797 protein-coding genes, 13 tRNA genes, 9 rRNA genes, 1 other RNA gene, 18 pseudogenes and 4 riboswitches (2 of these 842 only partly in view) are annotated in these 922746 nt (G+C 60.7%); of the genes and pseudogenes, 392 read left to right on the top strand and 446 right to left on the bottom strand.

The genetic code is table 11. The features are described 5' to 3' along the window. On the bottom strand, nucleotides 1–438 hold the 5' end (the start) of the coding sequence (locus AS189_RS05080; protein ID WP_062286609.1) for a SpaH/EbpB family LPXTG-anchored major pilin. 1017 nt of this gene lie to the left of the window's left edge; only the first 438 of its 1455 coding nucleotides appear in the window; it begins with the start codon at nucleotides 436–438; the stop codon falls past the left edge of the window. An 83-nt stretch (nucleotides 439–521) separates the two neighbouring features. Then, on the bottom strand, nucleotides 522–2993 hold the full coding sequence (locus AS189_RS05075; protein ID WP_062286608.1) for an LPXTG cell wall anchor domain-containing protein: 2472 nt from the start codon (nucleotides 2991–2993) through the stop codon (nucleotides 522–524). Nucleotides 2994–3420: 427 nt separating this feature from the next. Between AS189_RS05075 and AS189_RS05070 the strand changes: the two genes are divergently transcribed. Next, nucleotides 3421–4152 carry a GNAT family N-acetyltransferase gene (locus AS189_RS05070; RefSeq protein WP_062286607.1) on the top strand — a complete coding sequence of 244 codons (732 nt, stop codon included), beginning with the start codon at nucleotides 3421–3423 and terminating at the stop codon, nucleotides 4150–4152. Here the strand turns inward: AS189_RS05070 and AS189_RS05065 are convergent. The 5 genes and pseudogenes from AS189_RS05065 to AS189_RS05045 form a co-directional block, all read right to left on the bottom strand. Further along, entirely contained in the window at nucleotides 4091–5596 is a 1506-nt protein-coding gene (locus AS189_RS05065) for a DHA2 family efflux MFS transporter permease subunit (protein WP_082634088.1), read from the bottom strand. The genes AS189_RS05070 and AS189_RS05065 overlap by 62 nt on opposite strands. A 41-nt stretch (nucleotides 5597–5637) precedes the next feature. Further along, nucleotides 5638–6201, bottom strand: coding sequence for a PadR family transcriptional regulator (locus AS189_RS05060; protein WP_062286606.1), 564 nt, complete (start codon nucleotides 6199–6201; stop codon nucleotides 5638–5640). Between the two features lie 114 nt (nucleotides 6202–6315). After that, nucleotides 6316–7412, bottom strand: a pseudogene (locus AS189_RS05055) (YgfZ/GcvT domain-containing protein). A gap of 111 nt (nucleotides 7413–7523) precedes the next feature. Further along, nucleotides 7524–8131 (bottom strand): annotated as a pseudogene (locus AS189_RS05050) (FABP family protein). Between the two features lie 209 nt (nucleotides 8132–8340). After that, on the bottom strand, nucleotides 8341–9246 hold the full coding sequence (locus AS189_RS05045; RefSeq protein ID WP_193393511.1) for a permease: 906 nt from the start codon (nucleotides 9244–9246) through the stop codon (nucleotides 8341–8343). A 142-nt stretch (nucleotides 9247–9388) separates the two neighbouring features. Between AS189_RS05045 and AS189_RS05040 the strand changes: the two genes are divergently transcribed. The 17 genes from AS189_RS05040 to asd all read left to right on the top strand — a co-directional run bounded on the left by AS189_RS05040 (nucleotide 9389) and on the right by asd (nucleotide 24118). Continuing rightward, a complete protein-coding gene (locus AS189_RS05040) occupies nucleotides 9389–10087 on the top strand; it encodes a winged helix-turn-helix transcriptional regulator (RefSeq protein ID WP_062286605.1) in 699 nt (232 codons plus the stop codon). A gap of 274 nt (nucleotides 10088–10361) precedes the next feature. Then, complete coding sequence (gene mshD / locus AS189_RS05035; RefSeq protein ID WP_062286604.1) at nucleotides 10362–11342, top strand: mycothiol synthase; 981 nt, start codon at nucleotides 10362–10364, stop codon at nucleotides 11340–11342. A 66-nt stretch (nucleotides 11343–11408) separates the two neighbouring features. Then, nucleotides 11409–13658: an RNA degradosome polyphosphate kinase gene (locus tag AS189_RS05030; protein WP_062286603.1), complete on the top strand. Its 2250-nt coding sequence runs from the start codon at nucleotides 11409–11411 to the stop codon at nucleotides 13656–13658. Further along, nucleotides 13658–14623, top strand: a complete 966-nt coding sequence (locus AS189_RS05025; protein ID WP_062286602.1) for an NUDIX hydrolase — start codon at nucleotides 13658–13660, stop codon at nucleotides 14621–14623. The genes AS189_RS05030 and AS189_RS05025 overlap by 1 nt, the downstream gene beginning before the upstream one ends. Before the next feature lie 181 nt (nucleotides 14624–14804). Continuing rightward, complete coding sequence (locus tag AS189_RS05020; protein ID WP_129587161.1) at nucleotides 14805–16454, top strand: hypothetical protein; 1650 nt, start codon at nucleotides 14805–14807, stop codon at nucleotides 16452–16454. Between the two features lie 4 nt (nucleotides 16455–16458). Next, the gene (locus AS189_RS05015; RefSeq protein ID WP_062286600.1) at nucleotides 16459–16878 is read left to right on the top strand and encodes a GntR family transcriptional regulator; all 420 of its coding nucleotides are present in this window, start codon (nucleotides 16459–16461) and stop codon (nucleotides 16876–16878) included. A gap of 65 nt (nucleotides 16879–16943) precedes the next feature. Further along, entirely contained in the window at nucleotides 16944–17762 is an 819-nt protein-coding gene (locus tag AS189_RS05010) for a thymidylate synthase (RefSeq protein ID WP_062286599.1), read from the top strand. Then, on the top strand, nucleotides 17759–18337 hold the full coding sequence (locus AS189_RS05005) for a dihydrofolate reductase (RefSeq protein ID WP_062286598.1): 579 nt from the start codon (nucleotides 17759–17761) through the stop codon (nucleotides 18335–18337). Before AS189_RS05010 ends, AS189_RS05005 begins: the two co-directional genes overlap by 4 nt. Nucleotides 18338–18449: 112 nt before the next feature. Further along, nucleotides 18450–19379, top strand: a complete 930-nt coding sequence (locus AS189_RS05000) for a WXG100 family type VII secretion target (RefSeq protein WP_062286597.1) — start codon at nucleotides 18450–18452, stop codon at nucleotides 19377–19379. An 18-nt stretch (nucleotides 19380–19397) separates the two neighbouring features. After that, entirely contained in the window at nucleotides 19398–20054 is a 657-nt protein-coding gene (locus AS189_RS04995; RefSeq protein ID WP_062286596.1) for a hypothetical protein, read from the top strand. Between the two features lie 89 nt (nucleotides 20055–20143). Next, complete coding sequence (locus tag AS189_RS04990; protein WP_129587160.1) at nucleotides 20144–20512, top strand: hypothetical protein; 369 nt, start codon at nucleotides 20144–20146, stop codon at nucleotides 20510–20512. A gap of 78 nt (nucleotides 20513–20590) precedes the next feature. Then, nucleotides 20591–20992, top strand: coding sequence for a hypothetical protein (locus AS189_RS04985; RefSeq protein WP_062286594.1), 402 nt, complete (start codon nucleotides 20591–20593; stop codon nucleotides 20990–20992). A 52-nt stretch (nucleotides 20993–21044) separates the two neighbouring features. Beyond that, a complete protein-coding gene (locus AS189_RS04980) occupies nucleotides 21045–21458 on the top strand; it encodes a hypothetical protein (RefSeq protein ID WP_062286593.1) in 414 nt (137 codons plus the stop codon). Nucleotides 21459–21530: 72 nt separating this feature from the next. Next, on the top strand, nucleotides 21531–21881 hold the full coding sequence (locus AS189_RS04975; protein WP_062286592.1) for a hypothetical protein: 351 nt from the start codon (nucleotides 21531–21533) through the stop codon (nucleotides 21879–21881). Between the two features lie 68 nt (nucleotides 21882–21949). Further along, nucleotides 21950–22327: a hypothetical protein gene (locus AS189_RS04970; protein ID WP_062286591.1), complete on the top strand. Its 378-nt coding sequence runs from the start codon at nucleotides 21950–21952 to the stop codon at nucleotides 22325–22327. 27 nt (nucleotides 22328–22354) lie between these two features. Beyond that, nucleotides 22355–22858: a hypothetical protein gene (locus AS189_RS04965; protein WP_062286590.1), complete on the top strand. Its 504-nt coding sequence runs from the start codon at nucleotides 22355–22357 to the stop codon at nucleotides 22856–22858. Nucleotides 22859–22984: 126 nt separating this feature from the next. Continuing rightward, a complete protein-coding gene (gene asd / locus AS189_RS04960; RefSeq protein ID WP_062286589.1) occupies nucleotides 22985–24118 on the top strand; it encodes an aspartate-semialdehyde dehydrogenase in 1134 nt (377 codons plus the stop codon). 56 nt (nucleotides 24119–24174) lie between these two features. Here asd and AS189_RS04955 read toward each other — a convergent pair whose 3' ends face one another. From AS189_RS04955 to AS189_RS04920, 8 genes are all read right to left on the bottom strand, one after another. Next, a complete protein-coding gene (locus AS189_RS04955; protein WP_062286588.1) occupies nucleotides 24175–25377 on the bottom strand; it encodes a winged helix DNA-binding domain-containing protein in 1203 nt (400 codons plus the stop codon). A gap of 117 nt (nucleotides 25378–25494) precedes the next feature. Continuing rightward, a complete protein-coding gene (locus AS189_RS04950) occupies nucleotides 25495–26622 on the bottom strand; it encodes a fatty acid desaturase family protein (RefSeq protein ID WP_082634087.1) in 1128 nt (375 codons plus the stop codon). 251 nt (nucleotides 26623–26873) lie between these two features. Beyond that, complete coding sequence (locus AS189_RS04945) at nucleotides 26874–27881, bottom strand: type IV toxin-antitoxin system AbiEi family antitoxin domain-containing protein (RefSeq protein WP_129587159.1); 1008 nt, start codon at nucleotides 27879–27881, stop codon at nucleotides 26874–26876. A 313-nt stretch (nucleotides 27882–28194) separates the two neighbouring features. After that, nucleotides 28195–29301, bottom strand: a complete 1107-nt coding sequence (locus tag AS189_RS04940; protein WP_062286586.1) for a UDP-N-acetylmuramate dehydrogenase — start codon at nucleotides 29299–29301, stop codon at nucleotides 28195–28197. 9 nt (nucleotides 29302–29310) lie between these two features. Then, complete coding sequence (locus AS189_RS04935) at nucleotides 29311–30612, bottom strand: MFS transporter (RefSeq protein ID WP_062286585.1); 1302 nt, start codon at nucleotides 30610–30612, stop codon at nucleotides 29311–29313. Next, entirely contained in the window at nucleotides 30609–31049 is a 441-nt protein-coding gene (locus AS189_RS04930) for a MaoC family dehydratase (RefSeq protein WP_062286584.1), read from the bottom strand. The genes AS189_RS04935 and AS189_RS04930 overlap by 4 nt, the downstream gene beginning before the upstream one ends. Further along, the gene (locus tag AS189_RS04925; RefSeq protein WP_062286583.1) at nucleotides 31049–31498 is read right to left on the bottom strand and encodes an FAS1-like dehydratase domain-containing protein; all 450 of its coding nucleotides are present in this window, start codon (nucleotides 31496–31498) and stop codon (nucleotides 31049–31051) included. Before AS189_RS04925 ends, AS189_RS04930 begins: the two co-directional genes overlap by 1 nt. Before the next feature lie 38 nt (nucleotides 31499–31536). Beyond that, complete coding sequence (locus AS189_RS04920; RefSeq protein WP_062286582.1) at nucleotides 31537–32103, bottom strand: TetR/AcrR family transcriptional regulator; 567 nt, start codon at nucleotides 32101–32103, stop codon at nucleotides 31537–31539. Between the two features lie 76 nt (nucleotides 32104–32179). Between AS189_RS04920 and AS189_RS04915 the strand changes: the two are divergent. After that, a pseudogene (locus AS189_RS04915) lies at nucleotides 32180–33729 on the top strand (MFS transporter). A 122-nt stretch (nucleotides 33730–33851) separates the two neighbouring features. Here the strand turns inward: AS189_RS04915 and AS189_RS04910 are convergent. The 4 genes from AS189_RS04910 to AS189_RS04890 form a co-directional block, all read right to left on the bottom strand. Beyond that, nucleotides 33852–34115, bottom strand: a complete 264-nt coding sequence (locus AS189_RS04910) for a hypothetical protein (RefSeq protein ID WP_062286581.1) — start codon at nucleotides 34113–34115, stop codon at nucleotides 33852–33854. Between the two features lie 310 nt (nucleotides 34116–34425). Continuing rightward, the gene (locus AS189_RS04905) at nucleotides 34426–35346 is read right to left on the bottom strand and encodes a DUF2797 domain-containing protein (RefSeq protein ID WP_129587158.1); all 921 of its coding nucleotides are present in this window, start codon (nucleotides 35344–35346) and stop codon (nucleotides 34426–34428) included. A gap of 5 nt (nucleotides 35347–35351) precedes the next feature. Beyond that, on the bottom strand, nucleotides 35352–36224 hold the full coding sequence (locus tag AS189_RS04895) for an HpcH/HpaI aldolase/citrate lyase family protein (RefSeq protein WP_062286578.1): 873 nt from the start codon (nucleotides 36222–36224) through the stop codon (nucleotides 35352–35354). A gap of 88 nt (nucleotides 36225–36312) precedes the next feature. Next, entirely contained in the window at nucleotides 36313–39405 is a 3093-nt protein-coding gene (locus AS189_RS04890) for a hypothetical protein (RefSeq protein WP_062286577.1), read from the bottom strand. Nucleotides 39406–39751: 346 nt separating this feature from the next. Here AS189_RS04890 and AS189_RS04885 point away from each other — a divergent pair, with 346 nt between their 5' ends. The 5 genes and pseudogenes from AS189_RS04885 to AS189_RS04865 all read left to right on the top strand — a co-directional run bounded on the left by AS189_RS04885 (nucleotide 39752) and on the right by AS189_RS04865 (nucleotide 44907). Then, nucleotides 39752–40798, top strand: coding sequence for an ABC transporter substrate-binding protein (locus tag AS189_RS04885; RefSeq protein ID WP_062286576.1), 1047 nt, complete (start codon nucleotides 39752–39754; stop codon nucleotides 40796–40798). Between the two features lie 2 nt (nucleotides 40799–40800). After that, nucleotides 40801–41694, top strand: coding sequence for an ABC transporter ATP-binding protein (locus AS189_RS04880; protein ID WP_062286575.1), 894 nt, complete (start codon nucleotides 40801–40803; stop codon nucleotides 41692–41694). Further along, nucleotides 41694–42584 (top strand): ABC transporter permease, encoded by an 891-nt coding sequence (locus AS189_RS04875; RefSeq protein WP_062286574.1) that lies wholly within the window; start codon nucleotides 41694–41696, stop codon nucleotides 42582–42584. Before AS189_RS04880 ends, AS189_RS04875 begins: the two co-directional genes overlap by 1 nt. 48 nt (nucleotides 42585–42632) lie before the next feature. Further along, nucleotides 42633–43570: pseudogene (locus tag AS189_RS04870) on the top strand (TauD/TfdA dioxygenase family protein). A gap of 2 nt (nucleotides 43571–43572) precedes the next feature. Next, nucleotides 43573–44907: an LLM class flavin-dependent oxidoreductase gene (locus AS189_RS04865; RefSeq protein ID WP_062286573.1), complete on the top strand. Its 1335-nt coding sequence runs from the start codon at nucleotides 43573–43575 to the stop codon at nucleotides 44905–44907. Between the two features lie 200 nt (nucleotides 44908–45107). On the opposite strand, the gene AS189_RS04860 is transcribed toward AS189_RS04865, so the two are convergent. From AS189_RS04860 to AS189_RS04800, 15 genes are all read right to left on the bottom strand, one after another. Continuing rightward, complete coding sequence (locus tag AS189_RS04860) at nucleotides 45108–46679, bottom strand: Na+/H+ antiporter (protein ID WP_062286572.1); 1572 nt, start codon at nucleotides 46677–46679, stop codon at nucleotides 45108–45110. 10 nt (nucleotides 46680–46689) lie between these two features. Beyond that, nucleotides 46690–47355 (bottom strand): NAD(P)H-binding protein, encoded by a 666-nt coding sequence (locus AS189_RS04855; protein ID WP_062286571.1) that lies wholly within the window; start codon nucleotides 47353–47355, stop codon nucleotides 46690–46692. 159 nt (nucleotides 47356–47514) lie between these two features. Then, a tRNA-Met gene (locus AS189_RS04850) sits at nucleotides 47515–47588 on the bottom strand. A 64-nt stretch (nucleotides 47589–47652) separates the two neighbouring features. Next, nucleotides 47653–47724, bottom strand: a tRNA-Thr gene (locus AS189_RS04845). A gap of 287 nt (nucleotides 47725–48011) precedes the next feature. Next, entirely contained in the window at nucleotides 48012–50003 is a 1992-nt protein-coding gene (locus AS189_RS04840; protein WP_193393509.1) for a DEAD/DEAH box helicase, read from the bottom strand. Then, nucleotides 49996–50124: a hypothetical protein gene (locus AS189_RS20970; protein WP_272946736.1), complete on the bottom strand. Its 129-nt coding sequence runs from the start codon at nucleotides 50122–50124 to the stop codon at nucleotides 49996–49998. The genes AS189_RS04840 and AS189_RS20970 overlap by 8 nt, the downstream gene beginning before the upstream one ends. A gap of 245 nt (nucleotides 50125–50369) precedes the next feature. Further along, on the bottom strand, nucleotides 50370–51038 hold the full coding sequence (locus tag AS189_RS04835; protein WP_062286570.1) for an MOSC domain-containing protein: 669 nt from the start codon (nucleotides 51036–51038) through the stop codon (nucleotides 50370–50372). Nucleotides 51039–51364: 326 nt separating this feature from the next. After that, a complete protein-coding gene (locus AS189_RS04830) occupies nucleotides 51365–52828 on the bottom strand; it encodes a DHA2 family efflux MFS transporter permease subunit (protein ID WP_062286569.1) in 1464 nt (487 codons plus the stop codon). Nucleotides 52829–52981: 153 nt separating this feature from the next. Further along, the gene (locus AS189_RS04825; RefSeq protein ID WP_062286568.1) at nucleotides 52982–53656 is read right to left on the bottom strand and encodes a response regulator; all 675 of its coding nucleotides are present in this window, start codon (nucleotides 53654–53656) and stop codon (nucleotides 52982–52984) included. A gap of 10 nt (nucleotides 53657–53666) precedes the next feature. Further along, nucleotides 53667–56225, bottom strand: coding sequence for a DUF4118 domain-containing protein (locus tag AS189_RS04820; protein WP_062286567.1), 2559 nt, complete (start codon nucleotides 56223–56225; stop codon nucleotides 53667–53669). 3 nt (nucleotides 56226–56228) lie between these two features. Next, nucleotides 56229–56825 (bottom strand): potassium-transporting ATPase subunit KdpC, encoded by a 597-nt coding sequence (kdpC, locus tag AS189_RS04815; RefSeq protein WP_062286566.1) that lies wholly within the window; start codon nucleotides 56823–56825, stop codon nucleotides 56229–56231. A gap of 15 nt (nucleotides 56826–56840) precedes the next feature. After that, a complete protein-coding gene (gene kdpB / locus AS189_RS04810) occupies nucleotides 56841–58970 on the bottom strand; it encodes a potassium-transporting ATPase subunit KdpB (RefSeq protein WP_082634083.1) in 2130 nt (709 codons plus the stop codon). Beyond that, on the bottom strand, nucleotides 58967–60622 hold the full coding sequence (gene kdpA / locus AS189_RS04805; RefSeq protein WP_062286565.1) for a potassium-transporting ATPase subunit KdpA: 1656 nt from the start codon (nucleotides 60620–60622) through the stop codon (nucleotides 58967–58969). Before kdpA ends, kdpB begins: the two co-directional genes overlap by 4 nt. A 9-nt stretch (nucleotides 60623–60631) precedes the next feature. After that, nucleotides 60632–60724, bottom strand: coding sequence for a K(+)-transporting ATPase subunit F (kdpF, locus tag AS189_RS19270; protein WP_104110109.1), 93 nt, complete (start codon nucleotides 60722–60724; stop codon nucleotides 60632–60634). Nucleotides 60725–60946: 222 nt separating this feature from the next. Beyond that, a complete protein-coding gene (locus tag AS189_RS04800) occupies nucleotides 60947–61696 on the bottom strand; it encodes an SDR family oxidoreductase (protein WP_062286564.1) in 750 nt (249 codons plus the stop codon). Between the two features lie 124 nt (nucleotides 61697–61820). On the opposite strand from AS189_RS04800, the gene AS189_RS04795 reads away from it, so the two are divergent. Continuing rightward, the gene (locus AS189_RS04795) at nucleotides 61821–63227 is read left to right on the top strand and encodes an amidohydrolase (RefSeq protein ID WP_082634081.1); all 1407 of its coding nucleotides are present in this window, start codon (nucleotides 61821–61823) and stop codon (nucleotides 63225–63227) included. A gap of 122 nt (nucleotides 63228–63349) precedes the next feature. On the opposite strand, the gene AS189_RS04790 is transcribed toward AS189_RS04795, so the two are convergent. From AS189_RS04790 to AS189_RS04780, 3 genes are all read right to left on the bottom strand, one after another. After that, entirely contained in the window at nucleotides 63350–64069 is a 720-nt protein-coding gene (locus tag AS189_RS04790; protein WP_062286563.1) for a transglycosylase family protein, read from the bottom strand. A 551-nt stretch (nucleotides 64070–64620) separates the two neighbouring features. Further along, complete coding sequence (locus AS189_RS04785) at nucleotides 64621–65784, bottom strand: cystathionine gamma-synthase (RefSeq protein ID WP_062286562.1); 1164 nt, start codon at nucleotides 65782–65784, stop codon at nucleotides 64621–64623. A 17-nt stretch (nucleotides 65785–65801) separates the two neighbouring features. After that, entirely contained in the window at nucleotides 65802–67187 is a 1386-nt protein-coding gene (locus tag AS189_RS04780) for a cystathionine beta-synthase (RefSeq protein WP_062286561.1), read from the bottom strand. Between the two features lie 80 nt (nucleotides 67188–67267). Here AS189_RS04780 and AS189_RS04775 point away from each other — a divergent pair, with 80 nt between their 5' ends. From AS189_RS04775 to AS189_RS04765, 3 genes are read left to right on the top strand one after another with little or no spacing between them, the layout of a single operon-like run. Beyond that, a complete protein-coding gene (locus AS189_RS04775; RefSeq protein WP_062286560.1) occupies nucleotides 67268–67861 on the top strand; it encodes a hypothetical protein in 594 nt (197 codons plus the stop codon). 26 nt (nucleotides 67862–67887) lie between these two features. Continuing rightward, nucleotides 67888–68337, top strand: a complete 450-nt coding sequence (locus AS189_RS04770; protein WP_062292973.1) for a helix-turn-helix transcriptional regulator — start codon at nucleotides 67888–67890, stop codon at nucleotides 68335–68337. A gap of 10 nt (nucleotides 68338–68347) precedes the next feature. Continuing rightward, on the top strand, nucleotides 68348–68749 hold the full coding sequence (locus AS189_RS04765) for a VOC family protein (RefSeq protein ID WP_062286559.1): 402 nt from the start codon (nucleotides 68348–68350) through the stop codon (nucleotides 68747–68749). 141 nt (nucleotides 68750–68890) lie between these two features. On the opposite strand, the gene AS189_RS04760 is transcribed toward AS189_RS04765, so the two are convergent. Beyond that, nucleotides 68891–72340: a bifunctional proline dehydrogenase/L-glutamate gamma-semialdehyde dehydrogenase gene (locus AS189_RS04760; protein ID WP_062286558.1), complete on the bottom strand. Its 3450-nt coding sequence runs from the start codon at nucleotides 72338–72340 to the stop codon at nucleotides 68891–68893. 178 nt (nucleotides 72341–72518) lie between these two features. On the opposite strand from AS189_RS04760, the gene AS189_RS04755 reads away from it, so the two are divergent. Both AS189_RS04755 and AS189_RS04750 read left to right on the top strand, forming a co-directional pair. Continuing rightward, entirely contained in the window at nucleotides 72519–73454 is a 936-nt protein-coding gene (locus AS189_RS04755; RefSeq protein WP_062286557.1) for a LysR family transcriptional regulator, read from the top strand. 2 nt (nucleotides 73455–73456) lie between these two features. Beyond that, complete coding sequence (locus AS189_RS04750) at nucleotides 73457–74656, top strand: SLC13 family permease (RefSeq protein WP_062286556.1); 1200 nt, start codon at nucleotides 73457–73459, stop codon at nucleotides 74654–74656. A 15-nt stretch (nucleotides 74657–74671) separates the two neighbouring features. On the opposite strand, the gene AS189_RS04745 is transcribed toward AS189_RS04750, so the two are convergent. Together AS189_RS04745 and AS189_RS04740 are read right to left on the bottom strand one after the other, a co-directional pair. Then, on the bottom strand, nucleotides 74672–74890 hold the full coding sequence (locus AS189_RS04745) for a helix-turn-helix domain-containing protein (RefSeq protein WP_062286555.1): 219 nt from the start codon (nucleotides 74888–74890) through the stop codon (nucleotides 74672–74674). After that, nucleotides 74890–75657 carry a DUF2975 domain-containing protein gene (locus AS189_RS04740; RefSeq protein ID WP_129587157.1) on the bottom strand — a complete coding sequence of 256 codons (768 nt, stop codon included), beginning with the start codon at nucleotides 75655–75657 and terminating at the stop codon, nucleotides 74890–74892. The genes AS189_RS04745 and AS189_RS04740 overlap by 1 nt, the downstream gene beginning before the upstream one ends. Before the next feature lie 107 nt (nucleotides 75658–75764). Between AS189_RS04740 and AS189_RS04735 the strand changes: the two genes are divergently transcribed. The 5 genes from AS189_RS04735 (at nucleotide 75765) to AS189_RS04715 (ending at nucleotide 78948) form a co-directional block, all read left to right on the top strand. After that, entirely contained in the window at nucleotides 75765–76718 is a 954-nt protein-coding gene (locus tag AS189_RS04735; protein ID WP_082634080.1) for a DNA-3-methyladenine glycosylase family protein, read from the top strand. Between the two features lie 94 nt (nucleotides 76719–76812). Continuing rightward, nucleotides 76813–77679: a hypothetical protein gene (locus AS189_RS04730; RefSeq protein WP_129587156.1), complete on the top strand. Its 867-nt coding sequence runs from the start codon at nucleotides 76813–76815 to the stop codon at nucleotides 77677–77679. Next, nucleotides 77667–78206, top strand: coding sequence for a hypothetical protein (locus AS189_RS04725; RefSeq protein WP_062286552.1), 540 nt, complete (start codon nucleotides 77667–77669; stop codon nucleotides 78204–78206). Before AS189_RS04730 ends, AS189_RS04725 begins: the two co-directional genes overlap by 13 nt. Continuing rightward, nucleotides 78203–78628: a hypothetical protein gene (locus AS189_RS04720; RefSeq protein WP_062286551.1), complete on the top strand. Its 426-nt coding sequence runs from the start codon at nucleotides 78203–78205 to the stop codon at nucleotides 78626–78628. The genes AS189_RS04725 and AS189_RS04720 overlap by 4 nt, the downstream gene beginning before the upstream one ends. Before the next feature lie 41 nt (nucleotides 78629–78669). Next, nucleotides 78670–78948 (top strand): putative quinol monooxygenase, encoded by a 279-nt coding sequence (locus AS189_RS04715; RefSeq protein ID WP_062286550.1) that lies wholly within the window; start codon nucleotides 78670–78672, stop codon nucleotides 78946–78948. 119 nt (nucleotides 78949–79067) lie between these two features. Here AS189_RS04715 and AS189_RS04710 read toward each other — a convergent pair whose 3' ends face one another. Further along, nucleotides 79068–79448: a thioredoxin family protein gene (locus AS189_RS04710; RefSeq protein WP_062286549.1), complete on the bottom strand. Its 381-nt coding sequence runs from the start codon at nucleotides 79446–79448 to the stop codon at nucleotides 79068–79070. 203 nt (nucleotides 79449–79651) lie between these two features. On the opposite strand from AS189_RS04710, the gene AS189_RS04705 reads away from it, so the two are divergent. Next, on the top strand, nucleotides 79652–79918 hold the full coding sequence (locus AS189_RS04705) for a hypothetical protein (protein ID WP_062286548.1): 267 nt from the start codon (nucleotides 79652–79654) through the stop codon (nucleotides 79916–79918). An 80-nt stretch (nucleotides 79919–79998) separates the two neighbouring features. On the opposite strand, the gene AS189_RS04700 is transcribed toward AS189_RS04705, so the two are convergent. The 5 genes from AS189_RS04700 to AS189_RS04680 all read right to left on the bottom strand — a co-directional run bounded on the left by AS189_RS04700 (nucleotide 79999) and on the right by AS189_RS04680 (nucleotide 82364). Continuing rightward, complete coding sequence (locus AS189_RS04700) at nucleotides 79999–80199, bottom strand: hypothetical protein (RefSeq protein ID WP_062286547.1); 201 nt, start codon at nucleotides 80197–80199, stop codon at nucleotides 79999–80001. Nucleotides 80200–80244: 45 nt separating this feature from the next. Beyond that, entirely contained in the window at nucleotides 80245–80673 is a 429-nt protein-coding gene (locus AS189_RS04695; RefSeq protein WP_062286546.1) for a hypothetical protein, read from the bottom strand. 142 nt (nucleotides 80674–80815) lie between these two features. Next, a complete protein-coding gene (locus AS189_RS04690; RefSeq protein WP_129587153.1) occupies nucleotides 80816–81571 on the bottom strand; it encodes a hypothetical protein in 756 nt (251 codons plus the stop codon). 150 nt (nucleotides 81572–81721) lie between these two features. Beyond that, a tRNA-Tyr gene (locus AS189_RS04685) sits at nucleotides 81722–81806 on the bottom strand. A 201-nt stretch (nucleotides 81807–82007) separates the two neighbouring features. Further along, nucleotides 82008–82364, bottom strand: coding sequence for a hypothetical protein (locus tag AS189_RS04680; protein ID WP_062286544.1), 357 nt, complete (start codon nucleotides 82362–82364; stop codon nucleotides 82008–82010). Between the two features lie 187 nt (nucleotides 82365–82551). On the opposite strand from AS189_RS04680, the gene AS189_RS04675 reads away from it, so the two are divergent. Next, entirely contained in the window at nucleotides 82552–83040 is a 489-nt protein-coding gene (locus tag AS189_RS04675; RefSeq protein ID WP_062286543.1) for a YajQ family cyclic di-GMP-binding protein, read from the top strand. A 178-nt stretch (nucleotides 83041–83218) separates the two neighbouring features. Further along, nucleotides 83219–83995: a VOC family protein gene (locus tag AS189_RS04670; RefSeq protein ID WP_062286542.1), complete on the top strand. Its 777-nt coding sequence runs from the start codon at nucleotides 83219–83221 to the stop codon at nucleotides 83993–83995. A gap of 110 nt (nucleotides 83996–84105) precedes the next feature. Here AS189_RS04670 and AS189_RS04665 read toward each other — a convergent pair whose 3' ends face one another. The 4 genes from AS189_RS04665 to AS189_RS04650 all read right to left on the bottom strand — a co-directional run bounded on the left by AS189_RS04665 (nucleotide 84106) and on the right by AS189_RS04650 (nucleotide 90669). After that, nucleotides 84106–87540, bottom strand: coding sequence for a M66 family metalloprotease (locus tag AS189_RS04665; protein ID WP_062286541.1), 3435 nt, complete (start codon nucleotides 87538–87540; stop codon nucleotides 84106–84108). Between the two features lie 435 nt (nucleotides 87541–87975). Continuing rightward, nucleotides 87976–88644, bottom strand: a complete 669-nt coding sequence (locus AS189_RS04660) for a response regulator (protein ID WP_062286540.1) — start codon at nucleotides 88642–88644, stop codon at nucleotides 87976–87978. Further along, entirely contained in the window at nucleotides 88641–89987 is a 1347-nt protein-coding gene (locus AS189_RS04655; RefSeq protein ID WP_062286539.1) for a histidine kinase, read from the bottom strand. The genes AS189_RS04660 and AS189_RS04655 overlap by 4 nt, the downstream gene beginning before the upstream one ends. Further along, complete coding sequence (locus AS189_RS04650) at nucleotides 89974–90669, bottom strand: histidine phosphatase family protein (RefSeq protein ID WP_062286538.1); 696 nt, start codon at nucleotides 90667–90669, stop codon at nucleotides 89974–89976. The genes AS189_RS04655 and AS189_RS04650 overlap by 14 nt, the downstream gene beginning before the upstream one ends. A 176-nt stretch (nucleotides 90670–90845) precedes the next feature. Between AS189_RS04650 and AS189_RS04645 the strand changes: the two genes are divergently transcribed. Further along, entirely contained in the window at nucleotides 90846–91652 is an 807-nt protein-coding gene (locus AS189_RS04645; RefSeq protein WP_062286537.1) for a hypothetical protein, read from the top strand. Then, nucleotides 91649–92035, top strand: coding sequence for an ankyrin repeat domain-containing protein (locus AS189_RS04640; protein WP_062286536.1), 387 nt, complete (start codon nucleotides 91649–91651; stop codon nucleotides 92033–92035). Before AS189_RS04645 ends, AS189_RS04640 begins: the two co-directional genes overlap by 4 nt. A gap of 199 nt (nucleotides 92036–92234) precedes the next feature. Here AS189_RS04640 and AS189_RS04635 read toward each other — a convergent pair whose 3' ends face one another. Then, a complete protein-coding gene (locus tag AS189_RS04635; RefSeq protein ID WP_062286535.1) occupies nucleotides 92235–93701 on the bottom strand; it encodes a catalase in 1467 nt (488 codons plus the stop codon). 2 nt (nucleotides 93702–93703) lie between these two features. Beyond that, nucleotides 93704–94171, bottom strand: a complete 468-nt coding sequence (locus tag AS189_RS04630; RefSeq protein WP_062286534.1) for a Fur family transcriptional regulator — start codon at nucleotides 94169–94171, stop codon at nucleotides 93704–93706. 153 nt (nucleotides 94172–94324) lie between these two features. Here AS189_RS04630 and AS189_RS04625 point away from each other — a divergent pair, with 153 nt between their 5' ends. Next, on the top strand, nucleotides 94325–94960 hold the full coding sequence (locus AS189_RS04625) for a DUF2461 domain-containing protein (RefSeq protein WP_062286533.1): 636 nt from the start codon (nucleotides 94325–94327) through the stop codon (nucleotides 94958–94960). A 42-nt stretch (nucleotides 94961–95002) separates the two neighbouring features. Here the strand turns inward: AS189_RS04625 and AS189_RS04620 are convergent, their stop codons facing one another. The 5 genes from AS189_RS04620 to AS189_RS04600 form a co-directional block, all read right to left on the bottom strand. After that, a complete protein-coding gene (locus AS189_RS04620) occupies nucleotides 95003–95785 on the bottom strand; it encodes an oxygenase MpaB family protein (protein WP_082634079.1) in 783 nt (260 codons plus the stop codon). A gap of 40 nt (nucleotides 95786–95825) precedes the next feature. Next, nucleotides 95826–97331, bottom strand: a complete 1506-nt coding sequence (locus tag AS189_RS04615; RefSeq protein WP_062286531.1) for an amino acid permease — start codon at nucleotides 97329–97331, stop codon at nucleotides 95826–95828. A 132-nt stretch (nucleotides 97332–97463) separates the two neighbouring features. Continuing rightward, complete coding sequence (locus tag AS189_RS04610; protein ID WP_062286530.1) at nucleotides 97464–99383, bottom strand: sigma-70 family RNA polymerase sigma factor; 1920 nt, start codon at nucleotides 99381–99383, stop codon at nucleotides 97464–97466. 216 nt (nucleotides 99384–99599) lie between these two features. After that, nucleotides 99600–101516, bottom strand: coding sequence for a vWA domain-containing protein (locus AS189_RS04605; protein ID WP_062286529.1), 1917 nt, complete (start codon nucleotides 101514–101516; stop codon nucleotides 99600–99602). Nucleotides 101517–101736: 220 nt separating this feature from the next. Further along, nucleotides 101737–103152, bottom strand: a complete 1416-nt coding sequence (locus AS189_RS04600; RefSeq protein WP_062286528.1) for an FAD-dependent oxidoreductase — start codon at nucleotides 103150–103152, stop codon at nucleotides 101737–101739. Between the two features lie 358 nt (nucleotides 103153–103510). Between AS189_RS04600 and rarD the strand changes: the two genes are divergently transcribed. Together rarD and AS189_RS04590 are read left to right on the top strand one after the other, a co-directional pair. Next, nucleotides 103511–104503: an EamA family transporter RarD gene (rarD, locus tag AS189_RS04595; RefSeq protein WP_082634077.1), complete on the top strand. Its 993-nt coding sequence runs from the start codon at nucleotides 103511–103513 to the stop codon at nucleotides 104501–104503. A 22-nt stretch (nucleotides 104504–104525) separates the two neighbouring features. After that, nucleotides 104526–105920 (top strand): dihydrolipoyl dehydrogenase family protein, encoded by a 1395-nt coding sequence (locus tag AS189_RS04590; protein WP_062286526.1) that lies wholly within the window; start codon nucleotides 104526–104528, stop codon nucleotides 105918–105920. Between the two features lie 26 nt (nucleotides 105921–105946). Here AS189_RS04590 and AS189_RS04585 read toward each other — a convergent pair whose 3' ends face one another. The 5 genes from AS189_RS04585 to AS189_RS04565 all read right to left on the bottom strand — a co-directional run bounded on the left by AS189_RS04585 (nucleotide 105947) and on the right by AS189_RS04565 (nucleotide 112421). Further along, complete coding sequence (locus AS189_RS04585; protein WP_062286525.1) at nucleotides 105947–106768, bottom strand: universal stress protein; 822 nt, start codon at nucleotides 106766–106768, stop codon at nucleotides 105947–105949. A 112-nt stretch (nucleotides 106769–106880) separates the two neighbouring features. Then, complete coding sequence (locus AS189_RS04580; RefSeq protein ID WP_062286524.1) at nucleotides 106881–108065, bottom strand: hypothetical protein; 1185 nt, start codon at nucleotides 108063–108065, stop codon at nucleotides 106881–106883. After that, nucleotides 108052–109269, bottom strand: coding sequence for a hypothetical protein (locus AS189_RS04575; RefSeq protein ID WP_062286523.1), 1218 nt, complete (start codon nucleotides 109267–109269; stop codon nucleotides 108052–108054). Before AS189_RS04575 ends, AS189_RS04580 begins: the two co-directional genes overlap by 14 nt. Before the next feature lie 237 nt (nucleotides 109270–109506). Beyond that, entirely contained in the window at nucleotides 109507–110874 is a 1368-nt protein-coding gene (gene gabT / locus AS189_RS04570; RefSeq protein ID WP_062286522.1) for a 4-aminobutyrate--2-oxoglutarate transaminase, read from the bottom strand. 86 nt (nucleotides 110875–110960) lie between these two features. After that, nucleotides 110961–112421, bottom strand: a complete 1461-nt coding sequence (locus AS189_RS04565; RefSeq protein ID WP_193393531.1) for a gamma-aminobutyraldehyde dehydrogenase — start codon at nucleotides 112419–112421, stop codon at nucleotides 110961–110963. Nucleotides 112422–112548: 127 nt separating this feature from the next. On the opposite strand from AS189_RS04565, the gene AS189_RS04560 reads away from it, so the two are divergent. From AS189_RS04560 to AS189_RS04550, 3 genes are all read left to right on the top strand, one after another. Further along, nucleotides 112549–113997 (top strand): PucR family transcriptional regulator, encoded by a 1449-nt coding sequence (locus tag AS189_RS04560; RefSeq protein ID WP_062286521.1) that lies wholly within the window; start codon nucleotides 112549–112551, stop codon nucleotides 113995–113997. 472 nt (nucleotides 113998–114469) lie between these two features. Beyond that, nucleotides 114470–115669 carry an MFS transporter gene (locus AS189_RS04555; protein WP_082634076.1) on the top strand — a complete coding sequence of 400 codons (1200 nt, stop codon included), beginning with the start codon at nucleotides 114470–114472 and terminating at the stop codon, nucleotides 115667–115669. Further along, nucleotides 115666–116322, top strand: coding sequence for a FadR/GntR family transcriptional regulator (locus AS189_RS04550; RefSeq protein ID WP_062286520.1), 657 nt, complete (start codon nucleotides 115666–115668; stop codon nucleotides 116320–116322). The genes AS189_RS04555 and AS189_RS04550 overlap by 4 nt, the downstream gene beginning before the upstream one ends. A gap of 157 nt (nucleotides 116323–116479) precedes the next feature. Here AS189_RS04550 and AS189_RS04545 read toward each other — a convergent pair whose 3' ends face one another. The 8 genes from AS189_RS04545 to AS189_RS21055 form a co-directional block, all read right to left on the bottom strand. After that, entirely contained in the window at nucleotides 116480–117940 is a 1461-nt protein-coding gene (locus tag AS189_RS04545; protein WP_193393508.1) for an FAD-dependent oxidoreductase, read from the bottom strand. 33 nt (nucleotides 117941–117973) lie between these two features. Then, complete coding sequence (cobA, locus tag AS189_RS04540) at nucleotides 117974–119242, bottom strand: uroporphyrinogen-III C-methyltransferase (RefSeq protein WP_062286519.1); 1269 nt, start codon at nucleotides 119240–119242, stop codon at nucleotides 117974–117976. 315 nt (nucleotides 119243–119557) lie between these two features. Next, entirely contained in the window at nucleotides 119558–120454 is an 897-nt protein-coding gene (locus AS189_RS04535; protein ID WP_062286518.1) for an ABC transporter permease, read from the bottom strand. After that, nucleotides 120447–121268: an ABC transporter ATP-binding protein gene (locus AS189_RS04530; protein WP_082634074.1), complete on the bottom strand. Its 822-nt coding sequence runs from the start codon at nucleotides 121266–121268 to the stop codon at nucleotides 120447–120449. Before AS189_RS04530 ends, AS189_RS04535 begins: the two co-directional genes overlap by 8 nt. Beyond that, entirely contained in the window at nucleotides 121265–121435 is a 171-nt protein-coding gene (locus AS189_RS20190; RefSeq protein WP_160320793.1) for a hypothetical protein, read from the bottom strand. Before AS189_RS20190 ends, AS189_RS04530 begins: the two co-directional genes overlap by 4 nt. 88 nt (nucleotides 121436–121523) lie before the next feature. Beyond that, on the bottom strand, nucleotides 121524–122666 hold the full coding sequence (locus AS189_RS04525) for an ABC transporter substrate-binding protein (protein ID WP_062286517.1): 1143 nt from the start codon (nucleotides 122664–122666) through the stop codon (nucleotides 121524–121526). A 53-nt stretch (nucleotides 122667–122719) separates the two neighbouring features. Then, complete coding sequence (locus tag AS189_RS04520) at nucleotides 122720–123310, bottom strand: helix-turn-helix domain-containing protein (RefSeq protein WP_337589204.1); 591 nt, start codon at nucleotides 123308–123310, stop codon at nucleotides 122720–122722. Next, nucleotides 123235–123558, bottom strand: a complete 324-nt coding sequence (locus AS189_RS21055) for a DUF6597 domain-containing transcriptional factor (protein WP_337589203.1) — start codon at nucleotides 123556–123558, stop codon at nucleotides 123235–123237. Before AS189_RS21055 ends, AS189_RS04520 begins: the two co-directional genes overlap by 76 nt. A 72-nt stretch (nucleotides 123559–123630) precedes the next feature. Between AS189_RS21055 and AS189_RS20185 the strand changes: the two genes are divergently transcribed. Further along, nucleotides 123631–124137: a VOC family protein gene (locus AS189_RS20185; RefSeq protein WP_160320883.1), complete on the top strand. Its 507-nt coding sequence runs from the start codon at nucleotides 123631–123633 to the stop codon at nucleotides 124135–124137. A 585-nt stretch (nucleotides 124138–124722) separates the two neighbouring features. On the opposite strand, the pseudogene AS189_RS20595 reads toward AS189_RS20185, so the two are convergent. Then, nucleotides 124723–125085, bottom strand: a pseudogene (locus AS189_RS20595) (GTP pyrophosphokinase); the annotation flags it as partial. 461 nt (nucleotides 125086–125546) lie between these two features. Between AS189_RS20595 and AS189_RS04510 the strand changes: the two are divergent. Continuing rightward, nucleotides 125547–126365 (top strand): alpha/beta hydrolase, encoded by an 819-nt coding sequence (locus AS189_RS04510; protein WP_082634073.1) that lies wholly within the window; start codon nucleotides 125547–125549, stop codon nucleotides 126363–126365. Nucleotides 126366–126369: 4 nt separating this feature from the next. On the opposite strand, the gene AS189_RS04505 is transcribed toward AS189_RS04510, so the two are convergent. The 4 genes from AS189_RS04505 to AS189_RS04490 all read right to left on the bottom strand — a co-directional run bounded on the left by AS189_RS04505 (nucleotide 126370) and on the right by AS189_RS04490 (nucleotide 129872). After that, on the bottom strand, nucleotides 126370–127047 hold the full coding sequence (locus AS189_RS04505) for an NUDIX hydrolase (RefSeq protein ID WP_237759970.1): 678 nt from the start codon (nucleotides 127045–127047) through the stop codon (nucleotides 126370–126372). A 191-nt stretch (nucleotides 127048–127238) separates the two neighbouring features. Next, nucleotides 127239–128342, bottom strand: a complete 1104-nt coding sequence (locus AS189_RS04500) for an AAA family ATPase (RefSeq protein ID WP_062286515.1) — start codon at nucleotides 128340–128342, stop codon at nucleotides 127239–127241. A gap of 2 nt (nucleotides 128343–128344) precedes the next feature. Then, nucleotides 128345–129001 carry a nicotinamide riboside transporter PnuC gene (pnuC, locus tag AS189_RS04495; RefSeq protein ID WP_062286514.1) on the bottom strand — a complete coding sequence of 219 codons (657 nt, stop codon included), beginning with the start codon at nucleotides 128999–129001 and terminating at the stop codon, nucleotides 128345–128347. Between the two features lie 244 nt (nucleotides 129002–129245). After that, the gene (locus AS189_RS04490; protein ID WP_062286513.1) at nucleotides 129246–129872 is read right to left on the bottom strand and encodes a TetR/AcrR family transcriptional regulator; all 627 of its coding nucleotides are present in this window, start codon (nucleotides 129870–129872) and stop codon (nucleotides 129246–129248) included. A 146-nt stretch (nucleotides 129873–130018) separates the two neighbouring features. On the opposite strand from AS189_RS04490, the gene AS189_RS04485 reads away from it, so the two are divergent. Continuing rightward, nucleotides 130019–130759, top strand: coding sequence for an SDR family NAD(P)-dependent oxidoreductase (locus AS189_RS04485; protein ID WP_062286512.1), 741 nt, complete (start codon nucleotides 130019–130021; stop codon nucleotides 130757–130759). Between the two features lie 72 nt (nucleotides 130760–130831). On the opposite strand, the gene AS189_RS04480 is transcribed toward AS189_RS04485, so the two are convergent. The 11 genes and pseudogenes from AS189_RS04480 to AS189_RS04430 form a co-directional block, all read right to left on the bottom strand. Further along, nucleotides 130832–131272: a VOC family protein gene (locus tag AS189_RS04480; protein ID WP_062286511.1), complete on the bottom strand. Its 441-nt coding sequence runs from the start codon at nucleotides 131270–131272 to the stop codon at nucleotides 130832–130834. Between the two features lie 183 nt (nucleotides 131273–131455). Continuing rightward, the gene (locus AS189_RS20965) at nucleotides 131456–132823 is read right to left on the bottom strand and encodes a DUF320 domain-containing protein (protein ID WP_062286510.1); all 1368 of its coding nucleotides are present in this window, start codon (nucleotides 132821–132823) and stop codon (nucleotides 131456–131458) included. 100 nt (nucleotides 132824–132923) lie between these two features. Next, nucleotides 132924–134174: a hypothetical protein gene (locus AS189_RS04470; protein WP_129587151.1), complete on the bottom strand. Its 1251-nt coding sequence runs from the start codon at nucleotides 134172–134174 to the stop codon at nucleotides 132924–132926. Between the two features lie 323 nt (nucleotides 134175–134497). Next, nucleotides 134498–135867, bottom strand: a pseudogene (locus tag AS189_RS04465) (sulfate adenylyltransferase subunit 1). Continuing rightward, nucleotides 135867–136886, bottom strand: coding sequence for a sulfate adenylyltransferase subunit CysD (cysD, locus tag AS189_RS04460; protein WP_129587150.1), 1020 nt, complete (start codon nucleotides 136884–136886; stop codon nucleotides 135867–135869). Before cysD ends, AS189_RS04465 begins: the two are co-directional and overlap by 1 nt. Beyond that, on the bottom strand, nucleotides 136883–137596 hold the full coding sequence (locus AS189_RS04455) for a phosphoadenylyl-sulfate reductase (protein ID WP_062286508.1): 714 nt from the start codon (nucleotides 137594–137596) through the stop codon (nucleotides 136883–136885). The genes cysD and AS189_RS04455 overlap by 4 nt, the downstream gene beginning before the upstream one ends. Further along, nucleotides 137593–139362, bottom strand: coding sequence for a nitrite/sulfite reductase (locus AS189_RS04450; protein WP_062292945.1), 1770 nt, complete (start codon nucleotides 139360–139362; stop codon nucleotides 137593–137595). Before AS189_RS04450 ends, AS189_RS04455 begins: the two co-directional genes overlap by 4 nt. Before the next feature lie 301 nt (nucleotides 139363–139663). Next, complete coding sequence (locus AS189_RS04445) at nucleotides 139664–140356, bottom strand: sirohydrochlorin chelatase (protein ID WP_062286507.1); 693 nt, start codon at nucleotides 140354–140356, stop codon at nucleotides 139664–139666. Nucleotides 140357–140431: 75 nt separating this feature from the next. Continuing rightward, a complete protein-coding gene (locus AS189_RS04440) occupies nucleotides 140432–141994 on the bottom strand; it encodes an MFS transporter (protein ID WP_062292943.1) in 1563 nt (520 codons plus the stop codon). Nucleotides 141995–142020: 26 nt separating this feature from the next. Next, nucleotides 142021–143250, bottom strand: coding sequence for an ABC transporter permease (locus AS189_RS04435; RefSeq protein WP_337589202.1), 1230 nt, complete (start codon nucleotides 143248–143250; stop codon nucleotides 142021–142023). A gap of 169 nt (nucleotides 143251–143419) precedes the next feature. Then, nucleotides 143420–144274: pseudogene (locus AS189_RS04430) on the bottom strand (ABC transporter ATP-binding protein); the annotation flags it as partial. Between the two features lie 160 nt (nucleotides 144275–144434). Here AS189_RS04430 and AS189_RS04425 point away from each other — a divergent pair. The 4 genes from AS189_RS04425 (at nucleotide 144435) to AS189_RS20585 (ending at nucleotide 147712) form a co-directional block, all read left to right on the top strand. Next, nucleotides 144435–145088, top strand: coding sequence for a trimeric intracellular cation channel family protein (locus AS189_RS04425; RefSeq protein ID WP_062286506.1), 654 nt, complete (start codon nucleotides 144435–144437; stop codon nucleotides 145086–145088). A gap of 48 nt (nucleotides 145089–145136) precedes the next feature. Beyond that, nucleotides 145137–145556: a hypothetical protein gene (locus tag AS189_RS04420; protein WP_062286505.1), complete on the top strand. Its 420-nt coding sequence runs from the start codon at nucleotides 145137–145139 to the stop codon at nucleotides 145554–145556. 63 nt (nucleotides 145557–145619) lie between these two features. Then, nucleotides 145620–146219, top strand: a complete 600-nt coding sequence (locus AS189_RS04415) for a hypothetical protein (protein WP_129587148.1) — start codon at nucleotides 145620–145622, stop codon at nucleotides 146217–146219. 425 nt (nucleotides 146220–146644) lie between these two features. Further along, nucleotides 146645–147712, top strand: a complete 1068-nt coding sequence (locus AS189_RS20585) for an endonuclease domain-containing protein (protein WP_237759969.1) — start codon at nucleotides 146645–146647, stop codon at nucleotides 147710–147712. A 181-nt stretch (nucleotides 147713–147893) separates the two neighbouring features. Here the strand turns inward: AS189_RS20585 and AS189_RS04405 are convergent, their stop codons facing one another. From AS189_RS04405 to AS189_RS04395, 3 genes are all read right to left on the bottom strand, one after another. After that, nucleotides 147894–148997 (bottom strand): polyprenyl synthetase family protein, encoded by a 1104-nt coding sequence (locus AS189_RS04405; RefSeq protein WP_062286503.1) that lies wholly within the window; start codon nucleotides 148995–148997, stop codon nucleotides 147894–147896. Beyond that, on the bottom strand, nucleotides 148994–150316 hold the full coding sequence (locus AS189_RS04400) for a geranylgeranyl reductase family protein (RefSeq protein ID WP_062286502.1): 1323 nt from the start codon (nucleotides 150314–150316) through the stop codon (nucleotides 148994–148996). The genes AS189_RS04405 and AS189_RS04400 overlap by 4 nt, the downstream gene beginning before the upstream one ends. Before the next feature lie 67 nt (nucleotides 150317–150383). Continuing rightward, nucleotides 150384–151109: a demethylmenaquinone methyltransferase gene (locus tag AS189_RS04395; protein ID WP_062286501.1), complete on the bottom strand. Its 726-nt coding sequence runs from the start codon at nucleotides 151107–151109 to the stop codon at nucleotides 150384–150386. A 123-nt stretch (nucleotides 151110–151232) separates the two neighbouring features. On the opposite strand from AS189_RS04395, the gene AS189_RS04390 reads away from it, so the two are divergent. The 4 genes from AS189_RS04390 (at nucleotide 151233) to AS189_RS04375 (ending at nucleotide 155467) form a co-directional block, all read left to right on the top strand. Then, nucleotides 151233–152585 carry an isochorismate synthase gene (locus AS189_RS04390; RefSeq protein WP_082634069.1) on the top strand — a complete coding sequence of 451 codons (1353 nt, stop codon included), beginning with the start codon at nucleotides 151233–151235 and terminating at the stop codon, nucleotides 152583–152585. Between the two features lie 167 nt (nucleotides 152586–152752). Further along, nucleotides 152753–153688 carry an ABC transporter substrate-binding protein gene (locus AS189_RS04385; protein ID WP_062286500.1) on the top strand — a complete coding sequence of 312 codons (936 nt, stop codon included), beginning with the start codon at nucleotides 152753–152755 and terminating at the stop codon, nucleotides 153686–153688. 4 nt (nucleotides 153689–153692) lie between these two features. Further along, nucleotides 153693–154667, top strand: coding sequence for an amino acid ABC transporter permease (locus AS189_RS04380; protein WP_082634068.1), 975 nt, complete (start codon nucleotides 153693–153695; stop codon nucleotides 154665–154667). After that, a complete protein-coding gene (locus AS189_RS04375; RefSeq protein WP_062286499.1) occupies nucleotides 154664–155467 on the top strand; it encodes an amino acid ABC transporter ATP-binding protein in 804 nt (267 codons plus the stop codon). The genes AS189_RS04380 and AS189_RS04375 overlap by 4 nt, the downstream gene beginning before the upstream one ends. A gap of 238 nt (nucleotides 155468–155705) precedes the next feature. On the opposite strand, the gene menD is transcribed toward AS189_RS04375, so the two are convergent. Together menD and AS189_RS04365 are read right to left on the bottom strand one after the other, a co-directional pair. Next, nucleotides 155706–157592 carry a 2-succinyl-5-enolpyruvyl-6-hydroxy-3-cyclohexene-1-carboxylic-acid synthase gene (menD, locus tag AS189_RS04370; RefSeq protein WP_062286498.1) on the bottom strand — a complete coding sequence of 629 codons (1887 nt, stop codon included), beginning with the start codon at nucleotides 157590–157592 and terminating at the stop codon, nucleotides 155706–155708. Nucleotides 157593–157670: 78 nt separating this feature from the next. Then, nucleotides 157671–158147 (bottom strand): Lrp/AsnC family transcriptional regulator, encoded by a 477-nt coding sequence (locus tag AS189_RS04365; protein ID WP_062286497.1) that lies wholly within the window; start codon nucleotides 158145–158147, stop codon nucleotides 157671–157673. A 136-nt stretch (nucleotides 158148–158283) separates the two neighbouring features. Between AS189_RS04365 and ald the strand changes: the two genes are divergently transcribed. Next, nucleotides 158284–159417: an alanine dehydrogenase gene (gene ald, locus AS189_RS04360; RefSeq protein ID WP_062286496.1), complete on the top strand. Its 1134-nt coding sequence runs from the start codon at nucleotides 158284–158286 to the stop codon at nucleotides 159415–159417. Here ald and AS189_RS04355 read toward each other — a convergent pair. Beyond that, nucleotides 159391–160365, bottom strand: a complete 975-nt coding sequence (locus AS189_RS04355) for an o-succinylbenzoate synthase (RefSeq protein ID WP_062286495.1) — start codon at nucleotides 160363–160365, stop codon at nucleotides 159391–159393. The two genes, ald and AS189_RS04355, sit on opposite strands and share 27 nt — an antisense overlap. Nucleotides 160366–160424: 59 nt before the next feature. Here AS189_RS04355 and AS189_RS04350 point away from each other — a divergent pair, with 59 nt between their 5' ends. Next, nucleotides 160425–161330, top strand: a complete 906-nt coding sequence (locus AS189_RS04350) for a phosphatase PAP2 family protein (RefSeq protein WP_062286494.1) — start codon at nucleotides 160425–160427, stop codon at nucleotides 161328–161330. 24 nt (nucleotides 161331–161354) lie between these two features. Here the strand turns inward: AS189_RS04350 and AS189_RS04345 are convergent, their stop codons facing one another. The 5 genes from AS189_RS04345 to AS189_RS04325 all read right to left on the bottom strand — a co-directional run bounded on the left by AS189_RS04345 (nucleotide 161355) and on the right by AS189_RS04325 (nucleotide 167115). Beyond that, entirely contained in the window at nucleotides 161355–162551 is a 1197-nt protein-coding gene (locus AS189_RS04345; protein ID WP_062292930.1) for an MFS transporter, read from the bottom strand. 90 nt (nucleotides 162552–162641) lie between these two features. Further along, nucleotides 162642–163373, bottom strand: coding sequence for an MBL fold metallo-hydrolase (locus tag AS189_RS04340; protein ID WP_062286493.1), 732 nt, complete (start codon nucleotides 163371–163373; stop codon nucleotides 162642–162644). 63 nt (nucleotides 163374–163436) lie between these two features. After that, nucleotides 163437–164840: a dihydrolipoamide acetyltransferase family protein gene (locus tag AS189_RS04335; RefSeq protein WP_237759968.1), complete on the bottom strand. Its 1404-nt coding sequence runs from the start codon at nucleotides 164838–164840 to the stop codon at nucleotides 163437–163439. Beyond that, nucleotides 164837–165907 (bottom strand): alpha-ketoacid dehydrogenase subunit beta, encoded by a 1071-nt coding sequence (locus AS189_RS04330; protein ID WP_062286491.1) that lies wholly within the window; start codon nucleotides 165905–165907, stop codon nucleotides 164837–164839. The genes AS189_RS04335 and AS189_RS04330 overlap by 4 nt, the downstream gene beginning before the upstream one ends. Further along, a complete protein-coding gene (locus tag AS189_RS04325; RefSeq protein ID WP_237760040.1) occupies nucleotides 165904–167115 on the bottom strand; it encodes a thiamine pyrophosphate-dependent dehydrogenase E1 component subunit alpha in 1212 nt (403 codons plus the stop codon). The genes AS189_RS04330 and AS189_RS04325 overlap by 4 nt, the downstream gene beginning before the upstream one ends. Nucleotides 167116–167291: 176 nt before the next feature. Between AS189_RS04325 and AS189_RS04320 the strand changes: the two genes are divergently transcribed. The 3 genes from AS189_RS04320 to AS189_RS04310 are packed head-to-tail and all read left to right on the top strand — an operon-like array spanning nucleotide 167292 to nucleotide 169228. Then, entirely contained in the window at nucleotides 167292–167759 is a 468-nt protein-coding gene (locus tag AS189_RS04320; RefSeq protein WP_062286490.1) for an Lrp/AsnC family transcriptional regulator, read from the top strand. Nucleotides 167760–167817: 58 nt separating this feature from the next. Then, nucleotides 167818–168606: an isocitrate lyase/PEP mutase family protein gene (locus AS189_RS04315; protein ID WP_062286489.1), complete on the top strand. Its 789-nt coding sequence runs from the start codon at nucleotides 167818–167820 to the stop codon at nucleotides 168604–168606. Between the two features lie 46 nt (nucleotides 168607–168652). Beyond that, on the top strand, nucleotides 168653–169228 hold the full coding sequence (locus AS189_RS04310; protein ID WP_062286488.1) for a hypothetical protein: 576 nt from the start codon (nucleotides 168653–168655) through the stop codon (nucleotides 169226–169228). On the opposite strand, the gene AS189_RS04305 is transcribed toward AS189_RS04310, so the two are convergent. From AS189_RS04305 to paaA, 6 genes are all read right to left on the bottom strand, one after another. Beyond that, nucleotides 169215–169997 carry an enoyl-CoA hydratase/isomerase family protein gene (locus AS189_RS04305; RefSeq protein ID WP_062286487.1) on the bottom strand — a complete coding sequence of 261 codons (783 nt, stop codon included), beginning with the start codon at nucleotides 169995–169997 and terminating at the stop codon, nucleotides 169215–169217. The genes AS189_RS04310 and AS189_RS04305 overlap by 14 nt on opposite strands. A 154-nt stretch (nucleotides 169998–170151) precedes the next feature. Continuing rightward, complete coding sequence (paaE, locus tag AS189_RS04300) at nucleotides 170152–171360, bottom strand: 1,2-phenylacetyl-CoA epoxidase subunit PaaE (protein ID WP_062286486.1); 1209 nt, start codon at nucleotides 171358–171360, stop codon at nucleotides 170152–170154. Beyond that, nucleotides 171360–171920, bottom strand: a complete 561-nt coding sequence (gene paaD / locus AS189_RS04295) for a 1,2-phenylacetyl-CoA epoxidase subunit PaaD (RefSeq protein WP_062286485.1) — start codon at nucleotides 171918–171920, stop codon at nucleotides 171360–171362. The genes paaE and paaD overlap by 1 nt, the downstream gene beginning before the upstream one ends. Beyond that, nucleotides 171917–172750 carry a 1,2-phenylacetyl-CoA epoxidase subunit PaaC gene (gene paaC, locus AS189_RS04290; RefSeq protein ID WP_082634486.1) on the bottom strand — a complete coding sequence of 278 codons (834 nt, stop codon included), beginning with the start codon at nucleotides 172748–172750 and terminating at the stop codon, nucleotides 171917–171919. Before paaC ends, paaD begins: the two co-directional genes overlap by 4 nt. A gap of 344 nt (nucleotides 172751–173094) precedes the next feature. Continuing rightward, nucleotides 173095–173427 (bottom strand): 1,2-phenylacetyl-CoA epoxidase subunit PaaB, encoded by a 333-nt coding sequence (gene paaB / locus AS189_RS04285; RefSeq protein ID WP_062286483.1) that lies wholly within the window; start codon nucleotides 173425–173427, stop codon nucleotides 173095–173097. A 2-nt stretch (nucleotides 173428–173429) separates the two neighbouring features. After that, nucleotides 173430–174401 (bottom strand): 1,2-phenylacetyl-CoA epoxidase subunit PaaA, encoded by a 972-nt coding sequence (paaA, locus tag AS189_RS04280; protein ID WP_062286482.1) that lies wholly within the window; start codon nucleotides 174399–174401, stop codon nucleotides 173430–173432. A gap of 169 nt (nucleotides 174402–174570) precedes the next feature. Between paaA and paaI the strand changes: the two genes are divergently transcribed. The 4 genes from paaI to AS189_RS04260 all read left to right on the top strand — a co-directional run bounded on the left by paaI (nucleotide 174571) and on the right by AS189_RS04260 (nucleotide 177916). Continuing rightward, nucleotides 174571–175020: a hydroxyphenylacetyl-CoA thioesterase PaaI gene (gene paaI, locus AS189_RS04275; RefSeq protein WP_062286481.1), complete on the top strand. Its 450-nt coding sequence runs from the start codon at nucleotides 174571–174573 to the stop codon at nucleotides 175018–175020. A 15-nt stretch (nucleotides 175021–175035) separates the two neighbouring features. Further along, nucleotides 175036–176364, top strand: coding sequence for a phenylacetate--CoA ligase PaaK (gene paaK, locus AS189_RS04270; RefSeq protein ID WP_062286480.1), 1329 nt, complete (start codon nucleotides 175036–175038; stop codon nucleotides 176362–176364). A 21-nt stretch (nucleotides 176365–176385) separates the two neighbouring features. Then, nucleotides 176386–177006, top strand: a complete 621-nt coding sequence (locus tag AS189_RS04265) for a TetR/AcrR family transcriptional regulator (protein ID WP_062286479.1) — start codon at nucleotides 176386–176388, stop codon at nucleotides 177004–177006. Between the two features lie 145 nt (nucleotides 177007–177151). Beyond that, nucleotides 177152–177916: a DUF427 domain-containing protein gene (locus tag AS189_RS04260; RefSeq protein ID WP_062286478.1), complete on the top strand. Its 765-nt coding sequence runs from the start codon at nucleotides 177152–177154 to the stop codon at nucleotides 177914–177916. Between the two features lie 3 nt (nucleotides 177917–177919). Here the strand turns inward: AS189_RS04260 and paaZ are convergent, their stop codons facing one another. The 4 genes from paaZ to AS189_RS04240 are packed head-to-tail and all read right to left on the bottom strand — an operon-like array spanning nucleotide 177920 to nucleotide 182994. Further along, entirely contained in the window at nucleotides 177920–180067 is a 2148-nt protein-coding gene (gene paaZ, locus AS189_RS04255) for a phenylacetic acid degradation bifunctional protein PaaZ (RefSeq protein ID WP_062286477.1), read from the bottom strand. 58 nt (nucleotides 180068–180125) lie between these two features. Then, nucleotides 180126–180983: a 3-hydroxyacyl-CoA dehydrogenase family protein gene (locus AS189_RS04250; RefSeq protein WP_062286476.1), complete on the bottom strand. Its 858-nt coding sequence runs from the start codon at nucleotides 180981–180983 to the stop codon at nucleotides 180126–180128. Continuing rightward, nucleotides 180980–181771, bottom strand: a complete 792-nt coding sequence (locus AS189_RS04245; protein WP_062286475.1) for an enoyl-CoA hydratase/isomerase family protein — start codon at nucleotides 181769–181771, stop codon at nucleotides 180980–180982. The genes AS189_RS04250 and AS189_RS04245 overlap by 4 nt, the downstream gene beginning before the upstream one ends. Then, the gene (locus AS189_RS04240) at nucleotides 181768–182994 is read right to left on the bottom strand and encodes a thiolase family protein (RefSeq protein WP_062286474.1); all 1227 of its coding nucleotides are present in this window, start codon (nucleotides 182992–182994) and stop codon (nucleotides 181768–181770) included. Before AS189_RS04240 ends, AS189_RS04245 begins: the two co-directional genes overlap by 4 nt. Before the next feature lie 355 nt (nucleotides 182995–183349). Between AS189_RS04240 and AS189_RS04235 the strand changes: the two genes are divergently transcribed. Beyond that, complete coding sequence (locus AS189_RS04235; protein WP_082634065.1) at nucleotides 183350–185608, top strand: S9 family peptidase; 2259 nt, start codon at nucleotides 183350–183352, stop codon at nucleotides 185606–185608. Between the two features lie 107 nt (nucleotides 185609–185715). On the opposite strand, the pseudogene AS189_RS19255 reads toward AS189_RS04235, so the two are convergent. The 3 genes and pseudogenes from AS189_RS19255 to pta form a co-directional block, all read right to left on the bottom strand. Next, a pseudogene (locus AS189_RS19255) lies at nucleotides 185716–186275 on the bottom strand (GNAT family N-acetyltransferase). A gap of 73 nt (nucleotides 186276–186348) precedes the next feature. Continuing rightward, nucleotides 186349–187482 carry an acetate/propionate family kinase gene (locus AS189_RS04225; RefSeq protein WP_062286472.1) on the bottom strand — a complete coding sequence of 378 codons (1134 nt, stop codon included), beginning with the start codon at nucleotides 187480–187482 and terminating at the stop codon, nucleotides 186349–186351. A 41-nt stretch (nucleotides 187483–187523) separates the two neighbouring features. Beyond that, nucleotides 187524–189596, bottom strand: a complete 2073-nt coding sequence (pta, locus tag AS189_RS04220) for a phosphate acetyltransferase (RefSeq protein WP_062292924.1) — start codon at nucleotides 189594–189596, stop codon at nucleotides 187524–187526. A gap of 127 nt (nucleotides 189597–189723) precedes the next feature. On the opposite strand from pta, the gene AS189_RS04215 reads away from it, so the two are divergent. Next, nucleotides 189724–190461: a hypothetical protein gene (locus tag AS189_RS04215; protein WP_062286471.1), complete on the top strand. Its 738-nt coding sequence runs from the start codon at nucleotides 189724–189726 to the stop codon at nucleotides 190459–190461. Between the two features lie 63 nt (nucleotides 190462–190524). Here the strand turns inward: AS189_RS04215 and AS189_RS20580 are convergent, their stop codons facing one another. Beyond that, nucleotides 190525–192504: a glycoside hydrolase family 3 N-terminal domain-containing protein gene (locus tag AS189_RS20580; protein ID WP_237759967.1), complete on the bottom strand. Its 1980-nt coding sequence runs from the start codon at nucleotides 192502–192504 to the stop codon at nucleotides 190525–190527. A gap of 230 nt (nucleotides 192505–192734) precedes the next feature. Between AS189_RS20580 and AS189_RS04205 the strand changes: the two genes are divergently transcribed. Continuing rightward, complete coding sequence (locus AS189_RS04205; RefSeq protein ID WP_082634064.1) at nucleotides 192735–193637, top strand: serine protein kinase RIO; 903 nt, start codon at nucleotides 192735–192737, stop codon at nucleotides 193635–193637. Here the strand turns inward: AS189_RS04205 and AS189_RS04200 are convergent. The 3 genes from AS189_RS04200 to AS189_RS04190 are packed head-to-tail and all read right to left on the bottom strand — an operon-like array spanning nucleotide 193608 to nucleotide 196336. Next, on the bottom strand, nucleotides 193608–194231 hold the full coding sequence (locus AS189_RS04200; protein WP_062286470.1) for a GDSL-type esterase/lipase family protein: 624 nt from the start codon (nucleotides 194229–194231) through the stop codon (nucleotides 193608–193610). The genes AS189_RS04205 and AS189_RS04200 overlap by 30 nt on opposite strands. Nucleotides 194232–194255: 24 nt before the next feature. After that, nucleotides 194256–194546: a hypothetical protein gene (locus AS189_RS04195; RefSeq protein WP_062286469.1), complete on the bottom strand. Its 291-nt coding sequence runs from the start codon at nucleotides 194544–194546 to the stop codon at nucleotides 194256–194258. 41 nt (nucleotides 194547–194587) lie between these two features. Next, entirely contained in the window at nucleotides 194588–196336 is a 1749-nt protein-coding gene (locus AS189_RS04190; RefSeq protein WP_062286468.1) for an ATP-binding cassette domain-containing protein, read from the bottom strand. A gap of 204 nt (nucleotides 196337–196540) precedes the next feature. On the opposite strand from AS189_RS04190, the gene AS189_RS04185 reads away from it, so the two are divergent. Next, nucleotides 196541–197299, top strand: coding sequence for a M50 family metallopeptidase (locus AS189_RS04185; RefSeq protein ID WP_062286467.1), 759 nt, complete (start codon nucleotides 196541–196543; stop codon nucleotides 197297–197299). 1 nt (nucleotide 197300) lies between these two features. On the opposite strand, the gene AS189_RS04180 is transcribed toward AS189_RS04185, so the two are convergent. The 3 genes from AS189_RS04180 to AS189_RS04170 all read right to left on the bottom strand — a co-directional run bounded on the left by AS189_RS04180 (nucleotide 197301) and on the right by AS189_RS04170 (nucleotide 201544). Continuing rightward, on the bottom strand, nucleotides 197301–198899 hold the full coding sequence (locus tag AS189_RS04180) for a glycoside hydrolase family 3 C-terminal domain-containing protein (RefSeq protein ID WP_062286466.1): 1599 nt from the start codon (nucleotides 198897–198899) through the stop codon (nucleotides 197301–197303). A gap of 30 nt (nucleotides 198900–198929) precedes the next feature. Beyond that, nucleotides 198930–200147, bottom strand: coding sequence for an integrase catalytic domain-containing protein (locus AS189_RS04175; protein ID WP_129587145.1), 1218 nt, complete (start codon nucleotides 200145–200147; stop codon nucleotides 198930–198932). Nucleotides 200148–200263: 116 nt separating this feature from the next. Beyond that, nucleotides 200264–201544 (bottom strand): glycoside hydrolase family 3 protein, encoded by a 1281-nt coding sequence (locus AS189_RS04170; RefSeq protein ID WP_062286464.1) that lies wholly within the window; start codon nucleotides 201542–201544, stop codon nucleotides 200264–200266. A gap of 275 nt (nucleotides 201545–201819) precedes the next feature. Between AS189_RS04170 and AS189_RS04165 the strand changes: the two genes are divergently transcribed. The 3 genes from AS189_RS04165 to AS189_RS04155 are packed head-to-tail and all read left to right on the top strand — an operon-like array spanning nucleotide 201820 to nucleotide 205495. Further along, on the top strand, nucleotides 201820–203493 hold the full coding sequence (locus tag AS189_RS04165) for an extracellular solute-binding protein (protein ID WP_062286463.1): 1674 nt from the start codon (nucleotides 201820–201822) through the stop codon (nucleotides 203491–203493). 14 nt (nucleotides 203494–203507) lie between these two features. Next, entirely contained in the window at nucleotides 203508–204554 is a 1047-nt protein-coding gene (locus AS189_RS04160; protein WP_082634485.1) for an ABC transporter permease subunit, read from the top strand. Then, a complete protein-coding gene (locus tag AS189_RS04155) occupies nucleotides 204551–205495 on the top strand; it encodes a carbohydrate ABC transporter permease (protein WP_062286462.1) in 945 nt (314 codons plus the stop codon). Before AS189_RS04160 ends, AS189_RS04155 begins: the two co-directional genes overlap by 4 nt. Before the next feature lie 74 nt (nucleotides 205496–205569). Here the strand turns inward: AS189_RS04155 and AS189_RS04150 are convergent, their stop codons facing one another. Continuing rightward, nucleotides 205570–206583 carry a LacI family DNA-binding transcriptional regulator gene (locus AS189_RS04150; RefSeq protein ID WP_062286461.1) on the bottom strand — a complete coding sequence of 338 codons (1014 nt, stop codon included), beginning with the start codon at nucleotides 206581–206583 and terminating at the stop codon, nucleotides 205570–205572. Nucleotides 206584–206767: 184 nt separating this feature from the next. Here AS189_RS04150 and AS189_RS04145 point away from each other — a divergent pair, with 184 nt between their 5' ends. Then, on the top strand, nucleotides 206768–208792 hold the full coding sequence (locus tag AS189_RS04145; RefSeq protein WP_062286460.1) for a beta-galactosidase: 2025 nt from the start codon (nucleotides 206768–206770) through the stop codon (nucleotides 208790–208792). Next, the gene (gene yicI / locus AS189_RS04140) at nucleotides 208789–210981 is read left to right on the top strand and encodes an alpha-xylosidase (protein WP_062286459.1); all 2193 of its coding nucleotides are present in this window, start codon (nucleotides 208789–208791) and stop codon (nucleotides 210979–210981) included. Before AS189_RS04145 ends, yicI begins: the two co-directional genes overlap by 4 nt. A 72-nt stretch (nucleotides 210982–211053) precedes the next feature. Here the strand turns inward: yicI and AS189_RS04135 are convergent, their stop codons facing one another. The 4 genes from AS189_RS04135 to AS189_RS04120 form a co-directional block, all read right to left on the bottom strand. After that, nucleotides 211054–213549, bottom strand: coding sequence for a glycosyl hydrolase family 95 catalytic domain-containing protein (locus tag AS189_RS04135; protein WP_062286458.1), 2496 nt, complete (start codon nucleotides 213547–213549; stop codon nucleotides 211054–211056). A gap of 101 nt (nucleotides 213550–213650) precedes the next feature. Next, on the bottom strand, nucleotides 213651–214214 hold the full coding sequence (locus tag AS189_RS04130; RefSeq protein WP_062286457.1) for a dihydrofolate reductase family protein: 564 nt from the start codon (nucleotides 214212–214214) through the stop codon (nucleotides 213651–213653). Nucleotides 214215–214284: 70 nt separating this feature from the next. Next, on the bottom strand, nucleotides 214285–216645 hold the full coding sequence (secA2, locus tag AS189_RS04125) for an accessory Sec system translocase SecA2 (protein ID WP_062286456.1): 2361 nt from the start codon (nucleotides 216643–216645) through the stop codon (nucleotides 214285–214287). Nucleotides 216646–216776: 131 nt separating this feature from the next. After that, a complete protein-coding gene (locus AS189_RS04120) occupies nucleotides 216777–217208 on the bottom strand; it encodes a hypothetical protein (RefSeq protein WP_062286455.1) in 432 nt (143 codons plus the stop codon). Nucleotides 217209–217444: 236 nt separating this feature from the next. Here AS189_RS04120 and AS189_RS04115 point away from each other — a divergent pair, with 236 nt between their 5' ends. Continuing rightward, entirely contained in the window at nucleotides 217445–217960 is a 516-nt protein-coding gene (locus AS189_RS04115) for a GtrA family protein (protein WP_062286454.1), read from the top strand. Nucleotides 217961–218004: 44 nt separating this feature from the next. On the opposite strand, the gene AS189_RS04110 is transcribed toward AS189_RS04115, so the two are convergent. From AS189_RS04110 to AS189_RS04100, 3 genes are read right to left on the bottom strand one after another with little or no spacing between them, the layout of a single operon-like run. After that, nucleotides 218005–218688: a peptidylprolyl isomerase gene (locus tag AS189_RS04110; RefSeq protein WP_062286453.1), complete on the bottom strand. Its 684-nt coding sequence runs from the start codon at nucleotides 218686–218688 to the stop codon at nucleotides 218005–218007. A 39-nt stretch (nucleotides 218689–218727) separates the two neighbouring features. Further along, the gene (locus tag AS189_RS04105; RefSeq protein ID WP_062286452.1) at nucleotides 218728–219432 is read right to left on the bottom strand and encodes a tyrosine-protein phosphatase; all 705 of its coding nucleotides are present in this window, start codon (nucleotides 219430–219432) and stop codon (nucleotides 218728–218730) included. 1 nt (nucleotide 219433) lies between these two features. Next, nucleotides 219434–220042: a GNAT family N-acetyltransferase gene (locus AS189_RS04100; RefSeq protein ID WP_062286451.1), complete on the bottom strand. Its 609-nt coding sequence runs from the start codon at nucleotides 220040–220042 to the stop codon at nucleotides 219434–219436. Nucleotides 220043–220226: 184 nt separating this feature from the next. On the opposite strand from AS189_RS04100, the gene AS189_RS04095 reads away from it, so the two are divergent. The 5 genes from AS189_RS04095 to AS189_RS04075 all read left to right on the top strand — a co-directional run bounded on the left by AS189_RS04095 (nucleotide 220227) and on the right by AS189_RS04075 (nucleotide 224499). Further along, entirely contained in the window at nucleotides 220227–220661 is a 435-nt protein-coding gene (locus AS189_RS04095) for a DoxX family protein (protein ID WP_062286450.1), read from the top strand. 230 nt (nucleotides 220662–220891) lie between these two features. After that, nucleotides 220892–221326, top strand: a complete 435-nt coding sequence (locus AS189_RS04090) for a VOC family protein (protein ID WP_062292914.1) — start codon at nucleotides 220892–220894, stop codon at nucleotides 221324–221326. A gap of 58 nt (nucleotides 221327–221384) precedes the next feature. Then, complete coding sequence (locus AS189_RS04085; protein WP_062286449.1) at nucleotides 221385–222338, top strand: 1,4-dihydroxy-2-naphthoyl-CoA synthase; 954 nt, start codon at nucleotides 221385–221387, stop codon at nucleotides 222336–222338. A 28-nt stretch (nucleotides 222339–222366) separates the two neighbouring features. After that, nucleotides 222367–223509, top strand: coding sequence for an AMP-binding protein (locus AS189_RS04080; protein ID WP_062286448.1), 1143 nt, complete (start codon nucleotides 222367–222369; stop codon nucleotides 223507–223509). A gap of 111 nt (nucleotides 223510–223620) precedes the next feature. Continuing rightward, nucleotides 223621–224499 (top strand): 1,4-dihydroxy-2-naphthoate polyprenyltransferase, encoded by an 879-nt coding sequence (locus AS189_RS04075; RefSeq protein WP_062286447.1) that lies wholly within the window; start codon nucleotides 223621–223623, stop codon nucleotides 224497–224499. Nucleotides 224500–224502: 3 nt separating this feature from the next. Here AS189_RS04075 and AS189_RS04070 read toward each other — a convergent pair whose 3' ends face one another. Next, nucleotides 224503–224823, bottom strand: coding sequence for a DUF4229 domain-containing protein (locus AS189_RS04070; RefSeq protein WP_062286446.1), 321 nt, complete (start codon nucleotides 224821–224823; stop codon nucleotides 224503–224505). 83 nt (nucleotides 224824–224906) lie between these two features. On the opposite strand from AS189_RS04070, the gene AS189_RS04065 reads away from it, so the two are divergent. Then, a complete protein-coding gene (locus tag AS189_RS04065; protein ID WP_062286445.1) occupies nucleotides 224907–225329 on the top strand; it encodes a PLD nuclease N-terminal domain-containing protein in 423 nt (140 codons plus the stop codon). A 13-nt stretch (nucleotides 225330–225342) separates the two neighbouring features. Here AS189_RS04065 and AS189_RS04060 read toward each other — a convergent pair whose 3' ends face one another. After that, nucleotides 225343–225960 carry a TetR/AcrR family transcriptional regulator gene (locus tag AS189_RS04060; protein WP_082634060.1) on the bottom strand — a complete coding sequence of 206 codons (618 nt, stop codon included), beginning with the start codon at nucleotides 225958–225960 and terminating at the stop codon, nucleotides 225343–225345. 67 nt (nucleotides 225961–226027) lie between these two features. Here AS189_RS04060 and AS189_RS04055 point away from each other — a divergent pair, with 67 nt between their 5' ends. Then, nucleotides 226028–226513 (top strand): cupin domain-containing protein, encoded by a 486-nt coding sequence (locus AS189_RS04055; RefSeq protein ID WP_062286443.1) that lies wholly within the window; start codon nucleotides 226028–226030, stop codon nucleotides 226511–226513. A gap of 93 nt (nucleotides 226514–226606) precedes the next feature. On the opposite strand, the gene AS189_RS19250 is transcribed toward AS189_RS04055, so the two are convergent. From AS189_RS19250 to AS189_RS04035, 4 genes are all read right to left on the bottom strand, one after another. Then, nucleotides 226607–227386 (bottom strand): TM2 domain-containing protein, encoded by a 780-nt coding sequence (locus AS189_RS19250; RefSeq protein WP_237759965.1) that lies wholly within the window; start codon nucleotides 227384–227386, stop codon nucleotides 226607–226609. A gap of 94 nt (nucleotides 227387–227480) precedes the next feature. Continuing rightward, complete coding sequence (locus AS189_RS04045) at nucleotides 227481–228071, bottom strand: hypothetical protein (protein WP_062286442.1); 591 nt, start codon at nucleotides 228069–228071, stop codon at nucleotides 227481–227483. A gap of 26 nt (nucleotides 228072–228097) precedes the next feature. After that, nucleotides 228098–228583 (bottom strand): hypothetical protein, encoded by a 486-nt coding sequence (locus AS189_RS04040; protein WP_062286441.1) that lies wholly within the window; start codon nucleotides 228581–228583, stop codon nucleotides 228098–228100. Continuing rightward, nucleotides 228580–228807, bottom strand: a complete 228-nt coding sequence (locus AS189_RS04035) for a hypothetical protein (protein ID WP_062286440.1) — start codon at nucleotides 228805–228807, stop codon at nucleotides 228580–228582. The genes AS189_RS04040 and AS189_RS04035 overlap by 4 nt, the downstream gene beginning before the upstream one ends. Nucleotides 228808–229045: 238 nt before the next feature. Here AS189_RS04035 and AS189_RS04030 point away from each other — a divergent pair, with 238 nt between their 5' ends. From AS189_RS04030 to AS189_RS04010, 4 genes are all read left to right on the top strand, one after another. After that, on the top strand, nucleotides 229046–231106 hold the full coding sequence (locus AS189_RS04030; protein ID WP_129587144.1) for a hypothetical protein: 2061 nt from the start codon (nucleotides 229046–229048) through the stop codon (nucleotides 231104–231106). 41 nt (nucleotides 231107–231147) lie between these two features. Continuing rightward, nucleotides 231148–232725 (top strand): type I restriction-modification system subunit M, encoded by a 1578-nt coding sequence (locus AS189_RS04025; protein WP_062292911.1) that lies wholly within the window; start codon nucleotides 231148–231150, stop codon nucleotides 232723–232725. Continuing rightward, a complete protein-coding gene (locus AS189_RS19245; RefSeq protein WP_082634057.1) occupies nucleotides 232722–233915 on the top strand; it encodes a restriction endonuclease subunit S in 1194 nt (397 codons plus the stop codon). The genes AS189_RS04025 and AS189_RS19245 overlap by 4 nt, the downstream gene beginning before the upstream one ends. 146 nt (nucleotides 233916–234061) lie before the next feature. Beyond that, nucleotides 234062–234883: a 5'-nucleotidase gene (locus AS189_RS04010; protein ID WP_062286436.1), complete on the top strand. Its 822-nt coding sequence runs from the start codon at nucleotides 234062–234064 to the stop codon at nucleotides 234881–234883. A 30-nt stretch (nucleotides 234884–234913) separates the two neighbouring features. Here the strand turns inward: AS189_RS04010 and istB are convergent, their stop codons facing one another. Together istB and istA are read right to left on the bottom strand one after the other, a co-directional pair. After that, nucleotides 234914–235693, bottom strand: a complete 780-nt coding sequence (istB, locus tag AS189_RS04005) for an IS21-like element helper ATPase IstB (RefSeq protein WP_272946725.1) — start codon at nucleotides 235691–235693, stop codon at nucleotides 234914–234916. After that, nucleotides 235690–237216 carry an IS21 family transposase gene (istA, locus tag AS189_RS04000; RefSeq protein ID WP_062286435.1) on the bottom strand — a complete coding sequence of 509 codons (1527 nt, stop codon included), beginning with the start codon at nucleotides 237214–237216 and terminating at the stop codon, nucleotides 235690–235692. Before istA ends, istB begins: the two co-directional genes overlap by 4 nt. 114 nt (nucleotides 237217–237330) lie before the next feature. Between istA and AS189_RS03995 the strand changes: the two genes are divergently transcribed. Next, on the top strand, nucleotides 237331–237738 hold the full coding sequence (locus tag AS189_RS03995; protein WP_062286434.1) for a 5'-nucleotidase: 408 nt from the start codon (nucleotides 237331–237333) through the stop codon (nucleotides 237736–237738). A 241-nt stretch (nucleotides 237739–237979) separates the two neighbouring features. Further along, nucleotides 237980–238591: a DUF4230 domain-containing protein gene (locus tag AS189_RS03990; protein WP_062286433.1), complete on the top strand. Its 612-nt coding sequence runs from the start codon at nucleotides 237980–237982 to the stop codon at nucleotides 238589–238591. A 475-nt stretch (nucleotides 238592–239066) separates the two neighbouring features. Here AS189_RS03990 and AS189_RS03985 read toward each other — a convergent pair. Both AS189_RS03985 and AS189_RS03980 read right to left on the bottom strand, forming a co-directional pair. Beyond that, nucleotides 239067–239936, bottom strand: a pseudogene (locus AS189_RS03985) (IS3 family transposase); the annotation flags it as partial. 23 nt (nucleotides 239937–239959) lie between these two features. Next, complete coding sequence (locus tag AS189_RS03980; RefSeq protein ID WP_062286431.1) at nucleotides 239960–240250, bottom strand: transposase; 291 nt, start codon at nucleotides 240248–240250, stop codon at nucleotides 239960–239962. Between the two features lie 308 nt (nucleotides 240251–240558). On the opposite strand from AS189_RS03980, the gene AS189_RS03975 reads away from it, so the two are divergent. Beyond that, entirely contained in the window at nucleotides 240559–242394 is a 1836-nt protein-coding gene (locus tag AS189_RS03975; RefSeq protein WP_062286430.1) for a hypothetical protein, read from the top strand. Nucleotides 242395–242545: 151 nt separating this feature from the next. Here AS189_RS03975 and AS189_RS03970 read toward each other — a convergent pair whose 3' ends face one another. Both AS189_RS03970 and AS189_RS03965 read right to left on the bottom strand, forming a co-directional pair. After that, nucleotides 242546–243265 carry a plasmid pRiA4b ORF-3 family protein gene (locus AS189_RS03970; RefSeq protein ID WP_237760038.1) on the bottom strand — a complete coding sequence of 240 codons (720 nt, stop codon included), beginning with the start codon at nucleotides 243263–243265 and terminating at the stop codon, nucleotides 242546–242548. Nucleotides 243266–243274: 9 nt separating this feature from the next. Further along, nucleotides 243275–244351 (bottom strand): hypothetical protein, encoded by a 1077-nt coding sequence (locus AS189_RS03965; protein WP_062286428.1) that lies wholly within the window; start codon nucleotides 244349–244351, stop codon nucleotides 243275–243277. 74 nt (nucleotides 244352–244425) lie between these two features. On the opposite strand from AS189_RS03965, the gene AS189_RS03960 reads away from it, so the two are divergent. Both AS189_RS03960 and AS189_RS03955 read left to right on the top strand, forming a co-directional pair. Then, the gene (locus AS189_RS03960) at nucleotides 244426–245502 is read left to right on the top strand and encodes a PDDEXK nuclease domain-containing protein (RefSeq protein WP_062286427.1); all 1077 of its coding nucleotides are present in this window, start codon (nucleotides 244426–244428) and stop codon (nucleotides 245500–245502) included. Nucleotides 245503–245592: 90 nt separating this feature from the next. Beyond that, nucleotides 245593–248832 carry a type I restriction endonuclease subunit R gene (locus AS189_RS03955; RefSeq protein ID WP_062286426.1) on the top strand — a complete coding sequence of 1080 codons (3240 nt, stop codon included), beginning with the start codon at nucleotides 245593–245595 and terminating at the stop codon, nucleotides 248830–248832. Nucleotides 248833–248967: 135 nt separating this feature from the next. Here AS189_RS03955 and AS189_RS03950 read toward each other — a convergent pair whose 3' ends face one another. After that, nucleotides 248968–251073 carry a PhoX family protein gene (locus AS189_RS03950; RefSeq protein WP_062286425.1) on the bottom strand — a complete coding sequence of 702 codons (2106 nt, stop codon included), beginning with the start codon at nucleotides 251071–251073 and terminating at the stop codon, nucleotides 248968–248970. Between the two features lie 216 nt (nucleotides 251074–251289). On the opposite strand from AS189_RS03950, the gene AS189_RS03945 reads away from it, so the two are divergent. Beyond that, nucleotides 251290–253170, top strand: a complete 1881-nt coding sequence (locus tag AS189_RS03945; protein WP_062286424.1) for an FUSC family protein — start codon at nucleotides 251290–251292, stop codon at nucleotides 253168–253170. A gap of 35 nt (nucleotides 253171–253205) precedes the next feature. On the opposite strand, the gene AS189_RS03940 is transcribed toward AS189_RS03945, so the two are convergent. Together AS189_RS03940 and AS189_RS03935 are read right to left on the bottom strand one after the other, a co-directional pair. Continuing rightward, nucleotides 253206–254867 (bottom strand): MFS transporter, encoded by a 1662-nt coding sequence (locus AS189_RS03940; protein ID WP_082634049.1) that lies wholly within the window; start codon nucleotides 254865–254867, stop codon nucleotides 253206–253208. A 5-nt stretch (nucleotides 254868–254872) separates the two neighbouring features. After that, nucleotides 254873–256132, bottom strand: coding sequence for an amidohydrolase (locus AS189_RS03935; RefSeq protein ID WP_062286423.1), 1260 nt, complete (start codon nucleotides 256130–256132; stop codon nucleotides 254873–254875). A 199-nt stretch (nucleotides 256133–256331) separates the two neighbouring features. On the opposite strand from AS189_RS03935, the gene AS189_RS03930 reads away from it, so the two are divergent. Beyond that, on the top strand, nucleotides 256332–257768 hold the full coding sequence (locus AS189_RS03930) for a DUF5129 domain-containing protein (RefSeq protein ID WP_062286422.1): 1437 nt from the start codon (nucleotides 256332–256334) through the stop codon (nucleotides 257766–257768). 245 nt (nucleotides 257769–258013) lie between these two features. On the opposite strand, the gene AS189_RS03925 is transcribed toward AS189_RS03930, so the two are convergent. Beyond that, on the bottom strand, nucleotides 258014–259006 hold the full coding sequence (locus tag AS189_RS03925; RefSeq protein ID WP_062286421.1) for a 2-hydroxyacid dehydrogenase: 993 nt from the start codon (nucleotides 259004–259006) through the stop codon (nucleotides 258014–258016). A gap of 121 nt (nucleotides 259007–259127) precedes the next feature. Next, the gene (locus AS189_RS03920; protein WP_237759964.1) at nucleotides 259128–260408 is read right to left on the bottom strand and encodes a CynX/NimT family MFS transporter; all 1281 of its coding nucleotides are present in this window, start codon (nucleotides 260406–260408) and stop codon (nucleotides 259128–259130) included. Between the two features lie 312 nt (nucleotides 260409–260720). Between AS189_RS03920 and AS189_RS03915 the strand changes: the two genes are divergently transcribed. Genes AS189_RS03915 through AS189_RS03905 form a run of 3 tightly spaced genes read left to right on the top strand, consistent with a single transcriptional unit; the run spans nucleotide 260721 to nucleotide 262870 of the window. Next, nucleotides 260721–260924 (top strand): helix-turn-helix domain-containing protein, encoded by a 204-nt coding sequence (locus AS189_RS03915; protein WP_062286420.1) that lies wholly within the window; start codon nucleotides 260721–260723, stop codon nucleotides 260922–260924. Then, nucleotides 260921–262183, top strand: coding sequence for a type II toxin-antitoxin system HipA family toxin (locus AS189_RS03910; protein WP_062286419.1), 1263 nt, complete (start codon nucleotides 260921–260923; stop codon nucleotides 262181–262183). Before AS189_RS03915 ends, AS189_RS03910 begins: the two co-directional genes overlap by 4 nt. A gap of 60 nt (nucleotides 262184–262243) precedes the next feature. Continuing rightward, nucleotides 262244–262870 carry a TetR/AcrR family transcriptional regulator gene (locus AS189_RS03905; RefSeq protein ID WP_062286418.1) on the top strand — a complete coding sequence of 209 codons (627 nt, stop codon included), beginning with the start codon at nucleotides 262244–262246 and terminating at the stop codon, nucleotides 262868–262870. Nucleotides 262871–262935: 65 nt separating this feature from the next. Here the strand turns inward: AS189_RS03905 and AS189_RS03900 are convergent, their stop codons facing one another. Next, the gene (locus AS189_RS03900) at nucleotides 262936–263859 is read right to left on the bottom strand and encodes a LytR C-terminal domain-containing protein (RefSeq protein WP_062286417.1); all 924 of its coding nucleotides are present in this window, start codon (nucleotides 263857–263859) and stop codon (nucleotides 262936–262938) included. A gap of 82 nt (nucleotides 263860–263941) precedes the next feature. Continuing rightward, the gene (locus tag AS189_RS03895; protein ID WP_062286416.1) at nucleotides 263942–264241 is read right to left on the bottom strand and encodes a type II toxin-antitoxin system VapB family antitoxin; all 300 of its coding nucleotides are present in this window, start codon (nucleotides 264239–264241) and stop codon (nucleotides 263942–263944) included. Between the two features lie 120 nt (nucleotides 264242–264361). Between AS189_RS03895 and AS189_RS03890 the strand changes: the two genes are divergently transcribed. After that, nucleotides 264362–265249: a hypothetical protein gene (locus AS189_RS03890; protein WP_062286415.1), complete on the top strand. Its 888-nt coding sequence runs from the start codon at nucleotides 264362–264364 to the stop codon at nucleotides 265247–265249. A 20-nt stretch (nucleotides 265250–265269) separates the two neighbouring features. Here AS189_RS03890 and AS189_RS03885 read toward each other — a convergent pair whose 3' ends face one another. The 3 genes from AS189_RS03885 to AS189_RS03875 all read right to left on the bottom strand — a co-directional run bounded on the left by AS189_RS03885 (nucleotide 265270) and on the right by AS189_RS03875 (nucleotide 266852). After that, the gene (locus AS189_RS03885) at nucleotides 265270–265749 is read right to left on the bottom strand and encodes a glutathione peroxidase (RefSeq protein WP_062286414.1); all 480 of its coding nucleotides are present in this window, start codon (nucleotides 265747–265749) and stop codon (nucleotides 265270–265272) included. Between the two features lie 385 nt (nucleotides 265750–266134). After that, nucleotides 266135–266222: transfer RNA gene (locus AS189_RS03880), tRNA-Ser, on the bottom strand. A 372-nt stretch (nucleotides 266223–266594) separates the two neighbouring features. After that, nucleotides 266595–266852: a hypothetical protein gene (locus tag AS189_RS03875; protein WP_129587143.1), complete on the bottom strand. Its 258-nt coding sequence runs from the start codon at nucleotides 266850–266852 to the stop codon at nucleotides 266595–266597. 129 nt (nucleotides 266853–266981) lie between these two features. On the opposite strand from AS189_RS03875, the gene ffs reads away from it, so the two are divergent. The 3 genes from ffs (at nucleotide 266982) to recR (ending at nucleotide 271415) form a co-directional block, all read left to right on the top strand. Then, nucleotides 266982–267077, top strand: an RNA gene (gene ffs, locus AS189_RS03870) — signal recognition particle sRNA small type. Nucleotides 267078–267148: 71 nt separating this feature from the next. Beyond that, entirely contained in the window at nucleotides 267149–270766 is a 3618-nt protein-coding gene (locus AS189_RS03865) for a DNA polymerase III subunit gamma and tau (RefSeq protein WP_062286412.1), read from the top strand. Nucleotides 270767–270815: 49 nt separating this feature from the next. Then, a complete protein-coding gene (recR, locus tag AS189_RS03860) occupies nucleotides 270816–271415 on the top strand; it encodes a recombination mediator RecR (RefSeq protein ID WP_062286411.1) in 600 nt (199 codons plus the stop codon). Between the two features lie 149 nt (nucleotides 271416–271564). On the opposite strand, the gene AS189_RS03855 is transcribed toward recR, so the two are convergent. From AS189_RS03855 to AS189_RS03845, 3 genes are all read right to left on the bottom strand, one after another. Continuing rightward, nucleotides 271565–273286 carry a thiamine pyrophosphate-dependent enzyme gene (locus AS189_RS03855; protein ID WP_062286410.1) on the bottom strand — a complete coding sequence of 574 codons (1722 nt, stop codon included), beginning with the start codon at nucleotides 273284–273286 and terminating at the stop codon, nucleotides 271565–271567. A 53-nt stretch (nucleotides 273287–273339) separates the two neighbouring features. Then, nucleotides 273340–274926, bottom strand: coding sequence for an FMN-binding glutamate synthase family protein (locus AS189_RS03850; protein ID WP_062286409.1), 1587 nt, complete (start codon nucleotides 274924–274926; stop codon nucleotides 273340–273342). Between the two features lie 248 nt (nucleotides 274927–275174). Next, nucleotides 275175–276008 carry a helix-turn-helix transcriptional regulator gene (locus tag AS189_RS03845; RefSeq protein ID WP_062286408.1) on the bottom strand — a complete coding sequence of 278 codons (834 nt, stop codon included), beginning with the start codon at nucleotides 276006–276008 and terminating at the stop codon, nucleotides 275175–275177. A 79-nt stretch (nucleotides 276009–276087) separates the two neighbouring features. On the opposite strand from AS189_RS03845, the gene ilvD reads away from it, so the two are divergent. Further along, the gene (gene ilvD, locus AS189_RS03840; protein ID WP_062286407.1) at nucleotides 276088–277983 is read left to right on the top strand and encodes a dihydroxy-acid dehydratase; all 1896 of its coding nucleotides are present in this window, start codon (nucleotides 276088–276090) and stop codon (nucleotides 277981–277983) included. Nucleotides 277984–278079: 96 nt separating this feature from the next. On the opposite strand, the gene AS189_RS03835 is transcribed toward ilvD, so the two are convergent. Then, on the bottom strand, nucleotides 278080–279294 hold the full coding sequence (locus AS189_RS03835; protein WP_082634044.1) for an ABC transporter permease: 1215 nt from the start codon (nucleotides 279292–279294) through the stop codon (nucleotides 278080–278082). Next, a complete protein-coding gene (locus tag AS189_RS03830; RefSeq protein WP_082634043.1) occupies nucleotides 279291–280310 on the bottom strand; it encodes an ABC transporter ATP-binding protein in 1020 nt (339 codons plus the stop codon). The genes AS189_RS03835 and AS189_RS03830 overlap by 4 nt, the downstream gene beginning before the upstream one ends. Before the next feature lie 320 nt (nucleotides 280311–280630). Between AS189_RS03830 and AS189_RS03825 the strand changes: the two genes are divergently transcribed. Then, the gene (locus tag AS189_RS03825; RefSeq protein ID WP_062286406.1) at nucleotides 280631–281917 is read left to right on the top strand and encodes an aspartate kinase; all 1287 of its coding nucleotides are present in this window, start codon (nucleotides 280631–280633) and stop codon (nucleotides 281915–281917) included. Nucleotides 281918–282049: 132 nt separating this feature from the next. Here the strand turns inward: AS189_RS03825 and AS189_RS03820 are convergent, their stop codons facing one another. Together AS189_RS03820 and AS189_RS03815 are read right to left on the bottom strand one after the other, a co-directional pair. Next, the gene (locus AS189_RS03820) at nucleotides 282050–282280 is read right to left on the bottom strand and encodes a hypothetical protein (RefSeq protein ID WP_237759963.1); all 231 of its coding nucleotides are present in this window, start codon (nucleotides 282278–282280) and stop codon (nucleotides 282050–282052) included. Between the two features lie 107 nt (nucleotides 282281–282387). Next, nucleotides 282388–282684, bottom strand: coding sequence for a hypothetical protein (locus AS189_RS03815; RefSeq protein ID WP_337589201.1), 297 nt, complete (start codon nucleotides 282682–282684; stop codon nucleotides 282388–282390). A gap of 29 nt (nucleotides 282685–282713) precedes the next feature. Here AS189_RS03815 and AS189_RS03810 point away from each other — a divergent pair, with 29 nt between their 5' ends. Both AS189_RS03810 and AS189_RS03805 read left to right on the top strand, forming a co-directional pair. After that, on the top strand, nucleotides 282714–283241 hold the full coding sequence (locus AS189_RS03810; protein WP_082634041.1) for a MarR family winged helix-turn-helix transcriptional regulator: 528 nt from the start codon (nucleotides 282714–282716) through the stop codon (nucleotides 283239–283241). 4 nt (nucleotides 283242–283245) lie between these two features. Continuing rightward, on the top strand, nucleotides 283246–284157 hold the full coding sequence (locus AS189_RS03805; protein WP_062286404.1) for a hypothetical protein: 912 nt from the start codon (nucleotides 283246–283248) through the stop codon (nucleotides 284155–284157). A gap of 198 nt (nucleotides 284158–284355) precedes the next feature. Here the strand turns inward: AS189_RS03805 and AS189_RS03800 are convergent, their stop codons facing one another. Both AS189_RS03800 and AS189_RS03795 read right to left on the bottom strand, forming a co-directional pair. Beyond that, nucleotides 284356–285336: a GDSL-type esterase/lipase family protein gene (locus tag AS189_RS03800; RefSeq protein WP_062286403.1), complete on the bottom strand. Its 981-nt coding sequence runs from the start codon at nucleotides 285334–285336 to the stop codon at nucleotides 284356–284358. A gap of 117 nt (nucleotides 285337–285453) precedes the next feature. Then, on the bottom strand, nucleotides 285454–289995 hold the full coding sequence (locus tag AS189_RS03795) for a DUF7507 domain-containing protein (RefSeq protein ID WP_062286402.1): 4542 nt from the start codon (nucleotides 289993–289995) through the stop codon (nucleotides 285454–285456). A 356-nt stretch (nucleotides 289996–290351) separates the two neighbouring features. Between AS189_RS03795 and purS the strand changes: the two genes are divergently transcribed. The 3 genes from purS to purL are packed head-to-tail and all read left to right on the top strand — an operon-like array spanning nucleotide 290352 to nucleotide 293677. Next, on the top strand, nucleotides 290352–290603 hold the full coding sequence (gene purS, locus AS189_RS03790; protein WP_038465086.1) for a phosphoribosylformylglycinamidine synthase subunit PurS: 252 nt from the start codon (nucleotides 290352–290354) through the stop codon (nucleotides 290601–290603). Between the two features lie 2 nt (nucleotides 290604–290605). Next, nucleotides 290606–291358 carry a phosphoribosylformylglycinamidine synthase subunit PurQ gene (gene purQ, locus AS189_RS03785; RefSeq protein WP_062286401.1) on the top strand — a complete coding sequence of 251 codons (753 nt, stop codon included), beginning with the start codon at nucleotides 290606–290608 and terminating at the stop codon, nucleotides 291356–291358. Between the two features lie 9 nt (nucleotides 291359–291367). Next, on the top strand, nucleotides 291368–293677 hold the full coding sequence (gene purL / locus AS189_RS03780) for a phosphoribosylformylglycinamidine synthase subunit PurL (RefSeq protein ID WP_062292892.1): 2310 nt from the start codon (nucleotides 291368–291370) through the stop codon (nucleotides 293675–293677). Nucleotides 293678–293851: 174 nt separating this feature from the next. Here purL and AS189_RS03775 read toward each other — a convergent pair whose 3' ends face one another. From AS189_RS03775 to AS189_RS03750, 5 genes are all read right to left on the bottom strand, one after another. Next, nucleotides 293852–294430, bottom strand: a complete 579-nt coding sequence (locus AS189_RS03775; RefSeq protein ID WP_082634039.1) for a DUF1990 family protein — start codon at nucleotides 294428–294430, stop codon at nucleotides 293852–293854. After that, nucleotides 294414–294824 carry an MmcQ/YjbR family DNA-binding protein gene (locus AS189_RS03770; RefSeq protein WP_062286400.1) on the bottom strand — a complete coding sequence of 137 codons (411 nt, stop codon included), beginning with the start codon at nucleotides 294822–294824 and terminating at the stop codon, nucleotides 294414–294416. The genes AS189_RS03775 and AS189_RS03770 overlap by 17 nt, the downstream gene beginning before the upstream one ends. Beyond that, complete coding sequence (locus AS189_RS03765) at nucleotides 294821–295414, bottom strand: dihydrofolate reductase family protein (protein WP_062292885.1); 594 nt, start codon at nucleotides 295412–295414, stop codon at nucleotides 294821–294823. The genes AS189_RS03770 and AS189_RS03765 overlap by 4 nt, the downstream gene beginning before the upstream one ends. A 61-nt stretch (nucleotides 295415–295475) precedes the next feature. After that, entirely contained in the window at nucleotides 295476–296111 is a 636-nt protein-coding gene (locus tag AS189_RS03760; RefSeq protein ID WP_237759962.1) for a polysaccharide deacetylase family protein, read from the bottom strand. Nucleotides 296112–296491: 380 nt separating this feature from the next. Further along, the gene (locus tag AS189_RS03750) at nucleotides 296492–296908 is read right to left on the bottom strand and encodes a CoA-binding protein (RefSeq protein ID WP_062286398.1); all 417 of its coding nucleotides are present in this window, start codon (nucleotides 296906–296908) and stop codon (nucleotides 296492–296494) included. Between the two features lie 134 nt (nucleotides 296909–297042). After that, nucleotides 297043–297155, top strand: a riboswitch (SAM riboswitch). A gap of 6 nt (nucleotides 297156–297161) precedes the next feature. Here AS189_RS03750 and AS189_RS03745 point away from each other — a divergent pair. Genes AS189_RS03745 through AS189_RS03735 form a run of 3 tightly spaced genes read left to right on the top strand, consistent with a single transcriptional unit; the run spans nucleotide 297162 to nucleotide 300008 of the window. Then, nucleotides 297162–298007, top strand: coding sequence for an ABC transporter ATP-binding protein (locus AS189_RS03745; protein WP_082634038.1), 846 nt, complete (start codon nucleotides 297162–297164; stop codon nucleotides 298005–298007). 55 nt (nucleotides 298008–298062) lie between these two features. Continuing rightward, nucleotides 298063–299100: an aliphatic sulfonate ABC transporter substrate-binding protein gene (locus AS189_RS03740; RefSeq protein ID WP_062286397.1), complete on the top strand. Its 1038-nt coding sequence runs from the start codon at nucleotides 298063–298065 to the stop codon at nucleotides 299098–299100. Next, a complete protein-coding gene (locus AS189_RS03735) occupies nucleotides 299100–300008 on the top strand; it encodes an ABC transporter permease (protein WP_062286396.1) in 909 nt (302 codons plus the stop codon). Before AS189_RS03740 ends, AS189_RS03735 begins: the two co-directional genes overlap by 1 nt. A gap of 27 nt (nucleotides 300009–300035) precedes the next feature. Here the strand turns inward: AS189_RS03735 and AS189_RS03730 are convergent, their stop codons facing one another. The 3 genes from AS189_RS03730 to AS189_RS03720 form a co-directional block, all read right to left on the bottom strand. Beyond that, nucleotides 300036–300584 (bottom strand): SUKH-4 family immunity protein, encoded by a 549-nt coding sequence (locus AS189_RS03730; RefSeq protein WP_129587142.1) that lies wholly within the window; start codon nucleotides 300582–300584, stop codon nucleotides 300036–300038. Between the two features lie 40 nt (nucleotides 300585–300624). Next, nucleotides 300625–301431 (bottom strand): carbon-nitrogen hydrolase family protein, encoded by an 807-nt coding sequence (locus AS189_RS03725; RefSeq protein ID WP_062286394.1) that lies wholly within the window; start codon nucleotides 301429–301431, stop codon nucleotides 300625–300627. Between the two features lie 156 nt (nucleotides 301432–301587). After that, a complete protein-coding gene (locus AS189_RS03720) occupies nucleotides 301588–302880 on the bottom strand; it encodes an adenylosuccinate synthase (protein ID WP_062286393.1) in 1293 nt (430 codons plus the stop codon). 407 nt (nucleotides 302881–303287) lie between these two features. Between AS189_RS03720 and AS189_RS03715 the strand changes: the two genes are divergently transcribed. Both AS189_RS03715 and AS189_RS03710 read left to right on the top strand, forming a co-directional pair. Further along, the gene (locus AS189_RS03715) at nucleotides 303288–303779 is read left to right on the top strand and encodes a MarR family winged helix-turn-helix transcriptional regulator (protein ID WP_062286392.1); all 492 of its coding nucleotides are present in this window, start codon (nucleotides 303288–303290) and stop codon (nucleotides 303777–303779) included. Nucleotides 303780–303814: 35 nt separating this feature from the next. Next, entirely contained in the window at nucleotides 303815–304618 is an 804-nt protein-coding gene (locus tag AS189_RS03710; protein ID WP_062286391.1) for an SDR family oxidoreductase, read from the top strand. 182 nt (nucleotides 304619–304800) lie between these two features. On the opposite strand, the gene AS189_RS03705 is transcribed toward AS189_RS03710, so the two are convergent. From AS189_RS03705 to AS189_RS03685, 4 genes are all read right to left on the bottom strand, one after another. After that, nucleotides 304801–305526 (bottom strand): helix-turn-helix transcriptional regulator, encoded by a 726-nt coding sequence (locus tag AS189_RS03705; protein ID WP_129587141.1) that lies wholly within the window; start codon nucleotides 305524–305526, stop codon nucleotides 304801–304803. A gap of 275 nt (nucleotides 305527–305801) precedes the next feature. Then, nucleotides 305802–306227 carry a DUF3151 domain-containing protein gene (locus AS189_RS03700; RefSeq protein ID WP_062286389.1) on the bottom strand — a complete coding sequence of 142 codons (426 nt, stop codon included), beginning with the start codon at nucleotides 306225–306227 and terminating at the stop codon, nucleotides 305802–305804. A gap of 1 nt (nucleotide 306228) precedes the next feature. Then, nucleotides 306229–307251: a class II fructose-bisphosphate aldolase gene (gene fbaA, locus AS189_RS03695; protein WP_062286388.1), complete on the bottom strand. Its 1023-nt coding sequence runs from the start codon at nucleotides 307249–307251 to the stop codon at nucleotides 306229–306231. Nucleotides 307252–307552: 301 nt separating this feature from the next. Next, a complete protein-coding gene (locus AS189_RS03685) occupies nucleotides 307553–308257 on the bottom strand; it encodes a TrmH family RNA methyltransferase (RefSeq protein WP_062286386.1) in 705 nt (234 codons plus the stop codon). A gap of 97 nt (nucleotides 308258–308354) precedes the next feature. Between AS189_RS03685 and AS189_RS03680 the strand changes: the two genes are divergently transcribed. After that, nucleotides 308355–309149, top strand: a complete 795-nt coding sequence (locus AS189_RS03680) for an HAD-IIA family hydrolase (protein WP_062286385.1) — start codon at nucleotides 308355–308357, stop codon at nucleotides 309147–309149. Nucleotides 309150–309237: 88 nt separating this feature from the next. Here the strand turns inward: AS189_RS03680 and AS189_RS03675 are convergent, their stop codons facing one another. Then, nucleotides 309238–309900: a hypothetical protein gene (locus AS189_RS03675; RefSeq protein WP_062286384.1), complete on the bottom strand. Its 663-nt coding sequence runs from the start codon at nucleotides 309898–309900 to the stop codon at nucleotides 309238–309240. Between the two features lie 77 nt (nucleotides 309901–309977). Between AS189_RS03675 and AS189_RS03670 the strand changes: the two genes are divergently transcribed. Further along, nucleotides 309978–310241 carry a hypothetical protein gene (locus tag AS189_RS03670; RefSeq protein WP_062286383.1) on the top strand — a complete coding sequence of 88 codons (264 nt, stop codon included), beginning with the start codon at nucleotides 309978–309980 and terminating at the stop codon, nucleotides 310239–310241. Nucleotides 310242–310443: 202 nt separating this feature from the next. Here AS189_RS03670 and AS189_RS03665 read toward each other — a convergent pair whose 3' ends face one another. Beyond that, nucleotides 310444–310914: a MarR family winged helix-turn-helix transcriptional regulator gene (locus tag AS189_RS03665; RefSeq protein WP_062286382.1), complete on the bottom strand. Its 471-nt coding sequence runs from the start codon at nucleotides 310912–310914 to the stop codon at nucleotides 310444–310446. A 470-nt stretch (nucleotides 310915–311384) separates the two neighbouring features. Here AS189_RS03665 and AS189_RS03660 point away from each other — a divergent pair, with 470 nt between their 5' ends. Then, nucleotides 311385–311597 (top strand): hypothetical protein, encoded by a 213-nt coding sequence (locus tag AS189_RS03660; protein ID WP_062286381.1) that lies wholly within the window; start codon nucleotides 311385–311387, stop codon nucleotides 311595–311597. 42 nt (nucleotides 311598–311639) lie between these two features. On the opposite strand, the gene AS189_RS03655 is transcribed toward AS189_RS03660, so the two are convergent. Together AS189_RS03655 and AS189_RS03650 are read right to left on the bottom strand one after the other, a co-directional pair. Continuing rightward, nucleotides 311640–312530, bottom strand: a complete 891-nt coding sequence (locus AS189_RS03655) for an IS3 family transposase (RefSeq protein WP_082634036.1) — start codon at nucleotides 312528–312530, stop codon at nucleotides 311640–311642. 2 nt (nucleotides 312531–312532) lie between these two features. Next, nucleotides 312533–312823 (bottom strand): transposase, encoded by a 291-nt coding sequence (locus tag AS189_RS03650; RefSeq protein WP_062286380.1) that lies wholly within the window; start codon nucleotides 312821–312823, stop codon nucleotides 312533–312535. Between AS189_RS03650 and AS189_RS03645 the strand changes: the two genes are divergently transcribed. Further along, entirely contained in the window at nucleotides 312808–313491 is a 684-nt protein-coding gene (locus tag AS189_RS03645; RefSeq protein WP_082634034.1) for an ABC transporter substrate-binding protein, read from the top strand. The genes AS189_RS03650 and AS189_RS03645 overlap by 16 nt on opposite strands. 185 nt (nucleotides 313492–313676) lie before the next feature. Here AS189_RS03645 and AS189_RS03640 read toward each other — a convergent pair whose 3' ends face one another. Continuing rightward, nucleotides 313677–314303: a thymidine kinase gene (locus AS189_RS03640; RefSeq protein WP_062286378.1), complete on the bottom strand. Its 627-nt coding sequence runs from the start codon at nucleotides 314301–314303 to the stop codon at nucleotides 313677–313679. A gap of 63 nt (nucleotides 314304–314366) precedes the next feature. Then, nucleotides 314367–314933 (bottom strand): orotate phosphoribosyltransferase, encoded by a 567-nt coding sequence (pyrE, locus tag AS189_RS03635; protein ID WP_062286377.1) that lies wholly within the window; start codon nucleotides 314931–314933, stop codon nucleotides 314367–314369. A gap of 62 nt (nucleotides 314934–314995) precedes the next feature. On the opposite strand from pyrE, the gene nadE reads away from it, so the two are divergent. Continuing rightward, a complete protein-coding gene (gene nadE / locus AS189_RS03630; RefSeq protein WP_062286376.1) occupies nucleotides 314996–315817 on the top strand; it encodes an ammonia-dependent NAD(+) synthetase in 822 nt (273 codons plus the stop codon). A gap of 116 nt (nucleotides 315818–315933) precedes the next feature. Here the strand turns inward: nadE and AS189_RS03625 are convergent, their stop codons facing one another. The 3 genes and pseudogenes from AS189_RS03625 to AS189_RS03615 all read right to left on the bottom strand — a co-directional run bounded on the left by AS189_RS03625 (nucleotide 315934) and on the right by AS189_RS03615 (nucleotide 318970). After that, entirely contained in the window at nucleotides 315934–316824 is an 891-nt protein-coding gene (locus AS189_RS03625; protein WP_062286375.1) for a glycine betaine ABC transporter substrate-binding protein, read from the bottom strand. A gap of 84 nt (nucleotides 316825–316908) precedes the next feature. Next, a complete protein-coding gene (locus AS189_RS03620; RefSeq protein ID WP_062286374.1) occupies nucleotides 316909–317760 on the bottom strand; it encodes an ABC transporter permease in 852 nt (283 codons plus the stop codon). Beyond that, a pseudogene (locus AS189_RS03615) lies at nucleotides 317760–318970 on the bottom strand (quaternary amine ABC transporter ATP-binding protein). The gene AS189_RS03620 and the pseudogene AS189_RS03615 overlap by 1 nt, the downstream one beginning before the upstream one ends. Before the next feature lie 685 nt (nucleotides 318971–319655). On the opposite strand from AS189_RS03615, the gene AS189_RS03610 reads away from it, so the two are divergent. Beyond that, nucleotides 319656–320459, top strand: a complete 804-nt coding sequence (locus AS189_RS03610) for an exodeoxyribonuclease III (RefSeq protein WP_062286373.1) — start codon at nucleotides 319656–319658, stop codon at nucleotides 320457–320459. Between the two features lie 3 nt (nucleotides 320460–320462). Further along, on the top strand, nucleotides 320463–321305 hold the full coding sequence (locus tag AS189_RS03605) for a hypothetical protein (RefSeq protein ID WP_062286372.1): 843 nt from the start codon (nucleotides 320463–320465) through the stop codon (nucleotides 321303–321305). Nucleotides 321306–321411: 106 nt separating this feature from the next. Here AS189_RS03605 and AS189_RS03600 read toward each other — a convergent pair whose 3' ends face one another. From AS189_RS03600 to AS189_RS03580, 5 genes are all read right to left on the bottom strand, one after another. Further along, complete coding sequence (locus tag AS189_RS03600; RefSeq protein WP_237759961.1) at nucleotides 321412–322431, bottom strand: LacI family DNA-binding transcriptional regulator; 1020 nt, start codon at nucleotides 322429–322431, stop codon at nucleotides 321412–321414. Between the two features lie 54 nt (nucleotides 322432–322485). Then, nucleotides 322486–322755, bottom strand: a complete 270-nt coding sequence (locus AS189_RS03595) for a hypothetical protein (protein WP_062286370.1) — start codon at nucleotides 322753–322755, stop codon at nucleotides 322486–322488. A 3-nt stretch (nucleotides 322756–322758) separates the two neighbouring features. Further along, nucleotides 322759–323649: a carbohydrate ABC transporter permease gene (locus tag AS189_RS03590; protein WP_062286369.1), complete on the bottom strand. Its 891-nt coding sequence runs from the start codon at nucleotides 323647–323649 to the stop codon at nucleotides 322759–322761. Next, the gene (locus tag AS189_RS03585) at nucleotides 323646–324677 is read right to left on the bottom strand and encodes a carbohydrate ABC transporter permease (RefSeq protein WP_062286368.1); all 1032 of its coding nucleotides are present in this window, start codon (nucleotides 324675–324677) and stop codon (nucleotides 323646–323648) included. Before AS189_RS03585 ends, AS189_RS03590 begins: the two co-directional genes overlap by 4 nt. Before the next feature lie 123 nt (nucleotides 324678–324800). Beyond that, entirely contained in the window at nucleotides 324801–326090 is a 1290-nt protein-coding gene (locus AS189_RS03580) for an ABC transporter substrate-binding protein (protein ID WP_062286367.1), read from the bottom strand. A gap of 246 nt (nucleotides 326091–326336) precedes the next feature. On the opposite strand from AS189_RS03580, the gene AS189_RS03575 reads away from it, so the two are divergent. Then, nucleotides 326337–327968, top strand: a complete 1632-nt coding sequence (locus AS189_RS03575; protein WP_062292871.1) for a glycoside hydrolase family 13 protein — start codon at nucleotides 326337–326339, stop codon at nucleotides 327966–327968. A gap of 67 nt (nucleotides 327969–328035) precedes the next feature. Here the strand turns inward: AS189_RS03575 and AS189_RS03570 are convergent, their stop codons facing one another. From AS189_RS03570 to AS189_RS03525, 10 genes and pseudogenes are all read right to left on the bottom strand, one after another. Next, on the bottom strand, nucleotides 328036–328329 hold the full coding sequence (locus tag AS189_RS03570; protein ID WP_062286366.1) for a hypothetical protein: 294 nt from the start codon (nucleotides 328327–328329) through the stop codon (nucleotides 328036–328038). Between the two features lie 69 nt (nucleotides 328330–328398). Further along, the gene (locus AS189_RS03565; protein ID WP_062286365.1) at nucleotides 328399–329019 is read right to left on the bottom strand and encodes a hypothetical protein; all 621 of its coding nucleotides are present in this window, start codon (nucleotides 329017–329019) and stop codon (nucleotides 328399–328401) included. Beyond that, entirely contained in the window at nucleotides 329016–329615 is a 600-nt protein-coding gene (locus AS189_RS03560) for a DUF6286 domain-containing protein (protein WP_062286364.1), read from the bottom strand. Before AS189_RS03560 ends, AS189_RS03565 begins: the two co-directional genes overlap by 4 nt. Further along, nucleotides 329612–329986 (bottom strand): hypothetical protein, encoded by a 375-nt coding sequence (locus AS189_RS03555; protein WP_062286363.1) that lies wholly within the window; start codon nucleotides 329984–329986, stop codon nucleotides 329612–329614. Before AS189_RS03555 ends, AS189_RS03560 begins: the two co-directional genes overlap by 4 nt. Continuing rightward, complete coding sequence (locus AS189_RS03550) at nucleotides 329983–330174, bottom strand: hypothetical protein (RefSeq protein ID WP_062286362.1); 192 nt, start codon at nucleotides 330172–330174, stop codon at nucleotides 329983–329985. The genes AS189_RS03555 and AS189_RS03550 overlap by 4 nt, the downstream gene beginning before the upstream one ends. A 122-nt stretch (nucleotides 330175–330296) precedes the next feature. Then, nucleotides 330297–330710: pseudogene (locus tag AS189_RS03545) on the bottom strand (Asp23/Gls24 family envelope stress response protein); the annotation flags it as partial. Nucleotides 330711–330818: 108 nt separating this feature from the next. Continuing rightward, a complete protein-coding gene (locus AS189_RS03540) occupies nucleotides 330819–331322 on the bottom strand; it encodes a hypothetical protein (RefSeq protein ID WP_129587140.1) in 504 nt (167 codons plus the stop codon). 219 nt (nucleotides 331323–331541) lie between these two features. Beyond that, nucleotides 331542–331617: transfer RNA gene (locus tag AS189_RS03535), tRNA-Phe, on the bottom strand. 57 nt (nucleotides 331618–331674) lie between these two features. Then, nucleotides 331675–331748: transfer RNA gene (locus AS189_RS03530), tRNA-Asp, on the bottom strand. Between the two features lie 98 nt (nucleotides 331749–331846). Then, a tRNA-Glu gene (locus tag AS189_RS03525) sits at nucleotides 331847–331919 on the bottom strand. A 208-nt stretch (nucleotides 331920–332127) separates the two neighbouring features. On the opposite strand from AS189_RS03525, the gene AS189_RS03520 reads away from it, so the two are divergent. Both AS189_RS03520 and AS189_RS03515 read left to right on the top strand, forming a co-directional pair. Continuing rightward, nucleotides 332128–332535: a metallopeptidase family protein gene (locus AS189_RS03520; RefSeq protein WP_062286360.1), complete on the top strand. Its 408-nt coding sequence runs from the start codon at nucleotides 332128–332130 to the stop codon at nucleotides 332533–332535. A 167-nt stretch (nucleotides 332536–332702) separates the two neighbouring features. Beyond that, nucleotides 332703–334220: an NlpC/P60 family protein gene (locus tag AS189_RS03515; RefSeq protein WP_129587139.1), complete on the top strand. Its 1518-nt coding sequence runs from the start codon at nucleotides 332703–332705 to the stop codon at nucleotides 334218–334220. Between the two features lie 92 nt (nucleotides 334221–334312). On the opposite strand, the gene AS189_RS03510 is transcribed toward AS189_RS03515, so the two are convergent. Then, a complete protein-coding gene (locus AS189_RS03510; RefSeq protein WP_062286358.1) occupies nucleotides 334313–335311 on the bottom strand; it encodes a universal stress protein in 999 nt (332 codons plus the stop codon). 211 nt (nucleotides 335312–335522) lie between these two features. Here AS189_RS03510 and AS189_RS03505 point away from each other — a divergent pair, with 211 nt between their 5' ends. From AS189_RS03505 to AS189_RS03495, 3 genes are all read left to right on the top strand, one after another. Next, nucleotides 335523–336836 carry an amino acid deaminase/aldolase gene (locus AS189_RS03505; protein ID WP_237759960.1) on the top strand — a complete coding sequence of 438 codons (1314 nt, stop codon included), beginning with the start codon at nucleotides 335523–335525 and terminating at the stop codon, nucleotides 336834–336836. Continuing rightward, a complete protein-coding gene (locus AS189_RS03500; protein ID WP_062286357.1) occupies nucleotides 336833–338140 on the top strand; it encodes a D-arabinono-1,4-lactone oxidase in 1308 nt (435 codons plus the stop codon). The genes AS189_RS03505 and AS189_RS03500 overlap by 4 nt, the downstream gene beginning before the upstream one ends. Nucleotides 338141–338240: 100 nt before the next feature. Further along, on the top strand, nucleotides 338241–338897 hold the full coding sequence (locus AS189_RS03495; RefSeq protein ID WP_062286356.1) for an NAD(P)/FAD-dependent oxidoreductase: 657 nt from the start codon (nucleotides 338241–338243) through the stop codon (nucleotides 338895–338897). 112 nt (nucleotides 338898–339009) lie between these two features. On the opposite strand, the gene AS189_RS03490 is transcribed toward AS189_RS03495, so the two are convergent. Continuing rightward, the gene (locus AS189_RS03490) at nucleotides 339010–339594 is read right to left on the bottom strand and encodes a copper resistance CopC family protein (RefSeq protein WP_062292865.1); all 585 of its coding nucleotides are present in this window, start codon (nucleotides 339592–339594) and stop codon (nucleotides 339010–339012) included. Between the two features lie 275 nt (nucleotides 339595–339869). Here AS189_RS03490 and AS189_RS03485 point away from each other — a divergent pair, with 275 nt between their 5' ends. Continuing rightward, complete coding sequence (locus tag AS189_RS03485) at nucleotides 339870–341324, top strand: NCS2 family permease (RefSeq protein ID WP_062286355.1); 1455 nt, start codon at nucleotides 339870–339872, stop codon at nucleotides 341322–341324. A 116-nt stretch (nucleotides 341325–341440) separates the two neighbouring features. On the opposite strand, the gene AS189_RS03480 is transcribed toward AS189_RS03485, so the two are convergent. The 3 genes from AS189_RS03480 to AS189_RS03470 are packed head-to-tail and all read right to left on the bottom strand — an operon-like array spanning nucleotide 341441 to nucleotide 344109. Continuing rightward, a complete protein-coding gene (locus AS189_RS03480) occupies nucleotides 341441–342208 on the bottom strand; it encodes an amino acid ABC transporter ATP-binding protein (RefSeq protein WP_062286354.1) in 768 nt (255 codons plus the stop codon). Continuing rightward, nucleotides 342205–343173: an amino acid ABC transporter permease gene (locus AS189_RS03475; protein WP_082634480.1), complete on the bottom strand. Its 969-nt coding sequence runs from the start codon at nucleotides 343171–343173 to the stop codon at nucleotides 342205–342207. The genes AS189_RS03480 and AS189_RS03475 overlap by 4 nt, the downstream gene beginning before the upstream one ends. A gap of 30 nt (nucleotides 343174–343203) precedes the next feature. Further along, nucleotides 343204–344109, bottom strand: coding sequence for an ABC transporter substrate-binding protein (locus AS189_RS03470; RefSeq protein ID WP_062286353.1), 906 nt, complete (start codon nucleotides 344107–344109; stop codon nucleotides 343204–343206). Between the two features lie 322 nt (nucleotides 344110–344431). Between AS189_RS03470 and hutG the strand changes: the two genes are divergently transcribed. Beyond that, nucleotides 344432–345397 carry a formimidoylglutamase gene (gene hutG, locus AS189_RS03465; protein ID WP_062292862.1) on the top strand — a complete coding sequence of 322 codons (966 nt, stop codon included), beginning with the start codon at nucleotides 344432–344434 and terminating at the stop codon, nucleotides 345395–345397. A 157-nt stretch (nucleotides 345398–345554) separates the two neighbouring features. On the opposite strand, the gene AS189_RS03460 is transcribed toward hutG, so the two are convergent. From AS189_RS03460 to hutH, 3 genes are all read right to left on the bottom strand, one after another. Further along, a complete protein-coding gene (locus tag AS189_RS03460) occupies nucleotides 345555–347585 on the bottom strand; it encodes an ABC transporter ATP-binding protein (RefSeq protein WP_062286352.1) in 2031 nt (676 codons plus the stop codon). Then, nucleotides 347585–349315 (bottom strand): ABC transporter ATP-binding protein, encoded by a 1731-nt coding sequence (locus tag AS189_RS03455; RefSeq protein ID WP_062286351.1) that lies wholly within the window; start codon nucleotides 349313–349315, stop codon nucleotides 347585–347587. Before AS189_RS03455 ends, AS189_RS03460 begins: the two co-directional genes overlap by 1 nt. Before the next feature lie 192 nt (nucleotides 349316–349507). After that, nucleotides 349508–351076 carry a histidine ammonia-lyase gene (gene hutH / locus AS189_RS03450; RefSeq protein WP_062286350.1) on the bottom strand — a complete coding sequence of 523 codons (1569 nt, stop codon included), beginning with the start codon at nucleotides 351074–351076 and terminating at the stop codon, nucleotides 349508–349510. Between the two features lie 463 nt (nucleotides 351077–351539). Between hutH and AS189_RS03445 the strand changes: the two genes are divergently transcribed. Continuing rightward, nucleotides 351540–352502, top strand: coding sequence for an RAP domain-containing protein (locus AS189_RS03445; protein WP_062286349.1), 963 nt, complete (start codon nucleotides 351540–351542; stop codon nucleotides 352500–352502). Between the two features lie 133 nt (nucleotides 352503–352635). Here AS189_RS03445 and AS189_RS03440 read toward each other — a convergent pair whose 3' ends face one another. After that, nucleotides 352636–353430, bottom strand: coding sequence for an IclR family transcriptional regulator (locus AS189_RS03440; RefSeq protein WP_062292859.1), 795 nt, complete (start codon nucleotides 353428–353430; stop codon nucleotides 352636–352638). 191 nt (nucleotides 353431–353621) lie between these two features. On the opposite strand from AS189_RS03440, the gene AS189_RS03435 reads away from it, so the two are divergent. Beyond that, nucleotides 353622–355070 carry an amino acid permease gene (locus AS189_RS03435; protein WP_062286348.1) on the top strand — a complete coding sequence of 483 codons (1449 nt, stop codon included), beginning with the start codon at nucleotides 353622–353624 and terminating at the stop codon, nucleotides 355068–355070. 112 nt (nucleotides 355071–355182) lie between these two features. On the opposite strand, the gene AS189_RS03430 is transcribed toward AS189_RS03435, so the two are convergent. From AS189_RS03430 to AS189_RS03425, 3 genes are all read right to left on the bottom strand, one after another. Then, complete coding sequence (locus AS189_RS03430; RefSeq protein ID WP_062286347.1) at nucleotides 355183–356049, bottom strand: spermidine synthase; 867 nt, start codon at nucleotides 356047–356049, stop codon at nucleotides 355183–355185. Between the two features lie 92 nt (nucleotides 356050–356141). Then, on the bottom strand, nucleotides 356142–356507 hold the full coding sequence (locus AS189_RS19790; protein ID WP_129587138.1) for a hypothetical protein: 366 nt from the start codon (nucleotides 356505–356507) through the stop codon (nucleotides 356142–356144). A 93-nt stretch (nucleotides 356508–356600) separates the two neighbouring features. Continuing rightward, nucleotides 356601–356933 (bottom strand): thiamine-binding protein, encoded by a 333-nt coding sequence (locus AS189_RS03425; RefSeq protein ID WP_062286346.1) that lies wholly within the window; start codon nucleotides 356931–356933, stop codon nucleotides 356601–356603. Between the two features lie 109 nt (nucleotides 356934–357042). Here AS189_RS03425 and AS189_RS20960 point away from each other — a divergent pair, with 109 nt between their 5' ends. Beyond that, entirely contained in the window at nucleotides 357043–357807 is a 765-nt protein-coding gene (locus AS189_RS20960; RefSeq protein WP_129587137.1) for a DUF5684 domain-containing protein, read from the top strand. On the opposite strand, the gene AS189_RS03415 is transcribed toward AS189_RS20960, so the two are convergent. From AS189_RS03415 to AS189_RS03400, 4 genes are all read right to left on the bottom strand, one after another. After that, on the bottom strand, nucleotides 357790–358101 hold the full coding sequence (locus AS189_RS03415; RefSeq protein ID WP_062286344.1) for an AzlD domain-containing protein: 312 nt from the start codon (nucleotides 358099–358101) through the stop codon (nucleotides 357790–357792). The two genes, AS189_RS20960 and AS189_RS03415, sit on opposite strands and share 18 nt — an antisense overlap. After that, complete coding sequence (locus AS189_RS03410; RefSeq protein WP_062286343.1) at nucleotides 358098–358877, bottom strand: AzlC family ABC transporter permease; 780 nt, start codon at nucleotides 358875–358877, stop codon at nucleotides 358098–358100. Before AS189_RS03410 ends, AS189_RS03415 begins: the two co-directional genes overlap by 4 nt. 98 nt (nucleotides 358878–358975) lie before the next feature. After that, nucleotides 358976–360820, bottom strand: coding sequence for a glycoside hydrolase family 15 protein (locus AS189_RS03405; RefSeq protein WP_062286342.1), 1845 nt, complete (start codon nucleotides 360818–360820; stop codon nucleotides 358976–358978). 12 nt (nucleotides 360821–360832) lie between these two features. Beyond that, nucleotides 360833–361699 carry a glycerophosphodiester phosphodiesterase gene (locus tag AS189_RS03400; protein WP_062286341.1) on the bottom strand — a complete coding sequence of 289 codons (867 nt, stop codon included), beginning with the start codon at nucleotides 361697–361699 and terminating at the stop codon, nucleotides 360833–360835. A 22-nt stretch (nucleotides 361700–361721) separates the two neighbouring features. Here AS189_RS03400 and AS189_RS03395 point away from each other — a divergent pair, with 22 nt between their 5' ends. Continuing rightward, a complete protein-coding gene (locus AS189_RS03395) occupies nucleotides 361722–363005 on the top strand; it encodes a DUF445 domain-containing protein (RefSeq protein ID WP_062292857.1) in 1284 nt (427 codons plus the stop codon). A 173-nt stretch (nucleotides 363006–363178) separates the two neighbouring features. Here AS189_RS03395 and AS189_RS03390 read toward each other — a convergent pair whose 3' ends face one another. From AS189_RS03390 to AS189_RS03380, 3 genes are all read right to left on the bottom strand, one after another. Beyond that, entirely contained in the window at nucleotides 363179–364108 is a 930-nt protein-coding gene (locus AS189_RS03390; protein WP_193393507.1) for a hypothetical protein, read from the bottom strand. A gap of 164 nt (nucleotides 364109–364272) precedes the next feature. Further along, nucleotides 364273–364737, bottom strand: a complete 465-nt coding sequence (locus tag AS189_RS03385; RefSeq protein ID WP_062286340.1) for a DUF2871 domain-containing protein — start codon at nucleotides 364735–364737, stop codon at nucleotides 364273–364275. 241 nt (nucleotides 364738–364978) lie between these two features. Beyond that, the gene (locus AS189_RS03380; RefSeq protein WP_062286339.1) at nucleotides 364979–365620 is read right to left on the bottom strand and encodes an alpha/beta hydrolase; all 642 of its coding nucleotides are present in this window, start codon (nucleotides 365618–365620) and stop codon (nucleotides 364979–364981) included. A 274-nt stretch (nucleotides 365621–365894) separates the two neighbouring features. Here AS189_RS03380 and AS189_RS03375 point away from each other — a divergent pair, with 274 nt between their 5' ends. The 6 genes and pseudogenes from AS189_RS03375 to AS189_RS03350 all read left to right on the top strand — a co-directional run bounded on the left by AS189_RS03375 (nucleotide 365895) and on the right by AS189_RS03350 (nucleotide 373761). Further along, nucleotides 365895–366683 (top strand): DeoR/GlpR family DNA-binding transcription regulator, encoded by a 789-nt coding sequence (locus AS189_RS03375; protein ID WP_062286338.1) that lies wholly within the window; start codon nucleotides 365895–365897, stop codon nucleotides 366681–366683. Then, nucleotides 366680–367642, top strand: a complete 963-nt coding sequence (locus AS189_RS03370) for a 1-phosphofructokinase family hexose kinase (protein WP_062286337.1) — start codon at nucleotides 366680–366682, stop codon at nucleotides 367640–367642. The genes AS189_RS03375 and AS189_RS03370 overlap by 4 nt, the downstream gene beginning before the upstream one ends. A 1-nt stretch (nucleotide 367643) precedes the next feature. Further along, nucleotides 367644–369694, top strand: a pseudogene (locus AS189_RS03365) (PTS fructose transporter subunit IIABC). 26 nt (nucleotides 369695–369720) lie between these two features. Beyond that, nucleotides 369721–371433: a phosphoenolpyruvate--protein phosphotransferase gene (locus tag AS189_RS03360; protein ID WP_062286336.1), complete on the top strand. Its 1713-nt coding sequence runs from the start codon at nucleotides 369721–369723 to the stop codon at nucleotides 371431–371433. Between the two features lie 34 nt (nucleotides 371434–371467). After that, a complete protein-coding gene (locus AS189_RS03355) occupies nucleotides 371468–371743 on the top strand; it encodes an HPr family phosphocarrier protein (RefSeq protein WP_062286335.1) in 276 nt (91 codons plus the stop codon). A 410-nt stretch (nucleotides 371744–372153) separates the two neighbouring features. Continuing rightward, the gene (locus AS189_RS03350) at nucleotides 372154–373761 is read left to right on the top strand and encodes an MFS transporter (protein WP_062286334.1); all 1608 of its coding nucleotides are present in this window, start codon (nucleotides 372154–372156) and stop codon (nucleotides 373759–373761) included. Nucleotides 373762–373875: 114 nt separating this feature from the next. On the opposite strand, the gene AS189_RS03345 is transcribed toward AS189_RS03350, so the two are convergent. From AS189_RS03345 to AS189_RS03335, 3 genes are all read right to left on the bottom strand, one after another. Next, the gene (locus AS189_RS03345; RefSeq protein WP_062286333.1) at nucleotides 373876–374637 is read right to left on the bottom strand and encodes an SDR family NAD(P)-dependent oxidoreductase; all 762 of its coding nucleotides are present in this window, start codon (nucleotides 374635–374637) and stop codon (nucleotides 373876–373878) included. Beyond that, the gene (locus AS189_RS03340; protein ID WP_062286332.1) at nucleotides 374638–374982 is read right to left on the bottom strand and encodes a GNAT family N-acetyltransferase; all 345 of its coding nucleotides are present in this window, start codon (nucleotides 374980–374982) and stop codon (nucleotides 374638–374640) included. It abuts the gene before it with no gap. 63 nt (nucleotides 374983–375045) lie between these two features. Next, nucleotides 375046–375879 carry a hydroxymethylpyrimidine/phosphomethylpyrimidine kinase gene (locus AS189_RS03335; RefSeq protein WP_062286331.1) on the bottom strand — a complete coding sequence of 278 codons (834 nt, stop codon included), beginning with the start codon at nucleotides 375877–375879 and terminating at the stop codon, nucleotides 375046–375048. Nucleotides 375880–375981: 102 nt separating this feature from the next. Between AS189_RS03335 and AS189_RS03330 the strand changes: the two genes are divergently transcribed. Beyond that, nucleotides 375982–376617 (top strand): cysteine hydrolase, encoded by a 636-nt coding sequence (locus tag AS189_RS03330; protein ID WP_062286330.1) that lies wholly within the window; start codon nucleotides 375982–375984, stop codon nucleotides 376615–376617. A gap of 90 nt (nucleotides 376618–376707) precedes the next feature. Here AS189_RS03330 and AS189_RS03325 read toward each other — a convergent pair. Then, nucleotides 376708–376780, bottom strand: a tRNA-Lys gene (locus AS189_RS03325). A gap of 204 nt (nucleotides 376781–376984) precedes the next feature. Between AS189_RS03325 and AS189_RS03320 the strand changes: the two genes are divergently transcribed. From AS189_RS03320 to AS189_RS03310, 3 genes are all read left to right on the top strand, one after another. Next, the gene (locus AS189_RS03320) at nucleotides 376985–377632 is read left to right on the top strand and encodes a hypothetical protein (RefSeq protein ID WP_062286329.1); all 648 of its coding nucleotides are present in this window, start codon (nucleotides 376985–376987) and stop codon (nucleotides 377630–377632) included. A gap of 203 nt (nucleotides 377633–377835) precedes the next feature. Next, nucleotides 377836–378453, top strand: a complete 618-nt coding sequence (locus AS189_RS03315) for a DUF47 domain-containing protein (protein WP_062286328.1) — start codon at nucleotides 377836–377838, stop codon at nucleotides 378451–378453. Between the two features lies 1 nt (nucleotide 378454). Next, a complete protein-coding gene (locus tag AS189_RS03310) occupies nucleotides 378455–379468 on the top strand; it encodes an inorganic phosphate transporter (RefSeq protein WP_062286327.1) in 1014 nt (337 codons plus the stop codon). A gap of 495 nt (nucleotides 379469–379963) precedes the next feature. Here AS189_RS03310 and pstB read toward each other — a convergent pair whose 3' ends face one another. From pstB to pstS, 4 genes are read right to left on the bottom strand one after another with little or no spacing between them, the layout of a single operon-like run. Then, a complete protein-coding gene (pstB, locus tag AS189_RS03305) occupies nucleotides 379964–380743 on the bottom strand; it encodes a phosphate ABC transporter ATP-binding protein PstB (protein ID WP_062286326.1) in 780 nt (259 codons plus the stop codon). A gap of 24 nt (nucleotides 380744–380767) precedes the next feature. Further along, nucleotides 380768–381862 carry a phosphate ABC transporter permease PstA gene (pstA, locus tag AS189_RS03300; RefSeq protein WP_424581125.1) on the bottom strand — a complete coding sequence of 365 codons (1095 nt, stop codon included), beginning with the start codon at nucleotides 381860–381862 and terminating at the stop codon, nucleotides 380768–380770. Between the two features lie 11 nt (nucleotides 381863–381873). After that, complete coding sequence (gene pstC / locus AS189_RS03295; protein ID WP_062286324.1) at nucleotides 381874–382821, bottom strand: phosphate ABC transporter permease subunit PstC; 948 nt, start codon at nucleotides 382819–382821, stop codon at nucleotides 381874–381876. 31 nt (nucleotides 382822–382852) lie between these two features. Then, a complete protein-coding gene (pstS, locus tag AS189_RS03290; RefSeq protein ID WP_062286323.1) occupies nucleotides 382853–383971 on the bottom strand; it encodes a phosphate ABC transporter substrate-binding protein PstS in 1119 nt (372 codons plus the stop codon). Between the two features lie 339 nt (nucleotides 383972–384310). On the opposite strand from pstS, the gene AS189_RS03285 reads away from it, so the two are divergent. From AS189_RS03285 to disA, 5 genes are all read left to right on the top strand, one after another. After that, nucleotides 384311–385966, top strand: coding sequence for an MDR family MFS transporter (locus tag AS189_RS03285; protein ID WP_062292854.1), 1656 nt, complete (start codon nucleotides 384311–384313; stop codon nucleotides 385964–385966). Continuing rightward, nucleotides 385963–386496, top strand: coding sequence for a MarR family winged helix-turn-helix transcriptional regulator (locus tag AS189_RS19235; protein WP_082634020.1), 534 nt, complete (start codon nucleotides 385963–385965; stop codon nucleotides 386494–386496). Before AS189_RS03285 ends, AS189_RS19235 begins: the two co-directional genes overlap by 4 nt. A gap of 112 nt (nucleotides 386497–386608) precedes the next feature. Next, on the top strand, nucleotides 386609–387742 hold the full coding sequence (locus tag AS189_RS03275; RefSeq protein ID WP_062286321.1) for an FUSC family protein: 1134 nt from the start codon (nucleotides 386609–386611) through the stop codon (nucleotides 387740–387742). A gap of 127 nt (nucleotides 387743–387869) precedes the next feature. Beyond that, nucleotides 387870–389261 (top strand): DNA repair protein RadA, encoded by a 1392-nt coding sequence (gene radA, locus AS189_RS03270; RefSeq protein WP_062286320.1) that lies wholly within the window; start codon nucleotides 387870–387872, stop codon nucleotides 389259–389261. A gap of 142 nt (nucleotides 389262–389403) precedes the next feature. After that, nucleotides 389404–390474, top strand: a complete 1071-nt coding sequence (gene disA, locus AS189_RS03265; protein WP_062286319.1) for a DNA integrity scanning diadenylate cyclase DisA — start codon at nucleotides 389404–389406, stop codon at nucleotides 390472–390474. 37 nt (nucleotides 390475–390511) lie between these two features. On the opposite strand, the gene AS189_RS03260 is transcribed toward disA, so the two are convergent. Then, nucleotides 390512–391183: a hypothetical protein gene (locus AS189_RS03260; RefSeq protein ID WP_082634018.1), complete on the bottom strand. Its 672-nt coding sequence runs from the start codon at nucleotides 391181–391183 to the stop codon at nucleotides 390512–390514. Between the two features lie 282 nt (nucleotides 391184–391465). On the opposite strand from AS189_RS03260, the gene AS189_RS03255 reads away from it, so the two are divergent. Together AS189_RS03255 and AS189_RS03250 are read left to right on the top strand one after the other, a co-directional pair. After that, entirely contained in the window at nucleotides 391466–391726 is a 261-nt protein-coding gene (locus AS189_RS03255; RefSeq protein WP_129587135.1) for a helix-turn-helix domain-containing protein, read from the top strand. An 83-nt stretch (nucleotides 391727–391809) separates the two neighbouring features. Further along, nucleotides 391810–392757, top strand: a complete 948-nt coding sequence (locus tag AS189_RS03250; RefSeq protein WP_062286317.1) for an A/G-specific adenine glycosylase — start codon at nucleotides 391810–391812, stop codon at nucleotides 392755–392757. A 191-nt stretch (nucleotides 392758–392948) separates the two neighbouring features. On the opposite strand, the gene dhaM is transcribed toward AS189_RS03250, so the two are convergent. From dhaM to AS189_RS03210, 9 genes are all read right to left on the bottom strand, one after another. Further along, nucleotides 392949–393641, bottom strand: coding sequence for a dihydroxyacetone kinase phosphoryl donor subunit DhaM (gene dhaM / locus AS189_RS03245; RefSeq protein WP_062286316.1), 693 nt, complete (start codon nucleotides 393639–393641; stop codon nucleotides 392949–392951). Then, on the bottom strand, nucleotides 393638–394282 hold the full coding sequence (gene dhaL / locus AS189_RS03240; protein ID WP_062286315.1) for a dihydroxyacetone kinase subunit DhaL: 645 nt from the start codon (nucleotides 394280–394282) through the stop codon (nucleotides 393638–393640). Before dhaL ends, dhaM begins: the two co-directional genes overlap by 4 nt. Beyond that, nucleotides 394283–395284, bottom strand: a complete 1002-nt coding sequence (gene dhaK, locus AS189_RS03235; RefSeq protein ID WP_062286314.1) for a dihydroxyacetone kinase subunit DhaK — start codon at nucleotides 395282–395284, stop codon at nucleotides 394283–394285. Nucleotides 395285–395441: 157 nt separating this feature from the next. Continuing rightward, a complete protein-coding gene (locus AS189_RS03230; RefSeq protein ID WP_237759959.1) occupies nucleotides 395442–395963 on the bottom strand; it encodes an amino-acid N-acetyltransferase in 522 nt (173 codons plus the stop codon). A 247-nt stretch (nucleotides 395964–396210) separates the two neighbouring features. Then, entirely contained in the window at nucleotides 396211–398703 is a 2493-nt protein-coding gene (locus tag AS189_RS03225) for an ATP-dependent Clp protease ATP-binding subunit (RefSeq protein WP_062286313.1), read from the bottom strand. A gap of 194 nt (nucleotides 398704–398897) precedes the next feature. Further along, nucleotides 398898–399233: a histone-like nucleoid-structuring protein Lsr2 gene (locus AS189_RS03220; RefSeq protein ID WP_062286312.1), complete on the bottom strand. Its 336-nt coding sequence runs from the start codon at nucleotides 399231–399233 to the stop codon at nucleotides 398898–398900. A 96-nt stretch (nucleotides 399234–399329) separates the two neighbouring features. Then, complete coding sequence (locus AS189_RS20375) at nucleotides 399330–399482, bottom strand: hypothetical protein (protein ID WP_193393506.1); 153 nt, start codon at nucleotides 399480–399482, stop codon at nucleotides 399330–399332. Between the two features lie 14 nt (nucleotides 399483–399496). Then, the gene (gene lysS / locus AS189_RS03215) at nucleotides 399497–400945 is read right to left on the bottom strand and encodes a lysine--tRNA ligase (protein WP_062286311.1); all 1449 of its coding nucleotides are present in this window, start codon (nucleotides 400943–400945) and stop codon (nucleotides 399497–399499) included. Between the two features lie 201 nt (nucleotides 400946–401146). After that, nucleotides 401147–402187, bottom strand: coding sequence for a LacI family DNA-binding transcriptional regulator (locus AS189_RS03210; protein WP_062286310.1), 1041 nt, complete (start codon nucleotides 402185–402187; stop codon nucleotides 401147–401149). Nucleotides 402188–402358: 171 nt separating this feature from the next. Here AS189_RS03210 and AS189_RS03205 point away from each other — a divergent pair, with 171 nt between their 5' ends. From AS189_RS03205 to AS189_RS03195, 3 genes are read left to right on the top strand one after another with little or no spacing between them, the layout of a single operon-like run. Further along, complete coding sequence (locus AS189_RS03205; RefSeq protein ID WP_062286309.1) at nucleotides 402359–403333, top strand: nucleoside hydrolase; 975 nt, start codon at nucleotides 402359–402361, stop codon at nucleotides 403331–403333. Between the two features lie 23 nt (nucleotides 403334–403356). Beyond that, nucleotides 403357–404757: an MFS transporter gene (locus AS189_RS03200; RefSeq protein ID WP_424581526.1), complete on the top strand. Its 1401-nt coding sequence runs from the start codon at nucleotides 403357–403359 to the stop codon at nucleotides 404755–404757. Continuing rightward, nucleotides 404754–405701, top strand: coding sequence for a ribokinase (locus tag AS189_RS03195; RefSeq protein WP_062286307.1), 948 nt, complete (start codon nucleotides 404754–404756; stop codon nucleotides 405699–405701). The genes AS189_RS03200 and AS189_RS03195 overlap by 4 nt, the downstream gene beginning before the upstream one ends. 133 nt (nucleotides 405702–405834) lie before the next feature. On the opposite strand, the gene AS189_RS03190 is transcribed toward AS189_RS03195, so the two are convergent. The 13 genes from AS189_RS03190 to AS189_RS03130 all read right to left on the bottom strand — a co-directional run bounded on the left by AS189_RS03190 (nucleotide 405835) and on the right by AS189_RS03130 (nucleotide 418251). Beyond that, on the bottom strand, nucleotides 405835–406836 hold the full coding sequence (locus AS189_RS03190) for a 4-phosphopantoate--beta-alanine ligase (RefSeq protein WP_062292844.1): 1002 nt from the start codon (nucleotides 406834–406836) through the stop codon (nucleotides 405835–405837). Nucleotides 406837–406903: 67 nt separating this feature from the next. Then, nucleotides 406904–407830: a Rossmann-like and DUF2520 domain-containing protein gene (locus AS189_RS03185; protein ID WP_062286306.1), complete on the bottom strand. Its 927-nt coding sequence runs from the start codon at nucleotides 407828–407830 to the stop codon at nucleotides 406904–406906. Next, a complete protein-coding gene (locus tag AS189_RS03180; protein WP_082634017.1) occupies nucleotides 407820–409388 on the bottom strand; it encodes a PH domain-containing protein in 1569 nt (522 codons plus the stop codon). Before AS189_RS03180 ends, AS189_RS03185 begins: the two co-directional genes overlap by 11 nt. Continuing rightward, nucleotides 409385–409846 carry a PH domain-containing protein gene (locus AS189_RS03175; RefSeq protein WP_237760035.1) on the bottom strand — a complete coding sequence of 154 codons (462 nt, stop codon included), beginning with the start codon at nucleotides 409844–409846 and terminating at the stop codon, nucleotides 409385–409387. Before AS189_RS03175 ends, AS189_RS03180 begins: the two co-directional genes overlap by 4 nt. A gap of 52 nt (nucleotides 409847–409898) precedes the next feature. After that, entirely contained in the window at nucleotides 409899–410417 is a 519-nt protein-coding gene (locus AS189_RS03170) for a DUF3180 domain-containing protein (RefSeq protein WP_237759958.1), read from the bottom strand. Between the two features lie 94 nt (nucleotides 410418–410511). Next, nucleotides 410512–411036: a 2-amino-4-hydroxy-6-hydroxymethyldihydropteridine diphosphokinase gene (gene folK, locus AS189_RS03165; protein WP_062286303.1), complete on the bottom strand. Its 525-nt coding sequence runs from the start codon at nucleotides 411034–411036 to the stop codon at nucleotides 410512–410514. After that, nucleotides 411033–411485: a dihydroneopterin aldolase gene (folB, locus tag AS189_RS03160; protein WP_062286302.1), complete on the bottom strand. Its 453-nt coding sequence runs from the start codon at nucleotides 411483–411485 to the stop codon at nucleotides 411033–411035. The genes folK and folB overlap by 4 nt, the downstream gene beginning before the upstream one ends. Next, nucleotides 411482–412435, bottom strand: coding sequence for a dihydropteroate synthase (gene folP / locus AS189_RS03155; protein ID WP_062286301.1), 954 nt, complete (start codon nucleotides 412433–412435; stop codon nucleotides 411482–411484). The genes folB and folP overlap by 4 nt, the downstream gene beginning before the upstream one ends. Nucleotides 412436–412444: 9 nt before the next feature. Continuing rightward, complete coding sequence (folE, locus tag AS189_RS03150) at nucleotides 412445–413032, bottom strand: GTP cyclohydrolase I FolE (protein ID WP_237759957.1); 588 nt, start codon at nucleotides 413030–413032, stop codon at nucleotides 412445–412447. A 19-nt stretch (nucleotides 413033–413051) separates the two neighbouring features. Next, nucleotides 413052–415127, bottom strand: a complete 2076-nt coding sequence (gene ftsH, locus AS189_RS03145; RefSeq protein ID WP_062286299.1) for an ATP-dependent zinc metalloprotease FtsH — start codon at nucleotides 415125–415127, stop codon at nucleotides 413052–413054. 240 nt (nucleotides 415128–415367) lie between these two features. Then, on the bottom strand, nucleotides 415368–415919 hold the full coding sequence (hpt, locus tag AS189_RS03140; protein ID WP_062286298.1) for a hypoxanthine phosphoribosyltransferase: 552 nt from the start codon (nucleotides 415917–415919) through the stop codon (nucleotides 415368–415370). A gap of 64 nt (nucleotides 415920–415983) precedes the next feature. After that, nucleotides 415984–417063: a tRNA lysidine(34) synthetase TilS gene (tilS, locus tag AS189_RS03135; RefSeq protein WP_062286297.1), complete on the bottom strand. Its 1080-nt coding sequence runs from the start codon at nucleotides 417061–417063 to the stop codon at nucleotides 415984–415986. Continuing rightward, the gene (locus AS189_RS03130) at nucleotides 417064–418251 is read right to left on the bottom strand and encodes a zinc-dependent metalloprotease (protein ID WP_062292841.1); all 1188 of its coding nucleotides are present in this window, start codon (nucleotides 418249–418251) and stop codon (nucleotides 417064–417066) included. A 314-nt stretch (nucleotides 418252–418565) separates the two neighbouring features. On the opposite strand from AS189_RS03130, the gene AS189_RS03125 reads away from it, so the two are divergent. From AS189_RS03125 to AS189_RS03090, 8 genes are all read left to right on the top strand, one after another. Continuing rightward, nucleotides 418566–419312 carry a response regulator transcription factor gene (locus AS189_RS03125; RefSeq protein ID WP_062286296.1) on the top strand — a complete coding sequence of 249 codons (747 nt, stop codon included), beginning with the start codon at nucleotides 418566–418568 and terminating at the stop codon, nucleotides 419310–419312. A 32-nt stretch (nucleotides 419313–419344) separates the two neighbouring features. Continuing rightward, entirely contained in the window at nucleotides 419345–420805 is a 1461-nt protein-coding gene (locus AS189_RS03120; protein WP_062286295.1) for a sensor histidine kinase, read from the top strand. Between the two features lie 65 nt (nucleotides 420806–420870). Continuing rightward, nucleotides 420871–421905 carry a phosphodiester glycosidase family protein gene (locus tag AS189_RS03115; protein ID WP_082634013.1) on the top strand — a complete coding sequence of 345 codons (1035 nt, stop codon included), beginning with the start codon at nucleotides 420871–420873 and terminating at the stop codon, nucleotides 421903–421905. 7 nt (nucleotides 421906–421912) lie between these two features. Further along, nucleotides 421913–423049: a GtrA family protein gene (locus AS189_RS03110; protein ID WP_082634011.1), complete on the top strand. Its 1137-nt coding sequence runs from the start codon at nucleotides 421913–421915 to the stop codon at nucleotides 423047–423049. Nucleotides 423050–423086: 37 nt separating this feature from the next. After that, a complete protein-coding gene (locus tag AS189_RS03105; RefSeq protein WP_082634010.1) occupies nucleotides 423087–423731 on the top strand; it encodes a DUF4956 domain-containing protein in 645 nt (214 codons plus the stop codon). Next, nucleotides 423728–424513 (top strand): polyphosphate polymerase domain-containing protein, encoded by a 786-nt coding sequence (locus tag AS189_RS03100; RefSeq protein WP_062286293.1) that lies wholly within the window; start codon nucleotides 423728–423730, stop codon nucleotides 424511–424513. Before AS189_RS03105 ends, AS189_RS03100 begins: the two co-directional genes overlap by 4 nt. Before the next feature lie 11 nt (nucleotides 424514–424524). After that, nucleotides 424525–426156: a carbohydrate-binding domain-containing protein gene (locus AS189_RS03095; RefSeq protein WP_062286292.1), complete on the top strand. Its 1632-nt coding sequence runs from the start codon at nucleotides 424525–424527 to the stop codon at nucleotides 426154–426156. Between the two features lie 59 nt (nucleotides 426157–426215). Then, nucleotides 426216–427700, top strand: coding sequence for a CotH kinase family protein (locus AS189_RS03090; RefSeq protein WP_062286291.1), 1485 nt, complete (start codon nucleotides 426216–426218; stop codon nucleotides 427698–427700). On the opposite strand, the gene dacB is transcribed toward AS189_RS03090, so the two are convergent. Continuing rightward, nucleotides 427697–429094, bottom strand: a complete 1398-nt coding sequence (gene dacB / locus AS189_RS03085; protein ID WP_062286290.1) for a D-alanyl-D-alanine carboxypeptidase/D-alanyl-D-alanine endopeptidase — start codon at nucleotides 429092–429094, stop codon at nucleotides 427697–427699. The genes AS189_RS03090 and dacB overlap by 4 nt on opposite strands. Nucleotides 429095–429280: 186 nt before the next feature. On the opposite strand from dacB, the gene AS189_RS03080 reads away from it, so the two are divergent. The 4 genes from AS189_RS03080 to AS189_RS03065 all read left to right on the top strand — a co-directional run bounded on the left by AS189_RS03080 (nucleotide 429281) and on the right by AS189_RS03065 (nucleotide 432398). After that, complete coding sequence (locus AS189_RS03080; RefSeq protein WP_062286289.1) at nucleotides 429281–429769, top strand: inorganic diphosphatase; 489 nt, start codon at nucleotides 429281–429283, stop codon at nucleotides 429767–429769. A gap of 330 nt (nucleotides 429770–430099) precedes the next feature. Then, entirely contained in the window at nucleotides 430100–431086 is a 987-nt protein-coding gene (locus AS189_RS03075) for a WXG100 family type VII secretion target (RefSeq protein ID WP_062286288.1), read from the top strand. Then, nucleotides 431083–431865 (top strand): hypothetical protein, encoded by a 783-nt coding sequence (locus AS189_RS03070; protein WP_062286287.1) that lies wholly within the window; start codon nucleotides 431083–431085, stop codon nucleotides 431863–431865. The genes AS189_RS03075 and AS189_RS03070 overlap by 4 nt, the downstream gene beginning before the upstream one ends. Beyond that, nucleotides 431865–432398, top strand: coding sequence for an RDD family protein (locus AS189_RS03065; protein ID WP_062286286.1), 534 nt, complete (start codon nucleotides 431865–431867; stop codon nucleotides 432396–432398). The genes AS189_RS03070 and AS189_RS03065 overlap by 1 nt, the downstream gene beginning before the upstream one ends. Here AS189_RS03065 and AS189_RS03060 read toward each other — a convergent pair. Next, a complete protein-coding gene (locus AS189_RS03060; protein WP_062286285.1) occupies nucleotides 432395–433240 on the bottom strand; it encodes an HAD family hydrolase in 846 nt (281 codons plus the stop codon). The two genes, AS189_RS03065 and AS189_RS03060, sit on opposite strands and share 4 nt — an antisense overlap. A 239-nt stretch (nucleotides 433241–433479) precedes the next feature. Next, a pseudogene (gene serS / locus AS189_RS03055) lies at nucleotides 433480–434756 on the bottom strand (serine--tRNA ligase). Between the two features lie 51 nt (nucleotides 434757–434807). Between serS and AS189_RS03050 the strand changes: the two are divergent. Next, on the top strand, nucleotides 434808–435875 hold the full coding sequence (locus AS189_RS03050) for a diacylglycerol/lipid kinase family protein (RefSeq protein ID WP_062286284.1): 1068 nt from the start codon (nucleotides 434808–434810) through the stop codon (nucleotides 435873–435875). Between the two features lie 58 nt (nucleotides 435876–435933). On the opposite strand, the gene AS189_RS20175 is transcribed toward AS189_RS03050, so the two are convergent. The 3 genes from AS189_RS20175 to AS189_RS03040 all read right to left on the bottom strand — a co-directional run bounded on the left by AS189_RS20175 (nucleotide 435934) and on the right by AS189_RS03040 (nucleotide 437536). After that, entirely contained in the window at nucleotides 435934–436107 is a 174-nt protein-coding gene (locus AS189_RS20175) for a hypothetical protein (RefSeq protein ID WP_160320792.1), read from the bottom strand. A 116-nt stretch (nucleotides 436108–436223) separates the two neighbouring features. Next, the gene (gene pheA, locus AS189_RS03045) at nucleotides 436224–437162 is read right to left on the bottom strand and encodes a prephenate dehydratase (protein ID WP_062286283.1); all 939 of its coding nucleotides are present in this window, start codon (nucleotides 437160–437162) and stop codon (nucleotides 436224–436226) included. Between the two features lie 47 nt (nucleotides 437163–437209). Then, a complete protein-coding gene (locus tag AS189_RS03040; protein WP_062286282.1) occupies nucleotides 437210–437536 on the bottom strand; it encodes a rhodanese-like domain-containing protein in 327 nt (108 codons plus the stop codon). Nucleotides 437537–437772: 236 nt separating this feature from the next. On the opposite strand from AS189_RS03040, the gene AS189_RS03035 reads away from it, so the two are divergent. After that, complete coding sequence (locus AS189_RS03035) at nucleotides 437773–439251, top strand: peptide MFS transporter (protein WP_062292837.1); 1479 nt, start codon at nucleotides 437773–437775, stop codon at nucleotides 439249–439251. A gap of 113 nt (nucleotides 439252–439364) precedes the next feature. Here AS189_RS03035 and AS189_RS03030 read toward each other — a convergent pair whose 3' ends face one another. Beyond that, nucleotides 439365–439892 carry a DUF4190 domain-containing protein gene (locus tag AS189_RS03030; protein WP_062286281.1) on the bottom strand — a complete coding sequence of 176 codons (528 nt, stop codon included), beginning with the start codon at nucleotides 439890–439892 and terminating at the stop codon, nucleotides 439365–439367. A gap of 168 nt (nucleotides 439893–440060) precedes the next feature. On the opposite strand from AS189_RS03030, the gene pgm reads away from it, so the two are divergent. Beyond that, the gene (gene pgm, locus AS189_RS03025) at nucleotides 440061–441704 is read left to right on the top strand and encodes a phosphoglucomutase (alpha-D-glucose-1,6-bisphosphate-dependent) (protein ID WP_062286280.1); all 1644 of its coding nucleotides are present in this window, start codon (nucleotides 440061–440063) and stop codon (nucleotides 441702–441704) included. 161 nt (nucleotides 441705–441865) lie between these two features. Here the strand turns inward: pgm and AS189_RS03020 are convergent, their stop codons facing one another. Further along, nucleotides 441866–442795: a cation diffusion facilitator family transporter gene (locus AS189_RS03020; RefSeq protein WP_062286279.1), complete on the bottom strand. Its 930-nt coding sequence runs from the start codon at nucleotides 442793–442795 to the stop codon at nucleotides 441866–441868. A 53-nt stretch (nucleotides 442796–442848) separates the two neighbouring features. Between AS189_RS03020 and AS189_RS03015 the strand changes: the two genes are divergently transcribed. Together AS189_RS03015 and AS189_RS03010 are read left to right on the top strand one after the other, a co-directional pair. Further along, nucleotides 442849–443160: an ArsR/SmtB family transcription factor gene (locus AS189_RS03015; RefSeq protein ID WP_062286278.1), complete on the top strand. Its 312-nt coding sequence runs from the start codon at nucleotides 442849–442851 to the stop codon at nucleotides 443158–443160. Nucleotides 443161–443229: 69 nt separating this feature from the next. Next, the gene (locus AS189_RS03010) at nucleotides 443230–444549 is read left to right on the top strand and encodes a uracil-xanthine permease family protein (protein ID WP_062286277.1); all 1320 of its coding nucleotides are present in this window, start codon (nucleotides 443230–443232) and stop codon (nucleotides 444547–444549) included. Nucleotides 444550–444680: 131 nt separating this feature from the next. Here the strand turns inward: AS189_RS03010 and AS189_RS03005 are convergent, their stop codons facing one another. From AS189_RS03005 to AS189_RS02990, 4 genes are all read right to left on the bottom strand, one after another. Continuing rightward, entirely contained in the window at nucleotides 444681–445796 is a 1116-nt protein-coding gene (locus AS189_RS03005; protein WP_062286276.1) for a glycerate kinase, read from the bottom strand. Nucleotides 445797–445836: 40 nt separating this feature from the next. Beyond that, complete coding sequence (locus AS189_RS03000; RefSeq protein ID WP_062286275.1) at nucleotides 445837–446619, bottom strand: glycerophosphodiester phosphodiesterase; 783 nt, start codon at nucleotides 446617–446619, stop codon at nucleotides 445837–445839. An 89-nt stretch (nucleotides 446620–446708) separates the two neighbouring features. After that, on the bottom strand, nucleotides 446709–447515 hold the full coding sequence (locus AS189_RS02995) for an HAD family hydrolase (RefSeq protein ID WP_062286274.1): 807 nt from the start codon (nucleotides 447513–447515) through the stop codon (nucleotides 446709–446711). Nucleotides 447516–447614: 99 nt separating this feature from the next. Continuing rightward, a complete protein-coding gene (locus AS189_RS02990) occupies nucleotides 447615–448595 on the bottom strand; it encodes a carbohydrate kinase family protein (protein WP_062286273.1) in 981 nt (326 codons plus the stop codon). Between the two features lie 154 nt (nucleotides 448596–448749). Between AS189_RS02990 and AS189_RS02985 the strand changes: the two genes are divergently transcribed. Further along, nucleotides 448750–449781, top strand: coding sequence for a LacI family DNA-binding transcriptional regulator (locus AS189_RS02985; RefSeq protein WP_062286272.1), 1032 nt, complete (start codon nucleotides 448750–448752; stop codon nucleotides 449779–449781). A 112-nt stretch (nucleotides 449782–449893) separates the two neighbouring features. Beyond that, nucleotides 449894–450997, top strand: a complete 1104-nt coding sequence (locus AS189_RS02980) for a GTP pyrophosphokinase (protein WP_062286269.1) — start codon at nucleotides 449894–449896, stop codon at nucleotides 450995–450997. Between the two features lie 89 nt (nucleotides 450998–451086). On the opposite strand, the gene AS189_RS02975 is transcribed toward AS189_RS02980, so the two are convergent. From AS189_RS02975 to AS189_RS02955, 5 genes are all read right to left on the bottom strand, one after another. Then, the gene (locus AS189_RS02975; RefSeq protein WP_062286267.1) at nucleotides 451087–451320 is read right to left on the bottom strand and encodes a hypothetical protein; all 234 of its coding nucleotides are present in this window, start codon (nucleotides 451318–451320) and stop codon (nucleotides 451087–451089) included. 189 nt (nucleotides 451321–451509) lie between these two features. After that, on the bottom strand, nucleotides 451510–452178 hold the full coding sequence (locus AS189_RS02970; protein ID WP_082634008.1) for a response regulator: 669 nt from the start codon (nucleotides 452176–452178) through the stop codon (nucleotides 451510–451512). 428 nt (nucleotides 452179–452606) lie between these two features. Continuing rightward, entirely contained in the window at nucleotides 452607–453863 is a 1257-nt protein-coding gene (locus tag AS189_RS02965; protein WP_062286263.1) for a sensor histidine kinase, read from the bottom strand. Nucleotides 453864–453896: 33 nt separating this feature from the next. Continuing rightward, a complete protein-coding gene (locus tag AS189_RS02960) occupies nucleotides 453897–454916 on the bottom strand; it encodes a proline racemase family protein (protein WP_202814115.1) in 1020 nt (339 codons plus the stop codon). A gap of 267 nt (nucleotides 454917–455183) precedes the next feature. Continuing rightward, complete coding sequence (locus AS189_RS02955; RefSeq protein ID WP_062286262.1) at nucleotides 455184–455786, bottom strand: NADPH-dependent FMN reductase; 603 nt, start codon at nucleotides 455784–455786, stop codon at nucleotides 455184–455186. Nucleotides 455787–456107: 321 nt separating this feature from the next. Between AS189_RS02955 and AS189_RS02950 the strand changes: the two genes are divergently transcribed. After that, on the top strand, nucleotides 456108–456371 hold the full coding sequence (locus tag AS189_RS02950) for a hypothetical protein (protein ID WP_129587134.1): 264 nt from the start codon (nucleotides 456108–456110) through the stop codon (nucleotides 456369–456371). 176 nt (nucleotides 456372–456547) lie between these two features. On the opposite strand, the gene AS189_RS02945 is transcribed toward AS189_RS02950, so the two are convergent. The 4 genes from AS189_RS02945 to AS189_RS02930 form a co-directional block, all read right to left on the bottom strand. Continuing rightward, nucleotides 456548–456892: a GNAT family N-acetyltransferase gene (locus tag AS189_RS02945; protein WP_062286258.1), complete on the bottom strand. Its 345-nt coding sequence runs from the start codon at nucleotides 456890–456892 to the stop codon at nucleotides 456548–456550. A gap of 35 nt (nucleotides 456893–456927) precedes the next feature. Beyond that, nucleotides 456928–457944, bottom strand: coding sequence for a pirin family protein (locus AS189_RS02940; protein WP_062286256.1), 1017 nt, complete (start codon nucleotides 457942–457944; stop codon nucleotides 456928–456930). A 118-nt stretch (nucleotides 457945–458062) separates the two neighbouring features. Further along, nucleotides 458063–458521, bottom strand: coding sequence for a carboxymuconolactone decarboxylase family protein (locus tag AS189_RS02935; RefSeq protein WP_237759956.1), 459 nt, complete (start codon nucleotides 458519–458521; stop codon nucleotides 458063–458065). A gap of 113 nt (nucleotides 458522–458634) precedes the next feature. Further along, entirely contained in the window at nucleotides 458635–459438 is an 804-nt protein-coding gene (locus AS189_RS02930) for a substrate-binding domain-containing protein (RefSeq protein ID WP_062286252.1), read from the bottom strand. Nucleotides 459439–459526: 88 nt separating this feature from the next. Between AS189_RS02930 and AS189_RS02925 the strand changes: the two genes are divergently transcribed. Next, complete coding sequence (locus tag AS189_RS02925) at nucleotides 459527–459889, top strand: DUF5997 family protein (protein ID WP_181036111.1); 363 nt, start codon at nucleotides 459527–459529, stop codon at nucleotides 459887–459889. Nucleotides 459890–460044: 155 nt separating this feature from the next. Here the strand turns inward: AS189_RS02925 and AS189_RS02920 are convergent, their stop codons facing one another. From AS189_RS02920 to AS189_RS02910, 4 genes are all read right to left on the bottom strand, one after another. Then, nucleotides 460045–461571, bottom strand: coding sequence for an APC family permease (locus tag AS189_RS02920; RefSeq protein WP_062286248.1), 1527 nt, complete (start codon nucleotides 461569–461571; stop codon nucleotides 460045–460047). Next, on the bottom strand, nucleotides 461568–462245 hold the full coding sequence (locus AS189_RS02915) for a universal stress protein (protein ID WP_337589200.1): 678 nt from the start codon (nucleotides 462243–462245) through the stop codon (nucleotides 461568–461570). Before AS189_RS02915 ends, AS189_RS02920 begins: the two co-directional genes overlap by 4 nt. Beyond that, nucleotides 462236–462448: a hypothetical protein gene (locus tag AS189_RS21050; protein WP_337589199.1), complete on the bottom strand. Its 213-nt coding sequence runs from the start codon at nucleotides 462446–462448 to the stop codon at nucleotides 462236–462238. Before AS189_RS21050 ends, AS189_RS02915 begins: the two co-directional genes overlap by 10 nt. A gap of 222 nt (nucleotides 462449–462670) precedes the next feature. Next, nucleotides 462671–464056: a flavin monoamine oxidase family protein gene (locus tag AS189_RS02910; RefSeq protein ID WP_062286246.1), complete on the bottom strand. Its 1386-nt coding sequence runs from the start codon at nucleotides 464054–464056 to the stop codon at nucleotides 462671–462673. Nucleotides 464057–464229: 173 nt separating this feature from the next. Between AS189_RS02910 and AS189_RS02905 the strand changes: the two genes are divergently transcribed. The 4 genes from AS189_RS02905 to AS189_RS02890 all read left to right on the top strand — a co-directional run bounded on the left by AS189_RS02905 (nucleotide 464230) and on the right by AS189_RS02890 (nucleotide 468729). Then, a complete protein-coding gene (locus AS189_RS02905) occupies nucleotides 464230–464964 on the top strand; it encodes a TetR/AcrR family transcriptional regulator (RefSeq protein WP_062286244.1) in 735 nt (244 codons plus the stop codon). A gap of 243 nt (nucleotides 464965–465207) precedes the next feature. Next, entirely contained in the window at nucleotides 465208–465630 is a 423-nt protein-coding gene (locus AS189_RS02900) for a hypothetical protein (RefSeq protein ID WP_062286242.1), read from the top strand. A gap of 123 nt (nucleotides 465631–465753) precedes the next feature. Beyond that, nucleotides 465754–467151 (top strand): FAD-binding oxidoreductase, encoded by a 1398-nt coding sequence (locus AS189_RS02895; RefSeq protein WP_062286240.1) that lies wholly within the window; start codon nucleotides 465754–465756, stop codon nucleotides 467149–467151. A 39-nt stretch (nucleotides 467152–467190) separates the two neighbouring features. After that, a complete protein-coding gene (locus tag AS189_RS02890; RefSeq protein WP_237759955.1) occupies nucleotides 467191–468729 on the top strand; it encodes a stealth conserved region 3 domain-containing protein in 1539 nt (512 codons plus the stop codon). Nucleotides 468730–468811: 82 nt separating this feature from the next. Here the strand turns inward: AS189_RS02890 and fdhA are convergent, their stop codons facing one another. From fdhA to AS189_RS02860, 6 genes are all read right to left on the bottom strand, one after another. Further along, a complete protein-coding gene (fdhA, locus tag AS189_RS02885; RefSeq protein ID WP_062286238.1) occupies nucleotides 468812–470023 on the bottom strand; it encodes a formaldehyde dehydrogenase, glutathione-independent in 1212 nt (403 codons plus the stop codon). Between the two features lie 282 nt (nucleotides 470024–470305). Next, nucleotides 470306–470836, bottom strand: coding sequence for a mycothiol transferase (locus tag AS189_RS02880; RefSeq protein WP_062292829.1), 531 nt, complete (start codon nucleotides 470834–470836; stop codon nucleotides 470306–470308). A 158-nt stretch (nucleotides 470837–470994) separates the two neighbouring features. Next, nucleotides 470995–471630, bottom strand: a complete 636-nt coding sequence (locus tag AS189_RS02875) for a LutC/YkgG family protein (RefSeq protein ID WP_062286237.1) — start codon at nucleotides 471628–471630, stop codon at nucleotides 470995–470997. Then, a complete protein-coding gene (locus AS189_RS02870; RefSeq protein ID WP_062286235.1) occupies nucleotides 471627–473165 on the bottom strand; it encodes a LutB/LldF family L-lactate oxidation iron-sulfur protein in 1539 nt (512 codons plus the stop codon). Before AS189_RS02870 ends, AS189_RS02875 begins: the two co-directional genes overlap by 4 nt. Further along, the gene (locus AS189_RS02865; protein ID WP_062292827.1) at nucleotides 473162–473959 is read right to left on the bottom strand and encodes a (Fe-S)-binding protein; all 798 of its coding nucleotides are present in this window, start codon (nucleotides 473957–473959) and stop codon (nucleotides 473162–473164) included. The genes AS189_RS02870 and AS189_RS02865 overlap by 4 nt, the downstream gene beginning before the upstream one ends. Before the next feature lie 68 nt (nucleotides 473960–474027). Beyond that, complete coding sequence (locus AS189_RS02860; RefSeq protein WP_193393526.1) at nucleotides 474028–474483, bottom strand: Lrp/AsnC family transcriptional regulator; 456 nt, start codon at nucleotides 474481–474483, stop codon at nucleotides 474028–474030. 125 nt (nucleotides 474484–474608) lie between these two features. On the opposite strand from AS189_RS02860, the gene AS189_RS02855 reads away from it, so the two are divergent. Further along, nucleotides 474609–475346, top strand: coding sequence for a LysE family translocator (locus tag AS189_RS02855; protein WP_062292821.1), 738 nt, complete (start codon nucleotides 474609–474611; stop codon nucleotides 475344–475346). A gap of 69 nt (nucleotides 475347–475415) precedes the next feature. Here AS189_RS02855 and AS189_RS02850 read toward each other — a convergent pair whose 3' ends face one another. The 3 genes from AS189_RS02850 to AS189_RS02840 all read right to left on the bottom strand — a co-directional run bounded on the left by AS189_RS02850 (nucleotide 475416) and on the right by AS189_RS02840 (nucleotide 478059). Continuing rightward, nucleotides 475416–476450: an adenosine deaminase gene (locus AS189_RS02850; RefSeq protein WP_062286233.1), complete on the bottom strand. Its 1035-nt coding sequence runs from the start codon at nucleotides 476448–476450 to the stop codon at nucleotides 475416–475418. 45 nt (nucleotides 476451–476495) lie between these two features. Continuing rightward, nucleotides 476496–477611 (bottom strand): type I restriction enzyme HsdR N-terminal domain-containing protein, encoded by a 1116-nt coding sequence (locus AS189_RS02845; RefSeq protein ID WP_062286231.1) that lies wholly within the window; start codon nucleotides 477609–477611, stop codon nucleotides 476496–476498. A 91-nt stretch (nucleotides 477612–477702) separates the two neighbouring features. Then, nucleotides 477703–478059 (bottom strand): hypothetical protein, encoded by a 357-nt coding sequence (locus tag AS189_RS02840; protein ID WP_062286229.1) that lies wholly within the window; start codon nucleotides 478057–478059, stop codon nucleotides 477703–477705. 239 nt (nucleotides 478060–478298) lie between these two features. Here AS189_RS02840 and AS189_RS02835 point away from each other — a divergent pair, with 239 nt between their 5' ends. The 7 genes from AS189_RS02835 (at nucleotide 478299) to AS189_RS02805 (ending at nucleotide 483859) form a co-directional block, all read left to right on the top strand. Next, the gene (locus tag AS189_RS02835; protein WP_337589198.1) at nucleotides 478299–479408 is read left to right on the top strand and encodes a DUF475 domain-containing protein; all 1110 of its coding nucleotides are present in this window, start codon (nucleotides 478299–478301) and stop codon (nucleotides 479406–479408) included. A 48-nt stretch (nucleotides 479409–479456) separates the two neighbouring features. After that, nucleotides 479457–480050: a TerD family protein gene (locus AS189_RS02830; protein ID WP_062286225.1), complete on the top strand. Its 594-nt coding sequence runs from the start codon at nucleotides 479457–479459 to the stop codon at nucleotides 480048–480050. 69 nt (nucleotides 480051–480119) lie between these two features. After that, complete coding sequence (locus AS189_RS02825; protein WP_062286223.1) at nucleotides 480120–480701, top strand: TerD family protein; 582 nt, start codon at nucleotides 480120–480122, stop codon at nucleotides 480699–480701. 99 nt (nucleotides 480702–480800) lie between these two features. After that, nucleotides 480801–481382 carry a TerD family protein gene (locus AS189_RS02820; RefSeq protein WP_062286221.1) on the top strand — a complete coding sequence of 194 codons (582 nt, stop codon included), beginning with the start codon at nucleotides 480801–480803 and terminating at the stop codon, nucleotides 481380–481382. Between the two features lie 151 nt (nucleotides 481383–481533). After that, the gene (locus tag AS189_RS02815; RefSeq protein WP_062292817.1) at nucleotides 481534–482727 is read left to right on the top strand and encodes a toxic anion resistance protein; all 1194 of its coding nucleotides are present in this window, start codon (nucleotides 481534–481536) and stop codon (nucleotides 482725–482727) included. Nucleotides 482728–482762: 35 nt separating this feature from the next. Continuing rightward, a complete protein-coding gene (locus tag AS189_RS02810) occupies nucleotides 482763–483320 on the top strand; it encodes a hypothetical protein (protein WP_062286219.1) in 558 nt (185 codons plus the stop codon). Further along, nucleotides 483308–483859, top strand: coding sequence for a TerD family protein (locus tag AS189_RS02805; protein WP_202814114.1), 552 nt, complete (start codon nucleotides 483308–483310; stop codon nucleotides 483857–483859). The genes AS189_RS02810 and AS189_RS02805 overlap by 13 nt, the downstream gene beginning before the upstream one ends. Nucleotides 483860–483987: 128 nt before the next feature. Here the strand turns inward: AS189_RS02805 and AS189_RS19780 are convergent, their stop codons facing one another. Next, on the bottom strand, nucleotides 483988–484323 hold the full coding sequence (locus AS189_RS19780; RefSeq protein WP_129587133.1) for a hypothetical protein: 336 nt from the start codon (nucleotides 484321–484323) through the stop codon (nucleotides 483988–483990). Between the two features lie 225 nt (nucleotides 484324–484548). Between AS189_RS19780 and AS189_RS02800 the strand changes: the two genes are divergently transcribed. From AS189_RS02800 to AS189_RS02775, 6 genes are all read left to right on the top strand, one after another. Next, a complete protein-coding gene (locus AS189_RS02800) occupies nucleotides 484549–484803 on the top strand; it encodes a hypothetical protein (RefSeq protein WP_129587132.1) in 255 nt (84 codons plus the stop codon). A 113-nt stretch (nucleotides 484804–484916) separates the two neighbouring features. Continuing rightward, nucleotides 484917–486041 (top strand): HpcH/HpaI aldolase/citrate lyase family protein, encoded by a 1125-nt coding sequence (locus tag AS189_RS02795; protein WP_237759954.1) that lies wholly within the window; start codon nucleotides 484917–484919, stop codon nucleotides 486039–486041. Further along, the gene (locus AS189_RS20370; RefSeq protein ID WP_062286210.1) at nucleotides 486038–488803 is read left to right on the top strand and encodes a phosphoribosyltransferase domain-containing protein; all 2766 of its coding nucleotides are present in this window, start codon (nucleotides 486038–486040) and stop codon (nucleotides 488801–488803) included. Before AS189_RS02795 ends, AS189_RS20370 begins: the two co-directional genes overlap by 4 nt. Next, nucleotides 488800–489615: an HAD family hydrolase gene (locus AS189_RS02785; protein WP_062286208.1), complete on the top strand. Its 816-nt coding sequence runs from the start codon at nucleotides 488800–488802 to the stop codon at nucleotides 489613–489615. Before AS189_RS20370 ends, AS189_RS02785 begins: the two co-directional genes overlap by 4 nt. Nucleotides 489616–489844: 229 nt before the next feature. Next, complete coding sequence (locus tag AS189_RS02780; RefSeq protein ID WP_237759953.1) at nucleotides 489845–490969, top strand: GmrSD restriction endonuclease domain-containing protein; 1125 nt, start codon at nucleotides 489845–489847, stop codon at nucleotides 490967–490969. Between the two features lie 79 nt (nucleotides 490970–491048). Next, nucleotides 491049–491456, top strand: a complete 408-nt coding sequence (locus AS189_RS02775) for a hypothetical protein (protein ID WP_062286206.1) — start codon at nucleotides 491049–491051, stop codon at nucleotides 491454–491456. Here the strand turns inward: AS189_RS02775 and AS189_RS02770 are convergent. Continuing rightward, nucleotides 491453–492088: a LysE/ArgO family amino acid transporter gene (locus tag AS189_RS02770; RefSeq protein ID WP_082634003.1), complete on the bottom strand. Its 636-nt coding sequence runs from the start codon at nucleotides 492086–492088 to the stop codon at nucleotides 491453–491455. The genes AS189_RS02775 and AS189_RS02770 overlap by 4 nt on opposite strands. A 64-nt stretch (nucleotides 492089–492152) precedes the next feature. On the opposite strand from AS189_RS02770, the gene AS189_RS02765 reads away from it, so the two are divergent. Genes AS189_RS02765 through AS189_RS02755 form a run of 3 tightly spaced genes read left to right on the top strand, consistent with a single transcriptional unit; the run spans nucleotide 492153 to nucleotide 495096 of the window. Beyond that, entirely contained in the window at nucleotides 492153–493040 is an 888-nt protein-coding gene (locus AS189_RS02765; protein WP_062286205.1) for a LysR family transcriptional regulator ArgP, read from the top strand. Nucleotides 493041–493049: 9 nt separating this feature from the next. Then, nucleotides 493050–494360: an MFS transporter gene (locus AS189_RS02760; RefSeq protein WP_062286203.1), complete on the top strand. Its 1311-nt coding sequence runs from the start codon at nucleotides 493050–493052 to the stop codon at nucleotides 494358–494360. Nucleotides 494361–494382: 22 nt separating this feature from the next. Then, nucleotides 494383–495096, top strand: coding sequence for a hypothetical protein (locus AS189_RS02755; protein ID WP_062286201.1), 714 nt, complete (start codon nucleotides 494383–494385; stop codon nucleotides 495094–495096). Nucleotides 495097–495253: 157 nt separating this feature from the next. Here AS189_RS02755 and AS189_RS02750 read toward each other — a convergent pair whose 3' ends face one another. Beyond that, nucleotides 495254–496726 (bottom strand): TIGR01777 family oxidoreductase, encoded by a 1473-nt coding sequence (locus AS189_RS02750; RefSeq protein WP_062286199.1) that lies wholly within the window; start codon nucleotides 496724–496726, stop codon nucleotides 495254–495256. A gap of 176 nt (nucleotides 496727–496902) precedes the next feature. Between AS189_RS02750 and AS189_RS02745 the strand changes: the two genes are divergently transcribed. Together AS189_RS02745 and AS189_RS02740 are read left to right on the top strand one after the other, a co-directional pair. Next, a complete protein-coding gene (locus tag AS189_RS02745; protein WP_062286197.1) occupies nucleotides 496903–500607 on the top strand; it encodes a TM0106 family RecB-like putative nuclease in 3705 nt (1234 codons plus the stop codon). A 7-nt stretch (nucleotides 500608–500614) separates the two neighbouring features. Beyond that, nucleotides 500615–501265, top strand: coding sequence for a DUF1345 domain-containing protein (locus tag AS189_RS02740; RefSeq protein WP_237759952.1), 651 nt, complete (start codon nucleotides 500615–500617; stop codon nucleotides 501263–501265). A 121-nt stretch (nucleotides 501266–501386) separates the two neighbouring features. Here AS189_RS02740 and AS189_RS02735 read toward each other — a convergent pair whose 3' ends face one another. The 5 genes from AS189_RS02735 to AS189_RS02715 all read right to left on the bottom strand — a co-directional run bounded on the left by AS189_RS02735 (nucleotide 501387) and on the right by AS189_RS02715 (nucleotide 506684). Next, complete coding sequence (locus tag AS189_RS02735) at nucleotides 501387–502661, bottom strand: M18 family aminopeptidase (protein WP_062286195.1); 1275 nt, start codon at nucleotides 502659–502661, stop codon at nucleotides 501387–501389. Nucleotides 502662–502722: 61 nt separating this feature from the next. Beyond that, a complete protein-coding gene (locus AS189_RS02730) occupies nucleotides 502723–503442 on the bottom strand; it encodes a response regulator (protein WP_062286193.1) in 720 nt (239 codons plus the stop codon). 25 nt (nucleotides 503443–503467) lie between these two features. Further along, the gene (locus AS189_RS02725) at nucleotides 503468–504763 is read right to left on the bottom strand and encodes a histidine kinase (protein WP_237759951.1); all 1296 of its coding nucleotides are present in this window, start codon (nucleotides 504761–504763) and stop codon (nucleotides 503468–503470) included. A 50-nt stretch (nucleotides 504764–504813) separates the two neighbouring features. Then, complete coding sequence (locus AS189_RS02720; protein WP_062286191.1) at nucleotides 504814–505728, bottom strand: ABC transporter permease; 915 nt, start codon at nucleotides 505726–505728, stop codon at nucleotides 504814–504816. A 2-nt stretch (nucleotides 505729–505730) separates the two neighbouring features. Beyond that, on the bottom strand, nucleotides 505731–506684 hold the full coding sequence (locus AS189_RS02715; RefSeq protein ID WP_062286190.1) for an ABC transporter ATP-binding protein: 954 nt from the start codon (nucleotides 506682–506684) through the stop codon (nucleotides 505731–505733). Nucleotides 506685–506863: 179 nt separating this feature from the next. Here AS189_RS02715 and AS189_RS02710 point away from each other — a divergent pair, with 179 nt between their 5' ends. After that, complete coding sequence (locus tag AS189_RS02710) at nucleotides 506864–507550, top strand: phosphatase PAP2 family protein (RefSeq protein WP_062286188.1); 687 nt, start codon at nucleotides 506864–506866, stop codon at nucleotides 507548–507550. Here AS189_RS02710 and AS189_RS02705 read toward each other — a convergent pair. Then, a complete protein-coding gene (locus AS189_RS02705; protein ID WP_062286187.1) occupies nucleotides 507547–508743 on the bottom strand; it encodes an MFS transporter in 1197 nt (398 codons plus the stop codon). The genes AS189_RS02710 and AS189_RS02705 overlap by 4 nt on opposite strands. A gap of 63 nt (nucleotides 508744–508806) precedes the next feature. Then, a complete protein-coding gene (locus AS189_RS02700) occupies nucleotides 508807–510489 on the bottom strand; it encodes an ABC-F family ATP-binding cassette domain-containing protein (protein ID WP_062286185.1) in 1683 nt (560 codons plus the stop codon). 144 nt (nucleotides 510490–510633) lie between these two features. Here AS189_RS02700 and AS189_RS02695 point away from each other — a divergent pair, with 144 nt between their 5' ends. Continuing rightward, nucleotides 510634–511944 (top strand): sensor histidine kinase, encoded by a 1311-nt coding sequence (locus tag AS189_RS02695; RefSeq protein ID WP_062286183.1) that lies wholly within the window; start codon nucleotides 510634–510636, stop codon nucleotides 511942–511944. A gap of 55 nt (nucleotides 511945–511999) precedes the next feature. Then, nucleotides 512000–512656 carry a response regulator transcription factor gene (locus tag AS189_RS02690; RefSeq protein WP_062286175.1) on the top strand — a complete coding sequence of 219 codons (657 nt, stop codon included), beginning with the start codon at nucleotides 512000–512002 and terminating at the stop codon, nucleotides 512654–512656. A 31-nt stretch (nucleotides 512657–512687) separates the two neighbouring features. Here the strand turns inward: AS189_RS02690 and AS189_RS02685 are convergent, their stop codons facing one another. The 5 genes from AS189_RS02685 to AS189_RS02665 form a co-directional block, all read right to left on the bottom strand. Beyond that, nucleotides 512688–513383 carry a hypothetical protein gene (locus tag AS189_RS02685; protein ID WP_129587131.1) on the bottom strand — a complete coding sequence of 232 codons (696 nt, stop codon included), beginning with the start codon at nucleotides 513381–513383 and terminating at the stop codon, nucleotides 512688–512690. A 168-nt stretch (nucleotides 513384–513551) separates the two neighbouring features. Further along, on the bottom strand, nucleotides 513552–518504 hold the full coding sequence (locus tag AS189_RS19230; RefSeq protein ID WP_082634001.1) for an NPCBM/NEW2 domain-containing protein: 4953 nt from the start codon (nucleotides 518502–518504) through the stop codon (nucleotides 513552–513554). Between the two features lie 258 nt (nucleotides 518505–518762). Continuing rightward, nucleotides 518763–520001, bottom strand: a complete 1239-nt coding sequence (locus AS189_RS20455) for a C40 family peptidase (RefSeq protein ID WP_237759950.1) — start codon at nucleotides 519999–520001, stop codon at nucleotides 518763–518765. 302 nt (nucleotides 520002–520303) lie between these two features. Beyond that, nucleotides 520304–520954 (bottom strand): response regulator, encoded by a 651-nt coding sequence (locus AS189_RS02670; protein ID WP_062286169.1) that lies wholly within the window; start codon nucleotides 520952–520954, stop codon nucleotides 520304–520306. Then, nucleotides 520947–522236, bottom strand: coding sequence for a sensor histidine kinase (locus AS189_RS02665; RefSeq protein WP_062292802.1), 1290 nt, complete (start codon nucleotides 522234–522236; stop codon nucleotides 520947–520949). Before AS189_RS02665 ends, AS189_RS02670 begins: the two co-directional genes overlap by 8 nt. A gap of 185 nt (nucleotides 522237–522421) precedes the next feature. On the opposite strand from AS189_RS02665, the gene AS189_RS02660 reads away from it, so the two are divergent. The 3 genes from AS189_RS02660 to AS189_RS02650 all read left to right on the top strand — a co-directional run bounded on the left by AS189_RS02660 (nucleotide 522422) and on the right by AS189_RS02650 (nucleotide 524868). After that, the gene (locus tag AS189_RS02660; protein ID WP_062286167.1) at nucleotides 522422–523558 is read left to right on the top strand and encodes an FtsX-like permease family protein; all 1137 of its coding nucleotides are present in this window, start codon (nucleotides 522422–522424) and stop codon (nucleotides 523556–523558) included. An 83-nt stretch (nucleotides 523559–523641) separates the two neighbouring features. Continuing rightward, nucleotides 523642–524346, top strand: coding sequence for an ABC transporter ATP-binding protein (locus AS189_RS02655; protein ID WP_062286165.1), 705 nt, complete (start codon nucleotides 523642–523644; stop codon nucleotides 524344–524346). A 132-nt stretch (nucleotides 524347–524478) separates the two neighbouring features. Further along, entirely contained in the window at nucleotides 524479–524868 is a 390-nt protein-coding gene (locus tag AS189_RS02650; protein ID WP_062286164.1) for an META domain-containing protein, read from the top strand. An 88-nt stretch (nucleotides 524869–524956) separates the two neighbouring features. Here AS189_RS02650 and AS189_RS02645 read toward each other — a convergent pair whose 3' ends face one another. From AS189_RS02645 to AS189_RS02630, 4 genes are all read right to left on the bottom strand, one after another. Then, nucleotides 524957–526411, bottom strand: a complete 1455-nt coding sequence (locus AS189_RS02645) for a phytoene desaturase family protein (RefSeq protein ID WP_062286162.1) — start codon at nucleotides 526409–526411, stop codon at nucleotides 524957–524959. Nucleotides 526412–526413: 2 nt separating this feature from the next. Beyond that, nucleotides 526414–527892 carry a glycosyltransferase family 87 protein gene (locus AS189_RS02640; RefSeq protein ID WP_062286160.1) on the bottom strand — a complete coding sequence of 493 codons (1479 nt, stop codon included), beginning with the start codon at nucleotides 527890–527892 and terminating at the stop codon, nucleotides 526414–526416. 126 nt (nucleotides 527893–528018) lie between these two features. Further along, entirely contained in the window at nucleotides 528019–528648 is a 630-nt protein-coding gene (locus AS189_RS02635; RefSeq protein ID WP_062286158.1) for a histidine phosphatase family protein, read from the bottom strand. Nucleotides 528649–528694: 46 nt separating this feature from the next. After that, complete coding sequence (locus tag AS189_RS02630; protein WP_062286156.1) at nucleotides 528695–530206, bottom strand: CCA tRNA nucleotidyltransferase; 1512 nt, start codon at nucleotides 530204–530206, stop codon at nucleotides 528695–528697. A 137-nt stretch (nucleotides 530207–530343) separates the two neighbouring features. Here AS189_RS02630 and AS189_RS02625 point away from each other — a divergent pair, with 137 nt between their 5' ends. The 10 genes and pseudogenes from AS189_RS02625 (at nucleotide 530344) to AS189_RS19750 (ending at nucleotide 539897) form a co-directional block, all read left to right on the top strand. Continuing rightward, complete coding sequence (locus AS189_RS02625) at nucleotides 530344–530874, top strand: NUDIX hydrolase (RefSeq protein WP_082634000.1); 531 nt, start codon at nucleotides 530344–530346, stop codon at nucleotides 530872–530874. Nucleotides 530875–531111: 237 nt separating this feature from the next. Next, the gene (gene murJ, locus AS189_RS02620) at nucleotides 531112–532770 is read left to right on the top strand and encodes a murein biosynthesis integral membrane protein MurJ (protein ID WP_062286152.1); all 1659 of its coding nucleotides are present in this window, start codon (nucleotides 531112–531114) and stop codon (nucleotides 532768–532770) included. A gap of 133 nt (nucleotides 532771–532903) precedes the next feature. Then, nucleotides 532904–534340 carry a hypothetical protein gene (locus AS189_RS02615; protein WP_062286150.1) on the top strand — a complete coding sequence of 479 codons (1437 nt, stop codon included), beginning with the start codon at nucleotides 532904–532906 and terminating at the stop codon, nucleotides 534338–534340. Between the two features lie 128 nt (nucleotides 534341–534468). Beyond that, nucleotides 534469–535425, top strand: a complete 957-nt coding sequence (gene trxB / locus AS189_RS02610; RefSeq protein ID WP_062292798.1) for a thioredoxin-disulfide reductase — start codon at nucleotides 534469–534471, stop codon at nucleotides 535423–535425. 16 nt (nucleotides 535426–535441) lie between these two features. After that, on the top strand, nucleotides 535442–535768 hold the full coding sequence (trxA, locus tag AS189_RS02605; RefSeq protein ID WP_062286148.1) for a thioredoxin: 327 nt from the start codon (nucleotides 535442–535444) through the stop codon (nucleotides 535766–535768). Between the two features lie 258 nt (nucleotides 535769–536026). Beyond that, a complete protein-coding gene (locus AS189_RS19755; protein ID WP_129587130.1) occupies nucleotides 536027–536596 on the top strand; it encodes a hypothetical protein in 570 nt (189 codons plus the stop codon). Nucleotides 536597–536694: 98 nt separating this feature from the next. Continuing rightward, entirely contained in the window at nucleotides 536695–536970 is a 276-nt protein-coding gene (locus AS189_RS02595) for a DUF222 domain-containing protein (protein ID WP_062286144.1), read from the top strand. 10 nt (nucleotides 536971–536980) lie between these two features. Next, nucleotides 536981–537766, top strand: coding sequence for a hypothetical protein (locus AS189_RS02590; RefSeq protein ID WP_129587129.1), 786 nt, complete (start codon nucleotides 536981–536983; stop codon nucleotides 537764–537766). A 295-nt stretch (nucleotides 537767–538061) separates the two neighbouring features. Then, a pseudogene (locus tag AS189_RS02585) lies at nucleotides 538062–539473 on the top strand (integrase core domain-containing protein). 202 nt (nucleotides 539474–539675) lie between these two features. Continuing rightward, a complete protein-coding gene (locus tag AS189_RS19750; protein WP_160320791.1) occupies nucleotides 539676–539897 on the top strand; it encodes an HNH endonuclease in 222 nt (73 codons plus the stop codon). Nucleotides 539898–540375: 478 nt separating this feature from the next. Here AS189_RS19750 and AS189_RS02575 read toward each other — a convergent pair whose 3' ends face one another. The 10 genes from AS189_RS02575 to rpmH all read right to left on the bottom strand — a co-directional run bounded on the left by AS189_RS02575 (nucleotide 540376) and on the right by rpmH (nucleotide 551970). Further along, on the bottom strand, nucleotides 540376–542976 hold the full coding sequence (locus AS189_RS02575; RefSeq protein ID WP_062292791.1) for a polynucleotide kinase-phosphatase: 2601 nt from the start codon (nucleotides 542974–542976) through the stop codon (nucleotides 540376–540378). A 2-nt stretch (nucleotides 542977–542978) separates the two neighbouring features. Continuing rightward, entirely contained in the window at nucleotides 542979–544361 is a 1383-nt protein-coding gene (locus tag AS189_RS02570) for a 3' terminal RNA ribose 2'-O-methyltransferase Hen1 (RefSeq protein ID WP_062292795.1), read from the bottom strand. A gap of 2130 nt (nucleotides 544362–546491) precedes the next feature. Beyond that, nucleotides 546492–547505, bottom strand: a complete 1014-nt coding sequence (locus AS189_RS02565) for a ParB/RepB/Spo0J family partition protein (RefSeq protein WP_062286135.1) — start codon at nucleotides 547503–547505, stop codon at nucleotides 546492–546494. A gap of 89 nt (nucleotides 547506–547594) precedes the next feature. Further along, nucleotides 547595–548650: a ParA family protein gene (locus AS189_RS02560; protein WP_272946733.1), complete on the bottom strand. Its 1056-nt coding sequence runs from the start codon at nucleotides 548648–548650 to the stop codon at nucleotides 547595–547597. 74 nt (nucleotides 548651–548724) lie between these two features. Further along, entirely contained in the window at nucleotides 548725–549363 is a 639-nt protein-coding gene (gene rsmG / locus AS189_RS02555) for a 16S rRNA (guanine(527)-N(7))-methyltransferase RsmG (protein ID WP_062286133.1), read from the bottom strand. A gap of 85 nt (nucleotides 549364–549448) precedes the next feature. After that, the gene (locus AS189_RS02550) at nucleotides 549449–549976 is read right to left on the bottom strand and encodes a protein jag (RefSeq protein WP_062286124.1); all 528 of its coding nucleotides are present in this window, start codon (nucleotides 549974–549976) and stop codon (nucleotides 549449–549451) included. Continuing rightward, nucleotides 549976–550941 (bottom strand): membrane protein insertase YidC, encoded by a 966-nt coding sequence (gene yidC / locus AS189_RS02545; protein ID WP_062286122.1) that lies wholly within the window; start codon nucleotides 550939–550941, stop codon nucleotides 549976–549978. Before yidC ends, AS189_RS02550 begins: the two co-directional genes overlap by 1 nt. An 18-nt stretch (nucleotides 550942–550959) precedes the next feature. Continuing rightward, entirely contained in the window at nucleotides 550960–551295 is a 336-nt protein-coding gene (yidD, locus tag AS189_RS02540; RefSeq protein WP_337589224.1) for a membrane protein insertion efficiency factor YidD, read from the bottom strand. Between the two features lie 81 nt (nucleotides 551296–551376). Then, nucleotides 551377–551778 carry a ribonuclease P protein component gene (gene rnpA, locus AS189_RS19220; protein ID WP_082633995.1) on the bottom strand — a complete coding sequence of 134 codons (402 nt, stop codon included), beginning with the start codon at nucleotides 551776–551778 and terminating at the stop codon, nucleotides 551377–551379. A gap of 54 nt (nucleotides 551779–551832) precedes the next feature. Next, on the bottom strand, nucleotides 551833–551970 hold the full coding sequence (gene rpmH / locus AS189_RS02535) for a 50S ribosomal protein L34 (RefSeq protein WP_011776797.1): 138 nt from the start codon (nucleotides 551968–551970) through the stop codon (nucleotides 551833–551835). Between the two features lie 567 nt (nucleotides 551971–552537). Here rpmH and dnaA point away from each other — a divergent pair. The 11 genes from dnaA (at nucleotide 552538) to AS189_RS02485 (ending at nucleotide 565521) form a co-directional block, all read left to right on the top strand. Next, nucleotides 552538–553974 carry a chromosomal replication initiator protein DnaA gene (gene dnaA, locus AS189_RS02530; protein ID WP_062286120.1) on the top strand — a complete coding sequence of 479 codons (1437 nt, stop codon included), beginning with the start codon at nucleotides 552538–552540 and terminating at the stop codon, nucleotides 553972–553974. A gap of 460 nt (nucleotides 553975–554434) precedes the next feature. Next, on the top strand, nucleotides 554435–555559 hold the full coding sequence (gene dnaN, locus AS189_RS02525) for a DNA polymerase III subunit beta (RefSeq protein WP_062286119.1): 1125 nt from the start codon (nucleotides 554435–554437) through the stop codon (nucleotides 555557–555559). Between the two features lie 50 nt (nucleotides 555560–555609). Then, nucleotides 555610–556506 (top strand): phosphogluconate dehydrogenase (NAD(+)-dependent, decarboxylating), encoded by an 897-nt coding sequence (gene gnd / locus AS189_RS02520; protein WP_062286117.1) that lies wholly within the window; start codon nucleotides 555610–555612, stop codon nucleotides 556504–556506. An 11-nt stretch (nucleotides 556507–556517) separates the two neighbouring features. After that, nucleotides 556518–557774, top strand: a complete 1257-nt coding sequence (gene recF / locus AS189_RS02515) for a DNA replication/repair protein RecF (protein WP_062286114.1) — start codon at nucleotides 556518–556520, stop codon at nucleotides 557772–557774. Nucleotides 557775–557893: 119 nt separating this feature from the next. Then, nucleotides 557894–558364 (top strand): DUF721 domain-containing protein, encoded by a 471-nt coding sequence (locus tag AS189_RS19215; RefSeq protein WP_373418232.1) that lies wholly within the window; start codon nucleotides 557894–557896, stop codon nucleotides 558362–558364. A gap of 388 nt (nucleotides 558365–558752) precedes the next feature. Beyond that, nucleotides 558753–560783, top strand: a complete 2031-nt coding sequence (gyrB, locus tag AS189_RS02510; protein ID WP_193393505.1) for a DNA topoisomerase (ATP-hydrolyzing) subunit B — start codon at nucleotides 558753–558755, stop codon at nucleotides 560781–560783. 70 nt (nucleotides 560784–560853) lie between these two features. Further along, nucleotides 560854–563508: a DNA gyrase subunit A gene (gyrA, locus tag AS189_RS02505; RefSeq protein ID WP_062286110.1), complete on the top strand. Its 2655-nt coding sequence runs from the start codon at nucleotides 560854–560856 to the stop codon at nucleotides 563506–563508. Next, nucleotides 563505–564050, top strand: a complete 546-nt coding sequence (locus AS189_RS02500) for a DUF3566 domain-containing protein (RefSeq protein ID WP_062286108.1) — start codon at nucleotides 563505–563507, stop codon at nucleotides 564048–564050. The genes gyrA and AS189_RS02500 overlap by 4 nt, the downstream gene beginning before the upstream one ends. 141 nt (nucleotides 564051–564191) lie before the next feature. Continuing rightward, nucleotides 564192–564265, top strand: a tRNA-Ile gene (locus tag AS189_RS02495). 196 nt (nucleotides 564266–564461) lie between these two features. Further along, nucleotides 564462–564537, top strand: a tRNA-Ala gene (locus AS189_RS02490). Nucleotides 564538–564642: 105 nt separating this feature from the next. After that, entirely contained in the window at nucleotides 564643–565521 is an 879-nt protein-coding gene (locus AS189_RS02485) for a DMT family transporter (RefSeq protein WP_062286107.1), read from the top strand. Nucleotides 565522–565617: 96 nt separating this feature from the next. Here AS189_RS02485 and AS189_RS02480 read toward each other — a convergent pair whose 3' ends face one another. Beyond that, nucleotides 565618–566649 (bottom strand): hypothetical protein, encoded by a 1032-nt coding sequence (locus tag AS189_RS02480; RefSeq protein WP_237759948.1) that lies wholly within the window; start codon nucleotides 566647–566649, stop codon nucleotides 565618–565620. 110 nt (nucleotides 566650–566759) lie between these two features. Here AS189_RS02480 and AS189_RS02475 point away from each other — a divergent pair, with 110 nt between their 5' ends. Together AS189_RS02475 and AS189_RS02470 are read left to right on the top strand one after the other, a co-directional pair. Beyond that, nucleotides 566760–567302, top strand: coding sequence for a peptidylprolyl isomerase (locus tag AS189_RS02475; protein ID WP_062286103.1), 543 nt, complete (start codon nucleotides 566760–566762; stop codon nucleotides 567300–567302). A gap of 230 nt (nucleotides 567303–567532) precedes the next feature. Beyond that, the gene (locus tag AS189_RS02470; protein WP_424581070.1) at nucleotides 567533–568261 is read left to right on the top strand and encodes a rhomboid family intramembrane serine protease; all 729 of its coding nucleotides are present in this window, start codon (nucleotides 567533–567535) and stop codon (nucleotides 568259–568261) included. A 145-nt stretch (nucleotides 568262–568406) separates the two neighbouring features. Here the strand turns inward: AS189_RS02470 and AS189_RS02465 are convergent, their stop codons facing one another. Further along, nucleotides 568407–568958 carry a flavin reductase family protein gene (locus AS189_RS02465; RefSeq protein ID WP_062286099.1) on the bottom strand — a complete coding sequence of 184 codons (552 nt, stop codon included), beginning with the start codon at nucleotides 568956–568958 and terminating at the stop codon, nucleotides 568407–568409. Nucleotides 568959–569778: 820 nt separating this feature from the next. Here AS189_RS02465 and AS189_RS02460 point away from each other — a divergent pair. Continuing rightward, nucleotides 569779–572436, top strand: a complete 2658-nt coding sequence (locus AS189_RS02460) for a helix-turn-helix domain-containing protein (RefSeq protein WP_337589197.1) — start codon at nucleotides 569779–569781, stop codon at nucleotides 572434–572436. A 228-nt stretch (nucleotides 572437–572664) separates the two neighbouring features. After that, entirely contained in the window at nucleotides 572665–572967 is a 303-nt protein-coding gene (locus AS189_RS02455; protein WP_062286095.1) for a hypothetical protein, read from the top strand. A gap of 3 nt (nucleotides 572968–572970) precedes the next feature. Here the strand turns inward: AS189_RS02455 and AS189_RS02450 are convergent, their stop codons facing one another. Continuing rightward, entirely contained in the window at nucleotides 572971–573225 is a 255-nt protein-coding gene (locus AS189_RS02450; RefSeq protein ID WP_062286093.1) for a cell division protein CrgA, read from the bottom strand. Nucleotides 573226–573467: 242 nt separating this feature from the next. Between AS189_RS02450 and AS189_RS02445 the strand changes: the two genes are divergently transcribed. Together AS189_RS02445 and AS189_RS02440 are read left to right on the top strand one after the other, a co-directional pair. Beyond that, nucleotides 573468–574274 carry a class E sortase gene (locus AS189_RS02445; RefSeq protein WP_424581521.1) on the top strand — a complete coding sequence of 269 codons (807 nt, stop codon included), beginning with the start codon at nucleotides 573468–573470 and terminating at the stop codon, nucleotides 574272–574274. Nucleotides 574275–574442: 168 nt separating this feature from the next. Then, nucleotides 574443–575081 carry an anthranilate synthase component II gene (locus AS189_RS02440; RefSeq protein WP_062286089.1) on the top strand — a complete coding sequence of 213 codons (639 nt, stop codon included), beginning with the start codon at nucleotides 574443–574445 and terminating at the stop codon, nucleotides 575079–575081. Nucleotides 575082–575129: 48 nt separating this feature from the next. On the opposite strand, the gene pknB is transcribed toward AS189_RS02440, so the two are convergent. The 7 genes from pknB to AS189_RS02405 all read right to left on the bottom strand — a co-directional run bounded on the left by pknB (nucleotide 575130) and on the right by AS189_RS02405 (nucleotide 584835). Further along, nucleotides 575130–577061, bottom strand: coding sequence for a Stk1 family PASTA domain-containing Ser/Thr kinase (gene pknB / locus AS189_RS02435; RefSeq protein WP_062286087.1), 1932 nt, complete (start codon nucleotides 577059–577061; stop codon nucleotides 575130–575132). Between the two features lie 76 nt (nucleotides 577062–577137). Beyond that, nucleotides 577138–578946, bottom strand: coding sequence for a protein kinase domain-containing protein (locus tag AS189_RS02430; RefSeq protein ID WP_062286086.1), 1809 nt, complete (start codon nucleotides 578944–578946; stop codon nucleotides 577138–577140). Beyond that, complete coding sequence (locus tag AS189_RS02425; protein ID WP_062286084.1) at nucleotides 578943–580397, bottom strand: penicillin-binding transpeptidase domain-containing protein; 1455 nt, start codon at nucleotides 580395–580397, stop codon at nucleotides 578943–578945. Before AS189_RS02425 ends, AS189_RS02430 begins: the two co-directional genes overlap by 4 nt. Beyond that, entirely contained in the window at nucleotides 580394–581797 is a 1404-nt protein-coding gene (locus tag AS189_RS02420; RefSeq protein WP_062286082.1) for an FtsW/RodA/SpoVE family cell cycle protein, read from the bottom strand. The genes AS189_RS02425 and AS189_RS02420 overlap by 4 nt, the downstream gene beginning before the upstream one ends. Continuing rightward, nucleotides 581794–583542 (bottom strand): PP2C family protein-serine/threonine phosphatase, encoded by a 1749-nt coding sequence (locus tag AS189_RS02415; RefSeq protein WP_062286080.1) that lies wholly within the window; start codon nucleotides 583540–583542, stop codon nucleotides 581794–581796. The genes AS189_RS02420 and AS189_RS02415 overlap by 4 nt, the downstream gene beginning before the upstream one ends. A gap of 1 nt (nucleotide 583543) precedes the next feature. Further along, nucleotides 583544–584029, bottom strand: coding sequence for an FHA domain-containing protein FhaB/FipA (locus AS189_RS02410; RefSeq protein WP_062286078.1), 486 nt, complete (start codon nucleotides 584027–584029; stop codon nucleotides 583544–583546). Then, complete coding sequence (locus AS189_RS02405; RefSeq protein ID WP_062286076.1) at nucleotides 584026–584835, bottom strand: FhaA domain-containing protein; 810 nt, start codon at nucleotides 584833–584835, stop codon at nucleotides 584026–584028. Before AS189_RS02405 ends, AS189_RS02410 begins: the two co-directional genes overlap by 4 nt. Before the next feature lie 395 nt (nucleotides 584836–585230). Here AS189_RS02405 and AS189_RS02400 point away from each other — a divergent pair. The 11 genes from AS189_RS02400 (at nucleotide 585231) to rrf (AS189_RS02335) (ending at nucleotide 606436) form a co-directional block, all read left to right on the top strand. Continuing rightward, a tRNA-Leu gene (locus AS189_RS02400) sits at nucleotides 585231–585313 on the top strand. 1167 nt (nucleotides 585314–586480) lie between these two features. Continuing rightward, a complete protein-coding gene (locus tag AS189_RS02390) occupies nucleotides 586481–586855 on the top strand; it encodes a phage holin family protein (RefSeq protein ID WP_062286072.1) in 375 nt (124 codons plus the stop codon). 481 nt (nucleotides 586856–587336) lie between these two features. Further along, nucleotides 587337–588870, top strand: a 16S ribosomal RNA gene (locus tag AS189_RS02385). Nucleotides 588871–589437: 567 nt separating this feature from the next. After that, nucleotides 589438–592611 (top strand): 23S ribosomal RNA (locus AS189_RS02380). A gap of 235 nt (nucleotides 592612–592846) precedes the next feature. Further along, nucleotides 592847–592963: ribosomal RNA gene (rrf, locus tag AS189_RS02375) — 5S ribosomal RNA — on the top strand. Between the two features lie 1112 nt (nucleotides 592964–594075). After that, nucleotides 594076–595609, top strand: a 16S ribosomal RNA gene (locus AS189_RS02365). A 566-nt stretch (nucleotides 595610–596175) separates the two neighbouring features. Then, nucleotides 596176–599349: ribosomal RNA gene (locus tag AS189_RS02360) — 23S ribosomal RNA — on the top strand. A 230-nt stretch (nucleotides 599350–599579) separates the two neighbouring features. After that, nucleotides 599580–599696: ribosomal RNA gene (gene rrf, locus AS189_RS02355) — 5S ribosomal RNA — on the top strand. Nucleotides 599697–600808: 1112 nt separating this feature from the next. Then, nucleotides 600809–602342, top strand: a 16S ribosomal RNA gene (locus AS189_RS02345). A 568-nt stretch (nucleotides 602343–602910) separates the two neighbouring features. Continuing rightward, nucleotides 602911–606084 (top strand): 23S ribosomal RNA (locus AS189_RS02340). A gap of 235 nt (nucleotides 606085–606319) precedes the next feature. Next, a 5S ribosomal RNA gene (gene rrf, locus AS189_RS02335) occupies nucleotides 606320–606436 on the top strand. The 16S, 23S and 5S rRNA genes sit together here, the layout of an rRNA operon. 307 nt (nucleotides 606437–606743) lie before the next feature. Here rrf (AS189_RS02335) and AS189_RS02330 read toward each other — a convergent pair. The 3 genes from AS189_RS02330 to AS189_RS02320 are packed head-to-tail and all read right to left on the bottom strand — an operon-like array spanning nucleotide 606744 to nucleotide 612155. After that, nucleotides 606744–610037 carry an ATP-binding protein gene (locus AS189_RS02330; protein WP_062286068.1) on the bottom strand — a complete coding sequence of 1098 codons (3294 nt, stop codon included), beginning with the start codon at nucleotides 610035–610037 and terminating at the stop codon, nucleotides 606744–606746. Further along, nucleotides 610038–610700: a DUF4194 domain-containing protein gene (locus tag AS189_RS02325; protein ID WP_062286066.1), complete on the bottom strand. Its 663-nt coding sequence runs from the start codon at nucleotides 610698–610700 to the stop codon at nucleotides 610038–610040. Between the two features lie 6 nt (nucleotides 610701–610706). Next, nucleotides 610707–612155, bottom strand: coding sequence for a DUF3375 domain-containing protein (locus AS189_RS02320; RefSeq protein ID WP_062286064.1), 1449 nt, complete (start codon nucleotides 612153–612155; stop codon nucleotides 610707–610709). 440 nt (nucleotides 612156–612595) lie between these two features. On the opposite strand from AS189_RS02320, the gene rpsF reads away from it, so the two are divergent. The 4 genes from rpsF (at nucleotide 612596) to rplI (ending at nucleotide 614386) form a co-directional block, all read left to right on the top strand. Further along, nucleotides 612596–612901 carry a 30S ribosomal protein S6 gene (rpsF, locus tag AS189_RS02315; RefSeq protein WP_062286061.1) on the top strand — a complete coding sequence of 102 codons (306 nt, stop codon included), beginning with the start codon at nucleotides 612596–612598 and terminating at the stop codon, nucleotides 612899–612901. 62 nt (nucleotides 612902–612963) lie between these two features. After that, nucleotides 612964–613587 (top strand): single-stranded DNA-binding protein, encoded by a 624-nt coding sequence (locus tag AS189_RS02310; protein WP_062286059.1) that lies wholly within the window; start codon nucleotides 612964–612966, stop codon nucleotides 613585–613587. A gap of 94 nt (nucleotides 613588–613681) precedes the next feature. Next, a complete protein-coding gene (rpsR, locus tag AS189_RS02305) occupies nucleotides 613682–613921 on the top strand; it encodes a 30S ribosomal protein S18 (RefSeq protein ID WP_005273147.1) in 240 nt (79 codons plus the stop codon). A 15-nt stretch (nucleotides 613922–613936) separates the two neighbouring features. Further along, nucleotides 613937–614386 (top strand): 50S ribosomal protein L9, encoded by a 450-nt coding sequence (gene rplI / locus AS189_RS02300; RefSeq protein ID WP_062286057.1) that lies wholly within the window; start codon nucleotides 613937–613939, stop codon nucleotides 614384–614386. Between the two features lie 107 nt (nucleotides 614387–614493). On the opposite strand, the gene AS189_RS02295 is transcribed toward rplI, so the two are convergent. Next, nucleotides 614494–614961 (bottom strand): DUF1801 domain-containing protein, encoded by a 468-nt coding sequence (locus AS189_RS02295; RefSeq protein ID WP_062286055.1) that lies wholly within the window; start codon nucleotides 614959–614961, stop codon nucleotides 614494–614496. Nucleotides 614962–615104: 143 nt separating this feature from the next. Between AS189_RS02295 and AS189_RS21195 the strand changes: the two genes are divergently transcribed. Together AS189_RS21195 and dnaB are read left to right on the top strand one after the other, a co-directional pair. Further along, nucleotides 615105–615419 (top strand): LPXTG cell wall anchor domain-containing protein, encoded by a 315-nt coding sequence (locus AS189_RS21195; RefSeq protein WP_082633992.1) that lies wholly within the window; start codon nucleotides 615105–615107, stop codon nucleotides 615417–615419. A 446-nt stretch (nucleotides 615420–615865) separates the two neighbouring features. After that, nucleotides 615866–617245 carry a replicative DNA helicase gene (gene dnaB / locus AS189_RS02290; RefSeq protein WP_062292782.1) on the top strand — a complete coding sequence of 460 codons (1380 nt, stop codon included), beginning with the start codon at nucleotides 615866–615868 and terminating at the stop codon, nucleotides 617243–617245. Here dnaB and AS189_RS02285 read toward each other — a convergent pair. Continuing rightward, on the bottom strand, nucleotides 617242–618198 hold the full coding sequence (locus AS189_RS02285) for a DMT family transporter (RefSeq protein WP_129587126.1): 957 nt from the start codon (nucleotides 618196–618198) through the stop codon (nucleotides 617242–617244). The genes dnaB and AS189_RS02285 overlap by 4 nt on opposite strands. 71 nt (nucleotides 618199–618269) lie before the next feature. Between AS189_RS02285 and AS189_RS02280 the strand changes: the two genes are divergently transcribed. From AS189_RS02280 to AS189_RS02265, 4 genes are all read left to right on the top strand, one after another. Beyond that, nucleotides 618270–619217, top strand: a complete 948-nt coding sequence (locus AS189_RS02280) for a LysR family transcriptional regulator (protein ID WP_082633991.1) — start codon at nucleotides 618270–618272, stop codon at nucleotides 619215–619217. Next, complete coding sequence (locus AS189_RS02275) at nucleotides 619204–620577, top strand: MATE family efflux transporter (RefSeq protein ID WP_062286053.1); 1374 nt, start codon at nucleotides 619204–619206, stop codon at nucleotides 620575–620577. Before AS189_RS02280 ends, AS189_RS02275 begins: the two co-directional genes overlap by 14 nt. A gap of 9 nt (nucleotides 620578–620586) precedes the next feature. Continuing rightward, a complete protein-coding gene (locus AS189_RS02270) occupies nucleotides 620587–621195 on the top strand; it encodes a hypothetical protein (protein ID WP_129587125.1) in 609 nt (202 codons plus the stop codon). A 74-nt stretch (nucleotides 621196–621269) separates the two neighbouring features. Next, complete coding sequence (locus AS189_RS02265; protein ID WP_062286049.1) at nucleotides 621270–621629, top strand: hypothetical protein; 360 nt, start codon at nucleotides 621270–621272, stop codon at nucleotides 621627–621629. Between the two features lie 72 nt (nucleotides 621630–621701). On the opposite strand, the gene AS189_RS02260 is transcribed toward AS189_RS02265, so the two are convergent. Further along, nucleotides 621702–622820, bottom strand: a complete 1119-nt coding sequence (locus AS189_RS02260) for an N-acetylglucosamine kinase (protein WP_062286047.1) — start codon at nucleotides 622818–622820, stop codon at nucleotides 621702–621704. A gap of 92 nt (nucleotides 622821–622912) precedes the next feature. On the opposite strand from AS189_RS02260, the gene AS189_RS02255 reads away from it, so the two are divergent. From AS189_RS02255 to AS189_RS02235, 5 genes are all read left to right on the top strand, one after another. Next, nucleotides 622913–623884, top strand: a complete 972-nt coding sequence (locus AS189_RS02255) for a MurR/RpiR family transcriptional regulator (RefSeq protein WP_062286045.1) — start codon at nucleotides 622913–622915, stop codon at nucleotides 623882–623884. Beyond that, entirely contained in the window at nucleotides 623877–624641 is a 765-nt protein-coding gene (locus AS189_RS02250; protein ID WP_062292776.1) for a sugar isomerase domain-containing protein, read from the top strand. The genes AS189_RS02255 and AS189_RS02250 overlap by 8 nt, the downstream gene beginning before the upstream one ends. Before the next feature lie 140 nt (nucleotides 624642–624781). Beyond that, entirely contained in the window at nucleotides 624782–626197 is a 1416-nt protein-coding gene (gene ngcE / locus AS189_RS02245; RefSeq protein ID WP_062286043.1) for an N-acetylglucosamine/diacetylchitobiose ABC transporter substrate-binding protein, read from the top strand. Between the two features lie 92 nt (nucleotides 626198–626289). After that, nucleotides 626290–627189, top strand: a complete 900-nt coding sequence (locus AS189_RS02240) for a carbohydrate ABC transporter permease (protein ID WP_082634473.1) — start codon at nucleotides 626290–626292, stop codon at nucleotides 627187–627189. A 98-nt stretch (nucleotides 627190–627287) separates the two neighbouring features. Then, nucleotides 627288–628079, top strand: coding sequence for a carbohydrate ABC transporter permease (locus tag AS189_RS02235; protein ID WP_424581519.1), 792 nt, complete (start codon nucleotides 627288–627290; stop codon nucleotides 628077–628079). Nucleotides 628080–628152: 73 nt separating this feature from the next. On the opposite strand, the gene AS189_RS02230 is transcribed toward AS189_RS02235, so the two are convergent. Continuing rightward, entirely contained in the window at nucleotides 628153–628725 is a 573-nt protein-coding gene (locus AS189_RS02230; protein ID WP_062286038.1) for a CGNR zinc finger domain-containing protein, read from the bottom strand. 72 nt (nucleotides 628726–628797) lie between these two features. Here AS189_RS02230 and AS189_RS02225 point away from each other — a divergent pair, with 72 nt between their 5' ends. Continuing rightward, on the top strand, nucleotides 628798–629859 hold the full coding sequence (locus AS189_RS02225; protein WP_062286036.1) for an EamA family transporter: 1062 nt from the start codon (nucleotides 628798–628800) through the stop codon (nucleotides 629857–629859). Here AS189_RS02225 and AS189_RS02220 read toward each other — a convergent pair. From AS189_RS02220 to AS189_RS02210, 3 genes are read right to left on the bottom strand one after another with little or no spacing between them, the layout of a single operon-like run. Further along, entirely contained in the window at nucleotides 629833–632193 is a 2361-nt protein-coding gene (locus AS189_RS02220) for a heavy metal translocating P-type ATPase (RefSeq protein WP_062286035.1), read from the bottom strand. The genes AS189_RS02225 and AS189_RS02220 overlap by 27 nt on opposite strands. A 24-nt stretch (nucleotides 632194–632217) precedes the next feature. Then, nucleotides 632218–632445 (bottom strand): heavy-metal-associated domain-containing protein, encoded by a 228-nt coding sequence (locus tag AS189_RS02215; RefSeq protein ID WP_062286033.1) that lies wholly within the window; start codon nucleotides 632443–632445, stop codon nucleotides 632218–632220. Nucleotides 632446–632450: 5 nt separating this feature from the next. Further along, a complete protein-coding gene (locus AS189_RS02210; RefSeq protein WP_062286031.1) occupies nucleotides 632451–632765 on the bottom strand; it encodes a metal-sensitive transcriptional regulator in 315 nt (104 codons plus the stop codon). Nucleotides 632766–632915: 150 nt separating this feature from the next. Here AS189_RS02210 and AS189_RS02205 point away from each other — a divergent pair, with 150 nt between their 5' ends. Both AS189_RS02205 and AS189_RS02200 read left to right on the top strand, forming a co-directional pair. Continuing rightward, complete coding sequence (locus tag AS189_RS02205) at nucleotides 632916–634043, top strand: WD40/YVTN/BNR-like repeat-containing protein (protein WP_062286029.1); 1128 nt, start codon at nucleotides 632916–632918, stop codon at nucleotides 634041–634043. A 10-nt stretch (nucleotides 634044–634053) separates the two neighbouring features. After that, nucleotides 634054–634344: a MoaD/ThiS family protein gene (locus AS189_RS02200; RefSeq protein WP_062286027.1), complete on the top strand. Its 291-nt coding sequence runs from the start codon at nucleotides 634054–634056 to the stop codon at nucleotides 634342–634344. Nucleotides 634345–634376: 32 nt separating this feature from the next. Here the strand turns inward: AS189_RS02200 and AS189_RS02195 are convergent, their stop codons facing one another. Both AS189_RS02195 and ptsP read right to left on the bottom strand, forming a co-directional pair. Then, nucleotides 634377–634655, bottom strand: coding sequence for an HPr family phosphocarrier protein (locus AS189_RS02195; protein ID WP_062286025.1), 279 nt, complete (start codon nucleotides 634653–634655; stop codon nucleotides 634377–634379). Between the two features lie 59 nt (nucleotides 634656–634714). After that, the gene (gene ptsP, locus AS189_RS02190; protein WP_062286023.1) at nucleotides 634715–636400 is read right to left on the bottom strand and encodes a phosphoenolpyruvate--protein phosphotransferase; all 1686 of its coding nucleotides are present in this window, start codon (nucleotides 636398–636400) and stop codon (nucleotides 634715–634717) included. A 150-nt stretch (nucleotides 636401–636550) separates the two neighbouring features. Between ptsP and AS189_RS02185 the strand changes: the two genes are divergently transcribed. From AS189_RS02185 to AS189_RS02160, 6 genes are all read left to right on the top strand, one after another. Continuing rightward, on the top strand, nucleotides 636551–637270 hold the full coding sequence (locus tag AS189_RS02185; RefSeq protein WP_062286021.1) for a TetR/AcrR family transcriptional regulator: 720 nt from the start codon (nucleotides 636551–636553) through the stop codon (nucleotides 637268–637270). 66 nt (nucleotides 637271–637336) lie between these two features. Next, entirely contained in the window at nucleotides 637337–639262 is a 1926-nt protein-coding gene (locus AS189_RS02180) for a PTS mannitol transporter subunit IICBA (protein WP_062286019.1), read from the top strand. Further along, nucleotides 639262–640419, top strand: a complete 1158-nt coding sequence (locus AS189_RS02175) for a mannitol-1-phosphate 5-dehydrogenase (RefSeq protein WP_062286018.1) — start codon at nucleotides 639262–639264, stop codon at nucleotides 640417–640419. The genes AS189_RS02180 and AS189_RS02175 overlap by 1 nt, the downstream gene beginning before the upstream one ends. Nucleotides 640420–640519: 100 nt before the next feature. Beyond that, complete coding sequence (locus tag AS189_RS02170) at nucleotides 640520–642268, top strand: pyruvate dehydrogenase (protein WP_062286016.1); 1749 nt, start codon at nucleotides 640520–640522, stop codon at nucleotides 642266–642268. Between the two features lie 39 nt (nucleotides 642269–642307). After that, a complete protein-coding gene (locus AS189_RS02165) occupies nucleotides 642308–642691 on the top strand; it encodes a DUF1304 domain-containing protein (protein WP_062286013.1) in 384 nt (127 codons plus the stop codon). Nucleotides 642692–642920: 229 nt separating this feature from the next. Further along, a complete protein-coding gene (locus AS189_RS02160; RefSeq protein ID WP_062286012.1) occupies nucleotides 642921–643112 on the top strand; it encodes a hypothetical protein in 192 nt (63 codons plus the stop codon). A gap of 80 nt (nucleotides 643113–643192) precedes the next feature. Here AS189_RS02160 and AS189_RS02155 read toward each other — a convergent pair whose 3' ends face one another. After that, complete coding sequence (locus AS189_RS02155; RefSeq protein ID WP_062286010.1) at nucleotides 643193–644209, bottom strand: YdcF family protein; 1017 nt, start codon at nucleotides 644207–644209, stop codon at nucleotides 643193–643195. Nucleotides 644210–644423: 214 nt separating this feature from the next. Between AS189_RS02155 and rlmN the strand changes: the two genes are divergently transcribed. Further along, nucleotides 644424–645677, top strand: coding sequence for a 23S rRNA (adenine(2503)-C(2))-methyltransferase RlmN (gene rlmN / locus AS189_RS02150; RefSeq protein WP_062286008.1), 1254 nt, complete (start codon nucleotides 644424–644426; stop codon nucleotides 645675–645677). A 178-nt stretch (nucleotides 645678–645855) separates the two neighbouring features. On the opposite strand, the gene AS189_RS02145 is transcribed toward rlmN, so the two are convergent. Beyond that, on the bottom strand, nucleotides 645856–646515 hold the full coding sequence (locus tag AS189_RS02145) for a peptidyl-tRNA hydrolase (RefSeq protein WP_129587124.1): 660 nt from the start codon (nucleotides 646513–646515) through the stop codon (nucleotides 645856–645858). A gap of 126 nt (nucleotides 646516–646641) precedes the next feature. Between AS189_RS02145 and AS189_RS02140 the strand changes: the two genes are divergently transcribed. Beyond that, the gene (locus AS189_RS02140) at nucleotides 646642–647868 is read left to right on the top strand and encodes an aminotransferase class I/II-fold pyridoxal phosphate-dependent enzyme (RefSeq protein WP_062286005.1); all 1227 of its coding nucleotides are present in this window, start codon (nucleotides 646642–646644) and stop codon (nucleotides 647866–647868) included. Here AS189_RS02140 and AS189_RS02135 read toward each other — a convergent pair. After that, the gene (locus tag AS189_RS02135; RefSeq protein ID WP_082633986.1) at nucleotides 647865–648290 is read right to left on the bottom strand and encodes an acyl-CoA thioesterase; all 426 of its coding nucleotides are present in this window, start codon (nucleotides 648288–648290) and stop codon (nucleotides 647865–647867) included. The genes AS189_RS02140 and AS189_RS02135 overlap by 4 nt on opposite strands. A 230-nt stretch (nucleotides 648291–648520) precedes the next feature. Continuing rightward, entirely contained in the window at nucleotides 648521–649963 is a 1443-nt protein-coding gene (gene purB / locus AS189_RS02130; RefSeq protein WP_062286003.1) for an adenylosuccinate lyase, read from the bottom strand. 206 nt (nucleotides 649964–650169) lie between these two features. Between purB and AS189_RS19745 the strand changes: the two genes are divergently transcribed. Both AS189_RS19745 and AS189_RS02120 read left to right on the top strand, forming a co-directional pair. Next, on the top strand, nucleotides 650170–650694 hold the full coding sequence (locus AS189_RS19745) for a hypothetical protein (protein ID WP_062286001.1): 525 nt from the start codon (nucleotides 650170–650172) through the stop codon (nucleotides 650692–650694). A 101-nt stretch (nucleotides 650695–650795) separates the two neighbouring features. Further along, complete coding sequence (locus AS189_RS02120; RefSeq protein ID WP_129587123.1) at nucleotides 650796–652355, top strand: hypothetical protein; 1560 nt, start codon at nucleotides 650796–650798, stop codon at nucleotides 652353–652355. A 42-nt stretch (nucleotides 652356–652397) separates the two neighbouring features. Here AS189_RS02120 and AS189_RS02115 read toward each other — a convergent pair whose 3' ends face one another. Next, nucleotides 652398–652826: a phage holin family protein gene (locus AS189_RS02115; RefSeq protein ID WP_062285997.1), complete on the bottom strand. Its 429-nt coding sequence runs from the start codon at nucleotides 652824–652826 to the stop codon at nucleotides 652398–652400. A 245-nt stretch (nucleotides 652827–653071) separates the two neighbouring features. On the opposite strand from AS189_RS02115, the gene AS189_RS02110 reads away from it, so the two are divergent. The 4 genes from AS189_RS02110 to AS189_RS02095 all read left to right on the top strand — a co-directional run bounded on the left by AS189_RS02110 (nucleotide 653072) and on the right by AS189_RS02095 (nucleotide 658057). Further along, nucleotides 653072–654199, top strand: coding sequence for a histidinol-phosphate transaminase (locus tag AS189_RS02110; RefSeq protein ID WP_062285995.1), 1128 nt, complete (start codon nucleotides 653072–653074; stop codon nucleotides 654197–654199). A gap of 164 nt (nucleotides 654200–654363) precedes the next feature. After that, a complete protein-coding gene (pdhA, locus tag AS189_RS02105; protein ID WP_082633984.1) occupies nucleotides 654364–655644 on the top strand; it encodes a pyruvate dehydrogenase (acetyl-transferring) E1 component subunit alpha in 1281 nt (426 codons plus the stop codon). Further along, entirely contained in the window at nucleotides 655641–656615 is a 975-nt protein-coding gene (locus AS189_RS02100; protein ID WP_062285993.1) for an alpha-ketoacid dehydrogenase subunit beta, read from the top strand. The genes pdhA and AS189_RS02100 overlap by 4 nt, the downstream gene beginning before the upstream one ends. A gap of 11 nt (nucleotides 656616–656626) precedes the next feature. After that, nucleotides 656627–658057 carry a dihydrolipoamide acetyltransferase family protein gene (locus AS189_RS02095; RefSeq protein WP_062285991.1) on the top strand — a complete coding sequence of 477 codons (1431 nt, stop codon included), beginning with the start codon at nucleotides 656627–656629 and terminating at the stop codon, nucleotides 658055–658057. A 95-nt stretch (nucleotides 658058–658152) separates the two neighbouring features. Here the strand turns inward: AS189_RS02095 and AS189_RS02090 are convergent, their stop codons facing one another. The 3 genes from AS189_RS02090 to AS189_RS02075 form a co-directional block, all read right to left on the bottom strand. Further along, a complete protein-coding gene (locus AS189_RS02090; RefSeq protein ID WP_062292768.1) occupies nucleotides 658153–659457 on the bottom strand; it encodes a PLP-dependent aminotransferase family protein in 1305 nt (434 codons plus the stop codon). Nucleotides 659458–659602: 145 nt separating this feature from the next. After that, nucleotides 659603–660013: a GerMN domain-containing protein gene (locus tag AS189_RS02085; protein WP_062285989.1), complete on the bottom strand. Its 411-nt coding sequence runs from the start codon at nucleotides 660011–660013 to the stop codon at nucleotides 659603–659605. 603 nt (nucleotides 660014–660616) lie between these two features. Further along, nucleotides 660617–661006, bottom strand: coding sequence for a helix-turn-helix domain-containing protein (locus AS189_RS02075; RefSeq protein WP_062285985.1), 390 nt, complete (start codon nucleotides 661004–661006; stop codon nucleotides 660617–660619). A 36-nt stretch (nucleotides 661007–661042) separates the two neighbouring features. Between AS189_RS02075 and AS189_RS02070 the strand changes: the two genes are divergently transcribed. The 3 genes from AS189_RS02070 (at nucleotide 661043) to AS189_RS02060 (ending at nucleotide 664319) form a co-directional block, all read left to right on the top strand. Next, nucleotides 661043–662155, top strand: coding sequence for a Gfo/Idh/MocA family protein (locus tag AS189_RS02070; protein ID WP_082633983.1), 1113 nt, complete (start codon nucleotides 661043–661045; stop codon nucleotides 662153–662155). Nucleotides 662156–662242: 87 nt separating this feature from the next. Continuing rightward, complete coding sequence (locus tag AS189_RS02065; protein ID WP_237759946.1) at nucleotides 662243–663517, top strand: MFS transporter; 1275 nt, start codon at nucleotides 662243–662245, stop codon at nucleotides 663515–663517. Between the two features lie 109 nt (nucleotides 663518–663626). After that, entirely contained in the window at nucleotides 663627–664319 is a 693-nt protein-coding gene (locus tag AS189_RS02060) for a heme oxygenase (biliverdin-producing) (RefSeq protein WP_062285982.1), read from the top strand. 252 nt (nucleotides 664320–664571) lie between these two features. Here AS189_RS02060 and AS189_RS02055 read toward each other — a convergent pair whose 3' ends face one another. Continuing rightward, nucleotides 664572–665996 carry a DUF2079 domain-containing protein gene (locus AS189_RS02055; protein WP_062285980.1) on the bottom strand — a complete coding sequence of 475 codons (1425 nt, stop codon included), beginning with the start codon at nucleotides 665994–665996 and terminating at the stop codon, nucleotides 664572–664574. Between the two features lie 332 nt (nucleotides 665997–666328). Further along, complete coding sequence (locus AS189_RS02050) at nucleotides 666329–668206, bottom strand: HNH endonuclease signature motif containing protein (protein ID WP_062285978.1); 1878 nt, start codon at nucleotides 668204–668206, stop codon at nucleotides 666329–666331. Between the two features lie 100 nt (nucleotides 668207–668306). On the opposite strand from AS189_RS02050, the gene AS189_RS02045 reads away from it, so the two are divergent. Beyond that, nucleotides 668307–668807, top strand: a complete 501-nt coding sequence (locus tag AS189_RS02045; protein ID WP_062285977.1) for a DUF456 domain-containing protein — start codon at nucleotides 668307–668309, stop codon at nucleotides 668805–668807. Nucleotides 668808–668877: 70 nt separating this feature from the next. On the opposite strand, the gene AS189_RS02040 is transcribed toward AS189_RS02045, so the two are convergent. Then, nucleotides 668878–669336, bottom strand: a complete 459-nt coding sequence (locus AS189_RS02040) for a hypothetical protein (RefSeq protein ID WP_129587122.1) — start codon at nucleotides 669334–669336, stop codon at nucleotides 668878–668880. A 133-nt stretch (nucleotides 669337–669469) separates the two neighbouring features. Between AS189_RS02040 and AS189_RS02035 the strand changes: the two genes are divergently transcribed. From AS189_RS02035 to AS189_RS02020, 4 genes are all read left to right on the top strand, one after another. After that, a complete protein-coding gene (locus AS189_RS02035) occupies nucleotides 669470–669964 on the top strand; it encodes an acyl-CoA thioesterase (RefSeq protein WP_237760033.1) in 495 nt (164 codons plus the stop codon). A gap of 359 nt (nucleotides 669965–670323) precedes the next feature. Continuing rightward, the gene (locus AS189_RS02030; protein WP_062285975.1) at nucleotides 670324–670758 is read left to right on the top strand and encodes a hypothetical protein; all 435 of its coding nucleotides are present in this window, start codon (nucleotides 670324–670326) and stop codon (nucleotides 670756–670758) included. A 561-nt stretch (nucleotides 670759–671319) separates the two neighbouring features. Further along, nucleotides 671320–674127 (top strand): FAD-binding and (Fe-S)-binding domain-containing protein, encoded by a 2808-nt coding sequence (locus AS189_RS02025; RefSeq protein WP_062292762.1) that lies wholly within the window; start codon nucleotides 671320–671322, stop codon nucleotides 674125–674127. A gap of 113 nt (nucleotides 674128–674240) precedes the next feature. Continuing rightward, nucleotides 674241–674666 (top strand): universal stress protein, encoded by a 426-nt coding sequence (locus tag AS189_RS02020; RefSeq protein WP_062285974.1) that lies wholly within the window; start codon nucleotides 674241–674243, stop codon nucleotides 674664–674666. 55 nt (nucleotides 674667–674721) lie between these two features. Here the strand turns inward: AS189_RS02020 and AS189_RS02015 are convergent, their stop codons facing one another. From AS189_RS02015 to AS189_RS02005, 4 genes are read right to left on the bottom strand one after another with little or no spacing between them, the layout of a single operon-like run. Next, complete coding sequence (locus AS189_RS02015) at nucleotides 674722–674982, bottom strand: hypothetical protein (RefSeq protein WP_062285973.1); 261 nt, start codon at nucleotides 674980–674982, stop codon at nucleotides 674722–674724. Between the two features lie 32 nt (nucleotides 674983–675014). Then, on the bottom strand, nucleotides 675015–675302 hold the full coding sequence (locus AS189_RS20450; RefSeq protein WP_202814112.1) for a hypothetical protein: 288 nt from the start codon (nucleotides 675300–675302) through the stop codon (nucleotides 675015–675017). Beyond that, entirely contained in the window at nucleotides 675251–676300 is a 1050-nt protein-coding gene (locus AS189_RS02010; protein ID WP_202814111.1) for a glycoside hydrolase 5 family protein, read from the bottom strand. Before AS189_RS02010 ends, AS189_RS20450 begins: the two co-directional genes overlap by 52 nt. Then, complete coding sequence (locus AS189_RS02005; RefSeq protein ID WP_062285972.1) at nucleotides 676297–679614, bottom strand: alpha-mannosidase; 3318 nt, start codon at nucleotides 679612–679614, stop codon at nucleotides 676297–676299. The genes AS189_RS02010 and AS189_RS02005 overlap by 4 nt, the downstream gene beginning before the upstream one ends. A 268-nt stretch (nucleotides 679615–679882) precedes the next feature. On the opposite strand from AS189_RS02005, the gene AS189_RS02000 reads away from it, so the two are divergent. Next, nucleotides 679883–681001: a serine hydrolase domain-containing protein gene (locus AS189_RS02000; protein WP_062285971.1), complete on the top strand. Its 1119-nt coding sequence runs from the start codon at nucleotides 679883–679885 to the stop codon at nucleotides 680999–681001. A 125-nt stretch (nucleotides 681002–681126) separates the two neighbouring features. On the opposite strand, the gene AS189_RS01995 is transcribed toward AS189_RS02000, so the two are convergent. Genes AS189_RS01995 through AS189_RS01975 form a run of 5 tightly spaced genes read right to left on the bottom strand, consistent with a single transcriptional unit; the run spans nucleotide 681127 to nucleotide 686282 of the window. Further along, nucleotides 681127–682617, bottom strand: coding sequence for a dihydrolipoyl dehydrogenase family protein (locus AS189_RS01995; RefSeq protein ID WP_082633980.1), 1491 nt, complete (start codon nucleotides 682615–682617; stop codon nucleotides 681127–681129). 10 nt (nucleotides 682618–682627) lie between these two features. Next, nucleotides 682628–683578, bottom strand: a complete 951-nt coding sequence (locus AS189_RS01990) for an ABC transporter substrate-binding protein (protein ID WP_062285970.1) — start codon at nucleotides 683576–683578, stop codon at nucleotides 682628–682630. A 39-nt stretch (nucleotides 683579–683617) separates the two neighbouring features. After that, nucleotides 683618–684379, bottom strand: a complete 762-nt coding sequence (locus tag AS189_RS01985) for an ABC transporter permease (protein ID WP_062285968.1) — start codon at nucleotides 684377–684379, stop codon at nucleotides 683618–683620. Then, entirely contained in the window at nucleotides 684376–685092 is a 717-nt protein-coding gene (locus tag AS189_RS01980; protein ID WP_062285966.1) for an ABC transporter permease, read from the bottom strand. The genes AS189_RS01985 and AS189_RS01980 overlap by 4 nt, the downstream gene beginning before the upstream one ends. Then, the gene (locus AS189_RS01975; RefSeq protein WP_062292756.1) at nucleotides 685092–686282 is read right to left on the bottom strand and encodes an ABC transporter ATP-binding protein; all 1191 of its coding nucleotides are present in this window, start codon (nucleotides 686280–686282) and stop codon (nucleotides 685092–685094) included. The genes AS189_RS01980 and AS189_RS01975 overlap by 1 nt, the downstream gene beginning before the upstream one ends. Nucleotides 686283–686485: 203 nt before the next feature. On the opposite strand from AS189_RS01975, the gene AS189_RS01970 reads away from it, so the two are divergent. Next, nucleotides 686486–687490 (top strand): glutathione S-transferase family protein, encoded by a 1005-nt coding sequence (locus AS189_RS01970; RefSeq protein ID WP_062285964.1) that lies wholly within the window; start codon nucleotides 686486–686488, stop codon nucleotides 687488–687490. 133 nt (nucleotides 687491–687623) lie between these two features. Here the strand turns inward: AS189_RS01970 and AS189_RS01965 are convergent, their stop codons facing one another. Continuing rightward, nucleotides 687624–688271, bottom strand: a complete 648-nt coding sequence (locus tag AS189_RS01965) for an NADPH-dependent F420 reductase (RefSeq protein ID WP_062285962.1) — start codon at nucleotides 688269–688271, stop codon at nucleotides 687624–687626. 138 nt (nucleotides 688272–688409) lie between these two features. On the opposite strand from AS189_RS01965, the gene AS189_RS01960 reads away from it, so the two are divergent. The 7 genes from AS189_RS01960 (at nucleotide 688410) to AS189_RS01930 (ending at nucleotide 695004) form a co-directional block, all read left to right on the top strand. Beyond that, nucleotides 688410–688904, top strand: coding sequence for a MarR family winged helix-turn-helix transcriptional regulator (locus AS189_RS01960; protein ID WP_062285960.1), 495 nt, complete (start codon nucleotides 688410–688412; stop codon nucleotides 688902–688904). Nucleotides 688905–689114: 210 nt separating this feature from the next. Further along, on the top strand, nucleotides 689115–690173 hold the full coding sequence (locus AS189_RS01955; protein ID WP_193393504.1) for an iron-siderophore ABC transporter substrate-binding protein: 1059 nt from the start codon (nucleotides 689115–689117) through the stop codon (nucleotides 690171–690173). A 179-nt stretch (nucleotides 690174–690352) separates the two neighbouring features. Further along, nucleotides 690353–691366 carry a FecCD family ABC transporter permease gene (locus tag AS189_RS01950; RefSeq protein WP_062292750.1) on the top strand — a complete coding sequence of 338 codons (1014 nt, stop codon included), beginning with the start codon at nucleotides 690353–690355 and terminating at the stop codon, nucleotides 691364–691366. 125 nt (nucleotides 691367–691491) lie between these two features. Beyond that, nucleotides 691492–692451 (top strand): FecCD family ABC transporter permease, encoded by a 960-nt coding sequence (locus AS189_RS01945; protein WP_062292747.1) that lies wholly within the window; start codon nucleotides 691492–691494, stop codon nucleotides 692449–692451. A 52-nt stretch (nucleotides 692452–692503) separates the two neighbouring features. Further along, nucleotides 692504–693475 carry an ABC transporter ATP-binding protein gene (locus tag AS189_RS01940; protein ID WP_237760032.1) on the top strand — a complete coding sequence of 324 codons (972 nt, stop codon included), beginning with the start codon at nucleotides 692504–692506 and terminating at the stop codon, nucleotides 693473–693475. After that, nucleotides 693472–694464, top strand: a complete 993-nt coding sequence (locus AS189_RS01935; RefSeq protein ID WP_337589196.1) for a siderophore-interacting protein — start codon at nucleotides 693472–693474, stop codon at nucleotides 694462–694464. Before AS189_RS01940 ends, AS189_RS01935 begins: the two co-directional genes overlap by 4 nt. 126 nt (nucleotides 694465–694590) lie before the next feature. Beyond that, nucleotides 694591–695004 (top strand): VOC family protein, encoded by a 414-nt coding sequence (locus AS189_RS01930; protein ID WP_062285958.1) that lies wholly within the window; start codon nucleotides 694591–694593, stop codon nucleotides 695002–695004. A 101-nt stretch (nucleotides 695005–695105) separates the two neighbouring features. Here AS189_RS01930 and AS189_RS01925 read toward each other — a convergent pair whose 3' ends face one another. After that, a complete protein-coding gene (locus AS189_RS01925) occupies nucleotides 695106–695675 on the bottom strand; it encodes a helix-turn-helix domain-containing protein (protein ID WP_337589195.1) in 570 nt (189 codons plus the stop codon). 134 nt (nucleotides 695676–695809) lie between these two features. Between AS189_RS01925 and AS189_RS01920 the strand changes: the two genes are divergently transcribed. Continuing rightward, a complete protein-coding gene (locus tag AS189_RS01920; RefSeq protein ID WP_062285954.1) occupies nucleotides 695810–696844 on the top strand; it encodes an NADP-dependent oxidoreductase in 1035 nt (344 codons plus the stop codon). Between the two features lie 87 nt (nucleotides 696845–696931). On the opposite strand, the gene AS189_RS01915 is transcribed toward AS189_RS01920, so the two are convergent. Further along, nucleotides 696932–697417 (bottom strand): MarR family winged helix-turn-helix transcriptional regulator, encoded by a 486-nt coding sequence (locus AS189_RS01915; RefSeq protein ID WP_062285952.1) that lies wholly within the window; start codon nucleotides 697415–697417, stop codon nucleotides 696932–696934. Between the two features lie 104 nt (nucleotides 697418–697521). On the opposite strand from AS189_RS01915, the gene AS189_RS01910 reads away from it, so the two are divergent. The 8 genes from AS189_RS01910 (at nucleotide 697522) to AS189_RS01875 (ending at nucleotide 707033) form a co-directional block, all read left to right on the top strand. Next, complete coding sequence (locus AS189_RS01910) at nucleotides 697522–699426, top strand: ABC transporter ATP-binding protein (RefSeq protein ID WP_062285950.1); 1905 nt, start codon at nucleotides 697522–697524, stop codon at nucleotides 699424–699426. Between the two features lie 241 nt (nucleotides 699427–699667). After that, nucleotides 699668–700459, top strand: a complete 792-nt coding sequence (locus tag AS189_RS01905; protein ID WP_424581039.1) for an SGNH/GDSL hydrolase family protein — start codon at nucleotides 699668–699670, stop codon at nucleotides 700457–700459. 773 nt (nucleotides 700460–701232) lie between these two features. Further along, nucleotides 701233–701469, top strand: coding sequence for a 50S ribosomal protein L28 (gene rpmB / locus AS189_RS01900; RefSeq protein WP_044574618.1), 237 nt, complete (start codon nucleotides 701233–701235; stop codon nucleotides 701467–701469). Then, on the top strand, nucleotides 701469–701636 hold the full coding sequence (rpmG, locus tag AS189_RS01895) for a 50S ribosomal protein L33 (RefSeq protein ID WP_044574616.1): 168 nt from the start codon (nucleotides 701469–701471) through the stop codon (nucleotides 701634–701636). The genes rpmB and rpmG overlap by 1 nt, the downstream gene beginning before the upstream one ends. A gap of 4 nt (nucleotides 701637–701640) precedes the next feature. Then, entirely contained in the window at nucleotides 701641–701946 is a 306-nt protein-coding gene (gene rpsN / locus AS189_RS01890; RefSeq protein ID WP_062285947.1) for a 30S ribosomal protein S14, read from the top strand. 346 nt (nucleotides 701947–702292) lie between these two features. After that, nucleotides 702293–702574, top strand: coding sequence for an HU family DNA-binding protein (locus AS189_RS01885; RefSeq protein ID WP_062285944.1), 282 nt, complete (start codon nucleotides 702293–702295; stop codon nucleotides 702572–702574). Nucleotides 702575–702885: 311 nt separating this feature from the next. After that, nucleotides 702886–705075 carry a cytochrome c oxidase assembly protein gene (locus AS189_RS01880; protein ID WP_082634467.1) on the top strand — a complete coding sequence of 730 codons (2190 nt, stop codon included), beginning with the start codon at nucleotides 702886–702888 and terminating at the stop codon, nucleotides 705073–705075. Continuing rightward, nucleotides 705075–707033, top strand: coding sequence for an NHL domain-containing thioredoxin family protein (locus tag AS189_RS01875; RefSeq protein ID WP_062285943.1), 1959 nt, complete (start codon nucleotides 705075–705077; stop codon nucleotides 707031–707033). The genes AS189_RS01880 and AS189_RS01875 overlap by 1 nt, the downstream gene beginning before the upstream one ends. Before the next feature lie 162 nt (nucleotides 707034–707195). Here the strand turns inward: AS189_RS01875 and AS189_RS01870 are convergent, their stop codons facing one another. The 5 genes from AS189_RS01870 to AS189_RS01850 form a co-directional block, all read right to left on the bottom strand. Then, complete coding sequence (locus tag AS189_RS01870) at nucleotides 707196–708056, bottom strand: hypothetical protein (RefSeq protein WP_062285941.1); 861 nt, start codon at nucleotides 708054–708056, stop codon at nucleotides 707196–707198. A 228-nt stretch (nucleotides 708057–708284) separates the two neighbouring features. Next, nucleotides 708285–709874, bottom strand: coding sequence for a helicase HerA-like domain-containing protein (locus AS189_RS01865; protein WP_129587121.1), 1590 nt, complete (start codon nucleotides 709872–709874; stop codon nucleotides 708285–708287). Between the two features lie 119 nt (nucleotides 709875–709993). Beyond that, nucleotides 709994–710920 carry an AEC family transporter gene (locus tag AS189_RS01860; RefSeq protein WP_062285937.1) on the bottom strand — a complete coding sequence of 309 codons (927 nt, stop codon included), beginning with the start codon at nucleotides 710918–710920 and terminating at the stop codon, nucleotides 709994–709996. 214 nt (nucleotides 710921–711134) lie between these two features. Then, the gene (gene panD, locus AS189_RS01855) at nucleotides 711135–711545 is read right to left on the bottom strand and encodes an aspartate 1-decarboxylase (RefSeq protein ID WP_062285935.1); all 411 of its coding nucleotides are present in this window, start codon (nucleotides 711543–711545) and stop codon (nucleotides 711135–711137) included. Nucleotides 711546–711593: 48 nt separating this feature from the next. Further along, the gene (locus AS189_RS01850; protein WP_062292741.1) at nucleotides 711594–712454 is read right to left on the bottom strand and encodes a LysR family transcriptional regulator; all 861 of its coding nucleotides are present in this window, start codon (nucleotides 712452–712454) and stop codon (nucleotides 711594–711596) included. 144 nt (nucleotides 712455–712598) lie between these two features. Between AS189_RS01850 and AS189_RS01845 the strand changes: the two genes are divergently transcribed. Beyond that, nucleotides 712599–713930 (top strand): MFS transporter, encoded by a 1332-nt coding sequence (locus tag AS189_RS01845; protein ID WP_062285933.1) that lies wholly within the window; start codon nucleotides 712599–712601, stop codon nucleotides 713928–713930. A gap of 56 nt (nucleotides 713931–713986) precedes the next feature. Here the strand turns inward: AS189_RS01845 and AS189_RS01840 are convergent, their stop codons facing one another. The 7 genes and pseudogenes from AS189_RS01840 to AS189_RS01815 form a co-directional block, all read right to left on the bottom strand. After that, nucleotides 713987–715150: a N(5)-(carboxyethyl)ornithine synthase gene (locus AS189_RS01840; protein WP_062285929.1), complete on the bottom strand. Its 1164-nt coding sequence runs from the start codon at nucleotides 715148–715150 to the stop codon at nucleotides 713987–713989. Next, entirely contained in the window at nucleotides 715147–715281 is a 135-nt protein-coding gene (locus AS189_RS20955) for a hypothetical protein (protein WP_272946732.1), read from the bottom strand. The genes AS189_RS01840 and AS189_RS20955 overlap by 4 nt, the downstream gene beginning before the upstream one ends. 117 nt (nucleotides 715282–715398) lie before the next feature. Then, a tRNA-Gly gene (locus AS189_RS01835) sits at nucleotides 715399–715469 on the bottom strand. Between the two features lie 178 nt (nucleotides 715470–715647). Beyond that, nucleotides 715648–715971, bottom strand: a complete 324-nt coding sequence (locus AS189_RS01830; protein ID WP_062285927.1) for an SHOCT domain-containing protein — start codon at nucleotides 715969–715971, stop codon at nucleotides 715648–715650. A gap of 208 nt (nucleotides 715972–716179) precedes the next feature. Then, nucleotides 716180–716626: pseudogene (locus AS189_RS01825) on the bottom strand (hypothetical protein); the annotation flags it as partial. A gap of 230 nt (nucleotides 716627–716856) precedes the next feature. Next, the gene (locus AS189_RS01820; protein ID WP_062285922.1) at nucleotides 716857–718035 is read right to left on the bottom strand and encodes a cation:proton antiporter; all 1179 of its coding nucleotides are present in this window, start codon (nucleotides 718033–718035) and stop codon (nucleotides 716857–716859) included. A 9-nt stretch (nucleotides 718036–718044) separates the two neighbouring features. Next, nucleotides 718045–718530: a cation:proton antiporter regulatory subunit gene (locus AS189_RS01815; RefSeq protein ID WP_062285920.1), complete on the bottom strand. Its 486-nt coding sequence runs from the start codon at nucleotides 718528–718530 to the stop codon at nucleotides 718045–718047. A 154-nt stretch (nucleotides 718531–718684) separates the two neighbouring features. Here AS189_RS01815 and dcd point away from each other — a divergent pair, with 154 nt between their 5' ends. Next, entirely contained in the window at nucleotides 718685–719269 is a 585-nt protein-coding gene (dcd, locus tag AS189_RS01810) for a dCTP deaminase (RefSeq protein WP_062285918.1), read from the top strand. 328 nt (nucleotides 719270–719597) lie between these two features. Here the strand turns inward: dcd and AS189_RS01805 are convergent, their stop codons facing one another. Next, complete coding sequence (locus AS189_RS01805; RefSeq protein WP_062285917.1) at nucleotides 719598–720917, bottom strand: MFS transporter; 1320 nt, start codon at nucleotides 720915–720917, stop codon at nucleotides 719598–719600. 221 nt (nucleotides 720918–721138) lie between these two features. Between AS189_RS01805 and AS189_RS01800 the strand changes: the two genes are divergently transcribed. Genes AS189_RS01800 through mnhG form a run of 6 tightly spaced genes read left to right on the top strand, consistent with a single transcriptional unit; the run spans nucleotide 721139 to nucleotide 727653 of the window. Then, nucleotides 721139–724120: a Na+/H+ antiporter subunit A gene (locus tag AS189_RS01800; protein WP_062285914.1), complete on the top strand. Its 2982-nt coding sequence runs from the start codon at nucleotides 721139–721141 to the stop codon at nucleotides 724118–724120. Further along, nucleotides 724117–724704 (top strand): Na(+)/H(+) antiporter subunit C, encoded by a 588-nt coding sequence (locus AS189_RS01795; RefSeq protein WP_082633975.1) that lies wholly within the window; start codon nucleotides 724117–724119, stop codon nucleotides 724702–724704. Before AS189_RS01800 ends, AS189_RS01795 begins: the two co-directional genes overlap by 4 nt. 3 nt (nucleotides 724705–724707) lie before the next feature. Then, nucleotides 724708–726336 carry a Na+/H+ antiporter subunit D gene (locus AS189_RS01790; RefSeq protein WP_062285912.1) on the top strand — a complete coding sequence of 543 codons (1629 nt, stop codon included), beginning with the start codon at nucleotides 724708–724710 and terminating at the stop codon, nucleotides 726334–726336. After that, entirely contained in the window at nucleotides 726333–727022 is a 690-nt protein-coding gene (locus tag AS189_RS01785; protein ID WP_337589194.1) for a Na+/H+ antiporter subunit E, read from the top strand. The genes AS189_RS01790 and AS189_RS01785 overlap by 4 nt, the downstream gene beginning before the upstream one ends. Nucleotides 727023–727027: 5 nt before the next feature. After that, nucleotides 727028–727294 carry a monovalent cation/H+ antiporter complex subunit F gene (locus AS189_RS01780; protein WP_062285910.1) on the top strand — a complete coding sequence of 89 codons (267 nt, stop codon included), beginning with the start codon at nucleotides 727028–727030 and terminating at the stop codon, nucleotides 727292–727294. Continuing rightward, on the top strand, nucleotides 727291–727653 hold the full coding sequence (gene mnhG / locus AS189_RS01775) for a monovalent cation/H(+) antiporter subunit G (RefSeq protein ID WP_062285908.1): 363 nt from the start codon (nucleotides 727291–727293) through the stop codon (nucleotides 727651–727653). Before AS189_RS01780 ends, mnhG begins: the two co-directional genes overlap by 4 nt. A 167-nt stretch (nucleotides 727654–727820) precedes the next feature. On the opposite strand, the gene AS189_RS01770 is transcribed toward mnhG, so the two are convergent. Then, nucleotides 727821–728081 (bottom strand): DUF4235 domain-containing protein, encoded by a 261-nt coding sequence (locus AS189_RS01770; protein WP_062285906.1) that lies wholly within the window; start codon nucleotides 728079–728081, stop codon nucleotides 727821–727823. Between the two features lie 249 nt (nucleotides 728082–728330). Further along, nucleotides 728331–728448: riboswitch (TPP riboswitch) on the top strand. A 46-nt stretch (nucleotides 728449–728494) separates the two neighbouring features. Here AS189_RS01770 and AS189_RS01765 point away from each other — a divergent pair. From AS189_RS01765 to AS189_RS01730, 8 genes are all read left to right on the top strand, one after another. After that, nucleotides 728495–729145 (top strand): ECF transporter S component, encoded by a 651-nt coding sequence (locus AS189_RS01765; RefSeq protein ID WP_062285904.1) that lies wholly within the window; start codon nucleotides 728495–728497, stop codon nucleotides 729143–729145. A 4-nt stretch (nucleotides 729146–729149) separates the two neighbouring features. After that, nucleotides 729150–730742, top strand: coding sequence for an ABC transporter ATP-binding protein (locus AS189_RS01760; RefSeq protein WP_082633974.1), 1593 nt, complete (start codon nucleotides 729150–729152; stop codon nucleotides 730740–730742). After that, the gene (locus AS189_RS01755) at nucleotides 730739–731536 is read left to right on the top strand and encodes an energy-coupling factor transporter transmembrane component T family protein (protein ID WP_062285902.1); all 798 of its coding nucleotides are present in this window, start codon (nucleotides 730739–730741) and stop codon (nucleotides 731534–731536) included. Before AS189_RS01760 ends, AS189_RS01755 begins: the two co-directional genes overlap by 4 nt. Before the next feature lie 235 nt (nucleotides 731537–731771). Continuing rightward, the gene (locus AS189_RS01750) at nucleotides 731772–733166 is read left to right on the top strand and encodes an extracellular solute-binding protein (protein WP_082633972.1); all 1395 of its coding nucleotides are present in this window, start codon (nucleotides 731772–731774) and stop codon (nucleotides 733164–733166) included. Continuing rightward, nucleotides 733166–734134, top strand: a complete 969-nt coding sequence (locus AS189_RS01745) for a carbohydrate ABC transporter permease (protein WP_129587119.1) — start codon at nucleotides 733166–733168, stop codon at nucleotides 734132–734134. The genes AS189_RS01750 and AS189_RS01745 overlap by 1 nt, the downstream gene beginning before the upstream one ends. Nucleotides 734135–734144: 10 nt before the next feature. After that, the gene (locus AS189_RS01740) at nucleotides 734145–735032 is read left to right on the top strand and encodes a carbohydrate ABC transporter permease (protein ID WP_062285899.1); all 888 of its coding nucleotides are present in this window, start codon (nucleotides 734145–734147) and stop codon (nucleotides 735030–735032) included. A 62-nt stretch (nucleotides 735033–735094) separates the two neighbouring features. Then, nucleotides 735095–736360: a glycoside hydrolase family 32 protein gene (locus tag AS189_RS01735; RefSeq protein WP_062285898.1), complete on the top strand. Its 1266-nt coding sequence runs from the start codon at nucleotides 735095–735097 to the stop codon at nucleotides 736358–736360. Between the two features lie 138 nt (nucleotides 736361–736498). Beyond that, complete coding sequence (locus AS189_RS01730; RefSeq protein WP_062285896.1) at nucleotides 736499–737452, top strand: L-lactate dehydrogenase; 954 nt, start codon at nucleotides 736499–736501, stop codon at nucleotides 737450–737452. A gap of 210 nt (nucleotides 737453–737662) precedes the next feature. Here the strand turns inward: AS189_RS01730 and AS189_RS01725 are convergent, their stop codons facing one another. Next, nucleotides 737663–738721, bottom strand: a complete 1059-nt coding sequence (locus AS189_RS01725; RefSeq protein ID WP_062285895.1) for a LacI family DNA-binding transcriptional regulator — start codon at nucleotides 738719–738721, stop codon at nucleotides 737663–737665. Nucleotides 738722–738957: 236 nt separating this feature from the next. Between AS189_RS01725 and AS189_RS01720 the strand changes: the two genes are divergently transcribed. Continuing rightward, the gene (locus tag AS189_RS01720) at nucleotides 738958–740490 is read left to right on the top strand and encodes a UDP-N-acetylglucosamine 1-carboxyvinyltransferase (RefSeq protein ID WP_062285893.1); all 1533 of its coding nucleotides are present in this window, start codon (nucleotides 738958–738960) and stop codon (nucleotides 740488–740490) included. Between the two features lie 140 nt (nucleotides 740491–740630). Continuing rightward, complete coding sequence (locus AS189_RS01715; RefSeq protein WP_062285891.1) at nucleotides 740631–741086, top strand: hypothetical protein; 456 nt, start codon at nucleotides 740631–740633, stop codon at nucleotides 741084–741086. Here AS189_RS01715 and AS189_RS01710 read toward each other — a convergent pair. The 3 genes from AS189_RS01710 to AS189_RS01700 all read right to left on the bottom strand — a co-directional run bounded on the left by AS189_RS01710 (nucleotide 741079) and on the right by AS189_RS01700 (nucleotide 743062). Then, nucleotides 741079–742290: an O-succinylhomoserine sulfhydrylase gene (locus AS189_RS01710; RefSeq protein ID WP_062285883.1), complete on the bottom strand. Its 1212-nt coding sequence runs from the start codon at nucleotides 742288–742290 to the stop codon at nucleotides 741079–741081. The two genes, AS189_RS01715 and AS189_RS01710, sit on opposite strands and share 8 nt — an antisense overlap. Before the next feature lie 123 nt (nucleotides 742291–742413). Then, a complete protein-coding gene (locus tag AS189_RS01705; RefSeq protein ID WP_062285881.1) occupies nucleotides 742414–742839 on the bottom strand; it encodes a rhodanese-like domain-containing protein in 426 nt (141 codons plus the stop codon). Next, a complete protein-coding gene (locus AS189_RS01700; protein ID WP_062285879.1) occupies nucleotides 742802–743062 on the bottom strand; it encodes a DUF1737 domain-containing protein in 261 nt (86 codons plus the stop codon). Before AS189_RS01700 ends, AS189_RS01705 begins: the two co-directional genes overlap by 38 nt. A gap of 89 nt (nucleotides 743063–743151) precedes the next feature. Beyond that, nucleotides 743152–743272: riboswitch (SAM riboswitch) on the bottom strand. A 112-nt stretch (nucleotides 743273–743384) separates the two neighbouring features. Here AS189_RS01700 and AS189_RS01695 point away from each other — a divergent pair. Further along, on the top strand, nucleotides 743385–744041 hold the full coding sequence (locus AS189_RS01695) for a Pr6Pr family membrane protein (protein ID WP_062285877.1): 657 nt from the start codon (nucleotides 743385–743387) through the stop codon (nucleotides 744039–744041). A 71-nt stretch (nucleotides 744042–744112) separates the two neighbouring features. Here the strand turns inward: AS189_RS01695 and AS189_RS01690 are convergent. From AS189_RS01690 to AS189_RS01675, 4 genes and pseudogenes are all read right to left on the bottom strand, one after another. After that, nucleotides 744113–745023: pseudogene (locus AS189_RS01690) on the bottom strand (aminodeoxychorismate lyase). A 220-nt stretch (nucleotides 745024–745243) separates the two neighbouring features. Continuing rightward, a complete protein-coding gene (locus tag AS189_RS01685; RefSeq protein ID WP_062285876.1) occupies nucleotides 745244–745786 on the bottom strand; it encodes a GNAT family N-acetyltransferase in 543 nt (180 codons plus the stop codon). Nucleotides 745787–745833: 47 nt separating this feature from the next. Then, a complete protein-coding gene (locus tag AS189_RS01680; protein WP_062285874.1) occupies nucleotides 745834–746364 on the bottom strand; it encodes a class IV adenylate cyclase in 531 nt (176 codons plus the stop codon). 126 nt (nucleotides 746365–746490) lie between these two features. After that, entirely contained in the window at nucleotides 746491–747105 is a 615-nt protein-coding gene (locus AS189_RS01675; RefSeq protein WP_062285871.1) for an HdeD family acid-resistance protein, read from the bottom strand. 183 nt (nucleotides 747106–747288) lie between these two features. On the opposite strand from AS189_RS01675, the gene cls reads away from it, so the two are divergent. Next, on the top strand, nucleotides 747289–748767 hold the full coding sequence (cls, locus tag AS189_RS01670; RefSeq protein ID WP_062285869.1) for a cardiolipin synthase: 1479 nt from the start codon (nucleotides 747289–747291) through the stop codon (nucleotides 748765–748767). 73 nt (nucleotides 748768–748840) lie between these two features. On the opposite strand, the gene AS189_RS01665 is transcribed toward cls, so the two are convergent. From AS189_RS01665 to AS189_RS01645, 5 genes are all read right to left on the bottom strand, one after another. Further along, nucleotides 748841–751087 (bottom strand): chorismate-binding protein, encoded by a 2247-nt coding sequence (locus AS189_RS01665; protein WP_062285868.1) that lies wholly within the window; start codon nucleotides 751085–751087, stop codon nucleotides 748841–748843. 177 nt (nucleotides 751088–751264) lie between these two features. After that, nucleotides 751265–751576: a hypothetical protein gene (locus AS189_RS01660; protein ID WP_062285866.1), complete on the bottom strand. Its 312-nt coding sequence runs from the start codon at nucleotides 751574–751576 to the stop codon at nucleotides 751265–751267. Between the two features lie 2 nt (nucleotides 751577–751578). Next, nucleotides 751579–752244, bottom strand: a complete 666-nt coding sequence (locus AS189_RS01655) for a hypothetical protein (RefSeq protein WP_062285865.1) — start codon at nucleotides 752242–752244, stop codon at nucleotides 751579–751581. Nucleotides 752245–752289: 45 nt separating this feature from the next. After that, nucleotides 752290–753342 carry a WXG100 family type VII secretion target gene (locus tag AS189_RS01650; RefSeq protein ID WP_129587118.1) on the bottom strand — a complete coding sequence of 351 codons (1053 nt, stop codon included), beginning with the start codon at nucleotides 753340–753342 and terminating at the stop codon, nucleotides 752290–752292. A 118-nt stretch (nucleotides 753343–753460) separates the two neighbouring features. Further along, the gene (locus tag AS189_RS01645) at nucleotides 753461–754081 is read right to left on the bottom strand and encodes a LysE family transporter (RefSeq protein ID WP_062285862.1); all 621 of its coding nucleotides are present in this window, start codon (nucleotides 754079–754081) and stop codon (nucleotides 753461–753463) included. A 125-nt stretch (nucleotides 754082–754206) separates the two neighbouring features. Here AS189_RS01645 and AS189_RS01640 point away from each other — a divergent pair, with 125 nt between their 5' ends. Further along, complete coding sequence (locus AS189_RS01640) at nucleotides 754207–755691, top strand: multicopper oxidase family protein (RefSeq protein ID WP_062285860.1); 1485 nt, start codon at nucleotides 754207–754209, stop codon at nucleotides 755689–755691. Between the two features lie 5 nt (nucleotides 755692–755696). On the opposite strand, the gene AS189_RS01635 is transcribed toward AS189_RS01640, so the two are convergent. Together AS189_RS01635 and AS189_RS01630 are read right to left on the bottom strand one after the other, a co-directional pair. Beyond that, a complete protein-coding gene (locus AS189_RS01635; RefSeq protein WP_237759945.1) occupies nucleotides 755697–756377 on the bottom strand; it encodes a TMEM175 family protein in 681 nt (226 codons plus the stop codon). Nucleotides 756378–756406: 29 nt separating this feature from the next. Continuing rightward, a complete protein-coding gene (locus AS189_RS01630; RefSeq protein ID WP_062292733.1) occupies nucleotides 756407–757225 on the bottom strand; it encodes a methyltransferase domain-containing protein in 819 nt (272 codons plus the stop codon). A 372-nt stretch (nucleotides 757226–757597) separates the two neighbouring features. Here AS189_RS01630 and dnaK point away from each other — a divergent pair, with 372 nt between their 5' ends. The 4 genes from dnaK (at nucleotide 757598) to AS189_RS01610 (ending at nucleotide 762011) form a co-directional block, all read left to right on the top strand. After that, complete coding sequence (gene dnaK, locus AS189_RS01625) at nucleotides 757598–759469, top strand: molecular chaperone DnaK (protein WP_062285858.1); 1872 nt, start codon at nucleotides 757598–757600, stop codon at nucleotides 759467–759469. Nucleotides 759470–759471: 2 nt separating this feature from the next. Then, nucleotides 759472–760059: a nucleotide exchange factor GrpE gene (locus tag AS189_RS01620; protein WP_082633967.1), complete on the top strand. Its 588-nt coding sequence runs from the start codon at nucleotides 759472–759474 to the stop codon at nucleotides 760057–760059. 145 nt (nucleotides 760060–760204) lie between these two features. Continuing rightward, complete coding sequence (locus AS189_RS01615) at nucleotides 760205–761197, top strand: DnaJ C-terminal domain-containing protein (RefSeq protein WP_062285856.1); 993 nt, start codon at nucleotides 760205–760207, stop codon at nucleotides 761195–761197. 337 nt (nucleotides 761198–761534) lie between these two features. Beyond that, nucleotides 761535–762011, top strand: a complete 477-nt coding sequence (locus AS189_RS01610; RefSeq protein ID WP_062285854.1) for a heat shock protein transcriptional repressor HspR — start codon at nucleotides 761535–761537, stop codon at nucleotides 762009–762011. A gap of 122 nt (nucleotides 762012–762133) precedes the next feature. On the opposite strand, the gene AS189_RS01605 is transcribed toward AS189_RS01610, so the two are convergent. The 7 genes from AS189_RS01605 to trmB all read right to left on the bottom strand — a co-directional run bounded on the left by AS189_RS01605 (nucleotide 762134) and on the right by trmB (nucleotide 775030). Beyond that, nucleotides 762134–765541 (bottom strand): DEAD/DEAH box helicase, encoded by a 3408-nt coding sequence (locus tag AS189_RS01605; protein WP_062292730.1) that lies wholly within the window; start codon nucleotides 765539–765541, stop codon nucleotides 762134–762136. Nucleotides 765542–765792: 251 nt separating this feature from the next. Then, complete coding sequence (locus AS189_RS01600; RefSeq protein WP_062285852.1) at nucleotides 765793–767028, bottom strand: MFS transporter; 1236 nt, start codon at nucleotides 767026–767028, stop codon at nucleotides 765793–765795. A 72-nt stretch (nucleotides 767029–767100) separates the two neighbouring features. Beyond that, nucleotides 767101–767847 carry a respiratory nitrate reductase subunit gamma gene (gene narI / locus AS189_RS01595; protein WP_062292728.1) on the bottom strand — a complete coding sequence of 249 codons (747 nt, stop codon included), beginning with the start codon at nucleotides 767845–767847 and terminating at the stop codon, nucleotides 767101–767103. A gap of 3 nt (nucleotides 767848–767850) precedes the next feature. Then, the gene (gene narJ / locus AS189_RS01590) at nucleotides 767851–768495 is read right to left on the bottom strand and encodes a nitrate reductase molybdenum cofactor assembly chaperone (protein ID WP_062285850.1); all 645 of its coding nucleotides are present in this window, start codon (nucleotides 768493–768495) and stop codon (nucleotides 767851–767853) included. Then, nucleotides 768492–770210, bottom strand: a complete 1719-nt coding sequence (gene narH, locus AS189_RS01585; protein WP_062285848.1) for a nitrate reductase subunit beta — start codon at nucleotides 770208–770210, stop codon at nucleotides 768492–768494. Before narH ends, narJ begins: the two co-directional genes overlap by 4 nt. Then, a complete protein-coding gene (locus AS189_RS01580) occupies nucleotides 770210–773923 on the bottom strand; it encodes a nitrate reductase subunit alpha (protein ID WP_062285846.1) in 3714 nt (1237 codons plus the stop codon). The genes narH and AS189_RS01580 overlap by 1 nt, the downstream gene beginning before the upstream one ends. A 327-nt stretch (nucleotides 773924–774250) precedes the next feature. Further along, entirely contained in the window at nucleotides 774251–775030 is a 780-nt protein-coding gene (gene trmB / locus AS189_RS01575) for a tRNA (guanosine(46)-N7)-methyltransferase TrmB (protein WP_424581513.1), read from the bottom strand. A gap of 686 nt (nucleotides 775031–775716) precedes the next feature. Here trmB and AS189_RS01570 point away from each other — a divergent pair. Continuing rightward, nucleotides 775717–777471 (top strand): DEAD/DEAH box helicase, encoded by a 1755-nt coding sequence (locus tag AS189_RS01570; RefSeq protein WP_062285844.1) that lies wholly within the window; start codon nucleotides 775717–775719, stop codon nucleotides 777469–777471. 360 nt (nucleotides 777472–777831) lie between these two features. Here the strand turns inward: AS189_RS01570 and AS189_RS01565 are convergent, their stop codons facing one another. The 5 genes from AS189_RS01565 to AS189_RS01545 all read right to left on the bottom strand — a co-directional run bounded on the left by AS189_RS01565 (nucleotide 777832) and on the right by AS189_RS01545 (nucleotide 781189). Further along, entirely contained in the window at nucleotides 777832–778962 is a 1131-nt protein-coding gene (locus AS189_RS01565) for a cation:proton antiporter (protein WP_062285843.1), read from the bottom strand. A 92-nt stretch (nucleotides 778963–779054) separates the two neighbouring features. Continuing rightward, complete coding sequence (locus tag AS189_RS01560; protein ID WP_062285842.1) at nucleotides 779055–779891, bottom strand: PhzF family phenazine biosynthesis protein; 837 nt, start codon at nucleotides 779889–779891, stop codon at nucleotides 779055–779057. Between the two features lie 5 nt (nucleotides 779892–779896). Next, nucleotides 779897–780490 (bottom strand): HutD/Ves family protein, encoded by a 594-nt coding sequence (locus tag AS189_RS01555; protein WP_062285841.1) that lies wholly within the window; start codon nucleotides 780488–780490, stop codon nucleotides 779897–779899. Further along, complete coding sequence (locus tag AS189_RS01550) at nucleotides 780490–780723, bottom strand: hypothetical protein (RefSeq protein ID WP_062285840.1); 234 nt, start codon at nucleotides 780721–780723, stop codon at nucleotides 780490–780492. Before AS189_RS01550 ends, AS189_RS01555 begins: the two co-directional genes overlap by 1 nt. A 64-nt stretch (nucleotides 780724–780787) precedes the next feature. Then, the gene (locus AS189_RS01545) at nucleotides 780788–781189 is read right to left on the bottom strand and encodes a YccF domain-containing protein (RefSeq protein ID WP_062285839.1); all 402 of its coding nucleotides are present in this window, start codon (nucleotides 781187–781189) and stop codon (nucleotides 780788–780790) included. A gap of 161 nt (nucleotides 781190–781350) precedes the next feature. On the opposite strand from AS189_RS01545, the gene AS189_RS01540 reads away from it, so the two are divergent. Further along, nucleotides 781351–781926 carry a hypothetical protein gene (locus AS189_RS01540; RefSeq protein WP_062285838.1) on the top strand — a complete coding sequence of 192 codons (576 nt, stop codon included), beginning with the start codon at nucleotides 781351–781353 and terminating at the stop codon, nucleotides 781924–781926. A 9-nt stretch (nucleotides 781927–781935) separates the two neighbouring features. Further along, entirely contained in the window at nucleotides 781936–782436 is a 501-nt protein-coding gene (locus AS189_RS01535) for a PspA/IM30 family protein (RefSeq protein ID WP_062285836.1), read from the top strand. A 119-nt stretch (nucleotides 782437–782555) separates the two neighbouring features. On the opposite strand, the gene AS189_RS01530 is transcribed toward AS189_RS01535, so the two are convergent. Genes AS189_RS01530 through AS189_RS01520 form a run of 3 tightly spaced genes read right to left on the bottom strand, consistent with a single transcriptional unit; the run spans nucleotide 782556 to nucleotide 786082 of the window. Then, the gene (locus tag AS189_RS01530) at nucleotides 782556–784181 is read right to left on the bottom strand and encodes a sialidase family protein (RefSeq protein ID WP_062285835.1); all 1626 of its coding nucleotides are present in this window, start codon (nucleotides 784179–784181) and stop codon (nucleotides 782556–782558) included. 57 nt (nucleotides 784182–784238) lie between these two features. Further along, nucleotides 784239–784865, bottom strand: coding sequence for a response regulator transcription factor (locus AS189_RS01525; RefSeq protein WP_062285833.1), 627 nt, complete (start codon nucleotides 784863–784865; stop codon nucleotides 784239–784241). After that, nucleotides 784862–786082 (bottom strand): sensor histidine kinase, encoded by a 1221-nt coding sequence (locus AS189_RS01520; protein WP_129587117.1) that lies wholly within the window; start codon nucleotides 786080–786082, stop codon nucleotides 784862–784864. The genes AS189_RS01525 and AS189_RS01520 overlap by 4 nt, the downstream gene beginning before the upstream one ends. Nucleotides 786083–786227: 145 nt before the next feature. Here AS189_RS01520 and AS189_RS01515 point away from each other — a divergent pair, with 145 nt between their 5' ends. Continuing rightward, nucleotides 786228–786701 (top strand): hypothetical protein, encoded by a 474-nt coding sequence (locus AS189_RS01515; protein ID WP_062285831.1) that lies wholly within the window; start codon nucleotides 786228–786230, stop codon nucleotides 786699–786701. Nucleotides 786702–786758: 57 nt separating this feature from the next. Here the strand turns inward: AS189_RS01515 and AS189_RS01510 are convergent, their stop codons facing one another. The 4 genes from AS189_RS01510 to AS189_RS01495 are packed head-to-tail and all read right to left on the bottom strand — an operon-like array spanning nucleotide 786759 to nucleotide 789052. After that, on the bottom strand, nucleotides 786759–787418 hold the full coding sequence (locus AS189_RS01510; protein ID WP_062285829.1) for a pentapeptide repeat-containing protein: 660 nt from the start codon (nucleotides 787416–787418) through the stop codon (nucleotides 786759–786761). A 9-nt stretch (nucleotides 787419–787427) separates the two neighbouring features. After that, on the bottom strand, nucleotides 787428–787607 hold the full coding sequence (locus AS189_RS01505; RefSeq protein WP_062285827.1) for a hypothetical protein: 180 nt from the start codon (nucleotides 787605–787607) through the stop codon (nucleotides 787428–787430). Nucleotides 787608–787666: 59 nt separating this feature from the next. Next, the gene (locus tag AS189_RS01500) at nucleotides 787667–788128 is read right to left on the bottom strand and encodes an ASCH domain-containing protein (protein WP_082633964.1); all 462 of its coding nucleotides are present in this window, start codon (nucleotides 788126–788128) and stop codon (nucleotides 787667–787669) included. A gap of 30 nt (nucleotides 788129–788158) precedes the next feature. Continuing rightward, nucleotides 788159–789052, bottom strand: a complete 894-nt coding sequence (locus AS189_RS01495; RefSeq protein WP_062285825.1) for a DUF4031 domain-containing protein — start codon at nucleotides 789050–789052, stop codon at nucleotides 788159–788161. A gap of 112 nt (nucleotides 789053–789164) precedes the next feature. Between AS189_RS01495 and AS189_RS01490 the strand changes: the two genes are divergently transcribed. Further along, nucleotides 789165–789854 carry a ubiquinone/menaquinone biosynthesis methyltransferase gene (locus tag AS189_RS01490; RefSeq protein ID WP_062285823.1) on the top strand — a complete coding sequence of 230 codons (690 nt, stop codon included), beginning with the start codon at nucleotides 789165–789167 and terminating at the stop codon, nucleotides 789852–789854. Between the two features lie 242 nt (nucleotides 789855–790096). On the opposite strand, the gene AS189_RS01485 is transcribed toward AS189_RS01490, so the two are convergent. Continuing rightward, complete coding sequence (locus AS189_RS01485) at nucleotides 790097–790924, bottom strand: MerR family transcriptional regulator (protein WP_062285820.1); 828 nt, start codon at nucleotides 790922–790924, stop codon at nucleotides 790097–790099. A 245-nt stretch (nucleotides 790925–791169) separates the two neighbouring features. Between AS189_RS01485 and AS189_RS01480 the strand changes: the two genes are divergently transcribed. Continuing rightward, nucleotides 791170–792231, top strand: coding sequence for a 2,3-butanediol dehydrogenase (locus AS189_RS01480; RefSeq protein WP_062285818.1), 1062 nt, complete (start codon nucleotides 791170–791172; stop codon nucleotides 792229–792231). 208 nt (nucleotides 792232–792439) lie between these two features. Beyond that, complete coding sequence (clpB, locus tag AS189_RS01475) at nucleotides 792440–795049, top strand: ATP-dependent chaperone ClpB (RefSeq protein ID WP_062285816.1); 2610 nt, start codon at nucleotides 792440–792442, stop codon at nucleotides 795047–795049. Between the two features lie 92 nt (nucleotides 795050–795141). Here clpB and AS189_RS01470 read toward each other — a convergent pair whose 3' ends face one another. Next, nucleotides 795142–797166: a septum formation family protein gene (locus AS189_RS01470; RefSeq protein ID WP_062285814.1), complete on the bottom strand. Its 2025-nt coding sequence runs from the start codon at nucleotides 797164–797166 to the stop codon at nucleotides 795142–795144. Between the two features lie 325 nt (nucleotides 797167–797491). On the opposite strand from AS189_RS01470, the gene AS189_RS01465 reads away from it, so the two are divergent. Continuing rightward, nucleotides 797492–797719 (top strand): DUF3073 domain-containing protein, encoded by a 228-nt coding sequence (locus AS189_RS01465; RefSeq protein ID WP_062285813.1) that lies wholly within the window; start codon nucleotides 797492–797494, stop codon nucleotides 797717–797719. 353 nt (nucleotides 797720–798072) lie between these two features. On the opposite strand, the gene purM is transcribed toward AS189_RS01465, so the two are convergent. From purM to AS189_RS01430, 7 genes are all read right to left on the bottom strand, one after another. Then, on the bottom strand, nucleotides 798073–799221 hold the full coding sequence (purM, locus tag AS189_RS01460; protein WP_062285810.1) for a phosphoribosylformylglycinamidine cyclo-ligase: 1149 nt from the start codon (nucleotides 799219–799221) through the stop codon (nucleotides 798073–798075). A gap of 22 nt (nucleotides 799222–799243) precedes the next feature. Continuing rightward, on the bottom strand, nucleotides 799244–800809 hold the full coding sequence (gene purF / locus AS189_RS01455; protein WP_062285808.1) for an amidophosphoribosyltransferase: 1566 nt from the start codon (nucleotides 800807–800809) through the stop codon (nucleotides 799244–799246). A gap of 103 nt (nucleotides 800810–800912) precedes the next feature. Continuing rightward, nucleotides 800913–801236, bottom strand: coding sequence for a hypothetical protein (locus AS189_RS01450; RefSeq protein WP_062285807.1), 324 nt, complete (start codon nucleotides 801234–801236; stop codon nucleotides 800913–800915). Between the two features lie 55 nt (nucleotides 801237–801291). Beyond that, nucleotides 801292–801645: a sterol carrier family protein gene (locus AS189_RS01445; protein ID WP_062285805.1), complete on the bottom strand. Its 354-nt coding sequence runs from the start codon at nucleotides 801643–801645 to the stop codon at nucleotides 801292–801294. Between the two features lie 198 nt (nucleotides 801646–801843). Next, nucleotides 801844–802848, bottom strand: a complete 1005-nt coding sequence (locus AS189_RS01440) for an asparaginase (RefSeq protein WP_062285803.1) — start codon at nucleotides 802846–802848, stop codon at nucleotides 801844–801846. Between the two features lie 34 nt (nucleotides 802849–802882). Continuing rightward, nucleotides 802883–803422, bottom strand: a complete 540-nt coding sequence (locus AS189_RS01435; RefSeq protein WP_062285802.1) for a hypothetical protein — start codon at nucleotides 803420–803422, stop codon at nucleotides 802883–802885. A gap of 122 nt (nucleotides 803423–803544) precedes the next feature. Next, nucleotides 803545–806088, bottom strand: coding sequence for a S1 family peptidase (locus AS189_RS01430; RefSeq protein WP_062285800.1), 2544 nt, complete (start codon nucleotides 806086–806088; stop codon nucleotides 803545–803547). A 431-nt stretch (nucleotides 806089–806519) separates the two neighbouring features. Between AS189_RS01430 and purD the strand changes: the two genes are divergently transcribed. Both purD and AS189_RS01420 read left to right on the top strand, forming a co-directional pair. Next, the gene (gene purD / locus AS189_RS01425; protein WP_062285798.1) at nucleotides 806520–807812 is read left to right on the top strand and encodes a phosphoribosylamine--glycine ligase; all 1293 of its coding nucleotides are present in this window, start codon (nucleotides 806520–806522) and stop codon (nucleotides 807810–807812) included. Nucleotides 807813–807822: 10 nt separating this feature from the next. Continuing rightward, nucleotides 807823–808743 carry a phosphoribosylaminoimidazolesuccinocarboxamide synthase gene (locus AS189_RS01420; protein ID WP_062285796.1) on the top strand — a complete coding sequence of 307 codons (921 nt, stop codon included), beginning with the start codon at nucleotides 807823–807825 and terminating at the stop codon, nucleotides 808741–808743. Between the two features lie 153 nt (nucleotides 808744–808896). Here AS189_RS01420 and AS189_RS01415 read toward each other — a convergent pair whose 3' ends face one another. From AS189_RS01415 to AS189_RS01390, 6 genes are all read right to left on the bottom strand, one after another. Next, nucleotides 808897–810138, bottom strand: coding sequence for a helix-turn-helix domain-containing protein (locus tag AS189_RS01415; RefSeq protein ID WP_062285793.1), 1242 nt, complete (start codon nucleotides 810136–810138; stop codon nucleotides 808897–808899). A gap of 124 nt (nucleotides 810139–810262) precedes the next feature. Next, the gene (locus AS189_RS01410) at nucleotides 810263–812257 is read right to left on the bottom strand and encodes a DUF6541 family protein (RefSeq protein WP_062285790.1); all 1995 of its coding nucleotides are present in this window, start codon (nucleotides 812255–812257) and stop codon (nucleotides 810263–810265) included. Between the two features lie 46 nt (nucleotides 812258–812303). Then, the gene (locus AS189_RS01405) at nucleotides 812304–812657 is read right to left on the bottom strand and encodes a zinc ribbon domain-containing protein YjdM (RefSeq protein WP_062285789.1); all 354 of its coding nucleotides are present in this window, start codon (nucleotides 812655–812657) and stop codon (nucleotides 812304–812306) included. A 76-nt stretch (nucleotides 812658–812733) separates the two neighbouring features. Beyond that, nucleotides 812734–812810, bottom strand: a tRNA-Pro gene (locus tag AS189_RS01400). Nucleotides 812811–812934: 124 nt separating this feature from the next. After that, nucleotides 812935–813897 (bottom strand): metallophosphoesterase, encoded by a 963-nt coding sequence (locus tag AS189_RS01395; RefSeq protein ID WP_062285787.1) that lies wholly within the window; start codon nucleotides 813895–813897, stop codon nucleotides 812935–812937. A 13-nt stretch (nucleotides 813898–813910) separates the two neighbouring features. Then, nucleotides 813911–816178, bottom strand: a complete 2268-nt coding sequence (locus AS189_RS01390) for a transglycosylase domain-containing protein (RefSeq protein ID WP_082633959.1) — start codon at nucleotides 816176–816178, stop codon at nucleotides 813911–813913. Nucleotides 816179–816213: 35 nt separating this feature from the next. On the opposite strand from AS189_RS01390, the gene AS189_RS20365 reads away from it, so the two are divergent. From AS189_RS20365 to AS189_RS01380, 3 genes are all read left to right on the top strand, one after another. Further along, nucleotides 816214–816369: a hypothetical protein gene (locus AS189_RS20365; RefSeq protein ID WP_181036160.1), complete on the top strand. Its 156-nt coding sequence runs from the start codon at nucleotides 816214–816216 to the stop codon at nucleotides 816367–816369. Between the two features lie 62 nt (nucleotides 816370–816431). Then, a complete protein-coding gene (locus tag AS189_RS01385; protein WP_129587363.1) occupies nucleotides 816432–816857 on the top strand; it encodes a RidA family protein in 426 nt (141 codons plus the stop codon). Beyond that, nucleotides 816841–817785 carry an NUDIX hydrolase gene (locus tag AS189_RS01380; protein WP_062285783.1) on the top strand — a complete coding sequence of 315 codons (945 nt, stop codon included), beginning with the start codon at nucleotides 816841–816843 and terminating at the stop codon, nucleotides 817783–817785. Before AS189_RS01385 ends, AS189_RS01380 begins: the two co-directional genes overlap by 17 nt. 194 nt (nucleotides 817786–817979) lie before the next feature. Here AS189_RS01380 and AS189_RS01375 read toward each other — a convergent pair whose 3' ends face one another. Beyond that, nucleotides 817980–818657, bottom strand: a complete 678-nt coding sequence (locus tag AS189_RS01375; protein ID WP_038465875.1) for a Crp/Fnr family transcriptional regulator — start codon at nucleotides 818655–818657, stop codon at nucleotides 817980–817982. A gap of 257 nt (nucleotides 818658–818914) precedes the next feature. Between AS189_RS01375 and AS189_RS01370 the strand changes: the two genes are divergently transcribed. Next, nucleotides 818915–820120: a MarP family serine protease gene (locus tag AS189_RS01370; RefSeq protein ID WP_337589192.1), complete on the top strand. Its 1206-nt coding sequence runs from the start codon at nucleotides 818915–818917 to the stop codon at nucleotides 820118–820120. Nucleotides 820121–820155: 35 nt separating this feature from the next. Here AS189_RS01370 and aroQ read toward each other — a convergent pair whose 3' ends face one another. Both aroQ and acs read right to left on the bottom strand, forming a co-directional pair. Next, nucleotides 820156–820614, bottom strand: a complete 459-nt coding sequence (aroQ, locus tag AS189_RS01365) for a type II 3-dehydroquinate dehydratase (RefSeq protein ID WP_062285782.1) — start codon at nucleotides 820612–820614, stop codon at nucleotides 820156–820158. Nucleotides 820615–820696: 82 nt separating this feature from the next. Next, nucleotides 820697–822673 (bottom strand): acetate--CoA ligase, encoded by a 1977-nt coding sequence (gene acs / locus AS189_RS01360; protein WP_062285780.1) that lies wholly within the window; start codon nucleotides 822671–822673, stop codon nucleotides 820697–820699. Between the two features lie 351 nt (nucleotides 822674–823024). Here acs and AS189_RS19735 point away from each other — a divergent pair, with 351 nt between their 5' ends. From AS189_RS19735 to AS189_RS01345, 3 genes are read left to right on the top strand one after another with little or no spacing between them, the layout of a single operon-like run. Beyond that, on the top strand, nucleotides 823025–824524 hold the full coding sequence (locus tag AS189_RS19735; protein WP_062285778.1) for a hypothetical protein: 1500 nt from the start codon (nucleotides 823025–823027) through the stop codon (nucleotides 824522–824524). A 6-nt stretch (nucleotides 824525–824530) separates the two neighbouring features. Beyond that, nucleotides 824531–825355 (top strand): endonuclease III, encoded by an 825-nt coding sequence (nth, locus tag AS189_RS01350; protein WP_062285775.1) that lies wholly within the window; start codon nucleotides 824531–824533, stop codon nucleotides 825353–825355. After that, nucleotides 825352–826038 (top strand): NUDIX hydrolase, encoded by a 687-nt coding sequence (locus AS189_RS01345; protein ID WP_062285773.1) that lies wholly within the window; start codon nucleotides 825352–825354, stop codon nucleotides 826036–826038. The genes nth and AS189_RS01345 overlap by 4 nt, the downstream gene beginning before the upstream one ends. Nucleotides 826039–826108: 70 nt before the next feature. On the opposite strand, the gene AS189_RS01340 is transcribed toward AS189_RS01345, so the two are convergent. Continuing rightward, a complete protein-coding gene (locus tag AS189_RS01340) occupies nucleotides 826109–827881 on the bottom strand; it encodes a bifunctional 3'-5' exonuclease/DNA polymerase (RefSeq protein WP_062285771.1) in 1773 nt (590 codons plus the stop codon). 120 nt (nucleotides 827882–828001) lie between these two features. On the opposite strand from AS189_RS01340, the gene ssd reads away from it, so the two are divergent. The 7 genes from ssd (at nucleotide 828002) to AS189_RS01305 (ending at nucleotide 833670) form a co-directional block, all read left to right on the top strand. After that, nucleotides 828002–829126 (top strand): septum site-determining protein Ssd, encoded by a 1125-nt coding sequence (gene ssd, locus AS189_RS01335; protein ID WP_082633950.1) that lies wholly within the window; start codon nucleotides 828002–828004, stop codon nucleotides 829124–829126. 253 nt (nucleotides 829127–829379) lie between these two features. Beyond that, nucleotides 829380–830630 carry a TadA family conjugal transfer-associated ATPase gene (locus AS189_RS01330; RefSeq protein ID WP_424581004.1) on the top strand — a complete coding sequence of 417 codons (1251 nt, stop codon included), beginning with the start codon at nucleotides 829380–829382 and terminating at the stop codon, nucleotides 830628–830630. Further along, on the top strand, nucleotides 830615–831487 hold the full coding sequence (locus tag AS189_RS01325; protein ID WP_062285766.1) for a type II secretion system F family protein: 873 nt from the start codon (nucleotides 830615–830617) through the stop codon (nucleotides 831485–831487). Before AS189_RS01330 ends, AS189_RS01325 begins: the two co-directional genes overlap by 16 nt. A 197-nt stretch (nucleotides 831488–831684) precedes the next feature. Continuing rightward, complete coding sequence (locus tag AS189_RS01320; RefSeq protein ID WP_062285764.1) at nucleotides 831685–832101, top strand: type II secretion system F family protein; 417 nt, start codon at nucleotides 831685–831687, stop codon at nucleotides 832099–832101. 245 nt (nucleotides 832102–832346) lie between these two features. Next, on the top strand, nucleotides 832347–832655 hold the full coding sequence (locus AS189_RS01315) for a DUF4244 domain-containing protein (protein WP_082633946.1): 309 nt from the start codon (nucleotides 832347–832349) through the stop codon (nucleotides 832653–832655). Between the two features lie 60 nt (nucleotides 832656–832715). Then, nucleotides 832716–833303, top strand: coding sequence for a TadE family type IV pilus minor pilin (locus tag AS189_RS20360; RefSeq protein ID WP_193393503.1), 588 nt, complete (start codon nucleotides 832716–832718; stop codon nucleotides 833301–833303). Continuing rightward, nucleotides 833284–833670, top strand: coding sequence for an Rv3654c family TadE-like protein (locus AS189_RS01305; protein WP_062285760.1), 387 nt, complete (start codon nucleotides 833284–833286; stop codon nucleotides 833668–833670). The genes AS189_RS20360 and AS189_RS01305 overlap by 20 nt, the downstream gene beginning before the upstream one ends. A 55-nt stretch (nucleotides 833671–833725) precedes the next feature. Here the strand turns inward: AS189_RS01305 and AS189_RS01300 are convergent, their stop codons facing one another. Both AS189_RS01300 and AS189_RS01295 read right to left on the bottom strand, forming a co-directional pair. After that, the gene (locus tag AS189_RS01300) at nucleotides 833726–836056 is read right to left on the bottom strand and encodes a DEAD/DEAH box helicase (protein WP_062292715.1); all 2331 of its coding nucleotides are present in this window, start codon (nucleotides 836054–836056) and stop codon (nucleotides 833726–833728) included. 94 nt (nucleotides 836057–836150) lie between these two features. Then, entirely contained in the window at nucleotides 836151–836867 is a 717-nt protein-coding gene (locus tag AS189_RS01295) for a GNAT family N-acetyltransferase (RefSeq protein ID WP_062285759.1), read from the bottom strand. 77 nt (nucleotides 836868–836944) lie between these two features. Here AS189_RS01295 and AS189_RS01290 point away from each other — a divergent pair, with 77 nt between their 5' ends. The 7 genes from AS189_RS01290 (at nucleotide 836945) to proC (ending at nucleotide 849650) form a co-directional block, all read left to right on the top strand. Further along, the gene (locus AS189_RS01290) at nucleotides 836945–837838 is read left to right on the top strand and encodes a rhodanese-related sulfurtransferase (protein WP_062285756.1); all 894 of its coding nucleotides are present in this window, start codon (nucleotides 836945–836947) and stop codon (nucleotides 837836–837838) included. A gap of 177 nt (nucleotides 837839–838015) precedes the next feature. Further along, nucleotides 838016–839644: a DUF7059 domain-containing protein gene (locus AS189_RS01285; RefSeq protein WP_062285754.1), complete on the top strand. Its 1629-nt coding sequence runs from the start codon at nucleotides 838016–838018 to the stop codon at nucleotides 839642–839644. Between the two features lie 201 nt (nucleotides 839645–839845). After that, nucleotides 839846–842629 carry a type I DNA topoisomerase gene (gene topA / locus AS189_RS01280; protein ID WP_062285752.1) on the top strand — a complete coding sequence of 928 codons (2784 nt, stop codon included), beginning with the start codon at nucleotides 839846–839848 and terminating at the stop codon, nucleotides 842627–842629. Between the two features lie 353 nt (nucleotides 842630–842982). After that, nucleotides 842983–846546, top strand: coding sequence for a family 20 glycosylhydrolase (locus tag AS189_RS01275; RefSeq protein WP_062285750.1), 3564 nt, complete (start codon nucleotides 842983–842985; stop codon nucleotides 846544–846546). 111 nt (nucleotides 846547–846657) lie between these two features. Further along, nucleotides 846658–847644: a Ppx/GppA phosphatase family protein gene (locus tag AS189_RS01270; RefSeq protein ID WP_062285748.1), complete on the top strand. Its 987-nt coding sequence runs from the start codon at nucleotides 846658–846660 to the stop codon at nucleotides 847642–847644. Nucleotides 847645–847650: 6 nt separating this feature from the next. After that, nucleotides 847651–848535: a sugar phosphate isomerase/epimerase family protein gene (locus tag AS189_RS01265; RefSeq protein WP_082633943.1), complete on the top strand. Its 885-nt coding sequence runs from the start codon at nucleotides 847651–847653 to the stop codon at nucleotides 848533–848535. Nucleotides 848536–848813: 278 nt separating this feature from the next. Next, nucleotides 848814–849650: a pyrroline-5-carboxylate reductase gene (gene proC / locus AS189_RS01260; protein ID WP_062285747.1), complete on the top strand. Its 837-nt coding sequence runs from the start codon at nucleotides 848814–848816 to the stop codon at nucleotides 849648–849650. Between the two features lie 445 nt (nucleotides 849651–850095). On the opposite strand, the gene AS189_RS01255 is transcribed toward proC, so the two are convergent. From AS189_RS01255 to AS189_RS01235, 5 genes are read right to left on the bottom strand one after another with little or no spacing between them, the layout of a single operon-like run. Then, the gene (locus tag AS189_RS01255; protein WP_062285746.1) at nucleotides 850096–850710 is read right to left on the bottom strand and encodes a methylated-DNA--[protein]-cysteine S-methyltransferase; all 615 of its coding nucleotides are present in this window, start codon (nucleotides 850708–850710) and stop codon (nucleotides 850096–850098) included. Further along, on the bottom strand, nucleotides 850707–851330 hold the full coding sequence (locus AS189_RS01250) for an RNA polymerase sigma factor (protein WP_082633941.1): 624 nt from the start codon (nucleotides 851328–851330) through the stop codon (nucleotides 850707–850709). The genes AS189_RS01255 and AS189_RS01250 overlap by 4 nt, the downstream gene beginning before the upstream one ends. After that, a complete protein-coding gene (locus tag AS189_RS01245) occupies nucleotides 851330–851839 on the bottom strand; it encodes a methylated-DNA--[protein]-cysteine S-methyltransferase (RefSeq protein WP_062285745.1) in 510 nt (169 codons plus the stop codon). Before AS189_RS01245 ends, AS189_RS01250 begins: the two co-directional genes overlap by 1 nt. A gap of 50 nt (nucleotides 851840–851889) precedes the next feature. Further along, nucleotides 851890–852528 (bottom strand): potassium channel family protein, encoded by a 639-nt coding sequence (locus tag AS189_RS01240; protein WP_062292706.1) that lies wholly within the window; start codon nucleotides 852526–852528, stop codon nucleotides 851890–851892. Between the two features lie 40 nt (nucleotides 852529–852568). After that, nucleotides 852569–853918: a TrkH family potassium uptake protein gene (locus AS189_RS01235; protein ID WP_237759944.1), complete on the bottom strand. Its 1350-nt coding sequence runs from the start codon at nucleotides 853916–853918 to the stop codon at nucleotides 852569–852571. 216 nt (nucleotides 853919–854134) lie between these two features. Here AS189_RS01235 and AS189_RS01230 point away from each other — a divergent pair, with 216 nt between their 5' ends. The 14 genes from AS189_RS01230 (at nucleotide 854135) to AS189_RS19185 (ending at nucleotide 873196) form a co-directional block, all read left to right on the top strand. Next, entirely contained in the window at nucleotides 854135–855283 is a 1149-nt protein-coding gene (locus AS189_RS01230) for an acetoin utilization protein AcuC (RefSeq protein ID WP_129587114.1), read from the top strand. Between the two features lie 167 nt (nucleotides 855284–855450). Beyond that, nucleotides 855451–857427, top strand: a complete 1977-nt coding sequence (locus AS189_RS01225) for a protein kinase domain-containing protein (RefSeq protein WP_160320789.1) — start codon at nucleotides 855451–855453, stop codon at nucleotides 857425–857427. Then, nucleotides 857424–859757: an ATP-binding cassette domain-containing protein gene (locus AS189_RS01220; protein WP_062285740.1), complete on the top strand. Its 2334-nt coding sequence runs from the start codon at nucleotides 857424–857426 to the stop codon at nucleotides 859755–859757. Before AS189_RS01225 ends, AS189_RS01220 begins: the two co-directional genes overlap by 4 nt. Before the next feature lie 88 nt (nucleotides 859758–859845). After that, nucleotides 859846–861900, top strand: coding sequence for a hypothetical protein (locus AS189_RS01215; RefSeq protein ID WP_129587113.1), 2055 nt, complete (start codon nucleotides 859846–859848; stop codon nucleotides 861898–861900). 33 nt (nucleotides 861901–861933) lie between these two features. Continuing rightward, complete coding sequence (locus AS189_RS01210) at nucleotides 861934–864306, top strand: hypothetical protein (protein ID WP_062285736.1); 2373 nt, start codon at nucleotides 861934–861936, stop codon at nucleotides 864304–864306. Further along, entirely contained in the window at nucleotides 864303–865325 is a 1023-nt protein-coding gene (locus AS189_RS01205) for a GDSL-type esterase/lipase family protein (protein ID WP_062285733.1), read from the top strand. Before AS189_RS01210 ends, AS189_RS01205 begins: the two co-directional genes overlap by 4 nt. A gap of 102 nt (nucleotides 865326–865427) precedes the next feature. After that, nucleotides 865428–866177: an ArsR/SmtB family transcription factor gene (locus AS189_RS01200; RefSeq protein ID WP_062285730.1), complete on the top strand. Its 750-nt coding sequence runs from the start codon at nucleotides 865428–865430 to the stop codon at nucleotides 866175–866177. A 179-nt stretch (nucleotides 866178–866356) separates the two neighbouring features. Continuing rightward, a complete protein-coding gene (gene gdhA, locus AS189_RS01195; protein WP_062285727.1) occupies nucleotides 866357–867697 on the top strand; it encodes an NADP-specific glutamate dehydrogenase in 1341 nt (446 codons plus the stop codon). A 208-nt stretch (nucleotides 867698–867905) separates the two neighbouring features. Further along, nucleotides 867906–868670: an FGGY-family carbohydrate kinase gene (locus AS189_RS01190; protein WP_062285726.1), complete on the top strand. Its 765-nt coding sequence runs from the start codon at nucleotides 867906–867908 to the stop codon at nucleotides 868668–868670. A 234-nt stretch (nucleotides 868671–868904) separates the two neighbouring features. Next, entirely contained in the window at nucleotides 868905–870164 is a 1260-nt protein-coding gene (locus AS189_RS01185) for an NAD(P)/FAD-dependent oxidoreductase (RefSeq protein ID WP_062285724.1), read from the top strand. A gap of 106 nt (nucleotides 870165–870270) precedes the next feature. Continuing rightward, entirely contained in the window at nucleotides 870271–871281 is a 1011-nt protein-coding gene (locus tag AS189_RS01180; protein ID WP_062285722.1) for an acetylxylan esterase, read from the top strand. Between the two features lie 204 nt (nucleotides 871282–871485). After that, entirely contained in the window at nucleotides 871486–872613 is a 1128-nt protein-coding gene (locus AS189_RS01175) for a 3-deoxy-7-phosphoheptulonate synthase (RefSeq protein ID WP_062285721.1), read from the top strand. Nucleotides 872614–872746: 133 nt separating this feature from the next. Then, nucleotides 872747–872983 (top strand): helix-turn-helix domain-containing protein, encoded by a 237-nt coding sequence (locus AS189_RS01170; protein ID WP_062285719.1) that lies wholly within the window; start codon nucleotides 872747–872749, stop codon nucleotides 872981–872983. Between the two features lie 114 nt (nucleotides 872984–873097). After that, nucleotides 873098–873196, top strand: coding sequence for a 30S ribosomal protein bS22 (locus AS189_RS19185; RefSeq protein ID WP_074712200.1), 99 nt, complete (start codon nucleotides 873098–873100; stop codon nucleotides 873194–873196). Nucleotides 873197–873293: 97 nt separating this feature from the next. Here AS189_RS19185 and AS189_RS01165 read toward each other — a convergent pair whose 3' ends face one another. Beyond that, on the bottom strand, nucleotides 873294–874106 hold the full coding sequence (locus AS189_RS01165) for an HAD family hydrolase (RefSeq protein WP_062285717.1): 813 nt from the start codon (nucleotides 874104–874106) through the stop codon (nucleotides 873294–873296). Between the two features lie 224 nt (nucleotides 874107–874330). Between AS189_RS01165 and AS189_RS01160 the strand changes: the two genes are divergently transcribed. Beyond that, the gene (locus AS189_RS01160) at nucleotides 874331–874630 is read left to right on the top strand and encodes a glutaredoxin family protein (protein WP_062285715.1); all 300 of its coding nucleotides are present in this window, start codon (nucleotides 874331–874333) and stop codon (nucleotides 874628–874630) included. Nucleotides 874631–874878: 248 nt separating this feature from the next. Next, the gene (locus tag AS189_RS01155; RefSeq protein WP_237759943.1) at nucleotides 874879–875577 is read left to right on the top strand and encodes a redox-sensing transcriptional repressor Rex; all 699 of its coding nucleotides are present in this window, start codon (nucleotides 874879–874881) and stop codon (nucleotides 875575–875577) included. A gap of 21 nt (nucleotides 875578–875598) precedes the next feature. Here the strand turns inward: AS189_RS01155 and AS189_RS01150 are convergent, their stop codons facing one another. From AS189_RS01150 to AS189_RS01140, 3 genes are all read right to left on the bottom strand, one after another. Then, nucleotides 875599–876312 carry a hypothetical protein gene (locus tag AS189_RS01150; protein WP_062285711.1) on the bottom strand — a complete coding sequence of 238 codons (714 nt, stop codon included), beginning with the start codon at nucleotides 876310–876312 and terminating at the stop codon, nucleotides 875599–875601. Between the two features lie 264 nt (nucleotides 876313–876576). Beyond that, the gene (locus AS189_RS01145; protein ID WP_062285709.1) at nucleotides 876577–877392 is read right to left on the bottom strand and encodes a hypothetical protein; all 816 of its coding nucleotides are present in this window, start codon (nucleotides 877390–877392) and stop codon (nucleotides 876577–876579) included. 130 nt (nucleotides 877393–877522) lie between these two features. Continuing rightward, nucleotides 877523–878080 carry a YceI family protein gene (locus AS189_RS01140; protein ID WP_062285707.1) on the bottom strand — a complete coding sequence of 186 codons (558 nt, stop codon included), beginning with the start codon at nucleotides 878078–878080 and terminating at the stop codon, nucleotides 877523–877525. Between the two features lie 164 nt (nucleotides 878081–878244). Here AS189_RS01140 and AS189_RS01135 point away from each other — a divergent pair, with 164 nt between their 5' ends. From AS189_RS01135 to ccsB, 5 genes are all read left to right on the top strand, one after another. Continuing rightward, the gene (locus AS189_RS01135; protein WP_062285706.1) at nucleotides 878245–878907 is read left to right on the top strand and encodes a histidine phosphatase family protein; all 663 of its coding nucleotides are present in this window, start codon (nucleotides 878245–878247) and stop codon (nucleotides 878905–878907) included. A gap of 110 nt (nucleotides 878908–879017) precedes the next feature. After that, on the top strand, nucleotides 879018–879605 hold the full coding sequence (locus AS189_RS01130; protein ID WP_062285704.1) for a TlpA family protein disulfide reductase: 588 nt from the start codon (nucleotides 879018–879020) through the stop codon (nucleotides 879603–879605). 14 nt (nucleotides 879606–879619) lie between these two features. Next, entirely contained in the window at nucleotides 879620–880375 is a 756-nt protein-coding gene (locus tag AS189_RS01125; RefSeq protein ID WP_062285702.1) for a cytochrome c biogenesis CcdA family protein, read from the top strand. Continuing rightward, a complete protein-coding gene (resB, locus tag AS189_RS01120) occupies nucleotides 880375–882084 on the top strand; it encodes a cytochrome c biogenesis protein ResB (RefSeq protein WP_062285699.1) in 1710 nt (569 codons plus the stop codon). Before AS189_RS01125 ends, resB begins: the two co-directional genes overlap by 1 nt. Then, a complete protein-coding gene (ccsB, locus tag AS189_RS01115) occupies nucleotides 882084–883160 on the top strand; it encodes a c-type cytochrome biogenesis protein CcsB (RefSeq protein ID WP_062285697.1) in 1077 nt (358 codons plus the stop codon). The genes resB and ccsB overlap by 1 nt, the downstream gene beginning before the upstream one ends. A 377-nt stretch (nucleotides 883161–883537) precedes the next feature. Here ccsB and AS189_RS20445 read toward each other — a convergent pair whose 3' ends face one another. The 3 genes from AS189_RS20445 to AS189_RS01100 all read right to left on the bottom strand — a co-directional run bounded on the left by AS189_RS20445 (nucleotide 883538) and on the right by AS189_RS01100 (nucleotide 887337). Further along, nucleotides 883538–883732, bottom strand: a complete 195-nt coding sequence (locus AS189_RS20445; RefSeq protein WP_202814110.1) for a hypothetical protein — start codon at nucleotides 883730–883732, stop codon at nucleotides 883538–883540. A gap of 73 nt (nucleotides 883733–883805) precedes the next feature. After that, on the bottom strand, nucleotides 883806–885212 hold the full coding sequence (locus AS189_RS01105; protein WP_062285695.1) for a SidA/IucD/PvdA family monooxygenase: 1407 nt from the start codon (nucleotides 885210–885212) through the stop codon (nucleotides 883806–883808). A gap of 487 nt (nucleotides 885213–885699) precedes the next feature. Beyond that, a complete protein-coding gene (locus tag AS189_RS01100) occupies nucleotides 885700–887337 on the bottom strand; it encodes an ABC-F family ATP-binding cassette domain-containing protein (protein ID WP_062285693.1) in 1638 nt (545 codons plus the stop codon). A 199-nt stretch (nucleotides 887338–887536) separates the two neighbouring features. Further along, nucleotides 887537–887656, top strand: a riboswitch (SAM riboswitch). A gap of 37 nt (nucleotides 887657–887693) precedes the next feature. On the opposite strand from AS189_RS01100, the gene AS189_RS01095 reads away from it, so the two are divergent. Then, the gene (locus AS189_RS01095) at nucleotides 887694–888257 is read left to right on the top strand and encodes an OsmC family protein (protein WP_082633936.1); all 564 of its coding nucleotides are present in this window, start codon (nucleotides 887694–887696) and stop codon (nucleotides 888255–888257) included. 171 nt (nucleotides 888258–888428) lie between these two features. Here AS189_RS01095 and AS189_RS20440 read toward each other — a convergent pair. Both AS189_RS20440 and AS189_RS20435 read right to left on the bottom strand, forming a co-directional pair. After that, nucleotides 888429–889121, bottom strand: a pseudogene (locus AS189_RS20440) (NADPH-dependent F420 reductase); the annotation flags it as partial. Next, nucleotides 889103–890161 carry an LLM class flavin-dependent oxidoreductase gene (locus tag AS189_RS20435; protein WP_062285689.1) on the bottom strand — a complete coding sequence of 353 codons (1059 nt, stop codon included), beginning with the start codon at nucleotides 890159–890161 and terminating at the stop codon, nucleotides 889103–889105. The gene AS189_RS20435 and the pseudogene AS189_RS20440, both read right to left, overlap by 19 nt. Nucleotides 890162–890303: 142 nt before the next feature. Here AS189_RS20435 and AS189_RS01080 point away from each other — a divergent pair, with 142 nt between their 5' ends. Beyond that, nucleotides 890304–890831: a MarR family winged helix-turn-helix transcriptional regulator gene (locus tag AS189_RS01080; RefSeq protein ID WP_062285686.1), complete on the top strand. Its 528-nt coding sequence runs from the start codon at nucleotides 890304–890306 to the stop codon at nucleotides 890829–890831. Between the two features lie 11 nt (nucleotides 890832–890842). On the opposite strand, the gene AS189_RS01075 is transcribed toward AS189_RS01080, so the two are convergent. Continuing rightward, complete coding sequence (locus tag AS189_RS01075; RefSeq protein WP_237760030.1) at nucleotides 890843–891865, bottom strand: LacI family DNA-binding transcriptional regulator; 1023 nt, start codon at nucleotides 891863–891865, stop codon at nucleotides 890843–890845. Between the two features lie 332 nt (nucleotides 891866–892197). Between AS189_RS01075 and AS189_RS01070 the strand changes: the two genes are divergently transcribed. The 5 genes from AS189_RS01070 to AS189_RS01050 all read left to right on the top strand — a co-directional run bounded on the left by AS189_RS01070 (nucleotide 892198) and on the right by AS189_RS01050 (nucleotide 897312). Continuing rightward, a complete protein-coding gene (locus AS189_RS01070; protein ID WP_062285683.1) occupies nucleotides 892198–893424 on the top strand; it encodes a sugar ABC transporter substrate-binding protein in 1227 nt (408 codons plus the stop codon). 65 nt (nucleotides 893425–893489) lie between these two features. Continuing rightward, nucleotides 893490–894458, top strand: a complete 969-nt coding sequence (locus AS189_RS01065; protein ID WP_062285681.1) for a carbohydrate ABC transporter permease — start codon at nucleotides 893490–893492, stop codon at nucleotides 894456–894458. Nucleotides 894459–894467: 9 nt separating this feature from the next. Next, nucleotides 894468–895328, top strand: a complete 861-nt coding sequence (locus AS189_RS01060) for a carbohydrate ABC transporter permease (RefSeq protein WP_062285678.1) — start codon at nucleotides 894468–894470, stop codon at nucleotides 895326–895328. A gap of 47 nt (nucleotides 895329–895375) precedes the next feature. Beyond that, nucleotides 895376–896170, top strand: a complete 795-nt coding sequence (locus tag AS189_RS01055; RefSeq protein ID WP_237759942.1) for a ThuA domain-containing protein — start codon at nucleotides 895376–895378, stop codon at nucleotides 896168–896170. Further along, entirely contained in the window at nucleotides 896167–897312 is a 1146-nt protein-coding gene (locus AS189_RS01050) for a Gfo/Idh/MocA family protein (RefSeq protein WP_237759941.1), read from the top strand. Before AS189_RS01055 ends, AS189_RS01050 begins: the two co-directional genes overlap by 4 nt. 199 nt (nucleotides 897313–897511) lie before the next feature. Here the strand turns inward: AS189_RS01050 and AS189_RS01045 are convergent, their stop codons facing one another. The 3 genes from AS189_RS01045 to AS189_RS01035 form a co-directional block, all read right to left on the bottom strand. Then, nucleotides 897512–897817: a transcriptional regulator gene (locus tag AS189_RS01045; protein ID WP_062285676.1), complete on the bottom strand. Its 306-nt coding sequence runs from the start codon at nucleotides 897815–897817 to the stop codon at nucleotides 897512–897514. Further along, nucleotides 897801–898265: a hypothetical protein gene (locus AS189_RS01040; RefSeq protein ID WP_062285674.1), complete on the bottom strand. Its 465-nt coding sequence runs from the start codon at nucleotides 898263–898265 to the stop codon at nucleotides 897801–897803. Before AS189_RS01040 ends, AS189_RS01045 begins: the two co-directional genes overlap by 17 nt. Nucleotides 898266–898475: 210 nt before the next feature. Next, nucleotides 898476–899729, bottom strand: a complete 1254-nt coding sequence (locus AS189_RS01035; protein ID WP_062285672.1) for a hypothetical protein — start codon at nucleotides 899727–899729, stop codon at nucleotides 898476–898478. A 216-nt stretch (nucleotides 899730–899945) separates the two neighbouring features. Here AS189_RS01035 and AS189_RS01030 point away from each other — a divergent pair, with 216 nt between their 5' ends. The 4 genes and pseudogenes from AS189_RS01030 to AS189_RS01020 all read left to right on the top strand — a co-directional run bounded on the left by AS189_RS01030 (nucleotide 899946) and on the right by AS189_RS01020 (nucleotide 905004). Beyond that, nucleotides 899946–901733 carry an ABC transporter ATP-binding protein gene (locus AS189_RS01030; protein ID WP_082633932.1) on the top strand — a complete coding sequence of 596 codons (1788 nt, stop codon included), beginning with the start codon at nucleotides 899946–899948 and terminating at the stop codon, nucleotides 901731–901733. Beyond that, entirely contained in the window at nucleotides 901733–903478 is a 1746-nt protein-coding gene (locus tag AS189_RS01025) for an ABC transporter ATP-binding protein (protein WP_062285670.1), read from the top strand. Before AS189_RS01030 ends, AS189_RS01025 begins: the two co-directional genes overlap by 1 nt. A 234-nt stretch (nucleotides 903479–903712) precedes the next feature. Beyond that, entirely contained in the window at nucleotides 903713–903856 is a 144-nt protein-coding gene (locus tag AS189_RS20355; protein WP_193393502.1) for a hypothetical protein, read from the top strand. Nucleotides 903857–903931: 75 nt separating this feature from the next. Next, nucleotides 903932–905004: pseudogene (locus tag AS189_RS01020) on the top strand (LLM class flavin-dependent oxidoreductase). 152 nt (nucleotides 905005–905156) lie between these two features. Here the strand turns inward: AS189_RS01020 and AS189_RS01015 are convergent. Beyond that, nucleotides 905157–905384: a hypothetical protein gene (locus AS189_RS01015; RefSeq protein WP_062285668.1), complete on the bottom strand. Its 228-nt coding sequence runs from the start codon at nucleotides 905382–905384 to the stop codon at nucleotides 905157–905159. A 488-nt stretch (nucleotides 905385–905872) separates the two neighbouring features. Here AS189_RS01015 and AS189_RS01010 point away from each other — a divergent pair, with 488 nt between their 5' ends. Continuing rightward, nucleotides 905873–907546: a ribonuclease J gene (locus tag AS189_RS01010; RefSeq protein WP_062285666.1), complete on the top strand. Its 1674-nt coding sequence runs from the start codon at nucleotides 905873–905875 to the stop codon at nucleotides 907544–907546. Nucleotides 907547–907732: 186 nt separating this feature from the next. Here the strand turns inward: AS189_RS01010 and AS189_RS01005 are convergent, their stop codons facing one another. From AS189_RS01005 to AS189_RS00985, 5 genes are all read right to left on the bottom strand, one after another. Continuing rightward, nucleotides 907733–908113, bottom strand: coding sequence for an RNA-binding S4 domain-containing protein (locus tag AS189_RS01005; protein ID WP_062285664.1), 381 nt, complete (start codon nucleotides 908111–908113; stop codon nucleotides 907733–907735). Between the two features lie 108 nt (nucleotides 908114–908221). Then, nucleotides 908222–909223, bottom strand: coding sequence for a sugar phosphate isomerase/epimerase family protein (locus AS189_RS01000; protein WP_062285662.1), 1002 nt, complete (start codon nucleotides 909221–909223; stop codon nucleotides 908222–908224). A 3-nt stretch (nucleotides 909224–909226) separates the two neighbouring features. Further along, a complete protein-coding gene (locus AS189_RS00995; protein WP_062285660.1) occupies nucleotides 909227–910417 on the bottom strand; it encodes a Gfo/Idh/MocA family protein in 1191 nt (396 codons plus the stop codon). A gap of 11 nt (nucleotides 910418–910428) precedes the next feature. After that, nucleotides 910429–911535 (bottom strand): Gfo/Idh/MocA family protein, encoded by a 1107-nt coding sequence (locus AS189_RS00990; protein ID WP_062285658.1) that lies wholly within the window; start codon nucleotides 911533–911535, stop codon nucleotides 910429–910431. 5 nt (nucleotides 911536–911540) lie between these two features. After that, entirely contained in the window at nucleotides 911541–912275 is a 735-nt protein-coding gene (locus AS189_RS00985; protein WP_062285656.1) for a sugar phosphate isomerase/epimerase family protein, read from the bottom strand. Between the two features lie 138 nt (nucleotides 912276–912413). Between AS189_RS00985 and AS189_RS00980 the strand changes: the two genes are divergently transcribed. The 5 genes from AS189_RS00980 (at nucleotide 912414) to AS189_RS00960 (ending at nucleotide 918699) form a co-directional block, all read left to right on the top strand. Next, nucleotides 912414–913679, top strand: coding sequence for an ROK family transcriptional regulator (locus tag AS189_RS00980; RefSeq protein ID WP_082633930.1), 1266 nt, complete (start codon nucleotides 912414–912416; stop codon nucleotides 913677–913679). Further along, nucleotides 913676–914755 carry a LacI family DNA-binding transcriptional regulator gene (locus AS189_RS00975; protein ID WP_062285654.1) on the top strand — a complete coding sequence of 360 codons (1080 nt, stop codon included), beginning with the start codon at nucleotides 913676–913678 and terminating at the stop codon, nucleotides 914753–914755. Before AS189_RS00980 ends, AS189_RS00975 begins: the two co-directional genes overlap by 4 nt. 442 nt (nucleotides 914756–915197) lie before the next feature. Further along, nucleotides 915198–916502 (top strand): ABC transporter substrate-binding protein, encoded by a 1305-nt coding sequence (locus AS189_RS00970; RefSeq protein WP_062285653.1) that lies wholly within the window; start codon nucleotides 915198–915200, stop codon nucleotides 916500–916502. 390 nt (nucleotides 916503–916892) lie between these two features. Beyond that, nucleotides 916893–917867: a carbohydrate ABC transporter permease gene (locus AS189_RS00965; protein WP_062285651.1), complete on the top strand. Its 975-nt coding sequence runs from the start codon at nucleotides 916893–916895 to the stop codon at nucleotides 917865–917867. After that, nucleotides 917860–918699, top strand: a complete 840-nt coding sequence (locus AS189_RS00960; protein WP_062285649.1) for a carbohydrate ABC transporter permease — start codon at nucleotides 917860–917862, stop codon at nucleotides 918697–918699. The genes AS189_RS00965 and AS189_RS00960 overlap by 8 nt, the downstream gene beginning before the upstream one ends. Nucleotides 918700–918828: 129 nt before the next feature. On the opposite strand, the gene AS189_RS00955 is transcribed toward AS189_RS00960, so the two are convergent. From AS189_RS00955 to aceB, 3 genes are all read right to left on the bottom strand, one after another. Further along, nucleotides 918829–919980 (bottom strand): S1C family serine protease, encoded by a 1152-nt coding sequence (locus AS189_RS00955; RefSeq protein WP_082633929.1) that lies wholly within the window; start codon nucleotides 919978–919980, stop codon nucleotides 918829–918831. Between the two features lie 212 nt (nucleotides 919981–920192). Further along, entirely contained in the window at nucleotides 920193–920897 is a 705-nt protein-coding gene (locus AS189_RS00950; protein ID WP_062285647.1) for a DsbA family oxidoreductase, read from the bottom strand. Between the two features lie 225 nt (nucleotides 920898–921122). After that, nucleotides 921123–922746, bottom strand: partial view of a malate synthase A gene (gene aceB, locus AS189_RS00945; RefSeq protein ID WP_062285645.1) — the 3' portion only. 32 nt of this gene lie beyond the right edge of the window; the window shows 1624 of its 1656 coding nt (coding positions 33–1656); the start codon falls outside the window, past its right edge; the stop codon is at nucleotides 921123–921125.

The raw sequence follows: 922746 nt of genomic DNA, 5'->3' as shown, positions 1-922746 counted from the left end.
GGTCTCAGTCACCAGGTAAACGGCCTGCTTCAGGCCGGGGAAGTTAATGACGCCAGCTTCATTGGTTACGCCAGGTACCCCAGCTCCGAGGTTTGCCGGGAGAATCGCTCCGGGGGTCAGGTCCGCAGTTGCTTCCCAACCTTCATTGGTCTTCAAGTTAATGTTGGTCACCTCTTGGATGGTGAATTCAACACCCTTCAGTGGCGTCAGGCCGCTGGTGTCCGCATCGGGAAGCTTGTTGCCGTCCGGGGCAGTTCCCTGCGTTGCCGGCTGCGCGAACTTGTGGATCGTCAGGGACTTCGGGGTGCTCTCATTAATGTTGCCAGCATCTGCGGCGTTAGCCGGGAGCATGCTTCCGAAGAGTGCTGCGGTGGCGAGGGCGGCGATGCCGAGACCGGCGGTGATTCGCCGCTTGAGCGGGTTTCGTCCAATGGACATGGGATGGTTCCTATCGGTGGTGGTGGTGATGATGATGGCAATAATTGTGTGGTTTGGTGGCAGGGCGTGGCGCCCCGCGGTTGCTAGCGGTTGGTCTTGAACTTTCGGACCAGAACCCAAGCAGTGAACAGGATTGCCACGAGGAGGATTCCTCCGCCGACAACCATGTAGGTCCAGTTGCCGGTGCCGCCTGTGAGCGGGAGGGCGAAGGTCGGAACACTGGCGTTGACGAAGCGGTAGACCTCGTGTTTGCCGGTCTGCACCGAGACGGTCGCCGATTCGGCGTCCACCCAGGCATCCGGATTCGCTAGGCTCTTGTCCGCGTTTAGTTTGCCGGTGTAGCGCTGCAGGCTCAGCTGCAGGTACGCGGGCTTGCCAGCGCTCGCTTCGCTCAGTGCATAGTTCAAGCCAGCGGTCACGGACTTGGTGTTGGCATCCGCCACAGTGTTGGCGCCAGCAACCGTCAGGGCCTCCCCCGTGCCGGGCTTGGCCGTCAGGGTGAAGTCACCGGGAACCAGGGTCCCGCCGTTGCTGTTGTCAATGAACTTCAGCAACGTCAGCACCGTGGTGCACTTCACCGTGTTAGTTACGGTGTAGCTGTTGTCACCGGCGGCCAGCACTGCAGCATAGGGAACATTGTTCGAGATCTTCGTTCCATTGGCGAGTGTCACCTTTGAGTCCGTGACCTTGCAGGCCATGGTCGGGTCAATGGTTGTGGTCTCATCGATGGTGACCGTGTTTCCGGCGAAGTATCCGGAGTATACCGTTCCCCACTTCGGCGCGGTGGCCCCGGTGAGGGTCAGTGCAGCAGAGATGCCGGCAGGCTGCTGGCCATTGGTGTATGCCTTACCGTCAACGATCCACTGCTTCTGAACCATAGTTGTCGCTGCTTTGTTCGTATTGGTGAACGCACAGATGACGTCGCTGGCACCGAGAGTGAAGCTTCCCGTCAAGGTTCCTTGAGCCACGGTTCCCGTGGCCGTTGTGCACTTGAGCGTCGAGGTATAGCTGCCCTTGTTGGTGGCCGTTGCCAGTACCTCGGACACGTTCACCGTGCTCCCCTGGGGAAAACTAGCCACAATCACGTTGCCGCTGGCCGGCACTGTGGACGAACCCGTCTCGGGTCCGGCGGTGAAGCTTGCCGTATCGCCGTCGACCGCGTTGACCCAGTTCTTGGTGACCGTCACCTTGGCCACTGGCAGCGGGATCTTTGCGTTGATGACTTCACAGCTGATGGCATCGGCCGGGTTTATCGTCACGGTAAAACCGAGAGTACCTGAATTGGTGACTGGCACATTTGCGCCCGTAACGTTGTTGGTGCACTTGGCATTCTTGGAGTTTTGGAGTTCCAGGACATGCTGCGACTGCTGAACTTCTGCAAATTGAACCGTGCGCCCACTTGAAACAAGGTTATTGACCTTGAAGTTCACGGCTCCGTCAGTCCCGGTGACTGCGTTGAACGGGGAGATGTCGTCCGTTGCCCTGCCGTTGATAGTCCAACCGGCTGCGGGTGCAAGCGTCCCATCCAATTCTCGCACCTGCTTGACGATGCTGACCGTGCCTTGGCAGTTCTTCAGCGCTATCTCGGTGAGCTTGGCCGTCAACTTGTCATAGTCATCGATCTTGAAGTAGTCGGCGCCCGAAACGGGGCCAGAAATGGCTTGAATATTGGCCATGTTGATGTCGGCCCCCACGCCCAGTCCCATGACGAATGTGCCGGAATTCTTCAAAGCGTCCGCAGCGGTCACTGCCGTTGACAGGTCTACGGCATCGGATCTTAGCCCAAAATCAGTGTTGTTCCGGGGGACAGACTGGTTGCCGTTTGAGTTCGGTGTCCCGTAAGCAGTCGGATTACCATCGGTGACAAACAAGACGATGTCATATTGACTCGTGGGGATCTGGCGCAATGCGGCGTCCCAGTTTGTGCCACCTACGCTGGTGGGTACCCGACTGAACTGCCCAATCTTGGTATTAACAGTATTGGCACCGTTCGTTGTCGACACCGATGACTTGGCGATGGACACGTTGGTGCGGTCCGGTGCAAATGTTCCGAAGGTGTAGGCCCCCACGGAAGACGGAGTGCCGCGCAAGCTGTCTACGACGCTCTTTGCTGCAGTCTTCGAAGAAGCAACGTGCGTGTCAAGCAGGGAGTTGGAAAGATCGAGAACAATAGCTATGTTCAGCCCGCATTTGCCCGGAAGTACCGGGTTATTCAGCGCAGTGACCAATGCCTGTGGGGCCACCTTGAGCTGCTGGGCAGCGGGGGCCTTGGGCGCAGCGTCGATGACCGGGGCCTCGGGGGCGGCCTTAGTCGGCGCAACCGGCTCGGAGGTAGCTTCGCCGGCTGTCGCAGGCTCTTCGCTCGGAGCCGCAGCAGCGTGAGTAGTCTCCGCGACTGCCAGGTCCGCTGCAGCGGGAGTGCTTTCCGCGACTGCCGGCGTTGCCTCGGCAGCGGCGGCTGGCAAATCGACGGCGTCAGGAGAGGACGCCACTGCGCCCACTCCGACACTTCCGACCAGTGCCAGGCCCAACATGCCGGCGGCTACGCGCAGCAATGCTGTCCTGCCAGCCGGACCGGATCTACGCCGGCTTCCATGCCGGTGTCGGGCAGACGTGGAAAAACGCATGACAACTCCCCCAAAAACGAACTAATGATTGGCGCAAATGTGCGCATCATTAGATTAGGGAGGTTGGGCTAACAAATACCCGAGTGGTCAACACTCTACTTTTGGACTGTCACACTCTATTTTTATACTATTTCACTCTACTTTTAGACAGTCAGGCTGTACTTTTGGGCAGTCACACTCTAAAAGAGCTACCGAAACACTCGCATTGTGATGTGGATCATGGAGTGTTGCGACGGGGCCAAGAAAGGCGCAGCTCTTTTGCAACGATGCGCACGGTAGCTAAGAGGAGCCCAGGTCCGCCCGCACATGAATAATGCCCGCAGCAATTGTTTGCTGCGGGCATTAGCGTTAAAGCATGACCTTCGATCTGAACTCCGCACCCATTGTTCTGCTGGCCTGGGAACGGGCACTGGCTCTCCCCACGGATTCGCTGCTCTCGGACACCCGGGACGGCCGGATCACCCACGCCGCGGAAACTACTGAGCTGACCTTCCTGCGCCTGTGGAACCAGTCCATCCTCAGCGGTCCGGCACACCTACTGGCTGCCGCGCAGGAGTACAGTGACGACGAACTCAGCGACCACTCCACTATGCTGCGTCTAACAAAGCTCGAAGGCGGCCGCGGGCTGGGCACCCAGGCCCTGTACTACGCCGACGATCTGGAGTTGCATCAGCCCGAGCACACCGTCCATGTTTCCACCGGCACACCGGAGGCCTTGAGGCTTGAATCATTGTGCCCGCCGGACGACGTCAACGATGTGGGCCTCTCCGGCCGGGAGCACAAATTCACTGTCATGGATTCGGGCGAGTCCGACGCCGGCCCCCTCGCCTGCAGCGCCTACGCCGAGCATCAGGGACTACTCGCCCAATTGGGCACCCTAGTGGCGCCGAATGCCCGGCGCCAGGGCCTGGGCCGCCTGGCCACAAGCATTGCTGCCCACGAGGCGCTGGCCGCCGGGCTAATTGTGCAGTGGCAGTCTGATGTGAATAATTCCGCTGCCCATGCCCTGGCCGTTGGTACCGGTTTTAGTGTGGCTGGCTTGCTGACCCGGATTTCTCTTCAGACTGGTCAAACTCGGCATAAATAGCAGTGACATCGCGTGGCTTGGCAAAGAAGATAGCCATGGCAGCGCCCAGCAGCACGGCGGCCGCTGGCAGCAGCGTTGACTGCGCCATAGCGGCGGAGAAGCCTGCATGCAGGAATTCAGGCAACTGGCCCGTTCCACCGGCGGCGCTGCCGGTGGAACCGGCAGGCAATTCGGCCGCCAGGCGGGCGGAGATCAACGCGGCGATTGCAGCACTTCCCAGAACCGCACCAATCTGGCGCGTCGTGTTGTAGATGCCAGCCCCGGCGCCAGCCTCGCGCGGGCCAAGGTTGCGGGTGGCCGTCGTCGACAGTGGAGCCCAAATGCCCGAGCTGGCAATACCAAGAAGGCCACTGGGTAGCAAGAACAGCCAGATCGGGGTGTCTGGAGTCATTAACAGTGCCGTCCAGCCCAGCGAGATGGACATCAGAATAAACCCGACGAAGGCAACATAACGGGGGTTGACGGCGTCAACGAGCTTGCCCACAAAGGGTGCCAAGACGCCCGAGAGCAGCGCCATAGGAATCATCATGAGAGCCGATTGGGTTGGCGTCATGCCGCGGACCAGCTGGTAGTAGAAGAACAGTGGCAGGCTCATGGCCGTCACGCTGAAACCCATCGAAGTGATGGCGATGTTGGCGAGGGAGAAGTTGCGCACCTTGAAGAGGTGCAGCGGGACAAGGGGCTCACCCTTGTTCACTGCTTGCCACCAGACGAACGCAACCAGGAACAGGATTCCGGCAACGATCAGGCTCCAAACGGTGATGGGACCGGCAATGACACCCCAGTCGAAGCTTTCGCCTTCTTGAATACCAAAAACAACCAGGAACAATCCAGCAGAGCTGAGCAAGACACCCAGCCAGTCAAATTTGTGTTCATGGGTGGCCAGGGTGGGCACCAAACGCCATGCCAGCACAAATGCCACGATTCCCACGGGGACGTTGACGAAGAAGATCCATTCCCAGCCGAGACCGTCCACCAGGATACCTCCCGCGATGGGGCCTACCAACATAGCCACACCCGCAGTGGCACCCCACAAGCCCATGGCCGGGCCGCGCTTGTCCGGGGCGAAGATTCGGGTAATGATCGCCATGGTTTGCGGCGTCATCATGGCCGCACCGAGTCCCTGGACCACGCGGGCAATGATGAGGGTCCTAATGTCCCCGGAGAATCCGCACCAGAGGGACGCCAGCGTGAAAACTGTCAGTCCGCTCAAGTAGAGGTTCTTGGGTCCGTATTTATCGCCCAACCGTCCAGTCACCAGAAGCGGGACGGCGTACGCCAGCAGGTAGGCACTGGTAGCCCAAATCACTGAGTTGATGTCAGTGTTGAGGCCTTCCATGATTTTGGGATTCGCCACCGAAACAATGGTTGAATCCACCAGGATCATGAAGAATCCCAGAACGAGTGCCCATAATGCGGGCCACGGTTTTGCCACGACTTCCATGAATGTTCCTTATAACTAGAAAAATAGCGGTTGCGGTTAGTTCACCAGTGCAGTGTTCCGGAGGAAATATCTGCGCAGAGCTCTCGGATCCACTGCATTTCGGCATTTAGCAAGGCCTGTTGGTAATGCAGATCGATCAGGAAACGTGGCTCAACACCCTTCGCCGAAGCGTTGGCAACTCCTGTCTCCAACGCAGCCCAATCCACTTCTAAGGCATCAAGGCGCTGCCCCAAGAGCTCGGTCACGACCGCTGCGGGTAGGTTGTGCGCCTCATCCAAGGCCTGCGGGAAACACGGATATTCGTTGATCGGAGTAGCCAAGATTTCCTTGACACGCTTTTCCAACGCCACTCTGCCCTCGGGCAAAATAGCGTAGGTGGTTCGCTCTGGCCGATTGCCGTCCCGTTCGGTTCCAATAGGCTCCACCAACGCAGCAGCCGCCAAACGGCCCACCGCGTGATAGAGCGTACCTGGACGGACTTTAACAATTCGATCCTCGCGACGCTGCATCAGCACTTGATACATCTCGTAAGGATGCATGGGACGTTCAACAAGAAGCCCCAAAGCGGATATGCCCAATGGCGTCAGGTGCGTAGCCTTTGCCATGATCCTCCTCATTACTATTCCGCATGAATTATTCCATGTGGAATAGTCTCGCACAAGAGCAGCTGCCACGGTGGCGGCTGACCTTTGTTGCGGGTTTTTGTGGTGCCGGATGTATCAGCGCGGTGAGCGCAGGAATCCCGTTTGCCTGCCTACCACTTGGCCAGCATCTGTGGCAACGATGATTTCCTGATTGGCTGGATACTGCTCCCCATCGTCGTTGACGATCAGGACGGCGTCGGGATCCACTGATCGTTTGACCAATGCCAGGGCAATGGGCCCCATCTCATAGTGTTGAGCCGAGGAGGTGACAGTCCCAACTACCCGCTCATCAACGAGTACTTCGCTACCCACAGCGGGCAGGGTGTGCAAGGAGCCATCCAACTGCAAGAACACCAAACGACGCGGGGGCGGCCGAGGTTATGAACGCGCGCAACGGTTTCTTGGCCCTTGTAGCAGCCCTTGTTTAAATGCACTGCAGTGCGAATCAGATCCAACTCATGAGGAATGGTCTTCTCATCCGTTTCCGCACCACGACGAGGCCGCCAAGCCGCCACGCGCAGCGCTTCTGCCGCCCAAGCCCCTGCCAACGGACGCTGCCCTACGGTCTCAACGAGGTCTGCGGCCGGGATGAGGTACTCAAACCACGGGCGCTCCAGTCCGGGGTGTTCTGCATCCGTCACCGCGGCATAGCTGTAACCGCCAGCAGAAATATTGGGCCAGGGATCTTCCCACACGGTCAAATCTGACCATTCCGCAATCCGCGCCACCGAGCCCACCACGGCCCAGTCCGCGGAGACATCCGCAATCTCCACGCGGAGCATGAATTTCATCGAGCTGAGCCACTGGGCGAGCGGAGCTGCTTCCTCGGTCTCCACGATCAGCCATGTTGTTTCGCCGTCATCTACCACCCGTGCGTCGTAGTCGATGCGCCCTTGAATGGTGAGCAACAGCAGTTCGGTGCCAGTATTGGGGGCAAGATTTGTCAGCGCCTGGGAGGAGAGTGTGTTGAGCCAGCTGAGCCTGTCCGGGCCGCTGACGCTCACCACTCCACGGTGGGACAGATCTACGACGGCGCTGGGCGCCTTACCGAGGTATCCGATCAGGAGCCGCTGTTCACGGTTGGGATCCCCATAGTGGGCGGCAACGCCGGCATCGAGGCCGCCTGCTGCCACGGCGCCGGAACGGTTCAATAAAGGACTCAAATAGCTCATAACGGGTGCAACGCCTTCTCTTGGGAGCCTATTCCACCCAGCCCACAGATCCGCAGAATGGAGGCTGCCTAAAGCGGCCGGTGACCGGATCCGCCGTCGTGCTTAAACCAGTTAGGGCTGCGTGGGAACTTTGTGCAAGGCAGCGGAGGCATGTGCGGCCAATGATTTGCCCTGCGCAGCCACATCCCAGCGCCAGTAAAGGTCGCCGTTGACGAGGCCAAAATACGGGTAGCCGCTGTGTAACTCTTGGCACCTGCACCGCGCATGACGGCGTCGGTGGACAGCTGAATCTGCGGGCCCTTGATGCTGCCGTAGTACAGCTCGGAGATGCCTCCGGGGTGCACAATGTTGGCCATGATGTCGAAGCCGCCATCAGCATTGCGGAGGGCTTCGACGTCGTCGGCCGTGCGCAGTGCTGGAACAATATCCGCCGGAATCAGGCCGGGGCCACCATCTGAATCGTTCATGGGACGGTCCAGCTGCCAGAAGCCGGTTTCAACGGATAGGGGTCGCAAAATAGCGCCGTGCTCATCCGTCAGCCAAGACTGGGCCGAGTACTGCAAATACGGCAGGCCATTGCTGCTGAAGGTCACGGTCTGGGTGAAGTATTCCGAGTCATCTTCACCGGTACCAAGACGTCCGGCACCCTTCCAGGTGCCCAGCAGCCACGAAAGAGGAACGAGTTCAGGGGTGAGGTCCGTCGGGATTTCAATAGGCATGACGGATTACTGCTGGCCCTTGAACAGGCGCCACACCACCAGTCCGGCAAACCAGGCCATGGTTATGCCGGCCAAAGCCAGCAGGCAGATGAAGAAGATTTCCAAGGCAAGTACGCTCATGTTGCCATCCTACAATGTTCTGCGCGTGGTTGATTCACTGGCGTGCCCGGGGATCGGCAATTGGCCCTTCGCTGGCACGGGTCAATCGTTTAAGACAAGAGAATTTTCTCCACGAAGTACACAATGGCGCCGATGGACAAGATGGGGGCCAGCGCAGCAGCTGCCGTGCTGATTGCCCGGGCCGGCGCGCTTGCGGGCCGGCTGCTTGGAGCCGAGCTGACTTCGGGGGCTAGAGCTGCTCCTGTTACTGCGGTGTCGGAGGCGCTTGCTACTGCATCAGAGGCGCCCTCTAGCGCACCCTCACCGCTCCCTTCGCTCACAACATCTGCCACATTCAGTGCCGGACTGGCAATCAGCGGCAGCGTGAGTGTTCGCAGGCGTCGGAACGCCGCAATGATCGATGCCACCACGATCGCCAATACGGCAGCTGGAACAATACGGACATCGGAGACCAGCAGAGCGGTCAGCGGGCCCGCCAATGCGGCCAGCACAATGGCCAAAGGCGCAGACAACCGGTCCGGCCACGGGAGCATTCCAGCCAGGAGCGCCACTGCGGCGCTGATGGCAACGATGAATGTCATTCCCGGCTCCCCCAGGAATCTAAAGGAAGCCACCCATCCACAGGCAAACCCTGCAATGGCAACTCCTGCACCGGCGCCCAAGGTGGACTCCAGCCGCCTCTTTTGACCGGTGCCGCGGATGAGTTGAACCACCATGACAGCCCCGAACCCCACCGCAATGTAGATAGGAGTCCACGCCAGATAATCCTTGCCCTCAGCCATGGCGGCAGTCAGGGCGGCTACTGCGCCTGTTGCGGCGATGACAGTACCCAAAGTCTTCTTCGCCGGTATGGCCAGATAGTGGGGCCAGCCGTACCCAAAAATGACGGCAAGGAGAATACTCACTCCCGCCGTGTATTCAAGTCCAAGGTAGTGCCCAGCTACTAACAAAGCTAGAGCGACGATTCCAATAAGTCCGGCTATAGATGACTTCACACATCAATCCTGCCTTATTCTGCCGGTACACTGTGGAACAACCCTGTCGCGGAGCGTCTTAGTTTGTTGTGATGACGCCAGACGGGCTCCGCCGACGGTCCTACGCTCAAAGATGCGCTTTCAGCCACTTTGTTAGGGAGACATGTCGCAGATTTTATTGCTGACCAACAACCACGGTTCATCCGTGGATATTTTGCCTGCGCTGGAACTGTTGAGCCATGAAATCCACATCTTGCCGGCCGTAGCCACTGCCTTACTCGACGCGCGCCCCTCTGAAATCATCATGGTTGATGCACGGACTGACTTGGCAGGTTCGCGCTCCTTGTGCCAGATACTGCGTGCCACGGGCATCAGCATTCCCCTTCTTCTGATTCTGACCGAGGGCGGCATGGCAGTGGTCACTGCTGCTTGGGCTGCCGATGACATGATCCTTGAATCCGCAGGCCCGGCGGAAGTTGAAGCCCGTATCCGGCTGGCCGTGACGCGGGTTCCTGCCTCCGAAGAGGAGGGCAACCAGGAGATTCACGCCTCCGGCATTGTCATTGACGAGGACAGCTACACGGCCCGCGTCCACGGGAGCGCATTGAATCTGACGTACAAAGAATTTGAACTCCTGAAGTATCTAGCCCAGCACCCGGGCCGCGTCTTCACCCGCGCACAACTTCTCAATGAGGTGTGGGGCTACGACTACTACGGAGGCACCCGCACGGTCGATGTTCACGTGCGTAGGCTTCGCGCCAAACTAGGTAGCGAGAACGAAAATCTCATCAGTACGGTGCGAAATGTCGGGTACCGATTAACAGTGTCCCGCCAATCCGAAGAGTCCCTGGCGGAAGCCTGAACAATCCCTAGAACATAAAGTAAGGCCCGTTTCCATGAAGGAAACGGGCCTTACTTTATGAAAGTGGAGGACATACGGGTCGAACGTATCGAGGACACCCCACTGGTGCATCCCCCCAGTTAAGCAGGCGGAACATGTTCATCCATCCTGCTGCCCTCAAACTGTATGCCAGCTCCCCTCTGCCATGCAAACTCACGCACGTGAGCGTGACGAGGCAGTGATGAGAGCGCGCCGAGTCTCGCAATACCCCAGCAGTGCACACTAGGCTGTGAACATGAGCCCCGCAAAGACTGATAGTTGGCCGGTAACAGTACTCTCAGGTGCCCTCGGGCCCCAGCTGCTGCAAGAGATCCAGACCGTGATTGCTGCTGCCGAAGATGCCGACGGCAACCCGCCCTTCTCTGAACAGACCTTGGTGGAGCTGAAGTCCACCGACGCCGGTCCCCACACCGTGCTGACCTTGCTCACCTATGCTCCCGAGGACGCTTCACCCACTGTCGGGGAGGACCTGGCAGGGGTTGCGGTGGTGGTGCTCAATGGCAGTGAAGGCGTTCTGGAGATTGTGGTCCACCCCGCATATCGCAACGACGGCGTTGGCGCCATCCTCGCGGACAAACTGGTTGAAGTGCGCGGGCTGCAGGGAATCAAGGCTTGGTCCCACGGCGACCATGAGGCGGCCGCCGATCTGGCCGCGAGTTACGGCTACCACGCCATCCGGGAACTGTGGCGTATGCGCCTGGTCCGGCAGGCGCCGTCGTCCGCTGACCCACAGGCTGCCGCACACTATGAAGCGCCCGACGGCGTGACGCTGCGGACCTTTGTCCCGCACCACGATGAAGAGCCCTGGCTGGCCGCCAATGCAGCAGCCTTTGCCCATCATCCCGAGCAGGGCTCACTGACCCTGGCGGACCTGCAGGCGCGCATGGCCGAAGAGTGGTTTGATCCGCAGGGGTTCTTCCTAGCAGTGAATGAATCCGGTGAAATCTTAGGGTTCCACTGGACCAAAGTTCATCCTGCCCGTGCAGGCCAGGCCGCCATGGGAGAGGTTTACGTGGTGGGTGTCACGCCTGCTGCTCAGGGGCTGGGCCTAGGTAAAACCCTGACCCGCCAGGGAATGGATTACCTGCAAAACTCCGGGCTGCGAGCAATTATGCTTTACGTTGATGCGGACAATGAAGCGGCAGTGTCGCTTTACCGCAAACTTGGTTTCACCAAGTGGGACTCCGACGTCATGTACGGCCCTCTCTCCGCCTAACCCGCCTGCGGGTAGCGACCAGGCTTGTAAAGTTGATCTACTAGCTCCAACCATGAGGACTTATCGATGAAGCGCGAATACAAAGGCTCCCCGAACACGGCAGTCGCTACCGGCAGGGAACGCTTTATTGCTGGCGAAGTCCCTTCGGCCCGGGCCACCCAGGATCGAATTGAGATTCCGGAGTTCGAGCCCTCGCTCACCCCCGAAGGCGATGTGAGCCCCGACCGTTTCCTTGACCGGGAACTGAGCTGGCTGGCCTTCAACGCCCGCGTTCTGGAACTGGCAGAAGATCCAGATCTGCAGCTGCTGGAACGCGTCACATTCCTGTCCATTTTTGCGTCCAACTTGGATGAATTCTTCATGGTCCGGGTGGCTGGTTTGAAGCGCCGCATCGCCGCCGGTTTGGCTGTCCCCTCCCCCGCCGGGCTGAGCCCCTTGGAGGTTTTGGAACAAATCAGCGACGCCGCCCATGAGCTCCATGCCCGGCACGCCCATGTCTTTGCCAACCAGATCCGACCCGCGTTGGCCTACGAGCACATCCACCTTGTCCACTGGGATGAGCTCGATGACCCTTCCAAGGTTCAGCTTTCAAAGATGTTTGCCGAGAAGATGTTCCCCATCCTCACCCCGCTCGCGGTGGATCCGGCTCACCCGTTCCCGTACATCTCCGGCTTGTCCCTGAACCTGGCTGTGGTGGTTCGTAACCCCGTCAGCGACAAGGAACTCTTCGCACGTCTGAAAGTGCCGGATTTGCTCCCCCGATTGGTGGGGCTCGACGGTCCCCGCGCCGGCACCGTCCCCGGCCGGGTGGCTCGCTTCATTCCCTTGGAAGAAGTTATCGCCCAGCACCTCGACCAGCTGTTCCCGGGCATGGAAATTGTGGAGCACCACACCTTCCGGGTGACCCGCAACGAGGACCTCGAGGTAGAAGAGGACGACGCCGAGAACCTTCTGCAAGCGCTGGAGAGGGAACTGCTGCGCCGCAAGTTCGGCCCGCCGGTGCGCCTTGAAGTGGCCACAGATATCAACCCAAGCATCCTTGAGCTTTTGGTGCGCGAGCTTGATGTTGACGAGTCAGAGGTTTACTCCCTGCCGGCTCCGCTTGATCTGCGTGGCTTGTCCATCATTGGTGGGATCGATAGGCCGGATCTGCGTTACCCCAAGCATGTGGCTCACACGTCCCGTGATCTGAACGCTTCGGAAACCTCAAAGGCGGCGAACGTCTTTGCTGCCATGCGCCGTCGTGACATCCTGCTGCACCACCCCTATGACGCGTTCTCCACCTCGGTGCAGGCGTTTTTGGAGCAGGCCGCAGCGGATCCCAAGGTGCGCGCCATCAAGCAGACCCTGTACCGGACCTCCGGCGATTCGCCCATTGTTGATGCGCTCGTTGACGCGGCCGAGGCTGGCAAGCAGGTCTTGGCTCTCGTGGAAATCAAGGCTCGCTTTGACGAGCAGGCCAATATCTCTTGGGCCCGGAAACTTGAGCAGGCTGGCGTACACGTGGTGTACGGAATTGTGGGCCTGAAGACCCACTGCAAGCTTTCCTTGGTGGTGCGTCAGGAACAGGACGGCCTGCGCCGCTACTGCCACATTGGCACGGGAAACTACCACCCCCGCACGGCCAGGTACTACGAAGACTTGGGGCTGCTCACGGCAGACAACCAGGTTGGCGAGGACCTGTCCAAGCTGTTCAACCAGCTTTCGGGCTACGCTCCGAAGACCTCCTTTGACAGGCTGTTGGTGGCTCCGCGCTCCGTGCGCAGCGGCCTCATCGATCTGATCGATGCGGAAATCGCGAACAAGAAAGCTGGTTTGCCGGCCCAGGTTCGGATCAAGGTCAACTCCATGGTGGATGAAGCCATCATCGATTCGCTCTACCGCGCCTCACAGGCGGGTGTGGAAGTTGGCGTCATTGTGCGTGGCATTTGTTCACTGCGCCCGGGCGTTCCGGGTCTGAGTGAGAACATCACCGTCAGATCCGTTCTGGGCCGATTCCTTGAGCACTCACGCGTGTTCACCTTTGCCAATGGCGGCGGGGACAACAGCATTGTCTACATTGGCTCTGCCGACATGATGCACCGGAACCTGGACCGCCGTGTCGAGGCGCTGGTGAGACTGTCCAACCGTGACGACGTCGCCGAAGTGAACTCACTTTTGAGTCGCTACCTCGATCCGCAAACGGCCAGCTGGCATCTGGATCAGGAAGGCGAATGGAAGCGCCACCACATTGATGCTGACGGAAACCCCTTGCTCGATGTTCAATCATGGCTGCTTGCCAGCCGGTCACGTCCGCGATCTGCACAGCACCGTTAATGCGCAACACTGAACACATTGAAACCCCGGTTGACGAGGGCACGGCTGTCTCCATTTATGCCGCTGGCGCCCTCTGCTGGCGGGTTAAGAAGAAAAAGGTTGAAGTTCTGCTGATCCACCGCCAGCGCTACGACGACTGGTCTTGGCCTAAAGGCAAACTGGACAAGGGCGAAACTCTTCCCGAGTGTGCTGTGCGGGAAGTGTCTGAGGAAGTAGGTCTGGCCATCACCTTGGGCATTCCGCTGCCGTCCATTCGCTATGCCGTAAAACCGGGCTGCAAAGAAGTCCACTACTGGGCTGCGGCCGTGGATGACCTACCAGCACTCCCGGACGGGAAGGAAGTGGATGTTGCTCTTTGGTGCAGCCCCAGCAAGGCCCGTGATCTTCTCTCCAACCCATCAGATCTAGAACCCTTGGAGGCGCTAGTAGCAGCCTATGAAGGTTCCAGACTGAGCACGTGGCCCTTGCTGATCATCCGGCATGCTAAAGCCAAACCGCGTTCATCGTGGACACGGGCGGAGGGCGAACGTCCACTTGCCGCCACCGGCAAACGGCAGGCCCTGTACCTGCAGCGCCTGCTCATGGCATGGCACCCAGGCCGCATCTATACCAGTGATTGGCTGCGCTGTATCTCCACCATTTCCCCTTATGCCCAAGCAACCAAGCCCAAGGTCAAGGTGGTGCAATGGTTAACGGAAGCCGATCACAAACGCCATCCCGGCAAGGTAACCGCGGTCGTGGAAAAGATGCTGACACGTTCATCGGCCACTGCAGCGTGCACCCACCGCCCGGTATTACCTACGGTCTTGAAGGCTCTGGCCGGGCATATGCCCCCAGCGATGCGTGAGTCACTGCCATTGCTGGATCCGCATCTCTCCCCCGGCGAAGTCCTCATTGCGCACGTCTCCTTGGACAAGCCCGGCACAATTGTGGCCCTGGAGCAGCACAAGCCCTACGACGACTGACAGATCCAACCGCGACAAACCCGGCATGACGCGAAAGCGGCGGCAATTTCCAGAAAGGGGAACTAGGACGCACAGTTCCCCACCGGTGACGTGGTTGCAACCGCCATACGGCGACAAGCTCTAGTGCCGATGAATCTTTGTACCGTATGCTCGGTACAAAGATTCATTAGTCATGGGGGAAATGATGTTTGATATCAACTGGATGGAACTGCTGGTCCTTGTAGGCACGGTGGGTGTCAGCGCCGCAGTTGTGGCGTACCTGGCCCTGCGCATGTTCGTGTGGAGCAAAGCTGCATCAAAATCCATTGAACACATCCGCAAGCACGCCCTGTGGACCGGCGTCATTGCTTGGGCGTTCAGCGGCCTGACCGGCGCCAACCGGGCCGGAATTTACAATCCCGACCAACTGCAGGCAGAACCCTGGGCGACAATCCCCTGGCTTGCCATTCTCGGCCCGGTGGTGGCGGTAGTCGCGGTCCACGCCATCGGTCAATCCACCTGGCCCGCACCAAAGTCGCCCCGCCGCGTGGCCGTTCTGGAGTTTCGGAGTACCCGCGACTACGTCAGCCCGGCCCTGGGCTGGACCGTGGCCGGGATCTTCACCCTGACAGCAGCTACTCTTGCATTGCTCTTTTTCGCCCCCGGGTTCATCTCCGCTACCAGTGTCATCCTCGGCGAAAGCGGCCAATCGATTCAGACCCAGCACGGCCGGACGCCCGGATATGTCCTCGCCACGGCACTGAGTGCTGGATTTCTTCTTCTCACCGTCGGTACCGTTTTGGTCATGCGACTCATTGCCTCGCGCAGGTCACTTGAAAATCTGACTCCGGAGCAAAACAACACCCTGCGAACCATCGGGATGAACCGGCTGCTGCGCGTCTCTGCCACCGTGGCATCGGGGCTGGCAGCCGTTGCCGGAAACTATCTGAGCCAACCAGCCCCGGATTCCACTGCAACATCATGGGTTAACTGGCTGGCTATCGTCAACGCTGCGGTCCTGATCGCCATGCTGCTCTGGAAGCCGCCGTTCCTCGATTCGCCCACGGACGACGCCGGATACAACGCTTTGTTCAATACCGGTAGGTCTGCGGCCACGTCCGCAGGAGACGGCCCCGCCGCGGCCAAACTAAGCAATGCGGCAGGTATCACGGCACCCCTCGCTGGCACCCTTGGCCTCGTGGCTGGGTGGTTGGCTACGCCGTGGTTTGGCTGGCTAGGCCCGCTCACACTGGCCTTGGTATTCGTGCTGCTCTCGCACTTGTGCTTGGAGCTCGTGTTGCGAAAAAACTACGCCACGCCCGGCACCACCCGTACCCGGCTCAAAGCTGCCGTTCCCACAACACTCATTCTCGCCATTGCCGTCGGCGGGCTAGGTCTCATTCCCCTGCTCATCATGGTTAGCGGCATCAACAGGGGAGGCATGTATGACTGGCCCGGTTTTGGCAATTCCGCGCCGCACTTCCTGGTTCCCCTTGTCTGCGCTGTGGCGCTCCTGTGCGCAGGCGCAGCGTCCGCATGTGTCGTCCTGCTGCGCCCAGGATTGAGTAATGCTTCGGAGTTGCTGGATAGAACGCTGCGCAGACGGTCATTGTTTAGGATCTACCGAACGGTGGGCGGCGGCCTGTTTGCTCTTCTAGGAGCGGCGTTCCTGGCCGTGGGAACGGAACCAACCTTCGGCACGGAGTCAGCGAATTCTGCGTTCGGGATCGTCGGCGCGCTCTGCTTTGTGGTGGCAGCTACCCTCTGCTTCTACCCGGTACGGGGATTCACGCCGGCCGATTTCATGCCCGCAGCAGCGAAAGCCACTGGCACCACGAGTCTGAAAAAGTAGCGCCATGGACGCTCAGATTGTCATTGACCTGCAAACGGGAACTCCTCCCTACGAACAGATTCAGACTCAGATTTCCTCGCTCGTTGCCGTCGGCGAACTGCCGCTCGGTACGCGCCTACCTACTGTTAGAGCCTTGGCCGCCGACCTTGGCGTCGCCGCCGGCACGGTGGCCCGGGCCTATAAGGAGCTCGAGGCTGCCGGGACGGTCATCACCAACCGGCGGCAGGGCACCGTGGTGGCCGATGGCGTGTCCCCTCCGGACCGGCCAACGGAAGGAAACCAACCGGCTCCGGTGACGAACGCACTGAACGTAATGACCGCCGTCGAACATCTCATTGAAGAAGGCGAACGGGCCGGGCTGGACGGCAAGATGCTCATCACACTGTTGCAGGGACGTCTGAACCAGCGCGCTTCTAAGCCGTAGGTAGACTTGTGCTCGTACCTTTTTGCCCTGCCGCAAAAGCCCTACAAACCATAATGCGAGTTCGCGTGACTATTTTGACCCCTTACGAAGACATGATGCGAGATGTGCTGGCCAACGGCATCGCGAAGTCAGACCGCACAGGCACCGGCACACGCAGTGTCTTTGGCCGCCAGCTGCGCTTTGATCTGAGCGAGAGTTTCCCGCTGATCACCACCAAGCGCGTGCACTTCAAATCGGTCGCCATGGAGCTGCTGTGGTTCCTGCGCGGCGATTCCAATGTGCGCTGGCTCCAGGAAAATGGCGTCAAGATCTGGAATGAGTGGGCGGACGACGACGGCGAGCTGGGTCCCGTCTATGGCGTCCAGTGGCGCTCGTGGCCCACCCCGGACGGCGAGCACATCGACCAGATTTCCGCCGTCATGGAGTCTTTGAAGGAGAACCCGGATTCCCGGCGCCACATTGTCTCGGCTTGGAATGTTGGCGAGTTGAAGAACATGGCGTTGCCGCCGTGCCACGCCTTCTTCCAGTTTTATGTGGCCCCCACCGAGGACGGGCGCGGCAAGCTCAGCTGCCAGCTGTACCAGCGTTCGGCCGACACCTTCCTGGGGGTGCCGTTCAACATTGCCTCCTATGCTTTGCTGACCATGATGATGGCGCAGCAACTGGACATGGAACCGGGTGAATTCATCTGGACCGGCGGAGATGTGCATATTTATGACGATCACATCCAGCAGGTCACCGAGCAGCTTTCCCGGGAACCGTACCCGTACCCAAAACTGCGCATCAACCGTATGCCCGACTCAATTTTTGATTACGATTTTGCAGACTTTGAGCTGGTCGATTACCAGCACCACCCCTCGATTAAGGCGCCGATAGCAGTATGAGCGAGTCCCTTTCCACCTACCGTTTTAGCCAGCCGATCGTGGGCATGATCTGGGCGCAGACCAACACCGGCGTGATTGGGGCCGACGGCGGAATGCCCTGGCACCTGCCAGAGGATCTGGCTCACTTCAAGCGCGTCACCTTGGGCCACCCTGTGGTCATGGGGCGCAAGACATGGGAATCGTTTCCGGATAAGTTCCGGCCGCTTCCGGAGCGCACCAACATTGTGGTGACCCGGCAACCAGGGTGGGCTTCCACGCCTGAGGCTGCTGGCGCCGTCGTGCTTGACTCGGTGGAGGAAGCCCTCGTTGAGGCACAATTCTCCCCCGGCGGCAATGAAGTCTGGGTCATTGGCGGCGGGCAGGTGTTTGAGCAGCTTGCGGAGCATTGCAACGTGGCGGTGGTGACAGTTATCAACTCAGATGTTGCTGGCGATACGCAAGCTCCGGGGCTGGGCCAGGAATGGTCGTTCCGAGGGGCATCGCCCTTGGAGGGCTGGCACACCGGCAAGAACGGGACTGAATACCGAATCACCATGTGGGCGAAGGGCGAGACCGAGTTCGCAGCACCCGAGTAATGACACCCAAAGATGGCGATGGGGAGTCCACCCCATCGCGGTACGGCTGTGCTGTAACTAGGCTCTAAGCAGACTTGTAATACTTCCTCTTCCCTCACACTTCGGAGCGACTATGTCTGAAATGCTGGGTGCAGACCTTGAGGAACTCCGGGCCCTGGCCCGGGACTTCTCAGGTAACTCGCAAAAGCTTGTCCAGGCGCAGAAGATCATCGACGGTGCCGTGAACCAGCTCCCGCGCTATTGGCAGGGTCCGGATGCACAGCGCTTTGCCTCGCAATGGCGCGGTCAACACCGCGGTGTCATTTCCCGCACGGCCGCCATGCTCGATGAGACGGCCGAGCATCTCAAAAAGAACGCGCAGGAACAGGAACAGGCCAGCTCGGCTTCAAGCTTGAGCGGGCCCGGTGGTTCTAGCGGCGGCGGCGAGAAACCCTTCGTCAAGTTTGGCCCGGATTGGCTGGCGGATGAGGACTCGCCGTTCAGGAATGGATGGACGGCATACGGCGCGGCCAAATGGATTCCCAATATGCGCGCCAGTGTCTTCGACATGACTGCAATGCTCACCAAAGCCAACCGCGCAGGATTCTTCAGCGAAGAAGCTTGGAAAGCTCTCCGAGCCCGAAATGGATTCAGCCAGTTCGCTAATATGTCCTCCGACATGTTTGATGGCAATTGGCACAAGGCATTCAGCATGCCTGAGGGTTCCAAGGCCTTCAAGTTTTTTAACGTTGCAGGCAAGGGCGTAGGTGTTTTTGGTGCCGGGCTGGATGCACTGGACAGTTTCAACTACTTTTCAGAAGGGAAAACTGGAGATGGAATCTACTCGGGCGTCAAGGCTGGCCTTGGACTCGCTAGTTTAGCCCCACCACCAATAGGCCCGGCAGCTGCGATTGCTAGCGGCGCCCTGTTCCTCTATGACAACGTGCCCGTTATCCACGACGCGGCCAATGCGGTTGGCAAATCGGTTGCGGACGCCGCCGTGGCAACAGGCAATGCAGTGGCCGATGGCGCAAAAAACGTCGCCAAGTTCTTTGGCTTCTAACAACAAGGAGATAAGACTTTGACACAGACACGCACTGGCCCAGGCGACGCTGCACAGCAAGCCTTTCCTGACGCCATCGGATTTGGATTCGCAGAACTTGTGGCTTTGTTGAACCTTGCTCCCAGCGAGGCAACTACCCGCAGCGCCGCCGCTTTGCGCATTGAAAATGAACTCCACGACGACAAAATCCTCTTCGCCGGCGCTTCTTCACTCGTAGCTCGAGGATTTGCCACCGTTGGCGCTGGCGGTGAGCTGAGCATCAGCGGTCCCGTTGCAGCTGTCACTCACGCACTTTCTACCGCCACGCGCCGGATGCAGATCGACCTGCTGACAGCCGATTCCGTAGACAACGTGATCACGGTGGACGCACCAGAATATGCGATCGTCCTACAACCCCGCGCCTACTTAACCTGGTTCGCCATGGCCCAAAAACCCGGAATCTCCGCAGCGGAAGGGAACTTCTGGATCATGCGCAAGCATCTTCAGGACAATCCTGACGGCGGAGCTAGCATCAAGCGGCTAGAGGACCCGTCAGCGGCTCAACTGTTGCTAAAGCTCGCTGGAAACTCGTGGACCATCGGATATAACACCTCGGGACCAGAAGACATCACTGAGATCTCGGGACTTTCCGATGCCGAAGTCCTGGAAAAGATCCGTCAGATCAGGCAAGACTGACTGTGCCAAACGACCCATACAAAGGTGCAAGGGATGCAGCTGCGACGCTCTGGCATCAGCAAGCAGTCGCAGCCGGTCAAACCGAACGTATGCTGGTTCGCGCAGTCAACGGCGAACTGGTCAGCTATCTGCCCGAGGAGTACGGGGTTGCTCGCATGACCCACGGCAATTCCCTCACATCCGTTGGCGGCAATTGGACTCTTGCCGCTTGTATGTCGATCATTGGGCTGGTATTACCTGCTGGGGTGGCGATCGCCGCCATTGCTAGAAGCGAAAGCCCTCCCGTTGCCTTGTGGATCCTGCCGCTGCTTTTTGTTCCAACGGCGTGGTATTTCATCCGCAGCGCCCGCCGAGAAGCAACAGCGGTGCGCTTGCGCCGCGAGCGTGGCCTACCAGCTCCAACCTCTCAAACAATTGAGAGCAAGTGGAACCGGGACCGATCACCAAACGGCGTCTAGCGGGTTCCTCGCAACTGGCATCCAAGTGAAACCTGCAACAGCGCCAGAGGGCTGCATTTCAACCTAAAGAGATAGCCAATGAACATCAACGAGCAAGGCGCGCAGCGCCAGTTGCAGGACCAACAGACGAAGGCCTGGCACGAGCAGGCGGTCGCCAGTGGCCAGAAACGCTACCTGAAGCGGGCCTCCAACGGCGAACTCGTCAGCTACCTTCCGGAGGAATATGGAGTGGGGCGCACCGGTCTTGGTCCCAAGATCTATACCGTCTGGGGACATGGAATCCTGGTCGCCGGTGAATTGGTCTTCTTGGTCCTCGTCTTCCAAGCCATCAATGTGGGATATGACAATGTCCCTATGGTTGTGTGGTTCACCGTGGCTTTCTTTACATTGGTGATTGCCTACTCCACCTGGAACCTCGTCAAGGAAGCTAAAGCCACACGCCTGCGGCGCCAGCGGGGCCTTCCCACACCGGCAGAATAGTGCTTCATACCCAGAAAGCCCACCCAAAGATCTGATTGGAGAAGATGCTGCCGTGAGCAGGAAGCCACCAAAGCCTGAGGGCGCCCACGCCGCCCAGCCCGGCGACGCCATCTACTGCTCCGACCGGGAACGGCGAAAAGGCTTCTACAAGTCCGAGGTGGAACGCGAGGCCTTCCGCCAAGGCCTGACGGTTGAAGAATACGGTGTTTACAAGGGTTCAGTGGGAAGTTCAGTAAAGCCCGTGAACAGCGCAGGCGGCCTGCTGGCAATCTCGCTGCTACTGACAGCCATCAATGGTGCCGTTTGGGTCATGTTCATCATCCATTGGGTTCAGGCAGGGCCGCAGGAAGCTTTGAAGAACACCGTCCCCTGCTCCTGGCTGGAATGTTTGTTCCATGGAGCTGGGTGTACTTTGCCCGCGAGCACAAGGCGGAGAAACTCCGTAAAGCCCGCGGCATTACGCTGATCCGGCCGGAATAGCGGTGTCGCGGTTGCCACTAATGATCCGATCAACACCTCGAGGGAAGCAAAGCAAGTCATGACCCACCGAACACCGGGGCCGAATGGCCCGAACTACGATCCAAGTCCGTTCAACGTAAACCAGTACCGGGACGAATACGGGCCGGGTGGAGTCCCGTCGGACTACACGTTCCATGCAAAAACACCGCTGCAGAATCCCAACGCCATCCGTATTCTGGGCGTTGTCCTGTTCGTCATTGCCTGCGTGCCGATCTACCCGGCCACGCTGTCTGGCTTCGCCATGCCCGGGTCCCTCTACGCAGGGCTGCTCTTTTTGGGAGCCGCCACGGCAGGCGTCTGGGCCTTCATCATTGCCAACCGCCGGCAAAAATGGCTCATCGCCAAGGGTGTGCCCCGCAAAGACTGGTGATCCCGATTTCATCAGCAGGCAACGCCGTATGCCACCCCTGAGAATTCGTTACTACCTATGAGGAATCCATGTCTCACATGGCCCCGGAGCAACCCTCCGAACCGTATGAACCGCACCCCAACAACCTGATTCGCGACCGCAAAAGGATGCGGAGCCAATACGGCCCGCACGCCTACACGCGCGGCATGTACGTCAACGGAACCCAAACCCCGCTCAAGCCAAGGAACATCCGGATCCAAAGCTCCATACCCATCGTCTTTGCACTAGGGTTCCTTGCCTGCGGTGTCTGGTTCTTGGTTGCCAGCGAATATCCTGTGGGCGGGCCAGTCATGTTCGGGGCCGCCGCCTTCATGCTCTTCCTGAGCTGGATCGGGTTCCGCACCGCCCGTCTCCGCGAGAAATGGGAACGCGAGAACCCAGAGCTGGCCAAGAACATCGACTACTGACGAACACTCGCAGGAATGAGGATATCAATGAGATCCAAAGCTGAGCGGGACCAGCGCTGGCACCAGAAGCAGCGCGAAAAACGCGAGAAGCACGAACAGCGGGAGCTGCGGGACGCCCAAGCCATGGCGTGGCACGATGCAGCAGTTGCCAGCGGCCAAAAACGTTTCCTCGTCCGAGCCAACAACGGCGAGCTGGTCAGCTACCTGCCCGAGGAATACGGTGTGTGGCGCGGTGGACAGGGGCCGGTGATTCAAACGGTTTGGGGCTGGGCTGCACTGACAGTAACCCTGTTGTTTATCAACGCCGTTATGGTCCTGGCAATGCTGGGCAGCGCCAGGGAGAATCCCGGAAGCGTCCACGGGGGCCTGTGGTTCGGGTTCGGGCTCTCCCTGCTCATACTTGTGGTCATTGGCCGTTATCTGGTCATCGAGGCCAAGGCCACGCTCCTGCGCCGTCAAAGGGGTTTGCCCACCCCGTCTGGGACGCCCATGCTTGCCGAGAACCCCCGGCCGGGAAACTACACCCGCTGATCCCGCCGCAAAACGTGCCCCACACACGGCGAAGCTTTCCCGCAAAAGGTGCGAAACGCCGTCGTACGTGTTCATCAGATGACACGGATTTGCTGCCAGTTTGCCCCTCCACCGTAAACTTGAGGCATGACCAATAACAGTGTTCCTTCCGTCGGCCTGGTTGGCTGGCGCGGCATGGTCGGTTCCGTCCTGGTGCAGCGCATGCAGGACGAAGGCGACTTCGGCGATATCAACCCCGTCTTCTTCTCCACCTCGAACGCCGGCGGCAATGCCCCGGCGATTACCGGCGGCGACACCGGCAAGCTTGAAGATGCCTTTGATATTGATACGTTGGCCAAACTTCCCATTATTGTCACCGCCCAAGGCGGGGACTACACCTCCCGTGTACACACCGAGCTGCGCAACCGCGGCTGGGACGGCCTCTGGATGGACGCGGCCTCCACGCTGCGCATGAACAACGATTCCATCATTGTGCTGGACCCCATCAACCGTGCCGTCATCGATGCCGGTCTGGCATCCGGCGTTCGCGATTACGTGGGCGGCAACTGCACCGTTTCCTGCATGCTCATGGGTCTGGGCGGACTGTTCAAGAACGGCCTCGTCGAGTGGGGCACGTCCATGACCTACCAGGCCGCCTCCGGTGGCGGCGCCCGCCACATGCGCGAGCTCCTCAACCAGTTCGGCACGCTCAACTCCGAGGTATCCAGCGAACTGGACAACCCGGCGTCGGCCATCCTGGAAATTGACCGCAAGGTCCTGGCCCACCAGCGCGAAGGCATCGATTCATCCCAGTTTGGCGTGCCGCTGGCAGGGTCACTGATTCCCTGGATTGACGCCGACATGGGCAACGGCCAGTCCAAGGAAGAATGGAAAGCCGGGGTTGAAACCAACAAGATCCTAGGCACCACCGCCGAGAACAAGATCATTATGGACGGGCTGTGCGTGCGCATTGGCGCCATGCGCTCCCACTCTCAGGCACTCACGCTCAAACTGCGCGAGGACCTGTCAGTGGCCGAGATCGAGTCCCTGCTGGCCAACGACAACGAGTGGGCCAAGGTGGTTCCCAACACCAAGGAAGCCTCCATGGCTGACCTGACCCCCGTGGCCGCCTCCGGCACGCTGGAGGTTCCCGTGGGCCGTATCCGCAAGATGGAGATGGGCCCTGAGTACATCAGCGCCTTCACGGTGGGCGATCAGCTCCTCTGGGGCGCCGCCGAGCCGCTGCGCCGCATGCTCAAGATTGCCGTCGGCACGCTCTAACCCGCCGACACACTGACCCGCAGGGAACGCTTTGGCGCACTCTGCGGGTCAGTTATTTAAGTACGCGTATTTAGGTACGCGGCATAGCGTGCGGCTTGTTTTTCCAGAGCCTTCGCTTGTGCTGGCCTGATCTCCCCAAAAAATTCCGGAAGCACGACGCCGGCCAGTTGCCTTTGCTTCTCGGCCGCCCCTTGGGCTTTGCGCCACGTGCCAGCCACTTGTCCGCCGAGCACAACGGTGGCCTTGAACATCCCGTTGTTGCCGGGCACCGTCAGCGGCGCGTGGTGCGGGGCCAGTGCGGCCCCACGGTCCGTGTATCCCAGCAGATATTCGTCGAAGCCAGGTAGCAGAATCACTGATCTGGCCCCGGGCAGTGTCCGTGGCTCTGCACTGCCTGCCTTTTCTGCACCGTCCCGGGTTTCTATACCTGCCCCGAGCAACGCCGCCGTCTCCGGAGCCAGGTAATAGCTGACACCGTTGCAGTCGATCGTTACCAGCTGGTCCCCCAGCTGTGCCATCCCTCTATTGATGTCCTTGAGCGTCAGCTTGGTCCACCATTGGAAGTCCTTGATGGTTGCCGGTCCGTGGCTGCGGAAGTAGCGCAGGGCCAGCTCTGCCAAGGCTTGGTCTCGATCCAACACGCGCGGGTTCTTGATCCATGTCTCGCTGCGGACAAAGAACTGGGTGTTGCCCTTGCCAGCGTGGCTGTTCATGGGGCCTTGCACTAGGGTCCCCTGTAGGCACATCATGAAGATCAAATGGATCCCCCGTTGTGCTTTAGTCATCTGCCCGGCCTGCTCAAAGGTGGCCAGCAGCGCCTCCCGGGACACTCTCCCGACGGGCTGGTCCCCGCCCGACTTGTCCAAGAGCGCAACGGCGAGCTCGCGTGCCTTCTCTACGTCCGGGGTCGTAATTCCCAGCTCACGGTGACGGGCGGCCAAACTGGCGATCATCCGCTCACGGGTGAGTGCCTGAATCCAGCCAAGATCCTCGGCCGTGGTGACATGTAGGGTGCCGCGCATGGGCCACGAACGCACCAGTTCACCGCGATTAAAGGCTGCTTCGATGTCGGCACGGGTACTTCCGGGGCTCCGCAGACCGATGGACCACAGAGCGCCCGGGAAGTCTTGGCCCTGCAGTGCCGTCAATGAACGCACAACGTCCACCGGCCCCTGTGCGGGACTTGTGGACGTTGGCAGGATTCCTTGTGCAGCAAGACGCAGTCTGGCAAGTGTGGGCGGGGTGAGTTTGACGCTCATGCACTCACTCTATGCGGACACCGTACGGTATGCGTCAAACTGCTTCCGAACCCGGCGCAGCTGCTTCACTGGCGCCAAACTGGATACCAGTCCGGTGCATAAGCGAAGCGGGTGCCGTTAGCGGGCGGTGCGCATGCTTGCTGTGATGGGGCACTCGAACGGATCGCGCTGGCCCAGACCTACCTTATTCAGGTAACGCATGACGATCATGTACGACTGTCCCAGCGTGGTTTCCGTGTACGTGATGTTGCGCTCGGCGCAGTATTCGCGGACCATCGGCTGAACGGCCTTGAGGTTCTTGGAGGACATGGTGGGGAACAAGTGGTGTTCGATCTGGTAGTTCAAGCCACCCATGCCAACGTCAACCCACCAGCCGCCGGAGATGTTGCGGCTCATGAGGGTCTGGCGACGCATGAAGTCAATCTTGACGTCCTTGGGAACCAGCGGCATGCCCTTGTGGTTCGGGGCGAAGGCGCAACCCATGTACAGGCCGAGGCCCATGATCTGCACGGCCACGAAGGCCAGGCCAATGCCCCAACCCAGGAACCAGACAGTGAAGGCGGGGAGCAAGACCAAACGGACAACCAGCAAGGCAATCTCAGCCCCACGTTCCGGCACAATCTGCTTGCGGTCCAGCACGCGCTTCACGGCGGCAATGTGCAGGTCCAATGCAGCCAGAGTCAGCAGCGGGAAGAAGAAGGCACCCTGGCGGCGGGCAAACCATTTGGCAAAGCCTGTTCGCTTGGCAGCATTCTCGGGGTCAAACACGAGCGCGCCGGGATCGATGTCACCATCCACGCCGATCTTGTTTGGGTTCAGGTGGTGCTTGCCGTGCTTGTTCATCCACCAGCCGTAGCTCAGGCCCACAAACAAGTTTCCGGAAATACGGGCCAGCCACGCGTTCTTCTTCGCCGAGGCGAACACCTGGCGGTGTGCGGCGTCGTGCGAGATAAACGCAGTCTGAGTGCACATGAAGGCAAACAGCACCGCCGTGACCATCTGCCACCAGCTCTGGCCCAGCGTCAGGAAGAGTGCAAAGACGGCCAGGTAGCCGATGCTCTGACGAATGATGCGCAACACATACCACTTGATGTCGCGTTCCATGTAGCCAGCGGCGCGGACCTGCTCGGTCAACGCAATGAAATCAGTGACGTGCCGATCTCGGGCAGGACGCTTCCGGGCAGGCTTGGTCAGCACTGCTTCTTCGTCCAGTACATCCGGGGTATCAAGTGTTGCCGACGACATGAGGCTCCTCGTCTTGGCCCGCCTGCGAAGGAAGCACCAGGTAATAGAAAAATCTGAATCTTTCCATTAACACTACGAATATCCGTGGCGGCGCACATCACACCCGGGAGCCGTCTTAACCCCCTACCCGGGTAGGGGTGCAGTGCCTCCGAGACAAAAATGCCGCCGATACTGGTGATTGCCGCCCTTGGAACGGCGGCAATCACCAGTAGCGGCGGCATGGGCCCGAACCGGCCGGGATCAACCCCTGATTAGCTGCCATCCTGTGGCAGGCCCGCCCTGCGAAGCAGCGCTGCAAACTGCTCCCGGTTTCGCAGTTCGTGCCACGTCCAGCGCACAAACCCAACGCCCTGGCCACGGATGTCGTCCTCGCGGCGTTTCTCCTTCCACAACCGCTCTTCCATGGAGCCACCGCCCCAATCGGCGCGCAGGTACTTGGTCTTGCCATCAAACTCTCCGGCCAGGTTCTGTTCCTTGAACCAGAAATCAACCGAAGCATCGCTGCCGTCCCGCAAGGTGTACTGCTTCTGCAACACTGGTGCCGGAAATCCCAGTTGGTGCATTTTCGCACGGCTGATGGATTCCCCGGCAGAGCCTGACAATGCAGAAGCGAAGTTGATGACGGCGAGTGTTCTCTCCCGTGCCGCCCTGCTGGCAAGATGCTCTGCGGCGTTCAGGAGATCCCCCACCGGCACAGCCGGACCCTGCGGGCCATCCGTCACCCACAATGGCTGATGAGCTGTGCGTACAGTATCTGCCACCGCAAATTGATTGACGGCCTGCCTGTCGTCGGGGTTGCGGAGCGCCGAATCGCAGACAGCAACGGCATATGGAAACGAGAGCTCCTTGATCAGCGCCATGGTTGTCACGGCCTTGTTGGTCAGCAGAAACGGCCCGCAGCGCACCGTGTTCTGCTCCAACGATCCAACATGCCGGATCACGCCATTCTTACTGCGCCCGCTTGTCACCACGTCAGTGACAACGTGAAGCCTTCTCGGCACTCCCACAATCCACAACCCCCACAGCAGCGCTGCGGATGCATGGGTGAATACCGGCTGGCGCGGTGTCAACGCTTGAAAGGCCGCAGCTTGTAGTCCGTATCGGGACAGGAGACCCAGTTCGTTCCAATCTGTGGATTTTGTGTAGGCCCCGCGCCTGACACGCACCAGCTCACCCTTGTTGCAGCGTCTGACCAGCACCGTTGGATCTTGTCCAATAAGCCGCAAGTCAGCGGGCAAAATCAGTCGCGGATTATTCATGTGCCAAGCCTTGCACCCCAAACGCCAACTCAAAAGGGGCAATTTCGCACCTGTGGATAAGCCGACTTCGAACTTCAGAGCCGCACCCCTCAGCGCCCCACCAAAAATGCCGCCGCTACTGGTGATTGCCGCCGTTCCAAGGGCGGCAATCACCAGTAGCGGCGGCATGGGCTCGAAATCGGGAGCCTCGGATGGGCCCACGCCTGCGAGGGGCCCCGGCCGAGGGACGAGGCTGCGGAGCGGTGGATGGGCCCACGCCTGCGAGGGGCCCCGGACGAGGGACGAGGCTGCGGAGCAGGTGGGGAGCAGGTGGCTACAGCGTGCAGCCCACAAGAACAGGTTCGGGGACTAGCGTGATGCCGAATTCACGCAGGACGCCGTCCCGCACCGAGCGCGCAACCGCCAGGATGTCCTGGGCGCTGGCCCCGCCACGGTTCGTGATGGCGAGGGTGTGCTTTGTGGAGAGAGAAGCGCGTGGCGGGGTCCCGGCGTCGTACTTCCCAACTGCGCCACCAGCGGCCGCTGCGGAAAGCTCACCGGCCAGTCCGAAGCCCTTGGAGAACCCTGCATGCTCAATGAGCCAGGCGGCGCTGAGTTTGACCAGTTCGTCTACGGGCCAGCGCGGTGCGTCGGCGGGTAGGGTGGCGGCAGTCTCAGCGGAAACGATGGGGTTGGTGAAGAAGGAACCGGTGGAGAAGGTGTCGCGGTCGGCCGGGTCAAGGACCATGCCCTTGGATGCGCGCAGGGCCAGCACGGTGCGGCGCAGTTCCAGCGAATTGGCGCGCTTGCCGACCTCTACCTCGAGGCGGCGTGCCAGCTCTGCGTACTTCACGGGTGCACTCATACGGCCAAGAAGTAGCTGAAATTCCACAGTCAGGACCACGTAGCGCGGGGACCCGTTGACGGTGGCGGCCTTCAACAGTGAGTCGCGGTAGCCGAAGTTGAGCTCATGATTGGTGAATGTGTGGACGGCGTTTTTCTCCCTGTCCCACGTGCGTACGGCGGCAATGGTCTGCGCCACCTCGCAGCCGTAGGCGCCCACATTTTGCACCGGCGTTGCCCCTGCACTGCCGGGAATTCCGGATAGCGCTTCCAAACCGCTCCAGGCGTGCAGCACCGTTTGGTGAACAAAATCGTCCCAGTTGTGACCGGCCTGGACAACCACAGAGGCGCCACCGCAGGAATCTTCTGAGTTCGCCGCGTATCCCTGGCTGGCAATCTTCAGAACCGTGCCAGCGAACCCGTCATCCGAGACCAGCAGGTTGGACCCGCCGCCAATGATCAACAAGGGGGCCCCTGACTCATCCGCGGCCCGCACGGCGGCAATGATCTCCGCCTCCGTGGTGGCCTCAACATAATTGCGAGCTGGGCCTCCCACATTAAGGGTGGTCAGGGAACTTAGAAGCTTTTGCTCATTCACCAGTCCAGACTATCGCTTGAGAGCTGGCTCGTTCATGTCCAGATATGCCGGCTTGCGCACCACAGGTGTCAGGAAGAAGGCAATGACCAACATGGCCAGCACCGCCAACAACGAATGCAGCACCCCAACATGCTCTGCCAGCAGCCCCAACAACGGCGGTCCGCCTAGGAAAGCGCCGTAGCCGAGAGTGGAGACCACCGAGACGCGGGCGGCGGCGTGCTCGGGATCGTCGGAGGCAGCAGACATCGCCACCGGGAAACCGAGCGCGGAACCAAGTCCCCAGAACACCAGTGCCGCCAAGGCGATCTCTACGGTTGGCGCAAAGACAAACAGACCCAACCCAATGACGGCCAGTGCGGCACCAACCCGCAAGACGCTGACGCGGCCAAACTTGTCCAGCACCACGGTTCCAGCAAAGCGGCCAATGGTCATGGCTGAGACGAAGATGCCATAGCCCACGGCGCCGATCGCGGCGGTTGAGCCATAGCCGTCAACCATGGCAAGTGCCACCCAGTCGCCCGCAGCACCCTCAGCTAGACCAAGGCCCAGCACCAGGGCGCCGAGCAGGAGCGTGCGAGGATCACGCCAGGCTGCGGCGATTTTAGCCTTCCCGGCCTTCTTATCAGCAGCAGCCTTGTCCGTGCTAAGACTTCCGGCGGTGCCGGCGCTGATGATCGGAATGGGACCAGTGCCCGGAACTGCGCTGGAATCACCGAGGTCAACCAGGACGCCGGAGGAGTCCAGCTTGTCGGCCTGGTAGTGGCCGGCGCCGATCAGCACGGCAATGCAGACGGCAACCGCCACGAGGGACAGATGGATCGCCACCGGAACATGTACGGAGGCGGCGAGGGCCCCCATCCCGGCGCCCACCACGGTGCCGATACTGAAGGCGCCGTGCAGGCGCGGCATGATGTGCCGGCCCAGGGCGCGTTCCACCGCGGCACCCTCAATATTTGAGGAAGTGTTCCAGCTACCCGTGCCGAGTCCCACCAGCACCAGCCCGGCACCCACCACCAGTGGATCCGCGAATACGGTGGCACCAAGGCCTACGATCAGGACACCGATGGTTTGGATGACAATGCTCACCCGAGTGGTCATTTTGGAGCCAAGGCGCAGCACCACCAGACCCGACGCCGCCACTGAGACAAAGGAGCCCAGGGACATGCATAAGAGCATGAGTCCTATTTCCCCAGGTGTCAGCCCCAGGTCATCGCGAATGGCGGGAATGCGTGAGACCCAGGTGGCAAAGACCAAGCCGGAACCAGCGTAGGCGGTGACAACACCGTTTCGCCAGGCGGAAACCTGACTCACGCCACGCGAACGGTGGCTTGCGCCTTCATCAGCACCTTTTGGCCGTCCAGCGTTACCGTCAAGTCAACACGTGCGGTGCCGGCTTCGGCATCCAGCGCACCAACCACTCCCACAACTTCCACAACGGCACCCGGTGCGCCATCGAGATCAGCCACAGGAACGGGCTTAGTGAAGCGAGTTCCATAAGATACGACGGCGCCCGGGTCACCGATCCAGTCAGTCACCAGCTGCACTGCCGCACCCATGGTGAACATGCCGTGGGCAATGACGCCGGGGAGATCAACCTCGCGGGCGAAGCGTTCGTTCCAGTGGATCGGGTTGAAGTCGCCCGAGGCACCGGCGTACTTGACCAGATCGGCACGGGAAATCTCCAGGGTGCGTGAGCCGATCTCGGCGCCGACGGCCAAATCTGCCATATCAACTTTTTGCTCAGTCATTACTGTCCCTCTCCGCGCACCAGGATGGCGGACACTGTGGTGGCGATAGCAACGCCGTCGACCGTTGAAATTTCTGCGCGAGTGGTGATCATAGCCCCGCCACCCATGGCGCGGACGGTGTCCACGTGCAGCGCGGCAAGCAGCTCGTCGCCGGCCACGATGGGACGGTGGTGGGTAAAGCGCTGTTCCGCGTGCACCACACGGGAGAAATCAATTCCGGAATCGGAGTCATTGATCAGCAGGGCATCGGCACGCTGCGCCACGATGATGGCGTAGGTTGGCGGTGCAACAAGATCGGCATGGCCCAAAGCCTGAGCTGCGGAAACGTCAAAATGGGCTGCATGAGTGGCTTTGACGGCCCTGGCGAAGTCACGAATGGACTCCCTGCCAACACTGTACGGTTCACCTAATGCGTAGCTGCGCCCCTGCAGCTCTGGGTTGATGGTCATAGGCTTAAGCCTATAGGGCACATGCCGGGTGACGCACCCTAGGACCGCGCGTTGGACTTCATTTTGGCGACGACCTCCAGGAGCGAAGCGACGTCAACCTGCTCTTGCGGATTCGCGGAGCTTGCGCCCCCCGTTTGGAAGCCAAAAATTGTTGCGTTGAAGTACAACCCGTCACCCAGGAGCATGACGGCCCGTGCCACTGCGGGATCGGCAATATCGCTCAGAATCAGGTCAAACCATCGGGAATGAATTTCTGAGAAGACGAGCCGAACCACGTCTTCATCGCTTTGAATCAGGCGGTGGGCGGCCACAATGGCACGGTCAAAGGGCGAGTCGCCAAAAACACTTGTCCGCACGTAGTAGCTGGCGCATCCGGCAGGGTCCTGGGCCATGGCCGCGAAGTCCAGTTCGGCATACGCACGCAACTTCACCAGCAAAGCTTCGGTCAGAGCTTCCTTGCTCTTGAAGTGATACAGCAAGCCGCCTTTGGAGACGCCGGCGGCGGCGGCAACGGCATCTAGGGTGGCCATGCGGGGGCCGTCAACAATAAGTAGATCCTCATAGGCGCCAAGGATCCGCTCACGCGTGGAGGTCTGTGTAGTCATAGCTCCACACTACGAGGTGATGTAGTGCACCGTCCAGACGGTTTACTGTACCGGCTGGACGGTATAGAATTTTGATATGGCGTCAATTTCAACCTTCAGCACATCGACTCACACCCCTCAACGCGCAGGACTCCGCACCTGGATTGCCTTGGTTGTGTTGATGCTGCCCGTTTTGCTGGTCTCGGTGGACAACACGGTCTTGAGCTTTGCGATCCCCTCCATCTCCCTGGCACTGACACCGTCGGCGTCCGAGCTGCTCTGGATCATTGACGTCTACCCGCTGGTCCTGGCGGGCCTGTTGGTGCCCATGGGTAGCATGGCTGACAGATTTGGCCGCCGCAAGATGCTCCTGATCGGTAGCATCGGCTTCGCCGCGGTCTCCATTTTTGCGGCCTTTGCCCCCAACGCCACAGCCCTCATTGGCTACCGCGCCCTGCTCGGCCTGTTCGGCGCCATGCTCATGCCCTCCACGCTGTCGCTGATCCGCAATTTGTTTTTGCACCCGGCCCAGCGGAGAACAGCCATTGCCGTTTGGGCAGCGGGATTCTCCGGCGGCGCCGCCTTGGGCCCCATTGTGGGTGGCTTTATCTTGGAACATTTCTGGTGGGGCGCCGTCTTCCTGATGGCAGTTCCGGTCCTGATCCCGTTCCTGATTCTGGCCCCAATCTTTGTCCCCGAATCCAAGGATCCCAACCCGGGCAAGATCGATGTGTGGAGCATCCTGTTGTCCTTCGGCGCCATGGTCCCGGCCATTTTCGGCATCAAGGCGATCGCCGAGTCCGGCGTGACCTACTTGAACCTTGGCTTCATTGTTGTTGGTTTGACCCTCGGTGTGGTGTTTGTGCGCCGGCAGATGCGCCGAGAGAATCCCATGATGGATGTTTCCCTGTTCAAGAACCCGGTGTTCAGCGGCAGCGTGAGCGCAAACTTGCTGAGCATCTTTGCTCTGGTGGGATTCCTGTACTTCATCACCCAGCACCTGCAACTGGTGGTGGGCCTCTCCCCACGCATGCTGCTTATGTGCTGGTTCCGGGCCTGGCCATCACCGTTGTCTTTGGTCTGCTGGCGGCAAATCTCGCGAACCACTTCCGGCCGTCCTGGCTGGTGGTGGGCGGTCTGCTGCTCAACGCCACGGCCTTCTTAATCGTGTGGCTGAACACCGACGGATCAGTTCTAGGCATCATCATTGCCTTCGCCGTGCTCGGCGCAGGTGTGGGCACCGCCGAGACCATCTCCAACGACCTCATCCTCTCGGCAGCCCCTCCCGCTAAAGCCGGAGCGGCCTCTGCCATCTCAGAGACGGCCTACGAGGTGGGATCGGTTCTAGGAACCGCCGTCCTGGGCAGTATCCTGGCCGCTTCCTACAGGATGAATGTGGTGATTCCGCAGGGCGTCTCGGCTACTGATCACGAGACGGCGTCGCAAACACTGGGCGGGGCCATTGATGTGGCAGGCGCGCTGCCCGCCAGCCAAGGCAACGCGCTTCTGGAATCGGCCAAGCACGCCTTCGATTCCGGCTCAGGAACCGTCGCCATGGTGAGCGTAGTCGTCATGCTTGCAGCGGCGCTGATGTGCATGTGGACACTCCGCAGCGCTGTCACCGCACCGGAACCTGTGGACCACTAGGCAGGCCTGCCGGCCATCGATCGAAAAAGACGGAGCTTGCGGGTTCGGATGGGCTTAGACGGCCATCTTTTCCCGCAAGCTCCGTCTTTTAACGTGACTGCGTCCGTGTCAGCGTCAGTAGGTTATTGGTTTCCGGCTTTGCGAGCGGCTTCGCGCTTTTCCGCAGCCTTGAGTTCTTTGCGGATGTTGCGTCCGCGCAAGCCCATGGAGACCATGTGGGCCAGAAGTCCGACGCCGATGATCGGCAGGGCGATGAAGGTCATGGACGGCGTGGTTGTCACAGCACCGATCACAATAATGATGATGCCGATGAAGGTCAGCCCCATGCCCGCAAAAACAGTGTATTTGTAGGCCGGCGGAGCGGTTTCCCAGAAGTCGTTTAGCACAGGGCTAAGTCTACCGGCCGAGGGGCCCAAGTCGAACGGAGTGAGATTTTGGAGGCAGGGAGACGCTACCGACCGAGGGGCCCAAGTCGAACGGAGTGAGATTTGGGAGGCAGGGAGACGCTACCGACCGAGGGGCCCAAGTCGAACGGAGTGAGATTTGGGAGGCAGGGAGACGCTACCGACCGAGGGGCCCAAGTCGAACGGAGTGAGATTTGGGAGGCAGGGAGACGCTACCGGCCGAGGGGCCCGAATGGGCCCACGGCCGCGAGGGCCCCGCTGCGAGCTTGCGAGCAGTGGGAGCGACTGGGGATCAGAAGAGGGATTCCTGCAGCGCCGGAACCTCGGTTTGGTACTCACCCAGACGAATTTTGTGCCCTTTGAGTGCGCCTAAATCCACGAGGAACGCCCCGTCCGTTCCATCCAATTCAGCCAAGGCTGTGGGGCCGAGAAGAGAGTTCAGCCTGAGGCCGTGCGTCCCCGAATCCAGCGGCTGCGGGTAGGCTGTCCGCCGCCCTGGCGTCGCCACGGCATCGGAGAAGCTGCTTCTGAGCCACTGTTCGTCGGCGGTCTCGAACCCTTCTAGCGGCAGGTTCGCCACGAAACCACGTACGACGTCGGCCATCGCCTTGTTCGTCTGCTCCACGTGAAGCGGTGGCCGAGGATGCAGGAGTGCTGCGAACTTTGCGGCACCACGCACAAACTGGGTGGGCGGTAGATTGGTGGAAACGGCGTCTTCCAAGTGCCGCACCACCGAGCCGTCCTGGGCCCTGGCCACGTAACGGGCAACGAGCGCGCCTTGCTCGGCAAGGCGGCTCCACTTACTCCGTTCAGACGCTGTGCCCACCTTTGTGGTGCCGTCCGCAAACGTGGCAATGTACAGCCAGTGCTGCGTCGACAAGTACGCCTTCAGGCCCGGTGAGCCCTGACCGCTGCGATGGAAGTCATGCATGAGCCGCATCTGGTCCTTGGCAAAGCAGGCGCCGCACTGGAAGCCGCGCTCGGCACCCTGACCCGAAGGGCACGGGAAGTGTTGCGGCTGACCCGACTCCTCGACCCGGGAGAAGCCCAGACAGTATCTGGCCGGTACTCCATCACCCGAAAGCACCTCAAACCTCAGCCACTGCCCGGGCACAAGAGGCAGCCGCGCATCGCCGTCGTCCGTGGTGAGGGACAGCGCCGGCCCCTCAGGGGTCCACGTCACGCCGCGGACCAGCCCACCCAACTGCGCCACGACGGCTAGAGTGCGGGCTGAACGCCGTAGGCCACGGCCAGTTTCATGATCTTCTCGGCGCGGCCCAGGCGCGGCAGGTCGGAGCCGTCGCGGATGACGCCGCCACGGGCGTTGAAGTCGTTCATGAAGTCCGTGGCCCAGGCGACGTCGCTGGGGGTGGGGCTGATGACTTCGTTGATGATGGTGGTCTGATCGACGGCCAGGCATAGCTTGCCGGTCATGCCCATGGAGACGGTGATGGCCGATTGTTCACGCAGGATCGGGTGGTTGGTACCCACTGTGGGGCCATCGATGGGGCCGGGCAGGTTGCCGACGCGGCTCGCGACGACGAGCTTGGCGCGGGGGTAGGCCATGGCTTCGCGGTCCGCGGCCATTCCGGTGTCGCGGCGGAAGTCGCCGGAGCCGAAAGCGAGGCGGAAGGCCCCTTCGGCGCGGGCGATGTTGTTGGCTTCTTCGATGCCGAGGGCGGACTCAACCAGTGCCAGCACGCGAGTCTTGCCGTCGAGGCGGTGGTACGTTTCCTTGACCTGCTCGGCCTGTTCGGTCTTGGCGAGCATGACGCCGAGCAATCCGGGGACGTTGCGCAGATTGGCAACGTCGTCGGCCCAGAACTTGGAGTGGACATCGTTGATGCGAACCCATGCTTGGCCGCCGTTACGCAGCCAGTCGATGACGTCGGCACGGGCCGCATCCTTCATCTTGGGATCAACGGCATCTTCGATGTCCAGCACAATGGCGTCGGCGCGGGAGCCGGCTGCCTCGTCGAAGATCTCGGGACGAGTTGCCGGTACTAGAAGCCAGGAGCGGGCAATCTCTGCGGGGATGTTACGAGTGCGGACAGGTGTGGAAGCGGCTTCATTGCCAACGGTGCTAGACATACCTCTACCGTATACGGCGGGGCCACCGGATTCCTTGTGGTCTGCCACAAAGTGACGAAACTTTTACTGGCGAATTACGCCACATTCGCTAACCCCGCAGATACACCAACAGCTTGGCGAAAGATTGCATTCCAGTGTCATCGCCGGTCACGAGCGCTTCCTGATCCATGGCTTCTGCAAGCTGGCGCTGGCTCATATTCGACAACGACCATCCGAGAGGCGCCGCCAAGGCTGGCACGCTGTTGGTGGCAACCACCACGACGGACCGGTCCCCCAGCGCTGCCCGGACGCCGGCCGTGGCGTTCACACACTCATTGCTTGCCGAGGTCGAGGGGCAGGCAACAGCACCCGCTTCGAGCCGCTGGATCCAGGCCGCAGAGCCGCTCTGTAGTTTGGCCGCCTTGAGGCCAGCTAGGGGGACTGCCAATTCACCCGCCGCCTGCGGCGGCTGGCCAACAATATCTGCACCCGGGGAGTTTTGCAGGAACAAGAAGATGGGAACTACTAAATCCGCGGCCGCATCCACCCCCGCACAGGGATCCTTAGCAGTTCCGCCCTGGCCTGCCGGTCTTACGGCTACTGCCAGAACGCAGGCGTTGTGGTCAATGATCTCCGCTTGAAGGCTGGGCCAGAGATCACTGATGGTCCCCAACGCCGACCCTTCCGAATACCCACCATCGATGAGCTGGAATCCTTGCTGCATGCGGCATTGGGGCCCCTCACCCGGGCTTGCCGTCACCGCTGGCGCCCTGCCAGCTGGGGAGATAATGGGGAACCGGCCCGAGAGCAGTGTGGCCGTGGACCAACGGAGCTCGAGAGGACATTGCACCTGTTGGTCGTAAAGATCCACGGACAAAGGGAAACCCTGCCCGGAAACACAGGACAACCCATTTGCCGAGCCCGTGGTTTGAGTATCCCTCGCACTGGGCAGGTCAATCTGGCTGATGACGACCCTGCAGCCGGTTCCCGTGTCTGTTGAATTGAGCACAAGAGCCCCGGTGGGTCCAGAAACCGTGGGATCGAATGGCTGCGCCAATTTGCCCGCAGACTCCTCCCATACAGATTCCACCAGCCCGGCCCTATCATTCCAGGCAACGTTTTCAACGCCAGTGACCGGGTCTTTGAACCGTGTGGGGATCATGAGCCCGGTGCCGGAGGCAACAATGTCGCCCACCATAGCACCGGCAACGGCAGCACCCAAGGGATCTGGCTGGGCCAGTTTTTCCATCATTGGCACGGCGTGCTCTCCGTAGAGCCGACTCAGTGTCAGGCCAAGCGAGCCACCGCTAACACCCGAGGACACGAACACCGAATCACTCCCGCAGGAACCTGCGCTGGATAACTTCTCAAACGCCCGCGCCGTCCAACTGGCCGCGCGAATTCCGCCACCCTCCGCGGCAACGAGGATCATTGGCCGGACCTGATGCGCACCCTTGACACCCTCCACTGAGGTGACATCTATGCCGCAATTGGCATCTCGCGTCAGCCATGAGTCAAAGGCCTCCGCCAGGCTCGGTCGATCCGCTAATCCTGCCTCGATCGCGGCGGAAGCAGCCTTTTCTCTCACATGGTGCAGTACCGGATTTCCACCGTTCAGGGACCCCACAGCAAGCACCACTGCAAGCAAGCTGATGACAGGATTTGCCCGCAGCCCTATGCGCTTAAACAACTGCAGCGGCACCTGACGCTGCAGAGCCACGACGCTCAGCCCGATCACCATGACCCACGCACCCATGGTCAGAAGCGCCGTTCCTGGAACTCCCGCAAATTTGCTCATGGCCACGGGGTTCATGGCAAAGGCAAACCCCGCCCCCATAAAAACAAGGGCCACGATCACGGTGACCTTTTTCGTCGTGGTTCCGGCGATCACGCGGGGGTCAAGAATTCCGCCCCAGAGGCACCTCACCAGAAACGCGCCCACAGGGAAAGCCAAGGCCACGATCAGCATGCCCACCACGAAGTAGCGGAAGCTGGCCCACAAGGACGCATCGAAGCCCACGGCACCGACCAGACCCAAGGCCAGCGGAGCTGCGAATGCTCTGACAAGCGCCATGCCGGAAACTGCCAAGAGCACGATCGCCAGCACATCACCACACCGCCAGGCATCCATGGCCCGCTGTGGGTTGGGTGGCCGTGGCGTGATTGGCACCCCGGGCCCGGAAAAAAGGACAAGAAGAATACTCACCGTTGATACAGCCAACGGGATACCCCCGGCCACCGCCGTTTGCCGCCCCAGAGGGACCACAAGCCCCGTTGTCATGGCAACAATAATGCTGGCTATCCCCAGCAGCGCAGGTGGCAACGCCCACATCCAGTACTTAGGTGGCTCGTTGGGCGGATCCGGCACCCCAAAATACAGCGACCACGCCAACTCGCTGCGGCGCCGCCCCAGATAAAACAACCCTCCTGAAACTAAGAGCGCTGCACAACTGGTGACGACAAATTTGTTCGATCCCGCATCAACCCATGCCCTTTGAGTATCAGGCATCTGATCGTTCACCCCCGGGATGGGCACCAGGGCCAGGGCCCCAATCACCACAATCATGGCAACGGAGAATCGGTGAAAGAACAAGGCTCGCCAGGCCCGCCGCAAACAGCTCCCCGCCGAAGTTCGGAAACTTGGATAAATAAACACGAACAACAGCAGCGCAGCCAGGCCCACCCATTTCACGCCGGAAGCAATGAGTGCGGAGCCCAGAAAATCTGGCAGTGTGCCTAGCCGCAGTTGGCGGATGCCTTGCCCTTGCAAGATCAGCTCCGCTAACTCACCGGCGGCCACGGCTCCAACTGCCAGCCTTGCCATGAACTTGGAGGAAAAGAAGCTGTACAGCAGCGTGATGTACAAGATGGCAAAAACGGCATCCAGCGCGGAATAGATAACCAAGAGTCCGCAGACTTGTTGCCGGATGTCCTCCGGCAGGCTCAGCCAAAGACCCCAGTTTTCCTGACCCAGCCGGGGATCCAGGGCCTGCAACGAGCTGGCCGAGGCGCTCCTCCCGGTGGCCGTGGCGGAGTCGGCGATCAGCCTGTCCACCTCGGCCATGGCAATCCACAGCGTCACCGCCAAGACCGCCAATGTCCCTGTGCGCCAGTATGTCAGCCGAGTTCGCTGGGCAAGCTCCGCTGGATCCGTCGGCGCTGCCGGAAGGATGCCTGTAAACCATGCGAGAACTGAACTCATGACCGGCTCCTGACACCGACGCGTTACCCAGTAGAACACGATGCCTTCATTGGACGCCGCTGCCAGCACCAAGTCAAGGAGTCTTCGATTAGAGGGCGTATTAGTGCCCCGGACGGCGTCTCCGTCAAGACTTTTTGTCACGGCAGGAAATCAGGCGTCACAAGCGAAATATGACACCGTGCAGCCCTTCATTGCCCCACATTTCCCGCAGTGTCCCTCGGCGTCGAAGATGATTGCACCCGTCCAAGAAGTCCGTTTACATCGTTCACACCACCGAAAATCCCCTGCAACCAGCGAAAGCTGAAACCTTGAACGAGGTGCAGGACCAACTACAGGACTGGACACCATGAAACGCTTCCTCCCACTGGCCACCGCAGCGACCGCCATCATCCTTTCGATGACTGTCTCTGCCTGCGGCGGCCCCGCAACGGCCAGTGGTGGCAGCACCGAGGTCACCACCTTGAAGTACCAAGGATCCGCAAATTCGGTCACCCTTCCCGAACTCGCCGCGGATCTGGGCTACCTTGACGGCCTCACTCTGGAATGGGTGGGCAACACCATCAGCGGCCCGCAGGACATCCAGTCGGCAGCCACCAATCAGACTGACTTTGGTGGCGCCTTCACCGGAGCCGTGGTCAAGCTCGCCGATGCCGGCGCCCAGATCACCGGTGTTGTGAACTACTACGGCTCAGATGACAAAACATTCACTGGATTTTACGTCCTCAAGGACAGCCCCATCCGAACGGCCAAGGACCTGATCGGCAAAAAGATCGGCGTCAACACCCTCGGCGGGCAATCAGAAGCTGTCATCCGCACCTACCTCGCCAACAACGGACTCAGCGAGGCCCAGATCAAACAGGTGCAGTTGGTGGTGTTGCCTCCCAATGACACCGAGCAGGCTATCCGCAGGGGCCAGATCGACGCCGGATCGCTTGGCTCCGTGCTCCAAGACAAGGCCCTGGCCACCGGCGGCCTCCGTGCTCTCTTTACCGATGTGGAATTCTTCGGTTCATTTCCAGGCGGGCAATACGTCTTCCGCGATGACTTCATCAAGGAGAACCCCCCCACGGTACGAACCTTCACAACCGGTGTGGCCAAGGCCATCGAGTGGGAAACCACCACCCCACGTGCGGACGTCATAGCCCGATTCACCAAGATCATTCAGGCCCGAGGCCGCAGCGAAAGCACCGATGCCCTGCAGTACTGGAAGAGCGTGGGCGTTCCCAACGCCGGAGTTATCGAAGACAAGCACTTCACGCTTTGGGCCGGCTATCTCAAGGACGCCGGTCTCATCAGCGGGGAACTCCAGCCGAGCAAGTACTACACCAACGATTTCAATGACCTAGCGGGCGCCGCCACTGCTACTGCTTCAACACCGGTTTCGAAGGGATAACCATGACCGCGAAGATCAGCCTCCGTCACGTTCAACAGTCTTTTACCGTCCGTGCCACGAAAAGCGGCCCCACCACGGGCCGGCTGCCACCCGGCACCAGCTCTCTGGTGGTCCTCGACGACTTCAACCTCGATGTCCGGGCCGGAGAATTCTTGACGATTGTTGGCCCCAGCGGCTCCGGCAAAACCACTCTGCTTGACCTGCTGGCGGGTTTGACCCGCCCGGTCTCCGGCCAGGTCCTTGTGGACGGCAAGGAGGTCACTGGGCCCGGTCAGGACCGAGCCGTGGTCTTCCAGCAATACGCCTTGTTCCCCTGGCGAACGGCGGCAACGAATGTCTCCATTGGTTTGGAAGGCACCGGACTAAACCGCCGCCAGCGTGCTGCCAAGGCCAACGAGTACCTTGAACTGGTGGGCCTGACAGGCTTCGCGGAGCGATACCCGCATGAGCTTTCCGGCGGCATGAAACAGCGCGTCGCGATCGCCCGAAGTCTCGCCTACGAGCCGGACATTCTCTTGATGGACGAACCCTTCGCGGCACTGGATGCCCAGACTCGCGAACAGCTTCAGGATGAGCTGCTGCGGATCTGGCGGGAGACCGGTAAGACCATCATCTTCATCACCCACGGGATCGATGAGGCCGTCTATCTGGGCCAACGCGTCGCCGTCCTAAGCGCCAGGCCCGGCCGGCTCAAGGCGGTCGTTGACATTGATTTGGGCGACCGGTCAGAACAGGAAGACATCCATTCCACCACAACCTTCATCGAGCACCGGCACAAGGTCTGGTCTCTTCTTCACGACGAGGTTCAGGCCGCCCAGAACGCCGGCCACCGCAAAGTCCTCCCCGATGGCACTGCCCCGGATGAAGTACCTACCCAGCAAAGGAGCGTCGCCTGATGAGTGCCCTACTGACGCAAGCAACGCCGACACCGCCGACAACTCAGCGCACCGAGGTCGCACCCGCTCGCCTCCCCGAAAAGCCGCGGACGACGGCGGCACGACCTTGGCGCCAAGCCGTCACCGCTGCCCGTTCCTGGCTATGGAAATCGGCGGCAATCCTGCTCTTTCTGGCTTTCTGGGAGTTGGGCCCGCGTTACCTAGCCAGCGATTCCACTCGCGTCTTCCTGCCGCCGTTGCACGAAGTACTGATAGCCGGCGCTGACCTCATCGCCACAGGAGCCCTGCAAAGCCACGTGGCGGCCAGCCTCACGCGATCAGGAGCTGGCTTCAGCATCGCCGTCGTCCTTGGCATTTCCTTGGGGCTGGTCATTGCCTGGTACCGTCCGCTGCATTCCTTCCTCAACCCGCTGCTGGAGCTGTTCCGCAACACCGCGGCCTTGGCGCTGCTACCAGTCTTCACACTCCTGTTGGGGATCGGTGAGGAATCCAAGATCACCATTGTGGCCTTTGCAGCTTTCTTCCCCGTGCTCCTGAACACCATTGCGGGGGTGCGCACCGTAGATCCGCTGCTGGTGCGCGCCGCCAGATCGCTGGGGCTGCGCAGTCCAGCCCTCTTCCGCAAGGTCATTCTGCCGTCCGCCGTCCCCACCATTTTCACTGGGATCCGCATGGCCGGCACCTCAGCCATTCTGGTGCTGATCGCCGCCGAGATGGTGGGTGCCAAGGCCGGTTTGGGATATCTCATCACGAATGCCCAAAACAGCTTCCTCATTCCGCAAATGTACGCAGGCATCCTCACCGTCTCCTTGCTGGGCCTGCTGGTGAACGGACTGCTGGTCGGCGCCGAACGACACTTTTCCCGATGGCGCACCACCTTCAACTCTTGAACACCCGTAACAACCCATACCTGCACACCAAACCCGAAGGAAATTTCCATGTCAGTCATTACAGATACACCCGTTTCAACAGGAATCCTGTCCTTTACTAAACTCGGCAGCCGGATTGGCGCCGAAATTCGGGGTCTGGACCTTAGCGCTCCGCTCAGCCCTGCCCAGGTCGCCGCGATTCGCTCGGCGCTCAATGAGCACAAGGCCCTGGTTTTCCGTGAAGCCAACATCACTACGGATGAGGCCCAGGTCCGCTTTGCCAGCTACTTTGGCCCGCTAACCACCGCCCACCCCACCGTGGCCCCGGTAGATGGTGCCGCAAACGTCCTTCCCGTGGACAGCGAAAACGGCTCAGCCAACACCTGGCACACCGATGTCACGTTCGTCCACAACCCCCCGCAGGCATCCACCCTGCGCAGCATCACGCTGCCCCGTATGGCGGTGAGACTCTGATTGCTTCCTCGGCGGCGGCCTATCAAGACCTACCGGAGGAGCTCAGGGCGTTTGCCGATACCTTGTGGGCCGTTCACACGAACGATTACGACTACTCGGTACCCAAGAATCTTGAGCACGCCAATGCCTCCGAGCGCCGGGCCGAATTCACGCGTGAGATCTATGAATCCGTCCATCCGGTGGTCCGGGTTCATCCGTTGACCGGTGAACGGGGCCTGTTCATTGGCGGCTTTGCCCAGAGGCTGCGGATCGTGGGTTTGTCCAACACGGAATCAAAGGACATCATCCGGTTGCTGCAGGCCTATGTGATCCGTCCGGAGAATATTGTGCGCGTGAATTGGGAGCCAAACCAGCTGGTGCTCTTTGATAACCGCATCACGCAGCATTACGCCCCTGATAACTACGACGGCGCCCCGCGGACCCTGAACCGAGTCACGATTGCCGGTGAGATCCCCGTGAGCATAGCCGGACTGCTCAGCCAGTCGGTGCAGGGCGATTCCCGTTCCTACTCCGTGATTGCACCGGTGAACTAGCCATGGCTACGCAAAAACGCGAACTGCACCTGAATGCTTTTGTCCACGGCACAGGCCATCATGAAGCCTCGTGGCGTCACCCGGACGTGGACCCCGCCGCAGAACAGGATATTGCGCACTACATCAACATCGCCAAGACGGCCGAGCGCGGCAAGCTCGATTCCTTGTTCCTTGCGGACGGCCTCGCTATCTCGAGCAACATCCGGTACAACGCCTATAGCTCCTTCGAGCCTCTGACACTGCTCTCGGCGTTAGCAACAGCCACTGCACGGATCGGGCTGATCGCTACTGCCTCGACCACCTACAACCAACCGTATTCTCTGGCCCGGGCACTAGCCTCTGTGGATCGGATCAGTGCCGGCCGAGCCGGCTGGAATATTGTCACCTCAGCCGGGCAGGGCGAAGCGAAGAACTTCAATCTCACGGACCGCCCCGCCCATGCGTTGCGCTATGAGAGGGCCCATGAATTCCTTGAAACGACCAAGGCCCTCTGGGACAGCTGGGCCGACGATGCCGTAGTAGCCAACAAGGAGACCGGCATCTACAGCGACGCGGAAAAGATCAACACGATCGACCATCATGGCAAGCACTTCCAAGTCAAGGGTCCACTCAACCTCCCCCGCCCTGTTCAGGGCCATCCCTTGCTGGTCCAGGCCGGTTCCAGCGAGGCTGGCAAAGAGTTCGCCGCCCGGCATGCCGAAGCAGTGTTCACAGCCCATTTGAGCGTGGAATCTGCCCGGGAATTCTATGCCAATTTGAAAGGCCGTTTAGGTGCCTTTGGCCGCTTCCCCGAGGAACTGTTGATCCTGCCCGGCATCAGCGCCTACATCGGCGACACGAAGGAGGAAGCCCAGGAGAAATATGACTTCCTCAACTCCCTCGCCAACACCGAGTATGGCGTACAGCAACTCTCGCAGCAACTGGACTTTGATTTATCTGGATACCCGCTCGACGGCGAGCTGCCGGAGCTTCCCGCAGGAACGGACGGAGCGCAGAGCCGGAAGAAATTGATTGTTGACGTGGCCAGGAAGGACTCGCTGACCATCCGCGCCTTGACCGCAAAGTTGGCCGGCGCCCGAGGTCACTTCACCTTCATCGGAACTCCTGCCCAGGTGGCCGACGAGATTGAGTTGTGGTTCACCACTGGTGCCGCGGATGGTTTCAACATCATGCCACCAACGTTCCCGGCTGGGCTGGACGACTTTGTGGACAAGGTGGTCCCGCTCTTACAGGAGCGAGGCTTGTTCCGCACCGAGTACAGCGGGCAGACGTTGCGGGAGCACTACGGCCTGACCCGGCCGGAGGTGCAGCTGGCTGAACAGGCGCAGTCAGCCTGACACCTGCCGTTGGGGAGGGACCAGTTCAAGATGGGCCCCAGCGGCAGACGCACCAGCGGCTGTCACTGGGGAGGGTCCAGTTCATTGGGCCCACGCGCCCGAGGGGCCAAGACACGTTGGGCCCCCGCACTTGGGCCCACGCGCCCGAGGGGCCCCGGCGGCAGACGCGCCAGCGGCTGTCGTTGGGGAGGGCGTGGGGACTAGTCCGGCATGATCATGGTGCGCAGATCCAGTTGGCGCAGCACCCGATCCGCGACTTCAGGATCAGTGTCAGGTTCGTTGCGGGCCATCAAGATTTCGGCACGGGCAGCATCCAGGGCAATTGTCTGTACGGCGATGGCCAATTCACGGCCGCGACGGCGGCGCTCGGCCTGGCCTTCGTTCTTGAGGCTGCCGTCCAAAAGCTCGGCCTGCAGACGCTGCATTCGCGCCTTGACGAGCGCCGTCTTTTCCGGCGGCAGGTTCTTGATGATGTCGTTGTCCCGCAGCGCCGCCACAGCAGCGTCCTGAGCACGCAGCGCCATGAGCTTGGCCGCCTCACGTTCCTCCACGCCGTCGTCCGTTGCCTTCAGCACCCGCATGAGCCATGGCAGTGTCAGGCCCGGCAGCACCAGAGTGGTCAGTAGGACCGCGCAGGCTGCCACGATGATCTCGTGGCGACCGGGAAACGCCTCTCCTGTGGGCAGCACGGTGGGAAGCGCCAGGGCCAGAGCCAAGGTGGCCAGCCCGCGCATGCCGCACCAGCTCAAGATGATGACATCCTTGATGCCAGTGGGTGGTAAATCGCCGTCGCGCTTCTTGGACAGCATCGCCATCATGCCAAACCACAGCACGCGCACCACAATCACCAGAATGCTGATGCCGATGGCCATGGGCAGCATGCCCCAAATGGCCGAGCCCTCCACACGGATGACTTCGCGAACTTCCAGCCCCACCAAGCCGAAGGCCAAACCTGTCACCAAGAGTTCCACAACGTCCCAGAAGGCGGCACGGGTGATCCGTTCGGTAGCATCCTCGGCACGGGCGTGACGTTTCATTTCCAAGGCGGTCACCACCACGGCAATGACACCGGAAGCGTGGAGTTCCTCGGCCAGGATGTAGGCGGCAAAAGGAACCACTAGGGTGACAGCGCTTCGGGCCACGGGGGACGTGATCAGTTTGGTGATCAGCCCTGTCACCCAGCCCATGAACATACCCACGATGATGGCGAGGGCGGCGCCCAAGAGGAACTTGCCCACCACGCCGAATCCGAACGGTTCACCGTCGACGGCGGCAGCCACTGCCGCCTGGAAGATCACAATGGCGGCAGCGTCGTTGAACAGCCCTTCGCTTTGCAGCACGGTGATCAAGCGTCGGGGCATGTGGACCCGGCTGGCCACCGATTCCACGGCTACCGGGTCCGGAGGAGCGGCCATGGCCCCCAGAGCGATGGCCGCCGGAATGCCGATCCCGGGGATCAATAACCACGCGGCTCCGGCCACCATAGCGGTGGAGACCACCACGAGTGCCACGGCCAGCATGATGATGGTGCGCCATCGGACTCTAAAGACTGACCATGAGCTCTTCTGCGCCGTGGCAAACAGCAGCGGCGGCAAGAAGATGGGCAGAATCAGCTCAGGATCGATCCGCAAATCAGGGAAGCCTGGAATGAACGTCAGCGCCCCAGCCATGATCAGCATCAACACCGGATAGGGCAGCCGGAGTTTATCCCCCAAACCGACGGCAAGTACGGTGGCGAATAAGAGTCCGATAATTAATACGAGCTGTTCCACTCGCTCAATTTTACGTTGTCAGCGCATCCTCAATGGACATGGTTCCGTCGCTGAACTCAATGGTATGCATGATGGTTTCCGGGTGCGCCAGTGTGGCGGCAGCGACGAGAGCAACATTGGCTCGGGATGTCTTTGTGGGTTCGGCCGCATCGCGCTCCGCTGCCGGCCTGGGGTCAATTAACCCCGTGGCAGGCTCCAGCGTCAGGGCTCCCGGGGCAAGAATGGTCCACGCAAGCGCCCCGGTCTGGCGCAAGTGTGCGTCCGCGGCTGCCTTAGCTTCGGCATAAGCGAAGAAGCTGTTCTCAGGCGGCACACCATGGTCTGTGCTGGCACCAAGATAGGAGACCATGACATAGCGCTCCACACCTGCGGCCACGGCGGCTTCCATGGACGCAATGGCACCATCACGATCCACGGCATAGGTGCGCTCGGGGGCCCCTCCCCCGGCCCCAGCAGACCAGACGATGGCGTCCTGGCCAGCGAAGAGATCGGCGAGCTCGGCAACCGAGGAGGAAACGACGTCGTGCACCACGGGGGTAGCCCCTGTAGCCGCCACATCGTCAATGTGGGCTGCGTTGCGGATCACCGAGGTGACTTGGGTGCCCGCCGCCGTCAGCAGCGGTGCCAGCAAGAGCGCGATCTTTCCGTGCCCACCAATAATCAAGACCTTGTTCACTTGCGACTCCTTCTCGTTGGGTAGCTTGTTGGGCCAGCCTACGCCACGGATCCGGACGGCAGCTGAAGGCGCTTAAGGGCAATTAGCGGCGAGTCCAGGCAAGAAAAAACCCGCAGCTCCTCTGCCCTTGCGGGCTGGGAACTGCGGGTTTCTCTTGGGTAGCGGCACCGAGACTCGATCTCGGGACCTCACGATTATGAGTCGTGCGCTCTAACCAACTGAGCTATGCCGCCATAAATGAGAATGGCCCGTGCCGCACCGGTCAAAACCGTCTTGACACGAGCCTACTCATTTCCGGGCCCCCCACCGGAATCGATCCGGTGACCTCGTTCTTACCAAGAACGCGCTCTACCACTGAGCTAGGGGGGCAACGAAGAAATACTCTACCAGCGCTTTCGGCGGATGCGAAATCGGCCTAGTCCCAGCATGCCTATCTTGGTCCAAATAGGGACTTTTCACTCGTAATGAAACGCTCTATTGGTGCAGAAAAACCCTAGAACTCAAGGTATTTTGGCCTCTACATTGAATCTCCATGAGTTGCGTCACATGGAAACTTTATTGGTAAAAAGAAATCAGAAAGAGCACAAAATGAGCATAAAAATGAGGCCGGTCACCGCAATGGTGACCGGCCTCATTAGTGCCTTAGGGCGTGGTATTTACCACTTGCCCTTGCTGTTGAAGCTCTGGCCACCTTCGTGGCGGGGACGGCGGTCGCCGGCTCCGTGACCGGTGTGACCCTGGCCGCGATCGCTGCTGAAGCCGCGGTCAGCGCCACGGTCGGCGTTGCGGTCAGCACCGCGGTCGTTACCGCCACGGTAGCCGCCACGGTCGCCGTCGAACTTCTTCTTGAAGCCGCCCTGGCCGCGGTCATTACGCTCTTCACGGGCCTTGTACGGGGCGCCTGCACCTGCACCGGCACCTGCACCTGCGGGGCGGCGGCCGTTGTCCAGCTCGAGGTTGATGAGCTCGCCGCTGATCCGCGTACGGCTCAAGGCCTTCCACTGATCCTTGCTCAGCTCTGCAGGCAACTCGACCAGGGTGTGGTCTGAGCGGATGTCGATGCCGCCGATCTGCGAGGAGGACAGGCCACCTTCGTTGGCAATGGCACCAACAATGGAGCCGGGCATGACGCGCTGGCGACGGCCTACCGAGATGCGGTAGGTGGCGTTGCCTTCGGTCAAGGTGCGGGTCGGGCCACGTGAGCCGAAGCCGTCCTTGGCACGGTCCTTCTTCTGGTATTCCGGAGCTGCCGGCAGGTCGTTGACGAGCAACGGCTGGCCGCCCTGTGCCATAACAGCCAAGGCTGCAGCGATTTCCGAAGCGGGAACGTCGTGCTCCTGCTCGTAGGAAGCAATCAAGTCGCGGAACTTGGCAACATCCTTGGTCGCAAGGGTTTCGGTGATCTTCTCAGCGAACTTGCCCAAGCGCAGCGAGTTGATGGTCTCTGCGGAAGGCAGGTGCATCTGCTCCACCGGCTGGCGCGTGGCCTTCTCGATGGCGCGGAGCAAGTACTTCTCACGAGGAGTCATGAACAAGATCGCGTCACCCGAGCGGCCGGCGCGGCCTGTACGGCCAATGCGGTGCACGTAGGACTCGGTGTCATGCGGGATGTCGTAGTTGATGACGTGGGTGATGCGCTCAACGTCAAGGCCACGGGCCGCAACGTCGGTAGCAACCAGGATGTCGATCTTGCCGTCGCGCAGGGCCTCAACGGTGCGCTCGCGCTGCTGCTGCGGGATGTCACCGTTGATGGCTGCAGCCTGGAAGCCACGTGCCTTGAGCTTGTCAGCCAAGTCTTCGGTTGCCATCTTGGTGCGAACGAACGCGATAACGCCTTCGAACTTCTCAACCTCAAGTACGCGGGTCAGCGCATCGAGCTTGTGCGGGCCCATGACCTGCAGGTAGCGCTGGCGGGTGTTGGCACCGGTGGTGGTCTTGGACTTGACCGTCACCTCGGCCGGGTTGTTCAGGTACTGCTTGGAGATGCGGCGGATCTGGCTAGGCATGGTGGCGGAGAACAGTGCAACCTGCTTCTCGGCCGGCGTCTGGGCCAGGATCTGCTCAACGTCTTCGGCGAAGCCCATGCGGAGCATCTCATCGGCTTCATCCAAAACCAGGTACTGCAGGTTGGAGAGGTCCAACGAGCCCTTGGAGAGGTGGTCGATTACACGGCCGGGGGTACCGACAACAACCTGTGCACCGCGGCGCAAACCGGCCAGCTGGGGGCCGTAAGCGGATCCACCGTAGACGGGGAGAACGGAGAAGTTGTCCATGTGCTTGGCGTAGGACGTGAATGCTTCAGCAACCTGGAGCGCGAGCTCGCGGGTCGGAGCGAGGACCAAGATCTGGGTGTTCTTGGTGGGACCGTTGAGGTCCATCAGTTCAGCCATACGAGACAGGGCGGGAACGGCGAATGCTGCCGTCTTACCGGTACCGGTCTGAGCCAAACCAACAACGTCACGGCCTTCAAGGAGCAACGGAATCGTTGCAGCCTGGATGGGTGAGGGCTTCTCGTAGCCAACGTCGTTCAGGGCAGCCAGCACGCGGCCGTCAATACCCATATCGGCGAAAGTAACTTCGTTTTCTTCCTCCACAGCGGGGGAATTTTCAGTCAAGTTTTCGGGCACAGTCAAAATGTCCTCATTCATAGGGCCAGGCGGCGGGTGTCGCCGCGGTGAGGAAATCCAGCCGCTTCTCGGCATCCCGGGCAGGATCTCGCGCCATGTGCGCACCATTGGTGCGGCTGTCAGTGTTGAAGTTTCTCAACACTGCATGGCGTTTCTTTGCCGGCAATCCCCTATGAACGCTACTTGCCCGCTAAAACGATGCGGGCCCCAAACACTTCAGGCTCCTGCCTCAAAAATTGGGCAGAAAATAAAAGGAGATACCGGAGTGGGGGATATTTAAATTGTAGGGCATACAGTACCGCTGCACTATAGGGAAAGTCGATACTGCCCCGTGAGGTTCGGCACACAGGCTGCGCCGGGCACGTTTGAACCCACCCTTGCTAACTCTCAGCACTCGTTGCCCGCCGCGAGGATTCGGCGGAAATAGGGCCAGTAATGCGCCCCCAAGGTGAGCTCTCCGGCGTCGTGCAGGTCTTGCAAGGTATGCACATCCTGGGCCGTGGCGTCGCTGAAGAATTTGCCCACAGTGATGCCGTGATGGGGCACATGCTCAACTACGACGGCGTCTCCCGCACTAGCCTTGCCGTGTTCCAACACGCGCAGATAAGCACCCACGCGCCCGGCTGCAGTGAAACGCTTGACCCACTGCGGCTCGCCCATCCGCTCCCCGAAGGTGGCGCACGGAACCCGTGGCGAGGTGACCTCAAGCAGCGCTTTGCCGATGCGCCACCGCGTACCGATCACGGCGTGGGTGGTTTCGATGCCCTGGGTGCGCAGGTTTTCGCCAAACAAGCCAGGGGTGATGGGCCGGCCAAGTTCGGCAGACCAATAGTCGGCGTCCTCTTGCGAATAGGCGTAAATGGCCTGATCCGGACCGCCATGGTTTTCGGTGTCCGCCTGCACATCACCGAACACGCCGTACTTGCGCAGGCTGACGGGTCCGTCAACGGCACGCTTGTCAATGGCCGTCACCCCGAAGCCGGTCTTGGTGGTGATCAATTGGTGGACCCGGCAAATGGCAAGAATGGTGCCAGCCTGTGGCGCTGCGTCAGTCATGGTTAAACACTATGACAAGCGGGGTCTGCCTAACCCCAGCCGTTCCACTCGCCGGCATCTGTGCCACTGCTCTATGCGCCGAACCCAGGCTGAGTCTGTCGCATAAACGCTGAGCCACAGCTTTATGCGCCAAACCCAGGCTGGATCGGACGCATAAACGCTGTGCCACTGCTTTATGCGCCAAACCCAGGCTGGATCGGACGCATAAACGCTTATGCGCCAAACCCGGGACGGGTTCGGCGCATAAGCGACGCAGCGGGGTGCACCAACACTGCAGGTCAAGCGGGGTCCTGCTCAAGCGGGGTGCTACTCAGGCGGAGTGTTGCTCAGGCGTCAACCAAGTCCACGGGCCCGGAAACATCTGAATCGTTGGCCCAGCGTGGCAGGAACGACGCCGCCAAGGACGCGAGCACCATGCCTGCGGCCATGATCCACATGGTAAACGTGAAGCCGTCGATGAACACTGCCGACTGGCTGGTGCCGGTGCTGGCTTCGAGCGAGTTGAAGTAAATGGTGCCGATGATGGCAACACCCAGGGCACCGGCGAGTTGGCTGGTGGTGTTAAACAGGCCTGAGGCGCTGCCGGCGAACTTGGTTGGAACTTCCGAGAGCACGAAGATACCCACGGGTGCCACGACCATACCGAAGCCGGCGCCACTGAGCGCCAGACCAGCCAGCAGGTGCCAGGGAGTGACGGTGCCGCCCACGGACTGAACAGTGAAGATCAGCACGATGAATCCGACGGCGATGACCAGCGGCCCCAGCTGCAGCACCACACGACCAATTTTCTTGGCCAGAATTGCAGCGGAGATGCCAGCCAGGATCGGCACCATGATGGAGAACGGGATCATGGTCAGCCCGGCCTTCAGGATGGGATATTCCAGACCCACCTGCAGGAACAGGGTCTGGATCAAGAAGAAGCCGTTCATGGGGATGAAGAACAAGAACATCATCACAATACCGGCGGCAAACGGGCGGCTCTTGAACAGCGAAACAGCTACCAGCGGCTCGCCGCCACGCTTTTCCTCGCGGCGCTGCAGCAGCACAAATCCCGCCAGCACCAGCACACCAAACACCATGGAGAGGTAGGTCCACAGCGGCCACCCTTCCTCGCGTCCCATGGTCAGCGGATAGAGAATCGCCATCATGCCCACCGCCAGAATAACGACGCCGGACAGGTCAAGTTTGTGCCGCACCGGCGCCTTGGACTCTGGAACGAATTTGATGGCGCAGATGACGGCGAAGATTCCAACGGGGATGTTGACGAAGAAGATGGTGCGCCAGCCCCAGCCGAAGATATCGGCATCTGTTAGCACGGCACCCAGGATGGGTCCGGAGACGGCGGCAACGCCGGCAAGTGCGGAGAACCCTGCCATGGCCCCGGCCCGCTCGGACGGCTTGTACATAACCTGCAGGCTGGAGAGCACCTGCGGAATCATGGCCGCCGAGGCGAAGCCCTGGAGGGCACGGGAGGCAATGAGCATTTCCGGGTTCATGGCCGCTCCACACAGCACTGAGGCCACAGTGAAGGCAACAAGACCGATGATGAAGATCTTTTTGCGCCCGTAAATGTCGCCCAAACGGGAACCGGTGATCAAGCCAATGGCCAAAGCCAAGGTGTAGGAAGCCACCATCCACTGCAGTTCGGCATTCGCAGCGCCCAGAGCACGCTCGATGTCCGGCAGTGCGACGTTGACGATGGTGGCATCAAGGAGTTCCATGAACGAGGCCATGAACAAGGAGATGAGGGCGATGGTGCGTGCCTTGCCGACGGGCGGGGCAGATTTCATGCAGTTTTCCTTGGAAAGTTAGCTAAAAGTAAGTGGGCCATTGGGGTCGCTCAGTGCTGGCGAACCGGGCCAATGGCGCCCTGCAATTCTGCCACTAATTCTCCGGGCCCACTCGCTACGCTGCGGCCCACAGTGCAGACCTAAAATGCCGTCCTATGGAGCAAAGCGGTATCCCATGCCCGCCTCGGTCAAAAGGTGAACCGGTGCTGCGGGATCGCGCTCAAGTTTCCGTCGGAGCTGGGCCATATAGACGCGCAAATAGTGCGTTTCCTTCGCATAGGCTGGCCCCCACACCTCGGTGAGGATCTGCTGCTGGCTGATGAGACGGCCAGGATTGCGGACCAAAAGTTCCAAAACGCTCCACTCGGTGGGCGTCATCCGCACCGGTTCACCGTGCCGAAACACCTGTTTATTGGCCAGATCCACGGTAAATTCAGCCGTCTCCACCCGCGGCTCTTCGGTCTGTGCACCGGAACGCCGCGTCGCCGCCCGCAACCTGGCCAGCAGCTCATCCAAGCCGAACGGCTTTGTCACGTAGTCGTCGGCTCCTGCGTCCAGCGCCTCCACCTTGTCGTGGGATCCGTGCCGGGCGGAGAGCACGATGATGGGCACCTCGGTCCAGCCGCGCAGCCCCGCGATGACCTCCAGACCGTCCATGTCCGGCAGCCCCAGATCAAGCACGACGACGTCAATCGCCTGGGTTTGGGCGGCAGCCAATGCCGTGGTCCCGTTCGGGGCCGGCACCACCGTGTAGCCGTGGGCGTGCAAGTTGATTTGCAGGGCCCGCAAAATCTGGGGCTCGTCATCAACCACTAAAACTGTTGTCATGGCAAAGTCCTCAAAGTTCTCTCATGATCCCGGTGGAAAGCGGCATGCGAATGATCATGGTCAAGCCTCCACCAGGAGTTTGTGCCGCTTCCAGCACGCCGCCCATAATTTCGGTAAATCCCTTGGCAACAGCTAACCCCAAACCCACACCTGTGCCGCCCTGCGGACCGTAAGAGACGTCGTCGAGCCTCTGAAAAGGCCTGAACATGGCCATGACCTCGGCCGCCGGAACACCCTTGCCATGATCCACAACGCGCAACTCGCTGGCGGGGTGGCCGTTGATGGTGGCACTGCCGCTGCCGCCGATGGAGCCCACCACCAAGATTTCCGAATCCGGTGCGTACTTCACGGCGTTCTCCACAATGTTGGCAATGACCCGCTCCAGCAGGCCAGGGTCGGCGTCGATCGCAGGCATGTTGGGTGGCAGTTCCCGGCGCACCCGATCCGAAGGGACCCCGTGCAAGGCGGCAGGAAGCACCTCTTGCCAGGCCACTGGCCCCACTATGGGCCTGACCATTTGGGCGCTCAGGCGGGACATGTCCAAAAGGTTGCCCACCAGCGCATCCATCCTGTCCGAATAGTGCTCAATGGTGCCCAATAGCTCGGCTTCATCCTCGGGGCTAAAGGTCACCTCGCTCTGGCGCAGGCTGCTCACGGCCAACTTAATGCCGGCAAGAGGCGTGCGCAGATCATGGGACACGGCCCGCAAAACAGAGGTCCGGATGTTGTTGTCTTGGCTCAACTGCAGGTTCTCACGTTGAGTGACACTGAGCGCCTCGCGTTGTTCCAGGGCCAGCAAATGTGCACCAAAAGCACTCAGTAGCCGCCTGTCACTGGCAGGCAGGATCCGCCCGGAGAGGCCCAACATCCAGTACTCGGACACTTCTTCAAGGGTGTCGGCCTGCTCTGGGACAAGCGGTGGCTCATCACCCACGGAGGCCTCCAGGTTCCAGCCGTTGCCCTCGTGGACCCCGGCCGGGGCGCCGGGGTGGGTACTGCGAAAAAGGGTCACCGAGCGCATGGAGAAGTGCTCCCTTACTTGTTCCAGCAAGACCTGCACGGTGTCCTTGGAGGCAAGGATTCCACGGGCCAGTTCACTTAAGATGGCGGCCTCGGCCCCGGCCCTGATGGCTTCCCGGGAGCGCCGCGCAGACTGATCGACGGCGAGCGCAACAGCCACGGCCACGAGCAGAAACACCAGGAGTGTCAGCAGGCTCTCGGGGTCTTTGATGCGCAGCGTTCCCACCGGTGGTGCGGAATAAAAGTTCAGTATCAGGATCCCCCACACGGCGGCCAGCACGGCCGGCCAGAGTCCCCCGACTAGGGCAACGGCAATGGTTGCCGCCAGTTGGACCACCATGATGGTTTGCAGGCTTAGCTGCCCCGTGCACAGCTGCACTAAGATCGGCAGCGCCACGGCCAGCACGAACCCCACAAGGACGCGGGTCTTGTTCAGCTCGCCACGGGTGCGCACAGCCCGCCCCGAACCATTCAAAGGGTGCGGGACCATATGCACATCAATGTCCCCAGCGTCCCGGACAACCCGGGCACCCACGCCGGGGCCAAAGAGAAAACCCAGGCGTGGTTTGCGGCGTGAGGAACCGATGACTATTTGGGTGGCGCCCACGTTCTTGGCAAAATCCAGCAGCGCCGCAGCAGGGTCCGCCCCGCCCACAAAGTGGTATGTTCCGCCCAGGTCCGTGACCAGCTGGCGCTGCCCTTCAAGGGCCGACGGCGCGTCCCCGGCCACGCCGTCGGCCCGGGGCACGTGCACGGCGAGGAGTTCCCCGCCACTGACCCTGCTCAGGATTCGGGCGGCACGGCGCAACAGTACTTCGCCAACTGGTCCGCCCGGAAGCCCAACGACAACACGTTCGCGGGTGGGCCAGCTGGTCGCAATGCCGTGGCTTTCCCTATAGGCAGCGACCCCCTCTTCAACCCTGTCGGCGAGCCACAGCAACGCCAGTTCGCGCAAGGCCGTGAGGTTCCCCAGCCTGAAGTAGTTGGCCAGCGCGGCATCCACTTTGTCGGCGGCATACACATGGCCGGTGCTGAGCCGCTGGCGCAACAGTTCCGGTGGGATGTCCACCAGTTCTATCTGATCGGCCCTGCGGACCACGTCATCCGGCACAGTTTCTTGTTGGCGGACGCCGGTGATGGTTTCCACCACGTCCCCGAGCGAGGCCAGGTGCTGGACGTTGACAGTGGAGTACACGTCGATGCCGGCGGCCAGGAGCTCTTCCACATCCTGCCAACGCTTGCCGTTGCCTGCCCCGGGAATGTTGGAGTGGGCATATTCATCCACCAGGGCCAGGGCCGGACGCCGCGCCAACACGGCAGCGACGTCCAGCTCCGCAAAATCGGTGCCTCGGTAGTTGATGGTCCGGGCTGGCAGGACCTCGAGTCCGGCCAGTTGCGCGCGTGTTTGTTCCCGGCCATGGTCCAGGACAATGCCCGCCACCACGTCAACACCTGCCGCGGCCTGGGCATGACCTTCATCCAGCATGGAGTAGGTTTTGCCCACCCCGGGAGCCGCACCGAGGAAGATTCGCAATATGCCGCGCGTCATAGTTTATTCTCGCAGGCCTTTGGCTGTTTTCTGCACAGCCGTCAGGGCTGCGTTCAAGGTGGTGGTGTTCACCGACGACTGGCCCAGAAAAGCGCTGATCCGCGTGCTGCTGTTCGCCGCAATCAGCTCCCGCACGGCTGCTTCGCTGAGCCCATTGGCGGCGGCCACACGCGGCACCTGCAGGGCTGCGTACGCCGGAGAAATATCCGGGTCCAGCCCCGAGCCACTGGCCGTGACCGCGTCAATGGGCACGGCACCCATGGCTGTCTTCTCCCGTACCGCTACCTCTGCACGGTTGGTGGCCATCGCCTCCACCAGCGCGGTCTGGTTGGGTCCCAGATTGCTGGCCGAGGACGTCGCCGGGTCCCAGCCCACAGCAGAGGGCCGCGGGAAGAAGTAGGCAGTGCCGGTCACCGGCTGGGCCAACAGCGAGGACCCTGCAGCCTGCCCGCCGGAGGTGATGATGGAGCCGTTGGCCTGAGCCGGGGCTACGAGCTGGCCCAGCCCAAAGACCAGCGCGGGGTAAGCCAGCCCCAACAACAAGGTGGTGCACAGCAAAAATCGCAAAGCCGTGAAAAGTTGACGTCCATAAGCGTTCATTGTGCTGTCCTTAATTTAGCGCTGGGCAATCGTGGGAATGAGAGAGACCAACAGGTCGATGAGCTTGATACCGATAAACGGGGCAATGACGCCGCCCAGGCCAAAGATGAGCAGGTTCCGTGACAGTGCACGGGCCGCCGAGACAGCCCGGTACTTCACACCGCGCAGCGCTAGGGGTACGAGTGCCACGATGACCAAGGCGTTGAAGATCACCGCTGAAAGGATGGCGCTCTCGGGTGAGGCCAACCCCATGATGTTCAGCAAGCCCAGCCCGGGGAACGTTGCGGCAAACAAGGCCGGCACAATGGCAAAGTACTTGGCCACGTCGTTCGCCACCGAAAATGTGGTCAGCGATCCGCGCGTGATCAGCAACTGCTTGCCGATTCCCACAATGTCAATGAGCTTGGTAGGGTCCGAATCCAAATCCACCATGTTGGCCGCTTCCTTGGCTGCACTGGTGCCCGAATTCATGGCCACACCCACATCCGCCGCGGCGAGTGCCGGGGCGTCATTCGTGCCATCGCCTGTCATGGCAACCAGCCGCCCGGCGTCCTGCTCCGCCTTGATGACCGCCAGCTTGTCCTCCGGGGTGGCCTCGGCAACAAAGTCATCCACGCCGGCCTCGGCGGCAATCGCGGCGGCCGTGATCTTGTTGTCGCCGGTGATCATGATGGTTTTGATGCCCATGGCCCGAAGTTCGGCGAACCGTTCCTTCATGCCGGGCTTGACCACATCCGCTAAATGAATGACGCCCAAAGCCTGTGCGCGCTCGCCGTTGTACGTGGCCACCAAGAGTGGCGTTCCGCCGGTCCCGGAAATCTCCATAACCGCGTCTTCAAGTTCCTGGGGCAGGAATCCACCGCGTTCGGTCACATAGTGTTCGACGGCGGATGCGGCACCCTTGCGTACCTCCAGTACTGTCTGCCCCGAGTTTCCAAGGTGTCCCACGGGCAGGTTGAGCCCGCTCATGCGGGTAACGGCACTGAACTCAATCACATCAACATCAACGCTCAGTTGAGCCGTGACATCCTGAACTGCCGACGATCCGGCATCTCCAAGCGCCAGCTCAACGATGGAGCGACCTTCGGGTGTCTCGTCCGCCAAGGAGGACAATCGTGCCGTCTCGACAAGCACCTGCGGGTTCACGCCGTCGGCCGCTATGAAGGCAACGGCGCGGCGATTGCCATAGGTGATGGTCCCCGTCTTATCCAGCAGGAGGGTGGTGATGTCACCGGCTGTTTCCACGGCGCGGCCGGAGGTGGCCAGGACGTTGCGCTGAATGAGCCGGTCCATGCCGGCGATGCCGATGGCTGGCACCAGTGCGCCGATGGTGGTGGGGATCAGGCAGACCAGCAACGCCACTAGCACCACGGGTGTGGGGAGCGCGCTGGCGAAGTTGGCCATGGGGGCCAGCGTCATGACGGCGACCACGAACACAATGGTCAGCGAGGCCAGCAGTACGTTCAACGCGATTTCGTTCGGTGTCTTTTGCCGGGTGGCACCTTCCACCAGGGAGATCATCCTGTCCAGAAACGTCTTGCCGCTGGCGGCCGTAATCCGGATGACAATCCTGTCCGAGAGCACCATGGTGCCGCCGGTGACGGAGCTCCTGTCCCCGCCTGATTCACGGATGACAGGGGCGGATTCGCCGGTGATGGCCGATTCATCCACGCTGGCCAGACCCTCGATGACGTCGCCGTCGCTGGGGATGAGGTCCCCCGCCTCGCAGATGACAATGTCACCCACCTCGAGGTCGGTGCCGGGCACCAGTTCCTCTTCATACACCGTGTTTCCGTCACTGTCCCGGCCCGCGCCCGACTGGCCGGAGGGCATCAAGGCCCGGGTCCGGCGTCGTGCCATGACTGAGGTGCGGGCGGCACGGAGACTGTCAGCCTGCGCCTTGCCACGGCCCTCGGCAATGGCCTCGGAGAGATTGCCAAACAGCACCGTCAACCAGAGCCAGACAGTGACAATGATGGAAAATACTGCCGAGTCGGAGCCAATGGCCAGCTGCTGGATGCTCACGGCGGTGCAGACGATGGAGCCGATCAGCACTGTAAACATGACCGGGGAGTGAATCATTTGGCGGGGATTGAGCTTGCGGAAGGCTAGGGGAAGCGCCGCAAGTAGTGTGTCTAGCTTCATTTCAGCAGTCCTTCAGCAGCCGGGCCCAAGGCGAGCGCGGGGAAGTAGGTAAGTGCGGTCAGGATCAAGGAGATGCCGCCCAACAGAACGGCAAAGAGCGGTCCGTGCGTGGCGAGCGTTCCGGTGGTGGCGGGGATTTTGCGTTGCTTCGCCAGGGAGCCTGCGAGCGCCAGTACCAGCGCTATGGGCAGGAAGCGGCCAATGAACATGGCCAGCGCCAGCAGGGTGGAAAGCCCCGGACCGGAGCTGGTGAGGCCGCCAAAGGCCGAGCCGTTGTTGTTGGCCGCCGAGGTGAAGGCGTACAAGATTTCGCTAAAGCCGTGCGGGCCGGCGGCGGGTGCCGCCGCTGCTAGTGCTGGTATTGCCACGGTGATGGCCGTGCCCAGCAGTACCAATGTGGGGGTAACCAAGATGTACAGGGCCACGAGCTTCATCTGGGGTGCGCCAATCTTCTTGCCCAGGAACTCCGGGGTGCGCCCCACCATGAGACCACCAATGAAGACAGCCACCACGGCCAGGATCAGCATCCCGTACAGGCCTGAGCCCACTCCCCCGGGAGCAATCTCACCCAGCATCATGTTCAGCATGGCCAGTCCGCCAGCCAGCGGTGGCAGGGAATCGTGGGCCACGTTCACAGCCCCGGTTGAGGTCAGGGTGGTGGCGGTGGCGAACAAGGCGCTGGGGGCAACTCCCAAACGCTGCTCAAATCCTTCGCCCACGCTGGTGCCGCTGCCGTTGAAGGCGCCGATGGCCCATGCCATGAGGGAGGTGGACGCCAGCCAGAATGCCGCCATGACGGTGAGCACTGTGTAACCCTGGCGTTTGTCGCCCACCATGCGCCCGTACATGGCCGGCAGAGAGAACGGGATGACCAAGATCAGGAACACCTCAAACAGGTTGCTGAATGCGGTGGGGTTTTCAAAAGGGTGCGCAGAGTTGGCGTTGAAGTAGCCGCCGCCGTTGGTGCCCAAAAGCTTGATGGCTTCCTGCGAGGCAACCGGCCCGCCGGGAACGGTTTGCTGTGCACCGGTGACGAGGGTGTGAATGGTGGTGCCGCCCCAGTTTTGGATGACGCCGGTGATGATCAGGACAACCGCGCCAACAATGGCCATCGGGAGCAGGACTCGCAGGGTGCCGCGCGTCAGGTCGACCCAGAAATTGCCAAGATTGCTGGTTTGGGCCCTCGTGAGGCCGCGAATCAGAGCCACCACAACTGCCAGCCCCACAGCTGCACTGAGGAAGTTCTGCACAGCAAGGAGCATCATCTGGATCCCGAAGCCAAGAGTGGTTTCCGGGACATAGGTTTGCCAGTTGGTGTTGCTGACGAAGGAGACCGCCGTGTTCATGGCAACCCACGGGTCCACGGCCCCCATCCCCTGGTTGAAGGGCAGGATTCCCTGCAGCAGCTGGGCCAGGAACAGGACCACGATGGACACCACGCTGAACGCCAGCAGCGATCGCAGGTATACCTTCCAATGCTGGTCAGCGTGGGCGTCAACGCCGGAGAGCTTGTAGAGACCACGTTCCACAGCCAAATGTTTGTGGCTGGTGAATGTGTTGGCAAGATATTTGCCCAGTGGCTGGTGCAGGGCAGCCAACACAACGACCAAGACGGTCAGCTGGGTGGCCAGCGAGAAAACGTTCAGATCCATGGTGGCCGGTCACCACTTCTCGGGGCGAATGAGGGCGGCCAGCAGATAAACCAGCAAGGCCAGTCCCACCAGCCCCAAAATTAGCCACGTCACTAAATCCACAGCAAACCTACTTTCACAATGTGCGTTGATGTCTTGACTCAATCGCACACCCGTGGCGTGGGCTTGGAGCTGGTTTTTACGTGTTCTTTACGCTGCCTGCGGCAATCTTGACGCCTTCCTGACAGGAAGTCACTTTGCGTCTGCGCGTGGTTAACAGTGAAGGGTACGCAGCTGAGCAAGTGGCGCAGGATTCACACTTAACCGTGCGCAGACGCAAAGAGCTTAGGCGGAGAAACCGCCGTCGGCCTTGATCAACTGCCCGCTGACCCACCGCCCACCCGGCGACAGCAAAAAAGCGACAGTGGGAGCCACATCTTCGGGTGTGCCGAGCCGGCCACCCGGTTGCAGGGCGGTCATCGCCGTGCGGGTTCCCTCATCCATCCAGCCGGTATCCACGGGGCCGGGGTTGAGCACGTTGGCGCTGATGCCCTGCCCGCCCAATTCACGCGCGGCCGCAATCACCACCCTGTCGAGGGCACCCTTGGAGGCCCCGTACGGCAGGTTGAACGCTGTGTGGTCACTGGTCAGCGCAACGATCGCGCCGCCGTCGTGCTTCACTTGGCGGGCGAACGCGGCAATCAACTGCCAATTAGCGCGGGTATTGACGGCGAAATGGCGCTCAAAACTCTCCAACGAGGTGTCCAGAATGCCCGAATCCACCGATTCGCAATGCGACATAACCATGCCCGTGAGCGGTCCGGCCTCCTGCGAGATTGCCTCCATGAGACGGTCGACGGCGGACGGGTCACCCAGATCTGCCGGGAACGCCCACACCCGGGCACCTGCCAACTCGAGTTCGGCGGTGAGCACTGTGACGTCGTCGGGCTGGACACCCCAGGGCATGCGCGCGTCGTAAGCCTGCCAATAGTTCAGGACCAGGTCCCAGCCGTCGGCGGCGAGTGCACGGGCAACTGCGGCGCCAATGCCCACGGTGCGGCCCACGCCGGTGATGAGAACTGTTTTCTTATGCATCGCACCAGCCTACGGTCACGGGCCTACTGGGTGCTGTGCGCAGTGCACGTGTGTCGCGCGCCGTCGGTGGCGAAAAATACGCTGTAGCTTGGAGGAGTCCTTACTTGGCACGCGAAAGGTAGTCATGAGCAGCTCTCAGCCCACCCCCACTCCCGGTTTCATCCCAGGTCGCGTTACCCGCAGGGCGGCCTCTCCGGCGGGCAAGCCAGGCTCTGTTCCAGTCAAGGCTCCAGTCAAGCCGGGCGCTGTTACAAGTAAACCGGGCAAGGGCGGGAAGAAGCCGGTGGCGGCTGTCCCCAAGCCCGATACGGCAAGCATCAGCGCCGCCATTCGGGAGGCCGCTGCGGCGGCGAAGAAGCGTGTCTTGGCCATCACGAACGCCCATGTGGTGCCGGTGGAGGGTGAACCGTTTGACGGTACCGTACTGGTTGAGGGCGGCAAGATTCTTGGCCTGGGCGCTTCCGTTGCAGTTCCTGAGGGTGCCGATGTGCTGGATGCGAAGGGTCAGTGGCTGCTCCCCGGCTTCATTGACGCGCACGTGCACCTCGGCATGGATCCGGAGGGTGAGCTTGGCTCCACAAGCGACGTCAACGAGATGACCCATCCGGTGATGGCAGGCGTGCGGGCCATCGACGCCGTGGATCCCTTCGATCCTGGTTTTGACGATGCGTTGGCTGGCGGCATCACCACTGTCAATGTGAACCCGGGCTCCGGGAACCCCATCGGCGGGCAGGCCATTGCCATGCACACGCACGGGCGCTACATAGAGGAAATGGTGCTGCGCTCCCCCAGCGGCGTGAAGTCGGCACTGGGAGAGAATCCAAAAACCGTTTATGGGGACAAGAAGCAGACCCCATCCACCCGTTTGGGCACCGCCTTGGTGATCCGCCAAGCGTTCATGGACGCCCAGAATTGGATGGCCAAGCCGGAGCCGCGCCCCCGCGATGCCCACATGGAAGCACTGGCCATGGTGCTGCGACGAGAGATACCGTGGCGCCAGCACTGCCACCGCGCTGACGATGTTGCCACCGCTATCCGGCTGGCCGATGAGTTCGGCTACGATCTGGTCATTGACCATGGAACGGAAGCCCACGTTTTGGGCGATGTGCTGGCCGCGCGTGGCACTCCGGTGTTGATTGGCCCGTTGTTCACGACGAAGTCCAAGCCTGAGCTGCGCGCCCGGTCCATTGCCAACCCGGGCAAGTTGGCGGCGGCCGGCGTCGAAATTTCCATCATTACCGATCATCCGGTGGTGCCCATTAACTTCCTTGCCCATCAGGCCAGCTTTGCGGTCAAGGAAGGCTTGGACAAGGACACTGCCCTGCGCGCCATCACGATCAACCCCGCCAAGGTTTTGGGGCTTGCGGAGCAGATGGGCTCACTGAAGGTTGGCAAGAACGCTGACCTGGTGCTGTGGAGCGGTGACCCGTTGGATGTTATGCAGCGGGCCATGAAGGTCTTCATCGGCGGTAAACCTGTTTACAGCTACGACGCCACCACCCGGGTAGGCGCCGCAGCCTCACGCGTGTAACCCCCACTACCAACGCGGCATCACTTTACGGCTATTAACGCCAAACGCGGCATCACTTCTTGTGAAGTGATGCCGCGTTTGCGTATTTAGGCCGTAAAGTGATGCCGCGTTGGGCGGTGGTGCTAGGCCGGGAGCTGGAGTACTGCGCCTGTGAAGATCAGGTCCGGGTGGATCACGGTGTCCACGTTGGCCTGGTAGAGGGTTTCCCAGCCACCTTTGATGCCGAGCTTGTCGGCAATGATGCTCAAGGTGTCGCCTGATTGGATCGTGTAGGTCTCGCCACTGAGCGCTACCTGAACTGCAGCCGGAGCCTGCTCAACAGGGGCCTGCTGAACTGGACCTTGCTCTACGGGCGCCTGCACTGGAGCTTGCTGAACCGGGGCTTGCTCTACGGGCGCCTGCAACGGAGCCTGCTCAACCGGGGCAATCTCAACCGACTGAGCCGCTACAGGAGCAGGAGCTGCGGGAACTGCCGCCGGAGTGTAAGCCTGTCCGCCGCCACCACTCAAACCGAGCTGAGCTGCGCATGAAGGCCATGCGCCCCAGCCCTGACCGGCCTGGACGCGCTCGGCGACGGCAATCTGCTGCTCGCGTGAAGCACTTTCCGGAGATCCGGTGCCACCAAAGGCAGCCCACGTGCTAGGGGTGAACTGGAGTCCACCGGAGAATCCGTTCCCCGTGTTAATGGCCCAGTTGCCGCCACTTTCACACTGAGCTAGGGCGTCCCACGTGCCGCCGTCGGCCGCGTTGGCCCCGGTTCCGGCCATAGCCATGCCGCCACCGGCGATAGCGCCAATGACCAATACGCGGCCGATATTGCGAGTAAGTTTAGTATTTTTCATCGATGCGTTCTCCTGAAGGTCACCTGCGCTCCATCCGTCCCCGGACATCTGCGCGCCACCGTCCAACCTATAGATATGGAGGTTGTTTCCGGAGCCTTCCAAATGACGGTGTTTGGTGATGGAAGGCCCGGGCAATCGTGGGGGCAAAAAGTGCCGCCCGCCCAGTAGGGCATAACTAAGAGTAAAGCGATACCAAATCGATATGCAAATCAGCTAACTGTTACCTTACTGACATATATTTTAACAGCTTGATAGTGTATTTAAGTGAAGAGCCTCTTTTGGGCGTTCTGTCCGGCGTCGTGGCGCCGCCTCACGGCTCCATCTCTGGGGCCAGCTCCGTCCAGGTTTACGGATCGGGGCAGTAACTCGAGCTCGAGTGTGCAGTAATTGTCGTTATCCAGCACAGAAACGGCCGAATGCGTACATTATGTGGACACTCAGGGTGCGTTGGTGGCAGTGCTGACAGTAGCCAGGCGGACGGCGAGCCACTGCTAGCCCCGCAACCAAAAAGCGCTCGCTCACCGGAGTGAGCGAGCGCCTGAGAGGGGAGGCTAGGACAGGGCGTTCAGGGCCTGTTCCAGATCGGCCAGCAGATCAGCCACGTCCTCGATGCCCACGGACAAACGGATCAGGTTTTCCGGCACAGCCAGCTCGGTACCCTTCACGGATGCGTGTGTCATGTCCGAAGGGTAGTTCATGAGCGATTCAACGCCACCCAGCGATTCCGCCAGAGTGAACAGGTGCGTGGACTCCGCCACCTTGCGTGCAGCAGCCTCGCCGCCCTTGAACTGCACCGAGATCATGCCGCCGAAGCCGCGCATCTGCTTGGCAGCCAGCTCGTGACCGGGATGATCGGGCAGGCCCGGGTAGAGCACCTTTTCAACCTCGGGCCGGGTCAGCAGCCATTCGGCGATGCTCTGGGCGTTGGCGCAGTGGCGGTCCATGCGGACGCCGAGCGTCTTGAGTCCGCGCGTCGTCAGCCAGGCTTCCATGGGTGCGGAAACGGCACCCACGGCGAACTGGACGAAGCCGATCTTCTCAGCAGCTGCGGCGTCGGAGAGGATGATGGCGCCACCGGAAGCATCCGAGTGCCCACCGATGTACTTGGTGGTGGAGTGCACCACAATGTCGGCTCCCAGTGCGAGCGGGTTCTGCAGGTACGGCGAGGCGAAGGTGTTATCTACAACCAGCAGCGCGCCCGCGGAATGAGCCACTTCGGCGAGCGCAGCGATGTCGGTAATCTTCATCATGGGGTTCGACGGCGTCTCTACCCAGAGCATCTTTGTCTTGCCCTCCGGTCCGCCGGCGGCGACAGCGGCAGCCAGCGCCCCGCCGTCGTTCATGTCCACGGCAGCACTGCTGATGCCCCAGATCGACAGGACCCGGGTGATGAGCCGGTAGGTGCCACCGTAGACATCGTTGCCCATGATGATGTGATCTCCGGGGACCAGCAGGGCGCGGATCAGGGCGTCCTCAGCGGCCAGGCCGGAGGCGAAACTGAACGCGAATTCGCCGCCTTCCAGAGCTGCGAGCTGCGTCTGCAGACCGTCGCGGGTGGGGTTGGTGCCGCGGCCATATTCGTAGCCGTTGCGCAGCTGGCCAATCCCGTCCTGAGCAAACGTGGTGGTTTGGTACAGGGGCGGAATAACCGATCCGGTGGTGGCGTCGGGGGTCTGCCCGGCATGGACGGCGCGGGTGTTAAAGCCTTCAGTCATAGTGTTCTCCTAGCGAATCAGTCGTTGAGGTAAGTCAGTAGATCGTGACGTGTCAGCACACCAACGGGCGCCCCCACAAACGTCACCATCAGCGCGTCCACATCCTGCAATTTGGTGCGGGCGGCAGAGATCGGTTCCAGCGAGCCGATGATGGGCAGCAGCGGCTGCATGTGTTCGGTAATGACGTCCGTCAGTTTGGCCTCGTGCCTGAACAGCTTGCCGGTCAGGGTGCGTTCATCGACCGAGCCAATCACCTCACCCATCACCACGGGCGGCTCGGCGGAAAGCACGGGAATCTGGGAAACGCCGTATTCGCTCATCAAGTTGATGACATCGCGCACGGTCTCGTTCGGATGAATGTGCACCAGCGCGGGCAGCTGACCGGTCTTGGCCTTGAGCACATCGCCAATGGCGGGTTCGTCAGTGACCTTCAAGAAGCCGTACGACTGCATCCACTTGTCATCAAAGATCTTGGCCAGGTAGCCGCGTCCACTATCAGGCAGAAGCACGACGACGACGGCCTCAGGTCCCAGATCCTTCGCAGCTTCCAGCGCGGCGACCACGGCCATACCGGAGGAACCTCCCACGAGCAGGCCCTCCTCGCGTGCCAGGCGGCGCGTCATGGCGAAGCTGTCGTTGTCCGTGACGGCGATGATCTGGTGAGGCACGCGCTTATCGTAGGAGTCGGGCCACATGTCCTCACCCACGCCTTCCACAAGGTACGGCCGGCCTGTGCCACCTGAGTAGACGGAGCCTTCCGGATCGGCACCGATGATCTTGACCTCGCCGCCGTCGGACTCGGGACGGTTCGCAGAAACCTCACGCAGGAAGCGGCCCGTGCCGGAGATGGTGCCGCCGGTGCCAACCCCTGCCACAAAGTGGGTGACCTTACCGTCGGTATCGCGCCAAATCTCGGGGCCGGTGCTTTCATAGTGGCTCAACGGGCCGTTCTGGTTGGAGAACTGGTCCGGCTTGTAGGCGCCGGGAATCTCCCGGACCAGACGATCCGAAACGCCGTAATACGACTGCGGGCTATCGGCAGCAACCGCCGTGGGCGTGACCACTACCTCGGCCCCGTACGCCTGCAGCACGGCGCGCTTGTCCTCGCCCACCTTGTCCGGAACCACAAATACACACTTGTAACCGCGGGCCTGAGCCACCATGGCCATGGCCACGCCGGTGTTGCCGCTGGTAGGTTCCACCACGGTGCCGCCGGGCTTGATTTTGCCTTCTTTGGCAGCCTCATCGAGCATCTTGACGGCGATGCGGTCCTTTGCGGAGCCGCCCGGGTTCATGTACTCAAGCTTGACTAAAACGGTGGCGGCGATGCCCTCGGTCACCTTGTTCAATTTCACCAAGGGGGTGTTGCCAATAAGGTCCAGGACAGAGTTCGCATACTTCATACACCAAACGTAGTACCCCGCCGCGGAACTGGCCAAGACAGGTTACTCTTTAGGGCTGTGGGCGCAATAAACTGTGGAGCATGTTCACAGTCTCCGATCCGCTCCCGGAGCGTCCACGACGCATCCTCGTTGCGGGGGTTTCCGGAGCAGGAAAGTCCACCCTGGCCCGGCGTCTGGCCGCGCTGCTCGGGATTGAGTACACCGAGCTGGACAGTCTGTTCCACGGGCCCGACTGGGTGCCGCGCACGGAGTTCATGTCCGACGTCGACCGTCTCACCCAGGAGCCCATCTGGGTTTCGGAGTGGCAGTACGCCACCGTGCGCCCCATGCTGGCGCAGCGTGCTGACACCCTCATTTGGCTGGACTACCCCATTCCGTTATCCATGGTGCGGCTCATTCGGCGCACGGGTCGGCGCCGGCGCCAGCGTGAGGAACTCTGGAACGGCAATTACGAGGGCCCGCTCTGGAGGATTTTCACCGACTCCGATCACATTATTCGGTGGGGTTGGCGAACCCGGAACAAGCTCAAGGCTCTGGTGCCGACGCTGGAGCAGAAATATCCAGGGCTTCACGTGCTGCACTTGAGGTCCCCGCGCGAGGCTGATGTGTGGCTGAACCGCTTGACCCAACAGGTCGATGTGAGCCGGGTTCAGCCCTGGCAGGACCAGCCATGACGGAGCCCGCCACAACACCGCCAGTCATGACACCGGAGGAGCTGGTCACGCTCACGCTGCTGCGCAAGGCCCGGGACATGATTGACCGGGACTATGCCCAACCACTGGATGTGCCCACCATAGCGGCGAAAGCGTTCATGTCCCCCGCCCACTTTTCTCGGAAATTTCGGGAGGCCTATGGGGAATCCCCGTACAGCTACCTTATGACGCGGCGGATCGAACGGGCCTCGGCCTTGCTGCGTGCTGGCGCCTCTGTGACTGACGCGTGCATGACAGTAGGCGCCACCTCCTTAGGCTCCTTCAGCTCCCGGTTCACCGAGATCATGGGCGAGACTCCCAGCAGCTACAAGGCCAGGGATCACAGCGCCATTGAAGCCATGCCGCCGTGCTTTGTCAGGGTGACCACCCGGCCGGCGCGCGATGGCTCTGGAAAGTCGAGCAGGAATCAAGAAGCGCTGGGGCACACCGGGCCATAATCTTGGTGCCATGACTATTTCACTGCAGTACACGCACCTGACCGTCCACAACCCCGACGAGGCCATCGCGTTCTACCGCGACGCCCTGGGCTTGGAAGTCCAGAACGACGTGCGCAACGGCGACTTCCGCTGGGTCACTCTGGGCACCGCGGCACAGCCGGGACTGGGGATCGTGCTCTCCGAGCCGCACGCCGGCCGGTCCAAGGAGGACGGTGACGCCTTGGCGAAACTGCTGGCCAAGGGCGTGCTGCCCATGCTCAACTTCACGGCCAGCGATCTTGACGCCACCTTTGAGCAGGCAGTGAGCGCCGGCGCCGAGGTGTTGCAGGAGCCCATTGACCAGCCGTGGGGACCCAAGGACTGCGCCTTCCGTGACCCGTCCGGCAACATGGTCCGCGTCGCCCAGGCCTGACTTCCCCTCCCCTGTCACCTCCCTTAGCCCGCCAAAGGTGAGTAGTGAGCAATGTTTGCTGAAAACATTGCTCACTACTCACCTTTCGCGGAGCGGGGGCGGAGTGGGGGCGGGTCAGCGGGGCGCCGGGTCGGGTCAGAACTAGATCAACCCGTCCGAGAGGTTGTTGGGCGTTCCGAAGCGGTGCGCCGTGATACTGACGGCCTGTTCGTGCAGGAACGGCAGCATCTCCACGCGACCGGCCTCGGTGACCTCACCGTGGTAAATGGCCAAGTCAGGACGGCCGCCAGTTGCCTCATATACAGCTGAGGCGTCGCCACCAATGAGGCGGATGCGCCCGGCACCGAAGCGCCGCGCATGAGCCAGCCAATCGGCGTCGTTCTCGGCGGTAACGGTAATGCGCAAGCTCAGTAGTAGTGCCTTCAAAGCGTTGGGAAGTTCGACGCCGGAGGAGACTTCCGGGGTGGCCCCGGCGAGGATTCCTGCCGCGAGTACGCGCATGAGCTCGGCCATGGAAGCACCCTCAGCCAACCGAACCAGGGGGTTCAGCGGCAGGTAGCGGAACACGTTGCGCTCGGCCGACAACGCCGAAACATCGCGGGCTATACCGAACTCCTGCCCCCATGCCGCGGCGTCGCTGTGGAGCGCGCGCGTCAGAAATGCCAGCTCGTCGGCGGACAAATCCGAAGCCGCATTCAGCATTTTGCGGGCGGAATCGCCCAACGGCGCAGTGGCCTGGGATTCGGCCGAGGTCCAGGACCCCAGACCCACCAAGTAGTTGGGCCCGCCAGCCTTGGTGCCCGCGCCGACGGCCGACTTCTTCCATCCGCCGAACGGCTGGCGCTGCACAATGGCACCGGTGATGCCGCGGTTGACGTAAAGGTTTCCGGCCTGGACGGTATCCAGCCAGAGGCCAATCTCGGCGGAGTCTAGGGAATGCAGGCCGGTGGTGAGGCCGTAGTCAATGGCATTGACCATGGCGATGGCCTCTTCCAACGTCTCAGCCGCCATGACACCCAGGACGGGGCCGAAGAATTCGGTCAGGTGGAAGTTGGAGCCGGCTTTGACACCAGTGCGAACGCCAGGGGACCAAAGCTGGCCGGTTGCGTCCAGCTGACGCGGTTCAAGGGCCCAGCTCTCGCCGGCGTCCAGGGTGGTCAGCGCTCCCAACAACTTGCCGGAGACCGGTTCAATGATGGGCCCCATCTGAGTGGTTGCTGTTTCCGGGTAGCCGACGCTTAGGCTGGAGGCCGCGTCCATGAGCTGGTTTCGGAAGCGGTTGGACTTGGACACGGAGCCCACCATGATGACCAGTGAAGCGGCGGAGCACTTCTGCCCGGCGTGGCCAAACGCGGACTGCACTACGTCCTTGGCGGCCAGGTCGAGGTCGGCGCTGGGGGTGACGATGATGGCGTTCTTGCCGGACGTCTCGGCCAGCAGTGGTAGATCAGTGCGGAAGCTGCGGAACAGTTCAGCTGTCTCGTAGCCGCCGGTAAGAATCACGCGGTCAACGCTGGGGTGGGACACCAGGGCCTTGCCGAGATCGTTCTCACCGAGCTGGACCAGCGCCAGCACCTCGCGGGGCACACCGGCATCCCACAATGCTGCCACCATGAGAGATCCGCTGCGCTGGGCCTGCGGGGCGGGCTTGATAACCACGGCGGAACCGGCGGCCAAAGCGGACAAAGTGGAGCCAGCGGGGATAGCCAACGGGAAGTTCCACGGCGGGGTCACCACGGTGAGCTTCGCTGGGACGAAGGTTGCGCCGTCGACCGTTTCTAGATCTTTGGCACGCTCGGCGTAGTAGTGGGCAAAGTCCACGGCTTCGCTGACTTCCGGGTCGCCCTGGTCCAACGTCTTGCCGGTCTCGGCGGCCATGACCTCCATCAGTTCGGCACGGCGGGACTCCATGACGTCGCCGGCGCGGTGCAGGATTGCGGCGCGCTGGGCACCACTCATGGCACCCCACGCTGCACCGTGTTCAAGCGCGGTGGTCACGATGGTATTCAGCTCGTCCAGCTCGGTGACAGTGGTCTCGGCGACCAGGTCATTGCCCAGTACTGAGCCGGGGATGCGGGCCAGGATCTCCTTACCCCAAATCTGGTTGGGCACCAGCGACGGGTCGGTGTCCGGGGTATTAGCGAACCCGGATGCAGCCGCGGCAGCAGGTAAGTTACGGTCTTGGATGCGGTTGGTGGGCGGAACCGTGGTGTCCAGGTCCTCCAAAGAGGCCAGGAAACGCTGCTGCTCGCGCTGGAAGAGTGCCTCGTTCTCGGAAAGCTCAAAGACCGCGGACATGAAGTTGTCTTGGCTGGCGCCTTCTTCCAAGCGCCGGATCAGGTAAGCGATGGCGACGTCGAATTCGCCCGGGTGAACCACGGGTGTGTACAACAGCAGCGAGCCGACATCCTTGCGGACGGCTTCAGCCTGGCCGGTGGCCATGCCCAGCAGCATCTCGAATTCCAACTGCCCGGTGGTGGTGTCAATTCCGCGTTGTTTGGCCAGGAGCCAAGCGTGGGCCACATCGAAGAGGTTGTGCCCGGCAACACCAACGTGGACGTTGTTGATGTGCTCGGGAGTCAGCGCGTAATTCACGATCCGCTTGTAGTTTGTGTCGGAATCCTGCTTGCTGCCCCAGGTGGCCAGTGGCCAGCCAAAGACTGAAGCTTGAACCTGTTCCATGGGCAGGTTAGCGCCTTTGACGATGCGGACCTTGACGGCGGCACCGCCCTCGACGCGGCGGGTGGCGGCCCACTCTTGCAGATCGATCATGGCTGCAAGGGTGTCCGGCAGGTAGGCCTGAAGCACAATCCCGGCTTCGAGGTTCTTGAACGCCGGCTTGTCCAGGATGCGCTTGAACACCGCGATGGTCATGGTGAGATCCTTGTACTCCTCCATGTCCAGGTTGATGAACTTGGGCTTGGCGAAGGAGTTGGCCAGCGTGTAGAGCGGGGTGAGTTTCTTCACGATGTGATCGACGGCGTCGTCGAAGGCCCACGGAGAGTGGGGCGCCACAGTGGAGGATTCCTTGATGGAGACGTAGTCGACGTCGTCCCTAGCCAATAGCTTCAGGGTCCCCTCGAGGCGGCGGGCGGCTTCATTCTCGCCCAGCACGGCTTCTCCGAGCAGGTTCACGTTCAAATCAACGCCGTCCTTGCGGATCTTGGCGATGGCCGGGCCCAGCTTGGCGTCGGTGGCATCCACAATCAAGTGGCCCACCATCTCGCGGAGCACCTTGCGGGCAATCGGGATGACGATGCCCGGGAGGATCGGGGCCATCACGCCACCGAGCCGAACGGCACTGCGCATGTACCACGGCAGGAAGGCCGGAACCTTGGGCGCCAGTATGGCCAGGTTGCGGGCAGCGACGGATAGGTCCTCGGGACGGACCACGCCGTCAACGAAACCAACCGTGAAGTCCAGCCCGTTGGGGTCCTTCAAGACACCGGCCAGACGCTGGGCCGAAACATCGGCCGGGAACGTGGCGGCCTCGCTCAGCCAGTGCCGGACAAGTGCAATGGTTTCCTGGGCAAGATCATTGCTGGGAACCGGAATGTTTGCGGAGGTGGCCGCAGAGACGGTGCAAGTCATAGTTGTTACGGGCTTCTTTTCTGCTGGTGTCCAATAAGCTCAGGTGGCCGCTCGCACCGCCTCTTGCAGCTGTGTTTCGCGTTCCCTTTAGCTCCAGTATGAGACCAATGTTCAATTAGCAAAAGTGGTGTTTTATGATGATTACTCAACACTTTTTCTTAACAAATCTGGAGGGGCAATGCTCGAGCTGAAACGGCTTCGGCTGCTGCGCGAATTGCATATTCGCGGAACCTTGGCCGACGTGGCCGCAGTGATGCAATACAGCCCCTCTGCCGTGTCCCAACAGCTGGCCCTGCTCGAGAAAGAAGTCGGTGTCCCACTTTTCCGCAAGGTGGGCCGCCGCGTACAACTCACCGCACAAGCAGAAATTCTGGTGGAGCACACCGCCGAGCTTTTGGAAACGTTGGAACGCGCCGAGGCTGACATGTCCGCTTCTTTAACTACCGTAACGGGAACCGTAAAGCTGGCTGTTTTTCAGTCGGCAGCCCTGGCCCTGATCCCAGCCATGCTCACCTCAATGGCGCAGGCCTACCCGGATGTCCGCATTGAGATGGTCCAGCGGGAACCCGAAACCGCATTGCATGAGACCTGGGCCCGGGACTTCGATCTAGTGGTTGCCGAGCAATATCCCGGTCATGCGGCACCCCTACATCCGGAACTGGACCGGGTGGTGCTGACCACCGATGCCATCCGTCTGGCAGTCCCCGCCGACGGCGTGAGCGGCGGCATGAGCCGGTTGCACACCGAGCCCATCACCAGCATCGCGGACACTGCGCAGCTGCCATGGGTCATGGAACCACGCGGCGCCGCATCGCGCCATTGGGCCGAACAAACGTGCCGGCAGGCAGGTTTCGAACCGGATGTGCGGTTTGAGACGGCAGATCTGCAGGCCCAAATCAGGCTCATTGAATCAGGCAATGCCGTGGGACTCATGCCGGATTTGATGTGGACGGGGCGCCCAACGCCGGTGTCCCTGATCGATTTGCCCGAAGCACCCCGGCGCACCATTTTCACATCAGCCAGACGGTCCAGCCGCCGTCGTCCGGCCTTGCTAGCCTGCCGAGATTTACTCCAGCAGACAGCCGAAGAGCTCGCCGCCGAGGATCGAAGCTAACCATGAAAAAACTGGCAGCCGCCTCGGGTGCCCCCGCACTGTTTCTTGTGGGGCTGCTTCTGCTCGTCACTGGCGTGTTGAGCCCGGCGTCAGCGCTAGACCTTGCCACCCGCACGGTGCCGATCTTGCTCTTTGTTGTTGCCATGACGCTCGTGACGGAATTGGCGGAATTGGCAGGGCTATTTCGATTCGTCACCGCACGCATGGTCCGCTGGGGTGCCCGGTCGACATCAGAGCGGCCCGCCGGTGGGCGAGTCTTTGTCCTCTGGCTGCTGGTGGTTGCGCTGGCCACTCTCAGCACCGTCTTCTTATCCTTAGATACGACGGCGGTGCTGGTCACCCCGGTGGTGGTGACGCTGGCCCGGCATGCCCGCATCCACCCTCTGCCATTTGCGCTGACCACCGTGTGGTTGGCCAATACGGCGTCGTTGTTCCTACCGGTATCAAACCTGACGAACCTGTTGGCTCAGCATCAATTGGACCTTCGCCCGCTCGGATTCGTGGAGCTACTGTGGGCACCGGCTGTGACGGGAATTGTGGTGCCCATGCTGTTCCTGTGGCTGCTGTTCCGCAAAGATCTGCACGGCAAGTATCAGGCTCCGGCAGTTCCTCCAGTGACAGACAAGCGGCTTTTGGTACTCAGTGCCATCACCGTGGCGCTCTTGTTGCCAGCCTTGGTGTCCGGTGTTGCGGTCGCCATTCCAGCCAGCATTGCGGCGATTTTCCTGCTGATTGTTTTCATGACCCGGCGTCCCTCGGTCCTACGGTGGTCCATGGTGCCGATCCAGCCGTTATTGCTGACCGTTGGCCTATTCATGGTGGTTGCCGCCTTCCACGATCATGGATTTTCACAGGCTCTGGGCCCGGTTGCTGGCACAGGGAACGGATTCCTGAGCCTGCTCCAGCTCGCCGGGGCGGGTGCGTTGAGCGCTAACGGTGTGAATAACCTACCGGCATATCTGGCCCTGGAGCCTTTGGCCGACACCCCTGTCCGTCTCGCGGCGCTGCTGATCGGCGTCAATCTGGGTCCATTGATCTCTCCATGGGCATCGCTGGCAACCTTGTTGTGGCATAGCCGCCTCAAGGCCATGGGCGTCAACATCTCTTGGCGCTCCTACGCACTTGCCGGCCTGTGCCTGGTGCTGGTGCTGCTCCCCACAGCTGTTCTGGCGCTGTGGCTGAGCAATGGATTACCAAGCTAAACCGGGCCACGATGGCTAGGCCACCTCCAGCAGATCCCCCACCTCACACTCGAGCGCGCGGCAAATAGCCACGAGGGTGGAGAAGCGAATGGCCTTAGCTCTGTCATTTTTCAGGACGGAGAGGTTCACAATGCTAATGTCCACCAGCTCGGCGAGCCGGGTCAGAGTCATGCCACGCTCGGCCAGCAGCTCATCAAGACGGCAATGGATCCCGGAATCTTCCTCATCTGCCATCAGATGAGCCCTGCCGTATCCTTTTGGACCTTGCTGCCCTGGCGGAACAGCTCAGCTAAGACCATGAGGACCAAGGCAATTCCAATGGGCCAGAAATTGAATTCCCAGGAATATGCGATCTGTGGCAGGCCAATGATGTCGTGCAGATCGGTCCACTCAATGGTCGCCCCGGACATGCCCCACGCTGTGGCGCCGAGGACCTCATTGGCAGCCATGGTGCCTCCGAAAATCTGAGCAATCTGCCACACCATTCCACCGAGCATGACGACGCCGGCAACCTGCTGAACGCCTCTGACGAGTTTTGATCCAAAGAGTGTCTTGTTCATAACGGAGGAACACATCCTGATAATGACCAGACCAGCTACGGCAAACAACACGGTTTGAGCCAGCGCTGCGACCATCAGCATGATGCGCGTCTGCATGGCGAGCCCACTCACGCTGACGTCGGCCCAGGTGAATCCGCCGCCCCGAACCATGGCCAATGGAGTTTGGACCTCCACGGATTCCGGCAGCGACGGCCAGAACTCTTCCACAGGCAACCGCACGGTGACGGCGTCTCCCCACACGGTGGTCACGGCAGCGCTCAACCCACCCACCACACACGCCGCTACATAGAGCCAGGCGATACGCCGCGTGGCTCGGACCATCATGCCACCTGCCACGGCTTCAGGGTCCTTGACCGTGCGCCTGCCCATGAACAGGATCATGGCCACGACTGCCAGAACCGCCACCACTATCAACCATGACCACCATGTTGAAAACACCATCAAAACACCCCAAACTTAACGCTGATCGATAATAACGATAAACGTTAACATAGCAGGATTCTCCCGCTTGCACACCCCCTAACAGGAGCGCATGCGACCATGGATCTATGACCACCACCGCACGCCAGGGACCTATCGCCGTTTGGGATGCCGGCGCCCCGTATTCGCTGGCGCAGACGTTGGGCATCATTGGGCGCGGCGCGGGCGATCGAACCATGCGGCTCACTCCAGACAACGCCTGGCTGGCTTTCAACACACCCACCGGCCCTGCCACCTTGGGCATTACGCAGCGAGGCACCGAGCTGCATGCCCGGGCTTGGGGGCCGGGCGCCGGCCATGCTCTGGAATCTGCCCCGGCACTGCTGGGCGCCCAGGACGACTGGTCCACTTTTGACTCCCCCGCTGTCACCGAGACGCTCCCTCCCCGCGTTCGGGACGCACGACGGCGGCACCCGGCACTGCGCCTGCCCGCCACGGGGCGCCTGGTTGACGCCCTGGTGCCGGCCATATTGGAGCAGAAAGTCACATCACTTGAGGCACGCCGCGGCTACGCGATCCTGTTGCGGAGGTTCGGCTCGGCAGCCCCGGGTGTTGGAACAGACGCAGCGGTCCCGGCCGATTTGCTCGTCGCGCCGACACCCGCCCAATGGGCAGCCATTCCATCGTGGGAATGGCACAAGGCTGGCGTTGGACCACAGCGTTCGGCCACGGTCCAGCGGATGCTGCGGTCGGCGTCGGGCTTGGAGCGTTTGAGTGTCCTCACGGCAGCGGAGGCGGGCATGAAGTTGCAGAGCATTCCTGGCATTGGGGCCTGGACCGCAGCAGAAGTCACCCAGCGCACGCACGGGGATGCCGACCAGGTGGCGGTGGGCGACTACCATCTGGCCGCATATGTAGGCTGGGCCCTGGCCGGGAAGCCCGTGGATGACGCGGGCATGCTGGAACTTCTTGAACCGTGGCGGGGGCACCGCCAGCGCGTGGTGCGGCTGCTTCAGCTCAGCGGTTTCCGGAAACCCACGTTCGGTCCGCGCATGAGCATTCAGGACCATCGCGGACACTGATCCCAACCCGCGCGATGGCCTTGGGGAGTTGTGCCCATTGAACCGGGCATTGGGCGGTCACTACCCTTGAGGAAAAGGATCAGGGGAACTCACCGTGGCAGATGGATTTCTGGGCAGCGACCGACAAGATCTTCGCGACGCGGCAAAAGTATTTGACATCTGCTCAGTCCAATTGAGAGGGGTGCGCCGTACTTTGGGCGGCAGCATCGGTCCCCAGATGGGGTGGCTCGGCCAAGACTCTCAGCGTTTCCAAAAGCATTGGCACACAGCCCTCGCCCCTCGGCTGGAGGCGACGGCCAAAATCTTGCAGCAGACCTCGGATCTGCTCCGCAAAAATGCGGATGAGCAAGATCGCGCCAGCTCGGCACAGATGTCGGCGCCGAACAGTCCTCAAATCAATCTGGCCGATCTGCAGTCCCAACTTCGGGACGCCTCCACCAATTCCGGCCTAGAAAACTTCTTTCTGGGCAATGAACACGATGTTTCGCAGCTGAAGGACTCCCTTGCGAAACTCACACCAAGTGAGCTGGCCCAATTCCTGGCATCCCTGTCGGACGATGAACTTGCGGCGTTGGCTAAAACCGCAGGACAAGACGGCAAGGGCCTGTTCAATTGGTCCGGGATCAATCCTTTGGAACGCCAAGACCTGCTTAGCACGCTGCTACGCAACGCCTCCACCGAGGAAGCGGCACGCATCCTCGCCAACGTCCCCTGGGCCACCCCCGACGACGCCATGGTGACCGGCGACGCCGCCAACCCAGACGTCGAGAAACAACCGAAGCCGCCGGGCACCGCGCGCCCGCAGGTGGTGTCTTGGGTGAAAGTCCCAGTTGGCGTGATGTCCATCAAGGCAGCTACGGGGACTGCGGCTCCCTGGCCACGTTGGCGGCCATGTCGTACCACGACCCAACGTTCATCAGTGATCACATCAAGGACAACAACAACGGAATGGTGTCCGTGAAACTCTATGGCAGCTCAGGGTCCGAGCATTGGGTCACCGTTTCCAAGGACCTGCCCGTCAACGATCAGGGCGGGTATCTTGGGACGCGCGGTTCCAGTGACGGAGCCGCTATCAACAATCCCCAAGCGGCCAATTGGCCCTCCTACTATGAGAAAGCCCTGGCGCAGGGCTATCCCAATGATGGCAAACCGGCGGGAAGTTATCACGGCATCGAAAGCCAGTGGCCTTCGAACCTTTCGCCAACAGTGGGCGGCGGCAAAGCCAGCGTCTTGGGCAACCCGGACGCCATCTGGCAGGCCATCGCGGACGGCAAACCCGTAGTAATCTCCACCGATGCCCCCGCCCGCGGTGATGATGGAAGACCCGAAAACCTGCCCGGCCCGCATGCTTTCTTCGCCAAGGGACTTGATGATGCCGGCAACATAGTCTTGGGCAATCCTTGGGGACCACCCCAACCAGATGCCATCATGAGCAAGGAACAATATGAGAAATATGTAACCGAGTCAGCAGTGATTGGAATGAAGTGAGAACAACGGACCGCATCCTCTGGGCCGCCATGATCGTGGCGATGCTTGCCGGGTGCACGTTGCCCGTAGCCCCCTCCCCCAACCCATCCGAGACCACCGCCCCGACAAAGGACCAAGCAATGAACACATCCTGTACCCAAACCGGCGTCTACAAGCTGCGGCAGGGAATAGGTTTCTCAGAACCGGAACTCCCGGCAGCCACGTCGGATCCTTCACTTCGCCCGCGAGTGGGCATCATCGGAATCTTCACCTCCCCGGAACCGGCTGCGGTCACCCTGACTGTCACACAACACGGGCCCTCCCCGTTGCCCAATTTCAAGGAATTGGAGCTCGGCGATACCGCTGAATTCTATGGCTATTCGATCAAGATCACCTCGATCTGCAGCACCGAGATTCGCTTTGACTTGGTTACCATGCCGTAACCAAATACTCGTGGCACATTTCCATCGCTTAGGCTGGTTGCATGAGCGAGATCATCAACCTACAGGCCACTTTCATCCCCAACGAGGGCGAATTCTTCCGTGTAAAGCTTGCACTGGACATCGCTATTGAGCAGGTCGTCGAAGAGACTGGCTGCATCCAGTATGAAATCACCGAGGAATCGGAAGAGAAGATTGTTTTGACCGAGCAGTGGGCATCCGAAGAGGACCTTACCAAGCACAGCAAGGGCATTGCCGTTCAGGACCTCAACGAATCCCTCAGCGCCCTACTGGCAAAGCCGGTAGAGCTGGTTCGCACCTAGAGACACAGCCTCCGGAAACAGCATCGACCCGTGAGTTAAGGCTGCTTAGAGGAATCTAAGCAGCCTTAACTCACGGGTCGATGCTGTTGATAGAGGTTTCAGGTCCTGACAGCGGACTGTTATTCGGCGGCGGTGCCTTCGGCGGCCTTGGCGGCGACGGCTGCATGAACTTCGCTCATGTCCAGAGCCTTGACGGCGTCAATGACGGATTCCAGTTCGGTGCCGTTCAAGGCGCCGGGCTGGGCGAACACCAACACTTTTTCGCGGAACGCCATCAGGGTGGGGATGGAGGTGATGTTGGCTTCGGCGGCAAGTTGCTGCTGCGCTTCCGTATCCACCTTGCCGAACACAACGTCGTCGTGCTTTTCGGAGGCAGCCTCAAAGGTGGGCGCAAAACGCACACAGGGCTGGCACCAAGAAGCCCAAAAATCAACGATCACAATGTCGTTGCCCTCAATGGTGGGGCCAAAAGATTCCGTGGTGATTTCTACTGTAGCCATGCCTTAACCGTACGGGATGAGCCTCCCATTTGGCTGTGGTTTCGCTCACCGCGTGAGCACTAAGCGGCCCTGGCCACTCATCTGGGACCGTGCCGTCGGGGCAGATTCATAGAGCCGTGAACCGAAAGTCACACTCAGTTCACAGCAAATTCATCTGGCCCGTGCAAGCTTGCGGTATTGAGTAAATAGATAAGGAAGCAGCGATGACTTTCACACCAGGAGAACCCATGACCCGCCGCATGCACCACCGAGCCTTTATCAATCCCGAGAACCACGACGTGTGGCCCGCGCTGCCCAAGGATGCACCGGTGGCCCTGATTAACGATCGTGGCTGGCGATTGTCGGGCCGCGTGGAGACCATTTCCCACGACCGCCAATGCCTGTGGATCCAGCTTGACGCCGGCATGGGCCGCCAATTGATTCACCATCAGGATGGTTTTGTGTTGGAAAGCGACAACGAGGCCCTCTAATCCTCACCCGCGTCAAACAAAGTGCCCGGCCCCACAGGGACCGGGCACTTTGTTTGATGCGCAGCGTTAGAGCGTGGCTGTCAAACCTTTGACTTGCGGTAGCCGGCCTGCTTGGCGGCAGCCTCGGTGGTGAAGCAAATCTCAGGAGTGGTCTTCGTGTAGAACCGCTGGTTCTTGAGGTGGTAGATCTTGCTCGGCGCGTTGCCCTTGATGGGGGCCCACGCCGGGCAGTTCCACTTGCTCGCGGGCTTAGCCGACGTCGGCTTGGGAGCCGGCACCACAGGGACCGGGCACTTTGTTTGATGCGCAGCGTTAGAGCGTGGCTGTCAAACCTTTGACTTGCGGTAGCCGGCCTGCTTGGCGGCAGCCTCGGTGGTGAAGCAAATCTCAGGAGTGGTCTTCGTGTAGAACCGCTGGTTCTTGAGGTGGTAGATCTTGCTCGGCGCGTTGCCCTTGATGGGGGCCCACGCCGGGCAGTTCCACTTGCTCGCGGGCTTAGCCGACGTCGGCTTGGGAGCCGGCACCACCTTGACCACACGTACACTCGTGGACGATGTCTTGTAACTGCCCTGAGCCGGGAGAGTTACGGACCATTTGCCGGTAACCGTGGCCACTGCGGCCGCTTTGAATGAACCAGATGAATTGGTCTTCAGCGTGCGGACCAGCTTCTTGGGGGCGGAGCCATCCGCATCAAAGTAAACCTGCACCGTGACCGCTCCGGTATTGACCCACGTCTTGCCTGAGGGGCGCTGCACCAGGCCGGAAGGATGCCCTTGCCGGCAGATAATTTATAAGATGCTTGCCAAACATTATCGAAAGACTGTCCGTTTAGTCATTCTTGTCCGAACATGTGACGCCCTGCCTCTGCTTTGAGAGGAGACCCGCGCCAACCAGGGCTTAGTCTTCGGGGCCAATCATCGATATGAACTCCTGCGCATCCGCCATCCCAATGTCGGCGTGATCGCGCAGAAGGCGAGCAGCGTCGTCGTAATTTCCGGACAGCGCGAGTTGGCGAATCTGCGCGTAAATCTCCGCATTCAGACGCGTGCTGACTACTTCACGGACCTCATCACCTTGCGAGACTATGGCGCGGTACCGGTAACTGCCAGCGGCGGCAACGGGCTTGACGCGTGATTCCGGCTTGAGCTCCGGGGATGAACTTGCCAGCGTCGCTTGCGTGGCGGGGCCTGCGTTGATGATGTCCTCCACTGTCAGCGGCCCTTCCACAATGCTGGGCTCAGGCTGCGCGGCGGGCTCGGAGTTGGGATGTTCGACGGCGGTCGCGGCCGCCGGACGCTCGGGCGTGGGCTGCGGGAATTGCGCCAAAGCAGCCACAGCCTGCGCTGCGTCGCTGAGTCCCAGGCGGGTCGCCTTGCGGTATTCCTTGACGGCGTTAAGCACTTGATGCCGCGCGATCAGGGCGTAAACACTCCTGTGCTCCTCCGGGCTCAGTCTGGCGCTGGCTTCCTGTGCGTCTTCCCGAGTGATTTCATGGCGCGATCGCTTGTTGGCGGCCGCCTTGGGAGCAGTGCTGGCCTCAGTTTCCCCTCCCGTGACGTGGGGCGGCTGATTGCGCCGTCCCACAAGCCGGGATCCAACAACCACAGCAATGACAATGGCAAGCACAATGAGCAGCGGCACGACGTATTCCATGCCTTAACTGTAGTTCGCGTTTGGCAGCCAAGCCGTACCCGGATTGGCAGAGTTTAGTCCGCAATAGGCGCCATCGGAGCCCACTCCTGCTCCGGGAAACGAAAAAACCCGGAACTTGGCGATTTCTCGCGAGGTTCCGGGTTTCCCGTTTGGTGGCAGATACTGGATTCGAACCAGTGAAGGCGTTGCCAGCTGATTTACAGTCAGCCCCCTTTGGCCGCTCGGGTAATCTGCCATGGCCAAACCGCACCCAAACTTCGGGTCCGACTTTCGCTCCCAACAAGTGGAAGCAGTAAAACTGTACAAGGAATTTGCTCAAGAATCTAATCGAGAGCACCAAGGTGCCAAAATTGGCGTCAATCACACTACATTCGGTAGACAATTCGCCTCAACAGGTCCCGCCTTGTCTCCCCGTGAAAGCCCGCCGGTGAACGCCTCAGGCGTCGCGTTGAATCCGTTTGACTAGCTGGCTTTCCAGGAACGCCGCCTGCTCAGCCGTAATCTGCTGCAACTCCACGGCTCGGGCCATGTCTTCCTGAACGCCGGCGATCCGAGTCGACACGGAATTTGGTGGGGACCCGATGATGCTTCCGGGCTCAAAACTTGAGGATGATCCGCCAACCAGGGCGGGTCCGCTCAAGACAGTCACTGCTGCCAGAGTTACGGCTGCAACGGCGCTTCCCACTGTTTTCCGGTGTGGCTTGTGCCTCGCGTCGGAATGACGGGAGACCGCTGAACTGCCGGCCGGGGACTCAGCGGTAGGCGGCGGCACAGGGTGTTCATCTTTTTTCACGGGTCCTCCTAAAACTGACATTCTTTCTACCTTCCACAGTGCACAGCCCACATGTGCGCTTGCCGCGTGATCGCTCGGAGGACACTGTGAGCGGCACGCGGCAGCGCAAAACGGGCGCTCTGGCCACTGGCCAGCTAGGCTAGGAGGCAAATCAACCGCTCAAGTTTTGCAAGCCTATGGAGGAATCATGGCCAGTGAGTCAACGTTCGACGTCGTCAGTAAAGTCGATAAGCAAGAGGTCGCCAACGCCCTGCACCAGGCCCAGAAGGAAGTAGTCCAGCGCTACGACTTCAAGGGTGTGGGTGCCGAGATCGATTTCAGCGGCGAAAAGATCCTGCTGAAGGCCAATTCCGAGGAACGTGTCATGGCCATCATGGATGTCTTCGAATCCAAGCTGATCAAGCGTGGCATCTCCCTGAAGTCCCTCGACGCTGGTGAGCCCTTCGCATCAGGCAAGGAATACCGTCTGGAGGCCGAGATCGTCGAAGGTATTGCTCAGGACATCGCGAAGAAGATCAACAAGCTCATCCGCGACGAGGGCCCTAAGGGCGTCAAGTCCACCATTCAGGGTGATGAACTGCGCGTTAGCTCCAAGAGCCGCGATGATCTTCAGGAAGTCATGGCCATGCTGCGCAAGTTCGAGGACGCCGATCTGCAGTTCGTCAACATGCGCTGATCCCCAGTTCCTCCCGCGCACTCGCACTAGGCGCTTATCTGCACAATGTTCCCAAGACATTATTGGGAACATTGTGCAGATAAGCGCCTTTTTGCTCTTGTCCGCAGCCCTCTGACCGGCATAGTCTTCCCTTGACCCTAGATCTCTCCCCTAGCAAGACAAGACGTATGGAGCTGCCATGAACTCTCAAGAAATTCCCGCCGGAGCACCGTGCTGGATTGATCTGATGACCTCCGACATCGCCAAGTCGCGAGATTTTTATGCTGCTTTGTTTGGCTGGTCCTACGAGGTTGGGGACCAGGAAATGTACGGCGGCTACACCATGGCCTTCAAGGACGGAAAGAGTGTCGCCGGGCTGATGCAGAGCCAGGAAAATGGCGAGGGCTACCCGGATATGTGGACAACGTATCTGCGCGTTGATGACATCGAGGCCACCATGGCCGCAGCCAAGAACGCCGGTGCCATCGCCTACATGGAGCCCATGAATGTCCCTGAACAAGGCAAAATGGCCATGCTCGGCGACCCTAGCGGCGCCTCAATCGGGCTGTGGGAGTTCGGCGGCCACACCGGATTCCAATCGCACGAGGAGAACGGCGCCGCCGCATGGCATGAGCTCCACAGCAAGGATTACCCGGCTGCTGTGAGTTTCTATCACGATGTGTTCGGCGTGGACACCTCAGTCATGAGCGACACCCCCGAGTTCCGCTACACCAATCTGGTGGACGGCGAAAAGGAACTGGCCGGCATCATGGACGCTGCCGGGTTCCTGCCGGACCAGATGCCATCCAACTGGCAGATCTACTTCCAGACGGACGACGTCGATGCCACCATCGCCAAGGCCCTCACCTTGGGTGCCACCATCATCAACGCAGCCGAGGATTCCCCTTACGGCAGGATCGCAGGTCTGAGCGACTGCACCGGCGCCATGTTCAAGCTGGTCCAGCCCCCGGCCTAGCTTCAGAACTAGTTTCAGGCACACAAGCAAAGCAGCCCGCAACAGCGGCCACACCCCTGGACAAAAAAGGGATACGGCCGCTGCTGCGGGCGCTCGTGCATGAGGGGCGGTTACAAGCCCAACTCCGCCATCGTCTTGATGGACGCCGCATCCATCAGGCCCATCGCCATGACGGGGCTAGTACTCAAGCCCAGCCACTTCTGGTTGCTGCCCGTCGAGGTGTTGTACAGAATCGGCAGCCGGGTTGATCGGTTAAGGTCAAGGGACCGGCTCGGCGTAGCCACCGACGTCAAATGTCCGTCGGCCAGGTACGTCCACTGCTGCGTACCGTTTGAGGCCTCACACGCAGACGGACGGCTGGGATTGCTGCTCGTCAAGCACAGCTCTGGATGGGCGCCGTTGTGGACTGCACCGCGTACATCCATGAACCACTTCTCATCCGTGGCTCCCGTGCATTCGGTGGCCACAGTGTCCGCTGCGGGTACTCGGGCCTCGAGGGTGCCATCCGCATTCGTGTACAACTTCAAGCAGTAGCCGTCGGTGATGCCACTGTTCCCACGGTCAACCTTCAGCTCCGTTCCGGACGGCACTGCCGGGGTACCGGCAGCGGGGGTCAGACCCGTTTCAAGCAGCAGCTTCTGGAAACGAGTCTGCGTGGCAGGGGTGCTCAACGTGTCACCGTAGTACCGCAGATACTTGCCTGCATTGGTGGCGGCGGATTCCAAGGTCGTAATCCTGGTGGCCACTTCCTGAGCACCAGCGCTGAGGCCGTTGACAGAGTCCCTCCACGATGTGAGGGCAGTCCTCGAATCCTGGCTCAACGCAGGCAGGGACTGACCAATCTGGCTTTCCAGTGCGGTCTGCAACGCCGGAAGTTCAGCGTCGCGCACTGCCGTGTAGCCGGCGTCCTGACCAATGGTCACGGCCGCAGGCAGATCCGGGAGGTTGGTGGCAATATCGATGTGGTTGCCGTACTGCGAAGTCACCCCATTTTGCTTGCAGAACAGATCAGAACCGGTGGGCTTATCGGCCTGAGCGATGTTGATGTTGAACTGCAGCGCGGTGGTGGCCGAGGCGCCAGCCACGCCGCCGCTGACGGCGAACTGCTTTGAGGTGCCATCAAGGAAGTCGACATCCATCCAGCAGACCCGGGTGGCAGCAGGTGCGTCCTGCGCCGGGGCGGGGTAGTCAAAGGTGTTGCCCCAATTTGACCGGAAGGCCGGGTATAGAACAGCCTTGGTCGAATCGGCCGGCACGTAGCCGCCCAGCAAGGTCACCACCGGAACACCCACAGTCGCGGGGCGAAGGTAGTTGAAAGAAGCGTTGGCCACCTTGGCATCTATGTAGCTTTGCGAGGTAGCATCCCAGGCCCGGTAGCCGCTGGGGTAGCCCACATCGGGCACCACAGTTGTGAGGGATTCCTGGATCCTGTCGGCGCTGTATCCGGTGTGCAGCGTGTAATCGGAGTAGTTACTCTCATCCCAACCACCAGCCATTGCATCGGTCAAGAAGTTGTAGGAGCCCCCAAAGGTTTGCGTGAATGGCAGTCCGTTGATGGACACCCCGTCAGCCATATAGCTCCTGTTGGTCAGGTTGGGGCGCATGGCATCCCGGTACGCGTTGTAGCCCCACCCGGAATCAGCATGGTGAGTGGCATTGATGGTTGCCGCGTCACCGCTCAAGCTGCTGTTCTGGCCCGGGTAGTGGCCTAGTCCAAAGGAGTGTCCCAGTTCGTGGCTGAGTTCATTGCCGCTGCTGGCGTAGAGCGTCGCCATGCCGTTACCACCGGAGAGCCCGTGTTCGGCCCGGCCATTCGCGTAGAGCCCGGCCGAGTGGTGAATGATGCGCTGGTTGTACAAGCCTGGCTGCTTCTGATTCATGAGCCCGGAGGTCTGGCCAAAGTTCGCCAGGTTGATACCTGTGGAGACCTGAGCCTTGCCAACGTTTTCGCGCATGTCACCGGAGTAGACGTCTCCGTTGGTCACGGAGGGGTTCTCCGGCGTGTAAATGTTGCCATTGGCCACAATGACCTTTTGAAGCTGCACACGCTCGTATTTCGCCATGATCAGCTTGGAGACGGGGATGGTCTGGAAGTAGTCGGCCGCCGACTGCGCCGGTGTATTGATGAAGGCGTGGTCGCCGGCCATATTCGGTGTGGTCAGCATGCCCAGTTCAATGTTGTTGATGACCAGTTCGGTAGGCGCTCCCATGGTGATGTTCGACGCCGGAAGGGTTCCGTTCGCGCCGCTAGCGTCAGTGAGCACCAGCTCAAGTCCGGGGACAACCACGTCCCACGGCAGGTCTACGCTCCAGGCTCGCTTGGAGTAGACCACCTTGGGGCGTCCCGTGGGGAAGTTGGCGTCGCTCCTGGGTAAGGCATCGGGCGTGTGCATGGTGACCGTTCCCTTGGCCACACCCTTGACGCTGGCGGTCACCGTCACAGCTGAGGTGGCCGTTGTGGGCGTGAAGAGCAAGAGCGCCTGGCGTTCGGCCACAAGATCAGGCATGTCAGCAGCATCGTTGTTGGCCGGGTTGATGGTGGTACTTTGGGCGAATTCCACCATGCCGGACAACGCGCCAGTCAGATCGTTGCGGATAGCTCGCGGTTCCCCGGTCTTGTTCACGTCGTGGAAGCCCAGACCTCTGTCGGGTCCGCCAGCGTTGAGGTATCCAGAGAAGGGATCGGCCAGCGGCGTGCCCAGTTTGGCGGCGTCCGTGGTGATGGTGCCACTGATAGCCCCAGCTTTCCACGTGGAGATCGGCTGGAAGAAGCCCGAATCCAACTCTTCACGTGTCACGGTGTGCTTGGAGGTGGTGCAGCTGTAGCTGGCACCGGCCTTGAGATTGATGAAGCGGCAGTTTCCCGCACCGTCAGCCGGCACGAAGGGGGCAAATGACCCTGATTCGGGGGTCATCGTGACAGATGTGGTGCCATTGTTTTTGACGGTGAAGGTATAGGCAAGGGCCTCACCCGGCGCGTACGGATTCGTCACCGTGTTGCGCTGCGGGTTACTGGGCGTGCCGGAGATGCTCACTTGACCCACGGATGTGTCGACCTTTGCGCGCAAGGCAACGGGCGCCGTCGAAAGCGTTTTGCTTTCATTGCCTACCTGCCACGTTGTGGCTGTTGCAAAGCTGCCGGCAGCCAGGTCTGCTGCCGTTACAGTGTGCTTGGGTGTCGCGCAGGTGTAGTTGGCTCCTGCGCCCAGCCCGGTCCAACGGCAGTTGCCGGCGCCGTCGGCAGGAACAAAGGGTGCAAAGCTGCCCGAAACCGGCACCACTGTCACCGTTTGTGAGCGGTTGTTGGCAACCTTGAAACTGTAGGATATTTCCTCCCCCACGGTGTAGGGATTGGTCAGGACGTCACGGCTCACATCACCGAGCTGGCCGGTGATGGTCAGTCCGCTGAAGTCGAGCTCAGCGGTTCCTGCGGCCAGCACGGACGCTGCCGCATCGAGGGGAATGTTTGGGGCGGCCAGGGCTGGTGTCGTCATGACGCCCACTCCTGCGACCACAACGGCCAAAACCGCTCCTGCCACTGCCATACTTCTTCTTTTTGCGCCGTTCAATGGCGAGGTTCTCTTCACGGAGTTCCTAGGTGTCGGGGGTACACAATGCTCGTTGGCACGGCACCCGGCGAAGAAAATCGTGGCCCGAAGGACACTGTCCAGATAGGACCTGGGATCTATCGCGGGCGCAAGGACACCGCCCACAGTTGCTGCCCCCGTCAGCCACTGTGAAGAAATTAGCACTTTTGTAGCAAGGTCACCGCGAAAATTCAGATAAAGTTACCGGTAACACAACAAATTGCACTTTTGGTGCAGTCCAGCCAAGCAGCACTGTCCAAAGAGACAGCCAAGCAAGCCAGTCCACCCGCGAGGCAGTGTCAGTGACAGTGACAGTGGCAGGAATCCTGCCACCGGTGGAGGACCCACGCATTGCGGCAGCTTTACTCCGGCGCCAGCATCAAAAACCGTGGCTCAGCTGCCCGGTTCCACCAACCCGGTGTCATAGGCAAGCACCACGGCTTGAACCCTGTCGCGGAGATCAAGTTTAGCCAGGATCTTACTGACGTGCGTTTTTACTGTCTGCTGGGCAATGAACAGTTCAGCGGCGATTTCCTGGTTTGATTGACCCCGGCCAATCAACGTCATGACCTCAAGCTCCCGTTCGGTGAGCCCCTCGAGCCGCTCTTGGGAAAGCTCCGGCCGTGCCCGTGAAATGGCAAACTGCTCGATCAGCCGCTTCGTCACGGAAGGAGCGAGCAGAGCATCCCCGGAGGCCACAATGCGGACAGCTGCCACCAACTCCTCTGCGAGCGCGTCTTTGAGGAGAAAGCCACTGGCGCCCAGTTGCAGCGCATCGTAGACGTAGTCGTCCACATCGAAGGTAGTCAGCATCAGCACATGAGTGGCCTCTGATTCAGGGGCATTGGCGAGGATTCGGCGCGCGGCCTCCAGTCCATCCATGACGGGCATGCGAACATCCATCAGCACCACATCCGGGCGGTGCGTGGCCGCCATCTCCACGGCCACAGCACCGTTCTCGGCCTGCCCCACAATCTCAATGTCCTCTTGGGCGCCAAGCAGCGCGGCAAACCCTTCACGGACCATGGCCTGGTCATCCACTACCAACACTCTGATGCTCATGCTCGGTTGCCTTCTTTGCCGTTAGTGGCGATGAGTGGCAGTTTCGCCGTGACGGAGAAGCCGCCGTCGAGAGTTGGCACACACACCACCGCGCCGCCCACAATGGCAGCACGCTCCCGCATTCCGATGAGGCCCTGCCCCACGTGGGCGCCCTTATCCAACTGCGCCATGACGGCCCCTATGTCCGAGCTGGAGTTGATCACGGAGACGCTGAGGCTGCCACTCTTCACGGAAAACCTCACCTGCACCTGAGCCCCGGGCGCGTGCCTGATGACGTTGCTCAACGCTTCCTGCACAATCCTGTAGGCGGTCAAGGCGATGACCTCGCCAATGTCGTGACCTTCAACGTCGGACAGCTCGGGTTCTGCGATGCGTATCCCCGCCGAACGGGCCGAGGCAAAGAGTTGGGGGAGATCGGCAAGCGTGGGCTGTGGCCCCAGCTCGCGCCCCGCTTCCATATTGCGAAGCGAGCCGAGCATGCTGCGCATCTCAGTCATGGCCCGGCGAGAGTTTGCTGCGATGTCATCGAATTCTTGTCTGAGTTCGTCGCTGAGTCCGGCGTGCCGGTAGCTGGCTGTGGTTGCTTGGACCACCACTACCGACATTCCGTGGGCCACCACATCGTGGAGCTCGCGGGCAATGCGGGTGCGCTCCTCAGCCAATCTGCGCCGCGACTGTTCCTCGGCGCTGAGCGTGCGTTCAGCAGCGAGCTCCGTGCGCAGATGTTGCCATTGCTGGGCAACGACAGCAGCCACCATGAGCCCACCGGATACCGCAGCAAAGATGACAACATTGTTTTGGGCGCCGCCCGACTGCCCATGGGGCATGGTCAGGTAATTGGAAATAACACCCACGCCCACACTGGCCAGCCACGCAGCCGAGGGAACCATCCAATGCATGCGCAGCCCGGCCACGCCGATCACCAAAACTTGGGTGATCATGGCAACCACGCTGAAGGGCATGGGCGCTGCCCCCACGGGATCGGACACCAACGGCATAACAATCATGGGCACCAGCGACACAATGACACCAGCCACGGGGCGGGCCGCAGTCAATCCCAGTGACGCCGAGTGCAAGATGGCCATCCCCAGCGCGAACGGCAGGGCCATGTGGTACAAACTCATGTTCAGCGGCGCACCCACGGCAAGCAGCGCTATGCAGACAGCGGCCGTTCCCAGCCAGACCCAGCTAATTCCCTTCATGCGCCAAAGGTTCACTGTGTTGAAGGGTGTGAACGCTTCCGCTCCAGAAGCGGGCTGCTGAGCGGGCGCTGCGGCTACCGGTGCAGTCCCGTGATGGTGCGCAGAAGTCTTGTCCGGATCGGATTTCTTAGTGGTTTTCATGCCCTGCGTCTATATTCTCCGTGGTCATTTCAGCGGTGGGTCCGTCGGCGTCCAAACCCCTCAATCCTCCGGCTGGTTCACCATGCCAGGCCTGAATGCGCCAGCCACCCGGTGCGGAACTGCCCGTCGGTTCGCCGTCCAGGATGACAACGCCGGTGTTGGACAGGTCATGATATTTCGGGTCGGCCCAATCGATATTGACACCCCTGTGGCCTGCCCAGAATCGGATCATGGCGCCGTGGCTGACCATGGCGACGGTCTGGTGGGCAGCGGCGGCTTCTTCAACGACAGCGTCGAAGCGTGCCAAGACCTCAAAACCGGTGTCAGCTCCTGGCATGCGAACCGAGAGATCCCCCGTTAGCCAGGACTTGACGGCATGCAGATATGCCTCAATCGAGGCTTTGTCGCCTTTCATTTCCAGATCGCCTGCGCTGATCTCCCGCAATCCGTCCCGAACCACCGGTTCGAGGTTGTGTGCGGCAGCCAGTGGAGCCGCCGTCAATGCCGTGCGGCTCAGATTTGAAATGTAGAGGGCCGCAATGTTCTGCCCCGCCACAGCGTCAGGGATGGCGGCTGCCTGCAGTTCACCAAGGGGCGTCAGACCCGGTCCCGGGACGGCGGTGTCCAGAACACCACGTACGTTGTTGGGGGTTTGGCCGTGCCTAATCAAGATCAATCGCATGATTCTATTCTGTCTTACTCCAGGACGTTACGTGCGGGGCTCAACTGCGTTGCGTTAGGCTGACAAGAAATTACACTGTCCGGGAGGTAAACGTGCCAGTTACACAAGAGCAATTGTTCACTTCGACATTTTGGAGTATTCGGCGGCCCAAAGCTCCTCTGACAGATGGTCATTTCGTGATCCGGCTCAATGATCCATCCATTGCGTTCGGCCCGGACTCCGCCGCCGACCTCTTGCGCTGCTACGGTGCACTGCGACGGGCCCTGACCGAGCTGGTGGGCGCAACTGGAGCGCAGTTGTATATCTCCCGGAACTGGCAGCCTGTGGGTGACGCCATTGGCGAGCCCGTTGCCGAAACGTCCACCCCCTCGCTACACACCTTTTTTGTGTGGCCGGGAAGCACGACGGCGGCTTCCGCACTTGTCCGTCCGGCTCACCAGCGTTCAGCGGTGCAGTGCACTGAAGACGTAGACCACGGCCTGCGCGAATGGCTAGCGAGCAACCCGGAGACTCAGTCAGGGGCGGGCTCCGACGGCCCGCTACCGGAGTATTCACGAGCGCCGGAAGGACCGTTCGGGCCAGCAGGATGGGCGCCTGAGGGCTGGGAGAACCGTGCCTTTCACGTCGAGCCAGCCCGTCCCAATACCGGCCAAGAATTCAGGGTTGGACATTGGACGGCTGCCCCCCGTTCTCCCGTTGACTCACTGGATCAGGTGGACACGGCGGCCCTGTTGGAACTGGTCCAAGGCATTGAAGACATTGCCTGGCACACCAGCCCGAGGCATGCTGGCATTTCTGTCTGGGCCACAGATCTGTGGGGTGCCTCGCCGAGCATTGAAATTTTCGCCCGCGAGCATGGCAACGATGACCGCCTCGCTACCTTCGTTGACGCTGGAGGCCTGGATCTGCCTCATCCGGATGGGACAGTTCCGGCGGGGACTGCTGGGACAAGCGCCAAGCCATCGCCTACTGTAGAGAAATGAGCAACAACTCCTCCCTCAATGAAGACCAGACCACGCAGGTTATAGCCCTCGCCATGGACCTGGCTCGCGACGACAAGAGCGCTGAACTGGCCGATTTCCTCGATCACGGGCTGGATTTGGACGTCCAAGACGCCGGCGGCAACACCCTCTTAATGCTGGCCGCTTACAAGGGCAACGCCAGCACTGTCTCCATGCTGCTGGCGCGCGGCGCCAACGTGGATCTACGCAACGACCGGGACCAGTCACCGCTCGCCGGCGCCCTGTTCAAGGGCGAAGACGCAGTGGTCACACTGCTCGTGGCAGCCGGCGCGGATCTCGATGCCGGAACGCCCTCCGCTCGGGCCACGGCCGCCATGTTTGGCCGCGAACACCTGCTCGGCTAGCCTTCCCTGCTCTTCCTCCCCCTCTCCCCCTCTCCCCCTCCGCGAGGATGCACTAGTTGCTAATGTTCGCGCGGAACATTAGCAACTAGTGCATCCTCGCGGGACAAGGGGAACCCGGATGCCGGCGTTAACCAACGACGGCGGCACTCACCTTCCGCAAGAAGCGAAGGTAAGTGCCGCCGTCGTACGTCTTTAAGGACTAAGCCTTGGACGCCTGGTGAGCCTCAATGGCCGCACGAACACCTGCGCCGTAAGCCGGATCGGCCTGGGTGCAGTTGTAGATGTGACGCTCGATGGTGGCCTGTGAGGCTCCATCGATGGCGCGGGCGGTGTTCTCGAAGAGCACCTGGCGCTGCTCGTCGCTCATCTTTTCGCGGAACAAGATGCCGGGCTGCTCAAAGTAGTTGGCATCATCTTCGCGGTAGTTGAACCGGTCAGCAATGGCGCCAATAGCCTGTGCCGGATCCGCGTAGGCGGGCTGCTCGGGCCAGCGGCCGTAGGAGTTCGGCTCGATGCCGGGGGTGCGGCCCTGGTTGCCATCCACGCGGCCCTGACCATCGCGGTGGTAGGTGTTGACAGCGTTCTTCGGGGCGTTGACCGGGATCTGGTGGTGGTTGACACCGAGGCGGTAGCGGGCAGCATCGCCGTAGGAGAACAGGCGGGCCTGCAGCATGCGGTCCGGGGAGAAGCTGATGCCCGGCACCACGTTTGCCGGCGCGAAAGCAGCCTGCTCAACATCGGCGAAGTAGTTCTCGGCGTTGCGGTTCAGTTCCCACTCGCCAACCTCAATCAGCGGGTAGTCCTTCTTGGACCAGACCTTGGTGAGGTCGAACGGGTGGTACTTGTACGTGTCAGCGTCAGCCTCAGGCATGATCTGAACCATGAGCTTCCACTTCGGGAAGTCGCCGTTCTCGATCGAGTCAAAGAGATCGCGCTGGCTGGACTCTCGGTCGCCAGCAACTACTGCGGCGGCCTCGGCATCGCTCAGGTTCTTGATGCCCTGCTGCGTGACGTGGTGGAACTTGACCCAGGAACGCTCGCCTTCGGCGTTGATCAGGGAGAAGGTGTGTGAGCCAAAGCCGTGCATGTGACGGTAGCCGTCGGGGATGCCGCGATCAGACATGACGATCGTGACCTGGTGCAGGGACTCGGGGAGGTTGGTCCAGAAGTCCCAGTTGTTCTCGGCGCTGCGCAGGTTGGTGCGCGGATCACGCTTCACTGCGCGGTTCAGGTCAGGGAACTTCAAGCCGTCGCGGAAGAAGAATACGGGGGTGTTGTTGCCAACCAGGTCCCAGTTGCCTTCCTCGGTGTAGAACTTCACAGAGAATCCGCGGATGTCACGCTCGGCGTCGGCAGCGCCGCGTTCACCGGCAACCGTGGAGAATCGAGTAAAGAGCTCGGTCTTCTTGCCCACCTCGGAGAAGATGTCTGCCTTGGTGTACTTGGTGATGTCGTTGGTGACCGTGAAGGTACCGAAGGCGCCAGAGCCCTTGGCATGCATGCGACGCTCGGGGATAACTTCGCGGCTAAAGTGAGCCAGCTTCTCCAGGAACCAAACGTCCTGCAGCAGCATGGGTCCGCGAGGACCGGCGGTGAGGCTGTCCTGGTTGTTGGCAACCGGCGCGCCTGCTGCGGTGGTCAGCGGTGAGGTGTTTTCGATAGTCATCTTTACTTATCGCTCCTAGTGGTATTCAGATCTTGCTCGTTCAGAAGTCTCTTGGCGGTGCAGTCGGGACAGGTGCCCCAGTAGATAACCTCGGCCTCATCAATGCTGAAGCCATGGCTATTGGAGGCATGCAAACAGGGTGCCTCGCCGAGGGCGCAGTCCACATCTGCAATGTCTCCGCAACTGCGGCAGACCACATGGTGGTGATTGTCCCCTACCCGTGTCTCGAACCGCGCAGGCGAGCCCGACGGTTCAATTCGGCGTACCAGATCTGCCTCTACCAGCGCCGCCAGCACATCGTAGACGGCTTGCTTGGAGACGCTGCCCAGGTCGGTGCGAACAGCACCGATGATGGTGTCGGCATCGGCATGAGGGTAGGTGCTGACCGCACTGAGAACGGCAACGCGGGGACGAGTCACGCGCAGCGATGCTGCCCGCAATAAGTCCTCGATTGTTCGTTCCTTTTCCATGCCTCCCACACTATCCGCCTTTCTGGACTGAGTCCAGTAAAACGACCGTGGTGGGTCCTTTTCGTTCCTCCACAGCCAGTGTTTTGGCCAGCCGTGTGCCCGTTCCCGCCCTCGGTACTGGTGGGAGCCTCCCGTGCTGTTTAGGCTCAGCCCATGGACACTTTCACCGGGTTTCCCGCGGCAGCCCTGGAGTTTTATGCCGCCCTTGAAGGTAATAACAACCGCAGTTGGTGGCTGGCGCACAAAGAAACTTACGACGCCGATGTGCTGGCTCCGCTTTCCGCCCTCCGAAGGGGGCTGGAACCCAAATTTGGTCGGGGCAAGATCTTCCGCCCTTACAAGGACATGAGATTTTCCAACACCCAAGAGCCGTACAAGAGCGCCCAGGGCATGTTCCTTTCACCCTACGAAGACGTTGGATACTATCTCCACCTGGATGCTGGCGGGCTGAGCGTGGGTGGCGGCTACCGGTCCGCGGCACCAGCTCAACTGGCCCGTTTCCGGGCTGCGGTGGATGCCACATCCAGCGGAACGGCTCTGGTTGACATCCTCGAAACGCTGGCCGCAGACGGCTTCACTGTTGCCCGGCCAGAGCTGAAGACCCCACCCCGGGGATTCCCCCGGGATCACCCACGGGCACACCTGCTCCGGCACAAGACACTGAGTGCCTCATTACTGCTGGGGATACCGGACTGGCTCGAAGATGAAAGCGCCCAGCAGCAAATCGCCGATCGCTGGGAACAACTACGCCCCTTGGTGGACTGGATCATCCACTATGCCGCGCCATGAACAAGGGCCGCTGCCGGCAGGGTTGGCCGTCTCGAGCAAGTCCTAGTCCGGAATACGCCGGAGATAGAAACGCATGGGCGCGTGGCGGATGAGCTTGGGCGTGATGCTCACCAGCAGCGACATCATCCGGAAACAGGCATTCAGGAGCCAGTCCTTGCGAGGCGACCAGGCAAGTCCGTACATGTCCCGCACCGTAGGTGGCAGCAGGCCCGCCGTCAGAAAGCGGGCCAGCGGCATGAGGATTCGAATCCCCCACGGCGCCTGCCTCGCTGCAAGCAGCTCCGCCGCCACGCCCCGGACCGTCTGGTCAACACTGAGTTGCTCCACTTGCTTCGCCCAGTACACGGCGAAGTCGGCACGAGTGCGCGGCCAAAGACTTGCTGGCATGCCCAATGCTGTGCCCAAGATGGCGTAACTTTGGTACACCGATTCCGATTCTGCGGCGGAAAGGGCCGGGAACACGGCGTCGTACGTTTGAGACGCTGACTCATACAGCGTGGCCGCCACCCACAACTGCAGATGGGGATCGGAGGCGTCGTAGGCGGGTGTTCGCGGGGTTCCGGCTGCCTGGACGGGCAGATGGGCTCGCTGCACCTGCCGCTGCATGCTCCTGCGCTGGGCCGGGGTGCCGTTGCTCAGGGCATAGATATAGCTCAGAGTACCGTGCAGTCGCTTGAGCGGGTCGGTGGCAAAGCTGGAATGGTCCGCCACACCATGCCCCACGGCCGGGTTGGCCAGCTGCAGCAGAACGGCCCGGCCCGCCCCGGCCAGCAGCACCGCCTCAGGCGCCACATCCTTCAGTGTCCTTGGATGCATTTTTCTCATGCCTTCCAGCGTCGCACAGCTGGCCCACCCGGTATCGGCTCTACTTCAGTTTTGCTGAAACAGTTTTTGCGAGTGCCTCTTCTTCACGGCGCAATCTGGAATTCCAGTGTCCGTAACTGAAGTAGAACACCAAGCCCACGGCCACCCAGACGGCGAAGAAGACCCAGGTCAAAGTGGCCAGGTTTAGCATCAGGTAAATGCACAGTAGGGCTGACAGCACAGGAATGACGGGGCCAAACGGAACCCGGAATGCCGGCTTGAGATCAGGACGCTTTCGGCGAAGTACCAAAATGCCGATGCTGACCATGACGAAAGCGCTCAGCGTGCCAATATTGATCATTTCGCTGAGCACCTCTACCGGGGTGAAGCCTGCCAGGACGGCAACAAGGACACCACTCAAGATCTGCGTTCTGGCAGGTGTGGCGTGCTTGTCGGAGGTCTTGCTCAGAGCCCGCGGCAGCAGCCCGTCACGGCTCATGGCCATCATGACGCGGGCCAGGCCCATGAGCAGCACCATGATGACAGTGGTCAGGCCAATGAGCGATCCGAGGGAAATGATCACCACGGCCCAGTCGGCACCGACCATGGAGAACGCCGTCGCAAGCGAGGGATCGGCAGCCTTGGCAAGGTCCTCATAGGAAACCATGCCGGTAACGGCCAGGGTGACCAGAATGTACAGCACGGTGGTGACCGCCAGGCCGGCGAAAATGCCGCGGGGCAAGGTCTTGGCAGGGTTCTTGACTTCCTCCGCGCTGGTGGCGACCACATCGAAGCCAATGAACGCAAAGAACACTAGTGCCGCACCTGAAATGATGCCGGCAAATCCGTACATCGACGGCTCGGCGCCTGTCAGCAAGGAGAGGAACGGCTGGAGCTGCCACGATGCCTCGGTGACCGGAGCCGGCTTAGAAGGAGGAACGAAGGGCTGGTAGTTCTCCATCTTGACGTAGAAGAAGCCAACCACGATCACGAAGAGGACAATGCCGATCTTGATCAGCGTGAAGACGTTGTTGATCCGCGCTGCCAGCTTGGTTCCCATAACCAGGATGAACGTGAAGACGGAAACTACAACCAGTGGGCCCCAGTACACGGTGAGCGGACCGATGGCCACATTGGAGGGGACATCGAGATTGACGGCCTCGAAGAAGTTGCTGAGGTAGATACCCCAGTACTTGGCGATCACCGACGCTGCCATGAGCAATTCCAGGACCAGGTTCCAGCCGATAATCCAGGCTAGGAGTTCGCCAACCGTGGCATAGGTGAAAACGTAGGCGCTGCCTGCCACGGGGATTGCTGTGGCAAATTCGGCGTAACACATAATGGCCAGCGCGCAGGTGATTGCCGCCAGAATGAAGGAGATGGAGACCGCCGGGCCGGCGTGGTTTGCGGCGGCATTGGCTCCCACCGAGAAGATGCCTGCACCAACGGCGACCGCGATGCCCATGATCATCAGATCCCAGGTGCTGAGCGTGCGTTTGAGGCCGTGGCCGGGCTCTTCAGCATCAGCCAGGGAGTGTTCAATTGATTTGGTTCGGAATAACTTCATGATGACCGCTTAATCGTCGGGTATTTTGCAACGTCACCACATTAGCGAAGCACTATCAGAAATCTGCAATTTCCAATACTTTATCTCGGATTATGAGACTTAATGTCCGTCTTGGCGCGTCACTCAAGCGTCTTATTTGAACCAGATCCAGCCGTTGAAGCTCTCCGCGCCGCTGGCCGAAACACTGATTTTCATTGGATAGCCTGGCAGGATGCCGGGAGTGGGCACACTGACCATGAACGTACCCACCGTCCCAGCCCAGTGGGCCGCCGTACAGTTGGCGCCGGCACTGAGAGTCGTTGATGTGTCAGCGCAGCTCCATCCTGCGGGCGGGGTCACCTCGATGGGGATTCCCCTCCAGAGATACGGAACACTGAACGATACCTGTGGGCCGGCCAGACCCGCTCCCGAGCTGGAGATCTCCAACTGAAGCAACGTTTCCATGGCCGTCTGGGACAGCAGGCTCCCCCTGATCGAGAAATTCGCACCGGCGTCAGGCGTAGCAGTGGCGGTCGGTTCGGTCGTTGTTGTTGGGGCCGGGGCTGACGTTGGTGGCGTTGGCGTCGGTTCCTGAGTTGGTGCCGGCGTCGGGACCGGCGTCGGTTCCTGAGTTGGTGCCGGCGTCGGTTCCTGAGTTGGGACCGGCGTCGGCGTTGGAACATTCGACGGCTGGTTGGAAGGCAATGCTGTGGCGCTGGGTGTTGGAGCCGGCATCGGGGTTGGCGTTGGCAGTGTCACGGTTGCCGTGGGCTCCGGGGCAGGGTGTTCGGTCACAGACGGGGCAGCCGTTGCCCACTGTGTTGACTGCACAGGAGTTGGCTCCATTGGCAGCAGGACCCACCTCAGCCCATCGGGCGCAACCAAGGGGCGGTCCGGGTCCGGCGGAACCGTGGATATAAACAACTCCGCATGATCATTCGGAGCTACGGGCGTTGCGGCGGCTACAGGCTGGCCGGCATGCGGTGAAGCAGTCCCGGCCGGCGGACGCTGCGTTTGAGCCGCAGGAGCGGTAAAGGCGCTGGCTATCTGGTGCGACTCGACGGCAGCGCCGCGCATCTGAAAATTGGGCAGCCCAACGGCAGACGCCACGACCGCTCCCACCAGCGCAATGCCCACAACAGACGCCGCCACCACTGTGGACAGGCCAGCGGACCCAAGAGTCGTGGCCCCGGCACCTCCAAGTCCACCTCCACCCAATCCCCCTGCAGGGGCACTTTCGGCAAGCAGCGGGACAGCCCCCAGCGCAGCACCCACTGAAGTCTTCGATCCAACAAATACCATACCTACCACCGCCGGGAAGATGATGGTGCGCATGCCGACGCCCACGTCTTCAACGTGCAGCAACATTTCGCTACAGCGAAGGCAGCCTTGCAGATGCAGTTCAAGCTTCGCCTTGCGACGCGGGGTCAACCCTCCGCGGGCATATGCGCCCAAGTTGTTCGCGTAATCGGCGCAACTGCCAGGGGCCGCTGAAACATGGTTCTGCAGATATGCCTGTTTAAGTCCTTCCCGCGCCCGCACCGCCAAGGCAGCTACAGCATTGGGTGTGATGCCAAGCATTGGGGAAATCTCCGCTGGGGCCAGTCCGTCCACCTCGGTGTACCAGAGCACGGCCTGCCAGCGTTCAGGCAAGTCCTTAAAGGAACGGCTCACGACGTCCTTTTCAAAGGCTGCCACGGCCGGGTCACTGCCGGGTTCAGCCGCAATGGCCGTTTCAAGATCGTCAACGGCTACCTGCTTTCCGTCGGCAGCGCGCTTGACGCTTGCCAGCCGGCGCAGGGTGGTCAGGAGGTACGCGCGGAAGAACACAGTGGGGCCATTGCCGGACTGGATCGCGTCAAGGACGTTTGCAAATGCCTCGGCCACCAGATCGGCCACGTCGCTGGAATTGCTTGCGTGCCTGTTTGCGGTAGCCCGGGCGGCTGCAACATGGCGCTCGTAGAGGCCAGCGTATGCCTGCGTATTGCCGTCGCGAAGCTGCCGGATCAACTGCTCATCGCTGTCCGGTGTGTCCGCGGCGTCTTCAACAACGCCGATGTTCTTCTCTGCCACGCTGCCCCATCCTCTTCATTGAGCGTCCCTCAATCAGCATGTGCAGTCTACCCAGCCGCGGCCGCCGGGCTGTGAGTGCGATTAGCCAGATTCATGACGCGAAAATTGATAACGTTTTGAAAAAACTTTTCTACCCCTTTAAATGCCACTGTCGGAGGCTGTCCACCGGTCTCCCGTGGACAGCCTCCGACAGCGCAATCTTGCGTGCGCTAGCTCTTAGTGTGCGCGGCGGATGCGTCGGAGCAGAAGCATCGTTGTCCCGCCAGCCAATAGCAGCCCGCCCAGAAGCAGCGGCAGAGCGGAGCCCGCTCCGGTGACTGCCAGGTCCTTGCCGGGAGCCGTTACAGCTGTTTCCATGTTCGACGCCGGACCTGTCCCCGGCGCAGTTGTGGCCACTGCCTCGGTGGTCGCGGGAGCGCCGGTGGTGGGCACTCCAGTTTCGCTCGGCGCCTCGGTCGGTGTTTCCGTCTCAGTCGGCGTCGGCGTTTCCGTCTCAGTCGGCGTCGGCGTTTCCGTCTCAGTCGGCGTCGGTGTTGCCGTCGGGGACGGCTTGGGCGGCACGATGTCCGTGGTGGTGCACGGATCGGCGGCAACACACTGTGCCGGCGGAACCGATCCGGTGCCTGTCACCGCATTGGTCAGGGTTGCTCCATAGGCGTCGTCCTTGACCTGAACCTGGTAGCTCAGGGCCGCTGAGCCGCCCTTGGCAAGGCTGAACGGGCCGGCTGTCAGAATGTTGCCCGCCGGGTCCGCCACCGCTGCAGCTGCCCCGCCGTCCACGACGAGTTTTGCCGATCCGCTGACAAACGTTGCATCGTCCAGGACGTCGGACAGGTCATCAAGGAAAGTGATGCCGTCCACGGTTTCCTCCCCGGTATTGCTGGCAACAACTGTGTAAGTGATTGTGTCGCCCGGGTTGACGGTGCCTGCGGTATCAGAGGTCTTTTCCATGGTCCAGGCCTTAATGGGGGCCTTGTTTGTCACGGTGCAGGAGGTGATGGTGCCAGCTTCCGCAGTTACCTCGAAGCCGATGTTTCCGGCGTCGTCCGTGTTGGCCACCGGCAGCGGCCGACCGTCACGGGTGCAGACGGCATTGAAGCCATTCTTCGCTACCACGGAGTAGCCGGGCTGCTGACGTTCCTTGATGGTGACCTTGACGGGTGCCTTCGCGGGGAAGTTCAAGCTCATGCCGGCTTGCCCGTTGGCGCCGGTGGTCAGGACTGCCGGTTCGGCCCCTTCAGCGGCGGCATCGAAGACCCACCCCTCTCCGGGTGTGGTTTCAGTGGAATCAAAGGCCTCAACAGCCTTGTTCACGTTGAGCGTGCCGGAGCAACCTGCCGTGGCAATACCCTTGAGGATGTTCGCCAACTCGTCATAGTTGGTGGTGAAGTAGTCGGACCCGGCAACCGGTCCGGAAATTTTGGCCAGTCGGTCCGCATTCGCACCCGTGACACCCACACTGACGATGCGTGTTCCGGCATCCTTGAGCCTGTTGGCCTCGGGGATAGCCGCGTTCAGGGAAGCCGCGATATTGGCGTCGCCTCCCTGGCCGGTGCCCCCGTTTCCGCTGGCCCCGTCACCGCGCTCATTCAGCGGTGCGGGTCCATAGAATGTTGGGTCGCCGTCGGTGAAGAAGATAACGCCGTCGTAGGTGCTTGCGGGGACGATGTTCAGGCCCTGCTGCCAGTTGGTGCCCCCATCCCAGGTTCGCGTGTCACTGGGGCGAACCAGGGCGTTGATGCTGTTGGTGACGCTGCCGGCTCCCTGCGCGGAGGCCAGCGAGGTGGCGGCCAGCTCCTGCTGTGCAAATGTCGCGAAACTGTAAACGCCCATCGTGGTCGCTGTGCCTTGCAGCGCCGCAACGGCTGCCGTGCTGGCTTCCTTCACGGTGGAGACATCCGAGTTACTCATGGACGCGGACATATCGAAGACCATGGCCAGGTTGAGGCCGCATTTTTGCGGCAGTTCCGGGTTGGGCGAGACGATGGCGCCCGCCAAAGCTGGCACCGGCGGCGTGAGCAATTCCGGACTTGCAAACGCCGGCAAGGCACTTGCGGCCAATGATCCAGCCACGGCAACGGCTGCAGCAGCCCCAGCCCATTTCCGGCCCCGCCAAAGATTTTTTCTCAACATGAGCAATAAGCAACTTTCCCCATTCGACAACCGCATTTCCGGTTGAGTCAATTAGTGAGAGTGCCGCCGCAGTGGTTCATGACGCGAAAAGGAGTCACTGGTTTTTTCAGGCCGTCGTCGCTGAAAAGGTGTCCGCCAAATGATTGTGGCCCCAAACCGACGGTTTGGGGCCACAACGTGCCTTAGCTGCTGCAAGAGTTCGTCCTGCGGTTGGTGGCTGCTATTTCTTGGAAATGTTGACCATCTGTTCCCGGTCAACGACCTTGATCCGTTCGCGCACCACGGCAACGCCGTGGGCAGCGTTGTAGCTTGCACCCAGGTGTTTTTCGTGAGCGTCCAGCTTGTTCCAGCCTTCCCAGGTCGTGAATTCCACGCCGCGAGATTCCAGTAAGTCGCTCACGTCCTGCTCCCCGGGGAACTGCGCCGCGGGCAGGCTGAGCCGATCCTCCAACAGGCAGCCAATGGTCTCCAAGGCGTCACCCTTAGTGCTGCCAATCAGGCCCACCGGTCCCCGCTTGATCCAGCCCGTGGCATAGATGCCCGGCACATGGGTCCCGTCGGCACTCAGGACACGTCCGCCGTCGTTCGGGATGACGCCTCGGCGGGCATCAAAATCAATCTCGGCCAACTCTGAACCCAAATAACCCACGGCCCGGTACACGGCCTGAACCGGGTAATCGATGAACTCGCCCGTGCCACGCACATTGCCCGTGCCATCCAATTCATTGCGCTCAAACTTAATGCCGCTGACGTGCCCATCGGTGCCGGTGATTTCCACGGGCGTGTGGAGGAAGTGCAGGTGGAGGCGGCGCGACGCCGGAACCCGGGTCTCGTCGTGTTCTTCCGCAAGCCAATTGGTCAGGGTGTTGACCATGATCTTGACCTGGTTGTTGCTCTTAATGGCGGCATCGGAGGCCTCGTCGAAGTCGAAGTCCTCCTCGTAGAGCACAATGTCAACGTCGCGGGAGTGTGAAAGTTCGCGCAGTTCCAGCGGTGTGAACTTCACTTGGGCGGGGCCGCGGCGGCCAAAGATATGCACATCGGTGACCGGTGAAGTCTTCAGCCCCGCGTAGACGTTGTCCGGAATTTCAGTGACGAGCATGTCATCGGCGTGCTTGGAGAGCACGCGGGCCACATCGAGGGCCACATTGCCGTTACCAATGACGGCGATTTCCTTGGCCGTCAGGGGCCATTCGCGGGAGACATCGGGGTGACCGTCGTACCAGGAGACAAAGTCGGCACCGCCATAGGAGCCATCCAGCTCGATACCGGGGATGTCCATCACGGCATCCTTCGTGGCACCCGTGGCGAAGATGATTGCGTCGTAGTGGGCGCGCAGGTCCGTGAGCGTCAGGTCCCGGCCGTACATGACGTTGCCAAAGAATCGGATATCCCCGCGGTCCAGCACCTTATGAAGGGCGTTCATGATGCCCTTGATCCGGGGGTGGTCCGGGGCAACGCCATACCGGATCAGGCCGTACGGCGCGGGCTGCGATTCAAAGAGGTCAATACTCACCTGGACGTCCCCGCCAGCCACTTCCTGGGACTTCGTCAGAATGTCCGCCGCATACACGCCCGCCGGGCCAGAGCCGATGATGGCCACGCGGATGGGGCGGGTGGTGCTCAAGTTAGCCAAGACAGAAGTCCTTCCGAACCGAAGAATCGCAACATCAGCGGGGTCGCTGGTTAAACTGTTGCACAAGGAAGCGCGAATTAAGCGCTACTTTCTTAGTCTAATTGGCAACAACCGGAGCCCGAAAGAGTCCGCATGCGAAAGTGATCAACTACTCACCGGCAACAACCGCAAATAACTGGCTGCTTCGCCCCGAAATTGTGGCGGTTTCCCTGGTGACGCTAGCTGACCAGGAAGTGGGATCCGCAGGCTTTCGGCCACGTGGCGCCCGTATTCTAAAACCCGCGCAAACAGCTAATACGGACGTTGCCGTCCAGTCACATCCAAGTGGACATGGCATTTAATCTGCATCGGTGTTGTTATGGGCTGTGTGACACCTAGCGAACCTCAATTAAGCGACACTTCCGGTAAACAACAAAAAGCACTCAAGCCTGCGCGATCCGAGGGCGCGAAAGGCGCGCTCTACGGCGTAGGTGCCTACGGCTTGTGGGGCTTGATGCCGCTCTACTTCATCTTGCTCATTCCAGCCAACAGCATTGAAATTGTCGCCAACCGCGTGGTCTGGTCAGTGATCTTTTGCGCCATCATCATCACCGTGTCCCGCGGCTGGGGCAAGATTGGCGCCGCTCTCAGGAGTCGGCGCATCATGGGGACCCTCACCGTTGCTGGTTTCCTCATTGTGATCAACTGGCTTACATATGTCTTTGCGGTAACCACGGGCAACACCATTGAGGCGTCCCTGGGGTACTTCATCAATCCCCTCTTCTCTGTGCTGTTGGGCGTCATCCTGCTCAAAGAACGGCTACGCCCCTTGCAGTGGACGGCCGTAGGCATTGGCTTCGTGGCCGTGGTGGTCCTGACGTTCAGTTACGGCAAACTGCCCTGGATCGCCCTTATTCTGGCCGCTAGCTTTGGCCTCTACGGCTTCGTCAAGAACCGCGTGGGCGGCAGGGTAGACGCCATCACCAGCCTCAGTATTGAAACCGCAGTTCTGACGCCCTTCGCCATCACAGCCATCGTGATCGTGACACTCATGGGCCAGGCCACGCTGACGGGGATGGGGGCTGGCCACTTCTGGCTGATGGTGGCCGCGGGCATTGTGACCGCGGTGCCCCTTCTGTTCTTTGGCGCCTCGGCCCGGCGCCTGTCCATGACGGGCATCGGCTTGTTGCAGTTCATGACCCCGGTGGTCCAGTTCATCATTGCCATCACCCTCCTCGATGAACACATGAGCGTTGAACGGTGGATCGGCTTCGCGATCGTCTGGGTGGCCCTGATCATCCTCGTGACCGACATGCTCCTGCACTATCGCAAGTCATCCCGACTGCGAAGCTTAGCCCCCGTAAAATCCTGACCGAAGCTACGTAAGGAACACTATGACAACGGAAAACTTTGACCTTCTGGTAGTCGGAGGCGGCAAGGCCGGAAAGTCCTTAGCGATGGATCTGGCGGCAGCCGGCCAACGCGTAGCCCTGGTGGAACGTGGCATGATTGGCGGCACCTGTATCAATGTCGCCTGCATCCCCACCAAAACACTCGTCAACAGCGCCCGACTTCTGGCGCTCACCCGGCGGGCTGCGGAATTCGGCATTGATGCCACTGCCTCCCCCGCCATCAGCATCAACCTGCTGCGCGCCCGCAAGGAGGATGTGGTGGGCACTATGGTTGCCGGCCAGCGCAAATCCTTCCTGGCGTCCGGCATGGATTTGGTGATTGGCGAAGCCCACTTCACCGGCCCGCGCACCATTGACGTGACGGACGACGCCGGCACGCGCCGCACGCTGTCCGGCACCAACGTGGTGGTCAACACCGGGATGGTTCCGTCCGTTCCGGACCTTCCCGGCCTGCGCGCGGCGGCCCCCTTGACCAGCACCAGCATCTTGGCCCTGGCCGAACTTCCCGAGAGCATCCTCATCCTGGGCGGCGGATACATCGGCTGCGAATTCGCTTCCATGCTGGCCATCATGGGCGTCGCCGTCACGATCATCCAGCGCGGCCAAGCCCTGCTCCCCCTTGAAGACGCTGATGTCTCGTCAGCTGTTGCCAGCGCTCTAGAGTCCGACGGCGTGAGCGTGCGGTTGGGTGCCGCGGCCGAATCGGTCTCCCGTTCCAACGGCACCGTCACCGTTACGCTTTCCGATGGAAGCACCGCAGAAGCAGCAGAGATTCTGGTAGCTCTGGGCCGCGAACCCGTCACGGCAGGGCTGGGACTTCAGGGGGCCGGCGTCGAACTTACAGACAAGGGGCTAATCCAGGTGGATGAATTCCTGCGGACCACTGCCCCGGGTGTGTGGGCTGCCGGAGATGTGGCCGGAACACCACAATTCACCCATGCCTCCTGGAATGACTACCGCATACTGAAGGCGAATCTTGCGGCAACCTCAGAAGAATCGCTTCACAGCACCCGCAATCGGCTCATTCCGTATTGTGTTTTCACCACGCCAGAGCTGGGCCGTGTGGGTCTCTCCGAGGCGCAAGCCCGTGCCGCCGGCCACGATATCCGGGTGGCGACAATGCCCGTCACAGCCATCCCCCGCGCCCGCACGGTGGGTCATCTGGACGGCATCTGGAAAGCCGTGGTGGACCGCACCACGGACCAGATCCTCGGCGTCAGCCTGCTGGGCCATGAATCCAGTGAGGTGATCGCCGTGGTGCAGATGGCCATGCTGGGCCAGCTGCCCTACCAGCGCCTGCGCGATGCCGTGATCGCCCACCCCACCATGGCAGAGGGCCTGCAGCTCCTGTTCAGCGACGCCTTCCTGGAAAAGTAAGCCCCTTTGGCGTCTCAGATTCCGGGCTAGATTCCAGGCGATACGAAGTCGCGCGGGACCACCACCATGGGCACTGGCAGCGAGCGCAGGATCTTGTTGGCTGTGGAGCCGAGGAAGATCTTGCGGTTTTCGGCCAGGCGGCTGGAGCCGACGATGACCAGTTCGCCGGATTTCCAGCCGATTCCGTCAATGGCTTCTTCAATGTTGCGGCCGTGCGCGAGTGTGACCGTGACCTTGTTGTCAGGGAGTTTGGCGGCGGCCGCGCTCAGCACCGTGTTTACATGCTGCTTCGCCGGACTCAATGCGTTGTCGAGATCAAAATCGGTTTGATTCAACTGGTCGATTTCCACAACGGAGACCAGGCGCAGCGGCACGTGGCGCCGGGAGGCTGCGGTGGTGCCGACGTCCAGCACGGCCTGCCATCCCGCACGCATGCCGGTCATGACTGTCAGTCGCGTCAGCGGAGCCTTGCGGTTGTAGCCGCGAGGGGCGAGTGCCACGGGAACAGGCGATGCGTGGAGGAGCCCGTTGGCCACCGAGCCCAAGGTGAAACGCTTGAACAGGCCGTTGCTGGCGGCACCCACCACAATGAGGACGGCGTCATCCTCTTTGGCCGCATCGATCAGTCCGTGGACAAAGGAATCGGCAACGCGCGTAGAAAAGGTGGCCTCAACATCGCTGGACACCATGGCCAACGCTTGTTTTTCCACAGTGGCGTCCACGTTCTTGTCGTCGTGAACCACGTGAACCAGATGCAGTTGCGCACCTTGAGTTCTGGCGATGACCGTGGCAAGAGCAACGGCATCAGCGCCACGCTCATCTGGCCGGTATCCCACTACATATTTCATGAAGCAACCTTTCGCGGTGCCCGGCACGTCACTGTGCCGGAGTCGTAGCACTGACTGTACAACGGCGGGTGGCCTGGACAACAGCTTCCCCAGGCGCAATCAGTGTCAGGACTCATGGCGTGCCCTGGATATAGCTGCCTTCTGCGGTCTCGAGGGCACCGTCGTCGTCATCGCTATCACTCTCCACCGGCGTAGTCTCCACCAGCACACGGTGGCTGGTGGCCAGGATCAAGACGCACCAGAACAGCACAGCCGTCCCCACCAAAATGAGAGGGCCGCCGCCTTGGGACAGGTTGTAGGTCCAGGGCGACGTCGTAATGTTTTGATCCTCCAGCTCTAACATTTTGCCCTCGGCGAGGGGGAAGAGCTGCTGCGCAAACCATGCCCAGACACCGGACGCTGTGACGATCATTCCCGTCCAGAAGGTCGTTTTTGCGGACACTATTGTCGGGGTTCCCATTCTTCCGGGATGCAGGATCACGACGACGGACAAGAGTGCCGGGCCGAGAACCAGCAGTTGCGCGTTGGCCATCGCGAACACGGAATACCACGGAATAGCCGGGCTATCTTGCTGATAGTTATTCGGGCTGTAAATCAATTCGGTGAAGAGCTGCTCGCTGAACAGCGTCACAGCCCCGACTGCGAGGGCAGCGATTCCTACTAGCGCCGCGGCTGCCTGAAACCACCATGCACGCCGCACGTAGTGGCGAGCCGCCACCAACAAAAGAGCAGCGAGCATGCCCAAACCAGCAGTGAACAGGGCCGGAGCACCCGGAAAAATGACAAATCCCCATGGAACTAGCATGACACCGTGATTTTCGGTTGGGTCGGGGCTTGCAGAACTGGGAATGAGAAAGGTTGCCAAGAGGCAAAACGCTGATCCGGCAAAGACCACCAGAATGGCCACGCTGGCGGCAACCCAAGATCTGGCGGACCAACGGCTCACACGCCGGGTGAGGGGTGTGGTGAAATGATGGGGCTCCTCGCGCTCACCGTGTTCATGTTCCTGTTCATGGGAGCTGAATTGGTGCGTGTGAACGTCGTGGGCTTCGGGCTGGGTGCGGTGAGGCGATTCCGTGGCGGGTTCAGGTAGTTGTCCCCCGCTGCCGGACCGGGCTTCCACTGCCGTGGCACGAACCGCAGTGACACGATCTTCTCTGGGTGCTTGAGGCGCACGGAAGCTGGCATGGTCCGGGTTCTGCGGAGCAGGTTCCGGGATGTACACCTGGAAGTCGTGTTCCTCACCGCCTGGCTGGAACATCTCCGGGTAGCGCGCATCGAATTCATCCCGGTTCATGGCCGGCCACCTGTTCCCATTCGTCCTCGATTAGCGGCTCCACGGCGGTCCGCCGTGTGGTCGCCAGCATAAACACCCACAAGAACAGGGCAGCGGAACCGACCATGACGAGCGGTCCGCCGGCCTGACTGATGATGTTGGTCCATGGCTGCACCATGTAGTTCTGCTGCTCGTCCACCGTGACCATCCGCCCCTCGACCAGCGGATACAGCTGCGTGGCAAACCAGGTCCACACCCCAGCACAGCTCATGAGGAGGCCTGTCCACAAGGCCACCGCAGTGGATGGCCTGCCGGGAATACCGCCCCTTCCTGGCCGGATGATTGCAACCAGCGCGAGGATGCCTAGTCCCAACAGCAGCAGTTGCCAGGCTGCTTGCTGAAACACAATGAACCAGGGGACGTAATAGCTTTCTTGGTATGCGCCGGGATTGTAGAGGGTCTCGGCGAACAACATTTCGCTGAAAATCCCCACAAAACCACCGGCCAAAGCTGCAAGTCCCACGGCTGCCGCGGCACCGTGATGCCACCAAGCCTTGTCGGTGTAATGCCGTGCTGCGGCAAGGAACAGGCCAGCCAGCATTCCCAAGGCCGCGGCAAGAAGCGCCGAAGCCCCCGGCAGGATCAGCACACCCCAGGGGGCCACCATGATCCCGTGATGCTCCGTGGGGTCCACACTGGCCGCATCGGGGATGAATTGTGTTGCAAGGAGGCAGAAAGCCGAACCGGCAAAGGCCAGCAGAATGGCTGATAGGCAGATGACCCAGGTCCTGGCGTTCCACTGGATCTCACGCGCCGGGCGGCCCGCCGCCAGGCTTTCGTCCGGATCGCTATTGGCTGTCTCACGCCCGTCCGGATCGTTGCTGGCTGTCTCACGCCCGTCCGGATCGATGCTGGCTGTCTCACGCCCGTCCGGATCGTTGCTGCCCTGCCCGCGGCCGCCAGGCCCAAGACCGTCCGGATCGCGGCCGGCCTCCTCGCGGGCGTCCGCCGTAAGAGGCCCCGCTCCCGCTTTCAGGCCTCCCGTGAACGGGCCGGGAATTTCCACCACGGGCGGCGCGGACGGCCAGACGGCTACGGCGGTCCGCACCGCCGGATCACCGGCGGGCCGCTCATCCTGGTGCGCCGTGTCCGGACTTTTCCGAGGCGGGAGCGGCGACGGCACATACAGCTCACCGGGTTCACCCTCGCCTCCCGGCTGGAACATTGCCGGATACCTCCGGTCAAACCCTTGACTGCCCATGCCACCCCAATGTGCCGTGCCTCGTGGAAAATATTCTTCCCAGCCTACCCATCACAGTTCAGGAACCACGCTCCATGACGCACAAAAACGGCACCCGGGGCGAGCCAAGAGCTCATCCCAGGTGCCGCCGTCGGACTTCCTTCTCCCAACTATTGAGGGAGCGTTGCCAGATTCACCCCAAACGCTGAGGGAGGGTCCGGTCTAGACGGCCGCGCGGATGGCGTCGGAGAGGACGTCCAGGCCGTCGCCCAGCAGTTCGTCGCTGATGACCAGCGGCGGGAGCAGGCGGATGACGTTAGCGTAGGTGCCGCACGTCAGGATGATGACACCGGCCTGCAGACAGGCGCCAGCGATGGCCTTGGCGGCCTCGGCGTTGACTTCCTTGGTGGTGTTGGCGGTGCCGGGCTTGACCAGTTCGATCGCCATCATGGCGCCGCGGCCGCGGATTTCACCGATGATGCCGGCTTCGCCCAGCTCCTCAACAAGGGCCGTGAAACGCTCGGTCACGATCCGTTCAATGTTCACAGCGCGAGCGTTGAGATCGTGGTCTTTCATGGTCTTGATGGCGGCGAGCGCGGCGGCGCAGGCAACGGGGTTTCCGCCGTAGGTGCCGCCGAGGCCGCCGGGGTGCACAGCGTCCATGAGGTCGGCGCGGCCGGTGATGGCGGAGAGCGGCAGACCGCCACCGATGCCCTTGGCCATGGTGATGATGTCCGGGACCACGCCTTCGTGCTGGGAGGCGAACCATTCGCCGGTGCGGCAGAAGCCTGACTGGACCTCATCAGCGATGAAGACCACGCCATTGTCCTTGGCCCAGGCGGCCAGGGTGGGCAGGAAGCCGTCGGCCGGGACGATGAAGCCGCCCTCGCCCTGGATGGGCTCGATCAGGATGGCGGCCACGGAGTCCGCACCGATTTGCTTCTCGATCATGGTGATGGCGCGGCGTGCGGCCTCTTCACCCTTGATGTCCGCTTCTTCGCGGTAGGGGTAGCTCATGGGCACGCGGTAGATCTCCGGTGCGAACGGGCCGAAGTTCGTCTTGTAGGGCATGGCCTTGGCTGTCAGTGCCATGGTCAGGTTGGTGCGGCCGTGGTAGGCGTGGTCGAAGGCGACGATGGCGTCGCGGCCGGTGGCCAGGCGGGCAACCTTGACTGCGTTTTCCACTGCCTCGGCTCCGGAGTTGAACAGCACGGTGCGCTTCTCGTGGGTGCCGGGGGTCAGGGCGTTGAGCTCCTCCGCGACCTGGATATAGCTCTCGTACGGGGTGACCATGAAGCAGGTGTGCGTGAAGTGCCCAACCTGCTCGCGGACTGCCTCCACCACGTTGGCGTCCGATGCGCCGACCGAGGTGACGGCGATGCCTGACCCCAGGTCGATGAAGGAGTTGCCATCAACGTCGGTGATGATGCCGCCGTCGGCGTCGGCAACGTAAACGGGTACGGTGGAGGCCACGCCGCCGGCCACGACCGCCTTGCGGCGCTCGTCAAGTGCTTGCGACTTGGGGCCGGGGAATGCTCCCAGGATCTGACGCTTTTGGTCAAGGCGGTACTGAATATCGCTCATGGACATTCCTTTCAAGGGGGGTAAGACTGAGGGTTTTCGGGAAGGGGATGGGAGGCGCGAGCTAAGAGTGCCCGGCTGCGAAAAAGAAGCTGTTAAGCGTCCAGGTTGCTCATGACGTGCTTGATGCGGGTGTAGTCTTCCACGCCATACATGGACAAATCCTTGCCGTAGCCGGACTGTTTGAACCCTCCGTGGGGCATCTCGGCCGTGAGCATGATGTGGGTGTTGATCCAGACGGCACCAAAGTCCAAGTCACGGGAGACGCGCATGGCCACTCCGTGGTTGGAGGTCCACACGCTGGAAGCCAGGGCGAAGTCGACGTCGTTTGCCATCTCCACCGCTTCTTCCTCGGTCTTGAATGTCTGCACTGTAATAACGGGGCCAAACGTTTCCTGCTGGACAATGTCGTCGGTCTGCTTCACACCATCCACCACTGTGGCCTCGTAGAAGAAGCCCTTCTCCCCCACGCGCTTGCCTCCGGCAACAACAGTTGCGTAGTCCGGAATGCTCTCCACCACCTTGACCACCGCATTGAAGTGGTTGATGTTATTGAGCGGACCGAAATAGTTCTTGGACTCATCCGCGTTGCCTGTTTGAAGGCCTTGCGCGGCCGTGGCCAGAGCAGCGGTGAACTCATCATGTGCAGACTCCTCGACCAGCACGCGCGTGATGGCCGTGCAGTCCTGGCCTGCGTTGAAGAAGGAATATTCTGCGATCTCCTGGGCTGTCTTGCCCAGATTTGCATCTGCAAAGACGATGGCCGGGGCCTTGCCACCCAATTCCAGGTGAGCACGTTTGAGTCCCTTGGCAGCCCCCGTGGCTACGGCGATGCCGGCCCGGACCGATCCGGTAATGGAGACCATGGCCGGAATCTTGTGTTCCACCATGGCTGCACCGGTTGCCCCATTGCCAAGCACAAAGTTCAACACGCCGGCCGGAACAATGTCCTTGGCGATGTCGGCAAACACCAGCGTGCTTTCCGGCGTGGTGTCGCTGGGCTTGAGGACCACCGTGTTGCCGGCTGCGAGGGCCGGGCCGATCTTCCAGATGAGCATCAGGAAGGGGTAGTTCCAGGGAGTTACTTGGGCAATGACGCCCACAGGCTCGCGGCGTACATAGGAGGTGAAGTTTTCCATGTATTCACCCGCTGAGCGACCCTCGAGCAGGCGGGCTGCACCGGCGAAGAAACGCAGTTGGTCTGCTCCCGCCGCGACTTCCTCGTCAGCGATCATCTGCTTAACCTGACCGGTGTTCCTGTGCTGCGCTTCTACGATCTCATTGCTGCGGGCCTCAATGGCGTCGGCCAGCTGGAGCAACACGCTTTGGCGCTGGCCGGGCGTGGCCCGCTTCCAGGTTTTGAAGGCAGTGGCTGCGGCCTCCATGGCGGCATCCACATCGGCTTGGCTGGAGACCGGTGCCGTGGCCACCACTTCGCCGTTACTTGGATTGACAATATCTAAGGATTCCGTGCCGGTGGCGGCGACGAACTCTCCATTGATGAAGTTCTGCAAGGTGTGGACCACGGTGTTCAACCTCTTTAACTCGAAGCGCATGAGCTCGATGTAGACGAGGCGGCAGATCTGCCGCATATGCGAAAGCCTAAGCCCCGAGCCAGCTCCAAGCGAATAGCCAAGTGCACCACATCAAACATTCGCCGTAGTGCGTTTGTATAGTTATGTCATGGCACTTTCCTTGGCTGACCTTTTGGGCATTTCCGGCCTGCACCTGAAAAACTTGGGCTCCACCCGCACCCCGCTGACCGCCGCGATCGATTGGGTCGCCGTGACGGAGCTGGAAAACCCTCAGTCGTTCCTCAGCGGCGGCGAACTGGTTCTCACCACGGGAGCACGGCAGGGCACAGCCGACGCCCAGCGTTCCTTTGTTCGACAAATCAAGCGAGCGGGCGCCGTCGGAATTGGCTTCGGCATTGGATTCGAACATGATTCGGTGCCGCCTGCCCTGTTGGCAGAGGCAAATCGCTGGGCTGTTCCGGTGGTGGAGGTGCCCTACAGCACGCCCTTCATTGCCATCGGAAAGTTGGTGGCGGATGCCCGCTCAGCCGACCACTATGCCAAGCTTGAACGCCTCTTGCGAGAGCACCAGGTACTAGCACGCGCGCTGCTGACCGGTGGCGGGCTACCAGCTCTCCTCAAGAAGCTTGCGTCCATGGTGGCCACGGATCTTTCTGTCACCCAGTACGGCGGCGAAGTTGCGGCCACGTCGCCCGGCACTACCCCGGACGACGCCGGCTGGCAAGCGGTGGCGCTTTCCACGGGCAAGCGCGACGCCAGTACACTCTGGCTCCGGCAGCCATATCACGATGACGGAATTGTTGACTATGCGCGCGGGCTCATCAGTATCGAGCTAAACAACGTGGTGCAGCGGCGTCACAGTGCACGCCAGATCGCCGGTCAAGTCATTTCTGACATTGTCCGGGGCACTCTTGAACCCGCCGATTCGGCCGCCCGTCTCGAGAGCCTGGGCATCTCACCAACAGCTAAGAACTTTGTCCTCCTGGTCAGCACCGAGGAGAGCAAGTTCGCTTCCCTTGCCACCATCACGCTGCCGGCTGAGTTGGAAACATCCATTGCCGGCACCATCGATTCCGAGGGCAGGCAGGAACTCCTCTTGGTGGTACCCACTGCGGCCGGTGATCCAGCCACGCTGGGCCGGGCATTGAGCCATCAAATGCACAACCTGGGCATCACGGTCCCGGTGGGAATTGGCGGCGCGTATTCGCAGGCCAATGGACTGCGCTGGAGCTACTTTGAAGCACGTGAAGCTGCCACCCGTGGTCTGGAAGTCAACGTCCCGGAACGGCTGAGCCTGACCTCTCTCCTGCTCGCCAGCGAAGATGTGCCGATGGCTGACATGGCAGCTGAAGCCTTGGGTCCCCTCACGGCGTTCGACGACGCACACGGCGCCGAACTCGTAGAAACCCTCGAAACATATTTGCAGCTCAACGGCTCCGTGGCCGCCGTTGCCGAGACCCTCGCCCTGCACCGCAACACCGTGCGCTACCGGCTGACCCAGATCGCCGAGCTGACAGGTTACGACCCAGCCCTGACACCAGACCGGGTGCAACTGTGGCTGGCATTGGCGGTGCGCAGGCTTGCCCCGCAGAACTGAGGCTTGCGGGCGGCCGTCATCGGGAACTCCCTGACCAGTCCACCGCATCGTTGCGTTTGTTGCTGCCATTCTTCGCGGCCGTCTCATTCGCCCCGGCGGGGCCCACCGCGCATGAAAGATATCCAACCATTGCCGATTTTTTCTGTTGAACTGGGGACAATGGCGCCGGGCTGAATGCTTCCAGGCCACCTGTGAAATGCCGAGAGCAATTCGAAGGGCGTGGGACGGCAAACGGAACGGGAAACTCTCACGACCCCACGACGCAGCGAAAATATTTTCCAGAGTCAAACCAGATTTCTATTTCTACCAAACGCCCCACTTAGACCTCAAACGTCTAACGTCTTATGATTGACCCGATGACTCAATTCCTGCAGCACCCTGACACACCGCCGCCCACCAGCCAACCCCCGCGCCGGGCCCCGCCCCGCGAACCAGAAAGCGGCTCACGGCCGCCTTCGGCATCCTTGCCATCGTGCTCATTGGTCTCAACCTCCGGGCAGGGATCTCCAGCGCCTCCGCCCTGTACCACGACCTCCAGCAAGTTCTCGGCTACGGCGCATTGACCGCCGCGCTGCTCCCCTCCATCCCCACGCTCTGCTTCGCCATCGCCGGTGCGGGAACATCATGGCTGGTCCGCCGTGTCGGGGTCGAAAAGGCCATTGCGATCGCGCTCGCCACCCTGACGGCAGGGCTCGCGCTGCGGGCGGTGCCCAGCGTGGGGATGCTGCTCCTGGGAACCGTGGTGAGCATGTCCGGACTGGCCGTGTGCAACGTGTCGATGCCCGCCTTCATTCGCGAGCACTACGCCAGCAAAACCGCCGCCATGACGGGTGTTTACACCATCACCATGTCGTTTGGTGCCACCATCTCCGCCGCCGTGAGCGTGCCGCTGGCCATGCAATTGGACTCGCCGTCGCTGGGCCTTGCCGCCTGGGCCGTCCTTTCGGTCGTGACGCTGCTGGCCTTCATCCCGATCGCCCTCGCCGCGCACCGCCGCCCAACACCGGCCCCAGGCACGGCCACATCGCCGTGGAAGCTGCTGAAAACCCGCCAGGGCCTGCTCATCACGGCGTTCTTCACCATCCAGGCCATCGCCGCCTACTCCATCATCAGCTGGCTGCCCCTGATCCTGATCGACGGCGGCCTAGACCCCGCCACCGCCGGCCTAATGCTTGGGCTGGCCCAAGTGGTCACTGTCGTCACCAACATCGGCCTGCTCGCAGTAGCCGCCCGACCCGGCGGATTGCGCGTCGCCTTCATGCTGGCCAGCGGCTCCTACCTGCTCGGGGCAATCGCCCTTCTGGCCCTCCCCACCCAGGCTGCCGTGGCCCCTGCACTGCTCCTCGGCTTTGGTTTTGGCGTGTTCGCGCTGGTCCTAGTGGTCATCAGCAAAAGCGGAAGTACGACGGCGGAGGCCACCGCCATGTCCACCGCCGCCCAGTCTGTTGGTTACCTTGTGGGGACGCTGGGCCCGTTCGGCATGGGCCTGGCGCGCAGCCTCAGCGGAGGCTGGACCGTACCGTTGATATTGCTGGTGGCTGTGGCCGCGGCGCAGGCGGTGCTGGCCTGGCTGCTCACTGCACCCGGGAGGGACGGCGCTTCCCGGGACAGGGGCGGGCGGAACACCGGCGCCATCACTATTGTGCCGCTCCAGGAAGGAAAGCCTGCATGAGTCTGACAACCTCGCACCGCGAGCCTCTCGCCCAGGAAGTCACGGGCAAGCTGCGGCACGCCATCAGCTCCGGGCTGTGGGCGGTCAACGCGCGCATCCCGTCCGAGCAGGAGCTCATGAAGGAACTCGGTGTTTCCCGCGGCACGCTCCGGGAAGCCATTAAGTCGCTGGCCCACGCGGGCATGCTTGAAGTCCTGCGCGGCGACGGCACCTATGTGCGCGCCACGAGCGAGATCGCCGGGGCAACCCAGAAACTTATTGGCCGGTACGGCAACAAGCACGTGGTAGAGGTCCGGCTGGCACTGGACACCCAGGCCGCCCGGCTGGCCGCGCACAACGCCACCGCCGCGCAGAAAGGTGAGATGCGCACCTTGCTGGCAGACCGGCGCCGAGCATGGGACACCAATGACACCGCCGGTTGGGTCGCGAACGACTGGGCATTCCACCTGGCCGTGGCCCGGGCATCAGCCAATCCGCTGCTGGCCGAGCTGTACGAGTCGTTCGGAAATGTTTTCCGCACTGATCTGGAAGCCCACAGCGGCGGCCAGGGCATTGGCTGCCCGCAAGAAGGCCACGAGGACCTGCTCGCGGCGATTGAGGCCCGCGACCCGGACGCAGCGTTTGAGACGGTGGCGGAGAACCTGAACGAGTAGCCCCGTTGAGGTCGGTGCTGCCAGCTCCCTCGCGGGCAATAAGATTTCCTCGGCCGCGAGCGGCCTTGCTAAGAGATTTCCGAGGGTTCCCCGCTGAGCTTGCGAAGCGAGGGAAGGAAATCACGCCATCCCCGCTCCGGGAGCCGGCAGCGCCGGCTTAGCCGACGATGGAGGCGCCGCGGGAAACAGAGACCATCTCGTCGCGCGGCACCACCTTGACGCGCTCGCGCTGCACAGTGCCGTCCGCGGATGCGGCAGCACCCAGTGCCTTCTCGTGGGCATCCAGCTCCAGCCAACCTTCCCACGTGGTGAATTCCACGCCGCGGGACTCGAGCAGCTCAACCACGGATTCCGGGGCGGCCTCGGTAGCCAACGGCAACCCTTCGCGGTCAGCGAGCAGGTGCGTGATGGTTTCGAGGGCGTCGCCCTTGGTGTGTCCAATCAAACCGACTGGTCCGCGCTTGATCCAGCCCGTCGCATAGATGCCCGGCACATGGGTGCCGTCCGCACCAAGGACGCGTCCGCCGTCGTTCGTGACAACGCCTCGCTGGTGGTCAAACTCAACATCCGGAACAGCAGATCCGAAGTAGCCCACGGAGCGGTACACGGCCTGGACCGGGTAGTCGATGAACTCGCCGGTGCCGCGCACATTGCCCGTGCCATCAAGCTCGGTGCGTTCAAACTTGATGCCCGTGACCTTGCCGTCCTCACCCGTGATCTCCACCGGGTTGTGCAGGAAGTGCAGGTGCAGGCGGCGCGAGGCACCCGTGGTGGGGTCTGCGGCGTCGTCCTCTTGCTCCACGAGCCAGTTGGTGAGCGTGTTGACCATGGTCTTGATCTGGTTGTTGCTCTTGACTGCGGCGTCGGAGGCCTCGTCGAAGTCGAAGTCCTCCTCGTAGAGCACAATGTCAACGTCCTTGGAATGGCTGAGCTCGCGCAGCTCCATGGGCGTGAACTTCACCTGGGCGGGACCGCGGCGGCCAAAGATGTGCACATCGGTGACAGGCGATGCCTTCAAGCCGGCGTAGACGTTGTCCGGGATCTCGGTGACGAGCATGTCATCGGCGTGCTTGGAGAGTACCCGGGCTACATCGAGGGCCACGTTTCCGTTACCGATGACAGCAATTTCCTTCGCGGTCAGCGGCCATTCGCGGGAAACATCGGGGTGACCGTCGTACCAGGAGACAAAGTCAGCGCCGCCGTAGGAGCCGTCCAGCTCGATGCCGGGGATGTTCAGGTCGGCATCCTTGATGGCCCCGGTGGCGAAGATGACGGCGTCGTAGTGCTTCTGCAGATCCTCCAGCGAGAGGTCCGTTCCGTAGTCAACGTTGCCGAAGAAGCGGATATCCCCGCGGTCCAACACCTTGTAGAGGGCGTTGATGATGCCCTTGATGCGGGGATGATCCGGGGCCACGCCGTAGCGAATCAGACCATACGGTGCCGGGTAACGATCAAAAAGGTCAATGCTGACAACCAATCCGTCACGCACCTGCTCGCTCTTGGTCAGCATGTCGGCGGCATAAACGCCGGCCGGACCTGAGCCGATCACGGCGATGCGTAGCGGGCGATCCTGCGTACCGGGCGCTACTGAAGTGTGTGAAGACACGGCTGTGCTCATTTCTTTGTGATTCAAAGGGGCTTATGGATAAGTCTAAGAGAGAGAACTGAGCGTTTCCCGCGTGCCGTAGTAGGCAGTGGCGATTTCCGCAGGTGCCAGCGGGCTAACCCTCACCACATCACCGACGACGACGACCGCCGGGTTGCGCACCTGGCCCGCCTGAGCGAGGCTCACGATGGTGCCAAGCGTGCCGATGGTGACGCGCTGATTCATGGCGAAACCATTTTCGATGATGGCGACGGGGCAGTCGCTGCCACGGCCAGCCGCCTCAAGGATGGGCATGGAGCGGTTCAGCGTGCCCACGCCCATGAGTAGCACCACGGTGTGATCGCTGCCGTGCGGGACGTTTTCAAGTTCTTCATGGCCGCTGATCATGGTGAATGCCTTGGCCAAGCCACGGTGGGTCACGGGTATTCCGGCTGCGGCAGGAACGCTGACGGCGCTGGTAACGCCGGGGACAACTTCCACATCCACCCCGTTTTCGCGGCAGGCAATGGCTTCTTCGCCGCCTCTTCCGAGGACGTACGGGTCACCGCCCTTGAGCCGGACCACGCGGTTCCCAGCCTTGGCTTCACGGACCAGGATGGCGTTGATTTCAGCTTGCGGCACAGGATGGTGGCCAGGGGTCTTGCCGACCTCAATGATTCTGACGTTTTCACCGAGTGTTTCCAGCAGTCCGCGCGGGCCCAGCCGGTCGGCAACTACTACATCGGCCTCAGCCAGAAGCCTGCGCCCGCGCACTGTAATAAGGTCTTCGGCGCCGGGCCCGCCACCAACCAGGGCTACCTGGCCGCGATGTTTGGCCAGCGAGTTGGCGTTATTGCGGTAGCGCTGCAGTGGCAGGTCACCGGTTTCAAGGGCTGCAGCAATGGCGTTGCGGATGGCCACTGCTCGCAGCGGGTCTCCCCCGGCATTGACAGCCACCTTGACGTCTTCCACGGTGGCCACGGCAGGTGTCCAGGCAGCAGATTCCTGAGCGCTGGAGTGGTTGACGCACCAGACGCGGTTGGCTTCGGCATCAGCAGCCACTTGGCGGTCCACGTCCTTGCTGTCCGAGGCTGCCACGGCGTACCAAGCATCGGACATGTCCATGGATTCATAGCCGCGTGCATGCCAACGCACCAAGCCGGCATCGGCCAATTCCCGTGCCGGGGCGCACAAGACCGGAGCCACCAGCGTGACTTGAGCTCCGGCGTCGAGCAATGCCTTGGCACGGCGTGCCGCAACAGTGCCGCCGCCCACCACCAGAACGGGGCGGCCCAGGAGCCGGAGCGAGGTTGGGTAAAGATCCACAATTGCCATGAAACAAAACCTTAGAGAAGTGAAATATCGGTGAACAAAGATTGCGTTACACCCGTTCACGCGGCGTCACGGAAGGACACATACCGTGGCACCACCAACAGCCCCGTGACGTGGCAGAAATCGGATTCGAAGTTGCAGATGAAGGGGGTGCTGATCCGGCGAAGGATTCCAAACTGCAGGTAACCGGGGTGCAGACCTGGCCAAGGATTCCAAACTGCAGCTAAACGGGGTGCAAGCCTTCGGTACCCCTGTTACCTGCTGTTTGGAATCGCTACCGGAGCGGGCAACAACACCAGGATTCGCGTGGACCAGCTGTTACCGAGTGCTCCCGGCCAGCAATCCGCGCCCTCGCAGGAGCCGCTTCTCCACGGGTGCAAAGGCCAATAGCTCCACGGCGATACCCACGAACAAGATGACCAGAATCGCCGACATCACAATCCCCATATCGGAGAGTTGGCGGCCCTGTTCCAGCAGCGAGCCCAAACCGAAGCCCAGGCTACCTCCCATGGCGATGATTTCGGCGGCCATGAGCGAGCGCCAAGAGAATGCCCAGCCCTGTTTGAGCCCGCCAACATAGCCAGGGAGCGCGGCGGGGAGCACCACATTCACGGCCATCTCCCAACGCGAGGCGCCCAGAATCTGGCCAACACGGCGGTACTGCGGCGGGATTTGATCCACGCCGGCAATCAGGCCGTTGATGATGGACGGGATAGCGCCCATGAACATGACGAAGTACACAGTGGCGTCGGTCAGGCCGAACCAGATGATGGCCGCCGGCACCCACGCCACGGACGGTAGCACCTGCAGTCCCGAAATGAGCGGGCCAAAGGCACGGCGCAAGAGCCGGACTTGGGACAGCAGCAGTCCGATCGGTGTGCCAACCACAATGCTGACAGTGAAGCCGATGATGCCGCGTTGCAGCGAGGTCCAGACTGCTTCCTGCGCCGTACCTGCCTGCCACAGGGCCCCCAGCGATCCCAGGACGTCCAGTGGCCCGGGCACCAGATCACGGCGACGCAGCCCCAACGAAACATAGAACTGCCAGGCCAGCAGCAGAACAATGAACGCGGCAAGTGGCAGGAGCACGCGGGAGAAATCGATCCGCCGACGTTCCACAGCGTCCGATTGCAGCGAATCAAGCCCGGCTTCGAGGGACCGCATTTCGTCGTCCGTGCCGCTCTTGAGCATCGGCGACGTTACTGTTTCAGGCATGTTTGCGGATCTCCTGGCGCAATCGGGTGGTGATGTCGGCGGTGAGCGCACCGGCCGCGGCGGCATCCGTGCGGTGTTCCTCGGAGACGTTCCATTCGGCCACAACGCGTCCCGGCCGGGACGACAACAACAGCACTCGCTGGCCCAATCGAACGGCTTCGCGGACGTTGTGGGTGACGAAAATAATGGTTCGGCCGGTCTCTTTCCACACACGTTCCAGCTCGTTGTGGAGCAGGTCCCGGGTAATGGCATCGAGCGCAGCGAACGGCTCATCCATGAGCAGCAACGGCCTGTCCTGGGCCAGCGATCTAGCGAGCGCCACGCGTTGGCGCATTCCGCCGGAAAGCTCATGCGGGCGCTTGTCCATGGAGTGGCCCAGGTTCACCAGCTCCAGCAGCTCGACGGCGCGCGCCTTGCGTTCAGCCCGGCCCACGCCCCGGAGTTTGAGTGCCAGTTCAACATTCCCGCGTGCCGTGAGCCAGGGGAAGAGCGATGCATCCTGGAACATGAACGCGGCGCCATCGGCCGGCACTTCCAAGGCACCGGAGGAGGGCCCATCCAGGCCGGAAATAATGTTCAGCAGCGTCGATTTCCCACAACCAGAGGCACCTAGCAGGGCCACGAACTCGCCCTGGCGAATGGTGGCATTGATGTCCTCCAGCACGGGGGCACCGGAGCCAAAGCTCTTGCCAAGGTTTTCAAGGACGACGACGGGTGCCCGGCCAGCGCTCTCGGCGCCGGGGTCTGCGCTTGAGACAGTTCCTGTGCCTGTACCTGTGCCGGCGTTGCCGTGCGCACTCAGCAGCTGCGTCATGATGCTCTCACTCCTGTCGCCGTGGTGGTGTGCTCAGCAGTGGTGGCTTGTGCAGCCGTGTTGTGTGATCCGGCGGCAACGGCCCCGGCCCCGATCAGGGCCAGGAGAATCGCCAAGATCAGGCTCTCCACACCGCGCCAGCGTCGCTGAGTTCCACTTTTTTCCATATCTAAACCGTAAGGAATTCGACTGCGCCGCTTCAATGAAACTGACACTCGGGGTCACGCTGGTTCACGGAACGTCACATTCTTAGATTCAGTCCAGCCCTGCCGCGGAGACCTCAGGCTGCTTATTCTTGGCCAGGACCTTATTTAGCGGTGCCAGGTCAAAGATTCCGGACAGATTGGCCTGTGTACCCACTCCCGCCGTGACGCCGTGGTCCAAGAGTTTGGGAAACGTTGCGGCTAGCGGATCGGCGGAGAATGTCAGTTCGCGAAGGGACCTGTCAATGACATCGTCGGCAAGGGCTTTTCCGGTCTGGGCCTTGAGCGCGGCGTTGACAGCCTGGGCAGCCTCGGAGGGGTGCTCATTGAGCCAGCTGATGGACTCCGCGTTGCCGGTCAGCAGGGACTCGATGGTTTCGGGATGCTTGTCCAGGTAGCTCTTGTTGACGATCAAAATGGTGGTGGGGAACTCGCCCTTGTCCCAGAGGTCTGCCTCATTGACCAGGACCTTGGCCCCTGCTTCAAGTACCAGACGTGAGGCCCAGGGCTCGGGCAGCCAAGCGCCGTCGATCTTTCCCTCTTGGAAGAGTTTTAAGGTGCTGGCATTGTCGGTGGGGTTGATCGTGACGTCGCCACCGCCGCTGGGAGTCGTGGCAAATCCTTCTCCGGCGAGCCATGACCTCAGGGCCACATCCTGAGTGCCGCCCAGTTGTGGGGTGGCCAGGACCTTGCCCTTGAGCGCTGCGGCCGTGGTAATTCCCTGTTTGACCACCAATTGAGCGCCGCCGCTGGTGGCGCCGGCGATGATGCGGATGGATTCGCCGCCGCTCTTGACGAATGAATTGATGGCGGGGTTGGGGCCTAAATAGGCGGCGTCGATGGCCCCGGCGTTGAGGGCTTCAACGGCCGCGGGGCCGGCATTGAATACTTGGGTTTCCAACGCTGTGGATCCCAGATTCTTTGCCAGAATGCCGTTGTTGACGCCGATAAGTGCCGGGGCGTGGGTGACGTTGGCAAAGTAGCCCAATTTCAAAGTCTCGGCTTGAGTAGGCGCAGCTACAGCTGTTTCGACGTTGCGGGACGCCGACGAGGCAACGGCTGCACCCGCGCCGATCAAGCCAATCAAGGTGGCGATGGCCGCAATCTCGATGCCGCGAATTTTGCGTCGGGTTTTTTGCCCGGCCACAATGCGGATGGTTTTTACTTCATTCGTCCCGGGCAAGTTTTCAGACATGGCTCAACGGTAGGGAAATTCCCGGAGCCGCTCAACGACTCTGACGCGCAGGGTCACGGGAATTCACGCCGCGTCACAAAAGCTTCCTCGTTGCTTCCCTGACCCACCGCACGCCGGTAGTTACCCGGTGTCAGCCCCAGAACTTTCTGGAAATCATGGGTGAGATGTGCCTGATCCACGTAGCCGAATTCAACGGCAATGCTTGCTAGGTCTGTCTCCGGTTGGGTGCGGGTACGTTCGGCGGCTTCCTGCAGCCGACGCCGTCGGATAAGGACTGAGGGACTGAGGCCCACATACTTTTGCGACAACCGCTGCAGAGTTCTCGTGGACATGGACAGCCGGGCTGCCGCGTCCTCGATCCGCACCACACTGGGGTTGCCGGCGATCAACTCAGCCATGGCGTTGGCGAGCCGAGCCTCCGGCGAAATCTCCGTAACGGTGTTGGCAAGCCACGCAGAAAATGCGGCGACAGCGTTTTCACGCCGGGTTTCAGGAAGCGTCCCCGCAGCTGGAGGCTCCATGGCCTGAACTACGGCGTTTTGAAGCTCGGGCAGCTCAAGGTCAACTTTTACATCCCGCAGCGTGGCCGGATTCCCGTGAAGAACGGAACGGCCGCGGGGCGCAACAGCGCGCCTACCGCCCATCCTCGTCCCGTCAGGTCCTGGTGGGAGAGTCGGGTTGTTGGTCCGGCGATTTCCACGTGATCCGCTTGGACCACCACATTGCAGGCCGCAAAAGCGATCACCTGCTGGCGTAAGCTCCGGCCAGGTTCAAGGTCCCATTCCGGTATCCAGAACCACTGAACCAGGTGTTCGAGGTGTTGGGGCGCGGGGAGACGATGGAAGGTTGGCAGGCTGGCGGGATACAGGATCCCTTTGAAGGAACTGGGCACCTCGCCAGTCTATGGAGCATGAAGTCGCGAATCTACAAGCACCTTTGAGTGCGGCTGCGTAGCCTCAAGTGCATGACTACTTCACAAGAAACAAACACCGCCGCCCATGGACAGAACACGACTCATGGGGTCCCCCATGGGCTCACCAGCCTGACCCCGTTCCTGAGCATCCCTCGAGCGGCCGAGGCCATCGAGTTTTACAAAGAAGTTTTTGGGGCCAGAGCCGTCTCTGTCACTGAATTCAACGGCGTGGTGGCCCATGCCGAGCTCGAGTTCACCAACGGCCATCTGCAACTTGGTGAACCGAGTCCCGCGTACCACTTGGTTCCCGCGCCCGTTGGTGAGGACGACTGCTATTCGCTGGGCTTGTACTGCGCCGACGTCGATGCCGTGTTGGAGCGGGCGGTCACGGCCGGCGCCACGGTGCGAGAACCCGCCACCAACTTTGTCTCGGGTGACCGCTTTGCCAGTATCCGAGACCCGTTTGGGGTCCGGTGGTCCATCCTGACCCGTGTCGAGGATCTTTCCGAAGAGGAAAGTGCCGCGCGCGTTGCCGAATGGGCGGCCACCCAAGGCTAACCACGGCAGCGGCACTCGGGCCGCGCCGTTTGGCCAGGCCGCCCTGAAGCGCCGGAAGGGACGTCGCCGTTCAGTCTTCTTGCTGGCTGTCCCACTCGGTGCGGAGCCGGCGGAGTCTCGATCGCAGCTTGGATTCGCGGTTCCTATCGCTGCCCACAAACTGGTGGCGTCCACGTACGATTCTCCGAAGGACTGCAGTAGCAGATCGTCGGCGATCCGCACCTGACCCGGGTTGAATCGGTATTCCATCAGCTTGGCCACCCGGTGCGGGTCGATGGAGCGGAACCAGTCTTCGGCCGCACTAACGGTATCGATCCCGTTGGCAGCCAGAACGTTTACCATCCAGTCGTACTGGTTTTCCTTGCTGCTGCGGTACTGCGGGAAGGCCCGTGTCAACACTCCCTGAAGGGATCCGGCGTCGAGAGTTTGAGTCTGCGGAACAGCATCAATGGCACCCTCGGACTGCAACCTCTTGAGAGTGTCGGAAATATTGACGAACTGCTGATCCGCCAGTTCAATCAGCGTAGAGGCCATGGTGAAGGCCCGGCTAATCTCGGCATTGTCGCCGCTGGAGCCCTTGAACCGGATGTCATGTTCAAATTCGGCCCAAGCGTGCTGAAGAACGGTGCGGATCTGAACCTCGAAGCGGTATCCGGCATAGTCCTTGCAGTTGGTGGGAGGATGATCCGCAGGCACTTCCAGCGTCAGATGCCGTCCTGCATAGCCAATACCACCGTTTTTACGCATCATGGCCGTTTTGTCTTCATCGTCGTGGCAGATGAATTGGCTGCTCAGGGCGATTGCCACGGCTTCAATGTCCGATTCCACATACAGAATGACGCGTACGCCAATCAAGTCATCAAGATTGGCTAGGCCACCGGGGTATTTCAGTTCGCCATCAGGGCCACGACGCATCATTTTCTCGGCCGCAGACTCAGGCTTCTTCACACGGAACTGCACGTCATGGTGGTTCAGTCCATCATCATGAAGCCTGCCCACAATGGTGTTGCGGATGGCCTGTGCGGCGTCCTTGAGCGTCTGTTCCCGAAATCGTGATTCATCCACTGCAATTCCCGCGACTTCCACGGCCTGACTTTCGATGGTGTCCCCCTTGCCAATCCAGGCCGCATGCTACATCCGGCCCTCCTTCAAATTCTCCCAGCTTTACCGGGCTTGTCCAGCTCAACCTTTACTGGGCTTGTCCAGCTCAACGGGCCCTGGTGAGCTTCGGTTCCCATGGCTGGCTGCTCCCCCACTGAACTGCCAAAGGCGTGCGAAGACGAACCGTGGCATACGCACGCTAAATCATCGAAGCGCTGCTCACAAATTGTGCCAAAAGTTACTAAGCGTGACGCCCGTCACTCTTAGCGTATTGCGTTTCGCACAGCGGTAATGGCTACCGTAGTGGCATGAACAGCCCCTCCCCCGTTCCGGTAGCTAATGCTGCTACGTACCCACCAGCCACTGCCGAACCGTCATTTCAGGATGATGATCTAACCTTCCGCGCATGCTCTGCATTGCACGGTTCAGAGTCATCAGAACAGGGTGCGCCGCTGCTGCTAGTTCTGCCCGGCGGCGGTTACCAGATGCATGCCGACCACGAAGGTACTCTTGTTGCCGATTGGCTCTCGAGTATTGGGCTCAACGCCCTCGTAGTCCGTTATCCCTTAGCGCCGCATCGGCACCCGAGCGGACTACGTCGCGTTCAGGATGTGCTCATCGCCGCTCGCACCGGCGCACTGGAGCTGGACATTGACCGCACGCGTATTGGCGTCATCGGATTTTCCGCAGGGGGCCATCTGGCGGCACTGGCTTCCACAGCTGCTGGCTCCGCCGAAACCTCAGCCGAGGCACGAGTTGACTTGTCAATCCTGGCCTATCCTGTCATCTCCATGACCAACCAACCTCACACTGGTTCACTCACCAATCTCCTGGGCAGTGACTCCACCATCAACGAGCAGCAAGCACTCAGCGCGGAGACCCTTGTCACCGCACAGACCCCGCCAACCTTCCTCTGGCACACGGCAGACGACGGCGGTGTCCCTGTCAGCCATTCTTTGCTGTATGCCAGCGCCTTGGCCGCTCACGACGTGCCGTTTGACTTGCATGTTTTTGAACGCGGCGAGCACGGCAAAGGGCTCGCCACCGGCCTGGGGGCCCTAGAAGCATGGACTTCACTGTGCCAATCTTGGCTGGCCGGGCACGGCTGGCTGCCCACACCACGTTAGCCTCTCAAACTCCTGCGCGCGGCCGGGACCACGGCGGAGATATCCACTCGCTGGCTACTGTGAAGAGCGACGCCGGAGCCCCCACTGCCTGCACCTTTCGTCCCGTCGGGGTCAAGGATGCGCGCATTTTCCGGGTGAAGTTCCCGGCCGGCAGTTCCGACTGCCACACCGCCGTATAGATGTCACGGAGTGCCGAAAGGGTGAATTCCTCCGGGACCAACTCCGCGGCGATGGTGGTGTATTCCATTTTTCCGGCGAGCCGTTCCAACCCGGCAGCCAAGATCTCTGCGTGATCGAAGGCCAGGCTTGTCCGATCCAGTTCATGGACGGGCAGCCACTGGGCGTCAGAGGCATCCGTGCCTGCCCGTAGTTCCACCAACCTGGCGCCGTCTCCAGCCAGCAGGACCAGATGCGCCACGGAGACCACCCGCATCCGTGGATCCCGTTGCGGTTCGCTGAAGGTGGCGAGCTGTTCCACAAACACGCGGTGTGTGCCCAGATCCAGCCCGGTTTCTTCAACGAGTTCCCGGTGTGCGGCGGACAAAGCGTCCTCTGCGGTCCCCACAAACCCGCCGGGCAGAGCCCAGCTACCCAAGAACGGCTGAGCACCGCGTTCAACCAGCGCCACGTGAAGCACCTTGTTGACTACCGCGAAGACCACCAGGTCTACGGTCAAGGCCACGGACGGGTAATCCTGGGGGTCATAGCCTGCCAGGAACGTGGCTTCTGTTACGGGTGGGCCCCCAACTCCGAGGGCCCCAGGGCGAGCTTCCGATGGGCCCCCAACTCCTAGGGCCCCGGGGCGAGCTTCCGATGGGCCCCCAACTCCGAGGGCCCCGGGGCGAGCTTGCGAGCCCTGGGAGGAGTTGGGGATCATGCTGCCACCGTCAGAACGGTGCGGTTCTGCCAGGCGGCCGAGGTGAACGTGTTTTGCTGGTTCAGCATGGCGTCGATGACAGCCGTGGCGGTGGCGAGGCGGCGTTCGGGGCTGCCGGTGACTAGGATCCATGAATGGCCTTCGTCGGTGAGTGTCTCCTTGAACCAGTCGGTCATTTCAGGGCGGCGGTGTTCGCCTTCGCGCCAACCGTCGTCCTCGAAATCGACGCCGTTGTGATCCGTCAGCAGGTACACGTCCCGGCGGGGTAAGTGAGTCTGGGCGCCGTACGATCCGTAGCTTCCATCGCCTAGGTAGTAGCGTTCCCAGAGCGTGGTGGCCAGAGCGTCGGTGTCCGCAATGACCAGCGGCGCGGCTTCAGCGGCGGCCTGTTCCAACTCGGTCTGGCGGTTGGCAATGATGCCGAAATCGGTAGCCGTCCAGACCAGATCCTCTACGGTAGCGTCGGCGTGCGTGCCCTGCAGCGCCTCAAGCAACTCGTAAGTGTAGTAGCGGCCGTATTCGGGAACGTCGGCGATCGCAGGGAATTGCTGGCGGTAGTGCGCCCGCAGGTCCTCGCTAAGCGTGGTGGTTCCTGTCGATTCCGCACCCACCACAATCACCCGGACAGCCAGTCCGCGCCGGGCTGCAGGAACCAGCTGGCACCAGTTCCCGCTCAGGTCCTCGCGGCACATAGTTCCACTGATGTGGTGGGTTTCGCGGGCCGGATCCACGGGGACGTGGACGGCGTCGAACGCTTGCGCTAAACGGTCTCCGTAGCTTTCCGAGGTGTAGACGGCGTCGATCTTCTTCACGCCGTGGGCCTTCAATGCCCAGCGCATGTTCTCCACCTGCGCGGCCCAAATCTCATCGCTGGCATAGTCTTCGGGGCAGTCGTTAAGGACGGGCACGATGGTGACGTTGGCGCCGTCGAACTCTTCTCTCAGCCAGTCCGCCCGCTGTGCCGCGGTGAGCGTTTCAAAGCGGCTCCCCTGGACGAGAACGTAAACATGGCCGGCACCGGCAGCTGCCGTTTCGATCAGGTGCCGGTGGCCGGCGTGGGGCGGGTAGAACTTACCAATGACGAGGGCGTTTGTGTTCATTTTCAGACTCCTGCCATTTCTCTATTGACGGGGTTTGCTGTGGTGCGGAGGCGGTTCCAGCCAACTAGGCCGTAGATGCACAAGGCCAAGAAACCAATGTATAGGATGCCTGTCAGGGCCAGTCCTCGGCTGAAGTAGAGCGGAATCGAGACCAGATCAATCATGATCCACACATACCAGTGTTGAAAAATCTTCTTGGCTTGGGCGTAGGTGGCCACGAGCGATGCAGCCAACACGAACGCGTCGGGGATGGGAACTTGCGAGTCAGTTCCCGCGTGCAGCAAGTAGGCTATGGCAGCCGTGGCGAGGACTGTTGCGCTCGCTCCCGCCGCGACTTCGGCTCGTGTTGCGTCTCGGATGGGCAGATCGTTGCTGCCAGCTTTTCCATGGGCTCCGCGCGACCACTTGATCCAGCCGAAGACGGCAATCGCAGCGAAGATGATCTGGAGGACTGTTTCACCGTAGAGGCCGGCGCCGAGGAAGAGGATTACGAAGGCAATGTTGTTCAGGATGCCGACGCCCCAGTTCCAGATCTTCTGCCGGGCCACTCCCCAGACACACGCGGCACCCGTAACGAAGCCTATGACCTCAACCCAGCTCACGGGATTGTTGATCAGCGTGAATGCGGTGGCGTTGAGCCAGTCGATGAGCGGTGTCATGAAGCCCTCCAAGGATTGTTATTATCAACTTGATAATAACAATAGCACTGGGCGTGGCTGGGCCGTCAACAACCATCGAGAAGCACTGCGTGAAGTGGCGATCACCGACCGGTGATTCGCATTCTCATCTCGGTCGGCATGGCGACGTGGGCCCGTAAAACCAAACGACGCGCGCTCCAGCTCCAGTAAACCGACAGGGTCACGCTAGCCTAGATAGGCACCCACGGCCCCAGACGTGCCGAACCTAAGCGATGGGCCACCAAGGCGGCATCAGCGCACGTAAATCTTCCATGAAGTCCCGTTCCGGGCGCGGCCCATCTTCCGAGATTCTGGTTTCGAAAGCGCCGACTACTGCATAAGCAAGAAACCGGGCTACCATGGCTACTGGAACTGGTCGGCCCGTCACTCCGCGAACCGTGATGCCACGGTGTTCGATGAGCAGCAACGCTGAGCGCTCAAAGTGGGATCCGAGCATTGAATGCAGAGCTGCGGAACCACTGCCCGATCCTAAGCCTTGGCGATAGATCCTTCGGCGGGCGTCGATATGCCCCACTACGCCGTGAGTGAGTTCACCCAAAGCGACCGCAATATCTCCGCAGGCGTCCAGATGTTCAGCCCGCACCACGTCCAACTCCGCGGAAAGGACTGACCGCAGCAGCGCCGCTGGCGAAGCGGCATGCTGATAAAAGGTGGAGCGGTTGATCCCCGCTTCTGCGGCCACCTGCGCGACCGTCACGGTGTCAATGTCACGCTCAGACGCGAGAGACAAAATAGCTACCGCTAGTTGCTCCCTACTACGTAGCGCCCGAGGATCCAACGCGGAGACATCTTCTTCCAAGGTCTTTTGAACCCCCTCCGGGTGTGTGTTCACTTAACCCTTCCGCTTAGTAATGCAGCACATCGCCCCTGGTCATTTGGGTTGTTCCAGCGTAGCCTAACAACTATCCGACAAGTGTTGGATAGTTGAATTTCTAATTGCCATGCTCAGGCGTGGCCCACGTGAATGAGGGTAAGACAATGAACCGATTTGCTGGACGTGTTGGCATCATCACCGGAGGCGCCAGTGGCATCGGACGTGCCACGGCTGTTCGCTTCGCAGCCGAGGGTGGCAGCGCCGTCGTCGCCGACGTGCAAGACCAATTGGCCAATGAAGTGGTTACTGAGATCGAGGCAGCCGGCGGTGTTGCTCGCGCACTTCACCTCGATGTGACGAGCGAAGAAGGCTGGGCCGATGCCGTGGCCTTCACGCTCGGCGAGTTTGGCCGGCTCGATGTACTGGTCAACAATGCTGGCATTGGCGACAACGAGCCCATTGAAGTCACTAGCCTCGAGACCTACAACAAGGTAATCGCGGTTACTCAAACCAGCGTTTTCCTTGGCGAAAAGGCAGCTGCAGAAGCCCTAAAGGCATCCGGCAACGGCGCCGTGGTCAATGTATCCTCCATGTTCGGGATCGTCGGCGGCTTTGGCACCTCACCTGCGTACGCGGCTGCAAAAGGCGCCGTGCGCACACTGACCAAAAACACCGCACTCGGCTGGGCCACCGAGGGTGTGCGTGTTAATTCAGTGCACCCAGGTTTCATTGAGACCCCCATCTTGGGCGAGACGGACCGTGAACTATTGACCGCAACCACTCCCATGGCTCGCCTAGGCCGCCCGGAAGACGTCGCCGCCGTCATCTTGTTCGCGGCCAGCGACGACGCCGCTTTTATGACTGGTTCCGAGTTGGTTGTTGACGGCGGCTATACCGCTCGATAGAAGGGACTAAAGGATCCTGCTGGTCGAGACTAGGGTCTCGACCAGCGGCAATCCCCGAGGCCTCAGCTACGGTTATTTCTCCTGCTGCTCAGAGAGGAACGCTTCGGGGCCCTGTTCGGCAGCCTTCGGGTCCATCCACAGGATGCTGAACCAGTTGCCGTCCGGGTCTTCGAAGTCGCGGGAGTACATGAAACCCATGTCTTGGGCAGGCCGAGGCTCTTTACCGCCAGCTGCCAACGCCTTCTCCAGCATCGCGTCAACGTCTTGACGGCTGTCACAGCTAAGAGCAGTCTGCACCTGCAATGACGTAGCCGGATCTGCAATGGGCTTGTCTGTGAACGTCGCGAAGAAGTCGTGCGTCAGCATCATGAGGTAAATATTCTCGTCAATCACCACGCAGGCGGCATTTTCATCCGTGAAGTTGGGTTCAATCTTCCATCCCAGCCCGGAGAAAAACTCCTTGGAGCGGTCAAGGTCCACGGTGGGAAGGTTGATGAATACTTGTGTGGTCATGATTATGACTCCCTCAACGGATTGTAGCCGGGACCGTAATTATTCGGATCACTTTATGCTTTCGGACGGCACCCCCGGTGTCAATGGATCTGCGCATCAAATGCTGTCGTTTCCGCTTGCTGCCGTGGGGGTAACGCACGGCAGCAGGCGGAAACGGTGGCATCGATGCACTTCAGAAAATGATTACTGCTGGAAGCTAAACCGACGCAGCATCGTCAAGACCATACCGGCCATAAGGCTCGCAATTGACCAGAAGATGGGCCACAGCCCGGTGCCTGTGTAGGCCAACTGGGCAGTTGCCCCGTTACTCATTGCCTGAATGCCTGAGCCCATAGCTTTCAGCACAGGTGAGTGCACTGCCGGTGAGCTCTGAACAACTGACGTGAGCGGCGTTGGCGGGACCAGCGGGGTTGCTGGTGCTGCGGGCGTCAGTGGTGCGGCCGGCAAGGACGGTGTACCCGGGGTCACCGGAGTGGTGGGCGTCACCGGAATAACCGGAGTCGTAGGCGTCACCGGGATAACCGGAGTCGTAGGCGTCACCGGAACCACCGGAGTGGTGGGCAACGACGGGGTACCAGGTGTCGTTGTGTTGACCACCGTCGAACCGTTGGAAACAGCGTTTCCAACGACACCAACAGCGTTACCCGAAACGTTCACCGGAACCGTGACCGGAACCGCCACCTGAACATTGTCCAGAACGTCACCAATCAAACCGCCGAGCAAACCGCCTCCGTTAGCGGGAGCCGGAGCCTGGCTAGAACTCTGATCCACCACCGGAGCAACCGTCGTATTCACAGCCGACGAATCATTGGAAACAGCATTCCCAAGAACACCCACGGCATTGCCCGAAACGTTCACCGGAACAGTCACCGGAACCGCAACCTGAACATTGTCCAGAACGTCACCAACCACACCGCCGAGCAAACCGCCGTCGTTAGCGGGAGAGGAAGCGGGAGCCGGAGCCGGAGCCTGGCTAGAACTCTGATCCACGCCCGGTACAACCGTCGTATTCACAGCCGAGGAATCATTGGAAACAGCGTTTCCAACGACACCAACAGCGTTACCCGAAACGTTCACCGGAACAGTCACCGGAACCGCAACCTGAACATTGTCCAGAACGTCACCAACCACACCGCCGAGCAAACCGCCGTCATTAGCGGGAGAGGAAGCGGGAGCCGAAGCCTGGCTAGAACTCTGATCCACGCCCGGTACAACCGTCGTATTCACAGCCGAGGAATCATTGGAAACAGCATTCCCAAGGACACCCACGGCATTGCCCGAAACGTTCACCGGAACAGTCACCGGAACCGCAACCTGAACATTGTCCAGAACGTCACCAACCACACCGTCGAGCAAACCGCCAAGGAGGCCTCCCGCCTGGTTGTTGTCGGCGTGAGTGGAGGTGTGGGAATGCTGGCTCGCCAGCACGGAAGGTGCATTGAGGGCATCTGAATTTGACTGCTCTGCAGCACTTGCTGCACCTGCGCCGAGGGCAAGAAGTCCTCCGGCAAAGACCGCTGCGCACAGCGATCGACGAATAATTGCATGCATGTTGTCCAACTCCTGACAAAGATTTTTTGGCCTTGTTTGCGGTCGCAAATCAAGGAAAGACCTTGGCCTTCCCAGCAAAAGGGGAATGGCAGAAGGTCATCTAGCCAGGTGTTGATCCGGGGTTTTCGGGCATGGAGGCAGGGAGGGGCCAGTCGGCGCCTGCTAAGGCAGCGGCCCCTCCTGCGAGGGCAAACTGTGCGTACGTGTTCTCACTAGCGGCCACAGGTCCAGCGGCACCACCTGAGCCCCCTGCACTGCTGCCGGAAGCGGGTCCCGGAACGGAACCCGAAGCCACGGCAGGGGCACAAGGACCCACAGCGCCAGCCAGGGAATCAGAGCCACAGCTGGCACTCGGTTCAGCTCCAGGGGCAGTTGCTTGCGCTGTGGTCTCATTAGCGGTTGCAGCTCCGAGAGCATGCCCACCGGACAAATAAGGTGCAAGCGCCCCGAAGTCCCCTGCACCAGCTGGCGCATCACCGGCCTGCGCGTCGACAACGGCCAGCTGGCGGTCAGACCTAGCAACTGCGGCCTTCACAGCCGCCTCTGCACTGGCTGAATGAGTCAGTTCACCGCGAGAACCTTCGACGGCGTCGCCGTCTCCGGGGTTCCCTGACGGAACGCTCCCGGGTGTTTGAACGCCGCCGGGAACCTCTGGTGTGACCGCTGTGCCGGGGTTGCTGGGTACCACTGGAACGTTCGGAACAACCGGGATGCTCGGCGTTCCGGGAAGGCTCGGAAGGTTCGGAAGGCTCGGAAGGTTCGGAACCACGGGTACCACCACGTTGTCAACAACATCGGCAACGCCGCCAGTGACACCGTCTACAACTGGCCGGACAGATCCGGTAATCGGGCTGAGAACGGGGGCAACGACCTGCACAACAGGCGCCGTCACGTGATCAACTGCGCTGACGACGGGGGATGTGACGGCCTCCACAACGTTGATAACTGGCGGCACCACCGCGTTGGTTACTTGGCGGACAGGGGCCACAACCGAACCCACCACCGGCACTGCCGTCACTGCGCTTTCAGCCTTGTCAGTCACTGTTGAAACGGGTGCAACCACTTTGCCAACGGTGCCGCTTCCGAGCACGTCTTTGACGACAGGTACTTGAGACACTGTTTTGTCTACCACGTCAACGACAGGACTCAGGATCCCAGAAATGAGACCCTTGCCCTTATCCGGTGCGGGCTTAGAGGCGGCAACAGATGCCGGGCTGGATCCGGAGGATGCAAAAGCACCGGCCGATCCCAAAACGATCAGCACTGCGGCAAATAGTGCAGCTCCAATGGCAATTCGCAGGGTGCGCGGCAAAATAGCGTTCAACGTCCATGATTCTGGGCTGCTATCCACTGCGTCCACCCCCCCTCGGATTACGCTTGTACTGCTCAAGTGAGACCTTGCGAGACCGTGCAAACAAACATTGCAAACAAAAATTTCAAACAAACATTGAAGCAATTTCCCAGCCGTGAGACTTCGGCTTCGAACACGATCCTGGGCCAACCTTATGACACGCTCCAGCGAAACTCCAGACTTTTCAGCAAGATTTCGCAATGTTCAAACACAAAATGCCGCCGTTGCTGCTTATTGCCACCCGTAGAGTGGCGGCAATAAGCAGCAGCGGCGGCATTTTCAGTGTGGGTCCCCAGATTGGTAGACCGCTAGATCACGTGGGCCTAGATACTGTAGCGCTCGTCCTCGTGGTCGCCGGGATGATCCCGGACAAGACCAGCGGCCAACGTGTTGCCGTCCTGCGGATCGATCACCAGGAACGCACCCGTGCGGCGGTGGCGCGCATACGACTCGATGGGCAGAGCAGAGGCCAACCGGATCTGGGCCGTTCCAATGTCATTGAGCTCCAGTCCGGATGCAGCCTGGTACTCAAACGACTCCAGCTCCAGCTTGCCCGTGACGGCCCTGATCAGACCCTGGACCGTCTTACTGCCGTGCTTGATCAGGACCTTGGAACCCTCGCGCAGGGGTTTCGTGGACAACCAGCACAGCTCCGCGTAGAGGTCTTGGCTGACCTCGCCAAAGGTACCCGTTGCCGCAATTACGTCACCGCGGGCAATGTCGATCTCTTCGCTCAGGCGCAGCGACACCGACTGCGGCGCAACGGCCTGCTCCAAGGACCGGCCGGCAAAGTCGATGCCCACCACCGTCGCAGTCCGCCCTGAAGGAAGAACCGTGATGGCATCCCCCACCGAGACGCCGCCCGAGGCGAGCTGCCCGGCATAGGCGCGGTAATCGCGGAAGGAGGCTCCGGCGTCGTCCGCGGAAACCAGCTCGGGGGCCAGCGCACCCTGCGGCCGGACCACCAGCTGAACCGGGAAGCGGAAGGGCTCGAGTCCACGCTCCAACTCATCGGTGGTGGGCAGCGTTTCCAGCAGGTCCAGCAGGCTGGCACCCGGGTACCAGGGGTGTGGGTGGAACGCTCCACCACGTTGTCACCCTCCAACGCGGAGACCGGAATGACCACCACGTCACCAAGGCCGATGCTCGCGGCCACCGTCTGGACATCGCTCTCGATGGTGCGGAAAATCTCCTCGCTGAAGTCCACGAGGTCGATCTTATTGACAGCGATGATCACGTTGGGAACGCGCAGCAGGCGCAGCACGGACAGGTGTCGGCGCGTCTGCTCCAGCACCCCCTTGCGTGCGTCAATGAGTACGACGACGGCATCCGCAGTGGACGCGCCCGTCACCGTGTTCTTGGTGTACTGGATGTGCCCGGGGCAATCAGCCAGGATGAAACTGCGGCGATCCGTGGCGAAGTAGCGGTAGGCCACATCGATGGTGATGCCCTGCTCTCGCTCGGCACGCAGTCCATCGGTCAGCAGCGCCAGGTCAATCTTCTGGGTGCTGCCATTCTCGCCGCCGAAGCCGCGGTCCGCGGAGGTGCGGGTAACGGCGTCGAGCGTGTCAGCCAGGATGGCCTTGGAATCGTGGAGCAGCCGGCCTACAAGAGTGGACTTGCCGTCATCGACGGAGCCGGCCGTGGCGAAGCGGAAAAGTGTTGACTGCTCGAGGGAAGTAACTGTGCTCATTAGAAGTAGCCATCTTTCTTGCGGTCTTCCATGGCGGCCTCGGAGATGCGGTCATCGGCCCGGGTGGCGCCACGTTCGGTCAGGGTTGAAGCGGCAACTTCACGCACCACGTCATGGACGGTGGTGGCATCGGAAGCAACGGCGCCGGTGCAGGACATGTCCCCCACGGTGCGGTAGCGGACCTGCTTGATGATGACTTTCTCATCGGGTCGCGGTTCAGAAACCGGGCCCACGGCGCGCCACATGCCGTCGCGCTCGTAGACCTCGCGGTCGTGCGCGTAGTACAGGCCGGGCAGCTCAATGTTTTCGCGGGCGATGTAACGCCAGATGTCCAACTCGGTCCAGTTGCTGATGGGAAACGCACGCACATGCTGACCCACCGTATGGCGGCCGTTGTACAGGTTCCACAACTCGGGGCGCTGGTTGCGCGGATCCCACTGACCAAATTCGTCACGCAGGGACAAGATGCGCTCCTTAGCGCGGGCCTTGTCCTCGTCACGGCGGCCGCCGCCAAAAACGGCGTCGAACTTGTTCTTGGCAATGGCATCCAGCAATGGGACGGTCTGCAGCGGGTTGCGAGTTCCATCGGCACGTTCGGACAGCTCACCGGAGTCGATAAACGCCTGAACGGAGCCCACTTCAAGGCGCAGGCCCAACCGCTCAACTGTGCGGTCGCGGAACTCGATGACCTCGGGGAAGTTGTGGCCCGTATCCACGTGCAAAACGGGGAAAGGAACCTTGCCGGGCCAAAACGCCTTGGTGGCCAAATGCAGCATGACCACCGAATCCTTGCCGCCGGAGAACAGCAGCGCGGGACGCTCAAACTCGGCCACCACCTCACGGATGATGTGGATGGCCTCGGATTCGAGCAGGTCCAGGGAGTTCAGCTCCTCGGCAGGGGCCGACGGCCGCGTGGGGCCCCCGGCGGAGCTTGCGAGGCCGTTGAGCGAGTGAGGATCGGTTGCGGTGGCGCTCGCGTCGGCCAGCTCGATCGCTGTGTCTGTAATTTGGGTGCTCATTCGTGTAGCCCGCATTCTGTCTTGGAGGTTCCGGCCCAGCGTCCGGACCTGGGGTCGGCGCCGGGGGCCACTTTGTTGGTGCAGGGTGCGCAGCCGATGGACGGGTAGCCCTGGCTAAGGAGCGGATTCACGGGAAGTAGGTTCTCATCGGAGTAGCTGATCAATTCCTCGTACGTCCAGGTGGCGACGGGGTTGACCTTGACCAGACCGTTCTTCTCATCCCAGACCACCAGCGGGGTGTTGGTGCGTGTGGGTGCCTCGTCGCGGCGAACCCCGGTGAACCACAGCTCGTATCCGGAGAGGGAGCGACTCAGCGGTTCCACCTTGCGCAGCGCACAGCATTGGGCGGGATCGCTGGCAAAAAGGTTCTTGCCCAGAAGCGAATCCTGCTCCGCCACGGTGTTCCGCGGCAGCACGTCAACAATGTTTACGCGCAGGTTCTCGGCCACCGCGTCACGCGTGGCGTAAGTTTCGGGGAAGTGGTATCCGGTGTCGAGAAAGAGGACATCCACACCGGGCAGCTGATCGGCAACCAGCGCCGGCAGCACGGCGTCGGCCATGGAACAGGCGACGGCGGCCGCGCCAGTTTCGAAGTTGCGCGACACCCAGGCGATGACCTCCTTGGCTGACGCATCCCAGGAGAGTTCCGCTGCCCCTGCGGCTGCCAGGGCCTTGAGCTCGTCATGTGAACGAAGCGTTGTGACGGTCATTTCAGCAACTCCTCATCGGCACGGTGGGCGAACTCGGCGAACGTTTCACCGTCGGTGCGGGCACCAACGTACTGGCGGACAACACGCTCCACATAGTCGGGCAGCTCTGCGGCTGTGACCTTCAAGCCGCGAATGGTGCGGCCTAGGCCAGCCTCAACGCGGTTGTCGGTGGCCAGCCCGCCACCTAGGTGGACCTGGAATCCGGGGGCGGTGCCGCCGTCGTCCGTGGGAAGCATCATGCCCTTGAGGCCAATATCCGCGGTCTGGATGCGGGCGCAGGAATTGGGGCAGCCGTTGATGTTCAACGCAATGGGCTGGGTCAAAACGCCCGTGTCCACCAGATCGGCCAGGCGCGTCTCCAAGGCGGTGATGGCCGTGGCGGCGGTGTCCTTCGTATTCACGAGTGCCAGTTTGCAGTATTCGATGCCGGTGCAGGCGATCGTGGAGCGCCGGAAAAGTGACGGGCGGGCGGATAAGCCCAGGCCATCCAGCACCGTGATGAGCGGTTCCACCTGCTCCTTGGGCACGTCAAGGATGACGAGCTTCTGGTGTGGGGTGGTGCGCAGGCGGAAGGAGCCGTGAGCCTCGAGGGCGTCGGCTAGCGCCGTCAACGTTGAACCAGAAACACGGCCAACCGTGGGCGTGACGCCGATGAAGAACTTGCCGTCCTTCTGCTCGTGGACGCCAATATGATCGCCAGGCGAGGTGGGCTTGGGCGCGGGTTCGCCATCAGGCAGCTTGTGGCCCAGGTACTCGTCCTCCAAGATCTGGCGGAACTTGACCGGGCCCCAATCGGCCAGCAGGAACTTCAGGCGGGCCTTGGTGCGCATGCGGCGGTAACCGTAGTCGCGGAAGATGCTCGTGACGCCGAGCCACACCTCAGCCGCAACCTCGGGGCTGACGAACACGCCGAGGCGTTCGGCCAGGCGTGGGTTCGTGGACAAACCACCACCCACCCAGAGGTCGTAGCCAACACCCAGCTCGGGGTGTATGACACCCACCAGAGCGAAGTCGTTGATCTCATGCACCACATCCTGCGAGGGGTGGCCCGTGATGGCTGTCTTGAACTTGCGCGGCAGGTTGGCCAGCTCCGGATCGCCAATGAAACGGGCGCTGACCTCCTTGATCAAGGGGGTGGGATCGATGATCTCGTCCTTGGCAATGCCGGCCACCGGGGAGCCGAGAATGACGCGGGGCACGTCGCCGCACGCCTCGGTGGTGGACAGACCGGCAGCCTCGAGCCGGTTCCAAATCTCCGGCACATCTTCCACCCGCACCCAGTGCAGTTGCACATTTTGGCGGTCGGTGAGGTCGGCGGTGTCCCGGCCAAACTCCGTGGAGATCTGGCCAATGACGCGCAGCTGCTCGGTGGTCAACGAGCCGCCGTCAATGCGGACGCGGAGCATGAAGTACTTGTCCTCGAGCTCGTGCGGCTCAAGCGTTGCGGTCTTGCCGCCATCGATCCCCTGCTTGCGCTGGGTGTACAGCCCCCACCAGCGGAAACGGCCGTGCAGATCCGTCTTCTCGATGCTGTCGAAGCCACCGGACGCGTAGATGGTCTCGATCCGTTCGCGGACACTCAGCCCGCCGTCTTCTTGCTTCCACACCTCGTTGGGGTTCAGCGGCGCGGTGCCGTCAACCTTCCACTGGCCGTGGGGTTTGGCGGCGGGGCGGGCCCGAACGGTTCGCTTGGCGGGTGCCTCGGCGGAACTTGTCGCGGCGGCAGTGCCAGAGGCGCTCGCTCCGGCTAGAGCTGTCTGTGTCATGAGAACGAGCGTAGATCGACCCTGTTCGCCCACCAATCACTCATGCAACGCTGCTTCACCTTGGGCAACATTTCGTCACACCCACCCATTTCGCGCTGGGGTGTGCTTGGTCACCTCCGCGCGAAGTGCCACTGCCAGGTACGACGCCGGCCCCGCCCACCTAGGTGCGCGGGTCCGGCGTCGCACCTGCGAACAGTCGAAGCGCTTGGAAACTCACCACGGCGGCAGGTCCGGCGTCTTGCTGTTTAATCCTGCGCACGGTTACGGCACAACGGTGCGCCACTTCTGGAGTGGCGCACCGTTACGGCGCAACGTTGCGCAGGAGTGCAGTGTCGAAGTGTTCCAGCGCCAGTTCTGCCAGAAGCCTGGAAGGCAGCAACGGCGGGGCAACCTGGTCAGCGCCCGCCAATGACAACTGGTCGTGGAAGTAGCCTGGGGACAACAGATAGGAGGCCACGGCCACCCCGGCAGCGCCGTCATCCCGCAATTGTGCCACGGCGTCCGGAACCGATGGCCGGGCGCTGGCGCCATAGGCGGCCACAATCCGCTCCGGGCGGCGCACGGCAAGATCGGCGGCCAGGACCTCAATCGGTTCGGCGGCTTCGGGGCGTGAGGAACCTGCCGCGGCCAACACAATGCCCCACCCCGCAGGGAGCGTGCCGAGCCGCTTATCGAGCAGTTTGGCCAGCCGCGGATCGGGTCCCAGCGGTGCGGCGGCCAGGGTGTTGGCCCGGCTGGCCACGGCGTCAGCAATGTCCACCTGGACGTGGAAGCCCACCGTCAACAGCAGCGGAACCACCACGGCGTGCACGTGTGCGGCCAGCCCGGCCACCACGTCTGGCAGGGCCGGTTCCTGAACGTCAACATACGCCTCCAGCACCGTCAACCCCGGACGTAACAGGGCAATATCGGCCCTGAGTGCGTTGATGCGTCGCTGGCCTTCGGCGTTATTGGTGCCGTGGGCGCACGCAATCATCACGGTTTCATGCTCCATGGTTGAGTCCTTTCCCAAGAATTCTTCACAGCCAATGTACGTCAGCGGCTTAGCTGTCCGCGCACTGATAGTGCCTCAAGAGGCTGTGGGCCCGGCAGCCCTCAGCCCGTTCTCGGGGCCGTCCTCCGAGCCGTCCCCGGGCCCGTCAACAGCCACCGCGGGCCCGGTCTCCGCATCACTCCGCTGCTGCCGCGCCTCGGCATTGCTGATCCCCAGCGCCGAAACCACGCTCCCCGCCAAGAACAGCAGCGCCGTAATGACCATGACCCGCCGGAACGATTCGTAGTCCAGCACGCCGCCAAGCATCACGCCCGCGAGCGCCACGGCGATGAGCCCAGCCACACGCGAGACGGCATTATTAATGGCCGATCCAATTCCGCTCTGCCCCGCCGGCACGGCCCCGAGGATGGCCGCCGTCAAGGGCGCAACAGTTATGGACAGCCCCACGGCGAACACCAGCTGTCCGGGCAGAATCTGCAACCAAAAATTGAAAGGTTCCGCTGCCGATGCCATCATCGCATACCCCACGCCAGCCACTAGTGGTCCCATTGCCATGAATAGTCGGGGTCCGTATTTACCGGCGAGCGTTCCAAACGGCCCGGCCAGAAGCAGCGAGATCACCGCTACTGGAAGTGATGCCAGCCCCGCCTGAGCCGCCGTAAACCCGGCAATTTCCTGGAGGAACAGCACTACCAGTAGCTGCCCCAGCGACAACCCTGCGTAAATAAAGGTGGTGGCAATATTGCCCACGCCGAAGTTTCGGATCCGGAACAGACCCAGCGGCATCATGGGCGCCGGGGTTCTGTGTTCCCACCACAAAAACGCCACCAGCGCAGCAATCCCAAGCACAAACGGCCCGTACACCAGCGCACTCCCCCACCCCAGCCGGTCCTGTTCAATCAGAGCAAACACAGTTCCGGCCAGTCCGACGGCGGCCAGAACGGCCCCGATGACGTCGACCCGGGACGCGGGCCGCGCCACTGACACGGGCGTGCCTGCGCTGCCGCCGAGCTCGGCGGCGACGGGAGGAGCAACAGGTGCCGCTGGCACGGAGGAGGTTCCGGCGTCGTGCTTCACGGGAGGGAGTGTGGGAAGAAGCAGCACCGGAGGGATGGCAAGCCCCTTCAGCAGGATCAGGGTGGCGGCGATGGGGATGACGTTGATGGCGAAGATCAGCCGCCAGTTGCCATAATCCACCAGGAGTCCGCCAATCAACGGCCCAGCCAGAAATGCGGTGCCGGTCCACGCCGTCCACGAGCCGATGGCTTTGCCTTGCGCGGGTCCCCGGAAGATGGAGGTGATCAGCGCTAGCGAGCTGGGCACCAGCAGCGCGGCCCCGGCACCTTGGATACCGCGGGCCACAATGAGTAAAAGGGCGCTCGGGGCGACGGCGCAGGCCAGCGAGGCGGTCCCGAAGATCAGTAGGCCGGCGCGGAGGATCCGGATGCGGCCGAAGGTGTCGGACAGGGAACCGGCGATCAGAATCAGCGATCCCAGGGCCAGTAAGTACGCGTCCACCACCCACTGCTGCGTGGTGATGCCGCCACCCAGCTCGCGCGTCATGGCGGGCAGGGCGACGTTGACAATGGCGCCGTCCAAAAATGCCACGAAGGAGGCAAGGATGGCCACCCACAGCACGCGCCTCTGCAGGCCCGGCACCCGGCTCAGGGCTTCCGGGCGAAGGCTGTGCGCAGGGAGAGCTTGCGCGAATATTCAATGGATCCGTAGCGGAACAAGTGCACCGCAACGCGCAGGGCCACGAACCCAAACACGAACAGTTCAACAATCACAATGGCCGCAGAGGCACCGCTGAGTGAGCCGAACGCGTTGCGCAACATGGCTGTAATCGGCGCTGTGAAGGGGAAGAAGGTAAATATTTGCACGATCAGCGAGCCGGGGTCGCTCACCACCATGGTCACAATATAGAACGGGATGAACATCATGATCATGACCGGGGCGAACACCGTACTGGCATCTTTGGCCGTGGGCATGACAGCCCCGATTCCTACCAGCACGCCCGTGAACAAGATGAAGCCACCCACAAACAGGAGGCCCCCGATGAGCATGGGCAGGAACTGGAATTGCAGGTTGGAGAGGTCAAAGTCCGGGATGGCGAGCTGCTTGCGGAAGAACACGTACCCAAGCACCATGGGCGAAGCAAACACCAGCGCCTGCACCGCGCCCACGAGGAACAGCGAAATGACCTTGCCCACCACCAGCGTTGTGGGGTTCAAGGTTGTCAGGATCATCTCCGTGACCCTGTTTTCCTTCTCCTCCAACGTGGAGGCGAGCATTTGGTTCGCCAGCAGGATGATCACCACGTAAAACAACACCAGGAACAGCAACGGCGGCACCACGGTTTCCAATCCGCCGGATATTTGCCCGTCCTTGAAGGTCTGCAGTTCTGTGGTGAAATTGCCCTGCGCGGCCGCGGTCAGCTCCGCCGAGCCCACCTTTTGCGCAGCGGAAAGCACCACCAGCTGTTTGGCCACGGCGTCGTACGTGCCGTTCTTGAAAATGCCCTGATCCGCCCCATAAACGCTCACCGGGTTCTTGTCGATGTTGGTCGGAAAGCTGAAGAACGCGTTGAGTGTGCCTGCCCTGACACGTTCGACGGCGGTCCCTGGGTCCTTCTCGACGGTGCCACCCATGGCTTTGGCTAGGGCCGGATCAATGAGTCCGGACGCATCCGAATAGCTAAAGGCCAGCGTTTGGTTCTTCTGCTCATCGGAACGCTGCTGCGTGCTGGAATTGCTGGCGAAGACCAGGGCAAAAACAATCCCCAACAGTACCGGGATGGCCAAGGTAGCTATCCAGAACCGCTGCTTCTTCACAGTCCGAATGAATTCAAACTGCACCACTGTGCCTAAATTATGCCGTGCCATCTGGTCCATTTCCCTTCCTGTGCAGGCCGCGGGCGGCGAGCCGTCCAGCCCCGCGCGGGGGTGCAGCGCCGGGGCCGCGGGCGGGTCCAGGTCCGGGTGCAGCGCCGGGGCCTAGCCCGGGGCCTGCTCCAGCTCCGGGTCCGGGGCCTAGTCCGGGGCCTGACGCGTCGCCGGGTGGCGAGCCGTAGACCTGAATGAAGATGTCCTCCAGACTGCGTTTGGCCGCTACGAAGCCTCGCACCACCACCCCGGCAAGTACCAGGTCCTTCAGCACGGCAGACTCATCCACGGCATCATCTAGTGACAGCTCGGCGTAATTGGTTTCCTGCAGGGTGATGTCATAGTGCGGCGAGGGCGGCAGGGCCCCGGAGTACTTGAGCCTGATGGTCCGGCCACCAAACTGGTTCTGAACCTGGTCAATGGTGCCGTATGCCTCCGCTTTGCCGTCCTTGAGCAGGACGATCCGGTCACAGAGCCGTTCCACTTCTTCCATCTGGTGGGTAATCATCATGACCGTGGCCCCCGCGTCCTTGCGTTCCTCGATGATATCCATGAGCAGGCGCCTGTTCACCGGGTCAAAGCCTTTGGTGGGTTCATCGAGGATCAGCAGCTCCGGCTCATTCATGATGGTCACGCCCAACTGAACTTTTTGTTGCTCGCCGCCGGAGAGCTTGTCCACGCGCACATCGGCTTTGTCGGCGAGGTCAACCCTGTCCAGATAGTCCCGTGAAAAAGCTTGCGCATCCTTTTTGGACAAGCCCTTGAGCCGTCCAAAGTAGCTCATCACATCCAACACCGACTCCTTTTTGTACAAGCCGCGCTCTTCCGGCAGGTAGCCCAGCCGGGCGCCAAAGTCGTCGCTGAACACCTTGCCGTTAATCTCTAGGGTTCCCGAGGTGGGACGGTAGATGCCAAGCAAAGCTCTGATCGTCGTCGTTTTTCCACTGCCATTACTGCCCAAAAACCCAAATGTCTCCCCGCGCGCTACATCGAAGGAGAGCCCTTCGATGACTTTTTTCGCACCGAAGTGCATGTGGAAGTCCTGAACATGAATCAATGGCTGGGCGCGGCTCATTCCCTCAGCGTAGTCACAAACCAACCCTGTGACGCCAGGAAATCTGCCAATTTCTTGTCCCGACACGGTACGCTGGCGCTGACTTGGTGTTCCCTACATCCCCGTAAAGATTGCTCCCATGACCATTGATCTGCCGCTCGCCCTTGATCTCTTGGGCGTCTTTTTCTTCGCCGTCTCGGGCAGCCTGCTCGCCGCCAGAAAGGGGTTCGATCTGGTCGGTTCGGTGCTGCTGGCATGCATGGTTGGCCTAGGCGGCGGCGTGGTCCGGGACATCGTCCTGAACGACGGTCCGCCTGCCGCGTTCCTGAATCCGGAATATCTGCTGCCGCCACTCTTTGCTGCGGCCTTGGTGTATTTCATGGTCCGCAACGTCCAGCGCAGTGGGCGGTTGCTGCTGATGTTCGACGCCGGCGGGCTGGCCCTGTTTTGCATCACCGGCACCCTCAAAGCCCTCGCCTCCGGGATGAACCCCGTGGCCGCGGTACTACTGGGCGTCACTACCGCTGTGGGTGGCGGAATTTTGCGTGACATCACAGCCAATGAAGTGCCCAAGGTGTTCGATCCCACGGACCTGTACGCGATCCCAGCCTTGGTGGGAGCCGTCCTCGCCGCGGTGCTGTGGCACGCGGGTTGGTTGAACCTCATCACTGGCACCTTTGCCGCCGTCGCAGTTTTCCTCCTACGCTTGTTGAGCCTGCATTACGGCTGGCATGCTCCGCTGGCATCGCGCAGTTGGGCTGCTCGGCGCATCCTGCGCGTCCGTCGCGACTAAGATTGCAGGTAGCTTGTAATCGCCTGTTGCTCAGTTGTGGAGATTTGAATGTCTGACATGTTCGTAGAGAAGTTCCGTGGCCTGGTTCCCTTGTATTTGGAGGAGCCGTGGCAGGAAGCCGACGGGATTGACTGGGCGGATCTGGACGCTGTCTTTGCAGAATTGCAGCTCACGGTGCCGTTGGCGCTGCGCGAATTCCTGCACGCCGTGGGTAACTGCGAGGAACTCATGGAGGCGTACTACTACTTCTGGGATCCCGAAGAGCTGGAAGTTCAGGACGGCTACCTTCTGTTCCTTGAAGACGAGGACGAGGCCTACACCTGGGGCATTCTGGTCGATCAGGCCGATGTTCCCGATCCCATCGTGTGGCGCCGCAACAACGCCACAGGTGTTTGGATCAACGAGGAAGGTACTTTCAGCGAATTCGTCTTCGACATGCTCGACTGGGTTTTCGGCGACGAGGACTAATCCACAGCAACTACGCAGACGCGAGCTATGGGAATATTCATCCGGGAGCGGTAGCGTGGCGTTATGAATGCACAGGAGCCCACAAGCGTATTGAATCCGGACCCGGCTGCAGTGGTTAGCCTGGTCGAAAAATTGGTTGAGGGCATGTGGCCCCGTTCCGACTTTGACCGCAAGGTGTGGTTTGAACGCCTGGGGTTCATCACAGGAGCAGCGTGGGATGAGGCCAGCGCAGTTCCAGCAGTGGCGCACTACTCGCTGCGCACTCCTTTGGCCGGCGGGGAGATTTCCTCATCGTGGACGTCCTACAGTGGGAGGTTCCTAGGCATCAGCATGCAGCTGTATTCGTCCATGAGTACGGATAATCCCTCCACCCGCCAAGGCTACGAAGGCATTCACAGCCAACTCACCGCGCGGTACGGCGAGGGAAACAACCCTTGGCATGATCCCGTGGTCCAAGCATGTGTGTGGAACGTCAACGGCCGCCGCATTGTGATCCGATTCTTCAATCTCCAGCACAGTGGTGTCATGGTCAGCGTCGATGATGCCGGCTTGGCTACGGCCTCAGAAGCAGAAGCTCGACGCCGCAACGCACCCACGCATTGGAATGCCAGCGCCGAAGGTGCCAGCCCCTTTTCACTTCCCGGTATAGGCACCAAGATCTGACCATCCAGGGCTGCCTCTCGCTATTGTCTGTCAGCACCCCGTCTCCTATCCGCGCCGACTCCCCTTGCAACGTCCTGAGTAACACCCCGCGCCGAGTGTCCACTTAACGTACGTTTCGGCCCGTTTTGGGCTCCAAACCGTACCTTAAGTGAACACTCGAGCCGCTCCAGCACCCCAACGAGGTCCCCACGCCCCTCACGAGTACCCTCGCCACGACCTGAGCAGCACCCCGCGCCGAGTGTCCACATAACGTACGTTTCGGACCGTTTTGGGCTCCAAACCGTACCTTAAGTGAACACTCGAGCCGCTCCAGCACCCCTTCAGCACCTCTTCAGTACCCCTGATGCTGCGTCAGGCGTCCGCCACTTCGTCCAAGAGCTATCTTCCGCGGCCAAATTATTTGTCCGTTCTATAAGGACCAGAGCGTGCGTTATCCACAGATTTGCCAGATTGGCCCTTTTTCGCCACTACGAGGGTTCAATTTCAGCCTTACTGGAAGCATGAGAAAACCATCGGAGCTTCCACTGCACCTGGCCCTGCGGCCTTTCACTCTGGCCCAGGCGCACCATGCCCGGTTATCTGCCCGTCGTATCCGTTCAGCAGATTTATTGAAACCCAGCCGGGGTATTCGCGTTCCCCAAACAGTTGACTGTGAGTTGCTAGACCATTGCCGTCCCTACACTGCGTTGACTGGCGATGGCGTCATCAGCCACATCACGGCAGCGAAGATTCATGGCCTGTATTTGCCGTCGAGATTCCAAGAACGCCAATTACTCGACCTCTCCAGGCCGAACGGCAGTCCACCACCCAGGCGACGGCACGTGAGCGGCCACCGACTAAAACTGGAGCGGACCGACATTGATGAATTTGGTGGAGTTCCAGTCACTTCGGCGGCGCGAACATTCCTGGACATCGCGCCATTACTCACCGTTGATGAGTTAGTGGTTGTAGGGGATCAGATTGTCTGTTGCCACCAACGCAATAATGGCCGTGTCAGAATCGCCACGGTGGAACTCAACGTCTTGCAGGCTTACCTTGCCCAGCACACGGGTGCCCGTGGCTATACCAAGCTGAGGGCGGCTATGGAACTTGTCAGAGTCGGAGTGGACTCAGCGCCAGAAACTCGGTTGCGGCTGACCATCAACCGATCAGGCCTGCCAGAATTCCAACCCAACCACAAGATCATGGACGACGCCGGACACTCGCTGGTGGAACCCGATCTTGCCTGTCCCAAATACAGGACCTGCACGGAGTATGACGGCGAGCATCACGATTCTCCAGAACAGCGGGCCAAAGATCGTGACCGGGACTTTATTACCCAATCATTGGGATGGCATCAGGTGGTGCTCCGCAGAGAGGACATGCGCAATGGCGGGCTCATTGCGGTGACCAAGCTGGCCCGGATGCTGGTGCGCGGAGGTTGGCCCGATCCGCAGAATCTGGCCACGCGGTCCATGCTCGGCGCTCTCAACGTCCGCAAAGACTTCAGCTAGGCGGCCCAGCCATCATTTGGCGGCCAAAAATCAACGCCACGGCCCTGACCCACCGGTCAGTGTCCACATAACGTACGTTTAGCGCCCAAAATGGCCCCAAAACGTACATTAAGTGGACACTCGGGCTCGAAACCGGAGTATTCGGGTCCCAACCCGGACCTTCGAGCCAGAAACCGCAGTGCTAGACGTCGCGGGAGACCACGGCTTCGGCAAAGCTGGCCAGAGCCGTCTTGACGATACCCTCGGGCAGCGGTGCCAGTGCTGCAATGGCAGCATCGGACCATTCGCGGGCCACAGCCCAGGATTCCATCGTGACGGGGTGTTCCCGCAGCGCGGTTACAGCCTCAGCCAGTGCTTCATCGCTGCTCAGATCGCCATCAACCAATGCGAGTACAGCGGCAGCCTGCGCATCGCCCGCGGCAGCAGCGTTACGCAGCAACAGAACAGGCAACGTTGGGATACCTTCGCGCAGATCGGTTCCGGGTGACTTTCCCGAAACCTGCTTCAGCCCAGTCACGTCGATGACGTCATCGGCGAGCTGGAAAGCAACGCCCACCTTTTCGCCGTATTCCAGCAGAACCTCTTGGCCCTCCTCTGAAACACCGGAGAAGATGGCGCCAAGCTGACCCGAAGCAGCAACGAGCGAGCCGGTCTTGTCAGCAATGACGGACAAGTAATGCTCAATGGGGTCTTCATCCTCGCGCGGACCCACGGTTTCGTGCAGCTGGCCAAGGCACAGGCGCTCGAACGTGCGGGCCTGAATTTCCAAAGCACGGCCACCCAGAGCCGAGACCAGGATCGACGCGCGAGCAAAGATGAGGTCACCGGTCAGAATCGCAACGGTGTTGCCCCACACCTCATGGGCGGTGGGAGCGCCGCGGCGGAACGGCGCCGAGTCCATCACATCGTCGTGGTAGAGCGTGGCCAAATGCGTCAGTTCAACCACGACGGCGGCCTGCACCACTTCGGCCCGGTTCGGGTCTCCGAGGTGGGCAGCAAGCAGCACCAACAGTGGGCGGATGCGTTTGCCGCCGGCTTCCACCAAGTGGCGGCTGGTGGCATCTGCCAAAGGATCGGAGTGGGCGATTGCTTCACGCAACACCTTTTCCACCTTCGCCATGCTCATGGCGATGGAGGGTCCCAGTTCCGGGTCCTCTGCCACGGCGTTGAAACCGGACGGCAGTTGCAGCCCAGTGGCAATGGCCATGGTGCTGGGATTGGAATCGTGTGATTCGGGGCGTCCTTGCCCGGCATGGGTCCAGCTGTGGTTCGCGGAAGTAGTCACTGCTCAACACTAACTATTGGTAGGGATTGTTGCTTGGATGTGCGGGTAATGTCCTGATTGCTGGTGGCAGGGACGAGCTTCTCCAGTAGATGAATCACTCTATCCTCAAAACCTCGTTTATCCGTGTCGGTCAGATTCGTCATGAGTCGGACTACAAAACGCATCAGCACCGGAACGCTCATACCTGAGCGCAGGGCCAGTTTCATGATGGTGGGATTGCCAATCATGGAAGCAAAAACCCGGCCCAGCGTGAAGTGGCTGCCCCACTGTTCACGCACCAGCGTGCCGTAGTTGGAGAGCGCGTGATCGGCGGCCAACCGGGAGTTGGTGCCAGCTGCCCGAACAATGTGCTCAGCAGCGAAGCGGCCTGATTCCATGGCGTAGGAAATACCCTCGCCGTTGAAAGGACTCACCATGCCACCGGAATCTCCCAGCAGCAGCAGTCCGTCCGAGTAGTGCGGGGTGCGGTTGAAAGCCATGGGCAGAGCTGCTCCCCTGATGGCACCCACCTGGTTTTCCGGAGTAAAGCCCCACTCGCCGGGCATGGAAGCCGTCCAATCGCGCAGCACTGCACGGTAATCCAGCTTGCCGAACTCCTTGGAGGTGTTCAGGATACCCAGGCCAACGTTGGAGGTCCCGTCACCAACACCAAACACCCAGCCGTACCCTGGCAACGTCCGGCCATCCGGTGCGGGCAGCTCCAGCCACCCCTCCATCCAGTCATCCTCGTGACGAGGGGACGTGAAGTAGGTACGGTAGGCCACACCCATGGGCCTGTCATCACGTTTTTCAAGCCCCAGGGAGAGCGCCGTCCGGGTGGAGTTCCCATCAGCAGCCAGCACCACATCGGCGTGGAAGTCAGCGGTTTCGCCCGTCTTCCGGCCAGCCCCATCCAAGAGTGACGCCCTGGCACCTACGACAGTTCCGGCGTCGTTAGTCAGGGCCTGCGTCACCGAGTGGCCCTCAAGGATCACGGCACCGGCGGCACGCGCATGGCTGGCGAGCGATTCATCAAAGCCCAAACGAGTCCGGATGAGCCCGTAGTTGGGGAAGTCGGTGAGTTCGGGCCAGGGCACCTCGATCTGGCGGCCGCCGGCAACCAGGCGCAGGCCCTTGTTGCGGCGCCAGCCTTCGGAGGGGTCGTGCGGCAGGCCCATGAGCTGCATTTCGCGCACGGCACGCGGGGTGAGGCCGTCGCCGCAGACCTTTTCACGCGGGAAACGGGTCTTCTCCAGCACGGTGACCTCGATCCCAGCGGAGGCCAAGTGCCAGGCCGCGGTGGATCCGGCGGGACCGGCACCTACTATCAGTACCTTCACGGTGAGTCGGGTTTCCTTACGGTTAGCGAGTGACTAGCGAACGGGTTAGAGCACGGTTAGCGAATGGTTAGCGCGCACCGGCAGTGTCGGCAGGGCCTGTCAGCGGCTTCACGGCACGGTGAACAGCCACAATGCCGCCGCTCAAATTCCTGTAGGCCACCTTGTCCCAGCCGGATTCGGTGAGCCACGCGGACAAGTTGTCCTGGTTGGGCCAGACCCGGATGGACTCCGCCAGGTACACGTAGGCGGCGGGGTTGGAAGCCACTTTTTTGGCGATGGGCGGCAGGGCTCGCATCAAGTATTCGGTGTAAACGGTACGGAACGGGCCGAAGGTAGGGTGTGAGAATTCGGCCACCACCAGTTTTCCGCCGGGCTTGGTAACGCGCAGCATCTCACGCAGTGCCTTCTTCGGATCTGCCACGTTGCGCAGCCCAAAGGAGATGGTGGAAGCGTCAAAGGAGTTGTCCGCGAAGGGCAGGTTTGTGGCGTCTCCAGCCACGAAGTCAATGTCCGGGCGTCGGCGCTTGCCAACTTTAAGCATGCCCACTGAGAAGTCGCAGGCCACCACGTCCACGCCGGCGTCGGCAAACGGCTCGCTCGAGGTGCCGGTACCGGCGGCCAGGTCCAAAACCCGCTGGCCGGGCACGGTGCCCCCGGCTTCCACCACGATGCGCCGCCAGCGACGGGTCTGTCCTAAGGACAAAATATCGTTGACGACGTCGTATTTGGGGGCCACCTCGTCAAACATGGCAGCCATTTCTTCCGGACGCTTCTCCAAAGATGCACGGTTCACTCTCTTAGTCTCTCAAACTTTGCGCGGCTTCGCGCATTGTGGACGCGTGCCGGGGCCGCTTGTGGGCCATCACACCGCCAGTACGCCGAATTGTGGCCCCTCAGCGAGTAATCTGGACTCATCATGACTGATTCCCTTTCGCTGCGCGCCCTCACCCTGGCCCTGACACCGGCAACGCTGGCGGAGCTTGGCATCGTTGCACCCGGCGCACTTTTAGACTCGGGCTCCGCTGAATCTCCTGATGGGCCGCTGTGTTGGTTGCGCCGCGGCGAAGGCCTGGTGGGCTTTGGCGAAATCGCATCCTTCACTGGCACCGGCGCCTCCCGATTTTCCGACGCCGAACAGTGGTGGAAATCCCTCCTGGCCACCGCGGAGGTGGACGATTCCATCCGCATGCCCGGCACCGGCGCCATGGCTTTTGGCTCCTTCGCCTTCTCCACCACGAGCGCCTACGAATCCGCGCTGATCGTCCCGGCCCTAGTGGTGGGCTTCTCCGCGGGCACCGCCTGGCTGACCCAGCTCTCCTTGGACGGCATCACGCCCACCGAGAAATCCGCACTGGCCCTCCTGCGGCAACTGGGCTCCTCTTCCACTCCCTCGTCCTTTGAAAGTTCGACGCCGGGCACCCCCTCCGCGGGCACCGTGCGTTCCGGTGCGCTCAGCGAAGAGCAATGGAAGGAGTCCGTCCGCTCCGGTGTTGCGGCCATTGCCCACGGAGGCTTGGAAAAAGTGGTCCTCGCTCGCGATGTGCTCGCAACACTCGAGGAACCGGTGCGCAGAGTTTCAATTCTGCAACGATTGGTGGGCCTGTACGACGAATGCTGGACCTATGGCGTCCGCGGTTTGGTGGGGGCCACGCCCGAGATCCTCATCAAGGTGGACGGCTCCACAGCCCAGGCTCGCGTACTTGCCGGAACCCTTGACCGTGAAGACGAACCGGCCGGTTCCACCGGCTTTGCCGACTCGGTTTTGGGTGGCTCCATCAAACAGCGTCAGGAGCACGATTTCGCCGTTCGCTCCCTCATCCGGCAGCTCGCCCCCTTTGCCACAGACATGTCTTTCCCGGCGGAGCCATTCATTTTGGAACTACCCAACGTGTGGCATTTGGCATCCGATGTGAGCGCCCAGCTGGCCAGCTCCAACGGGCACGTGCCTTCGTCTTTAGCCCTAGTTGAGGCCTTACACCCCACTGCTGCCGTGTGCGGAACGCCTCGGGAAGAAGCTGCAACTCTCATCCTCCAACTGGAACAGATGGACCGCGGACCTTATGCCGGTCCTGTCGGCTGGCTCGATGGGGCTGGCAATGGCGAATGGGGTATTGCCCTGCGTGGAGCGGTGTTGGAGGACTCTCACAGCGTGCGGCTCTATGCCGGCGCAGGCATCGTGGAAGCCTCCGATCCTGAGGCCGAACTGGCTGAGACGTGGGCAAAACTTCGGCCAATGCTGCAGGCCCTGAACCTGCCAAACCACCCTTAGATCACCCTTGACAGTCCGGGATTTCAGACAGAAATCCTCCTAAATCTCTTGCCCGGGATCACAGAAAGTTGTTCAATAGTGAAATCTTGTTGACTGTGAGGCAAGTCACCGAGGGTTACACTAGATGTCAAATGCTGGCTCCTTAGGGACTACACAAAGGGTAAAAAATGCACAACTCTTCCAAGCTGGGTCTGCGATTCGCCGCCGTCCTCGCCGTTGCGGCTCTCGGACTGACAGGCTGCACCACAGCGTCACAGGATGGCGGCACGGAAAGTAGCTCAGGAGCTTCGCAAGCTGCCGCTTTCGATCCCACCACGGTGGCCAAGGATGATGCCCTCATCGCGTTGCTGCCAGCATCACTGAAGGACAAGGCCACTCTTGAAGTAGGCTCCGATACTTCCTATGAGCCGGCCGAGTTCCTGGACAAGGATGGCCAGACTCCCATCGGCTACGACGTGGATATTGCCAAGGCCATCGCGGCCACGCTCGGCAAGAAGGCCGTTGTCCACACGGCGGACTTTTCCTCGATCATTCCAAAGATCGGTAGCGTCTACGATCTCGGTATCTCATCCTTCACCATCAACCCCGAGCGCTCCAAGGCTGTGAACTTTGTCAGCTACTTCAACGCTGGCGTTCTGTGGGCCGTGCAGAAGGGCAACCCCAAGGGCATCAGCATGGATGACCTGTGCGGGAAGAAGATCGGCGTCCAGACAGGCACCGTTGAGGAGGATCCGGATGTCAAGGATCGTTCCGCCAAGTGCGTGGCTGACGGCAAGCCGGCCATTGACATTGTTTCCCTGAAGAACCAGACCGATGTCACCACGCGTTTGGTTGGCGGCACCATTGACGCCATGAGCGCCGATACCCCCATCATCAACAATGCCTTGGCCAAGACCAACGGCCAGCTGGAAACTCTCGGTAAGGCGTACGATTCCGCAGAGCAGGGCATCGCCATCGCCAAGGATGACGCAGCCTTCGCCGCGGTCATTGAGAAGGTCATGAACAAGCTCATCGAGGATGGCAGCTACACCAAGATTCTTTCCACGTGGAACAACCAGGACGGCGCATTGACCAAGTCCGTCTTGAACCCGACGGCGGGCTAAAGCCTTGAGCCGACAATCATCATTCCGGGCTTCCCGCGGCCCGGGCTCGGACGTGGAATTGATTGACGCAATTCCCGTCCGGCACCCGTGGCGGTGGGTGGGCGCGGCTGTCATTCTGCTGGTGGTTATTCTGGCCATTCAGTCAATGACGACCAATCCCAAGTTCTACTGGGGTACGTTCCGGACCTATGTTTTTGATGTTCTTGTCATTCAAGGTGTGGGCTGGACGCTGGTCCTGACCGTTTCTTCCATGGTCATCGCCATTGTGTTGGCGATCTTGTTGGCATTCATGCGCCAATCAGACAACCCCTTGTTTAGGTACGTCTCCTGGGTGTGGGTCTGGTTCTTCCGTGGAACGCCCGTCTACACCCAGCTGTTGTTTTGGGGATCTGTTGGCGTGCTTTACCCTAAGATCATTCTCGGAGTCCCATTTGGGCCTGAGCTTCTTTCTTGGGACACGGCCACTGTCATCAACGCCACTGTCGCCGCCATTGTTGGTTTGGGTTTGAATGAATCCGCGTACCTGGCAGAGATCTTCCGCGCTGGTCTGAAGTCCGTGGACAACGGCCAGATGGAAGCCGCCGAGGCCCTCGGTATGCGCCGTTCCAAGGTCATGTGGCGCATCATTTTGCCCCAAGCCATGCGCGTCATCATCCCACCCACAGGCAATGAGACCATCGGCATGCTCAAGACCACCTCGCTGGTCTTGGCTGTTCCTTTCACCTTGGACCTGACGTTTGTGACCAACGCATTGGCTAGCCGTACGTTCCTGCCCATCCCACTCCTCATGGTTGCTGCGTTCTGGTACCTGGTCATTACCTCGGTATTGATGGTTGGCCAGTATTACATTGAACGGCACTTCGGCAAGGGAGTAGACAACGTCATGAAGGCGCCAGTCAAGGCCACTGCCGCCGTGGCAGCTGCCAAGGCCACCGCGCCAACCACCACCGATGACACCACGGAAGGCGGCAAGTCATGACCGATACCGCTTCAGTGACCAACTCTCACGCAGCCGCAGTAAAACCCCTGGTAGAGATTCAGGGGGTCCACAAGTTCTTCGGCGATCACCATGTGCTCAAGGGCATCGACATGACGGTCAACCCCGGGGAAGTTTCCGTGATCATTGGCCCGTCAGGTTCGGGAAAGTCCACCCTGCTGCGTTGTATCAACCTTCTGGATACCCTCAGCGCAGGCCGCATCTACGTGCACAATGACCTGATCGGCTACCGGGAGGTCAACGGCAAACTGCACGATCTGAACACCAAGCAGATCGCGGCCCAGCGCCGTGAGATCGGCATGGTGTTCCAGCGTTTCAACTTGTTCCCGCACAAGACTGCCCTGCAAAACGTGATTGAAGCACCTACCCAGGTCAAGCGTCAGTCCAAGGCAGCTGCGAAGTTGAAGGCACTGGAACTGTTGGAGATGGTGGGCTTGTCCGACCGCGCCAACTTCTACCCATCCCAGCTTTCCGGCGGGCAGCAGCAGCGTGTTGCTATTGCCCGCGCACTGGCCATGGAACCGGAATTGATGCTCTTCGATGAGCCCACCTCCGCCCTTGACCCTGAACTAGTGGGCGACGTTCTGGAAGTCATGAAGAACCTCGCCAAGTCCGGCATGACCATGATCGTGGTAACTCACGAGATCGGCTTTGCCCGCGAGGTAGGCGACACCCTCACCTTCATGGACGGAGGCGTCGTCGTAGAGAGCGGTAACCCGCGCGAGATCATCGCCAACCCGCAGCACCACCGCACCAAGGAGTTCCTCAGTCGGGTACTCTAACAGCTGGAGCCACTGGCGCCGCAGGCCCCTCGCGGGCAGTAAGATTTTTTTCGGTCGCTGGGCGACCTTGAAAATCCATCCCCGCTCCGAGGCCTGTGGCGCCATCGCTGTTCCCACGTCAGATGATCACGCCATCCCCGCTCCGGAAACCCCCTCCAGCTGTCTTCGACTTCCGTTTCCCTGCGCCGGAACCTCGCGTTAGGCCCTACCGGGGCACATCCTCGGCCCTACGTGCAGGTCAGCTGGAGGCTATGGCCTCCGCGATAGTGGCGTGCAGTTCACGCAAGTCGGCACGCTCAGAGGCAACAACCTCAATGACGCACGGCCACAGCACGGGGGCGGCCAGCGCCTTGGCGAGTTGCTCCGCGGTGCCGACCGAAACGTGGCTCCAGCCAAAGGCAGCGGCCAGCGCCCCCAGACTTGCCGTATGGGGGGTCCCAAAGAAACGTTCGACGGCGGCTGTGTAGTTGGGTGCCTCGGCCAGCTTTCCATGCTCCAAGACGGAGAAGATCCCACCACCGCCATCGTTCAGGACGATGACCTGAATCTGGGGCAGCGCCTCCATGGGGCCAATGTTCAGGGCGCCGGAATCGTGCAGGAACGTCACATCACCCAGGAGCACTCGGGTTGTTTTACCGGTGGCGAGCGCCAGTCCCGTTGCCGTCGAAATGGTGCCATCAATCCCGGCCAAGCCTCGGTTGGCGTGCACGGCAGCCCCGTTTTTCACTGTGGGCTGGCCAGCGAGGTCAGCGTCACGGACCGGGTTGGAGGAACCAAGCATGAGGATGCTGCCGGTGTCCTTCTGGGCTGTGTCCCAGACTGCTCGGGCAAGCTGCAGGCCATTGAGGGTGCTTGCGGCGGCGAGTTTTCCGCCCCCTGGCCTCCCGCCTGTGTCCTTGCTGGTGCCCGCCAATTCGGAATCGAGTGCCAATTCTGCCTGTTCCCCTGCCCACTGCCACGCCTGCAACCATCCGTCGGGGCCGCGGCCGGCAAAGCCAAGCAACTGATCCCATTGGGTCAGGATCAGTTCGGTGCGGCGCCCGGGCTCAAACCACGGCACAGGTGCAGGCACGAAGAGAGCCCGTTCCAGATCCGTGCGCGCCAGTAAGGTGCTGATTTGGCGCGACAGTGTGGGGCGTCCGAAAACCACCACACGTTCGATGGGAAGAGCACTCTCGGGCCCAAATTTATCCAGCAGCATCCGGTACGGGCCAATAGCGTTGGGGCCAAACCGAGCGTTGGATGAGGGCTCGGCTAGCAGCGGCAGGCCAAGCATCCGGGCAAAGTGTTCGGCCTCGGGACCGGCTCCATGTCCGGCAACAACTACCGTTCGGTGACTAGACGAGGGACCAGACGCGGGACCATCGGAGGAGCTGGAGAATGGCTGGAGCGGGCCCTCTGCGAGATAACCGGCGTTGGTGCCGTCACCAGGCTCGGGAGCCGCCTCGGTGCCGCTGACCGCAGCGGCGGTGACGGCGTCGTCCGTGTCCGCATCTGTATCTGAGACTGCTTGGGCTGCCAGAAGGAGCTCATCCGTGATCCCAGCCGCGGCGTCAGGGGTCTCGATGACCGGGAGCAGCCGCTCCCATTCGGAGCCGTCCAAGGCGGGGGTCAACGGGTCCCGGAAGGCCAAATTGACCTGCACCGGGCCAGCCGGAATGCCTTCGAGCCGTCCAAGAGCAGCCGTCAGGGCGGTGGATATTGCGCTGGAGGGATCGCTCCCCGCGGCAACGTCGGTAGCGAAACGCACGTGATCGCCGAAGAGATCCAGCTGGAACGTGGTCTGGTTCGCCCCGGTGCCGCGAAGCTCTTCGGGACGGTCGGCGGAGAGCACCAGCAGCGGCACGCCAGCGTGGTTGGCCTCCATGACGGCCGGGAGCAAGTTGCCCACGGCGGTGCCTGACGTGGTCACAATTGCCGCAGGGCCCTTGGTGCCCAGGGCCAGCCCGAGCGCGGTGAATCCGGCCACGCGCTCGTCGATCCGCACATGAGCGGTGATCCGCTGATCGGCTTGCGCCTCGGCCAGGGCGTACACGAGCGGGGCGCTGCGAGAGCCGGGGGCCACCACCACGTGGCGCACTCCGGCACGTTCGAGCGCATCAACAACAAAGCGGGCAGCATCCATCGAGCTCAGTAAAGTCACACTCTAACTGTAGCCACCCAAAGCAGGGTGCCGGGCGCTGTGCGAACGCCCGCACGGGCCTCAATTCAGGGAATCACCCCACACGTGTTCAAAGATCAGGTTGGTTTGGGTCGCGGCCACGGCTGGATTGGAGGAGAGGTGTTCAAGGACGAACTCGCGGACGTGAGCGGTGTCTCGAACCTTGACGTGAATCAGGAAATCATCGGTGCCCGCCAGCACAAAGAATTGCGAAATATCTGCCACAGATCGAAGGTCTTCGGCAAATGATTGCATCAGGTGTCTGGCCCCCGGTCGCAGCCGCACACTGATGAGAGCCTGCAGCGAGCGCCCCAGCGCCTCCGGGTCAACGTCAATAGTGAAGCGCTCAATGACACCTGTTTCCTTGAGCGCCTTGAGTCGGGCTAGACAGGTGGAGGGGGCGATCCCCAGTGCATCGGCCAGCGACTGGTTGGTGGCACGTGCGTCCGCAACCAAAAGACTGAGCAATTTGTGATCCAGGGCGTCCAAAGGTGGCCGTATTTTCTTCGGTTCCGGCATGGTTATGGCTCCTTGGTGCGGGGGAAATCTTCCAATTATGGGCTTCTGTCCGTAGATTCTACGTGGACTCTGGCGTTAATTGACAGAAACTGCAAACCTTGTGACACCCACCACAGCAGCTTTCAAAGGAAAACCCATGATCGTCTCAGTCCCCAAAGAAATCAAGAACAACGAGTTCCGCGTTGCCATCACCACGGCCGGAGTTCATGAGCTCCGGGAATCGGGGCACCAGGTTCTGATTGAGGCTGGCGCCGGCATCGGATCGGGCATCAGTGATGAGGACTACGCACTGGCCGGGGCTGAGATTCTCGTTGACGCCGATGAGTTGTGGGCACGCGCGGATATGGTCATGAAGGTCAAGGAGCCAATCAAATCCGAGTACAGCCGGTTCCGAGAAGGTCTCATCCTCTTCACCTACCTCCATTTGGCGGCGGAACCGGAACTCACGCAGGCACTGATTGACGCTGGGGTTACGGCGATCGCCTACGAAACCGTTCAGACCGCAAACCGGTCGCTTCCGCTACTGGCCCCCATGTCAGAAGTGGCGGGACGGCTTTCCGTGCAGGTGGGCGCTGCATCCCTGATGGCCCCCGCCGGCGGCCAGGGCATTCTCTTGGGCGGGGTTCCGGGCGTCCGTCCGGCAAAAGTTGTTGTGCTCGGCGCCGGGGTAGCCGGGTCCAACGCGGCAGCGATGGCCATGGGATTGGGCGCCGATGTCACCATTTTGGACATCAACACCAACCGGCTGCGTGAACTTGATGCGCAATACCAGGGCCGTCTCAAGACCGTCGCGTCCAACAAATATGAGGTGGAGAAGTCAGTCATTGACGCCGATCTTGTCATTGGCTCGGTTCTCATCCCCGGAGCGAAAGCCCCCAAGCTCGTGAGTAATGATCTGGTCTCCCGGATGAAGCCCGGCTCCGTGTTGGTTGATATTGCGGTGGATCAAGGCGGCTGCTTTGAGGACAGCAGGCCCACCACGCACCAGAACCCGACCTTTACGGTGCACAATGCCTTGTTCTACTGCGTGGCCAACATGCCTGGCGCTGTCCCCAACACGTCCACCTACGCGCTGACCAATGTCACCCTGAGGTACGCCCTTGCCTTGGCCAATGATGGTGTGAAAGCGGCACTCCACAATGATCCGGCCTTGGCTCTAGGACTGAATGTAATTGGCGGAAAAGTGACGCACCCTTCCGTGAGCAGCGCGCACGGGCTTGAGCTATGGGCGTGGCAGGACCTCCTACAGCAGAGCGTGGCAGCGGCGTAGGCGCTCCATCCACCAGTCGCGGCGTTCGGCGGGTGCGGCAAATAGCTCCAGCAGCTCGGGGTTGGCCACCACCTCGCGTGGGTGCATGCCGCCGTCCTCCGCCACCAGGCTTGGCTCGGCAATATCGCCGGCCATGAGGGATACCGTGCCAAGCCCGCAAGCGTAGGGAAGTTCAGGCAGCGCGGCGGCAAGCGCCAGGCCGGTGCTAATACCCACTGAGGAGTCCAGGGCCGAACTCACCACAGCAGGCAGCCCCGCTTCAGCCACAATTTCCAAAGCGCGACGCACGCCACCCAGCGGCGCGGCCTTGATCACCAAGAGGTCCGCCGCTCCGGCGCGGGCCACGGCGAGGGGGTCGGTGGCCTTGCGGACGCTTTCATCGGCGGCAATGAGTACCGAGCCGTTCAACGCGCGGCGCACAGCGGCCATCTCGGCAATACTGGCCACCGGCTGTTCAGCGTATTCGAGCCCGAACACGGAGAGCAGTCGCAGCGCTCGCACAGCCTGATCCACGTCCCAGCCGCCATTGGCGTCAATGCGAATCTTGGCGTCCGGCAGCAAATGCCTGACGGCGCCAACCCGCGCGGCGTCATCTCCCAGCGACTGGCCTGCCTCGGCCACCTTGACCTTCACCGTTTGAGCCCCGTCAAAATTCTCCAGCACGGACGGCACTTGTTCGGAGGAGACGGCCGGAACCGTGGCATTAACCGGCACCCAGTCACGCACGGGGGCGGGGTGCCCAAGCCAGCCGGCTTCCAAAGCCGAGGCCAGCCACCTGGCAGACTCGGCGTCGTCGTACTCTACAAACGGCGAGAATTCGGCCCATCCGGCAGGACCGGAGAAGACCATGACCTCACGCACTAACACGCCCCGAAATTTCACCTTCATGGGCAAGGCGACAACATGGGCGTTGGCAAGAATTTCATCCAGCGGGGGGAAGGTGAGCATGATTTCACTGTACCGCGATGGTCAGCGTGCTCCCATGAACATGTGGGAACCTTAAGTCAATGAATACCCACGCTGCCCTGCACCGCACCGGATCCGGCGGTCCAACCCCCGCGCGCATCGCCACATGGCCTTTTGTGTTTGCGGCGATCATCAGCTTGGCCGGGATCATCCTGAGCTACCGCTTCTTCGTCAACACCACCACGGGCCAGTTCTTTGACGAGTCCGCACTGGTTGAGGCCGCCGTGGCGCAGTCCAAAATTGGGGTCCAAACGGCCAAGGTACTAGACCTTTTGCCGGTTACCTCCTTGGTGATCGCCCTTGTGATGGTGCTCTTTGTCACGCTGGCCAGGCGGCGCTGGAAGGCTGCCGGGATCGCACTGGCTGCGATGGTCGCCGCCAATTTGTCCACTCAGCTGATCAAGGCGGGCCTGCCCGATCGGCCGGATCTGGGTGTGCCCACGCTGGCGTTGAATTCGCTGCCGTCCGGGCACAGCACGCTGGCTGCCAGTGCCGCAGCCGCCGTGTTCCTGGTGGTCTCCCCCCGATGGCGTCCCGCGGCGGCATTTGTGGGTGGCAGCTACGCCGTTCTCGCTGGCATCTCCACCCTCATCAACCAATGGCACCGTCCGGCCGACGTCCTTGCCGCATTCTTCGTCGTGGCGTTCTGGACGTCATTGGGGGCGCTGGCCGTCATGCGAACGGGGCCAAGCTGGAACGTGTGGTTGGGTTCGCACATGCACTGGGCCTCGGCCCGCGGGTGGGTTCTGACCACGGCCATTTTGACACTGCTTTCCGGGCTGGCAGTGGCCCTGCTCGTGTGGCAGTTATCGGCCCCCGCGGCCACCAGCACCACCAAATACTTCCTTGCCGGTGTGGGGCAAATTGTGGTGGGCGGCTATGGTTTGACAGTTGCTGGCACGCTGCTGCTGACCTTGCCAGTACGACGCCGGTCCAAACGTTCTTAGCGCCCTGACCTTGCGCTGGGGTTCTTAGCGCTGAATGACCTTGTTGCGAGGAATGGAATACGCCAAGACTGCCGCCGCTGCCAGTCCCAGCACTCCCGTTGCGGCAATGCCGAAGGACAGCGTGATCAGGGCCGTCAGCCCCGCAAGAATGGCTGGTCCGCTGGAGCCACCAGCATCAGCCATGAACCGCCAGATGCCGAGGAATTGAGCCCGTCCGTGCCGCGGTGCGTAGTCGGCCCCCAGCGTCATGATCAGCCCCGATCCGATGCCGTTACCAAAGCCAATCAACAAGGCCACCATCAGTAGCGAAGCCGCCCCAGATGTCAGCGGCATCAAGATCAAAGCAGTACCCATGAGCACCATGGACGGGATGGCCACCGCGTTGCGTCCCTTCTTATCCATGACCTTTCCGGCCGGATAAAACACCAGCATGTCGATGGCGCCGGACAAGCCGTAGATCAGGGAGGTGGCGGCCGGACTCAGGCCTAAGTTATCCGCCCACAAAGGCACCACCACTTGCCGGGCTGAACGCACGGCACTCACCAGCAGAATTCCGATCCCCACGCTGAGCAAGAGCGAACGATTGGCCGCAACCAAGGAGCCCACTGTTGGGGCCGGTCCTTTGATCTTTTCCTCCCGGTCACTGACCAGATCCGGCAGCCATAAGGCCAGAGCTCCAGCCGCCGCTATGGAAACTGCGGCCACCCAATACGCTCCGGAGAGTCCCACCAGGTGGATCACCAACGCGCCAATGAACGGTCCAACAAAGAGGCCAATCCGCCCCACGCCGCCCAACGTTGACATGGCGCGGGCGCGCATGAGCGGCGGTACGGCCTCCGTGAGATAGCTCTGGCGGGCTAAGTTAAAAACGGCCGCGGCTGCGCCAATCAGCAGCACGCCGATGGCAAAGAGCCACAGATCGGTGGCGAAAACACACAGCAGCAGGGCTATCAAGCTGAGCACCGCTGCCCCGACCATGCCCAGCCGCTCACCGAACTTGGCGGTGAGCAAGGAGGCCGGAATATTGCTGATGAGTGAGCCAATCCCGATCAGTGCCACCACCAAGGCTGCACCAGCCAAGGACGATCCCATGTCACGGGCGCTCAGCGGAATGATGGGCAAAATGGCACCTTCACCTATGCCAAACAGCAGCGACGGTCCATAGGCAGGAACGGCAATGGACCAGAGGCTGAATTCGGTAGGCTGCGCTGATTTTTTCACTTCCCCCACTGTAGCCTTGTGCCGCTCAGGGTGAGGCCGCGCTCTGCGGGAGGCGCTGCTCAGGGTGACTCGCCGCCCAGCGGAGACGGCCTAGGCGCCGGGACCCGCTTTCACGGTATTGGCGAGTTCTGCGGCAAACGCAGCATTCACGGGCTGGCCATGGCCTGGCACCATGAGCGGATACATGGCATCCATGGCGCCGAGTTTGCGCAAGACGGCCGCCCATTCCTTCGGGAACGATCCCTCAAATTGCGGTTCTGCGCCCTCTTCCAGCACGTCGCCGGCAAATAGCACACCGGGGGCGCCCACCATCAGATCACCATTGGTGTGACCGCGACCCAGACAGAATAACTCCACGCTGACTTCGCCAAGGTCCAGCACCACCGGTGCCCGCCGGATCAAATGCGTGGGCAGCACAATCTCCGTCTGTGGCCCCAGGCCGGCAGCCATCTCCGGTTCCAGGCCTGCAACCTCTGCCCGCTGGGACTCCCCCGTTTCGGCCATGCCGCGAGCGGTGGCGGCGTGCGCCCAAAACTGAGTCCCGGCCTCGTTCAGGGCACCTTCAGCACGGAAGACGGCGTTGCCGAAGAAATGGTCCCAATGAGCGTGGGTGTTGGCGATGACGAGGGGTAGCGCAGTCAGTGTGCGCACCGCGGCGAGGATCTCGGTGGCATGGCGCGGCCCGGCGCCAGTGTCAACCACCAAAGCCCGCTCGGAGCCCACCACCAGACCGATGTTCACCAGCGCCCGGGCGGCATTGCTGGCAAGCACGAAACTTCCGCCGCCTAGGTTCCGCCATGGATTAGCCAGCTCGTTTGTCATGTTCCGACCCTAGCCCTACCCGGTGACAGGTGACAGGTGGCCGGCTACAGCCAGCCAGCCAGGTTACAGATCGGCCAGCACACCGGCAGGGTTTTCCATGGCGTCGGCCACGAATCGCAGGAAACCGGCGGCGACGGCGCCGTCACAGACGCGGTGGTCAAAGGCCAGCGTCAACTCTGTCATCTTGCGCACTCGCAGTTCTCCGTCAACCACCCACGGCTTGTCAATGATGCGCCCCAGTCCCAGCATCGCGGCCTCGGGATAGTTGATGATGACTGCCGAGCCATCCACGCCCAGCACCCCGTAATTGTTGATTGTGAACGTGCCACCGGACAGCTCCGCGGGGCTCGCCCGGCCGGCCCGGGCCGCAGCCGCCAGCTCAGCGATGGCACCGTGAAGCTCCCGCGCCGTGCGACCCTGCGCATTCCGCAACACCGGCACCATCAGGCCCCGCTGCGTCTGCACCGCAAAACCTAAGTTGATGCCGTCAAAAGCGACGAGCTCGTCTGTGCCGTCGTGATTCTCCAGCGACATGTTCAATTCCGGAAAATTGGCCAGCCCCGCCGCAACAAAACGGGACACAAAGGCCAATACACCGGGCGCGCGTTCGCCCAGTCCGGCGCGCATTTCCAGCAGGGCCGTCGCGTCCACATCCACCCAGACCGTGGCCTCCGGAATCTCCCGCCGGCTGCGCAGCAGCGACGCGGCGGCTGCCTTTTTCATGCCGCTCAGCGGAACCCGTGCTGTCACGCTCAGCCCCGTACGTTGATGAACGACGCCGGACACCTCCGCCGCGCCTTCCCGCACTTCCCGCACTTCCCGCACTTCCGGTGCCTCCCGTGGCTCAGGTGCCTCACGTGCCTCCGGCACGTCCCGCGGTGGTGGCGAGCCAATGGCAGCAACCACATCCGTGCGAAGGATGAGACCGTCCTCGCCCGAACCGTGGATGTCCGCGAGCGCGATTCCGTGATCGTTGGCAAGTTTCCGTACCACCGGGGAAATGACCAACGGCGCAGTATGGGCGGCGGTGGCCAACGATGGCCGACGGCGTCCGGTTCCCAACGTCTCGGAGGTGCCGTAGCCAATCAGCACGTTGCCCGAGCCTTCCGGCTTTGCCTGCTGAGTTTCAGCGGAGGTGGACTCACTGAGGTGCTCAGGTGCGGATGTCGCTGGTGCTCCGTGCTCGGCTTCTACCTCGAATTCTCCCTCTGATCCCGGCGCGGCAATCGTGATCAACGGCTTGCCAACCTCCATGACGTCCCCTTGGGCACCGTGCAGGGTTGTGACAGTTCCTTCAAAGGGTGAGGGCACCTCCACTACTGACTTGGCGGTTTCAACTTCGGCGATGGGCTGGTCAACCTCCACCCTCTCGCCGACAGCCACCAGCCAGGTCAGTAGCTCGACCTCCACGAGTCCCTCGCCGAGGTCCGGAAGGAGGAATACTTGCTCAGTTGTCTGCACGCTCATGATTGCTCCCATTGCAGCCGGTCCACGGCGTCCAGAATCCTGTCAACGCCGGGAAGGTAATAGTGTTCCAGTTTTGGTGCCGGGTAGGGGACATCGAAGCCTGTCACCCGCAGCACCGGTGCCGCCAGCGAATGAAAACAGCGCTCCTGAATTCCAGCCGCAATCTCTGCTGCCATCGATGCGAAGCCCGGAGCTTCCGCAATGACCACGGCCCGGCCAGTGGCGCGCACAGCGGCATCGATGGTCGCCTCGTCATACGGGACCAAGGACCGGACATCAATAACCTGCAGTGACCGGCCCTCGGTGGCGGCAGTTTCCGCGGCGGCGAGCGCGGGCGCCACCGACGGTCCGTAGGCGATGAGCGTGGCATCAGTGCCGGCACGGATCACGGCCGCCTGCCCAATGGTTGACGGGCCAGCGGCCGCACCGCCCGTCCTGGCGGCAGAGGCATACCGTGCCCGCAATTCATCCACGTCCACGCTGCCCTTGGAAAAGTACAGCTTCTTCGGTTCCATGAACACCACAGGGTCCGGGGAGGCAATGGCGTCGCGCAGCAGAATGTAAGCATCTGAAATGGTCGACGGCGTCAATACAGTCAATCCCGGAGTCTGGACATAGTAGCCTTCCGAAGAATCGCAGTGGTGCTCCACTCCCCCGATCCCGCCGGCGTAAGGGATACGGATGACCAGTGGCAGGCGGACCCGGCCTCTGGTGCGGTTGCCCATCTTGGCCACATGGCTGGCGATCTGCTCGAAGGCTGGGTACGCGAAGGCGTCAAACTGCATCTCCACCACCGGTCTCATACCGTTGATGGCCATGCCCGTCGCCATCCCGACAATCCCGGATTCGGCCAACGGAGTGTCAAAGCAGCGTTCCTCGCCGAAACGTTGCTTCAGCCCGTCAGTGATACGGAATACCCCGCCCAGAGTGCCCACATCTTCACCGAAAACCAGCACGGTGGGATCTTCTGCCATGGCGTCAGCCATGGCCAGGTTCAGTGCCTTGGCAAAAGTTAGCTCCTGCCGTCCTGAGATTTCCAGGGGTGCGAGCGCTGGGGCGGCCGTCATGACCCCGCCGCCGATCCGCTGCCGCCAGCTGCGCCAGCCGCAGAACCAGAACCATCTGTACCACCAGCCACGGCTGCCAGTTCAGCGGCGAGTTGACGGCTCTGCTTGCGCAGTTGCGGCGTGGGTTCGCTGTAGACAAAGCGGAACATGTCCAGTGGATCAGGCGAGCTGGGCGCATTGAGCCCGTCCCGCAGCGCTTTCGCCACACTATCCGCAGCCACAGTGAAAGCCTCCGCTTGCTCAGAACTCAACTCTCCGGCGTCGGACAGGTACTTGTGCAGGCGCTTCAGGGGATCCTTGGGTACCCACTGCGCCACCTCCTCGGCGGAGCGGTAGCGGGTGGAATCATCGGCATTGGTGTGGGCTTCCATCCTGTACGTGTGCGCCTCGATGAGGGCCGGCCCGCCGCCTTTTCGCGCACGGTCAACTGCCGTACCCAGCACCGTCAGCAGCGCAGCCAGGTCATTGCCGTCAACGCGCTCACCGGGCATCCCGTAACCGATGGCCTTGTGGGCCAGCGACGGGGCAACGTTTTGGTGGATGAGCGGGACTGAAATTGCGTACTGGTTGTTTTGGATGAGGAACACGGCAGGGACGTGGAAGACGGCGGCAAAGTTCAGGGCCTCGTGAAAGTCACCCTCACTGGTGGCCCCGTCGCCGCACATGGCCAGCACCACGGTGTCCTCGCCGCGCAATTTGGCCGCATGCGCCACGCCAACGGCGTGCAGCAATTGCGTGGCCAGGGGCGTGGTGGGCAGTGCGGTGTTGTAGTCGTACGGGTCAAAGCCGCTGTGCCAGTCGCCGCGAAGCGATTCGAAGGCTTCGTTGGCGCTCACGCCGCGCCCCATGATGGCCACGGTGTCCCGGTAGCTTGCGAACAGCCAGTCGCTGCGGTCCAGAACCATCCACGCCGCCACCTGGCAGGCTTCCTGCCCCAGCGATGATGGATACACGGCCATGCGTCCCTGCCGCACCAACGCACCGGCCTGCTCATTAATCCGCCGCCCGAGGACTAATCCCGCATAGCCTCGGCGCAAGGTTTCCGTCGAGGGCATGGGATAGCTGTCCTTGAAGTTCCCGGCGTTGCGCCCCACTTCGCGACTGCGCAAGGTGCCCTCGGGGGTGATCAGCTGGACCGGATCATGTGAGGGCAGCAGGTATTCACCGTGCTGGCCGGTCAGCAACGCGGCATTTCCCGGGTGGTCCATAAATTCTGGGTGGTTCGTCATTGAACACTCATTCCTTCCGCAGCAATAGAAACAGCCAAAGATGTTTCGCTAACTTCAGTATGCAATTACCAAAGGACTGTCGCCTTAGATGCCAAAAACCCTGGAACTTTTGTCTCATTACCCCTAGCCTGAAAGACATAATCACTAGGAGTGCCATGGAATCGAATACACCCGTGCCCCCGGAATCTGTCCAGCTGGATGAGATCGACCGCCTCATCCTCGCCGAACTCACAAGGGACGGGCGCAGCTCCGTCAGCGCAGTGGCTCAGAACGTGCACATTTCACGCGCCCACGCCTATGCCCGCATTGGGCGGCTGACGTCCTCCGGAGTACTGAGCAAGTTCACCGCGCTCATTGATCCGGTGAAGGCCGGGCTGAAGTCGAGCGCTTACGTGACCTTGAAGGTCAGCCAGCATGGGTGGCGGGAATTGCGCGAGCAGCTGCGGGCCATCCCCCAGGTGGAGCACATTGCCTTGGTCGGCGGTGATTTTGACGTCATTTTGCTGGTGCGAGCGCAGGACAATGAAGGCTTGCGCCGCGTGGTCTTTGACCAGCTGCAATCCATGCCCGGCGTACTCGATACCCAGACACACCTCATTTTCGAGGACCTCGACACCCGGTGAGCCACCCCATGAACCAACGTGCCTGTTTTCTTTTGCCCGCCGCGGCTACGCTGAACCCATGACTCCCACACCGGCAAATACCGCAGCGAAAGCCACCGAATTGCTCCGACTTCATCAGGATCCAAAAATCCTGCAGTTGATTAATGTCTGGGATGCCATCACGGCAAAGGTCGTGGCAGATCTCCCCGGAACCCAGGCACTGGCCACTGCCAGTCACTCCATTGCCGCATCCTACGGCTACGAAGACGGCGAACACATCCCGGTAGCCACCATGATCGAAGCCGTGGGCCGCATTGCCGCGGCCACCGAGCTGCCGGTTTCGGCTGACCTTGAGGCCGGCTACGGAAATCCGGGCGAGACCGTGCGTCGGGCCATCGGCGTGGGGATTACAGGTGCCAACATCGAGGATCAAATGCGCCCGCTCGCGCAGGCCGTGGCGCAAATGAAGCAAGCCGCCGACGCCGGAATTGCCGAGGGCATTGACTTTGTTCTCAATGCGCGGACAGACGCGTTCCTGCGCGGTGCCGACCACGACCCCCGCGAGGTCCTTGAGGCAGCTATTGAACGTGGCCGTGCCTATCTTGAGGTCGGAGCCGCCTGCATCTTCGTCCCCGGCAAACTGGATGAGCCCACTGTCAAGGCTCTCGTGGCTGGTATTGGGCACGGAAAAGTCAGTGTCATCAACGTCCCGGGATCGCTGTCTCCGGCCACCCTTCAGGAATTGGGTGTGGCGCGAATCTCCTACGGCCCCTGGACGCAGCGCGTGGCCCTGACGGCATTGGCTGACGCCGCCACGGCACTCCTCAACAACGGCGCCCTGCCGGAAGGAACCCGTCCCCTGAACTGACTTGTGGTGGCATCGTGGCAGTCAAGAAAGCTGGGACGATGGAGGCATGAAGAATCACCACACACTCCGGGCCGAAGCTGCCGAAACCGCCATTGCCGTTCAGGAAGCTCCGGCCGTTAGCAGGCTGGTCTTCATCGCTGCCGGTCTCGGCGCCCTGCTTTCGGCGCTGATGCTGCTTCTGGGCGCGGGCGACCCGGCCACCATCAGCGCTCCCGTGTTCTTTCTGACACCGCTGGTTCCGGCCATCTGTGCAGCCCTGATCTGGCTGCCACTCTCCTTCACCAAAGGGGCAGGCACGGAGGGAGCGGAGGCCCGCCGCCAGACCATCTCGGCAGCCGGAGTCTTGGTGATCGTGGGTGCCATCTTCTTCTTCGTCGAATGGTCGGCCCGTTTTGAACTGAGCCTGTTCTTTGCACTCCTGCTCTTTGCCTGGGGCAGCCGCTTGAAGCACACGCCGTTGAAGTGGGCGGCCCTGCCCTATTTGGCCGCCGCCATTGCCCTACGCGTGGCCGACTTCCCCGGGGAAGCGTTCATTCTTGTAGCGCTCGGCGTGCTGACAGCGGCATGGCCTTTAGCCGCCCGCCGCCGCTCTCACTCACCCGAGAACGTCATTGCCCCCTAAATTCGGGTTTCCGCTTGGCCGTGAACGCTGCAAAACCCTCCGCGTAGTCGGCCGTTGCGGACAGGGCCACCTGCGCTTCATTTTCATGGCCGACGGCGTCCCATAGTCCCAGCCGCTTCTGACGTATGGCAGCCACAAGGGTTTTACTGGCGTTGAAGGCTTGAGTGGGTCCGGCAGCAGCCTTCGCTGCCGCGGCCCGCGTGAAGTCCAGCAACTCCCCTGCCGGTTTGGCACGGCTGAACAAACCAGCTGCCACAGCGTCCGCACCGCTGATGAGCTCCGAGGTGTAGATCAGGTCCAGGGTACGGTGTGCTCCCAGCGTTTCGGTGAACAACCAGTGCCCGCCGGAATCCAGTGTGGCCCCGAGATTGCCAAAGGGTGAGCCAAACTTGGCATTTTCCGCCACATAAACCACGTCCGTTGCGATCAACAACCCTAGCCCCACACCGAGGCAGGCACCTTGTGCTGCCGCAAAAGTGGGGGCCGGAAAGGCTGCCATCTTACGCAGCAACGGCGTCAACAAACCCTCCAAATAGCGGCGGGCGTCGTCGTTGGCGCCGTCCACCCACGCAATGTCGCGGCCGGCGCAGAACGCCCGTCCCTCTCCTCGGATGAGCAGCGCCCGGACGTTGCCCGCGGAGGCGGCGGCAGCAGCGGCGTCGTACGCGCCATCGAGCTCCCGGAGCCCGGCCTCGTCCAGCGCGTTTAGTTTGTAGGGGGCGTTCAGGACGATCTCGGCAACGCCGTCGGCAATGGAAAGCTCAATCATGTGGGCTCCTTAATTGGATGGGAACAGCGTACGCCCGTCGGGAGCCGGCGCACCCAGTCTCGACATGGCGCCACGCCCGCGTGGGGCCCCGGCCGAGGTACGAGGTTGGGGAGCGGGTGGGGATCGACCACCGAGGCCACCGCCGCCACTGGCGTCAGCCGTCGTAGTCAACCGTGACCTCGGCCGTGGTGGGGCGGGACTGGCAGGTGAGGACATAGCCGGCGTCGACCTCCTCGGGCTCGAGGGCGTAGTTTTCCTCCATATCCACGGTGCCCGAGACTAATTTGGCCCGGCAGGTGCCGCAGACGCCGCCGGCGCACGCGAACGGGACGTCGGGGCGCACGCGCAGTGCGGCGTTGAGAATGGATTCCCGGGCGTGGGTGGGGCTGAGGATGTCGGCCTTGAGTCCGTCCAGGGTGAAGGTAATCTTGTACGTTTCCTCGGATTCGTCCACCAGAACGGGCCGGCCGGCCTGGCCTTCGGGGCGGTCGGGACGGCCCGTGGTGAACAGTTCAAAGCGGACCTGCGCCTTCTCCACCCCGCGGGCGGCGAGGACATCGCGGCACAGTTGGACCAGCTCGAACGGGCCGCACAGGAACCATTCGTCGACGTCGTCGGTATGGATGGCCGTGCCCAGCAGCGCCTCCAGTTTGGCGGCGTCGAGGCGTCCGCTCATGACGGGGGCGATGCGTTGTTCGCGGGACAGCACGTGGTGGAGGGCGAACCGCTGCGGGTACCTGTCCTTCAGGTCCGCCAGCTCCTCCAGGAACATGATGTCCATGGTGGCCTTGTTGGCGTACACCAGGTCAAAGCGGGTCTCCGAGTCTCCGGACAGCAGCGACCGTGCCAGGGCCATGACGGGCGTGATGCCGGAGCCTGCCGCTATGGCCACGTACGTTCCGGCTGAGCGGACCATGACTTCCGGGTGGTTCATGCTGTTGAGCACGTTGGAGACGGCACCGTCACGGTTGGCGCCGCCGTGCTTGGAGATGAAAGCGCCCATGGGGCTCATGACCTCCATGAGCGCCCCCGCGGCAAGTTCCGTGTTGGCCCAGGTGGAGAATTCCCCGCCAAGGTCGCGCTTGATGGCCACCTTAATTTCGGAGCTCCCGTCGTCGAACTGGGTGGGGACTGCGCAGATGGAGTAGCTGCGTCGAAGCTCCCGATCCACGCCCGTGGCATCCGGCATGTGGACGCGCAGGGCCACATACTGGCCAGGCAGGTAGTCGTAGTAGCCGGCTAGTTCGGCCGGCACGGCGAAGGTCACCTCGATGGCGTCGTCGGTGAGCCGGCGGACCTGGGCCACGGTCAGCTCGTGGAAGGAGGTTTTGCGCCGGGCTGCAGCATCAACGGGGACGGTCATCACAGCACCTTGAAGTAGTCGAAGGGTTCCTTGCAGTCCTGGCAGACGTACAGCGCCTTGCAGGACGTGGAGCCGAAGCGGGTCAGTTCCTTGGTGTTCAGGGAACTGCACTGTGGGCATTTGACCTGCAGGGCCAACCGGACCGGGCCGCTGTGGCCGCCCGCGGTGGAATGCCCGCTGGGTGCCGCGATGCCATACTGTTCCAGCTTGGTCCGGCCCTCGGCACTCATCCAGTCAGTGGTCCAAGCCGGGGCCAGCACGGTGAGCACCTCTACTTGGGGGTACCCTTCGGCGGCGAAGACCGTGGCGAGGTCGTCACGGATGGCGTCCATGGCCGGGCAACCCGAGTAGGTGGGCGTGATGGTGATCCGGACAGAAGGCTTTCCGGCAATGGCACCCGGCCCCCCGGCGTCGTACACTTCAACAGCGCGTAGGATGCCAAGGTCGGCGATGGTCAGCACGGGGATTTCGGGGTCGCAGACGCGGGCGGCAATGTCCCAAACTGCCTGCTGCGCAGTTGTTGGGCGGGAGGTTGGCGAGAGGGCGTCCACGGCGATCACCAGCTTGCCCCGGGGAATTCGCGCGCCAGCACCTGCATCTCGGCCAGCACAAATCCCAGGTGCTCGGAATGGCGGCCTTGCCGTCCCCCACCCGTAGCCATGGGATATCCGGAGACGTCCAGTTCAGCCTCGTCCAGGACCTCCGCCGTGGCCCGGTCAAACTCCGCTTTCAGGCTGGAGGGCACAACGCCGGCATCGCCGAGCCTGGCCGTCAAGGCATCGTCCTCGAACAGCTCGCCGGCAAAAGGCCACATCAGCTTCAGCCCGGCGATCATGCGGCGCCGCGATTCTTCGGTACCACCGGCCAGGCGCAACACCCACTGGGTGCTGTGGTCGCGGTGGTAGTCGACCTCCTTGACTGCCTTCGCGGCGATGGCGGCCAGCATGGGGTCGCTGGAGTTGACTAGGGCCCGGTAGAGCGGGAACTGGTAGTTGGCCACGATGAACTGGCGGGCAATAGTGGCCGCAAAATCGCCGTTGGGCTGCTCAAAAAGGTGGGCGGAACAGAATTCCGGTTCACGACGGAAGTAGGCGAGCTCGTCCTCGGTCTTGCCCCACGCGCTGCCCGCGTACGTGAGGAAGGAGCGGGCATGGCCCAACTGGTCGAGGGAGATGTTGCCCAGCGCCACGTCCTCCTCCAACTCCGGGGCACGGGAAATCCAGTGTGCCAGGCGCTGGGCCAGGATCAGCGCGTCATCACCGAGGCGCAACGCATAGTTGGCCACGTCCTCACTGGGTTTCGCGGCGCCCTGTTGTGCGGCCAGGGCGATGTCTTCGGGCCGGAGTGCGTTTCCGGGTGTAATACGGGTGGCGGTGGCGTCGCCGCCCATGCCGGCGCTGATGTCGTGGGAGCCGGTGGATGGGCCCACAGCGGCGAGGGGCCCCTCGTGAGCTTGCGAGCGAGGGGAGCCGCTGGGGACGTGCGAGGACTGGGAGCCGGTGGATGGGCCCACGCCGGCGAGGGCCCCTGGCCGAGGGCCCACAGCGGCGAGGGGCCCCTCGTGAGCTTGCGAGCGAGGGGAGCCGCTGGGGACGTGCGAGGACTGGGAGCCGGTGGATGGGCCCACGCCGGCGAGGGCCCCTGGCCGAGGGCCCACAGCGGCGAGGGGCCCCTCGTGAGCTTGCGAGCGAGGGGAGCCGCTGGGGACTTGCGAGGACTGGGAGCCGGTGGGGATCACAGGTGCTTCACCCCTTCGCTTTTGGTGTAATACGTGGCGTGCCGGTAGTCCTTGCCCTGCGGGGACTCAAAGAAGGAGCCCTTGGCGTCGGGATCTGAGGCGGCAATGGCGTCGGAGGGGACCACCCATATGGACACCCCTTCGTTTCGGCGCGTGTACAGATCGCGGGCATTGCGCAGTGCCATGGAGGCATCGGGAGCGTGCAGGGATCCTGCGTGGACGTGGCTCAGTCCGCGGCTGGAGCGGACAAAGACCTCCCACAGGGACCAGCGATGGGCACCTTCCCCAGGTGCCGGCGTCGTGCTTTCGGTGGATTCTTGGGGGCTCATGTTTAAGCTGCTACTTTCTGTGCGTGCTGCGCGGCCTGCTTCTCCGCGTAGGCCGTAGCGGCCTCCCGGACCCAGGCTCCGTCTTCATGGGCGGAACGGCGGCGCTCCAGGCGCTGCGCATTGCAGGGTCCGCGGCCAGCCAAAACCTCCTTGAATTCTTCCCAGTCGAGGGGTCCGTGCTCCCACTTTTTGGTGTCCTCGTTGAACCGGACCTCGTCGTCCGGGAGTGTCAGGCCGAGCACCCTGACCTGCTCGACCAGCATGCCCACAAAACGGTTCCGCAGCTCGTCGTTGCTGAAGCGCTTGATGTTCCATGCCATGGACTGCATGGAGTTGGGCGAATCGTCATCCGGCGGGCCAAACATCATCAGCGACGGGGCATACCAGCGGTTCACGGCGTCCTGGGCCATAGCCCTTTGCTCGGGGGTGCCATTGGCCAGCTCGAGCAGGATCTCGAATCCCTGGCGCTGGTGGAAGGATTCCTCCTTGCACACCCGCACCATGGCCCGGCCATAGGGTCCGTAGGACGCCCGGCACAGGGGAACCTGGTTGCAGATGGCAGCGCCGTCCACCATCCAACCGATGGCGCCCATGTCCGCCCACGTGACGGCGGGGTAGTTGAAGATGGAGGAATAGCGGGCCGCACCTTTCACCAGCGCATCCATCATCTCGTCGCGGCTGGTGCCCAGGGTCTCGGCGGCGGAGTACAGGTATAGCCCGTGACCGGCCTCGTCTTGGACCTTCGCCATCAGGATGGATTTGCGCTTCAGGCTCGGCGCGCGGGTGATCCAGTTAGCTTCCGGCTGCATGCCAATGATCTCCGAGTGCGCATGCTGGGAAATCTGGCGCACCAGCGAACGGCGGTACGCGTCGGGCATCCAGTCCTTGGGCTCCACGCGGGAATCCTTGCCCAGGATGCGCTCAAAGTTCTCGGCTCCGGCTGCGTCCACCTCGGACTGCGCTTCGTGTGCCATGGCATCTCCTTCAGGTTGCTGCCGGAATTAATTACCGACCGTTCGTTCAGAATATAGTGGACTTCGTGCCCCGTCAATCAGTATGCCGACAGATGGCCGAGCATTGACAGAACCGCCCGGGAGGGTATTACCTAATGAACATTCGGTTAGAAAATGTGAGGAGTGGCCAATGGCGTCCATCGACCCGGGAGTTGACCACCCAATGCTGGCCAACGACCCCGCCACCGAGTGGCTGGGCATCGAACTGCTGGCCCTGGGCGACGGCCACGCCAGAATTGCCATGACGCTGCGCCCCGAAATGATGAACGGCTTCGGCATCACCCACGGCGGCATGATCTTTGCCTTCGCCGATTCAGCCTTTGCCCTGGCCTGCAATTCCGCCACCGCCGACGGCAGCACGGTCACCGTTGCCGCCGGCGTCGACGTCAACTTCCTGGCCCCGACCCGCGCGGGCCAGCGCATCACCGCCGTTGCCAACCGCCGCCAGCAAAACGGCCGCAGCGGCCTGTACGACGTCCAGGTTTTCAGCGGAGACAGCCTTTCCGACGACGCCGGCAGCACGGTGGTTGCCGAATTCCGTGGCCGCAGCCGGACCATCCCCAACCGCCACACCAACTAGAAGGGCCCGGCCTCCATGACCGCTTCCACCCCTAACGCCCCCTCCGCCCTGGACGCCGCAGAGCTCATGAGCCGCGACCAACTCGAGGCGCTGCAACTCACCCGGCTGCAACACACGGTGGCCTACGCCTACGACAAAGTGCCGCTGTACAAGCGCAAATTTGATGAGACGGGAGTCCATCCCTCGGACCTGCGCGAGCTCTCCGATCTTGCGAAGTTCCCCTACACCACCAAGGAAGACCTGCGCCAGGAGTACCCGTTTGGCATGTTTGCGGTGCCGCAAAGCGAGGTGGTGCGCATCCACGCCAGCTCGGGCACCACGGGCCGCCCCACAGTTGTGGGCTACACGCGCAACGACATCAACGTCTGGGCCTCCCTGGTGGCCAGGTCCATGCGAGCCTCCGGCGTCCGCCCGGGCATGTTGGTCCACAACGCCTACGGCTATGGCCTGTTCACCGGCGGACTCGGGGCCCACTATGGAGCCGAGGCGCTGGGCACCACCGTCATCCCCATGTCCGGCGGACAGACGGAAAAGCAGATCCAGCTCATCACCGACTTTGAGCCGGACGCCATCATGTGCACACCCACCTATCTTTTGACGATCATGGACGCCATGATCCACCGCGGCATCGACCCACGCGCCACGTCACTGAAGTTTGCCGTGTGCGGCGCCGAGCCGTGGACCGAGGAAATGCGCCACGAGCTTGAACAAGGGCTGGGCATCGACGCGTGCGACATCTACGGGCTCTCAGAAGTCATGGGGCCGGGGGTTGCCGGGGAATCCGTGGAGACCAAGGACGGAAACCAAATCTGGGAGGACCACTTCCGCCCGGAGATCATTGACCCCTTCAACCCGGCCATCGGGGCCGATGCAGTGCTGCCGGACGGCCAGGAAGGCGAACTGGTGTTTACGGCGCTGACCAAGGAGGCGCTGCCGATCATCCGCTACCGCACCAAGGACCTGTCCCGCCTGCTGCCGGGCACGGCTCGTCCGTCCATGCGCCGGATGGCCCGCATCACCGGGCGTAGCGACGACATGATCATCCTTCGCGGGGTCAACCTTTTCCCCTCCCAGATCGAGGAAATCGCCCTGCGCATCCCGGCCCTGAGCCCGCATTTCCAGCTGGAGCTGAACCGCACGGGGCGCATGGACGAGATGACTGTCCACATCGAGCCGCGCGAAAACACGACACCGGCCGAGCGCACCGCTGCCGGCTTGGCCCTGAAGGAGCAGATCAAGATCCATGTGGGTACTTCCTGCACCATCGACGTCGTCGAACCCGGGTCCCTGGCCCGCTCCAGTGGCAAGCTTCGCCGGATCTACGACAACCGCCCGAAAGTCTGACAGCGTGAGAAACTAGGAAGCATGCCTGCCACCCTCCCCACCGCCACGCCGACCGCCGCCACCAGCAAGCGCGGCCGGCCCGGCTATGACCAGCAATCGGTGCTCCGCATCGCCGTCGAGGTCTTCAACAAGCACGGCTACGAGGCCACGTCCATGGGCATCCTGGCGGAGAACCTTGGCATCTCAAAATCTGCCATCTACCACCATGTGCCGTCCAAGGAGGACCTGCTGCGGCTGGCACTGGAGCAGGCTCTTGGCGGGCTGGAGGCGGTGTTGAGGCTCGACGGCGCCACCTCCGGAGCTGCCGACGCCCGTCTTGAGTTTGTGCTCAGGGGCACGATAGGGGTACTCGTGGAGCGGCTGCCCTTCGTCACGCTGCTGCTGCGCCTGCGCGGGAACACGGAGATGGAACGCGATGCGCTGGCCCGGCGCCGCACCTTTGACCGCACCATTACCAGCTTGGTTTCCGCCGCCCAGCAGGATGGGACGCTGCGCACGGACATTGATCCCGGCACCATCACCAGACTGCTGTTTGGCACCATCAACTCAATCGTCGAATGGTACAAGCCCGGAGGCCCGCTCTCCGCCTCGAGACTGGCCGACGACGTGATTTCCATGGCGTTCCAAGGCCTGCACAAGTAGTTCAACTGGCCGCGTGGGGCAGGCTGCCGCGAGATAGGGTGTTGGCGGCGAAAATCACCGAGCAACCAGCGATCTCGCAGCTTGGACCAGCTCTCGTGGGCACCATGGGATTGACCAGTCCCTCCGGCTGGCGCACGCTGTAACCATGGCCACCAAAATCTCCGCATCCCTCCAGGCGCTCTCGCGCGAACTTCGCTACGAACCCACCACCAAGCACATTCGGGCCCTGCTCGGGACGGATGTGGTCCTGGACTCCCGCCGTGCCGTCATCGTCTGGGAACCCCGGCGGGTGGTGCCCTGTTATGCGGTGCCGGCCGACGGCGTCGCCGGTGTCCTAAGTCCCGCCGCACCCGCACCAACCGGCGCCGACGCTCCCCCGGTGCTGCACCCCGGCATCCCGTTCAGCCGGCACAGCACCCCGGGGACCGCCTTTGATGTCACTGCCGGCGGGCGCACCGCCGAAGCCGCAGCGTTCGGTTTCGAGGACCCGGATCTGGCAGGATATGTGGCGTTTGATTCGGACGCCTTCGACTGGCTGGAGGAGGACGACCCCGTCCAGTCCCACCCTCGCGACCCGTTCCACCGCGTGGATATCCGGCACAGCTCGCGGCACGTGAGGGTCAGCACCGGCAGCTCAGTGCTCGCGGAATCCTCGGCCCCCGTCATGGTGTTTGAAACGGGCTTGGCGGAGCGGATCTACCTCCCCCCAAGCGCCGTAAACTGGGAGCTGCTCGTGGCCACTGACTCGGTCACATTGTGCCCCTACAAAGGCACCGCGAGCTACTGGAAGTTGGCGGACGGGCCCGATGGCGACGTGGCGTGGAGCTACCAAAATCCGCTGCCCGAAGCCGCGGAGCTCGCCGGCTACGTCTGCTTCTACGACAACCTGGTGGACGTCGAAGAGCTGTAACGGCTACTTGTACAGGGTGTCTTCCTTTTCCACGAGCGTCAGCACGTCGTACGTGGCCACGATCTCGCCGTCCTGGTTGTGCAGGATGGCATCCCAGCAGACCTCGCCGTATTCATCGGTGACGCGCGGGGTGATCTTCTTGGCCGTCAACGTCACGCGGATCGAATCACCGGCCGCAACCGGGGTGATGAAGCGCAGCCCCTCGAGCCCGTAGTTGGCCAGCACGGGGCCCGGCGCGGGCTCCACGAACAGCCCGGCGGCCCAGGACACCAGCAGGTAGCCGTGCGCCACGATCCCGGGAAAGAACGGGTTCTTCTCCGCAGCCACGGCGTCGGTGTGGGCGTAAAAGGTGTCCCCCGACGAGTCCGCAAAGGCGGTGATGTCCTCCAGCGTGACTTGCCGCAGTCCGGAGGCAAAGCCGTCGCCGATGTGCAGTTCCGCCAGCGACTTCCGGAACGGATGGACGGCCCCGGCAACTGCACCAAACCCGGGATCACCGGCCAACACCTGGGCGGCTCCCGTGTGCCACACCCCGGTCACTGCCGTGAGCATGTTGGGCGAGCCCTGGATGGCGGTGCGCTGCATGTGATGCTTGACGGAGCGAATGCCGCCCAGTTCCTCGCCGCCGCCGGCCCGGCCGGGCCCGCCGTGCACCAGGTGTGGCACCGGCGAACCATGGCCCGTTGACGTGCGCGCGTCCTCGCGGTTGAGCACCAGAACCCGGCCGTGATGGGCGGCAATGCCCGTCACCAGGGCCTGCGCCGTGGCGGGGTCGTTCGTGCAAACCGTGGCCACGAGGGATCCTGCCCCAAGCGCCGCGAGCCGCACCGCCTCGGAGACGTCGACACCCTTTCCGTCACGGCCGGGGCGGGTGTCATAGCCAATTACGCTCGACACGGGACCAAACGCCTCCAGCGAGTGAACCTCCGGCGCCTCGGCGTCGGCCCAGTTCAGCAGCACCGGTGACATGAACGCACCGTCGACGACGGCGGCAACCGTGCCGTCCGCACGCGTCACGGCGGGTGCGTCCAGGGTGCCGTAGGCCAGCTCTCCGCCGGCGGCGATCATCGTCTCGACGGCGGCGCGGACATCCGCCAACTGTTCCAGCGAGGCCAGCGCACCCATCGTGACGCCGTCGGCACGAGGGTCCCCCACCACCACCCGTTCGCTGATGCGTGCGCCGATCGCGTCGATGACGGCCTGCTTGAGCTCGTTCGGCACGATGGTGCGTCGGATGGACGTGCACTTCTGGCCGGCCTTGACCGTCATCTCGGTGACCACGGACTTGATGAAAGCGTCAAACTCCGGAGTTCCCGGAACGGCGTCGGGGCCAAGGATGGCGGCGTTGAGGGAGTCGGTCTCCGCCGTGAAGCGGACACCGCCATGAGCCACGTTGGGATGGTTCTTCAAGACATTCGCGGTGGACGCCGAGCCCGTGAAGGAGACCATGTCCCGGTAGTCCAGGACGTCCAGCAGGGTCCGGGCGGAGCCGGAGATCAACTGCAGGGAACCTGCCGGCAGTACCCCGGACTCGACGATGGCACGCACGGCCGCCTCGGCCAGGTAGCCGCTGGGCGTGGCCGGCTTGACGATCGTGGGGACGCCGGCCAGGAACGCCGGGGCGAATTTCTCCAACATGCCCCACACCGGAAAGTTAAAGGCGTTGATCTGGGCGGCGACGCCGGGGATGCGGGTGTAGATGTGCTCGGCGATGAACGAGCCGTCCTTGCTCAGCACCTCCACGGGGCCATCCACAATGACATTCGAGTTGGGCAGTTCGCGCCGGCCCTTGGAGGAGAACGTAAACAGCACGCCAATGCCGCCGTCGACGTCCACCATGGAATCGATCTTCGTGGCGCCCGTCCGGGCCGAAACCGCGTACAGCTCCGGGCGGCGGTCATTGAGGTAGGCGGCCAATTCGCGCAGCTTCAGGGCCCGCTGGTGGATGGTCAGCTTGCCGAGTTCCGTCTGGCCCACCGTGCGGCCATACTCGACGGCGGCCCCGAGATCGAGCCCCTCGGTGGACACGCGGGCCAGCACCTCGCCGGTGCTTGCGTCACGCGCTTCCACACCCGATTCGCCGTTGGCCGGGGTCCACCAGGCATCCTGGATGTAGCTCGGAACAGTTTCAATCAGCGTTGCAGTGGTCATCGTCGAGACGTCCTTTCGGGGTTGGTCTTGGGGTGGGGTGATGGTGCCGGTGGGCACGCTAGGTCCAGTCAAAGAATCCCTTGCCGGACTTGCGTCCCAGTTCGCCGCGGGCCACCTTGTCACGCAAAATCTGCGGCGGCGCAAACCGCTCCCCCAGGGTTGATTCGAGGTATTCGGCAATGCCCAGCCGCACGTCCAGGCCCACAATGTCGGTGGTTCGCAGCGGGCCGGTGGGGTGTTTGTAGCCGAGCACCATGGCGGCATCGATGTCCTCGGCGCTCGCCACGCCCTCCTGCACCATGCGCATGGCCTCCAGCGCGATCGCCACGCCCAGCCTCGAGGACGCAAATCCGGGTGCGTCCTTGACCACGACGGCGGTCTTGCCCAACGCTTCCACCCAGCCTTTCGCCGTGGTCACCAGCTCCGGGCGCGTCTGCTCGGCGATGACCACCTCGATCAGGGTGGACGCCGGAACCGGGTTGAAGAAGTGCAGGCCGATGAATTTGTGCGGCCGCACCAGCTCAGCGGCCAGCCCCGACATGGACAGCGACGAGGTGTTGGACGCCAGCACGGCTCCGGCCGCCAGGTGCTTTTCCACTCCCTGCAGCGAGGAGACCTTCAGGTCCCAGATTTCCGGGACGGCCTCCACCACCAGTTCACGGTCGGCAAAGTCGGCGTAGTTGGTGGATATCACCAGCCGTGCTGTGTGATCCGCCGGGGAGCCGGGCAGCCCGCGTTCCACGGACTTGGCCACAGCGGATTCCACCCGATCGCGCGCCGCGGCGGCAGCGTCGTCGTCGCGCTCCACCACCAGCACCTCGCAACCATGAATGAGGAATGCGTGGGCGATGCCGGCGCCCATGCGGCCGCCGCCCAGGACACCGACACGTGCCGGCAAGTTCGTCGCACTGCTCATTTTTCCCTCTTGTCCAAAAAGGCCTGCATGCGTTCAAATTTGGCGGGCGATTCAAACAGCTCTGCCTGTTCCAGATTGTCCGCCGCCGGGTGGGCCTCTCGCGGTTGATGGAAGACTCGTTTGGTGGCTTGTAGGGCCAGAGGGTCCTGTGCGGCGATCTTGCCGGCGAGCGAGTGCGCGGCGGCCATGAGCTCGGCGGACTCCACTAGTTCGGTGATGAGTCCCACCCGCAGGCAACCTTCACCCGTGAGGATGCGCCCGGCCAGCAGGATCTCCTTGGCCATGGGCTCGCCTACTAATTCCTTCAGCCGCCACGTGGCGCCGGCGGCGGCCATGATGCCCAGTCCGGCCTCGGGTTGGCCCAGACGCAGGGCGCGGGTGCCGATCCGGAAGTCGGCGGCATAGGCCAGCTCGGCACCGCCGCCCAGTGCGTAGCCTTCCAGGGCCGCGATGACTGGCATCGGCAACTGGGCGATCCTCTCGAACAGCCCCGAGTTGATGCCCTGCAGGGCGTCGTCACGGCGGCGTTCGATCAGTTCGGCGATGTCCGCGCCTGAGGCAAAGATCCCCTTGCTGTCGCGGCTGCCGGGAGTGCCGGAGAGGATCAGCACCTTGGGTGTTGACTCCAGGTGCTCACATACGGCGTGCAGCTCAGCCACCATCTGCGCGTCGATTGCGTTGCGGACCGCCGGCCGGTTCAACTGCACCGCCAGGCGGTCGTCAACCTCGGTGACCAGCAGGGTAGTGAACGCTGCGGGATCGAGGCGGGTGCCGGCGTCGTGCTTCACAATCCCTCCACCAGCAGCGCGGCACCTTGGCCGACGCCGACGCACATGGTGGCGAGACCGATTCCGCCGGGGGCTTCGCGTTCCAGCCTGCCCAACAGCGTGACCACGATCCGGGAGCCGGAGGAGCCCAGGGGGTGGCCGAGGGCGATGGCGCCGCCGTCGTTGTTGACGGTGTCCGGGTCCAGCCCGAGTTCGCGCATGCTGGCCAGCGACTGGGACGCGAACGCCTCGTTGAGTTCGACGGCGGACAGGCGGCCCACGTCGATGCCCTGGCGTTCCAGGATCTTCCGGCTGGCGGCGACCGGGCCCATGCCCATGATTTCCGGCGCGAGGCCGGCTGCGGCACCGTCGAGGATGCGGCCGCGCGGGATGAGCCCGTACTTTTGCAGGGCACGTTCGGAGGCCACGATGATGGCGGAGGCGCCGTCGTTCAAGCTGGAGGCGTTGCCGGCCGTGACTACTTTCCCCCCGGCCACCACGGGACGCAGCCCGGCCAGGACCTCCAGTGTTGTGCCGGCGCGCGGGCCTTCATCGGTGTCCACCACAGTGTCGCCGCGGCGGCCCTTGACGGTGACCGGGACGATTTCCGGGGCGAAACGCCCGGCGGCAATGGCGGCCAGGGCGCGCTCGTGCGAGCGGACCGCGAAGGCGTCGCAGTCCTCCCGGGAGGTGCCGTACACGCGGGCCACCTCCTCCGCGGTTTCCGGCATGGAATAGGCCATCTTGCCGTCCCGGGACAATTCGCCCGAGAGGAAGTTCGGGTTGGTGAAGCGCCAGCCGATGGAGGTGTCAAAGGTGTCGCCGGGCTTGGCGAACGCCTTCTCCGGCTTCGCCATGACCCAGGGCGCGCGGGTCATGGACTCCACACCGCCGGCCACCACGATGTCTGCGGCTCCGGCCTTGACCATGTGGCTGGCCATGGTGATAGCGCTCATTCCCGAGGCGCACAGGCGGTTGACCGTGATGCCGGGAACGGTGTCCGGGAAGCCGGCCAGAAGCCACGCCATGCGGGCCACATTGCGGTTTTCCTCACCGGCACCGTTCGCGTTGCCGAGGATCACCTCGTCCACGTCGGCCGGATCTATCCCTGTGCGCGCGATGAGTTCCTTGATGGTCAGGGCGGCAAGGTCGTCGGCCCGGACGGTGGCGAGAGCCCCGCCGTAGCGGCCAACGGGCGTGCGGACGCCTCCTACCAGGAATGCCTGCGGTGTTGCTGCGGCCATGAAAACACCCTTCGAACGCGCTCGTCGGTGCGACCCATGCCTCCACCGGGACCGGCCGCCAAATTACCGACCGTTCGTTCTATAAATATTCCATGGAACGGACAAGCGGTCAATGACTGCCCTGGAGCAAGGGCGGCTACGGCGAATTACCCGGCAACCCCCGCCGAGTGTCCACATAACGTACGGTTGGCCGCCGAAATCAGGCCTAAACGTACATTAACTGGACACTCGAGCCCGCGGACGGGCCGTCAAGCAGCCATCCGGCCCCGCGGGGTGATCAAGCGGCGCTCCGCTCTTGGCATAGTGTCCGGCTGCTGACTGCAAACCCAAGGGTGGGCCTCGCTACAGTGGAATCATGACGACTTCCGATGCCGCAGCACCCACGCACATTTCCGAGTCCCACCCCGCAAACTCGCTCCCCGCAGTGTCACTGCCGGCCAGCCAGGCGGATTCCAGCGCCCCCGTCCAGCCGCCCGTGGCCAAGAAGGTTCCCACGGAACGCACCCACCACGGCGACACCTTTGTGGATAACTACGAGTGGCTGCGCGAAAAGGGAAACCCGGATGTTGTGGCGCATCTGAACGCCGAGCAGGCCTACACGGATGCGCTCACAGCGGGTCAGGAACAGCTGCGCACGGACATCTTCAACGAGATCAAAAACCGCACGCAGGAAACCGATCTCTCGGTGCCCAGCCGCAAGGACGACTGGTGGTACTACGGGCGCATGGTGGAGGGCCAGGCCTACGGCATCCAGTGCCGCGTCCGCGCCGAAAGCAACGGCACACTCGATGACTGGACTCCCCCGCTCGTTGAGCCCGGCGTTGACGTCCCCGGCGAGCAAATTATCTTGGATGGCAACGTCGAAGCCGAAGGCCAGCCGTTCTTCTCGATCGGCGGCGCCGCTGTTACCCGCGACGGTAACCTCTATGCCTACGCCGTGGATAACGCAGGAGATGAGCTCTTCACAGTCCGCATCAAGGATCTGCGCACCGGCGAGCTCCTTGAGGACACCATCGAGAACGCTTTCTACGGTCTGGCCTTCTCCCCCGATGGCACCACGCTGTTCTACATGCTGGCCGATGACTCCTGGCGCCCCCATCAAGTCAAAACCCACGTACTCGGCACACCCGTAGAGAGCGATCAGGTCCTCTACCAGGAGGATGACGTCGCCATGTGGACAGGCTTCGATCTCTCAGCCGACCGCCGCCACCTCATGATCAGCATTGGCTGCTCCGAATTCAGTGAGACCAGGCTCCTGGACTTCGCCGCCCCCGAAAAGGGCCTGCAGGTACTCATCCCGCGCAGCGCCGAGATCTTGTACGACGCCGAACCCTTCCTTGTGAACGGGTGCGAAAAGGTCCTGCTCACCCATGACCGTGACGCCGTCAACTCCATGATTTCCCTGGTTGACGCTGCGGAGTTCAGTAAGCCTGTGGACCAGCAAGTCTGGGAGACTGTTGTGCCGCACGATCCTGCTGTGCGTATCAACGGCGCCTCCGTCACGGCCACCCACATGGTGGTTTCGCTGCGCAAGAACACCATCGAGAGCGTTCAGGTCACCGAGCTGGAAGGCTTGGGAACCGCGGCGCAGGCGGCCGCCGTCGAACCTGTCTTTGATGAGGAGCTGTACACGGCCTCCATGGGCGGCAGTGAATATGAATCTCCCGTCATCCGCCTCGTGTACACCTCAGATTTCACCCCGCCGCGCGTCTACGACTACGTATTGCCGGTGGGCGATGATGGCGGCGAGTTGCTGTTGCGCAAGGAAACCCCTGTTCTGGGCGGCTACCGCTCTGAAGATTATGTCGCCACGCGCGAGTGGGCCACGGCCGACGACGGAACAAAAGTTCCGCTCTCGGTGCTTCGCCGGGCGGACCTGCCCCGCGACGGCAACAACGCCGGCGTGATCTACGGTTACGGCTCGTACGAGGTCAGCATGGACCCGGGATTTGGCGTGCCGCGGTTGTCGCTGCTGGATCGCGGCGTGGTCTTTGTGATTGCGCATGTGCGCGGCGGCGGCGAGATGGGCCGCCCCTGGTACGACGACGGCAAGAAGCTCAATAAGAAGAACACGTTCACCGATTTTGTGGCGGCCACGGACTGGCTGGCGCAGTCTGGTTGGGTTGATCCTTCCCGGATTGCGGCCATGGGCGGTTCGGCCGGCGGGCTTCTGATGGGTGCCGTGGCAAACCTGGCCCCGGAAAAGTACGCGGCCATTGTGGCGCAGGTGCCGTTCGTGGACGCCCTTACCACCATTTTGGATCCGGAACTGCCGCTCTCAGCCTTGGAATGGGAAGAGTGGGGCAATCCCATCACCGATCCGGACGTATACAAATACATGAAGAAATACACGCCGTACGAGAACGTCCGGGCCGTGGCTTACCCGAAGATCGCAGCCGTCACCAGCTTCAACGACACCCGCGTGCTGTACGTGGAACCGGCCAAGTGGGTGCAGGAACTGCGCGCAGTATCCACCGGAACCGAGCCGATTGTCATGAAGATTGAGATGGATGGCGGCCACGGCGGTGCGTCCGGCCGCTACGAAGGCTGGAAGACCCGCGCCTGGGACTACGCCTTCCTGGCTGATGCGATCGGGGCAACCAAGCTGCGCTAGTGGGCACTGGCGTACGCGCCACCCACTTGTGAAAAATGCCGCCGTTCCTGTTATTTGCCACCGTTCTAGCGGTGGCAAATAACAGGAACGGCGGCATTTTTGTTCGGTTAGCTGCGCACCACGGCGTAGACGGCCTCAGAGGTCCATTCGCCCGTCAAATACATGTTGTTGCGCAGCACGCCCTCGCGCTGCATCCCCAACCGTTCGCAAATGCCGGCCGACCCCGCGTTCCGGGCATCGAGCCGGGCTTCAACACGATAGAAATCCAGTTGATCCAGAGCCAGCTCCAGTACGGCCCGCGCAGCCTCGGTGGCATAACCTTTGCCTTGGGCCGCGGGGCCAGGGTCCAACCAATTTCGCCGAAACGCTGCGGCTGAGATCCCTCGGGTTTGCCGCCCTCATTCCACTTCAACGCCATCTCACCAATGAGACCCGGCTGCCCCTGAAGCTCCACGGCGAAGGTAGCCCAATGGCCCGGCTCGTCAAAGGGTTCCTCAACATAACGGGCAATTCTCGCCATACACTGGGCGTAGCTGCGGGCCTCGCCGTACAGGTACCGCGCCGTTTCCGGCAGCCGTTGGTAGTCGTAATAGGCGTCGAGATCGTCCGTGCTGAAACGTCGCAACACGAGCCTCTCGGTGGAAAGTGGATAGGGAATTTCAACCATGACCCGAGCCTACCCCGGCGCCCCAAACGGTGAGGGAGCGTTTGCCAAAACACCCCATTTGCTGCGGGAGCGTCTAGGAACCGAGTACGACGGCGGCCGTGGCCTCTGCGATCGCCTGCTCTTCGTTGGTGGGAACCACCAGCACGGGAATCTGCGAATCCGGGGCGCTGATCACCCGGGGTTCGCCGGAGCGCACCAGGTTCGCTGCGTCGTCGAGCTTCACGCCCAGGGCACCCAGGCGGGAGGCCACCAGGGCACGGAACTGGGCTGAGTTCTCGCCGATCCCTGCCGTAAACACCAACGCCTGTGCCCCGCCCACCGCCACATGGTAGCCGCCAATGTACTTTGCCAACCGGTAAGAGGTGACATCCAGGGCGAGCTGGGCATGCCTGTCACCGGATTCGGCGGCGTCCACAATGGCACGCATGTCATTGTTGCCAGCGAGCGCCTTCAGGCCCGATTCCTTGTTCAGCATGGTGTCAATTTCGTCAGCGGAGAGTCCTTGGCGCTGCAGGAATACCAGGATGGACGGATCAACATCTCCGCTGCGTGTGCCCATGACCAGGCCCTCCAACGGTGTGAAACCCATGGAGGTGTCAATGCTCGCACCGCCCTGAATCGCGGTGAGGGAAACACCGTTACCGAGGTGCGCCACCACGGCGTTGAACTCCTGAACCGGGATGCCTAAGAGAGCTGCGGCGCGGCCGGTCACAAACTCGTGCGAGGTGCCGTGGAAGCCATAGCGGCGGATCCCGTACTTGCGGTAGAGCGAATCCGGCACCGCGTAGCGCCACGCGTATTCGGGCAGCGTGCGGTGGAACGCGGTATCGAAAACCGCCACCTGCGGCATGTCCGGCCACTTCGCCGTGATGGCGCGGATGCCCAGCACATTCGCGGGGTTGTGCAGCGGGGCGAGGGGATTCAGCCGCTCGATGGCGCGCGTAATTTCATTGGTGATCAACACCGGTTCGCTGAAGCGCTCCCCGCCGTGCACCACTCGGTGTCCCACGGCGTCCAGAGGCTTGTGCGCCAGCTCGTCCGTCAGTGCCGCCGCCACCTGAGACATGGCTTCACCGTGATCAGCGATGGCGCCACCTTCCTCGCCGATCCGCTCAATGAGGCCGCTGGCGGCAACCTCATTAGTGTCGGTGTCCCGGACTTGATACTTCAAGGAGGATGAGCCGGAGTTGATGACAAGCACGCGCATTAGGAATCCTTCACTTCGGTAGCTTCAGTGGTTTGGCTGGTTTAAGCGCTTTGGGCCTGAATAGCCGTGATCGCCACGGTGTTCACAATGTCTTCCACGGTGCAGCCGCGGGAAAGATCGTTGATGGGTTTCTTGAGTCCCTGCAAGACAGGCCCCACGGCGACCGCCCCCGAGGATTGTTGCACTGCTTTATACGTGTTGTTGCCAGTATTGAGATCGGGGAAAATGAACACCGTGGCTTGCCCTGCCACGGCAGAGGCCGGCAATTTGGAGGCCGCGATGGAGGCATCCACGGCGGCGTCGTACTGGATGGGGCCTTCAATGGCCAGATCCGGGCGGGCGGCACGGACCAATTCGGTGGCCCGGCGAACTTCATCCACAGCTTCACCGGAGCCTGAGCCGCCGGTGGAGTAGGAGAGCATGGCAATACGCGGTTCCACCCCAAATTGGGCTGCCGTTGCTGCGGAGGCAATGGCGATGTCGGCCAGTTGTTCCTCGTTGGGTTCGGGGTTGACGGCGCAATCTCCGTACACCAACACCCTGTCTTCCAGCAGCATTAAGAACACCGAGGAGACGATGTTCACCCCGGGGCGAGTCTTCACAAACTCCAGTGCCGGGCGGATAGTGTTCGCTGTGGTGTGGGCGGCGCCGGAGACCATCCCGTCCACATGGCCCAGCTGAACCATCATGGTGCCGAAGTAGGAACCGTCCAACATGGCCTCGCGGGCCCGGGCCAGATCCATTCCCTTGTGAGCGCGCAGCCGCTGGTACTCAATAGCGAAGGACTCCCGCAGTTCGGAGGTGGCCGGGTCAACAATGTTGATGCCACTGAGGTCGATGCCGTGGGAGGCGGCCAGTTCCGCAACAGCTGCGCCCGAGCCCAGAATGGTCAGATCGCACACATCGCGGCGATGCAGAATTTCGGCGGCCCCCAGCACACGGGAATCATTGCCTTCGGGGAGCACAATGTGTTTCCGTTCGCTGCGGGCCCGTTCGATCAACTCATGCAGGAACCGAAGCGGGGTCATGGTGGCCGGGCGGGGCAGTGTGAGCCGTTCCAGCAGCTCATGCTCATCTACGTTGCGTGCCCAAGCGCCCATTGCGGCAGCGATTTTCCGACGTTGTCCCGTATGGATCTCGCTACGCACCTCACTGACGGCTGTAGCGGTACTGAAGGTGTCGGCGTCGTGCGCAAAAATAGGGAAAGGTGCGTGCGCCAGGAAGGGCAGCACGTGCGGATCCGGGGCCAAGCCACCGGTCAGGACCATGCCACTGGGGACCGGGAATTCCGGGGAAAATGCGGACGCCAGCGTGGCAACCATGACATCAGCGCGATCACCGGGCACAATCACCAGATCATTGGATTCCAGCTGGCTCAGGAAGTTACCCACGGTCATGGCCGCGACCTTGATGGCGTGGACGTCACGCTCCAGCTCGGAACTGCCGGCTATCTGTCGCATGGTCAGGGCCGCGGCCACCTCCCCCACCGTGGGCCGGGAAATCTCTGGAATTTCAGGGATCACATAGACCGGGCGGTGACTGCTTCCCGGGCGGATGGCGGCAGCAATGGCAGTCATATTATTCGGATCGGCGCGGTTGACCATCATGGCCAGCAGCGAACATCTCTCGGCGGCCAGTTCCTTGCGGGCCACGTCCACGGCGTCAGCGATCTCCTCCGCACTCAGTCCGCGAGCGCCAACAACGGCCAGCATGGGCAGGCCCAGATTATTGGCCAGTCGGGCGTTGAGATCGAACTCTACTGCCGCGTCTTGGCCCTTCAGGTCGGTGCCTTCAACAATGATGACGTCGGCATGTTTGGAGATGTCGCTGAAGATTTCCACGGCCCGGGAGTCAATGTCCTCACGCCGGCCAGCGGCCATGAGCGCACGGGCCTCGGAACTACTCATGCCAGCACGGCAGACTTGCGGATCCAGCTGATACATGCGGCGCAACATGGCCACGGTGGGGTCCGACTCCGGGTCGAGCGCGGAGGTGATGGGGCGGAAGAAGCCGATCCTATCCGCGCGTCGGTGCAGGGCGTCCGCCAATCCGAGTGACACCAACGTCTTACCAGAACCGGGGGTAGTTGCACTGACATAAATTCCACTGGACATGGTCATTTGTTTACCTTTCGCACGTGTCCTTCCATCCAAGCATGCCGCGTCTTGTTTAGGCCTGAATGGCGGCGTGGATCACGTGGTAGTTCCGACCGCCTGTAAGCCGCGCGTTAGAGTTGGCGGCATGTATGAAATTGGCGAGCTGCTCTTCGGACGAATGACCGGTCCCCTCGATATAGCCGCGACGGCCACCACTATTTTGGGTGTGCTGCTGATGTGTGCGGCGTTGTTTCTGATTGGCTGGCGCAATGATGTTGGCTGGGGACTGGCCGTTGCTGCCCTGCTTTTGGCCGGAATCGCGTCAGTGCTCCCGTTCCCGCCCATGCTGCTGAGCTCCCCTGCGGCAATAATGCTGTTCGGTGCCGGAGCGGCCATTGCAACGGCAGTTGGCGTTGGTGCCGCCGTGTACGCTCTGCTGTTGTTCCGGAAGCTACCGTTGTCCGCCCCCATGACACGCGCCGTGGTTCTGCGAGCATTCAGAGCGCCAGATGTGGTGGCGCCGGTGGCCGTTGCAGTGGTGTATTCATTGGCCTCGCTACTGACGGTCGCCGCAATTTTCACGGGTCTGCACGCCCCTCTCAGCAAGGCCCCGTGGCTCACCTTCTTCGTCACTGGAGTCCTGGCAGGGATGGTGCCGGCAGCGCTCGTGGGCCTGGCGAACCGTTCCCGCTGGGCATGGTTCCTGTTCTTCGTCGCCGCGATTGCGGCTATTTACGGCACGGTCATGTCGGCGCAGGGCTCGGTGCTGATCTTCCTGTACGTGGTGCAGGCCGGGCTGGCGATTGCCGGCTGGCAGCGCTGGGGATCCATCCCGGCGGCGGCAGTTTCTTCAAGCCCGACGCCGGTCAAGCCCACCTTTTAGTCCACCCTTTGGCCTAGCTGACTGCAGATATGGCCATCTGCACCGTGCCCGGGTGGGAGCACGCTAGAAGATGGCGTTGAAGAAGCCCCAGCCATAGCCCACTTGGCTGCGTGGGAACCAGGCACCGTGCCCATTGCCCGGATACAACCACAAATTGCCGGCCCCATCCCGAGCCACCACATCAGCGGTTCCGTCACCGTTGAAGTCGCCAACACCCAAAATAGTGTTGAAGCCACCCCAGCCTTTCCCGGCCTGGCTGCGTGGCAACCAGGCACCGTGCCCATCACCCGGATACAACCACAGAATGCCGGCCCCATCCCGAGCCAACACATCAGCGGTTCCATCGCCGTTGAAGTCGCCAACACCCAAAATAGTGTTGAAGCCACCCCAGCCTTTCCCGACCTGGCTGCGCGGCAACCAGCCACCGCGCCCATTACCCGGATACAACCACAGGGCACCAGCCGCATCCCGAGCCAACACATCAGCTGTGCCGTCCCCATTGAAGTCACCAGCACCCACAACAGTATTGAAGACACCCCAGCCATGCCCCACCTGGCTGCGCGGCAACCATCCGCCGCGCCCATTACCCGGATACAACCACAGCGCGCCAGCCCCATCCCGAGCCATCACATCTGCGGTGCCGTCACCGTTGAAGTCGCCCACGTTGAATACCCTGTTGAAGGACTGCCACCCGGAGCCAACCTGGACCGTCGCCAGCCAGCCACCGCGCCCGCTCCCCGGATACAACCACAGCTTGCCCGCCCCGTCTCGGGCCAGCACGTCAGCATTGCCGTCACCGTTGAAGTCCGTCAACAACGGCGGCGCACCCGAGCCAAAGGGTGCGGCCAAGGTGGCAGCCTTAAGCGTGAGTACCTTGGCCGCGGCGGCGTTGACGGCGGCAGCAAAGGATGCGTTAGTGTGCGCTGCGTTGAGCACGGTTTGATACATCAATGAGGTGTCCTGAGGGGAAGCACATAGGAGCATGGTGCCGCCAGCGTTGAAGAAGTTCAGGGCACGGTTCGCCAGGCTCCAGGGGCTCAGCTGCTTTGCCGCGCAGAGGTCGTCGGAGAGGATGACGCCAGTGAAGCCCAGATCGCCACGCAGCATGCCCCCCATGATGGTCCGGGAGAACGGGGCAATGGTGGAAGAGTCAATCCGGTCGTAGTATGCGCTGGAGACCATAACTACCCGGACACCTTGGTTGATGGCATCCCGAAACGGTTGCAGGTAGGGATCGGTACGCGTGGTGGTCGTGTCGTGAACGTTGGCGCTGGTGTCCGTATTTAGCGTCACCCTGCCCAGACCTGGAAAATGCTTGACGGTGGGAACAATGGCGGCCTGCCGCATGCCTGCGGCGAAAGCGTTGCCATGACTGGAAACGGTTTGCGGGGTGTAGCCATACTCCCGTTCGTAGTAACCGATTGGGAGGTTGTAGGGCGCAAACGCGGCACTGGGCACGGTGTCCAGCACGGGAGCCAGGTTCATGTTGAGACCGGCCACCGCCAGCTGACTTCCCCACGTCTTGGCGTAGGACTGTAGGGTTGCCGGCGACAGGGCGCCTTGGGACAGCCCGGTGGGGATGGTGGAAAAACCTGGCCCGGAAAGGACCTGCACGTAACCGCCTTCCTGATCGGTGGCCACCAGCAGCTTGACGTTGCCTGTGGTGGTTCCACTGACCGTGGCGCTCATCCGCCTCACAACGGCCGCTGTGGCGGCGGTGCCAGCGGAACTGCGGCCGGACAGGTACACATTGCCCACGTGGTTGTTGGACAACGTTGACAGGGTGGCGGCACTCGCCCCGGTGGCGCTGGCATCCACCATGAACAGCTGGCCCACCCGCTGGGCCATGCTCATCCGTGCCAGCTGCTGCGCCGGGGTCAGTGTCTGCGTCAGCGCCGGGATCGGCGTCTGCGGTGCGGCAGCCGCGAGCACTGCTGCGGTTAGCTCTGCAGGAGGGGCGGCTGAGGCCGCAGGCACCCCCATGGTGGCGGCCATGGACAGCATCGTCCCGGCCAGCAGCAGGTTTCTGGAAAATGTTCGCATGGTTCACGCGGCTTCACGTTGCTGTTTCCTGACCCTTCAAGGCTACGTCCGTCACTGTCCGCGGAGTAGTGGTTGGGCGGAATCATCATTGACACCACACAGCCGGGCATGATCAGCTTGTTTGGTCTGATGCACCGGTCGAATCGACTTTAAGGAGGACCCCATGATTGTTCGCGCAGCCCTTCGCGCCCAAAACATCCATGCTTTCCTTCCCAGGAGTCGATCCACCCATGAAGTTTTCCGCTGATCCCCAGCACTTCGAAAAAATCAACCGCAAGTCCTCCCGGCCCCGCTTCACAAACGGGCCCCTTGAGCGCAAGCCCCATTCAGCCGACTGGAGCGTCCTTGACGATTCCCTCGGCGACAACCAGCGCTGGTCAACCTGGCCCGATCTTGAGAAACTCATGCGCGGCCCCACGCCCTATCCCGAATTCGTGATTGAGGACGCCGCCGCCATTGACACCGAGCTCGGAGTCCTAAAAACCGGCAAGGAAGCGGACGTCTTCCTTGTTGAGCGGGCCACAGAATCACGGCAGGCGCTCTTGGCAGCCAAACGGTACAGGTCTGCCGATCAACGCCTTTTCCACCGGTCATCGACCTACACGGAGGGTCGCTCGGTGCGGCGTTCACGCGATGCGCGGGCCATCAAGAACAGCAGCAGCTACGGCCGCGAGGTGGAGGCCGCCCGCTGGGCCAATGCCGAATGGACGTACCTTCGCATGGCGTGGGAGAACGGCATTCCCGTGCCCTACCCGGTGCAAATCTGCGGCAGTGAAATCCTGATGGAATTCATTGCCGACCCCGAGAACCCGGGCATTGCGGCCCCACGGCTGCAGGCCACGCATCCGAGCGCTGAACAGTTGCAGAGTTATTGGCACCAACTTGTGGATGCCATGACGGCGTTCGCCCGGCTGGGGTTCGCCCATGGCGACCTCTCACCTTATAACGTGCTGGCCGCCGGCGACCGCCTGGTGATCATTGACCTGCCGCAGCTGGTGGACTTGGCCGGAAACGTACAAGGGGCGGAGCTGCTGGCGCGGGACTGCAAGAACATCTGCGCCTGGTTCACCGCCCGCGGATTGGAAGTGGACCACGGGCGCCTCCTAGGCGAGCTGCTCGCCGCCGACTGGTGAGAGTGGCATCCAGCGGTCCCATCTGGGTGCCACCAGTTCATACAAAGCCTGGTATCCCTGGGACCGCGGATGAGCGCCGTCGTCCTCCAGCACCTGTTGCCGCCACACGGGGTGACGTTCCAGATCGGAGAAGACCTCCACGTAGGGAATGCCCCGTGCACTGCACAACGCGTGGAAGTCAGCGGAGAGCTGAGCGATTCTAGCGTTTTGTGCATCATCGGAAACTGCCAGCGGTCCCACGACAAGGAGGGGATCGCCGGAGATCATCTCCAGGATGCGCTCTAGATTGGCGCAGGAATCATCCGGGCTAAGCCGGGGTTTGTCGTCCACGTAGGTGGTGTCGTTGACCCCCATGGAGAGAACCACGCGGGTGGAGCGCAGCGGGGACCGTCTCTGCTCGATTTCCGCGCCGATCCTGCCGAGGATTTGAGCGGAGGTGTTGCCGCGAATGCCCAAGTTGTAGGCGGTGGCGGGGCGCCCCGCTGCAGCCTGCCGAGCTACCAGCCGGCCGGTCCAGCCCAAGGCGGTTTCATCTCCAACACCGGCCACAAAGGAATCACCCACAAAGCAGATCTGCTGGCTGGACGGGCTCATGCCGACTGGCTCATGCGGCCCGGATCATGCGGAGACCTGAACCGTGCCCGGCAGGAATGGGAGCCATGGTGCGGAGTAGACCAAGGCCCTCGTCGAGCCCTGTTCAACCGTGAAACTGGCCTCCCCAAACTTCCACATCCGGTTATAGAGGAAGACCGTGACTTCCACGTCCCCGGCCACTTTCCAGTTTCGAGTGCCCCACTGCGTTGGTTGGGCCACGCCGTCAATCACCACTGTGGGCTTGGGAAAGAAACCCAGCCACGGTTTGCGCAGGGTCAGTTCAAAACGGTGTGTTGCCTTTGAGAGTTCAGTCACGCCTTTTAGCCTATCCGCTGTTTGGAAGCACGACGGCGGCACTAACGTTGCGCCGCCGCTTCACCTGCTGCGGCCGGCCGCCGTAGTTCCCAGTGCCGTTCTGGCGCCAGCGCTGCGAGGAAGGCGTCGTCGTGGCTGGAGACCACCATGGCCCCCTTGTAATCGGCAAGCGCCGAGACCAGTTGCTCCGTGGATACCAGATCCAGGTTGTTCGTTGGCTCGTCCAGGAGCAGCAGCTGCGGTGCTGGCTGGGCCAGCAGGATCCGGGCCAGCGCCACCCGGAACCGTTCCCCGCCCGACAGTTCCCGCACGGGCTGGTGGGCTAGATCGCCGCGGAAGTGGAAGCGCGCCAACTGCTCGCGCACCTCGGCCGGATCAGCCGATGGTTCCGCCGCCCGGACATTTTCCAGCACCGTCAAGGAATCATCCAGCCCTTCCCACGCTTCACCGGCGCGAGCTGCGCCGGAACCACCGGCACCCGAACCACCAGGACCCAACCCACCAGGACCCAACCCACCGGGACCCGAACCGATTCGCTGCCGCAGGTACCCCACCGGCACGGCAGCCAGCGGACGCATGGCATTCAGCAGAGTCGTCTTGCCCACTCCGTTGGGCCCGGTCAATGCCACCCGCTCGGGTCCGCGCAGCGACAGGCGCGCGTCGGGCGCAAGGTGCGCTCCGCCGTCGTGCATCTCGCCGAGGGCCACCACGGAAGCAGGGATATCCAGCACCGTCCGCCCCGCGGGAATGGCCGTGCCGGACAGGTCAATGCGGATGCGAGTCTCTGCCCGAACGCCGTCGCGGGCATCCGCCAGGGCCGCAGCCGCATCAGACTCGCGGCTGCCCATCGTGCCGCGCATCTTGCCGGCCGACTGCTCCGCCTTTTTGCGCAGCTCGTTCGCAAGGATCTTGGGCATCGAATCCGCGGCCTTCCGCCCGGCCTTGGCGCGGCGGGCAATCTTTGTCTCCGCTTCGATGCGCTGGCGCTTCTCGGTGGCGAGCCGGGCACCGGCGTCGCGGACGGCACGCTCCGCTGCCTCACGTTCGGCCGCCACTTCCTCCTCATAGACAGACCAGTTGCCGCCGTGCCGGATGAGCTCCACGCGTTCCCCGGACCAGGCACGACTGCGGACAGGACGCAGCTCGGCGATGGCATCGACACGTTCCAGCAGTGCCCGGTCATGCGTGGCTATCACCAGCGTGCCGCGCCACCGCTCCACCGCCTGGTAAAGGCGTTCGCGGGCGGTCCTGTCCAGGTTGTTGGTGGGTTCATCGAGCAGTGTGATGGGCCGGGCCGTGAGCTCCAGCCCGGCGAGCGCGGTGATCATGGCCTCGCCGCCGGAGAGCGTGCCCACCGTGCGGTCCAGGAAGTCCGGACCATCTGCCGGTAGCCCGTACCCGGCCAGCAGGGCCACGGCGCGTTCCTCCAGATCCCAATCGTCGCCAATGAGCTCCAGGTTTTCCGCCATATTCCCTTCCCTCCCGGCCAGAACATCGGCCAGCGCACGGCGCTTCTCGGCCATGCCGAGCAGGTCAGTGACGCGCTGCTCCGTGCGCAGGGTCAGCTTCTGCGGCAGGTAATTAACGTTCGACGACGTCATCACCGTTCCGCTGCCGGGTGTCAGTTCTCCGGTGATCAAGCGCAGCAGCGCGGTTTTTCCGGTGCCGTTGGGACCAACCAGGCCGGTGCGGCCTGCGGCAAAAACAGCCGTGAGGGAAGTGAAGACGGGGGTGCCGTCAGCCCAGGCAAAGGTGAGCCGGGACAGCGAAATGGGGTGGGTGTTCTGCATGGTTCTCCTCGACAAATGAATGCGCCGGGAGTGCAGGCCGGGCCGTTGTGGGCGCAGCGTGCATCACTTCAGCGCCGTTAGGCGAAAGCGAACCAAATCTTCAACGGAAATTTTCCTCACGAAGGGGATGCGAACTTTTCCAGTGTTGCACGGGTAGGGGCGGATTTGTCAACAGCCCCCAGCAAGATGCTCTAGCCTTCAAGAATGGATAATGCAGCGCAACAGCTCGGAAATGCAGCCACCACGTGGTGGGGTGCTGTCCTTGCTGGCTTTACTCGGACCGATCCGCTGAGCGTTCCCGCTGGCATCCTTTTGGGCATAGTGGCGGCCGCCGTGGTGTTGAGTATTCCGCGAGTGACCTGGCGCTGGTTTGGGCTGTATGTGACGTTTGTGCACGAGCTCGGCCATGCCTTTGCTGCCCTCATGACAGGACGTGTGGTGCATGGCCTGAAGATCGGGCTGGATCATTCGGGCCAGCTGGTCAGCAGCGGCCGGCGCGGTTTCAGCGCCACGTGGTCCGGCTTTTGGGGCTACCCAGCACCTGCCGTCGTGGGGCTGGCACTTGTTTGGTCAGTGTCGGCAGGGTGGGCAGGTGCAGCAGCATCCATCGGCGCCTTGATCCTGCTGTTGGCTCTGATATTCCTGCGGAACTTCACCGGGATCGTGGTGGCCCTGCTGAGCGCCGCTGTGGCGCAGAGCCTTGTCATGCTCGCCGATGCTCAGACTGTCAGCTGGGCGATTTTGACCTTGGGGATCGCCTTGGCCGTCGGCTCGGTTCGCGACTTCTTCAAGGTCGCAGCGGTCCACACTCGCCGCCGCAACCAACTCACCAGTTCCGACGCCTACCTGCTGGCGCAGTCAACCGGTGTGCCGTCCTTCCTCTGGCTCACCGGCTTTGCCCTCGTCATTGGTGGCTCCGCCGCATGTTCGGCCTACTTTGTATGGGGCATGCTGGCCCGCTGATTTAGTGCTTGCCCAGACGCAACGCCACCAGCGTCACGTCCCCGGAGATCCCTACGCGAAGATCGGCAGGAAGGCCGTTGCCCACCGTTGGGAGATCAAAGTCGATGACCCCGCCAGAGCCTAGAGGTACATCCACTGTCAGCCACGGCAGCCATGTCCCAGCCGCTCCAGCGCGTTCAAAACTGACCCGTCCGCTGCCGCCGTCGAGCACCCGTAGCTCACCCGGCCCAGCAGGTAGCGCGGACCAGTTCTTGTAGTACGCCAGCGCTGAACGATGCCCCGACGCAACCTTAATAGCCGTGCCAGCGAGGTGTGTTTCCGGCACCAGTTCCACCCCTTGCGCAGCATCGAAGTGCTCTGCACGGATGGCGTCCCCGGGCGCCCGGTCGCAACTGCCCGCCCCGGTCAACACCAAACTAGCCGAGAGCGGCAGGTTCTGCGCCGACCGTCCAGCGAGGAAAATGTACTCCCCCGGCTCGGTCAGCATCGCCAGGGAGGTGACGCTGAACGTGGCCAACCGCTCGCGAGCAATGGCTACCTTGACTACCCGCTCTTCGCCGGCGGCCAGCAAGACTCTGGTATGGCCAAGCAGCAGGCGGCGCGGGAATTCGAAGCGGTGATCCGGCGCGGCCGCATAAATTTGCACCAGCTCGGCCAGCTCACGGGCACCGGTATTGCGGACCGTCAGCGATGCTTCCAGCCAGGCATCGCCGTGGTCTGTCACCAAGAGATCGCTGTACTCCACCGTTGAATAGCCGAGTCCGTGACCCATGGGATACAAGGGTTCGGCGCGCGAATACTGGTAGGTTCCGCCACCTGAAATGATGTCGTAGTCCAAAATATCTGGCAGATCGCCATCGTGAGCAAACCACGTTTGCGGCAGTCGGCCATAGGGTTCCACAGCTCCGGAAAGCACATCCGCTACGCCATGCCCCAGCTCCTGACCGGCATGGGAGGTCCACACAATGGCCGGCGTATCCGCCAAGTCACCCAAGGCATAGGGGTAGGAGGAAACAATCACCAGCACGGTGTTGGGATTCGCCTCCCGCGCTACCCTGACCATTTCCTGATCGCGCTGCGACAATTCCAGGCTGCTGCGATCCAACGTCTCCCGTCCACCCAAGTGCGGATCATTGCCAACCACGACGACGGCCACACTCGCCTGGGCAGCCGCTGCCGCCACTGCTTCTAAACCGTTCTCCTGGATGCGGAGCGTGAAGCGGTCAGCCACCTCGATATCGCCAGCCACCAGCAGGGCGCTGCCTGTGTGCGCCTCGATGTGAACCCATTTTCCTGTGCCGACGTGTTGGATCCGGACACTGCCGTCGCTGTCCCGATGGAGGCGGAAGGTCTCCTGCACAATCCAGCCGCCCACCCGGGTGGCACTGGGGTAAAGGTAACCGTCATTCCCAGCGGCCAGCAGGAGCGAGTTACTGCGTGCCCGCAAGGTAACTTCCCCGCCACCCCAATCCTGTAATTCAAAGAGCTGATCGGCACCGGCGGTGGCCGAGGTTGCCGCAAGGGATTCATTCTCGGCAGCAGTTCCGAGGTAGCGGCCCGTCCGGATGCTGCGCAGGGCAACCACATCGTGTCCGCCCACCGTTTGAACACGCGGGCCCGGGGAATCATGTCAAGATGCCCGCGTAGCTTTCTTCGTGGAATCATTTGATATTGCCCGCAGGGATGGTTGAGGCTTAGGGCCTTGCTTTGCCGTTGTCAGGGTCAGCAGTTCGCCGGCGAGGCTTTGGAGCTGGCGTTGGATGGCCGCTGGATTTAAGGGTTTGTTCTCTTTGGTCAACTTCGTCTTGACCGTCTTCTTCACGGTTCCTGTGTCAGCTAGGACGCGTTGATACGGGGTGGCTGGCAGGTCATACTTCTTGCTGATCTTCGCCCCCGTGCGGACCTTCTTGACGAGTTTCTGCTGCGGGCCGAAGTGGTTCGTTAGTAGGCGTTGAAGCGCCCAAATCTGGTTCAGCAACTCCAACTCCGCGGCCGTGTCGTAGCGGTGGTAGCCGACGGTCTGACGGACGATATGCCAGTTCTTCTGCTCTACATGCGCACCGTCATTCTTGTTCCCGGACCGGGACCTGGTGAACGTCAAATTCTCCTGCTCACACCAACGGAACAGCTCCCAGTTGATGAACTCGCTCCCATTGTCCGAATCGATCCCCAGGATCGGAAACGGGAAGGCAGCGGTGGCGTCCTTGATGGCCGCGAATACCCATTTCTGGGCTTTGTTCTTCACCGAGCGGGTCTCGGTCCATCCCGTGGCGATGTCAGTGATATCCAGGGTGAAACAGAACTCACCCTTCGAATTGCCACCCTCATGACCAACCAAATCAATCTCGACAAACCCCGGAACAGCGTCGTCCCACTCGGCCCAGGTCCGCACCGGAATGAAGTCCTTCAACAACGTCCCCGGCTTGGTATGCGAACGCCCTCGCGGGTCAAGCTTGCCCCGATCGGCCTTGAGTCGCCGATCGATCGTGGCCGGGGCAATCCGCAACAACAATTCCGCCGTCACATCATCTATGGCCAGTTCCTTGAACCGGCGCAGCCGGGGCACAAGGTCCGGTAGGGCAGCCGCCAGCAACCTGCCGCAGGGTGTGCCTTGAACGGCCCAGCAGAACCTCAACGCTTCGATCACGGTCTCACCGTACAGTGGTGGCCGGGGAGGCCTCACCTTGACCACCTTGAGTACCAGGGCCTGCCGCAGCGCCTTGCGCGCATGGTCCCGGTGCCAGCCCGTCACCGCACACAACTCATCCAAAATGGTCTTCTTGGCAGACCTGCTCGAACGGGAATACCGAAGAGCGCTGGCCTTCGTGATCGCCTGACGTTGACTCATCAAAAGCTCCATGGCTCACAGTGCCCCGCCAGCAACAACCAGCACGACAGACGCGCCGCTAGACGGGCATTACCAAATGATTCTTCGATAGCAGCTACGCGGGCATCTTTGATGAGTCAACGCGGCGGGTAGATTTCGCCTAGACCAACGGCTACACTGAGCGCATATTCTGGCGTCCCGCTGTACCAATCGGTCAGCACGTGAGTCCCCAATCCACCAATGATTGCCACCTGAGCAAGGTCCGCCGAAAGCGGCAGGAGCGGGCCCGCCGTCGAACCTTCCCCCACAGGTGAAACGGCATTATTGGCCAGCAGGACCACAGATTTTGCAGCTGCTTCGCGAGCCAGCGCCCGGTGGGCAGCCGCCTGCTCCGCAACTTCGGCACCGGACTGCGCTGCGGGCGTCTCCTCGCTGAACTCCCCCGTTGCCGCACGGAGGCGCAGCATGCGCAAAACGCTCGCATCGACATGCTCCATGGTGATCAGTCCACGCTCCAGAGCAGCTTCCACATGGGCAATAGAGGGCGCTGAATCGGCGCCATCGTCGGTGAAATTGTCCACACCGGCTAGCAGCGCTGCGGCATAGGCTGCAGGGGCGTCGGGGAAATATTTCTCGGCCTTGTACAGGCTGGTGGGCGCTCCAGCGTCAGTCACGATCGCCAGATCCGCTCCCCCGGGCCACTGACGCAAGTGCTCCGCCACCAGGTCCGAGACGTGGGCCGGCATTCCGTTGACCAGATTGTAGGAAAGCATGACGGCGCCCACCGCACCGCCGGCGATGGGCGTGCTGTAGGCGGGCAACTCGTACTCGTGCAGGACCCTGGCCCGCAGCTGCGAGGAGGAGACATTGCGATCAACCTCGTTGTTGTAGCCCAGGAAGTGCTTCAGGGTTGGCACCGTTTGCCACCGGTCCGGGTCATTTCCGCGCAGGCCATGGCAGAAGGCGCCCGCAAGCTGGCCGGTCAGCACGGGATCTTCGGAGAATCCCTCCTCGTTCCTGCCCCACAGCGGGTGCCGCAACGGGTTGACCACGGGAGCCCACACGTTGAGGCTGATCGAGGGATTCTCTTGGTGCTTGGCCCGTACCTCACGTCCTACAGCCTGCCCAACGCGCTGCAGCAGGTCCTCATCCCATGTGGCAGCCAACCCCACCGGCTGCGGAAAAACAGTCGCCTTTCCCAACCAGGCAACCCCGTGGGCACCCTCGGTGCCCGTCTGGAAGGCGGCGATCCCCAGCCGTTCCACGGCCGGTGAATGCTGGTGCAACATGGCAACCTTCTCCGCCGGACTCAACTGCGTCAATAACTGTTCAGGGCTGCTGCCGGACTGCTCATTGTTGGCGGGCTCATGGCTGGCGGGCTCGGGAGCAGGAGTGGTCATGGCGACAGGTTGAGTCATGGTGGTTTCTCCGGAAAGGTGTTTTATGTTTAAACGCTTGCGCAAGGGATTGAGTTCTATTGTTACACCAATTTTTCATATATTTACAGAAGAAAAGTCAATGTTGCGTGACGGGTGTCACGTAACCTAGAATCAAATCAATCGAAGCGCATCGACACTATTTCAACAGATTTCCCTCGCTTGCTTCGAGCGCCTAGACCTCGTGAATCCCATGCGGGAACAGCGCCACAACGGATCAATCAATGGCACACGCCATCACAAAGGAGTGACACATTATGAGGAAAAATCGCCAGGTAGCAACGGCCAGTCCAGATACAAATGGTCTGAATCGCCGGTCTTTTCTGGGTCTCGCCGGCATCTCTGCCGTCGCACTCAGCACCGCCGCAGTTCTGACGGCCTGCGGAAATGGTGCGGGAAAGGCTCAGGTCACTTCTTCTCTTGGCCTGGCTGATTCGGTAGCTAAGGTGGTCCCCAGCTACATTCCCATCAGTCTGGTCACTCCAGATATTGCCGGCGTCAACGGCTCCACCCCCGGGTTCACCACCATCCCGAAGACCCTAGTCAAGTCTGTCACGGAAGTGCCGGGCAAGGGCGGCAGCTACAAGGCCATGACCCCCGCGTGGTGGACCGTTCCCCCGGCGCTGGCCAGCAACAGCTACTACCAGGCAGTCAACAAGGAGCTCGGTGCCACCATCGATTTCCAGGTCAATGATGGCAACACTTACGGCGATAAGATCCAGACGGTTCTGGCTTCTCCCAAGGACGTCCCGGATTGGGTAGTCATCCCTTCCTGGAACCTTCCTCCCCGCTTCAGCCAGGCCGTGACCAGCGTATTCGAGGACCTCGCGCCCTACCTGTCCGGCGACAAAATCAAGAAATACCCGAATCTGGCCAATCTACCCACCGCGGCCTGGAAATTCAGTTCCTTTGCCGGTGGCCTCTACGGCCTGCCCTACCCCTCCACGCTGCTCACAAACGCCATGTTCTACCGCAAGGACATCTTCACCGAGCTCGGCCTTGAAGCCCCCAAGACCGCGGACGAGTACATTGAGATCGCCAAGGAATTGACCAATCCCGCCAAGAAGCGCTGGGGTTCTGAAGATGCTTGGAACGGCGCCCAGCTCATGTTCGGTGTCGCTCCGAAGTGGGCACTGGTTGACGGCGCCCTCGTGAACAAGGTCGAAACGGACGAATACCGCGCCGCCTTGGAATGGACCGCGAAACTCTTTGCCTCCGGAGCCGTTCACCCGGATGCAGTTGCCGGGAACTTGCAGCAGTCCAAGGCCCGCTTTGAATCCGGAGCCTCACTCATGGCCACTGACGGGCTCGGCAGCTGGCACGAATCCCTGGCACGCATGCTGCCCACCAACCCCAAGTACGACATGCAGCCGATGGACTTCTTCGCTCCCGACGGCGGCAAGCCCACCTTGTTCGCAGGTGCTCCCGCCAGCATTTTCAGCTTCATCAAGAAAAACGACGACAAGGCCAAGATCGAGGAATTGCTCGCGGTGGCCAACTTTATTGCCGCGCCGTTTGGTACCCAGGAATACCAACTCATCAACTACGGCGTTGAAGGCGTGCACTTCAAGAAGGATGAGAACAACATCCCGCAGTCAACGGACAAGGGCCTTGCCGAAGTGACCAGCACCTATGCATTCCTGGTCAACTCCCCCATCGTCAATTCCAAGGTTCAGTACCCGGGCTATGTGGAGTCGGCCAGCGAGTGGGAAGCACGCCAGGCGCCGTTTGTCGTCGAGGAGCAGTTCTTCGGTCTGCAAATCGAGGAGCCCGCCAAGTTCGGCTCACTCAGCAAGCCGTTCGACGACCTGGCCATGGATATTGCCCGCGGCCGCAAAAAGATCAGCGATCTGGATGCCGCACTTGCCACGTGGAAGAAGAACGGTGGCGATGAGCTCCGTGAGTTCTACACCGGATTCCTGAGCGCGTGAGCGGGCAGCGTTCCATGGAAACCCTACTGACAAAGGAGGCAGCTGCCTCCTCCGGGACCGTGGACTCCGGCGAAGGTGCGGCTACCGGAGGCCCCAAGCGCCGTCGCTCCTCTTCCAAGGGTCCCAAGGTGAAGCAGGAAGTGAGGGCAGGGCTGGGCCTGAAGGCCCGGTTCCGCCGGGACAAGTCCTTGATCTTCATGACCCTGCCCGCAGTGCTATTGCTGGCAGTCTTCGCCTACGTCCCCATCTTGGGCAACGTAGTGGCGTTCCAGGACTACTCACCCTTCGTGGGAATCCCGGACAGCCCATGGGTAGGTTTAGATAACTTTGTGCGGGTACTGACCGATACCAATTTCTGGTTGGCCGTCAAGAACACTCTGGTGATCACGGCATTCCAGTTGTTCTTCTTCTTTCCCATTCCCATCTTCTTGGCAATCCTGCTCAACTCGCTGGTTAGCCCAGCAGTGCGTGCCACCATTCAGGCCATTGTCTACCTGCCTCATTTCTTCTCGTGGGTCCTGGTGGTTGCTGTGTTCCAGCAGATCTTGGGTGGCGCCGGGTTGTTGAACCAGCAACTGCTGGCCAACGGCTGGCAGGGCATGGACATCATGACCAACCCGGACACCTTCTTGTTCCTGATCACCTCGCAGAGCATTTGGAAGGACGCCGGATGGGGCATGATCGTGTTCCTCGCGGCGCTGAACGCCATTGACCCGTCACAGTACGAGGCGGCAGCCGTGGACGGTGCCGGCCGTTGGAAACGCATGTGGCATGTCACCTTGCCCGGCTTGCGCCCGGTCATCATCTTGCTGTTGATTCTCCGTCTGGGTGATTCACTCTCGGTCGGCTTCGAACAGCTGATCCTGCAGCGCGATGCTGTGGGTGCCGGAGCCTCGGAAGTACTGGACACCTTCGTGTACTACACAGGTGTGCAAAACGGTGACTGGAGCTACGCAGCAGCGGCCGGTCTACTCAAGGGCCTGGTCTCACTGGCTCTTATCCTCGGGGCCAACAAGGTAGCTCATCTATTCGGAGAAGCAGGGGTGTATTCCAAGTCATGACCACCATTTCAAAGCCACACAAGCAATCCACTGGACTTCGTTGGCCGCGCAAGGAGGCCCCGGAACGTGCCGCATGGGAGGAAGCCCCCACACCGGTGATGAAGGTGGCTAAAACAACAACGCTCATCATTGTTGTCTTGGCAGTCCTGCTACCGCTCTACACCATTGTTTTGACCAGCATCTCCACCCAGGCAACCATCACCAACGCTGGCGGACTGGTTATTATCCCGGGTGAAATCTCTTGGGACGCGTACCGGCAAATCTTCACGGGAGGGGTTGTCACGCGAGCCATCATGGTCAGCGTTGGCATTACCGCCGTGGGCACAATCTTGAGTTTGGTGGTTTCGGTGCTGTGCGCCTACGGCCTTTCCCGACCCGGTACGCTCGCCCACACCCCGTTGCTGTTCGTTCTGCTGATCACCATGTTCTTTGCCGCCGGCATGATCCCGTCCTATTTGCTGGTCTCCGGCTTGGGCATGATCGACAGCTACGCGGCACTGATCCTGCCCAGTTGTATCTCCGTCTTCAACATCATCATCCTGCGCGGCTTCTTCATGGGCATCGATCAGGGCATCCTTGACAGCGCCCGCATTGATGGCGCTAGCGAGTGGCGCATTTTGGGCCAGATCGTGTTGCCGATGTCCAAGGCCGTCACCGCTGTGATCGCACTATTTTACGGTGTGGGCTACTGGAATGCTTTCTTCAACGCCATCTTGTACATCAATGACAGCTCAAAGAATCCGCTCCAGGTGGTGCTGCGTTCCTACGTGCTGCAGGGTGTTTCCGTGCCTGGCCAGATCTCCGTGGGACAGGGTGTCGCGGCGTCACTGGCCTTGCAGATGGCCGTGATTGTGGTGGCCATGGTGCCGATCCTGTTCGTGTACCCGTTTGTGCAGAAGCACTTCACCAAGGGCGTCATGATTGGTGCGGTGAAGGGCTAATGTTCGCATCCAGCCAGCCTGCCGGGGTCCGGAGCCTGATTGCACTGGACCCCGCTAACCTGGGCCACACCGGGCTAGGCGCCGCTGGCCTGAGCCGGAGCCGTGGTTACGCGCTGGACCAGACTCGGAACAATGAGCCGCACCTCCGCTGGCTTTTCCGTGAGCATCCGTTCCATGACCATTTCGACGGCGGTCCGGCCAATGTCATGGGCGGGGATGCTGACGGCGGTCCACGGAGCCGTGCTGGCCATGGCAACGTCGGTGGGGGCGATGGCTACCACCGAGACATCCGCAGGGACGCTCAGTCCCATCTCCGTCAGGGTGTCGCGCAACATCGGGAGCAGGAATTCGTTATGCACTACCAGCCCGGTGGCCGCATCGACTCCCGTGACCAGATCCTTCAGGGCTTCGGACAGAGCCGCAGCTGTAGGTTCACAGGCGCGGCTGGCAAAGTCCACGTTGGCTGCACTCGCGGCCGCTTCGAAACCGTTACGGACCCTGTCCGCGTAGGTCGCGTGGCGTTCCAGCGATGCCTGCGGGGAGCCAATCAGCGCCAAACGCCGATGGCCCAGTTCCACCAAGTGGCGGACGGCTACTCGGGACGCTGCGGCGAAGTCGAAATCTACGCAGCTGAGTCCTTGGGCGTCGTCGGGCAGTCCAATCAGGACGGCTGGCTTACGCATTTTGGCAAGCAGCGGCACCCTCGGATCTTTGGCTTCGATGTCCATCATGATCATGCCGTCCACGATGGATTGGGACATCACCCGGGCAATCCCGTCAATGTCATCCTGGGTCAGCAACAGCACGTCTTGTTCGAAGGTTCGGGCTGTGGTGACCACGGCGGAAACAAACTGCATGACGACGCTGACATTTACGTCTTCCCGCAAAGGAACCATGAGGCCCAGCACGTTGGACCGGTTGGACGCCAGGGCACGAGCGCCCGCGTGGGGGCTGTAACCAAGTTTTTCAATGGCGGCCAGCACCTGCGCCCGAGTATCCGGGGAGATGGTCCGCTTGCCGCTGAGCACGTATGACACCGTGCTGGTAGATACTCCGGCCGCCCGGGCGACATCGTTCATGGTGGCCATGCAACTCTCCTTTTCACAACCGCAAACTTCATAACAGTAGCTGGTAATTCAAGCGAAGCGCTTCGATACCAAACGGTACCTGTTTATAAGCATCTACTGAGACCAAATCGACCCTAATGCACACAATTTATCGAAATTATGATCATCACATTCGAGTGAACCGATCCAATTTGGAAGGAAATTCATGAACAGGCAGCAACTTGGACTGGCCTCGTCCATGCCGGGTGAAGGACTCATCTTTGGTGCCGACTACAACCCGGAGCAGTGGCCCAAGGCAAGCTGGCCAACTGATGTTGCGCTCATGAAGGAAGCCGGGATCAACCTGGTCACAGTGGGTGTGTTCAGCTGGGCTCAGCTCGAGCCCGAAGAAGGCCAGTGGAACTTCACGTGGCTCGATGAGGTGTTGGGTCTGCTTCATGCAGGCGGGATTCGGGTCAGTCTCGCAACACCCACAGCATCCCCGCCACCCTGGCTGGGGAAACTGTATCCACAAACACTGCCCACCGATGCCGCGGGCCACACCCTTTGGTACGGCTCCCGCAATCAGTTCAACCCTTCATCGCCCAAGTACCGCGCAGCGGCCGCAAGCATTACGGCCAAACTTGCCGAACGCTATGCCCAGCATCCGGCTCTGGCCATGTGGCATGTGGGTAATGAGCTGGGTCAGATCAGTTTTGACGACGAGAGCGCCTGCGCATTCCGTGAATGGTTGATGGGCAAGTACGTGACCTTGGAGCGGCTCAATGATGCTTGGGGAACCACGTTTTGGTCCCAGCAGTATTCAACGTGGGACGAGATCTTGCCTCCACGCAGCGCCCCCTACATTGGAAACCCTGGGCAGGAACTGGACTTCAAGCGGTTTACTTCGGATCAGCTTGTCTCCTTGTTTCAGGCGGAGCGGGACATCATCTCGCGGTACGACACCACCCATCCCATCACCACCAACATGATGGGCTTCTTCCACGGCATGGACTACAACTCCTTGGCCCGCGAGACGGACTTTGTTGCCAATGACTGGTACACGGATCCCGGCGATCCGCAGTCGTGGCAATTGGGCGCGTTGACCCATGACCTGTGCCGTGGACTCAGCGGTGGCAAACCGTGGTTGTTGATGGAATCAGCCACCTCAGCGGTGAATTGGCGAGGGCACAATGTGGCCAAGGAGCCAGGGGCATTGCAAGTGGATGCACTCTCAGCCGTGGCCCGTGGGGCCGATGGCGTGTGCTTCTTCCAGTTCCGTCAATCCTCTTTTGGTGCCGAACGGTTCCATTCAGCGGTGGTCCCTCTGGCCGGCAGCAAAACTCGCGTTTTCCGCGAAGCGGCAGCACTTGGCGCTTACATGGCCCAGCTCGGCGCCCTGGCCGGGACGCCGAGCCAAACCCGAATTGCGATCCTGTTCGACTGGTCCAGTTGGTGGGCTGCAGAATCTACGGCACGCCCCTCTGAAAAGTTGCAGGTCATGGAGCAGTTGCTGGCCTACTACCGGCCGTTATTGCGGCATGGCCTGTCGGTTGAAGTGGTGCATCCGGACACCAACTTGGGCCGCTTTGACCTGGTCCTGCTGCCGAACTTGTTCCTTCTTGGCCGCCAACAGGCCGCCGCGTTGAAGCACTACGTTTCCAACGGCGGGCACATGGTGGTGGGCCCCTTCAGCGCAGTAGCCGATGAGGAAGCCAAACTCGCCACGGGCCGTTTCCCCGGAGCTCTCTCTGATGTTCTGGGTGTCTCCGGTGAGGAATGGTTACCCCTGGACAAACCCGTGCCACTCGTCTTCACCAGCTCATCGACGGGTACCCAACTACTGGACATCCATGCATCGATCTGGTCCGAAGATTTGGAACTTCACGGCCCCAACACGCGCACCCTGGCCTACTTCGGAGTGGGGCGCTTGGCGGGTAAACCAGCCATCACCGCGAACCCGTGGGGTGCCGGTGAGGCTTGGTACGTGGGTGCTGATCTCCCGGCCGAGGCCTTGGAAGCACTTGTCATGTCCGCCGTCGCCGCGGCCGGGATTCAAGTGCCGGTGCCGTTGGGGCTACCTGACGATATTGAGGCTGTGGAACGTGGGGATCAGCTGTTCCTGCTCAATCACGGCCCCACCCTCTCCACCGTTGAACTGCCCGGAAACTTCGGCACAAGCACCACCATCACACTTCCCCCATATGGGACAAAAGTACTTTCACAAAAGCAGAATCGAGTCTATTCATGAAATTCACCGACGGATACTGGCTGCACCGCCCTGGGATCACAGCCTTGAACCCGCGCGATGTGTCCGAGGTTGTTGCCGACGGCAGCAAGCTCGAGGTGTTCGCTCCCACCCAGCGCATCAACGCTCGTGGCGATGCGCTGAACTGCCCGCAGCTGACCATCACTTTTGATTCCCCGCTAGAAGATGTCATCTCTGTGACGATTGAGCATTTTCAAGGGGCACTCGATCTGGGTCCGCACTTTGACGTGGCGGAGGGCAACCCCGAGGTCACCATCTCCATCGAAGAAAATCAGACGGTGTACACCTCTGGTGCCTTGAGCGCACGGATCAAGACCGACGGCGACTGGGGCGTTGACTTCATGGCCGGCGGTCATGTGCTTACCAGTTCGGTCCCCAGGAGCATTGGCGTGATTTCCGATGCTGCCGGAAAGAACTACGTGCATGAGCAGCTCACCTTGGGTGTGGGGACCAATGTGTATGGTTTAGGCGAGCGGTTTGGCGCGTTCGTGAAGAACGGCCAATCGGTGGACGTCTGGAATGAAGACGGTGGAACCTCCAGCGATCTGGCCTACAAGAATGTGCCGTTTTACCTGACGAACAACGGCTACGGCGTTTTCGTGAACCATCCGGAGCGGGTCTCCTTCGAGGTGGGTTCCGAGGTGGTCTCACGCACGCAGTTCAGCGTTGAGGGCCAGAAGTTGCAGTACTTTGTGATTCATGGGGACACCCCCAAGGACATTTTGGCTCGTTACACCGAGCTGACCGGCCGCCCTTCGCGCATCCCCGCATGGTCCTACGGGCTGTGGCTCTCCACCTCCTTCACCACCAACTACAACGAAGAAACCGTCATGTCCTTCATTGACGGTATGGAAGAGCGTGGCCTGCCGCTGTCAGTTTTCCATTTTGATTGCCATTGGATGCGTGCCTTCCACTGGTCAGATTTCATTTGGGACCCTGCCACCTTCCCGGACCCCGAGGGGATGTTGTCACGTCTGCACGAGCGTGGCTTGAAGGTCTGTGTGTGGATCAACCCCTACATTGCTCAGCGTTCCTACCTGTTCAAGGAGGGCATGGAGCTGGGGTATCTGGTCAAGAATGCGGACGGCTCTATCTGGCAGTGGGATATGTGGCAGGCAGGCATGGCGCTGGTTGATTTCACCAATCCTGAAGCCGCCCGCTGGTACCAGGAGAAGCTCCGCACTCTGATGGGCCAGGGCGTGGATTCCTTCAAGACCGACTTTGGCGAGCGGATTCCCACCACGGTGCGCTGGCACGACGGTTCCAGCCCGGAGCGGATGCATAACTACTACGCACAGCTGTACAACCAGACGGTCTTTGACTTGCTGACCAAGGAACTGGGCCACGGCGAGGCGGTCCTGTTTGCTCGCTCCGCCACCGCTGGGGGGCAGAAGCTGCCTGTTCATTGGGGCGGGGATTGCGAATCCACGTTCGCTGCCATGTCCGAGTCGTTGCGAGGTGGCTTGTCTTTGGCCTCTTCGGGCTTCGGATTCTGGAGCCACGATATTGGCGGTTTTGAAGGTACCCCGGATCCGGACATCTTCAAGCGCTGGATTGCTTTTGGCCTGCTTTCCTCCCATTCGAGGTTGCACGGTTCCAACTCGTACCGAGTGCCGTGGCTGGTGGACGATGAATCCAGCGACGTCCTCCGACATTTCACCAACCTGAAAATGCGACTCATGCCTTACCTCTTGGCCAGTGCCGAGGAGGCTTACACGGCAGGGACGCCCATGATGCGCCCCATGTTCTTGGAGTTCCCGCAGGATCCGGGTTGCGCGGCTCTGGACCGGCAGTACATGTTGGGCTCGGACGTGTTGGTAGCTCCCGTGATGGATGCCAGCGGCAGCGTTCAGTTCTACTTGCCCGAGGGCACCTGGACGCATTTGGAAACCGGCGAGCAGCTGCAAGGACCTGCGTGGCACACCAAAACGTTCTCCGTGTTGAGTGCCGCCACCTATGTCCGCCCCGGCGCGGTTCTTCCCTTGGGAACCGTCAATGACCGGCCCGAATACGCGTGGAACAAGGAGGTTGAGTTCGTCGCGTTTGCCCCCTCCGAGGGGCAGCAGTCAGTGGTCTCGATCCCCACTCAGAGCGGCGGAACGGCGCTCTTCGATGTCACCGTGACCAAGGTCGACGGCGGCGCAAGCCAGGTCACCGCCGTCGAACGCTAATCGGGTAGGGAAGAGCAAAAGCGGGGTGTGCCTGCCGGAATTCACGGCAGACACACCCCGCTTATTTGTGTCTCAGGAGGAAAAATCTGCCGGGGTCAGCTCGGTCCACGCCTCGTCACTGACATGCACTGCGGCGCTTAGCTCACCCCAGGTGACGCTCGCTGGCCCGGCTGTGGTCTTGGATTTGGCCCGCAGCCGTGCCGAGAGCAGTGTGGGGGTGCCCGTTTCCGAGCCCCAGCTCAAATCCAGGACGATTCCCGGGCGCACCACCAGGCCGCGCACCGAACCTTGTGGCCACAGGGAGGGAACCGCTGGCAGCAGCTCAATGTGCCCGGTATGGCTTTGCACCAGACACTCCACAACACCTGCCACAAAACCAAAATTGCCATCGATTTGGAAGGGCGGATGGGCGGCAAACATGTTGGGGTAGAGCCCGCCAGCATGGGGGCTATGCTGCTCCCCCGCGGTCCGGAAAACGAGGGCCAGGAGCCGCTCCACGGCCACGGTGTCCTTCAGCCGGGCCCTTAGTGCCAGTTTCCAGGCCAGCGACCAGCCGGTGGAATCATCGCCGCGGGCGTCGAGCGTGCGGGCTACTGCTTGTGCCAAATCCGGGGTCAGCTCGGTCTCGCCGGGATAGGCAAAGTAGAGGTGGGAGACGTGCCGGTGCGTTGGTTCCGGTTGGTCATAGGGCTGAGCCCATTCTGAAATGGTGCCGTCCGGCGCCACGGGGATTTGAGGCAAACGCCCCAGTGCCGTCTCCAGCTGATGCGTCAGAGGGTCTCCTGCCGGCGCCAACTCAAGTGCCGCACGGAAGAGCCGGGCGATGATGGTCAGATCCGCTGTGGAACTCTGGCCAGCAGCGGCAATTGTTCCATCCTCGGTTTGGAAGTGGTTTTCCGGGGAGGTGGACGGGGAGGTGCCCAAGGTGCCGTCGGCTTGCGGAATGAGCCAGCCCAGCGCGAATTCGCTGGCTCCCTTGATGATGGGCCAGGCGCGTTCTGCTGCGAACTGCTCGCTGCCGCCGTGGCGCACATGTTCGATGAGGTGGGTGGCCAGCCAGGCACCTCCCATGGGCCAGAACCCCCACGAGGCATCGCCGGCCACCGGTGAGGTGAAGGCCCAGGCATCCGTGTTGTGGTGCGCAACCCAGCCCTCGAGTCCATAAACGGTGCGTGCCGTGTGCCGGCCGGTCTGCGAGAGGGACTCGAGGAGGTCAAAAAGCGGCTCATGGCACTCGGCCAAATTGCTGGCCTCGGCGGCCCAATAGTTCATCTGAGTGTTGATATTGATGGTGAAGTTGGAACTCCACGGCGGCTGCATGGACTCGTTCCAGATGCCTTGTAAGGTGCTGGCCAGGGTGCCGGGGCGGGAGCTACTGATGAGCAAGTACCGGCCGTAGTTAAACAGGAGAGCGGCGAGCGCGGGATCGGCCGGGGTTTCACGGATTCGGACATCGGTAGGCTGTTCCGGATCACCGGCGGGGCTACCCAAATCCAGTTCGGCCCGCTCGTACAGCTCCTGATGATTGGCGGTGTGAGATTGAAAGAGTTCCGTGGATGTCAGCTTCGAGGCAGCCTGGACCAACTCGGTGGCGTGTTTGAGCGGGGCACCAACTTGAGGATCCAGGGGAAGGTGTGAGCCAACAAAGTTGGTGGCAGTGGCCAGCACAAGGCGCAAACGGGAGACGCCAGCGGCAGCCAACGTCCCGGCGTCGTACTGGTCTTCTGCGCCAGACAGTTCCGTGCCGTCATGGATCCAGTGCGCCACCACAGCACCGCGCAACGATTCCCGGCCGGGCTGGTCATATTCGACGCCGGTGGGCGGGTTGGCGTAATCGGGTGCCGCATTGGTGGGGAGTTGCAGCTCCAGGGTGGCAGCCCCGGGGTGCGAGGTGGCGGCCTTGATGCGCAACTGACTGGCCAAGGCGGCCGTGACCTTAGGCAATGGTTCGCCCGTCACGCGAAGCTCCACCACCATTACCTGATGCGCGGGCGAGACGTAGACCTGCTCGGTGATGCTCCGGCCAGCCACCGTGTAGCTGTGTTCATGCAGGGCGCTGTGCAAATCCAGGGTGCGGCGGTAATGCTGTGCGGATGCGGCAACGCCAGGCTCAGCGCCATCAGCAGTCTGCGCAGCGGAACCAAAGTCCAGCTCGAGCAATAGCTCCGCAAACGGCAAATAACTTTGTGTATGCGCCGTGGCTACCTTGGCCAATTCGGTTTCGGCAGCAGTGAACAGCCCCGCGGACACTGCCTCCCGCGCCCGGGCAATGGTGGCCGGACCATCCTTGAGACCGCGCGTATTGGCCGCCTCACTGCCGGGCCCACCAGACCAGGCAGTGGAATCGTTGAGCGTGATCCGCCCGCCGCCCACCCCTCCGTAACACATGGCTCCGAGCCGGCCATTGCCCAGTGGCAGAGCCTGTGTGAATTCCTGCGCTGGAGCATCGAAACACAGGGTGTGCGCGTCAGTTGTTTGGGAGGCGGCCGGCAACTCCGTCAAGAGCTGCTGAGCTGTTACTTTCGCCGTGGTCAACGGGTGCGGACTGCGGTCAAGACGGTGGCTCATGGCTGCTTTCTGAAGGACGGATTATTCCTCTCTATGCTTCCCTAAAATGCCGCCTTTCGGGTCTTTGTGACGCCTGAATCGAGGCGTCACTCAGCCCTTTGCTAGCCGTTCCTGACGGCGTAATGCAGATGGACGACGCCGTTGCCAAAGTGTTGTTGTCCCAGCAGGTCCAGCCGGGTTTCCTTGATCTCGGGAAGAGCCGCTTTCCCTCCGCCCACCATGACCGGGGAGATGAAGAGATGGATTTCATCGACCAGCCCGGCGCGCAACGCTGTGGCGCCCAGTTCGGCACCACCCACGGAGAGGTCATGGTCGGCGTCCGCTTTCATGCGGCGGATGGCCTCAGGATCAAAAACACGCTCGATCCTGGTCCGGGAGGTGGACACCTCATCGAGGGTTTTGGAGAACACCACTTTGTCCGTGCCGTGCCACAGCGTGGCGTAATCCCGCATGACCTTGATGAGATCGGTTTTCCCGTAGAACTCTTCCCACACTTGCAAGGTTTGGAACATGCGCCGCCCCAACAAGAACGTGCCTATATCCTCTTGCAGATGGTTGATGCAACTGTGGACCTCATCGTCCGGCATAGCCCAAGCGAACCCGCCGTCTCTGTCCTCGATGTAGCCATCAAGTGATGTGATGGCCGCGTAAATCAGCTTGCCCATGGTGCCCGTCTCTCTGGCTAATATTGCCCGGTTGCTCACCAGTATTCGCGCATTGGGCGGGACTGGAAAGCTATTTCCCCATCTTTTTCAGGAGCCATTTCACAATCTGGTCCGTTTGGTTTCCAAACGGATTCTCATCGACAACGTAGGTCCATGTGGCGGATCCGCTGCGAATGCCTGCTGCATCGAGGTCTACATGGCCGTCAATGACCTCTAGGGATTCCACAGTTTCTAGAGCATGTGCGCGGGCGTCTTCGAGAAAGCCTTCAAAAGTCCTGATGGTCTCGCGGCGGAATTCATCCAACGGGTTCTGCCTGCCCAGCGCGCGCAAGTGGATGGCGGCCCGTTGCTCCGAGAGCTGCGCCAAGTGGTCACTCCATTGCGCATCGAGTTCAAAAAGCATGACGGCCCTGCACAGGCGAGCCAGCTCCGTTTCACCGAGTGCGCTGCGCAGTTGTTCCAGACGGTCACCGCCGCCGTCAGCAGTGGAGTCAGCACTGGCACTGTCACCGTAGGCACGTTCCGCCAACGCGTAAAGCGCCGCATCCCTGTCGTTGAGGAACGTCTCACGGTCCGCCATCACCACCCTGCGCTGATAGGCGATCAGCTCGTTGTACTTCCACGAGTTTTGCTGTGTGGTGAAGCGTTCGGCCTCGGCGAGCCGTTGCGCCTTGTCCAGGAGCGCGGACACGCCTGGCCGGGTGACCAGCCCGTCCCCGTCCGCTTCCTGGGCCACCGTATTGGTGAGTTCCAGGCCGTGCGCTTCTTGCCCGTTAGCGGCCGGGTCTTCCATGCTGGAGAAGATGATACTGGCACCCGGATCGCCCTGCCGTCCGGCCCGGCCCCGTAGCTGTGCATCTAGACGCGGCGAATAAAAGCGGGCCACAATAATGACCAGCAGCCCGCCCAGCGCGGCCACCTCGGCGTGCTCGGCAGGGTCTGCAGGACTCCCGCCCAAAAGAATGTCGGTGCCACGGCCCGCCATCTGCGTAGAGACAGTGACGCTCCCCCGGCGCCCGGCCTGGGCAATGACCTGCGCTTCGAGGCTGTCATTGCGGGCGTTGAGGACTTGGCATTCGATGCCCGCAACCTCCAGAAGCTGCACAAAACGCTCGGATGTCGCCACGTCATGGGTGCCCAGCAGCACCGGCTGGCCCGTGGCGTGAGCAACTTTCACTGCCTCAACCACGGCGGCATCACGTTGGGCAGCCGTGGCGTAAATCTTCTCCGCCCGGTCCGCACGGATGCACGGCGTATGGGAGTCCACGCGGCCGGCGTCGAGCTCGTAATGCGTGCGCAGGTATTCCGCAACGGCCACGGCGGTCCCGCTCATGCCCGTGACGGTGGCAAAACTTTTGATGAGATCCCGCACCAACAGCTGGTCCAGAACCTCTCCCTGCTCGGTTGTGTGTAACCCTTCCTTGGTTTCCACGGCCGCCTGCAAGCCATCGGGCCAGCGCTGCAACGCAGCCACCCGGCCGCGGGAATCGGAGACAATCTCAGCTTTTCCGTCACGCACAATGTAGTCAACGTCGCGATGCAGCAAGACCTGGGCGTGCAGAGCCGTGTTGATGGAAGAGAACAACGGGGTCCCCGCCGTCGAATAAAGTTCGACGCCGGGCCACCTCACCTCCACTTCGGCCAGCCCCGCATCGGTGAGTGAAACGTTCCGCTTGTCCAGTTCAACGGTGAAGTCGACGCCGGGGCGTAGCGCCTTGACGAAGTCCGCCACATCCACGGATTGCAGCTCGCTGCGCGCTCGGCCCGCCAAAACCAGCGGAAGGGTGGCCTCATCCACCAGAACGGAGTCGATCTCATCCACAATGCACACATCAAAAGGCTGCAAGGTGGTTTGCTCCGGTTCGGTGCACGTGCGGTCGCGCAGTACATCGAAGCCCAGCTCGTTGACAGAGACGTACACAATGTCAGCTTCATAGGCCTGCCGGCGGTTCTGCGGTTCCATGGCTTCGGTCACCGAGGCCACTTCCACGCCAAGTTGCTCGAAGAAGGGCTTCATCCAGGCGGCATCGCGCTGAGCCAGGTAGTCATTGACCGTCAGGACGTGCACGCGGCGCCCGCGTAGCGCATGCGCGCCGGCAACCAGGGCACCCACCATAGTTTTGCCTTCACCGGTGTCCAATTCCACCACGATGCCGCGCACCATGGTGGCGGCTGCAAGCAATTGCGTGTCAAAAAGTGCCATGCCGAGGCTGTTCTGGACGAAAACCTTGGCAACGGCGAGGTAGTTTTCCAGCTCAGCATCGCCCCATGTGGCGCTGTCGGGGAGCTGTTGCAGGAGATCCCCGGCTTGCTCCTCAGTCAAGGCGGCAGCCCGAGCTTCGGCGCGGGCAACCAGCCCGCTGTGTGTTGCCGTATCCGCGACCCCGGGGGCGTTGAAGAGCCAGTTCTTGAATTTCTGGGGGAGACGCAAAGTTCCTCGAGTCGTTGGAATTTCAGGCAGCCTGCCGGTATCTACAAGGTACTCGATTTCCCCAGTCTTCGGGCCGTGGCAAGGAGAGCAACTCCGGCCATATCCAGCAGCCCTCCTCCAAGGCTCACCGGTTAGCGGGCCGGCAGCCCCATGGACAACAGCTTCCAGCCAGCACCTAGTTGCGAACGGCCCAACGCCTGAGAAATTTCCGCCAACGAGCAGCCGTCAGCGTGCATAGCCCGCAGGCGGATCTGATCGTCACGGGAGTAGGCCTCACCGGAGCGGAACGCCAACACTTCATCATCTAGGATGCCATGGGCATTCATAAGGATCCGAAGCAACCGAACAACTACATCCCGTTCGTCAATTTTAAGGACCTCCCCTATCTCGGTCAGCTTCTGTCCCTCTCGGAACAGGTCCAGAAGCTGCTGCGTTTCGGTCTCATTCCACACACGCTCAGGCGCGCCGGGGCCTGCTTGAGCATCGGGATCCCCGGGCGGAATCAACCAGTGTCGCGGAGGCACGCAGATGACCATGTCACGAGCGTCTTGCGGAACTGCCATGCTTCACACCCCCAACTCGAGTTCGTTTTGTTAATCCTGAGTGTAGGAGGACGCTCTGACATCGCTGCCGGCGGGACGAACGGGCAGAGAAGCGCCAGCCCCTTATGGGTGTCCCATGTCACATATTTACCGGGCGCTTCATTTGGAGCGTTTTTCCAGCTGCCGCTGTTAGATTGTGATCCATAACATTGGCGGCTGGGGCAGCCTCATACTTCTTCGTTTTTTTGGAAGGTCTCATGAACAGCACCGAGAAGATCATGAATCTGGTGGCTTCGCTCTGGCGCGAAGTACTGAAGTTTGGCGCCGTGGGCGGCCTAGGCTGGTTTATCGACAACGGTTTCTACATTCTTCTGTGGCACGGCCCCATGTCTGAGAGCACCATCAAGGCCCGCGTCGTTTCCACCGTGATTGCCACGATCTTCGCCTGGTTCGCCAACCGCTACTGGACCTTTCGCCACCGCCGATCGGAGCGCGTTTGGAAAGAGTTCTCCCTCTTCCTGGGCATGAACGTGTTGGGTCTAGGCATTGTGCTGGCCTGCCAGATCATCTCCCGCTATGTTTTGGGATTTACCTCTTTCACCGCGGACTTCATTGCCGGTGGCGTGATCGGCCTGATCCTTGGCACCATCTTCCGGTTCCTCGCCTACAGATACTTCGTGTTCAATGAGGAACTCTCCAGCAAGCTCCAGCCCGTCTCGGCGGCATCAACCCCAGAGCGCACCTCGCTGGTAGGGGCCGGTCTACCCAGCTAAAGCGGCACTAAAGAAGGCTCACAAAGCGGCACCGAAGAAATAAGCTACTGGAAGCGCGCAGCACCCAGAACGGCGGGAGCTGCAGGCGGTCCGTCCTGGCCGCCGTCGGAAGTTCCCTGCCCGGCAACCTTTTCCACTGCGTCAAGGCCACCGGTAATCTCGCCGAAGACGGTGTAGCCGCCAGCCGCGTCCCGCCCAATGCTCGTGTCGCCGTAAACAATGAAGAACTGGCTGCCGTTGCTATTCGGGTCACTCGTACGCGCCATGGCGAGCGTGCCGCGCGGGTAGACATTGTCAGTCGGCGCATTTTCAATGGGGCCAAACTCGTAGCCCGGACCGCCCGTGCCGGTGCCCGTGGGATCGCCGCACTGGAGGATGTCGAAGCCGCCCGTGGTGAGTCGGTGGCACTTGGTTCCGGCAAAGAAGTCCTTCTCCGCCAGGTGCAGGAACGATGCCACTGCCTGCGGGGCCTTATCGCCAAAGAGTCTCACGTTCATCTCGGCCCCGTTGAACTCCAGCGTGCCGGTCCATTCACGGTTCTGTGCCGCGGCAGGAGCCGGCGCAGCCGCGGCAGCCGACGTCTCCGCGTCGCTGCTGTCCCCCATCATCAGCCCCATCACTGTGCCTCCGCCAATAACCGCGACCATCGCAACGATCAATGCGATCACAAGAAATCTCATCTTCTTGGAGTTGCTGGCGGCAGATTTTGTGGCTTGGGGTTTATGCATGCGGATCAGTCTAGAAGAGATCCGGGTCTTCCTCTGCCATCATGACGAGCGGCTCCGCGCGATCACGGCGTCGATCTCGGCTGCGCTGACCCCATTGTCCAGCAGGAAATTCCGCACATCCATGGTTTCGGCGAATGCTTGCAACGCTTGGCCACGCCCCCTCACCACGTCCGCCAGCTCCAGCTCCTCAAGATGCCGCTCATAGGGGTGCTTCACGGGCGAGACTCGGTGCCATTCGTTGATGCCGCGCGCCGCCAGTTCATCCTGGGGCACGGCCCGCTCCTCCTGCCCGAGCAACGTCAGCAGCAACGTGGCAATCAGCCCGGTCCGATCCCGCCCGGCCGAACAGTGGATCACCACTTTCCCCTGTGCCACCGCCAATTCCTTGAAGACTCTAGCCACCTGCAGGGGGAAAAGTCGCACAATGTCCGCATAGAGCCGCGGATGGTTCATGTAGGGGTGGAACAGTTCCTGATACATAGGATCGTCTGGGTCTTCCGTGGGTGAATGTACGACGTCGAACCCCACCATCGCCGCCTCACTCACCACCGGGTCGGTAGGCCTGCGCTTGCGCTCGCTAGGGTTCCGCAGATCGATGACGGTGCGCACGCCGTCGTCGCTGAGCTGTTGCCAGCCACGTTCGGTGAGCCACTCGCTGCGACCCATCCGGTAGATGTCGCCGGCGAGATGGCGAGCGTTGACGGCGCCGTCCCACTGCGCGGCGGCTGGATCGAAGGACTCCATGTCAGCGCTTTTTGGCGAGGCGGAAGTCGAGCCCGTTCCGGACTTGCGGCCATTCGGCGGCCAGGATGGAGAAGACCACAGTGTCTCGCAGTGATCCGTCCGCCAGACGTCTGTGAGCTCGCAAGATGCCGTCCTGTTTGGCGCCGAGGCGGGCAATAGCCTCCCGCGATTGGGTATTCATCCAATGCGTGTGAAATTCAACGACCTCGCAGCCAAGCGTCTCAAACGCGTACTGCAGTAGGAGCTTTTTGCTGTCCGGATTGGTTCCCGTGCCCTGCGCACTGAGTGCATTCCACGTTGCACCAATTGCGAGCCGGGGAACATTGAGGTCGATGGCGTAGTAACTGGTCAACCCCATCACCTTGCCCGGCTCCCCCGATACGGGATCATTGTGCCGCGCAGTGAACGACATCTCAGTTCCAGCCTCATGCGCGGCCAAGCGTGTCTCAATGTTTGCGCGCATGTTCTCGGGACGCGGCACTGTGGTGTACCAAAGGTTCCACAGTTCGCCGTCGGACGCCGCGGCAACCAGGTCATCGTGATGGTCCAGGCTCAGTGGCTCGAGGGTGACATATTTACCGCGGAGGGTGACGGGTGCGATCTGGCTCATAAAAAAACACTATCGGATACCAGCACGAAGGCTTCGCCTAACCACCGACGGGGCCACCCAACACCCTTTGATTGACACATCAACTTATTCCGTGGCATGATTTTATTGAAGCTTCAATTATTTGATGCTCGGCGCTTCATCCAGAAGGCCTGCCCCATGACCCCAAAGAGACGTTGAGAATCCTATGAACAACCTTGCCTTGAATACAGCCGCCCGAACCATCCTTCGCATTGTGGTTGGCTTCCTCTTCGCAGCCCACGGCTGGCAGAAGTACAACGAATTCACCATCGTCGGAACCCAGGGCGCATTTGCCCAGATGGGCGTCCCTGCCGCTGACGTGATCGCACCGATTATTGCAACACTGGAACTGGTGGGTGGCATCGCCCTGATCTTGGGTCTGGCAACGCGCCCGTTCGCAGCACTGCTGACACTAAACATGCTCGGCGCCATCATTCTGGTCCACGCCTCCGCGGGCGTATTCGTTGAAGGTGGCGGCTACGAGCTGGTACTGCTCTTGGGCGCATCAGCCCTGGCAGTTGCCTTGGTTGGCCCCGGCAAGCTGTCGGTGGACAATGCCCTGTTTGGCCGCTCCACGTCCAAGTTGCGCGTACTGGCATAACCTCCCCCTGAAGTAATTGAGGCGCACGGCTCCATCAGGAGCCGTGCGCCTTCTTTGTTTATACGCAGCCGGGACCCACTGGCGTTGCGGCAGAGTGACTGCACCGCAAGTGGGCCGGGCGTGGCGTGCGTATAAGTTAAGTCCACTTTGGCTATACGCAGGACCAGCCCCCGGAATTGCGTATAAACCAAATAATGGACGCCCAGCGCCTGAACCGGCAGACTTTCCCCATGAGCTACTCACTCCAAATAGTGGTTGATTGCCACAATCCGCATGTTCTTGCCGATTGGTGGGCAGAAACCATGGGCTGGCAGGTGGAACCCTCCGATGAGGCTTTCATCCGCTCCATGATCGCCAAGGGTTTCGCCACCGAGGAGCAAACCACGCTCCACAATGGGGTTTTAGTCTGGTCTGATGGGCAAGCAATCATTGCAGGCTCGGACACAAATAACGGGCAACCGCGCATCTTGTTCCAGCGCAGCGATCAGGAAAAGCTAGGCAAGAACCGCATTCATTGGGACGTCCGGCTCAGAGATGACGACAAAATGACGGTTCGCACGAACTTGGAAGCCCGCGGTGCCACATTCCTCTGGGAAGCCAGTCAAGGACCGCATTCGTGGTTCACCATGGCAGACCCCGAAGGCAACGAATTCTGCATCAGTTAGTGAGCGCAGCAGGACGCCCACTGCGCCCCAGCTCACCCTGCCAGCTAAGATCGTTAGCGTGAACGCAACGAATCTTCCTCCCCAGGTATCTGACATCTTCGATCCCACCCGCTGGCGCGTGGTTGAGGGCTTCGACTTCACTGACATGACCTACCACCGCCAGGTGGAACGCAGCGAAGACGGTGAGATCATCAAGGACCTCCCCACCGTCCGCATCGCCTTCAACCGCCCAGAGGTACGCAATGCGTTCCGCCCCGGCACGGTCGACGAGCTGTACCGCGCCATGGACCACGCCCGCATGACCCCGGACGTCGCAACCGTTCTTTTGACTGGCAACGGCCCCTCCCCTAAAGACGGCGGCCACTCCTTCTGCTCCGGCGGCGATCAGCGCATCCGCGGCCGCGACGGCTACCGGTACGCAGAGGGCGAAACCAAGGAAACCATTGACCCGGCCCGCGCCGGACGCCTCCACATTCTTGAGGTCCAGCGCCTCATGCGCACCATGCCCAAAGTGGTCATCGCCGTGGTCAACGGCTGGGCAGCCGGCGGCGGACACTCCCTCCACGTGGTCTCGGACCTCACCATCGCCTCCCGCGAACACGGCAAGTTCAAGCAGACTGACGCCACTGTGGGAAGCTTCGACGCCGGATACGGCTCGGCGCTGCTGGCCCGCCAGATCGGGCAGAAGAACGCCCGCGCAATCTTCTTCCTGGCCCGCGAATACTCCGCAGATGACATGGTCACCATGGGCGCCGTCAACGAGGCGGTAGCCCACCAGGATCTGGAAAACGTGGCCCTGGAATACGCGGCAGACATTGCCCGCCAATCCCCGCAGGCCATCCGCATGCTCAAATTCGCCTTCAATATGGCTGACGACGGCCTGGCAGGCCAGCAGGTCTTCGCCGGCGAGGCCACCCGCATGGCCTATATGACGGACGAGGCCGTGGAGGGCAAGGAAGCGTTCTTGGAAAAACGCGACCCCGACTGGTCTTCCTTCCCTTACTACTTCTAATCCCTCCACCCTCTAAAAACAGGCGCACATGAACCTCGAACCCCTGCTCAAGGCACTCTCCGACGCACTGCACGGCGAGGGCCCCGCAGTCCAGATCGCCCCTGACGGCAGCTTCACGCTCATCCCCCAAAGCGAGCTGGGACTCGCCGAAGGAAGCGAAACCGAGATTGCCGCCGTCGTACTTACCTCGGGGAGCACGGGCACACCCAAGCGGACCATGCTCAGTGTTGAGGCGCTGGCGGCGTCGTCCGTGGGCACGGCCATGGCGCTGTCCGGCGAGGGTCAGTGGCTACTCGCGCTACCCATGAATTACGTGGCCGGGCTGCAAGTTCTGGTGCGCAGCCTGTTCGCCGGAACCCGCCCGTGGGCCATGGATCTGAGCGGCGGATTCACCCCCGAAGCGTTCACCGAGGCCGCCCTTGAGCTGACCGACAAAATGCGTTTCACCTCTCTGGTCCCCACGCAACTCAGCCGCCTGCTGACCAACCCGAGCGCCGAAACGCTGACCGTTTTGCGCCGTTTCAACGCGATTCTGCTCGGCGGCGGCCCCATGAACCCCGTGCTGCTCGAGGCCGCGCGCGGTGCCGGGCTGAACGTGATCACCACCTATGGCATGAGCGAAACCTGCGGCGGTTGCGTGTACGACGGCGTCCCGCTCGAGGGCGTGCGCCTGGCCATCCGTGACGGCCGGGTCTGGCTCGGCGGTGACGTGGTGGCCGCCGGGTATCTGGGCGATGCCGCTCTCACTTCCGTCTCCTTCACTGAGGAAGCGGACGACGGCGAGATGGTGCGTTGGTATGAAAGCGGCGACTTGGGCGAGCTGGATGACGAGGGACGGCTGCGTGTGCTGGGCCGAGCTGATGACGTCATCATCACCGGCGGGTTGAAAGTTTCGCCCGGAGCCGTGACGGATGGTTTGCACCGGGTGCAGGGTGTCCGCGAGGCAATTGTGCTTCCCGTTCCATCCGTTGAGTGGGGCCAGCAGGTCGCCGCGATGGTGGTCGCTTCATGCACCGAGGCCGAATTGCTGGCCGCCGCCGGGGCGTTGCTGGAGCCGCATCTGGTCCCTAAGACTGTGGTGTTCGTCTCCGAGTTGCCGCTGCTACCCAACGGAAAGCCCGATAGATCGGCAATTTTGGCCGCGTTGACCGGTGCTGCGCAAGCAGCCTGAGTCAAGAAAAGGGGCAGAATAAGCTCTAGGGTCCGCGGAACGGGCTGTCAATTTTTATGCAAATATGAATATCTCATTCAACTGCACATATACACATATAGGAGTAACGCTGTGGCCACTGTGGGTCAATGGATTGCCGGAGCCCGTCTGAGGACCCTCCCCATGGCAGTGGCTCCGGTCATTATCGGTACGGCCGCAGCCTATGATCTTGGTGCTTTGCACTGGGGGCGCGCAATTTTGGCGATGTTGGTCGCCCTGCTCCTCCAGATTGGTGTGAACTACGCCAACGATTACTCCGATGGCATCCGCGGCACCGACGAGGTCAGGGTTGGTCCGCTGCGCCTCGTGGGAAGCGGAGTGGCCAAGCCGCAGCACGTGAAGATGGCGGCGTTCACCATGTTCGGGCTGGCCATGCTGGCCGGCTTGGGCTTGGTCCTCGCCTCCAGCGCATGGTGGCTGCTGCTGGTGGGAGCCGGCGCGGTTCTTGCAGCGTGGGGTTACACCGGAGGGAAGAATCCCTACGGATACATGGGCCTCGGCGATGTCTTCGTCTTTGTGTTCTTCGGCCCCGTGGCCACGTTGGGCACCACCTTCACCCAAGCCGGGCAGGTGAGCCAAGCGGCAGTGTTGGGGTCCATCGCAACGGGACTGATCGCCGTCGCACTTTTGATGGCTAACAATGTCCGCGACATTCCCACGGATACCGAAGTCGGCAAGCGAACTCTCGCCGTGCGGCTCGGGGACAAAAATGCGCGGCTCAGCTATGTGGTGATGTTGGCATTGTCGCTGGCGCTCATGATGTTCCTGGTGCCGGCCAAGCCGTGGATCTTGTTGGTGCTGTTGCTGGTGCCGTTCATGCTGATGCCCAGCTGGCTCATGCTTCAGGGGAAACAGCGCAAGTCCCTGATCCCAGTGCTGCAGCAGACAGGGCTGATCAACTTGGGCTTCAGTGTTCTGTTCGCCGTGGCCATGGTGCTGACCGCACTGTAGGGCTTATTCGTTCTTGTCCGCGGAAGGCTTGCGGTCGGCGTCAATCCAGACATCAGGGTTCTCGTCAATGAGAGCGTCTTCAGCCTCGGCGTCGGCCAAAGCCGCGGCCGACTGGGTGGTGCTGGCGTTCGGAGCGAAGCGATCGGCCACAACCGAGGTGGCACCGTCACGCTGCTTGCGCAGGAAAATGAAGCTGACCACGAAGGCGCACAGGGCAGCAATCACGGCCGCCGAGAAGGGCTGAAGTCCTATCCATAGGTAGGCGACGAGGAAGAACGCCATAAAGAGCACGCCGCGGATCAGGGAGTATTTGAAGAAAGCCACGGACCAAGTTTAGCGGTTGAAGCTGGGCGTCTCCCCAACGTCCTAAGCAGGTGCTGATTTTTCTGTCAACGGTAGAATGAAGTATGCGCTATATCATTCCAGTGACCTTAGGTGTTGTCCTGTTTGTGTACGGACTCATTGACTGCATTCGCAGCGAAGCCAATGACGTACGCAGCATTCCCAAGCCCGCGTGGATCTTGGTGATCATCTTCCTGAACGTCATTGGCGTGGGTCTGTGGTTCCTCTTCGGCCGGCCGCAGTATGCCCGTGCTGCGCCAGGCACCGCATCCTCATTTGGCTCTTCCACTGCCGGTCAGCGCGGCCCCACTTCTGGGGGCCAGCAGCGTTCCACCGCGCCCGACGACGACCCCGAGTTCCTGCGCAACCTTGCGGTTAACAGGGCCCAAAAGCTGGAGGCCGAAAGGCTCCGCAAGCTCAAGGCCGAGTTGGAAGCCCGCGAGGCCAAACTTCGCGAAGAGCACCCGAACGACGAGACCAAGAAGTAGCCCGCTCCGGGCCTCAGTAGTTTGGCGGACCGACATCCAGCGCCTGGCGAAGCAAGCCCTGGGCACTCCAGCGCATTGACGCCATGGCTTCCTCACGGGACAACCCGCCGATGTCCACCAACCAGACAAGGGATTCGATGCCGGTGGCGCTGCGGATGGCCAAGACCAGACGGTGAATTTCGACGTCGGACAGCCCGCCACGCAGCGGTTCCAGCGCCTCGGTGATCCACGGAATGGCCCGGCCTTGGCGCAGCGGCAGGCCCTCTCCGGACTGCACAGGATCGAGCGATAATTTGAGCATGGTCCGTTGCTGGTCCTCGGTTTCAACGATCATGCCGGTAAATCGGCGCACGACGGCGTCAAGCCGCTCAGCAGGATCCTCACCCGGATTTTCGGACAGCATGGACACCAACGCCGTCTCCGGATGGGCCGCAGCCAACAGCTCACGCTGCCCCGGAAAATAGCGGTAAGCCGTGCTTCTGGCCACCCCTGCCGCCAGGGCAGCATCGTCCACTGTGGGTGTCTTACCAGCCGCGACCATCTCCCGCGCAGCACTCACCAGGGCATCGAGAGTGCGGCGCTTTTGACCGCTGCGACCAAGGTCCACATAAGGGGTTGACATGTTGCTCATGATACCGCAGTCTTGTTATGAGACATCAGTCCCATAAACTCATTTGCCCACCATCGAGGCGAGTCCCATGGACACGAAGAAGCAGGCCAAGTCATTCATCCGCCAAGCCGGGGAAGGTGAGCGGCGGTGGTTCCATGGGGGTGGTGTCCATACTTGGCTGGCCACGGCCGAGGCGACCGACGGCGCTTCGCTGATCTACCGCGACGCGATGGAATCCGGCAAAGTGACGCCCATGCATATCCATCCGGACACGGACGAAGCCCTGTATATCCTCTCCGGGGAGATCCTCATCAACCTCGACGGCGTTGAGCAGCGCGTCGGCGCAGGGGGTTTGGTCATGGCACTGCGCGGCCAACCCCACGCGTTCAAGGTCACGGCCGAGAACACGAGCCTGCTGTGTTTTCAGACGCCCGGCAACGCCCAGGGTTTCTACATGGGCGCCAGCGTACCCCTGGATAGCGAGGGCAGCGGGGTGGTCGATTTCGATCTGATTAGGGAGTCCGGGAGGATCAACGGCGGGATCGTGATTGTAGGCCCGCCGCCATTTGACTGATTTTCTCAGGCCGGTTGCCGCGAGGATTATTAGTCAGCGAAGCTCGGCCTCAAACACTGTCCAGTGTTTGAGGCCGAGCTTCGCTGTTGTGAGCTACTTTTTCTCTTCGATCCGCACTGTCCAGGAGTCCAGGTTTGCCGCCTTGACGTCCAGGAAGTAGTTGCCGGCCTTCTTGTGGATGGCCGTGGTGTTGCTCTCCGGCTTGGATGCCATGACCACCGGGATGCCGCCGTCAACCATGATGTCGGTGCCTTCCTTCTCCAAGTAGATGGCGGCGATTGCCATCTCCGGGTCTGATCCGATGAACTCGTAAACCAAACGAGTTTCCTTGCCGGAGAGTGCAAAGACCTGGCTGGCCTGGTCTGCGGTGCCGTTCAATGCGGCAACTTCAACCCAAGTCGCTTCAGCTGGCTTCTCAGCTGGCTTCTCGACGGCGGGCGCTACAGCAGGCTTTTCGGCGGGAGCCTCGGCAACCGGTGCGGCCGGAGCCTCGATGCCCGATTCGACTACGGCTTTGGTCCCTGAAGATGCTGCCGAGGCCCCGCCAATGCCACCTACCAGCAGCAGAACCGCAGTGACCACAATGGCCACGATCTTGTTCTTGGAGTACCCGGTCAGTGGGTTGCCGGCCTTGTCCGTCTGCTTTCCGGCCAAGGTGATGATCAGATCGATCAGCGCCCAGACACCGAACCCGCCCAGGGTGAACAGCTTCAGCAGACCCGTGCCAACCTTGCCCAGGTAGAAGCGGTCCACACCCCAGTAGCCAAGGAACAAGGAGAGCAACCAGGTCACCATGAATGACTTGGATCCCTCGTGCTGGACAGGAGTGAACGGCGCCTGCTGGGCTTCTTTGGTGTAGCTTTCGTGCTGCATGATGCTTCCTTTCGGGCAGAGCAAAGCTGCCGGTTATGGGTGTTTCATTTGATGGTTAAGCAACCGCGTCGTGCGCGGCCGTTGCGCTAAAGAGTTATTGCTTGGCCCAGGAACCACAGCGTGAGGACTTGAAATCTTGTCCCGCAGCTAGGGTCACGGAGGGAAGTCCGCCACCGGGTAGGTCGTTATTGATGATGTCGTCGCCGTTGGTGCCACTGACAAGGATTGCCCAGTAGCAAGATGAGCCCACACTGCTCGCAGCCTTGTAGCTTCCGGCTTCAATATCCACACCAACAACCCAAGTGCCATCGCTGATGGTGTTGGCTTCCTTCTTCTTTTCGACCGCGGTCACGGCCGATTCGCGTTTCTTGACCTCTTCCTCAGCCTTCTTCACAGCGGCCTCCCGCAGAAGAATGGCGTCGTCCTGCTCCACGGCCGCCGACCTGCTGGCGGCTACCTCGCCCTGAAGTTCTTCCAGCTGGCCCCTAAAGACGTCGCGGTCGGTCGCGGCCTTTTGGCCCGTGGCTTCGAGGGCGACGTACTCGTCACTGTTCATGGGGTCGGTGGTGGCCTGGCCCAACCAAAAACCTCCACCAAAAAGAAGTACGACGGCGAGCGCCACGGCTACCGCTTTCACGCCACGGCGCTTGGGCCGGCTTGCATCGGTTGCTTCGGTATTACTCATGGGAATCTCCTGACTGGTTAAAGCAGCTACTTGGCCGCGGTTTCCACAATGATGTTGAGCCCGTTGTCCGGATGGTAGGTCCAGGAAGCGGCGTATCCAGACCACTCGGTGCTCTGGGTCCCATCAAGGGCCCGAGTTGACTCCAGCTTGGTGAAGATACTCTCGGGTGCTTCCAGTTCGTTGAGGACACAGACCACAGAGGCAACATCAGTACCGGTACTGTCCTCACCACTGGTCCGCAGGTTCAGGCTCTTGCCGTTGTCCATCACCTCAACACCGGTGGCGTCCACAACGGAACATTCCTCAAGTGCGGCCGGGATGGCGTTGGAGCTCGCCATGGCATCACCCAGCGCAGCGCCACCGGCGGCGAGCAACAAGCCTGCTACTAGGCCAATCGACAGTCCGCCAAGGCCAAAGTAGAGGTGTTGGCGGCTCTTGACCGGAACTGCCGGCACCACTGAAAAATCGGCATGTCCGGCATGATCTGAGACGGGTGTTGCTGGGACGCTCATAATTTTTCCTCAATCTCAGGTTTCAACTGTTCCGGCAGAAGGTCTACAACCTTCTGCACTTCTTCATCCGTTCCCTGCAAACCTGCAGTCTGCAAGCATTTAACAATGTCCGCCTGATCCGGGACTTTTCCGTTGATTCGGAAGACCGCCACCGCAGCGAATGCCGTCCCCTCAAACGGATTCCCCATGAGGTTTCCGCTCAGGAAGCTCAGTTCCTTGGCCATCGACTGGCTCCTTCCGCCTTGATTCCCTAGCCGCTGGGTACTCACCGGGCTGCCCCCAATGGCCAGCCCGGAATTCTTCACCATGTCCCAGCACTTGATCTGTGCTCTGGAATGAATCTAAAGTGTCCCCGAAATGGAATCCACGTGAGAGCTGATAACTGGGGTTATCAACATTTCCACAGGGTTTGTCCACAATGGTCATAGAATGGACTCCTACCTCAAAGACAAGGAGATCCGCATGACCAAACAGCTTGGACAGCAACTGCAGATCACCTTGTCCGAGATCGCGAATCTGGCTCAGGTCCAGCGCCCGGTAGTGTCCATGTGGCGCTCCCGCAGCAAGAACTCAGCAGATCCCTTCCCGGCCCCAATTGGCACCAGTGGCCGCCAGGAACTCTTCAATGCCGCAGATATAACGGACTGGCTGACCGCCACCGGCCGTGGCAATAATCCCCACGCAGCCGAGGACGCGGCAGCCTTCTCCTCCCCGTTGGGCCAGGACAGCAAGCACACGCATTTCGCCGGCCTCACGGCGCTGATTGCCCTGCGCTGCCTCATGGATATGCCGCTGGGAGGCCATAACGCCGAAGATCTGGTGGATTTCGCCGATGAATACGATCCTGACAATGAGTTCCTCTTCACCGAGATAGAGAATCTTGGTCCAAATCTGCTCCCACTGGCCAGCTACGCGGATCTACTGACGGACGCCTCCTACACGGCGGCAGCGGCCTTTGAGCAACTGCTCGGGGATAGATTCCGCGCCGGCCCGGCCGTTCAGGCCAAGACCATGCTGACCGCCGAGGCTATTGAGCTACTCGCGGCCACTGCTGTGGAATTAACGGCAGGTAGTGAGCAGGAACCTGTTTTCACGGACGACGGCGGCAGCGACTTCCTTCTGGCCGTCGCCGAAATTTTGGGCGAGGCCGCACCGGCCACCTTGTGCGTGGGGACTTTGGCTTCCGAATCAGCCCGGCTTGCTCGCAGGCGAATGCTGGTGCATGGCCGCTCCAAAGAAAATCTGCACGTCACTAATCAGGCCGGCACCGTCCGCCAGGAACAGGTCAAGGTGAGGCTGGCACAGTTCCCCTCCCCTTCGTTCCCCACCTCGGATGCCGTTGAAGTCTTGACGGCCATCGACAACATCTCCTTGGAGATGACCCATCAGGAGTGTGCCGTTGTCCTAGCTCCGGCACCGATCCTGAGCGATTCCTTGCTGCGCACGACTCATAATCGTGAGGCGGAGGCCATCCGTTCTGACATTCTGCGTTCGGACCGGGTCCGGGCCATAGTCCGGCTGCCGCAGGGGATGCTGCCGTCCAGTCCACGTCAGGCTCAGGCGTTGTGGGTGCTGGGTCCCGCGCATGCAGATGTTTCCATTGCCGACAGGTGGACCATGGTGGCCGATCTTTCAGGGCAGGAAATGACGGCCTCCGTCAGGGCTGACCTGGTTGGTGATCTCGCCGCGTCGATGGGCAATCGCGACTACGTGTGGGCACACTCATTTAGATTTTCCCAGATTGTGCGGACACGCTCTTTGCTGGCCAACCAAGGCTCCTTTACGGCCAAGCTCCCGGTCTTGGAAAAACCCGGACGGCCCTCACAAGCCTCAACGGCGCAGTTGATTGATGCCGAGAATCTGCTGGAATCGCTCAGCCAGAGCCCGAGTGAACCACTGAGCATCGCGCTGAGCGCCGAAAGCCGCACAGCGCTGCGCCCAACAACTGTTGACGCGGCTATTAAGTCCGGCGCCGTGAAATACCTGCCCGGCCATCGCATAGCTGACAACCATGTGGAAACGGAGCTTTCCGGACGCGCCCAGCTCCCCATCATTGGCGTCGAGGAAATCAGCGGAGAATTGCCGCGTGAATCACGCAAGATCAGCCAGCTGGTGTTCGCCAACGCCTACCCACAAGGTCGGCTGAGTGAACCGGGCGACGTCATCTTCGCAACCGGAGCGCACGCCGGCGCCATGGTCGATGAGGTGGGGGCCGCCGTCGTACTTTATCCGGCGAGGATCCTGCGGATCAGCTCCAAAAGTCCTGGTGGACTGCTTCCAGAGGTTCTGGCGCGAGATTTATCGGGCTGGACTGGTGATTGGCGGCAATGCCCTGCGCGCAGAATGCACGACGGCGCCAAGCCCGCCTTGAGTGGGGCGCTGGCGGCGGTGGCGGAGGAACGTCGGAGGCTGGCGGTACGGTTGCAACAGTTGGATGAGCTTTCGGGGTTGCTGGTGGATGGCGCCGTGCAGGGAAGTTTTTCGGTTTTGAATTTTGGCATGACTACGGAGGGAACCAGCTAGTGGCTGCGAAGAAGGCAAAGGTTGAGGCGCTGCCCTCGACCATGAAGGAATTGAAGGACACGTTGTGGAAGGCCGCGGACAAGTTGCGCGGGTCCATGGATGCCTCGCAGTACAAGGACGTGATTCTGGGGCTGGTGTTCCTGAAGTATGTTTCCGATGCCTTCGATGAGCGACGCGAGCAGATCCGCACTGAGCTGACGGCCGAGGGGCTGAATGAGGACCAGATCGGCCAGCTCATTGACGACATCGACGAGTACACGGGCCGCGGTGTGTTCTGGGTTCCGGCCCGCGCACGCTGGACCTACCTGGCGCAGAACGCCAAAGGCACCGTGGCGTCGATGGACGAGCACGCCAAGAGCATCGGCGAGCTGATCGATGACGCCATGGCGTATGTCATGGGATCGAACCCCACCCTCGCCGCCACGCTGCCCATGATTTTCAACAAAGACAATATTGACCAGCGCCGTCTGGGCGAGCTGCTGGACTTGTTCAACTCCGCAAAGTTCACGGGCGAGGGCGCCACGAAGGCCCGCGACCTGCTGGGCGAGGTGTACGAATACTTTCTGGAGAAGTTCGCCCGCGCCGAGGGCAAGCGCGGCGGCGAGTTCTACACGCCGGCCGGCGTGGTCCGCGTGCTGGTTGAGGTTCTGGAACCGACCCACGGCCGCGTGTATGACCCTGCGTGCGGGTCCGGCGGCATGTTTGTGCAGGCCGAGAAGTTTCTGGAATCGCACAACAAGGAGGGCTCTGAGATCTCGGTCTACGGGCAGGAATTGAATGAGCGTACCTGGCGTATGGCGAAGATGAACCTTGCCATTCACGGTCTCAACGGCAATCTTGCCTCGCGCTGGGGCGATACCTTTGCCCGCGATCAGCACCCGGACATGCAGGCCGATTTCATCATGGCCAACCCGCCGTTCAACATCAAGGACTGGGCACGTTCCGAGAGCGATCCGCGCTGGAAGTACGGCGTACCCCCAGCCGGCAACGCGAATTATGCGTGGATCCAGCACATCATTTCAAAGCTGGCCCCTGGCGGTTCCGCTGGCGTGGTCATGGCGAATGGCTCCATGTCGTCGAACTCCGGCGGCGAGGGCGAGATCCGCGCCCAGCTGGTGGAGGCCGATTTGGTCTCCTGCATGATCGCCCTGCCCACGCAGCTGTTTCGTTCCACTGGCATTCCTGTGTGCACGTGGTTCTTCGCGAAGGACAAGACCGCGGGCGCTGCGGGTTCCGTTGACCGGACCGGCCAGGTCTTGTTCATCGATGCCCGGAACTTGGGGCACATGGTGGATCGCGCTGAGCGTGCTCTCTCGGATGGGGACATCGCGAAGATCGCCGGGACGTTCCACGCCTGGCGCGGTTCGCCTTCCGCTGTTGCTGCTGGGCTCACGTACGACGACGAACCCGGATTCTGCAAGTCGGCCACCTTGGCGGAAATCAAGGCCGCCGACTACGCGTTGACGCCCGGCCGCTATGTTGGCGCCGCAGAGGTTGAGGACGACGGCGAGCCGATCGAGGAAAAGATCGCCCGGCTTTCTGCAGAATTGTTTGAGCAGTTCGATGAGTCTGACCGTTTGGCGGCCGTTGTGCGCGAGCAGCTGGGGAGGGTTCTGTGAGTCGCAAGACTATAAAAATTCAGGATATTGCGGCTACCTCGGCACGCTCCATAGCAATCGGTCCATTCGGTTCAAACCTCAAGGCGGAGCTGTACACTGCTTCCGGCGTCCCAGTTGTTCGAGGACAGAACATTAAGGCAAGTCCCTATCTTGATGAAGAAGACTTGGTGTTTGTTTCTCCTGAAACTGCAGAGAAACTCTCGTCATCAATGTTGAATGAGGGCGACTTAGTCTTTCCACACAGGGGTGCGATCGGTCGAGTCGGACTAGTCGGGAAACAGCGCATGTTACTCTCGTCAAGCATGATGAAATTGACTGTCAACCCTGCCAAAGCGGATCCGAAATACGTTTTGTATTATTTTAGAGGTCCGGGTGAGCGTGAGCTGCTAATGCGTGCCTCCACCGTCGGGACACCAGGAATTGGTCAACCACTTACGTCACTTCGTGGCATCTCCATCGAGCTTCCAGAACTCGAACAGCAGCAAGCCATCGCAGAAGTCCTGGGCGCCCTCGACGACAAGATCGCCGCCAACACCAAACTCGCTGCGGCTGCGGAGGACTTGGCTGTTGCCTTGTTGAGCAGTTTCAAACCGACGGTGCATCTGGACGACATCGTCGGATACCACAAGAATTCAACAAACCCCGAACTATTAAATGATTCTATTGTGGCTCAATTCAGCCTGCCTGCATTTGACTCGGGCCAACTCCCTGACGAATCCAGCCCACTCGATATCAAGAGCTCGAAGTTCCTGATCGAGCGACCATCAGTACTCGTATCAAAATTGAATCCGCGTTTTCCTCGTCTGTGGAACGTCTCACAGGTTCCCAGTATCCCTGCGTTAGCATCAACAGAATTTTTGGTTCTCGAGCCATTGCACTCATCGACAACAGTTCTCTGGGCAATTCTTTCCCAACCCGGATTTAGCGCAGCCCTAGAATCGAAAGTTGCTGGGACATCAGGAAGCCATCAACGAGTGAAGCCAGGCGATCTACTCGCCACGCTGGTACTGGATCCGCGAGCAGTCCCAGCTGACATTCAGGACCGTGTCACAAGTACCGGCCTAGTGGCAGCCGACACTAGGCTGCAGAACGCAAATTTGGCCGCAACTCGCGACGCATTGCTCCCCCAGCTGATGTCCGGCAAGCTGCGAGTCAAGGATGCCGAAACACTCGTCTCTGCTGCCGTTTGAGTCCGGAGGGGCGCCTCTGCCACGGGGGTAGCGCGGTATAGGGCCCTCCATTTTGTTAATCATCTGGCCTTGCCACGGTCAGACATCTCATACACCAAACTCAGCGACCGCCGAAACGGGCGTTGACTCGTTCAAGAAAGAAATCTATGCCCTACTCGCTCGAAAATCGACTCGTCATCGGCGTCTCGTCCAGCGCGCTTTTTGATCTCACCGAGTCAGATGCCTACTTCGTTGAGCATAAAGAGGAAAAATACCGCGCGTACCAGGACGAGCACATCGACGACACTCTTCAGCCTGGAGTGGCCTTCCCGTTCATCGAGCGCCTACTCAGCCTCAACGATCTCCGAAGCGCTGCTGATCCATTGGTTGAGGTAATCGTCCTGTCTAAGAACGACCCATCAACAGGACTTCGAGTCATGCGTTCGGTGAAGACATATGGTCTACAAATTTCAAGAGCCGTATTCACTCAAGGGCAGGCACCGTACCAGTACATCGACGCCTTCGATATGTCGCTGTTCTTGTCAGGCAGTCGCTCCGACGTGGACGCTGCCACACTCATGGGATTCCCGGCAGGTCACGTTCTCCCTTCCACAGCGATCTACACTGGCGGGGACTCTTTGCGTGTGGCCTTCGACTTCGACGGTGTATTGGGCGATGATGCAGCCGAAAGGGTCTACCAAGAAAATACTGGGGACATCGACAAATACTATGACCATGAAACAACGAACCGCGAGCGAGCCCTCTCGCCGGGCCCTCTCAAACGCCTGCTTGCCGACCTCAACCTAATCCAAGAACTTGAGATCGCCCGTCAGAAGGCCGAGCCCTCGTACAAGCCTAGGCTTAGAATCTCTCTTGTTACTGCTCTGTCAAGGGCCATGAGTTTCTGCCCACCAGCGGTCAGGTTTTCTGCCCGCTGGTGGCCAGCAAAAGTGCCCGGATATGGCCATGAGATCTGCCCACAACTTTAGATTTGTGGTTGGCCATTCCGATCCAGTGTTTTAGCTCAGTTTCGTTACTCCCTTCCCCGCCAGGGCTTGGGTGAGCCTGACGGAGTCACCACTGGTCTGGCAGACATGGGCATGGTGCAGGAGCCGGTCAACTGTCGCTGTCGCCAGGGTTTTAGGCATGAGCTCGTCGAAGCCGGCCGGGTGCAGATTGGAAGAGATCGCGATGGAGCGTTTCTCGTAGGCGGCATCCACGACCCGGTAAAGTCCCTCGGAAGCATCAGTACCCACGGGCAACAAACCAATATCGTCAACCACCACCAAATCAGCGCGCAGCACCCGGGTGATAGCTCTAGTGACACTGTCATCGGTGCGGTGGGCGCGGATGAGCTGACCGAGGTCCTCGAGCCGGAACCACACCACACGTAAACCTTCTTCGACGGCTTGCTGGCCCAGGGCCTCGAGGAAGAACGTTTTCCCGGTACCGGAGGGCCCGCAAACGACAAGGTTTTCCCCACGCCTAATCCATTCCAGAGTCCGCAGGGCTTGCTGAGTCGGGGCCGGGATCGAGGAAGCGGCCGGGTCCCACACATCGAAAGTTTTCCCGGTCGGGAACCCGGCCGCCTTGCGCCGGGTGGCGAGCATCGAGGCGGCCCTGCCACGGATTTCCTCGGCAAAGAGGGCTTTGATGACCTCTACTGGTTCCCAGCGCTGGGCACGGGCGGTAGCGATGAGTTCCGGCGCCAAGGTGCGGGCGTGGGGCATCTTCAAGGAACGCATCATCGCCTCGAGGTCCTGTGGCAGTGCCGGGGCGGTGGTGTTGATCGGGTTCACTGCTTTACCTCACTGACGGTGGCGGTTGTTGTGGTGATCGCGGCCCAAGCGCCGGTGCCCTGAGTCAGGGAGGTGCCCTCGTTCGCGGTGTGGGTGGTGATGTTGGCCCGTCCTGCTTGCAGGATTGAGGAAAGATCTCCATGGGCGAACCGTCCATGAATCGCCGCAGTCCCTAGGGCCCGGTCAACATCAATGACACCGGCGATCTTCGCCAGAGAAACAGCCTCAGCCATTTTCACGTTGATCCGTTGAGTGCCAACCGCGGCTGCTTCCTTGAGCCAGGTAACGGCACCACCACCGATGGCCAGGAACTCCGCCTCGGCCCCGGTACGGGCCCTGGGTGTGTAATCGCCCGGGATCCTTTCCACATACCCGGGAAAGTGATCGTCATTGATTGCAGGGCTCCCTGGTCTGGCACTGCCGTGGCGGGCGACTTCCACCGGGCCATTCACGCCGTGGTGCACGATGACGACCTTTTCATCCGGGCCAGCCCCGTGGGAACGAACGAACACCCGCTGCCCCAACAGGTGGGACGGCACGGAATACATGGCGTTGTTGAACGTGACCATGGGCGTGTTCGGTGGCACGGTGCGTGCTAATCCAAAAGAGACCGTGTGGGCGTCATCGGGAACCCGATGCAGGCGCAACACCTCCTCAGCAAGCATCAACGCCGGTTTACGCTTGGTGCTGCGGTGCTCACGAGCATTGATGTGGGCCATGAACTCCTCACACGCGGCCTCCACCTCAGCGAAGGAACCATACGCCTCGCGCAGGTTCGTGTCCTTGGGCACGATGTCAGCCTTAGCGACCTTTACCGCGTTCTCCACCCCGCCCTTGGAAGCAGGATCCGCCGGCTGACACGTCAACACGGTCACCCCGTAGTAGCGGGCGAAATCCACGGTTTGCAGGTTTCTCACCGGTACCCCGGCCACGTGGGAGACAGTTACCGTCTTCTCGTTGTCAGTGAGGATATAAACCGGAGCCCCGCCAATAATGCGGAAACAGCGATCGAGAGCAGCGAACACAGATGGTGCTGTCCGGTCCCGTAGCGCGATGACGATCCGGAATCGTGACCAGGCCAGCCACGCCACGAACAACACCGTCTTCACACCATCGATGGAGGGGCCGTCGCCGAAATCGTACTGTAGCCAGCCGCCAGGTTCTGTGATCCAGGGGCGGTGCACGCGTACCCGGCCGAGCTTCCACGCGTCTTTGACTTGGGCTATCGCGCGGCGGGTGGAACGCTCCGACCCTTCGAAACCCATGCCTACCAGTTTCTGGTGGGCGACATCAGCCCGGATCCGGCCACGCGTCTTTTCTACGAGTTCCTCGATCTTGGGCAGGTACTCATCAGTGATCTTTTCCCTGGATACTGGTTCCGCCAAAGGCTTGCCGGCAGTGCGGGCGGCGACGTGCTTGGCTACGGTGTGGTGCGAACAACCCGCGAGGACTGCCGCGGCGCGAAACGACTTCGTAAGATCGTACGCTTCAAGAATTTCCATGATTTCTCCGTCAGACTTCATACAGAGCCTCTTCCTGGTGTGGTTTGGTGCGACTAGACACCGACATCAAACCCCAGGAAGGGGCTCCCGCCGTTAAGAACACGACGAGGCTAGTAAAAAGAGTGGGCAGATCTCATGGCCACCAATGGGCATTTCTGCTGGCCAGCAGTGGGCACTTTCGTGGCCGCCTATGGGCAGTTTTTCATGGCCGCTAACACTGCTCGAAGCGCACCTGCACACGAACGTGCTGTCCGGTCGCTTCGAGCGTGGGGCGTCACTGTCAATGATGCTTTCTTCCTCGGTGGTATCAAGAAATCTAAAATACTTGAAGTAATGCGTCCACATATTTTCTTCGACGATCAGACAACGCACCTTACGTCGGCTTCCGAATTCGTCGCTGGCGTACACGTCCCCTACGGTGTGGCAAACGAGGTCCCCCGGCTAGATGTAGCTTCGAAAAGCGGTGCGCCCGTCGGGACGATTGATCTTAAGACCCCACTGGGGTCCATTGAAGTCAAAGCTGCACTGCCTTCAAGTACCTGATACGCGCGACGCGTTGCTCCCCCAGCTGATGTCGGGCAAGTTGCGCGTCAAGGATGCTGAGAGCGTCGTCTCGGCCGCTGTCTAATAAACCCAACCTCCGTAACACTCCGGAGCAAATACGCAGCCTGCTGGTTCATTAGTAATGTTTGCAGGGCTGCCGCAACCATTTCGGCGGCAGCCCACGAACAAAGTTACTGACAGGACCTCGAACCATGCTTCTAACTGCGCTTGAAGGCAACCGATGACGGCCGCACGGATGGCCAAGCGCATCACAGCATGGGCGGTCGGGGTGATTATCGTCGCCATGGCTGGCCCCTTTATTGCCAGCCAATTAGGGTTCAGCTTATTCCCGACCAAACAGAGCGAAACCACTCTCTTGATTTCGATCCAAGACACCAGCAAATACGTCGCCGCAGTCGGCGACTTTGAGGTGGTGGTCAATGACAAGGAAGACAACCTCGTGTTGCCCGATATCCTCGCTGGACGGCAGACTCTGTTTGTCGGCGCAGGAACGGTCAACGCCTATGTGGATCTGTCAGGACTCGCCGAGGATGACCTGACCTTGTCGCCAGACGGAAAGTCTGTAACAGTCCGTCTACCCAAAGCGCAGCTCGAGAAGCCCAACCTCGTTCAGGAGCGATCCAAGGTGGTATCACAGGACCGCGGTGTGCTCGATCGAATCAACGACGCGTTGGCGCTGCCCGAGCAGGCCAAGTTCTACAAGATGGCCGAGGATAAAATCGCCGCAGCCGCGAAGGAATCGGAGCTGCGCGAAAGGGCGACCACCAACACCAAGGCCATGTTGACAGGCATGTTTGGCTCCATGGACATTCAGGCCACCTTCCGCGATTAGGCCAAGCAGCCTCAGCAGACTGCCGTTGTCGGCTGAGGGTTGCCACGCCTTCGTCTGGCATGATCAAGTGCGATTTGAACAGTTACCGGTATTTCCAGTCATCATCAGAATTTCGGCATCTCATCAGGGCCCAAAAACCACCCTCCCCACGACGCTCTCGTTCCCCAGCTGATGTCCGGTACGCTGCGGGTCAGGGATGCTTAATTAACCATTTCGAAACTGGCCTAGCTACAACTCCAACCTTTCTGCAAGTTCAAATTGAACTTGGAGAAAGGTTGGAGTGGTAAGGCCGGCCGGCGCATTGAACGGATTTCTAACGCCAACAGCTCCCGGACAAGTCCACCAACTTCTGTACCAGTTCACACTCTTGCTGAATTTCATCAGGGTTCATTGGTAGCCATGGTTGAGGGGAAAGCTAGAGCAGAAGGGATGAGGTGTGTCAAGGATCTGGGACAGTTGGTTAGTTTCTTTTGGGTTAGGCAGCGAGGAGTTGTTGCTGGTTTTGGGTGGTGAAGTTGGCCATGGCTGTTGCCGGCGGTAGGCCGTCGTTGTGGGTGTGTGGTCTCCACCGGTTGTAGAAGACCTCGATGTAGCGCATGGCGGCCCGTCTGGCTTCTTGGCGGGTGTCAAAGCTGTAGTGGTGGTAGAACTCGTTCTTCAGGGACGAGAAGACTGACTCAGCCACGGCATTATCCCAACACACGCCCTTGGCTCCCATGGACTGGCGGATGCTGTTGCCAGTGCACCAGGATCCAAGTTCACGGGAGGTGTATTGCACGCCATGGTCGCTGTGAAAAATTCCACCACGTTGTAGATAGCCGCGGTCTCTGGCCATCGTCAGCGCGCTGACACACAGGGAGGCGCGCATGTGATCTGCCATGGCCCAGCCAACGATCATGCGGGTGCATAGGTCGATGACGGTGGCCTTGTACAGCCATCCCTCACCAGTCCGCAGGTAGGTGATGTCGCCGACTAGGCGGGTGCCTGGGGTTGCAGCGGTGAAGTCTCGGCCGATCAAGTCCTTGAAGACTTTCTCCGGGTCTGAGGGGATGGTGGTGCGTTTGAAAGCCCGCATTCGTCTGGCTGCCCAGCTATTCTCTGCCATGATCGAGGCGACCGTTCCTACGGAGATATCAACACCGGCTGTGTTGAGTTTTGCGTGGACCATGCGGTGGCCAAAGATCCCGTCGGAGGATTCAAAGACAGTCTTCACCTGATCGGTCAGCTCCCGGTGGCGAATGGTTGTGGGCGTATCTGTTGCTTCTTTCCAGCGGTAATACGAGGACCGTGGGACGCCTAGTTGTCGGCACATCCAGGCTACTTTTTCTCCAGCGTTCTCCTGCTGCTGAACAAAACGATAGAGGTCATCTACCGTTGTTCTTTGGCGAAGAACGCTGAAACTTTTTTTAGGAAGTCATTCTCCCGTTCAAGCTCACGTAGCCGCACTTCCATGGCCTTGTATTTAGCGGTATCCACGGGTAAATCAGGTTTCCGGCCGCCGGCTTCTTGGCGTTCATGGGAGAGCTTGATCCAGCGTTTGAGCGCGGTCAGGGAGATGCCGAGCTCAGCCGCTACAAGAGCTATCGGGCGGCCAGAGGATTCAGCCAAGGCAACGGCATCAGCTTTGAACTCATCAGAATAAGTCGGTCGAGAAGACATGGGAACAATCCTTTCAGGAACTGTCTCACATCAGTAATACACCTCAGGATGTCCTTTTTGCGCCCCGCATACGGCTCGGGGCACGAACGGCCTCGGCGCTCTAGCGTCAGCGCCACCCTTGCGCACGCCCGCAACACCCTGTGGTCGAGTCGTCGCCACGAGCAAGTATCAACCCTGCCACGACACAATCCAGCAGCTGTCATGAGGCCCAAATTTGTGCGAGTAAGCTCAGCTATGCAATACCTTGGCATCCAATGTTGGACGCCTGTTTTCAACAAAGATTGGGGTTCCCTTTGTCAGATAATCCAGTGCTGCTCTTCCTCCACGGCGTGGGCGATGGAGACCCGAGCGGCAAATGGAAGTCCGCCATCGAGCAGTCTCTGCAGCGCACTGGATACCCTAACCTCGACGGCATTCCCATTCTTGCTCCCACATATTCGAATGCGCTCATGGGGGTCGATGAACCCCAGATATTGCCCATCAGGACATTCAAGACTCCGACCCGCGAAGCGGCCAAGCTTAATCGCAGGAATTTCGAGCGTCGGCTCTCCGCCGTCGAGCGTCGAATTGGCAGGCAGGACGAGGAACACGTCATAAATGTCGCAGTGAATAACAAAGCCCAGTTTTTGCACAGAGCAGCAGTCGATGCGGCAGTGACGGCTCCGCTATTCAAGCAAGCGGCCAACTACCTGAACAATGAACAAATACGCGCCCAAGTGCTAACCCGAGTCCTAGCCAAAGTTCCAGAGTCCGGCAAGATTGTGATTGTGGCTCACAGTCTGGGCTCCGTAATCGCAGCCGATCTGCTGCTCAGACTACCCGTGGATGTTGAAGTTGAAGCACTGATCACCATCGGCAGTCCACTTGCCAATGAGCGTTTCAAGCTCGAAGATCTGGGTGATTCCCTGTCCGATCCCCCGATCAACTTGGGATGGTGGGTGAACTTCAGAAATGCGTGGGATCCGGTGGCGATCAGGCGCGGGCTATCGTCCGTATTTCCTTGGCTATTGGACCATACGATCAACACCCATTTTGATATTGACATGGCGGCAGCACATTCTGCGATCGCGTATCTGGACCACAGCACGGTGGCGGCGACCATTGGACATGCAGTCTTCGGGGATAGCAAACGGGAGCGCATCTCCGACGACGAGATTGCAGACATTCCACTTGATGACACGGAGAGCAGAGCAATACTGGGTCTACGCTACGGCCACCTGGTTAAGAATGAGTTGGACCGTGAGCTTCGCCTCCGCTACCTTCCCGCGCTCCGGGCTGTGCAGGAACAGACAATCTCAGACTTGCGGGTGCACAACAAACTTCGCGAGCGACCTATACCTTCACAAATTGCCCGGCTTGATTTCGATTCCTCCGACCCTTCGTCTCCGCTGCCTGAGCCGAGTCTCAGGGCCTCCGCATTCTCAAAGGAGGAAGCGATTGCTCATCTGACGGCCGTTGCCTCAACGAACGTCATTGCGCCATTCGAGATATCCATTTCAAAGGACGCGGAACGACGTTCAATGGAAGAACTCGCCTCGGAAATGGGACTGAAACGACAACTAGGTTCGGATGTCCTGGAGGCTAGAAAACAGGCTCAAGACATCCTGCGCGATCGCCAAAATGGGAAGTGGATCAAAGTCGGAGCAATCGTGGCCGGCACTGCGGCATTGGCCTTCGGCGCAGGAGGAATCGTGTTAGCAATTGCAGCCCCCGGGCTTGTGGGCGCGGCCGCTGTGACCGGCGCCTTGGCTAGCTTTGGTCCGGGCGGCATGATTGGCGGACTAATCACGGCAGGCACTTTGATTGGAGGTGGTGGGCTCTTGGTTGGTTCCGGAGGTGGGTCATTAGCGAACAGTCTCGCCGGAGAGGAAACCAGCGTCGAACAATTCGAAGAAATTGTCGCACTTCAACTGGCCGCAATGCTTGTCCGGACGACGCAGTCGATCGACAGCGATCCCGGCGTGTGGCAGTTCCTTACCGAAATCGAGGCCAAGGTCAGCCGACAACATGAGCGACTCGACGAGATATCTGACAAGAAGGCACCCACAGTCGAGGCTTTGGCCAAGAAACGCGCCATCGCGGCGCGGGCCCTGAAATATATGAGCGAAAACGGCATGGAACCCGGCGATCACGCTAAGGCCTAACACTTGTCCCAAAGCCGTGGAAAAGCGCGCGGCACGGTTCATCCCACAATTGCAGCGCTCCAAGTAGCCCCACCCGAGGCAACTTTTCGGCTGGGAGCCGACTGTCCGGCGTCGTACCTGAAATACGACGCCGGACGGTCCCGGCAGCCTCTTAGAACAGCTCGGCGAGCTCCTCATCGAGGGCCTCGCGGTGAAACTCCTTCGGGTCCAGGGTTTCCCCAGAGCCCAGTCCCAGCCATTGCCGGTATTCGGCGTGCTCCTCGTGGGCGGGATCGTTGACAGCCGTCACAACGTTTTCCCAGCCCCAAGGGCCTCCGCAGTCCTCGGCCGGGCCCATCCCCCGGCCCCCGGTGCAGCGCACGGCCGGGCCCGGGGCGAACGGCATGACCTTCTCCAGGGTGATCCGGTGGCGCCAGTTGTCGCCAAATTCGTAGGTGTAGTTGATGTGGCCACTCTCCGCCGTCAGCAATTGGCCGACGGTCACGGCGGACTCATCTTCAGGCATGGGATCGCCAAAGTCATACTCAGGACCAACGGGGCCGTAGGTAATTCCGTTATATCCACCCACATTGAACTCGTGCAGGTGGTAGTCCACCCATTCAAAGCTCGCCTGAATAATGGTGTGCAGTTGCGCCAGAGTTAGATCCGAACGCAGCACCAGCCGGCGCCATACCGGCGGCTTCATGTCCTCAATGGCCACCTTCAGCTGCAAAAGCGGCACAGGATGGGTGGGCTCCAGGCCCGGGCCCGCATTTACGGAACCCGGAAGCCGTGGGCCCGCGCCACCACCGTCTCCGACGTGCCGACCCAGCGCCAGCGCCAGCAAAACCATAGGTACCAGAGCTGGCTGCACCCGCACGGCGCCATCCATGGTGACCACTCACAACTCTTCCAGCTCCGCCATGCGCCGGCGCAAGAGTCGGCCAGCAAATTCGTCCATTCCCAGATTCTCCAGCGTGTCCGGGTTCTCCAGCAGGGACACCGGAATGGTGGACCCGGCCAACGCCGCGGCGTACAGCAACCCGGCCTGGGCCTCCGCGGCTGGTGCAACCCACGGCGCCCACTCCTGCTCCCCCATGACACTCACGGACAGGAAGTTAGCCATCAATCCGCGCAATGCCGCCAGGTGCGCCGGGTGCCCGTGGTTCAGGATTGCCTCGGCGTTCGGGGTGGGCCACACCTTGGTGGATCCAATGTCGATAAAACCACCGCCCTCCAGCGCCGCCCAGATCTTGGACAGCAGGGGCAGCTCATGCATGGTCTTGACGATTAGGGGCGCACTAGGTTCCAGGCTCTCCGTGTTGAAACCTGGTATGTGCTGGCGTTTGGCGTTGCGCGCGGCTCCCTTGGCCACCAGACCAACGGCCGCCGCGGCGCCTTCAATCTCCGCCAGCTTTAACGCGCCGGTGGATGTAACCGGCTTGCTCTCTCCAATCCATTGCAGCAAAGAGCTCAGATGTGCGGCCAGTTGGGTTCCGGAGAGCGCGGCAAGTTCCTCGTCCGCGCTCGGGCGCTGCGGCAGTTCCAGCTCGCCGGGCTCGGCGGCGTCGTCGCCGCCGTCGTCGTCGTAAAACAGCGCGAACACCTGACCCAAGTCTTCCTGGCTGCCAGTCCATCCCTTGGTTTCTTCGAGAAACTGCAGGTAGGTGCGGATGGCGACAAAGATGAATTCGGTGTCCTCTTCAGCCTCGGCGGAGCCAACTGCGGTCATGGCCTGGCCAAAGCCAAGCGGCTCAAAGCTGGTGACATCGGACGCCGGCACCAGCTTGAAGTAGGCAGATGCCAGCACCCCCACAGCATCGATCAAGTCCTCTAGTGCACCCTCCGGCAGCCCAGGCATGTTGTTGCACCATGCAGCGAATGCCGGGGCCACCGCCTCCACGGCAAGAACCGCCCGCCGTTCGCTGACGGATGTGGTCGATGCGCGGGCCTTGCTGCCCTTGTTGTTCTTGGCCATCCCACAATGATGTCAGACCCTGCGTGTAGCTTCTGAGTCATAGGAACGTTGCAAGATTCGAAAGAGGTTTGCTCATGTCCACGTTCAGTGATCCAAATGAAGACGCACCTGCCTTTCCACCCACCCCAGCGCGCAGCGGGATGCCGAAGTGGTACCCCGAGATGTTGGCGTCCGTGGCGGACAAAGTTTCCACCGGGCGGGTCCGGGCCGTCGCGGCGGTCAACCGGGAACTCGTTGCCACGTACTGGGCGGTTGGGAAGGAACTACTGACGCGAGAAACTTCAGAGGGCTGGGGCGCCAAAGTTGTCCTGCGCCTGTCGACAGACCTCAAAGAACGCTTTCCCGACGCCCAAGGATTTTCTCCCCGGAACCTCCGATATATGAAAGCCTTTGCGGAGGCATGGCCCGATGCAACAATGTTGCAACAGCCTGTTGCAACATTGGCTTGGGGCCACAATGTCATGCTTCTTGAGAAGCTGGACGACGCCCAAACCCGCCTCTGGTACGCAGCCGCCGCCGTCGAACACGGCTGGTCCCGCAACGTGCTTGTCCACCAAATAGAGACACGCCTGCACGAACGCTCGGGCCAGGCCATCAGCAACTTCAAGGCCGTTCTTCCTGCCGCTGATTCGGACCATTTGCAGCAGACCATGAAGGACCCGTACATCTTTGACTTCGTGTCCATGACGGATCGGCACACTGAAAACGAATTGGAAACGCAGCTTGTTGAGCACGTCGAGAAGTTCCTGCTTGAGCTCGGTCAGGGCTTTGCATTCGTGGGACGGCAGGTTCGGTTTGTAGTGGGCGGCGACGAGTTCTTGGCCGATCTCCTCTTTTACAACTTCCGCCTGCGCAGCTTTGTGGTTGTTGAGCTCAAGAACAGCAAGTTCGACCCCGGGTACCTTGGTCAGCTCGGTATGTACATGTCCGCGGTGGATGACCTCATGGCTCATGAGGACGACAAACCAACCATTGGCCTGTTGCTCTGTAAGACCAAAAATAATGTGGTGGCCGAGTACGCCTTACGAGGGTATAGCGCTCCGATCGGGGTGGCCGAGTGGAAGACACAGATCATGGACTCCCTGCCGGAGGAGTTCAAATCCAGTTTGCCGAGCATTGAACTGCTGGAAGCGGAGCTGGGCGAACGCTGATAACCCCATATAGCGGTCACAACTGCGGCAACGCGAACCACGGCTGATAGCGTCATGACTAATCGAAGATCATCGTTTGGGGAGAGCACCATGACATTGGCAACCACCGGTTTTTCTGAAGCCGCTTGGGAGGGTTTAGCCCTCGATCAGCTGGGCGAGCTGGGCTGGAAGCCAACCCCCGGAGATAGGATCGCCCCGGGCACCGGCGAACGTGAGTCGTGGAGCGAACTGTTGATCCGGCGTCGTCTGCTTCTGGCCTTGCAAAAGTTCAACCCCACCGTGCCGGAGCACTACCTGCGCCAAGCCGTCGCCGAGATTGCCACCCCCAAATCCAATGACGCGCTCACGGAGAATCACCGGATCCACAAGTACCTGGTAGAGGGGTACCGGCTCAGCTACATCGATACCGATGGCAGCGAAAAGAACCCCACCATCCGCCTCATCAGCAGCGCCACGGATGACAACGATTGGCTGGCCGTCAACCAGGTCACGCTCACCAGCCGCGAGCACTCCCGCCGATTCGACATGGTCCTGTACCTCAACGGCATGCCGGTCAGCGCCATCGAGCTAAAGAAAGCCGGCAGCGAATCTGCCGATGTTGCCGCCGCTCATGCCCAGCTGCAAACGTACCTGCGCGAATTCCCCATGGCGTTCCGCTTCAATCTCCTGAACCTCATTTCCGACGGGATCATCGCCAAGTTCGGCACTGCCTTCACTCCCCTGAACCACTTCTCCCCCTGGAATGTGGATGACGACGGCGTTCCCGTCCCGCCAGGTGCCATGCTCGACGGCGACCGCATCAGCGCGCTCGATACCACCCTTTTTGGCCTCTACAACCAGGAACGCTTCCTGCAGCTGGTCAACTCGTTCACGGCTTTTGACTCCGGTGCGGAAGGCTTATCCAAACGCATCGCCAAACCTCACCAGTACTTTGCGGTCACCAAAGCCGTGGGCAGCACCATCGAGGCCGTCCGTTCCAACGGCGAATCCCGCGGCAAGGCCGGCGTCGTCTGGCACACGCAGGGTTCGGGTAAGTCCATGGAAATGGAGCTCTACACCAATCAGGTCATGCGCCGCCCCGAGCTGCGCAACCCCACAGTTGTTGTCATCACGGACCGGAATGAACTCGATGGGCAGCTCTTTGAGGGATTCTCCCGGAGTCTGCTTCTGCCCGAATCCCCGCAACAGATCCGCCGCCGCTCCCAGCTGCGTGAGGAGCTGAGCAACCGCGTCACCGGCGGCATCTACTTCACCACGCTGCAAAAGTTTGGCCGTAGCAAAGGCGAAAAGGACGCCGGGTCCGATCACCCCCTGCTATCCGACCGTAAAAACATCATTGTCATTGTGGATGAGGCACACCGGAGCCACTACGACGATCTGAACGGCTACGCTCGCCACCTGCGCGACGCCCTGCCCAACGCCACACTGATCGCATTCACCGGCACCCCCATTTCCTTCGCGGACCGGGACACCCGCGAGGTATTTGGCGGGTACATCGATGTCTACGATCTGTCCCGTGCAGTGGACGACGGTGCCACGGTTCCGGTGTACTTTGAACCTCGGCTGATCAAGGTGGGCTTTGCCGACGGCGTTTCAGAGGACACCCTGGATGATTCCGCCGACGAGGCTACCCTCGGCCTTGACGAAACGGAGCGGGCCCGCATCGAGGCGAGCGTAGCCGTGGTCAATGCTGTCTATGGCGCACCGGAACGCATCGCCGCGCTGGCTCAGGACTTGGTGACTCATTGGGAAAACCGCCGCGGTCAAATGTCCAAGTTTATCGAGGCCCCGGGCAAAGCCATGATTGTGGGCGGTACGCGAGAGATCTGCGCGAAACTGTACGCAGCCATCGTGGAGCTGCGCCCGGACTGGCACTCGGATGATCTCGGTGGCGGCAAGATCAAGGTGGTGTACTCCGGAACAGCCTCTGACGTGCCTCCGGTTTCCAACCATGTGCGCCGTGATTCAGAGAACGCGTCGATCAAGGAACGTCTGAAGAATGTGGATGACGAGCTGGAACTGGTGATCGTCAAGGACATGATGCTCACCGGGTTCGACGCCCCGCCGCTGCACACTCTGTATCTGGACCGGCCACTCAAGGGCGCGCTCCTCATGCAGACTCTGGCCCGCGTCAACCGCACCTTCCGCGGCAAACAGGACGGGCTCCTGGTGGCGTACGCTCCGCTGGCCGACAACCTCACCAGCGCCCTGGCCGAGTATTCGGATACCGACCGCGCCAAGAAGCCCGCCGGTAAGAACATTGACGAGGCCATCGGCATGGTCCATGAACTTGTGGCACAGTTACGCCAAATCCTCGCCGGGCATGACTGGAAGGCCACGCTCATGAAAGGTGGGCCTAAAGCGTTCCTCAACGCCACGTGGGGAGCGGTGAATTACTTGCGGGACCCACTGACGCCGGGCAACGCCGTCGTGCCTTCTTCTTCCGCTTCCACTTCCGCGGACGGCTCCGGACAAGAGACTTTGGCGGGTAGCTACCGGAGGAATTCGTCCCGGCTGGCGCGGGCGTGGGCGCTGTGTTCGGGGTCCGATTCGTTGGAGCCGTTGCGCCCCGAGGTGACCGTCTATGAGGAAATTCGAGTGTGGATGGCCAAGCTGGACGCCGATGACCGGCAGTCCCGCGGCGAGCCCATCCCGGAGGAAATCCAGCGCATGTTGGGACAGCTGATCGCCGAGGCAACGGCAACCGGTGAAGTCCTAGATATTTACGATGCCGCCGGCATGCCGAAACCGTCGCTGGGTGATCTGACACCCGAGTTCATTGCTAAGGCGCAGAAGGCCCGGAACCCGCAGCTGGCCATTGAGGCGCTGCGGAAACTGATCTCCGATGAGTCGGCGAAGACCACCCGAACCAATGCCATTCGGGCCCGGGCCTTCTCGGAACGAATCTCCGAGCTAATGCGCAAGTACACCAACCAGCAGCTTTCCTCGGCAGAGATCATTGCGGAATTGGTGGAGCTGGCCCGTGAAGTGGCCGCCGAGGCAGACCGCGGGAAGACCTTTGACCCGCCGCTGGGATCTGATGAGCTGGCCTACTATGACGCCGTCTCGGAGAACGAATCCGCCGTTGACGTCATGGGCAAGGGCGTTTTGGCCGAGATCGCACGGCAGCTGGTGCAGATCATGCGCCGCGATGTTCGCACGGACTGGACGGTGCGTGAGGACGTCCGGGCTAAGCTGCGCTCCTCCATCAAACGGCTCCTGGTCCTGAACGGATACCCGCCGGACAAGCAGCCAGCCGCGATCAAGTTGGTCATGGAACAGATGGAATCCATGGCGCCGAGATACGCGGAGGAGCGGTCCGGGGCGTAAGGGCTTTGTGCGGAGCGAACCATTAACTCAGAGTAAATAGTTCGCCCCTGAGGCGCCGAGGAGTAGACCAGCGAGCAAAACCGGGCCCGCGCTGGAAGGTGCGGGCCCGGCGTCGTGCTTGAAGGAAGAAAAGAGCTAGGGCTTGCCGTTGCCCTTATCGCGATCGCGACCCTTATCCTTGCCGTCGCCCTTTCCTGAGCCCTTGGGGAACATCTGGACAACAGCGGGGCGGGGCGCACGTACCTCGCCGCGCTTCGGGGTGACGCCCTCGGCAACGTAGTCGGGGAAGTACGAGGTGTGCGCCCCATACGTCCCGTCCTCACCCGGGTGCTGCACGGCCACGTAGACCATGGACTCGTCGTCGTGAACGATGGGCCCGCAGGTCTCGGCGTCGCGCGGCATGGAGGCGAACTGTTGCACGTTGCCGCGGTTGCTACCTTCCAGGCCGACCTTGAACAGGCCATCGTTGTAGCCAATGACCGACGGCGCGCCATCAGTTGAGATCCACAGGTTGCCCTGAGTATCAAATGCCAGGTTGTCCGGGCAGGAAATGGGGCTGACCTTCTCGGCCGGGAAGCCACTGAAGTACGTTGTAGAGTTCTGGGCGGGGTCGCCGCAGAGCATCAGCAGGTTCCAGTTGAACGTGGTGGCGGTGGAGTCATTGCCGCGCTCGGTAATTTCCACAATGTGACCGTCACGGTTCTTGGTGCGCGGGTTTGCTTCGTCGGCCACCGCATTTGCGCCCACGCCACGGTTGGTGTTGTTGGTGCAGGCCACGTAGACCTTGCCCGTCTTCAGATTGGGCTGCACGTCTTCGCAACGGTCCATCTTGGTGGCGCCAGCCTTGTCCGCGGCGAGGCGGGTGTAGACCAGAACTTGCTGAACGCTCATGCCGGCGATGGCACTCTTGCCGTTGACCACCAAGGGCAGCCACTTGCCGGAGCCATCAAAGGCGCCATCCGCGGGAACCGCTCCGGTACCGTCAATCTCCGATGCAGAATCGCCGCTGAACTGAGCAACGTAGAGATCGCCCTCGCTCAACAGGGTCATGTTGTGAGCCTTGTTGTTCTTCTTGTACTTGTTCTTGGAGACGAACTTGTACAGGTAATCGAAGCGCTCGTCATCGCCGGAGTAAGCCACCACCTTGCCGTTGTCAGCAATGATGACGTTGGCGCCTTCATGCTTGAAGCGGCCCAGGCTGGTGTGCTTTTTCGGGACCGAGTTGGGGTTTTCCGGATCGATCTCCACAATGTAGCCGAAGCGGTTGGGTTCGTTGCGGTAGGCCTCGCCGCGGGCGTCGAAGCGGGGATCGTCCAGCTCCCAGCCCATCCCGGTGACGTTGTTGCCCAGGCCGTAGCGGCGGTCCTCAACACTGGTGCCTTCGGTGCGGAAGAAGCCGTTGAAGTTTTCTTCACCGGAGAGGATGGTGCCCCAGGGGGTGGTTCCACCGGAGCAGTTACCAAGGGTGCCAAGGACGAACCGGCCTTCCTTGTCTGCGGCTGTCTTCACGAAGTCGGTGCCTGCTACCGGACCCGTCAGCTCAAACTTGGTATCGAGGGTAATGCGGCGGTTCAGCCTGCCTCCGCGGACATAGTCCCACGGCTCACCCTTCTTATCGCGCTCCAACTCCACCACGCTCATGCCAACGGCGTTGCGGAAGATGTTGCGGCGCAGCGCCTTCTCGGCGTCGTTGGCAGGTGCGGCCGGAAACATGATCTGCGGGTTCACGTACTCGTGGTTGCAGACCAGCAGGCCCTGCTTGCCGTTAGGCTGGCGCAGGATCTCCAAGTAATCGTTGTTGTACCCGAACTGACCGGCCTGCGCTTCAGCGCTCTGGTTCGCGAAGTCAAAGTCCTGCGACTTCTTGAACAGCGGATCGCCCCAGCGAATGATGGGCTGCCAGCTGTAGCCAGCGGGAACGTTGAAAGCATCTACGGCGGCGTCAACCGGCTTGATCGGGGTGAATGCGAGCTTGGCATTCTGACCATTGTTGCTGTGGCCGTTGCCGTTGCCGTTGTTGCCTTGAGCCATCACCGCGGTACTGAGCACGCCAGCCAAGCCGATTCCCATGGCCGAACGGCGGGAAAACTCCGTCGAGACAATGTCGCGGAAGTAGTTGTTGGTTGAGGTGTTGCACACGGCCTTGGAACAAGCGTTGTCGCACTTGAGCTGGCAGGTGACGGCACTGCGCTTACCGCGCGTGTGGCCGAGCATGGGCAAAAGCTTCTTCAGATCGTTCATGGCGAACCTTCCTAACGTGAATGCGACCTTGCCACTGTGGCAGGGCCGAGCGACACGTTGGCACGAATCGGTTGAACGGCAGGTTAATAGGATGCGAACCATGAGTCTCGGAGGAGCGGAGTCGCCGCAGCCGCAGCCGCCACCTGGTTCGACGCACCCCGTGAGCGCAAAAAATAGCTCGACCATTGGGCCATTGCCGGTGGCATGATGGAACTCATGAACCAGTCCGCCAGCCCGGACGCAACATTCCCGGCACCCCCGCCGCCTACCCCGTTTGGTGTGCGCGCCCTGCTGAGCTTCAAAGACGGCCCAAACCGCTGGCCGGTGGGTCTCCGTGCGGCAATCTGCATGGGGGTGCCATTGCTGGTGGGATGGCTCACTGGGGACATGTCCGTGGGCTTGATGGCCAGCCTCGGTGCCTTCACCTCGCTCTACGGCAGCGGCCGGCCCTATCTTAATCGGGCCCGCCTCCTCGCCCTGCTGGCAGTCTCCTTCGCCTGTTCAGTGGCACTCGGGATGAGTGTTGAGTCGCTGCCATTGATGGTGGTGCCAACCGTGACGGTGATCGCCATGGTGTCCACTTATGTGTGCAGCGTGTTACGCGTGGGTGGGCCCGGGGCCTACATGATCACGCTAACGTGTGCGGCCGGCACCTCGATGCCCACTGCCGGGATGACGCCCTGGCATGCCGGGCTGCTGGTCCTTGGCGGCGGCGCCGTGGCGTGGGTGGTGCACATGGTGCCAGCTTTTTTCCGGCCCCGAGGCCCCGAAAAGCACGCGGTGGCAGCCGCCGGCCGTGCCGTTGCTGCCTACTCCCGGGCGGTGGGCACGCCGCGGCAGGTGGGCTCCCAGCACCAGGCCGCCGTGGCCCTGAACGCTGCGTGGGACACCTTGGTGACTTACCAGCCCACGCATCTTGCACCAGATGCCTCGCTGAACCGATTGCGCGGGATCAACCGGCGGCTCCATCGGCTGTTTGCGGAGACTGTGAGGGAGGCTGCGCACGGCGAACCCGTCTCGCCGAAGACGGGCGATCTCGCCGTTCGCTTGAGCTTTGCAGCAGCAGACAGCCCTTCGGAAACGTGGCAGGGTGGGTCCATCCCGCTGGGCGCCCCCGGGCCGTGGCGTGCTCTACGCGACGGGCTGCGGCCCGGATCTGTCTCCCAGCTGGTGGTCCTGCGGGTGGGTATCGCCGCCCTGGTATCCGGCATTGCTGCCGGCCTCTTGGACCTTGAGAGGGCTTACTGGGCCGTGGCCGCGTCCGTGCTGATCCTGCACGCTGGCATGGACAGGGTCCGCACGCTCCAGCGCGGTTTCGAACGTATGGCGGGCACCTGGGTGGGGCTTCTGCTGGCCGGCCTAGTCCTCGCAGTGCATCCGCAAGGCCTGTGGCTTGTGCTGATCGTCATGGCCCTGCAATTCACCATCGAGGTGACGGTGATGCGTAACTATGCTCTCGCCGCCGTGTTCATCACCACTGTTGCACTCACCATTGCCGCTAGCGCACAGAAGGTGGCGGAAGTACCCGGCATGTTGCTGGCGCGCGGTGTGGACACCACGATTGGGTGCTGCATTGCCCTGCTCGTCTTTGTTCTAGTCACCCCACGCGCCACGCCCACCCGGATTCCGGCGGCCATGTTGGCCCTGTTCACAGCGGCCCGCCCTGTGGCGGACTTCCTTGCCACCAACCAAACCGGCACCCCGGCAGCGCATGAAGCCAGATTCAAGCTGCAGACTGCCATCTTTGCGCTACGAGAATCGTTTTCCACGGCCATGGGCGGGTCCACCGCTCAGCGCCGCACTGCCGAGCAGAGCTGGCCCGCCGTGTCCACAGCGCAGAGCCTGGCTTATGCCCTTTTGTCCGCGTGCTGGCTTTTGGAACAGCACGACGGCGGGACGCCCAGTGAGGCGACCGCGGAAATTTCAGCGGACCTCACCCCGGGTACCGGAGGTGCCGAAGCCATCGCAGAGACGCTTGAAATCCTCGCCACGGCGGTTCGGAACGGTGTGAAGCCAGCGCCACTGCCGGCCTTGCCGCGTTTCCTTCGTAGGGAAGCCGCGGCTATGGTCGGTTCGCTCCCGCTGGATCAACGCTGACAGAAGTGGCTGCGATTCACCTCAACTCACTTTTGTTATGCGCCACACTCAGGCTGGGTGTGGCGCTGGAGCATCGGCAGCGCCACGCTGCCGTTCAGTTCGGCGCATAAACTACTGCTCCGGTCTTCGGGCCTGTCTTCGGGGCTGTTTTCGGGCCCATCGTCCCACTCAGTTGCCGAACGCCGGAGGGCCACCTCGTCCGGCCGGGCATTCTCTTCTTCCTTGCTCCGCTCCGCCGGAACGGTGAGGATGATCGCAGCAATGGCCACCAGCACCATGAACACGTTGAACAACAGGCCCACCGCACCACCAAACCGCAGTGCCACGTTGTCTTGGCGCCCCATGAACAGGCCCCAGGACTCAATCAGCTTCGGATCCACAGCTTGAGCCGCCACATACAGAGCCGCTGAGATGGCCACGCCAATCGCGTTGCCCAAGGAGGAAGCCATCTTGTAGATGCCCGAGGCGGCACCCACCTGGTTGTCAGGGACATTGGAAAGCGCCGCGTCCGTGGACGGGGTGGCATAAAAGCCCAGCCCCACACCGAAGAGGGTGAAGCCGATGACAGTCAGCACAATGTACTGGTCAATGAGCAGGAACGTCATGGAACACATCAGAATGCCCACGCCAGTGATGATGCTGCCCCACAACATGGGCTTTTTCGGCCCAAACTTTTGCAGCAGCTTCTCCCCGACGCGAATGGTGGAGAGGATGGCGACGAGGTAACCAAGCGTCAGTAGCCCCGACTGCAGTGAGGACATGCCGGCAGCCACCTGAACCAGACCCAGGGAAACAATCAATGTCCCGGCGGCACCGTTGAGCAGGAAGTTGGACAAGGTGGCACCGGTAAAGGTGCCGTTCTTGAACAATTTCAGGTCCACAAACGATGTGGACTTGCTGATCTCGATCTGCAGGAACGCCAAGCCGAACACCACAAAGGCAGCCAGCAAGGCAATTCCGGTCCAGCTGAGCCAGCCGATGTTGGGCCCCTGGGAGATGTAGACATTGATGGCCACGAGCATGACGATGAAGCAGACCAGTCCGCTCCAATCGAAACGGTGCGCCGGCGCGCCTGGCTCCACCGCGGCCTTGGATTCGGGGGTGCCGCGGACCAGGAACAGGGCCAGAATGGAGAGCACAATCGAGATCCAGAAGATGGAGCGCCAGCCCATGAAGGTGGCCGCCATCAGGCCGCCAAAGAGCGAACAAAAACCAGACCCGCCCCAAGAACCAATAGACCAGAAGGACAGCGCCCGCTGCCGGTCCTTGCCCTGATAGTAGGTCTTGATCAGGGCCATCGTGGAGGGCATGATGCACGCAGCGGACAGGCCCTGGACCACGCGCCCGCCCAGCAGCATGGCTGAGGTCAGCACGCCGGCGTTCTCCGGTGTGAGAACAATCAGCAGCGACCCAGCAATGCTAAGCCAGATACCAATGTTCATGATCTTGGCCCGGCCAATCCGGTCTGCCAAGCCTCCTGCTACCACAATGAAAATGCCGGAGAACAATGAGGTGACGGATACAGCCAGGTTTCCAACGGTTCTCTCAATGCCCAGTCCGTCTTGGATTCCGGGGATCACATTGAGCAGCGTCTGGGCGAATAGCCAGAAGTTGATGACGGCCAAGACAATACCCAGAAGCCACTTGTCGGTGGGCTTCCAGTCACTCCGGACGGCGGATGCCGATGCTGTGCTCATGGCGTTCAATTCGCCTTGGCCAGGTAGACGAATGCCGCAACAACGTGAGTCTGCGTGGCCACACTAAGCGTGGGGTCGATCGCGGGGGCGAAGAACGGCGAATGGTTCGCCGGGATGTCCTGCGCCACCGTTCCCTTTTCCACCGCGGCGCTGTACACATCAGACGGTACTGATCCCACAGTCCAATAGGTGTAGGGAACGCCGAATGCGTCAGGCAGCCTGCTGAAGTCCTCCGACGCCGTCGCCGGTGCAGTCTGGTAGACCATCCCGGGTTCGAAGTGCTCGGTGAAGGCCGCCGTGACTCGCGCGTTCGTGTCTGCATCGTTGGTGGTCAGCGGGTACTGGTCGTAGTACTCAAATTCGGGGTCCTTGGGCGAACCGGCGGCGGCGCATTCACCGCGCACAATCCGCTCGATCGAGGCAATGACACGCCTGCGCAGGGCTACATCATAGCTGCGGATGTTCAGCAGGAGCACGGCGCGGTCGGCGATGATGTTTGACTTGGTCCCGGCATTCGATGCTCCCACCGTGACCACGGCAAACTGCCCGGGCATGGTCTCCCGCGAGACGATGGTCTGCAGATTCATCACAATGGAAGCGGCCAGCACCACAGGGTCCACGGAATTGTGCGGCATGGACCCGTGGGCACCGCGCCCGTGGACGGTGATCTTAAGCGAGTCCCCGGCGGAGAGGATGGGCCCGGCCGTGGTGCCAATGGTCCCAGCCTCGGTGGCCATCACGTGTTGGGAAAGGGCGACGTCGGGCCGGGGCACCTTGGTGACCAGTCCGTCGTCGACCATGGCGCGGGCACCGGAGGCGGTCTCCTCGGCTGGCTGGAACAAGGCGATGTAGGTCCCTGACCAGGAGTCGCGCCCGTCCGCGAGCAACTTCGCCGCGCCGAGCAGGGCGGTGACGTGCACGTCATGGCCGCACGCGTGCATGACGCCTACTGTTGAACCGTCGGTGTCTGTGACGGTGGCCGTGGAGGCATAGTCCAGACCGGTGGCCTCCGTAACGGGCAGGGCATCAATGTCAGCCCTGGCCAGCACGCACGCCCCGGGCCCATTTTCCAACACCCCAACAACGCCGGTGCCTCCGATCCGCTGAACCGCAAACCCGAAGCCCGTGAGCTTTTCCGCGATGGATTGCGCCGTTGCGAACTCCTGGGAGCTCAATTCAGGGTGCTGGTGCAGGTGCTTGTAAAACTCACGCTGCCATTTGAGCTCTTGATCCAAGGCTGCGAGCACTGCTTTGACCTCTGACATGTATCTACCTCACTGTTCGGCGGCGAGCCCTGCAGCACTTCAACGGCAGAACCAGCCAGCGATTGCCACGCTAATCCTTGCAGCGGCCGGTGTCCAGAAGACTGGCCGCAGTATCACCGGGGAGTCCAGCCTGGTGCCCCAAGTTACGGGCCAGCTCCCAAACTTGCCATTTGCACCGCCGCAATGGTGGGCTGGGGCTATGAAAAGGCTATTGGGGATTCTTGCTCTGACACTTCTCACCCTGCTAGGCGTGGCTCCGGCGGCCCTGGCACAGACCCCCACAGCCATCGTTATAGAGGACACCGCAGGGGTGCTGTATCAGCCGCAGCTGCTGCCAGCCCTCGAGAAGATCAACTTCCACTCCCCCACCACTGTGGCGATTTACACCCGGAACGGTGAATCGAGCGATAACTTCAATGAAGAAGTATTGCGCTATGCCCGGGCCAGCCACCCTGAATGGATCAGCGCCGACGGGCAAAAATGGGCCGATGGGCTGTTCATCTTTGCCTTCGACCCGCAGGGACGCAAAGTAGGCACGTACATGGGTGAGGACCGCAAGGTATCTACGGCAAAGCAGGAAGCCATCCAGGAATCTGTGAAGGACTTGTTCCGCGATGCGCAGTGGACCGATGGCACCATCACCGGCGTCGAGAAGGCCGCCAAGCTAATCAACCAGCCCTGGTACCAATCAGCCGCGTTCATCATCACCACCAGCGCCGTGGGCGGCATTGTTCTGTTGGGCTTCGGCGTCCGGGCTGCCCTCCGCAGCAAAAACCGCGCTAAGGCGGCCGAGCATCTCCAGCGCGGCGACGCCGGTTTTGCCAGTGTGAGCCTCGCTCTGGACACCACTGAGCTGAATGCCAAGACCATCCCGGATTCCTCCAGCTACGGTGCCTTAGTGCTGAAAAAGTACCGCGATTTCAGCAGCCGTTACAACGAGGCCAGTGTGCTCAATCAACAGGTTCATTCCTTCACCAAGAAGGAATTGTCCCAGAGCGCCACTGTGAAGATCGTGGGCAAGTACGCGGATCTGGCCGAGGACTTGGACAGCCTGGACGATGTCATTGGTGACACGAACACGCTTCTCAACCGTTTTTCTGGGTGGGAGGGCGCTTGGGACCGGCAGTCGCAGCCACTGCTTGAGGACCTCAACCAGCTGCCAACATTAGTCACTCAGCGCGAGGCCAAAGGATTGCCCACCACCCTTGCGCTGGATTCCCTCCACGCGCAAAAGAAGTCCGAGCTGGATCAGCTGGGGGCCTCTTTTCAAGAGGGTAAGCTCTCACCTGAAGAGGCCCTTGACCAGCTGCGGGGCCTGCGCAAAGAATTGACGACCGCGCTGCAAGAACACTCGGATGCCATGATTGAAAAGTACGCCAAGACCAAGTCCGAAAAGTCGCAGATGCGTCTGGCCATGGACATCAGCCGCAAGAGCGCCTACCGCAGCAGCTCACCCACCATCCTCGGTTCGGTCTATGGCTGGAGCGCCTTCTACTCGGTGCCGTCCTTCAGCACAGGCTATTCCAGCGCCCGCGACGCGGTGAAAGCCTCCCGCAGCGACTCCGGTTCCTCCAGTACGGGCTATGGTTCCAGCGGCGGCAGCTTCTCCGGTTCAGGAAGCTCCTCCAGCTTCTAATTCGCCGCCTCTCAGGTACGTCTCTTAAGTACGACGCCGGGTCCCGCCCAGAGTGCCTACTTCACCCTGGGTGCGCCCTGGGTGATCTCCTGACAGCTTCCGTACGAACCCTCCCTCACCTAATGGGGTGTTTTCACGAACGCTCCCTCGCATCGCAGCAAACGTCGGCCAAAAAACGGCCATATGCGCTTCGTGCCAGCCGTGGGTGAGTGAGTTTCTCATTCAGCGTTGGTTGCGCAGAAGCGTCAGGCGAGGAGCGCCTCGGGGTTGACCGGGTGCGGTGGGAGTTGGCCCATTGCCATGGCGATCGCATTGGCCGCTGCCAATACGGCCATCTTGGACCGGACGGGGCCTGTTGCGCTGCCAATATGAGGCAGCAGCACCGTGTTGGGCAGCTCAGCCAAGCCCGGCGCCAGTGCGGGTTCACTCTCGTAGACATCTAGGCCAGCACCGGCAATGATGCCCTTTTGCAAGGCGGTGACCAGTGCAGCCTCATCTACCACCGGGCCCCGGGCGGTGTTGATCAGAATCGCGCCCGGCTTCATGGCCGCCAAGACGGAGGCGTCCACCAGGTGCCGGGTATCCTCGGTCAGCGGCACGTGGATGGAGAGGAAATCGGCCTGAGCCACCACGTCCTGCCACGGCAGTTGGCGGACCTTTCCGGCGAATTCCCCCAGTTCTTCATCGGAAACAATTCGCTCGGCTGGCGGGCGCGGTGAGAACACCACGTCCATGCCAAAGCCCAGCGCCCGGCGTGCCGTAGCCCGGGCGATGCGCCCGAATCCAGCCAGTCCCAGCACCTGCCCCGCCACGTCACTACCGATCATCAGCTGGGGTTTCCACCCTTCGAAGCCGCCGGAGCGGACCAGCGCATCTGCTTCCACTACGCGGCGGGCCGTGCCCAGCAGAAGTAGCAGGGCAATGTCGGCGGTGGCGTCGGCGAGGACGCCGGGGGTGTTGCTCACCAGAATGCCTTTGTCGGTGGCCGCTGCTACATCAATGTTGTTGAAGCCCACGGCGTAGTTGGAGATTCCCCGTAGTTTGGCACTCGTCAGAAGCTCCGCATCTACGGTGTCAGCCAGCTGGGACAGCAGCACGTCATAGTCACCGCTGGCACACAGAGCACGCAGTTCCGCCGGGTCCGGGACCGTCGGCAACACCGTGACCTCACCGGCGTCGCGCATCATCTGAAGGCCAGGTTCCGGGATTCTTTCAGTGACTAAGAATCGAAGGTTCATTGCTGCTTTTTCCTTGAGATCATTGGTAGGTAGTGAGGGAGCGATGCTCAAAACATCGCCATATGTGAAGAAGCGTTGGGTAAAACGGCCCGATACGTGATGGAGCGTTGCTGAGGAGAGCTTAGGTCACCGAGGTCTTGGCGCTTTCCACTGGTTCCGCAGCCGAATCTTCAATGTACCGCTTGGCATTGATCATGACGGCACCTGTCATCATGACCGCCATGCAGACGCCCAGCATGGCAAAGGAGGCACTCCAGGAGCCGGTGGCGTCGTGGATGGTGCCAAAGAACAGCGGCGCAATGCCGGCGCCCGCGTAGCCAAGGCCCTGGCTAAAGCCGGAGAGAACCGAGGAGCCGTGGGTGGTCCGCGAGCGCAAGTTCACCATGAGCAGGGCCGTGGCGAAGGTGCCTTGGCCCAATCCCGAGAACGTCACCCACAGCCATGTCCCGTCCAATGGCGAGAGGTACAGGCCCAGATGTCCCGTAGCCCAGCACAGCGCGAACAGACTGATGGCTACGATCGGGTTTTTCATGCGCGGCACCCATAGCGGCACCAGCAAGCTCACGGGCAGACCAAGGATGGCGAAATAGGCCAGCGCTGTGCCTGCCGTGGCGGCGTCCAGCCCCTGACCGGAGAGATACGGCGGCAACCAGGTGAAGTAAACATAGGTCTGAGCCGAGTTGCCGGCCAGGAAGATGGCCAGCCCCCAAGCCACCGGCGAGCGCCATGGCCGCAGCCGAGGTGCGTGTCCGGTGCCTGACCCCGCCGGGGTGAGGTGGGCAGCCGGTCCGGAGGCGCCGTCGGGAGTTCCCGCGCGTTCCTTCCGGTCCCGGACAAATTGGATGATCCACGGCAGCAGCACCATCAGACTCACCGAGGCCCACATACCAATGGACACGCGCCAATTGCTGAGGCCAGCCACCGGCACAGCCAGCTGTGGGCTGATGGCCGTGCCCACGGACAAGAGCGTCACATAACCGGCAGTCACCACGCCCACGCGGTCCGGGAAATATTTCTTCACCAGTGGTGGCAGCACCACATTGCCAATGCCGTAGCCCGCCATAACCACGGCCGTGAAGCCCAGGAATGGCCAGACTTGATCTGTTGCGGCACGCGCCAGCTGCCCCAGCACGGCAAGCACGACGGCGGCAACCAGCGCCTTCTCGAGCCCGAACCGGCGGATCAGGATCGGTGTCAGCAGGCCGAAGATGGCGAACATCAGCGGCGGCATCATGGCCAGCAAGCCCGTGGATGCGGCGTCGAAACCGAGTTCTCCCTTGAGCTCGCCCAACAGCGGCGGCACCACTGAAACGGCAGTACGCAAGCTCAACGCCATGACCATGATGCCCAAAAGGGCGCCGATGCGGCCGGTCCAGGGTCGTTTTACAAGAAAATTGGTCACCGCTCAACAGTAGCCAATGACTGCCAGCTCCCATGACGTGCCCCATTTTCAGGGACTATCCCAGGGCCTAGGAGACCTAGACGGGATAAGTCGGGCCAGACGGGCCAAGTCTCCCAGACGTACCAAACAGCTCAGCCAACCCAGACGGCTCAGCTCCGCAGTTCGCCAGCGGAAGCGCACCCCGCGGGAGTGCACCGTCATTTTCTGCAAGATCATGCCGAAAAATGCCGCCATGGGCTTAGGATGGAGACACAGGACACTCAACGGCCTGTGGAAACTTAGTACCAGTTGCGGGGAAAGGTGCGAATCAGCATGGATGTTGCCGAATTAGGCGCGGCCCTTCGGGCGAGGCGTCGATCGCTGAACCTGACCCAAAGCGAAACTGCCGATCTCGCCGACATCTCCACCCGCGTGCTCAGTGATCTGGAGAACGGGCGTGAAACCGTCCGCCTGGACATCCTTACTGCCGTCACGGCAGCCCTGGGCATGAGCCTGACACTGGCGGTAACCCGGTGAAGAACCTCGAATACGCCAAGGCCGTCACCCGAGCCGTTGTGTATAAGCGAGGCGTGGCAGCGGCAACACTGTCCCGGCAGGCCGGCCTGGGCGTGGTCTTCGCCTACCTGCCGGAGTACCTGAAAGCTGGCGGGCCCAGCATCGCCTCCACCCTGCCCGCGCTGGACGTCCCCGTGACGCTGAGCCATGGCAGCGTGCCGGCCTTCTTCGCCGGGTTACTGCCGGAGGGTGAGCGGCTGGCCAAGCTGCGCTGGGCCGTCAAAACCACCATGGATGATGAATTCTCCCTGCTCGTGGCCGCCGGCGAGAACCCCCTGGGCGATGTCCAGATTGTTGCCGCCGGGCAGAAACCCGAGACGATCCCATCCCTCTTGACGGTCACCAAAACCATGGATGACATCAACTTTGCCGATTTTGCCGCGGTCCCTGGCCCCGTTGACCTCTCGGTGCTGCCCGGATTGCAGGACAAGGTCACGGCCTCTTACCGCCACGACAAGGACCCCACCCGCGCCTACATCCTCAAGTTCAACGACGGCAGCCACCAGCACCAGGTCGAGACTGAACACCTCCTCCTCACCAAGGCACGCGCGCTGTCCATCCCCGTGGCTGATGCCCGCTTGGTGCACGACGGCGTTGGCCAAGCCGCGCTGCTCGTCTCCCGTTTCGACCGGTCCCCCAGCGGACCGCTGGCGGTGGAGGACTGCGCGCAGCTGCTGGGTCTGGGGCCCAGCCGCAAATACTCGGTGCCCAGTGAGGCCGTGGCCTCCGCCGCCATCAGCATGTGTTCTTCCAAGGCCTTGGCTGCGCGAAACATCTTCCTGCAGTTCCTTTTTGCGTGGCTGACCGGCAATGGAAACCTTCACGCCAAGAACATTTCAGTGGTCCAGCAAAGCACCGGTGAATGGTTGGTGGCCCCGGCCTACGATCTGCAATGCACGCTGGCCAGTGAGATTGAACAGGGCTTCGCGGCAGGCGTCCCCGGCGGTATCCTCACAGAACTCACCGACGGCGACCCTTCCCGCGACCCAGGCATGGCCCTGCCCGTGGGAGGCAGCGCCGGCAGCCGTACGGGGCTGAACCGCAATGACTGGCTGCGTTTTGGCCGGTCCTTGCATATCCCTGAACGGCTGGTGGCCAAGTGCATTGACAAGGCACTTTCGGCGTCCTTGCTTTCCACAGCGGACCTGCCGTTCGAGCGGCACGTAAGTGCCGCCGTCGTACGTGTCCTGAGCATTCGGCGCGAGGCGATCCAGCGCTAGCGAGTCCCCGCGTACAAGGGCGAAATACTTTTACTGACAAAATGACGCTAAACTGTCAGTATGCCCAGAATAGCCGCCTCCACTAACGCGGCGCAGCGAGAGCAGACGCAGCGCAAGATCCTCAACGCCTTTGGCGAACTTCTGTTCACTCATGGCCTGCCCGGCCTGACCATGACCGATGTTGCCAGAACCGCCGGCGTGGGACGCACCGCCGTTTACAACTATTTTGCCGATCTGGAACAGCTCCTGGTGGCGTACGCGCTGGATGAAACCGGCCGATTTGTGGTTGATCTGCGGACCAGCCTTGAGGGCTTGGAAAATCCCGTGGACCGCCTGGCACTCTATGTCCGGGCGCAGATGGAAGACCTCACACGGCGTCACCTGCCGCCCGGTCCCGCCATGCGTTCGGTGCTCTCGAGCGAATCGTTCGCCAAGCTGGGAGTCCATGTGGGTGAACTGAACACCTTGCTGACGGACATCCTGCGCGATGGCATCGAGCAACGTTACCTACCCGTGGCTGATGTTGACGGGCTGGTGCTGCTGATCCATGGTTCGCTGACCACCAGCGCCTCCCGGCGCAATGTGGACACCCCGGATGAGGACCACATTGCCGGGGCCGTCAGGTTCATTCAGGCAGGCGTTGGCGCCAGTTTTGACGCCGATGGACGCCCCCTCAAACTGAGCTAAGACTTGGCGACAGGTTAGGGCTTGCGCGACCTTAGGGCTCGCGCTCGTTCAAGGCTTGCGCGTGTTCAAGGCTTGGCGGGTGGAACCGCCGGGGCGCCTGTTGCTCCTGAACTCGGGGCAACACTTGGCGGCGGATTCAGCCGCGGGCAGGACAGCACACCAGCCTTCTGATCTACCTGTTTGGCCGCCACTAGGTCACCGAACTGTCCGGTCAACACCACATCCACCGTGGCGTCTTGGCGATCGTCCTCGAGGTATTCGCTGTTGGGGAAGTTGCGCTGCAAGTTGAATGCGCCCGCGTGGCCGCCGGGGCCGGAGATGATGACGGACGGTGCCACCGGGTCGATGACCTCGTTGTCGATCTTCTTGACTTGGTAGCCGCGCTTTTTCAGCTCGTCAGCCACTTTTCCAGCGGCACCTTCGACGCTGCTGCCATTGTAAACATTGACCACGACAGTCTTGTTGGCTGGATACTTCAAAATTTCAGCAGGGCAGGACAGTGGTGTTGGGCTGGGCTTTCCTGCACCCAATTTCAGCTCCAGCTCGCCCCTCTGGACCATGCCGACCAAGACCACTCCTGCCACGACGAGTGCTAACAGCAGCACCAGCACCACTGCGTGTGTGATGCGCCGGCTGACGGTGCTTGGCAACAGTTCAGGGGTCTCTGGCTCCGGGAAAGCCTCCGCCAAGCCACGGCTGTCCACAATATGGTGGCCCCGCCAGGTGGTGCCATCCTTGGCTTTCTTACGCTCCCTGCGCAGCTCGTAGGCGTCATCCTTGGCCTGACGGCGCTCTTCACGCGCGTCACGGCGACGCTGGCGGGTGGTGAGCAGAACATCATCGCCTTCTGCCTCGTCCTCCGCATCGTCAGCCGCAGCATCCTGTACCGCTGGTTGCGTCGACGCCGGGCGCGCCAGCGCAGCGCCACGCGGCGGCTGGTTGGGCATGCCCGGCACCTGGGCGGGCGGGTCCGGCGTCGTGCTTCCCATAGGAGAACTTCCTGGAGCAGCAAATGGCGGTGTTGCATCGGGATCGTCTGCGGGACTGCCAAAGGGCGTTCCCACAGGCGGGCTAGTCATCTATCACCAAGACTCGGGCATGCAAGATGGTGCGCTGGTGCAACGCAGTGCGCACGGCACGGTGCAGACCGTCCTCGAGGTAGAGCTCGCCCCGCCACTGGACCACATGGGGGAACAAATCGCCAAAGAAGGTGGAATCCTCGGCCAACAGCGCCTCCAGGTCCAATTTCGCCTTGGTGGTGACCAGTTCAGCCAGGCGGACTTGGCGCGGCGCTACGCCAGCCCAGTCCTTGGGCGTGATGTAGCCATGGTCCGGGTAAGGGCGATTGTCGCCAACAGCTTTGAAGATCACTTCCCCAGACTAGGGATAAGTGGGTGTGAAAGGAACTGTGCCACCCCCAGCGGCCCGGCGTGTTGCGAAATGGTTACCAAAAAGTGGTTCATCCTTGCCACTTGCTGAGACCATGGAGGCATGACAATCGCGCATCCTTCCCTTGCCCTGCTCCTCGATGTTGACGGCCCGCTGGCCAGCCCCGTCACCCGCCGCGTCTCCCCCGGCATCATCAGCAACTTGATCGAATTGGTGCGTCTGGGTATCCCCGTGGTGTTCAATACCGGCCGATCCGACGCCTTCATTGCCGAGCAGCTGATGGTTCCCATGCTCGAGGCCGGCCTGCCCGAGGGCTCCATTGTCCACGCCATCTGCGAGAAGGGTGCCGTCTGGTTCAGCTTTACACCGGAGGGCCCCGGCACCGTCCACGTCGACAAGTCGCTGGCCATGCCCGCAGGCTTTGGCGAGGACATCCGCAATCTTGTGGCCGATTCCTACGCCAATCACATGTTCTTTGATGAGACCAAGCGGGCCATGGTCTCCGTGGAACAGCACATTGAGGTGGAGAGCAGCGTCTACCTGGGCGAGCAGGAGAAGTTCGACGCCGATGCGTTGACTTTGCTGGCCATCCACGACTTGGGTGCCGTGCGCCTTGAGCACCGGGCCCCCGGGTCAGCGGGCCGCATCGACTACAGGGTTGACCCCTCCATCATTTCTACAGATATTGAATCGGTGCGCTTGGGCAAGGATTTGGGCGCCAGCCGGGCCGTGGAGCTGCTGGCCGCACAGGGAATTGTTCCGGAGGCTTGGCGCACAGTGGGCGATTCCCGCACCGACTACGCCATGGCTGACTGGCTGTTCCACCAGGGCCACGCCGTGAAGCACATCGATGTCCGCCCGGCCGAAGGCGTCCCGGAAAAGCCCTACCCCGTGAAGACCGCCGCGGATCTGGAATTGGGCGACGATGTTGTCAATGACTTCGCCGGCGCAGCATTCCTGCAGTTCTGGCTGGACGGTTTGGCCAAGTAGCTCCCGGCCGGGAGCCAGCGTTAGGCGATGGCTGCTTCTACAGCCGCTACCAGCTCGGGCGAGTCAGGCGTGATCGCAGATTCAAAACGGGCCTGTACGGCGCCGTCGTGCGTGATGAGGAACTTCTCAAAGTTCCACTTGATGGGCTCGGCGCCGTCACCGGTGAGCAACGCGTAGATGGGGTTGGCGTCGGGTCCGTTAACCTCGGTCTTCGCGGCTAGGGGAAACGTCACGCCGAAGTTCTTGCGGCAGAACTCAACGATTTCTTCTTCGGTGCCGGGCTCCTGGCCGCCAAACTGGTTACAGGGAACGCCAACAACACTCAGGCCCTGATCGCGGTACTTGGCGTGAAGGGCTTCGAGGGCGTCGTATTGCTTCGTGAAGCCGCACTTGGACGCCACATTGACGAGCAGAACAGCTTTGGGAGCCAGCTCGGGCAGCGTTGCAGCAGTACCGTCGCTGAGCGTGAGGGGGATGGTGTTTAAGGTTTGCGTAGTCACACGGTGAGTCTAGCGCCGCGTGGGACATTGCGGCGATCACTGGGAAACAAGTCGACTTCTGGTCGACTTGTGCTCGCGGGCTCTTGGATTCGGGGGTAGAAGTTACCATTCGCGGCCGGTACGGACACGCTCCTCGTGCCCGGGGGTAGTTATTACCTTTCGCGCACGGCCAGCCAGGCGCGAAAGGTAATAACTACCCCCGGACCTCGGGTGAGCCCCGCAAACCGGCCCGCGAACCCCCGAAAGTGGAAGAAGCCACTGACACGCCCGGGCTGTACACACATTTTGGCCGCTAACCCCGACTTGTGGTCGACTGCTGGTCGCCACTGCGCCCTAGCGATTAACGAGAAAAGACCCGGAATCTTGGGCGATTCCGGGTCTTTCTTGGCGGAGGATGGGGGATTTGAACCCCCGAGGGCGTTAACCCAACACGCGTTCCAGGCGTGCGCCATAGGCCGCTAGGCGAATCCTCCAGCTTGCTGTGCGAAACACGGCAGGTTCAAGAGTACCTGACAAAGTGCTGAAGTCACGAATCGTGGTTTCCCCTAACTCCCCTCAGAGTGCCTCAGGAGGGTTTTTGGGCAGAAAATAGGGGCAGCATGGCCCCGTTCAAGCCCCACTACCCTTATGTCTCATGCGGTTCATTCCGGAAGGCAGTCCTCGCATAAAGGTAAGGCGCACAAGGCGCCAGCACCACAATCAAGCATTCCTGCCATACTGCGGCACCCTGCCAACTTTACAACATTTGTCATACGAGGTGACGTTCCTCACGTCGAGAGCGTGTCGCGGGGATCTATTGGGAAATTGACCCCACATCGGGCCCCGATTCTTCTCCACAGGGTCCATCACATAGTGGAGCGCATGGCCAATACCGCGGTGACAAACCCGCACACAGCAAAAACCACCGTCAGAATAATCAAGAGGGACTGCTGACCAGAGTGGCGATGCGTCCGTTGAGATGAGTGAGAGGAGAGGACTTCACTGCGCATGAGCACCAAAAGTCCTGTTCCAATGGCCAGCACCCAGAAAACCCATTCGAATAGTCCGTAGCTAAACATGACTACCTCTTCCTTGATGGCCCGGGCAACGCAGGGCGAAATCATTGCGGGACCGGCGTGAAAATGACCTTGCGCCCTGTATGTGGCGAACGTACCACCGTCGGCAGAAAATTGATATGCCCACCATGAGAACCGCCGGATTCGCACGCACCGCCACTGTCAGGTAAGCTGATTCCCGGCCCCTCATGTGGCGTCACCCTGTGAACTCCCCCAGGACCGGAAGGTAGCAAGGGTAAGCGGGCTCTGGCGGGTGCATGGGGGGTCTTTATTTATCCCCAGATGCCCCCAATATGCGCGCATCGTGCGGCAATTTGTCAGGCGGATTAGATAGGGTTTCAATTGTGAGTGCACCAACAGCCCTGTATCGCCGGTACCGTCCCGATTCCTTCGCCACTGTCATTGGCCAAGAACATGTCACCGCCCCGCTGATGACTGCCCTGGACAAGAACCGCGTTAACCACGCCTATCTCTTCTCCGGCCCCCGCGGCTGCGGAAAAACCACCTCGGCCCGCATCCTTGCCCGGTGCCTGAACTGCGCCAAGGGCCCCACCTCCCACCCCTGCGGTGAGTGTGACAGCTGTGTTGAACTGGCCCGCGGCGGCCCCGGCTCCCTGGATGTCATTGAAATTGACGCCGCCAGCCACGGTGGCGTTGACGATGCCCGCGATCTCCGGGAACGCGCCACCTTCGCACCCATTCGTGACCGCTACAAGATCTTCATCATCGACGAGGCCCACATGGTCACCTCGGCAGGCTTCAACGCGCTGCTGAAGATTGTTGAAGAGCCCCCGGAACACATCAAGTTCATCTTTGCCACCACCGAACCTGACAAGGTCATTGGCACCATCCGCTCCCGTACGCACCATTACCCCTTCCGGCTGGTGCCCCCGGAACCGCTCATGGCCTATTTGGCACAATTGTGTGAACAGGAAAACGTTGCCGTTGCTCCCGGCGTTCTGTCCCTCGTAGTACGTGCCGGTGGCGGTTCCGTACGCGATTCCCTCTCGGTCCTTGACCAGTTGATGGCCGGCGCCGCTGCGACAGGCCTGGACTACGATCTGGCCGTGGATCTGCTTGGCTACACCCACTCCTCCCTCTTGGATGACATCGTTGAGGCCCTGGCTGCCAGCGACTCCGCCACGGTTTTCAAGTCCGTGGACCGGGTCATTCAGACCGGACATGATCCCCGCCGCTTCGTCGAGGATCTGCTGGAGCGCTTCCGCGACCTCATCATCGTCCAGGCCATGCCGGAAAGTGCCCACGCAATCCTGCGCGGCACCCCGGATGAACTCATTGCCCGCATGCAGACTCAGGCAGCTCAGCTCGGTGCCGCCGAACTCTCCCGTGCCGCGGACATCACCAACGCCGCCTTCAACGAGATGACCGGCGCAACTTCTCCGCGCCTGCACCTTGAACTGCTGGGTGCCCGGCTCCTGCTGCCGGGGGCTGACGCCTCCACTCGCGGCATGGCCACCAGACTCGACCAACTCGAACGTCGAATCAACTACGCCGGCACCCCGCTGGCCGCACCCTCGGGTGAGGTACCCGCCGCGGTTCCTGCGCAGGGAATGCCTGCCCAGAATTTCCCCAGCCCAGGTACTGCGCCGGTCACGTACGATTCCGCACCCGCCGACTCCGGCAGTGCTGCTTCAGGCGGCGGTACTGGTTCCGGCGGCGGTGCTAGCGGCGGATTGGCCGCTGTCAGGGCACAGCTGGCCCGCGCCAAGGAAGCCGCCGGCGCCGAAGTTGCGGCACGGCAGACCCAGGATGCCAGCCCCACAACGGCACAGGTAGCTCCTGCGGCACAGGCGTCAGCCGCTTCGCCGACACCTCAGACAGCTCAGACCGTTCCGTCAGTTCAATCCGTTCCGGCGGCTCCGCACGTTGAGACTACCCAGCCGGTTCAGTCGGGCCAGTCGGTTCAGTCTGCTGACACAGCTCAGCCCGCCGACACCGCTTCGCCGCAACAGGCTGCTCGCCCTGCCCGCACCTGGGATGATCTACCCACGCCCACTGGCAATACTGATTTTGTTGGCCAGCAGCGCGAAGTCCCGGCTGCTACAAACGCGGCCCAGACTCAGCCGCAGGCTCAGCAGTCGACCCCGCGGACTCAGCCAAACCAGCCAGCACCAACACAGTCCACACCACCTGACGCTGCCGTAAATACCGGCGGCGCTCCAACTGCCGGCGTGGCTGCGGGTACCTCAGCCGCTGGCTCCTCCGGCATTGAAGTCATCCGTCGAGCGTGGCCGGAAATCATCGGTGCACTGCGCAATATCCGTATGGCGTCGTGGGTTATTGTCAACCAAAACGTGGTGCCGCAAACTTTTGACGGACAAGAACTGCGCGTCGGACTTCCCTCCACCGGCCTCATTGCTGCCTTCAGTAATGGCGGGCACCTGGCGAACCTCCAGCAGGCCATCAACCAGGTTCTCGGCCTGAACGTCCAGATCCTCCCCGTTGACGGCGAGGCCCCGAAGGCGAGCTCTGAACCAAACCCAAAAGTTCAAACCGGTAACCCTTCACCACAGGGTGGAGGGCCTGGCAACAATGCCACCCCGAGGGCGGAAAGTGTCACCAGCCAAGGCCAGATGACTGCCCCTGCGCAGGCTGTCCCCGCTCCCGTTGCTGCTCCGACTCAGGCACAGGCACAGGCATCCTCTCCAGCGCCAGCATCAGCGCCCGCATCAGCCCCGCCCCAAGCACCCGCTCAGACTGCAGCACCGACCGCGACTCAAGCACCGGCCCACGCTGCAGCGCCTGTTCAGGCACAGAATTGGCAGCAGTCAGCCCCCTCTCAGGGGCAGCCTATCGCCGCCGTTTTGCACGATTCTTGGGGACTGCCCGTGGAGCCGGCTTCAGCCCCGGCACCAGAGGCTGCGCCGGCTCCGTCACCCGAGCCTGTAACGCAGCAGTCGGCTGCGCCCTCATCCGCTGCTGTCCACTCCCCCGCATCACAGGCGCCCGCAGCACCCACAGCAGCTGTTCCCTCCCCCGAAGTCACCTCCACTGTGGAGTCAGCTCCCTGGGATGGTCCGCTGGAACCCAGCGATCCTTGGGATGAACCCCACCCCGAGTTCGTTCCTCCGGCGGATCCCTACGAGTCAGGCTCGGCGTACCCTCCGGAAGACGCGTACCTTCCCAGCGAAGCTACCCGGGCCAGTAGCCCGGCTTCCGCCGCAGCGCCGGCGTACACACCGCCCAAGATTTCACCCATTGCGGCGTGGACCACGGGTTGGGACACTCCTGCCGTTGAGGAGCCCGTAGCCGCACCGGCCTTGCCCGAAACACCGCGCCGCAGTGAACTGCTCGCCCAACAGGTGGCTCAACAGTCCACCCAACAAGCTCCTGCAGACTCTGCTCAGGACTGGGGAGTTTCGCTGGGCCAGACCCGTCGATCCGATGTGGCCGATCCTGGTTGGGGCGCTATGTCTGCCGCACCCGATTGGGCACAGCCGGGCACAGCAAATTCGGACACGGCAGATTCGGGCACGGCAGATTCAGGAACTGCAGGACCCGGCGCCGCAGAATCCAGCCCAACCGATTCCGGCGCAGCTAATTCCACAGCTCCGCTATCCCCTGCTCCCACGGCAGAACCGGCCGCACCGGCGGCAAGCCCCGAGCCACCGCCGGCACCGGCCAGCAACGTCGCACAAGCGCCGCGTCCCCCCAGCCAGGGCGAAACCTCGGTGACGGCTCCTGTTCAGGAGGATCCGGCGTCGAACGTGTCAGAGGGCGGGGAAAAGCTGAGCATGTATCAGCGCCTGGCCAACAGCCCAGCGGCTCAGGCAGCGCGCGTCCAGACTCCGGCTGCCGCGGCCAACACCCCGTACGTGGAAGACGTCCCCAGCCCGGACGATGTCACCATCGAAGAATCCGGCGTGGTGGGACAAGCCGCCGTCGAGCGTATTCTTGGCGGAGTACTCATCGAGGAACGCCCGCTCAATAATTCACATTGAGCTAGCCCCACCACCATTTTGAAATAACCAGCAATAGACAAGAGGCAGTGTGTACGAGGGAGCAGTTCAGGAGCTCATTGACGAGTTGGGGCGCCTGCCAGGGATCGGCCCAAAATCGGCCCAGCGGCTCGCCTTCCACATCCTTGAAGCGGATCTGGACGACATGAAGCGTCTGGTCAGTGCCATCACCACTGTCAAGGAACGCGTCAAGTTCTGCACGGTCTGCTTCAACGTCACGGAAGCGGAACTTTGCAATATCTGCCGGGATGAACGCCGTGACCCCACCATCATTTGTGTGGTCGAAGAATCCAAGGACGTGCTGGCAGTGGAGCGCACCCGCGCCTTCCGCGGCCGTTATCACGTGCTGGGCGGCTCCATTAATCCGATCGCCGGGATTGGCCCCGACCAGTTGCGCATCCGCGAACTGCTCACACGCCTCAACGATGCTGAGATCCAAGAGATCATCATCGCTACCGACCCCAACCTCGAAGGCGAAGCGACCGCAACGTACCTCTCACGCATGCTGAAAACTCTGGGCATTGCCGTGACGCGCCTGGCATCAGGTCTGCCGGTGGGCGGCGATTTGGAATACGCCGACGAGGTCACCTTGGGCCGCGCCTTCGAAGGTCGCCGCAACGCGCTGACGTAAAGTTCTCCGCCCAATCGAGGTGACAGTTAACGTCGATGTTGAGGCGGCAAAACATCAACATCAAGTGTCACCTCGATTCGGGTTAGCGCCGCAGCGGCTAGTGGTGGGCGCCGTGTTCGTGCTCGGCGGGCACCTGCCCCTCCGTCGCCTCAGTTGGACGGGTCGATCGTCTCTTTGATTTTGGCGGCAGCAAAGCCCAACGCCTGACGCACTGTGGTCTTCGGCGGCAGTGACACTTCCTCCGGGTTGGTCCGGACGTCCACCAGTACGGGGCCAGGGTGCGCCAAAGCGGTACTGATGGCGGCGTCGAGCTCCTCGATGTTCTCGACTCGGACACCGTGAAAACCACAGGACCGTGCTACATCTGACAGGTCCGGATTGCGAAGGACGGTGCCGAACTCGGGCAACCCCACTTGCTCCTGCTCCAGCTTCACCATCCCCAGCCGGCCGTTGTTGAACACAATCAATTTGACTGGCAGATCGTAGCTCACGGCCGTCAGCAGATCACCGAGCAGCATGGTCAGACCGCCGTCCCCGCAGAATGCCACTACCTGCCGTGTCCTGTCCAAGGCCGCCGCCCCCAGCGCCTGCGGCATGGCGTTGGCCATGGAACCCAAGTTATAGGAACCGATCAATCGCCGGTCTCCATCCAAGGTGACGAAGCGGGACAGCCACACCGTCGACATGCCTGTATCCGAGGTAAAAATGGCGTCGCTCGCGGCGTGCACGTTGACGGCGGCGGCCACGGCCTCCGGACGGATAAATTCGTGAGGGTTATCCACTGTCCCTCGCAGTCGCCCCACAAGAGTCGAATCGTAGCCCGGCTCCGCCAAGTGCGATTGTTCTGTTCTCCAGTGCAAGTATTTCTTCCGCGTCCGCACCAGATGACCGCCGTCCCGGCCGCCCCGCAGCTGCGGGAGTATCATCTCCAGCGCCAAAGCCGCGTCACCCACCACACCGTGGTCAACGTTGATACGGGCACCAATGTTCTCTCCGCGTAGATCCATCTGGATCACCACTTTGCCGTCCGGCAGCCATTCGCGGTACGGGAAGTCCGTGCCCACCATCAACAAGGTGTCACAGGATTCAAAGGCATGCAGCGCCGCAGGATTGCCGATCAGCCCGCTTTGACCCACCTGGAAGTCATTGTCCTTTTCCAGCCCCTCCTTCGCCTTAAGCGTCAGCACCATCGGCGCCTGCAGAGCCTTGGCCACGGCAAGAACTTGAGCCCGCGCTTCTCTGGCTCCCATGCCCACTAACATGGTGACCGCCTCGGCGTCGTTGAGTGCCTGCACAGCGGGAGCGACGGCGTCCGGCTCCGGCGACTGCCGCCGTCGAACATCAACAAAATGTGGCCGCACATTGGATTCTGCCTGCTGGGAGCCAATGTCCCCCGGGATGCTCAGCACGGCCACACCGGACAAGGCTTGGGCGGTATTGACAGCCTGCTCCAGCAGATAAGGCAGCTGCCCGGGGGTGGTCACTGTCTTGCAAAAGACCGAGACGTCGGCGAAGAGCTGATCGTTGTTGACCTCCTGGAAGAAGCCGCTGCCAATTTCTGCACTAGGCACCTGACCGCAAATAGCCAATACCGGGGTGCGGGACTTCTTCGCGTCGTACAGACCGTTCAAAAGGTGGATTGACCCGGGTCCCACAGTGCCCATGCACACCCCCAATACACCAGACAGCTGGGATTGGGCGCCGGCGGCAAAGGCGGCCACCTCCTCGTGCCGGACCCCGATCCACTCGATCCGCTCCTCGTTCCGGATGGCCTCGGTGAGCGGGTTCAGCGCATCTCCCACCACGCCCCAGACCTGCCTGACCCCGAGATCCGCCAGTGCCGTGACAATCATGCCGGCAAGAGTGCCCATGGTCTTCTCCCTGATCGATGCTGGCGCCACGACGTTGACGTTGCGATTGATTTCTAGTGGCGTGTGAACGAGTCGGCACTGGCCACGGCCCAGTCTTGCGCCCAGTCCTGCGGCACCTGGTGCAGGAGTTCCCCCGGCTGGAGCCAGTTATAGAGCTCCGCATAGGACTGGGTGTTCAGGTGGCCGATACGGCGCCGGAGCATTTCAGGTGAGAGCTCCGAGAAGTTGCGGGCCCCCATGGAGGCCGCCATGCGCAACGCCTCGGCGACTGTGGCGTGCTGATAGCGCTGGACGCGGTGACTCTTGTCCTCAACATCCAGCGCGGCTGTCCGGCGCGGGTCTTGGGTGGCCACCCCCACCGGGCACTGGTTGGTGTGGCAGCGCTGGGATTGGATGCAACCTGTCGCCATCATCATGGCACGGGCCGCGTTCGTGTAGTCAGCCCCCTGAATGACGCGCTTGATGATGTCGGCTCCGGTGGCGACCTTCCCTGACGCACCGATGCGGATGCGGCCCCGCAGCCCGGTGCCGACCAGCGCATTATGAACCAGCATGAGCCCCTCAGTCAGCGGCGTGCCCACATGGTCCTCATACTCCATGGGAGCGGCCCCCGTCCCGCCCTCAGAGCCGTCAACAATGATGAAGTCCGGAGTAATCCCTTCAGCGACCATTGCCTTGCAGATGCCCAGAAATTCACTGCGAGCGCCCACACACAACTTGAATCCCACGGGTTTCCCCTGTCCCAATGTGCGCATCCGGGCCATGAACAAGACCAGTTCTCGTGGCGTGGAAAACACCTTGTGGGAGGCGGGGCTGACACATTTTTCGCCCTCCGGGATACCGCGTGCCCGCGCAATTTCAGGGGTAACTTTCCCCGCGGGGAGCACCCCGCCAATGCCGGGTTTGGCGCCCTGGCTCAGCTTCAGGCTCAGGCACCGTACGGATGCGTGGGCGGCCTTGTCCGCAAACATGTCCGGATCAAAATCACCATCCTTGGTCCGCGCACCAAAGTAGCCGCTGCCGATTTCCCACACCAGATCTCCGCCGTAGCGCAAGTGGTGGTCGGTCAGTCCGCCTTCGCCGGTGTCGTGGGCGAAGCCGCCCATGGCCGCGCCCTTGTTCATGGCCATCAGGGCATTGGCGGACAAGGCACCGAAGCTCATGGCCGATACGTTCAGCAGTGCCATGTCATAGGGCTGCGTGCAGTCAGGCCCACCAATACGGACCCGCGGCTGTTCCTCCGGCGGTTCCAACGGCGCCGTGCTGTGGACCAGGTATTCATATCCGACGGCGTTGACGTCCAGTTCGGTGCCGAAAGCTTGCTCCTGATTGGTGCCCTTGGCGCGCTCATAGATCAGGGAGCGGGTGTCTCTGTCGTAGGGGCGTCCGTCAAAGTTGCGTTCAATGAAGTACTGCTGCATTTCCGGCCGGATGTATTCCAACAAGAAGCGCATGTGTCCTAGTACCGGGTAGTTGCGCAGGATCGAATGCTTTTTCTGGGAGACATCGTAAACCGCCACCACCAGCAAAAACAGCAGGACAGCCACGGCAACCCACCATCCAGGCCCCGCAAGCCAAGCGAGCGCCACAGAGCCGATTGTCAGGACAGAAAGTGCACACAACATTGTGATCCGCAACATGATGTCATGCTACTCCCCCGCCTGATTCGCGGCCCGCCCCTCCGGGACCGAGGACGTCTACAGGATCTGCGCAGAGTCTTTCAAGGGCGTCGAGCATCCTGCTAAGGCCGAGGCGAGGCCCTGGTAGACGGCGTCATCTCCCAACTCAGCCCAGAGAGATTCCTAAATCGAGGTGACACTTAACGCCGATGTTGAGGCGGCAAAAAATCAACATCAAGTGTCACCTCGATGAGTATGGGCCGCGCTGCTTACGCTCCACCCGCCGCGATCTGCGCCAATCGCTCCTTGGTGGGCGTCCCTGCCGTGGGCACATACATGACAAAGTGCAGGTCCGGGACATCGGCGGGCACCAGCCGTTGCTGCTCAAACGTCAGCTCCCCCACGAGCGGATGAACAAAGACCCGCCGCCGCGAGGAAAAGTTCAGCACCACATGTTCGGCCCAGATACTGGCGAACTCCACACTGGCCGCTTGAAGTTTCGCAACCAGCGCCGTGTGGGACGCTGACCCCAGCCGGGAGCCGGACTCGGCCCGGAATTCCGCCACAAAGTTCCGTGAGGTGATGTCCCAATCGGGCAACATTTGGCGCAGCACCGGGTCAGTAAAGACCAGCCACAACAGATTCCGTTCGGCCGGGGACACCTCAGCAATGTGTGAATATAGTGCCTGATAAGCGCTGTTCCAGCCCGCAATCCCCCAGTCCGGAGACACCGCAAACGCCGGAAAGTCCACGGCGTCGAGCAGTGCTTGCAGGTGTGCCGGGACGGATTCGACGGCGACCGCACCGGGCGCAGGCACGGCTCCGTGTCCACCCAAGGCCAGCACATAGGACTGCTCTGCCGGGCTGAGCCGCAACACCCGGCCAATCGAGTCCAACACTTGGCGGGAGGCGTTGATATCCCGGCCCTGTTCCAGCCACGTGTACCAGGTAACGCTGACAGCGGCGAAGGCCGCAACCTCTTCGCGGCGCAGCCCCATAATCCGGCTGCGGCCAATGGGCGGCAAACCGTGTTCCGCCCGAAGCAGCCCAGCCCTGCGGTCTCGGAGAAACTGGCCCAGCTCACGCCGTCGTTCTTCATTCATTTCACCAAATCTAGCACTGCCACTACTAGTATTAGCGCCGTCTTCCGGTCCGGCACCAAATGCTGGTTAACTAGGTGTCATGCCTCCATTACGTTCACGCACAGTCACCCACGGCCGCAACATGGCCGGCGCCCGCGCCCTCATGATGGCCTCCGGCGTTGCCAAGTCAGACATTGGCAAGCCGATCGTCGCCGTTGCCAACTCCTTCACCGAGTTCGTCCCCGGCCACACGCACCTTGCCCCCGTGGGCCGGATCGTCTCCGACGCGATCCACAAGGCCGGCGCCATTGCCCGCGAATTCAACACCATCGCCGTGGATGACGGCATCGCCATGGGCCACGGCGGCATGCTCTACTCGCTGCCCTCGCGCGATTTGATCGCCGACTCCGTCGAGTACATGGTCAACGCGCACTGCGCCGACGTGCTGGTCTGTATCTCCAACTGTGACAAGATCACCCCCGGCATGCTCATGGCAGCCCTGCGCCTGAACATCCCCACCGTGTTTGTCTCCGGCGGCCCCATGGAAGCTGGCCGCGTCACCATGACCGACGGCTCCATCCGCACGCTGGATTTGGTCAACGCCATTTCCGACGCCGTGGACTCCTCCGTCTCCGACGACGATATCGAGCTCATCGAGGACAACGCCTGCCCCACGTGCGGCTCCTGCTCGGGCATGTTCACGGCCAACTCCATGAACTGCCTCACCGAGGCCATCGGCCTGTCCCTGCCGGGCAACGGTTCGCTGCTCGCTACGCACACCGCGCGCAAGGAACTCTACGAGCGCGCCGGTGCCACCGCCGTCGCCATCGCCAAGCGCTACTACGAGGACGACGACGCCTCCGTGCTGCCGCGGAACATCGCCTCCTTCGAAGCGTTCGATAACGCCATGGCGCTGGATATCGCCATGGGCGGCTCCACCAACACGATCCTGCACCTGCTCGCCGCAGCGCAGGAAGCGGGCCTGAAGTACGATCTCGAGGACATTGACGCCAAGTCACGCCAGGTGCCGTGCCTGGCCAAGGTGGCCCCGAACGTTGCCGGCAAGAAGACCTTCTATATGGAGGACGTGCACCGCGCCGGCGGCATCCCCGCCCTGTTGGGTGAGCTGAACCGCGGCGGGCTGTTGCACACCAACGTCAAGTCAGTCCACTCTGAGGGCCTCACCGATTGGCTGGACGACTGGGATATCCGCGGCGGCAAGGCCACTGACCAGGCTCAGGCTCTGTGGACCGCTGCCCCCGGTGGCCAGCGTTCTTCCACCGCCTTCTCACAGTCGGCCGAGTGGACGTCTCTGGACACCGACGCCGCCGAGGGTTGCCTGCGCGATGTGGCCCACGCGTTCTCCAAGGACGGTGGATTGGGCGTACTGCGCGGCAACATCGCGCTCGACGGCGCCGTGGTCAAGACCGCCGGCGTGGACGAGTCCATCTGGACGTTCGAGGGCCCGGCCGTGGTCTGCGAATCCCAGGACGAAGCTGTTGAAAAGATCCTGTCCAAGGTGGTCAAGGCAGGCGACGTGGTGGTCATCCGCTACGAAGGCCCGCGTGGTGGCCCCGGCATGCAGGAAATGCTCTACCCCACCTCATTCCTGAAGGGTCTGGGCCTGGGCAAGGTCTGTGCGCTGATCACGGATGGCCGCTTCTCCGGCGGCACCTCCGGCCTGTCCATTGGCCACGTCTCCCCCGAGGCGGCCGCCGGTGGAACCATCGCCCTGGTCCAGGACGGGGACCGCATCCGGATCGACATCCCCAACCGTTCACTGGAACTGCTGGTGGACGACGCTGTGCTGGATGAGCGCCGCGATCTGCTCGAGTCCACCACCGGCTACCAGCCCGTGGGCCGTGTGCGCGAGGTTTCCGCAGCACTGCGCGCCTACGCCTCCATGGCCACCAGCGCCGATAAGGGTGCCATCCGTCAGGTTCCGGCCGATGAGGTTCTGATGAAGGCCCCACGCGCTGCGGTCCCCGTCGCGTAGCATCCTGTGAATGTCCGACGGCGTCCGGCCCACCTAGGTGGGCCGGACGCCGTCGTGCTTTATTCAGCGCTGGCTGAGCCAACGCAAGAAGGCGGGCTAAGCCACCCGGGTCCCCTTGGGCAATTTGCCGGCCGGGGTGCGCAGGGCCCGCCAACCGAGGGCCAGGATTGCCGCCGCCACCAGCAATTGCAGCCCCAAGCCCAACGGCCAGAGCGGCACCTGCTGTTCAAGCTGCGACGCCGTGACCTTGCCTCCCGCGCACTGATACGTTGCGTCTGGCCCTGCCTGGGCGTATCGGGCGCCCTGGCTGATGTTCTCAAACACGCCGATCGCACCGTAGGACTGCTCCTGGGTGGTCCGCGCAGGGTAGGGAATGGCATCGGCCACAACCACAAACGGGTTCATGGCCAGCAGCCAAGCGACCCGTTCGGTCCGGCTCACCGATTGCGGCTGTAACGGCCCGTAGCACGCGTACTCGTCATTTTCATCTGTGACGTCCGCCGGAAGCGGTGCCGGCGGATACATCTCCGGGTCCTGGTCCGGGATCTGCCTATCCGGGTACATCTCCATGCCTTTGAAGAAAGCTTGGTTGGCGTCCACCGTGCCGTTGCTGACGGCAGCGCCCAGGCCAAAGGCAATCAGCGTGCCAAAGGTCAATGCGGCCACCGTCAAATATGTGACCACAATCGAAAAGAGCGGCCGGTTGGCCAGCGCCGAAATCCCCACGCCCAGGGCGCACACCACGCCGAGTTCAAGGGCGAGCATGACCAAGGCAAGCAAAATGTAGCCGGCACCCAGGCCGCCTTGGGCGATGCCGTAGATCAGGAACGGCACGCTCACTACCAGGAACGTCAGGCTGACAACCCATGAGGCGAGGAACTTCCCCCACAAAAGCTGCCCCGGCCGCAGCAGGGTCACCTGCATGATGGCCAGGGTTCCGGCCGAACGGTCGCCGCTGATCGCGTTGGCCGAAAAGGCGGGCGCCACCAGCAGCCCGAACAGCAGCACAAAAGCACACACCGCCTCAAAAATCAGCGGTCCCGGACCCACGCTGCCAAACCCGGGGTCAAAGTTGTAGCTGGACTGCGCCTTCCAGCTGAACCAGATCAACGCTGTCACCAGCCAGATCAGCGCAAACCAGATGCCCAACATGATGTACCAACCCCGCGAGCGCAGCCTCTGGCGTAGTTCCATGCCGATGACGGCGCTCACCCCTTCTAGGTAGCGGCCGACTGTCCCGGGAACACCCTTCGGGTCCACCGTTGGGGACTGTTGATTCTCGGGTGCCTGTTCATCGTGGAGCGTTGTCATGGCTGTTCCACCTCCATACTTAGGTATGTTTCTTCCAGGGCGCCCGTGGCGGGGCCAAAATCGGACACAGGAACGCCGGCGGTGATCAGCTCTCGCAGCAAATTGGCTGCGAGAATTTCAGAACCAACAGTGACCACCACGGCATCGCGCCGACCAGTGCCGGGGACAAAGTCAACACCCAAGGTTGCCAGCGCCGCCGACAACGCGGGGGCATCAAGCGCGGCAATGGAGTACTTGCGTCCTTGCGCAACTGCCTGCTCCACCGATTGCAGCAGCACTGTCCGGCCTTGATTGACGAACACGGCGCCGTCGGCAATTTCATCAAGCTCAGCCAACACATGCGATGAAACCACAATGGCCTTGCCCTCGGCAGCCAGTTCACGCAGGATGCTGCGCAACGCGACACGCGATCCTGGATCAAGCCCGGAGGCCGGTTCATCCAGCAACAACACCTGCGGATCATGTAACAGCGCCCGTGCCAAGCTCAGCCGCTGCTGTTGTCCGCGCGAGAGCACCCGTGCTCTTTGGTCCGCGAGTGCCGAAAGATTGACCCGTTCCAGCAGTTCCGTCACACGGCTGGCAATAGTGGCCTTGGGCAAGTGGTAAAAACGGCCCATGGTGGTCAGGATTTCCCGCGCGGTCAGCGCCTCCCAAACGCCCAAGCTGTCCGGCATCCACCCGATCTTGGCCCGCGCTGCGGACGGGTTCTTGACCGGGTCGATCCCCATGATGCTGATCGCTCCGGTGTCCGGGGCCAGCAGCGACGCCAGCATCAGCAACAAGGTGGTTTTGCCGGCCCCATTGGGACCAATGAGGGCTGTAACCTGCCCAGCCGGAGCGTACAGTGTCATATCTACGACGGCGTGCACCTCACCAAAGCTGCGGGACAGCCCGGTGGCGCTGAGCCCGTGAAAGGGCTCCGCTGGAATGGCTTCGGGTGGCTTAGCTCCGACGGGCTCAGCTTCAGGCGGCTTGGCGTCAACCCCATCAGGCGGCGGTGGCTGGTCTTCGGTCATCGTTACCTCCCTAGGCGCCGCAGTCGCGGTCTTGGGATCAGCCTAGGCCTCGTCGAGCGTCCCGTCATCATCCCGCCGTCGGAGGTATTGGGGGTTTTCTGCAAATCTCTACAAAGCCCTGAGCTAAGCGTGACGACTTAATAGACCACCATGTGGACACGACAATTCCACGTTGGCACCCCTCCGCGCTAAACTTGCCAGAACTGCCCTCCGCGCTGATGACGCCGCACTTAGCCCAGCGTACGGTGCGGCCCGGCGTGAGCGGCAGCAATTTTCCTCTCTCCTAGTGTTGCGTTAGGTAAGTCAATGAGTGTGCACCCATGAGCCTGATTGTTCAAAAGTATGGCGGTTCCTCCGTGTCTGACGCCGAGGGCATTCTTCGCGTTGCCCGCCGGGTTGTTAGCACCCAAGCGGCCGGCAACGAGGTCGTCGTCGTCGTTTCAGCCATGGGTGACACCACCGATGAGCTGCTGGATCTGGCCGCCCAGGTCGCCGAGCATCCCCCGGCCCGCGAGCTGGACATGCTCATGACCGCAGGTGAGCGTATTTCCATGGCCCTGTTGGCCATGGCGATTAGCTCGCAGGGCGGCGTGGCTCAATCCTTCACAGGCAGCCAGGCCGGCATGATTACCGATGGCATTCACGGCAAGGCCCGCATCATCGATGTGGACCCGCACCGCGTACGCACCGCCCTGGACAAGGGCAAGGTGGCCATTGTTGCCGGCTTCCAGGGCATGAGCCGCACAACCCACGAGATCACCACTATGGGCCGCGGCGGCTCCGACACCACCGCCGTTGCACTGGCCGCTGCCCTGAACGCTGACGTTTGTGAGATTTACACAGACGTCGACGGCGTGTACACGGCCGATCCGCGCGTGGTCCCCAGCGCTCAGAAGATCGACAAGATCTCCAGTGAGGAAATGCTGGAAATGGCCGCCTCGGGCGCCAAGATCCTGCACCTCCGCTGCGTGGAATACGCTCGACGTTTTGGACTGCCCATCCATGTGCGGTCATCCTTTAGCGACAACGAGGGAACCTGGGTTCTGCCCAGCCCCGATGACAAAATCAAAATCTCAGAGGGAGTTGCCTTGGAGCAGCCAATCATCTCCGGCGTGGCGCACGACCGGTCCGAAGCCAAAGTTACAGTTGTTGGTGTGCCGGATATCCCCGGCAAGGCCGCCATGATTTTCGGCATCATTGCCGGGGCACACAGCAACATTGACATGATCGTGCAGAACATCTCCACCCACGGATCCGGCAAGACGGATATCTCCTTCACGCTGCCCATGGTTGAGGGCGAGGACGCGCTGGCCGCCCTGCGCGCCCGCCAAGAAGATGTTGGCTTTGAGGACCTGATCTATGACGACAAGATCGGCAAGCTGTCCCTGATTGGCGCCGGAATGCGCTCCAACCCGGGCGTCTCCTACAGCTTCTTCAAGGCCCTGTCCGACGCCGGCGTGAACATCGATTTGATCTCCACCTCCGAGATTCGCATCTCCGTCGTGACCCGTGCGGACCTGCTGGATACGGCAGTTCGCGCCGTTCATAAGGCTTTTGGCCTGGACACTGACGACGAGGCAACGGTCTACGGCGGCACTGGCCGCTGATCCCCACTCACCGGCCCAGCAAATCGCTGACGCGATTTCCTGGGAACCTGGTGAGCGTGGGCCCAACACTACGGGCGTACACACCAAAGAAGCTGACCTGCAGAATTCTGCGGGTCAGCTTCTTATTTGGGGCTAATGTTCCTCGGCTGGTTCTTCATCCTTGCGGACAGCGTAATGGTGGCCGTCTGAATCCGTCCGCTCTTCAAAGTGGGTCAGTTGCTCATCGCTGCTGTCTTCGAAGTCGTCATGGCGATGTACCACAGGGGAATCCATGTCGCCCTGGTCAGCAGACCCATAGACCTTCTTGAACTTCTCCGTGGCATGCATTAACTTGTCCACGAACTTTTCACCGCTCGTCATCATCAACACCCCCTCTCAACAAGAGAACCGCGTGTACAGGATTCCCTCATTTTACGCCTCAAGGGCGCCAATGGCACAGATGAATGTACAGCAGCGTTCACCGAGGCGAGCTAGCGAAGTGACTGATCGTCCGGGTCCCGCGGCACCAGATACGTGCTCCCATCGGGCCTGGTTGCGGTGATGAACGCTTGAGACGCGGCCTGCTGGGATGCCAACAGCGCCTTGTTCTCAGGCGTCATTTCATGATCCAGCGGGCTGCTTACTGCGGGGCCAAAAATAAAGCGCAGACGGCCCGTGAAGCGCATCATTCTATGAATAAAAGGAGTCTTGGGCATAGCTGGCAGTCCTTGCGGTGAGGGGTTGTAAACATGCTTTTCAACCCGATCGGCGGTGGCGACAGTATCCATAGTACTCTGATACTTAGTGCACTAACTAAATGAGGAGCAACACCGTGACTGCCGTCGAGAATGATCTGCTGCTTGAGCGCCAGCTGTGCTTTGGCCTCAGCGTGGCCTCCCGCAGCGTGATTACCGCCTACAAGCCGGTCCTCGCCGAACTCCAGTTGACCCACCCGCAGTACCTGGTGATGCTTGCCCTGTGGGAGCAGGCCCCGCGCCGCGTCAAGGACATTAGCGCCGCGCTTTTGCTGGAATCGGCCACCCTTTCTCCCCTGCTCAAGCGGCTCGAAGCGCTTGGTTACCTCACCCGCACTAAGGACGGCGTCGATGAGCGCGCACTGGCCATTGACCTCACCCCAGCCGGTGCGGCCCTGCGCGAGAAGGCCCTCTCCGTGCCGGGGACCATGATGGCCCGGCTCGGACTGACTCGCGAAAGCGCCATGGCACTGCACCACTCCATGATGGCCTTGATCGATGCCGCCACCCACGCCGACGCCGGCGGTGTGCCCGAAACGGTGATGACGGGCACGCCCGCCCATGACACCGCCGTAATGGCGGATAATTGAGACCATGACCCCAGCCCTACTTTCCCTGCCTGAGAGTGTGTGGCAGGCCCGGGCGGCCGCGCACCAACAACGCGTTGACCGGTACGCCGCCCCGTACCTGGCCCGCCGCTCGGCAAATCAGAAACACCCTGTGGAGGATTTCCTCTTCACGTATTACACGCAGAAGCCGGGCCAGCTTTCCCGCTGGCACCCTGGCCCCGGTCTAGTCCTGACGGGTGCCGCCGCGGCCGAGCGCCTGGGCTGGAAGTTCTACCGCCCGGCTGCCGGGAACGAGCTCGAGGCGGCGGGGGCACCTACGGAGGGGCCCGGCGTCGTCCTTGATCTTGAGAAGTTTCTGGAACAGCGCAAGGAAGCAGTCGATTTTGCCCGGATCATCCTGGGCCGCACGGCAGCACGCCCCGCGCAATTTGGCTGTTTCGGGCTGCATGAATGGGCCATGGTGTACCAGCAGGAAGCCAATGCCGTGCGGCACGAATATCTCGAGCTGCGGCTGGGCTCGGCCGGAACGGATAGGACGGTGGAGGAGAACCGCATCCGCTGCACGCATTTTGACGCCTACCGCTTTTACACGCCGCAGGCTTCCGGACTCAATGAGTTGAGACCTACGCGTGAGAACCAGCGCGATCTGGAGCAACCGGGATGCCTGCACGCCAACATGGACCTCTACAAATGGGCGTACAAGCTGTCCCCGGCGCTGCCCAGCGAACTCGTCATGGACTGTTTTGAGCTGTCATGGCGGATCCGGGCCATGGACATGCAGGCCTCCCCGTACGATCTCGCCGCGTGGGGTTACCCGCCCATTCCCATTGAAACGGCGGCGGGCAAGTCAGATTATGTGGCACACCAGCGGGCATTCAGCGCGGAATCGGCGGTGCTGCGGGAGCGGCTGCGGGCGGCAGTGGACGCCCTCCCCTAACCCCCAACGCTCTATCACCGATTGGGGTATCTGGACCGACGCTCTATCACCGATTGGGGTTTTCTGACCGACGCTCTATCACTACACCCGGGCTGCGATTCATCCACTGCGGACGCGTTAGTCAGAAATGCCCAAAAGGTGAGGGAGGGATTCGGAAAACACCCCAATCGCTGAGGGATGGTCCGGCTGCGGGGGCGGTCAGGGGAGGAAGGCTGCCAGCTTCGGGGCTAGCCGCTCCGCCATGAGTGCGTAGCCTGCGGTGTCCGGGTGCAGGGTGTCGGGCATCCGCTCCGCCGCCTCCTGTGCCGTGAGCACCGTGGCGCCGTCAATGACATGCAAATTCGTGTCCCCCTGCGCCTGCATCACGGCAACAACCTGGGCCGTGGCATTGCGGTAGTCGGCCAGGGTCCAACCGACTGCGTTGGCCTTGTCCTCGCGGGGCAGCGAGCGCACAGCGGTGATGACCACGATCGGCACCTCGGGGTGCGCGGTGCGAATCGTCTTGATGAAGCCCTGGAGCGCCGGGCCATAGCTGCGCTCGGAAAAAACGGCGGCGTTGTAGCTGTTGATCCCCACACACAGAGAAATGATGTCCGCCGGGGTTTGGGCAATGGTGTCAGCGGCTATGGGGTCCAACTGGCACTCCCCCGCCAAGCCCAGGTTGCTCAGCCGCCACCCATTGCCGTTTGCCACGAGCGCTGGCCAGGCCTGCGTTGGCCCGTCGGCCTGCTGGCAGTGCGTGATGGAGCTGCCGTAGGTGATCCACCGCGGACCCTCTTCACCCACTGAGGTGACGTTTGCGCCGTCGAACTCGGCTTGAGCGAGGGTGAAGTCACCAAAGTGCGGCAGCCACAGCTGGACCAGCGAGTTGGGTGCCAGGCCGTCCAAGACCACTTCATGGCGATGGGCGCCAGCGGCAGGCAGTCGGTGGGCGCGGTGTCCGTTGACGAGGATGTCATAGGGCGCGCAGTCCTCGGCTCCTCGGCCTTCAATAGTGAGGGTGCCGCCGTCGGCGTGCCAACCGGCGCGAACCCCGGCGGCCATGGCGGCGCGGTTCGCCAGGCCGTCGGTGAACGGCGGCAGGAATCCCGATGGGTCCAGACGATCAAACCGCTGGGAACCGTCGTCTTCCTGCTGGGTGGCGAACATTCCGGACCATTGGGCGGCAACTGAAGACATGGTGCAATCTTACCGAGAATGGGCCATCCACCGTGGCGCGAACAGTGCAAAGAATGCGGGGCTGCCAGCAATGTGCCAGCAGCCCCGCATTCTTGGTTCATGAGCTTGCGCTATTGACTAATGACGGGCACCACCGGTCGAGACGCGGCGCATCACCAGCAACCCGACCAGAAGCAGCAGGCCGCCAATCAACAGCAGCGGCGTCGTGCCGAACCCGGTGTTGGCCAACCCGCCGCTTCCACCGGAAGTGCTGCCATCGGACGACGCCGTGGCAGCAGCTGCTGTGGTGGCTGCATCCGTGGCGCCGGCACCGGTGGTTGTTGCCGGGTTGGTTGCACCGTCGGTGCTCCCTGCTGCGGCAATCTCCAGTGCGATGCTCACTGAAGCATCTTCGCCATTTGCAGCGGTGCCCGTGATGATCACAGTGTGTGAACCGGCAGCGATTCCGGCAGGAACCTTAGCCGTTAGGGACACGGATCCGTCCTCGTCAACAACAGCCGTACCCAGAACCACCGGGTCCGAGTGCAGCGTGAAGGTGGCCGTGGTGCCGGGCTTGAAGTTCTGGCCGGTGATGACCAGCTCCCCGCCGGCAGCAACCGATGCATCACTGACTGAACCGGCTGGTTCGCCGTCGGCGGGCGCGGTCGGCGTTGCCGTCGGCTCCTGCGTTGCGGTCGGCGTTGCCGTCGGTGTGATCGTAGGATTCTGCGTTGCAGTGGGCTCCGCGGTCGGCGTGACCGTCGGCTTCTGCGTTGCAGTCGGCTCCGCGGTGGCGGTGGCCGTCGGCTCCTGTGTTGCCGTGGCGGTGGCCGTGGGCTCCGGGGCAATGTTCAACGTGAACGCTGCGCCGGTGGCTTCCTTGGCCACTGATTTGCTGCCGTTCTTGGCAGCGGCAACAGCCGTGCCTACCACGTGGCCGGCGGCCAGGTCAGCTCCCGTCAGGGTGTGCTTCATGGTGCCGTTGCTGCTGGCACCCGCGGCGAGGGTTGCGGCCGGGCCGTCCACACTGGGAACAGTGATGTCTGTCAGGGACACATTGCCATCGTTTTTGACAATGATCGGGAAGCTCACCACGTCACCAGCACTGGCAAAGCCATCGCCGTCCTTGTCCTCGAAGACGCCGGCACCAACCGACACGGCCAGCGAAGGCTTGCGGACCAGGACGTCAACTTCGCCGCCGTCAATCGTGTAATTGACGGTCGCGGAACCTGCTGCTTCAAGGGCCCATTTTGTGACGGGCTGGAAGAAGCCGTTGGCGACATCGGTTGCCGTGACCAGGCGCTTTGCCGTGGTGCAGGTGTAGCCCTGCCCTGCGCCAAGAACGCCATACCGGCAGTTGGGTGATGCATTGATGTTGAAGCCGGTAAATTCACCCGAGGTGGGGTAGATCTTGATCGTGACGGGAGCGGTGCTCTTGACAACGAAGTTGTACGGCAGCTGGTCTCCGGACTTGTATGGAGTAGTGGCCAGGTCGCGACCCGTATCGGCACGCTCCCCCTTGATGGCGGCACTGAGCACCGGCACAGGAGCCGTGACAACGAGCGCCGCGGTAGCAGTAACTTCACCGGAAGTGGCCGTTACAGTATGGTTTCCAACCGTTGTTCCGGCCGGAATCGTGACGGACTTGCTGGCGGCGCCAGCCGCGTCCGTTGTCACTGAGCCGAGGGACACAGCCGCATCGAGAGTCAGGGTCACGGCACTATTCGCCGGGAATCCCGCCAGCAGCATGCTGGCATTCTGGCCAGCTTCGAGCGATCCCGGGGTGGCTGAAACTGTTGCCGTCCCCGCCGCGATGGGGAGTCCGGCAATGTTGACTTCTGCACCGCCACCAAATTCGTTGCCAGCAATTGAATTCAGGCCCACAAGTTTGACGTACCGGCCAACCTTATTACCGGCAATGGCGATGCGCTGGCGATCCTTCGAGGCTGTAAATGCGCCGCTGTGGACTTTTTCGCCAAACTCAGTGGCACTGTCGGAAACATAGATCTCGTAATCCTTGAACTGGCCGTTAACTGCGGTGGAGCCCAGCCGTTGCGTGTATTCAAAGTCCGTGACCGTGTAGCGGCCGCCCAGGTCAAAGACCACTGAGTGCGGGAAGACATCGGCAGTGCCGGACCATTTGGTGTGCCAGTACGTGTTGGCGTCGCCATCAAGTAGGACTGACACCGGGCCGTTGGGAACCGGCTCCCCGGTCGCTGCCTCAGAAGAGACGGATTCAATGCTGATCTGCTTTTGCGGGATCTGGTTGTCCATGGGCGGCTGCGCACCACACAGCTCATCGGAGCAAGCCGCAACGGGGGCTGCCGAAACGGAGGAAGCAGCTCCCAGTGCACCATTCTTCGCGGTGACAACCAGACCGTTGACTACCTTGTTTGCCGCAACATCAGCCGCAGTCAAGGTGTAGAGGGACGTCAGGGTCTTGCTTTCAGCCGGCGCCAGTTCAAAGGCGCCCTGTCCTGCGACGGTGACCCCGGTGAGCCGGACATTGCCCGTGTTGGTAATGACAGAGGTGTAGCTGATGCTGTCACCCACGGTGGCGTAGCCACTGGCATCAACGTCCACCAGTTCTGCACCAACGTGAGTGGCAGACAGTGAGGGCTTGCGGACCAGCAGGTCCACTTCCTCACCGGTGACAGGAAGCGTCTCGGTAAGCCCGCCGCCCGTGGTTCGCCAAGTGGTCTGCGGAACAAAGAATCCGTCCGCCAGTTCAGCTGCCGTAACCAGGTGGAGCGGCGTGGCACAGGTGTAGCTCTGCCCCACAATGAAGGTGCCGAAGCCACAATTTCCTGAGTTACTGGTACCCCCTTCATTGGTGCGGCGCAACGGGTCAAAGTTGCCTGCCGTAGGACGTACTTCTACGGTGAAGTTGCTGAGGTTATCCACCTTAAAGGCGTAAGGAATTTGCTCCCCCACGGCATACGGGGTGGTGGTCACATCGCGCACCGGCGCGTTCAAAAAGCCGTCGACGGCGATCTTGGCAACGTTCGCGGTTGCGCCACCCGTGACAGTGAGGGCCACATTAGCCGTGATGCTTTGTTCACCGAGGCTCAGCCGGGCGCTTAGGGCAACATTCCCGGCACGGGAAGAGGCCGGAATAGCAACCGGAACATTGACAGTTGCGGTGGCGCCTGGTGCCACATCGGGAACCACCACCTTGCCAAGGGCCCAGCCCAACTTGGCTGCGAAGGAAATCCTGGCGCCGGAGAGCACCTTGTCTCCATTGTTGGTCACTGTCAGAGCCGCATCAACCGTGGTGCCATTGGTGCCGGAGACGTTTGTTGCGGTGAGGGCCGCGTTCATGGTGCCGAGGCAGTCAACACCCAGCCATGCGGCGTCGAACTTGCCAAAGGTAATTGCATTGCCATCAGCCTCATAGAGCAGGCCAAAGTTTCCGTCGCTGAGAGCCGTGACGGTGGAATAAGACATGTAACCGCTCTTGAACTGCTTGCCGGCGCTCCAGGTGGAGCCGTCATCGCAGGAGTAACGGATGGTGCCATTATTGCGCCCAGTATTGCTGTTCGCATTGGAGAACATGAGGACTTTGGCTTCAGCGGAACCCTGCGGAGCATTGGGGTAAACCCGCGCAATGGACGCGTTATTAACTGGGTCGCGCAACGTGGCGTCAATGGTGACCGCACCGTAGCTCTCACCGCCGTCCTTGGAGATGGCAACCTTACGGCCACCCTGGCCGCCGGAGCTGGCGCGGGAGTTCATCATGACATCACCGTTGGAAAGTTCAACGGACTTGTTCTCATCCATGCCGTCGCCGGTGAATGCGCCGCGCTCCCACGTCTTGCCATGGTCATCGGAGTACACGCTGTATGACTGGAACGGGGTGCCGCCGGATGCATTCTTGACCTTGCCGGTGAACTGCTGGATCAAGCGGCCCTTGTTTGGACCGTACTGCAGCTGGATTCCCTCGCCTGAGGCGGCAAAGAGGCCAGCGACGCCGCCAACATTGTTGACGCTGCCGACCGTCCCACCAGCAGGCTTGACCACATTGGAGATCAGCGGGCCAGCAAATTCGGCGTACTTGGAATCGGCGGGATAGTCCACCAATGCGGGCAGAGTGGGCATGTTGCCCGGGTCCATGGACCATGTCAACCCTTTATCCGTGGAAACGGCAACAGCTGAGCTGACCATCTGGCGGTCGGCATCATCCGAGCTGAAGGTGCTGCCATGAAAGCCTTGGTCCTTGGAGTACACAAAGAACGCGAAGACGTTGCCGGTCACCTTGTCCACGACGTAGCTGGGGTCGCTGAAGCCATATTGCAGGCCGGTCTTTGAGGCCACCTGGCCGCGCGCAACAAAGGTGGGCGTACTCCAGGTCTTGCCGCCGTCAACACTGCGGCGCTGGACGATGGAGTTCGGCGATGGCGAGTCACCGCCGTCGGGACGGCCGTCATAGGCTGCCAAGATTACGCCGCCACCCAAATCTGCCAGGGCGGGAATGCGGTAGAACGCTTGGTTCGGCACTATGGCTTTGTCGCCGCTTTTGGCCAAGACCTGCTCGGCGTAGGAACCGGCAGCTGCCGGGGAAACAGGATCTTCAGCGAAGGCCGGGCTCATCATGCTCGTCAGCAATCCGGCGGTCAGTACCCCCGCGGTGACCGTCGCATACCTGCGTCTGAGACGGTGCGCTCTATCGGTGGATTTCATCGATTCCTTTCATGTGGCCGTCGACGGCCATCAAAGACTTGCAATCACATCAGGCATCCACCGACAGTCGTGGAGAAAGTCGGACATAGGATGACCTGCATCACACTACCGTGTTACGGATCACAATCACTAGTGTTCTTGCAATTGTTTCGGAACCACCTGCATTGGCGGCCACTCGAGCGCGAATGCGACGTGCGCCACTCAAATTCCTGAGTTTGCAATCACTGCGTAGAATGGAATGGCAAGCTCGCGGAGCGCCTTCTCATAACATTTCAGGTCAGCAATAAGTGACCCGATAAGTTGGCGTAAGACGGCACCTCCGCGGCACCCTCTCTTAAACACCAGGAGTTCCTTCGATGCCTCGGATCGTTGTCGACGTCATGCTCAAGCCCGAAATTCTGGACCCGCAGGGGAAGGCCATTGTTGGCGCACTCCCCCGCCTGGGCTTCACTGCATTCTCTGCTGTCCGTCAGGGCAAGCGCTTTGAATTGACCGTGGATGGCGAGGTGACCGAGGAGATCCTGGCCCAGGCTCGTGAAGCAGCGGAAACCATGCTCTCCAACCCTGTCATCGAAGACGTAGTCAACGTTGAAGTTGTGGCGGACTAATCATGAGTGAAACTCCCTTGATTGGCGGGGCCACACTGGCCCCCGTTGACTCCCGCCTCGCGGGAGCCCGCATCGGCGTTGTCACCTTCCCCGGCACACTCGATGACCGCGACGCCATCCGCGCCGTCCGCATTTCCGGCGCTACCGCCGTGGAACTGTGGCACGCTGACACCGAACTTGCTGCTGTTGACGCCGTCATCATCCCCGGCGGATTCTCCTACGGTGACTACCTGCGCGCCGGCGCCATCTCACGCTTTGCGCCGCTGATGTCCAAGATCGTGGACGCTGCCAATTCCGATGCCAAGCTGCCTGTTTTGGGTATTTGCAACGGTTTCCAGATCCTGACCGAGGCGCACCTTTTGCCCGGCTCCATGATCAAGAACGATCACCTGAAGTTCCTGTGCCGCGATCAGGTTTTGCGCGTTGAGAACAACAACACCGCATGGACTAACGCTTACGCCGCCGGTCAAGACATTACGGTTCCGTTGAAGAACCAGGATGGCCAGTACATCGCGGACGAGAAAACCCTAGACGCCCTTGAGGCTGAGGGCCGTGTGGCATTCCGCTATGTCGGCACCAACCCGAACGGTTCACGCCGCGACATCGCCGGTATTTCCAACGCCGCCGGCAACGTGGTGGGCCTCATGCCGCACCCCGAGCACGCCGTTGAAACCGGCTACGGTCCCGGCCACACCGGCACCGATGGACTGGGTTTCTTCACCTCAGTTTTGAACACCCTTCTGGGAGGCAAGTAAATGTCCGAGATTTCAACAGAGCCCGCCAAGAAGTTCAACATTGACACCGTTGCTAACGCCGAAGTGACCCCCGAGGTTGAATTGCCTTGGGCCGAGCTTGGCCTGAAGCAAAACGAGTTCGACGACGTCGTGAAGGTTTTGGGCCGACGCCCCACCGGCGCTGAGCTGGCCATGTACTCCGTCATGTGGAGTGAGCACTGCTCCTACAAGTCCTCCAAGAACCACCTTCGCCAGTTTGGCGACAAGGTCACCGAGGAAATGAAGAAGGACATGCTGGTGGGCATCGGCGAAAACGCCGGCGTCACCAACCTGGGGGACGGCTGGGCGGTAACGTTCAAGATCGAATCTCACAACTCGCCGTCGTACGTTGAGCCGTACCAGGGTGCCGCAACCGGCATTGGTGGCATTGTTCGCGACATCATTTCGATGGGCGCCCGCCCCGTGGCTGTCATGGATCCGCTGCGCTTTGGCGCGATCGATCACCCGGACACCGCACGCGTCATGCACGGCGCCGTGGCTGGTATTGGTGGCTACGGTAACTCGCTGGGCCTGCCCAACATTGGCGGCGAGATGGTCTTTGACTCCGTCTACCAGGGCAACCCGCTGGTCAACGCTTTGGCCGTTGGCGTCATGCGTCACGAAGATATCCGCCTGGCAAACGCCTCGGGTAAGGGCAACAAGGTTGTTTTGTTCGGTGCCCGCACCGGTGGCGACGGCATTGGCGGCGCCTCGGTGCTGGCCTCGGAGTCCTTCGATTCCACCAAGCCGTCCAAGCGCCCCGCCGTTCAGGTGGGCGATCCCTTTGCTGAAAAGGTGCTCATCGAGTGCTGCCTGGAACTCTTCAAGGGTTCTTTGGTTGAGGGTATCCAGGACCTCGGTGCTGCAGGTATTTCCTGCGCCACCAGCGAACTGGCCTCCAACGGCGACGGCGGCATGGAAGTTGAACTGACCTCCGTTCTGCTGCGTGATCCCACCCTGACCCCGGGCGAAATCCTCATGTCCGAGTCGCAGGAACGCATGATGGCAGTTGTTACGCCGGAGAACATGGCGGCGTTTGAAGCTGTCATGGACAAGTGGGCTGTGGAGTACTCCTGGCTCGGCGAAGTCACCGGCACCGGCCGCTTGATCATCAAGTGGGAGGGCGAGGTAATTGTCGACGTCGATCCCCGCACCGTGGCTCACGACGGCCCGGTTTACGACCGCCCGTTCGCCCGCCCCGAGTGGCAGGATGCCCTTCAGGCTGACGTGTTCAACGGTTCAGCTGCCGATGCCAGCCGCCCTTCCACCCCGGAAGAGCTCAAGGCCGCGATGCTGGAACTCATCGCCTCCCCCAACATGTGTTCCAAGGACTGGATCACCAACCAGTACGACCGTTACGTGGGCGGCAACACCGCTATGGCGTTCCCGGACGATGCTGGCGTGATCCGGGTTGACGAGGAAACCGGTTTGGGCGTTGCCCTGGCCACCGACGCCAACGGCCGCTACACCTTCCTTGACCCGTACCACGGCGCTCAGCTGGCCCTGGCAGAGGCGTACCGCAACGTGGCCACCTCGGGCGCAATCCCGATGGCCGTCAGCGACTGCCTCAACTTCGGCTCCCCTGAGGATCCGGATGTCATGTGGCAGCTCGCTGAGTCTATTCGCGGCCTCTCCGACGCCTGCATGGTGTTGGGCATCCCGGTCACCGGCGGTAACGTTTCGCTGTACAACCAGACCGGCTCGACCCCCATCCACCCGACCCCCGTGGTTGCGGTTTTGGGCAAGTTCGACGACGTTGCTCGCCGCACGCCGTCAGGCTGGGCTGAGGATGGCCAGGCCATCTACCTGCTCGGCACCACGGCCGATGATCTGGATGGTTCCGAGTGGGCCAACCTGCGCGGTCACTTGGGTGGCTTGCCGCCCAAGGTTGATCTGGCGATCGAGCGCGAATTGGGCGAAATCCTGATCAACGCATCACGCGACGGCATGATCGATGCTGCTCACGATCTCTCCGAAGGTGGCCTTGCGGCTGCTCTCGTTGAGTCCGCCCTCCGCAACAACACCGGTGCCCGCGTGGCACTGGATGAGGTTGCCGCTCGCGACGGCGTGGACCTCTTCACCTTGCTGTTCTCCGAAACGCAGGGACGCGCCATTGTGTCCGTTCCCCGTAGCGAGGAAGTCCGCTTCAACGACATGTGCACTGCCCGCCGATTCCCGGTGGCCCGCATTGGTGTTGTCGACGCGGCCGGCGAGGCTCTGGATCTGCAGGGCCTGTTCAGCGCTCCGTTGGATGAACTCCGCATTGCTCACGAAGGCACCTTGCCGAAGTACTTCGGCTAATCCCCACTTGCCGGCCGGGGAAATCGCTGACGCGATTTCCCCGGAACCTGGCAAGCGTGGGCCCACTATTCTGGGCCCGTCAAACGCAAAATCCCCGGTCAACTCATTGCGAGTTGACCGGGGTTTTTGTTACTCCACCGCCAAAACAACCTGTCAAAACAACCCGACAGTGAATTAAAAGCCGCCCGTCAGCGTTCGGGCCGCCTGCTGGTAGGAACGTGTTACTCCCGCTTGAGTCAGCTTGGTGACGGGGGCACCGAGTGCGTAAATCAGACCCGCTGGCTTACTGAAGGCCAGAAGTCTGAAGTACACGCCGCCGTCGGGCTTCATCATGGCGATGAACGCTTCCTCGCCCAGAGCCGGGTGCCCAGGTAGCGTGCCGTACCCAAAGCCTGCCAGCTGAATATCCCGCCCGTCGGGGCCCGGAGCCCACTGCGGTTCCATGGCCCACACCACCTCGCACGGCACGGGCAGGCGCAAGTTTCCCACTCCAAAACCGCTGACCACCTGAGCACCCACCACTGCCCGTGGCGGCGCCTTCACCTGAAGCCCGGCCCGGCGCTGAATTTCCCAGCTCATGATGCCCGCAGCCAACGCGTCGAATGCCGCCTGACCAGCCCCGACGGCGAGCGTCTTATCCACGTGATCAAAACCCTTGGGCCATTCGATGGCGTCGGCAGTTTTCTCCACAGCCAGCCTGGTCAGGCCCAGAAAAGGGTAATCAAGGGGGCCACGCCTAGCTCTTGGCGACATATGCGCTCCACTCCAATGCATTTTGTTGATACTTGGGCAGCCCTGACACCACAAGATCGTACGAATCTTCCAACATCTCCAACACCATTTGTTGCTCCACCACAGATGTATCCACGGTGTTCCAGTGCCTTTTATTCAAGTGATAGCCGGCGGTAATTCCGGGGTTGGCTTGGCGCAATGCCGGCGCCAGCTCGGGATCGCACTTGTAGCTGATCCGTATCGGGTCGGCGTCCAGATCGCCCAGCGCAAACACCTTGCCCGCCCGTTCCGTCCCACCACTACTGGGCGCCTTGACCTTGAAAACACTGATTTCGGGCCCGAAGGGGAAGTCCTCGTAGGCTCCCGTCAAGGACAGCGCCGCGGCACGCAGATCATCTGCTCCAACGTGACTCACGGTGTGCCGGCTTCTACGTTCGGCGTGCCGCTATCCCTAGCAAGAACTCCGTAAGTCAGCACAGCAAATTCACCCTGTTTCTCAGCACTGAGCAGGTCCAGACTATCGGCCCCCACGTTGCGTGGCAGCAGTGGCGCACCGCTTGTCAGGGCGGCCGGCGCAAAGGTGATAACGATTTCATTCAGCGCCCCGCAATCCAGGAACTGGCCGGCCAAATCGCCACCACCCACCACCCAAACGTCCAGATCTCCGGCAGCTGCTGTGATCTCTTCCAGCACTCCGGCCACGTCGCCACTGACAAAGCGGACATCGGCGCCGTCGGGCACGGGCAAGGTCCGGGACGTGAAGACATAGGTGGGTTTGCGCCCGTAGTACTGCTGCCATTTGCCTGGCTCCGCCAACAAGTTCTCGGCCTTAAGTACCCACTCATAGGTGGATGAGCCCTCGACGAAAACACCCGCGCTGTCCATGAACGCGGCAATGTCCGGAGAACCTGCGGTATCCACGGCAAAGAGCCAGTCCAGCGAATGGTTTTCATCCGCCAAGAACCCGTTCAGCGTTGATGCGGTGTAGTACACGGTCTTGGTCATGGAATCTACGCTACCGCCTGCGCCGGCACCCTGCACCCGCGCGCAGAAGCCTGCCATGACGCTACGGGGTTGCCAGGTAGTCCTCGAGCAGAACCACTTTGAGCCCCGCCGCCTTTTGCGCCTTCAGGAAGGCCGCCAGATCATCCGGGAATTCCGTCCGGAAATGCATCAGGACAATGTCTCCCGGACGCAGCCCGGCACCCACTTGGTAATCCATCCCGCCAGCATTGGCCTTAGTTTCCCAATCCACGATGGCCTTCATGCCGCACTCCGCGACTGCCTTCCGAATGGCCATCGTGTAGGGGCCGCCCGGGGGTCGGAAGAAGACTGGCCTGCGCCCGAACTGCTGCTCCTCGAAATCAGCCATCCCGCAAATCTCGGCCTTTTGCTGCTCGTAGCTCAGGTGAATAAAGTCCAGATTATGGGTCATGGTGTGGTTCTCAATGAGGTGCCCGGCCGCCGTGTATTTCCTGTAGAAATCCGAACTTCCGGCAATGAAATTGTGAGCCAGGAACAGCGACGCTTTGATCCCGTTCTTCTCCAGCAGCGCCAGGTCCGAATCCCTCTTGATCGCGCCGTCGTCGATCGTCACAAACACCACTTTTTGCTCGGTTGGGACCTTGGTCAGCACGGGCACCATCCCGTTTTCAATGGGCGGGAGCACATAATCCGGCACCAGTCCGTCCAGTGTGTCCACCCGCCCGGTTGCCGGATGAGTGGGCGCCAGAGTGGGTGGGGCAGAGCTGGGAACTTCCGACGCCGGAGCATGCGTTGGCGACGGCGCGTCACTTTCCGCCGGGTAGTCGCCGGGACGCCAGTGTCCGTTGGTGCAGTGTTGCTCGCTGCCTGGGTACTCTGACCGGGCGCCCCTGAAACTGCGCTGGAAAACTGTGAATTGTTGGAGGTGACCCACCAAACGCCTGTGGCCACGAGGGCGATGGATAAAATCATGACGGACCATGCCACCCAGCGGCTGCGGGATCGGGAATTGGCAAAGTGGCGGGGCATATCGGCTGTCCTAATTTATTCGCGGTTGCTTAGAAGTTGGGGTGTTAGGGGACTCGAGGCCGGCGTCGGCTAAAGCCCGAGCTTTGCAGCTTCAATCTTGGGGCAGGTGTTCATGACTACCTCAAGACCAGCCTCCTGCGCGCGCTGGGCTGCATCCTGATCAATCACGCCGAGCTGCAGCCAGAGCGCCTTGGCGCCCACGGCAATGGCTTGGTCAACCACCGCACCAACCTTCGTGGAATTCACAAAGCAATCCACCACATCGATGCTGCCGGGAATCTCGGCGAGGGTCTTGTACCCTTTGGCGCCATGAACGTCGTCCCCCTTCAGGCTCACTGGGATGATCTCATGGCCCAGCTGGCGCTGGAGGAACAAGGAAACACCCACGGCGGGTCGCAACGGGTTACCGGATAGGCCCACCACTGCCCAGCGCGCGGGGGTGGTCAGTAGTCTGCGGATCACCTGCGGGTCATTAACATGTTCCATCTCATGAGTTTAGGCCCGGCGCCCGCCGATGCCCCTGCGCCTGCCCGGCGGTTCGCCAACCTCAATTGTTACGTCTCGAGAACTGTGCACCTCTGATAATTTCAGCCGGATCATCCCAGGTCCTAGTCTTGGAGTGACCATCCCGAGCGGCCGAGAGATCTGGCTCATTGACGCCGCAGCAACCCTGGTTGACACCCCACAAAAGGTGCCATCGCCAGCAGGGTGCTACCGCCAGGAACGATGGAGTGTTTTCATGTCTGCTTTGCTTTCGCAAACGGTGTCCACCGATTCGGTGGCGCCACCAACGGCAGTTTCCGATCCCCAAGGTACTCCGGCCATGTCTGTCTCTTTTGAGGCTCTTGGCCGTTCCTTCAGCTCCAAGGCGGGCACTCACACGGTGCTCCGTGATGTCAGCTTCAACATCCAGGCAGGGGAAATTGTGGCCCTGCTGGGCCCGTCCGGTTGCGGAAAGTCCACCCTGTTGCGGGCCGTAGCCGGACTGGATGCGCCGAGCACCGGCACCGTGAGCATTGACGGCACAGCCGTATCCGGCATTGATTCACGCTGTGCCGTGGCCTTCCAGGAACCCCGTCTCCTTCCGTGGAAATCGATCGCAAGCAACGTGGCGATTGGTGTTCCCTCCGGCGCGGATTCTGCCCGGCGCCGCCACGTGGTGGAAAACCTCTTGAAGTTGGTGGGCCTGTCCACATTCGCAGGTCACCGCCCGCGGGAGATCTCCGGTGGCATGGCCCAGCGAGCCTCGCTAGCCAGGGCCTTGGCCCGCAATCCCGGGGTTTTGCTGCTGGACGAACCGTTTGGTGCACTGGACGCGCTGACCCGAATCACCATGCAGGACTTGCTGTTGGATGTGCATGCGGCAGAGCCCACCACGGTGCTGCTGGTCACCCACGATGTGGATGAGGCGTTGCAGCTTGCGGACCGGATCATCTTGCTCGGCTCCGATGGAACGGACACGCCGGGGTGCACCATTGTGCGCACCGTAAATGTTCCCGGCCCCCGCCCCCGCGACCGGGCCTCGAGCGAGCTGGCCGGACTACGCAGCTCGCTGCTCGCCAGCCTCGGCGTCGACGGCCACTAGGCCCTTTTCTTCTTTCTTCTTTTTCTCTTCACCACACCCATTTTTGAGGACCATCATGCCTAACTCAGCTATTTTCAACCGCCGTTCCTTCCTTGGTTTCACCGCCGCAGTCTCCGCCTTGGCCTTGGCTGGCTGCGCCGGCGAGAACGCAGCTACCGATGCGCCCGGCAAGGATGGCGGAGCCAGCACCTTGACCATCGACTTCGCCACCTACAACCCCCTCAGCTTGGTCATCAAGAAAAAGGGTTGGCTGGAAACAACGCTGGCGCCGAAGAACGTCACCGTGAAGTGGCTGCAATCCGCCGGTTCCAACAAAGCCAACGAGGCACTGCGCGCCGGCGCCATCGACGTCGGCTCCACGGCAGGTTCCGCCGCGCTGCTGGCACGCACCAATGGTTCACCCATCAAAACGATCTCCCTGTACTCCCAGCCGGAGTGGGCAGCACTGGTGACCAGCAAGGGATCAGCCATCACCTCGGTTGCCGATCTGAAGGGCAAATCGGTGGCCGCTACCAAGGGCACCGATCCGTATTTCTTCCTGGTCCAAGCCTTGGAAGAGGCAGGTTTGAGCACCAAGGACGTGACGGTGGAAAACCTGCAGCACGCTGACGGTCGCGCAGCCTTGGCAAACGGCTCCGTGGACGCGTGGGCTGGGTTGGATCCCATCATGGCCACGGCCGAGCAGGAGGGCGCTACCCTCTTCTACCGGAACTTGGACTTCAACACCTATGGCTTCCTGAACGCCACCGAATCATTCCTCAAGAGCAAGCCCGAGTTGGCACAGACAGTGGTTGACGCCTACGAAAAAGCCCGAGTCTGGGCCGCCGCCAATCCCGAGGAAACGGCTCAGATTCTGGCCGATGCTGCCGGCCTTAAGCCAGAAGTTGCTACCACTGTCATTCTCGAGCGCAGTAACCTCGATGTCTCCGGTGTTCCGGGTGAGAAGCAGCGGGCGGTCTTGGCCAAGATCGGGCCCACCTTCGTTGAGCTCGGCGACGTCAAGACCCAGGCCGACGTGGACACCGCCCTGGCCACCCTGCTGGATGATTCCTTCGCTCTGAAGGCAAATCCCGATTCAATCAAGGAATCCTGATGACCAACCTGGGCAACCCGGGGGCAACAGGCAGCTCCGTGCTCCCCACCACCGCTGAAGGGTTCAGCGCTATTGGCGTCGCCACCCTGACGCCGGGTGCTCCAGCACCAGGGGCGCGGTCCGCACGGGGTTCCACGAACAATGGCTCCCGCTGGAGCAACGGTTGGGTGAAGCTCGGATTGGGGCTGGTGCTGCCGGCCCTGATCCTGCTGGCCTGGCAGCTGAGCACAGCAGCAGGAGTTTTCTCGCCAGTGCAGCTGCCGTCACCGCGCGCAGTGTTTGAGGCCGGGACCGAGCTCATTTCCCGCAATGAACTGTTCAACCATGTGGCCATCTCCACCCAACGCGTGCTCCTGGGCTTCCTCGTCGGGGCGGCACTGGGTGTCTCTCTGGGCGCTCTCGTGGGGCTGTCGAAGATCGCCGAAGTACTACTGGGGCCCACTATCGGGGCGCTACGCGCTGTGCCGTCGCTTGCCTGGGTGCCGTTGTTGATCCTGTGGATGAAGATTGGCGAGGACTCAAAGGTCACGCTGATTGTCATTGGGGCATTCTTCCCGGTGTTCACCACGGTGTCGCTGGCGCTGCGACATGTGGACAAAAACCTCGTGGAGGCCGCGCGGGCGTTCGGTTTGCAAGGACTCAGACTGCTCACCACGGTGCAACTGCCTGCGGTTGTCCCAGCTATTTTTTCCGGGCTCCGGCTGGCACTGGCTCAGGCGTGGCTGTTCCTGGTGGCGGCCGAACTGATTGCTTCATCCATGGGTCTGGGATTCCTGCTGACCGATTCACAAAGCAACGGCCGCACCGACAGGTTGCTGCTTGCTATTGTGCTGCTGGCAGTTCTCGGCAAGGCCACAGATGCCTTGCTGGGCCTGGCGGAGAAGTGGGCCGTTCGCCGCTGGTCCTAACAACCCGGCGCTACAGACAAGAATTGCTCAGGCGTCTACGAATGAATCGGCGGCGCTGGGCCGATCGTTGTCTCCGGAGTCGGGCTCCTGCTCGTCCTCTTCCTCGGCGTCGTCATCATCGTCGAAGTCCACGTAGTCCTGGCTGGTCAGTTCCTCGGTGTAGCGGTGCCAAAATTCATTGGCACCGGCTGCAGCCGGATCAATTTCCAAAAGCAACGTTTCAAAGCTCTTGGCGACAGCGGAGAAGTCATCGTCGTCTTCGGGCCCAACAGTGTCGCGGTCAATGGCTCCCCACGCCGCAACAATGGCGGGCAGGGTCTCCAGCGATGAGGCCATGAGGGTTTCTTCGTCTTCACAAACGAACAGCACTGCACCGGATTTCCGGTCCACCACAACAAATTGGAAATCCCCGTCATTACAAACAATGGCCCGGCCGCTGGAATCGTCGGCAAAGGGCGGTTTAAGCCATTGACCGTCTAATGGCACGTCCTCCAGGGCAACTGGGTACATGCCCTGCAACACGGACCAAATCCTGGTGTCGTTCATGATGTCCTCCTGCCGTAGGTCCATAGTCATGACACTAACCACAGCCAGTTGCCCCGTCAACGGGAACTTTCTAAGCTGCAGGAACTACCGCTGAACTGCTTTCAAAGCGCCTGTTGCGCAGCACCGGCAGGAACTCCCGGACTTCTTCAATGCGCCGATGCGTGACGTCGGTGGTGGCCACACCTTCAGCCTCGTCATTCAGGAAGTCAAGGGCGATGCCCATGGGGTCAAGGATGGCTGAATGTCCAATGCAATGCTCGCTGGAGGTTCCCGCAGCCGCCACCCAACAGGTATTTTCAATGGCCCGCGCCTTAAGTAGCGTCTCCCAATGGTCAATCTTGTGTTCACCCTTGAACCAGGCCGCAGAAACACAGATCATGTCCGCCCCAGCCAACGCCAAAGCCCTCGCCAGTTCCGGGAAGCGAATGTCGTAGCAGGTCATGATGCCTACCTTGAAGCCGCCAATTTCCACGAGGGTGATGCCGCGGTCGCTGGGCTTGATACGGGTCGATTCCTGGTACGAGAAGGCATCGTAAAGGTGCAATTTCCGGTAGGTTCCGAGGATTTCACCGTCATCGCCGAGGGCTACCACGGTGTTGTAGGGGCGGGCCTCACCACTGGCTTCATAGCCGCCTGCAATGACGGCGATCCCCACCTCGGAGGCAATCATGGACAGCCCTTGCACAAAGGTGGTCCAGTTCGCGTCCACCGCTGCGGCGAAATCTCCCTCGATGCGCCCCACGGAGAACATGGCTTCTTCGGGGAAGACCACCAGTTTGCTGTCTTCTTGGGCGGCAGTCACAGCAAGTCTGCGCATGGTGGCTAGATTCTCGACCACATCTCCGCCTGGGTTGAATTGTCCAACGCTAACCTTCATGGCAATGGTCCTTCCGCTCGGTTCTCTGTGGAACCAGACTAGCCCGTCCCGCACTTGCTGTGCCGCCCGCACCCAGCCAACCCCCACAAAAAAGAAGGACGACGTACGGAACTTTGGTTCCGTCGTCGCCCTTCCCTAATACTGTGGAACGGTGAGCTACTTGTCGTTGATGAGGTCGTGGCGCACGATCGTCTGATCGCGGTCCGGACCAACGCCAATGGCGGAGATCCGGGTGCCAGACATGCCCTCGAGCGCAAGGATGTAGTTGCGCGCGTTCTCGGGCAGATCTTCCATGGTGCGGGCCGTGGTGATGTCCTCGGTCCAGCCCGGGAAGTACTCGAAGATGGGCTTGGCGTGGTGGAAATCGGTCTGCGTCATGGGCATTTCATCAAAGCGCACGCCGTCCACGTCATAAGCAACACAGACGGGGATCTGCTCGATGCCGGTGAGGACATCCAGCTTGGTGACGAAGTAGTCCGTGAAGCCGTTGACGCGGGAAGCGTGGCGGGCCAGGACAGCGTCGTACCAACCACAGCGACGCGGACGGCCGGTGTTAACACCGAATTCGCCGCCAGTTGTCTGCAGGTACAAGCCCATGTCGTCGAAGAGTTCCGTGGGGAACGGGCCGGCGCCAACACGCGTGGTGTAGGCCTTGATGATGCCCACAGCGCGGGTGATGCGGGTGGGGCCAATGCCGGAACCAACCGATGCGCCACCGGCGGTCGGGTTGGAGGAGGTGACGAACGGGTAGGTGCCGTGGTCCACGTCCAGGAACGTTGCCTGGCCGCCTTCCATGAGCACTACTTCGCCGCGGTCCAGGGCCTCGTTGAGCACAAATGTTGCGTCAATGACCATGGGGCGTACGCGCTCGGCGAAGCTTAGGAAGTATTCCACCACCTCTTCCACTTCCACGTCACGGCGGTTGTACACCTTCACCAGCAGCTCGTTCTTCTGCTTGAGGGAGCCTTCCACCTTTTGACGCAGGATGGACTCATCAAAGAGGTCCTGAACACGGATCCCGAGACGGGCCACCTTGTCCATGTAGGCCGGACCAATACCGCGGCCCGTGGTGCCAATGGCGCGCTTGCCAAGGAACCGCTCGGTGACCTTGTCCAGCACCTGATGGTACGGCGCCACCAAGTGGGCATTGGCGGAAATGCGCAGCTTGGACGTGTCCGCACCGCGAGCCTCCAGGCCCTCAATTTCCTCAAACAACGCCTCAAGGTTCACGACACAGCCGTTACCGATGATGGGTGTTGCGTTGGGGCTCAAAATGCCGGCAGGAAGGAGCTTGAGCTCATACTTCTCACCGCCTACGACAACGGTGTGCCCGGCGTTGTTACCGCCATTTGGCTTCACCACATAGTCGACCAGGCCACCCAATAAATCGGTAGCCTTGCCCTTGCCCTCGTCGCCCCACTGGGCGCCGACGATCACGATTGCTGGCATGGGATCCTCCCCCTTGCTCAAAAAGTTGAGCCGGGCGCTGCATCATTCAGCGGTTGTTCCGCCGTACACCGTCCGGACACGAAAATGCCCCTTGGAAACCACTTGCCTTCTCCAGCGTCGCTGCAGTCTGCGAGTGATCAAGGGGGTCTTACCAGTTGAGTTTACCGGAATGCTCCAGCGCACGCACATTTGCCCCTTGTGGCGCGCGTCTTGAACGCACGACGGCGTTCCCTCCTTGCGCTGCACCTCTCGCCAAGCGTCGGCATAGTCCCCTGCCGTGCCCAGATGTCCACGGGGTCTACGGGGTCTACGGGGAAATAATTTAGCTTTATTGCTGTCTATCGGAGGCCAAAAAGGATATACTGTCCTCAAGACATTAAATTCACCATCGGACTCAAGGAGAAAAGGTGCTTTCCAACGACTCGAGCACGGCATCCGCTTCGGATGGCGCAGCGCTCATCGCCTCGCTCACCCGCGTGCTGGCCGAATGGACGGCACCGGAATTTCTCACGGCAGTGGCCGCCCGTGAAGGAGTGGACCTTGACCCGGGCGCCATCACCATGGTGACCATCCTGTCCCATGATGGTCCGCTGCGGCCTTCCCATATCGCCACCAAGATGGTGACTGGAGCCTCCAATATCAGTAAGATTACCGCCCGACTTTCCAAGGCCGGCCTCGTGGAGAGGGTCTCGGACCCCAGCGATGCCAGGGCGCAGCGGGTGCAGCTGACCGCATCCGGGCACCAGACTGCAGCGAAGTTGGTCCTCGCTGGCAACGGCGTAGTGGGCGATCTTCTCAATGGCTGGCCAGAGAAGGACCGGGCAGAATTCACGCGTCTTCTTGCGAGATTCGAGTCCTCCACCATCATGTTGTCCAATCGACTGGGCAACAAAGCCTAAGTTTTCATCCAAACCGTTTACCAAGGACATCTGACATGACTAGCAGCACCAACGCTCCCCGCACCTACGTTATTACCGGTGCAGGATCCGGAATTGGCGCCTCTTCCGCAGCTCTTCTGCGCGAACGTGGCGAGATCGTCATTGGCGTTGATTTGAAGGGTGCCGAGATCGAAGCGGACCTCAGCACCACCGCCGGGCGCAAAACCGCCGCTGACCGGGCCATTGAATTGGCCGACGGAAAGATCGACGCCGTCATCGCCTGCGCAGGCATCGCCGCACCCATCCCGCTGACCGTCAGCGTTAACTACTTCGGCGTCACCGAGTTCCTGAATCACCTGGCACCCACACTGGCCAAGAGCCCGGCGCCACGTGCCGCCGTCGTCAGTTCCGCGGCAACGCTGCAAACCCCTTCAGCTGAACTGGTTGACGCCATGCTGGCCGGCGATGAAGCCAAAGCCTTGGAAATCGGCGCCGCTTTGGCCGCCGAGGGGCCTCGCACGGGTTACCTGAATTACCCCTCCAGCAAGCGTGCCCTGAGCCGCTGGATCCGCCGCGAATCCATCACCGCCCGCTGGGCCGGGGCACACATCCCCCTCAACGCCATTGCTCCGGGCACCGTCATTTCCCCGATGACCGAGCAGCTGCTCGCTACCGAAGAGGGCCGGAAGATGGTTGATGACAGCATGCCTATGCCGTTGAACTACCACTCGGAATCCATCGTGCTAGCCAAGCTGCTGGCCTGGTTGACCAGCGAGGAAAACACGCACACCACCGGTCAGACCATCTACATCGATGGTGGCGTTGACGCAACGCTGCGCGGAGACAACATCTGGGACTGATCCCTCATGTTCGAATTAAGCAGATGGTTGACGGTTCGGCGCGTCAGTAGGCAAAACATGACGTTGTGCAGCAATTCGAGAACACGCTAGATCCGGCAGGAGTTAGCCGCAATAAGTAGGCGGGCTTACGTAGAAGTGGGGATTTGGGTTTCTGTAGCTTTCTCAGTCGAGGCGTCACCCTGTCATGGGGTGACGCTGCCGGGTAGGTGCAGCGTACAGAATCCAGGCCCGGCAAAGGGAAGAAGCCGCACGTCCTGTTCCGGCAGTCCGCTTGCCGAAAGCAGTTCCTTCGCCAAGCCCAGGTGGACGGCACAGACCACTTCAGGGTTTTCCCTGGCCGCCTCCACAATGGGGCAGGTGGTGAGCGTCAACTCGGTTGCGTCACGATTTCCTCGAACCCCGAAACCGGCTTGGCCAAGCACCGTTGCCACGCGCTGGCGCGCAACCTTGCCACCGGCCTTGCTGGAAACTTCTGCTGCTGCAACCGCCCCGAGACGCGAAGCACCAGGCAAGGCCCCTGCCCAGCTTCGTCCGGCACTCTCACCTGCGGCGGCCGGGTTGGCACTGGTGGCAGCAAGATGCTGAGCTAGGGCCGCAGCAAGGGCGAGGTAGCCAACAGGACCGGCTGGCGTGGCAGTGGCCTGGTACAACCATGCAGGCCTGCCCCGGCCTTCCTTGGGCGCAGCTGTTTTGGTGGCATGGCCATCCCCCGTCAGTGCCTCCAGATGTTCCCTGACGGTATTTGCATGCTGGCCGGTCTGTGTTGCCAACTGTTCAACGCTCAACGTCCCGTCCAACTGGCGCAGCCGTTCGAGCACCGCGGCACGAGCCTTGGAAATGGACGCTACGGGTTCAGCTCGGCCCGGCTTGGGACCAAGAGGCAGTTCTGTGACGCTCATATTTTCCACGGAATTAAGTGTAGTAATATCTCCTGAGAATCTCCACTTTTCTCGTGATCCTGGCGGTGAAAGGTTGTCCCGTGAATAATCTTCTCCCCGCCGCAACATCCGCAGAAGCATTGATGGACGAAGCCCGCGGTCCACGCAAAATGCCGCCGCTCCTGCATAATGCCACCGTTCTAAGGGTGGCATTATGCAGGAGCGGCGGCATTTCTAGTTGGACCCACAGCCTCGAGGGACCCGCTGCAAGCTTGCGAGCAGGGGGAGCGGCTGGAATGTGGGGACTAAAGAGCGGCCTCGATCGCGGCGGTAGCCAACGGATCGGAGTCGTTCAGGAACGTGGTGATGCGAGCAGCTTCATCGGACTCGCCAATGGCGCCGGCGGCACGGCCCAGAGCATAGAGTGCGCGCAGGAATCCGCGGTTGCCCTCATGCTCGAACGGGACCGGACCGGTTCCGCGCCAGCCGTTGCGGCGGAGCGAATCCAAGCCACGGTGGTAACCGGTGCGTGCGTAGGCGTAGGACTCGATGGTGCGGCCTTCGGCGTACGCTTCGTCAGCCAAAATGGCCCACAAAAGCGATGACGTGGGGTGCGAAGCAGCCAAATCTACTGCTTCATCCCCAGCGTCCAAGCGAGCCTGAACATCCACCTCGGCCGGGAGCAGTGTGGGCTCCGGGCCGAGGAGGTTCTTGCGGAAATCATCGCTCATGTTACTTGAACGTCTTGCCAGCGGAGCCGAGCTGCGAGGCAGCTTCAACAACGCGTGCAGCCAGGCCCTTTTCGGCCGAGGCGCCCCAGACGCGGGGATCATAGAGCTTCTTGTTGCCCACTTCGCCGTCAACCTTCAGGACGCCGGAGTAGTTGGAGAACATGTGGTCAACAACCGGACGCGTGTAGGCGTACTGGGTGTCTGTGTCGATGTTCATCTTGATGACACCGAAGGAAACAGCGTCGGCAATTTCCTGGTTCGAGGAGCCGGATCCGCCGTGGAAGACCAAGTCAAACGGGTTTTCCTTACCGATCTTGACGCCAACAGCGGCCTGGATTTCCTTCAGGATTTCCGGGCGCAGCTTGACGTTGCCGGCCTTGTAGACGCCGTGCACGTTACCGAAGGTCAGTGCCGTGATGTAGCGGCCGTGCTCGCCGGAGCCAAGGGCTTCAACAGTGGCCAGGCCGTCTTCGATGGTGGAGTACAGCTTGTCGTTGATGGCGTTCTCGACGCCATCTTCTTCGCCGCCAACAGCGCCAATTTCAACTTCGAGGATCATCTTTGCTGCGTGCGTGCGTGCCAGCAATTCGCGGCCGATGCGCAGGTTTTCCTCGAGGGTTTCGGCGGAGCCGTCCCACATGTGGGAGTTGAAGATCGGGTCGCGGCCAGCCTTGACCTCAGCCTCGGAAGCCGCCAGCAACGGCAGTACAAAGCCGTCCAGCTTGTCCTTCGGGCAGTGATCCGTGTGCAGGGCAACGTTGATGGGGTAGTTCTTGGCAACTTCGCGAGCGAAAGCTGCGAAGCCCAATGAACCGGCAACCATGTCCTTGACGCCAGCGCCGGACCAGTAGGCGCCGCCACCGGTGGAAACCTGGATAATGCCGTCGGTTCCAGCGTCGGCGAAGCCCTGCAGGGTTGCGTTCAGGGTCTGTGAGGATGTCACGTTGACCGCGGGGTAGGCGAATCCGCCAGCCTTGGCGCGGTCGATCATTTCGGCATATTTGTCCGGTGTTGCGATGGGCATGAAGAGCTCCTCTGGGCTGAACGGTACAAAAGGGGCTGACAACAAGTCAGTCCCGCATGGCTTCCTCCATCTTAGCGAGTACGTCCACCGGGACGAACAAGATGAAGTCAACGTTCAGTCTGTGGACTTTTTAAGCACGACGGCGGCCGCCCAGACCTCCTCGATCCACCGCGTACGTCCCCACCTTCTGCGCATGTAGGGACATAAGCAGAAGGCGGGGCGTACGCGCCGGGTGGCAAAAAGCAGTTCAGCTAGTTCACGCCGTCATCCGTGGCTGCCGTTGCAGGTTGGGGCAGCCGCGCTACGAGACGCTCTGGTTGAAGACGTGCCGGCGGATCCAGGCATGCATGGCGATACCGGCGGCTGAGGCGGCGTTAATGGATCGCGTTGAACCAAACTGTTCAATTGACAGGGTGGTTTCCGCGGCGGCGTGTACTTCGTCGCTGAGCCCCGGGCCTTCCTGGCCAAACACGAAAACACAGTTGCGGGGCAATTCGTACGTTTCCAGCTGCTCGGAGTCCGGGAAAATATCGATGCCGATGATGGTCAGGCCCTCGCCCTTCGCCCACGTTACAAAGTCCTCAACGGTGGGGTGGTGGCGGACATGCTGGTAGCGGTCGGTGACCATGGCGCCGCGCTTGTTCCACCGCCGTCGTCCAATAATGTGCACTTCCTTAGCCAGGAATGCATTGGCGGTGCGCACCACCGTGCCAATGTTCATGTCATGCTGCCAGTTTTCAATGGCGACGTGGAAGTCGTGGCGGCGCGTGTCCAGCTCTGCCACGATCGCGTCCATGGACCAGTACCGGTACTCGTCCAGAACGTTGCGGCGATCGCCGTTGGCCAGCAATTCGGGGTCCCAGTGATCACCCTCGGGCAACTCGCCCTCCCACGGGCCAACACCTACTTCATGGTGGGGCTCTAAATATTCGCTCGCCTCAACGGGCGCGGCACCTTCCGGGGCGGTGGAATCGGCAGGGGAAGGGATCTGACTGGAATTGCTCACCGCTTTACTTTAGCCGGTGTGACTAAGCTCCATTCCCGCTGCTTGCGCGAATCTGCAAGACTTAGGGCAAAGCATCCGGCCACTTTCAGGAGGAATCATGACCACTGTGCAACAACGTCAACCCGCTGACATCGAATGCTGGCTCACGGACATGGACGGCGTGCTCGTCCATGAAAACAAGGCTGTGCCCGGCGCGGCCGAACTGATCCAACGCTGGGTAGACACCTCAAAGCGCTTCCTGGTTCTGACCAACAACTCCATCTACACACCCCGCGACCTCGCCGCCCGACTCAAGCAGTCTGGCCTGGATGTCCCTGAGGAGAACCTCTGGACATCGGCCTTGGCAACCGCCCAGTTCCTGAAGTCCCAAATGCCGCACGGGCGCGCCTATGTCATTGGTGAGGCCGGATTGACGACGGCGTTGCACGAGGCAGGCTTCATTCTCACCGATCAGTTGCCCGACTACGTAGTGCTGGGCGAAACCCGCACCTACTCCTTCGAAGCCATCACCAAAGCCATCCGGCTCATTGGTGCCGGCGCCCGTTTTATTGCCACGAACCCTGACGCCACAGGCCCTTCCGCCGAAGGTCCGTTGCCAGCCACCGGCGCCATCGCGGCGCTGATCACCAAGGCCACCGGGCGCGAACCCTATATTGTGGGCAAGCCCAATCCCATGATGTTCAGATCAGCTATGAACCGGATCGAGGCCCATTCGGAAACCACTGCCATGATCGGCGACCGTATGGATACCGACATCATTGCGGGCATGGAGGCAGGCTTGCACACGGTGTTGGTGTTCACCGGGATCACACAGCCCGAGGACATCGAGGCCTACCCTTTCCGCCCCGACCAGGTGATGAATTCGGTGGCAGATCTGATTCCACACATCTAGCGTCGAGGGATCCTGACTTTTAGACACTCAAAAAGGGTGCCGCGCCAAACCATGGCGAGGCACCCTTTGGCGCGTCAGGCTGTTGCCTCTAGAGTGCCGGTTTCAATGAATCAACGATGGACGTCAGGGTGGCTTCATTGCTGGCCCATTCGGCATTTACGGCTTCCACCGTCATTCTGTGCGACACCCCCGATGTGTCGTAGGCAACGAGATATTCCCCCGTGATGTTGCCTTTGTAACTAGAACAGGTGTAGCCATAGCTATAGCCATACAGGCCATCTCGCTCAACAATGACGGGTTGGCTGGTGTATGCAAAATCCTGTAGGCACCCGAAAGCTGATGTGCTGCGGAAATACACCAGATCCTCTTGAGTGGCAGCAAGCTGAGCGGCCAGACCCTGATCGATCGCTGCATGGATCTTCTCCGTGGTGACGTCACCTGTTGGCCTATCTCCAGCCTCGTACACCATCATGGAAGACGCTGGATCGCTATTATTCGCGGCACTGAAGCGTTCAGCAGGCCGGCTGCCGTCTTCGTTAATAATGGTGGCGTTCTCAGCGGTTCGGACCCAGCCTTCCGGGTATTGGAAGGAGGCAGATGTGGTGGGCGCATCCACCATATTCGCCTTATTTCCGCCCGCAATTAGTCCGGAAAGCAGCACTACAACCGTCACCACGACCGCCAGTACCACTACTCCGCCGCCGGCTAGGATCCACGGCAGTGCACTCTTCTTTTGTGGGGCCGGGGGCATTCCGCCGGGGATGTTGTAGTACGGCTGGCCATTGTATTGCTGCGAACCGTACGGATCCGCTGGCGACTGTTGACCGTATGGCGGCTGCCCATATTGCGGTTGCCCATAGGGACCCACAGGTGGTTGATGCGGAGCGTATTGACCGGGCTGCTGGCCGTACGGCTGCTCTTGCCCCTGTTGCTGTTGCTGCCCCGGCTGGGCCCAGCCATTATGCGCCGGCTGTTGCCCTTGACCGGGGGCTGATTCCGAGTCGGACCCGGGGCGACCTGGCCACGGCGGCTGCACTGACATATGAGGGCTCCATCCATCTGCGCAGCCCGGACAGGCAGCGCCTAGTGTGAGCCTAATGCTCCCCATTAATCTTCGCGATGGGGAGTACTGCCCGTGTCAGAACCCCAGCAATCACCGCCGTCGTAGCGGTGGTTCTTCATCAGCACCCGGGAGTCGACACCGGTCCCCTGACGAAAATGAGGTGAATCTCGCTCAACTCTGACATTGATCCATCCCCGCCGCATTTTCAGTGAGCGAGAAGGGGCCCAGATGTCACGGACATATGAAAGCAATGCGTGACAACAGATCGCGCAAGGTCTCCTGCTCAGCCTTGTTCAGCTTTGCCATGGTCATGGACTCGCCCTGGGCGGTGGCGACACGCGCCTTCGCATACAGCTGCTGTCCAGCGGCGGTGCCGGTGACCACCTTGGAGCGACGGTCTCGGGGATCCGTGCGGCGTTCAACCAGCCCGCGGACTTCCAACCCGTCCACCAGCGGAACGATCTGGCTCGGGTCCAGCGAGAGGAACTCGGCCAGCTCGCGTTGTGTGGGGGCGAATCCGCTGCACGCCATGGACAGGACCGAATAGGACCGCACCTTCAGCCCCAGCGGCTCCAGGAGTTTGTTGGCTCGAGCGGAACCCAGCGCGCGAGTGCGCGCGGTCAGGAATTCAATGTCCCCTGCAAGTTCGCTGCCCAGGAACCGCTCCGTGGTGCTGGTAATGGTGCCTGACGTGGTCGTCATGGAGCTACCTCTCAATATCAACAAAGAATATAATCGTTGATTATATCAAGAGTTTAAGGTGTTATGCATGCTCACGGCACCCACACTTCGGTCGAAGTGGGCAATATCCACCCGCGAAGCGCCCTCATGGCACTTACTGAAAAAGCGACAATCGCCACCGGTGCGGCCGTGGTCCCGCCCGCAGGTGCGGCCATGAATTGAGCTTCAGGGTGCTGCCGTCACTATTACCAACGTCGATGCCGACTCGTTGGCCACCTTGGCCCGCCGCAATGCCAATGCCAAGCACTTCATGCACCCTGTCGCAGGGAGTCCTCGCGGGAAATCCTCCCGCTGGGCGCCTATCGAGGGTGCAGAATGGACAATTATTGATTTATTCAATAATTGTGGTTAGATTTGATTAGTGGCGAAAGTCACACAGTTCATGGTCGAGCCGAGAGTCTCTGCCACATCAAGTTACCGAGGAGACTTCAATGAAGAAGCGCCTGACTACATTTATCGCTGGGACATCCATCGCGTTGTTCGCATTGACCGGTTGCGGACAGGGATCACCCTCCGGAGCGACTGCCGAGAATCCCGCAGCCTCCGGATCTGCCGGATTGACGAAGGTTGTAGTAGGTGGCATTCCCATCGCACCCTACATTGCGCTGCTGTACGGCATCGACAAGGGCATCTTTACAAAGTGAGGTGTGTCAAAGATCTGGGACAGTTCGTTAGTTTCTTTTTACTTAGGCAGCTACGAGTTGTTGCTGGTTTTGGGTATTGAAATTGGTCATCGCAGTTGCCGGCGGTAGACCGTCGTTGTGGGTGCGGGGTCTCCATCGGTTGTAGAAGACCTCGATGTAGCGCATGGTGGCCCGCCTGGCGTCTTGTCGGGTTTCGAAGCTGTAGTAGTGGTAGAACTCGTTCTTCAGCGACGAGAACGCTGACTCTGCCACGGCGTTGTCCCAGCATTGGCCGGTTTCTCCCATGGATTGGCGGATGCTGTTGCCAGTGCACCAAGCACCGAGTTCTCTGGATGTATATTGCGTGCCACGATCGCTCTGAAAAATTGCGCCAGCTTGTAGATGGCCGCGGTCTCTAGCCATCGTCAAAGCATTCACACACAAGGATGCGCGCATGTGATCAGCCATAGCCCAGCCAACAATCATGCGGGTGCACAGGTCAATGACGGTAGCCAGATACAGCCACCCCTCACCGGTGCGCAGATAGGTAATATCACCCACCATGCGGGTACCAGGGATGGCAGCGGTGAAGTCACGGCCGATCAAGTCCTTGAAGACTTTATCCGGGTCCGAAGGAATAGTGGTGCGTTTGAAAGCACGCATCCGCCTGGCTGCCCAGCCATTCTCCGCCATGATCGTGGCCACTGTCCCTACCGATATCTCAACACCGGCTGTGCTGAGTTTCGCATGAACCATACGGTGCCCAAAGATCCCGTCGGAGGAATCAAAGAAAGTCTTCACCTGATCGGTTAGCTCCCGGTGACGGACGGTTGTGGGTGATTCAGTAGCGTCTCTCCACCGGTAGTACGAGGACCGTGGAACCCCGAGTTGCCGGCACATCCACGCTACTTTTTCTCCAGCGTTCTCCTCCTGCTGAACAAAGCGGTAGCTCACATCTACCGTTGTTCTTTGGCGAAGAACGCCGACACTTTTTTTAGGAAGTCATTCTCCCGTTCCAGTTCACGGAGGCGAACTTCCATCGCTTTGTACTTGGCCGTATCCACCGGTACTTCCGGTTTTCGGCCGTCGACTTCTTGGCCCTCTCGAGAGAGCTTGATCCAGCGTTTGAGGGCGGTCAGAGAGATGCCGAGCTCAGCAGCTACAAGAGCTACCGGGCGGCCAGAAGAAGCAGCCAAAGCAACGGCATCGGCTTTGAACTCATCAGAATAAGTTGGTCGAGAAGACATGGGAACAATCCTTTCAGGAACTGTCTCATATCAGTAGTACACCTCAGGCGTCGACCGGTAAAGACAAGGCGGACTTCGGAGGAGTCCTGGTCGCGTCCGGTTCATCCATCAAGAGCGGAGCGGATCTGGCCGGCAAAAAGGTCGCCGTGAACACGTTGAACAACATCAACGACACCACCGTCCGACAGGCCATTCGCAAGGCAGGCGGAGATCCGAAGACCACTGAGTTCATCGAACTTGCCTTCCCGGACATGCAGGCAGCACTCGAACGCGGCCAGGTTGACGCCATCCTGGTGGTGGAGCCGTTCCTTAGCCGCGGGTTATCCGCAGGAGCCACCCTCATCGCCTCCAACTATGTTGATACGGCCCCCGAGCTGACCATCGGCGCATACTTCAGTTCCGCAAAAACAGTCGCCGAGAAGCCGGATCTGGTAAAGAAGTTCACAGCTGCGATGAAGGAGTCATTGGACTTCGCCACAGCCAACCCTGACAAGGTCCGCGAAGTCCTGCTGACCTACACCAAGATTGACGAGGCCGCAACGAAGGAACTTGTTCTGCCCAGTTACGTCTCTGAGATCAACCGGCCTGCCCTTGACACGCTGATCCAGCTTTCAAAGGACGACGGTTTGCTTCAGGCTGATCCGAAGCTTGACACCTTGTTGCCGTAATGCCGGCCGGTCAATAGGCCCCCAGCTTCTCGACGTCGTCGCCCACCATCCCCTGCCTTGAGCAAGATGGTCGGCGACGACGTCTTTTTTCGTCAAACCTGGCTGTTCCCCACCGCCCGCGCAATGCCCCGGGCGCCCGTCATGAGTGCGGGGGAAGCGGCCGGAGCGAATTCCGAGCGAACCCCTCAGGATCCCAGCTGTCCCCCGGACAGCTCCAAGTAGCAGTTGCCGCAGAGTGATTCGTACCAGACCTCGGAACCTTCAATGGCCACCTGTTCGCCATCGAACACCACATCGTTGCCAACCCGGCGGGTGTTGAACATGGCCTTCCGCCCGCAGCGGCAAATGGTCTTCAGCTCTTCGAGCGAGTGCGCAATCTCCAAGAGGCGCGCGGCCCCAGGGAAGGCGCGAGTACGGAAGTCGGTGCGCAGCCCGTAGGCCAGGACAGGAACGCCGTCGAGCACGGCGACGCGGAAGAGATCATCAACCTGGGCGGGGTCCAGGAATTGCGCCTCGTCCACTAGTAGGCAGGCGACGGGAGCCATATCCACGTGTTCCAGCAGCGCATCGGGATCGTCGCCGCGCACCTGCATGGCAAACAATTCCCGAACATCTGAACCGGGTGGGATGACAAAATCCACCTCACGGCTCACACCAAGTCGGGAGACGATGGACGTCTCGCCTTTCGTGTCCACGCCGGGCTTCGCAAGAAGAACCCGCTGGCCGCGCTCCTCATAGTTAAATGCGGCTTGCAGCAGTCCGGTTGATTTACCGGAATTCATGGCGCCATGGCGGAAGTAGAGCTTGGACAAAACGGACCTTTCAGGGGATTTCGGTCTGGTTGAGCGGGCGTGATGGGCCCACGCGCGAGGGACCTAGGAGAGGCCGAGTTCGTCCTTGCCGAAAATGAAGAGGTATGGAACGTTGGCTTCAGCTTCGATGCGCTCCTTGGCGCCGGTGTCACGGTCAACGATCACGGCAACGGCCTGAATGTTTCCGCCTGCCTTGCGCACACCTTCAATTGCGGTCAGTGCAGAGCCGCCCGTGGTGGAGGTGTCTTCCAAGACGACCACCTTGCGGCCATCAACACCGGGGCCTTCAACCTGGCGGCCCATGCCGTAGGACTTCTGCGCCTTGCGGACCACGAAGGCGTCAATGTTGCGGCCGGCGTCGCCAGCTGCGTGCATCAGGGCTGTGCCTACGGGGTCGGCGCCCATGGTCAGGCCACCGGCGGTTTCAAACTCAATTCCGGCGTCGTCCAGCATGGCCAGCATGACGCGGCCGGCGAGGCGTGAAGCTTCGTGGTGGAGGGTGATGCGGCGCAGGTCGATATAGTAGTCGGCTTCCTTGCCGGAGGAGAGGATTACCTTGCCGTGGACTACGGCGAGTTCCTTGACGAGTTCGAGCAGGCGGGCGCGGTCGGATGCAAGTGTGGAGGTCATGGGATCCATTCTAATTGCGCGCACGCAACACCGGCGAAACATGCACCCACTAAGCTGATCACATGCGCGAATTACAGGCACAGATCATTGCAGAACTTGGCGTTCAGGCCACCATTGACCCCAAGGCGGAAATCGCCCGGCGAGTGACGTTCTTGAAGGACTATCTCAAGGCCACAGGCACCAAGGGTTATGTGTTGGGCATTAGTGGCGGGCTGGATTCCTCCTTGGCCGGCCGGTTGGCACAGCTGGCGGTTGAGGAACTGGCCACGGAGGGCATCGAGGCGAACTTCATTGCCGTGCGTCTCCCCTACGGAGTTCAGCATGATGAAGATGACGCCCAAGCAGCCCTGAAGTTCATCAATGCCAAGACTGAGCAAACCTTCAACATCGCCCCGGCCGTTGACGGTTTTGAGGCCGAGTTCGCTAAGACGGCCACGGAAGATGTCACAGACTTCAATAAGGGCAATATCAAGGCGCGTAGCCGCATGATCGCCCAGTACGCATTGGCCGGACATGAGAACCTGCTGGTCATTGGAACCGACCATGCAGCAGAATCCGTCACGGGCTTCTTCACCAAGTTTGGCGACGGAGGTGCCGATATCCTGCCGCTGTTCACCTTGAACAAGCGTCAGAACCGGGCGCTGCTGCGGGAGCTCGGAGCCCCGGAACAGCTGTGGGCAAAGGTTCCCACCGCAGATCTTCTCGACGGCGTCCCCGGCCGCACCGACGAGGACGAACTCGGCATCACGTATGACGAAATTGACGACTACCTCGAGGGCAAGGAAGTCAGTGAAACTGCCGCTCAGGGCATCGAAGGCCGTTTTCTGCGCAGCCGGCACAAGCGCACCGTGCCGGTGTCCCTGCTTGACACGTGGTGGAAGTAGCCACACACCAAACGCTCCCTCAGCAAATGGGGTTAAAAACGAAACGCTCCCGCACTTAAGTGAAGGAGCGTTTCGCATTTGCGCCCCATATCTGAGGAAGCGTTGGGGTGGTGGGATTACTTGGTGAGGGAGTCCACGTATTCCTGGTTCTCGCCGATCCACTTCTCAATGATCGCGGTGTAATCCTTGGTTGCTTCGCCGTTGAACATGGCGTTCTCCAACGAGGCCAGCGTCTTGGTGTCCATCTTGAAGTCCTTGAGCCACCCGTTCAGCGTGGGGTAGTCCTTCTCGAAGTCCATCCGGGAGAAGGTGTGGACGCCTTCGGCAGTACCCAAAAGACCCTTGGGATCCTTCAAGTCCTTGACCGGGAACGCGTCGTAGGCCCAGTGCGGGCGCCACAAGGTGACTGCGATGTTCTCGCCCTTGGTGGTGGCTGTCTTCAGCTCCGACAACATGGCAGGGGTGGAGGAGGTCAGGTATTCCATCTTGTCCAGGCCGTAGCCCGGGATGACCTTGTCCGTGGTGATTTCGGTCAGGCCGGCACCGGGCTCAATGCCAACAATCCTGTTGCCGAACTTATCCGCGTTGGCCGCCAGCTCGTCCAGAGAATCGATCGGGGCATCAGCATTGACGGAGATCGTCAGCTTGGCATCGTCATTCCAGGCGCCCAGATCGACGAGCTTGTCACCGTACTGTTCGATGTAGCTCTTGTGCGTAACAGGCAACCAGGTATCGAGGGCCACGTCATAGTCACCGGTGGACAGCCCAGAGTAGGCAGGGGCGACGTCGGCACTTTGCAGTTTGACGTCGTATCCCTTCTCATCAAGGATGACCTTCCACAGCTCGGAGGCCGCAATTCCTTCGTCCCAGCCGTTGAAGACGGCAATGGTGAGGTCTTGCTTGTCGCCGTTCTCCAGGGCCGCCCCCTGGCTACCCGTGCCGCAGGCACTCAAACCCAGGGCCAATGTTGCAGCAATGGCAGCTACACTCAAAAATTTCTTGTTCACGGTTCATTCCTTTCATTGGCAGCACTTAATGCATTGCTGCCGCGATTGGTTTGTAAAACTATGTTTTGCCCCTGTTGTGGGGCGTTACTGCTTGCTGCGTTTTTTGGTGGCGTTGGTGCCGAAGCTTGCCGTGACGCGGTCAAGGAAGATGGCCAGGATGACCACGGCAATGCCGGCCTCAAAGCCAAGTCCGGCGTCAATGCGGCTCAGACTGGCAACGACGTCTCCGCCCAAACCGCCGGCCCCGACCATGCCGGCAATGACCACCATGGACAGCGAGAGCATGATGACCTGGTTAACACCGGCCATAATGGTGGGGCGCGCCAGCGGTAGCTGAATCTGGCGCAAGATTTTGCTCGGGCTGGAGCCAAAGGCGTGCCCTGCCTCAACAACTTCCTTATCCACGCCGCGGATGCCCAGCTCAGTAAAGCGGACGCCAGGTGCCATCGAGAAGATGATCGTGGCCACAATGCCGGGGACCACGCCCACCCGGAACATGACAAGCGCGGGAATCAAATAAACCATGGCTGGCATGGTCTGCATAAAGTCCAATATGGGCTTGATGATGGCCGAGGCCCGATCTGAACGGGCCGCCCAGATACCCAGCGGGATACTGATGACAACGGCCACAACCGTGGCGATGACAACTAGTGCCAAGGAGTTCATGGCGTTCTCCCATTGGTTCACGCCAACAATCACGAGGAAGCCAGCTGCCGTACCAACACCTAACTTCCAGCCGCTCGCCCACCAGGCAATCGCGGCAAACACCACAATAATTGCCCAGTAAGGAGGGGCCTGCAGCAGCCACTCGAGTCCGTCATAGGCGCCAACAAGGACTGTCCGCACAAGAAGGAAGAAACCATCCAGCGTGGTTGTCAGCCAGTCAAGGCCCACTTCCACCCAGTCGCCCAGTGGGATCCTGAAATTCGCTTCCACTATGCGTCTCCTTCGGTTTTAGCCAGTGCATCGGTGACTACTTGTTTGGGGATCGGTGCCACGGCCGTATCCACCACGGGGAATTCACCCGTGGTTGAGGGAACGTTGCCCAAGGCTGCCAAGAGTGTGACTCTCGGCAAGGCACCCACGAGCCGTCCGGCGTCGTCCACCACAGGCAGCGGAATGGGGCTCTCCACAGCACGGCCGAAGAGATCGTTCAGTGCCGTGTCCGGGCTGACCGGTTCAATGCTCTTGCGGATGACGGAGTTCAGGTCGGAGCTGTGCGCCTCGACCTGCTTCATAACGTCACGGTCGCGGACGGTGCCCAGGTAATTACGACGGCGGTCCACCACAAAGGCGGCCGAAACCTGCAGGTCACGCATGGTGCGCAAGGCGTTTCGCGGGCCTCCGGAGAGGTTCACAACGGCAAGCGCGGGCTCCATTACGCCGCCGGCAGTGAGCACGCGGGTCCTGTCTACGTCCTGCACAAACGCGGCCACGTAGTCATTGGCCGGGCTGGTGAGGATCTCGTCCGGAGTACCGATCTGCACGATTTCACCATCACGCATGACGGCGATCCGGTCGCCCAGGAACATGGCCTCGTTGAGGTCGTGGGTGATGAAGATGATGGTCTTCTCCAGCTCGGACTGCAACAGCACCAGCTGTTCCTGCATTTCGCGGCGGATCAGCGGATCCAGTGCGGAGAATGCCTCATCCATGAGCAGGATGTCGGTTTCTGCGCTCAGGGCGCGGGCCAGGCCAACGCGCTGTTGCATGCCGCCGGAGAGCTCGCTGGGGTACTTGGCGCCCCAACCTTCAAGGCCCACCAAGTTCAGGACCTTCTCGGCACGGGCCAATCGATCAGCCTTGGCCACGCCCTGCACCTCAAGTGCGTAGGCGGCGTTTTCCAGGACGGTTCGGTGCGGCATGAGCGCAAAGTGCTGGAACACCATGGAGATTTTCTGCTGGCGAACGCGGCGCAGTTCCTTGTCGCTGATCTTGGAAATATCAGTCCCACCCACCACTACTGAGCCTTCGGTGGGGCCCATAAGCCATTGAGAGTGCGGATCAACGTGGATTTTCCGGAGCCCGAAAGCCCCATAACCACAAAGATCTCACCCTTTTTGACCTCAAAAGAGGCGTCGATGACGGCAGCCGTTCCCAGCGCGGTCAATTCATCGCGCTTCTTGCCGGCCTTGAGCCGCTTGATCACTTCGGCAGGTCGTTTGCCGAAGACCTTGTAAACATTGCTCACGCTCAGTGCAATGTCATTTTCAGTGCGCTGGAGCCCGGATTCGGGCGGAATGATTTGCGTCTCTGGTGTGACTTTGTCTGTGGATTCGTACACGTAGTACCCATCTACACGAAAGTTCAGGACCCGCTGTGGCAGGTCCTCAACGAGCGCGATTGGTGATCTCGTGCTGCAGGCGTTGTTACGCGTCAAACTCTTCGCTCCCCCGCACGCCCCGGCCGGGGCAGCAAGGAAAGACGGTCTTGCCTCTCAGGGGCAAGAATCGGGAAGCTATCCCTACCGCCAGTTCGACGGCCTGTGTCTGGCTGCCACTCCCCGGGGAACATGATTCGTCATGAACACGTACGTTGGTGGCAGTTGCCCGCAGGCTTGTCGGTCTACTGGTTCGCTTCCCACGCTAACAGAGACAATTTCGCTAAGGGCTGAATATGCCGGTTTTTGCCCGCATCCGAGCGACATCTCACACGCTGTGGCAGCGCGGCTATACGGCGAGGCAAGCGTTACAGTTTTGTAACCCTAGCCAAGCTCACAGATTCTGCGCTAGTGTCCCTCCCCACAGTTCCCTCCCCTCCGCCCCCTACCCCCGTCATCACGACACAGCCGTGCACCGCCTTTGAACGGCTTAACTTGATAGCTTGGAGGGGTGAAGATTGCTACCTGGAATGTGAACTCCCTGCGTGCCCGTGCCGACCGCGTCGAGGACTGGCTGCGCCGAACCGACGCGGATGTTCTGGCCATCCAAGAAACTAAATGCAAGGACGAGAACTTCCCCTGGGAGCTCTTTGAAAACAACGGCTACGAAGTGGCCCACTTTGGCTTCAGCCAGTGGAACGGCGTAGCCATCGCCTCCCGCGTTGGTCTCGACGATGTGGAACGGACGTTTTCCGGCCAGCCCGCCTTTGGCAAGGGCGGCAAGGATCCCGTCCAGGAGGCACGCGCCATCGCTGCCACCTGCAACGGTGTGCGCATCTGGAGCCTGTACGTGCCTAACGGACGCGCTCTGGACGACGAACATATGCCCTACAAACTGCAGTGGCTCGACGAGTTGAAGAACCAGGCCACCGGCTGGCTCACGGCAGATCCCACTGCCCAGATCGCGCTGATGGGTGACTGGAACATCGCACCTCAGGACGACGACGTCTGGGACATCGACTATTTCCGCACCCAAGGCCTGACCCACGTCAGCGAACCCGAGCGGGCAGCGTTCTCGGCGTTTGAAGCGGCAGGCTTTGCCGACGTCGTCCGTCCTTTGCATCCGGGCCCGGGCGTCTACACGTATTGGGACTACACCCAGCTGCGTTTCCCCAAAAAAGAGGGCATGCGCATCGACTTTACGCTGGCCTCACCGGCACTCGCCGCCCGCGTCATCGGCGCTGAAATTGACCGCGAGGAACGCAAAGGCAAGGGCGCCTCAGACCATGCCCCAGTCATTGTGGAACTGGGCTGAGCGTTGAGTAACGGGCTGTATTTGGGCGGGGTGCAACTCCCCTTCATCTCCAGCCTGCGCGTTTACTTACCCCGTGAGGCATATACGCTCTCGGAATTTGCCTACGTTGAGGGCCTGCGAACTCCCGAACAGAACGGGATCAGCGTCGATGCCGGCGAGCTGGCCGACTCACTTGACCGGGTGAGCCGGACCCTCCCCAACCCACTTCCGACGCCGGACGGAGACAGGGTGCGCGTGCTCACCATGGGTGCCGGGGAACCAACGTTGTACGCACCCAACCAGGTGGTGGCCCGCTCGATTGCCAGCGCCAGTGAACTGCTATCCGGCAACATGAAACAGCTGGCATCGCTGATTCTTCCCCAAGAACAATGGACGCGGCAGCTGGAGCACGCCTCGCAAGCAAGCCATCTCGAGCTGCCCATTCAAACCCGAAATTCTACCTGGGGCATCCCCTTCAGCTGGTTCATCCTGGTATATGCCAATGACCGCATGGAAGTAGTTGAAGCCAATGGCCGGGTCCTGACGGTGCGGATCCAGGTGCCGCTGGCCACTGCGCTGGGAAGAGTGGAGCGAACCCTCGGCATGCTGGCAGCCATGGCCCCGGAGCTGGACCTCTTTGAGGAACTCCAGGATTTGGGCCACTGGCTTGCCAGCTTCAATGACGCGGGCGTGGTGGAACTGGATTATGGTCCCGTGGCCCACCGAGTGCACCCAGATGACTCCCCCGCCGATGTACACATGGGGCTGGAGTGCCTGGCCGATGGGGACCTTACCGGCGCAGCCGCAGCCTACCGCCGGCTGGCAAACCGGTGGATGCCCGTGCGTCAGCTGGCTCGGGCCAACTAATCCCCAGCTCCTCCCTCCGCTCGCAAGCTCGCGTGGGGCCCTCGGAGCTGTGGGCCCAATCGGTCGTTGTGGGCCCACCAAAATGCCGCGATTGAACCCCGTGAAGCTACACGGAGCGTGCCGGCGGTGTAGTCGATTCGCGGTGGATGAGGGTAAACGGCATACTGCCTTCCAGGCTGGGGACCGTAAGCCCGTCAAGTTCGGCCAACAGCACCTGCGCTGCGAGCACCCCGTGCTGCAGGGGTTTTTGAGCAATGGTGGACAACCCGGCCGGTGCGGAGAAATCGTGGTCGTCAACGCCAATCACTGACAGGTCTTCGGGGATGCGGATGCCACGACGCCTGGCCTCAAACATCAGCCCAAGCGCCATTTCATCCGAGCCACAAAAGACGGCTGTGGGGCGCTCCCCCGATTGATCAAAGAGCCTGGCTGCTGCCGCGGCGCCCTGACCTACAGTGAAGTCGCCGGCTACATCCCATTCGGGGCGCAGTTCCAGCCCGGCAAAGCGCATGGTGGCCTCGAAGGCTCCCGCCCGCAAGGTCGGGACGACAAAGTTCTTCTCATCATTGATGCCACCCCGCAGATGCCCTATTCTCCTGTGCCCCAAGTCGATGAGGTGTTGAGTGGCGACAGCGGCAGCAGCCGAGTCATCCACGTGGACGCCGCGGCACCCCTCAACGGGGCCGCCCACCGAAATGATGGGAATGTTGATCCGCTGCAATTCCGCCAGTTCATTGACGGACAGGCCCAAACACATGACTACCATCGCGTCAATTTGCTTGCGCACCATTTGCTCGGTAAACCGGCGTTGTTGGCCGTGCATGTATCCGCCGAGACTGAACAGCAGGAGGTTGTATCCTTGTTTGCGCAGTTCTTGGTCGATACCCTCTAGTGCATTGGCAAAGTACCAGCGGTCAATGAACGGAACCAGTACTCCCACGGTTTTGGTCCGCCCAGTGGCCAATCGTGTGGCCGACGGCGACGGGACGTAACCCATTTCCCGAGCCACCGCCAACACCCGCTCACGGGTGGCCGGCTTGACTTTCGGCAAGCCCCTCAGCGCCCGAGACACAGTGGCGGTGGAGACCTCAGCGCGCGCAGCAACGTCATCAATGCTTACTCTCATGACTGCTCCTTGTTCATTCATCCCCGGCCGGGGTCAGCAGGCGGGCGCTTTGGGCTAGTGCGGCCGCCGCCCCCTCCTTTCCGGAAGTTTCCGGCGGAGCCTGATCATTCCCCACAGTCCCAAACAGACCAGCAATAATCCTATCGCCCACATGAGTGCTGGAGCCCCTGTCAGCTCCAGCCACAGTGTGACGGCAAAGAGCACCACCGCCCAAAAACCGAGAAACCCGATGATGATGTCAAAGTCCTCTGCACTTTTTTGTTTGCTGGTGGGGATGTGCAGAGCATTGGGCTTTTCCGGCTGCTTCCCCGTGGCTCGTGCCATGGCCTATTTCACCGCCCCTGCTGTTAGCCCGGCCACGATCTTACGTTGGAAGATCAGCACGAGGATGACCAGCGGAATGGTAACCACGGTGCCCGCCGCCATGACCGCCGTATAGGGTTCTTGGTGTGGTTGGGAGCCGGCAAAGTTGGCGATGGCTACCGTGACCGTTTGTGTGTCCTTGTTGGAGAGAATACTGGCAATCAAGTACTCGTTCCACGAGGCGATGAAAGCCAAGATAGCTGTGGTGAATACCGCCGGGGCCGCCAACGGCATGATGATCTTGCGGAACGCCTGACCCTGGGTGCACCCATCGATGCGGGCTGATTCCTCCAGCTCCCAAGGCATTTCCCGAAAGAAGGAGGTCAGCGTGTACACGGTCAGTGGCAGCACGAACGAGATGTTCGGAATGATCAGCGCCTGATAGGTGCCGTTCCAGCCAATGTTTCCAAACAGCTGGAACAACGGGGTTACGATCGCAACGCCCGGGAACATGGATGCTCCAAGGACCACGCCCAGCACCAAGAACTTGCCGCGGAATTTGAGCCGGGCCAGCGCGTAGGCGGCGAAAACACCGAACAGTAGGGCCACCAGTGTGGTCACCCCAGAGATGAACAGCGAGTTGAGCAGGGCCCGGTCAAGATGGTTTCCCAGTTGGGAGGAAAACGCTGTAGCGAAATTGTCCCAAGTGACATGTGAAAAGAAGGGGGTGGAATCAAAGGTGTAGCCAACGTCGCGGAAGGCGGTGACAATCATCCAGTAAAACGGCAACAGACACCAGATGACGATGACGGCGGCACTGATGTAGGTGCGCCCGTTGGACCAGTTCTCCCGGCGCCGGGCCACCGATTTAGCGGCAGCAGTGTGAGAATTCAGGGTTGCAGTTCTCGTGCTCATTTGGTTTTCCCCTTTGCCCCACCACTGGCGGACTCAACGGCGTTGGCTCCGAGGAAGCGCACAAAGATGAACGCCACGATGAAGATGATCAGGAAAGTGATGGTGGACAGGGCCGCGGCGGAATTGAAGCCGACCCTGATCTGGTTAACCACCAGGATGGACAGCGTGGTGGTCCCGTTGGCGCCGCCGGTCATGATGGCCGGCAGGTCGTACATGCGCAGGGCGTCAAGAACACGGAACAGGATGGCAACCATGAGCGCGGGCTTGACCAGCGGCAAGGTGATGAGTCGGAAGCGTTGCCACGCCGACGCGCCGTCGACCTTGGCCGCCTCATACACCTCGGCAGGGATCATTTGCAGCCCGGCCAGAATGAGCAGAGCCATGAACGGGGTTGTCTTCCAAATATCGGCAATGATGATCGCGGCCTGGGCAGGGCCTTGGCTGCCGGTCCACAAAATATCAGTATGGAAGATGGTGTTCACGATGCCGTCGAAAGCGAAGATGAAGAACCACAACTTGGCGGTGACTGCCGTAGGGATGGCCCACGGGACAAGCACCGCGGCTCGCACAATGCTCCGGCCGCGGAAGGTGCGTGCCATGATCACTGCCATCCAGAAACCCAGGATGGTTTCAAAGAAGACCGTGACGGCTGTGAAGAAGAAGGTGACGCCGGTGGCGCTCCAGAACTGGGCGCCCAACGTTCCGGGCGGGCAACTTGCGGTTCCCGCGGGGGTCTGACATTGCTGGAACAGCCAGTGGATGTAATTGGCCAAGCCGGCAAAGCCGCCGGCAACAAAACTTCCCGATACCGGGTCTAGCCCCTCATCTTGCTGGAAGGACATGACGATCGCGTTGATCACCGGGTACAGAATGACGATGGCCAGCACAATAAGCGTGGGGGCAATCAATAGAGTCGCCGCTCGCCCTTGAGTCTTTTCCTTCCGGTCAGCACCGACTTCCTTGTTCCCACCGCCCTTGAGAGCTGTTTTTCGACCGGGCAGTGACCCCGGTTCAAGTTGTGTAGACACGCTGTTTTCCTTTCACCACGACTTTGTGTGGCATCACGCGCTCGGTGATGCGAAGGCCTGCACTGCGGTGTTCCCGGCGTGGTTGACCACTACCAGGAACACCGCAGCGAGCACTTTTCAGGGCTACTTTGACCCGGCAGCTGAAATGGCCGCCTGCATGTCTGTCATAGCCTGATCAACACTCTTCGTGCCGCTGATGGCAGCAAAGCTGTTCTGCTGGATTGCCTGGGTCACGGCCGGGTAGAAAGGTGTCACGGGACGCGGCACAGCGTTTTGGATGGAGGTCAGCAGGACCGGTAGGTACGGCAGCTTCGCCACGAGCGCCGGATCCGTGTAGAGGCTTTCCGTCACCGGGGCCAGAGATCCTTGGGTTGCATAGAACTTCTGAGTCTCTGCGCTGGTCATGAAAGCCACGAAGTCCTTCGCCGTGGCCTTGTGCTTGGAATCAACACTGACAGCCAAGCTGTGCCCGCCCAGAGAGGATGCGCCTGCGCCGGTCTTGCCGGGCAGCGGTGCGATGCCAAAGGTGTCCTTGACCTTGGAGGAGCCGTCGGTCTTCGCCAAGTTGTATACATACGGCCAGTTGCGCAGGAACAACAATTTTCCATCCTGGAAGGAGGCCCGGCCCTGCTCTTCCTGATAGGTCACAGCCTGCTTGGGAATGTTGCCGTCCTTGTAGGCCTGGACCAGGTTGTTCAGCCCGGCCTTTGCCTCGGCGGTGTCAACCGTGGCCTTGCCATCCTTGTCAACGATGGTGCCGCCGGCGGTATTGATGGCCTCTGCAACATTCACCGTCAAGCCCTCATACTGGGCAAACTGCCCGGCATAGCAGTCGATGCCCTTTTCCTTGGCGATGGAGCACATGCCCATCATCTCCTCCCATGTCTTGGGCGGGGTGGGAACCAGGTCCTTGCGGTAGTACAGGATCCCGCCGTCGGAAGTCTGCGGTGCGGCGTACAGGGTGTCCTTGTAGGTGGCCGCTGCCACCGTCGCCGGCAGGAAGCCGGTGGTGTCAATGGCCATCTTGTCCTTCAGAGGCTGCAGCCAGCCCTTGGCGGCAAACTCAGCCGTCCACACCACGTCAACACTGGCAACGTCATAGTCACCGTTCTTGGCCTGGAAGCGCTGGACAAGGTCATCGTGCTGCTGATCAGCCTTGTCCGACTGCTCATTGAAAGTAACCTTCTCATCCTTATGGGCCGCGTTCCACTTATCCACCAAGGGCCGAATCACATCGGAATTGTCCTTGCCCTGGACGTAAGTGATAGGACCGCGAGCATCAAGGTTTTCCGAAACTGCACCGCCACCACCGGTTGTCCCGCCACCAGTCCCGCCGCTACAGGCAGACAGTGCCAGTGTGAGTGTCGCGGCAACTGCCAGCGGCAGGTACATCTTTGTAATCTTGGTTCCCATGTTCATTCTCCTAAGTGAAAAATCCCCAAGTGGCAGCGCCTAGCTCATGGCGCTGCATAGAGTGGTGTAGCCCACACTAATAAGCTGTGATGCAATAGTGCAAGCGCTTACACAAATTCGTTACCGTTTTGTTTCAGGAGGAACAACGTGACAACTTTTCAGCCCGCAGCAGCCAAGCCCTGGTGGTCCAGTGCCGTGATATACCAGATTTACCCGCGTTCCTTTGCAGATGCCAATGGTGACGGCATGGGCGATCTGCCCGGAATTTCCGGGAAATTGGGGTACTTGGCAGACCTGGGTGTGAATGCTGTTTGGTTGTCGCCGTTCTACGTTTCGCCGCAGGCTGACGCCGGGTATGACGTGGCTGATTACCGCCGGATTGACCCCTTGTTTGGTGACTTGGCTGATTTTGATGAAATGTTGCGTAAGGCTCACGGACTGGGGCTGCGCGTCATCGTTGACCTTGTCCCCAACCACACCTCCGACGAGCATGTGTGGTTTCAGGAGGCACTCGGATCCCCTGCAGGTTCGGCAGCCCGGAACCGTTACATCTTCCGTGACGGAAATGGTGTCAACGGCAATGAGCCGCCGAACAATTGGCGTTCAATTTTCGGCGGCAAGGCGTGGACGCGGCTCATGGAAAACGGAGTGCCGGGCCAGTGGTACCTGCATCTTTTTGATACCAAGCAGCCGGATCTGAACTGGGAAAACCCGGAAGTCCACGATGAAATGGAGTCCGTGCTGCGGTTCTGGCTGGACCGTGGAGTGGACGGCTTCCGCGTGGATGTGGCGCATGGAATGGTCAAGGCTGCCGGCCTTCCGGACTGGGATGGGCACTCCACTATGGTCTCCGGCGATGAGAGCGGCACGGAAGCAGGCACGGATCAGGATCATCAGCAGAAGCCTGCCATAGACCCGCCGTCGCCGTTCTTCGATCAGGACGGCGTACACGAGATCTACCGCGCCTGGAACCTGATACTGAAGGAGTACGACGGCGACCGCATGCTGGTTGCCGAGGCCTGGGTTGAGCAGCCAGAAAGGTTGGCCTTGTATGTTCGTCCGGACGAGATGCAGCAAGCGTTTAACTTTGAGTTCCTACTGGCCGGCTGGGATGCCGAACGCATCACCGCGGCGGTGGATAGTTCGCTCGCCGCAAACGCCTCCGTTGGTGCGCCCACCACGTGGGTTCTCTCCAACCACGACACCGTCCGCCATCCGTCCCGTTTTGGGTTGACGGACCCCACAACGTTCCCGAAGGGGATCAGCGCTGAGGACGAACAGCCCAATGAAGCCTTGGGCCTGGCCCGCGCCTGTGCCGTCACTCTTCTGATGCTTGCCCTTCCGGGCTCGGCATATCTGTACCAAGGCGAGGAACTCGGCCTGCCCGAGCATACAACCTTGGATGCGTCGGTGAGGCAGGATCCGGCATTTTTTCGAACGCATGGGGTTGAGCGCGGCCGCGATGGCTGCCGGGTTCCGCTTCCGTGGGAGGCGGCAGCGCCGGGGCATGGCTTCAGTTCAGCCGCGACGGTCGATGGGCCAGCCGCCCCTCCATGGCTGCCTCAACCAGAATCCTTTGCGCGCTGCGCCGCGGACGTGCAGAGCAGAACAACCGGTTCTACCCTTGAGCTGTACCGCAACGCGCTGGCGCTGCGCTCGGCGCATCGTCTTGGCGCGGGGACGCACGAATGGTCCCCGGAACACCAACCGAAGTCCGGAATCGTCGCGTTTAGCAATGGGGCAATTTCCGTCTTGGCGAACGTAGGCCGTATTCCGGTAGCAATACCTGAAGGAGCACGCGTGATTCTGGCCAGCGGACCGGATGCAATATCCAACACCATGTTGGCACCAAACTCGGCCGTCTGGATCACCACGTAACTCCGGAGGCAAGAGAAGAGGGGCGGCGAACGTGAGTACGTTCGCCGCCCCTCTTCAACGAGACTAGTTACTTGTCGTGCTTGAAGATGCCGGCAATCTTGGCGCCAAGACCCTTGGCGTGCTCCACAGCATCCCCCGCGAATTCCTTCACGTTCTCGGCAGCGTCCTCAGCGAACTCCTTGATGTTCTCCGTGGCGTCACCGGCGAAGTCTTTGAGGTTTTCCGTTGCGTCAGCCGCTACATCCTTGGCCTTGCTGGCTGCGTCTCCGGCGAAGTCCTTGACGTTTTCCACAGCGTCAGCGGCGAAATCCTTGGCCTTGTCTACTGCCTCTGCGCCGTTGCCTGCATTGTTTTCAGTCATGATGCCTTCCTTAATGCTTTGCTATGGGCCCCCAAGCGAGCAATTCTCAGGGGTAATGATGAAACGAGACTAGCGGACTCGTTCAGCTTTGGTGAACCGTGACCTCGCACCGCTTCCAATGCTCAGGAGAACCGGAATTTCAAAGCCCAGCAGCTCATCCAACGCCGCAACCAGATCCGCGATCTCACCGGCCACCTTGTGGGGTGAGACTCCTTGGCGGGGCAAAACCCGTACCTTGATAGCCGTCTGTCGCCGGAAGTCATAACTTGTCACAGTGACGCCCACAAGGTCAGTGCGCTCCATCAGCGCACTCTTGAGGGCATGCTCGGCCACAGCGCAACTGAGCTTAACCGCTCCGGCGGCTCCGTCGTCGTCCGCGTTTCCTTGATAGTCCAGCAACGTGCTGGCCCGCCCCTTGCCCTGATTGCCAATCCAAGAAATCATCACGATCGCCACCAGCAGGAAGAACACCGCCACGGCCAGCCAAATCCAACTCTGGGAGGTCAGCAGCAGCCGCGTGTGAGCCTCCACGTCCAGCAACCAGTCCAGCTGCGCCTGCGCGTAACCCTGCCACCAGCGGGCCGCAGCGGGGCTCACGGCAAGAACGCCCGCTCCCGCCCCTGCAACGAGCAAGACCAGCCCAATCACGCTCAGCAGGAACCTATTGAGGGCTCTCGGTGTGCCGTTCATACGCCAATCACCCCACTGTCAGCTAGTTTTACGCTCACGGACGGCACGGGGTTCAAGCCCATGTCAGCCACCTGCGCCTCCACAGCGCCTTGGATCTGCGATTCAGACAAGGGAATCCCGGAGGTGGGCCGCACATTGACCTGCACCTGGCGGGCAGAAACTACCACCATGACCTGTTCTCGGGTCACCCCGGCGGCAACACGCGCAGTTTTGGCGAGAGCAGAGGCAACCACTTCATCGTCCACCACTATGGCAACTCGAGGATGACTGATTATGTGCCGAGCACGCCGGCCAGGCAGGATCCCGTGGCACAAGAAGATCAGACCAAAAAGGGCCAGCAGCACCCCGGCTGCGGCCAGAAGCGCCCGCGGGGTATCGCCGGGGAGATCGGCAATCCATTGCAACATCATTCCGGGACTGGCAAGCCACGTGGGCTGACCCAAGGCGGCCAGCATCGACTCCAGCATGAAGTATAGGGCGGCAACGGCCACCACAAAGGCGGCAATGACCGCGGCACCGGACCGGGCAGAATGCGTCTCCCGGCGCAGAATGTGCCGGTCCAAGTCCTGCGGACGTTCTTGAGTCGGGCCGCTCACAAAACCCTCCCCTCTTCGCGCACCAGCAGCCCAGAAATCCGGACGTCAACGCGGCTCAGGCGCGAGCCGCTCAGGTGTTCAACCTGCGTCAGGATACTGGCTTTGGCTGCCGTTGCACGGGCGAGGACACTGCCCCCGACCTGCTTGAGCCGATCGGGATCCCGGCTGACCGCACTCAAGGGTGGGGCGCCCATGGGCGAGGAAATAGATAAAGCCAAGAATCCGTCGTCGTCATTCCAGCTGACCCGCACTTGGGTGGGAGGGACGGCCAGAATCTGCGCCGCCGCAGCCTTCGCAACCGAGCTCAGCGCCTGCGTGCTGATGCGGTTGTGGCCGGCAAGATCGCGTGCGGGCACCAGTTCCTCACTCACGACGACGAGCGGCGGCCCGTGAGCGCATCAAGAGCACCGCGCCAATCAAGTTTTCCGCTGGCGGCTCGGCCTACAAAGGCGCCCACAGCGATGAAGAGTGCGCTGATAATAAAGCCCCAGAAGCCAAAGGCGAAGGCCATGAATGCCAGGAACGCACCAAATGCTGCACAAACAACACTGAGATTCACAGTTGTTCCTCTGTTTCTGTTGACGCGATGCTATGAGCCGGCGTCGCGGCAGCTGTTGGGGTTGCTGTTGGGGTTGCTGCAGACTTTGCACTACTCAAACGGTCCGAAAGCCGGGATTTGGGGGCAGGCTTTTCCGCGTCAGCGGATGGGATGAACACATCCGTAATTTCAATGTTCACCTCAATGACATCGCGGCCTACCAGTTCCTCCACTGCCGTGTAGACCGTTGCCCGAACCGTATTGGCCAGCGTTTGGAGCGGGTAACCGTATTCGGCCATCAGCACCAGATCGACGGCCACTTGGGACTCGCCAACTTCAACCCTGACGCCCTGGGTGAGATCGGTAGCGCCCACCACTTCGCGGATGGCTCCAATGGAACGTGAAGCACCCGAACCGAGCGCATGCACGCCCGGTACGCTGCGGGCTGCAATGCCAACCACCTTGGCCACAGCCGTTTCGGCAATGACTGTTCGTCCTTCGCCTACGGTGAGGTTGGTGGGAGCAGAATTACCTGTTGCTAAGTCGTGCGAGTCCATCAACGCGCCCTTTCTGTTTCCTTTACGGTAAGCCTATTCACCGAAAAGTTGGGGGGCAACGCCGCGGGCCCCCACCTCGGCTAGCTGCAGTACAGAAAACCTCTGCCGTTACTGGCCGCCGCAATTCTTATCAACCCATGCGCCAATAGGCTCCATGGCCGTTTTGAACTTGTTTTCATCGAACGCCTTGCCGTCCACAGCAGTCTCATTGACAACCTTCAAAAGGTTTTCCAGATCTCCCTTGAGCTCAGCCGGGACCTTCTTCATGGACTCTTTCACCTGATCGGCCAGCTTCCGGGTGTTTTCACCGCCTGAATCGAACTTGGACAGGAGCGCCAAGGTGCTGCCTGCCAAGACCACCGCCGTGACACTCAGACATGCCTCGGCATTACCTGTCAGCCCGCCCAGATCAGGAACTAAGCCACCAGCGGCTCCCTCGGACGGAACCGGGTCTCGCTGCTGATCCTGCGCGTCACTGGTTTGGCTGGTCGAGGAGCCCCCTCCTGAACTGCCAGCGTCCGGGATCAAGGAGCAACCGGTACTCACCATGGACGTCAGGAGCAAAGCTGCCAGCAAGCCGAACAATCTCCGCATGGTTTTTGTCATCTGCACGAGGACCCCTAAGTTTCTTCCGCCATTGGCGGAGCGCTTCCGAACTTCTCATGGTCATTGTGACACAGGACATCATGCTGCTCTGCTGACGGCGGCGATATCGTTGTCATTGGCATGGGCGTTGGCATTGCGAAGTCAGTCCGAAGTTGAGCTGGACCGGATTATGAATGAGCAGAACGCTTAAAACAAGAAAGACCCCTTATTTCTAAGGGGTCTTGCTGGTGGCTCCGACCGGCGTCGATCCGGTGACCTTTCGATTTTCAGTCGAACGCTCTACCAACTGAGCTACAGAGCCTTGGTGATCTGAAAATATCGTCACCAGATCTTCTTGAACCATCCAAGAAAACCATAGCGACCCTGACGGGACTCGAACCCGCGACCTCCGCCGTGACAGGGCGGCGCGCTAACCAACTGCGCTACAGGGCCATACATTTACTGCTTTTATTTCTCTCACACGTTTGCGTGATTTTCACGAGTAATAGCGTACCAGCATTTTTTCATCCGGTTTACCACTCACTCGCAAGTACCCCCAACGGGATTCGAACCCGTGCCGCCGCCGTGAAAGGGCGGTGTCCTAGGCCGCTAGACGATGGGGGCCTAGTCATCCTTTTTGCCTCGGCGTCGTTTCCAGCGCCTCGGTTCCAAGTGGACTCCAAAAACTATAGGGCCTATTTGCCCAGAACACAAAACGAGGATCCGCCAAGCGGCTCGGACTGGCTAAAAACAGCCCTCTTTGACCCCTGGGGGCGCCTCCCCGGAACCCAAAAACCCCGTGTTTTCGCGATAGTTGAACTAGGATTGAGTCATGCATCACAACCCCCTGTCTGGCATCCCATCCTTCGCCCCATTCAGCATGGGCGAGGAGGAATTCGATGCTGCCGTACAAGCGGCACTGACGCAGATCCCCGCACGCGTCCGCGCTGAAATGGACAATGTGGCCATCTTTATCGCCGACGATTACGAGCCGGCCCCTGGCGAACATCCGGATACCGTCCTGCTTGGCCTCTATGAGGGGACTCCACTAACCGAGCGTGATTCCTGGTGGGACGCCGGCTCCCTGCCTGACCGCATCACCATTTTTCGCCAGCCCATTCTGGATATCTGCCGCAGCCGCGATGAGGTCATTCATGAGGTCACCGTGACAGTGGTTCACGAGATTGCCCACCACTTCGGCATCAGCGACGAGCGGCTACACGAGCTCGGCTGGGGCTAAATGACACTGTTGTGGTTTATGTGACTGGTGTTTTTCGTGTTGCCAAAGCATTCTGCGGGGCCGTAGGGTCTGGATAGCTGGGTAAATGCGCCGTGAGTCAACAGCCTCCGGCTTGCGCTCTTAGTGAGCTACAGCATTTACCACCCGACCTGCAGTGAGGCTTCTGGATGAGTATGCGCTTTTTGGTTCGTGGCACCGCCACTTTGGCTTGTGTCACTTTGGCTTCTGCCGCCCTGCTCTCCCCCGCTACGGCCTCCCCACAGGCATTTAGCACAAGTGCATTAAGTTCGACGGCGTTCCAAAAGTTCGCCCCGCTTCCCCACCTTCCCGCCATCCCGAGTGAAGACGAGATCGCCAAGGCCAAGACCTCCGAAGCAGCCACAGCCGCAGCGGCCTCCGAACTGGAAGCCATCCTCAGCTCTGCAAATGACCGTCTGCAGGCCACCAGCATGGCCGCGTTGGGCGCCAGCGATGCCTACACAGAGGCTCTGGTGGTGTTGTCGCAGCGCCAAGCCGAAGCGGAAACAACGAAAGCAAAATCGGACGCTGCCCGTACCGCTAATTCAGAGGCCAAGACGGCGTTGGGGCAGTTGGCTGGTGATCTATACAAGTCCGGCGGGATGGGACTGAGTGTTCAGACACTGGTCACCAGCGAAGACAGCGATGATGCCCTATACAAGGCGTCCACCCTCATGGCTCTGAGTTCCAATCGGGCCAATACCTTCGCCTCGGCCGAGTCCGCTGCCTCAACCTCGGCAGCACTGGATGCTCAAGCACTGGCTGCAAGCACCGCCGCCAAGGAGGCCACGGAAACGGCCGAGTCCTCCCGGGCTTTGGCCCAAAGCGCGGCCGATGCTCAGGCCACCGTAGTGGCTGACAACCAATCTCAACGCGATGTCTTGTTGCAGCGGTTGGCGAGTTTGCACAACACCACCGTGGCCTTGGAAGGCGCTAGGGTTGACGCCCTGGCCCAGAAAGCCCGCGACGAGGCGCTCAAGGAGCAGATTGCAGCGTCCAAGGATGCGCCGGCACCAGTGCAGCCCCCGGCAACCGACACCACGCCGGCCGTGATTCCCGCAGTTCCTAAGGCTCCAGCAGCACCGGCGCCAAAGCCGGTGAGCCCCGCACCGAAGCCGGTGAGCCCCGCGCCGCAGCTGCCGAAGCCTCCTGTCACGCAAGCTCCAAAACCACCGGTCGTTCAGACTCCCCAACCTCCTGTCGCACCGGCACCAGCGCCAGCACCAGCGCCGAAACCGGTGGTACCTCCCAAGCCGCCAGTGATCAAGCCACCCGTTGCACCGTCGGGTAGCTACACCAAGGTCATGGTCAACTACGCCATGTCCAAGATTGGCAGCCGGTATCAATGGGGCGGCAACGGACCCAACGCCTTTGACTGTTCCGGCCTAGTCCAGCAGGCCTTTGCCGCTGCCGGAAAGTCAGTTCCGCGCCAGGGCTCGGACCAGTTCTGGGCCGCTCCGCTCCGGGTGCCACTGTCCCAGATGCAATACGGTGACCTGCTGGTCTTCAACGAAGACGGCAATGGCCGATTCAGCCACGTCGCCATTTACATTGGCAATGGCCAGGTGGTCCAGGCGCTGAATGAAAGCCAGCCCGTGGCCGTCACACGGTTGTCGGACATGGTCCCCAACTACATGACGCTGTACCCCTACGCAGCTAGGTACTGACGCAGCTAGCCCGCACAAATGCCGTGAGCCGTGGTGCTCTCCCGCAGAGGAGAGGACCACGGCTCACGGCATTACCAGGATCTACCGGCGGCTCAAGCCTGCAGCAGCGGACCAAAGGCAGATCGGTCATCCTGACGGGGATCTTCCCTGTCCCGGACCACCATGATGGGGCCCTTGGCATGGTGCCGTACGCCGTCGGTGGTGGAGCCGAGCATCATGCCCGCGAAACCGCCCCGGCCACGAGTTCCCATGACCACAAGTTCCGTGGTTTCGGTAGCCTTGACGAGTTCTTCGACGGCGGACCCCTCCAGCAACTGGACCTCAATGGGCAGTTTCGGGAAGTGGTTGCGCAGCCATTTTTCACCGGCATCAAGCTGGAGCCGGATCTCAGCAAACAGCGCCTCGCGATCCACCGGCGCAGGCAACCAGGCCAGCGATCCGGTGTAGGGCTGGACAGCGCAGATGATCCGCAGGGAGCAGCCAGCTCGCTGCGCCTGTTCGGCTGCCACAAGAACTGCATAGCGGGCCTGATCTGAACCATCCACGCCCACAGTGACGACTTTTTCAATCTCAACGCCGGACTTCCCAGGGCCCGCCTCCAGCCGCGGAGCACAGCTCAGGGGCACGGTCACGGTGGGGCATTTCGCGTGGGCCGGCAGTGCGGAACTGACGCTACCCAAAAGCCTGCCTATGAAACCACCCCTGCCGCGCGAGCCAAAGACTAGCAGTTCGGCAGTTTCACTCAGTTCCAGAAGGACGCCTGCGGCGTCGCCGTTTTCGACCCGGGCGTCCATCTCAATGTCGAGGTGGGCCACCGTGGCGGCAGATTCGCGAAGGACAGCCTCGGCACCTTGGCGGATGACGTCGTCGTCCACGGTTGCGTAACCGCCGTCGAGACCCGAGGCAGCAAAGATGGGCACGGTGTAGGCAGTGACCAGATGCAGCGGAACTTTGCGCAATTTGGCTTCCCGAGCCGCCCAAATCAAGGCGCAATTACTCTGCTTGGATCCATCGATTCCCACCACAATCCCAGTTGGTGCGGGGATGGGTTCGTGCGCTGCGTCTTGGGGTGATTGCTCTTGGCTGGACATGATGCGCCTCCTAGTTCGTACGTACCGGAGAGACCAAAAAACATCGAATGCCTCACCGTCGCGGCCTGTACTTGTGACTATTGCGGGTTCAGTGATGCACGTCAAGTTGCTGTGCGGCGAGCGCCGAACATGACTTCATCTGCCTTCTATTCATCTACGGCCCCACATGTGACAAAGTTGACATTACTCGCAAGTAGGAAAGTAGGCGTCCATGTTGAAACTGCTTGATGCGGCCGTGGCGCGCGGCCTCAGCGGTGAGCTGGCTGCGGTCTCCGGCGCCCAGGATGCCATCTGGGATGAGGCGGATTCAGCCTGTGCAGAATTGTCAGCTCCGTTGGCCGTTTTGGATGTGCAGGCGCTGTCCACCAATGCCGGGTCTTTGCTGCGGCGGGCCGCGGGTAAGCCTATTCGGGTGGCCAGCAAGTCCATCCGGAGTAAAGAGGTTCTGCGTGCCGTGCTGGCTCAGCCTGGATTTGCCGGCGTGCTGGGGTTTACCCTCCCGGAGGCGCTGTGGCTTGCCGCGGATCCCTCGGATGCTTTCACAGACATTGTGGTGGGCTACCCCACGGCCGATCCCCTTGCCCTGCGAGCGCTAGCCACCGATCCTGTGGCCTGCGCCCGTGTGACGCTGATGGTGGACTCCTCGGAACAGCTGGATTGGATGGCAGCAACGCTTGCGTCCCTCAGTCCAGCTTCCCCCATTCGGCTCTGTCTGGATCTGGATGCTTCTTGGCGGCCCACAGTGGCCGGGCGCGCTCTTGGACACATCGGCGTGTACCGATCCCCTGTGCGCACCGGCACCGATGCCATCGCACTGGCGCTGGCCATCAACGGCTACCGGCACGGTAACACGGCTCTATTCCGCCTCACGGGCATCATGGCGTATGAGGCCCAAATCGCTGGCCTGCAGGACACTCCTCACTCGGGAAACAAGGTGGCCGATCTAGCCAAGTCGCAGCTTCTGAAGCAGATCCAGCGCCAGTCCATGGCCGAGATCCTGCATCGCCGTGCCAACGTTGTGGCTGCCGTGCGCAATGTGTGCGATCTCGAATTCGTCAACGGCGGCGGCACCGGCAGCTTGGAATTGACCACCGGCGATCCTTCCGTGACGGAGCTGGCGGCCGGTTCAGGGCTATTCGGCCCCACACTGTTTGACGGCTATTCGCGCTTCACCCCAGCCCACGCCGTCGGATTTGCCGCACCCGTGGTGAGACGCCCGGCACCTGACATGGTTACGGTTCTGGGCGGCGGCTGGATTGCCTCCGGCCCCGCCGGAAACGACCGCTCCCCCGTGGCCGTCCACCCGGCGGGGTTGTCCCTCATTGCCACTGAGGGCGCCGGTGAGGTGCAGACACCCCTGCGCGGGACTGCGGCCAGCACCTTGGCCCTAGGTGACAAAGTCTGGTTCCGGCATGCCAAGTCCGGAGAGGTCTGTGAGCATGTTGACGCCTTGGAAATTCTCGACGGCGGCCAAAGGGTGGGCAGAGCGCTCACCTATCGAGGGGAAGGGAAAGCGTTTGTATGAGTGAATGGCGGAATTGGGCCGGTGACCAGCGCTGCAGGCCCAGCGCCGTGAACCTGCCCAGCACGGTGGGCGAAGTCTCGGCGCTGGTCACGGCCGTTGCCGACGGCGGTGGCACCATCAAGGCTGTGGGAGCTGGGCACAGCTTTACCGATATTGCCCTGACCCGTGGCATGCAGCTGCGCCTGGATCGCATCAGCGGGTTGCTCACAGTGGACCGTGAAGCAAAACTCGTCACGATTGCTGGCGGCACTCGGTTGTATGAGATTCCCGCGTTGCTGGCACCGTACGGGCTGGCTATGGAAAATTTGGGCGACATTGATCACCAGTCCATTTCCGGCGCCATCTCCACCGGTACGCATGGCACCGGCTTGAAATATGGCGGCATTGCCACTCAGGTACGCGCTCTGTTGCTCGTCACGGGAACGGGCGAGGTCAAGCGCTGTTCCGCTACCGAGAACCCAGACCTGTTCGCGGTGGCCCGGGTAGGACTTGGCGCCTTGGGCATCATTGTCGAGGTCACCTTGGCGTGCGTGGATGCTTTCATGCTCCATGCGGTGGAACAGCCGGAGCCGCTGGCAGCAGTGGTGGAGTCATTGTCCGAACGCAACGCCGCCCACGATCACTTTGAGTTCTACTGGTTTCCACATACCCAGACGGCCCTGACTAAAACCAACACCCGCTATGAGCCGGACGGGCTGCCCCAGGGAGTGAAGGCCTTGTCTTTGGCCTCTCATCTGGTGGATGACACATTGCTGTCCAACACCCTCTTTTCTGCCCTGTGCAACTTTTCTGCCAAGGTGCCCTCCTTGATCCCCAAGATCAACAACATGGCCGCCAAGCTCACCGGCAACAGGGAGTTTGGCGATGTCTCCCACAAGGTCTTTGCCACACAGCGGACAGTACGATTCAGGGAAATGGAGTACGCCCTGCCGCTGTCCCAAATCCCCACAGTACTGGCCGAGCTGGACACCATGATCACCCGGCGTGGACTACAGATTTCCTTCCCCGTAGAGGTCCGCAGCGCAGCGGCGGATGACATTGCCTTGTCAACGGCCAGCCGGCGCGAAACCGGCTATATCGCCATCCACCAACATGTGAAAACATCGCCGTTGGAGTACTTCCGGGCCGCCGAAGAAATCTTCCGGGCACACTCTGGGCGGCCGCACTGGGGCAAGTGGCATTTCCTCCAATCGAAAGACTTTTCAGAGCTCTACCCAGACCTGGAAAAGTTCTGTAGTGTTCGGGATGTTCTCGATCCCAAAAGAGTGTTTCGCAACGCCTATCTGGATCGGGTGCTGCTCTGATTTACAGAGCATCCCCACCAGTTTGATCCGCCCTACGGCACAGTCCTTCCTGGTCTGTGACGACCGTGAATTCTCCTACCGTTCGAGGAGGCATTTGCCCATGATGGCTGCGACAAAAATTGCCCTACCCCGGGCCAGTACAGTGCCGCTGCATACCCCTAGCGCGCCAGTATTGCAGGGAAAAACCACTGAAAGCACCACCACCATGGTGATTGGCTCCGGATTCTCCGCTCTGGCCATCGCGGCCGAGCTCAACCGGCAAGGTATCAAGACCATCGTGGTGGATAGCTCAAGTCCATTGAAGCAGCCCACGGCACCACCCACCACGGGCGGCATCAGCTTGGCAGCCCTGAGTGAACGGAGCGAGATTGTCCGGCTGCTGGAGCACTACGCCCGGCGCAACGAGCTGGACATCCGCCCGGCAACCCAGGCCCTGGATTTCACACACCACGACGGCGAGATGGCCGCAGCCCACCAATGGCGAGTGCTTACAACAACCGGCACCGTCACCGCCCATAGCATTGTCTTTACCCGAGGTGCTCTCAGCCAATTGCGCAAGGTGCTCCATAGTGTTGGCGTGTCCACCGCCAGCGACGTACGCACGGGCATGCATGTCCTGGGCCTCTACCTGGTGGGCGTGGGCGATCTAGCCATCCCCACCACCCAAGAAATCCTGCACCAGGCTAAGCGAGCCAGTCATTCCATTTCCTCCCGCATTGCGGCCATGGAAACGGGCCAGGTCGCTGCGATCGCCTGAGGCTCCCGCAACACAGCAACACCGCAACACACTCGCACAGCAGCACAGCCCTAAACGGCAAAAGCCCGCTGCCTATCCCCGTGGGATAGGCAGCGGGCTTTTGGTGGAAAGACTAATCTTCGCGAGCAAGCCTTCGTCGGGCAACAACCACCATGGCAACCACAATGCCCACCAGGACAACGGCCAAGCCAATGATGCTCCACGGCACCGCTGAATCATCGGCAACAGGCTCTGCCTGGGGTTCCGGCTGGGCTTGGACGGAAACAACTGGCCCTGCACCTGCGCCAGCTGCTGGGCTCACGGCAGAGGCCGAACTGGCAGCGGTTGCAGTGAAACTAAACGTGCCTTCAATGGGATGGGAATCGGAGGACACCAGGCGCCACTGAACCGTGTACTTTCCTGCAGGAGCTCCGGGGCGCAGCTCCTGGGTGGCTGCCTTGTCGAGGACCTGAACATCACCGGAGGCCCAATTGGTGCCAGCCTCGTCAACCACCAACACCTGCGAGCCGATAACAGCGGGTGTGTTGGTCAAAGTGATCTGAATCTGCTCCGGGACGGTGGCCACCGTTGAACCATCTGCCGGGGAAGTTTCTGTCACTGCATCATGGGCGAAGGCCGCCGTCGACGGAGCAAAGAACACCAGCAAGACTGCCAATACACCCACCAAAGATCGGCGCACCAGTGTTTTTGATGTCATGTTCGTCTCACCAGAGCGGCGACTGACGGGAGGAATCACGGCGGAACGTCCTTTGATCGTTGGGGCAATGCCACCTCACGTTACCCCAGCAATATGGGAGTTTACCCAACAGGGGCGGCACAAAGGGCAGCCCAACCCGTGAGCCAGGCGACGCCGTCGTGCTTCATGGTGCAGGAAAATTCCAGCAGCCACCACTATCTCCCGCCCCTGCATTACCAGCTAGTATTTCCTCGAATAACTTAATTTCTTTTCACTTTGCCCGGAGGGCTCTTTACATGGCTACCAAAACGGATGTCAGGCTGTCAGCGGTCGACAAATACTTCAAGATCACCGAACGCGGCTCCAACTACTCGCGGGAAATCCGAGGTGGTTTCGCCACGTTCTTCGCGATGAGCTACATCGTGGTGCTGAACCCGCTGATCCTCGGCGGTGCCGACTCCACCGGTGAAGTGCTGGGACTGGAGCGCGTTGCGGCCGTGACGGCATTCGTGGCCGGTGTCCTGACTATCCTGATGGGCGCTTGGGCTAAACACCCCTTCGCCCTCGCGGCAGGTTTGGGCGTCAATGCGTTCATCGCCGTCACGGTGGCCACCAACCCGGGGCTGACCTGGCCCGATGTCATGGGCCTGGTAGTTCTTTCCGGTATCACCATGTTCATTCTGGTGCTGACCGGCTTCCGTACAGCGGTTTTCCGGGCTGTTCCGGAGGGCCTGAAGACAGCCATTGTGGTGGGCATTGGTATGTTCATTGCGCTGATCGGTCTGGTCAACGCCGGCTTCGTGCGCCGCATCCCCGACGTCGCCGGCACCACGGTTCCGGTTGGTCTGGGCTTTGACGGCAAGCTCATGGGCTGGCCCACTCTGGTGTTCTTGGTCGGCCTGATCCTGACCATTGGTTTGGTGGTGCGTAAGGTCAAGGGCGCCATTCTGATCGGTATCCTGGTCTCCACCTTGCTCGCGAACATCCTTGAGATGACGCTGCACATTGGCCCCTCTTTCGACGGCACCACGAGCAACCCGCAGGGCTGGTCTTTGGTATCGCCGCAGCTTTCGGCGTGGTCGTGGCCCGATCTGTCCCTGATCGGTCAGGTCAACCTCTTCGGTGCGTTCTCCAAGCTGGGCGCCCTGGCCGCAATCCTGCTGGCCTTTGTGATCTTGTTGAGCATCTTCTTTGACGCCATGGGCACCATGGTGGGTCTTGCCGCAGAGGCTGGCACCATGGACAAGGATGGCAACATCCCGGACGTGGACAAGGTCCTGCTCGTTGACGCTTTCGGCGCCATCGCCGGTGGTGGCGCGTCTGCCTCCTCCAACCAAATCTATGTTGAGTCCGGTGCCGGCATTGGCGAAGGCGCCCGCACGGGTCTGGCGTCGATTGTCACTGGCCTGCTCCTGCTGGTGGCCATGTTCGCCACCCCGCTGATCAAGCTGGTTCCCTTCGAAGCTGTTGCTCCCGCCCTCGTGGTGGTTGGTTTCATGATGGTTTCCCAGGTGGGCAAGATCGATTGGTCCGACTGGGGCATCGGCATCCCGGCCTTCCTGACCTTCACGCTCATGCCGTTCACGTACTCGATCGCCAACGGCCTCGGTGCAGGCTTCATCGCGTTCGTCTTGATTCGCCTGTTCCAGGGCCGCGCGAAGGAAGTCCACCCCTTGATGTGGGCCGTGGCCGCAGCGTTCCTGCTGTTCTTCGGCATCGGCGTCATTGAGGACATGTTCGGGGTCAAGTAACCCGACTCCTCCGCACCCGCTCTCCCTCGAAAGGTGAGTAGTTGCTAATGTTTCTCGGAAACATTAGCAACTACTCACCTTTCGATTTTTTCTGCCATGCCAGACGCCGGGAAGTTTCAGAGCACCTTGGACAGGAATGCCCGGGTCCGTTCATGCTGCGGGTTGGCAAGCACCTCACGAGGGTTCCCGGATTCCACTACGACGCCTCCATCCATGAAGACGAGCGAATCGGCCACCTCCCGGGCGAAACCCATCTCGTGCGTCACCACGATCATGGTCATCCCGGTACTAGCCAGTTCCTTCATGACGTCTAGCACTTCCCCCACCAATTCGGGATCGAGTGCGCTCGTCGGCTCGTCAAAAAGCATCAGTTTGGGATCCATCGCCAACGCTCGAGCGATGGCCACCCGCTGCTGCTGACCACCGGACAAGTGGGCGGGGTAGTGGTCTACCTTGTCGCCGAGGCCCACGCGTTCCATCAGCTCGATGGCGCGTTTGATCGCCTTCGCCTTCGGAATTCCCTTGACCCTCATGGGCGCCTGGATGATGTTCTCCAAGGCCGTCAGGTGGGGAAAGAGATTGAAGCGCTGGAACACCATGCCAATTTCTCGGCGTTGGAAGGACGCTTCCTTGGGCCTGAGTTCATAGAGCTTTTCGCCCTTCTGTCGGTATCCAACAAGCTGCCCGTTGACGGAAAGCCGGCCCGCGTCTACACGTTCTAGGTGGTTGATGCAGCGCAGGAACGTCGACTTACCCGAACCACTGGGCCCCACCAGGCACAGCACCTCACCGGGCTGGACTGTCAGGCTGATGCTTCTGAGGACCTTGTTTGAGCCGAAACTCTTGGACACGCGGTCCGCGAGCACCATGGGTGTGCCGCTCATTGCTTGTCCTCCGATTTGCTGTTCACTCTAATGTTCGTAATGTCCCCCGCAGCTGGCCGCGGCCCGCGCAGATGGAGCGATTTTTCCGCCTTCCGCTGGCCGGACCCGCGGGCAAACCGCTTTTCAATGAAGTGCTGACCAACCATCAATATCGAGGTGAACAGCAAGTACCAGAGCGAGGCCACAATCAACAGCGGCACCGGCGTAAACGTCACGGCTGAGATGCCGCGTGACACCCCGTACAGGTCGATGCTCAGCGGGATGGCCGCGACGAGCGATGTGGTCTTGAGCATGGAGATGACCTCGTTGCCGGTGGGCGGAATGATGATGCGCATCGCCTGCGGCACCACCACAACACGCATCGTCTGGCCCCACGACATCGCCAAGGCTCGCGATGCTTCCTCTTGACCCTCATCGACGGAAAGTAGGCCGGCACGGACAATTTCAGACATGTAGGCGGCCTCGTTGAGCGCGAGACCGATGACCGCTGTGACGAATAGGTTGGTCAATATGTCGTTCTGAAAAGAGATCCACGGTGTCATGAACGGCACCCCGATGGTGAGCACCGGATAAATCAGTCCAACGATTCCCCAGAACACCAGCTGAACATAGACCGGCGTCCCGCGAAAGATCCAGATGTACAGCCACGCGACGCTTTTGACCACAGGGTTCGGAGAAAGCCGCATGATGGCCAGCAACAGGCCCAGGGCGATGGCAATGACCATGGCATAGATCGTCAGTTGCAGCGTGACCAACGCAGCCTGGCTGATCCTCTTGTCAAAAATGTATTTACTGACATTGGCCCAGCCGAATTCCTCACGCTGTCCAGCATCGATGACAAATACGGCCAGCATCAAGACCAGGAGAGCAGCAATGAGGACTCTCCACGGGTGGCGCAGCGGGATGGCCTTGATGGCTTCACCCTCCTGATCGGCAGCAAGCGGTTCATTCTCCGCCGCTGCCATGCCGCCCTGCCCCTGAGGATTCTTCACGAGCTAACCCTTCGCAGCTACATTGATGGCGGCCGTCTCCACGCCACCGCTTTCCACGCCCCACTTCTTAAGGATCTTGGTGTAGGAACCGTCGTCGATGAGGGACTGGATGGCCTTCTGCAGGACCGGCGTGAAGGCGGAGCCCTTGGCCACGGGGATACCGTAAGGGGCCACTTCGAAGGCGTCACCGGCCGTTTGAAGCTTCTTCTCCGTCTTCGAGATCGCGTACAAGGTGACAGGCGAGTCGGCGCTCATGGCGTCAACCTGTCCCACGATTAGGGCATTAGTTGCCTGGTCCTGCGCGTCATACTTGAATATTTCGATGGCGGGCTTCCCTGCGTCCGTGCAGGCCTTGGACTTGGCGGGGACCTCGTGCGTGTCCTCGTAGGTGGTGGCCTGCACCGCTACCTTAAGGCCGCAGGCGTTGTTGGGATCTACGGCCTTGCCGGTCTGCGATGCCCACTGGATGCCGGCCGAGTAGTAGTTGACGAAGTCGACCTGCTTTTCGCGCTCGACGGTGTCCGTGAAGGATGACATGCCCATGTCATCCTTGCCGCCGTTGATCGACGGCAGGATGTTGTCAAACGTGCCAATGTCGAAATTGACCTTCAGACCCAATACTTGGCCCAGCGCATTCGTCAAATCCACCGACCACCCTGCGGGTTCCCCGTTGGCGTCCTTGAACTCGTTGGGCGGGTAGTTGTTGGCCATTCCCACATTGAGGACACCGGAGCTCTTGATCTTTTCCGGCAGCTCCGCTGCGATTGCTTCGTTCTTCTTGATCGTCGCACCGTCAGCCGGGGACGACGAGCTACCGCCACCTGGCGTGGAATCACTGTTGTCAACGCAGCCGGTCAGCATGAGTGCGGCTACGGCAACGATGGCGGGAAATGCGTAAGTGCGGCGCATGGGTAATCCTTAAGTTGTCATTGTGAGTCACTGAATCAACATCGATGTCAGCGAACTGGCACAACTTGGTTGGATGGCGATATTCAAAACGTCCACAACGGTCTAGGGGCTTGCGACACATCAACCCTGACGCTAGTTACCTGGCTCACGCCGCGCGACCCGCTGTCCCTAAACATACAGGTACGCCTGACCGACTTGACGGGCCGCCGCGATTGGCACCGGATAAGTCCCCCTCCCTCGGCGGTTTGGAGTGTCTGCCATGCGAGACGTTCCGTTGCCCCTGCGTATGGCTTTCAGTGGGCGGCTGCGGTTTGCTGGAACCATGAACTTTTCTTCACTTGCCGTTGATGTGCCGCCCACCTCGTGGACTGGAAGGAACGACGGCGACTCCCCCGCCCACCGTCGCTGGTGGCAGACGGTGTCCACATCAGCGGCCCCTGCCCACGATGCTTCCATGGATGCCGCACTCCCTGGGCCGGCCGCGTTGATCGGCTTCCGCTCCGACGCCGGCGTAGCCCGCAACCTGGGGCGTACCGGAGCCGCCAGTAGCCCAGCCGCGATCCGCTCGGCTTTGGGATCGATGGCATTCCATGGGAGCCGCTCGGTGGCCGATGCCGGGGACATGGTGGTCATTGGAGACGAGCTGGAGGCCGGCCAGGCCCGTTTGGGCGCTGCCCTGACGTCCATGCTCGACGACGGATATCTCACCGTGGTCTTGGGTGGTGGCCACGAAACCGCTTTTGCCAGCTATCTGGGTGTGGCCGGAACCGCGGCGGTGGCCAACGGTGCGCGGCTGGGTGTGCTGAACCTGGACGCGCACTTTGACCTGCGTGACGCGCCGGCACCCAGCTCGGGCACGCCGTTTCGTCAGATGGCCCACGCGGAAGTCGCCGCTGGCCGGGAACTGAATTACGCCGTCGTCGGTATCAGCGAGCCTAACAACACGGGCGCTCTCTTCGAGACGGCGCATGAGCTGGATGTGAAGTACTTGCTGGATGAGGACTGCTCGGCGGAACGCACGCACGCGTTTGTGGACTCGTTCCTGGAGACCGTGGACATCGTGTACCTGACCATTGATCTGGACGTGCTGCCAGCCGCCGTGGCCCCGGGAGTCAGCGCCCCCGCCGCCTACGGCGTGCCGCTACCGGTTATCGTGGCCGTGTGCCGCCAAGTGGCCGCGAGTGGGAAGCTCTTCCACTTCGACGTCGCGGAACTGAACCCGGAGTTCGACATCGACAACCGCACAGCCAAAGTAGCGGCCCGCCTCATCGACACCCTGCTGCGGTAACTGCCGGGTCGGCACTGCCTCCCAAACGGCTTGCGGCCTCGGGCGGTTGGGCCACGGAGCGGGGATGGATTTCCAAGGCCGCCCGCGGCCGCAGAAATCTTACTGCCCGCGAGTGGCCCGGCCGTTCGGGGCCGAGCCACCGGTCCGCCGCTCTACCCTAGTGAACCTCTGCGGCGAGCTCGTCTTCTAGTCCGTGGCCGCCTTGGAACTGCGTCATGTAGAGGTCGTAGTAGGCGCCGCGGCGTTTGAGCAGTTCCTCATGGTTGCCGTGTTCCACGATGTCGCCGTCCTCCATGACCAGGATGGTGTGGGCGTCGCGGATGGTGGAGAGGCGGTGGGCGATCACGAATGAGGTCCGGTCCGTGCGCAGTGCCGCCATGGCGTGCTGGACCAGGAGTTCGGTGCGGGTGTCCACGGAGGATGTGGCCTCGTCCAGAATCAGCAGCGACGGCTTCGCGATGAACGCGCGGGCAATGGTGAGCAGCTGGCGTTCGCCAGCAGAGACAGTGCCACCGTCGGCGTCAATGATGGTGTCATAGCCGGCAGGCAGCTGGCGGACGAACCTGTCCACCATGGTGGCCTCGGCGGCGGCAACAATCTCCTCGTCGGTGGCGTCCAGACGCCCGTAGCGGATGTTCTCCCGGATGGTTCCCTCAAAGAGCCAAGCATCCTGGAGCACCATGCCAACTTGGGCACGCACCTGCTCCCGGGACAGCTCACGGGTGTCCACGCCGTCGAGCATGATCCGCCCTCCCGTGAGCTCGTAGAAGCGCATCACGAGGTTCACCAGTGTGGTCTTGCCAGCACCGGTGGGGCCCACGATGGCCACGGTCTGGCCCGGTTGCACCGTGAAGGAGACATCCCGGATCAGCGGGGTGTCAGGCGAGTAGCTGAAGGAGACGTTTTCAAAGCGCACGTGCCCGTCAGTCTGTGCGGGCAGCAGCGCCGAATCCTGCTCCTCTTCCTGTTCTTCCGCGTCGAGAATTTCAAACGTTCGCTCGGCGGAAGCCACACCCGACTGGATCATGTTCGCAATGCCAGCCATCTCGCCAATGGGCTGGGAGAACTCACGCGAGTACTGGATGAAGGCGGTGGCGTCGCCGAGCGTCATCTGCCCAGTGGCCACGCGCAACCCGCCCACGACGGCGACCAGCACGTAGGAGAGGTAGGAGACGAACTGCATGGCCGGCATGATCATGCCGGAGACAAACTGTGCCCCGAAGGCTGCCTTGAACAGGTGATCATTGCGCTCGTCGAACTCGGCCAGCATTTCCTCGTCGCGGCCATAGGCACGGACCAGCTCCAGGCCGGAGAAGGTCTCCTCAATGTGTCCGTTAAGTGAGCCCGTGTGCTTCCACTGGGCGGCGAAGAGCTTCTGCGAGCGCGTGCCAATGACACCGGCAATGATGGCAGACAGCGGCAGGGCGATCAAGGCGATGAGCGCCAGCTGCCACGAGACAATGAACATCATGACACCGATGCCAATGACAGTCAGCGCGGATTGCACCAGCTGCGAGAACGCCTGCTGCAACGCTGCCTGGATGTTGTCGACGTCGTTGGTCACCCGGGACATCAAATCTCCGCGCTGCCGGGTGTCAAAGTAGCCCAGTGGCAGGCGGTTGAGTTTGCGCTCAATGTCCTCGCGCAAGCGGAACACCACACGCATCACGAGGGCGTTGAGCAGGTAGCCCTGTAGCCACATGAGCGTTGAGGCCACCATATACAGTGCCAGCACAAAGATGATGTACCGGCTCAGTTGGGAAAAGTCGATCCCAACGCCGGGCACAAGGTTGGTTTTGGCGAGCATGTCCGCCATTTGGTTGTTACCCTCGGCGCGCATGCCGGCAATGATCGTCTCGAGCGGGACACCAGCGGGCAGCTGCGAGCCGATGACGCCGTTGAAGATGACGTCCATGGCCTTACCCAGAACCTTCGGGGCAATGACTGTCAGCACCACGGAGGCTGTTACCAGGGCAATGACCACAGAGAACATGAACCGCTCGGGGCGCAGCAACCCCACGAGCCGCTTCACTGACGGCCAGAAGTGCTCGGCTTTCTTGGCGGGCGTGCCACCAAACATGTCCCCGTCAGCCTCGCTGGGCTTGTACTCGGGGACCAGCTCTTCGTCCAGCGCGTCCATCTCCGGCGCCTGCTTCAAGGACTTCGCGTCCTTTGCTTTGCGCGCCATCAGGACACTCCTTCAATACTGAGCTGAGATTCAACAATTTCGCGGTACGTTTCATTGCTTTCGAGCAGTTCGTCATGGCTGCCTGCGCCCACTATTTCGCCGCCGTCGAGCACAATGATGTGATCGGCTTCCCGGATGGTGGAGATGCGCTGGGCCACAATGATCATGGTGGCCCCGGTGGTGGCGCCGTGCAGGGATTCGCGCAACCGCTGGTCGGTGGCCACATCGAGCGCCGAGAAGGAATCGTCGAACAGGTAAATGCGGGGGCGGGCCGCGAGCGCACGGGCAATGCACAGCCGCTGACGTTGCCCTCCGGAGACGTTGGTGCCGCCCTGGGCGATGGGTGTAGCCAGCTGTTTGGGCTTCTCTTCCACAAAGTCCTTGGCCTGGGCCACCCGCAGCGCCTCCCACAGCTCGGAATCGTCCGCGTCGGGGCGGCCAAACTTCAGGTTGCTCGCCACAGATCCGGAGAACAGGTACGGCTTCTGCGGCACCAGGCCCACCAACTCCGCCAACTGCTTGCGGCTGAGCTCGCTGACGTCCACGCCGCCAATGCGCACCGAACCGTCCTGCGGATCGAAAAGGCGGGGTATGAGGTTCAACAGCGTGGACTTGCCGGAACCGGTGGAGCCGACAATCGCCGTCGTTTTTCCTGCCTCAGCGGTAAACGAAACGTTATTCAGCACGGGCCGCTCGGCACCGGGATACCCAAAGGACACCGATGAAAATTCGACGGCGTGAGTCACCGGGAGCTCGCGAGCCGCCGGTACCGTCAGGCTGGGCTCGGCCGTGAGCACGTCATCAAGGCGTTCGGCGGAGATAGCGGCGCGGGGAATCATCATGACCATGAAGACGCCCATCATGACGGCAACCAGAATCTGCAGGAGATATTGCAGGAATGCGGTGAGCGAACCAATCTGCATGGAACCGGCGTCGACCCGGTGCCCGCCAAACCACAGCACGGCCGCGGTGGCCAGGTGCAGGATCATCATGATGACGGGGAACATGAGCACAAACAAGTTGCCCACACGCACCGAAACACGGGTCAGGTCCATGTTGGCTTCGCGGTAGCGCTGCGCCTCAAACTTCTCGCGAACAAAGGCACGGATAACGCGGATGCCGGTGATCTGCTCACGCAGCACGCCATTGACGGTATCGATCCGGTCCTGCATTTCACGGAACAGCGGCAGCAGCTTGACCACCAGGAAGCCCACCACAATGAACAGCAACGGCACGGAAACCCACAGCAGCCACGACAGGCCCACGTCCTCGCGCAGGGCCATGATGATCCCGCCAATGCACATGATGGGAGTGGAAACCATGAAGTTCAACGCCATGAGCACCAGCATCTGGACTTGCTGGACGTCGTTGGTGTTGCGCGTGATCAGCGTGGCCGTGCCGAAGCGACTCACATCCAGGGCACCGAGGGCGTTGACCCGGTAGTACACCTCGCGGCGCAGATCCCGGCCAATGGCCATGGCCGTGCGGGCGCCGAAGTAGATGCCGCCAATGGCCGAAATTACCTGGACAAAGCACACCACGATCATGGTCACACCGGTGGACCAGATGAAGCCGGTGTCGCCCTTGGAAATGCCCTGGTCAATGATCTGGGCATTGAGGCTGGGCAGGTACAGTGCCGCGATGGTGGAAATGAGTTGCAGTACCACCACGGCCACAACCCAGGCCCAGTACGGTTTTGCGTGGTGGATGGCCAGCCGGAAGAGTTTCAAGAAAGGATTCCATTCGAATATACGTTTGAATCACAACGTACCAAATATTAAACACCGCTGGGCTAAGACTGTCGAGAGGAATCGAACGGGAATTCTTCACAGCCGCGGGGCGCCGCTCCCCCGCATCGAGGTGACACTTACTGCTGCTGCCCCGCAACATCAGCATTAAGTGTCACCTCGATGCGCAGCAGGCTAGTTGAGCGGCCCCGTGGCCAGCTCTGCGGCGGCGCGGATGGCCCCGGAGCCCACCAAGCGGTCAGCTTCTTCAAGTTCGGGCGAGAGGAAACGGTCGCTGCCCGGTCCGGGAACCGTGGCGCGAAGTAGCTCAATCACAGCGGCGCCAGCCGGGCCGGGGACCAGTACGCCGTCGGACATGGAAGTGCGCATGTCGATGGCACGGGTGGCCGTGACCAGCTCAATAGCGAGGACGCGACGCAGATTCTCCACGGACTTACGCAGTTTCCGGGCCGCGTGCCAGCCCATAGAGACGTGGTCCTCCTGCATGGCGGAGCTGGGAATGGAGTCAACGGAGGCAGGGACGGCCAGGCGCTTGGAGTCCGAGACCAGCCCGGCCTGCGTGTACTGGGCGATCATCAGACCGGAGTCGACACCGGGATCGCCGGCCAGGAAGGCGGGCAGTCCGTGGGAGCGTGCCGGATCCAGCATCCGGTCGGTGCGGCGCTCGGCGATCGAGGCAACATCGGCGGAAACAATGGCAAGGAAGTCCAGCACGTACGCCACCGGCGCCCCATGGAAGTTGCCGTTGGAGCTCACGCGACCATCCGGGAGCACTACGGGGTTGTCAATCGCGGCGGCGAGCTCGCGGGTAGCCACCATGAGCGCGTGGTTCACGGTGTCGCGGGCGGCGCCGGCCACCTGCGGGGCGCAACGCAGCGAGTAGGCATCCTGCACGCGGGAATCGCCCACCCTGTGCGAGGCCACGATCGGCGAGTTGGCCAGCACAGCCAGCATGTTCTCGGCACTCGCCGCCTGACCCGGATGCGGGCGCAGCTCCATGTGCAGCTCCGGCACGAACACCTGATCGGTACCGAGCAGCCCCTCGACGCTCAACGCCGCGGTGATATCCGCCGTCGTGAGTAAAAGCCGCAGGTCCGCGATGGCCATCAGGAGCATTCCAAGCATGCCGTCAGTGCCGTTGACCAGCGCCAGGCCTTCCTTTTCTGCCAATTCCACCGGCGCAATGTCAGCCTCGGCGAGGAGTTCAGGGACGGGACGGATGGCGCCGTCGGGCCCTGCCGCCTCACCCTCACCCATGAGGACCAGCGCGCAATGCGAGAGCGGTGCCAGGTCGCCTGAACAGCCGAGCGAACCGAATTCGCGGACTACCGGCGTAATCCCGGCGTTGAGCACGTCCACCATGGTTTGCAGGACCACGGGGCGCACACCGGTCCGTCCGCTGGCCAGAGTTTTGGCGCGCAGGAACATCAGCGCCCGCACCACCTCGCGCTCCACGGCAGGGCCCATGCCGGCGGAGTGGGAGCGGATGAGCGATTTCTGCAGCTGCGTGCGCATGTCCGCCGGAATGTGGCGGTTGGCCAGCGCCCCGAAGCCCGTGGAAATGCCGTAGGCAGGCGTCTCAGAATGCGCCAACTTTTCAATATGTTCCCTGACGCGTTCGACGCCGGCCAGCGCCTCCGCACTGATCATCACCTTGGCATTGTGGCGGGCCACGGCGATGACGTCTTCGGGGGTGACCCCGGTTGCGGAGAGGGTGACTTCTTGGGGCTGGGCGGCAGTCATGGCGGATCCTTTTGTTGTGGCAGTCTTGGTCCCCACTATTCCGCTTTACCGTGCGGAAATCAGCGGCATTTGGCGTGGGGTATCCGGGATTCCAGACATGCCACCGCTTCGCCCCTGAGCCGCAGCAGAACCCCCGAACAGCCACTCAGCCCTCGCTAACCCTCGCGGCGGCCGTAGATCGTCGCTGAAAGCTCCCCGGCCATCTTGGCGACGGCACGTGCGTGCATTCTCCACGCAGCCCGGGGTAGTTATTGCCATTCGCCACCGCCTCGGACATTCCCGGCACGTCCGGGGGTAGTTATTACCAATCGCACATGGCCCAACGGGCGCATTTGGTAACAACTACCCCCGTTGCTCCTACGCAGAAGACCCCTTCGATTACTCCACAGGCCGCGCAAGTACGGGCATATCCACATTTGGCAGCATTGGCCTGTCGCCCCACGAAGCTGAGCCGGAACCTAGAATGATGACTACCTTCCAGCTCCCGCCGTTCATCACTCCTTCAAGCAAGTTCGCGGATGAATACTCGGCCCGCAGACTTGCCAGGCAGGCCGCCTCGGGACAATTGTTTCGAATTCACCGCGGTCTCTACCTGCCAACTGAGGTGTGGGATTCGCTCTTACCGTGGGAAAAATACAGGATGCGCATTCAGGCCGTGCATGAATCGGCTCGGAATGCGCCCGTTTTCGCTAGGGAGTCCGCAGCTCAGATCATGGGCTTGCCAGTCATCGGAGTGCCAAGCGAAGTTCAAACGGTTGTTTCTCCTGGACGAAGTGGCGGTCAAAGTAACCGCGGCGTGCGCCGTGTGAACGCCGTAGCTGGCGATCCGCCGCCGTGGGAAATGTTCGGCGTATTTCTCACACCGCCACCGCAAACAGCGAGGGATCTTGCCGTTCGTCTCCCACTGACAGGTTCGTTGCCAACAATGGACAAACTGCTCCAGCGAATTCCATTGTCAGGATCGCCTGGCAACCCGCAACAATTCTTCAGCGAGGACGACGTCCGGGCCGCCACCGCATTGTTGCCCAATGCAACTCAACGTGGTCGCGTTGAGCGGGTCCTCACCGTGGCAGATCCATTGTCTGAGTCGGCCGGCGAATCGTTAAGCCGAGCCATCATGATTGAACACGGCTTTAAGTTACCTGCGCTTCAAACATTCATTTCTGACAGTCGCGGCTTTATTGGGCGGCCAGATTTTGACTGGGAAGAGCAGAAAACATTCGGCGAATTCGATGGCTACGAAAAATACTCCTCCCAGAAATACTTGAGAGGTAGAACCCCTGCCCAAGTGGTGGTCGCGGAGAAGTTGCGGGAAGACCGGCTCCGGGCAAAGGGCTACAACGTCATCCGCTGGATTTGGGAGGACCTGAGGGACCCGCGCCGACTGATTCAGCTGCTACATGAGGCCGGAATACCGCTGAGATGAACCAATCGGGGGCGGGGGTAGTCGATACCATTCGCCAACGCCGCGGACGTTCCCAGCGCGTCCGGGGGTAGTTATTACAATCCGTGCACGGCCCACCGGGCTCATTTGGTAATAACTACCCCCACGCAGCCAATCAGCCCTCGCGGCGGCCGTAAATCCTCGTAGAAAGTTCCCCGGCCACCTGAGCGACGCGTTCGGCCAGTTTGATCCGCTGCTCAGCTGGCACTTTTTCTTCCAGGAATGTCACGGCGACGGCGGCCACGGGCCAGCCCAGATGATCGGTTACGGCAGCAGCAACGGACCCGAAGCCGTCGCTCACTTCCCCACTTTCGGTGGAGTAGCCGCGGATCCGCACCTGATCCAAATGGCCGGACAAGGTTGAGTATTTGATGATGGGGTTGGGCACCTCGGTCAGTGAGCTGAATGCCGCCGCATTGGGATAGAGCGCCCGGACCTGTGATTTCGGTAGCGCCGCCAAAATGGCCCGACCGCTGGCCGTGAGATGGCTGGGCAACCGCACCCCAACATCGGTCACCAGAGACGGCCGGTTCTTGGCCCGCTCCTCCACAATGTACAAAACATCGCGCCCATGCAGGACCGCCAGGTGGGCGCTTTCACCCACTCTGTCCACAAGGGATGCAAGCAGTGGCCGGCCCAACCGGGAGAGAGGTTCCTGCCGGGAATATGCACTGCTGAGCTCAAAGGCGGCAACCCCCAGGCCGTAGCGCTGCTCTTCATGCAGGTGCATGACGAATCCGCTTTGCTCCATAACGCCGAGCAGGTGATAGACGCTGGATCGAGGCAAATCCAAGGTTGTAGCAATAGTTGAAGCCGCCAGTGGTCCACGCTTGGCGGAAAGCAGTTTCAAAATGCGCAGGGTGTTCTCTGCGGCAGGCACCTTGGAGGGCTTGTGGTCGGTGATTGTCATGATCCCCTCATCATTGGTGCAGATCGCCATAGCTCTTTGCACAATATAGAATATTGGCGTCTGAAATCCCAGATTTTCAGGAAAAACAAGACACTTTTAGCCCCAAAATCGGCAATACGGTGACACAGGCCACCCGATTTACATCAACAGTGCCGCAGCCCACTTGCTGAGCTGCGTGAGAAAGCCCACTCATGAACTCCCATGGATCCGTCCTGACCCGCGGCCTGACTGCCCGCCACATTCGCTTCATGGCGTTGGGCTCTGCCATCGGCACCGGCTTGTTCTACGGGTCCTCGAGTGCCATCCAAAAGGCAGGCCCCGCCGTCCTGCTGGCGTACATCATTGCCGGCGCAGCCGTTTTCATGGTGATGCGCGCTCTGGGTGAACTCGCAGTCCGCCACCCGGTATCTGGCTCCTTTGGCCAATATGCCAGCCGATACCTGGGCCCGCTGGCTGGATTCATTACCGGCTGGACCTACGTTTTCGAAATGGCCATCGTTGCCATCGCCGACGTTACGGCCTTCAGCATCTATATGGGTTTCTGGTTCCATGATGTGCCGCGTTGGATCTGGATTCTGGCCATCATCTTCTTCTTGGCCGCCATCAACCTTCTGAGCGTTAAAGTCTTTGGTGAGCTGGAATTCTGGTTCTCACTCATCAAGGTTTCCGCCATCATCGCCATGATCGCCGGGGGTGTGGCGATCATCGTTTTTGGCTTCCACTTGGAAGGCGCACAGGCCACCGCAGGCCTCGGCAACCTCGTCAACAATGGCGGCTTCATGCCCAACGGATGGGCGGGGCTCCTGGCCGCGTTCGCTGTGGTCATGTTTGCCTTCGGTGGCATTGAAACCATTGGCGTGACGGCCGGCGAAGCCAAGGATCCCAGCAAGTCCATCCCGGCAGCCGTCAACACTGTTCCGGTACGGATCCTGCTGTTCTATGTGCTGACCTTGGGCGTGCTGATGTCCCTGATCCCGTGGAACGAGATCACCGGCGAAACCAGTCCCTTCGTGCAGATATTCGACTCTCTGGGCATCCCGCTGGCCGCACACATCCTCAACGCGGTGGTCATTACCGCGGCGCTCTCGGCGATCAACTCCGATATTTTCGGTGCCGGCCGCGTTCTCTTCGGCCTCTCTGCCCAGGGTCATGCACCCGCCGTCTTTGGCCGCATCTCCAAGCGCGGCGTGCCGTGGATGACTGTGCTGCTCATGACCGCCGTGCTGCTGGCGGGCGTGGTTCTGAACGCGACCATCCCCGAGGACGTCTTCTTGCTCATCGCCTCGATCGCCACCTTCGCCACGGTGTGGGTCTGGATCATGATCCTGGCCTCACACGTGGCCATGAAGCGTGAGATCGCACGCAACGCACTGGCCCCCTCGGCATTCCCGGTCCCACTCTGGCCGCTCGCCTCAATCCTGACAGCCCTCTTCATGGCGGGCGTGATCGTGCTCCTGGGCGTTTACGCCGATACCCGCGTGGCACTCTATGTTGGTGCCCTCTGGCTGGTCCTGCTGACGCTCGCCTTCAAGCTCTGGGTTCGCGGAAAAGGCCGGCAACGGGCCGTCCTTGTGGATGAAAGCCCTTCACCGACAAGTACCTCAAAACCAAGCACGACGGCGGCACCCGCCTCGCGCTGATCGGCCCCACCACCGGTGAGTGTCCAGATAACGTACGCTTTCACGCCGTTTCAGCGGTCAGACCGTACATTATCTGGACACTCGGCGAGCATTCCGCCGGAGTCCGGCTCAGCTAAAGGTCATCGCGCAGCACCACGGAGCTGCGTCCGAACTGGCGGACCTTGGCGTCATCCCAGAGATGGGCGGGCATGGCGCCGCCGAGCAGAGTGCGGGGCAGGCCGGCACCATCACCCAACGGGGCATCGCTGCCGGCGATGATGATGTTGCCTGACCGGCGCCCCTTCAACATAGGCGGATCGGCAATGATGACGGTGTGTTCGAAGGCGGCTGCAATGGTGGCCGCTTCCCGCCGCGCAGTAGTCAAGGACGGCGCGTCACCGCAGTTCACAACATATACGCCATCGGGAATAAGTACCTTGCGGGCTGCCTCTGTGAACTCTGCAGTGGTGAGCGCATGGGGAGTTTTGGAGCCAGCAAAGACATCGCGGATGATGAGCTCGCGGCTGGCTTCGGCCAGTGATTCGGTCACTTCACGGGCCTCCCCTACGCGGATTTTCAGCAACGGCGCCCGGGGCAGATCGAACCAGTCGCGGACGTAGTTGGCCAACGCCCCGTCAATTTCCACCACGACGTTGCGGGAGTTGGGGTAGGCGGCAACAAGATAGCGTGGCATGGAACAAGCAGCACCGCCAAGACTCAGCGTGCGCAGCTTCTCACTGGTTGCCCACCGGTCTTGCACCAGCGCCATGATCCAGCGCATGTACTCAAAGTCCAGACGCAAGGGGTCTGCCAGGTCAACGTGGGAGCTTTGGACGCCGTTGAGCATGAGCAGCCAGCCGTGGGGATTGTCACCGTCGGGGATCAGCTCCGCCGTGCCGGTGTCCGTTTGAAACTTACCGGCCACGGGGCCTTTCGGCGCCCCCTTGACTGGCAGCTCGGGTTCTTCAGCACCATTTTTGGGTACTCGCTTGCGGCCCATCAGGGCTTCTCGGCGGGCGGGCGGTCCATGATGCGCGGCAAGATAGTCACCCTGCCAGCGTAGTCGCAGTCATGCGCACCCAAACTCACGGCTCAGCTCACTCGCCCACAGCCTCCCGGACCATGCGGACTATAGAGAGCGGACGCTAGGCCTCGTCCATGGACCCGCTCAAGGGTGTAGATCATCCGCAATTCCAGGGGCCTGGGTGCCCGAGGATCCTCGCTATGCCCAACAGCTGCCACCCCAACTAGCCCCTGTCCATCGCATGCCACTGTGGGTATATGGCCGGCGACGATGGACTTTTCGAGGTTTTCAATCCGGCCCGGTAGCGTTTGCCGCCACAGGTCAAAAAATTCCGGTGGCAGATGACGGCCATACGCTTCTTCGTGGCAGCGCAGGTGCAGGCGCATGACGGCTTCTGCATCCGCCACGGTGGCCTCGCGCAGAAAAATGGTCATGCGGCAGCCGACTCCACAAGGGTGCGGGCGGATTCCGCCCGTCGTGCCGAGTATCGTCCCCCGCTGTCTCGCTCTTTTAGTGCACGACGCCGGTCACTCGCCCAAGGCACCCAACGCACCTTCCAGTCGGTCTACCTTGCCGGTGAGTTCACCGGTATGGCCGGGTCGAATGTCGGCCTTAAGTACCAAGGAAACTCGGGTTCCGTAGCGTCCTACCGCCTCAGTGGCCCGCTTGACTACGTCCATGACCTCATCCCACTCACCCTCAATCTCGGTGAACATGGAACTGGTGCGGTTGGGCAGGCCGGACTCGCGGACCACCTTGACCGCTGCCGCTACGGCCGTGTGGACGGAAGCGTCGTCGCCAGTTCCCGCCGGAACGTCGGTGGGAGCGCCGCTGGGTGCTACTGAAAATGCCACAATCATGAGAGACTCCTGTTTTTGAAGGTTTCCGGGGTTGTCCCCGTTGGTTAGCTTCCATTATGGGTAGTTCACCCCATTGGCGCATTCTGCGGTTGCAGATAAAATGGCAGGCATGCTCTCCTCCCTTCTTTCCCTTCCGCTGGCCCCTGCCACGGACCCATACAGCTCCGACTATGACTACAGCAACGAGAGCACCATGAGCTCCGCCGATGCAGCGGGCCTGATCATGCTCATCATGGGCATCTACCTGCTCATTTTTGCCGTGGCCTGGCTGATCAATGGATTCGCCTGGGCCGGAGCATTCAGCAAGGCCGGGCATCCGAAGTGGAAGGCCTTTGTACCGTTCTACAATTCCTGGATCATGGTGAAGATGGTGGGCCGCCCGGAGTCGCACTTCTGGTTCCTTTTCATCCCCTACTTCAACATCTACATGATGATTGTCATCATGAACGACATGTCCAAGTCATTCGGCAAGGAAACCGGCTTCACTGTTGGATTGATCTTTCTGCCAGTAGTTTTTGCCGCCATCCTCTCCTACGGCGACGCGCAGTACCGCGGCCCCTCCTACCTGACCGCGGAGCAGAAACAGTACGCTCAGTACTACGCACAGCAGCAGTACGGCCAGACTCAAACTCAGCAGTACGGTCAACCACAGACTCAGCAGTATGGCCAGCAGGACCCCAACGCTGCGTACTCACAGCAGTATGGCCAGGCTCCGGCTCCACAGTACGGCCAGCCGCAGGATCCCAACCAGCAATACGGCCAGGCCCCGTCACAGCAGTACGGCCAGACGCAGGCTCAGCCGCAGGATCCCAACCAGCCTTATGGCCAGCAGGATCCCAACCAGAACCCCTACGGTTCAGGGCCAACCAAGTAGTCGAAGCCCCGCGGCGGCAGCGGCACCGGCCAGGACCACCACCAAAAATGGGGCCTTGAGCCAGAGCGCCACTGCCGCCGCAAGCAACGCACCTACCCGGGCGTCGAGAACCACAGATGTGCCGCTGGCGGCCGCATTCACTACGGTGAGTGACGCGAGCAGTCCAATGGTCAACGTCCCGGCCATGTGTGACATTCTGGGGTTGTCCAGCACTTTTGCCGGGACCAGGTAGCCCAGCAGTTTGGTGGCGTAGGCCAGTGCCGCCGCAACCAGCAGCCAAAACCACAGGCTCATAGTTCCTTCCCTTTGTGCCCACGCGGGCCAGATTCGCGCACGGGCAAGGTGCCGGCGTCGTGCTTATAGGGATCAAGCTCAGGTTCCAGTCCGTCACCGTCGTGGCCCGCATCGGGCGTGGGGCGGAACCAGCCAATGAGTCCGGCCACTACGGCCGCCACCAGAATGGGCACTCCGGCAGGCACCAGGGGAACCGCCAACAGGGTCACCAGCGCACACACAATCGCTATGGCAGCCGGCTGGAACGACCTGATGCGGGGCCACAGTAGGCCAAGGAACGCAGCCACTGCGGCGCCGTCGAGTCCCCATTGCTTGGGATCTCCCAGCGCGGCACCAACCACGGCTCCCACGCAGGTCATGATGTTCCATAGAATAAAAATGCCCAGCCCGGCCACCCAGAATCCGCGCTTTTGTTCGCCCGGATCGCTCTGCCCCGTGGCCGTCGCCGTGGATTCATCAATGGTGACGTGCGCGGCGGCAAACCGACGCCAGCCGGTGGGCCGCAGGAGCGCATTGATCTGCATGCCGTAAACGCCGTTGCGGATCCCCAACAGTGCCGCGGCGCTCATGGCAGCCACCGCCGATCCGCCGCCGGCCACCACGCCGATGAAAGCAAACTGGGAGCCGCCGCTAAAAAGCAGCAGGCTCAGCGCCATAGTCTGCCCGAGTGTCAGCCCGGAGGCCACCGAAAGTGCCCCGAAGGAGATCCCGTACAGTCCCGTGGCAATCGAGATTGAGAGCCCAATTTTGGCTGCCGGTGACTCGCTAAGCTTCATGGCCTTATAGTTTCACGCCACACGCCGTGGGCTCACGTCGGTCCGCATGGCAAGAAACACCCCAAGACCGCACCAAGATTCCGTGCCGGAACGCCGCCTCAGGAAGGCACGATGATGGGCATCGTGTGAGTGTCAATCGGTTCATCGGACAGGCTCAGCTGCTCGGTGCCGTGGAGGGCATCGGCCGCACGGACCAGGGCCAAGTGTGAGAAGGCCTGAGGGAAGTTGCCAGCCATGCGGCCCTGCTCCATGTCGTATTCCTCGCTGAGCAGGCCAACGTCATTGGCCAAACCCACCAGGGAGTCCATCAGCTTCACGGCATCCTTGCGGCGGCCAGTGTGCGCATACTGTTCAACGAGCCAGAAGGAGCACGCCAGAAACGGGTGTTCGCCGGGGGCCAGCCCGTCCAACCCGGTTGCTGTTTGGTAGCGCAGGATCAAGCCGTGGCCATCGAGTAGTTCCGCCTCCAAGGCGTCCACGGTACCCAACATTTCCGGGGATCCGTAGCCCACAAATCCCACCTGCGGCAACACCAGCAGCGATGCGTCGGTGGCAGTGCCGCCATAGGTTTGAGTGAACGTGTTCAGCTCTTTGTTGAAGCCCAACTCCATAATTTCGACATGCAGCTCATTCCGCAGCTCCTCCCACCGTTCAACCGGTCCGGACAGGCCGTGATCGCGCACAGCACGGACGCCACAATCGAAGGCTGCCCACATCATGACGCGCGAATGCGTGAAATGCAGCAGGTCCCCGCGCATTTCCCAGATGCCGTGGTCCTTGGCGCTCAGGTGCTTCTCCACGAAACCCAGCATGGCCTGCTGCAAGGGCCAGGAGAAGTGGTCCTCGTGCCCGCCGGCCAGACGCAGCTTCTCCAAAGCCACCAGCACCTCACCCACAACATCGGCCTGGTACTGCCCCACGGCGCCGTTGCCAATACGCACCGGCAGCGCACCCTCGTAGCCAGGCAGATGGCCCAACTCGCCCTCAGTGAGATCGCGTTCGCCTCCGAGACCGTACATGATCTGCAGATCTTCCGGGTCCCCAGCCACCGCGCGCAGCAACCAGTCGCGCCACTTCAACGCCTCTTCGGCAAAGCCATGGGTGAGCATGGCCTCGAGCGTCAGCGCCGCATCGCGCAGCCAGCAGAACCTGTAATCCCAGTTTCGTGCGCCACCAAAATCTTCGGGCAGCGAGGTGGTGGGCGCCGCAACAATCCCGCCGGTATCCTCATGCGTCAGGGCGCGCAGCACCAAGAGTGAGCGCTCCACAATGGCCGCGTATTTGCCGTCCTGGTTGTAGCGGGCGGCCCACTTGTTCCAGTAATTGCTGGTCTCTTCAAGTGCTTTTTCAATGTTGATGGGCGGTGGGACGGGACGGTGCGACGGGAACCAAATCAGTTCCTGCTCCACGCGCTGTCCGGCCTCGAGAACAAAACTGCCCACGTGTTCACGGTCGAGCGCGTGAGGCAGCTTATCCCCGCGCAGCACCATCGCGTCTGGTCCGGCGATTGCCACGATTGCTTCGTTTTTATCACCCTCATCGACGCGCCGCACCCATGGCAGGACCTTGCCATAGCCGGGGCGGACAGTGATCCGCTCGGTAAATTCCACGCTGCCACTGAGTCCGTCGATGCGGCGGACAATGGACGCACGGCGGTCGCCCACCGGCATGAAATCCGTGATGCGCGCGGTGCCGTCGGGGGTTTCCCACAGCGTCTCCAAGACGAAGGTCCGCCCACGGTAGCTGCGCTGCGTGACGGTTGCTTCAGGGTGCGCAGGCGCCATGAGCCAGCGGCCGTGGTCACTGGTGCCGAGCAGGGCGGTAAAAACCGCCGGTGAGTCAAAGCGCGGAAAGCACAACCAGTCAATACTTCCGTCGCGGCCTATCAGGGCCCCGGTGTGCAGATCGGACAAAAGTGCATAGTCTTCAATTCGCGATGCCATAGTTCCATGCAATCACATAGCGTCAAGATCCGCAGGAGATAGCGCGCCCACCAGCTCACGAATTTCCCGAGGCCTGTTGCTTGTCACTTGCGCAACACCGGCCGCCAGGCACAGTTCCAAGTCCGCTTCGGTGTCCACCGTCCACACGCGCAGCACCCGACCAGCGGCCACCCAGCGCGCACCGGTGCCCGGGTGCGCGCGCAGATACTCGACGCCGGGCCCCGCAAGGTGCGCAACGCCGTCGTCAATTAACGACTCCCCCTCTTTCATGGCCCGGCGCAGCCCGGCCATGGTGCCGACGTCCAGGTCTTCGCGGACATCCGCCACCTGAACGAGTTCTAGCAATTGGCACAGGTGCTCGGCGGGGATCTGCTCGGCCAGGTGCTTCACGGCGTCGGGATGGAAGCTCATGAAGGAAATGTGCAGGTTCCCGGCGGTGGAGTTTTCAGACTCCCAGCCGTGCCGGCGCAGGGCTTCGAGGGTGGCGTCCACCAGCTGCGGTTTGAACGTGGCCCCGAACTTAAACTCGATGGCCAGGCCAAGGGGGCGCCCGGCAGTGGACAGTACTTCCAGCAATTCCGGCAAGGTGAGGAGCTGGTTGGCAATGGTGCCGTACTCGGGCGGAATGACGGCGCCGTGCCAACTGCTGAAATCCAGGGCGCGCAGCTGTTTCAGCGTCAACTCCGCCACGAGCCCGGTCCCATTGGAGGTCCGGGCAACGTCATCGTCGTGCAATAGGACTAGTTCGCCGTCGGCGGTCAAGTGGAGATCGCATTCGACGCCGTCGGCTCCGTCGGCTAGCGCCTGCAAATAGGCGGCTCGAGTGTGCTCTCCAAACGCGGCACTGGAACCGCGGTGGGCATAGATCTGAACTGTCATGGCTCCACGCTACGCTTACTCCATGGCGCAAACACTAAGGCTCGAGCAGTCAGTTCCACCTCAGCATCCGGATGTTTTGAAGGCTGCGGCGCTCAAGCGCATGAAAAACATTGCGTTGGCTCTGCTGATTTTCATGGCAGTGGTGTTCTGTTTTGCCTTCGCTTTGCAGCCCCGCTTTCCTTGGCTGGCGTATGTCCGTGCGGCGGCTGAGGGCGGCATGGTGGGCGCGCTGGCCGACTGGTTCGCTGTCACGGCTCTGTTCAAGTACCCCATGGGCCTGAAGATTCCACACACCGCCATCATCCCGAACCGCAAGGATGAGATTGGCGCGTCCTTAGGGGACTTTGTGGAAACCAATTTCCTCGCGGAGGAGGTGGTGTCGCAAAAGCTGGCCACCACCCATATTGCGCAGAAGGTTGGCACGTGGCTCACCAAGCCGGGCAGCGCGGATCGTGTGACTACCGAGGGTGCCGCCGCCCTGCGTGGCGCTATTTCGGTCTTGAAGGACGACGACATTCAGGACGTCATCGAGTCGTTGGTCCGCAAGCATGTGATGGATCCGCCGTGGGGCCCGCCCGTGGGCAAGCTGGCCGAGCGAATCTTTGCCGATGGCCACCATCACGCGCTGGTAGATCTGCTCGTTGACCGGTCCACAACTTGGATCCAGGCCAACCATGACACCATCTCCGGCTTGGTGACCGACCGCTCACCCAGCTGGGTTCCGGTCTTTGTAGATGGATTGGTAGGCGACAAGATCCACACGGAAATCTACAAGTTTGCCCGGGCCGTGCAGGACAACCCGCACCATGAAGTCCGGCTGCAACTGGACAAGTATTTGAAGGATCTTGCGCAGGAGCTCCAACATGATCCGGCTATGATCGCCAAAGCCGAAGACATTAAGGCTCAGGTTCTGGGTGACCCCGAAGTACGGGAATTGGCCGGCCGCACATGGGAGACCATCAAGACGGCGCTGACGGATGCCGTGGACGATCCCACCTCAGAGCTGCGCCTGAAGTTCACCTCGGCCGTGCATGATTTCGGCTCCCGGCTGGTGTCCGATCTCGAACTTGCGGGCAAGGTCAACAAGTGGATAGCCGACGCCGCCGCCTACCTCGTAGGCACCTACAAGCACGAGATCACCTCGCTGATTACGGACACCGTGGAGCGCTGGGACGCTGTGGAAACCAGCGAGAAGATCGAACTTCAAGTGGGCAAGGACCTGCAATTTATCCGCATCAACGGCACCGTGGTTGGCTCGCTGGCGGGCCTGGCGATCTTCACCGTGGCCACGCTGGTGTTCGGCTAGCGCCGCCTCTGCCTGGGCTGACTGTCGGGGCCTTCCGGGGCCTTATGGTGTCCTCTGGGGCCGCCGCGTATGTCCCTACCTTCCACGCATGTCCCCCCGCCAAGGTTCAGGGCCGCCACGTACGTCCCCGCCTTCCGCGCATGTCCCTACATGCGCGAAAAGAGGGGAACAGCTCATCGCGGGCGCCGGGGCAGCTTCGGCGGCTTGGGTATCTTGCTCTGTTTGACGGGTTTGGGCGGCTTGACGGACTTCGGCGCCTTGGGCGCCTTGGGCGGCTTCGGGAGTTTGGCGGTCGATTCGAGTTCGACCAGCAGTTCCTGCGGAATCATCATGGGCGCCGGACCAAAGGCTCGGTTGGCTGAGCCGATCACGGCCTTGCCCATCATGTAGTTACCCACGCCGCCCACGGCCGCGCCAATACCAAAAGGCAGGGCCTTGCCCACCACAGAGGCGCTGCCCTTAACAGCCATCTTCTTCAGGAACATTTTCTGCATGGGCCCCACGAGCGTCTTGACGGTGCTCAGCGGCAGATTCTTGCTGACGGTTTTACCCCAGGCCTGCATGGGCGTTTTGCCTGTACCCAGGGCATGACCCGTCAAACCCTGCAGCATGGCTTGGCCTTCTTCACCCAGGATAATGGCCATGACCGTGACCTGAGCGCTTTCCGGATTCGCCAGCCGAACGCCGTGAAGTTCGGCAATGGATTGCGCGTAGAGCGCCGTGGCTTCAAGGAAGACCACGGTTGCCGCGGCGGAAATGGACAACGCCGCCACGGTGCCGATGCCCGGGATGATGGCGGTGGCACCGATGGCAGCCCCGCCACCGCTCACACCATTGAGAAAGTCACGTTCCAAGCGCTGGCTGAGTTCGTAGGCAGACGCATTGGGGTAGCGTTTGCGCAGGCGACGCAGATTTGCCAGCACCAGCGGTCGCTGTACCTCAACAGCCTTCAACAGCATGCCGTGAACAGCGGGCGTGGGCTTGCCGTTGGGATCAAAAGCAGCACCTGCTGCCATTTGAACAGCCGGATTAACCGGTCCATGGTGTTTGGCGAAGCCCGGTGTCTGCGGCATTCCCCCACGGTTGAGATCCTTGCTGGCCATGTTTTCCCCTGCCTGTTTTTGCCTCCAGCTCTTGGTCTCCAGCGTAGCCGCCCAATCCTGGTCCTGGCTGCCGTTCACTGACAGGAAAACTAGGGTTGCGCCGGCCGGACTTACTCAGGGCACCCAAACTCAGCCGGCCCAAACTCAGCTGGCCCAGCGTGGTGTCAGCCTGCGAGCGCTACGGGAGTGCCGTCGTCGTGCTTCACAGTGGGGGTCTGCACAGCCGGGGCAAATAGGCGGGTGCGAAGTGCCAGGAATAACAGAACCATCGCTACAGAGAGCAGGATGTGGCCCAAGCCCGCGATCCCGGGGATGGCTGCGGAGACCTCGGTGGTGCCGTTGACCTGCAGCATGCCGTGGACCACCATAATGGCCGCGGTCAGCATCAGGCCGGCGTTGTACGTCCAGAAGAACCAGTTGAACAGGCGCGATTTCGACAGCGTGAACAGCTTTTCCAGGATCAGCACAATGAGCAGGACGATGAAGCCGAGCGTGAGCAGGTGCGTGTGGACCACGGAGAGCTGTGTGACGCCGCTGAAGTCCTTGCCCTTGGTGTACTCGCGGTAAAACAGGCCGGAGAGCACGCCAATGACCATGTAGGCGAACGATGAGTAGAAGAGTTTCTTCATGGGGGGTGTCCTTTGCTGGTGGGCCATGATCGGGCGTTTGTTTCCAGCCTATGGACACGCACGACGCCGGCCATCAACCTTTTGATTGACTCCACACCGACATTCGGCTGCTTGTGGGGCCCGCGGCGGGGCGGTCAAGCGCAGCGTGGTTGCCGGCTGCCCGTGATGTGTGATGGAGACGTTGCCGTCGCGCGCCGCAGTGAATTCGAAACCGCCGGGTTGGTTCGCCCTAGTGCCCAGGCTATCCGTGGGGCACGAACGAACCGGGCACATTCGCTGTCAGGAACGAAGCAACGTCGGCGAGCTCCTCGGCACTTGTGTTGTGGCCCAAGCCTTCGTAACGGGCGTGCTGCAGATCCGTGTTGGCGGCCAGCCATACGGCCGTGAATTCGGTGGCGTCCGGGTTAATGACGAGGTCCTGCGGGTCGCGGGCCCAGAAAAACGGCACTTTGTGCGCCAGTGGTTCCATGGTGGCGAGCAGCTCGTTGTGCAGCACGAATCCGGAAAGCCCCACGCCTGCCGTGAACATTTCAGGACGCAGCCGGATGAGAGTGGTCGCCATGGCCATGCCCTGCGAAAAGCCCACCACGGAGACGGAGCTGAAGTGGTGCTTAGCCATCTCGGTATCCAACCAGGCAAGGACTTTCGTGGCCGCACCCACCACCTCGGCGAAGTCGTTGGCCAGGAAGTAGTCCAGCAAAAACCAGCCCCAGTCGCCGGAGATGTCCACGGGTGCCCGCGGTGCGGCGCAGGTGAATCCAGCTGGCATGCCGGGAAACAACGCACTCATGCGGCTTTCATTTGATCCGTACCCGTGCAGCATCAGCAACAGCGGAGTGCCGGCGCGTTCATTCTCGGGGCGGGACCAGATGACTGTTTCCATGGCGCCACACTATCGGTTGGCCGGGCATCTCCATCGATCCGTGAGAAATGGCTGTTCTGAGTCCCCAATGCAGCCATTTCTCACGGATCGATGCGGCAGGGGCTGGCCGAGCTCGCACAACAGACCCGCGCTTCTGTGTTTATGTGGGAATAGTGTTGACAATCAAAGATAAACACAGATAAAGTCATCTGAAACACCAACCTGTGACTCGCATCACGGGCATCGGTTCCGGCATCAACGCAGCACGCACGGACCACCATCGGAAGGAAACACAATGTTCGCGGAGGAACGGCACAGCAGGATCGCCGAACTCGTCAGCGCCCAAGGCAGGGTTGGCGTCAATGACTTGGCCGAACTCTTTTCCATCACCCAAGAGACGGTACGCCGCGACTTGGCTGCGCTCGAGGAAGCTGGCCAACTCCGCCGGGTCCACGGTGGCGCTGTGAGCGTTGATCGACTGACCCGCTCTGAGCTCAGCCTGAGCGAACGTCAGTCTCAGCATCTAGACGAGAAGCACCGCATCGCCACGGCCGCCTTGGCTCTGATCCCTAACGTTCCGCGGGCTTCAATCCTGCTGGACTCGGGGACCACCACAGCCGCACTGGCCGAACGCCTGACCAGCTGGGCCCCTGTCAATACAGGCGATGAACTACTCGTCATCACCAACTCGCTCCCCATGGCCGCCACCCTGAGCACCAACACGCACCTGCTGTTGGACATCGTCGGCGGTCGCGTACGGGGCCTGACCAGCGCCGTCGTCGGAGCTCGCGCCACGGAACAGCTCGGCGCCCTACGCCCCGACATCGCCTTCATTGGCACCAACGGCCTGCACACAGACTTTGGCCTGAGTACCCCCGATCCCGTCGAAGCCGCCACCAAGACCGCCATGGTCAGGGCCGCTCGGCAGGTCATCGTTCTGGCCGACGCCTCAAAACTCGGCACCGAAACTCTTGTCCGCTTCGCAACCCTCGAGGAGATCGATACCTTGGTCACCACCGCAGAACCATCCGCCGAGCTTGCCGCCGCCTTAGCCGCCGCCGGCGTTGAGGTCGTGATCGCATGATCCTCACCTTGACACCCAACCCCAGCCTGGACCGCACCATTGAGTTGGCAGATCCCCTCCAGCGCGGCGAAGTTCAGCGCGCAACTTCCTCCGTGGCGCATCCCGGCGGCAAGGGCGTGAACATTGTCCGTGCCCTCACCGCTTCTGGCATCGAGACTCTGGCGCTGTTGCCCGGGGACGCAGGCGACGCCGTCGTCCTCGCCTTGGAACTGGAAAAAATCCCGCACCTGGCCATGCCCATCGGCGCACCCCTGCGCAGCAACGTGGCCATCACCGAGCCCGACGGCACCACCACTAAGGTCAACGAGCCCGGCCCCGTCCTCACCTCGGCCCACCTCAGTGACCTCCTTGAGCTCACCGTAAAGATGTCCGACGGCGCGGGCTGGCTCGTACTGGCCGGCTCACTCCCCCCGGGTGCGCCGGATGACTACTACGCCGTGGTGATTGAGGCGGTTCGTGCCGCTTATGGACCGCGAGCTCCACGCATTGCCGTAGACGCTTCCGGCGCCCCGCTGCGCCAGTGCTTGCGTGCGGCCCCTGATTTGCTCAAGCCCAATGGCGAAGAACTGGCCGAACTGACTGGTCTTTCCAACGGCTCCGAGCTTGAGGCGGATCCGGGTGCAGCAGCAGCCGCATCCGCTACCCTGCTCCAAAGCGGTGTGGGGGCAGTTCTGGCAACGCTCGGTTCCAAGGGCGCAGTTCTGACCACCAACCACGGCACCTGGCACGGCCGCGGACCCGCCATCAAGGCGAAAAGCACTGTCGGTGCGGGCGATTCCGCACTGTCCGGTTATCTCCTGGCAAATCTTCGCGGGGACTCCCCCGAAGCATGCCTTCAGCAAGCGGTGGCCCATGGCGCGGCCGCAGCTTCCCTCCCTGGAACCATGGTTCCTTCCCTTGCACAAACGTCTCCCGCAGCCATCACCGTGACGGCGCTGACCCCACCCGAAGAGAACTGACATGACAACCCTCATCAACGACGATTTGGTGCTTCTTGACGCCAATCTCGGCACTGACACCACCTCCGTCATCCGCAACTTGGCGGAGCTCATTGCAAAGACCGGCCGCGCGGCGGAAGTCGAAGGCCTGTTTGCCGACGCCCTCGCCCGCGAGCAAAAGACCGCAACCGGCGTTCCCGGCGGCATTGCCATCCCGCATTGCCGCTCCGAGTCCGTTCTGGAACCCACCCTCGCCATGGCCCGGCTGAACCCGGCTGTGGACTTTGGTGCCAAAGACGGCCCGGCAGACATCGTCTTCTTCATCGCTGCCCCGCAGGCGCCGATAACGAACATCTCAAGCTGCTCTCCAGGCTGGCCCGTTCCCTCATTAAGAAGGACTTCACGGCCGCCCTGCGCGCAGCAGCAACCCCGAGTGACATCGTCGCCCTGGTCGAGGGAGCCCTGGCAGATGCTCCAAAGCCGGCGGCCCAAACCGAACCCGGCTCCACCGGTTCCGGCGTATCCGCCGCCTCACCCGAGCCAGCACGCCGCAAGCGGATTGTTGCCGTGACGGCGTGCCCCACAGGTATTGCGCACACGTACATGGCCGCCGATTCACTCGTCGCCGCAGCCCAGGAAGCCGGTGTTGATCTGCAAGTTGAGACGCAGGGTTCCGGTGCTGTGACTCCGCTGGATCCGGCCGTCATTGCCGCGGCGGATGCCGTGATTTTCGCTGTTGACGTGGATGTGCGTGGCAAGGAGCGTTTTGCCGGCAAGCCGCTGGTGAGCTCTCCGGTCAAGCGCGGCATTGACGAGCCCGCCAAGATGATCCAGGAGGCAGTCGCCGCCGCGGACAACCCGAATGCCCACCGCGTGCCGCATTTTGGAGCTGAAGAGACTGCCGATCAGAAGGCCGCAGCCTCGGGCGAAAGCCTCGGCGCCAAAATCAAGAAGGTCCTGCTGACAGGTGTCAGTTACATGATTCCGTTTGTGGCCGGTGGCGGGCTGCTCATTGCGCTCGGCTTCCTGCTGGGCGGTTTTGAGATTGCCGGCGCCGCGGACAAGATCCTTGGCAGCAGCAGCCTTGGCAACCTGCCAACCGAGTACCCGCTGCATGCCTTGGGTCCGCTCGGGGCCTACCTGGGTGCCGTTGCGTTCAAGATCGGAGCCCTCTCCATGGCGTTCCTGGTCCCCGCACTGGCAGGCTACATTGCCTTCGGGATCGCCGACCGCCCCGGCATCGCACCCGGCTTCACCGCCGGTGCCATCGCCGTCTTCATGGGCGCCGGCTTCCTCGGCGGCCTGGTAGGCGGCATCCTGGCCGGCCTGGCCGCGTACTGGATCGGCAGCTGGAAGGTCCCGCGCTGGCTGCGCGGCCTGATGCCCGTGGTCATCATCCCGCTCCTGGGATCCATCATCGCCTCCGGTGCCATGCTCTTGTTCCTCGGCGCCCCCATCGCCGCACTCACTGTTGGACTGAACAACTGGTTGACGGGAATGTCCGGGGCCTCCGCCGTCGTGCTGGGCATCATCCTTGGCCTCATGATGTGTTTCGACCTGGGCGGTCCGGTCAACAAGGTAGCGTACGCCTTCGCCGTGGCCGGTCTGGGCGCCGGCAGCATCGCCAACCAGGCGCCGTGGGAAATCATGGCAACCGTCATGGCCGCCGGCATGGTTCCCCCGCTCGCCATGGCCCTGGCAACGGTCCTGGACAAGAAGCGTTTCTCCCTCGCAGAGCGTGAGAACGGCAAGGCCGCCTGGCTCCTGGGCGCCTCGTTCATCTCCGAGGGCGCCATCCCGTTTGCCGCTGCCGATCCCCTGCGCGTCATCCCGGCCTCCATGCTGGGCGGTGCCATCACCGGCGCCATGACCATGGCCTTCCACGTCACCTCACAGGCACCCCACGGCGGATTCTTCGTCTTCTTCGCCATCGGCAACCTGGGCATGTTCGCCGTTTCAATCCTGGTGGGCACCGTGGTGGCCGCATTCTCGGTGGTTGCGCTGAAACGCTGGGCTGTCCGCAAGCCCGTTGATACCCTTGCAGCAAAGCAGCTTGCAAGCCAGGCTAGCTAGGCGAAATGACTTTCGAAGGAGCACCCGTGCAAAGCTTTGTTGGAGTTGGCGTCTTCCGTGGCCGCGTCATTGGCCCCGTTCATCACATGCCGCCTTCCTTGACAGAGCCACCCGCGGGTGCGTCTTTGGAAAGTTCGACGGCGCCCGAGACTGCCGCTGATTCCCTCAAGGCTGCCGGAGCAAGCGTGAAGGCAACGCTTTTGGAGCGTGCTGGCCGGGCTGAAGGTGCCGGGAAGGAGGTCCTTGAGGCCACGGCCCTGATGGCCACCGACCCCATGTTGATCAAGGCAGCCATTAAGTTGGTCAAGGCCGGCACATCGCCGGAACGGGCCATCTGGGAAGCCGGCGATTCGGTGGCCAAGATGCTCACTGACTTGGGCGGTTACATGGCCGAACGCTCGCACGACGTGCTGGATGTGCGCTCACGCATCGTGGCCGTGCTCCGTGGGTTCCCCGCCCCGGAAATCCCTGACTCAGCCGAACCGTTCATCCTCGTTGCCGACGATCTTGCCCCTGCCGACACGGCCACCCTTGATCCCACAAAGATCATTGCTCTGGTCACGGCGAGCGGCGGACCCCAGTCACACACAGCCATCATTGCCCGCAGTTTGGGGCTTCCGGCTGTTGTTGCAGCGGCCGGTGTCTCCGAGATTGCTGAGGACGCCATGGTGTTTGTGGACGGTTCCACCGGGGTTGTCAGCACCGAACCAGGCGATTCCGAACGTTCTGCCGTTGCGGTGTGGCAGGAGAAGGCTTCACTGCTCAGCGTCTTTGATGGTGAAGGTCAAATGGCCGACGGCACGCTGATCCCACTCCTGGCCAATGTTGGCGGAGCCAAGGATGCCCAGGAGGCCGCCGCGGCCAAAGCCCAGGGAGTGGGACTGCTACGCACCGAATTCTGTTTCTTGGGCAACAGCAGCGAGCCCAGCCATGAGGACCAGGTAGCCGCCTACAAGGGCGTTTTTGAGGCCTTCCCGGGTAAGAAAGTTGTTGTGCGGACTCTGGATGCAGGGGCGGACAAGCCACTGCCGTTCCTGACCGACAGCAGCGAGCCGAACCCCGCCTTGGGAGTGCGGGGATACCGCACGGATATCACCAGCCCCGGCGTTCTTGCCCGGCAGCTGGCCGCTATTGCGGACGCAGCATCCCAAACACAGGCCTTGGTCTGGGTTATGGCACCCATGATTTCAACGCCCGCAGAGGCCGCTGATTTTGCCGCCATGTGTAGCGCAGCAGGGCTTGCAACATCCGGGGTCATGGTTGAGGTTCCGTCTGCAGCCCTGACTGCCCGGCATATCCTAGACCACGTTGAATTTGCCAGCTTGGGCACTAACGATCTCACCCAGTACGCCATGGCTGCCGACAGGCAGTTGGGGCCGCTTGCCGCCCTGAATGATCCCTGGCAGCCAGCTGTGCTGGCCTTGATCCAGGCAACTGTTGAGGGCGCTATTGCCCAAGCCAAACATTCACCATCGCTAGAATCCTCGGCGCCCAAGCCAGTTGGGGTGTGTGGCGAGTCAGCCGCGGACCCGGCCCTCGCCGTCGTGCTTGCCGGTTTAGGTGTCAGCTCACTATCCATGACGCCACGTGCCCTGCCGGCCGTGGCTGCCGTGCTGCGCACCGTCACGCGCGAGGCGGCTACAGCATTGGCATACCGGGCGGTGTCTGCGTCCTCTGCCGCCGAGGCTCGCGAGCTGGTCCGGGCCGGGCTGCCGGCCCTCGCTGAACTCGGCCTCTGATCCACTTTTTAACCATTATTTTTTAGGAGAACCCATGATTGAACGCACCGCCACCATTGCCAGCACCGTTGGACTGCACGCCCGCCCGGCATCAATCTTTGCCGAAGCCGCCGGCGAGCTGGACGCCGAGGTGACCATTGCGCGCGTGGGCGACGCCATTGAGGACGCGGTAGACGCGGACAGCATGCTGGCACTGATGAGCCTGGGCATGGAGTTCGGCGAAGCGGTTGTGCTGCGCACCGATGACGACTCAGCAGAGGCTGCTTTGGACTCGCTGGTCAGCATCCTGGAGACCAACCACGACGCCTAGTCCCCATCCGCTCCCCCGCTCGCAAGCTCGCAGCGGGTCCCTCGCGAATGTGGGCCCATCCACGCACACTGTAGCCTCGTCCCTCGGTTGGGGCCCCTCGGGCGCGTGGGCCCATCCACGCACACTGTAGCCTCGTCCCTCGGTTGGGGCCCCTCGGGCGCGTGGGCCCATCCACGCGTTCCCACAGCTCGCAGCGGGTCCCTCGCGAATGTGGGCCCATCACGCGTTCCCAGCCGCTTCCACTAGACCCCGTATCGCAGCCCACTGTGGGCCGTGATGACGGGGTTTTTGGGTTCTTGACAGCACCCCCTCCCGAGGCCCGAATTAGTCCATCTGCTAGAATTTAAGGTCTGCCCGTAGCGATGCAGCAGAAAGTCGCAAGCAAATGCACTCCTTAAGGGGATGAACAAATGCCCATAGACCGAAGCATGACTCAACCGGAATCAGGTGTTAAGGACACCGCGGATCACCGGCAAACGAAGCTTAAGAAGCCGCGTTTGCCCAAACTAAAAAAACGTAGGCTGGGCGTCGACGATGTAAATGTTGTTGATGGGCCCATGCTCAAGAAAGCCCTTAGCGGCACCGTCGTGGGAAACACCATGGAATGGTATGACGTCGGTGTCTTCGGATACTTGATCGGCACCATGGGCCCGGTGTTCCTGCCTGAGGCAGACCCCGATGTTCGGACTTTGTTCCTGCTGGGGACCTTCGCGGCTACCTTCTTGGCCCGCCCGCTCGGCGGCGTAGTGTTCGGCTGGCTTGGAGACAAAATCGGGCGCCAAAAGGTGCTCGCCACGACCTTGATGGTCATGGCCGCTTCAACTTTCGCCGTAGGGCTCCTCCCCGGATACGCACAAATCGGCATCTGGGCTGCAGTGCTTCTTGTCGTGGTCAAGCTCATTCAGGGCTTCTCCACCGGCGGTGAATACGCAGGCGCCACCACCTTCGTCAGTGAATATGCCCCGGACAAGCGCCGCGGTTACTTTGCCAGCATCCTTGACCTGGGCAGCTACATGGGCTTCGCCATCGGGGCGGCAACGGTCTCCGTGCTCCAGTTGACCCTGGGCCAGGACGCCATGGAACAGTGGGGTTGGCGTGTGCCGTTCCTCATCGCAGGACCCTTGGGCTTGATTGCCATTTACTTCCGCATGAAGATCGAAGAGTCCCCCCAGTTCCAGGCCACTCTGGATGCTAATGAGGAGGCGTCTAAGTCCGCTGCAGACAGCGACGTGAGCACCTCAAACGGCCCGGTCCACCTGGTCAAGGTGTACTGGCGCCAAGTCCTGCTCGCCATGATTCTTGTGGCAGCAGCCAACACCGCGGGCTACGCGCTCACGTCCTACATGCCAACATACTTGACCGATTCCATGGGTTACGACGAGATACACGGGACCATCCTCACCATCCCCATCCTGGTCGCCATGGCCGTGTGCATCCCCTTGGCGGGTCGCCTCTCCGATAGGATCGGGCGACGTCCCGTGCTGTGGGTCGGTGCGATCAGCACAGTAGTGCTGGCTATCCCTGCCTTCATGCTCATTGCCGTGGGTCCCGTCTGGACCACTCTGCTGGGGCTGGCGTTGATCGCCTTCCCTGTCACGTTTTACGTATCAAATCTGGCCTCGGCGCTGCCGGCATTGTTCCCAACCTCCAGCCGTTACGGCGGCATGGGCATCTCCTACAACTTTGCCGTGGCGATCTTTGGCGGTACCGCCCCCTTCATCATGAAGGGCCTGATCACCCTCACCGACAATCAGATGATGCCTGCCTACTATCTGATGGTGACGTCCACGATTGGCGCAGTGGGTATTTACTTCCTGCGTGAATCAGCCCGGAAGCCCCTGCCTGGCTCCATGCCAAGCGTGGCCACTGTGGAGGAAGCGCAGGAATTGGTGAAGTCGCAGGACGAGAATCCGTTGCTCGACATGGATTACCTGCCCTTCGACGAATCCTATGAGCCGCCAACCCCAGGCACCGGCATCCCGGTTACCGTGGGCCGGCCGGAATCCGTCGAGGACTAATCCCCACCCGCTCCCGCGGTAGATCCCAGGAGTTCATTGACGACGGCGTGCCATGGTTGCGAGTGCCCCCGAAATTTCAGGGTCCCTCGAAACTATGGCACGCCGTCGATCTAATCAGCGGCCGCGGTTGCCTGCTGCTGCGGACACGCGGTCAGGGACCAGCTTGGCCAGTGCCATCAAGGTGGCGTAGCGCCGGGACGGGATGGACACGGCCTTGCCCACTGCGTTATCGGCCAGGCCCTCGCGCACCACTTGTTCGGCGTTGAGCCACATCCACGGCTTCACGCCTCCCATATCGGCACCCATGCGCTGGTGGAATTCGGTGTGCACAAAGCCGGGGCACACCGCTGTCACTTTCACGCCACGTGGGCCGTAGCGTAGATTCGCGAATCGGCTGAAGCTGACGCCCCATGCCTTGGCCGCGCCGTACGTGCCGCGCGGGATAAACGCTGACACGCTTGAGACGTTGATGATGCGTCCGGCACCACGCTCCAGCATTCCGGGCAGTACGGCGTGGGTGAGTTCCATGGGAGTCTGAGCCAAGATGCGCAGGTGCGCCGCTTCCTCTTCCACAGAGTTCTTCTCAAAGGCCTTCAGCAGACTGAACCCGGCGTTGTTGACCAGCACCGCGACGGGGCGCACCGGGTCCGCCAGCCGGGCACTGACGGAAGCAACGCCGTCGTCCGTAATTAAGTCAGCGGGCAGGATCTGCACATCAATGCCAAAGTCATTGCGCAGGCGCACCGCCTTGGCCTCGAGGCGGGCGGCGTCACGGGAGACCAGCACCAAATCATGCTGGGCGCGGCCAAGTTGCTGGGCAAATTCAGCACCCAACCCTGACGTGGCGCCGGTAATCAGCGCCACGGGGCGGGCCATCTAGGCGTCCCCGGCGGAATCGGGGAAGTCGGTGTACTGCAGGTACGGTTCCGGATGTTTGGCCAGGAACCGCCTCACGTAACTGCAGTGCGGAATGATCCGTTTGCCGGAGGCCACCACGTCATCCAGGGCATAGCGCGCCAACACCTTGGCCAGGCCCTGCCCCTCGAAGCCGGGCTGGCCAACAGTATGGATGAGGTCAATGTGGCCGGGCAGGTCCGCGAACGTGATGATCACGGCCAATTCATCGGCCACGAACAGCTCGTAGCGGTGCCGGGCATCATTGCGGCCCATGCGCACAGTGGCGTCAAACGGATCAGATTCCAAGGCTTCGTTCACACTCATAAAGCGAGCTTGGCACACCGGGCAGGCCGTGGCAACAGCTGACCGGTGCCCGGTTTCGGCCGCTTAGGCGCGCGCGCCACCCTGCCAAAGAGCGGTGAACGGTGCGCCCGATGTCACGCGGTTCTTGATGCCCTCGGTGACGAAAGCCTTGGCCGTGCGTGCGGCCTCCAACGGGGTTGCCCCCTTGGCCAGCTCGGCTGTCACGGCTGCGGCGAGCGAGCAACCGGCACCTGAGACTGCAACCTCGCCAACCTTCGGCGCGGAGAGTACTTCCAGTGTTTCGCCGTCAAAGAAAACGTCGACGGCGTCATCACCTTCCAGCCGCACGCCACCCTTGGCGAGGACTGCTGCTCCGGAGATTTCATGGATCTTGCGGGCGGCAGCCTTGAGGTCTTCAACGTTGTTGATGACCATGCCAGAGAGGGACTCCGCCTCGAAGTGGTTGGGCGTGACAAAGGTGGCCAACGGCAGGATCTGGGCCTTCAGCGCCTGATCGGTGTCCAGTGCGTGGCCGGGCTCCTGGCCCTTGCAGATCAGTACCGGGTCCAGAACCACATTCTTGAACGCTGCAGCCTTGAGCGCCGTCTCCACAGTGGTGATGGTGGCTGGGCTGCCCATCATGCCGATCTTGACCGTGTCCAGCGTGGTGGGTGCGCCGGAAGCGGCACCATAGGCCGCCGTCGTAGCTTCCAACTGGTCGGCAATGACCTGCTGATCTACTGGCACAAAGCGGTGGTTCCAGTTGTCTTTGGGATCAAAGGAAACGATGCAGGTGAGGTTCACAATGCCGAAGACGCCCAGTTCCTGGAATGTCTTGAGGTCGGCTTGGGCGCCGGCACCGCCTGTCGCTTCGGATCCGGCGATGGTCAGGGCAAGGGCGGGGGCATTCATAGTCATGGAACTATCTTGCCACTTCAAGCGGCCCTACCAATGTTCGCGTTACGGCGGTAGATTCAGCAAGATCGTGAGAAATTCCCCCTTCATCCAAGGAGTAGCCCCGTGGACACCGATTCAACAGCCGTAGTCTTCATTGAATTCCAGAACGATTTCACCTCTGAGGGAGGTGTTTTGCACGGTGCGGTCAAGGACTCCATGGAAGCCAACGCCACCTTGGATAATGCCGCGAAAGTACTTGCCGCAGCACGGGCAGCCGGCGCCACTGTGATCCACTCCCCCATCAGCTTTGCGCCTGGTTACAACGAGATCTCCAAGCATCCTTACGGCATTCTCAAGGGCGTGGTTGACTCCACGGCGTTTGTAAAAGGGGCTTGGGGCGCTGAAATTATGGACAGGTTTGCCCCAGAGGAATCCGACATTGTTATTGAAGGCAAGCGCGGCCTGGACGCGTTTGGCAGCACCAACCTCGATTTCATCCTGCGAGCCAAGGGCATTAAGACCGTGGCGTTGGCAGGATTCCTGACCAACTGCTGTGTGGAATCCACCATGCGCACCGCGTACGAACGTGGTTACAACGTGGTGACCTTGACCGACGCCGTGGCTGCCACCAGCGTCGAGGAGGGCGAGTCTGCGGTGAAGTTTGATTACCCCATGTTTTCCAAGCCCACCACATCGGAAGAGTTCGTTGCCGCTCTCCACTCGGCCGGCACACTCGAGGACTCTTCTCGAGGCTACTAGCGGCGGCAAACAAAAAATGCTGCTGTTTGACGGAAATGACATAGTTCAAACCATGTCGAATCCGTCAAACAACAGCATTTTTCAAGTCGGTGGGCCCTGCGGGGCTCGAACCCGCGACCCACGGATTAAAAGTCCGATGCTCTACCAACTGAGCTAAAGGCCCGACCTGTGGACAACTTGCACAGCGATGAAACCACCTCTGCAAAAGTTGACGCATATCAGACTACCGCACCCCATGCGTCAGAATGCAATTACGCCACAGCTTGCACCCCGAACATTTAGTGCGGCGATGACCGCCAGCCACAGATTCGCCAGTGTAATGGCCTGCTTCTCGACCCGGCCCGGCGGGCAGGAGTAGTGTCGTGTCATGAATGATCGACCAGCCTCCCAAGCCCCTCGCCCGCACAAGCCGGTGCCGTTCTCCCCTGCAGACTTTGAGAACTACGCCGGTGGCATCGACCCGGCCCGCGTTTCCGAGGCCGCCCACCTTGCTGCCCGAGCCTTGGTCCATGGTGGCCGGGAGAGCAACGATCCAGACGTGACTAAACGGCTCGTGAAGCTGGCGGATAAGCAGGGGCTCGAAGCCATCGCGGAACTGTGGGCAGCTAGCCCTGCGCGTTCCCTCCCCGGCGCCCTCTGGCGCCTCTACGCCCTGCGTGCAGCAACGTTGCAGGATCCAGAAGGCATCAGCGTGTTCTTCCGGGCCGGGCAGCAACGGGCGCAAGCTGCCAATGCCGTGGCCGGTGTTGCAGAGCCACCTGGAGCCGAAGAAATCACAGTCATGGCCAACGCCATACTTTCCGGCGCCTTTGACGGCGACTTTGACATGGCGCTGGACCGTTCAGCCGCGTTTTGCCGCGTGGTGGCATTGGGGCAGGCCACCATCGCCACCGAACGTGAGGCTGCCCACGGTGAGCATGCTTCGGCCCTGACCAAAAAAGCCCACCAACTGGTGCGTACAGCAGAGGATCTCGAGGGCGCCGCTAAATCTTGGCGGAACGGCGAACTCGATTGAGAGCCCACCCAAATCCGCGTCCAGTTGACAGGCGGGGCCGGACGTAGAAGACTGAAAGCGGTGTCGAACCGTGGAACCCCCGGGCTCCATTTTATAGCCGCCTAGAGCGGCCCAGTGCCGAGAGGCGCTCCCGGTTCGACACCACTTTTCTGCCCTGAATATCCCCGGTTTTTCGAAGGAATCCGCTAAGCAAAGGTCTCGCCGTGAAGTTGCGACTTTTCCCCCAAGAGACTGCAGGGCTGCAGGCATTGGCCCGCATGTCAGACCATATTTTGGCTGGCACACAGACACTGGCTGAGCTATTGGGCGCCGGCCGGACCGGATTCACCCCTCTGACCCAATCGCTGCGCAAGCAAGAAGCGGAATCAACCGCAGACTTCGCCACACTCCTGACCAACATGCGCACCAGCTTCATCAATCCGCTCCCCCGCGAAGACCTGTACACGCTGGGCCAGCTGCTGAATGAAACCAGCGAAATCCTCACAGGTGCAGGTGAACTGATTGAGCTCTACGTCCTTGACCGGACCCCCACCCGCATCAGCGATCAGCTGGAAATCCTTGCCCGCCAAGCAGAGCTGACCGCCTCAGCCATGAAGTCGCTCAATGACCTGGACGGACTCGAGGACTACTGGCTAGAAGTCCTGCGTCTAGCCAAGCGGGCCCAACACACCCACAGGGTCGTTGTCGCAGAGTTGCTGGAGTCCCACAGCGCCACAACGTTTACCAAGTACCGCAGCCTGTCAGACCAATTCGCAGCAGCCAGCCGTCAGATGCGCACGGTGGCCACGCAGGTGGGCAGCATCATCGTCAAGGAATCTTGACTTGGTAGCGTTCCTGCTTGGTGCCGTGATCGTCACGGCCGCAGTTTTCGCGTTCCTGAACGGCTTCCGCGATGCCTCCGCCGCCGTCGCACTCTCAGTGCGGACCCGGGCCCTGACACCCAGTATTGCGGTGCTGCTGGCCAGCCTGTTCAACTGCCTCGGCGCGCTACTCAGCGTGGCATTTGTGGCGATTTTTGCGGACAAGCTCTTCATGAACTTCCCTACCGGCCAGATGGGACTGATCTTGCTGCTGGCCGCCGTCATCTCCGCCTGTTTATGGGGTATCTACATGTGGTGGCGCGGCTTCCCGTCGTCGTCAACACAAGCGCTGATCAGCTCCCTTGTCGGCGCGTCCATGGGTTCAGCCATCATGGGCCACCAGACATTGGAAAGCATCAACATCACCATGTGGTCGCTTGTCCTGCTACCCCTGCTCATTTCCCCGGTGGTGGCATTTGTGCTGGGATTCGTTGCCGTCTACCCAGCTACGTGGGCGGCTCGGAATACTGCCCCACACAGGGTCAACCGTAGGGCCCGGCAGATGCAGTCCGTAGCCGGCGCCGTGGTCGCTTTTGGCCACGGCCTCCAAGATGGTCAGCGCACGACGGCGGTTTTGCTGCTTGCCCTGTTGGCCGCCGGTTCCATTGGTGCTGGCGAACTGCCCCTATGGGTCCCCATTTTCACGGCGGTGCTGCTGGCACTGGGCACTGCGTTTGGTGGCTGGCGGATCTCCTACACCCTGGGCCACCGTCTGGTGCGGGTAGATCCCCTCCGCGGCTCCGTCGCCCAGATGCTCGGTGCCGCGCTGCTCTTCATAGGTGCGATTGTCCTGCACATGCCGCTGTCCACCACGCACGCCATCACCGCTGCCGTTGTCGGGGCCGGCGCGAACCAACGCTTTGCCGCCACCAATGGCAAGGTGTTGGCCAAGATCGCGGGCACCTGGATCCTTACACCGCTTGCCTGCGTGGCTCTGGGTGCGCTGTTCTTCCTCGCCCTCTCCCCTCTGGCCTAACCGCCGGGGCAGCTCCTGCGAACCACGACCCTTATGCGCTGAACTCCCGCTGTATTCGGCGCACAACGCACTCTGCGCCGAACTCACTCCGAGTCCAACGCATAAGGGAACAAGACTTTCAGCGTGCGCCGAATCCACAGTTGAGTCCGGCGCATACGGGCAACCTGGCGGCGACAGCCGCTTGATTCTCCCTTAACAAAGTACGACGGCGACCCTCACCACTGAGGTGAGTGTCGCCGTCGTACGTGGCAGAGCGAGAAATGCTGTCCTGTCAGATGTGATGGACCCACGCTCGCCAGGTTTCAGGAAAATCGCCCCGGAGACTGTGTGGGCCCACAGCCTCGAGGGGCCCCAATCGAGGCACGAGAATGGCGGAGATTGGGCGGTCCCACAGCCTCGAGGGGCCCCAATCGAGGCACGAGAATGGCGGAGACTGGGTGGGCCCACAGCCTCGAGGGGCCCCAATCGAGGCACGAGAATGGGGAGAGTCTGGGGCTATCCGAAGCGGCCGGAGACGTAATCTTCCGTGGACTTCTCGGACGGGTTGTTGAAGATGGTGGCCGTCTCGGCGAACTCGATGAGCTTGCCGGGCTTGCCGGTGCCGGCAATGTTGAAGAACGCGGTCTTGTCAGAGACGCGGGCTGCCTGCTGCATGTTGTGCGTCACGATGACTACCGTGTATTCGTCCTTGAGCTCGTTGATGAGGTCCTCAATGGCGAGTGTGGAGATGGGGTCCAGGGCGGAGCAAGGCTCATCCATGAGGATCACATCAGGAGACACGGCAATGGCGCGCGCGATGCACAGACGCTGCTGCTGGCCACCGGAAAGGCCGGATCCGGGCTTCTCGAGGCGGTCCTTGACCTCGTTCCAGAGGTTGGCGCCGCGCAGCGACTTCTCGACGAGGGCCTCGGCGTCGGACTTAGGCATGCGGCGGCTGTTGAGTTTGACGCCGGCCAGCACATTGTCTCGGATGCTCATGGTGGGGAACGGGTTGGGGCGCTGAAAAACCATGCCGATCTGGCTGCGCACAGTTACCGGGTCCACGCCGTCGGCGTAAAGGTTGTCGCCGTCGAGCAGCACCTTGCCCTCAACGCGGGCGCCGGGGATGACCTCGTGCATGCGGTTCAGGGTCCGCAGGAAGGTGGACTTGCCACAGCCGGACGGACCAATGAAGGCCGTGACGGATTTGGCTTCAATGGTGATGTTGACGTCCTCCACGGCACGGAAGTCGCCGTAGTAAACGTTCAAATCACTAACGTCAATGCGTTTTGACATGGTGGGGTTTCCGTTCAGAAGAATTTAGCGGCCGGTCTTCGGCGCAAAGAGGCTAGCGACCAGGCGGGCACCGAGGTTGAGAAGCATGACGAGGATGATCAGCAGAAGAGCTGCGGCCCAAGCACGCTGAGTGGACGGATCAGCGTTCGACGGCGAGGTGGGCGTCATGATCTGCGTGTAGATGAACGTGGGCAGGGAGGACATCCACCCGGCGAATACGTTCATGTTAATACTGCTGGCAAACCCTGCGGTGACCAGCAGCGGCGCCGTTTCGCCAATGACGCGGGCAATGGCCAAGGTGACCCCGGATGCAATACCGGAGATCGCGGTCGGAATGACTACCTTGACGATGGTGCGCCACTTGCGGACACCCAGTGCGTAGGCGGCTTCGCGCAGCTCGTTGGGAACAATCTTGAGCATTTCCTCGCTGGAGCGGACCACCACGGGGATCATGAGCACGGACAGCGCCACGGCGGCCACGAACCCGGTCTTGGTTCCGGGGCCCAGGATCATGGCGAAGAAAGCTGCGGCGAAGAGGCCGGCCACAATCGAGGGGATGCCAGTCATAACATCCACGAGGAAGGTGATGACCTTCGAGAACCTGTTGTCGGCGCTGTACTCCACCAGGTAAATGGCGGTGAGCAGACCCACCGGCACCGAGATGAGGGTGGCCCAGAGCGTGATCAGGACTGAACCTACCAGTGCGTGGTAAACACCGCCCATGACGGGGGTTCCGTCTTTGACCGATGCATTGTCGACGGCGCCCGTCACACCATTCATTGAGCTGGTGAGGAAGCCGGGGTTCAGCAGTCCGGGAACGCCGTTGACCAGCACCGTCCAGATGACCGAGACCAGAGGCAACAACGCGATGAGGAAAGCGCCAACAACCAGTGAGGTGGCGAACTTGTCGGTGGCCTTGCGACGGCCTTCCACGACGGCGGCACTGATGACGTTTCCGGCTGCGAACAGCACTGCCGAGAGCACTGCCCAGCCGAAGACGTTGAAGCCGATCAGGGACATGAGCGCTGCGGCAATAACAATGGCCGCAGCAGCAATCACATACGGGGTGTAGCGAGGCAAGCGGCCGCGGGTTAAGGCGGAGCGCTTCCGTTCGGTCATGAGCGTGGCCATCAGTTGGCTCCCGAGAATTCTTTGTGGCGGTTGATGATCCAGCGGGCCACCATGTTGACCAGCAGCGTGATGAAGAACAACACGAGGCCGGCAGCGATCAGTTCATGCATGCGCAATCCGAATGCCTCAGGGAAGTCGAGAGCAATTTCGGCGGCAATGGTTTGGTTGCCGGAGCGGATCAATGAAGCGATCAACGGTCCGGAGGAGAGGACGAGTGCCACTGCCATGGTCTCACCGAGGGCACGGCCAAGGCCCAGCATGACGGCGCTGATAATGCCGCCACGGGCGAAGGGTAGAACGGCCATGCGGATCATTTCCCACCGGGTGGCGCCCAATGCCAACGCCGCTTCTTGGTGCAGCATGGGTGCCTGCAGGAAAATCTCCCGAGTCAATGAGGCAATGATGGGCAACACCATGACGGCCAGGACAATGCCGGCCGTCAGGATGGTTTTGCCGGTGCCGGATGCGGGTCCGGCAAAAATGGGAATCCAGCCGGCGTTCTCAGCCAGCCAGGCGTAGGGCCCCTTGAGTGAGGAAGCCAGGAAGCTCGCACCCCAAGCACCGTAAACAACAGAGGGGATAGCGGCAAGAAGGTCCACCACGTAACCCAAGCCCTTGGCAAGTTTGCGCGGGGCGTAGTGCGAGATGAACAGAGCCACGGCCACACCGATGGGGGTGGCGATGAGCAGGGCGATCGTGGCGGCGATGAGCGTGCCAATCACGATCGGGAAGATGTAGGAGAAGAACCCCTCCCCGCCAGTGATGTCTGCAGGTGCTGCGCTGAATGTGGGCAGCGCCTGAACAATCAAGAACAGGGCCACCGCGAAGAGCACGGCAACAATGAGCGCGCCGGCGGTGAGGGCCGCACCGGAGAAAACTCTATCTCCGATGCGACCCTTCGCGGCCTGCCCAACTCCCGCTTTAGGTACGAGCTTTGTGGTGGACAATCTAGTACTTTCTATTGACGCTTACGTGCGCTTATTTGGCGACGCTGATGGAGTCGATTGACTTCTTGGCCTTGGCGGCCAGTTCTGCGGACAGCGGCGCGCTCTTGGCTGCTTCTGCTGCCTGCTTCTGTCCGTCATCGCTGAGCACGAAGGTGCCAAACGCCTTGACCAGATCAGTGGTTGCGGCATCCGGGTAGTGAGCGCAGAACACGCCGTAGGAGACCAACACGGCGGGGTAGGCGCCGGCTACGGTGGTGGTGCGGTCCAGCTTCAGGGAGAGATCGTTTGCGGAGCGGCCTTCAACAACCTTCGCTGCGTCAACAGCCTTAGCGGCAGCTTCTGCGGAGACCGGTACATAAGCGTCGCCAACCTTCAGCTCTACCTTGCCCAAGGCGTCGGTGACTGCGGAGTCATCGGCGTACGTGATGGCGCCAGCGGTCTCGGTGACAGTCTTGACAACACCTGAGGTGCCCTTGGCGTTTTCGCCCGGCAGTGCTGCAGGCCAGTCGCCGGACTTCTTATCGGTCCAGACAGTGGACGCTGCTGCGGCCAAGTAGTCAGTGAAGTTCTCGGTGGTGCCCGAGTTGTCCGAGCGGTGCACGGGGGTGATAGCCAAATCCGGCAGCTTGGCGTCCGGGTTGGCTGCCTTGATGGCTGCGTCGTTCCAGTTCTTGATGTCGCCGCGGAAGATCTTGGCGATGGTGTCGGCGTCGAGCTTGAGGTCCTTGACACCTTCTACGTTGAACGCAACAGCGATCGGGGAGATGTACCAGGGAACGTTGATGGCGCCATCGGGGCCGCACTTCTCCTTGGCGGAGGCGAGTTCTTCGTCCTTCAGGTAGGCGTCAGAGCCTGCGAACTGCACGGCGCCGGCGATCAGAGCCTTACGTCCGGCACCCGAGCCTTCGGGTGAGTACTGGATCTTGGCGCCGGTGTTGGCGGACTCGAAGCCGGCCTTCCAGGCGTCCATGGCTGCGGAGATAGAGCTGGCGCCCGTACCCGTGAGTGTTCCCGTGACGGATGCTCCCGTGTTTGCAGCGCTGGTGCTGCCATTGCCGGGGGTCACAACGTTGTCTGTGCCGCAGGCTGAAAGTGCCAAAACGCCGACGGTGAGAACTGCTGCCACGCGGCCGATGTGAAGTGACTTCACGCTTTTACCTCTTCGATGGGTTGCATTGCCGATTCATTACTCCTCAGACATTAGGAGGCCGAGGTGAAGCCGTGGCCCTGCTTAGGTGAACAGAAGGTTAACGGTGCGGGGATTCTTCTGAATCTTGTGCGATGCCGGTCACGTTCAGCATGTTTTTGGGGCATGATCACCCCGCCAGAAGAGGCTCACTTGACGTAACTCACTTAGAAAGTAGTTGTTCTACAGCAACTACTTATATATAGTTGACATCAATCAACCATTTTCCTCACTTTTTATGGAGCCTTTTTGTCTCAGAAAATATCCACCGCAAAGGCAGCCCCCGCGCTGTCCGAATCGGGGATGACACACCGTCAGGTAATGCAGTCCCTGACCGGCCTACTTATGGGCATGTTCGTCTCGATCCTCGCCGGAACTGTTGTCTCCACTTCACTGCCAGTCATCCTTTCGGATCTTCATGGCAGCCAGACTGCCTACACCTGGGTAGTCACCGCCACCCTGCTGGCCACCACCATCTCCACCCCCATTTGGGGCAAGCTCGCTGACTTGACCAACCGCAAGTTGCTCCTGCAGCTTTCCTTGCTGATCTTCGTCATCGCATCAGCCATTGCTGGCTTCTCCCAAGACACCTCGATGCTGATCACCATGCGCGTCTTCCAGGGCCTCGGTGCCGGCGGATTGACGGCCTTGACGCAGATTGTCATGGCCGACATCATCTCCCCGCGTGAGCGTGGCAAGTACATGGGCTTGTTCGGCGCTGTCATGGCACTCGGCACCGTGGGTGGCCCGCTGATCGGCGGTTTCATCACAGACGCCATCAACTGGCGCTGGAACTTCTTCGTAGCGCTGCCGTTCGCCGTCATCGCCATCATCTTGATCCAAAAGACTCTGCGTCTGCCGGTTCAGCCCAAGCGTAAGGTCTCCATTGACTACGCAGGCATCGTCCTCCTGACGGCCGGCGTCTCGCTGCTACTGATCTGGGTAACGCTGGCAGGAAGCCAGTTCGATTGGGTTAGCACGCCCAGTATCCTGATGGTGGGCGGCGCCGTCGTAGCTTTGCTCGCCTTTGTCTTCGTGGAACTTAAGTCCGCCGAGCCGATCCTGCCTCTGACCATGTTCAAGAACCGGACCTTCACCTTGTCCGTCATCGCCTCCATTTCGGTGGGTGTGTCCATGTTCGGCACCTCGGTCTTCCTGGCCCAGTACATGCAGCTTGCCCGTGGCGCCAACGCCACACAGTCGGGCCTGATGACCATACCCATGATGGCCGGTCTGCTGATCATCTCCACCATTGCCGGCGCCATGATCTCCAAGCACGGCAAGTGGAAGGCCATCATGGTGACGGGTTCAATCCTGCAGCTCGTAGGCCTGTTTGCCCTGAGCACCATTCACTACGACACCAACTTTGTCCTGGTTTCCGTCTACATGTTTATCCTTGGCGCTGGCCTGGGTATGGTCATGCAGAACCTGGTGCTGATCGTCCAGAATGCCGTCACCCCGAAGGAAATCGGTGTGGCCAGCTCTGGCGTTGCCTTCTTCCGTTCCTTGGGTGGCACCATCGGCGTTTCGGTTCTGGGTGCCCTCATGGGTACCAAGGTTGCGGATCTGTTGTCCAGCAAGTCTTCGGAGTTGCAGGGCGCCATCGGCGCACTGGGCGAAAAGGGCAAGGACATTGGCGCGTCTTTGGCCAGCGGCAATATCCCGGCCGTTCACAACTTGCCTGAATCGGTGCGCGTCATCATCGAATCTGCCTACGGTGATGCTGTAGGTCACGTATTTTTGATCGCTGCACCACTGAGCATTCTCACCATCTTGGCTATCATCTTCCTGCCAAACCTGGAACTGAGCAGCCAGACCCGTGACGAGCGGGCCAAGAGCGACGTCGAAGCAGCCAACGCTGTCTCACTGTTGCAGGAGGCCGAACAGGTTCTTGTCGATGTCAGCGAAGCCTCCGTCGCCGTCGCCCCGGGCACCGAGAACCACTCGGTTCGCAAGTGACTAACCCCATTCAAGCAGCCGGGCTGCCGGCGGCGAGTGCGTCCGGTTCGGCGCATCCGACAGTCGCGGAGGGAGCGCCCGCGCTGCCGCCAGCGGAAGACTTGGCGGAGGCCGTAAGAGACACCCAACAACAAATTGGCACCTTGCTGGTTCGGGCCAGAAAAAGCCTTGCTACCAGGGCAGCCACGATCCACCCGGATCTGAAGCCGATGAGTTTTTCGGTAATGATGCTGCTCGCTCGTTGCGGATCCATGCACCAGCTGGAGCTGGCCCAAAAGCTTGATACTGATAAGGCCGTGGTGAGCCGCTTGCTCAAGCAGTTGGAGGGCCTGGAACTCATCACCCGCATGGCTGACCCCGAAGATGGCAGGGCCATGATTGTGGCGCTGACTCCGCTAGCTCACGCACGGTATGAGTCAACACAGGACACCTCCCGCCAAGCTCTCTTTGACAAGCTCTCCCAGTGGGACGTTGCCGAGGTGCGTCAGTTCGCGGATATATTGGCCCGATTCAACGAGGATTTCAACTAGCCCCTGTTGAAGCGCGTGCTGCGCATTCCCTGGAGCGGCCTCCCTGCATTTGCGTGCGGGGAGGCCGCTCTTGCGTGCCGGGAGGCTGGACTTCGCGCATAGACTGGTTCCCATGCCAGAGTTTGCGCCGGCCGAGCCCACCAGGGTCGCCGCCACATTTTCGTTTTTGAAGAAGCGCACCCAAGAGGGTGCGCGACGTAGCGCGAGCTCGGTTTTTCATGCCTTAGTGATGGCAGTTTGCGCTGTGGGCGCCTACTACTTTGCCGAATTGGTGCTGGGTCACCAAGGTCCCCTGTTCGCAGCCACCAGCGCCATTGTTGCGTTGGGTTTCACCCGGGAACCACGGGTACGCCGAGTTCTCGAAGTTGGCATTGGCTGCACCATTGGAATCGCCGTCGGAGACATGCTGTTGCACTGGCTGGGCTCCGGAATCTGGCAGGCAGCCCTAGTGGTTTTCCTGTCCATCCTGCTAGCCCGCTTTCTGGACAGCGGCGTCATCTTCACCACCCAACTGGCGCTTCAGTCCTTGCTCGTGGTGCTGCTACCCATTCCGACGGGCGGCCCGTTTACACGGAGCCTGGATGCTGTTATTGGTGGTTGCTTCGCCCTAGCCGCAACGTTCTTGATTCCCAAAGATCCTCGCCGGCAACCCAAAGACGATCTCAAAGAGGTCCTTCATCAGCTGTCCCTCGTGCTACGCGAATGCGCCGCCTCCCTGTCTTACAACGATGCCACCACCGCCTGGCATGCATTGGCTCGTGCCCGTGGCCAGCAGCATCGCATCGATCAAATGCGGCAGGGTCTGCGCGGCTCGGTGGAAATTGCCAAGTTGGCGCCCATGTACCGCCGTCATTTGAATGAGGTTGCGGGCATGGCCCGGCTCATGCTCAGGGTGGATTACGCTATGCGTTCGAGCCGGATCTTGGCCCGTCGACTCGCCTCGGCCATTAACAACACTGCACTCTCGGACGCTGGCATGGTCAACTTGGCCGAGGTCCTGACCGGGACTGCTGCAGCTGTCGATGAGCTGGGCGCGGCCGTCACCGGGAGCAAGTCCCACGTCTCCCTCAGCCACACCCGCGAATCGCTGGCCGAGATTGCCATCCGGCTGCATCCGGCCACGCTGGAAATCACGCGCATGGAGGGCGAAACGCTGGTGCTGTTGTTCCGCACCCTCATGGTGGACCTGCTCGAGGCGGCTAATGTGGAGCCGTCCGAGGCCCGAGCACTGCTCCCAGATCTGTAGCCCCACGAGACTGCCGGACGCGTAACCCTTTTCTCTTTGCCCCATTTTTAAGACGCACGACGCCGGACGCCTCACCCAGGTGCCCCGCCCACGCTCTGATGTCGGTACCCGGGGCTAGGGTTGAACCATGGCAACAAAGAGCGCAAAGACAAACGCAGGGCAGAATTTCCACTGCACAGAGTGTGGCTGGAAGGCCGTGAAGTGGGTGGGCCGCTGTGGCGAATGCCAGGCGTGGGGCACCCTGGAGGAAATTGGCACCGTAGTGGTGCGAACAACTGCAGCCACCACCGTGGTGCGCCCTGCCCAGCTAATCTCTGAGGTGGACGCGTCCAAGGCCGCTCATAATCTCACCGGCGTGCCAGAGCTTGACCGCGTTTTAGGTGGCGGCATGGTGCCAGGGGCCGTGATCTTGTTGGCGGGCGAGCCCGGCGTCGGAAAGTCCACGCTGCTGCTGGACGTGGCCGCAAAGTTTGCCCGCAATGACCATGGCCAGGCACCGCAAAAGGTGCTGTACCTGACAGGTGAGGAATCCGCCGCCCAGGTAAAGCTGCGCGCCGAACGCATTGGCGCCGTCGCGGACACCTTATATCTAGGGGCTGAAACGGATCTCGGCACGGCCCTGGGGCAGGTTGAGGCAGTGCAGCCCGCCTTGCTGATCGTGGACTCGGTTCAGACGTTCAGTAGTGCCATGGTCGATGGAGCGGCCGGTGGCGTGTCCCAGGTTCGCGAGGTGGCGGCATCGCTCATTGCCGCCGCCAAACGGTTGAACATGACAACACTTCTGGTGGGCCATGTGACCAAGGACGGTTCCATTGCCGGGCCCCGTCTGCTGGAGCATCTGGTGGATGTGGTCTGCCAGTTCGACGGCGAACGCCACTCCCGCCTGCGCCTGCTGCGAGCCGTGAAGAACAGGTACGGGCAAACCGATGAGGTGGGTTGTTTTGACCTGACGGACAACGGTATTGAAGGGCTGGCCGATCCCAGCGGGCTCTTCACCTCCCGCATCTCATCCCCCGTCTCCGGCACCTGCATCACCGTCACTATGGAAGGACGCCGCCCGCTGCTCGCCGAGGTGCAAGCCCTTCTGACCCCCTCCCTCGGTTCCCAGCCCCGGCGCACCGTCAGTGGGCTGGATTCCACCCGTGTTGGCATGCTGCTGGCTGTCCTGCAGCAGCGGGCCGGGTTGCGGCTGGATGCCGATGACAGCTTTGTGGCCACCGTGGGCGGTGCCAGGCTAAGTGAACCCGCCATGGATCTGGCCGTGGCATTGTCCATTGTGTCGGCCAAGACCAACAAAATTGTCCACAACAAGATGGTGGCCTTTGGCGAGGTGGGGCTGGCAGGCGAGGTGCGTCCCGTACCAGGCATCAACCAGCGCATCCAGGAGGCGAGCCGCTTGGGCTATACCCACGCTCTGGTGCCAGCAAGTGCGGCCGGTCCAGGGCCGATCCCTCCGGACTTTACGGTAAAGCAGATTGAGCATATCGCCGAGGCCACGGAGCTTCTCCTGCACCTCTAGAGGGTATTGCGGGGCCAAAGGACACGGAACGGTCAAGATACGCGCAACTAGTCGCATGGAAGCGGAAAAATGCCTACCGTTCACACTATTATGGGCATTGTGACTCGTGCGGATTCCCGCGCTTGAAAAGAAGGAACCGCCCATGCTTCGCAGCCCCGAAGAGGCCTTGAAAGCCACTCTTGCCCGTGTCGCGCCGGGAACGCCGCTGCGTGATGGGCTGGAACGTATTCTTCGTGGCCGCACGGGCGCTCTCATTGTGCTCGGTTCCGACAAAACCATTGAAAGCCTGTGCTCCGGCGGCTTTGAGATCGGCATCGATTTCGCCTCCACAAGTCTGCGGGAACTGGCCAAAATGGATGGTGCCATTGTCTGCGACAAGGATGCCACCAAGATTTTGAGGGCGGCTGTGCAGCTGGTCCCGGACCCCAGCATTGAAACTCAGGAATCGGGCACCCGGCACCGCACAGCTGAACGCGTAGCCATCCAGACGGGTGTTCCCGTGGTTTCCGTCAGCCAGTCCATGCAGATCATTGCCCTCTACGTTGGCGGTCTGCGCTACGTCCTTGAAGGTTCCGAGAAGGTTTTGGCGCGCGCCAACCAGGCCCTCGCCACCTTGGAACGGTACCGGGCGCGGCTGGACCAGGTAACAAGCTCCTTGTCCGCGCTTGAAATCGAAGCCATGGTTACTGTCCGCGATGTTGCCGTCACCCTGCAGCGTCACGAGATGGTGCGCCGCATCTCCGAGGAAATTGCTCAGTACGTTCTGGAACTCGGCGTGGATGGGCGCTTGTTGTCACTGCAGCTGGAGGAACTTTCAGCCACTCGCGGCTCCGGCGCAGACATGGTGATCCGCGACTACACGGATCCGGAGACCACCGACGTTGACCTGGCAGTTGCTGCCCTGCAGGACATTGACCAGGCCGATCTCATCGACTTGAGCTTGATAGCCAACGTTGTTGGTCTGACATCAGGCAACGATTCCCTCGACGGCATCATTCAGCCGCGCGGCTACCGTCTGGTCTCGGGCCTCAAAGCAGTCCCGCGCGCCATTGCGGGACGCCTGGTTGACCACTTTGGTGGCTTGCAGAACTTAATGGCTGCGACGATTGACGAGCTCATGATGGTGGATGGAATTGGCGAGCTGCGGGCCCGCAATGTTCGCGAGGGCCTCTCCCGCATCGCCGAGGCCAGCCTGTTGGACCGCTTCCTCTAAAACTGCCGGCAGAAACTGCTCACTGGCACTTACGCCGCTACTGCAGTGTGAAGGAAACTTTCTCGCTGGACCATTTCCCCAACGTTGCCACGAGAGCATATGTGGCCCCGCCACGTCCCGGCACGGATACTACTTTGGCGCAATCCGGCGCAGTGCGGTTCAACTGCCACACCATGTTGGCTTTTTCTGATTCACCCGGCGCCAGGTTCTTCACCAGATCCGTGGCGTTCGCTTGGCAGAACTTTGAGTTGAAAATAATGTCCTCACCACTGGTGATCACGAATTCCATTTGACTCGTGCCCACGTTGATGTCGCAATTAGCCTTGCCGGAATTGGTGACCTGCAGGGTCAGGACAGGCTTTTCGTCTGCGGCGTAGCTTGGTTTATCGACACTGGCATTGACCTTGATCCCGGCCTCGTCGCACACGGCCGACGGCGGAGTCCCCGCCTTAGCGGCCGACTTCGCCTTTTCGGTGCCGCTATTAGCCACCGTGCCGCCTTGGGCGGCACCTTGAGATCCGGCTCCGAGCAGGCCCGCTACAAAGAATCCGCCAGCAACCAGGGCCCCAATGACCAGCAGTGCCATGACTACTGCCACGAGGCGGCGGCGCCGATACACCTTGGCAGAAACTTTAGCTGTGCTGCCAGGCCTGCCAGCGGGCGCAGCAGAAGACCCCTTGCCACGACCGGTATTCCCTGTAGTTCCCACAAACTCAAGCCTATCGAAGCAACTGGCCCACCCGGACCAACCACGCCGTCAGGCATTGGGTGGCGCAAACTACCCAAACTACCGGGTTCCGGTCCCGGGTGCCAAAGCTGAACATACTGCTCGTGGCAACGGTGCCGTACTCCTTGCCGATACTTGCAGGTTCTACGTTCAGCGTCGCCTCACGCTCATCACCTGAAGGAGACTTATGGCCAAAGTGCCGCTGGTAGTATCACAAGGCAGCCAAGGTGTGGACTATAACCCACATGAATCGAGGGGCCCAACGTGCATATTCAACCCGACTTCCGCGCATTTGGGGAGAATCTCCGCAAGCTTCGAAAGGAAAAAGTCCGGCTAACCCAATCGGAGTTTGCCCTTTACGTCAACATGGACCGCTCCTACATCAGCGGACTCGAATGTGGGCACGCCAACCCGTCCCTGGATATCATCGTCAGACTCGCTCACGGTCTGGGCGTCCACCCGGGCGAGCTACTCAAGCCGCTACCGAAGGTACCGTTACTAAGCAACGGTGAACCGGCAAGCTGACCGCCATGCAAGCCCGCTCGCCCGCCATCTGCGCCGTCCATCCTGCCCCTCATATCAGCCGTCCACCCGTTCCAAGGAAATCCATGCCAGTCACAGTTTCACCCAACGTGCCGCCCACCGAACTGCACAAAGTCATCAACACCTGGTTCCAGGACGGTGCCCGGGACCTGCCGTGGCGCCGCAACTGTTCGGCGTGGGGAATCCTGGTCAGCGAGATCATGCTGCAGCAAACACCGGTGGTCCGGGTGCAGCCGGTATGGGAGCAATGGCTGGAGCGTTGGCCCACACCCGCTGACTTCGCTGGCGCCCCGGCCGCTGATGTCCTGCGAGCCTGGGGCAAGCTCGGCTACCCGCGGCGGGCCTTGCGCTTGCACGCTGCCGCCGCGGAAATTGTTGCGAAGCACGGCGGCACCGTCCCCGACAGCTATCCGGAACTTCTGGCGCTTCCCGGTGTGGGGACGTACACGGCCGCCGCGGTTGCCGCGTTTGCTTTTGGCCGGCGCACCACTGTGGTGGACACCAACATCCGCCGCGTCCATGCCCGGCTCGTCATTGGCCAAGCCCTTCCGGCCCCGGCTCTTACGGCGGCCGAGACCACTCTGGCTACGAATTTGCTGCCCGAGGATGACGCCGAGTCGGTCCTGTGGAATGCCGCGGTGATGGAACTGGGCGCTGTCATCTGCACAGCCCGCAGCCCCAAGTGCGGGCAATGCCCGGTCTTGGAGCAGTGCGCCTGGATTGCCGCCGGCCAGCCCGAGCCCACCTACATCCCCAAGGGTCAGCCTTGGGCTGGCACGGACAGGCAGGTGCGCGGCGCGGTGATGGCGGTGTTGCGGGCGGCCAGTTCACCGATCCATGCAGACCTCTTGTGGGACGCGGAGGCCGCACAGCTTCACGCCGAGGTGGCTCTGGAGCTGGGCAAACTCCACAAGTTGAACACCCACGCACCTCAGCTGGAGCGCGCCCTCGCTGGCCTGGTGGTAGACGGCCTCGCCCAACTCTCCGAAGCCGGCTACCACCTGCCCAGCTGACAGCGAAGGCCACAAGCGAAGGACCAAAGCGAAAGCCCGGGAAGGCGCACGAGGCGAGGCGCACGGAAGAGGCAGGGGACAGTTCCCGGAGCGGGGATGGATTTTCCCCGCACGGTCCGAGGAACGAGGAACGGGCGAGGAAATCTTACTGCCCGCGAGGGAACTGTCCCCTGCCGACCCCACCGGAAGCGTCAGAGCTCGCCGAACCCGGCTTCCACTTGGCTGCGCACCAGGTCAACGGCGCGCTGCGCGTCGGGCCCTGTGGCCGAAACGTTCAGCTCAGTGCCCTGCGCTGCGCCGAGCGTCATCAACATCATTACCGACTGCCCGTCCACGCCGTTGACCTCAATGTCCACATCCATGGCCCCCAGCTGCCCGGCCAGAGCAGCGGCCGGGCGAGCGTGCAGACCCATGGGGTTGATCAGGGTGAGCAGCGCCGTCACGGCCCCGTCGGCCTGAGGTTCGCCTGCTGGATGCTCGACGGCGGTCACCGCACCAGTGGCGTGCGCGGGGGCAAGTGCCGTCTCGGCGGCCTTGCACACAACATCGGCCGAGGCGCCCGATTGGGCTGAGACTGCTGCCGCAATGGCGCCCTCAACCAGGGGCGCATCGGCCAGCAGTACCGTTTCCGGACTACCCAAAAATTCCAGGGCGGATTCGGCGGTCATGACAGCCGAGCCAAGGTCGGTGAGCACCACGGCACCGGCTCCGGTATCGGCCAGCCCCATCGCGGTCATGACCTTTTCCAGCGAGGTCCCAATGCCGCCGTCGTCCATCCCTCCTGCGGCAACCAAGACCACGTCGGGGGCCATCTGGGAAGCCAGTTCAACCACGCCAGCCGCCAGCTTTTCGCTGTGCGAGACGATGACTAGCCCCACGCTCATGCGCCATCCCCGGCGGCGTGGACGGCGGCACGCAAAATGAGCGCCGACGAGGCGGCTCCGGGATCGCGATGCCCAATGGCCCGCTCCCCCAAATAGCTTGCCCTGCCCTTGCGCGCAATGAGCGGATCGGTGGAGAGCGCCCCGGCTTCGGCGGCCGTGGCGGCAGCGTCCAGTGCGGCCGCCGGATCCGTGCCAGCTGCCGCTGCGGCAACCGCCGCCTCGACAGCAGGAGTCCACGCATCAATCATGGTTTTCTCCCCTACCTCGGCCTTGCCGCGGGCAACAACACCGTCGCGCGCCGCGGTCAGGGCCGCCGCGAGCATGTTGACATCCAGCTCAGTGGCATCGCCAACAGCCGTTGCGGCACGTAAGAACGCCGTGCCATACAGTGGCCCCGCAGCCCCGCCCACCTTCGACATCAAGGTCATGGCCGCCAATTTGAAGGCGGCACCAGGAGTGGCGGGCGGCTCGGCGTCGAGCTTCTCAAGGATGGCACTGAAGCCGCGGTCCATGTTCTCACCGTGATCACCGTCCCCAATGGCTCGGTCGAGTTCAATCAGGGCCATTCGGTTTTCCGCGATAACCTCGGCGGAGAGTCGCAGCCAGCGTTGCGCCCAGGCAGCATCAAGTATGTGGCTCATTTACATCCCCCATCGCAGCGCCGGAGTATTCACCGGAGCGTCCCATAATTCGGTCATTTCATCATCCAGGCGCAGCACCGAGATGGAGCAGCCCTGCATCTCCAGCGCCGTGATGTAGTTGCCCACCAGCGAACGCTCCACCACCAGTCCTGCTGCTTCGAGCACCTTGGCTGCGTGCCGGTAGACAATGTAGAGCTCACTGGTGGGCGTGCCGCCCATGCCATTGACGAACAAGAGCACCTTCTCGCCAGCGTTCGGCTTGAGGTCAGCGAGGATCGGTTCCAGCAGGTGATCTGTGATGGAGTCGGCGTTTTCCATCGGAATGCGGCGCCGTCCGGGCTCGCCGTGGATGCCAATGCCAATCTCAATCTCGTTCTCGGCAAGGTCAAAACTGGGAACCCCGGCGTGCGGGACGGTGCAGGCGGACAGGGCCACGCCCATACTGCGCACGTTGTCGTTGACGCGCTGCCCAATGGCGGTGACGGCGTCGAGATTGTCCCCGCGCTCGGCAGCAGCGCCGGCGATCTTCTCGACCAGGACGGTTCCGGCCACACCGCGGCGCCCTGCCGTGTACAGCGAATCCTCCACGGCGACGTCGTCGTTCACCAGGATGGTTCGGACACTGACGCCTTCGGCTTCAGCCATCTCGGCTGCCATCTCAAAGTTCAGCACGTCACCGGTGTAGTTCTTCACAATGTGCACTACTCCGGCACCTGCGTTTGCGGCGATGGTGGCCGGGATAATCGCATCCGGTGTGGGCGAGGTGAACATGGCACCCGGGACAGCCGCATCGAGCATGCCGAAGCCCACGTAGCCTGCGTGCAGCGGCTCATGCCCGCTGCCACCGCCGGATACTAGGCCCACTTTCCCTTCTCGGGGTGCGCCCTTGCGCGTGACAAACAATGGATCGGGGTGGACGGTTACATGATCAGCATGCGCCTGACCGAACCCTTCCACCGATTCATTTACTACTGTCTTGGGATCATTGATGAGCTTTTTCATGATAGAAACTCTCCGAATCACAGCGATTGGTGGCGGGCCGGCCTCACTGCCGCCCACTGTGAACACTACCGGGGCGAAACGGCAGATGGTAGGGACGTCCGGGGCGATTCGTGGCCCTTTCCAGCCTCGGGCTGACCGGGGCCAGAGCCGGTTTTCTTCAGAGCTGGCAGATCATCCTGGTGTTCCCCAACGTGTTGGGTTTTACACGTGCCAGATCCAGGAATTCTGCGATGCCTTCATCGGCGGAACGCAGCAGCTCCGAGTAGACATCCGGGTCCACGGGGCTCTGATCAGCCATGACGGTGAACCCGTTGCGGATAAAGAAGTCCACTTCAAAGGTCAGGCAGAAGACGCGGTTGACGCCCAAGGTCCTGCCATTGGTCAACAGCTTCTCGACGATGGCGCGGCCTACTCCCTTGCCTCGCCAGGAATCGGCGGTGGCCAGTGTCCGGATCTCGGCCAAGTCTTCCCACATGACATGGAGAGCACCACAACCAACAGTCTCTCCGTCCACCTCAGCAATCCAAAACTCCTGGATGGCTTCAAAGTACGTCACCGACTCTTTTGAGATCAGAATTCGGCGCTCGGCCAAAGGCGCTACGAGGCTCTTGATCGCCTGCACATCTGAGGTGCGGGCGGGCCGGAGGACAATGACGGGGGCAGAAGATTGAGAACTCACCGTTTTAGTCTATGACTCACGACCGGTGCCGGGTGACGCGACGCTTGCGGACGAGCCCCTGACCGTCGAGGTAGCCGGTTAACGCCGAGAGTCGTGTTCCCTCTCCGTATTCTCGACGTTTACCGGCTACCTCGACGCGGAGGGCGAGCAGGCGGAGGGAATTCGGGTGAGACGGGTGAGGGAACACAAAACGGCACCCACCCCGTGTGGGGAGGGTGCCGCCGTCGTGCTTTAGTGCGAAGGAACCTTAGGCCGAGGCCGTGATGGCTTCGGGGATGTTCGGCTTGGCCGTGCCCACAAACGTGAACTTGGCGTCGTCACCCTCGCCCTCAACACCGACCGTGACAATGTCGCCGTCCTTGAGCTCACCGAACAGGATCTTCTCGGAGAGGTGATCCTCGATCTCGCGCTGGATGGTGCGGCGCAGCGGCCGGGCACCCATGGCGGGATCGTAGCCCTTGGTGGCGAGCAGGATCTTGGCGGCAGGCGTGAGCTCGATGCCCATGCCCTTATCAGCCAGGCGGCCTTCCAAGCGTGCAACCATCAGGTCGACGATCTCGATGATCTCGTCCTGGGTCAGCTGCGGGAACACCACCACGTCATCCACACGGTTCAAGAACTCGGGGCGGAAGTGCTGCTTGAGCTCCTCCGAGACCCGGGCCTTCATCCGGTTGTAGCCCGTCTGGGTGTCCGTGCCGGACTGGAAACCGGTGGCGATCGACTTGGAGATATCGCGCGTTCCCAGGTTGGTCGTCATGATGATGATGGTGTTCTTGAAGTCCACCACGCGGCCCTGGCTGTCGGTCAGGCGACCGTCTTCCAGAATCTGCAGCAACGAGTTGAACAGATCGGCGTGAGCCTTCTCCACCTCATCGAAGAGGACCACGGAGAACGGACGGCGGCGGACCTTCTCGGTCAGCTGCCCACCCTCTTCGTAGCCAACGTATCCGGGAGGTGCACCGAACAAGCGGGACACCGTGTGCTTCTCGGAGTACTCGGACATGTCGAGCGTGATGAGTGCGTCTTCGTCACCGAAGAGGAACTCGGCCAGCGCCTTGGCCAGCTCGGTCTTACCAACACCTGTGGGGCCGGCAAAGATGAACGAGCCACCAGGACGCTTGGGATCCTTCAGACCCGAACGGGTCCGGCGGATGGCCTGCGAGATGGACTTGATGGCCTCATTCTGACCCACCACACGCTTGTGCAGCTCGTCTTCCATCTTCAGCAGACGCGTGGACTCGGCCTCTGTCAGCTTGAAGACCGGGATACCGGTGGAGTTCGCCAGAACTTCGGCGATGAGTTCCTCGTCGACCTCGGAGATCTCATCGAGGCCTCCGGACTTCCACAGGCGTTCCTTGTCGGCACGGGCGGTGATGAGCTTCTGCTCGTCATCGCGCAACGACGCGGCACCCTCAAAGTCCTGGGCGTCAATGGCGTCTTCCTTGCGCTTCTTGACGGCAGCAATTTCACCGTCCATGGCCTTGAGCTCTGGCGGAGCAGTCATGCGACGGATGCGCAAACGCGCACCAGCCTCATCGATCAAGTCAATGGCCTTATCCGGCAGGAAACGGTCACTGATGTAGCGGTCAGCCAAGGTGGCAGCCGCCGTCAGGGCGCCGTCGGTGATCGAGACACGGTGGTGTGCCTCGTAGCGATCGCGCAGGCCCTTGAGGATCTCAATGGTCAGCGGAACTGTGGGTTCGGGCACCTGGATGGGCTGGAAACGGCGCTCAAGAGCGGCGTCCTTCTCAATGTGCTTGCGGTACTCATCCAAGGTGGTGGCACCGATGGTCTGCAGCTCGCCACGAGCCAACATGGGCTTGAGGATCGAGGCAGCATCGATGGCACCCTCAGCGGCACCTGCACCCACAAGGGTGTGGATTTCGTCGATGAAGAGGATGATGTCGCCGCGAGTGCGAATTTCCTTCAGGACCTTCTTCAGGCGCTCTTCGAAGTCACCGCGGTAGCGTGAACCAGCTACCAGCGAACCCAAGTCAAGGGTGTAGAGCTGCTTGTCCTTGATGGTCTCGGGCACGTCGCCGCGCACAATGGCCTGAGCCAAACCTTCAACAACGGCAGTCTTACCAACACCTGGCTCACCAATCAGCACGGGGTTGTTCTTGGTGCGGCGAGAGAGGATTTGCATGACGCGTTCCATCTCATGCTCGCGCCCAATGACCGGGTCAAGCTTGTTTTCCCGGGCTGCCTGGGTCAGGTTCCGGCCAAACTGGTCCAGAACAACTGAGCCGGCAGGCGTACCTTCGGGCTGCTGGCCACCGCCACTGGCGGCAGGTTCCTTGCCCTGGTAGCCGGACAACAGCTGGTTGACCTGCTGGCGCACACGGCCCAGATCAGCACCAAGCTTCACCAGTACCTGCGCGGCAACGCCTTCACCTTCACGGATCAGGCCGAGCAGAATGTGCTCGGTGCCAATGTAGTTATGGCCGAGCTGCAGGGCCTCACGCAGCGAAAGTTCCAGAACCTTCTTGGCGCGCGGGGTGAACGGGATGTGCCCGCTGGGTGCCTGCTGTCCCTGACCAATGATTTCCTGAACCTGTTCACGGACACCGTCCAGCGAAATGTTCAGGGACTCCAAGGCCTTGGCGGCAACACCCTCACCCTCATGGATGAGGCCGAGCAGAATGTGCTCGGTGCCAATGTAATTGTGGTTGAGCATGCGGGCCTCTTCTTGGGCCAGCACAACAACACGTCGGGCTCGATCAGTAAATCGCTCAAACATTTCGCCACACTCCTTTTACTGCGTACTTTGATGCTACGCAGTACCCGGGCCTAATGGGGGCGTGTTCGCCACAGGGGAAATAGCAAGTTCATTCCTGCGCGGCACTGTTGCTTTTAACGTACGACGGCGACACCGCCTCAGCTGAGGTGATGCCGCCGTCGCGCTGCCCTGATCTAGGGCGAAAAACTCTGCTGCTAGTTACCCTGAGCGGCGTAGTAAGCGTCGCGGATCTCAGCCTGGATGCGTCCTCGCTCGTGCACTGTGTAGCCATTGTCACGGGCCCAGGCGCGGATCGCGGCTACGTCGCTGCCAGCCTTCGGGGCGGCTGCGGGACCGCGGCCCCGTACTGCCCGGCCACCAACGCGGCGTCCGGCAGAAATGTACGTTGCCAGCGCTGAGCGCAATGCTTCAGCGTTATCGGCGGAGAGGTCAATTTCGTAATTGATACCGTCCAGCCCAAACGTGACATTCTCGTCGGCTGGGCTCTGGTCAATATCGTCCACAAGTGTTATGTGAATTTTCTGTGCCATGGGGAGTTTTCGCCTCACATAGTTTTAATGAATACTTCTCACTAAATTATGGTGTGAAAGTTCATTCACGTCAAAGTTTAATTATTGACGCTTAAACTAAGAGCCGGTTTCATCCTTGACATCAGCTTCATGTTCGGCCCGTGCCAACGCGTCACGTTCTAAACGATCAGCGTTGAATATCGCCTTCATGGCGAAGTAAAAAAGCGCACCGACACCCAATGACGGAAGGATAACTGCAACGTATTCCATATTCTTTGTTACTCCTACTCTGGCTTCATCAAGGGGAAGAGAATGGCTTCACGAATTCCCACGCCGGTGAAGAGCATTACCAGACGGTCCACGCCGAGTCCTAGACCACCCATGGGCGGGGCGCCGTATTCCAGGGCCCGCAGGAAGTCTTCATCTAGCTGCATGGCTTCAGGATCTCCGGCTGCCGCCGCCAGCGACTGCCGGGTGAGGCGTTCGCGCTGAATGACAGGGTCAACCAGTTCGGAGAATGCGGTTCCGGTCTCCGTGCCGCCAATAATCAAATCCCAAGCCTCAATGAGATTGGGCTTGTCCCGGTGCTGGCGGGCCAAGGGCTGCGCCGACGGCGGGTAATCACAAACAAAGGTGGGCTGAATTAATGTCGGCTCCACAATTTCGCCAAAAAGTTCGGTGACCAACTTCTCAGCATCCCAGGCCGAATCAATCTTGATGGCCCGCTCTTGCGCAATGGCACGCAATTCATCAGCCGTTGTCTCCGGGGTAATTTCCTTGCCAACGGCATTGGAAAGACCCTCGTAGACGGGCAGCCAGGGCCATTCGCCGTCGAGGTTAATTTGACCGTGATCGGTTTCAATGACGCGTGAACCAACGGCATCTGCGGCGGCAAGAATAATGCGCTGCATGGTTTTTGCCATGGTGAATTGGTCGCCATAAGCCTCATAGGCTTCCAGCATGGTGAATTCCGGGCTGTGCGTTGAATCAACGCCTTCGTTACGGAAGATTCGACCTACTTCAAATACCTTGTCCATGCCGCCAACCACTGCACGCTTAAGGAAAAGCTCAATGGCGATACGCAAGGTCATGGGCTGATCAAAAGCGTTCATGTGCGTGCGGAACGGGCGGGCTGAGGCGCCACCGTGGACCAGCTGCAGAATGGGGGTTTCAAGCTCAATGTACTCTTCGCCGTGGAGCGTATCGCGGATGGCCTTAACAATGGCGGAGCGCTTCTTGACCTGTTCGCGAGCAGTGTCACGGACAATCAAGTCAACGTAACGCTGGCGGACGCGCATTTCCTCGGAGAGTTCCGCGTGCAAGACGGGCAACGGGCGCAACGCCTTGGAGGCCATGGCCCATTCGGCAGCCATGATGGAGAGCTCACCGGTCCGGGAGCTGATGATTTCGCCCTTGATGAAGACGTGGTCGCCCAGGTCAACCAGTGACTTCCAGTTGGCCATCGCTTCTTCGCCCACATTGGCCAAGGACAGCATGATCTGCAGGCGCACACCTGTTCCGGCTTGCAGTGTGGCAAAGCACAGCTTGCCCTTGTTGCGTACGTACACAACACGGCCCGTAACGCCGGCAATCTCACCGGTTGCGGTGTCCGCTTCCAGTTCGGGGTATTTGGCCCGAATTTCTTCTAGAGTGTGGGTCCGGGCCACCCCAACCGGGTAGGCCTGCTCGCCTCGTTCAAGCAATTTGGCTCGCTTGTCCAACCGGACGAGCATTTGCTCAGAGACGTCACTGGGTTCAGGGGAAAGGGTATTTTCTGGGCTCACGATTCACAAGTTTAGTTGGTGAATCTGGGTGTACGCTCCGTGGCACCTTCAAGCCTCCTGCCGAGTCGCCCACACTCGGGCTCTGCACCGGGAAGCAACGCCCCCTTGGACATTGGCATCCAGGCTGGACCGTTGCCCTGGACCGCTGCCCTAGATCGTTGCCACTGTGGAGCCTCGAACCACCAGAGTCGCTTCAAGCACCACAGGTGTTGCCACCACATTTTCTCCGCCAATTACTTGCAGCAGCGCCTTTCCTGCCAGACGCCCCATTTCCATGGCTGGCAGGTGCACCGTGGTGAGCCCCGGGCTGGACGTCTGCGAATACGGCAGGTCATCAAAACCTGTGACGGCAAGGCTCTGCGGCACAGGCAGGCCCACAACGCGGGCTTCTTGCAGGACGCCGTATGCCTGGGTATCTGTGGCACAGACGATGGCCGTTACCCCGGCCGCTGACCATTGTGGCCACGCTTGGGCGAAGGTCAGCGCCGCCGCTCCCACATCGATGGTTGTTTGCGTCTCAGCCACCACGTCGCAGCCCAGGGCTGCAGCTTCCGCGCAGAAGGCCGCGCGTCGCAGCCGAAACGTTTCGGTCGCGGTGGAGCTATCAAGGTAGGCAACGTTTCGGTGCCCCTGCCCCGCTAAATGCTGGGCCAGCAAACGGGCCCCGCTTGCCACGTCGAAGTTCACGGATGGCAAGTCTTCGCTAATGCCGGCCGTATCCAACAACACCATGGGTTCCGTTGCTTGGAGTTCGGCGAGGAACCGTGCACTGGGCGCATCAATGAGCAGTCCGGCGGGGCGCAAGGCCAGCAGACGCCGCACGTCTTCGGAATTCGGCGTTTGTCCAGCATCAGTCACGGACAGCAGGAGGGCATACTTCTGGCCGATGACTTCCCTCAGACCCGCAATGACCTTGGCATAAAAAGGGTTTGAAACGTCCGGAGCAACCAAAATCACAATGTTACTGTGCCCCTTGGCCAGGGAGCTGCCCAGACCATCAACCACGTAACCCAGCTCCCGCACCGCCTGCTCAACCTTGGCGATGTTCTCCTCGGAGACCCGCCCGGCAGTCTTGCCATTGGTCACCAGGGATACCGTGGCCGCCGAAACGCCCGCCCTAGCGGCAACCGTGGCGGCCGTGACGCGGCGATTGCCGTTCTTGCGGGCGGTGGCTGATGATGGCGGCTGCATGGATCGATCGTACCGGCGCCGAGGAAGATCATCGCAACCACAACAGATCAAGCGCTTGACGAGAATCACGTTAAGCGCTTGACGTTGCCTTGGTGTGGTGCCACACTTGGTTACCGTGCCTCGCCGGGAAACTCCGGAGCCGCCCCAACGACGTGGAGAAGAAAAAAGACTATGGAACAGCACAACGCCCCAGCCACCGCGCCCCGCAAGATCATTCTTGACTGCGACCCTGGGCATGACGATGCGGTGGCTTTGCTCTTGGCCCACGGCAATCCCAACATCGAATTGCTTGCCGTGACCACCGTGGTGGGTAACCAGACACTTGAAAAGGTCACCCGCAACGCCCTGAGCGTGGGAACCATTGCCGGCATCACCGGTGTCCCCTTTGCTGCAGGCTGCGACCGCCCCCTGGTGCGCAGCATCGAGACGGCACCTGACATCCACGGCGAATCCGGCATGGATGGCCCGGAGCAGCCCGAGTCAACGATCGAGCTTGACCCGCGCCACGCCGTCGACCTCATCATTGAAACCATCATGGCCCACGAACCGGGCACCGTAACCCTGGTCCCCACTGCGGGACTGACAAACATCGCCATGGCCGCGCGTAAGGAACCGCGCATCGTTGAGCGGGTGAAGGAAGTTGTCCTCATGGGCGGCGGCTACCACGTGGGCAACTGGAGCCCGGTCGCCGAATTCAACATCATCATTGACCCCGAGGCCGCACATATCGTGTTCAACGCCGGCTGGGAAGTTGTCATGGTGGGCCTTGATTTGACCCACCAAGCACTGGCTACTCCCGAGGTGGTTGCCGCCATTGAGGCCGTAGGCACCAAGCCGGCCAAGTTCGTCATGGAGCTGATGGAATTCTTCACCCAGACGTACAAGGATGCCCAGGGCTTTGACTACCCGCCGGTCCATGACCCGTGCGCCGTCGCCTATGTCATTGACCCCACCGTCATGACCACCGTGAAGGTGCCCGTCGACATTGAGCTCACTGGCACACTGACTCTCGGCATGACCGTGGCCGATTTCCGCGCCCCCGCCCCCGCCGACTGCAAAACCTCCGTGGCCGTGACACTGGACCACGCAAAGTTCTGGAACATGGTCACCGACGCACTCGTTCGCATTGGTGAGGTCGACGCGTGAGCACCGCAACTAAATCCGGCATCATGAGCAAATCTGGTAACATCACCGCCTTGATGGTGGCGCTGCTGACAGCCTGTGTGGCCTTCCAGCTCAACGCCTCCATGCTCAGCCCCGCGCTGGTCACTATGGGCGAGGAACTTAACGCCAGCCAAGCCTCCATTGGCCTGTCTCAGACCTGGTTCTTCACCGCGGCCGCCGTCTTCTCCCTGTTCCTGCCGCGCCTGAGCGACATCATTGGCCGCAAGAAAGTCCTGATCGGCATGATGGTCATGATGGGCGTTGGCTCCATCATCTCCGCCATGGCCCCGGATATTACCTGGCTCTTCGTGGGACGCATCATCCAGGGCGTCAGCGGCCCCACGGTTCCGCTGTGCCTGATCATGCTCCGCTCAGCTGTCAAGGACCCCAAAAAGTACGGGGCACTGATGGGCCTGATTACCGCCGTCAACGGCGGCATCGCCGGCATTGACTCCTTCGTGGGCGGCTACTTTGCCGAGCACTTTGGCTTCCGCAGCATCTTCTGGCTCATGGTGGTCATTGCCGCAATCGCCACTTTGCTGATCGTTTTCCTCGCCGGGGAATCCAAGCCCGGCGAAGGCACCAAGATGGACTGGCTGGGTGTGTTCTTTATTGTCATCGCCGTGGGCGCCCTGCTCACAGCCTTGAATGAGGCCACCAAGTTGGTGGGTGGCATCACCGCCGTTCCGCTGGTGACCTCACTGGCTTTGGCACTGCTCGCCGTGCTCGCTTTCATGGCGTTCTGGCGTGTGGAAAAGGTCTCCTCACACCCCATGGTTGAGATTGTGCACCTGCGCCAGCGCTCCACCTGGGCTCCTTTGCTGACCACTACCTTGACCATGACGGGCATTTTCGCCGTCATCAACGGCATTGTGCCTGCGTTTGTGCAGGCTACCGATCCCGGTTTTGGTATTGGCGCCACGCAGATGAGCTTGCTGATCCTGACGCCTTACGCCCTGCTGGGTTGGCTTTTTGGCCCCTTCACAGGTCGGCTTGCGCCGGTTATTGGTTACACCATCATGTTGCGGGTGGGGCTGCTGGGCAGCATGGCCGCGCTGGCCATCATCGGCTTCCTCGGACTCCACAACCTGGGCTGGATGATCGCCGGCACCGTGCTGTTGGGCATCATGTACGCAGGTACTGTGAACATCATGCTCAACGGCCTTGGTGTGGTCCTGTCTCCGGCGGGAAACCCCGGATTTCTGCCGGGCATGAACGCCGGCGCCTTCAACCTCGGCGCCGGGCTCAGCTTCTTGGTCCTGCCGGCAATTCTGGTGGCCACGGCCCCACTGGGCGGCCACGGCTCCTACCTGACTGTTGTAATCGTGGCTTTGGCTCTCACCGGCGCAGCTTTTGCGGCCTCGCTGTTGGTGCCCAAACCTATTGACGCGGAGGTTGCACCATGAGTGCCAAAATAGTTGTTGCCGGCTCCCTCAATGCCGATCTGACCATCTACTGCGATAGGTTGCCCAACCCCGGCGAAACGCTGCACGGCAATGGTTTTTCGGTCAATCCGGGCGGCAAGAGCGCCAACCAGGCTGTTGCGGCGGCCCGGATGGGCGGCCAGGTGACCCTCCTCGGCGCAGTGGGCGAGGATGCCAACGGCGAGATGCTGCTGGCTTCCGCTGCCAGTTCGGGTGTCAATACTGAACACGTCCGGCGCGTCACCGAGCCCACCGGCGTCGCCGTCATTTCTGTCGATGCCCAGGGCGAGAACACCATCATCATTTCTGCTGGCGCCAATGCCACGCTCCTGCCCGCCCACATTGACCCGGCGGTGTTTGCCAGCGCCACTGTCCTCTGCCTGTGTTTGGAGGTGGCCCCGGAGACTGTGCTGGCTGCTGCACAAACCGGGCACGACGCCGGAGCAACAGTTTTGTTGAACCTCTCGCCCTACGCTCCCATCGCCGAGGAGTTGGCGCAGCTGGTGGATGTGTTGCTGGTCAACGCCCACGAGGCCTCGGCTTTCCTTGACGGTTTTGCCATGCCAGCGTCCGGTGCACCGGCAGAAGCCTGGCACGGGGCAGTGGAAAGCTTTGCCGCGCGCGGACTGTCCAAGGTGCTGGTGACACTCGGTGCGGCTGGCTCTGTGGTGCTGGATTCAACCAACGCTTCGGCGCCCGCGGTATTGATTGCACCGACAAAGGTGAACGCCGTAGACACCACAGGCGCCGGCGACGCTTTCACAGGCGCCGTCGCGGCCCGCTTGGCTGCGGGCGATTCACTCGTGGATGCTGCCCGGCAGGCCTCGGTGGCAGCCGCGCTGGCCACCACCAAGCGCGGCACCCAGGCGGCTTACCCTCTTTTGGAGGATGTGACGGCGCTGCTTTCCGCCGCGCAATCCAGCTAAGCCAGCTGAGCGACTTTGCTTCTGCGTTCCGTTAAGTCAGAACCATGCGCAGCTCTTGGAGCAGCGCATGGTTCTTTCTTAACCGAGCGCAGCTTCAAAGTGGGATGGGGCGGGTCAGGCTGAGCTTAGCGGTTCAGCCCAGCGGCATGTTGTCAATGAGCCGCACCGGGCCCACCTTGGCAGCAACCAGGACCAGCGCTTCCCCCGTGAACGGGGTGTCCTGACAGTTTTCTGCACGGACCTGAAGTGTCAGCGGATCCACCACTTCCAGGTAGTCCAGTTCCACGCCCGCAGCACTGTCAATCAAAGCCTGCGCCGAGGCAATATCGAGTGGTTCGTGGGCATCTGCGTGGCGCTTCAGGAGCCGCAGCGCACGCGAGAGAACCAGTGCGGAGTCCCGCTCCTGCGCTGACAGGAAGCGGTTCCTGCTGGAGAGAGCCAGCCCGTCGTCGTCACGCACCGTGGGGACCGCCACGATGTCCACCGGGAAGTTCAGGTCAGCCACCATCTTGCGGACCAACGTCAGCTGCTGAGCGTCCTTCTGGCCGAAGTAGGCCCGGTAGGCAGGGCGAACGGCAGCATCCATTCCCAAACCTTCGGAACCGTCTCCCTCCCCGGCAGCCGCAGCTTTGTACGCCAGCCCGCCGTCAGGCATGGCTGTGTGCAGCAACTTCGCCACCACAGTGAGGGCGCCGTCAAAGTGCCCGGGGCGTGAGGCTCCCTCATACAAGTTGCCTATCGCTCCCGCCGTGACCCGCACCATGGGCACACCGTCGGGGTACATCTCCTGAACCGTCGGAGCAAACATGAAGTCCACCCCAGCCTCGCTGAGCAAGGCCAGATCCGCCTCCGTGGTGCGCGGGTAGCGTGCCAGATCCGAGGCGTCACCGAACTGCAGCGGGTTGACGAACACGCTGGCCACCACCACCGAGTTTTCCGCTACGGCAGTCCGTGCCAAGGTTGCATGGCCGTGGTGCAACGCGCCCATGGTGGGTACCAAGCCCAGGGTGCCGAGCTGGCGACCTGCAGCCTGGCCGTCCTGGCTGTCCTGGCCATGCTGCGCTGCTCGCAGGCGTAACAGGGCCCCTGACTTTTCCCGTAGTTCTGCAATCGTCGTCACCAGCACGGTGCTCATGGTCTTCACTCTCTTCACTGCTAAAAAATTTGTTCTGTGCGAAATTTGTACTGCGCGCCAGGCCCGTCTACGTGACGGGAGCGCCTGGGCTGGGTTCGCCGTCGTCGTTGCGCAAAGCCGCTTGAATACCAAGATACGCCTCCGCGGAAAGCATCCGCCGCTTAGCAGCCCGGGCTGCAGTGCTGGCAGACATGGCCAAGTAGGCGTCCAGCACATCCGAGGACGAGGTGTCCAGTGCGTACTCGCGCAGGGCGGCGGCATGAGCTGCCACAGTTCCGGCATCACCTCGCGCCACCGGACCAGTCAGGGCAGACTCCCCCGACATCAGCGCATTATCCAAGGCAGCACGTAACAGCGGCCCCAACATCTGGCTGGTGGATTCCACGCCAATGTCAGCCAAAATCTGTGCTGCCTGAGCCACGAGCGTGACCATATGATTCGCCGAATGCGCCAGTGACGCGTGGTAGAGAACACGGTCGGCCTCGGCAATAACCACCGGCTCAGCACCCATTTCAACCACCAATGCCTGGGCGATGGGCAACATGGCCGGATCCGCCGTGACGCCAAAACAGCAGTCGGACAAGCGTGCCAGGTCCAGGCTCATGCCGGTGAACGTCATGGCAGGATGCAGGGCCAAAGGAATGCCGCCAGCTGCCTTGACCGGAGCCAGAACCCCCGTGCCGAATCGCCCTGAGGTGTGCGCCACCAGCTGCCCGGCCTGCCACGCACCCGTGGCGGCAAGGCCGGTCACCAGATCGGCGAGGGCATCATCGGGGACGGCCAACAGGACCAGTTCCGAACGCTCCACAATGTCCGCCACGTCAAGGACCGGAACACCGGGCAGCAACAGTTCTGCCCGATCCAGGGAAGCTTCGGACACGGCAGAAACACCCACCACGGCGTGCCCGGCACCGCGCAGCGCAGCCCCTAGGACGGCACCAACCTTGCCTGCTCCAATGATTCCAATGCCAAGGCGGCCCGGCTTAATCGCCATGGTGTTGCTCCTCCGGGAGTGCTTGTTTAACTTCAAGCCATTTTTCGCTGCGTTGGATTCGACGTGCTGTTGCGGCGCGGGCTGATTGCTCATCGAAGAGTGCCAGACCGTTGGCGGTTGAGAGATGATGCACGCGGGGACGGATAGGCCCCACGGTGGAATGCAGTTCAAAGTTCACCAGACCCAGACGGGCCATGAGTGGTCCTTGACGCAATCCCAACGACTGGGTGCGCTCATGCGGCACCACCTGCAAGCTGCGGAAGAACCGGCCGCGGCGGCACAACAGCGCGGTTGCGGTTGCACGGAAAGCGTTATGGCGCCAGGAGATGGGATCAACCCACCGTGCCGTCCGTGGCGAGTGCACAAAGCCCTCATCGGGACCCACCCCGCGCAGGCCGGCCGCGAACATGTCAAAGGGCCGTTCCACCCCTGGGTCAGGGAACACCAAACCCAAAACGGCCATCACTTCAGCCTCCGTGCCCACGGGAAGGACAACACTGCGGGAACTGCCCGAGCTGTCATCGCCATATCCAGCTACGTTGACCTGCACGCGATACCAGCCAAAGGGCCGCCACACAGGCCCCTGCGAAATACTCACAGCTTGGACGCGACCCGGCGGGATGGTCTGAGACCGGGTTTCCAACAGACCATAATGCAGCCGGACGCCGTCGGGCGATGAGGCGACGCGGAAATTCAGATCGTTCGTGATCGTCTTCCAGTAGGAAGCAAAGACACCAATGAATAGCGGAAAAAAGCCGAGGAAAATAGCGAACTCGCCAGTTCGCGTAACGGCCACAACGGCTACCGCAATGAAAATCACCGACACCACTGTGGTGCTGCTAAAAAATGCGGCGCCAATGATTCGCCGAGGTGGCAGTGCCAGGACTTGAGTTTCCGGCGCCTCTTGGACGTCCATGGGCTGATCCGGATCCATGGTCACGCCAGCGGCACGGGCCAGAATCGCCGCACGCAGCCGCTTGGCCTCCGCGAGCTTGAGGAAGGAGAGCTTGATGGCCGATTTCCCGCCGTCGGCCACGTCAAACTTCAGCTCGGCGAGCCCGAAGGCACGAGCCAAGAGCGGCTGGATCACGTCAATGGCCTGCACCCGGTCAATGCGGGCACGGCGCTGTTGGCGGAAGATGATGCCCGAGTTGATGTGCACATTCTCATCGGTGACCTGATAGCGCGTAAAACGCCACGACAAGAAAAATGCCACGCCGAAAATGACGACGGCGGCGCCCACCACGATCAGGATGAACAGCACCGGTGTCCCTCCGGTCACGGATTCGCCGTCCTGCCATCCGCCAGAGAAGAGCGAGTCTAGGGAGTTTCTGCCAAAAATGAAGATGACGGCGGCCACGGCGATCCAGCCACGGACAAACGGCGATACCGGGTGGACGCGGTGCCAGGTATCAGCGCCGTCGGTGGCGAAACCCTCTGGCGCAGCGGGCTCCGGAACGGCAAATGTAGCGGCGGGCGCAGCGTGCTCCGGAACGGAAGCCTCGGACGCACTAGGTGCCTGCTGCGCTCCGGGCTCCTGCGGTAATTGCTCGCTCACAAGCCAGCCAATTTTGCCTCACCGCGGGCGGTGAGCTGTTCACGCAGCCTAGCTGCCTCCGCTGCGGGGAGGCCGTTGAGCAGCGCGTTGGTCCCTGGGGAAGCTGTGTGCAGGTGAATGGTACTCAGGCCCAACATCCGCTCAAGAGGGCCCATGGTGACATCCACGTATTGCATGCGTCCGTAGGGCACCACCATGACCCTGTGGAACAGGATGCCACCACGAATCAGCAAGTCTTCATCCCGTTCGGCGTAGCCAATGGCGCGCACTTGCCGTGGAATCAGAATCATTTCCCACCCGACAATCACCACCACAATGGCCGGGGCAACCCATGCCAGCCACGCCGGGTAGCCGGCCCACACCCCGCTTAAATGCAGGATCAAGGGCACCATGGTGATGGCCAAGAAGATGAGCGCGCCAATTCCGGCAGAGATGAACCGGGCGGTGATGAGTTTCATCGAGACGGGCAGAAAATTCACTCCGACAGGATCAATGACGCTGCTGTGTGACTTAGGCAAATTCTTCCTCCCCGTGCCCATCACGCTTGGGCCGGCTGCTGGATGTGCCGGGATCGTTGTCTTCCGGCGGTACCTTGCAAAAACGTTCAACAATGACGCCAATGGTCACCATGACCAAGCCGCCGGCCATATGCGCAACCATGACCCAGAAGATGGAAAGATCGCTGCGCATGGACACCGTGGGAATCTGGTTAATGAGAATCCCGGCATGCCAACCGAACAGCACGGCACCGGCATAGGCGCAGGCCTGGGCTAGAACCACCGTGCGGGCGGCAAGGAGCGGATCAAAGGCCTTGTCCCGGTTGCCGTCGCGCCATCGCCGCACCCGCAGACCCAGGACCAGACACACCACGGCTATCAAGGCCATGGTGATGAGGGAGCTCAGCGGCAGCACCGGCAGGGCCAAACTGGCCCGGGAGGTGAGCAAGGTGGCCACCCATCCGACGGCCGCAAGGACAACGCCTACGGCTGCTAACCACGCGGGCCTGATGGTCCGCATTGTGCTTCTCATTGTTGCCTCATCGCTTCCTTGGAGGACTACTCATTCAACCGTACTGGTTTTTTAGCCGTTTGGAATTGTGGGCACACAAGTTCCGCAGATCCTGCTAGGGAACTACTGCTGGCGGCACATCCAGGACGTGGACAATACCTTCCATGTCCGGGGCCTTGGCCGCCAACGCTGCCACTGATTCCCCTGCCAGGGTGGCGTTGGGCTCCATCAGCGACCACGGGTACAGCACAAAGGCACGCACTGCGGCACGCGGGTGCGGCAGCGTCAAAACCGGATCATCACTGCGTTCATCCCCATACGTGACGATATCGACGTCCAAGGTGCGGGCACCCCAGCGCACCTCACGCGTGCGATGATGAGCCAACTCCACCGCTTGGCAGTGGGCCAACAGTTCACGGGGGCTCAACGTGGTGTCCACGGCAATGACCATGTTCAAGAAATCCGGCTGACCCTCAGGCCCACCAACAGCCTTGGTGGTCACCACGGGCGAAACGTTTTGGAGGCGTACCTCCGGGCGGTCAACGAGATCGGCGACGGCGCTGGCCAGCGTGCCTTCCCGTTCACCCAAGTTGCTGCCAAGTGCCAGAATGGCCCGAGTTAGTGCACTGGGGGCAGTCATGACGCGCCTGCGGGTGCCGCGGTTACGGCTGCTGCGGCTGATCCGGCGCTTGCTGGCCCTGCTGCGCACACATCGGCCGATTCACGCTCTCGGTACACGGTGATGCTCACATCGCCAAAGGGAACCTGAATGGGCGCCTTCGGCTTGTGGATGGTCACCTCGACGGCCTGCACCACAGGGAACTCCGCCAAGATCTTCTCGGTCATGCGGACACTGAGTGTCTCAATCAGATCAAAGGACGGTCCGGTCAACATGGCCACGATTGCTTCGGCCACCGCGCCGTAGTCTGCTGTCTTGCTCAGATCATCCGTTTCGGCTGCTGCGCCTACATCCAGGTGCAGCACGGCGTCGGTGATAAACGGCTGACCATCGCGCTTCTCATGATCAAAAACACCGTGATAACCAATGGCTGTAACCCTGGTCAGGCGAATGGTGTCAAGCTGCGTCACAGGGCAGCCTGGCGCGTGGCAAGACGCTCTTCTCGGCTCTTCTTACCCTGCACGAGGCGCGCGGCGACCTTGGCAGCGTCAAGGCTGGCGTCGACGTCGTGCACGCGAACACCCCAAATACCTTGAGCAGCAGCGATGGCCGTGGTGGCGGAGGTGGCGTCGTCGCGTTCCTTGGGGGCAGCAGCCTTGCCGGCGCTGGTCAGCAAGGATCCGAGGAAGCGCTTGCGTGAGGTGCCCACCAGGATCTTGTTGCCCATTGCGGCCACCCGGTCCAGGTTTGCCAGCAGTTCCCAATTCTGTTCGGCGTTCTTGGAGAAGCCAATTCCCGGATCCAGGATCAGGTTTTCTTCCAAGACGCCCGCAGCGTAGAACTTCTCGCGAACCGCCGCCAGTTCGGCAACCACTTCATCAACCACGTCCGTGTACTCGGTGAGTGAGTCCATGGACCGTGAATCGCCACGGCTGTGCATCAGCACGTACGGGGCTTGCCGTTCGGCGATCAAAGCGATCATGTCCGGGTGCACATTGGCACCGGAAACGTCGTTGATCAGCCCGGCCCCGGCATCCAATGCCAGCGCGGCGGTGGAGGCGTGGCGGGTATCAACGCTAACCAACGCTCCGGCCTTGGCCAGAGTGGAAATGACGGGCAGAATGCGGGCCTGCTCTTCGGCTTCGTCAACATAGGCGGCACCCGGGCGGGTGGATTCACCACCGACGTCGATGATGTCGGCGCCGCCGTAGAACATGCGCAGACCGTGGGCAATGGCAGTCTCGGTGGAGTTGTACTCGCCACCGTCGCTGAAGGAGTCCGGGGTGCAGTTCAAAATACCCATGACTACGGTGCGGTCCTTGGGGAGTGTGGCAAAAGTGGACAGCGACTTGCGGGCCCGTAGAACGGGCAAGGGAGAGGTAGCCGGGCCCGTTCCGGGCGCAGCAGCGAGGGAATCCATGGTGTTAAGTTACCTTCCGAGAATCAGGCTCATGGCTTCAGCCCGGGTTGCGGGTTCGTGAAGCAGACCGCGGACAGCGCTGGTGACTGTCTTGGCCCCTGGTTTACGCACGCCACGCATGGACATGCACATGTGTTCACACTCCACGACGACAATGGCGCCGCGGGGTTTGAGATGTTCAATCAAAGCATCAGCAATCTGGGTGGTGAGGCGTTCTTGCACCTGCGGACGCTTGGCGAAGATATCCACCAGGCGCGCCAGCTTGCTCAGCCCCGTCACCCGTCCGTCCGACGACGGGATGTACCCCACGTGGGCGCTGCCATGGAAAGGCACCAGGTGATGTTCGCAGGTCGAGTAGAACGGAATGTCCTTGACCAGCACCATCTCTTCGTGGGCAATGTCGAAGGTGGTACCCAGAACATCCGCGGGGTCCTGATGCAGGCCGGCAAACACCTCACCGTAGGCCTTGGCCACACGCTTGGGCGTGTCCAGCAGGCCGCTGCGTTCCGGATCCTCTCCTATTGCGAGGAGGATTTCCCGGACCGCCGCCTCAATGCGCGGCAGGTCCACCTTTTGTTCGTCATCGTATTCAGTCACGGATGTGATCCTACCGGTGTTAGGGCTGGCCGGGCAGTTGGGGGGCGTCGCCCTTACCCAAATCGATGCCCGGCTGGTTGCCGGGAGCGTCCAGTTGACCGGTCAGGTGCGCGTTGGCAATCTGGTCCTCGGGGGTGACGGACTCGGGCTTTGGCGCTCCGGCTTCAAGGGCCTCGCGGCGCTCCCTGTCGGTGATGACAGGGGGCAACGCGGAGACGGGGCGGGAGTCTTTAGACAGCCACACCTTGCGCTGTGCAGGCTTACGCAGACCGATGAAGATCTCTGCAATCTCGGCCTGGTTCAGGGTCTCGCGCTCCAACAGTTCCAGGGCCAAACGGTCCAGGATGTCGCGGTTGGCGATCAAGGCCTCGTAGGCGTCATCATGAGCCTGATCGATGAGCTTGCGAACTTCCTCATCCACCATGGAGGCCACAGCTTCGGAGTAATCCTTACCCTGCCCACCGCCGCCACCCAGGAACGGCTCACTGCTGCCAGAACCCAGCTTCACGGCGCCAATGCGCTCGCTCATGCCGTACTGAGTGACCATGGCACGGGCAGTTCCCGTGGCCTTTTCAATGTCATTGGAGGCACCAGTCGAGGGATCGTGGAACACGATTTCCTCGGCAACACGGCCACCCATGGCGTAGGCCATCTGGTCCAGCAATTCGTTGCGGGTGATCGAGTACTTGTCGTCCTCAGGCACCACCATGGTGTAACCCAGGGCGCGGCCTCGGGGCAGGATGGTGATCTTGGTGACCGGGGCCGTGTTGTGCATGGCGGCGGCAACCAGAGCGTGTCCACCTTCGTGGTACGCGGTGATCTTACGTTCCAGTTCCTTCATGACGCGGGTGCGCTTCTGCGGTCCGGCCATGACGCGGTCAATGGACTCATCCAGTGCGCGGTCATCAATGAGCTGGGCGTTGGAACGGGCGGTCAGCAGCGCCGCCTCATTGAGCACGTTGGCCAAATCAGCACCGGTGTAACCTGGCGTCTTCTTGGCAACAGCATTCAAGTCAACGCCGGGTGCCATGGGCTTGCCCTTGGAGTGGACCCGCAGGATCTGCTCACGGCCCAAACGGTCGGGAGCCTCCACGGGGATCTGGCGGTCAAAGCGGCCCGGACGCAGCAGCGCCGGGTCCAAAACGTCGGGACGGTTAGTGGCGGCAATCAAGATGACGTTCGTCTTGACGTCAAAGCCGTCCATTTCCACGAGCAACTGGTTGAGGGTCTGCTCGCGCTCATCGTTACCGCCACCAATGCCGGCACCACGGTGACGGCCAACGGCGTCGATCTCATCAACAAAAATGATGGCCGGGGAATTGGCCTTGGCCTGCTCGAAGAGGTCGCGGACACGGGAAGCACCCACACCGACGAACATCTCCACAAAGTCAGAACCGGAAATCGAGTAGAACGGCACACCGGCCTCGCCAGCCACAGCACGGGCCAGCAGAGTCTTACCGGTGCCGGGAGGGCCGTAGAGCAGCACGCCCTTGGGAATCTTTGCGCCCACGGCTGTGAACTTGTCGGGGTTCTGCAGGAAATCCTTGATTTCGTGCAGCTCCTCAACGGCTTCATCCGCGCCAGCAACATCGTTGAACGTGACCTGAGGGTGGTCCTTGGTGAGCAGTTTGGCCTTGGACTTGCCGAACTGCATGACCTTGGAGCCGCCGCCTTGCATGCGGGAGAACAGGAACCAGAAGATCAGCCCGATCAGCACGAACGGGATCAGGAGGGAGAAGATGCTGGACCAGAAGTTATTGGAGGCCGGCTGGTCGTCGAACTTCGTCATTTTGGCGTCGTCAATGAGCGCGGCCATGGTGGTTGCTCGGTAGCCACCAAAGAAGAACTGAACGTTCTTACCCTGGTCCTTGCCGTCGGTATTGACGAAGTTGTCCTTGAGGACCATGTCCACACGGCCTTCGGCGCCAAAGACCTTGGCCGAGGCGACCTTGTCATTCTTGAGCAGGTCAAGACCGTCTGAGGTTCCAATGCGGCTCTGGCTTGTGCCCGTCAATGTAAACAGACCGGCCCCAATGAGCACCACAACCACAACGATCCAGATAAATGGACCCTTGAAGAGTTTTTTGACTTTCATGTGTTCGAGGCTAGGCCTCGTCCCTCCCGCTCAACCAATTCATACCGTACTGGACGCGTCCTACACGTTCCCAAGTAATAGCTTTACACCGTTCGCATTGCTACACGCACGGGAATGCCCTTTAGTTCCCTGAGGGCATAACGAAATTTACGACAAATGCCGCCGCCTGCGCATTCTGCCATGACGGAAAGTCAGGCGAGTTGCTCAAAACGGCGGCATTTTTAGTGCTGGAACGCGAAATTACTCGTAAATGTGCGGTGCCAGCGTGCCGATGAAGTCCAAGTTGCGGTACTTCTCAGCGAAGTCCAGGCCGTATCCAACAACAAATTCGTTGGGGATCTCGTAGCCAACGTACTTGACATCGATTTCTACCTTGGCGGCGTCAGGCTTGCGCAACAGCGTACAGATCTCAACCGAGGCCGGGCCACGTGACATCAGGTTGGCGCGCAACCATGACAGGGTCAGGCCGGAGTCAATGATGTCTTCAACGATCAGCACATGCTTGCCCATGAGGTCGGTTTCGAGGTCCTTCAGAATCCGGACAACACCGGAAGACTGGGTACCGGAACCGTAGGAGGACACTGCCATCCAGTCCATGGTGACGTGGCTGTGCAGGGCGCGGGACAGATCAGCCATGACCATCACAGCGCCCTTGAGGACACCGACCAGCAGCACATCGCGGCCCTGGTAGTCTGCATCAATCTGCGCGGCCAGCTCGGCGACGCGTGTTTGGATTTCTTCCTTGGTGTAAAGAACGTGCTTAAGATCGGCTTGGACGTCTTGTGAATCCACCCATGGCTCCTGTTTGTGAAGGATTGGTACTGGTTTTTATGCTTTTATGTGGTGCAGTTTGCGCCTACGTGCTGCGCTTAAGAACAAGCTTCCCATAGCTGCGGCCTTCGTGGGGAACACTCTGGTTCCGAGAAATCCGCCAAGCACTGACTTTTCCGGCTAGTTGCACCGGGCCGGCGGACCCTTTCCGGGCCAACAAATTTTCTGCCGAACCGAGCCGTTCCAGGCTTGGCTGCACTCCCCCAAGTTCGACGACGGCCAGCGCCAACACTCTCATCCTCAGGGCCGGAGCCAGTCCCCTCAGCTCGTTCTCGGGCAGGGTGATCTGGGGCTGTTGATCCCCGTCTTCACCGCGTTCAACCAGCTTCTCAAACTCGGCAACGGCTAGTTGGTCCAGATAGTCGGCATCATGGCCCAAGATGGTGGCAGAACGGGCCAGCGACTCCGCCATCCCCGGGCCAAGCTCGGTACTCAGGAACGGAATCACCGTGTTGCGCACGCGAACGCGCAGATAGGCCGGATCCTGATTGGCGGGGTCGTGCCACGGAGTCAGAGCCAAAGCCTCGCATATGGCTAATGTCTCACTGCGGCGCAGCCCCAAGAAGGGCCGCAAATACCTGCCGCGGCGTTCCCGCATCCCGGCCAGTGAGCGGGTCCCCGAACCGCGGGCGAGACCCAACAGCACGGATTCAGCCTGATCATCCATGGTGTGTCCCAACAGGATCGTCTGCGCACCCAACTGCTGTGCCGTCTCTTCCAGGGCCCCAAAGCGGGCTGCGCGAGCTGCGGCTTCCGGTCCGGCGCCGTCGTGCTCCAGATCAACTGTCCGGACCACCACGGGCTCCAATCCAAGGTCCTGCAGCTGCGCCGCGGTTGCCTGCGCCACCTCGGCACTGCCCTCTTGCATCTGGTGGTCAACCACCACGGCGCCCACCCGCACCTCGCCGCGCGAGGCAAAAAACGCGCAGACGGCGGCTAAGGCCAGGGAATCGGGGCCGCCGCTGCAGCCCACCAAGATCAGCGGCGGGTTCGCAACGGGGAGGTTCTTGCCAGTGGTTTTAATGCCGAGCAGGGCGCCCACCATGGCCCGAGCCTTGCCGACGGTGGGGTCCAGGCGGCCGCGGGGGCTGTGGTGCTGGGCCATTTACAGTCCCATCCGCTCGACCCAGAGGCGCGCATTGTGGATTTCCGCCTCGGTGGGCAGGTTTTCAACCTTGTTCCAGACGTTGTTGAACCCGTCCATGCCCACCACCGCGACGGTATCGCGAACAAACTTGGCGCCGTCGCTGTATTGCTTCATTTTGGCATCCAGGCCCATGAGATTGCGGATGAACTTCTCAATGATCCCGCGGTCCTTGCCTCGGCCGTTGAAACGCTGGCGGATGGTGCGGACCGTGGGGACGATGCGCTGGTCCACGCCGTCCATGACCACATTGGCGTGCCCCTCCAACAGGCTCATAACGGCCGTCAAATGGGACAGCGCGGCCTTTTGCGCGGGGTCTTGGAGCAAGTCCAAGAGTGTTCCGCGGGAGGATTCCGGGGTGCCGCCAGCTGCGGAGTCTCTGCCTGAATTCGCTGGAGAATTGTTTTTGCGGCCCAGTGATTTAGCCGATTCCAGGAGTCGTTCGCCGAAGTTTTCGGAATCTCCCACCAGCAGTTCGCCGAGCTTTTCAATTTCACCAAGCATGTGGTGTCTCAGCCACGGCGCGGCAGCAAATTGCACGCGGTGCGTTTGTTCGTGCAGGCACACCCAGAGCCGAAAATCGGCCGGATCCACCTTCAGATCGCGTTCCACGGTGATGATATTTGGCGCCACCAGCAGCAACCGGCCACCGGAATGTGCCGTGTTCGGCTCGCTCTGCCCGAGAGCGGAGAAGGGGTCGTACTGGCCCAGGACCTTGCTGGACAAAAAGGCCAGGGCGCCACCCAATTGGGCCCCCGTGACGGAGGCACTAATTGCCGCTGCCGGACTTCCTGGTGCCGGGCTGTTGCTCTTTGACGATGTGGCGGCCTTGGCTGCGAGCGCCCGCAGTACGGGGTCCATCATGACGGCAAAGCTCTGCGTGTTGGCTTTGGCCCAGGAGGCCCGGTCCACCACCAGGACCTCGGAATCGTGCAGGTCCTTTGCTGCCTCGAGCCGGCTAATCTCGTGGACGTGCGGCACGGACTTTTCCGCCATCAGGCGCAGATTTTCAACGGCGGCAGAGATCTCCGAGCCGCTCAAATCCGGCCCGGCAGGGGCTAAGCTGGCTGCGGTTTTGGCGGCAAGCTCCCAATTGATCACATTCGGGGGCACTGGCGTTCCGGCTACTGTGTGGCTCTTCTGGCTCATGATCACCATCAGATCACATATGCCTGTACGTCTGCTGGCCGGGGGACATCACGATGCTCCCTAACGTGCCGCCGTCAAGAGTTTGCCCGGATTCACAGCTCCGGCACAGGAACGAGTTGGATGGCGCATGGAAACCTCGGCCAGACTAAGTCATAGTGAGTTCACTATGGGCCTGATTCAGGTCACTGAGAACTAGGGTGGCCAGACTAAGTCGTAGTGAGTTCACTATGGGCCTCGCTCAGGTCACTGAGAACTAGGGTGGAACCCAATCACAGCACGCCACTGCTTAACGCCTTGATAAGAAAGCCGAGTTCATGACCGACACCCCGCGGAATTCCTTCACAGACCTTCCGCAGTTATCCCATCCTGACGGCAGCCCCATCCGCGCGCTTGTGGTGGATGACGAGGCCAGTTTGACGGAATTGATTAGCATGGGTCTGCGCATGGCCAGCTGGGATGTTGCCACAGCGAGCAATGGAGCAGATGCGCTACGTACGGCACGCACGTTCCGCCCTGACGTGGTGGTGCTCGATGTCATGATGCCTGGTATGGACGGGATTGAATTACTGGGGAAGATCAGGGAATTTGCACCCAAGATCCCGGCCCTGTTCCTCACCGCTCGCGATGGCGTCCATGACCGGATTGCCGGGCTGGCCGCAGGTGGCGACGATTACGTCACCAAACCTTTCAGCATGGAAGAGCTCATGCTGCGCCTGCACCGGCTGGTGCAACGTTCCGGCATCGCGTCCTCTGACAACGCCGAAATTGTGGTGGGCGATCTGGTCCTGAACTTTGACACTCGCGAGGTGACGCGCGGTGGGATCGACATCGATCTGACCGCCACCCAGTGGGAGCTGCTGCGGTATCTGATGGAAAACGCTCGGCGCGTGATGAGCAAGCCGCAAATCCTCGATCAGGTGTGGCATTACGATTTTGGTGGCCAGGCCAACATCGTTGAGCTCTATATTTCCTACCTGCGCAAGAAGATCGACGCCGGCCGCTCACCCATGATTCACACGGTCCGCGGCGTGGGCTACGTCCTGAAGCCGGCCATATCGTGACGACACCCGGACGTCAACGTAAGAGTCACCGCTTGCGTACCAAGTTGGTGGTTGCCGTGCTGGTGCTGTTGGCCGCCATTTGCGCCACGGTGGGGATAGTTAGCCATCTGGCCATGAATAACTATCTAACCGCCCAGCTGGATCGCAACCTCCACGAGGTTGCCTCGCGCGCCTTCGGTCCCAATGGGCCTCCACCCAAACTATCTACCGGGACCATTGTTGTCCCCCGGCTTTCCATCACTGAGCCCAACCCGCTGGACACCCGGGGTCAACGGCCAGGAACGTTGCGGGCAGTCTTCATTCCAGGTTCTCCCAGCTCGTCGTCGGTGGTTCAGGACGACGGCTCCGCCGTGGCCTTAACAGCATCCGATCTGCAAAAGGTACATGGCGTGGTCCCCTCAGGCCAGACCGCGGAATTGACCCTTTCCACCGGAACGTACCGGCTCCTGTCAACGCCAGCTTCCAGCTCCACCGGGGTTGAGCTCGTGACCGGGTTCCCCACCTCAGAACGGGATTCAATTCTGAATTCGCTGGCTTGGACCACTGCCAGCGTCTCACTGGCCGGCTTGGCCTTGATCGGCCTCGTTGGCACCATCATTGTGCGACGGTCGCTGCGCCCGCTCGATGAACTTTCCGCCGTGGCCACCACGGTGGCTACGCTTCCACTGGACTCTGGCGAAGCAGCCATCAAGGTACGCATCCCACCCATGGCCTCCGCACCAGGCACCGAGATTGGGGACGTCGGGGTGGCCTTCAACAACATGCTGGACCACCTAACCCGCTCATTTGCCGCCCGTCATGCCAGCGAGATCAAGGTGCGCCAATTTGTTGCTGACGCCAGCCACGAACTCCGCACACCGCTGACATCCATCCGCGGATACACCGAGCTTGTACTCCTGAGTGAAAAGCTGACCCCGTCAGGAACGTCGGCTCTGCGCCGCGTTGATAGCGAATCCCGGCGCATGTCGGCACTCGTGGAGGACCTGCTCCTTCTGGCCCGACTCGATGAAGGCCAGCGCGGCGACCCCGACTCAGTAGACCTGACGGATCTGCTCATGGAGACCACGCAAGACAGTAAAGTTGCCGCTCCGGATCATTCGTTCTCGCTCCAACTCCCCGTAGAACCTGTGATGGTCTTCGCCGTGGAATCTGAAGTGCGGCAAATACTCATCAATGTGCTCTCCAATGCGAGCAAACACACCGCAGCCGGAACGCGCATCAATGTCAGCCTCACTGCCCACGAGGGCTTGGCCGAGCTGGCCATTGAAGACAATGGCCAAGGCATTCCACAAGAGTTCCTCGAGAATCTCTTTACGCGCTTTAGCCGGGCAGATCCGGCGCGTACCAGCGGCAACGGTGACAACAGCTCAGGGTTGGGCCTAGCCATCGTTGAAGCCCTGACACACGCAAACCAGGGAACCATCACGGCAGAAAGCACTGCAGGGGCAACCCGCTTCACCATCACGTTGCCCATCCACGTGCCCACTCACTAAGGCTCACAGCTGCGGCACAAGAAAGACCACGTTGGGGGCACAGAGTAGCCCACTAAAAAAGTAGTATGACTACTTCTCCTCCCCCAACGGACCACCCCTTGGCTGCGTCGCCCGGTAGCGGCGCCAAGAAAACCCCCACTCGACGCGCGGTGCTTGGCGGCGCCCTGGGCCTGCTTCTAACCGCCGGCGGGGCCACGGCCTGGGCCCTGGACCGGTTCGTTCTCGAACACACCGAAATCAACGACGTCGACGCGTATGAGGCCAGCCAGGCTGCGTCCCAAACCGGCAGCACGGCGAGCGCCCCTAACAGCTCCGCAAGCACCAGCGCCGACACAGGCACAGCGGCTCTGGTCACTAGCAACGGATTTACCTCCGACAACGCCGCAATGACGATTGAGAAGGTCACCAACGGCAGCGGTGAGTCGACACTGAGCTACTTCACTGCCACCCTGAAGCTGACGGACGCGACGGCCTTGAAATCGGCCTTTGCGGAGAATAAATTCGGCGCGAACATCGTTGAGAAAACCTCTGTCATTGCCGAGGGCAAGGATGCGATTTTTGCCGTGAACGGTGACTACTACGGCTTCCGCGACACCGGGATCGTGATTCGCAACGGCGTCATTTTTCGTGACAAGGGCGCCCGCGAAGGGCTCGCCTTCTACCGCGACGGCGCCGTCGAGGTCTACGAGGAAACTGCTACAGACGCCGCCGCGCTCATTGCCGCCGGCGTCTGGAACACCCTCTCCTTTGGCCCATCTCTGATTGCAAACGGCGGTGTGAAGGCTGGCATTGACGCCGTAGAGGTTGACACCAACTTCGGCAACCACTCCATTCAGGGGTTACAGCCACGGACGGCCATTGGCGTCCTTGGCCCCAATGAACTGGTTTTCGTGGTGGTGGACGGACGATCCACCGGCTACAGCACAGGTGTCACCATGACTGAGCTGGCCCAGATCATGCTCGATTTGGGAGCCGTTACCGCCTACAACATTGATGGCGGCGGCTCTTCAACCATGTATTTCAACGGTTCGCTTGTGAACAATCCGCTGGGTAAAAACCAGGAACGTGAAACCTCCGACATTCTTTACGTGGCACGGTAGGCGCGCCATGTTCATTTTGATCCCGTCCTTTGAACCCGATGCACAACTCCCCTCACTGATCAGGGAACTGAAGCAGGCCAAGGCCAACACTAAGGCCAATGCAGAGTTGCAGATCCTGATTGTTAATGACGGCAGCGGCCCCGCCTTCGAGTCGATCTTTGCCCAGGCTCAGGCTGCAGGCGCCGTCGTGATCGGCTACCCCAACAACCATGGCAAGGGTCAAGCCCTCAAGACTGGCTTTGGGTACATTGCCGCCAACTACCCGGGGCACCATGTGGTGTGCGCCGACGGCGACGGCCAACACACGCTCACTGACATTCTTGAGGTGGCGCAGCGGGTGCGGGCGCAGGAGACCATTGTGCTGGGCGAACGGCTCTTTAGTGGTCAGGTGCCCCTGCGCAGCAACATCGGCAACAGCGCCACGCGACTGTTCTTCGCACTAGCCACAGGAACGTGGTTGCGCGACACCCAGACCGGGCTCCGTGGCTACCCTGCACAATTGCTGCCCTGGCTGCAGTCCATTCGCGGGAACCGCTACGAATATGAACTCAACATCCTCCTCGAGGCACGAGCCCGGGGGTTCCGCCTGGACAGCGTGCCCATCGCCACCATTTACCTGGACAAAAATGAGTCCTCGCATTTTCGTCCGCTGCGGGATTCGATGCGTATTTACACGCCGTTGCTGAAGTTTTCTGGCTCGTCATTCTTGGGATTTCTGGTTGACACGGTAGCGTTCCTGCTCCTGATGGCCGCCACCGGATCCTTGTGGATATCTGTGGCAGGCGCCCGGGCCATCAGCGCTGGCGTCAATTTCTCCGTCAACCGCCGCGTGGTATTCCCCGAGGGCAGGTCCCTCCCGCTGCGCACATCTGCCGGCCGTTACTTTGCCTTGGTGGTGCTTCTGCTCGGCGCCAACTATGGGCTTCTGCGGAGCTTTACCGAGGCAGGCTTGCCTATCTTCCCCGCCAAAATATTGACCGAACTGTTGCTGTTCCTCCTGAGTTTCTCCGTACAAAAGCGGTTTCTGTTCCGTACCCGTGACGCCGTGCCCTCCGGACCTCAGGTGAGGAATGCAACATCTTCGCATTCACAAGCGCAGCTGCCCGTCAGCACAGATTCAGCACAGGTTAGCGCGGAAATCTAGATAGTAGAACCCCTTGAAGATGAATATGGAGTGAACTATGAACGCTTGGATTTTTATAGCAGCCGATCTTGTGGCTATTACGGTAATGACCTTTGGCATGTACCTGCGCCGCCACCGGCGCAGGGATCTGGTGGTCTCCTATCTCGCCATCAATGTTGGTGTGCTGGCAGTCGCTACCGCGCTCTCAGGTTCGGGAGCCGGCGTCGGCCTGGGCCTTGGCTTGTTCGGTGTTCTGTCCATCATCCGTCTGCGTTCCACGGAACTGTCTCAGCATGAGGTGGCCTACTACTTCTCCGCGTTGGCCCTTGGCCTCATTGCCGGTCTGGGCGTTGAGCCGGTATGGATCTCGCTGTCCCTGATGGCCCTGATTCTGCTCGTCCTGTTCATTGGTGACAGCGCCATGGTTCTTCCCACCTACCGGCAGCAAACTGTGATCCTTGACCAGGCCATCAGCGACTCGGAGGCTCTCAAGGACAGGCTCGAAGAGGTCCTCGGCGGCACCGTGCACACCGTGATTGTCCAGTGCCTTGACCTCGTCAACGACAAAACTCAGGTGGATGTGCGCTTTTCAGTTGATCCGGCCCGCAAGCTCCACACCCTGACCACCGCACCGCGAGGCCCGCTCCAAGAGCAGCTTCCACGGGCAGAGGGCCGGATCTTTAACCAGGTCGGCGCCTCATGATTGCGAGCTACCAAACTCCCCTGAGTAACCGGCTCGGAGAGCTGCCCACCATTGATCTTGAAGAACTGAACGTCAAGGCTGCACTGCAACAACGCATCGATCGGAAATACCTGGTCCCGACTGAGGCTTTCTCTAAGATTTTCGAACAGTTCGATGCCCAGATGCAGGTCCTGGACACCAATGGCCGCCAGATTTTCCCCTACGATTCGGTGTACTTCGACACCCCTGATCTGGCGAGCTACCACTTGGCTGCCTATGGCCGGCGGCGGCGCTACAAGATCCGTACCCGCAGCTATCTGGACAGCGGCGTGAGCTTCTTGGAAGTCAAAACGGAGGGATCGAGGAATATCACCGTCAAGGAACGCATCCCCTATAGCCTCGAAAATCGCTCCACCATCACCGATGAGGGCGCCGCGTACATCGCCGAAACTCTGGGCGGCACCGGCCAGCCACCACCGGAAAACTTGGCCCCGGTCCTGGAAACCGTCTACGGGCGGATCACCTTGTACCTGCCGGATTCCAACAGCAGGGCCACGATCGATGTGAACGTCGCCTGGTCGCTGCCCGGAGCGCATCCGCTGGTCATGACGGACAAACTCGTGGTGGAAACCAAATCCGGATCCGCCCCTGGACAGCTCGACAAATACCTCTGGAAGAACGGCATCCGCCCCTCCCGAATCTCAAAATTCGCCACCGGCTTGGCGATCCTCAAGCCGGAACTGCCTGCCAACCGCTGGCACCGCACGCTGCGGCACACCTTGCCGCAGCCCGCGAACACCTAAGGAATCAAGCAATGAACTTCTTCTCCCGAGCACACCGCGCCACCTCTGTGGTAGCACTCGCCCTCGCCGTAGCCCTGGCCGGCTGTTCAACCCAATCAACAAGTTCGACGGCGGATGCTTCCTCCAGTTCTGCGGCGTCAGCTCCCAGCGTGGCCACCTCAGGGACCGCGGCAGAACTAGCTAGCAGCATCGCCGAAAGCACCCACTTCGACGCGGACGATCTGACGTGGGATGCGGCAAAGGAAACCACCATCAGCGTGGCTAATGGTGCCAGCACCGCCGGCGGAAATGACGCCGCCGCAGTGGCTGTTGACGGAGACAAGATCACCATCAGCGCAGGCGGCACCTACCGAGTTTCGGGAAATCTCAGCGATGGTGAACTGGTGGTTGCCGCAGGAGACGAGGTGGTTCGCATCGTTTTAGACAATGCCACGGTGACAAGTTCAACCGGATCTGTCGTTGACATTCAAAGCGCCAACGAGGTGCTCCTCTTCCTCGAAGACGGCACCACCAACACACTTAGCGATGCCGCTACCTATACCGATACCGGAACGGATGCCGCCAACGCGGCCGTGTACTCACTAGCTGACCTGACCATTGCCGGCAAAGGCAAACTAAGCGTCAATGGCAACTACAACGATGGCATTGTCACCAAAGACGGACTGGTGCTGGCCGCAGGCAATGTCACCGTCAAGGCTGTCGACGACGGCATCACAGGCAAGGACTACACCGTTCTGCTCGACGGCATCTATGACGTGACGGCTGGCGGGGATGGCTTCAAGGCCAGCAATGACAGCGATGCAAATCGTGGCTGGCTGCTCGTAGCTGGCGGAAAACTTACTGTGGCTTCTGGTGACGACGGCGTCAAGGCCGCCACCTCGCTGACCATAAGCGATGGCACCGTCACGGTTTCCAAATCCGAGGAGGGGCTGGAGGCAGCCCACATAGCTATCTCCGGCGGCACAGTCAACGTGACCTCCACCGACGACGGGCTCAATGCTGCTGGCGGCTCCAGCACCATCACCGATACCACCGCTGGCGACACGGAAACTGGAGCACAAGATGCTCCACAAGGCGCACCTGCGGGCGGCATGGGCGGCGGCGGGGGCGGCATGGACACGGTGGGTGATTTCTCCCTGGACATCTCCGGCGGTGACGTGACTGTCAACGCCGAAGGAGACGGCCTTGATTCCAATGGCACCGCCTCGATCAGCGGCGGCACTGTGGTTATTAACGGGCCGAGCAATGACGGTAACGGCGCCCTGGATGTGAACGGCGATCTGAGCGTGACCGGCGGCACCATTGCCGCGGCTGGTAGCTCTGGAATGGCTGTCACACCCAGCGCGACCTCAACCCAATCAGGGGTTCAGATCACCTTTGACTCTGCTGTAAGTGCTGGCACGGTTGTCCACATCGCCGATTCAACAGGGGCCGTGGTCGCAACGTTCGTACCAACCAAGACGGTGGCCTCGATCGTCTTCTCTAGCGCCACAGTCACAGCTGGCGAAACGTACACCGTCCTGACCGGCGGCACTGCCGATGTGAAAGCAGGCCTGGGTACCGGCTCCACCACAGGAGCCACAAAAGCAATGACAGCAGTTGCCGGCGACTACACCTCCGGCGGCGGCCCGGGCCGCCGCTAGCCGCGCAGCTCATACCTCTCCCTGAATTTCAACCACCCCAAGGCAGCAAGGACTCAATCATGGCCAAAAAGCCACTTCTGAAAACGTTCCGTAAGAAAGCACAATTCTTTTGCGCCACGGCAGCCGTGCTGGCACTGTCACTGGCTGGCTGCTCCGACTCTGGCACAACGTCAGTCACGGGCAAAGGCGGCACCTCCATCACCGGGTCCGTAGGGCTTTTCGATGCCACGGCGGCTCACACCGTCAGCCTCGCCTGGGACGATGACGACTACGACGCCATGATCGCAGCATACAAAACGGGATCCGATAAAGCCTGGATCAGTGCCGACATCACGATCGACGGCACCCTCATTGAAAATGTTGGCGTGAGACTCAAGGGCAACTCGACCCTGCGTGGTCTGGGCGGCACACAAGGCGGTCAGAATGGTGGCGCTCCCGGCGCTGGCGGCATGGGCCCCGGTGGCGATGGCACCATGCCAACGGACATGCCAACCGATATGCCCACCGACATGGCTGGCATGGGTCCCGGTGGCAATGGCACAATGCCAACCGATATGCCAACGGACATGGCCGGCATGCCCGGCGGCGGCATGGGTGCTTCCTCAGACATTTCGGCAGATGATCCGGCGTCGTTACCGTTGCTGATCCGGTTCGATAAGTACGTTGACGGCACCGAATATGACGGTCTGACCGAACTGGCATTGCGCCCCGGCACCCCTGTCATCAATGAAGCGCTGGCCTTGTCCGTCACAGCGGCAACGGGGCAGCCCACCCAGCGCTATTCCTACACCACTTATTCGGTCAACGGCTCCGCAACGCAGACTCGCCTCTTGCTGGAGAACCCAGATGAGCAATACGGGGAAAGCATTGACGACGGCGAAAGCGTGATCTTCAAGGCAGACGCCGAATCCAGCTTCACCTACCAAGGTGATGATCTGGCAACGTACAAGGACCAGTTCAAGCAGTTGAACAAGGAAGATTCTCAGGATGCAACGCCCATTGTCAGCTTCTTGAAGTGGCTGGATGAAGCCGATGAGGCAACGTTTGACTCCGAACTAGCCAACTGGGTTGATGTAGCTTCCTTTGCCAAGTACGCGGCAACCCAGAATCTGCTGGCCAACTCCGATGACATGGCAGGACCTGGCCAAAACTACTACCTCAGCTACAACCTGACCACCAAGAAAATCTCCGTCATCTCCTGGGACCTGAATCTGGCTCTGAGCGGCAATGCCACGGCCAGCCCTGATGATTCCATATCTATGGGCGGCGGTATGGGCCGTGCCGGTGGCGGGATGGGCGGCAACGCACTCAAAACCCGCTTCCTGGCCTCCACCAAATTTCAGACGCTCTACAAGTCCGCATACCAGGAGCTCTATCAGCAAGTATTCAACGACGGAACTGCACAATCGCTGCTGACCACCATCACAGCTGCCATCCCTGCCAGCGATGGCCTGAGCCAGGAGGACATCACTGACAAGTCCGCCACCATCGCCACCTTCCTGAAACAGCGTGGCGACGCTCTGGAGAAAGCCCTCGCAGGCTAGCTTTCCGCTAAGACCGCTGCGGCTCCGTCCAGCACGGGGCGTGCCGCAGCGGCCCCACCGGTGAGGCCATTGCCGAGGATTGAGAAGGCCAACAGCCGGCCGTGGGAGTTGATGACGTAACCGGATAGTGCGCTGACCTCATTGAGCGAGCCGGTTTTGGCGCGCACCACACCTGCCCCGCTCAGCTGGGGTTCCGCTGTAAAACGTTGGGCCAGGGAGCCGCTGAGGCCAGCAATCGGCAGTCCGGGCAAGGCCGCTCCAATGTTGGATGTGGGGTCGGCCAGCAGCAAGGTCACCATCTTTGCCAAGCGTTCGGCGCTGATCAAGTTACCTTCGGCCAGGCCGCTGTTATCGGTGGTGACAACGCCGTCTAAAGGCAGGCCCAGTTCCTCTACCACTTGGCGGACGGCGGCCACGGCTGAGGTGTTGCTGGCCTCGCGATCCAACGTCACCGCCACCATCCGGCCCATGACTTCTGCCACATAGTTATCCGATTCATCCAGCATGTACTGGGTCTGCTGGGCGACCGTGGCCGAATCCACCGCAGCCAGGGTTGCGCCGGTCCCGCTGGCACGAGAAATGGTTTCTGTGGTGGTTACCCCGGCGTCTGCGAGTGCCTCGGCAAACGCTTGCGCCGCCACCATTGCCGAATCCTGTGGGCGGGGGCCGCTTAGCACCCCCGGTTCAACCCGGCCGGCATTGAGGGCGAGCGGGAAAATGGGCGCAATCTCACCGGCGTCCACATCGCCCTTGGCCCATTTGGGGTTCAGGGCAGGCCCTGTGAACAAGGTGTCATCAACACTGAGTGTGATGGGCTCTTTTACCTTGGCCTTGGTTAATGCAGCAGCCGTTTCTTTCGCCAAGGTGGCCAGACCCGCGTACCCCATGACGGATTCGGGATCGCTTTCCCCTGCTGCAAGCATGGCGTCACCGCCACCCCGCAGGACAATTTCTTGGGGACTATCCCCGGTGCGGACTTCTGTGCGCAAACGCGTGTCCGGGCCCAGCGTTTTCAGCGCTGCCGCCGCTGTCAGCAACTTCAAGTTCGACGCCGGAATTCGCGCCATCTTCCCGTCCTGGGAAAACAGCTCGGTGCCGGAAGACACATCGGTGACGTACATGCTGAAGGTGCCCTCGCCGTCGTACATCAGGGCCTTTTTCAGCTCCTCCGAGAGCTGGTCCGCGTCCGGAAGGGGCGCTTCCTTGGACAGCGGGTTAACGCCGGTCAGGGTGCTGATGGTGGCAGGTGCCAGCTGGGCCGCCGGCACGACAGCCACGGCGGCAGGGTCCTGCGGAAGGAACGCGGGGGCCAGGTACAGCCCGGCCGGAACGGATACGGCGGCCAGCGCGCAGATGAGCAAGCCGCTCGTCACAGCTTTTGACGTGCGTCCCATGAAGCAGGCGGTTCCTTCGAGGCAGGTGGCCCGTGGGCAAAGCGCCGGGCCGAAAAGGGCATTATGATGCCCGAAAAGTCCGGGCGGGTTTTTAGCGCAACAAAAGCGCCTATATCCTCATACTAGACGGATTTTTTGCGAGAGGCCGTCTCTGGCCGCGCACACCACCTCATGAGGAGCATAACGATGAAGCACGACGTCACCATCGAGATCCCCCGCGGATCACGCGTCAAATACGAAGTTGACCACGAGACCGGCCGTGTCCGCCTGGACCGCGTGTTGTTCACCTCGATGCAGTACCCCACCCACTACGGCTTCTTCGACAACACTTTGGGCGAAGATGGCGATCCCTTGGATGCCATGGTCATGCTGCAGGATTACGATCTGCACCCCGGCGTGGTGGTGGATGCCCGCCCGATCGCCGTCTTTAACATGAGCGACGAGTCCGGTGGAGACGCCAAGGTCTTGTGCGTTGTTGATGACAAGCGTTACGACCACATCCAGGAAATCTCTGACGTTGACGAGTACTTGGTCAAGGAGATCGAGCACTTCTTCACACGTTACAAGGACCTGGAGCCCGGCAAGTGGGTCAAGGCTGAGGGCTGGGCCAACCGCGCCGCTGCCGAGGCTGAGCTGGAAGCCTCCATCAAGCGCTTCGAAGACACCAAGCACTAATCCCCACGCCCTCCCCAATTCTCAAGCCGCTGGCGCGTCTCGAATTGGGGCCCCGCGGGCATGTGGGCCCATATTAGGTGGGCCCAGCCACGCTCTACCGCCGCGCCTGTCCCCGCTTTTCGCACCCGTCCCATCGGGCGCGAAAAGCGGGGACAGGCGCGGCGATGCTTAACCAGAGCATCAACAGTTCGGCGGCTGTGCCCTTGCATGGATACCTCTCCCCATCGCACCCTTTGGGACCTGACAATAGACTGATGCCTGTTGACTTGACCGCCTGCAGGCGCCCCGCCGGGCCCGCCGTGGCGGGGACACCATGTTGAAAGGACAGCCGTGGACGGCTTTATAGGCGCTGACATTGCCGACCTCCGGGACTTTGCCAAAGCCATGGACAAGGCGTCGCATGCATTGCTGCTGCAGGCCCAGACTCTTTCCAACGCCGTGAACCAGCCCCACGGCTGGAAAGGTCCGGACGCCGACCGCTTCCGCCAGTCATGGAACACCTCCCACCGACCAACCATCGCCGCCACATCCCGTTCGTTGCAACAGGCCGCAGACATGCTGCGCAAGGACGCCACCGAACAGGAAGCAGCGAGCTCGGTTGCCAGCCTCGATGGCACTGGGGAAGTTTGTGTTGATCCGACCCTCCAGGACAGTGGTTGGAACCCACAGAACACACTGATCGACTGGGGCAAGGGACTAGTGGGGTTGGGCCTGAAGGTCAACGATGTCGTCAAATACGCAACAAGTTGGAAAGGTTACCTCTCCGACAAAAAGATTTTCGATCTAAAAGGAAAGCTGCCGAACTTTGGCAAGTTTGGGGACGACTTCAAAAATGCTCTTGGCGTCTTCACCAAGGCTGATGGAATCGTCGGCAAGATCGGCACCGGGATCAAGGCCTTCGGTCGGTTCGCGGGCGTGGCCGCCGCACCCTTTGCGATTGGAGGCGGCATCCACGACATGTTCTGGCCCGACCACGACGGCGGACGGGGAGCCATGGAACGTATCTCCGGCGGAATGAGCGTGGTGGCCGGAGGTGGAAGCCTCCTCATGGCCGTGGGTCTACTCACCAACCCTGTGGGCATTGGAATTGTTGTAGGTGCTGGAGTTATCGCTGCCGGGTGGGCCGTCGGTAACTTGATTGCCGACACTGAATGGGGCCAAGCCATGGGGCGAGGGATCGCAAACGCCGCTGGTAATGTCTTTGATGGGGCCAAGGAGGCCGTTGGCAGCGTAGTTGAAGGTGCCAATAATGTTGTGGACGGGGCGAAGAATTTCTTCTCGAATCCCGTTAAGAGCCTTGGAGGATTGTTCACATGACCACCGAGAAAACCATTGAATGGACCCAACGGGACATCCAATGCGCAGAGGCCGTGCTCGCGAATTCAACCGGCGACGGCTTCAGCCTCCCCATGTTGACTGACGAAGAAATAGTGGCACTTGACGGGCTGGAACGCTCCCAAGCCGTGGCTCTGCCCTGGCTTGACCTCCACACCGAGCAAAGGGAGCTCGCCTGCAATGTGGCGCTACGCTCCCTCTTGTCTAAAGGATTGGCTTTCCCGCTCATAGGGGAAGGGGATACAGCACCATCCGGGCTTGGCGCAGTGGACGAAATCACCGGCATCTTAACTCTTCGGCGGTTGGGCGAACGTGTTGTTACAGCCGAGCTGACCAAGGATGGGGACCGTGCGTGGCTGTACGGCTATGTCCACGCGGACCAGGTACTTGAAGAAGTCGTGGACAGCGCCGGATCACACACTTTTACAGTTGTCAGTCGCCTCGATTTCCCCGATCGTCTCATGACCCTGGCCAATGCCGCCGGAGTTGATTCCGTCGATGGCGACCCCGTGTCATTTACGGCAGAGAGGTTCGCGCAAGTTGCCGAAGCCACATTAAAGGACACCCGGGGCGTGACAACCATTTCGGCCATCAGCCTGGATCCGGACACTTTCAGGCATTACACCATCTACACGCAGGGCGATCAACTGCATGGCATGACTGCCAGCGAGGACAACGGTATGGCAATGCTGAATCTGGCAACAATCTCCCGGGTCACTGGCGTGGAAGCAATTCGTGAAGTTGTGGAAGCGGGCCTGTAATGTCGTTTCCCCCTCCGCATCCGTCCGACAACCGTGCCGCTGTGCCTGTTGGCTCATGGAATCCCAAGAGAACCGCTCAATTCGGCAACGGCACGTGGGGCGTCCGCGCCAGTGATGGGAAACTCATTGGCGCATGGGCCTTGGATTTTGCCGTGGTCATAGCGTTGGCTCTCGTGGTGGCCCTGGCCGTGGGGAAAAATGGCGCGGCTACGGCAATCGTTGCTGGAGTTGGCGCCTGGATTGCCAGCTCTTGGATTTATGGCTTCTTGTGCCTACGCGGCCACACTCTGGGCACTTTGGCTGCGGGCACCCAACTTGTAAAACTCCGTGACGGAAGTGCACCAGGGTTCTGGCGGAGCGGTTGGCTCATGTTCCTCCGCACAGTACTTTTCCCCGGCTGGCTGATAGTGATTCTCTTTGCCATCCTTGGCGCAGGAGACCCAGATGTGGCTTCCAAAAGCACTTATCACGCCAGCATCGACAAGCAACAAACGCGGGCATTGCGCGCGGCCCAAGCACCTGGCTGGAACTAGACCAGGCTGCGCAAGATGGCGGCAGCTCCGTCGTCGTACACGGACGCTGTCACCTCATTGGCGGCCGCCTTCACATGGTTCTCGGCCTGCCCCATGGCCACCCCGCGGCCTGCCCAGCGCAGCATTTCAATGTCGTTGGAGCCGTCACCCATGGCCACTGTCAGTGATTGAGCAATGCCCAGTGACGATCGCACCACCTCGAGCGCGGATGCCTTGGTAACGCCCGCTGCGGCAATGTCGAGCCAAGCGCTCCAGCCGATCGCGTAGGTGACACCGCTGAGCCCTGCTTCGGCAATGGCCTCGGAGAACTCGTGGGTGCTGGCCTCGGCGCTGTTGACCACAACGCGCACGGCATCAGTGTTCAACAAGTGCTCGAAGTCCACGCCGCGGGCTTCAATGCCAAAGCTGTCGTCCTGGAAGCGGGAGGTGGCCAAGAAGTTGCCATCTGCATCTTCCACCGCGAAGCGGGCTCCAGGAATTTTGTCACGTAAAGCGTTCAAGGCGGGGGCCGGATCGAAGGTAACTCGCTCAATGACCTCATAGCCACTTTCCAGAGACGGGTCCAGCCGGATGGTCACGCCGCCGTTGGAACACACGCCGTAACCGGTGCGCATGCCGATCATCTCCACGATGGGCAGGAGGGCTCCGAGCGAGCGGCCGGTGGCGATGATGACGTGATGGCCGGCGTCAACCACGGCGCGGGCAGCAGCGCGGACGCCGTCGCTCATGACGCCATCATGGTCAACCAAGGTGCCGTCAACGTCAAGCGCTACAAGGTACTTTGTGCTGGTGGTGGGCCGGTCATCGATGCCGGTGGTTGCAGTATTTACTGTCATTGTCATAGTTCTAGTGAAACAGATAGACCTTAAAATTCCACATACTGCGGCTGTCAACTCCGTGAACTTCTCGAGTCAGACGGAGCGCCGTCGAATCAGACGTTGCGCTGCGTCTGCCTCGACGGCTCTCCGTCTGACTCGACGCTAGCGTCCCCATTTAGTGACTTAAAAGTGAACGCTGGGTTACTACTCACAGCTGTGTGCACAGTGTGAGTAGTAACCCAGCGTTCATAAAGGGCAAAGCCTTACAGGACCGGGAATACTTCCATGCCGCCCAAGTACTTGCGCAGGGCCACGGGAACGTTGACGGAGCCGTCAGCGTTCTGGTGGTGCTCCAGAATAGCCACGATCCACCGGGTAGTGGCCAGCGTGCCGTTAAGGGTGGCCACCGCACGGGTGCCACCCTTGCCGCCGTCGTCCGCGACAAGACGCTCCCGGGTGTTGAGGCGGCGGGCCTGGAACGTGGTGCAGTTCGAGGTGGAGGTCAGCTCACGGTACGCGTCCTGTGTGGGGACCCAGGCCTCGCAGTCGAACTTGCGGGCAGCGGACATGCCCAAGTCTCCGGCGGCGGTGTCAATCACTCGGTAGGGCAGCTCAACCTTGGCGAGCATTTCCTCTTCCCACGCGAGCAACCGCTGGTGCTCCTCGGCAGCCTTTTCAACGGTGGTGTAAACAAACATTTCCACCTTGTTGAACTGGTGCACGCGAATGATTCCGCGGGTGTCCTTACCGTGCGAACCTGCCTCGCGGCGGTAGCAGGAGGACCAGCCCGCAAAGCGGATGGGTTCCGCAACGTTGATGATTTCATTGCCGTGGTAGCCAGCCAGGGCCACCTCGGAGGTGCCCACCAGATACAGATCGTCGTCGGCCAGGCGGTAGATCTCGGCGTCATGAGCCACATCAAAGCCGGTGCCGGCCATGGTCTCAGGCAGCACCAGCGTGGGGTGATCATAGGCGTAAAGCCAGCTTCAATGGCCTGATCCATGGCCATTTGCAGCAGCGCCATCTCCAGGCGTGCACCCACTCCCTTGAGGAAGTAGAAACGTGAACCGGACACCTTGGCGCCGCGTTCCATGTCGATGGCGCCAATGAGTTCACCAATTTCCAGGTGGTCACGGGGCTCAAAGTCGGGGAATTCGCGAGGCGTGCCCACGGTTTTGACGACGATAAAATCGTCCTCACCACCTTCGGGGACACCCTCGGAAATCAGGTTGGGAATGCTGCGCACCAAAACGTCTTGCTCGGCTGCGGCGGCATCAGAGGCTGCCGCAGCGGCCTTGACGGCAACGGCCAGCTCCTTCACCTCAGCCAAGAGTGCGGCTTTTTCTTCGCCCTTAGCTTTGGCAACCTTCTTACCAAAGGCGTTTTGCTCGGCCCGCAGCGCCTCAAAAGAGGTGATCGCCGACTTCCGGGAGCTATCCGCGGCGATGATGGCGTCCACCACAGACGGTTCGGCACCACGCGCACGTTGGCTGGCACGGTAAATTTCGGGATTTTCGCAGAGGTCTCGTACATCGATCACGCCCTAAGCCTATCCAATCAATGCAAGTTCAGCCGCTAAGGTTAGAGAATCATGGAAACTGAACTCCTTGTCATCCTCATTGTGGTCATTATTGTGCTTGTTGCCGCCGCCAGTTGGCTTGGTGTGCGCAAGCTTGCACAAAAGCACACCCGCAGTGCCGTGGCCGACTCTCCGCACAAGATCAACATCGCCAAACAGCAAGTGGCGTTCATTTATAACCCCACCAAGAATGGCGCCGAGGCAGCCAAGGCCTTCATCCGCCGTTCCGTTTCCAAAGCCGGCTGGCCGGAGCCGCTGTTTCTGGAGACCACTGCCGAGGACCCCGGTTTCTCTATGGCGCAGGCAGCGCTGGATGCCAAGTCCGACGTCGTTATTGTGGGCGGCGGGGACGGCACCGTTCGCGCTGTGGGCCAGACCCTGCGACGGACGGAAATCCCTTTGGGCATTGTGCCCTTGGGCACCGGGAATCTCTTGGCCCGCAACCTCAGCCTCGACGTCACTGACGTGGCTGGCTGCGTGCAAATTGCGCTCTTTGGCCACCAGCGCCACATTGACGCCGGCCTCATGGAACTTGAGGACGCCGTGACGGGCGCCGCGTCAAAGCATTCCTTCATGGTTATTGCGGGTCTGGGCATGGATGCGGACGTCATGAACGACACTAATTCCAAGCTCAAGGAGCATGTGGGCTGGCTGGCCTACAGTGAGGCCGGGCTGCGTCATATGGCGGGGCGGCGCAAGAAGGTCAGCATCACCCTCGATAACGAACCGGCCCAGCAACGCAAGGTCCGCTCCGTGCTATTCGCCAACTGTGGTCTACTTCCCGGCGGCATTGACTTTGTGCCCGGCGCGCTCATTGACGACGGCGTCCTAGACGTTGTGGTGATAAGTCCCCGGAGCGCCCTGGGGTGGATCGCGATGGCCGGCAAAGTGGTGTTCCAGCACAAGAACCACCTGCCGGTCATTGATTTTTACCGGTCCAAGAATCTGACTATTCGTACGGTTATGCCCGTAGAAACCCAGATTGATGGGGACCCCTCCGGCCCGGCGACCTGTGTGAAGGTCAGCGTGGAGCCTAAGGCGGTGCTGGTGCGGGTAGCCGCACCCAACAACCCGTCCTAAGCAGCCTGAAGGGCAGCCAGCTTAAACTCAACCCAGTTTGGGTTTGACCACATTGGCTTCAGTCAGTTTCTGGGCGTTGCGACTGTTCCCGGATGAGGCGTTCCTCTTCGTTAAAGCGCAATTCGTTAGCGTCGTCGCCCTCGTCACCGACTGATGTGTCCGGTCCGGTCTTACGACCCGGGTTCACAATGGTGCCGTCCTGGCCGCTGTCCGTGCCTGCATGCGGATCCATAATTGACTCGCCTCTTCCCTGCTGGGAGCAACTTCGTTACCGTCTCCGGTAAGTAATCTTGTTGAGATAGGCCAAGCATAGGCTTGCCCGTGCTTGCGCGAAAGTACTCGTCCCTTCTAGCCGAGGGAATCTACCCAACTTGCCGCATCAGCAAAGGCGGCATCCGCGTTGTAGGACCGAATCTTCGGCGACTGCTGATCCGCCCTCGGGTAGGAACCTAGGAAGCGGATGCCGGGGCTGACTCGGTGCAGGCCGCGCAAAGCATCAGCCACACGAGCGTCGTGGATGTGTCCGTCAACGTCAACGCTGAACGTGTAATGGCCCAGGAACTGCCCGGTTGGCCTGGACTCGATGCGGCTCAGGTTCACGCCACGGCTAGCGAACTGCTCCAGCAGGGCCATCAAGGCACCGGGACGATCCTTGGGCAGCGGGATGGACAGAGTTGTTTTGTCGGCACCGGTGGGTGCGGGCATTGAACCGGGCTGACCGACCAAAACAAAGCGTGTGACAGCCCCCAGGTTGTCTTCGATGGCTGCGGCCAGAATGTTCAGGCCGGTTTGCGCAGCCACCAGCGGTGCGCAAACTGCGGCTTGGAAAGCGTCGGTGCCAGCCATGAGCGAGTGTGCGGCAGCCGCCGTCGAATTTGCCGGGACATGGGTGGCGGCCGGGAGGTTCTCGTTAAACCAGTCGCGCGTCTGCGCCCAAGCGTGCGGATGGGTACCTACACCTTTCACGTCCTCGAGCGTCACACCGGCCGGCGCCACCAAGACGAAACTGACGGGCACCACAACTTCATGCAAGATACGCAGTTCCATCCCCTTGGAGATGGCGTCCAGCGTGGCCGGCACGCCACCTTCAATGGAGTTCTCAATGGGCAGCATGGCGGCGAAGGCCTGACCCTTGCGCACCATAGTCAAGGCGGCGGCGGCGTTGCCAGACGGAACTCGCACCATGTCACTTGCGCCCGGAACCTGCAGCAAGGCAGTTTCGGTAAAGGTCCCCTCCGGCCCAAGGAATGTCAGGGGCAAGGTGGTGTCAAAGGGCACAGATGTCATGGAGAGCCGCTCTCGTTGGTGGTGGAATCTGGTTGGTGGAAGGGAATTTAGAGAACGCGGGGCGTTTCGCCGTTCGCAGCGACCATGGGCTTGTCGGCTTCGAACCAGGCTCCCATGCCGCCGACCACGTTGAAAGCGCTGTAGCCGTTTTGGTTCAGCCAGGTGGTGGCCCGGAATGAACGGCCACCGGTGCGGCAGATGACGTTGATGTCTACGTCAGGGTCGAGTTCTTCGAGGCGAGCTGGTAGCTGCTCCAGTGGAATGTGCAGCGCACCTTCCACATGTCCGGCCTCCCATTCATAGTCTTCGCGCACGTCCAGGATCGCGGCATCCTCGCCCAAGTCGGTTACCGTGACGTTCATGATGTCAGACATCTGTTCTCTCCCTGCAAGTAAAGGCAAAATTATGATCTAAGCCTAGCTCCCGAGGGGCCCGGGCTGAGCGAAGCGAACTCCGGGAGGGAGCAAGGCGCTAGCTCCGAAAGGGGCCCGGGTGAGCGAAGCGAACTCCGGGTCTGGACAAGGATCTGGCGTCTCCAGGGCTTATACGCGATTGAAGATTCAGGCATCCAGATGTGACGATCCATGACATTAGTGCAAAAATTGTTCACGTGAGTTCACAAAAAAGCCCCGCCGATCCGGCAACGGCTCCCCAAAAACATCCCGACACCGCCTTTTTCGGTCAGCCAAAGATGCTGCTGAACCTCTTCAGCGTCGAGCTGTGGGAAAGGTTCTCCTTCTATGGCATGCAGGGAATCCTTGCGTACTACATGTACTACTCCGTCACGCAGGGTGGCCTGGGCATTGACCAAGGAACTGCCCTCGCTATTGTTGGTGCCTACGGTGGTGGCGTTTACCTTTCCACTATTCTGGGCGCCTGGGTGGCAGACCGCCTCATGGGTTCGGAACGGGTGCTGTTCTTCAGCGCCATCCTGATCATGGCCGGCCACTTGTCGCTGGCTCTGCTCCCCGGTGCCGTTGGCCTGACCATTGGCCTGATCATGATCGGCATCGGCTCCGGCGGTTTGAAGGCTAACGCCACCGCCTTGGTGGGAACGCTATACGCCAAGAACGACACCCGCCGCGACGCAGGTTTCTCGATCTTCTACATGGGCATCAACATCGGTGGGCTCATCGGTCCGCTGGTGACCGGTTGGCTGCAGGTTTCGTGGGGCTTCCACATCGGTTTCGCCGCCGCCGCTGTTGGTATGGCCTTCGGTCTTCTGCAGTACGGCTTGACGCGCAAGAACCTTCCGGCATCCGCCCACAACGTCCCGAACCCGCTCCCCCGGGCGCAGTACGGCAAGTTCGGCGCACTGGCCATTGCCGGCATCGTCATTATTGTTGTGGCAGTTGCGCTGAAGCTCATTACGGCCGAGAACCTCATCTGGGTCATTGTCGCCGTCGTCATCGTCGCCTCGGTCGCCTACTTCGCCGTGATCCTGACCAACAAGAGCGTGAAAGGCGAGGATCGCAGCCGCGTTTACTCGTTCATTCCGCTGTTCTTGGCTAGCGCCGTTTTCTGGTCACTGTTCCAGCAGCAGTTCACCGTGATCGCCCTGTACTCCGATAAGCGCCTGGACCGCAGCATCCTGGGCTGGGAAGTTCCCGCCAGCTGGGTCACCTCGATCAACCCGGTGTTCATCATTGTCTTGGCCGGCGTGTTTGCCGCGCTCTGGACCAAGTGGGGCGCACGTCAGCCCGGCACACCCGCAAAGTTCTCCGTGGCACTGATTGTCATGGGCGCGGCCTACCTCTGCTTCATCCCGTTCGCGGGTATGGCGGCGGTCCCCATGCTGGCAATCGTCTTCATTCTGCTGCTCTTCACAGTTGCTGAGCTCATGCTTTCCCCCGTGGGACTGTCCCTGGCAACCAAGCTGGCCCCGGCCGCATTCCAGACACAGATGGTGGCCCTGTTCTTCCTGTCGGTCTCCCTCGGAACGGCCATGTCTGGCGTTTTGGCCGGTTGGTACGACCCCACCAATGAGACCCCCTACTTCATGGCCGTGGGCCTGGTGTCCATTGCCTTCGGTGTGGTCTTGTTCGTGGGCCGCAAGCCCATCAAGAAGCTGATGGCCGGAATCATGTAGTCCAGGCTTAATGTTCGACGGCGGCACCTTTCCTTTTCGTTCATTCGAAAAGGAAAGGTGCCGCTGTCGTTTGTGACCGGTGGCCCGTTGCTAGCGACCAGTCAGAGTTAAGACTAAGAAGAGTAGGACGAGGACGTTCCCAGCGTCAACAGCAAGGCAATCCAGATTCCCACGATCGTGCCGTAAATAACCAAGGCCAAGTAGTTCATCACCAGGCCCGCAATGGCGAAACCACGGCCTTGCGGATTTTCCCGTTTGAGGCCCATGTGCCCCAAGATGATGCCTACAATTTGCGGGATAATGAAGAATCCAAGCAGGACCAGCGAGACTATGCCGACAACCATGCTGGCCATACTCAGACCCTTAGGGCCCATTTCTGCGGGATACCCGGGGCCACCCTGATAGTAGGTGGGAGCGGTGAACTGCGGCGGTTGTTGGTACTGCGGCTGTGCATACTGCGGCTGGCCGTACTGTTCCTGCTGAACAGGTTGAGCGTACGGCTCCTGCGTGTATTGCGGTTGGCTGTATTGTTCCTGCGCAGGTGCGGCAGCAGGCGCTACGGGCTCCACGTAGGGCGGAACCGGCGGTGAGTTATAGCCTGGCGGCACATATGGCTGCGGTTTGTCCGGCTGATTAGACATGCATGACTCCTACGGGTGCTGTGCCCGCGTAGGCACAAATTAAAGGCTGTCGTTGTCATCCATGGTAGTCCAGCAGTGACGCTCCGGAAGGGGTGGGGCCCGCCCGGCATGAGTTCATACTTTGGGCAACACGTGCCATTCGCGTGCGGTCTCTGTCATGCTGTGATTATGGCTAGCCGCGCGGGCACTGTTGCCCTTCCCCAAGACCTTGTTGACCTCTCCGCCCTCCTGGACGCCTATTACGATCTGAAACCGGATCTTAGTGATCCAGCCCAACGCGTGGCTTTTGGCACGTCCGGACACCGTGGATCCTCGTTGAAGTCGTCCTTCAATGAGGGCCACATCGCCGCCATTACGCAGGCCATTATTGAGTACCGCAATGGTCAAGGCATCACCGGGCCCTTGTTCATGGGCAAGGACACGCATGCACTGAGCGAACCGGCCCAGAACACGGCCCTTGAGGTGCTCGCCGGCAACGGTGTGCAGGTGTTGATCGACGCCCGCCACGGCTACACCCCCACTCCTGCCGTTTCGCATGCCATTCTCAGCTACAACAAGAACCGCACGGACGGTTTGGCTGATGGGATTGTGGTCACCCCGTCCCACAATCCACCCGGCGACGGCGGCTTCAAGTACAACCCCCCGCACGGTGGCCCCGCTGATTCCGACGCCACAGGCTGGATCGCTAACCGCGCCAACGAACTCCTCGAGGACGGGCTGCGCGGCGTGCGCCGGGTACCGCTTCAGGATGCTGCGGCAGCCTCCACCACCGGCAAGTTCGATTTCCTCTCCGGCTACGTCGATGACCTGCCCTCCGTCCTGGATCTGGATGCGATCCGCGCGGCCGGGGTGCGCATTGGTGCGGACCCCATGGGCGGGGCTTCCGTTGACTACTGGGGCGAAATTGGCGAGCGCCACCATCTGGACCTGACGGTGGTCAACCCCACCGTGGATCCACAGTGGGCCTTCATGACCCTGGACTGGGATGAGAAGATCCGCATGGATTGCTCCTCGCCGTCCGCCATGGCGTCCCTCATCAACAAGCTGAAAGCCGGAGCGCCTTTTGACATTGCTACCGGGAACGACGCCGACGCCGACCGGCATGGCATCGTCACCCCGGACGCGGGGCTGATGAACCCGAACCACTACCTGGCGGTGGCCATCCAGTACCTGTACACGCACCGCACCCTGTGGCCCGCCACCGCCGGCGTGGGCAAGACGCTGGTCTCCTCTTCCATCATTGACCGCGTGGCTGCGGATCTTGGCCGCCAGCTGGTGGAAGTACCCGTGGGCTTCAAGTGGTTTGTGCCCGGTCTACTCTCCGGCGAGGGCGTCTTTGGTGGCGAGGAATCAGCTGGCGCCTCCTTCGTCAAGAAGGACGGCTCCGTATGGACCACCGACAAAGACGGCATCCTGCTGGCCCTGCTCGCCTCGGAAATCACTGCCGTTACCGGCAAATCACCCTCGGTGCACTATGGCGAGCTGACAGATCGCTTTGGGGCGCCGTCGTACGCGCGCATCGATGCGGCCGCCACCCGGGAGCAGAAGGCGGCGCTGGGCAAACTCTCCGCCGCAGACGTTTCCGCCACCACCTTGGCAGGCGAGACCATCACGGCCAAGCTGACCGAGGCTCCCGGTAATGGAGCAGCCATTGGCGGCCTGAAGGTCACCACCGAGAACGCCTGGTTCGCGGCCCGCCCATCAGGCACCGAGGATGTCTACAAGATCTATGCAGAGTCCTTCAAGGGTCCGGAGCACTTAGCCCAGGTCCAGGCCGAGGCGAAGGCGCTCGTGGACGGCGTCATCTCCTAACGCCGCAGTCCCGGGCCGCCACCGGTGGCGGCCCGGCGTTTTTCCGGCGGCTATCCGACGCGTCGGCCGCTGGCGGCCTTTGGCGTCTCCTTTACGTCGCCTACAAAAAATGCCGGCTCCGCCACCTGACTCGAGTGGTCACCAAGCGCTGGAGTCTGCGGTTAGTGGTGGGCGCCGTGTTCGTGCTCGGCATGGCCCACGGGCTCCAGCTGGAACGTGGAGTGTTCAACGCTGACGTCGAAATGCCCGGCCACGCAGTGTTGGAGGGCATCGAGCATTTTCGCGGCGTGGCCGTCGTGAAAGCAGCCTTCGTCAACCACCACATGCGCCGAAAGAATAGGCAGTCCTGTCGCGATCTGGCTGGCGTGGAGATCGTGAACCCCACGCACATGCTCCAGTTCCATAATGTGCTTGCGGACCTCGTCCAGATCCAGACCCGACGGCGTGGACTCCAACAGCACGTGAATGGTCTCGAGCAGCAGCTTCACGGTGCGGGGCAGGATCAGGGCGCCGATCAGCATGGCTACGAGGGCGTCGGCTTGCATCCATCCGGTGGTGGAAATGATGATCGCGGCGACGATCACGGCCACCGAGCCCAGCGCGTCATTCACGACCTCGAGGAATGCAGCGCGCATGTTGAAGTTCTTGTTGCGCCCGCCCATGAGTACAAACATGGACGCGATGTTGCCCAGCAGGCCGATCGCGCCGAACACAATCATTTCTTGGGAGGCGATTTCGGTGGGATGGAAGAGCCGCTGAACACCCTCCACCAACACCACCAGTCCGACGGCGAGAAGCACCGCGGCTTGTGCCGTAGCCGCCAATACCTCTGCCCGAGCAAAGCCCCAAGTGCGTTTACTGTTGGCCGGGCGCACCATGAGCCGGGCAGCCAGCAGTGCCATGGCCAAGCCACCGGCGTCGGTGAGCACGTGGGCGGAATCAAAGAGCAGTGCCAGTGAACCGGTGAGAATTGAGCCAATGACTTGGACAATAAAGACCACCAGGGTGATCCCCAAGGCGACGGCAATGCGTCCGTGATGGCTTTCGCCGGGGGCGCCCGTATGGGAGTGGGAATGATTGTGACCAGTCATATGTCAATAGTACAGCGAACGCTGAATTCAACAACTGCTGTATCATATTGAGAATGAAGCCCATTAGCAACGCAGCAGTGCTAGCCCGTTTTGGGTATGCACTCTCCGACCCCACCCGGGCCGAGATTCTAATGAATCTAGCCAAGGCACCGCAGTATCCAGCGGAATTGGCGGCTCAATTGGGCGTAACTCGTCAGAACATGTCCAACCACCTCTCCTGTCTGCGCGACTGCGGACTGGCCGTAGCCATTGCAGAAGGGCGCCGTTCCCGGTATGAGCTAGCCCATCCGGACCTGGCGCACGCACTCAACGATCTCCTCGGCGTCGTACTTCTAGCCAATGAGGGACACCTGCCGCACCCGTAAGTAGCCCCGCGTCCGATATTCTTATCTGCGGACCGGGCACAGGCGCGGCCTGGAACGGGAGATAAGCGGATGAATTTGCTGGGCACTAAATGGAGCGTTCATGGAGATGGCAAAACCATCGCCCCGGGACAGGTTGTCACTCCCAATGAGCGGCTGAGCTGGCCGCTGACCATTGGCATCGGATTCCAGCACGTGGTGGCCATGTTCGGCGCAACGTTCCTGGTCCCACTACTGACCGGGATGCCCCCGGCCACTACCTTGTTCTTTTCCGGCATTGGCACCATCTTCTTCTTGATCCTGACCCGCGGCCGCGTCCCCAGCTACTTGGGATCCAGCTTTGCGTTTATCGCCCCGATCATGGCCTCACAACAGGAATTTGGTGTGGCCGGGGCCCTCGGCGGCGTGGTCATTGCTGGTGTCACGTTGGCACTTCTCGGCCTGATTGTGCAGAAGTTCGGCTCCGCATGGATCAACCGGCTCATGCCAGCGCCTGTCACCGGCACCATTGTGGCGCTGATCGGCCTGAACCTGGCACCCTCCGCATGGAACAACTTCAAGCTCGCCCCGATTACGGCCGTCATCACCCTGGGCGTCATCATCTTGGTGAGCGTCCTGTTCCGAGGCATCTTGGGCCGCTTGGCCATTTTGATTGGCGTGGTGGTGGGCTACCTGGTCGCCGTCATGCGCGGTGAAGTGGACTTCTCCAAGATCAACGACGCCGGCCTGATCGGTCTGCCACATTTCCAGACCCCCACGTTCCACTTCGCCATTCTTGGCCTGTTCATTCCCGTGGTCCTGGTCCTGGTTGCCGAGAACATTGGCCACGTGAAATCCGTTGCCCTCATGACGGGTGAAAACCTTGACCCGTACGCGGGACGGGCCTTGATTGCCGACGGCGTGGCCACCACCTTGGCAGGTTTCGGCGGCGGTTCCGGAACCACCACCTACGCGGAAAACATTGGTGTCATGGCCGCGACCAAGGTTTACTCCACCGCCGCCTACTACGTTGCCGGACTTGCCGCCCTAATCCTGAGCTTCTCTCCGAAGTTTGGCGAACTGATCGCGACGGTCCCGGTGGGCGTGCTGGGCGGCGCGGCAACGTTGCTGTACGGCATGATCGGCATCCTGGGTGTGCGCATCTGGGTGCAGAACAAGGTGGACTTCTCCAACAACATCAACCTGACAACAGCCGCCGTGGCACTGATTGTAGGAATCGCCGACTTCACGTGGGGCATCGGAAACTTGCAGTTCGCCGGCATCGCCCTGGGCACGGCGTCAGCTTTGATCATCTTCCACGGCATGAGCGCCCTGGCAAAGTGGCGCGGAACCGCCACCGACCCGCTGGAGCCGGAACCCGAATCGCCCGTCCTGCCAATCACTACGAAGTAAAAACCCACCGAGGAGCGTCTACTCCTCCTCTGAGTGAGCAGTATGCGCTGAACCCAGATTGGGTTCAGCGCAGAGGCGTCAATGCGCCAAACTCACCACGAGTTTGGCGCATGTTCCTTTAAATTCAGGCTTTAAATCCCGTTGAGCGCCTCAGAGGTGGCTCGCGTGGTGTAACGCGCAGCGTCCGCCAACGCCGCTTCCGGGGAACCGGCAACATCGGTGGCACTCACGGCGGCAACCACCCCATGTTTAGCCAGCTCCTGCGGCGTCACGGTGATCCGCCCGGCAACCACCACCACCGGAATCCCCCTGGCGTGGGCAGCGTCGGCAACTCCAAGAGGCCCCTTGCCGGACAGCGATTGGGCATCCAACGAGCCCTCTCCGGTGATGACCAGATCGGTCTGCGTCAAGGCGTTGTCCAGATTGATCAGTGAGGCAACCAAGTCAAAACCGCGTTCTACAGAGGCGTTCGCGTATGCCACGAACATGGAGGGGAATCCACCAGCGGCACCGGAACCGGGCACGTCCATGTCAATCCCCGTGGCCTCCCGGACCACTGAAGCCACATTGCGCAGCCCTGCATCCAGAAGTTCCACGGCGTCTGCATCGGCACCCTTTTGTGGGGCGAATACGTAAGCGGCACCATCGGCACCGTACAGCGGGTTGTCAACGTCCACGGCCATCCGCACCTTGACGGCCGCCAGCCGTGGGTCAAGGCCTGTGGCATCCACCGCAACCACGTCTATCAAGGATCCACCGCCCAGGGGCACCAGGTTCCCGTGAACATCCAGCAACTTCAGTCCCAGGGCCCGCAAGGCACCTGTTCCAGCGTCGGTCATAGCTGAGCCGCCCAAACCAATGATGATTTCGGTGGCGCCGGCATCCAGGGCTGCGGCAATCAACTGTCCAGAGCCGTAAGAATGGGCGCGTAGCGAGTTTTCGACTGTGGGTTCGCTGAGCAGGTACCCGCTGGCCTGAGCGGTTTCAATGACAGCCACTTTGCTGTCCTCGTCAAAGCCCCAAACGGCGCCTACGGGCTTGAGGATGGGTCCTACTACGGCATTCAATCGCTCTGAAAACCCGGCGGCGACGGCCACCTCCACGGTGCCTTCTCCGCCGTCGGCGATGGGAAGGGCCGTCACTACGGCGTCCGGGTAGACCCGCAGGGCACCCTCGGCCATGGCTGCTGCTGCTTCAGGTCCCGTGAGGGTCCCCTTGAACTTGTCCGGGGCAATGAGAATTCGCATGTGTCCATCCTGCCATCCGCCACCAACATGGCCCGCGGCATTACTCCCAGTAGCCTCGCTGGCGCATGACGTGCGCCAACAAGTCCGCCCTGTCAGTCATGATCCCGTCCACGCCGAGGTCAAAAAGCCTGTTCATCTCGGCAGGATCGTCAATGGTCCAGATATGGACATCCAGTCCCAGAGAGTGCGCCCGGCGGACCGAGGCCGCCGTAACAATCTCCTGGCCCTTGTAGTGCGTGGGGATTTGGAGGACATCAACGTCTCGCATCAAGCGACGAAGCAGGGCTGCCGGGAGCCAAGGTGACAGGAGGAAATATTCCACCAACAGCATTTTTCCCGGGGAACTGGCCACGGGTTGGCTCAGTCCGGCCAACACCGCACGGCGCCGCTTGTCGGAAAATGAGGCCACGCAGATCCGATCGTGCAGCCCATGCTTCTCAATGGCAGCAATCAAGGGAGCTATGGATCCGGCGTCCTTGACATCAACATTGAAGCGAACCTCGGGCAGGGCCACCACGAATTCCTCCAGCGTTGCAATGGCCTCCCGGCCGGCAATCCGAGCCTTGCGCACTTCGGAATATGGCAGTTCGGCAATGACGCCCTGCCTGTCGGTGGTGCGGTCCAGAGTTGCATCATGGAACACCATGGCCACTCCGTCAGCCGTGGTGTTGATGTCTGTTTCCACGTACTGGTAGCCCAACTCCGTGGCCGCGCGGAAGGCTGTCACGGAGTTTTCTAGGCCCTGCGTGGAGTAGCCTCTGTGGGCAATGGCTAGCGGCCGGGTGGGTGCCAGGAACGCTTTCGGAGTTTTGATGTTGCTCATGCTCTCTAGGATCCTTAGTGGTTACTTGATTCAGGCGTTACTTAACTCAGGCACTGCTTGATTCAGGCACTGCCCAGCGCAGGCGTTACTTAACTCAGGCGCAGCGCGGCCAGCCGGGACTCAATGACTTGGGCTACGCCGTCGGACTCGAATCGTGGCGCCCGCAGTGCCGCGGCTGCGAGCGCATCCGGGTGACCGCTGGCCATGGCGTAGCCGGCACCGGCCCAAGCCAGCATTTCAATGTCATTGGGCATATCACCGAAGGCCACCACATCCGCCGCATCGATCCCCTTAGAGGCGGCGTACTTGGCCAGTGTCACGGCCTTGTTGACACCGAGCGGACCCATCTCCAACATCGCCAGATCGGGCGCGGAATGGGTGACCGCGATCAGGGAGCTCAGCGACGGCGAGACCAGGTTCAGGAATTCATCCGCCGTGCCGCTATGGACCACAGAGAGCATCTTCACGATCCCACCTTTGGCCATCTCCGGCGCCAAAGGACTCGGATAATACGTCCCGCTGGCAGCGGTGCGGGCGCTGAGAAATCCCTCCTCCACGTGAAAGCCCAGAAGGGATTCCAGCGCAAAGTATGGCTCGGGAGTCAGCGCTGTGATGATGCCGCGCACTGCCATCACTGTTTCCCAGTCCAGGACGTGCGATTCGGTGACCTTCTCGGCGGCGAGATCGTAGCTGACGGCCCCATTGGAGCAGATCACCATGCCAGAGTGGCCAATCTGCTCCCGGATGGGTTCAAGCCACCGCGGCGGGCGTCCCGTGACGAACACAATCTCAACGCCCGCCTCGGCCGCCGCGGCGAACGCTTCTACCGTGCGGTCGCTGATCTTTCCGTCGTGGCCCAGAATGGTTCCGTCAATGTCGCTGGCAATTAAACGCATACCCAAGGTTAAACCACCTTGCCCCAAAGCTGGCCTTCCGCGCTGCCTCCGCAGCTACCCATGACCGCGCTGACACCAACAGTCATCAATGTTGCCCAGTTATTTCGCCAGTTCTGCACGGTTCGGCGGGTTGGCCCCGGCGCGGGAGACGGTGATTGCGGCAGCTCGGGCGGCATACTCGATGACCTCCGTCAGGGCTTGGACGTTGATGCTCCGCAGCTCCGCGCGGCGGTGGGCGCCATCCAATTCCCGGTCCACGAGGCTGGACAGCAGCGCCGCCATGAAAGAATCCCCAGCCCCCACAGTGTCCACGACGTCTACTGAGGGAACCTGACATTCCGCTTCACCGGCTGCACACACCGCCCACGGACCTCCGGCCCCCTGTGTCACAACCACGACGGCGGGGCCTTCCGTGCCGCCCAAGGCCAGCCACCTGCGGGCCGATTCCTTGGGATCAGTGCCCGGATAGAGCCACTCCAGGTCCTCATCGGAAGCCTTGATGACGTCAGCCAACCGGACGAACTTCTCCGCCTGCTCACGGGCGTGGGCTACATCGCCAATGATGCTGGGCCGGCAGTTGGGGTCATAGGAGATGGTGGCGTGCGGATGTGCCGTCACCACGGCATCGAACACATGCGCCTCGCCGGGAGCCAGCATCGTGGCAATCGATCCAGTGTGGAGCAAGGTTGTCCCGTTGAGCATGAACTGACTGGCACTTTCGGCGGCGTCGCCGCTTGTTATCCCGGCAGCGGTCATGCCCTGTCCAGCGGCCAGCGCGGGCAGGGTCCAGTCCAAAGCAAATTCGTAGCTGGCGGCGCCGTCGGAGTCCAGTACTGCACGGGCAACGGAGGTGGGCAGCGCGTCCGGGGCCAAGGGCACCAGGACATCGTTGGCTTTGAGATGCCCGGCCACCATGTCGCCATAGGCGTCCTGGCCCATGCGTCCCAGGAACTGTACGGGGTGACCGAGCCTAGCCAGGCCCACGGCAACGTTCATGGGGCTTCCACCCACATGAGGTACGGCCGCTCTGCCAGCTTGGACAACTTCATCTATCAAGGCTTCGCCAATAACAGTCAACATGACACAACCCTACGATGCTCCGGCGCTTCGCCGCTCTCCATTAAGGCCTTGGGTGAGTGTCGCGCGGCGCAAGGAAAACGTTGCTACGGTTCGGGATATGCTCTGAAGCGTTATTCAACTTTTCGTATCGACTGACTCGGATGGGCAGATTTCAATGAGCATTCCCGAGTCAAGGCCTCCCGGAATCCGCGACGTGGCGCAGCTGGCAGGAGTCTCACCTCAGACCGTCTCGCGTGTGCTCAATGGACACCCCAGCGTCAAGCCCACCACCCGAGAAACCGTAAAATCTGCCATTGAACAGCTCGGCTACCACCGCAATTATGCGGCGCGCAGCCTCTCCACCGGACGTACCCAAATTATTGGTCTGGTCATGTTCAATACCGATTCTTATGCCCGTTCCATAGTGGTAAACAGTATTGAATCTGAATCCGCGGCACTGGATCATTCAGTCATTACCTCCTCCATCTCGTCCATGGACGATGCCACCATTGATGCTGCCGTGCAGGGCTTGGTAGACCGCGGAGCAGACGGCATTATCTTGGCTGTGCCCATGATCAACTCCAGTCCAGTGGTGGCCAGGATCGGCAACACCACGCCCATCGTCACCTTGGACGGTTCACGCGCAGAATCCAGCGAACTGCTGGTCATTGATCAGGCTCTGGTAGCCGAACTCGCCACAACGCACCTGTTGGACCTAGGTCATGAGACTGTGTGGCATTTATCCGGCCCACATGACTGGATTGAGGCTATCGATCGCAGCGAAGGATGGCGACGCACGCTAGAGCGGGCCGGGCGGTCTGTACCTCCCGAGCTACAAGGCGACTGGACCCCGCAGTCCGGGTACAAGAACGGCCTCCTAGCAGCCCGCATCCCCGAATTGACGGCACTGTTCGTCTCCAGCGACGAGATGGCCTTCGGTGTCATCAGGGCCCTTCATGAGAGCGGAAAACGCATCCCGGAAGACATTTCCATTGTCAGCGTGGACAACATTGCCCTAGCGGAGTTCAGCTCACCGTCGCTTACCACTGTGGCGCAGCCCTTCAAGATGACCGGCAAGCTGGCCGTACATCGACTGCTGCATACGCTGCAGGACTCAAAAGAACCCGCACCGCCATTCTCGCTGGCCCCCGAATTGCTGGTCCGTGCCAGCACGGGAAAACCGCCCGCTCTGCGGGACACGTTATAAAGACAGCTCAAGCGGTTCCAAACTTCTGGCCTTTGGGATGAATCTTGTGAATTTCCGTCACACGCGGCATTGCGTTTCGCCTGCGCCCTACCCTGACGCTTAAGCTCTTTTCATGAGCAGTAATTGGGAACGACTTGATGAATCCCTGCGCCCGGCCGTCAGCGCCTCTGTGGCTGACTTCGAACGGACTCGGCCCGAACTGATAAAGATGACCGCTGAAATGGAATCGCTCATTCGCGATGTCCTCTCGGAAGCGGATGACAAGCCACTCTTTGTCACGAGCCGCACCAAGAGCGTGGAGTCATTCCGCGAGAAAGCCTCGCGGATGGTGCCGGAACCTGACGCCACCCCGGCTTTGCAGTTCCCCGAGCCGTTGAAGAACCTCACCGACATGGTTGGCGTGCGTGTCATTACCACCCTGCCGGGCGAGAACGCGCAGGCGGCAAACCTGATCAAGCGCCAGCGCAGCATCTTTGACTGCCGTGGCGACACCGAAAAGGACATTGGCTCCATTGAGTCAGGCACCTACGGGTATTCCAGCCGGCACTTGATCCTGCGCACCATCCAGAACGAGGCGGTCCGCAACTACCAGGCGTTGCTGGATCCGGACACCAAGCCGAACGGCAGCTACTTCTTTGAGTGCCAGATCCGCACCATTTTCGCCCACGCCTGGAGCGAGATTGAGCATGACATCCGCTTCAAGTCTCAGGACCCGCGCGCTTGGAGCCCCTACTTTGACCGACAGTTCACCGCCACAGCTGCCATGCTCGAGACGGTGGAGTCAGCATTTTCCGAGCTACACGACAGATATGAGACCGTCACCAGCTATTGGGACACCGACGGCGAGGGGAACGTTTCCCTAACCCCCAACCGGATCAAAGCCGTGTGGCAGACACTGCTGCCGCACGTGGACCGCAAGGCTGACGACGACTGGGGGTGGGCTGCAGAGTTGGTGGCGGCACATGGACTCGGCCAGACAGTAGATCTGGCCGCGCTATTGCAGCCGGAGATCATCTCAAACGTCCGCAAGGCCTTGGAACACAGGTATTCCCCCGGCCCTGACAGGCTGCTGGATGATCTGTTGCTGTGGCAATTTGGTGAAAGCCATATTGATCTCACGGCAGAAGAGCCCGGGACAGAACAAACCCCGCGCCGCGATAGCCTGATCCGCCGTCATCAGCAGATGCAGCGCTATCGCAAAGCGCAGGGTTTTTAGTCCCGCTCCTCCCCCTATGGACAATCGCCTGCGCGCTTGACTCCTAGGTTCGGTAACTTCTAGCAATAGTTCTTGGTGGGACTAGCTTCTTAGCAGAGGCGCAGGCCAAAGATGTTGCAGGGGATAAACATAATTCCGTATGTGGTGGCCACGCTGCCCGATATAGCTCTGCCCATTGCTGTGGGTGCGGCCACGGGGGCTGCCGAAATGCTGGCCTCGGGGGCTTCAGAGGTGCTGGCCTGAGCCGGCGAAAGCCCCGGAGCCAAGATGAGTCCGGCGGCAATGACTGCTGCAATACCTGCGGAAGCAAATGGTTTTTTCATGGATATGCCTTTCAATAGCGGGATTTGTCCGCGTATGGCCACGGTGATCTCAGCTTAGGTCCAAGGGCCCGCCGCCGATACTCCGAAAGGACCATTTGCCCCTGTCCTTTTGGATAGTCTTTCAGTACATGTTCCCGATAACACCGCATTTACGCCTAAGGGAGGAAAGCAAAAGGGACGCGGAGCTGACTAAGCGACCAGTCCTGAGCGCAGCGCCGTGACGACCAACTGGAGGCGATCCCGGGTGGAGAACTTCCTCCCCAACCGCACCAGGTGGTACTTCACGGTGGATTCGGAAAGGTAGAGTTCGGCAGCGATCTCGCTGTTGCTGCGCCCGTCGCACAACAATTTCAGGACTTCTTCTTCGCGGCCTGTCAGTTCAATTGACGTCTCCGCCCGTGTAGCTGGCCGGCTGCCGCGAAGATCCTCGATCAGCAGATGCGCAACGGCCGGATCGATGGGGCAATCGCCCGCGTATACGTCTCTGACGGCGGCTACGATTCGTTCAGGCTCGGCATCCTTGACCACGTATCCCCCGGCACCTGCCAAGAGTGCGGCCCTCAGGTGAACGTCAGAGATGTGGCCGGTGACCACCAATATGCCAATCTCCGGATTCTGCGCCACGATATGGCGAATAGCGGTCACTCCATCCATGACAGGCATCTGGAGGTCAATAAGCAATACGTCAGGTCTGCACTCCTGGGCGAGGCGGATGGCATCTTCGCCGTTCTCACCCTCGCCGACAACTGCGAGATCCTTGGTTTGGGACAGATAAGTCCGTAGCGCTCCGCGCACGAATTTCTCATCGTCAACAATGACTATCTCAATAGTCCCGCCAGCTTCAGTCATCACACTCATGATGACAGTCTACGTAGCTGTGGCAATGGGGAGAATTGTGCCATTCCCCAGGTCAGCGGGAGACGTCAGGGAAGGAACCTGAGGGCCAGATGCCTGAGGGCTTGGTCTTGCCGTTTACTGCCGCGTTGCGGGCTACCGCATAGTTTGCATTCATGATGATCTCCAAGATCGGTAGGACTGGACGTTTGCAACTCCGGTCCTCACATGGTGCGAGGTCCGATGTCCCCCGACACAATTCACGCTACGCAGGCATCTCTTGTCATTCAATGTGAAACCGTCGGGACTGTCCTCTTGGACCATGGTTTTGGCACCAAAACAGCAAGAATTGGCCACATGGCCAAATCTTGCGTTCATGTGGGTGGGGTTCCATCTCTGAGGGTTATCCCCGGCACTCCGACTGTCTCTACTGTTCTAGTGAAACTTGGGTGCTAGTGAAGTGTCTGGCGATCCTTGAACGGCAAGATGGCGTGGACACGCCACCAGCCGCCGTCGGTCCCTGATTCAAGGGTTCCGCCCAGGCGAGAGGCCCTTTCCCGCAGTCCTGCCAGTCCCGTGCCGGAGACTGGCAGCCGTGGGTTACCTGGTGTCATTCGATTCCGGATGACTAACTCAAGGTGGTCATGAGCCACATTCATGGAAATTTCGCAGCGTGCGCCTTTTCCGGAATGCTTCACAATATTGGTGGCGCTCTCCTGCAGAATCCGCAGGACCGTGGGACGGATGCCGTTGGGCGTCTGGTCCAGATCTCCTGAGGTCGTGATGCGTGTGGGGCAGCCCAAGCCGGTTAGCTGCTTTTGGATATCGGCAAAGCTCAGTTCCAAATCAATGCAAGCCACGCTTGGCCTTAATCCGGCGTCCTGCGCCGGCGCGTCTTCAGACGACCGCTCGTCCGTGCGCATGGCCACGATCAGCCGGCGTAGATCATCCAAAGAGTTTCTGGCCATTGAACCAATCTCGGTGAGGGCATGTTCCTTGGCTAGCTCCTCCTTGGAGATCTTGCCAAGGTTTGCCTGCACGGCAATCATGGTCAAACCATGCGTCACAACGTCATGAAGTTCGCGAGCTAATTCTGCACGCTGATCCACGGCAGCTCTAGCGGCAGTCTCATCGGCTGCTTTTTGATTGCGTGCTACTTGGAGGGCCCGGTCACGGAGCAATTTGATGGCCAAGCCCGGAGCTGTGAATAGCAGCGTGACCGGGATGTAGGCCCACAATTGCACGATGCCCAGGTGCGCAACGAAGAGCACCCAGATAATCTGCCATACCAAGAAACCGCCCACCATGACGGCCAGGGACCGCAGAGAAACCCGGTACGCCGCCACGGCAATAGCCCCGAAGGCCGCCAGTAAAGGCCCGGCAACCAAGGCTTGCGGAAGCATAGTGGCCAGCTGAAGAGCGAACAGCACGGCAACCCATTGAGGGCGGAACGCCAGGGCCATCCACACGGCCCAATAGGCGACGGTGCAGGAAATCAATAGCCACGGAAGCTGCGTTCCTGGCCCAGTGAGGACAGTCAGACGCACATCGTCAAAGGCTGAGACAGTGACGAAAACGGCAAAGGCGAAGGCAAACCACGGCGACAGTGGCGAACTGCCCACCTGCAGCAATTCCGCAAGCTTGAAGGTACGCCACGCTGTGGGGATTCGCGGCAGCTTGGCGATATGGGGGCGGATGGATTCAGTCACTTGGCAATCGTCCCAGACGGTCGGGTGCTACCGCTACCGCAATACAAATCCCACCCCTAGCTCGTCGTCGGCGTCCAGCGTAAATTTCCCCTGCCCGACCGGGAAGGAGCGTCCACTAACCTCCACCACCAACCCACCCTCAGGGCCACCCGCCCGGTCCACAACTCGGGCAGCAAAACGAGAATCAATAATCGAATAGTTCTCCAAAATCTCCCCTTCCGCCAAATCTCCCTGGTCACTGAGCAGCGCCACTCGAGCCGCCGTTCCGGAGCCACTGGGGGATCTGGCTACCTGGCCGTCGGCGAAAACGCTCACATTGCGCTGCCTCAACCCTGGCCCGGTGGTGGTCATCGGCTCGTGGAAGATGGTCCCAAATACCCCCTCAAATCCAGCCTTGAGGGGGTGTTGCGTGGCAGGGTTCCCGGCGAGCCCCGCGGCTACCTGATGCCCAGCCGCAATCACCTTCGCCAAGTTCGACGGCGTGACCTCAAGTCCTGCCGCTGCTGCCGGCAATGACGCGTACAGCGCCCCACTCCAGGCCAGGTCCACGCGCAGGCGTCCAAAGTCGGCCGTCTTGACCTCGATGTCTCTGGCCACCACATAGGACGGAACATTGTGGAACGCCACCTCACGGACCTTACCCTCCGCCATGGTGATTCTTGCCGTAACGCGACCCGAAGGAATATCAATCACAACGTCAGTCTCGCCGTCGTCCGGGGCACGGACCAAGCCGCTGCGCACCGCCCACGTCCCCAAGGCCATGGTTCCGTGGCCACACACCGTGGAAAAGCCCTCACGGTGCCAGAACAACGCACCGAAGTGCGCTCCGGGGTCATTGGGTGGCACCACGAACCCGCCGTACATATCGGCGTGCCCCCGCGGTTCGTTCACCAGTAGTTTGCGAATCTTGTTCGCGTCCCCCGTCATAGCGAATTCGCGGCGTTCACGTGCTGTGCCGCCCTCGATCATGATGGGCAGCGCCGGCACAATCCGGAAGGGCTCACCTGCCGTGTGATAGTCAAAGGTCTCAATTTCCCACAATGCGGCTTTCACAGTCGTGACTCCCTTGGGGTGACTAACCGTGGTCGGGGCGGGTCCTAGACCACTGCCGCCAATATGACACGGAGCATTTGGCCTGTCAATGATTCATGCGCCATGACGGCCCGTCCACGCCGCGCCCGGAGTTGCCTGCCAACACAGAAACCCCGGTTCTTGCCTTGCGGCAGGAACCGGCGTTTCCCTCAGGAGTGCTGCTCTGCGGAAATGACACGGTCAGGTGCTGGCAGCCACTCATCCTCACTCATGGATAGGAGCCCATGATTACTTACTGGAGTCCGGGTGCTGGTCGCCAATATGACCGGGTGCGGTGGCGTCGAGGACTCGGGCCACAAACGCACCGTATTCGTCCATGTAGTGCCTCAGCAATGCCTCCGTGTCTGCGTTCTTGACCTCGCCGTCATCTCCGTAGTCCGCCGCGTCGAAGCGAATGTACGCTTCGGGCGAGTTGAGTTGAGGTGCATCGAGAAAGCTCAAGACGCTGCGCATCGAGGACTGCATGACTGCGGTGCCGATGCCACCCGGGGATGCTCCAATGATTCCTGTGGGCTTGCGGGCAAAGGAGTTTGTCCCCCACGGGCGCGATCCCCAGTCGATGGCGTTCTTCAAGGCGCCAGGAATCGACCGGTTGTACTCGGGTGAAATGAAGAGGATGCCGTCGGAGGCGGCAATCGCTTGCTTCAGGGCCTGCCCCGCCGGCGGAAAATCACTGTCAAAATCCGAGTTGTACAGTGGCAGGTCCCCAATGGGAATCTCGGTGAATTCAAGCTCAGGGGGTGCCAAACGGATCAGGGCCTTGGAGAGGGTCCTGTTGATGGATCCGCTGGACAGGCTGCCCACGAGATACCCAATTTTGTATGTGGCCATTGCTATTTCCCTATCTGCCAATGGCACTGGAACGGACTGCTTAGCCGGTCCACGCACCGTATCTAAATGCTGAAGGTTCACGCGATTTCGAGCCTAGTCCAGTGCCGTTGTGGTGGCTAGAGTCCGGGATTGAAAGTGCGCGGCGCTGCCAGCAAATACAACTAGGTCTTGGCACATGGGTAGCGCTACATGGGTAGGGCACCCCATCGACGGAGCTGGCCAGTGCGGGATAGATTCTTAGTAATCGCTCAGCCGGACATTCCCGGCCAGAGTGTTACCCCGCGGCAGGACCGCAGAATTTACTAGCAAAGGATGTACATCGTGGCAATGATTGGTAACGATCCCCAGGATATGGCAGAACTGGTTTCCAAGTTGGCTCAGGCCATCGACCAGATCACCTCCGCAATGAGCACCTTGGACGGCAAAGCACAGTCCGTTCGCTGGGAAGGCCCTGACGCCAGCCGCTTCAAGGGCACCACGTGGCCCACCTCCAAGAAGCAGCTCAACAACGTCATCAACGATCTGAACCAGGTCAAGTCCGTGGTGAACAAGCAGAAGCAGCAGCAGATCGAGGCTTCGCGCTAGTCCCCAATCCCTCCCTGGTTGCAGCCGCTGGCGCGTCTGCAACCAGGGGCCCTCGGGATTGTGGGGCCCCACGCAAGACCGGCTCCCACTTGTTGGGGGCCGGTTTGGTGTTTAAGGGTGGCGGTGGCAAGTCTCATGCTCTGACTTGGTGCGCCGCGGGGTGCTCATGAGTCCCCTCAAACCGCCGCAGTGACCGCGTCCAAATGCGCTTGTTCCACCATCACCGTGTGCTCCTTGTATTCGGGATGCTTGCGTAGATAGACCTTGAAATAGGGGCACACGGGCACTACTTTCAACCCGGCCGCAATGGTGTCCTCAAGCGCAAAGTGAGCTAGCTTTCCAGCCAACCCCTGACCTGCATATTCCTCGTCGACAGTGGTGTGGAAAAAAATCCGCTCCTGGCTGGCGTCACGCTCAAATGTCAACCAATGGGCCTTGCCAATGACCCTCTCGCCGTCGACAAGCTCGTAGCGATGACGGTCAGCATTTTGACGCACAGTAATGTTTGATTCCTGATCCACAAATGCTCCTCAATAGGTGTTTTAGCGCGTGTGCCTCAACCGCGTGGGCGCAGCTGGACGTTGGGCAGGCCCGGCGCCGGCAACGGGTCCGGCATATTATCGGGGAAGGGTCCAAAGCGCGGGTAAGGGGTCCCGTCAGGGTATCCACCTTCGGTTTCTCTCTGCGGAGGCGGTTCCGCACCAATCTCGCCCTGCCATGCCGCACGATACGCCAGAATTTCCTCATGGGTTCTTCCGATGAAGTTCCACCACATGACGATTTTTTCCCCTAGAGGTTCCCCGCCAATGAGAAGCAGCCGCACAGGGTTCATGCCAGCCTCCAAGACCAGGGCTGAACGCCCTGTGGGCAAATATACAAGGTGGTCTACAGGTACTGGCTCACCATCCAGACGCAGATCGCCAGTGTCCAACAGGATGCCGTATTCGAAGCTCGGATCCAGCTCAAGTTCCAGCCGCGATCCGGGGCGCAGCACAGCTTCGGCACCTAGTAGCGGCGGCGTGTAGGTGGCCACCGGAGACGTTGAACCCGCCAGCGAGCCCAAAAATACTCGCAACTCTGTGCCCTCACCGCGGACAGGCTCCGGGACGTAATGCGTAAAGGTTGGCGGCATGTGGCGAGTTGCATCTGGCAGCGCGAACCACAGTTGTGCACCATGCAGGATCGAGGTGTCAGCGGTGGAGAATTCCTGGTGTGAGATGCCGCGGCCGGCAACCATGAGGTTCACCTCGCCAGGTCTTACGACGGCGGCGAATCCCGCCGAGTCAAGATGCTCTATTTTTCCGGAGAACAGCCAGCTGACCGTTGCTAGGCCGGTGTGCGGATGCCGGGGGACATGCATGCCACCGGAGGTGGGGACCAGATCGGGTCCATAATGATCTACAAAACACCAGGCCCCAATCAAGCTGCGACGTTTCTGTGGCAGGGTCCTGCGAACCTCCATCGCCCGGATTCCACCCAACGGGACTGCCCTCGGCGGCAGGACCTCCGCGTCACCGATGTTCTTTTCGAATTCGCAAATCACTTCATCAGGCTTGGTCTCGAGGTTGCTCATGGGCCAAGTCTAGAGCCAACACCTCTAGGAATCCCGGCATCCAGCGGGGTTAAGCCGTGTGGGCCCACAACTCCGAGGGACCCGCTGCGAGCTTGCGATCAGTGGGAGGAGTTGGGGACTATTTCTCAGCTCGAACGGGGTGCTGACTCATGATGGAGACCCTGTTGAAGGCGTTGATAGCGATGCCTGCCCATTGCAGCGCAGAGTATTGCTCGTCGGTCAACGTCATGCGTACTTGCTGGAGTTCTACCTGCCGCGCCTGGACATCTGTCATCAGTGCGGTGGCTTCACCAATCACGAGCGCCGCCCGCTCAAGTTCGGTGAATAGCTCAGTTTCCCGCCAGACAGGCAGAACGGCAAGCTTTTGGCTGCCCACTCCGGCATCCAGCGCGTAACGGCTGTGCATGTCCAGGCAAAAGGAGCACCCATTGATTTGCGAGACGCGCACGTTCAGAAGTTCCACAACCGACCGGGGGATATTTGAAGCCTCCGTTGCCGCCTTCACTTTGAGGGCTAATCCATTAAGTGCCCGCCAGCTGCCGGGGTCGGATTTGTCCAGAAAAAAACGTTCGGTCATCGAGATCGTGCTCCTTGATGTCAGAATACCCGGAGTTGCCTGGGTGGGCCCTCGCGCCTGAGGGACCCAAAGCGCAGACGCGCCAGCGGCTGGACTTTGGGAGTGCGTGGGGCCTAGCGCCTGCCGCGCTTGGCAGCCCGAGCCTTGCCGCCTGGGCGCCCACCGCCGCGCAGATTAGCCGCGACCGACTTCCCCTTAGCTGCAGGGGTGCGTCCCGACGTCGTACTTTTTCCAGTCTTGGCGCCCTTCTTCGGGGCAGCATCCTGCTTGGCCTGCACGGAGGGCTGGCGGGAGCTGTTGGCACTGCGCCCGCGGACCACGCCAATGAATTCCTGAATGACTGCCTCATCTTCAGCGGGCAGCGGCTGGAAGGAATCAATCCACGCCAACGCGATGCTGGTCTCGGCAACGCCATGGAGCAACCGTGAACGCAGCGTCTTGCGGCTGAGAAGACGGCCAACAGACATAGGCAGAATCAAGATGCCGAGCCCGGCTTCGACCAGATCCAGGGCTTCTTCGATGGAGGCCATGGGCGGCAAAGGCTTGCGGGTTCCCGTGGCGATTTCGGTGGAAATATCGCGCCATTCCGGGAAATCATCCGGGTTGGCGAGGAGGTATTCGTCGGCCAGATCTTCAACGTTGAGCTCGTCAAAGGCGGCGATGGGGTGGTCCTTGGGCGCCACCACCACGGAGAGTTCATTGTAGAGCGGAATGACGTGCAGACCGGTCTTGTCTACGGGCAGTCGCACGAACGCCATGTCGACCTCGCCAGCGCGCACGGCGTCAAGCTGGCGGGATTCGGGCACCGGGGTGGACACGAGCGGCACGCCAGGCATGCGCTCCTCCCAACGGTGGATCCACTTTCCGGGGGTCACACCCGGGACAAAGGTCACTGTAAGTTCGCGGGATTCAGACACCTATTTACCCTAACGCACCGTTTCCCCTAAACTACCGCCCGCGCACCGGTACCCTTGATGTATGAGCATTAATCCTTCCCCCCAAGCCATGAAATCCGCCACAGCGGCGAAGAAGCTGGGCATCCACCTGCCCGCGGCTCCCGCAGAATTCCAAGAGAACGCGATCAGCCGGGAGGACTTCAAGGTTTTGCAGGACACTCCCCCGGAGTGGCTCGCCGAATTACGTCGCAGCGGACCGCACCCGCGCCCCGTCATTGCGCAGAAGTTGAACATCTCTATTGGTGGACTCAACCGCTCCAACATCACCGAGGCACTCACGACGGCGGAGATCACCGCGTTGCTGCAGGCTCCCCCGGCGTGGCTGGTTGAGGAGCGTGCCGTGCACGCCAAGGCTCGCGCCGAAGCAAAGCTGGCCAAGGACCGCGAAGCGGCCCGCCGCCCGAAGAGCTAGCCTGCTCTTTCCGGCAGTCAGGTCTCCAGAGCAAGGACCTTAAATGCCGCCGTTCCTGCTTATTGCCGCCAGAACAATGGCGGCAATAAGCAGGAACGGCGGCATTTGTGCTTTGAGTTTGTACTTTGGGACCGTCGCTGAGAACGCAACCTCGCCTACGGGTTGTACACCTGGCTGGCGCGGCTGAGGACCTGGCCCTTGAAGAATTCCGGGTGGCGCCAATTCATGATCAGCATCAGGATCACCCCCAGTAGGAGCACTCCGGCACCAAGAATAAACACCAGCCCGAGTCCGGCAATGTTGGAGCCGGAGCCGTACGCCGGGTCCATGGAGTCGTAGGCGGTCTTGAAGAACATGACCAGCAAGATCACCCCGCCCACCAGCGGAGCCAGGAATTTGAAAAAGAAGTTCCGGATGCTGCGGAATACTTCTGCCCGGAAATACCACACACAAGCCAGTGCCGTAATGCCGTAGTAGAAGCAGATCATCATGCCCAGAGCAGTGATGGTGTCCCACAAAGCATTTTCCGAAAGCGTGCGAGTGACCACGTAAAAGACTGCCGCTGCGATGGCCGCCGCAATGGTGGCATAGCTGGGCGACTTGTAGGTGGGGCTGATCTTGCTAAAGCTCTTGGGCAACGCCTGGTAGTGGCCCATGGACAGCAGGGTCCTGGCGGGTGAGACAAAGGTTGACTGCAACGATGCTGCCGAGGAGCTCAGGATGGCCAGCGACATCAAAATGGCGAACGGACCCATGACAGGACCGGCCAGAACGGCAAAGATGCTGCCCTGGTTTTCCGGGTTTCCGGCGCCAAGTCCAGTCGTGCCAATGCCCGCGAACGCCAACGTGGCCAAGGAGACTGTCATATAGATGACCATGATGGCGATCACCGTGACGGTGGCCGCCCTGCCCGGTGTCTTTTCCGGGTTCTTGGTTTCCTCATTCATGGTGAGGGTGACATCCCAGCCCCAGAAAATGAAGATGGACAAGGAAACACCGGCAGCAAACTGGGAGAACGATTCCACGGCGAAGGGGTTGAACCAATCGGCTTGAATGGCCGTGGCGTCAAAGGCTGTGCCATTGGCAACATGGGCGAAGGCAGAAATCGCAAACCAGCCCAGCACCAACAGCTGGAACGCTACCAAGACGTACTGGAACGTCTTGGTAGTTTCCATGCCCCGGTAGGAAATCCAGCACGCACCGGCAATGAACACCAACGTTGTCGCAATGTTCAGCGGGAGCACGGTTGTCAGATCAGCCAGCGACGGATTGGAGAAGATTTGCGCCAGCATCAGATAGAAGAAGTCCACCGCCACGGCCGCCAAGTTGGAAAGCACAATGATGGTCGCCGCGATCAAGCCCCAACCGCCCATCCAACCGAGCCACGGCCCAAAGGCGCGCGATGCCCACGTGAAGGAGGTCCCGGCGTCGGGCATGGCATTGTTCAGTTCCCTGTACCCCAGCGCCACGAGCAACATGGGGATGAATCCAACCAGGAAAATAGCCGGCAAGTGCACGCCCACCTCGGACACCGTGGGGCCCAAGGCCGCCGTCAAGGTGTATGCGGGCGCGATGCAGGAAATGCCAATCACGACGGCGCCGATCAGCCCCACCGATCCCGCTTTCAGGCCCTTCTCACTCAGCCCGGTAGTGGTTTTTGCGGCAGTATCGCGGGTGCTCATAAGGTGGCCTCTTCGTCTGGAATTTCGAAGTCGCGCGGAACCACAATCATGGGGACCGGAAGTGCGCGCAGGATGCGGTTGGCGGTGGCGCCTAAGAAGATCGATTTGCTGTGGGCCAGCCGGCTGGAGCCAATCATCAACAGCTCACCGTCTTGCCAATCCAGCCGGTCAACGGCGTCCTCAATGGTTCGCCCGGTGCCAACCACGACGTCGGGCTTGAGCGTTTCCAGTGCGTCGGCGGCCAGTGTGTGGCTGGCTTGGGCAACGCCATTCAGGTGGGCTTGCGCGTCCTGGACGGTGGCATCCGACTCTCCAGGACCTAGCGCCACGAGGGAGACCAGCCGCAAAGGCAGGCAGCGGCGCTTAGCCATCGCCAGAGCAACGGCGAGGACTTCCTGCGCCCCCACGCGAGTGCCGAGCGCGCAGGTCAGTCGCGTAATGGGTTCGGTGCGACTGTAACCCGACGGGGCAAGAGCCACCGGGACCGTTGAGGCGTGCAGCAAAGAGCTGGCAACCGAACCGATGGAGAACCGCTTGAACAGTCCTGTGCTGCTGGCCCCAATCACCAGCAGCCCAGCTCCCAACTCCTGCGCCGCAGCAATGAGCGCCTCGGCCTCGGATTCTCCGCGCTGGATGTGGGCCTGCGCCGGGACGTCCTCCGGGATCAAAGCCAACCCTCCTCCACCCATTGCGAAACCTGCTCGGCCAGGATGTCGCCAATGCCTGATACCGGCGGGTACGCGCCGTTGTAGGGCGAATCTTGGGGCATCACCATGACCAGATCCAAGGTGGCCCCCTGACGGCGGGCCAAGGCCACAGCCAGGTTGACGGCATCGCCGCCACGGGCGTTGGCCGTATATCCAACTACATACCGCATAAGGGTCCTCCTCAGGACGTCTGTGTCATGTAATGCTCAAGGTGAATCCGCTAAAAGCTGACCGAAGCACGGCGAATCAGTGGTGACTGCCGGGCCAGACCGCGGAGCCGGCATTTTTTGTAGGCGACGTAAAGGAGACGCCAAAGGCCGCTTGCGGCCGACGCGTCGGATAGTCGCCGGAAAAATGCCGGGCCGAGGGCTGGCAGGCCATGGCTGCCAGCGTTATTCGAGCTCTGCGATCAGCTTGTTGGCGGTGAACTGCCCCATTCGGACGGCGCCGTCCACGTGCTGATAGCCCTCCGCAGCCAGATCTGAACATGACCAGTGAATGGGTCCCACGGGTGTCAGCTGATCCGGACCGTAGCGGTGCAACCCGCCCAGATCGTAGCTGGCGGCGTAGGCGCCACGGGTCCACTCTTCCGAGCCCCAATCGGATTCGTAGTAGACCACCGGTTCCGCAGCAGCATCGCCAAGGAATTCCGCGAGCGATGCGGTAATTTCCTTCTTCCGCTGTTCTGGGGAAAGCGTGAATGCGTAGTCGGCCTTTTCATCGGAAACGAAGCCAACCAAGGTGCCGCGGGGGTCCTGGTGGTTTGTGTTGTCGTAGACCTCTTGAACCAGCGAGGAAGCACTGAAGCCGGTGCCGGACAGCCCGTCTTCGCGCCAGAACGGGGTTTCATAGACTGCATGAACCTTGATGACCAGCCCCAGGGATTGGTGCTGGTGCATCTGGTGCTGGCGGCGTGGCAGCGGCGGATCGAAGGAGACCCGGGTGTACAGGTTGGGCGGAACGGCCATGACCACACGCTTGGCGGTGACGGTGGCGCCGTCGGCAATCACGGTGGCGAGGTAGCCGGCGTCGTTCTTCTCCCAACGGACGGTCCGGGCCGGGGAATTCAAAATGACATCGGCGCCAAGCTCTTTGGCGATCGCGAGGGAAACGCCCTGCATGCCGCCCACCACGCGCTTGTCGAGGATGAAGTTGTCGTCCACAAGGTTGCTGAAGGAACCTGCCGAGGATGCCATGAACACAGCCTGCAGCGCGGAAAATGCGTGGGCGGGCTTGGTGAGCATGCCGCCAGCAATGAACAGGCCGATGTTATTACAGGCTTCCTCGTTGCCGGACTGGGTGCGCAGCCAATGATGGAAGGAGATGATGTCCAGTTCGCGGGCCTGCGGGTGCGCCCAAGGCGTGGCGGGATCCATGAGAGCTGCCAGCGCGTCCAGAGTGGCGATGAGTTTGTTCATCTCGGACTCGGTGTCTGCGGCGACCGGGAACATTTCGCCGGTGTAGCGGGTGCGGGTGCCGTCGGGGGCGATGTAGACGCTGTCGCCGTCGCGGTAGCGCGAGTAGGTGTCCAGACCCAGTTCATCGAGCAGCCCGATCAGGGCAGTCTGGTCCGGGGAGACCCACTGGCCGCCGATCTCCAGCCAGGCGCCGTCGATCGTGTTGGACCAGGTGCGTCCGCCAACCCGGTCGCGGGCCTCCAAGACTGCCACACTTAGGCCCGCCTTTTTCAGTTCGTGCGCGGCGGTCAGTCCTGATGGTCCGGCGCCGATGATGACGACGTCGCGGTGGATCGTGACGGGGTTTTCTGCCGATGTCATTATTCCCTCTCCTGCAAAACTTCCGTGATGCGCTTCACTAAATGAATGCCGTTCATTTAGAATAGACTGTAATGGACGTCACCTGCCGCCGTAAAGGGGCAGGCCAAAGAAACTTGCGTTTAGGTGCCTGAAGAAGCTGCGCGAAGACATTGCGCCAGGATCAAGGATGAGGAATGGGATTGGCCTTGGCTGAGACTGCCGAACTGCATCATCAAGCGCGACGACGGGCAGGCCGGCCCCCGAAGGCGCTGCTGAGTTCCGCGCGGATCACCAAGGCGGCACTGAAGTTAATCAGCCATGACGGCTACAAGGGCTTGACCATGGCGGGCCTGGCCAGATCATTGAATGTGGCGCCATCGGCTCTTTACAACCATGTGCGTTCAAAGCAGGATGTGTTGCTGCTCGTTGAGGATCACCTCATGGGCCGCGTGGACGTTTCCGCCTTTACCACCGAACCATGGGACGCTGCGGTGGCCAGCTGGGCACGCTCTTACAGGGATGTTTTCGCCGCGCACCTACCACTGATCCCCGTCATTGCACTGCTGCCGGTCACCAACGCACCGGCGACCATCACCATGTACGAGGCCGTTACGAACGGATTTCTGGCGGCCGGCTGGGCTCCGGAATCCGTCATTGACGCCGTCGTGGCGCTGGAGTCGTTCATTTACGGTTCGGCCTATGACGTCAACGCACCCGACGACATTTTCGACGCCGGTTCGCTCGCCCCGCAGGCTCCAAGCTTCAGCGTCGCTGTGACCCACCGCGGGCTAGGTAGAGCGAGCATGAGGGGCACGGCGGACGGGGCACGGGCGTTACGGGCACGGCCGGCGCGGGCCACGCACCGGATCCGGCCGATTCAGCCAAGCCTGTGCAAAATGACGCCGACGCGGCTTTTTCTCTCGGTCTGAACGCCCTGATCGCCGGGCTTGCGGCAACCCGGGGGCCGCAGGGCTGAATTCCAAACTGCAGCTAAAGGGGGTCCCGGGCCTCGGCACCCCCTTTAGCTGCAGTTTCGAATCGCCCAACGTCGTTCGTGGCCCACGGGCCCCTGGGCTGCCGAACAGGACACTAGCCATGACCGGGCTACAACCCTAGGCTGAAACCACTACCGCTTTTCACGAACCACTCACCACGAACCTCAGGAGAAACCCATGGGATTCAGCATCAGCAACGCCGCACTACGACTGGTCTCCGGTGCATTCATTCTCAACTCCGGTATTGGCAAGCTCAAACTAACGCCCGAACACGCCGCAGGTCTGCAGGACGCCGCCCAACGCGTCATCCCCCAAGTGAGCACCTGGACGCCCGAACAATTTGGCAGCCGTCTGGCCTACTCCGAAATCGCCGTCGGCGCAGTCATCTTAACCCCATTCGTATCCAGCCGTCTGGCCGGGCTGGCGCTCGGAGCATTCTCCGGCGGGCTCGTGGCCACATATTTGAAGTCCCCCGGCATGACCGAAGCCGACGGCATCCGCCCCACGCCGGCCGGAACCGCTATGGCCAAGGATTTCTGGCTGGCCGGAATCGCCGTGGCGCTCCTGTTCCACCGCAAAAAGCGGCCGATGGCGGGCTAACGCGGGATCCGCCGTCGAACTTTCCGCAGTGATCTAGCCAGCTCGCCCAAGCAGTGGCACGCTTAAAGATAGGCCGTCTGGGGGTCTGATGCGTTGTGCGGCGGCCAATCTGCGGAGGACACCATGGAATCGCCCCAAACGCCGGAACCAGCCACTGTCCACAACATCGTATTTGGGGCGCTGCGCCGTAATCTGGCCGGTGCACTGCATGAGCCCGGAGTCCCCGCTTACGACGAATTAGCGACTCCGTGGAACCTCGCCGTGCAAGCCTCGCCAGCCGCCGTAGTGGAAGCCGCTAACCCCGGAGATGTGGCCGAAGTCGTCAAATTTGCGGCCGCCAACGGGCTGCTCGTCGCCGTACAAGCAACCGGGCACGGCATTGCCAGCGAAATGGACGGCGCCCTGCTCATCCACACTCGAGCCCTCGACACTTTTGTCCTGGACGTCGACAAACGCACCGCCCGGATTGGTGCCGGAGTCACCTGGAAAACGATCTTGTCGGCCTGCGAGGGCGTGGGGCTGACGGGCCTCTCCTGTTCAGCGCCGGGGGTCAGCGTGGCCGGCTACACGAGCGGCGGCGGTATCGGCCCCATGGCGAGAACCTTCGGCGCCGCATCTGACCGCGTGCGCTCGTTCGAAGTCGTCACCGGCGATGGAGAACTTCACCAGGTTTCGGCGCAATCGGATCCGGAGCTCTTCTGGGGGCTGCGCGGCGGCAAGGGCTCGCTGGGCATCATCACGGGCATGGAATTTGAGCTGCTGGAACTCCCTTTCATCTACGCCGGCGCCCTGTTTTTTGACGCATTCCACGTCGAAAACGTGCTGCGCACCTGGGCCCAATGGTGCCCCACTCTCCCCGGCGCCGCCACCACCTCCGTAGCCATGATGCAATTGCCGCCCCTGCCTGGCGTACCCGAACCACTCGCCGGGAAATTCACCATTGCCGTCAGGTACGTCTACATCGGAACAGCGGACGACGGCGCCACCTGGCTTGCGCCGATGCGCTCGGCCGGGTCGTTGCTTATGGATGCGGTGGGGCCGATGCCTTCCTCCATGATCGGGATGGTCCACTCGGATCCCGAAGACCCACTGCCAGCCGCCGAGGGCCACACGTTACTGGCAGACTTCCCAGTGGCTGCGGCCACTAGCTTGCTGGAAGCTGCGGGGCCGGATAGTTCCTCGCCCCAGTTAATGGTGGAGATCAGACAGTTTGGCGGTGCTCTGGCTCAAGAACCCGCTGTGCCCAGCGCCTTGTGCCACCGTGATGCGCCCTTCGGCCTGTGCACCGTGGGCGTTGGCCCCCCTCCCGTTCTGCCCGCCTTCCGCGCGCATGCTGGGGACTTAATGACAAACATGTCGCCATGGGCATATGGCGGAACTTTACCCAACTTCTCCGCCGGGAGCGGGGCTGCTGGGTTCGCCGGGAATTACACTCCAGCAGTGCTGGGGAAACTCACGGCGCTGGCCGAGTACTTTGACCCGAGCAATGTGTTCCGGCTGGGACAAGTGCCGGAGCGATAAGCTCAAGACGGCCCATCCCACAATCGCCAGGAGCCTTGCTTGCCCAGAAAATCTACTGCTCTCAGCACTCCCGCGGCGGCAGCGATCCTCGCACGTAACGATGTTTCCCTCTCGCACGGCCGGTTGGCGTTGCTCAACACGGCGGGTCTAACACCTCGCGAGGCCATGATCTCCGATCTACTGGCTGTCCGCAGGGTGCTGAATGACTGTGGCATTGCGTACCTGCTGGTGCGAGGCAACGATGAACGCCCCGTCCTGGCAATTGACAGCTCCTTGCGCCAGCCCTTAGAACAGGCACTCACTACTGCCTTCGCGCAGGAACCCTTTTACGCGCGGAGTGTGGATACGCGCAAGTCCACGGTCCTGCTTGCGGACGGCAGGCTCGCGGCCGCGCTCGAGACACGAATCTTCAGGCTGTTCCGGCCACGCGTGGCTCCCGCCGGCGGGCTTTATTACGGGGCGGCGTGGGGTGTGCAAATTGAGCTGTGGAACTTCTTAGACACCCGGATTGACCTGCCGCTGGAAAATTCCCTTACCCGCCGGGTCGTGGACCGGAGCGAAGCCACTCTCAGTACCGTGGAACTGTACGGGAAGAGTTGGCCGACCATTGAAAACATGTTCATCGATCACGCCTTCGACATCCGTTTCGACATTGACATGGTCTTTTCCTGGGTTGACGGCAGTGCGCTCTCCTATCAGAGAGCCCGCCGAGAACTGGAAACGGGGGCACAACTAGGCGAAGGTGACGATCACGAATCGCGCTTCCGCCAGGTCGACGAGCTGAAGTACGCATTGCGTTCGGTTCACCTCTTTGCTCCGTGGGTCCGGCACATCTTCATTGCCACAGACTCTCCGGCTCCCAGCTGGCTGGCCGAACATCCCAAGGTCACGCTGGTCCGCAGCGGCGAGCACTTTGGCAACCCCGCGGTGCTCCCAACGCACAATTCCATGGCAGTGGAATCCCAGCTGCACCATATCGACAGCTTGGCGGAGCATTTCCTCTATTCCAATGACGACATGTTCTTTGGCCGACCGCTCTCACCGGATATGTTTTTCACGCCGGGTGGCATCACCCGCTTCATGCTCTCCCCCAACCGCATCGGTCTGGGTGAAAGCGACGTGGAACGCAGTGGTTTTGAGAACTCGGCCCGCGTCAACCGAAGGCTTCTATGGGACCGCTTTGGCACCTTTACAACCCATCATTTGGAACACAGCGCGGCGCCTCTGCGGCGCTCGGTGCTGGCCGAGCTGGAACAGGAATTTGCAGCAGAGTTCGCAGCAACGGCAGCCAGCACGTTCAGGGCCGCGGACAATATTTCAGTGACCAACTCGCTGTACCACTACTACGCGCTACTCACAGGCCGTGCGGTCATGCACAAGGACGGCCATGGACTGTACGTTGACACGGCCAACATGGCAGGGCTTGCCGAATTACCGCAGGTGCTAGCTCGGCGCAATGCCGACTTTCTGTGCCTCAACGACGGTAGTTTTGGTGACGCCGCCCCGGAAAAGCGCCGGCTATTAGTCACCGAATTTTTGGAACAGTACTTCCCGTTCAAGGCTCCCTGGGAAAAATAGCACGGGCAGGCAAACGCCGGTTCGGCGCAGACGAGGATCCTCAGCTGCGCCGAACCGGCGTATGACTGCCTAGCTGCCCTGTCTAGTTCAGGTATCCGTTGGGGTTCAGGACGTATTTGGTGGCTGCACCGGCGTCGAACTCGGCATAGCCGCGCGGCGCATCGGCGAGAGAAATCGCCTTCGCGTTGACGTTCTTGGCAATGGAAACCTTGTCATGCAGGATCGCCATCATCAGGCCGCGGTTGTACTTCATGACGGGGCACTGCCCCGTGGTGAAGGACAGTGACTTGGCCCAGCCGGTGCCCAAACTCAGCGACAGGGCACCCTTTTGAGCCGCCGCATCAATGCCGCCCGGATCACCCGTGACATAAAGGCCCGGAATGCCCAAGGACCCGCCCGCAGCCGTAATGTCCATGAGCGAGTTCAGAACTGTGGCCGGAGCCTCGCCCGCGCCGTGCCCATGGCCCTTTGCCTCGAAACCAACGGCGTCCACCGCACAATCCACCTCGGGCACACCCAGCAGCTGCTCGATCTGGGCGCCCGGTTCGCCGTCAGAAAGGTCGATGGTCTCGCAGCCGAAGGTACGTGCCTGTGCCAGTCTGTCCGCGTTCATGTCACCGACAATGACGACGGCGGCACCCAACAAGTGCGCCGACGTTGCCGCAGCGAGGCCAACCGGCCCGGCCCCGGCGATGTAGACGGTGGAACCCACACCCACCCCAGCCGTGACGGCCCCGTGGAAGCCGGTGGGGAAAATATCCGAAAGCATGGTCAAATCGAGCATCTTCTCGAGCGCCTGGTCCCGATCCGGGAACTTCAGCAAGTTCCAATCGGCGTAGGGAACCAAAACGTACTCGGCTTGGCCACCCACCCAGCCGCCCATGTCAACGTAGCCGTAGGCGCTGCCGGGGCGGTCCGGATTGACGTTGAGGCAGATACCGGTTTTGCGCTCCTTGCAGTTGCGGCAGCGGCCGCAAGCAATATTGAAGGGTACGGAACAGATGTCACCCACCTTGATGAACTCCACATCCGAGCCGACTTCAACTACTTCGCCGGTGATTTCGTGGCCCAAGACTAGGTCCGAGGGGGCGGTGGTGCGTCCTCGCACCATGTGCTGATCCGAGCCGCAAATGTTGGTGGCGACGGTGCGCAGGATGACGCCGTGGGGAACTTTTCTCCCCACATTGGCCGGGTTGACGCCCGGTCCGTCCTTAAGTTCAAACGTGGGGTAATCGATGTCGATGACCTCGACAACCCCCGGTCCCTTGTAGGCAACTGCTTTGTTTCCTGACATGGTTTTCCTTCCCAGTTAGTTCAGAAGCCACCATTTTTGGCGCTTCAAGTGCAACGAGAAATCAACCCCCTGACGCCTTATGTGGCACCCTGAAAACACGTAGATGGTGCACGGGATTGAGGGTGGACAGCGGGGTTGTTGTCAGTCTAGGTGGGGCCGCCGAAATATGTAAGGGGTCTCCTTTTGAGGCGAGCACGCCGGGGCCTGAGTTGCAGAGTTTGCAGCTGCGCACCGTTGTTCAAACAACGGTGCGCAGCTCTTGGACTGGCGTACCATTTCGTCCTAACGAAGCGCAGGAGCAAAGTTGCCCTGAGCCAGCAAGCCCTTCACATACGCCGCCTGACCGCCATGTTGCACACAGTCATCGAGAATACTGATGAGCCGAACACCGAGGGTCACCGGTGGATTCCAGCGTTTATCCACGATCCCCTCGAGCTCGGCATCCGCCAAGCCACCCACATAGTCCAGGCTCCGCGCCAGAACCGCCTCGAAGTACTCACGCAGCAGTTCCATGGAATCAACATGAACCGCCGAGACCTGCTCGCTCGAGTGACCGTAACCGGTATCGTCCGGGTTTAGCTCGAAAGCAAAGCGTGCCGCATACCCTCCGCTGCGCCAAAGAGACTGCGTCCCGGCCACATCGGCAATTTGTTCGTCTTGCCCACGCGACAGGTGCCACACAAGCCAGGTGATGGAATTGCCGCTCCCTCCGGGGCGCCAATTAGCCTTCGTCGGCTCCAATCCGTCCAAGACACCGCCAACAATGGTGCCAATCCTGCCAAAAGCGTCAGTCAATAACTCCGAAGGTCTCATGACCGCCATGCTTCCACTGCGAACAGCATCTGTCGAGGACCCTGTCCGCTGGAACCCGCCGGGCGGCCGAGCCACGCAGCGGGGATGGATTTTCAAGGTCGCTTAGCGACCGCGGAAATCTTGCTGCCTGCGAGTGGCTCGGCCGCCCGGCCAGGCTGTTAGGTCAGGATGATGACGTCGAGGGTTCGTGGTCCGTGGACGCCTTCGACGCGTTCGAGTTCGATGTCGCTGGTGGCGCTGGGGCCGCTGATCCAGGTTTGTGGGCGGGTTGCTTCGAGGCGGGCGATGGCTTCGGGGAGTACTTCCACGATGTCTGCTGCTCGGAGGATGCAGATGTGCCGGTCTGGGACAAGGGAGATAATGCGCCGTCCTTGATCGTCGCTGCCGTCGAGCATGATGGTTCCGGTTTCCGAGACCGCGACCGCGGCGGCTGTGACGACGGCGTCGACCGTGTCTAGGTCAGCGGTAGTGAGGCGGTTCCCGGGTGCGTCAACATGCACAGCAAGCGTCCCGGCGTCGTCCTTCAGTCCCGCAAGCCACTCCTGGTCCAGGCCATGCGGAACCACAATCGAGGCACTGCTGGCGAGCAATTCGGCCAGCCTTGCGGCAACGTCGGAGGTGGGTGTGAGGAACACGTTCGCCTTGTAATCCACCAGCCTGTCCACGAGCTGCTCAAGGCGCTGCGCCGCGGTCATGTCCGAGCTGCGGCGGTATTCACGCGGCACCACGGGAGTCTCCGGCGCATCACGCAGGGCCGATTTGATGCGGTTCATGATGTCCTCGCGGGCGCTCATGCCTGCTCCCCTTCGCTGCTGTTTGAGGTACCCGTGCCAGGTACGACGGCGGCACTTGGCTGGTGATCCTTGTCCCACCATTGGCGGAACGACTGGCTGGGCGGGGCCGGGATATCCCTACTTTGCGTCCAGCCGCCAGCGATGCCGGGCAGCCGTTTGATGACTTTGGCGCGCCCGGCAGCGAGCTTGCCTAGGGGTAAGCCCTTTTCCAACAAGCCCAGATGCGAGCCTTTGGAGAATGCCCATTCGGCGCCCTTCATCATCAGATCCATCTGGGTAGGGATCTTGACCTTGGAGCGTTTGGAATCAACGTCCTCACCGCGCAGGTGGACCAGGATTTCCGGGATGTTAATCTTCACCGGGCACGCATCAAAACACGCCCCACACAGGGACGAAGCATACGGCAGAGAGCTGTTTTCCTCGCTCTTAATCCCTGTCATCAACGGGGAAAGAATCGCACCAATCGGCCCAGGGTAGGTGGAACCGTACGCGTGCCCGCCCGTGCGTTCATACACAGGACACACATTCATACACGCCGAGCAGCGAATGCAGTTCAGCGCTGTGCGCCCGTATTCATCAGCTAAGGCGGCCGTGCGGCCGTTATCCAACATGACCAGGTGCACGTTCTGCGGCCCATCACCGGGGGTAACACCGGTCCACAGTGAGGTGTACGGGTTCATCCGCTCCCCCGTGGAAGACCGCGGCAGCAACTGCATGAAGACTTCAAGGTCCTGCCAGGTGGGCAGTAGCTTTTCAATGCCCATGACCGTGATGAGGGTTTCCGGCAGGGTCAGGCACATGCGGCCGTTACCCTCAGACTCCACCACCGTCAATGTCCCCGTATCGGCCAGGCCGAAGTTCGCACCAGAAACGGCCACCTTCGCGGAGAGAAACTTCTTGCGCAAATGCGTGCGCGCAGCCTCAGCCAAACGAGCCGGCTCGTCCGTGAGGTTCGGATCCACCACAGGCATCTCCCGCAGGAAAATCTCGCGGACCTGACTACGGTTCTTATGAATCGCCGGAACCAGAATATGACTGGGTTTATCATGATCCAGCTGCACGATCAGCTCGGCCAGATCCGTTTCAAAGGCCGCGATGCCCTGCTCTTCCAGATACTCATTAAGACCGATTTCCTGGGTAGCCATGGACTTGACCTTGACCACTTCAGTTTCACCGGTCTCACGAATGAGGGCAGTGACAATCTCATTGGCTTCCTGAGCGTCCCGCGCCCAGTGAATAATGCCACCCCGGGCCGTAAAGTTCGCCTCGAACTGATCCAACAGGGCTGGCAGATTCGCCATGGTCGCGTTCTTGATGGCACTGCCAGCGTCACGCATCTGTTCCCAGTCGGGAAGCTCGGCAACAACCTTCAGGCGCTTATCCCGAATGGTGTGGGTGGCATGGCCCAGATTAGCGCGCAGCTGCTCGTTGCCGAGTTCACGGTGTGCGGCCTTCGGGAACGGCTCGGTCGCGTTGAGGTTGCCGTGACCAAAAACAGGCAGCGAAGGCATGCCCAAAAAAGTATTACTGCTCATCGCTTGCTCCCTGCTAATTTAACGTCGCCGGTGACTGTTACGGGGTTTGCAAAGGTGCTCGCCAGAATCTCGGCAAAGTGCAGGGTCCCTACCTCACTACCCTGACGGGAGAGCCCGCCGCCAATGTGCAGCAGGCAACTGGCGTCGCCGCCGGAGCACAGTTCGGCGCCGGTGCCGCAAATGTTCGCAGCCTTATCAGCGTTCATGGCGGAAGAAACATCAGCATTCTTCATCGAGAACGTGCCACCGAAGCCGCAGCACTGATCGGCTTGTGGCAACTCCACCATCTGGATACCACCCACACTCGCCAGCAAATTCAACTGCCTGTCCTCCAACCGCAACAGTCGCATCCCATGGCAACTCGGATGATAAGTAACCTTGTGCGGGAAGTACGAACCCAGCTGTTCAGCCGCGTTCGTGATGCCCAGAACATCTGTCAGCAATTGGGATAGCTCGTAGGTTTTGGCGCCAACTTTGGCGGCCCTAGCCTCAAGTCCCGCATCTCCGCAACGGCGTGCCACCATCTCATGCTGGTGCTTCACGCTGGCTACGCAGGAACCCGAAGGCGCCACTGCGACGTCGTAGTCATCCGTGTCGAAGGCTTCAACATGGTTGGCCACAACGGCGTGGGCTTCCTTAAAGTAGCCGGAGTTGACGTGCATTTGCCCGCAGCAGGCCTGCCCGGCCGGGAACACAACCTCGTGTCCGAGCCGCTCCAGAAGGGAGACGGTGGCCTGTGCCGTGCGCGGGTACATGGCATCAACGATGCAGGTGGCGAAGAGCGCAATTTTCATGATCTCCACTGTAGGGCAAAACACATTCAATGTGGACTGACCACACCCTAACTTGCCCAAAAAACGCGTTATAGTGGCAGGCCTGAGCCTGGTTTCAGGTTCTTCATGACAAGGGTAGAACTGACCCGTTGTACGCCAGGAAGCATCGTGAGCTCGTTGTCGAAGCACTGTTGATAGTCGCTGAGGTCCTTGGCCATGACTTTCAAAATGTAGTCAGGATCGCCAAAAAGTCGCTGAGCCGAGGTGATGCGCGTATTGGCACAGACCTGAGCTTCGAACTCGTCAAGCGTCGACCGGTCAACACGCGCCAAGGTCACGAACACCAACGCCTCAAAGCCCAAGCCGACCGCGGCCGGGTCGATGATGGCCCGGTAACCACTAATGGCCCCCGACGCCTCCAAATCCTTCAGCCGGCGATGGCACGGCGCAACCGTCAGGCCCACCTCGGCGGCCAACGCCGTTGCGCTCATCCGGCCATCATTTTGGAGTGTGCGCAAAATTTCTTTATCAATGGCATCAATCACAGACATATCTTATCGCCAACACCGTATTTAGTGGCAAAAAAGGTAAGCACTTATGTCTTCTTTTTCCCTAAGCTTGCCGTAGACAAGCAGCAATGTTCACCACCAACCCCAGCAGCAGGAGCATCATGGAACCGCAGGCACTCGTAGGCTTCCTCATTGTCGCCATCACCCTGAGCTGCACGCCCGGGCCGGATTGGGCTTTTGCGATCTCTTCCGGCCTAGGAAAACGCAGCTTTATCCCTGCTATTGCGGGGTTGTGTGGCGGCTACGTCCTGCACACCGTCTTGCTTGCGGCCGGAATCGCGGCCCTCATGGCAGCCATGCCGAGCCTGTTGTTGTGGCTGACAATTGCCGGGGCCCTCTACCTTTTGTGGCTCGGATTCATGACCACCAGATCATGGCGACGCGCCGGTTTTGTCACCGTGGGACCCAACGGTGAACTGCCCGTGAACGCCGCTGCGGGAAACGCCATGCCCGCCGATGGCTTGACCCCTGAAGATTCCTCAGTCGGCAAACCCGACTCAGCATGGGGACCGTTCCTGCAAGGTTTTGGCACCAGCAGCATCAACCCCAAAGGGCTGCTGCTGTTCGTTGCCCTCACCCCGCAGTTCATCAGGGCAGACGCTGCGTTTTCGGTGCCTCTTCAGTCTGCAGTTCTGGGGCTGTCCTTCGTCGCCATGACCGCCGTCATCTACTCGCTTGTGGCAGTCGGCGCACGGAAGCTGCTGCGTTCACGTCCAGCAGCGGCCCGCGGGGTGACACTGACCAGCGGCATCATCATGTGTGCACTGGGCACCATCCTGCTTATCGAGCAGGTGGGCCCCGTCACGCAAGTGGCCGGGGATCTGCTCGCCCGAGGCTAACCATTCAATAGCCCTAGGGCCGCGCATTCCGGGCGGCCGGAAGGCTAGAAGCCCGAATAAGGCAGACAGTCAGTCCTGCGCGGCACGCCAAGCAGCAAGTTCATCCAGCAGTATCTGCTTCCGCTCGTCAGAGGCAAAGGAGGAGCGGATGGAGTTGGCGGCCAACTTTTCCACCGTGGCGGCGTCCCATGCAAACTCGGCTACCAGTGCATCAAAGTTGGCGCCCACGTACCCGCCAAAATACGCCGGATCGTCGGAGTTGACGCAGACGTTCAGTCCCGCCGCAATCATCTGCGGCAGCGGGTGGGCGGCCAGGGTGTCCACGGCGCGCAGCCGCACGTTGGACAGCGGGCAGACCGTCAACGGAATCTGCTCAGCCACCAGCCGCTTGACCAGAAATTTATCTTCCACGGCCCTAATGCCATGGTCGATCCGCTCCACACCAAGCAGGTTCAACGCGTCTTCAACGTAGCTGGGCGGGCCCTCTTCGCCGGCGTGGGCTACCAGTCGCAGCCCTGCTTCTGCGGCACGTTTGAACAAGCGGATGAACTTCGACGGCGGATTGCCCACCTCGGCCGAGTCCAGGCCGATTCCGATGATGGGAGCATTCATGGCCAACAACTGATCCAGAACGGAAATCGCCGATTCCTGCGACTCATCGCGCAAGAACGCAGCGATCAATCCGGTCGTGATACCAAAGTCCGCCTCGCTTGAGGCGAGGGCCACGGCAATGCCGTTGACCGCCGTCGAAAGTTCCACTCCGCGAGCAACATGAGCCTGGGGATCAAACATAATCTCGGCATGGCGGACACCGGCTTCCTTTGCACGTGCCAGGTATGCCCGGGTCATGTCCGCAAAATCAGCCTCAGTGATCAACACGGCCATGTCGGCGTAATACAGGTTCAGGAACGACTGCAGATCGGTGAACTCATACTGCTCCCGCAGCGCTTCCAGCGTTGGGAACGGCAGCGTGATGCCATTGCGAGCCGCCAGAGCCAGAATCAATTCAGGCTCGAGCGTGCCCTCAATATGCAAGTGCAGCTCGGCCTTGGGAAGCGCGGTCGCAGCTGCAGGGACAACGTTTTGTGCCAAATGGTGGTTCATGCGCTCAAGTTTACGTGGGGCAAACCGCCCAGCCGAACCCTCGCGTTACGGCTTGAACCGCTTGGCCAAGAGCTTTGGATCCACAATCTCGGTGCGGATCACCTCGCTCAACGCCTGTGCCGTGGTGGCGATGCCGGTCTTGCGGCGCACTTCCTTGCGTAGCTCATCCAACATGGCGTCGGAGAGGATCACATCCAGCAGCGCTCCCGGTTCGGTGGCCGCACGATGCCGCCACAATTCATCAATCCGCCGGCGCTTCAGCGCCTCCTTATGCAGCAGGAACATCAGCTCGGTCTTCTCAGCAATTGTGGCCGGCCCCAATAGATCTACCTCAAACACCATGTCCACCACCACGGGCAGCCCACCGGTCAGATGGTACGCCTGCCACACGGCACCGTTGGTCAGAACCATCCATTCCACGCCCTCATTCACCGCGTACATCAGCACCTGGCGAAGGTGGCGCTCATTGAGTTTCTGGCTGATCCGCTTGACCTCGATGAAGGCCACCAGCTGCTTGTCGATCCGAACCCCGTAGTCAGCAAAGTCCTGCTTCACCATGTATTCGGTGGTGAGGTCCTTGAACTTGTCATAGTCCAAGCCCTCACAGAGCATGTCGGTCACCACCATGCGCGTGTCGCCTTCGTTGGCATCACGAGCCCGCAGCGCCTCCAATGGCTTGAGGTACCGCTTGATGGCCTCGTGAACCTGATCAATCGCCGTGAGCTCCCACTTGGGGACTCGGGACGCTGGTGCCACTTTAGGCAGTGTTTGATGGGCTGCCGGCTGACTCGCGGCTGCCGGGGCGGACGCAACCGGCTCTGGAGCGGCGGGTTGTTCGCTCACCTCAGCGGGTACTTCTACAAGTACGACGGCGGCCTGCGCCGGTTCGCTGCCTTCCGGGCGCAGCAGCTCCTCTGGCAGGTGAAGGTACGGGTCTGTGACACCAAAAGCGGCCTGTTTGAGCATCCAGCTGATGGCTGGCTCCCACATGTCAACAATGGCTGCGCCTGCTCCTTCAATGGCGACAACCCTTGTGTGGGCAATGACTTCCAGATGGCTGGCATCGGGTACTTGGCGTCCGGCCTGAGCCATCTCCGCCGCCCATCGGAGCAAAACGTTGAGCCTGATCTGGCCCTTGGCATCCAAGGAAATCTCGTTCATGTTCTCGGGGTCCTCCGCGTTATGGTTGCTGCACAATAGTTGTGGGATTGCTGTTGTTGCTGTGTGACTTTTTTACGAACAGGGCGCCCTATCAGCGTTCCCACGGACTCTTCTGGTTGACGTACGTTTGCGGGCCAGCCGGGTTCCACGCCCCAGGAACAGTGGAGGGGGCAATGGGCGCCTGAACGGTGCTGACGGCCGCACCATTGCGTGTCTTTGCCACTCCGCGAGTTCGGGCCGATGCGTGGCCCACCATGGCGAAAGACCAGGCCACGGCGCCAATGCCAAATGCAAGCACCAGCCACCATCCCGGGCCAACGCTGAAGGAAATATTCGGGATGGCTTGGGCCAGATCAACAGCGCCCACAACGGCCAAGACGGAAATGACCAGCACGGCACCAATGGCGGCGCCCCGGACGCCCACGCTCAGCGCAGGACGCCAACCCACACTCCACCACACACCCAATGTCAGTGGTACCAGGCAATATGTTTGTCACTAGTTTCGGTGACAAACGGGAACCTTTTGGAAAGGCCAACCATTAGGAATATGTAGCGTGAATGGAGATAATTGAGTTTGAACAATCCGGGCCCGCGCCGTGAGGCTTCGTGGGACCGAATCCAGATCGACTAAATCCTGGTTCTGTTGCAGTTCTTGGGATCTCTTGAGGAGCTTGTCAGCACGTGTTCATGAAAACTTTCGGATGGTCTTTCGCGATCACCGCAGTGGCACTTGTGGTCGCCTTCCTCTACGGCGGCATCGAAGCGCTCATCCTCTGTGCCATCCTCGGCGTTCTGGAAATCAGCCTCAGCTTTGACAATGCCGTGGTCAACGCGCGCATCTTGGAAAAGATGAGCGCGTTCTGGCAAAAAATGTTCTTGACGGTCGGTATTCTGATCGCCGTAGTGGGTATGCGCGTTGCCTTCCCGTTGTTGATTGTGGGCGTCACCGCCAACCTCAACCCTGTCCAAGCCATTCAGCTGGCATTGGAAAAGGGTGACATCCACACAGAAGGTAGCTACGCCTACCTGCTGCACGACGCCCACCCGCAAATCGCAGCCTTTGGCGGCGTTTTCCTGCTGATGCTCTTCCTTGACTTCATGTTCGAAGAACGCGAAATTCACTGGCTCAAGTGGCTCGAAAAACCGCTTGCTTTCATTGGTCGTCTACACGGCGCCGCCATGGTTATTGCCCTGCTCATCCTGGTGGCCTCCGCCGCCATGGTCCGCCCCGGCAAGGAAATCGACGTTCTGATCGCTGGCATCTTGGGCATGGTCACCTACATGCTTGTAAACGGCCTGGGTGAGCTGTTCGACGTCGACGGCGACGGTGATTTCGACGCTGAAGATATCGACGCCGAGGCGACAAAAATTGCCAAGAAGTCCAATAAGGGCGTCGGTAAGGCCGTGGGCAAGGCCGCTTTCATGCTGTTCCTGTATCTGGAAGTGATTGACGCGTCGTTCTCGTTCGACGGCGTCATTGGCGCCTTCGCCATCACCTCCGACCCCATCATCATCGCCCTTGGCCTCGGCCTGATCGGCGCCATCTTCGTCCGCTCATTGACGGTTTTCCTAGTTCGCGAAGGAACCCTCGATGACTTCGAATACCTCGACCATGGTGCACACTGGGCCATTGGCGCGCTCTCCATTATCCTGCTCTTGACCATCAGCATCGAGGTCAATGAGGTCATTACAGGAATTATCGGCGTCGTCTTCATTGGCGCCGCGTTCCTGTCATCCATTGTTCGAAACAAGCGTGCCGCGGCAGCTGAACTCAAGGTCGGCCAGCTCACCAGCTAGCATCAAACCCCAGCTTTTCCACACCTAATTAACAAGGAGCTAAACGTTATGGGACTTAGTTTGCAAAAGGGCCAGGCCCTTTCACTGAAGAAGAACGACGGCGGAGCCCTCACCCGCGTGCGGATGGGTCTCGGTTGGGACTCTGCAGCACCGGTCAAGCGTGGCCTATTTGGTGGACTAAAGAAGGCTGCTGACGTTGACTTGGACGCCTCGGCCATCTTCTTCGACGGCTCCGGCAAGGCCCTTGACACGGTGTTCTTCAACCAACTCAAGAGCAAAGACGGCTCCACCCAGCACACCGGTGACAACCTGACCGGCGAAGGCGACGGGGACGACGAAACCATCCTGGTTGACCTGTCCAAGGTTTCCCCAGCAGTAGCCCAGATCGTGTTTGTTATCAGCAGCTACAGCCGCCAGACCTTTGACCTGGTGGAGAACGCATTTTGCCGCCTCGTTGACGATTCAACGGCTGGCGCCCCCGAAGTTGCGCGTTTCCAGCTGACAGATTCAGGCACCCACACCGCCATGATCATGGCCAAGGTTTCTCGCGAAGGCGACGGCTGGAAGTTTACTGCCATCGGCGAGCGAGCCAACGGGCGCACCGCGATGGACCTGATCCAACCGGCAGCAAACTCACTGTAGGGTTTCGCCAAAGGCTATTTCGTTTTAGTTTGTAAGTGACACTTTAGTTATTAAGGGAGTTCAGTTCTCATGGCATCTTTGACACTTTCCAAGGGAAGCAACCTTTCCCTAACCAAGGCAGATCCCGGGCTGCAAATGGCCATGGTTGGTCTGGGCTGGGACCCCCGCACCACCAGCGGTCACCAGTTCGACTTGGACGCATCAGCACTGCTGGTCACTGCCAGCGGCAAGGTGCGCAATAACGATGACTTCATCTTCTACAACCAGCTCGAGTCCAAGGACGGATCGGTTGTTCACCAGGGCGATAACCGCACGGGCGAAGGCGACGGCGACGATGAGCAAATCCTCATCAACCTCAGCACCGTCTCGGCCGACATTGAGCGCGTTGTCATTGTTGTCTCGATTGACCAGGCAGAAGCCCGCAGCCAGAACTTTGGTCAGGTTCGCGATGCCTACTGCCGCGTCATCAACCAAGAAAACGATCACGAAATTGTTCGGTACGACCTCTCCGAGGACGCCGCATCGGAAACCACCATGGTTTTTGCTGAGATTTACCGCAACGGCGCAGAGTGGAAGTTCCGCGCCGTCGGCCAGGGCTACGCCAGTGGCTTGCACGGCATCGCCACTGACTACGGCATTGTTCTGGACTAGTTCCACCGTGGTGCGTGGACATTTTTCGCGCACCACACCCCATCGCTTTGATAGCATCCGGCAACCTGCCGATAATTCACAACGTAAGGACGCGATTTCATGGCTGGACTTTCGCTTGCCAAGGGCAACAACCTTTCTTTGACCAAGACCGACCCGGGCCTGCAGCAGGCACTCATTGGGTTGGGTTGGGATCCCCGCACCACCACGGGTGAGGCCTTTGACCTAGATGCGTCGGCGCTTTTGGTCGCAGCATCCGGGAAGGTCCGTTCCGGCGATGACTTCATTTTCTACAACCAGCCTGCTGCCAAAGACGGCTCAGTGACGCACCTCGGTGACAACCGCACCGGAGACGGTGGAGGAGATGACGAGCAGATCCTCATCGACCTGACCAAGGTTGCCGCCGATGTTGAGCGCATTGTCATTGTGGTCTCCATCGACCAGGCTGAAGCCCGAGGCCAGAACTTCGGTCAGGTTCGCGGCGCCTACTGCCGCGTAGTCAACCAAGGTAACGAGCAGGAAATTGTCCGCTTTGACCTGAGCGAAGATGCCGCCCCCGAGACGTCCATGCTGTTCTCGGAGATCTACCGCAACGGCAGCGAATGGAAGTTCAAGGCCGTAGGTCAGGGCTACGCCAGCGGCCTGGCCGGCATCGCCACCGACTTCGGCGTGCCGCTGGGCTAGTCCCCACTCGCCGGCCTGATAAATCGCTGACGCGATTTGTCAGGTACCTGGCGAGCGTGGGCCCAACGAGCCGGTATTGCCGCGTGGGCCCTCTTCAGCCACACTTCTGCACTTCAGCAACCTCCAACAACTTGGAAAATTGGATCTCACCATGACTTCACCTTTGACCCCGCCCACAGCAGCCGAAACTGCCCTCGTCCTGAAGGCCCCCGACGCCCCGGAAATTGTTGTGGCGGAAGAAGCCCCCGGCATGGTTCCCGTTCCCGCGGAACGCCAAGTAGAGATCAGCCGTCAGGCCGCAGAGTTCATTGCAGAAATCGCCACGGTGGATGCTCGCAGCCCCGAATTCACATCCAAGGTGGATGGCATTTCAAAGCTGGGCGGCGATGAAATGTCAAACTCCTCCGATGCTTCCAGCCGCATGTTGGAGCGTTCTTCCACCTCGGTTGCCGGTTCCAAGAAGAGCGGCAACGGCCCGCAGGCCCAGGTTGCCGGGACGTTGAACGATCTGCGCAGCACCGTCGAATCCTTGACGCCCAACAACGCCGATCTAGGTGTCGGCCGCAAGATCTTGGGCTTCATCCCCGGCGGCAACAAGATGGCCAAGTACTTCCAGAAGTATGAATCAGCCCAGACCCAGCTCGATGCCATCATCAAGTCACTGATGGCCGGTCAGGATGAACTCCTCAAGGACAACGCCAGCCTGGCCGGCGAAAAGGTCAAGATGTGGGAAACCATGCAGAGCCTGAGCGAGTACGCCGTCTTTGCCAAGGCCCTGGACGCGGCGTGCGTTGAGAAGATCGACGCTACCCGCGCCTCAGGTCAGATCGAGCAGGCGCAGAAGCTGGAAGCTGACGTGCTGTTCCCGATCCGCCAGCGCCACCAAGACATCTTGACGCAGCTGGCTGTTTCGGTGCAGGGCTACCTGGCCATGGACCTGGTCCGCAAGAACAACCTTGAACTGATCAAGGGTGTTGACCGGGCCCGCACCACCACCATTTCGGCGCTGCGCACGGCCGTGATTGTGGCCCAGGCGCTGGCCAACCAGAAGATGGTGCTGGACCAGATCGATGCCATCAATACCACCACGAACAACATGATTCTCAAGACCAGTGAGATGCTCAAGGATCAGACCGTGCGCATTCACCAGCAGGCGGCCAGTTCCGGCGTCAGCGTGGAGACCTTGCAGAAGGCCTTCGATAACGTCTTTGAAACCATGGACGCCATTGACACGTTCCGCGCATCAGCCGCCAAGAACATGGAAGGCACCGTGCATGCGCTCGAGGACGGGCTGGCTAAGGCTAAGCCGTACCTGGAGCGTTCACGCCAGTCGGAACGCGAGTAGGCTAAAACGTACGACGACGAAGCAAGGGTAAAGCGATGATTGGCCGTTTTGTGGGGGGCAGGTTTGGCGGAGGCCACACGCCCCAAGTACCTGCCCAGCCGGCAGTTGACCCGGTAGCCGCGGAGATCGCCCAAATGGGCGCCTCCGTGGATAGCTTGCGCGCCGCAGTGCGCCGTTCGGGCAGCAGGCTGCCCCCTTTGCTCACTTCACAGCTACGCCATTTGGGTGATCTCATGCGCGAAGCCGTGACTGACATTGGCATCAGGGGATGCTCCACGGAGCAGCGAGTGCTGCTCAACGCCATGATCTGCAGTTACGTTCCCACACCGCTGCAGGCGTATCTGTCGCTACCTCCGGCACACCATGACGAGGAATCCTCGGCAACCTTCATGTTCGCCGAACAACTGGCCACACTGCAGGAGACCTTGGCCGATTTGCTGAACCAGATCCGTATTGGCGCTGTGGAAGAACTGTCCACGCACGGGCGCTTTTTGGCGGATAAGTTCTCCGCTCAGGACGCTGCCCTGCAACTTCAACAACCAGCATCAGAGAGGGACCCATTGCGTCTGGAGGGCCAATCTTGGCAACATTAGTGGCAGGGGCCAATGCGGCCCTGACGGCTGAAAATCCGGGTCTGGACCAGGTCCTTGTGGCCATGGGATGGGACACCATTCCCAGCCATGGCCCCCAGGCCGAGCTGGTCCCCTTCGCCATCATGTGCGATTCCGATGGCAAGGCAGTCTCCAACGACCACCTGGTGTTTTTCAACCAGCTTGTCAGCGCCGATACCTCGGTGACATTTGTGGGCTCCGCCGATCAGGAACAGATTGATGTCGATCTCAGCAGGATCCCTGCGGACATTTCCAAGATCATCTTTCTGGCCTATGTTGACCCCGAATTTCGTGGCCAGGGTACCTTCGGTGCCGTCCGCAACGCCCACATCCGGGTAGCCACGGCCGAGAACCGGGAACTGGTCCGCTTTGACCTGGCAGTCACCCAGCTGGATTCGGTAACGGCCATGATTTTCGGTGAGTTGTACCGGCACCGCGACGACTGGAAGTTCCGCGCACTGGGTCAGGGCTATAACACCGGCCTGGCCGGCGTGGCCAAGGACTACGGAATCAGCCTGTAGGGCCACCTCGTGAATAATCCTTCAACTCCCCGCACCGACTTGCCGTTTCTACGTCGCCGGATCAAACCGGGTACGGCCCAGCCCACCGCCTCTTCCGTTCAGGCCTCGGCGCAAGCTCCCGCCACGAGTCAGGCGGCAGCATCCGCTGGCCCGTCGCTATCTCTGCGACAGCCAGCGTCAGCCAGCCCGTCGTTATCGCTGCGCCCGCCAGCCTCAGCACCCGCCAGCCAACCAGCCGGCCCGTCGTTGTCTCTGCGCCAGCCGACGTCAGCCGCGCAACCGGTATCCAGTGCTGCAAGCCCGAGTACGCGAACGCAGCGGCCCTCCGGGCTGACGCTGGGAGGTGCGGCTCCGGCGTCGTCCACGAGTCCTCGGGCCAAGAAACTGGCGGCCCAGCGGGAAAAAGCCAAACATGAGGACCACGAGGTCCGGTTGCTGTTCCCAGCTCCTGGAATCCGTGACATTTACGAGCTGAACCTTGTGGACCGTGTGCTCAGATTGTCACCGTTGGAGTCCTCGGTGGGCACCTTGGTTGTGGGCGGCAGCACGGCTGTGGCATGGGAGGATGTGCGCCGAGTCACCGGCGGGCAAACCGTTGATGGCCACAAGGCAGGGACCCCCGTCATGACGAAAGGGAACCGCGAGTTGGTGGTTACCACGGCCGCGATGCCTTGGTTTCGCTGCGACATGTGCGCGAACTGCGTCGCGCCGTTTTCATCAACCGCAGCAGCTCGGCTATGGGTGTGCGGCTGTTCTCCGGCGAATCCGTGGCACTGCCGCCGGCCGCCGACGGCACCCAGATGGTGCTGTTGCTGCACAGGATCGGCAATGTGCTGGAAATGCGGGCCGAGCCGGTGCCACACGACTGGTCTGATCTGCAGATTTGGCAGGAGTTCGACTTTTCCATGACGCACAGCGCACCCACCTCTTCCTACGGCCGCTAGGATACATACCTAAAGGGCCATACTTTTTCGTCAGTAGCACCTTGAAAGGGCCAATGCGACATTTCCGCTCCTTGACCACGTCCCAAGTATCTACACTTTTTCACCGCCTTCCTGTGGAATTGACGCCCGAAAGCTCTCCTGCCTTGCAGGCCGTTGCCCTCGGCGGAACCTTGTACACGCCCGCTAACCGGCCAGATCTAGTCAAGGACGTTTTGCGCCAGCGCGATCTGGGTTGCGTGTCCATGGTGCTGTGTTTGGAAGATTCCATCCCCGATGCGGATGTGGTCGGCGCCGAGGAAAACGTGGTTGCCACCCTGACGGTGCTTGCCGAACGCGACGACGACTTGCCGCTGCTGTTCGTTCGGGTTAGAACGCCGGAACAAATGCTCTGGGTGGCGCGCCGTGCAGGCGCTGCAACAGGGGTGCTGACCGGCTTTGTGATCCCTAAGTTTGACAACGAATCCGGTGTGGCTGCGGCTTTCCTTGAAGCGCTGCACACCATTCAGACGGAGCTTGGCCTGGACGGCAGCCAATCAACTCACACACGCAGGCTGCGCATCATGCCCATCTTGGAGTCGCCGGCCGTAATCCACGTCGAGACTCGGGCCGCCGCGCTGACCAACATTTACACGCTGCTCGCAGCCAACCGCGAGGACATTCTCTCGGTCCGAATTGGTGCCACGGACATGTCCAGCGCCTTCGGCTTGCGCCGCTCACGCGATCTGACCATCTATGACGTCAACGTGGTGGCCAGCGTCATTGGCGACATTGTGAACGTGCTGGGCCGGCCCGACGGCGGTTTCGTCATCTCCGGCCCCGTCTGGGAGCATTACGCCAACACAGAACGAGTCTTGCGCCCGCAACTGCGCGTCACCCCCTTTGTGGGTCCGCATGAAATTGAGCTGCGGCAACGCATCATGACGGCAAATCTGGACACCCTCATCCGGGAAATCGAGCTTGATCTGGCGAACGGTCTGCTCGGCAAGACCGTTATCCACCCCACCCACGTGGCCCTGGTCCATGCCATGAGCGTTGTCAGCCATGAAGAGTATCTGGATGCCCTGGCCATTGCCGGTAACACCAAGGGCGGTGCAGCGGCATCTCCCTACGGCAACAAAATGAACGAGATGAAACCGCACCAGGCCTGGGCACAACGCACCCTTCTGCGCGCCGACGCCTTTGGTGTGGCCGCCGCCAACATCAGTTTCGTGGAGCTACTAGAAGCGAGCATGGCGTGAGTGAGACGGGCGCGGGCATTTGGAGCGGTGGCTTTGTTGCCGATCAGCTCAACGTTGCCATCCACAGCGATCCCGCCAGTGCCGTGGACATCGAAGATTTGGTGGGCCTGGCCCTGCGCCGGAACCCCAAGCGGGCCCACCTGCTGGTCTCCCGGGTCTTGGCTAAACACGTGCCCACCGAACCGGATTTGGTCATCGCAGCAGGCGAGCTGCTGGGTGCGTTTGTTGCGGACCGTTTGTCCGCCCTGAAGCACGACGCCGGGCCCCTCCCCACGCGCAGCACTGACCCTTCCGCTGTCCCTTCAGCTGTGCACCCTGGCGGTTCCACGCGGCGTGCCGACGCTGTAGCTTTGGCAGCTTCGCGTCTCACCGCAGCCCTGCGGGGAAAGCCCGGACAGCGGCAGCTGGCGCTGGTCTCCCTCGTCGCCGCGGTGGCACCATTGCGCACGGAGGTGCCGGACGCCGTCGTCATTGGCTATGCCGAAACGGCCACCGGTTTAGGGCGGTTGGTGGCCAATGCTTTGGGCGCTTATTACATCCATTCGACGAGGCATGCCACCCCCACGGTGGAGTCGGTGGCCGGGTTTGAAGAGGGGCATTCACACGCCACCTCGCACGCCATGGTCCCCACGGATCCTCAGTGGTTAACGAGGAGCGGGCCGGTGGTTCTGGTCGATGACGAGTTCAGCACCGGTTCCACTGTCATCAACACCATTCGCGAGCTGCACGCCCTGACGCCGCATGAGATTTACGTGGTGGCCGCGCTGATTGACCTACGCAGCGCCGCGGATAGGGCGCGCTTTGATGCGCTGGCCGAGGAGTTGGGCTGCCAGATCCAAGTGACAGCGTTGGGCACGGGCTGGATTGAGCTTCCCGAGGATGTGCTGCGCCGCGGCCAGGAATTGGTGAACCGCGCCCCTGAGCCAGTGCCCGCAGCGGAAGCTGCTGGGCGGGTGTCCATCCTTGACCTCTCTGACAGACTCACTAGTGACGCCGTCACCCCTGTGCGCAGCGACCGTTTTGGCAACGTCGCCGCGCCACTGCCAGCCACCATTGCGATCATTGCGGAGCAGCTGGCCGCACATTTGCACCAGACCGGCTGCCGCGGACCGTTGGTGGTGCTGGGCTGTGAGGAAAACATGTTCCTGCCGCTAGCTGTGTCGCAAGCCCTCAACAGCCTGCGCCCAGATGACGATGTGCGTTTTTCCACCACCACCCGCTCGCCCATCGTTCCCATCGACCGGGCCGATTACGCCATCGCCGGCGCCCTAAAATTTGCCAGCCACGATCTCACCAATGACGGCCCCGGTCCCCGCTTCGCCTACAACCTCACCGGTTCGGGACAACGGCCTTCAACCATTGTGGCTTTCCCGGAGCCGGGCACTGACTCCAAGGAACTGCTGCACAGCTCCGTTCCCCCGCTACCCCCGCTTACAGTGGCACTGGCGGCGGCAAGCGAGGACGTCGTGGTGGTTTTGCTGCCCGTCGATTCCCCCACAGCCGCATCTCCCCAGCAGAGCGCCCCAATCCAGAGCGCTCCACATCAGACGGCCACCAGCCCCACACTCCCGCGCCAAAAAAGAGGATGCTCCATGAGCCTGACCGCCTTGCCTACACCCCTGACCGGCCCGGATTTTGGATCCTACGCAGCCGATGAGGTCACCTGGCTGCTGAAGGACTTGAGCCATCTGCAGCTGGAAGCCCCTACTGCGGAGCGGGAGCGGGCCATCCAGTCCGGTGCCGCGAACTACGCCGAATCACTGCCGGTAGAGTACTCGCCCAGCCCCGAATACCAGGAACTGTACCAAGTGGCCGTTGAGCGCGCGGGCGAGCGAATTGCCACGGCCGTAGGCGTCGTGACGGAGCTGGCACTGTCCGCCCGAAACAACGCGCCGGTGCTCGTTTCACTGGCCCGCGCCGGCACCCCCATTGGCATCCTCATGCGGCGCTGGGCCCAGGAGATTCACGGCCTGGACCTGCCGCATTTCACCATGAGCATTGTGCGCGGCGTTGGCCTAGACCCAACGGCGCTGCGGTATTTGGCCGCCAACTTTGATCCGGAGCGGATCCTTTTTGTGGATGGCTGGACGGGTAAGGGCGCCATTTCCCGAGAGCTCACGGCCGCCTTGGATGACTTCGCCGCAAGTTCCGGCGTCCGCTTCCCCGACGATCTTGCCGTGCTGGCAGATCCCGGGCATTGCGTGTCCATGTTCGGCACCCGCGAAGACTATTTAATCCCGTCTGCCTGCTTGAATTCCACGGTTTCAGGACTGGTCTCACGCACCGTGTACAACGTGGAGCATATTGGTCCGCACGAATTCCATGGCGCCAAGTTCTATGCCGAATTGGCTTCCAGTGATGTCTCCAATGACTTCCTGGACGCCATTGGCAGGCACTTCAAGCGCGTCCGGCCGGAGGTGCTGGCGCTGGCAGCCGAGCACCAGGCGGCTGCACCGGAACCGAGCTGGATTGGCTGGCAGGCCGTGGAGCGGATCAGCTCCGAGTACGGCATCAACAACGTCAACTTGGTCAAGCCGGGGGTGGGCGAAACCACCCGCGTACTGCTGCGGCGAGTGCCATGGAAGGTGCTGGTCAATCCAGAGGCCATGGCCGACGTCGCCCATGTCCTGTTGCTGGCGGAACAGCGCGGAACCCCTGTGGAGGAAGTACCGGGTCTACCCTACAGCTGCGTCGGGCTCATCCACCCCCAGTTCGACAAGAGCGCCGTGGGCGCCGATGGAAAGGCCGTGCCCAACGCATGAGCACCCCCCACGTTGTTGCCTGCGACCTTGACCGCACGCTGATCTACTCCAAAAACTCGCTCTGGCTCAGCGGGGAGGACAAGGATGCGCCCGCCATGGTGGTGGCGGAGGTTTATGAGGGCGCCCCGCTGTCCTTCATGACTCGCGCGGCCGAAGAGTTGCTGCTTTCCGTGAAGGCGGCGGCCACTTTTGTCCCGGCCACCACGCGCACCCAAGCTCAATACGAGCGCGTTGCGCTACCCGGACCGCTACCCGAATATGCCATCACCTCCAACGGCGGGGTGCTGCTGCATCACGGTGTGCCAGACGCCGCGTGGAATGCGCAGCTCACGGACCACATGGCGGCCGACTGCGCACCGTTGGAAGTGATTGAGGCGCACCTGTCCAAGCCGGAGTTTGCGCCGTGGATCCTGCGCCTGCGCCGCGCCGAGGACCTTTTTGCCTACGCCATCATTGACCGCGATGCCATGCCCGAGTCCTTCCTGGCGGAGCTTGTTGAACTGTGTGCCACGGCTGGCTGGAGTGTTTCGGTGCAGGGCCGCAAGCTCTACTGCGTTCCGAACCCCATCAACAAGGCGGCGGCATTGGCGGAAGTGGCACGCCGAACGGGCACCGAGCACGTGATTGCCGCGGGCGATTCGCTACTGGATCAGGGCATGTTGGACTTTGCCCACCTCGCGTTCCGTCCCATTCACGGAGAATTGCACGACGCCGGACACCTGGCTCCCCATCTGCGCCTCACCTCGGTGCGCGGGGTCCTTGCGGGTGAGGAAATCCTGCGCGAGATCCTGGCCGAAGTGGCGCCCGCGTAGCCACTTCTCCGCCCGCCCTTCTCACCCTCCCCACGCCTCTTCCTCACACTCCCGCCCTCCCAGCCCTCCTTCCGGTCCGCGAAAGGTGAGTAGTTGCTAATGTTCGAGCGTGACATTAGCAACTACTCACCTTTCGCGGGTGGTGGCGGGCCCAATTCGGCAAAGCAATGTCAGTACCCACCGATAGGCTGGAAGTTACCGCCATTCTTACCTTGGGGAGAACTCCGCCTTGTCTGCACCACGCCCGGCCCGCTCATTTGGGGCAGCCGATTTCATCATGATCCCGCTGCTTGCTTCCGTCCTGCTCGTCACCACTGCATGTGGCGGCGCAGCAACGCTCGAGGCCGCTCCGGCGTCCGAGACGGCAGCGCAAAGCGTAACGCAAAGTGCCACACCCAGCCCCACGCCTAGCCCCACCCCCACGGCAGATGACGTGGCCCCCCTCGATGGTGAAGATGTGCCGGACGCAGGAGGGGCCGATCTGGCGTCGAACCAGCAGCCACCGTTTGCCGCGAAGGCCTTGGAAGTGTTGGGGACGCTACCTATCAAGGGCCGCGCCCCCAAGACCGGATATGACCGGGCCCTCTTTGGTCAGGCGTGGGCGGATGTGGATCGGAATGGTTGCGATACCCGCAATGACATTTTGGACCGGGACCTGACCGCCAAGACCTTCAAACCCGGCACGCGCGACTGCCTCGTTCTCACCGGCATTCTGGCTGATCCTTACACGGCCACCACCATTGATTTTGTGCGTGGTTCCGCCACCAGCAGTGAAGTCCAAATTGACCACGTGGTGGCGCTCAACGACGCCTGGCAAAAGGGTGCGCAGCAGCTAAGCGTGGAGGAGCGAACCTCCTTGGCCAACGATCCCTTGAATCTGTTGGCTGTTGACGGCCCCACCAACCAGCAAAAGGGAGCCGGCGATGCCGCCACCTGGCTGCCGCCAAACAGGAGCTACCGCTGCGACTACGTGGCTCGGCAAATTTCCGTTAAGGCTACCTACAAGTTGTGGGTCACTCAGGCCGAGCATGACGCCATGGCAAAGGTGCTCGATACTTGTTCCACCATTGAAGTTCCCACGAACCAGACGGCCGCCCCAGTGGAACACGTGGTGTTGCCGCCGGTAGCTCCGGTTGCGCCGGCGCCCGCCGTTGAGGCTGCTCCCGCTCCCCCTGCGGTTGAGCCCGCAGCCCCGGCGCCGGTTCCGTTGGTGCAGGTCCCAGCCCCGGCTCCGGCTGCTTATTACCAGAACTGCTCGGCCGTCCGTGCAGCCGGAGCGGCCCCCATCCGCGTAGGGGATCCGGGATTCCAGTCCAAGTTTGACCGTGATGGCGATGGCGTGGGCTGCGAATAGGTGTTTGGGGAGCTCACGCCCCGACGCTGCGTGGTCAAAGAGCTCTGGCAACGCGGATGGTTCGCACTAGACTTAAAGCGTGAGCACCCCTAGCGGCCAGCCGCTGATCCCAGCCGTGTGGCAGCGCCATGACAAGGAGATCCTGCCGTTGTGGCGTGATCGACTGAGTGCCGAAATGGGTCCCGTAGTGGCGGCTCGTTACGCGGCGGGGTTGTTCTTCGAGGACAGGCGCCGGCCCATCGCCCAATGGTTCAATCCAGCATTGGGCGCTGCCTTACTGGTGGGCATCGAGACCTCTGCTGAATGGCCGGTCCAGCGTTTCGCCCTGTTCTACGCCCCTGCAAACGGCGGGGTGATCCGGGTCCATACGAACCTCCACGAATGGTATTTGCGCACACCGAAAAAATCACCCACCGAGGCGGAAGCTTTCTCCGGTGCCATCCGTTCTGCAGAGTCATTCCTCCAAGTGGAGATGGACTACATCTAAGAAGCTATAGCCCCCAAGGCCATCTTCACACCAAGGAAGAGCATGACGGCGGCAATCAGCCCGTCCAAGACGCGCCACGCGCCGGGCTTGGCAAAAATGGGCCGCAAGAACTTTGCCCCATAGCCCAGGGCACTGAACCAGATGATGCTGCCCAAGGCAGCCCCCGCACCAAACCACCAGCGCAATTCGCCGTGTTGGTTGGCCAAGGTGCCCAGCAACAGCACGGTGTCCAGATAGACGTGGGGGTTCAACCAGGTTAATGTCAGAGCCGTGACGAGGACGGCCTTGCGGCCAAGGCTTCCCTGCTGGTCCCCTGCCGTCAGCGCCCCCGGACGAAAAGCTCGTTTGGCAGCAAGTGCGGCGTAGGCGATCAGAAAAGCAGCGCCCGCCAAACTGATCACAGTAACAACAGCAGGCACCGCGGCGATCACGGTTCCAATTCCAAAGATTCCCGCGCCGATCAGAACCACATCGCTGAGCATGCAAACCAAGACCACCAAACCAACGTGTTCCCCGCGGATCCCCTGCCGCAGCACAAAAGCATTCTGGGCGCCGATGGCAATAATGAGGGCCAGGCCAGCGCCGAGCCCGGTGGTCATGGTGGCAAAAATATTCAGGATAGTCACAAGCATTGAAACTACTAGACTGACTTGCAGCAGTACAGCTAATGTTTTTCATGCTACCTAAGGAAATCTAATGATCAGATTTCAGTCAGAGCAGCTCCGGACCTTCCTGACGGTATTGGAGAGCGGCACTTTTGACGCCGCTGCCCACAGTTTGCACGTAACCGCCTCGGCGGTGTCTCAGCGCATCAAGGCCATGGAGCAAGAAGCCGGGCAGGTCCTGCTGCTGCGGAGCGCACCCATCTCCACCACGCCGGCCGGCGCCGTGGTGCTCAAACTCGCCCGGCAAATGCGTCAGCTTGAAGATGACGCATCCGCGGAACTGGAGCCCAACACTGGCACCCGGGGATCCCTCACCATCGTGGTCAACGCCGATTCTCTGGCCACCTGGTTCATGGATGCCCTCGCCTTGCTTCCGAAAGACGGGCGCCTGAACTTGGAACTGGTCCGCGAGGACGAACAACACTCAGTGAACCTGCTCCGCTCCGGAGCCGTCATGGCCGCAGTCACCGCCACGGCAACGCCAGTGCAGGGCTGTTCCTCAACCCCGCTGGGCACCATGAACTACCGCGCTATAGCCTCCGCCAGCTTCATGGAGCAGTGGTTTCCCAAGGGCTTCACAGCCGAACAACTCACAGCAGCCCCCGTCATCCAGTTCGACCGCAGCGACACCCTGCAAAACAACTTTTTCACACAAGTCACCGGCCAGCACCGTTCCAGCCCGCAACATTTCATCCCGGACACCATCCAATTCGCCGAGGCAGTGAAACTGGGCCTCGGCTGGGGCATGATGCCAGAAGCCCATTGCCGGGATGGGCTGTGCTCAGGCCACCTCGTGGAATTGCTCCCCGGAAGCCTCGCCCGCATCCCGCTATTTTGGCAGCGGTGGAAGATCCAATCACAGGCACTCGACGCGCTCTCGGCGGTCGTAGCCCAAGCAGCCGCGAAGGCCCTCGGCTAGGATCCATTCATGAGCTCTCCCACCCACCAACGCCGCAATCAAGGCGTGCTGGTTGTTGGCCAATTGCTGTCCGGCCTGGGCGTAGCCTCCGGCGTTGCCGTAGGCGGAATCTTGGCCGCACAACTGGCAGGCACGACGGCGGCATCTGGCTTTGTGCAGACTGCGTCAGCTCTGGGCGCGGGGCTGGCTGCCGTACCGCTGGCCAACCTCGCCGTCCGGGCCGGGCGCCGCTGGGCTTTGAGCACCGGCTTTGCGCTCGGTGCCGTGGGCGCCGCACTGGTTCTCTTGGCTGCCTCACTAGGCCAGTTCTGGCTCATGGCTACCGGCATGTTGTTCTTCGGTTCGGCTACAGCATCCGGGCTGCAGGCACGCTATGCCGCAGTTGACGGCGCTCCGCCTGAGAAGGCCGGCCGCGCCATGGCCATCGTTATCTGGGCCACCACCGTCGGCTCGGTGGCCGGGCCCAACTTATCCGAACCCGGCAGATTGTTCGGCACCTCGCTGGGCCTAGTGCCACTCTCAGGCCCCTTTGTCTTTTCCTTGATCGCTTTCATTACCGCGGCGCTCGTCATTGCCATCTTCTTCCTTGCGCCAGTCGCCAGCACAGCGGCAGCTGGCACAGGGTCGGCACTAGAGGGTCCGGCGTCGTCCGCTCCTCAACCAGTCAAGCCAGAGAAAAAGAACAAGCGCCATGGTGCCTGGCGTGCGCTCCGGCTGGCTAGCCACAATCCGCGGGCTCTCTTTGCCCTCGCGGCCGTCACGGGTGGGCACGCCATCATGGTGGGCGTGATGGTGATGACCCCAGTGGCCATGGACGCGCACGGGCATTCGCTGGAGATCATTGGCATAGTCATCAGCCTCCATATTCTGGGCATGTATGCCGCTAGTCCGTTATTTGGATGGCTCGTCGACAGGCTCGGCGCGATGCGCGTGGTCATGCTGGGTTGCGGCATTTTCCTAGCCGCCATCACGCTGGGAGCCGTTGTCTCGGAAGGCAGCGATCCTGTCCTGATGTCCATGGCGCTGACCATGCTGGGGCTGGGATGGTCGGCCTGCCTGATCGGCGGATCGTCCCTGCTGACTCAGTCCGCACCAGAGGATTTGCGAGTCCCGCTGCAGGGGGCCAATGACATGACCATGAACTTCGCTGCCGCTGGCATGGCAGCTATGGCCGGGCCGGTGTTGGCTATGGGTGGATTTTTCTGGGTCAATATGATGGCGCTGGCGGTGCTGATCGTGATGGTCATCTTCGGTGTGCGCGCTTGGCGGACCGCGCCGGATCCTGCTATTCCCCAGCACGTCACGGACGCTGCGGGGTAGCCGGGCTGATAATCTGGCGGGCATGTACCCGCCTCCACCGCCCAAACCGGCATCGACCACCGGGCCCAAAATTCTCACCTTCAGCGGCATTGCCGTGCTGCTGCTCGGGATAGTTGCGCTCATCTTTGGGATCACCACGATGGTGTCCAACTTGCCGCTGAATGTCGTCACTTCCCAAGGGCAGCCCGGTAGTGCTGCGCTTGCCGCCCTGACAGTGTCCGAGGAGTTTGAACTCTCCTCAGCCGGTTGCCTCAGCTACGATCTGTGGGAGGTCCAGCAGAGCTCCACCGGCCAGTTCGGCTTAGAACGGGACACCGTTAGCGTCATCGGGCCGGACGGAAATTCGGTGGCTGTTGAGCCCACCGAGGTCAGCGGTAGTTCTTCGGTGGGCGGCTTCAAGGCTCAGTCTTTCGCCTCCTTCTCAGCACAGAAGGCTGGCAGGTACACCATCGTCATCACCCCAGGTCCTGACTATTCCGGGCCTAGCACCAACTTTTCCGGCTCCGAAGGTCTAAGTGCTGACGGTCTAAGTGCTGACAGCCCCGCCCCGGTCGACGCCGTCATCACCGAAGGTTCTGATTTCAGCTCCTTCTTCACCGGGCTCTTCACGTCCGTCGGCGGCATCATTCTCGGGGTCTTTGGTCTCCTAGTGGGCGGCGGCCTGACCATTGGCGGAATAGCGTGGTGGATCAACGCCAGCGGGCGCCGAAAAAGAGGCTTCACGTCCGAAGTTTGATGCCCGTCCGGAGTTTGATGCCCGTCCGGGGTTTGATGCCCGTCCGGGGTTTGATGCCCGTCCGGGGTTTTTGCCGCCGCTTTGCCACACGGGGGTAGTTGTTACCTTTCGCGCTCGGTAGACCGTCGGCGAAAGGTAACAACTACCCCCGCACCCTTCAGTGCGAGGCTTTGGCACCCAAAATATGCCGCAGCGCCGCTTCAAGGTCCGGATGGCGGAACTCATATCCCGCACCTTGGACCTTAGCGGCGGATGCGCGCTGGCTGGCCAGCGCCAATTCGGCAGCGCCCTGCGCTCCCAGCAGCAGTTTGGGCCCAAAGGCGGGCACCGTCAGCGCGGCGGGTCGGTGCAGCACCCGGCCCAGGATGCGCGCAAATTCCCCGGCCGTCACGGGATGTGAGGCAACGCCGTTCACCGGGCCGGTGACCTCCGGAGAGAGCGCGGCGTGGGCAAAGATACCGGCAATGTCATCAATGCCTACCCAACTTTGCCACTGGCTCTCACCCAACGGACCACCCACACCAGCAAGATACAGCGGAAGTAGCCGCTGCAACACGCCACCACCGGCAGAAAGCACAATGCCGGTCCGGACATTGACCACCCGCACCCCGGCCTGAGCCGCGGGTTCACAGGCCGCTTCCCAGTCTTGGCAGACCTTGGCCAGGAAATCACTCCCGGCGGGATCGGATTCCACGAGTGCCGCGGGCAGCCCACCTTCAGAGGATGCGTGCGGATCTGCTCCGTAGTAGCCCACGGCGGAGCCGGAGACCAAGGTGCGCGCCACGCCGTCGGACGCTAGAGATGCCAGAGTCTTGGCCAGTAACCCGGTACCGCGGACCCTACTCTGGTGAATCGCTTCCTTGTTGGCCTCCGTGAACCGCCCACCAATGGGGTGCCCGGCCAGGTGGATCACGGCGTGGCAGCGGGCCAGCGCGGCGGAGTCGATCACGCCGGCATCGGGGTCCCAAAAAATCTCGTCGTTGGCCCGTGGGGCATGCCGAACCAGTTTCAGAACCGTGTGCCCCCCGCCGCCCAACAATGCACAGAGTTGGCGACCCACCAGCCCCGACGCCCCACTGACGGCAATCACCGCAGGCTCCCCCGTATGCGAGGCATGAAACGCCAGATCACCCTGCAATTGCTGCTCCCGGAACGCAAACATCCGTGTCAGCTCAGCCTGCATCTGCCCGTGCGTCCAGCCGTTACGGGCCAGTTTGGGCAGCTCGAACGTCATCGCATCGTGCATCACCGTGGTGCCAGGCGTTCCGTCCACAAAGGTGTGAGTGTGGCTACTGGAAGCAAGCGGCCCCTTGTCCATGACATCGGTGAAGCTGACATCCGGGACCAATTCGGTGTGCCGCGCGTACCAGCGCAGCTCGGGCCGTGCCCACGGGACAGGCAGCACGCCACGAACCGTGCCCGCCGCGGAACCAAGCCACATCCCCAGCCCGCCCGGGACACCCACGCCAAGGACCGCCGTGGAACCTGGGTTGATGCCGTCGCTGGGTTCGGCGCGGATTGTCCCAAAGAACGACGGCGTGAGCCGCACCAGGGCGCCGGGCCGGGTAAACCATCGGAACACTTCTGCGCGCGGGAAGGGAAGGTGCGTTTCATAACGGAACGTGGGCATGAGTTCTCCAAGTCGGTGTCACTCCCATCTTGCCTCACATGCGCCCCCGCGCGCACGGCCCACCTGGCGAGTCGCGCCGCAGGCGACCATGCGCCGCGAAAGCGCCAATGTGGGTGGGTCTTGCTAGATTCAAGAGCATCGACCTGCATTACTAGGTACGCCATGGAAGGCACAGAATGTTTTTGCTTGACTCCCCAGAGGGCAACAAGCCGCTGATCTTTTCGGCGTCAGATTTGGTAACGGCCAGTGAATGCCAGTACCGGACGCTGCGGGCTCTGGATGAAAAGCTTGGGCGGACGGCCAAGCCAGGCTTTGCCAAGGACGACATGCTTGAACGTGCCGCCGAACTGGGCGACGCCTTCGAGGAAAAGATCCTGAACGAATACATAAAGGAATTCGGCGAGTGGAATGCGGCAACGGGCAAGGGTGTGAAGTCTGTTTCCCGCGTGGCAGGCGCCTTGAGCTGGGCCGGGCTGGAAGCCAAGCGCGAGGAAACGCTGGAGGCTCTGCGTATTGGGGCGGACGTGGTTTTCCAGGCCACCTTCTTTGACGGCTCCATGGTGGGCTTTGCCGACTTCCTGATGCGCCAGGATGACAACGCGTACGCCGTTCATGACACCAAGCTGGCCCGGCATGCAAAGGTCAGCGCATTGCTGCAGCTTGCCGCCTACGGGGATCAGCTGCAGAAGTACGGGATTCCGCTCCATGAGGTGACTACCCTGGTGCTGGGTAACCGGAAGCACAGCGAGCACGCTATGGCGGATTTGCTCCCGGTATACCGTGAACACCGGGAGCGGTTCCTGAAGCTGACCAGCGCGCACCGGGCACAGCCGCTGCCTGTTGCCTGGCTGCAAGAGGGCATTAGTTATTGCGGCCGCTGCGACTACTGCTCCCAGCAAGTGGCCGAGCATCAGGACTTGCTGCTGGTCAACGGCATGACCGGGTCCCAGCGCCGCAAGCTCATGGCACAGGGCATCAGCACTGTCCAAGCTCTGGCAGATATACCTATTCCGCCTGCCAAGAGCCCGCTGGCGCGCCTTCGCGATCAGGCCCGCATGCAGCTCAGGCTGGAACCGACCACCGGCACGGCCATAGCAGGCCGGGGCACAGCCTCGGCCCACGAGATCGGCTACAAGATGCTGCGAGATTCGGTCAGCAAGTTGCCAAAACCGAGCCCCGGCGACATCTTTTTTGACTTTGAGGGTGACCCGCTCTGGCAGGACGCCGCCAGCGAGAAGTGGGGACTTGAGTACCTCTTTGGCTCCATTGAAGCCCTGCCAGAGGGCATTGACGCTATTTCGGTACCCAACGATGAACTTGTCTTTAAGCCATTTTGGGCGCACTCACGCCAAGAGGAAGGCGCTGCACTCAAAGCCTTTGTGGAATATGTTCAGGCTCGCCGAGAAGTATGGCCAGAGATGCATGTTTACCACTACGCGCCCTACGAGAAGTCTGCCCTGCGCAACCTTTCAGTGCTACATGGAACAGGAGAGGACACTGTGGACGATTGGCTGCGCAGCGGTCTCCTCGTTGACCTGCTGGACACGGTGCGGCAGTCCGTGCGCATCTCCGAATCTTCCTACTCCATCAAGAAACTCGAGCCCTTTTACATGGGCGAGAATGCCCGCTCCGGTGACGTGAAAGACGCAGGAGCTTCGGTGGTGGCTTATGCCAATTACTGTGAACAGCGCGACGCCGGGCGGGGCGGTGACGCGGCCGAGGCCGCCCAGGCAGCTGCGACGTTGACGTCAATCACGGACTACAACCGGTACGACTGCGTCTCCACCCTTCGCCTGCGGGACTGGCTGTTTGACATTGGGGCCGCCGTAGAAATCGAAACGTGGGTCGAGGGCAGCGGCAAACTCAAGCTCGACGAGGACAAGAAGGGCACGTATGAACTCAGCCCCGAAGAACTCGCGCTGGATACATTCATTACCGCCCTGCGAGAGACCAAAGGCTACGAACTCAGTGACGACGAGAACGCGATCGCCATGGTCTCTGCCGCTGCCAGCTACCACCGCCGTGAGGACAAGCAGTTTTGGTGGGGCCACTTTGACAGGCTCGAGAAGGGGCCGGATGCCTGGACCGAGGAGCGCAACATGCTCCGGATCGAAGACGTTGAGGTCGTAGCGGACTGGGCCAAACCGGCCGACAAGCCCCGTGCCAGGACTGAAAGTCGCACGCTCAAGGTCACTGGAACTGCTACGGAGGGCTCCGATTTCCGCTCTGGAACATCCTGGTTTGGCATGTATGACGCCCCACTGCCTGATGGCATGGAGGAGGAATCCGATGACCGCTCCAGTGCGGAGCGACGCGGTGGCCTCTTCAACCTCACAGTTATTGAAGATGTCTCCGATCCTGCAACACCTGAGTTGACCACGCTCCTGGTCAGCGAAAAATCCACCACCAAGGTGCAGCCCTACGGTCAGCTCCCGCTCGCCATCGCGCCCAACAAGCCTGTCCCCACCGCAAGTATCCGGGCCGCACTGTCCGAACTCGCGGCCACTGTGGGCGGCAGACTGCCTGCGCCTGGTGAGCGCCCACACCTGCCTAAACATCCGGGCTTGGAAATCCTCCGCAAGGCAAAGCCTCGTCTCAAGGGCGAGGTAAAACTCCCATCCGCCGTCGTTCATGGAGATGGGCACAGCACGCAGGAGCACGATTACATCACGGCAATCACCGACGCTGTGCTGAGCCTGGACCATTCCTACCTAGCTGTTCAGGGCCCGCCCGGCACTGGCAAGACACATGTGGGATCGCACGTCATCGCGAACCTCCTGGCCAAGGGGTGGAAGATTGGCGTGGTGGGACAGTCGCACGCCGTGGTAGAAAATATGCTGCGGGCAGCCATTGAGAAGGCCGGGGTGGATCCGGAGCGCGTGGGCAAAAAGCTCGCTACCCCGCACGATGTCCCGTGGAAAATCACTGATGATAAGCAATTCGGCAAGCTCCTCTCCAGCGCTGAGGGTGCGCTGATCGGTGGCACTGCCTGGACCATGACAGGCGCCAATGTCCCTGAAGGCTCGCTGGATTTGCTGGTCATTGACGAGGCGGGGCAGTATTCGCTGGCCAACACCTTGGCTGTGGCTCGGGCCGCGAAGAACCTTCTGCTGCTGGGCGATCCGCAGCAACTGCCGCAGGTCACGCAGGGCTCACATCCGGCTCCCGTAGATGAATCGGCGCTGGGCTGGTTGTCGGCCGGCCACGCCACGTTGCCTGAGGGCAAAGGTTATTTCCTCGCCGATTCCTGGCGTATGCACCCCGACTTGTGCGCCGCGGTATCCAGGCTCAGCTACGAAGGGAAACTGTTCTCCGCACCTGCAGCGTCCCTGCGTCACCTCGATGGCAAGGCCCCGGGCGTGGAAACCATTTATGTCACCCAGAAACCGGGGAGCGAAAAGGACAATAAGCAGTCCTCACCTGAGGAGGCTGCGGCAGTCGTTGCACAGGCAAAGGAACACCTCGGACTACTATGGACGCCGGGCTCGAACAAAGCTCCCCACCCATTGGTCCAGGAGGACATCTTGGTGGTGGCTGCCTATAACGCTCAGGTCAATCTGGTCCGGGAGACGCTGGATCGGGCAGGCCTGCCCGATGTAAAGGTCGGCACCGTGGACAAGTTCCAGGGCCAGGAGGCTCCGGTAGTGCTGGTGACCATGGCCTGCGCAGACCCGTCGGGAGCCCCACGCGGGATGGAATTCCTGCTGAACCGCAACCGTATCAACGTCGCCGTGTCTCGCGGGCAGTGGCGGGCCGTCATCATTCGCTCCCCCGAACTGAGCAACTTCATGCCGGGGCGCCCCGAAGGTATGGCAGAGCTGGGCGCCTTCATTGGCTTGTGTAGTTCAAATGCAAACAACCAGTGGGCCACCATGGCATGATCACAGCATGAACCAAGAATCCTCTGTCCGGGCCCGGCACCGGCAACTGCGCATTGCCGCGATGCTCGTGTGCGGAGTCGCCGCTGCAGCCCTGACCGGATTATTAGGCGCCTGGGTCTTCGCCCCGGCCGTGGGTTGGGCCGTCGCTGCGCTGATCTACAACGCCACGGTGTGGCTTCAAATTGCTCCCATGGATGCAGCGCAAACTGCCAACCATGCGCAAGAGGAAGACCCGGGGTTGGGCACCAGCGATCTACTGATCCTGTTGGCAGCTCTGGGTTCGCTGGCCGCCGTGGTGCTGGTGATGGTGGGCAGCAAGGACGTGCAAGGGACCGCACGGTTCCTGTTGGCTCTGCTCGCCCTGACCGCTGCGGCCATGTCCTGGCTCATGGTCCACACCTTGTTCACGCTGCGCTATGCCACGATTTACTACAGCGGCGAGCCCGGCGGAATCGACTTCAACCAGGATGCGCCACCGCAATATACAGATATCGCCTACATGGCTTTCAGCGTGGGCATGACGTATCAGGTCTCCGACACCAGCATCACCACTCGCGCCATGCGATCGACCGTGCTGCGGCACAGTTTGCTGGCGTTTGTTTTTGGCACCGGAATTGTGGCCACCACCATCAACCTCGTGGTCAGCCTCGCCGCCTAGTCCCCACTCGCCGGCCCGATAAATCGCTGGCGCGATTTCCCGGGGACCTGGCGAGCGTGGGCCCATCCACGTCCTCTCTAGGCATGGACAGCCGCTGGCGCGTGGGCCCAGCCCGCTCCAGTTAGACGGCGGCCCCGAAGAACGTCTGGGCAATGCGCGCCAAGTAGAACGGGTCAGCCACACCGCACAGCTCTCGCACCGAGTGCATCGACAGTAGCGGTGTGCCTACGTCCAGTGTTCTAATGCCGAGTCGCGTGGCCGTCAAGGGTCCAATAGTGGACCCGCACGGGACGTTGTTGTTGGAAACGAACTCTTGGTACGGTGCATCTGCTGCGGCACAGAGCTTGGCCCACACGGCCGCCCCCACGCCGTCGGTGGCATAGCGCTGGTTCGCGTTGATCTTTAGCAACGGTCCGCCGTTGAGCACCGGCAGGTTGGCGGGATCGTGCCGCTCGGAATAGTTGGGGTGGACGGCGTGGCCAGCGTCAGCCGAGACGCAGAATGAGCTGGCGAAAGCACGACGTCGCTCACTCACCGAGGCGCCCAGACCATCCGAGACTCGGGTCAGGACATCTTCCAGGATGGGTCCGCAGGCTCCCGACCGTGATCCCGAGCCGATTTCCTCATGGTCAAAGGCCGCCAGAACCGGGATCACCCCGGAAAGGGGCGCTTGAGCCGCGGCGATGAGTGCCACCAGGCCCGCATGCACGGATGTCAGGTTGTCCATCCGCCCTGCGGCGAAGAATTCATTGTTGGCACCAAAGACTTGGCCCGGCTGGGTGTCGGCCACAACAATGTCGTACCCGCCAATTTCGCCAGCATCCACACCCGCGCGCTCGGCGAGCAGCCCCAAAAGATCCTCGTCCTGAGCGTTGCCTTGGCCCCACACCGGATTCATGTGCTGTTGCTTGTCCAGCTTGAGGCCGTCATTGGCGCTGCGGTCCAAATGAATGGCCAACTGCGGGAACCGTAACAGCGGCCCGGTGGCCACCAACGTTTCAACCCCATCACGGCTCACCAACCGGCCAGCAAATTGCAGTTCCCGGTCCAGCCAGGAGTTGATGAGCGGCCCGCCATAAACCTCAACACCGGCCTGCAGCCAGCCAAAGCGGCCCGTGGTGGGTTTCGGCTTGAGCTTGAACGAGGGCGAATCCGTGTGTGCGCCCAGAATGTTGAATGGCGTGGTGACGGTGGAGTCCTCGGGCACAATCCACGCCATGATGGCGCCGTCGCGGATCATGAAGAATTTCCCATGTATGGGCCACGGATCGGTTTCGTTCAACTGCGTGAACCCGGCTCCTGCGAGTCGTCCTCCAGCCTCACCTGCCGCATGAAAGCTCGATGGTGAGGCGTCAATGAAGTCGCGTAGGTCCAGGATGTGTTCCACAGAAGTCATGGTTCGATTCAATCATGAAGCGGCCAGGATTCCCGCTGTTCACCGGCCCCCATGCTCCGTTCTAGTAATCCGGATTGCTGGGGACCACCATGCCGGTTTCGTAGGCATACACCACCACTTGGACCCTGTCGCGTAGGTGCAGTTTGGTCAGGATTCGCCGGACATGGGTTTTGACGGTGGCTTCGGAGAGGAACAGCGAATGGGCAATCTCGGCGTTGGACAGTCCCTGGGCGATGCATTGCGCCACCTCGAGCTCTCGGGGCGTGAGGTCCGCCAGCAGCGGGTCAGGGCTTTGCGTTGGGCGTGGCGGGCTGTTGCGCACAAAATCTTCCAGCAGCCGCTGGGTGACGCGTGGGGCCACCACGGCATCGCCGCTGGCCACGAGCCGCACGGCTTGAACCAGGTCCGACGGCGCCACGTCCTTGAGCAGGAAGGCACTGGCTCCGGCTTGAAGCCCGGCAAACGCGTATTCGTCGAGGTCAAAGGTGGTCAGGATAATGATCCTGGCGTCAGAGGTCGATGCGCTGATTTTACCGGTGGCTTCAATGCCGTCCATGATCGGCATACGCACGTCCATGAGGACTACATGGGGCTGCAGCCGGTCCACAGCACCCAGCGCTTCAATGCCGTTGGAGGCTTCACCCACCACGTGCATGTCATCTTCGCCCTCAAGAATGAGCCGAAAACCCATCCGCAGCAACGGTTGGTCATCTACCAGTAGAACCCGAATGGGCTGGCTGGTCTCGTTGGGCTCGCTAGAAATAGTAGGACCGTCGTTCATTTCAGAATTCCCCAAATTCTCTTCATTACTGTCCGTTCACTGGGGAATTTTCCGCAGGATGCAACACAGCCGTCACGATCCACCCACCGTGGGGGCCCGGTCCGGCGTCGAGCGTGCCAACATAAATACGCGCGCGTTCCCGCATTCCCACAATGCCACGTCCGGAGCCCATTGAGGCATCCAGGGTGCCGTGGCCGTCATCCCTGATCCGGACGGTGATGGTCCCGGTGAGAATGTTGTTCGCCACCATCACCTCCACTCGGGACACCGCCGTGCCGTAACGCAGCACGTTAGTCAGCGATTCCTGCACGATCCGGTACACGGTCAGCGCCAGCGCAGGATCTGCGGGCACGGGCGGACCGGACTGGGTGAAGGAGGTGGGGAGCCCGGCTTGACGGAATCCATCAATCAAGGCCCCCATGTCGGTGTGGTCAGGTTGCGGGGATCGGTTGCTACCACCGTCGGCCCGCAGCACACCCAATACGCGGCGCATGTCCGCCAGCGCTGTGCGGCCGGTCTGCGAGAGCTGTCCCAGCACGTCCCCAGCTTTGGCCGGATCTCGTTTGACTACCACGGCGGCCCCATCGCTCAGTGCCACCATGACGGTCAAGGAGTGGGCCACCACATCATGCATTTCCCGGGCAATCCTGTTCCGTTCTGCCACAGAGGCCAGCTCGGCAGTGCGGACGGCCCATTGGCGCAGTTCGGCCTCATGTTTGCGGCTGCTGCGCACTGCGGCGCCAATGCCGGTGGCGACAATGTTCGAGAGTAGGATAACGATCGCTGAAATGATGGTGCTTGTCGCAGCGCTGGGACCGTTGTCCGTCAGAAGATCGGCAGGGTACTGATACAGGAACAAGATGAAGAAGATCAGCGGCACCCCAGAGATGATTCCCAGTGCAAAGCTGATCACACTCTTGTACCGAACGGCCACGGCGTAGAGCGCAAACCAGATACCGACCCCAATGTTGCTGGCCGTGGGCACCACCACAATATTGAGAACTTCGAATACTGAAACAATGGCGAGCACGGCCAGTGGTTTATCGCGGCGGAACATCAGAACCGTGGCCGAGGCTAGGACGATGACCACGTGCTCGCTCATATTGACGTCAGGGTCACCGCTGAGGAAGATGCCTGAGCCGGCCAGCAAATACGCAAAAACCACCACCACGTCCATGACGCGGGGGTGGTTGTAGAAATATGTTCGGAGTGCGCCACGACGGCGGGCCGTGAATTCGTCGGCCCGCCGTGCAGCGGAAGGTAAGTCGGCGGGGGAAACGGCCGTTCGTTCCGCGGCCCCCGCCTGGTCTTTTGTGCGCATAAGTCAGTGCTTAGCTTCCCTTGGCGAGTCGCCGGGAACGTCAGCTGCTCTTAGACGTCACGAGTCTTGATCGAGATAGCGGCTGGCACCATGATTAGTACAATCCAGCCGAGGAACACCAGACCACCGGCCAGGGGGCTCAGGAAGGCCTCCTTGTCATGGATTTCCAGCATGCGCCCTCCGGAAACGCTGGGGAAGTACTGCCCCACGTACATCCAGAAATCACCGGGAATCAGGCCCAGAAGCGGTGCCGCAATGTCCAGCATGAGGAACAGTGCCACCAGCACGATGATGGCACCGGCGGAACTGCGCAGCAACGCCCCCAGAGAAAGCGCGATGAGCGAAACTCCTGCAACATAAACTCCGCCCATCAGGATGCTGTACACCACCCCGTCCATACCCAGAGACAACTCGATGCCCTGGGCTTTCATGATCGGGATGGAGACCAGGAAGGTGGCGAAGGCAGCCACGAGTGTCACCACGTAGGAAACCACCGCCAGAACAGTGGCCTTGGCGAAGAACGCCGGAAGCCGCTTGGGCACCGCCGTCATGGTGGAGCGGATCATACCGGTGCCAAATTCCGAAGAGATCAGCATGACGGAGAGTGCACCCAGAATAAGGATGCCCAGCTGGATCCCCGCTATGGGCGTCCCGTAGAGGTTGATGCCTTGTGAGTTCGCCACATCCATGGCCTGCTCAAGGGTCATCTTGGGGGCACCCTCGGCGGGGATGCCGCCGGACCCGTCCATTGCTGCGGGGCCAAGGTCCAGAATGAGATGCACGGCCATGGAACGCACCCAAGCGGAAAAGGCGCCAACACCCACCACCGCCAGGAATGTAAAGGCGAGCAGCAGCTGGGTGGATCGCAGGGACCGGAACTTAATCCATTCGCTGCGCAGCACACCGGCAAATGTCAATGAACCACCAGTGGCGCGCCCGGGTGAGGAAATCGTCGTCGTGCTCATCTTTAGAGTCCCTTCACAGCGGCCGGGGCCGAGGCCGGCAAGTTGTCGTTGAATTCCTGCGAGTGGTACTCCACTGCATCCTTGGTCAGGTTGAAGTAGGCATCTTCGAGGGAGGTGGTCAGCGGCATCAGCTCGTACACCAGAACCTGGTTTTGCAGCGCAATTTGGGCGATTTGGCGCGGATCCAAACCCGTGACTTCAAGGGTTTCGTTCTCTTCGCACTGCACCTGAACACCTTGGCCACCCAATAGCTGGCTGAGCCGGGTGACCTCGGGGGTGCGGACCCGTACCTTGGCTTGCTGGGTGCCGGCGAGGATCTGCGCAATCGGCGCGTCGGCGATGATCTGGCCACGGCCAATCACAATCAAGTGATCGGCGGTCAGCGCCATTTCACTCATGAGGTGCGATGACAAGAACACGGTTTTTCCCTGCGCGGCAAGGTGCTTGGCGAGGTTACGCACCCACAGCACGCCTTCAGGATCCAGCCCGTTGACCGGCTCATCCAAGATCAGTGTCTGCGGATCGCCCAGCAATGCCGAGGCAATGCCGAGCCGCTGGCCCATACCGAGGGAGAATCCGCCAGCCTTCTTCTTCGCCACAGCAGCCAGGCCGGTCATGTCAATGACCTCGTTCACGCGCTTGGTGGGGATGCTGTGCGTGGCGGCCATGGCCAGCAGGTGGTTGTAGGCGCTACGCGAGGTGTGCACGGCCTTCGCATCCAGCAACGCGCCAACCTGACACAGTGGGTCACGATGCTTTGCATAGGGCTTGCCGTTGACGGTCACGGTGCCGCGGGAGGGCGCATCCAAGCCCACGATCATGCGCATGGTGGTCGATTTGCCGGCACCGTTAGGGCCTAGGAAGCCCGTCACCATTCCCGGCTTGACGGTAAACGTGACACCGCCAACCGCGGTCTTGGCCCCGTAGTGCTTGGCCAGGTTTACTGCCTCAATCATGTGGACATCCCCTTTGGATGAGCGCCGCCACGTCCATGGCAGGCGTCTTTCTTCGAATCTATTACCACCGTACGCAAGGAAACCGCAGATATCTTCCATCTCAGGGATGATTCAGGGTTCATTCAGGGTAATCCAAAGGGATGATCTTCCATCCTGGGACCGACCCCTAGAATTCTCTTATGCCCGCTTTGACCTCAGAATCCACCGCGCTGCGTCCACTGGCTTGGTCCCGGACCCGGCTCCTCCAGCTTTCGCTGCCTGCGCTGGCCGTGCTGCTAGCCGGCGCCTGGCTGATGTGGGCCACCGGCAACCATCCGCCTTTTCAAAAGTTCGACGACGGCTGGTACCAACTGATGCGCAGCTCCCGAACACCGTGGCTCACCGATGCGAACCGGGTGCTGGACTTTGTCGGCAACGACGGCATGGTCATCTATTCTGTGCTCTTGCTCTTGGTTCTCTTGCGCCGCCATTGGCGCTTGGCATTGTTCACGGCCGTGGTCAATCTGTGCGCCCTAGGGCTAACCCACTTGATCAAATTTTTGGTGGACCGCCCACGCCCCAGCGATCATCTGGTCCCTGTTGACCACGGCTCTTATCCATCGGGGCACGTCAGCGGTACCGTAACAGCCATGGTGGTCACAGCCGTGGTTCTGGGCCGATTGTGGATGTGGGTCAGCTGCGCAATTCTCAGTGTTGCCATGATGTACAGCCGCACGTATCTGGGTGTCCACTGGGCCTCGGACACCATTGCCGGAGCTTTGCTGGGTGCCGGAGTGACGCTCTTACTCTGGGCACTACTGAGAGATAAATGCTTGGGTCGGAATATTAATCACGGCAGCATTGAGGACGGCCCGCAGCCCCTCTAGCTACTCGCAGTCTCAAACTCAGACTCGGGCAGCGGCTTCGCTGCCGGAGCAGTCAGGATAGATGCCACGATGGCAACGGCAATCGCAAGCAGTGCCCAGCGAATGGTGACATGGTCGCCCAGGAAGCCCAGCAGCGGCGGACCCGCCAGGAACGCCACATAGCCAATGGTGGAAACCACTGAGACTCGGGCGGCGGCCCGTGCGGGATCATCGGCGGCCGCGGACATGCCCATGGGGAACCCCATGGCGGCACCGGCGCCCCACAGCACGGCACCTACGCCGGCCAGCACCATATTCGGTGCAACCACAAAGATCACCAGGCCCACCAACGCCGAGCCCAAGCTGGCGTACAGCACCGCAACCCGCCCAAACTGATCAATGAACCGGCCGCCAAAGAACCGGAACAGCGTCATCGATGCCACAAATACGGCAAACATGATGGCACCTGTCGCTTCTGAGGCATTAAGCCCGTCAACAGTTGCCTTGGCAATCCAGTCGTTGGCCGCACCTTCGGTCAGGGCGGCGCCCAGGACCACCAGCCCCACCAGAAGGGTCCGCTTCTCGGTCCAGGCGCTGCGACCCTTGGCAGCCGTAGCACCAACCTGCTGGCTGGCGCTCGGCGCCACCTCCGGCAGGAAGTACTTGGGGACAAAGACCATGGCAATGACAACGATCACCACAATGGCCAGCAAGTGCGCGGACATGCTGACATTGATGGCCGAAAGTCCCGCCCCAACCAGGGCGCCGATCAGCGCACCACCGCTAAATCCGCCATGGAATTGTGGCATGAGGGTGCGTCCTCGGTGCCGCTCAACATCGGCCCCTTCAATGTTCTGCGCCACGTCCCAGAGCCCAATGCCGATACCGAAGAAGAAGAGTCCAACAGCTGTCAGCGCAACGCTGTGCTGGGCCAAGGCAATCGAGACGATGAGCCCGCCAAAGGCCACGCTGAAGCCGCCGGTGCGGATAGTTCCCGCCGTGCCGATCCGGCCCACAACAGTTCCTGCGGCAGGTAGCGCAATGACGGATCCTGCGGCAATAGTCAGCAGCAACAACCCCATTTGACCTGACGTCAGGTCAAGAATTCGTGTCACTGCCGGAATACGCGCAGCCCAACTGGCAAAGACAAAACCGTTAATGGCGAAGACGGCAAAAGTGGCAAAGGTTGCGGCACGGACCGCCTGCTGATTCATGGTGGAGAACGCTCTTAACGGAAGGAGTGGGGAAAGGTGATCAGAGTAACTCTAGTCTGCCGATCAGCGTGCGCGCTCGACCCGCTTTTCATCCCACACCGGTTCGTCGGATTCGTAAACCTTGCCGTCGGAGCCGAACACCAGGAACCTGTCGAAGGACCGGGCGAACCAGCGGTCGTGAGTGACCGCCAGAACGGTTCCCTCGAAGGAATCGATGGCCTTCTCCAGCGCCTCAGCCGAGTGCAAGTCCAAGTTGTCCGTAGGCTCATCGAGCAGGAGCAAGGTAGCACCGGAGAGCTCCAAGAGCAGAATTTGGAACCGCGCCTGCTGACCACCGGAGAGCGAATCGTACTTTTGCTCGGAGCTGGACGCCAGACCGTAGCGATCCAGGGCCCCGGCCGCGGCTTCGCGTCCCATTCCGGAACGGTGCTCGTCCCCGCGGTGCAGGATGTCCAGCAGAGTGCGCGTCAAGAGGTCCGGCCGGGCATGGGTCTGGGCAAAGAACCCAGGGCGGATGCGTGCCCCAAGTTTCACCGAACCTTCGTGCGGCACGTGAGCAATATCGACGTCGGACACGGGCTCATGTTCTTTATCCGGATCTGAGCCACCAGCCGCCAGAAGCCGCAAGAAGTGAGACTTGCCCGAGCCATTGGAGCCCAAAACGCCAACACGGTCCCCGAACCAGACCTCGGTACTGAATGGTTTCATGAGCCCGGTCAGCTCCAGCTTCGAGGCGATGATGGCGCGCTTGGCCGTGCGCCCACCCTTGAGGCGCATCTTCACGTTTTGCTCAATGGGCAGCGCCTCGGGTGGGCCCTGCTCCAAGAACTGGGACAGACGCGACTGTGCAGCCTGGTACCTGTTCGCCATATCGGAGCGGAACGCAGCCTTGGTCTTGTACATGTTGACGAGTTCCTTGAGCTTGATGTGCTCCTCGTCCCACCGCTTCCGCAGCTCTTCAAAACGGGCGTTACGGTCTTCGCGGGCCTTCACATACGATTCAAAACCGCCACCGTGGGTCCAGCTGGAGGCGCCGTTGATACCCGGTTCCAGCGTGACAATGCGGGTTGCAGCGTTGGCCAGCAATTCACGGTCGTGGCTGACGAACAGAACAGATTTAGGCGAGGCTGCCATTTTCGCTTCGAGCCAGCGCTTGCCCGGCACATCCAGGTAGTTATCCGGCTCATCCAGTAGGAGAACCTCGTCCGGACCGGAGAACAATGCTTCCAGCACCAGGCGCTTTTGCTCACCACCACTAAGGGTTGCAGCTTTCCGGTACTGGGCCGTGTAGAAGTCCATGCCCATGGCAGCCATGGTGACTTCGTCCCACGTTGTTTCCATCTCGTAGCCGCCCACATCGCCCCAATCGGCAATGGCTTGGGCGTACGCCATCTGGCTGGGCTCGTCGTCGAGCTCCAGCATGGCCAGCTCGGCAGCATCCACAGCCTTCCCGGCGGCGGAAATATTCGCCGAAGCCACCGAGAGCAGCAGATCACGCACGGTACTGTCATCGCGGACCTGGCCCACGAACTGACGCATCACCCCCATGCTGCCTGAGCGCGAAACGGCGCCTTCATCTGCCTTGATGTCTTGGCAGATGATGCGCAGCAGCGTGGTTTTTCCGGTGCCGTTGGGGCCGATCAACGCCGTTTTGGTGCCATCGGAGACGCGAAAGTTCACCCCGTTCAGCAGCTGCCGGCCGTCGGAGAGAAAGTAGTCAATGTTTGCAACGTCAATGTGTCCCACAGAATAATTCTCCCATCTTCGGCGGGCAGCTTCTGCGGTGGTCCATTTCCCTCTCCCCACGCCATCTTGGGTGGGGTTATCCCTACCCGACTTTCACCGGCTGGCATGATGGTTTCAGGACTCTGCCGCAACAAGAATTGAAACATGACCTATTCCATTGCACCCGCCCGGCAAACGTCGTGGTTCATCTGGCGTTCCGCCACCTGGCGCCAGATCGGCTCCGACCTGAGCTACATCCTGCCCGGCTTCTTCGTTTCTTTGGCGTCCTTCACGACCCTTGTCGCCTTGTTCACGCTGGGCCTCTCCACGCTTGTTATCTGGGTGGGGCTGCCTGTGCTCGTGGCGTGCTTGGCGACGGCCCGCTGGTTCGCAGATATCAACCGAGCCGCGCTGCGACGCTGGGCTGGCGAGATCCCACCCGTTCATTACCGTAACCAGCACAAATATTCCGTAAGTGGCATGTTCAAAAACCTTGCCGACCCGCAGCTGTGGAAGGATTTCATACACGGCTTCTTAGTCACTTTCCCGCTGCGCACCGCAACGTTCTGTGTAGCCATCACCGTTCTGGCCGCCACGCTGGGCGGACTGACCCAATGGTTCTGGATGAGGTTCCTGCCCGAAGGCAACACATCTCTGGCCCAGCTCATCGGTCTGGACAACTACCTCGGCGTCAGCCCGGTGACAGCAGAGTCTTGGCTGGGACTGGCTTACGGGGCCGTACTTTTGCTGCTGTTGCCCTTCATCACCCACCTCCTGGCAGTAGCCGATGCCGCCCTGTGCCGCACCCTACTCACCAACGAAACCGCTGCCCTCCGCGCCCGCAGCGAAGAATTGGCGGCCAGCCGGGCCCAGGTGGTGTCCGAAGAAGCCAGCACCTTGCGCAAGATTGAGCGCGATCTCCACGACGGCCCGCAACAACGCCTGATCCGGATGCAGATGGACGTGGAAGCCGCACAGCGGCGCATGGCTACCGATCCCGAAGCCGCCCGCAAGCTCATGGACGGCGCTTTGGAGCAAAGCCGTGAGGCCTTGGCCGAGTTGCGCCAGCTCTCCCGTGGCATCGCCCCACCGCTACTGGCGGATCGCGGCCTGCGCACCGCCGTGGAGTCTCTGGCCGGCAAATCAACGCTCCCCGTTGCCGTCACCGGCAACTTGGGGCCAAACGTCCGGATCACTGAGAGTGCCGAGAACGCCGCCTACTTTGTGGTCTCCGAGGCCTTGGCCAATGTTGCCAAGCATGCCGGCGCCAATCAGGCCGCCATCACCGTGAACACAAGCCCCACCGAGCTGCTCATCGAGGTAAGGGACGACGGCGGAGGCGGCGCCCATGTGGGCAAGGGTCATGGACTGGCAGGCCTGGTGGACAGGCTGGCCGGCGTGGACGGCTCGTTGGAAGTCGTCAGCCCCGACGGCGGACCCACCTCCCTGCGCGCCAGCATCCCGCTGCGTGACTGAATCAGGCGTGAGCGCACCCTGCATAGCCGAACTTCCCGGCGGCTACTGTGGAACCATGCGTGTTGTCCTTGCCGAAGATTCTGTCCTGCTCCGTGAAGGGCTCGTGCGCCTCCTTGAAGAGATGGGTGCCGAGGTGTGCGCGGCCGTGGGAGACGGCGTCGAACTTGTCAAAGCAGTTGCGGAGCACGTCCCGGACCTGCTGATCACGGATGTGCGGATGCCGCCCTCGCACCGGGACGAGGGCCTGAAAGCAGCCATCGAGGTCCGCGCCCGGTTCCCCTCGGTTGCCGTGCTGGTGCTCTCGCAATATGTTGAGACGAGCTACGCCGGGGAATTGCTCGCCGGTGCGTCAGCTGGCGCCGGGCTGGGCTACCTGCTCAAGGACCGTGTGGCCCGCTTCGAAGACTTCAGCGACGCCGTCGCCCGGATCGCTACCGGCGCCACTGTGATCGATCCCGAGGTCATCGGCGCTTTGTTCGCCAACCGCGGCTCCGCCGACCCCATCAGCACCCTGAGCCCGCGTGAATCCGTGGTGCTCGAACTCATGGCTCAGGGCCTCACCAATGCCGGCATCGCCAAGGCAATCGTGGTTAGTGCCGGCGCCGTGGAAAAGCACATCAGCGCCATCTTCAACAAGTTGGGCCTGCACCAGAGCCCCGACGATCACCGCCGTGTTCTGGCCGTCCTGCAGTTCCTCCAAAGCAGTTACTGAGCCAAAATTTTTGGTGTTTTCCGGTGCAACGTCAGTACTTGTTGCCGTACTCGTAGGGCGGGTCCATGGTGAAGCAGGGTGAAAATGACGTGATTCGGATGGCATTGTCATTTTCCGAGTAGCCAATCCCGTGATTGTAGCCATCGTCGTTGAGGATATCGACGACTTCTTGTCCCTGCGCTGTGGTTCGTTCGGTCAACTTCCAACCGTCCTTGCCCGTCCAGGCTTCCTTGATCACTTGCACATACCCGGCCCCGTCAGCGCCCGGCACGAGGGCCACATGGATCCGGCCCGTCCACAAGTGCCTGCCGTCGCTGCATCGCAGCAGGCTTGATTCATCTTTCTGGTCGACTTCAACAATGTCTTCGGGTTCGATGACGGAAATCATGTCGCGTTCATTCGCCATGGTGGTGCTCTTGGCCGTTTTTAGGTCCAGGTCGGCCATTTCAGGTTCTTGTGTCTTGGCACAGCCGGCAGCAAGGAGTATTACCAGCAGGGAAAGAAGAATCAGGAAAGTCACACCGCAGCGGCCGAGCCGCCGCACGCCGGGTCCCTGCTCGGCAATCAATGTCAGTCTCATTGGTATATCGTCCTTGCCAAGTCCTGCATGGCCCGCCGGTTTCTGGGATCGGCTACGTTTGCAATCAAAGAGTGGCTTACTCCCTTTGCCATTGGATTGGTGGTGGCAGTCCGTGTTGGGATCAACATTCCCGTCGTCGAGCACCATGCCCGCGACGGTGGCGGTGGAGTCATCCCCCAACGCTGCCAGCCCCGTCAGTCATCCCCACTACACTCCCTTGTCCTGCTTGAGCATAGCCAGATTAAGTGCGCGGGCCCATGGGGACTGCTCCCCATGGGCCCGCGCTTTTGCACTTCTGTGTGATGCCTTGGTTAGTTATGCACGACGACGGCGGATGACCACCAGCGCGCCTGCACCTCCCAGCACCAGCAGCAGGGCGATGCCTGCCGGCAGCATGACCTTGGCTCCGGTGCTGGCCAGGCCGTCACCGTTGTTGCCAGTATCGCTGCCGTTGTTGCTGCCGTTGCCCGCCGGGGTGGTGGGCGCAGGCGATGCCGAGTTCGTCGGCTCGGTAACCGGCGGGTCTGTCGGCTCGGTAACCGGCGGGTCAACGGTGGCGGCAGTGACCACAATGGCAGTGCGGGCCACCGTGGTCTCACCCTGCTCCAACGTCAGTTCGTGAGCCCCGGCAGCAAAGGCCGCGGGGATCTTCGCTGTCACAGTGACTGCGCCGGTTGCATCTGCTGTCACTGTTGCCAACTTGGCTGGATCCGAGTGAATCCACAGTTCGTAGCTTTCACCGGCAGCCAGGTTCTTGGCCGTGACGGTGATCGCGGAGCCGGCAACTGCTGAGGTGGGCGCCGAAAGGGACGGGGCAGCAGGCTCGGTCGTCTCGACCGGCGGAATCACTGCATCGATACCTGAGGCTGAAATTAGTCCGGCTTTGTCAGTGACGCGGTAGCCAACGGATACGCCGTCGTCCCCTGCCTTGATGGCTCCGGTGTACGCCTGCCAGGTGGTGCCGCCATCGATTGAGTATTCAATCGTGGCAATACCTGAGCCGGAGTCGCTGGCTTCCAGGGTGATGATACGAGCTTTGCTATCAACACCTCGGGTTACCAGTGGCACCTGGGTGTCAACCTTGAAGCTGGCGGTTGCCTTGGCTTCCTCGACATTGCCGGCGGCATCGCTGGAGCGGTACATGAGAGTGTTGACACCTTCGGGGAGGGTCACTGCCTCGGTGTAGGGGCTCCACGGACCGTCACCAATCTTGAATTCGGTCTTGGTGACTCCAACGTTGTCGCTTGCTGCCAAGGAGACCGATGGTGCCGTGGTGTACCAGCCAGTTACGGCGGGTGCGGCCGGCGCCACGGTTGCCGTGGTGACGGGAGCGGTCTCGTCAGCCGGCACCGGCTCGGAGCAGGCGAACTTGGCATTGCCCCACACGCCGTGGGCGCCGCCGATGGCACCTGCGGAGATCGGGTCCACCTTCAGCTCAACATAGGAGACGCCGCTCAGGTCAATGTCCAGCTTTTCAGGGGCAAAGCCGTTGATGAGCGTGCGGCTCTGATAGAGCACCTTGCCGTCACCAATCACCGTGAAGATGATGGTGCCGCCAAAGTTGCCTTCCAACCCAATTTCCGAGGTGAAGCGGCTGCACTGCCCGCCCACGTAGTAGCTCAGGTTGGACGGCGCGTGGACGCCCAAGCCCTTCTCATACGTACTGGTTTTGGGGTTTGCGGGGTCAGTCTTGTCAATGACGGTCAGGGGAACGTCCGGGGAACCGGCCGAATCCTTGTTGACAACGTCCTTGCCGATGACACCGTAGCCGTTGGTGGCGCTGACGGGGTTCAGATCGGACGCGAAGGTGTCCTTGTCCGGTGCTGTGGGCAGCGGGAAGTTCACCACCTGCCAGTCGAAGAACTTGGCGCGTTCCTCAACGGGCAGCTGCACCGAAACAAGCTCCTTATTGGGGAGCAGGCGTACCGTGCCCGAATAGATCTGGTAGCCGGTGCCGGTGTACTCCGGGTTGGCTGCCTGGGCCTGGCTGTTGCGTCCCATGGCCTTGATGGCCACCTTTGCCCCGCGGGTATCACCCTGCGGCAGCCAGTTCGGGAAGTAAGGGCGCTGCTTCTGGACGGTGCCGTCGGCATAGGTGATGGTCAGTTCCGGGCTGGCACCGGCACCGATCGCCGAGGATCCCAGGATGGCCAGATCGGTGCCCTTGCCTGTCAGCGAGATGGTCTGCCCGTTCAGTGCAACGGCATTGTTCTTGTTGGCACCGGCAGCAGGCCAGGTGAAGTTGACCTCGGTGGGCTGGCCCGCATCCACGGTGACTGTGGAACCGGGGGTGACACCGGCAGCCGCCAGCTGGTCGGCGCTGAAGGAGGCGCCGCCGCCGTCGAAGTTACCCAACTTGTCGACGAACGCCCCATCGGCCGTGGTCACGGAGATGTTGTTGAACGCCCCAGCCAAGGAACCGTAAGCGACGTACATTTGGTTGGCCCCGCTGACTTCGCGAGGTTGGCCCTTGGAATCCTTGTAACTGGCCTTGGCGCCAATGCTCTGCAATCCGGCCGTGGAGCTGGCCCCCGGAACCAAATCGAAGGTGGCCTGAACCGTGACACCTGGAGCAACGGAGGCAAGCGTGGCGCCCTGGGCGTTGCTCACCGTCCAGCCTGCAGGAACTACGGCAGCGATGACCACATTCGTCTTGGCGTTGCTGCCGGTGTTGGTGAAGCTGGCGGAAGCGTGCGTCTTCTGCCCCTGGAAAACCTTGGCTTCCAGCTGCACGGCAACTTCCGCCGCGGTTGCGTCAGAATCTGCACCTCCGACGGCGGATGTGGACTTGAGTGTGACGGTCGCCGTCGCGTTGGAGGCAACTTGGCCGGCCTTAACATGGACGGTTCCACCGGCGTCGGCTGCATCATAGAACCAGCCGGTTGTGGCTGCCTCAATAGCTGCCGCATCGGCAAGCTTGGTCAGCGTGGTGGTGCCAACAGAGACGGACTGGGGCGCCGAACCGCTGTGCACAGCCAGGCTGTACGGGCGGCTGGACACCTTACCTGTGTAGTCGCCGTCGCGCTTTCCAATGGTGACAGAGACGTCTCCGCCGTTCTTGGCGGGAGCGGCGACCTTAAACTGCTGGACACTCTTCTTGCCGTTCTGGAATTCGCGGGTGACCTTGTCATCCTCGTTCAAGGTGAAGGAGGACGCTCCGGAGGGGTACACGTCGACGGTCAGGGCCGAGTTTTCCGGCACCAAAGAGGCGTTGCGGGCAACGGGGCCCTTGGGAACCACTGAGCCTGCACGGACAAACATGGGCAGCTTCTCCAGCGGGGCGCTGTAGCCATTCAGGACCTGACCGCCCTGATAGATGGTGCCGGACCAGTAATCCACCCACTGCGAACCGCTGGGCAGAACAATACCGTTGCGGACCGGGGTGGAGGTGGAGACGGGGGCAATAAGATAGTCGCTGCCCAGTAGGAACTGAGTTTCAGCTTCCTTGGTGTAGGACAGCGGATCGTTGGGGAATTCCAGCGGCATGCTGCGCATCATACCCACGCCGTTGTTGTTCGCATCAACCGACAGTGAGTAGATGTAGGGCATGAGTTCCTGGCGCATCTGCAGGTACTTGCGGTTGATCTCGGTCGCGGTATCGCCGTAGAGCCACGGACGCTTGTCCACGTAGGACCAGCCACTCATGGAGTACAGCTCGGGGGCAAAAGCCTTCCACTGCAGGTCACGGACATAACTTTCGGTGCTGCCGCCGAAGATACCGTCAACGTCGGAGGCGGTGAAGGCTTGCCCCGAGTTGGTGGCACCAGCCAAGGCCGGCACGGCCCAGCGAACGGCGTCAAGGTTTCCTGAGTGGTCCCCTGTCCACGGCACGCCACAACGCTGGGCGCCCGCCCACGCCTCAACCATGAGTGTGTTGGCACGGCCCGCGGAGTAGCTCTCAATACCGTCTTGTGCACTTTCGCAGCCGGTCAGGGCCAGGCGGTAGCCCTCTCCAACCCAGGCGACGTCAAGCTTGCGGACGGCAATGCCATCTTGGCCAACTTCGGTGGGCTGATTCGTCAGCGACCGCTGTGTCCACAAGCCGGTCTTCAGATCCGCTTCAGCCTTGATGGCTTTGACGGTGTTCCCTAGGCCCTTGTCGGTGCTGTTGGGGTCATAAGGGGCGTTTTTGTCATAACCGGGCGCATCCGTGGTGTATTCACAGCCATAACCGTCGTTGACGATCATCCAGCCCGCGGGCATGTCATTCGCCTTGAATTCTTTGGCCGTTTCGACGGCGTCAAAGGTGTGCTGCTTTTTTGTTGCCTTGGGATCTGCCGACGGGGCCTCCCCGCGCAGCGACCGGTTGTAGCAGTCGGCGTCACCGTACTCCAAGCCGTAAACGGGCGGGAGGTTGGGCCGGCCCGTCAGCTTCGTGTAGCCATCCAGGCTCTGCTTGTAGTCGCCCACGAAGTAGTAAGCGTCAAAGCGCTTTTCCTTGTGCGTGGTGGTCTCATTCTCCGTGAAAGTGTAAGAGCCCGGGGCGAACGTGTTCCGCAAGACGCCGTATCCAGCGCTGGTCATGTAGTACGGGACGGCGTTCGGGTGACCTTCGTCGTCCCAATCGTAGTTATTGGAGATGTTGATGGTGGAGCCGGTGTGGACAACGCGCCCATTCTGCATCCCGCCACCGAGGAACTGCTCGCCACCGATGGGCGTGAGATGTTGAGTGGTGGTGTTGGTGCCGAAGCTCAAGGCTGATGATTCCTGCCAGACCACCGAACCATCGGCACGCTTGAGCGTGAAAGCACCGGTGGCCTTGTGAACCTCAAGCTTGACCTTGGCCGTAGCCATGGTGATAACTCCGCCAGCTTCCGTCACTGTTACCGTTCCGGCGGTGAAATCGGCCGTACCCACCACGATATTTGCCGCGCGCTGCGGGTCGGCAGGCGTTGCAGGCGTATTAGCCGGGTCTGTGAAGGTCCCTGTGGGGCTCGCTTCCAGACGGAAGTTCCCGTCATCGAGGAACGTCACGCGAATTGCACCCGATGCAGGTTTCAGGCTGACCACGTTGCCAGCTGTGGTAAATCCACTGATCGCCCCTAGAGTGGCCCCGCCAGCCTCCACAGCCACCTCGGCCTTGATGTTAGAGGCAGCAATGGGCGTTCCGGGAGCAGCCATGGCCGCCGGAGACAAGGCCAGTGCCGGCAAGGCGCCCGCTGCGAGCAGACCCGCGAGAGCCACCGCAGTGGCCCGCCGTCCAAAAATCCTCCGCCCAGGAGGCATTGGCGGCGACTTGGCCGGATTGACTGTGTGGAGCACTGGCATGGAAACTCACTTTCACGCGGCGATGATATTTTGTGATGCCTTGAGGTAGATAATCGTCACCATCAATCAAAATAAGTGACGTAGGCCAAGCGTACCCGAAACTGTGATCCATAACACTAGTTTTTTGGACATGACGCACGCCAGAGCCAGCTGCGTTAAACAGCAAGGGCGCTTGCCACAGCATCAAAGCTGTTGCAAGCGCCCTTCTTATCCTTGTGCCAATCAGCCCCTAGTGGGGCTACCCCTAGCGGAGCTGTGTCACGGTGTGGAGCCAGTGACGGGCGGGGTGGTCAACGCCAAAGGTGTGGTGGCTTCCGAAGAAGATGATGCCTTTGGCGTATCCGAATTAGTAGCCGCAGGCGGCCCAGGTGTCGTCGGCGGGGTGGTGACCGGCGGCGTGATCGGAGACGTGATCGCTGGGGTCGTTGTGCCCGGCGGCGTGGTCGCCGGGGCTGTGCCCGGCGGCGTGGTCGCCGGGGCTGTGCCCGGCGGCGCGGTCGCCGGGGTGGTGACCGGAGGTGTCGTCACAGGGATGGTAACGGGAGGTTTGGTGCCCGGATCCGTTGTGCCTGGCACGGTAGTGGGCGGTTTAGTCGACGGATCGCTCGACTCTCCAGTGGACGGCTTCGATGACGGCTTGGCTGAAGATGTAGCCGACGGCTTAGACGTTGCAGGCTTGGGCGTAGCCGACGCTTTTGTGGTGCTTCCGGCCGCTGAGATCGTGTTCTTGGCCTTCTGCGCAGCCAACTCGTCAGCGGATGCAAAACCGGGCATGGAGAAGTAGGTGGAGGAGCTACTGACATCAGCAGGTGCGTGTATGAACGTTCCCACCGACGGGTTCAGGGCGCTGATCATCTTGCCGCCACCAATGTAAATGCCAATGTGCGACCAGTGATTGGGTCCGTCAGGGTTTTGCACCACAATGTCGCCGGGCTGGGGGTTATTCGTTTGAACCATGGGCAACCATTGTTCGGTCCGCGGCAGCGCCACTCCAGCCTGGGCGTAGGCCCACTGAACAAAACCCGAGCAGTCCCAGCCATACTCAAAGCTGGTACCTCCCCAAACATATGGGTGGCCCAAGCCCTGGAAAGCCGCGGCCAAGATATCCTTGCGAACCTCGGAAATCAGTTCCGCCGAAACCTCCGGAATATCCCCGCGCATGTCGCCAACCGAGCGCGCCAACTGGGGCGTATTTCCGTTGGGGTCAGTGAGGTCGAAGCGCTGCGGCGCTGCTGGTTTTTTAGCAAGAATCAGGGTCTTCGCAAAGGAAATATTGCCGGCAAGCGCCGGCGCATTCAAAGAGTCAAAACTCACGGGGGACGCTTGCGTAGCCGAGGACGATGAACGGTTGAGCTGCTGCACCCCTAGGGCGGCGGCAGCGTCGGCAGTGGAGGTCCCGACGTAACCGGCACCCACAAATCCACCGGAGGCCAATAGTGTGCAAACCACTGCCATGCTCAAGTGGTACGGCCGCGCCTTGCCCTTCGAAAACGTCACTCGGTGGACCTCCTGCTTCGTTGCACGCGGTATTGAGATCTTCGCCAATCCCCCTGCGCCGCCTTCCCCATTAGCTGGAGAGTGCCGCACACGGAATCGAACAATAATTCAGACTATCTCACAAAATTGTTATCCATATCACAGTAAAGGGAAATGTGACGTGGACCTCTTTTTGTGGATTGCCGACCCTTGCGGGCCTGCATCATTGCGATCCACCCCCATCCGCCTGTGCTGCTGCTCACACTACACACAATTTAAGCCACCCGAAATGGGGACCGGCTGCTTGTAGGCGGAAACTTCTTCTAGCCTGCGCTGCGGATAATTCGCCGTCCCACAGCAACCGAGATGGCGGCGGTGCGGTTATCCACGCCCAGCTTGTCGTAAATGTGCACCAGATGGGTTTTCACCGTCGCTTCGGAAATGAACAGTTGCTTGGCAATGGCCTTATTACTCATCCCCGTCGCCAGCAGTTCCACTAATTCCACCTCACGCGCCGACAAGGCCGGAGTGGGGTTACGAATCCTTCCCATAAGCCGCGCAGCAACCTCGGGAGCAAGTGCTGTCTGCCCCGCTGCTGCCTGCTGCACGGCGCTGCGGATTTGCTCCGGAGGCGCGTCCTTGAGCATGTAGCCGCTTGCGCCGGCCTCCACTGCCGCCAAAATATCGGCATCGGTGTCGTAGGTGGTCAAAATGAGAACAGGAGGGGGCGCAGCCAGTTTTTTAATGGCTTTCGTGGCGCTAACCCCATCCAACCCGTCACCCATTTGCAGATCCATCAACACCACATCAACCGGCGCGCCCAAGGTCTGCAGCCGCTGAACCTCCTTGATGGCGGCGCCACCCTCAGGCGCCTCGGCCACCACCGTGAATCCCTCAAATTCAGTCAGCATGGCACGCAGGCCCGCCCGCACCACCGGATGGTCATCCACCAGCAATATCCGAATTTCATCCATTGATATCCCCTGCACTGTTGTCGCCTTCACCAAGCGGCAGCCTGATGGCCACCACCGTCCCCTCCCCAGGGGTCGACTCAATGGTCAGGGTCCCACCCTGCGCCACCACCCTCTCGCGCAACGATCGCAAGCCAAATCCACTACCATCCGCTCTCTTAGCCACAGTGTCGGCGAGGCTCTCCGGCTCAAAGCCGCGTCCGTCGTCGAACACGTCAAGGGTCACTTCATCCCCTAGAAACGCCAAGCTGACGACGGCGGACGTAGCCTTCGCGTGTAGCCAGACGTTGGCCAGACTCGCCTGAGTGGCGCGCAGCAGCGTCACCTTGAAGGGCTGCGGAATTTCTGTGGGCTCGCCATCAAGCCGGAAGCTGCACCGCAGTGAGACACCCCGGGCCCGGGCCTCCCGCGCCGTCTGATTGCAGAGCCTGGACAGGCTCTCCGCGAGCGAGGATTGCGTCAATGCCGGGGAGGAAAGCCCCCGGACAAAGTTACGGGCCTCAGCCAGATTCTCCGCGGCAGTTGCCTCCACCATGGCCAAGCTCTCCTCCGCGGACGCAAGATCCCCGGAACTCAAACTGCGCCGGGCCGCCCGGGACACCAAGATGATCGAGGAGAATCCCTGCGCCAGAGTGTCATGGATTTCCCGTGCCAACCGGGCTCGCTCGGCCAAAACGCCAGACTCATGCTGCGTGGCGGCCAGTTCCGCCCTAGTGCGGCGCAGCTCATCGGCGGCCTGACGCTGGTTTTCACCTTCTTGATACAGAAGCCTGTAGGCCTTGGACGTTGCCACAGCGAACGCCATGCCGAATACCGGCCCCACCACCACAGGCAGCGGCGGAAAATCGCTCCCACTTGAGCTCCACTGGGCCATCACCACCGCCGCAGTCATGAGCAACACCATGGTGAGCCCGGCCCATCGAGGCAAGAGGTGCAAATGCAGGAAGAACAGGGGGAACACGAGCCAGGAGAACTCCACCGAACCCACCATCAGGACCGCCCACATCACCGTGATCAGTCCCAACCAGAGCCCGGCCCAGCGCCTCGGATTGTGTTCCAGCGCGCCCGTTGAAAAGCGTTTCTCGGCCACCGTGCCCACCAGATAGACCACCGCAAGCGCAACGGACAACGCTAAGAAAAAGTACCGGCCCGGCCCGGCGGCCACGCCTGTGAGTAGCCGGAGCACACCAACGGCCAGCAGCACGGCAAAAGCAACATGCAAGGTCACACGCAGGAACCGCAGAATCGCAGCACTGCTCACGGGCGGGGCATCCACGGCAGACATGTCACCAGCATAGGCGCACCATCTTGTGCCCGTATCAACCAAAAGGTTGACCGGCGCATCAACCACACGCCGCAGCAGGATCAACCAACCCCGCGATGGAAGCATGGCCGTTCCGCAGGAGAGTGGAACTACTAGCAAAAACCCGGACACAATCACCATAATCCGGCCTACGAAAGAAGCTGTACATGTTCCTCGCGATCCGAGACATCCGCTTTGCCAAGGGACGATTTGCCCTCATGGGCGCCGTCGTGGCCCTGATCAGCCTGCTGTTGGTGTTGCTTTCCGGCCTCACAGCCGGGCTAGGCAACCAGTCGACGTCCGCCGTCGCCCTCTTGGGTACGGGCACCGGATCCGGCACGGCCGTCAGCCAAATGGTGTTTGGCGCCCCGGCCAAGAACGATCCCAAAGTGTCCTTCACCGAAAGTCAGGTGACAGCGGAACAGGCCAAGATCTGGGCAGCGCAGCCTGGCGTTACGTCCGTAGCTCCCCTGGGCATCAGCCAAAGCCGGTTCCAAGGCGCAGGCGAGAGCAAGGGTATTGCCAACGTTGCTGTCTTTGGTGTTGGCGACTCGCTGACAGCTGCGCAAGGACCACAAGCCGGGATCGCGCCGTCGGAGATGAGCGATTCAACCGTGACAATCGGCGAAGGCATCGCCAAGGAACTCTCCCTCTCTCTTGGGGATGCCGTGACCATTGCCGGGACGGAACTTTCCGTGGGCGCGATCGTGCCGGACCAGTGGTACTCGCATACCTCGGTGGTTTGGACAACGCTGAACACGTGGACCAAGGTTGCCCACCTGAGCGATCCTGACCAGCTGGCAACCGTGCTGGCCGTGACCTTTGAGAAGGGCGCCACTGTGGACCTTGACGGTGCGAATGCCGCGGCCGGCACCATCAGCACTACACGCAGCGGATCCTTCGACGGCTTGGGCGGGTACAAGAGCGAAAACGGCTCACTGATGATGATGCAGGCGTTCCTCTACGGCATTTCCGCACTCGTGATCGTGGCGTTCCTGACGGTCTGGACGGTCCAACGGACCCGTGACATTGCCGTCCTGAAGGCCATGGGCGCCTCCGGCAGCTATCTGCTCCGCGATGCCCTGACACAGGCTGCCCTGGTACTGCTGGCCGGAGCAGGGCTGGGCGGACTCGCGGGGATTGTTGGTGGCATCTTTGCCTCTGCCGCAGCCCCCTTCCTCCTCACCCCGGCAACAACACTGCTGCCGATCGTTGGCATCGTGGCGCTGGGCCTGGCCGGCGCAGCACTGGCGGTCCGAAAGGTCACCCGCGTGGACGCCATGATCGCCCTCGGTGGGAACTAGTCCCCACTTGTCGGCCGATAAATCGCTGCCGCGATTACCCGCATTCCCCACCATTTCGCTCCACACTTTCTAAGGACAATCTCATGACAGCTTTGAACCTCGTCAATCTGACGCTTGAGTACCCCGATGGCGAAGGGACCATGACTGCTCTGGACTCCGTCAACCTGTCCGTAAATCCGGGCCAGCTCGTTTCCCTGGTGGGGCCGTCCGGATCCGGCAAGTCCAGCCTGCTCGCCGTTGCCGCAACACTTATCAAGCCGACGTCGGGCCTGGTGGTGATCGACGGCGTCGACGCCACCGGGCTCAACGAGAAACAACTGGCCCAATTGCGTCGCGACAAAGTGGGCATCATTTTTCAGCAGCCAAATCTGCTGGCCTCACTGACGGCGGCCGAACAACTCACCATCACCGAACACCTACGGGGCAAATCCGTGAAGTCCGCAGCAACCCGTGCCGCAGAACTGCTGGAGCTAGTGGGCCTGGCCAGCTCTGCCAAGAAGCGCCCTCATCAGCTCTCCGGCGGACAACGTCAGCGCGTCAACATTGCCCGGGCACTCATGGCTCATCCCAAGGTCCTGCTGGTGGATGAGCCCACGGCTGCCTTGGACCATGCCCGCAGCGACTCGATCGTGCGCCTGCTACGTCAGGTTACCGACGAATTCAACGTGGCCACCATCATGGTCACCCATGACACCGAGTTCGTCCCGCTCACCGATTGTGTGGCCTCCATGCGCGACGGCGTCCTGACCGCTCCCGTGCCAGCCGTCGCCGGATCTGCAGCCTACTAAACCGCCCTTCCCGGGGTTGATTGCGTTTTTTGCTGGCTCTGATTGCGGGGGCCGAAGGCCGGGAAAGCGCGGCAATGCAATAGCATAAGGGAAACGCACGTCTATACCAGCGCGATCGGAGCCATCCTCACCATGAAACGCCTCGCAGCCCTCACCGGCAGCCTCCTCCTTGCTTTGACCATCTCGTCCTGCGGTGCCGCAACAGGCCCTGTGGGCACTTGGGGCGAGGGCTACAACACCGACAAGCAGCCGTATCTGGAGTTGTCGCTAGGATCCGATAAAACCGCCGAATACGAGCAGGCCGGCTTCCTCACTGGAAGCGACGGCTGTAACCGTATTACCGGCCAGTGGTTCCTGGTTCAGGGCAAGCTCTCCTTCTCACAGCTCAGCGGCACCCAGATGGCGTGTGAGGGCGTGGATCCATGGCTCATGAAGGCCGCTGGCGGAGAGATCGATGGAGACGTCTTGACCGTCAAGGATTCCGCGGGCCTTCCCGTGGGAACCCTGGACCGCCGCAACTAGTTCTTTTTATGGCCCGCTGCGCCGATTGTGAAGTCAACAATCGCCGTAGCGGGCCAGTTGTTTAAGCCGACAGATTGGCTAACTCCGTTTATGCCGGCAGGCCCAGTTCAGGAGCGGGCAGTCCAAAGGTATTCGTCAGGGCCGATTTCGCTGCAAACCAGCCACCCATACCGTGTACGGCTGGACCTGGCGGGGTGGACGCCGAACCCAAATACAGCCCGGTTACCGGGGTTCGCCAGGGATCCGGGGATATCACAGGGCGTTTCAGTAGCTGCTTCAAGGTGACTGCACCCGAAGCAATATCGCCGCCGATGTAGTTGACGTTGTAGGCAGAGATGTCTTGCGCGCTCTGCACCGAACTGGCAAGGATCAGATCCCTAAAGCCGGCCGCATGTTTTTCCACGGCGGCAATGATGTCTTCGCTGCAATCCCTTGTTGAACCTGCAGGAACGTGGGTGTACGCCCAAAAAGTGTGCTGTCCAAGGGGTGCACGAGTGTCATCAATAACGCCCGGCTGCACGGCAAGGACATACGGGTCTTTCGGGTGCCGGCCATTTAAGACCTCGCGTTCGGCAAACGCAATGGCTTCCCTAGATCCACCCATATGAATGGTGGGTGCAAGACGCAGACCAGGGGCAGTCCACGGCACCGGCCCGGAAAGTGCAAAGTCCACCTTGCACACACCTGCTCCGTATTTAAAGGACTCCAGCTTCCGTCTATAGCCTTCGGGCATTTCCGCTCCGGCCATCGCGACTAGGGCACGCGGCGTCGTAGAACAAATGATTGCTTTGGCTCCTGTCTCAGCCCGTAAACTGGCCACATTATCAATCCGCTGGCCAACCCGGATCCGGCCGCCATGAGCCAAGAAGTCATCGGCCATGGCCTGAGCAATTGCCGCGGAACCGCCTCGCGGGACGGGCCAACCCTGAGCATGCGCCAGTACTCCCAGCATCAGCCCCGCCCCCGAGGTTGATAACGCCGGCAAACGGCCCATGGCGTGTGCGGACACACCGGTGAGCATGGCAGGAGCCGTGTTCTCGCGGAAGCCAAGATTCCATGCGGGGGTGCCCTGCAACAGCGTTCTGATCCCGAAGTGAAACGCTGCAAGGGGGTCCGTGGGTATGCGCAGCAGGTTCCCCTGGGTGAAGTCGATGGTTCCCTCGACCCTGTTCAGCAAGGGTCCCATCAGCGCACGCCACGCGCGGCCATCACGCCCCAGCGCTTCCACCGTGTGGTCCAGGCTGCGGTAGGCAAGGCCGGCCCGTCCGCCGTCGAGCGGGTGCCCATAGGAGACCTCGGGCACCAGCAGCTCAATCCTGCGTTCCAGCTCGAAGGCGCGGAAGAATGGTGAGGCTAGGGCCATCGGATGAACGGCGGCACACACGTCATGGTGGAAGCCGGGCAACGTGGTTTCGGCCGTTCGAGTCCCACCGCCAATGGAATCGGCAGTTTCGAATAGCTCCACAGACAGCCCTGCACGTGCCATGGTCACGGCGGCGGCTAGGCCATTGGGTCCAGATCCCACCACGGCAACATCGGTCACAGTCAGCGCGCTTCTGCGTTGTCTATTGGCGTTTCTCCAGCAGCTAGTGGCAGTTGCTCAGCAGCGTCTGGCACACTCACTGTGCCTTCTCGAAGAAGCAGCAAGATACCGCCCTGGGGATCGGATACTCCGCCTCGGCGCACCACGTCATATGCCGGCGTAAAAATGTCCCTGACAACTATTCCCACCATGATCCAGGTGGCCACGGCCCCAATGACAGCTGCAATGAGGAAGTAGGGCGTATCAATGGCGTGCTGGTTGCTAATATCCCCCAGAACCTTGCTGCGGAACAGCATCAGGGCAATGAAATGCGTCAGGATTGCAGCCTGCCACACCAAAACCGGACGCCAGCGGGGCATAGCCAGGGCCAGCAAGGGAACCAGCCACACTGCGTGCCACGGTTCGGCGCCCTTGTTCAGGACCATGAAACCCGCTGCAGCGACAAAGGCCAGTTGCGCGACGCGAGGGGGGCGGGGCGCATAGAGCGCAACAGCGAGCAGTCCAGCCACCAACAACAGCAAGAGAATTCCGGAGACGGCATTTGTCGCGCCAACATCAAGCGTGGACCAGCCCATGCGTTCGGCAATGAGGTTCAGCCCGCCGTAAATGGATGATTCCGTGGGCCCGGCGGCGAAAAGGTTTTTGAGGTAATCCGGGAATGCAGGCGGGTTGATGGCCATGATCGGAGCGAGCACCAAAAGCCACGCTATCGCCGCAGCGGCCACCATCTCGAGCATCTTGGCAACGGGTCCGGTCCTGATTCCGAGGAACACCAGCGCCAGCAATACGAAGATCGGGTAGGGCGCGGCCATGGCGGCTACGCCAAAGAAGACCCCGGCCCAGAGGGTTTGCTTCCGTGCAAAGAGGTACATGCCAGCGCCAACCAATGCGGCCGCCCAGAAGTCCCAACTGACATATGCCAGCATGATCAAAACGGGGCTAGCGGCCACAATGGCCGCGTCCCAGACCCTGCGTCCAGCGGTGCGGGCAACAATTACCACGGTGACAATCCAGACCATGGCAATGAGCGCAGCATTCAGGTCGAAGAAGGCCAGTTGGCGCAACGCACCGTCACCGGCGCTGCGCGTCAGCCACGCAGTGATCCCGGCAATCCAGCCAGCCAAAACCGGGTGGCCAAACGGTGACCCTTCGGAGAAGAAGGGTGTTAGCGCCCCCAAGCGGTCATCCACAAAGGAATTGGGAAAAACAGACCAGCACACAGTTGATTCCTGGTCAGGAGTAACCCACCCAGCGGTACGGCAGTGGGATTTAGTCATAATGGCGAGCAATGCCGAAACTGCAGCGATCAGCACCAAGACGCGTTCCACCGTGAAGAATCCGGGATTGGTAATGCCGGGCGATGTACGTTTGCCCAGCGGCCCACCCACCGGCTCAGTCAAGGTGCGCAGAAGGTCGTCACTACGTGAGGGGACAACAATGGGATGCTGAGCTTGAGTCCCCGAAGCCTGTGATTCCGCCATGGCTACGAGCCTACCTGCTCAGCCCCTCACGGCTTGATAAGTGCACGCGCATTACTTGGCGCACGGCCTTTGCGCTTCCATCTGGACTTCGCCGCGCTCAAGACTGCCCGAGATTAAGCCAGCCCGCTACAGTCCCCACTGCTCGATCGCGGGGGTTTTCTTGTCCCAGCCAAGCGTGCAGGTTTTGGCGGTGCCGAGCACAAAGTGCCTGCCTGCGGTCCCCGGCAGTCGCAGCCAGCGGGCCGCCATGATGCGTAGGAAGTGCCCGTGGGCCACGAGCAGCACATTGGCAGGGGCGCCATCCGCCCGCGTGACCGACAAGGCGCGAGCCACAATCAGATCAGCTCGCGCCGCTACCTCATCGAGGGTCTCGCCATTGGGCACGCCGTCATCCCAAATCAAATATCCGGGGTTCTGGGCGCGCACCACAGCACTGTCAATGCCTTCGTAGTCGCCGTAGTCCCATTCCACGGCATTCGGTTCCACCACTGCATCAGGAAAACCAGCCAGTGTGGCCGTCCGGCGTGCGCGTTGCAACGGCGAGGTCAGGACCAGGTCAAAGTCGACGCCGGACAGTGCGGCCTGTGCGGATCGGGCCTGATCTTCGCCCAGCTCCGTCAACGGCAGGTCTGTCAAGCCCGTGTACTGCCCGCTGCGGGACCACTCGGTTTCACCATGGCGCAAGAGCCAGAGCTTGGGGCCGCCCGGGACGGCTACGGCGCCAGCGGGAGTGTTTCCACTATCTGCATTACTCATTGCGTATATTCCAATCAGAGAATATTAGTGATCGAGACGCACGGTCTCAGCCTTGGGCAGGCTCTTGGCGTTGTTCTGGAGCTTCGGGCTGCTCTAGATCTTGGAGCTGTTTTGGATCTTCGGGCTGTGACTCAGGCTGTTCAGCCCACCACTGCCGCAGAATTTCTTCGGCCTTTTCAAGACCCAGGGGACCGTATTCCATCCGTTGTTCCAGCATGAAGTTGTAGGCGCGTCCCACCACACGTCCTGGCTTGATACCCAGCAAGGCCATGATGGCGCCACCGTCCAAGTCGGGCCGAATCGAATCCAGCTCTTCCTGTTCAGCCAGGACGGCAATGCGCTGTTCCAAGTCATCATAAGCAAAAGCCAGACGATCGGCCTTGCGCTGGTTGCGAGTTGTGACATCGGAACGGGTCAGCCGGTGCAGGCGCTCCAGCAAGGGTCCGGCATCGGTCACGTAGCGACGAACAGCCGAATCGGTCCAGCCCGCTTCGCCATAGCCGTAGAAGCGCATGTGCAGCTCTACCAGGCGCGAGACGGCCTTGATGGAATCGTTGTCGAAGCGCAGCGCCTTCATTCTCTTGGCGGTGAGCTTGGCCCCAGCGAGGTCGTGGTGGCGGAAGCTAACTCCGCCTCCCGGTTCAAAACGGCGGGTCTTGGGCTTGCCTACGTCGTGCATTAACGCCGCAAAGCGCAGCACAAAATCGGGGCCGGGCACCGGACCATCAGGACCGGTTTCCATGGAAGCTGCCTGCTCGAGAACCTGCAACGAGTGCTGGTAAACGTCCTTGTGTCGGTGGTGTTCATCCGTTTCGAGCTTGAGCGCGGGAATCTCCGGCAAGACCAGCTCGGCCAGTCCGGTATCCACTAAAATGTCGATGCCAACTCGCGGGTGCGCACCACAGATGATTTTCACGAGTTCTTCGCGAACCCTCTCAGCCGAGATGATGCTGATCCGGCCAGCCATCCCCGTCATCGCGGCTAGGACGTCCGGGTGCAGCGCAAAGCCAAGCTGTGAGGCGAAGCGTGCGGCCCGCATCATGCGCAACGGGTCATCGGAGAATGAATCTTCGGCGGCGCCGGGGGTGCGTATCAGTCCGGAAGCCAGATCCTTGGCGCCACCAAACGGGTCCACAAGCTCCATTTCAGGCAGCCGCAGGGCCATCGAATTGACGCTGAAGTCACGGCGCTGCAGGTCATCCACCAGTGATGTTCCAAAGGCCACCACGGGCTTGCGAGAGTCTGGATCGTAGGCTTCGGCGCGGTAGGTGGTGATCTCAATGAGCAGCACCTCTTGCTGGGCGTTCCGCTTGCGGAAGCCGATGGTGCCAAAATCACGGCCCATCTCCCAGTGCGAATCAGCCCACTTTTTAGCAACAGCGAGGATCTGCTCCGGGGTGGCATTCGTGGTGAAGTCCAGGTCAGGGGACGTCCGGCCCAGAAAAAGGTCGCGAACAGGTCCGCCTACGAGGGAGAGCTCAAAGCCGGCGTCGGCAAAGAGGCGTCCCAGTTCAAGAACAACCGGGTCAAATTTTGAGGTATCAGGCACTAAATCCATGGTCCCTTAAGAATGCCAGACTTTTAGTCCTCGAGGCTTGCGCCGGAAAACGCCGTTGCCTCACCCGTCCCAAGACACCACAAATCTACTCCGGAGCCTGTCATCATCCCCGGGCAAAGGTAGCTAGAGTGGACTGCATGGTTCACCCTGTGCCGCGCGCGCCTAAGAGGAACCCGTTGCCACCGGCAATGGGGCCGCTTGGAGTGCCCGGCGCACCCAGCCAATTGCCAACTGTTGAAGAAGTTTCGGCCGGCGGCGTGGTGGTTGCAATGCACGACGGCGTCCCTACCGTTGCGATCATTGCCCGCATCAACCGCGGTGGTCGGCTTGAGTGGTGCTTGCCCAAAGGCCATCCCGAAGGTGAGGAAAACCACTGCGAGGCTGCGGTCCGCGAGATTGAAGAAGAAACCGGGATCGCAGGCGAGGTGTTGGCAACCTTGGGCAGCATTGACTACTGGTTCACAGTCAGCGGCCACCGAGTTCACAAGACGGTCCATCACTTCTTATTGCGTGCCACTGGCGGATTCCTGACCATTGAGAATGATCCGGACCATGAGGCAGTGGATGTGGCGTGGGTACCTCTGGATGAACTGGCAAGAAAGCTCTCCTTCCCCAACGAACGCCGCATCACCGATCTAGCCCGGGAATTGCTGCCGGAGCATTTCTAGCCGCATTCAGGGGTTTCCTATGGCTGCCACCTTAGGCCCCTGCGCGGCCCCGCTGTCAGCGCACGCTAAGCCCGCAGTGAGATGATGGTAGCGATGTCTAATGTAGAACGGGTTAACATCCCGCCTAAACCCGTTGCCGCCCCGCGCGTGCCTGCCCCTATTGGCGCGCCCGCCAAGACACCTGCTACGGGCAGAACTCCTGTTCAGAGCAGCGCATCGGCAGGGGGTACGGGACGGATGAGCGCTTCTGCGGCCCGCTCCAGCGCCAACATGGCAGTGGGCACCTTGGTCTCCCGCGTGTTGGGGCTGATTAAGGGAATGATCTTGAGCATCGCCGTGGCCGGCACGGTCATCGGTGACATCTTTGAAGGTGCCAACTACCTGCCCAACTTGATCTTCCTCATGCTGGCCGGTGGCGTTTTCAACGCGGTGCTGATCCCGCAGATTGCCAAGGCAAGCAAGCACCCTGATGGCGGCCGTGACTTCATATCCCGGTTGCTGACCCTAGGACTTCTTGGTTTGCTGACGCTGACCGCCGTCGTCATGCTCCTTGTGGTCCCCATCATGAGCCTGTCCACGTCCTTCAGCGGTAAGCAGCTGGAACTGGCCATCACCTTTGGTTTGTTCCTTCTGCCGCAGATCTTCTTCTACGGTCTGTTCTCGCTCCTGGGGCAGGTCCTCAACGCCCATAACTCCTTCAAGGCGTACGCCTGGGCCCCTGTGGTGAACAATGTGGTCGCCATTGCCGGACTGCTCGTGTTTATTTTCGTTGCTGGCAGCTCCGCGACTAACCCGCACACGGTCGGTAATTGGACCACCGGACAATCGTGGATGCTGGCCGGTACTGCTACTTTCGGCATCATCGCTCAGTCCGTGGTGTTGCTGGTGCCGGTCCATCGGCTTGGCTTGAACCTGCGGCCCAAGTTCTCTTTGAAGGGCGCAGGACTTGGCGCCACAGCCAAGATCGCCACATGGACCATGGGAACCATGATTATTGGCAACTTGAGCTTTATTGTCATCCTGCGCATTGCCACCATCCCGAGCGGAGAAGACACCAATACCGGCGGGTCTGTGTATCCTGGGGCTCTCGTGTTGAGCCGTGCCACCGAGATGTACATCATGCCGCATTCCACCATCGCGCTGTCCATTGCCACGGTGATGTTTACGGCCATGGCACACGCCGCGGCCAGCAAGAACCTTCCGGCGTTGCGGTCCTCCGTCTCCAGCGCCTTGCGGACCACGGGGATGGCCACGGTCTTTGCGGCTATGGCTTTGCTGGTGCTGTCCGGTCCCCTCGGGATGCTCTTTAGTGGAAATCATGAGCTAGTGGGCCGACAGGTAGCCATTACCTTGGCTATTTTGGCCGTCGGTGCTCCGTTCTTCAGCATCAATTTCATTTTGAACAGAGTGTTTTACTCTCAGGAGAATGCCAAGACGCCATTCATTCTCCAATGCATCGCGGTGGCTGTGCTTCTGACATGTGTATTGATAGCTGGCCAACTGCCACCGCAATGGATCATTTACGGCATTGCACTGAGCTACACCATCAGCAACTTCGTGGGGCCCGTCATCAGCCACCGTTTCCTGAAGGCCCAGCTGGGAGATTACGGCCGCGGCCTGATCATGCGCGCCCACATGCGCTTCCTTGCCGCTGCCCTGGTCTCCGGCATTGTCGGAGAACTGGTGCTGCGGCTCTTCGGTAGTTCCACACCCGGCGGCTTCATGTGGACGTCAATTCAAGCCTCAGTAGCTACCTTGGCCGTAGTAGGAACCGTGATGGCAGTGGTTTATGTGCTCGTTTTGAAGCAGCTCCGCGTCGATGAAGTTGATGCCCTCTTGAATCCGCTCATCAAGAAAGTCCGCACCCGGCTTCCGGGTAAAATCGCGGGTAAATAGGACATTCCGTGACGGCCGGGGCAATACAAGGCCTCAACCACGGAAATTGAAGTGTTTTCCGATAGAATCAGTCAAAATATGGCTCGTGTTATCCATTCGCACTTGCCACCGTGTTTGTAATAAGGAGGATTTGGTGCCACAACCTATTGATGTGGGCTCCATCCTTGGCGGCCGCTACAAAGTGACCGGCCGCATCTTGGCCTCAGCCGAGAACGATATTATCCTCGATGGCCTTGACCAGGTCCTCAACCGCCCCGTCAGTATTCTGGTGGCTGCCGTTGAGAATTCACCTTCCCTGACGCAGAGCGCCAGGGAAGTTGCCACCGGCGCCAGGGTCTCCAATGTTTCCATTTTGGACCTTGGCGTAGAGGACAATGCCACATACCTGATCGCCGCCCGAACCTCCCCGGCAGACCTGCTGGATCTGGTGGTTCCCACGGAACCAGCAGAAGAGGTCTATCAGGAACCCTTCTTCACCGATACCCTCGGCACGGAAATTTTTGGCAAGGCCCGCGATGCGGCCCCAATCAAAAACGCTTACGTTTACGAAGACAACTCTCCGCTGACACCCGCGCATCCTCTGCCCGGCGTTTCACAGCAGAGCGTCCCGCCGGTTTCGCAGCAACCAGCCACACCGCCTCGTGAGGAACCCACAGTGGCTCCCACAGCGGCAGTGGCTGCAGCAGCAGTGGCGAGTGCCGCCGTCGTTCCTCCCACCCCGGCAGCTGTCCCACCCGTTGCTAAGGTCACTTTGTGGGACGAGGATGACTACGCTTTCATCAACGATGACCATGAGGAAAGCCTGGTCGAATCGCGACGACCGAACACCTTCCCTGCGGAACTGCGTGAGGCTGGCGATGACTACGAGCAGGTCGACGATTTCTTAGACGAAGATGAAGACGACGAACGCAACGCTCCCCGTGTAAGCGGCCGTTGGCTGACAGGTGCCATTGTCAGCGTCCTGCTCATTGGTGCGCTCATTTTCGCTATTACCCACATCACCAGCTTGTTCCCCAACTCGGACACGCAGGCTGGCGGAACCACCACCGCCGCGCCGCCGCCGCCCGCGGAATCCAAGACACCCACTACAGAGGCCCCGAAGCCAGTGGTCGTGGCCCCAGTCATCAAAAATCTGACTGACGTCACTGTCTACGCACCGGGTGCACCGAACTATGGTGAGGCGTTCTTGCCGCGTCTGAAGAACGCCATCGACGGCAACATCGCCACGTATTGGCCCACCGTTGAGTTCTCCAGTGCCCCGTTTGCAGACCAGACGGACAGCATTAACCTGGTGGTCGAGTTGCAGGCTGAGTCAACCATCAGCTCTGTCACCATCAACCAGCTTGCCGGCACTGGCGGTCAGTTTAATATTCTGACTAACAGCAAGCCGGATCTGCAGGGTGCAAAGAAGATTGGTAGCGGCTCATTCAGCGCCCCCGAATTCACGTTGACGGCCGCTCCTGGTGTTACCGCAAAGTACGTGATCATCAACTTCACGGAACTGCCCAGGCTGCAGCCGTTCGTCACCTACCCCTTCGGATTGAAGATCACCGAAATCAGCATCAAGTAACCCGCTTTCAAGCCGTCCACAACCGATGCATGGAATAACCGTGTCCCTGCGCCGGTTGTGGATAGCGAAGGAGCCATTGGGCCGCCAGGGCGCGGTTCCATTCATTGAAGGAAGAGGAACACTCACCCGTGAGCACTGAAGTTACCCCCGCCAGCGATATTCGCGACGTCATCATTGTCGGTTCCGGCCCGGCAGGCTACACGGCCGCGATCTACACTGCCCGCGCCGATCTCAAGCCACTCATGATCGCCGGCTCAGTGACTGCAGGAGGCGAGCTGATGAACACCACCGAGGTGGAAAACTTTCCCGGCTTCCCTGATGGCATCATGGGACCTGACCTCATGGAAAACCTCGGCCAGCAGGCTGAGAAGTTCGGCACCGAGGTGATGTACGACGACGTCACTTCTGTTGAGCTCGAAGGCGCCATCAAGACTGTGACCTTGGCCGATGGTCAGGAATTCAAGGCTCGGACCGTCATCATTTCCACGGGCTCGGCCTACCGAGAGCTGGGTGTTGAAGGCGAAAAGCGCTTGGTCGGTCACGGCGTAAGCTCCTGTGCCACCTGCGACGGTTTCTTCTTCAAGGGCCAGGACATTGCCGTTATTGGCGGCGGAGATTCCGCGATGGAAGAGGCCATCTTCCTGACCAAGTTTGCCGATTCCGTCACGGTTGTTCACCGCCGTGATTCCCTACGCGCATCCAAGATCATGGCTGAGCGCGCCTTGAACCACCCGAAGATCAAGTTCATCTGGAACTCGGAAGTTGTCGGCATTGACGGCGACTCCAAGGTGACCGGTGCCCGCTTGAACAACCTCCTCACCGGCGAGCAGAGCGAATTGGCCGTCACAGGTATTTTCGTTGCCATAGGCAACGATCCTCGCGTTGACCTCGTCAAGGGTGTCTTGGATCTGACCGCCGCCGGTACCATCGCTGTCGAGGGGCGCACCTCCAAGACCACCGTCAAGGGCGTCTTCGCCGCGGGAGACGTAGTAGACCCCACGTATCGTCAAGCCATCACGGCTGCCGGGTCGGGTTGTGTTGCAGCGCTTGACGTAGAACACTACCTGGCCGACCAGAACTCCTAAGAGAAAGCAGATTCCAATGAGCAACGCCAAGAGCGCAACAGATGCAACATTTGCAGATGTAGTACTGAATTCAGAAAAGCCCGTCATTGTGGACTTCTGGGCCGAATGGTGTGGCCCCTGCCGCAAGCTGGGTCCCATTCTGGATGAAATGTCCGTTGAGTACTCGGACAAAGTCGAGGTTGTAAAGGTGGATGTTGATGCTAACCCCGCCATCGCCGCCAAGTACGGAATCACCTCCATTCCCGCCGTATACATGTTCCAGGGTGGCGAGGTCAAGGAAACTGTTATCGGCGCACGCCCCAAGCAGTACTTCGAGAAGGAATTTGCAGATTTCCTGAAGTAGGCCTTGGTCTGCAGCAGTTCTTGCAAACAGCTTAAAAGGGTAGGAGCCGGACATTGTCCGGCTCCTACCCTTTTAAGCCAGCACGAATATAGGCCAGCACGGTCTTGAGCCCGCACCGGCCCAGGACCACCATTCTCCCAGATTGATTCTAAGCGTCGAAAATTGCTTCCGCCTTTCCCTGAATCTAACTCCGAATGAGCTCAAGTGTTGCCTCTTTTTGCGCGATCCGTAAGTTTCACGTGAAACTTTCTGACGATCATGGGCGCCCGTGTATTTCTGAATTCTGCACAGCGAGCAACATTCTTGTGGCCAACGATGGAAGCACGGCACACTCGGCACGCGTCCACATTAGAAATTATTTATGAGAATATTTTAGAAAGCATTGTCCTTCAAGTAGACAAAAACTATAATTTAGACATGGGCTGTTCAGCGAATTTCCCGGTTGCTCGGGACGATTCATCCAGCACATTAAGTGTGGTGGAGCAGATTGCTGAATTGGCTCTTCCCGTCAGCGGACCGCTCGGTGCTGACATTGACGCGATGCGGACTCTCCCGCCGTTTCACTTTCCGGATGATTTCTGCACTCCAAAAGCTGATTCCGGCACCGCCAACACTGAACGTTCGGCACCCGTCAAAACTGCTCCTGACGGGTCTCATCCTGTTGGGGCAACTTCAAGCGGTTCCACGCCCGCAGCTCCCGCCGACCTTCCATCGGCCACAGCAGATCACTCTCATACACGGCCGGAACCTCAGCTGGAAGCGGTAAGGATGCTGATGGACGAATGCACAGACGCAGTTGTCGCATTGAAGAAACATCAGAACCAGTGAGCCGCCCTAGCCGCCGTCCTCATTAATCGCTTACAGGCTGCGACACACACTTGGAAGCCAACATACTGACACTGGGCTCATGGCAGCATCAACCTCATATGGCCGAGGTACGCGCAGAACTTGCTGGCATTCTCAACATCCCCGAAGGCATAGCCGATCGGCTCATGGTCTACGCCACCACCCTCGTGAATCACCTGCCGGCTACTCTGAGGGCCTTGAGCGACGGCTGGCTGGGGTGGGACACCGTAGCGATCATTGCCGATGAGACCAACGTACTTCGTAGTTCCGGGCTACCGGTCGAGACAATTCAGGCCTTTGAGCTGGCTCTCCTAGGCAAGGCCTCTAGGTCCACGCTGCCCAACTTCCGAGAATAAATTCCGACGCTTGCGTGAACGAAGCTACCCCGAGAGCATCCCCGCAAGAACCCGCCGTTCCTTCGCCAGCCGTTGGCTGCGAGTCACCCACGGACAAGATGGCATGTCATGGCTTAACTTGTATGCACCAGCTCCCCCGGTCGACGGAATCTGGGATCAGAGCGCCTTCACCGCCCAAGCTGTGCAAGGTCCCCAGGACCGCACGTTGACCCGGCTCCGCGCAGATGTCGCCGCGGCCCTGCTGCTGAACCAGCCCATGGCCCAGAATCACATCCACTCCCCGTATGGACCAAAAGATCCAGACATCGGCAGCAGCGCTGCTGCTGGCACCTCATCAGAACCCTGCTCAACAGGCCCCGTTGACGCGGCTACCAGTACTGTGTCCCCAAGACTTGAAGGTAGCAAGTTCAGCCGGATGACGGCGGGAATGGCAGAGCTGGCCCGCACGCGCAACAATCCAAAAAACCTGTACCAAGGTACAGACCCTCAGCCCGCTCACGATGGCGCAATTGCCGACAAAGATCAGGGCTGGTACCGGTTGTCTGCAGGCGAAGTCCCACTCTTTGACGATCCGAACCACCAAAAGCCTGGGTTCAAGGACCCTGATATTCGGAACCATCCCGATTGGCATCCAGCTGCTAGCCCGCTACACCTCACCCAGGCACCACTTTCCAAGGGGACCACTGGGTCTGAAGCTAACGGAACAGGCCCGGCATGGCCACCCCTGACACAAGTGACTCCTGTGCTCCTGGTTCCTGTCTTCTCCATACTGGGTGCCACCAATGAGCCTGCTTGAACGGAAGGCTACGGACCTATCAGCACGGAAGCCGCTGCGCATCTGATGGCGGAATCCTGAAGCTTCTGGCGGATATTGGTGGATCACATCACCAATCAGCCACTGGACTGTGCTCCGCAGCGATACGGGGTCACTAAGGCTGGCGGATAGCCCTACTTGGTACCGGCAGTCCACGTGGTTGGTGTGTAACCAACCTCAGCACTTCGTGGACACACGATCTCTTGACATCGGAGACGAGATGTCTCATGACTTCGTGGACACCGTTCTGGCAGGTTGACCTGTCATGGTCGGTGGCATGACCAATGCACTTTCGCCCCGTGTTCGGGCCATGATCATCAACTACGACCCTTCCCAACCCCATGCACTGCCTGTGACCGATTTTTGCCGCTCGTTGAAGGTTTCGAGGAGCGTGTTCTACAAGATCCGTGATCGGGCAGCCAGTGAATCGACGGCTGCATTGCATCCACGGTCCCGGGCGCCGAAACAGCCGGCCCGGCGGTATGGGCCCGACGTCGTCAACGAGCTGGTGAAGATCCGCAAGCAGCTCAAACTCGATGGGTGGGATTACGGGCCGCGGACGATCTATTACGAGGCTACGATCCAGGATGTCTTCCCTGGCGGCGTGGTGCCCTCGGTGGCAACCATAGCGAGGCTGATCTCCAGCGTTGGGCACGTCGATGCGGCACCGAGAAAGCGTCCGAAGTCTTCCTATATCCCGTTTGCACGGTCCTCGGAGATGGCGATGTGGCAGCTCGACGCGTTCGAGTACCGCCTCACTAACGGAAAAGTCGTCACCATTTACCAGGTCATTGACGATGCCACCCGCTATGACGTGGGCACCTGGGCCCATGCCAGGCACGAGAACAGCGCCGACGCGAAACTAGTGCTCGAGCGCGCGATCAAGGAATACGGGGCACCGCTGGAGGTACTCAGTGACAACTCCCTGGCATTTAATCAGCTGCGCCAGGGCGGCGTCGGATCGGTGGAGATCTTCCTTGCCTCCCGCGGCACGATGCCGATCAGCGGTCTGCCAGGCAAGCCCACCACGCAGGGAAAAAATGAACGCTCGCACCAGACCCTGATCCGTTTCCTTGACGCGAACCAGCCGGCCACACTCGAGCAACTGCGTAAGCGCGTCATCCATTTCAGGGATCACTACACCAACCGCCGCCCCCACCAAGCCCTGAAGCAGGCGACCCCCGCGGGCGGCGTGGGAGCTTTTGGAGCACACGCCGGCAACGGAGCCGATTCCGTTGGCGATCCTCGAGGGGAAGGCGGCCCAGTATCGGCAGGTACGCAGGCTGCGCCAATCTGACCTTGGCCGATCATCCCTGACGATCGGCAAGGACGGGCAGCTGCTGCCCGAGCCAGCCACAACCGCTGCGCAGGAGCAGCAGGGTGCTGATCAGTCACTGGTGGAAGTAACCGCCGCGAACAGGCAGGTCTACTATCAGGGCTATCACGTGTCGCTGCCAACGACGTTCGCCGGACGTCAGTTCTACCGGACCATCACCGATGATGAGTTCCTTCTCCTAGCTCCGGAATCTGGGGAGGTCGTGTTCTCGTTCCCGCTGCCCATGATCGCCCTACAAGTCAGGGGGGCGATACGTGGCTTCTTACGCCATCCAAGGCGCGAAGGTATCGAATCCGAGCAAACACTGGGAACGAAAACTCGCAGAGTTCCAAGAACACTATGCACAACGGTAGGAACAACTCCCCGCAGTCTTCGACGGCTTGTAGGGCTTTCTTCGGTGACGCCGGGGCTTGGTGGTAGATGTGTACAAACTCATGAGCCCCAGCGTCTCCGAAGAGACGAGATTCGGTGTCTACGAAGTGACGAGGTTACACACCAACTCCGTGGACTACCAGTACCAACTGGGGCTATCCGCCAACTAAGGCCATGCGGACCATGCTGCGTATTCGCGATGAATATTGCCATTTCCCTGGCGGCAATGGCAAAGCCTGTTCCTCCAATGTTGACCACATCAAGAAGTTTGACAGCGGCGGGACCACCATCTTCGGCAACCTCTATTCGCTATGTGATGTCACCACCTTCTCAAGCACTTCAAGGACAATAAGACTCCTGACGGCCAGTATCGCAGCGATCAGTTTCCCGAACGCAGCGGCGTGAAAATGCGGGGCTGGACACCTGCCATGACGGACAACGGCGTTGCCTGGATCCCACCATCCTGCTGGTACTTCCCGCCCAAACTCAGCGACAGACAACCACCTGTCTACACAGAATGGCTGGGCAAATACATCCACCATTGTCTCCGAATTCAGTACATACAATCTGCTCTGAAGATAGCAGCTACCGCCGCACCGCGCCTCCCCAGTTCCGAGTCAGCAGAGCCGTGGGATGATGACAACATTCCAGAACCACCCGCTGGTATGTTCCCCAGCGCCGAAGATGACGAGATTCTCACCCAAATGGCAATCGAAAGCCATCTACTTGAACATGCCTCGGACGATCTAAGGGAAAACTAGCACCAGATCATCCGCTCCATCCCCGATGAGCATCCCTCACAAGGTATCCCGCCATCATCACATCGATCCGTTCGTTCATGTTTCACGTGGAACATCCGTTCATCATTCTCAGATTCTGGTCATCAGAGCCGGGCGTCAACACGATCCGACTCCAGCGCCAACACCCCAAAGACTGCCTGATGAACTCTCCATAGGGGTTCACCAGCGACCATCCGATCCAACGCTTCGATGCCAAGCGCATACTCTCGTAGCGCCAGTGATCTTTTAGGGGCTAAGTTTCTGTCTTTCAGTCTGATCAGATTGTGGGGGTCCGTGTAGTCAGGACCGTAGACCATACGCAGGTACTCGCGTCCCCGAACCTTAATGCCAGGTTGCACAAGATCTTTGCCGCCGCGTGATTTTCCAGATCTTTCAGCTTGGTTCTTTAGCGGTTTCACTACCATCCCCTCACCACCATCTGCTGTCAGGTCCTGCCACCACTGCACTCCTGTAGAGGTGGATTCCCCGCTGCCCGTGCTGATCACAATGTGTCGGGTCGGACGGATTAGTACTGGGTCAGCCTTCACGAGCCTGTCCACCAGATCAAGATGCCACGTGTGGTCCCGCCCAGAATGTACCGCCCCTTCAGATGCCAACACTTGGAAAGGAGCCAGTTGCACCCCTTCCAGTCCATTGGTGGGTGCGGTGTAGTTTTGATAGGCAGCGATGTAGGCAGCCGCATTCTCTTGACGGGATCGAATTCTACCGAGTAACCCAGCAACGTCGGCGCCAGAGGCAAGTGCCTGCTCTAGGGCTACCACGGCGTCATCCAAGCTGCTGGTGGCGCTGGCACCCACAGCCGCGTACTGGCCACGAATCATATCGTCCGCTTTGAATGACCAGGGAAGAAGTTCTGCGTCTAGTAAGATCCAGTCCGTTGCCAGTTCCTCCCAGAGTCCGGCCTCCTCCACCGCTGCATCGATTCGCGTCAGAAACTCATCAGCTGTCTGCTGTTTGAAGAATGGTCTCCCTGTCCTCGTATACACGGTGCCACGCCACCCAGGCGGCGCATCGAATTTCACAGGATTGCGCGTTAGCAGCACCACGGCTCGGGAACCCATGTGCTTTTCTTCGCAGATGACGGCCTCAACCCCAATCTTGTTGTATGAATCAAAGGCCTCAGCTGGATGCTCCAGATGGTCTGGTAGTTTCGATGTAGATACCGGGCTCATGGTGGGTGGCAAATATGGCATCCAGCGCGGATCAGTCGCCCAGCGACTCATGACCTCAAGTGCACCGGCTGCTTGCTCTTGACGGATGCTGATGCGTCCATGGATGCTGGTTTGGATCGTCTGCTTCCCAAGAATGTCACTCATCTTGAGCATGCCGTCGGTACGCTCCCCGACATCCTGGGCAGCGCCTCCCCCAGGAGGCGCAGAGCCAGATTGTTTCGCACCCCGTGCTGGAGTCAGTGGCTTGGCGGGTGCGAACCACATTTTCTCAGCAGATACCTGTACAACTTCCCTTTCGGGATAGCGCAACGCAGTCAGCTTCCCGCCAAAGACACACCCCGTATCCAAGCACATGGTGCCGTTGACCCACTCAGTGTCAAGTGTCGGGGTGTGTCCATAGAGGACAGCAGCCTCGCCTCTGTAGTCATTGGCCCAGGCATACCGGACAGGAAGCCCATACTCATCAGTTTCGCCTGTAGTGTCCCCATACAGAGCGAAGGCTCTGACTCGCGCTGAAGCTCGCCCCTGATAGGCCTCGATCATGCCGGCATGTGCCACCACCAATCGTCCTTGGTCCAAAACCAAGTGCGAAACCAACCCACGGCAGAAGTTCTTGACCTCGAGCCTGAACTCCTCAGACTCTGTGGCCAGTTGAGCCAGTGTTTGAGCTAGGCCATGGGACGTTTGAACCGTCTTCCCGTCTAAGGCCCTAACGAGCTTGTCCTCATGGTTCCCGGGGACCGCTCTCGCATTTCCCTGTGCCACCATTCCCATGACGAGCCGGAGGACACCAGGACTATCAGGTCCCCTATCTACAAGGTCTCCAACGAAGATCGCTTTGCGTTTCTGGGGATGCTCTGCATCAAGTACCCGCCCTTGCCCATCTCTGCTAAGTCGGTAGCCCAGCTTCTCTAGGAGCTTGCACAGTTCGCCTAAACACCCATGAACATCTCCTATGACATCGAAGGGTCCCTCATCAAACCGGAAGTCGTTGAGCAGCGGTTCCCGTCGAATACTCGCCTTCTCCATAGCCTCGACAGAACCCAAAGTATGAATCTTCCTGAAGCCCTCTCTACCAAGACCCTTCAGAGAACGTCGCAATTGATCGTGCTGGCGCTTGATGACGTGGTGATCCAAGGTTCGATCGGTTCGACTGTCATTGCGCTCTAAACTGACGGACAAGGGCACATCAAGAACTATGGCCACCGGCAGCACGTCGTGGGCCTTGGCCAGTGCCACCAATTGTCGCCGTGCATCCGCTTGGACGCTTGTAGCATCTACCACCGTCAGGAGCCCGGCATCGAGACGCTTGCCAGCGACAAAATTCAGTGATTCAAAGGCTGCCTTGGTTGCGCCCTGGTCATTCACGTCATTGGAGACCATCCCCCGGAAGAAGTCACTGCTCAGCGTTTCAAATGTCCCAAAGTTCTTGGCCGCAAAGGTGGATTTTCCGGAGCCGCTTGGTCCGATCAACACCACAAGACAGAGCTCCGGGATTGCCAGTTCACTCATGATCATGCCTTCCTGAAGATTGCCATCTGTGTTGGTGGACCAAGATGCTCATCAGCATCCCCGATACTTCGACGTTCAGCGCTGTAACCGTAGGTAGAAGCTATGCTCACTATCCATTGATCGAATTCGGCTCGTGTCCATTCAAATCTATGGTCTGGGTGCCGAAAGGAACCTGACGGGAGCAGAGGATACAGGGAGTTGAACTCGGCGTTGGGTGTGGTAACCACGACGGTCTTTGGTTGTGCGTACCCGAAAACAGAATTCTCTAACGCAGCCAGCCGCTCTGGCTCAATGTGTTCCACCACTTCCATCAGGACAACTGCGTCATAGTCTCTCAATCTGTCATCCAGATAAGTGGCAGAGGACTGCAGCAGACGTACTCGTTCCTTTTGCCTATCGCTAAGCTCGCGTAATCCTAGACGTTCTTCGGCCCTGTTGAGCATGTGGGGAGATACGTCAGTACCAACAATCGAGGAGAACGTCGGGTCGGAGAATAGCTTCTGCAACAAGGCCCCTTCGCCACAGCCCATGTCAACAACTCTTCGAGCACCAACCTCATCCAGTGCCGTCAGAACGGCCTCAACTCTCAGGCTACGCAGAGCTTTCCTTGCCGGTACCAACTGGGCAGGTTCTCCAGTGTCGATTTCCCCTTCTTCATTGATGAGAAAGCCTACTTTTTCAGTCATACCTCTCTGATGAGCCAGATATCGTTGAATGATGATTTCCCGCTGCGGATGCGTCTCCAACCAGCCAGCACCGGCTCGCATGAGTTTTTCGACTTCATCGTCGGAGACCCAATAGTGTTTGGCATCCTCCATGACGGGCAACAAGAGATATATCTGCCGTAGTGCATCGTTGAGCGGCATCGTGCCTGTCAACGTGATTTTCACATAAGCGGAGTCCCCCCAGTTGGGAAATTTTGAGTCCAAAGGGATAGGGACTTCATTGACCCTCCAGCCAAGCGGCTCAAAGAGGCTAGTGGCGAACCCTGGCTCACCCGAGACCGAAACCGATGAGAGTTGAATGACCAACTGCAGGGGGCTAGCGGCAAGTTCAGGACGCTCGTTGCATCTTCCACTCATGGCGGTGCTGAACACCTTCCCTAAGGCAACCGACATGAGGGACGACGACACATATGGCCTGTCATTTATGTAGTGATCTAACGAGTCCTGCGTTCCCGTCCGAATGTGTTTGTTGCGCACCAAGTCAATTGCGTCTACTTCTACGAGTAGCGCTGCCGTACACCGTTTAGGTGTGACCTCAGGGTAGAAGACGGTGGCTATCCCCACATTGAGATCGAAGGGCTGAACTTTGCCGGGTTTCTTATGGAGAAGGTAGCCCAGATCGCTCGCGTCCGGACCGATGTAAGTAATCGTGACGAGCAAGTTACCCCCAAGTAGTTGCGTTGTCCGACTCACCCTACATCTACGCATCCTGTAGCGCAGTTCGTTACATGGATGCTGAACGAATATTCGTCCCCTTTGATGGTGCATCGTTCCACGTGAAACATACAGATGGTGGACAGCTTTACTAGGTAACGGTGGCACACAAGTCGGTGTGCAGCCCAAGCGCTACGTCGACACCTAGCGGGCGGGCAACTCCGTCGTGGTCAATGACCGGGATTGCAGCCCGCGGACAATCCACTACCAGGCTACGATCCAAGCGACCTTGCCTTGAGGCGGAGTGGCGCCTTCGGCTGAGACTAGGGTGCAGCCACTTTCCAGCTACGGGCTGGTAGGAGCTGTTCGGAGATGACGTTAGTGTGCCGCCTGCCCAACGAGTGGGCGACTGTGATTTGGCCGGCGCATGATGGGCCAACCCGCGTTGACGTGGGCATTTCTGTGCAGGCACCGCATGAGAACGGGGCAAATGTGAAGTGAGTGCACGAACTGGCGATGCGTGGGCACGGATCAACACAGGAGCTGATGAATGACAACTCCCTCGTGTTCAACCGGCCGCAGAACCGATACACACGCTACGGGGAACAAGACGGCACACGCGGCCCTCACCACGCAGTGGAACCCGCAGAACCCAAGACAGCCCGGAGCCCCGTACGCCCACGCCGGCAATAGAATCGGCTCCCCTAACCTTTCGCGATATCCAGAGAACCCAACGAACTCACGCGCTCCGGCCTCACAGCGTAGACCAGAGCTGATGTCCAACTGGCGGCGATATTTCACATCACCCGCATGTTGCTCAGGTACCAACCGAGGATATTCCCTATTCAAAGACTCTGCCGCTTATATGAATACACAGACCTCTCAGGAGGCAGCTTCTCTCCCTCGCCCAGGTGGACGCTTATGTTCCCTGCGGCAGGGCCAAGATTGCAACAGTGGCCGCAGTGGCTGTTGGCAGGGCGGGCTAGCGGTTTGAACCAAAACAGTGTCGCCTCCCACAACGCCCGTAGCACCGCGATCCCAAGCAATAGGACTACATGTTTCACGTGAAACGCTTGCCGATGTGAATGACAAAAGGGCTGAAAGCCGACACTGGTAGAACGCTCACGATCGATGAGCGTTACCTCGCGCGCAGTAGGCCCATCACGAGTGACACCATCTACCCCAAACTCACGATTCAATGGATGGCGATCGGGACAATCCAAAATCTGAATCGGAGGAGAAACCCTGGATCCGCATACAACGCCGACGCGTCGCATTCAGTCGTAAAGTATTGGATGGAAGTTTCAGGCTTTGCGATTTCTTTGCTGAGCCCCGCTTACTCTTACTCTTCACTGCTTCACTCGGCAGTTCCCTTCGCGGCTAACGCCAGTAGCGCGGGCCTCAGATGCCACGAAGTCCATCAGCAGCCACCAACACCCCTCTGAGGGCCTAGAGCAGGCCGACTAGCCGGGAAGCTCGGCAGCTGCGACTGAGGCTCCAAAATCGTCTCCAGGGCAGCTCCTAACAGGCCTCGCGTAGCTGCGGGGCTCCCCCTGGAGATCCACGGGCGGTGTCTGGCGGAGTCCATTGCGGCAATTGTCAGTTCAGTTCTCACAAGACACGCACAGAATTTCTCGTCCTCCGAGAGTCAGTGCACCCGGTAGTTGCAGTACCCGGAGAGCCCCATTTCTCGTCTAATCGCCTTTCAACTGAGTCGCCACGATTAGTGATCCAATTCCTGCCCAGTGCACTCCCAGGGCCTGCCCCCGCCACCGACACAAGCCTTCTCAGGAACGTGGGCTGTCGGAACGCTATTTCATCCGCATGGCTCCATGGAATCAGAACCCGTCCGTCCGCCAGTGAACTCTGCCGCAAGAATGGATTTCAGGACTGGGTTTCAGTAACTGAACCAATATTTCTCAACACCGTCGAAACACGACGGCTTCAGTGCCATTCCTCGTTTCACGTGAAACATCGCCTCACACTCATGAATACGTCGAATTTCCGCGCACTTGCAGCTCATCCCGCACCAATGCACCTCAAAAAATGACTCCTTAGGATCAATCCAGGAGAACCGACTTAAACGCGAAAGCGGCGGTGTTTCACGTGAAACACCGCCGCTTTCATTAAAAGCTACTAATGACCGCCGGGGCTCAAAACATCCATGATGCGGTTGAGGTCTTCGACAGATGCAAACTCGATACTGACCTTACCCTTACGCGCGCCCAAAGAAATCTTGACATTCGTATCGAGTCTGTCAGCCAGTGAAGTGGCCAGGAAATCCAGGCGCTCATGACGTGGGCTCGGATTCTTTCCAGCCGCCTTCTTGCCGTCAAGCGGAGCATGGTGAAGCTGAACAGCTTCCTCAGTGGCCCTGACGGACATACCCTCAGCCACGATTTTTTGTGCGAGGTTCTCCATAGATACAGCATCAGGCAATGCCAGCAATGCGCGTGCGTGACCGGCTGACAAGACTCCGGCAGCCACCCGACGCTGAACCACCGGAGGAAGCTTCAGTAACCGCAGAGTATTAGAGACTTGAGGTCGAGAGCGGCCAATCCGGTCTGCCAGCTGTTCGTGAGTGGTGCCGAAATCCTCCAACAACTGCTGGTAAGCAGCTGCCTCTTCGAGAGGGTTGAGCTGACTACGGTGCAAGTTCTCCAGCAACGCGTCACGGAGCAGGTTGTCATCGGTAGTTTCCCTGACAATAACAGGGATCGTAGCCAGTCCGGCGGCCTGGCTTGCTCGCCAACGGCGCTCACCCATGACCAATTCGTACGGCTGATCACCCTTTTCCGTGGATTTACGGACCACGATGGGCTGCAGAACACCAATTTCACGGACTGAATGAACAAGTTCAGCCATATCGTCTTCATCAAAGACAGAACGGGGCTGCTTACGGTTGGGATGGATCTCGCCAACCGGCAACTCCATAAATGTTGCGCCTGGAACTTCAACAAGTTCCGGCTGCTCGGCAAGAGCTGGCTTCTTCGCCGTCCTGCTGGGAGTTGTTGCTGCCTTACGGCTCTTGGGCTCCGGGAAAAACAGGTCCACGGGGCGTGTGGGCTGTGAGGATCCTGTCTCATCGCCAGAAGAGTTCGGGATCAGGGCTCCTAATCCACGGCCAAGACCCCTGCGCTTGTCAGTCATTGAGACATCCTCCGTTGAATGAAACCCGGGTTGTGTGGTTTCTGATGAATTTCATAGTGAATTGCAAAGATTCTAGCCGAATAATCGTTTTAAACCGTGGACCGCTCGGCCAGTTCAGCAGCAGCTTCCAGATATGACAGGGCCCCCGTTGAGGAGGGATCGTAGGTCATGACTGTCTGCTGGTAGCTGGGAGCCTCCGAGATTCGAACGGAACGCGGAATCATTGCTTGCAGAACCTGCTCGGGGAAGTGCTCGCGCACATCTGCCGCTACGTGGGCGGCCAGATTGGTGCGTCCGTCGTACATCGTCAGCAGAATAGTAGAGACCACCAAATCTGAGTTCAAGTGCTTTTGGATCATTTCAATGTTCTTCAGCAGCTGGCTCAAACCTTCCAGTGCATAGTACTCACACTGGATGGGGATCATGACCTCATTGGCTGCACAGAACGCATTGACTGTCAGTAGTCCAAGGCTTGGCGGGCAGTCAATAAATATGAAATCAAGGCGCGCCTCACCATTCTTGGCACGGAATTTCACATACTCGTCAATAGCTCGACGCAGCCGCTGTTCACGGGCAACCAAGGAGACCAATTCAATCTCCGCGCCGGCAAGGTGGATAGTGGCTGGCGCGCAGTACAAATTGGCAATGTCGGGGCACTGGGCCACCACATCGGCCATAGGGACGTCATTGATTAGGACATCATAGATGCTGTCAACATCGGCATGATGAGGGACACCCAATGCCGTGGAAGCATTACCTTGGGGGTCATTGTCGATCACGAGGACCTGCAGGCCCGCTGACGCCAGGGCTGCTGCAATATTGACAGTGGTTGTTGTCTTGCCCACACCACCCTTTTGATTGGCAACAGTCAGGATACGCGTCTCTACCGGGCGGGGAAGTTTCCTCCCGAGCAGCCGCTCACGTCGTCTGGTCTCGCTGACCAACTGGCTGGCAATAGGACTGTTGTCATCAAAGGCGTCATCCATTGGACTCAATGCATCCGCCTTTGTTTCACGTGAAACAGTCGAGTTGACGCTATGTGAACGCTTATCAACCGAATTTGATTGATTTGAGGCATTAGAACGTGCCGACCCCAATGTCATGAACGGAGGGATCCGTTGCGAAGCTGCTTCGCTACTGGTCACGCTGACACTCTCACTTTCCTGTGGCGATGTTTGCCAACCTCTAGCCTATCGGTTCATTCCCACCGCTGTGGCGATCAGCGCCGCTTGACCTTCACGCGAACCACCGTTGTGGGTTCTTCCAAGACATCCTGGCCGGCGATCACGATTGACGTTTCGTAGCCACCCAAATTCCTGATCGTCTTACCTGCTGTCGCAATTTCCTCTTCGGCGCTGCGGCCCTTGATTGCCAGAAGCTCACCCTGGCCACCCAAAAGCGGAATCGTCAAGGGAGCCAACGTCTTCAGGGCAGAGACAGCCCGCGCGGTGACCACCGAACATTCCACCTTGCCAATTGCAGCCTCTGCACGCGAGCGGATGATCTCCACGTTGGAAAGTCCCAAGTCCATGACTACCTCCTCGAGCCAGACCACACGCCGCTCCAACGGCTCAATGAGCGTTAGATATAGATCGGGACGAGCGATGGCCAGGCAGAGGCCCGGGAGGCCAGCCCCACTGCCCACATCGGCGACCTTGGCGCCGTCGTCGATCAGCTCAGCCACGACGGCACAGTTCAGGACGTGTCGGCTCCACAAACGGGGTACTTCTCTAGGACCGATCAGCCCGCGCTCAATGCCCGATGTTGCCAAGTGCTCAACATAGCGCTTGGCAAGGTCCAACTGATCGCCGAAAATGCGCTCAGCCGCAGCCGCTTCTTGTTCCGTAAGTTCCACCACTATTGTGTCCTTATAAAATTTAGGTCCCGGCTGCTCCCCTGAGGCAGCGGCCGGGACCGTTTAGTAACTCTTGAAAAAATGCTGCTTACTCCGCAGCGCTCACCACAATGTGGCGGCGGGGGCCTTCGCCCTCGGATTCGGATTCCAGACCCAGTTCGGCAATGGCGTCGTGCACAATCTTGCGCTCGTATGCTCCCATGGGATCCAGCGCCACCGACTCCTGACCATCCTTGATCTGATCTGCCGCATCCTGGGCAATCTTGGCCAACTCAATGTTCCGGCGGCCGCGGTATCCGGAGATATCCAGGACCAGCCGGGACCTGTTTTCCGTGGCAGAAAGGACACTCAGACGGGTCAGTTCCTGAAGTGCGTCAAGGACTTCGCCGTCCTGTCCTACAAGACTGGCTAGAGAATCGCCCTCTTCATCAGCAACGATGGAGATGTAGGTGCGGCCGTTGCGAACCTCAATGTCAATATCGCCATCGATATCGGCGATGTCAAGAAGCTCTTCGAGGTAGTCGGCGGCGATGTCGCCTTCCTCTTCCAGTCGGCTGGAACCGGACTCCGCCGGAGCGGTTGCTTCCTCAGGGACAAGCTGCGTTTCTTCAGGCATTATTTCTTCTTCCTGTTTTTGCGTTGTGGCTGGTTCCGCTGGCCCTTGAGCTCAAGAGTCTCCTCGATGACTTCCTCTTCAACCTTCTTCTTCGAGACACCCAGCAGAGGCAGGCCCTTGGCCTCGCGACGCTTCTGGTATTCCTTGTACGCGGGTGACCCGGGGGTGGGCATGCGGCGGATAACGAAGAACTGCTGACCCATGGTCCACAGGTTGGTGGTGGTCCAGTAGATGAGAACACCGATGGGGAAGTTGATGCCACCAATACCGAAGACGAGAGGCAGTACATAGAGCATCATCTTCTGCTGCTTCATGAACGGGCCCTGCATGGCTTCTTCAGACATGTTCTTGGACATGATCTGCTTCTGCGTAATGAACTGCGAGGCGATCATGGCCAGAATCATGACGATCGACAGGATGGCGATCGCCGGCGTCAGATTGCCACCCTGGAAGGAAGGAAGCAGCGCATCAGAAAGTCGGGCACCAAAGATGGTCGCGGTATCGAACTGCATGACCTGGTCGTGGGTCATGGCGCCGATGCTCTTACTTTCGGCATTGGCCTTGGCCACACCGGAAAGCACCTGGAACAGGGAGAAGAAGAAGGGCATCTGAATCAACATAGGCAGGCATGCGGAGAACGGGTTGGTGCCGTGTTCCTTGTACAGCGCCATCTGTTCCTGACCCATGGCCTGACGGGACAGCTGGTCAGTCTTGCCCTTGTACTTGGCCTGCAGCTTCTTCATGTCCGGCTGCAGTGCCTGCATCCCGCGCTGGGCCTTGATCTGCTTCACAAAGACAGGAATCAATGCGGCACGGATCACCAGCACCAAGCCGATGATGGCTAGGGTCCAGGTAACGCCGGAAGCGCCATCCATCCCCAGGAAGGTCAAGCCATCATGGAAGGTAACCATGATCCAAGAGACGACCCATTTGAAGGGGAACAGAATTGTATCGAAGAAGCCCATAGTTCTTTATCTATCTCCTCAAGCCGCGTTGCGACTTTGCGTTTCCTGTTGCTTGGCCAGAAATACATCCGGGTGGTTCAGCTGGACAATCATGGGCACCTTGGTTGGGTCGTCCCAATTGACAACCGCCGGCGAAGGAACCGGGTCCAAGCCGCCCGCGTTCCAAGGGTGACACCGCACAATCCGCCTCAGCGAAAACCACGTACCCTTGACGGCGCCGTGAACAGTCACAGCCTCCAAGGCATAGGCCGAACATGACGGAAAAAACCGGCACACCTGCCCATAAATGGGTGAGATGGCGCGCCGGTATAATTTCAAAACTATTATAAGAATATTTCGGGGAACATGCCACACGAAGCGCACGACGGCGGCAAGCCACCTGGGCACGCTGCTTCGAGTTTGTGAACGGGTCACAAAGCATCTTCTCCTTTTGACTCATGGTGCCTTGTCAACTGTGGGTGTTGAAATTAATGGCGAAGAGCCCGCCGCCTTCTCCCGTAAACGGGTCGAGGCAGTGGAAAATGCTTTTCGATAGTCCATGACTAGGTCACTGAAGGAAGCCTGCGCGGACACGGGCAAAGCCCGCACTACTACATTGACTCCCTGTGGATACGCCTTAATTGTCTCAACAACAATTTCCCTCAGTCTCCTTTTAACGAGATTGCGGGTCACAGCGTTCCCCACAGTCTTCGCCACGATGAACCCGATTTGGCTGGGCTCAGCATCAGAAGTGGACACCATATATAACACTACGTTCCGGCGTCCATTTCGGACACCGGAACGTACAGTATTTGAGAAGTTGGCGGAAGTCCGCATTCTATTCTTGGTGGCTAGCACCTGCGATCAACCGCTACTTCACTAAGGCTCGACGAATCGCCAAGCAGTTATTGTTTAGGCCGACAGCTCTACGCGACCCTTGCCACGGCGGGCGGCCAGAATGGCGCGGCCGGCGCGGGTGCGCATACGAAGGCGGAAGCCGTGCTTCTTGGCACGACGGCGGTTGTTCGGCTGAAAAGTCCGCTTGCTCACGGTAGTTACTCCAAGACAATCAAAGATGCGCCTTGCCCGTAGCTAACAGGTAAGAAAGGGGTCGACGCTAAGTAAATGGATGCCTGCTCGATTCACTCCTCCGTTACAGAGAAGCGCACGCCGAAGCGCAAAACAGACACATGGGACTTCACAACGTTAGGTCACGGGAAGGCCGCCAGTCAAACCGGGGCATTGGATCCGCCACCTCGGATGCGTCGATTCGACCCCAGATTGGCTCTATTGACCCTCAAAACGGCCCATCCAGGGGTTCATCCACAGCTGTGCATAACTAGGTGGACAACTTCTGTGGATGAGACGCTGAGGACTACGCCGCTGTGATATTTATCCACAAGCACTTTTCTTAGCTATCTTCTAGCGTATCCATCCTCTAGGCTAGGCCCGTGGCAAGTTATCCACTGATGTGGATAACTCTGTGGATTACTTCGTTTTGGAGCATCTGCGCAGGTCAAAATTTTACTTTGACGTGTGTAACAGAGGTCACGCGCAATGTGTGTGTGAATTAAGAGATTTCTGGCCCCACGGCCGGCAGTAAGGATGGAAAGGTCCATGAGCACTGAGGACATCAACGACGTAGGCAGTTCCTGGCGGCGAGTCATTCGGATTCTTGAACAGGACGAACGGGTTTCACCCCGGCAACGTGGTTTTGTGGTTCTCACCCAGCCTCAGGGACTGATTGGCAACACCTTGCTGGTTGCAGTACCCAACGAACTCACCCGCGAGGTACTTCAAAACCAGCTGCACACTGCGTTGAGCAATGCCCTGTCCCAGGTTTTTTCCGAGGAAATCAGTTGTGCCTTTAGCGTCAATGCTGATCTGGTGCCGCCGGCCAAGGAAGAAGAGCCCGTCCCAACTCAGGTTGTGGTCCGTACTGAGAACACTGCTCGTAGCGAACCGGTGGAACATAATTCCAGGCCTTCTCCGATGCTGCCCAGCACATCGCAGGAGTTTGGTCGGCTCAACCCCAAGTACGTCTTTGACTCCTTTGTGATTGGTGCCTCCAACCGTTTTGCACATGCAGCAGCTGTTGCCGTGGCTGAAGCGCCGGCAAAGGCCTACAATCCGCTGTTTATTTACGGGGATTCGGGCCTTGGTAAGACACACCTGTTGCATGCCATCGGCCACTATGCGCGGCGTCTGTACACCGGAATTCGGGTGCGTTACGTAAATTCCGAGGAATTTACCAATGACTTCATTAACTCCATTCGTGATGACGAAGGTGCCAGCTTCAAGCAGCTGTACCGCAACGTGGACATCCTCTTGATTGATGACATTCAGTTTTTGGCCAACAAGGACGCCACCCAAGAAGAGTTCTTCCATACGTTCAATGCCTTGCACAACCACAACAAGCAGGTAGTCATCACCTCTGACTTGCCGCCCAAGCGTCTGCAAGGTTTTGAGGAACGTATGCGCTCACGCTTTGAGTGGGGCTTGCTCACTGACGTCCAGCCACCAGAACTTGAGACTCGCATCGCTATTTTGCGCAAGAAGGCCATTGGCGAAGGGCTCTCAGCTCCTGACGATGCACTGGAATACATTGCCTCAAAGATCTCAACCAATATCCGGGAACTTGAAGGCGCACTCATTCGTGTCACGGCATTTGCCAGCCTGAACCGCCAGCCGGTAGATGTTGGCTTGGCCGAACTGGTCCTGAAGGATCTGATCACTGACGACGGCGCTCAGGAAATCACCTCGACAGCGATCCTTGGCCAGACAGCCGCCTACTTCAATATTTCGCTGGAAGAACTGTGCAGCAAGTCCCGGACCAGGACCCTTGTTACCGCCCGCCAGATTGCCATGTATCTCTGCCGTGAGCTGACGGACATGTCTTTGCCGAAAATTGGGCAGGAATTCGGCGGCAGGGACCACACCACAGTGATCCATGCTGACAGGAAGATCCGCGAGTTGATGGCTGAGCGGCGCGCCATTTACAACCAAGTCACTGAGCTGACAAACAAGATCAAACAGCAGCAACGCGAGGGATGACCCGCGGAGCGGGGCAAAAAAATCTGAGAAATTAACAGGTGTGGATAAGCCTGTGGATTACCGGGGTACAACTATCCCCAACCTGCGGATAACTCCACCCCTACCTGTGGATCATTAAAAGTCACAAAAAAGTTCTCCACCGCTCCCCACAGCTCAAAGCGGGGCAGCCTCACAGACTGTGCACAGCCAACATCAGCTAGACCACGTGCCGAGAGGCAGTTATCCACAGTATCCACAGGACTTATTAACACTACGAACTACAAGAATCTTTCGTTTCAAACAACATTTACCTTTTGCCCTAAACCGGCCCGCACAGGGCAAGGACCAATGCCCAGATGAGCTGGCCAAGGGGCTAAGCTGTCTGCAAGCATGTAATTCAAAACAACGGTGCCGCTTCGTTCTTGGACGGTTCCGAAAGCACTATCCAAATTTTGTAAACCTTGAAAGGCGGCACCCTTCCGTGAAGTTCCGAGTCGAACGGGATGTTCTGACTGAAGCAGTCAGCTGGGCCGCACGATCCTTGTCCCCCAGGCCTCCTGTCCCCGTCCTCTCGGGACTGTTGCTGAAAGCCGAAGCAGGGACCCTGAGCCTGGCCAGTTTTGACTACGAAATCTCAGCGCGTCTGCAAATCCCTGCGGACATTTCTGAAGAGGGAACCATTCTGGTTTCCGGACGGTTGCTGGCTGATATCTGCCGTAGCCTTCCTGCCGCGCCTGTTGATGTTGAGACCGACGGCAATAAAGTCACTTTGACCTGCCGAAGCAGCCGTTTTCACCTCGCCACTATGCCCGTCAGCGATTATCCGGAACTTCCAGCACTGCCAGAAGTCAGTGGAACAGTTGACGGTGAAGCTTTTGCTCAGGCCGTTTCACAGGTGATCATTGCCTCGAGCAAGGATGACACCCTGCCGGTCCTCACCGGTGTGAAGATGGAAATCGAGGGTGATCTGATCACTCTCCTGGCGACCGACAGGTACCGGCTCGCTCTGCGCGAAGTTCGCTGGAATCCTTCCACTCCGAACATTTCCGCAGCAGCTTTGATCAAGGCCAAGACCCTCAGCGAAGTCGCCAAAACGCTGGGCAGCTCTGGAAATATCAACATTGCTCTCTCAGACAACAGCGAACTCATTGGTTTTGAAAGTGGCGGACGCCGAACCACCTCATTGTTGGTTGATGGCGACTACCCCAAGATCCGCTCGCTTTTCCCTGACAGCACCCCAATCTACGCAACTGTGGAAACACACGCGTTGGCAGAGGCCGTCCGTCGAGTTTCGCTTGTCGCAGAGCGGAACACCCCGGTTCGTTTGATTTTTACCGACGGACAGCTCACCTTGGATGCCGGTACCGGCGAGGATGCTCAGGCTTCAGAGAACTTGGAAGCGGCCCTGGTCGGCGATGAAATCACGGTTGCCTTCAACCCGCACTACTTGAGCGAAGGCCTCAGTGCTTTCGACAGCAAGTACGTTCGTTTCTCATTCACTTCAGCACCCAAGCCGGCCATGATCAATGCCCAGGACGAGATCGACGGCGAACGTCGCGACGAGTACCGCTACCTGGTCATGCCCGTAAGGTTGCCTTCCCAGTAATCTCACCTGCTGCCAATCCCCCACCAAAACACGGAAGAGAGAAACCAAACGTGCATATTGGACTTGTTGGACTAGGAAAGATGGGCTTCAACATGAGGGCCCGCCTGCGTGCAGCAGACATTGAAGTAACTGGTTATGACCGCAATCCCGAGGTCACGGATGTGCCCTCCTTGGCAGATCTCGTTGCCGGCGTTCCGGCACCACGGCTGATTTGGGTGATGGTCCCTTCAGGTGCCATCACTGAAGCGGTCATCACAGATCTCTCGGAGTTGCTGGAACCCGGAGATCTGCTCGTTGACGGTGGAAACTCGCGTTTTACCGAGGATCAGAAGCACGGCGAAATGCTTGCCAACAAGGGTATTTCATTCATGGATGTTGGTGTTTCCGGAGGTGTCTGGGGACTAGAAAACGGCTACGGACTTATGGCCGGCGGCTCCGCCGAAGATGTTCAGCGGGCACTGCCAGTACTGGACGTACTTCGTCCCGAAGGTGACCGCGCGGATAGCTTCGTTCATGTGGGTGGAATTGGTGCAGGTCACTACGCCAAGATGGTCCACAATGGCATTGAATATGGTCTGATGCAGGCTTACGCAGAAGGCTACGAACTTCTGGCCAAGAAGGACATCATTGCGGACCTGCCGGGAACGTTCCGTGCTTGGCAAAAAGGCACCGTAGTGAGGTCCTGGCTGTTGGATTTGATGGTCAAGGCGCTGGACGAAGATCCGGGGCTGGAAACCATTGACGATTATGTGGAAGATTCCGGTGAAGGCCGTTGGACTGTGGAGGAAGCCATCGCCAATGCGGTGCCTGCTCCAGCCATCACGGCTGCACTTTTTGCCAGGTTCTCCTCCCGTGAGGACAGCTCCCCAGCCATGAAAATGGTGTCCGCACTGCGCCACCAGTTTGGCGGTCACGCAACAAAACCAGCCAGTCCCAGCACTGAGTAACTCAGCTTTCCATGTATCTTGAACATCTGTCACTGACCGATTTCCGCAGTTACGCACAAGTTGATCTGACGTTGGCGCCTGGTGTCACGGTTCTTGTTGGCTCCAACGGTCTTGGTAAAACCAATCTGGTGGAAGCGATCGGCTATTTGGCTACACTCTCATCTCACCGGGTGAGTCAGGACGGCCCTCTGTTGCGTTTTGGTGCCGAGGCGGCACTCATCCGGGCACAGTTGGTGCGGGGTGAGCAAAAAGTTATGGTCGAGGTTGAAATCAACGCGACTCGAGCAAACCGGGCGCGCATCAACCGGGCTAATCCGGTGCGAGCCCGTGACATTTTGGGCCTCTGCCGGACGGTACTTTTTGCTCCTGAGGATTTGGCGCTAGTGAAGGGTGATCCTGGCAATCGTCGCCGTTTCTTGGACGAGCTGTTAGTGGTCCTACTGCCCAAGCATGTGGGCACCCGCAGCGACTATGACAAGGTACTGAAGCAGCGCAATGCCCTGCTGAAATCCGCACGATCCCAGCATTTTTCCCGGTCAGGGGTTTCCGAATCACACCTGGCAACGCTGGATGTGTGGGATCAACATATGGCGGTGGCTGCCGCTAAGCTGCTTCTGGCACGGCTGGAGCTACTCAACAGGCTGCGCCCGCATTTGGCGGAGGCTTATGCCCAGCTCACCGATGGATCCAAGGTTTTGCGCGCACTCTACCGCAGCAGTCTTGATCAGCAAGTCCTAGCATCTGAGCCGGAACCTGCCTACCGAGATATGCACGACGCCGTTTCCTCCGACGCTTTCGGGGAGCCTTCCGTCGGTGCTCTCCCGGAGGTGCCCGATGGGGAAGATCTCTCTTTGTGTTCACTTGAGGAATTGGCACAAAGGTACCGGGCAGAATTGGTTGCCTCCAGAACTCGTGAACTGGAACGTGGCATGTCGCTGGTGGGTCCCCATCGCGATGAGTTGGATCTGTTGTTGGGTAATGCGCCCGCGCGTGGCTATGCCTCGCATGGGGAATCCTGGTCAATTGCTTTGGCGCTGCGCTTGGCGTCATTCCATGTGTTGGACGAAGATAAACATGTGGCAGGAAATCAGCCCATTCTGATTCTTGATGATGTTTTCGCTGAATTGGATGCCCAACGGCGCCGAAAGTTGGCGCTTATGGTGGCAGCTGCCGAGCAGGTTTTGGTGACGGCTGCGGTGGGCGAAGACATTCCCGAGGAATTGTCCGGGTCCACAGTCAAGGTCATTCCCGGCGGCGTGATTTTGTGATGACTGAGCCGTCTGCGGGATTTTCTGCAAACGATCCGACAGGGAAAAAAGGCAGCCGAGAAGCAGCCGCTCAGGACCATGCCACTGAAGTCGATGCCGCTCAGGCTGCGCTGAACCGTATGCGGACTATAGCGAAGAGTCGTGGGGAACTGCGGATTTCAAGGAACCGTCTCGGTGAGAAATCCACACCAAAAAGTAAACGCAAACCTTTCATGGACGCCAAATACGGTGGTGGCAGGGATCCCCAGGGTTTGGGGAATGTGGTCAGCCGACTTGTCTCCGATCGAGGGTGGAGTTCTCCACTGGCTGTTGGCTCAGTGATGGCCCAGTGGGATGCTCTAGTGGGTCCAGAAATTGCGGGCCACTGCCGGCCGGAAAGTTTTGAGGCCACAACCTTGCACGTTAGATGCGACTCCACGAGCTGGGCAACACAGCTGCGGCTTCTCTCCTCATCACTGTTGGCAAAATTTGATCAGGATCTGGGACAGGGCGTTGTCACCAAAATTATGGTTTTGGGGCCCTCAGCCCCTAGTTGGCGCAAGGGTTTTCGGCATGTCAAGGGCCGTGGTCCCAGAGATACCTACGGGTAGCGAACGCGAGCGTGGGAAAACTGATCAAGGCGCTGTAGGGCGTTTCAAACCCTTACGGGCGTACATCCCCTTAAAGAACGCCAAACAATTGCGTTCTAAGCCGGTTTTCTCGGCTTTCAGGGCAGGTTGAGACGTCATATGTGTCCGTCACAAGGTAGAATCGCACTATAACCGTCTCTCCGCGGCGCTGTGATAAGGTTTCAGGTTTTCGTTGGGAGCGGTATTTATCTGCCTTCAACGAGATCAAAGCACGGGCGACGCCAGTCTGCCCGTCCCCGATGTTGGCAATCGAGCTGAACAATTAAAGGGGTCGAACGCGCCTGTGACGACGAACAATTCGGATAGTGCCGTGAATCCAGAGCCGGATAGCACACAGCCAAGCGCGGAAGTGAATACCGCAACACCGTCCGTGCCGGCCGATACTAGCCACTACGACGCGAGTGACATCACTGTTTTGGAGGGCTTGGAAGCCGTCCGGAAACGTCCTGGTATGTACATTGGCTCCACAGGCCTGCGTGGTTTGCATCACCTGGTCTACGAGGTTGTTGACAACTCTGTTGATGAGGCCCTCGCCGGCTATTGTGACCACATCGATATCACTCTGACTTCCGATGGTGGAGTGCGAGTGATCGACAATGGTCGCGGCATTCCCGTGGATATTCACCCCACAGAAGGTAAGCCCACTGTTGAAGTGGTCATGACTATTTTGCATGCTGGCGGAAAATTTGGCGGTGGCGGCTACGCGGTCTCCGGCGGTCTGCACGGCGTTGGTATTTCTGTTGTTAACGCGCTCTCGCGTCTGGTAAATACCGAGATTCGCCGTCAGGGTCATGTCTGGCGCATGAGTTTTGCGGATGGCGGCAAGCCTCAGGGCACTCTGGTCAAGGGCGAAACCACCACCGAAACGGGTACCACCCAGACGTTCTACCCGGACCCCACCATCTTTGAATCGGTGGAGTTCGAATTCGAGACTCTCCGGGCCCGCTTCCAGCAGATGGCCTTTTTGAACAAGGGCCTGAAAATCTCGCTCACGGATGAGCGCACCGTGCTGGAATCACCGGATGAAGACCCGGATTTGGATGCCATTCCGGAGGGTAAAGACGTTGTAACGGGTAAGCGCATTGTTGTTTATCAATACAAGGATGGACTGCTTGATTACGTCAAGCACCTGAACACCTCAAAGAAGTACGAGCCGGTCCACGAAGACGTGATTGCCTTTGAAACAGAGGATTCTTCACGCAGCATGGCCGTAGAAATTGCCATGCAGTGGACCACTTCCTTCTCGGAAAGCGTCCACACATATGCCAACACCATCAACACGCATGAGGGTGGAACGCATGAGGAGGGCTTCCGTGCGGCCATGACCTCATTGATCAACCGCTACGCGCGTGAGAAGAACATCATCCGTGAAAAGGATGACAACCTCACAGGGGACGACATCCGTGAAGGCCTCACGGCCGTCATCTCCGTCAAACTCTCTGAACCACAGTTTGAAGGCCAGACCAAGACCAAATTGGGTAACTCCGAGGTGAAGGGATTTGTTCAGCGCGTTGTGACGGATGGTTTGGGCGATTGGCTTGAACGTAACCCCGGTCCCGCCAAAGATGTTATTCGCAAGTCCATCCAGGCTTCGATGGCTCGTTTGGCAGCTCGCAAGGCTCGGGAAAGCACCCGACGCAAGGGCCTTCTGGAATCCGGTGGCATGCCGGGCAAGCTTAAGGATTGCCAGTCCAAGGATCCGGCATTGTCCGAGATTTACATCGTGGAGGGTGACTCTGCAGGCGGCTCGGCTGTCCGCGGAAGGAACCCAACAACCCAGGCAATTCTGCCGCTGCGAGGAAAAATCCTTAACGTGGAACGTGCCCGTCTTGACCGGGCATTGGGAAATGCCGAAGTTCAGGCCATGATCACGGCTTTCGGCGCAGGCATTGGTGAAGACTTTGACGTCAATAAGGCCCGCTACCACAAGATCGTTTTGATGGCAGATGCCGACGTTGACGGCCAGCACATCACCACGTTGCTGCTCACCTTGCTATTCCGCTACATGCGTCCGTTGATTGAAAGCGGATATGTGTACTTGGCCCAGCCTCCGCTGTACCGCATCAAGTGGTCCAATGCGCCGCATGATTATGTGTTCAGCGATAAGGAGCGCGACGCGGCTTTGGCTGCCGGAGCTGCTGCCGGGCGCCGTATCCCCAAGGACAACGGAATCCAGCGCTACAAGGGTCTCGGCGAGATGGACTACACCGAGCTGTGGGACACCACCATGGATCCCGAACACCGCACCTTGCTTCAGGTCACGATGGATGACGCGGCAGAAGTTGACCAGGTTTTCTCGACGCTTATGGGCGAAGACGTTGAATCACGACGTAACTTTATTCAGCAAAACGCCAAGGATGTCAGGTTCCTCGACATCTAGCAAGAGGTAGATATGCCTCACTAGCCATAGAGAAACTTAGACATATATTGGGAATGGAATATAAAAGATTATGAGCGACGAAACACCTCAGAATCCCTCAGAACCGACCGTGGAGCCCACGGATGTAGAGGTTCTTGACGGAAATCTAATGCATGACAAAGTTGAGCAAATCGATCTCCAGACGGAGATGAAGCGCTCTTACCTCGACTACGCCATGGCCGTGATTGTTGGCCGTGCACTGCCGGATGTTCGTGACGGACTTAAGCCTGTGCACCGCCGCGTGTTGTACGCCATGTTCGACGGCGGATACCGCCCGGAACGTTCCTTCAACAAGTGTGCCCGCGTTGTTGGCGAGGTCATGGGTCAGTACCACCCCCATGGTGACAGCTCGATCTACGACGCCTTGGTTCGCCTGATCCAAGACTGGACCATGCGTTACCCCTTGGCTCTGGGACAGGGAAACTTCGGGTCCCCCGGTAACGATGGTGCCGCTGCACCTCGTTACACGGAAACCAAGATGGCCCCACTTGCCATGGAAATGGTTCGTGACATCGACGAGGAAACTGTCGATTTCCAGGATAACTATGACGGCAAGAATCAAGAGCCCGTCATTTTGCCTTCAAGGTTCCCGAACCTTTTGGTCAACGGTTCCTCTGGTATAGCCGTGGGTATGGCAACCAATATTCCGCCCCACAACCTGCGCGAAGTTGCTGAAGGAGTGCAGTGGTACCTTGCTAACCCGACGGTGAGTCGCGAGGAACTCCTTGAGGCACTAATTGAGCGCATCAAGGGACCCGATTTCCCCACTGGTGCTCAGATTCTGGGACGCAAGGGCATCGAGGATGCGTACCGTACGGGACGCGGATCTATCACCATGCGTGCCGTTGTCAATGTTGAGGAGATTCAGGGCCGCACCTGCTTGGTTGTGACTGAGCTGCCGTTCCAAGCGAACCCTGACAACCTGGCTATCAAGATTGCCGATCTGGTCAAGGATGGCAAGATTTCCGGCATCGCGGATATGCGTGATGAGACCTCGGGCCGTACCGGCCAACGTTTGGTGATTGTCCTCAAGCGTGATGCGGTTGCCAAGGTTGTATTGAACAACCTCTACAAGCACACCCAACTGCAGGAAAACTTCAGCGCCAATATGTTGGCAATTGTTGATGGTGTGCCGCGAACATTGCCGCTTGACGCATTTATCCGTCATTGGGTGACACACCAGATGGATGTCATTGTGCGCCGTACGCGCTTCCGTCTGCGCAAGGCAGAAGAAGAAGCTCATATTCTGCGTGGTCTCCTGAAAGCTCTGGATGCCCTCGATGAGGTCATCGCTCTCATCCGACGTTCCTCGACAACAGAGGAAGCCCGTGATGGTTTGGTTGAGTTGCTGGATATCGACGAGATCCAGGCGAAGGCCATTTTGGATATGCAGTTGCGTCGTCTTGCTGCCTTGGAACACCAGAAGATCACCGACAGGCACACTGTGCTTGAAACCATGATCACCGAGTTCAACCGGATCCTGGCGGATCCTGAAATTCAGCGCGGCATTGTCAGCGATGAACTGGCAGATATCACGGCCCGCTACGGGGATGACCGCCGCACAGAAATCATGATGGGTTATGACCCCAACATGAGCATGGAAGATCTTATTCCTGAAGAGGAAATGGTTGTCACCATTACCCGCGGCGGGTATGTCAAGCGCACGCGCAGCGACAACTACCGTTCACAGCACCGTGGAGGCAAGGGCGTCAAGGGTGCAGCGCTTCGTGGCGACGACGTCGTGGAGCACTTCTTTGTGACCACCACGCACCACTGGCTGTTGTTCTTCACCAACCTGGGCCGCGTCTACCGGGCAAAGGCGTACGAGCTTGCCGAGGCCGGCCGCGATGCCAAGGGGCAGCACGTAGCCAATCTGCTCGCATTCCAACCTGACGAGAAAATCGCTCAGGTTATGGAATTGAAGGACTACCAGCAGTCTCCGTACCTGGTATTGGCCACTAAGAACGGACTGGTCAAGAAGACATCGCTGGAGGACTACGACACCAACCGCTCTGCAGGTGTCATTGCCATCAACCTGCGTGACGGCGACGAACTGGTCTCCGCTCAGTTGGTTTCCGATTCTGATGACTTGCTGTTGGTTTCTCGCAAGGGCCAGTCCATCAGGTTCACCGCCACCAATGAGGCACTGCGCCCCATGGGAAGGGCAACATCAGGTGTGACAGGCATGAAGTTCCGTGACTTTGATGAACTGCTGGCGGCCAATGTTGTTACCGATGACTCATTTGTGTTCATTGTCACAGAAGGTGGCTATGCCAAGCGTACGGCCGTCGAGGAGTACCGTTTGCAGGGACGAGGCGGCTTGGGCATCAAGGTTGCCAAGCTCGTGGAGGATCGCGGAGATCTGGTAGGGGCCTTGATCGTCCAAGAGGATGATGAGGTTCTGGTGGTGATGAGCGGCGGAAAGATAGTGCGCTCCAACGTCTCGGAAGTTCCCGCCAAGGGGCGCGACACGATGGGTGTTATCTTCGCTAAGCCAGACAAGAACGACAAGATCATTGAGGTTGCTCGCAACAGCGAACGCGGCCTTGAAGAGGATGACGAATCAACGGATTCTGAGGCCCCAGAAAGTCCTGAGACCCCAATTCTCGGCGATTTAGAGGGAGACCGGCAGATTGATGAAGTACCGTTAACGTCTCAAGACGGAACAACTGGAGGCACTGATTGAGCACCAATAACCCGATTCCGCGGCCAGGGTCCGCACCAAAAGTAGGTGCACCTGCACGCCCTGCGCGTCCAGCCCAGCGCCCTACGAGCGGTCCGGCGACTGCCGGAGCAGCTGCTGCGAAGCGCCCCGCTCCTAAGACGCCGCCGGCACTGGTAAAGCCCGCGCCGAAGGCCAAGGCCCGCCGCGCCCGCCTGCTGGTGAGCAAGGTCGATCCGTGGTCAGTGCTGAAGATGGCGTTCTTGCTGTCGGTGGCACTAGGCATTGTCACGGTGATTGCAGCAATCGTGCTGTGGTCGGTGCTGGACACCATGGGCCTGTTTGAGACGGTTAACTCCTTCGTCAATGAGATTCAGGGCAAGGAGGGTGGAGTTCCCTTCGACCTCCTGGCTATTGTCTCGCTCGGTCAGGTTGCATCGTTCTCCACCATCGTTGCCGTGGTCAATGTTGTGCTGTTGACCACACTTTCGGTACTTTCGGCAGTGCTTTACAACATCTCAGCCACCCTGGTGGGTGGCATCGGTGTAACTCTGACCGATGACTAAGTAACAAAAACCGCGAATTCTCGCGAAAAAGCGTTTCCAGTGCTCTAAATCGGCGGGTTCGGCGAACCCGCGAACCCGCCGATTTGGGACTTTGGGAATGTGTGGGGTAAAGTTTTATCTCGGCCCGATGAGGGCTAAGAAGGGCGCATAGCTCAGGCGGTTAGAGCGCTTCGCTGATAACGAAGAGGTCCCTGGTTCAAGTCCAGGTGCGCCCACGGAACCTACCGGTTCTTGTGGAAGGATGGTGTGTAGTGAAGAAGTTATTGATCTCGATCGGAACTTTGGCTGCAGCAGTATTCCTGACCAAGAAATGGCGGGAAACCAAAGTTGTGAAGACAACGTGGAGTAAGGCAACAGATTCAGTGAATTGAATCTTTTGACTGTGTTTCATATATACTGAATCAGCCTCATGGGGGCATGGCGCAATTGGTAGCGCACCTGCTTTGCAAGCAGGGGGTTCGGGGTTCGAGTCCCCGTGCCTCCACCATGAGAAACAACCCCGGTCAATAGACCGGGGTTGTTTTTGTATGTGGACAACTCTGCCAATCCTGTTGTGGCGTTAGGGACTGCGGGAACTGGCTAGTCTTGATCAGTGATCTTTATTCTGGCCGTTGTAGGCATTTTGGGTGTTTCAGCCTCCGGACCCATCATGGCGGCCACCATGGCCCCGGCCTTGACGATTGCCTTGTGGCGCAATGTTTTCGGCGCTTTGGTGCTGGGAGCACCAACTGCGATCAGTAGTCCCGGGTTCCTTAAGTCACTGACTCGATCTGAGCTCAAGTACACCGCAATTGCAGCAACTGCTTTGGCCTTCCATTTCGCATGCTTCGTAACTTCAGTAAAGATGACAACGGTTGCGGCCGCTACGGCCCTTGTATGCCTGCAAGCAGCCTGGATTGCGCTATTTCAGTGGCTCCAGGGATCAAAGCCGCCACGACCGGTCCTCATGGGCCTAGGAACAGCCATGGTGGGTGTGGTGGTCATTACGGGTTTTGATATGGGTGTCTCCCGTGAGGCGCTGGTGGGTGACCTGCTAGCCCTAGTTGGCGGCATACTTGCCGCTATTTACACCATGGCTGGCTCAAAGGCCCGCAAAAGCCTCTCAATAGGTGTCTACTCAAGCCTTTGCTACGGTATTTGTTCGCTAATTCTGCTCGCCTTGTGTTTGGTCTTTCGCCAACCGCTGGTCAACATTCCGCCCGAGGCTTGGTGGGGCATTGTTGGTGTGACAGTGGCTGCCCAGCTCTTTGGCCACACCATCTTCAACTATCTGCTGGCCACCATTTCCCCGTTGGTGGTGTCCATGATGATTCTGCTTGAAATTCCCGGCGCTGCGATTATGGCCGGCGTCTTTCTTAGCCAGCAGCTGCCTCCGGGCACATACGCAGGTTTGGGGCTAATCCTTGCCGGCCTGGCCATGGTGGTGTTGCGCCAAGGGCGTAGCGGCATCAAGAAAGGCATCAAGAAATAGGGCTGTCCACCACCAGCAGACAGCAGACAGGGCCGTTAAACGCCAAGGAGGGGCCGGGAGCAATGCTCCCGGCCCCTCCTTGGCGTTTAGTGCAAGTTAGTGCTTTGGATCCCTCGGCTTAGGCGTCGCAGCATCCGTGGCAGCGACAGCAGCGTCCTTGGCCTTCACGGCTGCATCCTTGGCATCGGTGGCAGCATCGCCCAAGTTTTCCTTGGCGGCGTCAACAGCGTCACCAATTTTCTGGGATGCTTCCGCAACAGCGTCCTTTGCTTTCTCGACCACTGTTTCGGCGGACTCAGCAGCCTTGGTGGCAACGCCGTCGTCCGCGGAAACAGGAGTGGGCACAGCAACCGATGCCTGAGCAGCAACAGGAGCCGGCACAACCGCAGGAGCAACGGGAGCGGGAGTCTTCCATGGATCAGCTACCGGCTTGGAAGCCTTCCATGCTGCAACTCCGGCGGCAGTGGCGGCAACAACAACGCCCACCACAATCCAGCCACGGCCCTTACGCTTCTCTTTTTTGGCGGCCTTGCTCATCTCAGCGGCAAACTTCTTGGCTGCCTCAGCAGCTGCCTTCTCAGCCTGAGCCAAGGCCTTCTTGTTGCCTGTTAGCTTGGCCGCAGCAATCGCCAGCTGATGGGAAACCTTGGACTTTTCAAGGGCAACCTCAACCGCATGGGCAGCATCGCCCAGCTTCCCCGAAACGAGTGGGAAGAAGTCATCCACCACCTTGTCCTTGGCGCTGGTGATGGCAGGAGCAGCCTTTTCCAGTGCGTCATGAATGTGCGGGGTAGCGTCATCAACAGCATCGGAAATCCTTGGTGCCAATCTTTCAAGGCCCTCCTGAAGTTTTGGGGTCACGGCCGCAACGCCGTCGGCCGTGTACTGAGCAGCCTTGCGCAATCCATCCTGAACGATGGGGGAAGCGTGCTCAATGCCTTTTTCGATGCGGGGAACAGCCCAGCCCAGTGCCGCCTCAACACGTGGAGCCGTCCAGTCCTTGGCGTTCTCCACATGTGGAGCAGCCCATTCACGGGCAGTGTCCACACTGGTGTTCAATGAATCTTCCAAACCTTGGGTAAAGCGGTCGACCTTCTTCACGTTTCCTCCAGATGTCAGCAGTTTCATGATTTAGCCTACGTCGAGCAGAGCGCTGTTGCTATCACCTAGCAGTTCGCCGGGCGCGGAATGGCATGTCTTGACAGAATATTCTCATTTTCGCATGACAGAATAACGCCATGACTGCTATCCCAACCGCAAAAGCAACTATCAGCACGAGCCTGGGCGACATTGAGGTAAACCTCTTTGGAAACCACGCTCCCAAGACCGTGGCAAACTTCGTTGGCCTGGCTACGGGTTCCATTGAATGGACCCACCCGGGCACCGGCGAAAAGACCAACGCCCCGTTGTACAACGGCACCATCTTCCACCGCATCATCAAAGACTTCATGATCCAGGCTGGAGATCCCCTGGGTCGCGGCATTGGCGGACCGGGCTACCAGTTCGACGACGAGATCAACCCCGACCTGAACTTCAACGACCCCTACAAATTTGCCATGGCTAACGCTGGCATCCAGGGCGGCCGTGGGACCAACGGTTCACAGTTCTTCATCACCACGGTGAACACCAGCTGGCTCCAGGGCAAGCACACCATCTTCGGTGACGTCACAGACGAGGCCTCTAAGGCCGTTGTTGATGCCATTGAAGGCGTTGCAACCGGTGCGGGCGACAAGCCGCGCGAAGACGTTGTCATCAACTCCATCAGCGTCGTAGAGCTCTAAACCCCGCTTGACCTCCTGGCTTTGGTTGCCAGGTGCCTTCATGGGTGCCTGGCAACCAAAGCCTTCCTTATATACCTCTTATTAGGATCCGTCTCTTGAGTTCTTCACATCCGGTCCCGTATCCCTCCACCGGAGCCCCTGTCTGCCCAAGGCACCCCGACCGGGTTTCTTATGTGAGCTGTCAGCGGTGCGGCCGGCCGGCATGCCCAGACTGCCAGCGAAGTGCTGCCGTGGGAATCCAATGTGTGGACTGTGTCAGCGAAGCCAGTAAGAGCGTTCCTTCCCGCAGAACTATTTTTGGCGGCGTTGTCCGCACAGGCCGGCCCTTGGTGACCATCACCATGATGGCCATTTGTGTGGCTATGTACGCTTTGGACTTGGCTATTCCCAAGGATTTCATTTTCCAGAACTTCGCCTACGCCCCGTTCTACACGGAAACGGAACCGTGGCGGATGGTGACATCAGCCTTCTTGCACTCAACAAACCTCATGCACATTGCCTTCAACATGTATGCGTTGTGGATTCTTGGCAATGCCCTTGAGTCTGCCTTTGGACGGGTGCGTTTTCTCGCCGTCTACCTTGTTAGCGCGTTTGCAGGATCCGTGGGAGTCCTCTTGCTTTCGCCCATTGATACGGTGGTTGTGGGTGCTTCCGGTGCCGTCTTCGGTTTGTTTGGCGCTCTATTCGTGGTGCAGAAGAAGCGCGGCGGAGATCTTCGCCAGATAGTGGTCCTGCTGGCCATCAACGCAGCTATTGGATTTGTCATCCCTAATATTGCCTGGCAGGCCCACTTAGGTGGTCTGATTGCCGGTGCACTCTGCACCGCCGCCATTGCCTACGCCCCCACGAAGAACCGCAATCTGGTGCAGTGGGGTGGAATCGCAGCGGTGACAGTATTACTTCTTGCCCTCACCGCGTACAAGGTTTCCACCTTCCCCGCCTTCACCATCGTCAGCTAACTTTCGACGGCGCCCGCCTCACCCTGCGCCCGGCACTCTGCGCTCCGCACCTTGCGCCCCTCACCCTGCGCTCCGCACCCGCCTCACCCTGCGCCCGGCACTCTGCGCCCCTCACCCTGCGCTCCGCGCCTTGCGGCTGGGCGCCTTACGGCTTGAGGCGTCGGTAGTCTCCTCCGTAGTGGAGCAATGGTGACAAGTCCCGGCTCCACTGTGCGTCTTCACCCATGGAGACCACGTTTCCCACCACCAGTAGGTGGGTTGCCGCCTCGTGGATGGCCGTGGTTTCCACTTCAAACCAGGCCAACGCTCCTGCCATGATGGCGTTCTCAGTGACCGGTCCGCGCCTGAAATTAATCTGGTTCAACAGACCCTCGGTGGGTGTGCCCGGGCTGGCCAGCCAATTCGCCTGGGACTTCTGCTCTGCTGTGAGTAGCGACAGTGCCCACGATCCCGCTTCTGCCACCGCCAGCGCAATCCTTGATTCCCCATAAAGACTCACCAGTAATGTCGGAGGGTCATAGGACACTGACAAGTAGGCGCTCACTGTCGCTGCATAATCGCGGTTCCGAATTCTGGTGCTGACAATGGCGACCGAGCCGGCCTGTTCGGCACTGAGTCGGCGGAATTCGTCGATCGATTCCTGTGTAAGGTGCTGTGGGAAAACTCTGTGGATATCGAGGGGATCGGGTAGTTCCATGGCTTCATCGTTGCACGTTTCTACAGTTATCCACATAGATGTCCACACATGGGCATAACTTACAGAGCTGTAGTTCTAGTAGTTCTGTGTTAGTCGAACATGTGGTTATCCCCAGACTTGTCCACAATGGGTATAAGTTACACACATGTAATTCCACAGCTGTGGATTACTTTCTGAAGCGGTTAACTGATCGTTTGGCCGGATCTGCTACAAAGTTATCCACTTCTGTGGATAACTTTGTGAACAACTATGGATAACCCCAATTTCGAAGATGGCTTGTGGATAGTTCGAAGGAGTTGTCCACGGCAGTGGATAAGCCTGTGAGTTGTGGGAAAGAGTTATCCACAGTGTGGATAACTCTGGGGACAGTGACAAATCCAGTATTTTGTGCACCTGTCCGCGTGTAGGATCTGGGGCTACTTCTCACGGTCCAATGACGTGCCACCCGAGGATCGGCCTCTGGGTAGTTTGCCCATGCTGACTCTGGCCTTTTCCTCAATCCAAGGCGGGTCTTCAACCACGTGAGACAAAACTGAGAATCCCCGCTGGCTAGGGCCAAAAATAGTCACCGGTCGGCGTGGGTCGCCCATGGATTTCGTCTGGGATCCTAAACATCTGTGCCCAGAGCGGCGTATTCTGCGTCCTTAGAAACAAACTCAGACCATAACGTGGGCTGTGGTCGACACAATCGATGGATAATCCCTAGAATGGGATCAGAATTGTTGGTCTGGGTAGGACCTGAGTTGTATCTGGTGCGGCGCAAGCCCGCATTAGAATGGCGGAATGCTCGATGGGCAGACGCTGCATGAAATGGGGATGAGTGGCCCGACGGGCAAAAGCTGGGGACATCGTTGCACAGCTGATAGGAAACACTTCGAGAGGAGTGCTTCTTGTTGGTGCCCGGGGCGTGGGAAAAACCTGGATGTTGGGCCAGATTTTGGATGCACTCGGTGGGGAGTCCACCACGATCAGGCTCTCAGCGAGTAAGGCCCTGGCAGCCATACCCTTCGGTGCCGTCAACGCCCGTGTGGGTGCCAACCTGGCACGTAGCAACGAGTACTACGATGTCCTCAATGGGCTGCTCGAGCAGATACATGCTGCACTGGGGAGTTCCAAACGAGTTTTCTTAATTGTCGATAACTCTGAGTATCTGGATTCGCAAAGCTCAGCAATTATCATGCAGGTCATCATGTCCTCTGAGGCGAAGCTCATTGTTGTCGATCAGCACGGCAGTCATAATAGTCAGCTGCGGGAACTGTGGCGTGACGGGTACTTGACTCGCTTCGAACTGGCACCGTTGCACAGTGATGACGTGCGCGGAATCCTTGAGGAAACGCTCGGTGGCCAAATCGCCGGGCCCACGGTCAACTATCTGGCCAGCCGTTCGGGGGGTAATCCTCTGGTTCTCAAAGGGCTGATTTCAGGGGCGCAAGAGGAAGGTTCGCTGCGACAGGTCAACGGTGTGTGGATATTGGATCACCCTGCTGACCTGATGGGCTCGGAGTCTTGGGAATTTATGCAGATGGATTTGGAGCACCTTCCAGAAGACTCTCGCCGAATCATTGAAATCTTGGCACTGGCCGGCTCCTTGCCGATGGATTTGGTCTTGGAACTGTCCAGTCCGGAAGCGGTGGATGACATGCACCAGCGGGATCTGGTGAAAATTGGGCCAGGCCCGGCATTGGTCATGCACTTGTCCCGTCCGGCCACGGCCGCGCCCATTCGGGCGATTGTTCCCATCGGGCGTAGTAGAAGGCTTTTGGCTGAAGTTTCACAGTTGCTGCCAGCCACGAGTCATCCTTCACCCGAGGAAATCATCAGCATCGCCCGGTGGACACTCGATTGCGGGCTTACTCTCGACGACGATCGGCTGCTGGAAGCCGCCATTCACGCCAATCAGCTCATGCGGCCTAAGGACGCGCTGCAGTTTTGCAGCATGTCCGTCGGTTCGGAGCACCTGCCAGCACTGTTGGCGGAGGGGGCAATCGCACTCTCGAACCAAAACATGCTCACGCAAGCCCGGAGCCAAGCGCTGCGAGCTTTCGAGCTCGCCATAACGCCGGCGGCAGCGGCCACCGCCTTGCGGGCAGTGCACTTGAGCCACTTCTCCGAGTTGGACTATGAAGAGAAGCTCAATCATGTGCTGGAGAATTTCCATCTCCGGTTCGGGATGGTTCCCGCGGAGAAGGCCGTCACCAGGGCAGACATTGACGTCTTGATTGTGGTCGCGATGCGGGACGTTACCTTAGGCAATGCCGCAGCTGCCACTGCCGTCATCGAGGAGGTACTGAAGCATCCTTTGGCGCAGAACGTTAGCGACATGGTTCTTTTAAGGTCACTGCAGGCCGAAGTCTTAAGCGCCGTAGGAAAGATGAGCCAGGCCGTGGCGCTGGCTGGCGAAGTCCTTGCGGTAATGGAACGGCCAGAGGGTTTTCCACGACCCGATATTTCCCTTTTGGCCTACACTCGCGCTGTGGCAGCCGTCATTTACGACGGCGGATGGGACCTTGCGCGTGCGGCGCTGGAGCCGGCGGTTTTTGTCAACACGGACCTCATGTTATTTTCTGGGGGGCTCCGGGATCTTGCTGCGGCCACCATGGCATGCCGCCGCGGCCATTTTGAAGAGTCATTGCCGGCACTCCGTTCCGCAACCGTGGCACTGGCAGACTACGATCCTTGGTCAGTACGTCCCACGGCATTGGCGCTCTTGGCCTATGCCCTGGTCATGCATGGCGACTTGGTGGGTTCCCAAGAACAATTGGCTCGATGTGCCTCACTGAACCAACGCAGCGGGACGTTCCATGAGCTTGAAGCGTCTGCTTACGCTGCAGCCGCGCAGGTTATGACTGGTCAAAATGAACTTGGACTGGCTAGGTTGCGTAGCCTGCAACGAGAATGTCGCAACCGCGGGTATACCGGAATTGAGCTGACAATTCTCTCATTGCTGGTGCGCGTGGGGGACGGCACTGCCATGCCTCGGTTGTCGGAAGTTGCTTCACTAGTGGACTCCGGGAGTAAAGAGTTCTTTGTGGAGTGGTCCCGCGCCATGGCGTCCCAGAATCCGGCGGATCTGGACCAAGCCAGCGTAGTTGCCATGGAATATGGGTTTGACCTGATCGCTGTGGAGTTGGCAACCCATGCATTGAATAAACTCCATCACAGTGGAAAAGTACACAAGAGTAGGAAATCAGCCACGAAGGTGGTTGCAATGCGTGAAAAGATGCCCGGTCTGGTGTCACCGGTGTTCGATGCTATTGAAGCGCCCAAAATGACCCGCCGGGAACACCAGATAGCCCTCTTGGTTGCCCAAGGTGAATCAAACAACTCCATTGCCACCAGGCTCCATGTCTCATTGCGAACCATTGAAGGTCACCTGTACAGGACCTTCATCAAGTTGGACATTCAATCGAGAGAGCAGCTGGCCTCGTTAATTAACGGCGAAGAGCCTGGTAATCAAAGCGATTCCTTTTACACATAATTTCTCAGCCTTGGTGGCCAGAATGAGTCTGGCATGGTGCTAACTACAGCACCAACGGCCCTGACAGAGGCCATAATCACGCTCGGACAGGGCTGCTTGGCAGAGCTCTTTTAGTGCCAGATCAGCGTCCTGTCCAGAACGACTGCGCGGGGCTACAGTGGAACTACAAACAGCACTCGGTCACCAATCGCCGGTAATTTCTGGCGCTGTGAAAGGTAGGGCGGCAACATGTCTGAGCAAGACGAATCCAAGCAGCAAGATTCGAAGCAGGATGAGAGCCACGGACGGTACGTCCAAGGCTCTTACGGCAAGGCTGGTTCCGAGGAAGAACACCACTCAACCGATCCTGAGGGGCGTTATATTGAAGGCGACTACGGGCCGGCAGGCACAGAAGAGGCTACCGAAGACACTGAGCGTGGAAGGTTCATTGAAGCCGACTACGGCACGGCCGGAGATGTACCGGGCCGTGCCGCAGGGGATCCTAAGGGTCACTACAGTGAAAGTGATCTAGGCGATGAGTCCAAAGACTGAAAGCTAGCTGCGCCAGCGCGTTGTCATCATGAACCCGGCCAGGGCAATGGCGAAGCCGATGCCGATGTTCCAGTTACGGATGTTCGGGATGGGGAAGCGGCCATCAGAGATGTAGTAAGTGATGATCCAAGCCAAGCCCAAGAGCATCAAGGTGACCATGACGGGGACGAACCAAACGGCGTTGGGTTGCTGTGCCTTGCTGGACGGCGTTTCGGCCGGACCTTTGGTGGGGCGGCGACGCGATTTTGACTCAGGCACAGGAGCTCCTTGACATTGTGATCGGGGAAAACGACCACCTCGATGGGTGTGGGCTGTCCATTGCCTGTGACGTTGCTGGGGTAATTATTCCAAGGCCGTGAACTGCCGGTATTGTTGACGTAATTCTAGCTGTATTTAACGCAGCTGCAGATTGCATGAAATTATCGCTCAACTTCAGTCAGGAGACCCGCTTGGTTCGATCGCCTAGCCATGTCGAATCAGCTGTGGGTGTTGAGGAACTCATCACCGATAATGAAAATGTACGTCGGAGAAATAAGCGATCAGCCCAGCGAGAGCGGGCCAAGCTCCAGAAACAGGGCTTTTTCCGCACCCTCATCCAGATCATCGGCGAACTGCTTATTACCTGTGGTGTGATCTTGCTGTTGTTTGTGGTGTGGGAACTGTGGTGGACCAACATTGAAGCCAATACCGCCCAACAGGCTGCCGTCTCCCAATTTGCGCAGGAGTTCCAGGGCCCTGTGACTCCCCCAGCCCCTGACGCGCCCCCCGTTGATTACGGTGACCCAAAAGTCATGGCCGCTCCAGAGCAGCCAAGTACCGTATTTGGCGTGGTCTACATTCCCCGGTTTGGCCAGACCTACAGCAGGCCCCTTGTGGAAGGCACAGCCCCGGCCCAACTCGATACCCTCGGATTGGGTCGCTACGAGAGTTCTGCCATGCCGGGCGAGGTGGGCAACTTCGCCGTAGCAGGGCATAGGCAAACCCACGGCGCCGTCTTGGACGCGGTACACACACTGGTCCCGGGAGACAAGATCTACGTCCAGACCAACGATGGCTACTACACGTACGTTTTCCGCAACAATCAAATTGTTATGCCGAACCGTGGCGACGTCATTGCTCCCGTCCCCACGCAACCGGGCGTTGCACCAACCGAACGTTTCATGACCATGACCAGCTGCAATCCGCGTTTTGGAGCGGAGGAGCGCATCATCAGCTACTCAGTGATGGAATCCTGGCAGCCGGCTAGTGCGGGTCCGCCAGCAGAAATTGCCGCTCAAGTTGCAGCGAATCAGAACGGGAAAGGCTGAGAATGTACGGCTGGATCTTTAGAAACCTGCCGGGACCGTTGTGGTTCCGCATCATCACGACCATTCTCTTTGTGGTCGCCATAGTGCTGGTATTGATGCAGTTTGTGTTCCCCTGGCTCTCCCAATTCAACCCTCTAAATGATTCAACGATTGGTGGTGGAGTCTGACATGGCAGTGCGGATTCTTGTCATAGATAATTACGACAGCTTTGTCTACACGCTGGTTGGATACCTGCAGCAACTGGGCGCCGAAACCACTGTTGTCCGCAATGACGACGTCACCTTGGCTGAAGCGGTGGAATTGGCTGGCACGCGCGACGGCGTATTGGTGTCCCCCGGCCCCGGTACCCCCGCAGAAGCTGGGGTATGCATCGAACTGATCAAGTGGTGCGGGAGTAACAACAAACCCATGTTGGGCGTTTGCTTGGGTCACCAAGCGCTGGCCGAAGCTTACGGAGGTGTGGTCACCCACGCAGAGCAGCTCATGCACGGCAAGACCAGCGAGGTCCATCACCGTGGCGCCAGTGTTTTTGCAGGACTGCCCAGTCCCGTCATCGCCACTCGTTACCATTCGCTGTCAGCTGTTCCGGCCAGCATTCCGGAGGTCCTCGAGGTCACGGCAGAGACGGTCGACGGCGTGATCATGGGTTTGGCGCACAAAACCGCACCTTTGTGTGGGGTCCAGTTCCATCCGGAGTCTGTTCTCACCGAAGGCGGCTACACCATGTTGGGCAATTGGCTCGAGTCGCTTGGAGAAGTTGGTGCTGTCGCCAAGGCGGCGACCTTGAGCCCGCTCATCAACAGCTGAGTGGCACTCGTAGCTAGGCCTCACTAGCAGCGGGCACTGTTGGTGGCGCTAGGGCTTCTTTGGAGGCTTAGCCGGGGCTGACTCCGTGGGGACGTTCTTGGTCTTGGGTGATGTGGCCGTCGAAGGCGTGGGAGTGGGCGTTGGTGTTGGTTCCGGGGTTGGCGGTGCCTTTGCCAGAGTTACAACCACCGTCGTGCGCTGTGCCACCAGTGCGCCTGCCTGAATGGACTGCCCGGTCACCATACCTGGAGTCACCACAGAGTTCTCAGATTCCTCAAAAGTAACCTCCAGATGCTCCGAAACATTCTTCAGGGCATCAGTAACGGCTTTCTTGACCTGGTCCGGATCCTTCGTCAGGTCGAACAAGGACGGCATTGCTACCTGACCGGTGGAGACCTTGATGGTGACACTAGTCCCGACGGGCACGCTCTCGCCGGGCGCCGGATCCGTGGTGACCACCAGATTAGCGCCGATCGAGCCGTCATTAACAAGATCGCTGGACTTGACGAGCAGGCCAAGATCTACCAGATTCTGGCGCACATCGCCGTCGGTCCTGCCGGCAACATCCTTGGGAATAGCCACCTCGGATGGTCCCTTGGAAATGAACACTTCCACCGCGGTGCCTAATTCTGTCAGGGTCCCCGCAGCGGGATACGTGCGGATCACGGTGCCTTTATCCACGGCAGAGAACTCCTCCGTGCTACTGGCATCCATGCCCAAGGCGTCCAAGCGGAACATGGCATCGTCCTTGGACATCCCTGCCAGAGAAGGGATGGTTTCCTGGGCAATAGCAGCCGGTTGCTGATTCAACATGTTGTAACCCACCACGGCGCCACCACCGAGCATAAGGGCGACAACCACAAAGAGCGTCACCATCCAGGCTCGACGGCGCCGCTTGACAGCAGGGGCGAGGTCATGAGCCTGCTCTGGTTCGCCGTCGTCAGTGGTTAAAGCTCCCCCGGCCATGACCTTGGCCATGGCGCGGCTAGAGGGGCCGGCGTCGTGCGTGCCGAGAAGAGGTGATGCTGTCAGCGGTTCAGCGACGGCCGAGATCACTGTGGTCTCGTCGGCAGAGGCGTGGGTGGGCGCCTGCACCTGTCCGGGAGAGGGCATAACGCCAGTGCCGGCAGCACGCAGAGCGCGACGGAAGGATGCCGCGTCCTGGAAACGCTGATTCCGGTCCTTCTGCAGCGCACGCATAAGCAATGCGTCCAGGGCTGGCCCCAGCTGTGGGTTGAAGGTGCTGGGCACGGGGGGTAGCTCGCGCACATGTTGATAGGCCACCGAGACGGGTGAATCACCGGTAAAGGGAGGCCGTCCCGCGAGCATCTCGTACAGCAGGCAGGCGGCAGAATATAGGTCACTCCGGGCGTCGACGCTCTCGCCGCGCGCCTGTTCCGGCGAGAGATACTGAGCAGTCCCCATGACGGTCTGGGTCTGGGTCATGGTGGCTGCAGAATCGGAGATGGTTCGCGCGATGCCAAAATCCATAACCTTGACCGTCCCCAGGACACCGTGTTCATCCTCGGTGACCATGACGTTGGCCGGCTTAATGTCTCGGTGGATTACACCTGCACGGTGGCTGTAATCAAGGGCCGCCAGCACGCCACTGGAGTACTCCAGCGCCTGATCCGTGGTGATGCTCTTACTGCGGATCAGATCGCGCAGCGTCTTGCCATGAACATATTCCATGACTATGTAGGGAACGTGGGCGCCGTCGCCAGCATGCTCTGACGTGACATGTTCGCCTGTGTCGTACACAGCAACGATGGCCGGGTGGTTCAGACCCGCAACAGCCTGCGCCTCGCGTCGAAAGCGTGCATGCAGGTGTGAATCCCGAGCCACGTCGGCGCGTAGCAACTTGATAGCGACAGTCCGGCCCAGACGCGTGTCGCGGGCCTTATACACATCAGCCATGCCGCCACGGCCCAGCAATTCCCCTATCTCGTACCTGTCATTGAGGACGCGCGGAATACTCATAAGTACCAGTTAGTCCTGTCTGGGTAGGTGTGAGGTTGGGGAATGCTGGGTTAGGGAACGCCGGGCTGGCGAAGGATTACGGAGCTGGGGTTTCTACCGGAGCCGGAGCCGGGGCCGGGGCTGGAGCTGGGGTGGTTTCTACAACCGGGGCCGGGCCGCTGGAAACGTAATAGGTCACCTGGGTTCCCTTTGGTGCCTTTGCTCCAGCACCTGGATCACTCGCGATTACCTGACCCGCAGGCAGATCTGATGCCTGAGGAAGTCCATTTGGCTTGAAACCGGCGGCCACAAGGGCTGTGCTGAAACTATCGCCGGTTTGGCCAGTAAATGAAGGCACGGTACCCATTTCAGGTCCTGATGAAACAGTCAAAGTGACGGCAGAACCACGAGCCAACGGTCCTGTGGGAGAAATTTCCGTTACGGTGCCTGCAGTCTTATCACTAACTACATCCACCGGAGCGTTGACCACCAGACCCATTTCAATCAGTTTGGCACGGGCGGCATCAAAGGTCAGGCCCTGGAACTCGGTTGGATTCACCACAATCTCTTCCGGGGCTTGCGTTGTGGTTGGCGGCAACGATTCCTCAGTGGGAGTCGGCGCCTCAGTAGTGGTGGGAGGCGCCGACGGGGTCGCGGACGCGGTGGCAGTCTTCGTTGCCGTGGCTTCGGGACTGCCGCCAAAGAGGTTCGTGTTCTGCAGCAGCAGGGCACCAACAGCAAAGACCAGCAGGATGAGCAGGCCCACCATGGGCCACGTCCACGGGCTGCGACCCTTCTTGGCGGGTGCCGCGGGAGGAACATCCTCCTCCAAAGGCACCAAGGCGTCCTCGTCGTCGTGCTCTGCCTGCCAGGCACGCTCGGCACCGAGGATCTCTGAGCGGGTGGGTGCGCCGGCGCCATCCTGCGCATCGTCGGAGATGGTGGGAAGCGCGGTGGTGCTGGGTTCGGAGATGCTGCTGACCACGGAGGTGGGAGCCGTCGCGTTGATGTCCACGGGGGCTGTGATGGGACCGGTTGTGGCCTCAAACAAAAGCATCCCGGGTACGGCGGCATGGGCAGCCTTGACGTCACCTGCGCGAATGGCGTCAGCGGCTTCAGCCAACTTCAAAGCGTTAGACGGACGGTTGGCAGGTTCCTTGGCCAGCATGGACATGAGCAATGCCCGTACGGGTGTTGGGAGCGTGTCGGGCAGTGGTGGCGGAGCATCGTTGACCTGTGCCAAGGCAATGGCAATCTGGGATTCGCCGGAGAACGGACGGTGCCCCGTCATGCACTCATAACCTATAACGCCTAAGGCATATATATCGCTCGATCCGGTTGCAATCTGACCCGTGGCCTGTTCCGGCGCCAAGTACTGGGCAGTGCCCATGACTTGACCGGTCTGAGTCAGCGGCACCTGATCAGCCAAGCGAGCAATACCGAAGTCGGTGATCTTCACCTTGCCCTCAGGGGTAATAAGCAAGTTGCCAGGCTTTACATCCCGGTGCACCAAGCCCTGTGCGTGGGCTGCGGCAAGGGCGCGGGCCGTCTGGGCGATCATCGAGAGCGTCCAGTCGGCAGAGAGCACCCGCTCGCGCTCGATCATGCTGGAGAGCGGCTCGCCGGGAACCAATTCCATGACTAAGTACGCTGAGCCATCTTCTTCGCCGTAGTCAAAGACGTTGGCAATACCCTCATGGTTGAGCAGGGCAGTGTGCTTGGCCTCTGCCCGGAACCTGGCGCGGAAGCCGGGATCCCCCGTGTACTCATCCTTGAGGATCTTAATGGCAACGATCCGGCCCAAGACTAGATCTTGCGCCTTCCACACTTCACCCATGCCGCCAATGGCAATGCGTGATGTGAGTTGGAACCTGCCGCCTAAGGTGATACCAGAAGTAGGCCTCACTTGTTCAACACCGCCTTGAAGAGTTTGCTTGCATTGGGACTTGTAAGTTGTGCGCCGGTGGGAACGTCTACCCCCGGCATGACGATGGTGACAACCACCTGTGGATCATCGGCCGGAGCGAATCCGGTAAACCATGCGTTGTTCAAACCATCTCCGAGTTCTGCGGTACCTGTTTTGCCAGCGACTTTGACGCCGGGTACACCTGCCGCCGAGGCAATGCCGTTGTCAACCACACTGACCATCCAGTCGGTGATTTGGGAGGCGACTTCCGGCGTCGTGGATTTGCGGAGGACCTCTGGGGTGAGGCTGGAAACCGTCTTGAGATCCGGGGTCCGGACCGTTTTTACCAAATTGGGGGCCATTTGCTCGCCGCCATTGGCAATCGCGGCGGTCATCATGGAAATCTGCAACGGCGTTGCCACAACATTGAGCTGTCCAATAGCGCTTTGGGCCAATCCGGCAGCATCAAGCGCCCCTTGGCTACCTGGGAAGCGGCTTGGCTCCACCGCTGCAGGGAAGGAGAGCGAAGAGTCATTGAAGCCAAACTTTTCAGCCTGGGCAGTAATGGCGTCTTGGCCCAGATCTAATGCAATGCTGGCGAAAGGTGTGTTGCAGGAGTTCTCCAGTGCGAAGGCGAAGGACGCTTTGTCCTTGGTATAACACTGGCCGTAGGCGTAGTTGGGCAGCGCGTAGTCCATGCCAGGGAAGGTCAACTGAGCCGGATTTGGAAGTATGCTGTCCTTGTTATATTTCCCAGACTCCAGAGCCGCAGCTGTGTCGATGATCTTGAAGACGGAGCCTGGTGCATAGACCTGCTTGTAAGCGGATGAGCCGAAGAGGTTGATCCCGGGGACCTTCACCAACTCCGCCATCGAGGCGTCAAAAGCTTTCTTGTCGTGGGTGGCCATCAAATTCGTGTCGTAGGTAGGCTTGGAAGCCATCGCAATGATGGCACCAGTCTTCGGGTTCTGAACCACAATGGATCCGCCAATGTCATCGGGGATCATGTCAAGGGCCAGCCGTTGGATCTTTGAATCAATGGTGAGCTCCACCGAGCGGCCTTGGGGCTGCTCCCCAGTGAATATCTGTGAAATGCGTTCAAACAGGGCATCGTCTGAATTTCCCGTGAGTTCCGGGCTCATGGCAGCTTCAATGCCGTACTGGCCGGACCACTTACTGAAGAAGCCCGTGAGGCCTGCATACAATTCCGGATCCTTGTAAGTCCGCTGGTACTTGCAGTCAGTGTTTGTCGCAACTGATTCGGCAATGGCCTGGCCGTCAACCAGAATGGGTCCCCGGGCGCTGCAAAAGCTCTTGACGAGCTGGCGCTGGTTGCTGGGGTTGTCTTTCAGGGAGTCCACGGCAAAGAACTGCACATAGGAGATAGAGCCAAAAAGTAGCGCGAACAAGGCGATGGCGACTATCCAGGAATTGCGAATTGCAGCATTCATGGCGAAGGCACCTCCTTTTGAGTTTCATCGGTTGGGGCAGTCGGATCTTTGGTGACCGACTTGGCAGACATTGCGGAGACGTCAATGGGTCGTCTTGCAGCATCCGAAATCTTTAGGATCAGGGCCACGATGATCCAGTTAGCCAAGAGGGAGGACCCACCGGCCGACAGGAACGGTGTAGTTAGGCCCGTCAGAGGGATTAGCCGAGTCACGCCGCCGATGATGATGAAGCACTGCAGTGCCACGGCGAAGGACAATCCCACCGCCAACAGCTTGCCGAAGGCGTCGCGGGTGCCCAGTGCTGCTCGGAATCCGCGCGCAATCAACAGTGCATAGAGGCACAGAATCGCGAAGAGTCCAATCAAGCCAAGCTCTTCACCAATAACTGCAATGATCATGTCGCTATTGGCCACTGGCAACCGGTCCGGTGAACCCTGTCCCAGTCCGGTCCCCATAAGACCGCCGTTGGCCAAACCAAACAGCCCTTCAACGACTTGGAAACTTCCGTAATCGGCACCAATATAGGCGGGGTCAAAGGCGTTGATCCATACGTCAATTCGCCGGGCCACGTGCGGGAAGATCTGGTAGGCGGCAAAGCCGCCAACGGCCATGAGGGCTACACCAATGAGAATCCAGCTGACCCGGCTTGTGGCCACGTAGATCATGACCATAAACAAGCCGAAGAACAGGATGGAGGAACCAAGGTCGCGCTGGAAGACCAGAACGCCAACACTGGCTAGCCACGCCACGATCATCGGTGCAAGATCTCGTACACGCGGCAGCTGCAGCGGGCCAATCTTCTTACCTGCCAGCAGGATCAGATCGCGATTGGAGGATAAATACCCTGCAAAGAATATAGCGAGCGTAATTTTGGCGACTTCACCGGGCTGGAACGTGAATGGACCAATCGAAATCCATACGGTAGCGCCGAAGACGCTGCCTGCGGAAATTCCAGGTACCAGTGGAAGGATGAGTAGGACCACTGAGACCAGCAGTGAAATATAGGTGTAGCGACGCAGAATTCGATGGTCGCGCAGGAACCACAGGACCGCAATGGCAGCCACCACGGCCAGACTTGTCCACATCCACTGGCGCGTCGCATCTCTGAGGCCAGAGGTGATGTCCAGACGGTGGATGACAGCAAGGCCAATGCCGTTGAGCGCAACCACAACAGGCAATATGACCGGATCGGCATACTTGGCCCGGAGCCGCAGAACCACATGGAAAGCAATGGACAAGACGGCCAAAATTGCAATTTGCGAGTAAAAATCGTTGTCGAAACTGCGGCCCAGATTCAGATTCACCAAGGCATTCGCCATGGCAGAAAGGCCAAGGGCCAAGACCAGCAAGAGTAGTTCAGTATTGCGGCGCGGTTTGGCCACGGTCATCAACTGGCTCATTTTCCACCTCCGGGGATGCAGGTGGGCTGCGCCTGTGATGTAGCGGTAGCGGTGGATGAAGGACTGGTGGTGCTACCCGCGCCAGGAGTAGCGCTAGGTGTTGCTTTGGCCTGTGCCGAGGGTTTTACTGTCTTTGCAGTGGGGCCAGCGCTGGCGGGTGTGCTTGAGCCGGACGTGGCAGTTGCCGTTGAGGTGGGGGCGGTTGCCGGCGGCGTCTCAAGGAGCGCACAAGGTGGCAGGCTTGTGCCCGTACCCAGTTGAAGGTCGCTGATGATCTGTTCAGCATTGCTGAGTGTTGATGCCGGCACAGTGGATGCAACCAACTGCTGAGAATAGTCAGGCAGTGAATTAACCTTCACTTCCGTCTCCTGGTACAGGTGAGAGAGTGAAATGGGGCCAAGGGACTGCGAGACACCTTGGAAAATTGCTACATTTCCATTATTCACACCCACAAAATACTGGGTCTGGGTCCATGCGTAGGCTGCCCATGATCCTGCGACGATAGCCAGGGCGGCAAGGAAACCAACAATGGCCAAGACCAACGGGCGTTGGCGAATCCGGGGAAGGGACACTTCCGTGTCCTCCACAAGAGCAGGCTCCGTAGCTGGTTTGTGGGTCAGTACGGTTGCGGCGCGATGGGCAGTGTGTGGTTTGGTGAGAAGCGGAATCCGCCCCTCTTCATTGGCTGTCAAGGCAGAGCCAACCAGCTCGTGTTTGCGCTCCGAAAGTTCTCTACGAATGGCAGCGGCACGAATATGTGCATCGAGCGCGGCGGATTCAGGTTCCTCTTCGTCACTCTTGGATGAGTCCAAGAGTTCCGCAGAGCCCGTTTGCTCGTCCCCGTCCCCAACTGTAGTGGAGCCCTCGGTCACAGCGAGAGGCTCCTGATCGCCGTCGTACTCTTCTTGGTCCTCTTGGTCCTCGGGATCCTCAAAGGTGGGCGTCCCAGTGGCGTTGGAGACGGGTACAGCGACCTCAACGGCTTCCAGTGCCGCAGTTTGGGTCTGGTCGGGGTTGGCTTCAACAATGTCGAAGACAATCACCGTGACGTTGTCGGGTGAACCGGCCGCCAAGGTCAGGTCAATGAGAGTGTCCGCGGCCGTGGCCAATGACTTGGTGTGCCTGATGACCTCTTCGACCATGGTCGGGCGGACAAAGTTCAACCCGTCGGAGCACAGGAGCCAACGCTCCCCGGGCTCGGCATCGAAGTACTTCAGATCCAGCTCGGGGGAAGCATCCACGTCGCCGAGCACGCGCATCAGGACGTTCTTGTGCGGGTGAACCTCGGCCTCAGCCTCGGTCATGCGACCTTCGTCAATCATGCGCTGGACAAAGGTGTGGTCGGTGCTCATCTGCTCAAAGGTGCCGTCCTTGAGGCGGTAAGCACGTGAGTCACCAATGTGGGCATAGGCTAATCGGTCGCCGGAAAGCAGCAGGGCCGTCACGGTAGTTCCCATGCCAGCCAGTTTCGGATTCACGTGGACCAGCTCAGACAGCAGGGAATTAGCCGTCTGGATCTCATCGGCGAGGTGAGTGCCGGCGTCGTCATTATGGTGGTTATGGTCCAAATGCACTAGATCCAGAACCGTGGAGGCACTTGCGACATCGCCGCCCGCATGGCCGCCCATGCCGTCGGCCACTACGGCTAGATGCTCGCCAGCGTAGGCGGAGTCATCATTTTTGGCGCGAACCAGACCCACATGCGATCTGGCTGCGTAGCGCAGAACCAGGGGGTATTCGGCCATCTCACGGCCTCAATTCGATGACCGTTTTGCCGATCCGCACAGGGACCCCGAGTTCCACGGGGAGGGCACGCGTCAACGCGGTGCCGCCGAGGAATGTTCCATTGGTGGAGCCAAGGTCTTCAATAAACCAGCGGGTGCCTTGGGGAAATAGGCGCGCGTGGCGGCCCGACGCGTAATCGTCCTCGAGTACCAAGGTGGCTTCCTGCGCGCGTCCCAGCAGAATGGGGATACCTGTCAGTTCGAGGGTGGTTCCGGTCAACGGGCCCTCGGTGACAACAAGCTGGCGGGCTTGGAGCTTTGCCGGCGGCGCTTCATCGATAAGTTCGGGATGCTTGCGAGCTTGTCGGGCCGTTGGCTCGCCAACCTTGGCCTTGCGGCCAATGACCAGGTCGCGTCGCATGGCGGCAACAACACTGAAAACCATGACCCACATCAGCAGCAGGAAGCCGAAACGCAAGATGGTGACTACAAGACTAAGATCATTCATCGCTGACCACCGCCGCGTAGGGGCAAAATACGGAAAATAATTTCTGTTCGGCCCATGGTGATGCTTGCGCCGTCACGGAGCTCGGTGCTGCCCTGAACGCGGTGACCGTCCACGAAGCTGCCATTGGTTGAACCAAGGTCTACGGCGGTGTTGGAGCCGGCTTCGCAGCGAATTTCCAGGTGTTTTCTCGAGACGCCGGTGTCGTCGATCAGAATGTCTGCTTCAGAGGAGCGGCCCAGAACAATGGAGCTCGCATTCAATGCATACCGCTGTCCGTCAATGTCCAGAACGGGCTGCCCTTGGGCCGCCGGTGTCTGGCGTTTGTAGACGGGCGCGGGCTGGCCGGGCGCAGCCTTCACGGTGCCGGGACCTTGAGTGGGCCGCACGGGAGGATGGGCTGGGCTTTTCGGAGTCGGGTCCTGGGCCGCGCCCACGTGTTCTTTCTCCGTGGAAGAAGCGACGTCGAACTGCCCGGGGCGCAGAGCTTGGTGGTGGTTGAATGCCACTCTGACCGGCCCCTGCAGCACGTAGCCTTGGCTACGCGCATGGTTGATGACTACATCGCACAGCTCTTCGGCCAGCGAGATGCCCCAAGAGCGCGCACGATCAAAGTCGGCATCTCCGAGCTCGATGTTAAAAACATTGGGTGCCAAGGTTCGCCCGGCATCCAACGTCATGGCTTTGTCATCAAGTTCGCGACGAAGTGCGCTCGCCACTTCAACTGGCTGCAATGACTTGGAACCTAGGGAGAAGGCGCCACGTACTGCCTTTTCAATGCCCTTTTCAACGTTGTCAAACAATCCCATAAGCTCTCCTCTCTTCCTTTGTTGCTGCCTGTGTTGCTGTGGCAAGGGTGCTGCCAAAATTCTTGAAACGGCTGCGCGTGGAGAGCGCAGCCTGAGCGTCGTCCGCGCTGCGGGCAACCTAGTTCAAAGTTGATACTACTGCCGGAGTCTTGGAATAGCCCTATTAGATGGACCGGATGTGGGAAATTTCCTACCTAGGCATGAGGTTGTCAAAAACTTTTTTCGCCGTCCAACTTCCGCGTGATCTAGGGGAATGTTGCCCCTTGATTCCTCCAATTCTAGTGTCTGAACGGGCACTGGAGACCCTCGTTTAGGTGATTTGGCAATATGTCCTATATGCTTGATCTCGCTGTTCCACTGAGAGTTGAAAGACAAACCAGTGAGTAGCGAAAAACGCGCGAGTGGCGGAACGGCAGACGCGCTGGCTTCAGGTGCCAGTGTCCGAAAGGGCGTGGGGGTTCAAATCCCCCCTCGCGCACGTTTTTGAAAAACCCCGGTGGAACCAATGGTTCCACCGGGGTTTTTTGTTGTCTCTGAGCCCTGTTTTCAGTTCTGCGGCTAGCTGGCTCGGTGTGAGGTTAGCGGGGTGGCTCTAAACAGGGGTCAGCCGGTTGCCGGCCAAAAAGCGCGTCTAGCCCGGGGCTGTCAGTGGCTTCTTCCGACCCATCCTTGAGGGATTCGCTTGCAGTCTTGGTAGTTGGGTCGATGAGCTCGCTGGTATGTCTCTGGCTTTCTTTGATGGTTGCCAGTGGTGGGGTATGACGAGGCTCTAAGGATCTTGTGGTCACCCGGTGTGGTGGTAGAGCTACCAGCTCTGGTATCCGGGTAGGGAGAGGGCCTTCCGCTGTTCTTATTCGTGTAGGTGCGGTCCCCCAGGAACTTCTCTCAGCGAGGTTCCCGATCGCACTGCACTGCAACTACATGATCACCGGGTGCTCTTCCGTGGCTGCTGGCGATTGTGGGGCCACGTTCCAGCACCATGCACACTGCACGCTGCACGCTGCACTCTGTGCCGGAGCGTCCGAGCAGAGCCGGCATGGGCGTCTTCAGAACTCTTGCCGGTGATCCAGGACTGTAACGCGCTGAACTCTTCCTACTTCTTGCTGACACCCCGACGATCAGCGTAATCAACGAACAAAACGGAAATTCAATGCACACGTTTTGACCTTCGGCTCGTCCAAGGATCGGCTGTGTTTATCCCCTTGCGGTCGAGTGCTCTATATATAAGGTCAGCACTAGAGGATATGGCCACTCAGGCGGTCGCGTGGATCTTCAGAATGGTGGACAGGATCACTGGCCAGAGGTTGGCAGCTGTTCTGCCGGGATGCCACTGCCCAGCCTTGTTAAGGCAGTACCTCTGCGACGTATATAGAGGCCTGCATATAGAGGAATCGGTCCATTATGGTTCCTCGGTGTTGGAGGTTGGCGTTGGCCGCGTTCCTGCCGACTGACCAAATCGGACACCTACTACTGGGGCTGTTTAAGCGACGTACGGGCCGCAGTATTCTGGAAAGCTCACGTGCTTCACCCAACTGCGTGATCCACCAAGAAACTCGGCTGTGTTGGTTGGGGTCTTTGTTAGAACCACTGCAAGACTCTAGGAAATCTCGACGTGGCGTATCGCTTCACAGCATAAGATCAGGACATGAAGAACCTATTGATAGGCATTGGCGTCCAGCTAGGCAGTTCGGCTGTCGCGATTATGCTTGCTGCACTGATCCTGCCCCGCTTCTCCCTACACTTTGGTGGGTTGTTGACCGCAGTGGTTGTCTTTACGGTTGCTCAGTCGCTTCTTCAGAGGTTAGTGGCCAAGCTGGCCACTAAATACACACCAACACTTGCCGGTCTGGCATCTCTTGTTTCCACCTGGCTGGCATTGGTTATTGCCAGCATGTTCTTTGGTGGCATTAGCATTCATGGCTTCTTTACTTGGATCATTGCCGCGCTAGTCATCTGGGCAATCACTGGGCTCTGTGCCGTGCTGGTGCCTAAGTACGTATTGAAGACTGCTGCCAAGTAGCGGTAGTAGCCCGATCTTGGCGGCCCAGGATCGGGGGGACGGCGTGGCCAGCGGACGATGGCTCTGGGTTTGCCTGGAGCCCCGAAAGAGTGTATTGTTTTTCGAGTTGCCCCGGTTGATGGGGGAACGATAAGCTCGAGTTTTGTGGCCGGTTTTGCCGGTTTACTTCTCATGTTTTGATGGTGTGGTTCACGGTTTAGTGGATTTGCTTTGTTGAAATGTTTCGGGTAAGCTTGAAAAGTTGCCTCGGCACTGATCATCGCGGACTGTTTGGTTTGTGTATGTGTTGGCTGAGTGTGGTTGTTGTTTGAGAACTCAATAGTGTGCCAAGTTTTATTGATACCAATTTATTTATATTGAATTGGTTATTTGGTTGTGTGTTGCCGCCCCTGTGGTGATGCATGATCGTTTAGCTGGTTTCGAATTTAGTGCATGCTTTCATTACCTTTTTCCGGTGTGATTGTGTGTGTCTGTTTAGTTATTAACGGAGAGTTTGATCCTGGCTCAGGATGAACGCTGGCGGCGTGCTTAACACATGCAAGTCGAACGATGAACCCGCTTGCGGGGGATTAGTGGCGAACGGGTGAGTAACACGTGAGTAACCTGCCCTTAACTCTGGGATAAGCCTTGGAAACGGGGTCTAATACTGGATATTGACTTTACCTCGCATGGGGTTTTGTTGAAAGATTTATTGGTTTTGGATGGACTCGCGGCCTATCAGCTTGTTGGTGAGGTAATGGCTCACCAAGGCGACGACGGGTAGCCGGCCTGAGAGGGTGACCGGCCACACTGGGACTGAGACACGGCCCAGACTCCTACGGGAGGCAGCAGTGGGGAATATTGCACAATGGGCGAAAGCCTGATGCAGCGACGCCGCGTGAGGGATGACGGCCTTCGGGTTGTAAACCTCTTTCAGTAGGGAACAAGGCCACACGTTGTGTGGTTGAGGGTACTTGCAGAAGAAGCGCCGGCTAACTACGTGCCAGCAGCCGCGGTAATACGTAGGGCGCAAGCGTTATCCGGAATTATTGGGCGTAAAGAGCTCGTAGGCGGTTTGTCGCGTCTGCCGTGAAAGTCCGGGGCTCAACTCCGGATCTGCGGTGGGTACGGGCAGACTAGAGTGATGTAGGGGAGACTGGAATTCCTGGTGTAGCGGTGAAATGCGCAGATATCAGGAGGAACACCGATGGCGAAGGCAGGTCTCTGGGCATTAACTGACGCTGAGGAGCGAAAGCATGGGGAGCGAACAGGATTAGATACCCTGGTAGTCCATGCCGTAAACGTTGGGCACTAGGTGTGGGGGACATTCCACGTTTTCCGCGCCGTAGCTAACGCATTAAGTGCCCCGCCTGGGGAGTACGGCCGCAAGGCTAAAACTCAAAGGAATTGACGGGGGCCCGCACAAGCGGCGGAGCATGCGGATTAATTCGATGCAACGCGAAGAACCTTACCAAGGCTTGACATGAACTGGAAATACCTGGAAACAGGTGCCCCGCTTGCGGTCGGTTTACAGGTGGTGCATGGTTGTCGTCAGCTCGTGTCGTGAGATGTTGGGTTAAGTCCCGCAACGAGCGCAACCCTCGTTCTATGTTGCCAGCACGTAATGGTGGGGACTCATAGGAGACTGCCGGGGTCAACTCGGAGGAAGGTGAGGACGACGTCAAATCATCATGCCCCTTATGTCTTGGGCTTCACGCATGCTACAATGGCCGGTACAATGGGTTGCGATACTGTGAGGTGGAGCTAATCCCAAAAAGCCGGTCTCAGTTCGGATTGGGGTCTGCAACTCGACCCCATGAAGTCGGAGTCGCTAGTAATCGCAGATCAGCAACGCTGCGGTGAATACGTTCCCGGGCCTTGTACACACCGCCCGTCAAGTCACGAAAGTTGGTAACACCCGAAGCCGGTGGCCTAACCCCCTTGTGGGGAGGGAGCTGTCGAAGGTGGGACTGGCGATTGGGACTAAGTCGTAACAAGGTAGCCGTACCGGAAGGTGCGGCTGGATCACCTCCTTTCTAAGGAGCACCAAACGCCGCGATCGGCTCCGCATGGAGACGTATTGGTGGTGTGAGGAGTAAAGACTCATTGCCAGAACGCATGTTTCTGGGTGAGTTGCTCAAGGGTGGAATATCAATAAAATAGGTGCCTGCTGGTACATGGCGATCTGAATCGAGTACACCGTCCCTTTGGGGGTGGGAGGAAAAGTTCATCAAGGATTGTTGTGTTGTGGTGGGTGGTGTTTGGCACACTGTTGGGTCCTGGAACAACAACGTTCCTTCCTTCGGGTTGGAGTTGTGTTGTGCCTGGTTTCCTGCACATAACGGACTTACTGACGAAAGACACTTTGGTGTTTGTTGGTGGGGATGTGTGTGGTGGGGTTGTTGTTTGAGAACTACATAGTGAACGCGAGCATCTTTTATAAGAAAGCAATTTCTTTGAGAAAATGAATGAACCTGGATCTGATGCTGCACCTTTTGGGGTGTGGTTGATGTTTTCATGGTTCTCTCGATAATCAAGATACATAAATCATGATGCAGGGCCTCTTTGTGGGGTGTTGTGTTGTGTTTGACCCGCTTGTGTGTGGTCAAGTTTTTAAGGGCACACGGTGAATGCCTTGGCATTAGGAGCCGAAGAAGGACGTAGGAATCTGCGATAAGCCTCGGGGAGTTGATAACCAAACTTTGATCCGAGGGTGTCCGAATGGGGGAACCCCGCTACCCGGTGTAAGCCGAGGTGGTGACCTGCACCTGAATATATAGGGTGTGTGGAGGGAACGTGGGGAAGTGAAACATCTCAGTACCCACAGGAAGAGAAAACAATAGTGATTCCGTTAGTAGTGGCGAGCGAACGCGGATCAGGCTAAACCGTGTCATGTGTGATAGCCGGCGGGCGTTGCATGGTGCGGGGTTGTGGGACTTACCGTTCTGATTCTGCCGGATCAGTGAGGGGAATGGTGCATGTATAGGTGAACGGTTTTGAATGGCCGACCGTAGAGGGTGAGAGTCCCGTAACTGAAATGCAGTGCACTCCCTGGAAAGTATCCCAAGTAGCACGGGGCCCGAGAAATCCCGTGTGAATCTGTCAGGACCACCTGATAAGCCTAAATACTACCTAATGACCGATAGCGGACAAGTACCGTGAGGGAAAGGTGAAAAGTACCCCGGGAGGGGAGTGAAATAGTACCTGAAACCGTGTGCTTACAATCCGTCAGAGCAAGCGTGCACCTTTGGGTGTAGTTGTTCTTGTGATGGCGTGCCTTTTGAAGAATGAGCCTGCGAGTTAGTGTTACGTCGCGAGGTTAACCCGTGTGGGGAAGCCGTAGCGAAAGCGAGTCTGAATAGGGCGAGTTTAGTGGCGTGATCTAGACCCGAAGCGAAGTGATCTACCCATGGCCAGGTTGAAGCGCGTGTAAGAGCGCGTGGAGGACCGAACCCACTTCAGTTGAAAATGGAGGGGATGAGCTGTGGGTAGGGGTGAAAGGCCAATCAAACTTCGTGATAGCTGGTTCTCCCCGAAATGCATTTAGGTGCAGCGTTGCGTGTTTCTTACTGGAGGTAGAGCTACTGGATGGCTAATGGGCCCTACAAGGTTACTGACGTCAGCCAAACTCCGAATGCCGGTAAGTCAGAGCGTAGCAGTGAGACTGTGGGGGATAAGCTTCATAGTCGAGAGGGAAACAGCCCAGACCACCAACTAAGGCCCCTAAGCGTGTGCTAAGTGGGAAAGGATGTGGGATTGCTTAGACAACCAGGAGGTTGGCTTAGAAGCAGCCATCCTTAAAAGAGTGCGTAATAGCTCACTGGTCAAGTGATTCCGCGCCGACAATGTAGCGGGGCTCAAGTACACCGCCGAAGTTGTGGATTTCAAACATTGCCCTAGCCAGTAGGTTCGTCCTTTGGTTCAGGGGTTTGGAGTGGTAGGGGAGCGTCGTGTAGGCATTGAAGTCGCAGTGTGAACTAGCGGTGGAGCCTACACGAGTGAGAATGCAGGCATGAGTAGCGAAAGACGGGTGAGAAACCCGTCCGCCGAATGATCAAGGGTTCCAGGGTCAAGCTAATCTGCCCTGGGTAAGTCGGGACCTAAGGCGAGGCCGACAGGCGTAGTCGATGGACAACGGGTTGATATTCCCGTACCGGTGAAGAACCGCCAATATTGAACCAATAATACTAACCACCCAAACCACCATTGAGTGTCCTTCGGGACCAGGGTGTGTGGGGAGCGTGGGACCTGAGTTGGGGATGTAAACGTATTAACAGGTGTGACGCAGGAAGGTAGCCGAGCCGGGCGATGGTAGTCCCGGTCTAAGGACGTAGGAAACACGATAGGCAAATCCGTTGTGTTGTCTTCAATGACGATTCTGAGATCTGATGGGACCCCCGCATGGGGGAATTCGGTGATCCTATGCTGCCTAGAAAAGCATCGACGTGAGGTTCAAACCGCCCGTACCCCAAACCGACACAGGTGATCAGGTAGAGAATACTAAGGCGATCGAGAGAATTATGGTTAAGGAACTCGGCAAAATGCCCCCGTAACTTCGGGAGAAGGGGGGCCTGCCATGTGAAGGACACTAGCTGTCCGTGAGCGTGTGTGGGCCGCAGAGACCAGGGGGAAGCGACTGTTTACTAAAAACACAGGTCCATGCGAAGTCGCAAGACGATGTATATGGACTGACTCCTGCCCGGTGCTGGAAGGTTAAGAGGACCGGTTAGCTCAACTTGTTGAGCGAAGCTGAGAATTTAAGCCCCAGTAAACGGCGGTGGTAACTATAACCATCCTAAGGTAGCGAAATTCCTTGTCGGGTAAGTTCCGACCTGCACGAATGGAGTAACGACTTCCCCGCTGTCTCAACCATAAACTCGGCGAAATTGCAGTACGAGTAAAGATGCTCGTTACGCGCAGCAGGACGGAAAGACCCCGAGACCTTTACTATAGTTTGGTATTGGTGTTCGGAGTGGCTTGTGTAGGATAGGTGGGAGACTGTGAAGCGACAACGCTAGTTGTTGTGGAGTCATCGTTGAAATACCACTCTGGTCACTTTGGACATCTAACTTCGGCCCGTAATCCGGGTCAGGGACAGTGCCTGATGGGTAGTTTAACTGGGGCGGTTGCCTCCTAAAAAGTAACGGAGGCGCCCAAAGGTTCCCTCAGCCTGGTTGGCAATCAGGTTTCGAGTGTAAGTGCACAAGGGAGCTTGACTGTGAGAGGGACACCTCGAGCAGGGACGAAAGTCGGGACTAGTGATCCGGCGGCACATTGTGGAATGGCCGTCGCTCAACGGATAAAAGGTACCTCGGGGATAACAGGCTGATCTTGCCCAAGAGTCCATATCGACGGCATGGTTTGGCACCTCGATGTCGGCTCGTCGCATCCTGGGGCTGGAGTAGGTCCCAAGGGTTGGGCTGTTCGCCCATTAAAGCGGTACGCGAGCTGGGTTTAGAACGTCGTGAGACAGTTCGGTCCCTATCCGCTGCGCGCGCAGGAAATTTGAGAAGGTCTGTCCTTAGTACGAGAGGACCGGGACGGACGAACCTCTGGTGTGTCAGTTGTACTGCCAAGTGCATCGCTGATTAGCTACGTTCGGATGGGATAACCGCTGAAAGCATCTAAGCGGGAAGCCCGCTTCAAGATGAGATTTCCATACACCTAAACGTGTGAGAGGCCCCCAGCAGACCACTGGGTTGATAGGCCGGATGTGGAAGCGAGGACTAAAGACTCGTGAAGCTGACCGGTACTAATAGGCCGATAACTTACACCACACACACTCTTATATGACATGAGTATGCTCGCGTTCACTATGTGGTTCCCAACCAACAAACCCATCAAGGATTTGTTAAGTTGAAACCAAAAAAACAGGTTCCTTTACTGTGACTCTACCCACCAGTTCCTGGTGAAAAGAGAAACACGAAGAGCCTGTATAATAAAATACTGTTGTTCCATAACAAGAACACCCAACAAGCCACCCAACCAGGAAACTGGAACTGGGGAACGAGTTACGGTGGTCATAGCGTGGGGGAAACGCCCGGTCCCATTCCGAACCCGGAAGCTAAGACCCACAGCGCCGATGGTACTGCATTCGTGAGGATGTGGGAGAGTAGGACACCGCCGGACAACACGTAAAAAAAGGGTCGAGGCCCCACACCAACACTGGTGTGGGGCCTCCCCACATTTAACACCCACAACCACAACCACAACACCACTATTCAAGGCCACCCCCACCCCGGGTGGCCACCACTGTTTAAAGCCGCTCTGCTCACCCCAGCAGCAGCTACCCCACCACCGGCACCGCACCAGAAGGGCGGCACCGGCTTCGCCGGCACCACCAACCAGGAGGCCGCCATTGCTTAGCGACCAGCAGCTAAGGCCGGCCAAGGGGCTGGTTTAGCGTTTGAGGCGGGTTGCTAACCCCTCGCCCGGATCCTGATGGTGGGTAGGTTTTGATCGCTGTTAAGGGATACCTGGCCGGGAGCTGGTGGTTGCCGTCATGGGACAGGGCATTTACTTCCTGGATCCCATGATGAAGGGCGGTCATGCCGGGGGCTCCTTTGGTGCAGGGCTCTCTGAGGACCGCTGTAGGTTGTGGTGCTGAGCAATGGGGTGAGCTGGCATGCTCTGATGTTTAGGGGGTTTGCATGATCCTGGTGTCAGTGCGTGAGCTCGCAGCAGAGCCATGCAGTGCGTGTTGCGTCGTGGGCTGAACTCGTCCGAAGCCAGCGAAAGAATCGCCCGGAACAAGGTGTGGTTTGAGCTGGTGCCGGCGCTAGTTCAGATCGGCTCTGCGAGAGGTGGTAGGGGTCACGGTGTTTGGAGTTGGTGTTGAGGGTCAAAGGTGTGTATTGTTTTTCGAGTTGCCCCGGTTGATGGGGGAACGATAAGCCCGAGTTTTGTGGCCGGTTTTGCCGGTTTACTTCTCATGTTTTGATGGTGTGGTTCACGGTTTAGTGGATTTGCTTTGTTGAAATGTTTCGGGTAAGCTTGAAAAGTTGCCTCGGCACTGATCATCACGGACTGTTTGGTTTGTGTATGTGTTGGCTGAGTGTGGTTGTTGTTTGAGAACTCAATAGTGTGCCAAGTTTTATTGATACCAATTTATTTATATTGAATTGGTTATTTGGTTGTGTGTTGCCGCCCCTGTGGTGATGCATGATCGTTTAGCTGGTTTCGAATTTAGTGCATGCTTTCATTACCTTTTTCCGGTGTGATTGTGTGTGTCTGTTTAGTTATTAACGGAGAGTTTGATCCTGGCTCAGGATGAACGCTGGCGGCGTGCTTAACACATGCAAGTCGAACGATGAACCCGCTTGCGGGGGATTAGTGGCGAACGGGTGAGTAACACGTGAGTAACCTGCCCTTAACTCTGGGATAAGCCTTGGAAACGGGGTCTAATACTGGATATTGACTTTACCTCGCATGGGGTTTAGTTGAAAGATTTATTGGTTTTGGATGGACTCGCGGCCTATCAGCTTGTTGGTGAGGTAATGGCTCACCAAGGCGACGACGGGTAGCCGGCCTGAGAGGGTGACCGGCCACACTGGGACTGAGACACGGCCCAGACTCCTACGGGAGGCAGCAGTGGGGAATATTGCACAATGGGCGAAAGCCTGATGCAGCGACGCCGCGTGAGGGATGACGGCCTTCGGGTTGTAAACCTCTTTCAGTAGGGAACAAGGCCACACGTTGTGTGGTTGAGGGTACTTGCAGAAGAAGCGCCGGCTAACTACGTGCCAGCAGCCGCGGTAATACGTAGGGCGCAAGCGTTATCCGGAATTATTGGGCGTAAAGAGCTCGTAGGCGGTTTGTCGCGTCTGCCGTGAAAGTCCGGGGCTCAACTCCGGATCTGCGGTGGGTACGGGCAGACTAGAGTGATGTAGGGGAGACTGGAATTCCTGGTGTAGCGGTGAAATGCGCAGATATCAGGAGGAACACCGATGGCGAAGGCAGGTCTCTGGGCATTAACTGACGCTGAGGAGCGAAAGCATGGGGAGCGAACAGGATTAGATACCCTGGTAGTCCATGCCGTAAACGTTGGGCACTAGGTGTGGGGGACATTCCACGTTTTCCGCGCCGTAGCTAACGCATTAAGTGCCCCGCCTGGGGAGTACGGCCGCAAGGCTAAAACTCAAAGGAATTGACGGGGGCCCGCACAAGCGGCGGAGCATGCGGATTAATTCGATGCAACGCGAAGAACCTTACCAAGGCTTGACATGAACTGGAAATACCTGGAAACAGGTGCCCCGCTTGCGGTCGGTTTACAGGTGGTGCATGGTTGTCGTCAGCTCGTGTCGTGAGATGTTGGGTTAAGTCCCGCAACGAGCGCAACCCTCGTTCTATGTTGCCAGCACGTAATGGTGGGGACTCATAGGAGACTGCCGGGGTCAACTCGGAGGAAGGTGAGGACGACGTCAAATCATCATGCCCCTTATGTCTTGGGCTTCACGCATGCTACAATGGCCGGTACAATGGGTTGCGATACTGTGAGGTGGAGCTAATCCCAAAAAGCCGGTCTCAGTTCGGATTGGGGTCTGCAACTCGACCCCATGAAGTCGGAGTCGCTAGTAATCGCAGATCAGCAACGCTGCGGTGAATACGTTCCCGGGCCTTGTACACACCGCCCGTCAAGTCACGAAAGTTGGTAACACCCGAAGCCGGTGGCCTAACCCCCTTGTGGGGAGGGAGCTGTCGAAGGTGGGACTGGCGATTGGGACTAAGTCGTAACAAGGTAGCCGTACCGGAAGGTGCGGCTGGATCACCTCCTTTCTAAGGAGCACCAAACGCCGCGATCGGCTCCGCATGGAGACGTATTGGTGGTGTGAGGAGTAAAGACTCATTGCCAGAACGCATGTTTCTGGGTGAGTTGCTCAAGGGTGGAATATCAATAAAATAGGTGCCTGCTGGTACATGGCGATCTGAATCGAGTACACCGTCCCTTTGGGGGTGGGAGGAAAAGTTCATCAAGGGTTGTTGTGTTGTGGTGGGTGGTGTTTGGCACACTGTTGGGTCCTGGAACAACAACGTTCCTTCCTTCGGGTTGGAGTTGTGTTGTGCCTGGTTTCCTGCACATGACGGACTTACTGACGAAAGACACTTTGGTGTTTGTTGGTGGGGATGTGTGTGGTGGGGTTGTTGTTTGAGAACTACATAGTGAACGCGAGCATCTTTTATAAGAAAGCAATTTCTTTGAGAAAATGAATGAACCTGGATCTGATGCTGCACCTTTTGGGGTGTGGTTGATGTTTTCATGGTTCTCTCGATAATCAAGATACATAATCATGATGCAGGGCCTCTTTGTGGGGTGTTGTGTTGTGTTTGACCCGCTTGTGTGTGGTCAAGTTTTTAAGGGCACACGGTGAATGCCTTGGCATTAGGAGCCGAAGAAGGACGTAGGAATCTGCGATAAGCCTCGGGGAGTTGATAACCAAACTTTGATCCGAGGGTGTCCGAATGGGGGAACCCCGCTACCCGGTGTAAGTCGAGGTGGTGACCTGCACCTGAATATATAGGGTGTGTGGAGGGAACGTGGGGAAGTGAAACATCTCAGTACCCACAGGAAGAGAAAACAATAGTGATTCCGTTAGTAGTGGCGAGCGAACGCGGATCAGGCTAAACCGTGTCATGTGTGATAGCCGGCGGGCGTTGCATGGTGCGGGGTTGTGGGACTTACCGTTCTGATTCTGCCGGATCAGTGAGGGGAATGGTGCATGTATAGGTGAACGGTTTTGAATGGCCGACCGTAGAGGGTGAGAGTCCCGTAACTGAAATGCAGTGCACTCCCTGGAAAGTATCCCAAGTAGCACGGGGCCCGAGAAATCCCGTGTGAATCTGTCAGGACCACCTGATAAGCCTAAATACTACCTAATGACCGATAGCGGACAAGTACCGTGAGGGAAAGGTGAAAAGTACCCCGGGAGGGGAGTGAAATAGTACCTGAAACCGTGTGCTTACAATCCGTCAGAGCAAGCGTGCACCTTTGGGTGTAGTTGTTCTTGTGATGGCGTGCCTTTTGAAGAATGAGCCTGCGAGTTAGTGTTACGTCGCGAGGTTAACCCGTGTGGGGAAGCCGTAGCGAAAGCGAGTCTGAATAGGGCGAGTTTAGTGGCGTGATCTAGACCCGAAGCGAAGTGATCTACCCATGGCCAGGTTGAAGCGCGTGTAAGAGCGCGTGGAGGACCGAACCCACTTCAGTTGAAAATGGAGGGGATGAGCTGTGGGTAGGGGTGAAAGGCCAATCAAACTTCGTGATAGCTGGTTCTCCCCGAAATGCATTTAGGTGCAGCGTTGCGTGTTTCTTACTGGAGGTAGAGCTACTGGATGGCTAATGGGCCCTACAAGGTTACTGACGTCAGCCAAACTCCGAATGCCGGTAAGTCAGAGCGTAGCAGTGAGACTGTGGGGGATAAGCTTCATAGTCGAGAGGGAAACAGCCCAGACCACCAACTAAGGCCCCTAAGCGTGTGCTAAGTGGGAAAGGATGTGGGATTGCTTAGACAACCAGGAGGTTGGCTTAGAAGCAGCCATCCTTAAAAGAGTGCGTAATAGCTCACTGGTCAAGTGATTCCGCGCCGACAATGTAGCGGGGCTCAAGTACACCGCCGAAGTTGTGGATTTCAAACATTGCCCTAGCCAGTAGGTTCGTCCTTTGGTTCAGGGGTTTGGAGTGGTAGGGGAGCGTCGTGTAGGCATTGAAGTCGCAGTGTGAACTAGCGGTGGAGCCTACACGAGTGAGAATGCAGGCATGAGTAGCGAAAGACGGGTGAGAAACCCGTCCGCCGAATGATCAAGGGTTCCAGGGTCAAGCTAATCTGCCCTGGGTAAGTCGGGACCTAAGGCGAGGCCGACAGGCGTAGTCGATGGACAACGGGTTGATATTCCCGTACCGGTGAAGAACCGCCCCTATTGAACCAATAATACTAACCACCCAAACCACCATTGAGTGTCCTTCGGGACCAGGGTGTGTGGGGAGCGTGGGACCTGAGTTGGGGATGTAAACGTATTAACAGGTGTGACGCAGGAAGGTAGCCGAGCCGGGCGATGGTAGTCCCGGTCTAAGGACGTAGGAAACACGATAGGCAAATCCGTTGTGTTGTCTTCAATGACGATTCTGAGATCTGATGGGACCCCCGCATGGGGGAATTCGGTGATCCTATGCTGCCTAGAAAAGCATCGACGTGAGGTTCAAACCGCCCGTACCCCAAACCGACACAGGTGATCAGGTAGAGAATACTAAGGCGATCGAGAGAATTATGGTTAAGGAACTCGGCAAAATGCCCCCGTAACTTCGGGAGAAGGGGGGCCTGCCATGTGAAGGACACTAGCTGTCCGTGAGCGTGTGTGGGCCGCAGAGACCAGGGGGAAGCGACTGTTTACTAAAAACACAGGTCCATGCGAAGTCGCAAGACGATGTATATGGACTGACTCCTGCCCGGTGCTGGAAGGTTAAGAGGACCGGTTAGCTCAACTTGTTGAGCGAAGCTGAGAATTTAAGCCCCAGTAAACGGCGGTGGTAACTATAACCATCCTAAGGTAGCGAAATTCCTTGTCGGGTAAGTTCCGACCTGCACGAATGGAGTAACGACTTCCCCGCTGTCTCAACCATAAACTCGGCGAAATTGCAGTACGAGTAAAGATGCTCGTTACGCGCAGCAGGACGGAAAGACCCCGAGACCTTTACTATAGTTTGGTATTGGTGTTCGGAGTGGCTTGTGTAGGATAGGTGGGAGACTGTGAAGCGACAACGCTAGTTGTTGTGGAGTCATCGTTGAAATACCACTCTGGTCACTTTGGACATCTAACTTCGGCCCGTAATCCGGGTCAGGGACAGTGCCTGATGGGTAGTTTAACTGGGGCGGTTGCCTCCTAAAAAGTAACGGAGGCGCCCAAAGGTTCCCTCAGCCTGGTTGGCAATCAGGTTTCGAGTGTAAGTGCACAAGGGAGCTTGACTGTGAGAGGGACACCTCGAGCAGGGACGAAAGTCGGGACTAGTGATCCGGCGGCACATTGTGGAATGGCCGTCGCTCAACGGATAAAAGGTACCTCGGGGATAACAGGCTGATCTTGCCCAAGAGTCCATATCGACGGCATGGTTTGGCACCTCGATGTCGGCTCGTCGCATCCTGGGGCTGGAGTAGGTCCCAAGGGTTGGGCTGTTCGCCCATTAAAGCGGTACGCGAGCTGGGTTTAGAACGTCGTGAGACAGTTCGGTCCCTATCCGCTGCGCGCGCAGGAAATTTGAGAAGGTCTGTCCTTAGTACGAGAGGACCGGGACGGACGAACCTCTGGTGTGTCAGTTGTACTGCCAAGTGCATCGCTGATTAGCTACGTTCGGATGGGATAACCGCTGAAAGCATCTAAGCGGGAAGCCCGCTTCAAGATGAGATTTCCATACACCTAAACGTGTGAGAGGCCCCCAGCAGACCACTGGGTTGATAGGCCGGATGTGGAAGCGAGGACTAAAGACTCGTGAAGCTGACCGGTACTAATAGGCCGATAACTTACACCACACACACTCTTATATGACATGAGTATGCTCGCGTTCACTATGTGGTTCCCAACCAACAAACCCATCAAGGATTTGTTAAGTTGAAACCAAAAAAACAGGTTCCTTTACTGTGACTCTACCCACCAGTTCCTGGTGAAAAGAGAAACACGAAGAGCCTGTATAATAAAATACTGTTGCTCCAAGAGCACCCAACAAGCCACCCAACCAGGAAACTGGAACTGGGGAACGAGTTACGGTGGTCATAGCGTGGGGGAAACGCCCGGTCCCATTCCGAACCCGGAAGCTAAGACCCACAGCGCCGATGGTACTGCATTCGTGAGGATGTGGGAGAGTAGGACACCGCCGGACAACACGTAAAAAAAGGGTCGAGGCCCCACACCAACACTGGTGTGGGGCCTCCCCACATTTAACACCCACAACCACAACCACAACACCACTATTCAAGGCCACCCCCACCCCGGGTGGCCACCACTGTTTAAAGCCGCTCTGCTCACCCCAGCAGCAGCTACCCCACCACCGGCACCGCACCAGAAGGGCGGCACCGGCTTCGCCGGCACCACCAACCAGGAGGCCGCCATTGCTTAGCGACCAGCAGCTAAGGCCGGCCAAGGGGCTGGTTTAGCGTTTGAGGCGGGTTGCTAACCCCTCGCCCGGATCCTGATGGTGGGTAGGTTTTGATCGCTGTTAAGGGATACCTGGCCGGGAGCTGGTGGTTGCCGTCATGGGACAGGGCATTTACTTCCTGGATCCCATGATGAAGGGCGGTCATGCCGGGGGCTCCTTTGGTGCAGGGCTCTCTGAGGACCGCTGTAGGTTGTGGTGCTGAGCAATGGGGTGAGCTGGCATGCTCTGATGTTTAGGGGGTTTGCATGATCCTGGTGTCAGTGCGTGAGCTCGCAGCAGAGCCATGCAGTGCGTGTTGCGTCGTGGGCTGAACTCGTCCGAAGCCAGCGAAAGAATCGCCCGGAACAAGGTGTGGTTTGAGCTGGTGCCGGCGCTAGTTCAGATCGGCTCTGCGAGAGGTGGTAGGGGTCACGGTGTTTGGAGTTGGTGTTGAGGGTCAAAGGTGTGTATTGTTTTTCGAGTTGCCCCGGTTGATGGGGGAACGATAAGCCCGAGTTTTGTGGCCGGTTTTGCCGGTTTACTTCTCATGTTTTGATGGTGTGGTTCACGGTTTAGTGGATTTGCTTTGTTGAAATGTTTCGGGTAAGCTTGAAAAGTTGCCTCGGCACTGATCATCACGGACTGTTTGGTTTGTGTATGTGTTGGCTGAGTGTGGTTGTTGTTTGAGAACTCAATAGTGTGCCAAGTTTTATTGATACCAATTTATTTATATTGAATTGGTTATTTGGTTGTGTGTTGCCGCCCCTGTGGTGATGCATGATCGTTTAGCTGGTTTCGAATTTAGTGCATGCTTTCATTACCTTTTTCCGGTGTGATTGTGTGTGTCTGTTTAGTTATTAACGGAGAGTTTGATCCTGGCTCAGGATGAACGCTGGCGGCGTGCTTAACACATGCAAGTCGAACGATGAACCCGCTTGCGGGGGATTAGTGGCGAACGGGTGAGTAACACGTGAGTAACCTGCCCTTAACTCTGGGATAAGCCTTGGAAACGGGGTCTAATACTGGATATTGACTTTACCTCGCATGGGGTTTAGTTGAAAGATTTATTGGTTTTGGATGGACTCGCGGCCTATCAGCTTGTTGGTGAGGTAATGGCTCACCAAGGCGACGACGGGTAGCCGGCCTGAGAGGGTGACCGGCCACACTGGGACTGAGACACGGCCCAGACTCCTACGGGAGGCAGCAGTGGGGAATATTGCACAATGGGCGAAAGCCTGATGCAGCGACGCCGCGTGAGGGATGACGGCCTTCGGGTTGTAAACCTCTTTCAGTAGGGAACAAGGCCACACGTTGTGTGGTTGAGGGTACTTGCAGAAGAAGCGCCGGCTAACTACGTGCCAGCAGCCGCGGTAATACGTAGGGCGCAAGCGTTATCCGGAATTATTGGGCGTAAAGAGCTCGTAGGCGGTTTGTCGCGTCTGCCGTGAAAGTCCGGGGCTCAACTCCGGATCTGCGGTGGGTACGGGCAGACTAGAGTGATGTAGGGGAGACTGGAATTCCTGGTGTAGCGGTGAAATGCGCAGATATCAGGAGGAACACCGATGGCGAAGGCAGGTCTCTGGGCATTAACTGACGCTGAGGAGCGAAAGCATGGGGAGCGAACAGGATTAGATACCCTGGTAGTCCATGCCGTAAACGTTGGGCACTAGGTGTGGGGGACATTCCACGTTTTCCGCGCCGTAGCTAACGCATTAAGTGCCCCGCCTGGGGAGTACGGCCGCAAGGCTAAAACTCAAAGGAATTGACGGGGGCCCGCACAAGCGGCGGAGCATGCGGATTAATTCGATGCAACGCGAAGAACCTTACCAAGGCTTGACATGAACTGGAAATACCTGGAAACAGGTGCCCCGCTTGCGGTCGGTTTACAGGTGGTGCATGGTTGTCGTCAGCTCGTGTCGTGAGATGTTGGGTTAAGTCCCGCAACGAGCGCAACCCTCGTTCTATGTTGCCAGCACGTAATGGTGGGGACTCATAGGAGACTGCCGGGGTCAACTCGGAGGAAGGTGAGGACGACGTCAAATCATCATGCCCCTTATGTCTTGGGCTTCACGCATGCTACAATGGCCGGTACAATGGGTTGCGATACTGTGAGGTGGAGCTAATCCCAAAAAGCCGGTCTCAGTTCGGATTGGGGTCTGCAACTCGACCCCATGAAGTCGGAGTCGCTAGTAATCGCAGATCAGCAACGCTGCGGTGAATACGTTCCCGGGCCTTGTACACACCGCCCGTCAAGTCACGAAAGTTGGTAACACCCGAAGCCGGTGGCCTAACCCCCTTGTGGGGAGGGAGCTGTCGAAGGTGGGACTGGCGATTGGGACTAAGTCGTAACAAGGTAGCCGTACCGGAAGGTGCGGCTGGATCACCTCCTTTCTAAGGAGCACCAAACGCCACGATCGGCTCCGCATGGAGACGTATTGGTGGTGTGAGGAGTAAAGACTCATTGCCAGAACGCATGTTTCTGGGTGAGTTGCTCAAGGGTGGAATATCAATAAAATAGGTGCCTGCTGGTACATGGCGATCTGAATCGAGTACACCGTCCCTTTGGGGGTGGGAGGAAAAGTTCATCAAGGATTGTTGTGTTGTGGTGGGTGGTGTTTGGCACACTGTTGGGTCCTGGAACAACAACGTTCCTTCCTTCGGGTTGGAGTTGTGTTGTGCCTGGTTTCCTGCACATAACGGACTTACTGACGAAAGACACTTTGGTGTTTGTTGGTGGGGATGTGTGTGGTGGGGTTGTTGTTTGAGAACTACATAGTGAACGCGAGCATCTTTTATAAGAAAGCAATTTCTTTGAGAAAATGAATGAACCTGGATCTGATGCTGCATCCTTTTGTGGTGTGGTTGATGTTTTCATGGTTCTCTCGATAATCAAGATACATAAATCATGATGCAGGGCCTCTTTGTGGGGTGTTGTGTTGTGTTTGACCCGCTTGTGTGTGGTCAAGTTTTTAAGGGCACACGGTGAATGCCTTGGCATTAGGAGCCGAAGAAGGACGTAGGAATCTGCGATAAGCCTCGGGGAGTTGATAACCAAACTTTGATCCGAGGGTGTCCGAATGGGGGAACCCCGCTACCCGGTGTAAGCCGAGGTGGTGACCTGCACCTGAATATATAGGGTGTGTGGAGGGAACGTGGGGAAGTGAAACATCTCAGTACCCACAGGAAGAGAAAACAATAGTGATTCCGTTAGTAGTGGCGAGCGAACGCGGATCAGGCTAAACCGTGTCATGTGTGATAGCCGGCGGGCGTTGCATGGTGCGGGGTTGTGGGACTTACCGTTCTGATTCTGCCGGATCAGTGAGGGGAATGGTGCATGTATAGGTGAACGGTTTTGAATGGCCGACCGTAGAGGGTGAGAGTCCCGTAACTGAAATGCAGTGCACTCCCTGGAAAGTATCCCAAGTAGCACGGGGCCCGAGAAATCCCGTGTGAATCTGTCAGGACCACCTGATAAGCCTAAATACTACCTAATGACCGATAGCGGACAAGTACCGTGAGGGAAAGGTGAAAAGTACCCCGGGAGGGGAGTGAAATAGTACCTGAAACCGTGTGCTTACAATCCGTCAGAGCAAGCGTGCACCTTTGGGTGTAGTTGTTCTTGTGATGGCGTGCCTTTTGAAGAATGAGCCTGCGAGTTAGTGTTACGTCGCGAGGTTAACCCGTGTGGGGAAGCCGTAGCGAAAGCGAGTCTGAATAGGGCGAGTTTAGTGGCGTGATCTAGACCCGAAGCGAAGTGATCTACCCATGGCCAGGTTGAAGCGCGTGTAAGAGCGCGTGGAGGACCGAACCCACTTCAGTTGAAAATGGAGGGGATGAGCTGTGGGTAGGGGTGAAAGGCCAATCAAACTTCGTGATAGCTGGTTCTCCCCGAAATGCATTTAGGTGCAGCGTTGCGTGTTTCTTACTGGAGGTAGAGCTACTGGATGGCTAATGGGCCCTACAAGGTTACTGACGTCAGCCAAACTCCGAATGCCGGTAAGTCAGAGCGTAGCAGTGAGACTGTGGGGGATAAGCTTCATAGTCGAGAGGGAAACAGCCCAGACCACCAACTAAGGCCCCTAAGCGTGTGCTAAGTGGGAAAGGATGTGGGATTGCTTAGACAACCAGGAGGTTGGCTTAGAAGCAGCCATCCTTAAAAGAGTGCGTAATAGCTCACTGGTCAAGTGATTCCGCGCCGACAATGTAGCGGGGCTCAAGTACACCGCCGAAGTTGTGGATTTCAAACATTGCCCTAGCCAGTAGGTTCGTCCTTTGGTTCAGGGGTTTGGAGTGGTAGGGGAGCGTCGTGTAGGCATTGAAGTCGCAGTGTGAACTAGCGGTGGAGCCTACACGAGTGAGAATGCAGGCATGAGTAGCGAAAGACGGGTGAGAAACCCGTCCGCCGAATGATCAAGGGTTCCAGGGTCAAGCTAATCTGCCCTGGGTAAGTCGGGACCTAAGGCGAGGCCGACAGGCGTAGTCGATGGACAACGGGTTGATATTCCCGTACCGGTGAAGAACCGCCCCTATTGAACCAATAATACTAACCACCCAAACCACCATTGAGTGTCCTTCGGGACCAGGGTGTGTGGGGAGCGTGGGACCTGAGTTGGGGATGTAAACGTATTAACAGGTGTGACGCAGGAAGGTAGCCGAGCCGGGCGATGGTAGTCCCGGTCTAAGGACGTAGGAAACACGATAGGCAAATCCGTTGTGTTGTCTTCAATGACGATTCTGAGATCTGATGGGACCCCCGCATGGGGGAATTCGGTGATCCTATGCTGCCTAGAAAAGCATCGACGTGAGGTTCAAACCGCCCGTACCCCAAACCGACACAGGTGATCAGGTAGAGAATACTAAGGCGATCGAGAGAATTATGGTTAAGGAACTCGGCAAAATGCCCCCGTAACTTCGGGAGAAGGGGGGCCTGCCATGTGAAGGACACTAGCTGTCCGTGAGCGTGTGTGGGCCGCAGAGACCAGGGGGAAGCGACTGTTTACTAAAAACACAGGTCCATGCGAAGTCGCAAGACGATGTATATGGACTGACTCCTGCCCGGTGCTGGAAGGTTAAGAGGACCGGTTAGCTCAACTTGTTGAGCGAAGCTGAGAATTTAAGCCCCAGTAAACGGCGGTGGTAACTATAACCATCCTAAGGTAGCGAAATTCCTTGTCGGGTAAGTTCCGACCTGCACGAATGGAGTAACGACTTCCCCGCTGTCTCAACCATAAACTCGGCGAAATTGCAGTACGAGTAAAGATGCTCGTTACGCGCAGCAGGACGGAAAGACCCCGAGACCTTTACTATAGTTTGGTATTGGTGTTCGGAGTGGCTTGTGTAGGATAGGTGGGAGACTGTGAAGCGACAACGCTAGTTGTTGTGGAGTCATCGTTGAAATACCACTCTGGTCACTTTGGACATCTAACTTCGGCCCGTAATCCGGGTCAGGGACAGTGCCTGATGGGTAGTTTAACTGGGGCGGTTGCCTCCTAAAAAGTAACGGAGGCGCCCAAAGGTTCCCTCAGCCTGGTTGGCAATCAGGTTTCGAGTGTAAGTGCACAAGGGAGCTTGACTGTGAGAGGGACACCTCGAGCAGGGACGAAAGTCGGGACTAGTGATCCGGCGGCACATTGTGGAATGGCCGTCGCTCAACGGATAAAAGGTACCTCGGGGATAACAGGCTGATCTTGCCCAAGAGTCCATATCGACGGCATGGTTTGGCACCTCGATGTCGGCTCGTCGCATCCTGGGGCTGGAGTAGGTCCCAAGGGTTGGGCTGTTCGCCCATTAAAGCGGTACGCGAGCTGGGTTTAGAACGTCGTGAGACAGTTCGGTCCCTATCCGCTGCGCGCGCAGGAAATTTGAGAAGGTCTGTCCTTAGTACGAGAGGACCGGGACGGACGAACCTCTGGTGTGTCAGTTGTACTGCCAAGTGCATCGCTGATTAGCTACGTTCGGATGGGATAACCGCTGAAAGCATCTAAGCGGGAAGCCCGCTTCAAGATGAGATTTCCATACACCTAAACGTGTGAGAGGCCCCCAGCAGACCACTGGGTTGATAGGCCGGATGTGGAAGCGAGGACTAAAGACTCGTGAAGCTGACCGGTACTAATAGGCCGATAACTTACACCACACACACTCTTATATGACATGAGTATGCTCGCGTTCACTATGTGGTTCCCAACCAACAAACCCATCAAGGATTTGTTAAGTTGAAACCAAAAAAACAGGTTCCTTTACTGTGACTCTACCCACCAGTTCCTGGTGAAAAGAGAAACACGAAGAGCCTGTATAATAAAATACTGTTGTTCCATAACAAGAACACCCAACAAGCCACCCAACCAGGAAACTGGAACTGGGGAACGAGTTACGGTGGTCATAGCGTGGGGGAAACGCCCGGTCCCATTCCGAACCCGGAAGCTAAGACCCACAGCGCCGATGGTACTGCATTCGTGAGGATGTGGGAGAGTAGGACACCGCCGGACAACACGTAAAAAAGGGTCGAGGCCCCACACCAACACTGGTGTGGGGCCTCCCCACATTTAACACCCCTCTTTTCACGGAACATGACACCCCTTATTTCACGGAACGACTTTCACGCAAAGCCCCGGGCCCTAGAGCTCACGACGAGCAAAACCCCTACGCACCCCCAACACCACTATTCAAGGCCACCCCCACCCCGGGTGGCCACCACTGTTTAAAGCCGCTCTGCTCACCCCACAGCAGCTACCCCACCACCGGCACCGCACCAGAAGGGCGGCACCGGCTTCGCCGGCACCACCCAGGTGCGCCTTAGCGGAGGATGATGTCGGTGGCGGTTGCCGGGGACTGACCCGTGGAGACAAAGCCCGAGACGTTGGCCTGTGGGTGCTTGATGATGTCCGTGACTGATCCTAGGTGCCTGGACAGGTCCACCTTGTCCTCAGGGGCAGCCAGTAGGAGCTGGAAGCCGAACTCTTGCAGCGCATTGATGCCGGCTCCGGCGTACTCGGAGTTGGCCTGTATGAAAGCCTCATCGATCATGACGGTCCCATAGGTGCTGTATCCCTGAACATCGATCCCCAGCTGGTAGGCCAAAGCTGCACCCATAATGAAGGAGGTGAAGCGCTGACCCTCACCGCCGGAGAGTGTGCCGGGCTCGAGTCCCGTCTCAACCTCCCCGTTGGGCCGGTGTTCGTTGCAGCTGATGGTGACATGCTGACGCACGTCCAGCACGGTGTCTGCCCAATGGGCCAACGCAGGGTCTGCCAAGGCATTGACCAGGCGCTCAAGTTGCTGATAACTGGAAGCCATCGTTTCCTCGGTGGCCTGCGTGTAAGCGTTGCCCAGTGCCTCCTTGAGTTCTTGGCGGAATACCCGGGCCTCGTCAGGAATGCTGGTCTTGACCTCCAATCGCAGTCTGCTTCCCTTTTCGAAGGGAACATCCTCCAGGATTTGGTTTAGTGGCAGGATGCGCTCCTCAATGGACCTGCGTTCTTCCTCGAGTAGTTGCAAGAGGTCAGAAAAGCGTTCGTAGGAGCGGTTGTTGAAGTATTCCTTGAACTCGTCTTGGCGCTGCGGCAGTCCGTCGGAAACGATTCGCGCATACAACTCTTCGTAATGAGGTGCAGCCTCGGCGCCTGTGCCATGGCTTGCGCTCATGGACGGGCCAAACTGGCGGGCAAAGGCCTTGAAGATTTCGGTCAGTGCGCCTTCCGCGCGGAACTGGCGCTCCTTGATGGTGGCGATGCGCTCACCCAGGTCCACAGCGACATGGCTCAGCAGCACCTCCAGCTCGTCCAAGGTGGCAGGGTCGCCGTCGCTCAGATAGGGGGCAAAGGCCTCCTGAGCCCATTCCTCGGCAGCGCTTCCAGGAACGCCCCCAGCCAGTACGTCTTGGGCGGAAGTCAGATCCTTCTCGATACTGGAGAGGTCATGGTGCAGCACCGCTACCCGGCCCACGGCAGCCTCGAGTTCAGTTTGGGCGGTGGTGAGGGAATCCCTCAGCTGCGCCAGGGTGGTGCTGCCTGCAATGGTCTGCTCTAATGTTGCCGTCAACCCCGCCAAAGACACAGCAAGCCCGGCCGAATCCAGCTGCTCGAAGCTCCTGTCGTCTTCGGCAATTCGCTTCAGGGTGGCCAACCTGCGTGCTGAGGAGTCCTTGGCCAAGCTGCTCTGCGTGGCCGATGCTTCCGCGGCTGCCTGCTCGGCAGCGAGGAGCCGTGCTTGCTCTTCCAGTTCAGCAATCTTGGCCACATTGTTGAAGCCGAGCAAGTAATCGGAGGGATTGATGGTGCGGGTGTCCCGCTCAAACAGAGAAGAGCTGAGCTTCAGGGTCCCGGTCCGAGAAACCGCCTTCACATGATCATGCAGTGCTGCATCGTCGTCCACACAGGTGAAGGCAAAGTCGCTGGCGATCTTCTCGCGAAGCCATGATCCGGCGTCGGAGGCGTGAAAATCAAGTTTCGTGACAAGATGCGCACGTCCTGCCTTGGCCGGCTTCGCGGGAATACCCAGGTTGATCCAGCGCAACTTGCCGTGTCCGTCAAGAGAGTTGATGGCAGTTGTCACTGCGCCAATATCGGCGCCGCGGACCAACAACGTGGTAGCCAGCGATCGGAGCACCTTCTCCGCTGCCGGCCGCCAAGCGCTGTGCTCGCTGCCAATATCCACCAGTTCACCAGCAAACGGCATGTCTTCAATGTCCAAACCGGTTGCGGCGCAAATGGCGCGGCGGGCGGCAGCACTGCGCGAGTCAATGTTGGAGCCGCGGCGTTGGTAGGAAGCAATTTCAGCCCGTAGTGCAGCCTCTTGCGCCTTGACGTTTACACTGGTCGCCACAGCCTGGTACTCGAGGGCACGCGCTGAAGCGGTCTCCTGCTGTTGATGGTCGACGCCGGCTGCCGCACCCGCGCGGGCGCCGGCAAGGCCCTGCGCACTCCAGTCATAGACGAGTCCGGCGCCGTCGAGATCATCCCGCACGGCAGCTTCAATGCGCGTCCGCTCTGCTAGCTCGCGCTTGCCAGCCCGAATGTCCTTTTCCAAGCCGTCAATAGCCTGCCCACCGTGGCTGGCATGCTGGCTGGCCAGCGCCGCCACGGTTTCACTCAGGGCGTCCTTGGCGTGTGTGGCGGAGACGATCTCTACCTGCTTCAGCGTCTTCGCTTCCGTCAGCGCAACCGCCCGAGCAGCCAACAACTCGCTTTGGAACTGCTGGCGCAGCAAGGGTAACTGAATGTTTTTTAGCTCAACTGTGCGGTTATGCTGTTGGCCTAGCTCACGTAGTTTTTGGTGCAGTTCCGGCACGGGAGCCAGCGCATCGCGCTGGCCGCGGGCGTCCTCGAGCTGGCGGTAGATTCCGCTCAGGTGGCTGAAGTCCTCCACGGCAGCAGCAGCTGCGCTCAGGGTGGCCGGCTTGTCCAGCACCTCGTAGCGGAAGAATCGATTCACACCCTTGTCCAAGCCCTTGCCGTTTTGCAGGGTACGTAGCAAGCTGAAAGCTTTGTCATTGTGGATGCCCAGCTTGCGCCGGAAGCGCTCGGCAAAGGTCTTGTGGACATCGAAGGCCTCGGCTCCGGGCAGCGCGGCGTGCAGGGACGACGGCGAAAAGCGGCGGCTGCCGTGCTTCTCCAACGCCTCGGTGTCCAAGGGCTTGTTGTGAATCAGATAGTGCTTACCTACCTGACCCTCAAGTCCGTTCGCAGGCAGATCAAAGAGCGCCGCAATGGTGACGTGACGGCCCAAACCGTCTTCGAAGACCAAGGCCGTGGCGCTCCAGGTGGCGCTGGGACGTTGGTACTCAACGCCGTCGGCCGTCTTGATCTTGCGCCCGCGCATATAGCTAAACGTGGTGCGGCGGTCCTTACGGTTGGAGGCGTCGTGCGCAGACTCATTCAGGCGCGGAGCAGCGTAGAAGATGTGCTGGATGCCATCAAAGAGGGTGGACTTTCCCACGCCCGGATGGCCCGTGAGCAAGGTGCCGGCGCGGTCCACATACATGCTGTGGCGTCCATGGAAGGTTCCCCAGTTGATAATTTGGATCTGGCTCAGCCGGAACTGTCCGGGGTTGAGTTCTTCGCCGATGGGCAGGGTGGTTGCAATGCTCACTTAGAAGATCTCCTGCAGAGGTTGGTTCGTATCATCGGGGTGGTCAGGGTCCAGATCAAAGGGTTCGTTCTGGGTGCCCGCATCCAGGGCGGCCAGATAGGCCGGAATCTGTTCAATGGAATCGAACGGCAGCGCCAGTGCCAGGGCGTTGCTGACCCGGTATTCGTGGGGGAGCTCGGTAGGCAGGATCAGCTTGAGATTCAGTAGCCTGGCCAGCGCAGCGTCGGTCTGCTCATCCATGCGCTTGTCATCAACGGCGCCGGGCTGGCGATGCTCGGCCAGAATCTCACGCGCACCATCGCGGGAAATGCTCACATCTGTTCCCGAACCTGCATGCCTGTCCAGCAATACCCGCAGGCGCAGCGCCAGCAGCGTCTCCTCACGGCGCAGCGGCTTCCTGGCGACGATCGGCTGCGTGTGAACGGCGTCCATCTCGGCGGGAGCGAGCAGTGCGATCTTGCGCTCAGTATCAACGCTCAACAGCAAGAAGATCTCGCTCAGGTACTGCTGCAGCGAGACCGCATGCGTGAGGATGGTTGTCCACAGCGCCGGATCGGCCGTCCCGTCAATGTAAGGTCCGCGCAGCAGCCGCACCAGCGCCTGACGCATGTCCAGCGGGAAAGAGCCGGTATCGCCGGGAAAGAGTGTGCGCTCGGTGCTCATGGTGCTTTAGTCCTTCGTGAAGGTGAACAGGGGGACAGTTGCGGTGCGCGTGGTCCCGTCGATCTGTGTGAATGTCAGTGTTTCGGTGCGGTCCGGGTCGATGCTGTTGCTGGAACCGCGCGCCGCCAGGATTAGCCCGCGAATTGTGTTGATGTGCTGGAGCTCCGCCGGCAGGGATGTGTAGACGTCGGCCAAGGTGGCAGTACCGTTTCGTGTTTCCCTGGCATGTTCGACGGCGGCCAGCAGCTTGGGCATATCCGGCGCCGGTGTGGAGGGAGTGCGGTGGATATCGGCATCACTTAATGCAGGCGGGGCGGCCAGCTTGGGTGGCGGCACATGGTCCTCTGGGTTGAAGATTCCCAGCCCGGCCAAGGTTTCAAAGTTGGGGGAGTACAGCAGCGGCGCCACCACGGGCGTCCGAGATACCAGCGGCGCCGTGGCCACCGCCAGTTCTGCGGCATGGATGGCTTTACGCAGCAGCACTGATTCTTGGAACTCGGCGGACTGGACATAGGCGTGCAGGCTCTCGGACAGGCGTCCGTAGATGGCGTGGACTTCGCCAGCCTGCCGACGCATCTCCCGAACCAGTGAGGCCAGGTTGTTGCGCTCCTCGGCAGTAAGCGCATCCGTGAAGTCCCGTTCCAGCACCTCATTGACGGATTGCCGGAACCGGGCCTGTTGCACCGGGTCATTGAGGAATTCGGTGAAGCCGCGGAACGTTTCACCTTCGGCGGTCCCGCGAAGGGCCTTATCACCGGCCAGCACCTGACCCACGGCAACACCCTTGGATAGGGAGGATTCCATGATTTCGGTGCGGATCGAGTGCAACATGACCTCGACGCCGTCGCGCATTCGCTTGAAATCCGCAGGCAGACTGGCAGCCAGATCAAGCACGCTGCGAGTGGCAGCAACGGCCGAATCGTTGGAAAGCACTGCCGGGTTGGCGCCGTTCTTCAGTGCTGTGATCTCCCGTTGCCGGTCCAGGATTTCCGCTTCGAGGGCGGCAATGCGGGACTCCGGGTTGGGATCGCTTTGCAACGACAGCGTCTCAATGCTGTTCAGCAAGGTGCTCAGACGCGAGCTGTTCAAGTTGGTGTGACGCCCGCCCAAGGTGTCAATGAAGGCCAGCACGCGTGCCGTGGCCGCCGTGGGTTCGTAGTGGAACTTGCCGTCCACCATGGGCCGTGCCAAGAATTGGCTGCGGACCCAGGAGTCTGCGTAGTGGGAGGCCTGCCACGCCTCATTGAGGCTGAGGTTTTCCTCCCGCAGTTCCTTCATGAAGTCCGCCAGATCGGCGTGGAACTCCTCAAGGGGCACGCGTTGCGTGGTGGCGGTGAACTCCGCGCGCAGGAATGCCAGAGTCCAGGGGGCGCCCTGAAGTAACTTCCAGGCCGGGCTCAACCGCAGCTGTTTTTGCGCATGCCACTGTGCAACGGCGTTGTCAGTGGAGCGCATAGCGGGGCCTTTCGGCAAACTTCTTAAAAGGGAGACTGGATTACTTCCATTTTAAGGCATAGCGGGGCTATTTCTGCCGGTTCCCCGTCCAGTCCGAGCGTGACGTTCGCTGTTCGTTGCATTCATCCGTGACAAAAGGTCGCTATGAGCTGCGAAAGCGACCTTTTGTCACGGATCGGTGGTGGAGTGACCGGATCGGTGCGCGGAAACGGCCGGGGTGGCGGGATCGATGCCGTGGAGCAGCCGCGGAGGCTGAGTCCGGCGTGTGGTGAGAGTTACGCGCAGGGGTGAGCGCCCGGCGTCGTACTTACGGTAAGATGGACAAGTCTGTGCTGGCAACGGGACCACTCGCTGAGTGACCGCGCCGCACAGGTAATGCAAATGAACCTCCTGTTACGGAAATGCCGTAACCGCCTAGACCAAAGGAGGTGGGTTCACATATGCGTCCTTACGAACTGATGGTAATCATCGACCCCGATGTTGATGAGCGTACCGTTGAGCCGTCGCTTCAGAAGTTCCTGAATGTCATCACCAACGATGGTGGAACCATCGAAAAGGTTGACATCTGGGGCCGTCGTCGCCTGGCTTATGACATCCAGAAGAAGTCTGAAGGTATCTACGCAGTGGTGAACTTCACCGCTGAGCCTGCTACCGCTCAGGAACTTGATCGCTTGCTTGGTATCAATGAGACCATCCTGCGCACCAAGATCACCCGTCCGGAAGAGCAGAAGGTTGTTGCCGAGTAATTTCGGTAATTTCTTTATAGCTTTTTCTTTGTAGGAAAACACCAAGCAGGAAGCAGGAGCAGATGGCAGGCGAAACCACTATCACGGTCATTGGTAATCTCACCAGTGATCCAGAACTTCGGTTTACCCCGAGCGGTTCAGCAGTAGCGAACTTCACCATTGCGTCGACTCCGCGGACCTTTGACCGCCAGTCAAACGAGTGGAAGGACGGCGAAACGCTGTTCCTCCGCGCGTCGATCTGGCGTGAAGCGGCCGAAAACGTTGCCGAATCCCTCACAAAGGGCATGCGTGTACTCGTTCAAGGCCGGCTGAAGTCGCGGACCTACGACACCAAAGAAGGCGAAAAGCGCACCGTCATGGAGCTTGAGGTCGACGAGATCGGCCCCTCGCTGCGTTACGCCAATGCCAAAGTCAACCGCACCCAGCGCTCCGGCACTCAGGGTGGGGGCAACTTCGGTGGCGGCCAGGGCAACCAAGGCGGCCAGGGCGGAAACTTCGGCGGCGGCAACGCTGGCGGAGGGCAAGGCGGCTTCGGCGGCGGCACTCAGGGTGGCGGAAACGCTCCTTGGGGCGGCGGTCAACAGCAGCAGCCACAATCCGCACCGGCGGCTGATCCCTGGGCCACGCCCGGTGGAACAACCGGCGGCTGGGGCGCGGGGCCGGATAGCTCCGAGCCTCCCTTCTAGACACAAAATTTTTACAAATGTGCGGCAACCGCCGTACGCACTCCATCCCGCGGATTAATATCCACGGGCTCCACGAATACTAAGGAGCTCCACGATGGCTAAGGCTGAACTCCGTAAGCCCAAACCAAAGTCCAATCCCTTGAAGGCCGCTGACGTTACAGTCATCGACTACAAGGACGTAGCATTGCTGCGCAAGTTCATCTCTGATCGCGGAAAGATCCGTGCGCGCCGCGTCACGGGCGTCACCGTTCAGGAGCAGCGCAAGATCGCACAGGCAATCAAGAACGCCCGCGAAGTTGCACTGCTGCCCTACTCCGGCGCTGGCCGCGGTTAAGGGAGATAACTAAACATGTCAAAGCTCATTCTGACCCACGAAGTAAGCGGCCTCGGTGCCGCTGGCGACATCGTTGAGGTGAAGAACGGTTACGCACGTAACTTCCTTCTGCCCCGCGGCTTCGCACTGACCTGGTCCAAGGGTGGTGAGAAGCAGGTTGAAGCCATCAAGGCTGCACGTGCTGCTCACGCACACGCAAACGTTGAAGCTGCACAGGCGCAGGCAACTGCCCTCCAGTCCAACGCTGTTGTACTCAAGGTTAAGGCAGGCGCCTCAGGCCGCCTGTTCGGCACCGTCAAGGCTGCCGACGTTGCAAAGGCTGTTGCCGATGCAGGTCTCGGAACCATTGACAAGCGCAAGGTTGAACTGCCCGCCCACATCAAGTTGGTTGGCAAGCACACTGCGACTCTTCGTTTGCACGAAGATGTTTCAGCGACGATCACCCTGAACGTTGTAGCGAACTAGTCTCGCTGCACTGCTTTCAAAAAGCCCGGTCCCCTTTGTGGGGCCGGGCTTTTTGGTGCTACGCCCTGTTGCAGTGGGATCACAGGGCTAATGGCGGCTACTTGCGGCTACTTGCGTTGCGACTGCAAGGATTGAATAGCTGTGGTGGTGGAGTGGTCATACGTCAGAGCAATGAGCTCCCGCAGCACCGCCATATCTACGTCCGCCAACTTGGTGATGTACACGCAGGCCACGCTCGCTTTGAACTTCCCCAGCTTTGCCAGTAGTGGTTGGGCCGCTGTTGGATAGCTGAGCCCATAGACCACCAGGTTGGCCTTCCTGGGTGAAAATGCGACGGCGGGCGCGTCGCCTTCCCTGCCCGAAGCGTACGTGTAGTGATACTCGCCGAAGCCAATGATGCTGGGCCCCCACATATACGGTGATTGACCCGTGACCTCGTGCATGAGTGTCATAAGCGTGAATGCATCCTCGCGGCGCACGGCGGTGGTGTCGACCGTCTGGATGAACTTCACGGGGTCCGCTCCGGTGCGGCTTGTCTTATTGTTGGACGTTGCTGAGGCGGGGTTTGATTCCATGGGAGCCTTCTCCTGTCATTGCTCTCAGCATAGTGCTGACGGATTTTCCGGTCCTGAATTTCGCTGGGCACCGTTGGGTCTTTCTGCGTATGCGTCGCGAGCAGCTTCAGCCATGGATGTAGAGAGATCAGATGTATTAGTGTGTGGGTCACATCAGAAAGGCTTGCGTGACAACTGGCTTTATCGGTGTCAGCGTGACAACTGGCTTTATCGGTGTCAGCTGGAATGAATCTAATGGGGCTGCCACCATTGCCGCACCAATTGCAACGGAGACGTCTCATGCGCCTGTAGTGGTCCCTAGTGACGGCAATACCGCGACTTCTCCGAGCCCGGGCGAGCTGGCTGATACCGGTGCTACTGGCGCGGGCATGACGATGTTGCTGGGTCTCTTGATCGTGGCATCCGGTGGTTTTCTGGTGGTCAGGGCCAAGAGAAGGCACATACCCAGGCGGGCATAAACCGCCCTGAACAGCTTGCGCTCTAAAGCACCGCAGGGATATCCACAGTGCGACATGTATCTGTGGATATCCCCGCGGCATATGTTCATTTACCATATGGCTCACAGTGTGATGTGAGAAGAAGCATCTTTGAAAAAATGTCGTAATCCACAGGCAGTGGATAGTGTTTGCGCAGGTCAGAGGCAGGTTAAATGCTTGTCCGCATAGTTGTCCACATGCTTGTCCCCATCCTGTGCACAAGCAGGGGCAGTTAATGCACCGGTTATCCACAGGCAGGGTGGACAATGGGGTTGGTAGATGGCATTTGTGCGTCTAACGTTGCAAAGAACGCCTCCGCTTTTGACAACTTTGTCGGTATCAGCTGGTAAGTAGGAGCAGCAACATAAGAATGTGTCATCGCGAGATGATGAAAGGCCCGGCCAGCAGGGCAGAAAGTGGGCACCAACATGTCAGCTCCAGCCATGGACAAAAGGGATACTTCCCGCGAGCCGGACTTTGCCAGGACACCTCCTCAGGATTTGGTGGCCGAACAGAGCGTCTTGGGTGGCATGATGCTCTCCAAGGACGCCATTGCAGACGTTGTTGAAGTGCTGCGCGGCAACGACTTCTACCGGCCCGCGCACGAGAGCATTTACGAGGCCATTCTGGACCTCTACGGCCGCGGTGAACCTGCCGATGCTGTCACCATTGCCGATGAGCTGACCAAACGCGGCGAGATTACCAAAATTGGCGGTGCCGCCTATTTGCACCAGCTGATCCAGTCCGTACCCACCGCAGCCAATGCCGGCTTCTACGCTGAGATCGTGGCCGAGCGTGCGGTTCTGAGGCGTCTGGTCACCGCTGGCACCAAGATTGTCCAGATGGGCTATGCGCAAGACGGCGAAGTTGAAGATACTGTCAATGCCGCCCAGGCCGAGATTTTCGCTGTGGCGGAACGCCGCACCACCGAGGACTACGTGCTGCTCAAGGACGTCATGGAATCCACCGTGGATGAAATTGAGGCGTCCGGCCACAAAGGTCAAGGCATGACAGGTGTGCCCACGGGATTCTACGAGTTCGACGAGTTGACCAATGGTCTTCATCCAGGCCAGATGATTGTTATTGCCGCCCGTCCCGCCGTCGGTAAGAGCACCTTCGCCCTTGACTGGGCGCGCTCGGCAGCCATTGATCACAACATGGCTACCGTGGTGTTCTCCCTGGAAATGGGCCGGAACGAGATTGCCATGCGCCTGCTGTCGGCCGAGGCCACCATCAGCTTGCAGGACCTGCGCAAGGGAACTGTCAAGGACGATCAGTGGTCCAAGATTGCCACCACCATGGGCCGGATGAACGATGCGCCCTTGTTCATTGACGATTCTCCGAACATGTCACTGATGGAAATTCGGGCAAAGTGCCGGCGCTTGAAGCAGCAGCACGATTTGAAGCTGGTGGTTCTTGACTACCTGCAGCTGATGTCCTCGGGCAAGCGCGTGGAATCGCGTCAGCAGGAAGTTTCCGAGTTCTCCCGTGCCTTGAAGTTGCTGGCCAAGGAACTGCAGGTTCCGGTGGTGGCACTGTCGCAGCTAAACCGTGGTTCTGAGCAGCGAACCGATAAGAAGCCCATGGTTTCTGACCTTCGTGAATCTGGTTCCATTGAGCAGGATGCCGACATGGTGATCCTGCTGCATCGCGAGGATATTTACGACAAGGAATCGGCCCGTGCCGGTGAAGCTGACGTGATCGTCGCCAAACACCGTAATGGTCCCACCAAGACGATCGTGCTGGGCTTCCAGGGTCACTACTCGCGCTTTGCCAACATGGCCAGCGAAAACGGTGGTGGCTTCTAGCTATTGCTCACTTGAGCCGATCGAGCGGGGGTTGGCGCCCCCGCTCTGGCGCCATTGCTGTCACGGGTAACCCTGAAGCGCGACTCGATTTTTTGCCCTGAATAACAGCCGGCAACGATCAGGATTGCGCCCAGGGCGCCCAGCCAGCCCAGGGTTTCGCCAGCCAGGCCGACGCCCACCAACACGGCCCACACGGGTTCGGTGCCCATGAGCAAACTGGCTCGGGAGGCCGAGGTGCGCCGGACAGCCCAGAGCTGGACCAAGAACGCGAAGACGCTGCAGGCCAGACCCAGATACGCCAGGTTAAGCCACGTGGCGATTGAAAAGTGTGCGGCCGAGCCGAGAATCTCCGCCGGATTGACCATAATGGCCGCCAGTGCACAGACGGTGGATTGAATGAAGGTCACTGTGATGGAGCTATAGGGCTTGTTAGCCGTCAAGGATCCCAGCAATGTCACGTGAGCCGCGCGCACAGCTGCGGCTCCGAGCATGAGTGCATCGCCCACAGTAGGCGTGCGAAAACCGCCACCGGTGACCAAGAGCGCAACTCCCACTATGGAGACGGTTGCCGCAATGAAGAACGACGGCGGCAGCCACTTTCGTGACGCAGCTGAGTCGAGCAGGGGTGTGAAGATGATGGTTAGGCTGATGACGAGTCCGGCGTTGCTGGCTTGCGTATGTGCCACCCCAAAGGTTTCCAGAAACAGGACGGCAGCTTGAGTCATTCCCAGAATGACTCCTGTGCACAGTTCGGCACGGCCGGGCAATTTGCGCACCCGCAGCAGCCACAGCACCCCGAGCGCCGCTGAAGCCACGAGGAAACGCCAGCCAAGAACGGCCGGGACACTCATCACGGCCGTCAGATCCTTCGCCACAAGGTAGCTGCTGCCCCAGACAAAGGCCACGGCCAGTAGTGCAATATCGACGTTCAGGCGATCCCACGTTCTTTTCACCTTTCAATACTCTACGCAAAAATACCAGCAAACCAGAGTCCAATCGACACCCAATGCATTAGTTTGAACTTATGGAAATTTCGCAATTACGTGCACTCAGAGAGGTTCATGACAGGGGAAGTATCGCCGCCGCGGCACAAGCGTTGGAGGTAACGGCGTCGAGCGTTTCTCAACAGCTCACGGCCCTTCAACGCAAAGCAGGGACGGCGTTGACCTACAAGGTTGGCCGGCGAACGGCACTCACCCCTGCCGGCCTAGCCTTGTGTTCGGCCACCGTGGACGTGGAAATCGCCTTGGCGAAGGCCGATGCGGCCGTCAGTTCTTTCCGGGACAGCGCCCTGGAACCAGTCAGTGTTGCGGCCTTCCACAGCGCCGGACTTGCCTTCTTCGGCCCGCTAGAGCGCGCGCTTGCCGACGATGGCGGACCATCGATACAGCTCTTCGACCATGACGTAGCCCAAAAGGATTTTGCGACTCTGGCAGCTGACTACGATCTGGTAATCGCTCACCGGCTGCCCAACAGCGCCCCCTGGCCCGCCACCGTCAAGGCCACCGAACTGGCCTATGAACCGTTGGATGTTGCCGTCAGTTCTCGGCACCGGTTAGCGCAGCAAAAGAGTGTGAAGCCCGCAGATCTTCGGGGTGAACGCTGGATTTCGGTGCACCGCGGGTTCCCCTTGGAAGGGGCCATTGAAATGATCGGGACCATCGCCGGGGAGGAGGTAGAGGTGGTCCATCGCGTCAATGAATTCTTTGTGGCGGCCTCACTTGTGGAACAAAGCGACTGTGTCTCCTTGATGCCGCGCTATTTGCTCAACCGGCGCTACTTTGCAGATCTGGTCCGACTTCCGCTCCGGGAGCCCAGGCTAGGTAGGCGGATTGACATCCTGGCCCGCCCCGAAGCCATGGAACGTGCCGCGGTGGTCCACGTCATCAACGTTCTGCAGCGAGTTATGCGAGAACTGCTCGACTTAGGGGTGCCCGCAGGGCCGATACTGTTGAATCATGCCCAGAACTGAAACGACGCCGGACGGCACGCGGGCGGCCCGGCGTTCCACCGCGAAAGCGATCCGTGGCCTGGCCATTCCGGCCTTTGGTGCCCTCATAGCTGAGCCACTCTTTTTGTTGGCTGACTCGGCCATTGTTGGCCATCTGGGCGTTCCTCAGCTGGCCGGGGTGGGGCTAGCCGCCACAGTCTTGCAAACGGTCGTCGGACTCATGGTCTTCTTGGCATATTCCACAACGCCCGCTGTGGCGCGCCTTCTGGGTGCGGGCAGACGTGCCGAAGCGCTTGCCGTAGGTCGGGATGGACTATGGCTGGCGGCGTTCCTCGGAGTGCTAGTTTCCGTGGTGGGTATATTGGCTGGCGGCCACCTGCTCACGGCAATGGGAGCCCGAGGCGAGGTATTGAGGTATGCGCAGGAATACTTTCTGATCAGTTTGGCGGGGATTCCGGCCATGCTTCTGGTCATGGCGGCCATGGGTGTCCTGCGCGGGCTGCAGGACACCAAAACGCCGTTGATCGTTGCTACGGCCGGATTCGGGGTGAATATTGTGATGAACTTTGTGTTCGTCTACGGCTTTGACTTCTCGGTGGGAGGTGCCGCAGCTGGCACCGTCATTGCCCAGTGGGGAATGGCCGCGGTCTACCTGGTCATTGTGTCGCGCGCAGCCCGTCATTTTGAGGTGGGAATGCGCCCGAACTGGGCTGGCATCAAGGCGGTCTCAAAGGTGGGTAGTTGGCTCATGCTCCGCACACTTTCCTTGCGGGCCGCGATCCTGGTGACAGTTGTAGTGGTGACGACTCAGGGGCCCACCAACCTTGCCGCCCATCAGTTGGCCATGACGCTCTTTAGTTTTCTGGCATTCGCACTCGACGCGTTGGCTATTGCTGCACAGGCCCTGATTGGCAAGGAACTGGGCGCCGGAAATGTGCCCCAGGTGCGCCTGCTGACCAGAACCATGACGCGGTGGGGTCTGGGGTTTGGGGTGTTGACCGGGGCGGGGATCGCGGCCGTATCGGGGGTGGTTGGCTGGGTCTTCACCACCGATCCTGGTGTTCATGCGGCACTGATGGTGGCACTGCTTGTTATGGCGGTGGGGCAGCCGCTGGCAGGGTACGTCTTCGTTCTGGATGGGGTCCTTATTGGTGCCGGGGATGCCCGCTACCTGGCCCTGGCGGGGTTGGCGAACCTGGTGGTCTACTTGCCCTTGCTCTTCTGGGTCGCTCAGAGGTCCTTGGGGGACACCGTTCCGGGGTTGTTTTGGGTGTGGGCGGCTTTCAGCGTGGGCTACATGGGCGCTCGGGGGCTGACGTTGGGCTTGCGCGCACGAACGGGGCGTTGGATGCGGCTCGGGGTTACCGGTAGCCACGGCTAGACTTGCTGGGTGAGTGAAACTGCCCTTCCCCAGCCTGCCCAGCCCAGACTTTCAATTTCGGTACGCCACCTAGTGTGGCGGCCGGTGCTGTTGCGGGCGCTTGTCACGCTGGCTTTCGGCCTCACCACGGTCTTCTGGGCAGCGCCCGGACCCCTGGGTCTGAGCCTGACCCTTGGCGCCTATTTCCTTGCCTCAGCAGCGACGCAGTATGCGGTGGTGCGTACTTTGGCGTTACCAGCCGGCGATAACCGCAGATTTGTGCTTCAGGGGGCCGCCGGGATTCTGGCCGTAGGTGGCGTGGTCGTCGCGATTTCAGCCAACACCGCGATGGCCGCTTGGCTAGGTGGCGTGGCACTGGCCTTCCTTGGCGCGTCGGAGCTGATCGCAGGGCTGCGAAAGCCGGCGGCTGGCACCGAGAAGAAACTGGTTCTCACAAGCGACTGGCGGATATCCGGGGTAGTGGGACTGGGAACGGGTATTTTGCTGCCTTTCTACGCTACGGCTGGACCTCATGCCTTGATGGGTGTGGCTGGTGGCGGGGCCCTGATGACAGGTGCCCTCTGGATGTTGTCGGCCCTGACACTGCGCCATGATGGCAGCAATCCAAAAGCCCAGTAAACTAACAGTAAGATGTTCTACTTTGCGTAGAAACGCGTGGTGCGCGACACACCGACCAAAGCAAAGGACCAATCGTGGGCAGTGAAGAGCCGAAGAACCCCAAGTCAGCCAATTCCATCAAGCTTCCCCTCGGCTTTTCCGCTGCCCTGGCCCTCATTGCTGGCATTCTAACCTTGGTCTTTTCCTCTGGAGGAACGCAGTATGGCCTTCGCTGGGACCTTGCCGGCATTGCCGTTGGCATCGCCTTCGTTGCTGCGCTTCTGATTTCCTCACTGCTAGTCATGGGTCACAAGGAAAATGATGCCTCCCTTAGTGAGGGATCGGGCGTATACCGTAAGTCCTCCGATCGGCTGGCTCAGGCAGCCGAGGCGGCGCGCAAGTCTGCAGAAGCTAAGAATTCCTCTGAAGCCTCCGGCGAAGAATCTGCTCAGTAGCTCAGTAGCTCAGTAGCTCAGTAGCTCAGTAGCTCGACTAGAGCTGCAGCTCTCAGCTCTGCATTCCCGCGATCACTGGCGTAGAGCTGCCAGGCTGTCCTGAACGCGGGCAAAGATAGCCGCATCCACCGTGATGCCGTTGCGTTTGAGCGCCAGGACGGCGGCTCCCACTACACCGTCTTCGACGAGCACGGGGCTGGCCGCCAGTGTGGGTTCAGCGTTCATGCCGGGAATGGCCGCCGTGCCAGAGCTCGTGCTCCTACCGGACCTGTCCGAAGCCAGTTGCTCCATGACCGCGGCCGCCACCGTCCCGCCCTTCGTCAAGACGCTGCCGCCAAAGATGAGCGGTTGCTTGGCGAGCTCTGCTCTGCTCCGCGTCGTCCCACTTTCGCCGCCCACCGCTCCCGCAGCCGGGACATCAGCTCGGCCGTCCACAGTGTTGCCTGCGACGGCCAAAAGCGTCTGGGCCAAATACCGTGCGGCCTCATCCACAATCTCACCAGCCACAGCATCCTGAGTGGCTGCAAAGACCAGTGGGGCAAAACGCGAGAGCTCGACGGGACTCAGCTGGTACGTCTTGAGGATTAATTGCTGTTGGGCGCGCAAGCGGCCCTGGCTCCGTTGCGAAGAGTCCAGCGGTATGTCGAGTTCAGCCAGCAAGAGTTCTGTCAGCACGGTGGGCCGACCTCTGCCATCTAGCGCGGCAGCCACTGCCCGCGCCACCTGCTGACCCAGCCAGAATCCCGAACCGTTATCGCCCAACAGCCATCCCATGCCGTCGGTCACCGCCACTAGTTGCGCGTGAGCGATTCGGGCGCCCACGGCACCGGTTCCGGCTATCAACGCACACCCATCATCTTGATGGGTTCCAGAGTAAAACGCGGCCAATAAATCAGATTCAATCATGACATTTCCGGTCAGGCCCAGCGTCATGAAGCGCTCACGGAACAAATGTGTTGGCAATTCCATGGATGCGCCGGCCATGGCCAGCAGTGCCTGGGAGATAGTCCGAGGGGTACCCCCTAGGGCGTTGCTCGATGCTTGCCACAGTGACTCAACAGCGGCCGGAAATCCCCGGGAAACCGGGTTTCCAGCGCCCGCTGTGCCATAGCCAAAGCAGTGGCCTGAGGAGTCCAAAAGAACGGCCCTCGTGGAGGTGCCTCCGGCGTCAATTGCAAGGTAGTTGTGCATCGTTACCATTCTGTGTCTGGGTGTGACTTGACTTACATCCATGGTGATAATAGTTTTCATTATGTAATCACCTAAAAGAAACGGATTTTCACATGTCAGCCTCCACGACTCCTCCCGCGGTGGTCTCTGCTGCCGGTGTCGTGAACCGCATTCAGGCCAAGCTACCTGACATGCCGGCGGCCATGGCAAAAATTGGCTCGTTTCTCTTGGAGCACCCGCAGGCACCCTTGGAGCTCTCCATTATGGAACTTGCGGAGCAAACCAAGACTTCCCCTGCAACCGTGACCAGGTTCTGCCGGCTGCTGGGCTATGCAGGATACGTGCCTTTCCGGGTCAGCATTGCGTCGGACCTTGGCCGCAGCGATGCCCGCGAATCCTGGAAGGCTGACATTGGCCGGGCTTTTGGTCCAGATGATTCCCCCCGCGACGTGCTGAGCACGCTGGTGAATGCGCACACGCGTTCGCTGGAGGAAACGGCTGCGGTTATGGATCTGGCCTTGATGAACAAGATTGCCCGTCGCATCGCCATGAGCTCCCATGTAGATATTTACGGAATTGGTGGCAGTGCCGTGATGGCCAAGGAATTGCAATCGCGCCTCTACCGCATTGGTATCAACGCTCACCACTGGTCCGAGGTTCATGCAGGTCTGACCAGCGCGGCCATTCAGGACACCAACTCGGTGGCCATTGGAATTTCAAACACCGGCCGCACCGAAGAAACCCTGCAGATGCTACGTGAAGCAGGCGAGGCCGGTGCGCTGACCATTGCGCTGAGCAACAATCCGGGATCGCCGCTGGCAGAAAGTGCTGATGAATCAATCATCACCTCGGTCCATGAGCAGTTCCTGCAGCCGGATGACCTATCCGCCAAGCATGTTCAGTTGCTGGTTCTGGACTTGATCTACTTACTGGTGGCCCAGGTAAATTTTGCCCAGACCACCTCGAAATTAGCAGCCTCCGCCATGGCCGTCTCTCCGCATCGTCGCCCCACCCGGGCTGCCCGGATCGAGTCCAGTGCCAACAGGGCGCTGCGTAACAGTGGAAAGGGTGATGGGCATGTCTGATGCAATTACGGCATACAGCCTTGAAGTTTCCTCTCGTCTTGATGTCATTACTGAATGGGCGCTGGCCGGTGGCGTAGCCGAGGCAGCAGCGGCCATGGCGGACACGCTCAATAATGGCGGGGTCATCCAATCCTTCGGTACCGGGCACTCTGAGGCGTTCGCCATGGAAATCGCCGGCCGCGCCGGCGGGCTGATCCCGACCAGCAAGATTGCCTTGCGCGATCTGGTACTCCATGGCGATCGCGATGTTTCGGCACTGGACTCCTTGGAGGGATCAGTGCTGGAGCGGGACACCGGGGTTGCCGAGGAACTTTTCAAGTTATCTCTGGTGGATCCGCGTGACATCTTCCTCATTGCCTCCAATTCCGGTGTCAATGGTTCCATTGTCGGGTTGGCGCTCGCCGCCAAGGAGCGTGGGCACACGGTGATTGCGGTCACCAGCCTCGAACACACCAATGCTGTCGAAGCAAAGCACCCTTCCGGGCTGCGACTCAGCGAGATCGCAGATATTGTTATCGATAACAGGGCGCCTTTTGGTGATACCACCCTCGAAGTTTCCGGCGGAGGAGGTGTTGGTGCTGTCTCATCGATCACAGCTGCTTATATTGCACAGCTGCTGACCATCGAGACAGTCCAATGCCTGATCCGTGCGGGGAAGAAACCGCCTATCTATATTTCGGCAAATATCCCGGGCGGGGACGAACACAATACCGCACTAGTGGGCCAGTACGTTGGCCGGCTCAGGCGAGAGGCGTGATTCCAATAGCCACGTAGTTGACGCCAGCTACAACGCGTGAAGTCAGCCAAGTGAATTGCAGTGAAATGCAGTAACCGAACTACCAAAGTGCAGACTAGTACCGATTTAACGCTCGTACCATCAATGGAAGGCAGTAAAAAATGAGTATTCAGAACAAGCCGTTGCAGCGTCGCGGATTCCTTCGCGGCGCCCTGGCCACCGCCGTGCTCTTGCCCCTGGGCGGGGCACTCGCTTCCTGCGCAGGCGGCGGCACACCTGAAAAGTCCGCTGCCCCTGGTGGCGACGTCGATCCCACGAAGAACCCGTTTGGTGTAGCCGCTACCGGCAAGCTCGATGCGGTCATCTTCAAGGGTGGTTACGGCATTGATTATGTAGATTTCGCTGGCGCCATCGTCAAGAAGAACTTCCCCGAGCTGGAAGTCAGCATCAACCCCTCCACAGACATTGCTCAGGAAATGCAGCCTCGCTTTGCTGGCGGGACCCCGCCGGACTTGATCGATAACTCCGGTGCCAAGTCGATTGGCTTCAGCACCATCCTGGACCAGCTCGAGGATCTGCAGAGCGTTATTGACTCCAATAACCTCGAAGGTGAAAAGATTGCCGGCACCCTGTTCGACGGCGTCCTGGCGCCGGGCACCTTTAACGGCAAGCTCGCCGCCATCAACTACGTACTCACCGTGTACGCCTGGTGGTACTCCGCCAGCCTGTTCAAGGAGAACAGCTGGACCGTACCCACCACTTGGGACGAGGCCTACGATCTCGGCGTCAAGGCCAAAGCGAAGGGCAAGTTCCTGTTCGTCTGGGGCAAGGAAGCCGCAACCTACTACCAGACCATGGCCATTGAATCAGCCATCAAGGAAGGTGGCGATGAAGTGCGCCTCTCCCTTGAAAACCTCAAGCCCGATTGCTGGTCACTGCCGGCTGTCCAGAGCGTCTTCACCGCCATGGAAAAGATCGTCAAGGCTGGCATGTTCAAGCCCGGTGGCTCCGGTACCGTGTTCACCGCAGCCCAGGCCGCATGGTCCAACGGTCAGGACGCGCTGCTGTACCCGTCCGGATCCTGGATTGAAAACGAGATGAAGGACCAGACCAAGGCTGGCTTCGAGATGACGGGTGCTCCGGTTCCCGTTGTTTCAGCAAGCCCGAAGATCGCCCAGACGGGCGTGCGCTCCGCAGGTGGCGAGCCCTTCATTGTCCCCACCAAGGGTGCAAACGCTGCTGCCGGCAAGGAACTGCTGCGCACCATGCTTTCCAAGGAAGCAGCAACCAACTTCGCCAAGACAAAGTTGGCCCCCACTGTTGTCAAGGGCACCGTCCCGGCTGACGGCTTCGGATCCACCGCGTTGGTGTCCCAGACCTCCATGCTGGAGAAGGCTGGCAAGGACATTTTCACCTGGAACTTTGTTGACACCTACGGCATGAACCCCGACCAGCTGGTTCCGTGGAACTCATTCCTGGATGGCAAGTTGGATACTGCAGGCCTCACCAAGGCCCTGCAGGAAATCACCGACAAGGTTGCAAAAGACGACTCTGTCAAGAAGATTGAAGTGAAGTGACTCAAGTAACAAATGAAGTGCAATCGGGCGGTGGCGTTGTCGCCACCGCCCGGCGGCGCCGGAAAAAACTGACATTCGACAAGATCAGCTTCATGGCAGTCTTTCTGGGGCTGCCTTTGGCGATCTATCTGGTCTTTGTAATCTCGCCCTTCGTGCAGGCGGTGTACTACTCCATGACCAGCTGGGGCGGCTTCGACAACAATATGCCGTTCGTGGGGCTCGCTAACTACGTCAAGCTATTTCAAGACGACATCTTTATGATCTCTGTTCGCAATAGCGTGGTCCTGGCGGTGTTCCTTCCGGTTATCACTGTCATTCTGTCTTTGATTTTGGCCACACTTGTCACCATTGGTGGCAGTAGTCGAGGTCAGATTAAGGGTATGAAGGGTGCCGGTTTCTACCGCGTCATCTCCTTCTTCCCTTACGTTATTCCTGCAGTTGTCATTGGTATTATCTGGCAGCAGATTTTCAACCCGGACAACGGCCTGCTCAACGGCATTCTGACAGGCATCGGGCTGAACGGATTTGAAAATTACCCGTGGCTTGGCGATGCTCGCACAGCCATGGTTGCATCCATGTTCGTCATTGTGTGGGGCTTTGTGGGCTTCTACATGATCTTGTTCATTGCCGCCATCAAGGGCATCCCGGCCGAAACGTTTGAAGCGGCCCGCATTGATGGTGCTGGGCGTTTTCGCACCGCCATTAGTATTACGATCCCGCTCATTCGCGACAACATCCAGACCGCCTACGTTTACATGGGCATCTTGGCTCTTGACGCGTTTGTCTACATGTCAGTCTTGAACTCCACGGGTGGGCCCGAAAACTCCACTCTGGTGATGTCCCAGAAGCTGTTCAGCACAGCGTTTACTAAGAACCAGTTCGGATTGGCATGCGCCATGGGTGTTGTGCTGGCAGCTATTACTTTGATTTTCTCGGCACTGGTATTCCTGGTGAACCGTTTGACTGGCGGCAGCAAGGATGTGTCTGAATAATGTCCCTCAAACTTACTAAAACAGCCCCGCACGACCATGTGGAGCGCAAGGCATTAGACAGCAAGGGTGACAAGACTGTAGCTGGCGTCTCACACGTCATGCTCTCCCTCTGGGCCCTCTTGGTCCTGATTCCCCTTGCCTGGACTCTCATGTCTTCCTTCAAGAAGACCAGTGAAATCTTTGCCTCGCCGTTCTCCTTGCCGGCTGAATGGCAGGTCCAGAACTACGTAGAGGCGTGGCAAACTGCCGGAATTGGCAAGTACTTCTTCAACACCGTCATTGTGGTGGGCTTCGCGCTGGTCATCGTGATGGTCCTCGGGGCCATGTGCGCCTATGTTTTGGCCCGTTACGTGTTCCCCGGCTCGCGTGCCATCTACATTCTGATGCTCGCCGGTCTGACATTCCCCGTCTTCCTAGCCATTGTTCCCCTGTTCTTTATCTTGAAGAACATCGGATTGCTGAACACTCTTCCAGGTTTGATCATTGTGTACGTAGCGTTCGCGCTCCCGTTCACCGTGTTCTTCCTGTTCTCCTTCTTCAAAGCTTTGCCAAGCGAAATTGCTGAGGCTGCGCAGATTGACGGTGCTGGGGAATGGCGGACTTTCTTCCAGGTCATGCTGCCTATGGCCAAGCCTGGATTGGCCTCCGTTGCCATTTTCAACTTCCTTGGTTTGTGGAATCAGTACCTGATCCCTGTAGCCATCAACACCAACCGGAACAACTACGTACTCTCGCAGGGTATCGCCGCCTATGCCGGCCAGATGGGTTACGCCGTCAACTTCGGCGCACTGTTCGCAGCAGCCATCATTGTGGTTGTGCCCGTGCTGATCATGTACATCCTGTTCCAGCGCCAGCTCCAGGGCTCGGTTTCTGCAGGAACCATGAAGTAGAGTTTTTCCTCGTCGAACGGTGAGTAGTTGCTAGTGTTTCAGGCAAACATTAGCAACTACTCACCGTTCGGTTTTATTTAAGGGTTGATTGGCGACGCCGGTATGCGGCCACGTGGGCACGGTTGCCGCAGTTGCCGGTATCGCAATACCGCCGGGAACGGTTCTTGGACAGATCGATCACCACGGCGCAGCAATCCGGGGCGGCACATACCTTCAGCCGGGCCAGTTCTTTGCTGCGAATGACATCAACCAACGCCATGGCGGCCTCCACCCCCATGCGCTCTGCAAGTGGTGCGGCGGGTGCTGTGGCATGGAGATGCCAATCCCACTGATCATGCTTGACCAGCTGGGGTAGCGCCTGCGCCCGAGCGAGCAGTCTGTTGACCAGATCCACCGCCGTTGCCTCGTCCGAGGTGAAAATGGTGCGGAGTTCCTGGCGTATCCCGCGCACCGCGGCGACTTCCGCGTCAGTATGCGTCCGGGATCCAGAATACTGCTCGCGCACTACAAAGGCATCCAGCTCAGCCACGGTTTCCAGCCCATCCGGCCCGGCCGCGGACCCGTCCTCCGCAGCTGAAATGGGGCCGGTATTGATCAAATTCACGGCAGAGAGCAGCGCCATTTCCGTGTCATGACTAAAGACCATGTTGACTCCTGACAAGTGGCGAGCGTAATGTCATTAGTCTAACGCCTTTTACTGCTGACAAATGGATCTGCCATGACAACTTCACCCGCCACTTTCCCTGCACCCGCAACGGGCTCCCGTACTGTGTTGGCATCGCCTGCGCTCATGTTGGCTCTTGTTTCTGCGGCAGCTTTCGCGCTGTCGGGACCCTTCGCGAAGTCGCTCTTTGACGTCGGATGGTCTCCAGGAGCAGCTGTGGCCGTCCGCATTGGAGGTGCCGCCGCTGTCCTTCTGATTCCGGTGATCATCACGCTGGTGCGGTGCTGGCCCAAAGTTAAGGGGTCCTTGGGGCGGATCGCGATTTACGGCGTGGTGCCTATTGCGTTGTGCCAGCTGTTCTACTTCAACGCCGTCCAGCACTTGTCGGTGGGGGTGGCGCTGCTGCTGGAATACCTCTCGCCGGTGCTGCTGGTGGGCTGGGCATGGATCATCACACGGAACCGGCCGCGCGTGCTGACCATCATTGGTGCCGCGTGCGCCATGACCGGTTTGGTGTTGGTGCTCGATCTTGCGGGCAGCCAAAAGGTCAGTGTCGAGGGCGTGCTGTGGGGGCTGGCTGCGGCGGTGTGTTCGGCCGTCTATTTCGTGATGTCCGCCAGGGCAGACGACAACGTCCCCCCAGTTCTCATGGCTGGCGGCGGCATGGCGGTGGGTGCGGCACTGATCGTGGGGCTGGGGGCTGTAGGAATTCTGCCTATGGCGTTCACCTTTAACAACCCCGTGTTTGCCGGCAGCCAGGTGCATTGGCTGGTCCCGGTCTTGGGGCTGGTGCTGGTTACCACAGTGTTTGCCTACCTCATGGGCATCGTGGCAACGCGGGGGCTTGGCTCCAAGGTTGCGTCATTTGTGGCTCTATTCGAGGTGCTTTTTGCCGTGATATGGGCCTGGCTGCTGCTGGGCGAAATGCCCCGCATCATTCAACTTTTGGGTGGTCTTGCCATCATGGGCGGCGTGGTGCTGGTGCGGCTGGATGAACTGCGCGGATCACCCCGGCGGGGGCAATCCTACGTAGTCGACCTTGGTGCTGATGCTGATGCTGGTTCTGATCCTGACGGGCTGCCGGCGGATTTACCGGCCAAAGCGGCGCAGTCGTAGCGAGTTCGCCACCACCAGCACAGAGCTGGCGGCCATGGCGGCTCCTGCGATCATAGGGTTCAAGAGACCGAACGCTGCCACCGGGATCCCGATAGCGTTGTAGAAGAAGGCCCAGAATAGATTCGTCTTAATGGTTCCCAAGGTCTTGCGAGACAGCGCGATAGCGGTGGCTACCTGGCTCAAATCGCTGCCCATGACCGTCAGATCTGCGGCCTCGATGGCCACGTCAGTGCCGGAGCCCATGGCGATGCCCAGGTCTGCCTGAGCTAGCGCGGGAGCGTCATTCACGCCGTCGCCCGCCATTGCCACCGTGGCACCAGCGGCCTGCAGCTTCTTGACCGCTTCCACTTTTCCTTCGGGCAGGACATCGGCAAAGACATCCTCGGCGCTGATGCCCACAGCAGCCGCCACTTGGATTGCCACGGCAGCGTTGTCGCCGGTCAGTAGGATGGGGCGCAGCCCGAGTTCCTTGAGCTTGGCAATGGCATCCTTCGACCCAGCCTTGATGGTGTCCTTGAGGGCGATCAGCCCGGCGGCCTCACCGGCCACCGCGACCCAAATGGCGGTGGTGCCGCGCTGCTGCTGCGCTGCCAGTTCAGCCCTTGCCTCATCGGAAAGTTCGACGCCGTTTTCCTCCAGCCAGCCTGCCCGCCCTGCCAGCACGGTACGGCCCTCGATGATGGCGCGGACACCGCCGCCCGGTGCGGAAATGAAATCGCTGAGCTGGGGGAGCTCCCCGGCCTCGCGGGCATGCGCCGTGATGGCGTGGGCAATGGGGTGTTCGCTGTGGGATTCCACGGCCCCGGCCAGGCGCAGGAGTTCGGCGGCCGGCACCTGGGTGAGCGGAACGACGTCGACCACTGACAGGCGGCCCTCGGTGACGGTGCCAGTCTTGTCCAGAACAATGGTGTCCACCGTGCGGGTGTCCTCGAGGACCTGCGGGCCCTTGATGAGGATGCCCAGTTGGGCGGCCCGGCCGGTTCCCGTGAGCAGGCCGACAGGAGTAGCCAGACCCAGGGCGCAGGGGCAGGCGATGATCAGAACGGCCACGGCGGCCGTGAAGGCAGCTTGGATGTCGCCGCTCAAAACCAGCCAAAGGGCGAAGGTGATGACGGCAATGAGGAGCACAATAGGCACAAAGACGGAGCTGATCCGGTCCGCCAGCCGGGCAATCGGGGCCTTGCTTGCCTGCGCGGCGCTGACCAGCTTGCCCATCTGGGCGAGCGTGGTTTCGCTCCCGATGCGGGTGGCCTTGACCAAGAGGCGGCCGGAGGTATTGATCGTGGCACCCGTGACGGTATCTCCTGGTGCAACCTCAACCGGCATTGATTCGCCGGTGATCAGCGAGGTGTCGACGGCGGATGCGCCGTCAGTGACCACGCCGTCCGTGGCGATTTTCTCGCCGGGGCGGACCACGAAGATTTCATCCATGGCGAGCTCGGCTGCCGGAATTTTGACCTCAACGCCGTTGCGGAGCACGGTGGCTTCCTTGGCGCCCAGACTCAGCAGGGCCTTGAGTGCGTCGCCAGCTTTGGCCTTGGCCTTCGCTTCCAAGTAGCGGCCCAGCAAGAGGAACGTGACCACCACGGCGGACACCTCAAAGTAGAGGGGCGCGTGGCCCGCCATGGCACTGCCGTGCGCAGTCATCATGGGGTTCAGCCCGAGTTCCACGGCTGAAAACAAGAACGCTGCGCTGACGCCGATGGAGACCAGGGTGTCCATCGTGGAGGCGAAATGGCGGGCGTTGATGGCTGCCGCGCGGTGGAACGGCCAGGCCGCCCATGTCACCACGGGCAGCGTCAGGATGCCGGCAACCCAGCCCCAGTGCGGGAATTGCAAAGCCGGGAACATGGAAACCAAGAAGACCGGGATGGTCAGGATAGCGGCTAGGATCAGGCGCGGCCGCAGGGTTGCCGCGGTGCCGCCGTGGGCCATGTGATCCTCATGACTGCCGTGGTCGGAGTGGGCGGAGTGCTCCGCGTGCTCCGGCGCGAGGTGGTTTTCGCCTTCCTTGGCGGCACCCGGGTGGGGGGCGTGTGGGAGGGGGTGTCCGGCGTCGTGCTTCATGGCGGAGGGGGCGGAGGGATTCTTCAGGCGCGCCTTGTAGCCGGTGGCCTTGACGGTGTCGATGATTTGTTGGTCGGATATGCCGGCGGGGACCGTTACCGTAGCTGTTTCCAGCGGGAGATTCACGGAAGCGCTGACGCCTTCGAGTTTGCCCAACTTGCGCTCAACCCGGCTGACGCACGAGGCGCAGGTCATGCCTTCGATATCGATTTCGACCATGCGGGGGCCGGGTGTGGCGAGTGGGGACAAGATATCTGAGGCGCTCATGGCGCTCCTTAAACTGTGGGTGGGTTACGCATTATTGGATACGACGAGGTAACCGGCTTCGGCGACGGCCTCACCGATCTCCGCAGAATCCAGGGTCAGGGTCGAGGTGATGGTGACCTCGGAAAGTCCGCCGGTGTTGAGGTTAATGGCGACGTTTTCAACGCCCTTGAGGCCGCTCAGTTCCTCGGTGACGGAGCTGACGCAGTGCCCGCAGGTCATGCCGGAAACGTTGACGGTGATGGTGTGGCTCATGATGATTAGCTCCTGAGTAGGCGTGAAATGGCGGATGTTGCTTCGGAAACCTTCGCTGCAACGATTTCCGGGTTGCCGGTTTCGGCGGATTCGTGGGCTGCGTTGACCACGCAATGCGCAATGTGGTCCTCAAGTAGGCCAATGCTGACAGCGTGCAGGGCCTTGTTGACGGCGGCCATCTGGGTGAGGATATCGATGCAGTATTTGTCCTCTTCCACCATCCGGGCGATGCCGCGAACCTGGCCTTCGGCGCGTTTGAGGCGGCGCAGGTAGGCCTGTTTCTCCTCCGAGTAACCGTGGGTGTGAGTTTCTGTTTCCATGCTCTCAAGCTATACCCCTATGGGGTATGCGTCAAGTACCCCTGGGGGGTATCCTCTGGGTGCTGTTACTCCCGGCCGCATCCCGGTGTCGCATAAGTTACCTGCGGGAAACCCTTGATGCGGGGACGCCGCGGTGGTCGACTTAGACCCATGGAAAATAGCGAAGCATTCACCGCCGGTCAGCCCGGCAGTACGCATTTACTGGCCGTGGGCACCAAAAAGGGGCTATGGCTGGGAACCAGTGAGGATAGAGAAAACTACACTTTCACGGGCCCTCACTTTTTGATGCAGGAGATCCCCAGCATCGGTATCGATACACGGGGTGGGCGTACCCGGATTATGGTGGGCCTGCGCAGTGAACATTGGGGCCCCACCGTGGCGCACTCGGACGATTTTGGTGCCACCTGGCAGGAGCCAGAGCTTGGTGCCATCACGTTCCCGGCGGACACCGGGGCGGCTCTGGAACGTGTGTGGCAAATTCAGCCGGACAGCGCCGATCGCCCGAATGTGGTGTGGGCTGGTTGTGAACCCATTTCTGTGTGGAAGTCCACCGACGGCGGCGAGCACTTTGAACTGAATCGAGGACTGTGGGATCACCCGCACCGGAGCGAGTGGGGTGCTGGTTACGGTGGCGCAGCAGCACATACCGTGTTGCCCAGCCCTGCCGATCCGGACACCATTCATGTCGCCATGAGTACCGGCGGCGTCTACCGCAGCACGGACGCCGGAGCATCGTGGATACCGCGGAATAAGGGGATTGGTGCCAGTTTCATGCCGGAGGAAACCCCTGAATTCGGCCAATGTGTGCACAAGATAGCCCGCGATCCCAACCATCCAGAAGTGCTCTTCGCCCAAAATCATGGCGGCGTTTATCGCAGTGCCAACAATGGAGACTCCTGGGAGTACATTGCCGCGGGCCTGCCCGCGGACTTCGGCTTCACCATCCTCACCCATCCGCGGCGCTCGGACACTGCCTGGGTCATCCCCATTGCCGCCGATTATCAACGAATCCCGCCGGATGGGCAGCTTGGGGTGCATAGGACTGACGACGCCGGGGCGTCGTGGACATGCTTGGCTGACGGCCTGGTTCAGCCCGAGTACAACGTGGTCCTGCGCGATGCCGCGGCCGTGGACACCTTCGAGCCGGTGGGGCTCTACTTCGGCACCCGCGGCGGTTCCGTATACGCCAGCGCGGACGAAGGCGGGCATTTCACACAAGTCCTCGCGCAGCTTCCGGATGTTTTGTGTGTCCGTGCGGCCGCCGTCGAGCTTGCCTAACGTGGCACTCATGACGGGAGAAGTGACCCTGCTGGTCCCCAGGCTACTCCAGCCGTTAGTAGGTAACAGTGCGGAGCTGGCGCTGGATGTGGGCGACGGGGCAACTGTGGCGCAGCTGCTGGATGCCGTTGCCGCCGAGTTTCCCGTGTTTGGCCGGCGGGTGCGGGACGAAACGGGGGAGCTTCGCCGATTCGTGAATATTTACCTTGACGGTGAGGACGTGCGGCGGCTCGACGGGCTAAAAACACGCGTTGCCGCCGGCCAAGAACTGATGGTTATACAGTCCGTGGCCGGCGGCTAAGCAGGTTAGATCAAACACACCGAACGCGGCGATTAGACGGCGTCGAGGTCCGTTTCGAGCATCTTGACCAGCGTGTCCAGTGCCGCTTCGGCGCCGTCACCTTCGGCGCGCAGGACAACTTCGCTGCCATGCTCGGCGCCCAAGGTCATGAGCGAGAGGATGCTGCTTGCGTCCATGGCGTCTTCGGCGGGGGTGCCGGCCATTGCGATGGTCACCTCAACACCTGTTTCAGCGGCTGCTTCAGCGAAGAGAGACGCCGGACGGGCGTGCAATCCAGAGCTGCTGGCGACGGTTGCGGTACGTTCTGACATGGTTCCTCCTGGGGAGCTGATGGTTGAATCTTGGGTAGTTCGGTCTTGCTGGGATGAATCTACAGCCCAAGCTCGGCGAGAATGGGCAGCTTTCCGCGCGCCAACTCCCGGGCTTGCGCTGGGCTCGTTGCGCGTAGGGCCAGTGTAGCGATTTCCTGTGCTTCCTTCAGGGTCACCGTGGCCAACACGGCGCCCACTGCTGCCAGTGACCGGGCGGTCATGGACAGTGTTGCTACGCCCAGGCCCACGAGTACGACGGCGAGAGCCGGGTCCGCGGCGGCCTCGCCGCAGACTCCCACGGGTTTTCCGCCGCCCTCGGCGATGGAGCCGGCCACCGTCAGGCGGACCAGTTGTAGTACGGCTGGCTGCCACGGGTTGTTCAAAGCGGCGAGTGGACCCAGCTGGCGGTCGGCGGCCATGGTGTACTGCGTCAGATCGTTGGTGCCGAGGCTGGCGAATGCCACTTCGCGCAGGATCGACTCCGACGTGACGGCGGCCGAGGGGACCTCCACCATGACGCCCGGGGTTTTCAATCCCGCAGCGGAACAAAGCGATGCGAACCGGGCTGCCTCATCGGGTGTCGAGATCATGGGAGCCATGACCCACACATCGGCCGTGGCGCCTTCGGTGGCTGCCGCGATGGCAGCAAGCTGGCGCTCGAGCACGCCCGGGGATGACATGTCCGTCCGGTACCCGCGCACACCCAGGGCCGGGTTCGGCTCCGTTGCGTCGGTCAGGAACGGCAGCGGCTTGTCTGCACCCGCATCAAGGGTGCGGACCACCACTTTCTTGCCCGGGAAAGCGTCAAAGACGCCGCGATAAGCCTCCACCTGCTCGTCGTGGCTGGGCTCGGTTTCCCGTTCCAGGAAGCAGAATTCAGTGCGCAACAGGCCCACGCCCTGAGCGCCGGCGGCCGCTGCCTTGATGGCATCCTTGGCTCCTCCCACGTTGGCCAGAAGCGGCACCAGATGACCGTCCGCCGTGGTTCCGGCTCCGTCAAAGACTGCAAGGGTTGAGGCGTTGGCTGCCCAGGCAACCGCCGCGGCGCGCTCGTCATCGCCGGGTTCGGTGGCGATGGTCCCGGCGGCGCCGTCCACATAGACTTCCGTGCCATCGCGCAGCGTGTCGACGCCGGCGGCGGCCACTACGGCAGGCAGGCCGAGGGAGCGGGCAATGATGGCCGTGTGTGACTGCGGCCCACCCCCGGCCGTTACGAGGGCAATGACAATGTTGGGATCGAGCGTGGCGGTGTCGGCCGGGGCCAGATCTTCTGCCACAAGAATGAAGGGCTCCTCCGATGTGGGGATGCCGGGTGCCGGAACGCCACGCAGTGATGCAACAATCCGGGCCCGAACATCCAGGACGTCGGTGGCACGTTCGGCCATGTAGCCACCGAGATTAACCAGCATCGCGACGACAGCTTCGGCGGCTTCCCACACGGCACGTTCGGCCGAGGTTCCGGTCTTGATCAACTTGATGGCTGCCTTGATCAACATGGGATCCGCTGCCATGAGCGCGGTGGCCTCCAGTACGGCCTTAGCATCGGAGCTGGCGCCGGCCGCGCGCTCACGTAGCTGGGTCTGCACATCCTTGGCGGCTGTTTGAAGGGCTAAGGTGGCCTCTTCTGCGCTGGTCCCTGAAGCCAGCATCTCCCCGGCGGGCGGGTCAGCCAACGGTGCAGGCATCTGGCGAATGGTGCCAATGATTCGTCCGGGGCTGACCCCAACTCCTGGGAAATTCTGCATTGAAAGTCCTCTACTTCTTTAGGTGTCGCTGTGTCTGTGGGCAGGGCGGCGGTGCCCCAGGTCATACGCCAAGCGAATACGGGGCCGTGCTAAAAGTATTTCCTGTGATGCTCTTCATATAGCGTTGCTATAGATGCTACGGTAGCAGTCATGAACATCGACGGCCAGCTTCCGGCCAAAACGAGGCTGCTTCAAGCTGCAGCTGAGTTGTTGGCCAATTCGGCGGGTAAGCCAGTTTCAACACGGCAAATCACCGAGTTGGCTGGTGTGACTGCCCCTACTTTGTATCACCACTTTGGGGACAAGGAGGGGCTCTTCAATGCGGTCATTGACGCTGGGTTTGAGGAGTATGTAGCCGGTGAGCACAACTTTGTGCCCACGGGTCACCCCTTGCAGGATGTGCGTCAGATTTGGGATAACCACCTCCAATTCGGTCTGGACAATCCGCAGCTGTATTCGGTGATGTTTGGCAATATCCGTCCTGAAAGCCGCCCTGCGCGAGTAGCTGAAGCGGAAGGATTCATGGAGGAAATGCTAGAAAAGGCGGCCGCGGCTGGCCTGCTTTGCGTTTCTCCCGTGGAGGCCTCCCGCAGCATTCTGGCGGCCAATGTTGGTGTCACCTTGATGCTCATTGCTGAACCGGCAGAGGGCAGGAATTTCGATTTGTCGGACATGACCCGAGAAGCCGTCATCACGGCGGTTTCCTCGGCGGCGGGTCTCAGCCCGGCGGCAGCGCCGGTGGGCCCCATGTCGGTGGTGGTTGCTGCGATTGCTCTTAACGCCGCTCTGGAATCCTCGCATCCGGAGCAACTCTCAACCACCGAGTTAAAGCTTTTCCTCGAATGGCTTCACCGCATTTCTAAAACTTAAAGCACCACACACCATAATCCCCAGTTACTCCTGCAGAGGCGCAGGACTCACGGTAAGGAAAATCTCATGGCAACTCAAACAGTGGCCGCCCCGAAGGGTGGCGTGCGGGTAGGGGTGCAGAAATTTGGCACCTTCTTATCCGGCATGATCATGCCCAATATTGGTGCATTCATTGCCTGGGGCCTGATTACGGCTCTCTTTATTCCCAAAGGTTTCTTCCCTAACGCGACGTTGGGGGCCATGGTGGACCCAATGATCGGGTACCTCCTGCCCCTGCTGATCGGTTATACCGGTGGCAAGATGATCCATGGTGTTCGTGGCGGTGTGGTGGGTGCCGTGGCGACCATGGGTGTCATAGTCGGCACCGATATCCCCATGTTTATTGGCGCCATGATCATGGGCCCGCTGACAGCCTGGGTCATGAAGAAGCTGGATAAGGCCTGGGAAGGTCGCATCAAGCCCGGCTTTGAAATGCTCGTTGACAACTTCTCCGCAGGTATTCTTTCCGGCATCATGGCCGTGATTGGCCTCTTGGTTGTGGGCCCTGTGGTGACAGCATTCAGCAACGGTGCAGGCCATGTTGTTGAATTCCTGGTCAATAACGGGCTGCTGCCGCTGACCAGCATCTTTATTGAGCCCGCCAAGGTCCTGTTCCTGAACAACGCCATCAACCACGGCATCCTGACCCCCTTGGGCACTGAACAGGCGCTTGCCAACGGTAAGTCCATCCTGTTCCTGCTCGAGGCGAACCCTGGCCCCGGTCTGGGTCTGCTGCTCGCTTACTCCGTCTTCGGTAAGGGCCTGGCCAAGGCAACAGCCCCCGGCGCTGCACTGATTCAGTTCCTCGGCGGTATCCACGAGATCTACTTCCCCTACATCCTGATGAAGCCGGTCATGATCCTGGCAACCATCGGTGGCGGCATGACGGGCATCTTCATGCTGGTTCTGACCAACTCCGGACTGGTAGCCCCGGCCGCACCAGGGAGTATTTTCGCCGTCTTCGCCATGACGTCCAAGGACAGCTACTTTGGTGTGGCGTTGTCGGTGTTTGCCGCGGCAGCGGTGTCGTTCGTGATTGGCTCCGTCATCCTCAAAGTCAGCCCCAACCCGGTTGACGGCGATGGTCTGGGCGACGCCACGGCCAAGATGGAAGCGCTCAAGGGCAAGAAGAGCTCGGTTGCGTTCGCACTGGCCGACGCCGGCACCAGCGGTCCCATCAGCACAGTTGTTTTTGCCTGCGACGCCGGCATGGGCTCCAGTGCCATGGGAGCCTCGGTGCTTCGCAACATGATCAAGAAGGCCGGTTTCCCGGAGGTGAAGGTCACCAACTCGGCGATCTCCAACCTGACCGACACGTACGACGTCGTTGTCACGCACCAGGACCTCGCCGCACGTGCCGCTCCTGTCACAGCAAGCGCCGTCCATGTCGCCGTGGACAACTTCATGAACAGCCCGCGCTACGAGGAAATTGTGGAGCTGGTCCGTGCCAGCAACTCAACGGCCGGACAGGCCACTGTACCTGCGGCCGAAGAGCCTGCAGAAGCCGCAACCTCAGGTGGCGGCACGGTTCTGGCCCGGGAGAGTGTGATCCTGAACGGGACCGCAACCACGCGCGACGGTGCCATCGATGAGGCCGGTGCGTTGCTGCTGGCCAGGGGCGCCGTGAATGCCGCCTATGTTGCGGCCATGCATGAGCGTGAATCCTCGGTTTCCACCTATATGGGCAACTTCCTGGCCATCCCGCATGGAACCAACGAGGCCAAGGGGAACATCACCAGCTCTGCCGTCTCGATCATCCACTACCCGAACGGCATCGACTGGAATGGCAAGCCGGTCAAGTTCGTGGTGGGTGTGGCAGGAATCAACAACGAGCACTTGTCCATCTTGTCCTCTATTGCCCGCGTCTTCACCGACAAGGCGCAGGTGGCCCGGCTCGAAAACGCCACCACCGTGGATGAGGTTCTGGATATCTTTGGAAAGGTAAACGCGTAATGAAGGCAGTTCATTTTGGGGCCGGCAACATCGGCCGAGGATTTGTGGGCTTGCTCCTGCACAATGCCGGGTATGAGATTGTCTTTGCTGACGTCGCCGAGGCGCTCATCAACGAGCTTGCCGCGGCAGAGAGCTATGACGTCCACGAGGTGGGCGAGAACGCCACCGTGCGTACCGTCAACAATTTTCGGGCGTTGAACTCCGCCGCTTCGGCGGACGCCGTGGTTGCGGAAATTGCGACGGCGGACATTCTCACCACCGCGGTGGGGCCGAACATCCTCAAGTTCGTGGCGCCGCTCATTGCTCGCGGCATCGCCGCGAGGGACGCTGCCTTGGCCCCGTTGCAGGTCATGGCCTGCGAAAACGCCATCAACGCCACTGACATCCTCGAAGCGGCCGTCCGCTCGGACGACAGCGTGGATGAGGACACCGTGAACTCCGCTGCCGTGTTTGCCAACACGGCTGTGGATCGGATCGTCCCGAACCAGGCGCCCGGACAGGGTCTGGATGTCACAGTGGAGACGTTCTTTGAATGGGTCATCGACAGAACCCCCTTCAGGGGCAACGAACCTGTCATTGACGGAGCCACCTTTGTCGATGATCTGGCCCCCTACATTGAACGCAAGCTGTTCACAGTGAACACGGGTCACGCATCCACGGCCTACTTTGGCTACGCGGCAGGGATCGAAAAGATCTCCGACGCCATGGCTGATCCCGGCGTTCAGGCTCAAGTTAGGGCCGTGCTGGAGGAAACAAAGGCGCTGCTGGTGCGCAAGCACGAATTTGCGCCGGCGGATCAGGAAGCCTATGTCCAAAAGATTCTGCTCCGGTTCTCCAATGAATTCCTGCCTGACACCGTCAATCGTGTGGGGCGTGCGCCAATGCGCAAGCTCAGCCGGCACGAGAGGTTTATTGGGCCCGCTGCCGAACTGGCTGAAAATGGTGTCACTCCGGTGGCGTTGTTGGCGGCCATCGGCGCTGCGTTGCACTTTGATGATGCGGCGGATGCCGAAGCGGTGGAGCTGGCGGAGATCATCGCTACCAACACGGCGGAGGATGCCACGGCACGGATTACCGGGCTTGCCGCGGAACATCCGCTATTTTCCGCGGTTAGCGCCTTGATTGCGGCCAAGAAGTCGGAGCCGGCCAGCAACTAGTCTGCGCTCGACTAGCCACAGTAGCCCTCAGCGCGGCCCAGCGCAGGGGGCTACTGTGGCCAGTAACCGATGTAGAGCCAATTTGCAGCAGGAGGGTCTCATGGCCAAGGAACTTGCCACTCAGCTCATTGAACAATTGCAGTCCGCCGGAGTACGGCGCATCTACGGGATTGTGGGCGACAGCCTGAATCCGCTGGTGGACGCGGTACGGAAAACCGGTGGGTCAAAAAACGGCGGAATCGACTGGATTCATGTCCGCCATGAAGAGGCAGCAGCCTTTGCCGCCGGCGCCGAGGCGCAGCTGACGGGGGAACTGGCCGTCTGTGCCGGATCCTGCGGGCCAGGCAACCTGCACCTTATGAACGGGCTCTACGACGCCAACCGCACAGGCGCACCCGTTTTAGCCATCGCCTCGCACCTGCCCAGCGTGCAAATCGGCAGCGGCTTCTTCCAGGAAACCCACCCGGACCGACTCTTTGGCGAGTGTTCGGTGTACTCCGAAATGATCAGCACCTCGGACCAGGCGCCGAGAGTGCTTCACAACGCCATGCAACATGCGCTCGGATTGCGCGGGGTGGCCGTGGTGACGCTGCCCGGCGACATTGCCAGCCTGCCAGCCACGGCGCCGTCTCCCTTGTCGCGGCCGGTGCGTCCGGCCACCCTGGTCCCGGCCGCAGACAGCGTCCAAGAACTGGCAGACGCGATCAATGGAGCCAACAAGGTGGCCATTTTTGCCGGAGCCGGTGTACAGGGCGCCCATGATGAGGTGGTGGCGCTGGCCGCGAAAATTAATGCACCCATTGGTCACAGCCTGCGTGGCAAGGACTTCATCCAGTACGAGAACCCGTACGACATCGGCATGACAGGACTGCTGGGCTATGGTGCCGCGGCCGAGGGTATCGCGGATGCGGATCTACTGATCATGCTTGGAACAGATTTCCCCTATGACCAGTTCCTACCTGACACCCGCACCGCCCAGGTGGACCGGGCTCCGGAACATTTGGGGCGGCGTACCGACGTGGATATCGCAGTCCACGGCGACGTCTTGCCTACCCTCCACGCCCTCATGCCCCTGATTGCGGCCAAAGAGAACTCCAAGTTCCTGGACGCGATCTTGAAAAAGCATGACCGGCTCATGAACAAGGCTGTGGGTGCCTACACCCGCAAGGCCGACAAATTGGTGCCAATTCACCCGGAATACGCGGCGTCCCTGCTGGATGAGATTGCCGCCGACGACGCAATTTTCACGGCCGACACCGGCATGTGCAACGTCTGGACGGCCCGTTACATCAACCCCTTGGGTACCCGAAGGCTCATCGGCTCATATTTGCACGGCTCCATGGCGAACGCCCTTCCCCAGGCCATCGGTGTCCAGGCAGCTTATCCGGACCGGCAGGTCATCTCGGTCTCCGGCGACGGCGGGCTATCGATGTTGCTGGGTGAATTGATTACTGCAGCGGCTCACAATCTGCCCGTCAACGTTGTGGTGTTCAACAACTCCACATTGGGCATGGTCAAGTTGGAAATGCTAGTGGACGGTCTGGCCGACTTTGGTGTTGACGTCCCGGATACCAACTATGCAGCCATTGCCGCGGCGATGGGATTCCATGCTGTGCGAGTCAGTGATCCTGCCGGGATCGCTGATGCCTACCGTGCCGCTTTTGCCCATGATGGACCATCGCTGGTGGAACTCATCACGGACCCCAACGCGCTGTCTATCCCGCCGAAGATCAAGGGCGGGCAGATCCTGGGCTTTGCCACGGCCATGTCCAAAGTGGTGTTGAATAGGGGTGCCGGGGAGGCCGTCAGTATGGCGCGATCGAATCTGCGCAACATTCCGCGCGGCTAGCTTCCACCCCTAACTTCCACCACGAGTACGAGGATTCCCATGCTGATTGTCGCCCTGATTTTCGCTGGACTGGCCGCACTGGTCCACGTCTACATCTTTGTGCTGGAATCCTTACGGTGGACGGCCCCCTCGACCCGCAAAACCTTCGGAACCAGCGAAGGTGAGGCCCTCGCCACGAAGGAGCTGGCCTTCAATCAGGGCTTTTACAACTTATTCCTAGCGGTGGTAGCCGCGGTAGGGATCGTTGCCGCCGCCACAGGGCACCACGGTGTCGGCGCCGCCTTGGTGCTGGCTGGCTGCGGGTCGATGCTTCTGGCCGGGCTGGTATTGCTCATTTCGTCCCCCAAGAAGGCCAAAGCGGCGCTGGTGCAGCTCACCTTCCCGCTCATCGCCGTCGTGCTTACCCTGGTGTGGCTGCTCTAAGAAATTCACGCACGACGCCGGAACTTGCGTCGCGCTGTCCCTACGCCGAAGTACGGCGAAACCCCGTGGACACAACGGTGAGGCTGGCGAGGTAGGCCACTGACACAAAGCGCTGCAGCTCAGCGGTACTGGCCGTAATTGATAAATGCAACAGTTTTGCGTGATTTTAACCATTGAAGAGGCGCTGCGACAGGCATAACGTTGAAGAACATCCAAGGGGGTGGCCAGAATGGAAATTCATCTGTGGTGGCTTGAGATCGAGCTGCCGGCCAAACAATGGCTGCGGGAAAACACGGGCGCCGGTCAGGTGCCCAGTCATGTGGTGGCGGCCGTGGAAACGGCCGGTGGCACCATGACGAATGGAACGTTGAGCGATCGCGAGTGGGAATTCATCGTGACCCAGTCGGAATTTGTGGACTGAGTGTTTGCGCTCTGATGGGTTGCGGACTGTGCATTTGTTGTCTGTGCGTTTGCGGACTGTCCGAATGCTCCTGCTCGCTGCTAGCTGCTGGCCAACACCAGCGCCGTGGTCAGGAACACCGTCAGCGCCACGAACGGCAGGCACAGAAGCGCGTGAAGCACCTTATGTTCGGTCAAGATGGCCGCATATTCGCGCAGGAACGCGCTCGGGAGAAAGTATCGGGCCGTGGGGGAGCCCACCACTTGGGCGTCGAGCCCGAGTTTGCGGGACAGCAAGGCGGCGCGGAGCACGTGGTAATTGTTGGTGACAATCACCATGGCGCCACCCCGACCTTGACCCTGCGCAACGGCGGCTGAAAACTGTAGATTCTCAGCAGTGGTCTTGGCCTTTTCCTCGGCAATCACGTGTTGGGAGGGCGCCCCGGCGGCGACCAGGTAGTCCGCCATGGCTGCACCCTCAGGTCTGGATTCATCCGCTCCCTGCCCGCCGGACGGAATGAGTAGCGGAGCCAGCTCTTCCTGGGCGCTGACCCCTCGGTATACTTCCAGCCCCTTGTCGAGGCGAGAGCGCAGCAGTGGCGGCACTTTTCCGTTGATGATTTGCGAGCCCAAGATGACCACGGCTGCCGGAGTGATGGTGTGTTTCATGCGCCCGTACGCCACCGCGTAGGCCAGGAAAACCACAAAGACCACGCCAAAGTAGCTACATATGAAGAACAGCAATGCGGCCAGCCCAATGGCCACCGGATTGAGCGTGAGCACCAGCAGGGCGGCAACAAGCGGCAGGCCCAACAAGGCAAGACCGGCAATCAAGGACAGCAAGTTCCCTAGGCTGCGGCCCTCTCGGCGCATCATGCGCACACCGTTACTGATCAAGAAACCGGCCAGGACAACCACTGCAAGAGGTGTCAGGGCCACTATCCCGAGCGTGATCCACTGTGTCCACGGGAACCATTGGGCCAGCACTTGGGACACCCCTGTCACGGCAAACCAGCAGGCCGCCACCAGGACCAGCCCGTTGCGCAACATGCGCGGGTCCTTGCGGCGTAGATAGACATAGCTGCAGGCCAGGACCGCGGCAAGAATCAAGGAGAACATGTTTTCAGCCTATGTGACCCCAACCGCCCGCACGCGCCACCAAGGGTGGATATTGCAGAGCCTCATGCGCCACCACAGCGGGAGATGTGGGCTCTGGCGCAGGGACGAGCCGCCGTCGTTCCTGTCCTAAAAAAATCCGCACCCAGAAAAGCCAAAATGTGATCTTGGCGGTGAAGACGGGACAGGCTGGGGTAAGTAGGGGATGATGGAAAGGATGACTTCCCCCAAAAACATTCCCAGCCCCGCAGTCGCCTCTTCCGCGACCGCACCGAAGCGCCGTCCGGCCCGCCCGGCGCAGGTTATGCCTGCCACCGAGGGCTGGGATCAGGCCAAGAACCCTGAAGGCCGCCCGCTGCTGCAGTTTAAATCGCCGCGCGTTTCGCAGCCGCCGGTGCACCTGGCAGACATGACGCTGGCCGAGCGCGAGGAAAAGTTCAAGGAGATGGGCCTGCCGGCATTCCGTGCCAAGCAGCTCTCCGTGCACTACTTCCAGCACTACACCACCGATCCCGAGCGCATGAGCGACCTCCCCAAGGACCGTCGCGCCGAGATTGTGGACACCATGTTCCCCAAGCTCCTGACCGAGGTCAAGCGCCTCACCACGGACAACGGCGACACCGTGAAGTTCCTGTGGCGCCTGTTCGACGGTTCCCTCGTGGAGTCCGTCCTCATGCGTTACACGGGCCGCGTGACCCTGTGCGTGTCCAGCCAGTGCGGTTGCGGCATGAACTGCCCGTTCTGCGCCACCGGCCAGGCCGGACTGACCCGCAACATGTCCACCGCGGAGATCCTGGATCAGATTGTCCAGGCCAACCGGGTCATCGCCGAGGGCGGCTTGGGCCACCTGCGCCGCGATGGCGGACACGACGCCGACCGTGTCACCAACATTGTCTTCATGGGCATGGGCGAGCCGCTGGCCAACTACAAGCGCGTCATGAACGCCGTGCACCGCATGGTGGCTGACGGTCCCGAGGGCCTGGGCATGTCCGCCCGCGGCATCACCGTCTCCACCGTTGGCTTGGCTCCGGCGATCAACAAGTTGTCGCAAGAGGGCCTGGCCATCACGTTCGCGCTTTCCCTGCACGCGCCGGATGATGAACTCCGCGACGAACTCATCCCCGTCAACGACAAGTGGAAGGTGGATGAGGTTCTGGATGCCGCGTACAACTACTACAAGGTCACGGGCCGCCGCGTCTCCATCGAGTACGCGTTGATCAAGGACATGAACGATCACCCGTGGCGTGCCGAGCTCCTGGCGAAGAAGCTCAATCAGCGCGGCCGGGGTTGGGTCCACGTGAACCCGATTCCGCTGAACCCCACCCCGGGCTCCATCTGGACGTCCTCGGAGCCTGCCGTGATGCAGGAATTCATTGACACGCTGATCGAAAATGGCGTACCCACCACGTTGCGTGACACCCGCGGCAAGGAAATCGACGGAGCGTGCGGCCAGCTCGCCGCTGCCGAGTAACGTTTGGCCTGCTTGGGCGCGCTTAACTGAAGCGGCACTCATTAAAGGACGACGCCGGAACTTAGCTTCCGGCGTCGTCCTTTGCGTTAAGCGGTGGCTAGCTTCCGTTGCGCCGCAGGCAAGTTGGCGGGCTAGGGCGGATTCTGCAGGAAGGAATCCACCCTGGCGGGTTAGCGGGTTAGCGGGTGATCGTGCCGGTGGTGACGAAGGCCGTGGTGGAACCGGGTTCAATCTCGGTGCGGCCAGCATCTTGGATCACAGGACCCTTGCACTTGCGGGCGCCCTTTTTGAACTCCTTGGCCGCAAGTTCCTGCACGCCAACGGGGCAGCCCGCGTCCAGCCACCCCTGGACGGCGGCGGGCTTGGATTCGAGAACCCACGCGAAAAGTGCATGGGCGGCCTGGGCGGCGGCCTTACCGGTGGACATCTCCAGGGAGCCATTGAGGACGATTGTCAACGGCTGCGGCGGGAGCTGCGCGCCGGGTGGCAGCTGGGTCCCGGAAACCTGAAGCTTGGACAGCAGCTTGGGTAACGCTGCGGCTGGCATGGGCGGCAGGCCAACGGCGCTGGCTTCTCCAACAGTGGCGAGCACATGATCGGGGAATGCCGTGAGTACCTTGGCGAACATCTTGGCATCGGCCCGGCGCACGGACTTGGCGAAGTGGCCCGCGGCCCAGATCCGCCAATCGGGGTTCTGGGGATCATGCAGGTACGCCTGAACTGATGCCAGGGCGGCTGCGGCAATGCCGTGCTGCTCGCTAGCGGGTTCTTCCCGGTCCACGAGCAAGATAATGGGTTGGACAAGTTCTTCGGCAGCGCGTTCGCTAAATTCACTCACCCAACAAGCGTAGGGGTAAGCAGTGCGGGGTGTGACAAGCTGGAGGTTGTTCTCTTTTTCGCTGCGCACCTCAGACACTTCACCTTGGACACGTCGCCGTGCGCTCGGCACAGCTCAGGAGCTTCCATGCGTAAACCACTCACAGTAGCGGCCCGGGCGGCCGTGGAGCCCTTTGCCGTCATGGACATTCTGCAACGAGTTGCCGATCTTCGCGCCGCCGGGCGGGACATCATTTCCCTGTGTGCCGGTGAACCCAGCGGCGGAGCCCCGACTGCGGTCTCGGCCCGGGCCGCACAAATCCACACGTCAAAAATCCCGTTGACGTACACGCCGTCCCTTGGTTTGCCGGAGCTCCGCCAGGCAATCGCAGGGCACTACAAGCGCTGGTATGGGATCGAGGTGCCGGCCCGGAATGTTGCCGTGACCACCGGTTCCTCTGGTGCCTTCATGCTGGTTTTCCTTGCCGCGTTCAACCCCGGCGACAAGGTGGCTTTGGCGCGTCCCGGCTACCCCGCTTACAAGAACATCCTGAAGGCCCTGGGCATTGAGGTGGTGGAACTCGACGCCGGATCAAGCTCCCATTTTCAGCCCACCCCGGAGATGCTCGACGCAGCCATCGCCGAACACGGGCCACTGGCCGGGTTGGTGTTGGCATCACCGGCTAACCCCACAGGCACCATGGTTTCACGCGCAGAGTTGGCTGCTCTCAACCATTGGTGCGGTGAGAACGGGGTCCGATTGGTGAGTGATGAGATTTACCACGGCATCACCTACCCTGCCCCGTGTGACGCCGATCCCCAAGGGGTCTGCGCCTGGGAACTTGAGGCGTCCGGCGTCGTGATTTCCAGTTTTTCCAAGTATTGGGGCATGACCGGGTGGCGGCTGGGTTGGGCTCTGGTTCCGGATGATCTCATTGCGGGCGTTGATGCGCTCGCCGGCAATGTGGCACTCTGCCCGCCGGCACCGGCGCAGATGGCGGCCATTGAGGCATTTAGTGGGCAGTCCTATGCCGAAGCCGACGCGTTTGTGGCGGAATTTTCACGCACCCGCGACTACATTCTTTCCAAGGTGGCTGACCTTGGCTGGGTTGATGCCGCCCCGGCCGACGGCGCCTTTTACTTCTACGCGAACCTGGGCCCGGCGCTGGCCGCCTTTGCCGACTCCAACGAGTATTGCGCGGCGCTGCTGGAGCGGGAGGGCGTGGCACTGGTGCCCGGCGGAGACTTTGACTCGGTGCATGGCAGTGCCACAGTTCGGTTGAGTTTCGCCGCCGGGTACGACGCCGTTCGCGAGGCTTTGGTGCGGATCGAAAGGTTCCAGGCATCCCAGCTGGGGGGACGCCTAGCGGGCTAGCTGGCCGGCTGCTTCTGAGTCTTGGGGATGCGATCGCGATCGTAGGTGATGGTGCTGTACCCGTGCGGTGCTGGTTTGCCGTCGTCGCCCAGGTTAACAAAGACGATGCTTTCAACCGTGAGGATTGATTCGCGAGTGAAGATATTGCGAACCTCGGCACGCATGGTCAAGGAAGTGCGGCCAAACTTGGTCGCTGTCAGTCCCATCTCGATCAAATCGCCCAAGGCGGCCGAGGAAACGAAGTTAATTTCGGAGATGTACTTGGTCACGGCCTTGCCGTTACCCAGCTGCACGATGGCGTAAATTGCTGCTTCTTCGTCAATCCAACGCAGCAAGCTGCCGCCGAAAAGGGTGCCGTTCGCGTTCAGGTCTTCGGGGCGAACCCATTTGCGGGTGCGGAAAGTAATATCGGCGGTGTCCATACAGTAAAACTTACCGGGCCAACGGGGTGCCTGTGCCTAAAATGTTGCCGATAACACACCATGTTTTGTACCACGATTGCCGCGCAGCGTAGAGGTCACTACGGCCTCTCAAGAGGTCTTTAGTTGGTCTCGAACAGAACGACGGCGGCACCCAGGGTGCGCTTGAAACGCAACGTGAGTGCCGCCGTCGAACTTTCCCTAGCTGCTCCCGGAAGGGAACGGTTTGGGACTTACTTGTTCAGGTGATCCACCAAGGACTCGGCGATGCCGATGTACTTGCCCGGGGTCAGTGCCAGGAGGCGTTCCTGCGCGCCGGCTGACAAGCCCAGTCCGGAGACGAATTCCTGCATCCGCGCAGCATCAACGCGGTGGCCGCGCGTGAGGTCCTTCAGGCGCTCGTACGGGTCGGCCATGCCTTCGACGCCGGCGATGGCCTCGGCGCGCATGACCATCTGGATGGCCTCGGCGAGGACCTCCCAGTTGTGATCAAGGTCCTCGGCCAGTACTGCTTCAGCGGTGTTGAGCCGACCCAGGCCGCCCAGCACGTTGTTGATGGCCAGCAGGGAGTGGCCGAAGGCTACGCCGATGTTGCGCTGGCTGGAGGAGTCGGTGAGGTCGCGCTGCCAGCGGCTGGTGACCAGGGTTGCGCCCAAAGTGTCCAGCAGGGCATTGGAGATCTCCAGGTTCGCTTCAGCGTTTTCAAAGCGGATCGGGTTGACCTTGTGCGGCATGGTCGAGGAACCCGTGGCGCCCGGAACCGGGATCTGCGCGAAGTAGCCGATGGAGATGTAGCTCCACACATCCGTGCACAGGTTGTGCAGAATGCGGTTGAAGCGTGCCATGTCGGCGTAGAGCTCGGCCTGCCAGTCGTGGGATTCGATCTGGGTGGTCAGCGGGTTCCAGGTCAGGCCCAGTGATTCAACGAAGTTCTTGGCAACGTCTTCCCAGTCGGCTTCCGGCACAGATGCGTAGTGGGCTGCGTAGGTTCCGGTGGCGCCGTTGATCTTGCCCAAGAATTCGGTCTTGGCAATGCGGTCCAGCTGACGGGTCAGGCGAAAGGCCGTCACGGCCAATTCCTTACCCAAAGTGGTGGGGGTGGCGGGCTGGCCGTGTGTGCGAGAAAGCATGGGGACGGCGCGGTTTTCCTCGGCCATGGCGGCGATCTTTGCAACGAGTGCGCGTGCGGCGGGCAGCCAAGCATCCTCCACGGCACCCTTGACGCCCACGGCGTAGGAGAGGTTGTTGATGTCTTCGCTGGTGCAGCCGAAGTGAACCAGCGGCTTCAGACGATCAAGGCCCAGTGCGGCGAGGCGATTGCCGATGAAGTACTCCACAGCCTTGACATCGTGGACCGTAACCTTTTCAATGTCGGCCAGTTCCTTGACGGAGGCTGCATCAAATTCGGTCACGATGGCGCGCAGGCCTGCCTGCTGCTCTGCAGTCAGCGGCTCCGTGCCGGGCAGTACGTTGTTGCTGGTCAGGTGGATGAACCACTCAACTTCAACAGCTACGCGGTCGCGGTTCAGGGCTGCTTCGGAGAGGTAGTCAACCAGGGGTGCGACGGCGCCGGAGTAGCGGCCATCAAGGGGCCCCAAAGCGATGCGCTCGGAGGAAGCGGCCAATGACTTGCGGCCGGAAGGGATGCGGGCTGTGGCATTTGCGGAATCAGACATGGCCTAATTCTTTCATGAACCGCCCATTCCTCCACAGCGGGGGTATCTAGCTGGACAAGCCACATTTCGCAGGAAGGCTCTGGTGCAGCCTTTGGAAGGCGATCTAGGGTTGGCTTCTCAGGCGGCAGCGGCCAGACATTGAGGGGCAACGCTGCCTGACGTGGGCAGGTTTACTGCGGGGATAGTGAAGGAAGGCGGTGCATCACATGGCAGCAGCAGAATCCTTCCGCGGTGGACTTGGGGGACTTGGGGCTGGCAGCGGAGTTGGGGTTGGGCTAGGAGCTGGGGTGCGAGCCGGACTGGATCCAGCGGCACTGCTCGCCATGGCTCATCGGCTCGCTGGAATCTCACAAGAAATGCAGGCATTGCGGCTACAGCTGGGACAAGTGGCTCTGCTGGACTGGAAATCTCCTGCCGCAACGGCTTTCCGGGAGGAATTATCAGCCCGAGATGCGGCAATGCTGGCTGTGGTTCGGGCCATTGACAGCGCAGCCAATGCAGTTAGTGCCTACGGATTCGCTGCGGGCAGCAGCCCGGACGTTTGCCTCAACCCCGACCTTCCAGGGCAGCGGGCTCCGTGGTTTGCCGGAGGGTTGGGACCTGGGTTTGGCCCAGGGTTCAGCGGTGCAGGCGCCGGGTCCGCCGGAGCCGGTATTGCCGGCTTCGCACCAGGGTATGGCACGGGGAACGCCGGGGGTGGCTGGGCGTTCATCCCGAGCAGTGGAGGGTAGTGGGCCTAGACATCGAGGGTGGTTCGGTGGCAGTCGGGGTGCAGGTGCGTGATTCACCGGCGCAGTGCAACGGTGAACTTTACGGCGGGGAGGGTGGGAGCATGAGCGACCAAGAAGGGGATTCCACCACGTTTTCCATTGAGGGTGGGGTCGGGTCCATCAGCTACACCTTGGCGGAGATCGCCGGAGTCGGAGACCACTTGGGCAGTTTGGCGCATCTCATGATCCCGCTCGTGAATAGTCTGCAAGCGGAATGGGCCTGGTTGGTGGGGGTCACAACAGCGGCCCTGCCGTATCCCTATGGACCCGTCGATGCCCTACGCAATTCGGTGTGGACTGCTGGCCGGGCACAAGTAGACATCGCCGCGCTCGCCCGGAAGGCACAATTGGCCAAGGCGAACTATGAAGCTGCAGAAGCACACAATGTTGCCGTCGTGGCGCGCATGGGCAGGATTGACGCTCTGCGCCAGGGACTGAATGCCTGGAGCTTGGGCCCCTTCGCTCCCTTGGGGGTAGCAGCCGATGTGTCAGCTCTACTGCGTCAGCCAGGGGCCGGGCTGCGTGACGTGATGGAGAAGATTCTCAACAACGGCGGTGGCTATGCGGCCGGCCTGTTGGGGCCTGGATACGCGATGGCCTATCTTCTGTCCCAGATCCGCAGGCAGGGACAGCCAGGAGTCATCCCGGCCGTTGTCCTGAGGAAATTCTTCGACGAAGCGGGGTTGGCCCAGCCGGGAAAGGTGGCAGTACGTGCAGTTCCTGCGCAGGAATGGGATCCCGAGGAACCATATTTCCCTCCCGGTCATGCTTCCTCCGCTGAGGGTACTTCTTGGAAGCTCCGGGCCAGCATTGAGGGTCTCTTGGCTGGCAGCAGCGATGCTTACAAGTATCCGCCAGGGTCCATCGGTGTGGTTCGGATCGAACGTCCTGATGGAAGCAATGTGTGGGTGGTCCATCTGCCGGGAACCGAGGATTGGTCCACGGTGGACAGTACAAACCCCTTTGACATGGAAGGCAACATGGAAGGGTTAACAGCGGCCCAACGAGAAGCGTTTGAGCAGCAGGAAGTGGTGGTGCAGCAACTTATTAAAGAAGCATTGCGAGCCTCGGGTGCGCTGCCCGGGGAAGATGTGCTTCTCACCGGACACAGCGGCGGCGGCATTCACGCTGCCGCGGCTGCGGCAGACCCAACGTTCCGTGCCGAGGTAAATGTCAAGATGATTGTTATTGCCGGATCGCCAGCAAGGAACGCGGATGTTCCCGAGGGTATTGCTGTGGTGGATCTAGAAAATGAGCACGATATTGTCACGGCGGGTGACTACGGTCCACCAGAAGCGGCACCGAACTGGGTGACGGTGACATCGCACCGCCCACCCATGGCGGAAGACGGGGATTTGGGAGAGGTCATTGAGCAGGCACACTCCTTGGACAATTACCTAGTGGATGCTGCGGCACTTGATCAGTCTGACAACCCTGCCGTTGAGGCGTCCAGGGATACGCTGCGGACAATTTTGGGCGCTGGGGTGGGCGGAGCGGCCGTCGCTGGCACCAAATGGGTATACCAAGGGCGGGACGTCAAGGATCAGTCCAAGCCGGCACCTAAGCCTATTCCGATGCCAAAACCAACCCGGCGTTCGATCAAGCCAACAAGGCTGGCATGAGCGTTTCGTCCGGGCCCGGTGTCCGCAGGTCAGCGGTGACCTCTAGCGGCGAGACGTCGACTTTCCCAAGTTGGAGGTCAACATTGAAACGACACTGATGATCAGGGCGGCCAAGATTGCCGTCCAGAAGAAATCGTCAATAGTGAAGTGCACGGGCGTATAGGTGCTGACCCAGGCCGTCAACCACAACATGGCGGCGTTGATGACGATGGTGAACAGACCCAAGGTCAAGATGGTCACTGGCAGCGACAGTAACTTCACAATGGGTTTCACGAGCGCATTGACCACACCAAAAACCAGGCCGATGAACAAATACCCCAGGGCCGTGTTGAGAGTTTCTGCAGTACCTGACGGGCCCCCCAGATTGGAATTAACAACCGACGTGGACGCAATGTTCATGCCAGGTAAGATCCAGCTGGCAATCCACAGGGCAACCGCGTTGAGCACTATTTGAATGACAATTCTTCGCATGGCTCCATAGTTCCACAGTCCAGCCACGGAGGGCACTGCTGTAAAGCAAGACTCAACGACTTCCCCTGCGCGCCTGATGTCCTCCCCGGCCTCGCTTCTCCCCACCCGCTCCCGCCGTTCGCAAGCTCTCGGCGGGTCCCTCGCGGGCGTGGCCCCCCGCCCGTGGTCCCTCGGCCATTAGCGCCTAATGTCCTCCCCGGCCTCGCTTCGCTCGCCCGTGGCCCCTCGGCCATTAGGCTTAGTCCATGACCGAGACTTCTATTCCCGCCGATGCCGATTCAGTTGTGCAGCCCCGTCCGGCAGTTGGCCGCCTGCCCAAGTATGTTGCGGGGAAACCCCCGGTGGATGTCCCCGGTCTGGAAAGTTTTAAGCTCTCATCTAACGAGAACCCACTGGGCCCGGTACCGGCTGTCATGGACGTGTTGCGCACTGCCGCTGACATCCACCGCTATCCGGACGCGGGCAGCACCCGCTTGTGCGCAGCCCTCGGCGAGTTCCTCGACGTTCCGGCTGCTGACATTGTCCCGGGCGCAGGAAGTCTAGGGGCACTGAACCAGATTCTGGCGGCTTTCGCAGGCCAGAATGACAACGGTGTGCAGGACGAGGTCATCTACGCGTGGCGTTCCTTCGAGGCCTACCCCATCTGTGTTGGTCTTGCCGGCGCCAAAAGCGTGCAGGTTCCGGTGCGCGAAGATGGCAGCCACGATCTGCCCGCCATGGCCGCCGCTGTCACGGACAAAACGAAGGTAGTGCTGCTGTGCACCCCAAATAACCCCACCGGCCCTGCCTTGGGCGCCGTGGAAACCGAAGATTTTATCCTCAGCGTTCCACGCGACGTGGTCATTGTTATTGATGAGGCCTACCAAGAATTTGTGCGTGCAGGCGACGCCGTCAATGGTGTGGATCTCTACCGCAAATACCCCAACGTCATGGTCCTGCGGACATTCTCCAAGGCGCATGGACTGGCTGGCTTGCGCGTTGGCTACTCCCTATCGCAGCCAGAGATCACCCAGTATGTGCGCGCGGCAGCAACACCATTCGCCGTCTCTGGAATTGGCGAATCGGCCGCTATTGCGTCGATGGAAAACTACAGCCAGGTTGTGGAAAGAGTACAAAGTCTGGTTGATGAACGTGACCGTGTCATGGCTGGCCTAAAAGATCTGGGCTGGGACATTCCTGATGCCCAAGGCAACTTTGTGTGGCTGCCGTTAGGACGCAACACCCAAGAGTTTGCCGCTCTGGCGCAAAGTCAGGCGCTCTCCTTGCGTGCTTTTGGCGATGACGGCGTCCGGGTCAGCATTGGTGAGGTGGCGGCGAATAGTCGGTTCCTTGAAATCTGTGCGTCCTATACAAAAGAGCCACGGCGTTCCTAGCGGTTAACAAAGGCAGTATTTGCCGGGCTGTACCGATACAGTTGTAAATCGAAAACGTATATATATGCACACCGCGGAATGCATTCCGAAGGCGGCATATATCGGCACCAACGAGTCGTGACGGGGCATTTGAAGCCCCGGGATTCGGCAGACGAGGAGACAGCATGGGCGCCGCCCAGCAAGCTGACACAGGCACATCAGGATCAGGTGCTCAGGTATCGCCGCGCCCGCAGGCAGGTAACCAAGTAGGTAACCCGCAGGCGGGTAATCAGCCGCCGATCCCAGCAGGGGAATCCGCAGGCGTGCTGCGCAACACCGGAGTTGGCCCCGAGGAGGCGGTCCAGCTCCTTGATGAGCATGGCGGCACCCATCACGATGCCACCTTCAGCCCCTACATAGACAAGCTGGACCCGGATGTTGTGCGTGGTTTCTACCGCGATATGGCTACTGTGCGTCGCTTCGACACCGAGGCCACAGCACTTCAGCGCCAAGGCGAACTCGCGATGTGGGTCCCTGTCATTGGTCAGGAAGCTGCTCAAATTGGTTCCGGCAGTGCCATGAAGAAGGCCGACTACGCGTTCCCCACCTACCGTGAACACGGCGTGGCCTTGACGCGTGGCTTGGATTTGGCGGATCTGCTTAAGCTTTTCCGTGGCATTACCAATGGTGGCTGGGACCCTCGCGAGACCAACTTCCACCTCTACACGCTGGTCTTGGCCGCGCAGACGTTGCACGCCGTGGGCTATGCCATGGGGATCTCACGCGATCTGGTGGCCGATCCCACCACCGAGCCGGCCGCCGTCGTGGCTTACTTTGGTGACGGGGCCAGCAGCGAGGGGGACGTCCACGAGTCCATGGTCTTCGCCGCTTCCTACGACGCCCCCGTGGTGTTCTTCTGCCAGAACAACAACTGGGCCATCTCCGTCCCGTTTGAAGTTCAGTCCAAGGTTCCGCTGGTCAACCGTGCCGCAGGGTACGGGATTCCCGGTATTCGCGTTGACGGCAATGACGTTTTGGCCGTGTACGCCGTGACCCAGTGGGCGCTCGATCACGCCCGTAACGGCCATGGCCCTGTATTCATCGAGGCCTCCACCTACCGCGTGGGCGCGCACACCACGGCGGATGATCCCACCAAGTACCGGATGGGTGCCGAAGAGGAGCTGTGGAAAACACGGGATCCGCTGGCACGTCTGGAAACCTACCTGCGCGCCGAGAACTTGGCGGATGACGCCTTCTTCGAACAAGTGAAGAACGACGGCGACGAGCTGGCTGCCCATGTACGCCGCGTCACGCTGGCGTTGGGTGGCGCGGATATACGCCACAAGTTCGCCACGGTTTACGCCGAGACTCACCCGCTCGTGGCCGAGGAATTGGCCTGGTTTGAAAACTATGAGGCGTCCTTTGCTGACGTTGACACTGAAAACGGACAAGGCGGTGCCGCATGAGCACAATGACCATGGCCAAAGCCATCAATGAAGGCCTCCGAGCAACGCTGAGCAAGGATCCCAAAAGCTTCCTCATGGGAGAGGATATTGGCGCTCTCGGCGGCGTTTACCGCATTACCGAAGGCCTGCAAAAGGAATTTGGCGCCCACCGTGTCATGGACACCCCGCTGGCCGAATCCGGCATTATCGGTACGGCGCTGGGCATGGCTCTGCGCGGGCACCGCCCCATCTGCGAGATTCAGTTCGACGGCTTTGTGTTCCCGGCCTTCAACCAGATCACCACACAGTTGGCCAAGATCCGCACCCGCTCCGACGGTCAGCTCAGCGCCCCTGTGGTCATCCGCATTCCCTACGGCGGCGGCATCGGCTCCATCGAGCACCACTCCGAATCCCCGGAAGCTCTCTTTGCCCACACGGCAGGACTGCGCATCATCACCCCGTCCAACGCCAACGACGCCTACTGGATGATCCAGCAAGCCGTTGAGTGCAAAGATCCCGTGATCGTCTTTGAACCCAAGCGCCGCTACTGGTCCAAGGGTGAAGTGGACACCGAGAACAGCCCGGGAGATCCCTTCAAAGCCCATGTGGTGCGTGAAGGTACTGATGCGACCTTGGTTGCTTACGGTCCACTGGTGCCGGTGGCTTTGGCAGCTGCCAATGCCGCTGCCGAAGATGGGCACAGCGTGGAAGTCATTGACCTGCGTTCCATCTCACCGATTGACTTTGACACCGTTGAAGCCTCCGTCAACAAGACCGGACGCTTGGTAGTGGCCCACGAGGCCCCCACCTTCGGCGGTATTGGCGGCGAAATCGCCTCGCGCATCAGCGAACGCTGCTTCTACTCGTTGGAGGCTCCGGCCATCCGCGTCGGTGGATTCCACATGCCCTACCCCATAGCCCGCGTGGAAGAGCACTACCTGCCGGACATTGACCGCATGCTGGAGGCGTTGGAACGCGCCTTCGCATACTAGGAAGGCCCACCATGTCTACCCTGAACTTCTTCAAGCTGCCCGACGTCGGCGAAGGCCTGACAGAGGCCGAGATCGTCTCCTGGAAGGTCAAGTTGGGCGATGTTGTCGCCGTCAATGAGGTCCTCGTGGAGATTGAAACAGCCAAGTCGCTGGTGGAACTACCCTCGCCCTACGCCGGCGTGGTGGCTCAGCTGATGGTTGCTGAAGGTGAAACGGTGGATGTGGGGACTGCCATCATCGCCATCGGCTCCGAGGTTTCCGGGGCCGCTGCCGCGCCTGCCCCTGTTGTTCAAGCCCCTGCCGCACCTGAGGAAGAAGCTCCCAAGCCGCTGGTGGGATCCGGTCCCAAGGCCGACGCCGTCAAGCGGCGACCGCGGATCAGCTCACCCTCCGCCGCGCCCACCCGAGCCGCTGCACCGGCTCCAGCTGCTCCTGTTGTCCCGCAGGCAACTGCGCCCGCGGCACCTGCCGCAGCGAAGGCACCTAGCCACGATCCGGCGTCGAACTTGATCACGAACGCGGCGGCAACTGTCAGCCGCATGGTGGCGCATGCCAACCGTGTGCTGGCCAAGCCGCCGGTCCGCAAGGCCGCCAAGGACATGGGCATCGACCTGAGCGAGGTCTCCGCCACCGGCCTCCGCGGCGAGGTCACCAAAAAGGACCTGCTCAGCTACCAGGATCAGCGCACGGCCGAACAGGATGGTGCCGGTACCTTCTGGGCTCCGGCGACAGGCACCGGGCTCGAAGATGATCCGCGCATTGAACGCATCAAGGTCAAGGGTGTGCGCAAGGCGACGGCCAAGGCCATGGTGGAGAGTGCTTTCTCCGCACCGCATGTGAGCATTTTTGTGGATGTTGACGCCTCGCGCACCATGGAATTCGTCAAGCGTTTGAAGGTCTCACGCGACTTTGAGGGCATCAAGGTGTCGCCGCTGCTGATCCTGGCCAAGGCCGTGATTTGGGCAGCTGCGCGCAACCCTTCCGTCAATGCGACGTGGACCGGGGATGAGATCATCATCAAGCACTTCATGAACCTGGGCATCGCCGCGGCCACCCCGCGTGGGCTCATGGTGCCGAACATCAAGGACGCGCAGAACCTCTCCTTGAAGGAGTTGGCCATTGCGCTGAACGCCCTCGCCACCACGGCGCGGGCTGGCAAGACTCCGCCGGCAGACATGCGCGGCGGCTCGCTGACAGTTACCAACATCGGTGCCCTGGGCATCGATACCGGAACGCCCATTATCAATCCGGGTGAGGTTGCGATCGTGGCATTCGGAACCATCAAGCAAAAGCCGTGGGTACTGGACGGGGAAGTCATTCCGCGCTGGATCACAACACTGGGTGGATCCTTCGATCACCGTGTGGTGGACGGAGACCTCTCGGCCCGCTTCATGGCCGATGTTGCCGCCATCATGGAAGAACCGGCGCTGCTGCTGGACTAGCCGTTGCGAAAAATGCTGTTGTTTGACGTTTTCGCTAGGGTTCAAACCACCGCGAAACCGTCAAACAACAGCATTTTTGTGTTTCGGGGTTGCAGCTACTGCGCCGCCGCGATGGCCTCGGCCAAAACCGGGGCCAACCGCTTGACGCCTTCGCGCAAAGTTTCCGGCGGGACGGCGCTGAACGCCAATCGCAACTTGTTACTGGGACCCGGAGTGGCAGTGAATGCTGCGCCGGGGACAAAGACGACCCCGGCGTCAATGCCGCGATGCAGCAACGGGTAGGTATCAATGCCATCGGGCAGGCTGAGCCAAACGAAGAAACCACCCTCGGGGCGGGTCCAAGACACGCCAGCAGGCATAAACTCCTCCAGTGCCGCCAGTAGTGCCGCGCACCGTTCGGCATACAGTGCACGGTAAGTGTCAATCTGGCCGCGCCAATCGTAATCGCGCAGGTAGGCGCTGACCAGTAGCTGGTTGAAAGTGGGTGGGCACAAGGTCACGGCCTCGCTGGCCAAGTAGTAGCGCTGCTTGAGGTGTGCCGGAACTAGAGCCCAGCCAATGCGCAGTCCGGGAGCGAAGATCTTGGAAAACGATCCCAGATAGAGAACGTCATCCGGATTGGCCGCGCGCAGGGGCTCCGGCAGGACGCCGTCGAACTTCAGGAGCCCATAGGGGTTGTCCTCCAACACCAAGATATTCGCCTCACGGCATATGTCCACCACTTCCTGGCGGCGTTCAGGGGCCATGGAGACGCCCGAGGGGTTGTTGGAGTTGGGGATGGTGTAGAGCAGCTTGATGGATTTGCCCTCGGCCTGCAGGGTGGCGATCCGCTCCCGCAGCAACTGCGGAATGATGCCGTGTTCATCGCCGGCCACCGGCTGGACGTCAACTTCGTAGGCTTCGAAGGTGTTCAGCGCGCCTACATAGGTGGGGTCCTCCAGCAAGATGACATCGCCCGGGTTGCAGAACACTTTCGCGGCCACATCCTGGGCCGACTGCGAGCCAGCCGTGATTACTACATTCTCGGGATCGGCGTCGAGAATGCCCTCCGCCGCCATGACCTCACAAATTTGTGTGCGCAGCTCGAGCGTGCCCTGACCGCCGCCGTACTGCAGTGCCTCAAGCCCGTGCTCGGCAATGATGGACGCGGCCGTGGCCGACAGTCTGTCCAGGGGGAGGGATTGCAGATACGGGTTGCCGCCGGCAAGGGATACGAGTCCGGGTTGCATGGAAATCTCAAACACATCACGCACGGCGGACTGCTTGATATTGGCTGCGCGCTCAGAGAGCAGGGCCTCGTGCCGGTGCGGGGAGAGGGGTTGCGCCTCAGCGGTGGCACGATTCAGGGCATCGAGGGCTTCTTCGGACAGCGTTTCTGCAGAGAATGTGTGCGCAGGCAGTGTTTGTGCGGACTGGTTGTGCTCGGTGAGGGTTTCGGTGGGCAGGGATTCGGCGGCGGCGTTGGCGCTCGAGGCTGGAGTATTCACGTGCTCAGGATATAACCAAAGTTGCTAAATAGGCATCAAAAGTTTTCTTAGATGTGGACTATTTCAAACTGAGCGCCTCAGTCAACGTCTTCCCGTTGATGGTGATGGCCACGGTAGTGCCGGCAGCTTGTTGTGCCGTCAGAAGTAGTTGTTGTTCAACGCGAGGGATATCGCATTCGCCGGCCAGGCTCAGGGTGCCGCTTAAATGTGCGGTGATTGTGGTTCCGGACCTGTCTACCGAGTCCACGATGAGGCGGGCGTCCGCGAGGGCGTTCCTCAGCCCGGACTGGCCTATGTGGGCGGCATGATTAGCCAACAACGTTCGCAGGGCGCCTTCCACTGGATCCGTGTAGGTGACAGTTTGGCTGGTCACCGAGATGGCACTGTCCCCGCAGCCCACCGCAGGGCCGGAGGTGCCGGCGTCCCCTTCTGCAATGAAAAACAGTGTCACGGAAGCGGAGGTTGCCATGACAGTGGGTTGTGGCGCGTTCGACGACGGAGCCTGGCTTGCGTTCCCACTGCGGCTGCCCGTTGGGGATGGGAAGGCGGCAGTTGGATCTGTGGGGACGGCGGGGATGGATGGGATTGGGCCGGTGGCGGTGGCGGTGGGGGCCGTGGAGCTTGATGAACTTGCCGGGGTTGCTGTGCTGACCGGTGGAGTGGATGTGCAGCCGCTTAGTAGGAGGGGCGCGCCGGCCACTAGTGCCAAGAATGAAAGTCTGCCTGTGCGGCGCATGGCTGCCTCCTTGTGCTCACTCTGGCGGTGGCTTTCCGCGGCCACCTGTCCCATTGCACCCAAACTATGGCGAAATTCGATGCCGGGATAGTGCGCGCGAACAACGTGTGTTTAACCGTGACCACATCGCCGCGCGGTCACGGTACCGGCTCGCTGTCTGCGTTGGATTCACCCCGGTTCACCCCGGGTGAGCAACTGGCTTGTCGCGCCCGTCCGTCAGCCAGTACAACGCCCACGACGCCGAGAACGCAAGGTGTTCCTCCGCGGAAATCGGCCCCTGAGCTCTTTTCTGATCCGATTATCAGGTTGCCAGCTGATGCTGGGCGGTTGCGGGTGCTAGTTTTCGGGGCTCAGGGCGGCTGCACTCTTTTGCTTGGCTAGCCAGGCCGTGATGTCTTGGCGCCGGATCCGGCGGTGCGAGCCGCGGTACTCCACAGCGATTTCGCCCCGGTCGGTGAGATTACGCAGGAAGGTGTGGGAGATGCCTGCCAGTTCCGCGGCTTGCGAGGTGGTGAGCAGCTCAGCGATGCTCGCTACGCTCACGGCGTCCCCACGCGAGAGCCGTGCCAGTAGATCCAGCACCGCCTCCCGTGCGCCGGTATCTAGGCGGTGAGCTGTCCCGTCCACAAACACGGTGACATCGTCACTGTCGGCGAGGGTGCGAGCCAAGGCGGCTTGTTCAGCGGGTTCCAGTGGTGAACTGATTTTGGGGGCATGCAACGTCATGGAACACATGGTAGCCCGGACTGTAAGGTTTGACGCATGGCGCAAAGAATCCGCACGGCGGTCCTGGGGTACGGCTTGGCCGGAAGTGTCTTCCACGCCCCACCGATCGCGGCATTGGAGCAGTTCAGCTTGGACGTGATTGTTACGTCGGACCCCACACGTGCGGCCGCGGCAAAGCTTGCACACCCTGACGCGCGGGTACTCTCCCGCAACGAGTGGGAGCTGGCCCGCAGTCACCAAAACATTGATCTTGTTGTGGTGGGAACGCCGCCAGCCACCCATGCTCCACTAGCGGCGAGGGCACTGAAATCTGGGTGTGCGGTGGTGGTGGACAAGCCATTCGCCACCACGAGCGCGCAAGGCGAGGCATTGATTGCCCTTGCGCAAGAGAGCGGGCAGATCCTCACCACTTACCAGAATCGGCGCTGGGACGGAGAGTATCTGACGCTGAAAAAGATGCTCGACGACGGCGCCCTCGGCGAGGTTCGGCGTTTTGAATCCCGGCTGGAGAGGTGGCAGCCCGTTATCACCAAACCTTGGAAAGCTCAGGCAACCGTGGCCGACGGCGGGGGGATCCTCTTCGATTTGGGTACACACCTTATTGACCAGGCTCTCCAGCTGTTTGGGCCCGTGAAACGTGTTCACGGAGAAATAGCGGCACGCCGCCCGGCAGAGATGGCAGACGATGATGCCTTCGTGGCCTTGGAACATGCCAACGGTGTGGTTTCACACCTGTGGATGAACCTCAACGCCACGCATAAGGGGCCGCGCTTGCGTGTCCTCGGTTCCGAGGCAGCCTACGTCAAGGCGGACGGCGATCAGCAAGAAGCCCAGATTCTAGCCGGGATCCTCCCCGGAAACCCAGGCTACGGCGTCGAACTTCCCGAACAGTGGGGAGAGCTATGGCGGGATGGCCAGGCACATCCGGTGCCCACGGAGCGCGGCAATTTCACGCGATTCCATGAACTTCTTGCGGAGGCCATGCTCCTTGGCGGCCCGGTTCCGGTGGACCCGGCGGATTCCGTGGTGGGACTGCGCATCATTGAAGCAGTCCGCCGCAGCGCAACAGGCCAGGGCAGTGCAACAGTGCCGTCCGGCGCAATAACTGGCCCTCATGGGAGCAATGCCACAGTGGAAGCAGCGCAATAGTGGGTGCGGCGTCAACCTTGGCACGTAGGCTGGGGCACAGGAATTTAGGGTAGCAATGATCAGCACTACTGGGAGGGTGGCTCGATTGTGAGTTTCGAAGATGCCAATACGGGCCTAACACCAGCCCGGGGGACCTTGGCGTTGGCTGAGCCAACTGTCAATGTGCGCCACCGCTGGACCGCGTCGATTGTGCTGGTTAACGTTGGCATCAACGCCGCGTTCTTTGGCCCCATCCAGGTTCTGCTCGGCCAGCAGGCCATGCACTTCAGCCCCGAGGAAAAAGAAGGCATTCTGGCCCTGGTGACGGGTGCTGGAGCCGCTGTTTCCTTGGTGGCGAACCCACTTTTCGGTGCGTTTAGCGACAGGACCACGTCACGCTTTGGTCGGCGCGTCCCGTGGGTATTCATTGGTGCGCTGCTGGGTACCATTGGTCTCGTGGGATTGGCTGGGGCGCCCAGTGTTGCTGCCATGATGCTGCTTTGGTGCCTAGTGCAATTGGGGTGCAACGGTGCGCTCGCAGCCACCACCGCTGCCATCCCTGATCAGGTTCCTGTACGCCAACGCGGCAGTATTGGCGGCATGGCGTCCATGGGAACCGTGCTCGGCATTCTCATGGGTGCGGCCATTGGTGCCGTGGTTGCCGGGAACTTCTCGTTGGGCTTCATCATCTGTGCCGTGGGCTTGGTGGTGGGTATGGTCCCGTACTTATTCTTTGCCAGTGACCCGGTGCTGGACGCCAAGGACAAGGCTCCGTTCACGTGGTTGAACTTCGTGTCTGGGTTTTGGATCTCGCCCCGGAAGTACCCCGATTTTGCGTGGGCCTGGATCACCCGCTTCCTCGTTAATGTGGGAAACCACTTGGTCACGCTATACCTGCTGTTTTTCCTCACGGACGCCGTCCATCACGAGGATCCGGCCTTCGGTGTCTTGGTTCTGACAGGAATTTACGCCATCCTGACGCTGATTACCGCCGTTATTGGTGGGCGCTGGACAGACAAGATAGGCCGGCGTAAACCTTTTGTCATTGCTTCCTCGGCAATTATTGCCCTGGCCGCGCTGATTCTGGCCTTCTCCCCCACATGGATTGGCGCCCTGACCGGGGCCGCGGTTCTGGGCATTGGCTACGGCGTTTACTTGGCAGTGGACTTTGCGCTGCTCACGCAGGTCCTGCCGTCGTCCGCCAGCCGCGGTAAAGACATGGGTGTGATTAATGTGGCCAACTCCCTGCCGCAGGTTATTGCCCCGATCATTGCCTGGCCACTCGTCACCATTCTGGGGGGTTATGTGACGCTCTATGTGACGGCAGCCGTGATTGGTCTGCTGGGCGCCGTGTTTGTTGTCAAGATCAAGGGTGTCGATTAAGGGAAGCGCAAATGTGAACCCATTCTGTGACACAGTGTCGTTAAGATCTTGACAGGGTGTCACTAACTTGATTAGCTAAGGTTACCTTTACCTAATTATGGAGTTCATCATGTCAGCACCCGCAGTTGAGTTCGTTGCCCCCGAAGTCTCGGCCGCACTGTCGGAGGAACTCAAAAGTCACACAGCTGCGGCCCACTCGGCAGCGGAGGATTCCTCCTTCGTGGCAGAGCTGATGGGAGGTGCCTTAGATGCTGGCGCACTGGTAAGCCTGTTGGACCAGAGTCTGGTCATCTACCGCGCGCTGGAAACAGCCTTGGCAGCACATGTTGACCACCCTCAGTTAGGCGCATTTATTGATCCAAAGCTTGCCCGAGTCGCTGCCCTAGAAGCCGATATGGCCTACCATCATGGGGCCGACTGGGAAGCTCAGCTTGCCGATGGTCGCATCGGCATTGTGCCCGCCACCCGCATCTACGCCGACGCACTGGCCACGTTGGGTACTGAGTCCATTGAATTCCTACTGGCCCATCACTACGTGCGCTACATGGGCGATCTTTCCGGTGGCCAGATCATCCAGCGCCTGGTCCAGCGCCACTACGGCATTGCCGACGAGGGCCTGAACTTCTACGCCTTCCCTGAAATTGAAAAGTCCAAACCCTACAAGGACAGCTACCGGGACCTCATGGACACCACAGATTTCACCCGAGAACAGAAAGACATCATCTTGGGCCACGCCTCGGATTCCTTCGAACTCAACCGCGCAGTGTTTGTTGACTTGGCCGCCGCTCGCAAGGCTGCCTAACCGCCCTTTACGTGAGGCGCTCTCTCACGGTAGTCACCCTCTCATGCTAGTTACCTCTTAGGCTCGCTCCGCTTAAGGTAAGGACGACGGCGGCACTTAAGTGCCGCCGTCGTTCCCCAACCGCTCCCACCGCTCGCAAGCTCGCGATGGGGCCCTGGCGGTCGTGGCCCCATCATCGCTCTCCGAGCGCGGAAGCTCGCGCTGGGGCCCTCGCGGTCGTGGGCCCATTATCACCGCGTGAAGAGCGGGCAACTACTCCTTGCGGGCCACCTGGTAGCGGGCATCGGCATAAACGGTGACAAAGCGGGTACCAGGGAAGCGCTGCTCGGCTTCCTGAGCAATCGCGTTGGGGGCCAGGCCTGGCCGGCCGGACACGTCGAAGAGGACATACTCCGGGGCCGGGTTCTTGTTGCCAATCCAAAATACTTCGGTGCGGTCCGCAAGGTAGCTCATCAGTGAAATATCGGTTTCCACGGTGACGCCGTCGGGTACGGCGGCGAGGGCGCTTTGTGAGGACGCCACGGTGGTGAGCGGGAAACTCTTGGCAGGGTCCGCCAACTTTTCAAAAGCGTACTGGCTGGTCAAAACCACGGCGATGAGCATGACGGTGGTTCCTAAAAGCAGTCGTAGTCGAGTACCGGAGAGAACCTTCCTGCGGCACAGGGCATCGATTGCTGCGCAGAAGACCACCGGCATGAGGACCGCACTATACTGCCATTCCTGACCCCAATACACGGGCAAGTCAGAGAGGAAACGCCACGCAAGAGTGGGTAGCACAATCAGCGTCAGCGGCGAGAAGAGGCACAGCCCGGCCGTGATGACGACCAGCAAAAGCACCGTAGTGACCTTGTCAGCATTGAAGAGGGACGCGGGGTCGCTCAGGAGCCCGGCGATGTTCAGTTGGCTCTGGTAGGCCCACTCGGAACCGGGGTTCATGGCTGGCAGGATGACTTTGGTGGTCAGCACAAACCAGCCAACACCCCAGACCGACAGCCATAACCCTGCGGCGGTACGGGCCCGCCACGCCATGACTAGACCGATGACAAAGACCGTCAGGCCCAGGTCCTCCTTGACGAAGACCAATAGTGAGGCCCAAATCCAGGCTGAACGCCACTTCTCCTCCAGCAGCGCAGACAGCGCAAGCGCCAGCAGTGGGACGGCAAAGGCGATTTCGTGGAACTGGGAGTCGACGGCTGATTGCAGGCCCCAGCTCAGGGCGTAGCCAACGGCAAGGCAGGCGCCGGTGATCTTTCCGAGTCGCTTGATTGCCAGGTGCGCAACCACCACTACCGAGGCGGCCAGAAGCACGTTTTGCACCACGAGCAGTGTGTAGGCACTCGGGAACAGTCGGTAGAACGGTGCCAACAGGACCAGCAGAGGATGGAAGTGGTCACCCAGAAGGTTGTAGCCATCGCCCTTAATGCTCACAATGGGCGGGCGGAAATCGGCGTAGGCCTTGGCCAGTTGAGTGAAAATGCCAAGGTCCCACGAGCGGATGGTGAAGCTTTGCCACTGCAACCACGAAAATACGGAGTACACGATGAAAGATACTGCGCCCACTAGTCCCGCGAGGGACAGGGGCGAGTTGGCGGCCTCCGCGATTCGGCTCTGCTGCCGGGCGGTCTTCGCCTCCGAACGGGCGGGCGCCTGCGTTTTGATTTTCTGCACTGTGCTCACCGTGAAAGTCTAGGCCGGGGGCGGGGCAACCCGGGCATTGTGAATCGCCGCCAACTTACTCCCTATACGACGATACTAGCGGCGGGGAAGAACCCCGGTCCGGCCGGTAGTGGCCCGGCACACGGCCACCTGCAACACGAGCTCCTAGTGCTGGAAATTGGGTGCCGCAGTGGCTTACCGAGCATCTTGACGTGGAAGCCGAGTTTGATCTGCTGCAACGGCACGGCCCGACGCAACCCCAACTCTTCCGCGCCGTTCTTCGGTGCTGTCATTTATCGGTGCGAGGTTCTTTCGGCAGCTAAATCCGTGGCCGTTCCGACGGAGCAGCGTTTTCAGCAGCGGTGGTTCTTGATGTAACTGACGATCAGCTGTTCAAAGAGGCTGTGTGGTTTTCCAGCCACCGCCCTGTGTCTCCCCGGGACTGAGTTGGGCCCTGAACCCCAGTCTGACGTGGCTCGTGGCGCTGACTTTGAGTCTGGTGCTGACTCTGGTGCTGGCACTGGCTCTGACTGGGGTGGATCTGTGGGGTCAGCTAGGCGCTTCTCGAGCCACGTTGGATAGCTCGGTGGGTGGGGATCGTTGCCGGGAGCGCGATGTTTTGCGCCTGAGGGCGAGGTCCAAATGACTGACCCTTCGTTATCTAGGTTGGGAGTCCAGCCCCGCAGGCGCAGATTGTGCCGATCAGGTTCTAGGATGCTGCGGTAGCTTCCGTGCCGGTCCTTGTCGTCCTTGAAATGCCGGAGCGTGTGGTGCCTTTTGCATGCGGGCCGCAGGTTCTCCAAGATGGTTTGTCCGCCAGCGCCGTAGGACTTGAGGTGGTCTGTTTCGGTGTCCATTACCGGGTTGGGGCAACACGGGAAGTAGCAGCTGCCGGTCAGGGCCCGCAATACTGCCCTGTCCGAATCCCGCAGTTGATACTTCTCCGGATGCAAACCCAAAGGTTCTCCCGTGACTGGATCGGTGAGAACTCGCAGAAAGCTACCAGCCTTGACCATGAGTTTACGGGCGATGTCTAGTGGGACCGGCCCCGAGCAGGTACTGGACCCCACCAGTTCCGCAGGTTCGTTGGTGATGCCCAGCGCTCCTAGAAAGGGGACCGTGACTAGAACGGCAGCTTCCGGAAGCGGCGGCTCGGCAATGAGCTTGTCGGACTGGAGCGCAACAAGCTGGTCCAGGTAATCCTGGGTTGTATTCTCGGCAATCCCATCCACCAGCCCCTGAGCATAGCCGGAGCCATTTCCTCGCCAATCAGCGGAAGATGTGGCTACGTCCAAAGTGAACCCGGGTAGTGGTTGCTGCCCCAGCAGAAGAGCCGCGGCAACATCCACCCGTAGTTGCGTCAGCGTCCGATTCTCAATCGGTACATCAGGATCTCCGTCATGATTGGGCCGATTCTTGATGGTGCGGGCAGTCCTGGTGCATTTGACCCAAATCCCCTCGGCAGCGATCGATGGCACATGGAGGGTTAGCCACGACATTCCGTCCTTGCCCGGGCCTAGCGTCATAGCGCGCTGGGCATGGGCAGCCTTGGTGCGAGTATTGATTGTCTCTGGATGCGTAGCTTCTCTGGCCCGCCGAGCCTTGGGTGCAAAACTGTTGGCCGTGGTTCCGGGTGCCAGTCGCAATAGACGTTGTTCAAATGCCGCAGTTTGAGGGGCGGTGATGCCGGGCGTTTCAAGTAAAGTTTCCACCTCGTCCACGATGGTCCATGCGTGACGGATGGAAATGGTGCCTGCCTGTAATTGCTGGAACGCTGCTTGGTGGTTGTTGACAAGTTCGGTGGAATGATGCGCCAACGTTGCGGCGGTGCGTTCGGGGATTTGTAGGGCCAATGCGAGTTCACTGTGGGCGCTGGACTCGTAGATTCCGGCCTGCCACGTATCCAGCGACGTCAACTGAGCCTCGACGGCGGCTGCTCCCATAAGCCGAGCCACCAAAGCCGCCTTACAAGCAGAAAGGCGATCATCGAGGCGTTTGAGGGCCACCAATGCGGCAACGGTTGAATCGTAGTTCTCCCGGGCCAATCCCAGCCTTGATTGAGGCTGGGGTTCCGGCGTGGTTGCCGGGACATAGTCGGGCAGGTCCGCAAGAAGGAGATTGTCAGTGCCAAAGAGTTCAATGGAAGGAAGAGTAATAGCGCTAAGGAGTGCGGCCACACCCTGTGTGGCTTCGTTGCCCCGGTCTCCGGGGACAATCTCCGGATTACTCATACCTCTATGATAAGCCTGTCGTTATGAATATGGTATAGATACTCGTAAAAAGATTCTAAGAAATGTTCTCTTCGGAATCAGATGATGGCAGAATTGCCGCATGGATGCACAGATCGTTTGGACCATCGTTTGCGGACTGGCCATTGCCGTAGGGGCCGTCGGAGTGATCGTGCCGGTTCTGCCCGGGAGCCTGTTGATTGCTGCGAGCCTGCTGGTATGGGCAATTGTGGTGGGCGGACCTCTGGGCTGGATCATCTTCGGCATTGGTGTGTTGTTCGTGGCCTCGGGGATGGCATCCAGTGCCGTGCTGACGGGCAAAGCCATGAAGGAACGGTCCATCCCCGGCCGGTCAGTGGTTATTGGGCTACTGCTCGGAGTGGTGGGCTTCTTCGTGGTCCCGGTGGTAGGACTCTTGCTGGGGTTCGCCGTGGGCCTGTTCCTCTCGGAATATGCCCGCCAGAGGGAGTTCAAGCCCGCGGTGTCGTCGTCTGTGGCTGCCCTTAAGGCCACCGGTCTGGGAATACTGGCGGAGTTCGGGTTCGCTTCACTCGCAGCAGGAACGTGGGTTGCGGGCGTGCTGATCTACTTCCTGAACCGGTAGGCGCCAAGGAACCGCCTTCCAGGTAGCCACCCAAGGAAACACCTTCTAGGTAGGCGCCCCAGGAAACGCCCTAAGGGACGTGAAGTACCACGCCGATGGGTGCCATGTGTCCGCCGCAGCGTTCATTACCCGAGACTCGCGTCCAGTTCAGAGCAGCTGACTGGGTGGCCACAACTTTCCAACTTTGATCGTAGACCCGGAAGCTGACGGATTTGGGAGGCGTCCCTGCTACGTCGAAGAGCCAAGTTCCATCCTTTTGGGGGGTCAACAGGCTGGAGCTGTCGGTAGCGTTTTTTGCAAAAGTGGGCGGCAACGGCACGCAGTCCGTCCCTGAACACGCGGTCACGGCGGTGGCGTCTACATTGCCGGTAAGGGAGAGTGTGAGCTGATTTTTCCACGTCGGTGTGGGGCACAGGCCGGCGTCGCGATCAATGATGATGGCACCAATGATGAAGGCCATGCAAAAGGCGGCCACCAGTGGAACGAGGACCAGTTCCACTCGGCGGCGGGTTGAGGGGATAGCGCGCATGGCCACATGTTACCGAACCACTCTGACTGTTTGCCGCGAATGCCCGGCCGTCAGATTCCCCACTATTATCTGAACAGGGCCGCCGACTCATCCAAGAACATGGCGCAAGAGCAAAACTAGAACGGTGGCACAAATGGTGACGGATTCTGAGATGAACCACGACGCCGGACGGCGGCTGACGCTGAATGTTCCCATGCGTTGGGGAGACATGGATGCCTACGGACACATCAACAATGTGGAAGTGCTGCGAATTTTGGAGGAGGCGCGCGTTCACGCGTTTGGCCCGCCCGCCGGCACCGGGCTCCCCGGAGTCGAGGTGGCTCAACCAATATTTTCTGACCTTCCTCAGAACACACAGGCGCTCGTGGTGGAACACCGAGTCAAATACCTGGCGCCCCTGAATTACCGCAATATTGCTGCGGTGGTTCAGGTGTGGGTCAGCGCAATCAAGGGCGCCAGCTTCACCGTTGCCTATGCCATTTTTGATCCGGTCACGCAGACCAAGTGCGTCATAGCTGAGACAGTTCTGGCGTTCTTTCATGAACCGAGCGGCACCTTGGTGCGATTGGCAGATACCAAAAAGTCTCAACTGGAATCGCTACAGGGGCCTAAGAACTTCAAATCCTAAGGTGCTGGCGCACGTTTCCTCACGTAATAGATCCTCTAGTGTCAGAGTTTGATCCGAGCGAAGTCGCCAGAGCAGGCGTTGTGAACTTGGCATAGAAAATTCCCGTGCGATGTTTCGCGTCATGATTACCGGCTCGAACCCTCTCCACTAGTGAACGGTTATTTCTCTAGTGGAGTGGGGCTATGGAGGACGGAAAGATTTTTGGACACAGTCGAGGTAAAGCTGCTCTCGACTTCGCGCCGGAAGAGGGATGGGCAACACCGATGGCGCCCGGGCGAGCAAACTTCCCGGGGCTCTTGCCCGCCAGGTCGGCACCGATGCTGGCCCGTCGGGTGCCGATGCCCAGGAGGCCGTCACAGATGCCAGACGGCTCAGGGGTGGTTCCGGGCAGAGGCGATGGGCATGGTCTGAAGCTGCTGAACTCCTGCTCCACAGCGTCGGCCTCAATGGGTGAACAGGTCATTGCGTCCATTTGCATCCTCAATGTTGGGCTAGAAGTTCTTCAGGACGTCCGGTTGGTGCCCCGTCAGTTCAGCAACGCCGACATGACTGAGCTGGCGTACTCCGGCTTTCCCTGCGAAGAAGAACTGAACATCGGCACTCTATTGCCGGGAACTCACCGGTTCTGGATATGCCATTACCAGGTCACTGCCGCAGATGTGTTGAGCGGCGGCCCCATCATCAGTTCACTGGCAGCCACGGCGATCACTCCAGATGGAGACCCGGTACGTGATGAGTGCGACTTGATCCTGGAGGTGCGATGGCCCGGAGGCGATGACTGGGACGGTAACTAGAAAGCTGACGAGGAAGAGCGCTAGTAAGCGAGCTAGAAGGAGAATGGAAGCAAGAGCAGCCTCCTGGTCAAGACAAACGTCATGGTTCAAGCCCGCCACGAATGCCGCGGCGCTCTTCCGCGAACTCCTCCGCGAACCCCCGAGTTTCTCCGCGCACTCCTCCGCGTGCCGCCACGGTTTCCTCCGCGCACGTCCGCGAACTCCTCCGCGCACCTCCGTGCTCTTCCGCGAACCCACGAGTTCCTCCGAGGGGCACGCCCCACCCCGGTTGGTAGCCCCGGCTGGTGGCACCAATTAGTAGCCTGGTCAATAGCACGATTAGTTGGATAGTGGCGCAGCTCGTATTTGACCCTCGCACAGTGGAATACTCGTGGGACGCGCGGGCGTGCACCGGACACATGTGCAGCGGTCGCGCCAGGCAGACCATCATGGAGAATGGCGATTTCGAGTGCTGCGGATTCAGGTACTGACAAAGGGGCAAAGATGGCGGCGCAAACAGGCGAAGTTGCAGGGGATACCACGGTTTTGGGTGGAGCGTTGCTGCAAGAAGTGGGCGCAGCCATGGCCAGCCCAACTCAGACCAAGACCGGCGCGCTTGACCGCCACGCCAATGCGCACGACGCCTCCCACTTCCTGCTGATCCCGCAAGCTGTGGCCGTTCCAGCCAATGCTGGCGAAGTGGCCAACCTGATGCGCGTCAGCTCCGCCCGCGGGCTGCCGCTCACGCTGCGATCCGGGGGTACCAGCCTCAGTGGACAGGCCGTCAGTGGCGGACTTTTGGTTGATGTGCGCAAGAATTTCCGTGCCATTGAAGTTCTCGACGGCGGCGCCCGGGTTCGCGTTCAGCCGGGAGTGACAGTACGGGAGCTCAATGCGCGGCTGGTTCGATTCGGCCGCAAGTTCGGCCCGGATCCGGCCAGTGAGGCCGCCTGCACCATTGGTGGTGTGGTGGCTAATAACTCCTCGGGCATGGCCTGCGGAACCACTGACAACGCCTACCGAACTCTTGAATCATTGACGCTGGTGTTGCCCAGCGGCACGGTCATCGACACCGGGGCTGCTGATGCTTCGGCCCGCCTGCGGGATCTGGAACCAGAGCTCTTCAAGGGGCTGGGTGAGCTTGCCGAAAGAGTACGCAGCAACTCTGCCTCACGGGCCACGATTGAACGCCAGTTCGCCATGAAAAACACCATGGGTTACGGGATTAATGCGCTGCTGGATTTCGATGATCCCGTAGATATCCTGGCGCACCTGGTCATTGGCAGTGAAGGAACGCTGGGGTTTGTGGCCGAGGCTGTTTTCCGCACCGTTCCGCGCCTGGCCTATGCCACATCAGGGCTGCTGGTGTTCAAAAACCTGGAAGCGGCCAACACGGCCCTGCCCGCCCTTGTGGATAGCGGGGCCGCAACGGTTGAGCTGATGGATGCACTGTCTCTGAAGGTCGGCCAGGGCCTGAGCCAAGTTCCCGGGGTGGTGCGCGATCTGGCCGTAGACCAGCACGCCGCGCTGCTGGTGGAATACCAGAGCGGCACCATCGAAGAACTCGCTGATCTCAACGTGAAGGCCGTGGCGCTGACCGGATCGCTGGGACTTGATGAACCGGCCGAGTTCAGCACGGACGCCAAGGTTCGCGCCGAGCTATGGCACCTGCGCAAGGGCCTGTACACATCGGTGGCTGGCGCGCGTCCGCAAGGCACCACCGCACTCCTGGAAGATGTGGTGGTTCCGGTCCCCGCACTGGCCCGCACCTGCCTGGAATTAAACACTCTTTTTAATAAGTACAGTTATGCTAATTCCGTCATCTTTGGGCATGCCAAAGATGGGAACATTCACTTCATGCTGACGGACAAATTCGCCAGCAAGGATGAGCTGGGCCGCTACTCGGCCTTCACCGAAGACATGGTTGACGTGGTGCTCGGCGAGGGCGGCTCACTCAAGGCCGAACATGGCACAGGCCGCGTCATGGCACCGTTTGTGCGCCGGCAATACGGCGATGAGCTGTACCAGGTGATGCGCCGAATCAAGGAATTATTCGACCCCGCCGGCATGTTGAACCCGGGCGTCATTCTCGATCAAGATCCTCTGGCACACTTGCGCCATATAAAGGCTGCGCCGCCCGAGGTGGACCCCGAGGTGGACCGCTGTGTCTCCTGCGGTTATTGCGAACCGGTCTGCCCCAGCAAGAACCTGACGCTGACCCCGCGCCAACGTATTGTCACATTGCGGGACATGGAGACGGCCCGCCGCGCAGGCAATACCGAACTGGCCGATGCACTCGCCAAGGATTATGAGTACTCGGGCGTGGACACCTGCGCCGTGGATGGCATGTGCCAAACCGCTTGTCCCGTGGACATCAACACCGGCACGCTGGTCAAACATCTACGTACCAAGGATGCAGGAAAAGTGGAAAGTGCAGTCTGGGGCACGGCCGCCAAACACTGGGGCGCCGTCACCCAGGGGGCCGGACTGGCCCTGAGCGTGGCCGCCAAGGTGCCATCCGGCGTCGTCCAACCAGTCAATAAACTCGGGCGAAAGATCCTGGGCGAGGACACGCTGCCGCTGTATTCCAAGGAGCTTCCCGCCGGAGGCAAGGCACGACGGCGGCCCGCGCCTGCCGGTGAAGCGGCGGCAGTGTATTTCCCTGCCTGTGTCAACGTCATGTTCGGGCCGGCAGGGGAGGATTCCGCGGGGGTGCAGGCGAGTTTTGAGCAGCTGTGTGCCGCGGCTGGGGTTCACTTGCTGGTACCGGAGGATATTTCGGAAGCGTGCTGCGGGACGCCGTGGTCCTCGAAAGGCATGGCGGCCGGGTTGGCGGACATGCATGCCAAGACCCTGAAGTTGCTGCGGGCTGCCACCCGGGATGGCGCATTGGACGTCATTTGCGACGCCTCGAGCTGCACAGAGGGATTGCTGCACACCATTGAAAGTGAAGTGCTGGCGCCAGGACAGAAGCCGCTGCGCGTGGTAGATGCCGTGGCGTTTACCGCTCAGAAGCTGTTGCCGTTGTTGGGTGGGGAGTGGGAACGATTGGAATCACTGGCGCTGCACCCCACATGTTCTTCCGCGCGCATGGGACTCAACCCGGCGCTGGTTCAGGTGGCAGAGGCCGTAGCGGACGACGTCCAGGTGCCCGATAACTGGGGTTGCTGCGGGTTCGCCGGAGATCGGGGCATGTTGCACCCGGAACTGACCGAGTCGGCCACGGCGGCCCAAGCGGCGGAGGTAGTGGCGATGGGCGCCGTCGGCCATGCATCGTGTAACCGGACGTGTGAGTTGGGGATGACCCGGGCTACGGGGGAGGACTACCGGCATGTTCTGGAGCTGCTGGCTGACGCCGTTTCTGGCAAAGTTCCCGTAACAGGGGCGTAAGTTCGCCCACTTTTAGGCCTATTTATGCAGTTTTGTGGCTAAAGTAGGGTTCAAGATATGGCGCCAGCGCGCAAGGTGCTGGTGTTTCAGGAGCAAGCTTAAGGAAGAAACAAATGGCTGGAATTATCATTGTCGGCGTCGACGGCAACGCAACGTCCATGAAGGCTGCACGCGTCGCTGCGGAGCTGGCCAAGGCTACGGGCCGCACCCTGCGCGTTGTGACCGCGTTCGGCGAAGACAAGACCGAAAAGGTTGCCATTGGAAACGACGAATGGTTCCTCTCCACGGCAGATGAGGCTGAGCGTGTTGCACAGCGCGTTGCCGAAGAGCTGAAGATCTCCGGTGTCAAGACCGAATACTCCTCTGCTCTGGGCAAGCCGGCCGACGTTCTGTTGGAAGAAGCCGCCAAGCTCGAAGCTGAACTGATCGTTGTCGGTAACGTCCGCATGCAGGGCCTGGCCCGCGTACTGGGCTCGGTTGCCAATGCTGTTTCCCACAACGCTCCGTGCGATGTATACATCGTGAAGACCGACGGCTAATCACTGCCTGTTTACAAAACCCCCGCAGCGCCTGGTGCTGCGGGGGTTTTGTCCTTTAACCGTCAGCTCGCCTCATCTGGCACATGAACAGTTCCAGAAGCACGACGGCGGTCAGGTGGCCCAGTCTGGTGGGCGGCGAGTGAGCGCCAGTCAGGAAAGCGACGGCGCCCTGGGTGCCGAGGATGACGCCTGCGGCGGCAGTAATCCATGTGGCTGAGTACGGTGAGTCCGGCTGCCGCGCGGGCCTGAATTGCCGGAACGCGGGTCGCAGCGGGACAATGTCCGTTTGGATGGCCGCATTCCAGCATTCCAGCACGGCAGCATTCCAGTATTGCGGCAGGCTTCCTCTTAATTGACCACATCGGTGATGCCACGGGCGGCGAGGTAATCGGCGTCGGACGTCTTGGACGCACGCACCAAGGCGGGCTTGGTACCCGAGGCGGCCCGCGCCAACCATGCAGTGAACAGCTCACCGGAGGGGTCAGCCACCGACCGGCCCATGCCCGTGGCCTCGTCGCCCGGGTCAAAGGAGAGGGCTGTACTGCGATGCAGCGGGGCGGTGGGGTTGGCCCGCTCGGAGGCAATCAGCTTGGCCAGGCGCAGGCCCGCAGGCTTGGGGCGGCGCTCGGAGTCCAATAGCCCGAGGGTGTATTCCAGCTCGGGGAAGTCGGCCAGCTTCCGGCTGACATCGTGCGAGCACCACCACGTGACCCCCACAAATTTGGGGTGTCCAACACGGGGCGCAGGCTCTGTTCCAAGAAGTCTGCCGCGCCGTCGAACGGAACGGCCGGGTGTGGGGCGCCAATCTCCTGCAACCAAATGGGCCGGGCGGGATCATCCGAGTAGGCATCGGCCAGCTGGACTAAATAATCGGCAAATAAGGTCCGGGCCGGGTGGCCTTCGGGGAACAAGTGCGCCACAGCAACAAACACCCACGAGTGCACCGTTGTGGCGTCGCCCAAGCGTGTAGCATGGGCCGGCGTGACAGGGCAGCTGTCCACAAACCAGGCGTTGTCATCAAAGCTGTGCTGGTGCATGCCCGTGGGCCAGGCTTTGCGGGCGGCGGCCAAAAGGGTGTTGAACCATTCGCCCATTTCCGCCGGGGTGGTGAGCTGCTGGTCTGGATGGCGTTCCACGGCAAACTGGTTCGTCTCGTTGCCCAGTGTCATGCCCAAAACGTTGGGTCGCGTGGTGACCTCCTTGGCCAACGCCGTGATGAGCCGCGCCTCTGCCTCCACCACCAGAGGGTCCGTATAAATGTTGCGCCGGTGCCAGCTGGTCACCCACGCGGGCAAGAAGTCATAGCTGGAAAGGTGCCCCTGCAGCCCGTCCACGGAAACATCCAAACCAAACTCGGCAGCAGCATCCACCACCCGGCCCACATCGGCAATGCCCGCGGGGCGAATAAGCGCGCGGTTGGGCTGCAGCAGCGGCCACAGCGGAAAAATCCGTACGTGGTCCAAGCCCAGCGCTGCGATTGACTCAAAATCAGCCCGCACGGCGTCAACATCAAAGTCCTGCCATGAGTGGAACCAGCCCTCACTCGGCGTGTAGTTCACACCCCAGCGCAGCGGGTTCCTTCGTGGCGGGGTGGTGTTGCCCAACCACGAAGAAACCGGAGCTGGGAAGCTCATTTGCTGCCCCTCTGCAGGCGCAGGGTCAGGATTTGGAAGGGGCGCAAGGTGAGCTGCATCGAGGGGTTTTCGGATTCGGAACTGGCAGATTCTGAAATGCCAGATTCCGCACTGCCAGTGGCGCGGGCAGTGGTGCCGGCATCTGGTCCGTCCGAGGCGCCCACGGTGAGGGATCCGGCGTCGTACGGCTGCTCGAGAAGGTTATTTTCCACCACGCTGACCACAGGGAACGACGCCGATAGTGTCACCCTTGCCCGGGCGCCCAGCGGCTCGTACAGGCGCACAATCACGTCGCCACTGTGGTCATCGGCCAGCTTTACGGCCTCAATGATGGCGCCCTGCGAATCAGTACTGACGAGGGGTGCGATAGTGGCACCGGGAACCTCTGCGGGTACGCCGTGCCACGGCAGGTTCAGTGCATATCCGGCGGCCACGGCGTCCTGCACCTCGGCGCCGACCACGAGCCCATAACTGAAGGAATGGTGCCCCTGATCAGTGGTGGGATCGGGGAAACGCGGCCCGCGCAGTAATGAAAGCCGCACCGTGGTGAAGCTGGCGCCATTGGTGCCGGGGTGGCGGGAAACATCGTGCCCGTAGGTGGAATCGTTGATGACGGCGGCACCAAAACCGGGCTCGCCCACATGGACCCAGCGGTGCGCGCACACCTCAAAACGGGCGTTATCCCACGAGGTGTTCTCATGTGTGGCGCGCTGAATGTGGCCATATTGGGTCTCAAACCGGGCGTGATCGGCGTGCACGTCGATCGGGAACGCGGCCTTCAACAGGGTCTCCTGCTCGTGCCAGTCCACGGCATTATGCACCGTGATGACCTTGGAGTCCGGGGAAATCCGCACACGCTGGGTGATGTGCGACTTCCGGAAGCTGCGCTTAATGGTGACCTGCGCCTGGCCGTTCAATATTTCAACGTCCATCGAATCAAGCTCGCGCAGGTCGGTGACGGTGTTCTTGTAGAACTCGTCAATGTCCCATGCGTCCCACATATTGGGGAAATCGGCATGCAGTTGCAGCAGGTTGGCGCCGTGTCCGGCCGGCACCAGCTCGCGGTCCGCAGCTACGTCCACTATGGAGGAAATGACGCCATCTTTGTCGAAACGAACGGTGATGAGCCCGTTGCGGACGACTATTTCTCCGCTGTCACTGTGGCCGTCGCTACGCTCCACGGTCACTTTTTCTGTGTCCGGTGTCGGGACACCCGCGCTGAGCGGGGCGATGCCGCGGCGCGGGTACGGGGAGGCGTTGAAGTGCAGGGCAGAATCGATGGACGGATTTTCGCTCCCCAACGGCTCCCACTGCTCGCGAGCACGCAACGGGTCCCTCGCCGCCGTGGGCCCAGGCTCGATCACCGAGTTTGTTGAGACCAGGGCCACTTCGACAGCCGGCTGTGGAGCCAAGGCGTGCACCGCAGCAAAGATGATTTCCTGGAGGTCATCGGCAATCCGGGCGTAGCTTTCCGCAGCCTCGCGGTGTACCCAGGCGATCGAGGATCCGGGCAGAATATCGTGGAATTGGTTGAGCAGCACCAGCTTCCAGATCCGGTCCAGTTCGTCATAGGGGTAGTCGATGAGGCCTCGCGCGGCGGCCGTGGCGCTCCACAGTTCGGCCTCGCGCAGCAGGTGTTCGCTGCGACGGTTCCCTTGCTTCGTCAACGCCTGCGAGGTGTAGGTGCCGCGGTGCAGCTCCAGGTAAAGCTCGCCCTTCCATACGGGGGCATTGGGATATTCGGCCGCGGCGGCTGTGAAGAACTCGGCCGGGCTTTGAATCGTGACCTGCGGGGAACCCTCCAAATCTCGGGTGCGCTTGGCCCTGGCCAGCATTTCGCGCGTGGGTCCGCCGCCGCCGTCGCCCCATCCAAAGGGGATGAGTGAATTCTTGGCAGCACCCTTGTCGCGGAAATTGCTGACCGTGTGGGCCAGCTCGGCGCCGGAGAGCTGGGAGTTATAGGTGTCGGCGGGCGGGAAGTGCGTGAAGACGCGGGTGCCGTCGATCCCCTCCCAATTGAAGGTATGGTGCGGGAACTTGTTGACGGTGTTCCAGGAGATTTTCTGCGTCAGGAACCATTTGGCACCGGCTTGCTTGACGATCTGCGGCAGCGCGGCCGAGTAGCCAAAGGAGTCCGGCAGCCACACTTCCTTACATTCGATCCCGAAGTTTTCGCGGAAGAAGCGTTGGCCGTACGTGAACTGGCGGGCCATGGCTTCCGAGCCCACCATATTGGTGTCGGACTCCACCCACATGCCGCCCACGGGGATGAAACGCCCTTCCGCCACGGCCTCCTTGACCTTGGCGAACACCTCCGGACGGTGCTCCTTCAGCCATTCATACTGCTGTGCGGAAGACATGGCGAACTGGAACTCGGGGAATTCGTTCAGTAAATTCACCACATTGGAGGTAGTGCGAGCCACCTTGCGCACCGTTTCACGCACCGGCCACAGCCACGCGGAATCAATGTGAGCATGCCCAATTGCCGTGATTTGGTGGGCGCTGGCATTGGCAGGCTGGGCCAAAACCTCAGTGAGGAGGGCGCGGGCTGCCGCGGCTGTGCCCACAATGTCTGAAAGTACGACGGCGTCCAGCGCACGTTCCAGCGCGTACAGGATGTCCCAGCGGCGTGGATTCCCTAGGTCCAGCTCTGCCTGTAGCTGGTCCAGAACCTCAAAGTCCTGGACGAGTTCCCACACCTCGGTGTTGAAAATATTGATGTCGGCCCGGGCCATGGTGTAGCGCGGGGCATCCCCGGCCGTGAACTTTTCGCCCAATTGTGTGGGGATGAAGGGGTTGTCGGTGAAGACAAACGGGTTGGCGGCGGCCTCAACGTACAGGTCAATAGTTTCCCCGCCCTGCGCGGTGCCACCGTGTGCAGCGCCACCCGGGATATCGGTTGTCACGGGAACCCAGGTATTGAGCGGGTTCAAGGCCTTCACGGTCTGCCCGTCGGGCCGGTACACCAAACCTTCGGCCTGGAAGCCAGGCCACGACTGGCTGAAGCCCAGATCCACCACGAGCTCCACTTTGTGCCCACGGGCCAGCGGCGGAACCGTGCCGGTGATGTGAATCCAACTGGTGCCCCAGGCCGGGCCCCATTGCTGACCCACGAAGAAGGGTTGGTAATCCGGGGCGGTTGCTGCGGGAGCCAGGCCAAGCGCCACGGCGGGGGCAACGGGCTCGCCCTGCCCGCCTTCCACATGCCAAGCCGTCAGCTCCAGCGGCGCAACGGGGGTGTGGATGGCCGGGATGATCCGTTCCACCAAAACTCGTTTGAGGCGGTTCTGAATCAGGCCGTGTTTGTCATGCATGTGGGTGGACCTTCCCGTGGCGGACGGCAGAGGAGCTGAATTTTCAGTCTAGTGGGGGGCTCACGCGGGTGGGGGATAAGGCGAAGCGTGCCGGTCAATGAATGGCTAAAACTTGGTCGGGGTGCAGGTGCAGTTGCCGCCTGCCAATGCCTCCTCCGCACCAGCAGCACCGAAACTGCCCACTGCTGCTTTAGCCGCTGCGCGATTATTGCGGTGTGGGGGAATGAATAGTTGCCCGGACCGGCGCGGCATTCCCTAGAGTGGAAGCATGAATGCATCTGCTCAAGGTTTTTCCGCGCCCCAGTTCGCCCCCGTCCGGGATCTTTTCGATGCCCTGCTCGACGCCGATCCTCGCTACAGCGCGCAGCTGGCCGTCTACGTGGGTGGCGAGCAGGTTCTTGACCTGGTGGGTGGGCCAGACTCCGCTGCGGATTCGATGACAGGCGTCTTCTCCTGCTCCAAGGGTGTTTCCGCCTTGGCGTTTAGCCTGCTGGTCCAGGACGGATTGGTGGAATTGGATGCCACCGTTGCCAGCTACTGGCCCGAGTTTGCCCAACAGGGCAAGGGTGCCGTGAAAGTGCGCGAGCTGCTCTCGCACCAAGCCGGGCTGGTGGGCGTGCAGGGTGGCTTTGCCATGGAGGAATACAACGATCTGCCGGCCGTGGCAGACCGGTTGGCAGCGATGGCGCCCCTCTGGCGCCCCGGCAGCGGAACGTTTGGCTACCACGCACTGACCATGGGCGTGTTCCTTGAGGAACTGTGCCGCCGGATCACGGGCGAACGCCTACAAGAGGTCTACAACCGCCGCATCCGCGGCCCATTGGCGGCCGATATGTTCTTAGGCCTGCCCGAATCCGAAGAGCCGCGCTTCCGCCCCGTCCTCTTTGACGAGCAGCCAGCCCCGGACTTCTTCGAGCCTGGCTCCATCGCCGGGATGGCCGGCAACGTTCAGGCCGGAAACCTGCTGGAACTGCCCAACATCCGCAGCGTGCGCGCGGCCGGAAGCTGCAGCGGTGCCGGTGTGGGTTCCGCCGACGGCCTAGCGCGGGTCTACGCCGGAGCCATCACCGGAATCGACGGGGTGCCCGCGTATTTGCAGCCCGAAACCATCGCCCTGATGAGCCAGGAACAGGTCTGGGGCATGGACCGGGTGTTCTGCGAGATCTCCTCCTTCGCCGTGACCTTCATGAAAGCCAACCCGCGCATGGACTTTGGCAGTGCACAAGCCTTCGGGCACGACGGCGCCAACGCGGCTTTGGGTTTTGCGGACCCCCTGTACGGGGTTGGCTTTGGCTACGTCCCGGCCCGGGCTGAAGAAGGTGGCACGGCTGGCCGGGCTATGGTGCTCAGCGCCGCCGTTCGGAAAGCGATTCTCGCCGGGGCATAAGTAAGCGGGGCGTAAACACTGGCGTCGTAAATTCGGACTCCCCTTGAACTCGCCCGACACTAGCGCTTGCCTCGCCGGTCAGCCGATGCCGGGCCCCTTTGGGGGTACTCCTTGGGCGGGTGCTGCTATTTGAGCGCTCGCAGGGCTTCCGGGATGGCCCGGTGAAACGTTGGGTACGCGTAAATCATGCTCTGCAGCGTGGCGACAGGAATGCGCGCATGCACGGCCAGTGCCAGCATGGACAGCACCTCCCCACCCATAGGCCCCATGGACGTGGCGCCCACCAAAACACCAGATTCGCTGTCCTCCACGACCTTGATGAATCCCTGATTGCCTGATTTATGGATCCAGCCGCGAGTGGAATCGCCCAATGCAGTGAAACCGGTCCGCACGGATAGACCAGCGTCCCGCGCCTGCTTTTCCGTCATGCCGACCACACCGATTTCCGGATCGGTGAACGTTACCCGCGGAACCGCGTGATTGTCGGTGACGCCTCGCTCCGGCTGCCCGGAGTGCTGGGCAAGGATGTGTCCGGCCACAATATTGCCCTGATGCATGGACATGTGAGTGAAGGCCCCGGCACCCACGGCGTCGCCAATCAGGTACAGGCCATCGGCCAGCTGCAGGTGCTCGTCAACGGTGGGGGTGCCTTTTTTCTTAACCTTGATGCCTGCTTTGGACAGCCCAAGGTCGGCCAGCGCCGGGGTGCGTCCTGTCGCCACCAGGAAGCGTTCGGCGGAAAGCCTCGGGGCAGCGGTGGCGGCGGATGCGGCAGAACCAGCCGTACCACCAGCAGCACCGGCTGATTCTGCCCCGACAACTTTGCCGTCGTCGGAATTTTCTACATGGACTCGGAAACGGCCGCGGGAATATGAAACGGAGGTGATGTCCTTGTTCCGAACGATCTTGATGCCCTCACTGCGGAACACGGCAGCCAGCAGTTCGGCGGACTCCGGCTCCTCCTTGGAAATGAGGTGGGAGCCACGCAGCACCATAGTCACCTTGGTTCCAAAACGAGTGAATGCCTGGGCCAGTTCCACCGCAATGGGTCCGCCACCCCACACGATCAATGACTTAGGTGCAGTCTGCGCCTGAACGGCCTCTCGGTTGGTCCAGAACGGTGTTCCTTCAAGCCCTGGCACGGCTGGCACCGCAGGGTTGGAGCCCGGGTTGAGCACCACGGCGAGGCGCGCGCGGAAGGTGAGCTGGCCGCCGTCGGGCATGGAAACGGTGACCTCGCGTGGACCGGTCAGCCGGCCCGTGCCGCGCACCAGCCGCCCGCCCTTGTCGGTGAAGCGCTTGGCGGCCACGGCATCATCCCAGTTGTCGGTGGCTTCCTTGCGGATGCGCCCTGCCACAGGGGTGAAATCGGCGGCGACTTCCACGGTGCCGGCGAGGCCGGGAATGCGCAGCGCCTCGGCCACCACATTCCCGGCCCGGATCATCATTTTGGAGGGGATGCAGCCGTAGTACGGACACTCGCCGCCCACGAGTCTGGCCTCCACGCCCACCACGGACAGGCCGGCGGAAGCCAGCTCGCCAGCAACCGATTCCCCACCCGGTCCCATGCCGAGCACCACAACATCAACAGTCTCCGGCTTGATCGCGGCGGCCATAAAAAGCTCCTTACTTGGTGATGCCCTTGTCCTTGAGCCACGCGGCTGCAGCGGCCTTGGGGTCCATCTTTTGATCGCCCTCAACCTGGGTGCGCAAGGCAATCAGATCGTCCGTGGTGAGTTGCTTGGAGACGTTGTTCAAGGCAGTGGTGCCAGCCTCGTTGAGCTTGTCGGTCTTGATGATGGGCAGCACCTGCTGGGCGCCGATCAGACCCTTGGGATCCTCCAAAACCACCAACTTGTTGGCGGTGATTTCCGGGGAGGTGGTGAAGATGTCGGCAACCTGGACTTCATTGTTGAGCAGAGCTTTCAGGTTCAAGGCCTCGCTGCTGGCGCTGAACGCCTTGAAGTCCTTGGGGACACAGTTGTAGAGCTTCTTCAGGCCCGGCAAACCGTACGGGCGAGTCTGGAATTCCGACGGCGCCGCGAGCGTCAGCTCACCGCACACCGGTGCCAGATCCGCGATGGAGGTCAGTTTGTACTTGGCAGCGATTTCAGGCGTCACCACAATGGCGTCCTTGTCCTCTGCGGTGGCGGCGTCCAACACGCTCAGGCCAGTGGGCATCTTGGCCGGGAGTGCCGCCACGATCCCGGGACCGTCAACAATAGTGTTGCTGGCATCCAGATATCCCAGCAGATTTCCGGTGTATTCGGGCACCACATCGATGGAACCGTCTTCGAGGGCCTTCAAATAGACCTCGCGGGCGCCAATGTTCAACTTGGTGGTGGCGTTGACGCCTGCCGCATTCAAGGCACCAGCATAAATCTCGGCCAGGATGGCGTTCTCGGGGAAGTTCGCCGAGCCCACCACAACGGAACCGGATCCGGAGCCGCCCGCGGCTGCGGAGCTGCTTGTGCCCAGCGGATCGCCACCGCCGCACGCCGTGACGGCGAGGGCTACGGAAAGCCCTGCGGCTGCTCCAAGAATTGCGCGGCGGGTCGGCATGGAAATCTTGTTCATGGTGTTTCTCCTGTAACTCGGGGAATCGCTAGACATCTTTTAAGAAACTGTTGGGAGAGCAGGGGTGTTCTGCTCTGGGGCCGTCTTGGCCGTCTGTAAACCTGGTGAAACCACGGCGCGCTGCAGCAGGGCCAGTACGCCGTCAATCGCAATGGCAAGGACAGCAATCACCACGGCGCCTCCTAATACTTGACCGTAATCCTGCACCGCAAGGCCGTCAATGATGTAGCGACCCAGTCCGCCAAGGCTGATAAATGCCACCACGGCCACGGTAGAGATGATCTGCAGCACGGCCGATCGGAGCCCGCCCAGCATGACCGCGAGCCCGTTGGGGACCTCAACGCTAAAGAGGATCTGCCGTTCGGTCATGCCCATGCTGCGTGCTGCATCAACAATTTGGCGGTCAACGGCGGCGATCCCGGCGTAAGTGCCCGTCAAAATCGGTGGCACCGCCAACAGCACCAAAGACCAAATAGCTGGCATAAGGGACAGCGCTGAGCTGGCCAGCAGGGCAAATAGCGTCATGATGCCCAAGGTTGGCAGCGCGCGCAGCATGCCTGCCAAGGACACAACCACGCCGCGTCCCCGACCCGTGTGCCCAACGTACAGACCAATAGGAACGGCAATGACGATGGAGATCAGCAGGGTCAGCCCGGAGTAGCCGAGGTGTTCCACCACCCGGACGGGAACGCCCAGGGGTCCCTGCCAATTTGTCGGGTCGGTGAGCCACTGCCAGCCTTGGCTGAACGGGTCCTTGGTGGTGTAGGTGGTCAGGGGCAGGGAAGCTGCGGGAAGGCTCATGCTGACACCGCCGCCGTCGTGCTTGAAGTTTTTGAAGCACCTGAAGGATGTGACGAGGCCGCAGACCGGCTGGCGGATTTATTGGTTCGGAGCCAGGGCGTCAACAGTTTCTGCAGGAGCACCAACACCACATCCATGAGTAGCGCCAGGACCAGTGTGCCCACGATCCCCACCACAATCTCTGTCGGGAAGTTTCGCTGCAGCCCATCGGTGAAGAGGAAACCCAGGCTGGGGATGCCGAGCAGTGACCCCACGCTCACCAGCGAGATATTGCTGACCGAGATGACGCGCAGCCCGGCAAAAAGAACGGGGATGGACAAGGGCAAATCGACGCTGAGGAAGCGCTGCACGGGTCGGTATCCCATGGCTGTGGCCGCCTGCCGCAAGGTGTCATCGACCGAGTTCAGGGCATCGATGGTGGAGCGGACCAGCAGCGCCACGGCGTAGATGGTCAGCGCCACAATGATGTTCGTGAAGTCCAGGATTCTGGTGCCCAGGATGCTGGGAAGAATCACAAAGAGGGCCAGTGACGGCACCGTGTACAGCAGCGATCCCACGGACAAAATGATGCCGCTGGCCACCTTGTTGACGCGGGCTAACTGTGCCAAGGGGACAGCAATGATGACGCCGAGCACCAGCGGCACGATCGCCTGAATCAAGTGGTAACCGGCGAGGTTGAGCACCTGAGGCAGGTTGGCCAGAAACCACTGCATTAGCTGCGGCTTTCGCGAGTGGACTCGATGGCCGCTAGGACCTCTTGGGCCTGGACGACGCCGGTCACGCGCCCCTCACTGTCCACGGCAACTCCCAGCCCGGACGGCGAGGATAAGGCCGCGTCCAAAGCATTGCGCAACGGATCGCCGGCGTGGAATAAGGAACCGCCGGGGATCAACTGTGGCTGGTCCGTTACGTGGCCTGAGCTGCTGGGAGGGTCGCTGGGGAGATTGAGGGGAGGGTTTGCGTCCAGGTTCCGTTGGGTAGCAGGGGCGAGCCAGCCCAGCGGCCGGTTGTCGGCGTCCACAGCCAACGCCCACGTTGCCGCAGTGTTGCCAGCGATGGTGCCGGTTTCGGGGGAGGGGGCATCGGCGTCGTGCGCGGGGGAGAGCGCGTCCAAGTGCACCGCAGGGGCCGGATGGATGGGCACAGACTCGCCGGCACTGAAGGATAGCCGCCGGAACCCGCGGTCGCGGCCCACAAAATTGGCCACAAAATCATCAACAGGGGCGCGGAGAATTTCTTCAGGGGGAGCGTACTGGGCCACGCGGCCACCGCTGGCAAAAACTGCCACGCGGTCCCCGAGAATGGTGGCCTCGTCGATGTCGTGGGTGACAAAAATGATGGTTTTGGCCAGCTCGCGCTGCAGCCGCAACAACTCCTGCTGGAGCTCGGCACGGACCACCGGATCCACGGCGGAGAAGGGCTCATCCATGAGCAAAACGGGTGGATCGGCGGCTAGCGCACGGGCAACGCCCACGCGCTGCTGCTGACCACCAGACAGCTGATTGGGGTAGCGATCGGCCATGGAAGCAGGCAGGCCCACCGTGGCGAGCAGCTCGAGGGAACGCTTTTTGGCCTGCGCACGCGGCACCTTGTTCAGGCGCAGCACGGTGGCAATGTTCTCGATCACGGTGCGGTGCGGGAGTAGTCCGGCCTGTTGCATGACGTAGCCCATGGAGCGGCGGAGTTGGTGGGCTGGGAGGGTGCCCACGTCACGCCCGTCCACGGTGATGGTGCCGGCGGTGGGTTCCACCATGCGGTTGATCATGCGCAGAGACGTGGTTTTTCCGCAGCCCGAGGGGCCAACGAAGACGGTGATCTTGCCACGTTCGATGCTGAGATTGAGGTTTTCAACGGCTGCTTGGCCGGTTTGAAAAACTTTACTGACACCCTGGAACTCGACCATGGCGTTGCCAACCTGGCCAGCCGTTTGGTGGTCAGAACGGCTACTGTCCTGGCGTGTGACGGTAAGTTTTTGGTCCGTCATGAGTGGATCCTCACTGTTGGTGGCGTTCTTGTGAATCGTTCACCTGGTGCCTGTTGATCATATGCAAGGTGTATTTGTCACGTAAAGCGCAGCACCGGTGTGTCGTGTCTTAGGCTAACCCTATGGACACTTTGAATTCGGAATTCAGCACCAAGGGCGCCTACATCACCGGGGCTGAGTACACGCGGGATACCAATTACATTGAAACCCGTATTACGCGAGGTGGCGAGGACGGCTACCCCGTCGAGGCCGGGCGTTACCGTCTGGTGGTTGCCAGGGCGTGCCCGTGGGCGCACCGCTCCACCATTGTCCGGCGGCTGCTGGGCCTTGAAGACGCCATCTCGATAGGCGTTTGCGGACCCACGCACGATGTCCGATCCTGGACTTTTGACCTCGATGAAGGCGGCATTGACCCGGTCCTGGGTATTGAGCGGTTACAGGACGCGTACTTCAAACGCACCCCCAACTACCCTCGCGGCATCACGGTTCCGGCCATGGTGGATGTGCCCACGGGCGCCGTCGTGACCAATAACTTCCCACAGATCACGCTGGATTTCTCAACAGAGTGGACCGAATTTCACCGTGACGGCGCCCCCGACCTCTACCCGGAAGCCCTCCGTGAAGAAATGGCCGTGGTCAACAAGCGCATTTTCACCGAAGTCAACAACGGCGTGTACCGCTGTGGCTTTGCCGGCAGTCAGGAATCCTACGACGCCGCCTATGAGCGCCTTTTCATCGCGCTTGACTGGCTTGAGGAACGTCTGGCTACACAGCGGTACCTCATGGGAGACTCCATTACCGAGGCCGATGTCCGCCTCTTCACCACCCTGGTCCGCTTCGACGCCGTCTACCACGGGCACTTCAAGTGCAACCGGAACAAGCTCATCGAGATGCCCGTCCTGTGGGCCTACGCGCGCGATCTGTTCCAAACGCCCGGATTCGGCGACACCGTGGACTTCGAGCAAATCAAGGCGCATTACTACATCGTCCATACCGACCTGAATCCCACTCAGATTGTTCCGCTTGGCCCAGATACCTCAGGATGGACGACGGCGCACGGCCGCGAGTCACTCGGTGGCTCACCTTTCGGAAACGGAAGCGCCCCCACACGTCCGGTGGACGCGTAGGGGCTGCCGGCGGAACCGGAATTTCCTCGGCGACTATCCGAACTACGGCCGCGGGCGGCCTTTAGTTCTCCTTTACCTCGCCTACGAAAAACTCCGGCTCCGCCACCCGGTTTTTACGGGGGGTGGGTCGGTACTAGCCGACGATCTTCAGGCCGGTGTTCCAGTTGAATGTCTCGAAGGCGGGGTTGGCCTGGAGGGTCATGACCAAGAACTGGAAGCCTTCCAGTTCACGGGAGCGCTTGAGTGCACCCACCACGAGGGGGCGCATGCCGCCGTCAGTCATGAGTGAGGCTACGGCTGCGGTTGCATCGGCGTTGTCGCCAGCAATGAAGCCATCGAGGATCTGGCCCTGAGTCTCACCAGCAACCAAGGCGCCAGCAAAAGTGGTGTTGAAGGCCTTGACTACATTGCCGGGCGTCAGTGCAGCGATTTCCTCAGCGGCGGAGGTGCCGGGAGCAACAACCAGGGAATCGAAGGTCTCGAAGTTCACGGGATTGGTGATGTCAACAACTGTCTTGCCGGCGAGGGCTGCGCCGTAAGAGGCTACAACCTCCTTGGCGGCATCGAACGGCAAAGCCAAGACAACGATGTCGCCGGCGGGAGCCTGGCCTACGGTGCCCGAGGTGACGGTGCCGGACGCTGCAGTGCTGAGTTCTGCGGCCGCTGCGGCTGCCTTATCGGCGTCGCGATTCAGAAGTTCAACGCTGCGTCCAGCCGCAAGTGCTCGGGTTGCAATGCCGCGTGCCATGTTTCCGGTACCGATGATGGTGATGGTGTTCATGATGGTCCTGCTTTCTAATGAATGGCTGGAAGTCTTTTACTTGAAGCTACAACTAAAGCGTAGGCCCATTTAGTTGAAGTGTCAAGCAAAACTATAGAAGTCCCTCAGTTCCTCTGGAATTCGTGAAAAGATGGCGCCATGACTGACTTGGAGCCACGCTGGCTAAATGACGAAGAACGGGCCGCGTGGCTGGCGCTGCTGGCTATTACTACTTTGCTGCCAGGCTCTCTTGAAGCTCCGCTCCAGCAAGCTGCCAAGTTGTCCCTTTTTGAATACAACGTGCTGGCCATGTTGTCCGAGGCGGAGGGTGGCATCTTGCCGATGAGTGAGCTGGCCGCCCGAACCAGCGCGTCACTCTCGCGGCTTTCTCATGTTGCGAAGAAGTTGCAGGCCCGCGGGCTGGTGGAGCGTTCGGTCCATGCCGACGATGCACGCGTGACGCAGACTGCCATTACCGAGGTTGGCATGAAGCTAATCCGGGGCCTGGCGCCTGAGCATGTGGAGTCGGTGCGGGGGCTCATTTTCGATCAGCTGGATCACACGGATGTGACTGACCTGGCGCGCGTCGGGCGGAAGTTGGTCCAGGGTTTGGATGAGCGTCACTGGACGCTTCGCCCGCCGGCTCAGCCCTAAATTACCCAAGGTGTTATCCCCGTCTAAAGTGATGCTCGTCACGTGCGGACTGTGAATTTCCTGATTTTCTCGGCTGCGTTGCCTAGGAATGCTGGCCCAAGCTTAAAATAGGGCAGTAAAACGTTCCCTAATGAAGCTCCAATGCCGTAATGTAGCTAAGGCTTGCCTAACTGGGGCGAGTGTTCGCTGGGGTCACCGTTAGGAAATACATTGGAATTTTCACGTCGTCAGGGTCTGAAATTGGGCCTTTTTGCTTCCGTTGCAGCACTGGGAGTTGGCCTTGCGGGCTGCTCCACCGGCGCTACTGGCGGAACGAAAGCCCAGAAGACCCAAGTCTCGGCGGACACATTCCCGGTCACCATCAAGCACATTTACGGCGAAACGGTCATCGAAAAGGCGCCGCAGCGTGTCGCCACAGTGTCCTGGGTCAATGATGATGTTGCCATTGCCTTGGGTGTCATCCCGGTGGGCATGCCCAAGAACGACTGGGGCGGAAACGCCCAGGGCTCCACCCCGTGGAAGGACGCCGCCTTGGAAAAGGCCGGCGCAGGCCTTGGCAGTGACAAGGCCCCGGTCCAGTATTCAGAAGTTGGCGGGGCCATCAACTTCACCGAGATTGCCAAGACCACTCCGGACATCATTCTGGCTGCCTACTCGGGTCTGACACAGGAAGACTACGACAAGCTCAGCAAGATTGCCCCGGTCATCGCGTTCCCGGAAGCCGCCTATGGCACGTCCTGGCAGGACTCCACCGCCATGATTGGTGCAGCACTGGGCAAGTCTGCCGCTGCCAAGGAACTCATCACGGCCACCGAAAAGACCATTGCTGAGCAGGCCGCAAAGTACCCGGCCATCAAGGGCAAGACCTTCATTTACGGCAATCTGGAGTCCGGTGGTGCTGAGCCCATTAGCATCTACCTCTCCGGTGACAATCGCCCCAAGTTCCTCAGCAGCATCGGCATGGAGCTTGCGCCGGTTGTTGTTGAGGCGGAGAAGAATGTGAAGAATTTCTACATGCCGTGGTCTGCTGAAAAGGCCAATGAGCTGGACTCGCAGGTGTTTGTGAGTTGGGTTGCCGACGAAAAGGCCAAGCAGGCGATCATCTCAGACCCCTTACTGGGTCAGATCCCCGCGGTCAAAAAGGGCGCCTTCGTGACTGACTCCGATAACACCCTCACCCTGTCCCTGTCCGCATCGTCGCCGCTCAGCCTGCCCTGGGCCTTGGATAAGTTCCTGCCCCTGCTCGGCGCCGCAGCCGACAAGGCCTAGGTCCCGTTCCAGTGTCTAGCGCACCAGCAGCTGCGAAGGAAGGTTCGACGCCGATCACGGCCTCAGTGCCTTCGATCGCTGCCGCCGGGGTGGCTGGCCGTGAGATAGCTGGCGGTGCCAGCCGGTCGGTGTCCGCCCAGTCCCGAAAGGTCCAGCCCCGGAAGGTCAGGTCCGAGAAGATCCGTGTTCAAAAGATCAGTGACCGCCGCCGCTTTGCGTGGCTCGCGGCGCTCGTCGCTGCCCTTTTTGTTGTCGTGATACTTTCTCTAGCGGTTGGCGCTCGCAGTATCCCGCTGCCCGCGGTGGTGGATGCACTGTTGAACTTTGACCCCGCCAATGGAGAGCACGCCGTAGTTTCTTCACGCATAGTGCGGACCGTGGCGGCTCTTGTTGTTGGCCTGTCGCTGGGATTGGCCGGTACTTCCATGCAGGGTGTGGCCCGCAACCCGCTGGCAGATCCTGGCATTCTGGGTATCAACGCTGGAGCGGCCTTGGCCGTGGTAGCTGGGATCTTCTTCTTTGGTGCAGCCGGAGTCTCCAGCTACCTGTGGTTCGCCTTCGCTGGCAGCGCCGTTGCCGCCGTCGTTGTGTACGCGGTGGCCAGTCTGGGCCGCACCGGGGCAACACCCGTGAAGCTGGCACTCGCCGGTGCCGCCGTGGCCGCTGGCATGGGCTCGCTCATGAGCGCCATGCTGGTCACGAGCCAGGATTCCTTGGAGCTGTTCCGCAGCTGGCAGGTGGGTGCGCTCGCCGGGAAATCGTGGGAATCTATCCTTTCAGTACTTCCTTTTGTGGCCGTGGGTGCCGTCATTTTGCTGGGTACCGGCAAGCTCTTGAACACTTTGGCGCTCGGCGATGACATGGCCCGCGGGCTCGGACACCGTCCCGGTCTGGGCCGTGCCATTTCTGCTATTGGCATTGTGCTGCTGTGCGGATCGGCCACGGCTCTGGCTGGACCCATTGGCTTTATCGGTCTCGTGGTTCCGCACCTGCTGCGTGGTTTGGTGGGCCCCGACTACCGCTGGCTGCTGCCGCTGTCTTTGCTGGCCGCACCCACCGTCCTGCTGGTGGCCGATGTGGTGGGCCGCGTGGTCCTGCTACCGGGTGAGGTGCCTGCCGGCATTCTTGCCGCGCTGATTGGCGCTCCCGTCTTCATCGCCGTGGTGCGCCGTGGAAAGCAGGCAGAGCTATGAGCGCCATGGCAGATGCCGTCCGGGAGTTATCCCGCACTTCCAATACCAATACCAAGGTCTCGGCCGCGACCGGTGCCTGGGTGCGCGAACAGCGCAAGGCACCTCGCCGCCGTCGAACATTACTCATGGGGGCCATGGGCCTCCTGGTCATCGCCTTGCTGGCCGTCAACGTCCTGCTGGGCAGCTATACGGTCACCATCCTCGATTTCTTCGCCATGCTGGGTGGGAAAACCATTCCTGGGGCCAGCTTCATCGTGATGGAAAATAAATTGCCGCAAGCGCTGCTTGGGCTGCTGGCTGGGGCGTCGTTCGGTGCTGCTGGCGCCATTTTTCAGACCATGCTGCGCAACCCGCTGGCCAGCCCCGACATCATTGGAATTAGTTACGGTGCCAGTGCCACGGCCGTTGCCGCGTTTGTCATTTTTGGACTGCGTGGCGCGGGATTATCGGTAGCCGCCATCGTGGGAGCACTGCTCGTGGCCCTGCTCATCTCCGTTTTGGCTCGCGGGCGCGGCGGCACGGGACTGATTCTGATTGGCATTGGTGCAGCGGCGTTCATGCAGGCCACCATCACGTTCCTGTTGTCGCGGGCGGACTTTACTAACGCTACGGAAATCATGGTGTGGCTGACGGGCTCGCTGAACTCCGCGAATTGGGAACGCGTGGGCGTCCTGGCCGTGGTGCTGCTGGTGTTGGCACCGCTAGTGGCCGTTGGGGCCCGTGAATTGGGCGGGCTGGCTCTTGGCGACGATACCGCCGCCGGGCTCGGCTTCAATGTCCAGCGAGCCCGGCTGTTGCTCCTGATTCTCGGCGTTCTGCTGGCCGCGTTTCCCACTGCTGCCGCCGGTCCCATCGCTTTTGTGGCCTTCCTGTCAGGGCCCATCGCCAAGCGGCTGAATGGGGGAGTGGCCAGCCTGCCGCTCGCCTCCCTTGTGGGTGCCGCGATTGTGCTGGCCGCCCACTTTATTGCCGTCAATGCCATCCCCGGAACGTCATTGCCCGTGGGTGTGGTGACCGGTGCGCTCGGTGCGCCGTTCCTGCTGTGGCTGCTCATTTCCACTAACCGTGCCAATCAAGGAGGCTGAGATGCGCCCTGAGAACAGTCATGAAAGCGCTGCTTCACCGTTTGTCGGAGAGGTGTCCGGCAGTGGATTATCCGCCAGCGAATTATCTGCCCGAGACCTGTCTTTGGGATACGGCGACCGCTCCATTGTCGAGAACCTCAGCGTTGACCTGCCCGCCGGAAAGGTGACCATCATTGTGGGGGCCAATGCCTGCGGCAAATCCACCCTGCTGCGCGGCTTGGCCAGGCTGCTCAAACCCAGTACCGGTGCTGTCCATTTGGATGGGACGGACATTCACAAGGTGCCCACGCGCGAGCTGGCCCGCAAACTCGGCATTCTGCCGCAGACTCCAACGGCGCCGGACGGCATTAGCGTGGCCGATCTTGTGGGGCGCGGCCGCAGCCCGCATCAGGGCTGGTTCCGCCAGTGGACCGCGGCCGACGATGCTGCCGTGGCTGCGGCGCTGAACGTCACCGGCACGGCCGAGCTGGCCAATCGCAGTATTGACGAACTCTCCGGCGGGCAACGGCAACGTGTCTGGATTGCCATGGCGCTGGCCCAGGAAACTGATGTGCTGCTGCTGGATGAGCCCACTACCTACCTTGACCTGGCGCATCAGGTGGAGGTGCTCGATGTTGTGTCCGAGCTCAATGCACGGCGCGGCATCACCGTGGCCATTGTGCTGCATGACCTGAATTTGGCCGCCCGCTATGCCGACCATTTGATCGCTATGAAGCACGGCGACATTGTGGCTCAGGGCGCCCCGGCCGAGGTACTGACCGCCGAGCTGGTGCAAGAAGTGTTTGGGCTCGAGTCCGTGGTGGTGCCCGATCCCGTGGTGGGCACGCCCATGGTAGTGCCGGTGGGGCGCAGGGCGGCACTGTTGGCCGACGCCGCGGCGCAACGCTTGTCTATCTCAGAGCCGCCTGCCGCAGAGCCACTTGCCTCCGGGCCCCTCGTCTTTGGTCCGCCTGTCTTTGGGCGGCCTGTAGCGGAGCCCTTGGCACCAGAATTTTCCGCAGTAGAAGAAGGAGTACAAGCATGAGCTCGTCAACCTTGGAGAATGAGACCGCTATGATTCAGGCCCTGGAGCCTGATCTCATCAAGCCCATGCGGGTCTTCAAACTGCAGGTCAGTGCCGTTCAGCACTTGAGCGAGCACTTCCGGCGCATCACCCTCACTGGAACCGATCTCGATCTGTTTGGTTCCAACGCTGCGGGTGAGACGCTGGATTTACGTGTGAAGATCATGATTCCTTCGCCGGGCCATGCGCTGCCGGAGTTCAGCAATATTCGCGGCTCACTGCAGGATGACTGGTACCAAAGCTGGCGAACGTTGGATGAATCGGTGCGTGGGGTGATGCGCACCTACACCGTCCGTAGCCTGCGCCGCGCTGTTCCTGCGTCGGAGCAAAGCCCTGCCGTCCCGGCCGAGATGGACATTGACTTTGTGCTGCACTTAGATGGTGGATCGGGGCCTGCCGCCGAGTGGGCGGCCGGCGCTGGGGTGGGGGATCCCCTCCTGTTGGTTGGTCCCTGCGCGCGGTGGGGCGACTGCCTGGGTATCGAGTTTTCCCCCGGCAACGCCGAACGCTTACTGTTCGTGGGGGATGAGACGGCAGTCCCTGCAATTGCCGCCATCCTGGAAACCCTGCCGACCCACATCAGCGGTCATGCCGTGCTGGAAGTGCCCACGGCCGCGGATTTCCTGGACATCTCCACGCCAGCCAACGTAGAGGTCCTGTGGCTTGCTCGCGGCAGCATGCCACACGGCGAGGCCCTGTCCGCGGCAGTGAAATCGCTGGTTGTTCCAGCGGCATGCGATGTGGGCGAGGAACCTGAAGAAGTGGATATTGACGCCTCAATCCTGTGGGAGACCCCGGCTGGCACTGCAGGCCATGGCCTGTACGCCTGGATCGCCGGAGAGGCTGCCACCATTCGCGATCTACGCCGCTACCTAGTGCGTGATGTGGGCATGGACAGGAACGCCGTGGCGTTCATGGGCTACTGGCGCAAGGGACAGGCGCTTTCCTAGAAGTGGTGCCGGGCGGCGGATGGAGCCTTTTTTGCAACCGCTTTCGAGAAACTGCTGACATGCGGGGCAGATCGGTGGATACTGTCACTCACCCCATCCATGATCAGTGACGCCAGGAGAAATGCCATGACGGTCCGCCTCACCCCGTATCTGAACTTCCGCGACACCGCCAAGAACGCCTTGGAGTTCTATCAGTCCGTCTTTGGCGGCACGCTGGAGATGAGTACCTACGCAGAAATTAGTATGTTTGAGGACCCCACTGAGTCCGGAAAAATCATGCACGGCATGGTGAACGGAGACCATGATGTGGTCATCATGGGAGCCGATGTGCCCAATTCAATGGAACTTGGACCGAATTCCAGTGTTTGTCTATCCGGCGATGACGAGGCCGTGCTGCGGGGCTGGTGGGACGGGCTGGCCGACGGCGCAACGGTGGCCGAGCCCCTGACAAAAGCGCCCTGGGGAGACACCTTTGGCATGCTCACCGACAAGTTTGGCGTGCCCTGGATGGTCAACATCGACGGCTCGCCCAAGCCCTAACCAAGCCTCCTGCGCTTCCTTGCAAGGAAGCGCAGGAGGCGGTGTCCATTAGTGCTGCAACAGCGCCATGTACAGCGGTAACGCCTAGTCCCGCAGCAGCGCTAGTCCTGCAGCAGCGTTAGCGCTGTGTCCACGGTTGCCAGCGCCTGAGCATTGTCGATGCGGGACAGGGTCATGGCGGCAATCACCAGAGAGCTGAGCACCGTGGCCAACTGGAGCCGGGCGCCGTCGTTCATGTCTGGATGAAGGGCAGCAGCGCCCCGACCTAGCGCGCTCTGTAGCTCTAAACGATATCCAGCGATGGCCGCACTGACGGCAGTCTCGTTGGAAATCGGCGCGCCGGCCGCATTCAAGAGCAGGCAGCCACTGTGGGACTGCAAGGAATCAGTGTGGCTCAACGCTTCGCGCAGGCCGGTGAAGTAGTTAATGATCGCATCTGGGACCACGTTGGGGGAGTCCAATGGCTGGAGCCGGGGGCGAATGATCTCGCTGAGGTAGCTGGCCACTGCGGCATCAAAGAGACCGCGCTTGCTGCCAAAAGCATGATAAATACTGGATCGACTCAGTCCGGTGGCGCGCTCAAGGTCTGGGAGGGAAGCCTCCTCGTAACCGCGCTCCCAAAAAACTGCCCGCGCCGCGCGAACTACATCGTCCGTGTCAAACGTTTGCATGCGTCCCAAGTGAGCCCCTCATTTTGTGAATCGATCAGTCCACTATATAGTGGATCATTCATTCCATAATAGTTCACGTGCAGTGCGAAAGTGCCGCGCAGATACTTTTTGCACCACCCAAGGGAGTTCACGCCATGTCCACCACAGTCAGCACCCAAATCCAACTCGCCGCCCGCCCCATTGGCTGGCCCACTGCCGCCGATTTCACAACCGCACGGGTAGAGCTAGGTGAGCTGGGGGCCGATCAGCTTCGGGTGGTCAATGAGTACATCTCCGTTGACCCCTACATGCGCGGTCGCATGAGCGACGCGAAGAGCTACGCGGCACCCTTTGCTCTCGGGGAAACGATGACTGGCGGTGCCATTGGCCGGGTTGTCGAGTCGACGAGCAAGAGCATTCCGGTAGGTTCCGTGGTGCTTCACCAGTTCGGCTGGCGGGATGTTGTCCAAGAGGACGCCGCCGGGTTCAGGGTTGTTCCGGAACTGCCTGGCGTGCCGCTGTCGGTGTACTTGGGCATTCTTGGCATGACCGGTCTGACCGGCTTCGTCGGCCTGACCGCCATTGCGGGCATGAAGCCCGGCGACACGGTCTTTATTTCCGGTGCAGCCGGAGCTGTCGGCACTGCCGCTGGCCAGATCGCCCGGCTCATGGGTGCCGGCCGTGTCATTGGATCCGCTGGCAGTGACGAGAAGGTAGCCCTGCTGAAAGAGAAGTATGGCTACGACGAAGCATTCAACTACAAGTCCGGGCCCGTGCGTGAGCTGCTCGCGGCCGCTGCGCCCGAGGGTATTGACGTGTTCTTCGACAATGTTGGCGGCGATCATTTAGAAGCCGCACTTGATGTTTTTAACCCCGGCGGACGAGCTGCCCTGTGTGGGGCCATCGCCGGTTACAACGTCACTGACCGCAAGGTGGGCCCGGACAACATGGTCAACATGATCACCCGCGGACTCTCGCTCAAGGGCTTCACCCTGGGCAGCTACCTTGACCTCGCTCCGGAGTTCAATGCGAACATGAGCAAATGGTTCGCAGCCGGGGAGATCGCCTTCGATGAAACAGTGGTTGACGGGATTGATCATGCAGTGGACGCGTTCCTGGGCATGATGCGCGGGGCCAACACCGGAAAGATGGTGGTCCGTACGGCTGCCATGACTGATCTGATCGGCTAAGCGGCACGGTCCGCAGGGGGCTGCTGCGCGGCGTTCGGCGCCTAGCTGGGCTTCTAAGGCTGAGCCGCCCGGGGAGCCGCAGGGTGGCTAGTCGCGGAGCTTGGCGAGGATTCTTGCCAGCTCGTCTCGGTCTTCTGCGTTGAGCCGGCCAAAGTATTCCTTGGATTTATCGCGGCGTTCGGCCTGCACCTCGGTAAACATTTTGCGCCCGGCGTCTGTGGGCACAATGAGCGTTGCCCGTCGATCGGAGGGGTCGGCCTCGCGACGGACCAGTCCCTTGGCCTCGAGCTGGTCGACCACTTCGGTGGCGGAGCGCGGCGCGATCCGCAGGCGTTCTGCCAAGTCCTTGAGTCGGACATCGCCGGCCGTCGGAGCGCAGTCTTCGGCGGCGCCGCCGGAGAGCTCCGGTCGGCGTCGCATGAGGGTCATCAATGCCCGCCATTGGTGCGGGGTCAGCTCCCAGGGGGCCAGCTGTTCGGCCCAGGTGCGCCGCAATCCTCGAAAAGCCGCGTGGAAAAGTTCGCCGAGCTCGGGTGCGTCGTCAGCAGAAGCCGTGCCGTTAGAGGAAACCATGAGCCAAGCATACTAAAATATTGACACACAACCACATAGTGAGGTAACCTCTGTATTAGTTGGTGCGAGTCCCGCACCCCGCACACCATATGGAGGTGGCGCATATGACGGAGAACATCCTCACACAAAATTCAGCTCGCTCGGGTCGGCGCCCCCACGAAGACGCCTCAGAACTCACCGGCCCCGGCAGCGGCCCAGGTGGCCCCGGGGGTGGCGGCCGCGGCCCGTCGCGGCTCAACCCGGCCGATAAAGTACAGCTCAAGCGCCACCCGGTCAGCATCAAGCGCATCGTTGCATTGTTCGCACCGCACAAGGTGACCATAGCCGTCGTCGTACTTCTGATCACCGCATCCAGCGTCATCAGCCTGGCGCAGCCGTTCCTGGTCCGCAGCATCATCGACACGGCCCTGCCCACCAAGGACGTCCCGATGCTGGCGTGGCTGGCCATCGCCATGATCGCCGTTGCCGCCGCCACCGCCCTGATTGGCGTGGTGCAGACGTGGATGACCACCTCAATGGGCCAACGAATCATGCACACACTGCGCACCAGGCTCTTCACGCACCTACAAAAGCAATCGCTCGCCTTCTTCACCCGCACTCGCAGCGGTGAGGTGCAATCGCGCCTGAATAACGATATTTCCGGCATGCAATCGGTCATCACCTCAACGGCAACGGGCGTGGCATCCAACGTCACCACCGCCGTTGGTACGGCCGTCGCCATGGTGGTCCTATCTCCGAAACTGGCGCTGCTTTCGCTCATCGTGATCCCGCCGGCCGTCTGGTTCTCCCGCCGCGTGGCCTTGCTGCGTCGCGACATCACCTCAACCATGCAGGCCGAACTCGCCACCATGAACACTTATGTGGAGGAGGGGCTGAGCATCTCCGGTGTCCGGCTCGCCAAAACGCTCGGCACCACCGACCGCGACGCCACCCGCTACACCGAAAGCTCCGAACGCCTCATCGGCCTGGAACTGCGCTCGCAGCTGGCCGGCCGCTGGCGCATGGCCACCATGGGCATCATCTTCTCGGCTATCCCGGCGCTGATCTACTTTGCCGGCGGACTGCCCGGTAATACCATGAGCATCGGTACCATCGTGGCGTTCACGGCGCTGCAGGCCACCATTTTCCGCCCCATCATGGGCCTGCTGAACCTCGGCGTCCAATGGGTCACGGCCATGGCCCTGTTCAGTCGCATCTTTGAATACCTCGACATGGTCCCCGACATCACTGCGCCCGCCAATCCGGTTGCGCTGGATCCGGCGCAGGTGCGCGGCGAGGTTCGCTTTGAGAGCGTCCATTTCGCGTACGACGGCGGGGCCGACGTTTTGCGCGGAATTGACCTGGCGCTTCCCGCCGGCACCACCACTGCCGTGGTTGGCCCCACCGGTTCGGGCAAGTCAACGCTCGGTGCGCTGCTCCCGCGATTGCACGACGTCACCTCTGGCCGCGTCACTATTGACGGGGTTGATGTGCGGGACATTGCCCCGGAGGTGCTGGCCCGCATTGTGGGCGTGGTGTCCCAGGAAAGCTACCTGGTCCACGCCTCAATCCGAGAGAATCTCCTGTTGGCGGCATCGGATGCGGACGACGCAACTCTCTGGAAGGCCCTGGCTTCTGCACAAATCGCAGACCTTGTGGCCGGACTGCCTGAAGGCCTGGACACCCTGGTGGGTGCCCGCGGGCACCGCTTCTCCGGAGGCGAGCAGCAGCGGCTGGCCATTGCCCGGACCATTTTGCGCAACCCGCGAGTCCTGGTTCTGGACGAGGCCACATCCGCGTTGGACAACACCACTGAAGCCGCCGTGCAGCTCGCTCTGGACCACCTCGCCGTGGGCCGCACCACCCTGACCATCGCCCACCGGCTCTCCACCGTGGAGGACGCCGACCAGCTGGCCGTGCTGGCAGGAGGGGTGCTCGCCGAGGTGGGCACGCCGTCGAACTTGAGAGATGCAGGCGGCGCCTACGCGGCCCTCATAGCAGCCGGCGAAGAACTGGAACTGGCTTCTTAGGGGACTGGCCCTTTGCCGGGGCGGTGGCGAGAAGGTTCCCGGCTAGGCCTACGCTGCCGCGGCGCCCACATTGGCTTCCGCCAAAAGCCAGGCCGAAAAATCCCAGTCTGGCACCTCTATAGTGGCTGCCCCAGATGGCGGCGGTGGCGTTCAGGCGGGAACAGGCCGCAACGAAGTCATAGGATTGGCCTAATGAGTGGTTGGGAAAAAATACCGCAATCAACGCTGGCGGTGTGCCAGGATGTGGCAAGGAGTAGGCGTGGAATTTTCAGCACGGTATGTGGCACTCGGCGATTCATTTACCGAAGGCCTGGGTGACAGCGACCCCACACGACCCAACCAAGTTTGCGGTTGGGCGGACAGGGTGGCCGAACAGCTCGCGCTGGCGCACCCGGAACAGTCCTGGGGCTACGCCAACCTCGCCATCCGCGGCAAGAAGATGAGCCAGATCCTCACGGAACAGATCGACACCGCAGTGGCCTTGCAGCCCACACTGGTCACCATCTACGCCGGCATTAACGACATCCTGCGCCCCAAGGTGGACATCGACGCCATGCTGGGGCGATACTCCGACGGACTAGCCAAACTGGCGGCCACGGGCGCGCGGGTTCTGGTGTTCACAGGATTCGACGCCAGCACTTCCAAAATCTTCGCCAGCATCCGTGGTCGCACGGCCATCTACAACGAGCTGCTTCGCGAAGTGGCGCAGAACCACGGTGCTGAACTGGTGGACTACTGGCGCTTCCGCGAGTACAACGATTGGCGGCTGTGGGGGATTGACCGCATGCACATGTCCACCCCCGGCCATATCAACATGGCCAACCGGGTACTGGAACAACTCGGTGAAACCGTGCGGATCTCCATGCCAGAGCTCCCTCCCCTTCCCGTGCGCACCACCAGCGAAACCCTCAAGGACAACGCCGCCTGGACCAAGGAATACGTGGGCCCCTGGGTCAGTCGCCGCCTGCGTGGGGTCTCTTCGGGCGATAACCTGAGCGCGCGCTGGCCAACCCTGCGATCTCCGCTGGCCTAAAGTTCACACCGCCGCAAGAGCTGATTCAAGACCGGATCCACATAACCTGGCCAAAAGATACGTAGCAACTACCGATGTTTTTCCCCGGCCCCATCCGTACGCTCGAAGTAATGGCGTTGGGGTACGTCACGTTATGGGCGAAGGAATAGGGAAATGGTCTCGTTAGGCAGAGCAGTCTTGGATGCAGTGCAGGGACAGGCATTTGCAGTAGAAGCGGCGCCAGAATGGGTCGAGCATCAGAAACCTGAAGTCACTCACCACGACATTCGCGGGATTTGGCCGGTCCGGGTCGCCGCAACCGTCTAGCCCCAACTTTCCAGGCACAACTTGTCGGGGCATTTTCTCGGAGGTACGCACCCCGTCAGCGGGCTGGTAGGTGGTCTCACGCCGTCGGACATTCACGGACAGATTCAACCGGCAACAGCGTTGGGGAACTCAACTGCAGGGCGCGAAAACATCTTTCACGCCCTGCGTGCATGTTTAATGCAGGGCATGATATGGGCCAATTAGGGTAATTCGCTCCTTTGCAACTAGACTGGGTAGGCGCTAGGTAGCGCGGAGCGTGTGCAATTGCTCCGGTTTGCGGTGATTATCCTCCCGCTGGCCGGTAGTTAGGGGCTCAAGTTGCGTGCATTCGGGTATTCGCCGGATGGCCTTTTCCTCTTTCATCATGTAAATGACGTCAGGGAATCATGCTGTCCAAGGGCGGACGCTACCTCTTCGCACGGTTTGCACCAGTGAACCGTTTCCATTCATTTTTTTTAGGAGTGATCATGGCAGCTCATTGCCAGGTGACTGGAGCCGAGCCGGGCTTCGGACATAGCATTTCGCACTCGCACCGCCGCAACAAGCGTCGGTTCGATCCGAATATCCAGAAGAAGCGCTACTGGGTACCGTCCTTGCGCCGCAACGTTACGTTGCAGCTTTCCGTCAAGGGCATCAAGACCATCGACGTTCGCGGTATTGACTCCGTCGTCGCCGACATTCTCGCTCGTGGGGTGAAGCTCTAGTGGCAAAAGACAAGGACGTACGTCCGATCATCAAGCTCAAGAGCACCGCGGGCACTGGTTTCACGTATGTAACTCGTAAGAACCGTCGTAACACTCCGGACCGTTTGGTTCTGAAGAAGTACGATCCCAAGATCCGTCAGCACGTTGAATTCCGAGAGGAGCGCTAAGACTATGGCTAAGAAGTCCATGATCGCGAAGAACGAGCAGCGCAAGGTCATCGTAGAGCGTTACGCCGAAAAGCGTCTCGCCCTGAAGAAGGCCCTCGTTAGCCCGACCTCCACCGACGAAGAGCGCGAAGCAGCCCGCCTGGGCCTGCAGAAGCTCCCCCGCAATGCATCGCCGGTACGTGTTCGTAACCGCGACGCCATTGACGGCCGTCCCCGTGGAACGCTCCAGAAGTTCGGCATCTCCCGTGTACGCTTCCGCAAGATGGCACACGCTGGCGAACTGCCCGGTATCAAGAAGTCCAGCTGGTAATCACTGATTTCCGGTTGTAAATAGGGCGGTAACCTTCGGGTTGCCGCCCTTTTTGCTGGACTTTTTTGCTTGTCTTTTGCCGCCTCTGCGGCTTCCTCGGGGCCGGTGTGGGGAGGGGGAAGACGCCGCTGACCGCCACGATGCAGGGGCCAGCAACGCTGCCCATCAGCTCGCAAACAGCTGCGCATGAGTTGGCTGAGAGCGAAATAACCCTAGAATCCGGGAAATTTGCCTCAAAAATCGTTCAAATTTCCCGGATTGCCGCGGAAATGCTGGTAAGTTCGCTAGCAGTGGTTGACACGCAACCGCGTGGAATTGGATTCACTTTACGTCCAGGAGGACAAACATGGCTAAGAACCGTAGCGAATTGGTTGCTGAAGTTGCTGCAAAGGCTGAGACCAGCCAGACCGCAGTAAACGCTGTTTTGGATGCACTCTTCACCGTCTTCGAGAGCTCCGTTGCAGCTGGCGAAAAGATCACCATCCCGGGCTGGCTCTCCATCGAGCGCACCGACCGTGCAGCACGCACCGGCCGTAACCCGCAGACCGGCGAGACCATCCAGATCGCAGCAGGCCACAGCGTGAAGCTCTCCGCTGGCTCCAAGCTGAAGGCTGCTGTCAAGAAGTAATTTTCTGCACAGTTTCTCTTGAAGGCGGTCAGCATTAGCTGGCCGCCTTCATGCTTTTAAGGCCGGGTCACCCGCCGTAGGACAGCCGCCGTATCTTGCCTGCGTAGAGTCCAGCGGGGGTATCTTGGCTGCCGGTCCATTCCTGTGAGCTCCCTGATTCGCCCGATGTTCACTAGGTGGCGGACAATAGAAGGGTGCCACCCGTAGATTCTTCCCCCGCAGCCACAGTCCGCACCCCCGCTACCGCAAGGGGGCGCACCTTTGCTGACGGTATTCCCAGCCACTGGTGGTGGCTCGGGCTTGCCGCGACCATGGTCACAGTGGTGCTGGCGCTTCTCTGGACAGGTGCCACCGCCGTCCCGCTGCTTGCCGATCCGGGCGCATTTACGCGCTGGGGCTTGCCACTGGCCACCGCCATTCACAACCTGGCGCTGTCCGCGGTCATCGGAGCACTGACGTTCGCCGTGGTGATTCTTCCCAAGGATCTTAAGAAACACCGCCCGCATTCCGGCCGTCAAAAGGACGACGCCGCCAAGCGCACAGCGGCACCCGGGCAGCCCGAGCACCCGGCCTTCGCCCGAGCCATGACGCTGGCCATGGTGGCTGGCGCGGTCTGGACCGTCTCCGCGATCGCCGTGCTGGTGCTCACCTATTCGAGCATTTCAGCTCTGCCGTTGAGCGGTAACGCCGAATACACCAACATGCTGGTGTTCTTCATGACAGAGCTGCCAGTGGGGCAGGCCTGGCTGACCATCACCATTGTTGCTGCCGTGGTCACTACGCTGTCCTTTGGCCTGCGCAACATCAGCGCCTTGGCAGTGCCCTTGGTACTGGCCATGCTCTCCTTTATCCCTCAGGCCCTGATTGGGCACTCGGCCTCCAGCGCCGATCACAAGGGCGCCGTGAATTCGCTCCTGCTGCACGTCAGTGGAGCCTCCCTGTGGGTTGGCGGGATCATCGTTCTGGTGGTTGTCTCCAGCGTGTTGGGTAAGATCACGGCCCAAACACTTAAGCGCTTCTCCGCCTTGGCCCTGTTTGCTTTTGTGGCCGTGACTGGCTCCGGCATCATCAACGCAGCCATTCGCATCACCAACTGGCACGATCTCTTCTACTCCTCCTACGGGCAGCTGATCGTGGCGAAGTTTACGGCCACGGTGGTGCTGGGCGTGATCGGGTACATGCACCGCGAATGGATCATTCCGCGGCTGGAGGGCGGGGCCAAGAACAACGGAAACGCCCGCCGTCTGCTCTGGCAGCTCATCTTCGTTGAACTGCTGATTATGGGCGTTGTCAGCGGCCTTGCGGTGGGTCTGGGACGTTCCGCCCCGCCGCAGTCACGCGAGCTGGCCGAGGGCGCGTTGACACCTGCGCAGATTCTCACGGGCTACCCGTTGCCTCCCGAGCTGGAGTTTTCCCGCTGGTTCACGGAGTGGCGCATGGATTGGCTGTGGGTTGCCTTTGCCGTCCTGGGTGGCGCCGCCTACTTCATGGGCATCAGGAAACTGCGCCAACGCGGCGACAAGTGGTCGGTGCTGCGCAGCGTCTCCTGGTTCGTTGGTTTGCTGACCTTGGTCTACATCACCTCCGGCGGAACGGCCGTCTACGGAGCGGTGACCTTCAGCGCCCACATGGTGGAGCACATGGCGCTCATGGTGGTTGCGCCACTATTCCTGGCCATTGGTTCGCCCATCTCGCTAGCGTTGCAGGCCCTGACCCCTCGAGGTGACGGGTCTCGAGGAGTGCGCGAGTGGATTTTGGTGCTGGTGCATTCGAATTTCTCCAAGGTGGTCACGCACCCGTTGTTCGCTGCGGCAAACTTCTCCGGCAGCCTGATTCTGTTCTACTACTCACCGGCGTTCGGCCTGGCCATGAAATACCATGTGGGCCACGAACTGATGATTGTCCACTTCACCCTCACCGGCTACATCTTTGTCCAGAGCATGATTGGCGCGGACCCGCTCCCCACCCGGGCACCTTACCCACTGAGATTGTTGCTGCTGCTGGCAACCATGGCCTTCCACGCCTTCTTTGGCGTCTCCATGATGATGTCCACAACCTTGCTCTCCGGCGAATACTTTGGCAACATGGGCCGGCCTTGGGGTGATGGTGCCCTGGTGGACCAGCAAACTGCCGGCGGCATTGCGTGGGGAGTGGGGGAATTCCCCACCCTGATGATCGCCATGGGTGTTGCCTACATGTGGGCAAAGTCCGACGCGCGGGAGACTAAACGTAAGGACCGTGCGGCCGACAGGAATAAGGACGCCGATCTGGGCGCTTACAATGACATGTTCGCCCAGCTGGCGGCCCGCGACGTCTCCATGGCCAAGCGGCCACCAGGACCCCAACTTCCGCACGTGCAACACGCGAAAGCCGCAGTCAAGACTAAGCGCACCCCCGAAGACAGCAGGACTGAGAACAGCAGGCCTGCAGACAGTAAGCCCCAGAGCAGCAAAACCAGTGAGTCGGAAACCCCGGCCGGAACGCAAGGAGAAGCGAACTAGTGGATTCCGCAACGAAAACCACCTCTGTCACAGCCAACCCGGTCAGGGTCAGAGCATCCGAGCTTGAAGGTCGCGGCTGGTTGAACACCGGCGGCGCCGATCTGAACCTGGAGAAGCTGCGAGGCAAGATTGTCCTCTTGGATTTTTGGACGTTCTGCTGCATTAACTGCCTGCACGTTCTCGATGAAATGCGCCCCTTGGAAGAACAATACAAAGACGTCTTGGTGACGGTTGGCGTGCATTCGCCCAAGTTTGAGCATGAGGCCGACCCCGTGGCCCTGGCTGCGGCCGTAGAGCGCTACGAGATTCACCACCCGGTTCTGGATGATCCCGAGTTGGTCACGTGGCAGGCGTACTCGGCCCGTGCGTGGCCCACACTGGTGGTTGTAGACCCCGAAGGCTACATCGTGGCGCACATGTCAGGTGAAGGTCACGCCGCTGGGCTGGCCACACTGATCCCCGAGCTCATCGCCGAGCACGAGGCCAAGGGCACCTTGCATCGCGGCGATGGCCCGTACGTTGCCCCGGAACCGGTGGTCCGCGATCTGCGCTTCCCCGGCAAGGTATTGCCGCTGGCTAGCGGCAACTTCCTGGTCTCGGACACCGGCCATCACCGTCTGGTGGAGACGGGCCCGGACCTGGTCACCGTTGTTCGCACCATTGGTTCTGGCACCAAGGGCTACCTTGATGGCACTGCCGAAGATGCTCAGTTCAATGAACCTCACGGCTTGGCTCTGCTCCCGGCTGAGCTGGCCGCCTCGGTTGGCTACGACGTGGTTGTGGCGGACTCGGTCAACCACCGCCTGCGTGGGGTCACCTTGGCAACCGGTGCCGTGCGTACCCTTGTTGGCAATGGTGTCCAGCGCCTCTTGGAAGCCGGTCCTGCCCGTGTGAATGACGACGACGCAGCAGCCTCTGAGACGAACCTCGGCACCGCGCCGCTTGAGGTTGCGCTCTCTTCACCGTGGGATGTTGCCTATTCAACAGTCCTGAAAACAGTAGTCATCGCCATGGCTGGCACCCACCAGATCTTCGACTTCGACCCAAGCACCGGTGCAGTCACCGTGGTGGCTGGCAACGGTCTGGAAGGTCTATTGGATGGCCCCGCCGGGCAGGCATGGTTCGCCCAGCCCTCCGGCCTTACCGAAGATGCTCAGGGCAACATCTGGGTTGCTGACTCGGAGACCTCAGCGTTGCGTGTTCTCAAGTTCACCGCTGACGGCGATGGTGAAAACGGCATCACCGCGAGCGTTGAGACAGCCATCGGCGAGGGGCTCTTTGACTTCGGCTTCCGCGACGGCGAGGCCGATCAGGCACGCCTGCAACACCCCTTGGGTGTTGCCGTGCTGCCTGATGGTTCAGTGGCAATTGCTGATACCTACAACGGGGCCGTGCGCCGTTACGATCCGGCGACCAATACCGTCAGCACTTTGGCCCGTGGCCTGGCCGAACCCAGCGATGTACTGCTGGATGAAACCGGCGATGTGCCGTTGCTCATTGTGGTTGAGTCCAATCAGCACCAGCTGATCCGTCTTCCTCTGCCCAAGAACGCCTTGCAGGTTGATGAGGGTGCTGTCCAAACGCAGCGCCCCAAGACCGATGTGGCCCCGGGCGAACTGCAGCTGAGCATCAACTTCTCCGCGCCGACAGGGCAGAAGCTTGATGACCGCTGGGGTGACCCCACTCAGCTGAAGGTTTCTTCAACACCGCCGGAACTACTGATCAGCGGCGGCGGAACCTCCGTAGGCCTGCAGCGGACGCTGGTACTCTCAGCCGACGTGCCCGAGGGAGTGCTGCACTTGACCGCCCGCGCCGCAGCCTGCGACGGCCCGGAAGATGCCAATGGTGAGATCCCGGACCATGCCGCATGCCACCTGTACCAGCAAGACTGGGGCATTCCGGTACTGCTGAACGCCGACGGCGCCACGGAATTGGCACTGGACCTGCGCGGACTCTAACGCTGACTCCTGGCATTAAATGAGTAACTCCGGGCGGATCAAATGATCTCCCGGAGTTACTCATTTATGCAGTACGTTTACGTGGTCCGGGCAGCTGCCCGCTGCTGCGTGAAGCGCAGGGCCGCCAGTGGCTTCCAACCGTGCGTTAGAGGATTGGGAACCCTAGTATTCGACTACTGGGGTGACCACCACGTTGTTGCCGGTGATGGTCAGTTTGGCTGAGAAACTCACGTCTTTCGGGTCCTTGACGGGGGAGATGACGCCGGTGAAGAGATTTTGTTCCTTGTATTCCACCTGAGCCTTGGCCTTCAGCGGTGCCATGACCCATTGGCCACCGAACGGTGAGATGTTGATCGGCGGGTATTCCTTAATAGACCAGGTCACTGCGGAAACAACCCTATTATCTGTTGCTGCGGTCATGGGGCAGCCGGTGGGCATCAAGACTGCTTGCTTGGCGCAGGCGTCCAGGTACTTTCGGATGGTGCCGTCAACCTGAGACAAGAGTTCGCTGGTTGGCCCTGTAGCGAGACTGACATTGGCCACCGCCTCGGTGGGGCCGGTCACGGTACGCGTTACCGTGGGGGCGGCAAAGAGCGGTGAACTGTAGTGGAGTTCGTAGCTGCCGGGGTAGAAAACGGCGAAGGAATTTCGGCCATCGGGCATGTTAGCGTCAGCGTCATTGATGCTGGCTTGATTGGCATTGACCACTGAGGCATTGATAACTGGCAGAGTGCTCGGGACCATTGTCCAACTGTCAAAGAACAGCCAGTGCTTGGCTCCAGGCTTAAGCAGGAAATCCGTGCTCAGCGCAGTATCGCCAACCGTGTAATTGACAGTGACTTTCTTCTGGTCATGCGGGGCGGAGACCGCCTCGGCGATGCTGACATCTTTCAACGCCTCTTGAGACTTTGCCAGCGCATCGCCATCCAAGGCTGCGGCATTAGCTCCGGGAACCTTAGCCTGCAAGAGGCCAAGAGCCGAGGAGCCATCGCCGGCCCGCAACGCAGCCAAGTAGTTCTCCACGGTCTTTCCGGACCAAAATCCTTGGTGTTGACAATGGTTATGGTCACGATGGAGGCGGCGACACCCAGCAGAAAAATCAGCAGCCACGCGGCGGCGATCTTGATAAGTTGGGTCCCGTTCTTCACGCCGTCAACTGTACCGGGTTCGGGTGCAGGGGTTTGAATCAGGGGTACCTGATCAACGCTCATGCCATCTCCCTTCTAGGGCCCTTTGTGGCCCTTTGGCCGGCTATCGGCGGCGCTTTCGCGGTGCGGTACCGAAAATATCGCGCATCAAGTTCCGGCCCAGAGAGCTACCCATGGAACGGACCATGCTTTTCAGTCCGCCTCCCAACGCCCCACCCAAGGCACCGATGACATCGGAGGCCATGCCGCCGCCGTCGTTAGTGGGAGCGGGGAGAGACGCTGGTGGAGGGGGAGGAGGCAGCGGCGTTCCCAACGCCGGACCGGTGCTCGGTGTGGGCGCAGCGGACGCCTCCAGCTTTTCGTAGGCGGACACGGGGTCGACGGCGGTCCCATAGGTCGGCAGCAGCGCGGAGGCGGCAATGACGGCCTTAACCGCGGCGTCGGAGCTGGGCCCCATTACGGAGCCCGGAGCACGCAGGCGCGTCAAGGCAACCGGGGTGGGGGCACCATTTTCATTCATGACCGTGACAACGGCTTCGCCAATGCCTGCGCTGGTCAGGACCTCGGCCAGATCATAGTCATTGATGGGGAATGTGGTGACGGTGGCCTTGAGGGCCTTGGCATCCTCGGGGGTGAAGGCGCGCAGGGCGTGCTGAACGCGGTTGGCCAGCTGGGCGAGGACGTCGGCAGGGACATCCTTGGGGGTCTGGGTGACGAAGAAGATGCCCACACCCTTGGAACGGATGAGCCGCACAGTCTGTGTGATGGCGTTCAGGAACGCCTTGCTGGCCCCGTTGAACAACAGGTGTGCCTCGTCGAAGAAGAACACCAGCTTGGGCTTGTCGGCGTCGCCCACCTCGGGCAGCTCGCGGAACAAATCGGCCAGCATCCACATGAGGAACGTGGAGAACAGCAGCGGCTTGTCCTGGATACTGGGCAGTTCCAGACAGGTAATGACTCCGCGACCGTCCGGGGCCGTGCGCAGCAGCTCGGCTGTATCGAACTCGGGCATGCCAAAGAACTCACTCATGCCTTGAGCGTCAAGGGTGATGAGATTACGCAGGATGACGCCGGCTGTGGCCTTGGACAGCCCGCCCAGGTCCGCCAGATCCGCCTTGCCCTCATCAGAGGTGAGGAATTGGATGACGGCGCGCAGGTCCTTCAGATCAAAAAGCTCCAAGCCCTTGGTGTCCGCGTAGTGGAACACCAGTTGCAGGCTGGATTCCTGTGTCTCATTCAGGTCCAGGATGCGGGCCAGCAGAATGGGGCCAAAGGAGGTGATGGTGGCGCGCACGGGGACACCATTGCCGTTCCCGCCCAAGGCGAGGAACTCCACGGGGAACGCCTTGGACTCCCACTGCTGACCCAGAGCCTGCGTGCGCGCAGTCAGCTTCTCGCTGCCCTCGGCTGCCGTGGCCAAACCGGTCAAATCGCCCTTGATGTCCGCCATGAAGACCGGGACCCCGGCTGTGGAAAGCTGTTCAGCCATCATGTGCAGCGTGACGGTCTTGCCCGTGCCCGTGGCGCCTGCCACCAGCCCATGCCGGTTCATCATGGCCAGCGGCAGGGAAACCTGCGCTTCCGGGTGAGTTTCGCCGTCGACCATTGCCGCGCCAAGGGCGATCGAGGAACCGCTGAACGTGTAGCCAGCCTGAATTTTTGAAATCAACTCTGCCGGGGTTTTGGTAGCCATAATCACAGCGTACCGTGGCGCATAATCCGGACGCGGGAACTGCGCCAGTTGACGGGCAGTGGCGTGGGTTCAGCCCTCCTTGGCTCGGCTGAGCGTGGCATGGCTCAGCGTGGCCCGGCTCAGCCGAGTAGGAACGCCACGGCAAACATGGCGGGGATGGCCAGCACGGTTGTCAGCAGCACGGTGTCCTTAGCCACAGCAACGCCCACTTGATAACGCTGAGCAGTCACGTAGACGTTTTGCGCCGTGGGCAGGGACGCGGCAACCACCACGGCGAACAGTGCGGCGCCGTCCATGCCTAAGGCAAAGTGCCCCAACAGATAAGCAATGAGCGGGTGCAAAATGAGCTTGAACCCGGTGGCCACCAAGATGTCGGGGCGCCGCCCGTCAGCCGGGTTCAGAGGCCTGCTGGTGCCCAGTGACATGCCAAAGGCAATCAAGATGGCCGGGATGGCTGCGCCGGCAATGAGGTGCAGGGGTTCGGCTACGAGGCTGGGGAGATGCCAGCCTGTTGACGCCAGTACAAGTCCGACGGCGGTTCCCAGGATCATGGGGTTGCTGATGATCTGGAGCAGGATCCGCCCGGGTGTGGCGCGCCGGCCGCTGGTGAGGCTGTCCAGCAGCATGAGGTAGACGGGGGTGTAGAACGCCAGTTGAAAGACCAGCACGGGTGCGATCAGGGCTGCATCGCCCAGAACGTAGGCGGCGATGGGGATGCCGAGGTTGGCCGCGTTCGCAGTGGATGAGGACATTGCCGCGAGCAATGACTCGGCCACGGAGCGCTTGAGCCACAGCCGGGTGACCAGTAAGAAAATAGCGGCCGTGATGACAGCACTACTGGCAGCTACGAGCAGTGGTTCGGCAAAAACGGTGTGCAGGTCCGCGCGGGCTAAGGTTTCCACCAACAGGGCCGGGCTGGCCACGAAGAAGGACAAGCGGCTCAGTACCAGCTGCGCGTTCTCTCCCAGGACCTTTCTCCGGCCGACAAACCAGCCCACCAAGATGACGATCCAGACAACGGAAAAGCCCTCGATAACGGCTAGCACGGGGATCCTTGGACTATGGCTTTTAGGGTTGGCACTCACCAAGACTATGCAGGGGCGCTCATTGGGCGCACATCAGTCCGTTGGCCGGGACAGAGCTCGACGGGGCGGAACCGACAGAGTCAGAACTGCTGGCGTGGACTGTGCTCCGCACACCAGCAGTCAGCTAAGCAGTGCAGCGGTGCTCGGCTAGAGCGCCAGGCTTGAATCGCCTGCTTTAGAGAGCCAAGGCCGGGCGCAGCAGGCCCTCGGTGATGGCTTCTGCCGGGTCAGTGCCCAAGTGCACCATCTTGTTCTGCGCATCGACGTGAACCACTGTGGGCACAAAGTCCAGTGCTTCGGCGGTGGTCATCTGGGCATAGGTCATCAAGATGACCAGATCGCCAACATTGACGAGGTGGGCTGCTGCGCCATTGATGCCAATGACACCTGATCCGCGCTCGCCGGGGATGGTGTAGGTTTCCAGACGGGCACCGTTGGTGATGTCCACGATCGAGACGAGTTCACCGGGCAAAATGTCGGCAGCGTCCAGCAGATCCGCGTCCACTGTCACGGAGCCCACATAGTGCAAATCTGCGTGGGTGACGGTTGCGCGGTGAATCTTGGATTTGAATATTGTTCGAATCATAACGGCTCAAGTCTACCGCTCCGGATCAAGCGTTGGCTGTGAACTGCCTCACCGCCGGCTGACCGGGGTGAGTTTGCGGCCCATGATGGCGCGAGTCAGGGCATCCACAACCTCGGTGTTAGCCAGCGGGTTGCGGATCAGGGTGAAGTCCACATCGCCCACTGGCGGCAGGTCAAAACGCTTCGTAATGATCTTTAGGTCTTCCGGAACCAGCGACGTCGGCATCACGGCAATGCCGATCCCCGCCCGCAACGCTGCCAAGACCCCGCTGATCTGCTTGGTGGTGCAGGTGACGCGCCACGTGCGCCCGGCATTCTCCAGGGCATCGAGAGCTAGTTTCCGGCTCATGCTCGGCGCAGGATAGGCGATGACGGGAACGGGCGCGCCGGGCTCCAAGACCGTTTGTTCCAGACCCACCCACGCAAAGGTGTCCTGTTTAACCACTTCACCTTCCTGCGCGCCCGAAACCCACTTCACAAATACCAGATCCAAGGCGCCAGCCTTGAGGCGGCGGTGCAGTTGATCGCTTTGGCTGACGGTGAGTTCGAGGTTGATCTGCGGATATAGCTGGCGGAACTCACGCAGAATCCGCGGCAGGCCGGTGATGGCCAAGTCATCGGCCGTGCCAAAACGCAGCCGACCGCGCATGGCAGCGCCGGAAAAGTAGCGGGTGGCGACATCATTGGCGGCCAGGATGGTGCGGGCGAAGCCTGTCATGGCATCGCCGTTGTCCGTCAGGCGCACCTCGCGGGTATCGCGGGTGACCAGGACTCGGCCGGCAGCTTGCTCCAGTTTGCGCACATGCTGGCTGACGGTTGGCTGACTGATGCCCAGCCGCTCCGCAGCGCGGGTGAAATTACGAGTTTCGGCCAACGCCAGGAAGCTCTTGAGCTGGACCGGATCAAACAGTGGGACATCCGACATGGCGGCACTCCTGTAGCTATTACGAAGCTCAATAGTATTTATAGGCACCATACCCTTTCATTATAAATTGGTGCTCCCTAGGGTTGAAAAGGTACACCCCGATCACCTTCTACTCTCAGGACCCCCGCGTTGACGCCCCCAACAGCAGAACCGAATGCTGCCCTGACCGCCCCCATCAATCTAGTGACCACACGCCCTCCGTGGAGTCAGACCTTTTCCTCGCTGAAAATCCGCAATTACCGCATCTTTGCCTCCGCCAACCTCGTGGCAGTCATTGCCGTCTGGATGCAGCGAGTAGCGCAGGACTGGATGGTTCTTGAGCTCTCAGGTTCGGTGACAGCCGTGGGAATCACCGTCTTCATGCAGTTCATCCCCTCCTTGCTCCTGATGCCACTGGGCGGAATCTTGGCGGACAGGTACTCCAAGCGGCTGATTCTCATGATCAGCCAAGGAGCTGCGGCCGTGTTGGCAACAATCTTGGCTGTGCTGGCGTTGACCGATAATTTGGTGGTCTGGCACATTTACGTCATTGCCTTTGTCCTGGGTCTGGTGGTGGTGGCGGATCAGCCCGCACGCCAAGTGTTTGTCAATGAACTGGTGGGGCCGCGGCAATTACGCAACGCCATCAGCCTAAACTCCTCGATTTTCCAGATGGGCGGCATGATCGGTCCGGCCGTCAGTGGCGTGCTCATCATGGCTGTGGGCGGTGGCTGGGCCTTTGCCGTGAACGCGCTGGCCTGCACGCTCACCGTGGGATCCTTGATGCTGATTCGCAAGAGCGAACTGGTGCAGATGCCTCCAGTGAAGCGCGCCAAGGGGCAGCTGATGGAAGGTGTTCGCTACGCCTTGGGCAAGCCCACCATCTTCTGGCCAGCCGTTATGGCGGCCGTCTTCGCCGTGTTTGGTTTGAGCCTTGCGGTGTTGCTGGCCGCCTATGCCAACAACGTGTTCGACGCCGGTGCCGGCGGCTACGGTTTGCTGAATACTCTGGTTGCTCTCGGTGCCTTGTGCGGGGCGATTGCCTCCACCCGCCTTGCCGCCTTGCGATTGCGCGGTGTCATGGCGGCGGCGGGTACTTACGGGATCGTGCTGATGATTGCTTCAGCTGCACCGAACATGGTCACCTTTGGTGTTGTCATGGTGGTGGCTGGGTTCGCTTCTCTGCTGTTCTTGACGAGCGCTAATCAGCTCGTCCAGATGTCAACGAATGTTTCCATTCGCGGACGCGTCATGAGTCTGTACATCATGGTCTTGATTGGCGGCCAAGCCCTGGGCGGTCCGCTGATGGGCTGGATGGCGGAAAATTGGGGCGTCCAGGGCGCCACCCTTGTTGCTGGCGGTATGCCCGCCCTGGCCGCTGTGGTGATCGGATTAATCTTGGCCAAGCGCGGACAACTGGCGCTGCGCGTCAATCTGCGCAGCGCCCGTAATCCGGTGTTTATTGTGGCCAAAGCCAGCTAAGCGAGGCGGCAGGCGGCCGTCCGCCGGGCCCGCCCCGTCTAACTTGACCCCGCAGATTAACCTTCGGCCAGCGGCAGGTGCGGGTAACTTTCCTGACGGTGCTGGAACTCGAGGATCGCTGGGTTGACGATAACGCCGTCGGAAATTTCAATGGCGCGGGTGATGGTGTCAACGCCCGCCCAGGCTTCGCGCCCGGCCAATACGGGTTCGATGAACGGCATCAAGCCTTCGCTGATTTCCCACGTAGCCGAGTTCCACAGATAGCTGGGGCTGTGGTCCACCGCGTAATAGTTGATGTAGTTGCCCACGGTGAACATGGGATCGGTGAATGTTGTGTTGCGGGCCCAGCTGAAACCCATACCCTCGTCACAGGAGACATCCACGATCAAGCTGCCGGGCCGGAACGCGTCAAGGTCCTCTTCCCGCAGGTAGGTCATGGGTGCGTTGGGGTCCTGCAGGGTGCAGTTCACCACGATGTCGGCCTCGGCCAGGAAGGTGCTCAGCGGCATGTCGCCGTCCTCGAGCATGACAAAACCGATGTGCGGCGCATCGGGTGCGAAATCGAATTGAACCATTTCGGCCGAATGAATGGGGGACGCTACGGCTGCCACATTGCGGCTCGTGAGGACCTGCACCTCGTGGATTCCCAACGCATTCAGAGCCGTCACGGCGCCACGAGCGGTGGCGCCAAAGCCAATGACCACGGCCTTGAGCCGACGGCCATAATCGCCCGTGGAACCCGTCAGGCCCAGTGAATGCATGACCGATGAGTAGCCGGCGAGCTCGTTGTTTTTGTGGAAAACGTGGAGGCCGAATCCGCCGTCGGGGGCCCAGTGGTTCATGGCTTCAAAGGCAATCAATGTCAGTTTCTTGTCAATGGCCAGCTGGGTGATGGCACGGTCTTGGACGCAATGCGGCCAGCCCCACAAGATCTGCCCGTCCTTGAGGTCTTCAAGATCGGCCGCCTGCGGTTTGGGGAGGAGCACCACATCGGAGTTGGCAATGACCTGTTCGCGGGGTGCGACGGCGCCCACCATAGTCGCGAGAACATCGTCAGTGACCCCAAAACGCAGACCATAGCCTTCCTCAACCGTCATGCGTGCGCGGAGTTCTGGTTCCATCCGGGAAAAGTGCTCCGGGTGGATGGGTGCGCGCCGTTCATCGGGCTTGCGGGATTTGCCTATAACTCCCAAGCGCAGCCCGGCTGCGGGGGTGTTCATTTCTTTTTCACAGGGGTTGGTTTATCAGTGGTGGCTGATGCGGAATCGCCAGCGCGTTTGTCGGCGCGTTTTTCCTTGATCGACTTGCTTGACTTCTTCGACGCGGTTTGCCGTGGTGATTTGTCGCCCATGTCAGCTCCCTAAAGGAGGGGCAAAATAGCCCCGTAGCCCGACCCTACACGTAGGGCGGCGTTAACCAACTGTTGCCTCCGGAATCGAATCCAGAGGCAACAATTGGTGCTACACAGAGCGGGCGACGGGAATCGAACCCGCGTATCGAGCTTGGGAAGCTAGCGCTCTACCATTGAGCTACGCCCGCATTGAACTTCTTTTTTAGAACCACTGAGGCTTGGCGCCTCATTGTTCCGGTATTGATTCTAGCCCGATCATGGCAGTGTTTCTGACCAGTGACACGGCGCGTCCCGCCCGGCACGCTTTACAGCTGGGCGCCGGGCGTGGTGATGGGCATGATGCTGGGCGGGACGCGGAGCCGCCATCTAGCTGATGATGGATGCCTTGACGGCTGCAAACTCGGTGTCGGTGAGGGCGCCGGATGCGTGCAGAGCGGCGAGCCGCTCCAACTTGCTGAGCAAATCGTCTGCCGGTGCGGCTGCCGGGGCCTGAGCTACCTCGGGAACGGGAAGCATCTGAGCCTGCTGTGCCAGTACCTGTTGTTCGGCAGCTTGCTGAGCTGCAACCTGCTGACCGGCGGACTTGGCGTTAACAGCATTGCTGGCAGCGGTTGCGGTGCCTGCGATGACAGCCGTGCGGGCTGCGGTTCCCAGAAGGGAGGGGCGTCGATTACGTCGGCCGAATGCCATGGTTTTCTCCTTGAATGAGTAACGCTCCGGGCAGACAAACTGCCCGTATTCCCATCATACGGTCACCCCGGTGGCGACGGGCCTGACAGCGTCACACTAGCGATGGATTTTGCATGACGGGTTGGTTGTTGGTCCGGTAGGAGATTGATCTTCTGCCGGGCTGTTTTCGTGGCTTTTGGCGTGCTGGGTCTGCTTTTTGTTGCTGGGTGGGGCCGTGCCAGCGTGGGGAGTTCGTCAAGAACGCGGGCATTCGGTGCGCGTCAGGATCCAGTAAGGTCGCCTGCGCACCAGAATGCAGGGGCTCGGCACGCAGGGAAAGGTTCGTGCCGGCCGGGTAGTCCGTGAGCGTCGAGAATGCACGGTGGCGTTCACGACCCACGCGTCTGTGCGTTCTTCCTTGGCCTGGTTCAGGGCCAGCTGCCAGTATTTCTTCTCGTTGATCCATGCCACCATGCGGGGTATCAAGGTGGCATCGAGATCCAGGATGAGCGGATTCAATGCGGTCAGGGCAGGGCAGGGCAGGGTTCCGGTCACCGGCCGCTTCCCACGCCCGGAAACGTAATTCACGGGCCATCGTGGCGAAGCCATACTCAAAGACGTCCGGGGCTGCTTCGGCTTGTTGGAAGAACCGCGACATTGTCGCGTTCGAGGCAACACGAAGTGAGGGGAAAATTAGGGCATTCTTGGACATCAGAAAGTTGCTTCTTTCAGCCGGTACTCAAGTGCTTCAACAACACTATTTTCCCGGCTCAGAAGCACCTTTCGTCGCTTAAATCCGCACGCACAAGCAACGTTGCCCTCATGAAATCTCCGGGCTAGCGACGCCGTCGTGCCTTACTTGGGTGCGATTTGGGTGCGGTGACTTATCATCGACCCCGCGTCCGGTTAGAAAACGGGTTCTGCCTTCTTGCCTTGGAACAAGCGCACCACCGGCTCCACATAACGAGCTGCGACCGGGCCACTGATGGCCATGATCAGCACGTACGTTGTGGCCAGGGCTGCCAGCTCCGCGGGGACCGCCCCGGAGGCCACGGCCAAGCCGGCGATGACGATGGAAAACTCGCCGCGGGCAATCAAGGCGGCGCCGGCTCGGGCACGGCCCGGCACACCAATACCCTGTTGCCTGGCCGCCCACCAGCCGGTCACCAACTTAGTAATAGTGGTCACCAAGGCCAGCAACAGCGCCACACCGAGGACGGGCGGGATCTCGCGGGGATCGGTATTGAGGCCGAAGAGCACAAAGAACATGGCCGCAAACAAGTCACGCAAGGGCTCCAGTACGCGGGTTGCGTTTTCGGCGGTACCACCTGAAATGGCGATGCCCAGCAGGAACGCTCCCACCGCCGCCGAGACCTGCAGGGCTGATGCCAAGCCCGCCACCAGCAGCGCTGCACCGAGCAATTTGAGCAGGAATGATTCCCTGTCCGGGCTGTCCAAAACGTTGGACACCATGTGCCCGTAGCGCAGTGCGCCCAGCAAAACGAGGGTGATCACGGCCAGGGAAATTCCCACGGCGGTGAGCCCGCCAAGGAATGACACGCCTGCCAAAACGGCCGTCAGAATGGGCAAGTATGCGGCCATGGCCAGGTCTTCAATAACCAGGATGGCCAGTACCACAGGGGTTTCACGGTTTCCGAGCCGGCCGAGGTCGCCTAGGACCTTGGCGATGATGCCGGATGACGAACTGTAGGTAACGCCAGCCATGACGAGCGCGCCCACGGGTCCCCAGCCCAGAATGAGGGCCACGGCAACGCCCGGCAGCATGTTCAAAACCAGGTCCACAAGCCCTGCCATCCAGGACTGCTTCAGGCCGGTAACCAGCTCCTTGGCTGTATATTCCAGACCGAGCATAAGTAGCAGGAGGATGACGCCAATCTCACTGGCAATGTGCGCAAATCCGTCAATGCCGCCAAGGTTAACCAAGCCACCGTCGCCAAAGGCCAAGCCGCCCAGGAGATAGAGCGGCACGGGGGAAAGGCCAATGCGGCCCGCTAGACGACCCAAGAAACCGAGCCCGAAAAAGACTATGCCGAGCTGGATGATGGAGAGGGTCGTTGGATCCATAGCCGGGGCTTAGAGCCGAGACTGCAAAATCAGGGCAGCCTCCGCCAGTCCGTCATCGGTTCCGACAATAACCACCAAGTCGCCAACATGCAGAACTTCATCAGGGCGCGGGGAACCAACAACATCGCCGTCGCGCAGCAAGGCCACAATGGAGGCGCCAGTGCGGGTACGCATCTGCGTATCGCCCAAGGTGCGCCCGGCAAAGGCGGAACCCTTGCGGATCATGATTTGGTGCGTGCTGATGCCGGATACGTTTTCCTGCTCGGCGCTGAGCTGGGCAATCAGCTGGGCCGATCCCAACAGCTGTCCCAGTCCGGCGGCTTCCTCGGCGGTCAGCGGAATGGACGCCGCACACGCATCGGGATCGTCAACGCGGGACAGGATCAACTCTGTGTGGCCGTCACGGTGGGTCACAACGCCCACTCGTCGTCCGGTTGCAAGCCGCAATTCCCTGCGCACACCAATGCCGGGAAGAGGGGTCTCTTCAATATTCATGGTTCTCACCTTAGCTGTGCAGATGACTCTGCGCGCCTATAAATAACGCCGAAAAGGGTAAAAATAGTCCCGCTGCTGGCAATTGAGTCTGAACTGATGTGGTTTCGGGGGCTTTGCTAACCTCACGTGGCCTCAAATACGCTATTTTTAGAGGGTGCTGATCTCTGACCGCGACATACGTGCCGAAATTGACGCCAAGCGGATTGTCTTGGACCCCTACGACCCTGCCATGGTGCAGCCATCGAGCGTTGATGTGCGCATTGACAGGTTCTTCCGGCTTTTTGACAACCACCGCTACGCCCACATCGACCCCGCGGAGGAGCAGCCCGATCTGACCCGCATGGTTGAGGTTGCGCCAGACGAGGCGTTCATTCTGCACCCGGGCGAGTTTGCGCTGGCTTCCACCTACGAAACGGTCACCCTTCCCGACGATGTTGCTGCACGCCTTGAAGGCAAGTCCTCGCTGGGACGCCTGGGCCTGCTCACACACTCCACCGCCGGGTTCATTGACCCCGGCTTCTCCGGCCACATCACCTTGGAACTTTCCAATGTGGCCACGCTGCCCATCAAGTTGTGGCCCGGCATGAAAATTGGCCAGCTCTGCTTCTTCCAGTTGTCCTCCCCGGCCGAGAACCCTTACGGCACGGGCACTCATCAGAACCGATACCAGGGCCAGCGTGGCCCGACGGCGTCCAAATCGTTCCAGAATTTCCACCGCACCAAAATTGAGCAGGGCTAAGTAGCTCAACAGCCTGCTAGATAGTGCTTAGCTGACTTACGACGGCGGCCGGTACCTTCTGTGTGGAAGGTACCGGCCGCCGTCGTAAGTTCAGTTACCTTTATGCGCTGAACTCGAGCTGAGTTTGGCGCATAGGCGCCCATGCGCCAGACCGATGGCGGGCTCGGCGCATAAAGAAACGGCGCGAGGGTTATGCGCTGAACTCGAGCCGGGTGGGGCGCATGGGAAAAGGCGCGAGGGTTATGCGCTGAACTCGAGCCGGGTGGGGCGCATGGGGAAACGGCGCGAGGGTTATGCGCTGAACTGGCGCTGAGTCCGGCGCATAGGGTCAGCGTTCATGCGGGGGAGCCTTGACCGGCAGCAGAAGCAGCAGGCCAGCCAGTAGGACCACCAGAATGCCGATGATGCCCCAACGCTGAGCGCCGAAGATCAAGATGGAATAGCCAAACAGCTGCGGGGCCAAGAAGGAGACGGCGCGGCCCGTGGTGGCGTAGAGGCCAAACATTTCGCCCTCCTGTCCGTCCGGCGCCAACCGACCCATGAACGTTCTGGCCGAGGATTGTGCCGGACCCACAAAGAGGCACAGGATCAGGCCGAATACCCAGAACGCATTCTTGCCGTCGAGGAACAGCAGCGCACCGCCGGAAACCAGCAGGCCCACCAGGGAGGTGACGATGACGGCTTTGGGACCAAATTTGTCGTCGAAGAAGCCAGCTGACAGGGCTCCGACGGCGGCCACCACGTTTCCAGCGATGGCGAAGATCAACACGTCACCGGGCTTGAAGCCAAAGGAGCCCACGGCCAGTACGGCCCCGAACGTGAAGATGGCGGCGAGCCCGTCGCGGAAGATGGCGCTGGAGATCAGGAAATACACGGTGTGGCGATCGGTGCGCCACAGCCGCATGATGGTTCGGTAAAGCTCCTTGTAGGACTGGAAGAATCCCACTTTGGGCATATTGGGATCAGGCTTTGATTCGGGAATGGCCAGCATCACCGGGATAGAGAAAATTAGAATCCAGAGGGCCGAGAATACGGCTACGGCCCGGTAGGTCATGCCATCGGCGCTGGTGATGCCAAAGATGCCGACATCCGGCTTGATCAGGGCAAAGTACACGATCAGCAGGGCGACGATTCCACCCAGGTATCCGGCGGCCCAGCCGAACCCGCTAATGCGCCCGATGGTCTTCTTGGTGGAGATCTGCAACAGCATGGCGTTGTAGTTCACCCCGGCGATCTCAAAGAATACATGGCCAGCGGCGATCAACATGCAGCCAAAGAGTAGGAACGATTCCTGCGGCTGCACGAAGAAGCAGGCACCCGTCAGCACCACCACAATGAGTGTGTTGATGCCCAGCCACAACCTGCGGCGACCGCTGTGGTCAGTGCGCTGGCCCGCAACAGGGGCGAAGAGCGCAATGGCAAAACCCGAAACTGACATGGCAAAGGCGAGTGTTGCTGTGGCCTTATCTGCGCCACCAAAATCGTCACCCGTCAGGTAAAGGGCCGTAAAAATGAAGGTGGTCATGACGGCGTTGAAGGCAGCGCCGCCCCAATCCCACAGCGCCCATGCGGTGATTTGCCAGGTGGTCCCGGGAGATTTGCTCGTGGAAACGGGCAGAGCAGCGGCTGCGGGAGGGTACTCAGTCATAGGGCACATGCTATCCGTCACTTGCAGGTGACGCGGCAGGGGCGCGGAACATTAAGCACCAACCGGACACTTAATGCACGTTGGAATCTTGCACAAGTAGCATCGTCGCCACTGCAATGCGAGCCCGAGACCGGGCTCGGTTAGGTAGGATGGAGGGGTCGGGAACCGACGTAAACCCCCGTGATTCGCTCATTTCCAGCCCGAAACATGTGGAGCCTTTAGTGCTTTTTGTCCTGTGTGCACACTTCGTTGTTGCCATTTTTGCGCCCATTTTATTCTCTAAATGGGGCCGTTCGGCGTTTTATATTCTGGCCGCGGTTCCCGGAATCAGCTTTGTTTGGCTTGTGGCGCAATACAACAATGTGTTTTCCGACACGCTTCCCAGTCCGGCCTTAGACATCTCCTGGGTCCCTGTCATGGGCCTGGATCTATCCTTCAAAATGGACCAGTTGTCCTGGATGATGTCCCTGCTGGTTCTCGGCGTTGGCGCGCTGGTGCTGGCCTACTGTGCCAGATACTTCAAGACTGACGATGCCTGGCTTGGCGGCTTTGGTTCCCAGCTGCTCGCTTTCGCTGGCGTCATGTTTGGTCTGGTGACAGCTGACAACCTCATTCTTTTGTTTATCTTTTGGGAACTGACAACTGTCCTTTCCTACCTGCTCATTGGATACGCCCGCACCCGTATCGCGGCCAGGCGAGCAGCCTTGCAGGCACTCATGGTGACCACCTTCGGCGGCCTGGCCATGCTGGTGGGCCTGATCATGGTGGGCGAGAGCGCTGGCACCTACAGCATTTCCGAAGTCCTGGCGAAGGCGCCCGAGCTAATGTCCGCCGTCGGAAGCCCCAAAATGGTGCTGGACATTGGGATTGCCTTGCTGCTGGTTGGCGCGGTCACAAAATCTGCGCTGTTGCCGTTCCACTTCTGGCTGCCCGGTGCTATGGCCGCGCCCACACCGGTGAGCGCATACCTGCACGCAGCAGCCATGGTGAAGGCTGGAATCTACCTCATTGCCCGCTTGGCGCCGGGATTCTCGCAGACCGAATACTGGCAAGTCATCATTGTGGTGCTTGGATTAGGCACCATGATTCTGGGTGGCTGGCGCGCCCTGCGACAGTATGACCTGAAGTTGATTCTGGCCTACGGCACGGTTAGCCAGCTCGGCTTCATCTCCCTGGTGGTGGGGCTGGGCGGGCAGGAAGCCGCCTTGGCGGGCATGGCCATGGTCCTGGCTCACGGGTTGTTCAAAGCCGCCTTGTTCCTGGTGGTGGGCATCATTGACCACCAGAGCGGGACCCGCGATATTCGTGAATTGTCCGGCGTGTTCAAGTCCGCCCCGAAACTGGGCATGGTGGCCCTGATTGGTGCCGCGTCCATGGCCGGGCTTCCGCCGCTGGCCGGATTTGTTGCCAAGGAAGGCATCTTCCAGGCATTCATCGCTTCTGCGATGCATGGACCTGCGGGGCCGGGAGTCGGCTGGACCGTCCTGGTGGGAATGGTTCTTGGTTCTATTTTGACCTTCGCCTACAGTGCGCGGTTCATGTGGGGCGGCTTTGCTACGAAGCCCAAGGGCATGGCAACCGTGTTCAAGCCGGTTGGTTGGACGTTCCTGGCTGCCCCAGCATTTCTGAGCCTGTTGACGTTGGCCTATGGAATCTTTCCTCAGATCGTGGAGGGGTGGATCAAGCCTTACAGCGAGCAATTCCCGGCATATGACCCGCACGGCATGCATCTGCTGCTCTGGCATGGCTTCACGCCTGCACTGGGACTTAGTGCCATTGTGATTGCTGCTGGCATTACTTTGTTCATGCTGCGCCGCAAGATGGAGGCCTTCCAGGCGATGGTGCCGTCGCCGATGGACTTTGAGCGAATCTACAGGCAGGCCATTGTGCTTTTGGATGCCGTCGCCATTTGGGTCACGGGCCGTACCCAGCGTGGTTCGCTGTTCTTCTACCTTGCCGTCATTTTGTCCACGGCCATCGCCTCCGTGTTGGCTGTGCTGTTCTTGACCGAACAGAACTGGAACCACGACGTTTACTTTGTGGATCCCACCTCCCCGTTCCAGATCGTTGCCGGCGCCGTCATTGTTATTGGCGCTGTCGCGGCAGCCAATGCCAGCAAGCGGTTCATGGCAGTACTGATGGTTTCGGTCACCGGGTACGGAATTGCGCTGATCTTTGCCTTGCAAGGTGCTCCTGACCTCGCCTTGACCCAGATGCTCGTGGAAACCATCATTCTCGTGGCCTTTGTGCTGGCTATGCGGTCGCTGCCAGCGCGACTGATGGAACGCAAGCAGGCAGGCAGCCACCGCCTGGCCCGCATGATTCTGGGTATTGTGTTCGGTGCGGTCATGGTGGTTGTAGCCATCATCGCGATGGGTGCACGCATTCACGATCCCGTCAGCCTGGCCATGCCACTCATGGCGTATGAAGGCGGCGGTGGGCTCAACGTGGTCAACGTGACGCTTGTTGACATCCGTGCCTGGGACACGTTCGGTGAAATTTCAGTTCTAGCCATTGCCGCCACAGGTGTGGCCAGCTTGATCTTTGTCAGGGGGCGTGGTCAAAGGCTCCCACGGGCCGTGACGGTGGCCAGTGGAAGTATTGGCAAGCTGAAAACGGTGCCCGGCTTCGGCCCCACCATTGAAATTGCCAAGAAATTCACTGCCTCACCCGGTAATCCATGGCTGGTGGCCGGGCGCACACTGGCACCTGAGCGGCGCTCCATCATCATTGAGGTTGTCACCCGATTGGTGTTCCACAGCATCATCGTGGTCTCCATCTACCTGCTGCTTGCCGGGCACAATGGCACCGGCGGCGGTTTTGCCGGGGGGCTGGTGGCCGGGCTCGCCCTGACCATCCGCTACTTGGCTGGTGGTCGTTTCGAGCTGGCAGAGGCAACGCGCATTTCAGCTGGAACGCTGTTGGGTGTTGGCTTGGCCTTGGCCGCCCTGACCGGAGTAGGGCCGCTGTTCTTCGGTGGCGAGATTTTCCAGAGTGCCATCATCGCCTTTGATGCGCCCATCTTTGGTCATGTGAAATTTGTGACGTCTACCCTCTTCGACATTGGCGTTTATCTTGTGGTGGTGGGTCTGGTTGTTGATGTGCTGCGCAGTCTAGGGTCGGAGATTGACCAACATGAAGAAGGCGGCATGGCAGGTATAGAAATGATTGAGGACGACGAGCCGTTGGAGGTTGCTCGATGAGCGTCAATCTCACGCTGCTCCTGGTCATGGGTGTTCTCTATGCCGTCGGAATCTACTTGTTGTTAGAACGCAGCTTGACGCGGGTTCTGCTCGGCCTGATGTTGTTGGCCAACGCAACGAACCTACTCTTGCTGACGACCGGTGGATATGCCGGATTGGCTCCGATCTTCAACAAAGATATTCCATCAACGGAATATAATGATCCCTTGCCCCAGGCTTTCATCCTGACCTCCATTGTCATTTCCTTCGCCGTGACGGCTTTCATGCTCAGCCTGATCTACAGGTCATGGCTCCTGAGCCACGCGGACCAAATCCAGGTGGATAGGGAGGATATTCGCGTTGCCAAGCAGGACCTGTACGACGACGAGGAAGACTCAGAGATTGCCGTTGAAGTCTCAGATTTCCATGAGAACACCCATCCTGTGGCTAAGCGAGAAACCATTCCAGGTATTGGCTACAGGAAGGTAGCCCAGGTGCCGATCGCCGGCCCAGTCAAACAGGTGGACCCCGAATCCCCCGTGCCGCACGACGATCACGATCAGCCCAACAAGCTAAACAAGACCAACAAGCCCGGAAAGGAGTAGGACATGAACATTGCCAGCTTTGCTCCGCTCGCCGTTGTCCTGCCCTTCCTGGGTGCTGCCGTGGCTTTTGTACTGATCAAAAGGCCCAAGGCTCAGCGCCGAGTCAGCCTAGGTACCATCACGGTTACACTCGGACTTGAAGTCTGGCTACTGGCCAGCGTCTGGACCACGGGCCCCATCGCCGTCCATTTGGGCGGCTGGGCCCCGCCTTTTGGCATCGTCATGGTCGTGGACCAGTTCTCGTCGCTGCTTCTGGTGATTTCTTCGGCAGTTTGCCTTGCCGTCCTCGCCTACGCCACTGGGCAGGGAGCTGCCGACAGCGAAGAAGGCGGCCCTGTATCCGTCTTTCACCCCACGTATCTGATTCTGGTAGCAGGAGTGTCCAACGCCTTCTTGGCCGGTGACTTGTTCAACCTCTACGTTGGTTTTGAAATCCTGCTGACGGCTAGCTATGTTCTGATGACACTGGGCGGCACCGGGTCCAGAATCCGGGCGGGCATCACCTACGTGGTGGTCAGTGTGGTGTCCTCGCTGCTGTTCCTCATTGCCATCGCCATGATTTATGGCGCTACTGGGACTGTCACGCTGGCAGACCTTGCCATCAAGCTCGGTGAGCTGGATTCTGGCACGCAGGGACTTTTGCATGTTCTGCTGCTCGTGGCCTTTGGTATCAAGGCGGCAGTCTTCCCCTTGTCCTTCTGGCTCCCTGACTCCTACCCCACAGCGCCAGCCCCGGTCACAGCGGTGTTTGCCGGATTGCTGACCAAAGTGGGCGTTTACGCCATCATCCGCACAGAGACGCTGCTGTTTCCCTCGGGTCAGTTCAACTCGGTGCTGCTGGTGGTCGCCTTACTGACAATGATTGTGGGGATACTTGGCGCCGTCGCCCAGACGGACATCAAGCGAATGCTGTCCTTCACTTTGGTGAGCCACATCGGGTACATGATCTTCGGCGTCGCGCTTTCATCGGTGCTGGGACTGGCAGCCACCATTTTCTACGTCATCCACCACATCACCATCCAAACCTCACTGTTCATGGTGACGGGTCTGATCGAACGACGCGGCGGAACATCCTCGATTACGCGTTTGGGCGGTTTGGCCAAGCTGTCGCCGATCCTTGCGGTGCTGTATTTCATCCCCGCCATGAACTTGGCCGGCATCCCTCCATTCTCCGGATTCTTGGGAAAGTTGGGGCTCCTGCAGGCTGGTGTGGCCGATGGGTCGCCGCTGGCGTACGCGTTGGTGGTTGGCGGCGTTGTTGCCAGCCTGCTCACACTGCTGGTCATGGCCCGCGTTTGGAACCGTGTGTTCTGGCGCAGTACGGTCGACGCCGAGGATCCTGACCCCGTGCTGTTGGCTACGGCTCCGGATGCCTCAGGTGCACAGAGCATGCGCGCGCTGCGCACGAGCAAGCACGTTGATGCCACCGAGGGGCGGTTCTCCGGCGACAACGAGGTCCCCATTCTGCCCAAGATGATGGTGTACTCCACCATGGGTTTGGTCCTTCTCGGTGTTGCCATGACGGTCTTTGCCGGGCCCCTCTTTGAACTGAGCCAAGAGGCTGCCGCCGGCATGCTGGAACGTACGCCGTACATTGAAGCCGTACTCGGCAGTGGGGCCGGTGCGCCGTGAGTGAATCCACCGTGGACGAGTCCAGCAAGGATGAGTCAAGGCATGATCGGCGCAAACTCAACGTGCTGCAAAAGCTGCCACTGCTTATTTGGTTAGTTGTTATCTGGGGTGCCTTATGGCAGGACTTCAGCCTAGGTAACTTGGCCTTCGGGGCATTGATTGCACTTGCGGTTTCTCACACTTTTTACCTGCCTCCCATTGAACTCAGTGGCCGCTTCAACGTTCCGCGTGCAGTTGTTTTCTTGGGGTGGTTCCTCAAGCAGGTCACAGTTGCTAGCTTCCATGTGTTGCGTTGGGCAATTGTGAAGGGTCCAAAAATTCGCAATGCAGTGATTGCCGTGCCATTGCGGAGTCCGTCGGATTTGCTCATGACTGCCGTGGGCCATGTGCTCTCGCTGATTCCAGGTTCACTGGTGGTTGAGGTGGACAGGGGAGCGGCCACCCTGTATGTCCACGCCATGAATGCTCCAACGCCGGAATCCGTGGAGGAAGTTCGCCGCGGCATCCAGGACATTGAGGCCCGGTTGATCCAGATTATGGGTACCAGGGCGGAACTGTCTGCGCTGAATCGAGAACGGGCAGGTGCACCCATGGTGGCCCATATCGACACGGTGCGGGCTCACATTGGACCGTTCAATAGTGCTGCCGGTGTAGAAAAAGCTGAGAAAGAACAGGGGGGCCAGTGAGCGCTATGGGTGTTGTTGTCATTATTGTTGCCGTGGTGCTCGCGCTGGCCGCTGCCGGAACCATCTACAGGATTGCCGCCGGGCCCTCGCTGCTGGACCGGGTGATTGCGGCCGATGTACTGCTGGCCATCTTTGGCGCCTCGCTGGCCACGGAAATGGCCGTGAACAAACACACCGATAATTTGGCGCTCTTGGTGGTGCTGACGGTGATTGGATTCATTGGATCAGTAACAGTAGCCCGATTCGTGGCACATAAGAGGGACGACGGATGAACACGCTCATTGATGTGCTGACAGCTATCTGCCTTCTGGTGGGCGCCCTGATGAGCCTCGCTGCAGCCATAGGCCTGCTGCGGTTTCCGGACCTCATGAGCCGCATGCATGCCGCCACCAAGCCACAGGTTCTGGGCCTGCTGCTGATGCTGGCGGCCATTGGCCTGCAAATGCGGGCTTGGTCGCTGCTGCCAATCCTCATTGTCGCCTGGATGTTCCAGCTGTTGACCGTGCCGGTTTCGGCCCACATGGTGGGTAGGGCTGGTTACCGCACCAAGCACCGCCGTCCGGAAATGCTGAGTGTCGATGAGCTCGATCAAGTGGTTGCCGCCGTAGCCGAGGACGAGTCCAACCACTAAGCGCAGCGCCGCTGAGGGGCTCCGCTGAACGACCATGTCTGCTGGGGGACCAAGCGCATTGCTGCCGCAGGGAACACGAAAGGCGCCATCCGCCGTCGTGCGTGATGATCAACCATGGTGATCAAATGCGACGGCGAATGACGCCTTGGTGAGGGTGAAGTGCGCCCTTAGATCTCTTCCGGGTGCTTGTTGAAACGCGCAATGGCCTTCTGGGTGGTGCGCCCGGCCAGGGTCTGAATGATGGCCGCAACCACCGAGGAAACCAGCGCAAAGGTCAGGGCCGAACGCAGGCTATTTTCCAGATCCGCGCCGTCCTTTGGTGGCTTGTTGCCCGTGCTCTTCTCCCAGATGGTGTCCACGAGCTTGCTGGCCGCAAAACCGGCTCCCAAGCTGACGCCGGTTCCGAGCAATTTGAAGACGATGTTCATAAATGACTCCTGCGTGTTTGACGGGTCTGTGGCCAAGAAATCCTTATGGTCAGCCTAGCCCTTTCGTCGCGGCAACCCCAGCCGCCCACTCGGTTCCCCGTGGTGTTGTGTAGTTTTCGCGCCACTTTGACGTTTTCGACACAGTTCAAACTATGGCGGAATCGTCAAACGGCATCGGTGGCTGCAGGGGAAGTGTTACCGGGTGCATTGGCCCCCGGCAGCGGGCGGGGGTAAACTGGAGCCGCAATTCAAACACGACAGGGGAGCGTCGTCCCATCCTGGGAATAGACGCTGAGAGTGCGGTTCACCGCAGACCCTCGAACCTGCTCCGGTTAGTACCGGCGAAGGGAGTCGAGTTCTCTTCGGCTGCGCGGAAATACCGCCGCGGCCGCCCCTCCTGAAAAGGAGGAAACATGAGCAAGTCATTCGCGGGCGAAAACGCCCCGCAACAAAGTAGCCCAAGCCCCCAAACCGCACAGGCACGCAAGAGCACGTGGCGCGTGGTGGACATCGTTGTGGTGTCCGTATTGGGTGTTGCCTTGGGTGTCATCTTCTGGCTGTGGTCCGCCGGATACGGCCTGACCAGCGCCATCACCGTTGCCTTCCCGCCCCTGGGTGCGTTGTACGGTGGCGGCTGGTTGATTGCCGGCGTCTTGGGTGGACTCGTTATCCGCAAACCCGGTGCCGCACTGTATTGCGAACTCATTGCTGCCATGGTGGAAGGACTGTTGGGCACGCACTTCGGCTTCACGGTGCTGCTGTCCGGCCTTGTCCAGGGCCTGGGCGCCGAATTGGGATTTGCACTCTTCCGTTACCGAAAATTCAACCTCACGGTGGCCTTGATGTCCGGGGCTTTGGCGGGATTGGCCTTGGGTATCAATGACAGCCTGGTCTGGAACATCGAGTGGGCTACGCAGTGGAAGCTCGTCTACGTGGTCTTGGCCATGATCTCCGGCGCCGTCATTGCCGGCTTGGTCTCCTGGCTGGCTGTGCGTGGTCTGGCCAGAACCGGCGCCTTGGCAAATCTGCCCTCCCGTGGAGCTGCCACCGAACGCGCGGTGTAGCCCGGTGACTATTCAGCGAAGCCGGGGAAGTACCCCGGCGCGGATCAGTGCGAAGGGCTGGGGCTGGCAGCATTCAGGCCGGCACACTCGCGCCGTTCATGATCTGGATTTGGAGATCGCACCGGGGGAGCGGGTTCTTTTACTCGGACCATCCGGTGCGGGCAAGTCCACGTTGCTGCATGCCTTGGCGGGCGTGCTGGGCGACGACGAGGATGCCAACGAATCGGGCCAGTTGCTCATCGACGACCGTCCCGTGGCGGAATCCCGCGGCCGTTCTGGACTCATGCAGCAGGACCCGGACTCTCAGGTAGTGCTCTCGCGCATTGGTGACGACGTGGCTTTTGGTGCGGAAAACCTTTCCGTGCCTCGGGAGGAAATCTGGCGCCGCGTGAGTGCTGCGCTGGAGTCGGTGGGCCTGGACCTGCCACTCGATCATCCGAGTTCCTCGCTCTCGGGAGGCCAGAAGCAGCGCCTTGGCCTCGCCGGAATGCTGGCCATGCGTCCAGGGCTGCTGCTCCTGGATGAACCCACAGCCAATCTGGATCCGGCCGGTGTTGTTGAGGTGCGCGATGCCGTGCGCCGCAGCCTGGATGAATCCGGTGCCACCCTGGTTGTTGTGGAGCACCGGGTATCTGTCTGGCTGGATGTGGTGGATCGGATCGTGGTCCTGGCCCCGGCCCGGCTGGGTGAGCCCGGCGGCGTCCTCTTTGACGGCCCGCCGGCGCAAGTCATGGCGCAGAGCCGCGAGCTGTTGGCGGCGGCCGGGATCTGGGTGCCAGGCTACGTCCCGCACGTGAGGCCCCGGACACTCCTGCCGCACGCCATGATCAACCCGGACGACGCCGGAGCTCACCTTCTGCTTGAAGCGGGAGATCTTGCTGTATCCCGCACCAAGGGACGCAAGCGGCACCCGGTGGTGCCGGCCGCCGTCGTGCCTTCTGTGCAGGTAAAGGCGGGTCAGGCGCTGAGCGTGACCGGCCCCAATGGTGCCGGAAAATCAACGCTGGCACTGACCCTGGCTGGATTGCTGGCACCTGCTGCCGGGCGCCTCACAGCGTTGCCTGAGCTGGCTCGCGGGGCCGGGTCTGCGCCGTTGAAATGGCGGGGGCGTGATTTGATCAGCAGGATCGGTACAGTTTTCCAGGAACCTGAGCACCAGTTTGTGGCCCATAGTGTCCGGGAAGAGCTGCTGTTTGCGCCAAAGATTTTGGGGCACGGTGGTGATTCTGTCGATGAGCTGCTGACTCGGCTTCGGCTGGAGCATTTGGCTGATGCGAACCCGTTCACGCTTTCGGGTGGCGAGAAACGCCGGTTGTCAGTGGCCACGGTGTTGGCTGCGAGCCCGCAGGTGTTGATTCTGGATGAGCCCACATTTGGTCAGGATGCCAATACGTGGGCGGAGCTGGCGTCATTGTTAACCGAGTTGTTGGATGCCGGAACGGCTGTTGTATCGGTGACGCACGACGCCGCCTTCACAGCGGTTCTCGGCGGAAGTCGGCTGGTTCTGGGCGACTCCGGGGAAGGTGCCGTGCCGCTCGCGGCGCAGGAGAAACAGTTGGCACATCCGCAGCCGGCGCAGAAGGCGGTGCATCGATGAGTGTTGACATCATTGCCACACCGCGTTCCACCGCATGGCTGGCGGAAGTCAATCCGCTGGCCAAACTTGGGGCCGGCATGGTGCTCACCCTTGTGTTGTTGATCAGCGTGGACTGGGTTTCGGCAACAGTGGCGCTGGTGCTTGAATGCGCACTGCTGCCGCTGGCCGGTTTGAGTGCAGGAATGCTCTTGAAGCGGGGCTGGCCCATTCTGATAGCAGCCGTTGTGGGCGGTTACAGCACTGCTCTGTTGGCGCCGAAAACAGGTGAGGTCTTGCTGTCACTGGGGCCGGTGGTGTTCACTACCGGATCGACGGAATCGGGTATTGCCATCGCGCTGCGTGGTTTGGCTATTGCCCTGCCCGGAGTCATTGTGCTGGCCTCCACCGATCCCACCGATCTGGCCGATGCACTGGCACAAAAACTGCGGCTGCCGCACCGATTCGTCCTCGGCGCGCTCGCAGCGATGCGGCTTGTGGGCTTGCTGGTGACCGAATGGCAAACCCTCGGTATGGCCCGCCGTGCGCGGGGCGTGGGCGGCGGAAAGGGCTTTTTCCGTGGCATCAAGGCCCAGCTGGGCCAAGCCATGGCGCTGCTGGTGCAAGCCGTGCGGCGTGCCACACGGCTGGCCACCACCATGGAAGCCAAGGGCTTCGGCGTGGGCCCGCGCACTTGGGCTCGTGAGTCCACCTATTCACGGCGTGACCTGTTGGTGGCGAGTGGGGGCTTGGCGATGGCAGGAGCGTCGGTGACTGCCGCCGTCGTGCTTGGCACGTGGAATCCGGTGTTCGGCTAGAAATCCCGGAATTTCTTGGACAGGGCTCCTGTTGAATCGGGTTTTCCTGGTTCGGGGGGTCGTTATTACCATTCGCTGCTGGCAGGCCGGGGGCGAATGGTAATAACGACCCCCCCGAGCCATAAATATCTCTTCGCGCGCCGAGCCTGAAATTGTGACACAACTCATACTTGACACGAGTTAGGTCCGTCTGTCATGATTCCTAACACGCGTTAGGTAGTTGCGAGGAGGCAACATGAGTGATGTATCAAGACGGGCGATGCTGAGTTTGTTGGGCATCGGATCCGTGGGTGCCGTCGGGGCAAGCTGGCCCCGGCTGACCGGAGCGGACATCCCCGGACGGGGATCGGATTCGCTCAACGTTGCCATCCTTGGCAATGCGCAGGATGCGGAGAGCCGGGCCAATCTGGTCAAGGCATTTTCTGCGGCTCATCCCAACATCAAGGTGCGGATTCAGGCGATCCAGGGTGCGGACTGGGGCGATTTTTTTGCCAAGATCCTCACCATGGTTGCCGCCGGAACGTCACCGGATGTGGTGCTGGTGGCTACGGAGGGCGCGCAGCTATTTGCCGAACGCCTTGCTGAACCGCTGGATGCGTATGTGAAGCGGGATCAGTCGGAGGTGCAGGACTACTTCGACGATGTGCACCCTTCCCTGGTTGAAGCGTTCATGTATCAGGGAAGCCTGTTCCAGCTCCCGCTCGATTTCAACAGCGCCAACATGTATATGAACACGGGCGCCTTTGAGAAGGCCGGACTGAGTCGCCCCGGTGACAACTGGACGCACGATGACTTCTACAATTCGCTCACCGCCATGAAAAAAACTGGCGGCAAACAATTTGTTCCGTATTACTGGACCAACCGGCTCTTCGGTGGTGTGGTGCCGTGGCTATATGTCAACGACACGAGTTTCCTGAAGGAAACTCGCAGCACGGGAGGCAACTGGTTTTGGGACAAGTTCTATGCCAACGATCCCACGCGCGGCATGCGTTCTGGCGGCTACCAGTGGCTAGAACCCAACGCCGAAGATCCACGGGTTGCCGAGAGCTTTGAGTTCCTGCGCACGCTCGTGGCCGAAGGCCTGGGCACCAGCCCGGCACAAGGTGGTGGCAATGAGCTGGTCGCCCAGTTCGCCTCTGGCCTTATTGGTACCACGCCGGCTGGCGGTTATTGGGTGCAGGGTCTCCACGAGGCAGGCATGGCAGAAGATGGTTTTGACGTGCAGTTCTTCCCGAAGTGGCGCACGCAGCGGCACCAGTTTGGCGCCGCAGGCTACGCCATCATGAAGACCTCCACCCGCAAGGATGAGGCGTGGGAGTGGATCAAGTTCTGTGCTTCCAAGGAAGCCATGGAGTTGGCCATGCCCAATCCCAACACCACCCCCACCCGCCGCTCCATGGTCAACGAGGCCCTGTATTCCGGCAAGGGCCCGGCCCACTGGCAGGTCTTCTATGACACGCTCGATAAGTTCCCCAGTTCCGGACCCATTCCGGCCCCGCCGCAGCAGGCCGCGGTGGAAAGTGCCCTGATTAAAAATGTTCTTGGTGCCGTCACAGGTTCCGCAGCCAATGTTCGGCCTGCCCTGTCCACGCTGCAGCGTGACCTCGAGCTGGCTCTGAGGAGGGTCTGATGTCCACAACCACCAAAAGTTCTCAGATGCCCACCACGCCCGCCGGCTCGCGTGGTCACCGCCGCAGGGGCTTGGCACAACAGCGTTCCGGCAAGGAGAAGGGCGCCAAAGGCTTGGCAGCACTTTTTCTGGCCCCCACCATCATCGGTATTGCCATCTTTACCCTGATCCCGATCGTGGCATCATTGACGCTGGCGTTTTTCCGCTGGGACATCATCAACGCCCCGGAATTTGTAGGTGTTGATAACTTTGTTGCCATCGGCGCCGACCCCACCGTCAGAACAGCGTTTCTGAACACCATGGGCTTTGTGGTGGTGGCGGTCAGCCTGCAACTGACGGTCTCCATTGGCCTTGCCGTGCTGATTCAGTCAAGGATGCCCAACTGGTTGCGGACGTTCTTCCGCTCGGCGTTCTTCTTCCCGCTGGTTCTTTCAGCCTCCAGTGTTTCCATCATCATGAGCTATTTGTTCAACCAGAACTTTGGCCTGGTCAACAAGGTCATCGGCATGATTGGTATCCCGGCAGTGCCGTGGCTGACCTCGCAGGCCGGTGCCATGATCGTGATCATTCTGGTTTATGTGTGGCAGAACTTTGGCTTCACGTTCCTACTCATCATTGGCGGCTTGAGTTCCATCCCCACCGAGATGTATGAGGCATCCTCCATTGACGGGGCTACGGGGTGGAAGCAGTTCAAAAACATCACGCTGCCTCTGCTGAGCCCCACCCTGTTGGTGGCCAGTGTCATGGCGATCATTTCCGCCCTGCAGATCTTTGACCAGCCGTACGTCATCACCCGCGGCGGCCCCGGCGATTCAACGCGCACCGCCGTCATGGTCATCTATGAAACAGCTTTCAAGCAGCTGGACTTCGGCCGCGCCTTTGCCATCGGCATTGTGCTGACGCTGCTCATCATGCTGGTGACGGCCATCCAATTCCGCCTCTCACGACGCTTCGTGCACTACAACTAGGAGCCGTGCCATGACCACCATTTCCGTGAAAGAAAGCAGTTCCGCACCGGGTCGCATTCCTGCACCCCGCAAGAAAATCCACGTTTCCGGCCGTACCGCCGGACGGGCAGCCATCCTCATCGTGGCAACCTTCCTGACGCTGGGCCCCGTGGTCTGGACCGTCCTGACCTCCATGCGTTCACCGAGCGAATCGCTCGGAGCCGGCGGTTCCATCTTCTCCGGCGGCCTCGATTTTAGCTCTTACACCGATGTGTTCGCGCAAGTGAACATGTGGTTGCTGATCTGGAACTCGGTCCTTGTCACAGGCATCATCGCCGTGGGCCAAATGTTCACGGCGGCCTTGGCCGGCTACGTGTTTGCCCGCATCGACTTCAGGGGCCGCGGCGTGCTGTTCAGCATTGTCCTGGCCACCATGATGGTCCCCATGCAGGTCACCATTGTTCCGGTCTTCATGCTGATCCGCGGCATGGGACTCTCCGATACCCTCATGGCCCTGATCTTGCCGGCCATTCCGACGGCGTTTGGCACCTTCTTGATGCGCCAATTCTTCGTCGGATTGCCGGGCGAGCTGGCCGAAGCCGCCGCGATCGACGGCGCATCCCCCTTGCGCACCTTCCGTTCCGTTTACCTGCCGCTGGCCTGGCCCGGACTCGCGATTGTGGGCATCCTGGCCTTCAACTTCCACTGGAACGAATTCTTCCGGCCCCTGATCATGACCATCAGTGAAGAAAACTTCACCATGCCCCTAGGCCTGGTGTCGCTGCAGGGAAATATGGGCACCGGCTCGGTGTCCACCGTGCTCGCAGGCGTAGTGCTCTCCATGATCCCGGCACTGGTGGTCTTCCTCTTTGGGCAGCGCTATTTGCGCGAAGGCCTGACCGCTGGAATCAACAAGTGACCGAGCAGCAGCAACGTCAAAACCCGCAAAACCTTCATCAACCTCTTCAAGGAGCATCAGCTGTGAGTACTACCGACCCCGTCTTCTCCGATCCCGCGTTTCCCGCACTTCACGGACGCCCGGATCAGGGCTGGATCAACGACCCCAACGGCTGCATTTACGTTGACGGCACCTACCATGTGTTTTTCCAACTCAATCCGGACGCACCCATCCACGGCAACATCCACTGGGGCCACGCCACCTCCACAGATCTGGTCCGGTGGACTCAGCAGCCCATCGCCCTGTACCCCCGAAAGGGTGCCGCGGACGCCGTCGGCGCCTGGTCCGGTGTCATTGCATTGGACGGCGATGTGCCCACGGCTTTCTACACGGGCATTGCTGCGACGGAGCACGAGTCACAGGTCATGACGGCCACCTCGGACCGGGCGCTCATTGGATGGAAGCAGGAACAGCAAGGCATTGCGGGGATGCCGGATGAGGCAAATATTGGCGAGGTCCGCGACCCCTTCCTGTTCACCTTCAACGGCACTCAGTTCGCCATCCAAGGTGCGGGTTACAAGGATGGCACCCCCGTCATTCTGCTCTACCGCTGCCACACCCTGACCGATTGGGAGTACCTGGGTCCGCTCGTCACCGGCGGCTCGGGCATTGCCCAGGAGTGGGCACCGGGCGAGATCTGGGAATGCCCGCAGTTGTTCGAAATCGATGGCCAGTGGGTGCTGATGCTCTCGCTCTGGAACCGCGACGATCACGGATTGGACCGCGTCAGCTACCTGACCGGGGAACTGCGTGAAGGCGGTGCCGGCCTGAAATTCCTACCCACCGGAGGGGGCCTGATCGATGCGGGCCCCGATTTCTACGCCCCGCAGGTGGTGGTCGGCACCGCCGATGAGCCGCGCACACTCATGTGGGGCTGGAGCTGGGAAAAATCAAGGAACGACGCCGACATTCTCGCCTCTGGCTGGGCCGGCGTGCTTACCTATGCGCGCGTGCTTTCCTTTAGTGATGGGCAGTTACGCTCGGAGCCGGTGGCTGAAGTTGACACCCTGCGTAACGGCGTCATTTCTGCCGATACCGGTTCATTCACCGTCCCAAGGTCCACCAGGGCCTTTGACGTCACGGCTGACAGCGCCGTGGAACTGGTGCTGGTTGACGGTGAACAGGAGAGAGTTGTTGCGGCCATCGCGGCCGGACGCATCCTGGTGGACGGCTCACTCGTGGAGGTCTTTGCCGATGGCGGATACGCCCACACAGTGCGGGCGTATCCCACGGAGACTTCACACTTCGAACTCCGGGGTGCAGCTACCGTCCACGGGCTGGCCGTCTAGCCGCACGGCACATCAACTGCACGGCACGCCAACTGTGCGGACACCGTTTGGCGTCCGCGCAGTTGGCGTGCCCTGAAACAACGGGAAACAATCCGTGCAGCAACCCGGACCCGGGGGGCGAACGGGGATACTGGGAACATGACAATTGCCCGCAGCACCAAGCTCACCATTGTAGGCGCCGGCAGCGTCGGCACCTCCCTTGCCTACGCCGCCTTGATTCGCGGTTCCGCACGCGAGGTGGTGCTCTATGACATCGCTACGGCCAAGGTGGAGGCGGAGGTCCTCGACCTGGCCCACGGCACGCCGTTCGTTGGATCCGCTCGAATCACGGGCGGCAGCGACATTGAGCTCGTGGCGGGCTCCGACGTCGTCGTCATCACGGCAGGTGCCAAGCAGGAGCCGGGTCAGACCCGACTTGAATTGGCTGGCGTCAACGTGGGAATCCTGGAGAAGATGCTGCCCCAGCTTGTTGCTCTGGCGCCCAATGCGGTGTTCATCCTCGTGACAAATCCGTGCGATGTCCTCACCGCTGTGGCCGAACGCATCACCGACCTCCCGCCTGGGCGCATCTTCAGCTCCGGAACCGTGCTGGACTCCTCCCGGCTGCGCTGGCTCGTGGCGGAAGCCGCCGGGGTTGCCCCGCAAAGCGTGCACGCGCTGATCGTCGGCGAGCACGGCGACACGGAGTTCCCACTGTGGTCCGCCGCGACCATCGGGCAGACCCCGCTCCCTGACTGGACCGACTCCTCGGGGGCCCTGCTGTTTCCCCGGGAACGGCTGGAGGCGCTCACGCATGACGTGGTCCACGCCGCCTACAAGGTCATTGCCGGCAAGGGGGCCACCAACTATGCGATCGGACTCTCGGGCGCACGCATCGTTGAAGCGGTGCTGCAAGACGAGCGGAGCATACTTCCCGTCTCCAGCGTGCTCCACGGCTACCGTGGCATTGACGGCGTGGCCCTCAGCGTGCCCTCAATCGTCGGGGCGGGCGGAGTGCAGCGCATCATTGACACACCCATGGACGAACGTGAGGCCGCTGCATTGCAGCACTCCGCGGAGACCCTGGCTGCTTCCATCGCCAAGTTCAACTAGTCCCCACACCCTCCCCATCCTCGTTCCTCGGCTGGGGCCCCTCGGGTGTGTGGGCCCATCCGTAACTTATTAAGGGTGACCCATCCGCACCCTCCCCATCCTCGTTCCTCGGCTGGGGCCCCTCGGGTGTGTGGGCCCATCCGTACTTATCAAGGGTGACCCATCCACACCCTTCCCATCCTCGTTCCTCGGCTGGGGCCCTGATAGCGGCTACTGGGCCGGGGGCGCTACCGAGCCGCGTACCACTACGGGGCAGGGAATGAGAATGGTTTCGCCATGCTGGTGTTCTGCTGTTGGAGTGCCTGCGCCATGACCCAGCTCTGCCAGCAGTAGCTCAACCGCCTTCTCTCCCATTTCACGGTGCGGCAGTGCCACGGTGGTGAGCCCCGGCACCGTGGTTCTGGCGAGTGGTTCGTCGTCGTCATAGCCGACAATGCTCAGGTCTTGGGGAACTCGCAGCCCCAACTGCCCGCAGGCCAACATGACACCCACGGCAACACGGTCATTGGCGCAGACGATGCCCGTGGGGCGTTCGCGCTTGGGTGAGTGCCCGGCGTCGTCTGCCAGTAGACGCATGGCCGCTGCGAAACCGTCATTGATTTCCCAGCCCGTTTCGCGGGCCTCGACGGGTGCCAAGCCGGCGGCGGCCAGGGCGGTATTGAAGCCCTGGGTTCGGAGTTCGGTCGCCACCAGCTCGGCTGTTCCGGACAGGTAGGCGATCTTGTGGTGCCCGGCGTCGAGTAGGACCCGAACGGCGGCCCCGCCTCCGGTGACCTCGTCGGGAATGATTGACCGCAGAGCGCCGGATGGGTCAAAGCTATTGGCTAGCACCGCGGGCACACCGCTCATATTTGGGTGGGGGTGGTGCGCCCGAAGGCTCATGGAAGCAAAGATCATGGCATCAACTTGGCGGTTGAGGAGCGTGGTGAAGGCACTGTTTTCACGAACCTCTTCACCTTGAGTGTCAATAACAAGGAGGAGATAGCCGGCGCTGAACGCTGCATTACTTGCGCCCTGCAGCAACTTTCCGGCAAACGGCCCGCCAGCAATGGAGTCAGTGACAACGCCAATGGTGTGGGTGCGCTGTGCCTGCAGGGAGCGGGCTACTGCGTTGGGCGTGTAGTTAAGTTCCTTGGCGGCGGCAAGAATGCGCAGCTGCTTCTCCTTGGCAATATTGCCATCGGCGCGTCCATTCAAGACAAAGCTCACGGCGCTGCGCGACACGCCAGCGTGATTGGCGACATCCTGCGAGGTTGCCTTGCGAGCCATGGGGCCTCCTAAATCGTGTGAGGTTAGCCTATCGCGTGAATGTTCCGGCGCGGTTTAGCTGTTGGCCGGTGCTGTACCGCTCCGCGGGGTACCGTAGAGGTGGGGACTAATCCTTGAACGGTAGAAACCATCTGATTTATCGCATGTAACGGTTAATTCTGATCCAAAAGGACAGTTTCTGGCGAATCGGTCACATAAATCGAGATAAATATGCATCCCGTGATATAAATAATTTCATGACTCAAGTGGCTGCAGAAACCGTTGGCGTACTCGTGCGAGATGCGCGCACTGAAAAGGGCTGGACCCAAGGCGAATTGGCATCCCATTTGGGTACCAGTCAAAGTGCCGTTGCTCGTATGGAACAGGGCAAACAGAATCTGAGCCTGCGGATGATCCAGCGCATGGAAGCACTGCTCGAGGCGAATTTGTTTAGCGTTGGCGCAGTCAGCAAGAACGCCGTCACGCATCTGCGCGTCCATGGCGCCCGTGAACTCTCCGGCAGCGTCGAGGTTAACACCAGTAAGAACGCTGGCGTTGCCCTGCTCTGTGCCAGTCTGCTCAACCGCGGCACCACTACCCTGCGGCGCCTGGCCCGTATCGAAGAAGTTAACCGCATTGTGGAACTACTGACGTCCATCGGGGTCGAGTGCACCTGGCTGGCAGACAACGATCTGCTGATCCGCCGTCCCGCCGTGCTTGACTTGGCCGCCATGGACATTGCCGCCGCCAAGCGCACCCGTAGCGTCATCATGCTGCTCGGCCCGCTGCTGGACGAAGAGAACACTTACCGCATCCCCTACGCTGGCGGTTGCGATCTCGGTACCCGCACAGTGGAGCCGCACATGCAGGCGCTGCGCGAGTTCGGCTTGGACGTCAACGCGCACGACGGTTTCTACCAGGTGCAGGCCCCCGTCAGCGACACCGCTGACCGCACCTTTGTGCTGACCGAACGTGGCGACACCGTCACCGAAAACGCCATCATGGCCGCCGCGCACCGCGAAGGCGCCACCGTGATCCGCAACGCCAGCCCCAACTACATGGTTCAGGACCTCTGCTTCTACTTGCAGGGTCTCGGCGTCAGTGTTGAAGGCGTCGGCACCACCACCCTGACCATCAAGGGCAAGTCCCGGATCGACGTTGACATTGAGTACGCACCGTCCGAGGATCCCATCGAGGCCATGAGCCTGATCACCGCCGGCATCGTGACGAAGTCCGAAGTTACGGTGACGCGCGTCCCCATCGAGTTCATGGAAATTGAACTCAAGGTGCTCGAGCAGATGGGCTTCCGCTACCTGAAATCCCCCGAGTACATGGCCCGCAACGGCAAAACCCGCCTCGTGGACATCACTACCTTGCCGTCTGAGTTGAAGGCCGCGCAGGACAAGATCCATGCCATGCCGTTCCCTGGTCTGAACATTGATAACCTGCCATTCTTCGCCGTGATCGCCTCCTGCGCCGAGGGTACCACCATGATTCACGACTGGGTCTACGAAGGCCGAGCCATCTACCTGACGGAGCTGAACCGCCTCGGCGCCGGCGTCCGCTTGCTGGACCCGCACCGCATCGACATCAAGGGCCCGGTTGCCTGGCGTGCCGCAGAAATTGGTTGCCCGCCCGCACTGCGCCCGGCCGCCTGCATCCTGTTGGCCATGCTTGCCGCCAAGGGAACCAGCGAGTTGCGCAACATTTATGTCATTGAGCGCGGCTACGAGGACCTGGCCGAGCGCCTGAACACCATCGGTGCCGAGATCGAATACTTCCAGGACTAAGCTCCTCTCAAAGTACGACGGCGGCCGGTGACCTTTTATAGAAAGGTCACCGGCCGCTTTTGCTTGCGTAGGCGTGGCTCGGTGAGTCTCATAGCGGCGCCCGATTGTGCCAATGCTTTCCAATTTCGTAAGCTCGAGTCATGTTCCCCTGGACGAAACGCGACGCCGCGGCTGCCCTCTCGCCCACAGCAATCCCCCGTACCGGTGGCATCCCGTGGCATGGCGACGGGGTGAGCGCCGTCGACGTGGACCTGCCCTTCGGACGCAAAGGCACCCGCCGAGTGCACTGTGTGCAGCTTAGCGTGGGCGATTTCACGGTGGAGCTCATGTTCCAAGAGGTGCTCGATCTCCTCAACGGACGGGTCCACGTTGTTGACCCCATGGGGCGCGGCCACGACGTCTTCCTCTGCAACGCCCATGGTGTGGAAGCGGCCGCGACGGCCGGGAAGGCCTCCGAGGCCGGAGCCTGGATGGCGAACTTCCCCGCCGACGCGCTGGCCATTATGCGAGTGCCCGTGACCGAGCCGCCCGTCATCGTCATACCCAGCCACTCCGTGGCGAGCCTGTCCGCGTGGCTGCGGAAACAGCCTAAATAGCGGCCAGCGCCCGCGCCAGATCCTGTTTTAGGTCATCCAGGTCCTCCAGCCCCACGGACAAGCGCAAGAATCCATCGGACAAACCGATCGCCGCACGAGCGTCCGGTCCCATGGCGCGGTGCGTTGTTGTGGCCGGATGCGTGATGAGTGACTTCGCATCGCCTAAGTTGTTGGAGATGTCGATGATCGCCAACGCGTTCAACAGCGCAAAGGCGGCGTCCTTGCGGGTCCCATTGGCAGGTTCGGCCAGCTCAAACGTCAACACGGTGCCGCCGGCCTTCATCTGCTTCTTCGCCAGCTCATGCTGCGGGTGTGAGGGCAAATAGGGGTACAGAACGCGCGCCACCTGCGGCTGCGTCTCCAAGAATTCGCCCAGCGCCAACGCATTCGTGCAGGAGTGCGTCACACGCAAATTCATGGTCTCCAAGCCCTTCGTCAGCACCCAGGCATTGAATGCCGACAACGCCGGTCCGGTGTGGCGCATCAGGTTCTTGACCGGTCCGTCAATGAATTCCTTGCTGCCCAGGATGGCGCCGCCCAGGACCCGGCCCTGCCCATCAATGTGTTTGGTGCCCGAGTAAACAATGATGTCCGCACCAAAGTCGCCGCAGCGCTGCAGCAGGGGAGTGGCGAACACATTGTCGGCCACCACCTGCGCGCCCGCCGCATGGGCCAGATCGCACACGGCCTGCACATCCACAATCTCTTGCATGGGGTTGGACGGGGATTCAAAGAATACGGCCGTGGTGGGTACGCTCAACGCCTCGCGCCATTGGTCCAGGTCAGGGCCATCGACGAATACCGTCTGAACACCCCAGCGGGGGAGCAATTCGTTCAGGATCACAAAGCAGGAGCCGAACAAGGAGCGCGACGCCACCACCCTGTCCCCGGCAGCCAGCAATGCGCCCAAGGCGGTGAAGACGGCAGACATGCCGGACGCTGTTGCAAAGCACGCCTCCTTGCCTTCGAGTAGCCGCAGCCGTTCCTGAAACGTGGCTACTGAAGGGTTGCCGTAGCGCGAATACACAAAGCGGTCCACCTCTCCGGTGAAGGCCGCCTCGGCTGCTTCGGCGGATTCGTACACAAAGCCGGAGTTTAGAAACAGGGCCTCGGAGGTTTCCTGAAAGTTGGTACGGTCAAGCCCGCCGCGCACGGCCGCAGTGTCCGGCGCCCAGGTGGCTGCGTGCTCGTTAAAGTTGCTCAATTGCTTATCCTTGGCTTTCGTTCGTGCTTGAGATGGCTTAGCTGCCCTGTGATGCGCGACGGCGGCGCCGCACGTCAGTGCCTCTGCGCACCTTTTCGAGGTGACTGGGTGTCGACGTGGGGTTTAGCGCCAGGGCAAGTTACGGTTTTTCCACCCGTTCAGGACGCGGTCACCGAAGCGGTCGGGTTGGCCTTCGAAGCCCTCGAGCACGTTGTACGCCGTGTAGCCGGCGGCAGTTGCCGCCTCGGCCGCGGCGATGGAGCGGACGCCCGAACGGCACAACAAAACCAGCGGTTTCTCGGCCGGCACGGCCGCCTGGAGTTGCTCCAGGAAATCCGGATTGTTGCTGCCGTTGGACAGGTTCCACTGGATGAAGATGGGCTCGGTGTTCAGCGAGGAAATGTCGGGGACGCCAATGTGCGCCCATTCACCCTCGGTACGCACATCCACCAGGACCGCCCCGGCGGCTACGTGCTCCCACGCTGTTGCCGGAGCCAGGTCCCTGCGTAGCTCACGCGATGCCCTCGCCGTCGAATTCCAGCTCGGCATCCAGATCATCCACGGCGTTGGCCACGGCGGCGTCGCTGGTAGCAATTGCCTGAGGGAGGATCACGGCCTGGGCGCAGATGACGCTGGTGCCGTTGAATGTTACGGCGGGCCCGCCGTGGAGCACATAGCCCTCGGCGAGGGCTGCTGAGATGCGCTCACAGAAGGAGCGGTCGTCGGGGCCGGTGATGAGCCGGTAAGCCAGGGGTGATTCGTCCGCGGACATGTTCTCTCCTCATTGCAAGTGGCCGTCAGGCTGCAAGCGAGAGCTGAGAGCGGTGCTTAAAAAGCTCGGACTCTTAGTCCGCGCACCGGGGTTCACGCTTGCAAACTTCAGCCGTTGGAAGCTGGGTTTGCCGAGTACTCACCTGAGGCACCCCGCCGAAAAGAGGGTTGCCGGCCAGCAAGTCAGGGCTTGATACTGGCGCTCATTACTCCCCTTGAAAGTAACACATCAGCCCCCGCCTGGACCCCCAAAAGCCTGTGTATGGCGCAACATGACGACAGCACTGCAACCGGGCTGTCCGTTGAACTGGCAGTATGGACCCATGACTTTGAGCCGTGCCTTCGCAGCCGTCCGTTTCCTCTTTGGTGCGGTGACCCTGGTTGCCGTAGGGATTCAGCTGGGCATCCACATTGGCCACGGCTTCAGCGTGCTGAACTTCTTCAGCTATTTCACCAATCTCTCCAACATTTTTGCCGCCGTGGTGCTGGTGGTGGAGTCGGTGCTGACATGGCGCGGGAAGGATCTGGGGCCCGCATGGGCGCTGCTGCGCTGCATTTCGGTGGTGTGCATGGCGCTGGTAGGGATTGTCTTCAGCGCCCTGCTGCGCGATGTGGACCTAGGTGCGCTCCTGCCGTGGATCAATACTTGGCTGCACTACGTGATGCCCGTGGCCATTGTGGCCGACTGGCTCATCACTCCGCCGCGTCACGCCATCCCCTACAAGCGGGTGCTCATCGCCATCGCGTTCCCACTGGTGTATTTGGCGTATTCACTTATCCGTGGCGCTGCCATCAGCTGGTACGCCTACCCCTTCCTCAACCCGGCCGACGGCGGATATGGTGCCGTGCTGCTGACCTGCCTCATCATCGCCGTGGCATTCGTGGCCATGACGCTGCTCATCATGGCGCTGGGAAACTGGCTGGGCCGGCGCATCACCGGGCGGCCGGTGGCAGCATCGGTGGACGGCTCCCGCGGCTAGATCCGCAGAGCCTGCAGCAGTAGTGCCTACAGTTGCAGTGCCTGCAGCAGAAGTGCCTACAGTGTTGGTGCTTACAGCGTTTGTGCGAGCAGCGCTGAAAGCTCCGCTGTGAGTTGTGCCCGGATCTCCTGTGTGCCAATTTCCGTACCGTCAATGGTGTTCACAGGAGCCAGCAGGCGCAAGCTGGAAATCAGCCACACGGCGTCGGCGTCCAGTAGATCAGCGGGTGTTACAGGTCCGTAGCCCAACTCCCAGCCCGCGGCCTTCGCGGCTGCAAAGAGGGCACCTTGGGTGGTGCCCGGCAGGATACCGGTGTCCAAATGGGGCGTGATGAGCCGCTTGAGCGGAACCCCGGAGTCGTCGGAGATGTGCGCTAAAAGCACCGACGACGTCGGCCCCTCCAACACGAGCTGGTCGCCGCTGGTGAAGATCACGTCATCGGCGCCCTGGCTGTGGGCATGGCGCAAGGCCGCCATGTTGACGGCGTACGACAGGGTTTTGGCACCCATCAAGAGCCACGGTGCGCGGGTGGAAATGTCACTGTCGTAGCCGCGTTCCAAGAGGAGGACATCCAGACCCTTGGCGCGCTGTGCGGCCAGGGCGAGGGAAACGGGGCTGACCGTGACCCATGCCGTGGGGAATCGGTGCCTTCCGGGCCGCGGGTGACCACTAGCTTCACCACGCACTGACCTGGTTCGCCGGTAGCGGCAGAATCGCTGACGGAGTAGGCCGTAAGCGCAGTCGCAATGGCCGATTGCCACACTTTTGCGGCAGGAATCTGCAGGTCCATGGTGCGGGCAGAGGTGGCCAGACGGTCCAGATGGGCATGGATTTTTCGGGGCGTGCCGTCCACGGCCAGCATCGATTCGAAGATGCCATCGCCGCGGGTAACACCCTGATCCGTGGCCAGAATACTGGGCTGGGTAGGATCTGCCAGTCGGCCGTGCGGGTGGGCGGGGTCTAGAAACACCAAAACAGTCATGGAGTAGAGCTTATCCCCACCCGCTCCCCACCCCTCGTGCCTCGGGTGGGGTCCCTCGGGCGCGTGGCCCCACCCACGACCTCCCCAACCCTCGTGCCTCGAACCTTGGCCACCGCCGCCGCTACTGGTAATTGCCGCCACTCCACCGGCGGCAATTACCAGTAGCGGCGGCATTCTTGCGGAGGGCACCGAGAGGCGGCTGATTCACAGCTTCGGAATTCTAGACTCTGAGGTCCGCCCAGTCGAAATGGGTCACGGTGCCGGTTTCCCAGTCGTGACGCAGGATTGAGTATGCGATTGAGGCGAGGTGCCCGCCGTCGTTAGTTGGCCAGGCCAAACGGTAGTGGGCTTCCTTGAGGAAACCCGCCCGAAGGAACGTCTTGCGCATGGCGATGTTGTCCTCTCGGGTTTGCCCCTCAAAGCGTCGCGTGTTGGGCATCGAGCGAAAAACCATGCCACAGAGGGCCCGCAGTACCTCCACTCCCAGGCCTTTGCCGCGCTGGGCTTCGTCGAGACGCAGATCGAAAAGTGGGGCGTCGTCTTCTTGTAAATCCTCCAGCGCAGCCATGCCTATGCGGTGTGCGTCCTGCAGCACCCAATAGCCCTGAGTGTCTTCATTCCAGAAGCGGCCCTGTTCAATCCGCACCCGAATGTCTGGTGCTTGCGGCGCCGCCTGAACATGGAAGGGGAAACGATTGTTGGAAAGAAAATCGATGAGGTCTTCAGCATCGGCGGGTGTCATGGCAACGAAGGTGATGGACATGCTCTGACACTACCGGCAGGAGCGGACGCCGTCCCGAACGTGAACCGCTACGGGACGGGGGTAGCGTTCACGGCGTTGAGGAGGTCCACATACGCGCCCTTGACGAGTGCTCCTCCGGCTATTCCGAACTTAGCAATGAGGCGGTGCGCCTCGGAAACTGCAGCATCGGCCGGCAGCGCGTCGTCGACCGGGACTTCAAGTTCTACGAAGTCGCCGAGGCCGTCAACACGGTCCAGATGCACCCTCGTGTGGCCTACGTGATAGACCATGCGGCGCTTGTGCACACGGCCAACTTTGCCGTAGGCAAGAGCCAGAACGGATCGGAGTCCGTCTGGATCTGAGGTTTCGCAATGAACATAGAAGGATGGCTTCGGGCCGAGTTCGTTGTCCCTGCGGTAGAAAATCAGCACGCCATGCCCATCCGGAAAGGCTCGGAGTTTTAGCCGACCGTTCGGGCAGTCGAAAAAGGTGTCGTCTTGCACAACATGGTCAGGTGCCTTCTCTGCCAGGGCAGCGACAATAGACGTTAGCCTGTCGAGACTGTCCACGCGAGCTTTGATTTCGATGTTTGTCGGCATGTTCCCACTCAACCATGGTGTTTATGGGCGGCGGGACTTCCGAGCGGGACCGGGCGTGGCCCCAACCCAGCCACAGCGAAACGGCGGCACCCAGCGTGTGCCGAGTGCCGCCGTCGTACTGGGACGTTAGCGCAGCTGGGCCAGCACCGACTTGCCGAAGGTGAAGGCGCGGATCAGGCCGAGAACACCCAGCACGATCAGCATGATGGCGGTCATGAGCAGCAGCCAGGCAGCCGTCCAGGTTGGAACTGCCAGCACCACGATGCCGGCGATGACGCTCAGCGCGCCGAAAATGATCGCCCATAGGCGGCTGGAGCTCTTGCCGGCCTCGACCATGGCGATGATGCCCTCGATGATCCAGCCGATGCCGATCATGATGACAGTGAAGATCAGCAGTGCCTCGCCGGTGGCAGCAGAATTACGCAGGGCGATGATGCCGGCCACCAGGATGAACAGGCCCAAGAACACGTCCAAAATGCGTGTTCCTGCCGAGAGGCTGTGGCTGAAAATGCCGATGGCAATCTTGATGGCACCGGTGATCAGGAAGTTAATGCCCAGGAAAACAGCAACGACTGCCAGCGTTTTAGTGGGCCACAGCAAGAGAATGACGCCCAAAACCAGGGCCGCGGCGCCGCTGACGCCGAACGCCATTCGCAGGCCCTTGATGGCTTTTTCGGTCAGTTTGTGCGGATCGATGGCGAAAGCGTCGAAAGTGATTTGCGGGCTGCTAGGAATACTCACGGTCCAGGTCCTTCATTTGTAGGGTGAATTTACTGGTTAGCTTATCCGGATAGTGGTGTCCAGTACGCGATGTGTCGGGACGTTCCCAAGAGCGCTACGGCAGGGACAATTGCCTATAGGCTGTTGTCATTTGTACTTGCCGGGATGTGGCGACAATTGGGTCGGTGAAGAGGGGATGTCTCGATGATCTGGACAGCGTTTAGTTTTCCAACCGGCAGTGTCTGGCTGACGACGCTTCTGATGCTCGCCGACTTGGTCATCCGTGTTGTGATGCTGGGTATCATCCCCGGCAACCGCCGCCCCACCACGGCCATGGCCTGGCTGCTGTGCATCTTCTTCCTGCCTTACATTGGCCTGATCCTCTTCCTCATGTTTGGCAATTTCAGACTCTCACGACGGCGGAGGGAGACTCAGGACGCGGTCAACCGCCGGGTGGTTGAAGGAACCAAGGATATTGCGGACCTTGTCCCGGAATATGATGGCCCCGCATGGGTGAAATCCGCTATTGAGCTGAACCGCAATCTCGGTTCATTCCCGGCGCTGGGAGGCAACTCCGTCCGGCTCATTCCGGGCTATCAGGAATCCCTGGATGCCATGGCTGATGAGGTCAGCAAGGCCGTTAACTACGTCAACGCCGAGTTTTACATTATGAGTTCGGATCGCTCCACCGACCGGCTGTTTAGCGAACTTGAAGCTGCTGCTGCGCGGGGGGTTCGCGTCCGGGTGCTCTTTGACCATATTGGCTCGGCTCGGGTCCCCGGATATAGGGGGATGATTCGGCGCCTCAAGGCCAGTGAGATCGAATGGCGCCGGATGTTGCCGTTGCTACCAGTCAAGGGTCAATGGCGCAGGCCAGATTTGCGTAACCACCGCAAAATCCTGGTGGTCGACGGGCGGGTGGGATATACCGGTTCGCAGAACGTCATTGAGCCCTCCTACCGTAAGAAGAAGAACCGCAAGATTGGGCGCGAATGGGTAGAACTCATGTCCCGCCTGGAGGGACCCATTGTGGGAACCCTCAACGTCATGTTCACCACGGACTGGTCCTCCGAGACAGAAGAAACTTTGCTGGAACAACTGGCCACCTACCACTGGGATTCCTACACCGGGGGTTCACTGTGCCAGGTGGTCCCCAGTGGTCCAGGGTTTGTCACCGAGAACAACCTCCGCTTGTTTAACACCCTGCTGTACTCGGCGGAAGAGTGCATCACCATCTCCAGCCCGTATTTTGTGCCGGATGATTCACTGCTGTACGCCATCACCACGGCCGCTCAACGCGGCGTTGTGGTTGAACTTTTTGTGTCCGAAGCAGGGGATCAGTTCCTTGTCCACCACGCTCAGCGCTCCTACTATGAGGCGCTGTTGAAGGCCGGGGTTCGGATCTACTTGTACCCCAAGCCCTATGTGCTGCACGCCAAGCACTTCACCGTGGATTCTGATGTGGCGGTGATTGGCTCCTCCAATATGGACATGCGAAGCTTCTCGCTCAACCTGGAAGTCACTGTCATGATGATTGACCGCGACGTGGTCAAGCGTATGCATGAAGTTGAGGATCATTACCGGTCCGTCTCGCGCCAGCTGACCCTGGACGAGTGGGTCAATCGGCCCGTTCTAGCCCGCTATGTGGACAACGTGGCCCGCTTGACGGCCACGATTCAGTAGCCCGCTTCGCCAGGTGCGCATCGAAAGAGTCAGCCGATTGCGCCGGTTCAGCCCGTTGCGCCCGCTCAGCCGGTCAGCCCGGAAAGTTGGAGCCCAACGTGGCTAAAACACCGTGCGCCTTGGCCTGAATCTCATCCCATTCCGCAGCGTCTTCGGAGTCTGCCGTGATGGCGCCGCCGATCCCCAGCGAAAGGTGCGTGCCGCCGTCGTCCGTGTCCTGGAGAACCAAAGTGCGGATCACCACCGATAAATCGGTGGCCGCATTGAGAGAGAAGTAGCCAATAGCGCCCGCATAAATGCCACGCGGGCCGGCTTCGAGATGGTCCAGAATAGCCATGGTGCTAATTTTCGGGGCTCCCGTCATGGACCCAGCGGGGAAGGCAGCGGCCACGGCCTGCGCGCGGGAATTGCCCGGCGCCAGCTGCGCCTCGATGGTGCTGACCATTTGATGTACCGTGGCGTAACTTTCTATGGCGCACAGCCGCGGCACGCTCAATGAATTCGGCAGGGCGAAGCGCGAGAGGTCATTGCGGAGCAGGTCCACGATCATCACATTTTCCGCCCGATCCTTGAGTGACGTGAGCAGATCGGTCTTGAGCGCGGCGTCAGTAGCCGGGTCGGTGTCGCGGCGGCGGGTGCCCTTGATCGGCTCGGCACGCATCAGCCCTTCCGAGTCAATGCGCAGGAAACGCTCAGGGGACGTGCTGGCAACGCTCAGTCCGCCCAGCCGCAGGAACGCCGCAAACGGAGCCGGGTTGCGCGTCCGCAGGGCCCTATACGTGCTCCACGGATCCAGCCGGTTGGGCGTCTGGGCGTCGAGGGCGGTGGTCAGGCAGACCTCGTAGGAATTGCCGTCGTGGATCTGGGCCTGCGCCGCCGCGATCATGTCCTTGTAGTGGCGCTCGCCGTCCCGCGCAGTGAAAACCGGGGCCTGAATACGCAGGGCCTGATCGCTCAGCGCTTGATTACGCAGGGCTTGATCGCTGGGGGCCGGAATGTTCGACGGCGTGAGGCTGGGTGCGCTGCTGGGATTGGCTCGGGCGGTGCGCGCCAGAGCGGAAGCGTGTGCGGCTCGTGCCTCGGCAAGGAAATCCTGCGCTTCGCGACGCGATTCCACGTGGTGGACGTCCGTCAGTGTCAGCACGTAGAGGCAGTTTTCGCGGTGGTCCAGAACCAAGGCGCGGCCAGCAAAGAGCAGAGCGGCATCCGGAACACCAGGGGTGCCGTTGCTTCCGGGGGCCGAGCGGTGTGCCGACGTGGGTGTTCCGCCGGTTTCAGCTTTGAGTTCGTACCCCAAATAGCCCAGCCAGCCGAGGGTGAAATCGCCGGGGTAATGGTCCGGGGCGCGGACTGCTTTGCGCCCCCAGACCGAATCCAGCCAGTGGAAGAACGGCCCGCGGATATGGGTGGTGACTTGGCCGCAAGACACTGTGGTCAAACCGGCCTCGTGGCGAGAAAGCTGGCCAAAGTGGCCGCAGTTATCGGCCATGATGGAGAACCGTGAGCGGTCAGCTGCGATGCTCGATGCGGTGTCAGTTCCGGCTACGTTGGCTGCGTCTGCTGCTGCCGCTGGGCTAATTGCGTCAGCGACGGCTGTTCTTGCCGCACCGGTTGCGGTGTGCACTTCAGCAATGGAGCTGTCCAGCCACACTGCGTGCTCGGAGGTGCCATAGAGCGCGTGGAAGAGCTCGGCGGCAGCTGGTAATCCCTCGAGACGGGTAGCGGAAAATTCCAGTCCGCGGCGCCGGGCCAGCTCCGGGGCCAACACATTTTCCATGGCAGGAAGCTGGGTCAAGGCGTCCAGCACCAGCGCCGGAGCGTTGGCCACCCCGTGGGTCCCGTCAACAACAATGTCCGCCAGCTCTGGTACGCGGCTGCCTTCCAGCAGGAGTTCCTCCTGATCGGCCCACAGGTCCCAGAACGGCGCATACGTGTCGCCATCACGCTCAAGGGCACGTTCTTTCCTGTTTTGGCTGGGCGCATCCACCCAAATAGTGGCGTCCAAGAGCGCACCCGCCCCGCCGTGTGAGGAGCCCACGCCCTCGACGATCACAACCGGGGCCAACTCGGTGGTGCGGGAGGCGCCGTCGTGCTCTGCCGCCCAATCCCACTGCGTCCATGTGGCGGGCATACCCAAACTCAGGGGGGCCAGGACAGAATCAATGTAGCGTTCCACGCCACCCGCCAGGCCGTCCCAGCCCGGGTAGATGTCCTCGAGGTGGAACAGTGAGACGCTGCGGTGGCGGCGCAGCAGGGCGGCGAGTTCCACGGCAACGGTGGTTTTCCCGGCGCCGGACCGGCCGTCGACGGCGATGATCACCGGGCGGAGCGGTTGGTTGGGCTCACTGCCGCGAGGGTCCCGGTGTGAGCTTGCGTGGTGGGGGAGCGGCTGGGGATCAGCCACGGGTGTGTGCCAGCAGAAGGTCGTGCTTGCAGCCGAAATTACTCATTGGGCAAGTCTAGCGAGCGGCGCTCGCAAGCCGTGCCCGGGCAAACGTTAAAAGGGCGGGCGCCCATATACCTTGCTGTAGCGCCGCTTCCAGACCAACCTTGCGACGCCGATGTAGGTGCCGATGGCACCCGGCAGGGCCCAGAAAAGAAGCACGATGACACCGGAGAAAATAGGCCCCCCGCCACCGCCAGGCCTGCTGAACAGGAACCCTGACAAAACAATCCCCGTCACCAGGAAAGCGCCAAAGAACAAGATTTCAACAACAGGCTGCTGCAAGCGCGGAACGCCGCTGCGCCCGGGAGCGTTCATGAACTTGAATGGTTCCGGCGGAACGTTGGGGTTGTGGGGATGGCTCAAGATTATGCGTCGATTCTGATTGCGGGAGAGAGCTCTGCGAGTGTTGCCATGAGGCCTGCAGTACTGGTGAGTGTCACGTTGGGGGCTGCATTGGGGTCGGTCACCCACGCCGTGGACCAGGCATCGCTTTCGTCATGACGGACAAACAGCTTGCGTTCTTCTCCGGTCAATGCCGTGGACCCAAAATACAGGGCACTTTTTGCATCTGAACTGAGCTTGGTGTCAATGATCAGCTTGAGCATATCCGCGTCTGACGCTTCGGGAAGTTTGAAAAGCGCTGCCCATACGCCCAGCGCTGCCGGCTGCAGGAAAACGGAAATTCCCGGCGCCTGAAGGTAGAGGGCGGCTTCCACTTCTTCGGTGCCAAGCAGAGCCATCTCGGTCCACCGTTGCGCCGTGCCAAATGCGTAAGCCAACATTTGGCTGGGCCCGGTTAGATCAATGTCGTCTCCGGTAACGCTGGCGAATCCCCGGGCCAGAAGTGATGAAGCGCCGGCGCCGACCATGGCAGTGCTGAAGTACTGATCGTTGATCTTTAGCGCTTCGCGTGACCGGGCGCTGCCCTCACTTTTGCCAAGGGACAAGAGATAGGAAACTTCGGCGATGCCAAATTGCACGAGCGTATTTGACGCATCAGCGGCGGGCTGGGGTGTTGTTGCTTGTGTCATGATCTTCTTTCACTGCAGGGCATTTGTGCTTGAGGGAGAAAATGTCTAGAACGGCCAGAGATTTTTCGCTGTCTCTGCAACACCGTTGGCAAAGTCGCCAGCACCTTCAATAAGGTTGCCGCCTGCCTCAACCATGTTACGGCCCACGTCTTCACCAAAGTCTTGAACATTGCTTGCGACGTCGCCACCCCACTCGGAGATTGCATCCCAATTCTCGTACACCAATCCGCCGATTGCGACAGCGCCGGCCGCGGCGCCAAATGCCAGGTTGACGGGAGGCGGGGTAAACAGGGCAGCGGTGCCCAAGCCGGTGGCAACGACGTCGAGGGTTCCGCCCACATAGTCTTCATCGGCAAAGTTGTCGATGGCGCTGACGACGCCCAGGCCCAGTCCAAGCGGGCCTAGTACTTTGCCGGCGCCTTTGGCTAAATTGCCCAAGGGGTCGGCCAGGGAATTGATCTTGCTGCCCCAATTGGAGATGCCGCCAGGCAGGTCGTCGATCTTATTGCCGAACTTTTGGATCCAGGCGCCAACGCTTTCGCCCTCCAGCACGGTGTTGAGTCCCTGGAAGAAGCTCCCGGCCTTGGCCCATTGCATTCCTTGGGACAAACCGGCAAAGCTTCCGCCGTTGCGGAAGAAAATCAAGGCCTCCGCAATTTTGCTGGAGTTTCCAAAGATCGTCATGGCGTCTCCGCCCAGCAAATACCTTTCCATCAGGTCCTTGACGATCAATACTTGGTCCCACGCGTTGGTTTCCTCGTCCGGGGAACCTGGGCCCGGATTGCCTGGGGAGCCGGGGCCGGTGGAGCCGGCGGTCAGGCTGGACACGGAACTGGCGGTTTCCTGCTCTTCAGCGTTGCGCAGCAGGGCGGCGGCCACCTGGTCGAACTCACGGCTGGCAGCAGCAAGTGTTGGACGATGCTTGCTGTTCCATTGACTGCGGAAACGGTCAGCGTCTCCGCCCTGCCAGCATCCGGGGCGATTGATTTGTTGGGACAGTGAGTTGCTCGCGTGGAGCAACGTTTGTGCCGCCCGGGAAAAGTCCTTGGCGAAGGTCCGCAACTGGTCGGGGTCTGCGCCAAGCATTGTGCCATTCACGGGTTGTGGCCTTTCGGAAAGATGAGGGAAATCTATTGTTCCCTAAAGTATCCCGGTCCTGCCGTTGAGCCAATGGGGAGGCCAGCCCATGCGGGATTGGCAACGCCCCGGTTGCTTGCTAGACGAGCACCAGCAAGATGCCCACAGCAATGAACAGCAGGCCGAAGACCCGGTTCAGGATCAGTTGCCCGCGCTCACTGGCCGTCAGATGCTTGAGCTGCTTGGCGCCGGCGGCAAAGATGAACCACATGACGATGATGTCAATGACCACCACTGTGGCAGTCAGGATGACGTATTGCGGCAGGAGAGGTTCGCTGGGCCGGATGAACTGAGGCATGAACGCCAGGAAGAAAACGATCGCCTTCGGGTTCAGGAGATTGACCCACAGGCCTCGACGGAACATCGAGAAGCCGGATTCGACGGTGTCAGGTGCGGCATCGTCGTCGACCTTCTCGGCTTTAGCCAACAGTTTTCGGACACCCAAATACACCAGATATGCGGCGCCAACATAGCGAATCAGCATGAACAAGAACGGTGAATTGGAGACGATGATCCCCACACCCGCCGCCACGATGATCACGTGGATGATCAGGGCCAACTGCTGACCCATGATGCCCCAAATGGAGCGGCGGAATCCTGCGGTCAGCGCGTTGGACATGGTGTTGATGGCGCCCGCGCCCGGGGTCAGGGAGATCATGGCGCCGGCGCCCACAAGGGCCAGCCAAAGAGAGAATTGCACGTGCTTAGCTTACGTGTCATGGACAGTGAGTCCGTCCGCCTGCGGCTATCGAACTGGATACAACAGATTCGGGCGAGTACCCGCCGTCGAGGATCCTCCCAGAAGCGGCAACTAGGATGAAACAAATGAGCGCTCCAACACAACGATTAGGTCTCAACCGCCGCCATTTTCTCCAGCTGTCCGCCCTGGGCCTCGGCGTGGGAATGATGGCCACGTTGGCGGGGTGCGGCGGCACAGCAGGACGGGAGCCACTGGACACCGTGGGCAAGGTTGATTTCCGCAACCCGCTGCATGTCCCGCCGCTGGCGAAGTCGGAGCTCAAGGACGGGCGGCGCGTCTTTGACCTCGTGACCCAAGCCGGCCAATCGGAGATCGTCGCCGGTGGAAAAGCTGACACCTGGGGCGTCAACGGCGCATTTCTGGGGCCCACGCTGAGAGTGCGCCGCGGCGAGCAGATCCGCCTCAATGTGAGCAACGAACTAGACGAAGCCACTAGCCTGCACTGGCACGGCGTGCGCCTGCCCGCCGCGGCCGACGGCGGTCCGCACCAAATGGTTGAACCCGGCAAGACATGGTCCCCCTCCTGGACCATTGACCAGACCGCGGCGACCCTCTGGTACCACCCGCATCCACACGGGCAGACGGAACGGCACCTCTACAAGGGGATCGGTGGGATGTTCATCATCGACGACGACGAAGAGGGCGCCCTGGATCTGCCTCGGAACTATGGCGTGGACGATATCCCCGTCATCGTTCAGGACAAGACGTTCTCTGAGAAGGGACAGATCGTTGAAACCGGGCGGAGCGGGGTCGGCATGTTGGGCAGCACAGTGCTGGTCAACGGCACGGCAGCGCCAATGTTGGATGTGGTGGCCGAGCACACGCGGCTGCGCCTGCTGAACGCGTCGAGCGCTCGCAGTTACAACTTTGGCTTCTCCGATGACCGTAAATTCACCATGATCGCTAGCGACGGCGGCCTCCTAGGGGCACCCGTGGCGCTGAGCCGGATCATGCTCACCCCGGGTGAGCGTGCCGAAATCATCGTTGCAGTGGTCCCCGGTGAAACTGTAACGCTGCGCTCCTTTGCCCAGGACCTGGGTGTGGCCGAATCCCGCACGGCCGACGCCGGTGCGCAAGACTTGCTGGACATTCTCCAGCTAAAGGCTGCCGCCACCCTGAGCCCATCAACCCCGATCCCTGCACAACTTGCCTCAATGGATTATCCGGATCCGGCCCTTGCCGGGGCCATGCGCATGTTCCAGCTCGGCGACAACGTCATCAATAACAAATCCATGGACATGGACAGGATCGACCTCTCGGTCAAGGCAGGGGCAACGGAAGCCTGGGCTGTGCTCAATGCCCACAATCAGCCGCACAACTTCCACATCCATGATGTCCAATTCCAGATTCTTACCCTGAATGAGCAGCCGCCTCCGCCAGAACTCGCGGGCTGGAAGGACACCGTTTATGCGCCGCCCGGTGTGACCATCCGGTTGCTCATGAAATTCGGTAAGGACGCCGACCCCATGATGCCCTACATGTACCACTGCCACCTGTTGTGGCATGAGGACATGGGCATGATGGGACAATTCCTCGTGGTGGACGCCTAGCCAGCTCAACTATCCGGAACAGAGAAGCCTTTCACTTCACCCTCAGCGCGAAGTGCCCGTTCCATTCCGCGATCAGGTACCAGCCAAAGCGCTGCCACGATTGCGTAAGCGATGAGACCGAACGCTGGGGCAATGAACGTCAAGGCGCAGCCAGCAATGTAAATGACGGGGGAGATGCGCGCCTTGCGATTCTTCCCCAGTGCGGTTGCGAGCGGTCCGCTTGGCCCCTGCTGGCGGACAAAGCCGGCTTGAAGGATAGCGTAGGCGATCGCAGCCAGCATCAAATTGATGCCGTACATAAAGACCGGAACCATGGCGAATCCTGAATCGTTCATCCATCGGGTCATGAACGGCACCAGAGATAGCCAGAACAGCAGGTGCAGATTGGCCCACAGAATGCCGCCGGTGACCCTATCGGCAAGCTTGATCATGTGGTGATGGTTGTTCCAGTAGATGCCCACATAAATGAAGCTCAGCAGATAGCTCAAAAGAGTGGGATAGATGCTTGCTAGCCCCGCCCAGTCTGCGGTTTCTGGGGTTTTGAACTCAAGCACCATGATGGTGATGATGATCGCCAGAACACCGTCGCTGAGTGCTTCGAGCCGGTTCTTTTCCACCGGGGTACCTCCAATGTGTGGTTTGGATTGCGTGGCGTGGAACGTTCCGGTAGGACCTGTGGCTGCCACGTGACGCGACTATTTAGGCCCGGTTCCATTTAGGCCCGGGCGATGATTTCCCCGTTGGGCATCAGGAACCAGCCATCCGGGCTGGCGCCCCACGCCCGCCAACCTGCGGCGATTCGCTCAAGAGTTTCAGTAGTGGCTAGTCCATAATCCACGGCTTGCTCTGCAAACGCTGAACCCACCGTTCTGTCCGCCCAGACCCCGGCAAGCCACGCTCGCTGTTCAACAGTTGCGTAGAGCCAATTGGCGCTGGAAGGTGCCACGTCGCTCAGTCCAGCAGCCAGCGCCCAACTCAGCAGCCGCCTCCCCGCGTCTGGCTCCGCCTGATTGTGCCGGGCTACCTGCTGGTACAGCTCCATCCACTCATCCAGTTCGGGCAGTTCCGGATACCAAGACATGCCATGAAAATCAGCATCCCGCACGGCCACAATGCCGCCGGGTTTCGCCACGCGCCGCATTTCCACAAGCGCCGCCACCGGATCCGTCAGGTGTTGCAGAACCTGGTGGGCGTGGACCACATCGAAGCTGTCATCTGAAAAATCGAGGGTGTAGACATCGCCGGTGTCAAAGCTTAAATTGGCCAGGTGTTGCTCCCGAGCCAACGCGGTGGCGGCAGCAACTACCTCCGGAGAACGGTCAAGACCCACCACGGCTCCGGGTGCTACCAGCCGGGCAAAATCGGCCGTAATGGTGCCGGGGCCCGAGCCCACATCCAGCACGCTGCGCCCGTGGGTGAGGTGCGGGATCAAGTACGCCGCTGAGTTTTCTGCCGTTCTAGACGCGTGCGATCGCAGCACGCTTTCGTGGTGGCCATGGGTGTAAACGTCCCCGGATGCTGGTTTCTCGCTCATAAGTGGGAGCGTACGCCGCCGGTATTGCCGGCCGCCAGAGGTGTCCATGTCTGGAGCTGCGTACCGTTTGTCCGTAACCATGCGCAGCTCCAGGAGTGGCGCACGGTTACAGCGTAACGGTGCGTAGCTTCAGGGGACCAGGCCCGCCGCCGCACACGCAAGCCCCACAAAAGGTGACGCGGAGCGCAAAACCCGGCCATCCGGCGTCGTACTTGTTCGCCTAAAGTGAAAGTTGAGTCAAGTACGCTCAACTTCATTTGACATGGAAACGAGTCTGAGTAAAGTTGAGTGCAGAACGCTCAATACCGCTGGTTGAGCGAACCGCCACCCTGGCGGACAAGTTCACGCAGCGGCTCATGAAAGGAACCACTTATGTCACGTGCCGTAGGTATTGACCTCGGAACCACCAACTCTGTTGTATCCGTCTTGGAAGGTGGCGAGCCCACCGTTATTGCCAACGCTGAAGGCGGCCGCACCACCCCCTCAGTTGTTGCCTTCTCCAAGGCTGGCGAAGTTCTGGTTGGCGAAATCGCCAAGCGCCAGGCCGTCAACAACATCGACCGCACCATCGCTTCGGTCAAGCGCCACATGGGCACCGACTGGACCGTCGCCATTGACGACAAGAAGTACACGGCGCAGGAAATCTCCGCTCGTACCTTGATGAAGCTCAAGAACGACGCCGAAGCTTACCTGGGCGAAAAGGTCACCGACGCTGTTATCACCGTCCCGGCCTACTTCAATGACGCTGAGCGTCAGGCCACGAAGGAAGCCGGCGAAATCGCAGGCTTGAACGTGCTGCGTATTGTCAACGAGCCCACCGCCGCTGCTTTGGCCTACGGCCTGGAAAAGGGCAAGGAAGACGAGCTCATCTTGGTATTCGACCTCGGTGGCGGAACGTTTGACGTTTCCCTGCTTGAAGTTGGCAAGGATGAGGACGACTTCTCCACCATCCAGGTTCGTGCAACCTACGGTGACAACCGCCTCGGTGGCGACGACTGGGATCAGCGCATTGTTGACTACCTGCTGAACCAGCTCAAGGTCAAGGGCATCGACTTGTCCAAGGACAAGATCGCCCTGCAGCGTCTGAAGGAAGCTGCTGAGCAGGCCAAGAAGGAACTCTCCTCGGCTTCCTCCACTAGCGTTTCACTGCAGTACCTCTCCGTTACTGCTGACGGCCCGGTTCACTTGGACGAGCAGCTGACTCGCGCCAAGTTCCAGGAACTGACCTCGGACCTGCTTGAGCGCACCAAGAAGCCGTTCAACGACGTCATCAAGGAAGCCAACATCAAGGTTTCTGACATTGATCACATCGTGCTCGTCGGTGGCTCCACCCGTATGCCTGCTGTTTCCGAGCTCGTCAAGGAACTCGCTGGCGGCAAGGAGCCCAACAAGGGTGTCAACCCGGATGAGGTTGTGGCCGTTGGCGCCGCACTGCAGGCTGGCGTTTTGAAGGGTGAGCGCAAGGACGTTCTGCTCATCGACGTCACCCCGCTGTCCTTGGGTATCGAGACCAAGGGTGGAGTGATGACCCACCTGATCGAGCGCAACACGGCTATCCCCACCAAGCGTTCCGAGACCTTCACCACCGCCGATGACAACCAGCCCTCGGTTGCCATCCAGGTCTTCCAGGGTGAGCGTCAGTTCACTCGCGACAACAAGCCGCTGGGCACGTTCGAGCTGACCGGTATTGCTCCGGCTCCGCGCGGCGTCCCGCAGGTTGAGGTCACCTTCGACATCGATGCCAACGGTATTGTGCACGTTTCCGCTAAGGACAAGGGCACCGGCGTCGAGCAGTCCATGACCATCACGGGCGGCTCCTCGCTGTCCAAGGATGACATTGAGCGCATGGTTCGTGAAGCCGAAGAGCACGCAGCCGAGGATAAGGAACGCCGCGAGGCAGCAGATCTGCGCAACTCCGCTGAGCAGCTGCACTACTCGGTGGACAAAGTTCTGGCCGACAACGATGACAAGCTCTCCGACGAGATCAAGAACCCCGTCAAGGAAGATGTCACCGCACTGAAGACCGCCCTTGCAGGCGACGACGACGCAGCCGTCAAGACCGCGTTTGAGAAGCTGCAGGCTTCACAGTCCTCACTGGGCGAAGCAATCTACGCCGCAGCTGCTGCTGAGGGTGCCACGGCCGACGCCGGTGCTTCCGAAGGTGCCGCATCCTCTGATGGTGCTCCTGAAGAGGACATCGTTGACGCCGAGATCATCGACGAAGACGCAGACGAGAAGAAGTAAGCATGTCTGAGTCCGTAAACCCCGAAGAGGTCCCGGAGAACGATCCCGCGGTTAATGCTGATCCAGCTGCGGCTGGCACCGGTGCTGCTGAAGGCGACGCGCTCTCTCAGGCCGAAGAGATCCTCAACGGTGTTGAGGTTCCGGCTGAAGAGTCCGTGGCTCAGGGTAGCGATGCCGACGCGGCTGCCGAGTTGAAGAATGACCTTCTTCGCTTGCAGGCCGAGTACGTCAACTACCGTAAGCGCGTTGAGCGTGACCGGGCAGTTGCTGGGCAGATGGCCGTCATTGGCGTCCTGAACTCCCTGCTTCCGGTCCTGGATGGCATCGATGCTGGGCGTGCCCACGGCGATATTGTCGACGGCCCGTTCGCAGCGATTGCCACCAAGCTGGAAACGGCACTGGCCACCTATGGTCTGGAGAAGATCGACGCCGTTGACGTCGCCTTCGATCCGACCATTCACGAGGCGCTGATTCAGCAGCCTTCGGCCGAGGTTGAGATTGACACGGTCAGCCAGGTGCTGCGCAATGGTTACAAGTCCGGCGAGCGTATTCTTCGCGCCGCACAGGTAATTGTGGCAGTACCGGAGTAGTCCCCAGTTCCTCCCAGAGCTCGCAAGCTCGCTCTGGGACCCTCGGAACTGTGGGCCCAAGCCGGTGGTGCTGACCCAGATCAAGTTTCTGGGTCAGCACCACCGGCCCACAGCATTAACCCACAAACTTTAGAAAGGAGACGTCTTGGCAAGTCAGGACTGGGCAGAAAAAGACTTCTACAAGATTCTTGGGGTATCCAAGGATGCTTCCGAAGCCGATATCAAAAAGGCCTACCGAAAGCTGGCCCGCAAGTACCACCCGGATACCAATTCGGGGGACCCGCAGGCGGAAAAGACCTTCAAGGACGTCTCCGAAGCGTATTCCGTGCTCTCCAGCAAGGACGATCGCGAGCAGTATGACGCCATCCGTGCCATGGGCGGCGGAGCCCGCTTCAGCGCAGGCGGCGCTGGCCAGAGCGGTGGCGGCTTTGAAGACGTCTTCGGTGACCTCTTCGGCGGCGGCCGCGGCGCACCTCGTGGCGGATCCCGCGGCAATCCCGGCTTTGGCAACTCCGGCCTGCCCCCGGAATTTGCTGACTTGTTCGGCGGTGGCGGCGGTGGCGGCGGATTTGGCGGCTTCCAGCCCACGCCAACCAAGGGTGGCGACCGTACCGCCAGCACGTCCATTTCCTTTGCTGGTTCCATCAATGGAACCAAGATTGGCCTGCGCGAACCCAACGGCGAAGTCATTGATGTGCGCATTCCCGCGGGCATCAAGGACGGCCAGAAGGTCCGGGTCAAGGGCAAGGGCCAGAGCGGTGCTGCCGGCCCCGGCGACTTGATGGTCACTGTCAACGTTAAACCCCACGAATTCTTCATCCGTGACGGCAACAACATCCGTATCCACGTGCCAGTGAGCTTCCCGGAAGCCGCTCTGGGCGCCGATATTAGCGTCCCCACGTTGACCGGTGAAACGGTCCGGGTCCGCGTTCCTGCCGGAACGCCTTCGGGCCGTACCTTGCGGGTCAAGGGAGCCGGCGTGAAGTCCAACAAGGGCGACGGCGATCTGCTCGTCACGATCGATGTGGCCGTTCCGCAAAAGCTCAGCAAGGAAGCCGAAGAGGCAGTGCGTGCCTTCGCGGCAGCCACTGCCGACGGTGATCCCCGCGCAGCACTAGCGGATAAAGCCAAGCTGTAGCCCCCGCACCCACTGCTCGCAAGTCCCCTGACGCTCCCACTGCTCGCAAGTCCCCTGGCGCTCCCACTGCTCGCAAGTCCCCTGGCGCTCCCACTGCTCGCACCGGGACCCTCGCGTCAGTGGGCCCACGCAGCGGGGCCCTGCGGGCGGGGGCCCAGCCACCCGCGCCGGGGACTCGTACCGCCCCAAGCGCTCCCACTGCTCGTAAGTCCCCTGACGCTCGCAAGCTCGCACCGGGGCCCTCGGGTCAGTGGGCCCACGCAGCGGGCCCCTCGCACTTGTGGCCCCAGGCCGGGGTCGGAAACGCACCAGCCACTTCCATAGAAAGGGAATTGCAATGATTATTGACCCGTACTCCCCGATCTTTGTGATTTCCGTGGCGGCAGAATTAGCCGATATGCATCCGCAGACCCTGCGCCAGTACGACCGGTTGGGGATCGTCAAGCCCAACCGGGCACCTGGCCGGGCCCGCCGCTACTCCCAGCATGATGTCAGCATGCTCCGCGAGGTCCAGCGGCTTTCGCAGGAGGGCGTATCCCTTGAGGGTATTCGGCGCATCATGGAACTGCAGAACCAGGTTGATGCCCTGCGTTCAAAGGTGGTGGAACTGAGCGAAGCGCTCGAAGCCGTCACAGCTGAGATGGAATCGCGTCCGCCGCGTACCAACAGCAGGGTGTTTGCCGCAGGGTTGCTGGGTGGGGACATCGTGGCTCTTGCCCGTGGCCAGCGTCCACGCCCGCGCAGCAACCAATCCATGGTGGTGTGGAGTCCGCGGGCGCTTACTGCCAAGAAAAACGGCAACACCCCTCGCTAGCTGAGAGCTGTTGCCAGCTGCGCGTTCATCGACGGCGTACTAATGAGGCGTGGGCCCCGAAATATCGGGGCCCACGCCTCATTAGTGCAACGGGAGCGTATCTGCTGCCCCCGGCGCTCCCGCTAATCGCGGAACAAACCGGCCAGATCCGTGGCCGAAAGGGCCCCGCCGGAGAGTGAATCCCCGCTCATCACATCCGAGAACAGCTGGGATTTCTTGGCCTTGAGCGCCATAACCTTTTCCTCGATGGTGTCCTTGGCAACCAGCCGGTACACCATGACGTTCTTCTTCTGCCCAATGCGGTGCGTACGGTCCACTGCCTGTGCCTCGGACGCCGGGTTCCACCACGGATCCAAAATGAACACATAGTCCGCCTCGGTCAGGTTCAAACCGAAACCACCAGCCTTGAGGCTGATGAGGAACAAGGGGGCGTCGCCGTTCTTGAATTCATCCACGACGGCGGACCTGTTCCGGGTGCCTCCATCCAGGTACTGGAAAGCGATGCCCTCGGCAATCAACCGCTCACGGACCTTGCCAAGGAACCCGGTGAACTGGCTAAAGATCAGGGCTCGGTGGCCTTCCTTGACAACGTCCTCCAACTGCTCAAAGAGCACATCCAACTTGGAGGAACGCACACCTGCCTGGCCTTCATCCACCAGGGACACGTCCAGGCTGAGCTGACGCAGCAACGTCAGTGACTGGAAGATGGTGAAACGGTTCTTATTCACATCCTCCAGCAGGCCCAGAATCTTGGCCCGCTCACGCTGCAAATGCGTCTGGTAAATCTTCTGGTGCCGCGGATTGAGCTCCACTTCCAGAATTTGCTCCTGCTTGGGCGGCAAGTCTGCAATGACCTGTTCCTTGGTGCGGCGCAGCATGAGCGGCTTAACCCGGGAACGCAGCTTGGCTAGCAGCTCAGAATCAGCGTTCTTTTCAATGGGACGCTGGTAGAACTCCGCAAAACGCTTGGGGCTGGGGAACAAGCCCGGCGCCACGATGGACAGCAGAGCCCACAGCTCCATGAGGTTGTTTTCCATGGGCGTACCGGTGACGGCCAGCTTGAACGGAACCTTCAGCTTGCGCACACACTGGTACGCCTTGGACTGATGGTTCTTCACAAACTGAGCCTCATCCAGGATCAGACCCGCAAACGGCTGCTTGGCATACTCCGGGAAATCAATGCGGAACAAGGCATAAGAGGTGATGACAATGTCAGCCCCGGCAAAGAAGTCTGCCGATACGAACCCGCTCTTGGCGAACGTTTCTGACACCGTAACAACCTTCAGATCCGGTGCAAACTTCACACTTTCACTGGCCCAGTTACCCACTACGGAGGTAGGAGCCACCACCAGGAACGGTGATTTGAGCTCCGGGTCCTCGGCCTTAACCTGGCTGACCAAGGCCAGGGTCTGCACAGTCTTACCCAAACCCATATCATCGGCCAGCACGCCGCCCAGCCCGAAGCTGTACAGGAAGTGCAACCAGTTGAAGCCATCTAGCTGGTACGGGCGTAGGGTTGCGTGCAAACCTGCCGGCGAGGGCAGCGGCTTGGGCGGACCGCCGTCGAGCAAGCCGGAGATCGTCTTGCGCCAGGCCTGAGCCTGTTCATCCACAATGCCCAGTTGGGCCAGTTCATCCCACAAGCCGGCTTGGAAGCGGCTGATGCGCAGCTGCCCGTCCTTGCTGTCATTGAGGCTGCGGGCTTCATCGATCAAGGCGCGCAGTTGGTGCAATTCTGGGCGGTCCAAGGAGAAGTAGGCGCCACTGGGCAACAGCATGCGCGTGTTTCCTGCGGCGAGGGCGGAGAACACGGCTGCGAAGGAGACGTACTGGCCCTCCAGCGTGATCACAATGCCCAGATCAAACCAGTCACGCTCATCGGTAGCCTTGGTGGAAATGGTGACAATGGGAGCTTCAGTAACCTCGCGGTAGCTGGCAATGTCACCACTGGTCTCCACCTTAATGCCGGGCAGTTCCTGCAATCGAGGCAGTACTGTCTCGGTGAAGGTGAGTGTATCCAGACCGCTCAACGACGCCGAACCAGCCAGTAAAGGCTCGCCCCACGCGTGGTTGGCCGCCACACCCATGGCCGTGATGTCTTCCCACGGTGTGCCCACGAGCTCAATGATCCGAGCCTCGGCGCCGGTGTCCCGGACGGCGGTTTCGCCTAGTTCCGGCCACAGTGGCAGGGATGTCACCCGCGTACCTACGGGGTAGTGCCATTCCCAGTGCAGCCGCACGGTGTGATCGCTGCCGTAAGCCGCCAACAGCGACAAAGTGGGTTCCACATAGGCTGGCAGTTCCACCGAATTATCGGCCGAGACCACCGGTGCAGCCTGCTTGAGCTGCGGGTAAAACTGGGTCAGGAACTTGTCCCTGGCTTCCGCTGGAATATGGACAGTGTCTTTGTGAAGGGCAAATTCCAGCAACTGCGGGGAGGTCCCGGCAGGCAGCGGTGCCAGCGTGACGCCGCCGCGGACCACGGCGTTGCGGCCTTGGGAGCTGGAGGTAGCCAACGCCCCGGGATCCACCTGATCAGAAAAGAACAGGCCGTAGACAGGGGAACCGATCTGGCCCACCACCTCGGCGGTGACGGGAGCGCCGTCGAGCTCTATCAGCGGACCAACCTCCAAGGCGCCGGATTCACCCTGAGTGATATCAAGCTGGAGTGTGGCGTCCTGATTGCTGACATGAATGGGGTCCCCGGTGCCGGACTGGATCAGCGCAATGCCGCTCTTGTGCGCTGTTGCCAGGAGCTGCCACAGGTTCCGGCCGGCATAATCATTCAGCGACAGCCAGGCGCCAGCATTGCCGTGATTGAACTGGCGAGGGCTGTGCGAGGACAAGAACTCGGTGAGCCATTCGAGCTGGGTGCGATCGTGGGCGCCGCCGTAAGAAAGGTAGCCCAGGGTGGCCCAGCTGACGCCGGACTTCACCCATTTGCCGCGCGTTCCCATGACCACGGGGCGCACATTCAACACCGGCTGTGAGGGAACGGTGCTGCCCCTGCCCCGGTAGGAAAAGCGCGGCGGGGGCACATGAAGTTCAAATTGCAGAGCCAGTGCCGGGGTGTCCGGGCTGGGGGCGGAGGCGGCCGGCGGCAAGAGCGCCGACAGGGCAGCTTCCCACGAATCAACGGCAGGAGCATCGGGGCCCGGCGCTGGAGCGGGGGCGGCCTTGCTGTCCTTGGCCTTGGCCAACAGGGTTTCCAAGAAGGTGGGTTCCCGTGGCGCTTCCTCAGGGACAAAGAAGTCAGTGAAGGAGGGGTCGTTCTCGGCCGCGGCGATCAACGCCACCACATGCTTGCAGTTTTGCCGCACGGGACAGTTGCAGATGCCCACACGGCAGGCGATGACGCCGTCGTGCTCGCGGACTAACTTGGCCGTGGCCCGGTAGACCTCGGACCCTGTCACCTTGCCGGAGAGCAGACCGGTGGCCGGTTCCAGCATGATGTCGCTGACCCGGTCTTCATCGGCGTAGGCTCGGCCAGCGGCAATGGAATTCTCGGTGAACTCGGCGACCCGCGTCATCAAACGTGAGCCAGCGGAGGAGTGCGTCACTGAACTGTGCCACCTGTCGGTTGGGAGTGGCCCAAGGGGAGGAACCACATCTATCAATCCTACGCAGTATTGGCGGCAATTTTTACCCCGTTCGTCCCTGTGCCCAAAATGTGCTTCCCCAAGAAAATTCTTCCCAAGGGAAGTACGACGGCGGGGGCCGGGTCATTGCCCAGCCCCCTGCCGTGATGAGGTGCTTTATGCGCAGAGCTACGTGGAGAGGATTACTCCTTGGCTGGCGTCAGCTGTTTCTTCATGGGTGCTTTGACGAAGAGCAATGCAAACAAGAGCGCCACGATGGCTGTGATCACCAGCAGTGAGAGGCCAATGGCGTACTTGTAGTTCTCGGCGTCGGGGTTATAGGTCATCCCCATGATCAGTGGTGGGAAGTAACCGCCCAGACCGCCGGCAGCACTGACAATGCCGCTGATGGTGCCCACCTTGCCGTCCGGGGACAACGTCCCCACCCAGGCGAAGACGCCGCCGGTACCAAGCCCCAGAGAGGCGGCCAGGGCCAGGAATACCGGGCCAGCCTGAACATCGGCCGCTGGTTCAAGTGCCACGAGGAAACCCAGAATGGCAACGCCCGTGAAGGATGCGAGCACTACAGGCTTGGAACCAATCTTGTCCGCCAGCACACCGCCAATGGGCCGGGCCATCACGGCGGCTAAGGCGAATCCGGCTGTTCGGGCCCCTGCGGAGCTTGGATCAAACTCATAGACATCGCGCAGATAGGTGGGCAGGTAGGTGGCGAAGGAGACGAACCCGCCAAAGGCCACGGCGTACAGGAAACACATCTTCCACGTGACGGCCAGCTTGGCCGCGTCAATCAGCTTGGGCATCACGGGCGCCGTATTGGGTTCCCAGCCGGGGGCGTTCTTCATGAACACCCACACCACAACAGCCATGACGGCCAGAATGCCCGCGATCAGCAGGTGCGTGGGCACGTAGCCGATCGATTTCACTAGCCGCGGGTTCAAGAAGGCGGCCAGCGCTGTGCCGCCCATGCCTGCGCCGAACACGCCCGTGGCAAAACCGCGGCGGTGTGGCGGATACCAGGCGCTGACGAACGGGATGCCAACGGCAAACACCGTTCCGGCAACACCCAAAAGGAAGCCGGCCGCAAGCACTATGACAAATGAGTTCAGTGCCCCTCCCAACGCGACCAGCAAAACGGTGGGAATGGTGGCCACCAGGACAAAGGTGAACAAGGCGCGCCCACCAAATCTGTCCGTCATGGTGCCCACCACAATGCGGCCCAGCGATCCCACAAAGATGGGCATGGCGACCAAGATGCCCATGGTCCCTGCGGAGAGTTCCATGGAGTTGGCGTAGTGCGTGCTCAGAGTGGCGATGATGTTCCAGGCCCAGAAACCCACCACGGAGGCGGCGGTTGCCAACGTCAGGTTCAGTGCCTGGCCCGCAAGCGGAGGCGGGTGCGGGGCTGTTGTTGAGGCCATGATCTCTCCTGATGGTGGGTAGCACCTGTTGGTGGGGCGTGAGCGTCAGGGCCTGTTGGGGCCCAGCGGGGCCTAGCGCTTGGTGGTGTCGCGGTCGCGGGTGCCCACTTCGGACCAGCCGCTGCGGGGAGCCACGCTGGCGCCCCTGTCCCGTGAGCGGTACACAATGTAGGGCCGGAACAGGTAGTGCAGCGGCGCCGTGAAGGCGTGAACCAGCCGGGTGAAAGGCCACACCATGAACAGCACCATGCCCACCAGCGTGTGGATGTGGAACGAGGTCGGTGCCGCAGCCATGGCGGCAATATCCGGCTGGAAGATGAACAGGGAGCGGAACCACGGGGAGACCGTGTCGCGGTACGTTACGTCATGATCGGGCCAGAACACGCTGGCCAGAGTGGTCCACAAACCAAACACAATGGCCGCCACGAGCACCACATACATGAGTTTGTCGTTCTTGGTGGTCGCCATGAACACCGGTCCGGTTTTGCGGCGTCGGTAGATCAGCAGCGAGATTCCGGCGAGCGTGCCCACCCCGGCAATGGTGCCCACAAACAGGGCGTTGAAGTGGTAAATGTTCTCCGTCATGCCCACAGCTTCGGTCCACGACTGTGGAATGATCAGCCCAAAGACGTGCCCGGCAATCACGGCCAGCAGGCCAAAGTGGAACACCGGCGAACCAATGCGCAGCAACTTGGATTCGTAGAGCTGGGAGGAGCGTGTGGTCCAGCCGAACTGGTCAAACTTGTAGCGCCACACGGAGCCACCCACCAGGATGACCACCATGACGTAGGGCAACACACCCCAAAGGAAGATGTCCATCACTCATGCCCCTTTCATGGGCAGCAGCCGCGGATCGTACGGGTCCAGCCCCACGGATTCGGTGGGCGGGCCATAGCCTGCCATCCGCATGACAGCTTGTTCATCTGCCGGGGATGCGCCCGGCAGGGTGTTGCAGATGGCCTGCAGAATCTGAGAATGCGGCAGCTCATCACGCAGCAGCCCAAACTTGATCAGTTCCAGGCTCGGCCGGTACTGCGCCAGTAATTCCTTGCCGGCGGACATGTCCACAGTGGCCGCATATTCCAGCACCATGGGCAGAAAATCGGGCAGCTCACCCCACGTGTCCACCAGCGTGTCAGAGCCCCGGTACACCTTCTTAAACGCGCCCAGCACCTCCCCGCGCCGCCGGGTATCGCCGTCGGTCCAGTAGGAGAGGTGCAGCGCATGCCTCTTGCCGAGGTCAAACTCTTGAACGTATTGGCCTTGCAAAGCCATGAGCTCGGTGCTTTCTAGCCGCTCAAGAACGACGGCGAAGGGCTGGCCTGCGCCGGCAAACTCACCCAGGGCGGCACGCATCATGGGCACCCGGTCCACGAGTTGCTCATCCGGGTAGGACAAACACCACGACGCCGCTAAAAACGTGACCTGGTCCTTTTTGCTGGCTGCTTTGGAGGCTGGAGAGCTCATGAGCTGCCACCGCCTTCGAGGGCATCCTCACGTGCTGCTTCCGGAGGCTCGGTGGGATGCTTTTGCGGGAACATCCCGGCGGGTGCGCCGTTGCCATCCCAATTCAGCAGGTTCACGCGGCCGGCCAGCGTGTCCGCGCCGGCCACGGAGTCGGAGGTTTGCCGGTCCTTGAGCGCGTTGAACGTTTCCAACGCCACCGGTGTGGGCCGTCCGCTGGCCTCACCGAAGGGCGAGGAACCCATGGAAGCCATGCCGGGTCCGCCGTCGAAATCGAGGGAACAACCCATCTCTTCCAGATCATGAGCCTGCTCGGCATGCGCCTTGGGGATCACATAGCGTTCGTCGTACTTGGCAATGGCCATGAGCCGGTACATCTCATACATGGTGGCACCGTCCATGCCCACGGAGGCGGGGATGGACTCATCGGGATCATTGCCCAGCGAGATGCCGCGCATGTAGGCCCGCATGGCGGCCAGCTTTTGCAGGACGCCGGTGACCAGATCCGTGTCGCCTGCGGTGAATAGTTCGGCCAGGTACTCGACCGGGATGCGCAGGGCGTCAATGGCGCCGAACAACACGTCCTTGTCCTCGGCGTCGTGCCCCTGATCGCGCAGCAGATCAACCACGGGGGAGAGCGGCGGGATGTACCAGACCATGGGCATGGTGCGGTATTCCGGGTGTAGCGGCAGGGCCACCTTGTACACCTTGGTCAGTGCGTACACGGGTGACTTTTGGGCGGCCTCGATCCAGTCCTCCTGGATGCCCTGTTCGCGGGCCGCCTTGATGACTTCGGGATCATTGGGGTCCAGCAGCACATCCATCTGCGACTGGTACAAATCCTGGGGATCGGTCACCGAGGCAGCAGCGGTGACGGCATCGGCGTCGTACAGGAAAAGGCCCAGGTACCGCAGGCGGCCTACACAGGTTTCCGAGCACACGGTGGGCAGGCCCACCTCGATGCGGGGGTAGCAGAACGTACACTTCTCGGCCTTGCCAGTCTTGTGGTTGAAGTAAATCTTCTTGTAGGGGCAGCCGGTCATGCACTGGCGCCAGCCGCGGCACTGGTCTTGATCGACCAGCACGATGCCGTCTTCCACGCGCTTATAAATGGCGCCTGAGGGGCACGATGCCATGCAGGACGGGTTCAGGCAGTGCTCGCAAATGCGCGGCAGGTAGAACATGAACGTCTGCTCGAACTCGAATTTGATCTTGTCCTCAGACTCGCGGCGGACCTTCTCCACAATGGGGTCCAGATGACCCATCTCTGAGGTGCCGCCCAGATCGTCATCCCAGTTGGCACTCCAGGTGATCTTCGTGTCCTTGCCGGTGATCAGCGACTTGGGCCGTGCCACTGGGAAGTCGTCGCCCAGTGGTGCGTCTACGAGGGTCTTGTAATCGTAGGTCCAGGGCTCGTAGTAGTCCTTGAGTTCGGGTTGGATGGGGTTGGCGAAGAGGCCGAACAGTTTCTTTACACGCCCGCCGGCCTTGAGCTTGAGGCGGCCGCGCTTATTGAGCTCCCAGCCGCCCTTCCACTTTTCCTGGTCCTCGTAGCGGCGCGGATAGCCCTGTCCGGGGCGGGTTTCGACGTTGTTGAACCAGACGTATTCCACCCCTGCACGGTTGGTCCATGCCTGCTTGCACGTGACGGAGCACGTGTGGCAACCAATGCATTTGTCCAAGTTCATGACCATGCCCATTTGAGCCATAACACGCATTAGTACTGCACCTCCTGGGAACGGCGACGGATGGTGGAAACGTTGTCTCGCTGGTTTCCGGTGGGGCCAAGGTAGTTGAACGCGTAGGTCAGCTGCGCGTACCCGCCAATCAAGTGAGACGGTTTCACCAACAAACGGGTCACCGAGTTGTGGATGCCACCGCGACGGCCCGTGGCCTCCGACTTCGGCACGTCGATGGTGCGCTCCTGTGCGTGGTAGATGTACGCCACTCCCTCGGGCATGCGGTGGCTGACCACCGCCCTGCCCACGAATACGCCGTTGGCGTTGACACACTCAACCCATTCGTTGTCCTTGACAGAGATGGAACCGGCATCCTGCGGGCTCATCCATACGGTGGGACCGCCACGGGATAGCGAGAGCATCAGCAGGTTGTCCTGGTATTCGGAGTGAATGGACCACTTGGAGTGGGGTGTCAGGTACCGCACCACAATTTCCTTATCCCCGTTGGGGCCCAGCTTCGGTTCGCCAAAGAGCCGGTGCATATCAAGGGGTGGCCGGTAGATGGGCAGCGCCTCACCGATATCGATCATCCAGTCATGGTCAAGGAAGAAGTGCATGCGCCCGGTCAGCGTGTGGAAGGGCTTGAGCCGCTCAATGTTCTGTGTGAACGGTGCGTAGCGCCGCCCGCCCGTCTCCGACCCCGACCATTCAGGTGAGGTGATGACTGGCTGCGGCCCGGCCTGAGTCATGGCGAAGGAGATGTGTTTCTCTTCGCTGCCCTCGGCCAGATCCACGAGCTTCATGCCCGTTTTGCGTTCCATTTCCTTGAAGCCGGCCACGGCGAGTTGGCCGTTGGTGGTGCCGGAGAACGTCAGGATCGCCTCGGCCATTTTCGCGTCGGTATCGATGGCTGGGCGCCCGTGCGCGGCACCGCCCATCATGACGCCGTTTGCCTTGGCCAGGTGGTCCAGGGCCTTATCCAGTTTGTAGGTGATGTCCTTGACGGTGAAGCCCAGCTTGTCTGCCAGAGGTCCGACGGCGGTGAGCTTGTTCGCGATGGCCGTATAGTCTCGCTCCACCACCATGAAGTTGGGCATGTTTTGGCCGGGGACGCCGTCGATTCCCTCTTTGCGCCAGTCGCGGACCACGCCGCCGGGTTGGGCAATCTGGCCCACGGTGTCATGGATGAGCGGGACACTGACAAGGTCCTTGCGCGTGCCCAGATGCTTCACAGCTTGGCGTGAGAGTTCCTCGGCCAGTAAGTTGAACAGCTCAAAGTCCGTCTTGGTCTCCCAGGGCGGGTCGATGGCCGGGGTGAAGGCGTGCACAAAGGGGTGCATGTCGGTGGAGGAGAGATCGTGCTTCTCATACCAAGTAGCTGCCGGGAAGACCACGTCGGAGAGTAGGGTGGTACTGGTCATGCGGAAGTCCGCGGACATTAGGAAGTCCAGCTTTCCTTCCGGCCCTTCCTCGTGCCATTTCACGTCCTGCGGTTTCAGTGATTCGTGGCTGTCCTGACCCATGACGTTGTTGTGGGTACCCAGTAGGTTGCGCAGGAAATACTCGTTGCCCTTGGCCGAGGAACCGAACAAGTTGGAGCGCCAAAGCACTAGGGTGCGCGGCCAGTTTTCCGGAGCGTCAATGTCCTCAATGGCCGGGTTCACTGTCCGGTTCATGAGGGACTGGGCCACCCATGTCTTCTCATCCGGAGCCTCGCCTGCGGCGACTGCCGCGATGGCTTTGTCGGCCAGGTCCAGGGGGTTGGAGTCGAACTGTGGGTAGAACGGCATCCAGCCCAGGCGTACGGACTGTGCCAGGGCGTCGGCCGTGTGCATGCCGTCTAGGTTGCCTGTGGACAGCGGTGATTTCAGGGCGTCGGCTGAATAACCATCTTGTCGCCACTGATCGGTGTGCATGTACCAGTAGCCGGTGCCAATCATGGTGCGCGGCGGGCGCGACCAGTCCAGACCGTTGGCCAAGGACACCCAGCCGGTGATGGGGCGGCACTTTTCCTGCCCCACGTAGTGTGCCCAGCCGCCGCCGTTGCGGCCCATGCAGCCCGTCAACATGACCAAGGCCAGAATGGCCCGGTAGGTGGTGTCGCCGTGGAACCACTGGCAGATGCCGGCGCCCATGATGATCATGGAACGGCCCTTTGACTGCTCGGCGTTGCGGGCAAATTCGCGGGCCACCCGAATGCAGGCCTGTGCCGGGACGGAGGTGATCTCCTCCTGCCAGGCCGGGGTGTAGGGGACGGAAACGTCGTTGTAGTCCTTGGCCCAGACGCCGGGCAAGCCGTCACGGCCCACTCCGTATTGGGCCAGCATGAGGTCGTAGACGGTGGTGACCAGGTGGCCGCCCACCACGGCGACGGGAACACCGCGGTGCATGATGGAGCCGGCACCCTCGGGATCCTCAAAACAGGGGAGCAGGATCTCAACGGATTCCGAGGAGACCTCAGCCATGCTCAGTGCCGGTTCTATCCCCGTTAGGTCAAGGTTCCACTTGCCCTCACCGGTCTTGGAATACCTGTGTCCCAAGGTTCCATTGGGCACCAGCCCAGAGCTGGTGACCTTGTCAAAAAGCAGCGTCTTGAACGCCGCGTCCTCCACAAATTCGCAGCCGGGGACGAACGCAGCGGTGAGGAATTTCCCGGGAACGTACGTCCCGTCGTCGTGCTTCTCCAGACGGATGAGGAAGGGGAGGTCGGTGAATTGGCGGACGTAGCTCTGGAAGAACGGGACCTGGCGGTCAACGAAGAATTCCTTGAGCGTCACGTGGCCCATGCCCATGGCGAGGGCGGCGTCGGTGCCGGCCGCCGCGGGGAGCCATTCGTCGGCGAACTTGGTGTTATCGGCGTAGTCGGGGCTGATGGCGATGACCTTGGTGCCACGGTAACGGACCTCGGCCATCCAGTGCGCGTCCGGGGTGCGGGTGACGGGGACGTTGGAGCCCCACATCATCAGGTAGGTAGCGTCCCACCAGTCGCCGGATTCCGGGACGTCGGTCTGATCGCCGAACACTTGCGGGCTGGCTACGGGAAGGTCCGCATACCAGTCGTAGAAGGACGTCATAACCCCGCCGATGAGCTGCACAAAGCGAGTGCCAATGGCGTGACTGACCATGGACATGGCCGGAATGGGGGAGAAGCCGGAGACACGGTCGGGGCCGTACGTCTTGATGGTGTTCACGTGCGCGGCGGCGGCAATTTCCAGCGCCTCGGCCCATGAGGTGCGGACCAATCCGCCCTTGCCGCGGGCGTTCTGGTACCTGCGGCGCTTTTCCGGGTCACCGGCAACTTCGGCGAACGCCAAGACGGGGTCCTTCAGGCGGGCTTTCGCTTCGCGGTACATTTCCACGAGCACGCCGCGGGCATAAGGGAAGCGGACGCGGGTTGGGGAGTAGGTGTACCAAGAAAAAGCGGCGCCTCGAGGGCAGCCGCGCGGTTCATATTCTGGACTGTCCGGGCCAACGCTTGGGTAATCGGTCTGCTGGGATTCCCAGGTGATGATGCCGTCTTTGACGTACACCTTCCATGAGCAGGAGCCGGTGCAGTTCACGCCATGGGTGGATCTGACAACCTTGTCGTGACTCCATCTGTCGCGGTAGAAGATGTCACCGGCACGCCCGCCTTCGCGGAACACGGCCCGGCCATCGTCCGTCTCATCCCACTTGGTGAAGAAACGCCCCAATTTCAACATTGCGTCCGATGCCGGACCATCGACGCCGGCGACAAAAGTTTCAGCAGTCATGGGCCCACCATAGGGGCTGCTCGCGGGGATCTCTATGGTCTGTCAAATAGTCAAGATCGGGGTGTCCTAATTAGCTGCTAAAAGTTGCATAGTTTGTACGACTTTTAACTTTCAGGGGCTCAGGGGACGTCAAGAGCCGAATGCATTATTAAGTTCATCCGGCCGATTATTACGTTCGGGTTTGCCCGCCGTGATTATCCACTCGCGAGCCGGTGCGGCGGTTCGGCGGCGGTTCCATGCTGAGGATCGCGGCCGCTGCGCATGTCCCCGCTTTCTGCCCATGTGGGGACATGCGTAGAAAGCGGGGACGTACGCCGCTGCGGGCGCTTAGTTCTTGCGGAAGGCGAGATCGAAGATGACGCGCCCAGCCTTGTGAGCCTTGTTCTCAAAGCTGGTCAGGATGCGCCCGTCAAAACGCGGAGCCCAACCGCCAATCTCATCCGGTTCATCACTTTGCTCGCAGTCAACTCCGCTGAGCCGCGCCTCGGTCAGCGGACTTTCGGAACCGGTGCGCTCGCCGTCGTGCAGGTTAGTGAAGTCTTCAGAAGCGATGCCCACGTAGAGCATCTGTTCGGCGTAAGTGGACCAGTCGGTGGCCAGACGCCAGGTGCCGCCGGGGGAGAGGACGCGAGCCACGAGCGGGGCAAAGGTGTCCTTCACCATGCGGCGCTTATTGTGCTTGCTCTTGTGCCACGGGTCGGGGAAGAAGACCCAGACTTCGCTCACGGAGCCGGCCGGGAGCATGGTGCTCAGGACCTCGGGCGCGTTCGCCTGGACGACGCGGACATTCTCGAGCTCGTGGGCGACAATCTTTTGGATGGTCTGAGCGAGTCCGGGGGTGTAAACCTCGACGGCGAGGAAGTCCTTGTCCGGGTTTTCCTTGGCGGCGTGAATGACGGCATCGCCCAGGCCCGAACCGATTTCCACTACCAGCGGGGCTGTGCGGCCAAACTCTGCTGCGGCGTCGAAGACGTAATCGGGGTGCACTGAGGTGTCCGCAATGTGGCGCGGAACGTCCACGGCCAGGGTGTCAGAGTGGTCATCCCACGCCTGCTGGCGGCGACCCTGCAAGCGGGTTCCGCGGCGCACAAACGAGACCGGCTGCATGCGGTAAGTGCCCTCGGCGGCCTGACTGCCCGGTGTGATGGGGCGTGCGGAGCCGTCCTCGGTGCGAGGTGCGCGCTGCTGTGAGGGCTCTGCATCCTGCGGGGAGGTGTGCGCCGGTGCGGCGGAGTCGTTGGCGGGGGCGTCGGTAGCTGGGGTTTCACTCATCACTGTTAAGGGTACCGGTGATTTGCCGGCCGGTCTGGTTGGGAAATTTTGGCTCACCCTGGCCGGGAATCTCTCTTCCAGGTTCAATCTGAACGCCATCGATCCGGGAGAAAAGGTTGCTTTCAGCTCCCAAAACCGCCATTTCTCACGGATCGATGGCGTGAGGAGCCTTGGCCGGGGCGGACAGTGGCTCGTGGCGGCGCCAGTGTCCAGATAACGTCGTTTAGAGCCGCTATAGAGGGATCAAAGCGGCGTTATCTGGACACTCGCCGTGGTGTTGGAGGTGAGATGGGGCACTAAGGAGGTGCCCGGCGTCGTGCCGCTGGTAGACTGACACTACTTAATGTGCGTTTCGCGCATTCTGCGTCGATGAACGCATGCAACTTGTCCCGCAAAGATTTTGCCCAGTGAATTTGCACTGTGCAGACCGCGGTTGACACGCTCTGGCATTGAATCGGCGAACCCGCGGTCAAAACTGCCCGTGGGACGTTGAACCGCCTTACGAAAGATTCTCTCTTTACATGACAACTTTTGCTGCCCTTGGTGCGCCCAAGGAAATCGTTGCTTCTCTCGCCGCTCAGGGCATTGAAGAAGCATTCCCCATTCAGGTCAAGACTCTGCCGGACACTTTGGCAGGGCGCGACGTGTTGGGTCGCGGCCGCACCGGCTCCGGCAAGACCATTGCCTTCGCTATCCCGCTCGTGGCCCGTCTGGCCGAGCGCGAAGCCCCTTACTTCCGCAAGCCCGGCCGCCCCATGGGCCTGGTATTGGCACCGACCCGCGAGCTGGCAACCCAGCTGAACAACACCATCGAGCCCCTCGCCAAGGCCATGGGCCTGAACACCACGGTCATCTATGGTGGCGTCTCACAGGCCCGCCAGGAAAAGGCCCTGCGCGCCGGCGTTGACATTGTCATCGCTTGCCCGGGTCGCCTCGAAGACCTCATGAAGCAGCGCATCGTGTCGCTGGAAAGCGTTGAGATCACGGTTCTGGATGAGGCCGACCACATGGCTGACCTCGGCTTCTTGCCCGTGGTCAAGCGCCTGCTGGACACCACTCCCACACAGGGTCAGCGCATGCTGTTCTCCGCAACACTGGATAACGGCGTTGACAAGATTGTTCAGCGTTACCTCTCCAACCAGCTCACCCACTCAGTGGACGAGCCCAAGGCTGCTGTTTCCACCATGGAGCACCACGTTCTGGTCGTCAATGACCAGACTGTGAAGAAGCAGGTCATCGTTGAGCTGGCGTCCGGCGCCGGCCGCCGCATCCTGTTCATGCGCACCAAGCACCATGCTCGCAAGCTGGCCAAGACTCTGACCGACGCCGGTATCCCCGCCGTGGACCTTCATGGAAACCTGTCACAGAATGCACGTGATAGGAACCTGGCCGAGTTCTCCACCGGCGACGTTCGCGTCCTGGTTGCCACCGACGTTGCCGCCCGCGGCGTGCACGTTGACGACATTGAACTGGTCATCCACGTTGACCCGCCCACAGAGCACAAGGCGTACCTGCACCGTTCCGGCCGTACGGCTCGCGCCGGGTCCGACGGCGTTGTTGTCACCTTGACGCTCCCCGAGCAGCAGGGCGACGTCAAGAAGCTCATGCGCGCAGCAGGCGTTGACGTGAACTTTGAGCGCGTCACCACCAGCTCACCGCTGATCGCCACCTTGGTGGGCGATGTTGCTGACAAGATTGACCCCCGCACCCGCGCAGCCTTGCTCGCATCCAAGCAGCCTGCACAGGGCGGTGGCACCTCTAACGGTGCGAACGCTCAGCGCAAGCGTTCTGTCCGCTCCGGTGCAGCCCCCACAGCCGGTGGCCGTGGCGGTCGCGGAGGACGCGGCCGCGTTGCCTCCGATTCCAATGAGCGTCCCGCTGCCGCAGGTAACCGTGGCGAGCGTCGTGAAGGCGCTGCGCAGGGTGCCCGCTTCGGCGGCGGCGAAAACCGTCGCCCGGCACGTGCCGCCGGCGAAGGCCGCCCGGTACGCTCCGGCGAGGGCCGTCCGGTACGCTCCGGCGAGGGCCGTCCGGCTCGCGATGGCGACGTTGCCCGCGGAAACCGCGCAGGTCAGGGTTCGGCTCCGCGCAGCTCTTCACACACCAACGATGCCCCGCGCAGCAACTCCCGCGGTGGCAGCCAGGGCGGTGCCGTGTGGTCCTCCAACACCGGTGGTAACTCCGGTGGAAGCTTCAACTCCAACGGTGGCGGTGCACGCTCCGGCGGACCCCGCCGCGCAACGGCTCCTGCCTCGAACCAGCGCCGCGGCCGCTAGTCCCCACTCGCTGGCCGGATAAATCGCTGACGCGATTTCCCCGGAACCTGGCGAGCGTGGGCCCACCCACGCCCTCCCTGAGCTCGTGCCTCGCTCTGGGGCCCTCGGGCGCGTGGGCCCAAGGCTAGGGACTGGATAAATCGCTGACGCGATTTCCCCGGAACCTGGCGAGCGTGGGCCCACCTGTTGCAAAACGTACGACGCCGGCACCCAACTTGGGTGCCGGCGTCGTACGTTAAGCCCCGATTCAGACGCCAGTCCCGCCGAGTCCGACGGAGGCCCGTCGAGTCAGACGCTGCGCAGCGTCTGACTCGACGGGCCTCCGTCTGACTCGAGGAACGGGGCGTGTGGGCTCGCGCATTAGAGGCTTTTCCGTGCAGTGAGGCGTGTGCTCGCCAGCGTGGCTGCCGCCATGGTGACCAGCGCTCCTAGAACCAGTGCCGCGGGTTCGCCAGGTGCCAGCAGGTTTTGTTGAATGCCGATGGTGGCCGCGGCGATCGGCACGCCAAGTTGTGATGCCGAAAGGACTCCGAGGGGGAGCGGGAGGCCCAGCAAGCGCGTGAGTGAATGAATGCCGATGGCACCAATCCCCAGGGTCAAGCCGAGTGCAATCATGGACGGGGCCGCGGCAAGTTCGCGCAGATCAAGCGAGGCGCCCAGCCAGAGGAAAAACAGTGGGCCCAGAAAACCTTCCGTCAGGGCAAACAACTGGTGGGCCAGTCGCCGTGGCTCACCCACGGCTGACACGGCCAGCCCAAAGGCGAAACCGGCGAGCATGATGGATACGTGGCTCCACACGGCTAGCCCGGCTAGCGCAAAGAGGACCACCAGCTGAAACCTGAGCTCTAGGGCAAATTTCCGCTTCTCAGAAACTTTGTGCAGACGCTTCCGTAACCCCTTTCGATTGGCCGTACGCAGGATCAGAAAGAGTACGGTGGCGCTGGTCAAGACCGCCAGGGAACCCAGCGCCGCGGGTCCGGCCGTGGACGGGTTGAGCACCAGGGGGAGAGCCACGATGGCTAGGGTATCGGCGATCGCCACCTGCGCTGTCATGGCCAGAACTTGGGGTCCGCGGAGCTGGATTGAGCCGATGATTGGCAGCACCAGCGCGGCGGAAGATGACGCCAACAGGACCACGTAGAGCGATGCATGCCCGGTACCAAAAAATCCTGCCACCGCAATACCAACTGCGGCGGCAGCCACGGCCACCACTGCCAAGCGAGCCATGCCGCTACCCAACGCGGAATGGATTCGTTGGTCCCGGACGGGTACGTGGGAGCCGGCCACGAACATAACCAGAGCAAAGCCCAGATCAGCAAGGAAGGTAAATGTCGGTTCCGCAGGATCGAGCAGATTCAAACCGCTGCGGCCAATAAGAATTCCTGCCGCCAGTTCACCGATAACCACCGGAATGTGCCACCGTCGCGGTAAGGCCAAGAGGGGACCCAACAGTGCTGCGAAGCAAATCAGGGCAAGAACGTGAAATGTCATGGCATGGACCGCCGGGGCTTGACCAAAAGACTCTGCTTCATGTGCTCATTGTGCACGGTTGACCGTGTTAGTTACAGGGTGGGCTTGCGCGCTTAGAGCCGGACACTTCCCTCGATGCACGCGGTGACGTGCCCGCCCACCCAGATGGCTTCACCTTCAACGTTGATGTGGACCCGGCCCTCGCGGCCAAGAACGGTTCCTTGGGCGGCTATATAGTTCGACGGCGCTACACCGGTATCGCTCATCCACCGGGCCAGTCCGGCATTGAGGCTGCCGGTGACGGGGTCCTCCCAAACGGCGTCGCCGCCGAAGAATGCGCGGACCTCAAACTGAGTCGCAGAGCTAGGAGGGTATGGGCCCACCACGCCAATTTCAAGATCGTCCAAGCGGTTGGGGTCGGGGCGAAGTGCCAGCACTTGTTGCGCAGAAGCTAACCGGATGCCCATCCAACGAGGTCCGTTGACAAGCCAGGAGGAAGCGATGATGTCATCAGGGGCAATGCCGAGGACGCCGGCCACACGCTGCAAACGTGCTTCCTCGATGGGCTCATAACGGATTAATGGCGGGGCCTGGAACGCGAACCGATCCCCTGCAACACGGATCGGGATGAGGCCGGCTGCGCATTCCTGCACAATCACGCCGTCTGAACCGAGGTCTCCGCCGGCTGCCAACCATGCTTTCGCCGATCCCAGTGTGGGGTGTCCGGCAAAGGGCAGCTCCTCGCTAGCCGTGAAAATCCTGACCCGATAGTGCGCCTGCGGAGCTGTCGGAGCCAACAAAAACGTGGTCTCGGCGAGGTTGGTCCAGTTGGCGAACTGTTGCATCTCCGCCGTGCTCAAACCTTCAGCATCGTGGACCACCGCCAGCGCATTCCCGCGATAGGCCGTCTGTGAAAAGACATCAACTTCGCTATACCGGCGCGGCTTCATGGTGTCTAGAGCACCGGATCGATGCTCAGCAGGGCCAGGAATCCACGCCCGGAAATCTCCGGAGCGTCATCGGAGCCCACCACGGTGTCAAACTTACCCAGCGCCTCGGGTGCGGGCGCAGGGGAGGAGGGTTCGGCGTCGTCCGTTGCAGCGGCAGAAACCGTGGCCGAGCCCTGCAGCAGCACGGCGAACTGATCCGCGAAAACAGGGTGAGGGCGCTTCTTGGAGAGTTCAATGATGGCGGCGTAGCCCTTGAAGGCGCCGCGGCGGGTCATGAGGTTCAGGTCTTTGAGTGTGCCGGTGGGCAGGCTGGCGGAGGTGTCCGAGTCGCCGGAAAATCGGAACGGTCGGTACTTTTCAAGGGCCTGCTCGGTGCCGTCCACGCTCAAGGCAATGAGATCGCCCTCAATGACGGTGATGATCCTATCGATGCCGGGCATGGGCGAAAATGGGCCGGCCTTGGCTAGTTCGGCGATGCTGATGCGCCAGTCCCAGCCTGTGCCGGTGGCGCCGCTGGGGCCCGCCGCGATCTGGCGGGTGATGCCGCCGCCGTTGGCCCACGGGGCAGCTTTGAGCGGGGCGTATCGAATGATCTGCATTATTGGTCTTCCGCGTTCTTCTCGCTGTACACGTGCAGGCGTTTGAGGTCTGATGGTCGACGGCGGAGCTTGCGTTTGTAGTACGACCAGCCGCCCGTGATGGCAAGGGAAACGGCGAAGGCCAGCACGATCTTCAACGGCAAGTTCACACGGGCGAAGGTGAGCACCAGAATCATGGCCGCGAAACTGGCGAAGTTGACAATGATGTCTAGCCAATCGGTCTTATTGCGCATAACTCAAGCTTACGCGGCTGCGCGTCGAAGGGTTCACAGAGGCCACAGTTCACTCTGCTTATGGCTACCGGTAGTTGCTGGCGAAGGGGCGGTTGGTGGGCACAATCTCCTTACCCAACGGCATGAGCGATACCGGGATCATCTTCAAGTTGGCGATGGCCAGAGGGATGCCAATGATGGTCACCGCCATGGCGACTGCCGTGGTGACGTGGCCGATGACAATCCAGATCCCGGCAACCAGAATCCAAATGACATTTCCCAAAGTACTGGCCACGCCTGTTCCGCCCGGCTTATCAACTACCATCCGGCCAAAGGGCCACAGTGCGTACCCGGCAATGCGGAACGATGCAATGCCCCACGGGATAGTGATGACCAGGATGCAGCACAGGATGCCGGCGAGGAAATAGCTCATCGCTAGCCAGAAACCGCCAAATACCAGCCAGATGAGATTCAAGATTGTCTTCATCCCCCCATTGTGCCTGCTGGCCCCGACAAACGCATCAGGGTGGACCCTGTACTACCCCTGATTTCACATGAACAGCCCAGTGTCCGCATAGTCTGCGGTGCTACGCTGATCAGCAACGGCACCTCCCCACAACGGCAACTGCTAAGGAATATCTCAGTTCTATGGACTTCGGCACAGTTTTATTGATCCTCATGCTGGTGATCATTGCCATCGTGCTGGGTGTGGGCATCACCTTGGCGGTCCTGATTTCCCGTGGCGTGGTGGGGCTGGTCAAGATCGGCAAGCCCAAGTATGAGTCTGCCAAACGCAGTGCTCTGAAGGTCCGGGCCGAATCCAGTACCGGTCCCGTCGCCGAGATCCTCAAGCAACGGGTGGCCTTGGCCGAAGCGTTGGAAGCAACCGGCCGATCCCTTGCCGTGGCTCAGGGCGCCGGCCAGTACACGGGCAATCTGGAGCCCATTTTCACTTCATTGCAGCAGGCCGGAAAAGTCACCGAACACCATCTTTTGGTGGCCCAGCAGGAGCCCGATGCCGCCGTTCAAGCCCTCTACGTCAAGACGTTGGGCACGCAGGTTGAGCAGATCACCAAGACCGCCACGGGTGTGCGCCAAGCCCTCGCCGGCACCGCCGCGCCCGCCGGCGATGTGGATCTGACAGACCTCACCCGGACCCTGGAAATTGAGGCCACCATGCTGAAAAAGTGGGCCCAGACGTACACTGAACTCGGTAACGATTAGCTCGCGTCCATGAGCATTTTTACCAGGGTCGCAGCGTTTTTCCGTCCCAAAGATCCCCGCAGGAAGCACGACGGCGGCACCTCCTCCGGCGGGCAACTCACCTTGTCCGATGCCCGGGGTAAGCAGCAAGCCGCTGTGCAAAAGATGCGCAGGGGCGTCGCTGACGTTTCGGTGAGCCGGCAGCGGCTGGATCTGCAAGCAGAAGACCTGCAAAAGGCGATGGACAAGCTCGCCGGACAGGCCCAAAAGTCCCGCAGCGAAGGCGATGAAACATCCGCCCAATCGGCCATGAACCGGCACCTGATTATGGGCGGACAACTGGCCGATCTCGTCTCTCAGCGGGACGCTCTCGCTGAGCAGGAAACCATGCTGATTTCCGCGCTGACCCAGTTGCAGGCGCGGGTCTCAGGATTTAACGTGAGCGTAGAAACGCTGACGGCAACACAAAAGGCAGCCGCAGCTAACCAGGCCATCGCCCAGGCGCTGCATGACTTTGACGCGGACCACTAGAACCCCATTGTGCTCATCGATCCGTGAGATATGGCTGCTTTGAGTGCTCATAACAGCCATATCTCACGGATCGATGAGCCCAGGGGTTGCGAGCCGGTTCCCAACGGCCGCGCGGCGCATTAATGCTCCGCAATGTCCCCGGAAACCATGTCGAAAGTGAAGCCGCGCAGTGCGCCGGAGGTGGCCATTCCGGCGTCGACGCCCATATTGAACTCCAGCGTCAGTGCCCCTGCCGCAATATCCGCCTCGGTCACCGTGCACGTGGCCGTGAAGCTGCGCACCGCGCCGGTCAGTAGCGGCTCCCAACCGAGCAGGGCAACGATCCCTGCTGTTCTGCTTTCCAGGAACACGGCCACTTTTGGTGCCGCCAGTCCGGAATTGCGCACCCGGCCGGAGAACGCGAGGACATCCCCAGCCTTGTATCCCGGGACCACAGCGCCGTAGTTCAGATCCTGTGACTCGCGGTTGGAGAGCACCTGCGGGGAATCCTCGGAGTAGCCCTGGCCCACCTCTTTCCATGCGGACGGGTCCCAATCGCCGTCGGTCTGGGCGAGCACAAAACTCTCACCCACGCTCTCCCACACGGCAGGCCGGCCGGGGGTGATAGAACGTAGAACTACATCCAGAGCCACGCAACGTGAAGTGGCGGTGCCGGAATCATGCGTCAAAGAAGCAGCGGGAGAGGCCAATAACTCGGCAGGATCGATCGCCACAAACACAATTTCCTGGTAGCCCTGGCGCTCGTAGAGAACGCCGATCCGGCCGTCGGGCAGGCGCGCAGCTGTGGAATATTGTGAGCTTCCACCGCATAGTACGACGCCGAATGGCCACGTTACCCCGTTGTCACCCGAGAGCTTCAGGACGGTATTGCGGCGTAGGGCTGGATCGTGATTGTGGGTGGCGATGAGCCAGTCCGTGGTGTCCGGCGTGGCCAATGTGGTGACGTTGGGCAGACCATCGAACCGGGTCACAGAGCCGTTGTCGCTGGGGTCCGTTAGTTCGAGGTGAGGCTGCGCCGAGGTGTAGCTGTGGCCGCCGTCGACCGAGATGGCTGTGAGCCGGTGCGGGGTGGCGCGCGAATGCATCAGTAGCGTGCCGTCAGCTAGACACACCACCTTATTTTCGTTGGCGCCGGCAATGAATTCACCCAGCGTCCACGTCTCACCGTGATCGTCACTGTACGCACTGGCGGCTTTGATCTCGCCCTCGTGAAGCAGCACAAACTGCTGCACCAAACGTCCAATGAAAGGGCCGGTGTGGATCTGAATACCGGCTCCGGCAGCAGCAAACAAGCCCGTGACGCCATCGCCCTTGAGCATGGAGGTGAGGCGGCGGTGTTGCCAGGTAACGCCGTCGTCGTCGGAAAAGCTGAGGTCAGCGTGCTGGATGGCTTCCTGGTCATCGAGCCCCGCCGCGGCCTCGAAGAATCCCGCGTGCGTGCCAGCCGCGTGGAAGAGGAAGATACGCCCGGTTGAGGTGTCGATGAGCAGGCTGGGATCGCCGTAGCCGTCCAAACCGGTGCCGGTGCGCACGGTTTGCTGGGGACCCCAGGTGAGCCCGTTGTCGGTGCTGCGGCGGAGGAGCAGATCGATCGGGTTGGGCAGGTCATCGAGGTTAGGGCGGCCGTCGTAGGCGGCCAGAAGAGTTCCCCGTGGCGACACTGCCAGGGCAGGGATGCGGTACTGCCGATGCCCCGCGACGCCGCGACGGGCAAGAACCGTTTCCAAAGATGTAGGACGTATCATCACATGTTGAGCTTAGCTGGGTTCGCAGCGCATGCGGGAGACCGCCGTGGAAAAGTTCTAAATCCAGCCCTGTTGCCATGCTTTTTCAGCGGCGTCGTGCCGGGAAACAGCGTTGAGTTTCGTCATGGCGGAGGAGAGATAGTTGCGCACCGTGCCCGAGGCGAGATGCAGTTGCTTGGCAATCTCAGCGACGCTGGTGGTGGAGCGGCTCACGCGCAGCGCATCCAGTTCGCGGTCAGTGAGCGGGCAGCGCTCGGCGGTCAGCGCGGCCGCGGCAATCTCCGGGTCGATGTAACGCTTGCCGGCCGCTACATCCCGAATCACGTGGGCAAGATCCTCCGCCGGGGTGGACTTGGGCACAAAGCCAGACACCTTGGAAGCCAGCGCCCGGCGCAGCACACCCGGACGGGCGTGCCGAGTCACAATGATCACGCGGGTGTTGACGGTAGCAAGAATCATAGCGGCCGCCTCAAGCCCATCGGCCCGCGGCATCTCGAGATCCAGCAGGCAAATATCCGGCTGGGTGGATAAGGCCAGCTCGACGGCGGTGCTCCCATTATCGGCACTCGCCACCACTTCAATATCGGATTCGAGCCCCAGCAGGGCCTCCAGCGCGCCGCGGATCAGATGCTCGTCGTCGGCAATCAAGAGCCGAATGGGGGAGGTGTCCAGGGTTTCAGTCATGCGGGTATTCCTCTGGTGGGGATCCGCGCCAGCAACTCAAAGTGGCCGGTATCCAGGGTTGTTTCAAGTGTTCCGCCGATTGTCTCGAGCCGCCCCCGCAAGCCCAATAAGCCGGTGCCGGCCGTCAATGACATGGACGACGGCGTGCCGTTGAGTCCGTTGTTGCGGATAGTCAGTGTTGCCTCAGCTTCGGTGGACGTCAGGGAGATGGTGGCGTGGGTGGCTTCGCTGTGGCGCAGAATGTTCGTGGTGGCCTCACGCACAGTCATGGCCAGGGCCTGTTGTGCTGCGGGTTCTGCTGGCAGTGTCTCCAGCGTCAGCTCACAGTCTGCCCCGGCTGCCGTGAGAACCTCCCGGGCATTCTCCAACTCGTCCGCCAGGGACGTTTCCCGGTATCCGGCCACGAGCGAACGGGTTTCCTCGAGAGCTTGCTTGGCAATGAGCCGAGTCTCATGAATGTTTTCACGAGCCGCCTCAGGATTGCGGTCAAGAAGCCGCTCGGCCAGTTCGGATTTCAGAGCGATGACCTGCAGATGGTGGCCCTGAATATCGTGCAGGTCCGCGGCGAAGCGGAGCCTTTCCTGGGCAACAGCCAATTCCCCGGCGATGACCCGGTGCCGGTCAAGCTCCACTACCACCCGCCACCACCACAGGCTGCTGATGAGCAGCAGCGGCATTCCTGCCGAATAGGCCAGCAGCATGCGGGAGGCGGAATCTTCCGGAAGTGGATCGGACTGCCCCATCCAGAAGTGACGAATAGCGGCAAATGCCAGTAGCGAGAGGAAGCCGGCTGCCACGGTTAGCCAGCGAGTCCTTGCGGGCAGCAGGCTGGCCACGAGGGACACGGCCAGCCACAGCGGAATCGCAGCAATCCACCCAGCGTCCGAGGTGAGCAGACCCAATACCCACACAGCACCGGAGGTAACAACCATGGCCGTGGTCCAAACGGGACGGGGCAGTCCACCGCCCAAACCGGCCCGCAGGAACCAGCAATAACGCACCTGGAGGGCCACAGCGAGAACGAGGGCCAGCAGCAACAGCCCGGAGACGGCGTCGTTCTTGGCAGTGAAGGTACTGACCGCGAAGCTCAGCAACATGAAGTGCAGGACCACCAAAATGAACACGATGGAGCCCAAGGTGTACGTCCATGTGCTGCGCACGCTGCGGCCCAGGCTGGCGGTGGGGCGCGGAATTTCCGGGGACGAGACTGCAGGCATGGGCTTCAGTCTAGGGCAATGACATTTGTCACGGATTCCCTGTGCGAAAGTGCAAGTCAGGACGTGACAACAACGCACTATTGCGTCCCGGGCTACTGCGAAAGGATTGATTCATCAACGAATTCCATCGACGAAAGAAGTCATCATGATCGAGTCAATGCAGTCCTTCACTGCCTCCCTTCCTCCCATGCTGCAGTGGGTGGGCGTGCTCCTGGTAGCGGCCATTCCTTTTGTGGAGTCCTACTTTGGTTCGGTGGTAGGCGTGGTCATTGGTCTGAACCCGGTGCTTGCCATCGGAGTCGCGGTCGTGGGCAATGTTCTCTCCATGTTGGTCTTTGTGCTCAGCGCACACGGGGTGCGGAGTAAGGTTTTCGCTGGCAAGACGGCGAAGGAGCTTTCTCCCCGGCGGGCCAAGCTGCGCAGGACTTTCGACAAGTACGGTGTTGCCGGTGTGAGCCTGGCGGGTCAGGCCATCCTGCCGAGTCAGATCACCTCTGCCGCCATGGTGTCCTTTGGTGCACCAAAGAACGCTGTGATCCTGTGGCAGCTCATTTCCATCATTCTGTGGGGCACCGCGTTTGGTGTGGCCGCAACATTCGGTGTCACGCTGATGGGCTAGCTGCCTTGTGGGCTAGGCGCCTGACTGGTGAGTATGGAGTGCAGGCTCGTCAGGTTCTCAGGCGACGGTGATGCCCAAGTGAGCGGCGAAGATCGGCGCCAGCAGGCTCATCTGGTAATCGTCAATAATTGCCCCGGACATGGAACCGACGCCGTTGAGCGTGCGGAAGTCACTGGTCCGCAGATCCACGTCCTTCAGTGTGGCCTGCTGGAGATCCAGGGTTCCGATGCGGCAGTTCTTCAGCGCCAAGCGCGTGACATTGGCCCCGCCTAGATCCAGTTCATCAATGATGCAGTCACTGATTTGCAGGTCAATAATCTTTGCGGCGCGCAGGTTCAGGAAATCGATCTTGCCGCCATCGATCCGGACCGACTGCCAGCTGCTGTCATAGAGCTCGGCCGATCCCCAACGGGGTGAGATGACTTCGGTATCCCGCCAGCTGGTCCGGGCACCCTTCATGATCGGCGCGAAGCTGTCCTTAATAAGGGTGCCGCGGAAACGCACGCCGCGGAGCTCGGCATCATTGAGCAGGGGGCCATTGAGCTCGCATTCCAGGAAATCCGACGACGTGAGATTTGCGCCGTCAAAACTGGGCCGGTCGAAGCGTTGACCGTCATAAGTGTCCCCGGGGCCGAAGAAAGCATCCTCGTTGTCCACTAGGTCATGCAGCGTCAGCGGAGTGAGCCGGGGTGCGCGGGGCGCAGTCTTCGAAGCCATGCATCTAGGTTATCCGCCCGCGGCTGGAGCGGAATTCTGATAATCATCGCCGGCTGGCCACGCCCGGATTGCCCGAAAACTGTAGCCGTCCTGTGCGGCAGCCTCCCAGCCACCCGGCGTCGACTCCGAATCAAGGACACCCCAGCCTTCTTCGTCATGCCAAATGCGGACTGCGCCTGTGGTTGTCATGGTCTCAGGCTACGCAGTCTCTGGCCCGGATCCTAGAGTCGGGAGTCAAGCCCCCGGGGCTAAGGCACCTGAGCTATGACTTTGAAGCGTTGCAGCACCAGCAGGGTGCTGGCATCCACGGTGAAGTGGGGATCGCCCATGGCATGCCGCATCTCGGCGGAGTGCCAGAAATCTTCGTGGCCAGCCCGCCATTGGGCCACCGTGGTGAAGCCTTCACCCTCATCAATGGCATGCTGCAGGTCTACATCGGCCAGAGAAACAGTACGCACTTCAGTCATTTCAATGACGGCAACCCCTCGGCCCGCAGAGTCAATCACCACTTCGCGCTGGCCGGGCCGTGGAAGCTCCTCGTGTTCGACCTCAAATTCAATGAGCGTGCACGTGGTGGAAGTCTTGGAACCGTCAAGAATTGCTGCCACCAGCTGCTCACGCAAGGGACCGGGAAAGGCGAACTCGCCTAGGGGCAGGCCCGCGAATTCCGGGGCATTTGTCAGGTCAGTGGCTGCATCATGGAAGGGCATCCATTGATCCTACGCGGACCGTTAAACATTTTAGTACAGTTGTGCTATTTCTTTACTGGCTTGAAGTGCCGTGAGCTCCTGGGTGAGATTCCGGTGCGCCTGATCCGCCCACAGTTCGCGCCCCTTTGGCGTACGGAAGAGGGGGTTCAATGCCAGTAAATAACGCAGCACGGAAGCCCGCCCTTTCGAAAAATCACTCTCCGAGATGTGGGCATAGTCCCGACGTACTCCGGCTACATACCGCGAGTATTCGCTATCTGGGGCGCCCAGAATGGCGAGGTCGGCATCGCAGAGGAGGTGTCCGGCGCGGTCTTCGGGGGAGGGGGAGTGGCTGGTGGTCAGGCGAACCAGGCGGGCCACCTCGGCGACTTCCAAAGTCTCCACAACGCCATTTAAGCATGATTGCGCTAAAACGGCGGAGTCCTCCTCGTCGGACGGTGTCCCGTTGTAAACTACGTCGTGAAACCAGGCGGCCAGCGCCACCGGCCGGGGAATATCCCGCTCAGTGAGCGCGTCCAACGCCTCCAAAACGGCCAGCAGATGCGTAGCGGAATGGTAGTGCCGGTGCGGCTCATTCCACCGGTTCAGCAAATCCGTGCCAAGCTCCGGGTGCCCCGGCATAAGCGCATTCCAACGCCGTTCCAGCACCGAGCCAACGGACTTCACCCTGTATTTCGCTTTGATACGCAAGCCTGACGCCATGAGGGTGCGGGCCAGTTCCTTGCCAGTCAGTGGCACCGCCCCGGCCATAATGAGTTCATCGTAGAGGCGCTCGGGAACGTCGTAGTGATCAAGGTCAAAGGCGCGGTCGGTGACACCATTTCTTGCGGCAAAGGCATGGAGTTCTGCCACCGAGGTATCGGAGATCAAGTGCGAGAACAAGGTCCCGTGGGCCGGCCAGAAGGGTGGATCGATAAAGATCATGGCCCCAGTGTAGGCCCGGGTGACTTAGAGCCTCCAGTACGTGTGGTGACGGGAACGCGCTCATCCCACATAGACTTTCTTCGACCAGCACATCAACGGAAAGCCGGCGGTAATGCGCAACGAAGACTCCAGCGTCCAGGCCACATTCAACAGCATCGCCCGTCGCTATGACCTGATGAACCGGCTCATGACGCTGGGTTCCCACAGGCGCTGGTGCAAGGAAGTCGCTGAAACCGTCACCGCCGCCCCGGGAGTCAATTACCTGGATCTGGCCACCGGAACGGGCGTGATTGCCCGAGCTGTCCGCGCGCAGAGTCCCGATAGCACCATTATCGGAGCCGATTTTTCCGAGTCCATGCTCGATGTTGCTCGCGGCGTGCAGGATAATTCCGGCATCGTGTGGCAATTTGCCGATGCCCATGAGCTGCCTTTCGCAGATAACGCGTTCGACGGCGTGACGCACGGCTACCTGCTTCGGAATGTGAGTGATCTGGAGAAGGTTTTGAACGAACAGTTCCGGGTCCTGAAGCCCGGCGGTGTGGTGTCAGCCTTGGAGTCTTCCCCGCCAAGCGGAGTTCTGGCTCCGTTTATCCGTCTCGGCATGAAGGTTGTCATTCCCACGCTCGGGACGCTTATTGGCCGCGACCGCCCCGCCTACGAGTACCTGGTTGATTCAACGCTCGGCTTCCTGACTCCGCGGGCGCTGCGGCTCAAATTTGAAGAGGCAGGGTTCCAGAACATTCAGGTCAAGCCCAAGTTCATGGGCACCAACATGATTTGGACGGCACGCAAACCGGGCTAGGCCCTCAAGAAGCCGGAGTAATCTCCTACGTGGGGGAGGGAATGGGGGCGTGGCGGCGAAAAGTTGAAGCCCGCCACGCGTTTCCTGGGTTTATACGCGACGCTGCTGGCCGCGTCTGCGTATAAACAAAGATCACTTACTTTATACGCACGCCACGCCCGACCCGGCTGCGGTGGAACCATTCCTGCGCACCTTGGCCGGGCGTGGCTTGCGTATAGGTAAAGTCCCATTCGACCAAATGGCTATAGCTCCCGCTCCGCATAGAACGTCAGGGCATCCCGCACGAAAGCTGCCCCTTCCCGTCCGCCGTAGATCGCGGCGAAGCGGGGATCGGCCACGTACATGTTCGCCAGTCCCACTACGTAGTCGCGTTCCTTGCCGCCCTGCGCAGTAGCTGAGACGGGCCTAGGCTCACGTTTAGGCTCAGCGCCTGATGCTGCGGCCGGCGTGCTGGGAATGCTGCGAAGCCAAGAAACGTGACGGCCGGCCAGCTCCTGCGCCGCTGTAGAGGAAGCCGTGGCCCCGCTGGACCAAGCAGCGATCCAGTCCCTATTAAGTAAGTTAACGTTCTCCTTCCAGCTGTTCCGTTCGGCGGAGTTCATTCCGCGCCACCACGCATCGCTGCCGGCGTAGGCCTCCTTGCCCCACCGTTGTTCAACTTCGTCCTTGTGCTGGGTGTGGTCAAACCCGTCCAGCATGTCCTTTGCCATGATTTCCTCTCCCGCGGCCTCCGCTGCAATGGTTTTTTCTACAGATGTGATCAGCCGCGACAAGCGAAGCTGTTCGTCCCGCAGCCAGACAACATGGTTGCGCAGGGCCGAGGTTGCCGAGTTTTCCTGCGCCAGCACGGCCGCGATCGACGGCAGCCCCAGCCCCAGTTCGCGCAGCAGCAGAATTCGCTGCAGCCGCACCAGTGCCGTCTGGTCATAATGCCGGTAGCCGTTGCCCGCAATTCGGCTTGGCGCCAACAATCCGATGGTGTCGTAGTGCCGCAGCGTCCGGCTGGTGGTTCCCGCCAGGGCTGCAATTTGCTGGATTGACCAGTCCGATGGAGCTTTATCGGTGCTCATGCAAGCAACTCTAAAGGTTGACGCAACGTCAAGGTCAAGGCGTGTTCCCGTCAAGGAAGTTATGGGCCCGGCTGAGCAGCAGTTGCTTTCAATGTGGCGTATGCCACACGAGCGATTTGCGCCGTTCCTTGCTTTCTGCGAGAGGATGGGATTGTCAGCGACTTCGGGGGACCCGGTGGTTCTGCACAGCACGAAGCCGTGCAGATTGACCGAGTCTTCAATAATGAAAAACTTGAGGAGCAATCATGAGGGCAGCACGTTACTACGACCGCAATGACATCCGTATCGAGGACATTGCGGAGCCTGAACTGAAACCGGGAACCGTGGCCATTGACGTTGCGTGGTGCGGGATCTGCGGCACCGACCTGCACGAGTATCTGGAAGGGCCCATCTTCATTCCGCCCGCAGGCCACCCGCACCCGATCTCCGGAGAGTCCGCTCCCGTGACATTGGGCCACGAGTTCTCCGGAACCATCACGGCGCTGGGTGAGGGCGTCGCCGATCTGGCGGTCGGTGAAAACGTGGTGGTGGAGCCCTACATCATCGGTGCGGATGTGGATACAAGCGAAGGTGCGCCGTACCAGCTGTCCAAGGACATGAACTTCATCGGATTGGGTGGACGCGGTGGCGGACTTGCCGAGAAGATTGTCGTGGAACGCCGCTGGGTCCACCCGATTGGCGACATTCCCTTGGACCAGGCCGCGCTGATCGAACCCCTTTCGGTGGGGCATCACGCCTACGTGCGTTCCGACGCAAAAGCCGGCCAGGTTGCCATCGTGGGCGGGGCGGGACCCATCGGCCTACTGACTGCGGCTGTACTCAAGGCCAAAGGCCTGACGGTCTACATCTCCGAACTTTCCGAGGCGCGCAAGGCGAAGGCGTTGGAAACCGGTGTTGCTGACGCCGTCTTCGATCCCCGTGAGGGCGACGTTGCCAGCCAGGTCCGCGAGTTGACGAATGGCCAAGGTGCAGACGTCGGGTTTGAATGCTCATCTGTACCCGCTGTTCTGGACATGCTCCTGGACGCCGTTCGGCCCGGCGCGGTCATCGTCAACGTCTCCATCTGGGGGCACAAACCTGCTGTGGACATGCCAAAGCTGGTGCTGAAGGAAGTGGATCTGCGCGGCACCATCGGGTACGCCAATGACCACCCGGACACCATCGCGCTGGTCCAAAGCGGCAAGTTAGACCTCTCTCGCTTCATCACTGGACGGATCGGCCTGGACGGGCTGGTCACCGAAGGTTTTGAGCAGTTGATCAACAACAATGAAGAGCACGTGAAAATCATCGTGAACCCGCGCGGCTGAGCAGTGAACCACCCTTGACGGGTAAAGGATGCCCGGAAGCTGAGTATCAGTTTCCGGGCGCCTCTTCGCATTTCAGGCACCGGGTGCCCAGCTTTGTGCGCACGGAAAAAATTCTCGGAATAAGTTCCCCAAGGTGTAAGTTGAGCGTAGTAGACTCAACTTTATAAGCGTGAGTCAGAACCTAAAAAACCCAACGAAAGGACCTCTCTTGGACGCCAAATTCACCACAAAGAGCCAGGAGGCTCTTTCCGCCGCCGCCATGAACGCCTCCACCGCCGGAAACCCCGCGGTTGAGCCCGCCCACCTACTCAAGGCCCTCATGGACCAGCGCCAAGGTGTGGCAGTTGCGCTTCTGAAGGCCGCCGGGGTCGACCCGGATGAGGTCAGCGTCGGTGCCAGCGCAGCCATTCGCAACCTCCCGTCGTCGTCCGGCACCTCCGTTGCGCAGGCCCAACTCAGCCGCAACACGCTGATGGCCGTTCAGGCTGCCCAGCAGGCCGCCGAGCGCATGGGGGACAGCTACGTCTCCACCGAGCATTTGCTGCTGGGCCTGACGGACGACGCCGGAGCAACAGGAAGTGCCCTGCGCCAAGTGGGTGCCACTCGGGCCGCGCTCGACGCTGCGCTGCCTACCGTGCGTGGGGACGGCAAGGTCACCACACCGGATCCCGAGAACACCTTCGAGGCCTTGGCGAAGTTCGGCGTGGACATGACGGCCATTGCCCGCACCGGCAAGCTTGACCCCGTGATTGGCCGCGACGCCGAGATCCGCCGCGTCATTCAGGTGCTGAGCCGGCGCACCAAGAACAACCCCGTGCTCATTGGCGAGCCCGGGGTTGGCAAGACTGCCGTGGTTGAAGGCCTAGCCCAGCGCATGGTGGCAGGAGACGTGCCCGAATCTCTGCGCGGGAAGTCGCTCATCAGCCTTGACCTGGCATCGATGGTGGCCGGGGCCAAATACCGTGGCGAATTCGAGGAGCGGCTCAAAGCGGTTCTGGAGGAAATTAAGGCATCCGACGGGCAGATTGTCACGTTCATTGACGAGATTCATACTGTGGTTGGAGCCGGCGCATCCGAAGGTTCCATGGACGCCGGTAACATGCTCAAGCCCATGCTGGCCCGCGGCGAGCTGCGCCTGATCGGCGCCACCACGCTGGATGAGTACCGCGAAAACATTGAAAAAGACCCCGCCTTGGAACGCCGTTTCCAGCAAGTATTTGTGGGCGAGCCCAGCGTGGACGACACCATCGGCATCCTGCGTGGGCTCAAGGAACGCTACGAGGCACACCACAAGGTGGCCATCGCAGATTCCGCCCTGGTCGCGGCCGCCACGCTGTCCAGCCGCTACATCAGCGGCCGCCAGCTGCCGGACAAGGCGATTGACCTGATGGATGAGGCCGCATCCCGCCTGCGCATGGAGATTGACTCGGCGCCGGAAGAGATTGACCAGCTGCGCCGCGCCGTGGACCGATTGACCATGGAAGAACTGGCCCTGGCAGGGGAAAGTGACCCTGCTTCAATTGAGCGGTTGGAGGCCCTGCGCGCCGACATGGCCGACAAAAAGGAGGAGCTCTCCGGGCTGAACGCACGCTGGGAGGCTGAAAAGGCTGGGCTGAACCGGGTGGGTGATTTGAAGGCCAAGCTTGATGAGCTGCGTTCCGTCGCTGACAAGGCCCAGCGCGACGGCGACCTTGAGCAGGCTTCTCGCGTACTGTACGGCGAAATCCCGGCCCTGCAGCGTGAGCTGGAGGCGGCCGCTGCCGAGGAGCAGTCCACGGACAAGCCTGAGCTGATGGTGGCCGAAGAAGTCACCGCCGATGATATTGCCGAGGTCATTTCCGCGTGGACCGGCATCCCTGCTGGGCGCATGTTGCAGGGCGAGAGTCAGAAGCTGCTGCAGATGGAGCAGGTTCTGGGCTCTCGGCTGATTGGCCAGTCTGCAGCCGTCACCGCGGTATCTGACGCAGTCCGCCGCGCCCGGGCTGGCATCAGCGACCCCGACCGGCCCACGGGTTCCTTCCTGTTCTTGGGGCCCACCGGTGTGGGTAAGACCGAGCTGGCCAAGGCCTTGGCCGACTTCCTCTTTGATGACGAACGCGCCATGATTCGCATCGACATGAGCGAATACTCCGAGAAGCACTCTGTCTCCCGGCTGGTCGGCGCCCCTCCCGGATACGTGGGCTACGACGAGGGTGGGCAGCTGACTGAGGCCGTGCGCCGTCGTCCGTATTCCGTGGTGCTGTTGGATGAGGTGGAGAAGGCCCACCCGGAAGTCTTCGACATTCTGCTTCAGGTGTTCGACGACGGCCGGCTCACCGATGGGCAGGGCCGCACGGTTGATTTCCGCAACGTCATCATCGTGCTGACCTCCAACTTGGGCTCGCAGTTCCTCGTTGATCAGTCACTGTCCGATGACGAGAAGCACAAGGCCGTCATGTCAATCGTGGAGGCCTCCTTCAAGCCGGAGTTCCTGAACCGACTCGATGAGATTGTCATGTTTGATGCGCTCAATATCGAAGAGTTGTCGCGGATTGTGGATCTGCAGGTGCAGTCGCTGGCTGCTCGGCTGTATGAGCGGCGCCTGACGCTTGAGGTCAGTGATGCTGCCAAGGCGTGGCTGGCGATGACCGGCTACGACCCGGCCTACGGTGCCCGGCCGCTGCGACGGCTGGTCCAGCGTCAGATTGGCGACCGGCTGGCCAAGGAGATTCTGGCCGGGACCATCGTGGACGGGGACACTGTCCTGGTAGACACGGCTGCCGATTTCGATGAGCTGGACATGGATTCTGCTGCCGGGCTGACGGTTGGCCGCAAGTAGAGTCATGAGTTAACCAGCAGGGGCTGTGATGTTTGGGTTGATCCCAAACATCACAGCCCCTGCTGGTTTAAAACCGGCTCAAGTGTCCTTTGCTATGCGGTCAGTGAGACTTCCAGCGGGTTCCCGCTTCGCGTGTCATGGACCAGGCAGTCCACGCGGCGGTCACCCGAGTCATTCCAGGTGTTCTCCGAGGGGTAAGCCGTGCTCTGTTCCAGCGTTTTCATCCCGCTAGCATCCGAGGTGAGCTCAACGGCATCGCAGACCTCGGCAGCCTTGGCCTTGAGTGTGTCGGCACCGGGGTACTCATCGGAATCCCCGTAATAGAAGGTGCCTACAAGCTGCGCGTTGTGGGGTGCGCTGCAGAATACGACATCGGCCGGTGTCGAGGCGTTGTTGAAGCCGCGGAGGCAGTCGCCTTCCAGCCATTTCAGGGGCGAAGCGCCAGATATAATCAGGCCTTCATCGAAGGGCTCATCTGTTGCCGGTTCGGCGCCAGGATCAAGCGATTCTTCCGGCACCGCACCTTGCGACTGAACAGTCGGTTCTGCGGGGTTTGGGTCGTTAGGGCTGCTGTTGTTGATGAGAAGGCTGGCTAACAGCCAGATCAGCAGGCCCAACAGGATGGCTCCCACGAGCGCAACACCCAAGATGATGAACAGTTTCTTGTTCCCGCCACCCTGAGGAGACCCGGGGCCACCTGGGCCGCCGCCGAAGCCACCCGGACCCTGAGGCCCGCCGTAGTTGCCGGGACCGCCGGGACCGCCACCGAACTGACCGGGGCCCTGAGGCCCACCGAACTGACCGGGGCCCTGAGGCCCGCCGAACTGACCCGGACCCTGAGGCCCTCCGAATTGACCCGGTACAGGGGGAATGCCCGGTGTGGACGGGGCGCCTGACTGGGGAGGTCCGCCAAACGATGGGGCGCCGTGCTGGGTGGGTGCGCCGTAGGGGGCCTGTGCTGCTGCAGGTTGGCCGTACGGCGCCGGGGTACCGTAGGCAGGCTGAGTGGGAGTGGAGGCGGATGCCTGATCGCCTGCCGTGCCAGCCTGCTGACCGTCCGGGTTCTGCTGGCTAGCGGCCGGAGTCTGGCCGTAAGGGACCGTTTGTTCCGGTGCGACAGGAGTCTGGCCGAAGGGGTTTTGCTGACCTACGGCCGGGGGCTCCTCAGGGGCAGGCGGCGCTGCGGCTGCTGCAGCTTCTGCGGCCAGTGCTGCATCGGCTTCGCCGCGGGCCATCTGGGCAGGTGACTGCCAGGCGTTGGCCTTGGGCTGCCACGGTGTTGCCGATTGCTGCCACTGGGCGTCCGGGCGATGCCAGCCGTGGCTGTCAGAAGTGCCGGAGCCTACTCGGGGCGCCGCATCCGGAGCGAGAGTTACTGAGGAGCTGGCATCCGTGGAACCGCTGTTGGCTGCGTTGCTCTGTGCTTCCTGTGCTTCTGACGTTTCTGAGGCCTCAGGGGCCTGTCCGCCATAGGGTGGCTGGAACGGTGCCTGTTCCGGCGCGGGTGGCGCTGACGGATCCTGCGAGGGGACTGGTGGTTCGAAGCTGGAAGGGGCCGCGTGCGGGGTTTCTGGCTGGTCCAAGGGAACCGTGGGCTCGGCTGCAGTCTCCGACGGCTGTGACCACGGCTGTGCCGCTGGCTCAGAATCTTGCGCGGCGGCCGGCTGCGATGCCATCTGGGTATCGCGCGGGGGCTCCGTTGGTGACTCCTGCTGTGCCTCCTGCTGTGACTGTGACCAGGGGTTGCTGGAGACTGGAGGCTGGCTAAAGTCTGTGCGCAAAACTGTGGTTGCGCTGTCCCAATCGATGGGCTCGGGCGCAGCCGGCGGGTTTTGGAAGTCTGGGGCGGGCGGTGCATCCTCACCCAAGCCCGAGGAAACGGCCCGGGCTGCCAGTTCGGCTTCATGTTCCACTCGAGCCGCTTCGGCCTCGGCGGCTTTGAGGTCTACGCTCTCTGCCACGTCTTCGCTGATTTCCGCAGCACCCAGTTGGGGCTCCGCAAACTCATAGTCGGAGCCGGAGAAACCCTCTGAAGCGTCCTGGGCTTGGGGCACGTCGGGCCCAGTGGGAGGGCCCTGTTGAGCGCCTTTTTCGTTGGCGTTGCTGCTCTCGTTCATGGGGACAAACCTTCCGCGCTGCGTCCTGAAATGGCACAAAGTCCCGGGTGAGAGGTGGAAATGCGCGTTCCCAATAGTGGCCTATACGAGCATTCAAGCACCCCAGCCCCGCGGACATGTGCTCCGTCTACAGGTGACTCTACCGAACATTGATCCTGCGTCGAGGCTACTTTGTGGTTTGGCTATGGGCAGAACAACCCATAGTGGGACGCAAGAGGTCCAGAACTAATGTAATCTAGGACTACGACAAACTGACCGAATATTCCGGAGCCTCGCTCTTAGCCCGAGCGACCACCTCCGGTCCAAGTGTAAAAGGGGTCACGCCATGGGGCGCGGCCGTCAAAAGGCGAAGGCAACCAAGCAGGCTCGGGACATTAAGTACTACTCCCCGAGCACTGACTATTCAGCTCTGCAGAAAGAGCTCGGTGGAACTACTCGGCGAGCCCCGAGCCATCACACCGAAATTCCGGCAGAGCCGGACTATTCGGCGTACGAAGATAAGTATGCGGATCAGTTTGAGGATGACGACGTGGACTCCCGCCGAATTGGCTAGGACCGTCTGACAGACCTAAACTCAACAAACCCTGCACGACGCGAAAGCGATGTGTGGGGATTTTGTTGTTCCCCAATCACTCCCACGGCTCGTTCCTCACCTCGGGTCCCTCGCGATCGGGGCCCCAGCCACGCCCTCCCAATGCTCGCAAGCTCACCGCGGGTCCCTCGCGATCGGGGGCCCACCCACGCCCTCCCAATATCCAGCCGCTGGCACGGGGCCCTGGACGCTGTGGGTCCAGCGCACCTACTCGGCCTGGGGGATGCAAAAGGGACGGCGTTTGCGTAAAGAGACGGTCGTCTAGCACCCTCTTTTTACGCAAACGCCGTCCCTTTTCGAAACGTCGTGTGAAGCTATGAAGCGTAGTTGCCCACCAGGCGGACTGCGCCGCCGTTGACGCCCTTGGCACCCTGAGTGTAATCAGAACCGGTCTTATCGGAATCCGATGCTTCGGCCGTGACCGTTCCCATGACCCATGACGGCAGGCCGCGTGAGTTCAGGCGGGCGATGGCGTCATCGGCAGCATCGGCAGAAACCACGGCCACCATGCCAACGCCCAGGTTCAGGGTGCGCTCCAGATCGGCCAACGGCACGTTACCCAGCTGCGAGACAACGTTGAAGATGGACGGCAGGCTCCAGGTGGAGCGGTCCACGGTGCCGATGAGGCCCTGGGGCAGAACGCGGGCCAAGTTGGCGGCGAGGCCACCACCGGTAACGTGGCTAAAGCCATGAACGGCTTTTTCCTGGGTGACCGGGAGGTAACGGGTCAGATCCAAGCAGTCTGCGGCGTACACGCGAGTGGGTTCGAGGAGTTCCTCGCCCAAGGTACGGCCGAAGTCGGCAACCTGACGGTCCAGGGACCAGCCGGCGTGGTTGATGACGCGGCGAACCAGTGAGTAGCCGTTGGAGTGCAGACCCGAGGAAGCCATGCCAATGATGACATCGCCGGCGCGAACCCGTTCCGGACCCAGCAGCAGATCAGCCTCGACGACACCGGTGCAAGCACCTGCGACGTCGTACTCATCCGGAGCCAACAGGCCAGGGTGCTCAGCAGTCTCTCCACCCACCAATGCGGTTCCGGCAACCTTGCAGGCTGCTGCGATGCCGCGGACGATGTCGGCCACGCGCTGCGGAACTACTTTGCCGGTAGCGATGTAGTCGGTCATGAAGAGCGGCTCGGCGCCAACTACGACGATGTCATCGACAACCATGCCGACGAGGTCGTAACCAATGGTGTCGTGGATGTCCATGGCCTGCGCGATGGCGACCTTGGTGCCCACTCCATCGGTCGAGGTGGCCAGGAGCGGCTTCTTGAACGTCAGCAGCTTGGAAACGTCATACAGGCCGGCGAATCCGCCGAACCCGCCCACCACGGACGGGCCGTGGGTGGCCTTGACGGCTTCCTTCATCAGCTCAACGGCGAGGTCGCCCGCTTCGGTATCGACACCTGCGCTGGCGTAAGTAATTCCCTGGGTGGCTGACTCATGGGAGGCGTTGGTCATGGCGTCTCTTTCTTACGAGTTCTTAAGAACCGGTGGCGGCGGTGCGGTCTTGATCGGTCAGAACAGTTTCCAGTTCCGAATCAGGACCCGGATCGCAGCCGGTGGAAGGGGTGGCGTTGCCCGGCTTGGTGCGCTCGAGCAAGTTCTTGCCCAAACGGTCGCTGCTGGGAAGTTCAATCGGGTAAGTGCCCGTGAAACATGCGGTGCAAAGGCGTTCGCGAGGCTGCAGCGTGGCGTCAATCATGCCGTCTTCGGAGATGTACTCCAGAGAATCGGCGCCGATGGACTTAGCAATCTCGTCAATGGCAGCACCGTTGGCGATCAGTTCCGCACGGGAGGCGAAATCAATGCCGTAGAAGCATGGCCAGCGTACGGGCGGTGAAGAAATCTTCACGTGCACTTCAGCGGCGCCGGCTTCCTTGAGCATGCGCACCACGGCGCGCTGCGTGTTGCCGCGGACAATGGAATCATCCACCACAACAATGCGCTTGCCGCGAATGACGGATTCAAGGGCGCTGAGCTTGAGCTTGATGCCGAGCTTGCGCAGGGTATCGCTGGGCTGGATGAAGGTACGGCCAACGTAGGCGTTCTTCACGAAGCCGTGAGCAAAGGGGATACCCGACTGCTCGGCATAGCCAATGGCTGCCGGGGTGCCGGATTCCGGAACCGGGATGACCAGGTCAGCGTCGTAGTGGCTTTCGCGGGCCAACTGGCGGCCCATTTCCACGCGGGACTCGTACACGGAGCGGCCGGCAATGGTGGCGTCGGGGCGGGCCAAGTAAACGTACTCGAAAACGCAACCAGCGGGTGTGGCCGGGGCGAATTTCTGGGTGCGCACGCCGTCTTCATCGATGGCGATGAATTCGCCGGGTTCGATTTCACGGATCAACGTGGCGCCAATGGTGTTCAGAGCGGCGTCCTCGGAGGCCACTACCCAACCACTTTCGAGGCGTCCCAGAACCAGTGGGCGGACGCCGTGCGGGTCACGTGCGGCGTATAGGGTGTGTTCGTCCATGAAGACGAAGCTGAAGGCGCCGTGGATCTTGGGCAGCAATTCCATGGCGGTCTCTTCAAGAGAGCTGCCTTCTTTGCCGCGCAACAAGGTGGTGACCAACGCAGTATCGGTGGTGTTTCCCTGGGCCATTTCGCCATCAGTGGGAATGCCATACTGGGCAATGACCATCTCATGCAGTTCAGCAGAGTTGGTCAGGTTGCCGTTGTGCGCCAGAGCGACGGTGCCGCTGCCAGTTGCACCCAGGGTCGGCTGAGCGTTAGCCCAATTGGCCGCACCTGTGGTGGAGTAGCGACAATGGCCCACAGCCATGTGTCCGGTCAGGGTGTTCAGTGTGGGTTCGTCAAAGACCTGGGATACGAGTCCCATGTCTTTATACACACTGATCCGCTTGCCATCGCTCGTTGCGATGCCAGCAGACTCCTGACCACGGTGCTGTAGTGAATACAGTCCGTAATAGGTTAGTTTTGCAACCTCTTCACCGGGTGCCCAGATGCCCAGAACGCCACAAGCGTCCTGAGGTCCCTTTTCGCCGGGTAAAAGATCATGGGATAGTTTTCCGTCTCCGCGTGCCACGAGAAAATTATCTCATGTAATGACGGACGCCACGACCTGTTGTGATGTGGGTTATATCCAACTGGTGGCTTGGGTGAAGTAAGGGGGGCCGCAGGCGGCGTATTTAGGCGATCTCAGCTTCAGGGTTGGTGCCCTCATCAGGGAGAGGCTGCGCAACGAGCGTCTTGCTCCGGCGCAGACTCCGCTTGTCCAAAATCAGGGCGAGTGCCGCGCCGAGGATCACGCCGGGGACCAGTAGCAAAACAGTGAAAAATCCGAAGATGGATGAGGTTGTAAATTGTTCGCTGGGCGGAGCCATAGAGGTGAAAATGGCTGCTGCCACAACGCCGACCAAGGCGCCGGCGATCAAGAACGGGACGTACTTCGGGGCGCGGCGCACATTGAGTTTGCGGGGCTCTCCGGCAGTGGGTTCAGGCTGGGAAGTCATCCTTCAAGGGTACCCGGCCCAGCTTGGAGTCCCCTGCGAAGGTAAGAAAAGTTCGCTACAGGGGCAGTTCGGCGGATAGGTCCGCACGCAATCCAGAGGCCGCCACCAGACCGCGTTCCACGGCGTCTGCCCAGTCCAAGGTGCCGGTCACCAGCTCCAGCCAGGTCCCGGCGTCGCACTCCACCACATTGGGAGGGGTGCCGCGGGTGTGCCTGGGTCCGGGGATGCATTGGGTGACGCCGTAGGGTGGCACGCGCACTTCCACGGAGTTCCCCGGGGCACGCGCGGCCACTTCTTCCAAGGCGTAGCGCACGGCCATGGCTGTCACGGCGCGGCCACGTTCTCCGCCGCGCCAGGCGGCCAGGGCGGCGCTTCCCTCGGCAATGTCGATGCGGCGGCGGGCAACCATGGGCACTCCTACAGTTTTTGATGGGGATGTTCGACGCCGGATGGCTGGGTTGGGTGGGCTTGGCAGGCTGGTTGGGCCCACGCTTGCCAGGTTCCCGGGAAATCGCTTCAGCGATTGTTTGGTCGAGTAAGTTTGGGCCCACGCTTGCCAGGTTCCCGGGAAATCGCTTCAGCGATTTATCGGGCCGGCAAGTGGGGACTAGTTCAGGAGTGCGCTGACTGCCTGGCCTAGACGGAGGCTGCCGGCACGGTGGCTGCCGCCGAGAACCGGGGGGACCACTTTGCTGAGTACCTCGGCCACCGCGGGAATGTCGAGGGCGCCGCTTGCCGCCAACAACGTCAGGCCCACGAGGGTTGCGGCGCGGCCATTGCCGTCAAGGATTTTCACGGCGACACTGGCCCCCGTCGGGGCGGCCATGGCAAGAACGCCTTCAGCACCCAGTTTGGCTAGGACGCCGAGTTCATCCATGACCACTGTGTTGGGGCGGCCGTGGCCTTCTACAGCCCACGGATAGTCCAGCATGGAGGTGGCGATGGTGGCGGCCCGGGCATTGGCGTTTTTATCCGACGGAGCCTTGGCCAATGTGGTGAAGGCCCTGGCGAGTCCGGTGAGAGTCACGGCCATGACGGGGGCGCCACAGCCATCGGTCCCTGTGTGGTGCACCGATTCTTCGGTGTATTCCTCCAGAGTGGTTCGCGCGGCCCGCTGCATGGGGTGGTTGGGTTCCAGATAGCCGTCCAGATCCCAGCCGTTTTCCGTGCAAGCCCAGAGAAAAGCTGCATGCTTGCCGGAGCAGGCCATAGCCAATTTTGACTTGCCGCGGCCAGACCGGACCAGCCAGGCACGGGCTTCGGGATCGCTGGGCCAATCGGCCGGGCAGCCGAGGTTGGCTTCCTTGAGGCCTGCTGCCTTGAGCATCCCTTCGACTACATCCATATGTTCCAATGAACCCGTGTGGCTTCCAGCTGCCAAAGCCACCTGCGCCCCACGCAAGGGGACTCCTGACTGCATGGCGGCCAGAGCTTGGAAAGGCTTGATAGCCGAGCGCGGATAGATGGGGGAGCTGATGTCGCCTAGAGCTGTCACGACCGAGCCATCGCCAGCCAGGACAACGGCCGAACCTATGTGCCGGGATTCTATGAAGCCGCTGCGCTCAAGGACGGCAAGTTCGACGGCGTCGTCCGCCCGGAATGTATGGATCATGGTGTCATCTTAGCGAGCGGAACAGCAGCCAGGGCTACAGCGCGGTGGCAAGTCCGGTGGATTCTTTGAAGAGCAACGGTACGTCTCCGGCAGGCTTGTCTGTAGCTGCTGACTTGGCGACGGAGTCTAGTTGCTCGGGGGCCACAAAGACGGTGACGGTTCCCGTGCGTCCGTCGGGGATGACTTTGTGGATGGCTGCGCCTTGTTCCGTTGGCAGCGAGCTGCGCCAAGCCATGACCGCTTGAAGTGCTGTTTCAAGTTGGGCCGCGTCCAAGGTGACAAGGTGCGAAATCGCCCCGGCAGCCTTCACAGTCGCGGCGGCTGCTTCCGTGGTCACGGCAACGTGCAGCTGGTTCCCCTCGATCCAGGAGTCCGCATAGGCGTCACCGAGTTCGCTCCGCAGTGAATCATTGAGCGCCAACATGGTGTTGGTCTGCTCGGTACTGGCTGACGGACTGGCGCTCTGAGCCGCTGCTGGTGTTTCGGGGTCTTGGGTGGGTTTGCATGCGCTCATGCCGAGGGCTCCTGCCAGGGTGGCGGTGAGGACGATTGCGGAAATCTTCTTGCTGTTCATTGTGCCTCCGTTTAACGGCAGTGGGTCCCGTCCAAAGTGAACGGGACCCACGCCTTACATTCGCACCCGCGTGGGTCCGTCAGTATTTGTACTTCATTGACAATCTAGTGTCCGGATGGACCCTAGATTGTGGTGTTGCGACGGCGGATTAGCAAGAATACCGCTCCGGCCAGGAGTAGCAATCCACCGGCTCCACCGAGCACTAGCAGCGAGCTGGATGCGCCAGTGTTGGCCAAGTTGTTATCGGTGGGCGCCCTGGTGGGAGCAACCGTCGGAGCTGGGGTGGGTTCCTGCGTTACCGGGGGCGTGGTCGGTTCCGGCAACGGGGCGGCCAATACCGAGAACGCCGAGGTAGTCGTGAGGGACTTGTCGTCGCCAACAGTCTGTACGGCCGTGACAGTGTACTTGCCGGTGGTCAGCTTTGAGTCCAGAGCGACGTTCCAGGTGCCGTCAACGACAGTGGCCGTCTGGGCCTTGCCGTTCAGGGTGACCGTGAGCGTTGCGCCGTCAATGTTGGTACCTGAAATTTCAGCAGGGCCCTGATCGAAGGCGAATTCTTGGCCGTTGCTCGGCGAGGTGATGGCCGGGGCGGCCAAGACAACGCTGAACTTGCTAGTTGTCGTCTTGGAATCGTTCCAGTTGGTCAACGTCTGCTTGGCAGTGACGGTGTAGTCGCCAACTTCCAGGCCCGTCTTGATCGTGACGGACCACTTGCCGTCGTTGCCAACTACTGCGGTGTCCGTGACATCGCCGGTCAATTCAACGTTGGCGCCAGCCTTGCCGGTACCGGAGATGGTGGTGACGGGGGCGGCAACGCTGGCGTTGTTGGCGGGGGTGGTGATGGCCGGGGCGGCCAAAGTCTCCTTGATGACCTCAATGGAGGCTTCTGTGGTTTCCGAGGTGCTGAAGCCATTTTTGGCCTTCGCGGTAACGGAGAAAGTCCCGATTTCGTTCGGGGCCTTGGCGATCCACTTGCCATCGGCGCCAACAGCAACCTCAGTCGTCACGGCGTCAGCGGTCACGCCGTCGATGGTGACCAAGACCGTGGTGCCAGCAGGTGCACCGGCAACGGTGCCGGTGACGGCGCCTTCACGGTAGACCGGTGCCGTGGTGGTGACCTTGGGGGTTTCCAGGAAGATCTTCACGGTGTAGCCGCCAGTGTGCTTCAAGGCGTCTGTGAGGCTGACGCCGTACGAAATGATGCCCGGCGTGCCGGCGCTGATCATGCCCACGGCAAGGTTTCCGGCCATGATGGCGCCGCCGGAGTCGCCGCGGTTGGCTGCGAGGCTCGTGGAGCCGAAGCCGCGGACGGCCCGAATGTCATTGCATGCCTCGACGGTGGGCACGGGGTTGCAGGCGGCCTCTTCTTCCGGGTAGGTGGTGCCCCCAACCGTGAAAACGCCCAATTCGGTCACGGTGCCGCAGGTCCAGCCGGTGGTACGGCCGGACTTGCAAATAGCGGCACCCCTAACTGCGTCGGAAACGCCTGTGACCTGGGGGCCGGATGCCTTCGGGTTGGCCGGAGTTTTCCAGTCGGTGACCTTGGCCAGCGGGTTGACATTCGCATCGATGTTGTTAATGACGGCTACGTCGGTGCCGATGTTGTTGAGCTTGTTTTTGTCACCCTGCCAGCCTGTGGGGGCTGTGGCGGGTGTGTTGCCGACGCCGCCGAATTGTGAGGCGCCGAAGGTGCCCAGGGGGCCCATTAGGCCTCCGGATGTCAGGTCTCCGGTGACGGCGGGCTCCTGCTCGGGATCGGTGAGAACGGCGTCCGTCAGAGCTCCGTCACCGGTGCAGTGGCCAGCGGTGATAACTGCCGGGGCGCCGGCTTTGTTGAAGCCGTTCCAGCCGATGCTGCATGCCCCTCCGGTTGTGCGGGGGTTGTCAAAGGCGGCGTAGCCCTGACCGTTTGTCACGTCGTTCGCGTACGCGGCGGCGGGGCCTGAGGCAGCCTCGATCTTTACGTTGTTGTACTTGGCAGCGAAATCGCTGACCGAAGGGGCGGCAGTTGCCGAGAAAGAGCGTGACTTCATGGCCGTGCCGCCGTTTGCCGGGCCGCCCGTGGCCGGAACCCCGGTGCGGATGACGAACTCATCGTTGCTGTTGACCATGATTGACTGCAGCTTTCCCGCGCCGAATTCGGCGACATAGTCAGCGAACAGGGCGTCAACGTTGGCTGCGTCCACTTTGGTGGACAGGGGAGCTGCCTTGACTGATGTGACAGCCACCTTGGCGCTGCCTGCGGCAGCCTTGGCTGCCGCAGCGGCGGCGGGAGAAGCCTGGACCTTGATGGTGTCCCCGGCAATCGAGACCTGTGCGTTGGGGTCAGCCTTGACAACTTCGGTCTGCACTTGGGCGGCCGTGGCGGCTAGTTGACCTTGGGCGTTGAATTCCTCAACGCTCAAGTTCAGGTCGTCTTTCACTGCCTTGGCAAGGCCGTCGGGCAGCGGTGCTGTGCTGGAGGGGGTGGAAGAAGTCGCGGACGGTGCGCTCGTGGGAGTGGCTGAACTGGTGGCCTCTGACGTAACGGAGGCACTGGTCGGAGCGGTCGTCGGATCGATTGAAGGCGCTGCCGTAGCGACAGTGAAGCTGCCGCCCAGCAGGACGGCAGCTGCGGCGCAGGCCGCACCTCCGCGCTTGATGAAGGCGCGCGTGGATGCTTGCATGTAAGTGGTTCCCCCTGGAGAAGATGAAAAGATCCTGATGAGTTGAAGCTACCTGAAGGCGCGAATGTCTGCTGTGAGTGAACAGCCCAACCCATCGATAAAGCTATCAAGTGGATTAACTAACCGCAAAGAAAATGTCGGTTGGTCTTCACAAACTGCCGTGAACCCCTGATTTGGCGGGGTTGGAAGAGCTACCCATTGACACGGTTGAGCGACTGTGTATGGTGTTTCGCTGCGGATACTCGGCCCTTTGGACTTAAAAGTCGGTTGAATTGTTACGGTGAACTGGTGGTCTCCTAAGTGCTCCTCGCGGTGCCTGAGACTGCTTTCTGATGGCGACTGCAGCTGTGCGTGCCTACGTGGCCCGGCCCTGTATGGACAGAACTCCCGCAACATGCGGCCCCGGCACCGAAGCAAAGTATCCTAGAGGGGTGAAGGTTTTAGTGATTGGCCCCGGAGGCCGCGAACATGCCATTGTCCGCTCGTTGCTCAGCGACCCCAACGTCAGTGAAGTGCACGCCGCACCTGGCAATGCCGGGATCGCGGCCATCGTGCCAACCCATGAGATCAATGCCAGTGATCCTGCCGCTGTGGCAGCCTTGGCGCTGAAGTTGGACAGCGATCTGGTGATCGTGGGCCCCGAGGCTCCCTTGGCGGCAGGCGTGGCTGATGCCGTGCGAGCCGCGGGCATCCCGGTCTTTGGACCCAGCAAGGAAGCCGCACAGCTTGAAGCTTCCAAGGCATTCGCGAAGACCGTGATGGCAGAAGCCCAGGTTCCCACGGCCATGGCCAAGGTTGCCGTCAATGCCGAGGAAGCTGCAAATGCCCTCGACACTTTCGGTGCACCATATGTCGTCAAGGACGACGGCTTAGCGGCCGGCAAGGGCGTGGTGGTCACCAACGATCGCGACGAGGCCCTGGCCCACGCCCAGTCCTGCTTTGACGTGGGTGGCACAGTTGTCATCGAAGAGTTCCTTGATGGCCCCGAAGTTTCCCTCTTTGTTCTGGCCGATGGCCGCACAGTCGTGCCGCTGGCCCCGGCCCAAGATTTCAAGCGCATTTTCGACGGCGACGAAGGCCCCAACACCGGCGGCATGGGCGCATACTCGCCGCTGGAATGGGCCCCCGCCGGTCTTGTCCAGGAAGTCATTGACCGCGTGGCTCAGCCCACCATTGACGCCATGGCCCACCGTGGCACCCCTTTCACAGGCGTGCTGTACTGCGGACTGGCACTGACCAGCCGCGGCACCCGCGTCATTGAGTTCAACGCCCGCTTTGGCGACCCGGAGACGCAGGCCGTCCTGGCCCGTCTGAAAACCCCACTGGGCGGCGTCCTCATGGCGGCAGCCAAGGGCCAACTGGACGAAATCGATGAGTTGCGCTGGGCACCCGAGACCGCTGTCGCCGTCGTACTCGCCAGCGAAAACTATCCTGATGCTCCCCGCACCGGCGATAAGATCCGTGGCTTGAAGAAGGCCAACCGGCTCGACGGCGTGCACGTGCTGCATGCGGGCACGGGAACGGACGACGACGGCAATACCGTCAGTGCCGGAGGGCGAGTCCTCGCCGTGGTTGGCCTGGGTGTGGATCTGGAAGACGCCCGTGAAAAGGCGTACGCCGGCATTGAAGAAATTTCATTGGAAGGCGGCCAGTACCGCAAGGATATTGCGGCCAAGGCAGCCCGCGGGGAAATCACCGTGACCACGAACCCTTCACAGGCATAGGACTCTCTTCATGACTTCAGCAATTCCCGCTGCCCCCGCCCTGCCCGGCTGGACCCACATTTACTCTGGCAAGGTTCGAGACCTCTACCAGCCGGCCTCCACGGATGGCCCGTTCGCAGGGCGCAATGATGTGGTTCTGGTTGTTGCCAGTGACCGGATCAGCGCCTTTGACCACATTCTCAGCACCGAAATCCCGGACAAGGGCCGCATCTTGACGGGTCTGAGCCTGTGGTGGTTCGAGCAGCTCAACGTGCCCAACCACCTGCTGGCCACCACGGTGGAAGACGGTGTTCCTGCGGCAGTGGCTGGCCGGGCCATGGTCTGCAAGAAGCTGGAGATGTTCCCCATTGAGTGCATTTCCCGCGGATACCTCACCGGTTCAGGATTGATCGAATACCGCGCCTCGCAGACGGTATGCAGCCTGCCGCTGCCCGCCGGCTTGGAGGACGGATCGCGGCTGGAGGAGGCAATCTTCACGCCGTCGGCCAAGGCTGAAGTTGGCGAACACGATGAAAACATCAGCTTTGCGCAGATGGTGGACACTGTGGGCGAGCACTCCGCAGAGGCGCTGCGCACATTGACGTTGGAAATTTACTCACGCGCTGAGGAGATTGCCCGTGAGCGCGGCATCATCTTGGCCGATACCAAAGTAGAGTTCGGCACCGATCCCGCCACAGGTGTCATTACGCTCGGCGATGAGGTTCTCACCCCGGATTCCTCCCGTTTCTGGGATGCGGAGCTCTGGGCACCGGGGCAGGCACAGCCTAGCTTTGACAAGCAGTATGTGCGGGACTGGCTAGCCAGCCCGGCATCCGGCTGGGACCGCGCCTCGGACACTCCGCCGCCGGCGCTGCCCGCCGACGTCGTGGAGCGTACCCGTGCACGGTATGTCGAGGCCTTTGAACGCCTGACGGGAACCACGTTCGTGTAATACCGCGACAAAATTGACTAAAAAGAAACCTGCACAAAGTGGCCTTCATCCCACTTTGTGCAGGTTTTTTATTGCTCTGAATCTGGCACGCCCACATCCGGCACGCCCACGTCCGGTGCCCCAGAGCTTGGGCGTTGCTACGGCGACTGCGCCTTACGCGCCGGAAAGTTCCAGTTGTGCCAGGAAGTTTTGCGCCGCGGCTGCTCGGTCTAAGGCGCCGGCCTGCGTGTACCGTGCCTGGGCGTTGGAGTAGGCGGTGAGGGCTTCTGCGTTGCGATCGGCCGCTTGCAGAGCATTTCCCAGCAGGAGCGCCGAGTCTCCGGCGATGTGCGGGGCGAGCTGGTCCTTTTGCTCCTCGATCGTCTCCAACAAGGTCAATGCTTTAGGCAGTTCGTTGTTGAGATAGTGCCAGCGGGCGCGCAGCATGGACACCTCAAGGGTTTCTGCGGGGGTTGCACCTACCACCGAGTGGGCCAGTTCGCTGCGTTCAATGGCCTGCAACGTGGCTGGCTCCACCACGCCTGCCATGAGCCGAACCCAGGCCGTTGCCTTGTTGAACTGAGCCCAACGCGAGAGGTCTGAGGCGGGTGAGAGCAACCTGCTGGCCTTGGCGTGATGTTCGAGCCCGGTGCGGATGTCCTGACGGATGAAGGCTACATTGCCGATGACCCAGTGGATTTCGCCTGCCATCTGCGCCGGTGTCGAATCGGTGACGGCGTCGGCCAGGGCCATGGTGTGGATCCATGCCTCGTCGAGCCGACCGGCTTCGGTGAGGCTACCAATGAGGGTTTGCAGCGCCATGAGGTAGGAGCCGAATTCTTCGGCGCTGTCACCGGAACCGATGCTGACAGCGAGGATTCCGTGTTCGATTGATTCCTGCAGGCAGCCCTGTGCCAACATTGCTGCCGCCATGACCTGATGGGCTCGTAGCGAGAGTGCGTCGCTTTCAAGGGTGAGAGGGTGATCCAGCAGCGTTTGGAGCACCGCGATTGCCTCGCAGTTATCGCCATGCCGCAGAAGTGAGTTCGTCGCCAGGAACGTCATGTTCCACCACGTCACTTGGTCCTTGTTGGCTTGGGCCAGCGCGGCGGCAGCCTTCGCATTGGTGGCCGCACCCAAATAATCGCGGGTGTCCCACGACTGTTGTGCACACAGAGAAAGCCGCAGGGCGCCACTGTCCTCCGCAGTGGCGGATCCAACCCAGTCCGCAACGGAGGAGGGCGTCAGTTGAAGTTGCCGCGCCAGCTGCTGGATGATGTCCACAGTGGGCTCGCGATGAGCATTTTCCAGCAGTGAAATATAGCTGGCGGAGTACAGATCCCCGCCCAGTTCGGCCTGCGTCAAATGCCGTGCCAGCCGCTCCTGCTTGAGCCGGTCACCAAAACTGCTGCCCATGGAAAATTCCCTCACTTGCCGGTCACCAGATATTGGCTCAACTCTATTGTGTTGGCACCTAATAGTCCCGTAAAACATGACAAAAACTGTCAAATAGATTGTCGAATACCACAATGTGTTGCGGCTACAGCTTCACGCCGCCGCATGTGGTGAGTTTGTAGAGCTTGGCGTGCCCCTCACTAGCCACGAGGGTGAAGGCCTCTGAATCCCCGGCCAGCGTGATGCCGGGATAGAGCGAACGGGGATCATTGAAGGCTGGAATGTAGTCGGTGCCGAAATCCAGCAGGTAGCTCACGCCCTGGCGTTTGGCTGCGGCGCACACGTCTTGATCACTGCCAACTCGGTTGAGCCAGAATCGCAAGGTGTAGAGGTCGGAATTCAAATCCCCTTGCGAGCTGTAGGGGAACAGCATGTGTCGCCCTGCCAGCACCATGGCCAGCGCCGACCCGTTGTAAGGATTGTTGGCAATGACGTCATCGGCAGTGGTGTAGTCGCCGAGTCGGTGAATCAGGGCCAGCTCCTGCGCATCAATCTGGGCCAGACCGTTGGGCTCAGGCGGGACCTCAAACATGATTTCCACCTGCCCCTTCATCTGCCATAGCCCAGGATTACTGAAGGCAAGTACGACGGCGAGACTCGCCGCAGCGGCCACCTTCCCCTTGCGCTGCCAGAGAGTAGGCGAAAGTTTGCGGGCCCGACCGTTGGCACCCAGCCAATCCACGAGTCGCACGAGTCCCAAGGCTGCCAGTGGCACGGCCAGCAGAGGCATGAGGGCGGCAATGCGTTCCGGGTTATCCCACCACGGGGCCATCGCAATGTTGGCAGGAGTGAGGTTGGTGCCCGCTGAGAGAGGGTAGGTCAAGGTCAACAACACCAAGGCGGCCGGCAGCCAGCGCAGACCCGGGCGGCGGAACCCGGCTCGGATGCCTACCAGGACCAGGGCGGTCAGGGCCAGGGCCGGGAACCAGATGGGTGCTGGTGCATGGGTGAAGTTGCGGATCAGTGCCAGCGGGAAGAAGAGGAAGGCCGGACTCGTGTAGGAAAAGAGGCTGCGGATTTGCGGCAGTACAGACAAAATCCCCGCCACGGCTCCAACAGCGAGCACCAACAGCGCTATGCGCAACCAGCCGGTGCGGCGGCTACGGCCGAACCCTGCGCGGAGCCACGAATAGATGAGGTAGGCCAGCAGGGGAGTCAGCACCAGCAGAACGCTGAAAACGCCATTGGGCTGGGCCGTGATGGCGCCGGGAAGAAACAAGATCACCAAGGTCAGCGCCTGGGCGGGCTCCAAGCCATGATGGTTGGCTGGGCGGAGGATCAGCAATACTAGAGCGATCCCCACCGGGACCAGGGCGTTGGAAAGTGCGTTGGGGTACGCAGAGCCGTACTGCAACAACAACCAAGGGAAGGCGGGGAAGGCTGCGGCCAGCGCGCCTGCACTGACCAGCAGCAGAGGGCGCGCACCGAAGAGCACTCGTGTGAGGAACATGCCGCTGAGCGGCCAGACAAGCCCGGCCACAGCCAGCCACATGAGGTTAGTCGCCGCAGGGACGCTAATGCCAGTCACAATAGCCAGCAGGCTCACCAAGCCGTGCCACGCGCCGGGGTAGAACGAGGACTGAATGGTGGGCAGAATGAAGCTGGAAACTGCAAAGGAGGATGCATTGCCGGTCTCCACGGCGTGGGCTGTTGCGTTGAGGTGGAACACGGAATCGTAACCCTGAGTGAACTGCTCGGGGGTGGGGGCCACCAATATCAGCAGCAGAGTGGTGATCGCCAGCGCAGTCAGGGCACCGATGATTCCGGCCGTGAGGCCAACGCGAGACCGAGGTCCTGACACAGCCTCGATGGAGTTCAGTGCTGGAATACAACGGCGTGCCGCCCACGCGGCGCCGGCGGCGATGGCAGTTCCCAGAAGTACAACGGGGATGCCCCAGCTCAGATGGATCAATGGCGCCACGATGGCACTAACGGCCAGCACTGAGACGGAGACCGCCGGTGCAAGGCACAGAGCAATGAGGCCCCGGATCCGAAGCGCCGCCAAGACAGCGGCTCCGGGCACGGCAAGAATCAGCAGGGCTACGGCGAACGCTGGCACTGCCTCAATCCAAGAAGTCACCCAACGTTCCTTGCTGTAGGCGCAGTGTCTGCCGGCTGGCCAGGGATCAAACCTTTTTGACGATGCTGGATTTGAGCTTCATGGGCCCGAATCCGTCAACCTTGGCATCGATGTCATGGCCGTTGACTGGGGTGATCAGACGAATATTGCGGACCTTGGTGCCGATTTTCAAGTCTTGGGGGCTGCCCTTGACCTTCATGGTCTTGACGATGCTGACGGTATCGCCAGTGGCCAAAACGTTGCCTACAGCGTCTTTGACAACGCTCTCTTCCTCGGCGGCTGATTCGCCCTCTTCGGAAGGGGCCCATTCGTGCGCGCATTCTGGGCACACTAAAAGTTCACCCAATTCATAGGTGTATTCGCAGTCGCATACAGGGCACGGTGAAAGTGTGTCGCTCATGGCTTCCATCCTAGCTGTTGGGGGAAAATCAGTTAAGAAAAAGCAGCGGCATCCAATTGGATACCGCTGCTTTGATTGGTCGGGGTGACAGGATTTGAACCTGCGGCCTCGTCGTCCCGAACGACGCGCGCTACCAAGCTGCGCCACACCCCGATCCATTGTTTTCCCTGACCAGTGACGGTCTGGAAAAGCAACCTCTCAAGAATAGCGGACAGGGTGCCAGTTTACGAAATCGAGAAGGGGTGTCTGGTCTTTGGCCGCGAAAATAGCGTAGCAATCAGGTGCTGCTGAGCGTTTTCGCCGTCAACGTCAGGACAACAGCCTCAGGGCGGCAGGCGAAGCGGAAGGGGGCCGTGCGGGAGGTGCCGATGCCCGCGGAGACGTTGACCGGCGTCGTGCGTCCTCCGGACTCCCAATCGTTGAGGCCTCTGGCGCGCCAGGTGGGCAGATCGCAATTGCTGACAAGTGCACCGTATCCGGGCACGCAGACTTGGCCGCCATGGGTATGCCCGGCCAGGATCAGATCCGCGCCATCAGCCGTGAAATGGTCCAGCACTCGCTGGTACGGGGCGTGCGCCACAGCGATCCTGACGTGCGGGGCGCTGTCCTGGCCCACAGCGCCGCGGGGCCAGCCCGCATAGCGTTCCCGGTTGAGGTGCGGATCATCCACGCCGCTGAAGTCGAATCGGATCCCCTTGAGCGGGATGGACTGGGCCCGGTTGGTCAGGTTAACCCAGCCGCCCATGCCAAACCCGGTATGCAGGGCTTCGGTGTCCAGGGCAATGGGTTTCTTCCGGTTCTCCGAAGGCAGCTTGGACGGGCCGGAGAAGTAGGCCAACGGGTTCCTGAAGCTGGGCGCAAAGTAATCGTTGGAGCCCGGAACAAACACTCCGGGGAATTCCATGAGCGGACCTAGCGCGTCCAAAAGCGGAGCAATGGCTTCGGGATGGCTGAGGTTATCGCCGGTGTTGACCACCAGATCCGGCGCCAGCGAGGCTAGCTCGCGGAGCCAACTGGTCCGCTTGTGCTGCCCAAGGGATAAATGAATGTCGGAGAGGTGCAACACCGTGAACGGAGCCGAACCAGGCGGCAGGATGGCCAGCCGTTCCTCACGGATGGAAAACCAATTACGTTCAATGAAGGTGCCATAGGCTACCGCGCCCACGCCGGCGGCAACGGCAAGCCCCGCCGCCGCTTTCACTGTGGTGAAGCGGGACGGGGCTGTTCGCATACGAGGCATGGAGGCTTAGGCTCTAGTCTTTCTTCTTGTCTTTATTATCGGTGGCCGGCTTGTCCTTGTTCTCCGTGGCAGGCTTCTCCTGGGAGTCCTTATTGTCATCGGCGGACTTTGTTTCAGCGGGCGCGGGCGGGGGAGCCGGCGGGGAGACGATGCTGGCTGGCGGCGGATCGAAGGCGCCTACGTCGTAATTGCCTGCGACCTGGTTCATATACGCCTGCCACGCATGGCCGGCGTAGGTGGAGCCGTCAACATACGGGATCTTCTGGCCGGCGATGAGCCGGTTGTTGGTGGAATCATTCTTGTTCTCCGGCATGCCCACCCAAGCAGACGTAGCCACGCCGCGCGTGTAACCGTTGGTCCAGGTCTGCTGAGAATCATTGGTGGTACCGGTCTTGGCACCAGCCGGGTACTGCAGCGGGATCTGGTAGCCGGAACCATTTTGCAGCACCTGCTGGAGCACGGCATTCACGCCTGCAGCCACTTCAGGCTTCACGGTCTGCTTGCAGTTGGCGCTCGGAACCGGGAGTTTCTCGCCCTTGGCGTTGGTGATGGATTCCAAAGCAATGGGCGTGCAGTACAGCCCGCCGGAGGCAAAGGTGGCGAAGGCATTGGCCATGGTCAGCGGTGCAACCTCGCCACTACCCAGCAGGCTGCTGCTGCTGGAGAGGTTGTAGGGCTTGGTGACGTCGCTGCCCATGTGAATGCCGGTAGCTGTCATCATCTTCTGGATGTTGCACATGTCCATCTGGGCTGCAGTGGCCATGGTCGCGGTGTTCAGCGACAGGTAGAGACCCTCCCTAGCGGTAAGCGTTCGGTAGTAAATACCGTTTGGACCGTCCGCATTTTGCAGGTCCTGGTCAGCTTGGGGGTCGGAACTGTCGTAATAGCCGCCGGTGGCGCCGCAGCTGTTGTTCCACGGACGCGACTGGGGGTAGCGGCGCACCGAGGCGTCCACCCTGTCGTCGATCTTGTGGCCGGAGTTCAGCCATTCGGCAAAGGTGAACGGCTTGATGGTTGAACCCACGTCGAAGCCGCCTGAGCCGCCCAGTGAGGCGCCGTTGGCATCCAGACGGTCAACGGCGAAGTTGTAGTCCGTTTTCCATTGGCCCTCTTTGGGAGCCAGCTTGGTGTTCTGCGCCATGGCGAGGATCTTGCCCGTCTTCGGCTGGACGGACACAATGGCCATGCCAACCCTGTCAGGGTTGTTTTCGATCGGGGCGTAGTTCGCGAACTGAGCCTGAGCGGCGTCCTGCATTTTCGCGTCCAGCGTGGTTTTGATGGTCAAACCGCCCTGCAGAAGGACCTTGAGGCGATCTTCGGGAGTTTTACCGTACTTGGCATCATTGACGAAGAGATTGCTGACGTACTCGCAGAAGTACTCGGCTCGCACGGCAGTGGTGCAACCGTTGCGTGTGGGCTGCACCTTCAGGGCAACCTTGGAGGCAACGGCTTCCTTATGCTGCTTGGCATCGATCATGCCTTGATCCAGCATGTGGTCCAACACCAAGTTGCGGCGCGTCAGAGAGTTCTCGGGATTGGCAATGGGGTCATAAATCTGAGGGCTATTGACTACACCGGCCAGCAGGGCAGCTTGCGGCAGGTTCAGGTCTTTAGCGTGAATGCCAAAGTAGTTGTAGGCAGCTGATTCGATGCCGAAGTTGCCATTGGCATAGAGCACCCAGTTCAAGTAGCCCTGCAGGATCTCATCCTTGGAGTACTTCTTTTCAATGGCAATGGCCAGCTTGATCTCGCGGACCTTCTCGCCAACACCCTTGTCACCGCCAAGCTTAATCTTGTCGTAGTCGCCGTCGGCTGCATAGGTCTGGATGATCACGTTGTTCACGAACTGCTGGGTGATGGTGGAGGCACCCTGGCGTCCACCGCCCTGAGCCATGGCCGTGACGGCACGCATCAAGCCACGGGTGTCAATGCCGCCATGGTCGTAATAGCGAGCATCTTCCACCGCAACAATGGCGTCCTTCATGAACGGCGAGATATCTTTCAGCGCCACCTCGGTGCGGTTCTGGTCGTAGAACGTAGCCAAGAGGGAACCGTCAGATGCCAGAATCTTTGACGACTGGGCCGGTGTGCCCACCTTCATCTCGTCCGGGAGCTCATCAAAGAGCGTGATGGACGAGGTGGTTGTGGTGCTGGCCAGAGCCGCCGCCGGGACCAGGAGTCCTGCCACCAGGACGCCACAAATCGCGCTGACGCCCAGGAAGAGGACCAATTTACCCAGCGTTGTGGCGGTATCGAAAATGGGGTGTTTTTTTGCTGCCATTTTTCCAGTTTACCGGCAGGGATACTCTTTGACGTATGAGCAAATGGGAGTACTCTACGATTCCGCTGATTATCCACAACACCAAGGCGATCTTGGACAGCTGGGGTGACGAGGGCTGGGAGCTGGTTCAGGTTGTTCCGGGACCCGACGGCCGTGGCCTTGTCGCCTACCTCAAGCGAGAGAAGGCATAGCCGTGAATACCGCGACAACTCAAGGATCCGGACGCATTGAAGCGCGCCTGGCCGAGCTGGGCATGAGCCTGCCGCCCGTAGCTGCACCCGTTGCTGCCTATGTGCCTGCCGTCATCTCGGGTAACCATGTTTACACCTCTGGACAGCTGCCGTTTATTGACGGCAAACTCCCAGCCACGGGAAAAGTTGGTGCCGAGGTTTCAGCTGAGGACGCAAAATCCATGGCCGCAACGTGCGCAATCAACGCCATTGCAGCCCTCAAGAGCGTCATTGGCGATCTGGACCGCGTCACACGAATTGTGAAGGTTGTGGGCTTTGTGGCCTCGGATCCGTCCTTCACCGGACAGCCCGGCGTCATCAACGGGGCCTCCGAGCTTTTGGGTGAAGTATTTGGCGAGGCAGGCATCCACGCACGCTCCGCCGTCGGAGTTTCCGTTCTGCCTTTGGATTCACCTGTTGAGGTTGAGTTGATTGCCGAATTCCAGTAACAATCCGGCGGGCTTTCGGCCCGCAGGCAAGCGGCTCTTCCCGCTGACTGAGGGTCAGCGGGAAGCCGCGCAGGCGTGGCTGGATTTTGGTGGACGCACACCCGGTAAGCCACGGCTGGCGTCCTCGGTAGTGCTGTTGAAGGACAGCCCGGCCGGCATGAAGACTTTTTTGACGTACCGTCCCGGTGGTTCTCCGCTGGGTATTGTGGCGTTTCCTGGGGGCACAGTTGAACCCGCGGACGACGACGTCACCGACTGGGTGGGCCCCTCACCTGCTGCGTGGGCCAAGAGCCTAGGGACTACGGATATTGGGCTGGCCAAGCGCCACGTTGTGGCTGCCATCAGGGAAGCGTTTGAGGAAACCGGTGTTCTGCTGGCCGGGCCCGATGCATCCTCCCTCGCCGAAGGCATCAATGGCCCCGAATGGATGCGGGCCCGTGAAGCCATTGCGGCGCAGGAGATTACCTTCGCGTCACTGCTGGAACGCTATGGCTTGGCTCTGCGTACGGATTTACTCAAGCCGCTCAGTCACTGGCTGAGCCCGGACTTTGCCCACAGGCGCTTTGATACCCGATACTTTGCGGCCGTTATGCCGGTTGCCCAAGAGCCGTCGTTGTTGACCAGCAAGGGTGTTTGGGGTCGGTGGGCCTGTGCAAGCGAAATCTTGGCGGAACGCAACAGCACCGTGCTGGGCGATGAAATTGGCCAGGACGTCACTCTGGGTCGGAACTTGGGCGAGCTGGTGGTCCCCGGTGTGGAAGTCATCCTGGAAAAGATCGCGGCAGCCCGCGGATGCATCGCATACCTGAACCACAAGCGACCCATCAACGAGTACCAACCAACGCTGGTGGTTGGTAGCGAGGACCAGCTGAACTTGGAAGTATCCACAGCCCCGGCGTCGGAGGGTGCAGCCTGCCGGGAACGGTAGGCCTGCCCGTTCAGGTTTTCGACACACTTTGACGTTTCCGCGGTAGCTCAAACAGTGTCGAAAACGTCAAAGTACCTCGGGAAACGAAAACGGCCCGGTCACCATCAGGTGACCGGGCCGTTTTCGTGTTGGGCCCACGTTCGCCAGGTTCCCGGGAAATCGCGTCAGCGATTTAGCGGGCCGGCGAGTGGGGACTAGCGTGAACGCTGGCGCAGGCGGTTGACGTCCAAGATGACAACGGCGCGGGCTTCCAGGCGGAGCCAGCCGCGCTGGACGAACTCGGCCAAAGCCTTGTTGACGGTTTCGCGTGAAGCGCCGACCAGCTGGGCCAGTTCTTCCTGCGTAAGCTCGTGGGCTACGAGGATACCGTCAGTTGCCGGACGGCCAAAGCGGTCGGCCAAATCGAGGATCGCCTTGGCCACGCGGCCGGGGACGTCTGAGAAGACCAGATCGGAGAGGTTGTCATTGGTGCGGCGCAGGCGGCGGGCCAGGGCCTGCAGCAGCTGCATGGACACCTCGGGGCGGTTGCGCAGCAGAGCGTTGAGGGATTCGTTCTTCAAGCCGGCCAAGCGAGTTTCCGAGACGGCGGTCGCGGTGGTGCTGCGAGGTGCCGGATCAAACAGGGCCATTTCTCCGAAAAGCTCTCCCGGGCCAAGAATGGCAACGAGTGACTCGCGGCCGTCGGAGGAGGTGCGTCCCAGCTTGACCTTGCCGGAAACGATGAAGTAGAGCTGGTCGCCCTGGTCTCCTTCACGGAAGACCGAAGCGCCGCGGGAAAGATCAACCTCTGCCAGTTCGTCCGTCAAAAGGCGGAATGCCTCGTCGTCGAGCGTGGCAAAAAGTGGTGCCCGGCGCAATACCTCGATGTCCATGAAATCTCCTAAAAGTTAAGTATCGAAAAAGTTCTGACCTGATATTGATTCTTTCAGATATTTTCCCGTTTTGTGACCAATTTGGCATTGAACTCGCCCATTGACAGCATATTGGCAGGCTCTCAGCGGCAAAAGCCCCGGAGAATCATGTGTCTCAACGGTAATATTTGCCATGGGTGCCTCGTGGCATCCGGAACTGCCCGTACTGCTTTCGATGTTGCCCGCACTGCCGGGCTGAGGTCGCTCGGAACTGGCTCATGATTGGAGCGCGCAAAGAAGTGTTTGGTTACTCCTGGCTTGATGCCGTGCTGATCCTGTGGCTGCTTTGGCAGCTGATCTATGGACTCAAGGTAGGACTTGTTGCGAGCCTAGGCGGCCTTGCAGGTTTTATTGCCGGCGCCTTTGGCGCATTCTTTGCGGCGCCATTTATCAGCCAATATGCTCCAAGCCCGGGCTGGCGTACGGTCATGGTGATTGGGTCCACCATCATATTAATTGCGCTTGGTCACACTTTGGGTATGAAGCTCGGTAGTGCCATCGGGCGCGCTGTGAAATCCGATTCGATCCGTGCCGTAAACCGTGTGCTCGGCGGAGCCTTGAACGTGGTGGTGGGATCCCTGGTCATTTCCATCGTGGCTTTCGGCGTGGGGAACCTAGGTATTCCGCTGGTCTCTCAGCTATTGGGCAAGTCCCAAGTTATCTCTCGCATTGAAGCGTGGACGCCGGACCCGGTAAAGGAAGCCGTGGCCCAAGGGCGATCATTGGTGCTGAAGGAAGGGATTCCAGCGTTACTGAACCCCACGGGTCCCAATGTGGAAGTGGCCGCGCCCAATGCCGACACCAACACCCCTGCTTGGAACGCCGCGGCACAGTCCGTCATGAAAATTTCCGGCACCGCTTTCCAATGCGGTCAGAACCAGACGGGCACGGGTTTTGTTGTTTCACCCGGCAGGGTGGTCACCAACGCTCACGTAGTGGCTGGTGTCTCGATGCCAATGGTCCAGACCCAGACTCAGGGTGCGCTGCCTGCCCGGGTGGTCTATTTTGACGCCGTCAAGGACCTGGCCGTGCTCGCCGTCGACTCTCTAGATGCCGCGCCCCTGTCAACTGCCCCCACGGTTGCCCGCAACACAGCCACAGCATTTGCTGGCTATCCCCTGGGCGGCCCTTTGCAGGTTCGGCCGGCAACGGTCCTGTCCTCGGGGCCCATGATGGTTCCGGACATCACCGGCGGGGCCGAGTCCGCCGTCGATGTCTACCAACTAGCTGGCAACGTGCAGTCGGGTAACTCAGGTGGACCACTCTTAGACACCGAGGGTCGCGTGGTGGGAGTGGTTTTCGCCAAGGCAACCTCCACCAACAACGTTGGCTTCGCGCTGACCATGAAGGAAGCAAGCCCTGTCATTGCGGCGGCACCAACGCTGAACTCTCCGGTGGGATCGGGGTCCTGCAAGGTTGGCTAAGCGCACGTTCTAGTGCAGCGCCTCAGAGAAGCGCCTTAGGCAAGAGTCTTGTCGAAGTAGCTCACGGCCAGTTCGTAGCCGTGGATCCCGGCGCCCACAATAACCGCGCTGCTCACTGCCGACAGGTAGGAATGGTGACGGAATTCCTCACGCTGGTGAACGTTGGAAATGTGCACCTCTACTGTGGGAAGTTCGACGCCGGCAATCGCGTCCCGCAGCGCCACCGAGGTGTGCGTGTACGCGCCCGCGTTGATGATGATGCCCACCGCCGTGCCGCGCGCTGCATGGATCGCATCCAACAGAGCGCCCTCGTGGTTGGACTGCAGGCACGTCGTGCTGAACCCCGCGGCTTCGGCAGCCGCCGTGGTGAGCTGCTCGACGTCGGACAGGGTTGTTGAGCCGTAAATCTCCGGTTCGCGCGTACCTAGCAAGTTCAAATTGGGGCCGTTGAGGATCAGCAGGGCGCCACGGTTGGCCGCAGTCGAGGAAGTCATGGGTTAATAATGCCCTTAAACGATTCTGTGTCGCAGTTGTTGTCCACAATGCAACAACTGCGACACAGCGGTGATCGGAATTTTAGGCCTTGAGTGACTCCGCGATCTGGTTCATGACGGTGTTGTCGGCCAGTGTCGAGGCATCGCCAACGGTGCGGCCTTCGGCCACGTCCTTGAGCAGACGGCGCATGATCTTGCCGGAACGGGTCTTGGGCAGCTCAGGCACCACCAGGATCGTCTTGGGCTTGGCGATCGGACCAATTTCCTTGCCCACGTGGTTGCGCAAGGTGGTGACGATATCAGCATCTTCCACAGCGGAACCGCGCAGGATCACAAACGCCACTACGGCTTGGCCCGTGGTCTCGTCTGCGGCGCCAACAACAGCTGCCTCTGCAACCGAAGGATGGCTGACCAATGCGGATTCAATTTCTGTAGTGGAGAGACGGTGACCGGAAATGTTCATGACGTCATCGACGCGTCCCAGCAGCCAGATGTCGCCGTCGTCATCCCATTTGGCGCCATCGCCTGCGAAGTACATGTCATCAAAGCGAGACCAGTAAGTGTCCTTGTAACGCTCGTTGTCACCCCAGATGCCGCGCAACATGGAAGGCCACGGCTCGCGAATGGTGAGGTAGCCGCCGTGGCCGTGAGGCACCGAGGCGCCAAGTTCATCTACCACGTCAACGGCAATACCGGGCATGGGGACCTGTGCCGAGCCTGGCTTGGTGTTGGTGACGCCGGGCAGCGGTGCCACCATGATGGCACCGGTTTCGGTCTGCCACCAGGTGTCCACGATGGGGGCTTTATTACCGCCAATGACGCGGCGGTACCACATCCACGCCTCAGGGTTGATGGGTTCGCCCACCGATCCGAGCAGGCGGATGGAGGAGAGATCATACTTGTTGGGGATTTCCTCGCCCCACTTCATGAAGGTGCGGATCGCCGTGGGGGCTGTGTACAAGATCGTGACCTTGTACTTCTCAACAATCTCCCAGAAGCGGCCCTGATGTGGGGAATCTGGGGTGCCCTCGTACATGACCTGCGTGGCGCCATTGATGAGCGGTGCGTAGGTGACATAGGAGTGCCCGGTGATCCAGCCGACGTCGGCCGTGCACCAAAAAACATCAGTTTCCGGGTGCAGGTCAAACACGGCACGGTGCGTGTACGCGGTCTGAGTGAGGTAACCGCCGGTGGTGTGCAGGATGCCCTTGGGCTTGCCCGTGGTGCCGGAGGTGTACAAGATGAAGAGCGGGTGCTCGGCAGCATGGCCCACGGCGGTGTGCTCGGTGGAGGCTGTGCCCACGGTGTCATCCCACCAAACATCGCGGCCTTCCACCCAGTTGACGTCCTGGCCGTTGCGCTTAACCACAACTACGTGCTGCACGGAGTGGCCCGGTGAAACGAGTGCCTCGTCAACGGCAGGCTTCAGGGAGCTCGGTTTGCCTCGGCGGAAGGTGCCATCAGAGGTGATGACCAGTTTGGCTTCGGCGTCGTCAATACGGCTGCGTAGTGCGTCTGCGGAGAAACCCCCAAAGACCACGGAGTGGATGGCGCCGATGCGGGCGCAGGCGAGAAGCGTGATGACGGCTTCGGGGATCATGGGCAGGTAGACGGCCACGCGGTCGCCTTTGACGAGTCCCAGAGCCTCAAAGGCATTGGCGGCCTTTTTGACCTCTTCGGTCAGCTGCGCGTAGGTGTACGTGCGGGTGTCGCCAGGCTCACCCTCAAAGTGAATGGCCACGCGGTCACCGTTGCCGGCCTCCACATGACGGTCCAAAGCGTTGTAGGCGGCATTGATTTCGCCGTCCTCAAACCATGTAGCGAAGGGAGGGTTGGTCCAGTCCAGTGTCTTGGTGAAGGGCTTGCTCCAGGTCAGGAGTTCACGGGCCTGCTCACCCCAGAAGGCGGGACGATCTGCATTGGCTTTTGCGTACTCATCAGCGTGAACAATCGCGTTTGCGGCAAATTCCGCACTCGGTGCGAAGTGACGATTCTCCGTGAGCAGATTTTCCAGTGCGTCGCCGGACTGGTTGTCAGCTGCGGTGGTGACCTCAGACATCTAAATTCCCTTCATTCCTTCGTAGCCGTTGACCCGCGAAAAACTATTCAGGCGGCGGTATGTAGCTTCCCCAAAGAGGAAGTTAATTTCCGCTGGATGATTGTTATGGGACAACGATTCGTTCCTAGATTAACTGTAGCGCTTCTCACAGCTGCAAGTGTTAGCCGTCACAGTTCTGTGGGATCAACGGCGTGGTTTCTGCGCTCAATAGCATGCGCACGGTAATCACGTAGATATGGGGACTTCTCCCCATCAGAGGCATTTACACGGTATTTGAGCTGTGGCTCGCTAGTGTTGGATTCACCTGTTAACTAGGCTGGGGACAAACGTGAGATTTTGAGGAGCAAGACCATGACTGAACAAAGCAGGCCTTCGTCGGCATCCCAGGCGAGCGGGCCGAAGGAAACTGCGGCCCAGAACGCAACTCTCCAGAGCGCAACTGCCGCCAACGCCGTTGCCGGGCCGTTGACCGTCCGGGACTTAGTAGTCCTAGGCTCGGTGCTGATCATCTTCGTGGCATCCTTGGTGCCGATCGTCAAGACCCTGGCCGGCAGTCTGAACCTCTGGAACACCAGCGGCCTGTTCTACATTGGCATTGGCGTGGTCCTGCCTCTCGTTGTGGGTGGGCTTTTCCTGGCCCGCCGCATGAGCCCGGCCACTAAAGTTCGCATCGGTTCGCTCTCCATTGACCAGTTCGGCTCGGTCGTGGCGGCCTTCGCGACGTACTTCTTCTTTGTGGGCACCGTGAGCAACTTTGGGATCGCCTTCCTGATCGGTCTGATTGGTTCGCTGCTACTGCTGGTGTCCACTGTCAGCGCACAGTGGATCCCCGCCTTCGCCGCCGATTTCACCGGCCGGGTTGAAGTTCCGGCTGCTCTTGCCGCGCGCGACGCCGTTCCTGCCGTCAAGCGTCCTGGTGCACCTAAGCCTGTGGTCGCCCAGATGGGTACTGCGCAGCAGAATGCTGGCCAGCAGCCGCTCAGTCAGCAGCCGCTCGGTCAGGGGGCTCCGGTTCCGGGAGCTCCGGCCCAGTACGTACCCGGCCAGCAGGGTGTAGCTCAGCAGGGCGGCGCCCAGCAGGGCGGATGGAACAGCGCCCCGGCCACGCCCAAGCACAACCAAGCCGGTCAGATCTTTACGCCCGCCAAGGAAAACTCTGCTGGTGCTGGTGCTGGTGCTGGTTTCGGCGCAGGCTCGGCAGCCGCAGGCTCCGCCGGTGCCACAACCCCGGCGGCCACAAGTTCGGCAGCTGCAGCAACTCCGTCCACAGGTGCAGCAGCCACCGCAGGAACCGGTGCTTCCGCAGGCACGCCCGGTGCAGCAGCACCTGCCACCGCGGCCAGCGCCGAGAGTGGCTCAGCTCGGAACACCCCGGCAGGAGACCATTCAGCGGCAACTCACACCGCCGCGCAGCCCTCGGTGCAGACACCGGCCGCGGCGCAGGGCAACTTCGGGGCCACCGGTGCCCCCTCAGCCAAGGAAACGGAAGCCAAGGAAGTTGTGGCAACCACGCTGAACCCGCAGGTCCCCGAAGCGCTCAAGTCTGAAGCTGTGAAGCCGGCAGCCGCAGCGGAAAACCCCTTTGCGCCGTCCGCCAATCGCGAAAGCATCACCGCCACGGTGAACCCGTCAGTGGCTCCGGTTGTAGCTGAGCCGTTCTGGTTCGCCGTTGATCGTCCCCAGAACGCCATCGATGAAAAGACGCGCCAGTTCGCTTTCAAGCTGGTCCCCGGTGTGTGGATTCTGGCGTTGGAGGACCGCGGCAACAGCTTCCTCGTGCAGGATGGCCGTGGCAAGACTGGCCTGTTGTTGGACCTGGTGGGTATCGAGCGGGCCTCAGACAGCCAGTAGAAGGCAATGATGGTGGCTGAAGAATCGGCTCTTGCGCTCAAGCGTCGTGCCCGGAAAATCAACCGTGAGCTGGCGGAGCTGTACCCGTATGCGCATGCGGAGCTCGATTTTCGGAACCCGTTTGAGCTGCTCGTGGCCACCGTCCTTTCGGCGCAGACCACTGATATCCGCGTCAATGCCGTGACTCCTGGGCTATTCGCCAGATTCCCCACACCCCTGGCGATGGCTCAGGCCCAGAGCATGGAGCTTGAGGTGCTGATCAAGTCGACTGGCTTCTTCCGGGCGAAGGCTGCCAACTTGCTGGCCCTCTCCACCCGCCTTGTTGACGAGTACGACGGCGTGGTCCCGGGTTCTCTTGAGGCTCTGGTTACGCTGCCGGGAGTCGGGCGTAAAACCGCGAATGTGGTGTTGGGCAATGCCTTCGGCGTTCCCGGGATCACCGTGGACACGCACTTCATGCGATTGGCCCGCAGATTTGCTTGGACGGAGTCCACCGACCCCGTCCGGATCGAGGCCGACGTAGCTGCCCTCTTCGAGCGGCGCGACTGGACCATGCTCTCGCACCGTGTGGTGTTCCACGGGCGGCGTATTTGCCACGCCCGCAAACCGGCGTGTGGGGCTTGCCCTATTGCACACCTCTGCCCGGCTTACGGTGACGGCGAGGTGGACCCGGTGAAGGCCGCCAAGCTGTTGAAATATGAGATGGCCCCGGGGCAAGAGGAACTACTGGCCCGAATGCTGGCCAACGTTCACAAGGCAGCCCAGTACCGGCAGGAGTCGCAGCATGCCGACCGTGTTGCGGATGCCGCGGCCAAAGGCATACGGGCGTGAGCGCCTATGCTGATTTGCTGGCTCTTGCAGAGAAGGCAGCCACACTCAGCGAAATAAGCGTCGTGGGCCGGCCTGCTCTTTGGCAGGTTCCTGCGGATGTTGGCTCGTATCGCAAGGCAGCCGTGTTGATGTTGTTTGGTGCATTGGATGACGTCGACGCCAGCTCTTCCAAGCCTTTTATCTCTGCGGATCTTGACGTTCTTCTGGTGGAACGGGCAGCCACCTTGAACGATCATCCAGGCCAGGTGGCCTTTCCCGGCGGGGGCGTGGACACTGCAGATGAATCCGTCATTGCAGCGGCACTGCGGGAAGCCCAAGAAGAGACCGGGCTGGATCCTCTGGGCGTCGAAGTGCTGGGAACCCTGCCCGAGGTTCCCTTATCCGTCAGTAACTTCATGGTCACCCCAGTGGTGGGCTGGTGGGCGCGCCAAACACCCGTCGATGTGGTGGACTACGGTGAGTCGGCGCAGGTTTTCCGGGTTCCGGTGCGGGACCTGCTTGACCCCGAGAACCGCTTTACCGCTGTGTTGACCCGTGATCAACACACCTACCGCGGCCCTGCGTTCGCGGTCAACGGCGTTGTGGTCTGGGGGTTCACCGCTGGCATCTTGAACTTCGTTTTCCACGAATTGGGGTGGGCCGTGCCGTGGGACGAACAACGAGAACTGCCGGCCCCCATCTGAGCTGGCCCACTAGTAGCCGCCCTGTCGTAGCCGGCCTGTCGAAATCGACAGCAAGTCTAATTTGGGTTGCCTATTTTGCGTTCGCGTAACACTCAACCACCGTAGCCTTCACGGGGAACTCTAAAGGCATATGTCCGAAGATCAGGTTCGTGGCGGCCATCGATGATTCATGCATCATGGCAGTCACCTCCGACACCAACTCCAACGGGCAGTGAACCACCACTTCATCGTGGAGAAATGCGACCAACTGCGGCGTCCTTGGGCCAGGCTTTCCCCCAGCGATGGGTGGGAGGGAAGGGAGTGCCCGGAGCCGCCGTCGTAAGTCAGCCAACCAGCAACAGGCCCATTCTGCAGCCGTCCCCTGAACCACAAAGTTGCGGGTGAATCGCCCGCGTGAGCGAGCCGCCGATTCCGCCCGGCGCTGTTCCTGGGACGAGGTGCTGCGCTGCCCATCCCGCCATTCCTGGGACACTGCGGGGGTGCTGCGGCCCAAATAAGTGGTGACGACTTCACCGCGCTCACCAGCCCGGGCCGCCTGCTCCACAAATTCCAGTGCACGTGGGTACATGCGGGCCAACTGAGGGACCAACCGCCCAGAATCGCCCGTGGTGGCTCCGTAAATGGCGCCCAGCAGTGCAACCTTGGCCATGCTGCGATCACCGCCAAAACCCTCGGCTGCTATGCCTGCATAAAGGTCCTTACTTTGCCCAGCAGTGTGCCCAGAAGTGTCCCCAGCAGTCTCCCCAGGGTTGTGCCCAGCAGAGGCACTACCGGCAGCCGCCATCGCCGTGTCCTGAGACAGAGCGGCCAAAACGCGAGGCTCCAATTGAGCCGCGTCGGCCACGATGAAGGTATATCCGGGATCGGCCATGGCAGCACCTCTAATCTGTGCCGGGATCTGCATGGCACCGCCGCCACGCGAGGCCCAGCGTCCTGAGACCACGCCGCCCACCACATATTCGGAGTGGAACCTGCCGTCATGGACCCACTGTTGGAGCCAATTCCAGCCATTGGTGGTGAAGAGTCGGCTGAGCTTGCGGTAGGCGAGCAGGGGTTCAATGGCGGGATGTTTAAACTCTTGCAGCTCCCAGCTTCTGGTCGATTTGGCCTCGATCCCGGCCCGATGCAGGGCACGCATCAGATCTTGCGGGGAGTCCGGATTCAGGGATGGTGCATTTAGGGTGGTCCGCAAGACTCCGGCCAAAGCCTCCAGCTTGTCAGGACGGGCGTAGCCAACGGGTTCTGGGCCGAGCAAATCATGCAGCAACCTCCTGTGTAGGTCTTCCCTCCAAGGGATACCTTCATGATGCATCTCCGCGGCCACCAGCGCACCTGCTGATTCTGCACTGAGTAAAAGCGTGAGTCTAGCCGGGTGTGTGGAGGAACTAACGGCCGTTTTTTGGGCAACAAGTTCAGCCATGACCGTGTCCAAATCCCAGCCATGTGAGTCCGCAGACCCGCCAGGTGTATCAAAGAGGCTGTCCTGCCCCGGCTGCGGGCCTCGCAAAGCAGGGCCAGCACGGTCTGGTTCCGGCAGGATGTCAATTGATTGCTCGGAGTAGGAGGTGGCTGACGCGTAGTCGGAATGCCGGAGGATACCTTGGCACAGGGCCAGATCGTGGCACTTCTCTACGCGCACGTCCTGAGCCAGAAGCTCCGGATACCAGTTGGTGGCGCGGTCCCACACCCACCGTGGATGGTGAGTCTGCTCCAGAGTGTGTACGGTCGCGGCTAGGGCAGCGCGTGTGACCATCTGGACGGGCGCGGACGGGGTACCGTCGTCGTGTCGGAGCGAGATGACGGTGGCAGAATCATGGGGACTCACGGCCAGCAATGCGTACATAAGTTCTATTCTCCACTGGCTGGCGCACTAATTCCTCCACAGGCGTCCTTGGCGGGGGTGGTATCCACTTTTGCCGTGCTGGGGCTTTATCGGCAGCGTCGGTGAGGGCACAGTTGACGCATGAGACGACGTCAGGGCCCGGCAACCGGTCAAGCTTCCGACCCGGCGCAAAAGCCGTGGCTACCGCGCAGGGACACCACAGTGCTGCTGCTCTCGCGGTCCCCGCAGCTGCAAGGTGAGGTGGGGCGCGTGGCTGCTGCGGCCGCCGTCGAGCTGGTCATTGGCGAGGAACTTGAACAAAATTTCGGGGCCCACGGGGACATTGCGGCGGTGCTCGTTGATGCTGCTCCGGATGTTGCGACGCCTGGGTGGCGGGGCCCCGTGATCGTGGTGGGATTTGCAGCCGATGCCGATCGTATCTGGCAGCAGGCCGCTAAGCTCGAGGCCGATCGGGTTGCCTTCTTGCCGGATTCGGCTCATTGGCTCGCGGACTATCTGGCGTGCCTGCAGAATCCAGCATCACGCGCCGGCGTGTTGGGTGTTGTGGGCGGATGTGGTGGATCCGGCGCCTCCACTTTGTCCTTGCTGGTGGCTGCGGAGGCCGCTTCCAGAGGTACAAGAACATTGCTGGTCGACGGCGACCGCTGGGGTGGAGGTTTGGGAGTAATGCTGTCTGCACAGGAAGCGCCGGGGCTCCGCTGGCCGGAATTATTGCAGGTCTCCGGATCCATCAATCCGGGGCAGTTGGCGGCGGCACTGCCACAGGTGGGGCCTTTGGCCCTACTGTCGTGGGAACAGGGGAGGGCCAGTGAGGGGGAAGCTGGAACAGCGGGCACCAGCCCTGAGAGCGATGGTGTGCATGCCCCCATGGGTTTTCCCGCTGTGCGTGGGCGGCGAGCCGCTGTGCCTCCGCATGCCCAAGCCCAAACGCACGACGCCGTCGATGAAGTTATGCGTGCTGCTCAAGGAGCTTATGAACTGGTCGTGGTGGACCTCGGCCGGACTCCGGAAGCATTGAGTACCTTTGGCATTCAATGCAACGGCATGGTGGTGGTTGTGCCGGGAAGGGCGCGCGCCGTGGCGGCCGCCCTTCAGCTGGGATCTGAGCTGCCTGCTTTGCCATCTGCCGCCGTCGTTCGCGGGCCGATGGCCGAGGGTATCGATGCAGAGATGGTGGCAACGGCTGCGGGACTGCCTTTAGCGGGGAATTGCCGTGGTTGCGCGGAGTGGACCAAGCATTGGTAGCCCAACGCCTGCCTGAACTGCTGCGCAGGCGACGAGTGCGTAGTCTCCTCGCTGGGGTTCTTGACTGGATGGCAGGGGAATCCGCCACGGCGCAAAGGGTGCGTGCCGGAGTCGGCTCAGGAGCCCATCCCGGAGTCAGGCCATGACACCGTGGGGAGCTAGAGGCAGGCACGCTCCGCCAGAGGTGGAGACGGCGCGGATGCAGGCAGGCCTACTGGACACAGAGCTTTTGGACACCGTTCGAAGAGCGGTTTTGTCACAATCTGGCCCCGTCACCGATCTTCAGGTGGCGAGTGCCGTCCGTGAAAGTGGCAGGCTGCTGGGTGCCGCCGGATCATTGGTGGCCATGGACCGGATTGCGGCCGAACTCAATGGGCTGGGGCCGCTTCAAGGCCTCGCTGCAGATCCCACCGTGACAGATATCTTTGTCAATGCCCCGAACTCCGTGTGGGTTGACCGAGGAGCCGGCCCAGAACGGGTATCCGTTGCCTTCGCCACCGAGGGGCAGTTGCGGGCCCTGGCCGTGCGGCTCATTGCCAGTGGCGGACGCCGGCTCGATGAAGGAAGTCCTTGCGTTGATGTCAAGATTTCCGGCGGTTACCGTGTGCATGCCGTGTTGCCGCCCATTTCAGCGGCGGGCACTCTGTTGTCCATCCGTACCAAGAAGAAGAGTGCCTTGACTCTGGCCCAAATGGTGGCAGCCGGAGACATACCCCTAACCCTGGCCCAGGTCTTGGTGAAGGTGATGGAACTGCGTCTGAACTTCCTCATCAGCGGTGCCACGGGAGCGGGAAAAACCACACTGCTGTCAGCGTTGCTGGGGCTGTGTGAACCAACAGAGCGGCTGGTACTGATCGAAGATGCCGCGGAACTTGAACCTCCGCACCCGCATGTAGTCACCATGGAGGCCAGACACGAAAACGCTGAGGGCGCCGGCACCGTGGATTTGGCGGAACTGGTCCGCCAGGCCATGCGTATGAACCCCGGAAGGCTCATTGTCGGTGAGTGCAGAGGCAGAGAAGTGCGCGAACTCCTCATGGCCCTGAATACCGGTCATAGCGGGGGAGGAGGAACCATTCACGCCAATGGGGCCCACGATGTCCCCGCCAGGCTGGCAGCTTTGGGTGCGCTCGCAGGAATGAGCCACGAAGCGGTGTTTTTGCAGGGTGCGAGCGCCCTCGATGCGGTGATTCATGTGGAGCGTCGCCAAGGCTGCCGGGTGGTGTCTGAGATTGCCATGGTGGAATTGCGTAACGGCAGGCTGGAGACGGTCCCGGCGCTTTCCTTTTCTGCAGCCGTCCCTCAGAGTTCCCGCGATCCCGCTGCAGCCAGGTTGCTGCGCGGTCCAGCCTGGCCACTGCTCGCCGAACGCCTGGGGTTGGAGGAGGACCTGACTGACACGACAGTCGGCGGTGGTAATGGGACGGGAGTATGGCCTAGTGCACCAGCGCGTAGGCGGCTCGGAGTTGCTACGGAAGGGCAAGAACCATGGGTGGTGCCGTAGTTCTCTTGCTGGTCCTGACGCTTGGAGCCTGGTTGCTCTTCGCGCCAACTGCGGCACTGCACCAGGGGCCGGTGCGCAGGCGGGCCCGGACCTTGCACACAAAGTCGAATGGGCGAGTCGAGACGGAATCGGAGTCTCTGCCGCGTCTGGTGCGTCAGATGTCCTCACTTCTGGCCGCCGGCCGGACAGGGCCGGAGGTATGGGGTATCTTGGCGCACGTCCTGGCGTCTGAACCGAGAACGGCGAGTGTGGGATTACGGGCACGCGTGGGAGCGACTGGTGCCGCGGAGGAGATGGGGCAGACATCGACGGTGGCCCTGCTGCTTGCTGTGCAGCGGGCCAGTGTTCTGGGCCTGTCGAGTGCGCAGGCAATTCGCACTGCCTGCAGCTCTGATCAGCCCTCCCCCCAAGGACGACGGCGTGTCCCCATCTTGAGTGCCGGGCAACAGGACATGTGGCTGGAAATTGCCGCCTGCCTGGAAGTCTGTGAATCCAGTGGGGCTCCCGTGGCTGCCGTGTTGAACAGATTGGCGCTCACCATGGAGTCCGACTTTGATGCGGTCGCACTGCGGGAGACGGCCCTGGCTGGCCCCCGAGCTACGGTGCGCCTGCTGGGTTGGCTGCCCTTTATCGGCTTGGGCTTGGGTATTGCCATGGGCGTGGACCCGTTGTCTGTGCTGTTCGGTTCGCCGGTGGGCTGGGCAGTATTGTGCGCCGGTCTTTTGTTCACCGTGGCGGGCAGAATGTGGTCCGCAGCTCTGATTTCCCATGCCGCCCATCCCGCCGGCGGCCGTGCGTCCAGGAATCCTGGGGCGCAGCGACGGTGGCCCCTAACAACGGCGAAAACGAGGCGGTAAACATGGGTGCGGCTACGGTCTTGTTTCTTGCGGCGGCTGCGGTATTTATCCTTTCAACCGTTTCAGGTATGGGTCTGCGGACAAGGCCGCGAAATGGCGCAGGAGAATTATCCGGCTCAGCCAGCAGCGTCAGCGGCAGTGCCCCCTTGCCGGGTCTTTCGCCTCGGCAAGGGGGCACTGCTACCGGAGTATTGACAGTGCCACTGTTGCTAGACCTATTGGGTACGGCCCTGGAATCTGGGCTGACCATCTCCAATGCTCTGCAGGTGGTGGCACAGGTGTCAGGCAGTGGCATCCGTGAATCTCTGCTCAGGGTGTCGGCCGCGTTGGAAATCGGGGCCTCCTGGCAGGACGCTTGGCAGGGTAACACTGGGAATAGTGAGCTGGCTCAGCTTCATGCCGCCTTGAGTTTTGGGGCCCTGAGCGGTGCTGGCGCAGCGCCACTGCTCTATGCCGAAGCAGCCCACATCCGTAAAGCCGGAGGGCGCCAGGCCGAGAAACGGGCGGCAGCGCTCGGTGTGAAGTTGGTTCTGCCGTTGGGTCTGTGCTCTCTCCCGGCGTTCGTTGCCCTAGGAATTGTTCCTGTTGTGATCGCCATGGTCCCGGCACTTTAGCTTCAGCAATCATCAAGTTTCACCAAAGAATCGCGCCGGAATCACCCGTTCATTTATCCACAGGCAGTGCAGCAGTCCTTTCAGCTCACTAAACACACTTTCGGCCTTTCGCCGGAATCGGTGTGGGTGAAAAGTTGGCTCAACAGCTTGTTTAGGAGCCACCAGCAGTTGAAGGAGTGGCAGAGCCAAGCTGGGGCAAGGACCAACAGGGTCGTTGCCACACCAAGCCCAATTGATGAGGAGTCATGATGAACAGCAATGATGCTGCGCAGGGCATGTCAAGCGGTGCGGAGGGCAAGCTCGCATTAGACAACATCGCCGAGATCTTTCCCGGAGCCAGCAGAAATGCGCCTGTGCGCAACAAGCCGGTCCGCTCCCGTCGGGTCTGGCGGTGGCGTCCGCAAACAGGATTGGAAGCAGGCATGGCAACAGCCGAATACGCCATTGCAACGCTGGCAGCTGTGGGATTTGCAGGCCTGCTGGTGGTGATCCTCAAGAGCGATGAAGTCCGTGGCTTCCTGATGAACATCATCCGCACGGCATTGAGCATGTAATAGATGGTTCGTCCGAGGACAGCAACACAAAGCCTCGAATCGGCAGGGGAGGGTGAGGGAATGAGTGATCATGGCACGGACCGAATGCAGGCGTCTACTGGCAGCCCACGTCCAGCAAAAATTCGGGGATCGGTCACTGCTGAACTCGCCGTGGTCCTGCCTGCGGTCACGGTCCTGTTGGCACTGCTGCTTCTTGCCGTCTCCACTGGCATGTTGCAGTTGCGTTTGGAAGAAGGAGCCAGAGCAGGTGCCCGTGCCTTGGCGAGGGGAGATTCCCCGAGCCAGGTCGCAGAAGTCGTAGCCCGGGTGTCGGGGGACGGAGTATCGGTAGCTCTGGGCAATGATGGCGGATATGCCACGGTCACCGTTCAAGGCAGGGCCGGTGGGGCGCTATCTGCCCTAGTGCCGTGGACCCAGTCGGCCCAAGCCATGGCAAAGGTGGAATCCGCTGCCCCTGATCCAACGATCCATCACATGACTTCAGCGCGCTTCGAAGGCAGCCCTGTGCCCGCTGTGGGTGATGCACCCGTCCGCAAATCTTCTCTGTGGCGGTGGGTCAGGACTACCCAATGCCCGCTTCGAAATGGGCATTGCGAAGAGGCCGCCATTGCTTGGAAAGGTGCCCACCATGGCAACGTGCAGTGGTGAGCGCGGGGCCGGAACCATGCTGGCCGCCGGGATCGCACTAGCGATGCTGATGCTGATGGTGTTGGTTCTGGGGCTCGCAACGGCTGCGGTGGCGGCGGGAAGAGCTGCCACAGCAGCCGATCTGGCTGCGCTCGCAGCCGCGGATGCACACAGGGGGCTCAGTGCCGGAGATCCGTGTCAGATCGCTGCGGACGTGGCGGCCGCGAACTCGGCCACTCTGGTGGAATGTGCTGTGTTTGCTGGGAGCGATTCGGTGCAGGTGAGAGTGAGCATCGAAACGGCGCTACCTTGGCCGGCCTACGGTCAGGCCAGAGCTGGGCCGCCGCCGGATAGCGTGCTCCCTGCTAGGGGGCACGCCCAACCGTAAAGTTGCTGGACACCAAGCGCTTGCGCTCATGCTCGTTGAAAAGTGAACAGAGAAATTAGCCCGGTGCATGGGCCAGCAAGATCTTCAGCAGCAGCACGGCACCGCGCTTATCCAAGGGATTGTTCTTGTTGCCGCACTTGGGCGACTGAATACAGGACGGGCAACCGGACGGGCATTCGCACGCCTCAATCGCCTCCTTCGTGGCGCGCAACCAAGTCCGTGCCATGTCGAAGCCCCGCTCTGCGAAACCGGCGCCACCAGGATGGCCGTCGTAAACGAAGATGGTGGGCTGTCCGGTGTCGGCATGGATGGCCGTGGAAACACCGCCAACGTCCCATCTGTCACTGGAAGCAACGAGGGGTAGCAAGCCAATGGCGGCATGTTCGGCAGCATGGAGGGCGCCAGGAAATTGTGGCTCCACCAACCCGCCGGCCAGGAGTGTCTCATTGTCCAGCGTGAACCAGACGGCTTTGGTGAAGAGGTCCCGGGCTTCCAGTTCGAGGGGTTCCTCGCCAAGGACCTCATTGGAAATGATGGCCTTGCGTTGAAAGGAAACAACCTGGGTGCGGACTTGAACAGGGCCAAAGTGCATTTCTACCGGCCCCCACAGCTCGTGCTTGCTGGATTCAATCACCTCAATTTGGGTGACGTCGCGGGCCGTTGTGTAAAAGTCTGGGGTGCCGCGCCTGACTAGAGCGCAGTGCTCTGACTCATTGAGTTCCAAGACCACGTAGCTGGTGCCCTGGTGGACATACACCGCTCCAGTGTGAGCTTGGTAGTGGGACTGCGGGGACCCCATGGTTCCCAACAGGGCACCCGTATCTGCCTCGATAATATTGATGGGTCCACCGCCGTCATCACGGAGGTTGACCATGGCCGCGGCACTTTGCGGATGCGTCCAAAACCAGCCGGCTGGGCGCCGTCGCAAATAGCCTTGGGCTACCAACTGATCCAGCAACGCAGGGGTGCTGGCGTCAAAAATGGCCAGATCCTGAACAGTGATGGGCAGTTCGGCCGCAGCTGCGCACAAGTGCGGGCCCAAAACATACGGGTTGGCAGGGTCGAACACGGTGGCTTCCAGCGCGCTATCAAAGATGGCTTCTGGATGATGAACTAAGAATGTGTCCAACGGATCATCACTTGCCACAAAAGCTGCAAGAGCGTCCTGCCCGGCACGCCCTGCCCGGCCGATCTGCTGAAAGAAGGAAGCCTTGGTCCCGGGCCAGCCAGCGACCAGCACCGCGTCCAGCCCCGAAATATCGATCCCCAGTTCCAACGCAGAGGTGCTGGAGACGCCCAACAAGTCTCCGGCGCGGAGGGCTTTTTCTAGTTCGCGCCTTTCCTCGGGCAGATAGCCGGAACGGTAGGCGGCTATACGCGGAGGAAGGCTGGGGTCGACGTCTTGCAAAAGCCGTTTAGTCACGGTGGCGATGGTCTCGGCACCGCGGCGGGACTTAATGAAGGCAATGGTGCGCACACGGGCAGAGACCAAATTGGCTAGCAAATCAGACGTTTCGGCAATGGCGGTGCGGCGGGTCTTGGCACCGTTCTCACCGGCAAACTCCGTTAGCTCCGGCTCCCACAACGCGACGGTGGTGGCGCCGTGTGGAGAACTGTCTTCCGTGACAGTGGTGACAGGAGCCCCGATCAATCGTGCAAATGAGACGCCAGGATCGGAGGACGTGGCTGATGCGCCGATAAAAACCGGGTTGGTCCCATAGTGGGCGCAGATCCGCCTCAGACGTCGCAGTAAAACCGCCACATGAGAACCGAAGACCCCCCGGTAACTGTGTGCCTCATCAATGACCACGTACTTCAACCGTCTGAAGAAGCGGGCCCACCACGTGTGGTTGGGCAGGACCCCAAAGTGCAGCATGTCCGGGTTGCACAGGATGAAGTTGCTGTGATCACGAATCCAGCGTCGATCTGCAGGGGCTGTGTCGCCGTCGTAGGTTGCTGCCCGCAAGGTGGGCAGCTTCAACGAATTTAGAGCGGCCAGCTGGTCAGCGGCCAGTGCCTTTGTGGGGGAGAGGTACAGCGTCACGGCACCATCGACCTCCAGCAGGCCGGGATTTTCCGCCACGCGCAAGGCGGCGCGATGGACCGCGTCGAGGGCAGGCAATTGGTAAGCCAGCGATTTTCCTGATGCGGTACCGGTGGCAATGATGGTGTGCTGGCCATTGTGAGCTGCCGTGGCACCCTCCACCTGGTGTCGCCACGGTTGGTCAACGCCTAGAAACGAATAAGCACTGACAATGTCGGGATGAACCCAATCCGGCCAGGGAAGGTGCACGGCCTGTCGCGCCGGAATTCGACGGACATGCTGCAGCTGGGCAGGGGCGTTTCCCCCGCCAAGCAGCTGGATCAGGGAATTGTTGGTGGACACCACATCATTGTGCCACTGCGCTCTTGCACAGGAATCCTCGGGAGGGGCAATGTTGGCCCGCACAATGGCGCTCAATGGGCTCGAAGTGTCTTGTTCAGTGACCTCGGGCCAGCTCCTCAAGGCGGGATCTGGGTACCAAAACCGTGACGGTGCTGATACTGCGCCAACCGAGCTTGAAGTACAGCCGTTGACCGTCAGTGCTGGCCAGTAGTAGGCCGGTGGTCACCGGGTACGCCATAGCTCTGGCTGTCAGAGCTTTCATGAGCAGCAGCCCATAGCCGCGCCGGCGGTGCTGGGCGTGGGTTTCAATTTGATCAAAGATGGCATAGTCGCCGTAGACGCCCACTTTTCCCGTGGCAAGAACGGTATTCCCTCGCATGATGGATACGGAGATCCGCGCCTGGCAGGCTGACGCACTGTGCTTGCCGCCCATTGCTTTTACAACCAGCGACAGCTCGGGGTCACCGAGGAAAGGGTCTTGATTATCTTGGGTTTCCAAATGGCAGATCATGAGCTGTTCAGAGGCGGACAGCATTCCCATCCCTGATTGGTGGGCCATCTTCACATACCGGTGCACATCGGGTCCCAGAACACACAAGGCACGCTGCGGTGAAGCGTTCACTTCGGCGGCCACATCAGCAAAAGTCGATGGTGAGGGAACGGTGGTGAAATACTCCCAGCCGCCACTACGATCGAGGCGCAGGGCTGCCAGATACCCTGGTCCGGAGCGGCTTGGGTAGCTTCGTAGCGCAGTCCAACCGGCAAACCATGCAGCTGTCTGGCCAGCTAGCTCTGTGGAAGCAAGCGTCATATCCTCAGCCTATGCCAGCGGAGTGCTTGTGGAAGCCGTCATGTCGACATTTGGTGGCACAAAGTAGGCTTTAAACCGTGTCGATGAACAAAATTGTGCTCTTTTATGGCTTCACCCCTCTCAGCGATCCGGAAGCGATCAAGCTCTGGCAGCGTGCCCTGTGCGAAAAGCTCAGCCTGAAGGGGCGCATCATCATCTCCAAAGACGGCATTAATGCCACCGTTGGCGGTGACATCAAGGATCTCAAGCAATACCTGAAGACCACGCGTGAATACCCCGGTTTCAAAGACATGGACATCAAATGGTCCGATGGTACCGGAGACGATTTCCCCCGCCTGAGCGTCAAGGCCCGGGATGAGATCGTCAGTTTTGGTGCCCCCGGTGAGCTCCAAGTTGATGAAAACGGTGTGGTGGGCGGCGGTACGCATCTCAAACCCGAAGAACTCCACGAACTTGTTGCCAAGAAGGAATCCAATGGCGAAGAAGTAGTGTTCTTTGACGGTCGTAATGCCTTCGAGGCGCAGATCGGCAAGTTCAAGAACGCCATCGTCCCAGACGTCGACACCACTCACGACTTCATTAAGGAACTGGACTCCGGCAAGTACGACGACCTCAAGGACAAGCCCGTCGTCACCTACTGCACCGGCGGCATCCGTTGTGAAGTTCTCAGCTCCCTCATGGTCAACCGCGGTTTTAAAGAGGTCTACCAAATGGACGGCGGGATCGTCCGCTACGGAGAGACCTTCAAAGATAAGGGCCTGTGGGAAGGCTCGCTGTACGTGTTCGACAAGCGCATGCACATGGAATTCAGCGACGAGGCCAAGGAGATTGGCCACTGCATTCGCTGCAGCAACCCAAGCAACAAATTTGAAAATTGCTCCAACCCCAGCTGCCGCAACCTAAATCTCTATTGCGAAGAGTGTGCCAGCGCGCCGGAAACGCTGCAATGCCCGCAGGGCTGCACCGACTGACTCCGCCTGTCGAGACTAGGTACCACAAGTTCCGACTCCCTCGCGGGCAGTAAGATTTCCTCGGCCGCGGACGGCCTTCGAAATCCATCCCCGCTCCGGGAGCCGGAGCTTGCTGTCCCTTTGCTCGGGTGCGTGGGCCCGGCAGGCGGGCCGTCCGGAAATCGTTAGGCTTGAGGCATGACTGATTTCGCCACCGTTCCTCACGCCCCACGCAGTGACAACCCAGGACTTCTTGCAGCTCTGGCCACTGATCTGATTGCCATCAACTACACGGTTGACGGCGTGGCGGAGCTCCTGGGGGACGACGCCAACCGAGCGCTGGACCGTGACCAAATGGTCCCTGCCGCATTGCTGCTGCGCGGCACTACAGATCCACTGGCCATCGTGGTGAAGCTGTGGTTGCTCTCACAGCCGATCCACGAGGAATCGCTGGCCGCGGCACTGCCCACAGCCGGCATCGAGAAACTCTTGGAACTGGGCGTCATCGAAGAGGTGGAACAGCCCGGCATGGTGCGTGCGGCCGTCGACCTCCGTCCCTACGGCTGGGCCGCAACTGAGGAGGGCGGCCAAGACACCAATTTGTGGGTGGCCAGCGATCTCGGCGCGCACCAGCGCCCCGGCGTCCTGCGCAAGGATCACGTTCTGGGCATTGGCCAAGCTTCGCTGACTCTGGCTCAAGGCACCATCCGCAGGCAGGTCCACAAAGCGTTGGACCTTGGCACCGGCTGCGGCATCCAGCTTTTCCATCTGTTGCACCATGCCGAGCGTGTGGTGGCCACTGACATTTCAGAACGCGCTTTGGCCTTCACCCGCTTCAATCTGCTCCTCAACGCTCCGGCACTAAACCTTGAGGCTGCTGATTTTGACCCGGCCAATCAGGACGCCCGAGTATCGCTCCGCCTAGGGAGCTTGCTCGAGCCGGTTGCGGGGGAGCGGTTCGACCTCGTGGTCTCCAACCCGCCATTCGTCATCACGCCCCGGCACCGCGGTGAACAGAGTAGCGAGCAGTTCACCTATCGTGACGGTGGCATGGCTGGCGACGCCATTGTGGAATCACTGGTCCGCGGCTTGCCGGATGTGCTGCAACCGGGTGGCACTGCGCAAATGCTCGGGAACTGGGAGGTCAACCGCGCAGAAGCGGAAGGCGCCCGCACGGCGGAGCAATGGCATGCTCGCCCCGCGCAGTGGCTGGATGCGGAGATCGAAGCGTGGTTCATTCAACGCGAGCAGGTGTCTCCTGGTGGTTATGCCGAGACGTGGCTGCAGGACGCTTCGCAGGGAAGGGATTCCGCCGCCTATGCCAACGCCTATGAGGAGTATCTACTGGACTTTGCCTCACGAAACGTGGTTGGAATTGGTTTCGGGTACATCTTCCTGCGTCGCCCGGCAGACGGTGAAAGCGCCGATGCTCCCCGCTTTGAGGAGATCCTCTACCCGATTGAACAGCCCGTGGGCCCGCATCTGGCGAGCACGGTTGACCGAGGGCTCTGGCTCAAAAAACACCATGATCTTACTTTCGAGTACCTGCTGGTGGCCTCCGATGTCACCGAGGAACGCCACCAGAGTCCTGGGGCTGAACACCCCGGAGTGATCTTGTTGCGCCAAGGTGCTGGGCTACGGCGCACCAACCTTTTGAGTACCGAGTTGGCTGGTTTTGTTTCCGCGTGCGACGGCGAGCTGACGGCCGGGCAAATCATCGGCGCCTTGGCAGTGTTGCTAGAAAGGGACGATTCAGAGTTCGCTGAAGCCCTTGCCCTCGAAGTGCGTAATCTGGTGCGCGACGGGTTCTTGGTTCCCGCCGAATGACGGGCCCCAGCGGTAGTGCCAGCTAAGCGCCGTCGAACTTCACATGCCTGCGAAAATGAATGAGCTTGGCCACGAAGAGCCTTTAAAACTGACGGTTTTCCACACTCCGTTTCCCAAGCAATACGCTTTCGCGGTAAAAATATGGTGAACTAGGCTCTTGGGGACGCCGTTCGTCCACCTTTCATTCCCTGTAGGAGTACCGTGCCCACCAAGGCAGCTAGCAAGCCCAAGACCGGCAAAAAGCTCGTGATTGTCGAGTCCCCTGCCAAAAGCAAGACCATCGCCAAGTACCTCGGCGAGGGTTTCGTTGTCGAAGCCTCCATTGGGCACATCCGTGACCTGCCGCAGCCTTCCGAGCTGCCTGCGGAGCTGAAGAAGTCCTCGATCGGTAAGTTCGCTGTCGATCTTGAGAACAATTTCAAGCCGTATTACGTGGTCTCTTCCGACAAGAAGAAAAAGGTGGCGGAGCTCAAGGCACAGCTCAAAGATGCCGACGAACTTTATCTCGCAACTGATGGGGATCGCGAAGGCGAAGCCATCGCGTGGCACCTGCTCGAGGTGCTCAAGCCCAAGGTACCTGTGTACCGCATGACGTTTGCTGAAATCACCAAGGAGTCCCTGCAGCGCGCTTTGGGTAACTTGCGTGAACTGGATACCGATCTGGTAGATGCGCAGGAAACCCGCCGCGTGGTGGATCGCCTGTTCGGTTACGAGCTCTCACCGGTGCTGTGGCGCAAGGTTGCGCCCAAGCTGTCGGCTGGCCGCGTGCAGTCCGTGGTGACGCGCATGGTGGTGGAGCGTGAGCGTGAGCGGATGGCGTTCCGTTCGGCCAACTACTGGGACCTGGCGGGCACCTTCACGCCGGAAACCGGTGAGTCCTTCAGTGCCAAACTTGCCGCCGTTGACGGCAAGCGCGTGGCGTCTGGTCGCGACTTCAACGATCAGGGCGAGCTGACCGGCAAGAACGTTGCCCACCTGGATGAAGTGGCCGCCAAGGCTCTCGCCACAGCCCTCCAGGACGTCAGCTTTGCCGTCCGCTCAGTGGAGCACAAGCCGTACACCCGCCGCCCGGCCGCGCCGTTTACGACGTCGACCCTGCAGCAGGAGGCTGGCCGCAAGCTGCGCTTCTCCTCCAAATCCACCATGCAGACCGCCCAGCGCCTGTATGAAAACGGTTACATCACCTATATGCGTACCGATTCATCCTCCTTGAGCGATGAAGCCGTCAATGCCGCCCGCCGCCAGGCCTCGGAGCTGTACGGCCCCGAATTTGTGCCGGCCAGCAAGCGCGTCTACGCCAGCAAAGCAGCCAATGCGCAGGAAGCCCACGAGGCCATCCGTCCCGCAGGTGACTCCTTCCGCACCCCGGCACAGGTGGCCAGCGCCTTGGGTAAGGACGAATTCAAACTCTACGAACTGATCTGGAAGCGCACTGTCGCCTCCCAGATGGCAGATGCCAAGGGCTCGACGGCGACCATCAAGTTAGGCGCCAAGGCTATCGGCGGCGTTGCTGACGGCCAGGACGCTGAATTCTCAGCCTCCGGTACTGTCATCACCTTCCGCGGCTTCTTGGCCGCTTATGAAGAAGGCCGTGACGAGTCACGCAACGACTCCGACGATTCGGATCGCCGCCTGCCCAACGTCAAGGAAAATGACTCTCTGACCGCTGCTGAAGTTCAGGCCAACGGCCACGACACTTCGCCGCCGCCGCGTTTTACAGAAGCCTCGTTGACGAAGGAAATGGAAGAGCGCGGTATTGGCCGCCCGTCCACCTACGCCTCCACCCTGTCCACCATCATGGACCGCGGTTACGTCAGCAAGCAGGGCTCAGCTCTGGTGCCGAGCTGGATTGCGTTCTCCGTGGTGCGCCTGCTGGAACTGCATTTCACCGATTACGTGGACTACGAATTCACCGCCGGCATGGAAAAGGGCCTGGATAGGATCGCCAACGGCCAGGAGCAAGGTTCCGACTGGCTCAAGCACTTCTACTTTGGCGACGTTGACAACAAGGGCTTGCAAGCCATTGTGAACAACCTTGGCGAGATTGACGCTCGAGACATCAACTCGATGCCCATCACCGACACGCTGGTCCTGCGCGTGGGCAAGTTTGGTCCGTACCTGGAAAGCACTGTCCCCACATTGGACGCCAAGACCGGGGAGATCATTGAAGCAGCCCGCGCCAATGTTCCCGAGGATCTGGCTCCGGATGAGCTGACGCCTGCCAAGGCTCAGGAGCTCATGGAGACAGCAGCGCCGGAGGAACGAGTTCTCGGCGTTGATCCAGAGTCGGGGCACACCGTGGTGGCCAAGAACGGTCGCTACGGCCCGTATGTCACCGAAGTTATTCCGGAGATGACGGCTGAAGAAATCGCCAACCAGCCCGTTGAGTACTACAAGAACGGCAAGCCGAAGCCGCCGAAGAAGCCCGTCAAGGCCAAGCCTCGCACGGGGTCCATCTTCAAGACCATGACAGTGGATACGGTGACCCTGGATGAGGCGCTGGCCATCATGAGCCTGCCGCGCGTCTTGGGCGCGGATGCTGAAGGTAACGAGATCACGGTGCAGAACGGCCGCTTTGGTCCATACCTGAAAAAGGACTCTGATTCCCGGTCCATTGGAACGGAAGAGGAAATCTTCACGATCACGCTGGAGCAGGCGCTGGAGATCTACTCCCAGCCTAAGCAGCGCGGTGCACGTGCCGCCGTGGCGCCCCTGGCGGAGTTTGGTGACGACCCCGTTTCGGAGAAGAAGATCGTGGTCAAGGAAGGCCGTTTCGGTCCGTACATCACGGACGGAATCACCAATATTACGGTGCCGCGGGGGACTGATATTGAGGATCTGACCCGAGAGAGCGCCATCGAACTCTTGGCGGACAAGCGCGCCCGCGGCCCGGTCAAGCGGACCACGAAGACTGCAGCGAAGAAGCCAGCAGCCAAGAAGCCGGCGGCCAAGGCCCCCGCGAAGAAGGCCGCAGCCAAAAAGTAGCATTCGTTGCCTCGGGACGTGGTTCAGGGGCACAAAAACGGCCCCTGAGTCGCAGCCTTGGTAGTGAAAACGAGGACACAAAAGCCCCGCTGACGGCGGGGCTTTTGTGTCCCTTTTTGTGCGCTAAAAGCGCTCTATTTGCATACATTGAGGTGCCCCAAGCCAGGTAAGTCAACGGATCATAGTGCCTGGACGCCCAAAAATGAGATCGGTAACATATGGCCGGTTACGGGATGATACCCGTAACATATGTCACAAGACCCCGAATTTGTGTTGTCCATCACTATTCCGACGGGCGGATGCAACTTCGGTGACTCGAGTCCAAATGACAATTCCAGCCTTCACGGGGAGCTATGAAAATTCGCCATCGTACTGGTCGCAGAGCGGTCGTTGCCGCACTAACCGCGGCCGCATTGACCCTGGCCTCCGCAGCCATCGCCCTGCCCGGCGCCAATGCTGACATTAAGCCGGCACTCGCGCCTGCCGTACTGGCAGCCGCAGCACCGTCAGGCGCTGTTCCGCTGACGCCCAACGGCGCTCCGCAGAGCATTCCCGGATTGTCCACCTGGACCGCCAGTACCGGCGAGTTCACCTTGGCGGCAGGCGCCAAGGTCATCGGCGCCGACACCACGTTGACGGGCGATCTCGCACAACAGCTTTCAGTCGTTCTTGCCCGCACCGTGGCAACAGCGGCAAACGGTGCCATCGCCGGCGACGTTGAGGTCGCCGTCGATCCCTCGCGCAGCGCCGCACTTGGCAAGGAAGGCTACGAGCTCGCCGTTGGCGACACCGTCAAGGTCACCGGTGCCACGGCTGCTGGGGCCTTCTATGGCACCCAGACCATCCTGCAGCTGCTGACCCAGGGCAACAGAATCAACAAGGGCAGCTCTATCGACGTCCCGCAGTACCAAGAGCGCGGCGTTGGCCTATGCGCCTGCCAGGTCACCATCTCCATGGAGTCGCTGGAGCGCACCATGAAGGACATGGCCTACAACAAGCTCAACCAGTTGTGGCTGGAAACCAAGCTCAAGTCCGATGCCTACCCCAAGGCGAACTTCTGGGCCTACTACACCAAAGCCGAGGCCGCCCAGATCACGGCGTGGGCCAAAAAATACCACATTGAGCTGGTCCTGGAAGTGAACTCTCCCGGTCACATGCGCCCGTGGCTCTACGACTACCCCGAGCTTCAGCTGGTCAACAAGTCCGGCAACAAGAAGGTTGAGCAGCTGGACATCAGCAAGCCCGAGGCCTTCACCATGGTTACCACGCTCGCCGACGAGTACGCCGCAGCCTTCCCCGATCAGCCCTACTGGCACATGGGAGGCGACGAATACATGATGGGCGACAGCTACGCCAACTACCCGCAGTTCGCGGCATTCGTGGCGGCCAACCCTGCAATCTTCCCCGTAGGATCGGGCCCCGGCGACGTCTTCATCTGGTTCATGAACAAGGTCAACGCCCACGTCAAGGCCAACGGCAAGAAGCTGCGCATTTGGAATGACGGCGTCCCGGCGGTCAGCACCATCCCGCTGGACAAGGACATTGTGGTGGAGCACTGGTACAACGCCGGCGGCACCCCCAAGCCCCAGGCCCTGCTCGATGCCGGCCACGACGTGCAGAACTCCGCCCAGGCGCTCTACTTCAGCCGCCCCGGCGCTTACAACGTCAACCTGCCCAACTTGTGGAACTCAGGATGGACCCCCAAAACGTTCGACGGCGGCACAACCGTCACCGATGTCCCCGGCAAGGGTAAAGTCATTGGCGCCAAGCTGTCGGCATGGCCCGATGACACGCCCTTGGCCACCGAATCCATGGTGGAAGAGCAGCTATTTGCCACCACGCGATTCCTGGCCCAGGCCACCTGGGGCGGACCCAAGCCCACAGCTGATTTCGCCAAGTTCAGCACACTGACCAACAATTTGGGCCGTGTGCCCGGCTACAACAGTTACGACAGGACACCCGTAGGTGACGGTGGCTACGCCATCTCAACAACAGGCAAATCTGTGAACGTCAACGGCTCGGGCGTCGGGGCTTCTGCCGCGGCCAATGAAACCTGGACGCTGGCAGCCACCAGCGACCACTACTACAAGCTCACGGCCAGCAACGGCAAGTGTCTGGCCATGGCCGGGGGAGTGCTGTGGTTGCAAGCTCCCATGCAGCAGGATTTGGCGCCGTCATTGTCCGACTGCACCACAACCGACCGCCGCGTGAACAACCTGCAAAAGTGGGAAATCCTCCCCACTAATGGTGGCTTCAAGATCCGCAACGCCATCACCCAGCTGCCGCTCAGCGTCAACGCAGCCGGTGCCCTGACCCAGCAAGCCCCAGACATTGTCCCGGCCAGCATTTTCACGCTGGCGGGCGAAGTGTCTACGAGCATGAGCGCTCCCGCCCGAGCAGTAGCTGGAACGCCAGCAACTGTCACGGTTGTGGTTGACAACCGCACGGCCACCGATATCACCGGTGCAGTCGTCACTCCGAAAGCGCCTGCCGGCTGGACCATTTCCCCGGCTTCGGTCACTCTAGGTACCGTGCCTGCGGGCACCAACAAGACCGCAACATTCACGGTGACACCAGCCAGCACTGCTAGCTTCGGGGACTTCACGATTTCCGCCGCGACCACCTACACCGCCGGGGCTGAATCTTTGGTCAGCAACTCCACTGCCTCAGGACTGCTGACTTGCTCCGTAACCCCGGTCCGCCCGGTTGCCGCTGTCGTGGACAGCTTCAATAATGGCCAGGGTGAAGTCACGCCCGGATCAAACGCCCTTGATGGTAACCCCGATACGTTCTGGGGAACTCCGTGGACCCCTGCCAACGTTCCCATGCCACACACCATTCAGGTGGACCTGGGCAAGGAACTGAACCTCTGCGCCGTCAACCTGCTGCCGCGACAGGGCTCGTCCTCAGGTGCCATCAATGGCCGCATCAAGGGCTACGAGCTTTACCTCAGCAAGAGCAAGGCCGAACTTGGTACCAAGATTGCTGCAGGTAATTTGGCGAACGAGCAGGGATGGCAGACAGTGGTGCTGGATGCTCCAGCCACAGGACAGTTCCTGACGGTCAAGGCGCTTTCCGAGCAGGCCGGCCAGCCGTGGACCACCTTGGCAGAGCTAACTGTCGATGCAGCGGTTCCTGGCGTGGTGCCGACTGTGCCGCCGACGACAGATCCGACTGTGCCGCCGACGACGGTGCCGCCGACGACTGACCCGACTGTTCCGCCAACGACGGGCCCGACGACGGGCCCGACGACTGGCCCGACTGTGCCGCCGACGAATGGCCCGACTGTGCCGCCGACGACGGGCCCGACGACTGACCCGACTGTGCCGCCAACGACGGGCCCGACGACTGACCCGACTGTTCCGCCAACGACGGATCCGACTGTGCCGCCGACGACCGATCCGACGGCAACGCCCTCAGTGGAGCCCACCGTTGAACCCACGGTAGACGCGACGGTTGCACCTACGTCGACCATCACAGAACCGGCTGCCAGCACGACGGCAAGTGCAGCGGTGTCGTCCAAGGAGATCCAGCAGGGGCAGACGCTGACCTTCACCGGATTCGGATTCCAGCCCGGGGAAAATGTCCGTGGAACGGTTCACAGCGAGCCTGTTGACCTGGGCGTGGGCCTGGCCGACAAAGACGGCAACGTGGCGTTCACCTGGAAGGTGCCAGCCAACTTTGCCGCCGGCAAGCACACTGTGACTCTGACAGGGGAAACGTCCAAGCGCTCCGTCGAGGCAAACTTCACGGTTGTGGCCGCCAGCAGCAACCCGGCCAGTAGCCCAGCGACCAACGGCGACCTTGCCAGCACGGGTGCCAACACCATGGCGCTGTGGGGTGGAGCCTTGCTGATGACCCTTCTGGGTGCAGCAGTGGTCTTCAGTAACCGCCGACGGACGGGTTTGCACAAGTAAACCGCACCTCGGGGAGCCATAAGGCCGTCCGGTGGCGAATCAACGCAATTGTTGCTTCGCCACCGGGCGGCCTTTGGCGTGTTTTGTGGGTAGAAGGACAATAATGGGGCTATGAGATTAGGCGTGCTCGACATCGGGTCAAATACAGTCCACTTGCTACTCGTTGATGCGCGCCCAGGTGCCAATCCTGTTCCGTTCGCATCTCACAAGCGGGCGCTAAGCCTAGTGAAATACCTTGATGCAGAGGGCAACATTACCGACGAAGGTCAGCATGAGCTCATTGAGTTCATCCTTGAGGCTTGGGAATTCGCTGCCAAGCACAAGGTCAAAGATCTCCTCGCCTTTTGTACCTCCGCCATCAGAGAGTCCACCAACGGCGCCCAAGTTCTAGACCGGGTGCAGCACGAAACCACTATTCGGCTCACTGAATTGACGGGTGAAGAAGAGTCAGCCATGACATTCTTTGCTGTGCGTCGCTGGCATGGTTGGGGTGCTGGCACCATCTTGAACCTGGACATCGGTGGTGGCTCCTTCGAAATTTCACAAGGCTCCAACGAACTTCCTGATCTAGCGCATTCCGTGCCGCTGGGTGCTGGCCGGCTCACCCGCGAATGGCTTGCCGAGGACCCGCCCACGGCCAAGAGCATCAAGGAACTGCGCAAGTACATCAAGGCGACCTTGAAGGAACCCATCGCGGCAACCAAGGAGCTTGGCGCTCCCAACCTCGTCACAGGGTCCTCCAAAACCTTCCGGGCGCTGGCACGCATTACGGGGGCAGCGCCGTCGTCCATGGGGCCCTATGTGCGCCGCGAACTGCACCTGAGTGATCTGGGGCTTTGGTCCCAGCGACTCTCAGCGATGTCCTCGGCAGACAGGCTGCACCTACCGGGAGTTTCAGCTGCGCGTGCCCAGCAGGTGCTGGCCGGGGCTCTGGTAGCCCAGACGGCGCTGGAGATGTTCAAGGCCACCAAATTGCAGATTAGCCCTTGGGCGCTGCGCGAGGGACTGATCTTGCGCCGCCTCGATCAGCTGGTTTTTGACGGTCCGCTGGATCCTCCTGCCCATGTTGCTAGGCTGAAGAATTCGGACACGAAGTAGGCGGAGATGACGAATCACAGCACGCACAACCCCGGCCACGACCACAGCGGCAGTCCTGTCCATGGCCAGACCCAAGACTCGCAGGCTACGCCCGGTCCTGCGCGCCATATTCCGGTTGCCTTGTCCACGGCGTCAGTCTTTCCACTCTCGGTCCATGACGGTTTTGCGGTGGCCGCGGACCTTGGGTACGACGGCGTCGAGGTTCTGGTCACGCACAATGGTGACAGTCAGGATTCGGCGGCCCTGAGCCGGCTCGCTGAGCGTTATGCCCAGCCCATCGTGGCCATCCATGCCCCCACGCTTTTGCTCACTCAACAAGTGTGGGGCAGTGCCTGGAACAAGATTCAGCGCTCGGCCCAGATGGCTGTGGACGTGGGGGCTGATGTAGTGGTTGTGCATCCGCCCTTCCGCTGGCAAAACGATTACGCCGAGACTTTTTCGCACGGTGTGCGTGATATTGCCGATTCCTTCGGGATCCGCATAGCCGTTGAAAACATGTATCCGTGGCGAGTTCGTGGGCGCGAGGCGTTGGCCTATTTGCCGCACTGGGATCCCGTTGATCAGGACTACAAGGACGTCACCTGGGACTTTTCCCATGCCGCATCCGCCGGGGCTTCGAGCTTGGATGCCGCCAAGGCGCTGGGTTCCCGCCTGCGCCACATTCACCTGACCGACGGCATTTCGCCCTCCACCAAGGACCAGCACCTCATTCCTGGGCATGGCACTCAGGAATGTGTTGAGGTGCTCCAGCACATTGCCAACAACGGGTTCGACGGCGCAGTGGTCGCCGAAATTTCCACCCGCAAGGCCAAGGGTGCAGGCCAACGCGAAGAGTGGCTGGCAGAAACTCTCGAATTCGCCCGGGTGCACCTGGGGCAAACAACGCCGTAGGCCTCTGACCGGTTTGCCGACACCTTCACTTGTCGGTTAAATGCGAAATCGCCGGAGGTTCTTCACCAGTGGATGGGGGGAATCACTGGCGAGATCTCCGGCGATTTGATTGGTCTTCAGGACAAGACCAATCCGATCATCACTCGCACCCTTATGAGGTAATTAAAAGATTACGGGCGTCGGTTGAGAATAGCCCGGGCGCCAGCTGTGCATTTGCCATTAAGGGCTGCGGGCCATCTGCAGTTGCATGCTGTGCCCCGGCAAAGAAAGATGGGGGCATGACGAATAAGATTGTATTTCTCGGTTGCGGTTCCATGGGTGAAGCGATTCTTGCCGGAATGTTAGCCTCCGGTGTGCCGCCAGTTTCCGTGGTGGTGACGGTCCGCCGCCCCGAACGAGCCAATGAATTAGCCACCCGTCACGGCGTCACGGCCCTGGCGTCCAATGAAGAAGCAGACGCCAATGCGCAAGCGGTGGTCGGTGCCGGTGTGGTCATCTTAGGCGTCAAGCCTGTTGGCATCCAGGCTCTCTGCCGGGAGATTGCCGATGCGCTGGAAGCTGAAGCAGTGGTCATCAGCGTGGCCGCAGCCGTATCTCTCGCTCAGCTTGAAGCTGCGCTGAAGCCCGGGCAAGCTGTCATCCGTTCCATGCCCAACACCCCTCTGCAGGTAGGCCGTGGCGTGGTGGCCCTTTCTGGTGGGAGCAGTGTTGACGAGCACCACCTCTCCATCGCTCATGAAGTCTTCGCCGGTTCCGGAGTGGTCATCGACATTCCCGAAGATCAGCAGAACGCGGTGTCGGCCATCAGCGGTTCCGGTCCGGCTTATGCTTTCTACTTGGCTGAAGCGATGGCAGCAGCGGCCGAAAGCTTTGGAATGGAACCGGCGATCGCTCAGGTCCTGGCCCGTGAAACGGTGGCAGGGGCTGGCCTCATGCTGGCAGAACCCGGTGCCGATGCCACGCAAATGCGCCGGGCCGTCACCAGTCCCAACGGCACAACGGAGCAGGCGATTGCCACCTTCGATCGTCTGGGTCTGCCCGGCATCATCGAGGCCGGAGCAAAGGCAGCCGCAGCCCGTGCCGCCCAAATCACCGACGAGCTGGGCAGCAACTAACGCCCCTGCTGCAAGAGGGGCTGTTGAGCGGCTCACATCTCAACCAGGGTTCGCGCCGGCCATCGACTGTGCCAATGTCTTGCTCAGGACACCGTCGCCGCGTTAGGCGCTCCCATGCCGGAGTAGACGGCGCGCTTCTGACTTTTCGCAGGGTGCCGTCTGTTTTGGTAAACCCTTAACCCAAAGTCGACGCAGTGGATGTTGCCGTTGCGCCGATTTAGTGACGCAGCTGGCGTCGTTCGTCGTTCGTCGACCTCATGACCGTCGGAGCAGCTGGGAAACCGGTGTCAGAACTCGTTGGCGCCGCGAGAGAAATGAATGCTGCGCCGGGCATTTTCGCCGAGTCAGACGGAGAGCCGTTGAGGGAGACGTAGCGCAGCGTCTCCCTCAACGGCTCTCCGTCTGACTCGACGTGGGGTGGTGTGAGGTGAGGCGGTAATAGGGCCTACTTCGCACCGGTTTCCAGAGCGAGCAGTAGCGATTTTGCTTCCGCGCCGCCCAAGTATGCTCCTTGGCTGCCATCGGAGCGGATTACCCGGTGACAGGGCACCACAAGAGGGAGCGGATTGCGCGCGCACGCTGTCCCCACTGCGCGCACAGCCCGGGGACTGGACGTCATGGCCGCCACTGCCGCATAACTGGCCGTATGCCCGTAGCCAATCTCCGGCAGATGGTCCAGCACCTCACGCCTGAACCCTTGTGCCAGCCGGAAGTCCAACGGCAGATCGAAACGTTGCCGGCGCCCGTGAAAATACTCGTCGAGTTCCCGGGCCGCAGCATCCAGCCGTGCCGGGGCGCGCATAATCCGTGGGCTGACGGCAGCGGAGAGGGCTTCCAGCACGGAATCGTGTCCCTCAACGGCGAACGCCACCCGCACCAGACCCGCCTCGGTTCCCGCCAGCAACAGTGGCCCCACGGGTGAATCAATCACCCGATACGCAACATCCACGAGACCCTGCGCCGATGCGACGGTTGTGAACCGTGCGGCCAGATTCACTACCGCGGCATCCTCGCCATTAGCGATAGGGGCGAGCATCCGCGCTACCTTCAGAGTATTCATTGCTTCTGCGTCCTTTCATGGTCCAGCAGCGCCCGGAGCGCCCTCATGCCGTCCGCAGCTGCCCTGCGCGCAGCTGCTTCGGAATTGCCCAAAATCCCTGCCACCTCGGCATATCGCAGCCCGGCTAAGTGATGATAAACAACAGCTTCACGCTGCATTGGTGCCAGGGTGGCCAGCGCCGTCCACACGGCAGCAGCCGTTTCCCCTGCCTCCACGGAACGGACGACGACGTCCCCTCCGCCGCTCCCGGTCCCGCCAATGCCGTGCTCGTCCACGCCGTGTTCGCCCACTGTGTGCTCGTCCAGAGCGTGCTCGCCAACTCCCGGCCCGCTGGCGGGTAACGGAAGCCGTGCCGCTTTCCGGTGGTGGTCGATTGCCTTGTTGTGGGCGATCGTTACCAGCCAGGCCTCCCTATTGCGGATGATTCCGGTGCTCGGGTAGACGCGTAAGGCTGCCAAAAATGTTTCCTGCCAGACATCGTCGGCATCCACGGGGCCGACCAGCGCACGGCACACGCGCAATACTGCGGCGCCATGATGGGTGATGAGGACCTCGAAAGGCGGTAATGCTTTGCCGATCTGTTCAGGAATTACCGCAGCAGCGTCGCTGGGAGCGGGCATTAGAAAAGTGCCTCAGTATGGGTTCGGGACGGGTTCTCCAGCTCCAGCAAAAACTGCTTGCGCTCGAGCCCGCCTGCGTAACCCGTCAGTGAGCCGTCGGAGCCCACCACGCGGTGGCAGGGCACAATGATGCTGATGGGGTTGCGGCCGTTTGCCGAGCCCACAGCTTGCGCCATGGACGGATCGCCCAGCATCGCGGCCAGGGCACCGTAGCTGCGCAGCTCACCGTACGGGATGTCCCGCAGCGCAGCCCAGACCCGGTGCTGGAAATCGCTCCCCGCCGGGGCTAGCGGCAGCGAAAACTCCCGCCGTCCATGAGAAAAATACTCGCCCAGCTGTTCAGCCGTCGCAGCCAGCACAGGCGAGGCAGACGCCGTAACCTGCTCACCCAACGTCTCCCAAGCCGGGCGGCGCTTATGTTCCGCCATGTACACAGCCGCCAGGCCGGCGTCGTTCTCCACAGCGGTCAGGGGACCCAACGGCGAGTCAAAAACCGAATGCCTAATCATTGAAAAACACCTCCTGCCCAGTAGACGCACGCCGTGCCAAAAACGTGAGGTTAGGGCCGCGAGGCGAAGCGTTCCAGCAGATCAACGTAGCCGGAAACGATCAGCATGTCCCGGCTGGAGACACGCGTGTGCGGCTGGGCGTACGTAAAGTCCTCGCCGGGAGATTTCACGCCCACCACAGTCACCCCGTACTTAGAGCGCACTTTGGATTCCTCCAGCGTGAAGCCCTGAGTTTCCTTCGGCGGGTACATTTTCACGATGGCAAAATCGTCGTCGAATTCGATGAAGTCAAGCATGCGCCCGCCCACCAGGTGCGCGGCGCGGACACCAGCGTCGGCCTCAGGGTAGATGACGTGGTTGGCGCCAATGCGGGTCAGGATCTTGCCGTGCGACTGCGTGATCGCCTTGACCCACAGGTGCGCGATGCCCAAATCCACCAGGTTTACCGTGATGAGCACGCTGGATTCGATCGAGGTACCCACACCCACCACGGCGGAGCTGAAGTCCTGTGCCCCGAGTTGGCGCAGGGCGTCAATGTTGGTGGCGTCGGCCTCGACCACGTGGGTGAGCACGCCGGCCCACTTCTGCACTAGGGCGGGATCGCGCTCAATGGCGAGCACCTCCCTGCCCTGTTTAACCAGCTGGTGCGCTGTGGCGGCGCCGAAGCGGCCCAGCCCAATGACCAGCACGGGGGCATTGTGTGGCGGGCGGTTGCTGGAGTCTATTTTCTCAGCCAATGATGGGCCTCTCTTCCGGATAGTGGAACAGCTGACGGCGTTGGCGCAGGGCCAGGGCCGCAGCAAGGGTGATGGATCCGACGCGGCCAAAGAACATCATGGCGCTGAGGATATAGACGCCCGACGGCGGGAGCTCGGCACTGAGCCCCGTGCTCAGTCCCACGGTGGCAAAGGCCGAGATGGTTTCAAAAAGCACCCTGTCTAGGCTCTGTCCCGAGATGGCGAGCAACAATCCGCAGGCGATCATGACGAGCGTGGCGCCCATCATGATCACGGAAATGGCCACCCGCATGGTGCCTTGGGGGATGGTGCGGCCGTAGATTTTCACGTCGTTATCGCCACGAGCCTCGGCCACAATGGCCAGGAACATGACAGCGAGAGTGGTGACCTTGATACCGCCGGCCGTGGAGGCGGAGCCGCCACCCACGAACATCAAAGCATCCGTGAGCAACATGGTGGGGGAGTGCATGGCGTTCATGTCCACCAAGTTGAAACCCAGAGATCGGGTCATGACGGAGGCAAAGAGCGAGTGCGTGATCTTGTCTCCCACGCTCATGCCACCAATGGTGTCCGGGTTGGTCCATTCCATGGCACCCCACAAAATGGTGCCTGCCACGAGCAGCAGGAGTGAGACCTGAATGGTGAGCTTGGCGTGCAAGGTCCACTTCTTGAAGCGGAAACCGGTGGCCAGTAGCACCATCAGTACCGGGAAGCCGAGGCTGCCGATGAACCCGCCAATCATGAGCGGTGTCAGAATCCACAGATCCGCTTCGTAGGGGACAACGCCGTCGGAGTGAGGCGTGAAACCGGCGTTATTAAAGGAGGAGATGGAGTAAAACGTCGCATGCCAGATGGCTTGCGGAACGGATTCGCCCAAGATCAGGAAGCGGGGCGCCAATGCCAGGGCCAGGAGGACTTCAATGGCCACGGAGGTGCTGATGACGATCCGCAGCAGCGTACCTACCTCGCCCAAGCGCCCGGCGTTCATGGCCTCCTGGGCAATGAGTTTGCCGCGCACACCCAGGCGCTTGCTCACCATCAGGGACATCAAAGAGGCCAGCGTCAGGATGCCCAAACCGCCTACGAAGATGCCGATCAAGATGATCAACTGGCCGAAAAAGGACCAGTGCAACGCCGTGGAAACGGTGGTTAGTCCAGTCACGCAGACAGCCGAAACCGCAGTGAAGAGGGCATCGTGGAACGCTGTGGCTTGCCCGTCGCGGGCCGCCGCGGGCAGGCTCAACGTCAAGGTGAAGGCGAGAATGACCAGAGCAAAGACGATCAAAGCAAGTCTGGCGGGGGAGCTGTTGGCGACTCGGTCCACGAAGTCGCGGACACTCACTACAACTCTGAGCGGCCAGCTCGGTAGCCATTGGGGAAGTGCGGTTTTAACGGCCAACGCGGTGCTTCCCCTCCTGCCATAAAATCTTGCCAACAATCACTCAACAAGCTACGGATACACGTTTTGCGCCGAAACTTCGATAGCCTGTGATGGATGTCATCATTTGCCAGCTCCGGGCCAGCGGCCGTCCCGACAAGCATAGTCTGCGATGCGGCCATGTCTGCGTACAATTTTGGCCCCAATCATCCCATGTCGCCCAAGCGCCTTGACCTCACATCGTCACTGGCACGCGAGCTGGGAATCTTCGATCTGCCGCAGGTGGGCCTTGTGGAGTCCTATGTGGCCTCCGACGACGAGCTTGCCACGGTGCACACCCGCGACTACGTCGCTGCTGTGCGCCGGGTGGGTGACGATCCGACCCTCAGCGATCCCGACCGGGGGCTCGGCACGGAGGACGACCCCGTCTTCGCTGGCATCCACGAGGCCAGCGCCCGGCTCGCCGGCGGCTCGCTGGTGGCGGCAAACGCCCTCATCAGTGGCGCGGTGCCGCGGGCTGTCAACTTTGGCGGCGGCATGCACCACGCCTTTGCCGGCAAGGCCAGCGGCTTCTGCATCTACAACGACACCGCCCTGTCCATCCAGAAGCTGCTGGATTCTGGTGTTTCCAAGGTGGCTTACATTGACATTGACGCGCACCACGGCGACGGCACCGAACGCATCTTTTGGGACGACCCCCGGGTACTGACCATCTCCCTGCACGAAACAGGGCTGACGCTTTTCCCCGGAACCGGGTTCGCCAACGACATTGGTGGGCCCAACGCAACAGGCTCCGCTGTCAACGTCTCTTTGCCAGCTGGCACCTCAGATGCCGGTTGGCTCAGGGCCTTCCACGCCGTCGTGCCTCAATTGGTGGAAGCCTTCGCACCAGAGGTTATTGTCAGCCAGCACGGCTGTGACTCGCACCGCGACGACGAGCTGACCCACCTGAACACCTCCGTGGACGGGCAAAGGGAGGCGGCGCTGAGCATTGCGGCACTCGCTGACAAGGTGTGCGGGGGGCGCTGGATCGCGACAGGCGGCGGCGGCTACAACATTGTCTCCGTGGTGCCGCGAGTGTGGAGTCACCTCATGGCAATCGTGGCCGGGCGGCCGGTGCCGCTGCGCACACCTGTGCCGGAGACGTGGCGGGCGTATGTGGCGGAAAAATACGGCATGGTGGCACCGCTGCTGATGGGCGAGGACGCGGATACCTGGTGGCGCTCCTGGGAAGTGGGCTACAACCCCTCCGATGCGCTGGATCGGACAGTCATGGCGACTCGGAAATCCGTTTTCCCGCTGTACGGACTGGACCCTTGGTTCGATTAGGAGCAACTTTTCGGCAGCTAGCAGTCGCTGCATTGGGTCAGTGAAAGTTCCCAGTCGCCTATGATAAGAAAGCTGGCTCGTCCGGCGCTGCGGACCTCTTCTTGGATTCCGCTATAAAGTCTTTCGTTTTGGAGTGCGCGTGAGGTTCAGGCCTTCGCCTTATGGGCATGCCAAAGAATTCACACTTGGGGGAGTTCCTATTGGCACGGCAGCTGGGTAGCAAGTACATTCTGCAGGAGAGCATAGGGCGCGGCGCCATGGGCGAGGTTTTTCGCGGCCATGACGATGCCGGCAAAGAGCTTGCCTTTAAGCTGCTGCACCCTGACATGGCAGGGGACCCCCAAGTAGTCGCCCGTTTTGTTCAGGAACGCAGCATCCTGCTGTCGGTCAGTGGACCCAACCTGGTGAGGGTTGTGGATCTTGTGGTTGAAGGGCAGACGCTGGCCATCGCCATGGAACTCGTGGAGGGTGCCGACCTGCGGGCGCACCTGAACCGGTACGGAACGCTGACACCTGCCCAGGTTTGTCATATCGGTGCCGGGATCGCCAATGGACTCGCCATAGTCCATGAAGCCAACATCATTCACCGGGACATCAAGCCCGAGAACATCCTGATTTCCACGATTGATGGTGTTCTGGTGCCCAAGGTCACCGATTTTGGTGTCTCCTCCCTTGTTGATGCCGAACGTGCCCGCAGCACCATGCTGGTGGGGACGCCGCAGTATATTGCTCCTGAAGCCAGCGAGGGCGGTACCATCACCGCCGCCTCTGACCTGTATGCATTGGGCATAGTGCTGTATGAGCTGGCTTCCGGGATCACCCCCTTCGCTGGCGGATCGGTCATGGCTGTGCTGCGGCGGCACAGCTCCGTCAGCCCGGGCCGGCCGGCGGGCATCCCCGATGAACTGTGGGATTTGATCAGCTGGCTGCTGGCCAAAAATCCCGCCCAGCGCCCGCCCAGCGCCCGTCAAGTGGCCACCATCCTGGATGCCTTGGCACCGTCGTTACAGAGCTACCCGCCCGCGCCCCGGCTGACGGAGCCGCCAGCCCCGCTCCCGAGTCTCGAAACCCAGGCCACTCAGGCCGTGGCCTTCCCTCTTGGTATCCCCACTGGCGGTACCGACGATCTAACGTCCCTGCCACAAGCCGGGATGAACACTTCCGGACCCCAGCAGAGTATGTCGTTCCCGCCCGCCCCTCCGGCTGTCGCCTTCTCCGCGCCGCGCAGCCCGGAACCCTCTGCAGCAGGCAAAAAGTCAGGTAAGGGCAAGTGGACCCTCCTACTGTCCTTACTTGCCGTGCTTCTGCTAGGCGGCGGCTCCCTGGTGGCCGTGAACCTGCTGGGTGCCGACAAAGGAAGTAACGAGGCCAAGGTCCTGCCCGCGGACCCATCCACTGCTGCTCCGAGTGCAGATAATGCCCCGGAAGCAACCCAGGACGTAACCCCGGAAGTGAGCGCCGAAGCTAGCGGCGAAGCTACCCCGGCTCTAGATGATCTGCCCGACTACACCGGCAAGACCGTGTCCGAGGCGCAGCAGGCGATCGCCACGCTCACCACGGCTGAAGGCGAACGAGTCACCACTCTGATTGTGGACAAGTACGACACCTCGGTTCCCGACGGCACGGTGCTGTCCCAGATTCCGGAGGCCGGCTGGTTCACCCCCTCCGAAGTTGAGCTGACGGTGGCGCGCTCCGCTGTCATCTCCTACCTTGACGATCTGAAGCCCGTGGCCGGCGGGTGGAGTGATTCCGGAGCCGTCCTGATTTCCGGTCAGAGCTACCCCCACGCAGTCGCGTCGCGGCTCTGCTCCGGCTCTTCCGGAGCAACCGTAGAGTACAACCTGGGCCGGAACTACGAGTCATTTACGGCAACCGCCGGCATTGTTGACGATGCCAGCGACAGCGCCGCCGTGGTGCTGCTGGAGGTTTTTGCCGACGGCCGCCAGGTTTCCACCCAAACCATCACCTACGGCAAGCCCTTTGCGGTGACGGCTGACATGAGTGGCGTGCTGCGCATGAAGATCCAATGGCAGGAAACCACCTGCGCCAAGGACGACTACTCAGGCAGCACGGAGCTGGCCCTGGGCGATGCCAAGCTGCAGGGCATCCCCGGCAAGGTTCCCGTCGAGAGCCCCGCTCCGTGACGGCAGCTGCTGGAACCGTTCTGCACGTGACGATCGGGCTGCGGTCCTGGAACCTCCTTCCGGGGCGGCAAACGGTTATTGGGCGTGGCGCCGATGCTGACATCCTGGTGTCCAGCCCCGATGTTTCACGCATTCACGCGTCCCTTTCCTTTATTGAAGGGCCCGACGGGGGCTGGTGGCTTCAGGATGAAAACAGTGCCGGTGGCCTGTGGCTGGGTGGACAGCGGGTGTCTCAGGGCAGGATTGACCGCGAAACCCTGATTTTCCTGGGCGACCCGGACGGCGGCGCCCCTTCCCTTAAACTGTTGCCGCACCTTCCCGAGCAAGCCGCAACTTTACTGCCGTCCAAGACCGGATATTCCTTGCCGCGTGGGCCCGAATACGCCCTAGGGGTGGGCCGCGGTCTGGAAAATGCGGTGGTGGTTGGCGATGTGTTGGCCTCGCGGAATCATGCTGAGCTGCATGTTTCCCCGAACCGCCTTGTTATTACGGATCTGGCAAGCCTGAACGGCACCTTTGTCAACGGCATACGGGTGCTGGGTGCGGCAGAAGTATGGCAGGGTGACAGGCTCACCGTGGGCAACACCGACCTCGAAATTGGGTGGGATGGTGCTGCCGTTGCGCTGTTCCCGGTGCAGGACGAGCAAGGCCTGCGGCTCGAAGCGGTGGGTTTCACCGTCAAGGACGGGCGAGGCAACAAGGCACTTCTCAGTGATGTGGAATTCGAAGCCCGGCACGGGCAGCTGGTGGCCGTTATTGGGCCTTCCGGAGCGGGAAAGTCCACCCTGATGAACGTGCTGACCGGGGCCAAGGCGCCGTCGTCGGGCTCGGTGTACTTTGACCACCAGGACATTGTGGAAAACCATGCCGCGCTGCGCACCCGCATCGGATTTGTGCCGCAGGATGACATTCTCCACAAGTCCCTGACTATCCGTGCCGCCCTGGAATACTCGTCCAGGCTGAGGCTGCCTGCCGATACCAGCAGGGCTGAACGCCAGGCGCAGATCTCCCGGGTGCTGGACCAGCTGGACCTGCAGGAACAAGCCGACACCAAGGTCAGCAAGCTTTCCGGCGGGCAGCGTAAACGCGCCTCCGTAGCGATGGAGCTGCTGACCGAACCGGCCCTGCTGATTTTGGACGAGCCAACTTCAGGGCTGGATCCGGCCATGGACAAACAAGTCATGGATACCTTGCGGTTGCTGGCGAATGCCGGGCGCGTGGTGGTTGTGGTGACGCACAATGTGGCCAATCTGGATGTCTGCGACAAGGTGTTGCTGTTGGCCAAGGGCGGAGTCACAGCCTATTTTGGTCGGCCAGGGAGCATCCTCTCGGATTTTCAAGCCGCCAATTGGGCTGGCGTATTCAAGCAGGCATCTGACTGGCCGCAGGAACTTTATGCCCGGTTCCGGGCCAGCACACCACGATTAGCTGCCCGTTCCGGAAACGGCAATGACAGGCCTCGTGGTGTTGCCGCGTCCGGGTTCGGGACAACGGCCAAGACTGCAGGCGCCAGCTCCAGAGGACGGCAGTTCCGGGCCATCATGGCTCGGCAGCTGCGGCTGCTGTGGGCAGATAAGGGCTACTTCGCCTTTTTGAGCCTGCTGCCACTGGTGCTGGGGGTCCTGGCCCTGGTGGTCCCGGGCAGCCAGGGCTTTGGCGTCCCAGATCTTGAGGATCCAGGAGAGCCCAACCAGTTGTTGGTGGTGTTGGTGTTTGGTGCCGCCTTCATGGGCATGGCACTTTCTGCCAAGGACCTGGTCACGGAGCGGGAGATTTTCCGGCGGGAAAAGGCCGTGGGGCTCAGACCAGGGCCGTATCTGCTCGCTAAGGCCGTGGTTTATACCGCTATCTCCCTGCTTCAAGCCTTGGTCATGACGGTTATTGTGCTGGCCGGCAAACCGGCCCCAGAACATTACTTGTTGTGGGGGCTGCCAGGTGTGGAGATCTTCGTTGCCATAGCGCTAACAGCTTGTGTTTGCGCGTACTTGGGTCTGGCCATGTCCGCATGGGTGCAGTCAGCCGAACAGGTTATGCCGTTCCTGGTGATCACCGCCATGGCTCAGCTAGTGCTGGCGGGCGGGTTGATCCCGGTCACGGGCCGGGCCGGGCTGGAACAGCTCGCCTGGTTCTCACCCACAAGATGGGGATTCGCCATGGGGGCACAGTCCATCGATTTGACCACATTGGTGGCTGCTGCGGATGACGATTGGTTATGGACTCATTCGCTCGAGCGGACGGCCGTCGCTGTTGGCGCATTGGTAGTGCTCGGTGCCCTGTATCTTGGCGCAGCGTGGTTGCGCCTGGTCCGGCTGCCTGAAAACCGGGAGTAGTTTCCCTTCCGGGGGATTTAGATTTTTTGCTGTTCACCGGCGCCGCTGGTGAATGTTGATGTTGTTTCAAATTGGGGGATGTAGTCTCGTGTCAGAACAGAATATAGAAGCGTTGCCAGCCATTGGCGTACCGGGTGCTCCGCCACCGCCGCCGCCAGGATTCGGTGGCAGTCTGCCGGGTGGCCCTGCAGGAGGCGGAAGCGCACCGGGTGCCCCGGGCAGCCCCGGGCCCAAGGCTAAGGGTTGGCGTCCGTCGAAAAAGCTGGTCATTATTGGCTCCGCTGTGATTCTGGTGCTGGTGGCTGCCATGGTGGCGCTGTTCATTGTCAAGGACATCATCCGTGGTGGCGAGAAGTCGCCGGAAGCCGCTGGGATCAAGCTGATCGAGTCTGTAAATAACAAGGACATAGTGGGGCTCTTCACCACTATCGCTCCCCATGAACGGGATTCGGTCATGCGACTGCAGACGGTTGTGGTGGACAAGTTTAAGGAATTCGGTATTGCAGAGGCCTTGAAAAAGGTTTCTCCTGAGGTTTCAGAAGCTGCAGATTCCGGGAAATTTGTGCTTGATGGTGTTGAGATTACGGTTTCCGGGGTGACTCCTGTCGTCACAGAAATTTCGGCAGACTTTGCACAGCTCAGCTTCAATTCCGGTGAAGTGCACACTGTGATTCACCCGGATCAGACTAAGGGTGCATTGCGCTCTGCGTTGGATGCCGCAGACAAGACAGACGTCATTGAAAACACTGTCCTCATTCCCGATCTGGGGCCCAACGAGGACGGCCTGGTGTTGATTGCGGCCAAAACGGACGGGCGTTGGTACTTGAGTCCCATGCTCAGTGCCTTGGAATTAGGCAGCATGATGGCCGAGGATAGCTCGGGCATGGTTGCCAAGGGAGCGGTCCCGGATAAGTTCCCGGCGGGAGGCGATTCTCCGCAGGAAGCTGCCAGTGCAGCTGTGCGGAATGCTGTCTCCGCGGTTAACGGGGCGGACCCTGCCTTGTTGGCGCCGTCGTTGGTGAAAGATGAGGCGGCAGCGTTTTACATGTATGCGGATTTGTGGAATTCCTCAGGTGCTGGTGGCAGTTCGCAGAAGGTCAAGCTGGGCGCTTCGAGCTTTACGCAGGGCCCGCAGGATGGAAACCGTGCGTTGACGTTCGTGGAGAATGTTTCCTTGAGTGTTGACGGCGACACGGTGTCTATCAGCGATTCTTGTTTCTCCGATCCTGAGGGAGATAAGACCTGCCACAATGGCTCGGGCTATGCCAAGAACTACAGCTCGCCCTCGGCGAACCCGATGTCGCTGTTTACGGTTGATGGCAAGTTTGGGCTGACCACTGTCAAGGAAGATGGGAAGTGGAAGGTCAGTGTGTTGGATACAGCCACTGATATGGCCATTTCCTGGCTTAATTCCTTGACAAAGGAGCAAGCCCTGGCGTTGCTGCGCCTCGATCGCACAGACGCACCCAGCGGTGCTATGACGGTGGGCAAGGCTGAGGATGTTGCTTTTAACTCGGCTGGCTACGCGGTGCGGACTCTGGAGATTGATACGGCCCAGAATGTGATTCTTGGTGGTGGGGATTCTGGTGTTTCCGCGTCGGTTTACTCGGCAGACCTGCAGGACGAGACCCATTCCTCATCCTCATCGTCCTACTCTTCGCACAGCAGCTACTTTGAGTTGAAACCGGGGAGCTATGTGGTAGTCCTGTTTGCCGCCGACGAGTGGCAGGAACTTTTCGACGCGGAGGGAAATAAGGTCACGTACTCGGCTTCGGTGACGCCCGCAACGTACGTGGAACCAGCCACCATCGAGCACTCCACCGCTAAATACAATGGTTCATTGACTAGCTACAACGACGGCAGCGAAATGCTTGAGCTGGACATCCCTAAGGGCACCACTGACAAGCTGGTGATGTCCGGCGTCGACGGCAGCGCCTTCAAAAACTATGTGGTTGAGATCGATGGAAAGAAGCAAACCGTCCCCGTGGGGGACGGCGTCGAGCATGTGATCGTGCTGCCCGCCAAGAATGGTCTGGTAAATCTGAGCGTCTCCGTCGGTGAACAGCAGGATCAGAACGTGGCCCGGCCGTTGGCTGGATTTGATGCGCGTGCCCGCTATGAGCTTGAATTCGTGAAAAAGTAGTCGGCCTCACGGCCAACACCTAGGAGCTGACAAATGACTTATCCAACACCGGAACAATCCGGCCCACAGGGCTACCCCGGCACAGTGCCAGGGGCGCCCGTCCAGAATCCCCACCCGGGTCAGGGGTATCCCGCCCAGCCCCAGCAACTTGCGCCCCAGCAGTCCATGCCGCAGCAGTTTGCGGCTCCGGCAGGCGGAGCGCCGGCGAAGAGCCCCTTTGCTGCCATTACGGTGCGCGATTATGCCATGGATGCGATCGCGCTAACCTTGCTGATCATCTCGTTGTTCCTGCCGTGGCGTGTCTCGGCGAACGTCTATGGCGATGCCAACGGGCTGGCGGCGGGGCGCATCGACGTGCTGCTGGTGACCATAGTCAGTATGCTCTCGCTCGGTCTGACGTATGTGTGGCGTGCAGGCGTCTTTGGACCGTCATGGAATTACCGCAAAATGCAGGACGTGCGGCTGCTGGCCAACGTCCCGTTCCTGGTGGTCTTCTTGGTCTACCTGATCATGGAAATGTTGAGCACACGGGTACTTGGTACGGCGCTGGCCTTCGGCCTGGCAGGTGCATTGCTGGCAGCCACGCCGCGCCAGGCTGAATTAGGCGACGCGCAGGCGGACGCCGGCAGGGACAAGCGCTGGCTGTATGCGCTCCTGGCCCTGACCGGCATTGTCGTCTTGACCACGCTGATCCAGATTGTGAAGCTTCTTGTTGCCAACTCGGGCTCAGCGATTCCTCCCTTGTACATAGTTTCCATCGTGTTGTTGGGAATTATCACCCCGGCATTGTTCGTTGTCGTGGCACTGAAGATCCTGCAGAAGAGCCAGACCTGGCGATTCGTGGGCGTGGGCATCGGCTTGGCCGGGCTGCTCCTTGGTTTCATTGCCATGGGTGCCCCCGCACGGGTTTCTGCGAGCTTTTACGGCTCCTCACCAGTATTTACGGCTGTTTTCTGGATGGCCTTTGGTGCCATTGCCGCGGCTCCTTCATTGGGCCGCCTGGTCACCACGGAACCAGCGTTGCAGAAGTGGCAGTCCGTGGCCATGGCCGCCATGAAGCTGGTACTGGCGGGAGCGGCGGTCATGGCCGCGGTGTCCTTGGTGAACTTGATCCGCGTACTCATGGGCGATGCCGCCTCGCGCTACTATTACAACGAAAGCGCCGTCCCGTGGGTTTTGACCCTGGTGTTCTCGGTGGTGGCTATAGCCGGATTCTTCATTACTGCGACTGCCTTGAAGAATGGCACCAAGCAGGGCCAACAGCTGGGAACTGCGTACGCGGGCTTGCTGTTCGTCCTCTACCTGGTCCTGATGATCATTGGCGGAAACACCCCCACATGGACCCTCATGGCCCCGGCCGTGGTCTTGGCCTTCGTGCTCCCCGTCGCCATCGGGGTCATTCTCTGGGCGCCTAAGGCCATGCGTGAGCACTTTGGCACGTTGCCGTCCTCGGCAGCCGTCCCCACAGGATTCAGCTTCGACGGCGGATCCCCGGCCCAAGCGGCCTACCACCAGCAGGTGCCCGGTCAGCAATTCCCGCAGGCACCCGTCGCGGCGGCCCAGCAGGGCGTCCCGCCCCATAGTCAGGGCGCTCAGGCTGTGAATATGGACCAGATCCTAGCCGAAGCCGCCCATCCGGCTACCTCGCCAGCCCGGTTGTACGAGCTGGCCGCGTCATTCCCGCAGACTCATGCCGCCATCGCTGTCCACCCGGCGGTCTATCCCGGCCTGAGCGATTGGTTGGCAGCGCAGGGAACCCTGCCGGCCGCCGTCGAACTTCCCGCAGCGGAAGCTGCCCAGGAAACCGAGCTTGCCAAGAAAGCGGAGCCCGCAAAGGAAACTTTCGACGCGTTGGGGGAGGAAGCTGACAGTTCCGTCACCAATGTGGTGCGCCGGGAAGTTGTTGCGGAGCCGACTCAGGGTGACTCGGTGATGGCTGCGTTGCTCGCCGAGGCAGCAAATCCGGCGACAGCACCAATCCGCCTGCAGGAATTGGCTGTTCAGTATCCGCAGACCCATGCGGCACTGAACAGCAATCCGGCCACTTACCAGGGGCTACGGGACTGGCTGGCGGTACAGTCGACGGCTGCGCAGCCCACCATTTACCAGCAGGCATCCACATCGCTGGAAGCCTTGCAGGCGGCCGTGGCGGATTCCATTGGTGAGACGGTGTCAGTCCAGCGGCCTGTTGCTGCGCCGGAGCTTGCGGAATCGCCGGTTGTGCATCCGCTGGCGGCGGAGGCGGCGAACCCCGCCACCAGCCCTACCCGCCTGCACGAGCTTGCGGCGACCGAACCGGGGCTGCATGCAGCGATTGCCGGAAATCCGGCCGCATACCCGCAACTGTTGGAATGGCTGGCTGGGATCAACGGTCCTGGTGTTGCAGAGGCATTGCAGAAACGATGATCAACAAATTGCGCACGGCAGCTTTGTTGCTGCTGTGCGCAATTTTCATTGTGGCGGTCTCCGGCGACGGGGGAACTGCCAGTCACGCGGCGCGGAACAAGGTGCTCGCGGCGGCTCCTGAACCTGGCACTTCAGAAGCTCTCACACCAGGGCCTACCACCGGGCGCGAGGGGCCTGACGCCGCGTCACTCGCGGGCTGGGGGCTGGCGGAGGGTGCCGTATTGGCGTTAGCTGGCGACTCCATTGCCTCAGGCGAAGGCGGCCGGCGCTACCTGGCCGGGACCGACCTTCGCAACGACCGCTGCCACCGCAGCGCCAGAGGCCTGGGCCTGGCCATGTTCGGCCGGGAAAATGTGTTGAACATGGCGTGTTCCCGTGCCAAGATCGCCAATTTCTATCACGCCCAGCCGCCCAGTGAGTGGACGGAAAATCCCCCCGCGGCGCAGCTGGAGAGCTTACATGCCGCCGCCCCAGATGTGACCTTGGTCATTGTCGGCGCGAACGATATTGGCTTCCCAATGCTCCTGGACCAGTGCGTCGTGGCGGTTGCAGATTGTTCACTGGATGCAGACCTCGCTGCGGGAACGCAGACGAGAATTACTGGCTTGGGACCGGCCCTTGTGCAGCTGTACCGCGATCTCCGGAAGGCTGTGGCTGGACAGATTTGGATCCCGGCCTACCCGGATCTGCTCCATGGCCGGGACGATTGCGGGCGGATCGCGGAATCCGAGCGAATCTTTGGCGGGTTAGTTGTGGCCTCACTTAATAGCCAAATCCAGCGGTCGGTTGAGCAGGCCAATGAGGGACTTCCAGAAGCTGCCCGTCTGACCTTTATTGCAGGCACCGAGACAGTGCTCGATGGTCACAGCGTCTGCTCACCAGATCCTTGGGTACATTCCGCGGGAACGACAAGCTTGCTCGAGGCCGCTAGCAACCAATCTCAGGCACAAGAACTACTTCACCCCACCGCCGTCGGATATTCAGCGTTGACCCAAGCTTTGGCGGAACATCACCGCTGAAAGAGGAATTTCTCAGAGTTGCAGGGCAGCCCACCGCAACTTTTTTGCTCAGACGGGGCCCCTCAAGATGCTGTGACGGGCATATGTCGCTAGGGTAGTGGAATGGTTGTTGAAAAAGTCTTTGCGGTGATCGCCGAAAGCACCCGCCGAGATCTTTTGGAAGCCCTTGCTCAAGAGAGTAAATCGGTGGGGCAGCTTGTGGACGAGCTCGGGGTTTCCCAGCCAACTGTCTCCAAGCATTTGCGAGTACTTCGTGAAGCCGGTGTGGTGTCCATGCGTGCTCAGGGGCAGAAGCGTTACTACGGCATTAACACTGAGCCGCTTGCCCTGGTGTCCACGTGGCTGCAGTCCCTCGGGGCCGGTGCCACCACTGGTGCCACCACTGGTGCCGCTACACTTTTGGTTGCCCGCAACGGTGCCGCTGTTGCGGCGCCAGCCGTAGATTCTTCAGCTGTCGCGTCCCGGCCTGCTAAGCATCGCGAGGTTGCTGCGGCTCCGCTGGTTGTAGCGCCAGTGTCCATGGCGCCGAGCACGGCCGCTTCGGATCCTATTAGCGGTGAGACAGCTGTACCTGTTCGTACTGAGGCAGTGAAAGTTTCCGCCGAGCCGGCATCGAACGGTTCGGCTCCCGCAGTTCCAGAAACTCCGGCGGCGCAGACTCCCTCGGCCCCAAGTAAGCCTGCCGAGGTTGTGCCGTTTGGCAGTGTGCAGTCCGGCGTTGTTCAGGCGAATGAGAACGACGGCGGCGCGCCAGGACAATTCAGCCGTAGCGTAGGCAGGGCTGCGAACAAGGCGGCTGACTTGCTGTCCAACTTGCCAGCGTTGCCCACGTTTAAACGGCGCAAAAACTAACAGATCATTAAAGCGCCGCAGCGCCGCAGCAGAATGTCTTGCTCCGCCATAATCCGCAAGATCACGCATAAATGACTGAACTGTGAGAAGAATTGGCGTATGTGCTGGCATGACTGGAAAATGGCCAGAGAGCATATTTATGCGCCGCGCGACGGTGCCTCACCCTTTTCAGGAGACTCATGGATACCAGGCTCGAAGCCATCCGGGAGCAAGTTTTAGCTCGTAACCCCGGCGAAAAAGAATTCCACCAGGCTGTTTTGGAAGTTTTCGAAAGCCTTGGCCCAGTTTTGGATAAACATCCAGAATTCGTCGACGCAGCCGTGCTGCAGCGTTTGTGCGAGCCTGAGCGTCAGATCATCTTCCGCGTGCCGTGGATGGATGATGCTGGCCGTGTGCAGATCAACCGTGGCTTCCGCGTGGAGTTCAACTCGGCACTTGGCCCGTACAAGGGCGGCCTGCGCTTCCACCCTTCCGTGTACTTGGGCATTGTGAAGTTCCTCGGTTTCGAGCAGATCTTCAAGAACGCCTTGACGGGTATGCCCATCGGCGGCGGCAAGGGCGGTTCCGACTTTGACCCGCGCGGCAAGTCCGACGGGGAAGTTATGCGCTTCTGCCAGAGCTTCATGACCGAGCTGTACCGCCACATCGGCGAGTACACCGACGTTCCCGCAGGCGATATTGGTGTTGGCGGTCGCGAAATCGGCTACCTCTTCGGCCAGTACAAGCGCATCACCAACCGCTACGAGTCCGGCGTTTTGACCGGTAAGGGCATCGGCTGGGGTGGCTCCTTGGTGCGTCCGGAAGCCACCGGCTTCGGCACCGTTATGTTCACCCAGGAAATGCTGAAGACTCGCGGCACCTCCCTCGATGGGCAGCGCGTAGTCGTTTCAGGTTCCGGCAACGTTGCAACTTTCGCCATCGCGAAGGCTCAGCAGCTCGGTGCCAAGGTTGTGGCTTGCTCGGATTCCTCCGGCTACATTGTGGACGAGAACGGTATTGACGTTCCCCTCCTGCGCCAGATCAAGGAAAAAGAGCGTGGACGCCTGAAGGAATACGCAGTGCGCCGCGGTTCCTCGGTTAGCTACGTTGAGGGCGGTTCTGTCTGGGACGTCAACGCCTCCGTTGCCCTTCCCTGTGCCACGCAGAACGAACTCAACACCGAGGCTGCAACCCGCATGGTGAAGAATGGCCTCTTCGCCGTTGCTGAAGGCGCCAACATGCCTTCCACCAGTGGTGCCGTTGCCGTCTTCCAGGAAGCTGGCATCCTGTTCGCTCCGGGCAAGGCAGCCAACGCCGGTGGCGTGGCCACCTCCGCTCTGGAAATGCAGCAGAACGCCAGCCGCGACGCATGGACGTTCGAGCACACGGAAGAGCGCCTGCACCAGATCATGATCGGCATTCATGACCGTTGCGCCGAGACCGCAGACACCTACGGCTCTCCGGGTAACTACGTGGTTGGCGCCAACATTGCCGGCTTCGTCAAGGTTGCCGACGCCATGCTGGCACAGGGCCTGATCTAGGACCTAACTTTTCATAGCTTGCCCATAGCGGGGCGGGATGGGGCATCTTTGTGGTGACTTGTCCCGCCCCGCTCTGTTTGTGCTCGGCCGCCAGTCTCAGGCGCGGACTTGGTTGAGTTCGCTCTCGCTGGCCATCCACAAGCCGAAGGCTTGTAGGCGCGAAGTAACCCACGGCCCGCAGCGTGAAAATTTCTGGAAGCCACAACCGGTGGATCGGCGCCACCGGCCGGATCCTCAGACCGCCCATTGCAGCGAGCACCGGACCTCCGGAGACCACGTTGGGGCCGTCGGCTCGCACGACACCGCCTCCGCCGTGGCCGCCGTTCCCGCCGCAGCCCCGAATTTCACTAACGAGCGCGGTGTGGACGGCACCACCCGCTACCTGCGCAATGTGGGCGGACTGTGGCTGCTGAGCGAGTCAATGCGCACTTGGGAACAGGACGCTCTGCAAGGCAATAAGCACGACGCCGGGACCCCGGCGTCCAGCGATTCGCTCGCCACGCTGTCCCTCCCTGGGCTACTGGCTGCTGCGGCTGCCGAGCTAACCGGGGGGCCGCTTATCGATGTGGATTCCGAGGACTTTATTGCTCCCGGAAACATGCCAGAGCGTATCCGTGCCGCGGTCAGCGCAACGGGAGGGACGCTGGCAACCCGGCCAGCCGCCGTCGTACGTTGCATTATGGACAGCTTGGCAGCTGCCTACGCCACAACGGTTGCGCAGGCGCAGGAGCTTTCCGGAAAAACGGTGGACGTCATCCACATTGTGGGCGGCGGATCACAAAATGACCTTCTATGTCAGCTCACAGCCAACGCCACTGGCCTGCCTGTTGTGGCCGGGCCTGTGGAGGCCACGGCGCTTGGCAACGTGCTGATCCAAGCGCGGGCGGCAGGGGCAGCACCCAGGGCGCTGCAGGATTTGCGGGCGATCGTCGCGGCCAGCCTTCCGGGGAAGAATTACCAGCCCCAGCTCTGAATCCAACCAGCCCGCATAAATCCCCACCCGGGCCCAACCCCTCGCATCCTCGCTTCGAGGGGCCCTCGCGGCCATGGGCCAATCGAAAATCAAGCCGAGATCGTGAATTTTCGCTGTTTTCGCCGGACCAGTTGTTTGAGCGGGGATAGCGGCCGTTTGGGGGAAACGCCAAACGAGATTAGGTTGGGGTTAGTGCTGGCAGTGAGCTGGCCGTTGCTCAAAGGAGAGTGAATCGTGGTCAGTGCAAAGGCGCCTGAGCATGTGGTTGTTGTTGGTGCGGGAATCATTGGATTATCCACCGCCTGGTACTTGCAGGAGCAGGGTATCAAGGTCACGGTGGTTGACCGCGGCGAGGTAGCCTCGGGATCGTCCTGGGGCAACGCCGGCTGGCTGACCCCGGCGCTGACCCTGCCCCTGAGTGAACCGTCCGTGCTGACGTACGGGCTCAAGGCCATGCTCGATCCGGCCTCTCCTTTATATGTCCCGTTCTCCACCGACCCGACGCTTCTTAAATTCCTACTGGGGTTTGCCCGCAACTGCACGCCAGGCAAGTGGCGGGCCGCCATGACCGTGTTCGCCGAGATTGGCCGCACCGGCATGGACGCCTTTGACGAGCTGGCCGCAGGAACTCCGGTAGTGGCCGAGAAGACCCACCCTGCGCAGCCGTTCTTGACCGGCTTCGCGTCGCTGAAGGACCGCGACGCCCTGGTCAAGGAATTTCACGTCATCCGGGAAACCGGTGGCGAGGTGGACTTCAACCTCCTGAGTGGCGCTGAGATTCGCCAGCTCGAACCAACGCTGGGGGCCGGTGTTGTTGCCGGCATCGCAATTGCTAAACAGCGCTTCATCGACCCTCCGGCCTTCATGGCCTCACTGGCCGAAACCGTGGTGGCCCGTGGCGCCACTCTGACCACCGCATTCACGGTGTTTGACGTCCGCGACACCGGCACGGGGGTTGATGTAATTGGCTCGGAAGGGCGCTTGCTCAAGGCCGACGCCGTCGTCCTTGCCACGGGTGCCTGGCTGGGGACCCTCGCCCGCAAGTTCGGCGTTAAACGCGTGGTGCAGGCAGGGCGCGGCTATAGTTTCACAGTGGTTCCCGAGGCCATGCCCAGCCATCCCATCTACTTCCCGGCGCAGCGGGTTGCCTGCACGCCGCTCGGGGACAGGTTTCGGGTGGCGGGCATGATGGAGTTCCGCAACGCCGACGCACCCCTGGACCCGAGGCGCATCAAGGCCATTGTGGAGGCAGCCTCACCCATGTTTACGGGCATCAACTGGGAGGACCGTGCCGAGGAATGGGTCGGCTCACGGCCCTGCACCACTGACGGTTTCCCGCTGGTGGGGGCCACCCGTTCCCCTCGCGTCCATGTTGCCGGCGGTCACGGCATGTGGGGGATCGCGCTGGGCCCGCTCACCGGAAAAATGGTCGCGGCCGGGCTGACGGGAAACACTCCGCCAGCCACCATGCGCCACTTTAATCCGTTGCGCTAGTAACTTGTCGGCGTAACTCAGTCCATATTCATCACCTAGGACGTAGGATGTCCAGTGAGCCTGTCCGGAGTAGATTCCGGACCCCGACTGAAACGGATTCCGAGCCATGCCGCTTTTTGATATGCCAGTTGAACAGCTTCGGAGCTATTCCTCGGGGGCCAAAAAGCCAGCGGACTTTGACGCCTTCTGGGACGAGACTATTGCCGAGGCTCGCGAATTTCCACTGGACGCCAGCTTCGCCCCAGTGGAAAATCTCCTGCCCGTCATTGACAGCTTTGACGTGTCCTTTGCCGGCTTTGGTGGCGCCACCATCAAGGGCTGGCTGCACCTACCCGCCACCCGCACCGCCGGCGAAAAGCTGCCCGTGGTCATTCAATACATTGGCTATTCCGGCGGCCGCGGCCTAGTGCAACAAGACACTGCCTGGGCGCAGGCCGGTTATGCGCATTTCATCATGGACACGCGAGGTCAGGGCTATGGCGGGCTGCTCGGTGACACCGCCGATCCGCACGCATCAGCCGGACACGTGGCCTACCCCGGCCTCATGACCCGCGGCATCAGCTCCCGTGAGGACTACTACTACCGCCGCGCGTACGTGGACGCCTTCCGCGCCATTGAGGCCGCACAGGCACACCCGGAGGTTGCCGGCTCCAACGTCATTGTCACCGGCATCAGCCAAGGTGGCGGCCTGGCCATTGCGGCTGCAGGATTAGCCGCAGGGAGGCTCGACGGCGTCATTGCCGTGATGGCCGACGTCCCCTTCCTGCAGGATTTCCCCCGCTCCATCGACCTCGCCGCCCGCGGCCCCTACCCCGAAATTGCCACGTTCCTCAAGCGCCACCGCCATGACTATGACAACGTGCTTGCCGTGCTGAACTACTTCGACGGCGTGCACCTCGCCCGCCGCTGCGCCGTTCCGGCGCTGTACTCGGCCGCCGGTATGGATGACGTCTGCCCGGCGTCGGGCGTGTATGCCTCGTTCAACGGCTACGGCAGTGAGGCCCCGGCCCCGCCCGCCAAGGAGATGGAGTACTACCGCTTTAACAACCACGAAGGCGGCCAGGAACACCACTGGCTCAGGCAGCTTCATTACGTGGCCAATTTGCTGGCCGAATAAATTTGGGGTTATGGTGTTGGCATGACAAACCGTTGGTATGCGTATTTTTCGTTGGCTCTGGAGGGGCCCGCGTCTAACTGACACGCATCCAACCTTCCTTCAGAGCCAACAGGACAGAGAATATTTTTCTCTGTCCTTCGCCATTTCCGGCGGGTTTCTGAAAAGGGGCTCGCTGACAGCCCGATTCAAAGGAAAATTCTTCCCATGAGCATCTCAGCAGTCACCGAACCCATCCGTACCAACACCACAGCCAACCTGCGGGTCAGTCAGTTCACCGAACTGCCGTCTCCGTCCCAGCTGGGCGAAAAGCTGCCGCTTGACGCACACGCCAGCAACGTCGTCGAACGTGGCCGTGACCAGGTCCGGGCCATCATGGCCGGCCTCGATGACAGGTTGCTGGTGGTGGTGGGGCCGTGCTCCATCCATGACACTAAGGCTGGTTTGGAATACGCCCGCCGCCTGGTGGAGACGGCCAAGGCCCACGAGGAAGACCTGCTGATCGTGATGCGCGCGTACTTCGAAAAGCCGCGGACCACCGTGGGCTGGAAGGGCCTGATCAACGATCCCGCCCTGGACGGCAGCCACGATGTAGCCACGGGCCTGGAAATGGCACGCGACTTCCTGCTGCAGGTGGCCGCCCTGGGCCTGCCCACGGGCACCGAATTCCTGGAACCGATCAGCCCGCAGTACACGGCCGAGCTGATCTCCTGGGGTGCCATTGGGGCGCGCACCACGGAAAGCCAGATCCACCGCCAGCTCACCTCGGGACTGTCCATGCCGGTTGGCTTCAAGAACGGCACCGACGGCGATCTGCAGGTTGCCCTCGACGCCTGCAACGCGGCCAGCGCGGCACAGACCTTCCTTGGCATTGACGGCGAAGGCCGCGCCTCCCTGGTCAGCACGGCCGGCAACCAGGACACTCATGTGATCCTGCGCGGCGGACGCAAGGGACCAAACTACAAGGCTGCCGATGTGGCCCAGGCTTCCGCCGAAGCCGCCGCCCAGGGCGTTAATCCGCGCCTCATTGTGGACGCCAGCCATGCCAATTCGGGCAAAAGTCACCACCGCCAGGCTGAGGTGGCTCTGGAAATCGGTGCCCAGCTCGAATCCGACGATGCCTCAGCGCACACAATTGCCGGTGTCATGTTGGAAAGTTTCTTAGTGGGTGGCGCACAGAGCCTGGACGTGGAAGAGGTTGCCGCAGGTACAGCTGAGCTGACGTACGGCCAGAGCGTCACGGACGCCTGCATGGACTGGGAGGTCACAGCGAAAGTGTTGGCCAAGCTGGCCGACGCCTCACGCTCGCGCCGCAATAATGCAGCCTCCGTCTGAGCCTGATGCGGGCGTCATACGGCGGCAATGACTAGCCCGAAACCATGTTCTGCCCCTAGAGTTAGGGCTTAAGGCAGAAGGTGTCCGCCACCAGCAGCCGCCGTTTTGATGGAAAGCGAATACCGAGGCAACCATGACGCAGGAGCAAAATTTCTCCGATGTTCACTTCTTGACGGTGCAAGAAGTGGCCGAACTCATGCGTGTTTCGAAGATGACCATCTACCGCATGGTGCACGCCGGCGAGCTGCCCGCAGTGCGTTTCGGAAGGTCATATCGGGTCCCCGCCAACGCCGTCGAAAGCTTCCTGAAAGATGCCGTGGTTGATCGCACAAAGACGCAAGGACCTCCCAGTTCGGCGCATGCAGGGTAAAGGCGGTACCCTAGGAAAGATCCATTTTCGGCTTTGACCGATTCCTGAGATCGGTCGACCTAATCGTTTACGGCCTCAACCGAGGTTGTTCTATGCAGTTTGTGAGGAACTTTCATGGGTTCAGTAGTTAAGAAGCGCCGCAAGCGGATGTCCAAGAAGAAGCACCGCAAGCAGCTTCGCAAGACGCGTCACCAGCGTCGCAATAAGAAGTAAAGCTTCGTTCTTCGCAAAAAGCACCCGCTCACCTTTTGGTGGCCGGGTGCTTTTTTCATGCACGACGTCGGCACCCATGTGGCCTCTCGCCGCTTAGTTAGCGCTTGCGGACCATGGAGATGCCCTTCCAGAGCCCGTAGACTCCTCCGGCGACTGTGGCCGCCTTGAGTCCTAGCGTGGCCGCACGGCGTCCTGAGCGGTAGTCGTAGATGGGCCAGTTGTTGTCGCGGGCGTGCTTGCGCAACTTCGCGTCCGGATTGATGGCTACGGGATTGCCCACGGCCGTCAGTAGAGGGATGTCGTTGTAGGAATCGCTGTACGCCCAGCAGCGGGACAGATCCAGACCTTCGGTGACAGCGAGGGCTTCAATGGCGCGGCCCTTAGCGGCCCCATGCAGGATCTCGCCCACTAGATGCCCTGTGTAGATGCCATCTTCGCTCTCGGCGACGGTGCCCAAGGCACCCGTCAGGTTCAGCCGGGAGGCAATGACTGCGGCAACTTCTACCGGGGTGGCGGTGACCAGCCACACCTGACGGCCTGACTTGAGGTGCTCCTGGGTGAGGGCTTTGGTGCCGGGCCAGATCTTGGAGACGATCATCTCGTCGTAGACTTCTTCGCCGAGTTGGCGGATGAATTCGGTACTGATGCCGGCCGCCAGTTTTTGCGCGGAATCCTGAACAGAGTGGACGTCATTCATGTTCTCGCCGCGCAGGATGAATTTGGCCTGCTTCCAGGCGAATCCGGCAACATCGTGCAGCGTGAAGGCGCGCTTTTGGTACATCTTGCGGGCCACATGGAACAGGCTGGCACCCTTCATCAGGGTGTTGTCCACGTCAAAGAAGGCTGCCTCGCCGTGGTGTGGTGCAGCGCTCGAGGTGGCCTCGGCACTGTTGGTAGTCACGTCGGGCATGGAACGAGTCTAGTCAATGCTTCCACCCAGTGCCTGCACGCCACTGGTTGCGGCGGTTAACTGTGGGGAAACTTTCATTGGTGCGCGCAGGTGGGTTTCTTGTTGGTCTTCGTGGCCCGTCCCAGGACCGCGGTCCCGGGTGCGCTATCTGCCTGCGCCGCGCGGCACGGAGCGTCACGGCAGGTGGTGCCGGGTGAGTTCTTCGGTTGAGTACCGTAGTAGCTATGGAATCTGTTGCACCTGACCCCACGCCATCCCTTAGCTCTCCCAAAGTGCCGCTCTTGCAGCTGGTGACTCGATCGGGTTGCCATTTGTGCGAGAACGCCCGCGAGGTGGTATCCACCGTGGCGGGGCAGCTGCAGCTGCGGTGGACTGAGCTGCGCCTGGATGATCACCCCGAGCTGACGGAGCTCTACGGGGAAGAAATTCCTGTGGTTTTAGTCAACGGAATCCAACGCGATTTTTGGCATATTGATCCGATCCGTCTCGGCACCATCCTCAGTAAATCCCTGACAGGGGACTAATCACAGGGGAGCAAACGGACTCTGGCAGGGCGTCTACCGGACGCGCCCTGGCGCTGGCTGGGCTGGTTCCTGGTGTGCTGGCGCTGGCTGGGCGCCGCGGGCGTAATGTTCCCCGGCAGCGGAACCCGTCCGGGACTTTTGGTGCTGGCCCCGCCACGCAATACAGTGGATGAAGGCCGACGCGGACCTTGCGGACACGTGTTCAGCAGCCAGTCGCTGCCTGAGTTTTGAGAATGTGGAGTGGTGATGTGATCTCAGCGCAGTCCGCGGAGGAACCGGCAGTTGAGCCGGCTCGACGGCTACCTCCTGCCACCGTGTCCAGGCTGACCCTGTACCTGCGCACCCTCAATGCCTTGTTGGCTGATGGCACCGATAGTGTTTCCTCGGATGCGCTGGCCGAATCCGCAGGCGTGGGATCCGCCAATGTTCGCAAGGATCTTTCCTACTTGGGGTCCTATGGAACCCGCGGCGTGGGCTACGACGTAGCCAATTTGAGCCGCAAAATTGCCCAAGCGCTCGGCTTGACCCACGAATGGCGCGTTGCGATCGTCGGTGCCGGTAACTTGGGCCGTGCCTTGGCCCGCTATGCCGGTTTTGAGTCTCGCGGCTTCGATGTGGTTGCTGTGCTGGATGCTGACCAAATGGTGGTGGGCACGGAAATTGGCTGGCTACGCGTCAGCGATGTTGAAAACCTTGAAAAGGTGCTTGAATCCACCCGCGCCAACATGGTTGTCCTGGCATTGCCAGCCGCCGTGGCCCAAACCGTCTGCGACAGGGTGGTCTCCGCTGGCGTGCGCAGCATCTTGAGTTTCGCTCCGATTGCCCTGACAGTCTCCGAGGACGTGAACTTGCGCAAAGTGGACATGGCCACGGAGTTGCAGATCCTTGCCTACCACGCGCAGCGGCAACAGGTGCCGGGGCTGGAAGAAGACCGCCCCGGCGCCTAGGCGCTCACACCCGCGGTTGACTCAGCGTTTGATGGAGCTCTTGGCTGCCTTATGCGCCAGGAAAAACTCCTTGGCAGGGGAGCGGAACAAGATAATGACAGCTACTACGCCCAGCCCCACCTGAAGAATGCTCACCGGACTGGCCTGGAGCAGCGCCAGAAGTGAGAAGCAGGCCAGCACCAAAGCTGTTGTTCTCGCCCAATTGGCGCCACGCCGAATTTTCGCGGCCAGCCAAAAATAAACCACTGACAGTGCCACGCTCAGCACAAATGCCATGTACACCACTGTGTTGATGAGAGCCGGATCAGCGTAGATTTCCGTGAACGCCGGGTTGTCCGCCATGGCGGTGTTCAGGGCTTCAACCATGATCGCTTTGCCAGCCGGGACAAACATCACGAAAATTAAGGCCACCGCGGACACGGCCTGCATGATGCCGGCCAGCTTGATCAGGCGAACTGCCAGAGATACCTGTTTTGGCGCAGCCAGATGTTCCAGCGGCCCACCTGCGACGCCAGCGGGAGCGCCGGACGCTGCGCCCTGAAAGCCTGGATAGGCTGCGGCCGGGGCCAATGCTGAGGGGGGCGTGTTGGCCGCCTGGGCATCTTTGACGTCCTGCGGCGGTTCCCACCCGGCCGGGGCGTACTGGCCGTACCGGGGGACGCCTGGCGCGATTTCCCCATAGCTTCCCGGGACGGGCTGGGTTGGTTCTTGCGGCTTCTCACCGGGGGTGCTCATGACGACTGCTCTCTCACTGGGTGCCGGTGATGGCCGGCATAGATGCCAAGTGCGGCCAAATAAATCCAAATAAATCCAAATTAAGGAGGAAGGCCGCGGCGGGTGTTACTCAAACCCTACGCGACCTCCCTGAACGTCACTACTGCGACGCCCTGGCTGCAAAGTCCCCACGGCCGAACCGCTACCTCCGAGCGTCCACTGCCACGCCCCTAAGGGAGGAGTCTCGTGGCTCGGGTTTAGGCTCCGAGCTTAGGCGTGACCAGCTCAGTACTGATTGTTTGCTGAGCGTGTGTTGAACCAAGCCGTGGATTCGGGCAGCCACATCAGAACGGCGGCCACTACCGCTAGTAATCCGCCGCCGCCGCCGAAGAACATCATGACGATGCTCAAGAGCGCTAGGGCGGACAAGGTCATGCGTGCCCACTGCAAGCCCTCTTTGAGTTTCATAGCGCAGAGGACAATGGCGGCAGTGAGCGCAAATGAAATCAGCGCCACAACAATTCCCCTGGCCCCAGCGGCGCGAACCGCGGCACCAAATCCGAAGGGGTCATTGGCGCTACCCAAAGCGACGAGCGATGTCACCAACAGAGCCAGACTGATCAGGGCCCAGATCCCAGCAGCCACCAGCCACATAATGTAGCTGATCTTCAAGAGCTGCGGCAGCTCCGCCATCTTGAAGATGCCGGCAAACCCGCCCGCTGGAAGCACTTCTTTGACGGAGTGTGGCATGTCTTTGGGCATTTCAAATTTGAACTCATTGCCGGACCGGCCGCCCGGCTGACCGCCCGATTGACTGCTCGACTGACCGGGGGAGGTGGGCTGTTTGGGTTGCTGGTACTGCTGATACGGCTGGTATTGCTGCTCACTGGAGGGCTGATATCCGGGTTGTTGATACGGCTGGTAGTCAGCTGGCGGCTGATAACCGGGCGGCAGGTTCGCAGGCGGCGGCTGCGCCGGGCCACCCTGGTAACCCGGCTTTGGGGTGGGTGCAACGTTGGGGTTGGGCTGGGAACCATGGCCGTCATCAGATGGTTGCGAGCCGGCTTGCTCGGGACCTTCGAACTCATTCGGTGTGCTCATAGCTAGAACCCTAGCTGGCGCGTAGTGGCTTGTATATAAATGACGCAGGGCGCACAAATGCCGGTCCGCCATGGTGGCGGACCGGCATTTGTGCGCCTCTAGAGGAGGCAAATAATGCTGTGTTGGTACGTTATGCAGACTTCACGAATGCTACGTCCAAGGTGATGGTGACCTTGTCAGAAACCAGCACGCCGCCGGCTTCGAGGGCAGCGTTCCAGGTCAGGCCGAATTCCTTGCGGCTGATGACGGTCTTGGCTTCGAAGCCTGCGCGGGTTGCGCCGAACGGGTCAACGGCAACACCGTTGAATTCGCCCTTGAACGTCACGGTCTTGGAGATCCCGCGGATGGTCAGCTCGCCGGTGAGCTCGAAGTCCTCGGCGTCGCCGGAGACAGCCGAGGAAACGAAGGTCAGGGTGGGGAAGGTTTCGACGTCGAAGAAGTCGGCGCTCTTGACGTGACCGTCGCGGCCTTCGTCGCCTGAGCTAAAGCTAGCGGACTGGATCGTTGCGGATACGGAGGACTCGGCAAGGGTCTCGCCGAGTGTCAGGGCGCCTTCGATTTCGGTGAACTGTCCGCGGACCTTGGAGATGCCTGCGTGGCGGACAACGAAGCCAACCGTGCTGTGAGAAGCGTCGAGGTTCCACATGCCCTGGGCAAGACCGGCTGATTCGATGGTGGTTACTGACATGTGGAACTCCTTGAAATAGTTTATGAAGCAAGAGCAGGACAGCCGCTGTGGTTGACCTTCGAAAGGTATAAGCATGCGTTTGCATCTAATATTCCCGTGTTTCAAAAAAACTTTAGCAGCGGCGGATTAACCCCAAACCAACTAACTTTGAGAAACTGGGAAACATGTCCCGAGTAACTGTTCATCTTCTGCGCCACGGCGAGGTTTTTAACCCCGATGGCGTCCTCTACGGCCGGCTCCCTGAGTTCCACCTCTCCGAGCGCGGGCGCGCCATGGCAGTGATGGTTGCGGAGCACTTTGCTGCTTTGAAGAACAGCGGCGACGCCCCGGTTTATTTGGTGGCCTCACCGTTGACCCGCGCCCAAGAGACGGCACAGCCCACGGCCGAGGCACTAGGCCTAGAAATTGTGACTGACCCGCGCATCATCGAAGCGGAGAACCACTTCGAGGGATTGGTCATGAGCAAGGCCGAGCTGCGCAAGACCAAGCACTGGCCTTACTTTGTAAACCCCTTCAAACCCTCTTGGGGCGAGGCGTACCAAGCCCAAGCGGACCGCATGCTCGAAGCGGCACGCGATGCCCGCCGTCGTGCCTTCGACATTGGCGGCGACGGCGCACAGGCCATCATGGTCAGCCACCAGCTACCCATCTTCTCCACGCGACGCAGCGCCGAGGGCAAGCGCCTCTGGCATGATCCGCGCAACCGCGAATGCACCTTGGCGTCCCTGACGTCCTTGACGTTCGAGGGCGATGACATTGTGGACGTGAGCTACAGCGAACCGGCGGCGGCACTTTTGCCCGGCGCCGCAACCACCCCTGGCGCGTAACGCACACAGCTGATCATCAGCTATTCGACGTAGCGTAGAAGATAATGCCATTTCTGCGTCTGCTCAATGGCCTCCCCATGAACTGAAAGACCTGCTCCGTGACTTCTTCGATGAGCCGTAGAACACTCCTTGTCACTGGTGGTGCCGCACTGACTGCTGTGCTGGCTGCCTGCACCAGTGAGGACCCTTTGGCGAAGCAAGCCAACGCCGGCGATAACAAGAACTACATTGCCGGTGACGGCTCCGTCACCGAATATGGTGCCACTGACCGTAAAGACGCCGTGGAATTCCAGGGCACCTTGTTCGACGGTACAAAGGTGGCCGCCGCGGATTTCGCCGGCAAGGTCGCGGTGCTCAATTTTTGGTACGCGGCCTGTGCCCCTTGCCGCATTGAGGCACCGGACATGCAGGTGCTGCACACGGACTTCAAAGCGCAAGGCGTTGAATTCCTGGGCATCAACGTGCGCGATGACAAGGCCGCCGCAGAAGCTTTTGAGCGCAACTTTGGGCTGAGCTACCCCAGCGTTGCGGACAAGGACGGCGGCGTCCTGTTGGCCATGACGAAGTATGTGCCCCCGGCTGCCGTTCCCACCACGCTGGTGCTGGATAAGAAGGGCCGCGTATCGGCCCGTATCCTCGGCGTTGCCGAGAAGGGCACCTTAAAGGCGCTCATCACCTCCGCGCTGGCGGAAAACTAGCGGCCCCTTAACCCATGAACAATCCCTTTGCCGAGGCAATCCTGAGTGGCTCGATGCTGCTGGCCATGCCGGTGGCCTTGCTGGCCGGTCTAGTCTCCTTCCTTTCGCCATGCGTGCTGCCGCTGGTCCCCGGTTACTTGGGCTACGTCAGCGGCCTGACGGGTGCGGATCTGGAAAACCAGCGACGTGGCCGAATGTTCGCCGGGATCGGCCTGTTCGTGCTGGGGTTCTCCGTAGTTTTTGTCCTCATTGGCGCGGTATTCGGCCAGTTGGGTGCGTGGCTCATGGGGCCCGACGCCGCATGGGTCACCCAGGTGCTGGGCGTGGTGGTGATTCTCATGGGTGTAGTTTTCCTCGGCGGGATGAGCTGGTTCCAGAGCGAAGCCAAGATCCATGCGAAGCCACCGGCTGGACTGTGGGGCGCGCCGGTTTTGGGCGTAACCTTTGGATTGGGCTGGGCGCCCTGCATTGGCCCCACCTTCAGCGCCGTGCAATTACTCGCGTTCTCCGACGGCTCAAACGCCGCCAAGGGCGCGTTCTTGACGTTTATCTACTGCATGGGGTTGGGATTACCGTTCCTGCTGATTGCATTGGGTGCCCGCCGAGGTCTGGGCGCCCTCGCGTTCTTCCGCAAACATCGCCGCGGACTCCAATACTTTGGCGGCGGCATGCTGATCGCCCTCGGTATTTTGATGGTGTCCGGGTTGTGGGGAACGTGGATCAATGACCTGCAACTTTGGTTTGCCAATGATGTGAGATTGCCAATCTAATGAAAGAGACAGTAGTGAAAGAACCCCAGGGCAAAGTGCCCAAGGCTGAAGGCAGCGAGGTTGTCCTGCCGCAGCTTGGCTTCTTCGGGATGATCCGGTGGGCTTGGCGGCAACTGACAAGCATGCGCACCGCCTTGTTCCTGCTGTTGATGCTTGCCGTCGCGGCAGTACCTGGGTCATTGTTCCCGCAGCGTTCCTCCGCTCCATCCGAGGTCACGCAGTACCTGAAGGACAACCCCGGTTCCGGGCCCGTCATGGACTGGTTCAAGCTCTTTGACGTTTACTCCTCGCCGTGGTTCGCCGCCATTTACCTGCTGCTCTTCACATCCTTGATTGGCTGTGTCTTTCCACGGGCAAAGATCCACTGGAAGGCTATGCGCTCGGCCCCGCCCAGGACGCCCAAACGCCTCTCCCGGCTCGCCGAATACGGAACTGTCACCGTCCCTGCCGGCAGTGGTGTGGACGCCTCAATTGCTGTCGCAGATGCTGCTGCCATCCTGAAGTCCCGCGGCTACCGGGTGGATGTGCGCGATCTGGATACTGACCGCCCCTCTGTGGGTGCCGAGATCGGCTTCCTGAAAGAAGTGGGCAATCTGGTCTTCCACACGGCCATGATCGGTGTGCTGGCGGCCGTGGCCTTCAGTGGAATGTTTGGCTACAGCGGCCAGCGCGTGCTGGTTGAAGGTGAAACGTTCGTCAATACCTTGAGCAGCTATGACACGTTCACGCCCGGCGCCAACTTCGGTGACACCAAGTTAAGTCCCTATTCGGCCACGCTGGATAAGTTGGTAGTCAAATATGACCGCTCGACGGTGGCCCACTACGGACAGCCGTTGGACTTCAACGCCACTGTGACCGTCAAGGACGGTGTGGATGGGAAGGCGGAAACCAGAACCTTGAAGGTCAACGATCCGCTCGCCGTTGGCGGCACCAATCTTTACCTCGTGGGCAATGGCTACGCACCCGTCGTCACCATCACCGATGGTGAGGGCAAGGTCACCTTCCAGGGCCCAGTTATCACCATCCCCACCGATGGTGCTTACACCTCGCTCGTGGTGATCAAGGCACCCGATGCCAAGCCGAAGCAGTTGGGTTTTGTGGGCTTCTTCCTCCCCACAGCCATGGTGGGTGACGACGGTGTTTCCTATGGCTCTGACCCGGACCCCATGAATCCCCAGCTGAATTTGAACGCTTACACAGGCGATCTCGGTTTGGATAACGGCGTTCCCCGCAACGTCTACACGCTGGACACCTCGAAAATGACGGAGATTAACTCCCGTAACCTGGACGCTGGCGGCATCGTCTTGGCGCCGGGGCAGACCGCAAAATTGCCTGACAACAACGGTTCCATCAGCTTTGATGGCATCAAGCGTTTCGCTGCCCTGGACATCCGCCACGACCCAGCTCAGGGTTATGTGCTGGTCTTTGCAGTGCTGGCTTTGCTTGGTCTCATTGGATCCTTGTTCCTGAACCGTCGCCGTGTCTGGGTCCGCACAGGGAACCATCCTGATGGGCGCACCATGGTCGAGTTCGGACTGTTGGCCCGCGGTGAAGACCATCGCCTGGCCGGCGAATATGAGGCCATTAATAAGGCCCTGCATAACAAATGGCTGGTGCCAATGGACGATACAGAGCAAAATGGTGAGCAGACTTCAAGAACAACCGCCGACTCCGCACCCGGGACTACCCCCGCAACTAAGGATCAGTAATGCAAGAAATCAATGAGGGCTTTGCCCAACTCAGCGAACAGCTCATGCTGGTGGCCGGTATGGCGTACGCGGTGGCATTCTGCGCCTATGCCTGGGACTTGTTCACGTTCAGCCAGGCGGCCAAGAAGGGTATGGCTGCGGAGCAAGCCGCTGCCAATCCGGCCAGTGCCCTAGCAGGAGTTGGCGCCCGGGGTGCCGCCGGACAGGGCCTTGAAACCGGCCCTCAGGATCGAGGCGTGCGTCCCAGTAGTAAGACCCATGCGGGCTCCGACGGGATCACGGCAGGTGACTCCATGCGCTACGGCAAGGAGCGCCGGGTGGTGGCACGTGTGGCCGTGGCGCTGACTGTTGTGGCCGCCGTGGTTCAGGGATTTGCCGTAGTCTTCCGCGGGCTGGCCGCAGGGCGTGTGCCGTGGGGCAATATGTACGAATTCTGCACAACCGGCTCCTTCATGGTTGCCGTGGTGTTCTTGCTGGTGCTCACCCGCCGTGATCTGCGCTTCTTGGGAACCTTTGTGATTGGCCTGGTGCTGATCATGATCGTTGCCGCATCGGTGTCCTTTTGGACACCTGTGGGTCACCTGGTCCCGGCACTGCAGAGTTACTGGCTGATCATCCACGTTTCCATTGCGGTGCTGTCATCGTCATTCTTCACCATCACCTTCGCCATGTCGGTGCTGCAACTGTTCCAGGCCAAGCGTGAAACGGCCATTGCCGCCGGAAAGCCGGACAGGGCACCCGTAATGCGGCTGGTCCCCACGGCATTGAGCTTGGAAAACCTTTCCTACCGCATCAACGGCATTGCTTTTGTGGGCTGGACCGTAACTGTCATGTTCGGTTCCATCTGGGCCGAAAAGGCCTGGGGCCGCTTCTGGGGCTGGGACACCAAGGAAGTCTGGTCCTTTGTGATCTGGGTGGTCTACGCCGGCTACCTCCACGCTCGCGCAACCAAGGGCTGGACGGGTACTCGCGCTGCGTGGCTGTCCATTGTAGGTTACCTCTGCGTGGTCTTCAACTTCACCATTGTGAACGTCTACTTCTCCGGCTTGCACTCCTACGCCGGCGTGGGTGGCTAGCCTTCCCTCGCAGTTCTACATCTCGCAGTTCTAAATCTCGCGCGGTTGTCATGCTTGTGCGTACGGTTACACCCTAATGGTGCGCCACTCAATGAGTGGCGCACCATTAGCCGTTAACGGTACGCAGGTTCAGGGGTTGCGGTCGCGGTGATTGCAGTCCGGGGCCGTCAAACTGCTGCAGAGCCTGCTGACCTGCACACCCGGGTTACTTCATACCGCCCTTGCGGAAGCCGGGCTTCGTATAGGTCCGGGCCAAAACTGCCAGGGCCAGTGCTGCCACGAGTAGGTCGAAGCCGCAGCGCCACATCGTGGAAGCCTGAGTACGTCAGCAGGTTCACAATGATGCCAGCCAGCCACTGTGCCACGAAGAACGCTGCTTAGCGCGGGCGCAGCACCATGGCAATGGCGGCGATGGCCTCGACAATGCCGATCGCCATCATGGTTCCCTGCGTGCTGAACGCGGACAGGTTCTCAATCCACGGGGCTAGGTAACTCTCCCAGTTGGTGAGCAGATTGAAAAACTTGTCGATTCCCATGATCAGCGCGATGGCAATGAAGCCAACCCACAGCATGAGGAATGCGCCGTAGGCAGGGTCGGCCTTGGCCCGCGTCAGTGCGTGCGGTGTCCAGCCGGAAACGCGTTGGCTACTTGCTGGCGGTCTGCTCCAGGCCGGTGAGTGCTGTCAGGGTGGTGGTGTCCACATTCTGTGACGGGCCGTTGAGGTAACGCCCCAGTGAATCGTCCATGGCGTTGAGCCAGCGGGTGTGGTGCTTGGTAGCCATGGTGCCGGTGACCACGGAGCGGTGGACCATGTCGCGGTAGCCCAGGATGTCGCTTTCCTTGTGTCCCATCCAGTCTTTGAACAGCTGTGAGACGGCGTCCAAATCGAAGGGCGGGTAGTCGGTGGCGGCGATGAGCTCACGCAGGTAATCCGACTGGAAATCGGCCTCGGCATTGTGGTCCGGCAGCGCCGCCTGACGCTCGAGCCACAGCTGGATATCGGCTTCTCGGGCCGCAAGGGACGGCAGCTCGATCGCACCGGTCATGACATCGCGGACGTACCAGGCCTGCGCGTCAAACATGTTGAATGTGTAGTACTGATCCTGCGCGCCGAGGTAGAAAAGGTTGGTGTTCCCCTGCCACACCACACCCTTGTACAGGTTCGCCGGGTACAGCACGTTCTTGGACTTCAATGACATGTCGCTGGGCAGGAACGGGTACTTGTGCTGGTACCCGGTGCACAGTACGACGGCGTCAAACTCACCCTGGGTGCCATCGGCGAAGTGTGCGGTGCTGCCCTCGAAATGCGTGACGAGCGGGCGCTCCACGGTGTTCTCGGGCCAGTCGAAGCCCATGGGTCCAGAGCGGTAGCTGAAGGTGATGGAGGCGGCACCCATCTTGTGGGCCTGCATGCCAATGTCCTCAGCGGAATAACTGCTGCCAATGAGCAGTAGCGCCTTGCCAGCAAAGCGCTCGGCGCCGCGGAAGTCGTGGGCGTGCAGGACCTCGCCGGGGAAGCTGTTGATGCCTTCAAACTCGGGGACGGTTGGGGTGGAGAAGTGGCCCGTGGAGACAACCAGCTTGTCGAAGACGTGGTCGGTGGTGGTGCAGGTTGCCAGGTCCTCGACGGTGAGGGTGAATTCCTGGGTCTCTTCGTTGTACGTGGTGTGGCGTGCCACGGTGTTGAACTGGACGTACTTGCGCACGTCTGACTTCTCTGCACGGCCCTTGATGTAGTCAAAGAGGACTTCGCGGGGCGGGAAGGAGGAGATGGCGCGGCCGAAGTGCTCGTCGAAGGAGTAGTCGGTGAATTCCAGGCACTCCTTGGGGCCGTTGGACCACAGGTGGCGGTACATGCTGGAGTGCACCGGCTCGCCATGGCTGTCCAAACCAATTCGCCAGCTGCTGTTCCACTGGCCGCCCCAGTCGTTCTGCTTCTCAAAGCACATAATTTCGGGGATGTCCGCGCCGTTCTGGCGTCCTGATTCAAAGGCACGCAACTGTGCCATGCCGCTGGGGCCTGCGCCAATGATTCCGACTCGCAATGTCATGCTGTTCTCCTCATCCCTTGGATCCACTGTGTTGTCTTTGTCGTCTGAAGTGCTTGTTTGAAGACGCATGCAAAGAAACGCTTCGAATCCATGCCCTGAAGCAACGACGGAATGGGACCGAGTGGTCGGTGCGTCCGTGCCAGAACAATAAAGCGCAAAGTGCGCGGCGGCAGAGATGACTGCGGCATAAGAATCGGACGGAGAGCCGCCCGCGGTCCTGCAGAGTTTATGCGCCAGCGGCGCGGTCTGGGACCGGAGTGTGGTGCAAGTCTGCACCGGGATTCGGTAAGCAGTTTGCTGCAGATCCAAGAAGCAGCAAACCTGTTACCTATTGCAACATTTTAGATATGGTAAGTCAATCTGAGTGTATTGATTAGTTTTACTAATGAATGGTCAGATTTCGTGTGGAATCATCGCACTAAGAGCCTGAAGAATCACGTGATTCTTCAGGCTCTTAGTGCGATTCCTCGGCAGTGGGAGCTGCCTCTTACAACTGGGTGAGTTGCCCGCCGGAAACAGCCCATCTGGTGTCCAAGCGCACGTTTTCAAGCAGTCGACGGTCGTGCGTGACCAGCAGAAGTGTGCCGTCGTAGCTTTCCAGAGCTTCTTCCATTTGCTCAATGGCAGGCAGATCAAGATGGTTGGTGGGCTCATCGAGCACCAGTACATTGACGCCGCGGGCCTGCAGCAATGCCAGTGAGGCTCGGGTGCGTTCGCCGGGGGAGAGTGCTCCGATCGGGCTCGTGACCTGATCGGCCTTGAGTCCAAACTTTGCCAGGAGGGTGCGAACTTCGGCCTGATTCATCTCCGGCACCAAGGACTCAAATGCGTCGCCCAGCGGCGCATCCTCCGGGAACTGGCTGCGAGCCTGATCGATCTCACCGATCGCGACGTTGGCACCTAAGGAGGCAACGCCGTCGTCCGGGGAAATGCGGCCAAGCAGCAGCTTCAGCAGCGTGGACTTCCCGGCGCCATTGGGGCCAGTGATGCCGATGCGCTCGCCAGCGTTGACCTGCGCCGAGACCGGCCCGAGTGTGAATTCTCCCTGCCTGACCACGGCCTCGTTGAGTGTGGAAACCACAGTGCTGGAGCGCGGGGCAGCACCAATGCTGAACTGCAGCGCCCACTCCTTGCGCGGCTCCTCTACTTCGTCCAGCCGGGCGATCCGCGACTCCATCTGCCTCACCTTCTGCGCCTGCTTTTCGGAGGATTCGCTGGCTGCCCGGCGGCGAATCTTGTCATTGTCGGGACTCTTCTTCATGGCGTTGCGCACCCCCTGCGAGCTCCATTCACGCTGCGTGCGGGCGCGCCCCACGAGGTCAGCCTTCTTGTCTGCGAATTCGTCGTAGGCCTCACGGGCATGGCGTTTGGCGATGGCGCGTTCCTCGAGGAAGGAATCGTAGCCGCCGTCATACACGCCCACCTTGTTCTGAGCCAGGTCCAGCTCAACCACCGAGGTGATGGTGCGGGCCAGGAACTCACGGTCGTGGGACACCAGCACCACGCCGCCGCGCAGCCCCTTCACGAACTCCTCGAGCCGGGCCAGCCCTGCCAGATCCAGATCATTGGTGGGCTCATCCAGTAGCACGATATCGAAGCGGCTCAACAGGAGCGCGGCCAGGGCAACACGGGCGGCCTGCCCGCCCGAAAGCCCTGTCATGGCGGCGTCGGGGCCAATATCGAGACCGAGTTCGGCCAGGGTGGCCGGGATCCGCTCATCGAGGTCTGCGGCACCGCAGGCCAGCCAGTGATCCAGGGCCGTGGCGTAACGGTCATCGTCAGCGGAATTCCCGGAACCAAGGGCTTCCGCTGAAGACTCCATGGCCTTGGTGGCGGCCGTGCAGCCGGTGCGCCGGCCAATGTACGCGGCGATGCTCTCGCCGTCGATCCGTTCATGTTCCTGCGGCAGCCAGCCCACAAAGGCGTCCTGCGGTGCTGTGCTCACGGTGCCGCCCTGCGGGGTGGCAGCGCCCGCAAGGAGGCTCAAAAGTGTTGATTTTCCGGCTCCGTTGGCGCCGACCACGCCAATGACGTCGCCAGGGGCCACCGTGAAGGAGAGGTTGGTGAACAGGGTGCGGTGGGCGTGGCCGCCGGAAAGGTCCTTTGCCACAAGTGTTGCGCTCATGTATCTATCTTAAGTTGCTTCGCGCCGGCGCCCGGACCGGCTTTCCTGACCCGTCTGTCCAGGTGGCCAAATCGATCCGTGAGAAAAGGTTGCTTTGATGGGGCGGAGGGACCTTTTCTCACGGATCGATGCCGTGATGTTGCCCCGTGTGACGGGACTCTTGCCCACGGGGACTGGTGATAGGCAAACTGAGACACAGAATCAAGAGTTTCGACCATGCGGCCCTGGCCGGTCGAGCGGCAACCCTCGCAACCATAGTGGGGTGCCCCAGGTGAGGATTCGACGCCTCCGGCACCAGCCGTTGACGTAAGTATGGCGCGGTGCCTAGCACTCGCCTTCACCCGAAGGACAGCATCATGAGTGAATCAACTCTGACCGAATCAACTTTTATCCCATCAGCCGATGACGCAGCCCTCCGTTCAGCCCGCCTCGGCGAAGCCGGCCAAGCTTGGACGCAGCGGATTGGCGCCAATCCGGAAAGTGCCAAGCTGACGTACAAGGTAGCGGGGGTTGGTGTGGGCTCGGTGGCCACCCGCATCAGCTCCGGAAAGCACCAGTTCACCGTGGACGAGCCGGCCGCCCTGGCCGGTGACGATGTGGCGCCCAGCCCGGTGGAATATGCGTTGGGTGCCATCATTTCCTGCCAGGTGGTGGTGTACCGCTTGTACGCCGAGCAGCTCGGCATTCAGGTGGATGACATCACCATCAACGCCGAGGGAGACCTGGACGTGCGCGGCCTATTTGGTCTGGATGACACCGTGCGCCCGGGGTTCAGTGATATCCGTCTGGCAGTCAACATCAGCGGTCCGGAAACACAGGAACGGTATGACGAACTGGCCCGCACGGTGGAGGCGCGTTGCCCCGTCCAGGATCTCTTCAGTAACCCGACACCGTTCCGCACCGCCATCACCAAGGTGTGAGCGCTGATTTAGATGCTGGGCCAGATTTAGATGCTGGGCCAGACGGCGCTGGCCGGTGCGTGATCGAGGATTAAGCATAGGGAATCGACCGCACCGGCAAGCGCCGGGCTCAGATCCAGAGGCCTAAGTGTCCAGAGGCATAGCCACCTATGCCTCTAAGCATCAAGGCGCCTAGGCGACGGGGCTGAGCTGAGCTTGTGCAGTAGCGGCATGTGCCAGAAGTTCGCCCTGCAACCCAGCCTCATCGTAGGAGCCGGTGAAGATGGGGGTGTCCGGTTCGAATGCCGCGCCCTGGGCGAGGTGACCGGCGTCGACCGCGTCAAACCCCAGGTGCTCCACGAAGTCCCGCACAAGGGCGCGAGTCTCGGGATCGTCCGAGGCAACAGCCAGCGCGCGGCGATCAGCGGCTCCGGCGTCACGGGCATCCAGCTCCAGCTCGTGGTAGCCAATGTGGTTCAGCGATTTCGCGAGCCGGGCGCCGGGAAGATGAGCGTGCACCATTTCCGAGCTCGAGCGCGCATCCTGAAGCTCCGGCATATCGCCGTTGGTGTCGCGCCAATAGTTCATGGTGTCCAGGACGTGCTTGCCGGCAAGAGCGGCCGGATCCAGCGTGCGGAATTTGTGCAGCGGCACCGAAAGCACCACCAAATCGGAGAGCTCCATGGCGTCCTGCGCTGAGACGGCAATGGCTCCGGGGGCCATGACGGAAACGATCAAGTCGATCTTTTTCGGGTCGCCAGAGGCTGCAATCAGGACCCGGTAGCCGGCTTTGATTGCCTGCCGGGCCACGCCGGTGCCTACTTTTCCGGCGCCGAGGATCCCAATGGTGGTGGCTGTTGGATCGCTCATGCGTTGACCTTCTTTGTGGTGGGGAGTTCGGCGTCGATCAAGGGTTTGACCTCGGTGCCGAAGAGTTCGATGGACTTCAGGACATCCTTTTGCGGCACCGAGGCGAAATCCATTTCCAGGATGTGGCGGTCGTGGCCCATGTGCTGATGCGTGAGCAGGATCTTCTCGGCGACCTGTTCCGGGGTGCCAGCGTAGATGGCGCCGGCCGGTGCGGTCTGCATGTTGTAGCTGATGCGGTTGGGCGGGGTGAAGCCGCGCTCGCGTGCAATGTCTTCCATGACTCGGCGCCAATACGGGTAAAAAGTCTCCGTGGCATTCTCTTTGCCAACGAGTCCGACGGCGCTGACCCCCACCTTGAGTGCCGTGGAATCGTGTCCGGCTTGCGCGGCTCCTGCGCGGAAGAGCTGCGCGTGCCGGGCGAAGTTGCTGACGGCTCCGCCCAGCAGCGCGTAAATGACGTTGGTTCCCAGCGCTGCGGCCCGTGCTGTTGAGCTGGGGGTGCCGCCCGTGGCGATCCAGATGTCCAGATTGTTGTTGACGGGGCGAGGGTAGATGGTGGCGTCTTCCAGTGCGGGCCGGAACTTCCCGCTCCATGTGATGGATTCTTCCTTGCGTCCGGCTTCATTGAGGGCAAGTAGGAGGGCGATCTTCTCTTCGTAGAGTTCCTCATAATCGTTCAAGTCGGCGCCGAAGAGCGGGTAGGACTCAATGAAGGAGCCACGTCCCGCTGTTAGTTCCGCCCGGCCTCCGGACAGCAGGTCCAGCGTGGAGAACTGTTGGTAGACGCGGACCGGGTCCTCGGTGCTCAACACCGTGACAGCGGAGCCTACTTTGATGTTTTTGGTTTGCGCGGCGGCCGCAGCGAGCACGGGGATGGGAGAGGAGATGGCGTACTCGGGGCGATGATGTTCGCCGAGCCCAAAGTAGTCCAGACCTACTTCGTCGGCCAAACGGGCGCGCTCAAGGAGATCGGCCATGCGCTGCTGCGGGCTGACCTGCTCGCCGGTGACGGGATTCTGATGAACGTCACCAAAGCTGTAGACACCTAGTTCCACGAAGTACTCCTAGTTTTTGCGGTATCGCCGGCGTGCCGGCGAAGAGGCTCACGGGCTTCTCCGTGAATATGCGTTGCTCTACAGATCATCTTACTCAAATATGATCTGCTGTAAAGCGTAGATGTCCGTTATGATGGGAGTCATGAGCAACACTGCAACCGCCGCACAGCCGCACACCAGTCCCGACGAGGACTTTGGGTGGACGCTGGGTGTTCTTGTGCGGAACTACCAAAACGCCACCAACGCTGCCATGGGCGAATCTGTGGGCGAGTTTCCCCATGGGGCTCGGGGTTACCAGGTTCTGGTGGCCGTTGTTAGCGGTGAGCAGCCCAATCAACTGGCGCTTGCCCAGCACCTGGGCATTGATCGAACCGTCATGACGTACCTGGTGGATGACTTTGTGAAGGCTGGCCTGGTTGAACGTCAGCTCAACCCCGCCGATCGCCGTGCCCGCATAGTCGTGGCGACGGATTCTGGGCTGGCGATATTGGCTGATCTGCAGCAGCGGGTGGCCCAAGCGGAGCGTGCGGTCCTAGGTGCACTTGCCGACGACGAGCGGGAGCTGTTCCGCTCACTATTGCGCCGAGTAGCGTGCGATGCCCCCGCCGTTTCGGATCACGATCTTGGCGCCTGTGCGGCAGTTGAAGAAATGCTTGGGGCGAAAGGGTAGCTCTCTACGGACTAGCTCCCGACGGCCCTGTCTGGTGCCTTAGACATGGTTGCGCCGGGGGAGTAGGAACACCCGATGAGCACTTGTGGAAGCGGTTGATCCTTCTTCTCGAGCTGATTGATCAGTATGTCAACGCCCAGCCGGCCAAGTTCATCGGCCGGAGATATGAGAACAGCCATTTCCGGTTCCGACATGCCAGTGGTGTCCAGCGACGACGCGAGGGCCAAGATGGAGATGTCCTGCGGAATGCGGTAACCAGCTTGTTGTAACCCGGCCACGAAACCAGGCCCGGCATGTTCATTCATCATGAGCACACCCGTGGTTCTGGGGTGCTTGGCGGCAAGTTCGCGGGCCAGCTCGCGGCCACCCGCAGATGAGTGCAATCCGCTCATGATAGATCCGGTCAGGCCGCGTTGTGTGGTGACTTCCCCAAATGCCTTCCGTGTTCTGGCCACGGGACCATACCCGCCGAGCAGTTGGTTTCCGATCCCACCGTCGATCAAGACCAAGTCTGTGTGTCCCAATTGGACGAGCCGGTCCACGGCATTTTCGACAGCGGCTTCAAAGTCAACGTCAACAAAGGGGATGCCCGTGGTGTCCCGAGTGCGCCCAATCAAGGCAAACGGCACATTGCTTTTGGATAGCTCGCCCACGCGTGGGTCATCAAGCTGGACCTCCATCAAGACCACACCATCTACCAGGCCTGATGACGTGAGCTCCGTGACTCCTTCGGCGTCGTTGCTCATGGGCCACAACACCAGGTTGTAACCTCGTAGCCTGGCTTGATCGGCGGCGCTGGTGAAGAACTGAATTGATGTGGGTGAAAAACGGTGCTGCAGGGCTGGGTACAGGAGCGCCAACACATGGGTTCGGCCTCTGGCCAGCGCGCTGCCAACAGCATTGCGGCGATAGTCCAGATCTTTCATGGCCGCTTCAACTTTGGCGCGCGTTTTGGGCGAGACGGGCTTGGAATTGTTGATGGTGAATGACACGGTCGCCAATGACACGTTCGCCAAATTGGCCACATCTTGCATGGTTGCCACGCTGCTCCTCCCGGTTGCTCTGGCTCAAAGCTACCCCACCTTGCCCGAGTCATAAACTGCCGCTCCGGCGACACAAAGTAAAGCGCTTTAATTTTTTCCTTGACAGGGAACTCATGGCCGGGGCATGATCAATGTCACACCTAAAGTAAAGCGCTTTACTTTTGCCGTGACAGATCCACATCCCGCAATCTCTATGGCGCGATGTGGACCCAAATCATGACTTATGAATGCTGCCAGGGGCGAATAATATCCGGGCCGGGCGGCCAGAAGTAACACCCAAGAATTGCGCCATCTGCAGCACACTAACTAGCAAAGGAGCTACCGTGAACAATCAGAAAAAGGCCCGCTGGAGCAAGTTCTTGGCCCTGGCGGCCATCACACCCCTCGTCCTGACGGCCTGTGGTGGGGGTACTACCGCCAGCTCGGGCGATGCGACCACCTTGACCTTGATGGACTACTACAACAATGACCCTGACAAGGGCCTGATCCAGAGCGCCATCGACAAGTGCGCCACGGACATTGGTGTCACCATTACCCGTGAAGTAGTGCCGGGCAAGGACCTCATCCAGAAGGTCCTACAAAAATCTTCTTCCAAGACGCTGCCGGATATTTTGATGCTCGATAACCCGGATGTACAGGAAATTGCCTCCACCGGGGGACTGGCCCCGCTCAGTGACTTCAAGGTGGATACCACCGGATTCGCCCAGGGCATGCTCGACGCCGGAACCTACGACGGCGAGGTGTACGGCCTTGCCCCCACAGCCAACACGCTGGGCCTGTTCTACAACAAAAAGATCTTGGCTGACGCTGGCCTGACCCCACCTAAAACTTGGGATGAGTTGAAAACAACTGCCAAGGCTCTGACCAGCGGCAGCCAATATGGCATGGCATTTTCAGCCGTCGCCACCTATGAGGGCTCCTGGCAGTTCCTGCCGTTCATGTGGACCAATGGTGGAAGTGAAACCGAGCTGGATTCGACCCAGAACAAGGAAGCGCTGCAGTTGTGGAAAGACTTGGTCGACGACGGCTCTGTCTCCAAGGGCGCCATCAACTGGGGCCAAGGAGATGTTAAGGATCAGTTCATGGCGGGCAAGGCGGCCATGATGATCAACGGCCCGTGGCAGATTCCCGCGCTCAACGAGGACTCGTCCTTGGAATGGGGATCCGTACAGGTGCCTGTCAACAAGGCCGGCCAAACGCCCATCGCGCCTTTGGGCGGAGAAGTGTGGACCATCCCGCAAACAGGGAACAAGGACAAGCAGGGCAAAGCGGCCGAATTCATCAGCTGCATTACCTCAGATGACAATCAGATTTCACTGGCCACCGAACGCTACACGGTGCCCACCAAGCCGGAGCTTGCAGCAGCGTACGTAGAAAAGATGCCGGACATGGCCTCCTTTACCGAGCAGATTGCCAACGCCCGCTCACGGACGGGAAATCTTGGTGCCGAATGGCCCAAGGCCGCAACCACCATTTACACGGCCATCCAGCTGGTACTGACGGGTAAGGCCACTGTTGACGAGGCCTTCGCCCAAGCCGCCAAGGGCTAACGCCACCATCATTTCGACGCCGGTTCCGCAGCCTTAGGTGCTGCGGAACCGGCAGAGAGGCCACCATGACTTCCCTTTCAACAGAGGCCCGGGCCGCGTCCCGCAAACGGTCACGCGCAACCAGCGAAGACCCTGCACCCACGTCGCGCCAAGGCTTTTGGGCCCGTGAAAACATCACCAAGATCCTCTTTGTGGTTCCGGCTGGACTCTATCTGGTCCTTTTCTTTGGTTACCCCGTAGTCAAAAACCTGATTATGAGCATGCAGGACTACACCACTAAAACCTTTTTCACTGGTGAGGCCCCGTGGGTTGGGTTCCAAAATTACGTGACCGTCATCAGCTCGAATTTGTTTGGGCCTGCTTTGCTCAACACGGCCTTGTTTACGGTTGCCTCCATTCTTGGCCAGTTCATTATTGGTCTGGCGCTGGCAAGTTTCTTCAACCGAAAATTTCCGCTGAGCGGATTCCTGCGGGCCATGCTGTTGCTTCCGTGGCTGCTGCCGCTGATCGTGGCCAGTGCAACCTGGCGCTCCATCCTTGATCAAGATTCGGGAATTCTCAACGAGTTCCTTGGCGCTTTTGGCATCCCCGCCATTGGGTGGCTGACCAGCCCGGACGTGGCGTTGATCGCCGTCATTCTTGTCAACATCTGGGTGGGCATTCCCTTCAATGTCACCTTGCTCTACGGCGGCCTCCAAGACATTCCAGAGGAACTCTATGAAGCCGGGCAGTTGGACGGCGCCACCGGGTGGAAGGCCTTCCGGTACATCACCTGGCCCAATCTTCGCCCTGTTGTCAGCGTGGTGTTAATTCTCGGAGTGGTCTACACCATCAAGGTTCTGGACATCATCTTGGGCCTGACAAATGGTGGCCCTGCAAATGCCACACAAACCATTGCGGTGCGGTCCTACCAGGAATCCTTCGTCAACTTCGAGTTCGGAGTGGGCGCAGCATTCTCAAATATCTTGATCCTCATTTCCCTCGTATTCGCCGTCATCTACCTGCGGGCAAATCGCCGCGCTGTCGATGAGTAGGAACCCTCAATGACTACTGCACCACTGAATCGAAGCAGCATCCGCGGGAGTGCGCTCCGGCGTCGTGCCATAAAAACCCGCACGTCAACGCTCCTGGGCATCCTCTTCCTCGCCATCATGTTGTTCCCCATCTATTGGATGATCAACGCATCGCTCCAGCCCTCCGGCAACACGCTTTCAGCAGATTTCTTCCCGTGGAATCCAAGCTTTGCCGGCTATGAAAAGGCCATTACAGATCAGGGCCGGAACCTGCTGACAAGCCTGATCATTGCCCTGGGAGCCGTGGTGGTGACCTTGGCCATCGCAGCGCCCGCCGCCTATGCGCTGGCGCAATTCAAGTTCCGTTGGATCAGCTGGGCCATGCTGGCCATATTGATCGCCCAGATGATTCCCGGGGTGGTCATCGCCAATGCCCTGTACGCGGCCTATAACAATTTGGGGCTTTTGAACTCCATTCCGGGCCTCATTCTGGCCGATGCCAGCCATGCCATTCCATTCGCCATTTTGGTCATGCGGGCATCCATGATGAGTATCCCGGCCTCAATTATCGAGGCGGCACGCGTGGATGGGGCGGGTCAGATACGGGCTTTCGTCTCCATCGCCATGCCCATCGCCAAGAATGCGCTCATTACGGCCGGACTGTTTGCGTTCCTCTTTGCATGGAGCGATTTCCTCTTCGCACTGACGCTGACCACCACCGATGAGATCCGGCCCGTGACGCTGGGTATCTACCAATACCTCGGTACCCAGGTTTCAAACTGGAGCGCCGTCATGGCAACCGCCGTATTGTCCTCCCTGCCGGCAATCGTGCTCTTGGTGGTGGCACAGAAGTACATTGCCGCCGGAGCCACCGGTGGAGCCGTGAAGTAACCCCACCGCACAAACTTACTTATTTACGCATCACCATGAAGAAAGCGATGACAATGTCTGGAATCACCAGTCCCGTAACTCCCATCAAAGTGGTTGTCTGGGGAGAAAATCGGCACGAACAAGTTGAGCAGAAGGTCCGGGATATTTACCCGAACGGCATGCACACCACCATCAAAGAGGGCATCGAAGAGAATCTGGGCGCCGATGCACAGGTCACCACGGTCACCCTTGACGATCCCGAACACGGTCTCACCGAGGAAGTCCTTGCTGCCACCGATGTCCTGGTCTGGTGGGGTCACGCCGCCCACGACGAAGTCAGCGACGAGGTAGTGGAGCGCGTGCACAAGCACGTCCTGGCCGGCATGGGCCTGCTGGTCCTGCACTCCGGCCACTGGTCCAAGATCTTCGGCAAGCTCATGGGCACCTCCTGCACACTGCGCTGGCGCTCGGAGCAGGACCGCGAGCTAGTGTGGACCGTTGACCCGACCCACCCCATCGCCCAGGGCGTGCCGCACCCCTTCATCATCCCGGCCCAGGAAATGTACGGCGAGTACTTTGACGTGCCCGCCCCGGACGAGCTCATTTTCCTGTCCACCTTCACCGGCGGAGAAGTGTTCCGCAGCGGCATGACCTACCGCCGCGGCTTCGGCAAGATCTTCTTCTTCAGCCCCGGCGACCAGGACTACCCGGTCTACCACCAGAAGGAAGTCCGCAAGGTCATTTCCAACGGTGTGCAGTGGGCCAAGACGCTTCGCCCCGAACGTGCCGAGCCGGTGCTGCTGCGCTATGACACCGAAGATTTCTACAACGGCCAGGGCTACCAGGGAGCGATCTCACAGTGACCGCCTTCGCCACCGTTAATACCCCCGGTCCGCTCCGGCTGGTCCAAGTCGGTGCCGGCGGCATGGGCAAAGCCTGGATCGATGCGATCACGGCCAACCCCGATGTTGAATTGGTGGGCTTGGTAGATCTCAACACGGCCACCGCCCACCAAGCGCTCGCCGAAAAGGGCATCGAGGGCGTAGCGGTGGGTACCAGTGTCGGCGAGATTGCCGCTGCAACCGGTGCTCACGCCGTCGTCAATGTCACTGTTCCCGTGGCCCACCACCCCGTCAACGTCGAGGCCTTGTTCGCCGGTCTGCCGGTCCTGTGCGAGAAGCCGGCCGCGCCCACCGTCGCCCAGGCGCTCTCGCTGGCGGCGAGTTCTGAGGCCAGCGGTCAGCTACTGATGATTAGCCAGTCGCGGCGCTACTTCAACTCGCTCGCCCAGCTCAAAGCGGTCACGAGGGAGCTGGGCGAGGTTGGTGTCATCACCACCGAGTTCTTCAAGGCCCCCCATTTTGGCGGTTTCCGCGAGGAGATGGACCACGTCTTGTTAGTGGATATGGCCATCCACCCCTTCGACGCCGTCCGTTACCTCACTGGCCAGAACCCGGTGAGCGTGTACTGCGAGGAGTTCAACCCGGCCTGGAGCTGGTACAAGAACGACGCCGCTGCTACCGCCATCTTTGAGTTCTCCAGTGGCCTTCGCTATGTGTACTCGGGCTCGTGGTGCGCCGATGGGGCGGAAACATCCTGGAACGGGCAATGGCGGATCAACGGAGAACGCGGCACTGCTGTGTGGGACGGCGAGCAGGCTCCTGTGGTTGATGCCAGCGACGCGTCCGGGGGTAAGCTCGCTGTTCCTGCGCCAGCCAATGGCCCCGAGCAGATTGCCGGCTCCCTTGCCGAGTTTGCCTCGGCGCTGCGCACAGGCCGGGTGCCTGACGGCCAGATTCACTCCAACGTTCACTCGCTGGCCATGGTGGAAGCGGCCGTCCAGTCCGCCGAAACCGGCCAGCGGGTACGTATTGATGATGTGTTGCAGGCCGCCTACACGCAAGCCTTGGACACCGAAAAGAACACGGACGTCAAGGCCGTCTTGTCCGCGTGGGGATCCCCGCTAGGCAGCTTTGCCGGACGGGTGGAAGCGCTCAGTAACTAGTTTGAGATTTGCCCTGTGGCGGGTCGGGTGGAGATTTTCTACACGGCCCGCCACTTTCTAATGCGCTCGGCGTCAGGGTATCTCGCACCGGATCTCACCTGAGATGTTAATCGGTGCCTGAGCGCCGTGGCAGCGACAACGAAGGGTGAACACTTTGAGCCCAAACCGTCCATGATTTGCGGATAACCTCAAACCTCGTTTACTGCCCCGTTTCGAGCATGGCTCGTAGGGCCGCAACATGAGCAACGTAGGCTTTTCTGCCCGTGCTCGTCAGCGCAACTCTGACGTGACTACGCCCTGCTTTGGTGAACCGTTCGATGTCAACATAACCGGCGTCGGTCAAGTGCTTGAGGTGCTTGCTCAGCACCGAATCTGCCACGCCGAGCCCGTCGCGTAGTTGAGAGAATTCGGCCCACTGCAGCGGCGCCAACCCGGCGCAAATGCGCAAACGCACCGGAAAGTGAATCAGCTCATCGAAGACGCCTTGGTTAGAAGGAATGTTCATTGGCGTCCTTGATTCGATTCTTGATCGTGGTGGCTCGCATGCGGGACACCGCGATCCAGCTCAGGGTGAAGATCACCAGCCACTTGGCAACAATCTCCCACCATGCGCCAGGCTCCCAGAATCGGCTGCACTGAGTAACCAGCAGGAGAAGTAAAGCGTTCACAATATACGGCCCGGAGTGATTGAGGACTGCCCGCTTTTTGGGACGCTTACGCATCAACAGAAAGTGCCAGAGTCCCACGGGAATTAAAAGGCAGGCAATGCCAAAAATGACAGCCCAAGGGACAATATTGACCAAGGCGAGAGCGGTGGAGACAATCGTCAGTAAGACGAACATGAGGCTGCGTGGCGCCTCGGTGGTCTCCGCCATGGTGTCCGCTGCGCCGTCGATCTCAGCGAGCGCCTCCTGGGGATTGAACGCTACGAATCCATTGTTTTCGTTTGCCATAATTTCCTTATTTTCCGTTACGGAAAATCTATAGTTTCCTCATCGGAAAATCAACTGTGATGAGCGGCTTGAGCAACCCCTGTCCATGGGTGGGCCATCCGGGGGCCAGAGTGGTCAAGGCGGCCACGGCTGCTAAGTCGACATCCGCGGTCCGGACGCACGGACGGCAAATCGACATTGTCCGCGGTAGCAAGCGAGGAAGAAGCGAAACTAGGGCTGGTCGCCGTCGTCCTTAGTAGCCGTGGGCTCAACCGACTGCTCAGCGACTTTGGCCGCCGCCAGCTCGGCCTCAAGCCGGGCAATTTTCGCCTCGTAGCGGGCCTGCCGGCGGCCTTCAACGCTCAATTCGGTCCAGTAGGCTGCCTCGCGTGCTCCGTCGAAACAGGCCATTAATCCGTGGGACAGCCGGTTTTTTGGACGTGCCGCCATCCTGTATTCCAGCGGTGTCATGTGAGCCGACTGCGGTTTGCGGAAAATCAGCAGGAGGGAAGGAATCAACCACAGAAAATAGCCCATGAGCGAATGCAATACCCGTTCGTTCTGGAGCGCCGCCACCGTCAAAGGGCTGACCACGGCCAAGGCCACCACTGCCAATAAAACCAATGAATATCCCAGACCAACACCCGGATGGGGATTGCTGCGATACAACGAGATCGCCAAGGCAATCACCGCCGCCGTTGCCACTGCCAGCAGGATCAGAGCCACGAGGGAGATTAGTAGCAGCAACGGCTGAAAGCCGCTGTTGAAAACGAGCGGGAAAAAGGTAAATACCAGGCCGCTGCCAGCCCACCACAGCACTAATTTGACGGTCTTTGCCGGTTCCACGCGGATCTGATGCTTGGCAGCTCCTCCCCACATGCGCTCCCAGCGATGGGTGTGCAAGCGCATGGCGGTGGTCAGATGAAACTCGTCAATGTCGCGTTGCACTGCCGCATCCCGCTGGCGCACTACAGAGAAGATGACCAGCATCAGGCACAGCAGGCCTAGAAAGAACTTGGGGCCGGAATCAGGATCCGAAGGAAGGAAAAACACGTTGTGCAACGCCATCCACATGGTCGCCGCCGCCGCGATTCCGACGAGCAAGGTTAGGAGTTCAAGAAGCTCATCCAACGCCATTACTTGAGACTGATTGGCCATACCCAAGGGATTGCGTCCGCTAAAGACCAGCGCCACCAGAATGGTTGCCGTGGCACCGATGATCCAGCCGAGTGAGTCAATGCCGAAGTTGAAAGTTTCCGGACTCGTGAACGGTGCCAGGATCCGTTCACTGAAACGGGCCCACACCACATTCAGGTCACCAAAGGAGGCCACGATGGCCTTATCAGCAGGGTGGTGCACCTGGAGGATCAACAGGCACATGAGCCAGCCGAGAAAGAGGAGGGTGAAAATCTGCCTCCGTTGGCTGCGCTTTTCGCGATGAAATTCCGTTACAGCAGCCATGGTGTGTTCGTGTGCAGCGGCCAATTCTGTCCCCTTGATTGTCCCTATCCGGTGATCCTAGCCGAGCCCCTTCAAAGAATGTGGGTTCCTGTTGGATTCCCGGTGACGCGTGTACTAGGGTGAATGATTGTGAGATAGATAACGCAGCCCCCGCCCCGCGCCGATCGCTCCGCTTTCATAGCGGGTTGCCGGATCGCGCTTGAAACGCCTGCCAATCCACAATTTCGTTAGAAGGCCGTAGTGCGCTCGTTTCCTTACAAATCCACCAAAAAACCGGACCTCCGCTCGCCGGGCCGCTATCTCTTATGGCTGGCGGATGCCCAACGCGGCACGCTGTGGCTGGGGATCTTCTACGGCTCCATCTGGACGGTGTGCCAGGCGCTGACGCCCTACATTCTGGGCCAGGCCATTGACCAGGGGATTCTGCCCGGCAACTTCGCCCGGCTCTCCGGCTGGGTTGGGCTACTGGTGTCGCTCACCCTCGTCCAGTCAGTCTCAGCCACCCTGCGCCACCGCGCCGCTGTGAGCAACTGGATGCAGGCGGCTTACCGTTCCTCACAAGTGGTCGGTTACAAGGTCACGCGCAGCGGGGATGCACTGCCGCAAAAGTTTTCCACCGGTGAGGTGGTCTCCACCAGCGCCTCCGATGCCATGCGAATTGGCGAAATCTTTGACGTGGCTGCGCGCCTGGTCGGATCCCTGGTGGGTTACCTGCTGGTCTCCTACCTGGTCTTCCAATCGTCTTGGGAGCTTGGTGTCGTGGTTCTTGTGGGTGTCCCACTCTGCGGTGCCGGACTGCTATTCGTGATCCGTCCGCTCCAAAGGCGCCAGAAGGATCAGCGTGAAGCGGCCGGGCAAATGACGGCGCTCGGCGCCGACACCGTTGCCGGGCTGCGTGTGCTGCGTGGCATTGGTGGTGAGCACATCTTTGTTGAGCGCTACCGGGAACGGTCGCGGGCAACACAGCTCGCCGGGAACAAGGTGGCTTATTCGCTGGCCGATTTGGACGCTGCTCAGGTATTCGTCGTCGGCGTCTTCAGTGTCGCCTTTACCTGGATTGGTGCCCTGCAAGCCGTATCGGGTCAGATCGAGGTCGGTCAGCTCGTGGCGCTCTATGGTTATGCGGTCTTTTTAGTCTCGCCGATCCGCACCGCCGCCGACGCCGTCTCCCGCTTCATTCGCGCCCACGTTGGTGCAAAACGCATCATCGATGTGTTGTCCACGCCCTCTGCCGTGCACGACGCCGAGACAACAGTTCCCGCACCGTCGGCACCTAGCGCTTTGGTCGATGCGGTGACAGGTGTGATGGTTTCACCGGGCGGACTCATCGCCGTTGTCTCGGGCGATCCGGAACAGTCGGCAGATCTTGCCCGACGGTTGGGTCGCTTTGAAGATGCCGTGCTGCGTGAGGCCGAGGTGCGGTGGGGTGCCGAAGCTCTGCACATGATGCCGCTGCGCGAGGTGCGCTCACGCATTGTGGTTTCCGACGCCGAGCCCCAGCTGTTCACGGGAACACTTCGCGAGGAACTGGACCCCACAGGGGAGCACACGGACGCCGAAATCATGGCGGCCATTGATGTGGCCAGTGCCGACGATGTCTTCGATGGCCTTGAAGACGGGTTGAATGACCAGGTCACGGAGAAGGGCCGTAGCTTCTCCGGTGGTCAACGCCAACGCCTGACTCTGGCGCGCGCTGTGCTGACGGAGGCCGAGGTGTTGGTGCTGATTGAACCGACCAGCGCCGTCGACGCCCATACCGAATCACGGATTGCCACGGCGCTTCGCGGCGCTCGCAACACCCCCGGGCACACCACCGTGGTGGTCACGGCCAGTCCGCTACTGCTGAGCGCCATGGATACCGTGGCATTTTTGAAGGACGGCCGGTTACTGGCCCAGGGTACGCACCGGCACCTGCTGGACACCGTGCCCGATTACCGCAAGGTGGTCATCCGCGGTGAAGGCATGGATGGGCACAGCAGCGAGGGCGAACTTGCAGGAAACAATAGCATGCACGGAGGGGACAACTAATGGCTGAAACAAAACTTCCTGTGGCAAATTCCGCACAGGTTAAGGCCGAGGGTTTACGCCTGATGGGCATGCACAAAAAGCCGCTCGCAGGCGTTGTCGGCCTGTACGGTGTGGCCGCCGTTGCCGGCTTGGCTGGGCCGTTCCTGCTCGGCCGGCTGGTGGATGCCATCAGTGTTGGTACCACCACGGGGTTCGTGGCGATGGTGGCATTGGCGCTCGCCGGGTTTGTCATTGTCCAGACGGTGCTTGCCCGGTGGGCACGGCGCAAGGGCATGATTCTGGGTGAGAAGGTCTTTGCCCAGCTGCGCGAGGAATTCATGGAGCAAGTCACCTCGCTGCCGCTGTCAACAGTGGAAAAAGCAGGTACCGGTGACCTGGTCTCACGCACCACCAATGACGTGGATGCGGTGTCGCACACGGTCCGCTTTGGTGTGCCGCAGGTGCTGGTCTCGGTTGCGACCATTGCGCTGACGGTGACGGCGGCGGTACTCACAAGTCCGCTGGTAGCCGTGGCGCTGCTCATTGGTGTGCCGCTGCTGGTTCCTGTCACCCGCTGGTACCTCAAGCGCGCCACCCCCGGGTATTTGGCCGAACGGGAGAGCTATGCCCGTCTCAACGGGGCCATCACCGAGACCATCGAGGGCGCCCGCACCGTTGACGCGCTGAGCCTGGGGCAGCATCGCCGTGACCGGATCGACGCGGCGCTGCGGAACTGCTTCGAGCGTGAAAAGTACACGCTGGGCCTGCGCACAGTGCTCTTCCCCGTGGCCGAACTTTCCTTCTGGTTGCCCGTTGCCGGGGTTCTGTTGTGGGGTGGCTGGCTGTCTTCGCAGGACCTGGTGACCACGGGCATGGTGGCCACGGTTGCGCTGTATGCCATGCAGCTTATTGACCCCGTGGACACCTTGATCATGTGGATTGATGAGATCCAGGTGGGCGCGTCCTCGCTGGCCAGGATCGTGGGTATTCGCGATGTCAAGGCTGACAGAATTGCCACGGACGCCGTGCCCGCTGACGATCTGCTGGTGGTGGACGATGCCCGCTACGCCTACCGCCCCGGGCACAATGTTCTGCACGGCATTGACCTGACGCTGCGGCCCGGGGAGCGGCTGGCCATGGTGGGTCCTTCCGGCGCTGGCAAGTCGACGCTGGGCAGGTTGTTGGCTGGGATCCACGGCCCCACCTCCGGTTCGGTGACGGTGGGCGGGGTGCCGCTCGTGGACCGGCCTTTGGATGAATTGCGTGGCGAGGTGGCCCTGGTATCTCAGGAACATCACGTGTTTGTGGGAACGCTGGCGGATAACGTCCGCTTGGGTAAGGCCAACGCAACTGACGCTGAGATCGAAAAGGCATTGGCCGACGTCGGATCCCTGGCTTGGGTGCGCGCCCTCCCCAAGGGCTTGGCTACTGAGGTGGGCTCGGGTTCGCACACGCTGACGCCGGCTCAGGCGCAGGAGTTGGCGCTGGCGCGGCTGGTGTTGGCCGATCCGCACACACTCGTGCTGGATGAAGCCACCTCGCTCATTGATCCCCAAGCTGCCCGTGATCTGGAGTTTTCGCTCAGTGCTGTGTTGGCGGGGCGGACAGTGATCGCGATTGCGCACCGTTTGCACACCGCGCACGACGCCGATCGGGTCGCCGTCGTGGAAAAGGGGCGAATCACGGAGCTCGGCTCGCACGATGAACTGTTAGCACAGGACGGTTCTTACGCTGCGCTGTGGAACTCCTGGCGCCAGGACGCCTGACTTCAGACGCTCCCTCAGCGTTGGGGGTGTTTTTCGGATCGCTCCCTCAGCGTTGGGGGTGTTTCTCCGGACGCTCCCTCAGCGATTGGGGTATCTTCACGATCGCTCGCTCAGCTGCGGGCGGTCATCAGCCCTTTTGGCGTATTGGAAACAGGCGTAACGTTTCACATGGGGCAGTTTTGGCCACGCGGCCGGAACCGAAACGGGCTTTTTCACAGAAGAAGGTTGAGAGCTATGCCTGACAAACAGCCGCACCATCACGAACATAAAAAGCAGGACAAGGGTCATGCCATCAAGGCCAAACGCGCACTGAAGAAGGCGCGTGGCGCTGTCGATGAGTCCGCAGACCCGGTGGCGCACATCGCGAAGAAGCGGTAGCGTCCGCTGAGGAACGCAGTCCGGCTAGATGCATATGCATGGAATAGCCGCGCTGTGTTTCCTGTTGTGACCGGTATGGAAACAAACTTCAAGAAACGCATCGGCTTCCTATCCTTTGGCCACTACGGCACAGGACGAGGCTCCCAGACCAACTCGGCCGCTGACGCCCTGCATCAGGCCATTGACCTCTCCGTTGCCGCCGAGGAGCTGGGCATTGACGGTGCCTTCTTCCGCGTTCACCACTTTGCCGCACAGCAGGCGGCTCCTTTCCCGCTGATGGCAGCTATTGCTGCGCGCACCAGCCGGATTGAAATTGGCACCGGCGTCATTGACATGCGCTATGAAAACCCGCTCTACATGGCAGAGCAGGCTGCGGCCACGGATCTTATCAGCGACGGCCGGCTGCAGATCGGCGTAAGCCGCGGTTCACCCGAGCCCGCCGCCAACGGCGCAGCGGACTTTGGGTATTTCCCGCTCGATGGCGAAACTGCTGCGGACATGGCCCGCCGTCACACTGCATCCTTCCGGCACGCCATTTCCGGTGCCGGCGTAGCTGAGCCCGGCGAACACGCCTACACGGGCGGGGACCGGCTGTTGCGCATTGAGCCGCAGTCACCTGGCCTGTCCGAACGTATCTGGTGGGGTGCCGGATCGCGCGCCACGGCTGTGTGGGCGGCGCAGCAAGGCATGAACTTGATGAGTTCAACTCTGCTCACGGAAGACACCGGCGTGCCCTTCGATCAGCTGCAGGCCGAGCAGATCCAGCTGTTCCGCGACGAATGGGCTGCGGCCGGGCACGGCTTTACGCCGCGGGTTTCAGTCAGCCGCAGCATCATCCCCGTGGTGGACGATCTGGATCGCAGGTACTTTGGCCTGCGTGCACAGGCCGACAACAAGGACCAGGTGGGCATGATTGACGGTTTGCTGTCTCGCTTCGGCAAGAGTTACATGGGAGACCGGCGGACATTGCTGCAGAGCTTGCCGCCGATGAGGCCGTGCAGGCTGCGGACACGCTGATGCTCACGGTACCCAACCAACTTGGAGTCGCCTACAACACGAAGATGTTGGCGACCATTGCCGAGCACATTGCGCCCACGTTGGGGTGGCGACCCAACACAGAGGGTCCCGTTGAGGGATACGCGCTCTGAGCGCGTCAAACCTCAAAACGCCAGAGCGTGTATGTGCTCGACAGAAAGCACACTACGAAGATTCTGTTCATGACTGAGTGATCGGCTACTCAATTTTTGAGCTTGAAAGACGTATCGATCCCATGGTGTGGGGGTGATGTTTACTTAGGGTATTACTCGCCTGATTCTTTTGGACTCTCGTTCTTTGAGGCCACTGCCTTCACGATGATTCCAATTCCCGAAGCGAGAAGAGCCCAGCCTAGGACGACCCCAAGAAGTCCGAGGAAGTCATTATTCCCCGCCCATTCGCGATAGAAATCAGAGGTTCTGACGACCTGCCACACGAGAAACAACCCGATGAGCACGATCCCACTGACCCTAAGAGTGATGTTCTTAGTCATGATTCCACCATAGACCGTAAAGGTATTTTCAGGCCGCTCGATGACATCACGGTGACGCTTGAGAGCGCCATTACCCTCGCGAACAATCCAGGTTCAGAGGCATCCTGAGCTAAGAAAAATAGTCATCTTTGGAACCACATCGAACCGCAAGCCAAGTTCTCAATTGTTGGCCTTTACCGGGTCAGCTCGGGGTTGCCTACAACACGAAGATGTTGGCGACCATTGCCGAGCACATTGCCCCGGCGATCGGATGGGTACCAGCCACCGCCTAACCCAACCGGGCTAACAATGCCCACGTGCCGCCGTCGTCCTTAAAATGACGACGGCGGCACTTGGCGTTAGCTATTCTGCTGCGGTGGTAAAATCGGGAGTGGAGCAATCCCCCTTAACTTTTAGCGACACCAGACCGGCATTTAGCCGAAAGTATCGCACAAGAAAGCCGCGCACTGCCGTGGCGGCCACCCACTACAGCACCAAGTTTGGAACCCATGAGAAGAACTGCACGCCAGGCCCCGCCCGCCCTCGCCGAAGGTGCCATGCGCATCGTCGCACTTGGTGGTTTGGGGGAGATTGGCCGCAACATGACCGTCTTCGAATACGCGGGAAAGTTGCTGATCGTTGACTGCGGCGTGCTCTTCCCCGAGGATCACCACCCCGGCGTTGACTTGATTCTGCCGGACTTCTCGTACTTGAAGAACCGCTGGCAGGACGTGGTTGGCCTGGTGCTGACCCACGGCCACGAAGACCACATTGGTGGTGTCCCGTACCTGCTCAAGCACCGCGGCGACATCCCCGTGATCTCCGCCAAGCTGACCCTGGCCTTCCTGAAGACCAAGCTGGAAGAGCACCGCATCAAGGGCAAGATGATCCAGGTCAAGGAAGGCGACCGACGCAAGTTCGGACCGTTCGACGTTGAATTCCTGGCCGTCAACCACTCCATCCCGGACGGTCTGGCTGTTGCCATCCGTACGCCTGCCGGCCTGGTGCTGGAAACTGGCGACTTCAAGATGGACCAGTTCCCGCTGGATAAGCGCATCACCGACCTCGCCGGCTTTGCTCGCTTGGGCGAGGAAGGCGTGGACTTGTTCCTGCCTGACTCCACCAACGCCGAGGTTCCCGGGTTCCTGGCCGCTGAAGCGGACCTGATCCCGGCCATCGACCAGGTCATGCGCACGGCCCCGCGCCGCGTCATTGTCTCCAGCTTCGCCAGCCACGTGCACCGCATTCAGCAGATCATTGACTCTGCTCACAAGTACAACCGCAAGATCGCGTTTGTTGGCCGTTCCATGGTCCGCAACATGACCACTGCGCGCGAACTGGGCTACTTGAAGATTCCGCGCGGCATGCTCGTTGAAGCCCGCGAACTGGAAAAGATGGCCCCCGAAAAGGCCGTTCTGATCTGCACCGGTTCACAGGGTGAGCCCATGGCAGCGCTGGCCCGTATGGCCAACGGTGACCACCAGATCAACCTGACCGATGGTGACACGGTGCTGCTGGCCAGCTCGCTGGTACCCGGTAACGAGTCCTCGATCTACCGCCTGATCAACGACCTCACCAAGCAGGGTGCCAACGTCATCCACAAGGGTAACGCCAAGGTGCACGTCTCCGGCCACGCCAGCGCCGGCGAGCTCGTGTACTGCTACAACTTGGTCCGCCCCAAGAACGTCATGCCCGTTCACGGCGAATACCGGCACCTTAAGGCCAATGCCGAGCTGGCTGTCCGCACCGGTGTGGATCCCAAGAACGCGTTCATCGTTGAGGACGGCACCGCGATCGACCTCAAGGACGGCGTCGCCAAGGTTGTGGGCAGCGTTCCCGCAGCGTACGTCTACGTCGAGAACATGGTTGCTGGTGCAGCTACTGAAGAGTCGCTGCAGGATCGCATCCGTCTCGCCGAAGATGGTGCCGTCACCGTTCTGCTGATCGTCAACCCGGACACCGGCAAGATTGAAGAAGACCCCGAATTCTTCTCGGTCGGCTTCAACCTGACGCCCAAGGACATTGAAAAGGCTGCTGTCATCGTCGAGAAGACCATCACCGGTCTCCGCGGCGAAAAGACCGGCCCCAACGCCGAGAAGGCTGTGGCCAACGGCCTGCTGCGCTGGTCCGACCGCGCGCTGCGTCGCAAGCCCGTCTACACGGTCATCATCGTCGAGGCCTAAGCCTTAATCCTTTTGAGGGCCCGACCACTATCCCCAGCGGTGAGTGTTCGGGCCCTCTTCTGCGTCCGGGCTTGGCTTCTGCCCGTTCCCACGCACTCCTGAGCCAAGCAGCACAAACGCAAGGGCCGCCGTCGTACTTTTTATAAGTACGACGGCGGCCCCTATGTTTGCGCGCCCGTGGCGGGATCAGTCTCCGCGGAGTCTATCCATCTCGCGGCGGTCCTTCTTGGTGGGACGGCCGGTTCCACGGTCGCGCTGCGGCAGCCCCAGTGCCGGCAGGACCGGGCGCGGGGGAGTGTGATCGGTAAAGGCGTGCGAGGCAGCTTCCGGGCCCACGCGCTTGTTGATCAGCTGACGGACCTCCAAGATCCTGTCATAACCGGGCTGGCGGACACGGATGGTATCGCCCGGAACCACGGTGTGGGCGGCCTTCGCATTGGCATCGTTGAGTTTTACATGGCCCGCGCGGCAGGCAGCCGTGGCCAGGGACCGGGTCTTGTAGGCACGGATGGACCACAGCCACGCATCAATGCGCACTGAGGCTGGTGCATTTTTAGGAATGCTCATAGTCCATCCACTCTATCGCCGGACGCCGAGTCTGACGGAACGCCGCCCAGGGAGACGTTGCGCAACGTCTGACTCGGCAGCTCTCCGTCTGACTCGGCGAATAGCGGGTCAGTCCTGGTTGCTGAACGCGGCGTCGAAAGACAACGCGGACGGGGCAAAATCGAACTTCTTCAGTGCTTCGAGGGCCTCGGGTGCGCCCTGGAGACGGTCCATGCCGGCGTCTTCCCACTCGATGGAGATGGGGCCGTCATAACCAATGGCAGTCAGTGCGCGGAAGGAGGATTCCCAGGGCACATCGCCCCGGCCCGCCGAGACGAAGTCCCAGCCGCGGCGCGGATCCCCCCACGGCAGGTGCGAGCCCATGACGGTGTTCCGGCCGGTGGGCCGCAGCTTCGTATCCTTGCAGTCAACGTGGTAAATCCGGTCCTTGAAGTCCCAGATGAACGAGACCGGGTCAATGCCCTGCCACATGAAGTGGCTCGGGTCCCAATTCAGTCCAAACGCGGGGCGATGGCCAATGGCCTGCAGCGTGCGCACGGTGGTCCAGTAGTCGTAGGCGATTTCTGAGGGGTGCACCTCATGGGCGAAGCGCACACCACATTCGTCAAAAACGTCGAGGATGGGGTTCCAGCGGTCAGCGAAGTCCTGGTAACCGGCCTCGATCACGGATTCCGGGACGGGCGGGAACATGGCTACATACTGCCAGATCGATGAGCCGGTGAAACCGACAACGGTCTTCACGCCCATGGCCTGCGCAAGGCGGGCCGTGTGCTTCATTTCCTCGGCGGCACGCTGGCGGACGCCTTCAGGATCGCCGTCGCCCCACACCTTTGAGCCCACAATGGCTTGGTGCCGGAAGTCGATGGGGTCATCGCACACGGCCTGACCCTTGAGGTGGTTGGAGATCGCCCAGACCTTCAGGCCATAGCTTTCAAGCATGGCGAGCTTGCCGGCAACATAGCCGGGCTCGTCCCAGCGCCACGGGTCCAAGTGATCGCCCGAGCAGGCAATTTCCAGGCCCTCGTAGCCCCATCCGGAAGCCAACTTGGCCACTTCTTCGAGCGGGAGATCGGCCCACTGGCCGGTGAACAAGGTGTACGGGCGTGCCATGGATCAGTCCTTTGAGGTGGTGATGAGTTGGGGGACGGCAAGGGTGGCGCCGCCAGCTGCCGAGGAGGCTTCGATGGCCGCCAAGACCTGCTGCACACCGTACCCTTCCTCGAACGACGGCGACGGGTCGGTTCCGGTGGAAATGTTCAGTAGGAAGTCGCGAATCTGATGCGTGAAGCTGTGCTCCCAGCCAATCACATGCCCCTGCGGCCACCAACCGGAAATATAGGGATGCTCGGGTTCGGTGACGAGGATGCGCCTAAAGCCCTGGACTTCAATGGGCTCGGTCCCGTTGAGGAAGAACAGCTCATTGGGGTTTTCCAAGTTGAACGTGAGCGCCCCGGCGGTGCCATAGACCTCGACACGGAGGGCGTTCTTCTGACCCAGCGCCACACGTGAGACGTCAACGCTGGCCACAGCGCCACTTGCCATGGACAGCGTGGCCCACGCGGCGTCGTCGACCGTGACAGGTTCGGGACCGTCGGGACCAGGGCGCTCGGTGGTAAAGGTGTGCAGCTTGCCGGACACCTGCGTGACGGTGTCGCCGAGCAGGTACTGAACCTGATCGATGGCGTGCGAGGCGATGTCGCCCAGCGCGCCCGATCCCGCGGTTTCCTTGCGCAGCCGCCAGGTCATGGGGGATTCGCTGTCGGCCAGCCAGTCCTGCAGGTACGACGCGCGGACCTGACGGATGCTGCCCAGCTCACCGTCTGCGATGAGCTTGCGAGCCAAGGCCAGCGCCGGGATGCGGCGGTAGTTGAACCCCACCATGGAGCGCACGCCCGCAGCCCTAGCCGACTGTGCTGCGGTAACCATGGTCTCGGATTCGGCCATGGAATTGGCCAGTGGCTTTTCCACGAGGACGTGCTTGCCCGCGGCGAGTGCCGCCGTCGCAATTTCAGCATGCAACCAGCCGGGAGCGCAGATGTCCACAATGTCGATGTCATCACGGGCAATGACCTCCCGCCAATCGGTGGCCGATTCGCTCCAGCCGTACTTCTTTGCGGCGGCAGCAACGGCTACGGCGTCCCGGCCCACCAAGACCTTTTGCTCGAAGTCAGGGACATCGAAGTGGTTGGCCACGGTGCGCCAGGCGTTCGAGTGGGCCTGGCCCATGAACGCGTAGCCGATGGCAGCCACGCCCAAGGGGCGGGTGGCCAGCGGGCGTTCGGCCGATGATTGAGGGGAGGTCATGATCGTGATTCCTAGAGGGTTGCGGCGGTGGGTGCCCAGTCAACGGGCACTGCCTCGGAGCTCGGGGCGGAGCTGGCAACATCGACGAATTCTCCGCTGTTGACGGACTCCGTGATCGAGACCATGGCGTCGAGGATGTGGTATGCCAGCTCACCGGTGGCGCGGTGCGGGACACCGGCGCGGATTGACCGGGCCATATCCAGCACGCCCAGGCCGCGGCCATGGTCCGGGCCTTCTGCGGGGACGGTTGTCCAGTCTTCGTCGCCGTTCTTGAAGATTTGGATTTCGCCGTCGAAGTTGTTCGGATCCGGAAGCGAAATGGTGCCTTCGGTGCCGGTGATCTCCACAAATCCCATGCGCGGGCGCGGGGATTCGAAGCTGAAGACGCTGTGCGAGGAGGCGCCGGACTCGAACTGAGCGATGGCGCTGACGTGAGTGGGGACCTCGACGTCAAATACCTCGCCTTCCTTCGGGCCCGAGCCGATGGTGCGGGTGGGGAACGCGGTGTTGCCCACGGCGGCCACCTTGGAGAGCGGGCCAAAAGCCTGCACCAGTGTGGTCAGGTAATACGGCGCCATATCAAAGAGCGGGCCGGCACCTTCCTGGAACAAGAACGCGGGGTTCGGGTGCCAGGATTCCGGGCCGGGGGACTGGAACATGGTCAGTGCCGTCAGCGGGGTGCCAATGGCTCCGCTGTCGATCAGGCGGCGAGCCGTCTGCAGCCCGGCGCCAAGGAAAGTATCGGGTGCGCAGCCAAGCCGAACACCTGCGGCGTCGGCTTCTTTCAGCAGACCCAAACCACTTTCGCGGTCAAGGGAGAACGGCTTTTCCGTCCAGACGTGCTTGCCTGCGCGGACGGCTGCCGTGGCAACTTCCACGTGGGCGGCCGGGATGGTGAGGTTGACGATGATTTCAACGTCGGGGTGGTTGAGCGCCACATCGACGCCACCGGAAATTTCAACACCGTACTCAGCGGCGCGTGCGGCTGCTGCGTCTTCGAAGAGATCGGCGATGACCAGCACCTTCACGTCAGGGAACGTGGTCAGGTTATCCAGGTACTGCTTGCTGATGTTGCCAGCGCCAATGAAGGCAATGCCGACGGGTCCTGTTTTTGCCATGGTGATTAGGCCTTTCCGGCGTTAAGGAAGGCGAGGCTTGCAGCGATGCCCTCGAAGATGTCTCCGGCGTAGTCATCGAATTCCACAACGCCAACTTCCAGTGATTTGGCGGCGTCAATGACGTCCCAGATGGGGACCTGTCCCTGACCGGCAGGAAGCTGGGCCAGGTTGTCGGTGGTCAAGGGGCCGTCCTTGATGTGGATGAACTTCACGCGGTCGCCCAAGCTGGTCAGGACGTCAACGGCGTTGGCTCCGCCTACGGAGACCCAGTAGGTGTCTACCTCCAAGATGAGTTCCGGATCCAGCAGTGTTTCGAAGTACTGCAGGGCCGTGGTGCTGTTGATCGTGGACTCCAACTCCCACTGGTGGTTGTGGTAACCCACGCGGATGCCATATTCGGCACCCTTCTTTGCGGCGGCGTTGAGGCCTTCGGCGATCTTCTGCACGTCCTCGGCGGTCTGCCACTGGTCTGCGGGAATGAACGGATCGATCACGGTGGTGATGCCCAGCTTCTTGGCCGCTGCAAAGATTTCGTCCTGATCAGCACTGAGCAGGGGCGCATGGCCTGAGGGTGCGGTGATGCCGTTCTCGGCGAACGCGGCAGCGAGGGCATCGGCCGTGGCGACGAAGTTGTACGGCTCAACCTGGGTGAACCCCAACGCGGCGACGCGAGCAATGGTTCCGGGCAAGTCTTCTTCAAGGGGCTTGCGGACTGTGTACAGCTGAAGGGAATACGTCATTGAAACTCCTTGAAGGCATGTAAGTGTGTTCAAGAATCAACCTAAGGGAACTTTTGTCGATGGTCAAGCAAAAGTTCAGGTTAAACGCCCAAGACTTAAGATTGTGACAGTTGGAAGCCTGTGTGTTATTTATTGTGGATGCCTAAGACTTCAGTTCAGCAACCCGCACGCGGGCCGGCCGCAAGCGCAGCTGCCACTTTTGATGCGGCCGCCTCACATCCGCAGGAACAGTTTGGCCACTCGCGAGCCGGAGACGTTTTCCAGATTTTGCGCGATGGGCAGGCGCGCACCCGAGCGGAACTGGCGGAGATTACGGGCCTTGCCCGCTCAACGGTTGCCGCACGCCTCGAGGCGCTTAGCGCTGCTGGCTTGATTGGTCCGGCAGGTGAGGCGATCTCCTCAGGTGGGCGTCCGCCGTCGCGCTTTGCTTTTCACCCCTCAGCTCGCGTCATTCTGGCGATCGACGTTGGCGCAACACATGTGTTGATAGCGCTCACCGATCTGAGCGGACGGGTGCTCAGTGAGCTGCGCGAATCAATGGATATTGCTGCGGGCCCAATTCACGTGCTGGACGCGGTGTTGGAGCGGTGCGGCCAGGTTTTTGTTGCGGCAGGGCGTCACGAGCGTGAGTTGGTGGGGATTGGTATTGGTCTTCCGGGGCCGGTGGAGCACTCTTCGGGGAAGCCCTCCAGCCCGCCCATCATGCCCGGGTGGGACGGTTTCGATGTGCCGGCCTATGTCCAGCAGCGTTTTCCCACGGACGTTCTTGTGGACAACGATGTGAACATTATGGCGTTGGGGGAGCGGGCAACGTACTGGCCCGAGGCGCAAGATCTCCTGTTCATCAAGGTCGCCACGGGCATTGGTGCTGGCATCATCAGCGGCGGACTTTTGCAGCGCGGAGCCGATGGCACGGCCGGGGATATTGGACACGTGAGGGTGCCGCGCGGCGGCGACGTGCTGTGCCGTTGCGGGAATTACGGCTGCCTTGAGGCCATGGCGTCGGGCCCGGCGGTGGCTGCTGCGCTGAGTAAAGACGGGGTGCCCGCGCACAGCGGTGAAGACGTTTTGGAGCTGGCGCGCCGTGGGAACTTGGCCGCCATTCATGCCATGCGGCAAGCTGGGCGGGACGTGGGCGATGTATTGGCGGCGTCCGTGAACCTGCTCAATCCCTCCGTCATTGTCATTGGCGGCGGGCTGTCCTCGGCAGGGGAATACCTCATGGCTGGTGTGCGTGAGATTGTCTATCAACGGTCGCTGCCACTGGCCACGGCGCGGCTGCGCATTGTCCAATCGATGGCCGGTGACCACGCTGGCGTGCTCGGTGCCGGACGCATGGTGATTGACCATGTTCTTGCCCCGGCATCAGTTGAGCGGCTCGTCGCCGCGCATTCGCAAGGATGAGCATCTCAGGCGCCCCGCAGGCTGGAAAAGTGACCATCAGCGATCTGGCTCACCGGCTGGGTATCTCCAAGGCCTCGGTTTCCTACGCGCTCAACGGCCAGTCCGGCGTCAGCGAAGCTACGCGAGCTCGGGTGCTTGCCTTGGCCGGGGAGCTCGGCTGGTACCCCAGTTCCAGCGCCCGGGCGCTCTCACATTCGCGCACCGATTCGGTGGGGATCGTGTTGTTCCGGGACCCTGAACAAATTGGCGCCGAACCGTTCTACATGAGCATCCTGGCCGGAATTGAGGGTGTTTTGGGTGCGCATGACATGAACTTGCTGCTGCGTATGGTGGACCCTGGTGCCGTGCCAGATGAGCGCATGCGCGACCTGGCCGTCTACGAGCGCTGGGCCGGAGAAGGCCGCGTCGATGGCGTCATTCTTTTTGATCACGTCCGCGATGATCCTCGCCCGCCTTTGCTGGATCGCTTCAGGATGCCCTATGTGCGCCTTGGGGCCGGGCCGGACGTCCTGCCCTCTGTTCGAAATTCCAATGTCACGGTGTCGCAGGCTGTGGACGCGGCCACTGTGGTGGAGGCCTTGCGCGAGCGCGGGCACCGGCACATCGCTGTCGTTTCAGGACCCGCGGGGTTGGTTCACGAGGAGCAAAAAACCGAGCACCTGAGTTCTCATGCTGCCAGTCTAGGCATGACAGTGGTCAAGTGCCGTTCGGATTACACCGCGGACGACGGCGGGACGGCCACTATCGCTGTCATGGCCGGCTTGGTCCCGGGGTCACCGGAATTCCCCACTGCGATCGTCTATGGCAACGACCTCATGGCTGTGGGTGGACTGCAGGCGCTCAAGCGTCTGAATCTCAGCGTTCCGGGGCACGTTTCGGTGATCAGCTGGGATGACTCAATTCTGTGCCGGCTCAGTTCCCCCGGGTTGAGTGCGCTGAGCCGTAGTGTTTCCGAATTTGGCAAGAACGCCGCTCAGCTGTTGTTAGAGCTCATTGCCGGCCATGAGCCACGGAATATCCAAGCCCGCCCTGGCGTGCTGCAGGCCCGCGAGAGCTTAGGACGAAACCTCCTCTAGCGCGTTTTCTGGTGCGAGTGCCGGACCGATTTTCGGACCGAGCCCCGGCGCTTTCGGGTGAGGGCCACGCTCCCTGTGTCGCAAGCCCCGCACCCTAGTCCCAGAGCCCGTGAACGCCCGTCGACTCTGTAACGAATTGGTAACAGCTGCCCATTGCTGAACCGGTTCAGTTATGTTGGTTACGCTGGGGTGGATGACGCCTTTCTCCCGCGTTTCCGGGCTTTTCCTGAGCAGAACAAGGGGAGCTGGACCACTTCTTGCGGCGAAGGCTCCACGCCGGTGTTGTCACGAATCAATATTATTTAAGATTTTATTGGACTTCTGATTGACGGTCGACATAAGTTCATCTAGGTTTGGTTCAACGTCGAGCGACGCGAGTCACATTTACTCCCACGGCTCGGGTTTTAGGAACAGTTCTCCCACAGACAAGGAAGTCACGGAAGTGAAAATACGTACTTTTGCCGCAGCAGCGGCTATCGCGGCACTTGCCATTACAGCCACCGGCTGCAGCGGCAGTTCCGGAAATGACTCCACCGATGCCGGCGGCAAGACGCTGACCTACTGGGCCAGCAACCAGGGCACCAGCTTGGACAACGACAAGGAAGTTCTTACCCCGCAGCTGGAGAAGTTCGAAAAAGAAACCGGCATCAAGGTCAACCTTGAAGTCATCGGCTGGAACGATCTGCAGACCCGCATCCAGACAGCCGTCACCTCCGGCCAAGCACCCGACGTTCTGAACATCGGCAACACCTGGGCCGCTTCACTGCAGTCCACCGGCGCCTTCATGCCGTTCGACGACGCAGCCTTTACCGCCATTGGTGGAAAGGACAAGTTCGTCAAGACAGCCATGGATACTGGTGGTGTCGCTGGCGAAGACCCCACCTCGGTTCCGCTGTACGGCCTGGCCTACGGCCTGTACTACAACAAGGCAATGTTCAAAGATGCCGGCGTAACCCCTCCCACCACCTGGGAAGAGATGGTTGCCGCTGCCAAAAAGCTGACCACCGGTGATGTCCACGGATTCTCACTCGCAGCAGGCAGCTACACCGAGAACTCACACTTTGCATTCATCAACGCAGCACAGAACGGTGCCGACTTCTTTGATGCAGAAGGCAAGCCCACCTTCACCTCTGACGGAGTTGTAGATGGCATTGCCCGCTACTTGGACCTGATGCAGGCAGATAAGGTCGTTGACCCGGGCAATGCCCAGTACGACAACGCAACCAAGGCCATCAACGATTTCGCCACCGGCAAATCTGCCATGGTGCTGAGCCAGAACAATGCCAACAGCTCCATCGCCTCACAGGGCATGGCCAGTGACGCATTCGGTGTCGTAGCATTCCCGGCACCCGCAGCCGGCAAGGATATTGCCACCATGGTGGCCGGTATCAACATGTCCATCTTCAAGAACACGAAGAACAAGGATTCGGCACTGGCATTCGTGAAGTTCATGACCAGTGAAGATACCCAGGCTGCCCTGGACAAGCCGTTCGCAGCTCTCCCCGTCCTCGCTGGCGTAACACCCACCTTCACGGACGATGCAGAACTCGCCAAGACGTTCTCTGACATCTACTCCAACAAGTCCAAGCCCCTTCCCCTGGTAGCGGCTGAGGACCAGTTCGAAAGCACTGTTGGTAAGGCCATGAACCAGATGTTTGCAACCATCGCCTCCGGCGGTACAGTCACCAAGGCAGACATCAAGAAGGAACTGGAAACAGCACAGCAGGCAGTCGAAGCAGCAGGATAGTCCCCACCTGCTCCCCAACAGTGGCTCGCTGAGCGAGCCACTGTTGGGGCCCCTTGCAGGCGTGGGCCCAACGATCCTCCCGAAGGTCGCTAGCGACCTTCGGATCTGTGGGCCCAACATGTTCGGCAATGGGCCTACTAGTCTTCCTAAGCTGTGGGCCCAACGTGTCCCTCGCCGGCAACCAACGTTTCCCGTTTGACGGGGCCTTCTGATTCGGGAGCCCACGGTGTCCCACATAGTGGGGCTCCCGGATCTGAGGGCCACACCTTAATTCACTCGTTTTCCCCCGTATCTCCCACCTTTAATCTTTGCTTCAACTGCTCCACTTCAGGCGTGAATGATCCGCCTCGTCAATATTTCAATTTTTCCAGGAAAGGTGAGTGTCGAACAGTGTCTGCTTCCACCGCCGTAAAGAATTCCGGCCCCGCCGCCGGGGCAGCCGGACGGAGAGCGCGCAAGCCTCGCCGGGCCGGCTGGTGGCTGCCTTATGCGCTGCTCGCCCCCGCCGTCATCTTCGAACTAGTCATTCACATTGTCCCCATGGTGACTGGCATTTGGATGAGCTTCCTCAAGCTCACCAAGATGTACATTGCCAACTGGGGCAACGCCCCATTTGTCGGCACGAAGAACTACCAAGTCGCCCTCGACTTCAACTCCGCCGTCGGCATGGGCCTGCTGAAATCCTTCGGGATCACGGTAGCCTTCACCATTCTCGTTGTCGGCTTCTCCTGGTTGCTGGGCATGGCCGCGGCCGTCGCCCTGCAAAAGGTTTTCCCCGGGCGCGCAGTCTTCCGCACACTTTTTTTGATCCCGTACGCTCTGCCCATGTACGCCGGCGTCATCGCCTGGAAGTTCATCCTGCAGAAAGACAACGGCGCACTCAACCATCTATTGTTCGACAACCTCGGACTCCCGGGCGACAAGCCCTTCTGGCTGATCGGCGATAACGCCTTCTTCGCCGTCGTGATTGTTGCCATCTGGCGGCTCTGGCCCTTTGCGTTCTTGATGCTGATGGCCGGCCTTCAGTCCGTCCCCACCGACATCTACGAGGCCGCCTCCGTTGACGGAGCCAAGCCGCTGCGCCAGTGGTGGGCCATCACGCTGCCCCTGCTGCGTCCGGTGAACATGTCCCTGGTTCTGGTGATGTTCCTCTGGACCTTCAATGACTTCAACACCCCGTTCGTCCTGTTCGGTGGCTCGCAGCCGCCCGCTGGCGATCTGATCTCCTTCCACATTTACAACGCCTCATTCCTGACCTGGAACTTCGGCTCGGGTGCCGCCATGTCGGTACTGCTCCTGCTCTTCCTCTCGGTTGTCAGCGGAATCTACGTTCTCTTCATGAACCGGAGGAAAGACAATGCATGACACAACCGGTACTAAGGTCTTTAGAGTCATCACGATTACCGCTCTCAGCATCTTCACCATCATCCCCATTTACGTCATGGTCATCTCCGGCCTGAAGCCCCTCAAGGATGTTCAGGGCGCGTTCTCGTGGTGGCCTGAATCGCTCACCATCCAGCCCTACATTGACATGTGGAAGACGGTGCCGCTGGCCGACTACTTCGTGAACTCGGTCATCGTCTCCGTCTCAGCTACGTTGCTCTCGCTGATCATCGCCATCTTCGCGGCCTACGCCGTCTCCCGTTACACGTTCCGGGGACGCTCACTGTTCTCCGGTGCCGTGCTCTCCACCCAGATGCTCCCTGGCGTACTGTTTCTGCTCCCGCTGTTCCTGATCTTCGTGAACATCAACACGAACTTCGGCGTCCAGTTGGTGGGAACCCGTGCCGGCCTGATCATCACCTACCTGACATTCTCGCTGCCGTTCTCCATCTGGATGCTTGCCGGCTACTTCAACGGCATCCCGCGCGAGCTGGACGAGGCCGCCAAGGTAGATGGCTGCGGCCCCATGCGAACCCTCTTCACCATCATCTTGCCCACAGCACGCCCCGGTCTGGTTGCCGTCGCCATTTACAGCTTCATGACAAGTTGGGGTGAGGTCCTGTTCGCCTCGGTCATGACCACCGACGCGAACCGAACCCTCGCCGTCGGTCTACAGCTGTACTCGACGCAGACCAACGTCTATTGGAACCAGATCATGGCTGCTTCTGTGGTGGTGTCCATCCCGATTGTGATCGGCTTCCTGCTCCTGCAAAAGAACTTCGTGGCCGGCCTCACCGCTGGTGCCGTGAAGTGAACTAAAACGTACGACGGCGGCACCTGGGTGAGTCATTGTGACTCACCCAGGTGCCGCTTTTGTTAATGGTGCTGTGTTCCCGGGTGCGTCCAGGCACCCAAGGGGAGGGGCGACGCCGTCGTACTTCTTTTACGGAAGAGTGCCCAAAGTGATGGTGGTGGAGGAGGTCTTGCCGGCGCGCACATAGCTGACCTTGACGGTGTCGCCAGCTTTCCGGGTCAAGGTGACTTCGGCGAGGACCGCGGTGCTGGTGGCCGGCCGGTTGTCCAGCAGCGTCACGATGTCGCTGGGCTGAAGACCTGCCTGAGCGGCGGGCCCGTTAGGCGCCACCGATTGGAGGTAGAGGCCGTTATCGACGCCAAAGGCCTCGGCAGCCTGGGGTGGCAGCGGCACCGCGCTGACGCCGAAGTACGGGTAGGCCACCGTGCCGGTCTCAATGAGCTGATCCGTGATGCGGGCTGCCAAATCGATCGGGACGGCAAAGCCAATGCCCACGCTGCCGCTGGCTACTTGGAGATCGTTGGGGATGGTGGCGATGGCGGTATTGATGCCGATCAGTTGGCCGCTGCAGTTAACCAGCGCGCCGCCGGAATTGCCGGGGTTGATGGAGGCGTCGGTCTGGATGGCGCCCACCAACATAGCCGTGGTGTCCTCATCAGAGGGAACCGGAACATTGCGGCCCAGGGCGCTGACAATTCCCGCCGTGACGGTGCTGGAGAGTCCAAGCGGAGCACCCAGGGCCACCACCGGCTGGCCAACCCGGACATCGGCGGACTTGCCGAGCTTTACCGTTGGGAGGTCCTTCTCCGCGGCTATTTTAAGTACCGCCAAGTCGGATTTAGGGTCCCGTCCCACCAGCTCAACCTCGGAGGAGTGTCCGTCACTGAACAAGACGTCAATGGTGCCGCCGTTTGCAGCCGCCGCGATGACGTGGTTATTGGTCATGATGTAGCCCTCTTTGCGGACAATCACTCCGCTGCCCACGCCGCTGGCATTGCCGTTGCGGATGGAGACTGTGACAACGCCTGGCAGTACGCCTTGGGCGACGTCGGTGGCGTTACAGGTGCCGATCAGTGCTGCAGCTGTTGCGGCCGGACGGGTCAGTAGGCTGCTGATCCAGCCACCCGCTAGCCCCGCAATCAGGGCCAAGGCCACAGCCGCGGCGATCACAGTTGAGAGCGGAAGGCGTTGGAACCACGTGCTGACCTGCCGTGTGTTCGCAGGGGCCCCTGTCCGTGAATTCTGTGGCTCATCCTGTGGCTCATTCGGCGGGACGTTCATGGGGTGCTCCGTTCAGGGCATCAACCGCGGCGGTAAGAATCCCCATGCTACGTCACGCGTTGGCGGACCGGAGAAGTATGTCCGCGCCACCAACGTGTAGAGCGGAGCCAGCCTGCCCCCGAATTAAGAAATGCCGCCGCTGCTGCAAATTGCCGCAGGGTCTACTGGCGGCATTATGCAGGAGCGGCGGCATCTGTGCCTGGGTCGGTTCTTTAGATGGCGCAGCCGTCCGGGCCACACGCTTCGGCGTCGGAACCGTTTGCCGCGACCATAGTCAACGGGTTCGCTTCCTGCCAGGCCTGATCCAGTGCTTGGCCAAACACCTCCGCTGGCTGGGCGCCGGAGATCCCGTACTTACGGTCAATGACGAAGAACGGAACGCCGGTGACGCCAATGGCGCGAGCCTCGGCAAAATCCTCCCGGACGTCATCGGCGTACTTGTCAGTGTCCAGGGCAGCATTGATGTCAGTTGCGGACAGGCCCACGTCGGTGCCGATCTGCACGAGCGCAGCGCGTGAACCAATGTCCACCCCGTGCTCAAAGTGAGCCGACAGCAGGGCTTCCTTGACGGCGTCGCCCTTGTCATGAGCCTTGGCAAGATGGAGCAGCTGGTGCGCGTTGAAGCTATTGGCCACCACTACGTCGTCGAACTTGTAGTTGAGGCCTTCGCCGGCCGCCTGCTCGGTGACGTGCGCGAACATGCCGGCAACCTGCGCCGGATCCATACCCTTGCGCTCGCTGAGGTAGCTCAGCTCGGTGCCGTCATAGTGGTCCGGGAGGGTGGGATCCAGCTGGTAGCTGCGCCACTGAACGTCTACGGATTCCTTGTGCGGGAAAGCCTCAAGTGCGGTTTCAAAACGGCGCTTGCCAATGTAGCACCAGGGGCAGGCCACGTCGGACCAGATTTCAATCTTCATACTTTTGCCAACGAGGCCCGGCCGGTGGTTATTCCGAGGCCGCGAAACCGTGAAACCTCGACACTGCGAGACCGCGAAAGGGGAGTAGTTGCTAATGTTCGATGTGAACATTAGCAACTACTCCCCTTTCGCGGGCGGGAATTAAAGGGCCAGGAATTAAGGCTGCCGCACCGGCACCCGGATTTCGAGTGTGCAGTGGCGTCGCATCCGGCGTGGCAACCAAACTTAGACTGCTGTGAGCTGGCGTTCTGACTGTTCGGCGCCGGCGTGCAGGTAGTTGGCGTAGGCCGAGGTGGTCAGGAACGCCGGGAAATCCTCGCCCAGGGCCACATCGGTGAAGATCTCCAAGGCGTCCTCGAAGCGGTCGGCATCGAAGCGGGGGAGCCTTGCGAACTCTTCCTCGAGCATCTCTTTGACCCAGTCGTAGGTGATGAGTTCGCCTGTGTCCGTTATGGCCTGGCTGTGGATCCACTGCCAGATCTGGGAACGGGAGATTTCCGCGGTGGCGGCATCCTCCATGAGGTTGTTCAGGGCGACGGCGCCGTGTCCGCGCAGCCACGACTCAATGTACTGGACACCCACCCAGATGTTGTCCCGGATGCCCTGCTCAGTGATGGTGCCCTGGGTCGCGGCAATGTTCAACAGGGCGCGGTCGTCGAGTTCCACGTCTTCGCGGGTGCGGTTGATCTGGTTCGGATTCCAGCCGAGGACCTCGTCAAAGACCTCCATGGCCACGGGAACCAGATCCGGGTGGGCCACCCAAGAGCCGTCGAAGCCGTCATTTGCTTCACGGGTCTTATCTGCACGGACCTTGGCCATCGCATTGGCGTTCGCTTCCGGATCGCGGCGGTTGGGTACGAACGCCGCCATGCCACCGATCGCCATGGCGCCGCGGGTGTGGCAGGCCCGGACCAGCTGTTCGGTGTAGGCGCGCATAAACGGGGCCGTCATGGTGATCTGGTTGCGGTCCGGGAGCACAAAGCGCGGGCCGCGGGTGCGGAAGTTCTTGATGACTGAGAAGAGGTAGTCCCAGCGGCCAGCGTTCAGTCCGGCGGCGTGATCGCGCAGTTCATACAGGATTTCCTCCATCTCAAACGCAGCTGTGATGGTCTCGATCAGGACCGTTGCGCGGATGGTGCCCTGCGGGATGCCGAGCAGGTCCTGGGCCTGGATGAAGATGTCGTTCCAGAGGCGGGCCTCCTGGTGGTTTTCAATCTTCGGCAGGTAGAAGTACGGCCCCTTGCCCTGGGCGATCAGCCGACGGGCGTTGTGGAAGAAGTACAGGCCGAAGTCAACAACACCGCCGGCCATGGGCTTGCCGTTGATCAGCAGGTGCTTCTCCGGCAGGTGCCAGCCGCGGGGACGGACCACAATGGTGGGCAGCTGCTCCTGCGGAGCCAGCTTGTACTCCTTGCCCTCCGGGCTGGTGAAGTCAATGCGGCGTTCCAGCGCGTCGATCAAGTTGAGCTGTCCACGGATGACGTTGCCCCACGTGGGTGTGGAGGAGTCTTCCATGTCTGCCAGCCAAACCTTCGCGCCGGAATTCATGGCGTTGATGGTCATCTTGCGGTCAACGGGGCCGGTGATTTCCACACGGCGGTCCTCCAACCCGGGAGCAGGGGGTGCAACGCGCCAGCGGGGATCTTCCCGGATGGTGGAGGTTTCACGCAAGTAGCGGGGGTCGGTGCCGCTGAGAATTTGGCTGCGGCGGGTTTGGCGAGCTGCCAGCAAATCCGCACGTCGCGCCGTCGTGGTTCGGTTCAGTGCGGCAATGAAGTCCAGTGCCTCGGGGGTCAGAATTTCTTCCTGGCGGTGGATGGGCGGCGCGGTCAGGGTGATGCCGTTGAAC

This window comes from Arthrobacter alpinus (assembly GCF_001445575.1).
Lineage (GTDB): Bacteria > Actinomycetota > Actinomycetes > Actinomycetales > Micrococcaceae > Specibacter > Specibacter alpinus_C.
Note: the sequence above shows the minus strand (reverse complement) of the source record. Positions and strands in the feature narration are given on the sequence as shown.

Coding starts and splice junctions, on each gene's coding strand:
- AS189_RS05070 (WP_062286607.1), top strand. CDS start 3,421: ATGACCTTCGATCTGAACTCCGCACCCATTGTTCTGCTGGCCTGGGAA.
- AS189_RS05065 (WP_082634088.1), bottom strand. CDS start 5,596: ATGGAAGTCGTGGCAAAACCGTGGCCCGCATTATGGGCACTCGTTCTG.
- AS189_RS05060 (WP_062286606.1), bottom strand. CDS start 6,201: ATGGCAAAGGCTACGCACCTGACGCCATTGGGCATATCCGCTTTGGGG.
- AS189_RS05040 (WP_062286605.1), top strand. CDS start 9,389: ATGTCGCAGATTTTATTGCTGACCAACAACCACGGTTCATCCGTGGAT.
- mshD (WP_062286604.1), top strand. CDS start 10,362: ATGAGCCCCGCAAAGACTGATAGTTGGCCGGTAACAGTACTCTCAGGT.
- AS189_RS05030 (WP_062286603.1), top strand. CDS start 11,409: ATGAAGCGCGAATACAAAGGCTCCCCGAACACGGCAGTCGCTACCGGC.
- AS189_RS05025 (WP_062286602.1), top strand. CDS start 13,658: ATGCGCAACACTGAACACATTGAAACCCCGGTTGACGAGGGCACGGCT.
- AS189_RS05020 (WP_129587161.1), top strand. CDS start 14,805: ATGATGTTTGATATCAACTGGATGGAACTGCTGGTCCTTGTAGGCACG.
- AS189_RS05015 (WP_062286600.1), top strand. CDS start 16,459: ATGGACGCTCAGATTGTCATTGACCTGCAAACGGGAACTCCTCCCTAC.
- AS189_RS05005 (WP_062286598.1), top strand. CDS start 17,759: ATGAGCGAGTCCCTTTCCACCTACCGTTTTAGCCAGCCGATCGTGGGC.
- AS189_RS05000 (WP_062286597.1), top strand. CDS start 18,450: ATGTCTGAAATGCTGGGTGCAGACCTTGAGGAACTCCGGGCCCTGGCC.
- AS189_RS04990 (WP_129587160.1), top strand. CDS start 20,144: ATGCTGGTTCGCGCAGTCAACGGCGAACTGGTCAGCTATCTGCCCGAG.
- AS189_RS04985 (WP_062286594.1), top strand. CDS start 20,591: ATGAACATCAACGAGCAAGGCGCGCAGCGCCAGTTGCAGGACCAACAG.
- AS189_RS04975 (WP_062286592.1), top strand. CDS start 21,531: ATGACCCACCGAACACCGGGGCCGAATGGCCCGAACTACGATCCAAGT.
- AS189_RS04970 (WP_062286591.1), top strand. CDS start 21,950: ATGTCTCACATGGCCCCGGAGCAACCCTCCGAACCGTATGAACCGCAC.
- AS189_RS04965 (WP_062286590.1), top strand. CDS start 22,355: ATGAGATCCAAAGCTGAGCGGGACCAGCGCTGGCACCAGAAGCAGCGC.
- asd (WP_062286589.1), top strand. CDS start 22,985: ATGACCAATAACAGTGTTCCTTCCGTCGGCCTGGTTGGCTGGCGCGGC.
- AS189_RS04955 (WP_062286588.1), bottom strand. CDS start 25,377: ATGAGCGTCAAACTCACCCCGCCCACACTTGCCAGACTGCGTCTTGCT.
- AS189_RS04950 (WP_082634087.1), bottom strand. CDS start 26,622: ATGTCGTCGGCAACACTTGATACCCCGGATGTACTGGACGAAGAAGCA.
- AS189_RS04945 (WP_129587159.1), bottom strand. CDS start 27,881: ATGAATAATCCGCGACTGATTTTGCCCGCTGACTTGCGGCTTATTGGA.
- AS189_RS04930 (WP_062286584.1), bottom strand. CDS start 31,049: ATGACTGAGCAAAAAGTTGATATGGCAGATTTGGCCGTCGGCGCCGAG.
- AS189_RS04925 (WP_062286583.1), bottom strand. CDS start 31,498: ATGACCATCAACCCAGAGCTGCAGGGGCGCAGCTACGCATTAGGTGAA.
- AS189_RS04920 (WP_062286582.1), bottom strand. CDS start 32,103: ATGACTACACAGACCTCCACGCGTGAGCGGATCCTTGGCGCCTATGAG.
- AS189_RS04895 (WP_062286578.1), bottom strand. CDS start 36,224: ATGTCTAGCACCGTTGGCAATGAAGCCGCTTCCACACCTGTCCGCACT.
- AS189_RS04890 (WP_062286577.1), bottom strand. CDS start 39,405: ATGAGTTCAGTTCTCGCATGGTTTACAGGCATCCTTCCGGCAGCGCCG.
- AS189_RS04885 (WP_062286576.1), top strand. CDS start 39,752: ATGAAACGCTTCCTCCCACTGGCCACCGCAGCGACCGCCATCATCCTT.
- AS189_RS04880 (WP_062286575.1), top strand. CDS start 40,801: ATGACCGCGAAGATCAGCCTCCGTCACGTTCAACAGTCTTTTACCGTC.
- AS189_RS04875 (WP_062286574.1), top strand. CDS start 41,694: ATGAGTGCCCTACTGACGCAAGCAACGCCGACACCGCCGACAACTCAG.
- AS189_RS04865 (WP_062286573.1), top strand. CDS start 43,573: ATGGCTACGCAAAAACGCGAACTGCACCTGAATGCTTTTGTCCACGGC.
- AS189_RS04840 (WP_193393509.1), bottom strand. CDS start 50,003: ATGAATGAGGACATTTTGACTGTGCCCGAAAACTTGACTGAAAATTCC.
- AS189_RS04835 (WP_062286570.1), bottom strand. CDS start 51,038: ATGACTGACGCAGCGCCACAGGCTGGCACCATTCTTGCCATTTGCCGG.
- AS189_RS04830 (WP_062286569.1), bottom strand. CDS start 52,828: ATGAAATCTGCCCCGCCCGTCGGCAAGGCACGCACCATCGCCCTCATC.
- AS189_RS04825 (WP_062286568.1), bottom strand. CDS start 53,656: ATGACAACAGTTTTAGTGGTTGATGACGAGCCCCAGATTTTGCGGGCC.
- AS189_RS04820 (WP_062286567.1), bottom strand. CDS start 56,225: ATGACGCGCGGCATATTGCGAATCTTCCTCGGTGCGGCTCCCGGGGTG.
- kdpC (WP_062286566.1), bottom strand. CDS start 56,825: ATGAACGCTTATGGACGTCAACTTTTCACGGCTTTGCGATTTTTGCTG.
- kdpB (WP_082634083.1), bottom strand. CDS start 58,970: ATGAAGCTAGACACACTACTTGCGGCGCTTCCCCTAGCCTTCCGCAAG.
- kdpA (WP_062286565.1), bottom strand. CDS start 60,622: ATGGATCTGAACGTTTTCTCGCTGGCCACCCAGCTGACCGTCTTGGTC.
- AS189_RS04800 (WP_062286564.1), bottom strand. CDS start 61,696: ATGCATAAGAAAACAGTTCTCATCACCGGCGTGGGCCGCACCGTGGGC.
- AS189_RS04795 (WP_082634081.1), top strand. CDS start 61,821: ATGAGCAGCTCTCAGCCCACCCCCACTCCCGGTTTCATCCCAGGTCGC.
- AS189_RS04790 (WP_062286563.1), bottom strand. CDS start 64,069: ATGAAAAATACTAAACTTACTCGCAATATCGGCCGCGTATTGGTCATT.
- AS189_RS04785 (WP_062286562.1), bottom strand. CDS start 65,784: ATGACTGAAGGCTTTAACACCCGCGCCGTCCATGCCGGGCAGACCCCC.
- AS189_RS04780 (WP_062286561.1), bottom strand. CDS start 67,187: ATGAAGTATGCGAACTCTGTCCTGGACCTTATTGGCAACACCCCCTTG.
- AS189_RS04775 (WP_062286560.1), top strand. CDS start 67,268: ATGTTCACAGTCTCCGATCCGCTCCCGGAGCGTCCACGACGCATCCTC.
- AS189_RS04770 (WP_062292973.1), top strand. CDS start 67,888: ATGACACCGGAGGAGCTGGTCACGCTCACGCTGCTGCGCAAGGCCCGG.
- AS189_RS04765 (WP_062286559.1), top strand. CDS start 68,348: ATGACTATTTCACTGCAGTACACGCACCTGACCGTCCACAACCCCGAC.
- AS189_RS04760 (WP_062286558.1), bottom strand. CDS start 72,340: ATGACTTGCACCGTCTCTGCGGCCACCTCCGCAAACATTCCGGTTCCC.
- AS189_RS04755 (WP_062286557.1), top strand. CDS start 72,519: ATGCTCGAGCTGAAACGGCTTCGGCTGCTGCGCGAATTGCATATTCGC.
- AS189_RS04750 (WP_062286556.1), top strand. CDS start 73,457: ATGAAAAAACTGGCAGCCGCCTCGGGTGCCCCCGCACTGTTTCTTGTG.
- AS189_RS04745 (WP_062286555.1), bottom strand. CDS start 74,890: ATGGCAGATGAGGAAGATTCCGGGATCCATTGCCGTCTTGATGAGCTG.
- AS189_RS04740 (WP_129587157.1), bottom strand. CDS start 75,657: ATGGTGTTTTCAACATGGTGGTCATGGTTGATAGTGGTGGCGGTTCTG.
- AS189_RS04735 (WP_082634080.1), top strand. CDS start 75,765: ATGACCACCACCGCACGCCAGGGACCTATCGCCGTTTGGGATGCCGGC.
- AS189_RS04725 (WP_062286552.1), top strand. CDS start 77,667: ATGGTGTCCGTGAAACTCTATGGCAGCTCAGGGTCCGAGCATTGGGTC.
- AS189_RS04715 (WP_062286550.1), top strand. CDS start 78,670: ATGAGCGAGATCATCAACCTACAGGCCACTTTCATCCCCAACGAGGGC.
- AS189_RS04710 (WP_062286549.1), bottom strand. CDS start 79,448: ATGGCTACAGTAGAAATCACCACGGAATCTTTTGGCCCCACCATTGAG.
- AS189_RS04705 (WP_062286548.1), top strand. CDS start 79,652: ATGACTTTCACACCAGGAGAACCCATGACCCGCCGCATGCACCACCGA.
- AS189_RS04690 (WP_129587153.1), bottom strand. CDS start 81,571: ATGGAATACGTCGTGCCGCTGCTCATTGTGCTTGCCATTGTCATTGCT.
- AS189_RS04675 (WP_062286543.1), top strand. CDS start 82,552: ATGGCCAGTGAGTCAACGTTCGACGTCGTCAGTAAAGTCGATAAGCAA.
- AS189_RS04670 (WP_062286542.1), top strand. CDS start 83,219: ATGAACTCTCAAGAAATTCCCGCCGGAGCACCGTGCTGGATTGATCTG.
- AS189_RS04665 (WP_062286541.1), bottom strand. CDS start 87,540: ATGGCAGTGGCAGGAGCGGTTTTGGCCGTTGTGGTCGCAGGAGTGGGC.
- AS189_RS04660 (WP_062286540.1), bottom strand. CDS start 88,644: ATGAGCATCAGAGTGTTGGTAGTGGATGACCAGGCCATGGTCCGTGAA.
- AS189_RS04655 (WP_062286539.1), bottom strand. CDS start 89,987: ATGAAAACCACTAAGAAATCCGATCCGGACAAGACTTCTGCGCACCAT.
- AS189_RS04650 (WP_062286538.1), bottom strand. CDS start 90,669: ATGCGATTGATCTTGATTAGGCACGGCCAAACCCCCAACAACGTACGT.
- AS189_RS04640 (WP_062286536.1), top strand. CDS start 91,649: ATGAGCAACAACTCCTCCCTCAATGAAGACCAGACCACGCAGGTTATA.
- AS189_RS04635 (WP_062286535.1), bottom strand. CDS start 93,701: ATGACTATCGAAAACACCTCACCGCTGACCACCGCAGCAGGCGCGCCG.
- AS189_RS04630 (WP_062286534.1), bottom strand. CDS start 94,171: ATGGAAAAGGAACGAACAATCGAGGACTTATTGCGGGCAGCATCGCTG.
- AS189_RS04625 (WP_062286533.1), top strand. CDS start 94,325: ATGGACACTTTCACCGGGTTTCCCGCGGCAGCCCTGGAGTTTTATGCC.
- AS189_RS04620 (WP_082634079.1), bottom strand. CDS start 95,785: ATGAGAAAAATGCATCCAAGGACACTGAAGGATGTGGCGCCTGAGGCG.
- AS189_RS04615 (WP_062286531.1), bottom strand. CDS start 97,331: ATGAAGTTATTCCGAACCAAATCAATTGAACACTCCCTGGCTGATGCT.
- AS189_RS04605 (WP_062286529.1), bottom strand. CDS start 101,516: ATGTTGAGAAAAAATCTTTGGCGGGGCCGGAAATGGGCTGGGGCTGCT.
- rarD (WP_082634077.1), top strand. CDS start 103,511: ATGGGCTGTGTGACACCTAGCGAACCTCAATTAAGCGACACTTCCGGT.
- AS189_RS04590 (WP_062286526.1), top strand. CDS start 104,526: ATGACAACGGAAAACTTTGACCTTCTGGTAGTCGGAGGCGGCAAGGCC.
- AS189_RS04585 (WP_062286525.1), bottom strand. CDS start 106,768: ATGAAATATGTAGTGGGATACCGGCCAGATGAGCGTGGCGCTGATGCC.
- AS189_RS04580 (WP_062286524.1), bottom strand. CDS start 108,065: ATGAACCGGGATGAATTCGATGCGCGCTACCCGGAGATGTTCCAGCCA.
- AS189_RS04575 (WP_062286523.1), bottom strand. CDS start 109,269: ATGTTCCAGCCGGGAGGCGAGGGTGAACCCGGTGAGCTGTATGTGCCG.
- gabT (WP_062286522.1), bottom strand. CDS start 110,874: ATGTCCATGAGCGATATTCAGTACCGCCTTGACCAAAAGCGTCAGATC.
- AS189_RS04565 (WP_193393531.1), bottom strand. CDS start 112,421: ATGCGCTTCGAGTTAAAGAGGTTGAACACCGTGGTCCACACCTTGCAG.
- AS189_RS04560 (WP_062286521.1), top strand. CDS start 112,549: ATGGCACTTTCCTTGGCTGACCTTTTGGGCATTTCCGGCCTGCACCTG.
- AS189_RS04550 (WP_062286520.1), top strand. CDS start 115,666: ATGAGTCTGACAACCTCGCACCGCGAGCCTCTCGCCCAGGAAGTCACG.
- AS189_RS04545 (WP_193393508.1), bottom strand. CDS start 117,940: ATGAGCACAGCCGTGTCTTCACACACTTCAGTAGCGCCCGGTACGCAG.
- cobA (WP_062286519.1), bottom strand. CDS start 119,242: ATGGCAATTGTGGATCTTTACCCAACCTCGCTCCGGCTCCTGGGCCGC.
- AS189_RS04535 (WP_062286518.1), bottom strand. CDS start 120,454: ATGCCTGAAACAGTAACGTCGCCGATGCTCAAGAGCGGCACGGACGAC.
- AS189_RS04530 (WP_082634074.1), bottom strand. CDS start 121,268: ATGACGCAGCTGCTGAGTGCGCACGGCAACGCCGGCACAGGTACAGGC.
- AS189_RS20190 (WP_160320793.1), bottom strand. CDS start 121,435: ATGGAAAAAAGTGGAACTCAGCGACGCTGGCGCGGTGTGGAGAGCCTG.
- AS189_RS04525 (WP_062286517.1), bottom strand. CDS start 122,666: ATGTCTGAAAACTTGCCCGGGACGAATGAAGTAAAAACCATCCGCATT.
- AS189_RS04520 (WP_337589204.1), bottom strand. CDS start 123,310: ATGGGCGGTAGGCGCGCTGTTGCGCCCCGCGGCCGTTCCGTTCTTCAC.
- AS189_RS20185 (WP_160320883.1), top strand. CDS start 123,631: ATGACTACTTCACAAGAAACAAACACCGCCGCCCATGGACAGAACACG.
- AS189_RS04510 (WP_082634073.1), top strand. CDS start 125,547: ATGAACAGCCCCTCCCCCGTTCCGGTAGCTAATGCTGCTACGTACCCA.
- AS189_RS04500 (WP_062286515.1), bottom strand. CDS start 128,342: ATGAACACAAACGCCCTCGTCATTGGTAAGTTCTACCCGCCCCACGCC.
- pnuC (WP_062286514.1), bottom strand. CDS start 129,001: ATGACACCGCTCATCGACTGGCTCAACGCCACCGCATTCACGCTGATC.
- AS189_RS04485 (WP_062286512.1), top strand. CDS start 130,019: ATGAACCGATTTGCTGGACGTGTTGGCATCATCACCGGAGGCGCCAGT.
- AS189_RS04480 (WP_062286511.1), bottom strand. CDS start 131,272: ATGACCACACAAGTATTCATCAACCTTCCCACCGTGGACCTTGACCGC.
- AS189_RS20965 (WP_062286510.1), bottom strand. CDS start 132,823: ATGCATGCAATTATTCGTCGATCGCTGTGCGCAGCGGTCTTTGCCGGA.
- cysD (WP_129587150.1), bottom strand. CDS start 136,886: ATGAGCACCCAAATTACAGACACAGCGATCGAGCTGGCCGACGCGAGC.
- AS189_RS04455 (WP_062286508.1), bottom strand. CDS start 137,596: ATGACCGTCACAACGCTTCGTTCACATGACGAGCTCAAGGCCCTGGCA.
- AS189_RS04450 (WP_062292945.1), bottom strand. CDS start 139,362: ATGACACAGACAGCTCTAGCCGGAGCGAGCGCCTCTGGCACTGCCGCC.
- AS189_RS04445 (WP_062286507.1), bottom strand. CDS start 140,356: ATGGAGCATGAAACCGTGATGATTGCGTGCGCCCACGGCACCAATAAC.
- AS189_RS04435 (WP_337589202.1), bottom strand. CDS start 143,250: ATGGACCAGATGGCACGGCATAATTTAGGCACAGTGGTGCAGTTTGAA.
- AS189_RS04425 (WP_062286506.1), top strand. CDS start 144,435: ATGACCATTGATCTGCCGCTCGCCCTTGATCTCTTGGGCGTCTTTTTC.
- AS189_RS04420 (WP_062286505.1), top strand. CDS start 145,137: ATGTCTGACATGTTCGTAGAGAAGTTCCGTGGCCTGGTTCCCTTGTAT.
- AS189_RS04415 (WP_129587148.1), top strand. CDS start 145,620: ATGAATGCACAGGAGCCCACAAGCGTATTGAATCCGGACCCGGCTGCA.
- AS189_RS04390 (WP_082634069.1), top strand. CDS start 151,233: ATGACTGATTCCCTTTCGCTGCGCGCCCTCACCCTGGCCCTGACACCG.
- AS189_RS04385 (WP_062286500.1), top strand. CDS start 152,753: ATGCACAACTCTTCCAAGCTGGGTCTGCGATTCGCCGCCGTCCTCGCC.
- AS189_RS04375 (WP_062286499.1), top strand. CDS start 154,664: ATGACCGATACCGCTTCAGTGACCAACTCTCACGCAGCCGCAGTAAAA.
- menD (WP_062286498.1), bottom strand. CDS start 157,592: ATGGATGCTGCCCGCTTTGTTGTTGATGCGCTCGAACGTGCCGGAGTG.
- AS189_RS04365 (WP_062286497.1), bottom strand. CDS start 158,147: ATGCCGGAACCGAAGAAAATACGGCCACCTTTGGACGCCCTGGATCAC.
- ald (WP_062286496.1), top strand. CDS start 158,284: ATGATCGTCTCAGTCCCCAAAGAAATCAAGAACAACGAGTTCCGCGTT.
- AS189_RS04355 (WP_062286495.1), bottom strand. CDS start 160,365: ATGCTCACCTTCCCCCCGCTGGATGAAATTCTTGCCAACGCCCATGTT.
- AS189_RS04350 (WP_062286494.1), top strand. CDS start 160,425: ATGAATACCCACGCTGCCCTGCACCGCACCGGATCCGGCGGTCCAACC.
- AS189_RS04340 (WP_062286493.1), bottom strand. CDS start 163,373: ATGACAAACGAGCTGGCTAATCCATGGCGGAACCTAGGCGGCGGAAGT.
- AS189_RS04335 (WP_237759968.1), bottom strand. CDS start 164,840: ATGAGCGTGCAGACAACTGAGCAAGTATTCCTCCTTCCGGACCTCGGC.
- AS189_RS04330 (WP_062286491.1), bottom strand. CDS start 165,907: ATGACGGCCGCCCCAGCGCTCGCACCCCTGGAAATCTCAGGACGGCAG.
- AS189_RS04325 (WP_237760040.1), bottom strand. CDS start 167,115: ATGGACCACCCGGGAAATGCCGCGTTGCTGACCGGCCAGCACGGTGAA.
- AS189_RS04320 (WP_062286490.1), top strand. CDS start 167,292: ATGGAATCGAATACACCCGTGCCCCCGGAATCTGTCCAGCTGGATGAG.
- AS189_RS04315 (WP_062286489.1), top strand. CDS start 167,818: ATGACTCCCACACCGGCAAATACCGCAGCGAAAGCCACCGAATTGCTC.
- AS189_RS04310 (WP_062286488.1), top strand. CDS start 168,653: ATGAAGAATCACCACACACTCCGGGCCGAAGCTGCCGAAACCGCCATT.
- AS189_RS04305 (WP_062286487.1), bottom strand. CDS start 169,997: ATGATTGAGCTTTCCATTGCCGACGGCGTTGCCGAGATCGTCCTGAAC.
- paaE (WP_062286486.1), bottom strand. CDS start 171,360: ATGACCGTCCCCGTTGATGCTGCAGCCCGGCGCAAAACCTCCTTCCAC.
- paaC (WP_082634486.1), bottom strand. CDS start 172,750: ATGGGCGGCGACGCCACCGCCACCCGTATTACACCCGGAAACGCACTC.
- paaB (WP_062286483.1), bottom strand. CDS start 173,427: ATGAGCCCCCAAGAATCCACCGAAAGCACGACGCCGGCACCTGGGGAA.
- paaA (WP_062286482.1), bottom strand. CDS start 174,401: ATGGCACACGAAGCGCAGTCCGAGGTGGACGCAGCCGGAGCCGAGAAC.
- paaI (WP_062286481.1), top strand. CDS start 174,571: ATGGCGTCCATCGACCCGGGAGTTGACCACCCAATGCTGGCCAACGAC.
- paaK (WP_062286480.1), top strand. CDS start 175,036: ATGACCGCTTCCACCCCTAACGCCCCCTCCGCCCTGGACGCCGCAGAG.
- AS189_RS04265 (WP_062286479.1), top strand. CDS start 176,386: ATGCCTGCCACCCTCCCCACCGCCACGCCGACCGCCGCCACCAGCAAG.
- AS189_RS04260 (WP_062286478.1), top strand. CDS start 177,152: ATGGCCACCAAAATCTCCGCATCCCTCCAGGCGCTCTCGCGCGAACTT.
- paaZ (WP_062286477.1), bottom strand. CDS start 180,067: ATGACCACTGCAACGCTGATTGAAACTGTTCCGAGCTACATCCAGGAT.
- AS189_RS04250 (WP_062286476.1), bottom strand. CDS start 180,983: ATGAGCAGTGCGACGAACTTGCCGGCACGTGTCGGTGTCCTGGGCGGC.
- AS189_RS04240 (WP_062286474.1), bottom strand. CDS start 182,994: ATGGCCGCAGCAACACCGCAGGCATTCCTGGTAGGAGGCGTCCGCACG.
- AS189_RS04235 (WP_082634065.1), top strand. CDS start 183,350: ATGACGACTTCCGATGCCGCAGCACCCACGCACATTTCCGAGTCCCAC.
- AS189_RS04225 (WP_062286472.1), bottom strand. CDS start 187,482: ATGCGCGTGCTTGTCATCAACTCCGGCTCATCCTCCTTGAAGTATCAA.
- pta (WP_062292924.1), bottom strand. CDS start 189,596: ATGTCCAGTGGAATTTATGTCAGTGCAACTACCCCCGGTTCTGGTAAG.
- AS189_RS04215 (WP_062286471.1), top strand. CDS start 189,724: ATGTATGAAATTGGCGAGCTGCTCTTCGGACGAATGACCGGTCCCCTC.
- AS189_RS20580 (WP_237759967.1), bottom strand. CDS start 192,504: ATGCGAACATTTTCCAGAAACCTGCTGCTGGCCGGGACGATGCTGTCC.
- AS189_RS04205 (WP_082634064.1), top strand. CDS start 192,735: ATGAAGTTTTCCGCTGATCCCCAGCACTTCGAAAAAATCAACCGCAAG.
- AS189_RS04200 (WP_062286470.1), bottom strand. CDS start 194,231: ATGAGCCCGTCCAGCCAGCAGATCTGCTTTGTGGGTGATTCCTTTGTG.
- AS189_RS04190 (WP_062286468.1), bottom strand. CDS start 196,336: ATGCAGAACACCCACCCCATTTCGCTGTCCCGGCTCACCTTTGCCTGG.
- AS189_RS04185 (WP_062286467.1), top strand. CDS start 196,541: ATGGATAATGCAGCGCAACAGCTCGGAAATGCAGCCACCACGTGGTGG.
- AS189_RS04175 (WP_129587145.1), bottom strand. CDS start 200,147: ATGAGTCAACGTCAGGCGATCACGAAGGCCAGCGCTCTTCGGTATTCC.
- AS189_RS04170 (WP_062286464.1), bottom strand. CDS start 201,544: ATGACTCAACCTGTCGCCATGACCACTCCTGCTCCCGAGCCCGCCAGC.
- AS189_RS04165 (WP_062286463.1), top strand. CDS start 201,820: ATGAGGAAAAATCGCCAGGTAGCAACGGCCAGTCCAGATACAAATGGT.
- AS189_RS04160 (WP_082634485.1), top strand. CDS start 203,508: ATGGAAACCCTACTGACAAAGGAGGCAGCTGCCTCCTCCGGGACCGTG.
- AS189_RS04155 (WP_062286462.1), top strand. CDS start 204,551: ATGACCACCATTTCAAAGCCACACAAGCAATCCACTGGACTTCGTTGG.
- AS189_RS04150 (WP_062286461.1), bottom strand. CDS start 206,583: ATGGCCACCATGAACGATGTCGCCCGGGCGGCCGGAGTATCTACCAGC.
- AS189_RS04145 (WP_062286460.1), top strand. CDS start 206,768: ATGAACAGGCAGCAACTTGGACTGGCCTCGTCCATGCCGGGTGAAGGA.
- yicI (WP_062286459.1), top strand. CDS start 208,789: ATGAAATTCACCGACGGATACTGGCTGCACCGCCCTGGGATCACAGCC.
- AS189_RS04135 (WP_062286458.1), bottom strand. CDS start 213,549: ATGAGCCACCGTCTTGACCGCAGTCCGCACCCGTTGACCACGGCGAAA.
- AS189_RS04130 (WP_062286457.1), bottom strand. CDS start 214,214: ATGGGCAAGCTGATTTACGCGGCCATCACATCACTTGATGGCTACATC.
- AS189_RS04120 (WP_062286455.1), bottom strand. CDS start 217,208: ATGGCAGTTCCGCAAGACGCTCGTGACATGGTCATCTGCGTGCCTCCG.
- AS189_RS04115 (WP_062286454.1), top strand. CDS start 217,445: ATGAACAGCACCGAGAAGATCATGAATCTGGTGGCTTCGCTCTGGCGC.
- AS189_RS04110 (WP_062286453.1), bottom strand. CDS start 218,688: ATGCATAAACCCCAAGCCACAAAATCTGCCGCCAGCAACTCCAAGAAG.
- AS189_RS04105 (WP_062286452.1), bottom strand. CDS start 219,432: ATGGAGTCCTTCGATCCAGCCGCCGCGCAGTGGGACGGCGCCGTCAAC.
- AS189_RS04100 (WP_062286451.1), bottom strand. CDS start 220,042: ATGAGCCAGATCGCACCCGTCACCCTCCGCGGTAAATATGTCACCCTC.
- AS189_RS04095 (WP_062286450.1), top strand. CDS start 220,227: ATGAACAACCTTGCCTTGAATACAGCCGCCCGAACCATCCTTCGCATT.
- AS189_RS04090 (WP_062292914.1), top strand. CDS start 220,892: ATGAGCTACTCACTCCAAATAGTGGTTGATTGCCACAATCCGCATGTT.
- AS189_RS04080 (WP_062286448.1), top strand. CDS start 222,367: ATGAACCTCGAACCCCTGCTCAAGGCACTCTCCGACGCACTGCACGGC.
- AS189_RS04065 (WP_062286445.1), top strand. CDS start 224,907: ATGCGCTATATCATTCCAGTGACCTTAGGTGTTGTCCTGTTTGTGTAC.
- AS189_RS04060 (WP_082634060.1), bottom strand. CDS start 225,960: ATGAGCAACATGTCAACCCCTTATGTGGACCTTGGTCGCAGCGGTCAA.
- AS189_RS04055 (WP_062286443.1), top strand. CDS start 226,028: ATGGACACGAAGAAGCAGGCCAAGTCATTCATCCGCCAAGCCGGGGAA.
- AS189_RS19250 (WP_237759965.1), bottom strand. CDS start 227,386: ATGCAGCACGAAAGCTACACCAAAGAAGCCCAGCAGGCGCCGTTCACT.
- AS189_RS04045 (WP_062286442.1), bottom strand. CDS start 228,071: ATGAGTAATACCGAAGCAACCGATGCAAGCCGGCCCAAGCGCCGTGGC.
- AS189_RS04040 (WP_062286441.1), bottom strand. CDS start 228,583: ATGAGCGTCCCAGCAACACCCGTCTCAGATCATGCCGGACATGCCGAT.
- AS189_RS04035 (WP_062286440.1), bottom strand. CDS start 228,807: ATGGCCAAGGAACTGAGCTTCCTGAGCGGAAACCTCATGGGGAATCCG.
- AS189_RS04030 (WP_129587144.1), top strand. CDS start 229,046: ATGACCAAACAGCTTGGACAGCAACTGCAGATCACCTTGTCCGAGATC.
- AS189_RS04025 (WP_062292911.1), top strand. CDS start 231,148: ATGAAGGAATTGAAGGACACGTTGTGGAAGGCCGCGGACAAGTTGCGC.
- AS189_RS04010 (WP_062286436.1), top strand. CDS start 234,062: ATGCCCTACTCGCTCGAAAATCGACTCGTCATCGGCGTCTCGTCCAGC.
- istA (WP_062286435.1), bottom strand. CDS start 237,216: ATGAAGTCTGACGGAGAAATCATGGAAATTCTTGAAGCGTACGATCTT.
- AS189_RS03995 (WP_062286434.1), top strand. CDS start 237,331: ATGGCCACCAATGGGCATTTCTGCTGGCCAGCAGTGGGCACTTTCGTG.
- AS189_RS03990 (WP_062286433.1), top strand. CDS start 237,980: ATGACGGCCGCACGGATGGCCAAGCGCATCACAGCATGGGCGGTCGGG.
- AS189_RS03980 (WP_062286431.1), bottom strand. CDS start 240,250: ATGTCTTCTCGACCGACTTATTCTGATGAGTTCAAAGCTGATGCCGTT.
- AS189_RS03970 (WP_237760038.1), bottom strand. CDS start 243,265: ATGGATGGCGCCGTGCGGGTGCAGCCAGCTCTGGTACCTATGGTTTTG.
- AS189_RS03965 (WP_062286428.1), bottom strand. CDS start 244,351: ATGGCCAAGAACAACAAGGGCAGCAAGGCCCGCGCATCGACCACATCC.
- AS189_RS03960 (WP_062286427.1), top strand. CDS start 244,426: ATGTCCACGTTCAGTGATCCAAATGAAGACGCACCTGCCTTTCCACCC.
- AS189_RS03955 (WP_062286426.1), top strand. CDS start 245,593: ATGACATTGGCAACCACCGGTTTTTCTGAAGCCGCTTGGGAGGGTTTA.
- AS189_RS03950 (WP_062286425.1), bottom strand. CDS start 251,073: ATGAACGATCTGAAGAAGCTTTTGCCCATGCTCGGCCACACGCGCGGT.
- AS189_RS03945 (WP_062286424.1), top strand. CDS start 251,290: ATGAACCAGTCCGCCAGCCCGGACGCAACATTCCCGGCACCCCCGCCG.
- AS189_RS03940 (WP_082634049.1), bottom strand. CDS start 254,867: ATGAGCACAGCATCGGCATCCGCCGTCCGGAGTGACTGGAAGCCCACC.
- AS189_RS03935 (WP_062286423.1), bottom strand. CDS start 256,132: ATGTCAGAGGTCAAAGCAGTGCTCGCAGCCTTGGATCAAGAGCTCAAA.
- AS189_RS03930 (WP_062286422.1), top strand. CDS start 256,332: ATGAAAAGGCTATTGGGGATTCTTGCTCTGACACTTCTCACCCTGCTA.
- AS189_RS03925 (WP_062286421.1), bottom strand. CDS start 259,006: ATGAACCTTCGATTCTTAGTCACTGAAAGAATCCCGGAACCTGGCCTT.
- AS189_RS03915 (WP_062286420.1), top strand. CDS start 260,721: ATGGATGTTGCCGAATTAGGCGCGGCCCTTCGGGCGAGGCGTCGATCG.
- AS189_RS03905 (WP_062286418.1), top strand. CDS start 262,244: ATGCCCAGAATAGCCGCCTCCACTAACGCGGCGCAGCGAGAGCAGACG.
- AS189_RS03900 (WP_062286417.1), bottom strand. CDS start 263,859: ATGGGAAGCACGACGCCGGACCCGCCCGCCCAGGTGCCGGGCATGCCC.
- AS189_RS03890 (WP_062286415.1), top strand. CDS start 264,362: ATGACAATCGCGCATCCTTCCCTTGCCCTGCTCCTCGATGTTGACGGC.
- AS189_RS03875 (WP_129587143.1), bottom strand. CDS start 266,852: ATGATTTCGCCCTGCGTTGCCCGGGCCATCAAGGAAGAGGTAGTCATG.
- AS189_RS03855 (WP_062286410.1), bottom strand. CDS start 273,286: ATGGGCACTCTTGCCGGCATGATTGTCACGGCACTGGCGGATCTCGGG.
- AS189_RS03850 (WP_062286409.1), bottom strand. CDS start 274,926: ATGTTGCGGATCACAATGTTGTGTGCACTTTCTGTCCTGACAATCGGC.
- AS189_RS03845 (WP_062286408.1), bottom strand. CDS start 276,008: ATGAATGAAGAACGACGGCGTGAGCTGGGCCAGTTTCTCCGAGACCGC.
- ilvD (WP_062286407.1), top strand. CDS start 276,088: ATGCCTCCATTACGTTCACGCACAGTCACCCACGGCCGCAACATGGCC.
- AS189_RS03835 (WP_082634044.1), bottom strand. CDS start 279,294: ATGACAACGCTCCACGATGAACAGGCACCCGAGAATCAACAGTCCCCA.
- AS189_RS03830 (WP_082634043.1), bottom strand. CDS start 280,310: ATGACCGAAGACCAGCCACCGCCGCCTGATGGGGTTGACGCCAAGCCG.
- AS189_RS03825 (WP_062286406.1), top strand. CDS start 280,631: ATGAGCCTGATTGTTCAAAAGTATGGCGGTTCCTCCGTGTCTGACGCC.
- AS189_RS03820 (WP_237759963.1), bottom strand. CDS start 282,280: ATGATGACGAGCGGTGAAAAGTTCGTGGACAAGTTAATGCATGCCACG.
- AS189_RS03815 (WP_337589201.1), bottom strand. CDS start 282,684: ATGGATACTGTCGCCACCGCCGATCGGGTTGAAAAGCATGTTTACAAC.
- AS189_RS03810 (WP_082634041.1), top strand. CDS start 282,714: ATGAGGAGCAACACCGTGACTGCCGTCGAGAATGATCTGCTGCTTGAG.
- AS189_RS03805 (WP_062286404.1), top strand. CDS start 283,246: ATGACCCCAGCCCTACTTTCCCTGCCTGAGAGTGTGTGGCAGGCCCGG.
- AS189_RS03800 (WP_062286403.1), bottom strand. CDS start 285,336: ATGTCTTCAGTTGCCGCCCAATGGTCCGGAATGTTCGCCACCCAGCAG.
- AS189_RS03795 (WP_062286402.1), bottom strand. CDS start 289,995: ATGAAATCCACCGATAGAGCGCACCGTCTCAGACGCAGGTATGCGACG.
- purS (WP_038465086.1), top strand. CDS start 290,352: ATGCCTCGGATCGTTGTCGACGTCATGCTCAAGCCCGAAATTCTGGAC.
- purQ (WP_062286401.1), top strand. CDS start 290,606: ATGAGTGAAACTCCCTTGATTGGCGGGGCCACACTGGCCCCCGTTGAC.
- AS189_RS03775 (WP_082634039.1), bottom strand. CDS start 294,430: ATGTCGCCAAGAGCTAGGCGTGGCCCCCTTGATTACCCTTTTCTGGGC.
- AS189_RS03765 (WP_062292885.1), bottom strand. CDS start 295,414: ATGACCAAGACCGTGTACTACACCGCATCAACGCTGAACGGGTTCTTG.
- AS189_RS03750 (WP_062286398.1), bottom strand. CDS start 296,908: ATGGAACATGTTAATGACCCGCAGGTGATCCGCAGACTACTGACCACC.
- AS189_RS03745 (WP_082634038.1), top strand. CDS start 297,162: ATGTCTGCTTTGCTTTCGCAAACGGTGTCCACCGATTCGGTGGCGCCA.
- AS189_RS03740 (WP_062286397.1), top strand. CDS start 298,063: ATGCCTAACTCAGCTATTTTCAACCGCCGTTCCTTCCTTGGTTTCACC.
- AS189_RS03735 (WP_062286396.1), top strand. CDS start 299,100: ATGACCAACCTGGGCAACCCGGGGGCAACAGGCAGCTCCGTGCTCCCC.
- AS189_RS03730 (WP_129587142.1), bottom strand. CDS start 300,584: ATGACTATGGACCTACGGCAGGAGGACATCATGAACGACACCAGGATT.
- AS189_RS03725 (WP_062286394.1), bottom strand. CDS start 301,431: ATGAAGGTTAGCGTTGGACAATTCAACCCAGGCGGAGATGTGGTCGAG.
- AS189_RS03720 (WP_062286393.1), bottom strand. CDS start 302,880: ATGCCAGCAATCGTGATCGTCGGCGCCCAGTGGGGCGACGAGGGCAAG.
- AS189_RS03710 (WP_062286391.1), top strand. CDS start 303,815: ATGACTAGCAGCACCAACGCTCCCCGCACCTACGTTATTACCGGTGCA.
- AS189_RS03700 (WP_062286389.1), bottom strand. CDS start 306,227: ATGAGCGATGATTTCCGCAAGAACCTCCTCGGCCCGGAGCCCACACTG.
- fbaA (WP_062286388.1), bottom strand. CDS start 307,251: ATGCCCATCGCAACACCGGACAAATATGCCGAAATGATCGACCGCGCC.
- AS189_RS03680 (WP_062286385.1), top strand. CDS start 308,355: ATGACCACTGTGCAACAACGTCAACCCGCTGACATCGAATGCTGGCTC.
- AS189_RS03675 (WP_062286384.1), bottom strand. CDS start 309,900: ATGCCCCCGGCCCCACAAAAGAAGAGTGCACTGCCGTGGATCCTAGCC.
- AS189_RS03670 (WP_062286383.1), top strand. CDS start 309,978: ATGGCGGCTGCCCATATTGCGGTTGCCCATAGGGACCCACAGGTGGTT.
- AS189_RS03665 (WP_062286382.1), bottom strand. CDS start 310,914: ATGACGACCACGTCAGGCACCATTACCAGCACCACGGAGCGGTTCCTG.
- AS189_RS03660 (WP_062286381.1), top strand. CDS start 311,385: ATGAAGAAGCGCCTGACTACATTTATCGCTGGGACATCCATCGCGTTG.
- AS189_RS03650 (WP_062286380.1), bottom strand. CDS start 312,823: ATGTCTTCTCGACCAACTTATTCTGATGAGTTCAAAGCCGATGCCGTT.
- pyrE (WP_062286377.1), bottom strand. CDS start 314,933: ATGACCTCCACACTTGCATCCGACCGCGCCCGCCTGCTCGAACTCGTC.
- nadE (WP_062286376.1), top strand. CDS start 314,996: ATGCGCGAATTACAGGCACAGATCATTGCAGAACTTGGCGTTCAGGCC.
- AS189_RS03600 (WP_237759961.1), bottom strand. CDS start 322,431: ATGAGAGTAAGCATTGATGACGTTGCTGCGCGCGCTGAGGTCTCCACC.
- AS189_RS03595 (WP_062286370.1), bottom strand. CDS start 322,755: ATGGCACGAGCCACGGGGAAGCAGCCGGAAAAGCCCAATGCTCTGCAC.
- AS189_RS03590 (WP_062286369.1), bottom strand. CDS start 323,649: ATGAGCACGAGAACTGCAACCCTGAATTCTCACACTGCTGCCGCTAAA.
- AS189_RS03580 (WP_062286367.1), bottom strand. CDS start 326,090: ATGGGAACCAAGATTACAAAGATGTACCTGCCGCTGGCAGTTGCCGCG.
- AS189_RS03575 (WP_062292871.1), top strand. CDS start 326,337: ATGGGCGATCTGCCCGGAATTTCCGGGAAATTGGGGTACTTGGCAGAC.
- AS189_RS03570 (WP_062286366.1), bottom strand. CDS start 328,329: ATGACTGAAAACAATGCAGGCAACGGCGCAGAGGCAGTAGACAAGGCC.
- AS189_RS03565 (WP_062286365.1), bottom strand. CDS start 329,019: ATGAACGGCACACCGAGAGCCCTCAATAGGTTCCTGCTGAGCGTGATT.
- AS189_RS03520 (WP_062286360.1), top strand. CDS start 332,128: ATGCATCACAACCCCCTGTCTGGCATCCCATCCTTCGCCCCATTCAGC.
- AS189_RS03515 (WP_129587139.1), top strand. CDS start 332,703: ATGAGTATGCGCTTTTTGGTTCGTGGCACCGCCACTTTGGCTTGTGTC.
- AS189_RS03510 (WP_062286358.1), bottom strand. CDS start 335,311: ATGTCCAGCCAAGAGCAATCACCCCAAGACGCAGCGCACGAACCCATC.
- AS189_RS03505 (WP_237759960.1), top strand. CDS start 335,523: ATGTTGAAACTGCTTGATGCGGCCGTGGCGCGCGGCCTCAGCGGTGAG.
- AS189_RS03500 (WP_062286357.1), top strand. CDS start 336,833: ATGAGTGAATGGCGGAATTGGGCCGGTGACCAGCGCTGCAGGCCCAGC.
- AS189_RS03495 (WP_062286356.1), top strand. CDS start 338,241: ATGATGGCTGCGACAAAAATTGCCCTACCCCGGGCCAGTACAGTGCCG.
- AS189_RS03490 (WP_062292865.1), bottom strand. CDS start 339,594: ATGACATCAAAAACACTGGTGCGCCGATCTTTGGTGGGTGTATTGGCA.
- AS189_RS03485 (WP_062286355.1), top strand. CDS start 339,870: ATGGCTACCAAAACGGATGTCAGGCTGTCAGCGGTCGACAAATACTTC.
- AS189_RS03480 (WP_062286354.1), bottom strand. CDS start 342,208: ATGAGCGGCACACCCATGGTGCTCGCGGACCGCGTGTCCAAGAGTTTC.
- AS189_RS03475 (WP_082634480.1), bottom strand. CDS start 343,173: ATGGCAGCGGCGGAGAATGAACCGCTTGCTGCCGATCAGGAGGGTGAA.
- AS189_RS03470 (WP_062286353.1), bottom strand. CDS start 344,109: ATGCGCCGCACTTACGCATTTCCCGCCATCGTTGCCGTAGCCGCACTC.
- hutG (WP_062292862.1), top strand. CDS start 344,432: ATGAACTTTTCTTCACTTGCCGTTGATGTGCCGCCCACCTCGTGGACT.
- AS189_RS03460 (WP_062286352.1), bottom strand. CDS start 347,585: ATGGCGCGCAAAGCAAAGGACGCGAAGTCCTTGAAGCAGGCGCCGGAG.
- hutH (WP_062286350.1), bottom strand. CDS start 351,076: ATGACTGCCGCCCAGCCCCAAGAAGTCACCCTCTCCGCAACCGGGGTC.
- AS189_RS03445 (WP_062286349.1), top strand. CDS start 351,540: ATGATGACTACCTTCCAGCTCCCGCCGTTCATCACTCCTTCAAGCAAG.
- AS189_RS03440 (WP_062292859.1), bottom strand. CDS start 353,430: ATGACAATCACCGACCACAAGCCCTCCAAGGTGCCTGCCGCAGAGAAC.
- AS189_RS03435 (WP_062286348.1), top strand. CDS start 353,622: ATGAACTCCCATGGATCCGTCCTGACCCGCGGCCTGACTGCCCGCCAC.
- AS189_RS03430 (WP_062286347.1), bottom strand. CDS start 356,049: ATGGGCCGCAAGCGAGTACCCAAAAATGGTGCTGAAGAACCCGAGCTG.
- AS189_RS19790 (WP_129587138.1), bottom strand. CDS start 356,507: ATGACCATTTTTCTGCGCGAGGCCACCGTGGCGGATGCAGAAGCCGTC.
- AS189_RS03425 (WP_062286346.1), bottom strand. CDS start 356,933: ATGATTGTGGCATTTTCAGTAGCACCCAGCGGCGCTCCCACCGACGTT.
- AS189_RS20960 (WP_129587137.1), top strand. CDS start 357,043: ATGCTCTCCTCCCTTCTTTCCCTTCCGCTGGCCCCTGCCACGGACCCA.
- AS189_RS03415 (WP_062286344.1), bottom strand. CDS start 358,101: ATGAGCCTGTGGTTTTGGCTGCTGGTTGCGGCGGCACTGGCCTACGCC.
- AS189_RS03410 (WP_062286343.1), bottom strand. CDS start 358,877: ATGAAGCTTAGCGAGTCACCGGCAGCCAAAATTGGGCTCTCAATCTCG.
- AS189_RS03405 (WP_062286342.1), bottom strand. CDS start 360,820: ATGGCATCGCGAATTGAAGACTATGCACTTTTGTCCGATCTGCACACC.
- AS189_RS03400 (WP_062286341.1), bottom strand. CDS start 361,699: ATGACAGTTCAGATCTATGCCCACCGCGGTTCCAGTGCCGCGTTTGGA.
- AS189_RS03395 (WP_062292857.1), top strand. CDS start 361,722: ATGGCGCAAACACTAAGGCTCGAGCAGTCAGTTCCACCTCAGCATCCG.
- AS189_RS03390 (WP_193393507.1), bottom strand. CDS start 364,108: ATGGCCAGCAAGGATCTCAACCGTGGGGGAATGCCGCAGACACCGGGC.
- AS189_RS03385 (WP_062286340.1), bottom strand. CDS start 364,737: ATGAAGAAACTCTTCTACTCATCGTTCGCCTACATGGTCATTGGCGTG.
- AS189_RS03380 (WP_062286339.1), bottom strand. CDS start 365,620: ATGGAAACAGTCATCTGGTCCCGCCCCGAGAATGAACGCGCCGGCACT.
- AS189_RS03375 (WP_062286338.1), top strand. CDS start 365,895: ATGTTCGCGGAGGAACGGCACAGCAGGATCGCCGAACTCGTCAGCGCC.
- AS189_RS03370 (WP_062286337.1), top strand. CDS start 366,680: ATGATCCTCACCTTGACACCCAACCCCAGCCTGGACCGCACCATTGAG.
- AS189_RS03355 (WP_062286335.1), top strand. CDS start 371,468: ATGATTGAACGCACCGCCACCATTGCCAGCACCGTTGGACTGCACGCC.
- AS189_RS03350 (WP_062286334.1), top strand. CDS start 372,154: ATGCCCATAGACCGAAGCATGACTCAACCGGAATCAGGTGTTAAGGAC.
- AS189_RS03345 (WP_062286333.1), bottom strand. CDS start 374,637: ATGGCCCGCCCCGTGGCGCTGATTACCGGCGCCACGTCAGGGTTGGGT.
- AS189_RS03340 (WP_062286332.1), bottom strand. CDS start 374,982: ATGAGTGTGAACGAAGCCTTGGAATCTGATCCGTTTGACGCCACTGTG.
- AS189_RS03335 (WP_062286331.1), bottom strand. CDS start 375,879: ATGACTATGAATGCCCCCGCCCTTGCCCTGACCATCGCCGGATCCGAA.
- AS189_RS03320 (WP_062286329.1), top strand. CDS start 376,985: ATGAATGATCGACCAGCCTCCCAAGCCCCTCGCCCGCACAAGCCGGTG.
- pstB (WP_062286326.1), bottom strand. CDS start 380,743: ATGTCAAAACGCATTGACGTTAGTGATTTGAACGTTTACTACGGCGAC.
- pstA (WP_424581125.1), bottom strand. CDS start 381,862: ATGACCGAACGGAAGCGCTCCGCCTTAACCCGCGGCCGCTTGCCTCGC.
- AS189_RS03285 (WP_062292854.1), top strand. CDS start 384,311: ATGACACACCGTCAGGTAATGCAGTCCCTGACCGGCCTACTTATGGGC.
- AS189_RS03275 (WP_062286321.1), top strand. CDS start 386,609: ATGCCAGAGTTTGCGCCGGCCGAGCCCACCAGGGTCGCCGCCACATTT.
- radA (WP_062286320.1), top strand. CDS start 387,870: ATGGCAACAAAGAGCGCAAAGACAAACGCAGGGCAGAATTTCCACTGC.
- disA (WP_062286319.1), top strand. CDS start 389,404: ATGCTTCGCAGCCCCGAAGAGGCCTTGAAAGCCACTCTTGCCCGTGTC.
- AS189_RS03250 (WP_062286317.1), top strand. CDS start 391,810: ATGCCAGTCACAGTTTCACCCAACGTGCCGCCCACCGAACTGCACAAA.
- dhaM (WP_062286316.1), bottom strand. CDS start 393,641: ATGAGCGTGGGGCTAGTCATCGTCTCGCACAGCGAAAAGCTGGCGGCT.
- dhaL (WP_062286315.1), bottom strand. CDS start 394,282: ATGAGCCACATACTTGATGCTGCCTGGGCGCAACGCTGGCTGCGACTC.
- dhaK (WP_062286314.1), bottom strand. CDS start 395,284: ATGAAAAAGCTCATCAATGATCCCAAGACAGTAGTAAATGAATCGGTG.
- AS189_RS03225 (WP_062286313.1), bottom strand. CDS start 398,703: ATGTTTGAGCGATTTACTGATCGAGCCCGACGTGTTGTTGTGCTGGCC.
- AS189_RS03220 (WP_062286312.1), bottom strand. CDS start 399,233: ATGGCACAGAAAATTCACATAACACTTGTGGACGATATTGACCAGAGC.
- AS189_RS20375 (WP_193393506.1), bottom strand. CDS start 399,482: ATGGAATACGTTGCAGTTATCCTTCCGTCATTGGGTGTCGGTGCGCTT.
- lysS (WP_062286311.1), bottom strand. CDS start 400,945: ATGCTCGTCCGGTTGGACAAGCGAGCCAAATTGCTTGAACGAGGCGAG.
- AS189_RS03210 (WP_062286310.1), bottom strand. CDS start 402,187: ATGCAGCCGCCATCATCAGCCACCGCCCGCAAGAACGGCAATCGCCGC.
- AS189_RS03205 (WP_062286309.1), top strand. CDS start 402,359: ATGGAACAGCACAACGCCCCAGCCACCGCGCCCCGCAAGATCATTCTT.
- AS189_RS03200 (WP_424581526.1), top strand. CDS start 403,357: ATGAGCAAATCTGGTAACATCACCGCCTTGATGGTGGCGCTGCTGACA.
- AS189_RS03195 (WP_062286307.1), top strand. CDS start 404,754: ATGAGTGCCAAAATAGTTGTTGCCGGCTCCCTCAATGCCGATCTGACC.
- AS189_RS03190 (WP_062292844.1), bottom strand. CDS start 406,836: ATGAGCACCGTGCTGGTGACGACGATTGCAGAACTACGGGAAAAGTCA.
- AS189_RS03185 (WP_062286306.1), bottom strand. CDS start 407,830: ATGGCGATTAAGCCGGGCCGCCTTGGCATTGGAATCATTGGAGCAGGC.
- AS189_RS03175 (WP_237760035.1), bottom strand. CDS start 409,846: ATGAAACTCATCACCGCCCGGTTCATCTCTGCCGGAATTGGCGCGCTC.
- AS189_RS03170 (WP_237759958.1), bottom strand. CDS start 410,417: ATGAGAAGCACAATGCGGACCATCAGGCCCGCGTGGTTAGCAGCCGTA.
- folK (WP_062286303.1), bottom strand. CDS start 411,036: ATGACTGCCCCCAGTGCACTAACTCGGGCCATTCTGGCACTTGGCAGC.
- folP (WP_062286301.1), bottom strand. CDS start 412,435: ATGGATTCCCTCGCTGCTGCGCCCGGAACGGGCCCGGCTACCTCTCCC.
- ftsH (WP_062286299.1), bottom strand. CDS start 415,127: ATGAAAGTCAAAAAACTCTTCAAGGGTCCATTTATCTGGATCGTTGTG.
- tilS (WP_062286297.1), bottom strand. CDS start 417,063: ATGGCCCAGCACCACAGCCCCCGCGGCCGCCTGGACCCCACCGTCGGC.
- AS189_RS03130 (WP_062292841.1), bottom strand. CDS start 418,251: ATGAGCCAGAAGAGCCACACAGTAGCCGGAACGCCAGTGCCCCCGAAT.
- AS189_RS03125 (WP_062286296.1), top strand. CDS start 418,566: ATGACCGACACCCCGCGGAATTCCTTCACAGACCTTCCGCAGTTATCC.
- AS189_RS03115 (WP_082634013.1), top strand. CDS start 420,871: ATGACTACTTCTCCTCCCCCAACGGACCACCCCTTGGCTGCGTCGCCC.
- AS189_RS03110 (WP_082634011.1), top strand. CDS start 421,913: ATGTTCATTTTGATCCCGTCCTTTGAACCCGATGCACAACTCCCCTCA.
- AS189_RS03105 (WP_082634010.1), top strand. CDS start 423,087: ATGAACGCTTGGATTTTTATAGCAGCCGATCTTGTGGCTATTACGGTA.
- AS189_RS03100 (WP_062286293.1), top strand. CDS start 423,728: ATGATTGCGAGCTACCAAACTCCCCTGAGTAACCGGCTCGGAGAGCTG.
- AS189_RS03095 (WP_062286292.1), top strand. CDS start 424,525: ATGAACTTCTTCTCCCGAGCACACCGCGCCACCTCTGTGGTAGCACTC.
- AS189_RS03090 (WP_062286291.1), top strand. CDS start 426,216: ATGGCCAAAAAGCCACTTCTGAAAACGTTCCGTAAGAAAGCACAATTC.
- dacB (WP_062286290.1), bottom strand. CDS start 429,094: ATGGGACGCACGTCAAAAGCTGTGACGAGCGGCTTGCTCATCTGCGCG.
- AS189_RS03080 (WP_062286289.1), top strand. CDS start 429,281: ATGAAGCACGACGTCACCATCGAGATCCCCCGCGGATCACGCGTCAAA.
- AS189_RS03070 (WP_062286287.1), top strand. CDS start 431,083: ATGACCACCGAGAAAACCATTGAATGGACCCAACGGGACATCCAATGC.
- AS189_RS03065 (WP_062286286.1), top strand. CDS start 431,865: ATGTCGTTTCCCCCTCCGCATCCGTCCGACAACCGTGCCGCTGTGCCT.
- AS189_RS03060 (WP_062286285.1), bottom strand. CDS start 433,240: ATGACAATGACAGTAAATACTGCAACCACCGGCATCGATGACCGGCCC.
- AS189_RS03050 (WP_062286284.1), top strand. CDS start 434,808: ATGGAAACTGAACTCCTTGTCATCCTCATTGTGGTCATTATTGTGCTT.
- AS189_RS20175 (WP_160320792.1), bottom strand. CDS start 436,107: ATGGATCCGCATGCAGGCACGGACAGCGGCCAGGACGGCACCATTGTG.
- pheA (WP_062286283.1), bottom strand. CDS start 437,162: ATGACATCTGTGCCCTTTGACACCACCTTGCCCCTGACATTCCTTGGG.
- AS189_RS03040 (WP_062286282.1), bottom strand. CDS start 437,536: ATGTCTGACATCATGAACGTCACGGTAACCGACTTGGGCGAGGATGCC.
- AS189_RS03030 (WP_062286281.1), bottom strand. CDS start 439,892: ATGTCTAATCAGCCGGACAAACCGCAGCCATATGTGCCGCCAGGCTAT.
- pgm (WP_062286280.1), top strand. CDS start 440,061: ATGGCTAGCCGCGCGGGCACTGTTGCCCTTCCCCAAGACCTTGTTGAC.
- AS189_RS03020 (WP_062286279.1), bottom strand. CDS start 442,795: ATGACTGGTCACAATCATTCCCACTCCCATACGGGCGCCCCCGGCGAA.
- AS189_RS03015 (WP_062286278.1), top strand. CDS start 442,849: ATGAAGCCCATTAGCAACGCAGCAGTGCTAGCCCGTTTTGGGTATGCA.
- AS189_RS03010 (WP_062286277.1), top strand. CDS start 443,230: ATGAATTTGCTGGGCACTAAATGGAGCGTTCATGGAGATGGCAAAACC.
- AS189_RS03005 (WP_062286276.1), bottom strand. CDS start 445,796: ATGCGAATTCTCATTGCCCCGGACAAGTTCAAGGGGACCCTCACGGGA.
- AS189_RS03000 (WP_062286275.1), bottom strand. CDS start 446,619: ATGAGCAACATCAAAACTCCGAAAGCGTTCCTGGCACCCACCCGGCCG.
- AS189_RS02995 (WP_062286274.1), bottom strand. CDS start 447,515: ATGCGTTTAATTGCCAGCGACATTGACGGAACCATTCTGGGCCACGAC.
- AS189_RS02990 (WP_062286273.1), bottom strand. CDS start 448,595: ATGTTGACTGTTATTGGCGAAGCCTTGATAGATGAAGTTGTCCAAGCT.
- AS189_RS02985 (WP_062286272.1), top strand. CDS start 448,750: ATGAGCATTCCCGAGTCAAGGCCTCCCGGAATCCGCGACGTGGCGCAG.
- AS189_RS02980 (WP_062286269.1), top strand. CDS start 449,894: ATGAGCAGTAATTGGGAACGACTTGATGAATCCCTGCGCCCGGCCGTC.
- AS189_RS02975 (WP_062286267.1), bottom strand. CDS start 451,320: ATGAAAAAACCATTTGCTTCCGCAGGTATTGCAGCAGTCATTGCCGCC.
- AS189_RS02970 (WP_082634008.1), bottom strand. CDS start 452,178: ATGAGTGTGATGACTGAAGCTGGCGGGACTATTGAGATAGTCATTGTT.
- AS189_RS02955 (WP_062286262.1), bottom strand. CDS start 455,786: ATGGCCACATACAAAATTGGGTATCTCGTGGGCAGCCTGTCCAGCGGA.
- AS189_RS02940 (WP_062286256.1), bottom strand. CDS start 457,944: ATGAGCAACCTCGAGACCAAGCCTGATGAAGTGATTTGCGAATTCGAA.
- AS189_RS02935 (WP_237759956.1), bottom strand. CDS start 458,521: ATGACCGAACGTTTTTTTCTGGACAAATCCGACCCCGGCAGCTGGCGG.
- AS189_RS02925 (WP_181036111.1), top strand. CDS start 459,527: ATGAAATCCGCCACAGCGGCGAAGAAGCTGGGCATCCACCTGCCCGCG.
- AS189_RS02920 (WP_062286248.1), bottom strand. CDS start 461,571: ATGAGCACCCGCGATACTGCCGCAAAAACCACTACCGGGCTGAGTGAG.
- AS189_RS21050 (WP_337589199.1), bottom strand. CDS start 462,448: ATGCGGTATGTAGTTGGATATACGGCCAACGCCCGTGGCGGCGATGCC.
- AS189_RS02910 (WP_062286246.1), bottom strand. CDS start 464,056: ATGACATCGGCAGAAAACCCCGTCACGATCCACCGCGACGTCGTCATC.
- AS189_RS02905 (WP_062286244.1), top strand. CDS start 464,230: ATGGGATTGGCCTTGGCTGAGACTGCCGAACTGCATCATCAAGCGCGA.
- AS189_RS02900 (WP_062286242.1), top strand. CDS start 465,208: ATGGGATTCAGCATCAGCAACGCCGCACTACGACTGGTCTCCGGTGCA.
- AS189_RS02895 (WP_062286240.1), top strand. CDS start 465,754: ATGGAATCGCCCCAAACGCCGGAACCAGCCACTGTCCACAACATCGTA.
- fdhA (WP_062286238.1), bottom strand. CDS start 470,023: ATGTCAGGAAACAAAGCAGTTGCCTACAAGGGACCGGGGGTTGTCGAG.
- AS189_RS02880 (WP_062292829.1), bottom strand. CDS start 470,836: ATGAGACCTTCGGAGTTATTGACTGACGCTTTTGGCAGGATTGGCACC.
- AS189_RS02875 (WP_062286237.1), bottom strand. CDS start 471,630: ATGAGCGCCCGCGAGGACATCATGAACCGCATCAAATCGGCCCTGCGT.
- AS189_RS02870 (WP_062286235.1), bottom strand. CDS start 473,165: ATGAGCAGTAATACTTTTTTGGGCATGCCTTCGCTGCCTGTTTTTGGT.
- AS189_RS02865 (WP_062292827.1), bottom strand. CDS start 473,959: ATGAAAATTGCGCTCTTCGCCACCTGCATCGTTGATGCCATGTACCCG.
- AS189_RS02855 (WP_062292821.1), top strand. CDS start 474,609: ATGGAACCGCAGGCACTCGTAGGCTTCCTCATTGTCGCCATCACCCTG.
- AS189_RS02850 (WP_062286233.1), bottom strand. CDS start 476,450: ATGAACCACCATTTGGCACAAAACGTTGTCCCTGCAGCTGCGACCGCG.
- AS189_RS02845 (WP_062286231.1), bottom strand. CDS start 477,611: ATGAACGAGATTTCCTTGGATGCCAAGGGCCAGATCAGGCTCAACGTT.
- AS189_RS02835 (WP_337589198.1), top strand. CDS start 478,299: ATGAAAACTTTCGGATGGTCTTTCGCGATCACCGCAGTGGCACTTGTG.
- AS189_RS02830 (WP_062286225.1), top strand. CDS start 479,457: ATGGGACTTAGTTTGCAAAAGGGCCAGGCCCTTTCACTGAAGAAGAAC.
- AS189_RS02825 (WP_062286223.1), top strand. CDS start 480,120: ATGGCATCTTTGACACTTTCCAAGGGAAGCAACCTTTCCCTAACCAAG.
- AS189_RS02820 (WP_062286221.1), top strand. CDS start 480,801: ATGGCTGGACTTTCGCTTGCCAAGGGCAACAACCTTTCTTTGACCAAG.
- AS189_RS02815 (WP_062292817.1), top strand. CDS start 481,534: ATGACTTCACCTTTGACCCCGCCCACAGCAGCCGAAACTGCCCTCGTC.
- AS189_RS02810 (WP_062286219.1), top strand. CDS start 482,763: ATGATTGGCCGTTTTGTGGGGGGCAGGTTTGGCGGAGGCCACACGCCC.
- AS189_RS19780 (WP_129587133.1), bottom strand. CDS start 484,323: ATGTCACGGATTCCAGGAGCTGGGAACAGCAACCGGACCTCGTGGTCC.
- AS189_RS02785 (WP_062286208.1), top strand. CDS start 488,800: ATGAGCACCCCCCACGTTGTTGCCTGCGACCTTGACCGCACGCTGATC.
- AS189_RS02770 (WP_082634003.1), bottom strand. CDS start 492,088: ATGCTTGTGACTATCCTGAATATTTTTGCCACCATGACCACCGGGCTC.
- AS189_RS02765 (WP_062286205.1), top strand. CDS start 492,153: ATGATCAGATTTCAGTCAGAGCAGCTCCGGACCTTCCTGACGGTATTG.
- AS189_RS02760 (WP_062286203.1), top strand. CDS start 493,050: ATGAGCTCTCCCACCCACCAACGCCGCAATCAAGGCGTGCTGGTTGTT.
- AS189_RS02755 (WP_062286201.1), top strand. CDS start 494,383: ATGTACCCGCCTCCACCGCCCAAACCGGCATCGACCACCGGGCCCAAA.
- AS189_RS02750 (WP_062286199.1), bottom strand. CDS start 496,726: ATGCCCACGTTCCGTTATGAAACGCACCTTCCCTTCCCGCGCGCAGAA.
- AS189_RS02745 (WP_062286197.1), top strand. CDS start 496,903: ATGTTTTTGCTTGACTCCCCAGAGGGCAACAAGCCGCTGATCTTTTCG.
- AS189_RS02740 (WP_237759952.1), top strand. CDS start 500,615: ATGAACCAAGAATCCTCTGTCCGGGCCCGGCACCGGCAACTGCGCATT.
- AS189_RS02735 (WP_062286195.1), bottom strand. CDS start 502,661: ATGACTTCTGTGGAACACATCCTGGACCTACGCGACTTCATTGACGCC.
- AS189_RS02730 (WP_062286193.1), bottom strand. CDS start 503,442: ATGAACGACGGTCCTACTATTTCTAGCGAGCCCAACGAGACCAGCCAG.
- AS189_RS02725 (WP_237759951.1), bottom strand. CDS start 504,763: ATGCGCACAAAAGACCAGGCGGGGGCCGCGGAACGAACGGCCGTTTCC.
- AS189_RS02720 (WP_062286191.1), bottom strand. CDS start 505,728: ATGAGCACGACGACGATTTCCTCACCCGGGCGCGCCACTGGTGGTTCA.
- AS189_RS02715 (WP_062286190.1), bottom strand. CDS start 506,684: ATGATTGAGGCAGTAAACCTGGCCAAGCACTACGGGGCCAAGACCGCG.
- AS189_RS02710 (WP_062286188.1), top strand. CDS start 506,864: ATGCCCGCTTTGACCTCAGAATCCACCGCGCTGCGTCCACTGGCTTGG.
- AS189_RS02705 (WP_062286187.1), bottom strand. CDS start 508,743: ATGAATCAGCAGGCGGTCCGTGCCGCAACCTTTGCCACTTTTGCCGTC.
- AS189_RS02695 (WP_062286183.1), top strand. CDS start 510,634: ATGACCTATTCCATTGCACCCGCCCGGCAAACGTCGTGGTTCATCTGG.
- AS189_RS02690 (WP_062286175.1), top strand. CDS start 512,000: ATGCGTGTTGTCCTTGCCGAAGATTCTGTCCTGCTCCGTGAAGGGCTC.
- AS189_RS02685 (WP_129587131.1), bottom strand. CDS start 513,383: ATGGTGCTCGACGACGGGAATGTTGATCCCAACACGGACTGCCACCAC.
- AS189_RS19230 (WP_082634001.1), bottom strand. CDS start 518,504: ATGCCAGTGCTCCACACAGTCAATCCGGCCAAGTCGCCGCCAATGCCT.
- AS189_RS02670 (WP_062286169.1), bottom strand. CDS start 520,954: ATGGATGAAATTCGGATATTGCTGGTGGATGACCATCCGGTGGTGCGG.
- AS189_RS02665 (WP_062292802.1), bottom strand. CDS start 522,236: ATGTCTGCCGTGGATGCCCCGCCCGTGAGCAGTGCTGCGATTCTGCGG.
- AS189_RS02660 (WP_062286167.1), top strand. CDS start 522,422: ATGTTCCTCGCGATCCGAGACATCCGCTTTGCCAAGGGACGATTTGCC.
- AS189_RS02655 (WP_062286165.1), top strand. CDS start 523,642: ATGACAGCTTTGAACCTCGTCAATCTGACGCTTGAGTACCCCGATGGC.
- AS189_RS02650 (WP_062286164.1), top strand. CDS start 524,479: ATGAAACGCCTCGCAGCCCTCACCGGCAGCCTCCTCCTTGCTTTGACC.
- AS189_RS02640 (WP_062286160.1), bottom strand. CDS start 527,892: ATGGCGGAATCACAGGCTTCGGGGACTCAAGCTCAGCATCCCATTGTT.
- AS189_RS02635 (WP_062286158.1), bottom strand. CDS start 528,648: ATGAGTAATGCAGATAGTGGAAACACTCCCGCTGGCGCCGTAGCCGTC.
- AS189_RS02630 (WP_062286156.1), bottom strand. CDS start 530,206: ATGGATTTAGTGCCTGATACCTCAAAATTTGACCCGGTTGTTCTTGAA.
- AS189_RS02625 (WP_082634000.1), top strand. CDS start 530,344: ATGGTTCACCCTGTGCCGCGCGCGCCTAAGAGGAACCCGTTGCCACCG.
- murJ (WP_062286152.1), top strand. CDS start 531,112: ATGAGCGCTTCTGCGGCCCGCTCCAGCGCCAACATGGCAGTGGGCACC.
- trxA (WP_062286148.1), top strand. CDS start 535,442: ATGAGCAACGCCAAGAGCGCAACAGATGCAACATTTGCAGATGTAGTA.
- AS189_RS19755 (WP_129587130.1), top strand. CDS start 536,027: ATGGGCGCCCGTGTATTTCTGAATTCTGCACAGCGAGCAACATTCTTG.
- AS189_RS02595 (WP_062286144.1), top strand. CDS start 536,695: ATGGCCGAGGTACGCGCAGAACTTGCTGGCATTCTCAACATCCCCGAA.
- AS189_RS19750 (WP_160320791.1), top strand. CDS start 539,676: ATGCTGCGTATTCGCGATGAATATTGCCATTTCCCTGGCGGCAATGGC.
- AS189_RS02575 (WP_062292791.1), bottom strand. CDS start 542,976: ATGAGTGAACTGGCAATCCCGGAGCTCTGTCTTGTGGTGTTGATCGGA.
- AS189_RS02565 (WP_062286135.1), bottom strand. CDS start 547,505: ATGACTGACAAGCGCAGGGGTCTTGGCCGTGGATTAGGAGCCCTGATC.
- AS189_RS02550 (WP_062286124.1), bottom strand. CDS start 549,976: ATGCCTGAAGAAACGCAGCTTGTCCCTGAGGAAGCAACCGCTCCGGCG.
- yidC (WP_062286122.1), bottom strand. CDS start 550,941: ATGGGCTTCTTCGATACAATTCTGTTCCCCTTCAAATGGGTCGTCTCT.
- dnaA (WP_062286120.1), top strand. CDS start 552,538: ATGAGCACTGAGGACATCAACGACGTAGGCAGTTCCTGGCGGCGAGTC.
- recF (WP_062286114.1), top strand. CDS start 556,518: ATGTATCTTGAACATCTGTCACTGACCGATTTCCGCAGTTACGCACAA.
- AS189_RS19215 (WP_373418232.1), top strand. CDS start 557,894: ATGCGGACTATAGCGAAGAGTCGTGGGGAACTGCGGATTTCAAGGAAC.
- gyrA (WP_062286110.1), top strand. CDS start 560,854: ATGAGCGACGAAACACCTCAGAATCCCTCAGAACCGACCGTGGAGCCC.
- AS189_RS02480 (WP_237759948.1), bottom strand. CDS start 566,649: ATGAAACTGCTGACATCTGGAGGAAACGTGAAGAAGGTCGACCGCTTT.
- AS189_RS02475 (WP_062286103.1), top strand. CDS start 566,760: ATGACTGCTATCCCAACCGCAAAAGCAACTATCAGCACGAGCCTGGGC.
- AS189_RS02465 (WP_062286099.1), bottom strand. CDS start 568,958: ATGGAACTACCCGATCCCCTCGATATCCACAGAGTTTTCCCACAGCAC.
- AS189_RS02455 (WP_062286095.1), top strand. CDS start 572,665: ATGTCTGAGCAAGACGAATCCAAGCAGCAAGATTCGAAGCAGGATGAG.
- AS189_RS02440 (WP_062286089.1), top strand. CDS start 574,443: ATGGCAGTGCGGATTCTTGTCATAGATAATTACGACAGCTTTGTCTAC.
- pknB (WP_062286087.1), bottom strand. CDS start 577,061: ATGAGTATTCCGCGCGTCCTCAATGACAGGTACGAGATAGGGGAATTG.
- AS189_RS02425 (WP_062286084.1), bottom strand. CDS start 580,397: ATGAATGCTGCAATTCGCAATTCCTGGATAGTCGCCATCGCCTTGTTC.
- AS189_RS02420 (WP_062286082.1), bottom strand. CDS start 581,797: ATGAGCCAGTTGATGACCGTGGCCAAACCGCGCCGCAATACTGAACTA.
- AS189_RS02415 (WP_062286080.1), bottom strand. CDS start 583,542: ATGGCCGAATACCCCCTGGTTCTGCGCTACGCAGCCAGATCGCATGTG.
- AS189_RS02410 (WP_062286078.1), bottom strand. CDS start 584,029: ATGAATGATCTTAGTCTTGTAGTCACCATCTTGCGTTTCGGCTTCCTG.
- AS189_RS02405 (WP_062286076.1), bottom strand. CDS start 584,835: ATGGGATTGTTTGACAACGTTGAAAAGGGCATTGAAAAGGCAGTACGT.
- AS189_RS02390 (WP_062286072.1), top strand. CDS start 586,481: ATGAAGAACCTATTGATAGGCATTGGCGTCCAGCTAGGCAGTTCGGCT.
- AS189_RS02325 (WP_062286066.1), bottom strand. CDS start 610,700: ATGAGCACCGAGCGCACACTCTTTCCCGGCGATACCGGCTCTTTCCCG.
- AS189_RS02320 (WP_062286064.1), bottom strand. CDS start 612,155: ATGCGCTCCACTGACAACGCCGTTGCACAGTGGCATGCGCAAAAACAG.
- rpsF (WP_062286061.1), top strand. CDS start 612,596: ATGCGTCCTTACGAACTGATGGTAATCATCGACCCCGATGTTGATGAG.
- AS189_RS02310 (WP_062286059.1), top strand. CDS start 612,964: ATGGCAGGCGAAACCACTATCACGGTCATTGGTAATCTCACCAGTGAT.
- rpsR (WP_005273147.1), top strand. CDS start 613,682: ATGGCTAAGGCTGAACTCCGTAAGCCCAAACCAAAGTCCAATCCCTTG.
- rplI (WP_062286057.1), top strand. CDS start 613,937: ATGTCAAAGCTCATTCTGACCCACGAAGTAAGCGGCCTCGGTGCCGCT.
- AS189_RS02295 (WP_062286055.1), bottom strand. CDS start 614,961: ATGGAATCAAACCCCGCCTCAGCAACGTCCAACAATAAGACAAGCCGC.
- dnaB (WP_062292782.1), top strand. CDS start 615,866: ATGTCAGCTCCAGCCATGGACAAAAGGGATACTTCCCGCGAGCCGGAC.
- AS189_RS02280 (WP_082633991.1), top strand. CDS start 618,270: ATGGAAATTTCGCAATTACGTGCACTCAGAGAGGTTCATGACAGGGGA.
- AS189_RS02275 (WP_062286053.1), top strand. CDS start 619,204: ATGCCCAGAACTGAAACGACGCCGGACGGCACGCGGGCGGCCCGGCGT.
- AS189_RS02260 (WP_062286047.1), bottom strand. CDS start 622,820: ATGCACAACTACCTTGCAATTGACGCCGGAGGCACCTCCACGAGGGCC.
- AS189_RS02255 (WP_062286045.1), top strand. CDS start 622,913: ATGTCAGCCTCCACGACTCCTCCCGCGGTGGTCTCTGCTGCCGGTGTC.
- AS189_RS02250 (WP_062292776.1), top strand. CDS start 623,877: ATGTCTGATGCAATTACGGCATACAGCCTTGAAGTTTCCTCTCGTCTT.
- ngcE (WP_062286043.1), top strand. CDS start 624,782: ATGAGTATTCAGAACAAGCCGTTGCAGCGTCGCGGATTCCTTCGCGGC.
- AS189_RS02240 (WP_082634473.1), top strand. CDS start 626,290: ATGGCAGTCTTTCTGGGGCTGCCTTTGGCGATCTATCTGGTCTTTGTA.
- AS189_RS02235 (WP_424581519.1), top strand. CDS start 627,288: ATGCTCTCCCTCTGGGCCCTCTTGGTCCTGATTCCCCTTGCCTGGACT.
- AS189_RS02230 (WP_062286038.1), bottom strand. CDS start 628,725: ATGGTCTTTAGTCATGACACGGAAATGGCGCTGCTCTCTGCCGTGAAT.
- AS189_RS02225 (WP_062286036.1), top strand. CDS start 628,798: ATGACAACTTCACCCGCCACTTTCCCTGCACCCGCAACGGGCTCCCGT.
- AS189_RS02220 (WP_062286035.1), bottom strand. CDS start 632,193: ATGAGCGCCTCAGATATCTTGTCCCCACTCGCCACACCCGGCCCCCGC.
- AS189_RS02215 (WP_062286033.1), bottom strand. CDS start 632,445: ATGAGCCACACCATCACCGTCAACGTTTCCGGCATGACCTGCGGGCAC.
- AS189_RS02210 (WP_062286031.1), bottom strand. CDS start 632,765: ATGGAAACAGAAACTCACACCCACGGTTACTCGGAGGAGAAACAGGCC.
- AS189_RS02205 (WP_062286029.1), top strand. CDS start 632,916: ATGGAAAATAGCGAAGCATTCACCGCCGGTCAGCCCGGCAGTACGCAT.
- AS189_RS02200 (WP_062286027.1), top strand. CDS start 634,054: ATGACGGGAGAAGTGACCCTGCTGGTCCCCAGGCTACTCCAGCCGTTA.
- AS189_RS02195 (WP_062286025.1), bottom strand. CDS start 634,655: ATGTCAGAACGTACCGCAACCGTCGCCAGCAGCTCTGGATTGCACGCC.
- ptsP (WP_062286023.1), bottom strand. CDS start 636,400: ATGCAGAATTTCCCAGGAGTTGGGGTCAGCCCCGGACGAATCATTGGC.
- AS189_RS02185 (WP_062286021.1), top strand. CDS start 636,551: ATGAACATCGACGGCCAGCTTCCGGCCAAAACGAGGCTGCTTCAAGCT.
- AS189_RS02180 (WP_062286019.1), top strand. CDS start 637,337: ATGGCAACTCAAACAGTGGCCGCCCCGAAGGGTGGCGTGCGGGTAGGG.
- AS189_RS02175 (WP_062286018.1), top strand. CDS start 639,262: ATGAAGGCAGTTCATTTTGGGGCCGGCAACATCGGCCGAGGATTTGTG.
- AS189_RS02170 (WP_062286016.1), top strand. CDS start 640,520: ATGGCCAAGGAACTTGCCACTCAGCTCATTGAACAATTGCAGTCCGCC.
- AS189_RS02165 (WP_062286013.1), top strand. CDS start 642,308: ATGCTGATTGTCGCCCTGATTTTCGCTGGACTGGCCGCACTGGTCCAC.
- AS189_RS02160 (WP_062286012.1), top strand. CDS start 642,921: ATGGAAATTCATCTGTGGTGGCTTGAGATCGAGCTGCCGGCCAAACAA.
- AS189_RS02155 (WP_062286010.1), bottom strand. CDS start 644,209: ATGTTCTCCTTGATTCTTGCCGCGGTCCTGGCCTGCAGCTATGTCTAT.
- rlmN (WP_062286008.1), top strand. CDS start 644,424: ATGACTTCCCCCAAAAACATTCCCAGCCCCGCAGTCGCCTCTTCCGCG.
- AS189_RS02140 (WP_062286005.1), top strand. CDS start 646,642: ATGCGTAAACCACTCACAGTAGCGGCCCGGGCGGCCGTGGAGCCCTTT.
- AS189_RS02135 (WP_082633986.1), bottom strand. CDS start 648,290: ATGGACACCGCCGATATTACTTTCCGCACCCGCAAATGGGTTCGCCCC.
- purB (WP_062286003.1), bottom strand. CDS start 649,963: ATGTCTGATTCCGCAAATGCCACAGCCCGCATCCCTTCCGGCCGCAAG.
- AS189_RS19745 (WP_062286001.1), top strand. CDS start 650,170: ATGGCAGCAGCAGAATCCTTCCGCGGTGGACTTGGGGGACTTGGGGCT.
- AS189_RS02120 (WP_129587123.1), top strand. CDS start 650,796: ATGAGCGACCAAGAAGGGGATTCCACCACGTTTTCCATTGAGGGTGGG.
- AS189_RS02115 (WP_062285997.1), bottom strand. CDS start 652,826: ATGCGAAGAATTGTCATTCAAATAGTGCTCAACGCGGTTGCCCTGTGG.
- AS189_RS02110 (WP_062285995.1), top strand. CDS start 653,072: ATGACCGAGACTTCTATTCCCGCCGATGCCGATTCAGTTGTGCAGCCC.
- pdhA (WP_082633984.1), top strand. CDS start 654,364: ATGGGCGCCGCCCAGCAAGCTGACACAGGCACATCAGGATCAGGTGCT.
- AS189_RS02100 (WP_062285993.1), top strand. CDS start 655,641: ATGAGCACAATGACCATGGCCAAAGCCATCAATGAAGGCCTCCGAGCA.
- AS189_RS02095 (WP_062285991.1), top strand. CDS start 656,627: ATGTCTACCCTGAACTTCTTCAAGCTGCCCGACGTCGGCGAAGGCCTG.
- AS189_RS02085 (WP_062285989.1), bottom strand. CDS start 660,013: ATGGCAACCTCCGCTTCCGTGACACTGTTTTTCATTGCAGAAGGGGAC.
- AS189_RS02075 (WP_062285985.1), bottom strand. CDS start 661,006: ATGACGTTGCATGCCCCCAAAATCAGTTCACCACTGGAACCCGCTGAA.
- AS189_RS02070 (WP_082633983.1), top strand. CDS start 661,043: ATGGCGCAAAGAATCCGCACGGCGGTCCTGGGGTACGGCTTGGCCGGA.
- AS189_RS02060 (WP_062285982.1), top strand. CDS start 663,627: ATGTCAGCACCCGCAGTTGAGTTCGTTGCCCCCGAAGTCTCGGCCGCA.
- AS189_RS02050 (WP_062285978.1), bottom strand. CDS start 668,206: ATGAGTAATCCGGAGATTGTCCCCGGAGACCGGGGCAACGAAGCCACA.
- AS189_RS02045 (WP_062285977.1), top strand. CDS start 668,307: ATGGATGCACAGATCGTTTGGACCATCGTTTGCGGACTGGCCATTGCC.
- AS189_RS02040 (WP_129587122.1), bottom strand. CDS start 669,336: ATGCGCGCTATCCCCTCAACCCGCCGCCGAGTGGAACTGGTCCTCGTT.
- AS189_RS02035 (WP_237760033.1), top strand. CDS start 669,470: ATGGTGACGGATTCTGAGATGAACCACGACGCCGGACGGCGGCTGACG.
- AS189_RS02030 (WP_062285975.1), top strand. CDS start 670,324: ATGCCAGACGGCTCAGGGGTGGTTCCGGGCAGAGGCGATGGGCATGGT.
- AS189_RS02025 (WP_062292762.1), top strand. CDS start 671,320: ATGGCCAGCCCAACTCAGACCAAGACCGGCGCGCTTGACCGCCACGCC.
- AS189_RS02020 (WP_062285974.1), top strand. CDS start 674,241: ATGGCTGGAATTATCATTGTCGGCGTCGACGGCAACGCAACGTCCATG.
- AS189_RS02010 (WP_202814111.1), bottom strand. CDS start 676,300: ATGAGCTTCCCAGCTCCGGTTTCTTCGTGGTTGGGCAACACCACCCCG.
- AS189_RS02005 (WP_062285972.1), bottom strand. CDS start 679,614: ATGCATGACAAACACGGCCTGATTCAGAACCGCCTCAAACGAGTTTTG.
- AS189_RS02000 (WP_062285971.1), top strand. CDS start 679,883: ATGAATGCATCTGCTCAAGGTTTTTCCGCGCCCCAGTTCGCCCCCGTC.
- AS189_RS01995 (WP_082633980.1), bottom strand. CDS start 682,617: ATGGCCGCCGCGATCAAGCCGGAGACTGTTGATGTTGTGGTGCTCGGC.
- AS189_RS01990 (WP_062285970.1), bottom strand. CDS start 683,578: ATGAACAAGATTTCCATGCCGACCCGCCGCGCAATTCTTGGAGCAGCC.
- AS189_RS01985 (WP_062285968.1), bottom strand. CDS start 684,379: ATGAGCCTTCCCGCAGCTTCCCTGCCCCTGACCACCTACACCACCAAG.
- AS189_RS01980 (WP_062285966.1), bottom strand. CDS start 685,092: ATGCAGTGGTTTCTGGCCAACCTGCCTCAGGTGCTCAACCTCGCCGGT.
- AS189_RS01975 (WP_062292756.1), bottom strand. CDS start 686,282: ATGGTCGAGTTCCAGGGTGTCAGTAAAGTTTTTCAAACCGGCCAAGCA.
- AS189_RS01970 (WP_062285964.1), top strand. CDS start 686,486: ATGGACACTTTGAATTCGGAATTCAGCACCAAGGGCGCCTACATCACC.
- AS189_RS01965 (WP_062285962.1), bottom strand. CDS start 688,271: ATGAACACCATCACCATCATCGGTACCGGAAACATGGCACGCGGCATT.
- AS189_RS01960 (WP_062285960.1), top strand. CDS start 688,410: ATGACTGACTTGGAGCCACGCTGGCTAAATGACGAAGAACGGGCCGCG.
- AS189_RS01945 (WP_062292747.1), top strand. CDS start 691,492: ATGGGGGCCATGGGCCTCCTGGTCATCGCCTTGCTGGCCGTCAACGTC.
- AS189_RS01935 (WP_337589196.1), top strand. CDS start 693,472: ATGAGCTCGTCAACCTTGGAGAATGAGACCGCTATGATTCAGGCCCTG.
- AS189_RS01930 (WP_062285958.1), top strand. CDS start 694,591: ATGACGGTCCGCCTCACCCCGTATCTGAACTTCCGCGACACCGCCAAG.
- AS189_RS01925 (WP_337589195.1), bottom strand. CDS start 695,675: ATGCAAACGTTTGACACGGACGATGTAGTTCGCGCGGCGCGGGCAGTT.
- AS189_RS01920 (WP_062285954.1), top strand. CDS start 695,810: ATGTCCACCACAGTCAGCACCCAAATCCAACTCGCCGCCCGCCCCATT.
- AS189_RS01915 (WP_062285952.1), bottom strand. CDS start 697,417: ATGGTTTCCTCTAACGGCACGGCTTCTGCTGACGACGCACCCGAGCTC.
- AS189_RS01910 (WP_062285950.1), top strand. CDS start 697,522: ATGACGGAGAACATCCTCACACAAAATTCAGCTCGCTCGGGTCGGCGC.
- AS189_RS01905 (WP_424581039.1), top strand. CDS start 699,668: ATGTGGCAAGGAGTAGGCGTGGAATTTTCAGCACGGTATGTGGCACTC.
- rpmB (WP_044574618.1), top strand. CDS start 701,233: ATGGCAGCTCATTGCCAGGTGACTGGAGCCGAGCCGGGCTTCGGACAT.
- rpsN (WP_062285947.1), top strand. CDS start 701,641: ATGGCTAAGAAGTCCATGATCGCGAAGAACGAGCAGCGCAAGGTCATC.
- AS189_RS01885 (WP_062285944.1), top strand. CDS start 702,293: ATGGCTAAGAACCGTAGCGAATTGGTTGCTGAAGTTGCTGCAAAGGCT.
- AS189_RS01880 (WP_082634467.1), top strand. CDS start 702,886: ATGGTCACAGTGGTGCTGGCGCTTCTCTGGACAGGTGCCACCGCCGTC.
- AS189_RS01865 (WP_129587121.1), bottom strand. CDS start 709,874: ATGGCTACCAAAACCCCGGCAGAGTTGATTTCAAAAATTCAGGCTGGC.
- panD (WP_062285935.1), bottom strand. CDS start 711,545: ATGATTCGAACAATATTCAAATCCAAGATTCACCGCGCAACCGTCACC.
- AS189_RS01840 (WP_062285929.1), bottom strand. CDS start 715,150: ATGAACACCCCCGCAGCCGGGCTGCGCTTGGGAGTTATAGGCAAATCC.
- AS189_RS20955 (WP_272946732.1), bottom strand. CDS start 715,281: ATGGGCGACAAATCACCACGGCAAACCGCGTCGAAGAAGTCAAGCAAG.
- AS189_RS01830 (WP_062285927.1), bottom strand. CDS start 715,971: ATGGCATTCGGCCGACGTAATCGACGCCCCTCCCTTCTGGGAACCGCA.
- AS189_RS01820 (WP_062285922.1), bottom strand. CDS start 718,035: ATGGATCCAACGACCCTCTCCATCATCCAGCTCGGCATAGTCTTTTTC.
- AS189_RS01815 (WP_062285920.1), bottom strand. CDS start 718,530: ATGAATATTGAAGAGACCCCTCTTCCCGGCATTGGTGTGCGCAGGGAA.
- AS189_RS01805 (WP_062285917.1), bottom strand. CDS start 720,917: ATGACTGAGTACCCTCCCGCAGCCGCTGCTCTGCCCGTTTCCACGAGC.
- AS189_RS01795 (WP_082633975.1), top strand. CDS start 724,117: ATGAGCGTCAATCTCACGCTGCTCCTGGTCATGGGTGTTCTCTATGCC.
- AS189_RS01790 (WP_062285912.1), top strand. CDS start 724,708: ATGAACATTGCCAGCTTTGCTCCGCTCGCCGTTGTCCTGCCCTTCCTG.
- AS189_RS01780 (WP_062285910.1), top strand. CDS start 727,028: ATGGGTGTTGTTGTCATTATTGTTGCCGTGGTGCTCGCGCTGGCCGCT.
- mnhG (WP_062285908.1), top strand. CDS start 727,291: ATGAACACGCTCATTGATGTGCTGACAGCTATCTGCCTTCTGGTGGGC.
- AS189_RS01770 (WP_062285906.1), bottom strand. CDS start 728,081: ATGAACATCGTCTTCAAATTGCTCGGAACCGGCGTCAGCTTGGGAGCC.
- AS189_RS01765 (WP_062285904.1), top strand. CDS start 728,495: ATGAGCAAGTCATTCGCGGGCGAAAACGCCCCGCAACAAAGTAGCCCA.
- AS189_RS01755 (WP_062285902.1), top strand. CDS start 730,739: ATGAGTGTTGACATCATTGCCACACCGCGTTCCACCGCATGGCTGGCG.
- AS189_RS01750 (WP_082633972.1), top strand. CDS start 731,772: ATGAGTGATGTATCAAGACGGGCGATGCTGAGTTTGTTGGGCATCGGA.
- AS189_RS01745 (WP_129587119.1), top strand. CDS start 733,166: ATGTCCACAACCACCAAAAGTTCTCAGATGCCCACCACGCCCGCCGGC.
- AS189_RS01740 (WP_062285899.1), top strand. CDS start 734,145: ATGACCACCATTTCCGTGAAAGAAAGCAGTTCCGCACCGGGTCGCATT.
- AS189_RS01730 (WP_062285896.1), top strand. CDS start 736,499: ATGACAATTGCCCGCAGCACCAAGCTCACCATTGTAGGCGCCGGCAGC.
- AS189_RS01725 (WP_062285895.1), bottom strand. CDS start 738,721: ATGGCTCGCAAGGCAACCTCGCAGGATGTCGCCAATCACGCTGGCGTG.
- AS189_RS01720 (WP_062285893.1), top strand. CDS start 738,958: ATGACTCAAGTGGCTGCAGAAACCGTTGGCGTACTCGTGCGAGATGCG.
- AS189_RS01715 (WP_062285891.1), top strand. CDS start 740,631: ATGTTCCCCTGGACGAAACGCGACGCCGCGGCTGCCCTCTCGCCCACA.
- AS189_RS01705 (WP_062285881.1), bottom strand. CDS start 742,839: ATGCCGAGCTGGAATTCGACGGCGAGGGCATCGCGTGAGCTACGCAGG.
- AS189_RS01700 (WP_062285879.1), bottom strand. CDS start 743,062: ATGTCCGCGGACGAATCACCCCTGGCTTACCGGCTCATCACCGGCCCC.
- AS189_RS01695 (WP_062285877.1), top strand. CDS start 743,385: ATGACTTTGAGCCGTGCCTTCGCAGCCGTCCGTTTCCTCTTTGGTGCG.
- AS189_RS01685 (WP_062285876.1), bottom strand. CDS start 745,786: ATGTCCATCACCTTCGTTGCCATGACACCCGCCGATGCTGAAGACCTC.
- AS189_RS01680 (WP_062285874.1), bottom strand. CDS start 746,364: ATGCCGACAAACATCGAAATCAAAGCTCGCGTGGACAGTCTCGACAGG.
- cls (WP_062285869.1), top strand. CDS start 747,289: ATGATCTGGACAGCGTTTAGTTTTCCAACCGGCAGTGTCTGGCTGACG.
- AS189_RS01655 (WP_062285865.1), bottom strand. CDS start 752,244: ATGACACAAGCAACAACACCCCAGCCCGCCGCTGATGCGTCAAATACG.
- AS189_RS01640 (WP_062285860.1), top strand. CDS start 754,207: ATGAGCGCTCCAACACAACGATTAGGTCTCAACCGCCGCCATTTTCTC.
- AS189_RS01630 (WP_062292733.1), bottom strand. CDS start 757,225: ATGAGCGAGAAACCAGCATCCGGGGACGTTTACACCCATGGCCACCAC.
- dnaK (WP_062285858.1), top strand. CDS start 757,598: ATGTCACGTGCCGTAGGTATTGACCTCGGAACCACCAACTCTGTTGTA.
- AS189_RS01620 (WP_082633967.1), top strand. CDS start 759,472: ATGTCTGAGTCCGTAAACCCCGAAGAGGTCCCGGAGAACGATCCCGCG.
- AS189_RS01610 (WP_062285854.1), top strand. CDS start 761,535: ATGATTATTGACCCGTACTCCCCGATCTTTGTGATTTCCGTGGCGGCA.
- AS189_RS01605 (WP_062292730.1), bottom strand. CDS start 765,541: ATGACGCGGGTCGCCGAGTTCACCGAGAATTCCATTGCCGCTGGCCGA.
- AS189_RS01600 (WP_062285852.1), bottom strand. CDS start 767,028: ATGGCCTCAACAACAGCCCCGCACCCGCCTCCGCTTGCGGGCCAGGCA.
- narI (WP_062292728.1), bottom strand. CDS start 767,847: ATGGACATCTTCCTTTGGGGTGTGTTGCCCTACGTCATGGTGGTCATC.
- narJ (WP_062285850.1), bottom strand. CDS start 768,495: ATGAGCTCTCCAGCCTCCAAAGCAGCCAGCAAAAAGGACCAGGTCACG.
- narH (WP_062285848.1), bottom strand. CDS start 770,210: ATGCGTGTTATGGCTCAAATGGGCATGGTCATGAACTTGGACAAATGC.
- AS189_RS01580 (WP_062285846.1), bottom strand. CDS start 773,923: ATGACTGCTGAAACTTTTGTCGCCGGCGTCGATGGTCCGGCATCGGAC.
- trmB (WP_424581513.1), bottom strand. CDS start 775,030: ATGCAGCCGGTCTCGTTTGTGCGCCGCGGAACCCGCTTGCAGGGTCGC.
- AS189_RS01570 (WP_062285844.1), top strand. CDS start 775,717: ATGACAACTTTTGCTGCCCTTGGTGCGCCCAAGGAAATCGTTGCTTCT.
- AS189_RS01565 (WP_062285843.1), bottom strand. CDS start 778,962: ATGACATTTCACGTTCTTGCCCTGATTTGCTTCGCAGCACTGTTGGGT.
- AS189_RS01560 (WP_062285842.1), bottom strand. CDS start 779,891: ATGAAGCCGCGCCGGTATAGCGAAGTTGATGTCTTTTCACAGACGGCC.
- AS189_RS01555 (WP_062285841.1), bottom strand. CDS start 780,490: ATGCAGATCATTCGATACGCCCCGCTCAAAGCTGCCCCGTGGGCCAAC.
- AS189_RS01550 (WP_062285840.1), bottom strand. CDS start 780,723: ATGCGCAATAAGACCGATTGGCTAGACATCATTGTCAACTTCGCCAGT.
- AS189_RS01545 (WP_062285839.1), bottom strand. CDS start 781,189: ATGAAGACAATCTTGAATCTCATCTGGCTGGTATTTGGCGGTTTCTGG.
- AS189_RS01540 (WP_062285838.1), top strand. CDS start 781,351: ATGGACTTCGGCACAGTTTTATTGATCCTCATGCTGGTGATCATTGCC.
- AS189_RS01535 (WP_062285836.1), top strand. CDS start 781,936: ATGAGCATTTTTACCAGGGTCGCAGCGTTTTTCCGTCCCAAAGATCCC.
- AS189_RS01530 (WP_062285835.1), bottom strand. CDS start 784,181: ATGATACGTCCTACATCTTTGGAAACGGTTCTTGCCCGTCGCGGCGTC.
- AS189_RS01525 (WP_062285833.1), bottom strand. CDS start 784,865: ATGACTGAAACCCTGGACACCTCCCCCATTCGGCTCTTGATTGCCGAC.
- AS189_RS01520 (WP_129587117.1), bottom strand. CDS start 786,082: ATGCCTGCAGTCTCGTCCCCGGAAATTCCGCGCCCCACCGCCAGCCTG.
- AS189_RS01515 (WP_062285831.1), top strand. CDS start 786,228: ATGATCGAGTCAATGCAGTCCTTCACTGCCTCCCTTCCTCCCATGCTG.
- AS189_RS01510 (WP_062285829.1), bottom strand. CDS start 787,418: ATGGCTTCGAAGACTGCGCCCCGCGCACCCCGGCTCACTCCGCTGACG.
- AS189_RS01505 (WP_062285827.1), bottom strand. CDS start 787,607: ATGACAACCACAGGCGCAGTCCGCATTTGGCATGACGAAGAAGGCTGG.
- AS189_RS01500 (WP_082633964.1), bottom strand. CDS start 788,128: ATGCCCTTCCATGATGCAGCCACTGACCTGACAAATGCCCCGGAATTC.
- AS189_RS01495 (WP_062285825.1), bottom strand. CDS start 789,052: ATGATCTTTATCGATCCACCCTTCTGGCCGGCCCACGGGACCTTGTTC.
- AS189_RS01490 (WP_062285823.1), top strand. CDS start 789,165: ATGCGCAACGAAGACTCCAGCGTCCAGGCCACATTCAACAGCATCGCC.
- AS189_RS01485 (WP_062285820.1), bottom strand. CDS start 790,924: ATGAGCACCGATAAAGCTCCATCGGACTGGTCAATCCAGCAAATTGCA.
- AS189_RS01480 (WP_062285818.1), top strand. CDS start 791,170: ATGAGGGCAGCACGTTACTACGACCGCAATGACATCCGTATCGAGGAC.
- AS189_RS01470 (WP_062285814.1), bottom strand. CDS start 797,166: ATGAACGAGAGCAGCAACGCCAACGAAAAAGGCGCTCAACAGGGCCCT.
- AS189_RS01465 (WP_062285813.1), top strand. CDS start 797,492: ATGGGGCGCGGCCGTCAAAAGGCGAAGGCAACCAAGCAGGCTCGGGAC.
- purM (WP_062285810.1), bottom strand. CDS start 799,221: ATGACCAACGCCTCCCATGAGTCAGCCACCCAGGGAATTACTTACGCC.
- AS189_RS01450 (WP_062285807.1), bottom strand. CDS start 801,236: ATGACTTCCCAGCCTGAACCCACTGCCGGAGAGCCCCGCAAACTCAAT.
- AS189_RS01445 (WP_062285805.1), bottom strand. CDS start 801,645: ATGGTTGCCCGCCGCCGCATCGACATTGCCGAGGGAAGCGCCGCCCTG.
- AS189_RS01440 (WP_062285803.1), bottom strand. CDS start 802,848: ATGATCCATACATTCCGGGCGGACGACGCCGTCGAACTTGCCGTCCTT.
- AS189_RS01435 (WP_062285802.1), bottom strand. CDS start 803,422: ATGAACAGCAAGAAGATTTCCGCAATCGTCCTCACCGCCACCCTGGCA.
- AS189_RS01430 (WP_062285800.1), bottom strand. CDS start 806,088: ATGCAAGCATCCACGCGCGCCTTCATCAAGCGCGGAGGTGCGGCCTGC.
- AS189_RS01420 (WP_062285796.1), top strand. CDS start 807,823: ATGACTTCAGCAATTCCCGCTGCCCCCGCCCTGCCCGGCTGGACCCAC.
- AS189_RS01415 (WP_062285793.1), bottom strand. CDS start 810,138: ATGGGCAGCAGTTTTGGTGACCGGCTCAAGCAGGAGCGGCTGGCACGG.
- AS189_RS01405 (WP_062285789.1), bottom strand. CDS start 812,657: ATGAGCGACACACTTTCACCGTGCCCTGTATGCGACTGCGAATACACC.
- AS189_RS01395 (WP_062285787.1), bottom strand. CDS start 813,897: ATGCCTCGTATGCGAACAGCCCCGTCCCGCTTCACCACAGTGAAAGCG.
- AS189_RS01390 (WP_082633959.1), bottom strand. CDS start 816,178: ATGGCAGCAAAAAAACACCCCATTTTCGATACCGCCACAACGCTGGGT.
- AS189_RS20365 (WP_181036160.1), top strand. CDS start 816,214: ATGAGCAAATGGGAGTACTCTACGATTCCGCTGATTATCCACAACACC.
- AS189_RS01385 (WP_129587363.1), top strand. CDS start 816,432: ATGAGCCTGCCGCCCGTAGCTGCACCCGTTGCTGCCTATGTGCCTGCC.
- AS189_RS01375 (WP_038465875.1), bottom strand. CDS start 818,657: ATGGACATCGAGGTATTGCGCCGGGCACCACTTTTTGCCACGCTCGAC.
- AS189_RS01370 (WP_337589192.1), top strand. CDS start 818,915: ATGATTGGAGCGCGCAAAGAAGTGTTTGGTTACTCCTGGCTTGATGCC.
- aroQ (WP_062285782.1), bottom strand. CDS start 820,614: ATGACTTCCTCGACTGCGGCCAACCGTGGCGCCCTGCTGATCCTCAAC.
- acs (WP_062285780.1), bottom strand. CDS start 822,673: ATGTCTGAGGTCACCACCGCAGCTGACAACCAGTCCGGCGACGCACTG.
- AS189_RS19735 (WP_062285778.1), top strand. CDS start 823,025: ATGACTGAACAAAGCAGGCCTTCGTCGGCATCCCAGGCGAGCGGGCCG.
- nth (WP_062285775.1), top strand. CDS start 824,531: ATGATGGTGGCTGAAGAATCGGCTCTTGCGCTCAAGCGTCGTGCCCGG.
- AS189_RS01340 (WP_062285771.1), bottom strand. CDS start 827,881: ATGTACGCATTGCTGGCCGTGAGTCCCCATGATTCTGCCACCGTCATC.
- ssd (WP_082633950.1), top strand. CDS start 828,002: ATGAGACGACGTCAGGGCCCGGCAACCGGTCAAGCTTCCGACCCGGCG.
- AS189_RS01325 (WP_062285766.1), top strand. CDS start 830,615: ATGGGTGGTGCCGTAGTTCTCTTGCTGGTCCTGACGCTTGGAGCCTGG.
- AS189_RS01315 (WP_082633946.1), top strand. CDS start 832,347: ATGATGAACAGCAATGATGCTGCGCAGGGCATGTCAAGCGGTGCGGAG.
- AS189_RS20360 (WP_193393503.1), top strand. CDS start 832,716: ATGAGTGATCATGGCACGGACCGAATGCAGGCGTCTACTGGCAGCCCA.
- AS189_RS01305 (WP_062285760.1), top strand. CDS start 833,284: ATGGCAACGTGCAGTGGTGAGCGCGGGGCCGGAACCATGCTGGCCGCC.
- AS189_RS01295 (WP_062285759.1), bottom strand. CDS start 836,867: ATGACGCTTGCTTCCACAGAGCTAGCTGGCCAGACAGCTGCATGGTTT.
- AS189_RS01285 (WP_062285754.1), top strand. CDS start 838,016: ATGACTGATTTCGCCACCGTTCCTCACGCCCCACGCAGTGACAACCCA.
- AS189_RS01275 (WP_062285750.1), top strand. CDS start 842,983: ATGAAAATTCGCCATCGTACTGGTCGCAGAGCGGTCGTTGCCGCACTA.
- AS189_RS01270 (WP_062285748.1), top strand. CDS start 846,658: ATGAGATTAGGCGTGCTCGACATCGGGTCAAATACAGTCCACTTGCTA.
- AS189_RS01265 (WP_082633943.1), top strand. CDS start 847,651: ATGACGAATCACAGCACGCACAACCCCGGCCACGACCACAGCGGCAGT.
- proC (WP_062285747.1), top strand. CDS start 848,814: ATGACGAATAAGATTGTATTTCTCGGTTGCGGTTCCATGGGTGAAGCG.
- AS189_RS01255 (WP_062285746.1), bottom strand. CDS start 850,710: ATGAATACTCTGAAGGTAGCGCGGATGCTCGCCCCTATCGCTAATGGC.
- AS189_RS01250 (WP_082633941.1), bottom strand. CDS start 851,330: ATGCCCGCTCCCAGCGACGCTGCTGCGGTAATTCCTGAACAGATCGGC.
- AS189_RS01245 (WP_062285745.1), bottom strand. CDS start 851,839: ATGATTAGGCATTCGGTTTTTGACTCGCCGTTGGGTCCCCTGACCGCT.
- AS189_RS01230 (WP_129587114.1), top strand. CDS start 854,135: ATGTCTGCGTACAATTTTGGCCCCAATCATCCCATGTCGCCCAAGCGC.
- AS189_RS01225 (WP_160320789.1), top strand. CDS start 855,451: ATGCCAAAGAATTCACACTTGGGGGAGTTCCTATTGGCACGGCAGCTG.
- AS189_RS01210 (WP_062285736.1), top strand. CDS start 861,934: ATGACTTATCCAACACCGGAACAATCCGGCCCACAGGGCTACCCCGGC.
- AS189_RS01205 (WP_062285733.1), top strand. CDS start 864,303: ATGATCAACAAATTGCGCACGGCAGCTTTGTTGCTGCTGTGCGCAATT.
- AS189_RS01200 (WP_062285730.1), top strand. CDS start 865,428: ATGGTTGTTGAAAAAGTCTTTGCGGTGATCGCCGAAAGCACCCGCCGA.
- gdhA (WP_062285727.1), top strand. CDS start 866,357: ATGGATACCAGGCTCGAAGCCATCCGGGAGCAAGTTTTAGCTCGTAAC.
- AS189_RS01180 (WP_062285722.1), top strand. CDS start 870,271: ATGCCGCTTTTTGATATGCCAGTTGAACAGCTTCGGAGCTATTCCTCG.
- AS189_RS01175 (WP_062285721.1), top strand. CDS start 871,486: ATGAGCATCTCAGCAGTCACCGAACCCATCCGTACCAACACCACAGCC.
- AS189_RS01170 (WP_062285719.1), top strand. CDS start 872,747: ATGACGCAGGAGCAAAATTTCTCCGATGTTCACTTCTTGACGGTGCAA.
- AS189_RS19185 (WP_074712200.1), top strand. CDS start 873,098: ATGGGTTCAGTAGTTAAGAAGCGCCGCAAGCGGATGTCCAAGAAGAAG.
- AS189_RS01165 (WP_062285717.1), bottom strand. CDS start 874,106: ATGCCCGACGTGACTACCAACAGTGCCGAGGCCACCTCGAGCGCTGCA.
- AS189_RS01160 (WP_062285715.1), top strand. CDS start 874,331: ATGGAATCTGTTGCACCTGACCCCACGCCATCCCTTAGCTCTCCCAAA.
- AS189_RS01150 (WP_062285711.1), bottom strand. CDS start 876,312: ATGAGCACCCCCGGTGAGAAGCCGCAAGAACCAACCCAGCCCGTCCCG.
- AS189_RS01145 (WP_062285709.1), bottom strand. CDS start 877,392: ATGAGCACACCGAATGAGTTCGAAGGTCCCGAGCAAGCCGGCTCGCAA.
- AS189_RS01140 (WP_062285707.1), bottom strand. CDS start 878,080: ATGTCAGTAACCACCATCGAATCAGCCGGTCTTGCCCAGGGCATGTGG.
- AS189_RS01135 (WP_062285706.1), top strand. CDS start 878,245: ATGTCCCGAGTAACTGTTCATCTTCTGCGCCACGGCGAGGTTTTTAAC.
- AS189_RS01130 (WP_062285704.1), top strand. CDS start 879,018: ATGAGCCGTAGAACACTCCTTGTCACTGGTGGTGCCGCACTGACTGCT.
- AS189_RS01125 (WP_062285702.1), top strand. CDS start 879,620: ATGAACAATCCCTTTGCCGAGGCAATCCTGAGTGGCTCGATGCTGCTG.
- resB (WP_062285699.1), top strand. CDS start 880,375: ATGAAAGAGACAGTAGTGAAAGAACCCCAGGGCAAAGTGCCCAAGGCT.
- ccsB (WP_062285697.1), top strand. CDS start 882,084: ATGCAAGAAATCAATGAGGGCTTTGCCCAACTCAGCGAACAGCTCATG.
- AS189_RS20445 (WP_202814110.1), bottom strand. CDS start 883,732: ATGCTGTGGGTTGGCTTCATTGCCATCGCGCTGATCATGGGAATCGAC.
- AS189_RS01105 (WP_062285695.1), bottom strand. CDS start 885,212: ATGACATTGCGAGTCGGAATCATTGGCGCAGGCCCCAGCGGCATGGCA.
- AS189_RS01100 (WP_062285693.1), bottom strand. CDS start 887,337: ATGAGCGCAACACTTGTGGCAAAGGACCTTTCCGGCGGCCACGCCCAC.
- AS189_RS01095 (WP_082633936.1), top strand. CDS start 887,694: ATGAGTGAATCAACTCTGACCGAATCAACTTTTATCCCATCAGCCGAT.
- AS189_RS01080 (WP_062285686.1), top strand. CDS start 890,304: ATGAGCAACACTGCAACCGCCGCACAGCCGCACACCAGTCCCGACGAG.
- AS189_RS01075 (WP_237760030.1), bottom strand. CDS start 891,865: ATGCAAGATGTGGCCAATTTGGCGAACGTGTCATTGGCGACCGTGTCA.
- AS189_RS01065 (WP_062285681.1), top strand. CDS start 893,490: ATGACTTCCCTTTCAACAGAGGCCCGGGCCGCGTCCCGCAAACGGTCA.
- AS189_RS01060 (WP_062285678.1), top strand. CDS start 894,468: ATGACTACTGCACCACTGAATCGAAGCAGCATCCGCGGGAGTGCGCTC.
- AS189_RS01055 (WP_237759942.1), top strand. CDS start 895,376: ATGACAATGTCTGGAATCACCAGTCCCGTAACTCCCATCAAAGTGGTT.
- AS189_RS01045 (WP_062285676.1), bottom strand. CDS start 897,817: ATGAACATTCCTTCTAACCAAGGCGTCTTCGATGAGCTGATTCACTTT.
- AS189_RS01040 (WP_062285674.1), bottom strand. CDS start 898,265: ATGGCAAACGAAAACAATGGATTCGTAGCGTTCAATCCCCAGGAGGCG.
- AS189_RS01025 (WP_062285670.1), top strand. CDS start 901,733: ATGGCTGAAACAAAACTTCCTGTGGCAAATTCCGCACAGGTTAAGGCC.
- AS189_RS20355 (WP_193393502.1), top strand. CDS start 903,713: ATGCCTGACAAACAGCCGCACCATCACGAACATAAAAAGCAGGACAAG.
- AS189_RS01015 (WP_062285668.1), bottom strand. CDS start 905,384: ATGACTAAGAACATCACTCTTAGGGTCAGTGGGATCGTGCTCATCGGG.
- AS189_RS01010 (WP_062285666.1), top strand. CDS start 905,873: ATGAGAAGAACTGCACGCCAGGCCCCGCCCGCCCTCGCCGAAGGTGCC.
- AS189_RS01005 (WP_062285664.1), bottom strand. CDS start 908,113: ATGAGCATTCCTAAAAATGCACCAGCCTCAGTGCGCATTGATGCGTGG.
- AS189_RS01000 (WP_062285662.1), bottom strand. CDS start 909,223: ATGGCACGCCCGTACACCTTGTTCACCGGCCAGTGGGCCGATCTCCCG.
- AS189_RS00995 (WP_062285660.1), bottom strand. CDS start 910,417: ATGACCTCCCCTCAATCATCGGCCGAACGCCCGCTGGCCACCCGCCCC.
- AS189_RS00990 (WP_062285658.1), bottom strand. CDS start 911,535: ATGGCAAAAACAGGACCCGTCGGCATTGCCTTCATTGGCGCTGGCAAC.
- AS189_RS00985 (WP_062285656.1), bottom strand. CDS start 912,275: ATGACGTATTCCCTTCAGCTGTACACAGTCCGCAAGCCCCTTGAAGAA.
- AS189_RS00980 (WP_082633930.1), top strand. CDS start 912,414: ATGCCTAAGACTTCAGTTCAGCAACCCGCACGCGGGCCGGCCGCAAGC.
- AS189_RS00975 (WP_062285654.1), top strand. CDS start 913,676: ATGAGCATCTCAGGCGCCCCGCAGGCTGGAAAAGTGACCATCAGCGAT.
- AS189_RS00960 (WP_062285649.1), top strand. CDS start 917,860: ATGCATGACACAACCGGTACTAAGGTCTTTAGAGTCATCACGATTACC.
- AS189_RS00955 (WP_082633929.1), bottom strand. CDS start 919,980: ATGAACGTCCCGCCGAATGAGCCACAGGATGAGCCACAGAATTCACGG.
- AS189_RS00950 (WP_062285647.1), bottom strand. CDS start 920,897: ATGAAGATTGAAATCTGGTCCGACGTGGCCTGCCCCTGGTGCTACATT.